The 707500-nt window shown below is 36.1% G+C and carries 629 protein-coding genes, 4 tRNA genes, 1 rRNA gene, 1 other RNA gene, 6 pseudogenes and 1 riboswitch (1 of these 642 cut by a window edge); of the genes and pseudogenes, 314 read left to right on the top strand and 327 right to left on the bottom strand.

What is annotated here, in order from left to right; all coding sequences use genetic code 11:
* A 23S ribosomal RNA gene (locus O4O04_RS04720) occupies positions 1–896 on the bottom strand (it extends 2332 nt beyond the left edge of the window).
* A 1206-nt stretch (positions 897–2102) separates the two neighbouring features.
* On the bottom strand, positions 2103–3509 hold the full coding sequence (locus O4O04_RS04715) for an OmpP1/FadL family transporter (RefSeq protein ID WP_442915928.1): 1407 nt from the start codon (positions 3507–3509) through the stop codon (positions 2103–2105).
* Between the two features lie 67 nt (positions 3510–3576).
* On the opposite strand from O4O04_RS04715, the gene O4O04_RS04710 reads away from it, so the two are divergent.
* The 4 genes from O4O04_RS04710 (at position 3577) to O4O04_RS04695 (ending at position 12667) form a co-directional block, all read left to right on the top strand.
* The gene (locus tag O4O04_RS04710; protein ID WP_272534503.1) at positions 3577–4695 is read left to right on the top strand and encodes an oxygenase MpaB family protein; all 1119 of its coding nucleotides are present in this window, start codon (positions 3577–3579) and stop codon (positions 4693–4695) included.
* A gap of 1 nt (position 4696) precedes the next feature.
* Entirely contained in the window at positions 4697–5374 is a 678-nt protein-coding gene (locus O4O04_RS04705; RefSeq protein WP_272534501.1) for a transmembrane-type terpene cyclase, read from the top strand.
* Between the two features lie 12 nt (positions 5375–5386).
* A complete protein-coding gene (locus tag O4O04_RS04700) occupies positions 5387–10666 on the top strand; it encodes a trifunctional serine/threonine-protein kinase/ATP-binding protein/SpoIIE family protein phosphatase (protein WP_272534500.1) in 5280 nt (1759 codons plus the stop codon).
* Between the two features lie 81 nt (positions 10667–10747).
* The gene (locus O4O04_RS04695; RefSeq protein WP_272534498.1) at positions 10748–12667 is read left to right on the top strand and encodes an adenylate/guanylate cyclase domain-containing protein; all 1920 of its coding nucleotides are present in this window, start codon (positions 10748–10750) and stop codon (positions 12665–12667) included.
* Here the strand turns inward: O4O04_RS04695 and O4O04_RS04690 are convergent, their stop codons facing one another.
* The 6 genes from O4O04_RS04690 to O4O04_RS04665 all read right to left on the bottom strand — a co-directional run bounded on the left by O4O04_RS04690 (position 12668) and on the right by O4O04_RS04665 (position 19491).
* Entirely contained in the window at positions 12668–14014 is a 1347-nt protein-coding gene (locus tag O4O04_RS04690; protein WP_272534496.1) for an Ig domain-containing protein, read from the bottom strand. It abuts the gene before it with no gap.
* Positions 14015–14121: 107 nt separating this feature from the next.
* On the bottom strand, positions 14122–15195 hold the full coding sequence (locus tag O4O04_RS04685) for a hypothetical protein (RefSeq protein WP_272534495.1): 1074 nt from the start codon (positions 15193–15195) through the stop codon (positions 14122–14124).
* A 124-nt stretch (positions 15196–15319) separates the two neighbouring features.
* A complete protein-coding gene (locus tag O4O04_RS04680) occupies positions 15320–15853 on the bottom strand; it encodes an RNA polymerase sigma factor (protein ID WP_272534493.1) in 534 nt (177 codons plus the stop codon).
* A gap of 400 nt (positions 15854–16253) precedes the next feature.
* On the bottom strand, positions 16254–18080 hold the full coding sequence (locus O4O04_RS04675) for a 7TM diverse intracellular signaling domain-containing protein (RefSeq protein WP_272534491.1): 1827 nt from the start codon (positions 18078–18080) through the stop codon (positions 16254–16256).
* A 102-nt stretch (positions 18081–18182) separates the two neighbouring features.
* Entirely contained in the window at positions 18183–18704 is a 522-nt protein-coding gene (gene dcd / locus O4O04_RS04670; protein ID WP_272534490.1) for a dCTP deaminase, read from the bottom strand.
* Position 18705: 1 nt separating this feature from the next.
* Complete coding sequence (locus tag O4O04_RS04665) at positions 18706–19491, bottom strand: enoyl-CoA hydratase-related protein (RefSeq protein WP_272534488.1); 786 nt, start codon at positions 19489–19491, stop codon at positions 18706–18708.
* 49 nt (positions 19492–19540) lie between these two features.
* Between O4O04_RS04665 and O4O04_RS04660 the strand changes: the two genes are divergently transcribed.
* Positions 19541–20242, top strand: coding sequence for an LIC10067 family putative lipoprotein (locus O4O04_RS04660; protein ID WP_272534486.1), 702 nt, complete (start codon positions 19541–19543; stop codon positions 20240–20242).
* A 105-nt stretch (positions 20243–20347) separates the two neighbouring features.
* Here the strand turns inward: O4O04_RS04660 and O4O04_RS04655 are convergent, their stop codons facing one another.
* Both O4O04_RS04655 and O4O04_RS04650 read right to left on the bottom strand, forming a co-directional pair.
* Positions 20348–21823: a hypothetical protein gene (locus tag O4O04_RS04655; RefSeq protein WP_272534484.1), complete on the bottom strand. Its 1476-nt coding sequence runs from the start codon at positions 21821–21823 to the stop codon at positions 20348–20350.
* A 46-nt stretch (positions 21824–21869) separates the two neighbouring features.
* Entirely contained in the window at positions 21870–22223 is a 354-nt protein-coding gene (locus O4O04_RS04650; RefSeq protein WP_272536024.1) for a VOC family protein, read from the bottom strand.
* Positions 22224–22338: 115 nt separating this feature from the next.
* Here O4O04_RS04650 and O4O04_RS04645 point away from each other — a divergent pair, with 115 nt between their 5' ends.
* Together O4O04_RS04645 and O4O04_RS04640 are read left to right on the top strand one after the other, a co-directional pair.
* Positions 22339–22815, top strand: a complete 477-nt coding sequence (locus tag O4O04_RS04645; RefSeq protein WP_272534483.1) for an LIC13259/LIC11441 family protein — start codon at positions 22339–22341, stop codon at positions 22813–22815.
* Between the two features lie 31 nt (positions 22816–22846).
* Positions 22847–23821, top strand: a complete 975-nt coding sequence (locus O4O04_RS04640; protein ID WP_272534482.1) for a LexA family transcriptional regulator — start codon at positions 22847–22849, stop codon at positions 23819–23821.
* A gap of 11 nt (positions 23822–23832) precedes the next feature.
* Here O4O04_RS04640 and O4O04_RS04635 read toward each other — a convergent pair whose 3' ends face one another.
* The 3 genes from O4O04_RS04635 to dinB form a co-directional block, all read right to left on the bottom strand.
* Positions 23833–25830 (bottom strand): alginate export family protein, encoded by a 1998-nt coding sequence (locus tag O4O04_RS04635; protein ID WP_272534481.1) that lies wholly within the window; start codon positions 25828–25830, stop codon positions 23833–23835.
* 204 nt (positions 25831–26034) lie between these two features.
* Complete coding sequence (locus O4O04_RS04630; protein ID WP_272534480.1) at positions 26035–27063, bottom strand: hypothetical protein; 1029 nt, start codon at positions 27061–27063, stop codon at positions 26035–26037.
* Positions 27064–27162: 99 nt separating this feature from the next.
* Complete coding sequence (gene dinB / locus O4O04_RS04625) at positions 27163–28239, bottom strand: DNA polymerase IV (protein WP_272534479.1); 1077 nt, start codon at positions 28237–28239, stop codon at positions 27163–27165.
* A 260-nt stretch (positions 28240–28499) separates the two neighbouring features.
* On the opposite strand from dinB, the gene O4O04_RS04620 reads away from it, so the two are divergent.
* From O4O04_RS04620 to corA, 4 genes are all read left to right on the top strand, one after another.
* The gene (locus O4O04_RS04620; RefSeq protein ID WP_272534478.1) at positions 28500–33656 is read left to right on the top strand and encodes an alpha-2-macroglobulin family protein; all 5157 of its coding nucleotides are present in this window, start codon (positions 28500–28502) and stop codon (positions 33654–33656) included.
* Complete coding sequence (locus tag O4O04_RS04615; RefSeq protein ID WP_272534477.1) at positions 33653–35881, top strand: transglycosylase domain-containing protein; 2229 nt, start codon at positions 33653–33655, stop codon at positions 35879–35881. Before O4O04_RS04620 ends, O4O04_RS04615 begins: the two co-directional genes overlap by 4 nt.
* A 365-nt stretch (positions 35882–36246) precedes the next feature.
* Positions 36247–37641, top strand: a complete 1395-nt coding sequence (locus O4O04_RS04610; RefSeq protein WP_272534475.1) for a sulfatase-like hydrolase/transferase — start codon at positions 36247–36249, stop codon at positions 37639–37641.
* A complete protein-coding gene (corA, locus tag O4O04_RS04605) occupies positions 37641–38603 on the top strand; it encodes a magnesium/cobalt transporter CorA (protein ID WP_272534474.1) in 963 nt (320 codons plus the stop codon). Before O4O04_RS04610 ends, corA begins: the two co-directional genes overlap by 1 nt.
* A 44-nt stretch (positions 38604–38647) precedes the next feature.
* Here corA and O4O04_RS04600 read toward each other — a convergent pair whose 3' ends face one another.
* From O4O04_RS04600 to O4O04_RS04590, 3 genes are all read right to left on the bottom strand, one after another.
* The gene (locus O4O04_RS04600; RefSeq protein WP_272534473.1) at positions 38648–39094 is read right to left on the bottom strand and encodes a hypothetical protein; all 447 of its coding nucleotides are present in this window, start codon (positions 39092–39094) and stop codon (positions 38648–38650) included.
* Positions 39055–40080, bottom strand: a complete 1026-nt coding sequence (mazG, locus tag O4O04_RS04595) for a nucleoside triphosphate pyrophosphohydrolase (protein ID WP_272534471.1) — start codon at positions 40078–40080, stop codon at positions 39055–39057. Before mazG ends, O4O04_RS04600 begins: the two co-directional genes overlap by 40 nt.
* Before the next feature lie 67 nt (positions 40081–40147).
* Positions 40148–40852 (bottom strand): MBT domain-containing protein, encoded by a 705-nt coding sequence (locus O4O04_RS04590; RefSeq protein ID WP_272534470.1) that lies wholly within the window; start codon positions 40850–40852, stop codon positions 40148–40150.
* Positions 40853–41071: 219 nt separating this feature from the next.
* Here O4O04_RS04590 and O4O04_RS04585 point away from each other — a divergent pair, with 219 nt between their 5' ends.
* Together O4O04_RS04585 and O4O04_RS04580 are read left to right on the top strand one after the other, a co-directional pair.
* Entirely contained in the window at positions 41072–41743 is a 672-nt protein-coding gene (locus O4O04_RS04585) for a hypothetical protein (RefSeq protein ID WP_272534469.1), read from the top strand.
* Between the two features lie 63 nt (positions 41744–41806).
* The gene (locus O4O04_RS04580; RefSeq protein ID WP_272534468.1) at positions 41807–42604 is read left to right on the top strand and encodes a hypothetical protein; all 798 of its coding nucleotides are present in this window, start codon (positions 41807–41809) and stop codon (positions 42602–42604) included.
* 154 nt (positions 42605–42758) lie between these two features.
* Here O4O04_RS04580 and O4O04_RS04575 read toward each other — a convergent pair whose 3' ends face one another.
* The 3 genes from O4O04_RS04575 to O4O04_RS04565 form a co-directional block, all read right to left on the bottom strand.
* On the bottom strand, positions 42759–44078 hold the full coding sequence (locus tag O4O04_RS04575; protein ID WP_272534466.1) for a thiolase family protein: 1320 nt from the start codon (positions 44076–44078) through the stop codon (positions 42759–42761).
* A gap of 181 nt (positions 44079–44259) precedes the next feature.
* The gene (ppnP, locus tag O4O04_RS04570; RefSeq protein WP_272534464.1) at positions 44260–44577 is read right to left on the bottom strand and encodes a pyrimidine/purine nucleoside phosphorylase; all 318 of its coding nucleotides are present in this window, start codon (positions 44575–44577) and stop codon (positions 44260–44262) included.
* Positions 44578–44648: 71 nt separating this feature from the next.
* A complete protein-coding gene (locus O4O04_RS04565; RefSeq protein WP_272534463.1) occupies positions 44649–48611 on the bottom strand; it encodes a PAS domain S-box protein in 3963 nt (1320 codons plus the stop codon).
* 137 nt (positions 48612–48748) lie between these two features.
* Here O4O04_RS04565 and O4O04_RS04560 point away from each other — a divergent pair, with 137 nt between their 5' ends.
* Positions 48749–49177 (top strand): hypothetical protein, encoded by a 429-nt coding sequence (locus tag O4O04_RS04560; protein WP_272534461.1) that lies wholly within the window; start codon positions 48749–48751, stop codon positions 49175–49177.
* 65 nt (positions 49178–49242) lie between these two features.
* On the opposite strand, the gene hemB is transcribed toward O4O04_RS04560, so the two are convergent.
* The 5 genes from hemB to O4O04_RS04535 are packed head-to-tail and all read right to left on the bottom strand — an operon-like array spanning position 49243 to position 56221.
* Positions 49243–50217, bottom strand: coding sequence for a porphobilinogen synthase (gene hemB, locus O4O04_RS04555; protein WP_272534460.1), 975 nt, complete (start codon positions 50215–50217; stop codon positions 49243–49245).
* 16 nt (positions 50218–50233) lie between these two features.
* Positions 50234–51307: a PilZ domain-containing protein gene (locus tag O4O04_RS04550; protein WP_272534458.1), complete on the bottom strand. Its 1074-nt coding sequence runs from the start codon at positions 51305–51307 to the stop codon at positions 50234–50236.
* Positions 51304–52155, bottom strand: coding sequence for a hypothetical protein (locus O4O04_RS04545; protein WP_272534457.1), 852 nt, complete (start codon positions 52153–52155; stop codon positions 51304–51306). The genes O4O04_RS04550 and O4O04_RS04545 overlap by 4 nt, the downstream gene beginning before the upstream one ends.
* Complete coding sequence (locus O4O04_RS04540; RefSeq protein ID WP_272534456.1) at positions 52152–53861, bottom strand: hypothetical protein; 1710 nt, start codon at positions 53859–53861, stop codon at positions 52152–52154. The genes O4O04_RS04545 and O4O04_RS04540 overlap by 4 nt, the downstream gene beginning before the upstream one ends.
* Entirely contained in the window at positions 53858–56221 is a 2364-nt protein-coding gene (locus O4O04_RS04535) for an adenylate/guanylate cyclase domain-containing protein (protein WP_272534455.1), read from the bottom strand. The genes O4O04_RS04540 and O4O04_RS04535 overlap by 4 nt, the downstream gene beginning before the upstream one ends.
* A gap of 129 nt (positions 56222–56350) precedes the next feature.
* Between O4O04_RS04535 and O4O04_RS04530 the strand changes: the two genes are divergently transcribed.
* The 3 genes from O4O04_RS04530 (at position 56351) to O4O04_RS04520 (ending at position 58934) form a co-directional block, all read left to right on the top strand.
* Complete coding sequence (locus tag O4O04_RS04530) at positions 56351–57673, top strand: LruC domain-containing protein (RefSeq protein ID WP_272534453.1); 1323 nt, start codon at positions 56351–56353, stop codon at positions 57671–57673.
* Between the two features lie 123 nt (positions 57674–57796).
* A complete protein-coding gene (locus O4O04_RS04525; protein WP_272534452.1) occupies positions 57797–58750 on the top strand; it encodes a sensor histidine kinase in 954 nt (317 codons plus the stop codon).
* Entirely contained in the window at positions 58743–58934 is a 192-nt protein-coding gene (locus tag O4O04_RS04520) for a helix-turn-helix domain-containing protein (RefSeq protein WP_272536158.1), read from the top strand. Before O4O04_RS04525 ends, O4O04_RS04520 begins: the two co-directional genes overlap by 8 nt.
* Here O4O04_RS04520 and O4O04_RS04515 read toward each other — a convergent pair.
* Positions 58931–60187 (bottom strand): IS256 family transposase, encoded by a 1257-nt coding sequence (locus O4O04_RS04515; RefSeq protein ID WP_272532316.1) that lies wholly within the window; start codon positions 60185–60187, stop codon positions 58931–58933. The genes O4O04_RS04520 and O4O04_RS04515 overlap by 4 nt on opposite strands.
* Before the next feature lie 41 nt (positions 60188–60228).
* Here O4O04_RS04515 and O4O04_RS04510 point away from each other — a divergent pair, with 41 nt between their 5' ends.
* Positions 60229–60789, top strand: coding sequence for a LuxR C-terminal-related transcriptional regulator (locus O4O04_RS04510; RefSeq protein ID WP_272534451.1), 561 nt, complete (start codon positions 60229–60231; stop codon positions 60787–60789).
* On the opposite strand, the gene O4O04_RS04505 is transcribed toward O4O04_RS04510, so the two are convergent.
* Positions 60786–61556: a DUF1554 domain-containing protein gene (locus tag O4O04_RS04505; RefSeq protein WP_272534450.1), complete on the bottom strand. Its 771-nt coding sequence runs from the start codon at positions 61554–61556 to the stop codon at positions 60786–60788. The two genes, O4O04_RS04510 and O4O04_RS04505, sit on opposite strands and share 4 nt — an antisense overlap.
* 131 nt (positions 61557–61687) lie before the next feature.
* Between O4O04_RS04505 and O4O04_RS04500 the strand changes: the two genes are divergently transcribed.
* Complete coding sequence (locus tag O4O04_RS04500) at positions 61688–62212, top strand: DUF6580 family putative transport protein (protein ID WP_272534448.1); 525 nt, start codon at positions 61688–61690, stop codon at positions 62210–62212.
* 281 nt (positions 62213–62493) lie between these two features.
* On the opposite strand, the gene O4O04_RS04495 is transcribed toward O4O04_RS04500, so the two are convergent.
* The 14 genes from O4O04_RS04495 to O4O04_RS04430 all read right to left on the bottom strand — a co-directional run bounded on the left by O4O04_RS04495 (position 62494) and on the right by O4O04_RS04430 (position 74922).
* Complete coding sequence (locus tag O4O04_RS04495; RefSeq protein ID WP_272534446.1) at positions 62494–62931, bottom strand: DUF6691 family protein; 438 nt, start codon at positions 62929–62931, stop codon at positions 62494–62496.
* Positions 62928–63353, bottom strand: a complete 426-nt coding sequence (locus O4O04_RS04490; protein WP_272534445.1) for a YeeE/YedE family protein — start codon at positions 63351–63353, stop codon at positions 62928–62930. Before O4O04_RS04490 ends, O4O04_RS04495 begins: the two co-directional genes overlap by 4 nt.
* 126 nt (positions 63354–63479) lie before the next feature.
* On the bottom strand, positions 63480–63881 hold the full coding sequence (locus tag O4O04_RS04485) for an acyl-CoA thioesterase (RefSeq protein ID WP_272534444.1): 402 nt from the start codon (positions 63879–63881) through the stop codon (positions 63480–63482).
* 13 nt (positions 63882–63894) lie between these two features.
* On the bottom strand, positions 63895–64857 hold the full coding sequence (locus O4O04_RS04480; protein WP_272534443.1) for an alpha-L-glutamate ligase-like protein: 963 nt from the start codon (positions 64855–64857) through the stop codon (positions 63895–63897).
* A 50-nt stretch (positions 64858–64907) separates the two neighbouring features.
* Positions 64908–66521, bottom strand: coding sequence for a 7TM domain-containing protein (locus O4O04_RS04475; protein ID WP_272534442.1), 1614 nt, complete (start codon positions 66519–66521; stop codon positions 64908–64910).
* Positions 66522–66523: 2 nt separating this feature from the next.
* Complete coding sequence (locus tag O4O04_RS04470; RefSeq protein WP_272534441.1) at positions 66524–67054, bottom strand: ATP-dependent zinc protease family protein; 531 nt, start codon at positions 67052–67054, stop codon at positions 66524–66526.
* 33 nt (positions 67055–67087) lie between these two features.
* The gene (locus O4O04_RS04465; protein WP_442915927.1) at positions 67088–68902 is read right to left on the bottom strand and encodes a chloride channel protein; all 1815 of its coding nucleotides are present in this window, start codon (positions 68900–68902) and stop codon (positions 67088–67090) included.
* Positions 68903–68955: 53 nt separating this feature from the next.
* The gene (locus tag O4O04_RS04460; protein ID WP_272534439.1) at positions 68956–69861 is read right to left on the bottom strand and encodes a phosphate ABC transporter substrate-binding protein; all 906 of its coding nucleotides are present in this window, start codon (positions 69859–69861) and stop codon (positions 68956–68958) included.
* 12 nt (positions 69862–69873) lie between these two features.
* Positions 69874–70479 (bottom strand): energy transducer TonB, encoded by a 606-nt coding sequence (locus O4O04_RS04455; RefSeq protein ID WP_272536023.1) that lies wholly within the window; start codon positions 70477–70479, stop codon positions 69874–69876.
* A 41-nt stretch (positions 70480–70520) separates the two neighbouring features.
* On the bottom strand, positions 70521–70949 hold the full coding sequence (locus O4O04_RS04450; RefSeq protein WP_272534437.1) for an ExbD/TolR family protein: 429 nt from the start codon (positions 70947–70949) through the stop codon (positions 70521–70523).
* 1 nt (position 70950) lies between these two features.
* Entirely contained in the window at positions 70951–71370 is a 420-nt protein-coding gene (locus O4O04_RS04445; RefSeq protein WP_272534435.1) for an ExbD/TolR family protein, read from the bottom strand.
* 2 nt (positions 71371–71372) lie between these two features.
* The gene (locus O4O04_RS04440) at positions 71373–72206 is read right to left on the bottom strand and encodes a MotA/TolQ/ExbB proton channel family protein (protein WP_272534433.1); all 834 of its coding nucleotides are present in this window, start codon (positions 72204–72206) and stop codon (positions 71373–71375) included.
* A 113-nt stretch (positions 72207–72319) separates the two neighbouring features.
* Positions 72320–74287: a M48 family metallopeptidase gene (locus tag O4O04_RS04435; protein ID WP_272534432.1), complete on the bottom strand. Its 1968-nt coding sequence runs from the start codon at positions 74285–74287 to the stop codon at positions 72320–72322.
* 32 nt (positions 74288–74319) lie between these two features.
* Complete coding sequence (locus tag O4O04_RS04430; protein WP_272534431.1) at positions 74320–74922, bottom strand: LemA family protein; 603 nt, start codon at positions 74920–74922, stop codon at positions 74320–74322.
* Positions 74923–75206: 284 nt separating this feature from the next.
* Between O4O04_RS04430 and O4O04_RS04425 the strand changes: the two genes are divergently transcribed.
* Positions 75207–75968: a lysophospholipid acyltransferase family protein gene (locus tag O4O04_RS04425; protein WP_272534429.1), complete on the top strand. Its 762-nt coding sequence runs from the start codon at positions 75207–75209 to the stop codon at positions 75966–75968.
* 12 nt (positions 75969–75980) lie between these two features.
* Here the strand turns inward: O4O04_RS04425 and O4O04_RS04420 are convergent, their stop codons facing one another.
* Positions 75981–79028 carry an autotransporter outer membrane beta-barrel domain-containing protein gene (locus tag O4O04_RS04420; protein ID WP_272534427.1) on the bottom strand — a complete coding sequence of 1016 codons (3048 nt, stop codon included), beginning with the start codon at positions 79026–79028 and terminating at the stop codon, positions 75981–75983.
* A gap of 350 nt (positions 79029–79378) precedes the next feature.
* Between O4O04_RS04420 and O4O04_RS04415 the strand changes: the two genes are divergently transcribed.
* Positions 79379–82051 carry a fibronectin type III domain-containing protein gene (locus O4O04_RS04415; protein WP_272534426.1) on the top strand — a complete coding sequence of 891 codons (2673 nt, stop codon included), beginning with the start codon at positions 79379–79381 and terminating at the stop codon, positions 82049–82051.
* 19 nt (positions 82052–82070) lie between these two features.
* Here the strand turns inward: O4O04_RS04415 and O4O04_RS04410 are convergent, their stop codons facing one another.
* Positions 82071–83027, bottom strand: coding sequence for an SDR family oxidoreductase (locus O4O04_RS04410; RefSeq protein WP_272534425.1), 957 nt, complete (start codon positions 83025–83027; stop codon positions 82071–82073).
* A gap of 103 nt (positions 83028–83130) precedes the next feature.
* Here O4O04_RS04410 and O4O04_RS04405 point away from each other — a divergent pair, with 103 nt between their 5' ends.
* Positions 83131–83352, top strand: a complete 222-nt coding sequence (locus O4O04_RS04405; RefSeq protein WP_272534423.1) for a hypothetical protein — start codon at positions 83131–83133, stop codon at positions 83350–83352.
* A gap of 126 nt (positions 83353–83478) precedes the next feature.
* Here O4O04_RS04405 and O4O04_RS04400 read toward each other — a convergent pair whose 3' ends face one another.
* Positions 83479–84498 carry a catalase family protein gene (locus tag O4O04_RS04400; RefSeq protein WP_272534421.1) on the bottom strand — a complete coding sequence of 340 codons (1020 nt, stop codon included), beginning with the start codon at positions 84496–84498 and terminating at the stop codon, positions 83479–83481.
* A gap of 326 nt (positions 84499–84824) precedes the next feature.
* Here O4O04_RS04400 and O4O04_RS04395 point away from each other — a divergent pair, with 326 nt between their 5' ends.
* The 3 genes from O4O04_RS04395 to O4O04_RS04385 all read left to right on the top strand — a co-directional run bounded on the left by O4O04_RS04395 (position 84825) and on the right by O4O04_RS04385 (position 87548).
* Entirely contained in the window at positions 84825–85286 is a 462-nt protein-coding gene (locus O4O04_RS04395) for an RNHCP domain-containing protein (protein ID WP_272534419.1), read from the top strand.
* Between the two features lie 217 nt (positions 85287–85503).
* Positions 85504–87003 (top strand): ATP-binding cassette domain-containing protein, encoded by a 1500-nt coding sequence (locus O4O04_RS04390; RefSeq protein ID WP_272534418.1) that lies wholly within the window; start codon positions 85504–85506, stop codon positions 87001–87003.
* A gap of 161 nt (positions 87004–87164) precedes the next feature.
* Positions 87165–87548: a hypothetical protein gene (locus O4O04_RS04385; RefSeq protein ID WP_272534417.1), complete on the top strand. Its 384-nt coding sequence runs from the start codon at positions 87165–87167 to the stop codon at positions 87546–87548.
* Positions 87549–87587: 39 nt separating this feature from the next.
* Here the strand turns inward: O4O04_RS04385 and csrA are convergent, their stop codons facing one another.
* From csrA to flgN, 5 genes are read right to left on the bottom strand one after another with little or no spacing between them, the layout of a single operon-like run.
* Positions 87588–87839, bottom strand: coding sequence for a carbon storage regulator CsrA (gene csrA / locus O4O04_RS04380; RefSeq protein WP_272534416.1), 252 nt, complete (start codon positions 87837–87839; stop codon positions 87588–87590).
* A 4-nt stretch (positions 87840–87843) separates the two neighbouring features.
* Positions 87844–88284 (bottom strand): flagellar assembly protein FliW, encoded by a 441-nt coding sequence (fliW, locus tag O4O04_RS04375; RefSeq protein WP_272536021.1) that lies wholly within the window; start codon positions 88282–88284, stop codon positions 87844–87846.
* Positions 88285–88298: 14 nt separating this feature from the next.
* Positions 88299–89564 carry a flagellar hook-associated protein 3 gene (locus tag O4O04_RS04370; RefSeq protein WP_272536019.1) on the bottom strand — a complete coding sequence of 422 codons (1266 nt, stop codon included), beginning with the start codon at positions 89562–89564 and terminating at the stop codon, positions 88299–88301.
* A 7-nt stretch (positions 89565–89571) separates the two neighbouring features.
* Positions 89572–91482 (bottom strand): flagellar hook-associated protein FlgK, encoded by a 1911-nt coding sequence (gene flgK, locus O4O04_RS04365; RefSeq protein WP_272534415.1) that lies wholly within the window; start codon positions 91480–91482, stop codon positions 89572–89574.
* Positions 91483–91491: 9 nt separating this feature from the next.
* Positions 91492–92004, bottom strand: coding sequence for a flagellar export chaperone FlgN (flgN, locus tag O4O04_RS04360; RefSeq protein WP_272534413.1), 513 nt, complete (start codon positions 92002–92004; stop codon positions 91492–91494).
* Between the two features lie 201 nt (positions 92005–92205).
* Between flgN and O4O04_RS04355 the strand changes: the two genes are divergently transcribed.
* Positions 92206–93942 (top strand): GAF domain-containing SpoIIE family protein phosphatase, encoded by a 1737-nt coding sequence (locus O4O04_RS04355; protein WP_272534411.1) that lies wholly within the window; start codon positions 92206–92208, stop codon positions 93940–93942.
* A gap of 112 nt (positions 93943–94054) precedes the next feature.
* On the opposite strand, the gene O4O04_RS04350 is transcribed toward O4O04_RS04355, so the two are convergent.
* Entirely contained in the window at positions 94055–94582 is a 528-nt protein-coding gene (locus O4O04_RS04350; protein WP_272534409.1) for a DUF1569 domain-containing protein, read from the bottom strand.
* Between the two features lie 219 nt (positions 94583–94801).
* Between O4O04_RS04350 and rssA the strand changes: the two genes are divergently transcribed.
* Complete coding sequence (gene rssA / locus O4O04_RS04345) at positions 94802–95755, top strand: patatin-like phospholipase RssA (RefSeq protein WP_272534407.1); 954 nt, start codon at positions 94802–94804, stop codon at positions 95753–95755.
* Between the two features lie 81 nt (positions 95756–95836).
* Here rssA and O4O04_RS04340 read toward each other — a convergent pair whose 3' ends face one another.
* On the bottom strand, positions 95837–96328 hold the full coding sequence (locus O4O04_RS04340) for an acyl-CoA thioesterase (protein ID WP_272534405.1): 492 nt from the start codon (positions 96326–96328) through the stop codon (positions 95837–95839).
* A gap of 123 nt (positions 96329–96451) precedes the next feature.
* On the opposite strand from O4O04_RS04340, the gene O4O04_RS04335 reads away from it, so the two are divergent.
* Positions 96452–97141: a TetR/AcrR family transcriptional regulator gene (locus O4O04_RS04335; RefSeq protein WP_272534404.1), complete on the top strand. Its 690-nt coding sequence runs from the start codon at positions 96452–96454 to the stop codon at positions 97139–97141.
* Positions 97138–98631, top strand: coding sequence for an alkaline phosphatase D family protein (locus O4O04_RS04330; protein WP_272534403.1), 1494 nt, complete (start codon positions 97138–97140; stop codon positions 98629–98631). The genes O4O04_RS04335 and O4O04_RS04330 overlap by 4 nt, the downstream gene beginning before the upstream one ends.
* Positions 98632–98712: 81 nt before the next feature.
* On the opposite strand, the gene O4O04_RS04325 is transcribed toward O4O04_RS04330, so the two are convergent.
* Both O4O04_RS04325 and O4O04_RS04320 read right to left on the bottom strand, forming a co-directional pair.
* Entirely contained in the window at positions 98713–99018 is a 306-nt protein-coding gene (locus tag O4O04_RS04325; protein ID WP_272534402.1) for an STAS domain-containing protein, read from the bottom strand.
* 375 nt (positions 99019–99393) lie between these two features.
* Positions 99394–99879 carry an FKBP-type peptidyl-prolyl cis-trans isomerase gene (locus O4O04_RS04320; RefSeq protein ID WP_272534401.1) on the bottom strand — a complete coding sequence of 162 codons (486 nt, stop codon included), beginning with the start codon at positions 99877–99879 and terminating at the stop codon, positions 99394–99396.
* 114 nt (positions 99880–99993) lie between these two features.
* Here O4O04_RS04320 and O4O04_RS04315 point away from each other — a divergent pair, with 114 nt between their 5' ends.
* Complete coding sequence (locus O4O04_RS04315) at positions 99994–100749, top strand: TetR/AcrR family transcriptional regulator (RefSeq protein ID WP_272534399.1); 756 nt, start codon at positions 99994–99996, stop codon at positions 100747–100749.
* On the opposite strand, the gene O4O04_RS04310 is transcribed toward O4O04_RS04315, so the two are convergent.
* From O4O04_RS04310 to O4O04_RS04295, 4 genes are all read right to left on the bottom strand, one after another.
* Complete coding sequence (locus O4O04_RS04310; RefSeq protein ID WP_442915926.1) at positions 100750–101547, bottom strand: lysophospholipid acyltransferase family protein; 798 nt, start codon at positions 101545–101547, stop codon at positions 100750–100752.
* A 71-nt stretch (positions 101548–101618) separates the two neighbouring features.
* Positions 101619–102671 carry an adenylate/guanylate cyclase domain-containing protein gene (locus O4O04_RS04305; RefSeq protein ID WP_272534398.1) on the bottom strand — a complete coding sequence of 351 codons (1053 nt, stop codon included), beginning with the start codon at positions 102669–102671 and terminating at the stop codon, positions 101619–101621.
* Positions 102672–102933: 262 nt separating this feature from the next.
* Positions 102934–103602, bottom strand: a complete 669-nt coding sequence (locus O4O04_RS04300) for a hypothetical protein (protein WP_272534397.1) — start codon at positions 103600–103602, stop codon at positions 102934–102936.
* A gap of 230 nt (positions 103603–103832) precedes the next feature.
* Positions 103833–104951: an LIC11274 family protein gene (locus O4O04_RS04295; protein WP_272534396.1), complete on the bottom strand. Its 1119-nt coding sequence runs from the start codon at positions 104949–104951 to the stop codon at positions 103833–103835.
* Positions 104952–105066: 115 nt separating this feature from the next.
* On the opposite strand from O4O04_RS04295, the gene O4O04_RS04290 reads away from it, so the two are divergent.
* The 20 genes from O4O04_RS04290 to O4O04_RS04195 all read left to right on the top strand — a co-directional run bounded on the left by O4O04_RS04290 (position 105067) and on the right by O4O04_RS04195 (position 130669).
* On the top strand, positions 105067–105948 hold the full coding sequence (locus tag O4O04_RS04290; RefSeq protein WP_272534395.1) for a DUF2225 domain-containing protein: 882 nt from the start codon (positions 105067–105069) through the stop codon (positions 105946–105948).
* 10 nt (positions 105949–105958) lie between these two features.
* Positions 105959–106774, top strand: coding sequence for a tRNA pseudouridine(38-40) synthase TruA (gene truA / locus O4O04_RS04285; protein ID WP_272534394.1), 816 nt, complete (start codon positions 105959–105961; stop codon positions 106772–106774).
* A gap of 18 nt (positions 106775–106792) precedes the next feature.
* On the top strand, positions 106793–107416 hold the full coding sequence (locus tag O4O04_RS04280; RefSeq protein WP_442915925.1) for a hypothetical protein: 624 nt from the start codon (positions 106793–106795) through the stop codon (positions 107414–107416).
* Positions 107417–107470: 54 nt separating this feature from the next.
* Positions 107471–108796: an LIC11270 family surface protein gene (locus O4O04_RS04275; RefSeq protein WP_272534392.1), complete on the top strand. Its 1326-nt coding sequence runs from the start codon at positions 107471–107473 to the stop codon at positions 108794–108796.
* 9 nt (positions 108797–108805) lie between these two features.
* A complete protein-coding gene (locus O4O04_RS04270) occupies positions 108806–110602 on the top strand; it encodes an adenylate/guanylate cyclase domain-containing protein (RefSeq protein ID WP_272534391.1) in 1797 nt (598 codons plus the stop codon).
* Between the two features lie 3 nt (positions 110603–110605).
* Positions 110606–112480: a DUF4962 domain-containing protein gene (locus tag O4O04_RS04265; RefSeq protein ID WP_272534390.1), complete on the top strand. Its 1875-nt coding sequence runs from the start codon at positions 110606–110608 to the stop codon at positions 112478–112480.
* Positions 112477–113532, top strand: coding sequence for a hypothetical protein (locus O4O04_RS04260; RefSeq protein WP_272534388.1), 1056 nt, complete (start codon positions 112477–112479; stop codon positions 113530–113532). Before O4O04_RS04265 ends, O4O04_RS04260 begins: the two co-directional genes overlap by 4 nt.
* A 9-nt stretch (positions 113533–113541) precedes the next feature.
* Entirely contained in the window at positions 113542–114207 is a 666-nt protein-coding gene (locus O4O04_RS04255; RefSeq protein WP_272534387.1) for a hypothetical protein, read from the top strand.
* A gap of 49 nt (positions 114208–114256) precedes the next feature.
* A complete protein-coding gene (locus O4O04_RS04250) occupies positions 114257–114685 on the top strand; it encodes a hypothetical protein (protein WP_272534386.1) in 429 nt (142 codons plus the stop codon).
* Positions 114686–114710: 25 nt separating this feature from the next.
* Entirely contained in the window at positions 114711–116138 is a 1428-nt protein-coding gene (locus tag O4O04_RS04245; RefSeq protein WP_272534384.1) for a TolC family protein, read from the top strand.
* Positions 116131–117477, top strand: a complete 1347-nt coding sequence (locus O4O04_RS04240; protein WP_272534383.1) for an efflux RND transporter periplasmic adaptor subunit — start codon at positions 116131–116133, stop codon at positions 117475–117477. Before O4O04_RS04245 ends, O4O04_RS04240 begins: the two co-directional genes overlap by 8 nt.
* Positions 117477–120605 carry an efflux RND transporter permease subunit gene (locus O4O04_RS04235; protein ID WP_272534382.1) on the top strand — a complete coding sequence of 1043 codons (3129 nt, stop codon included), beginning with the start codon at positions 117477–117479 and terminating at the stop codon, positions 120603–120605. Before O4O04_RS04240 ends, O4O04_RS04235 begins: the two co-directional genes overlap by 1 nt.
* 18 nt (positions 120606–120623) lie before the next feature.
* Entirely contained in the window at positions 120624–121565 is a 942-nt protein-coding gene (locus O4O04_RS04230; RefSeq protein ID WP_272534381.1) for an ABC transporter ATP-binding protein, read from the top strand.
* The gene (locus tag O4O04_RS04225; RefSeq protein ID WP_272534379.1) at positions 121565–122296 is read left to right on the top strand and encodes an ABC transporter permease; all 732 of its coding nucleotides are present in this window, start codon (positions 121565–121567) and stop codon (positions 122294–122296) included. The genes O4O04_RS04230 and O4O04_RS04225 overlap by 1 nt, the downstream gene beginning before the upstream one ends.
* A 5-nt stretch (positions 122297–122301) precedes the next feature.
* The gene (locus O4O04_RS04220; RefSeq protein ID WP_272534378.1) at positions 122302–124164 is read left to right on the top strand and encodes a Gldg family protein; all 1863 of its coding nucleotides are present in this window, start codon (positions 122302–122304) and stop codon (positions 124162–124164) included.
* The gene (locus O4O04_RS04215; RefSeq protein WP_272534377.1) at positions 124161–125231 is read left to right on the top strand and encodes a DUF4340 domain-containing protein; all 1071 of its coding nucleotides are present in this window, start codon (positions 124161–124163) and stop codon (positions 125229–125231) included. Before O4O04_RS04220 ends, O4O04_RS04215 begins: the two co-directional genes overlap by 4 nt.
* A complete protein-coding gene (locus tag O4O04_RS04210) occupies positions 125201–125860 on the top strand; it encodes a hypothetical protein (protein ID WP_272534376.1) in 660 nt (219 codons plus the stop codon). Before O4O04_RS04215 ends, O4O04_RS04210 begins: the two co-directional genes overlap by 31 nt.
* Positions 125857–127248, top strand: coding sequence for a UDP-N-acetylmuramate--L-alanine ligase (locus O4O04_RS04205; RefSeq protein ID WP_272534375.1), 1392 nt, complete (start codon positions 125857–125859; stop codon positions 127246–127248). The genes O4O04_RS04210 and O4O04_RS04205 overlap by 4 nt, the downstream gene beginning before the upstream one ends.
* Before the next feature lie 3 nt (positions 127249–127251).
* A complete protein-coding gene (gene pheS / locus O4O04_RS04200) occupies positions 127252–128286 on the top strand; it encodes a phenylalanine--tRNA ligase subunit alpha (RefSeq protein WP_272534374.1) in 1035 nt (344 codons plus the stop codon).
* Positions 128287–128428: 142 nt separating this feature from the next.
* Positions 128429–130669: an NADP-dependent isocitrate dehydrogenase gene (locus O4O04_RS04195; protein ID WP_272534373.1), complete on the top strand. Its 2241-nt coding sequence runs from the start codon at positions 128429–128431 to the stop codon at positions 130667–130669.
* A 143-nt stretch (positions 130670–130812) separates the two neighbouring features.
* Here O4O04_RS04195 and O4O04_RS04190 read toward each other — a convergent pair whose 3' ends face one another.
* Positions 130813–132237, bottom strand: a complete 1425-nt coding sequence (locus O4O04_RS04190) for a 2-isopropylmalate synthase (protein ID WP_272534372.1) — start codon at positions 132235–132237, stop codon at positions 130813–130815.
* Positions 132238–132956: 719 nt separating this feature from the next.
* Positions 132957–133949, bottom strand: a complete 993-nt coding sequence (locus O4O04_RS04185) for an adenosine kinase (RefSeq protein ID WP_272534371.1) — start codon at positions 133947–133949, stop codon at positions 132957–132959.
* 449 nt (positions 133950–134398) lie between these two features.
* Between O4O04_RS04185 and O4O04_RS04180 the strand changes: the two genes are divergently transcribed.
* The gene (locus O4O04_RS04180; protein WP_442915948.1) at positions 134399–136441 is read left to right on the top strand and encodes a TonB-dependent receptor; all 2043 of its coding nucleotides are present in this window, start codon (positions 134399–134401) and stop codon (positions 136439–136441) included.
* Between the two features lie 142 nt (positions 136442–136583).
* On the top strand, positions 136584–137753 hold the full coding sequence (locus O4O04_RS04175; RefSeq protein ID WP_272534369.1) for a hypothetical protein: 1170 nt from the start codon (positions 136584–136586) through the stop codon (positions 137751–137753).
* Here the strand turns inward: O4O04_RS04175 and O4O04_RS04170 are convergent.
* Positions 137750–139132, bottom strand: a complete 1383-nt coding sequence (locus O4O04_RS04170) for a PP2C family protein-serine/threonine phosphatase (RefSeq protein WP_272534368.1) — start codon at positions 139130–139132, stop codon at positions 137750–137752. The two genes, O4O04_RS04175 and O4O04_RS04170, sit on opposite strands and share 4 nt — an antisense overlap.
* Before the next feature lie 190 nt (positions 139133–139322).
* Here O4O04_RS04170 and gpmI point away from each other — a divergent pair, with 190 nt between their 5' ends.
* Positions 139323–140981, top strand: a complete 1659-nt coding sequence (gene gpmI, locus O4O04_RS04165) for a 2,3-bisphosphoglycerate-independent phosphoglycerate mutase (protein ID WP_272534367.1) — start codon at positions 139323–139325, stop codon at positions 140979–140981.
* Positions 140982–141045: 64 nt separating this feature from the next.
* Here the strand turns inward: gpmI and murB are convergent, their stop codons facing one another.
* Entirely contained in the window at positions 141046–142002 is a 957-nt protein-coding gene (gene murB / locus O4O04_RS04160) for a UDP-N-acetylmuramate dehydrogenase (RefSeq protein ID WP_272534366.1), read from the bottom strand.
* Positions 142003–142073: 71 nt separating this feature from the next.
* Between murB and O4O04_RS04155 the strand changes: the two genes are divergently transcribed.
* Positions 142074–142784: a pseudouridine synthase gene (locus tag O4O04_RS04155; protein ID WP_272534365.1), complete on the top strand. Its 711-nt coding sequence runs from the start codon at positions 142074–142076 to the stop codon at positions 142782–142784.
* Between the two features lie 95 nt (positions 142785–142879).
* Here the strand turns inward: O4O04_RS04155 and O4O04_RS04150 are convergent, their stop codons facing one another.
* The 5 genes from O4O04_RS04150 to O4O04_RS04130 all read right to left on the bottom strand — a co-directional run bounded on the left by O4O04_RS04150 (position 142880) and on the right by O4O04_RS04130 (position 146959).
* Complete coding sequence (locus O4O04_RS04150) at positions 142880–143041, bottom strand: hypothetical protein (RefSeq protein ID WP_272534364.1); 162 nt, start codon at positions 143039–143041, stop codon at positions 142880–142882.
* Positions 143042–143193: 152 nt separating this feature from the next.
* Positions 143194–144048 carry a DUF2167 domain-containing protein gene (locus tag O4O04_RS04145; protein ID WP_272534363.1) on the bottom strand — a complete coding sequence of 285 codons (855 nt, stop codon included), beginning with the start codon at positions 144046–144048 and terminating at the stop codon, positions 143194–143196.
* A gap of 381 nt (positions 144049–144429) precedes the next feature.
* On the bottom strand, positions 144430–145419 hold the full coding sequence (locus tag O4O04_RS04140) for a hypothetical protein (protein ID WP_272534362.1): 990 nt from the start codon (positions 145417–145419) through the stop codon (positions 144430–144432).
* A gap of 3 nt (positions 145420–145422) precedes the next feature.
* Entirely contained in the window at positions 145423–145872 is a 450-nt protein-coding gene (locus tag O4O04_RS04135) for an abscisic acid-deficient protein Aba4 family protein (protein ID WP_272534361.1), read from the bottom strand.
* A gap of 157 nt (positions 145873–146029) precedes the next feature.
* Positions 146030–146959: a hypothetical protein gene (locus O4O04_RS04130; RefSeq protein ID WP_272534360.1), complete on the bottom strand. Its 930-nt coding sequence runs from the start codon at positions 146957–146959 to the stop codon at positions 146030–146032.
* A 55-nt stretch (positions 146960–147014) separates the two neighbouring features.
* Between O4O04_RS04130 and O4O04_RS04125 the strand changes: the two genes are divergently transcribed.
* Both O4O04_RS04125 and nadB read left to right on the top strand, forming a co-directional pair.
* Entirely contained in the window at positions 147015–148877 is a 1863-nt protein-coding gene (locus O4O04_RS04125; RefSeq protein ID WP_272534359.1) for a S41 family peptidase, read from the top strand.
* Positions 148874–150478, top strand: a complete 1605-nt coding sequence (gene nadB / locus O4O04_RS04120; RefSeq protein WP_272534358.1) for an L-aspartate oxidase — start codon at positions 148874–148876, stop codon at positions 150476–150478. The genes O4O04_RS04125 and nadB overlap by 4 nt, the downstream gene beginning before the upstream one ends.
* 10 nt (positions 150479–150488) lie before the next feature.
* Here nadB and O4O04_RS04115 read toward each other — a convergent pair whose 3' ends face one another.
* The 4 genes from O4O04_RS04115 to O4O04_RS04100 form a co-directional block, all read right to left on the bottom strand.
* Positions 150489–150875, bottom strand: a complete 387-nt coding sequence (locus O4O04_RS04115; RefSeq protein ID WP_272534357.1) for a VOC family protein — start codon at positions 150873–150875, stop codon at positions 150489–150491.
* 13 nt (positions 150876–150888) lie between these two features.
* The gene (locus tag O4O04_RS04110) at positions 150889–151362 is read right to left on the bottom strand and encodes a GNAT family N-acetyltransferase (RefSeq protein WP_272534356.1); all 474 of its coding nucleotides are present in this window, start codon (positions 151360–151362) and stop codon (positions 150889–150891) included.
* Positions 151363–151364: 2 nt separating this feature from the next.
* Complete coding sequence (locus O4O04_RS04105; RefSeq protein ID WP_272534355.1) at positions 151365–151937, bottom strand: hypothetical protein; 573 nt, start codon at positions 151935–151937, stop codon at positions 151365–151367.
* Between the two features lie 140 nt (positions 151938–152077).
* Positions 152078–152431, bottom strand: coding sequence for an iron chaperone (locus O4O04_RS04100; protein ID WP_272534354.1), 354 nt, complete (start codon positions 152429–152431; stop codon positions 152078–152080).
* A gap of 218 nt (positions 152432–152649) precedes the next feature.
* On the opposite strand from O4O04_RS04100, the gene O4O04_RS04095 reads away from it, so the two are divergent.
* Entirely contained in the window at positions 152650–152994 is a 345-nt protein-coding gene (locus O4O04_RS04095; RefSeq protein ID WP_272534353.1) for an ArsR/SmtB family transcription factor, read from the top strand.
* Positions 152981–153439 (top strand): SRPBCC family protein, encoded by a 459-nt coding sequence (locus tag O4O04_RS04090; protein ID WP_272534351.1) that lies wholly within the window; start codon positions 152981–152983, stop codon positions 153437–153439. The genes O4O04_RS04095 and O4O04_RS04090 overlap by 14 nt, the downstream gene beginning before the upstream one ends.
* A 223-nt stretch (positions 153440–153662) precedes the next feature.
* Here O4O04_RS04090 and O4O04_RS04085 read toward each other — a convergent pair whose 3' ends face one another.
* The 8 genes from O4O04_RS04085 to O4O04_RS04050 all read right to left on the bottom strand — a co-directional run bounded on the left by O4O04_RS04085 (position 153663) and on the right by O4O04_RS04050 (position 160032).
* Positions 153663–154070, bottom strand: coding sequence for a cupin domain-containing protein (locus O4O04_RS04085; RefSeq protein WP_272534350.1), 408 nt, complete (start codon positions 154068–154070; stop codon positions 153663–153665).
* Positions 154071–154123: 53 nt separating this feature from the next.
* Positions 154124–154330 carry a hypothetical protein gene (locus O4O04_RS04080; RefSeq protein WP_272534348.1) on the bottom strand — a complete coding sequence of 69 codons (207 nt, stop codon included), beginning with the start codon at positions 154328–154330 and terminating at the stop codon, positions 154124–154126.
* A 9-nt stretch (positions 154331–154339) separates the two neighbouring features.
* Complete coding sequence (locus O4O04_RS04075; RefSeq protein ID WP_272534346.1) at positions 154340–154609, bottom strand: hypothetical protein; 270 nt, start codon at positions 154607–154609, stop codon at positions 154340–154342.
* Positions 154610–154623: 14 nt separating this feature from the next.
* On the bottom strand, positions 154624–154905 hold the full coding sequence (locus O4O04_RS04070) for a hypothetical protein (protein ID WP_272534345.1): 282 nt from the start codon (positions 154903–154905) through the stop codon (positions 154624–154626).
* A gap of 358 nt (positions 154906–155263) precedes the next feature.
* A complete protein-coding gene (locus O4O04_RS04065; RefSeq protein ID WP_272534343.1) occupies positions 155264–157300 on the bottom strand; it encodes an AMP-dependent synthetase/ligase in 2037 nt (678 codons plus the stop codon).
* A gap of 113 nt (positions 157301–157413) precedes the next feature.
* On the bottom strand, positions 157414–158196 hold the full coding sequence (locus O4O04_RS04060; RefSeq protein ID WP_272534341.1) for an enoyl-CoA hydratase/isomerase family protein: 783 nt from the start codon (positions 158194–158196) through the stop codon (positions 157414–157416).
* Between the two features lie 98 nt (positions 158197–158294).
* Entirely contained in the window at positions 158295–159110 is an 816-nt protein-coding gene (locus tag O4O04_RS04055; protein WP_272534340.1) for a sulfite exporter TauE/SafE family protein, read from the bottom strand.
* 34 nt (positions 159111–159144) lie between these two features.
* Positions 159145–160032 (bottom strand): MBL fold metallo-hydrolase, encoded by an 888-nt coding sequence (locus O4O04_RS04050; protein WP_272534339.1) that lies wholly within the window; start codon positions 160030–160032, stop codon positions 159145–159147.
* Between the two features lie 122 nt (positions 160033–160154).
* Between O4O04_RS04050 and O4O04_RS04045 the strand changes: the two genes are divergently transcribed.
* Genes O4O04_RS04045 through O4O04_RS04035 form a run of 3 tightly spaced genes read left to right on the top strand, consistent with a single transcriptional unit; the run spans position 160155 to position 167864 of the window.
* Entirely contained in the window at positions 160155–161435 is a 1281-nt protein-coding gene (locus tag O4O04_RS04045; protein ID WP_272534338.1) for a peptidoglycan DD-metalloendopeptidase family protein, read from the top strand.
* 5 nt (positions 161436–161440) lie between these two features.
* Positions 161441–164407 carry an ankyrin repeat domain-containing protein gene (locus O4O04_RS04040; RefSeq protein ID WP_272534337.1) on the top strand — a complete coding sequence of 989 codons (2967 nt, stop codon included), beginning with the start codon at positions 161441–161443 and terminating at the stop codon, positions 164405–164407.
* A 46-nt stretch (positions 164408–164453) separates the two neighbouring features.
* Positions 164454–167864, top strand: coding sequence for a methylmalonyl-CoA mutase family protein (locus O4O04_RS04035; RefSeq protein WP_272534335.1), 3411 nt, complete (start codon positions 164454–164456; stop codon positions 167862–167864).
* A 117-nt stretch (positions 167865–167981) separates the two neighbouring features.
* On the opposite strand, the gene O4O04_RS04030 is transcribed toward O4O04_RS04035, so the two are convergent.
* From O4O04_RS04030 to O4O04_RS04015, 4 genes and pseudogenes are all read right to left on the bottom strand, one after another.
* The gene (locus O4O04_RS04030) at positions 167982–168851 is read right to left on the bottom strand and encodes an LIC_13355 family lipoprotein (RefSeq protein WP_442915947.1); all 870 of its coding nucleotides are present in this window, start codon (positions 168849–168851) and stop codon (positions 167982–167984) included.
* Between the two features lie 169 nt (positions 168852–169020).
* Positions 169021–169614, bottom strand: coding sequence for a hypothetical protein (locus O4O04_RS04025; RefSeq protein ID WP_272534334.1), 594 nt, complete (start codon positions 169612–169614; stop codon positions 169021–169023).
* Positions 169615–169987: 373 nt separating this feature from the next.
* A complete protein-coding gene (locus O4O04_RS04020; RefSeq protein ID WP_272534332.1) occupies positions 169988–170377 on the bottom strand; it encodes a cytochrome-c peroxidase in 390 nt (129 codons plus the stop codon).
* Positions 170378–170998, bottom strand: a pseudogene (locus tag O4O04_RS04015) (cytochrome-c peroxidase); the annotation flags it as partial. It abuts the gene before it with no gap.
* A 213-nt stretch (positions 170999–171211) separates the two neighbouring features.
* Here O4O04_RS04015 and O4O04_RS04010 point away from each other — a divergent pair.
* Together O4O04_RS04010 and O4O04_RS04005 are read left to right on the top strand one after the other, a co-directional pair.
* Positions 171212–171433, top strand: a complete 222-nt coding sequence (locus tag O4O04_RS04010; RefSeq protein WP_272534328.1) for a hypothetical protein — start codon at positions 171212–171214, stop codon at positions 171431–171433.
* A 62-nt stretch (positions 171434–171495) separates the two neighbouring features.
* Positions 171496–172308, top strand: a complete 813-nt coding sequence (locus tag O4O04_RS04005; protein WP_272534327.1) for a hypothetical protein — start codon at positions 171496–171498, stop codon at positions 172306–172308.
* Position 172309: 1 nt separating this feature from the next.
* Here O4O04_RS04005 and O4O04_RS04000 read toward each other — a convergent pair whose 3' ends face one another.
* From O4O04_RS04000 to O4O04_RS03985, 4 genes are read right to left on the bottom strand one after another with little or no spacing between them, the layout of a single operon-like run.
* On the bottom strand, positions 172310–172606 hold the full coding sequence (locus tag O4O04_RS04000; protein ID WP_272534326.1) for an adenylate/guanylate cyclase domain-containing protein: 297 nt from the start codon (positions 172604–172606) through the stop codon (positions 172310–172312).
* A gap of 6 nt (positions 172607–172612) precedes the next feature.
* Positions 172613–174445 (bottom strand): hypothetical protein, encoded by a 1833-nt coding sequence (locus O4O04_RS03995; protein WP_272534324.1) that lies wholly within the window; start codon positions 174443–174445, stop codon positions 172613–172615.
* 55 nt (positions 174446–174500) lie between these two features.
* Positions 174501–175772: a transglutaminase domain-containing protein gene (locus tag O4O04_RS03990; RefSeq protein WP_272534323.1), complete on the bottom strand. Its 1272-nt coding sequence runs from the start codon at positions 175770–175772 to the stop codon at positions 174501–174503.
* A complete protein-coding gene (locus O4O04_RS03985) occupies positions 175769–176551 on the bottom strand; it encodes a prohibitin family protein (RefSeq protein ID WP_272534321.1) in 783 nt (260 codons plus the stop codon). The genes O4O04_RS03990 and O4O04_RS03985 overlap by 4 nt, the downstream gene beginning before the upstream one ends.
* 110 nt (positions 176552–176661) lie before the next feature.
* Between O4O04_RS03985 and O4O04_RS03980 the strand changes: the two genes are divergently transcribed.
* Entirely contained in the window at positions 176662–177567 is a 906-nt protein-coding gene (locus O4O04_RS03980) for a hypothetical protein (RefSeq protein ID WP_272534320.1), read from the top strand.
* 147 nt (positions 177568–177714) lie between these two features.
* On the opposite strand, the gene O4O04_RS03975 is transcribed toward O4O04_RS03980, so the two are convergent.
* The gene (locus O4O04_RS03975; RefSeq protein WP_272536014.1) at positions 177715–178386 is read right to left on the bottom strand and encodes a hypothetical protein; all 672 of its coding nucleotides are present in this window, start codon (positions 178384–178386) and stop codon (positions 177715–177717) included.
* Positions 178387–178463: 77 nt separating this feature from the next.
* Here O4O04_RS03975 and O4O04_RS03970 point away from each other — a divergent pair, with 77 nt between their 5' ends.
* Positions 178464–180365 (top strand): tetratricopeptide repeat protein, encoded by a 1902-nt coding sequence (locus O4O04_RS03970; protein WP_272534319.1) that lies wholly within the window; start codon positions 178464–178466, stop codon positions 180363–180365.
* 181 nt (positions 180366–180546) lie between these two features.
* Here the strand turns inward: O4O04_RS03970 and O4O04_RS03965 are convergent, their stop codons facing one another.
* Both O4O04_RS03965 and O4O04_RS03960 read right to left on the bottom strand, forming a co-directional pair.
* A complete protein-coding gene (locus tag O4O04_RS03965; RefSeq protein WP_272534318.1) occupies positions 180547–181056 on the bottom strand; it encodes a hypothetical protein in 510 nt (169 codons plus the stop codon).
* Positions 181057–181095: 39 nt separating this feature from the next.
* Entirely contained in the window at positions 181096–181266 is a 171-nt protein-coding gene (locus O4O04_RS03960; protein WP_272534317.1) for a hypothetical protein, read from the bottom strand.
* 231 nt (positions 181267–181497) lie between these two features.
* Between O4O04_RS03960 and O4O04_RS03955 the strand changes: the two genes are divergently transcribed.
* The gene (locus O4O04_RS03955; protein ID WP_272534315.1) at positions 181498–182424 is read left to right on the top strand and encodes a PI-PLC domain-containing protein; all 927 of its coding nucleotides are present in this window, start codon (positions 181498–181500) and stop codon (positions 182422–182424) included.
* 7 nt (positions 182425–182431) lie between these two features.
* On the opposite strand, the gene pgsW is transcribed toward O4O04_RS03955, so the two are convergent.
* Genes pgsW through O4O04_RS03915 form a run of 8 tightly spaced genes read right to left on the bottom strand, consistent with a single transcriptional unit; the run spans position 182432 to position 189573 of the window.
* The gene (gene pgsW, locus O4O04_RS03950) at positions 182432–183535 is read right to left on the bottom strand and encodes a poly-gamma-glutamate system protein (protein WP_272534313.1); all 1104 of its coding nucleotides are present in this window, start codon (positions 183533–183535) and stop codon (positions 182432–182434) included.
* Complete coding sequence (gene pgsC / locus O4O04_RS03945) at positions 183532–183975, bottom strand: poly-gamma-glutamate biosynthesis protein PgsC (protein WP_272534312.1); 444 nt, start codon at positions 183973–183975, stop codon at positions 183532–183534. The genes pgsW and pgsC overlap by 4 nt, the downstream gene beginning before the upstream one ends.
* Positions 183972–185168: a poly-gamma-glutamate synthase PgsB gene (pgsB, locus tag O4O04_RS03940; RefSeq protein ID WP_272534310.1), complete on the bottom strand. Its 1197-nt coding sequence runs from the start codon at positions 185166–185168 to the stop codon at positions 183972–183974. Before pgsB ends, pgsC begins: the two co-directional genes overlap by 4 nt.
* A gap of 16 nt (positions 185169–185184) precedes the next feature.
* Positions 185185–185910, bottom strand: coding sequence for an N-formylglutamate amidohydrolase (locus O4O04_RS03935; protein ID WP_272534308.1), 726 nt, complete (start codon positions 185908–185910; stop codon positions 185185–185187).
* Complete coding sequence (locus O4O04_RS03930) at positions 185907–187106, bottom strand: glutamate-cysteine ligase family protein (protein WP_272534307.1); 1200 nt, start codon at positions 187104–187106, stop codon at positions 185907–185909. The genes O4O04_RS03935 and O4O04_RS03930 overlap by 4 nt, the downstream gene beginning before the upstream one ends.
* The gene (locus O4O04_RS03925) at positions 187103–188572 is read right to left on the bottom strand and encodes a RimK family protein (protein ID WP_272534306.1); all 1470 of its coding nucleotides are present in this window, start codon (positions 188570–188572) and stop codon (positions 187103–187105) included. The genes O4O04_RS03930 and O4O04_RS03925 overlap by 4 nt, the downstream gene beginning before the upstream one ends.
* Position 188573: 1 nt before the next feature.
* Positions 188574–189284: a C39 family peptidase gene (locus O4O04_RS03920; RefSeq protein ID WP_272534305.1), complete on the bottom strand. Its 711-nt coding sequence runs from the start codon at positions 189282–189284 to the stop codon at positions 188574–188576.
* Entirely contained in the window at positions 189268–189573 is a 306-nt protein-coding gene (locus O4O04_RS03915) for a hypothetical protein (RefSeq protein WP_272534304.1), read from the bottom strand. The genes O4O04_RS03920 and O4O04_RS03915 overlap by 17 nt, the downstream gene beginning before the upstream one ends.
* A 137-nt stretch (positions 189574–189710) precedes the next feature.
* On the opposite strand from O4O04_RS03915, the gene O4O04_RS03910 reads away from it, so the two are divergent.
* Positions 189711–192116, top strand: a complete 2406-nt coding sequence (locus O4O04_RS03910; protein WP_272534303.1) for a SpoIIE family protein phosphatase — start codon at positions 189711–189713, stop codon at positions 192114–192116.
* Here O4O04_RS03910 and O4O04_RS03905 read toward each other — a convergent pair.
* On the bottom strand, positions 192113–192445 hold the full coding sequence (locus O4O04_RS03905; RefSeq protein ID WP_272534301.1) for an STAS domain-containing protein: 333 nt from the start codon (positions 192443–192445) through the stop codon (positions 192113–192115). The two genes, O4O04_RS03910 and O4O04_RS03905, sit on opposite strands and share 4 nt — an antisense overlap.
* Before the next feature lie 56 nt (positions 192446–192501).
* Positions 192502–194421 (bottom strand): serine hydrolase domain-containing protein, encoded by a 1920-nt coding sequence (locus O4O04_RS03900; RefSeq protein WP_272534300.1) that lies wholly within the window; start codon positions 194419–194421, stop codon positions 192502–192504.
* A 772-nt stretch (positions 194422–195193) separates the two neighbouring features.
* Here O4O04_RS03900 and O4O04_RS03895 point away from each other — a divergent pair.
* The 18 genes from O4O04_RS03895 to O4O04_RS03810 all read left to right on the top strand — a co-directional run bounded on the left by O4O04_RS03895 (position 195194) and on the right by O4O04_RS03810 (position 210814).
* Positions 195194–196159: a YHYH protein gene (locus tag O4O04_RS03895; protein ID WP_336297490.1), complete on the top strand. Its 966-nt coding sequence runs from the start codon at positions 195194–195196 to the stop codon at positions 196157–196159.
* A complete protein-coding gene (locus O4O04_RS03890) occupies positions 196128–196730 on the top strand; it encodes a toxin-antitoxin system YwqK family antitoxin (RefSeq protein ID WP_272534299.1) in 603 nt (200 codons plus the stop codon). The genes O4O04_RS03895 and O4O04_RS03890 overlap by 32 nt, the downstream gene beginning before the upstream one ends.
* Complete coding sequence (locus O4O04_RS03885) at positions 196720–197430, top strand: SCO family protein (RefSeq protein WP_272534298.1); 711 nt, start codon at positions 196720–196722, stop codon at positions 197428–197430. Before O4O04_RS03890 ends, O4O04_RS03885 begins: the two co-directional genes overlap by 11 nt.
* Positions 197431–197835: 405 nt before the next feature.
* Positions 197836–198507: a phospholipase A2 family protein gene (locus O4O04_RS03880; RefSeq protein WP_272534297.1), complete on the top strand. Its 672-nt coding sequence runs from the start codon at positions 197836–197838 to the stop codon at positions 198505–198507.
* A 171-nt stretch (positions 198508–198678) separates the two neighbouring features.
* On the top strand, positions 198679–198834 hold the full coding sequence (locus O4O04_RS03875; RefSeq protein WP_272534296.1) for a hypothetical protein: 156 nt from the start codon (positions 198679–198681) through the stop codon (positions 198832–198834).
* 412 nt (positions 198835–199246) lie between these two features.
* Positions 199247–200428, top strand: coding sequence for an ACP S-malonyltransferase (locus O4O04_RS03870; RefSeq protein ID WP_272534295.1), 1182 nt, complete (start codon positions 199247–199249; stop codon positions 200426–200428).
* A 57-nt stretch (positions 200429–200485) separates the two neighbouring features.
* The gene (locus tag O4O04_RS03865; protein WP_272534294.1) at positions 200486–201448 is read left to right on the top strand and encodes a helix-turn-helix transcriptional regulator; all 963 of its coding nucleotides are present in this window, start codon (positions 200486–200488) and stop codon (positions 201446–201448) included.
* Positions 201449–201467: 19 nt separating this feature from the next.
* On the top strand, positions 201468–202367 hold the full coding sequence (gene ispE, locus O4O04_RS03860; RefSeq protein ID WP_272534292.1) for a 4-(cytidine 5'-diphospho)-2-C-methyl-D-erythritol kinase: 900 nt from the start codon (positions 201468–201470) through the stop codon (positions 202365–202367).
* A gap of 5 nt (positions 202368–202372) precedes the next feature.
* Positions 202373–202448: transfer RNA gene (locus tag O4O04_RS03855), tRNA-Gln, on the top strand.
* 31 nt (positions 202449–202479) lie between these two features.
* The gene (locus tag O4O04_RS03850) at positions 202480–203238 is read left to right on the top strand and encodes a sugar phosphate nucleotidyltransferase (RefSeq protein ID WP_272534290.1); all 759 of its coding nucleotides are present in this window, start codon (positions 202480–202482) and stop codon (positions 203236–203238) included.
* Entirely contained in the window at positions 203235–204179 is a 945-nt protein-coding gene (locus O4O04_RS03845) for a ribose-phosphate diphosphokinase (protein ID WP_272534287.1), read from the top strand. The genes O4O04_RS03850 and O4O04_RS03845 overlap by 4 nt, the downstream gene beginning before the upstream one ends.
* A 17-nt stretch (positions 204180–204196) precedes the next feature.
* Positions 204197–204829, top strand: a complete 633-nt coding sequence (locus tag O4O04_RS03840; RefSeq protein ID WP_272534286.1) for a 50S ribosomal protein L25/general stress protein Ctc — start codon at positions 204197–204199, stop codon at positions 204827–204829.
* 38 nt (positions 204830–204867) lie between these two features.
* The gene (gene pth, locus O4O04_RS03835) at positions 204868–205440 is read left to right on the top strand and encodes an aminoacyl-tRNA hydrolase (protein ID WP_272534285.1); all 573 of its coding nucleotides are present in this window, start codon (positions 204868–204870) and stop codon (positions 205438–205440) included.
* Between the two features lie 17 nt (positions 205441–205457).
* Positions 205458–207419, top strand: a complete 1962-nt coding sequence (ftsH, locus tag O4O04_RS03830; protein ID WP_272534283.1) for an ATP-dependent zinc metalloprotease FtsH — start codon at positions 205458–205460, stop codon at positions 207417–207419.
* Between the two features lies 1 nt (position 207420).
* The gene (locus O4O04_RS03825) at positions 207421–207882 is read left to right on the top strand and encodes an EVE domain-containing protein (RefSeq protein ID WP_272534282.1); all 462 of its coding nucleotides are present in this window, start codon (positions 207421–207423) and stop codon (positions 207880–207882) included.
* Between the two features lie 32 nt (positions 207883–207914).
* On the top strand, positions 207915–210059 hold the full coding sequence (locus tag O4O04_RS03820) for a cation:proton antiporter (protein ID WP_272534281.1): 2145 nt from the start codon (positions 207915–207917) through the stop codon (positions 210057–210059).
* Positions 210060–210191: 132 nt separating this feature from the next.
* Positions 210192–210431: an AbrB/MazE/SpoVT family DNA-binding domain-containing protein gene (locus tag O4O04_RS03815; protein WP_272534280.1), complete on the top strand. Its 240-nt coding sequence runs from the start codon at positions 210192–210194 to the stop codon at positions 210429–210431.
* Positions 210428–210814 (top strand): type II toxin-antitoxin system death-on-curing family toxin, encoded by a 387-nt coding sequence (locus O4O04_RS03810; protein WP_272534279.1) that lies wholly within the window; start codon positions 210428–210430, stop codon positions 210812–210814. Before O4O04_RS03815 ends, O4O04_RS03810 begins: the two co-directional genes overlap by 4 nt.
* A 53-nt stretch (positions 210815–210867) precedes the next feature.
* Here the strand turns inward: O4O04_RS03810 and O4O04_RS03805 are convergent, their stop codons facing one another.
* Positions 210868–211854, bottom strand: a complete 987-nt coding sequence (locus tag O4O04_RS03805) for a class I SAM-dependent methyltransferase (RefSeq protein WP_272534278.1) — start codon at positions 211852–211854, stop codon at positions 210868–210870.
* Complete coding sequence (locus O4O04_RS03800) at positions 211841–212164, bottom strand: transmembrane 220 family protein (RefSeq protein WP_272534277.1); 324 nt, start codon at positions 212162–212164, stop codon at positions 211841–211843. Before O4O04_RS03800 ends, O4O04_RS03805 begins: the two co-directional genes overlap by 14 nt.
* Before the next feature lie 58 nt (positions 212165–212222).
* On the opposite strand from O4O04_RS03800, the gene O4O04_RS03795 reads away from it, so the two are divergent.
* The 7 genes from O4O04_RS03795 to chrA all read left to right on the top strand — a co-directional run bounded on the left by O4O04_RS03795 (position 212223) and on the right by chrA (position 220240).
* Positions 212223–212627 carry a ribonuclease HI family protein gene (locus tag O4O04_RS03795; protein WP_272536012.1) on the top strand — a complete coding sequence of 135 codons (405 nt, stop codon included), beginning with the start codon at positions 212223–212225 and terminating at the stop codon, positions 212625–212627.
* Between the two features lie 97 nt (positions 212628–212724).
* Positions 212725–213141, top strand: coding sequence for a Fur family transcriptional regulator (locus O4O04_RS03790; protein ID WP_272534275.1), 417 nt, complete (start codon positions 212725–212727; stop codon positions 213139–213141).
* A 303-nt stretch (positions 213142–213444) separates the two neighbouring features.
* Positions 213445–215073 (top strand): hypothetical protein, encoded by a 1629-nt coding sequence (locus tag O4O04_RS03785; RefSeq protein WP_272534274.1) that lies wholly within the window; start codon positions 213445–213447, stop codon positions 215071–215073.
* A 158-nt stretch (positions 215074–215231) separates the two neighbouring features.
* Positions 215232–216530: a tRNA nucleotidyltransferase/poly(A) polymerase-related protein gene (locus O4O04_RS03780; protein WP_272534273.1), complete on the top strand. Its 1299-nt coding sequence runs from the start codon at positions 215232–215234 to the stop codon at positions 216528–216530.
* A gap of 168 nt (positions 216531–216698) precedes the next feature.
* Positions 216699–218072: an outer membrane beta-barrel protein gene (locus O4O04_RS03775; RefSeq protein ID WP_272534272.1), complete on the top strand. Its 1374-nt coding sequence runs from the start codon at positions 216699–216701 to the stop codon at positions 218070–218072.
* Between the two features lie 12 nt (positions 218073–218084).
* A complete protein-coding gene (locus O4O04_RS03770) occupies positions 218085–218552 on the top strand; it encodes a hypothetical protein (RefSeq protein WP_272534271.1) in 468 nt (155 codons plus the stop codon).
* A gap of 518 nt (positions 218553–219070) precedes the next feature.
* Positions 219071–220240: a chromate efflux transporter gene (chrA, locus tag O4O04_RS03765; protein ID WP_272534270.1), complete on the top strand. Its 1170-nt coding sequence runs from the start codon at positions 219071–219073 to the stop codon at positions 220238–220240.
* Positions 220241–220318: 78 nt separating this feature from the next.
* Here chrA and O4O04_RS03760 read toward each other — a convergent pair whose 3' ends face one another.
* The 4 genes from O4O04_RS03760 to O4O04_RS03745 are packed head-to-tail and all read right to left on the bottom strand — an operon-like array spanning position 220319 to position 224969.
* A complete protein-coding gene (locus O4O04_RS03760; RefSeq protein ID WP_272534269.1) occupies positions 220319–220885 on the bottom strand; it encodes a hypothetical protein in 567 nt (188 codons plus the stop codon).
* A gap of 40 nt (positions 220886–220925) precedes the next feature.
* Positions 220926–223676: a preprotein translocase subunit SecA gene (gene secA, locus O4O04_RS03755; protein WP_272534268.1), complete on the bottom strand. Its 2751-nt coding sequence runs from the start codon at positions 223674–223676 to the stop codon at positions 220926–220928.
* A 4-nt stretch (positions 223677–223680) separates the two neighbouring features.
* Positions 223681–224364, bottom strand: coding sequence for a type 1 glutamine amidotransferase (locus O4O04_RS03750; protein ID WP_272534267.1), 684 nt, complete (start codon positions 224362–224364; stop codon positions 223681–223683).
* Positions 224365–224372: 8 nt separating this feature from the next.
* The gene (locus O4O04_RS03745; RefSeq protein WP_272534265.1) at positions 224373–224969 is read right to left on the bottom strand and encodes a thioredoxin domain-containing protein; all 597 of its coding nucleotides are present in this window, start codon (positions 224967–224969) and stop codon (positions 224373–224375) included.
* Positions 224970–225102: 133 nt separating this feature from the next.
* On the opposite strand from O4O04_RS03745, the gene O4O04_RS03740 reads away from it, so the two are divergent.
* A complete protein-coding gene (locus tag O4O04_RS03740; protein ID WP_272534263.1) occupies positions 225103–225561 on the top strand; it encodes a DNA primase in 459 nt (152 codons plus the stop codon).
* Positions 225562–225655: 94 nt separating this feature from the next.
* Here O4O04_RS03740 and O4O04_RS03735 read toward each other — a convergent pair whose 3' ends face one another.
* On the bottom strand, positions 225656–225961 hold the full coding sequence (locus O4O04_RS03735; RefSeq protein WP_272534262.1) for a hypothetical protein: 306 nt from the start codon (positions 225959–225961) through the stop codon (positions 225656–225658).
* Between the two features lie 41 nt (positions 225962–226002).
* Here O4O04_RS03735 and O4O04_RS03730 point away from each other — a divergent pair, with 41 nt between their 5' ends.
* Complete coding sequence (locus O4O04_RS03730; RefSeq protein WP_272534261.1) at positions 226003–227019, top strand: 6-hydroxymethylpterin diphosphokinase MptE-like protein; 1017 nt, start codon at positions 226003–226005, stop codon at positions 227017–227019.
* Positions 227020–227109: 90 nt separating this feature from the next.
* Here the strand turns inward: O4O04_RS03730 and O4O04_RS03725 are convergent, their stop codons facing one another.
* Entirely contained in the window at positions 227110–227289 is a 180-nt protein-coding gene (locus O4O04_RS03725) for a hypothetical protein (RefSeq protein WP_272534260.1), read from the bottom strand.
* Positions 227290–227395: 106 nt separating this feature from the next.
* Here O4O04_RS03725 and O4O04_RS03720 point away from each other — a divergent pair, with 106 nt between their 5' ends.
* Entirely contained in the window at positions 227396–228901 is a 1506-nt protein-coding gene (locus tag O4O04_RS03720) for an HDOD domain-containing protein (RefSeq protein ID WP_272534259.1), read from the top strand.
* Positions 228902–229122: 221 nt separating this feature from the next.
* Here the strand turns inward: O4O04_RS03720 and O4O04_RS03715 are convergent, their stop codons facing one another.
* Positions 229123–232821 carry a Cna protein B-type domain protein gene (locus O4O04_RS03715; protein ID WP_272534258.1) on the bottom strand — a complete coding sequence of 1233 codons (3699 nt, stop codon included), beginning with the start codon at positions 232819–232821 and terminating at the stop codon, positions 229123–229125.
* A 230-nt stretch (positions 232822–233051) separates the two neighbouring features.
* Between O4O04_RS03715 and O4O04_RS03710 the strand changes: the two genes are divergently transcribed.
* Complete coding sequence (locus O4O04_RS03710) at positions 233052–233840, top strand: hypothetical protein (RefSeq protein ID WP_272534257.1); 789 nt, start codon at positions 233052–233054, stop codon at positions 233838–233840.
* A gap of 65 nt (positions 233841–233905) precedes the next feature.
* Here the strand turns inward: O4O04_RS03710 and O4O04_RS03705 are convergent, their stop codons facing one another.
* The 3 genes from O4O04_RS03705 to O4O04_RS03695 form a co-directional block, all read right to left on the bottom strand.
* On the bottom strand, positions 233906–234766 hold the full coding sequence (locus O4O04_RS03705; protein WP_272534255.1) for a hypothetical protein: 861 nt from the start codon (positions 234764–234766) through the stop codon (positions 233906–233908).
* Entirely contained in the window at positions 234763–235620 is an 858-nt protein-coding gene (locus O4O04_RS03700; RefSeq protein WP_272534254.1) for an SGNH/GDSL hydrolase family protein, read from the bottom strand. The genes O4O04_RS03705 and O4O04_RS03700 overlap by 4 nt, the downstream gene beginning before the upstream one ends.
* Before the next feature lie 210 nt (positions 235621–235830).
* Positions 235831–236997, bottom strand: coding sequence for an acyl-CoA dehydrogenase family protein (locus O4O04_RS03695; RefSeq protein WP_272534252.1), 1167 nt, complete (start codon positions 236995–236997; stop codon positions 235831–235833).
* Positions 236998–237174: 177 nt separating this feature from the next.
* On the opposite strand from O4O04_RS03695, the gene O4O04_RS03690 reads away from it, so the two are divergent.
* From O4O04_RS03690 to O4O04_RS03670, 5 genes are all read left to right on the top strand, one after another.
* Positions 237175–238443, top strand: a complete 1269-nt coding sequence (locus O4O04_RS03690) for a hypothetical protein (RefSeq protein ID WP_272534251.1) — start codon at positions 237175–237177, stop codon at positions 238441–238443.
* Between the two features lie 10 nt (positions 238444–238453).
* Positions 238454–239134, top strand: a complete 681-nt coding sequence (locus tag O4O04_RS03685; RefSeq protein WP_272534250.1) for a hypothetical protein — start codon at positions 238454–238456, stop codon at positions 239132–239134.
* A gap of 187 nt (positions 239135–239321) precedes the next feature.
* Positions 239322–240770, top strand: a complete 1449-nt coding sequence (locus O4O04_RS03680; RefSeq protein WP_272534248.1) for a HEAT repeat domain-containing protein — start codon at positions 239322–239324, stop codon at positions 240768–240770.
* 50 nt (positions 240771–240820) lie between these two features.
* The gene (locus O4O04_RS03675; protein WP_272534247.1) at positions 240821–241336 is read left to right on the top strand and encodes a TIGR04452 family lipoprotein; all 516 of its coding nucleotides are present in this window, start codon (positions 240821–240823) and stop codon (positions 241334–241336) included.
* A gap of 12 nt (positions 241337–241348) precedes the next feature.
* Positions 241349–242533, top strand: coding sequence for a serine hydrolase domain-containing protein (locus O4O04_RS03670; RefSeq protein WP_272534246.1), 1185 nt, complete (start codon positions 241349–241351; stop codon positions 242531–242533).
* Between the two features lie 106 nt (positions 242534–242639).
* On the opposite strand, the gene O4O04_RS03665 is transcribed toward O4O04_RS03670, so the two are convergent.
* Positions 242640–244679 carry a methyl-accepting chemotaxis protein gene (locus O4O04_RS03665; RefSeq protein ID WP_272534244.1) on the bottom strand — a complete coding sequence of 680 codons (2040 nt, stop codon included), beginning with the start codon at positions 244677–244679 and terminating at the stop codon, positions 242640–242642.
* Between the two features lie 105 nt (positions 244680–244784).
* Here O4O04_RS03665 and O4O04_RS03660 point away from each other — a divergent pair, with 105 nt between their 5' ends.
* From O4O04_RS03660 to O4O04_RS03620, 9 genes are all read left to right on the top strand, one after another.
* Positions 244785–245570 (top strand): SDR family NAD(P)-dependent oxidoreductase, encoded by a 786-nt coding sequence (locus tag O4O04_RS03660; RefSeq protein ID WP_272534243.1) that lies wholly within the window; start codon positions 244785–244787, stop codon positions 245568–245570.
* Positions 245571–245671: 101 nt separating this feature from the next.
* Entirely contained in the window at positions 245672–246547 is an 876-nt protein-coding gene (locus tag O4O04_RS03655) for an RNA polymerase sigma factor (RefSeq protein ID WP_272534242.1), read from the top strand.
* Between the two features lie 62 nt (positions 246548–246609).
* A complete protein-coding gene (locus tag O4O04_RS03650; protein ID WP_272534241.1) occupies positions 246610–247053 on the top strand; it encodes a hypothetical protein in 444 nt (147 codons plus the stop codon).
* On the top strand, positions 247053–247421 hold the full coding sequence (locus O4O04_RS03645) for a DUF4345 family protein (RefSeq protein ID WP_272534240.1): 369 nt from the start codon (positions 247053–247055) through the stop codon (positions 247419–247421). The genes O4O04_RS03650 and O4O04_RS03645 overlap by 1 nt, the downstream gene beginning before the upstream one ends.
* Positions 247422–247449: 28 nt before the next feature.
* Positions 247450–248214: an SDR family oxidoreductase gene (locus O4O04_RS03640; protein ID WP_272534238.1), complete on the top strand. Its 765-nt coding sequence runs from the start codon at positions 247450–247452 to the stop codon at positions 248212–248214.
* Positions 248215–248218: 4 nt separating this feature from the next.
* Complete coding sequence (locus tag O4O04_RS03635; RefSeq protein ID WP_272534237.1) at positions 248219–248683, top strand: anthrone oxygenase family protein; 465 nt, start codon at positions 248219–248221, stop codon at positions 248681–248683.
* Between the two features lie 14 nt (positions 248684–248697).
* A complete protein-coding gene (locus O4O04_RS03630; RefSeq protein ID WP_272534236.1) occupies positions 248698–249063 on the top strand; it encodes a hypothetical protein in 366 nt (121 codons plus the stop codon).
* A 12-nt stretch (positions 249064–249075) separates the two neighbouring features.
* The gene (locus O4O04_RS03625) at positions 249076–249564 is read left to right on the top strand and encodes a hypothetical protein (RefSeq protein ID WP_272534235.1); all 489 of its coding nucleotides are present in this window, start codon (positions 249076–249078) and stop codon (positions 249562–249564) included.
* A 167-nt stretch (positions 249565–249731) separates the two neighbouring features.
* Complete coding sequence (locus O4O04_RS03620) at positions 249732–250214, top strand: hypothetical protein (RefSeq protein ID WP_272534234.1); 483 nt, start codon at positions 249732–249734, stop codon at positions 250212–250214.
* Between the two features lie 74 nt (positions 250215–250288).
* On the opposite strand, the gene O4O04_RS03615 is transcribed toward O4O04_RS03620, so the two are convergent.
* The 8 genes from O4O04_RS03615 to O4O04_RS03580 all read right to left on the bottom strand — a co-directional run bounded on the left by O4O04_RS03615 (position 250289) and on the right by O4O04_RS03580 (position 257825).
* Positions 250289–251563 carry a PP2C family protein-serine/threonine phosphatase gene (locus O4O04_RS03615; protein ID WP_272534233.1) on the bottom strand — a complete coding sequence of 425 codons (1275 nt, stop codon included), beginning with the start codon at positions 251561–251563 and terminating at the stop codon, positions 250289–250291.
* Positions 251564–251779: 216 nt separating this feature from the next.
* The gene (locus tag O4O04_RS03610; RefSeq protein ID WP_272534232.1) at positions 251780–252052 is read right to left on the bottom strand and encodes a hypothetical protein; all 273 of its coding nucleotides are present in this window, start codon (positions 252050–252052) and stop codon (positions 251780–251782) included.
* Between the two features lie 294 nt (positions 252053–252346).
* Entirely contained in the window at positions 252347–253897 is a 1551-nt protein-coding gene (locus O4O04_RS03605; RefSeq protein WP_272534231.1) for an adenylate/guanylate cyclase domain-containing protein, read from the bottom strand.
* 281 nt (positions 253898–254178) lie between these two features.
* The gene (locus O4O04_RS03600; protein ID WP_272534230.1) at positions 254179–254595 is read right to left on the bottom strand and encodes an MAPEG family protein; all 417 of its coding nucleotides are present in this window, start codon (positions 254593–254595) and stop codon (positions 254179–254181) included.
* Positions 254596–254713: 118 nt separating this feature from the next.
* Complete coding sequence (locus O4O04_RS03595) at positions 254714–255775, bottom strand: amidohydrolase family protein (RefSeq protein ID WP_272534229.1); 1062 nt, start codon at positions 255773–255775, stop codon at positions 254714–254716.
* A gap of 19 nt (positions 255776–255794) precedes the next feature.
* On the bottom strand, positions 255795–257042 hold the full coding sequence (locus O4O04_RS03590) for an RNA polymerase sigma factor (protein ID WP_272534228.1): 1248 nt from the start codon (positions 257040–257042) through the stop codon (positions 255795–255797).
* On the bottom strand, positions 257039–257389 hold the full coding sequence (locus O4O04_RS03585; protein WP_272534227.1) for a YciI family protein: 351 nt from the start codon (positions 257387–257389) through the stop codon (positions 257039–257041). Before O4O04_RS03585 ends, O4O04_RS03590 begins: the two co-directional genes overlap by 4 nt.
* A gap of 4 nt (positions 257390–257393) precedes the next feature.
* The gene (locus O4O04_RS03580; protein ID WP_272534226.1) at positions 257394–257825 is read right to left on the bottom strand and encodes a hypothetical protein; all 432 of its coding nucleotides are present in this window, start codon (positions 257823–257825) and stop codon (positions 257394–257396) included.
* 429 nt (positions 257826–258254) lie between these two features.
* On the opposite strand from O4O04_RS03580, the gene O4O04_RS03575 reads away from it, so the two are divergent.
* The 7 genes from O4O04_RS03575 (at position 258255) to O4O04_RS03545 (ending at position 266835) form a co-directional block, all read left to right on the top strand.
* A complete protein-coding gene (locus tag O4O04_RS03575; protein WP_272534225.1) occupies positions 258255–259211 on the top strand; it encodes a YjgN family protein in 957 nt (318 codons plus the stop codon).
* A gap of 13 nt (positions 259212–259224) precedes the next feature.
* On the top strand, positions 259225–260448 hold the full coding sequence (locus tag O4O04_RS03570) for a M48 family metallopeptidase (protein WP_272534224.1): 1224 nt from the start codon (positions 259225–259227) through the stop codon (positions 260446–260448).
* A 228-nt stretch (positions 260449–260676) separates the two neighbouring features.
* Entirely contained in the window at positions 260677–262719 is a 2043-nt protein-coding gene (locus O4O04_RS03565) for a PAS domain-containing hybrid sensor histidine kinase/response regulator (protein ID WP_272534222.1), read from the top strand.
* A 218-nt stretch (positions 262720–262937) separates the two neighbouring features.
* Positions 262938–263840, top strand: a complete 903-nt coding sequence (locus O4O04_RS03560; protein WP_272534220.1) for a TRAP transporter TatT component family protein — start codon at positions 262938–262940, stop codon at positions 263838–263840.
* 72 nt (positions 263841–263912) lie between these two features.
* Complete coding sequence (locus O4O04_RS03555; protein WP_272534218.1) at positions 263913–264917, top strand: TRAP transporter substrate-binding protein; 1005 nt, start codon at positions 263913–263915, stop codon at positions 264915–264917.
* Positions 264918–264934: 17 nt separating this feature from the next.
* Positions 264935–265480, top strand: coding sequence for a TRAP transporter small permease (locus O4O04_RS03550; RefSeq protein WP_272534217.1), 546 nt, complete (start codon positions 264935–264937; stop codon positions 265478–265480).
* Positions 265480–266835 carry a TRAP transporter large permease gene (locus O4O04_RS03545; protein WP_272534216.1) on the top strand — a complete coding sequence of 452 codons (1356 nt, stop codon included), beginning with the start codon at positions 265480–265482 and terminating at the stop codon, positions 266833–266835. Before O4O04_RS03550 ends, O4O04_RS03545 begins: the two co-directional genes overlap by 1 nt.
* A 134-nt stretch (positions 266836–266969) precedes the next feature.
* Here O4O04_RS03545 and O4O04_RS03540 read toward each other — a convergent pair whose 3' ends face one another.
* The gene (locus O4O04_RS03540) at positions 266970–267176 is read right to left on the bottom strand and encodes a hypothetical protein (RefSeq protein ID WP_272534215.1); all 207 of its coding nucleotides are present in this window, start codon (positions 267174–267176) and stop codon (positions 266970–266972) included.
* Between the two features lie 156 nt (positions 267177–267332).
* On the opposite strand from O4O04_RS03540, the gene O4O04_RS03535 reads away from it, so the two are divergent.
* A complete protein-coding gene (locus tag O4O04_RS03535) occupies positions 267333–267578 on the top strand; it encodes a hypothetical protein (RefSeq protein WP_272534214.1) in 246 nt (81 codons plus the stop codon).
* Entirely contained in the window at positions 267575–269326 is a 1752-nt protein-coding gene (locus O4O04_RS03530) for a MutS-related protein (RefSeq protein WP_272534213.1), read from the top strand. Before O4O04_RS03535 ends, O4O04_RS03530 begins: the two co-directional genes overlap by 4 nt.
* A 98-nt stretch (positions 269327–269424) precedes the next feature.
* Here the strand turns inward: O4O04_RS03530 and O4O04_RS03525 are convergent, their stop codons facing one another.
* The 4 genes and pseudogenes from O4O04_RS03525 to O4O04_RS03510 form a co-directional block, all read right to left on the bottom strand.
* The gene (locus O4O04_RS03525) at positions 269425–270276 is read right to left on the bottom strand and encodes a CPBP family intramembrane glutamic endopeptidase (protein WP_272534212.1); all 852 of its coding nucleotides are present in this window, start codon (positions 270274–270276) and stop codon (positions 269425–269427) included.
* A gap of 55 nt (positions 270277–270331) precedes the next feature.
* Complete coding sequence (locus O4O04_RS03520) at positions 270332–270643, bottom strand: PilZ domain-containing protein (RefSeq protein ID WP_272534211.1); 312 nt, start codon at positions 270641–270643, stop codon at positions 270332–270334.
* Positions 270644–270685: 42 nt separating this feature from the next.
* Positions 270686–271252: a M23 family metallopeptidase gene (locus tag O4O04_RS03515; protein WP_272534210.1), complete on the bottom strand. Its 567-nt coding sequence runs from the start codon at positions 271250–271252 to the stop codon at positions 270686–270688.
* Positions 271253–271613: 361 nt separating this feature from the next.
* Positions 271614–272930 (bottom strand): annotated as a pseudogene (locus O4O04_RS03510) (flavin-containing monooxygenase); the annotation flags it as partial.
* Positions 272931–273098: 168 nt separating this feature from the next.
* On the opposite strand from O4O04_RS03510, the gene O4O04_RS03505 reads away from it, so the two are divergent.
* Both O4O04_RS03505 and O4O04_RS03500 read left to right on the top strand, forming a co-directional pair.
* On the top strand, positions 273099–274901 hold the full coding sequence (locus O4O04_RS03505; protein WP_272534209.1) for a GMC oxidoreductase: 1803 nt from the start codon (positions 273099–273101) through the stop codon (positions 274899–274901).
* Complete coding sequence (locus tag O4O04_RS03500) at positions 274828–275733, top strand: ankyrin repeat domain-containing protein (RefSeq protein WP_272534208.1); 906 nt, start codon at positions 274828–274830, stop codon at positions 275731–275733. The genes O4O04_RS03505 and O4O04_RS03500 overlap by 74 nt, the downstream gene beginning before the upstream one ends.
* Here the strand turns inward: O4O04_RS03500 and O4O04_RS03495 are convergent.
* Positions 275730–276203, bottom strand: coding sequence for a glutathione peroxidase (locus O4O04_RS03495; RefSeq protein ID WP_272536011.1), 474 nt, complete (start codon positions 276201–276203; stop codon positions 275730–275732). The two genes, O4O04_RS03500 and O4O04_RS03495, sit on opposite strands and share 4 nt — an antisense overlap.
* A 262-nt stretch (positions 276204–276465) precedes the next feature.
* Here O4O04_RS03495 and O4O04_RS03490 point away from each other — a divergent pair, with 262 nt between their 5' ends.
* Entirely contained in the window at positions 276466–276909 is a 444-nt protein-coding gene (locus O4O04_RS03490) for a four-helix bundle copper-binding protein (protein ID WP_272534207.1), read from the top strand.
* Positions 276910–276925: 16 nt separating this feature from the next.
* Here the strand turns inward: O4O04_RS03490 and O4O04_RS03485 are convergent, their stop codons facing one another.
* The 3 genes from O4O04_RS03485 to O4O04_RS03475 form a co-directional block, all read right to left on the bottom strand.
* Positions 276926–278560 (bottom strand): cryptochrome/photolyase family protein, encoded by a 1635-nt coding sequence (locus O4O04_RS03485; protein ID WP_272534206.1) that lies wholly within the window; start codon positions 278558–278560, stop codon positions 276926–276928.
* Positions 278561–278564: 4 nt separating this feature from the next.
* Positions 278565–279707 (bottom strand): hypothetical protein, encoded by a 1143-nt coding sequence (locus tag O4O04_RS03480; protein WP_272534205.1) that lies wholly within the window; start codon positions 279705–279707, stop codon positions 278565–278567.
* Between the two features lie 90 nt (positions 279708–279797).
* Entirely contained in the window at positions 279798–280895 is a 1098-nt protein-coding gene (locus O4O04_RS03475) for a DegT/DnrJ/EryC1/StrS family aminotransferase (protein ID WP_272534204.1), read from the bottom strand.
* Between the two features lie 125 nt (positions 280896–281020).
* On the opposite strand from O4O04_RS03475, the gene O4O04_RS03470 reads away from it, so the two are divergent.
* The 5 genes from O4O04_RS03470 to O4O04_RS03450 all read left to right on the top strand — a co-directional run bounded on the left by O4O04_RS03470 (position 281021) and on the right by O4O04_RS03450 (position 285925).
* Entirely contained in the window at positions 281021–281590 is a 570-nt protein-coding gene (locus O4O04_RS03470; RefSeq protein WP_272534203.1) for a TetR/AcrR family transcriptional regulator, read from the top strand.
* Positions 281591–281705: 115 nt separating this feature from the next.
* Positions 281706–282134: a hypothetical protein gene (locus tag O4O04_RS03465; protein ID WP_272534202.1), complete on the top strand. Its 429-nt coding sequence runs from the start codon at positions 281706–281708 to the stop codon at positions 282132–282134.
* 73 nt (positions 282135–282207) lie between these two features.
* Positions 282208–282507, top strand: coding sequence for a hypothetical protein (locus tag O4O04_RS03460; protein WP_272534201.1), 300 nt, complete (start codon positions 282208–282210; stop codon positions 282505–282507).
* Positions 282508–282669: 162 nt separating this feature from the next.
* The gene (locus tag O4O04_RS03455) at positions 282670–283518 is read left to right on the top strand and encodes an aminotransferase class I/II-fold pyridoxal phosphate-dependent enzyme (RefSeq protein WP_272534199.1); all 849 of its coding nucleotides are present in this window, start codon (positions 282670–282672) and stop codon (positions 283516–283518) included.
* Positions 283519–283522: 4 nt separating this feature from the next.
* On the top strand, positions 283523–285925 hold the full coding sequence (locus tag O4O04_RS03450) for a hypothetical protein (protein ID WP_272534198.1): 2403 nt from the start codon (positions 283523–283525) through the stop codon (positions 285923–285925).
* 13 nt (positions 285926–285938) lie between these two features.
* On the opposite strand, the gene O4O04_RS03445 is transcribed toward O4O04_RS03450, so the two are convergent.
* Positions 285939–286553, bottom strand: a complete 615-nt coding sequence (locus tag O4O04_RS03445; protein WP_272534197.1) for a hypothetical protein — start codon at positions 286551–286553, stop codon at positions 285939–285941.
* Between the two features lie 66 nt (positions 286554–286619).
* Here O4O04_RS03445 and O4O04_RS03440 point away from each other — a divergent pair, with 66 nt between their 5' ends.
* On the top strand, positions 286620–287657 hold the full coding sequence (locus O4O04_RS03440; protein ID WP_272534196.1) for a calcium/sodium antiporter: 1038 nt from the start codon (positions 286620–286622) through the stop codon (positions 287655–287657).
* Here the strand turns inward: O4O04_RS03440 and O4O04_RS03435 are convergent.
* Positions 287642–288724, bottom strand: a complete 1083-nt coding sequence (locus tag O4O04_RS03435) for a DNA-processing protein DprA (RefSeq protein ID WP_272534195.1) — start codon at positions 288722–288724, stop codon at positions 287642–287644. The two genes, O4O04_RS03440 and O4O04_RS03435, sit on opposite strands and share 16 nt — an antisense overlap.
* Before the next feature lie 9 nt (positions 288725–288733).
* Positions 288734–289576 carry a tetratricopeptide repeat protein gene (locus tag O4O04_RS03430; protein ID WP_272534194.1) on the bottom strand — a complete coding sequence of 281 codons (843 nt, stop codon included), beginning with the start codon at positions 289574–289576 and terminating at the stop codon, positions 288734–288736.
* Between the two features lie 154 nt (positions 289577–289730).
* Here O4O04_RS03430 and O4O04_RS03425 point away from each other — a divergent pair, with 154 nt between their 5' ends.
* The 3 genes from O4O04_RS03425 to O4O04_RS03415 are packed head-to-tail and all read left to right on the top strand — an operon-like array spanning position 289731 to position 292302.
* Positions 289731–290165 (top strand): GNAT family N-acetyltransferase, encoded by a 435-nt coding sequence (locus tag O4O04_RS03425; RefSeq protein ID WP_272534192.1) that lies wholly within the window; start codon positions 289731–289733, stop codon positions 290163–290165.
* On the top strand, positions 290165–290935 hold the full coding sequence (locus O4O04_RS03420) for an SDR family NAD(P)-dependent oxidoreductase (protein WP_272534190.1): 771 nt from the start codon (positions 290165–290167) through the stop codon (positions 290933–290935). The genes O4O04_RS03425 and O4O04_RS03420 overlap by 1 nt, the downstream gene beginning before the upstream one ends.
* Positions 290932–292302: a DUF445 family protein gene (locus O4O04_RS03415; RefSeq protein WP_336297489.1), complete on the top strand. Its 1371-nt coding sequence runs from the start codon at positions 290932–290934 to the stop codon at positions 292300–292302. Before O4O04_RS03420 ends, O4O04_RS03415 begins: the two co-directional genes overlap by 4 nt.
* A 127-nt stretch (positions 292303–292429) precedes the next feature.
* On the opposite strand, the gene O4O04_RS03410 is transcribed toward O4O04_RS03415, so the two are convergent.
* Genes O4O04_RS03410 through O4O04_RS03400 form a run of 3 tightly spaced genes read right to left on the bottom strand, consistent with a single transcriptional unit; the run spans position 292430 to position 294914 of the window.
* Complete coding sequence (locus O4O04_RS03410; protein ID WP_272534189.1) at positions 292430–292780, bottom strand: rhodanese-like domain-containing protein; 351 nt, start codon at positions 292778–292780, stop codon at positions 292430–292432.
* Positions 292780–294732, bottom strand: coding sequence for an ABC-F family ATP-binding cassette domain-containing protein (locus O4O04_RS03405; protein WP_272534188.1), 1953 nt, complete (start codon positions 294730–294732; stop codon positions 292780–292782). Before O4O04_RS03405 ends, O4O04_RS03410 begins: the two co-directional genes overlap by 1 nt.
* Positions 294733–294746: 14 nt before the next feature.
* Positions 294747–294914 (bottom strand): hypothetical protein, encoded by a 168-nt coding sequence (locus O4O04_RS03400; RefSeq protein ID WP_272534187.1) that lies wholly within the window; start codon positions 294912–294914, stop codon positions 294747–294749.
* 122 nt (positions 294915–295036) lie between these two features.
* Here O4O04_RS03400 and O4O04_RS03395 point away from each other — a divergent pair, with 122 nt between their 5' ends.
* From O4O04_RS03395 to O4O04_RS03385, 3 genes are all read left to right on the top strand, one after another.
* Positions 295037–295603 (top strand): LIC12231 family lipoprotein, encoded by a 567-nt coding sequence (locus O4O04_RS03395; protein ID WP_272534186.1) that lies wholly within the window; start codon positions 295037–295039, stop codon positions 295601–295603.
* 318 nt (positions 295604–295921) lie between these two features.
* Positions 295922–296548 (top strand): Crp/Fnr family transcriptional regulator, encoded by a 627-nt coding sequence (locus tag O4O04_RS03390; protein ID WP_272534184.1) that lies wholly within the window; start codon positions 295922–295924, stop codon positions 296546–296548.
* A gap of 50 nt (positions 296549–296598) precedes the next feature.
* On the top strand, positions 296599–297780 hold the full coding sequence (locus O4O04_RS03385) for an NnrS family protein (RefSeq protein WP_272534182.1): 1182 nt from the start codon (positions 296599–296601) through the stop codon (positions 297778–297780).
* On the opposite strand, the gene O4O04_RS03380 is transcribed toward O4O04_RS03385, so the two are convergent.
* From O4O04_RS03380 to O4O04_RS03345, 8 genes are all read right to left on the bottom strand, one after another.
* Positions 297777–299549 carry a nitric oxide reductase activation protein NorD gene (locus O4O04_RS03380; RefSeq protein ID WP_272534181.1) on the bottom strand — a complete coding sequence of 591 codons (1773 nt, stop codon included), beginning with the start codon at positions 299547–299549 and terminating at the stop codon, positions 297777–297779. The genes O4O04_RS03385 and O4O04_RS03380 overlap by 4 nt on opposite strands.
* A 36-nt stretch (positions 299550–299585) precedes the next feature.
* Positions 299586–300395 carry a CbbQ/NirQ/NorQ/GpvN family protein gene (locus tag O4O04_RS03375; protein WP_272534180.1) on the bottom strand — a complete coding sequence of 270 codons (810 nt, stop codon included), beginning with the start codon at positions 300393–300395 and terminating at the stop codon, positions 299586–299588.
* A complete protein-coding gene (locus O4O04_RS03370) occupies positions 300392–301741 on the bottom strand; it encodes a cbb3-type cytochrome c oxidase subunit I (RefSeq protein ID WP_272534179.1) in 1350 nt (449 codons plus the stop codon). The genes O4O04_RS03375 and O4O04_RS03370 overlap by 4 nt, the downstream gene beginning before the upstream one ends.
* Positions 301742–301752: 11 nt before the next feature.
* Complete coding sequence (locus O4O04_RS03365) at positions 301753–302457, bottom strand: c-type cytochrome (protein WP_272534178.1); 705 nt, start codon at positions 302455–302457, stop codon at positions 301753–301755.
* Positions 302458–302535: 78 nt separating this feature from the next.
* Positions 302536–303975 carry an MATE family efflux transporter gene (locus O4O04_RS03360; protein WP_272534176.1) on the bottom strand — a complete coding sequence of 480 codons (1440 nt, stop codon included), beginning with the start codon at positions 303973–303975 and terminating at the stop codon, positions 302536–302538.
* On the bottom strand, positions 303972–304940 hold the full coding sequence (locus tag O4O04_RS03355) for an SPL family radical SAM protein (RefSeq protein WP_272534175.1): 969 nt from the start codon (positions 304938–304940) through the stop codon (positions 303972–303974). Before O4O04_RS03355 ends, O4O04_RS03360 begins: the two co-directional genes overlap by 4 nt.
* On the bottom strand, positions 304933–305781 hold the full coding sequence (locus O4O04_RS03350) for a 5'-methylthioadenosine/S-adenosylhomocysteine nucleosidase family protein (protein ID WP_272534173.1): 849 nt from the start codon (positions 305779–305781) through the stop codon (positions 304933–304935). The genes O4O04_RS03355 and O4O04_RS03350 overlap by 8 nt, the downstream gene beginning before the upstream one ends.
* A 71-nt stretch (positions 305782–305852) precedes the next feature.
* On the bottom strand, positions 305853–306296 hold the full coding sequence (locus O4O04_RS03345; protein WP_272534172.1) for a hypothetical protein: 444 nt from the start codon (positions 306294–306296) through the stop codon (positions 305853–305855).
* A 36-nt stretch (positions 306297–306332) separates the two neighbouring features.
* On the opposite strand from O4O04_RS03345, the gene O4O04_RS03340 reads away from it, so the two are divergent.
* Genes O4O04_RS03340 through O4O04_RS03330 form a run of 3 tightly spaced genes read left to right on the top strand, consistent with a single transcriptional unit; the run spans position 306333 to position 311010 of the window.
* Positions 306333–307271, top strand: coding sequence for a ChaN family lipoprotein (locus O4O04_RS03340; protein ID WP_272534171.1), 939 nt, complete (start codon positions 306333–306335; stop codon positions 307269–307271).
* A 9-nt stretch (positions 307272–307280) separates the two neighbouring features.
* On the top strand, positions 307281–310022 hold the full coding sequence (locus tag O4O04_RS03335; protein WP_272534170.1) for a transglycosylase domain-containing protein: 2742 nt from the start codon (positions 307281–307283) through the stop codon (positions 310020–310022).
* Positions 310023–310032: 10 nt separating this feature from the next.
* Entirely contained in the window at positions 310033–311010 is a 978-nt protein-coding gene (locus tag O4O04_RS03330; protein ID WP_272534168.1) for a hypothetical protein, read from the top strand.
* Between the two features lie 20 nt (positions 311011–311030).
* On the opposite strand, the gene O4O04_RS03325 is transcribed toward O4O04_RS03330, so the two are convergent.
* Positions 311031–311115, bottom strand: a tRNA-Tyr gene (locus O4O04_RS03325).
* Between the two features lie 64 nt (positions 311116–311179).
* Positions 311180–311254 (bottom strand) — tRNA-Thr (locus O4O04_RS03320).
* An 84-nt stretch (positions 311255–311338) separates the two neighbouring features.
* Between O4O04_RS03320 and O4O04_RS03315 the strand changes: the two genes are divergently transcribed.
* From O4O04_RS03315 to O4O04_RS03295, 5 genes are all read left to right on the top strand, one after another.
* Complete coding sequence (locus O4O04_RS03315) at positions 311339–311728, top strand: DUF420 domain-containing protein (protein WP_272534167.1); 390 nt, start codon at positions 311339–311341, stop codon at positions 311726–311728.
* A gap of 12 nt (positions 311729–311740) precedes the next feature.
* Entirely contained in the window at positions 311741–312559 is an 819-nt protein-coding gene (locus tag O4O04_RS03310; protein ID WP_272534166.1) for a transketolase, read from the top strand.
* A 31-nt stretch (positions 312560–312590) separates the two neighbouring features.
* A complete protein-coding gene (locus tag O4O04_RS03305; protein WP_272534165.1) occupies positions 312591–313475 on the top strand; it encodes a transglutaminase-like domain-containing protein in 885 nt (294 codons plus the stop codon).
* Between the two features lie 4 nt (positions 313476–313479).
* Positions 313480–314406: a polyprenyl synthetase family protein gene (locus O4O04_RS03300; RefSeq protein ID WP_272534164.1), complete on the top strand. Its 927-nt coding sequence runs from the start codon at positions 313480–313482 to the stop codon at positions 314404–314406.
* Positions 314407–314675: 269 nt separating this feature from the next.
* Positions 314676–320726 (top strand): LamG-like jellyroll fold domain-containing protein, encoded by a 6051-nt coding sequence (locus O4O04_RS03295; protein ID WP_272534163.1) that lies wholly within the window; start codon positions 314676–314678, stop codon positions 320724–320726.
* Between the two features lie 129 nt (positions 320727–320855).
* Here the strand turns inward: O4O04_RS03295 and O4O04_RS03290 are convergent, their stop codons facing one another.
* On the bottom strand, positions 320856–321983 hold the full coding sequence (locus O4O04_RS03290; protein WP_272534162.1) for an SH3 domain-containing protein: 1128 nt from the start codon (positions 321981–321983) through the stop codon (positions 320856–320858).
* A 192-nt stretch (positions 321984–322175) separates the two neighbouring features.
* Between O4O04_RS03290 and O4O04_RS03285 the strand changes: the two genes are divergently transcribed.
* On the top strand, positions 322176–322997 hold the full coding sequence (locus O4O04_RS03285) for a methylated-DNA--[protein]-cysteine S-methyltransferase (RefSeq protein WP_272534161.1): 822 nt from the start codon (positions 322176–322178) through the stop codon (positions 322995–322997).
* Positions 322998–323820: 823 nt separating this feature from the next.
* Here O4O04_RS03285 and ssrA read toward each other — a convergent pair.
* Positions 323821–324172, bottom strand: a transfer-messenger RNA (tmRNA) gene (ssrA, locus tag O4O04_RS03280).
* Positions 324173–324356: 184 nt separating this feature from the next.
* Here ssrA and O4O04_RS03275 point away from each other — a divergent pair.
* From O4O04_RS03275 to O4O04_RS03265, 3 genes are read left to right on the top strand one after another with little or no spacing between them, the layout of a single operon-like run.
* The gene (locus O4O04_RS03275) at positions 324357–326252 is read left to right on the top strand and encodes an adenylate/guanylate cyclase domain-containing protein (protein WP_272534159.1); all 1896 of its coding nucleotides are present in this window, start codon (positions 324357–324359) and stop codon (positions 326250–326252) included.
* Positions 326249–328366, top strand: coding sequence for a FecR domain-containing protein (locus tag O4O04_RS03270; RefSeq protein WP_272534157.1), 2118 nt, complete (start codon positions 326249–326251; stop codon positions 328364–328366). The genes O4O04_RS03275 and O4O04_RS03270 overlap by 4 nt, the downstream gene beginning before the upstream one ends.
* The gene (locus O4O04_RS03265) at positions 328356–329504 is read left to right on the top strand and encodes a hypothetical protein (RefSeq protein WP_272534156.1); all 1149 of its coding nucleotides are present in this window, start codon (positions 328356–328358) and stop codon (positions 329502–329504) included. Before O4O04_RS03270 ends, O4O04_RS03265 begins: the two co-directional genes overlap by 11 nt.
* A 12-nt stretch (positions 329505–329516) precedes the next feature.
* On the opposite strand, the gene O4O04_RS03260 is transcribed toward O4O04_RS03265, so the two are convergent.
* On the bottom strand, positions 329517–329972 hold the full coding sequence (locus O4O04_RS03260) for a DUF2452 domain-containing protein (protein WP_272534154.1): 456 nt from the start codon (positions 329970–329972) through the stop codon (positions 329517–329519).
* 88 nt (positions 329973–330060) lie between these two features.
* Between O4O04_RS03260 and O4O04_RS03255 the strand changes: the two genes are divergently transcribed.
* Positions 330061–330714: a DsbA family oxidoreductase gene (locus O4O04_RS03255; RefSeq protein WP_272534152.1), complete on the top strand. Its 654-nt coding sequence runs from the start codon at positions 330061–330063 to the stop codon at positions 330712–330714.
* 4 nt (positions 330715–330718) lie between these two features.
* On the opposite strand, the gene O4O04_RS03250 is transcribed toward O4O04_RS03255, so the two are convergent.
* Entirely contained in the window at positions 330719–333151 is a 2433-nt protein-coding gene (locus tag O4O04_RS03250; RefSeq protein ID WP_272534151.1) for a hybrid sensor histidine kinase/response regulator, read from the bottom strand.
* 184 nt (positions 333152–333335) lie between these two features.
* Between O4O04_RS03250 and O4O04_RS03245 the strand changes: the two genes are divergently transcribed.
* The 4 genes from O4O04_RS03245 (at position 333336) to O4O04_RS03230 (ending at position 336602) form a co-directional block, all read left to right on the top strand.
* Positions 333336–334061 (top strand): NRDE family protein, encoded by a 726-nt coding sequence (locus tag O4O04_RS03245; RefSeq protein ID WP_272534150.1) that lies wholly within the window; start codon positions 333336–333338, stop codon positions 334059–334061.
* Between the two features lie 236 nt (positions 334062–334297).
* Complete coding sequence (locus tag O4O04_RS03240; RefSeq protein WP_272534149.1) at positions 334298–334867, top strand: hypothetical protein; 570 nt, start codon at positions 334298–334300, stop codon at positions 334865–334867.
* A 16-nt stretch (positions 334868–334883) separates the two neighbouring features.
* A complete protein-coding gene (locus tag O4O04_RS03235; RefSeq protein ID WP_272534147.1) occupies positions 334884–335756 on the top strand; it encodes an SH3 domain-containing protein in 873 nt (290 codons plus the stop codon).
* 12 nt (positions 335757–335768) lie between these two features.
* A complete protein-coding gene (locus O4O04_RS03230; RefSeq protein ID WP_272534145.1) occupies positions 335769–336602 on the top strand; it encodes a DUF3108 domain-containing protein in 834 nt (277 codons plus the stop codon).
* 49 nt (positions 336603–336651) lie between these two features.
* Here the strand turns inward: O4O04_RS03230 and O4O04_RS03225 are convergent, their stop codons facing one another.
* The 3 genes from O4O04_RS03225 to amt all read right to left on the bottom strand — a co-directional run bounded on the left by O4O04_RS03225 (position 336652) and on the right by amt (position 340470).
* Positions 336652–337236 carry an NAD(P)H-dependent oxidoreductase gene (locus O4O04_RS03225; RefSeq protein WP_272534144.1) on the bottom strand — a complete coding sequence of 195 codons (585 nt, stop codon included), beginning with the start codon at positions 337234–337236 and terminating at the stop codon, positions 336652–336654.
* A 7-nt stretch (positions 337237–337243) separates the two neighbouring features.
* Entirely contained in the window at positions 337244–338128 is an 885-nt protein-coding gene (locus O4O04_RS03220) for a glycosyltransferase (RefSeq protein WP_272534143.1), read from the bottom strand.
* Between the two features lie 212 nt (positions 338129–338340).
* Positions 338341–340470 carry an ammonium transporter gene (amt, locus tag O4O04_RS03215; RefSeq protein WP_272534141.1) on the bottom strand — a complete coding sequence of 710 codons (2130 nt, stop codon included), beginning with the start codon at positions 340468–340470 and terminating at the stop codon, positions 338341–338343.
* A gap of 128 nt (positions 340471–340598) precedes the next feature.
* Here amt and O4O04_RS03210 point away from each other — a divergent pair, with 128 nt between their 5' ends.
* Entirely contained in the window at positions 340599–341579 is a 981-nt protein-coding gene (locus tag O4O04_RS03210; protein ID WP_272534140.1) for a zinc-binding dehydrogenase, read from the top strand.
* A gap of 92 nt (positions 341580–341671) precedes the next feature.
* Here the strand turns inward: O4O04_RS03210 and O4O04_RS03205 are convergent, their stop codons facing one another.
* The 3 genes from O4O04_RS03205 to O4O04_RS03195 all read right to left on the bottom strand — a co-directional run bounded on the left by O4O04_RS03205 (position 341672) and on the right by O4O04_RS03195 (position 346287).
* The gene (locus O4O04_RS03205) at positions 341672–341986 is read right to left on the bottom strand and encodes an HPF/RaiA family ribosome-associated protein (protein WP_272534139.1); all 315 of its coding nucleotides are present in this window, start codon (positions 341984–341986) and stop codon (positions 341672–341674) included.
* A 75-nt stretch (positions 341987–342061) separates the two neighbouring features.
* On the bottom strand, positions 342062–344173 hold the full coding sequence (locus tag O4O04_RS03200; protein WP_272534138.1) for an adenylate/guanylate cyclase domain-containing protein: 2112 nt from the start codon (positions 344171–344173) through the stop codon (positions 342062–342064).
* A complete protein-coding gene (locus tag O4O04_RS03195; RefSeq protein WP_272534137.1) occupies positions 344170–346287 on the bottom strand; it encodes a 7TM diverse intracellular signaling domain-containing protein in 2118 nt (705 codons plus the stop codon). The genes O4O04_RS03200 and O4O04_RS03195 overlap by 4 nt, the downstream gene beginning before the upstream one ends.
* A 167-nt stretch (positions 346288–346454) precedes the next feature.
* Here O4O04_RS03195 and O4O04_RS03190 point away from each other — a divergent pair, with 167 nt between their 5' ends.
* The 6 genes from O4O04_RS03190 (at position 346455) to O4O04_RS03165 (ending at position 357109) form a co-directional block, all read left to right on the top strand.
* On the top strand, positions 346455–349700 hold the full coding sequence (locus tag O4O04_RS03190; protein ID WP_272534135.1) for a SpoIIE family protein phosphatase: 3246 nt from the start codon (positions 346455–346457) through the stop codon (positions 349698–349700).
* A 151-nt stretch (positions 349701–349851) separates the two neighbouring features.
* Positions 349852–351594, top strand: coding sequence for a DUF2339 domain-containing protein (locus tag O4O04_RS03185; RefSeq protein ID WP_272534133.1), 1743 nt, complete (start codon positions 349852–349854; stop codon positions 351592–351594).
* Position 351595: 1 nt separating this feature from the next.
* On the top strand, positions 351596–352867 hold the full coding sequence (locus O4O04_RS03180; RefSeq protein WP_272534131.1) for a hypothetical protein: 1272 nt from the start codon (positions 351596–351598) through the stop codon (positions 352865–352867).
* Positions 352868–352880: 13 nt separating this feature from the next.
* The gene (gene ppnN / locus O4O04_RS03175; RefSeq protein WP_272534130.1) at positions 352881–354281 is read left to right on the top strand and encodes a nucleotide 5'-monophosphate nucleosidase PpnN; all 1401 of its coding nucleotides are present in this window, start codon (positions 352881–352883) and stop codon (positions 354279–354281) included.
* 56 nt (positions 354282–354337) lie between these two features.
* Entirely contained in the window at positions 354338–355885 is a 1548-nt protein-coding gene (locus O4O04_RS03170; RefSeq protein WP_272534128.1) for an FMN-binding glutamate synthase family protein, read from the top strand.
* 24 nt (positions 355886–355909) lie between these two features.
* Positions 355910–357109 carry a sterol desaturase family protein gene (locus O4O04_RS03165; RefSeq protein ID WP_272534127.1) on the top strand — a complete coding sequence of 400 codons (1200 nt, stop codon included), beginning with the start codon at positions 355910–355912 and terminating at the stop codon, positions 357107–357109.
* 304 nt (positions 357110–357413) lie between these two features.
* On the opposite strand, the gene O4O04_RS03160 is transcribed toward O4O04_RS03165, so the two are convergent.
* Positions 357414–357713 carry a hypothetical protein gene (locus tag O4O04_RS03160; RefSeq protein ID WP_272534126.1) on the bottom strand — a complete coding sequence of 100 codons (300 nt, stop codon included), beginning with the start codon at positions 357711–357713 and terminating at the stop codon, positions 357414–357416.
* Between the two features lie 145 nt (positions 357714–357858).
* Here O4O04_RS03160 and O4O04_RS03155 point away from each other — a divergent pair, with 145 nt between their 5' ends.
* Positions 357859–358173: a hypothetical protein gene (locus tag O4O04_RS03155; RefSeq protein ID WP_272534124.1), complete on the top strand. Its 315-nt coding sequence runs from the start codon at positions 357859–357861 to the stop codon at positions 358171–358173.
* Between the two features lie 378 nt (positions 358174–358551).
* Here O4O04_RS03155 and O4O04_RS03150 read toward each other — a convergent pair whose 3' ends face one another.
* Positions 358552–359466, bottom strand: a complete 915-nt coding sequence (locus tag O4O04_RS03150) for a lysophospholipid acyltransferase family protein (RefSeq protein WP_272534123.1) — start codon at positions 359464–359466, stop codon at positions 358552–358554.
* Between the two features lie 54 nt (positions 359467–359520).
* Between O4O04_RS03150 and O4O04_RS03145 the strand changes: the two genes are divergently transcribed.
* Together O4O04_RS03145 and O4O04_RS03140 are read left to right on the top strand one after the other, a co-directional pair.
* Complete coding sequence (locus O4O04_RS03145; protein WP_272534122.1) at positions 359521–360378, top strand: SDR family oxidoreductase; 858 nt, start codon at positions 359521–359523, stop codon at positions 360376–360378.
* Positions 360379–360434: 56 nt separating this feature from the next.
* Positions 360435–360731, top strand: coding sequence for a hypothetical protein (locus O4O04_RS03140; RefSeq protein WP_272534121.1), 297 nt, complete (start codon positions 360435–360437; stop codon positions 360729–360731).
* Positions 360732–360742: 11 nt separating this feature from the next.
* On the opposite strand, the gene O4O04_RS03135 is transcribed toward O4O04_RS03140, so the two are convergent.
* From O4O04_RS03135 to O4O04_RS03110, 6 genes are all read right to left on the bottom strand, one after another.
* Positions 360743–361210, bottom strand: a complete 468-nt coding sequence (locus O4O04_RS03135; RefSeq protein WP_272534119.1) for a crossover junction endodeoxyribonuclease RuvC — start codon at positions 361208–361210, stop codon at positions 360743–360745.
* 78 nt (positions 361211–361288) lie between these two features.
* Entirely contained in the window at positions 361289–362032 is a 744-nt protein-coding gene (locus O4O04_RS03130) for a YebC/PmpR family DNA-binding transcriptional regulator (RefSeq protein WP_272534118.1), read from the bottom strand.
* A gap of 112 nt (positions 362033–362144) precedes the next feature.
* Entirely contained in the window at positions 362145–362975 is an 831-nt protein-coding gene (locus tag O4O04_RS03125) for an NTP transferase domain-containing protein (protein WP_272534117.1), read from the bottom strand.
* A complete protein-coding gene (locus O4O04_RS03120; protein ID WP_272534115.1) occupies positions 362972–363922 on the bottom strand; it encodes an aminoglycoside phosphotransferase family protein in 951 nt (316 codons plus the stop codon). The genes O4O04_RS03125 and O4O04_RS03120 overlap by 4 nt, the downstream gene beginning before the upstream one ends.
* A gap of 3 nt (positions 363923–363925) precedes the next feature.
* Complete coding sequence (locus O4O04_RS03115; RefSeq protein ID WP_272534114.1) at positions 363926–365464, bottom strand: hybrid sensor histidine kinase/response regulator; 1539 nt, start codon at positions 365462–365464, stop codon at positions 363926–363928.
* On the bottom strand, positions 365464–367818 hold the full coding sequence (locus O4O04_RS03110) for a PAS domain S-box protein (RefSeq protein WP_272534112.1): 2355 nt from the start codon (positions 367816–367818) through the stop codon (positions 365464–365466). The genes O4O04_RS03115 and O4O04_RS03110 overlap by 1 nt, the downstream gene beginning before the upstream one ends.
* A 102-nt stretch (positions 367819–367920) precedes the next feature.
* Here O4O04_RS03110 and O4O04_RS03105 point away from each other — a divergent pair, with 102 nt between their 5' ends.
* On the top strand, positions 367921–368754 hold the full coding sequence (locus O4O04_RS03105; protein ID WP_272534111.1) for an alpha/beta fold hydrolase: 834 nt from the start codon (positions 367921–367923) through the stop codon (positions 368752–368754).
* Between the two features lie 125 nt (positions 368755–368879).
* On the opposite strand, the gene O4O04_RS03100 is transcribed toward O4O04_RS03105, so the two are convergent.
* A complete protein-coding gene (locus O4O04_RS03100) occupies positions 368880–369113 on the bottom strand; it encodes a ferredoxin (protein WP_272534110.1) in 234 nt (77 codons plus the stop codon).
* A gap of 100 nt (positions 369114–369213) precedes the next feature.
* Between O4O04_RS03100 and O4O04_RS03095 the strand changes: the two genes are divergently transcribed.
* Complete coding sequence (locus tag O4O04_RS03095) at positions 369214–370239, top strand: response regulator (RefSeq protein WP_272534109.1); 1026 nt, start codon at positions 369214–369216, stop codon at positions 370237–370239.
* On the opposite strand, the gene O4O04_RS03090 is transcribed toward O4O04_RS03095, so the two are convergent.
* The 6 genes from O4O04_RS03090 to O4O04_RS03065 all read right to left on the bottom strand — a co-directional run bounded on the left by O4O04_RS03090 (position 370218) and on the right by O4O04_RS03065 (position 374708).
* Positions 370218–370982 (bottom strand): TlyA family RNA methyltransferase, encoded by a 765-nt coding sequence (locus O4O04_RS03090; protein WP_272534108.1) that lies wholly within the window; start codon positions 370980–370982, stop codon positions 370218–370220. The genes O4O04_RS03095 and O4O04_RS03090 overlap by 22 nt on opposite strands.
* A complete protein-coding gene (locus tag O4O04_RS03085; protein ID WP_272534107.1) occupies positions 370963–372039 on the bottom strand; it encodes a polyprenyl synthetase family protein in 1077 nt (358 codons plus the stop codon). The genes O4O04_RS03090 and O4O04_RS03085 overlap by 20 nt, the downstream gene beginning before the upstream one ends.
* Before the next feature lie 46 nt (positions 372040–372085).
* On the bottom strand, positions 372086–372499 hold the full coding sequence (locus O4O04_RS03080) for a nucleoside-diphosphate kinase (RefSeq protein WP_272534106.1): 414 nt from the start codon (positions 372497–372499) through the stop codon (positions 372086–372088).
* A 122-nt stretch (positions 372500–372621) separates the two neighbouring features.
* A complete protein-coding gene (locus tag O4O04_RS03075) occupies positions 372622–373620 on the bottom strand; it encodes an NAD-dependent epimerase/dehydratase family protein (RefSeq protein ID WP_272534104.1) in 999 nt (332 codons plus the stop codon).
* Between the two features lie 7 nt (positions 373621–373627).
* Positions 373628–374332 (bottom strand): SDR family oxidoreductase, encoded by a 705-nt coding sequence (locus tag O4O04_RS03070; protein ID WP_272534103.1) that lies wholly within the window; start codon positions 374330–374332, stop codon positions 373628–373630.
* Between the two features lie 4 nt (positions 374333–374336).
* On the bottom strand, positions 374337–374708 hold the full coding sequence (locus O4O04_RS03065) for a hypothetical protein (protein WP_272534102.1): 372 nt from the start codon (positions 374706–374708) through the stop codon (positions 374337–374339).
* A gap of 89 nt (positions 374709–374797) precedes the next feature.
* On the opposite strand from O4O04_RS03065, the gene O4O04_RS03060 reads away from it, so the two are divergent.
* Complete coding sequence (locus O4O04_RS03060; RefSeq protein WP_272534101.1) at positions 374798–375592, top strand: ion transporter; 795 nt, start codon at positions 374798–374800, stop codon at positions 375590–375592.
* A gap of 46 nt (positions 375593–375638) precedes the next feature.
* Positions 375639–377702 carry an ATP-dependent RNA helicase gene (locus tag O4O04_RS03055; protein WP_272534100.1) on the top strand — a complete coding sequence of 688 codons (2064 nt, stop codon included), beginning with the start codon at positions 375639–375641 and terminating at the stop codon, positions 377700–377702.
* Between the two features lie 82 nt (positions 377703–377784).
* Here O4O04_RS03055 and O4O04_RS03050 read toward each other — a convergent pair whose 3' ends face one another.
* Together O4O04_RS03050 and O4O04_RS03045 are read right to left on the bottom strand one after the other, a co-directional pair.
* Positions 377785–378654, bottom strand: a complete 870-nt coding sequence (locus O4O04_RS03050) for a GGDEF domain-containing protein (protein WP_272534098.1) — start codon at positions 378652–378654, stop codon at positions 377785–377787.
* Positions 378655–378793: 139 nt separating this feature from the next.
* The gene (locus tag O4O04_RS03045) at positions 378794–380077 is read right to left on the bottom strand and encodes a formylglycine-generating enzyme family protein (RefSeq protein ID WP_272534097.1); all 1284 of its coding nucleotides are present in this window, start codon (positions 380075–380077) and stop codon (positions 378794–378796) included.
* An 80-nt stretch (positions 380078–380157) separates the two neighbouring features.
* Between O4O04_RS03045 and O4O04_RS03040 the strand changes: the two genes are divergently transcribed.
* Positions 380158–380760 carry a hypothetical protein gene (locus O4O04_RS03040; protein ID WP_272534096.1) on the top strand — a complete coding sequence of 201 codons (603 nt, stop codon included), beginning with the start codon at positions 380158–380160 and terminating at the stop codon, positions 380758–380760.
* Between the two features lie 7 nt (positions 380761–380767).
* Here the strand turns inward: O4O04_RS03040 and O4O04_RS03035 are convergent, their stop codons facing one another.
* Entirely contained in the window at positions 380768–381460 is a 693-nt protein-coding gene (locus O4O04_RS03035) for a hypothetical protein (RefSeq protein ID WP_272534094.1), read from the bottom strand.
* A 100-nt stretch (positions 381461–381560) separates the two neighbouring features.
* Between O4O04_RS03035 and O4O04_RS03030 the strand changes: the two genes are divergently transcribed.
* Positions 381561–382853, top strand: coding sequence for a homoserine dehydrogenase (locus tag O4O04_RS03030; RefSeq protein ID WP_272534092.1), 1293 nt, complete (start codon positions 381561–381563; stop codon positions 382851–382853).
* A gap of 97 nt (positions 382854–382950) precedes the next feature.
* Positions 382951–383322: an STAS domain-containing protein gene (locus O4O04_RS03025; protein ID WP_272534091.1), complete on the top strand. Its 372-nt coding sequence runs from the start codon at positions 382951–382953 to the stop codon at positions 383320–383322.
* On the opposite strand, the gene hflX is transcribed toward O4O04_RS03025, so the two are convergent.
* A complete protein-coding gene (gene hflX, locus O4O04_RS03020) occupies positions 383254–385002 on the bottom strand; it encodes a GTPase HflX (protein WP_272536007.1) in 1749 nt (582 codons plus the stop codon). The two genes, O4O04_RS03025 and hflX, sit on opposite strands and share 69 nt — an antisense overlap.
* Positions 385003–385096: 94 nt before the next feature.
* Between hflX and O4O04_RS03015 the strand changes: the two genes are divergently transcribed.
* Positions 385097–386989, top strand: a complete 1893-nt coding sequence (locus O4O04_RS03015) for a HEAT repeat domain-containing protein (RefSeq protein ID WP_272534090.1) — start codon at positions 385097–385099, stop codon at positions 386987–386989.
* A 2-nt stretch (positions 386990–386991) separates the two neighbouring features.
* Here O4O04_RS03015 and O4O04_RS03010 read toward each other — a convergent pair whose 3' ends face one another.
* Positions 386992–388050: a serine/threonine protein kinase gene (locus O4O04_RS03010; RefSeq protein WP_442915946.1), complete on the bottom strand. Its 1059-nt coding sequence runs from the start codon at positions 388048–388050 to the stop codon at positions 386992–386994.
* Between the two features lie 23 nt (positions 388051–388073).
* On the bottom strand, positions 388074–388388 hold the full coding sequence (locus tag O4O04_RS03005) for a hypothetical protein (RefSeq protein WP_272534088.1): 315 nt from the start codon (positions 388386–388388) through the stop codon (positions 388074–388076).
* Positions 388389–388430: 42 nt separating this feature from the next.
* On the opposite strand from O4O04_RS03005, the gene O4O04_RS03000 reads away from it, so the two are divergent.
* A complete protein-coding gene (locus O4O04_RS03000; RefSeq protein WP_272534087.1) occupies positions 388431–389288 on the top strand; it encodes a sulfite exporter TauE/SafE family protein in 858 nt (285 codons plus the stop codon).
* Positions 389289–389373: 85 nt separating this feature from the next.
* Here the strand turns inward: O4O04_RS03000 and O4O04_RS02995 are convergent.
* The 6 genes and pseudogenes from O4O04_RS02995 to O4O04_RS02970 form a co-directional block, all read right to left on the bottom strand.
* Positions 389374–389598, bottom strand: a pseudogene (locus tag O4O04_RS02995) (response regulator); the annotation flags it as partial.
* Positions 389599–389754: 156 nt separating this feature from the next.
* Positions 389755–389889 (bottom strand): annotated as a pseudogene (locus O4O04_RS02990) (response regulator); the annotation flags it as partial.
* An 8-nt stretch (positions 389890–389897) separates the two neighbouring features.
* Complete coding sequence (locus O4O04_RS02985; protein ID WP_272534086.1) at positions 389898–391781, bottom strand: ABC transporter ATP-binding protein; 1884 nt, start codon at positions 391779–391781, stop codon at positions 389898–389900.
* Positions 391778–392353, bottom strand: coding sequence for an anthranilate synthase component II (locus O4O04_RS02980; RefSeq protein ID WP_272534084.1), 576 nt, complete (start codon positions 392351–392353; stop codon positions 391778–391780). Before O4O04_RS02980 ends, O4O04_RS02985 begins: the two co-directional genes overlap by 4 nt.
* Positions 392350–393816 (bottom strand): anthranilate synthase component I, encoded by a 1467-nt coding sequence (gene trpE / locus O4O04_RS02975; RefSeq protein ID WP_272536005.1) that lies wholly within the window; start codon positions 393814–393816, stop codon positions 392350–392352. Before trpE ends, O4O04_RS02980 begins: the two co-directional genes overlap by 4 nt.
* A 56-nt stretch (positions 393817–393872) precedes the next feature.
* Complete coding sequence (locus O4O04_RS02970; protein WP_272534083.1) at positions 393873–395039, bottom strand: acyl-CoA dehydrogenase family protein; 1167 nt, start codon at positions 395037–395039, stop codon at positions 393873–393875.
* Between the two features lie 124 nt (positions 395040–395163).
* Here O4O04_RS02970 and prfB point away from each other — a divergent pair, with 124 nt between their 5' ends.
* The 3 genes from prfB to O4O04_RS02955 are packed head-to-tail and all read left to right on the top strand — an operon-like array spanning position 395164 to position 399182.
* On the top strand, positions 395164–396294 hold the full coding sequence (gene prfB / locus O4O04_RS02965) for a peptide chain release factor 2 (protein WP_272534082.1): 1131 nt from the start codon (positions 395164–395166) through the stop codon (positions 396292–396294).
* A 5-nt stretch (positions 396295–396299) separates the two neighbouring features.
* Positions 396300–397850 (top strand): sigma 54-interacting transcriptional regulator, encoded by a 1551-nt coding sequence (locus tag O4O04_RS02960; protein ID WP_272534080.1) that lies wholly within the window; start codon positions 396300–396302, stop codon positions 397848–397850.
* Positions 397851–397874: 24 nt separating this feature from the next.
* Positions 397875–399182 (top strand): OmpA family protein, encoded by a 1308-nt coding sequence (locus tag O4O04_RS02955; protein WP_272534078.1) that lies wholly within the window; start codon positions 397875–397877, stop codon positions 399180–399182.
* A gap of 36 nt (positions 399183–399218) precedes the next feature.
* Here the strand turns inward: O4O04_RS02955 and O4O04_RS02950 are convergent, their stop codons facing one another.
* Positions 399219–400562, bottom strand: coding sequence for a glucose-6-phosphate isomerase (locus tag O4O04_RS02950; protein WP_272534076.1), 1344 nt, complete (start codon positions 400560–400562; stop codon positions 399219–399221).
* A 90-nt stretch (positions 400563–400652) separates the two neighbouring features.
* Here O4O04_RS02950 and galK point away from each other — a divergent pair, with 90 nt between their 5' ends.
* From galK to O4O04_RS02910, 8 genes are all read left to right on the top strand, one after another.
* Complete coding sequence (galK, locus tag O4O04_RS02945) at positions 400653–401795, top strand: galactokinase (protein ID WP_272534075.1); 1143 nt, start codon at positions 400653–400655, stop codon at positions 401793–401795.
* A complete protein-coding gene (locus O4O04_RS02940; protein ID WP_272534073.1) occupies positions 401795–402211 on the top strand; it encodes an STAS domain-containing protein in 417 nt (138 codons plus the stop codon). Before galK ends, O4O04_RS02940 begins: the two co-directional genes overlap by 1 nt.
* 195 nt (positions 402212–402406) lie before the next feature.
* Positions 402407–403033, top strand: coding sequence for a hypothetical protein (locus O4O04_RS02935; RefSeq protein ID WP_272534071.1), 627 nt, complete (start codon positions 402407–402409; stop codon positions 403031–403033).
* A complete protein-coding gene (locus tag O4O04_RS02930) occupies positions 403033–404004 on the top strand; it encodes a hypothetical protein (RefSeq protein ID WP_272534070.1) in 972 nt (323 codons plus the stop codon). The genes O4O04_RS02935 and O4O04_RS02930 overlap by 1 nt, the downstream gene beginning before the upstream one ends.
* Before the next feature lie 20 nt (positions 404005–404024).
* Complete coding sequence (locus O4O04_RS02925; RefSeq protein WP_272534069.1) at positions 404025–405542, top strand: phosphate ABC transporter substrate-binding/OmpA family protein; 1518 nt, start codon at positions 404025–404027, stop codon at positions 405540–405542.
* 113 nt (positions 405543–405655) lie between these two features.
* The gene (locus O4O04_RS02920) at positions 405656–406402 is read left to right on the top strand and encodes an ABC transporter permease (RefSeq protein WP_272534068.1); all 747 of its coding nucleotides are present in this window, start codon (positions 405656–405658) and stop codon (positions 406400–406402) included.
* A complete protein-coding gene (locus O4O04_RS02915; protein WP_272534067.1) occupies positions 406399–407205 on the top strand; it encodes an ABC transporter ATP-binding protein in 807 nt (268 codons plus the stop codon). The genes O4O04_RS02920 and O4O04_RS02915 overlap by 4 nt, the downstream gene beginning before the upstream one ends.
* The gene (locus O4O04_RS02910; protein ID WP_272534066.1) at positions 407202–407999 is read left to right on the top strand and encodes a DUF3865 domain-containing protein; all 798 of its coding nucleotides are present in this window, start codon (positions 407202–407204) and stop codon (positions 407997–407999) included. The genes O4O04_RS02915 and O4O04_RS02910 overlap by 4 nt, the downstream gene beginning before the upstream one ends.
* 7 nt (positions 408000–408006) lie before the next feature.
* Here O4O04_RS02910 and O4O04_RS02905 read toward each other — a convergent pair whose 3' ends face one another.
* From O4O04_RS02905 to O4O04_RS02885, 5 genes are all read right to left on the bottom strand, one after another.
* Complete coding sequence (locus tag O4O04_RS02905) at positions 408007–408387, bottom strand: response regulator (RefSeq protein ID WP_272534064.1); 381 nt, start codon at positions 408385–408387, stop codon at positions 408007–408009.
* Positions 408380–409915: an MASE3 domain-containing protein gene (locus O4O04_RS02900; protein ID WP_272534063.1), complete on the bottom strand. Its 1536-nt coding sequence runs from the start codon at positions 409913–409915 to the stop codon at positions 408380–408382. The genes O4O04_RS02905 and O4O04_RS02900 overlap by 8 nt, the downstream gene beginning before the upstream one ends.
* Before the next feature lie 131 nt (positions 409916–410046).
* On the bottom strand, positions 410047–410421 hold the full coding sequence (locus tag O4O04_RS02895) for an LA_2478/LA_2722/LA_4182 family protein (protein WP_272534062.1): 375 nt from the start codon (positions 410419–410421) through the stop codon (positions 410047–410049).
* Between the two features lie 175 nt (positions 410422–410596).
* Positions 410597–410845 carry a hypothetical protein gene (locus O4O04_RS02890; protein ID WP_272534061.1) on the bottom strand — a complete coding sequence of 83 codons (249 nt, stop codon included), beginning with the start codon at positions 410843–410845 and terminating at the stop codon, positions 410597–410599.
* Between the two features lie 98 nt (positions 410846–410943).
* Positions 410944–411954: a DNA alkylation repair protein gene (locus O4O04_RS02885; RefSeq protein ID WP_272534059.1), complete on the bottom strand. Its 1011-nt coding sequence runs from the start codon at positions 411952–411954 to the stop codon at positions 410944–410946.
* 247 nt (positions 411955–412201) lie between these two features.
* Between O4O04_RS02885 and O4O04_RS02880 the strand changes: the two genes are divergently transcribed.
* Both O4O04_RS02880 and tnpA read left to right on the top strand, forming a co-directional pair.
* The gene (locus tag O4O04_RS02880) at positions 412202–414751 is read left to right on the top strand and encodes a chitobiase/beta-hexosaminidase C-terminal domain-containing protein (RefSeq protein ID WP_272534057.1); all 2550 of its coding nucleotides are present in this window, start codon (positions 412202–412204) and stop codon (positions 414749–414751) included.
* A 149-nt stretch (positions 414752–414900) separates the two neighbouring features.
* A complete protein-coding gene (gene tnpA, locus O4O04_RS02875) occupies positions 414901–415383 on the top strand; it encodes an IS200/IS605 family transposase (RefSeq protein ID WP_272534055.1) in 483 nt (160 codons plus the stop codon).
* Positions 415384–415679: 296 nt separating this feature from the next.
* Here tnpA and O4O04_RS02870 read toward each other — a convergent pair whose 3' ends face one another.
* The 7 genes from O4O04_RS02870 to O4O04_RS02840 all read right to left on the bottom strand — a co-directional run bounded on the left by O4O04_RS02870 (position 415680) and on the right by O4O04_RS02840 (position 422261).
* Entirely contained in the window at positions 415680–416990 is a 1311-nt protein-coding gene (locus tag O4O04_RS02870; protein ID WP_272534054.1) for an adenylate/guanylate cyclase domain-containing protein, read from the bottom strand.
* 389 nt (positions 416991–417379) lie between these two features.
* A complete protein-coding gene (locus O4O04_RS02865; protein ID WP_272534052.1) occupies positions 417380–419005 on the bottom strand; it encodes a hypothetical protein in 1626 nt (541 codons plus the stop codon).
* Between the two features lie 25 nt (positions 419006–419030).
* Positions 419031–419939, bottom strand: coding sequence for a porin OmpL1 (locus O4O04_RS02860; protein ID WP_272534051.1), 909 nt, complete (start codon positions 419937–419939; stop codon positions 419031–419033).
* 249 nt (positions 419940–420188) lie between these two features.
* Entirely contained in the window at positions 420189–420809 is a 621-nt protein-coding gene (locus O4O04_RS02855) for a hypothetical protein (protein WP_272534049.1), read from the bottom strand.
* Positions 420810–420940: 131 nt separating this feature from the next.
* Positions 420941–421228 carry an acylphosphatase gene (locus O4O04_RS02850; RefSeq protein ID WP_272534048.1) on the bottom strand — a complete coding sequence of 96 codons (288 nt, stop codon included), beginning with the start codon at positions 421226–421228 and terminating at the stop codon, positions 420941–420943.
* Positions 421229–421241: 13 nt separating this feature from the next.
* Positions 421242–421448 carry a hypothetical protein gene (locus O4O04_RS02845; protein WP_272534047.1) on the bottom strand — a complete coding sequence of 69 codons (207 nt, stop codon included), beginning with the start codon at positions 421446–421448 and terminating at the stop codon, positions 421242–421244.
* A gap of 216 nt (positions 421449–421664) precedes the next feature.
* Positions 421665–422261 carry an NUDIX domain-containing protein gene (locus O4O04_RS02840; RefSeq protein ID WP_272536004.1) on the bottom strand — a complete coding sequence of 199 codons (597 nt, stop codon included), beginning with the start codon at positions 422259–422261 and terminating at the stop codon, positions 421665–421667.
* Positions 422262–422415: 154 nt separating this feature from the next.
* On the opposite strand from O4O04_RS02840, the gene sixA reads away from it, so the two are divergent.
* The 7 genes from sixA to O4O04_RS02805 all read left to right on the top strand — a co-directional run bounded on the left by sixA (position 422416) and on the right by O4O04_RS02805 (position 428874).
* Positions 422416–422934 (top strand): phosphohistidine phosphatase SixA, encoded by a 519-nt coding sequence (sixA, locus tag O4O04_RS02835; protein WP_272536003.1) that lies wholly within the window; start codon positions 422416–422418, stop codon positions 422932–422934.
* Positions 422935–423324: 390 nt separating this feature from the next.
* A tRNA-Pro gene (locus O4O04_RS02830) sits at positions 423325–423396 on the top strand.
* Between the two features lie 101 nt (positions 423397–423497).
* Complete coding sequence (locus O4O04_RS02825; RefSeq protein WP_272534045.1) at positions 423498–423944, top strand: hypothetical protein; 447 nt, start codon at positions 423498–423500, stop codon at positions 423942–423944.
* Positions 423945–423997: 53 nt separating this feature from the next.
* Positions 423998–424261, top strand: coding sequence for a peptidoglycan-binding domain-containing protein (locus O4O04_RS02820; protein WP_272534044.1), 264 nt, complete (start codon positions 423998–424000; stop codon positions 424259–424261).
* Between the two features lie 153 nt (positions 424262–424414).
* Complete coding sequence (locus O4O04_RS02815; RefSeq protein ID WP_272534043.1) at positions 424415–426238, top strand: DUF1549 domain-containing protein; 1824 nt, start codon at positions 424415–424417, stop codon at positions 426236–426238.
* A complete protein-coding gene (locus tag O4O04_RS02810) occupies positions 426228–427541 on the top strand; it encodes a DUF1501 domain-containing protein (RefSeq protein WP_272534041.1) in 1314 nt (437 codons plus the stop codon). The genes O4O04_RS02815 and O4O04_RS02810 overlap by 11 nt, the downstream gene beginning before the upstream one ends.
* Positions 427542–427707: 166 nt before the next feature.
* A complete protein-coding gene (locus O4O04_RS02805) occupies positions 427708–428874 on the top strand; it encodes an Lcl domain-containing protein (RefSeq protein ID WP_272534039.1) in 1167 nt (388 codons plus the stop codon).
* A 126-nt stretch (positions 428875–429000) separates the two neighbouring features.
* Here O4O04_RS02805 and O4O04_RS02800 read toward each other — a convergent pair whose 3' ends face one another.
* The 4 genes from O4O04_RS02800 to O4O04_RS02785 form a co-directional block, all read right to left on the bottom strand.
* A complete protein-coding gene (locus O4O04_RS02800; protein ID WP_272534037.1) occupies positions 429001–429258 on the bottom strand; it encodes a hypothetical protein in 258 nt (85 codons plus the stop codon).
* A gap of 49 nt (positions 429259–429307) precedes the next feature.
* Positions 429308–432571: an efflux RND transporter permease subunit gene (locus O4O04_RS02795; protein WP_272534035.1), complete on the bottom strand. Its 3264-nt coding sequence runs from the start codon at positions 432569–432571 to the stop codon at positions 429308–429310.
* A gap of 4 nt (positions 432572–432575) precedes the next feature.
* On the bottom strand, positions 432576–434087 hold the full coding sequence (locus tag O4O04_RS02790) for a TolC family protein (RefSeq protein WP_272534033.1): 1512 nt from the start codon (positions 434085–434087) through the stop codon (positions 432576–432578).
* A 218-nt stretch (positions 434088–434305) separates the two neighbouring features.
* On the bottom strand, positions 434306–434866 hold the full coding sequence (locus O4O04_RS02785) for a TetR/AcrR family transcriptional regulator (protein WP_272534031.1): 561 nt from the start codon (positions 434864–434866) through the stop codon (positions 434306–434308).
* Positions 434867–434973: 107 nt separating this feature from the next.
* Here O4O04_RS02785 and O4O04_RS02780 point away from each other — a divergent pair, with 107 nt between their 5' ends.
* On the top strand, positions 434974–435720 hold the full coding sequence (locus O4O04_RS02780) for an SDR family oxidoreductase (protein WP_272534029.1): 747 nt from the start codon (positions 434974–434976) through the stop codon (positions 435718–435720).
* A gap of 158 nt (positions 435721–435878) precedes the next feature.
* Positions 435879–436112, top strand: coding sequence for a YgaP family membrane protein (locus O4O04_RS02775; protein ID WP_272534027.1), 234 nt, complete (start codon positions 435879–435881; stop codon positions 436110–436112).
* A gap of 46 nt (positions 436113–436158) precedes the next feature.
* Here O4O04_RS02775 and O4O04_RS02770 read toward each other — a convergent pair whose 3' ends face one another.
* Positions 436159–437385, bottom strand: coding sequence for a hypothetical protein (locus tag O4O04_RS02770; protein WP_272534026.1), 1227 nt, complete (start codon positions 437383–437385; stop codon positions 436159–436161).
* 479 nt (positions 437386–437864) lie between these two features.
* Between O4O04_RS02770 and O4O04_RS02765 the strand changes: the two genes are divergently transcribed.
* The 5 genes from O4O04_RS02765 (at position 437865) to O4O04_RS02745 (ending at position 443318) form a co-directional block, all read left to right on the top strand.
* Positions 437865–439160, top strand: coding sequence for a discoidin domain-containing protein (locus tag O4O04_RS02765; RefSeq protein ID WP_272534025.1), 1296 nt, complete (start codon positions 437865–437867; stop codon positions 439158–439160).
* 2 nt (positions 439161–439162) lie between these two features.
* Positions 439163–440428 (top strand): hypothetical protein, encoded by a 1266-nt coding sequence (locus O4O04_RS02760; RefSeq protein ID WP_272534024.1) that lies wholly within the window; start codon positions 439163–439165, stop codon positions 440426–440428.
* A complete protein-coding gene (locus tag O4O04_RS02755; protein WP_272534022.1) occupies positions 440418–441278 on the top strand; it encodes a VanW family protein in 861 nt (286 codons plus the stop codon). The genes O4O04_RS02760 and O4O04_RS02755 overlap by 11 nt, the downstream gene beginning before the upstream one ends.
* Positions 441279–441292: 14 nt before the next feature.
* Positions 441293–441985 carry a M15 family metallopeptidase gene (locus O4O04_RS02750; RefSeq protein ID WP_272534020.1) on the top strand — a complete coding sequence of 231 codons (693 nt, stop codon included), beginning with the start codon at positions 441293–441295 and terminating at the stop codon, positions 441983–441985.
* A 181-nt stretch (positions 441986–442166) separates the two neighbouring features.
* Positions 442167–443318, top strand: coding sequence for a pirin family protein (locus O4O04_RS02745; RefSeq protein ID WP_442915924.1), 1152 nt, complete (start codon positions 442167–442169; stop codon positions 443316–443318).
* A 90-nt stretch (positions 443319–443408) separates the two neighbouring features.
* Here the strand turns inward: O4O04_RS02745 and O4O04_RS02740 are convergent, their stop codons facing one another.
* The gene (locus tag O4O04_RS02740) at positions 443409–444794 is read right to left on the bottom strand and encodes an NAD-dependent epimerase/dehydratase family protein (RefSeq protein WP_272534018.1); all 1386 of its coding nucleotides are present in this window, start codon (positions 444792–444794) and stop codon (positions 443409–443411) included.
* 114 nt (positions 444795–444908) lie between these two features.
* Here O4O04_RS02740 and O4O04_RS02735 point away from each other — a divergent pair, with 114 nt between their 5' ends.
* The 5 genes from O4O04_RS02735 to O4O04_RS02715 all read left to right on the top strand — a co-directional run bounded on the left by O4O04_RS02735 (position 444909) and on the right by O4O04_RS02715 (position 451253).
* Positions 444909–445607 carry a S1C family serine protease gene (locus O4O04_RS02735; RefSeq protein ID WP_272534017.1) on the top strand — a complete coding sequence of 233 codons (699 nt, stop codon included), beginning with the start codon at positions 444909–444911 and terminating at the stop codon, positions 445605–445607.
* A 223-nt stretch (positions 445608–445830) separates the two neighbouring features.
* Complete coding sequence (locus tag O4O04_RS02730) at positions 445831–446832, top strand: hypothetical protein (protein WP_272534015.1); 1002 nt, start codon at positions 445831–445833, stop codon at positions 446830–446832.
* 65 nt (positions 446833–446897) lie between these two features.
* Entirely contained in the window at positions 446898–448556 is a 1659-nt protein-coding gene (locus O4O04_RS02725) for a Na/Pi cotransporter family protein (protein WP_272534014.1), read from the top strand.
* Between the two features lie 304 nt (positions 448557–448860).
* Entirely contained in the window at positions 448861–449691 is an 831-nt protein-coding gene (locus O4O04_RS02720; RefSeq protein ID WP_272534012.1) for a hypothetical protein, read from the top strand.
* A 209-nt stretch (positions 449692–449900) separates the two neighbouring features.
* Positions 449901–451253: a sensor histidine kinase gene (locus tag O4O04_RS02715; RefSeq protein WP_272534010.1), complete on the top strand. Its 1353-nt coding sequence runs from the start codon at positions 449901–449903 to the stop codon at positions 451251–451253.
* Between the two features lie 4 nt (positions 451254–451257).
* On the opposite strand, the gene O4O04_RS02710 is transcribed toward O4O04_RS02715, so the two are convergent.
* Together O4O04_RS02710 and mtnP are read right to left on the bottom strand one after the other, a co-directional pair.
* Positions 451258–453273, bottom strand: coding sequence for an oxidoreductase (locus O4O04_RS02710; protein ID WP_272534009.1), 2016 nt, complete (start codon positions 453271–453273; stop codon positions 451258–451260).
* Positions 453274–453352: 79 nt separating this feature from the next.
* Positions 453353–454216: an S-methyl-5'-thioadenosine phosphorylase gene (gene mtnP / locus O4O04_RS02705; protein WP_272534007.1), complete on the bottom strand. Its 864-nt coding sequence runs from the start codon at positions 454214–454216 to the stop codon at positions 453353–453355.
* 77 nt (positions 454217–454293) lie between these two features.
* Here mtnP and O4O04_RS02700 point away from each other — a divergent pair, with 77 nt between their 5' ends.
* On the top strand, positions 454294–455718 hold the full coding sequence (locus O4O04_RS02700) for a DUF4139 domain-containing protein (RefSeq protein ID WP_272534005.1): 1425 nt from the start codon (positions 454294–454296) through the stop codon (positions 455716–455718).
* Here O4O04_RS02700 and O4O04_RS02695 read toward each other — a convergent pair.
* A complete protein-coding gene (locus O4O04_RS02695) occupies positions 455715–456146 on the bottom strand; it encodes a hypothetical protein (RefSeq protein ID WP_272534003.1) in 432 nt (143 codons plus the stop codon). The genes O4O04_RS02700 and O4O04_RS02695 overlap by 4 nt on opposite strands.
* A gap of 234 nt (positions 456147–456380) precedes the next feature.
* Here O4O04_RS02695 and O4O04_RS02690 point away from each other — a divergent pair, with 234 nt between their 5' ends.
* The 3 genes from O4O04_RS02690 to O4O04_RS02680 are packed head-to-tail and all read left to right on the top strand — an operon-like array spanning position 456381 to position 458592.
* Positions 456381–456962 (top strand): hypothetical protein, encoded by a 582-nt coding sequence (locus O4O04_RS02690; RefSeq protein WP_272534001.1) that lies wholly within the window; start codon positions 456381–456383, stop codon positions 456960–456962.
* Positions 456959–457561, top strand: a complete 603-nt coding sequence (locus O4O04_RS02685) for a hypothetical protein (protein WP_272533999.1) — start codon at positions 456959–456961, stop codon at positions 457559–457561. Before O4O04_RS02690 ends, O4O04_RS02685 begins: the two co-directional genes overlap by 4 nt.
* The gene (locus tag O4O04_RS02680; RefSeq protein WP_272533997.1) at positions 457558–458592 is read left to right on the top strand and encodes a CE1 family esterase; all 1035 of its coding nucleotides are present in this window, start codon (positions 457558–457560) and stop codon (positions 458590–458592) included. Before O4O04_RS02685 ends, O4O04_RS02680 begins: the two co-directional genes overlap by 4 nt.
* 139 nt (positions 458593–458731) lie before the next feature.
* Here the strand turns inward: O4O04_RS02680 and O4O04_RS02675 are convergent, their stop codons facing one another.
* Positions 458732–459154: a DUF423 domain-containing protein gene (locus O4O04_RS02675; protein WP_272533995.1), complete on the bottom strand. Its 423-nt coding sequence runs from the start codon at positions 459152–459154 to the stop codon at positions 458732–458734.
* Positions 459155–459266: 112 nt separating this feature from the next.
* Here O4O04_RS02675 and O4O04_RS02670 point away from each other — a divergent pair, with 112 nt between their 5' ends.
* Entirely contained in the window at positions 459267–459599 is a 333-nt protein-coding gene (locus O4O04_RS02670; RefSeq protein ID WP_272533993.1) for a hypothetical protein, read from the top strand.
* On the opposite strand, the gene O4O04_RS02665 is transcribed toward O4O04_RS02670, so the two are convergent.
* Together O4O04_RS02665 and O4O04_RS02660 are read right to left on the bottom strand one after the other, a co-directional pair.
* Positions 459589–460335, bottom strand: a complete 747-nt coding sequence (locus tag O4O04_RS02665) for a hypothetical protein (protein ID WP_272533991.1) — start codon at positions 460333–460335, stop codon at positions 459589–459591. The genes O4O04_RS02670 and O4O04_RS02665 overlap by 11 nt on opposite strands.
* The gene (locus O4O04_RS02660; RefSeq protein ID WP_272533989.1) at positions 460332–461219 is read right to left on the bottom strand and encodes a CPBP family intramembrane glutamic endopeptidase; all 888 of its coding nucleotides are present in this window, start codon (positions 461217–461219) and stop codon (positions 460332–460334) included. The genes O4O04_RS02665 and O4O04_RS02660 overlap by 4 nt, the downstream gene beginning before the upstream one ends.
* 121 nt (positions 461220–461340) lie before the next feature.
* Here O4O04_RS02660 and O4O04_RS02655 point away from each other — a divergent pair, with 121 nt between their 5' ends.
* The 9 genes from O4O04_RS02655 to O4O04_RS02615 all read left to right on the top strand — a co-directional run bounded on the left by O4O04_RS02655 (position 461341) and on the right by O4O04_RS02615 (position 470104).
* On the top strand, positions 461341–462273 hold the full coding sequence (locus O4O04_RS02655) for a LysM peptidoglycan-binding domain-containing M23 family metallopeptidase (RefSeq protein WP_442915923.1): 933 nt from the start codon (positions 461341–461343) through the stop codon (positions 462271–462273).
* Positions 462274–462295: 22 nt separating this feature from the next.
* The gene (locus tag O4O04_RS02650; protein ID WP_272533987.1) at positions 462296–463414 is read left to right on the top strand and encodes a polysaccharide deacetylase family protein; all 1119 of its coding nucleotides are present in this window, start codon (positions 462296–462298) and stop codon (positions 463412–463414) included.
* A gap of 47 nt (positions 463415–463461) precedes the next feature.
* On the top strand, positions 463462–464502 hold the full coding sequence (locus O4O04_RS02645; protein ID WP_272533985.1) for a phosphotransferase family protein: 1041 nt from the start codon (positions 463462–463464) through the stop codon (positions 464500–464502).
* A 23-nt stretch (positions 464503–464525) separates the two neighbouring features.
* Entirely contained in the window at positions 464526–464963 is a 438-nt protein-coding gene (locus O4O04_RS02640; protein ID WP_272533983.1) for a DUF6285 domain-containing protein, read from the top strand.
* Positions 464963–465670, top strand: a complete 708-nt coding sequence (locus O4O04_RS02635; RefSeq protein ID WP_272533982.1) for a histidine phosphatase family protein — start codon at positions 464963–464965, stop codon at positions 465668–465670. Before O4O04_RS02640 ends, O4O04_RS02635 begins: the two co-directional genes overlap by 1 nt.
* Before the next feature lie 2 nt (positions 465671–465672).
* Positions 465673–466776: an AraC family transcriptional regulator gene (locus O4O04_RS02630; RefSeq protein WP_272533980.1), complete on the top strand. Its 1104-nt coding sequence runs from the start codon at positions 465673–465675 to the stop codon at positions 466774–466776.
* Between the two features lie 64 nt (positions 466777–466840).
* Entirely contained in the window at positions 466841–467689 is an 849-nt protein-coding gene (locus tag O4O04_RS02625; RefSeq protein WP_272533978.1) for a sterol desaturase family protein, read from the top strand.
* A 104-nt stretch (positions 467690–467793) separates the two neighbouring features.
* Positions 467794–468558 carry a sterol desaturase family protein gene (locus tag O4O04_RS02620; RefSeq protein ID WP_272533976.1) on the top strand — a complete coding sequence of 255 codons (765 nt, stop codon included), beginning with the start codon at positions 467794–467796 and terminating at the stop codon, positions 468556–468558.
* Positions 468559–468607: 49 nt separating this feature from the next.
* Positions 468608–470104 (top strand): ABC-F family ATP-binding cassette domain-containing protein, encoded by a 1497-nt coding sequence (locus O4O04_RS02615; RefSeq protein WP_272533974.1) that lies wholly within the window; start codon positions 468608–468610, stop codon positions 470102–470104.
* Positions 470105–470116: 12 nt separating this feature from the next.
* Here the strand turns inward: O4O04_RS02615 and O4O04_RS02610 are convergent, their stop codons facing one another.
* The 10 genes from O4O04_RS02610 to O4O04_RS02565 all read right to left on the bottom strand — a co-directional run bounded on the left by O4O04_RS02610 (position 470117) and on the right by O4O04_RS02565 (position 487822).
* Positions 470117–478168: a hypothetical protein gene (locus O4O04_RS02610; protein ID WP_272533972.1), complete on the bottom strand. Its 8052-nt coding sequence runs from the start codon at positions 478166–478168 to the stop codon at positions 470117–470119.
* A gap of 4 nt (positions 478169–478172) precedes the next feature.
* Positions 478173–478859, bottom strand: coding sequence for a DUF1318 domain-containing protein (locus O4O04_RS02605; RefSeq protein ID WP_272533970.1), 687 nt, complete (start codon positions 478857–478859; stop codon positions 478173–478175).
* A gap of 10 nt (positions 478860–478869) precedes the next feature.
* Positions 478870–481929, bottom strand: coding sequence for an LIC_11026 family protein (locus tag O4O04_RS02600; protein ID WP_272533968.1), 3060 nt, complete (start codon positions 481927–481929; stop codon positions 478870–478872).
* A gap of 192 nt (positions 481930–482121) precedes the next feature.
* Complete coding sequence (locus O4O04_RS02595; RefSeq protein WP_272533967.1) at positions 482122–483390, bottom strand: malic enzyme-like NAD(P)-binding protein; 1269 nt, start codon at positions 483388–483390, stop codon at positions 482122–482124.
* Positions 483391–483393: 3 nt separating this feature from the next.
* Positions 483394–484386 carry a M14 family zinc carboxypeptidase gene (locus O4O04_RS02590; RefSeq protein WP_272533965.1) on the bottom strand — a complete coding sequence of 331 codons (993 nt, stop codon included), beginning with the start codon at positions 484384–484386 and terminating at the stop codon, positions 483394–483396.
* Complete coding sequence (locus O4O04_RS02585; RefSeq protein ID WP_272533964.1) at positions 484387–484899, bottom strand: LA_2478/LA_2722/LA_4182 family protein; 513 nt, start codon at positions 484897–484899, stop codon at positions 484387–484389.
* Positions 484871–485587, bottom strand: coding sequence for a flagellar motor protein MotB (locus O4O04_RS02580; RefSeq protein WP_272533962.1), 717 nt, complete (start codon positions 485585–485587; stop codon positions 484871–484873). Before O4O04_RS02580 ends, O4O04_RS02585 begins: the two co-directional genes overlap by 29 nt.
* 2 nt (positions 485588–485589) lie before the next feature.
* Positions 485590–486792: a hypothetical protein gene (locus O4O04_RS02575; RefSeq protein WP_272533960.1), complete on the bottom strand. Its 1203-nt coding sequence runs from the start codon at positions 486790–486792 to the stop codon at positions 485590–485592.
* A complete protein-coding gene (locus O4O04_RS02570) occupies positions 486793–487524 on the bottom strand; it encodes a lysophospholipid acyltransferase family protein (RefSeq protein ID WP_272533959.1) in 732 nt (243 codons plus the stop codon).
* Positions 487525–487528: 4 nt separating this feature from the next.
* On the bottom strand, positions 487529–487822 hold the full coding sequence (locus tag O4O04_RS02565; protein WP_272533958.1) for a hypothetical protein: 294 nt from the start codon (positions 487820–487822) through the stop codon (positions 487529–487531).
* Positions 487823–488136: 314 nt separating this feature from the next.
* Here O4O04_RS02565 and O4O04_RS02560 point away from each other — a divergent pair, with 314 nt between their 5' ends.
* Positions 488137–488628: a DUF4468 domain-containing protein gene (locus tag O4O04_RS02560; RefSeq protein WP_272533957.1), complete on the top strand. Its 492-nt coding sequence runs from the start codon at positions 488137–488139 to the stop codon at positions 488626–488628.
* 40 nt (positions 488629–488668) lie between these two features.
* Here O4O04_RS02560 and O4O04_RS02555 read toward each other — a convergent pair whose 3' ends face one another.
* On the bottom strand, positions 488669–490114 hold the full coding sequence (locus O4O04_RS02555) for an MFS transporter (RefSeq protein WP_272533956.1): 1446 nt from the start codon (positions 490112–490114) through the stop codon (positions 488669–488671).
* Positions 490115–490232: 118 nt separating this feature from the next.
* Here O4O04_RS02555 and O4O04_RS02550 point away from each other — a divergent pair, with 118 nt between their 5' ends.
* Positions 490233–491486 (top strand): adenylate/guanylate cyclase domain-containing protein, encoded by a 1254-nt coding sequence (locus tag O4O04_RS02550; protein ID WP_272533954.1) that lies wholly within the window; start codon positions 490233–490235, stop codon positions 491484–491486.
* Between the two features lie 52 nt (positions 491487–491538).
* Here the strand turns inward: O4O04_RS02550 and O4O04_RS02545 are convergent, their stop codons facing one another.
* Positions 491539–492252 (bottom strand): spondin domain-containing protein, encoded by a 714-nt coding sequence (locus tag O4O04_RS02545; RefSeq protein WP_272533952.1) that lies wholly within the window; start codon positions 492250–492252, stop codon positions 491539–491541.
* Between the two features lie 207 nt (positions 492253–492459).
* On the opposite strand from O4O04_RS02545, the gene O4O04_RS02540 reads away from it, so the two are divergent.
* The 5 genes from O4O04_RS02540 to O4O04_RS02520 all read left to right on the top strand — a co-directional run bounded on the left by O4O04_RS02540 (position 492460) and on the right by O4O04_RS02520 (position 497235).
* The gene (locus tag O4O04_RS02540; RefSeq protein ID WP_272533951.1) at positions 492460–493470 is read left to right on the top strand and encodes an LA_0442/LA_0875 N-terminal domain-containing protein; all 1011 of its coding nucleotides are present in this window, start codon (positions 492460–492462) and stop codon (positions 493468–493470) included.
* A 401-nt stretch (positions 493471–493871) separates the two neighbouring features.
* Positions 493872–494789, top strand: a complete 918-nt coding sequence (locus O4O04_RS02535; protein ID WP_272533950.1) for an SGNH/GDSL hydrolase family protein — start codon at positions 493872–493874, stop codon at positions 494787–494789.
* An 82-nt stretch (positions 494790–494871) separates the two neighbouring features.
* Positions 494872–495888: an SGNH/GDSL hydrolase family protein gene (locus O4O04_RS02530; RefSeq protein WP_272533948.1), complete on the top strand. Its 1017-nt coding sequence runs from the start codon at positions 494872–494874 to the stop codon at positions 495886–495888.
* Positions 495889–496049: 161 nt separating this feature from the next.
* Positions 496050–496655, top strand: a complete 606-nt coding sequence (locus tag O4O04_RS02525; protein WP_272533947.1) for a DUF3332 family protein — start codon at positions 496050–496052, stop codon at positions 496653–496655.
* Positions 496636–497235: a hypothetical protein gene (locus tag O4O04_RS02520; protein WP_272533946.1), complete on the top strand. Its 600-nt coding sequence runs from the start codon at positions 496636–496638 to the stop codon at positions 497233–497235. The genes O4O04_RS02525 and O4O04_RS02520 overlap by 20 nt, the downstream gene beginning before the upstream one ends.
* 27 nt (positions 497236–497262) lie before the next feature.
* On the opposite strand, the gene O4O04_RS02515 is transcribed toward O4O04_RS02520, so the two are convergent.
* Both O4O04_RS02515 and O4O04_RS02510 read right to left on the bottom strand, forming a co-directional pair.
* On the bottom strand, positions 497263–498231 hold the full coding sequence (locus O4O04_RS02515) for a FecR family protein (protein WP_272533945.1): 969 nt from the start codon (positions 498229–498231) through the stop codon (positions 497263–497265).
* The gene (locus tag O4O04_RS02510) at positions 498228–500072 is read right to left on the bottom strand and encodes an adenylate/guanylate cyclase domain-containing protein (protein WP_272533943.1); all 1845 of its coding nucleotides are present in this window, start codon (positions 500070–500072) and stop codon (positions 498228–498230) included. Before O4O04_RS02510 ends, O4O04_RS02515 begins: the two co-directional genes overlap by 4 nt.
* Positions 500073–500530: 458 nt before the next feature.
* Between O4O04_RS02510 and O4O04_RS02505 the strand changes: the two genes are divergently transcribed.
* Entirely contained in the window at positions 500531–501310 is a 780-nt protein-coding gene (locus O4O04_RS02505) for a crotonase/enoyl-CoA hydratase family protein (RefSeq protein ID WP_272533942.1), read from the top strand.
* A gap of 60 nt (positions 501311–501370) precedes the next feature.
* Here O4O04_RS02505 and O4O04_RS02500 read toward each other — a convergent pair whose 3' ends face one another.
* The 6 genes from O4O04_RS02500 to O4O04_RS02475 form a co-directional block, all read right to left on the bottom strand.
* Positions 501371–502249 carry an efflux RND transporter periplasmic adaptor subunit gene (locus tag O4O04_RS02500; protein WP_272533940.1) on the bottom strand — a complete coding sequence of 293 codons (879 nt, stop codon included), beginning with the start codon at positions 502247–502249 and terminating at the stop codon, positions 501371–501373.
* 1 nt (position 502250) lies between these two features.
* Positions 502251–504590 (bottom strand): ABC transporter permease, encoded by a 2340-nt coding sequence (locus O4O04_RS02495; protein ID WP_272533939.1) that lies wholly within the window; start codon positions 504588–504590, stop codon positions 502251–502253.
* On the bottom strand, positions 504587–505303 hold the full coding sequence (locus O4O04_RS02490; protein ID WP_272533937.1) for an ABC transporter ATP-binding protein: 717 nt from the start codon (positions 505301–505303) through the stop codon (positions 504587–504589). The genes O4O04_RS02495 and O4O04_RS02490 overlap by 4 nt, the downstream gene beginning before the upstream one ends.
* 369 nt (positions 505304–505672) lie before the next feature.
* The gene (locus O4O04_RS02485) at positions 505673–506113 is read right to left on the bottom strand and encodes a hypothetical protein (protein ID WP_272533936.1); all 441 of its coding nucleotides are present in this window, start codon (positions 506111–506113) and stop codon (positions 505673–505675) included.
* Between the two features lie 218 nt (positions 506114–506331).
* The gene (locus O4O04_RS02480) at positions 506332–507597 is read right to left on the bottom strand and encodes an acetyl-CoA acetyltransferase (protein ID WP_272533934.1); all 1266 of its coding nucleotides are present in this window, start codon (positions 507595–507597) and stop codon (positions 506332–506334) included.
* A 12-nt stretch (positions 507598–507609) separates the two neighbouring features.
* The gene (locus O4O04_RS02475) at positions 507610–508920 is read right to left on the bottom strand and encodes a 3-hydroxyacyl-CoA dehydrogenase family protein (RefSeq protein WP_272533933.1); all 1311 of its coding nucleotides are present in this window, start codon (positions 508918–508920) and stop codon (positions 507610–507612) included.
* Positions 508921–508940: 20 nt separating this feature from the next.
* Between O4O04_RS02475 and O4O04_RS02470 the strand changes: the two genes are divergently transcribed.
* Positions 508941–509147, top strand: a complete 207-nt coding sequence (locus tag O4O04_RS02470) for a hypothetical protein (protein ID WP_272533932.1) — start codon at positions 508941–508943, stop codon at positions 509145–509147.
* A 51-nt stretch (positions 509148–509198) separates the two neighbouring features.
* Here the strand turns inward: O4O04_RS02470 and O4O04_RS02465 are convergent, their stop codons facing one another.
* The 3 genes from O4O04_RS02465 to O4O04_RS02455 all read right to left on the bottom strand — a co-directional run bounded on the left by O4O04_RS02465 (position 509199) and on the right by O4O04_RS02455 (position 512401).
* Positions 509199–509657, bottom strand: coding sequence for an Lcl C-terminal domain-containing protein (locus tag O4O04_RS02465; protein WP_272533930.1), 459 nt, complete (start codon positions 509655–509657; stop codon positions 509199–509201).
* A 68-nt stretch (positions 509658–509725) separates the two neighbouring features.
* On the bottom strand, positions 509726–510595 hold the full coding sequence (locus O4O04_RS02460; protein ID WP_272533929.1) for an Lcl domain-containing protein: 870 nt from the start codon (positions 510593–510595) through the stop codon (positions 509726–509728).
* A gap of 183 nt (positions 510596–510778) precedes the next feature.
* Complete coding sequence (locus tag O4O04_RS02455) at positions 510779–512401, bottom strand: glycerol-3-phosphate dehydrogenase/oxidase (protein ID WP_442915922.1); 1623 nt, start codon at positions 512399–512401, stop codon at positions 510779–510781.
* 91 nt (positions 512402–512492) lie between these two features.
* Here O4O04_RS02455 and O4O04_RS02450 point away from each other — a divergent pair, with 91 nt between their 5' ends.
* Positions 512493–513614: a DUF2855 family protein gene (locus O4O04_RS02450; RefSeq protein ID WP_272533927.1), complete on the top strand. Its 1122-nt coding sequence runs from the start codon at positions 512493–512495 to the stop codon at positions 513612–513614.
* Here O4O04_RS02450 and O4O04_RS02445 read toward each other — a convergent pair.
* Positions 513609–514157, bottom strand: coding sequence for a TetR/AcrR family transcriptional regulator (locus O4O04_RS02445; RefSeq protein ID WP_272533925.1), 549 nt, complete (start codon positions 514155–514157; stop codon positions 513609–513611). The genes O4O04_RS02450 and O4O04_RS02445 overlap by 6 nt on opposite strands.
* Positions 514154–515041 carry an alpha/beta fold hydrolase gene (locus O4O04_RS02440; protein ID WP_272533923.1) on the bottom strand — a complete coding sequence of 296 codons (888 nt, stop codon included), beginning with the start codon at positions 515039–515041 and terminating at the stop codon, positions 514154–514156. Before O4O04_RS02440 ends, O4O04_RS02445 begins: the two co-directional genes overlap by 4 nt.
* A 176-nt stretch (positions 515042–515217) precedes the next feature.
* Between O4O04_RS02440 and mnmH the strand changes: the two genes are divergently transcribed.
* On the top strand, positions 515218–516216 hold the full coding sequence (mnmH, locus tag O4O04_RS02435; protein WP_272533921.1) for a tRNA 2-selenouridine(34) synthase MnmH: 999 nt from the start codon (positions 515218–515220) through the stop codon (positions 516214–516216).
* Positions 516203–517339 (top strand): selenide, water dikinase SelD, encoded by a 1137-nt coding sequence (gene selD / locus O4O04_RS02430; protein WP_272533919.1) that lies wholly within the window; start codon positions 516203–516205, stop codon positions 517337–517339. The genes mnmH and selD overlap by 14 nt, the downstream gene beginning before the upstream one ends.
* An 81-nt stretch (positions 517340–517420) precedes the next feature.
* Here the strand turns inward: selD and O4O04_RS02425 are convergent, their stop codons facing one another.
* Together O4O04_RS02425 and O4O04_RS02420 are read right to left on the bottom strand one after the other, a co-directional pair.
* On the bottom strand, positions 517421–518086 hold the full coding sequence (locus O4O04_RS02425) for a hypothetical protein (protein ID WP_272533918.1): 666 nt from the start codon (positions 518084–518086) through the stop codon (positions 517421–517423).
* A gap of 98 nt (positions 518087–518184) precedes the next feature.
* Entirely contained in the window at positions 518185–518838 is a 654-nt protein-coding gene (locus O4O04_RS02420; RefSeq protein WP_272533917.1) for an START domain-containing protein, read from the bottom strand.
* Positions 518839–519109: 271 nt separating this feature from the next.
* On the opposite strand from O4O04_RS02420, the gene O4O04_RS02415 reads away from it, so the two are divergent.
* Positions 519110–519862: an SDR family NAD(P)-dependent oxidoreductase gene (locus O4O04_RS02415; RefSeq protein ID WP_272533916.1), complete on the top strand. Its 753-nt coding sequence runs from the start codon at positions 519110–519112 to the stop codon at positions 519860–519862.
* 42 nt (positions 519863–519904) lie between these two features.
* The gene (locus tag O4O04_RS02410; RefSeq protein ID WP_272533914.1) at positions 519905–520375 is read left to right on the top strand and encodes a thioredoxin family protein; all 471 of its coding nucleotides are present in this window, start codon (positions 519905–519907) and stop codon (positions 520373–520375) included.
* A 34-nt stretch (positions 520376–520409) separates the two neighbouring features.
* On the opposite strand, the gene O4O04_RS02405 is transcribed toward O4O04_RS02410, so the two are convergent.
* Both O4O04_RS02405 and O4O04_RS02400 read right to left on the bottom strand, forming a co-directional pair.
* The gene (locus O4O04_RS02405) at positions 520410–520793 is read right to left on the bottom strand and encodes a DUF5071 domain-containing protein (protein ID WP_272533912.1); all 384 of its coding nucleotides are present in this window, start codon (positions 520791–520793) and stop codon (positions 520410–520412) included.
* Between the two features lie 22 nt (positions 520794–520815).
* The gene (locus O4O04_RS02400) at positions 520816–523956 is read right to left on the bottom strand and encodes a DUF3427 domain-containing protein (protein ID WP_272533910.1); all 3141 of its coding nucleotides are present in this window, start codon (positions 523954–523956) and stop codon (positions 520816–520818) included.
* Between the two features lie 150 nt (positions 523957–524106).
* On the opposite strand from O4O04_RS02400, the gene O4O04_RS02395 reads away from it, so the two are divergent.
* From O4O04_RS02395 to O4O04_RS02375, 5 genes are all read left to right on the top strand, one after another.
* Entirely contained in the window at positions 524107–524367 is a 261-nt protein-coding gene (locus tag O4O04_RS02395) for a hypothetical protein (RefSeq protein WP_272536000.1), read from the top strand.
* 18 nt (positions 524368–524385) lie between these two features.
* On the top strand, positions 524386–525513 hold the full coding sequence (locus O4O04_RS02390) for a suppressor of fused domain protein (protein ID WP_272533908.1): 1128 nt from the start codon (positions 524386–524388) through the stop codon (positions 525511–525513).
* 53 nt (positions 525514–525566) lie between these two features.
* Complete coding sequence (locus O4O04_RS02385) at positions 525567–526163, top strand: hypothetical protein (protein WP_272533907.1); 597 nt, start codon at positions 525567–525569, stop codon at positions 526161–526163.
* A gap of 191 nt (positions 526164–526354) precedes the next feature.
* A complete protein-coding gene (locus O4O04_RS02380; RefSeq protein ID WP_272533906.1) occupies positions 526355–527029 on the top strand; it encodes an adenylate/guanylate cyclase domain-containing protein in 675 nt (224 codons plus the stop codon).
* Positions 527026–527373: a group I truncated hemoglobin gene (locus O4O04_RS02375; RefSeq protein WP_272533905.1), complete on the top strand. Its 348-nt coding sequence runs from the start codon at positions 527026–527028 to the stop codon at positions 527371–527373. Before O4O04_RS02380 ends, O4O04_RS02375 begins: the two co-directional genes overlap by 4 nt.
* A gap of 450 nt (positions 527374–527823) precedes the next feature.
* On the opposite strand, the gene O4O04_RS02370 is transcribed toward O4O04_RS02375, so the two are convergent.
* Positions 527824–528840: a synaptic vesicle VAT-1 family membrane protein gene (locus tag O4O04_RS02370; RefSeq protein WP_272533903.1), complete on the bottom strand. Its 1017-nt coding sequence runs from the start codon at positions 528838–528840 to the stop codon at positions 527824–527826.
* An 84-nt stretch (positions 528841–528924) separates the two neighbouring features.
* On the opposite strand from O4O04_RS02370, the gene gcvT reads away from it, so the two are divergent.
* From gcvT to O4O04_RS02315, 11 genes are all read left to right on the top strand, one after another.
* Positions 528925–530034, top strand: a complete 1110-nt coding sequence (gcvT, locus tag O4O04_RS02365; protein WP_272533901.1) for a glycine cleavage system aminomethyltransferase GcvT — start codon at positions 528925–528927, stop codon at positions 530032–530034.
* Positions 530035–530043: 9 nt separating this feature from the next.
* Positions 530044–530436: a glycine cleavage system protein GcvH gene (gene gcvH, locus O4O04_RS02360; RefSeq protein ID WP_272533900.1), complete on the top strand. Its 393-nt coding sequence runs from the start codon at positions 530044–530046 to the stop codon at positions 530434–530436.
* Between the two features lie 114 nt (positions 530437–530550).
* A complete protein-coding gene (gene gcvP, locus O4O04_RS02355) occupies positions 530551–533481 on the top strand; it encodes an aminomethyl-transferring glycine dehydrogenase (protein WP_272533899.1) in 2931 nt (976 codons plus the stop codon).
* A complete protein-coding gene (locus O4O04_RS02350; protein ID WP_272533898.1) occupies positions 533471–533785 on the top strand; it encodes a (2Fe-2S) ferredoxin domain-containing protein in 315 nt (104 codons plus the stop codon). The genes gcvP and O4O04_RS02350 overlap by 11 nt, the downstream gene beginning before the upstream one ends.
* 153 nt (positions 533786–533938) lie before the next feature.
* Positions 533939–535687, top strand: coding sequence for a patatin-like phospholipase family protein (locus tag O4O04_RS02345; RefSeq protein WP_272535999.1), 1749 nt, complete (start codon positions 533939–533941; stop codon positions 535685–535687).
* 178 nt (positions 535688–535865) lie between these two features.
* A complete protein-coding gene (gmd, locus tag O4O04_RS02340) occupies positions 535866–536888 on the top strand; it encodes a GDP-mannose 4,6-dehydratase (protein ID WP_272533896.1) in 1023 nt (340 codons plus the stop codon).
* Between the two features lie 167 nt (positions 536889–537055).
* Complete coding sequence (locus O4O04_RS02335; protein ID WP_272533894.1) at positions 537056–537727, top strand: response regulator; 672 nt, start codon at positions 537056–537058, stop codon at positions 537725–537727.
* Positions 537708–539624 (top strand): sensor histidine kinase, encoded by a 1917-nt coding sequence (locus tag O4O04_RS02330; RefSeq protein ID WP_272533892.1) that lies wholly within the window; start codon positions 537708–537710, stop codon positions 539622–539624. The genes O4O04_RS02335 and O4O04_RS02330 overlap by 20 nt, the downstream gene beginning before the upstream one ends.
* Positions 539625–539690: 66 nt before the next feature.
* Positions 539691–540125 carry a Spy/CpxP family protein refolding chaperone gene (locus O4O04_RS02325; RefSeq protein ID WP_272533890.1) on the top strand — a complete coding sequence of 145 codons (435 nt, stop codon included), beginning with the start codon at positions 539691–539693 and terminating at the stop codon, positions 540123–540125.
* A complete protein-coding gene (locus tag O4O04_RS02320; RefSeq protein ID WP_272533889.1) occupies positions 540118–540624 on the top strand; it encodes an RNA polymerase sigma factor in 507 nt (168 codons plus the stop codon). Before O4O04_RS02325 ends, O4O04_RS02320 begins: the two co-directional genes overlap by 8 nt.
* Positions 540602–540925, top strand: coding sequence for a hypothetical protein (locus O4O04_RS02315; RefSeq protein ID WP_272533887.1), 324 nt, complete (start codon positions 540602–540604; stop codon positions 540923–540925). Before O4O04_RS02320 ends, O4O04_RS02315 begins: the two co-directional genes overlap by 23 nt.
* A gap of 68 nt (positions 540926–540993) precedes the next feature.
* Here the strand turns inward: O4O04_RS02315 and O4O04_RS02310 are convergent, their stop codons facing one another.
* The 7 genes from O4O04_RS02310 to O4O04_RS02280 all read right to left on the bottom strand — a co-directional run bounded on the left by O4O04_RS02310 (position 540994) and on the right by O4O04_RS02280 (position 546677).
* Positions 540994–541296, bottom strand: coding sequence for a DUF1330 domain-containing protein (locus O4O04_RS02310; RefSeq protein ID WP_272533886.1), 303 nt, complete (start codon positions 541294–541296; stop codon positions 540994–540996).
* 57 nt (positions 541297–541353) lie between these two features.
* Positions 541354–541650: an STAS domain-containing protein gene (locus O4O04_RS02305; protein WP_272533885.1), complete on the bottom strand. Its 297-nt coding sequence runs from the start codon at positions 541648–541650 to the stop codon at positions 541354–541356.
* A gap of 41 nt (positions 541651–541691) precedes the next feature.
* Positions 541692–542903 (bottom strand): Crp/Fnr family transcriptional regulator, encoded by a 1212-nt coding sequence (locus O4O04_RS02300; RefSeq protein WP_272533883.1) that lies wholly within the window; start codon positions 542901–542903, stop codon positions 541692–541694.
* A gap of 85 nt (positions 542904–542988) precedes the next feature.
* Entirely contained in the window at positions 542989–543540 is a 552-nt protein-coding gene (locus O4O04_RS02295) for a tetratricopeptide repeat protein (protein ID WP_272533881.1), read from the bottom strand.
* Positions 543541–543547: 7 nt separating this feature from the next.
* Positions 543548–544609, bottom strand: a complete 1062-nt coding sequence (locus O4O04_RS02290; protein WP_272535998.1) for a vWA domain-containing protein — start codon at positions 544607–544609, stop codon at positions 543548–543550.
* Between the two features lie 171 nt (positions 544610–544780).
* Positions 544781–545410 carry an NUDIX hydrolase gene (locus tag O4O04_RS02285; RefSeq protein ID WP_272533880.1) on the bottom strand — a complete coding sequence of 210 codons (630 nt, stop codon included), beginning with the start codon at positions 545408–545410 and terminating at the stop codon, positions 544781–544783.
* A gap of 55 nt (positions 545411–545465) precedes the next feature.
* On the bottom strand, positions 545466–546677 hold the full coding sequence (locus tag O4O04_RS02280; RefSeq protein WP_272533878.1) for a ribonuclease D: 1212 nt from the start codon (positions 546675–546677) through the stop codon (positions 545466–545468).
* Positions 546678–546721: 44 nt separating this feature from the next.
* On the opposite strand from O4O04_RS02280, the gene purF reads away from it, so the two are divergent.
* The 3 genes from purF to queC all read left to right on the top strand — a co-directional run bounded on the left by purF (position 546722) and on the right by queC (position 549496).
* Entirely contained in the window at positions 546722–548179 is a 1458-nt protein-coding gene (gene purF, locus O4O04_RS02275) for an amidophosphoribosyltransferase (RefSeq protein ID WP_272533876.1), read from the top strand.
* Between the two features lie 3 nt (positions 548180–548182).
* Complete coding sequence (gene queD / locus O4O04_RS02270; protein ID WP_272533875.1) at positions 548183–548551, top strand: 6-carboxytetrahydropterin synthase QueD; 369 nt, start codon at positions 548183–548185, stop codon at positions 548549–548551.
* 189 nt (positions 548552–548740) lie between these two features.
* Positions 548741–549496 carry a 7-cyano-7-deazaguanine synthase QueC gene (queC, locus tag O4O04_RS02265; protein ID WP_442915945.1) on the top strand — a complete coding sequence of 252 codons (756 nt, stop codon included), beginning with the start codon at positions 548741–548743 and terminating at the stop codon, positions 549494–549496.
* 317 nt (positions 549497–549813) lie between these two features.
* On the opposite strand, the gene O4O04_RS02260 is transcribed toward queC, so the two are convergent.
* Complete coding sequence (locus O4O04_RS02260) at positions 549814–550995, bottom strand: hypothetical protein (RefSeq protein WP_272533872.1); 1182 nt, start codon at positions 550993–550995, stop codon at positions 549814–549816.
* Positions 550996–550997: 2 nt separating this feature from the next.
* Entirely contained in the window at positions 550998–551414 is a 417-nt protein-coding gene (locus O4O04_RS02255; protein WP_272533870.1) for a DUF3995 domain-containing protein, read from the bottom strand.
* Positions 551415–552207: 793 nt separating this feature from the next.
* Between O4O04_RS02255 and O4O04_RS02250 the strand changes: the two genes are divergently transcribed.
* On the top strand, positions 552208–552396 hold the full coding sequence (locus O4O04_RS02250; RefSeq protein ID WP_272533868.1) for a Uma2 family endonuclease: 189 nt from the start codon (positions 552208–552210) through the stop codon (positions 552394–552396).
* A gap of 10 nt (positions 552397–552406) precedes the next feature.
* Here the strand turns inward: O4O04_RS02250 and O4O04_RS02245 are convergent, their stop codons facing one another.
* Complete coding sequence (locus O4O04_RS02245) at positions 552407–552997, bottom strand: TetR/AcrR family transcriptional regulator (RefSeq protein WP_272533867.1); 591 nt, start codon at positions 552995–552997, stop codon at positions 552407–552409.
* Between the two features lie 299 nt (positions 552998–553296).
* On the opposite strand from O4O04_RS02245, the gene O4O04_RS02240 reads away from it, so the two are divergent.
* Together O4O04_RS02240 and O4O04_RS02235 are read left to right on the top strand one after the other, a co-directional pair.
* On the top strand, positions 553297–554079 hold the full coding sequence (locus tag O4O04_RS02240; RefSeq protein ID WP_272533866.1) for a nuclear transport factor 2 family protein: 783 nt from the start codon (positions 553297–553299) through the stop codon (positions 554077–554079).
* Between the two features lie 27 nt (positions 554080–554106).
* Positions 554107–554640: a hypothetical protein gene (locus O4O04_RS02235; protein ID WP_272533865.1), complete on the top strand. Its 534-nt coding sequence runs from the start codon at positions 554107–554109 to the stop codon at positions 554638–554640.
* A 671-nt stretch (positions 554641–555311) separates the two neighbouring features.
* On the opposite strand, the gene O4O04_RS02230 is transcribed toward O4O04_RS02235, so the two are convergent.
* Entirely contained in the window at positions 555312–555488 is a 177-nt protein-coding gene (locus tag O4O04_RS02230) for a hypothetical protein (RefSeq protein WP_272533864.1), read from the bottom strand.
* Positions 555489–555736: 248 nt separating this feature from the next.
* Here O4O04_RS02230 and O4O04_RS02225 point away from each other — a divergent pair, with 248 nt between their 5' ends.
* Both O4O04_RS02225 and O4O04_RS02220 read left to right on the top strand, forming a co-directional pair.
* Positions 555737–556018, top strand: coding sequence for an NAD(P) transhydrogenase subunit alpha part 2 (locus tag O4O04_RS02225; RefSeq protein ID WP_272533862.1), 282 nt, complete (start codon positions 555737–555739; stop codon positions 556016–556018).
* On the top strand, positions 556019–557404 hold the full coding sequence (locus tag O4O04_RS02220) for an NAD(P)(+) transhydrogenase (Re/Si-specific) subunit beta (protein WP_272533861.1): 1386 nt from the start codon (positions 556019–556021) through the stop codon (positions 557402–557404).
* A 93-nt stretch (positions 557405–557497) separates the two neighbouring features.
* Here the strand turns inward: O4O04_RS02220 and O4O04_RS02215 are convergent, their stop codons facing one another.
* From O4O04_RS02215 to O4O04_RS02195, 5 genes are all read right to left on the bottom strand, one after another.
* Positions 557498–558580 carry a tetratricopeptide repeat protein gene (locus O4O04_RS02215; RefSeq protein ID WP_272533859.1) on the bottom strand — a complete coding sequence of 361 codons (1083 nt, stop codon included), beginning with the start codon at positions 558578–558580 and terminating at the stop codon, positions 557498–557500.
* Complete coding sequence (locus O4O04_RS02210) at positions 558538–560391, bottom strand: cytidylyltransferase domain-containing protein (RefSeq protein WP_272533858.1); 1854 nt, start codon at positions 560389–560391, stop codon at positions 558538–558540. Before O4O04_RS02210 ends, O4O04_RS02215 begins: the two co-directional genes overlap by 43 nt.
* On the bottom strand, positions 560366–561946 hold the full coding sequence (locus tag O4O04_RS02205) for a spiro-SPASM protein (protein WP_272533857.1): 1581 nt from the start codon (positions 561944–561946) through the stop codon (positions 560366–560368). Before O4O04_RS02205 ends, O4O04_RS02210 begins: the two co-directional genes overlap by 26 nt.
* Positions 561946–562986, bottom strand: a complete 1041-nt coding sequence (locus O4O04_RS02200; RefSeq protein ID WP_272533855.1) for a putative peptidyl-prolyl cis-trans isomerase — start codon at positions 562984–562986, stop codon at positions 561946–561948. Before O4O04_RS02200 ends, O4O04_RS02205 begins: the two co-directional genes overlap by 1 nt.
* A gap of 89 nt (positions 562987–563075) precedes the next feature.
* Positions 563076–564296 carry an aspartate kinase gene (locus tag O4O04_RS02195; protein WP_272533854.1) on the bottom strand — a complete coding sequence of 407 codons (1221 nt, stop codon included), beginning with the start codon at positions 564294–564296 and terminating at the stop codon, positions 563076–563078.
* Positions 564297–564405: 109 nt separating this feature from the next.
* Between O4O04_RS02195 and O4O04_RS02190 the strand changes: the two genes are divergently transcribed.
* On the top strand, positions 564406–565359 hold the full coding sequence (locus O4O04_RS02190; RefSeq protein ID WP_272533853.1) for an acyl-CoA desaturase: 954 nt from the start codon (positions 564406–564408) through the stop codon (positions 565357–565359).
* 174 nt (positions 565360–565533) lie between these two features.
* The gene (locus O4O04_RS02185) at positions 565534–566334 is read left to right on the top strand and encodes a hypothetical protein (RefSeq protein WP_272533851.1); all 801 of its coding nucleotides are present in this window, start codon (positions 565534–565536) and stop codon (positions 566332–566334) included.
* A gap of 82 nt (positions 566335–566416) precedes the next feature.
* On the opposite strand, the gene O4O04_RS02180 is transcribed toward O4O04_RS02185, so the two are convergent.
* The 3 genes from O4O04_RS02180 to O4O04_RS02170 all read right to left on the bottom strand — a co-directional run bounded on the left by O4O04_RS02180 (position 566417) and on the right by O4O04_RS02170 (position 569548).
* Positions 566417–567562 carry a hypothetical protein gene (locus O4O04_RS02180; protein ID WP_272533849.1) on the bottom strand — a complete coding sequence of 382 codons (1146 nt, stop codon included), beginning with the start codon at positions 567560–567562 and terminating at the stop codon, positions 566417–566419.
* Between the two features lie 66 nt (positions 567563–567628).
* A complete protein-coding gene (locus O4O04_RS02175; RefSeq protein ID WP_272533847.1) occupies positions 567629–568249 on the bottom strand; it encodes an adenine nucleotide alpha hydrolase family protein in 621 nt (206 codons plus the stop codon).
* Between the two features lie 42 nt (positions 568250–568291).
* A riboswitch (cyclic di-AMP (ydaO/yuaA leader) is annotated at positions 568292–568412 on the bottom strand.
* Positions 568413–568654: 242 nt separating this feature from the next.
* A complete protein-coding gene (locus O4O04_RS02170; RefSeq protein ID WP_272533846.1) occupies positions 568655–569548 on the bottom strand; it encodes an alpha/beta fold hydrolase in 894 nt (297 codons plus the stop codon).
* A gap of 234 nt (positions 569549–569782) precedes the next feature.
* Between O4O04_RS02170 and O4O04_RS02165 the strand changes: the two genes are divergently transcribed.
* Entirely contained in the window at positions 569783–571309 is a 1527-nt protein-coding gene (locus O4O04_RS02165) for a bifunctional GNAT family N-acetyltransferase/carbon-nitrogen hydrolase family protein (RefSeq protein WP_272533845.1), read from the top strand.
* A gap of 118 nt (positions 571310–571427) precedes the next feature.
* Positions 571428–572636 (top strand): MFS transporter, encoded by a 1209-nt coding sequence (locus O4O04_RS02160; RefSeq protein WP_272533844.1) that lies wholly within the window; start codon positions 571428–571430, stop codon positions 572634–572636.
* A gap of 466 nt (positions 572637–573102) precedes the next feature.
* Here O4O04_RS02160 and O4O04_RS02155 read toward each other — a convergent pair whose 3' ends face one another.
* The 4 genes from O4O04_RS02155 to O4O04_RS02140 form a co-directional block, all read right to left on the bottom strand.
* Positions 573103–574563 (bottom strand): glycosyltransferase family 39 protein, encoded by a 1461-nt coding sequence (locus O4O04_RS02155; RefSeq protein ID WP_272533842.1) that lies wholly within the window; start codon positions 574561–574563, stop codon positions 573103–573105.
* A gap of 74 nt (positions 574564–574637) precedes the next feature.
* Positions 574638–575534 carry a hypothetical protein gene (locus O4O04_RS02150; RefSeq protein WP_272533841.1) on the bottom strand — a complete coding sequence of 299 codons (897 nt, stop codon included), beginning with the start codon at positions 575532–575534 and terminating at the stop codon, positions 574638–574640.
* Between the two features lie 185 nt (positions 575535–575719).
* Positions 575720–576892, bottom strand: a complete 1173-nt coding sequence (locus O4O04_RS02145; protein WP_272533840.1) for an acyl-CoA dehydrogenase family protein — start codon at positions 576890–576892, stop codon at positions 575720–575722.
* Between the two features lie 198 nt (positions 576893–577090).
* Positions 577091–577741: a hypothetical protein gene (locus O4O04_RS02140; RefSeq protein ID WP_272533839.1), complete on the bottom strand. Its 651-nt coding sequence runs from the start codon at positions 577739–577741 to the stop codon at positions 577091–577093.
* A 313-nt stretch (positions 577742–578054) separates the two neighbouring features.
* Between O4O04_RS02140 and O4O04_RS02135 the strand changes: the two genes are divergently transcribed.
* The 8 genes from O4O04_RS02135 (at position 578055) to O4O04_RS02100 (ending at position 587606) form a co-directional block, all read left to right on the top strand.
* Positions 578055–578732, top strand: a complete 678-nt coding sequence (locus O4O04_RS02135) for a TetR/AcrR family transcriptional regulator (RefSeq protein WP_272533838.1) — start codon at positions 578055–578057, stop codon at positions 578730–578732.
* Between the two features lie 176 nt (positions 578733–578908).
* On the top strand, positions 578909–580768 hold the full coding sequence (locus O4O04_RS02130; RefSeq protein WP_272533837.1) for an FAD-dependent monooxygenase: 1860 nt from the start codon (positions 578909–578911) through the stop codon (positions 580766–580768).
* 2 nt (positions 580769–580770) lie between these two features.
* On the top strand, positions 580771–582639 hold the full coding sequence (locus O4O04_RS02125) for an FAD-dependent monooxygenase (RefSeq protein WP_272533836.1): 1869 nt from the start codon (positions 580771–580773) through the stop codon (positions 582637–582639).
* 7 nt (positions 582640–582646) lie between these two features.
* The gene (locus O4O04_RS02120) at positions 582647–583255 is read left to right on the top strand and encodes a VOC family protein (protein ID WP_272533835.1); all 609 of its coding nucleotides are present in this window, start codon (positions 582647–582649) and stop codon (positions 583253–583255) included.
* Positions 583252–584214: a fumarylacetoacetate hydrolase family protein gene (locus O4O04_RS02115; RefSeq protein ID WP_272533834.1), complete on the top strand. Its 963-nt coding sequence runs from the start codon at positions 583252–583254 to the stop codon at positions 584212–584214. Before O4O04_RS02120 ends, O4O04_RS02115 begins: the two co-directional genes overlap by 4 nt.
* Before the next feature lie 55 nt (positions 584215–584269).
* The gene (locus O4O04_RS02110) at positions 584270–585637 is read left to right on the top strand and encodes an OmpP1/FadL family transporter (protein ID WP_272533833.1); all 1368 of its coding nucleotides are present in this window, start codon (positions 584270–584272) and stop codon (positions 585635–585637) included.
* A gap of 52 nt (positions 585638–585689) precedes the next feature.
* Complete coding sequence (locus tag O4O04_RS02105; RefSeq protein ID WP_272533831.1) at positions 585690–586712, top strand: NADP-dependent oxidoreductase; 1023 nt, start codon at positions 585690–585692, stop codon at positions 586710–586712.
* A gap of 30 nt (positions 586713–586742) precedes the next feature.
* Positions 586743–587606: an SDR family NAD(P)-dependent oxidoreductase gene (locus O4O04_RS02100; RefSeq protein ID WP_272533829.1), complete on the top strand. Its 864-nt coding sequence runs from the start codon at positions 586743–586745 to the stop codon at positions 587604–587606.
* Positions 587607–587703: 97 nt separating this feature from the next.
* Here the strand turns inward: O4O04_RS02100 and O4O04_RS02095 are convergent, their stop codons facing one another.
* Entirely contained in the window at positions 587704–588204 is a 501-nt protein-coding gene (locus tag O4O04_RS02095; RefSeq protein ID WP_272533828.1) for a DUF3592 domain-containing protein, read from the bottom strand.
* Between the two features lie 157 nt (positions 588205–588361).
* Between O4O04_RS02095 and O4O04_RS02090 the strand changes: the two genes are divergently transcribed.
* Positions 588362–588958 (top strand): hypothetical protein, encoded by a 597-nt coding sequence (locus O4O04_RS02090; RefSeq protein WP_272533827.1) that lies wholly within the window; start codon positions 588362–588364, stop codon positions 588956–588958.
* A gap of 26 nt (positions 588959–588984) precedes the next feature.
* Entirely contained in the window at positions 588985–589869 is an 885-nt protein-coding gene (locus O4O04_RS02085) for an RNA polymerase sigma factor (protein ID WP_272533826.1), read from the top strand.
* Here O4O04_RS02085 and O4O04_RS02080 read toward each other — a convergent pair.
* From O4O04_RS02080 to O4O04_RS02065, 4 genes are all read right to left on the bottom strand, one after another.
* On the bottom strand, positions 589811–590947 hold the full coding sequence (locus O4O04_RS02080; protein WP_272533825.1) for a FecR family protein: 1137 nt from the start codon (positions 590945–590947) through the stop codon (positions 589811–589813). The genes O4O04_RS02085 and O4O04_RS02080 overlap by 59 nt on opposite strands.
* 54 nt (positions 590948–591001) lie before the next feature.
* A complete protein-coding gene (locus O4O04_RS02075) occupies positions 591002–592246 on the bottom strand; it encodes a hypothetical protein (protein ID WP_272533823.1) in 1245 nt (414 codons plus the stop codon).
* 10 nt (positions 592247–592256) lie between these two features.
* A complete protein-coding gene (locus O4O04_RS02070; protein ID WP_272533822.1) occupies positions 592257–593618 on the bottom strand; it encodes a DUF5683 domain-containing protein in 1362 nt (453 codons plus the stop codon).
* A gap of 179 nt (positions 593619–593797) precedes the next feature.
* Positions 593798–594436 carry a response regulator gene (locus O4O04_RS02065; RefSeq protein ID WP_272533821.1) on the bottom strand — a complete coding sequence of 213 codons (639 nt, stop codon included), beginning with the start codon at positions 594434–594436 and terminating at the stop codon, positions 593798–593800.
* Between the two features lie 393 nt (positions 594437–594829).
* Between O4O04_RS02065 and O4O04_RS02060 the strand changes: the two genes are divergently transcribed.
* The 3 genes from O4O04_RS02060 (at position 594830) to O4O04_RS02050 (ending at position 597193) form a co-directional block, all read left to right on the top strand.
* On the top strand, positions 594830–595930 hold the full coding sequence (locus O4O04_RS02060; RefSeq protein ID WP_272533819.1) for a sensor histidine kinase: 1101 nt from the start codon (positions 594830–594832) through the stop codon (positions 595928–595930).
* Positions 595931–595985: 55 nt separating this feature from the next.
* Positions 595986–596447, top strand: coding sequence for a peptidylprolyl isomerase (locus tag O4O04_RS02055; protein ID WP_272533818.1), 462 nt, complete (start codon positions 595986–595988; stop codon positions 596445–596447).
* A gap of 116 nt (positions 596448–596563) precedes the next feature.
* Positions 596564–597193 (top strand): alpha-ketoglutarate-dependent dioxygenase AlkB family protein, encoded by a 630-nt coding sequence (locus O4O04_RS02050; protein ID WP_272533817.1) that lies wholly within the window; start codon positions 596564–596566, stop codon positions 597191–597193.
* Between the two features lie 19 nt (positions 597194–597212).
* On the opposite strand, the gene O4O04_RS02045 is transcribed toward O4O04_RS02050, so the two are convergent.
* Positions 597213–598100, bottom strand: coding sequence for a LysR family transcriptional regulator (locus tag O4O04_RS02045; RefSeq protein WP_272533816.1), 888 nt, complete (start codon positions 598098–598100; stop codon positions 597213–597215).
* A 102-nt stretch (positions 598101–598202) separates the two neighbouring features.
* On the opposite strand from O4O04_RS02045, the gene leuC reads away from it, so the two are divergent.
* The 3 genes from leuC to O4O04_RS02030 are packed head-to-tail and all read left to right on the top strand — an operon-like array spanning position 598203 to position 601156.
* Entirely contained in the window at positions 598203–599621 is a 1419-nt protein-coding gene (leuC, locus tag O4O04_RS02040) for a 3-isopropylmalate dehydratase large subunit (protein WP_272533815.1), read from the top strand.
* 46 nt (positions 599622–599667) lie between these two features.
* Positions 599668–600267 (top strand): 3-isopropylmalate dehydratase small subunit, encoded by a 600-nt coding sequence (gene leuD / locus O4O04_RS02035; protein WP_272533813.1) that lies wholly within the window; start codon positions 599668–599670, stop codon positions 600265–600267.
* Between the two features lie 10 nt (positions 600268–600277).
* Positions 600278–601156, top strand: coding sequence for an alpha/beta hydrolase family protein (locus O4O04_RS02030; RefSeq protein ID WP_272533812.1), 879 nt, complete (start codon positions 600278–600280; stop codon positions 601154–601156).
* Here the strand turns inward: O4O04_RS02030 and O4O04_RS02025 are convergent.
* On the bottom strand, positions 601139–601909 hold the full coding sequence (locus O4O04_RS02025; protein ID WP_272533810.1) for a type 1 glutamine amidotransferase domain-containing protein: 771 nt from the start codon (positions 601907–601909) through the stop codon (positions 601139–601141). The genes O4O04_RS02030 and O4O04_RS02025 overlap by 18 nt on opposite strands.
* A gap of 152 nt (positions 601910–602061) precedes the next feature.
* Between O4O04_RS02025 and O4O04_RS02020 the strand changes: the two genes are divergently transcribed.
* Positions 602062–602676 (top strand): PilZ domain-containing protein, encoded by a 615-nt coding sequence (locus O4O04_RS02020; protein WP_272533809.1) that lies wholly within the window; start codon positions 602062–602064, stop codon positions 602674–602676.
* A gap of 70 nt (positions 602677–602746) precedes the next feature.
* On the opposite strand, the gene O4O04_RS02015 is transcribed toward O4O04_RS02020, so the two are convergent.
* On the bottom strand, positions 602747–603541 hold the full coding sequence (locus O4O04_RS02015; RefSeq protein WP_272533808.1) for an SDR family NAD(P)-dependent oxidoreductase: 795 nt from the start codon (positions 603539–603541) through the stop codon (positions 602747–602749).
* A gap of 159 nt (positions 603542–603700) precedes the next feature.
* On the opposite strand from O4O04_RS02015, the gene O4O04_RS02010 reads away from it, so the two are divergent.
* The 6 genes from O4O04_RS02010 to O4O04_RS01985 all read left to right on the top strand — a co-directional run bounded on the left by O4O04_RS02010 (position 603701) and on the right by O4O04_RS01985 (position 609577).
* Positions 603701–604030, top strand: coding sequence for a winged helix-turn-helix transcriptional regulator (locus O4O04_RS02010; protein ID WP_272533807.1), 330 nt, complete (start codon positions 603701–603703; stop codon positions 604028–604030).
* A 2-nt stretch (positions 604031–604032) separates the two neighbouring features.
* On the top strand, positions 604033–605121 hold the full coding sequence (locus O4O04_RS02005) for an MBL fold metallo-hydrolase (protein ID WP_272533806.1): 1089 nt from the start codon (positions 604033–604035) through the stop codon (positions 605119–605121).
* 241 nt (positions 605122–605362) lie between these two features.
* Positions 605363–606100, top strand: coding sequence for an AraC family transcriptional regulator (locus O4O04_RS02000; protein WP_272536156.1), 738 nt, complete (start codon positions 605363–605365; stop codon positions 606098–606100).
* 77 nt (positions 606101–606177) lie between these two features.
* Entirely contained in the window at positions 606178–607059 is an 882-nt protein-coding gene (locus O4O04_RS01995) for a M24 family metallopeptidase (protein ID WP_272533804.1), read from the top strand.
* On the top strand, positions 607060–608289 hold the full coding sequence (locus O4O04_RS01990) for an SMP-30/gluconolactonase/LRE family protein (protein ID WP_272533802.1): 1230 nt from the start codon (positions 607060–607062) through the stop codon (positions 608287–608289).
* Positions 608290–608293: 4 nt separating this feature from the next.
* A complete protein-coding gene (locus O4O04_RS01985; RefSeq protein ID WP_272533801.1) occupies positions 608294–609577 on the top strand; it encodes an SMP-30/gluconolactonase/LRE family protein in 1284 nt (427 codons plus the stop codon).
* A 16-nt stretch (positions 609578–609593) separates the two neighbouring features.
* Here O4O04_RS01985 and O4O04_RS01980 read toward each other — a convergent pair whose 3' ends face one another.
* From O4O04_RS01980 to O4O04_RS01970, 3 genes are read right to left on the bottom strand one after another with little or no spacing between them, the layout of a single operon-like run.
* The gene (locus tag O4O04_RS01980) at positions 609594–610064 is read right to left on the bottom strand and encodes a hypothetical protein (RefSeq protein ID WP_272533800.1); all 471 of its coding nucleotides are present in this window, start codon (positions 610062–610064) and stop codon (positions 609594–609596) included.
* Between the two features lie 15 nt (positions 610065–610079).
* Positions 610080–610673, bottom strand: a complete 594-nt coding sequence (locus O4O04_RS01975; RefSeq protein WP_272533799.1) for an LEA/WHy family protein — start codon at positions 610671–610673, stop codon at positions 610080–610082.
* Complete coding sequence (locus O4O04_RS01970; protein WP_272533798.1) at positions 610674–611228, bottom strand: NUDIX hydrolase; 555 nt, start codon at positions 611226–611228, stop codon at positions 610674–610676.
* Positions 611229–611304: 76 nt separating this feature from the next.
* On the opposite strand from O4O04_RS01970, the gene O4O04_RS01965 reads away from it, so the two are divergent.
* The 7 genes and pseudogenes from O4O04_RS01965 (at position 611305) to kdsB (ending at position 616538) form a co-directional block, all read left to right on the top strand.
* On the top strand, positions 611305–612108 hold the full coding sequence (locus tag O4O04_RS01965; RefSeq protein ID WP_272533797.1) for an MlaD family protein: 804 nt from the start codon (positions 611305–611307) through the stop codon (positions 612106–612108).
* Between the two features lie 24 nt (positions 612109–612132).
* Positions 612133–613256 (top strand): annotated as a pseudogene (locus tag O4O04_RS01960) (glycosyltransferase).
* Complete coding sequence (locus tag O4O04_RS01955) at positions 613240–613446, top strand: flagellar FlbD family protein (protein ID WP_272533796.1); 207 nt, start codon at positions 613240–613242, stop codon at positions 613444–613446. The pseudogene O4O04_RS01960 and the gene O4O04_RS01955 overlap by 17 nt, the downstream one beginning before the upstream one ends.
* A 12-nt stretch (positions 613447–613458) precedes the next feature.
* Entirely contained in the window at positions 613459–614241 is a 783-nt protein-coding gene (locus O4O04_RS01950) for a motility protein A (RefSeq protein WP_272533795.1), read from the top strand.
* On the top strand, positions 614241–615074 hold the full coding sequence (motB, locus tag O4O04_RS01945) for a flagellar motor protein MotB (protein ID WP_272533794.1): 834 nt from the start codon (positions 614241–614243) through the stop codon (positions 615072–615074). Before O4O04_RS01950 ends, motB begins: the two co-directional genes overlap by 1 nt.
* A gap of 39 nt (positions 615075–615113) precedes the next feature.
* A complete protein-coding gene (locus O4O04_RS01940) occupies positions 615114–615641 on the top strand; it encodes a flagellar basal body-associated FliL family protein (RefSeq protein WP_272533792.1) in 528 nt (175 codons plus the stop codon).
* Between the two features lie 78 nt (positions 615642–615719).
* The gene (kdsB, locus tag O4O04_RS01935) at positions 615720–616538 is read left to right on the top strand and encodes a 3-deoxy-manno-octulosonate cytidylyltransferase (RefSeq protein WP_272533791.1); all 819 of its coding nucleotides are present in this window, start codon (positions 615720–615722) and stop codon (positions 616536–616538) included.
* Between the two features lie 3 nt (positions 616539–616541).
* Here kdsB and O4O04_RS01930 read toward each other — a convergent pair whose 3' ends face one another.
* From O4O04_RS01930 to O4O04_RS01915, 4 genes are read right to left on the bottom strand one after another with little or no spacing between them, the layout of a single operon-like run.
* Positions 616542–617984, bottom strand: a complete 1443-nt coding sequence (locus O4O04_RS01930; RefSeq protein ID WP_272533790.1) for a TolC family protein — start codon at positions 617982–617984, stop codon at positions 616542–616544.
* Between the two features lie 9 nt (positions 617985–617993).
* The gene (locus O4O04_RS01925; protein ID WP_272533789.1) at positions 617994–618890 is read right to left on the bottom strand and encodes an HlyD family secretion protein; all 897 of its coding nucleotides are present in this window, start codon (positions 618888–618890) and stop codon (positions 617994–617996) included.
* On the bottom strand, positions 618890–619408 hold the full coding sequence (locus O4O04_RS01920; protein ID WP_272533787.1) for an HlyD family secretion protein: 519 nt from the start codon (positions 619406–619408) through the stop codon (positions 618890–618892). The genes O4O04_RS01925 and O4O04_RS01920 overlap by 1 nt, the downstream gene beginning before the upstream one ends.
* Positions 619405–621726, bottom strand: a complete 2322-nt coding sequence (locus O4O04_RS01915) for a peptidase domain-containing ABC transporter (RefSeq protein ID WP_272533786.1) — start codon at positions 621724–621726, stop codon at positions 619405–619407. The genes O4O04_RS01920 and O4O04_RS01915 overlap by 4 nt, the downstream gene beginning before the upstream one ends.
* A gap of 113 nt (positions 621727–621839) precedes the next feature.
* On the opposite strand from O4O04_RS01915, the gene O4O04_RS01910 reads away from it, so the two are divergent.
* Together O4O04_RS01910 and O4O04_RS01905 are read left to right on the top strand one after the other, a co-directional pair.
* The gene (locus tag O4O04_RS01910) at positions 621840–622448 is read left to right on the top strand and encodes a YceI family protein (protein ID WP_272533785.1); all 609 of its coding nucleotides are present in this window, start codon (positions 621840–621842) and stop codon (positions 622446–622448) included.
* A 110-nt stretch (positions 622449–622558) separates the two neighbouring features.
* Positions 622559–623605, top strand: a complete 1047-nt coding sequence (locus O4O04_RS01905; RefSeq protein ID WP_272533784.1) for an SGNH/GDSL hydrolase family protein — start codon at positions 622559–622561, stop codon at positions 623603–623605.
* A gap of 43 nt (positions 623606–623648) precedes the next feature.
* Here O4O04_RS01905 and O4O04_RS01900 read toward each other — a convergent pair whose 3' ends face one another.
* From O4O04_RS01900 to O4O04_RS01875, 6 genes are all read right to left on the bottom strand, one after another.
* Positions 623649–624452 carry an SGNH/GDSL hydrolase family protein gene (locus O4O04_RS01900; protein ID WP_272533783.1) on the bottom strand — a complete coding sequence of 268 codons (804 nt, stop codon included), beginning with the start codon at positions 624450–624452 and terminating at the stop codon, positions 623649–623651.
* A gap of 536 nt (positions 624453–624988) precedes the next feature.
* Positions 624989–625141, bottom strand: a complete 153-nt coding sequence (locus tag O4O04_RS01895) for a DUF5989 family protein (protein WP_272533782.1) — start codon at positions 625139–625141, stop codon at positions 624989–624991.
* Between the two features lie 9 nt (positions 625142–625150).
* A complete protein-coding gene (locus O4O04_RS01890; protein WP_272533781.1) occupies positions 625151–625558 on the bottom strand; it encodes an SxtJ family membrane protein in 408 nt (135 codons plus the stop codon).
* Positions 625559–625560: 2 nt separating this feature from the next.
* Positions 625561–627408: a carbamoyltransferase family protein gene (locus O4O04_RS01885; protein WP_272533780.1), complete on the bottom strand. Its 1848-nt coding sequence runs from the start codon at positions 627406–627408 to the stop codon at positions 625561–625563.
* Between the two features lie 51 nt (positions 627409–627459).
* Complete coding sequence (ligA, locus tag O4O04_RS01880; protein WP_272533779.1) at positions 627460–629472, bottom strand: NAD-dependent DNA ligase LigA; 2013 nt, start codon at positions 629470–629472, stop codon at positions 627460–627462.
* 13 nt (positions 629473–629485) lie between these two features.
* Positions 629486–630499: a M23 family metallopeptidase gene (locus O4O04_RS01875; RefSeq protein ID WP_442915921.1), complete on the bottom strand. Its 1014-nt coding sequence runs from the start codon at positions 630497–630499 to the stop codon at positions 629486–629488.
* Between the two features lie 19 nt (positions 630500–630518).
* Between O4O04_RS01875 and O4O04_RS01870 the strand changes: the two genes are divergently transcribed.
* Positions 630519–631214, top strand: coding sequence for a SanA/YdcF family protein (locus O4O04_RS01870; RefSeq protein WP_442915977.1), 696 nt, complete (start codon positions 630519–630521; stop codon positions 631212–631214).
* A gap of 3 nt (positions 631215–631217) precedes the next feature.
* On the opposite strand, the gene O4O04_RS01865 is transcribed toward O4O04_RS01870, so the two are convergent.
* A complete protein-coding gene (locus O4O04_RS01865) occupies positions 631218–632108 on the bottom strand; it encodes an LIC_13029 family protein (RefSeq protein WP_272533777.1) in 891 nt (296 codons plus the stop codon).
* Positions 632109–632214: 106 nt separating this feature from the next.
* Here O4O04_RS01865 and O4O04_RS01860 point away from each other — a divergent pair, with 106 nt between their 5' ends.
* Positions 632215–635061: a PAS domain S-box protein gene (locus tag O4O04_RS01860; protein ID WP_272533776.1), complete on the top strand. Its 2847-nt coding sequence runs from the start codon at positions 632215–632217 to the stop codon at positions 635059–635061.
* 24 nt (positions 635062–635085) lie between these two features.
* Here the strand turns inward: O4O04_RS01860 and O4O04_RS01855 are convergent, their stop codons facing one another.
* Both O4O04_RS01855 and metF read right to left on the bottom strand, forming a co-directional pair.
* Positions 635086–635475 carry a response regulator gene (locus tag O4O04_RS01855; RefSeq protein ID WP_272533775.1) on the bottom strand — a complete coding sequence of 130 codons (390 nt, stop codon included), beginning with the start codon at positions 635473–635475 and terminating at the stop codon, positions 635086–635088.
* Positions 635476–635538: 63 nt separating this feature from the next.
* The gene (metF, locus tag O4O04_RS01850) at positions 635539–636444 is read right to left on the bottom strand and encodes a methylenetetrahydrofolate reductase [NAD(P)H] (protein ID WP_272533774.1); all 906 of its coding nucleotides are present in this window, start codon (positions 636442–636444) and stop codon (positions 635539–635541) included.
* Between the two features lie 68 nt (positions 636445–636512).
* Between metF and O4O04_RS01845 the strand changes: the two genes are divergently transcribed.
* Positions 636513–637313: a biotin--[acetyl-CoA-carboxylase] ligase gene (locus O4O04_RS01845; protein ID WP_272533773.1), complete on the top strand. Its 801-nt coding sequence runs from the start codon at positions 636513–636515 to the stop codon at positions 637311–637313.
* The gene (locus O4O04_RS01840; protein ID WP_272533772.1) at positions 637306–638091 is read left to right on the top strand and encodes a type III pantothenate kinase; all 786 of its coding nucleotides are present in this window, start codon (positions 637306–637308) and stop codon (positions 638089–638091) included. Before O4O04_RS01845 ends, O4O04_RS01840 begins: the two co-directional genes overlap by 8 nt.
* Here O4O04_RS01840 and O4O04_RS01835 read toward each other — a convergent pair.
* The 4 genes from O4O04_RS01835 to O4O04_RS01820 all read right to left on the bottom strand — a co-directional run bounded on the left by O4O04_RS01835 (position 638074) and on the right by O4O04_RS01820 (position 641246).
* Positions 638074–638631 carry an SGNH/GDSL hydrolase family protein gene (locus O4O04_RS01835; RefSeq protein ID WP_272533770.1) on the bottom strand — a complete coding sequence of 186 codons (558 nt, stop codon included), beginning with the start codon at positions 638629–638631 and terminating at the stop codon, positions 638074–638076. The two genes, O4O04_RS01840 and O4O04_RS01835, sit on opposite strands and share 18 nt — an antisense overlap.
* 122 nt (positions 638632–638753) lie before the next feature.
* A complete protein-coding gene (locus O4O04_RS01830; RefSeq protein WP_272533769.1) occupies positions 638754–640217 on the bottom strand; it encodes an ArnT family glycosyltransferase in 1464 nt (487 codons plus the stop codon).
* 9 nt (positions 640218–640226) lie between these two features.
* Complete coding sequence (locus tag O4O04_RS01825) at positions 640227–640565, bottom strand: STAS domain-containing protein (protein WP_272533767.1); 339 nt, start codon at positions 640563–640565, stop codon at positions 640227–640229.
* A 75-nt stretch (positions 640566–640640) separates the two neighbouring features.
* Positions 640641–641246 carry a tyrosine-type recombinase/integrase gene (locus tag O4O04_RS01820; protein WP_272533766.1) on the bottom strand — a complete coding sequence of 202 codons (606 nt, stop codon included), beginning with the start codon at positions 641244–641246 and terminating at the stop codon, positions 640641–640643.
* A 212-nt stretch (positions 641247–641458) separates the two neighbouring features.
* On the opposite strand from O4O04_RS01820, the gene O4O04_RS01815 reads away from it, so the two are divergent.
* Positions 641459–642250, top strand: a complete 792-nt coding sequence (locus tag O4O04_RS01815) for an inositol monophosphatase family protein (protein ID WP_272533765.1) — start codon at positions 641459–641461, stop codon at positions 642248–642250.
* On the opposite strand, the gene O4O04_RS01810 is transcribed toward O4O04_RS01815, so the two are convergent.
* From O4O04_RS01810 to O4O04_RS01795, 4 genes are read right to left on the bottom strand one after another with little or no spacing between them, the layout of a single operon-like run.
* Positions 642227–643468: a glycosyltransferase family 4 protein gene (locus O4O04_RS01810; protein WP_272533764.1), complete on the bottom strand. Its 1242-nt coding sequence runs from the start codon at positions 643466–643468 to the stop codon at positions 642227–642229. The genes O4O04_RS01815 and O4O04_RS01810 overlap by 24 nt on opposite strands.
* Entirely contained in the window at positions 643443–644498 is a 1056-nt protein-coding gene (locus O4O04_RS01805; RefSeq protein WP_272533763.1) for a glycosyltransferase family 4 protein, read from the bottom strand. Before O4O04_RS01805 ends, O4O04_RS01810 begins: the two co-directional genes overlap by 26 nt.
* 6 nt (positions 644499–644504) lie before the next feature.
* A complete protein-coding gene (locus O4O04_RS01800) occupies positions 644505–645566 on the bottom strand; it encodes a glycosyltransferase (protein WP_272533762.1) in 1062 nt (353 codons plus the stop codon).
* Positions 645563–646576, bottom strand: a complete 1014-nt coding sequence (locus O4O04_RS01795; protein ID WP_442915920.1) for an LIC_10202 family protein — start codon at positions 646574–646576, stop codon at positions 645563–645565. The genes O4O04_RS01800 and O4O04_RS01795 overlap by 4 nt, the downstream gene beginning before the upstream one ends.
* 78 nt (positions 646577–646654) lie before the next feature.
* Here O4O04_RS01795 and O4O04_RS01790 point away from each other — a divergent pair, with 78 nt between their 5' ends.
* Positions 646655–647596 carry a GDP-mannose 4,6-dehydratase gene (locus O4O04_RS01790; RefSeq protein ID WP_272533759.1) on the top strand — a complete coding sequence of 314 codons (942 nt, stop codon included), beginning with the start codon at positions 646655–646657 and terminating at the stop codon, positions 647594–647596.
* A 109-nt stretch (positions 647597–647705) separates the two neighbouring features.
* Here the strand turns inward: O4O04_RS01790 and O4O04_RS01785 are convergent, their stop codons facing one another.
* The 6 genes from O4O04_RS01785 to O4O04_RS01760 form a co-directional block, all read right to left on the bottom strand.
* Positions 647706–648344 (bottom strand): MORN repeat-containing protein, encoded by a 639-nt coding sequence (locus tag O4O04_RS01785; RefSeq protein WP_272533758.1) that lies wholly within the window; start codon positions 648342–648344, stop codon positions 647706–647708.
* A gap of 119 nt (positions 648345–648463) precedes the next feature.
* Positions 648464–649240, bottom strand: a complete 777-nt coding sequence (locus tag O4O04_RS01780; protein ID WP_272533757.1) for a hypothetical protein — start codon at positions 649238–649240, stop codon at positions 648464–648466.
* A 2-nt stretch (positions 649241–649242) separates the two neighbouring features.
* Positions 649243–651063 carry an FAD-dependent oxidoreductase gene (locus O4O04_RS01775; RefSeq protein WP_272533756.1) on the bottom strand — a complete coding sequence of 607 codons (1821 nt, stop codon included), beginning with the start codon at positions 651061–651063 and terminating at the stop codon, positions 649243–649245.
* 4 nt (positions 651064–651067) lie between these two features.
* The gene (locus O4O04_RS01770) at positions 651068–652165 is read right to left on the bottom strand and encodes a hypothetical protein (protein ID WP_272533755.1); all 1098 of its coding nucleotides are present in this window, start codon (positions 652163–652165) and stop codon (positions 651068–651070) included.
* Positions 652162–653361: a lipoprotein N-acyltransferase Lnb domain-containing protein gene (locus O4O04_RS01765; RefSeq protein WP_272533754.1), complete on the bottom strand. Its 1200-nt coding sequence runs from the start codon at positions 653359–653361 to the stop codon at positions 652162–652164. Before O4O04_RS01765 ends, O4O04_RS01770 begins: the two co-directional genes overlap by 4 nt.
* A gap of 97 nt (positions 653362–653458) precedes the next feature.
* The gene (locus O4O04_RS01760) at positions 653459–653794 is read right to left on the bottom strand and encodes a TRL domain-containing protein (RefSeq protein WP_272533753.1); all 336 of its coding nucleotides are present in this window, start codon (positions 653792–653794) and stop codon (positions 653459–653461) included.
* Between the two features lie 110 nt (positions 653795–653904).
* On the opposite strand from O4O04_RS01760, the gene O4O04_RS01755 reads away from it, so the two are divergent.
* On the top strand, positions 653905–654693 hold the full coding sequence (locus tag O4O04_RS01755; RefSeq protein ID WP_272533752.1) for a hypothetical protein: 789 nt from the start codon (positions 653905–653907) through the stop codon (positions 654691–654693).
* On the opposite strand, the gene O4O04_RS01750 is transcribed toward O4O04_RS01755, so the two are convergent.
* Positions 654669–655682, bottom strand: coding sequence for a fatty acid desaturase (locus O4O04_RS01750; protein WP_272533751.1), 1014 nt, complete (start codon positions 655680–655682; stop codon positions 654669–654671). The genes O4O04_RS01755 and O4O04_RS01750 overlap by 25 nt on opposite strands.
* A 118-nt stretch (positions 655683–655800) precedes the next feature.
* Positions 655801–656007, bottom strand: coding sequence for a hypothetical protein (locus O4O04_RS01745; protein WP_272533750.1), 207 nt, complete (start codon positions 656005–656007; stop codon positions 655801–655803).
* 180 nt (positions 656008–656187) lie between these two features.
* On the opposite strand from O4O04_RS01745, the gene O4O04_RS01740 reads away from it, so the two are divergent.
* Both O4O04_RS01740 and O4O04_RS01735 read left to right on the top strand, forming a co-directional pair.
* A complete protein-coding gene (locus O4O04_RS01740) occupies positions 656188–657120 on the top strand; it encodes a ferredoxin reductase domain-containing protein (protein ID WP_272533748.1) in 933 nt (310 codons plus the stop codon).
* 134 nt (positions 657121–657254) lie between these two features.
* On the top strand, positions 657255–657482 hold the full coding sequence (locus tag O4O04_RS01735; RefSeq protein WP_272533747.1) for a transcriptional coactivator p15/PC4 family protein: 228 nt from the start codon (positions 657255–657257) through the stop codon (positions 657480–657482).
* 26 nt (positions 657483–657508) lie between these two features.
* On the opposite strand, the gene O4O04_RS01730 is transcribed toward O4O04_RS01735, so the two are convergent.
* Entirely contained in the window at positions 657509–659149 is a 1641-nt protein-coding gene (locus O4O04_RS01730; protein WP_272533746.1) for an anti-sigma factor antagonist, read from the bottom strand.
* 113 nt (positions 659150–659262) lie between these two features.
* Between O4O04_RS01730 and O4O04_RS01725 the strand changes: the two genes are divergently transcribed.
* The 3 genes and pseudogenes from O4O04_RS01725 to O4O04_RS01715 all read left to right on the top strand — a co-directional run.
* Positions 659263–659979 carry a 7-carboxy-7-deazaguanine synthase QueE gene (locus tag O4O04_RS01725; RefSeq protein ID WP_272536154.1) on the top strand — a complete coding sequence of 239 codons (717 nt, stop codon included), beginning with the start codon at positions 659263–659265 and terminating at the stop codon, positions 659977–659979.
* Positions 659980–660035: 56 nt separating this feature from the next.
* Entirely contained in the window at positions 660036–661568 is a 1533-nt protein-coding gene (locus O4O04_RS01720) for an SH3 domain-containing protein (protein WP_272533745.1), read from the top strand.
* A 190-nt stretch (positions 661569–661758) separates the two neighbouring features.
* Positions 661759–663769 (top strand): annotated as a pseudogene (locus tag O4O04_RS01715) (DEAD/DEAH box helicase); the annotation flags it as partial.
* Between the two features lie 594 nt (positions 663770–664363).
* On the opposite strand, the gene O4O04_RS01710 reads toward O4O04_RS01715, so the two are convergent.
* Positions 664364–666049, bottom strand: a complete 1686-nt coding sequence (locus O4O04_RS01710) for a putative bifunctional diguanylate cyclase/phosphodiesterase (protein WP_272533744.1) — start codon at positions 666047–666049, stop codon at positions 664364–664366.
* Between the two features lie 123 nt (positions 666050–666172).
* On the opposite strand from O4O04_RS01710, the gene O4O04_RS01705 reads away from it, so the two are divergent.
* Positions 666173–667441 (top strand): dicarboxylate/amino acid:cation symporter, encoded by a 1269-nt coding sequence (locus O4O04_RS01705; RefSeq protein WP_272533743.1) that lies wholly within the window; start codon positions 666173–666175, stop codon positions 667439–667441.
* 3 nt (positions 667442–667444) lie between these two features.
* A complete protein-coding gene (locus tag O4O04_RS01700) occupies positions 667445–667699 on the top strand; it encodes a hypothetical protein (RefSeq protein ID WP_272533742.1) in 255 nt (84 codons plus the stop codon).
* Positions 667700–667746: 47 nt separating this feature from the next.
* On the opposite strand, the gene O4O04_RS01695 is transcribed toward O4O04_RS01700, so the two are convergent.
* The 5 genes from O4O04_RS01695 to O4O04_RS01675 all read right to left on the bottom strand — a co-directional run bounded on the left by O4O04_RS01695 (position 667747) and on the right by O4O04_RS01675 (position 673157).
* Positions 667747–668328, bottom strand: coding sequence for a superoxide dismutase (locus O4O04_RS01695; protein WP_272533741.1), 582 nt, complete (start codon positions 668326–668328; stop codon positions 667747–667749).
* Positions 668329–668480: 152 nt separating this feature from the next.
* Positions 668481–669326, bottom strand: a complete 846-nt coding sequence (locus tag O4O04_RS01690; RefSeq protein ID WP_272533740.1) for an inositol monophosphatase family protein — start codon at positions 669324–669326, stop codon at positions 668481–668483.
* A gap of 21 nt (positions 669327–669347) precedes the next feature.
* Complete coding sequence (locus O4O04_RS01685; RefSeq protein WP_272533738.1) at positions 669348–670226, bottom strand: NAD(P)-dependent oxidoreductase; 879 nt, start codon at positions 670224–670226, stop codon at positions 669348–669350.
* 40 nt (positions 670227–670266) lie between these two features.
* Complete coding sequence (locus O4O04_RS01680) at positions 670267–671172, bottom strand: LIC_10030 family protein (protein WP_272533737.1); 906 nt, start codon at positions 671170–671172, stop codon at positions 670267–670269.
* Between the two features lie 2 nt (positions 671173–671174).
* A complete protein-coding gene (locus tag O4O04_RS01675) occupies positions 671175–673157 on the bottom strand; it encodes a beta-galactosidase (protein WP_272533735.1) in 1983 nt (660 codons plus the stop codon).
* Positions 673158–673233: 76 nt separating this feature from the next.
* On the opposite strand from O4O04_RS01675, the gene O4O04_RS01670 reads away from it, so the two are divergent.
* Genes O4O04_RS01670 through O4O04_RS01655 form a run of 4 tightly spaced genes read left to right on the top strand, consistent with a single transcriptional unit; the run spans position 673234 to position 677480 of the window.
* Positions 673234–674082, top strand: a complete 849-nt coding sequence (locus O4O04_RS01670; RefSeq protein ID WP_272533733.1) for an Hsp33 family molecular chaperone HslO — start codon at positions 673234–673236, stop codon at positions 674080–674082.
* Positions 674079–674531 (top strand): tRNA (adenosine(37)-N6)-threonylcarbamoyltransferase complex ATPase subunit type 1 TsaE, encoded by a 453-nt coding sequence (tsaE, locus tag O4O04_RS01665; RefSeq protein WP_272533732.1) that lies wholly within the window; start codon positions 674079–674081, stop codon positions 674529–674531. Before O4O04_RS01670 ends, tsaE begins: the two co-directional genes overlap by 4 nt.
* 30 nt (positions 674532–674561) lie before the next feature.
* Positions 674562–675230: a tRNA (adenosine(37)-N6)-threonylcarbamoyltransferase complex dimerization subunit type 1 TsaB gene (tsaB, locus tag O4O04_RS01660; RefSeq protein ID WP_272533731.1), complete on the top strand. Its 669-nt coding sequence runs from the start codon at positions 674562–674564 to the stop codon at positions 675228–675230.
* A gap of 60 nt (positions 675231–675290) precedes the next feature.
* Positions 675291–677480 (top strand): ribonuclease R family protein, encoded by a 2190-nt coding sequence (locus O4O04_RS01655; protein WP_272533730.1) that lies wholly within the window; start codon positions 675291–675293, stop codon positions 677478–677480.
* 79 nt (positions 677481–677559) lie between these two features.
* On the opposite strand, the gene O4O04_RS01650 is transcribed toward O4O04_RS01655, so the two are convergent.
* The gene (locus tag O4O04_RS01650) at positions 677560–678588 is read right to left on the bottom strand and encodes a prolipoprotein diacylglyceryl transferase (RefSeq protein WP_272533729.1); all 1029 of its coding nucleotides are present in this window, start codon (positions 678586–678588) and stop codon (positions 677560–677562) included.
* Between the two features lie 175 nt (positions 678589–678763).
* On the opposite strand from O4O04_RS01650, the gene O4O04_RS01645 reads away from it, so the two are divergent.
* Positions 678764–678922, top strand: a complete 159-nt coding sequence (locus tag O4O04_RS01645; protein WP_272533728.1) for a hypothetical protein — start codon at positions 678764–678766, stop codon at positions 678920–678922.
* A gap of 45 nt (positions 678923–678967) precedes the next feature.
* Here the strand turns inward: O4O04_RS01645 and O4O04_RS01640 are convergent, their stop codons facing one another.
* From O4O04_RS01640 to O4O04_RS01620, 5 genes are all read right to left on the bottom strand, one after another.
* Complete coding sequence (locus O4O04_RS01640) at positions 678968–681145, bottom strand: TonB-dependent receptor plug domain-containing protein (protein WP_272533727.1); 2178 nt, start codon at positions 681143–681145, stop codon at positions 678968–678970.
* Between the two features lie 9 nt (positions 681146–681154).
* Positions 681155–681820 carry an HmuY family protein gene (locus O4O04_RS01635; protein WP_272533726.1) on the bottom strand — a complete coding sequence of 222 codons (666 nt, stop codon included), beginning with the start codon at positions 681818–681820 and terminating at the stop codon, positions 681155–681157.
* Positions 681821–681831: 11 nt separating this feature from the next.
* On the bottom strand, positions 681832–682395 hold the full coding sequence (locus tag O4O04_RS01630) for a hypothetical protein (protein ID WP_272533725.1): 564 nt from the start codon (positions 682393–682395) through the stop codon (positions 681832–681834).
* 235 nt (positions 682396–682630) lie between these two features.
* Positions 682631–684601: an adenylate/guanylate cyclase domain-containing protein gene (locus tag O4O04_RS01625; RefSeq protein ID WP_272533724.1), complete on the bottom strand. Its 1971-nt coding sequence runs from the start codon at positions 684599–684601 to the stop codon at positions 682631–682633.
* A 31-nt stretch (positions 684602–684632) separates the two neighbouring features.
* The gene (locus tag O4O04_RS01620; protein WP_272533723.1) at positions 684633–686366 is read right to left on the bottom strand and encodes an alkaline phosphatase family protein; all 1734 of its coding nucleotides are present in this window, start codon (positions 686364–686366) and stop codon (positions 684633–684635) included.
* Here O4O04_RS01620 and O4O04_RS01615 point away from each other — a divergent pair.
* Complete coding sequence (locus O4O04_RS01615; RefSeq protein ID WP_272533721.1) at positions 686350–687603, top strand: CapA family protein; 1254 nt, start codon at positions 686350–686352, stop codon at positions 687601–687603. The two genes, O4O04_RS01620 and O4O04_RS01615, sit on opposite strands and share 17 nt — an antisense overlap.
* 73 nt (positions 687604–687676) lie before the next feature.
* Here O4O04_RS01615 and O4O04_RS01610 read toward each other — a convergent pair whose 3' ends face one another.
* Entirely contained in the window at positions 687677–688987 is a 1311-nt protein-coding gene (locus tag O4O04_RS01610) for a C40 family peptidase (protein ID WP_272533720.1), read from the bottom strand.
* A 142-nt stretch (positions 688988–689129) separates the two neighbouring features.
* Here O4O04_RS01610 and O4O04_RS01605 point away from each other — a divergent pair, with 142 nt between their 5' ends.
* Entirely contained in the window at positions 689130–689486 is a 357-nt protein-coding gene (locus O4O04_RS01605; RefSeq protein ID WP_272533719.1) for an arsenate reductase family protein, read from the top strand.
* A gap of 543 nt (positions 689487–690029) precedes the next feature.
* On the opposite strand, the gene O4O04_RS01600 is transcribed toward O4O04_RS01605, so the two are convergent.
* The 4 genes from O4O04_RS01600 to O4O04_RS01585 are packed head-to-tail and all read right to left on the bottom strand — an operon-like array spanning position 690030 to position 692661.
* Positions 690030–690653, bottom strand: a complete 624-nt coding sequence (locus tag O4O04_RS01600) for an L-threonylcarbamoyladenylate synthase (RefSeq protein ID WP_272533717.1) — start codon at positions 690651–690653, stop codon at positions 690030–690032.
* Positions 690654–690682: 29 nt separating this feature from the next.
* On the bottom strand, positions 690683–691423 hold the full coding sequence (locus O4O04_RS01595) for an SDR family NAD(P)-dependent oxidoreductase (RefSeq protein ID WP_272533715.1): 741 nt from the start codon (positions 691421–691423) through the stop codon (positions 690683–690685).
* A 12-nt stretch (positions 691424–691435) separates the two neighbouring features.
* Positions 691436–691732, bottom strand: coding sequence for a hypothetical protein (locus O4O04_RS01590; RefSeq protein WP_272533713.1), 297 nt, complete (start codon positions 691730–691732; stop codon positions 691436–691438).
* Between the two features lie 20 nt (positions 691733–691752).
* On the bottom strand, positions 691753–692661 hold the full coding sequence (locus tag O4O04_RS01585; RefSeq protein WP_272533712.1) for a hypothetical protein: 909 nt from the start codon (positions 692659–692661) through the stop codon (positions 691753–691755).
* A gap of 58 nt (positions 692662–692719) precedes the next feature.
* Here O4O04_RS01585 and O4O04_RS01580 point away from each other — a divergent pair, with 58 nt between their 5' ends.
* Positions 692720–693292, top strand: coding sequence for a nucleoside triphosphate pyrophosphatase (locus O4O04_RS01580; protein WP_272533711.1), 573 nt, complete (start codon positions 692720–692722; stop codon positions 693290–693292).
* Here the strand turns inward: O4O04_RS01580 and O4O04_RS01575 are convergent.
* Entirely contained in the window at positions 693289–693555 is a 267-nt protein-coding gene (locus tag O4O04_RS01575; protein WP_272533710.1) for a hypothetical protein, read from the bottom strand. The two genes, O4O04_RS01580 and O4O04_RS01575, sit on opposite strands and share 4 nt — an antisense overlap.
* A gap of 37 nt (positions 693556–693592) precedes the next feature.
* Between O4O04_RS01575 and holA the strand changes: the two genes are divergently transcribed.
* Positions 693593–694681 carry a DNA polymerase III subunit delta gene (holA, locus tag O4O04_RS01570; protein ID WP_272533709.1) on the top strand — a complete coding sequence of 363 codons (1089 nt, stop codon included), beginning with the start codon at positions 693593–693595 and terminating at the stop codon, positions 694679–694681.
* Here holA and O4O04_RS01565 read toward each other — a convergent pair.
* Both O4O04_RS01565 and O4O04_RS01560 read right to left on the bottom strand, forming a co-directional pair.
* Complete coding sequence (locus tag O4O04_RS01565; RefSeq protein WP_272533707.1) at positions 694667–695536, bottom strand: AAA-type ATPase lid domain-containing protein; 870 nt, start codon at positions 695534–695536, stop codon at positions 694667–694669. The genes holA and O4O04_RS01565 overlap by 15 nt on opposite strands.
* Positions 695533–697047: a hypothetical protein gene (locus O4O04_RS01560; protein ID WP_272533706.1), complete on the bottom strand. Its 1515-nt coding sequence runs from the start codon at positions 697045–697047 to the stop codon at positions 695533–695535. The genes O4O04_RS01565 and O4O04_RS01560 overlap by 4 nt, the downstream gene beginning before the upstream one ends.
* Positions 697048–697128: 81 nt before the next feature.
* Between O4O04_RS01560 and O4O04_RS01555 the strand changes: the two genes are divergently transcribed.
* Positions 697129–697707 (top strand): lipoprotein LipL21, encoded by a 579-nt coding sequence (locus tag O4O04_RS01555; RefSeq protein WP_272533704.1) that lies wholly within the window; start codon positions 697129–697131, stop codon positions 697705–697707.
* Between the two features lie 53 nt (positions 697708–697760).
* Here O4O04_RS01555 and O4O04_RS01550 read toward each other — a convergent pair whose 3' ends face one another.
* The 7 genes from O4O04_RS01550 to dnaA form a co-directional block, all read right to left on the bottom strand.
* The gene (locus O4O04_RS01550; RefSeq protein WP_272533703.1) at positions 697761–698762 is read right to left on the bottom strand and encodes a tRNA dihydrouridine synthase; all 1002 of its coding nucleotides are present in this window, start codon (positions 698760–698762) and stop codon (positions 697761–697763) included.
* Between the two features lie 11 nt (positions 698763–698773).
* Positions 698774–701281, bottom strand: a complete 2508-nt coding sequence (gyrA, locus tag O4O04_RS01545) for a DNA gyrase subunit A (protein ID WP_272533702.1) — start codon at positions 701279–701281, stop codon at positions 698774–698776.
* A gap of 9 nt (positions 701282–701290) precedes the next feature.
* Positions 701291–703189, bottom strand: a complete 1899-nt coding sequence (gene gyrB / locus O4O04_RS01540; RefSeq protein WP_272533699.1) for a DNA topoisomerase (ATP-hydrolyzing) subunit B — start codon at positions 703187–703189, stop codon at positions 701291–701293.
* 67 nt (positions 703190–703256) lie between these two features.
* Positions 703257–703700 (bottom strand): DciA family protein, encoded by a 444-nt coding sequence (locus O4O04_RS01535; protein WP_272533697.1) that lies wholly within the window; start codon positions 703698–703700, stop codon positions 703257–703259.
* Positions 703697–704791, bottom strand: coding sequence for a DNA replication/repair protein RecF (gene recF / locus O4O04_RS01530; protein WP_272533696.1), 1095 nt, complete (start codon positions 704789–704791; stop codon positions 703697–703699). The genes O4O04_RS01535 and recF overlap by 4 nt, the downstream gene beginning before the upstream one ends.
* 6 nt (positions 704792–704797) lie before the next feature.
* Positions 704798–705916 (bottom strand): DNA polymerase III subunit beta, encoded by a 1119-nt coding sequence (dnaN, locus tag O4O04_RS01525; RefSeq protein WP_272533694.1) that lies wholly within the window; start codon positions 705914–705916, stop codon positions 704798–704800.
* A 243-nt stretch (positions 705917–706159) separates the two neighbouring features.
* Positions 706160–707497 carry a chromosomal replication initiator protein DnaA gene (gene dnaA, locus O4O04_RS01520; protein WP_272536153.1) on the bottom strand — a complete coding sequence of 446 codons (1338 nt, stop codon included), beginning with the start codon at positions 707495–707497 and terminating at the stop codon, positions 706160–706162.
* Positions 707498–707500 lie beyond the last annotated feature (3 nt).

The following is a 707500-nucleotide window of genomic DNA, read 5'->3' as shown; positions in this document are numbered from 1 at the left end:
CAGCACCATTTTGCGTATTTTTTACAGCCCTACGAACGATTTCTCGTTTCGCATTGCCGTGGGATTTGATTTTTCTTTCACGTTCCCTTGCAAGACTTTCGTCTCGAAAAGCTTCGTAATAAACCAATTCCCAAATACCTTGCACTCTTTTGGTAGAAGGATTTGTTCCATTGTTATGCGCTTCTAATCTTCTTTCAAGATTGGAAGTAAATCCAAAGTAATATTCTTTCGAATGGTTATTTTGAATCATATACACATACCACATGGTTGTCTCCTCTACGCAAAATGGTGCTGGGCTTTGATACCTTGTAAGCATACGGTTTCAGGTTCTATTTCACTCCGATTCCTCGGTTCTTTTCACCTTTCCTTCACAGTACTTGTCCACTATCGGTCACAAGAGAGTATTTAGCCTTACGGGGTGGTCCCCGCAGATTCCCACAAAATTACACGTGTTCCGTGGTACTCAGGATACTTACTAGAGGCTAACGGCTTTCGCTTACGGGACTATCACCCTCTTTGGTCGGCTTTTCCAAAACCGTTCAACTAACCGTTAACTTTGTAACTCTATAGTGCATATTGACCTACACTTGCAAGTCCTACAACACCCCTGCTACAGCGCGTCAATGCTGTAACGTAGACAGGGGTTTAGGCTGTTCCGCTTTCGCTCACCGCTACTTACGGAATCGAGGTTTCTTTCTCTTCCTTCAGGTACTAAGATGTTTCAATTCCCTGAGTATGGCGCTTTCGCAACCTAGGGTCTCTAGGTTAGGTTTTCCCATTCGGAAATCGCTGGATCAACGCTTGCTTACAACTCCCCAACGCTTATCGCAGAAAGCCACGTCCTTCATCGCCTTCTTGTGCCATGGCATCCGCCGTATGCCCTTACTTACTTGACCATATTACTCAATTCGCTAACTCATTTCCTTGAAACTTTCGCTTCGCAAAAATATCGTTAACCAATAAATTTTATGTTACTCCCTAATCTCAATACGACTCGAAGATTGCTCTCGTCGTCGGTTTACAAAAGTTAGAGAGGTTGGAGAGACAGCTTGTAGAGTTACCGCGCTGGTAACACTGCTCTCCGCCAAGGTGATCGGTCGGTAGGAAATGGAATGAATCGAACCAAATGCAGTGAACTGCACCTAATTGTGATTCAATTATCCAACATCTACCAACATTGATAATTGAAAACAAGCTTTGCGGGGGGCTTATTCCCCATTACTGCTTGTCCTCAGCTTTTCCAGCACCATTTAGGTCGTTCACGCCCGTCCAGCATCGGTTTCTATTAGAAACAGTGCTGGGGGGATACCGCTTGCGACCGTAAAATGGTGCTGGATAGAGTTACACACCGTCTCGACAGGTGCGCAACTCGAATATTCATTAAAGTCAATTGTTAAAACTCTAATGAACCTTTACTTTTTTTAAGTACCAGTCTCGTCAAAAACTGATACTTGATTTGGCTATATAAGTTGTAAAAGATCGATCTATTGCCGCCGCCAGAAACAACAAGGGCGATTTACAAAACCACTTTTGGAGCGGGCTCTGCAAATCATAAATGCGCTTGTGTTTAGGGCTTGTAGCTATTTTACGTCAACCAGTCAATTGCCAAACGTTACCGTTTGACCTCCGAGCGGAAGTCGTGATCACCACGATCTCTCGCAGTGCTGAGCGGTTGCGATCCTTACGGGACAACCTTCGGAAACAGTGGCTCTTGAGATTGCTCTCGGTGAGTTCACCGCCGTATTGACCACAATATTTTTGGTACAAATCTGGTCAAACAATTATGAACAATTTTGTCCTGATTTTTAAATAAATTATTTTATTTTGTGCAAACTGAAAGAAGCGTGGATAACAATATCTTGCTTAAGTTCGCGAATTTAATGAGACATAATTCAAACGATTCCATTTTTCCACCGTCATCAAATGCATTATCAGCAAATCATTGCTAACTCTTGTTGACGATAACCTAAGGAACAATTGGTGAAATAAAAAACCTTCTCCGATGCTATAATGACTGCAATGAAAGAAAATTTAAAGTCGAAGAGTTTGACCAGATTTTTCAATTTCACGGCTCTGGAATTTGGATTGGGGATATTTTTTACCTAAAACTCCTTATTCAAACCAATCAAAATTGCAGGAACATCTGACTTCAATGAATGACTAAATGATGCTGGTCGAAAATCTTGAAGATTAAAGAGCGTATGAGCAATAGCCCAATCTCCTGTCCTGTTGCCAGTGACTCGTCTAGACAATAAATAGTTGAATGCGACATCCAGTCTCCAAGATCCAAACTTCCAGCCAAGTCCTGCAGCAACTAATTCCTGCACCATGATGCCAGCCTGCAAAGCAGAGATCCCATCTTCTCTAACGACCCCAGTGTTGTATCTAAATCCAAGACGATAAGTTAAATCTCCAGAAAAAATTTCTGTTCCGAGAGCGGCCGACCAACTATCATAGTAGTTCACATTTTGTGTAACAGAGCCTGCGCGACCAGCCGGAGTTGGAAACCAAGGATCCTCTAGAATTTGATCAAATTTTTTCGTATAACTTCCGTAATTATAATAAAGGAAATCAGTTCCTATTCGAAAGGATTCGTTTCCCCAAGATATTCCCAATCCATGTCTTTCTGGCAATTCGAATGTTGCAGACACACCTGTTCTTCGATAGAAATTCGGATTGTTATTACCAACTTGCATTCTACCATCCCAAGGAAGTATTGCCCTTGTTTGATAAGAATATCCAATTTTCCATTCAGGATTTATTTTATAACTGAGTCCAAATATACCACCCATAGAGAAAGCATTTCTACTTTGGTAATCAAAACCTTGACCTGGAATCTCAACAGTTCGTGTAGGATCATAGTATTTTTGAAAAGCATTTTGCTTGGAATACAATCCTTCAACACCGACACCAATGGAAAGATCCCCGAGCTTATAAGAAATTGCGTTAGTAAATTTCACTACGAAAAAAGTTGTTGAATACTCTTCAATGACGCGCTTCGAGTCTCCAATCGGTTGGGGAAATTCTACTCCCGACCATTGATTCAAAGTCTGGCCATTGGGTGTGGTTCTATAAATTCCATCGATTTGAGCATTTCCACCACCCGGAATAAACAAACCACCTCCGTATGTCCATTTATCATTAATCGGAATTGCCCATCCAATATATGGTAATGGTGCAAGAATATTGTAGTTTTTATTATTCTCATACACTAGACTTGGGTCTGGATCGATGAATCTATCTTTATAACTGCTTCGTATATAAGGTAATGCGATTCCAAATTCGAGAGTTGATTTCTCTGTCATAGAAAGATTTGCTGGATTGGTTGCAATATCTAGAGGTGATCCACCTATTCCGATGTTCACTCCTGCCATTCCACCATAGCGTGCATTGTGTGCGGGCTGAAAGATACCAACTGCGTACAATTCAGGCAGAATTAAGAAACAAATGATTGAAATAAATTTCATTGAGAAAAATGGATTCGATTTTTTATAGAATTGGATATTCATTAGTCTTTGCTTTTTTGTTAGAATAATTCATTTACAAAACTACACTCAATCCAATCAATTATAATATATGAAATCTAGAGATTGGAGCATTTTTCGTTCGCAAGGAGATTTAATCGCTGATCAATTCTTATCCAAACAGTTGCTGGGTCATCCTGAACAGTTGGACAAAGCGAAGGAACTTTTTGACAAACTGACTCAAAACAACGATGTATTTGCTAGCACCAACGAATTTTCAGAATTTCTCAAAATCACAAGCCATTTACCTGAGTGGATCGACTTCGATAAAATTACAATCGCACAATCGATATTTCATAAATACGGATCTTTTATCTTACTGTTATTGGGTTTCAAATCGTTGCCGATGGCTTACACTTGCGGTAAAGGTGCTGAAGTCTTAGTTCATACTGGAAGATTGGTTGAGAAAGATCGCGCCCTAAAACCTATCATTAGAAGACTAGTGGAAACAACTCAATTTGTTGTTTCAGTTCTCGAAGAAAATGGATTCTCCGATAAAGGCTCGGCAATTATAGTTTCACAAAAGGTTCGATTGATGCATTCATCTATTCGATATTTTATTTCCAAATCTGGAAACTGGGATCTTGATTTGGGAATCCCAATCAATCAACAAGATATGGCAGGAACACTACAATCTTTCTCTAGTTTAATTGTGGAAGGATTAAATGATCTTGGTGTTGAGTTGTCATCCGAAGAAAAAGATGCATATGTGCATCTCTGGAGAGTAGTTGGGCACTTAATTGGTGTTATCCCAGAATTAAATCCAGATGGATATGATAATGCTTACTCTTTAGGTATGGAAATATTTTTGGATCAGAGAGAAGAATCGGAAGCAGGTAAGATTCTCACCAAATCTTTGATAGACTTTTATAATTATATGGTACCTGGTAATATTTTTGACGAAGTGCCCATTCTATTACTCCACGAGCTTATGGGTGCGGAGAATTGTCAAATCTTGGATGTTCCACCTATGCGGCATGCTTTCTTTGAAGATCTAGTATTTAAGTTGGGCGTCAAATTGGATCATGAATTTTCATCTAGATCAGGATTTCAGAAAGTAGTGGGAGATTTTTCCAAGGCTATGCTCGTCGGAATGGATCATTATTATTATGACGACAAAAAAGCTAAATTTGAAATTCCTCCATCTTTAACAACAAACTGGAGCCTATAATATGAAAGAATGGATTGAAAAAATATTAACGAATCCAGAATATCTGGGTAAATTTACACTAACAGAAAATGTTCTTCTCTTAGTGGGTGTAATATTCTGGGTTTATGTCTATGGAGAACTAATTTATAGAGCAAAAACAATTCAATTCGTTGAAATGCCCGTCTTTATAGCCTGTGGAAATATTGTTTGGGAGTTTCTATGGGGTTTTGTAATTCAAGAAGATATGGGTATTGTTCTGAAATGGGGCTATCGATTGGCATTTATATTGGATGTATTTATATTTTATTATATAATTAAATACGGTAAGAAGCAATGGAAGATTCAGGTCGCGGATAGAAATTATTATTTTCTATTATTTTTCTTATGCATTGGATGGGCTGGACTTATATATACATTCCAAATAAATCGCTATGACTTATTTACAGGTTCCAATTCTGCTTATATATTAAATTTATTTATTTCCGGACTTTATCCAGTGTTATTTCTTAGTATCGGTGATATAAGTAAGTTTTCTTACGGTATAGCATGGACCAAATTCATTGGTACGGCTTTCTTTTCTTGGTTTCTTTTTTTGTTTTTTCCCGATCAGCCATTTGTATTGGTTCTCGCTGTTTTAGTTTTCTTGGCTGATCTTTATTATGTAATTCTATTCTACAATACACGTAAGCAGAAAATTTGATACTTTAATTCAATGAAGACAATTTCATATCCCAATACAACAATTCGCATAAGCGAAATGATTAAGGAAGATAGCTTCTCGACAACATATCGAGGAGAACTTCATGGGATAACCGAACCAAAAATTGTAAGAATTCAGAAAGAAAATATTCATAATGACGGTGATCATTATTTTCTGAATGAAATTGAAGTATGTAAGACAATCAACGATGGATCGATCCTAAAGCTAGAATCTGTTTTACAGAAATCGCAAAGCTACAGTTTAGTTTTTGAGAATTGCCCGTATCATCTTCTGACAGAATCAAAAGTAATTGGCAATTTTGAAATTGAAGAATTCTTAAAATTTGCAATTCAAATTACAAAAATTTTACAAAAAATTCATGAAAAAGGTTTAATATACAATCGTATAGAACCTAGCAATATTTTTTATAAAAATTCCAATTCAAAAATAAAACTGATTGGTTTGGGTTATTCTTCCTTCCCTATCAACAATCGATCGATGAGATTCAATTGTGATTTCACGACAGACAATCTTTATTATATTTCACCTGAGCGAACAGGTCGCCTTAAGTTGGATATTGATCATAGATCCGATTTGTATTCGCTTGGAATACTTTTCTATGAAATGTTAGTTGGACATGTACCTTTCCAATCCAAAGATCCGTTAGAGATTATCCATCATCATATTGCCAAACAACCTCCTCTCATCTCTAGTAAGAAAAGCAATATCCCGCCGATCATTATAGAATGCATAGAAAGATTGTATTCAAAAAATCCAGATGATCGATACCAAAGTACTGAACATCTTCTCAAAGATTTGGAGCATATCCAATCCACTTTAGATGAGTTCGGCTTCATACCGAATTCTACTGCTTTGTATGAGAAATCTAATGGGTATTTAAAAAAATTTAAAATCAATCTCAATAGAAACGATATCACCGAAAAATTAAATGAAGGTATACAAAATACTAAATCAGGTAAAAGAACTTGTTTGTTTATTCATGGTGAGTCAGGAACAGGTAAAACATTTGCTATACTTAATAATCACAATATAGTCCAAAGCCATCATGCAGTCATACTCAATGGAAAATTTGATATCGATAGAAGAAATATACCTTATTATGCCGTTAAACAAATTCTAAACGAAACATTAAAATATCTACTTACCAAAAATGAATCCGATCTACAAGAAATCAAACATTCAATTGCGACAAATATTGGAGAAAGCTTCTCGGCAATTATAAATTTATTTCCTGGACTCAATAAGATTTATAATCCAGAGAAAGATACCAATCTAAGACTTCCTCATGATGATCTCTTTATTTTCTCTACTCTAGTTAATTTTCTCACTCTTTGTTATAGAAAACAGGAACCAGCAATACTTTTTCTAGATGATATTCAGTGGGCTGATGATGCATCGTTACAATTTCTTGATTATCTGACTAGAAATCAAGAATGGGAAGGATTACTAATCCTGCTCTGCTCACGTAATGGTTTGAATTCGACAGAACTTACGGAGCTAAATAAGATTTGTCATAAATTTGATATATTGATACAACATCATATTTTACCTTATACAGAGCAGCAGATCAGTGATTTTATTTCGAGTTCGCTAGAATTTGATAAGAACGATCTCGGCAAATTATCCTTGTTATTGTATGAAAAAACTTTAGGTTATTCAGATAATTTGGATAATTTTATAAATAGTTTAGAAAAAGAGAATGTTGTAATTTTCAATCCTTCATCTTTGAAATGGAATATTGAATGGCATACTCTAATTGCAAAAAACATCAATACAAATGTAGCCAATTTTCTAATTGACAAGCTTTCGAATTCATTAGATCCAGATCATGAGTTTCTTTACAATACTGCAATTATTGGAAATGTTTTTCCACTTAGATTACTTTATCATATTTATCAAGATCGGTTGCAGACTTTAAAGTTGGCTTTGATTGAATATATTAATGAAGGTATTATTCAACAGACTCATTCCGAATTTCGATTATTTCCGTTTTTTCAAATGTTGGATACTAAGTCCAATAAAGAAGCTATTGATAAATTATTATCGAACGCTGACTTTCAGTTTTCGCACGACAAAATTCGGTTTTCGATTCTAGATCGCCTTCCGGAAGCTAAGAAAAAAGAAATACATTTCAATATTGCACTCGCATCAATTCATCTATTCGATGATAAAACCATTGCTGATGAATCTTTATACATTGCAAATCATCTAATCGAAGCAAAAGATCAAGAGCGAATGTCTGATCCGCAATTCAAAGGTATATTTTTTCAATATCTTAAGAAAGCGGGTGATGTATCAAGAACAACTGGCGCATTTGATGCAGCATATCTATATTACAAAGCTATTGAACCTCTTTCTAAATATCTCGGTGAGGAAAATCCACATCGCAAGGAACATTTTGAAGTTCTAGTTTCTCTATCTGAGACAGCATACTATTCAGAACGAACTGAAGAAGCAGAAAATCTATTAAAATATTTATATGAAAATATTAACAATATAACAGAGAAAGCAAAACTTTCCTTAGTAAAAATAGAAATCTATAATACACTCAACAAATACGATAATGCATATTACACAGGTATCGAGACTCTTAAATTTCTTGGTCAACCTCTGCCTGAAAAACCCAATTTTATTCATGTAGTGAAAGAATTAATTCTGATGACCTTCTACAGACGAGGTAGATCTGTAAACCAACTCATTAATGATAAATTGAATACAGATCCAAGCATCAGTGAGTCACTTATTATTTTATTCAATTTATTGAACTATGGAAAGCATAAAAATGTTTCTTTATTTATTATATTATTCTTGAGGTTGATAAATCTAAGTCTCAAGTATGGTATATCTAAGAAAAGTTATGTGGGATACGCTGGATTTGGCTCTATGCTTTTTCTAATGACTGGCAATCTTACGAAATTAAACTCATATTGGAATTTAGCGGAAAGTATCCTCAAGAGACTTCAAACTGAGAATTATTATGGTCGTTTTTTCTTCGGAAAAAATATGCTCTATGATTATTTAGTTTATCCCTATTCGAAAATTTCCAGACTCTGTGAAGACTCGTATAGAAGATGTATGCAATATGGAGATTTTCTCTGGGCAGCATTTTCAATATTTTCTGAAACAATCTATAGCTTATATGCCGCAAGATCCATATCAGAATTTTCTGATTCCTTGCAGGAATTAGAAAGAAAATCAAGCACTCTAAGTTTTACTGGTTTGCCAATGATATTGGGAATTGGTGAACATTTTATACATGGACTCGAAAATTCCAATAATCGAACTTTCAGTTTAAATGGACAAGTTTTGGACTGCAAAGAATTCGAATCCAAATACCTGGACGAGATCAGCAATGGCTCTATAAATACATTTTACTGCGTCATATCTGGGTTGTTAGATTATCTTTATGGAGATTATGATCAGGCAATCAATCGATTCAAAAAATATGATATGGACTTAGAAAAATCAAGAACTCTATTCTTGTATTATGAATATCGATTGATACAGTCTCTATGTTTCATTGAAAAAGCTCGCAAGAATAAAAATTTACCATTATCACATAAAATTTTCATAAAGATCAGTATTTTTTTATTAAAACGTCTCGCAAAAGTAAACCCAAGTAATTTCCGTACAAACTATCAATTGATTGTTGCAGAGTATAATGCTTATTGTTATCCAGAAAGAGATAATATCTATTACGATCAATTGCTTGATGAATTTGACATCTACGATGCAAGTCTCAAAAAAGGACTCTCTTATTATCTCTATGGGAAATTCAAGCTATCCAAATCTAAGAAAATACTGAGTGATTTTGCATTTCAACAAGCAGAAGAAATATTTGTAAGTTGGGGTGCGGTCGCTAAAGCAAGCGATATTAGAAACCAATATTTAGATAGTTCATTAAAAGTTAATATTCTAATTTCATCAAAAAAGATTACGGAAAGAGGAAATCTCAATCATACAGATATAGATTTGGTCTCGATCGTTAAAGCTTCGCAATCTATATCAAGCCTTATCAATCCATTAGAGCTCCAAAAGCAGCTTCTTTCAACCTTGGTTGAGAATGCAGGTGCATCTAAAGGCTATTTGATACTCAATGAAGAATCTGGACTTACAGTAAAAATTGGACATTCAATCGATCAATATTCTGAATCTTTACCAAAGCTGCTGGATGACTGCAGGTCTTTCTTACCGATCGAATCTATTTATTACGCATATCGAACCGGCAAAAAATTAATCATTAACTCTGAGACCAAATCCAGCTACTTAAAGACCAGTACATATATCAAAGAGAATGATCCAAAATCAATACTTCTCTTACCCATCACTAAGCAAGGAAAAGTTGTAGCCATTGTTTATTTAGAAAATAAACTTATCACGGATATATTCAATAATTCGCGAATAGAAATTCTCGAAATACTTGCATCTCAGGCTGCCATTAGTTTCGAAAATTCTAAATTGTATTCCGAGATAAAGAATTTGAATCAAGAACTAGAGAGAAAAGTAGATGCAAGAACTAAGGAACTGATGCAAACCTTAAACATTCTTAAGAAAGATCTCAACTATTCTAAGAAAATTCAGACAAGCATTCTTCCAACAATTCATCCAATTCCTCAACTTTCCTATGCACTCATTTATCAGCCTATGGATGAAGTGGGCGGTGACTTCTATGATTTCTTCCAGATCAACGAACATACATCAAGGTTCTTTATTGCAGATGCGACCGGCCACGGGATCCAAGCAGCATTAATCACAATGGCGATCAAGAGTGAATATGAAAATCTTAAGAAAACCGCCCTCACTCCGGCCGACATACTCACTGAGTTAAATTCTATAGTGATTAACAAGTATAAGACGTTATTTTTTAGTTGTGTTGTAATGGATATTGATGTAAAAAATTTAGACGTCAAGTATTCCTCTGCTGGGCACCCAGCCCAGATACTTCTTCAAGATGGTAAAGCAATTGAAATGAAAAAATCTGGAGCTCTATTGGGTCTAAAAAAAGACATGGATTATGAATTGATATCCATGAAGCTCCAGCCTGATGACAGAATTTATTTATTTACTGATGGAGTTTATGAGATATTCAATGATGAAAGAATTGAGTTTGGAGAAGATCGATTCTACGAATTGTTACTTGCATCTTATAAGCAAAAACCCGCAGATCAAATTTTGACATTAGAAAATGCCCTTATCCACTATCAAGGTAATGGCGAATTTGAGGATGACCTTACTCTATTAGCTATTCAACTTGTCCCAGAAGTGAAGTAGATTTTATATCGAAAGACCTTTTGTTCGTTGACAAATATTCATAATTTTTAAAAACTATTTAGAAATATTCTGCAAACATATATGAAATCCAACAAAAAGCTTTTCTTTTTATTATTAATTCTCATTCTAAATTGTGTTAACAAACAAGCTATTGTACTTCCTGAAGTGATAAACGGTAAGATCAATTTATCAAAATTCAATTTCTACCAACAAACTCTTCCACTTGCAGGTGACTGGTTTTTTGAATGGAATGAACTCTCCGAACCAGGTTCTCTGATTTCTAAAAATTCTAACAAAGTTATTGTTCCTTCACATTGGATGGATTATCGGGATTCCGAAGGGAATCTAATTCCAATGGAAGGAAGGGCAACTTTCGAAGTTGAATTGAATATTCCGAAACCTGAATATGATCTTGCTCTCAGAATTCCATCCATGGATACTGCTTTTACATTATTTTGGAACGGAGAAGAAATTGCGCGCAATTCGAATCTAGATCGCAATTTTTCAGAAGTTGTTCCACAATACTATGCACCAATCATTCGCGATATTCTGATAAAACCCGGATCCAACATTCTTACACTGCATATGATCAATAGCCAATATCCTAGGCCTGGATTTCGTGATCCTATTATTATTGGTTTTGCATCCGATTTAAAGTTACAGAATGAAAGAAACTTATTCATAGATGTGTTTCTTTCCGGTTCTCTCTTTTTGATGTCCATTTATCATATTGGAATTTTTTTATTAAAACCCAAAGACAAATCAACTCTATACTTTGCCCTATTTGCTTTTTTTATTTCCATTCGTCTTTCTGTAACTGGCGAAGCATTTTCGTTTAGATTCTTTCCTATCAATTGGAATTTTTCAACATTTTTAGAATATATTTCCTTTTATTTGTCTCCTCCCATAATGCTCCTTTATATAAGAAAATTATATCCTGAAGATGGGTCAAGACTCTGGGACAGAATAACAATTATTCCAGCTCTCATTTTTGTAATTTTGGTATTGGTTTTGCCAATTGGTCTGTATACGAAAACTCTAATGTATTTTCAGATCTATTCAATTATAGTTATAATTTACTTTTTCTACATTCTAATAAACGCAATCAAAAATAAGAGAGAGACTGCTATCGCTTTTCTATTAGGAACTATCGTATTTTTTGGAACTTATGCAAATGATGCGTTATATGCAAATCGAATGATTGATTCTATTTTTATCACACCAATTGGAATGTTTTTCTTCTTCTTTGCACAAGCATTTCTTCTCTCTAAGAGATTCGCCACAGCTTTTGATACCGCTGAAACTTTAACAAAAGAATTAGATGAAAAGGTTAAACAACGAACTAATGATTTGCTACTAGAAAGAGATAGAGCAGATAATTTGCTTAAGAACATTTTGCCAGATGAAGTTGCAACAGAATTGAAAGAAAGAGGATCTGTTCGTCCAATGTATTTTCCTTCTGTTACAGTAATGTTCATAGATTTTGTTAATTTTACTGAGATAAGCCAAACAATGAATCCAAATGATTTAGTAAATGAATTGGACTATTGCTTTAGAGCATTCGATGATATTGTCGAGAGAAACGGACTCGAAAAACTCAAGACGATCGGAGATTCCTATATGTGTGCTTCCGGAATTCCACTATCTAATCCCAATCATGCGATTATATGCTGCGAAGCTGCTCTAGAGATCAAATCTTGGATGGACGCCTATAGCAAAAGAAAAGAACGTGAGGGCAAAAGAATCTGGTCATACAGAATCGGCATACATAGCGGGGCTGTTACCGCAGGTGTGATTGGAAGTAAGAAATTTGCCTATGATATCTGGGGAGATACCGTAAATGTCGCAAGTCGGATGGAATCCCATGCCGATCCTTCAACCATTAATATATCTGAAGAAACATATCGACTTATCCAAGGCAGGGCAGAATGTTCCTCTCGCGGTAAGATTGAAGTCAAAGGAAAAGGTGAACTAACAATGTACCAGTTGGTAAAATTGTAATTATTGGAAAGCAATTACTCTCAGAGATTGAATCGACCCACCATCAGGTGTAGCTGTGATTACTATATTATTTTCAGCACTCGTAAATAGAAAAGATGCAGAAGAAAAAAAAGTTGCCCCTATAAAATCCACCTGTGAATCTTTTATCAATCCAGCTGATCCAGACCAGGCAATATCTGATAGGCCTGTCCAGGATTTTGCATTTGCTATAACAGCAGTATTTTCACTAACAGATATTGTTTGAGTTAATGGCGAAGCTATAACCTCGTGAGTAAATGCTGGAGTAAATGACTGTAGGTTAGTCAATCGATAAACTTGAATATCAGTTCCTATTTGCTGAACAGTCCATTCTATATTCACATTTCCGTCGATTCCATTTGGAACAACCGCTGAAACTATTGCTGATGATCCACTACCTTGATTCGTATTTAAATGAATTGTTGCACCAACTCCCCCGATCGTCGCCGTTGATACTGTTCCTCCAACATCTCGAACACCGCTTGCAACAATAACTAGCAATCTATTTGGATCTGGGTTTCCAAATGCTACATTATTAAATGTAAAATTCGTCAAAGAAGAATCTATTTTATTTCCACCAATATATTGAAGGGTCGGAGGTGGAACCACAACCGCAATGTCAATATTAGTATTATCACTGCCTGATGCATTTGTAGCTGTAATTGTATAATTTTGTGTGATGGATGTATTTGTTGGAGTACCTGATATAACACAAGTGATTGGATCTATTATTAAACCCGTCGGAAGTGGTGGTGAAGATTCACAGTTTGTGGGAGTATTCCCCGTTAGATTAGGTATGAGATTAGATATTGCTGAATTCTGTATAAAACTAAATGGTGAACCGGTATATGAAATAGTTGGAGGAATTCCGGTTACAGTTATTTCGATGTCAAGTAAACCGATTCCACTTCCAAAAGAATTAGTTGCTGTGATAGCATAGGTTGATGGTGGTTGAGAATTTGTAGGAATTCCTGAAATATTACAATTTTCTGAATCGATTACAAGACCGTCGGGAAGTTCTGGATCAGAAATACATTCTTCAAATGGTAGTCCTGTGGAAATTGGTTGAATTTCTGGAATTGCGGTATTTACAACAAAACTATAGTTAGACAAAGGATAATCCAAAGTTGGCGAAGATTGTTGATCTTCATTTAGATTGGAATCATCTTGATTATTTGCAGAACTGTTAGCAACTTCGACAAATCTTTGAATTCTCTGCAACAATCCCAAACCTCCATCAGGATCCAGAGAGTTTTCGTCAGAAGTCATACATGATAGAAAATAAAAAAATACTAATCCAAATTTATATTTTGTAAACTTTTTGTTCATGTGTATATCTTTATCAAAAGGTTTTCATATATTATAATATTATATTTAAATTATGGAATCAGTTTGCTAGATTGATATTTCTTTCAAATGATTGTTTAACGCAAGCATCACGGACAACTCGCATACATTACTCGGTTTGTACCAGGGTATGCTACAGCGACAAATTTTCCACTACCATATGTTACAAATTTCCAAGCATTCGCTTCCGAGGCGGAACGTGCTGTCCAATTTTCTCCATCGGGTGAGGTCATCACACGATTCGTCCCGTCCTGCGAAACTGCCACAAACAATCCTTTGCCATATGTTACAGAAAACCAATTATTAGCTTCTGCAGCAGAGCTTGCCGTCCAATTTTCTCCATCGGGTGAGGTCATCACACGATTTGTTCCATCTGCGGCAACAGCCACAAACAGTCCATTGCCGTAAGTTGCATTTCGCCAAGTATTCGCTTCTGCGGCAGAACGTGCCGTCCAATTTTCTCCATCAGGTGAGGTCATCACATGATTTGTTCCGTTACCTGATACTGCCACAAACAGTCCATTGCCATATGTTACTGATTGCCACGCATTCGCTTCTGCAGCAGAACGTGCCGTCCAATTTTCTCCATCCGGTGAGGTCATCACACGATTTGTTCCAGTTGACGATACTGCCAAAAACAATCCATTGCCATATGCTACAGAAAGCCACGTATTCGCTTCTGCAGCAGAACGTGCCGTCCAATTTTCTCCATCAGGTGAGGTCATCACACGATTTGTTCCGCTATTTGATACTGCGACAAACAGTCCATTACCATATGTTACAGTTCGCCAAGCATTCGCATCTGCAGCAGAACGTGCCGTCCAATTTTCTCCATCGGGTGAAGTCATCACACGATTTGTTCCATCAATTGAAACCGCGACAAATAATCCATTGCCATATGTTACTGAATTCCACTGATTAGCTTCTGTGGCAGACGCGCTCTGGAAGTTCAGCTCAGATTGGGAGCAATCAGGTGTTGTAGCTTCATTCTCTTCCGAATCACTACTATCCTCATCTTCACTTGCGTCACTCCCCTGACTCGATCCACCACTCCCAACGGCCAAAAATGCCAAGGCAAAAAGAGAATCATTTCCCGAATCCTTTCCATTGCAACCACTTGTTAATATTACAATTATTACAAAATATCCAACAATTTTTGGCATTTTATACCCCAATGACCCATTAATAGTTCTATATATTCGAAATTTATTGTATCTATAGAACGTTAATGTTTATACGTTCCCAGATGAAAAATGTAACATATAAAATAATTTATTTCTAATAATTTTATGAATCTAGATGATCTGGACTGAGATTCTGCTTTAAGAATTCGTTCTTTAAAAGCTTAATACCTTTCTGGTAATCCCGGAAGACAGTTTGACGAGATATGTTATAATATTTGCATATATCCTCAACTTTCATCTTGTTAACTAACCGCATTCTCAGAATATCGCGCATTCGTTGATCCAATCGATTATCTGCGAGTAAACTTTGCAAAATGCCATAAATTGTAAAACTATGATCATTTCTGTCGTTTGTCCCCTTTTCCCAATCTAGCGGAAGATCTTCAGTAGAAATTTCCATTTTGCGATACGGCTTTCGTAATTGATCAATCATTCTTGTATATGCAATAGTGTAGAGATACTTTTTGAAGGTATCCTCATTGATTTCGAAACCATTTTGGTATTTTTTTAGAATTTCAATTATGGAATCCTGCAAAATATCCTCTGTTAATTCTTCATTTTTAGTAGACAATGTCAATAATGTGGAAAGATTGGGTCGCAAACGCAGAAATTCTTGTTCAATATCATCTATATTCAATTCCTAAACCTTTTCTTTTCTTTTTTTACTGAAATATTTAAATTAACTTGTAATATTTTCTAAACAAATAGCAATTAATAGAATATGTACAATATTTAATATGTTATTATATTTCAATATTAATATAGTAAATATTTTTAATATATATTAAGAAAACGAAATTATTAGATTTTTAAATCTGGACCGATGATCTGGGAGCAATTCTACATATTTTTGCCACAAAAATCATGAAATTAATTTTTAGTTAAGTTTACATAGTTCAACTAAGGAAGAAATTTAATGAGCCTTAGTTAGATTCTTCAAAATTTGGTTTAAGTATATCCTATTTTGGATATACCATCCCCAACTTATCAATCGTCTTAAAATATTTTATGAATTGGTTCCGATTCGCGAATAAGATTCAATAGCGTATCGGGATAATAAGATGAATAGTGAATTGATCTTGAGTTTGAAGACTATCGATTTTACCTTTCATTTGATTGACTATATTGATAATATTTTTCCAACCATGCCCAGGTTCGTCGGTTCTTGCTTGGTAATTCGACCTAGCTTTAAACTTCATTTCAAATGAATGAGGATTTTGACTAAATTCCCAATCCGATACACCTTCTCCATATTTTGCATCATTATTTGCAATTTCTCTTATGATTTTGTATAAGGACTCTATTCTATGAATTGACAAAGCATTTTTGAAAGAATCGGATACGTTAGCTATGAAATTCATAGATCTATTTACATATTCATATTTCCGAATGAGAAGCAATCGTATCGCGAATAAAAAATCCTCTTTTAAATATTTCTCGTCCTCAAGAAGTTGTAGTCTATATCGGATGCCCTTTGAAATTCTTTGAACAAAATCAGAGAGTTCGTTTCCTGCATCTTGAGGTATAATATTCTGATCTAATAACTTGGAAATTCGAATCCCTAAAAAACTTAGGTCAACACCTATTTCATCATGAATATCAATAAATGCTTTCTGTCTTTCGTTTTGATTTGAAATTTCTTTTTCTAGTATCAGTCTTTTCTTTTCTTCATTGTGAATTGTTCTAACCTTCTCTTGCGACAGGAAAGCATTCTCCATTTTCTGAACAATATAAATGGTCATAAACACAAAGAATCCTAGACTAGTGACAATTACTATTGGAGTTTTGATATTAAATTGCAAATTCAAAAATGTCTCTAAATAAATGGCAACTGCTAATATTATGATATTCAGCAATAGGATACCGATTCTATTCTTTGTGAGAAATTTTAGAAATGGAAATTTTTCTTTTGAAATTTTTCTTTTTCTGATATCTTTGCGATAAATTCGATAACCCAATCTAAGATATAAAATCAAACTACCAGTTTCAATAATTGCAAACCATTCCAACAAATGTCCGAAATTATAAGAAAATATGATACCAACTAGACAATATAGTATTGATACAAGAGCAGAAAATTTTGTATATCCACTTATACGGTAAATGAAGTAAGAATCTAAAAAGTATATTATATAAATATATGAGGATACAAGAAATATCAATGACAACTGATAAATCCGATGCGTATCTTCAAATATTGTATAGATATAATTACTTTGTGTAAAAGTAAAAATCGCATAGCTCAATAAGAAAATACCAAAATATAAAACATGGATATATTTCCTCATTCTAATATAGAGATATACTAGATAAGATCCTAAAAACGAAAATAGAGAAATCAATAAAAAGGGAAGGATTTCTATCGTTCGTTCCATTAGATTTGAAATTTCATCCACAATTGCAATCGATTCAAATTGAATCACTGATCTAGGGGAATCTGGATTTCCAATCAGGCGCGCATTCACCAAGATCATTCCGTCTACTATAAGGTCTGTATCAAGTGGTTGAATTATATTCAAAGAAGTATTTTCTTCCAGATTCATTCTATCTTGTTGAACAATTCCAGCAAGTAAACGATCACTCTGATAGATTTCCCAATTCTCACCTAACTTTGAAATAAGTATTCCTGGCGTTCGGATATATTCAATCTTTTCTTTTGGTATTTGAATTTGAAATGTTATTTCTTTGTATGAATCAGCTTTAGAATAGAGAACGAATGGATCCTTACTATTTTTAATTTGGATTGAAAGGGGTTGATTTTTTATAACGTCTATCTGCTCGGAATTATCTGAATTCCATACATTCTTCATCCATTCAGATTGGAATCCATCTCTTTTGTATATCTGAAGCTGGTGTATGGACAATCCTTCAGCTTTTAGATTATCGCTGAAGAAAGAACTAATTATAAAAATGAATAGGTAATATATTATGAAAGGTTTAGTATTTCCAAACGGGAAAAAAATCACCTACTTCTCGAAATCTTTATAAAGCAAAGATGGCTGAACTCCCTTGTTCGCTTGATACTTGCCAGAGTTGTATTCTTGGATTTTGCCCTCTATACTATGATAGAAAATCTGACAGATTTGCACACCTGCGTATATTCTTAACGGATGAATGACTTGGATCTCGAGCGTCCAGAATCCCTTAAAACCAACGTCACCGAATCCAGCTGTGATGTGAACAAACATTCCCAATCTTCCGATAGATGAACGACCTTCAAGCATCGGTACTAGATTATGGGTTTCTGTAAATTCTAGAGTTCTTCCCAGATATAAATTCCCTGGTTCCAATAACAATCCTTCCTCTGGAATAACCATTTTGGATACTGGGTTTGGTTTCTTCATATCCAATGGAAATTCAGTATAGACCAACAATTCATCATGGAGTCGGAGATTGTATGAATTTGGATTTAACAACTGTTTGTCGTAAGGTTCGATTATAATATCTGATCCCATTCTCTCTTCGATGGCAGGTCCTGTAAGTATCAATTCATTCTCCTCTGAATACGGGTTTTCGTTTTTCCCGAAATGCCAAGAGTGCTTCCTCTCGGTCTTTTGTTTTGAGAGTAAGGCTGTAGCATTCCTGTTCTAGGTCTAATCCTTTTTCTAAATCCAAGTTCAATCCTTCTTGGATTGCTCGTTTGGCTGCTCGCAGTGAAATTGGTGCTGAACTAGATATTTCCTCAGCAAAACTCAATAGAGTTTCTGCAAAATTTTCTTCTGGAAGAACACGATTCACTAAACCCAATAAGTTTGCCTCGGTTGCAGAAATTTTTCTTCCTGTAAAAATAATTTCTTTCGCACGATTGGCACCAATCAAACGAGATAGTCGCTGAGTTCCCCCCGCGCCAGGAATGATTCCGAGTTTTGTCTCGGGTAAACCTATCAATGCAGAAGTTGAAATTGCACGAAGATCACAAGCCAGTGCAATCTCCAATCCACCACCGAGAGCAACTCCATTGATTCCAGCGATTGTGGGAAAAGGGAGTCGCTCAATATTTGCCAAAAATTCTCTAAATTTTCCAAGAAATGACCAGACTTCCGCTTCAGTCATTGTAGCTCGCTCTTTCAAGTCAGCGCCGGCACAGAAGGCAGTATTGCCCTCACCTGTTATGATCAGAACTCTAGGTTGATCTTTTGGCTTCGAAAGATCCAGTTCGCGAATGATTATGTCCAATTGACGTAGTAATTCTCTAGAAATTGCGTTCCTGGTAGCAGGAGACTGCAATCTCAAAATACCGATTCCTTTTCCTTCCGTGTAATCAATCAACTTCACAAAGAATATCAATTTCTGATAAAAGGATTCCGACAATCATAAAAAAGCAATGAAGAGAATCGCGTTTATCATATTTTTACTGTTCGGATTGTTCGCAAACATACAGTGCCATGAAGAAGGCTCCGAAGACGCAACTGCTGGGCTTCTCGGTTTGGATCCTCCTCGGATTTCAAGTATAAGTCCACGAGTAGGAACACCAACTCAGACAGGCGGTGACAGACCTTATTCAGCGACAAACGTAACAATTTCTGGTTTCAATTTTGGATTAACGGATACTAAAATTTATTTCAATGGAGTCGAAGCCCCAGTCTTCTACAATATCGGAACCGAAATCGCAACTTCAGTTCCAGATGGTGCAACAACTGGCTCTCTGTCTATCGTCAGACCGGGTGGGCAATGTATTCCGTTCAGCAATACAGGATTCAATTGTGCTTCGGAAGATTTCTTTGTTGATTGTTACAGTCCGTACGCAAACGAATTCGGTACTGAATTGCAAGTAGACCAAACGGAAAGTTTGGATATCGAGTTTGACGGGAACCAGACAAAAGCAATCCGAATCGAAGTGCCGACTGGTCAAGCAAATGTCACTATAAACTGCGAGAGCATCGTATCTGTTAAATACTTCTCACCATCCTGTGCTGTAAGTGAACTCTTGCTTGTAACCAATCCAACGATTCCGATTACCAACGCAAGAATCATGCAGATGCAACTTACTGCATCATCAGCGACTTGCTCTGTATCTGCATTCTAATAAAATCTAACATCAATTATAGGAATAATTTAGAACGAAATGCTAGGCATTCACATTATTCCCTATTCACGATTTAGATTCCTTTCAATCAATTCAAGATTGGGATTATAGAGCTGTTTTTAGAAATCGCTTGAATACGATAATATTTGCTGCACCCATCCACTGATTCATATGCTCTCGAAACAATTGAACTTTTGGTTTCGATCTTCGTATGTCATCCGGAAGGTTCTCGTATTCTAACATGGCATGTTGAGAAACGACTTTGTATTTCTGATCAACAAATTCTATAATTTTCTTGAGAGCTGCCAAATTGTTCGCGTCTTCACTTATAAATGGTAAAATTTCAATTTTCCAATAATCAATGACTAACTTTTTTAGGATTTCATTGGGCAATACTTTACTAACCTTTTTACCATCACTCGATCGAATATGCAGATATCCAGTATTCGCTTCTTGAAGAAATTTTCTTACAATCATGTAGAAATGCTGCGCACCAATATGATAGAAAAACAAATACTTTAGTGATTCGGGGATTCCAATACTCATCATCAAAATATCACGGCAAAATTGAAAAAAACGATTCAAAAAGGAATAGTATTCTAGTTCCAATTCCATAGCACTTCTTTGGTTTTTTGCACGTGAAGTAAGACTTCGAATCAATTCTGAACGAAGAGCCTTCTCATCAGCACCCATATGAATATCCATATTGATAACAGACTGGAAGAGATTTCTCTCCTCTTCATACTCTTGTGGTTCATATCGAAAATAGTAATGTTGATTAGAATTCCAGGACATTTTCCCAGAAGTATTCAAAATATTATCTTGCGACTTCAGTTCTCGTTGCTTAATCACTTCCTTGACTGACACTTTCTCGTTAGTCGAAGATTGAGAAGATTCTTGTGGAGAAGAAAAACTGGGTAGGAAATCATCAGTTTCTTCTTCTAACGTATACAAGCCTTCTTGGAATACCCCGGATAGTTTGTAGTTGGAAGATTCGTTGTATTGAGGCTTAGTGTATTTTGTCGAGAAAATCTTATCTTGATCTTCTATCTTCAACATATAAGCCATTCTTGTCAGAAGAATCTTGAGAGATTCCAATTTCTTCAAGACAGGAATAACACGATATTCTAATATAGCTTCCGACTTAAAATTCTCATCCGAAATATGAGCTGATAGAACGGCATGCTTGATTACGTTCCATGATTCTTTGCCGACTATATAGAATTCTCTTAAGGATTCAAATGATTTATGAAAAATAACAAATTCAATTCTATGAACGTCAGGTGCACCGTCTTGGAAATATTGAACTAACATTTTCTTGGCGATAGGAAGTAAATGTTTCTCATCCAATTCAAGATTTAAATCTTTTGCGATTTGGATTGTCTTTATAATTTCTTGGTCAATTTGTTTTCTGAAAGGAAGAAGCTCTTTCTTGGTAGCCTCGGTCACGCCACCTGAAGATAAAAAATTAAGTAAGCTCGAAGCGAGGTTCTGGAATTGAGTTAAGAAATGAGGATATCCTTTTTTGAATTCTGATATACTCTTGAGATCGGCTTCTTCGTTGGGTAGGGAAAATGACATCAATCCCTGAGAGTGACACAAGCCATTCCCAGGTCAAGAATTTCTGTTATTGTCGGTAGAATATTTCTATCTGATTTTGATCTGGATCTGCAAATACTAGGAATTCACCTTTAGATGATCCTTCTGGTCCTCTAAGTATCTTAATATTTTTTTCTTCCATTTCTGTGATAGCTTCTGTGAAGTCATCCACATCCATAATAAAGCTAACAGTTGGGAAAGGAAGCGGTGTTACTTCACTAACTTTAACAAGGCGAAGCTTGTGAGAATCGAGTCCCATCACAACAGCATCACCCTCCTCTTCTTCCACTTCAAAATCAAAAAGATCCGAGTAGAACTCTTTAGAGGCTTCCATATTGGAAACTGGGATGTTTACGTGGTCTAGGCCTTCGACAATAATCATAACTTTCTTCAATACCCTTTTTTCTGTCAGCGTGACCGAAAAAGCCTGCTTGTCGAGAATTTTTCTGGACATAAACCTTTTTTAGATCAAAATACAGTAAATAGAGAGGATAGAATTGAACACCGCAAAAGCCATTCTTATCATATCGTTCATTTTTCACTTTACAACTTGTTCGGAAAAGCAAGAGCCCATTTCCGAAAATGATAGAAAGAATATAAATTCCCTAATTGAAGAAAATGACAAAGTTCATCAGTTCTTAATAAAAACTGAGGACGGTCTACCTTCATTAGAAGGAATCCAAACGCAAATAAGCGCTTTGGAAAAATCATCCAATTCTGAATTGGCAAATCTAGCCAAATCAATGCGCGTCAATCTCTCGAAGGTTGCAGGCAAAGACCAAGAAAATGATTTTGAAGCGTATTCACTCTTCTCAGAAAATTTGGCGGAATTACTCAAGAAATTTCCTAGTGACAATTCTGTGAATAGGTTTTACTGTCCAATGGTAAAGAAGACTTGGGTTGCAAAAGGACGAAGTGTTCAGAATCCATATGCTCCAGAAATGCGAGATTGTGGAGAATTGATCTTAAATTGAAAGTTCATTTTAAACTTTCAAAAAGGAAGTCATGAGCTCAGAAAAACTCTGCTTGATTGATACGAATATCTTTCAAGCTTGTCCGAAGAATTGCAAATCTGTATTGAAAGGAAATTTCAAGCAGATCGGTTTAGAGAAGTCATGCATTGCCAAAGAAAAGTTGAATGCTTTCTTGGAAGGGATTTCAACTTTTAATGTAGGAATTTCGGCCTTTTATCAAGCCAATCCGGACATATTGAACAGCTTTATAAAAGAAAAGCCAGAGAATCAAGAATTAGTCAGTTACTATCTATCTATATCAGAGCCTGAAGCAGTTTCAGATATCGTAGAGTCTTTGACTGATTCCGTCGCATATGAATTATTCAAAAATAATTATGATAATTATTTGAAATTAAAAGAAGACTACAAAACAAGAAACACATCTAAGAATTTTTTTAAGATCAAAGGGAATCAATATTGGCAAGGTGTTAGCTTTGCAAAAATTTGCAGTATAATTCTATACTCCATAAGAGAAAAGAATGAATATGCTTTGGTTTCTCAATTTCTTGTTCTTCTTCCACAAGGTGTTGTATCGCATCTTCAAGAATTTAGTGGAATCAATGATCAAGAAGAAAAGAATCTATATCTTTCATTAGGTGATAGTATCTACGAATTGCCAATTCAATCGCCTGGCGTTTATCCTCATATGTTGAAATTATTCGAAGATGATCTAGAGATTTTCATGATTCTAAGCACGATGGAAGAACTAGTCAAAAGGCAAAAGCAAATCTTATCTATTACTGGTAAATTGATTGAATACTATGAAGAACATAGTTTCGGGCTAACAATCCAGAATATCTATTCCGAATTGATTGGGCTTGAATCTGAATTGGTTACAGAAATTCTCAATCAATTAAAAGACAAAAGCGTGATCTCTGATTCACAGAAAGATATGCTAAATATGGTTTTCCAACGCGGTAATATTGACTTTCTCAAAACTCTTCGTGGTGAGATTTTGAGAACCTAATTCTGATTATATTACAGTGCAGCTTGAACTTGCAAATAGGATATGATCGCACGAGAGTCTAAGTTGTAGTGCTTATCGAAGTTTGGATTCAAAATATCCAATCGATCTTTTCGAATGGAATCCCCGGCAATCATATATCCAATTCCAGACCAGATCGAAATTCCATCTTTCCAATGATAGATCCAAGAAAAATCAATTTCATTAAAAATTCCAGACCCTAGACCATTTTGAATGCTGTATGAATTGCCATTACAATTTTCTGTAGAACCAGAATAATTAGGAGACGCAAACTCATTGAAGGAACTACTAGATCGATTCATTGAATTCTGGAAACTACAACTGCCTCTTCCTCCAGTGTTAGGATCAGAAGATATCGCATACCAAGCGTCCGCTTTAACTGCCTTTCTATGAATAAATCCTGATATTGTAAAGCTTCCCCATTCTTGTGATTCATAAGTAATATTTAAATTATAAGATTGTAAATTTCGCAGAGAAATATTTTCACCAATTCCTGCAACACTATCAAAGTAAGGAAAAATTCCAAAACGAGGATTGGGTAGAGTTTGAAAAGTTGATACAGACCCATCTCGACGATTGGGATCACCGCTTGCATAGGAGTATTGCCCACCGAATCTTAACTTTTGGAAAAATGTATACCCGGTTTGAACAACATGTAACTGACCAGTATACTTATTTTTCTCTGTATAGTTACTGTACCCAGTTTGACCATCTCGAAAGATATCCCAAGACGCATACAATCTCTGTCCAGTATTACCCATTTGGAATGCCGACTCAATTGTCCAATCCCAGCTTTTGCCGACGGGTAGGAAGTTCTTTGCCGTACGATTTGTCCACCTAGTTCCGACCGTGATCAATTCATCATTCTGCCGTGATCTGTTCCTTGATAGTACATCTTCATTCGGAACCACTTCTCCAAGATAGGATGGAGATCTCGGGATCCATTTTTTCAAAATACCAAACCCATAAATATCTACCAAAAAATCAGTGAAGGCAAACGTATTGTATGTCCCAACCAAATAGGAATCGTCAATACTTCCATTCCTTCTTCCGTTGGCAGTGATAACACCGTTTGGTCCATTTGTAGATGCAGTCATTTTCGCTCCGAAGAGACTGGAATCCAAATACTTAGAATTCCAATCCAGCTTAACTCCATCATATGACAAACCGTTCGTATTCCAATTCGCACCACCAATCATACGCTGATCTCCGAAAGCAAATACCTGTCTTCCAAGGGTTGCTTTCAATCGTATATCAGGATGTTTTAATATAAAAAATGCCTCACGAATGGAAGTTTCATTCGGTACTGAAGTTGTCGAACGAGAATTCGGGTCTATTACAGTTCCAGAGTTGGCAAAAAAATATCTTCGGTCTCCCGCTTGAGCTGGACTTGAACCACCCCATACCCGTGCATCTTGAACGGTTACCTTAAGACTCAGATAAGGATTCGGATCCACCAAAAACCAAATCTGTGTCGCTTGAAGAATTCGATTAGCGTAATCATCCGTCTGAGAATTGAAATCTAAATTTTGCCTCGCTTCATATCGTGGCCGCACGAGAAAGCCAGCTCTAATAATATCATTGAGCCACATAGTTTGATTCTCTCTGACTTCTTTGGCATGCTTCGGATCCAAAAACATACTTCGCATGAAGTCAGGGCTGAGCCCTTGGGATTTCATGGGGGATACATAATTTCTATCTTGAGAATCCCCTTGGGAATTGTTATTTTGTTCGAAAGACTTGATTTCCTTTTCCAGTTTATCCAATCTTTTTCTTTCTTCTTGGATTGAAGTTTTCCATTTTTCGATGTCTTGAGCGGATGGCGATGACTTCGATGAGTCAATAGTACTATCTGGTTCTTGGGAGAACATGGGTAAGAGAAAAATATTCAGCCAGATGTTTAGCCAAACTAGAGCAATAATTCCATTTCTTGTGGTCGAATAAAAAAATTGGAATGGAGGTGAATGTAAAGCAAAGAAGTTTCTATGCATAATTTAGTCCTGACCTAATACCAATACAAACCTGCATATAAAATTTGTTAACACTTTATTGATCACAAATACCAAATAAACTTAGAATGTATAATTATAGAAAAACTTCAAAAGAAAGATAGATAAATTGAAAAATTAATCCAGACCAATAAGTTTAGAACAATAAGAGCAAAAGTTCTTTAAACGAAAAGAATACTTGGAAAATTAAATATCTATAGGAAAAAATATTGAGAGATCTACATTACGAAATGTAACTTGATAATCATTTCTATCATAGATTGGACCGCCGTATCCGAATCGAAATGTCAAATCGAATATTGGATACTCAAAGAAGAAATAAAATGTTCCTACATATCGATCTTCAATGTTTTTCGTTGACTTTCCTAGATTAGCTAATGTTAAAATTTGAAAAGGCGTCAAACTTCCTTGGGCATATTCTTGTATCAAAAAAACCGTATACGGATTTAGAGAAGCAATATCAAATTTATCTTGTGACAACTGATATAATCCAAGCAGATCCAAATTGCCTTGAGCTGAAAGATTCGATAGCAAATACAATGATAATGGATCAGATTCAAGTTTTCCATTTCGAAATGCTGCAATTCGTCCAATATCTGTTAGTTGGTTCTCTATACCTTGTGAATTTCTGAATCCAAAAATTGGGCTCTGGGTTCCCCAACCATCGTAAAAATCGGAATTGGTTCGAATATTAACATTGCTTGGACCAATTCCGATTCCAAATCGAAAATTATCTGCACCCTTTTCCCCGAGATAGAAAACAGCAAGCAGAGAAGACACCTCACCTTCCACCTTAGTACCGATACTTTTTGCAGAGGGAAAACCATTGTAGCTTTGTCTTGTGAATGCACCACCAAAAGGCTCATCAATAGTCTGTTGTGTCATAGCAAAGCTGTGATTCTGATACAGAACGTAACCACCCCAAACGGGACCCCATTGAAAATCTCTAGTTTTTATATCCAGGAAAAATTTCGTTTCATTGGACTCTCCATCTGGATGGCGGATCTCTTGTCCGCCAGGCGACGTAACGATTAAGTTAGACGAACGATATTGAATTCCAGGATAAAGAGTTATATAGTGATCTGCATTGCTCCGCTGATTGAGAATTCCAGATCTTGATTCTGAATTCTCAACGGCTTTATACTGCGAAAATGTAGAATTATTGAATAGAAAAAAACAGTATATACCAATCCATATGTAGAACTTTTCTTTCAACACAATTCATCCACTTAGGCAATCTTTTCTTTCTTTGTTTATTATAAAAAGTCAAAAAATAATTTAACTAATAAATTATTAACTAGATTGTAGAATTCATTAGTTAAAGGAAAAAAGACTAGGTTCTTCTTCATCCACTTGGTCTCGCTCTAAATTCGTAAGTGACAGCCCAAGCAATCTTAGAGATCCTTTACCATCCCATAGCTGAAAAAACAATTCTTTAGAGATATTGCATATCTCTTCTTGATTATCTAACCAATACGAGTAGCTCCTCGTCATAGACTTAACCGTAAAATCAGAATACTTTATCTTAACAGTAATACTGCGACCACGGATATCTTTGGACTCCATTCGTTTGCACAATCCATCAGCAAGCTTCTCTAACTCTAAAATCAGAAATTCACTGTCATTGCTATCTTTAGAAAAGGTATCCTCAATTCCAAGAGACTTTCTTTCACGAGAAGCAGATACAACTCTATAATCATTCCCGCGAACTATATCGTAATAGAAATTTCCAACTTTTCCAAATCTATGAATCATTTCCTCTCGGGAGAAAGGTAATAAATCATTACCTTTGTGAATTCCCATTCTCTTCATTTTTTCTTCAGTAACCTTACCAACACCATGAAACTTACCAATCGGAAGTTCCGCGAGAAAACTGCTCCCTTCACCAGGTCGTATTACAAAGATTCCGTCAGGCTTTTTCCAATCGCTTGCAATCTTTGCGAGAAACTTATTGTATGCAACACCGCATGATGCAGTAAGATTTGTTTTTTCTTTTATTCTAATTTTTATTTCCTCAGCAATTCTTGTGGCGGATGGATTCCCAATTTTGTTTTCTGTAACATCAAGGTAGGCTTCATCTAAAGATAATGGCTCAACGATGTCTGTATAATCATAAAAAATACTTTGAATCTCTTTGCTAATCGATACATACAAAGGGAAATTGGGGTAAACAAAAATAGCTTCTGGGCATAAGCGCTTAGCCATGGAACATGGAATTGCCGAACGGACACCAAATTTTCTTGCTTCATAGGATGCAGCACATACAACACCTCTTGAATTCGGTGAGCCGCCTACAACCACAGGTTTGCCACGTAAAGCTGGATTTTCTCGCACTTCAACCGAAGCGTAGAAAGCGTCCATATCCACATGAATGATTTTATACATAGTCAAGTGTTACCATAATAAATGATTAGTATTTATCAAGAAATTTTCAATAATAAATACTGCCGAAGTTAGTTCCATTGTTTCGAACATTTTGAACAGAGAATTCACAATTGCGGAATCATCATAAATATCAAAATCATCTAATCCTGAACTCATTCCAATGATTTATTTTCAATTCGGATTGCTTGTTCTGATTGGCAAAATTATATTGGTTAGGATTCTAGAAATTTTATATCGATTTTAAACTTCGATCAGGTAGGAAACCCATGAATTCTTTTCAATTCAATTCATATAGCTTGTCATTCAAGAGATTTGCAACTCTTCTCTTAAGTTTTCTTTTACTCTCCTGTGGGGTGATCGATACTGGCAAAGACATATATAGAAAACTTGCAAGAAATCTATTTCCAAAAGATTGTAAAGTCGATGTTAGTTTCGATATTGAAAAATACTATTATTTCGAAGATCAGTATTATGCAAAATTTCGATTCTCCGAAAAAGTCGAAGAGGCGGAATTTGTTCCTGCCGTTCATTTTGAACCTGAGGCAAAATACAAAAGCCTAAATTATCCAGATACAGTATTGGATCGTTACGAAATGGATTCCATGGCAATTGAAGGTTGGGACTTAAAACCAGGAGTTGCCTACAAAATTACGATTGATCCATTCTTTAGTGCTACGGACTGCAAATTATCAGAATCGAAAACTTTTGATCTACCTGCAAAAGAATATAGACCTTACTTTTCCCTAACTCGCAATAATATTATTGAAGCTGAAGGTCAGAAAATCTATCCGATTCAAGTTAGAAATTTAAAAGATTTGAATATCAAATATGCTGATGTGTCAATCAATGATCTGATAGGATCGATCTCATCCAATGGTAGAAATTATAAGAATATAAATTCTGGAATGAACTGGACCAATCTCCAATGGACAGTGAGTGATAAAACAAATTTCGATTCAGAGCATGGATTTGAATTAGAAACAATTCAAGGCAAGAAGAAGTATTTTTGGACTGCTCTAAAAGTTACTCAAGATGTTGTTGAATGGGGAGAAATCAATACTAAATCAAAAACTGAGAATACGATTATTCAATCGACTAATATAGGAATTACGACAAAAGAAGACAATGAATTCATTTATGTGTGGCTCAATACTCTATCTGCCGCCAAACCAATAAAAGATGGAAAAGTAAGCTTTTATTCTTCAGCATCACAGATTGGAAGTTGCCAAACAGATAGCGACGGATATTGCAGCATTCCTAAGTCTATTGCGAAAGTCAATGACCGATCAATCATCATTGCGGAAACTTCAAGCGATAAAGCATTTTTATATTTTGATGAAAGCAAGCTATACGGACATTTTTATTATTCCAACACTTCACCTCTCTCAGCAAAAGTTTATTTCGACCGTAAACTTTACAGACCTGGCGAAACAGTTGAGATCAAAGCTATAATTGGTCAGAGAAAAAAGAATTCTTTTGTTCCCTACTCTGGTAATGCAATAACCATTCAGATTACCAATACGAAAGGACAAAATGTACTCTCAAAAACTCTGACAACTTCCAATCAAGGCGGTATATGGACAGATTTTTCTATCCCAAAAGATGCACCTTTAGGTCATTATACGGTGTATATTAAAAGCGGATCATCGAGTACAATTAGCTCTGATAGCTTCCAGGTAGAAGAATTTCGACCTGTCTCCTTTGCCGTAAAAATCAATACTGAGCAATCCGAAATAACAAAAGATACAGATTTAAACTTTGCGATACAAGCGAATTATTTATTTGGAACTCCTATGGGCAGTTCTAAATACAAATATTCTATTCTAAAAAAATCCCATTCAGTGAGTTTCCAAAACTATCCAAATCATGTGTTTGGTTACCAAAATGACTACTATGATTATGAATATGAGGATAGCTACTACGAAGAAACAAGTGGCTACATTTCAGGTTCAGAAGGAAAACTAGAAAGTGATGGGATTGCAAAAATCAAAACTTCCATTGATAGAAATGAAAGTATTTTCAATACCGAAAATGAAAAAATAACTATTGCTGATCCTTATCGAGTTTTAGTAGAAGCAACAGTTTATGATGTGGATGACAAATCAATTACGAAAACTCAATCAATAAATTATTATCCATCAGATGCATTTATTGGAATAAGCTGTAACGATAGATATGATTCAATTAACAAACCTATCAAATTTAGTCTGCTTACAGTAGATAAATCCGGTAAGCCAAAAGATAATCATGATGTTACTGCTTACATAGTGCACAATGATTGGTCATCTGTGGAATCAAAAGGTTTTGCAAGTTCAATATTTAGAAGCAATTCTCTTGAGAAAAAAACCATTGAGACAAAAAAGCTAAAACTTAGTGGTAAGGCAATAGATTTTGAATATGTTTCTAAATATCCTGGAAGCCATACCTTACTCGTAGTCGATAAGAATGGTGGATACTCTAGGATGGATTTCTATGTATATAAGAAAGACAATTTCTATTCTTGGGATTTTCGATCCGATGATGCAATCCAGCTAACAACCGATAAACCAAAGTACAATATTGGCGATACAGCAAAAATCATAATCAAGTCACCCTATCCAGAAGCAAGGGCAATTCTTTCAATTGAGAGAGACCAATTGTATTGGAGCAAATCTATAAACATAAAAGGAAACAGTGAGCCTATTGAAATTCCCATCAAAGCAGAATATCTTCCTAATGTAGAATTCAATGTTGTTCTCTTAAGTGGCAGAATGGAAGCTCCCAAAGATTTATCCGATGAAGATCGGAGAGAATTTAAGGGCTATGATTTCGGTATTCCAAAAGTAAAAATGGGCGCCGTTCATTTAAAAGTGAATCTTGATTCCAAAAATGCTCCACTTGAAGTGCAACTAGATAAAGCAGAATACTCTCCGCGTTCAAAAGTAACTGTCAAAATCAAAACGCTTCCAAAAGCTGAGATTTTGCTCGCAGTATCGGATAGAGGGATCTTAGACCTAGTAAATTATTATTATTCAAGTCCCGTTTCTCAATTCTATAAATTATGGAACAACATTGTTGCATCTTTTGACTTTCGAGATTGGATCGTAAAACAATCAATATATGAAGGAAAAGGTGACAGCCCCGGTGGTGATTACGGCGATGATCAATCCGATGGAGGATTTGGATTAGACTCTGAAGATGGAATGAGAAAAGATTTTCGTCCCACTGCTTATTGGAACCCAAATATTGTAGCTGATTCTGATGGAGAAGCAGAAATAAGTTTCAATCTTCCCGATAACCTAACTACATTTAGAGTAATGGCATCTGCTTCAAAGGATGGTAATTATGCCGTATCCAACACCGAATTTATTGTCAAAAAATCTTTAATTTTAAAAAAGAATGCTCCTAGATTTGTCAGAATAGATGACTCAATTCAAGTTGGAGCGACAATAACTAACAATACAAAGATCAAATCTAAATTTAAGATTTCTATTGAATCGCCAGATGTGACATTGACCAATGCATCGGCAACCATTGATTTAAAGGAACTAGAAACCAAAGAATACACGACAAATTTAGTGATTAATCCAGAGAACTACGAAGCAATTGTTAAAAAGTTAGATGGAAAAGAAACGGAAGTCAAATTCATTGTAAAGGCAGAGCCCACTGATTATGGATCATTCACGAAATCCGGAATATCCAAAAATGATATCACAGATTCTTTTGAGATCAAAATACCAATTCGTAAACCAGAACCGGTGCTTACAAATCGAATCAGTGGATACACAGACGAATCGAATAAATATGAACTTAGTTATCCGAACGAAAAGAACGTTTTACTCAAGCAAGCAAGTCTCAATCTGAATTTTTCTGGGACTGTGCTAACAGGGCTTAAGAACGCATTTGATTTCTATGGTTCTAATCCATATTTTTGCATGGAACAAAGGACGTCCGCTTATCTGCTTTCAATCAGTGCTGGAAATTTATTAAAGCAATTTAATTATTCTCCACCATCGGATCAGTCTTATGATTTCAATAATATTGAAAAACTCTTTTTGGATGAGATGGCTTCATTTCAGAATTCGGATGGAAGCTTTCGATTATGGAAAGAAGAAAGTGCCTATAGCTACGGTTATCCTTATCTAACTGCATATGTGATTCATACGATGCAGTTAGGAAGAAAATATGGCTTCAGAATAAATACTACTGCTTATAATAAAGGTATGAATTACTTAAAGGCTTCCATCAAGAATCCAAAAGAGTCCGAGAAAGATTCTTTCCAAACATTGAGTCTACTTTATTCAGTTCTATCTCGGGATGGACTCGATACTCAAGGACTTGAGAAATCAATTATTGACAATTTTGCAAAATTGAATCCAAAATCTCAAGGAATCTTTCTTTCTGCATATTACGATGCAAGAAGAATCAACAATCTCAATGATGATCCACAGATCAAGAAATTGTATAAAATCTATTTAGATCAGTTCAAGATTAGTGACAATGCAGTTGATCTTGCTAAAGATCATAAAAAAGAATATTGGATGTCTTATTATAGCAAAGGTTCAGCGATTGCAAATTTATTAAGTGTTTTAGTTCGCTATGAACCAAACAATCCTAATCTACCTAAGATCATTCAATTTGTTTTGTCTGCAAAATCGGGTAACCTTTGGATGGACACTCAGAGCTCTGGAACATTAGCTTTTGCTCTTCGTGAATATAGGGATTTGTTTGAAGCAACCGATAGTGATACAGAATTCCAAATCAAAGTGGGTGATACAAAAATCATTAGCGATTCCATTGGAAGCGGCGACAATTCAATCAAATCAATTGAGTACAAATTGTCCAGTCTATCAAAGGATTGGAATTTCCCATCCAAAGAAATTTATTTCAATCAGACCGGATCGAAAGGCCGTCTCTATTATAACTCCACACTCAACTACACTCCGTTAAAAGAAGAAACTAAATCTGCATCGCAAGGATTGACTGTGACAAAAGAAATTTTTTCAATAGATGGTAAGGATGACAAAGGAAATTTCAATTTGAAAAAAGAAGGATCCAAACTAAAAAGGGGAACCATCTACGTTGTGAAAATCACAGTTGAATCAAAAGAAGTTCGCAACTTTGTTATGATCGAAGATTTTATTCCAAGCAATGTTGAAGTAGTAAATAGTAAATTCGAAACTGAAAGTGGTGATTATTCATCGCTTGAATCAGACAATTCAGATGATAAACGCTGGTGGGAGAATACGCCCACATATAAAGAGTATCGTGATGACAAAGTTCTATTTTCGAAAGACTATCTTACGGACGGATCACATAGTTTTACATATTTGATTCGTCCCCTGTCATTCGGTAAATCCATTGTACCAGCTTCGAGAGCGTTCACAATGTACGATTCATTGACTTTTGGCAATACGTCTACGTCCAGCATTCAGGTTGAATGAATTTCGTTAATCTAAAGTCGTGGCAGAGATCCTTAATCTGGATCTCTGTCGCCTTTGTATTTACTTACGTTTTCCTTTTTACCATCTCTTATATTCTAATAAACCCATCCGATCTCAAAAATAATATTTCAACTCTCTACTTCTCTCAAGAAGAAAATCTTTTGTATCATGAAGGCTCCACTGATGGTAAGCTCAGAGAATGGACCAATTTGGAAAAATATCCTGAGTATTTGAAATCATCTGTAGTTGAGATTGAAGACAAAAGATTTCATTACCATTTGGGAATTGATCCGATTGCTCTTACACGCATACTATATCAGTATTTGAGAACAGGTAAATTAACTGGCGGAGCCTCAACTATCCCGCAACAACTCTCTAGAATTCTAAATTCCAATTGGAAAAAAGATCCAAAGATTCTTCGAAAATTCAAAGAGAGCATCTATGCAACTTTGCTTTCCATTCGATTCTCAAAGGATTTTATTTTAGAAGCTTATTTAAATTCGGTTTCTATTCGTAATAATTCAGAAGGCTTTGCAATCGCTTCAAAAAGATATTTCCAAAAAAATCCAAAATTCTTATCACACGAAGAAATATTCGGATTGATTGCTCTATTGAGAAACAATTACCCAAACTCAAATGAATTTCGATTTCGAGTCCAAGCAATTGCAGAAATATTAGAATATAGAGAAAAGATTGACTTCGACAACTTAGAAATAAAATTACTTCAAGCCAATGATTTTAGATTACGTGATGATGATATAGGATCAGAAAATTATCACTTCATTGGTTGGCTCAAAGATCATATTCCCACATTTCAAGGAAATATTATCTCAACTCTTTCATCAGAAATTAATCGGAATATTTATAATATTGTTCTCTCGGAACTTTCTGTTCTCGGAAGATACAATGCAACAAATGCTTCAGTTGTTGTTTTCGAAAAGGACAAAAATAATCCAAGCTCTATTCGGTTAATAAGCATGATTGGATCTAAGAATTTTTTTGATTATACTGAAGGACAAGTGAATGGCGCAATTGCTTATCGGGATGCTGGAAGCATACTCAAACCATTGCTATATGCTCTTGCAATTGAACGCGAGGTATTAAAGCCCAATTCTATTCTGGATGATTCAGAATTTAAAATTCACGCACCGAATCGTTCTGAAATATTCATACCCAAAAATGCAGATCTATTGTATTGGGGTAAACTCACTCTAGCTGAAGCACTCGCAAATTCACGAAACATTCCCGCATATAAAACCATTGACAAACTAGGCGTCAATCAATTCAGAAATTACTTGAATACTGCAGGCATTAACCATATGAGCAAAAGCACGGAGTTCTATGGACATGGTCTTGCTCTGGGAACGGGCGGAGTATCACTATTCCAAATCACTCATACCTACAGCAGTTTTATAAACTCTGGAATTCTCCCAAAAATCGAATTAGGAATACAAAATAATAAAATTATATCAATATATAATAATAAACCAATCATGAAACAAGAAACGGCAGAGGAGATTCGATCCATTCTGGTTGATTCTAGTTTAAGAACTAAGGCCTTCTCTTCACGAGGATTTCTAACTTTTCCTTATCCGATTGGACTCAAAACAGGAACTTCAAAGGATTTTAAAAATTCCTGGACGATTGGTTTCAGTGATCGTTACATTGTTGGTACTTGGGTTGGAAATTTTTCTGGAGAGGCAATGGACAATGTGTCCGGTAACTATGGAGCTGGAAGAGTATTCCAAAGTGTTATGAGGTATTTGATTGAGAGATCACCTAAACCTGACTTTCAATATCCAACACTAGAAAATATTAGTATTTGTCGAAAATCAGGAAATTTGCCAAATGCCTACTGTCCTATCTTAACATTGAAAATGCGAAGAAGTTTTCATCCAAAAGAAAACTGTTCATTACACAGTCAAAACACGAAAACACTTGGATCTCGAGGCCAATTAACTATCAAATCTCCAGCCCATGAACAAGTTTTTTATATTTCCAAACGAATTCCTAAATCGAGTCAAAAAATCGCGGTAGAAATAAGTAATTTCTCAGGTGAGCTTCCACCCAATACAATTGTTGTATTAAATAATGCAATCCCAATATCTTTTAATCATTTCGGTAAAGCCAACCTTGAATTGGATGGAGGAGATTATTTCATTGAGATAATAACAGATAATACAATTCAACAATCCATTGCATTCAAGGTTGTTAAAAAAGATTGAAAATCCGAGAATATATCTCCAAAATATTTTCTAGAATTGGAAATATTTTTTCCATTAAATTCTTACTTTTGATCCTAATATTTTTTAGTTTCTTTCCAATACCATTTTGGCATCGCATCCAATCGTCAAAAAATCTAACTGATTTATTTATTTTTACCTTCTTGATACTCGTTTGCGGAACAAATTTTTTTAGGCAGTTGAAGTTCTCACTAATTTTCGATGTATTGCTGATCTTGACTCTATCAATTTATTACTATTTCGAATCCTTTTTTAATACAAAAATTAATTTTTCTTTAATACAATATTATTGTGAGAATTTCTCGTTGCTCCTTGAGGATAGCGTTAATTTTTTACGAACTATTCCTATGGGTATGCATATTCAAATCATAAGTTTTATTTTCTTATTGGTTCTGATACAGGACTATAAGAATATTTTTTATGAAAGATTGAAAAAATACAGAAAATGGCTGATAACAACTTTGCTTTTTTTACATATTTCAATTTCAATCATTCACCACCAGTCTCAATACAATGAAGAAAATAGGATCAGCACTTCAAAGATTCTTAACATGGATAATGTTGATTTAGATTCAGTAGACAATTCATATGAAAAACAAATCAATCTGCAAATAGGCACTGATATCTTTATTTTTCTTTTGGAAGGAGTAAATTTTAAATCTTGGAATGAAATCTCGAAAAATAGTTTCAAATACAATGATTCTTTTCTATCCATTGATCATTGCTTTATTTCAGTTCCTCATAGTAGCAAAAGCATCTATACCTTACTTACAGGCGAAATCCAAATTGAGAAATCAAGATCCGTCGTCACACCTAATAATATCAATTTCAATCTGTCAAAATATTTCGAATCTCAAGGCTATGATACATACTTCGTATTCACACAAAGCTTTTATCTTGAGGGTATCGATACTTATGCAAAACAGTTTTTCAAAGATTCAACAGATGCTCAAGGACTCGAAGAATGGGGAATCAAGCACAATATTATTACAGAAAAATTTCCTTGGGGAATCAATGATGAAATATTGAATGACTATGTTCCAAAAGAAATTTTAAAATCTCAAAAGCCAATTTTCTCAGTAATTGGATTTTCGAATACACATAGTCCGTATTTTGTGAGTAGCAGAAATCCTGATTCTAAAAAGGAAAATTTAACTTCCTTACAAAGATTCAATAGCAGTTTAAAGCAAACGATTCAAGTTCTCAACAAATTAATCAACAAAATCAATTCTGTTCGAAAAACTGAACCTTTGATAATAATACTTTCTGATCATGGCGAATCATTTGGAGAGAATAATTTCTGGAAGCACAACTATTCCATTCTGAATCAAGAAACGCAAATACCTTGTTTGATAAAAAATAAAATTATAACCAATAGAAACAGAATCTCTAAGGCAAGCTTGAGTGACTTCTACCCAAGTATCATTTCCATATTCAATGAATCATCAGAAAATTCTAAAGCATTTAAAAAGAAATCAAATCAAGATTCGTATCAAGAAATTTTTCATTCAAATAGATCTAGAAATTTCTTTTCTAAGAATTACAATTTGGAAATCCCTTTAAAAACTTGGAATGTTGATAGCAGTCTCGGTTATATTCAGAATGATAAAAAATATATTCTCTATAAAGAGACAGGAATACTAAATTCTATGGATCTGGATGAATCAAAAATTGAAAGATCCTCTTCAGAAAAAGATATCAATCTTTTTTACTCTCAGTGGAATAGACTTAAAACAAGATAATGATTCGAATTCTAGAATACGACAGTCAAACGAATAGTCCAATATGCACTGATAACTATCCTTTAAACTCTATTCCGAATAGGAATAATAGAATCTGGATAGATATACAATCCATAACTGATGAAGAAACGAAATACCTATCCGATAATTTTCTTCTTCATCCACTTGCACTCGAAGATACTAGAAATTTAAATCAAAGACCCAAAATAGAAGACTATGATGAACATAGTTTTATAGTATTGCATACAATTCATTTTATCAAACCAAACTCTCTTAGAATTCGAGAGATCCATTTTTTCTTCAACGAACACTATCTTATTACGATTCACCAACATTCCGACCCGACAATCGAATCCATTTGGCAACGCAATGCCCAAGGTGAATTTTGTGTTCTAAAAAATGGAATTGATTTCATACTACATCTACTCTGTGATCAGATTGTAGATTCCAGTTTCCCTGTATTGGATGGTCTATCCAAAGAAATTGCAAAGCTAGAATCATCTTTGTGGAAAGAGAATGGAAATAATTTAATTGAAAATATGATTCTAATTAAGCGGTCTTTGCTTCGAATGCGCAGAACTCTATCGCCTCAAAGAGATGTTTTCCAATACCTTGCAAGATATGATTCTAAGTATATATCAGAAAAAGTTAGATTCTATTTTCGAGATATTTTTGATCATTTGATTCGAATTCATGAATCGATCGAGTTGGAACGGGATCTATTGGGCAATTTACTGGATGCTTATTTTTCTCTTGTATCGCAGAAAACGAACGAAACTGTAAAAAAATTAACTCTAGTTTCCTTTATTTTCCTTCCACTAACGTTCGTTACAGGTTTTTTTGGCATGAACTTTGAAGCGATTCCATTTGCAAATCCTAAATTATTTTATGGAAGCCTTTTCGTGATTGGAGCACTTCCGATAGGATTTCTAATCTATTTTTGGAAGAAGAAATATTTTTAATAAAATTAAAAACATTCTGAATTCTATTAGTAAGGGAAATAAATTTATGCAAAATAATTATTAATTGCCTGACTAAAATATTTTTGCCAATCTCTTGTTTCCATACGATTTCCATTTTCATCTTCCCATAGATAGCTGGAATCAGAGTACTTAGTTAGACTCATATAAAAAATTGGATACTTTTTTGCATCTAATGGACGAAGAGTGACGGAACCCATATTCGATGTTATAATTTGAAAATTATTGGTCTGTGAATCTAAAGATTTATTCGGATTTGTAGTTGAGAGTTTATTCAAAGCAAATTGTATTTTCTTAGGCCAGTCCTGAGTATCATATGAGTAATCAATCCATTCGGGGAATTTACTGTAAGAATTCTCTTCATTGTTTCGAAAAAAAGATTCTATCGATTCCCACATCATTGTAGAAATCATTTGAATGTCTTCTAAATCATTTATACTAGTTTGGATTCTAGTTTTTTGGCTTGGTTCCATAACTCATCCATTTCTTTAAGATTCATATCATTCAGTGATTTACCCATTTCAGAGCTTGCTCTCTCAATGTATCGAAAACGTTTTGAAAACTTTTCATTGGTTTTTCTTAGAGAAGTTTCGGCATCCAGTTTCAAATGTCTTGCAACATTGACAATCGAGAACAGAACATCACCCATTTCACTTTCAATTCGACCAATCAGATCAGAAGGAAGATCCTTGATTTTGATTTTCGCATCCGATGAATTGCTATGGAAATTTTTCAAGTGATCCAATTCATTCTTCAACTCAGAAACCTCTTCCCATAATTTTTCAATGGGTTCTTGCCATTTTTCCCAATCAAATCCTACTTTGGAAACCTTGGATTGAATTTTGTCTGCCTTTTGAATTGCAGGTAAAGCAGACGGAACTGAATCCAATATAGAATCTAATGTTGGTTCATTAATATGAGATAGCAACAATTCTGAAGTAGCATCACTTTCTAATGATCGTAAACGACCATCGATCTTTTTTCTTTCTTCTGCCTTCATTCGCTTTTCTTCAAGCTTTATCGCTTCCCATTGTGTTACAACTTGTTCGGGCGAGTCTACACCTTGGGTTGAAGCAAAAACGTGAGGATGCCTACGAACCAACTTGTCAGCAATTCCATGGATCACATCATCAATCGAAAAAAGATTCTGTTCTTCCGCAAGCCTTGCATGAAAAACTGATTGGAATAAAAGATCACCTAATTCTTCTTTGATGCCAACAAAATCGTTCATCTCAATAGCATCTACGACTTCATACGATTCTTCAAGTAAGCAAGGAATTAATGAATCATGCGTTTGAACTTTATCCCATGGACACCCATTCTCACTACGAAGAATCTCCATAATTTTACGGAGTCGATCCATCGAGTGGATTGAATCTTTTTTGTTACAAATATCGGATAATTCCCAATTCTGATTGGCATAGTCTTGCATACATTCACCTATATCCAGAAAAATCATAAAACCCGATCTGGCAAGCGATTGATCAATCTTATACCGATTGAATTTAAGTTCTTTCGAAACTATACTACTTCCATTCTAGAATTAAATCATAATCTGCTTCGGTAACATTCTTTGCTCCCGACACCGCGATGAACACTCTGTATGGATTACCAACTGCTCTCAATTCAACTGATTGGGGTTCACTTGGTTTTGATAAGTCTGGAGATCCCACATATTGAGGATACGATGCTTCGCAACTGACTGCACCTGGGACATTTGGTACGATGTATTTTGGATCAAAGCCGGAATAAGCATATAAATTAATACGATCCTTTGTATTTTTTGGCTTAACAGTGATTACTAAAGTAGACTTTTTTGGAAGGTCTGTCCAGTAGTAAACTTGATTGCCCTGGAATTCAAAATCTCGCAAACTACCCGGCCAACATGCCATGCTGGAACTTGCAGCCCAGTCTAGATCTTCTAATATCGATCCTGTTTTTAGATTGCCTGAGACGACAATAGATTTACCCTTTTCTGACTTCAGGAAGGTCACACCTTCAATCTGCGAAATCGTTTTCAATCTTTCTTGTGTCACAACTTCATTGTAACTATCTGCATACCCATCATAATGAATGAGATATCCAGCTTTATCTATTTTGAGAATTGTTCCTGAATAGTATTTTCCATCCTTTGGATATAGAACTTCCACGCGATCACCAGCTTTGAATCCGTCAGCAAATAATGCGGATATTGAAATAAAAACAAGAACCAAGGCAATAAAATATTTCATGAGCAAACACTCCTAATTTCCTTGATATTCGTTACTTGAATTAAAATGTCAATGAGAATCGTGAAATGACACCGCTATTTTCCAGATCAAATGGTATTTTTTGATTGAATCTATAAAATTGGAGGTAACAATATTTTTTATCTAACTTAAAAAAAATTATGAAATACGTGAGCTTTTTATTGCATTGATACTGTTATAGAATTGAAAACATAATTATATATGAAAACCGATATCATAACCAAATTCCAAAAACTCTGTGATTGGTTTAAATTAAAAGAATCCAAACGAAATCCATTTCATATTTTCTTTCAACTATTCAGAAATATCTGGATGGAATCACCTCCAGATTCCATTCATATTCGAAAACTAATCCAGGATATCATTTCAGAGACAAAAATTTGTGAAGAAGAAATCAAGGATCTGACTGATATTTTGATGTCATTGTATAATTCGATCGCAGAGACAAATGATAAATACATTCCCCTTTTAGAAACCGAAGAATATGATCAAATCTTTGTGGAAGAATTAAAAGAAAAATTCAATCCAATAATCTTATCCTTTGCAGATAGAATAGATGCGCTTATTGAAATTTTTATTCAAGAATCGGAATACATTCTGGAAGAATCCGAAGAATACTTGGAGTATCCTTTCGATTGGCGAAGTTTTGACTTAGAAACTCAGACTGAATATTTTGCTGACTTCGATCCTTTTGATTATGGTTATGAAATTGCTTATCTACTTATACTTGCATCCGAACGAAATAACCTTCGTGAAGAAGACTGTGCACATGATATCAATAATTTATGGAGAATTTTTATTTCACTTTTTATATCTGCTCAAATGATGGATAGCCTTCGGCGCGAAAGACTATTAGAAAATTACGGAATGTAAAAATTGCAAAAACATAGAACTGCACTTGACAATTCAATAATTAGTTAATAAATTACTATTCCTATGAAGATTTCTAAATTTTTTACCCTTTTCAGTTTCCAAAAAAAGATTTATCAAATAAATTCGCATATTCTTAAAGTTGCAAGTATTTTAGTTTTTTGTTTGGTTCTATTCTTTTTCAATTTATCCATTCATTCTACAGAGAAATGTGATGCTAGCTTAGAAAAGAATAATCTCAAAATCTCGACTTACAGTCATCGAAAATTAGGATGTGCATTAGTTATTGAACATAGTTTTGAATTCTATAGAAAAAATGAGACTCGCACACGAACTGCAACTATATTTAATAACGGCATGATTCATTTTTTTGTAGGAACGTCAGACCATAAAAAACTATCAAAATCCACCGGGGCTAAGACCGTTCATTTGATTCCATTTTCAGAAACATTAATCGATTTATCTTCTAGCAATGATGAAGAAATTTCTATGAAGAGTCCATCAGGTCTTAACTTGAAAGCCAATTTCGAATCTGGCCTGATCAGTGAAATTGAAGGTTATGAGATTTCATTTGAGCCACTTACTCATATTGATACATTAGCAAAAATTAATGGAGGAATCAATATCAAACCTAAGCCAGGCAATATTCTAATTGATTATGGTTTTCGTTTAGGAGAACAACCCATTTCTCAGATGAATCGCAATGCAGCTATTTATGATGGATATGGGAACAGCTGTGCAATCAAAGTAAAGGATGTTTTCAAACCAGATCCAAAAGACCGAGACGAAGTGATACTTCTATACAGTAACACAGAAGAGATGTTGAAATTTATCAATAAAAAATGTCCTAAGATCAAACTATAGAGCTTAATTGAACGTACGAAAAATAAATAAAAAGATCGAAATAAAAAGCTGGGAAAATGGTCTCCTTGAATTTCGAACAAGGAGACATTGTCATTATTCTAGAATACGGAATGTACTGATTCAGTTCCATTCCGTATCCTTTCATTCGCTACAATTAAGCTCGCTCTACCACCATTGATCCTGCAATTCCGCCATGTGCACAAGCAGTCACAAGAACTTTCTTCACGGACGGATTCTCTTCAAAATCCATGAATGCATTGTGGAGCAACCTAACTCCTGTTGCACCAAAAGGATGTCCAATTGCAATTGACCCACCATTGGGATTGATTTTTTTATCATCGAATTTTTTCTCCCAATCCAAACCAGTTCGGGCTTTGATTTCCTCGAGTGCAGCCACTGCAGTTGCTGCAAAGGCTTCATGTATTTCGATAATATCTATATTTTCTATTTTCTCACCAATCTCATCTAACAAAGCTATCGTCGCTTCAGCTTGACCAAGTCCCATAAGATTTGGGTCAACACCTTTCATTTTAAAACCAGAAATTGTCGCAAGTGCATTGAGTCCAAGTTCTTTTGCTTTATCAGCCGATGCAACAATAAGTCCAGCCGCGCCATCTGATCTTGGACTTGCATTGAATATCGATAGAGTTGGACCATGAGTTTTCTTAAGATAACTTTTATATTTTTCTTTGAACTGATCAAACTTCATCTGCGGATTTTCAAACATCAGCATAGCTCGTCCCATACGTGTCGGATTCTTTACCAAGCCCTCGCGTAACAGAACTGCTTCGTCAGCTTGCAATTTATTGCCTTCGTCATCTGTCATTTCCATGATATAAGGTTTGTATTTGCCTTCGCCTGTTGCTTCAAATGCACGCTTGAAAGATTCAAATGCTACTTTATCTTGAATCTCACGGCTGAGCCCATAGTTTTGAGCCAAGATTTCTGCTGTTACCTGCATACCAAAACTTGTTTCACCATCACCCAAGCCATCTTCCAAGGTATCACGAAGTTGAACATCTTCAGGAAGATTGTCAGGTAAAAGTTTCTTTAAACTATCTAAGCTATTTGTCTTTTTGTTAAGTCTTGCATTCTTAACAACAAATGGCATGGAAGTTTGGGATTCTTCTCCGATCACAAGAAAAACTTTTCCTTCATCTAACAGAATTCGACGAGTGGCTTCAGCAACTGCTTCCAGTCCTGATACACAATTGTTCGCAAGAGTTATACAAGGAATCTCCATTGGAAGGCCCAATAGATTTGCTATTACTCGAGCTGAATTTGGAGCGCTCGCAAATCCTTCACCAACAATAACGCCGTCGATGTCAGATGGTTTCAAACCACTCCTCTTCATTACTTCAGCACCAACCAAGCGACCAAGATGATGACCTTCATACTTTGCAAGTGCTTTTCCGATCTGCGCGAATGGAGTCCTCGCAGGTGCAGCTAATATAATTTTTTGATTAACTTTCATTTTATATACTCCTTATAGAAAATCTGTTTTCCAGATTCCCTGGTTTATTCATAATACAAATGTCCAATGTTTAAATTAGACAAGTTCTAAAGCCATAAAAACACAAACTTAAATAAATGGAAATTTAATAATTTGGAAATTGAATCCAAATAAATTGTCTGAATTCCGAATCAAAACCGAATCATTTCAAATAGGAACAACAATAGTCTGTTGTAGACTTGATTTTCAATTTGAATTTGGAATTTGCTGGAACATGAAAAACCTGCCCAGGCTCAATCGCTTTCCAATCAGGATCACCCGGCAGAAAAACATCCAACTCCCCTTGCAAAATTTCCATATCTTCAGCGAGTTCGGTTCCGAATTCATAGTCTCCAGGTAGCATGATTCCAAGCGTTTTCTTAGATCCGTCTGGGAATAAAATTGTACGACTTGTAACTTTTCCATCATAGTAGATATTTGCTTGTTTAATTACTGTTATATTTTGAAATTCTTTATTCATACATCCACTTCAAAATAGGATTAATTTCCATCAAGATAGTTTTGGATCCAATTTTGGCATAGTGCTTTCTGTTACTTGTCAATTAGCCATTTTGTCAAAATATTTCGAAGAACCTCTAGAAGCACAGGCTTCGTTATAAAATCGTTCATACCACATGCCATGCACTTCTGTTTTTCGGAGTCTAGGGTTCCTGCCGTCAAGGCTATGATGGGAATCTTTGTTTTAGTGGTTTCTCGTATTTTTAGAGTAGCATCAAAGCCGTTGAGTATCGGCATTTGCACATCCATAAAAATCAAGTCAGGAGTTGTTTCCAAAAATCGATGGTATGCATCCTCACCATTGGATGCTTCGATAACTATTGCGTTCGGAAGATTCTGTTTGACTAGAATTTTGGTTAACAACATGTTTACAGGATTGTCTTCGGCAATCAATATTGTGTAAGTATCATTTGATATAGGTTCTCTCTTGATAAGTTGAGAATCCTTAGTTTTGTTAGGTGAATTTTTTTCGGTATCCGATATCGTTCCAGTTTTTTCCGATTCTTCAACACGTAATTTTAGTGAAAAGTAGAACGTACTTCCAGATCCCAATTCACTTTTTAATTCCAACCTAGACCCCATCAGGTATAGTAGCTGATTGGATATCGATAGTCCAAGACCAGTTCCCCCGTATCGACGAGCCGTTGAAGAATCTTCTTGCGAGAATGCCTCAAAAATTTTCTTATGATTTTCTTCCGAGATTCCAATGCCTGTATCTCGAAGAGAGAATAGAAACTCTCTAAACTGAAAATCATCTTGAACAATTAGATCAGATGACATTTCAATTCGTAATTCAATCTCACCTTCTGAAGTAAATTTGATAGCATTGCCCAGAAGATTCAATATTATCTGTCTCAAACGAATTGAATCCGCATAAATATAAGTAGGAAGATCTGGATGAACATTTACGATCAATCTAAGATTCTTTTTTATTAGGCTCTGCTTGATAATATTTGTCGCTTGGTTTATAAAATCTTGGAGATTTATTTTCTCAATATACAACTCCATTTTTCTTGCTTCAATTTTGGAAAAATCTAACACATCATTTACAAGATCTAACAATGATTTAGCAGAATGAAAGATAGTTTCCAAATATTGAATTTGTATTGCATCCAGCTCGGTTCTAAGCAGTAGTTCAGTAAAACCTATAACACCATTGAGTGGTGTGCGAATCTCATGACTCATATTTGCAAGAAATTCTGACTTGGCTAGATTGGCATTAATGGCTTCTTCTTTCGATTTGATTAAACCAATTTCCAGTTCTTTTCGTTCGGAAATATCTTGCACCATAGACCATATCACTTCACGATTCTCGCTATCCGTTACTTTTACTACGTTCAATAAAACCGGGAATCGACTTCCATCCTTACGAATCAACTCCTTCTCATAAGATTCCATCATTCCAAATTCTTTCAGGTATTGGCTTCTAGTCTGATCCTCTGCAGAATACTCTTCTGGTGTAATATCTTGAAAACTAAGAGTAAGTAATTCGTTCTTATTGTATCCCGTGATATGCAATAAAGCTGGATTCACATCAATAAAGCGTCCAGATGTGAGATCATTGAGTGCTATTCCTGTCCTAGACAATTCATAGAGAGTTCGAAATTTATTTTCCGATTCTTGGATTGCGAGCTGAGCATCTTTGATTTTGGAAATATTTGTAGCTATTCCGAGATAACCAGTGATTCTTCCTAATCTATCCTTAACGGACGTAATCATCAATTGGACTGGAAATTTTGATCCGTCCTTACGAACATAGGTCCACTCCATTGATGAAGATTCCTCCCAGATCGGAAAGGTAATAAATGTCTGGAAGCCTGAAATTGGTTTCTCAAGTTGATTGGAGAGGCTCTCACTTCGCTGCATAACCTCTTCTTTTAAATGGAAAATTTCCGGAGTGCAAATCCCAATTACTTCATTACTTTTGTAACCTAACATTCTTTCAGCACCGGAATTAAAATGAGTTATGATTCCATTCACATCAGTTGCTATGATGGACACCTCGGACGTCGCATCTAAGATCCCTTTCAATTGAGTCAAGACTAACTTAAGTTGTCTATCGCTTTCGATGATCTTTAGTTCACTAGCCTTCTTCTCTTCAATGTCTTGAAAAGTTCCGAACACATTGACACATTTTCCATCAATAAACTCTGGCTGCCCAATTGAATTGACCCAGATCTCTCTACCTTTTGCTGTTCGAATTTTTAGTTCAGCATTCCATCTACTTCCTTTCTCAATCGCGTCTTTTAATAATTTATTGATTGTTTCCTTGTATTCTGAAGTGCTAAAAAAATTCATAGCAACCTCAAGATCTGGAATGTAGTTATCGTCCAATTCATGAATTTCTCTAGTGATAGAAGTCCAATAGAGTTTATCCTGAATTAAGTTGTACTGCCATCCGCCAACACGAGCAACTTTATTTGTCTGTTCTAACATACGCTTCGTAAAAATCAATTCTTCATCTCGAAGCATTCGTTCCGTCACATCTCTTGCTGCTGCATAAATCAGATCTCCATTAGGTGAAGACCTCCATTCAATAAATCTATATGCTCCATCAATTGTCTTGTAACGATTGGTAAAATTTAAAATCTTTGACCCTTGGGAAAGTGATCGCATCGCATCCAGAGTGCTATCTAGGTCATCGGGATGGATTAATGACAGAAAGGATTTTCCTATCAATTCGGTATGATTATAACCTAAGGTTTCTTCCCAAGCTTTGTTGACTTTTAGAAAATTACCGTTGATATCCGCTATGCAAAACAAATCTATTGTTGTACAAAAATACGTTTCCAGCTCTTGATTCTTTCTTTCCAATTCCTTTTCTAATTCAATTCTTTCAGTGATATCTTTGATGGTACCTATATGACCTTCAATCGAACCAGAAGAATCGTAAACTGCAACAGAATACGATTGAACCCATATAATTTTGTTAGTTGATGGCAGAAATCTATAGATTAGGGAGAACGGTCTCTGCTCTCGAACAGCCTTCAACCATTCATCAATCACCCGATCCTTATCATCAGGATGCAAGGCGCGGATCCATCCATCTCCCAATGCTTTGTCAAGAGGTAACTTGGTTATATCTTCCCACATAGGATCTACATATATGCAACTTCCATGTGAATCTGTTCTAAATATTCCAACAGGACTTGCTTGAACGAGTCCTTGATAAAATTGTTTACTGCTGAACAGTTCAGCCTCTGATCGCTTATTTTCTGTTATATTTCTTACAATGCACAGGATCTCAAATTTTTCTTTATCTACATCTCGATTGCAGATAAAATCTAGATTATAATATTCTTTATTCTGAGGGAAAAAAATATCACAACTTGAGTTTATTCCTTCTGGCTCATAGATAGCTTTTTGAATCGCTTCCGCAATAGTAACTTTGTACTCTTCAGGTAATGCAATATTATTGATTTTCTCACCCAATTTTATAAAAGGCTTTAAGGAAGAAATTTGTTCTTTCTTTTCAAATATCTCGACAATTCTGAGATCGGAATCTAAAACAAAAACCTCGTCACCAGAATTCGAAAGGAAAAATGATAAACGATCGTATTGGAATTTAAGTTTTGCTTCTGTTTCTTTTTCTTTCGTGATATCAATGTGAGCACCTAACATTCGCTTAGGTTTTCCCAATTCATCCCTAATTGCAATTCCTCGGCAACGAATATAAACAGTAGACCCGTTCATATGTTTGTAGCGAACTACTTGGTCGTAAGGATGGTCTGAGTTCTCCAGATGCTTTGCAAAATTATTCTCAACTAGGATTAGATCATCTGGATGGATAAGACCTTTCCATTCACTCGATTTATGTTCTTTGGTAACCGGATCATATCCCAAAGTAGTCCAAAACTTGGGATTCATCCATTCTTCTTCCGGATGTTCAATATCCCAATACCAGAGACCATCCAAACTTGATTCTTGGATGAAATCAAAAACAGATTCATCGGATCGAACCAAGTCATACAATTCTTTCTGTAAATAATGTTTCATTTTCACTGAATAAAAAGACTTTTCCACATCTTAATCATAGGCTAATTACTATTTTCCAGAATGCAAGAAAGTAAATAAGAAATTTTTAGAATATAATTGAAAGACTGAAAGGATCTGTCTAAGGAGAAGGAACGAATATGGTATTAAGAATAAATCAGAAAATCGAAGGCCTCTTACAACTCTGTCGAAATAAAAAAGACCTCATTGAGCTGGATGAGATGATAGATTCCTTTCCTGGATTGAACGAGAGAGGGATTAAGCAATTGAAGTATTTTGCGAAATCCAAACTGAAAGGAATCCAAGATTTAGCGAACACTTTAAAAGATGCAGGTGAGACCGAAGTTGACAGTGCAATCAGCGGATTGTGGTTCGAGTTTAGATCAGAATGGATAAGACATAATGCAATCAATAATTATAATATGGTAATGCATGGCGATGCAGATAGCCTAAGTGTTCTTCAATCTGCCTACCTATCCTTTCTAATAGGAGAAATTGAGATTCTCATCTCAGAAGAGCAATTGGATAAAATGAAAGAAGTTATGGTTAGCATCCAATACAATTCCTGAATTTGTTATTTGGAATGATCGTTGATAATTTGGATTCACAATAGAACTATTATTGTGTTCATTTTCTAATCGTTCTTCAACAAGCGAATTACATCTTTTGTAAAATACGATGCGATCAAATCTGCCCCTGCCCTCTTGATCGCATAAATCGATTCTAGAATAGCTGTCTCTTCACTGATCCAGCCATTAATAGCCGAGGCTTTGATCATCGCATATTCACCACTGACTTGATAGGCGGCAACAGGAACTGTCACAGTATTTCGAACCTCGCGGATAATATCAAGATACATTCCTGCAGGTTTGATCATGACGATATCGGCTCCCTCTTTAACGTCTTGAACTACCTCTCGGATTGCCTCAAGTCGATTTCGATAATCCATCTGATATGTTTTTTTATCACCAAACCCAGGTGCAGATTCCAATGCGTCTCGAAATGGACCATATAACGATGACGCATACTTAGCTGAATAGGATAGAATTCCCACTTCGGAATTACCAGTCTCTTCTAATCGTTCTCTGATTCTTATAATTCTTCCATCCATCATGTCGGAAGGTGCAACAAAATCTGCTCCTGCGACAGCATGCAACTCACTCATGCGAGCAAGGACATCCACAGTTTCATCATTGAGAATCTTAGAATTTCTTACAATCCCATCATGACCATAAGGCGAAAACGGATCCAATGCAACGTCAGTCATTACAATCAAATTCGGATTCAAAGATTTGATTCTTTGAATCGAACGAACCATAAGTCCTTTCTCATTGAGAGCTTCTCTGCAATCATCTGTTTTCTTATCATCTTCAACTTTCGTAAAAAGTAGAACAGATTGTACGCCAAGTTTTGAAATTTCTTCAATTTCTTGACTGATCATATCCAAACTCATCCGAAAATAATTCGGCATAGATGAAATTTCTTCCTTTAGCTTACTACCCTCCGTAATAAAGATTGGAAGAATAAAGTCATCTGCTGTTATCGTAGTTTCTGCTACCATTCGACGTACGGCATCCGATTTTCTTAAATTGCGAAATCTATGTATCATGATTGATTATTTCTCTTTAACGAATTGTCTCATCTTTCCAGAATAGATACAATAATAATAAAAAGTACGGGAATGGGTTATCCCAACTTTTAATTTCCAGACCCATTCCACGCTTTTTATCAAATCTGCCAGAAGGATTGGTCCATACGACAGTTGCTTTCAAGCGGATAGTTCTTGCCGGAACCAAAATTTGTATAGGTATCACTGATCCAATTGTTGGCAGATCAATGCATTCGACATACAATCCCGTGCGTGATAGATTGTATAGTTGTCCTCGATGACGCGACTCACCGATATTGTATTGGATTGGATATTTCGCAGAATATCTAGGTGCATATTTATGGGACAAAAAGTTTCTAAATAATATTTTATCCTTCTTGGACAAGAATTCATCAAACATAATTCCTGCGGCAAGCCCAGTTTCAAAATTTGATTCTCGAATTCGTACAACTTGTCCGGATATTTCGATTGGTTGAATACTTCCAACAACATCAATATCCATTGTCAATTTCAAAGATTCTCCTGGCAGAACAAAGGCTTCCTCTTCGATCGGAATGGGAATTAAACAACCTGTCACGGAAATATTCTCAGTTATAGCTTTCCCCATTTGCCCAAGACTATTTATCCAGACCAATGGAATTTGCAAACTATCTCGTTTGGCTAATCTCCAGCCCCTTCCAATGATGGAAAAATAAGGCATAGACAATTCTCGTCTAACAAGATATATGAGAAACAAAGAAGCCGTTCCAGAAATCAGCGCAAGTATACTGTAGTCAATTCCATTGAATTGCTTGGATATTAATCCAGTAAGAGACAATACAATCATGATAACACAATAAGCAGAAAAAAGAAATCCTTCTAAAAGAAATAATATAAATGCCCATCTCTGTACAAAAATCATTCCAACAGCAGTTGATAATAATAGAATATTAAAAAGCAATTGGTATATAGAATAAAATTGGATTATTGTAAAAAAATTCCAAAACTTAAGATAATGAGTGTTCGCAACAAGAAAATATCCAACGATCGGAATTAGAACTAGTGCCATAATCGAAAAAATTACAGGAATGGGGAAATGTTTTGATTTCATAGATCTATTCTCACTTGAAATTGAACGCCTTGTCGTAATTCAGATAATGGGCTTCGATTGAAATTATCCTCTGACCAAGATGCAGATTGAATGATACCTTGACCACCGAAGAAATACAAATCCAATCCATGGATCAAAAATAAAGAAAACAATCCGGCGACCGCAAAAGTTTGAAGATTCTGTGACATTTTATATTTTGATTTTTCGTTTTGCCTTCTGATCCAAGCAAGAGTTTGGATTTCAATTGGTTGATTGGATAGGCCAAACCCAAGCAAAAATGGATCGTTCCAGACATCTTTGGCTATTGCATCCCCTCTAATCTTTTCTCGAAATCCAATATATGCTATTGTCGGAATCAAAATTCCGTAAAATGTTGCATTGTATTTACTGCCTTGCTTCCATTGGACGTATCCTGGAATCATTGCTTCCCAATAATTGTAAGCATAGTTTGTATCTAGCTTTTTGTCTGCTTGTTGCGATAAATCTAATGTTTGGTTTTTTTGATTGGATTTTATTTCAAAACGTCTCCATTCAGAAAATTTTCCTGGCTTACCGAAAGCATTTTTGCTAGCAACGCGGATCGCATAGAATCCTATGTCTAATTCCAACTGTACATTGTTTGTTGCAATAGATTTCTCAAAATATTTTTTATCTTTTATTGCTTTATTAATTTCGTTTGGATCCAGATCTGTGACTTCGGTTTTCAGAGAATCTAAAACTCGCCAATGCACTAGATAACCTTTGCTTCCCTTCACTTCTTTCCATTCAACGCCAAATGGTATTGAATCAGAAAAGATACCTATAGGTGAGAGAAGAGTTGCGAATAATATTAAAAGAAATCTTTTCATCTTATTTCTAAATCGGGAGCATCTGGTTCATCAGATAAAAGAATTTTTATATTTATTTTTCCAGTCGAAGCTGCTAAGGAATTTTTGCCATAGGCGATCACTTCCCAAGAAAAATTACCAATATCGAGAATCGATAAATCACCAATGATAAATTGATTGGAATCGACTTTCTTTCTTAATAATTCTTGACCAATACCAGTCTCATTTCTGAAAATAAATTCATAGTATTCTGCACCAGGAGTATGCTTCCAACGAAAAACCAATCGTTCTTTGCCTGCCATGTCAACACTCGATAAAGGATAGATTGGAATCGGTTTATTCAGTACAGTCACTGATTCTTCACTATCTCTTTTGATGGTTGATTCTAAATTATTATTTTTTTCATCCTTTACTTTAGCTTCCTTTGCAGTCTTCTTGGAATCTTGATTGTCACTTGAGATTTCTGATTGCGGCAAATCATTATTAGGAATTTCTTCTATTATTTTATTTTCCTCTACGATACTTAGATTCTCAATTGGGCGAACAATTTCGAATTCCGATATATTCGAATTATAATCAGTGCCAGCAAGGGATCCGACTGAGACAACTCTCCAGAAATACTTTCCTTCAGGCATCGAAACAGAAAGACCAGGTCTGTGGGTTACCATTTTCTTAATCGTATTCTGAAAACCTGAGTCTGAAGCAATTTCTAATCGATATGATTCCGCTAATTCTGATTCACTCCATAGAAATGCAGTAAGATCACCAGGATCAAGAAAAAGTTTCTCATTCGGTATAGGTTCTATGGTTTTGATATCTTCTCTTGATTTAATCTTAAATCTTGCAGGCGAGGATTCAGAATCGGCACCTAATACTTTCCAGTAGTAATTGCCATCAGTAAGATTTATCCTAAATTTATCTTGGTTTACTTGTTTCTCAACAATCAGATTTTGGAAAAAAGGATCTTTTGCTATCAATATCTTCTCAACTGCAACATCAGCTTTCCAGTGGAATCTAACTTCTAATTCCAATTTGCCGTCAACAAAATAACGTGTGTTATCCGTAGGATAAATTATTTCTATTGAATTTTTTATCCTTTCTATAGCGCGAGAATTGATTTTTACAATTGTATCACCAGGTATATCTAGAATATCCTCGCTTTGGAATTTATTTATTTCTGAGGATTGAATCGAATCGATATCGCCTTCGACCATACTAAATCCTTTGTCAGAAAGCACGACATATCGATTTTCATCTTGCCCAAAAATCCTAAGCAATCCTTTGATATTGAAATGAATTCGATTCCCGCGAATCAATTGAACTTTAGAATTCTCACTTGGTCGGACAATAACGGATCCTCGATCCAAAACAATTTTGGATTCATCATCTGATATGTTCAGAACAATCATGCTAAAAGGATCAAGCTCGATCTGTGTTCCATTTTCTAATATGATAATTGCCTCCGCCAAATCATCCGTACGAATTGAATCAAAATTATAGACATTTTCTCGTTGCGCTACGTTATCCCAAATCACAGTAGAAGAATTCTTTCGCTGTGCTACCCGATTTCGATAGATTACTGTTCCCACTAATTTTTGCTTTGGTTGAATTCCAGGTCTTTCTTCATATAAAAAAACTAATAAAGCCGATCCAAAAATCATAATCGAGAAAAGAAATACCATCCAATCTCGAAATTCCAATTCCAAATCTCTAATAAATTTAGTCATGCTGGTTTCTCATCATTGGAATTCTGTTCTGTCTTTAGGGAAGAATCCACAAAATCAATTCCAACCAATTTTCTAAGTTCAATCAGATCTTTAGGTCTGTTCTCGTCATTTTTCTTCCCAAGCACAGCATAGGTTTGTTGAGGTCGCTCTTTTCCTCGCACAAATATTGGTTTCATTGGAAGGCAATCGTATCCTTCACCTAATTCTTGATAGGTTGATTCTGAGATCAATATATCAGTTCCAAATTCTTTATTAAGATATTCAACACGTGATGCAAGATTCACAGTGTCACCGATCACAGTGAATTCCAATCTTTTTTGTGATCCAATCTGTCCTGCAATCACAGGTCCGCTATTGATACCACAACCAATTTTTATTCTTCCGTTGCCTTTCTCTTCGAGCCTTTTATTGAGGTCAATTAGCGCAAGTCGCATGAGAAGTGCAGAATCAACAGCCTTTCTTGCTGCATTTACCTCAGGAAGAATCGCTCCCCAATGAGCCATCACAGCATCACCAATAAATTTATCAACTACGCCACCAGTGATATGAACACAATCTACCATTTCTGTAAAGTATTCATTTAGGATTTCAACTACTTCTTCAGGTTTCTTAGATTCACTGAGTGCTGTAAAACTTCTGATGTCCGAAAAAAACACGGTGCAATCTTTGTTCTCTCCACCTAACGTTAATTCACCTCTCAGAGCACGTTCAGCAATCTCTGGATTCACAAATTTCCCGAATTCTTCTTTTATTTTCTGTCGTTCTAACAATCCTCGTGCCATAGATCGAAAAGAATTTGTAAGTAGTCCAATCTCGTCTTTGGTAGATGGTTCAATCTGAACTTCATAATCTCCAGACTCAATTTTTCTCGTCGCTTCAACTAGACGAATGATAGGAATACTCAAAGTTTTAGAAAAAAGATACACAAATACAAAAGCAATTGAGAGTATCATAATGAGAAGAAGGACATTCTGTCTTTGAATTCTATAGACAGCTTCAAACGCACGATCTTCTGGCACAGAGGATATTACACCTAATCCAAAGTTGCTTAGAATTCTAAATGATCCCAAGTAACTTTTTTCTTGGAATTTGAATCGCTGTGAACCATTGTCAATTCCGGATACTAGCATTTTTGATACTATCGGTAACTCAGAGACTTGAACAAGTTCATCCGTGGAAAGAATTAATTTACCGAGAGAATCTACAAGATACAATTGGAAAAAATCACCTTGCCTTGAAGATTGTAAGGACTTTAAGAAATATCCTGGAGTAACAAACAAGAAAATAGTATTCTTGGAATTTTTTTCAATAGGTAGAACCAGAACAAGTAACGGAAAACCATCCACAAGATTAGTTACATTTTGAATCACTGGGACACCCAATTGTGATTTAGAAACGATCTTTTCATTATTGCTAAGGATTTCTTTTATATTCTCTAATTTTATCGCATTATCTTGAGCATGTAAAGGATTGAAAAATCCTATCTCACCTGAATCTAGGTCATTGTTGCGATTGAAGAAATATACAACAGAAGGATTCTCAGCAAAAAACTCGCTGACTTTTTCCTCTTGGCTAATTGTACTTCGATTTCTTTTTATAACTTCGGAGAATAATTCAGCTCTATAGATTAGATTCTTAATATCGGATTCGATAACATCCCCGATTAAGCGAGAAAGATTGAGATTGTATTCTTGAATCATTACCGAAGTGGTTTCTTTAAAAAATAAAGAAGCAAGCCAGATCATTCCTGAAATCGACACAGTAAGTATAAAGGTAGTAATTCCTAATAATTTAAATCGAATAGAATATTTACTGGGCTTATTTACAGTCGTTCGAATTTCAGAATTTATTTTCTTGAATCGTGTTGGAACAGTATATCTCGGATTTAGATAATGCAAATATTCGCAAGCAAGCTGATCTGACTTGGTCAGCTCACGTCGTCCTAGTGTTTGGAAAATTATTGGTTCAGGACTATTATGAAGTGGGCGGAGGAATAATAATGGAAGAATCTGATCAAGTTTATTACTCTCTTGCTCGGGAACAATGAACAGGATATGTCCTTCTTCGGATTTCCTTCGCATATACACTGATAACTTCTTAAAATATAAGAAATCATGAGCATCAAATCTCCTACAATCAACTGGAAAAAATTTTCTCTTTTTCTCTTTGAATTCGGCGGGCAGTCCCAACAAAAAACTTCTATCAGTATGTTTCGTTGGAAATAGAAAAAAAACATCCGCATAATCTTGAGAATCTGATAATTGAATGATCGATTCAACAATCTTTTCATTATCCTCTAGATTTAAAAAATTAATCGTGAGTTTGGCACCCGAAGGAAAGTATAAATCCGTATAAGACATTAGAATCAGTACACTAATTATTTACTAGAGAATCTACGATTTTTTTATCCAAAATCAATTTATCTAGGCCTTTTGGCCTATTGCTTGTTTTCAAAAGTTGAGTCATACTAAGCATCGGGAATCAGAATCATGAATAAAAATAAAACCCTTATCATTCTTTTTGTTGGACTTCTATTTAGCTCATGTGCGACTCAAGAGGACGAAAATTACGCTTGGCTAGTTACGCTTTTTCAGCCTGTTGCACCAGTTGAAGAAGGTACTGATCCTCCTTTATCGGAACCTGATGATACTGATCCAGTTACTGTGCCATTTAGTATGGACATTCTTGATATCAATGGTCCTGTTGATTTTCTTTTTGAGAATACAACAACTTTTCCAATTCGAGTAGTGGTAAAAGATCCGAATAACCCAGTAAATGGACTCCTCGTTCAAGTAAGAAACTTAAATCCAGATAACGTACAAACTGTAATTTTTCGAGCTGTAACCGACGAATCAGGTGCTGTAACGGGAAGTTTTACCATAAATAATAGAGCTGAACCGAAAGTGATGTTGGAAGTTATTTATATGGGAACTCAATATTTTATTGAAGTGGATCTGCAGAATGTCTTGGAAATAAATCGTGATGTCTACATCTGGATCAACCAAATTGAACAAATCGCAAATCCAGATTTAGATTCCGATTCTGTACCAAACGATCTCGATGATTACCCAGAAGATCCAAATCGAGCAACGAAAATTCGGATTCCTTCTGAATCCTATTATACCATTGCTTATGAAGATTTATATCCTAAGCAAGGAGATGCAGATTTCAATGATTATGTTATTCGTGTTATAAACGAAGAAGATTTAAATAAAGAAGGTAAGGTCGTTCGAATCCGAGGAGAATATACACATGTTGCCAAGGGAGCTGGCTACAATCATACACTCAATCTCCGGCTGCCATCTGTGGTAGCTGGGGATTATACTTTAAGAAGGTCTAAACCAAATGGTGATGTCTATTTCGAAGAATCCAAGAGATTGAACTCACAAGATGTCATTAATTTATTGCCATCAAGCAATACAACAATCACTCAATCCAATACAGATGCTTCTCAAACATTTACCGAAGGCGACACCGCGACTTGGGAACTGATACTCGACGAACCAGTTCCTCTTCTAACATTAGGTAAAGCACCGTACGATTTGTATATTTATGTTCAAAATACTAAGTTAGAAGTTCATTTCTTAGGGCTCTATAAAAACGCAGATGGAACGGATCAGTATCTCGATCCTGCAGGTTTTCCTTGGGCATTTCTTGTTCCAGGTGAGTTTGAATGGCCATTGGAAAAAGCAAATATGCATTCAGCTTATCCGAACTTCAATCAATGGTATACCTCAGCTGGCACCATATTCAGTGATTGGTACAAAACAAAACTGTCGACTTACTTATTCTCCCTCTTTAATTCCGAGTAAATGAGTTAGGAAACAAATTATTATTGACTCTCGATTTTTCTTATAAGCCTTAGATTTTCTCTAAGGCAATTTTTTACTTGTTTTGTGATATCCATTTAACTAAATTTTCATTTGTCCATGCAGATGAAAAAATCTTCTCATTATCTAAGCCAATTGGTATCCAGCCTATCGCCTTTGGTTTCTATGGACGGACTCGGAAGAGTTGTTTTTACAAATCTGAGTTTTCGAAAAGAATTTCCAAAGATAATCTATCCAATCGGAATCCCATTTGTTGATTTACTCAAGATAAGAGGAACATGGAAAAAAGATTTTGAAAACAATCGACTTCTTGCAAAAGAGCACGAAGTTCAGAACAAAGAATTCCAATTAGGTTCCAAAACTTATGGCTATAGTTTATTGCCTGCAGGCAATGAAACCCTCGTGATTTTACGGGATATATCTGAGAAAAAGAAATTAGAAAAAAAAGTCGCATCACTGCATGGAAGATTGATAAATCTTCAAGAAAAAGAAAGGCAGAAAATCGGACAGGATCTACATGACTCTGTTGGACAGACAATCTTAGCTGCAAAAATTCATTTTCAATCAGGACGTATGGAATCAGGTTTAGAACTTATTGACAGAGCAAGCCAAGAATTGAGATCCATTTATTCTAATTTGTATCCATCTCATATACAACACTTAGGGTTGGTTCCCGCAGTCCGCGATCTAGTGAATCAATTATTTATTGATGAGAAGGTTACGATAAAAGAAAGTATCAAGAATCCAATATCTGACGAAGTTAAATTAGAAATGTATCGAATTATCCAAGAAGCTTGTACTAATATCACCAGGCATGCTCAGGCGACAAAAGTTACCATTAGCATTTTATCGAATACTAAATCGCTTGAACTTGTTCTTAGAGACAATGGGAAAGGATTTGATACAACAAAACTTGCTTCCATACCGCAAGGATTTGGTTTAGAAAATATGAAGAAAAGATGTGAGAACTTGAATGGAATATTCCAGCTGACTTCCAATTTCAATAAAGGTACAGAAATAAAAATTTCCCTTCTAAGAAAAAATACAACTCATGCCTGAAGACATCGCGAAAAAGAAAGTTTTCCTTGTTGATGATCACAAAATTCTAAGAGAAGGACTTGCTCTAATATTTCAATCCACAAAAGATTTTGAAATTATCGGACAAGCGGGTGACGCAGAAGAAGCAATGCCCGCACTAATCAAAAAAATGAGATTGTCCCAAAAACCGTTAGAAATCAATTAGGCGGATAAAGATATATTCATCTCTGTAAAGTTTTCTTCAATTACTTTTTTATTGGCTAAATAATTGGATAGAAATTTTTCTATTTCTTTGTATCCTTTTACTTTTCTGAAATGAAGCTCTTGTGCATATAGGAGAGCTGCTGTCCATCGTGTTGTCATGTCTCGATTTTTACGCCACCTTTTTACTCGGTTCATTTGAAATCTTGGATGTGAAAAGGCTGAATCAATGGGATTCGTTGATTGAAATGTTTTTCGAATTTCGATTGGTAATTGGATTCTATGACAAGTCAATAGATTGTCTTGACCTTCTAACAGACTCATCTTAGCTGTTTCACTGATATTCCCTAACCAATGTTCCATTGCTTTCAAAGATTCTTTAGCCTTCGAGTATTCATTCAAATTGAAAATTGCTTTATATTCAATTTGAAATTCATCATGATATTCTTTGGGCAAGCACGCTTTTATATTTCTCATTTTATGTAAAATACACCTTTGGTGATCATAGTTTTCACCAAAGTATTGCTTAATGCCTTTCTCAATTCCTTTTGAACCATCTGAGACAACCAAAACCCGTTCAGTAAGTGAAATTTCACGATCTTGTAGTTTCCTTAAAGCAGATAATACTATTTCAGAATGTTCACTTGAGCCTTGTACCACCGACAAAAAATGCTTGTGTCCTTCTTTATCTACACCTAATACAACTACTATCACTTCATCCGCTACATGAATACCATCAATGAAAATGGAAAAGAATTCTTTGCCTGGAAATTTTCTCGTATTCAGTTTGTTAAAATGTGCTCTAGAAGCATTTACAAATTCTCTGGATATCTTTGATTTTGAAACTCCAAGTTGCTCAGATACATCTTTCAAGCATTCTCTAAATCGCCGTGTCGTTAGACCAGATACCATCAGTTTGAAAACAATTTCTCCAAGATCTGCTTCGGATTTTAAATTTGCATAGCTTTCTAGTAAAACTTCTTGTCCAGATTTTCTGACTCTTGGTTTTTTGATTTTATGTTTCTGACCCAATATTGGAACAAAAACATTCTCTGAACCTGCACGATATGCTAGACTTTCTTCTACTTTACGGCTAAATCTTTTTCCGCATAGGGCTTCGATTTCCTCTTCCATGATCTCTTGGATAAATTCTAAGGATTTTTTTCGGATTTCAGTTTCTATGTTTGATTTTAAAAAAGATCGAAAACTATCAATATTCGATTGACTATTCGATGTGGTTGTGTTTTTATTTTTCATTGGTGGAACCCCTTTATGATTTTGTTGTCCAAAACTATATTATGGACGGGTTCCGCTTTTTTCAATTCCTAACGGTTTTTGAGTCTAGCTCCAAAAAAATTCCTGATGTCATAGTGCTAGATATTTCTTTACCAGGTAAATCTGGACTGGACTTAGCTAGAGAATTACGAATCAAGATTCCCAATCTCAAAATCATTCTCCTATCAAGGCATGACCAAAGTGAATACATCAAAGAAGCCAAAAAAATTGGAGTTCATGCCTATGTTCTAAAAGATGAAGCAGGTGGTGATTTATTAGATGCAGCAAGATCAGTTCTTCAAGGTAAATACTATCTGAGCCCGAGACTGAATTCCAATAAACAAGAAGATTTTGAAGGCAAATACGACACTAGACCCAACGACAAAGATTTACTAACAAAACTTACAGCAAGAGAAATTCAAATTCTCAAGTTAATTGGAGAAGGACAAGACAATCAGAAAATATCCGATACACTATCAATTCAACCCAAAACTGTAAAAATCCATAGACAGAGTATAATGGATAAATTATCGATTCATAAATCTACCGAACTTGTATTGTTTGCATCCAAGAATCTATCCTAGTTTCTAACGCATAACAGACGTAAGCTCTGATCGCAATCATCACCAAATGCATCAACTATAGCAACACCATTTGTAACATTTCCACTTCCGTAGGATCCTTGTTCCAGTGAAGATAAATCAGACCAATTTAAGCAACGATCACCAGCACTTCTCCAATCAGAATCTAGACCCGTCCACCATTTATCAGATGCAGTATTGTTGAATGGGTTGCTCAAATTTCCGAAAACAAAAATCCCAGCCGCATTAGTTGTAAATAGTGAAACTTCTGTTGGCGTAGATCTAAAGTATTCTGTATTCGGTTGAAGAACCCAATTGATATTGTTTCCAGCGGTTGTAACACAGTTTGGATTACCATTTGCACAGGCTCGACGATTCGTATCATCTACGATCAATGCTCTGTAATCGGTGCCCACGCCAGGAAGACTTGCAAAATTATTGTTTTTCTCATTCTGACAAATTGTATCCGCACCAGATACTCCACCGAGATTTCCATTGCTCGTCCCTTGTGTTACAAAAATATATTTTCTTGTGTTTTCACTGCTTGCACCATTGCCAGAACCTGTATCACCAGTTTCGGAGGTACAATCTGTACTGCAAGAACCAGGATTCAATCGAGTCTGTGCAAGCATTAGCAAGCCCAATTCATCTAGCTCTGGAAAGGGAATTGAGCAACTGAATGCAAATGTTAAGCACAATCCTACGAGAATTTTGCCCACTATGAAGCGAGATTGCGATTCATCAAAAACTGGATTCCCTTTTTTACTCATAGACATATCCTGATATTAACCTATTCTACTGCGAGTTTCAAGAATTTTCCTTTTTTTTGGTTGTTTTCAAAAGATTTTCGTAAATCCTTGTAATTGATTGTCAACATTTTAGAAGAACTTAGAAGGAAATTATGCTTCGATCCACTTTATTCATATCTGTAGCCTTAATATTAGTTGCAGCTGCAACGAGATTGCTCCCACATCCTGCAAATTTTACACCCCTGATTGCGATTTCTCTCTTTGGTGGCGCATATTTAGCCAATCGATTTTTGGCAGCATTGATTCCTGTTGGAGCAATGTTTATTTCTGATTTAGTGATTGGTTTCCATGATCTTATGATACCGATTTACTTACTTATGATTGTCACTTCTATTGTAGGAAGACAACTTATGAATAGCGAATCTGCAACAAAGATAGGAAGTTACTCCATAGGTAGTAGCTTGGTTTTCTTTGTTGTGACAAATTTTTTGGTTTGGATCAGCTCAGGAATGTACAGTCTCGATATGAGCGGTCTTATAACATGCTTCATGATGGCGATTCCATTCTTTCAGAACCAAGTATTAGGTGATTTGCTTTATACAGCATTTCTTTTCGGAAGTATGATTCTGCTTCAAAGACAGAATCTAGTTCTAGCTCCAGTTACATCTAACCATTAATCTTAGAAGGGGGATCGAATCGATTCTTTAGATCTCCCTTGAAGAACACGATCCATCTTCTGACAGCTTTTTTAATTCCATTCTCTTTTATATAGATTACGCTATTTCAAAAGAAGACTGACAGATGTTTATAAACTTCAATCATATATTCTAATATTTCTATAAATTCAATCCAAGCCTATCTGAAAGTATTTTATAAATTAACTTGGACAATTCAAAACAATTTTATTTTTTTATCTCTCGAGCGGGAATTCCGTCTACTACAATATTATAATTTAGATTTAGCCGTCGCTATTCGAAACCTGCGGTTTAAATAACAAATGATAGACAACCACTCCAATAATAATTGATCCCACAAATACGAAAGATTCCGAATAACCTGTTACAATCGATGCTATTCCAGGACCCGGACAGAAACCTGACAGTCCCCAACCCACTCCAAAAATTCCTGAACCAATGATCAATGGCTTATCAATGTTTTGAATATTCGAAATGCTGAATTGCTCTGCAAATATAGGCTTGGATCTAGATGGTAATATGAATTTATACCCCAATAAATAAACTCCCATCGCTCCACCCATCACAAAAGCCAATGATGGATCCCAATTGTCTGTAATTCTTAAGAATCCTATAACCTTGGTTGGGTCTGTCATCTGAGAAACTCCCAAACCGATTGCGAATAAAATACCAGCTAATAAAGAGAAAATATTTTTTTTCATTTCATAACTCCGATTAAATAGACTGTTACCATAGCTGTGAACATGAATACTAGCACTGCGACTAATGAGCGAATAGACAACCTACCCAAGCCACAGACACCATGACCGCTTGTGCATCCGCCACCGAGCCGCGTTCCAAAACCAACCAATAAACCACCTACAAATATCATCCACAAAGGATGCGGGTGGTTTGCTGAAAAGGCTGGATACTTAAGCAACAAAATCACTTCACCACCTAATACTAAACCAACGAGAAACCAAAAAGCCCAGATATGCTCTTTTGGATCTTGCCAGAAATAGATGCCTCTTTCCAAGATGCCACTGATTCCCGAAATTTTACCGTTGAAATACAGCAACGCGAAAGAGGAGATTCCAATGAGAATTCCGCCCAAAAATGATGAAATAGGTGTGAAATTTTCCATAATAAATCCAATATAGCGAACAACTAATTCGTTATCAAGGAAATTTTCATGAGTTGACGTAGGGAAAATTCAGGAATGGAAAAGTATCGGCAATGTCGAAAAAAAATCAAAAGCTAGAAATGTCTCTCAATCTTGGAATTCTGCAACTAAGAAACTTCGAAAAGACTCTGGAATTGGTTCCTTGCGGTCGAGTCGATAATTATAGAAAACTTGCACAGATTTGGCATGGACGTACTCAACCTGCTGGGAATCAGAATCGATGATCGAATAGTTAAAATCCCAGGAAGTTTCACCTATCCTTGATACCCAAGTGCGCACTTCAGCTTTATGGAGCGGACGAAGTGAACGCTTGATATCCATCTCAATACGAACTAGAACAAATGGAATATCATTTAATTCTCTGATTGCAATATATTTATTACAGAAATCCAATCTACCCAGCTCCAAATAACTGGAATAAGTTGCATTATTTACACGACCCATTGGATCCATATCATTGAATCGAATTTGTATAGGAGTGATGATCATTATTTCTTAGCCATCATTGGTATGAAACCTTGCTTGACCAATAATCTTCGCAACATTGAACCCGTTCTTCCGCATTGAGATTGTCTAAATTTTTTATTTCCAAATCTAGAAGAATTCGTTCTAGTCCAATTCGATTGGCAAGTTGGATCGCAAGCCCTGGTCTCGCATTCAATTCTAATAAGACAGGACCTTTATTGGGATCCAAAACAATATCTACACCTAGATAACCCATCGGTACCATTTCATATGTTTTAGCAGCCATCTTAAGAATATTCTTCCATTCAGGAATTACAAATTCTGTAATATCCTTATCGAACTCATCATAAGTACTGATCAATTTATTTCGGTGAACCATCGAAGTTGCTCTTCCAGTCAGCATATCAATTCCCACTCCGACGGCACCTTGATGGAGATTTGCTCTACCGCCAGAATCACGAGTCGGAATACGAACCATTGCAAGTACTGGAACACCTTTCAACAAAATAATTCTGATATCAGGAATTCCTGAATCAACATAGCCATCAAAAACAGAATGCAATCCTAAAGTTTCTTGAATGATAACTTTGTCTGGATTGCCATTGAGACTATACAGTCCCGAAAGAATCCCAGACAAATGATGCTGCAACTCTTGCAAATTAAAAATTGTTTTATTGCCTCGATGGAAAATTAGAGAACCATCTTGAACCGTTGTTTTGTTGATCACAAGGATTCCATTTCCCATTCCACCTCTTGCGGGTTTTATAACAAAACTATTCAAATCATTCAAATGGTTCTGTATATTTCGAATCTCTCCGAACCCAGTGACTTCAAAATAGGTCATTGGCATTGGTATATTATGAGTTTGAGCAAGTGAAAAAGTTAATGTTTTGTCATCAACAAAAGGATACAAATTCCTTTGATTTAAGGGCAGAATGAACTTTCCAATACGCTGATTCATGCCGAGAATCCCTAATTTTTTTAGGTCTTTAAATATCATAACTTGCTAATATGCATCCAATTCATTGCAGAATGAGTAAAGTATCCTAATTACAATTTTACAAGATCTCTAAATCTAAATATTTCGGACAATCTGTATCCTTTATAGTCTCCAAGAAATAAGAGAAATCCTATGATCATAAGAATTAATTCGGGATGAGTAAAGAAGGCAATTGATAGGTTCGGAATTTGAAACATCAAAAGTGTTAATAATGCGATCATCAAAGTTCCAGCAACTGCTATACCCGTATTCAATGCACCTTCTTCAATCAACATCACGCTGAACCTTTCAATAAAAACGGTTGTAATCACGATCGGGAATAAAGTGACACCGATCCCTGGTAGAATTCTAAATTCATCATTAGCAGTAGAAAACAATACCAATGAAAAAACTGTGAGACTTAGCATGATAGACATTCTTGGAACCGCTAATAAAAACAACTTATCAAGAACATAACGTTCTAAAAATCCAAGCCCGACAATTATAGAGAAAAAGCTTAATCCAAAAAACAATCCAGATTCTTGAAAGAAAAGAGTCAGAAGAATTGGAGTAAAAATTCCAAAAGTCGGAATTCCAATGATATTTCTTGAAATAGAAAGAAAAAGTGCACCTAACGGTAGCAACAGTATTGTACGGAAAATTCCCTGTTGATTTATGGGAAGGTTGTAGAGAGAGAATAGGTTAACAAATACTCCAGCATCCTTAACTTCTTTACCATAATCTCGTAGATTAAAGCCATTCGCCTGGACTTGTTTTGCATAAATCCGATATTGAGCGCCTGTAAAGTTATCATCAAAATTATTTCTTAATTTATTCAAATTTTTGTATAAACTTGCATAGGTACTCGGTTTGGTACCAAAATGACTATTGGTTGTGCAAACGGGAAACCATCGGTTGTTCAGAAAAATTTCATTCCAATATTGAATTTTGTATTTGTCTTCATTCTCAATTGCTACTTCGGAATCCAAATGAATCCCCATCACAGTTCTCGTGGGAATATCGGATAGCCTTCCAAGTAAAGTAAACATTCTCGATTTATTCAAGGAATTGCCGCGACCAAGAACCATTGTCTCTGAAAGAGTCATTGACTTTCCTACATTCAGAATTTCTTCATTAACATAATAGTATATGAGTTTTGCTTTTTCTGATTTATCTTTTTCGGAAAGGGACAAAGCTTTATTTATATCAGAGGCAGTTCTCAACTCTTCCTTGGAAAAATCTGATTTATCAAGATATTTCTTTGCAAAATTTGGATACCGTTTTGCAGTCTCTTCTATTATAGGAGGATATTCAATTTCATGCAATTTGATCTTAGCGTTGTATATGATTGGCTTATCTGGTATGACTTCATAAACTTCGCCACTATCGTTGTCCATCTCCCAAGTCGCAAGATATCCATAATTCTTACGATCCACATCCAAATTCAAAGATCGATTATCAAATTCCGAACTGAGCAAGTCAATCTCATCAGAATCTTTAAAAACCGGAAAGCTCAATTGCTGGTAAGCTGCTTCTCCCTTTGGCTCAATCAAAATCTGTATGTTCCAAACGTTATTCAAGTTAACTGGCAAAAAAGATAAGCCTACTATAAAGACTTTATATAATATTGATAAAATTGGTAAGCATATAAAAACACTAGCTGTGATAATAATATTCTTTCTCAAAATCAATCTCCCAATACATGGGACGATGAGACATCCACAACGAAATTACCCATAAGTAGATTACGACCAACTAAAAAATTATAAGTAAGATTTGTCCGATCATTGAGATTCACTTTTACTTCTTCCGTGAGCTTGCCTAATTTAACTTTCGTTAGAATTACATACCGTGATTCAGACACTCCAGAAGTGCTGGTAACCTTTGTTTCAAATAACACTTTTGCTTTGAGTCGAACTTTTTTATTATCATTGCTTATTGTATCAAAATAAACAAATAGATCTTCCCCTTCTTTGGATGGCTCGATATTCGTTGCATGCATCGAACAAGTCTTGGCACCTGTATCAATTCTTGCACGAAGATGCAAGTTATAATCTGGAAGGTCTGCCCATTCAACCCTACCCACGAGTGGTTTTGGATATTGTGTCTGAACAATAACGACTTTTTTCTCAGGAGGTTCGGGTTCGCTCTTTCGAAAGTTAAGAAATGCGCATTGAGTAATAAATAATGTCAGAAAAACGAAGATAAGCTTCTTCACATTTACCAGTATTTGCTTGTTTCCATAATTTTTCTATCCAATTTTTGAACTGATTCTAGAGTGATTTTTTATTTCCTCATGATATGCTTTAAATAGATCAATATACCTCAAGTAACCCAACAAAATTGAGTTAGAATCCACAACTGCAACTTTATCTATATCATAATCTACGATTATCTTTAACGCTTGTCCGAGCGTTTGATTCGGAGAAACCGATGGAACTTGCTCGGCCAAATCTGCTACTGTGATTAGTTGGTCTATTAAATGGTCATATTCGACAGATAATCTATGTTTTCTTAGAGATACAGAACCAACATATTTCTTAGTTGAGTTTGTTATAATATAATCACTTGCTTGTATTTTAGAAGAGGATTTTTCTAGATCACGAAGTAAGGTGGATTCTTGCACTATGGCGATTTTCCTAAACTCTTTAAACATTTTCGATATCTCAATTCGTTCCATAATATCTTGATTCATATCCCAATGATGAGATGGAGAATGGAAACGATTGGCAACTTGTCCCTTGTAAATCGAAAACCTATTTGATAAGACTCCTGTTATGACTGACACAATCATTAGAGGAGGCAAAAGCGCATAAGACCCGATCATATCACAGACCATGACCATTCCAGCGATCGGAGCCTTAGCAACACCGGCAAAAAAGGCACCCATCCCAACTAAAACAAATGATGCGATATCGAAATTGGATTCAGGCGAAATGATTCGTGCAATGCAACCAACAAATCCACCTAACATTCCTCCAATGAAGAGAGATGGACCGAAAACTCCACCTGATCCACCTGATCCAATCGTGAATGAAGTAGTGATAATTTTGAGAAAAGCGATTGTGAGAAAGAATCCAGCCATTGCTGAATTTGAATCCCAATCTGTTACTGGTTTGCCATCAATAATTTCTTGCAATAATCCAAAACCAGTTCCTGTTAGATCTGGAATAAGATAAACAACAGGACCAATGATAACACCACCTAATGCTGGCTTTAATATTGGATGCAGTTGCATCTTCACGAAAAAATTCTCAACTAAATTGAAAATTTTTACAAAAATAAATCCAACTCCGTAGCATAAAATTCCGAGCAAAAAATAATAAATTAAATCATGATAACTTTTTAATCCAACTCCAACAACATGAAAAACTGATCCAGAACCTGCAATTCCTGTGAAAACTAGGTAAGCTGAGACTGATGAAATTATGCATGGAACCAAAGAATCACTTTCGATATCCTCTTTATAAACAACTTCGACTGCAGTAAGCGCTCCACCAAATGGTGCCCGAAAGATTGCACCGAGTCCACCTGCAGTTCCCGCAAGTAGTAATGTTCTGCGAGCTCGGGCTCCAACGCCCAATAGCTTACCGATACTGGATCCGATACCAGCGCCAATTTGCGCAGTTGGGCCTTCTTTGCCGGCACTTCCACCGCTAGTCAATGTTATAATCGTTGTTATTGCTTTATAAAATGGAACTTTGCCACTAATTTTTCCTTCGTTATAATGGAAGGCATTGATCATCGCATCAGTTCCAGTGCCTTGAGCGTCTCTGCACAAGAAATAAGTTATGCAACCGGTTAACAATCCACCGATTGCAGGTAGAAACAGTAAATACTCTCTTCGGAAAATTCCTGTCGCATGTCCAATGGCTGGCTCTCCAGCAGGATGTGCTTTATCCCAACCCATCCAGACGGTCTGAATAATATATTCAGCATTGGAGAGTCCATAAGCGAAAAGGTATGCTCCAATTCCTGAGAAGATTCCGATCAGAATAGAATAAAGATAGAGACTCTTAGCACCACGAATTCCGACAAATGCCCTCAAGCGAGCTTTCCAATTCATTAGGTACAGATTGAAAAACTAGGAAAAATTGAAAATCGATTTATAAAAAAAAATCAATCTGTAGATTTCACTTCAACTTCTGGCAAACTTGCTCGCAAATATCCACTCTTCAGAATCAGTTTCTGGCCTTCTTCACTTGTCAAGAAAGTTGCAAAGGCATCCGTTCGTGGATGCAAGTCTGCTTTATAGATCATATTCAGTGCACGAGACAATCTGTATTTTCTGTTCAGGACATTTTCAATAGATGGATCTATATAAGGATCTGTTTGCTTAAGAGCATAAGAAACAGTTTTTACTTTTCCCTTGTTCTCAAGGAGAGCAGAGCCCATTCCCATAAAACCAATTGCATTCGGATTCGATGCAATAAAATCCGCCATTTCATAGTTATCTTTTACAATCTTTGCTGTTGCAACAAATTGATTCTTTCTATTGGCTTCATAAATTTTCTCACCAAGATCTCGCATACGCAATACATGTTCTGAGAAATAATACAATGTCCCACTATTATCATTTCGAACAACGACTTTGATTTTTTTGTCGGATCCAGTTTGGTTGGTCCACTCGGTAACTTTTCCGGAAAAAATTTCTGAGATTTCCGAATTACTCAACTTCGCAATCGGATTGGATGGATGAACAACAATCGCTACTCCATCGTAGGCAATCGTCAATTTTTCCAAATCACCCCATTGATTTAGAGTTCTAGCCTCTTGTTCGCTCAACTCTCGCGAAGAAAGTGCAATATCAGTTTTGCCTTCCTGTAAGCTTCGAATTCCTTCCAAAGATCCACCACCAAACACCTGTACTTTGATATTGGAATTGGTTCTTTCAAATTCTTTACCTAGAAAACTTAACATCGGATGCATTGTCTCCGAACCAGTTATTGTCAAAACTTCTTTAGGTCCACAATTTATTGCCACAATCAAAGCAACCAAAAGACCAGAAAATAATAATCGCTTCATATAAAATCCTTTTTAGTTTAAAGTAAATCGAACAGGCACGAGAACTTTTACAGTAATTGCCTTGCCTTGTAAAATCGAAGGCGAGAATCTTTTTCGTCTATAGACTGCAATCGCCGATTCCTCTAGTCCATTTCCTAATTTTTTACCAACAGATCGAACACGAAGAACTTCACCCGCTTCAGATATGATTACTTCTAGGGTCATAGTCCCAGTAACACCAGCCGATCTCGCTTCCGCAGTATACTCTGGTCTTACATTTGGCGTCAAGTCAACCGGACTTGTTGCGCCAGAGACAATTGGATCCGATGCTGATGCAATTCTTGGATCTTCTTTTTTCTCAACTTTTTCTTTGTCTGTCAATTCAAAATCACCATCATCCGGGGTTGCATCGGAAGGTTCTTGGATAGAAACACTATCGATGAAAGCAACTTCTTCGACGAGATTATCCAAATTATCATAATCAAATGCAGGAGTGTACCAGAAAAAAATAATTAAAGCCTGTATGACAGTTGATACTGCAATTCCAGTTTCGAGCCTATACCTTTCGATAAATCGATGGATTCTTTGTCTCTTAGATCTACGAGGTAACTTGGATACATTCGAATCTGGATTTGGAATATCCTTGTCCGCATTTACTGTATTGGGAGTTTGATTCATCGTCACAGCCCGTTACCTTTTAACCCTCCACCTTGAGTTGTTTTGGTGACAAGTGAGACTTTGAGTGCTCCCACTTCCTTTAACAATTCAAAAGTGTTATCAATTTCTTCGTATCTAAGATTCTGATCTGCATGAACCAAAACTTTAAGATCTGGGGTTGTCATAAGCTTTGCTCGAATCTCGTTCATCGCTTCATTCATAGTTTTGGGAATTGAATTATAGTATATTGTTCGGTTGGCATCAGCACTTAAATACAAATTTGCCACCTTCTTATTCAATTGCTCTCCACCAGGAACATCAGGAAGTTCAATAGGGATATCGGGATCAGTATCCAGAACGGATGTCACCATAAAAAACACTAACAATAAGAAGGCGATATCTGCCATAGAACTAACTGGAACAGATGGAGGTTTTCTTGGTTTTCTTAACATATTACTTCATCTTCCTCACAGATATTTTTTCGAAACCTCTAAGTTGAACAGATGAAAGAGCATCCAACATTTTGCCATACTTTGTATCTCCCGTAGTAACTATAAGAGCTAATTTATTAGGCAAATCTTGGATTTCTAGTTTATTCAATTCATTTCGAAATTCCTTTAAATCAGTATATTCTTTTGTACCGAAAGATGGATTTCTCATTTTAAATTTATCTTGAGTTACCAAAATCTCATATACATTCTTTCGAAGAAAAGACACAGGCTCTGAATTTTTTTTAGGAAGGCTTATATTGAGACCTTCTTTTACAAAGAATACCGCTGTAACCATAAAGAAGACAAGCAAGAGGAAAGCAATATCCGACATCGAGGCGGCAGATATTTCCTCCAGATCTTTCTTTTTCTTGAGTTTAACCATGATTAGTTACCAGATGATACAGTTGCTTTTTTCTTTAGAAATTCTTTATAGATTTTGTTAGCCGCTTCTTCTACTTCAGATGTAAAAGCATTCACTCTAGATGTTAAGTATTGGTAGAAAACCATCGCAGGAATCGCAACAATAAGTCCAGCCGCGGTTGTGATAAGTGCTTCCTTGATTCCACCAGCAACAACTTTTGCATTTACTTGGTCAGCATTTGCGATAGCATCGAAGGCGTTGATCATACCGGATACAGTTCCAAGAAATCCGATCAAAGGTGCGATTGTAGATACGGCAGCTAGAACTACGAGTCCTTTCTCTAGAAGTGTGATCACTTCTCCAGCTTCTCTTTCCACGCCTTGTGAGAAAATTTCTGGATTCTGTTGAGAGACTTCCATTCCATTAACTAGAACTTCGGAGATTCTCTGATCTTTGTTATCTGCAAGAAATTTCTTGGCTCCATCCAATCCACCAGCATCAATTGCATCTTGTAGATCTTGATTATATCCCTTTGCAATCAATTTGGTTGTGAAAAAAAAGTAGAATCTCTCGAATATAATTCCAAGCGCAATAATCGATGCAACCAATAGCGGATACATAGACCATCCACCTGTTACAAATAGATCAACAAATCCGATTTTTGCCTTAGGAGCAGGTGTTGCTTCTTCAGCTTTTGCTGGTGCTTGTGTTTCTGATCCAGACTCTAATGCTTGTTTGTCGGTTGATTCTGGTGTCTCTTGAGACATTAACGATGGACTCATTAAATATAAGCCACCGGAAAGGATTAAAGAATAAGTCATTAACTTGATTGCTAGTTTCGGTATACGAATTGTCATAAAAAGAAGGCTCCGATAATTGATATGGTTCTATTAAAGGAGAGAATTGTTACAAAAAGATTACAATTGCGTTACTTCTTGGATTCTTTATTGAATTATGAAGCAGATATCGATTAGAAAAGTCTCTGTCCAGGGAGGATCAGTGGGATCGGAGAGTTCAATGAGTCACCGAAAGCACGAAACAACTCTGCTTCTTCCGCTGTTACTTCCGAATCGAAGCCAATGATCATAGCACATGCTTGCAGAAATAACTTTTTGTCTAATGGCTTCAGCTTTTCGAGAACATCCATAGCTGGATCCAATCGCAGAACATTCTCAATATTATGATATTGCATACTGGGAATTCCCAATTGAACTGAAGCTTTCCCAAAAGCAGTTTTCGCATCAGTTGCATTCTTCATACGGGATGCAAGAAAAGATAAGACGACTTCTGCGGCTTTAGTTGAGCTATGCGAACTTAAATCATCATTGGCACTTGTAACAATCTTTTTCTCAAAAGTCTCATTCAGATGATGACTGAGAATTCTCCAAAGGGACCATTCCATTATGCTCACAACATTGTCTGCTTGAATTAGAGAATTGATGATTCCTCGAAACTCGTTGTACTGATTGTTTGAAAGTTTTCTTAGAGATGGAATGCAAATATCAATCAGCGGAATTCTTGTCGATACACTTAGCGATTGAATCGATTTCCAAATTTTCTCAAATACTGGTCCTACATTTGAATCGATCCTCGATCGCAAAATCAATAATTGCTTAGCTCTAACAGACTCATCTTGGCTATCAATTAACAGCCCGTAGATGACAGCTCTTGCACCAAAAGGCTCTCTTGCACTTGCTTGAACTTCACTAGGAATTGAATCAATGATCTGCCTTGCATAACTGATCTGCTCCTCATCGACTCTAGCATTTGCCATAACTGGTCTGGATGCAGTCTGCCCATGACTAGTTACTCTTCCACCGGCAAGAATCACACCTTGTTTAAATCTTTCTTCAGGATTCCGAATATTCGTATCTGACTTCTCATCGGCCTTAGCTGAAAGATCTGCTTTTTCTTGAGCTTTTGCTATGCTTGCAAGGTTGGCAGACTCAACAAGTGCTGGAGCATTCGCTTTGATCTCTTTTAAACGTTCGGCAAGTGGAGGATGGGTTGCAAAAATTTCACCCCAAAAACTGCTCAAAGCATTTCCAAAAAATAAATGACTCGCCTCCTCTGCGTTAGCCGATTCAATTTTGGAACCCTCTGCATTTTTCATGATCTTAAATAATGCGTTATAAATTCCTGAAGGATTTCTTGTAAACTGGACACTTGAGGCGTCTGCAAGGAATTCGCGTTGTCTTGAAACTGCAGCCTTGATCATTCTTCCAATCAAAACTCCGATCCCACCAATGATAAGTAGACCAATTCCAATCAGAGGTAAATAATTATTTTTTTCCCGACTGGATCCACCACGTGAATGAATCAAAATACGACCAATAGAAGAAATCGCGAGTATGCCAGCAAGAACTCCGATCAATCTTATGTTCATTTTCATATCACCATTTAAGATATGACTGAACTCATGTGCAATAACGCCCTGCATCTCATCTCGACTGAAAGTCTCAATCGCACCCTTTGTAACACCAATCACAGCATCGCCCGGATTGTAACCTGCAGCGAAAGCATTGATTCCCATTTCACTCTCTAGCACATAAACATTTGGAACTGGTGTTCCAGATGCTATTGCCATTTCTTCCACAATATTCAGAAGCTGTCTGTATTTTCCATCTCCTCGAGAAGATTCAATCAATGTGCCACCTAGAGATTCGGCAACAACTCGGCCACCAGACTTCAAACTACTCATCTTGAACAATGAAACTCCCCATACTAACAAAGTTATGGCGGTTGCAATTGTGAGGAAAAGCTCTAGCTCAAATATTGATCCATCCGATGTAATCGGAGAATCCGATTCAAAATATACCAAAGGGATCATTACAACCAAATAGGTTGAAATAATCAAACCAATAACAGCGATGATAAAGAGCAGGATCAATCGACCTGTCTTCTTTCTCGCCTTATTCTGCTGTTCGAAGAAATCCATTTTTTATAAATAAATAAAAAATATATAATTTATTAACTAAATGAAACTTTGATAGCTTCGCGTTCCGTAGGGTCTAAGATTTCAAAACCCTGAGCTGCATGAAATCCAAACATTCCAGCGAAAATTACGTTAGGAAATTTTTCTCTGGATGTGTTGTAAACCATTACGGAATCATTATAAGCTTGTCTAGCGAAGGAAATTTTGTTCTCTGTGGTTGTGAGTTCCTCTGATAATTGCATCATATTTTGATTAGCTTTTAGGTCTGGGTAATTCTCCATCAATGCAAAGAATCCCCCCATGGATCCAGAAAGCGCGCCCTCTGCACCAAGAAATCTTTTCATAGCATCGGGATCAGCTGGATTGGCGGCAGCTTGTTGTTCTGCTCCCATCGCTTGATTTCTTGCTTTAATCACTCGCTCTAAAGTTTCTTTTTCGTGATTCATATACGACTTGGCAGTCTCAACGAGATTTGGAATAAGATCATAACGTCTCTTCAATTGAACATCAATCTGCGCAAATGCATTCTTGAATCGGTTCCTATATTCAATGAGACCATTGTAGATTCCGATTCCCATGAAGATAAGAATTATAATTACGAGAACGGGAATTCCCAGTGCAATCAGTAAAATGGACATATTTTGTTACCCCTTGGTAACAAGCAGATTAAATAGATCCAATTTTTTGACAAGCAGATATTTGATCCAAGGCAACTTCTAAGGATGGTAGATTTTTTAAATCCTTATACAAAATATTGAATATTTATCATCAGAATTGAAATCGAAAATCCAATTTAACGATGCTAGTTTTAAACAAGAGTAAATTTATTTATAAATGAATTTTAAAAAAGTATCTAAAAATAAATTGATTTAGAAGTGATTTGTTAAAATTTGAAATCTATGCTAATTAAAGGATTTGAATTATGTTAACAAGCTATGCTCTATATTGCTATTTGATACCATTATTTGGAATTATCTTTATTCCAGGACTTATCATATCTTATATTTTGAAAATATTGGGATTGAATAAATCTGCGAATAGAACCATTAATTTCCTTGCTTACGCTTGGATGAAAGTTTTTCTATGGACAACTGGAAGAAAATTGGAATTCATTCCAGGTGAATTGAATCTGGATGATAAGAAAAGATTTATTATCTGCAATCACACCAATAGTTTAGAAGTGCCTTTTGTAGTAGCCATTCCATTTCTTGCCAAGAAAATAGATTCCATGTTATCTTACTTAGGTGGTGATATCATTGATCGATATTGGATCATTCCACTTATGATGCATGCAAGGATCGTTGAAGCTGTTAAATATTCAGATAAGAATCCAAATTTTCGAAATTTCAAATCGGATGTTATGAGAACTCTTCGTGATAAATCAATTTTCCTTTTTCCCGAAGGTAGAAGAACATACACTGAAGAAATCCAACCTATGAAAACGGGTGTCCTCAAGCTCGCATACAAATTCAAGATTGATTTAGATGTATTCGTTATAAGTGGAATGATGGGCTATAGCAGCGATGAAAAATATTCAGCAATGCGAAAATCTAAGAAAATCTATTTCAAATACTGTGGATCTCTGAGAGCTGAGGATTTTAAAGATTTTGATTCTATGCGAGAAGCAACAGAGAATCTTATGAAAGTCAACAAATCACAACTAGATGAAAAGTTTTTTAAATAATTTCTTGACTCACTAAGGAAGACATGCTCCATCATATTCGAATGCGCCTAAACTGATTCCAGGAGCCGTTCCAGGCCTAAGATTTCCAAGAATATCATTATTAACCCCTGCAATTGCATTGGGGTTTCGAGTAATACTGCAAGGTGAGGAATCAGAGAATCGAAAATCATAGGGAGTAGTCAGTGGACTTTGGAGTGATGGATTAACATCCGTGTTTTCTTGAAAACTAGGTCCTGCGAGAGTGATCGAGCAATCTGAATTACCAAGTACACCAGATGGACAAATTGTTGTTAGACTTGATCCTGAATTGAACATATATCTTCCACAATTCATATACACATTCGAATATACGGAAGTCAATCCTCCTCCTGTATAATGAATACATGCGTTCTCTCCGCTATCGCTATTAAGTATCAATATATTATTTCTGACATCAATCTGCGTTGAGTTTCCAAGAAACAAGCTTGCAACTTCGACTAAACCGGAACTAGTACCAACACCACTAGATATAGTATTGTTGTGAATCTTTAGTAAATTGAAATGATTAGCAAGACTGATTCCTCGAGATTTGAAATTGGATTGTCCTGGCTCGATCACATTATTCACGATTGTATATGGTCCACCAGTATCTGAATGAATTCCATAATTTGTAGAACCATTTGAGACTCCTGTAACTGTTCCCATAATGATTCTATTGCGAGCGATAACACTTGTTCCGGGAATTGCTCCCAATTGAAGTCCGTAAGCAACTGCAAATGTTCCTGTTGATTCTGAGCTACCAACACGAACTAAATTGTTTTCAAAATTTACATTGCCATTGCCAGTAATATAAGCACCATTATTGGCACTTGCACCTGCCGAAGTAATACTTCCAGATTCGATTGAATTGTTTCTTACAATTCTTGCACCATTACCAGTGATTCGAAGGCCCGTAGTTTCAACCGTCGCATTGCCTGACCGTATAACATTGCCTAATGTTAAAGAACCAATACTTATCGCCAATCCATTGCTACTATAGAATCCATAGCTGAATGGAGCATTTCCTCCGATAAAGCTGTTCGAATGCAATTCTCCAGCATAGAATCCATTACCATAATAACCCATACTCTCAGCATTCAAATAAACAAAATTAATGTTTGCTCCAGTAAAACTATTATTATTCACGCCCGAGAGATTGGTTGCTGCACTAGCAACCAGTTCTATTCCTGTAGATCTGCAGCCATTGGCAGTGCAGACTCCACCGTTGAATGTATTGAATTTTATATTGTGAGAGGTTACAACAGTGCTATTTATTCTTATTCCCGCAGAAGTGCACCCAGGTTGATTGCAGATACCGCCAGAAGACGTATTGTTACGAATGATAGATTCTGAGTTTATTGCAGCTATTCCATAGCTATTCGTAAGAGCAGTTCCACCTTGGATAGTATTGTTGCGAATGATTGCTCCACCTTCTAACAAAATACCTACGGTAACCGGTCCATCCGCTCCTCCGATTGTAAAACCATTGATTTGAGTATTATTAGTAATCGCACTGGTTACATGAATCACCTTACATGGATTAGCAAGAACTGCAGTATTACAAAATAGAGGAGGAGTGTCCATAAATATATTGGAATTTCTAGCGGTATCATCTCTTTCGGTGAAATTTGTTCCCGCTACATAACTACCATATAAAGAAACTCCATCCACATTCAGGACAATCGAGTCCAATAACTGATTGGGTTCATAGGCGCCCTGCTCAACCAACACAGCACAATCCATTCCAGGGCAAACCAAAAGGCTATCGATTGCGGATTGAATATTTCGCTTGGCTGTAGCTGGTGACAATCCATTGTTCAAATCATTTCCGCCTACATCCTTCACATAGCGAATGCTAGATGGAACAAGGTAGGTCACGACTATGTCCGTTGAACCAAGGGATTTACCTGCATTGCTCGTGCAATCTAAAGTAACGGTTCGTCCAATTCCGGTATTCCAAGTGCTTCCGTTAGGAGTCACAGTTAAAGTATCATTTGCAAAATTCGTTGTAGACAGAACAAAATTCGGACTCCCAGCAACTAGATCCAGAGTCGATGGACCAACTCCCACACAACTTGCAACATTCACCGAATCAGAAAACACGAAACGAATAGACTGATCAGTCATAAGAAGAGTTTGATTTCTTGGATTCTGGTCGATAATGCTAAAGCAATTTGCATCTACAGTAATTTTGGATCCAACAATAAATCCAGATGAAGGATTGATAGAACAGATATGATTAGTAGGTTGAGCAAAAATATTCAGATTGTATGCATCTCCAATTAGAACATCATTGGGAAATAAATAAATTCCATTTGCGGATAAATTTAAGTTCTGTGACCCATTGAGCCGTAGCGATAGATTACCAGAGGATAGTCCTGATACTTCCACCTCTATTGGATAACCTAATGTAGTGCAGCTGATATTGATATTAGTTATATCAGTTTCTGAAATTGTTCCAGAACCATTTGTTATTGTGCAATTTTGTATAGGATGATTGGGTTGTGCAGAAATCTCAACATTGTAGCTAACACCAGCAACTAGAGTTGTTGGAAATGCGAATTCTGCATTAGGGGAAAAAATTGTAAGCGAATCACCACCGTTATTAGTAATAGTGATTCCCGTGATTCCCTCTAGTCCCGTGATCGATCCACCGATAGCAAATCGGTCAGCTGCGCAATTGATTAGGACAGAAGTGACGTTACCAGAACCGAACACTCCGTTCCCTCCAGCCACCGAACATTCCTGAATAGGATCGTTCGGTTGAGTTAGGATAGAAACATTGTAAGCTTCATTCGCTTTGAAGGTTCGATCAAATTCATATTGTCCGTCTTCCCGAACATTAAGGTCGGAGCTCGAATTAACTTGGATGACCAAACCAGAGCCAGAGAGTCCACTCACTTGGACAAGCAGTCTATAGCCGCCAGACCGACTCTGCATCATCTGGACTAGGCTAAGAAATTCAAAAATACTTTTCTCCAGCGCAGGAAAACATCCCGAAAAGCTAAAGAGACATAATGTAGTTATAAGTATTTTTCTCATAATATAAAATTGTAAAAAATTTGTTGATACCCAAGCATCAAATTTTATGGATTTTTTTCAAGTTATTTACCCAGAAATTCTCCAACTTGCATCAATTTTATACCAACCTCGAATAAATCGAATACCATTTTGCAAAAATACCTTGTTATATTGATATGGATGGCTAAATACAAACAAGCACAGCGCTAGCTCCTTGTACGTTTCGTACTTTCATGCGTTATCAAATCATAGAAATGATCTAAATTTTAACCCTTAACATAATTGCTTTGCTAAATAAAATATTTATTTTTTTCGTTTACTTTCTATGAAAACTTTTATTTATTAAAAAAATCCGAAAAAACAGGCCAAAAATGAAAATGACAAAAATCACAATTTTAACCATCATAATATTCTGCAACAGTTGTAGTCTTATTTTTCCCGAAGACGAATCTCTAGATCTATCTCCCCTTGCCCTACTCGCTTTAGGTGGCGGTTCAGCATCATCAAGCCAATTGGATCTGTCTCCAGGTTCAACAATTGATCTAACCAATAACGGAGGTGCAACTGCCACCTTACTTGATACCAATGGAGACGGTATTTCTGATGGAATCGATCTAACTGGAGATGGAGTTCCTAATATTCTACTATTGGATACCAACGGAGATGGAAGTCCCGATGCAATCGACATCGATGGAGATGGAGAGGCTGATTACTATCTCAATCCTAATGGCAATCCTGCGCTTTCAACCGGACTTGGTGGAACGGGGCAACCGGTTGTTTTGATTGTTGATTCATCTGGCTCCGTAGTCGGATTCGATACAGACGGCGATGGAACAGCCAACGATACTTCTATAGCAGCTATCATACAAGATACAACCGCACCAACTGTAAACATCACACCCGCTACGGGACTTTTTTCTACAAGTCAATCCATTAGTATAAATTGTACGGATAACACAGCACCAGGGCATATCATCTATTCCATAAATTCTGGTAATCCGAGTTTTCCTTCAACTGGAACCTACGTATCCAAAGCATCTACATCTTTCTCACAATCAACTGACGGAAGCTATTTAATTCGAGCAATTTGCCGTGACCTTGCGGGCAATACATCAGCCATGGCAGAAGTGACGATCACGATTGATTCCAATGTTCCCAATGTTACTATATCCAGTCAAACAGCGACTGCTGTGAGTATTAATGGTGGAGCAATCAACTCTTCCACCATCAATTGGACAACGAATCGTGCTGGCGATTATACTGTTCGTCAAGACTCAACGGACTGTACAAATGGTACGGCAATCGAGGGTCCCTTGACTGTTACAGCAAACGAGTCTAAAAATTTTACTAGAACTGCCGCTCAACTTTCTAGTGAAGGTATCAAAAATTTTCGTATATGTGTCACTTCCTCCTCTAACCTAACAGGATCTATAACCTTTTCCATTCGAAGAGATGACACGGCTCCTGTAGCAAGTAATTCCCCAGGTTCAGGGATTTTTGCCTCAGCGACTTCAGTGTCCTTGTCATGTTCAGACGCAGGAGCAGGCTGTGATAAGATTGCTTATATCACGAATGTCGGTTCAGCCCCAGGAAATCCAGCTATCACCGGTTCAACGGGTGCAGTTACGGCGGGCACGCAATATGCAAGCGTTCCTGTATCTACAACAGATGCAGCAGTGACCTATATCAAATTTTTAGCTAGAGATAATGCTGGTAACGTTTCGAATCCGGTGAGTGCAGATTATACGGTTGATACAACCGTTGGAAATGTTACAATCAATTCTAGTAGCACTTATGTTCATTCTAGCAGCAATGCAAGTATCAATTGGCAGACGAACAAAGCTGGTTCTTACACAGTTCGCATCGGCGGAACAAATTGTACGGACGGAGCTACTGCGACTGGAACGAACGTTAACTCATCTGCCACGGCAAATACACCAATCTCGACATCAATAAATCCAGGAAGTCTTTCTGTTGGTGCAAATACCGTTCGCATTTGTGTTGTGAATTTGGTTGGAAATTATGGGTCACAGACTGCAACGGTAACGAAGGATGAAAATGCGCCGACGGTTGCATTTGATAGCCCAGCGGCTGGTGGTCCTTATGTAACTGGAACAACTTTTACATCTTCCTGTAGTGATACAGGTGCCTCAGGTTGCCAGAAAATTGCTTTTACAACGAATGGCTCAGATCCTACCTTCGACGGAACGGGAAACATTACTAATGGAACTTTGTATTCGGGTTCTAATACGATTCCGAATGGTGCATCTGTTACAGTCAAAGTTCGTTCTCGTGACAATGCAGGCAACGAATCAGCGGTAGTAAGTCGTGTCTTTAATGTGGGGCCGCCGCCTACTCCAACACTCAGCGCTCCGACAGCAGGACTGCATAAATTAACACTGACTTGGTCAGCGTCCAGTGGCGCAACATCATACAAAGTATATTATGGAACTGCTGCAAGTATTTCAACATCCTCAACACTGGGATGCAATGTAACTGCACCAACAGTGACATGTGAAATAACAAGCTTGAATCCAGGAACTACTTACTATGTTAGAGTAACAGCTATCCATGCTGGTGGGGAAAGTGCTTTGAGTAACGAGCTATCGGGAGTCCCGACAGATTATCCAGAAGTTAATTTTTGCAGCCTATATGAATATCCAGGAGCACTTGTAGTTACAGGTAGCTTAGAAAGTCCTTCTTTAAAAGGTGAAGTTTATCATCCTGGAATTACGGAATCATTTCAAAGTCCGCGTCCCAATTCCGCAACCGTAGCAGAACTTGGATATGGGCCTGGTGGAACGAATCCGATTGACCATCCCGGCTCTTGGACTTTTATTTCTATAACAAATTACACAGGGCAAGACAGCAATTTTACAAACAATGAAGTGTATGCGGGGACTTTTACAGCCCCTTCAACAGGTATATACAATTATGTTTTTAGATTTGCGGTAACTAATGTTGCAAGAAAAACGTTGTGCGATCGAGATTCTTCAAATAATACATTCGATAAAACGAAGCTAGGAGAAATTACATTTCAATAATAATCAAAAGCATCCCTTCCTACCTCTTAATAAACTCGGATTCTGTTTTCTTCTTCATGATTGCCATGAAGACATCCGGCAGAATCCGTGAGAGATAGTAAGATATCTTGGCGATACTTGATAATAGAAGGCGCTTTTTTCTATGGATCACAGCGTAGTATATTGAGTCTGCTATAGATTCTGGAGTGAGTGGTTTGCCAATTAACGGCTTATCACGATTCAAAATTTTACCCGAGCCGTCTAAGGTATTTTTATCAAATGAAGTTTTGACAAAGGAAGGATAAACAACGCAAGTATGTATATTCGGTTCGGTCTCCGAACGAATTGTCTCCAAATAGCCAGCTAATGCATGTTTGGATGCAACATATCCTGTTCGTCCATACAAGGGCGAGAATCCTGCAACAGAGGAAATTCCTACAATCGATCCATTCACTTTCTGAATATAGGGAATTGCAGCATGACAGAGATATACGACTGAGTAAAAATTCACAGCCATGATCTTCTCAATTATTGATGGATCTGTATCTACTGCACGCGACCTATGTGCGATTCCCGCATTGCATATAAGACAGTCCAACCTGCCAAATTTTTTTACCGTCGCCTGAATCCATTTCTCACAAGCCTTTCTATCGGACACATCCATTTCTTGGAAATAAATTCTTCTCACATCTAACTTCAATTCTGTGATCAATGTCTTAAAATTGTCTAAGTTTAAGTCGCAAAGGCTGAGTGCCCAACCTTCATTGTAGAATTTGAGTGCTGTAGAAAGTCCGATTCCACTTCCCGCGCCTGTGATCGCTACTGTCTGCTTGTCTACAAGGTTATAGCTTGGTGAAGGATTCGAAAATTTTGCGTTGGATTTGGGGGATTGACTTGGTGTGGGGTTGAATTCGTGTCCTGACCGGGGCTTAAGCCCCCGGCTGTTCTCCAATCCCTTCTTACTTCTTCCCATAACATTCAATCTATTACGAAACATGCAAACTCAACAAGCAAAAATCATAATTTTAAAGGATGTGTTCAATCCAAATAAACCATTGACACGAACTTAAAGAGATAAAAAATACAAAGAGGAGATGCAATTGTATACATTAAAACGTTTTGAAAAAGTAGAATTGGCGCATATTTTCAACGAGAACAATCCGGACAAAAGGTACGCATGTGGCTTTGACGAGTCCAAATACAAGATGGAAAAATCATCATTAAAACTTGACTTGAGTAAAATAAGAATTGCAGTTGCGAAATCGGCTAACGCAAACTCAGCAATTTGCGGAATCTGCGTCGGAGCACTCTATTCAAATTAATTTACCAATCGATATCCAATTTCTTATAAATCAATGGATATCGAAACTTCATACATATCCCGACAAATCAATCTAGATTAAGCAATTCAATCAACCAAATAGAATCTTTGTATTTAACAAAATAAATTATTTAATTTTTGCTCTCTCTTGTTGACTAGCAAAGTAAATTACCTTTCTTGCTCGCATAACTTCGCCAAGCGGTCTATGATCCTCTAAAGCATTCCACGGATCAAATTTATCCTTATCTAGAATATTAGAAAATTCCGGATCAAGGATTGGGGAATTATTGGAAGACTTTATAGTTAGTTCGGCAAGTGTTATATATGGCGAAACAGATTCAGGCCAGTTTACAGTAGGATCTTCGATTGGTGTTTTGTCATCGGAATGGTAAAATTGCACCTGGAATTCATACTTAACATCAGCAAGATTTAATGCCTTCTCGAATTGATCAGCAAATTCTCCTTGGAAAGGAATTGGCTTTCGCTGAATAGTTTTTCCACTTGAATCAACAACAGTAAGTATTGGTTTTAGCCGAACACGACATGCGTATTTGCCAAATTTTAGAGGTGCCGCCGAGAAAAAATTCTCCATCTCAAATCCTCGGAAAGCTTTAGAGAAGTTTATGAGAAACTGACCGAATTTTAAAGTTCCACCGATCAGACCATTTTTCTTTGTAAAAAATTTCAAAATTCCCAAAGGCCCCTGAATTGCGAAGCCGATAAACTCGATAAACTCATCACTAGTAAGAACACTAAAAGTTTGATGCTGTATTAAAGTAAAATCCTGTTCTTTAGTTTTACCACCTAACGCACTTTCGCCATCAATACCTTTTACCTTAATTGCAAGACCTCTAACATCAGGCATTTTATCTGATTGAACTCGCAGACTTCCGTTCGAAAGTCGAATCCATGTTTCAAAAGTTCCGGCAGTTTTGAACAATCCTACCTTAGCATATTCAGGAATACTATCTAAAACTTTAAACTCAGCTCTGAGCGCAAGAATCTGTTTTCTATGCAATCCTCGACCGACTCCAAATTCTTTGGACATTTTCTTCTGAAGGATAGTTATTATTTTTGCATGCTTTGCATGTTTGGCTGGCTCTTCGGGAGATATAATTTCTTTCCAATCTGTACTAGGTGTGTTCATTTCCCTTAAATATTCAGATCCCTTGGTTGGCTGCAAGCCCAATTTTATCCCCAAAAAACAAATCTTTGAAGGAGGAGTATCAGAATTTTATTGACAATATCTAATCATAATTATTGGATTGAAATATATGTTAACTTTGTTATCACCCATTGTGTAAATAAGTTGGTTTTTAGCTGAACCGTTGAGGTCGGTTGTAAATTTATAGCAACAATCGGCATGCTCCAACTTTTCCTAAACGAATTCTTTTACTAACCAACTACATCCTATAGCTAGATAATACTAGTTCTGTGCCCTCGTGCACTTTTTCCGTTGCCGCGGATGTAAGGATGAAAGACAAAGTATTTAACCATCTTAATTCCCATTTTCAAAAAATAACCAAACGAAAACAGTTCGATGATCACGAAGAAGAGGATTATCAAAAGCCTGTAAAAGTTAACTTTCGAAATACCCAAGCTAAGGCTGAGTTTCGCTGTGTAAACTGTGGTATGATGGTGGGTATCCCATATTCAGGATCGAAGCAGAGGAATCATTGTCCAAATTGTCTTCACTCTCTGCATGTTGATCTCTCACCAGGAGATCGATCAGCTAATTGTGGCAGTGTGATGGAACCAATTTCAATCTGGGTTCGTAAGCAAGAATGGGCAATCCTTCATCGTTGCAAAGGATGCGGTGTTATTCACTCAAATCGAATCGCTTCAGACGACAACGAAATGATGTTACTTTTTATCGCATCTCAAGCGATCGCGAAACCACCTTTTATGTTGTATGATGAGAAGGAGAATGAATAGAAATTTGCGCAGTGAAACTGAGATTTTAGTACTTGATATATTTATTTAGCATAATTTTACAGAATTTGCATTGAATATGTATATTTGTGATTGACTTAAAATCTTAGTTTAACATTATAATTTCAGCATGTGGAATTAATTCGACAGATTCGCTCATAATTTCAACCACCTAAATGGGCACTGTCGCGACTCTCAACTTAAACGTTTGGAGGTTCCAATGCTCTCGATTCAACTCGAACAACTCTATTTTCCTGATACAAGCGATGTTCTACTACATGGTATTGAATGTAATTTTATTCCAGGATGGACTGGAATTATCGGTCCGAATGGTTCTGGCAAAACTTTACTTGCGAAAACAATAGCTGGACTTTATAGCAACTATCGAGGTTACATTCGCGGAATTTCTAGTAACTATTACCTCCAACAAATAGACTCAATCGATACTGATGAATTCTATGAATTTCTTTGCGATAGTTCAAGCCCGTCCGGTATCATAAAATCAAAGTTAGATATAAACTGGAGCCATTTCGAAAAAATAGATTGTTTGTCATTTGGAGAAAAGCGCAGAATCCAAATTGGAATTGCTCTTTTTCTAAATCCTCCTTTATTAATCCTAGATGAACCTACAAATCATCTAGATGAGTATTCAAGAATTATAATACAAAAAGCTCTAATTGATTATACTGGCGTTGGAATTCTCATATCCCACGATAGGGAACTATTAAATTTTTTAGTTTATCAGATATATATTTTGAAAGAAGGCACGGGAAAGGTATATTCTGGGAACTATTCCAATTACTTAATATTAAGTCAAAATGAAAGAATAAGATCAAATAAAGAATGGGAAATAGCTAAGTACAATCACGATAGACTCTCAAAAGAATATTCACGCAGAAAAATAATTGCCAGTCAGGCAATCCAAAAAAGATCAGGCTCTAAGTTAGATAAAAATGACAATGATGGTCGAGCAAAATTAGGGCTGGCAATTGTATCAGGTAAAGATGGTAAAGCTGGAAAAATTAAGTCACAGATGGATAAAAAATTAGAAGACTCATTATTGACGTTGAAAAAGGCTCGAGGAAATTTATCTAAACCCGAATTATTTTATCAACCAGAACAGGATGACCATCAAAAAAATCAAAGCATCTTGAATTTAGCTAAACAAAATCTAAATCTAGAATATATGAATATCAATATTCCACCTATCCACTTAACATCTAGCAGTAGGTTGGGAATTCGAGGAAGGAATGGTTCGGGAAAATCGACATTGTTAAACTTCATATATGATCAATGTAAAAATAAATTTAATCAAAAACCTGGTAATAGAGAAGAAATGTTTGATGAGAAAGAAATTTACTATATGCGTCAAGTAATGAATGCTAAAGAAAAGCAAGAACTCATAGAAAAGATAACAAATCTCCCGAATTTTATTAAGAGTGAATTCAACTCAATAGTCCATTTTTTTCAAATGGACGCCGTGAATCGTAAAATACTTTCCGAATTAAGTCCTGGGCAATGGAAAAAGTTGGAAATTTCTTGGGGAATTTTGACTAAGCCTAAAATTTGGATACTGGATGAACCCACGAACTATTTAGATATATTTACATTGGAAAGCATTGAGAGAATGTTTTCTAATTGGGATAAGTCCCTAATAGTTGTAAGTCATGACTTAACTTTTCTAGAGAAAGTATGTACTGAAGTAATCGAGATTAAATAGCTATATATCTTTTTCTTATTTTTGGAATATTTACCCACTATCAATTCAGGGAAAAACAATCGATTAATCTCAGAATTTTAACGAGATTGTAACAATCCAGCCCAAAATCTCCTTGTTCATGGATACCTACTCTCAATTACAATTGAAGCAGGAGTTTTTATATGAAAAATCGATTCAAAATTGTATTATTATTCATAACATTGATGATTTATCTGCCAGTTTCTGCTGATTCAGTAAAGATTAACAAAACGGGAACTGTATTTGAAAATGTTAAATCTACAACTGCAGACGGTGTTGTAAGTGTAGATTTTGAAGATGGAACCAACAAAAAATTTAGAACTCGGGATGTAACCGTTACCGCAGGTGAAACTGTATGGCTTGCCGATGCGAAGAAAGAAGAAAAAGGTTTTTTTACACGAATCATGCAACCTGATCCCGAGCCCGAAGAGAAAGAAGTTGCTTCGGAGGAAGGTGAGAAATCTAAATCATATCTTGGCGAAGGAATATTTGGAACTGTTGCTCTATTATTCTTAATATTACCATAATCTAATAATCGCTTCCGTTATTCCAACTAAGATTCCAATCTAAGGATTGGAGTCATTTTTTTTCTTAAATTTATTCCCTAATTCTTTCAGTTGTTGTGGCAAAATTGTAGTTGTTGCTGCCTTACGATTCTCATCTTGGATTTCTTGATAGACTTCCGTGCGATGAACACTAACATTTTTAGGAGCTTTGATTCCAATCTTAACTTGGTCACCCTTTATATCGACGACGAATATTTCTACTTCATCGCCAATCATTATGGATTGATTGATTCGTCTGGCTAAGACTAACATTTAATCAATCCTTTCCTTCTAGCATTTTGTAACGAACGGGATGCCTATCATCTCTAGAAATAAATTGTTTAGCTTTTGATGTTTTCTTATTGATTATGATTGGTCCTTGGAGATTGGCTGTCATCGCTTGAGGATTTTCTACAGGAATCGTGACAATTACGAATTTCAATCCTTCATCAACAGATTTTAAATCCATGCTCAATAATTCGTCTTCAGGTATCAATGGTTTATAATCATCAATGAAAAGTTCTGGTTGAATCACAATAAAAGCTAGGCTTTGTTCACGGACAGACTGTAACCATTTAAAAGGAGACTCTTCATTCTCTTCAATTAAAGCAAATTCATTGTAATTTTCAAATCCTAGCAATCCATCAGGAAATTCTAATATTTGTTCCGGATAGATTTGTATTTTACCAAATGGCTTAGAAAGTAGATCCAACAAAATTTATAATTCCCCTTTTACCTTAAAAAATCCATTAGAGTAGGTTTAATTACTTTAGATCCAACATTGAGTGCGTATTGATGAATCGTCTCAAGCCATTTCAAATTCATTATGGTCTCTGGAAAATCGATTCCTTCATTCTTAGCAAGTAGTTCAGTCATATAAGATTTGTCACCTGCTACTCTCTGTTCATGTTGTTCCAGTCGGTTCATCCGAGCACCAACCTCAGATCTATAACGAAGAATGTTTTCAAGAGCAAGATCTAAGTCACCTAAATCTCGACCGCCAATTCTTTCTTGGTCTTTTTGCAATAAATCATTTCTAAACTGAATTAAAACATCAAAAGTTGATAGTCCAGTAACAGTAGCAGATTTCGAATAATTATTCGGTGGCTCGGAATCAGTTGCGTCAATCAATCCGATATCTTTTAGTACGGTTCCGTCACCCATATCTTCTACCCAGATCTGATGCGGACTTGTACTCGTTAAAGAAATATTATCTTGGGCAAGTTTATTGGCTTTTACTTCCAAAGGAGAATTGTTAATTTTATCGATCACATCATCGATTGTATCGCCGACCGATACATGAATCTCGACTCCATCAATTTTAAATTTCTGATCTGATGTTGCCACATAACCAGAGTTATCGACTTTAGAAGTAACACTCATATTGGTTCCCCAGAACACTTTGTTTCCAGGAACCGTCACGGGAATGTATTCACCTTTTTCGATCTCTCTCAATTGTTCGCCAATATCACCTCGATACTGAACCCCAATGTATTGATTCTTAAGTTCTAGACCTTCAAGACCTTTGATTTTGGATTCTATTGGCTCAAATGGTGGTCTCTCGATTACATGTCCACCAAACACTGGTTGTCCGGTCGCATCTCTTGAGTTCGCAAGATCAACCATAGCTCGAAGATGTTGATCAATTTCTTTACCAATCGCTACTTCGAGTTCAAAACCTTTATCACCTTGATAGATACCGTTAGCTGCTTGAACGGCAAGTACTCTAGCTCTTTGAAAAATTTCACCCATTCGATCCAGAACACCATCGATATGTTTTAATCTTTGGTATCCGTCCGTAATATTTTCTTCAAATTGATTCAGCTCATTCAACCTTGAACGAAAGAACATCTGATTGGTTGCAACACTTGGATCATCAGAAGGTCTCTGAATTTTTAATCCTGTTGCTAATTGATTCTGTGTTGAATCAAAATTCACCTGATGACGGTTTAAGTTCCGTATCAAGCTATTATTTTGCATCATATTTGTGATACGAATCATAAGATTACGCTCCCAATCTATTTATTATCGTTTCTAACATCTCATTCATAGTCTGAAGCATTTTGGCTGCTGCATTGTATGAATGTTGAAATTGAACCATATTCGCCATTTCCTCATCTAGGTTAACACCCATTACAGATTGACGCATATTTTCCAACTCAACCATAAGATCCGATTGAGTTGCAACTTCTTGATTGGCTTCACTTGCTTCTGTTCCTAGCTTAGATATAAGTGAATTGTAAAAATCATCCGTCGTCTTCGAATAATCAAACATCACTGGCTTCTCTCTTAGTGACGCTGCAATTAGTAAGGCATTGCTTCCATCTTTGTGGCCATTCGGCGAATTGTAATCACCTGTTCCACCTACATCTTTACCACGAGCTGCGGCAAGATTCGCTGGGTTGTTCAATACTGCCGCACTCATTTTGAAAAATGATGATGGATGATAGTGAGGAGTAAGAGCAATATCTTCTGGCAAAGATTGGAATTTATTTATTTCACTCAGACGATTAGAATCAAATGCACCGGCTGCTCCAGAACCAAATAGGATTCCGCTCATCCCAACCAATAACTCACCGGAATCTTCTAAATGTCGAATTTGAAAACTTTGCTTGGGATTCGATTCAACGGTGGTTGCTTTTAAAGTAAGCTGATTGTCCTGATTCATATATGCAACAACGCCTGTTTCAGAACGATTGATTCTCTTGATTACATCATTCATCGTATCATCTACGCTATACGGAACTAGAACTTCTTCTTCTTTATTACCAGGTTTTATAAACTTGATAGATCCACTGATTCCAATCGGTCTATCAGGATCCAACGATGTTCTACCTGAAACTCGGAATATAGCCGTCTTGTCAAGTTGTCCATCACCATCAGTATCAACTTCCCCAAAGCTATTATTACTCAAAGATCTTGTCTCAAAAAAATCAAGGTTAGTTGATCCATTGAGTCCAAATCCATCTCTATGAATCTGGTTCACTACATCCATTGTATTGATTGCAAGTGCATCTACTTGAGCAATTTTCTCAACGATGACCTTGTCACGAATTTCCATAAGAGCTTGGAGACTTCCAGTTTTCAAAAGAACTCCATTTCCAGACTTCTCCCATCTTAGATCGAACATTCCGTCCTTTGCTGGGCTTCCCACTATTTCAATATTCTCACGCTTCTGACCTTGAACAAGAATCTGTTGACCGATAAAAACCATTAACTCATCTTTGTCACCACGACCGATGTTTATATCTACCATTCCAGATAACTCTTGAAGTAGTTCATCGCGTCTATCATACAAATCATTTGGCATATCACCGAGAGCTTCCGCTTTGCCAATTCTTTCGTTAAGATTTCGAATACTTTCAGCAATACCGTTCAATTTGTTCGCTTGTGCTTCCACTTCTCGGTTGGACTGATTTTGCAATTGGCTGAGTTTTCGATGAACATCTTCCATTCTAGAACCTAGACCTGTAGCCTTCTCCAAGACTACGGAACGATGTGCATTGTCTTCGGGATAGTTTGCAAGATCTTCCCAAGAGGACCAGAACGAATCCATCATAGTGCGTAAAGTATTGCCTGTTGGTTCGTTAAAAACAGTTTCCATCTGACCGAGATAGCTACTTTTTTTGGCCCAATATTCTTTCTGAGATGAAGTTTCTATAATTCTATCATCAATAAAATTATCTCGAACGCGTTCAATGCTTCTTACATCTGAGCCCTGTCCAATCTGTCCCGCGACATGAGCTCGATTCATTGATGGCTCATATATAGGCTCTGAAGATGTAATATTTACTCGCTGTCTCGCATAATGCTTATTATCCGCATTAGATATATTATGACCAGTTGTCTGGAGAGCTTGTTGATGAGTGCTTAAGCCTCTTTTACCTAATTCAATTCCTGAAAATGTTGATCCCATAAAATTCTCCTAGGCCGATGTATTCAACACCAAAGCTCTTGTCTTGGATGGTGTTTTTTTCGTTTTAGTTGATGTTGTGTAGGTTGTCTCAGCATCAGCCTTCTTCATTGCTTCGATTGTTTTATTGAGTAATTCTTGTCTTGTATTAATTAGCTTATCATTGATTACGATAGACTCTTTTAATTTGTGAACGATCGTCTTTAGCTCAGTTGCATAACCTTTCAATTGAAAGTTAGAATCTCGATCTATCTTATTGAGAAAATCTGTAAGAGTAATTGCTTCTTTCTCAATGATTAAATTATTTTTTCGGTAAACTTCTTCGATGGATCTCATGCGAACACGTTCCATTTCAGACGCTTCAACCATTAGATTATATGTCTCACGATTGTATTCTTGAAGGGAACGACCGTCCGCTTTGTTCACAGCTTCTCTTTTTTTTAACTCAATAGCTAAAAGATTTGTATAAACTATAATTTCTTTCTGAAAAATCTTGCATAATTCCTCAACCCAGTCGCCCATCATATCCTCCCGCTCAATCCAAACCAATATAAATAATTACGATGCATTTCTCTATTGATCATCGACGGAATTGAAAAAAGGATTAGAGAGAATTCAAACGTATTTTGCTTGTAGGATGCCAACAATAATTTATTATCAACATCAGTGAATATTATTGACCTCAAAAGCAGAAAATCACTACCCAAGAGCCATCTTCGTAAGTTGATGAGCCTCACCCATATCAGTGCTATCTTAAATTCGCATTTAGACATATACCAACTTATGTCCCTAATCATGCTCTATTCTAAAGATCTTTTGGAAGCAGAGGCGAGCTCTCTTTTTCTTTTGGAAAAAGAAGATAATTTCCTCTATTGCGAAATTGCTTTAGGAGACAAAGGCGAGACCTTCCAACAATATGCAAGACTCGAAATGGGTCGTGGAATTGCCGGCTGGGTTGCCCAAGAAAAAAAATCCATAATCCTTGAGGATGCCTATCAGGATGACCGTTTTGATAAAACTTGGGATGAGAAAACAGGATTCCAAACCAAATCTCTAATTTGTGTTCCGCTCTTTGTCAAAGATCAATTGCTCGGAACACTTGAGGTCATGAATAAAAGTGGGGATCGAATTTTTGATAAATTTGATCTTGAACTTCTGCAGACGCTTGCAGAGAACGCAGCAGTTGCAATTACCAATGCTCAGCAACAAGATAGTTTAAGTAAAAGGTTACTCGAATTATCACTGTTATACGAGTTCGAGAAGAAAATCACTTCCGAAAAGGATCATCGAGGTCTTGGATTTTGGGTTCTCGACAAAGTTTTAGAATACCTCGAAGCCAAATCAGGCACTATTTATTTATTGGACGAAAAACAAGAAAATTTAAAAATTCTCGCAGCTAGAGGAATTCCGGAAGAAGCATTAGATAATTTGAATATCAAATTAGGCGAAGGAATTGCAGGATGGGTTGCCCAAGAAAGAAAGAAATTATTGATACAGAATTTAGATTATGATCCAAGATACAAAAAAGATTTGGGATTTGTCTTTGATAGTAAATCCCTAATTACCGTACCTTTGATATCAGAAAATCAACTACTTGGTGTCATCAGTATCAATAACAAGAGTAGCGGTTATGCTTTCAACCACAACGATCTACATATGTTAGAAGCGATTTCCTACCGATTGGCAATATCTTTCCAGAATTATTTTCTGTTTAGAAAGGTTGCTCAATCTGAGAAAGAAAAAGATAGAGCCTTTCGTGTTATGAAAGAAGTTTTACCAGCACAGACTCCCTCAATCAAGGGTCTCACGATTGCAACAGAATATATTCCCTATGATCAGATTGGCGGAGACTTCTATCAATTTTATCCAATTGGTGATAATAAGATTGGAATTTTCATCGCAGACATTTCTGGACATGGTCTGTCTGCAGCACTTCTTGCACTCATGGCACATTCCATGCTGAGCACATTTGACAGTTTAGTTTATACTTCACCGGGAGTCTTATTATCAGGATTGAATTCATTCCTCTACAATCGAATGGCTGGAAACTTTCTTACTGCATTCTTTGCTTGCATAGACACAGAAAAAAACACAATCACGTATGCGAACGCAGGTCATCCTTATCCATTGATTAGAAAAAAAGATTCGGATGAGCTAGTCAATCTTCAAGCTAAGGGCAAGCTAATCGGTGTTATGCCGCAACTGATTTACGAAGAGGCTTGGATGCCATTTGAACCTGGCGATAAGTTGATTTTGTATACGGATGGGCTTTTAGAAACTAGCATGAATAGCAATGCAATAGAAAGAGAAGAAGATCAATTTTTTGCAAACCTAATAGATATATGCAAAAAACCAATCACTCCTCAAGAAATTATCAATTCAACAATGAAAATGATATCCAAAACTCCGAATTTTAAAGGCTTTCAAGATGATGTTACATTTCTTGTAATCGAAAGAAATTAAAATTCAAATTTATATTTCAATTGACTATCTCAATACAAAAGCTAGCTCTAAAAGGAAAATAAAAAGTCGGTTGCCTCATTCAAAATTGTTAAATCAATAAATTTGATCTGTTTTATGATAATTCTTCTAAATGATTATTGATATGCAATGTGTGTGCATAATCATAATCTTTCTTATCCAAATTCCCATAAGCAAAATGTGGCTTTAAATTTACATCTTCTGCCACCTGAAACTTTTGGATCGCTTGCTCGAGGAGTTTTATTCCCTCTTCAATCGAAGTTTCATTGGAAATCGTCGTTGCTCCCGGAATTGGTTCACTCAAACCATGAGACATTTTGCCTCTTAACGAAAAAACGAAAAAAGCAATGCTTCCTGCTGTCCATTGAAAGATTCTGGATTTATTCTCCGGATAGCCACCTAATGAGTATTCGATGGACTGCGCACAATGAGCGAACACTTTTCCCAAGCCCCAATCACCTTTGGTATTTTTCGCCAATAGGTTGGATTTGTTCACTTTTAAGAAATCCGAAATTTCGTTTAAACTTTTAAAACTATATTCATTTATTGGCATATCATTATCCTCAGATGCAATTCTAGTAGGAATAGACGCAATCAAGACACCGAGTGAAATTTTCTTCAAAAAAGACTTTCTATTCATTTCAGCAAAGTTTATAAACTCTTCAAATAATCTCAAGAGAATTTATGAAATATTTTATATCTTGAATAGTCTGCATAATTATCTATAAATATTTTCCCATTCTGCGAATCATGAATCATTAGAACTCCGAATTATTAAATTGGATTTCAATTCTTGATCAAAATACACTGTAAAAATAATTTGGAAATCTAAGGTACGGGAATGCGAAGTAAGAAATCAATAATTGGATTAGCATTAGGTTCAGGTTCAGCTCGTGGTTGGAGCCATATCGGTGTAATCAGAGCACTTGAAGAAAGAGGGATCGTACCCGATGTAATCTGTGGGACTTCGGTTGGATCTATCGTTGCAGCAGCTTATGCATCGGATCAACTAGATGATCTTGAAGCTTGGGTGACAACTCTGGAATGGAAAGATGTTGTTGGTTTTATGGATCTCAATCTGCGAGGTGGTGGTGGCCTTTTTAAAGGAAAGAAATTATTTGACTATATGCGTGAAAGGTTTGGAGAATGGGACATCAATGCCCTGAACAAAAAGTTCGGATCCGTCGCAACGGATGTGGATACTGGACTCGAGGTATGGCTTCGTGATGGAAAATTGCTGTCAGCTGTCCGAGCATCTATTTCTCTACCTGCGATTTTTACTCCTGTTCTTCGAGACGGACGATGGTTAGTAGATGGTGGATTGGTCAATCCAGTTCCGGTTTCGTTATGCCGTGCTATGGGAGCAAATTATATTATTGCAATAGACCTCAATTCAGACTTACTTGATGTTACTCCTCCTCCTGATCTAATAGATGAGAAAAAATCTGCACCACTAGATCGTCTGCCAGGACATCCGGAAAAAGAAACCAAAGATAAAGAACCTTCATTCTGGACCGCAACTAAGGAAAGGATTACGACAAGCTTCTGGGGTAAAGATCTAAAAGATAGTTTAGATAAAGAAAAAGACGAACGACCTTCTATGATCGAAGTAATAAGTAAGTCCATAAATATCATGCAGGTTCGAATTACAAGAAGTAGAATGGCAGGAGATCCTCCGGATGTTTTAATTACACCTAAATTAGGTTATATGGGACTTATGGAGTTCCATCGGGCGCAAGAGGCAATCGATGAGGGCAAAGCTGCAGTTGCGAGAGCAGAAAGATCTTTGATGTAAAACAGTATTATTGATAAGAATATTGATATTAATAGAAGGCTTTCCATTTAAATAATTGGAAAGCTTTCTAGATCTAAGATTTCACTCTCTATATTTTGAACCAAATTCTTCGGGCATTTTCCAAGGACGCCTCTTATCAAAATCAAAAAACAGCGCATCAAATACAGCCTTACATACAAGTTCTGAATCTGATTTTCTCCAAATTGTCTGAATTACCTTGCCTCTAAAACCTTTGAATTGAGCAAATGTGGTCTCAACTCGAACGGTTTCAGGATGGCCAAGTGGTTTAGAATAAATAATTTCCGCCTTCTGGATAACTGGGCCAACATTTGCAGCTCTCATTGCAGCAATCATAAAACCTTCTTCTTCCAAAGCTTGTATTCGCGCTTCATCAAGATAGAATTGATAATTGCCATTGTTAACATGCCCATTGGAATCAAGTTGACTCCAGAGTACTCGGATCTCTGTAATATGATTCGTTATACTTTGCAATTTTGGATCGGGATTGAACAAAATTGGATTCTCAACTTGTGTCTTATCATCTTTCTCTAAAGTAGAATTTTCAGGCTTCATAAAACCATATAGCAGACAGATCGGTCTGTATGTAAACAATTTTACAATAAATTTAAGAAAAAAACAGACAGATTTGTCTGGAAAGTTATTGACTCATTCGATTTCAAAGTTTTATCTCGGACTATGAAGCCTTCTCCATTGATTTCTAAAAAGTCGCAGAAATCGAATCGATTACTTTCTACAAAAAAAACTAATTCGAAATCAAACTCCTCGCCTAAAGTAAGAATCTTAATCAAAGCATCTGACTTATTCTATCACCAAGGCTATAATGCTACAGGAATCAACCAAATCATCCAAGAATCATTAACTGCTAAGGCTAGCTTCTACGACCACTTCCCTTCAAAGGAGAATTTAGGAAAAGAGGTTATTCGTCGTTATGCGATTCAAATTCTGATTTGGTTCAGAGCCTTACTGCGAAAGAGTTCGACACCTGAAATTTTCTTGGACAATTTAGAAAAGTCAGTCATTCAACAGACCAAATCTAAAATTTCTATCTATCAAGGATGTCCAATTGCATTGCTTTCGGCTCAATTTCCGAGAGAAGATGGCAATTTTGCAGATCAATTTCGAGGAGCTGTCTTAAACTGGGAAAAGTTATTCAATCAATTTTTTATAAAAATGAAAAATCGTAGATTATTACCATCCTCATTTGATTCTAAATCAGTTACTAGAAGTTGGATAAATATTTATGAAGGTGCATTAATCACATGGAGAATGTCTGGTGATAAAGAATTTATTTACTCAATGAAAAAATCGATGCTCGATGTCTATCAATCTGCAATCAATAAATCTATTCTGACAAAAATCTCATGAGAAAAATAGATAGAATTGATATGTCTGAATCATTGCATTATTGCATCAAAATTTTAAACAATTTCAAATCAAAAATACTAAAAACAATAAAGAAAACTTCCTTTATTTTGATCTTAGTCATTCCCCTAACACTGAATACTGATCGAATAAATGCAGAGAAGCTAATAAATTTAGATTCTGTAACGGGTCCAATGATAGGATATACTGGTATGCGAGAAGTGCAAATCTGGTTACAAATAGATTCGGACCTGTCAGAGAAATATAAAATCCAAGTTCAATATAGAAAAAAGGAATCAAAATCAAAATCAAAATCAAAATCAAAATCAAAATCTAATTCGAATTTAAATTCATTTCAATTCACAAAGAACCACTCAATCAATCCCGATACAGGAATAGTTACAATCCATATCTCGTTACTAGATCCGGGGAATGTTTATGAATATAAAATATTTGCTAACTCCCAAGAAATCCCTTTTGATACAGCACTTGAATTCCAGACAAAACCTCTATGGCAATGGAGAGACAACCCACCTAATGTCAAATTTGCGATAGGATCTTGCAATTATGTAAATGAAGATGGATTTGATAGACCAGGTAAGAAATGGGGTGATGGTTATGAAATATTTGATTCGATAGAGAGAGAAAAACCAAGCTTTTTTCTATGGATGGGTGATAATACCTACCTTCGAGAAGCAGACTGGGATTCTGAATCAGGAATCATTCACAGATATTCACATACTCGTCGCAAAAAAGAAATGCAATCTATGCTACGATCCATGTTTCATTTAGCTATTTGGGATGATCATGATTATGGTCCAAATGATGCAAGCTCATCGTATGGGTTCAGAAAAAACGTTGATAAAATATTCAAAGATTTTTGGCCAGATCCAACTTATCCAGATCAGGGTATCTATAGGTCATATACTTGGTCTGATCTAGAATTTTTCATGCTAGACAACCGGACATTTCGCACGGCAAATAATAACTACTACACCAATGAAAGAACTGCTTTAGGAAGAAAGCAAAAGGATTGGTTATTCAATGCATTGAGTGATAGCCGTGCTCGAGTGAAATTCATTGTGATCGGAGGACAGTTTATAAATTCTGCGCAAGTTTATGAGAATTTATCTAACTATGTCAATGATCGAGATGAAATTTTAGATTATATAAAAAAAATGAAAATTACTGGAGTCGTTTTTTTATCGGGTGATAGGCACCATTCTGAAATAAGTCGATTGGATCGTGGTGGCATTTATCCAATCTATGATTGGACAGTCTCCCCACTCACAGCAGGAATATCTACCACCACAGAAAGTGAAGCGAATATTCATAGAATCCAAGAATCATTTGTACTTGAGCGAGCATTCGGATTGATCGAAGTCATTGGAATTGGCAAAGATCGAGTCATTAAATTGATTACCAAGAATACTTATGGTAAAGAATTGTATCAAATGGAAATTCCTATTACTAATTTAGAAAAGGTGAACTGAGATTAGAACAAAGTTTTGTATTTTTTCTAAATTGATCAGAATTTTTTATGATTATTTTTGATCTCAAGAAATAATTTATTCTTATAAACAATTTGTAGAGAGAAAATAATCTCTAAGATTCAGAATCTTTAATATATTCTTTATTGAATTGGAAAGATGCAGTAGTTCGATTGCAAGTCCTCTTTTCTTTAATTTCATTTGCTTAGCCAAAAGAATTCCTATAATACCTGAAGAGATTTGTTCCACGTTTTCAAAATCCAAATACAGGGAGATTTTCGAAGAATTCAATACAGCGTCCAATTCTAATTCAAATCTTGACATAGAAAATATATCTAAATCTTTCTCTTCGATTTTATAAACATTGGGATTCTCTGTTGAAACAATCATTCCGTTCTATCCTTTCTGATGTACAGAACGGTATTTGCATAAAAAAATAAATAGTTTAGTTAGAAAAATTTCGGATAATTACATTTTTAATCACGGGAATAGAAATGGGAAATTTCCTAAATTTTCGGATTCTGTCAGAATTTGCCTGATTACAGAAATTCGCAGTTGGAAAATTGTTTGTTAAGTTTTTGATTTTTTGATTAATTGAAAAATAAATCAGGAACTAAAAAGAGCCGTACTTAAGTGCGGCTCTTTTTTCCGTTATCCTTACATCTAAGAAACATGATAAATTATTCTATGAGAACGGCACTTAAACAAAAAAGCCAGACAATTGGATTGCCTGGCTTTTCATCAGATTAAAATTTAGAACACCAATTAATGGTGGTGATGTCCACCTGGTCCGTGCGAATGTCCGTGTTCCATTTCTTCTGCAGATGCTTCTCGAATCGTATGGATTTCTACGTCGAATTTCAAGGTCTCACCAGCTAACGGATGGTTGCCGTTCATGATTACATCATCTCCCACAACTTCTTGCACAAATAGTGAGATTGGACCTTCTTCACCATCAGCTCGGAATTGCATGCCTGGTTGGATTTCCTCGTCCGCTGGAAAATTCGTTCGAGGGATCTTATAGACCAATTCCTCATTGTATTCACCATATGCATCCGCGGGAAGAACGGTTACCGTTTTTTTATCCCCAATTTTTAGCCCTTCCATTTCTTTTTCAAGTCCAGGAATAATATTTTGGAAACCATGTAGGTATTCCATCGGGTCTTTGGATTCATCTAAGGTCTCACCCTCAGAATTTTGTAAATGATAAGCAAAGCCAACGACTTTGCCTTTGGCAACGTTCATACTCATTCAGCCAGCTTGAAACGTTTTTTATTTTGGACAAGCGAACTTTTTTTCCTAATGAATATCCACTGACCCAGAAAATTTCTAGACCGACTGTCGGTCTATTCTAGATTATTCCATATGCAAGTAAACTTTATCATAAATCCCAATCCCTTAACTACCCGAGATCGTATCATCCAGAAAAGTGCGGAACTCTTTCTTCTGAAGGGATATGGGGGAACCTCTGTTGATGATATCCTATCAGCTGCATCAATCGCTAAGGGAACTTTTTATCATCATTTCATCTCGAAAGAAGCATTGCTCGAGACTGTAACGGAAAATTTTGCCATCGCTGGTTTCGATGAACTTATGATTCGACTAGGTGATGCAAAAACTGACAATCCGCTTGCAACTTTGAATTTTCTTTTTCGCGCGAATATGGAATGGAAAAGTGAAAATGTTGAATCAATCATACTCGCAATGGAGGCTATGAATGATCCTGCGAATATTGTCTTACGTCATAGTTTTATCAGTAAAAGAAAGAAAATGTTAAAACCTGTAATTATAAAAATTCTAAAAGATGGAAAGCAATTGGGACTATTTGATTTCAAAGATGCAGGATTTACAGCAGAGATCATGTTAAATTTTATCTCACAACTTTTTGATTATTTAGTGGAAGATATTTTTTTCGATCGCGTCGATCTTGCCGATTTAGCTCGTCAGAATTTGCAATTCGCAATCGAGAGAATACTTGGACTCCCTGAGAGTTCGATTCGTTTAGTTGATTGGGCTTCCTATAAATCCATGAAAGATAAAATCAAAATTTTTAGAGCGAATCGAAATCTTTCAGAGAGTATCACAATGCAATCTTTGAAAATCGACCATGTAGTAGTTTAGTTACTTTTCTTTATTCTGATTTCGCAATTCGTCCGTTAAACGATCCAATTCAATTTTTCCTTTGACCATTAGCTCTTGCACATGTGCACGAAGACTATCCCAGTCAGAAAATTGAGTTGGATCGACGATTCCGCATGAATAGTAACCAATAGTATTGCCTTTCTGGTATTCTTGAAAACTAACAATTCCGGATTTTAAAATAATCACGATTGGCAATTTATTATCAAATGCAAGTTTACACATTCCTTTCTTCAATGGTTGGATTTCTTCGCTGTACGTATTTCTTCCTTCTGGATACACAATATACGAATTATCTTTTATGCCCTTTCTCAAATTCTTTACCGACACAGCGATCGACATATTGCTACGGTTGTCAAAAACTTCTGAACCCATAGCTTTCATCCACCAATATGCAAACAAAGTTTTCTTAATAACCTGATTCGCAAGGTATGGTTTGCATATAAAGTAACAATCAAATGGAAAGTCCAATTCATTTACGTGATTGGAAAATATCAAATGCCCTTTATCTGGAATATTCAATTCATTAAATGCATGAATTTTTGCCTTGGTCATGGATTGAACTGTCTCACCCCACATACGACTTCCTCGCAAGAATGAGTTGATTCTTCTTTCCTTAGTTCCTACAGCTCCGTTGTACAACCCAGCTATCAATGTAGGAAAAGCGCGTGTTAGTATAAGAGGTAGAATTCTAAGATATACTCTTGCGACGAAAAATTGATAAGCCTTGGATTGTCCTTCCAAATGCCGATCCATGAATTTATTAACTGAAAGATCCATATTTAACCTATTTTTAGAAAAATGAAATAGGCTCAGGCATGCAAGAATTATTCTAGTTTCCCGAGAACTAACTAACGGCGTTCCGAATAAACTCCAAATATTCTTAAGGGTTCTTTTTTACCTTTTAAAACGATGCGTCCTATAGATTCGGCATTAAAATTCTCAATGCCAGCTAAATGAATAGTTTTCTCAGATACTAACAGGCTATGTTTTACTTTGCGAGTCAATCGCTCAATTCTTGACGCAGTATTCACTGTGTCGCCAATTACTGTCGGATTCATCCGACTTTCGGTACCGACAGTTCCAAGAACCAAATGGCCAGTATGGATTCCAATTCCAATTTTCAGATCGCCTTGAGATCTCATTTTTCTCACATCGTTTAGTTCATTCAAAATTTCTAACATACGAATCCCAGCTCGAATCGCATCAGTTGGATCTTGAAAAATTACCATTATATTATCACCAATATATTTATCGATGACCCCATGATTTTCATGAATCGATCTTTCCATGAATGAAAAGTATTCGTTCAATTCTGAGAATATTTCTTCTGGATTTTTTTTCTCACTCCAAGTAGTAAAACCAATAATATCAATAAATAAAACAGATAACTCAAGACTTTTTCCAAGATTAACATTTAGCTTCGTGATATCTTGAATTCCTTGAAGGGCTAGCATCGTTTCTGGCACAAATTTCTTACTCGCTTTGTGTAAGTTCTCAATTTGAATTTTCTGTTCTTCGATCTGAGTTATATTGCTTCGAATTGCAATATATTCATGAATGTTCTCATCTGAATCTAGAATGGGAACAACTGTTGTATTCACCCAATATGGATCACCATTCTTCTTTCGATTTTTAATTACACCTGTCCAGCTTCTTTTAGCTCGAATCGTATCCCAAAAATTTTTGAATGCAGAAGCGGGCATATCACGATGCCTTACTATGTTATGTGGTTTGCCCATCAATTCATCTTTTGTATAACCAGAAATATTACAAAATTCATCGTTAACATAAGTGATTCGACCTTTGGTATCAGTTTTAGAAACGATGGTTGCTACATCAATTGCATACTTATATTGTTCTGCTAAGGATTTAAGATTGATTCCAGCTTTAGTAGGTTCCATATGAACAGCATTTTAAACAGGTATCTAGTGAAAAGCTGATTAATCGGGAATGCTAACCAGAAGCATCCCCACAGATGATAAAGTTTTACCTGAATTTCCTATAAAAATCGTCTGATTCAACTGCATAAGTTTGTTGATTTAGGAATTCGAACACCTCTGTTCGAATCCGTTCTCCTTCTTGCATAATCTAACATATATTCATTAAACTGACTATTGTGATATTCTTGTTCTATATTTTCTCACAATTTACAATTCCAATAGCTTAGGGTTCAGATTTCATTATTTCTTGGATAACTTTCGTTACATTTTCAGGAATTTGAGATTTTAAAGTTTTTGCATGTTGACCAGGGTTAGTTAACTCTACTAAAGAATTTGCATTCTCTGGACAAGCTCCTGGACAACTTCCCTTGTCGCTAAAAGATGCTAAGGTATAACCTAGTCGACTGCCAAGATACTGTCCAAGTCTACCATTCTCAATTTTTCTAAATCGAGCAATTACTTTGATCGTTAGATCCCAAGTTTTTGTAGAATCGATACTTTGAGAAAAGCTTGTAGCCGTGATATATTCAATTCCTATATTCGCTCCGATATTTCCAAAATCATAAACTGGTATATTTTGACCCAGAATCTGTTCGTTTTTCATTTTTGGTTCAACAATTTTTGCACCATGCAATTCTTTTTGAAGACTTTGTTTGAAAATCGGCATGAGTGCATCCAATTCGGCTATTGTATCCTTAGCTGTATTCCTTGAGTTCCCAATCAATACTGGTCTTGACTCGATCTTATTCATATAAACTGCAATTGATTCTTTTGCTTCAACGGCTGTTCGAACTGGATACAGACTCGATGCACATCCACAAAAAGAAAAGAATACGATTAGCAAACTTATGATTCTTAGAGAATATTGATTATTTGTTTTTTCTTTAAGCATTTCTTACATCCTATATTAAGTAATTATAGATATAGAGAATAGCCTGAAAAAATTTATTGTCAATATCCCATTTGGCATAAAAATTCCTTCCTATAGAAATTTTATGCTGAATCTCAATTAATAATTTAATTAATTCTTAATTAGCAATAGTATTTATTTGTATATTGTTATAAATGAAAATCTCCGCGACGATCATTTCGCGGAGATTACAGAACTGCTGGAAATCTAAATTACTGACCGGCTGGAGCGGGAGTTGTTGTTTCTTGTTTTTGTACTTCTGATTTTTTTGGAACGCCTAACTCTTCTCTTCTTGCATGATCATATCTCAAGAATAGTTGTCCGTCGGTGTCCTTCTCATACACTCGACCTTTTGTATCAGCATCATCTTTTCTGTATTCAGCTGGAATTCTCTCATCAAAGGTTGCTTGAATTCTTTTATCGTGCTTAATATACGGATTCTTAGTGAAATCATAAGTGATTCCTTCTAATTTTACAATCTCGCCTTCGTTCAGATTGTTATCCATATCTCTCCAAGATTCTTGTTTCGCATCAGACTTCTGAAGGAAATAATTATCATATGGATATTTCAATTTGAAAATATTTACAGCATTTGCCTTAGCATCACGACATAAACTGATTGCACCAAAATACAAATCAATTCTATACTTTCTATGTCTTGGAGTTAGATTTTGATTTTTCTCAAGATGTTTCTCAACTTTGAGTGCATCAATTCTTGCTTGCTTTGCAAGTCCGAGAAATCGGTATCCTGTCTCTGCATTTTTTTCTATACCATAACGGTTTAGTACATAATGATATTCCTTTGGTTCGTACATCCTACGAGCAAAAGGAGCTTCCCGAGCTTCTCGCATATCTTTTCGGATATAAGAATTTTTGCCATATTCAATGCTTATATCAACAATGGTTTTATCCATTGGATCATTCGGATTCTTACGTTCCATAGCTGTTTTCATCATTTCTTCAGCACGCAAAACATAGAGTTGTGATAATTCTTCTGTCAATTTCTCAATTGCAATCTGAGATTCGAGAAATCTACGATATGATGCAACATAGTTTGCTTCAAAATAATATTGCAGAGCTTCTTGATAGATTCTCTTTATATCTTCATATTTTTTTACTCGATGACCCATTTTATCCTCTTCTGCATATGCAGTTGCAGGATTGCCTTCGGGATCATTGCCAGGGAAATTTTTCACCATGGGCTCTAACTCTCGAAGATAAGTAATGAGTTCTACTCTTTTGTTGTATGCCTTAAGAGAAACAGCTTGACCCATAGCCTGGGTCAACGGAATCCACAAAAGGATGCTTGCGATCAGTATAATTTTTTTCATGGCAGTACCAATTTCCAACAATTCGGGGGTTCCCTGTAGAAAGTATCGGTTTTCTTGGGGAATGAATTGACAGTTTACTTGTAGAAAATATCGTTTCCAGAGAGAATTATATCAGATGGCAGTATCCACCGCAAGCCAAAATAAGAAAATTTCCTTCCGAGCGAAGGAGAATTCGGTGTGTCCAGTCTGCAATGAAGTCCATCAGAAAGAGCAAATGTTCCAAGGTGGAGGACGTCTGATCGCAGGCAAGCTTACTCAAGAGTTACGTAGACTCTATGAAAAGAACAAAAAGTTCGGACGAGTTGGACCCAATGATTATATCATTACAGTTTGTCCACGTTGCCTCTATGCTTCCTTTAATAAAGATTGGGATGGCTTAGCTGCTAATGAAGCAGAAGCTCTCAGAGCAAGCTCCGATCAGAGACGTTCATTCTTAGAAAAAATCCTTGGTCCTCTGGACTTCAATGAAGATAGAAATATTATATTAGGCGTGGCAAGTTATCTACTTGCGATCGAATGTTATCAGAAACGTGGCTTGAGCGTTGCTCCCACTCCCAAGAAAGCTCTCTGTGCCATTCGCGCAGCTTGGTATTTTGATGATCTGACTCTAGAATTCCCTGATTTAAAATTCAATGAAATACGAGACTTCATGTTCAAAAAGGCTGCGATCTACTATAGCATGACTTTGGAACTGATGCAAAATGGCCAAGAACCAGTCGATTCCATCCAAGGAATGCTTGGACCCGATTCGGACAACAACTGGGGTTTCGATGGAGTCGTTTATTTAAATGCATATTTAACTCGTAAATTTTTGAGCCAACTAGCAGAGAAAAAAGAAGACCAACTCAATCTTTTGATCAGAGCGAAAAGAATGCTCGCTCGCTTGTATGGTTCCGGTAAATCATCAAAAGGCAAACCTTCAGCAATCATCGAAATGGCTCGCGAATTGTATGATGAATACGGTGCCCTGATCGAAGAGATGGGCGGAGAGAAATAGTAAAAAGTCTTTGCCTAATTATGCGATCCTCATCGAATACGATGGAACTTTTTTCCACGGATTCCAAAAACAAATCAACGCTCATACAGTGCAAAATGCTCTCGAACGAGCTTTAAACATTCTCATCAAACCCAAAAACCATCCATTGGTTTTTCATGTAGCCGGCAGAACTGATACGGGAGTGCATGCTACTGGAATTGTTTGCAATTTTCTCTGTGATGAAAAAATCGAAGAACTGGATACCTTCCGATTTTCTCTTAATGCGTTAGCTGGCGGTAAAGTGAGTTGCCTTGGAATAACGCAAGTAGCAGAGCGATTCCATTCACGTTTTTCTTGTTCGTCGAGGGAATACGAATTCAAAATACTCTCATCCAGAAACCCGCATCCTCTATGGGACAATCGAGCTGTTTGGATTCGTGAAGAAATCGATTGGGTTAAAGTTCGAGATCAACTGCAATATTTAGTGGGAGAAAAAGATTTTCGAAGTGTTGTAAAACAAGTTTCCATTAGAGAAAAATCTTCTATTCGAGAGATTCGAGAAGTGGGAATCGAACAAGAACCAGGTTATCCTTACATAATCAAATTCAGATACAGAGCAGATAGTTTTCTTCACAATATGATCCGAATTCTCACAGGAACTTTGGTAGACATAGGAACAGGCAAAATTAACGATAGAAATCTAGGGGACATTCTCCTTGCTGGAGATCGGAGTTTGGCTGGCAAAACCCTACCGGCTCACGGATTGTATTTTGCACGAGCTTATTATGATTCATTTCCTGAGATAGAACAAATGTATAAGAATGTATTTCGGAGTCCGCTGGTCTAATCGCCCTACAACTTTCTCATGATAATAAATTTCCGAATTCTAATTCTTGGTTTATTGATTCTGTTCATATTTCCCATCTATGCACAAGAAGAAGATAAAAGAAAACCAGAAGTGGGATTTTGGTTGGGTGCTTCAAACCCTTTTCCTGGATCACCAAGCCAGTCGGTTCTTGATACTTCGCTAGGTTTTGGATTGTTTACTAGATTTCCATGGCCTTATTTTTTATATACTGAATTGGGTGGCAGCTATTCAACTTATTTATCCCAAACTGAACGAGCTCTAACGACAATGCCTATTTATGCGGCACTGGCGTATCAGTTACCACTCGATCTTCCTGTTAAGTTTTTTCTAAAGGCGGGAGGTGGCAGTGCTTATGTGGTCGCCCGTCCAGCCAATACTTCGCGTTGGAATCCTCTAATCTATGGAGGTTTGGAGGCGAGTTTTATTGCAGGAAGAAAAGTAAGAATTGGAATCCGCCTTGATTATAACAAAATCATGGAAACGAACATGGATATTCCACCAGAAAATAATATTCCGCTAGCTTCTCCCTATGATGACTACCGACTCTTGAATCCTGCTCAATACAGACTCCAAAATGCAGATTTCTTTCATTTTGGCTTGATGGTTAGTCTTCTCATATAGGTTTTTCTTTACACTTTCAGAATGAAAATAAATAATGGGGATGGAAGTCCGTCCATGAGAAACCGATTTATTCAATATTCATTTTTTATTCTAATCCTCACCAGTCTTATACATTGCGACAACGAATTTGAAGATATAACTTCGGCTCCTGTTTTAAGTACACTTTTTAATAATCGAATGTTGCTTCTTGTGAAAGGAACTTACGCATCCGACAATCCAATCTCTTTTCAAGACTATAATGGCGGGACTGGTGCTCTCTATCTGGACAATATAGGAGAAGGTGGCGATGCAGATCACCAACTCATAGATCTTCCTTCAGCAGCTAATCTTCCAATCTATATTGATTTAGGTGAGATAAGAATTTCCTCTCAATTTGATAAAGGAATCAACGAACTCACTCAGATAAGAAATCCGATTGATTCTCAAGAATTTTGGGATTTTATAGCGACCGAGAGACAAGTTTTCTGTACTATACCCTATACTTTAGAGAACGATACATGTCAGAAACAAAATGGATTGTTCCGGATGCAACAGTTCTTCGATGGCACCGGTGCACAATTTCCTTCGAATGATCCAACCGCCGAAACAATAAGTTGCAGTGATCCAAAATATTTTAATGAATGCGCGGGACTTCAGCTTGGACCGGAAGCCACTTTCGGAAGGCAATATTTTTACACCGGTATATACTTTCGTTCTTTTGTTACTGGTTGGGGAGTCCAAAATGGTGCTCTGCTATTGGATCAAGCACGTTTCGACAACCGCCGCGTAACTGGGGTTAATATTGTTCCTAGGAACAATTACATTCCAGGAACTTCTGACATCGCTAAACAAGATATTGTTCCTAAAATGTTTCCTCAACTCTATTCTGTTCAAGGTGGACAGAGAGATATGCAGATTCGCGGTGGATTTGATCCATATATTCTCGAAATTCGTATGAATATAAAAGAGAATTTGATGGTGCATACATTCCAAAGACCAGGAAATCCAATCAAACAGACATTAGTTGGATTTAGTGACGCGCTAAGCGCTCATAAGAACGAACCAGATATTGGTGGGAATATGATCTCTAGGTCTCGAATCATTTACCCCGAGACAGCAGCTTCGTTGAGTATCAGCGGTGGTCAAGGAGATTTACGCTACTACTATGCGATTTTCCATAGTGATGAAATCAATATTATTAGGCAGATTCCTCTTGCGGCAACCCCAGCAAGACAAAACGCAAGCATTAAATATATAAACAATGGTAAATATAAATTGTACTGTGTCGCTGACTTAGAAAGAGTTGATGGATTTCCAGATACAATAATTCGTGAAACAGAATTTGTTATATCTGATGTGGATCGAAGGAATACAATCGCTTTAGAATTATCTTGCCCATAAGGAAATAACATGAACGATAAAAATTTTACACCATCGCGATTCACAATTCGGGTTAAATTGATGGTGATCATTTCATCGATCCTCTTTTTATCCCTTGCCTCAATCATTATGGTGGCAACTTACTTTTTCAAAGAAGATAACGAGATTCGAGTCAAAGAAAATAATATCAAGATAACAGAAGTTATTGCATTGAATGTAAAATCCGAGATCAATGCACTTAAGCAATCCTTACAAGTCACAATGAGTGTCATCAGTCAGAGCAAAACTGACTCTTCCATAAAACAAATTCTCTTTCGTGAAGATCCCAATATCCTATATGTCGGTGTCTATGATAAAGCCAACCAACCTGGAGTCCGGATCGGCAATACTCAAGTATTGGAAGATCTTGGAATCTCAACGAATGTATTAGAAGAATTTATTCGAACCAATAAAGATCGATTCAAGCAATCTTTTAACAATACAACCGTCTTATTAAATTCAAGCATTGGTTTTAGGTCTCCTATTCTTGCAATAGGCTTTCCGTATTCCGAAGATAAATCCAATAAGATCATCATAGCCATGATACGATTGGAAAAGTTTTTAGAGGCATTTCAAACTTCTGGAAATATTGAAACATTTATGGTGAATGATGAAGGAAGAATTATCGCTCACTCGGACGTAAGTATGATTCTTTCTGGGGCGAATATGGTTGACCTACCGATTGTCCAAAAGATGCGAACAAGCACTCTAGACAATGGACAATTTCGTTACAAGGGTGCTGATGACCTTTGGTTTCTTGGTTCTTTTAAGAAAATTGGCTTAGGTGGAGTTGGAATCATTTCTACAGTTTCGGAAGATAAGGCGTTCGAAGAAGTATATAACATTCAGAGAAGAAATATCTATCTCATGATTGCCGCGCTAAACTTAGCAATTATTATTGTATTCTTTTTTGCAAAAAGAATATCCGAGCCAATTCTTACCTTGGTTACAGCATCCAAAAATATTGAATCTGGAAATTATCACCTTGAATTAAAACCGGAAACTCGTGATGAAATCGGTATTTTGACAAATTCATTTCAGTCGATGAGTCAGGGACTAGAAGAAAGAGAGAAATTGAAAGTTTCATTCGGTCGATTCGTAAACGATGAAATTGCAGAACTCTCTATGAAAGGGCAATTGAAAGTCGGAGGAGAAAAGAAAGAATGTGCAATTCTATTCTCCGACATTAGAAGCTTTACATCAATTTCCGAGAAACTAAGACCGGAAGAAGTGGTTGAGTTCCTTAACCAATATATGAGTGCAATGGTTTCTTGTGTCAAAAATAACAGGGGTTATGTGGATAAGTTTATTGGAGATGCGATCATGGCGACTTGGGGCGCACTAAAATCATCTGGTAATATTTCGCAAGATTCCGTTAAAGCAGCCCTTGATATGAGATTTGCCTTATTGAAATTCAACCAAGGCCGTGGAACAGCTAAGAAACCAAGTCTTCGAATTGGAATTGGATTGAATTATGGTCCTGTGATTTCCGGTCAGATTGGATCGGATGAGAAGATGGAATATACCGTGATCGGAGATGCTGTGAACTTAGCTTCACGTGTGGAAGGACTAACAAAAGATCTTTCCTTGGATATAATTGTTTCAGAGTCCATCTACAACAATACCAAAAAATTATTCAATTATTACGACTTACCAGCAATAAGCGTTAAGGGAAAAGAGAAACCACAAAAAATTTATGCATTGCTAGGTGCATTAAATGACAAAAATTGTCCACAAAATTTAAATGATCTGAGATCCTTAATTGGATATCCTAAACCAAAGAAGTAAATTATGGAATTCTACAAGAAAAAAGAAAACAAAGTATTATTATTTCTAATTTTTAATGCTATAATTTTTCTCATTTTATTCTTCTATGACTTGAATAAAAAAATTGGAATCGGTGATCGAGAAATTATTGGAACTGTTGAATTCAAAAAGAATACCGTACAACGAAAGTTAAGCGATCATATGGTTTGGGAGAGCTTAGACCAGAACAGTCCAGTTGCCAACGGAGATACAATACGATCCGAATCTTTCTCCGATGCTATTATCCGCCTAAATGATGGCACAGAAATCAATCTAGATGAGAACAGCATGTTTTTCTTGGATATATCTGAAGCTGATCCAACAATCGAATTCACTCAAGGAAGTATTCAGGTTCGCAAGAAAGACGGAAGTGGCAATGAGAATCTAAAAATTCAAAGCCAGAATAAAACCATTCAGATCCAAAATGGTGAACTCAATATTCAGAGAGGTGATGACGGAGAATTCCGTATGCTAGTTGAAAAAGGAAACGCAACAGTAAAATCAGCTGGCAATAGTACTACCGTTGGTTCCGGTAAACAAGCAAATCTCTCAGGTGATAAAATAGAAGTTACCAAAATCCCTTTTCAACTTACCGAACCTCTGAACAATGCTGTAATTCCTGCTCAAACTGAGAGCAAGAATATTCAGTTTTCCTGGAAGGCCAATGAAAACTATTCCAAAATCAAATTGGAAATATCTAGGAATCCTCAATTCAAATCTCTAGTTAAAAGCCTTGATTTTCCCTCACAAAAAACCGACGTCTCTCTTCCACTTGGAACTTATTACTGGAGAATCAATTCGGATAAAGGAACCAGTGCGACTTATAGATTTCATATTTTCAAAGAGGAAGATATTACTCTTCGTTTTCCAGAGAATGATTCACAAATTTCCTTTGTGGAAAAATTACCACTTGTATCCTTTCAATGGAGCAGAGACCAATTCACGAGAGATTATATTCTAGAAATATCGGAATCATCGAATTTTAAAGTTTTAAGTTCAAGGCATGTAACACAAACCAACTCATTCTCTGTAGATAATTTATCTTCTGGGAAATACTATTGGAGAGTACGATGTGTTCCCTATTCTGCGAATCTACCTGAGAAAATCAGTAAACCTCGCAGTTTTTCCATTCAGAAGACCAACAGCTTTTCTGCACCGACAATTGCAAGACCTAACAACGAACGAATGTTAGTTTCCAACTTTGCGACTCAAGGAATATTGATCTGGAATACTTCATCTGAATTGGTGAGTTTTAAAGTGACTCTTGCAAAGGATTCTAATTTCAAAAACAATGTTTTTGAGACAACCACCCAACGAAATTTTCTTCAACCGACTACAAAATTGGGATCTGGAACCTATTACTGGAAAGTGGTTGGTTTCTCAGCTTCGGGTAAAGCAAGCGAGTCCTCTCAAATTGCTAACTTTACCCTGGTTGATAAAGCCGAAGATCTCATCGAGAAAGTTGAGAAAACAGAAGAAGAGCCTGTTAAAGTTCCAAGTAAGCTATTGATTTCTCCTGTGGACACAGTTGTGGATCTCTCGGGTGAGAGTTCGATATCTTTTAAGTGGAACAAAGAAGAATCAGGATTCATTTATATACTTTCCATTTTCCAAGAAAACACCGGCAAAAAAGTCGCTATTCATCAAGTCAAAACAAAGGAAACAAGTTATAAACTAAGCGACTTATCTATATTAGATGAAGGAAAGTTTATCTGGGAAGTTTCTTCAATGTCGGGTAGTAAATTGATACGGAAAGAATCTGCTAAATTTATAATTTCATTAACTAAACTAAAAAGCCTCAGACCAAGCGATATAGAATTTATCTCACCTTCGGTTCTATACAAGGATGGATCGAAATGATTAATTTATCCAAAATTAAGTATTTTAACATTGTTCAAAAACTTTCTAAATTCATTCTTTTGATTGTTTTTTTTAACTTAACGCAATCTGAAAGCATGCAAGCCCAAGCCTATAAAAATAGAATTGTATCTTGGAAAGATTCTCAATACGCATCGGGCTATCAAGTTCAGATCAAAAATTTATCAGAAAAAGTAGTGATCGATCAGAAAACGGAAAAGAATTTCCTCTCGGTTGATTCACTCAAAGAAGGAAAATACAAAGTTCGCACGGCTGCACTTTCACCATTTGGTAAACCTGTTGTGTGGTCAAACTGGAAGGAACTAAAAGTAGAAATTTCACTTCCGCCAAAAGTAAAGACGGCTGATTCTGGAGTTCAGGAAGCAAAGAAAACGATCAGTCCTGATCCCGAGCAAATTGTTGAGATCGAAGGTGAGAATTTCAATGACGCAACAGAGGCAACTCTTGAATCAAAAGAAAGCAAAACCAAAATCAAAGTTGTTGATAAGAAGATTGATTCCAAAAATAAACTGTCTTTGAAGCTTGATGCTTCTAATGCAAAGCCTGGAACCTATGATCTAGGTTTGGAGAATCCATTTCATCCAAAAACCACTATCAAAGATTTTTTGGAAATCAAAACGAAAAACCAACCTGTGAGTTCGGCCACCAAACAAGAAAATCTCAAAAAATCCATATATGAACTCAAAGCAAGTGATCTTGATCTTATGGTTTCTAATTCGTCGAACTGTTACTCATCTTCTTTACCAAGTATCCTAGTTCGTAAATGTGAGAAAGATTTTCTTACACTCAACCATTCAGAAAAAGAGAAAAAAGATATTTACAATTATTTATTGCTCAAAGAGCAAAATATCGATGCAAGAAAACAAGCTTACGATTATTTCCAAAGCAACTGTTATCCAAAGTTTAATGCTGTCTTAGAAAGACTTGAAAACGAAAGTTCTAAGCAAGCTAAACCTAAAGAATTTGAAGAAAGAAAAGCAATTGAGTCAACAATCTCAAAAATTAAGACTTGTCCACGCCTTGAAGCCAAATAAAATGATAACATGAGTAAGGATATTTCTCAATTATTAGATCGAGTTTTTACCTTTAGAAAACTTATAAATTCAATCAAAAGCGTTTTTATTTTATCAATTTTTTTCTCATTCCATTCATCCATACTCGCTCAAAATCAATCAGCAATTCTTAGAGAGAGCGTAAAAGAAGCGAGAGAAATGGTTCGATCATTGGAAATTTATGATCAGATTGAATCCAAAAGACTTTATGGTGCTGTCAGTCGGAATGGAGCTATTGAGTTCAAGATCCAATCTTCACCACTTTCCGATCCGACATCCACTGTTGTAGCCATTGCAACAGATGGAAGCGTCTTAGAAATGGAGATCCGTGTTTACATAACAAATGCTCTGAACAAACCCATTCGTCAGATCAGAAAAGATTTGGTAGAAAATGAGCGAGAATGGGTTTTCGAAATCATCGATAGTGCGAAGAGTTATTTGATCGATATCCGAATTTTGAAGTCCAAGAATGAAGTTGCACTTGTTGAAGTCATCCATTCATTCTTTTACGGGCATCAATCGGATCCCGCATTTAGTACATCTTCTGGAAATCCTGGAATTCCAAGACATAAAGCACCCAAGCAAGATTCGGAAAACTTAGCACCGATCGATACCCAAAATCGATTTGAATTTTTTAAAAAAGCATTAGGCAAATAAAATCAGTCCAATAAAGTAAATGAAAGGAATCTGGAAAATAGGTAGAAATTTGAAAATTACAAAAATTCTAATCTATTCTACAATTTTCTGGTTTGCTGCAATCCTTCTATCACCGGCATTTGGAATACATATCCACCACAATCCAAATCAGGATTCCATCGCAATTATACATAGCTATCTCAGTGACAATCATGATATGAATCGGTCGACTTCAGACTCGGAACCTCAGACTCTTATAGACCATATTACAAGTTCAGGTCTTTCGAAAGATATGGGCAATTGGGATCTATCCATTATTGCTATCGTTTGTTATCTTCTAATAACATTAGAACTACTAAGAACATTTCTATTTGCAATTCCAACTATAATCATTAAAAATTTTGGATCGGTTTATCTAAGGAATCCTGAAGAAAATTTCCACGATTTTCGATTCTCCAATTTACATTTATTCAAATTGCCTCCTCCAATTTTCAACTAATTTAGATTAGTTTTAAGGAGGAGCCATGCAAAAAACAAATATCTATATTTCTATAACGAAATACCAAATATATACTCAGAGATTTATTTCAAATTTATTCAAAATTCCGAAATTCCTTGGTCAAAATCTCAATAGAAGTTCAAAATTTCTGATTCTATTTTACTTATTCTTATTTGCCTTCCATGGGAATGTCAGGGCGGATGAAAAATTTGAAGTAGTCGGTTGTGATGGTAAAATTTCCATCTTTAGAATCGTACAATGTGTACTCAATCATAGCCCAGAATACAAAATTGGTAAGTATGAAATTGAATCAAGTGCAGGACGTAAGGAGATTGCATCTTATCTCTTCCCTACCAATCCGAACTTTTCATTTTCTTCCGGAATGAGGAATGGTTCTTCAGGTAATTCTTTTGGCAATTCTTCTCAACAATCTGCACTGAACTCTGAGGTTTTAATTTCGCAAGAAATATTTGTTGGAGGGCAGAGACAGATTCGTATCAATATTGCGGATACGGAACTACGATCACGCATAAAAAGACTGTTGGTTCTTGAGAAATTTATTATTGGAGATGCAGTTAGCCTTAGTCTCGCATATCTCTCAAGTCAAGAAGAATACGATGTTACAGATGAACTGTACAAATTGTCCCTAGAAATCTATAATATTTCCAAAACCAGATTCAAAAATGGGCTTGGAACTGAAATGGATATGGAAATTGCTGAATCGGAAAAATTAAAAATGATGTCACTCTGGAATTCAGCGAAAAGAAAAACCGATGACCTCAAAGCAGATCTTACGGTTATGATGGGAACAAAATTTACTAAATCGTTAGACATCATTAAGACAAAAGCAATATACCAAATTCCCTTGAACGATTTGGAATCATATACAGCCAGATCCGAAGCTCAGAGATACGATTTGGAAGTTCTTGAACTCGAAAGAGAACTCTCCGAAAAAAGAATTCGATTGCTTGAAAGGGAAAAAATTCCCAATTTAACGATTTCTGGTTATGCACAAAATGATGGATTCAACGAACAAGTGATTGGTGGAAGAGTCTCAATACCTTTACGTATCTGGCGAGACAATCGAGGCGAGATAAAAGAAGCAATCGCTGAGAGCAAAAAACGGCAGGCTGATCAAGAGATCGGCTACCATACCGTTCGTTCCGAGTCGATCAAAGCATGGAATAACTACAAATCTTGGAAGGAAGTTTGGACAAATTATCCAGAAGATATTCTGATTCGAACGAATGAAAATTTGAATATTCTAAAAAATGCAGTTCTCAGCGGACAGATTTCAGTTCGAGAAGCTCTAGTCACTCAGAGATCTCTCATTGAACTAAAATCTTCCTATTTTCAATCTAAATCAGGCTATGCACAAGCATGCATTGAATATCTCCGCGCAAGTGGAGAGGATATGCTTCCATTACTATCTCAGGAGAAATTCTATGAATAGAATTCGAATATCATTTTTTATAATCATTAGCTCACTATTTTTATGGTTGGTCGTAGGCAAAAATTTTAGTCTGTCATGCCTTTCTGACTCAAAAGATTCTATTAGTAATTTCAATAATTCTGATAAACAGAAATCGTTAGACAATCAAAATGATAAGACGAGCAGTGAAATTTTTAATGAAACCAATTTAGAAAATCTGGATGATGATTCTTTCGAAATACTCAAATTAACAGAATCCAATCGATCCAAATTGCCAATAGAGACAATTCAACCAGAATACTTGAACTACCAATCCAATCTGGAAATAACAGGTGAGATTCAATCCGATCCAGATTTAATGGCGAACATAGGATCTCGCCTCGGTGGTAAGCTGATTGCAATTCATAAAAAAGAAGGAGATAGAATAAAAAAAGGAGAAATCATCATTGAGATGGATTCGCCGGAAATCGCTCGTCTCCAATCCGCCTATATAAGCTCATATTCTAAATATTTAGCTGCTGAAAAAAATCATGAAAGATTGAAAGATCTTTCCAAAATGAAAATGGCATCGGATCAAGAAATCCGAAATGCGGAAGCCGAATCCATCACTTGGTATCAAGAATGGAAAACCAATGAACAAGAACTAAACTTGAATGGAATTTCTTTACCAAATCTATCTGACAAAACTAAAAATTCACAGATCAAGACCGGAACTCGTATAACAATTCGATCACCGATCTCGGGTACAGTGATCAATAGATTTGTTATACCGGGAACCGTTATTGATCCTAATACAAATATATTAACCATAGCGGATCTACGCAAAGTCTGGTTTACAGGCAAAATCTATGAGAAAGATCTTGCCACAATAAAGAAAGGGCAATCTGCAGATGTAGTATTGAATTCATTTCCTAATGATAAATTCCATGGACGAATTACATTTATAGGATCTTCCATCGATAAAATCACTGGATCCATTCCGGCAAGAATAACCTTAGATAATCCAGATGAAAAGATCAAACTAGGATTATTCGGCAAAGCAATCATGGAAAATTCCAACTCTTCAACCAACATTATAGAAAATAAAAACTCTAATAACCAATCGGGAATCCAATCAAAAACAGGTTCTCAATTATTGCATATTCCAGAAAAATCCATTTTCCAAATTAAGAACGAAGATTGTGTTTTTGTACAAATCAATGATTTGGAATATAAAATACAAAAGGTAACTATTGGTCATTCTGTAGATGGTAAAATTCCCGTCATAAGTGGAATCTCTCTTGGCGATAAAATTGTTACTTCCGGTGTTTATTCTTTGAAATCTTTATATTTGAAAGATACATTTGGGGAAGACGAGTAATGAGAATTCTAAACTTAATTGTTGAATGGTCGCTCAATAATCGGATTATCGTTCTCATTCTTATTCCAATATTTCTCATAATAGGATTCAATTCCGTGAGAAATCTAAAACTGGATGCTATACCTGATGTTACGAATGTACAGGTACAGATTGTAACTTCAGCTCCATCCCTTTCGGCTTGGGAATTAGAACAGTATATAACCTATCCAGTGGAATGGGGTATCGGTGGAATTCCTGGTATTAAAACTGTAAGATCAATTTCAAGATATGGAATTTCTTTGGTAACTGTAGTTTTTGAAGAAGACTATGATCTAATTAGAGCAAGACAATTGGTAAGTGAGAGGTTGATTGAGCTCCAAAAATCTATTCCTTCCAAATATGGAACTCCAGAATTAGCTCCACTATCAACTGCACTAGGTGAGATTGTTCAGTTTACTTTAGAAAGTGATAAGCATAGCATTCGTGAACTTACGACTACTCTACAGTGGTATATATCTCCCGCGCTAAAAACCATTCCTGGAATTGTGGAAATAAATATTTTCGGAGGTGAGATAAAGCAATTCCAGGTTCATCTAAATCTAAAATTTATGCAAAAGCTAGGAGTTAGTATTGAAGATGTAATTCTTGCGATTCAAGCAAATAATTTGTCGGAAGGTGGAGGGTATATCGAGAAGAATCAAGAGCATACAATTATTGGAATCAATTCGTTACTTACAGATACAAAAGAATTCGAAAACATTTATATAAAAAGTACAATGGATGGAAGTCCCATTCTTCTTAAGTCGATCGCAAGTATAGAAGAAGGATATGAGTTGCGAAAAGGAGCCGCTACCAAAAATGGTTCCTCTCAAGTAACTGGTGGAATTGCTTTGATGATGATTGGAGAAAATTCACTGAAGACTAGCCAAGCAGTTATAGAAAAAATTCACGAATTGGAATCCTCTCTTCCTGAGGGTATGAAGATCAATGTTTTCTATGATAGATCAGAAATGGTTCTATCAACCATCAAGACTGTAATGATGAATCTTAGCGAAGGTGCAATCTTAGTTATAGTAATCCTTTTTCTCATGTTAGGTGATTTTAAATCAGGACTTATTATCGCAGTTGTGATTCCTCTATGTATGATTTTTGCCATAATCATTATGGAAATTAGAAATGCACCGGCAAACCTAATGTCAATGGGAGCGATAGATTTTGGGTTATTGGTCGATGGCGCTGTGATCGTTATTGAAAATGCAACTAGAAGACTCGGATTAGAACAGAAAAAACTAGGTAGACCACTGAATAAAGAGGAAAGACAACAAACAATATTAGACGCCACAATCGAAGTTCGAAGAGCGACGATCTACGGAGAACTCATCATAGGAGTCGTATATATTCCAATATTAGTATTATCGGGAACGGAAGGAAAGCTCTTTATTCCTATGGCACAAACAGTTTTGTATGCTCTATCAGGTGCTTTCTTATTCACACTAACGATCGTTCCTGTTCTTGCATTTTATTTCTTAGATACCAATAAGTCTCACGAAGAAGAAACAAGATTGTTCAAATGGATTAAGATTCGCTACGAATCAATTTTGGACTATACTTTGAAGATAAAGCATAAAGTATTATCTTTGGCATTAGTGGTATTTATTTTTTCTGTTATTCTATTCAAATTCATTGGTGCAGAGTTTATTCCAGTTCTTGACGAAGGATCATCTCTCCTTGAGATAACAAGGCTACCTTCAACTAGCTTATCAGAATCCATTCGAACTACCCTAAAGATCGAGAGATCACTAATTAATAATAAATTTCCAGAGATCTCAAGTATCGTTTCCAAAACAGGATCGCCGAATTTGGCTTTGGAGCCTATGGGAATTGAAAAATCTGATGTGTTTATTCAACTCATCCCACGCAAAGAATGGACGAGGTCAAGAGATGAATTACTGGATGCGATATCTTTGCAAATCAAAGAAGAACTTCCTGAGGTTGCCTTCGGACTCTCTCAGCCAATTGAAATGCGCACCAATGAAATGGTCGCAGGAATACGTTCAGATGTCGGTATAAAGATTTTTGGAAAAGATCTATTCGTTCTGAAATCAAAAGCAGAAGAACTAGCAAACATAGTAAAAAATATCAAAGGTGTAACTGATATTCGAATAGAACAATTGGGTGGCGTCTCGTATTTGCAAGTAGTTCCAAATCGAGAAAAAATGGCAAGGTTTGGAGTTGATTCAGTTGAGCTAGCAAGAATCACCTCCATGATTTCTTCAGGTCTATCGATTGGACAGATTTTGGATGGAGCAAGAAAATTTGATATAGTTCTAAGAATTCAAGATCCTCCTCTAACCAATATTCAAGATTGGCAGAGTCTATTGGTTAATTCTAGATCAGGAAAAACAGTACCTCTAGGAGATGTGGCAGACATAATTAGAAAAGATGGTCCAGCGCAGATAAGTCATGATTGGCAAGAAAGAAGAGTATTAGTTGAATTTAATATTAGAAATCGTGATGTTATGTCGGCCGTAGATGAGATCCAGAAACTTCTTACAACAAAATTACAATTGCAGCCAGGTTATAGAATTGAATATGACGGAACTTTTCAAAGTTACCTGTCGGCTATGAAAAGTTTGTATTTTATCATTCCAATCACGCTTCTACTTATATTGTTTTTGCTTTGGATGGCAGTAGAAAATTTACAAACTTCCTTATTATTATTTTTATCAATTCCTTTATCCGTGACTGGGGGAATCATTGCTTTGTTCATTCGAGGAATTCCATTTAGCATTTCAGCTGGAATTGGTTTCATCGCCTTGTCTGGTGTAGCTGTTCTCAATAGTTTAGTTCTAGTTACATTTGCCAAAAAATTACAAGACTCTGGGCTCAGTATCCAAGCATCCATTCGCGAATCTGCTTTGGTGCGTATTCGTCCGATTCTAATGACTAGTCTCGTTGCAATTTTGGGATTTCTTCCAATGGCGTTATCAACCAATCCAGGTGCGGAAGTTCAAAGACCTCTTGCCACAGTTGTGATTGGTGGACTGATCAGTAATATTCTAATAACTTTGATAGTTTTTCCTTCACTCTATACATGGGCAAATCTAAAGTTTTTGTCCTTGACAGGGCAATCTGAACGTCAAACCTAGAAAGTAGATGAGGCATTCATGATTCAAGTTAGTAATTTATCAAAAAGTTACGGAGAAAAAAAAGCAATTCAGAATCTGAATTTTACTCTAGAGAAGGGTGAAGTGGTTGGATTGCTTGGACTCAATGGTGCAGGTAAGACGACGACATTGAGAATACTTACGGGATACATCATACCAAGTTCAGGCGATGCTCGAATAGATGGTAAGAGTATTTTCGATGAACCACTAGAAGCTAAGAAAAAAATTGGTTACCTTCCTGAATCTCCACCAATCTATGAAGAGCTTACAGTTCGAGATTATCTAACCTTTGTTGCGAGAATCAAAGGTATCCCTCCTGAAGAAATTACATTAGAAATCAATAATGTGATGGATAAGACGGGAATTTCAAAAGTTGCCAATTCCATAATCGGACATCTATCACTGGGTTATAGAAAAAGAGTTGGTATATCGCAAGCATTATTGGGTAATCCAAGCGTGATTGTTATGGATGAGCCAATCTCTGGATTAGATCCGCAACAAATTATTGAGATTAGAAATCTGATTCGTAGCCTAGCTGGTGAACATACTGTACTTATCTCAAGCCATATCCTAACTGAGATCTATAAAACCTGCGATAAATTTCTATTTCTCCAAGACGGAAGATTGAGACTAACTTATACCCTGGATGAACTAGAAGCTGAGATGGAGAAAATATCTGGGCTTGAAATCACATTGAGTGGAAAATCTCAGAACGAAATTGAAAATTATCTTAGCAGTACAATCGGTAGCTCAGGAAAACTCAAGTTCATTGAACAAGATAGGAATGGATATTGTTTTCTTGTGAATGTTGACGATGAGAAAAAATTCAAAGAAAATGTATTCGAAACCATTAAAGGAAATAATCTTTCTATGGAGTATTTAAAAAAGCAGGATGTATCGCTTGAAGAAATTTTTATGAACCGATTCCAGGAGAAAAAGTAATGAATTTCCAAAATGTTAAATGGATTTTCTTCAAAGAAATAAAAGTATTTTTTAATACATTTCTTGCGCCAGTTGTTCTGGGAGGAACAGCTTTTCTCAATGCCTTATTTGTTATGATCCTCAACTTCAATGGTCGAACCAATTTCGAAGATGCAACTTTTGTTACTTTCATAGCATTTATGGGAACAATTATTATCGCAATGGCGATTCTTTCAATGGGAAGTATTGTTGAAGAAAAAACAAAAGGAACTCTTGAATTGCTTTTTACGAGCCCAATCACTGATGCAGAGTTAGTTGCTGGTAAATTCGCATTCGGAATGACTATTGCTGCGATAATTACAATTTTTATTAACGGATTGTTTCCTGTGATCTTGTATTCTTATTGGAAAGCTCCCTTCTATCTTGTTGCAAGTGGAACGATTGGTGTTTTTCTCTTGGGGATATTCACTTATGCGATCGGAATGTTTGGTTCAAGCATTGGCAAAAATCAAATGGTATCTCTACTCATTGCAGTGATGATCATTCTAAGTTTATGGGTTGCTGGATTTTTCTCTCACCTATTCCAAGCAACGACAAGAAAAGTTCTATTCCACCTGCATATTTTTTCCCATTTTTTGGGCTTCGCAAAAGGTGTTCTTCCACTAACAAGTATCGTATTTTTCTTAAGTGGAATTTTCCTTTTTTTATATTTAACCATTAAATCCTTAGAATCGAGAAGATGGAGAGGATGATAAGCATGACCAAGCTAGATAAATTTTTACCATTCATAAGCTTACTCGCATTATTCTTTTACTACCTGTTTGAGAATTTCTCGGATAGTAAAACCGTACGATTTGTATTCTTGATTGTATCCGTTGCATTCATACTATCGGATCTAATATACCGCGTGATAGTCCAAGGGTTTCGCAATGTGCAATATTCCCGATTCATATCCAGTGGACTAGGTGTTACAGCAATTTTATTATTCCAATTGCGTATCTGGTTGGATTTTCCGGCAAAAGCTGGCGTGGTCCAAGAAGCAACAATCATTCCGCAAATACGTGAGTTCCTCCTTGCCCTGACTGTAATTCTTTCTATGGCTTTCTTGATCTATACTGTTTTCTTAGAGATTGGAAGAATGTCTTTGGAAGCACAATCGGTTCTTTCGGATAAGAAGAGAAATTTGTTGCAGAACTCGATTTTCGGATTTATCATCTTGATTCCAATCTTGATTGCAGTAAATTACATAGCTGTTCAGAGAAATTACAATTTTGATCTAAGTGAATCTGGTAAATATTCTTTATCGCCCATATCGAAATCCATTCTAAGAGAACTATCCAAGGACATAGAAATCATAGCTTTCTATCCAAGACCTTTGGAAGCGGATGGACCTGGAGGGAGCCTAGCTTTAGCAAGGATTAGACCTAACTTAGAGATTATGCTAGATCAATACAGTGCCTCCTCATCAAAAATTAAAGTTCGATTTATCAATGCAGATGTCGAAACCGATTTATTATCTGGTTTCGGACAAGTCTCTAATGGATTGGTTCTGGTTCGATCCAAGAAAGAAAACTTGGTTAGTGAACAATCGCCTTATGTTGAAGAAAAGGTTTCTGTAAAGGAGCAATCGGATCTCAATACACTTGAGCGGAGATTGACTTCGGCAATTATTAATGTCTCCACACCCAAAAGGAAAGCTTACTTCACGTCAGCTAACGGGGAACGTTATGGGACTGCATTTCAAAATTTGACAAACGAGAAAATTGGACAATTTGTAACTGGATTGACCTACCTTAACTTTCAAATCAAAGAACTTGGTTTTTCTGAGAACTGGCCTGCTGAATCTATTCCTGATGATGCGGATCTATTGGTTATTGTTGGACCTACAGTTCCATTCAATGACAAATCTCAGACTGCAATTCTCAACTATGTCAATCAGAGAAATGGTAAAGTATTTATTTCATTAGAGCCTCAAGGCAAAGAAGATATGAATTGGCTTTTAGGTAAAGCGGGAGTGAAATTCAATCCAACCCAGCTTTCGCAGACTGAAGGTAGAGCAGGATTTCTAGTAGCAAGAGATTTCCCAAGTCATCCAATCAGCGAATCACTACCCAAGAAAGAGCAAGGTGTTGTGTTTCCATTTGTCGGATCTTTTGAGACATTCACTCAACCTAATATACCTTTTGATTTTACATCTAAGTTTATTATGGAATCAATTCCGGATACTTTTCTAGATCCAAAAGGTACGGGAAAATTGGATTCCAATTCCAATAAATCAAAATTCAATCTAGCTGTCATTCTTCAGAGTATAAGTAACAAAGAAGAATCGAAATTAGAAGGTAGAGTTGCTGTATTCTCGGGAACATCATGGATAACAGATCAATTCATCGGATACAATATGAACCGTAGCATGGCTCTTGGAACAATCACTTGGCTCTATCAGAATTCGGTACTAAATGAAATCCCTGAGAAAAAAGAGGAGATCAAGACGATCAACTTAACCGACAAACAAAAGTTAATGGTATGGGTCATAGGAATGTTCCTCTATCCAGGATCTATTATTTTGATCGGTTCTTATTTTGTAGTTTCGAGAAGAAAATCTGAGGATATGATTTCATGAAAATGAAATACAAAGCTCTTCTTGGAGCACTTGCAATTTTTGGAATGTTTCTTGTTATGATTCTTACGGAGGAGAAACAAGATTACAAGACAGAGGAAATCTATTGGAAAAAAGATATTCATGAACTTCAATATGCACCTCCCAGTGAAGAATGGAATTCCAATAATAATCAAAACTATATTAAGAAATCTCTGACAATAAAAAGACTAGATAAAGGTGGTTTTTCGAAATTGCCTTTTTTCATAATTGAGACAAAAGATTCCGAAAATGGCAACACTACCTATGAGGCAGGATTCAATGCCAAGAATTTATTTACCGAACTATCAGTACTCAAAATCAATACTGTGCTCGATTCGAATCCTTCATACCTCAAGGAATACAAAATTGAGGACAAATCTTCTCCGACTTTTTCAATTTTGGAATCCAAAGAACCAGAACAAATTTTGCTTGGTAAAGAACTTAATGATAAAACTGCGATATCTTTTGCTCATGCGAATTATATCCTAACAACCAAGGCTCATACTTTTCGAAGGTTTCAAGCGGAATTGTTTAGCTTTAGAGAAAGGCAACTTGTAAATGTAGGAACAGGATTTATTCAAAAAATTAGAATTAAAAATTCGGCGGAAACTGTTGAGATTGAAAATTCTCCATCACCGAACGAACAAGGTGGACGCAATAATTCTTGGCGAAGAAATACAGGAACTCGACTTGTTTTCGCACCGAATCTCGGTGACGAACTTGATTCAGCTGTTAAAAGTTTAAGATATGATTTATTTCCCGATGAACCGAATGGCGCAAGCCTAGAAGTAGCCAATGAATTGACTAAATCGGATCTTGATACTACGATTGAAGTCTGGACTAGTGACGGATTTCAATATAAAATTTTGCTTTTCCCCAAGACGTCGATCAGCGAGAAAGATTACAGACCGGTTCTCAGAACTGTAGTTGGATTGATCGAAGAATCACCCGCCTATGTAAACAACGACACAGTCAGTCGTTTGATCAATATTGCTGATAGAATAAGGAAAGCTGAAAAGTGGCAAAGGCCGGAAAAACAGATAAAATAGTAAAGCATTCGAATCAAGAAATTATTTCCTTAGGCGATCCTAGATTGCAGATTCTGGATGATATTTTTTTTCGTCCGCACTTTGCCTTTGAGAGCTTTCAGAATCGAGAAGTTCTTGGAGGTCGTGACTTATGGAAGCTCCATTTATGGTTAAGTCTTCTCGCGCCAATATCCAAAATCATTCACAATTCTGCAAAAGCAATCGTTCAGTTTTTTCGTGAAAGAACAATTGCTGATCTATCAGAGATCGTAAGCGGTGCTGCAACTATTTGGTTCATTTATATTGGAATGATTGTCTTCATACGTTTTGCCGATGTGTTTCGTGTCTACTACCGCAAATGGGAGACAGGAGAAAACTGGAATCCTCCACCACCATGGGTTTTGTTAGTTGGGTTTATTCCATTTACGGCTTCGGGTATTTTCTTTCTACTACCGACACCAATTAATTTATTTTTGGTTGCAATTGCATTTATTTACTGTCTGCATTTATCTTTTCAAGCACTGAAGAATCTAAATGACTTTTCGAATAAAGACTTTCTATCATTTCTTCTTCAATTCTTTATATTCCTTAGTTTTTTTACTGCTATAGTTTTTGGATCTTATAATATTCTAAGGACGATTCGCCCATGAAAATTTTTCTTGTAGGTATTGGCGGCATAGCAATGGGAAACCTTGCAAGAATGTTGCAAGAAATTGGGCATGAAGTGAGTGGTTCGGATCAGAATCTCTATCCACCTATGTCTGATCAATTGGTAAACTGGGGTCTATCACCTAAGAAAGGTTACTCTGCAGAGAATGTAAATGGACAAGATTTAGTTATCATCGGCAACGCAATCTCACGAGGCAATCCAGAAGTGGAAGAAATTTTAAATTCTGGAATTCCTTATATGAGTATGTCGCAAGCCCTCGGCCATTTCTTTCTAAAAGATAAAAAAGTCATTGTTGTTGCAGGGACACATGGAAAGACAACAACAACTTTCCTACTTCATTATATTCTAAAACAACTTGGCCTTGAGCCAGGATTATTTGTTGGTGGTATCAGAAAAGACAATCATCCTGGATTCGAGGTAGGTAAAGGCGAATGGTTTGTGATTGAAGGAGATGAATATGATTCCGCTTTCTTTGATAAAGGTTCGAAATTTCTACACTACAAACCGTACTATTTGATAACAACAGCTCTAGATTATGATCATGCAGATATATTCAAAGATCTTGAAGCTATTCGAATTCAATTCAGAAGATTGCTTAGATTGGTTCCAAGTAAGGGAAAAATCTTCTTCTGGGAAGGTTCAAGCGAACTCACAACTCTAACAAAAGAATTCAAGTTTGCAGTGTCAGAAAGTTATGAACTAGGCAAAAAGAATTCTGTACTCACCTACAAGAAAGGGATTCTGAATTGGAGAAAGGATAAACTCCCGATTCGTCCAAAGTTGATTGGATTGCACAATCATAGAAATGCTGAAGCTGCCGTACGGGTTGCACTAAATATAACACCAGATAGAGAGCAGGAAATACAAAAAGCTTTTATCAGTTTTCCTGGTGTTAAAAGAAGACAAGATGTTCGTTTCGAAGATCACGAGACGATTGTGATGGAAGATTTTGCTCATCATCCTGTTGCTATTCGAGAAACCATACTTGCCGTGTCAGAAGCTTTTCCTGAATACAAAATTATCAGTCTCTTCGAACCAAGATCTGCTACTTCGCATACTGATACATTTCAGAAAGAATTTTCGAAATCGTTCCAAGGTTCCTCGATTGCTTTTATTACAGAAGTATTCAATACAAAAAAAGTGTCCAAGGACAAAAGACTCGACGTTCATAAGCTTTGCACAAAGCTACATGCAAATTCTCGTGCAATCGGAGTGTATTGCAAAACTCCAAAGGACCTTTTGACCAAACTTAAAAAAATGCTACCCGCATTCAAAGATGAGAAAGTCGCAATTCTAGCAATGTCGAATGGAGCCTTTGGTGGAATCTATTCGGAGTTAGTTGAGATAGCGAAATCGAGAAAAGGATAAATCATGGCAATCTTAGAAGATATACAATCCATTTATGCAGAAGCAGAAAACGTTCTTAATTCTGTTGCGAATGAAGAAGAACTAGATAATCAAAAGAATCTTTTTATCGGAAAGAAAGGTAAGCTTACAAATATTCTAAAAGTAATGGGCTCGCTATCTGTTGAAGAGAAAAAAACGCTTGGAAAAGAAGCGAATGAGACACAGAAAAAGATCGAAGAATTAGTACAAAATGTACGGACTAAATTAAAAAATGAATTTTACGAAGTCACTTTAAAACAAGAATTCTTCGACGTTCTTAAGCCTGTTAAACTATCGGATAAGCGAGGATCAATTCATCCTGTCTCTCAGATTCAGGCAGAAGTTGAAGCGATTTTTACATCACTAGGTTTCTCGATCATGGATGGTCCTGAAGTTGAGACCGATGAGAACAATTTTGAAGCATTGAACTTTACAGGCGATCATCCAGCAAGAGATACACAAGATACATTTTATACCACTGACGGTAAGCTACTACGAACTCATACATCAGCAATTCAGGTCCGTGCACTTCGTAACTTAAAGCCACCTTTTCGAATCATAGCTCCAGGCCGAGTATTCCGTTATGAAGAAGTCGATGCTTCTCACGAGACAACATTCTATCAAGTTGAAGGCATGGTTGTTGGTAAAGATATTTCTATCGCACATTTAATTTATACCATGGAAACCTTGTTATCCGAGATTTTCAAAGAAAAGGTAAAAACAAGACTAAGACCAGGATATTTTCCGTTCGTTGAACCAGGTTTCGAGCTGGATATTCAATGTCTTGTTTGTAAAGGAAAAGGTTGTTCCGTCTGCAAACATTCTGGTTGGCTGGAACTACTTCCTTGTGGTTTAGTACATCCTCAAGTGCTCGAATATGGTGGATTGGATTCTAAAGAATGGACTGGATTTGCATTCGGACTCGGGCTTGATCGTTTGGTTATGATGCGATATGGAATCCATGATATTCGATATTTGCATTCTGGAAATCTACGATTTCTAAAGCAATTTCCAGCATAAAGTAAATCTTAAAAATCAAGAAAGTCTATTGATTGAATTGTATTTTGTTGAGAAATCTACAAATTTAAGATTCGGTTTACATTCAAAAACCAATTGACTACTAAGTATTGGAAACCATGATAGAAAGAACTTGGACAAACCTATGACACAAAAAATTTCAAAAATCATCTACACTGAAATCGACGAAGCACCCGCACTTGCGACCTACTCCCTCCTCCCAATCGTTCGCGCCTTCTCATACGGTTGCGGAATTTCTATCGAAACAAAAGACATTTCGCTTGCGGGAAGAATTTTGGCAAATTTCCCAGACAACTTAACCAACGATCAAAAGATCGGCGACTATTTGGCAGAGCTTGGTGAATTGTCTCTGAAACCAGAAGCAAATATTATAAAATTACCGAATATTTCTGCATCGATCCCACAATTAAAAGCGGCTATTGCAGAATTGCAATCGCAAGGTTTCAAGATTCCTGATTATCCTGAAGAACCTAAAACGGATTCAGAAAAAGAAATTAAGAATCGTTATGCGAAAGTTTTAGGAAGTGCGGTAAACCCGGTTCTAAGAGAAGGCAATTCCGATAGACGCGCTCCACTCTCAGTAAAGAATTATGCAAAAAAGAATCCAAAAACTGTTCCGATGAAACCTTGGAGTAGCGAATCCAAGACTCATATATCTCATATGACCTCGGGTGATTTCTACGGAACAGAGAAATCTATAACGATTCCAAAAGCTACCGAAGCCAAAATAGAATTCAAAAGCAATGATGGAAAAGTTACAATTCTCAAAGACAAACTCAAGCTCATAGATGGAGAGATTTTGGATAGTTCCGTACTAAATGTACGATCTCTTAAGAAATTCTATGAAGAACAAATTGCCGATGCCAAAGCTAAAGACGTTCTCCTATCGCTACATCTAAAAGCAACAATGATGAAGGTCTCTGATCCTGTTATATTCGGACATGCTGTATCAACTTATTTTGCTGATGTATACGCAAAACACAAAACGACCTTCCAAGAAATTGGAGTGAATCCGAACAACGGATTGGGTGATGTTTATACTAAGATTCAAAAACTTGATGAATCAAAGAGAAAAGAGATCGAGAAAGACATTCAAGATACATATTCCAATCGTCCGAAACTTGCAATGGTCGATTCTGATAAAGGAATTACCAACCTACATGTTCCTAACGACGTAATCATCGATGCTTCTATGCCGGTTGTTATACGTGATGGTGGTAAAATGTGGGATCCTGCAGGCAAACTCGCAGACACTAAAGCAATGATACCTGACCGTTGTTATGCGACAATTTACCAAGAAGTTGTTTCTGATTGTCAGAAGAACGGTGCTTATGATCCAACCACCATGGGAACAGTACCTAACGTAGGTTTGATGGCACAAAAAGCTGAAGAATATGGATCTCATGATAAGACCTTTATTGCTCAAGGAGATGGTACGATTTCGATTATTGATTCCTCCGGAAAAGTTCTGTTAGAGCAAAAAGTAGAAAAAGATGATATTTTTAGGGCTTGTCAGACAAAAGATGCTCCGATCAAAGATTGGGTGAAACTTGCTTACAATCGTGCAAAAGCGACTGGATCTCCAGCACTTTTCTGGTTGGATAAAAATCGTGCCCATGATGCAGAGATTATCAAAAAAGTTGAACTCTATTTGAAAGATTTTGATACGAAAGGTTTAGATATACAAATTCTTTCTCCTGTGGATGCAATGAAATTGTCTTTGCAAAGAATTCGCGCGGGCAAAGACACCATTTCCGTTACTGGAAACGTTCTTCGTGATTATCTAACCGATCTCTTTCCCATCTTAGAAATTGGAACCAGCGCAAAAATGCTATCGATTGTGCCACTCATGAATGGTGGTGGATTGTTTGAGACGGGTGCTGGTGGATCGGCTCCTAAACATGTTCAACAATTCCAAAGTGAAGGTTATTTGCGATGGGACTCATTGGGTGAATTCTCCGCGCTCGGAGCATCACTTGAACATGTAGCCGTTACATTTAACAACCCTAAGGCACAAGTATTAGCGGATACTCTGGACATTGCTATCGGTAAATTTCTTGACAATGATAAATCACCAGCACGAAAGGTTGGCGAAATTGATAACCGAGGAAGCCATTTCTATCTTGCGCTTTATTGGTCTGAAGCACTTGCGAATCAAACAAAAGATTCTGAATTGAAGGCAAAATTCGAAAAAGTCTACAAATCATTATCCGAAAATGAATCGACTATCAACGCAGAATTGATTGGTGCTCAAGGTAAGCCTGTTGATCTCGGCGGCTACTACCATCCCGATAAAAAGAAGACCGAAGCTGCGATGCGTCCAAGTAAAACGCTGAATGGCATTGTTGATTCAATGCAAACTTAATCAATTTACAGCTTGTGCTAACCAAAGTTTTGTTAGGTTGGCATAGGCAAAATTACGAGAAGTAAACCAATCCATTTCAAATTACACAATTGAGTGGATTGGTTTTGTTTTCTTAAATCTATCAAATCTCTCAGAAAGACCAATCACTTAATGCTTGATGATAAACTACCAGCCGCATTAAGTTCTTCATTATATTTTTCCCAGAGACGTTTCAATTCCCATGTATTGACTTCCCTGCCTTGGCTATCGCTATAATCTTTTACAACTTGTCCGAAAATCTTTTTTTCTTCTTTGGATAAGCTGATCCCAAAATCTTTCTCAAGTATAAAACTCACACCTCCTTTACCTGATTGGCTATTGATACGAACAACGGAAGTATAATCTCTACCTAAATCTTTTGGATCAATAGGAAGGTATGGAATCTCCCAAGGTAAATTATTGATATCTATTTCCTTTTTCGTATTTTGATCCTTATCTGACTTCTCAAGATCAGATATTTCCCTTTCATTCCTTGCTTGAAAACCCTTGTGAATCGCATCTTGGTGCGAACCCGAGAAAGCTGTAAAAACCAATTCTCCCGCATAAGGATGCCTTTCTGGAACACGGATCTTATTGCATTTTTCGAATATTTGAATTGTCTTATTGATATTTGAAAAATCCAAATGCGGATCAATTCCCATAGAATAAAAATTCAAAGCCAAGGTCACAAGATCTGCGTTCCCCGTTCTCTCACCATTTCCAAGCAAAGTTCCTTCAATACGATCAGCTCCGGCAAGTAATCCCAATTCAGATGCAGCGATCCCTGTTCCTCGATCGTTATGGGTATGTAAGCTAATGATTATTGAATCACGATTGTGAAAATTCTTTCCGAACCATTCAACTATATCCGCATATACGTTAGGCGTATACACCTCAACTGTTGCAGGAAGATTGATGATCATCTTGTCTTCAATTGTTGGTGCAAAAACTTTAGATACAGCTTGGCATATCTCTAATGCATATTCAGGCTCAGTAGAGGAAAAAGATTCCGGTGAATACTCGATTCGAATTCTTGACTTGCCATTTTGATCCTGAAACTCTTTTGTCATGCGAATCTCCTGAATCAATTCAGCAGCACGCACACCCAATGCGATGATCTCTGATTTATTCTGGCCAAATACAACTTGTCTTTGAACTGGTGAAGTCGAGTTATAAAAATGTAAGATCGCCTTCTTCGCACCTTTTAGTCCCTCAAAAGTTCTGCGAATCAAATCTTCGCGAGATTGAGTCAAGACTTGAATCGTCACATCATCCGGTATATAATCACCTTCAATCAACTCACGCAAGAATTCAAATTCCGTATCAGACGCGGCAGGATATCCAACTTCAATTTCTTTGAAACCGAGACCGACTAAGTGATGAAAAAATTCTAATTTTTCCTGAATATTCATTGGTTGCACCAATGCTTGATTTCCATCTCGTAGATCGACACTGCACCAAATGGGTGGATTAACCAAAGTTTTGTTAGGCCATGTTCTTTCGGGAAATTTGAATTTCGGAAAAGGTTTGTATTTGTTAAAATATTTCATAAAATTTACTCCAATTTAAATGTAAAATCTGAATTAAACGCAAAGGTATTATCGTATTACCAAAACGCTTTGGTTTTAAAAAAATTAAATGTTACAGGGAGAGCAGGAGAAGAGAGAGGAGAAGGAGGGAGAGCAATAAATTGTTGATTCTGATAGAACCTTTCTGGCAACCATTCAAGATAGCTGCATTGGTTTGGGTAGGAGTATTGGAATTCGATGCAAAAACATCATTCGCACGATTCACAAATCCTTCCTGATTTGTCGAAAATCTGGATTTCTTGCGGTACTTGTTCATAATTCCATTCACGGAATTTTCCCTGAGAAATCGAGCAAAAAATAATTGAATTCAAATAGGTTTTAGCAATGGCGGAATCGAATTTAGCAATCTACTTTTGATATTTTTGAAAAGGACAAGATTCCCAATTTCTTATGTGAGCAAATGCTTCCGACTAGTGATGGGAATTATCATTTATTTATGTATTTTGATCCTAGAATCTCAGAATGCATAAATTGCAATTTGAAATTTCTATTGCTGGAGAAGCAATCATGCGGAAGATATCTTGTTGGATGTGGAATGGTTTGGTGGATCGGGATCCTTAGCCGTGGGCTTAAGCCCCTGGCTGGCTAAAGATTTATTCGTTTACAAATGAATGACAATAACAAAACCCAGTTGACTTTTCAATCAGAATAGTATTTTATTATATTATATTTTTGAACATTCACATTCCGGTCAAAATTTCATCCTGACGTCCCATCAATTTGACAGTCAATCTAGGTCCAACTTCTTGAACAACACGAGAAGCGACGTAATTGCCCCATCGCGCAGACTTCTCAGGACTATAGCCGTGAGTTAGACCATATAACACACCTGCTGCGAAAGAATCTCCAGCACCAGTTGTGTCCAACGGTTTGACAGGAAAACCTGGAACTAGACTATGTTTTCCATTCTCGATAACATAAGATCCCTCACGACCAGCAGTCATAAAGCAAAGAGGAGCAAGTGTTCCAAGAACTTCCAAAGCTTCAATCGGGGAAGTTTTGCCAGTCAATGCATAAGCTTCTTCAAGGTTACAAAATACTACATCAACATATTCTTTTGTTAGCTTGATAAATTCTTCCTTAGCGCGATTGACACAGAATGGATCACTATAAGTAAAGGAGACTTTGACCCCGTTCTCTTTGGCGAGCTTCATAGTCAATTCACTTGCCGCTTTGGTTGTAACTCCATCCCAAAGATAACCTTCCACATAAACAAATTGAGAAGCCTTCAATCTTTCTTGATCAATGTCTTCTGGTTTCAATGTTATAGAAATTCCGAGCGATGTTAACATGGTTCGTTCTGCATCTGGAGTTGTCAGAATAAGACAAGTTCCAGTGTGGCCTTCTTTATCTGGCTTGGTCTCGAAAACTATACCTGCCTCTTCAATATCTTTTTTATAAAATTCGCCATAAGTATCATGACTTACCTTTCCTGTGTAACAACCTGTTCCACCAGAATTGGCAAGAGCGATCATTGTGTTCGCAGCTGATCCGCCCGATCTAAGATTCTTTTTATATTCATGAAGATCTGATAACAAAGATCCTTGTGTAGACTCATCCATTAGAGTCATGATGCCTTTTTGTAATTTCTTAGCTTGAAGAAATTGATCTTCAAGAAAAACTATAATGTCAACAAGTGCATTGCCAACACCGAATACGTCGTATTTTTTCATAAGGTCAAAATCTCCCAAACTTCCAGATGGAAAAGGGATTTTTCATGAATTGACAAGGGTGTTAGAAAAAAAAATATGGAGTTACCTTTAGGGAGGAAACAGGTTAAATTCCTGTGCTGACCCGCAACGGTGTTCAGATTTTTCAATTTATAGAATCTGTGAGCCCGATCTTCCTCGTAAACTTCACCTCGTGGTCTAGGCAGTTTACTCTCAATTCACAGTCGTGAAGGGACCCCGAAGGAATAAACAGGGGTTCAACATGGCAAAATTATCATTATCGATTATTCGCTTCATACTTAGTATCTATTCATGCAAATTCATCTTAATCAATGAATTCATCAATTTAATTAAAAATAAAAATTCTAAGTCATCTCGAATTTTACTTCTGAATAATCGATTGTTCGAATTTTAAAATGCGATTTAATCTAATATTGATTCATTTAGTCAACATTTATAAATCAAAATTTATATTTGTACATTCAATTTTTTTCCTTATATATCTGGCAGGCGGGAATCAGTTGCTAAGCCAAGACAATGAAGTAAAAGCAGAAAAAATCGAAATTCGCGAAACAAAAACAAATTCCAAAAATGAAAATTTCGATAAAAATAAATCTGGAATGAATTCCGAGATTTTACTCGAAGAAGCCAAGACACGCTATAGCTCACTTCCAGAAATTTTGGAAAGGGAAGCGGGACTAAGAGTACGATCTTACGGGGGACTAGGATCTTATTCAACGTTGTCTATTCGGGGAACAAACCCAAACCAATCTAGATTTTATATCGATGGAATTCCATTTAACAGTTCACAGTCGGGAGAAGTCAACCTGGCCGATCTTCCCTTTGACAATTTAGAATCCGTCGAGGTTTATAGATCAGGAGTTCCAGTTGGATTCTCGGGTTCTGCAATCGGTGGAATAGTTAATTTAAAATCTATGAAACCATTGAGAAGGACAACTCGGTTGAATATAGGAGGGGGATCTTTCAACACAGGTCGAACTTCCATTTCCCATAGTGATATTAACGAATCCAAAACTCTAGGTTACACAGTGTTCGGTCTAATGGAAAAATCGGATCAAAATTTTTCCTTTCTCAATGATAGAGGCACAATACTACTCAATACAATCGATGATTCAATCGATCGAAGAAAAAATGCTCAATTCGAAAGAGCACAGACAATGGGATCTGTTTTCTGGAGCATTGGCAAAACAGATCTTCGATTGGTAACTGATCTGAATCACAGAAGACAAGGAATTCCAGGACCAGGCAATAATCAAACTGAGAAAACTTCCAGAAAATATAGTCGTCTACTTACAGCAATATCTTCAGATACACAAGAACTGTTTTACGATTGGCTAAGACTTGAGAACAGATTGTACTATACAGGATTTCGAGACGAGTTCTATGACCCAAGAAGCGAATTCAGTTCAGGAAGACCCAATGCTCAGACCAATTCTGAAACTATAGGATTCCAAACTTCACCGACTTTATACTTACTGGATTATTACCAAATCGTTCGAATATCAGGTGGAGCCGAAAAAGAAAATTTTAGAAGAGACCGAAGAAATTTTGATCATATGGTTTTGGAAAAAGAACCAATTCGAAATCGAAACTATTTAAATGCATCCATTGAAGATGAGATTCGTCTATTTGATGCTAAATTGCTTCTGACACCAGGAGTAAGTTTTGATGAATACAGAGATACTTGGCAAAACGATCGAAACTATATTCGTAAAACAACTCAATTCACCAATCCAAGAATGGGATTCTTATGGAAGATTTGGAAAGGTGAATCGCAAGAAATTAAGATTCGAGCCAATGCGAACATTTCGTCCAGAATACCAGCATTTTTAGAATTGTTTGGTGAAAGAGGACAAATACTCGGGAACGAAAATCTTAAGCCTGAAAGATCAGAAAATCGAGACGTCGGGATTGTTTATGATTACGAATTTTGGGGCATACTCAATCGTACAGAAATATCATGGTTCAAAAAAATGATTCGGGATATGATACTGTTTGTTCCGAATTCTCAATTCAGTTTACGTGCAGAAAATATTGATGGAGCCGACATTCAAGGTATAGAAACCGGGCATTCTATGTTTTGGAAATCCTGGAAATTGCGAACCAATTATACTTACCAAATTGCGAAAAACCGTTCCGCTTCACCGAATTTAAATGGGAAATTCCTTCCTCTCCGCCCGATGCACGAATTGTATTCTTCTCTTACTTATTCTCTCGCAAATTGGCAAATTGGTGGAGAATTTACTTATATTGGAGCTGTATTTAGAGATAGAACGAATGAATACGTGAATTACTTGCCTGCACGAGATATTTATGGAGCATTCGTTAGTTACTCACTTTGGAAAGGAGAGAAAGAAGAAGAATTGAAAGTTAGTTTTGAAGTTAAGAATATTCTAAATAAACAATTTTCCGATATAATTGGCTATCCACTTCCTGGGAGAATCTGGTATTGCAATTTGGATTATAAATTTTAATCTCATGGTAAATTCAATGAAATCAAACATACAAATAGTAAATACTTTTTTTATAACAAATAACTTTCAGAATTTTGTAAGAATATTTTTAAGCTTTAAAATTAATTCAAAATTTTATTCTTCCCTTAGTTGTAGATACTCTTTGTATTCAAATTTCTTCCTTACAGTTAATCTATTATTGACAATACTTTTATTAAATTGCAATGATATCGAAAGACCAGGCTTAGAAACTTTACTCCTATTCCAAGGTTCTCCCAATAATATCGGTGTAGTTACGTCTGATTTTGGTGGAGGAGGAAGATACAATGTCGTTGATCCGAGAGCAGGATTTGCATTACCGGGGCTTACACCCATTCACTCGGATGCAAGTGTTCGATTTTACAATAATAGAATCTATATCATCAATCGACTAAATAGAGATACCATTCAAGCATTGAATCCAAATTTCGCTAATATTACAGAAATTGAATTTTCGATTGGGCAAGGTAGCAATCCTCAAGACATTTTGATTCTGAATCCAAATAAAGCATATATTTCTAGATTCAATAGAACTTCAATATTAATAGTGAATCCTAGTAATGGAACAGAAATTGGAGAGATTGATTTAGCTTCTTATTCAGAGGAAGTTTCTGCAGGAGGATTACCGGATGGCAATCCTGAAATGAGCTGGATGATTCAAGCAGAAGGAAGAGTATTCATCATCTTACAACGATTAGATAGAAATAGCCCAACTGGATTTCTTCCACCCTCAGGAATATCCTATCTACTTGAAATTGATCCAATTACAGATAAGCCTCTACAAAAATTCAATTTTCAATCTTCGAATCCATTAGGCAAACCACAGATTCTAAATTTGTTTGGCGAACCTCATATCGTCGTTGCAACGCCAGCAAAACTTGGTTTTATCAGTCAATTGGATGGCGGAGTGGAAGCTTTTAATCTCAATTCCAATAAATTTCGTCCAGGTTTTCTATTGAATGAAACAACAGCCGGTGGAGATATTTTGGGAGTCCAGATAAAGTCAGATAACGAAGGTTATGCGTCTGTTCTCGATAGCAGTTTTAATAAAAAAATCATTCAGTTCAATCCAAGCAATGGATCCATAACGACAATTATTGCAGAAGTTTCCAGCCAATTCGGAACCAATTTTTCTGGATTATTGCTAACTAGTGAAGGATTGCTAGCAGTGGGAATTTCAGATTTTGGTAATCCTGGTATAAACATTTATGATACAAATGGTAGTTTAAGACAAATTACAATTGCACCCATTCGTACGGAACTCACTCCGACCGACTTAATCGAGCTCCGCTAATTATTGAATTCAGCGGCGACAATAGTTACATCATCTTGAAATTCCCGATGATGTCCGACAAATTCTGAAACCTCTCGCATCACGTTCTCACAAATTTCACGAGTATTATAACCAACTTGCTTAGAGATCAAATTTTTAAATCTGTCATCACCGAACATATCACTTGAAGAATTTCGTGCCTCTGTGATTCCATCTGTAAATAAAACAAACTTATCTCCGTTTCCAAGACTAACATCCATATCCACACAATCAGGAGGAAAAAGGTCACAAATCACCCTCCCCTTTGGTTGAAATATATTTACTTCACCAGATTTACGAAGAAGAAGCAAAGGTAAATGTCCGGCTCCAGCAACTTTCATTTTTCCAGTATTCAAATTAATATAACACATGCTAGCTGTAATAAAATTCCCCGTCAATTTACCTTTTAAGCTATTGTGAATTCCAATCAATACTTTGGCTGGTTCCTGAAGATTGTCTGCCCAGTTATTCAATGACATTTTGACCATCGAAGCAAGAAATGCTGCCGGTACTCCATGTCCAGATACGTCGCAAATAAAAATTCCAATCTCATCTTTTCTCGAATAGTTAATATCAATAAAATCTCCACCCAAGTTCGTGACAGGAGAATAATGAAAATTCAAATTGATTCTATGTTCATCTGGAATTTTTTTTGGAAGCAGAGAAGTTTGGATTTTTCTTGCAAGAAGAATCTCACGATCTACTTTTACTAGCAATTTTTCAACTTTATCTTTCTGTGCAATTATTTTGATGGATTTTAGATAACTCCTCTTTCTTATGCGATCCAAAAAGAATATAAAAACAGAGCCAATAACAAACGCATTTCTCAGTGTAATCAAAGATTGACTTACAGTCAAAGGAGTATCATGATCCACATAATGATTGTAAGTAAAAATGAAAGTGAGAGCAGACATTGCCATTAGAGATATTGATATGATCAAAGGAAAAGGTACAATTACAAATAACATTAATACCAATACATAACTTGCTATATAACTTGGTTCACCTCCAACACGCGCGGTAATCCAAGCAGTTCCAATCTCAACATATCCCGCTGGAATCAACCATAGAAAGATTCCTTGCTTGCGAAAAATAGGAAATGCATACAATACAAAAGTTATAATGCCAGAAATAGTTAATCCGATTCTTGCCCAATACAATTCCGGAATCTCTGGATGGAGCTGCCTATCAATATCAATATATCTAATAAAGGCAAATAACGAAATGAATGCAGCTGGTAAAGCTCCTTTTAGACATTGAGCGTTCAGTTCGTCCCAATACGTTTTCCTTGCCTGAGGTTGGTCAATTTCGTACTCAAGGTAGTTTTTGTATATTTTTGAAAAAAAAGAATATAAAGACATAGTGTATTAAGCTGGTCTATCCAATTCAATTTAGTTTTTGAAAACTCGCAACCAATTTATCCTTGCCGAAAATAAACAATCCAGAGACCATTGAGCTATAAAGTTAGGCTTTATGATAAAAGACAACTAGAATAAATCAAGAGAGATTCTGAAGTTACGGATTCTCGGATAGATTTTAATAAAGGCAATCATGTTAAAATTAGAAAGAAATGATCAAACCAATCAAGAAACTGTACTCATCGTTGTTTTAGATGGAGTTGGTTCTGCAAAATTTTCCGCAGATCAAGGCAATGCCATCCGCGCAGCTAAGATTCCCAACCTAAACTATCTATGGAATGAAGAACCAACTATAGAAATTCTCGCACATGGTGTAGCTGTCGGGATGCCTAGTGATGATGACATGGGCAATTCGGAAGTCGGACACAATGTACTTGGATGCGGACGAATTTATGACCAAGGGGCAAAATTAGTAAGTAAATCAATAGAGACTGGTGAGATGTTTGCTGGTGATACTTGGAATAAATTAATTCAGAATTGTATTACAAATAAATCAACCTTACATTTCTTAGGTTTATTCTCCGACGGAAATGTTCATGCTCATATTGATCATCTTCAAAAAATGATAGAAATGGCAACTGAAGCTAAAGTTGCCAAAATCCGAATTCATATTCTCTTAGATGGTCGTGATGTTCCAGAAAAATCCGCTCTTGATTATCTAATTCCCTTTGAAGAATTTCTAACAAAAATTCGCAATCAAAATGTTGATATAGAAATCGCGAGTGGTGGCGGTCGAATGACGATTACTATGGATCGTTATGAAGCGGACTGGTCTATGGTAGAGCGTGGCTGGAAGACTCATGTATTAGGTGAAGGTCGAATTTTTCCAAATGCCAAACAAGCTATAGAAACTTTACGAACAGAAGATCCTGGTGTGATAGATCAATACCTACCAGCCTTTGTGGTAGGAGCCAATGGCAAGCCGAATGGAACTGTGGAAGATCATGATTCGGTAATATTCTTTAATTTTCGTGGTGACCGTGCTATCGAAATTTCACGGGCTTTTACCGATAAAGAATTTAATTTCTTCGATCGAGAAAGATTCCCTGCGATAGAATTCGCTGGAATGATGCAGTATGATGGTGACTTATTTGTTCCACCTCAATATTTAGTTACACCACCAGCGATCGAGCGAACCATGGGTCAATATTTTGCAGAAATGAAGATTCCTCAATATGCTATCTCAGAGACGCAAAAATATGGACATGTTACCTATTTTTGGAATGGTAATAAGAGTGGATTTTTTGACAAAGATTTCGAAACATTTCTAGAAATTAAATCCGATAACATTCCTTTTGATCAAGCTCCACGTATGAAATGTGAAGAGATAACTGATACTTTAATCAAAGCACTGGAATCTGGTAAATTCAAATTCTATAGAGTCAACTACCCTAACGGAGATATGGTGGGACATACAGGAAATATGAAGGCGACGATTGCTTCATTGGAAGCATTGGATGAACAGATTGCTCGCTTGAAAGAAACTTGTGATCGTCTAGGAATTGTAATGCTAGTAACTGCAGATCATGGAAATGCGGACGAAATGTACCAATTGGACAAAAAAGGCAATCCGATAGTAGATACTTCAGGTAAGCCTACTCCAAAGACTAGTCATACATTAAATCCAGTGAACTTAACTCTTTATGATCCCAAGAAAAGATATAAGCTTGATCCTAATTTGAATAAAAAATTTGGAATGCCTGGTCTTGCAAATATCGCAGCTACAATCATGAATCTTATGGGATACAATGCACCCGAAGACTATCGACCGTCTTTGCTTGCAAAAAAGTAAGTTGAGTTAATCCAATAGTATGTGTAAATTTTGGGAAGAACTATGTACAACCATATCTTCCCTCTTAAGGAATGGTTCCGAAATTCTCAACTTCTCTTTCCAGTAAAATTCCGCTGGTCTTCTCAACCTTTTCCATGATAAGTTCGGATAGATAATGAACATCGACAGCTTTAGCTCCGCCAAGATTCACGATAAAATTGCAATGCTCAGGCGATATCTGTGCGCCACCTTGAATAACTCCGCGCAGTCCTGCACGATCAATCAATTGCCAAGCCTTGATCGGTTTCCCATCTTCATCTAATACTTTAGGATTTCTGAATATAGATCCTGCACTTTTTTTATTCTCAGGTTGTGAGGAATTTCTTTTGTCTCGTTTATCTTTTAGGGATTCTTCAATCTCTATCAAGTTCCCAGCTTGCAATTGCATCTGAATGCGAAGAATGATACTATCTTTGTCTCTCAGAAATTCTGTAAAACGATATCCATATTCGATCTCACTGGGTTTTTTAGATTGAATTACACCATCACGAACAAAGTCAATTCTCGATACTAGATCAAGCAACTCACCGCCATAACAACCTGCGTTTTGAATAACGGCACCACCAGTCCAACCAGGAATGGTACTCAAAAATTCCGCACCCGTAAATCCTTTCTGAGAAATCTGCCGAAAAACCGGAGTCGTATTCGTCGCACCGCCAATCTCAAAAATTCCAGGCTCTATCATTTCATAGTTTTTATAATCTCCACTCAAACGAAATACAACAAAGTCATCAGGATGATCGGAGATCAAAATATTCGAACCTCCTCCGAGCACTCGGTACGGAATGTCCAGCTGACGAAACAAATTTAAGACTTCAAAAATTTCTGAATCCTGATTCGGTTCTACAATCAGAGGAGAGACTCCACCGATTTTGAAAGATGAAAGTATAGCAAGAGATACATCCTTGCGATAGGGGACGGAAAATTTATCTAATCCACGGATCAATTCTTGCAATTGAGATTCGATAAGCATTGATTTCATAAAATCGGAATCGTCAAGAAAAGACAACTAAAGAAAATGAACTTAAGAAGATTGGATTGGGAAAACTTACCATGAACAAAACTGAAAGAGTTGATAAAATTTTATCCAATCTCGGAATTGGAACACGCAAAGAAGTGAAATATTTTCTGCGAGATAAGAGAGTAAAACTCAATGGAAATATTGTTACTGATGCAGGAACTAAAGTAAAACCAGATGACCAACTCCAATACGATGATGAAATTTTGGACTGGAAAGAATTTGTTTACTACATGATCAATAAGCCAACTGGATGCATTACTGCCACAGAAGACCCAAACGAGAAAACCATCATGGATTATCTGTCCGAAAGAGATCAAGGCAAAAAATTGTTTCCAATCGGTAGACTTGACAAAGACACTGAAGGATTTTTAATTCTCACAAACGATGGGATGTTAAATCACAATCTCACATCACCTAAGCACCATATTTATAAAACCTATTTGGTACATGTTGACAAGGACTTAGAGAAATCAGATATTTTAGCATTCGAAAAAGGTGTGACTTTAGATGAAGGATATGTTTGCCTTCCAGCTAAATTGGAAATTCTTGACAAGACGCAAGCAATAGTCCAGATTCGTGAAGGAAAATTTCGACAAATAAGAAGAATGTTCACTGCTTTAGGCAAAGAAGTAGTCTACTTAAAGAGAACGAAAATGGGTGATCTTCCTTTAGATGACAGTCTGGATCTAGGACAGTATCGTGAATTGACAGAAGATGAATTGGAAATTTTGCGAAAGAAATAGCTTGGTAAAAAGTTAAAGTCAAAGAACATGTTAATATCAGTAAAGCTTCCCAGAACATTTTCAGTTTTCATCCTTTTAATATTCTTGAGTTTACTTCACAATACTCTCATTGGATCAGAACCAACCAAATCGATTGACACCAATCCACCAAACACAGAAATAAATTTCCGATGCCAAGGGCTCACTGGATTGGTATGTCCACAAGGATACTTTTGCAAAACCAATAAGCTGATTCTTGATGAATTGGGTATTTGCATTAAGAATCCAAATTCAGAAAAACTAAGATAACAAAAATAATTCGACTAACGATTAAATATTTCCGTTATCCTATTTCTCAATTAGGACAAAAAACCAACTACCCAATAATCCCCTCTGCTTCTAGAATATTTCAATACAGAATACTTCTTACTTATTCGTTAGATCTTCCCGAAAAAAATTTCTTAATGAATCCAAGCATTGCAATTCCACCTAATGCAATGATTTTCCAAAATTTCGCGATCAATGCAAAAAAACCTGCTTTAGCGAGAACTTTTCCTGCGATCAATCCCCCAATCCCGTATGCTGCTACTTTATCAACACTCGGATTATAATCTGAATATTTTTCACCTTCATTAAATCCGGTTGATTCTAAAATAACGGGAATATCCTTCTCAACCTCTGGAAGGTATTCTATTGTGGCGATCGCATTCGCAACTAAGACACCTTTTCTTCCTAGCATTCGAATATTATAATTTAATGTGTTAACTTCATCGCCTTCAAAATTAATTTCTTTTGCCCAATGTAGCTTTTTATTGCTTTCGTCATAATAAGGTTTGGAAGCCCAGCCAACAAGATTTAGTGTTGGATAGCCTTCTTTCTTACGAAAAGAATTGCCTTCTTCGATATCTTCTTTCATTGTCTCGAGAAGTTCTTCATAATCAATTTCATTTGCATCACTGTCGCTAACATATCCTTCATCAGAAAAAGCGTAAGTGATCGCATAAGTGAAATTGTCACTCGTCGGTGATTGATCAGCCTTGAACAGCATTCCTAATGTTGAATCATCTTCTGGATTGCCCCAAACATCGTGCAGTACGAACTGACTTTGCTTGGCATCCAAAAACTTAAAACCCTTAGGCACATCGATTGTCGCGAGATTGTCTCCAATCGTAACTTTTCCAGTTTGGAATTTTAGTTTATTGACCTTTTCTTGTATTTCTGCTTCGGCAAAAATAGGAGTGCCTAACAATATCAGGCTTATCAGAATTGCATTTAACTTGAGCATGGAACACCTCTTGTTTTTTCTAGAGTTTTGAATGTACAAGTAATTTAATCAAGATTATTTTAGATATTTTAGAGCAAAAAATCAGAATCTAAGTTCATCAAATTTTGATTTTATTTTTATATTCTGAAGACTGAAAATGAGCTTATTTTGGGATGTAATCTTTCCACGGAAACAAAATTAGATAAATTATGCATCTAGTTAATAATTTATTTCATAAAATTCTATCAAACATTGATTAGTTTTTTGTCAAATTATGCACGACTCGTGCAAAATTCAATTTTGATTTTTCAATTTCACCCTTTGAATAACTAAATAAATCGAAAGTAACAAATTGCATATCGGAGAGAGATTAAATGGAAAATTTTATATCTAAATTAATCTTTATTCCGCATTTAAATATTTTTTCTTAATAATATTTGCGTAATTCAATCGATCTTGATACTTAATGAGTTTTTTTTCAATTATTTCTAATTTTGCATATGATTGAGGGTTGTCCTTTTTTAAATCAAAATTAGCCATTCTCGAAATATCCTCATCCGTAGCGGGATAAGTTTCTATATCACGGACAAACTGCGCATATAACATTCCGATAGTAAACAGAGGAACTACCTGATTGTACTGAACCCAATCTTCTTCGTATTTTTCGAAATCTTGTGTAAGAATACTGTCAGTGGTCTCATTGAGTTCTTTGTATTTAAGTAATTTATTCTTAGGCGATCGAACCAGTCCATGCAAATAGTATACTAAGCGCATATCAAATTTATAGGCAGCTTGAGAAAAGGAGGCCAAATTGTCTTTTGAATGGCTACTAGAAAGAAACTTTTCGAATTCACTTAATATAAATCTCTTATCATGAGCTAAATAATTTTTAATAAATAAAGCCTCCAAATGATAGGCATCCATTTCATACAAATATTTTTCAACTGGATTATCTCGAGTTAGAATAAAGAGATCTTTATTTGTAAAATATGAATCGGCATGTTGGAATTCATGAATCAAAATTGAATAAACTAAAGAAGGTCTTTTCTCATATAAGTCAACTAAATAGGGACTGATATAAATGCCCGGATGACTACCAGCTGAATCAAAGGCAAAAATTGCACCACCTTCTATACTACTAGGCAATGTAGGATCGATACTTAATTTTAGAAATCCAGCATTAATACGATTCATGTTGTTGAGAAGAACAACATGTAAGTTATCATCACTATTTTTGCGACCATTCACTAAAATAACGAGCTGCGTGAGAATTGCCTCAAATCTTTTTGGATATAAATCCAAATCTGATTTGCTTTGATCTACATTTTTACTCGCAGTTGAGCATCCAACGAGTAAAACGAAAACGAGTAGTAGGAAGGATAGTTTTTTCATATATTAATCATTTTTGATGGAATTGAATCCAATACTTTTGGTCAAGATTGCCCTGAGAACCAAATAGAAAAACAATCCAAATGGACCCAGAATCAATATTATAGGAATAATAATCAATCGAATCAATAAAGAACTTTTGAATTGCAAAGAATCTTGGGAAATCCATCGACCAATCCAAACATCAGATAGAATCATATGATTCCAAGTACCCAAAAATCCAGCATCAGAACTTAAGAATGCTTTCATTTCCAAAAAAGTTGGTTTAAAAATTATACTAAGAATTTCTCCAATTCCAGGAATCGTTTGTATTACAAATAGCAAGCTCAAAAGAATTAGGTATATATCCACACAAAACATGGCTTTGGTATTCTTAGGTAAGAATAAAATACAAATCCAGAATAGACCTGGTGAATAAGAAAGAAAGCTAAACAATAAGTCGTTTGAAATTTCCACAAATTGCCCCTTTTATTAATTTAACTGATTAGAAAAATACAACATCATATATAACACAAACCACCTCTCTAGATTGCAATAACAATATGAATCAAAGACTATAGATCCATCATCCAACTCTTTGGAAATAATATATATTTTATCAAACTTTCAAACACTACCAACGAATCCCCATTCGATCTGCTTTATCACGAAAGATCGGATCTTGCTTTAGAATCAATTCTGTTGCAAGCTCCAGAGACTCTGCAAGATCTTTACTCTTGCCACCTGATTTCTTGATCGATTGGAGAGTATTTTTATAATCATCAAAACTGGATTTTGCTTTAGCAGAATTACCAGAAATGAGATTTGATTTAAAATCCATCCAATGCTTGGTAATCAATTGATTGGGCTCATCAGAATCTTTTAATTTTTCGGTTTTTTCTTTTCTAGCATAAGATATATCCCAGATTGAATAGTAACCATGATTTCGATCCTCTTCTCCCATTAGCAATTTAGAATAAGATACTTTATTGGGCTTTGCGATATTTCTAAGTTGAACAATTTCTTCAGAATTATTCAGACATTGTGCAAAAATTCCTTTTTCCAATGACTCTCTTGTTAGATGCCCAAGATTCACAAGGGTTCTAATATCAGGAAGAGCTGCAGTTGGTCGATTTTCTTTACATCTCAGGATCGCACGTTCGTAAGTGAGAATGATGTTTCCGTCTCGACCCATTCGCTTTCGCATATCTTTCAAATTATTGGTTCTGACAGCAAGGTTTTGAAATAAATTTCTGTAGAAATTATCTTTTGGCTCTTTTTTGTATGCGATTGCTGCTGCAGTGTATGCTCGGTCAAGATCATTTGCATTTAAATAAAGAATTGCTAGATTGGCACAAGATAATCCGGTTCCTGGATCTTTCCATCGGCACCGTGTATCCAATTCATTCAGCGCGTGCTTCTTTTCTGATTCACTTGAATAGTAATCGAGAATAATTCTTTCGTAGAATACTAAGTCGTCCCATTCAATCTTCTCTCTATTTTGCGCTGAGGATGGATAGATATGGAAAAAAAATAAAATGAACGCAAGGAGAGATTTCCTCATTTTTTTAAGTTGCCTGTTTCGTTTTGATTGGGTTTACTGAACAAGAATGAATTCTATGAACTGGGGAATCAACTTGAAAAAGGTCTCTTATATTTTTTCCACTATTTTAGTGATCGGATTACTTAGCGGAACGCTCTCTAGATGCGAACCTGAAGCCAAAAAACAACCAGAAGTGAAGAACTCTTTCACTTATAAAGATTTAGAAAGTGTTGTTTTGGCTGTTGATAAATTTTACATCGATAAATCGATCAATAAGAATCGTGCATACACAGATGCAGCTTTCTACACTTTACTTTCCATGCCTCATCCACTTTATCTCTATCCAGAAAGTTATTTCAACGAGAGAGAAAAGTATGAAGATGCTGATTCCCTTTTGCCAGTCAAAAGCACTTTTAAACTCTCACCATCTGATAAATTTATAATCATGGACCCCGACTACGTGAAAGTCGAGGAAATGAGAAAAGCAAAAATCAAAAAGAATGAAAACCGCAAAATGTCAGACGAAGAGGTCAAGAAATTGATCGAGAAAGATAAATTGCGTAAGTCTGTCTTATCTGCTAAATGGGAAGAAACTCGTTTCTCGAAAAAAGATTTTGACAAGATCATCGCATACGTTGAAGAGAATCTTGCTAAATATAAAGAACCAGCACTTCCGAATTCAGTCCTCGACTTAGATCCTGAGATCCAGACACCCGACGAAGAAAAAAAAGCAGACTATACAATCAACGATGTCTATCTAGCTGCTGCCAATGGATACCTAAGCTCACTTGACCCACATTCCAATGTATTCCTACGAGAAGCATGGGAAGAGTCTATGGCAAAAATCAATGATTCCTCTTTTGAAGGAATCGGTGCTATACTCAGCGGTGGTGGAACCAGAGAAGTTGTCGTCGAAAATCCCTTGGAAGGAAGCCCCGCCCTCAAGTCTGGATTGCGTAGTGGAGATGTTATCCTAGCTGTTGACAAAATTTCCATTGCAGCGATGAACTTAGATAAGGTGGTTAAGCGAATCAAAGGCAAGAAAGCAACAGAAGTTGTTCTTACCATCCGAAGAAAAGGTGTGACTGGAACACTAGACATTCCAATCATTCGAGACACGATCACAATTAAGAATTTAACTTATAGAATTCTCAAAGAAGATCCAGAAATTGCCTATATAAAATTGACTGGATTCATCAAAGCACCTAACGAAGATTCAGTGGATTCTATGATTGCAAAAGCAGTTCGCGATATGGAAAGAGAATCTTCAGCCAATGGCAACAAACTAAAAGGGATCATTCTCGATCTCCGAAATAATTCTGGTGGATATCTAGATCTAGCTATTGATATCGCTGATCTATTCATTGATAAAGGACTACTGATCGTTAGCACAAAAGTTCCGAATCGCAGTCCAGAAGAAGCAATTGCTAATAACAAAAAGATCACAGATCTTCCGTTAGTGATTCTAATGAATGCTAAATCGGCTTCTGCGAGCGAGATTGTCGCAAGTGCTATTCAACATCATGGTCGCGGATTGCTGTTAGGTGAGAGAACTTTTGGTAAGGCAACTGTGCAAAAATCGATGGATCTTCCAGGCAATCAAGACTTTGTTCTTAAGATCACTAACAGCCGTTACTATTCTCCTTCTGGCAAAACCATTCAAGTAGTTGGTGTTACTCCAGACATTGAAATATCTGAAGAAGCCGATGGCAGTTTTCCGTTCCGATATAGAGAAGAAGATATGTGGAATCATCTCCCAGAGATTCCTTCTGCATCGAGTTACAAGTCCAGGTTCAATGTCCCAGCAATCAAAGAACATGTCAAAAAGTTCGGTAAATCTGACAAATATCTATCAGAGCATTCAGATGATCAGATCCGACCTGATTATATGTTGATTCGTTCTTTGGATTACGTAAGAGCACTCGCAGATAAGAAATGAATTCGCAAAAGACAGACTTCCTAATCATTGGATCTGGAATTACAGGCTTGTTTCTTGCCTGGAAGATTTCTGATTTGGGGTCTGTCACAATTGTTACCAAAAAATCTGACTACGAATCTAACACGAACTATGCGCAAGGTGGCATTGCCAGCGTAATTTCCGCAACCGATGAGATCGAAGAACATATCCAAGATACCTTAGTAGCTGGAGCCGGTCTCTGTGATCCAGAATCTGTAAGAATTTTGGTTGAGGAAGGACCTTTCCGGATTCAAGAGCTTTTAGAAATTGGAGTTCCGTTTAACAAAGACTCAACGGGCAACTTGGACCTCGCTCGCGAAGGTGGTCACCGCAAGAACCGAATCGTTCATGCGCACGATCGAACGGGAAGAGAAGTTGAGACATCACTCCTCAATGCTGTAAAGAGTAAGCCGAATATTCGTATATTAGAAAACCATGCTTGTGTTGATATTTTAACTCCTCATCATATACAAAATTCTTCTGATCTCCCTCTCAGGTGTTACGGAGCCTATATCTTGAACACAGAAGACGGAGAAGTTTTTCCTTTATTTGCCAAGCGAACCATACTTGCAACGGGTGGTGCAGGTCAAGTGTATCTGCATACAACCAACCCAAGCATTGCAACGGGTGATGGAGTCGCATCAGCCTATCGAGCTGGAGCAAAAGTAAAAAACATGGAATTCTACCAATTCCATCCAACTGCACTTTATCATGAGAATGGGAATTCTTTTCTCATCTCTGAAGCTGTGCGTGGTGAAGGTGGAATCTTGCGTGATCATCAAGGCAAAGCCTTTATGGAAGAATACCATGAGATGCGAGATTTAGCACCTCGTGATATTGTTGCACGCGCTATTGACAATGAGATGAAGAAAAGCGGACAACCTCATGTCTACCTAGATATCACTCACAAACCAGCCGATGAGATCAAGCACCACTTCCCATCTATCTATGAGAAATGCCTATCACTTGGAATTGATATCACGACTCAAGCTATACCTGTCGTTCCGGCGGCACACTATATGTGCGGAGGAATAGAGACAGATTTATGGGCTAGGACAAATATTGAAAATTTATATGCGGCAGGTGAAGCTGCATGCACTGGAGTGCATGGAGGCAATCGCCTAGCATCGAATAGTCTACTGGAGTGTCTCGTATTTGCAGATCGAATCAATCGAGACATTCGTTCCCTTTCCGAGAAAGCACCGTTGGAATTCCATGAAGAGATTGCTAAGATCCCAGCATGGAACAAAGAAGGGACCAAAAACGCCGAAGAATGGGTTCTCGTATCACATGACTTATACGAAATCAAAGCATTGATGAGCAACTATGTCGGTATCGTAAGAAGCAATCTTCGCTTACAAAGGGCAGCGCGTAGGATTCAAATGATCCGTGAAGAAGTAAAAGATTTTTTTGATAGAACAACTGTTAGTCCAGGACTTCTCGAACTTCGTAATTTGGCATTAATTGCTGATATAATCGTAAGATCTGCCTTGCTTCGTAAAGAATCAAGGGGCTTGCATTATTCTACAGATTACCCAGAAGATCGTACACCTTCTCGCAAAGACACGGTTGTTACGACCTAATTCTTCGGGGTCAAAATTCCGGATTGATCCTCCAAGGTGGATTCAGTCGGTTCTCGCCAGCATAATATAAAATCAATTGATTCAAATCTGGATCTTTGATCCGAGCCTCCCTCCATAGCCAACTTTTATCGTTTGGCATTTCTTCTATCACAAGCCCTTTTCGAATTAGATCATTCACATAATCATCTAGGTTAGAAATTTCAAAGTAAATGTGAATCCCTTCTCCTGTCGGCAATTTATCTGCAAGATGTATAGAAAAAGTCGAATCACCCTCGGGACATTTAAACCTAGCGTAATGCGGCAGATCTTCTACAATCATAAGCAAACCTAAACTTTGATAAAAAGGTATGGATTTGGACAAATCTAAGGAAGGAATCGTAATTTGATTTAGGTTCATATATTTTCTTATGTCAGAGTTTTTGTCTTAGCATTATCATATGCTTTGCTTGAATACCATCTTCTATTATTGGTTCCGAGTATTTATCAATAAAAAAATTCTTCTTAATCTCACTTACATCAAATCCCAACTTTTGATATAGATAAAGCTGTCCAATACTAGAATTGGCAGTTCCGATTAAAATACTTTGTTTCTTCATATTTTTTGCATATTCAATTACATTTTTGATCAAAAAACTTCCAATTCCTTTTCCCTGCATTTCTGGTTTTACAGCAATATTTTTGATTTCCACGGAATTATCAGCTAATGGATACAATACGATTGCGCCAATTATTCCTTCATTTAATCTTGCTACAAAAATCTCTGAATCACTCAAATATTCGTCGACGACATCTTTCGAAGGATCAGCTAGTAAAAAGAGATCATAATGTTCGGGTAAAACTCTATCACATTTTACAAAATCAATATTTTGATAATTTCCTTTCATACTTATGGTTCCGATAATTCCTGAGCATACAATAGTCTATCTTTTACCCGATTTACAAATCTTTTGATATTGGGAACGCCGTATTGCTGCCGAGGAATATAGGAGACGAGAAACTCCCCGTTTTTTAGAGCAAATAATCCATGAGCGATTCGCTTATTGCCTTCAACTCCAACTCCAAATTCTTTTTTAAAAGATTCAACGGATGACTTATCCACTCCGACTAAAGTAAATCCTGGTGACTTTAGAAATGGATGCAACTTTTCTACTTCATCCCAACCCGATTTCGGATCAGATGCGATATGATATATTTTTGCCTCTGGTAAATGAGCTCTAACCTCCAATTCTAAATCTAATACTTGCTGAGAACATGCAAAACTCCGAATATTAGGAAGAGTCGATATGATAACTAGACCTCGATTGATCTTATTTTCGTTTAAGACGGCTCGTGTTTTTCTCGCTGGATTCGCATGAAAGCATCCGAGAATTCTTTTCCCGGGCTTCGGTTTGTCTCCTTGCAGTTGCATAGAATGGTCACCCAAGAACACTCTTCTGGTTTTAGATCGAGATTTATCCATAGGATCAAAATTTCCGATTTAGAAAATCGGTCAAGAACTTAATGCAATTATGTTGCATTTGATTCTATTGCAACGCCTTGCTTGGAAAGGTAAATAGATTCTTTCTAGAGAAGGAATGATTCAAACTAAAATTTTAACAATTATCCTTTCGCTAGTTTACTATTCTCATCTTTGCGAAATTGAACAATCCGTGATATTAGATCATAGGGCATCGGTTTATCAAGTGGAAATTGAACAGAACCTTTACCTTGTTTGAATACAGATAGTTCAGCTTTAAATTTCGAATGTCCAGTTGGAGTTGCATAGAATCCTATATGTTTTTTGAAGGCGGCAAAGTAAACCAAAGGTTTCTTGTGGGTTTTATAGCTTGGCATTCCGTAAGCAAATCCTTCTTCAGAATCGGGAGCGATTGTCAGAATGATCATTCTGATTTTATTCAGTATATCCTGAACGTCTTTGGGAAATTGGTGAATGTATTGTTCAATTGTATCCATAAGCCTGATCCACTCGATTATAAATCTATTATACAGAAATGTAAATTTTTACACTCCGAATTGATAGTCATTTAAAATTCCAATTTAATCTTCAAACTCAGCTCCCTTTTAAAGTTTAGATTTTTCTTATATGCCACTTCTAAACAGAACGAAAAAAATCTCCAGACTTGTCATTTTCTGTGTTGACATGCAGGCATTTACCTGCCTATTGTAAAATCATGCAGAATGAAATAGAAGGTACAGACAAAGTCTTCAAGGCATTGGCTGACCGTCACAGGAGAAAAGTTCTTGATCTTCTCTATGCAAATAATGGACAGACTCTCTCTTCACTCTGCAAGCAGCTCGATATGCAAAGACAATCGGCATCTCAACATATTGATATTCTCATTAATGCATCCTTGGTATCGGTTGTATGGAAGGGTCGGGAAAAACTCCACTATATCAATCCAGTTCCAATCAATGAAGTATATGAACGTTGGGTGCGAAAATTTGAGCAGAATCGTTTAAATTTTTTACATGAGTTGAAAAAAGAACTCGAGGGAGATGGAAATGGAAAAACCTAACTTCGTCTATGTTACATACATAGCAAGCACTCAAGAAAAAGTCTGGCAAGCATTGATTGATGCCGACATAACACATCAATATTGGTTCGATCCAGGTAATAATAAATCTGCACATGTCAATATTTCCGATTGGAAAGTAGGATCAGAATGGAGACATGAACAATACAATGCGGAACGAACTGTTGATATAGTGGGTAAGGTAATCGAAATCAGTCCGCCTAAACGATTGGTTCTTTCCTGGGCTAGACCAAGCGAAGCAAATGACGCATTCAAACATTCACAAGTAACGATAGAAATAGATTCATACGGAGAAGGATTGGTACGAATGATTGTGACTCATGTAGATCTTGATCCGCCAATGCATATGGGAATATCAAAAGGATGGCCTATGATTCTATCGAACCTCAAAACCTTCTTGGAATCAGGTCATGCCCTGTCCAAGTAAATTCCAGGGATGAAATGGTATGGGATTGAAGTATCATATTCTAATAGACTTTTAGAATATGATACATTTCATCCAAATCTAAAATTCGGATTTTCAGGCAAATTGAATGCTTTTCGGAAATTGAAAAAAGAAACTGGTTGGCAATTGGATAGAATAATATCTTCAATTAACAATCATTAGCCATACTCTACGGAAAAATTCTGGATTTTTAATTTATTCTTTTTTAATTTGAGGATTTATGGATGATGATTTTTACAGGTTTATTATTGGCAGGTACTAAACTATGCTGAGTATTTCTTGGAACTATAAACATTTGATTGTTCTCTACCATTATATTTCCTTTCTTCGACTCACCGACGATCAAGGCTCCTTGAATTACGAAATAGCTTACATCTGAATTTTCAAATAAGAATTTTTCGGACGGAGAGCTTAATGTGATAGAAGAGATACTAAAGCCTTGAAAATTAAGATTCTTTCTTTCAATAGAATTTGTATCTTTGCCCAAATCTTCAGATGAATTCAAAAAATCAGAAAAAGATATCGTTACTGGATGCTGAATATATTCTATATTTTCAGAGTTTTGGCAATTTATTATAAATGCAATGATTAATAATTTAAAAAGAATTTTCATATTTATTCTAATATTATTGCTTCTGCGGTATTCCTCCACAGAAGCAATTCTACTTATAAGTCTACGTCAAGCTCCGTACAGCTAAACTTTCCACCTTGATTTTTACAATGTTCTAGATAAGATGAATTAACAAAAAAGAGAACTGTTTTTGATCCATTCCTGTAAACTCCACCTTCACTGTCTGGCGCATAGCGCATAAAGTTTCTACAATTAGTAAATGCCAATGCCAATACGATTAATAAAAGTAATACTTTTTTCATAAATTCTCCTTATTTAACATCCCCAAAGCCTAACATTGCAGCAGCGCCTTTTTCACAAACTAATCCACCGTTTGCTTCAGCCTTGCACAGAGCAATATAGCTTTTTGTACTGAAAGGTACTACTTGTGGCACAATCCACCAAAACCAACTGAATTCTGATACTTCTACAGAATAAGTATCTTTCTCGACTTTTGAAATTACACCGTAGTTTGTTGATGCACAGTTTACAAAAGTTAATACTAATAATGCTGCCAAAATTGTTGTTAAAGTTTTCTTCATTTTCATATCCATTATTACTTTAAGCTAACGCTTATCTCCTCACCACAAGTAAATTTGCTACCTTCATGCGTACATTGAGCGATATAGCCTCGAGAAGGTGTAAATATACTAGGTTGATAAATCGACGCATAGGTTTTGCCTTTAGTTTGTCCGTCTGCAACGCTAATAAGTGACTTACAATTAGTAACGCCTGCCAGCAGGAACAGCATTCCAGGAATTAAGAATACTTTTCTCATTTTTGAATCTCCCGTTTCATTAATTTCTACCAACCGTATTTTTGAATTAGAACCTGTCAAAAAGAAATCTCAAAAATCGCTAAAAAGCTCTTAAAAATATTAATATTTCTATAGAAAAAATTCTCATCAAAAAAAAGCTAACAAGAAAAATGAAAAATAAGCTTTAACAAATTGGGCATAGTTTTAGGGATAGCAATTTACCAGTGGTTTTGTAATCTAAATGTTATTCGATGGAAAAATTGAATATTCTATTAAAGGGAGAAAACCGACCGCAGTCATCTTCTAACTCAATTTCCCCCAACCTCACCACATAAAAAAACCCGATCGAAATCGGGTTTTTCCATTTAAGAATTCTCACCAAATTACAACAGAATTTTGATATTAGCTCTAATTTGGTTACTTCAATTCTATCTTAGCATTAAGCAGATTTATACATCTTCTTAATTTCTTTGGAATACTTTTCGGTGATGACATGTCTTTTCATTTTCATGAGGTTTGTCAATTCATCGCCTACTTCAAATGGTTTCTTCACGAGAGCAAATGGTGTAACCTGCTCAAATGATTTGAATCCAGTTTTCGTATTGTTGAGGTTCTTGATTTCTTTCTTGATTAGATCAATGACTTTCTCATTCTCAATAATCTGATCTTGGTTAGTTGCTTCAATTCCGTTGACTTCACAGAATTCTTTTACTTTATCGAAATCAGGAACGACAATAGCACCCAAAACTTTCTGATCTTGACCACATACCATAATCTGGCTGATATATGGGGATTCCATCAGTCTGTTCTCGATAGGAACCGGCTCAACGTTCTCTCCACCTAACAATACGATCGTGTCTTTCGCGCGACCTGTCAGTGTGAGGGTCATCTTATAGTTGATCATACCGATATCGCCAGTATCCATCCAATCATCTTTGATTGCCTTTTTGGTTGCTTCCTCATTCTTGAAGTAGCCTTTCATTACCATTGGACCACGAACGTGAACAACACCTTTCACACCAATCTTACCAGAAAGAACTTTCTTCTTATCATTGATATGGGTTAGAACTGCCCCAGAATCGGAACGGATTTGCAATTCCGCACGTGGTACAAGATCACCAACAGATCCAATGATAGGTCTTTTGAAATTTCTAGCTGAAATTACAGGACTTGTCTCGGTCATTCCGTATCCTTCCAACATCTGAATTCCGATATCATTGAAGAACGCATCCACATGACCTGGCAATGCTCCACCACCAGAAAGTGATGCTTTGAGATATCCACCAGTCGCCAAACGAATCTTAGATAGGACAATTTTGTCTAAAGTCGCAAAGTTCAGGATTACTCCTAGACCACCAATCACATAAAGAGGAACTGCTAGAGCAGAATCTTTACAAACCGTAAAAGCGAGACCAAGCGACAATATAGTCATTGTAAATGGACCTGTAAAAATTCCCAAAATTAGGTATTTGATGGCAAGCCCTAGACTTTGGAAAATATTTCTTCCTGTGTAATCCACAAGATTGCCTTTGAAGAAACGTTTTGCACCATTCCAATGTTGCGAATAGAAATACGCGAGCTTGAAAAGTCCTCTTCGTATAGCAGGTGTTTGCTTAGGATCATTGACTCTAGTATAGATACCGTTGTAGATATTTTCCCAGAGTCTTGGAGCAGACGCCATATAAGTTGGTTTTGCTTTTGCAAAATCATCTCTAAGATCGCGGACGTTCGTATAGAAACTTTGACCACCAAAACGGAGAGCAACATATTCCATATATCTTTGGAAAATATGCCATACCGGAAGAATCGAAAGCATACGCTCTTCTTTCTCTTTGATATTGATCGTCGGAGCAACTTCATCCAACTGATGTATCATGGAACCATGCTTGAGCATAACACCCTTTGGTTGACCAGTAGTTCCGGAAGTATAAATCATTGTAAAGACATCGTCTTCTTTGATTCCAGCTACACGCTCTTCGGCTTTTTTTGAACCTTTAGCACGCAATTTAGCACCAGTTTCAATCAAATCCTTAAGAAAGGTAACTCCTTTCGCTGTGGATTCAGAATCCATCATAACGATGGTTTTGATACCTTTGCACTCAGATTTATTTTTCTGAAATTTCTCAAGCATCTTGTCATGCTCAACAAATAATAATTTTGCTTCAGAGTGATTTAAAATATAAGTGATTTCTGAATCTGTAATATCTGTACCACGAGGAACATCTGCCGCACCAGCAATCAATATTCCCATATCGGAAACCAACCATTCTTTGCGGTTGTCTGCGAGCAATGCGACATTTTCACGTGCTTTGAGCCCCATGTCAATTAGGGCTTCTGCAAGATTAAGACCCTCTTGGTAAACTTCTTCGTAAGAGCTTGCCTCATATTTCTTTTGTTTGTTCTTGCTCCAAACAATTGGATTCTTTCCATACTTCTCAGCTGATTCACGGAATACATCCGCTAGATTCTTTGCCATTTATACAATACTCCCTATTCGATTCGAATAATCTTATGCAGAAAACTGCTCCATGTTACTCAGGAATTGATTTTCGACAAGGAAAAATCGAATTGCTTGCAAATTTTCGCAAATTAAAATTGAGGCTTACGACTTTCCAGGATAGATCTAAATCCTTCTTGGCCATCACGAGAGAGAATGGTCTCAACCAAAGCATTGGTATCCCATTCAATGAGCTGTTCGATTCCATGTCGGTGAAAATCCAGAAGACTTTTCTTGATTCCTCTAGCTGAACCCAACGGCAAATTGGAAAGCTTTGTAGAAAATTCCAAAGCTTTTGTACGAATTGTATCTTTGGAGTAAATCTCATCAATGAGTCCACTGGCTAAAGCTTGATCCGCTTTCCATAGCTTACCCGAATAGAGAAGATCTCGCGCATGATTATGTCCCACAATATGACTCAGAACTTTTGCGGGAAAAGAAGGAAAATTTAAACCTATAGCAACTTCAGGAAATCCGATCCGTGCAGCCTTATCCACCATAAAACGATAGTCAGAAAAAATCGCAAAGACAGCTCCGGCTGCCATACAATGACCTTGGATCAAAGACAATGTAGGATAAGGAAAAAAGTAAAAAGCCTGAGACGCATCCATAAGCAAACTCACAGCTTGATGAACCTCTTTATGAGTTGCATCCAAAAATAATGTAGGTTCCAATCCGTTAGAGAAATAGGACTCTTGATTGCTTGAGAGGATCATCGCTCTGATAGATTCCATGGATTTTATTTTATGTAAAGTATCCAGAATCAGTTGCAGTCCTTCTAGATCATAGGTGTTCTTTGAATTGAAATTCATTTTAACTTCTATAAGTCTACCTTGGTTGTGTTGGATGATTTCGAGTTTTGTTGAGTTTGGCATTATGGATTCCGATTGAAATAGTTTTGCTTACATTGAATCGGCGAATTTCGCATATGGCAATCTAAATATCGCAGCAAGCTATACTTAGAATAACTTTTTTAGTTCAAATTATCTGCAGTCTGTCCCCAGAGAATCCACAATCCTAAGACAAATAGAAATAATCCAAATATTTTCTGCAAATTTTGTTTGGGGAGTTTCTGTCCATAGTGGACACCGAAGATCACACCAATGACTGACAATCCACCAAAGTACAAAATGACCATATAATCGATATTAACTTTGTTTATGTAACCGAGGAATCCACTCATTGAATTAAAAAATATCACAACCAGACTTGTGCCGATTGCTTCTCGAATAGGAAGCCTACCGAAAAATACCAAAGCGGGAACAATCAAAAATCCACCACCCACACCAACCAAGCCGGTGAGAATTCCAACAAGAACTCCTTGGATTCCCATGATGATGAATTTATTTTTATTGTTCAAATTCTCTTCTGTGATTGAAGTCGAATCTTTGTTTGTATTTGTTTCTGGCTCAGATTCAGGATCAGATTTTTTGAATATCATAAACAGGCTGGATATCAGTACTGTTGATCCAAATAGAATCATCTGCAGACTAGAAGTGATAAATGGTAAACTAGCAATTTTTGCCCCGATGTATGCACCTAACATAGCAAAAGGTGTAAAATATGCTGCGAGTTCAAGCCGAATATTCTTCTGCTTCCAATGAAAATAGGATCCGACAAAGCTCACAAAACATACAATTCCCAAACTCATACCAATCGCAGATTTAGAATTGATTCCATAGATATAAATTAGGATCGGAACAGCAAGAACCGTTCCACCTCCACCAATCATCCCTAGACTTATTCCAACAAGTATTGGTAAGATGATTTCCAAAATATCTAGATACATAAATTATTTACCTTGGTTACACTCAAACCTAAGCTTAATTTTTCTCCGATAGATATCCACGATCGTCTCTCAAATTGACAGGAATCTTGAAATATGGTTTGGAATTCTTATCATAATGCGGAAGTCCTCCGCCATTTATATTGCAATAAACTGATTCATAAAGTAGCTTCGGAGCGGCAAGTCCAGAATCCCTAGTTTTTCTAAACTCAACAAAATCAATTTCACTTCTGTTCGATGACAATTGGATATTCAATTTTTTAGATTCACCAACAGTTGTCTTGAATTTCATTTCTCGTCCATTCGGCTGATAATCATGTCCCACATATATCTCAGTGGAGTCTGGAAGTGTGTAAATTTTTTCCTGAATAGAGCGATAGAGAGTTGATGCGCTGCCTAGTGGAAAGTCACATCTTCCTGTTCCATAGTCATGAAGAAATATCGCATCCCCCACAAATATTTTATCATCGATATAATAACTCATGCAAGCTGGGGTATGTCCAGGTGTATGAATTGCACGCAATTTAGATTTCCCAATTTGAATCTCGTCACCATCCCTTAAAAGAAAATCAAATTGACTTCCATCACAGACCAACTCGGGAACCTGAAATATATTTCGGAAAACTTCTTGTACTTGAGTGATATTGGATCCGATTCCAATTCGAGCTTTGGAATGTATTTTCTTCAAAAAAGGAGCAGCACTGATATGGTCTGCATGCGCATGTGTTTCCAAAATAAACTTAAGCTCTATTGAATTATCACGAATGAAATCTGTCAGTACTTCCAATGATGAGGTATGAACAATCGAGCCAACTTGAATATAGTCCAGAACTGGATCAATTACAATACCTTCTTTGGATTCTTCATCCCATAGTATGTAAGTTAGCGTGGAAGTAATTTTGTCAAAAAAATGATGAATAATCATATACTTATATAATAATTATTTTTGATCCTTCGTTTTATCAATGATTTTTATCAATTGATTTCACATAAAAACCGAAATAAAAATAAATTGACAAAACCTATTGCCTATCGGAAATTCATGATTTGACATCTTCATTGAGTCTTGGAGCAGCCATGCGTATATACTACATTGCCATATTTCTACTGATCAGCTCTTCGATAGCAGCACAAGGATTAGCAAAACAATCATTTTACATTAACAAAAATTATACTTTAAAAGGAAAAGCATACTCTTCTGATAAATCGGAGATTGCTCCTGTTTATGTGGGAGATGCGGTCGAGCTCTTGCTACTTGAAGAAAATCTAATGGAGCCAGGCAATGATTGGGCACGGATTCGAGTTGCAGAAGAGAAAGAAGGATATATACCCATATCCTATCTTCAGAAAGAAAAACCACCGGAGCAATTGATCAAGAAAAGAGACATCATTCTCTATGAGCCTCAAACCTATTTTGTTACTGCATCAAGTCTAGTCATCCGATCAGGACCTGGTCAATCTTTTGATCCGATCACTTCTCTTCCTAGAAATTCGGAGGTTTCTGTAACCAGATTTAGTGATAACGATGATTATGTGGATGGACTTGCGGCGAAATGGGCTTATGTAAAAACTCAAGGCTATTCTGAAGGTTGGGTGTTCTCGGGCTATCTTGCTTTTCAGAAATCATCTGTGGATACAGCACCAGAAAATTGGGAGCATATAATGTCGGGCAACACAAAGTATGTTAGACCTCCCATATTGCATATCCGTGATGAACCAGGCAAACTCGGAACGATCATCGGGACAGTTAACCAAGGCAAGTCGATAAAAATACTAGATCGAATGGCATGGCAAGAAACGATAACTGGTTTGCGATCTGTCTGGGTCAGAATAGAATCGGATGGCACAGAAGGTTTTGTATTTGGTGGATTTCTTGCGTCTAAGAACGGTTTGTATCTTGGTGGAGATCATATTGATAAACCATTCATTTTCCCTATCGATCCCAATCGAGCAAGAAGAACCAGTCCTTATGGATATAGAATTCATCCTGTCCTTGGTGTAAAGAGACTGCATACAGGACTTGATCTAGGATCAACAACGGGAACTCCAATCTATGCCGCAGGAGATGGAGTTGTGGAATTCCAACAAAATCATGAAAAAGAAGGATACGGTCGATTAACAGTAATTAGACACGAAAACGGATTAGTGACTTATTATGCTCATCAAGACATCATGCATGTGAAGCGAGGTGATAAAGTCCGAGCAGGCGACACTATAGGGGAAGTTGGTAACACTGGCCTGTCAACTGGGCCTCATCTCCATTTCGAAGTTAGAGCTGGTCTAAATAAAGAATGTTTTGATCCAGACCATTATATGATCTCACCGTGAGAACTATGAAAAAATATTATAATTTTTGCAAGTTTTTTTATATAGGACTTTGTATACTTTCGACTAGCTTAGCTAGTCAAGATGTCCTTCCTCCAATCGAAATAACAAAAGAACAACTCTTGATAACAGCGATTCAGAAATCTCAACTCGCTCAAGTGAACAAGCTTCTAAAGGAAGGTGTTGACCCAAATGCATTAGATGAAAACGGTAACCCTGCAATATTTATAGCAATTCAAAAGAATTCCAAACCGATTGCTCAAGCTTTACTAAAAGCGAATGCCGATATCAATCGCATAGATTCAGATGGGAATTCAATTCTCCACAAACTAACAGATAAAAATTTCACAGATATTATGAAGGCAGTGATTGATCAGGGATTCAATATCAATCAAAAAAATAAGTATGGTGAGACATCGCTGCTTTTTGCAGTTCGCAATAATAAGAAGCAATCATTTGATTTTCTAATAAAAATGGAAGCGGATATAAATTTACCTGATTCTATGGAGTATACGCCAATTCTTGCGGCTGTAGAAAATAAGAATTTTGCAATGGTAAAAGCCCTCATTGAAAAGAAGGCAATTGTTTCCAAGCCTATGGGCTCAGATGCAAAATTTCCAACTGCGGTTGCCTATCAACTACGACGTCTGGATATTCTAAAACTTTTACTTACCCATGAACCTCTAGGTGATGCAAAAACTTCTGAAGGAGTTGACTTAATTGTAGATAGTGTTGAACGAAACAGAAAAGCAGAAATGGAACTATTTTTGCAAGCAGGTGCAGATCCCAACTCAATTGCTTCGAATGGAAACCCGATCATTGTTATTGCTATTGCAAAAGGTTACTCAACTCTCATTAAACCACTGTTAAATGCAAAAGTAAGTATCGAAACAAAGGATGTTGAGGGGAAAAAACTTATACTTATCGCTCATGAGGCCTATATCAAACAAATGAATGCATCGAGGCAGAACATTCTGTTCGAAATTTTGGATGCAGGCGCTGATGCGAATACCAAAACTTCCTTAGATAAGAGTCTTTTGCAAGAATATATTGAAAGAGGTGTGGATACTGTATCCAAAAAGCTCATCGCAAAAGGCGCAAATTTGCAAATTCTTGACAATCATAAAAACGCTTTGATTCATCTTGCAGTTTTTTCTGGAAAAGAGTCCACTCTCAATTTAGTTTTGAGTAATAATACAAATCCTAATATGATTGGAGATCGCGGCTATACTCCTTTGCATTATGCGGTAGAGAAATCTTTTCCCTCAATTGTAAGTTCTTTATTGAAAAGTAACGCCAATCCAAATATAAAGAATGAGAAAGGTGAGACTCCTCTTACGCTTGCGATCCGAAGTCAAAATATCACTACATCAAAAATCCTGTTACAAGCTGGCGCAGATCAGAAATCACTCAATGAATATGGAAACCCAATGTTGTTGGAAGCATGCAGTATAGATGCGTTTAAAACTACCAATAATACTTATCAATTGCTGGATCTATTGATCCAGAACGGTGCCGATCTCAATGCAAAAAATCAGTATGGTAATAATTGTTTATTCTATTCTATCAATCGAAAGAATATTGGATTATTAGAATATTTGCTTAAGAAAGGTGTAGATATCAATACAACCGATAGTCTTGGTAACAATGCTATTCACAAATCAGCCTTGAGTGCAGTTTACGATCGATTGAAAAATGAAACACTCACGAACTTATTGACTAAGTTACTAGAAAACGGTGCCAATCCAAACCAGCAAAATAAACAAGGACGAACAGCCCTTCATGAAGTTGTTCAACCAGGCCCGAATCGCGATACGATTGCTGCTTTACAAGCAACAGAAATACTTCTTGATTTTAGTGCAGATCCAAATATTCGAGATAACAACAATAAGTCGCCGCAGGATTTGGCAGAATCAAATCCGTCGGAAGAATTCAAAGATGTCGTAGATGCGAGTCTTTTTGCTACTAAAGCGATTCGCAAGATTCCAGTATCAGGTTTAATTGATTTTTCCATCAATCGACAAAGTGAAATAATTGCGATTGCAAAGAATGAGCAAGGCAAATTTTTACGAACAATGACTTCTCGCGGAATGGAAAGAGAGAGTATATCGATCGAAGACGGAGACAAGATCGTATCGATTTCTGAGAATCAAACCTATACAGCAGGAGTTCAGCTAGGTACAATCAATGGCAACATAGACAAAAAATGTAAACCTAACGAAAATTACATTGTTAACTTACGTAAAATTGATTCAGAAAAACAATCCCCTATAATTTTTACTATCGGTAAAATCGGCTCATGCGCTAAGACTTCAGTAATCGATATTGCAATTCATCCTTCAGATTCATCTATTCTCCTGGGTGTATTGTTTAATGGTAAAGATCGAGTTCTATATCGAATTGGCTCAGAAGGTGAATTGATATATGAACTGCGAACAACTGGCTTATGGAACAAGATCGATTTTCGTTCTGATGGAACAGCTATTCTCATTGGAGATAGAATATTAGAAATTGCAGATGTTGGTAAAATTTCCAAAACACTATTTCCCAAAAAAATTGCAGGTTTAAAATCTTTTAATTTAACAGAATCTGGAGAAAGTTTTTATGCGATAGCGAGAAAAATTGGCAACTACCAGTCTGTTATTGTAGAGAAATACAAAAAGAATAACAGTTTGGAATGGCGACGCAATTTTTCTTCTCAGTCCTGGGAGGATGTTACTGATTCCTCGATTGATGAAGATGGAAATTTTTTATTGCTTGGACGAACACGTGGCAACCTTCATGGAAATGTAAAAACCGGCGAAGAAGACTTTTTCTTTCTTAAATTGAATCCTGATGGCAAAAGAATCTTTACACGATCTTTCAGAACAGAATCTAAAAATCGTTCAATTCACCAACTGATCACCAATAAACAATCCTATTTTCACATAGATGGTTTGGATGAGTTAATTCTAATCAATGGATCAGGGGAATAAAATAGAATTACTTGACATTCTCAAATAGATTTGCAATGCTCAAACAATGGAAACGACTCCTTATCAGCCGAGCCACAAAGTACGATTTGTAACTGCAGCATCTCTTTTTGATGGCCACGATGCATCAATTAATATCATGCGAAGAATCCTCCAACAAAGTGGAGTCGAAGTCATACATTTGGGTCACAATCGATCTGTTGCAGAAATCGTGGATTGCGCTATTCAAGAAGACGTTCAGGGAATCGCAGTTACAAGTTATCAAGGAGGGCACGTAGAATACTTTAAGTATATGTATGACCTTCTACATAAAAAAGGCGCAGGACATATTAAAATTTTTGGAGGTGGTGGCGGAACCATCTTACCAAAAGAAATCGAAGAACTCATGTTATATGGAGTGGAAAAAATCTACTCCCCAGATGATGGAAGATCATTAGGACTTCAAGGCATGATCAATGATTTGGTGAAGAAAACTGATTTCATTCCTCCACTGAGTTTTAATGGCGATTTACAATCCCAAGTGAAGAATCGAAACCCTTTAGCAATTGCTCAAGCTATAACGATTGTTGAAGCAACATTTGAAGAAGCCAAGAATAAAACAAACCCATCAGAATTCAAAACAAATCTATCTGCTAAATTAGATTTCCCAGCTTCAAATAAAAAAGTTCCAGTGCTAGGTATAACTGGTACGGGAGGCGCAGGCAAATCATCGTTAACAGATGAACTTCTTAGAAGATTATTGGAAGATTTTCCAGATAAATATTTTGCTATCCTCTCAGTCGATCCAAGCAAAAGAAAAACAGGAGGAGCTTTATTAGGTGATAGAATTCGAATGAATTCGAGTTTTCATGAACGAGTGTTTATGAGATCTTTTGCTACTCGCGAAGCGAATGTCGCTCTCAATAAAAATATTAAGCCAACGATCGACATTTTAAAAGCTGCTGAATTCGATCTTATTATTGTTGAGACAGCAGGTATAGGTCAGAGTGACTCCGAAATCACAGAAGTATCTGATCTCTCTCTCTATGTTATGACACCTGAATATGGTGCCGCAACTCAATTAGAAAAAATCGATATGATCGATTATGCAGATATGGTTGCATTGAATAAATTCGACAAACGTGGAGCACTGGATGCCCTTCGCGATGTTCGAAAGCAATATCAACGATCTAGGCAGTTGTTTACACAAGATGTTGATACCATGCCAGTATACGGAACCATTGCATCTCAATTCAATGATCCAGGCATGAACACTTTGTACACCAATTTAACGAATAAAATTTTTGACAAAATGAAAATTACTTGGGATAGAAATCTCAAACTGGATTCCGGAAATAGCGAGAAAATCCATATAATTCCACCCGGTCGAACTAGATACCTTTCCGAAATACACGATGAAATCAACAGGTATGGTGATCTGACAGAAGTAGAGTCAACAAATGCCGAGAAAGCTTGGAGAATAAAAGGTGCAATCGATGCCCTGGCAGATAATAATTTACCTTCTGCGGAAGGATCAATCGCTGATCTAAATAAACTTTTTGATGATGTATGGAAATCTTTACAACCATCAACCCGTACAATCATAGAAACCTGGGATAAGAAACTAGAAAATTATAAAGCAGAAGAATTTGTCTTTAAGGTCCGAGAGAAAGAAATTCGGATTCCGAATATTACGACGTCACTGAGTGGATTGAAGATTCCCAAAATATCTGTACCAAAATTTCGGAACTGGGGAGAGATTGTCCGTTGGTGTATGGTCGAAAATTTTCCTGGAGAATTTCCTTACACGGCTGGAGTCTATCCATTCAAAAGAACAGGTGAAGATCCGACCAGAATGTTCGCTGGTGAGGGCGGACCGGAGAGAACCAATAGACGTTTTCACTATCTCAATGCAGGAATGCCTGCAGCAAGATTGTCAACAGCATTTGACTCAGTAACTTTATACGGTGAAGACCCAGACACCCGACCAGATATCTACGGTAAGATTGGTAATTCTGGCGTAAGCATCGCAACATTAGATGATGCTAAGAAATTGTATTCAGGATTCGATTTATGCGATCCAGCAACATCAGTCTCTATGACTATCAACGGGCCCGCTCCTATGCTACTTGCCTTTTTCTTGAATGCAGCCATAGATCAACAATGCGAGAAGTTCATACACGCTAATGGAATGTTAGATGATATTGTTCGAAAAAAGCAAGAAATATTTTCTATTAGAGGAGTTGATCTACCGCAATATTCAGGCCTGCTTCCCGAAGGAAACAACGGACTAGGTCTACTGCTTCTTGGAATCACTGGTGATATGGTATTGCCAAGAGAGACATATGAGAAAATTAAATCGCATACTCTGAATACAGTTCGAGGAACTGTTCAAGCAGATATTTTAAAAGAAGATCAAGCTCAAAACACATGTATATTCTCTACAGAATTTGCATTAAGAATGATGGGTGATATTCAAGAATATTTTATTACAGAAAAAGTCAGAAATTTCTATTCGGTATCCATCTCTGGATACCATATAGCAGAAGCAGGTGCAAATCCAATCACGCAAGTTGCCTTCACTCTGGCAAACGGTTTTACATTTGTCGAATATTACCTAAGCCGTGGTCTAAACATCAATGATTTTGCTCCGAATCTATCCTTTTTCTTTTCTAATGGAATAGATCCAGAATACTCAGTAATTGGTAGAGTGGCGAGAAGAATCTGGGCTAAGGCAATGTTGTATAAGTACCGAGCCAATGATAGATCTCAAATGCTTAAATATCATATCCAGACATCTGGAAGATCGCTCCATGCTCAAGAAATTGCCTTTAACGATATTCGAACAACATTACAAGCATTATATGCAATTTATGACAATTGCAACTCTTTGCATACAAATGCATATGATGAAGCAATCACAACTCCAACTGAAGAAAGCGTGCGTCGTGCGGTCGCAATTCAATTAATTATTAACAAAGAATTGGGATTAGCAAAGAATGAAAATTCTCTACAAGGATCATACATAATTGAAGAACTTACTGATCTGGTAGAAAAAGCGATACTTACGGAATTCGATCGAATTTCCGAGCGTGGAGGTGTTTTGGGTGCAATGGAAATGATGTATCAAAGAAATAAGATACAAGAAGAATCTCTTCATTATGAACATCTAAAACATACGGGAGAATTCCCGATCATTGGCGTGAACACATATCTATCCAATGAGGGAAGTCCCACTGTTATTCCAACCGAAGTGATTCGGTCTACCAATGAAGAAAAAGATCATCAGATCAAAAATCTAAATGATTTCAAAAAAGCCCATTCCAAGGAAGCCATGATTGCTTTGAAGGAATTGATGGAACAGGCCAGAACTAACAAAAATATTTTTAGTACGCTAATGGAAGCAGGTAAATATGCAACCTTGGGTGAAATATCCTCTTGTTTATATCACGTAGGTGGCCAATACCGCAGAAATATGTAGAATTATTTTTTAATATTTAGTATTTAATACTAAATATTTTCTATAAAATATTTAGTATTTTTGCTTTATTTTTTGAGCGATAGCAAAAATTAAGGGAACCTGTTAGTATATTCGCAATTACTCAACCGATCTTGCTACAACCCCGTCTATATCTGGTCCATTGGTAAATGCATGCGGATATGTATAACCATTTCCTGTTGCAGGATTGGTAACTGCAGTCGCTGATATCATTTTAATAAATTTAAATCCATTTGATTGAATATTATTCTTTGCTACAGTATTGCACGCTGCATTCTGTGCATCGTTATCTGTTAGGTTGTCTAGATCAAAACCGTCACCGCCTCCAACGAGAAAGCCATTACCACTTGATGTAAAGAGTTGAGAAAGAGTGAAAGTTCTGGAAACCATATTGTACAGAACTGGACGCAATCCACCGAAACCAGGCCAAGAACCAATTTTATTACTATCCGCTGTTGATCCGTTGAATCCGCTCAAATCAAAGCCACAATAGATTGTTCCATCATTAGAAACTTGGACAACCGTTGGATCAAACGCATAACGATCACTCGTATCACTTAGCTTAAATGCATTTTCATAAACTACAAAATCAATGCCTGCAACATTTTTAACGGTTTTACCACCCCATGATAAGACCAGAGAAGAACCAGTTCCCGTAAGATTCAGTGCATAAACATCGAAAGATCCAGAAGTTTCTCCTGCTCCACATATTCCATTAACCGCTTTTGAGGAGTCATTGAAATTTGCGATCGTAGAACCGGCCGATACAACCGTATTAGCTATTGGAATATCACTTGGCAAACTTGCAGGCGGACAATTCGTATTTTGTGATGGATTGTTTATAGTTTGAGAGAGTGCAAGTAGAGCGATCAAATCATCTTGATTCTCATCCTTTTCTACTCCACAGGCAATCATAAATATGAATACACCGAGCATAAGTATTCTATTTGAAATATTCGCAATTTTCATTGTATTTAAAAAAATCAAAATATTCGAAATATTTTTTATAATTATTTTTATCAATCTATTCAATCTATTTATCATGGCAACCTTCCCAACTATTACTAAGTATTTCTAATCTGTTTGAACATCAGACCCCGCCTAAGACAACGAGGTCTGAATTATTATCTATATAATCTCAATTCCAATTTGTTGGATTGGATGAAACAAATAGTGCTTTACTCCATCCAAAGGATCCACATCCTGTAGTCGCTGGATTTGCGGAACTATAGGACGATAGATCTGCATTCTGAGCTGCTTCAAGCGTTGTGAAATTTGGAAAAACTGTACAATAGAAGAAACATTTGGATGCGCCATTCTCACACGATGAAGTAGTTGGTGCAGTCCACAAGATTCTTGTATATCGGCTTGGACTAAAGCTATCATTCGGGCGATATTGAACGATTAGATTTCTTGCTTGATTATCAACTGATATTATTCTTTGATAACCATTGCCAGATGCCCAAACCCCAAAACCAGACGGGTCTTGCGCAATAGAAACATTGGTTGTGAAACCTGTGCAATTGCCACCGCTACAAAATCCACCAGACCAATATCCCCTAATTTCAGTTAGAGTAGAAAGCACATCAGCCTGACCTCTTTGTTGTCCCAATACGAGCCCAGTTAATAAATTCAGATCAGCTTCAGACTGATCTACCTTACCAGAATCACTGCATGCAGCAGAAAATAGAATCGCTAATATAGCGACCGTTAGTTGTAATTGTTTTTTCATTTAGATTCTCCTAAATCTTGTTCTGAATTTAGGGGAACGCCTTTGAAAAATAATATAGTTATCTCATAAGTATAAACGAATTCATCGAGCTTATGACAATAAAATATATTTTTCATTCGGGTGCCCCGATTTTACCTTCGGGGCCCCCTTAATATGCTCACGAAAGTGAGATAGTAAGATGCAAAGTTCCCATACCACGGAGAGTTCTTTGCGGGGAAGATCTGGCTTACCATTTAACTTAGTCTAGGCTAAATCAATGTATCACAGTTGCGGGTCAGCACAGGAATGTCACCTGTTTCCTCCCTGAAGGATAAGGACTATATTTTTATCATAAGAGTTTTTGTCAAATCAATAGATTAGAAATACAGGCTTATTATCTTGTGACCTTTGCTTTGTCCGAAAGTGCATTCAAAAACGAAATGATTGTATTGATTTCCGATCTGTCCAATTGACGGTTCAAATTGTACGCATTCATTCTATTCACAGCTTCCTGAATCGTTTGCACACTACCATCATGAAAATATGGTTGAGTCAAAACTACATTTCGGAGCGAAGGAATTTTAAAAAAATATTTATCGGATTCATTACCCGTAAATTCAAAACGACCCAGATCATTTGGATTATAAGAATAAATACTATCAACTTTTCCAAAGTTTCGTCCACCCAATAAATTGCCATTGTGACAATTTGTACAACCTACATCCATAAATAGTTGAAGTCCAACTTTTTCTTCGGAACTTAGTGCCGCTAAGTTCCCATCCATGAAATCGTCAAATCTAGATCTGGATACTAGAGATCTTTCGAAAGCTGCTAAAGCATTCTTAAGAGATTGAATACTGATACTTGGATTTTCAGGATAAGCATTAGCAAAAAATGTCGCATAACTCTAATCAGATTGCAATTTCGATAGCAATTCAGCCTCGGAATCCAGAGTCATCTCAAGCGGATCCAAAAAAGGATCGATAGCTTGGTCTTCAAGTTTTGTTCTTCTTCCATCCCAAAATAAAGTAGGTAGATATCCCACATTAAATATGGTAGGTGTGTTTCTTTTTCCAATTTGCCCAAAAGTACCTAAAGATGTTGATTGCCTATCCATTCCCGCTCTATTGCCATCAATAGGATGACAGGTCAGACAAGATTGTACTTGATTTTTGGAAAGCTTGTTATCACGAAATATTTTTTCTCCTAACGCAATCTGCTCTTTAGTATCATGTTCAGAATTTGGTGTTGATAAAGGTAATATTCCAATTTTATCCAGTGCTTCTCTGCGAGTCTCAGAACCTGTCTGCTGTGAAAGAAAGTATGAAAGCAGTATATCTTGATTCTCTAATGAATCCTTATCGTCCGTTCCAATAACATTAGAACATTCAAGAAATAAAATCATAATCATCGTCAATACCAATGAGTTTTTCAGAATTGAATTTTGACAATGACTGAATTTTTGCATCATGGAACCAGGAATTTTTAAAAGAATTCTCAAGTCAAGCATAAACTGATCGCGCGCGAGTTCTAATCCGATGGAAGAATCACTAGACATCTTCAGCTAATTCAAATGATATACTAAACAGAAGAGAAAATAGAAAAGGATCAATCTTAAATGGACAATAAAGTAGAATATTTAAATCAAATTATTGAGATCATTGATAAAAAAGCAACGGTATTCAAAAATAATAAAAAGTCCATGCCGACGTCAGCATATGAATCAGAAAAAGTAATTCTAGTTCGTACTATTAATGATGCAATCAAGCTTGCAGAAGAAGTAAAACCAACGCCTTTCTCATTAATCAACGATCTTCGATCACTAATAAAACAACTTTAGTTCTATAACAAGCTTATAAAAAAAATTTTGAATTTAAGCTATTTTTTGAATCATGGATCGAGATGGAAAAATATTTTAGATTACGAGATATTTCTTTATTTTTCTTAACTATCATTCTTCTTATAGTTCTACCTAAGAATAGTTCCCTTCTTGCTCAGGGGAAGAATTATAAAAGAGATTTCTTTGTTCCTGAACCATTGAATTTTGATTTAATACGAAATCTCGGAGCTAAAAAAGGAGAAATTGAAGGAAATATTCTCACGACAACCAGTAAAGGAAATGCAACCATCTATTCGCCAGAAATTGAATATGCATTCCTTGATAATCACGCTGTAGAATTAGAAATTGCTATGGAAGAATCTTTTCTCAAAGAAGGAAAATTCGCCTACCAGTGGACAATGGGTACAATCGGCTATTATCAACATGGAATCCAAACTATAGCGAAACTATCCAAGAAAGGAAATGGTGAGACTTACACAGCACTTTATCTTTCTGCCTATAAACTCAATGATTCCATTAGTTTTCTGATGATGAATGGATTTGAGACTTTTTCTGGAAAGAGCTATCAAGGATTGAATGTAAATATTCATGATCGATATAATCTTGAAGAGCCTAAAATTCCAAAGAATGTCAAATCTAACCGGTATCTTTGGAATGGTAATTTATTCTATGACATGGATGAGACTTGGATATTCGGTTTAGAAATAAATTATAGAACTGATTTCAAAAAAGAAAGTGAAATAGTTATCTTACCTAATACAAAGTATCACCTTACCAAACACACAAGCTTTCATCTAGGCCTTGGATTGAATCAAGAACTGGATAATAAAATATATAAGCCCATTTTCGTTATAAGGGCTATTGTTGAATTTTGAGTTAGGTCAATTTCCACCTAACTAAATTCTGATCCCCTTTAATTCCCTTGAGTTCACTTTGGAATTTAATTCTTTCAAATCCTTCATGAACAGGAAGATCATCGTCATCCCATTTAGTCTCCATGACAATCTCCCCTCCTTCTGCCAATCCTTGGATTCTCGCAGCTTTATTAACGGTTGTTCCAAAATAATCTAACTTATCATTTGAATTCACTGCAAGACTTGAACCAGAATGAATTCCAATTTTAATTTTTACAGAATAAGAATATTCCGAATCAACTAAATACCGTTCAATCAATATTTCTCACTTAAATGGTTTGGAACATCCACTTTCTCTATTCCAACAATGGATCTTCCATCCGCTAGGAAATTGGATCTGTCGATCTGGTTTAGATTTCCAATTGATAATTCTGAGCTTTCCCATCTCCCATTGCACTTCATCCTCACCAATATGAACTGTAAATTCTTCCCCAAGAATAGAATAATAATTATTTTTACTCAAAAAAACTTTCTGATATCCTAACTTTGGCAATTCACCTGTAAAATATCCTTCATATTTTCCTGCTAGCTTTTCAAAATCAAAATTATAAGCCCCTAATATACAAGGTGAATCATCGTATTTATAAAACTTTTCCGATAGGTCACTGCTAGAAATATTTTTATGACTGGGCGAGTTCCAAATTTTTAGCTCATTCATCATCTCTGGATCAATTAGTTTGCATCCTTTTCCATCATCTATGTTACCAATGTAATCTGTTTTAGAATTCGAAAATAATGACCACGAATATAGGTTTGATTCAATTGAAGATTTTTGAGAATTGTAATATTCATACATTCTTTTAAATTCTGAATCAATGGATGTGCCAAATGCTTTTGTAAACGCAGTATTCTGAGATAAATTATAGCAGGTAAGGTCATAAAATTTTTGAATAGATTTGTTGCCGAATTGGTGCGACAAATAATTTAGAAACATCAAGCCGATCAGTCTATAGTCTTGAAAATTGGGATCATTTGCCTTTGATAAACTTGGTTTAGAATCTAAATATTTGTCAAAAAATAATCGATAAGCTTCGCTTCGCATTTTAGGATTGGTCTGAAAAATTGCAAGTTCGGCTATACCTTCAACAAACCAAGGCGAAGTGAATTTTGCAACATTGTCTATACGCAAATTCTCACAACGATTTGCTTGAGTATAATGAACTGTATCATGAAGAAGTCCTTTAAATTGTGCAGACTCAAGCTGTGCTTGAAAAACAGCTGTATCCTTTGTCTTTGAAAATATCTGAAATGCATCTGGACATAAAGTGAACATGGTCTTTAGCGACCAACCAGTACAAGATTCCTTGTTGTTAGGTGACTTATTGGAATAGATCCAGAATTTTTCTTTGGATTCGTGGAGAACAGCTTTTATTCGAGGAGATTCATATCCAAACTCTTTTTTTATATAATCAAGAAATGGATCCAACCTATTCCACTTCGAGAGCACATCGATATAAGGTTGCCAATTGTCGGAATAGGTTATATCATAAGATCCAATTTGTGTACGATTTGTACCCCAGAATGTTGGATGCACAATGTCGTAATGCAAGCCCGGTTTTTCTTTGGGTTCCAAAATCATTTCCTTACTGTAGGTGTAACCATCCTGAGATACAATTGCTTGATAGCAAGGCTTATCATAAGTAAACTGAAAGACATCTGTATTTGGTATGGAGTTCTTGAATATACAGGATGAATCTGGATAAACAATATAAATTATAGCTGTCCAGACACTATGTCCGCCTTTATTCGATCGGAAAGTATGAGTTGGAGTTTTTAGTTCCCATTGATTTTCGTTCCATCTTGTAAATTTATTCCTATTCTTTAAATTCCATGTATAGGAACCTTTTCCCCAGATTTGAACTTCGCCGCCATCAGGTCCGATTGTTGATCCTGAATTTTTATCCAATTTGAGTTGAAAACTGAAATCATCAGGATGCTTGATCTTCATCAAGTCTTCATAGACTAAGCTTGGTGTTCGAGGTAATTCGTAATTTTCGAGATATTCTTTTGGTTTTTTACCAATGTATTTTGCATCAGCACTAAGATTTGATATGATAGCAAAATTTAAGATCAAAGCTATAAAAATAAATGGCTTCATAATCTAAATCTAGTCTGATATGTTAAATATTCAAAGCAAAATAAATTTGGTTTAGTCAATTTATTTTATTTCTTTTGTAAGGGATTATATCTCCATATTTATCATGATTCATAATTTTTATCATATTTGAAAGAGGTCGATTCTCATAAAGATGATCGCTATGAGTAGCCATGCGAATGTAAGATATCGGAAGCTGACCCAATGTATTCGAATCAAATTGTTCAACTGGAACCCAGCCAATCCTATTGAGAAAAACTTCGGTCCATACGTGACCTTTTAGAAATCCTACGGGAATCTTGTTATCTATTGGACCCCAAACTTGTCTTGCAGGAATACCATTCGATCTCAACAGAGCTATGACAGTAAAGCTGCCCGTGCCACATTCAATCTTTTTTTCTCTCAATAGATCTTCGATGCTATTCCAAGTGGGAACATGATCCAATTTAATCATATTCTGATTCACCCAATTCAGAGTGTTATGTATGGTGCTTAGATCATTTGAACCCTTTAAGGAATTCGCTACGGATTTCAAATTCTGAGACTGGAGATTCATTCGAGGAGAATCTCCTAAATATTTAGAAACAGATTTAGTAAATTTTTTATTGGGCTTATAATTTTTGAATAGCGGAATATAAGAATAAGCTTTCTTTCTGATTTTCATCTTAATAGATATTGAATTGGAAGTCGGTTTCAAAAAAATATATTCAGTATCATACACTTTTTCTTTTTTTGCAATTGTCGCTCCGGTAATCGAATAGTTCGAGTCTTGATACGGATATCCTGCAGATGGAACTATTATTTTAAGCAAACCATCAGATTCATACTCAAGGTCTGGATTCTTAGGATCAAATTTCAAATCGAGTTCATAATCATAATCCTGCAATTCATCATGCATCTTAAGTGCATAATCGTAATTATCTGAACCTAAGGCAACTGCACCAAATTCTAAAGCACGGTTAACATATTTTTTTGCAAAATTTAAGTATCCGATTCTATGAGAAATCAATGTAGCTTCTATAAAATACCAGCCTTCCTGATTGTTTAACTTGATTGCCGTTTTTATATCAGATAATGCTTCCTCATTCCGATCAAGATGCCGCAAGATAAATGCACGATAAGCCAGGAAATTGTCATTGTTTCTGTCAGTAGAGATCGCTTGATTGATCTCAACTAAAGCCTCTTTAGGTAAACCTTGCTGCATAGATTCAAGGGCTCTCTGGTAATTTGGTTGCGCCAACACTGCATTAGGTGCTTGAATCAGAAAAAAAACGATGATTGTATTCAATTTATTCATTTGAAACAAATTAAAAAATCGTGATCTCATCATTTATCTTCGTTGATGAGAAATGGAGTTTTTCCATCAGTTATGATTACTTTGGCGTTGGGAGATTTGGCTAATTCCTTAAACGCTTCAATACTTCGAAGCTGAATGATTTCTGGGCTCAAGCCTTGCGACAATATTCTCTGAGCCTCTCTGGTTCCTTCCGCTTCAATTCGTCTTCTCTCTGCCTCAAGTTTTTCTTGACGAAGAATGTATTTCATTCGCTCCGCATCTTGCTCAGCTTGCAATTTCTGTTCAACCGATGACGCAAGTCCTGAAGGAAGGGAAATACTTTTTAACAAAACAGATTCGATTACAACTCCTCTCTTGTTCAAAAGTTCATTCATACGCTCTTGAATTTTTGTTTCGATCTCATAACGTTTACCAGAATGCATGTCTTTCGCAAGAAAATTAGCAGTAACGTCTGCTGCTGCGGAACGAAAGACAGATACAATAATCGTCTCTTCATAACTTTCACCAACTTCAGCCAGTAGTTTCGGAGCCGACATTTTCACAACATGATAGAGAATAGAAATTTCCGAAAGGATATTCAAACCTTCTTGGCTTGGCAGAGATAATTTTACTTCTATATTTGTCGTACTGATAGGTGCGCGCAATATAGTAGTACTGAACATATTGTACGCATGAAAGCCTGGGTCTAGAACTTCATTGGATTGCTTACCAAAATCTCTTCTGATTCCGACCGTTCCTTCTTGGATAACAGCAAAAGCACAACTGAAATTGGCAACTACTGCAAATAAAATCACTAAATTAGATTTTTCCATAGTAGAATATTAGACTTAATGTAGGGCTTTTTGTCAATTACTGTCTATTAAGACAGCTATACAATCCCTCCTTTTATTGATAAAATTCAAGCAAGTAAAGGAGAAATTGAATGAAAAAGATAATTATTTTTTTAATGTTAGGATTATGCGTTACTTGTGGTAGCAAAAAAGAAGATGACAATGGTTTGCTATTAGGATTGGCATACTTAGCAACTGCCAATAATGCATCCACTGGATTGGCAACAACCCCAGAAGCAAATGCTGCCAATGATAACAGTGCTAGGGGAATTTATAAAGGTGTGATTGTTGGGTCATCAGGTAATTTCAAAATTAACTATGATAATGCAAATACGGGAAGCAATGTTCCAGTGTTCGAATATTCTTATACAGCAACTGGTAGTGCAACAACAAGCGGATCAATAAATGGAACAGCATCTGTAAGTGGCAATTCCCATACATTGACTTTCACTCAGAGCCCGTTTTCATTGACAATAGTTTTATCAAATGTTGGTGTAATATCTAGTGTAACATTGCAAATTAGCGGAACAACTGTCGCGGTATCTTTATATAAAGAAACATCAACTTCGCTTGTGAGAATGTTTGAAGGTACTTTCACAGGAAATGTAATTGTAGGAAACACTGATGCATATACAGGAGTTTGGAATTTTACTACCAATGGTGAGTCAAGTTTTTCTGCTGCCACTAAAACTCTCAAAATTGCAAATAACAATTGTACTGAAAACTGTGATAACAAATACGAAAATTTTGCTTTGGATTCCACATCAAAGAAAGTTGTCGATGCAACCGGAGTTTCTTTCTCTTGCTATCAAGGACTTTGCAATTGCAGAACAACAGCCTCCTCGAATGAAGGTATCACCTTGAGTACAAATGATGTAACAGGAACTTGGATAACGAAAATTGTGACGACTTGTAATGCAGCTTCACTCGGACTTGGTACTCTTACGGCAGGAACAAATGTAGTTTCAGGTACTTGGAAAGGAAGTAGAACAAAATAAAATTTAGTTCAATAAATTAAAGCATATGATTCCATTTTAGGTTGATTCTATTCATTAAATTTGTCTACAATGAAGATTTGAGATTTAAGTTTTCAAATTTTAAAATGTTTGATAAATTACAGGATCCGAATTAACCTAAAAGCAGGTTCAGCTTTCGATATCACCTTCCAAATACTTTTTCAATTCCATTTCTAATTCCTTGGGAAGCAACATTCCTCGACTGAGTATTCTCTCATTGTATTTATTGAAGGACAATCTATGTTGATTTGTATTCAAGTAACCTGTTAATGCTTCGCTCGCCCAAGGTAATATTTCTTTGATAAATTCTGGATTGTCTTCTAATTGTTCGCAGTAAGGAATAAATAAAGGTCTATTGACGGGTCTGCCAAGATTTCTATAAAATAATAATCGATACAAAGCTTCATTATCGATAATAAATCCTTTTCGAAGGGAATTATCAACAAATTTCAAATTTATATTATCAAGAAAGTCTACCTTAATATTCTCATCTTCTAATCTTCGATTTACTAATTTAACAATTTCGTTTTTCTCGAAAACCAAATTAGGACAATCATCAGGGCATGATCCTTCATCTTTGTGAAGTTCGCAATAGTGCAATAGAATGCTATCCACATCCGAGCAATCTTCCACTATACCAAAATTAATAGAACCCAATAGCTCCAACGCCACTTGATAACCTTTATTCGATAATTCTTGAACTGCCAATCGGAAGGCTTGCATACGCTTGAGTGCATGCTTCGTATCATAATTCCTGTAACGGTTCTTCAGAGTGAGGTATTTCTCGATTAAGTTCGCCATGTCTTTACCTAACAAAAAACTCAATTTCTGAATTGCCAAGGGTTTTTCGTTTTTTGATTTCTGCCGATAAGATAAATATGAAGTTTTTTCTGCTTTCTTTGGTTATGATTATTTCAATGGGACATCTGAGCGCAGGCGAAGATGATCAGCGAAATGATGAAACTGCTCTTTATTTATATCCAAATGAAGCAATAAAAAAGGAAGAAATGAACCTCTTGGACTCGGATTCCAGGCTCAAATTGGATTCCGACACGGGAATTGCAGCTCCTTGGAATCCGGAAGAACCTGGCGATGGTGAAGGGCCAAAAGACCTGGATACAAAAATCGCTGAGGCAGACGGACTTCTCAAAAGATACTACAGTCAGTTTCTAGGTGAGAAACGAATCTGGGAAGATAAATCTCGCGGATCTAAATATTCAACCAAAAATGAACAGAATGAAGTTCGTTTGTTGATCGATGAACTCAATCATATCGATAGTGAATCTTTCCTAATTCGGGATTCGGAAATAATTTATAAACTCCATCGAAGGCTTGCTGGATTGTATGAAGAGAGGGAAAATTTCACTCAATCCATTCGTCACTATCGAGCGTCACTCAGATATAGAAATTTCACTAACACAGAAGAAGCTTTCTTGAATGAAAAGAAATGGAATGAAATCTTGGATGATGGATCCGTTGAATCAAGGAACAAACATAAGTTAGCAAAATTAAGTTACGAACAAGCTAAATTAGATTATGAAGATAATAAAAAAGAAATACATAGATTAGGATCTGACTTTTCCCAAGGGAAAATGAATTTTGCAAGATACCAAGAAGCTAAAAAAACATCGGAATTGAATCTTGGCAAAAGAAAGGAAAATCTTGATCAAGCAGAAAAAAATTACCAAGATTCTATGATTGAGAATTTTGAACCAGCTAGAAAAACACAATCTCGTGAAGATGCAACGACGTACTACAATCTAGCAAATCTCATTCGCAAAGTTGAAGAGAAGAATAAGGAAAGATTCAAAATCATCAACAAAGCGTCTTTTGTTGGGAAAGGAATTTTTGTATTATTTGATTATAAAAGAAATACAGATTTCTATGCTTATGAATATTTGTTGGAAAAGTCTCATCGCCTTGATCCAAGTTATCCTGAACCGATTCGAGAAGTTGCAAATCAATTTAAAATTGATGGAAAAAAGATCAAAGCTATTGATTACTATAACAAATATGTCGATCTAGTTCGCAAAGAAAATCCGAATCTCGATGAAGATATGAACGAAGAAATTGCAGATGTATATTTGAACATTGCGATCCTCAATTCAGATATAAAAAGGAAAGTAATCGCATCTCAATACTATGATCTTTTCCTTAACACAACAAAAGACCAAGAAAAGAAGAACAGAATGTACTATGAATTAGGAAGATTCAATGAAAAAGTTATTGGAAACCTAATAAAATCCAACGAATACTATCAAATGTGGTTGAATACCAATCCGTCCGAGCCAGACCGTGAGGCTATAGCATACTATGGAATTTCGCTCAGAAATCGCCAAGACAAACGTGAAGATAAAGAAGAAGCATCGCTAATCCAAGCTCTGAATCGAGCAAGAAATCTTCGTGAAGAATTGAACACAATCAATAAAGAAATTATTGATATAGAAAGAGAAATGAACCAATTCAAACGCACGCTTGTGATTACCACTGAAGATGAATCGCTTGCAAGATTTAGAATATTACAAATTCAATTGGAAGATAAGAATATCGAGAAGGATAAATTAGTCGCGAAATATAAATCCATTCCTTATTCAAGAATTGTTCTTAGACTCGCCGAGATTGCAGAATTACAAAAACGCTACGACCAAGCTAAAGAATACTACAGAGATGTGATAGACATTGGAACGGAAAGCGAAGTTGGATTCTCACTGAGAAGCATCAAGAGAGTAGAGAAGACACAATCGGATGGCATCATGAGAGAAAAAGAAAAATTGTATTAAAATATTTCAAAAATTATGCAAACTGGTCATCTGTGCACATTTCACATAAATTAGTAAAATCGATTTCTATTGCGATTAATATGAGTAAATTAGGAGATGGATTCATTAGGACTGGGCTTAAGCCCTTCCCTTTCTCGCCCCTCTTCGCCCCCACTTCGCTTCCCGCCCCTCTCAATCAACACTACCGACTATAACGAATAATCTCATCTTCAATTTCAGTAGATAAATCTCGCTCCAAAGATTCCGTAAAGAATCCATCTTCAGGCAGGACTTTAAACTCAACTTGATCGAAAACATCACCTTCGAATGCAGCTTTTAGTAGATATTCACCTACTCCGAGTCCAATATAACTATCACGAATAACAGCATTGCCTTCTTCGATCATTTTTCGTCGGAGATCAATTTCTAGATAGTCTATGGACTTTTTGTTAAGTGAGAAATAAAATTCCTTTTCCGGACTCGCACCAGAATCAAAAACATAAACAAAATGAATGGTATCTTGTGGAGAGAAAATCAAATCTTCTCTTGTCATTGTGAATTCAGTTTGTACATTGAAATCTTTGTCTAACTCAGAGGTTCCTTCTTCGAAACTAACGGCCCAACCAAAATTCCCTTTCGGATCTCCGCAAGAAACTAAGAAAATTGAAAAAACCAAAGCTAAGACGGATGATGTTATGATTCGCGAGAACATACTTAATATGTCGGATTGAAATCAAAAATGGATAAATTCTTATTCTCCAACAATGCGCCCTTTGTCCGTAACATCTTTTTCTTTCGGTCCTCGATTCATCCCTTTTCCAAGCGTAAAAGTCTCAAAATGGACTCGAGGATTTGAATCTGGTCTGGAATTGGGAGAATTATGTTCCCTTTCCGTGACAACCATTGACTTTATAGTTCTCATCACGAATCGAAAAATCAGATAAATAGCTATAGAGAGTAAAATAATTCGAATCATAGTCTATTAGACTTTGTTTAAGTTCAAAAATGCTTGTCATTTTTCAATCATTTTCCTATTCTTAAAAAGTCAGGAATTCCATTCCTGTTCAACTATATCAGTTTAACTCAAAGACCTAAGAAATTGGGTCTTTTTTTTGTATCCACAAGAAAGCTTGCCATCAATAAGGATAATTAAATGACCTTCTCATTTCCTTTCGATACAGATAAAATATTACAAGCAAGTGACAGTTTGAAAACTTACATAAATTGTGATGAACCTTTTTATATAATTGGTCATAGACTAGGAGATTACAGCCGTTATCCGACAAACGTTAACAAGAAAAAGTATATTCCTCATTATAAGAATTCTACTGAGCTGATCGATTCAGCATTTACTGAATATGGATTGAACGGTGTTGAGTTAGATGTAAGATTAGGAAGCGATGGAAATGTGTATGTTGTTCATGATAAAATAAAAAAGAATCTTCCTCAGGAATCCATCAATTACTTAGCAGACAATTCTATAGAAAAATTCATTCAGCATTTTATTGATAAAAAATACTATCTCAAAAATAGAATTTTTATTGAATTAAAACTTGCTCCAAAACTCTTCCATCCAGACAAACAAAGTTTTCTACCTGATGTTGTGAATCGATCTGAGAAAAAACTTATCGATAATTTATTTCGAATTCTGGACAGAATTCTCTCTCAATATCCAGAAGAACGTCAGCTTATACAACAATCAATTTGTTTTATTTCATTTAGTCTGGCTGCTCTTCATTATGCTTATGTTGTCTCAGAAGCTGTACATGAATTCCATCTAATTACAACAACCGATCAATTTATAAAAAAAACACTATCTCGTATGATGTTTTATGTTCCACTAACACCTCAAGAAAAGTCGAGAATACAATATGCCGAATGGCTTACTGGGATTTGGTTTGATCCATATTACCTGGATGACCCCGTGTCAACTTTTCTTGGAATCAACGAATTAAGAAGAAATAAATTAAAATTCTATATTTCTACGTATGGAATGAAATACTCGAAACTCTTAGAAAAATTCAAGAGTCCAAACTCTGAGCAATTCCCGGTTAGCGGAATGATTTTTGATTTAGCGTAAAGAATTATCACAAAATTATTTCAGTATCTGTAACTTCTTTTTTTCTAAAAAGATACAATAGAATTACAATTATGAAAAGAGCGATTGCCGTAAGCCAGAGATTGTATTCTTTTTTACTAAATATTTTTCCTTCTCCGGGCTTTGGTGTAGTCTTCGGTGCAATTGGTAATCCATATCTTTTTGCTAGAGTCTCTATCTGAATTAAGTTTATAACAGGTATATCTTCCCGAAGAAATCGCAGAATCACTGAGTCTACATCGAACCCACCTTCTGGAATTCTTTTTATCAAACCTGGTTTGAATATTTTTTTACCAATGCTCGTTCCAACTGACAAACTCCCTCCTCCAATATTGATATATGCTTTGTATTGATGAATATCAGACGCCTTAGCATATGCATTCATACGTTGATTCACTCCATCTTCAAAATTCAATATATTAAACATAGGTAGATTAGATCTTTTAATTCCATCATTCAATAATTTTTTGCTTCGTTCCGACATGCCCAAAGCTCTGTCTTCAACTCCTCCTAAACTTGCAATATTGGTTCTGGACGTAATGTAATTTTCTGAATACAAAATTTTCTCCATGTCAAGCCATATAAAACTTGGATGGTTTGCTCCCCATTGCGAAGACGAAGCAGAGGAAATAATAAAAGGTTTCAATTCCATCACTTCTATTGCAGATAAAACTGCAATATTAATCGCTGGGAAAGATCCAGACATTCCGACAGCTACTCTATCTCCAGGCTGAACATTCGCCTTAATCAACAATTGTATAATGACAGCTGCAAAATTTGGATTGATGCTCGTTTTCTTCGATTGGATGTATCCAACATTACTTGTTACATCAGATAATGATAAACCTATGAGGCCCGATTGTGCTGGATCAAATTCCATTTTGGCAATTCTACCATGAAGCATATTCTCTTCATGAATTCGGTTCATCATTCTTAAAGCAAGCTTAGATGCTTTCAATTTTTCTTGGTAAAAAATTTGCTGCTTGGTGATCAATAATTTCTCAACACCAAAAAGAAGCGCAATCGCTATCAGGGATATAGCAACCAATGGAGCTTTAAATTCTCGAGCAGTCCGCCAATAAATATGAATCATAATGCTTGAATATCCTCACCTACGATCAAGATTAGCATTAATCTAATTACAATAGATACAATGATCAATGTTGAAATTGTCTCGACTATTCCTTGCCGATCAAGCCATATTGCTATCAATCCCGGTAGTATATAACCGATGGGTTCCGCATCTTCCCAACTAACAAAAAAATAATCCACTAGCATTCCAATAAAAAAACCAAGTATTATCATAAAGACAGTTCTTCTTTTGCCATATAGAATTAGAAAACTAGATAGCAATTTAGAAATTGCAAAAGTAGCAAAGGCAATTGCTATTGTAACGATTATACTCAATGGCTGATTCAATTTTAGTGCAAAATATCCAGGAACGATTAGACCACCGGCAACCAATCCAAATAATTCAGAGAACAGCAGACTAATCACCAAACCAAGTCCAATCGATAGTATAAGTACATTCATTGCAGAATATTTCCTTTCTTTCTATGTTCGAAAAATTTTGTAAGTTCTAGTCCGAGTCCTGCAATATTTCCAATTCCAAGCACTATATTGATTTTGCCTGAACAACTCAATATCGACTCAAAAATTTCATTCGTAGAGACTTCACCCAATATGTGAATCGGTAATTCCTCACTATCCGGACGAATGAAATTTTTTATAAAAAAATCACTTCCTTCGCCAATAACTATAATTGCATCTATATTGGTCCAACTAGAAATCTCTTTGGATAATTGTTGCGTATGATCCGCACGGTCTCTCCGCAAATTTACAATTAGAATAAATTTTGTATATTCAGAAAACATTTCACGGCTTTTATCAAGGACCTTCCTTGAAGAATATGGATCATTGGCAGCAAAGCCATTTACAAAATGTATCGTTTTATCAAAATACTCAACCGTCGCGACAGTCATAGCACCAGGATCAGGAGTGCTATTTATCATACCTTCTATCGATTTGATAGGATCGCAACCAAGGGATGCGAGTACTCGCATAGCAATCGCAATATTTTCTTTATGTTCTATGTATGGAAAACTCTGAACAATGGAATCATCCACTGAGCTCGCGGCGTCATCATCTACTACAACTAATTTAGTCTTTCTATCCTTACAACTCATCGAATATATTTCTTCGTATTTTGAACCACCTAAGAAAAGCCAACCACCAATAGGCGTTGATCCAGCTAGAGCATAAGCTACATCACGTTCCGTGGGACCCATAATTTCCAGATGATCCTCACGAATATTTGTAATAACAGTATGTGTCGCTGCAATTAAGTATCTCTCGGACACCCATTGCAAATTGGGTTGCAATGCCATACATTCAATTACTATTGCTCCTACATCCATTGCATTCGCGTATGATACCACATTTCTCTGTTCAATAATATTGGGTCGTGTAATTCTATATATCGATTGTTCTTTCCCATTTGGAAGAATCATTCTAGGAAGAGTTCCAGTTGTCTTAGCAAGAGTTCGAATTCCATTTGCTCGGAGACCTGCAGCAATCAATCGAGTTACACTTGATTTGCCTCGGGTTCCATTAACATGGATTCGAATGGGGATTTTGTTGAGTTTTCTTTTGTGTAAATATCTTTCCAGAGTTCCAATAACAATTAATAAAATAATCAATAATCCCAAAATCAATATTAGATTCATATATTTATTTATCTGCTTATTTATCGATTAGCTTATAATTCTCAAGATTATCTTGAATGGAATTTACCAAAATATCAATAACTTTTCTATCGATAATTTGTTTACCATTCAAAGAAAATAAAGATTGATTGAGTTCTAGTTCAATCCCTATGTAATTTCTATACTTCCTTCTTAAATAAGTTGGTAAACTATTTGATTTTCCATGATAAGGATAATTGGATCGAATACGTAAATGGTTTTGATTATGATGCTTCAGATTTTGCGTCCAGATTTTACAAAACTCAGCTTCAATTTTGTGACTTGGATCATATAATATGCCGATCTCTGCATTTCGAATCTCATTGTTCAATTCAGGTGTAAATGTATGTATTGCAATATGAACCACTTTCTTGAAAGTTTTTGTAAGTTTTACAATTTCTGATTCAAATCTTTCTCTATATGGATAATAATAATAATCTAATATCGAAATTTTCTCTTGCTTAGGCAAAGGCTTAGTGAATTCTGAAAATAAATTTTTGTGGCCTTCCGACCGATTGAGATCAACAATCAATCTTGAAATGTCTGCTTGCCATGGAGTCTCACCGAACACTCGAGTTAGGCGATCTAGAACAATTGGTGCTCCAATATCCCAAGCTCTATGTGTTTTTAGGATATCCTCTTTTCCTTTAAATAGACTTCTATATTCAGTTGGAATAGAATTGCTGTAGTGTTCACATGTAAAAATGAGAACTATTTCTTTCATTGAAAGACTACGCCTTCTTGTAAGCATTCGCAAAGCTCTTGATAAACTGTTCGAATTGTTTCTGCGCTCGGATCATTTCCTGTTCTGGAAAGTATCCGCATTGCTAAATTACCTTTCTCTGACATGAGCTTCCAATAGTCTTCATTGAATGATCTAATAGTAATATCTCTTAATATTAGATCAATTATCCTAACAGGCTTTGAAAGTCCAAATATCTTCAGATAATTAAGGTCTTCGATTCTATAGTGCAATCCATGTTCTGCAGATTCCCATAAAATTTTTGCTAGATTCTGAATTGGGAAATTATAAATTTCCTCAAGAATATTTCGATCATCCAGTTTTTGGATCAAAAAATTGATAACTTGAACAATCTGTAGATCAGCGAAGGGGCATTCTTGAATGTCCATTAGGCGGATTTCTAATGAGGAGCGCTCGAATTTCACAATTGCACCTCTAGAGTTCAACCATTCAAACTGTAGAATAGCTTGAGGATCATAGCTTGCAATGGACTTATAAATGGGATCGAGTATGATTGTATTGTATTCAGCTCGAGTTCGAATAGATTCGGGAATAATTTTTCCAGATATTTGCGGTATTTGAATCTGATTCTTTGAATAATAGTCTAGTCGATTGCTAAGGTATTTACCTTTTTTACCTTCTATGAATGGAGAGCTTGCAGTAAGTCCAGAAATTAAGGGAAGAATCATTCTTGTGATTGCGTGCAATCTGTACAGCTCATCATCGCCTTGGAAAGCTAGATTGATATGAACACTCTGTAGATTACTCCAACCATGTCCTCTGCAATCAAAAATTCGATTGTAGGCTTCATATATTTCACTATATTCATATTCCCATATCTTGAATTCCTTTTCTGGGTTCATGAGCGGATGCATTGCAGTCGGCATCAGTTTTAAGTTATGGGATTTTAATTTACGATTTATTTCTTGAATATCTTTCTGGAAAATACCATCATTGGAATCCAGACTTTTAACTGGTCCATTGTTCTTGATCTCAATTACATGTGAAGCAAGCTCATTCGACCAAGCAGTTGCTCCAAGTTCTAATTCATTTACAATTTCATTCGAAGAATTCCTTAACAACAGATCAGCTTGTGGAGCAACATTTAAATCGTTGTCCACTATCATATATTCTGCTTCAAGTCCATATCCTTGGAAAATTGAAGGAAATTGGATCATATTTTTTTTTCTCGAATTCGGTTCAAGAATACATCCATTATCTCTTCATACAATTTTTCTTTTAATATAAAATCTTCGGTGTCGGAGTCGATACTTGGATTGTCATTTACTTCAATCACATAGAATTCTTTTCCAACTTGTTTAAGATCAACTCCGTACAATCCGTCCCCTATTAGATTCGATGCCCTAAGTGCAGTCTTAAGTAAACCCGGGGGTGCTTTATCTAATTCGATGGATTCAGAGTCTCCATAATTCTTGGATTCTTTACTATCGTGATCTAGAATCTGCCAATGGTTTTTTGCCATATAGTATTTACTAAGATATAGTGGCTTTTTATTGATGATTCCAACTCTCCAATCGAATTCAGTGGGAGTGAATTCTTGCACTATAATTAGATCTGATTTTTCCAGCATGGACTTCGACTCAATAAGAAACTCAGACTCATCTTTGACTTTGATTACACCTAATGAAAAGGCTCCATCGGGTTGCTTGAGAATTGATGGATAGGCAATTGTTCGAGCGACTTCTTCAAGATTATCTTTATGAAGTATAATGGTCTTAGGAGTCGGAATATTATTCGAGATCAATAATTCGCTTAGATACACTTTGTTCGTACATCGTATAATGGATTCAGGATCGTCAATTACAACAATTCCTTCCGCATTATCTCTCTCCGCAAATCGATACGTATGATGATTCACAGAAGTAGTTTCACGAATGAATAGAGCATCATATTGCGGAATCTTTGCATAATCGTCCTTCGTTATAATATGCACATCGAAATTCTTTTTATGAGCTGCTTTAACAAATCTTTGTATCGCCTTTTCATCTGATGGCGGATTTGGATCGTCTGGATTGATGAGAATGGCAAGCGTGTACGGTTTCTGGGATAATTTGGTTTTTGAACTTTGGAAATTTCTTAGAGTAAAATATTCGAAAGCAAATTCTTCCAAATAACTTCGGTGATCCTCAGGAATCTCACTTGCAGGAATTGGAGAAATACTGCTCAAATGCCATTTTTTGCTTCGCGCATCATATTGAAAAAAAGCACGAATCATCGGAGCTTTGATTACATTAAATAGCTGCAAAGACAATTTATCATTTTTCTTCGCTAGGTTCTTTCCAAAGTAAATGGACAGAGTGTAACTATCTCCCTTTTCTCTGCTTAAACTCTTCTGAATTAGATTATCTAAATCATGGTCAATAACTTTTATGACAGCATTCGATTTCATATTCTGAATTGTCGAAATTCCAGGAATTACTTGATGACCCCGAGCCATAGCTAGTAAAGAAACATAGTATCCTTCACTCTGGTATTTATAGGATTTGCTTAGATTAAATATTTTGTAATTCTTTTCTTGTAGATACTTCTGATTTGTTAAATAGTCTCTAGGAGAGATTGTTTCCACGGATGGAATATTGAAGTTCCATTTTTTAGGTTGGTTGATTACAATGATTGATCCCAATTTACCCCTTCTTCGGCTGAAGTATTAAAAGATTAGCGTCATATGTCCAGATTCCAAGCAATATAGAGGTAATCAATCTTTTGAATTCCACACTATAATATTTTGATCCACCAAAGGGATTCTTTTCATACGGATCAGCTATTTGAACTCTTTTTTCAGTTTTATTATATCCACTCAGTATCACAAAATGCCCGCTAGGTTCTCCACGGACATCATCGTAGACTCCATGATAACCATATTCGCGACTTTCATTGTATAGATATGTAGCCGATAAACCTGCGAGAACTGGTACGTTTTTATTCAGATAATTCCGAATCAATGAGGATGAGAGGGGTTGCTGAGATATTTTTCCACCAAGTTTAATATATTCTAAATATCCCTCAGTAGCTTTCCTAAGTCTTTCATTATTGGGTTTGAATTCTAGTTGTCGTGTTAATTTATCTGCTATATCAATATTCTTATCATTAAACCAAGTCGGATCAAAAACTTGAAGATTGTATGTATAAATATTTGCAGTGAGTCCTTGCCTCAATGCATGAACACCTAACAAAACTGCTAGTGTTCCTCCGGTATCCAGCTTAGTAACTTCTCGGATTGTCTCAGAAAGGGTTAAATCAATACCGTAGTATTTATATACTGCGTGTAATGCGGTCGGTCCGCAAGTCGTATCATCTGGTTGTGCTTCTATATCAATTTCAAGCTTGATCTCCAATTCCTAGTACCCCATCTACTTTTACAGATTTTAGAGTTTTTAAGATTTGGGGATTGATATTATGGATATTAAATTTCAAACCTTTCTCATCAGTAATGTATCTCTTGATATAAACGAGTCTTCCAATCGCATTAGAATTGAGACGATGAATATCTCTCAAATCCAGTTCAAAGCTCTCAGGTTCCATTTTTTCTATCAATTCGTCTATTTCATGAAAAACATCATCCTGAAAGGACAGATGGCCTTCTTGAATTTTTACAAGAATCGAGGATCCGTTCTTTGTTGTCAAATCTCTCAGCATTTTGTTCAAAATATACAGGGTACCAAAAGAATTCAACTAGAATTCAAAATTTTTCATATAAATGTAATATAGCTGCAATCCTAGAACTCGCGTTCTGTGGTATGATTTCTTTCGTTGGTTCCCAAATGAGTATAAGATATAAAATTTTTCTAATATTAGGTGCAAGTCAGGTTCTACTTCTTGCAGCGCTCACTCTTACATTTTCTATATTGATAGTAAATGTAAAGAACGAGCCCCAGAATCAAAGGGCAGTCGACTTAGCGCGAAATTTTCAACGCGAACTTGCCCACAAAGACGAAAACCTTAGACTTCTATTAACCGAATTACTGAACAATCCGTCCACAGCAGACATATTGAAACGTGGGATGTCTGATCGGAGTCTTCTTATTGCAAATCAAGATAAATTAAAAGAAATTATGGCACGGTATGATTTGAATATATTTGAATTGGGAGATAGAAAAGGGAAAGTACACTACCGCGTGCATAGACCAAACGACTTTGGCGACGATAAAAGCAACCAACCATTGATACAATCTGCACTCTCTAAAAAATCCAAATCAACATTGGAGACTGGACATAGTGGACTTGGTTTTAGAGTTACCGCTCCTTTGGACAATTTGGGAACAATTTTGATTGGTCAGGTTGTGAATTCTGAATTTGCAGAAACTATATCAGGCAAGGAATCTGTTCATCTCGCAGTATTTGAAGGAAAAAATTTATTAACTGCGAGCAATGAAATCATAGAAAAATTTCTAAACCACCACAAGAATAAAACTCTCAATTCACATTCAAGAGTGGATTGGAACGGAATCCCATTTTATTATGTGGAAGTGCCTTTTGAGGATCGAGGAATGTCCAGTTTAGATCTAAGTTTCAAAATTCTCATAGATGAGAAAGAATTGGAAACTGCATCCCAGAAAATTTGGCTGATTTTCTTTATAGTTGCAGTTTTGGTTTTTGGTGCTATATTTTTTATATCATACCTTTTCTCAAGAGATATTGTAAACGCAGTCAAGGCTCTCAACTCTGCAATGAAAAATATTGACTTGAGTCTGCATGATGACCTTCCTATGGACAGAAAAGACGAGATTGGTCAAATGGGTGCGGTCTTCCAAGATATGAAAAAAGATCTGTACCAACACCAGAATAACCTCGAGGATATGGTCGCCAAAAAAACCTTAGAGCTTCAAAATACTCTAGAAGAAATTCGAACTATCAAAGAGCAGCAAGATGGTGATTATTTTCTGACATCACTTTTGATTAAACCACTGTCAGGTGGATCATACAAATCTGACAATCTTCATGTGGAAACTATAGAAAGGCAGAAAAAAGTTTTCCAATTTAGAAATCGCAGATCTGAGATAGGAGGAGATCTATCCGTAATCCAAACCATTTATCTCAAAGGCAAACGCTATACCGTATACCTCAATGCTGACGCAATGGGCAAATCCATTCAAGGAGCTGGTGGTGCCTTGGTTATGGGTACAGTATTTAAATCAGTGATTACAAGAACTCAGCAAGTTCAAGCGATGCAGGATCGACATCCAGAAAGATGGCTCAAAGATTGTTTTACTGAATTGCACGACGTATTCATTTCCTTTGATGGAAGTATGTTGCTATCAGCAGTCATTGGTTTGATCGATGATGAGACAGGAACAATGTACTATATAAATGCGGAACATCCTTGGATAGTTTTATATCGAGATGGCAAAGCAGAATTTATTGAGAACGAACTTTTGCTTCGTAAGATTGGTTTTACAGAAAGTGAATTTGCTAAGAATGAATTCTATATAAAAGTTTTTCAATTGAATCCGGACGATGTGATCATCGTAGGTTCAGATGGACGCGATGACATATTGATGGGTGAGAGTACACTCGGTGAGAGAATAATCAATGAAGATGAGAGGGAATTTCTATCTCGAGTAGAAGAAGGAAAAGGAGAACTCGAGGCGATCGAAAAAGCAATTCTCAACAAAGGTGAGTTAACTGATGATTTTAGCTTGATTCGGATAGCTTATAAATCAAAACAAAGTCTCATAAATGGGAATTCAGAAATCGATCCTGAGTCATTTCTTGATTCTGTAAAAATTGGAATTAAATTTTTCAAAGAAGGTAACATAGATATGGCGATTGCTTCGCTAGAAGAAGCATTGGTTTTGCAGCCAGAGAATTTTTACTGTATGAGAGAACTTGCAAAATTGTATATTAAAACAAAAGATTTTGAAAAGGCGACTTATCTCTGTGAAAAGTATTCTAATCTAAGACCTAATGATACGGACTTTTTGTACTATATTGCCTATGCCTATAAACAAAAAAAGAATTACAGTCTTGCTGCAGACTATGGAGAAAGATTTAGGTTGAGAGATCCATACAATTCTAAGAATCTGATTCTCCTGGCAGAGATCTATATGCATCTTGGTAAACATTCTAGAGCAGCTGAATTATTGGGTTTTCTGGAAGAGTTCGATGCGGAAAATGCTAAGCTCATCAGGCTCAAAAGCTTTTTGCAATCTAAAAATCTAGTTACTTAGGAACGAGTCGCATCTTCAAGGGTGAGGTAAACATCGACCACTTCTGAGATCTTCGAAATGCGAAAAACTTGCTGAATACTTTTCGAAACATTGGCGATTCTCAATTTATTCTGACCGTCCAATTTTAACTTCTCATTGACCATAATAAGAAGTCCAAATCCTGAAGAATCCACAAAGGTAACTTTGCTCATATCCAAGATTATGCAATTGTAATGAGCTACAACAGCCTCCATCATCCTTTCTTTAAGAATCCCCGCATTCAACATGTCCAGGTTTCCTTCCAAATGGAGGATCAATCGATTGTTATTTACTTCTTCAGTATAATCCATGAACTCTTCAGAGGTAATGGACGTTCCTATTCTATCTTAACACAACCAATTTTTTTTTAATTTATGAATTTATCCCAAGACTGAGATAGGCTAAGGGTTCTTAGAATCGACCAGATCAATGGGGAACCGTTCTCAGAATTAGTCATGATCACAACTCCGTATCCTTTGTGCTTATGAAAAAGTGCAAAAGATTTATGTCCCAAGCTATGTCCACCATGATAGATATACCAGTCTCTACCAGTTTTGTTCAGAAAAAAGCCCCGACCTATCCAAGAATGGATAGATAAATTCGCAGCAGGAATGACTGGCTGAGTCATGGACTCAACTACATCAATTGGGAATTTTGCTTCTGGATTCGCTTGAATCGATAGTAAAATTTCTATAAAAAACTTCGCAAGATCTGTTGGGGTTGTCCACAATCCACCAGCACTCAGCTCAGTTGGAGAATAACTGATCATAGGCAAAACTTGAGAATTTTCCGAATGTCCAGAAACTTTATTCTTCGTTAGGCGGTTTTCATCTTGCAGAAAAGTTGAAAACCGCATCCCAAGCGGATCGAATATATATTCCTGTGCGATCCGATCAAAGGATTTCTTAGATTTTCGTCTCAAATTTTCCTGCAGTAGAGCATAACCTCCACCAGAATATCTCGACTTCTTACCTGGCGTATAATATGTTCGGAGTCCCCCTCCCCGACCTCCATTCAAATCTTTCAATCTGAAAACCTTTTGGTTTGCAGGAGTGTTCCAATTCTCTCTTTCGGTAATTCCAGAAGAATGAGAAAGTATGGAATCAGCTGTAAGTATCTCACCTTTCTTCCATTGACTTAAATCTACTTTAGATTCTTTCGCAAGAGAATTCAAATTTTCTTGAAGTGAAATTTCTTGCTCTTTTGCATATAAAAGATAAGTAATTGCTGCGATTGGTTTGGTAAGAGAGCCTGCCCGAAACAAAGTCTGCGCATTAACAGTTTTGTCGGTTCCAGCCTCTAAATGACCGTAATTATGCGACCAAACAACTTTGAAATCTCGAACAAGTGCAATTCCGACGGCTGGTACTTTTTTGTCAACTAATGCCTGTTCTATATTTATATATTTTTCTTGATTGAATTTTTCCATGAACGTAATTCTTTTTGTGTTGTACATGGATTCCGTAATGATAGTTTTCCAAGAAAGGAGATCTCCTCTTTCCTTTCTCCCACGAGCGAGAATAATTATCGTGATTGCTTGATCAGGAATTTTGTAATACACTACTGAATAATTATCATTGGTTCCATATTGCCAGAAATTCATTCCATCTGTGTAGACACCAAATCCGTATCCAAATCGATTGGTCGCGTAGGAATCTTTTAATTCCGTAACTTCGATTAGTCTACTTTTTAAACTTTTACTTAGGATCTCTCCTTCATCCCAAGCTTTATCCCAGATCATTAAGTCTTCCAAAGTCGTTACGAAATCGCCATTCGCATTGATTTCTGAGTTATTCATTGACAATGGCTCAAAAAATTCTGATTTAAAAAATTTACCGACACTCATTTTTGATTCTGATTCTAACCACTTTATAAGCCAGAATACATTTTCCTTAGATCGAATCCAATAACCGCCAGGCTCCAAATTCGTACCTAATCCAGAAGTATGATTCATAAGTTGAATAGGGGTGAGATTTTTGTTGGGAAAATTACGGACAGAATCCCTGACGGGTTTATCAAATACTTTACCTTGCTTTTCATACAATCGCAGGATGGATATAGACAAAAGATAATGATTGAGATTGCCTGCATGGAATCTTTTACTGCGCAATCGATTATTGGAAATTACTTCATTTCCATTCTTTACAACGACATATCCTCCATCAAGACCTTCGTCGGCCAAAACCTTATTTACTTTTTTCTGAAAAGCCTGGGAATAAGAATTCTTGTCTTCAGAACATTGAATGGTAAAAATTATACTTAAGATGATTGTGATTCGAAACAACATTGGTAAGATTTGATGTATTTATAACAATGTTCCCGAATCAGACAGATTGAAAAGAAAAATTCATTAGAACTATCCAAGAAAATATCTGGGAATTATTCTGATATTCTATGTTCTTAATAAAATATTCAAACTAGTCTCCCTAACAAAGACAGAAAAAATTTTTACTCAAACTATGATTTCAATTTAAATTTTAATTTTGAGAACATAGCTGAGATCTTTACTAGGTCAGACGATCACGATAAATTAAAGAATATTTTTTTATATCCGAATTTACCCTTGTTATTGGATCAATACTTTCAGGAATTTTATATTTTATTCAAGGACTTATCCTAGATCCTTATCCTGAAGCAAAACCCTTTCATTTCTTAAAATTGCTTTCTAGGGCTCTTACCATTGTTCTCTTTTGCATTAACACATTTTATACGACCAACTGATAACTGGCTTCAACTCGTTCCTGAATTTATTGGATTATTACTGATTGGTATTATTCTCGCAAAATCCTGGGAATACACCAAAAGTCTTTATTTTTCCATTGGGATACTGAAGAAAAACGAGAACCTCTTTTTATAAGAACAAATGTTCATATTTAGAAATTTCGAATTACACCACTTTAAAGAACAATTAAATATAAAATTCAGCCAGATAATATCGAACCTCATCCAAATTTGAGATTATAATAATTCTAGAATTAGAAAAAATATATTGACAAATTAGAAGATCGAACTAGATTTTCTATCTATTCTTATTCAATTTACTGGGAAGGCATTTTACTATGATCAAAAAAATTAAATATACAGCTTTTGTATGCTGCGTTGGTTTACTTATAACATGTGCAGAGAAATCCGATTCGAACGACACAGAGACATTTGGACTACTGGCTCTTCTATTAAATAGTTCATCGGGAGTTGGACCAAATACGGCTACAACAACACAGACTATTACGAACGCAACAGCAACCTTGAATGCATCGACTGGTTGTGTAACTGGTGTCGTTACAGCAATGGATAGTGCACTTCCATCGTGGATAAAAGATAATTTCAAATGTGCAGTTGGATATGTAAGTGGCTCTAATTATGTTTTCAAAGCAACAAATCTACCCAACTACAAGAGCTTTTACTGGGCTGGCAAAAACTTAGCTCAGAACAATGGTGTTGGAACCAGATATCCTCTCTATGAAGATCTACCCAATGGGATTGGCAATTCAGCTGGCACCAATGTGATCGCAAGCGGTAATTATGTTTACACAATTCCTGCGAACCCTTCCGTACAATCTGGTACAAAAACTGGAACACAGGGTGGAGGAAGAGTTTCCATAGCTATTACAGTAAATGGAGTCGTTGTATTCAATAATGCTGCTGCTCCAGGTGACACATTGGCAGCCGAAGTTATTACCTTTGATACATATAAAGGGCATCCTCAGAATACAGGAATCTATCACTACCACGCAGAACCCACTTCAATCAGTAATAATAACTCTGCTTTAATTGGAATTGCTCTGGATGGATACGCTTTGTACGGTAAGAAATGCGATAATGGAACCTCAGCAACTGGAGACGACTTCACACCTGATTCCACTGGGACAAATGTATTGGATTCTAACCACGGCCACACTGCAGTAACACAGCATTTTCCTAGTGCTACATATCACTATCATATTGCCTTTGATTCTACTGCAACAATTGATACTTTGATGGGATCCTTCTTTCATGGAGTTGCGGGAACTGCTACAAACAATTGATTTGAAATTTCCATTTTCTCGAATCTCAACATACCTTCTTATTATAGTTGGTATGTTTTTTTCTCTTCAATCCTGCAATAAAGATACTTTAGATACCAATTCGCCCGAACTTTCATATAAAGCTGGTCAGTTGCTCAAAAGTTCAGAGCCATTTACTGGAATTCTGAAGCAATACATACCAGCTAATGGAGAAACAAGTCTTACCGAATATGATAATGGTTGGGAGCATGGCAAATCAATTACAAGGTCTATTGATGGACAAGTAGTTGCAATACGGTATTATAATAATGGAAACAAAGAAGGAATCCATGAAACTTTCTATTTAGATGGAACCAAGAAAACTCGATCAGAATTCAAAGAAGGACGCTACATTAATGAGAGATGGGAGTGGCATCAAAATGGAAATCCATATATTTATGAAAAATTTGATGATAGAGGGAACACGCAAGTGAGTAAAATTTGGCGAGAATCAGGTCAGATTTATATGAATTTTGTGAATAGCGAGGGTAAAAATGTCGGACTCCCCAGTAGCAAAGTGTGTGATCCCATAAATGATAAAAATGAAAGATAAAATTTCTTATCCTTATATTATTATTTTCGCATATACGATATTATTCTTCCTTACTTTCAATTCAACATCATGCAAACAAACTCCAGACGATTCGGAATTTAGTTTCTATAGCGAACCCAAACCAGGAATACTTCCTTATTTCAAAGGTAAGTCGATGGATCCATATTGGTTGGACAACGGTGATACTCCAACTTCTATAACGGATCTTAAAAAACTGCGCAATTTATCGATGAAAAGTCATTTGGATGAGGGAATCAATCTTGATTCATATAAAGGTAAATTTGTTTTGATGACTTTTTTCTATGCAACCTGCAAGGGAATCTGTTCAATGATAACAACAAATATGCGAGACTTGTATAATGATTTAGGGAACGTTAAAGATCTGGAGTTTATTTCCATTACCATCAATCCAACAGAAGATAGTCCTGAAGTTATGAATAAATTTCGGAAGAGATTTAAGATTGAAGGAACAAATTGGAAATTTTTGAATGGGGATAAAAATAATGTTTATTCTTTTGCACGTGAGGAATTGGGCGCAGATGTAAGTGTTATCAAGGGAGAGGATAATCTCGATGATTTTGTCCATACTGAAAATATTTTTTTCTTCGATAAAGAGGGATATCTTAGAGGAGTTTATAGAGCACGTGGAAAAGGTGACTTAGTTCGACTCATGGATGATTGGAAAACTATTTCTCAATGAATGAATTGAGCAAATCTTCCAGAAAGTAAATTCAGTTGTTATTCTCTCTCTTCTATAAATTATTCTTCAGTTAGTTCTTGATTGAGTTCATCTTGGACAAATCACATAATTAAAGATCGATAATATTTATTGCACTCGCCATTCATTTAGTTAATCCAGTAGATTGAATTTGATGTTGAACTCGGTCTTGATGCTTTCTTTCTTACTTTCTAGCCCCGGACTTAAGTGCCGGGCTAGAAATCATCAAACTACCAATTACTCTGAATTACTCATACCAATCTTTTTTACACCAATAAACTATGGAGAAAGTCTTAACCTATCAATACTAATGTGGAAAATTCAACTGGTGTCCGCTATAAAATTAGGTTGATGAAAAATGCATATTTTTGTATAATTTTCTGAAATATGGGTCTAACTCTTCCATTTCAATTAGTAATCTTGCTTGTCTATGGAACGATTTATATGGTGGATCCAGATTTTCGTGAAAGTGAGAAAATTAGAATCGCAACTGAGAAGGCTAGAATGGAAGAAGCACGTCGAAAGGCAACGATTGATGCTCGGCTATTCCAGGAATCAGCTATCACAGAATCTGCGTTAGTTGATTTTGAAAATGGCAAAAATCTTACCAAAAATTGCTTTAATGAATCGTTCTATTGTGCTAAGAATAAAAAAATACTAAACGATTTAGAGTCTGAATCTAGATCGAATAGGAATAAATCAAAATTTCTCTACGATTTTTCAAAGGCATTAAAAGCTAAAAATGAAAAAATTTTCTATGGCTGTTATTGTCGCAAGAACATCGAACCAAAAGTTTTTGAAAATTGTCCGGTCGATGACTTAGATCAATTTTGCAAGAACAATCATGAATGTTATAATGAACTTATGTATGAATACAAAAATTCTGAAAGTTGCAAAAATAAATTTATCACCTTTTTGAATAAAATGAACTTGGACAAGGATTATTCCGGTTATACCTTAGATGAAGGAATCAAAATTCAGAAAATGCGAGCGATCTATTCTTCTGTAATTTTCAATGATTTGCTCTCGAAGATGAAGGAATCACACGAATCTAAATAGGTTCATTAAATTGATTCAAGTTAAGCAGAGCGAATCCGACTCCCTCACCCAACCAGCAATACCCATAATTTTCTTCTTTAGCAAATCTCCAATTCACCGATGTTCACATTAGGGAATAAAATTCCTTGACAATTATGTCACATTAGAATTATGCTTTCTAGGGAGAACCGTATGTTTTACTTGCAACTTGCATTATTGTACGAAGATTTCACTGCTGGAAGAATGGATCTAGAAACCTATTCCGAAAATATTATTCTACTGGCTCAAGACCACCAGAGACTCAAAGAAGAAAAAGAAAACTCTCAAACCACCACAAAAGCAGCCTGATAGTCTCAACAAGAAATCGGTTGTTTTATAGAATACTATTTTTTCTAAAATCTAACTCTGATTCAATAAATTAATATTCAAATACTTATTGGATTATCAACCTAACAACAATTATAAAAAAACTCCATCCATCATTTACCCTATGCTACAATGATTTCAATGGCAAATTCCATGCAAGAATCTGATTCTGAGGTAAGCCAACTGGATTTTACTTTCTTTAATGAGAAAGAAATTGCCTCGATTCGAAATATTTGATCATAGAACCTTCCCTGGATCGAGAAAGGTTTTTTGACCGTTTGGATAAATAGGCGTAAATCAAATTTTACGGACTAGAAACCGGTACCGCTTTCTCGCTTGATTCCTGGACTTTCTGAATTAATTTGACTCCAAAGAATACTAAGGATGGAACCAAATGAGTTCAGCACCTATTTTAGAAAATTTACGATCTGAAAACAAAAAAATATTCATTCAGTTCGGTGGACAAGGATCCCCTTGGATCAAAGAACTTTCCAAGTTATACCAAGAGCCTTCATTAAAATCTTTTTTCGATATGACATTCGAAACCATAGCGAAAGAAGTAAAACGCACTGATGATAAAGTCCGATTTGATCAAGGATTTGATCTTAAATCTTGGCTTGAGAACCCAGAATCCGCTCCTTTGGAAGACTATCTATGTCGTGCATGCATATCAGTTCCAACCATTATGGCAGCTCAAGTTGGCAATTATTTATTGCTAGTTAATAATGGTTATAAAACGGCAGATCTCATCGCACAAACTGCTGCTGGTTCGGGTCATAGCCAAGGAATTATTGCATCATGCTTAATTGCACTTGGTAAAGATGGTGATGATTTTCTCCAAGCTTATTCAGATTTCTTATCTTTCGAATTTTGGATGGGTTATAGAGGACAACTTGCTTACCCAGATTACAACGTTAGTCAAGAATTAGTTGACAAGAATCTTGCAATTGGAGACAAAAACCCGTCGCCAATGGTAGCTGTGATCGGTTATTCTAAGGATGAACTAGAAGAAAGAGTCAACGCTTTCAATAAAGAAAACAACCTAACAGAGAAAACTGCAGTTTACATTAGCTTGTACAATACTCCAGATTCGATGATCCTATCAACCATTCCAGAATCACTTCTGGCATTTAGAACGAAATTCAAAGCAGAAATGGATGAAAGAAAAGCAAAATTTGTTTATCTCAAAACAACAGCACCTTTTCACTGTCCGTTCATGAATTCTACATGGCCAGAATTCAAAGAAAAAGATTACGATTACCTAAGATTCAACTACAAAGGTTCCGATCTCAAATTCCCTATCTATGGAATTTTTGATGGAAAGAATCTTCAAGAAACTCCTGACCTCAAAGAGCGTCTTTTCAAAACTGTACTCATTGAACCATTGTATTGGGACAAAGCAGTTTCGGTTTTGTGGACGAACTCAGAAATATCAACGATTCTTGATTTTGGACCTTCCACTGTAGCACAAAAGCTAACTGGTGGTCATCTCAAAGCAAAAGAGATCGAAAAACAATCATTATGCGTTTCGAGCCCAAAAGAATTAAAAGTTCTTCTTGGAACTTCTGATAAATAAGGATTTAAAAAAAGACAATGATTGGTTGTATTTCTTGCAAAAGGATAGAAAAATAAAATGAATCCGAAAACAAGAGAGACAGCCAATCGACTCAATCTCATACGAATTCTAAGCTCGGCTCCAAATGGACTAAGCCTTGAAGAATTGAAGCTGATATCTGGCATCTCATCTGATGCTGAACTTAAGAAATCCCTTGGAAAACTCTATATGGTAGGCACCTACCCTTATAGTCCAATGGACTACCTCGAGCTCGATTATGATGGAACTAATGTTAGACTAATTTTTCCGCAGAATCCAAATAAAACTTTAGTCCTGACATCTCGCGAATGGTTACTTCTCCGAGACTCAATAGAATTAGAAATTTCGAATACAGATAAAACATCCCCGAATTGGAAGACTCTGCAAGGCATACTTACAAAAATCAAGAAAATTCTTCCTTATGATAAGGTTGAATCTTTTACAATGACCAAGACTTTAATACGCGAATCCATTAGCGTAAACCAGACAATACTTTTTGATTATACAACTAGAGATGGCGATAGAATCGAATCTAGAAAAGTAGATCCTTGGCTACTGATAGAAGATAATAATGATTATCTGATTGGATATTGCCACACAAGAAAGTCTACACGGAATTTTCGATTGGAATCTATTACAAATCTTACGCTTACAGAATTTCAATTCGAAAAGCCTAAGCAATCCATTTCTCAATCATCACTTGATCAATTCCAGAAACTCCTACACAGCCAATCAATTGAAAGTGAAATAGCTGAATTCTACCATACCCGAGAATCCTATTATTATTTGAATGATCTATTCGACTTAACAACCAATAAAAATCCAGTCAATATCGATGGTCGAGAAATGATTCAATCCACTTGTATGATTCGCGAAACCAAATGGTTTATCGATAATCTAATTGGATTTCTACCTGATGTAATTCTCACCAAACCCATATATTTGGTAGACCAAATACAAAAATTAGCATCCTTCGCAAAAAGACATCCTGAAATACAATGAATGATTGGCTGAGTGAATTATGAAATTATTTTCACCTGCCAAGATTAACTTAGGGCTGAGAATACCTTACAAAAGAAAAGAAGACAACTACCACCAGATTGAAAGTCTTTTTGTTCTTCTTGATTGGGGCGACCATCTTGAAATCAATTTTTCAGAATCGGACGATTGCCACCTAACAACTAAGATCGAATTACATCCCAGTAAAATATCCAAGATTGAATCAGTTCTCGAAACAGGAGATCTTCGTAAGAATTTAATATACAAAACCTGGAGTCTTGCACGAGAAATCAATCCCAACATTCCAGGGATCAATGTTCACCTAACAAAACGGATACCACCCGGAGGCGGGCTTGGTGGTGGGTCTTCCAACAGTGCAAGCGTTTGGAAATTTCTAGTTAAGAATAATTATGTCTCATTGGATCTTGCGAAGTCAGAAAGCTTAAAATTAGGAGCAGATATTCCCTTCTTTCTCTATGAGAAAAATGCTTGGGTTACAGGAATCGGTGAAAAAATTGAGACTGTTAGCATAAGCAATGGTTTTGGAGTAATTGCGGTTCCAGAAATTTCACTTCCAACAGCTGAAATGTACGCCAAACTGAAAAAACCTTTACAATTTACCCATCTCTCAAAAACATGGAATTCGCAAGAAGGTAAGATACTTTCCGCTTTGGAAGAAGGGAATTGGAAGTCACTTCAAGGCAATTTGACCAATGATTTTGAGTCAGTTGCTTACGAATTCCATCCTGATCTTCAAGAGATCCGAGATGCCTTTCTGGAAAATGGGGCGGAATATTCCTCTCTAACTGGTTCGGGTTCCAGCATTTACGGGCTGGTTTCAACCCCTATTCAGCAGAATCAGCTTCTCAATCAAATGAAGACGATTTTTCCAAAAATGGAATTTCATATTTTCTCGTTTTAGAGCATTGGGCTGTAGCCAAGTGGTAAGGCATCTGGTTTTGATCCAGACATCTCCTAGGTTCGAATCCTAGCAGCCCAGCCAATTCATTATTAAGTTATCCGGTACGGAGCACATGGACGCAGAGAAAGATATAACCGCCGTCATACTGGCTGCGGGCAAGGGAACTCGCATGAAAACCGAGAGCCCAAAAGTTGCAACGCTACTCGCTGGCAAACCACTGCTGATCCATGTACTCGATCATCTCCATCAAGCAAAAGTTGAGAAATCCGTCGTTGTTGTCGGATATAAGAAAGAAGAAATTATAAAAATCTGCGAAGGAATCCCTTCCATTCAATTCTGCGAACAGACTGAACAGTTAGGAACAGGCCATGCGGTTCTTGTTTGTAAAGATACGCTCCGCGATTTCAAAGGAACAGTCATAGTTGCTTGTGGTGACGCGCCAATGATATCATCTTCATCTTTCAAATCATTGATCGCATTACATAAAGAAGGTGGGTATGCAGCTACTCTTATGTCTGCAGATTTGGAAAATCCTACAGGTTATGGACGAATTGTTCGCAGCGCCGATGACGGATCTGTCTTAAGAATTGTAGAAGAAAAGGACGCAACTCCGGAAGAGAAAACTATTCGGGAAGTGAACACGGGTACATATTGTTTTGATTCAGAGTATCTCTGGGACGGACTTGCGAATGTCGGCAATCAAAATGCACAGAATGAATACTACCTCCCTGACCTCGTAAAAATATTTCGAAACAAAAATCTAAAAATTGGAGCTATGAAGCTCAAAAATTCTATTGAAAGTTACGGAATCAATTCTCCAGAGGACTTAGAATTTCTTTCCAAAATCCTGAGTGCAGGAGCTGCAAGATGAGCGAAAGAGATTCAATTTTAATTTTCTCTGGAAGTGCTAACAGAGCTTTGAGTGCAGAGATTTGCAAAAATGCTGGCGTTCCAGAAGGCGCAATATCACTCAAGAAATTTAACGACGGTGAAGTGTCAGTAAGAATTGAAGAGAATGTTCGTGGTCGTGATGCATTTGTAATTCAACCAACAAGCTATCCATCTAACGACAATATTATAGAACTCATTTTGATAATGGATGCTCTTCGCAGAGCATCAGCACGCCGCGTAACAGCTGTTATTCCTTATTATGGTTATGGCAGACAAGATAGAAAAGTAGAACCTCGTGTTCCTATTTCTGCACGAGTAGTAGCAGATCTTATTCAGACTATGGGACCTCATCGAATCCTGACTATGGATTTGCATGCTGATCAGATCCAAGGCTTTTTCTCTATACCCGTTGATCATTTGTTTTTTGCTCCTGTTCTTGCTGAATATATCAATACCAAGCAGTTGAGTGATCTTGTAATCGTATCACCAGATTCTGGTGGAGCTGAGAGAGCGAGATTTTTTGGTAAGAAAGTGAATGGTGGACTAGCTATCATTGATAAGCGAAGACCTAGAGCGAATGAATCTGAAGTAATGAATGTTATCGGAGATGTTAAGGACAAAAATTGTCTAATCCTCGATGATATGATTGATACAGGTGGCACGATTGGTAAAGCCGCAAAAGCTCTCCGTGAATCTGGTGCCAAATCTGTAATGTGCTGTGCGACTCATGCCGTTCTCTCCGGTGATGCTCCGAACATTTTGAACGCTGCAAATTTTGACGAAATTGTATTATCCAATACGATCAATATTCCTGAAAGCAAGAATATTAACAAGCTAAAGGTGCTGTCGATAGCTCCTCTATTTGCGAGAGCGATAGAAATCATTCACAATGAAGAATCGATAAGTAGTCTTTTCATATAAATCAAGAGGAACAAACCATGGAAAATATCCTAATCAAAACAACCCCAAGAAAACCAGAAGAAACAGGAAAGGGGCCGAACAATAGACTCAGAGCATCTGGAATGATTCCTATCAATGTTATCGGAAGTGGCAAATCACTTCTCGCGTCTGTAAACGAAAAAGATATGAACAAAATCATCGATTCTGGAATTCGTCAAGCTACTCTAATGGATCTTGAACTTGGTTCTGAGAAAGCTCGAGTGTTCGTAAAAGAAATCCAACGCTTTCCTCACACAGGACAGATCAGACATATTGATTTCTACAGAGTAACTCCAGGTAAGAAGATTCTTACTACAGTTTCGATCGAGACTACTGGTCTTGCAAAAGGCTCTAAAGCTGGTGGACAATTTGACCACTTGATCAAACAAATCAAAGTTAAATCAACTCCTGAAGATCTAGTTGATATTATCAAGATTGATGTTACAGGTCTTGATGTTGGTGACATGATCAAAGTAAGCCAACTTCCAGTTCCAAAATCTTGGGAAATTATCATGAACGGTGATCCGATTGTTGCCTCAGTTATGAAAACTAGAGCTTTGATTGCTCAAGAAAGAGCTGACAAAGAAGGCGATAAGAAAGGTGGAAAAGGTGATAAGAAGAAAGGGAAATAATTCCTTTCTTCTTCAGGAATAACTGAGATATATAAATTATGAAATTAATCGTTGGTCTCGGAAACCCTGGTGATAAATACAACAATAACCGTTCCAATATTGGTTTTAAGATTCTAGATGTTATTGCAAATAACACTGGAATCGAAATCAAAACCAAGAAAAAGAAATCTGTTATTGGTCGGGGAGATTTTGAAGGCGATGAGGTTGTACTTCTCAAGCCTCAAACTTTTAGTGATCTATCCGGCGAATCCGTCCTATACATCGCATCCTTTCTCAAGATTCAAGTTCATGATATAGTTGTAATCCAAGAAGATTGGACATTGCAATTGGGCTATATTGTAGTTCAGAAAGGTGGGGATTCTCACGGCCATCCAGGTATTGAATCTGTCGTCAAAGCGCTTCGCTCTCCACAATTCATTCGAATTCGGATCGGAATCAAAAATGGCGATTTCAATCCCAAGAAAAAAGATGATTTTTTGCGTGAAGATTTTGAACCAATGGAAAATCTAAGCCTTATACAGATAATTAATGATGCAGAAGCGGCAATTCGCTCAATATCAATGGGTGATATCGAGGAGGTTATTGAGAAATACCGATTGGGAGCCGTCTAATATAGGAGCAAATTGGAATGAATAAAAATCTTAAGAACGTAGTACTCGCATTATCCCTTCTCTTCCTTGGTCTTTTTGTTTTTATGAACAAAGAGAACGCAAATGACAAAGTAGAAAAAATTTCCTACTCCGAATTCCTGAACATGCTAGAGCCAATTGATGGTAAGAAGCCAATAGGAAAGATTGTAAGCGACGGAAAAGACAAAAAACAGCTCACAATAGGTAAAGAGACTATTGAAGGGTTCTTTATAGCAGAAGACAGCAAAGACCAAAAGCCCGTAAAATTCAAAACAAATATTGCACCCATCGAAGATGATCTCGTGCAAAAGCTAAGAAAAGGTAGAATACCTTTTGAAGCAGAAGTAATAGAAGAAAATAGATTTTTAAATATGCTAACAGCCATTATCCCTTGGATTCTTATTCTAGGAATTATCTGGTTCGTTATGATGCGACAACTCCAGGCAACTGGCAACAAGGCATTTACTTTTGGTAAATCACGAGCCAAGCTCAATGTTGACACCAAGATAAAAGTTACTTTCGACGATGTTGCAGGTTGTGATGAAGCAAAAGTTGAACTCCACGAAATTATAGAATTTCTAAAAGATCCAAAAAAATTCCAAGCAATTGGCGCGAGAATTCCAACTGGAGTTTTGCTCGTAGGTCCTCCAGGAACTGGTAAGACCTTACTTGCACGAGCAGTTGCAGGAGAAGCAGGTGTTCCCTTCTTCTCAATCTCTGGTTCAGACTTTGTGGAAATGTTTGTAGGTGTTGGTGCTTCAAGGGTTAGAGATCTTTTTGACCAAGGTAAGAAGAATAGCCCATGTATTATTTTTATTGATGAGATTGATGCGGTAGGAAGGCTTCGTGGAGCTGGACTCGGTGGCGGACATGATGAACGCGAACAGACTCTCAATCAGATGTTAGTTGAGATGGATGGTTTCGAGAAGAACGAAGGTGTAATTGTTATGGCAGCTACCAACCGAGCAGATGTTCTTGATCCAGCTCTCCTTCGACCAGGTCGTTTCGATAGACAAGTAACAGTTGGCCTTCCTGATGTAAAAGGTAGAGAAGAAATTCTTACTGTTCATGCGAAGAAAGTTCCTATGACTCCGGACATTTCCCTAAACCAGATCGCTCGCGGGACCCCTGGATTTACTGGAGCAGATTTAGCGAATCTTATCAATGAAGGAGCGCTTCTTGCTGCAAGACGTAATAAGAAACGCGTAACTCAATCTGAACTTGAAGAAGCACGCGATAAAGTTCTTATGGGTCCAGAGAGAAGATCTTTCTTCATATCTGAGACTGAGAAAGAAGTTATTGCCTACCATGAGGCAGGACATGCGATTTTGGCATCTCTACTTCCTTATACCGAGCCGGTTCACAAGGTCACAATCATTCCTCGCGGTGGAGCTCTAGGACTCACTCAGTCTCTACCAGCAGAAGAAAAGCATATCCATTCCAAACTCTATTGGCTAGACCAAATCGTTGTTGCTATGGGTGGATTTATTGCCGAAGAATTCAAATACGGAACTACTTCTACTGGTTCATCCAATGACATTCAGTATGCGACGAAAATCGCAAGAAAAATGGTCTGCGAATGGGGAATGAACGACAAGCTTGGAACAATCAACTATAGCGGTAACCATGACTCAGTTTTTGTTGGCAGAGATTATGGTGGCAATGCGAACAAAGATCATAGTGAAGAGTTTTCCGGTATGATCGACCAAGAAGTTAAGAAGATCGTGCAAACCAACCTTGATAAAGGTCGTGACATGATTCGTAAGAACGCTAAGAAATTAGAAGGTGTAGCAAAACTTTTACTTGCGAATGAGACCATTGATCATGAAGAATTGATGTCGATTGTTCATCCTGCAGGTTCTGCGGAAGCCAAGAAGAAAGCATCAACGAAATCCAACGGTAAACTTCCAGCGAAAGGTAAAGCAGGAGATTTGGGAACCAATCCCGCACTTTCCACCTAATATGAATTATTGGTTATTTAAGACCGAACCGAATGTATTTTCGATTGAGGACTTAAAGAACTCTCCCAACAAAACTTGTTTCTGGGAAGGTGTCCGAAATTACCAAGCCAGAAATCTCCTTCGCGATGATATCAAAAAAGGAGATTCGGTTTTATTCTATCATAGTCGAGTAGAACCAATTGGTATTGTTGGACTTGCCGTTGTTACAAAGGCTGGCTATCCCGATAAATTTGCATTTGAACCAAGCCATAAATACTTCGATCCCAAAAGCAAGCCAGAGAATCCGACATGGTATGGAGTGGATGTCAAATATGTTCGACATTTTCCTAGAGTTCTTACCTTGACAGAGCTCAAAGCCAATAAAGAATTAAGTAAAATGGTTCTAACTCAAAAAGGTTCCAGGCTATCAATTCAGCCAGTCACAGAATCGGAATACAACACTATTCTTGATCTCTCGAAATAAATTATTAATTATTCATGGAACCAATTTAAAATATGCCATCATTTTTCTTTCCACCAACTGCCGTAAATTTCAGCTTACCTCTCGAAGATCCAATCATGATCTTTTTTGTTGTTTTATCCGTAATTCTTTTTGCTCCCATTTTATTTAAAGCAATAAGAATTCCAGGTGTGATAGGATTGATCCTTTCAGGTGTTGCGATCGGACCCAAAGGTCTGAATCTACTGCAGAGAGACAACAGCATTGTACTTTTCGGAACTGTAGGATTGCTGTACATAATGTTCACAGCTGGTTTGGAAATTGATCTAACCGACTTCAAAAAAAATCGCAACAAAAGCATGATATTTGGTTTCTTAACATTTATCATTCCAATGGCGATGGGAATTCCGGCTGTTTATTATCTTCTAGATTTTAGTTTGCTCTCATCAATTCTTTTGGCATCGCTTCTTGCCTCTCATACATTACTTGCTTATCCCATAGTGAGTAAGTTAGGTGTTTCAAAAACAGATCCCGTTAATATTACAGTCGGTGGGACTTTGATAACCGATACGGCATCTCTCTTGGTTCTAGCTTTTATAACCGGAAGTTCGAAAGGAGATATCAATACTGAATTCTGGCTTACACTTGCAGGTTCCACTCTATTGTTTGGAATCACTGTGATTTTTGGGTTTCCATTCATTGGTCGATGGTTCTTTCGATCTGTACAAGACTCTGTATCTCAATATATTTTTGTTATTGCTATGGTATTTTTTGGAGGCTTTCTTGCTGAACTTGCAGGACTCGAACCAATAATTGGTGCCTTCTTATCAGGACTCGCTCTCAATCGTCTGATTCCGCATACATCTCCACTTATGAATCGTATAGATTTCGTAGGATCCGCAATTTTTATACCTTTCTTTTTGATCTCTGTCGGTATGTTAGTCGATCTCAAAGTATTGTTTCTTGGCACGGAGTCAATTTATACAGCGATAATTATGATTACCGTTGGACTCGCATCCAAGTGGATCGCAGCTTTTATAGCTCAAAAACTTTTTAATTACAACTCTGTTGAGAGAGGATTGATCTTCGGCTTATCAAGCGCTAGAGTCGCTGCAACCCTCGCGGCAGCACTGGTTGGATACAAATTGGGATTTCTCAATGAGAATGTTTTGAATGGATCCATTCTCATGATTTTGGTATCTTGCTTAGTCAGTTCTTTTGTAGCTGAGAAAAATGCAAAACTATTGGCAATGCAAGAGGAAAATAAAGAACCTGATTTAGCAGAAATTTCTGAGAGAATTCTTGTTCCCATATCCAATCCCAAAACAATCGAACAATTAATCAATCTAGCAGTAATTATACGAAATCAAGCATTGAAGCAACCAATTTATGCCTTATCTGTTGTTCGTGACAATGATGAAGTTGCTGAGAAAGTTCTTCTTGCAAATAAAATGTTAGAAAAAGTAATCAAGCATGCTTCTGCAACAGAAACCGAAGCTCAAGTAATCACAAGAGTTGATTTGAATATAGCCAATGGAATATTACGTGCATCCAAAGATCTCGTTGCAAGTGATATCCTAATTGGTTGGAATGCAAAGATCACAGCCAAAGATAAAATTTTTGGATCGGTTCTTGATATCGTTCTACGGAAATCTCCGCAGATGATATGGGTCTGTAAATGGGAAGATCCTATCAACGTAATCAAGAATATTGTGGTTGTGGTTCCGAAAAACTCAGAGTATGAATCAGGTTTTGCTGGATGGATATCGAGACTCAAAAAAATATCCAAGGAACTCGGTAGTAAATTAATATTTTACTGTGATCCAAAAATCAATTCGAGAATTGAACGAGAACTGAAAAAATCTAAATCTTCTATTGATGCAACATTTGAAGAATTCTCTAATCTTAGTAATATAAAAAGCCTCCAATCTAAAATCGGCAAAGATGATCTATTGGTTGCCATACAATCAAGAAGAGGTTCCGTATCATTCAATCTTGCAATGGAGGATACTCCTCGACTGATTGCAAAATATTTCTCTCATGCCAATTTTATTTTTCTATATCCAGACTCAAAAGGCTTAAACGATAACGACATTCATGTGGATGAATACGAAGGATTCATTGGGCCGATTCAAGAGAACGTGGAACGTATTCGCAAGTTTGCTGATTTTTTCAGAAATATTTTCAAAAAAGAAAACTAGATTTGGGCATGATCAAGAGTCTGAAGTCTCTTTAGATTTGTATCAAGAGGCATCCAAAACACCAATCAAAGTCAATTGGAAAATAAATTAAAATTTCATTGACGCTATTTCGTAACTACATATGTTATAACTATGAAAACTTCATCTGTGCAAAAGACAACAATTCGGGCTATCGGAAATTCTGCAGGAGCTACAATTCCAAAACTACTTTTAGATAAATATAATTTTCACGAAGGAGATACCATATTTCTCATTGAAACCGAAAATGGTATTTTATTATCTCCTTTTGATCCAGACTTTGAAGTCTCTCTGGGATTATATCAAGAAGCATCGAAAAAATATAGAAACGCTCTAAAAGAACTTGCGAAATGAAAAACGAGCCAAAATGGCTGAATAGCAAAATCGCCGACGCAATACATATCGATCAGATCAAACAGCATGGCGGCTCAATGGGAATCCGAGATAAAGGTTTACTTGAATCAGCCATGGATAGACCTAAGAACAAATGGAATTATGATCCTAGCTCGAGTATATTTGAACTCGCTGCGTCTTTAGGAGTTGGCATCGCAAAGAATCACCCTTTTATGGATGGAAATAAAAGGACATCATTTCTATTGATGTATATTTTTTTAGCTTTGAATGGTTTTAAAATCGAAACATCCGAGGAAAATGTCGTTCAGGTAATGCTTTCCGTTGCTGATGGAACGACTAAAGAAAAAGAATTGGCTAAATGGCTCGAAGAATACTCAGTATAAATTTGATATAAAATCAGGATTTATTAATATAAAATCAACTAATCTGCGTTTAACTATATTTTCTTTGATATTCTCCAAGTATAGTGGATCTTCTGATCACGGAAATCTCTGGGAATCGTAGAAGCGGATATATCCAAGACTTCAAACTGATTCAAAATCGATTCATCCATTTTGAATTTACGAAAATTTGTAGAGAAATACAAAATTCCTGACTTAGTAAGGAACTTCTGAACCAAAACTTTTATCAATTCTGTATGATCTTTTTGCAGATCAAAAATTTCATCAGTTCGCTTGCTATTGGAAAATGTTGGAGGATCTAAAACAATGAGATCATACTGCTTACGATGCTGATTGAGAGATTCCCTTCTAATCCAAGAAAGTACATCATCAGCAATCAAAACATTGTCTCTAAGATTCAATCCATTCAGTCTTAGATTGTCTTCAGCCCAATTGATATATACATTGGATAGATCAATGCTAGTCGTCGAACTACTTCCGTTGAGTGCAGAATGAACGGAAAATGAACCAGTATAGCAGAATAGATTCAAAACATCCAAATTCTTAGATTCCTCAGCGACTCTCATGCGCAGTGGACGATGATCTAGGAATAAACCCACATCCAGATAATCACTGAGATTGATTTTGAATTTGGCTTTGTCTTCCTTGGCAATGATATCAATATGATCTTGGGATAATTTTTCGTATTGTGATTTGCCTTTTTTCTTCTCTCTCAACTTAACATAAACGTTGTTTGAAAGATTCAGAACTTCCTTTATGATCGTGAGAATTCTTCCAATCCTCTCATCCATGATCTCGTCTGTTTCGTCATAAGGCCCTCGAAAATAATGCAGTACAATATGTCCTGAATAGGAATCAATTGCAACAGGCACTTGAGGCACATCTTTATCGTAAATTCTAAAGCAATCTATTCCGTTACGAATTGCCCATTTCGATATTTCTTTTTTATTCTTGGTGAGACGGTTTCGAAACATTTCCAGACCGCCCTCGCCGATAGATTGTGGCCTGCTATCTATGTTCACGAAATTTTCGATCAAGTAACCAATAGCTAAGAATGACTAAACCAGCGATCAATAGACCAAAAGTTTCATTCACTTCTTGCAACATCAATGTCCACTTACGAACATGGAGTGCCCAAGCAAAAGACATTCCAAAATAAAATCCCGCAGATAAAAGAATAAGTAATAATGGTGGCCTTCGGAAATATCCGATTGTCGCGAGTAGAACAATAAATCCGTAAAGAGAAAACCATAGTAATGCATCCCGATCGTTTAATTGAAGATATGCGAAAACTGAGAAAACAAGTATAACCATTAAGGAATAAAGTTTCATATGTATACTTGAACTTTTAGCATTTGACCCAAATTGTCAATGCTGTAATTTGGAGATGATGGTAAAAATCTATTGCGACGGCGCATCCAAAGGCAATCCGGGACCTGCGTCCATTGGTGTCTGGGCAACAGACGAATCTGGAGATGGTCTGGGTGGAGAAAAGATTTTTGAGCTATCGGAAACTTTTGGCAAGACCACCAACAATCAAGCTGAATGGCAGGCACTGGTTCGATCTCTGGAAGAAGCGAATCGACTGGGAATCCAAGCGATCCAAGTTCATATGGACTCCGAACTAGTTGTCCGCCAAGTTACAAGAATTTACAAAGTCAAAAAACCTGAATTGAAACCATACTTTGATCAAGCTACAAAATTGATTGCGAATTTTAAAAGTTTTTCCATCAAACATATTCCACGAGAGCTCAATAAAAAAGCAGATGCTCTTGCAAATCTTGCCCTGAGCTAAATTCCGGATTCCCCATCTCAGATTACTGATTAAAAGTTAGTTCAAATTCTTATAATTTTTTCCTTTACGGACATGCCAAAATTCTAAGAATGTAAGCATGTCTAGTATTCAAGCTCCGGTCGAAATCCTAAAAGGTGTCGGGTTAAAAATTACCAAGAACCGCGAGCAAGTTATTTCCATTCTCCAGGATTCAGATCGTCCACTCAACCACCAAGAAATCATGGAAAAGTTACCCAAAGGGCAATCTTGGGATCGTGTAACGATCTATCGTGCCCTAGCCGACTTAGAAGAAAAGAAAATTCTAAATACTATGCTATCTGGAGACAGAGTTACATATTTTGAACTCAAAGAAAAGCTATCTCTCCACAACCACCACGGTCATATAATCTGCGATAACTGCGGTTTGATTGAGTGCGTTGATGACCTAGACAATCATATTCCGAAAACTCTCAATGGATTCAAGATCCAAACCATGGAAGTCACTTTTCATGGACAATGCAAAAGCTGCCAATAAATCAGTTTACGTACATTTAGCGATATATAGAATAATCTCATCCTCACTACCCCTTATCTATAATTTACGGTCGAAATAGGCACCACTAAAATTTAAATTCGTGAACGGGCTATTAACATTTTAGAATTCGATTCTGAATCAACGTATTTTGAAATTTTTGAGATTGCTCTTTTTGGCAAATCTGATTTCTAGCAAACATTTACAATCATTTATCCAGAATTAGTCCAAATTTTTCAAATATTTCCATTCGAATATTCACAATACAAGTTGACATTTGTAGTCTACATGTTGTTATTGTTTTCTATGATAATCTTACAATTCAAGAGAATAATTCTTCTATTAGTATTTTCGGTTTTTCTAAATCAATGCGAATTATTAATTCCCCAAGAAGACAACTCGGATCGAGACGCACAGAATCTGCTTTTATTCCTAGCTCTAACTAGCGGATGCGACATTGGCAATTCAGGATTTTGGACCATTGATTTTACTACTGGGGAAGACCAATGCGTTCGGGTTAGGAAAGTTGCCGAAGGCAATTCGGTGATTCTCTTTGAAGAGGTAGGATTGGATGAAATTCGTGCAGAACTCGGGATTTTAATCAATCCCAGTTATTCAGGAATTCTTTCTCAAATCGAAGCTAGATTTCCGTTGCTAAAAGATGCTATAGGTAATCCGTCCGATATAAACGGAGATGGTAAAGTTGCTATTGTCTTTCTGAATATTAGTACATTCTTTACCGGGGGATCTTTTGTAGCTGGGTATTTCAACCCATTGGATCTATTCAGTGCTCCCGCCTTTTCAGGAATTAATACCAATCAGAGAGAAGTCATATTTGTTGATGCAATTTACCTTACTGCACTGGGTAACAATACCCAAGGAGCAAGTATTCCTCGAGACTTAATGTCAACGGTTTTCCATGAATTGCAACATTTAATCCGATATCCTTGGGAAGTGGGAAAGGGCAATGCCACAGCACCCCTTCAATTTCCAAGAACTCAGTCTGAATTGAACACATTGTTAGATACGGATTCGCTTTGGATCAATGAGGGAACTTCTGAGCTGGCAAGTGACATAGCCGGATACGGACCACAAGAATCAAGACTTGCATGTTTGAGAGCTGATCCAGCTTACGGCTGTCAGAATTTATTGAATGGCAAGAGTCTCTATAGATTCACTAATCGGATCATCGACTATTCGCTTAGTTATGCTTGGATGGCAAATCTCTACCATAACGCAGGCAACACTCTTGCTGAGCGAAACCAATTCCTTAAAGCAACGATTCAAGGTGGGACTTTTAATCGACGAGGTAAAAATATTTTTGATCTCACTTCGCTTTTTCGAACCAATGCTCCGCGATTCAATTCAACAATCCTATCCTCGAATTCGACAACAGTTCACGGCAATATTACAGGAAGTTTTTTTGCAAATTTTTTCAAATATCCAAATGCTGCAACCACTACTTCTCGTTTAAATCTTACTGCAAGTTCGACGAATATTTCTTCAGTCGGTGGTGGAACTGGTTTGTTAACAACCTACGCTCTTCCAAGCACGTTGGATGCATTAGTTAAACAACCAGGCAATGTTAGCCTGATCAATAATAGTCCAACCAACTTCGACCTGAATCCGGGTCAGATCTATCGGGTCGCTGGTACGGCTCCTGCTCTCTCGTTCACGAGCAATATTCATGTCTTTCAGAATGGACTTGGGGGATCAGAAGAATATGTAATATTCAATGGGAACCTTAATGAGACAAATAGCTCGAGTACTTTCGTAAGTTCTGTTAAAGCATCTGGCTCAAATATGATAGACCAAATGGATCTGCATAGGAAGCCGAATTTGAATCTTCCCATCATATCAGGTAGAGCGGGAATCCATGCTGCAGAATACATCCAAAGACGTAATGCTTGGAAAATCCTCCAGACGATGGAATAGGATACAATGGACTGAGTTTGATATTTCGGAATTTCCAAGGCTTTTAAGTCTTGGATAAAACTTTCTATCTTACCTGAGATTTTCTAATCTCAGGCATACAAAACCGCTCCTAATTTGCAGATGATTTATAAAGAGAGTGTAATAGATTGGGTCTAGATATGAGTTCCCAACTGGACCTAAGTCTAATCCCATCAGAACATCTTACAAATCTACAGATCATCAGTCAAACCTTGCGGGAAAAGGGAGAAACCTGCTATCTAGTTGGTGGATCTGTCCGAGATCTCTTTCTTGGCAAAATACCGCATGAATATGATCTCACTACTTCTGCACTTCCGAGGATTGTACAAGCATCCTTTAAGAGAGTGATCGAGACAGGAATTGCACATGGAACTGTTACGGTTTTATTTGGCAAAAATGCCTACGAAATCACAACTTTTCGATCGGATGGCGAGTATACTGATGGCAGACGACCGGATGACGTCCAATTTGGAGTAAGTTTGGAGGCCGACTTAGAGAGGCGAGATTTTACAATGAACGCACTCGCCTTGAACATTGAGACAAATGAACTTTTTGACTTCCATAATGGGATCGACGATATTCAAAATCGCATCATTCGAACCATAGGCAACCCGATTCAGAGATTTACAGAGGATGGCTTGAGACCGATAAGAGGAATCCGATTCGTTGCAAGCTTGGGATTTGAACTAGATCGAGAAACGATTAATGCATTCGCTCCGACTAAAGCTATCACTGCCAAAATATCGGTTGAAAGATTTACTGCAGAAATTCGCAAAATTCTCTATTCTTCAAATCTCGAGAGAGGAATAGACCTACTTATCGAGCACAACTACTTTGAATTGCTCCTTCAAAACAAACCACTCATTCAACCCAAAAAGAATATTCTAAATCTCCTTGCTTCCATTGAAAAGGCACCAGAAGGATTCTATTGGGCAGTCTTGTATTATGTTTGGTTTGCAAATGATAATCCAAAACCTGAATTCTTTCGCAAGCTCAAACTATCCAATCAAATTGAGAAAGAAGCAAAATTGATTCTAGAAATTTGGAAAGAGATATTTGAACGAAATTCTACACAGTTCTCCGAAACGGAAATCAAGACATGCATTCTAAGACCGATCCGCGATTTTTTGGCAAAATCTCCCTATTCTCTTGAATCAGAAATTCTCAGTATTCTAACTTCCAGTGGCAACCTAGCATTTCCCAATTTTGGAAATAAATTATTTCAAATTTATTCAAAAAAAGAACCCTTGCTCCTCAACGATCTTGCTATAAACGGGAATCTCATCAAAAAACATTTTCCGGATATCGCAGGAAAAGAACTTGGTCTACTGTTGAATCATCTTTTAGAGAAAATAATTGAATTTCCAGAAAAAAATTCCTTAGATGAATTGCTCACTCTTTCCAATTCTTGGATAAAAAATAGATCAGATCGTACTTAATCTAATCGATCTGGTTTTTTTTTCCGTTGAATTGTACAGAATCTAGGCATATTTTTTAGAATCTATATAATCATTTTGCACAAACCAATCATAATGTATAAAAAATGAGTTCTACGGACTCTGGTACACTATTTGCAACTAGTATGAGCATATAGGAGAAATAGGATAATGAAAAAGTTTTTATCAAGACTTGCCATTTTAAGTCTCATCCTAAGTGCTTCCTCTGTATTCGCTCAAGCAACTCCTGCTGAGCCAGCAGAAAAGCCATGGTATGAGAAAGTGGAGTTTTCCGGTTTTGTTGATGTATATTTTATGTACAACGGTAACAATAAGGAAGGCAGAAACCCAGATACGACTGGTGGACTGAACACATACAATAAACAATTTCAAGTTGCGGCTGTGGAGTTGGATATTGAGAAAGTTGCGGATAAAGAATCTCCTTGGGGTTTCCGAATCGATTTCCAAAATGGAACTAACAACCCTTACCAAGAGAATCCATATACTGCAGTAGGTGGAACTTACAACATGAACTTGCTACAACAAGCTTATGTTTCTTTCTACTTTGACGTTCTTGGTGGATTGACAGTGGATATGGGTAAGATGGCAACTCACATTGGTTATGAGGTAATTGAGTCTATGGACAACCTCAACTACAATGTTGGTTATATCTTCTTCAACACTGTTCCATTTATCAACACTGGAGCTAGAGCGAATTTGGCACTCAATGACAATTGGTCATTAGGTCTTTTCCTTTACAATAGTGCTGGTGGAACAGGAGCTGATGCAGCTTTGTATGCAAACGGTAAGAACGGTTACGGCGATGGTAACACAAGAAGAAAGGCAGTTGGAACACAACTATCTGGAACAATCATCGAAGGTAAATTGGATGTAACTTGGAATACATTGTATGGTATTGACGGACAGACTGGTCGCCAAAACAACGCTGATGTATGGGTTTCCGAGTCTACAGGCGTTCCTCTATTGCCAAAAGAAGCTGGAAGAAATGACTATTGGAGTGTTAACAACGTAATCATTGAAATAACACCAACTGACAAATTCTATCTTGCACTTGACTATACTCAAGGTGAGAAAGGTGGAGCAGCTGGTAATGCTTATGATGGTAACCAATTCACAACTCCCGTTGGTGACCTATCTCTAGCGAGAAGTGATGCAAAAGCTAGATACACATACCGAACCTACGGAATCTGGGCAAAATATGACTTCACAGACACTTTTGCTCTTGCTCTTCGATATGAGAAGATCGATGATTCTAGAAACGGCGGTGCACTTGGTGTTGGTGGAAGAATTGGAGCGAACGAAAGATATGACCTTCAATACAACAATACTCTAGGTTATAGAAATTTTTACCTAGGAAGCGCACAAACTTTTACTGTTACACCTACTTACAAATGGGGTGAAAACGTAATCGTAAAATTGGACTTGAGAAGAGACCAAGCTCAAGGTTCGCAATTTGTTAACGAAAAAGGACAACCTACTAGCCACCAAAATGGAGCTACTTTAGGTGTCGTGGCCAAATTCTAAAGGAGAAACGGCATGAAAAAATTGAACATGAAAACGATCATAGCCATTGCTTCTGCTTCTATCTTGCTAGCTTTCGCAACTAATTGCAACAGCTCTATGGAAGAAAGCAAAGATGACCCTACATTGTTGCAGTATCTCATTACAAGCAATGCAGCAGTTCCAACTGGTAACCAAGCAACTTGCTTAGGAGCAATTCAACTTGCGAACTCTTGTGTTGGAGGAAATGTTACTGGTGAAGGTTACAATCCTACGGACTACTGTTTCCAAGGTAACGAAGCATATCACGCATCTGATTTTGCAACTTGTATCGCAGGTAAAGTAAATGAAACTAGCTGTAATTTGTCTGAGAACAAGTATATCGACAAAGCTGCTGCTACAGAAGGTGCATTTGCGGATTGTTTTGCGGCAGCGACACTTGCTCAGTGTAGAGCGGCTGCAGGAACAAACATCACCGAGCTTCTTGCTTGCAACAACCCATAATCTAGAAATAGATTAGAACTATGATAGCCATAGTAAGATCAAGAAATTGATTTTGTGGCTATCTCAAAAAAACCAAGGGGATCGGAGCTAAACCGACCCCCTTTTTTTTTTGATGAATAGGAAAAGGTACTTTTGAAATAGAATTTCAAAAATCTCAACAGCTATATTAAGCAACGCTATCTATCCTAATAGGAATCTAAATCTGAATCTCATTCCAAAAACTGAATCTCTGACTCCAATATCTATATCCAAATTTATATCAGAACCGTAATCTAATTCTAAACTTCTAAATACTCATTGACAATCTAATTTCGAAATCAAAAATTTTATAAGATCCCTCCCAAAGGCAAAAAAAAACTTACTGAAGGGAAAATTAAATTACGTGAACTCATCGGCGAGATACTTGATTAGAATTGGGAAAAAAAATTGCGATCAATTTTGGATAATGATTAAAATTCGGATGAAGCTAACAAACTTCATAAATATTTAGAAGCAGATTTATAACAAAGGAAGATAAAGTGAAACATATCGAAGTATTCTTAACGGCTCTTAGGCTCGGTTTAACTTCATTTGGAGGACCCATTGCTCATCTAAGCTATTTTCATGACGAATACGTAGTCAAGAAAAAGTGGATCAGTGAACAAGCATATGCAGATCTGGTCGCTCTATGTCAATTTCTTCCAGGTCCTGCAAGTAGCCAAGTCGGCATGGCTATCGGTCTTTCAAGATCTGGAATTTTGGGAGCGATTCTTGCTTGGATTGGATTTACTTTGCCCTCCGCAATAATCCTTGTATTATTTGGACTGGGGATGTCCTTCATAAATGCTGGCGAGCATGAACATTGGCTTCATGGTTTGAAGGTTGTTGCTGTATCAGTAGTAGCCCAAGCAGTTCTCGGAATGGGTAAGAAACTCTGTCCTGACAAAGAAAGAATTACTATTGCGTTATTGTCAGCTGTTCTGGTTTTATTTATAAACTCTTCCCTAATTCAGGTTTTAATTCTTATTCTAGCTGGCATTTTTGGAATTTTCTTTCTCAGAACTACACCCGAACTTCCCCATGATCGAATTCATACGGGAAGTCGCAAAGTCGCTGCTGGTTTTCTGATTCTTTTTATATTACTATTAGTTGCACTGCCTATAGCAAGAGTGATCTATCCAATCCAATCAATCAAACTATTTGATAGTTTCTATCGGGCAGGTGCGCTCGTCTTTGGTGGCGGACATGTTGTTCTTCCTTTGCTTCAAGCAGAAGTTGTGCAGGCAGGTTGGGTTACTAACGATTTATTTATGGCAGGATACGGAATGGCAAATGCGATTCCAGGTCCACTGTTTGCATTTAGTGCTTATTTGGGGACGGTCTCTTCCTCATCACCTAATGAGTGGACAGGTGCTATTATCTGTTTGGTTGCAGCATTTTTGCCTTCGTTTCTATTAGTCGTTGGTGCAGTTCCTTTCTGGGAGAAGCTAAGAACTATTCCAAAAATTCGCCAGTCTATGCTCGGAGTTAATGCAGCAGTTGTTGGAATACTTTTGGCTGCTCTCTACAATCCAGTTTGGACGAGTGCGATATTTTCATCTAAAGATTTTGCATTAGCTTCAATTGGGTTTGTTCTATTAGAGTATTGGAATATACCATCATGGGCAGTCGTAATTTTGACTGTAATTGCAAGCTTTCTTATATACTAAATTAACTGCAGGTTGGTAGATGGATAAGAATAATTAGAACTATCTGATACACTTAAGGCAGAATAATTCAATAACCTGTTATTTGGTTGGTGCAGGAGACGATTCGCTCGACTCCGTTTCACGATTTTCTTTATTCTGCATCAACTTCTTAATGCTAAAACCTGCATCCTGAGATCCTGGTGGAGGTGTATGATTGACTCGATCCACTTTTCCCCGTCTCATTATGACTACAATTTCATCGTCCGGCTCTGAAGTGGAAGTATACTTGCTTACGGGTCTTGTATAGATTAAATATTCTCTCTGATCTCCACCCTTATGAACGGAATCTGGTTCTCCAAGATAAGATAGAACAAAAGGACGATTCTTAGATTGGAGCGCAGACTTGATAGAACTTCTAAGTTTTAATCCTTCTAGCTGCTCTGTTGTGAGTTCAGCTCTTTGCTTTCTCTTAGTCTCTTCCTCTGTCAATAGGTCAGCTTCGGATTTTTCTAGGAATTTGGAGCATTTTTCCTTATCTTCGAAAGTCTCCATACAATTTTGAAACAAATCGTCACGATTGGAAATTCGAACTTCTTCCGATCGACAATGTTGGAATATGGATGCAATCAAAATTGCAATCGCTATCGGTTTATAAATTCCCTTCATATATTTTTACCTGTAACTGTAGCCTTACTAAGTAGTTAGACTATTTTCGATTGCGACGGCTCGACTTTCTTTCGCTCACACCGCCCGCACTAACCGAAGAAGTTACCTTAGGCTTTGTGGACATATCGACTGGTGATGATCCAGGTAACATACCACCGTTAGAATTTTTGCCAAATGTACTAACACCTTGTTTATGTTCTTCGCCAATTTTTTTGTATTCTTTCTTTTCATCTTGAGATGGTGCTTTCTCAGTAATCTCAACACGGAAAAGAAAACTGATGATTTCGTTTTTGAAGCTCTCAACCATCACATCGAACATTCTGAAACCTTGGAGCTTGTATTCAACCAGTGGATTCTTTTCTCCATAACCAACAGCCCAGATACCATCTCTAAGGTGATCCATAGAATACAAATGATCCTTCCATCTATGATCAAGAATCTCGAGGAAAATATTTCTTTCTACAGTCTTCCAGAAATCTACTCCGACAGATTCAGCCTTCTTAGAATAAGCATCTTTGAATGCCGCAAATAGATCATCAAAAAGTCCGATCTGTGGCTTAGGCAATTTACTATAGTCGCTCGCATTGAGAACTTTGTTAATGCCAAGTGTCTCAATCCATTCATTCAATGGTTCAAGATGCCAAGAATTCGTATTATTGCCTTCACAATGATTCACGATTTGAGATTCTACAACTTCTTCCATATATTCGAAAATCTTATCAGAAACATTCTCATAGTCTAATATTCCATTTCGAATCTCATAGATAAACATCCGCTGACGATTCATAACATCATCATATTCTAAAAGATGTTTTCTTATATCAAAATTATGGCCTTCCACTCGCTTCTGTGCTTTCGCAATTGCTGAAGATACCCAAGGATGTTCAATTTCTTGCCCTTCTGGCATCTTAAGAGAAGTCATGATTTTAGAAATACGATCTGATCCAAAAATTCTCATCAAATCATCATTTAACGAAAGATAGAAACGACTCGAACCCGGATCTCCTTGCCTTCCCGATCGTCCTCTTAACTGATTATCGATTCGTCTTGATTCATGGCGCTCAGTTCCTATGATATGGAGACCACCTGCTTCTTTGACAAGAAGGTTCTTCTCTTTCCATGCCTGTGCTTCTTCAAGAATCGTTCTGCATTGTTTCTTAAGATTTGGATCAGTGATACGAATCTCTTCGTTCTTTGCGTCCTCAATTTTATTCTTAAGTATCATATCACGAAATGGAATGAGATTATGATCCTTTTCGGCAAGTTCCTCGATAGTTTCTTTATACTTCTGTGATCCACCAAGAACGATATCTGTTCCCCGACCCGCCATATTGGTCGCAATTGTTATTGCTCCAGGCTTACCAGCATTAGCAATGATCTCGGCTTCTTTCTCATGGAATTTCGCATTCAAAACATTATGAGGCATGCTCATAGATTTTAATAGATTGCTTAAGGTTTCAGATTTCTCAATGGATACAGTTCCAACAAGTATAGGTTGACCATTTGTATGTCGAACCTTGATATCTTCTGCGATTGCATTGAACTTTTCTTTTTCTGTCTGATAGACCCTATCACCTTGATCAATTCTCTGGATGGTAAGATTCGGTGGAATCACAACAACATCTAAGCCATAAATCTTATGAAATTCCTCTGCTTCTGTATCAGCAGTTCCAGTCATACCAGCTAACTTAGAATAAATTCTAAAATAGTTCTGGAAAGTGATAGAAGCTAAAGTTTGAGATTCGCGAGCGATAGTGACCGACTCTTTTGCTTCCAACGCTTGATGAAGTCCATCCGAATATCGTCTACCTGGCATTAAACGACCAGTAAACTCATCGACTATAATGACTTCTCCATTCTGAACCACATAATCTACATCTTTCTTGAAAATATAATGAGCCTTTAGCGCTTGATTAACGTGGTGAACGAGGTCAACATTGTCGGGCGCATACAAGTTTTCTATACCTAGAAAAGTTTCCACTTTACCAACACCGGATTCTGTTAAAAGAGCAGAACGTGCCTTCTCATCCAATTCAAAATCTTCAGCGTCAACTAGCTTAGGAATGACTTTATCAACTCTCTGGTATTTATCAGTTGAATCATCCGAGGGTCCAGAAATAATCAATGGAGTTCTTGCTTCATCAATTAAAATTGAGTCAACCTCATCCACTATTGCAAAGAAATGTTCTCTCTGAACTTTATGTTCTTTAAATGAAACCATATTGTCTCGGAGATAATCAAAACCATATTCATTATTGGTTCCATAAGTAATATCTGCAGCGTAGGCATCTTGGCGAAGTTTATGATCCATATCATGCTGAATGATACCAACTTTTATTCCCAGAAAATCAAAAATCGGCTGCATCCAAGTTGCATCTCTTCTAGCCAAGTAGTCGTTGACTGTTACAACATGTACACCTTTACCAGCAAGAGCATTCAAGTAGATCGCCAAAGTCGATGTTAAAGTTTTACCTTCACCGGTCTTCATCTCTGCAATTTTGCCAGAGTGAAGTGCGATACCGCCCAAGAGCTGAACATCGAAGTGTCGCATACCCATCGTTCGGACTGATACCTCGCGAACAGTTGCAAAAGCTTCTGGCATGATATCATCAAGGCTCTGTCCGTCAGCAAGCCTCTTCTTCAATTTCTCAGTTTGTTTCGCAAGATCTTCGTCTGACAATGCTTGAAGACTAGGTTCCAGAGAATTAATCTCAGCAACAATGGGAATCATTTTCTTCATATCCCGTTCATGTTTGGAACCCAAGAAAAAAGATAATATTTTATCGATCATCTAACTAAACCTCTTTATCAATTATATTCAGGAAGATTTGCCTCGCGGTTGCTTCCATCTGTTTTTGTTTATCAGCCCAACCATTCATATCTGTCTTAGCTGATTTCATAAAATTGCTATGTATTTTTTTCCACACATCTAACATCGCCATGGTTGGCTCAAGATGGGCTTGAATTCCGTAAATTCTATCTTGGAAAGAGAACATTTGATTTGGATAGGTATCCGATTTCAATAAATGCTTACATCCATCAGGAATGGTGAAGCAGTCTTCATGAAGATGAAAAGCCATAATATTTGCTTTATCAATACCTTTAAATGTAGGATCATTGAGTGATAGAATTTCTAATTCACCAAATCCAGTTTCTGCGCCTTTGTCACCGACTTCAACAGATCCACCCATCGCTTTAGAAATAATTTGTGAACCTAGACAGATCCCGATCAATTTATTATTTTTCTGATCTACGCAATTTCGTACCAGTTGGTAATATGGTCGAAAAAAATTCTGCATAGAAGGATCTGCTACAGATTGAGGACCACCCATAAGTAGAATAAGATCAAAATGCAAATGCGGTTCTGGGATGAGTTGCAACCCTGGAGTATAAGCATTATGATATGTTATACGATAACCTTTTTCTTTTAAAATTTCGGCAATGATTCCGGGTCCTTCACAATCGATAAATCGAACCACCAAACATCTCATAGGTTTCTTGCTCCAATTGTATTGAAGAAAAATCTAACTTTAGAATCAGAATCTATTTCTACATCCGTTCTCTTCTCTGAAATCGAACCAATAAAATTGTAAAAAATATTCCAAGGTTTTGTTCTTACCATTATAGTTTCTGGAGTTCCCGTTACAAAAGAACCTGGTTCAATACGAAATGGGGAATCTAGAAAAATTACTGGGATCTTGATTTTTTGAGTTAAAATTTCCTGCTTCATAATCGCTTGTGCACGAATGACTGGATCGGAGCTTCCGAAATCTCCTTCAACAGATTCTGAGACTTGGATTGGATCAACGACAATATAAATTCCGAAGCGAGGATCCTTGCTGAAGCGTTCCTGAATTCTATGTAAGGTTGGAAGCTCTCTCACACAAGGAGGGCAATTGGGAGAATATACGTTCAAAGCGAGAACTTCATGCGGCAATTCCGATAGGTTTACTTTCTCCGAATTTGAGAGAAAAGCTCCCGTAAACACACCCATCCCCATCTGATCGGTCGCATCTTTCAGACAATTGCTGGAAAATAGAAATGTTAAAAGTATTAGTAAACGAGAAATTTGAAATTCGTACATTCCATAGGCCTGTATTTCCAGACTAGAAAAATTCAATTGGTATGCAAGCTTTTAAGGGATTGACTGTTGACAGATTCGGCAGTTCTCCTAATGTGGTAATCTGCAATCCCTTTCCAAGGACTTAGGAACAAACATGAGCCAGAGCCAAGATTTTGATATCGTAAAACTCATAGAATTAGCAAGACATAATAAATATGAGACCACGGTCGCAGGTTTTGCGGTTATTGACAAGCTAGAAAGAGTTCCCATCCCTAAGAAATGGAAAACTCGCAAGATCGCCGTTCAATCCCTTTATGCACTCTCGGAAGGTCTTGTACAATACAAATTCTTATCTACAGATGAGAAAGATTTGATCAAGGAAGAAGCAAGCAAAAGAGCCCCTTCACATTCCTCCAAAGCCAATCAAATTTTTGCACCAACTGCAGCTCCCGTTTCTCATGAAGAATCTGAAGAAGATGAACTACCAGTAGATGATGCTGCTTTCAAACCTGACTATGTAGATGATCGATACAATGAAGACACAATGCAAGAGGAAGGCGACCTAGACGATGACGCTTTCGAAGAAGATGCTGAAGAGGAAGAGGAAGAATAGACCATTTCCTACCAGAGAATCTTAGACCCTCAAGGGTTTCTTAGTAATTTCTCAGATCCGCATGGATTTTTCATTCATTCCACACGAGACCCGATCACTGAAGCTGGTCGGTTCGTTCACAGACACTTCTCCCAAGAAAAGAATCAAATTTCCCAGCCAAATATAGATCAGAATATTCTGATATTTGGTTGCGGTGCCCTTCATCATATACGATCCATTCTAGGTTTTTTACCAGCGAAAGAAAGCTCAGATTATAAACCTTTTTCATTTTTTTGTTTTGAACCGATTCGAGAAATATGGGAAGATTCAGAATTTCAAAGAGTAAGTTTAGATTTACAAAAACAATTTGAATCAAAAGGGATTGTATTACAATTTCATCATATTCTAGAACCGAAATCATTACCTCCTAAATCCTTTCTGACAATCTGTCATCCTTACTATTTGAGGAATCTAGAGACTGAATGGAGAAAATTCCAGTCTGAACTTGTAGATTTTTTACCTATCTCCAAAAATACTAAATCTCAAACCAATCCCTCATCTTCGATCAATGAATCTACAAAATTAGAATTTTCGAATGTATGGACATCCAACTATCTCAAAAACCTGAGCAAATACACAAAAATTCCGATCCTGAAACCAAATAGTCATGCTCAAAATCAAGCTTTAGTTTTTATTGGAGCCGCGCCAAATCTTGAGGATCAGGTAAACTGGCTAAAAGAAAATCGAGAAAATTGTTTCTATATATCTTCCGATACGGCGCTTCGTTATCTGTTTCAAGTCGGTATAGAACCGGATGCGATACTTACAGTTGATCCAAGTCGAGGGAGCTTCTTTCATTTAATGGATGCAAAGGATAAAATTCCTATCTACACATGGTTAGGTTCTCATAGGCAAGCATTTGAAAAGAATATGAATCCTTCCATTTTTCTAACGACCCATCCATTAGATCAAATTCTAGGAGAGAGTCTTGGTCTTAGTGATTCAATGATCCTTCGAAACCCAAGTCTAAATCTTGCTGGAATGGCAAAAGCACTTGCAATGTTCTGGAAAATGCCCGCAATCATTCTGGCTGGCTGGAGTCTGAAGTCATCCAGATACAAAACGCATTGTCGTGGTAGTGGTTACGAGTCTTACTATTTACCATTTACAAATCGAATCAAAACTCTAGAGAATCTATATCCACTTCGTGTCTACAAAAAGAACCTTACTTCCAAAAACCAAATTGCTATAGACAATATGTTGGGCAGTGCTGACCTTAAAGTCATTGATTTATCAGATTTTCGCAAAGCAGATCAATGTATAGATGAGCTTCGAAATATTCGAAACCATGAAATAAAATTCCAGCCAGGAGTGCAGCTCTTTTCAAAGCCAAAAATTGAATCTTGGAAATTATTTATTTCCAAACCATTGGTTGGGGTCGATTCCAGAAAATTTCGCAAATTTGCAAGTTTCTTATAATAAAAAAAATCTCTCTGTATAAAAGTCATTATTTAAAGCCTTTGGGGTTCTATTTTTATCCCTAAAGGTCGCTTTCTTGAAATGGAAAATTCAAGAGACTATCTGATAAGTTTCAAATGTCTGATTCAAATCCATTTTCTTGCGGAAATTTGGGAGAAATCTCTGATTTTCTCTCAATTCTTTCTGCAATTTCTTTTCCCTATCAATCCCTTGTAGGATTTCTTCCAATCTCTTTTGCATCATCTGATTCAGATCTTCACGGTTCACCATTGCTTTTTCCTCCATATAAACATCTTACAGTATTCCTTGGACAAAAATTGACCTAGATCGAAAAAAAATTTGCCTTCAATTGCGAATTCTGGAATATAGTTGAGTCGTGGAAGCCTCAATCAATTCGGAAGAAATTCTAGCAAAACTCCAGAATGGAGATGATGTATCGGTTACTTATCAATTCATAACAGATGAAGTTAACCAACAGGTATACGCCATGTTGATCCATATTTTGGCAAATATCGATAAATTATTTTTAGTTGAAGTTGTTTATACAGTAATCAAGGAAGCTTTGATGAATGCAGTCAAAGCTAACGCAAAAAGAGAGTATTTCACAAGAAGAAAACTTGATATAACAAATCCAGTTCAATATGAATCCGGAATGCGCGCTTTCTTAACTGATATCATCATGAATTGGAATGATCAAGAAGAATACCTCAAAGGTTCAGCGTATTATGTTTGTATTCGCATGAGACTTAAGAACCAAGAACTCATGATGATTATCGAGAACAATGCTCCTTTGTTACCAGAAGAACAGGATAGAATCCAAAAAAGAATTGATTCAGCTAAGAAATACAATGATCTATCTGACGCATTTTTGGATATGGGTGACAATCAGGAAAGCGCAGGTCTGGGAATTATTCTCAGTCAACTATTGCTCAAGAATTCTGGTATCGGTCAAGATCGATTCAAAATCTCTTCGAATGGAAAAGAAACACGCGTTAGCTTATTGGTTCCGGACAATACAGTTCCTGTAGAAATTTCCAATAAACTTAAGACGAAAATCCTCAATGAAATGGAAGGATTACCTCCTCTTCCCCAATCTCTCACAAAAATCATAAATCTTTGTAGCAATCCAGATTCTGATCTCAACATGATTGCGAATGAAATAGAAAAGAATCCAGCTCTGTCTGCTGACATTTTGAAACTATCCAACTCGGCAGGTTTTATGAGCAGACAGCGAGTAAGTACGATTCTACAAGCTGTAAAAGTAGTCGGACTTAAGAATATTCGAAATCTTCTCTATGTTACCGGTGTACGTAAGGTCATGGATGGACAATATGGCAAAGTTCAAGAAGTCTGGGATCATTCTAACAGAACTTCATACTATGCAAGATATATAGCCAATGAATCTGGAAAATTGAAATATGGTGATATAGCAGCTGTTGGTGGACTTTTACATGATCTTGGTAAATTGCTTTTGCTATCAATAGAAAAGAATTTGTTTAACAAGTTGATTGCATACCAAAAAGGAAAAGAAATGAATAACTCTACTCTGTTAGAGGAAATTTCATTGGGAATCAGCCATGCAACTCTTGGATCTCAACTTGCTAAGAAATGGGATTTTCCAGAAGATTTGATTACGATTATTGATTATCATCATAAGCCTTTCATCACTCCAGAACCTTACAAAGAAGTTGTGGAAATGGTATATCTTGCAAATATGATGTCCGATGTTCAGGAATCCAAACGTGGCTATTTTACAATTGATCCAGGGATTCTCAATAAATTTCTAGGAATCAAGGACAAAGAAAAATTTGACTCGTTTATAGAAAGAATCGAGAAGGGATATCAGATAAGCATAGCGGAAGAATCTGCGATTACGAAATGATTTATCCTAAAAGCACATCTTAGCCAATCCTTCGTAATTGCTACTCAACTGATATCAACAATTTACTGATCCAATCTGGGTAGCTTCTCATTCAGTTTAATACACAATTTGTTTAGCCAAATACGGATATATTATTGGTAATAAAACAAACTACATAGCGAAAGAGTCTTCCGCTATGTAGTCATTACAGTATTCAATTGTACTAAATTGATTACTGTTTCTCAATTCATATGAGCATTGAAGAATGAGTTTGCAGAACAACCTGCACCACCCACATCCACTATGGATTGATCAGGGTTTAGACAAAAGATTTGCCACCATCTACTGATCTGTCCTGATCCAACTGAATAGGTTCTAACCAAACCAGTTTTTTTATAGACTCGAATCACAGCGCCGGATGTAGACATATTAGCTTCATTCGACCAGTTGTAGATGCTGTAACCTCTTCTTGTCTGTGACCAAGCTGATCCTTTTAAAGTTACAGTTTCTGGACCAAATCCGTTCACAACGTCCACATCTAACTTAGCATCACCACCTAGTTTATTTCGATCATTCCAAACAACTTGATGTGGCTTAGAGGAACCAAATTCTAAATGGGAATCCAAGTCACGTGGTTTCGCATTCCACGATAGAACGATTCTCATCTCATCGTTACTCAACACTGGAGTAACTAGAATGTTTTGGTTAGATGGTGTATCATTTCCTGCACTGATCACAGTCCTATAAGCAGTTGCAATACTAGATCCAGAGACTTCTAAAGTATAATTACCCGGCGGAACATTGGTTATCGCAAATGAACCATCTGTTGCTGTTGTTGAAGCGGGTAATGTAGTGACTCCATCGATAGCTGTCGCGTAAGCACCAGAAGTAACATTGACTCCAGGACGCAATCTTACGGTCAAACCATTCATTCCCGAAGAGTTGTTATAGATAGCATTGATCGCTCGTCCTGAAATAGAAGCTGGATTATGACTACCTGGCACCATTGTTATAATATCGAAATTTGTTACCGCATTTGCTTGGATATTAACTATACCTTCCACAGTCTGATAACCAGCAGAAACAAATCTCACCTTCCACTGCCCTGCACTCAAGTTAAAAACAGAATACTGTGGTGCATTCGAAAAACTCGCGGATCCAGAGCTTAGTGAATTTGGTTGAACTCCCGCCAAAGGTCTGTTATTTGATACAGGATGAACGATGTCCAAGAAATAGGTTCCAACAAAATTGAATCCACCAGGTAATTTCACGGAACCTGCCAGAGTTCCAACACCAACATTTGGTACAAGTGGTACGGTTACTGGCGGAACTGTTCCAACCGGTGGCACTATCACTTCAATATCTTGATCCTGGAATCCTGTTGCTTGAATTCGTAGAACATAATTTCCGGGATTGATATTGTTTATCATGAAATTTCCATTTCCATCCACAGATATCGAACTGAGCGCTTGATCAATCTTGGGTTGATCTAGTCGATTTCCAGATGGAATCGAGCAATTGAATCCACTAGATGTATCACTGCTAGAGCAATCACGTCGAATATCCTGAACAAAAGATCCTGAATCATTGTATCGACCAATCGTGATACTTGCAGATGTAATCCCTGCAGTCGATATCGCATTGAAAACATTTCCCGTAATCTGTTTTCTTGGTAGATGATTTAGTGTAGAATTTAAGATAAGAATTGGTGGAACAGTCGCATAACTATTTGTTGCGACGCTTGAGTTATCAGCGCCAAAGGATGAAGCCGTTGTATGACTGAGTGGATCTACAACCAGAACTTGATAAGAACTCTGGCGGAAATTATAAGTCTCCCCAGATTTATAGATTGAATCACCGATTGTCTCTCCCACTACAGAAGTTGCATTGGATAGATTGATTGCACCCAATACAGGCAAACCTGGAATCACTTGCATACCAACAAATGCGTTGATCGCAACACCAGCCCTAGCCTGATCATTAGGAAGACCAGCTGGAAGGGTTACAACTTTTGAGCTACCACCAAAAGAATAAGAACCTCCGACCGTAACCGTGATATGTGCAATTGGATCTCCATTGCTATTTGTGTTACCCAAAAGGATTACAAACAGTCCGGTAAGATTTGTATAATTTGTGGCAACTGCAGAATTAACTATTTGATCTCTCACAGTGATAGAACCTGCGATTTGGGATCTTCGATCCGACGGAGTCATTGAAATAGTTCCTGCATTGTAATCTATTCCATTGAGCGTTAGAACCAATGGATTCGTGGAACAATCTGTCTCTATACCGCAGTAGTTCGCATAACCTGGAGCAGATACATAGTAAGCCCATTTGCCTGCTACGGCTTCAAAAAATACGGACAGATCTGAAGAGCGAACTTCATATACTTTATTGCCATAGGTTGAATAATTCCATGGTCCAGCACCTTGGTTCGTTTGAATACAAGATGAGGAAAAATTGCCTTGAAGAACACAATTGTTCAGTACGTTAGCATTTGATTGCGATAGCCACAATTTGATTAGATCTCGTATCTCATCATCTTGTAAAAGATAGAGAAGATTTGCTGGTGGTTGATCAGCTGCTGGACGAAAATTGATCACAGATCCAGGAACATAATTGAGTGCTCCGTGCTCAACTCGACCTGTAATATTTGATGGTTTAGGAACTACAAATAGATTCACGGAAGATTGAGTTCTTACAGATCCAGCAGAATGTGGAGTAAACAAAAATGAACTCGAAGCTGGATAGGTTATGGTTGTTCCGTTATTGGATCCAACTGCTTGAACAGAATATACACCTGCAGCTAAATTGGATGCACTTAGAGAATACGCGCCGGCTCCATTTATAGAAGCAGTAGCGACAACGTTACCAGATGGAACAATCAATTGAAGATTATATATTGTCGTACTATCAGAATTGACTGCAGCATTATAAACATTTCCAGTAACACTTATGGAACTAGTTGTAGCTGACATCCAATTCAAGCTAGAAGTGGGCGCGGTTAAATGAGTAACGTTAGACGGAATGGATCCTTCAAATTGAAATCGAATATCTTGAACAATATCAGCAAAAGGAAGTCCGTGTGGTTGATTTCCAGAATCTCCCAAAATCTCAATATTGTAGTGACTGTTTTCTAAGTTCGCAAATGAAAATTCGTAGTTACCGGAAGCATCAGTAACTGTTGTCGCTAATATTGTACCATCTTGGCTCATAAAATTGACAGTTAGACCTGACAATGGTCCGGCCGAGACTACAACATCCCCATTGAATCCACCTGTGATTACACTTCCTGTGATTAAAGCTGGACCGGATGTGTAAAAAGCTCGCTCCGCATAAATTTCACCTAATGATACTTCAGTGATACCGCCAGGTGCTGTAGGATTGTGTGTAAAATTAAAATCTGCAAAAGTATAATTGAGACCATACCCCGACTCGATCAAAACTCGATAATTATTATTCGGTAAATTCTCAATATCAAAACTGAAGCTTCCATCGGAATTGAGATTTACAACTTGAATAACGGTTCCGTTCGGTGCTACCAATTGAACTTGTATAAGAGATAGATTCACACAATGCGGATGATTCGGTGATCCGGGCTGACCGCAGACATCATTCGAAGATGAGTTAGCGATAACCGGAATTATTGTTCCATTGATAGTTGCAGGTCCAGACGTTGCGACTTCTTGTTGAGCGTTAGATTGAGGTATTCCATCGCCATTTTGTCCAGCCTGGGGATTCGTTCCTAAATTTTCTGGAAGGGTTTCACCGTTAGCATCTTGTGCAGCATCCTGACCGGCCGAGCCTCCTCCAGCACCTAACAGAAGTAACCAGAACGCAGAATCTTTTTTCTTACCAGAGCATCCAACAGTAAATGCAAAACTAGCAAGTATAAATGAATATAGGAATATCCTAATAAACGAAGAGAGAAAACTTTTCATATAAACCTCAAATGAGACAATTTTTCGCTAAAACAGAAGCCAACCGTACAGGTTGTACCACTAGAGGTAACAGACGAAATAATGTATAAAAAGTCAACAATAAATAAACAAAAAGACATATCTGCCATGCATGATGTTTATTATGTCGCATTAGCTCAAATTTCCGAAGGTCTAGATGTGCAAAACGATTCAATTTTGCTATTTCATTCGTCGAAACTAGATACAGAGCTATGAAAAATATATCTTTTTGGATCATTCTGACTTGGATTGGATTTACGACCATTTCCAATAATCCCGTTCCCAGCTATGGTACATGGATTGAGGACTCACTTGGTTTGGAATTCCAATATCCAAGAGGTTGGTTCAAAACTATAGAAAGATCGCCTTCTAACCTTGTAGTAATGTTAGAAAAAGATAATAAAGCAATATTGCGGATTGATACACAAGAACGACCTAAAAATTGGGATACGGACCGATTTATTGAAGAGAATCTCGATCTCTATCTAAGAAAATTTCCAGATCTGAGGGTGATTCAAGAAGTGAGACTTGGAAACGAATACAATGGTTTCGACGAAGCTCATTTTCTAGTTATTCATTACCATGAAGACAATAGCCTTGTAACCAATCGATTTATTTTCGCAAAGAAAGATACAGACTATTTTATAATTCAAGCAAAAGTGATACGCAAACACTACTATACTTATCGCAATGAAGTTGATCTATTCATGAAATCTTTTCATTGGGAAAGTCCGTCAAGAACTAGATGGCGAAATGATTCACTTAGCTATTTGAATCCATCTCAAGATGAGACGACCATAAAATACATTCGCGATACTCTAAGACCCAAAGAATCTAACTCTAACTTTTTTAGACCAAGTAATTCTTTTACACCGAACGCTGATTCTCCATCTTCTGAGAATTCCAAAAGGCCTATTCGAGATCTTGAGCCGGGGAAAAATCCACCATCTGGTGGAGTCGAGCCTGTTCCAGTTCAAGAGCCAAGCCCTGAACCTATATAATTTTTTCTCATGAAAATTCTTAGGTTATGTTTAGTGATTGGTCTGAAAGATTTTAATCTCCGAAGTTAATACCAAAAGTAGAAATAACTTAATCGAACTTGGCGATCGAACAGTCTGTCATCAATCACTGGGAATCCAGCGGAAACTGCAAATGTACCGACATCTGATTTGTAGGATATTCCTGGATATACATTTCCGTAGCGAGTATTTGTATCAATTTCCTTATTGTAGGGGATGCGAGTTTCTGCTTCGAGAAATCCTGTTAAGAAATCCGTAAACCCATAGGAGACAGAAGCACCTACTTTGTAGTGGCGACGAAATTCTTCATTATAGGATTCATTAAATTTGGAATTGGTTTCGGATTGGAATTCAATATTGGCAAGTATCTGAAACCCAATGAATTGAAATCCGCCACCGATGTAAGGTCGAACCAAATATAAGTTCGGATTGACAGTTTCCGTCTTAGGAATATGTGAATCTTTGCTATATCCATACAGTCCCATCCCAAACAACCAGTCTTTTCCTTCCCAAGCTGACTTGACTCCGAAACCTATTCGATCTCTTGCCTTGTAAGAACCCGAATCGGTATTTGTAAAGTTTGTATAACCAGTATTAAATGCAAACGATAGATTTTCTAAAGCTTTGAACTCACCTTCTACAATTCCTTTTTTACTATTCTGATAGGTCTCTCCGTCTCTTCGTTCCCAGCTTGTTCCATCGAGTTGAATTTTAGAATACAATCCAACTGCTTGGATATTTAAAGGATGTCGAAATTTGGAAGAATTCTCTTGAGCTGAAATCGAATCTGCAGAGAAAATATAGATTACTGCAATGGAAAAATATAATGTATATTTGCAATTCTTAACTAAAAAATGAACAGCTTTAGAGATATTGATTGAGTGAGATGAATTTTTAAAATACTTCACTTTTCATCTCCTGTAGTTACTTTAAGCTGTAACACGTACTTGTCTGTTATTGTTTTAAAACCCAATGAAGTGGGATGAATACAATCAAACATATTTCCGGCATCTGAATAAGGTGGACCACCTAAATTTCCTCTTAGATTGATATACACCAGACCAGGTATTTCAAAAGTCAGATTCTGCAGGAAATCATTGAATAGATCTAAATTTCCTGATGTGAATTGCTGAATCTGAGAATCAGCAAATCCCGCTGCAAGTAATGATGACCTACAAGATGTAGAGGATAGTTGATTCTCATTCAGTGGGTTGGGATAATCATAGCCATGAATGATCCAGATTAAAGGTTCACCTCCGTATTTATTTTGTTTGTGGAGATTTCCTGAATAGACGATCGTCTTTAGATTGGATTCGAATTCTGCAAATCTCTTTGCTCTCTCTCCTATTGGATCCAATACATATGCTCCTGGATTGAATTGTAAATCATTTCCACCCAAAGATAAGAGCATATATTTTATATCTGCTCCTGCTTGATCAATTACTTGAATATGAAGTCCTCCTGATAGCACTCGCGAGATTTCTTGTCCACCCAAGGTCGCTCCTGTGATTTTATAATCGTATGAATTCTCGAGATGGTATCTAAGAGTTTGAATTGCTGGAGCACCAAATAAAAGATCCGTCCAACTATCTCCCAACATTCCAAAACGAGTTCCATTGGAATTTCCACAATTTGCAAAAGAGTAGCATAGCAGATTTTCTACAAGATTATCATCTTTCTTCTTTGATGTGTCGCAGTTTATAGTAATTAAAAATGAAAGAATAAGAATAAAATTGGTGGAAAAAGTTCGACTAATCTTCATTCCTTAAAGCCTAGAATTGATTCATAGAAAATCAACCGATAATTTCTGCTAAATTGTGTAGTTTGGAAATATCAGAGAAAATATTTTCGCGAAAATTGCTAATTTTTTATTAGAAACACCCATATTTTATAATACAGATTTCTACATAGTCATAAAAAAAGGTGACCCAAGAGTCACCTTTTTAGTGTCAGTTGTTAGACCAAAAAACGATCAATCTTTGTTGGAAGCTGCTTCCTTGATTACGTAAGCTGCGATCTCGTTTTTCTGGATCTGAGTAGTTCCTTCAAAAATACAAAGAATCTTAGCATCACGCATCAATTTCTCAACTGGATATTCTTTCGTATATCCATAACCACCATAGATTTGAACTGCATCGAGAGAGTTTTGCATCGCCATTTCTGAGCAATAAGCTTTTGCGATAGCAGAATACTTTGGCAAGTTTGGATCATTTGCGTCAGCCATTCTCGCAGCTTTATAAGCGATCTCTCTAGAAGTTTCTAATTTGATAGACATATCAGCTAACATATGTTGTACGGCTTGGAATGTTGAAATTTTGGTTCCAAACTGCTCTCTTTCTCTTGAATATCTACTTGCGTAGTCCATACAAGCTTGAGAAACACCAACACCCATCACAGCAACGAAAGGTCTAGAAGCGTTAAGTGTTTGAAGAGCATAGATAAAACCCATATTCTCTTTACCAACCAATGCATCTTCGCCAACTTCACAGTCTTCGAAAATGATCTGTCTTGTGTCAGAGGAACGGATTCCTAATTTGTCTTCTTTCTTACCGACAATTAATCCTTTTGCAGTCTTAGGAACATAGAAGCAAGATACTCCACGAGTTCCTCTGTTTCTATCAGTATATGCGAAAACTGTAAAATAGTCTGCTAATCCACCACCAGTGATCCATTGTTTTGCACCATTGATGATCCATTTATCGCCTTTTTTCTCGGCACGAGTTGTCATTCCAGGAACGTCAGATCCAGCTCCAGGTTCGGATAGACAAAATGATACTCCAACGGAACCATCAGCGATTCCTGGTAGCCATTTCAATTTCTGCTCGTGAGTTGCACCCTTCAAAAGTGGGAGCATTCCAAGTCCAGTGTATGCAAAGCCAAGAGCGATTCCCAAACAACCTCTTGAAAGTTCTTCGATTGCAAGGCACTGCTCAACAGAGCCAAGTCCCCAACCACCGTATTCTTCTGGAATCACAAGACCGTTGATTCCAAGCTCATTTCTCATTTTTGCTAGGAGTTCGACTGGTGCTTTATTCTCTTCATCCCAATGGATGGCTACTTCATGTGTAATTTCTTTCTTAACAAAATTCCAAACTAGGTTTCGGATTTCCAATTGTTGCTCAGTAAATGGCTGGTACATCGATTGTTTACCCTTCTCTTGACTGTCTTTCTTTCTAAGTTTTTGGAAGCTGTTTATAAGGCAAATCAATTTAATAGATTGTTCATGTTGATTTTTTATTGACAATTCCACGGAATAGACATAAGTATGTCCTCTAAGTAAATAAATTTCCGAATATTCTCGAACGGAGGAGAAAATATGGCAAGATTATTGCAAGGCATCACTGGATTGCTGCTTTTGTTAGCAGTTTCTAGTATCAGTGCCCAATCCCAAGCAGACTTATTTCGCAAGCCAGGCGTAATTGGAGATTCCTTGAGCCAAGGATTCTTTGGTGCTACAGTTGAAAAGAAGACTCAAGACTGGGCATACCCAGTACTCGTATCCAAGCAAGCTGGATCAAGCGTTACATACAACGAACTGAAAGGACCTTTCATTAACTTGGAAGATGTGCTAAAAGGAGATTGCGGACCGATTTGTATTGGTTTGGCGATCATTGGTGGCAACCAGAAAACTTACTCTCTACCATCCCATGCCGGAATCACAGGCGCCGAGTATACAACAGTTCTCAAGACTTCTGGAAAATGTGAAGATATCACAGCAAAGAAGCAGGAAAAAGATTGGTATTGGAGAACTTGGTATCACTATACTTATAGATGGGTTACCGTAGCAGATTGCCAAGAGCCAGATAAATTCCATCAATTCGGACTAAGAAGTTCTGGAACTCAGATGGAAGTCATGGAGAAAAACAAACCAAGTTTCGTGTTTGGATCCGCTGGTGCAAATCATGTTCTCTGTACAGCATTGCACACTTCGCTTGATTGTCTAGATGAGCCAAGGTTCAAAAGAGATATTAGAGAAGTATTTAGAAGAATGGCAAATATCGGCTCTGTAAAAGGTGGAGTACTTTTTACCGTACCAAACGTTACAGCAATTGCTTTTCTTGAGCCGTACAAAGACCCACAAAATCGTGCAGCTTATAGTGGACTTAAAGCTTTCTTCAGAAGCTCAGTTTCTAGCCCAAGCCACGTTCTTGATGCAACTGAGATCAACACTATCAATAACTTTCTGACAATGCTTAACAATGAGATCAAAGCACAAGGTGCTGCGAATCGTTATGCAGTTGCTGATTTGAAAGTGATATTTGATGACCTTAAAGAAAACGGAAGACCAATTAGACATTCAAGTGGATATAGCCCAGGCAATGCTCAAGCTAACTGGCCACTTCCTGGTAAACCTGGAGTTTTCGGACTTGATGGAGTGCATCCTAATATGTTAGGTCATGCTGTATTTGCTAATGAATTGATTGATTCAATTAACTCTCGTTATGGCTACAACATTGCAAAAGTTGATGAATATTCAGCTTGGTTTTATGATAGCCTCAACAGAAACCCTGTAGACCTTAAGAAATTCTTGACTCAGACAATATTTGGTCAGTTCATTTCTTGGGTGATTGGAATTTTCACATAAGGAGTTGAAGATGGATAAAAGAAAATGGTTATTTGTAATAGTCGGAACCATTGTCCTTTTATTGGTAATAATTCTTTTACCAAAAACTGATAAAGACTCCGATCAAACAGCTCAAAACGATTCCAAGGATAGTCCTTGGTCGTTCACCTCAAGTTCTGGAGGATCTGATTTTTCCAATTTTCCTGAGGCACCAAGACCAGAAGATCAAGAAAAATCTATGGTTGAGAAATTGTGGCCCCATGCTTTGGAAGCAAAAGATCCCAAGCTCAAGGAGAAAGTTCGTAAAGAGTGGCAAGATTTTGCTCGGAAATACCCGAACAATGTGTACATTCCAAACGAATACAAAGGCACTCTAAACGAAGCAGAGGAAAAGCAAATCTTGGATAACCTGGATTCATTTACAGCAGTTGAATCCAAATTTGCTTCTATGATCGCAGCTTCGAAGTATGCAGCTCCTGGTTCTGAACCTCCAGCAAGTCCGAGCGAAAAAGATGCAAATCCAAAAGAGATGGCAACTTATTTCGATTACAAAGTGAAAGAAATGGAATCGAGAATCGAGTTATTGGAATATACATTGGAGAATTCCAGACTTTCGTCTGTTGAAGAATCCATCGCATCCAAGGACATTGCATCTTACAAAAAAGAATTAGCAAGTCTTCGAGAAGCTAAATCTCAAGTTCCTAGTAGCTAATTTTCACAGTTACTAAATTTCAAGGGGCAGTATTTCTATACTGCCTCGTTCTATAACAATAAATACTTGATCTCTAAATCTAATCACTTATACATATAAATTGGTAGTCTATTAAGCAATGAATTATAAATTTCTAATCTTTTCTATTTTCTCTTTCTTTATTTTATCTGAATGTTCTGGACCTCCCATGCCTGAAAAATTACCAGACGATGAAAAGCAACCAGTAGTCAACAAATCGATGATTGAAGATCTAAAAAGCACTGACACCGGGCTTAGAAGACAAGCTGTATTAGATTGTATGGAAAATTACAACCTAGACTGCATTCCTCAGATTCAAAAATTAATTTCCACAGATACTGATCCAGGCGTACGAAGTGTATCCGCAATCGCACTTGGTGAATACAAAGATTTATCATCGCTAAATAAAATCATTGCACTAAAAAAAGACAAAGAAATATTCCCGGATACAATCATCGATGCGTTGAGTCGCATGAAGGATCCAAAAGCCGGACCTCATCTTATAGAATATCTTGATTCGGACAATCATACAACTCGTCTATCGACCGTTGAGGCTTTATTCCAATGCAACGCAATAAACCAAGGATCTGCAATTCTAAAAATGGCTCGTGCCAATCGTGATCCTGAGAAAGACAAAACGTACGCAATGGCGATTGGGAGAGTTAGATACAAACCAGGTGAAGACTATCTCATACAGAATGTTCGGAACGCCCAAGCAGAGGAACCAACCATTGCTGCATCCGTTCTGGCTTTAGGCAAAATTGGTTCTCGTAAATCTACCGAATTGCTTATTCAAAAACTAGTGGAAGATAAATCTAAGATTCGTGAGAATTCTTATATCGCTCTAAAAGAAATAAGAGATCCGTCCACTTTTCCGAAGTTGATCGGATACCTAAGCAATCCAGAGAGAGAATTGCGATACCTCGCAGCTGGGATTATAGCAACACTTCCGAATGAAGAAAACAAACGAAAGATCCGTGCAATCTTCCAAGCGAATAACACTCTGTCTCTTGGACCTGCTGCTAAAATTCTGGGTGAGTGGAAAGATGAAGTCTCAAGACCTGCTATCGAAGAACGTCTAACAGATCTTAGCTCTCCCGACCGAGAAGAGCTTGCTCTATCTCTTGGTTGGATCGGTAATTCTGAATCTGAAACTGTTCTATGGAAAGTAATCCGAGAAAAATCAGGTGAAGCTCGTTATGGTGCAGCATGGTCGCTCGGATTTCTTGGAACAGAGAAATCAATCCCTGTTTTGATTGAAGCGGGGAAATCTCAAGATCGAAGACTTGCTATTCAATCAATTGAGAGCCTGGGTGTGTTGAAAAATCCGAAAGCTCTTAACGATTTGGTAAAATTTGCGTCCGATGATAACCTTGCTCCTTTCGCAATATCTTCATTAGGTGAAATTGAAGGAGACGAAGCGAGAAAGCAAATTGAAGAGCTTGCCTTGTCTAACAAGCTTATCCAAAGCAAACTTGCTATCGAAGCCATTGCCAATCGCAAAGAAAAGAAGTCGATTCCTGTTCTCAAGAAAATTCTAGAATCAGGGAATAAAGAAACTAAGAAGCTTGCCAAATTCGCAATTCTCTCAATTGAAAATGCAGATAAAGAAAAATAAATGCAGAATCATCATATCAATATTGTTTTATATTTTCAGGAGTAGAATGAATGATCTCTAATTTCAATCCAATCAAAGTTTTTTCTAGATTCAAATTTTTCATTTTGATTCTAATCTTGTCAGGTAATTGCATTGTCTTAGATGAAATCGGCCTGGAATCCAATGATAGTATGACTGGCAAAGAAGCAAAAAAGGAAATCTCGCAAGCAACGACAGAAGCTGTTGCAAATGGTCAATTGTTATGGCTTGCACAAAAAGGAATGCAATCTGGAATTCCGATTGTTACACCATTGACAGCTCTGAATGGATTTCTTGCAGGATTTCTCTATCCAATCATATCGGAAATTGAGGATGAAGGATCTTATTTAAAATCATCAGTCTATGATTGCACTTCAATTATTCGAGGTAAGGCGACAATTTATTATGGAGTATTTCTGGATTCACTTCCCCCTGGCAATGCAATTTCTTCATCTGTTCGTGACGCATATTTAATTCCGAATATTGCAGAATGTGAATTGGAAAAAACTGGAATCATCATAAGTTTTGATCCTGTTATAAAATTATAAAGGTAGGTTATTATGAATAAAATTATCATATTAATGATTTCTTCAATTCTATTCGCAGTCAATTGTCATAATGATCAAGATGATGATTCTGCCTCTCTTCTCGTTCTTGCGGGGATTGGTGCGGGACAATGTTCAACTATTGACAATTGCTTCGATCGGTTCTCAAGAACCGCTGATGAAGGAGCTTCACTAATCATCACAGATCGAAACAATAGAACGATTAAAGAAAGAGAATTCGGAACCATTGCAAATGATCGCCATCAGATAATTTTTTCTGGTTCCAAATGGGTGACTGCCGTGACCATTATGCGAGTCATTGACCAGAACAAATGCAACTCCCTCAATCTGGAATCGACCACAGCAAATGTGTTAGGTTGGACTGGAACAAGAGGAACAATAACGATGAGGCAATTGCTTGCTTTTACCTCTGGCTTGAATGATCGAGGTGGAGCAAGTGGACAGGATTCCTGCATTGCAAACCTTCCCGAAAATGCAACATCCGCTCAGAAAGATTCATGCGTAAATAGCATCCGAGACAATACAAAAAATGATACACCGGGCGCACTATTTGTTTACAATTCGAATCATATGGCTGTCGCTCAGCGAATGGTCGAAGTTGCTTGTAATCAGACTTGGAAACAAATTTTCCAGACAGAAGTTTCACTTCCATTAAATTGGAGTCTAACAGAAACTAAATGGGTAAGTGGTTTGGGTGGAACTTTAGGTGGAGATGGAAGTCTCGCTGGAGCGTACGGATTGATCGTAAGTCCCAGAGAATATTCTCGATTGATGCTTGCTCTTCTGCGATCAGGAAATGCATACAATGGAACGAGCGATGTGAATGGTTTTCTAAGTGCAAATGCTGTGAGTGAGATCTTGTCTGATCAGTATCGTGGTGCAACCATTGGATATTCTCAATTTTCAGCATTTGGTTATTCTTGGACTTATGGATTGGGGAACTGGCGCTATTGTAGCAATCCAGGCAATCCAACTGAATGTGATAAAGATCTCATATCTCACTCCGTCGGAGCGAATGGATTCTTTCCTTGGTTAGATCGAAACCGAGGATACTTCGGAATTGTTTCGGTAAATAATCAAGGCGTCAAAAATTCTCTAACGAATTTACCACCTACAGGTAGTTCGTTGTTCTTTGCAGAGACGATTAGACCAATGATTCACAATGAACTGAACCAATGATTCTGTAAGAATCACGAGGGAATAAATCCAAGTTTTTTCGAATAGAATCTTGACTGAGTCGAGATCAGTTGATGGATTCAGAAATTTGGCTGCATTCAATCACAACCTACTTTATATGAAACCAGCCAATAGTTGAATTGAGCTGATGTGATGCAGAATCCAATTTCCCAGAAATCTCAGCGAGAGCTCCAGCATTGTCCGCTATCACTTGCGTTGATTCTGCAATCAATTGCAAACTTTCTGTAACTTGATCGATTGCAATTTTTTCTTCTTTGGCGGATTGATCGATTTCTGCCGATAGACTTTTTAGTTCTCTATAACTTCTATGTATAAAATCTACATTCGTTGATTGTTTGCCAACTGCATCGACAACCGTTTCGGAATTTTTATGAATCTCACTAATATTCGCAAGAATGCCTCGTATAACATCAACAGATGATGATACACTATGTACACCTTGATCTACTGTTTTATCAGAGGTCTGGATGAGTTTCTTAATCTGAGAAACACTTTCACCAGTTTTCTCCGAAAGCTTCGAGACTTCGGATGCAACAACTGCAAATCCCCTACCCATATCACCAGCTCTTGCCGCTTCAATAGATGCGTTCAGAGAAAGTAGATTGGTCTGCTCGGAAATATCTGTAATAATCGAAACAATTCCACCAATTTGACCTGAAACTTCTTGCATATACCGCATGGAATCTGTTGTACTTCCAATCGTATCCTCGCCTAACTGAGCTTGCGACATCAATTGATCCGCAACAATTTTGAGTTTTGCCATCTGTTGATTAACGTAACGAATAGACTCAGCAATATTTTCAGTAATGAATCCAATTTCTTGAATATCATTGGATTCACGAGCAATCAATTTCGCAACTTTATCAAAACTCGCAGATATCTCTTCAATAGAAGCAGACGATTCCTCTGTCTGAGCAGCTTGGTTCTGTGATGATTCCGATAGCATTCCTGCCATTATCGAAGTTTGTTCAGAATATCGAGAAACACGATCTACAAGAAGCAAGATTTCTTTCAATATTTTATTGAGTTCTAAAACAAATGCCTGTGAAGATGAGTATAAACTTCCTATCTCATCATTGTAAGCATAATCAAAACTTTGTTTGATGTTTCCTTTTGCCAATTCGTCAAATTTTACAACCGCAACTGAAAGTGGTCTTGCAATCGTTCTGTTTACATAAGCTTGAAATAGAAAAGCTGCTATACAAATTATCATAGATAAAAATATCGAAACTGCAGATTCCATCTTAAGATTGTTAATTCGCAGATTCAAGACTCTTTCTAAATCATTAAGAACTCTAGTATGTATTTCTTTATGAGAATCAAAAAAAACAATATACGAAGATTCTAATTCTTCAAAATTCTTAGATCCATAACCAAACTGGCTTGGATCATTATTAAACAATTTCGCCAATCGGTAGAATTCATTGAATTTTGAAATCCAAACAGCTTCCTTCTCCAAAATTGATTCCCTTAAAATTATATTGTATTGAAATTCTTTATGAAAGGAAAATTCCACTTCTTTCATAACTTTCTCGCAATCACTCAATAAAAATCTCAAGCTTCCAAGGTCATTTTTAGCTCGTGAATTGGGATTTGAAAACTTTGGAATATTATGATAATAAATTCCGCAATAAAAAACAACATTGGGAAGCTTTAGCATTCCTATATCCATTAGATAATAAGAATCTAGATCTGGATCCAAAATTAAATTGGATTTATCTGTAAGATCAGAATGTAAATCAATCAACAATTTCTGCATATGATCCAATAGCTCTGGGTTGCTATCAGCTTGTTTAAGCTGGGAAATTTCTTGAGCAGTTTCGAGAAGATCTATCATCTCGGAATTATCTAGCTGAATGTTCGAATCGATCAAATCTTGCTTTATAGCTCTAACTCCTTCTTCTAATCCGGCAATTGATGATTTATTCAGATAGCCTTCTTGGATATTTATCATCAAATCCCAAACTGATTTGTTGATTCGCAATCCATGTAGCTCTTGAGAGCTAAAAACAATTGTTTTATATTGATTTCGTATAATCAAAAATAGCAAAAATACGATTGGAATTAATATTACAAAGAGAGAGATATACAATCTTTTGCTGATAGTTAAATTTCGAATAAATGACATAATTTTTCTACTTTAGAAGTAAACTAAATGTAACATTTTATAATTGGATAGAGGATTCAATAAATTTTCTGATTGCTAATCCAATCGAATTGGGAATCTTTAACTATGGTTGAAACAGTTCTTATTACAGGCGCATCTACAGGAATCGGATATGAGTTGGCAATGGTTTTTGCTAGAAATGGAAATAATTTGGTGATAACCGCCAGAGACAAGAAGCGACTCGATCAGATCGCCAAAGATATTTCGACAACTCATGGTGTTGGAGTTAAAGTGATTGCTAAGGATTTGTCCAAACCTACTTCACCTTCGGAAATTTATCGTTCACTTAAGAAAGATAAAATAAAAGTTTCCATCCTCGTGAACAACGCAGGCTTTGCGACAAACGGTCATTTTGCTGACCTTCCGCTTGAAAAAGAATTATCCGAAATCCAAGTAAATGTTACATCGCTAGTTGAATTGACTCATCTCTTTTTGCAGGATATGAAAGAGGCTGGACGTGGCAAAATTCTAAATGTCGCATCAACTGCTGGTTTTCAACCAGGTCCTTTGATGTCCATCTATTATGCAACCAAAGCATTTGTTTTGTCTTTTAGCGAAGGATTAGCTGAAGAAGTTAAGGACAAGGGAATTACAGTTTCCGTTCTCTGCCCTGGTGCAACCAAGACAGAATTTTTCGAAAGAGCAGACATGCTCGGAACAAAAATCGGAGATCAATCTTCGCCACTTATGATGAAGTCTTCAGACGTTGCAAAAATTGGCTATAACGGACTTATGAATGGGAAAGTTGTTAATATCAGTGGATTCTTCAACGCATTCCTTGTTTTTACGGTTCGTTTCTCACCAAGATTTGCTGTGCGAAAAATTTCGAAATATCTTAATTCAAAGCAATAGAATATTAGATAAAGCAAATGAAGATTTGCTTTATCCAAGATATTCTATATTTTTCTCATTGAAATATTTTTCGTCACAGTTAACTATGAGAAAGTAAATTCATGAACCCATTTACTAAGTCATATCAAACCAACAATTCTGATTCCGAACTTATTCAACAGATTTTCGAAGGAAAAAGAAGTGCTTTAAACGATCTGATAGAAAGACACCAACCCTTTATTTACAACATTGCATGGAAAATGATTGGCGATCCTATTCAGGCAGAAGACCTGACACAGGAAGTCTTAATCAAGATCGTCTCTAATCTAAGCTCTTTTAAAGGTGAAAGTAATTTTAGAACTTGGGCGTATAGAATAGTAAAAAATCAATTTTTAAATGATCTCAAAAAACCAGCTAACGTATTCATGAATAACTTTGAAGATTTAGGGGACGCGTTAGATAGAGCACCTAATATAGAATTGACTGAAGATGAAAAATTAGGACAAGCAGAAGTAATCCGCGAGGTGCGACTGCAATGTTTATCAGGAATGTTGCTTTGTTTAACGAAAGAACAACGATTAATTTATATTATAGGTGATATTTTTGGGGGAGATCATACGATCGGTTCCGAAATTATGGAGATTAGCAAAGATAATTTTCGTATGAAACTCAGTAAAGCACGTAAAGATTTATACAATTTTATGCAAAATAAATGTGGTCTCGTTGACAAATCTAACCCCTGTCGTTGTCACAAGAAAGTAACTTTTGCAACCGAAAATGGGATCGTAAACGCTAAAAATCTTTTATTCAACAAGCAAGAATTCTCAACTTTTAAAGCACAGCTCGAAAGCGATGCGAATTACCTTGTAGATGAATCTGAAGTAAAATACTCAGAACTTCACAAAGAACATAAATATAAGACTACATTTGAGAAAAAAACTTTTTTAACGGGCATTCTTAATAGTCCAGAATGGAAAAGTAAATTATATTTAAATTAAAAATTCCCCAAGTCCTTACACATTACTCACTCGCTTGTCAAAACAAGTAGGAGAGAGCAATTGTGTCCTTAAATAATCTAAATCATCAAGGTTTACCTAAATCCATAAAAATAGGTATTTGGGCAAGCTACGTATCCGCCTTTATGCTTATTGGCATTGGCATTTTCTGGCTTATCTTCCCTATGGCTGCTGAAGGCTCATTCTCAATTTCTGCGGATACAGACTCAGCTATTCGTTTTGCTAAGATATTAGCTATTTTCAAGTCCATTTGTGATATTCTTCCACCAATATTTGTCATTCTCGCTATTCAAAATGGTCAATTTAAATTAGCGGGTCAATTTCATCTAGTAACGCTCGTTTTAGTAATCCTCGTAGATATGTGGATTTGGGCTAATTTTGTACCAAATTCCTCGTTGTTAGATATAATTCAACACATCCCATTTGCGATTCCAATTGCAATAGCAGCTTACGCATTTCTTAAAAATTCAAAAAAAGAGGTTCTTTAATGTTACTATTCATCAGAGTATTCTTGCTATTATACGGTATAATTGCTTTGGCTACTGGGTTTATGGGTGCAACCACCCATTATAATCCGGATTTATCGACTCCAATGCAAGACAACAACCATCGCTATGTTGCTGCAATTTGGGCTTCCATGTCTCTTGCCTTTTTTTACGTTGCATGGAATCCATCTGAGGTTTCCTTATTTCGTTTTCTAATGATTGCTTTATTTATTGGCGGAACAGCAAGAGCTTTAGCTTTGATAAATTATCCGCCAACTCCAATTATAATCTTTGGAATATTATTAGAACTTATTCCAACTACTTTTATGTTCTGGATGCATACACAACTTTTAAAAACAGGAAAATTATAAAAAAATAGAAATGAGTAAAATAAATAAAATGAATCAAACAATATTAATCACTGGCGGAAGTTCAGGAATTGGACTAGCAATTGCGAGAAAATTTATGAAAAATAACTACAATGTAGTCGTAACAGGTAGAAATTTATCCAAACTTGAAAAAGTAAAATCGGACCTGCCTTCCATTCATATCGAGCAAAGTGATGTATGCAATGAAGAAGAAGTAAAATCATTGGTTCTAAAAATGGAACAGATTTTTGGCGGAATTGATATACTTTTCAACAATGCGGGCATCATGAATTTGATTGATGCAGGAAGTGAAGAAGATCAATTAAACAAGCAGTTTACCGAGATAGAAATCAATTTTCATGCACCGATACGAATGTTGCACTACTTTCTTCCGCAGCTTAAGAAAAGTAAGAATGCTGTTGTTGTAAATGTTTCTTCAGGTTTGGCATATGTGCCGTTTGCTCAAGCTCCGACATATTCAGGAACCAAAGCAGCGTTACACTTTTGGACTATGGGAATTCGCCCGCAATTAAAACCGCATAACATAAGAGTGGTAGAACTTTTGCCACCTGTGGTAGATACGCCTCTAGCTCATGAAGCTGATATTGCTGAAGATGATAATCTCAAACCTATGCCACCCGATAAAATGGCTGATATTTTCTGGAAACATTTCATGGATGGAAAAGATGAAATCACACCTGGACTTTCCAAACAGCTCAAATTCATGAGCAGGTTAGCTCCAAAATTCATATTCAAACAATTGAATAAACAACCTATACCGAGTAAGAAAACGTAACAGAATGAAAAATACACTACCCTATATCGCGATAATTGGCACTTCAGCTTTTTTCGGAAACCTATTAGTGATCGGTCTTGGCTTCGGCATGTATTGGCAAATGTTGGATCCAATGGAGTTCATGCGGCAATTTGGGATTCAATTCCCGCTTCTACTTGCTCCAACTATGGGCATTTTGCTCCCTGCAATACTTGCTACAGTGGCGATGGTAATTATTACAAAAGGACAACAAACAGTTCGAAAAAATTGGACAATTGCATTGATCTGCTTAATGATTACTTGCACGATTACCACAGTTTATCACCTGCCAACTAACATTGGATTTATAAACATGGAATACTCAGAAGAAGTTGCTGCAAGTAAGCTTAATTTATGGCTTGTGCTGCATTGGGTACGATCTGTATTCGTAGCGGTTGCCGCAGTTTACTCCGTTAAAGCATTCAAGATTTCGCTCTCTCAAAAGGATTAAAGAAGGAGAATACTATGTTATCAGACCATTTCGCTCCAGGTTTACTGGCTCATGAAAAGATGCTTCCAAAAGGAGCATTTCTTTATTTCTTAATCGCAAGCCAATTGCAAGATTTACTTTGGTTAGTTTTTCATTATCTCGGTCTAGAAGCCACAATTCCATCGGATGCACTCATTGTAACTCTGCAAAGCATAACCGTAGATATGCTTTATAGTCATGATTTGTATCCTCAAATTGATTGGCTTTTATTATTTGGCATTCCGGAATTTGCAATTCCTGTAAACACAACAATACCAGTACACTTGCTCACTTACGGAGGATTGGTTATTTATCTCAATCACTTAGTAACAAAAATCACTTATTCGAAACAATTAAACTAGGAAAAAATAAACATGGATAACTTTATTATTATCAACCTGCAGGCTTTTACGGGAACTATTGCAATCATACTCGGCTTTAAATATTGGATACAACCCAGAATTTCCAAGCTAAATATACACGAGGCACTTCTTCCATTTGTATACCTCAACACCTTTCGGTATTTGGGGTTATCATTTATGGCAAAAGAGCAAATGTATGATGGCTTTCCAAGTGACTTTTTAACCACAGTTGGACTCCTCGATTTTGCAACATCCATTTTTGCCATAGTGTCTGTTATAGCTTTAAAAAATAAATGGAAGTTTACCATTCCCCTAGTTTGGATTTTCAATATCGTTGGATTTGGGGATTTGATTGCAGCATTTCCACAGTTTTTTGGTTTAAAACTCTATGATCATAATTTGGGATTTATTTGGTTAATGTTTGTTACATACGGACTCACCACATTCTTAAGCCATATCTATATTTTCTATAGATTAATAAAAAGCATGAGAAAGAATTGAAATATAATTGGCCATGGAAATTTTACATATATTAGGAAGTATGAGCAAAAAAAACGCTTCCCGATCATTCCTTCTAAAAGAATATTATCGAAAAGGGAAAAAATGATCACATGAAAAATCTAGTAGACTTAAAATTTCTATACATAGTAGTTGGAATTTAGATTCTAATGGATAATATCATTACATACTTCCTTGGAGAAAAATTTCAATGCACTGTAGGTGCAATGATTTCAATAACCTTCATCACTATTTCGATATATTTTCTTTTTCAGCAAAAGCAATTTTTAAAAGGTATAGCTTATGCAACGATACCGCTTTCGATATTGCTTTTTATCATCTGTATTACGGTAATCTACAAAAACTCCACTGATATTGAACGGGTAACTACTTTTTACAAAGATGCTCCGCAAAAAATACATGAAGTAGAGATTCCAAGAATACAGAATGTGATGAAAATCTTCGGCATATTAAAAAAAGTTGAAATAGTAATATTTCTTTTAGGTTTCGTAATTGTGATTGCTTTTTGGAAGAATGAAATGTTGCGAGGGGTTGGAGTTGGACTTATGATTATGGGAGCTTGCCTCTATACTTTTGATCACTTAGCCGAATCACGATCTGAACTTTATATGCAATTCTTGAAATCATTTTAAATTACAACATCCTTTCGTTTTCTGGCATCAAGTCTCCATATCTATCTGACTTCAACTTAGCGATTGGTTGTTTTTCAAATAAATTGAATCCGATCCTTCCGTCTGGCTATTATTTTATTCATTAATTTATTACTAGAAAAATTAGATGGATCTTTGCCCAAAGCAATCTCTGCTAGTGATTGTGATTTATCTAAATTACCTGTTTTATAATAGAGATAGGACAATAAATTCAAGGAAGGAATATGGTCTTTGACTATTGAATAATTTTTTTCTAATAATTGAATTGATCCAGAACCCTTACCCAACTTTTCCATACAGAAAGCTCTTAAATACAGTTGTTCTAAATTTTGAATATCTTCCTGTGAGGAATTTTCCAGGGCATACAAAGCATCCTCAAAATAAAATTCTTTAATTAAAGTTTTTATTTGTTTCAATTCTATATAAGTTGCATTCTCTGCATTTGGATTAGATAAAAATTCGATTTTGATTAAAGATAAATCATCGATAAGTTCTCCAGATTTACTTATTTCTTCGAAAATCCCTTCCAAATCTGCCTTTCTCTTCTCTACAATTTTTACAAAAATATTTTCATCATCATTAATTTTTCGTTCAATGCTATTAGGAGTCAGGTTTGTGTCATCACGCCCATCACATCCAGCGATTAAGATGTCTCCAGGTAAAAGTTGAAACTCATGAATCTTAATTGGCTCTGTAACAGGAAATCCAATTTTCCGATGCGGAAATTCTTCATCTAAAAACTGAGCCTTTCCATCTCTATATAATACAGTCGATGGATGTTCTGAATTAAAATAATACATTTTTCCGTTATTCTCATTCACAAGACCCATAAAGCATGAAATAAACATGGAACCATCAAAGGCTAGGAATATATTTTGCAATTCCATATATGTATCATTCATCCATTCGCGAGGATGAAGATTTAGACTTTTTTTATTAGATGCAGATCTAGATAATAAAGAATTAACCACTGTTCCTAAAACTATTGCACCACCTGCACCTTGCATTGATTTACCCATTGCGTCTGCATTGATAAACATCGTATAACGAATTCCTCTAAATATTATATTTCCTGAAATGTTAATATCCCCTCCAAGATCAGAGTCTCTTCCTCTAAAAGAAAATGTCTTCTTCTGCTTAGCGTAAAACTCTGTTTTTACGAAATCACTCCGATTGAAATTCTTAAATAAAGGATTTAAAATCTGAGTTGTTAAAAAATAATCTCCATCCTGCAACTCCTTTGCTGCTACTAATGCATTTTCAGCTTTCGTATTGCTGAAGTAAAAGTTTCCTACTACAAATAAAATAATTATATAAGAAGTAAAAAACATTGAATAGGAAAAATAGATTGCAGCGGTCGGTGAAAATACTGACCGCTCACCCATAGTCTGATTGAAAATTTCAAGTATAAGATACGAGATAAGTCCAGTGAGAGAAGAAGTATATAGTGCTTTTTTATTTTTTAAGTCAAACAATACAAATGGTATGCTTGCAAAAGCTAGAAACAGTAGATAAACTCCAGCCGATTTTCCAAGTTGAATTGAATATTAGACTAGAATAAAATTTACATTTAAGATAAGTATAAACCTTGAGAAAATGGAATGCCCGAATTTATTAAGAATAGGAAGAAGCAAATATACAAAAGTGCCGACATACAAAGCCCATACTATAGATGAAAGTTCAAGAGCGTAGAGCGCGAGTATGTATTGTAAATTTACAATTGAAAAGAATAACGAAAGTTGATTCGAAAGTAGGATTTTTCGCTTATCCAAAGGAGAAATTCCTAAATCGACACCCAAATTTATTAAATATTTAATCATAATTTTACTATTCCGTAATTATAAAAGTCTTTCGACCTTTGACATGAAAATAAATTTCTCAAAAATACTTTCAATCTTTTAATATCAGAATATTAAAAATAATTTATTTCATGCGAAGGATATAGCGAAACTTATTGATTTCCTGAAAAAAGCTTCCAATAAATAGTACAGAATGTACCTTTTTTACTTCACAAACTGGACAGCTACTGGGTTTCGCGAACCTTCCAAACTTAGTTGCTAAGTTTACACTAAAAATGATAAAAAGTGGAAAGAAGTTTGAGTCACCGTTTCAAGTCATTCTTGGTTTAATGTAAAAGTTGAGATAGCTTGAGATTTGCCCTTAAGCATTAGGCTTCCAATTTTTTTGAAATTGTAATTGTTCTCTAAAGATTCTTTAACTTCTTCTGAGAACAAAATGTTCACATCGAATTTCTTGCAAGCCGACTCCAAACGAGAAGCTGTATTCACTGTATCTCCAATAACAGTATATTCCATTCTTGTATGAGAACCTATATTGCCTGCAATTACAAATCCTTTGTGAATTCCTATTCGAGTTTTCATAAGCGGAAGTCCTTCTAATTCCAATTCCTCATTTAGTTTTTTGCCAGCTTCTTGCATATCTATAGCACATTGAAGAGCTGAATCAGCTGAGAATTCTAACGGGATAGGCATTCCAAAAATGGCAAGTATCGCATCTCCTATAAATTTATTAACTATTCCGCCATGTTTGCTGACGCAATTTGACATAAGTCCAAAGTAGCGATTGAGCATAGATACTACCTCCGCCGGAGTTCTATTCTCCGATAAAGTTGTAAAACCTGCAAGGTCACTGAAAAGTATTACGGCTTCTGATTGTTCTCCGCCTAGCTTCAAGTTTCCACTTAGCAGAAAATCTCGGACTTTTGGATCCACCATTCGCCCAAATGTATCGTTTATCTTTTCTTTCTCAGCAAGAGAAATAGTCATAGAATTCATTGTAGAAGAAAGATTTCCAATTTCATCTCTAGTGTCTACCAGCATTATCTTGTTAAAGTTACCATTTTGAATTTCCTCGGCTTGCAAACGCATTTTATCTAAGGGAGAACGAATCGAATTTGTTAAAAATAAAGTGATTATAAATATTAAGAAACCAATTATAGCGAACATGATTACAATCTCAGAAATCAAATTTCGTCCAAAAACATTATCTCCATTATTGTTGAATGTCTGGAGTAAACGAAACGTCATAAATCCTGGAAGAATAGATATCGTTACTATATAAATATAAAATCTCTGTTTTAAATTTGGTCTTAAGCCGTCAGTAATTTCATTGAATTGGCTTCCCGCAAAAATTTTTGGGACGATCAATGTTCTCTGGAAATAATCCAAAAGATAATACGAAAGTACAAAACTCGTGATTGCCATAGACAGAGTCAGTAAGGAAGACTCAAGGATCCAATGCCAATTATTAGAAAATCCTCGCAAAATAATCTGAGACTCGAAACTTAAAGTTCCTATCACCCAAGAAAGTCCTGATATAAAACTGAAAAAAATAGGAATATTAATAAGTCTAACGTAAGAAGTATTACTCATCTTAAACGTCTTCATCTCTCTGTAAATAGGCACCAAATACAATACTAAAAATAAAGTCATAAAAGGAAACGGGAGAAAATTAGATGTAATCATAATGGTGGCATCAGCTTGAACTATTTTCACGGATTCTTGAAATTCAGGCGAGATTAAGAATTGATTCAAGAAAGTATTGATTACAACTGTAACTAGATTCGAGGCTAGAAAAAGAAAAGCCATTATAAGTATACTTTTCTTGATAAATTTGATTTCTGATTTGCTAAGTACTTTATGCATGGAATAATCCATAGATTAATTAATTTCTGAAAACTCTTTACACATGGTTAGAATACTAACTTTGATCGTCAAAAAATTAACAAGAATCACAGAATAAATAAATTAAAAAATAAATTGGATTTATAGTAAAAAAATCTAATATGTATTTACATATTCAAATTTAATTTGTCATACAGAAGATTATTTTGAATTAAAATCTTATCTTTTAAAAATAGTTAAATTTGAAATGATTGTAGCTATATATTATTTAAGTTTAAGATACATTTCTTATATAACAATTCCTACAATAAAAGAAGTGTTATCATTGTTATATAACATCCAACTTGAACAACATAACCCGTGAATCGAAAGTTTACATTCCAAACTCCATCACCGCTCCAATGTGCAAGAGTTTGGAATATTCTTCCGCCCAATGCAGTCCAGGCAACAATTGTAAAAGTTGCATTATTCATGAGAGTTATCACAGAAACTATGCATAAAATTGCGAAAATGGGTAGATTTTCGAGACAATTGAAATGGGATCTTGATAGTCGCCAGTAGAAACCTTCGCCATGCTTTTCCCAAGATGGAAACTCATTGGACTTTTTCTCACCTGCAAGTACCTTAGCTGTTCGATAACTGATAACTAGAATTCCTACAAAAACTGTCCAAGCTACGTAGATGATGAGTGGTTTGATTGTTGGATGGAAGTAATTCATAATACAACGATTCTATAATAGGTCTTACTTCAAGAATAGTAAAATTCTTTTATTCCTATACTTTTTTTGTTTATTTAGAACAAAATTGGAAAGTTTTTGTCTGGGCAATAAATTGCGATTAGATCGGAATACCGAACAATCTGCAACTATTCTGATATAAAATTTTTCTTTTACTTTCGACTTTTATATCCAAATTGAGAATATTCTCAATCGGATGACTTAGATTATATGGAATATTGGGAAAATCTGATCCGAAATAGATTCTATCAGAATACTTGTCCAACAAATATATACAATCATCGTTGTTCGTTCCTGTTGCCAGATAATCCACGAAAACCATAGTCGAATCCATTCCCAGTTTCAGGTATTCATCCAATAGAGATGCATATTTTTCGATTTCGTAGGCACCCATATGTGCTATGATTACTCTTAGTTCAGGAAATTTTTGAATAAATGGCTCGAAAAACTGAATTCCCGTATATTCACCAGGAAGAGGTGCAGTACCTGTGTGAATTACAATCGGTATATCTTTCTCTTGAAGATAATTAAAAGTATTCGATAATTCCTTACGATTCAGATCTAACTTAGATACTTCGCAATGCAATTTGAAACCACGAAATCCCAATTCTTCAACAGCATACTTCACATAATCATCCACTGAATCTTCCGGATAAAAAGTTCCAAAAAGAAAGCAACCTTCTGTGGATTTATGATTCTCATATGCCCATTGATTCAAACCCACAGCCATTCCCGGTTTATGAGCATACATTAATGTTGTAAAATACCGAATTTTATTTCGTTGAAGCGCATCTAGTCTATCAATTTCTTTTTTTCTATATGTAATTTTCCAATCCACTTTTTCAAACCACATCCAAATTGCTCTTAGCACAGCATCAGGAAAAAAATGCGTATGGATATCGAATACATAAGGAATGGAATATTTTTCCAATAACTCTAGATGAGTCACAATATCTTCTGATGACGGAATGTTGTCTTTATCTCGCCAATCTAGGATCGGCCCTATAGTATTGGAGGATTTAGTTTCTAATATGGAATTGGAGAAAATTGAATCTTGATCTGAAGATTCTGATTCAGACGACAAGGAAAGATTGGAATGCAATCTAGAATCAGTATGAGAGCCAGAAAAACCATAGCAAGCAAAACAAGGCAACATAGTCATAATGATAATTTTAAAATCACTACAGAGGAATCAAAGTTTTATATTTCTTTTGAATCATTTTTTTCTCTGAATCTGTCTTTGTAAGCTCTAAGGCTCGCATAAGATGAATTTTCGATTTTTCTCTGTCAAATTTTAAATATAAATTAGCTAATGTTATATGATAATAGCAATCCTCTTTTTCGGCAAAATTTTCTAATAAGTTTTGTATTGCCTCTTGCTCGAATCCGCATTTTCCCAAAACATATGCACGATTCAGTTCAACAATTGGGCTAAAGTAAATTTTTTGTAGATTGTTATAAAGAGTAAGTAATCGATTCCATTTAATTGGAGTATCTGGTTCAGTATGATTCCAGGCTATTAACGCTTGGATAGCATATTCGCCGATAGGTTCTTCCGTTATAGATTTACTCAAAAAATAATTTCCTTGTGCAATTAATTCTTTTGACCATAAACTTCTATCCTGTTCTTCTAGACTTATAATTCCTCCAGAATCTGAAACTCTGCTTGAAAACCTTGAACTATGATAACACATAATTGCCATTAAAGCATTAACTTGACTAGTGTTTGTAAGAGGAAAATCGATCAATAGAAGTCCCATTTTCATCGCATCTAGACATAGATCCTTTCTAAAAATAGTCTCATTGGTTCGTGAGTAATAACCTTCGTTGAAAAGTAGGTAAATAATTTTGAGGACAGATTCTAATCTTTCGTTTAATTTTTCTGTATCGGGAAATTGCAATCGGATGTTTTCTTCCTTGATTTTTTCCTTGGCTCGATATAGTCTTTTATTAATTGTTTCTTTGTTTGTTAAAAAAGCATTCGCAATCTCATCTATACTAAAGGCGCATAAACTTCTTAAAGCAAGCGCGACTTGTGATTCTTCTGGAATTGAAGGATGACATATGCTAAACATCATTTGTAATTGAGTATCTTTTATCGTCGCTTGACCTTCTTCCAAATTAGAGATAACTGAATATTCAATTGGCAAAACAGAAGATTGAGAATTTAGAATGTCATCGTATTTTTTTTCTCTTTTCAGATTATTGATAATTTTATTTTTTGCAACAGCAAACAACCAACGGTTAGGATGTTCGGGATACCCTTTTAGCTTCCAGGTTTCGTATGCTGTAATAAAAGTTTCTTGGACAATGTCTTCAACTTCATCGATTCGATGGAATCCATAAATTTTGGTAAGAACTGCGATCATCTTCTTCGCTTCATCACGAAAAAGATGATCAAAATTCAAAATTTTCGAATCAATTGTCATCCAATCGCAAGACTAGTGATAGGTCTGACTTCAATGCTTCCAAATTCATAGTCAAGAATCGGACACTTTTTACTAATTTCAATTGCGTCTTCTATTGTAGCGACTTTACAGATCAAATAGCCAGCAAGAATTTCTTTTGCTTCCACGTAAGGCCCATCTGTAATTCCTTTATTCTTAACAATTTTGCCTTCGTAATCTAATGGCTGTGAACTTACAAAATTACCATTTTGAATAACTTCTCCTATCCAATCTTGCCATTTTGGCATTGTTGATTGCATTTCTTCGGGAGATAAACTATAACTACCTTCCCCTACCTGATTCCTAAATAGCAGTAAAAATTCTTTCATTTCCTTATCCTCTTATTGTTTCTCTATTACGCAAATTTTGTCTTTCTGCAAAGTAACCGCAGGCCAATCCTATTACTCCCAATTCAATAAGACCAAATACGAACCAACCTAAGGCAAGACCAAAAGATATAGGCAATACAATAAAGTTTGTATAAGCATACCAAAATCTAGAAAGAAATCCCAATGCTAACCCGAGTTTTAGTCCTTTGATGGAATCCATATTATCTCTAAAAAGATAAAAAATGTAGCTGAAAGAACTCGCAAAAACTAGATATATCCCTAGAAAAATTGGGGCATAAGCACCCAGCTCGTCCTTGGATCTCCAGAGACTGGCTAAACTGTCATAACTGGGTTTCAGGAAAACTTGGTTAATGATGGTTTCACTCAACCCCACTAGCAAAAAACTAATTAGAAATATTTGTAGATTCTTTTTCATAGAATCCTCCTTTAAATTTCTAATAGAACAAACGAGAATCCCGAAATAGGACAGTATCCTAGATTTTTTTATAATTTTTCGTAAGAAATTTGAGATTCAGAAAAAGGAGCTGAAAATTTTGAAAAAATGGATTTTATTTTGAACTTTCAAGTATATTTTCCATTGAATGTCTGAAACGACGGATTTTGCACAAACGTTATAAATAAATCTTTTGGTCTTTCACATACTCTATATTAGTTGCCATATTAAAGCTTTCTGAAGATTATTATTCATAATATGAGATTTTCAAGCCTGCCATGGTGAATTTGGCTTTATAAGAAGTGCGAAAAGAATATAAATAATTGAATTTCTTTTTTTTTGTTGCAAAAAATTGACTAAATCATAGGTTCTTTAGTTTTATAAACAAAATATAAATAGGTGACAAACATTATGGATAACAACCGCGTACAGTTTCATGCAACAGGTGGAGGACTTTTTGTTCTTTATCTTAAAAATATGTTTTTTACAGTGATTACCCTCGGAATATACAGATTTTGGGCAATTACGAATATTCAAAAATTCATGGCTGAAAACATTGAATGGGCAGGAGAGAGATTCTCTTTTAATGGAACAGGGAAAGAAAGATTTATTGGTTTCTTGAAAGCTGCTGCCATCATCGTAGTAGTTTTTATCGCAAATTATATTTTAGGATGGATATTCGGTCTTATTTTAGGACAATACGGTTCCTATTTGAGTATGATCATTCTGTTCGCTCTCTTTATTGGAATCATACCATTTATAGTAGTTGGAAATAGAAGATTCATGACAAGTCGAACAGGCTATAGAAATCTTCGATTTGGATTTGATGGTAAACCATTAGAACTCGCGATGATCTATATAAAAGGAATTCCACTTACTGCAATTACATTAGGTCTTTACTACCCGATTTTTTATATTGATCTTGAAACATATATGAAAGCTAAAACTCGATATGGAAATACGAATTTTGCCTTCCAAGCAGATAATAAAGAATTCTTTATTCTATGCATAAAAGGTTTCTTTCTAACACTAATTACCTTAGGTATCTATGGATCTTGGTTCTATGCCGATGTTCAGAATTTTTTATGGAAGCATACATCTTTTCAAGGTAAGAATTTCAATAACAACCTAACTGGTGGAGCAGTATTCAAGAACTTTTTGATTGCTTATGTTATTGTATTGTTTACCCTAGGTATTGGTTTTGCTTGGGCAATCGCTAGAGTTATGAAGCTGCATCTAGAAGCAATTAGTCTTGAATCAGCTGTTGACTGGAATTCAATCTCGGCACAACCTGACACAGAAGCATCGGCTACCGCCGAGGGATTAGAAGCAATCGCGAATTCTCTCGAAGGTTTCATGAATTACTAGAAGTTGTAAAATATTGTCAGATTATATATCTTTTCCATGTAGATATTTTTCTGGTTCAACTCCCATTCCTAGAGTGGGAGTTGTTACTTTCGAAAAAGATTCTTTACTATTTCGAGATGACGAAAGTGATATTCGTTTTCAAATTTCAGATTTTCATCGCATTGAAAGTCATGCCGACAAACTAAATCTTATTTTGTTCGAGGATGAGAGAACTGAAAGTCCAATTCTTGAACTTCAGATTCCCGCTAAATCTCACAAAGAAATAAAAAAAATCTTTACAAGTATAAAAAAAGAAAAAAGTATTGTTCACAAATTCAAACATTTTTTCTATTCTCTATCAAAATTACAAATTGCTTCCTTATCAATCATTTCTTTAATTATAGTTAGTTTATTATTTTTTATCATTGGTAATTATTCCTACAAACTGGTTCCGTCAAGTGCAGACAACTATCTTGGATCCAATGTTGAGTCCTTATTTGAAAAAGAATTTACCTTCTGTGATGATGAACAATCCGTGCAAGCTGTAGAGAGAATAGTCCGAGACATTCGACCAAGCAATTCGCCATTTACATACAAAGTAAAAATTGCCAAAAGTCCAATCTCCAATGCCTTCGCCCTTGCCGGCGGACGGATTTATATTTTGTCCGGATTATTGAACGAATCGGATTCTCCCGATGAATTGGCTGGTGTAATAGCACACGAGATCGCGCATATTGAGCAACGGCATCATGTAAGAAATATGATCAAAGCATTAGGTACTGCCTTTCTTGTTTCTATGATCATAGGTCCTGGAATCGGTGATTTTGAGGTTTTAGAAACTGCAACCGAAATTGGATCCACACTTCTGATACTAAAATACTCTAGGGATTTCGAAGAAGAAGCAGATAAAGTTGGAACAGATTTTCTTCATGATGCTGGATACTCCGCACATGGCATGTTAGACTTTTTTCGAAAAGTATATGAATCAGAGTCTTCTTTATTCGCAGGCATCATAGGAGACGAGGATAAACAAGATAATCCAAACGAAACCCAAGAAACAAATTCCAAAATTGAAAAGGATTCCAATTCCAAATCTTCTGTTGGTTCACAAATTATTGATATGTTGAGTACGCATCCTGCCACAGAAGAAAGGATAGCAAAAATCCAAAACTATCTCGATAAGGAGAGAAAAACGTCAGATAGCAAAAAATGGAAAATAAAAAATTGGAAAAAAATTCAAAATTCCTGCAAAGTATAATTCAGTAATTTCCTAAAGTCTATTGATTGAAAAGCGAAACTGAGTTTATTTCAATGTATGAATCATATATGATTTTCATTCAGTTCTAATTGGACACAGTATCATATTTTGGATACTCAATGGATGATTGCTGAGCTGTTGAGGACATTTTGATTCAAGGATAAAATAAATTTTTAACTTGAAACTAAATCAACTTTCCTCATATTCTCAAAGAGCAACAGTAAAATTATGCAACCGGAATCTATGTCACAAGAAGCAGAAATCTCGCAACTCAAAAAATTGCTTCAAGAAAAGGATGAAGATACAAGAAAGTCTAATGAATTTTTAAAAAACCTATCACTATACAATAGAAGCATAGTTGATAGCAATCCAGATCCACTATTTGTTTTAGATGATTCTTTTCGCATAACTGATGCTAATCAAGCATCAGAAAATCTTCTAGACATGTCTAGACCTTCATTTTTATTTCTAGATTTTTGTAAATTTTTTAATAATTCGGATGGATTGAGAAATTATCTTGGAAGAATTCGAATTGGTGACGAGACCAATCTTTTTGAGACAAGCTTTCGCACTAAGCAAGATAAAGAAATCCCGGTAACGATAAAAGCACAAGTTGGAACAGTTAATCAGAATAATTCTTCCACTATGATTGTAACCATCCGAGAGATGAGTGAGATTCAAGAGTTGATTATTGAACTTGCCAAATCCGAGAAAACTACCAAAGCAATTCTAGACAACACAATGACTAGCATGATCCTCTTAGATCGTGATTTGAAAATATCCGCCTCCAATAAAAATGCGAACTTATCATTTGTGAATTTTCAGAATCGTGTCCTCAAAACAGGCGAAAGCATTACCGATATACTTCCCAAGAAATTTCAAGCGCCATTCCGCTCGACAATCGAAAAATGTTTTGGGGGCGATTATGTAATTTTCGAAAGAAGAATTCGTGATGGCTTTGGTAAATTTCGTTTTTATTTATTTCACCTAGCACCTGTTTTTGGCAAAAGACGAATTGATTCTATTGTGATTTCCGGAATCGACATAACCGATCGAAAAAACATGGAAAAAGAGTTAGCACATACTAAGAAGAAAGCCGAAGAAGCCAATTATGCTAAGTCTATGTTTCTTGCAAATATGAGCCACGAAATTAGAACTCCAATGAATAGTATCCTTGGATTTGTGGATTTATTAGATGAGATGCCACTTCCCGATATTCAACGCGAATATGTTCGAGCGATTCGAAATTCAGGACAGAACCTTTTAGAATTGATCAATGATATTTTGGATATCAGTAAACTTGAATCCAATAAACTAAAACTCAAACCTACTGTTTTCAATATTCGTAATTTTATAAATGAACTGCACTCTTTATTTATGCCTATTTCTAATAAGAAAGGAATCCATTTCAAAATTGAAATCAGTTCACAGGTTCCACCATTTATTAAACTGGACGCTCAGAGACTAAGGCAAATTCTTATCAATTTGATTGGTAACGCAATCAAATTCACTTTGAAAGGCGAAGTTAGCCTAACAATAATCAATCGAAATAGTAGCTCACACGAAGATACTTCCAACGACATTCTAGATACAAGCCTTAAGACATCACTGATATTCGTTGTATCCGATTCTGGAATCGGAATATCGCCGGATCAACACACAATCATCTATGATAAATTTTCCCAAGTAGGAAGTATCGCTTCAACAGAAGGTTCCGGTCTTGGGCTTTCAATCACCAAACAAATGATAGAAATCATGAACGGCAATATATTTTTGGAATCTCATCCGAATCTAGGTTCATTGTTTTCTGTTTATATACCCAATGTGGAAATATCTTATCAATCGAATAATGCGGAGATCTCGGACGCAATGCTTCCAAATGAATTCAAATCAAAACACAAAAACATAAAAGTATTGGTTGTAGATGACAACGAACTCAACCGAATGCTAGTTAAGAGATTTCTAGATCAAGCTTCTACAGAAACTTTGATCGCGACGAATGGCCAAGAAGCAATTGATATCGCTTTGATTTCCAAACCAAATCTTATACTTATGGACATGAAGATGCCTGTCATGGATGGATATACTGCAACGCGCATTTTGAAATCGAATGAAAGTACAAAAACGATACCGATTATAGCTCTAACTGCCCATGCTTTGAAAGAAGAAGAGGAAGCAATTAGAAGGAACGGATGTGATGGGTTTCTATCGAAGCCGTTAGATCGTAACCTTCTATTCAAAGAGATGGATCTGTTATTAATCACTCGTTAAATTTGGTAAATTTTACTAAATTATTTATTTTATTTCTCTATTTCTGACATTCAACGAACACCGTTCACGGTGCACTGCACATAAAATACCATTCTTTATGATATTTTTGATTAAATATGAAAAAAAGCTTGAAAAGAAACAGATTTAGAATATTTTTTTCACAATCGTTCATGACACTTCGTGTCTAACAAAAACAAAAAAAACATGGAGATTTTATAATGTTTAACAATTCAAATCGATTCTTACCTGTAGGAATCAGCCTAGTTGCAGCTTTACTTCTTACGGTGAATTGTGCTACTAGCAGAACAGTAACCTATACTAAGTCATTTATACCTAGAGATGCGAAGCCTGCTGCAATCCCTGCTTCCACTCTAAAATTATACAATAATAGACAAGTAAAGGCTGATCTTGCTCAATCAATTGATGAGCTTACAGCTTTTGTTGAAGCGAACCCAGGTCACTATGATGCTATGGTTATGCTATGCCGTGGTCATTACCTAATGGCTGATGGTCATTTATATATTGAAATCGCTCCTGACAAATCCAATGCAAAAGCGATTCAAAAAGAGCAAGGTAAACATTTTGACTTAGGTGTTAAATGGTGTGAGAGAGCTATGGCTACCAATGAAGCTTTCTACAAAAAAGTTGCTGTAGGTGGTGGGGATGTTGTAACAGCTTTACCTGACCTAACTATCAACGAAATTGATGCTCTCTATTGGTCTTATGCAAACCTTGCAAAATGGTCAAGAATCGAAGGTTTGATGACTCTACTTGAAAACAAATCTAAGTTCACAGCAATCGTTGCAAGAGTTGAATCCCTCAATCCAAAATACTTTCATGGTTCAGTTCTTCGTTACAAAGGTGCAGCTAACCTAGCTTCTCCTACTGGTAACAAAAAAGAAGGCGCACAACAATTGGAAGCATCTATCAAAGCAGCTCCAAATTATTTCGGAACAAAAGTCCTATATGCTGACCTTGGACTTCGTGGTGATGAAGAAAAAGCAATCAAGTATTTGAATGAAGTGATCAACGGAAATGCAAATGCAATTCCAGACATTAAACCAGAGCAGTTGCTTGAACAAGAAAAAGCTAAGAAGCTTCTAGCTGAAGATTTTAATTAATTAGAAAACGGATTTTCTATGAGGAGGCGGGTTGTCCCGCCTTTTTTATGCAATTATTTTAAGGAGAATAGAATGAACAAATTACAAACAACACTCTTGATCGCATCAGTAGGGATCTTAACATTTGCAGGTAGTGTAAATGCGCAGACTCGAGTAAAACTAGCATCGGTTGCGCCACAAGGTACTCCTTGGGCAGATGTTATGTACGCAATCCAAAAAAGAATTAATTCTGAAAGCGGTGGCAAATACAACGTAAAAGTTTATCCTGGTGGACAGCTCGGTGGTGAGAACGAAATCCTCGCTGGTGTTCGCGGGGGAAGAATTGAATTCGCAGGTTTAACGACTGGAGCTGTTGCGAACGTAGTACCTGAACTCAACGTATTAGAGATGCCTTATCTATTTGATAACATTGGACAGGCAGATTGTGTTCTGGACAATCATTTGATTGAGCCAGTTTCTGGATTACTTACATCTAAAGGAATGGTATTTATTTCTTGGGCGGAGAATGGTTTTCGTTCCATCGGTATGAAAGGCAAAGCAATCAAAGTTCCTGCGGATCTTTCTGGTGTAAAAGTGAGATCACAAGAAGCTAAGACACATATCCAATTTTGGAAAAGTGTTGGTGCAAGTCCAATTCCTATTGCGATACCAGAAGTTCTTCCAGCTCTTCAAACAGGTGTTGTAACAGCATTTGACAACACTCCTTTGTTTACAATGGCTGCTGAATGGCAAACTACTATCGACAATTTTACCTTCACAAAACATATCTACCAACCAGCTCTAATCGTTGTTAGCAAAAGCTTTCATGACAAACAACCAGCGGAGAACAGATCTATCATCGTTGGAAAAACCAACGAACTCGCAGGCGAAGTTAGAAAAGGCGTTCGTGCTCTTGATGGAAGACTTGTGGCTACTCTAAAGAAAACTGGAGTTGCAATTCACAATCCGTCTGCGGCTGAGCTTGCACAATGGAAAGCAGCTTCTGCTGGACAAGAGAAAACCGTATTGCCTAAGCTAGGTGGCAAATCGAAAGCGATTTATGATGCTGTGATAAAAGGCAAATCTGCCTGCAAATAATGGATGGTATATAAACCGTGACGAATACTATAAAAAAAATAATCGGTGGAATCACCATCGTTGAAAAAGTTTTTGGCGGACTCTGTTTCGCCATTCTCGCACTCCTTATGGCTATGGACGTGGGAAGCAGAGAAATTTTCAACGAAGGAATTGAATGGGCTCAGAAAGGTGCAATCATTCTGATGATTTGGGGTGGTTTTATTGGGGCTGCACTTACAACTGCGAAAGGGGGTCACCTAAGACCAGAGATCGCAGATAAGTTATGGCCTGAGAAATTCAAACCATTTCTAAAAGTAATAGAACATTTGATTGTAACTGGATTCTGCGTTTTCTTGTTCTATCTTTCTTTAGAACATTTGCAAGCAGTTCAAGCAAATGGTGATATCCATCCGGTGATCGTTGGCTTACCTCTATGGGTAGTCAATATCATTTTTCCTTATGTATTCGTCTCAATGGCTTTCAGGCATTTTGTATTTGCAATAGTACCATCTCTGAGACCAGACGATTACGGCGAAACATCCAAAGTCTTGGACGAATTTGAAAAAGAAGAGGTGGGATACTGATGGGTTCCTTAGGTTTAATCGTTCTTTTAGTACTTCTTGTACTTCTTGGTCAACCACTATTCGTTATCATGGGCTCGGTTACTGCGTATTGTTTTCTATTCTTGGGAGAGGGAGACCTCACAGGAATAATAGAAGATATCTATTACGGTGCTGACAAAGAGATCTTACTCGCAATCCCACTGTTTATTCTAGCAGGTAACTTGATGACCTATGGAAGTATTGCTCGAAGACTCATTGATATGGGTCGAGCTTATACTGCACCCATTCCATCTGGGCTTGCAATTGCTGGGGTTTTTGCTTGTGCGATTTTTGCTGCGATTTCTGGCTCAAGTCCTGTAACACTGATTGCGATTGGTGGAATCATGTACCCTGCTCTTCAAAAAGCTGGCTATGATAAGCAATTTAGCATGGGTCTACTAACATCTGGTGGAACTTTAGGAATCATCATTCCTCCGAGTATCCCGATGATCATCTATGCTATTATGGTGGGAGTGTCCGTTACTGATCTTTTCAAAGCAGGAATTGGACCTGGAATTCTACTAGTCTTCATGCTTATGGGTTACTCCATGTATAAGGGCTGGAATATGCCACGTGGCAAATGGGTTCTCAAAGAGATCGGTGAATCAACACTCAAAGGATTCCTCGCTCTAATGATGCCAGTTATTATTCTAGGTGGAATCTACTCAGGAATTTTTACAGCAACTGAATCAGCGGCTATCGCTGTGATGTATGCTCTGTTTGTAGAACTTGTCATTCATAGAGAATTGAAGGTAACAAAAATTCCTCAGATTCTTGTAGAAAGTGCTGAGATGTTAGGATCTCTACTTTTGATCTTGCTTCTTGCTACTAGTTTGAATAAGTTCCTCACAATCGAACAAGTTCCACAAAGCATGGTTGAATACATGTCGACTTTGATTACAAGTCCAATTGCATTCATCATTGGAGTGAACATTTTGTTACTGATTGTTGGATTCTTTATGGATATCATGTCGGCAATTCTTGTATTGGCACCACTGCTTGCGCCTATGGCTGCTTCATACGGAATCAATCCAATCCATTTTGGAATCATCATGATTGTGAACTTAGAAATTGGTTATATCACACCTCCAGTTGGTATCAACCTATTCGTTGCATCAGGAATTTTCAAAGAAGCTTTGGGTGATGTGATCAAGTCCGTAGTTCCGATCATTGGAATCTTTCTTGTAGCATTGATGCTAATTTCTTTCATTCCTCAGATTGCTTTGTTCACTCTACCGAATGAAACAACTGAAATGAAAGCACCTGATGTTCCAGGAACGAATATGGAAGAAGAGGAAGAAATTCCTCCGGGTGGAAGCTTTTTAGATAAATATTAGAAGAATTGAAATCCTGGGTTCGATAGCCCAAGATTGTTCCTTCGATTGAGAATACCAGCTGAGAGAAATCTAGCTGGTATTTTTTTGTAAACGGTGCCGATTCTCTTTGAATCTAAGCACCGTTTTTTATTCGATTAGTCTCTAAGAAAGGATGATTTCTGATCTCCCTTTAAATGACGATTCCGGATTTCATGTAGTTTTTTCATCTGTCTGTCATCAAGCAGACTTCCTGCCTTTAGACCTAGAACTGGCAATTGTGATTCACTTGTGATTGAAGCAAGTTTTTGAGTGTTTCTGGAATAAGAGCTAGATAGCTCGTCATTTAATTCTGCGTAAAACATTGTGGCCTCCGTGCAACTCTGGTTGTTACGATTTATATTTGTTTTTTTTGGGAATCCTTTCCCTGATTATAAGATCGGGGGTTTTTCCAAATACTGAAGTAGTTTTTTATTTTTTTTCTTGTACTTTCTTGGGTGAAATCTAGCCTGGGAATCGCTATGCAGATACGTTTGGAAAACAGAACAGGAGTCAGAAAGGGTAGATTTGTCAAATATGAGTATGGAACCGACCTATTCGGTCGAATTTACCTCGATAAAATCAAAGGACGGGAACGAGGCAAGCTTGTTGACCGTTGGTTACTCAATGATTTCGGTAGTTTGTTCAGAGTTTTAGATCTTGAGATTTATAAAAGAGAAGTTGAAAATTACGAGAATACTCTATTAACGAAACCAGCATTTCGATGAGAAAAAAACTCCAACATCGCATTGAGAAAGTTTCTTCACGAATTTCGAGAATTGAATCTAAGCTCTCAACAACAGCGAGTTTTAGACTTTTCACCTTTTTATCCATACCTGCTTGCGCTCTAATACTTTACTTCTACCAGATTGATCTCATTCTCTCGATATTTCCTTTTATTGGAACCATATTAGTATTTTATGTATTTGTAAAACGATACAATTTGCAGGAAGATTTCAAGAATCGTTTAGTTTCTTATAATGATTTTCTTTCTAGAGAAATCCTTCGCGCTGAGAAGAAAACAAAAGATTTATTCCGGTCTATACCTGTCGCAGATAGTATTCGAAACAATCATCCATTCTGTGAAGATTTAAATATATTCGAAAAAGATGGACTGTTTAGTTTAATAGATACAACTTCCACTGAGCAAGGAGAAAAGTTATTCCTAAGTAATCTATTACAATCTAAATCAGAGACTTATGAAGAGATCATAAATCGACAAACTACTGTTAAACGATTTTCCAATAACATTTGGTTTAGTTATCAGTTCATAAGAAAAGCATCTGAAGATTGGGAGTTTTTTCTAGGTAAAAAATGGGAGACAAATGGCTGGAAAAGATCTAATTCAGGATTCTACTCCAAGCGAAAAATTCTAAGAAAAATATTTCCAATTCTATCAATTGTTGGATCCACCACAATTTTTGCTTCTATGATTTTCCAGCTCCCATTTGGTGCAAGTTTCTTCATTCTAAATACGGTAATCTTCCTTATGTATAGAAGAGACAGCCTAAAAGAATTTCAATTTCTTGAATCAGTTACTAAACGTTCTAATCAAACAGAGCGTCTCATCCTACAAATCAATCGTATTGATAAAAAATGGAAAAATGAAGATATAAAAAAATCTTTTCAGACCTATCGATCAGCAGTATCATCAGTCTGGAGTGCTCCGCTAGCTCACTTTATGATGAATGCTTTCTTCCTCCATGATCTATGGAAATTACGTAGCATAGAAAAATGGACTATAGAATACTCTGACTCAATGAAAATTTGGATCGAACGATTAGAGGTCATTGATTCTCTGATGCCTTTTATTCATTTGCATTATACTTATCCAACATGGAATTTTCCAACAATAGATCCCAAGAACCGATCGATTTCTGGTTTAGATTTAACACATCCGCTGCTACAAGAAAATTCCGCTGTGGCAAATCCACTGAATGAGATCTCTGAAGGATCTGTTCTTTTAATTACTGGTTCCAATATGTCCGGCAAAACAACATATATGCGAACGATTGGTACGAATATTCTTCTAGCTCTCTGCGGTGGTGTCGTAAGTGCCAAGACGCTTACTCTTCCTCCATTGAGAATTCTCTGTTCCGTCAAAAACCAAGATTCACTAACAGAAGGAATTTCTCTTTTTTATGCAGAAGCAAGAAGGCTAGCTGAAATTTTTAAATCGATTGAATCGAATGATTCGAAATATTTGATACTATTGGATGAAATATTAAAGGGAACCAATACAAAAGAAAGGTTTCTCGCTTCAGAATTTATAATTAAGCGTCTGCAAGGATCCAGCGCCTACACATTGTGCACAACTCATGATTTAGATCTAGCTAAGCTTCCGAATCTTACCCTAAAACATTTTACCGAGAAAATAGTTGATGATGCTATGAGTTTCGATTTTCAGATAAGAGATGGAGTTGTAGCGACCACCAATGCGATCTTTATTCTAAGAAAAGAAGGAGTCGTTCAGTAAATAATAAATTGCTAGATTATCTCAATAACTGGTAATAGATTCTTTAAACATTGCGAATCTCGTCTTCTTAATGTCTTGCCATATTCCCTAAAATAGAATCAAGCAATAAGCTCATCTGGATTTTCTATAGGTTGAATAAATTGATCCATGTTTTGCTCAATTCTAATCTTGCTTTTGAGAAATAAGAATAAAGGAATTCCGATCAATAATAAAATGATTCCGGAAAAATCAATTAGATCAAAAGTATAAATGGATGTCTTGTAGTGCCAAATTTCCGAATGCAAATTAAATTTACTAATCAATGGTGGAAGAACGAGAAATAGTCCATTGTACATCGCGTGTATTAGTATTGAGAAAACTATATTCTTCGTTAAGTACAATAGATAGCAGGAAAAAACACCAATCAATGCTGCTCCTACCATCTGAGAAGGATTCAAATGAATAACACAAAACAACAATGTAGAAACTAACATAGAAACAAAAAAAGAATAGTTACGCATCAATCCAAGAAAAGCGAATCCTCGAAAATACAATTCTTCTGTGATAGGAGCGACAACCACCAGCAAGAAATACAGAGGAATCTGATTGATAGGAAGGTATTCTGCAGAGGATTCAACAAAACCTTGCGAAACGGTGCTATTTTGAAAAACCATAACTGAAAGAAAAGCTCCAACTATATGCAACGCATAAGTGATTGCTAATGCTGGAAAAATCAAGATAGTTGTGTCTTTGCGAAAGGACATCATATCCATTAAATTCAATTTACTTTTGCGAAATGCATAGAGACTTACAGCAAATATCGCAATAACATTTGATCCTGAAATGATGTAGTCTCTAAATGAATTAAAATATTCGGTGTCTTTGAAAATCGCAATTAAAATTCCAAAAGCAAACTGTATGCATAGCAAAACAAAAGTTATTAGAATGACTTTTAATATCGTTGGGTACATTTCAATTCCTGAACTTCAAAATATAATTATATTCTGAGCTTTATAAAATATTTGCTTATATATTTTCTAGAAAATCTAAAATTTCATCTTCCTTGTCATGCTCAAGATCGAAGAAATTCGCATAGATTTCAAAATAACCTTTATTGGGAACCGGAACGCACTTTAAAACTTTTGCGGAAAAATCAATGGAACCAGTAATGCTAATCGTCTTGATCGAAACATTTAAAGTGGTACCCAATTCAATTTCTGAGTCATTTTGAAAAGATATTCCTCGAGTAGAAATTTCTTTATGTTTAGGTGGCAAAGGAATAATTTCAAATTGGATTGAAACCGGTGGAAGTACTGGGCGATAGAGTGAAGCTTGCATTCAATCCTCTTTATTACAATTCATTTACGGGGTTTTGAACCCTTAGTTCTGGATACTAGTTGTTTGTGGCAAGGCAATACTTTTTTGGAAATTTCTTAAAAAATCCACAGGATTTAGATAATAATTTGGAATCTCTTTATCATAGCCGCCTCCGAGTTCCTCGTTCGGATCGGTACGGATTTCAAAATGAAGATGTGAAAGGTAGCTGCCATTTGCGTCACCCATCGAGCCAATCCATTGCCCTTCCTGTATTTCCTGTCCCACGTCTACTTCGAAATCATATAAATGCGCATAAATACTTTCTAGATATTGAGTATTGAATTTCATTCGGAGATTGTCACCTAACTTATGGCAGATGCGTACAACTTTTCCCCAACCGCCTCCGATATCCCCTCGATAGGTAATGATCCCTCTCCCAATACTGTAAACAGGTGCGGCAAAATCACTATCTCCACCAGCATTATAATTCCAATCTTCTCCAAGATGTCTCGAATTTCGAAATCTTGGATTGGGTTCTCCGAATCCTTGGGCTATATAAAAGCCTTTTGCTGTCTCAGACCCAACAGGAGCAGCAAAATTCTCCGCAATCCAATTGGTACGATTTGCCATAACCACCTTACAATTAATTTGTGGTTCACCGCAATTTATACAGAATTTTTCAAAAACCATCATTCTATAGTAGTCTATTGAAGCGCATTGCATAAACAACAATCCAATTAGAGCTACTTTAGAATTTTTGATCAATTAATTATACTCTTGAGTCTTAACGTTTAGCATTTAGTTTTGATGAACTACCTAGTTTTTTCTTAGGCTTTGCGCTATTTGATTTTGATTTAGAAGAATGAACTTTCTTCGAATCCATCCTTGACTTACTATTTCTTGATCCACTCACAGAAGCTCCAGAATTGGGTTTCGATGATTGTTTAGAATTCATTTCTTCAGCGCGTGGATCAATCGGAATCTGACCCGTTGCTCGTTTTTTGCCTTTTTTGAGTTCGCGATTCATCTTCCACATAAAAACATCGAAGTCCACTTGCATTGTATGTCGAGCAGAGTTGACATATCTCTTTTTCATCTGTTTTTCTTCATTACGAATCCATTCCCACATTGCGGATTCACTAGGAAAATCATATCCGCCCGTGAGATATTCAGCGATCCATTTCCCTTGAAATTCAGCAAGTGGCATGATTGCGCCGAGCGGTTGCATCAAGCCAACAAAAAATAAATTATTTCTTTCTGGTTGAAGCATACGAAAATACAGAGGCAAATAATTATCAGGTGCGGAGAGGAAATTCTCATCGAAGAATGGAAATTTTACATTATAACCTGTACAATATATGATCACATCCACATCTTCCACTGAACCATCAGTGAATTCAATCTGACTACCCTTCAATTCTTTAATATTCGGTTTTGGTGTTATATCTCCCCTGCCTAAACGCACCAAGAGATCTTGCGAGATTGTTGGATGTGCACTTCCAAATCTATGATCTGGTTTTGGTAGACCGAAATCTTCCATCTTACCAACCCCAAAACGAATCAGCCAATGAGCAAAAAATTGTGAGACGCCAATTGGAATCCAAGGAGGTAAATATTCCGTTATTTTATCTAGTGGCTTACCGAACAAGTAGTTCGGAATAACATACGCGCCTCTTCGGGCTGCAAGAAATACTTTGTTTGCAATACCAGGTCGCGAAAGTTCAACAGAAATATCCATAGCACTATTGCCCATACCTACAACTACAACATTCTTACCTATTAGATTCATAGGTTCTGTTGGACTCACATAATCATGCGCATGAAAAACTTTACCAGTGAACTTACCTGGAAAAGCTGGATCAGGCATACGAGGACTCCAGTGATGACCATTGGCAACCACTAACGCATCATAGTATTTGGTTATACCTTTGCTTGTCGTGATTTTCCAAAGACCGTCTTCCGTATAATCTGCACGAGTTACACCATTTTTGAACTGAATTTTATTTCTAAGATCGAAATGATCAATATAATTTTTGAAATACTTTAATATGGGATCGTGATTTGGATAATCAGGATAGCTTTCTGGCATCGGATAATCACGGTATTCCATTCGATCACGATGTGTATTAATATGCAAAGATTTATAAATATTGCTTATCCCGTTATCATTTTTATATCTCCAATTGCCACCAACTTCCGAACCCATTTCATAACAATCGAAAGGAATTCCTTTGTCTTGTAAGGATTTGATAACAGTAATACCACTTGAGCCAGCACCAATAACACAAACTTTTGGCAATTCGTTCATTTCCAATTTCTCCTATTAAGAACTTTTTGTACTATCGTTCTTTCTTTTTATATATCTAAAACTATACAACTATTTCAATCATTTGCATGTTTTACAAACAAGCAGAATTCTAAAATTTACTTGTTTTTTATTAGAAAAGATAGATGATATGAGCACAGAGGTTGTGAAATGTCATCATCGTCTAACGATTCCAATCAAGTTTTTGACTTCGTTGTTATAGGCTCCGGTTTCGGAGGTAGCGTATCAGCGATGCGATTATCACAGAAAGGATATTCAGTTGCAGTTATTGAATCTGGTAAAAGATGGAATGCTTCTGATTTCCCTAAGACTAACTGGTCTCTTTCCAAATATTTATGGATGCCTAAACTTTTTTGTTATGGAATCCAAAGGATCAATCTTCTAAAAGATTTTTTATTAGTAAGTGGAGCCGGAGTTGGTGGTGGCTCTCTCGTTTATGCATGCACACTTTATGTTCCAGGAAAAAAGTTTTTTCAGTCGCCAACCTATTCAAAAATGGGTGGAGAGAAATCCCTTTTGCCTTTTTATACAATCGCTAAGACTATGCTTGGGGTAGAAGAAAATCCAAAATTATGGGAGCCAGATGATTATCTCAAAGAAACCGCCAAGGAATTCGGAGTGGAAGATACATTTCGCAAAACGCCTGTAGGAATTTATTTTGGATCAGAAGGAAGTAAAAAGAAAATCGTAAATGGTGATCCGTACTTCGCAGGTGATGGTCCAGAAAGAAACCCTTGCAACTACTGTGGTGGATGCATGGTTGGATGCCGCTATAAAGCTAAAAATACTTTGGACAAAAATTATCTATTTTTTGCAGAGAAATTGGGAACAGTTGTAATTCCTGAGACAAAAGTTGTTTCTATCGTTCCTCTTGATTTCGATGGTAAGCCTGATCCTAATTCACGAGGCAAATTTGGATACAAAATCGAAACCGAATCGACTACTGGGTGGTTTGGATATCCTAAGAAATCTTTTATTGCCAAGAGTGTTATCGTCTCAGGTAGCGTGATGGGAACTGTTGGTCTACTTAGTAAGATGAAACAAGAAGGTAAACTTCCTCTCATATCTCATAGATTAGGTGATGTTGTACGTACCAATTCTGAAACTATACTTCCGATCACTGTGTACGGAAAAAAGGTCGATTTCTCCAAAGGAATCGCTATCACATCAAGTGTTCATCCGGATGAACATACCCATATAGAGCCTGTTAGATATTCGAAAGGATCCGATTTCTTCGGACTTCTCGGATCTGCTTTTGTCGATGGAGGCGGATCCATCCCCAGATGGCTCAAATGGCTTTGGACGATTGTCAGTCGTCCTGTATATTTCATCAAAGCATCCAACCCATTTGGACTTGCGCAGAAGTCCGTAATATTGCTTGTGATGCAAACGATTGATAACTCGGTCAAACTTGTAAGAAAACGTAGAATTATCTGGCCTTTTCAGAAAACGATGACGTCTGCTCTCACGTCCGGTGAACGCACTCCGACCTATATTCCGATCGCAAATGAATTCGCCAAAGTCATGGCGAAGAAGATGGGCGGAATTCCTAGATCATCTATTTCTGATGTAGTTTTGGATGCACCAATCACAGGACATATAATGGGCGGATCAATTGTTGGAGAGAATTCAGATGAAGGAGTGATAGATTATGAGAACAAAGTGCACGGTTACGAGAACCTTCGCATATGTGATGCATCTATGCTCACGGTAAATCTTGGTGTGAATCCAAGCCTTACCATTACAGCTCTCACAGAACGAGCTATGACTTTTATACCAACCAAGTCTGGTTTTAAACCGAATGTTTTTGCATTTGAAAAAAATCAAGGTATCGATTCCATAGTATTCAATGGAAACCGAAAGTCTATTTCGACTCGTGATGACAGAACAAGTGGAAGAGTTAAGAAAACTGCTTCAGGAAAGAAAGGAAAAAGATCCACTTCCAAAAGATAAATACGGTAATACTGCATTATTCTGGGCTCTGAAATTAGGTTCAGAGCCACTTGTTGATATACTAATTGAACAGAATTCTGATCCATTAGAACAAAACAATGACGGAGCAACTGCCCTATCCGGAATTTTATTCAAAAGATCAGATTCCAATTTTGCAAAATGTATAAAAGCAATTAAGAAAGATACGACACTTCCAAGAGAAAATAATGGAAAAAATTTAATTCATAAATTTATCGAAGCAAGGGAATTCGATTGGTTAGAAGATTTATTGCCTATAGTCAGCGAAAATGATCTTCGATTGATAGATAATGAGAATCGCTCGCCTTTGCATAGTATTGGTTCGGATGACTCAGAAGAATTCAATGAGATTGTAGAAATAATTATAAATAAATTTCCTCAACTGATTCAGATCAAAAACCCAGAGGGGCAAACTCCCATTCACACGGCATGCGAATATAATAATTCAAATTTTTTGCATATTCTATTGAACAACGATTTTACGAAGGATCTTATCGATATAAACGATAGAGATAATATTGGAAATACGGCATTAATACTCGCTGCAGAATCGGATGCTGTAGAATGCTTACCACTATTGATTGAGAATTCGACTAATCTGATGGCTCGAAATGATGCAGATGATACAGCCTTTAAAATCGCTGATCGTGAGAAGTATACCCATGCATTTCAAATTTTAAAAAATGCCTTAAAGAAGGAAATACGAACAAAGAAAGAAATTGGAGACCAAGAATTTTTGAATCTAGTTCAATTTGGCAAGACCGAAGCTATTCTAAAACCAGAAGATCTTGCCGGTTTGAAATTGTTGGATTAGAGAGATTGTTCGATCGCTGAAGTCAATTCTTTAGAGTCTGGTTTCACAGATGATCCATATCTTCCGATGATCGAGCCATCCTTACCAATGAGAAATTTTTCGAAATTCCATTTTACATCACCTTTCTCAGATCCTGATTCTGTCAGAAATTTATAGACTTCGTGCTTATCATCACCTTTCACAGAAATCTTACTCATCATATCAAATGAAACTCCGTAGTTCAATTTGCAAAATTCCGCAATCTGATCATTTGATCCGGGCTCTTGTGATCCAAAATTATTCGCAGGAAATCCAATGATAACGAAACCTTTATCTTTGTATTTTTTATAAATTGCTTCCAAACTTTCATATTGAGATGTGAATCCGCATTTGGATGCAACGTTTACGGCTAAGACGACTTTGCCTTTATAAGCTGATAAATCGATTTCTTTGCCCTGGATATTTTTTACTTTAAAACTGTGAAAACTCATTTTACGAACCTCATTTGCTGTTATGGAAATTGTTAGGATTGACAGAATACACCATATTCTAATAAATTTTCTTGGAATCATTCTACTCACGTTCTTTTAGACTACAAGATCTTAAATCAAGAATCAAATTTTCCAACAATAGAGAAATTGCTTAAATCTAAACTTGACGATCCGTCTAAGGCTCAGAAACTAAATTATAAAAAATATATCCATTCGAGATTCGTTTTTTTAAAATAATTTGGATATAGAAAGGAGTTAACCTATGAACAGAAAAGAATTTATTCGTAACGCAACTGTTGGAGTAGCAACTGTCGGTATTGTGAGTGCACTCTCAGCTCAAGAACACAAACACAATATGCCTGCTACAAAATCCAATAAGAAATACTCAAAGGCATTGATGTCAGCTATTCATTGTAAGCTTGCAGCAGAAATTTGTTTATCCCATTGTATTGAGGAAATGGGAAAAGGAGACAAAACACTGCTCGGTTGTGCGACATCCACTAGAGAGACAATAGCGATCTGCGACTCATTCATTCAGATTGCATCTCAAGATTCCAAATTTACAAAAAAGACGGCTGGCTTGTGCGCTGAAATCTGTAAGAATTGTGCTGCAGAATGCAAAAAGCACGCAGAACACCATGCCATCTGTAAAGAGTGTATGGATTCTTGTTTATCTTGCGCAAAAGAAATGGCAGCATTAAGTTGATAATTTATTTCTAAATTTACTGATTCAGAAATTTTTTCCTAATCGCAGATGCTTGTTGTCGAATCTGCGATTTTTTCTCATCTGTAAATGTCTTCCAGTTCGCTAAGGCAAAATCTGTTCTTCCTGAATAGGAATAAAATTCTTCATTCTCACCGATAAAATTCCAATAGAGTGCATTGAATGGACAAGCCGTATCACCGAGTAATTCTGTTGCATCATATTTACAATTCTTGCAATAACTAGGAGCCATTTTCTTGATATAATTGGCTGATGCCACATAAGGCTTTGTAGAACAAATTCCTCCATCCGCATAAGTTCCCATTCCAACTACATTGGGAGTTACAACCCATTCGAATGCATCCACATATGCAATCCAGAACCAATCATTCAATCTATGAGGATCAACACCCAGCAGGTTCGCGAAATTCGACAATACCATAAGTCTAGTTATGTGATGACTATATCCCCTATTGAGAACTGTGGATATTATGGATTGGAAGCAGGCCATTCCCAGATCTGGATTCCAGTACAGGTCTGGTAAGTTTGATGTAAAATTGAAATAATTTGTTGATTGATAGGTTTCGCGATTCTCTTGATAAACATGCCGCATATACTCTCGCCAACCTATGATTTGGCGAATAAAGCCCTCTATGGAAGATAAGGGAATTGGATCATTTATTGAATGATTCTTATTGTATTCTTCAATAACTCGATGCACAACTTCTAGGGGATGAAGCAATCCCAAATGAATCAGCGGACTTAGCATCGAATGAAAAAGGTATTCCTCTTCAAAATCCATTGCATCTTCATACTTTCCAAAATTTATAAGTGAATGCTGGACAAAATGTTCAAGCCAAATCAAAGCATCTGATCGATTTACAGGCCAACCAAAATCTTTGAGATTTCCGAAATGGTCTGCATATTTATTTTCCACCAATTGGATTACTTCGTCGGTTATGGAATCCGGTTTAATCCAAGGTATTGGTTTGGGAGTCGATTCAGATTTTTTCCAATTCGAACGATTCTCATGATCCAGATTCCATTTGCCACCTAAAGGCTTTGGATTGGTCTTAGGCGAATTGGGATCAAGGAGAACGTTCAACTTGATTCGCATATAGCGATAGAATTTCTCTTGGAGATATTTCTTTCGAGCTTCTTTGGAATCAGGGAAAACTTCGTAAAAATCTTCCTTCGATGATAGATACAAATTGTTCGAATGATAAATCAATTTTGAACCTAGGTTCTTCAATTCATCTTCAACTTCGTATTCTTGAATCTCCAAACAATCAAAAGCTGAGATTTGGTATAGCTTTGCAATGGAATTAAGTCCATTTGCATATCCGACCTGATCAAAGTGATAGATAATCGAGTAACCAAGCTCAGCTGCTTCGAGAGCAAAATGACGCATGCTACTCAATAACATTACTAATTTCTGTTTATGATACGATCTCTTACTTGGCTTTGCAGATGTTTCGATAAATACCAAACAGATTTCTTCGCGAACAATGGAATCGCCAGGTGTAGCAATTGAATCACTTGGTGTAAGAAGTGGATTTAACCAAGACAATTGATCATAGAGAACAAAAACCCATCGCTTTATAGACTTGGTATCTTGCGGTTTGTATTTATGAATTTCTCTGTAAAAAGCCATAGAATCAATAGTATTCTATATAGACGACTTGGTATGGATCTTGTTCAGATATTGATAAAAATAATTTATAATCTGGAATCTGTTCAATGTCTTCCGATTTATGCTTGATCACCAATCCAAATTTACTTGGCTTGCGGTAATTGGACTGCTCAACTCTCTTTGCGTGAATCTCCCAAGCAATCCGACCCATACTATAACGAAAATTAATCTCTGATCGTGCTCGGTGTAAACCATCTTCTGCTAAGAATCCATCTACCGCGACGGCACCCTTATAAGGATGCTGATCATCTGAGAAGTTTTTCCAATTATCAATAAATTTTTTTTCATTTAGAACAAAATCTTTTGCATAAATTAGATCTTTGGGTGGTTGATCTAGATAGAATAGACAAGATCGAAAATTCATTTCCTTACCAATTTGAATCTCGGAAATAGCTATAAATTCGATTCCCTCAGGTTTCCAATCCAGAAGAACTCCAAAATCATAGAATCTTGTCTCGCTATAGTCTTCATAGACCGCAGGAAAACTGAGAGTCTTGAGTTTATGGCCATCTTTTGCTGACTTCCAAACTCTATGCCCTTTGCCCGATCCACCTAATTCTTGCTTGAATATGGTTGGTTGACTGCGATTTTCTAATATATCTGCAACATCATCTAAGCTACGAACCACTCCCATTTTTGCCTCAGAAAAACCTATCTCATTCGAATAATTGGTTTGGTTGATCTTGGAATTAAGAAACGCAGCTGATTGCCAAGTTTTCTCATCCACAATCAAACTTCCGTTATCCCATTTTTTTATGGAACCAAATTCGATCAATTCTAGACCGAAGCTTTCTAAATCAGATAATTTTTTGACTGATGAATCTCTATCAAGCGAATCTGGATTGGGCAAAATTTCTGTGAGCGAATCTACATGGGACAAATCTGCATGTAACGAATTTATATTTGTCGAACCTATTGTGGACGAATCGAACGGAAATAACAATCGATGTTGGGAATCTAGGTAGATCGGTTGCCCGAACTCCCATTTCATTTCCTTCCAATGGTTTAGGAGCGCTTGCGGAACCTTACTTGTAACTAATGTAAAATCTTCCTTTCTTGAAAGAGCAAGAAATACCCGTTCAAGAAAGTGAATCCTTTTATTCTTCATTGCATTGAAATTAGGAAGGCTCCCTGTCCTCTGCAATGATTCAAGTTCATACTCGAACCATGGATTGAAAGAATAGATTTTTTTCAGAGATTAATAGATTCTCCGAATGGCATTGGAAATTCTCAAAACATTATCTTTAGTTAGGTTAGGATAAACAGGAATGCAATGACCTCTTTGATAGAGTCTTTCCGTATTGGGATAATCAGTTTTATTCTCTTCGAGAATAGCATGCAAAGGTTCATCTATAACACGCATCGTTCCAATATGTATAGAATCAAAATATCTTTTTACTTCGTCATAGCTTCCAGAAGTTACAACAATGGGAAAGCGATTGAAACTGTCTTCGGAAGGATTCTTGAAATAGGTCTCAATTCTAGAATTGGAAACAGCTTGCAGATAAGAGTGTGCGATTTTTTTCTTTCGCTCAAGCAAAACGCCTAACTTAGAAAGTTGCTCAATTCCCAGAGCCGCTTGATAATCAATAAGATTGTAATCGAATTTTGGCTCGGATAGATTTCTAATTTTGGATCTACCAAATACCATTGTGCGCAACTTTTGATTCAATTCTGAATCTGAGGTCACAATCATTGCACCATTGCCTGTTGTGATCACGTTCTCCACTTGCAATCCGCAAATGGATAACTTACCTTGCTTACCAATTGCAATCGTCTCGCTCATTCCACCCATGGCTTCCGAGAAATCTTCCAAAATAGAAACTTCTTCGGGAACAGGATAATGTTTAGCATCGATTAGGCTACCGAAACTATGATCAAGAATAACAACTTTTGGATTGTGTTCTGCAAGCTTGGACTGGAACAATTCCGGATCCATATGGAAAGAATTTCTTGCAACGTCTACAAGGATTGGTTTGGCTTTTAGTAAAAAAATTGCATCAAGTGCAGATATACTTCCCAGATCAGACAAAAGGACTCGATCACCTTCACCGACTCCCAAAGTTTGCAAAGCGCAATGATAGGCAGAAGTCAAGCTATTAACGCTCAATGAGAATTTGAATCGAAACGTTGAAGAAAAAGATTTCTCGAATTTTTCAACAATTTGCCCTGTGGATAAATTGTCTGCCGCGAGACATTCGAGCACACCTTTTAGGTCTTCTCTGGAGAGAGTAGGCTTAAGGTATTCAATATCCTGATTCTTCGGTTGTCTTCTTTCTAGTAAATCCGGTGCCATCCAACTTGCCTTCTTTTTATACCCGATTTATGGGACATAAGCCCATAGGGAAATTTCTAGTCTAGCCTATTTCTGAGCTCCAAAAGTACAAGAATTTTTAGCTTCTCGGTAGAAAAAATATATAGATGGGGAAATTAGCTCATTCCAATCTCAAATTAATGAAAACCGAAAGCAAACTTCTATGGATCCAGAAGGGGTATGAGCTCATTGCAAAAGAAGGAATCGCTGGACTCAAAATTGAGCCGCTTGCAAAGGAAATTGGGATTAGTAAATCATCCTTTTATCATCTTTTTATTGACTTGGAAAATTTTCTTGAGCAGCTATTGGATTATCATTTAGAACAATCCAAAATACTATCGGAAAAAGAACTAAACTGCAAGCGTATAGATCCAGATCTAATTGAGGTTCTGGTATTTCATAAACTAGATTTACTTTTTAACAGACAGCTAAGAATACATAGAGACAAACCAAAATTCAATGATGCTCTGAATAAATCTAATTCTATTGTCGGTGAATCATTTGTAATTATTTGGATGAAGGATTTGAACCTTCGATTAAGTCCCCTTCAGATGCAGAGCATTTTCGAATTAGCTCTAGAAAACTTTTTTTTGCAGATTACATTCGAAAATCTTAATATAGAATGGCTTTCGAAATATTTTGAAAATCTAAAAAGAATCACTCAGAATTTGGTTTAGATTGTTTTGTACGGTTGCGTACAAGTTTTTCTAAGATTATCAACAAGTATTCATTGTATTTCATAAAAGTAATATTCCGATGGGTGATAATAAATTTACTCTTTAGGAAATAAAAATGTCACAAGAATTTCATAAATTTTGGTTAAAGATTTCTGCTATAACAATTGCCTCTTTTGCTCCTGTTTTCTTCCTAGGAACAATGATTGCGACTAGCGAACCTGCTCGCTTTACATTGGATTTACTAAGCTGGCCAATCGATGGCAATATCACTTATAGCTCGCCTGATGTAAGATTTCTCTCTGCTCTTACAGGTGGTTTCTTACTTGGTTGGGGAGTGATGGTCTGGCTTCTGTCAACTCTAGTTTACGATAAAGCGCCTGAGCAAGTTCGCAAAGCCGTTCTATTCGGAATGCTTTCTTGGTTTTTTCTAGATAGTTCGGGATCTATTGCATCCGGGAATCTATCCAATGCAATTTTTAATATTCTGATTTTATTGATCGCGGTTGGCCCGCTCTGGGTTCCAGCTAAACCACAGACCAATTAGTTTAGAATAGATTATATTAAATGACTCGGTTAGTTTGATTTACTGCGAGTCATCCTTTTCCTAGATTGTCCTAATGTTGGATTTATCGGATTTTGCAAGCAAGCTCACCTTAGGATCTGGGATCGGTGAGCTCATGCAAGACTTGGGTTCTGGACTCGAAGATGCAAGAAAGTATGGAATCGAAATATCGATGCTTGGCGGGGGCAATCCCGCAATCATTCCAGAAGTTGAGCAAATTTTTGAAAAGAAATTTCTAGAAATTGCAAAAGATTCTAAGAGAGTATCAAGATTGCTGGGTCACTACGAGTCCCCGCTAGGCTCGGATGAGATTCGTGAGCTATTGGCAGAGTCTCTATCTTCCAAATTAGACTAACCATTAAAAAAAGAAAATATCGCAATCACTGCGGGAAGTCAGACAGCTTTCTTCATTTTATTCAATGCCTTCTCTGGCGAACGATCCGTACGGAATTCAAAAAATTCGGGTTCATCTGGTCATACACAATCAAACCTAAGAAATAAAAAAATCCTTCTTCCTATGGTTCCAGAATATATTGGTTATGCTGATCAGACAATACACTCTGGAAACATCGTATCCTTACCGCCTCTCGTCGATCTCCATGGCACCAATCGTTTTCGCTATCTTCCAGATATGAATCGAATTGAAGCAAGAATCAATAAGGGAGACATTGGAGCCGTTTGTTTATCTAGACCAACCAATCCATCAGGCAATGTGATTTCATGGACTGATATAGAAAGTATTTATGAGATGGCTCAAGATAAAAATATCCCATTTTTAATTGACAATGCCTATGGATTTCCCTTCCCTAACATTCTTTTCACGGAACCCACGATTCGTTGGCGACCGGGAATGGTTCATGTCTTGAGCCTATCTAAACTTGGCTTGCCTGGAGCGAGAACCGGAATTGTGGTTGCTTCTAAAGAAATTATCTCGGTAATTTCCGAGATTTCTGCAGTAATGAATCTAGCTAACGGAAATTTGGGTCCGGCTATGATTGAAGATTTAATTAGAGATGGAAGTATCTATAAAATGTCGACAAACATCATAAAGCCTTTTTACCAAAAACAAAGTAAAGAGGTTATTGATATGATTGATACGATTTTTAAACCGAATATTGAGTATAGAATTCACGAAAGTCTCGGGGCACTATTTCTATGGATTTGGTTTCCCAATCTGAAGATGAGCAGCAGAGAAATATATCGAGAAGCAAAGGCTCGCGGCGTATTCATAATAGATGGAGAAAACTTTTTTCCTGGATTGGAGGAAGAATTTTCTCACCAAAAGCAGTGCATTCGGTTGACATATTCAAGAACTCTATCAGAAGTTAAAAGAGGCATAGAAATTTTGCAAAATGTCCTAACCTAAAATTATGCCAAGTGCCACAGACTTAAAAGACGACGATTTTTTTCGAGAAACATTTGAGACTTCTAGCCCAACGTCAAATGTTGGATCGGTCTATATTCACTCACCCGAAAGCTTAGGATCACTTTCCACTACTGCTCGTGCGATAATGGATGAACTCAAGGACTGGCATAAAAGAATCGAGAAACATGGAAGCAAAGAAAAGCATCCTTCCTATCTTCTCACTCTTGATAAGATCCCCGAGTCGTTGAACAAATTCAATAATTTATCAATTCAGGCAAAGACTGAAGTTGCAATTCACCAAGCAATAAAACAGATTACTGATTTTGATAAAAGAGGACAAAATCGCGTTGCCTATATCTATCCGTTTCTTGTCCGATCTGGGAATAAAATTAGTTCCAAAATCACGGTAATCGCTCCTCAGAAAGAATCCAAAACTGATGTCTCAAGCTATAGACAAGCATGCTTCCAAGCGTCCATTGAGCTGGTTGATATGATTCTTTCGCATAGAGCAAAGAAAATTCGAACGGTTGAAGAGGATTCGCCCGGTGCATTTCTTTTTGCAAAAACAAAAACTGATGATTCTTGGCTATTCCCTAAAATGGGATCACTGGAATCAGAAATAACTAATTTAGTAAGAAAAGGATTCCATCCCATTGCTCCGATACCAATTCCTGAATTCACAGAAGATTTTATAAATTATGCAAAGGGACAATCAGCAGTTATTTCTATTCTTACTGATTATCATGTTATTGTAGATGAGTTAGATCTCAACGAAGATGGATCATTCAAAAGTCAGCCCGAAATCATCAATCAATACAGAGCTCATGTGGATGGTCTAGAAAAATTTGCGCTAGAAAAGTTGACAACACTTGCGAATGAAGCCAAATACTTGAGCTTCCTTGAAACCATCGCCGATTTCAGAGATAAGCATGTGGACAATGTTCCACCTGGAAGAAAACAAAACTCTGATAAGGCGAAAGCATTGATTGCTCTAGTAGAATCTTTTCCTTATGAGAAATCTTCATCCAATCTAAGCAAAAAAGTAAAAGAGACAATTGATACATCTGTTCGAATTCTTAGAAAATTATTAGAAGAAAAAGATCTAATTCTTGAACGCAAAGATGAATCCTTATACAAAAAAATTAGTAAACAAGTTATGGATCGAATTCCAGAATTTACTAAGAACAATAATACTTTAATGAAGTTGAATTTCGAAGAAGAGATTCGAAAAATGGAAGTTAAAGATGAAACTAGGATTCAGAATCTTGCTTCTAGATTGAAAGAAGAAGTTTGTGCGAAATACTCTTACCAAGAAGTGAAGCCAGACTTGAACGGTCCCAGTATTTTCTATGTCGTTGATCATGGCTATATGGCTGCAGTACTTCATAAGCTGACTGCTCAATCCAAAACCAATACAGAATTTTTAAAGCAACTCGATATTGCAAAAACAATAAACGAAAAATTATCCAATCCGAAGCATCCAGAACTGAATAGTAAACTTCGTCCAGAACTCATCGTCAAATTGAGTTCGGACATACGCGAAATTGAAAGACTTCATCAAGAAAAAATTCGATCTCAAGAATTCCAGAAAAAAATCAATATACCAGCCGGTTTGATGTGTTTCCTTGCATCCATGTTGATTTTTATAACTGGTTCGTATATGTTTACAAGTCTTGTTCCGATTGTTTTTGGAGTGCCTTTCTCAGTTGTGATTGGAGTTATGGCGGCATATTTTTTTCGAGAGAAATCTAACGAAGAATTACGAGAAGAAGTAATGGCTTCTGGAAAATTTTCAGCAAACAATCCAGCTCTTGGATCGGCATTCTCATCATCATCTTCTCCATCTGGAACTGGTGGCGCCATTTTTTCTGGTTCAGGCGGTGGAGGTTTGTTTGGCGGAAGTTCATCAAGCAATGGATCTTCTTTAAAAATGTTAAAAGAAACCGAACATGATGAGAAAAAAGAAGCGAAGATTTTAGATATTTTAAAAGCAGCAGACGGCTTGATCTTTCCAAAGAAGTTCAACAAAGTTACTGAGAAAGTGCTGGATCTCAAGACAATGCAGAAAAGAATTTACGCTTCTATGGGTGACCTGAAGCGAAGAAATCTCACTCTTGGCAAAGAGAAAGATGACAATAAAGTCGCATCCACTGTTGAGTATGCCTTAGTGCAATCTAGTGCGATCATTAATGTCCCTGACGAAATTGCGATTAAGACTATGCCGAACACATTGTACATCTTACGAAATGATCTTAAGATGCCTCTTTTCCGTGAGCAACTAGCGGATGTTTATCGCGAAGAAATGAATAAGAAAAAATTTGATAAAAAACTTGTAAAATACTACACATTTCTAATCAACACAGTTGAGATGGAATACTATAAATATCTTCCTAAGAAAAAATTATAGTCCAAGTTTAGAATCACTCAAATTGAATCTCACGAATCACATCTGGATGACAATCAGTTCTTTCCAATTTTGGATCTAGTTTTTCTAATTTCGAGTACCAGGATCCATCTTTATAAAGTAAGTCCATCCAAAGAGTGTAGAGAGTAGCGGATCCATTTTTATTTTCCACAGTTACGATTGAATATTCCGTTCCTTCTAAACCTTTGTCCTTATCAAATTTCTCACCAGATTTCAATTGAATCCATACTTTTGAAGGAACCATCTTGTAAGACATGCCTTCCTTTTCTTGTTTATTTGGCTCTGCATTCCAAGAAATCAAGCGAACAGTTTGTATTTCTGTAGTCTTAATAGATTTTTTATAACGAATTCCATCTCGGATATGGGTAAAATGTATTTCGGTTTCTTTTTCATTCCACTTCCCGCTCACTTTTCTTCCATCACATAGAGTAACCCGGATGTCCCTCTTCTTAGGTTCCGAATCTTTATTCGCTTGCTCAGGCTCTCCTCTCGAATCCAAACTTTCCGTTCCTAGAACGGGTACACTTGGTTCTTTGGGTGATGAAGGCTGTTTCTGAGAATAAATTCCGATCGACGAAACCAAAATAATAATAAATAAAAATCGTTGCATAGTTTATAGTTGAGACTGTGATTTTACTTGTCAACTCCAACGATAAGATCTTACAGTCTTAACCATATGGAAGAATGGATCATTCACACAATTCAATCGTTACCGATGTATGCAATCCTCGCAGTCATCGTTGTCTCAATTCTCACCTTGGGTAAAGGTGCGGATCTACTTGTTGATGAGGCAGTAGTGCTCTCTCTGAAATGGGGGGTTCCGAAAATTCTCATTGGTGCGACAATTGTAAGTCTTGGAACAACTCTTCCAGAAGCAACCGTATCCGTTATGGCAGCAATGTCAGGCAATCCAGATATTGCATTGGGCAACGCAGTAGGATCAATCATTTGCGATACTGGTCTTATTCTAGGAATAGCAATTCTAATTTCACCACCTACTATTGATAAGGCGCTATTGAATAGACAAGGACTTTTACAATTTGGATCCGGACTTTTGCTAATTCTAGCCTGTCTACCTTATACAAATCTCTCTCAAGTTTTTACAGTTGGTGGGAATTTACCTCAAGCCATAGGATTTGTATTCTTGTTTCTACTAGCTCTGTATATGTATTATTCGATCAAATGGGCTACAAAAAAAGAAATCAAAGAGCAAATGGAAGAAAGCACAGACAAAGAAGAATTAAAATCTCCAACCTATGTCGTAATAGCCAAATTGGCATTAGGTGTTGCTCTGGTAATTCTTTCTTCAAAAGCATTGATTCCTGCGGTTGAGGAAACTGCTATAAGATTTTCGATTCCTAAATCGATTATCAGTGCAACATTGGTTGCCTTTGGAACATCCCTTCCTGAATTGGTGACTGCAATTTCTGCTGCAAGAAAAGGACATGGCGAATTAGCCTTGGGGAATATTATTGGAGCGGACATTTTGAACGTTCTCTTTGTTGCAGGTGCTGCAGCTGCCGTTACAACTGGTGGATTAAAAGCAGATGAAAGCTTTTTCATTTTCTTTTTTCCAGCAATGTTATTTGTTTTAGTTGTGTTTAGATTGAGTGTATTCCTTTCTAAGCAGAAAATCCAAAGACCTTTCGGATTCGTTCTGCTTGGAACTTATCTCCTAGTTACGGTTCTAAGCTATTTTCAAAATATGAAATAGTAGCCACCACCAAGATTCTTCGCTTTACCAGAATTTTCGTCTAACTTAAGTTGAACGACTAAATCCTGGTAAAGCTGATATTTTGATTGATTCATTAATTCTGTAATATGGAATATATTACCTCGAATTCCAAGATCAGGAAACTGAATCGGATTCGCCCCATCCTCAAGTAGATTCTTACCACCATCATTATTAAATTGTATTGGATGATCGAAAATAAATATTTCTTTGTTCTGTTCAATGGCGTTGTTGGCAGAAGACATTGCCCCACTCTGAGCCGGTGTCTCCATAAGATAAACGGACTTAGCGATTCCTGTAATAATTCTATTACGCATTGGAAAAGTCCACTTGGCGTAATGATCGTACGGTAACAATTCTGATACCAGCAAACCATTTTTTGAATTTTTCATTTTTGCATATAAACTTCTGTTTGAATACGGATATTCCGTATAAACTGGAGTCCCAAGAATTCCAAGCGTAGGCAATCCGAGATCTATAGCAGTTGCCATAGCTTCCCTGTCAATTCCCAATGCCATTCCCGATACAATTCCCTTTCCACCTAAGGAATCTTTCAAATTTACTTCATGGAAAAAGTCTTGTTGAATGCATGTAGAATCTCGGTTCAATTGATTTTTCAGAGAATCAATAAATATGGAGTGTACCAATTGATTGGTAGCAAAGAGAGAAACAGGCGATGCTTTTCTTGTTCCCACAATTGCTATAAAATCTGATTTTAAAACTTCAATAGAACCAATACAGAATAGAACTAACGGTGGATCATAAATTTCCTTTAGCAAATTTGGATATAAGGGATCGTAATAGCTAACAAAAGTTGCTCCCTTGCTTTTGTAAATCTCATCACATCTTTCGCCTTCCAGAATCCATTCTTGAGCAATTTTGCGATCAAGATAATTCAATACCAATTCACCTAATTCATGTAAACTTTTAGCTTTATCCAGAAGTCCATTCTTGTAAATAAAAGTTCTTACATTTGATTTACCAAAAAAAGAATAAGCATATTGTTTACTGTTAAAATGGCGAAATAGATACGGGTCTTGAAGTTCCAAGTTGTTTGTTTATCTTTTTCCAGATTCCAATTGTTCGAGATTCTTTAAAACATTGATATAGGAACTATTTTTTTCCAAGCCACCTCGAATCTCACCTCTTGCATCAATTGCCTCAATTGTCGAACGAATTGTACGGTATTCATTGTATGCATCACTGGTCTTACCAATTCGATAGAGGAAATTGGCTCGTGCAAAACGTACGGGAACATTTTCAGGTTCTTTTTTTAAGATTTCATTTAGTAGACTGAAAGCCAATCCTTCTTGATTGTAGGATTCTTGTATTGCCCAAGATCCACTCGAAACAGATGAATCAAAATAGATCAACGCAAGTTGGTAAGGAAATCTACTATCCAAAGGATCTAATTGGGACAGTGATGTAAAAAGATCAATGGCTCTCGATCTTCTTTCTGGTTCCCATCCCATGTTTCGTGAAGCATTGGCATAAGCGAGACCCGCTTGAAATAGCAATTCTTTATCAATTTTTTTGTAAACTAATGATTTATTAAAGTAAGGAAGTGAAGATTCCCAATACGCCATTCGTGTCCCAGAATTCGTCTCCACTTCTCCTGTACTTTTAAAACTTGAAGCTGATTCAGATGCTGAGTCGGATTCATCAATTGCACGTTGGTAGTAACGTAACCCCATTTCATAATTGCTTGCTTTCATATAGGCTTGAGCAATCTTCCAAGACAATGCCCCAGCTTGTGATGTTCGATTGACCATGTTACGAATGCTTTTGTCCAATGCCTTAAGTTCCGCTTCATTGAGAGCTAGGGTTACTTTCCATTTCTCAACATCTTCGAAGTCAACTGTGTTCTGATTTTGCTTCTTGTCCCAATTTCTCTTTGCCATCTCGTCCAACTTCTCGCAGCCAACAAAAGTCAGAATTACCAAGAGCATCAATATTCTATTCATAGTTGAAATGTTAGACAATATTTGCAGATTTGCAAAGGATTTTTTATCGCGAAGGATGAGCTTTCTTGGCAAAATGGGATAGATTCAGAAAATGCAGATAAAAAAAATAGATCCCGATGATCTGACAATCTTGCTCTGGCTTGTGGAGATAGAGAAAATATGTTTTCCCGATTCTGCTTGGAACAAAGAGCAGATTTTATCGCAGATAAAAACTCATGAAAGTTTTGTTCTATTCGATCAAGAAATTCCTAGGAGTTATCTATTCCCTCTTGTTAATCCTTGGGAAATCGAAATCCTCAGAGTCGCAACCGATCCTGATTATAGGAACAAATCTTACGCTTTTTCGATTTTGAAATATTTTATTGATAATCACAACTCTTGCCCTTGTTTTCTTGAAGTTGCTCAGAACAATAAAAATGCAATCAAATTGTATGAATCCTTAGGATTCCAGTTAGTAGACAAACGAAAGGGCTATTATCATGATGGTATTGATGCTCTGATCTATTGCAGAAAAGGAATGAATTGATGAAGAAGAAAGCTTATATAACAGGTGCCTCATCTGGAATTGGTAGGGAATTCGCTCTACAACTTATGAATTCTTATGACTTAGTATTGATTGCAAGAAATCCAGATCAATTAAAACTTCTTGCCTCAGAGATTCAAAAATTAAATGATTTATGCAAAGTTCAAATTGAATCTTTAGATCTTACTAAATACGAAGATTTGTCCAAAGCGTCCAATCTAATCGCAAATGATCTCAGTTTAGGAATCCTTATCAATAATGCAGGATTTGGTACCGTTGGAGAATTCGCAACACTCGATATAGAAAAAGAACAGAATCAGATTCATTTGAATATAAATGCATTGGTTCAACTCACTCATTCAGCTCTCAATAATTTCAAAAGTCAAAAATCTGGCAGCATTGTTAACGTTGCATCAATTGCGGGATACTTACCTGCACCATTTAGCGCAACTTATGCGGCAACTAAAGCATTTGTTTGTAGTTTTACTGAGTCCATTCACGAAGAAGCAAAACAATATGGAATCCATATACAATCATTATGCCCTGGATTAACTCATTCTGATTTTCATCAGAGAGCAGGAATCGATAAATCCTCATTTCCAAATATCATGTGGATGAAGGCTGAGGATGTGGTCAAAGAGTCTCTGAAATCGATCAAGAAAAATCAAGCAGTCTGTATTCCAGGAGCTGTCAATCAAACGGCCGTCGGTCTTATGGCGATGGTTCCTACTGGATTGACTCGAAGGATTGCTGGGCAATTGATGAAGAAATGAAGATAGATGTCAATACAGTAGATAGTTGGTATAGAAAATTATTGATCGTTCTATCTGTCGGATTGGGAGGTGTTGACTATTTCATCATAGAACCTCATCCCATAGTTCATGCTTTGTTTGTTGTATCCATGGCGGGAGTTGTTGGATATTTTACAAACTTTCTTGCTATACGTATGCTTTTCCAACCGAAGCAAGGTAAAGTTCTAGGTTGGGAGGGACTTGTTCCAAAAAATAAGCAGAAAATCGCTGTTAGTTTAGGGAATTCGATTCAGAATCGACTTTTGCATCCGGAAATTCTTATGAGCTATATCTACGAAAAAAACCTCGTTGAAGTAGCTCTTCAAAAATTAGCTCATCAAGTAGACGAAGCGATCCGTAATGAAGAAATTCGCCAAAAAATCACGAGCAAAATCGTTTCAATCTTAAAAGAAAAAGGTCCTGAAATCATTACACAACTTTTCGACTTATCGGAAGATGCAATAAAGAGTTTTGCACAAAGTCCTGAAGAAGTAACCAAAATTTGGAATTACGCAAGAATTAGAATATTCGAATATATTCAATCGGAGGACAATAGAAAAAAAATCGCAGAAAGAGTGCGAGTGGTAATCTTACAAGAAATTCCGCGACTTTCGTCAGCACTCAACGATGGATTAGAGGACTATTTATCGGCTAAGCGAGCGCTTGGATCCATTGGTATGGGTGTCAAGAAATTGGTTTCCTTCAATGAAGAAGCTATTGCGAATTTATTAGAGACATTTATTCAAGATCCGGAGACATCTGACCAATTCATGAATATGATGGATCAGATCATGAATGGATTTCAAGAGAAACTGAATTCACCCGAAACGCAAGCAGTCATAATGGAAAAATTGGATGAATGGCTTGATCAACTTGCAGATTATGCTCGAGTCAATATTTTACCCAAGGGAATTGAGAGATTGCAGGTATATCTAGATGATGAGGAAAATTGGAAAGAAATTGATAACTATTTCTTTCGTATGATCGAATGGGTTAAGAATCGATTGATGGAATTTATGAACTCTGAAGAAGGTAAGGATTATCTAAAATTGAACCTTGGTAAAATTGTTCACCAAATCAATGTCACTCGACTTGTTGAGACACAGGTAATGAAGTTAGATACGGACGATTTGGAAAAAATGATCTTGGATAACACAGGTGGAAACTTAGTAGTAATTCAAGTACTTGGTGGAATTTTGGGAATGATTGCTGGACTAATTCAAGTCAATGTATTGTTCGCAGCTCCTGTTGGAATATTGATGTTGGTAGTTTATTTTGCACATTCGAAGAACAAACGACTATATGAAAAGGCTGGTGGTCTAACCCAACAACCCAAGCCCGGGGCTTAAGCCCCGTCCGTTCGAAATTATTTCAACGCATCAAAAGCAATTACCAATACAACCAGCACTAAACACAACAAAAATCATCTAATGCAAATTATGTGATTCGTCCGTTTGAGTTCAGATACCAGAATATTTAATATTTTTCCATATTTGGATCGACTAAATCAGAATAGGCGAGAGTTCCACCAGCAACATTTTTGCAATTCAAAATGCCATTTTCCATTAGAATCCGAACTGCGTTGCCCGATCTTCCACCTGATCGACAATAGACAAGAACTTCCGTTCCTTCTTTCTTCCAAGCTTCCAATTCGTCAATTCGACTCTCGAGTTCAGTGACCGGAATCAAAAGATCCGTTCCAGGAATCAGTGCAATATCCTGTTCATGCGGATTTCTAACATCTAACAAATAAAATTTATCATCCCCATTTGCACGAAGATCCAATCTTTTTTTCAAACTAGGAGTATCAATTTCTGGAACACTCATTAATTTACCTTCTCTTTTAAACTTTCTAATTCTAATTGTGCATCTTCCCACTGAATCGTGAGTCGAGCAATCTCATTTTTGATATCATTGTATGCATCTAATTCAGATTGGTAAGATCGATTTTTAAAAAAACTTGGATCTGCAAGTAGCTCTTCTTTTTCTTTTTTATTTTTCTCTAGCAGTTCTAACCTCTTCTCAATTTCCAATCCTTCCTTTTCCAAATTTTTGATTTTATTCTTGGCTTGGTTTCTTGCAGACTTAGATAGGCTTTGATTCTGATTATCAATAATTAATTTATCTTCTTTGGAACTGAGTTTGGATATTCCTTCTTGTTCGTCCTCTTTATGATATTTCAAATAGTCAGCAAATCCAACATTCAGATTTTTCAATTCCCCATGAGCCAATTGATAGGTTCGATCACAAAGCCCAGTAAGAAACTCGGGATCATGGCTAATTACGATTACCGATCCTTTATAATCTATGAGAGCTCTTTTGAGTGCATCGCGTACAACAATATCCAAATGATTGGTTGGTTCATCTAACATGAGACAGTTGGTTGGCTGATTAACTAGCAGAGCAAGCCTAAGTCGACTTTGCTCACCACCAGATAGTGATTTGACCATTTTGAAAACGGTGTCGCCAGGAAATGCAAAATGACCAAGAAGACTTCTTGCTTCAACTTCAGGAACTTGAGGGAATTTTGTCAGAACCGTCTGCAAGAGATTTTTCTCAGGATCTAAATCCTCGGAATGAGTCTGAGAAAAATATCCAATTTTAGTTCTTGGACCATACATGGAATTCCCTTTAGACAATTCTCGAATATTTGCAGCGCATCTAAGAAAGGTAGATTTTCCGGCACCGTTTGGACCAACCAGAGCGACCTTGTCTCCATTATTGATTTCCAAATTTGCGTTTTGGAAAATAAAATTAGAATTTGCAGAATAGGAATAAGCGCCATCCGTAATGCGAAATGATATACGACTCGCTTCTTCATATTTGAACACGTATTCTGGTTTGCTATTCCAGAAACTGTCTTCAGGACTATCTATCTTCTCACGTTTTTCTAGCTTTTTGATTACACTTTGTACGGCTCGAGCCTTGGAAGTCTTGGCTCTAAATCGTTCAACCCACTCGTTTCTGGATTTGAGATAAGCTTCTTCTTTATCAAATTGTTTTTGTAATTTTTCTTGAATTTCGTTCTTAGCTTCAAAGAACTCGTCGAGAGTCCCTTCAAATTCATACACACCTTTAGAATGAATTTCCGTTATTGATCTTGTCGTCTTATTGAGAAACTCCGGGTCATGCGTGACTAGAACATATGCAGCATTTTGATTTACAAGATAATCAGCTAACCATTCTTTTGCGGAATCATCTAAGTGGTTAGTTGGCTCATCTAGAAACAAAAGATTATGACTATTCAATAGTGCAATAGATAGACCGAGTCTATGTTGATATCCGGGTGAATAGGATTTGACAGGTCGATCTAATCCTTCTTGCGAAAATCCAAGACCCGTCAGAATTTTTTTGGCACGAACTTCGAGATTGTGTAGATCGTGAGCTTGCGCAAAATCTTCCATCTCACTTTGTTCTTCTAATAATTTTTCAAAAGAATGCGAGCTGGGATCTTCCTTTTCCATAAGATCATGGATTCTGTGCAACTTCTTGCTATAATCGTTATATAGTTTATTTTCCGAGAGGGCCGTTTCCAAAATTGTCGCTTCGGGATCAAAATCTGGAATCTGTTGAAATAAAGAAATAACCGTACCTTTTGAACGAGTTACATCACCCGCATCGGGTTTCATTTTACCTATAGCAATTTGGAAAAGGGTAGTTTTACCAGAACCATTTGGACCAACGAGGGCGGTTCTAGTTCCTGGCTTGATATGCCAGGAGAATTTGTCGAACAGAATGTTCGATCCATATCTATGTTCTAGATTTACAAGTTGGATCAAACGTTTCTGCTATTTTAGGCGGATTTTTTAGATAGAAGCTCTTCTTTTCTTTGACGAAGGTGACGCATATAGAGCGAATTGTCGCCATTCATCGCTTCGGCATTTTTCTTGAGCGCAGATTCGATCTCTTCGATTGTCATCTTGGAGATTTTTTTATTTTTCTTTTCTTTTTCTTCTGACATTGGTTTTCCCCTTTTAGGTAGTCACTGATTTTGACCAGTTTCCTATTTTGAATCGGGCTGACAAGGGCTTTTTAGGAGAACTTATGAGGACAAAAGTAGTCTAACCTAATAAGTTGAAGACTATGAAAAAATTTATTTATTGCCTATGCTTAATTGCTTTTGTTGGTTCCACATCCACCAATTGCTTAATAGATTATAAGAATTATCCGAAAGCGGATCCCCTTTCTAGCGAAAACAAAATCTACGACAAAAAGCTAGTTTACAATCTCCCGTATTTCCCACAGTTCAATTTAGGAGGACGTGAGTCTTTGGAAACTTATTTCCAAGTCAAAACTCCTTTCAAAAAAACAGAAGCTGGTGTTCAAGTGCCGAACGATGGATATTTAGTAGATGTGAAAGTTGATTACAGATCTCCAAGTAAACCTGCTCTTGCTTTCTTGATATTATCAACCATGACTATAACTCTTCTACCAGCCTGGAGTGAAGAAGACGGGTATGATGTAAGATATATACTTTGGAAAAACGGTAAAGAAGTGGAAACTTTCAAATACAGCATTGAGCGACGATATGGTCAATGGATGCCTTTGATTTTGGCATTTTGGTACAACGCAAAAACTGCGAGTGAGAAATCTGTTTTTGAAAGATTAACCAAGCAATTTTTCGCAGACGCAGAGAAACATTTTAATTAAGAGAGGACTTCTTAGAAACACAGTTTAATTTTTTTAACAATCATTTTCTCCGAGATCCCTGGAAGGCAGTCAGCATCAATTTAGCCTTAGTTTTTATTTTTGATGATGCTGATTGTCTTTTCTTTTACTTCATAGTAAGTACATTGTATTTAGATTAATTCTAAATAGACACAACCAATTTACACTTAAACTAGCTTTTGACACTTCCGTTTTTCTAAACAATTGTGTATTTGAATTGCATTGATTCAAATCCACTAATAGTTTGATATTTTACCGTACAAAATGTACATATAAATAGCAGCATCTGAGGAAGACATCATGACCTTGAAGTGGATAGAAAGGCCTACAGCAGATACACTCATTCAAATATTTCAGAATTGCAAAAGAATCGATTATAAACAGAATGAATTTCTTTTTCATTCAGGCGATACTGTAGAATATCTAGATCTATTGGTCGAAGGTAGCATACAGATTTTTAAATATGATGGCAATCTAAACGAAATGACTTTAAACTTCTTTAATCCAATAAATATGATCGCTGAATGGGCCGTACTTCTTGGAATTCCGTATCCAGCCTCTGGACGCTTTGCAAAAGATAGCACCGTTTACCGAATGCCTATTTCAGAATATCAGAACAAACTGAACAGTGAAATTGGATTCAATCATCTACTTATGTTCTCACTTCTCAATAAGATTGATATGCTAAATTCCGCAATCAATCGTGGCTTAACGATGGATTCTCTACATAGAGTAGCGCATTTTCTTTATTATAGCAATGATGATCTATTGAGATTGAAACAAAACCAAATTGCCTCTCTACTATATTTACGACCTGAGACATTTTCTCGAACATTAAAACAATTCAAAGACCAAGGAATTATTAGAATTGATAAAGGAAGAATTGAAATTTTAAACAGAGAAGATTTAAAAGAACTTATTGCTTGATAATTGATCTAGATCAATGAAATTAAAATATAGTCATATAGATTAATAGTATGTCATTAAATTCTTTCTTTCAATTGAGTATCTGGAACACCGCTTTCCGTCCATTCTTCCTTTTCGGTGCGATTCAATCTTTTGCAGTTCTCTCGATCTGGATATTGATTCTCCTCAGATTGATTCCAAATCCAATTGTTATGAATCCGATCCATTGGCATTCTTATGAAATGGTCTTTGGTTTTTCTCGGGCAATCATCATAGGATTCCTTTTTACCGCAGCACAGAATTGGACTGGGAAAACGATCACAAGAGGCAAATCGCTTTTCATTTTAAGTTTACTTTGGCTATTGGGTCGATTTATTTTTCTAGACAACATTTATATTCAATTTCTATCGGCAGGTTTTGACCTTAGCTTTGACTTCTTCGCATTAAGTCTTCTCACTAAACCTTTATATGCCGAAGGACAAAGGCACAATAGAATCATCGTTTATAACTTCATAATTTTTACAATTCTGCATATACTCACTTTGTTTTCTTTTTCGGGACTTTTGGATTCTCAACTTGTAATGCATTTTATCCATATTTCCATTTTTTCAATTTTAGTATTTATAGTAATTATCGCAGGAAGAATTTTACCTTTTTTTACAGGAATCGTCGTTCCTAATTACAATTTCAAAAAAAATGAAACCGTTGAAAATATTGTGATCCAAACCTCGTTTCTATTTATAGCCTTGGAACTATCACTTGCATGGACAGAGGAACTTAGAATTGCAGCTGGACTATTTGCGATTTTCTTCGCAATTGCAAATCTCCTAAGATTGTTAACCTGGAAATCTTGGTTGGCTACGCGATATCCAATATTAATTATTTTGCATATAGGGTATGTATGGCTTGTGATCGGACTTTTTCTTTATGGTCTTTCTCACCTAAATCTTTTCCCATATTCATCAAGCCTTCATATTCTAACGATTGGCTGCATCGGAATATTTATTTATGGAATGATTACAAGAGTCTCGCTAGGACATACAGGTCGTAAGATTCAAGCATCCAATTGGATAGTGTTATCTTATATACTAATAAACTTAGCTGTAATTGTAAGATCATTTTTCCCAATAGCTAATTTTTATTTGCTTGGATATTCGATCTCTGGAATTCTTTGGATTGTTGCATTCGGAATATTCATTTTGACTTACTTCAAAATTTTGATCCAACCCAGACCGGATGGCAAATTAAGCTAACTTGCAATAACTCTACGAAAGAAATCATTCAGTGAATCAATTAGTTTGTCCGGGTTGGAAAGCATTTGATAGCTCGCATGACGCATCATAGCTGGAATAGTCGGTCGATCTTCTGAACCGATTGCCAATGTATGAATCAATATTCCTTCATTCCTGCATTCTTTTACAGCCTGATTGACATCTTCATTTCCATATTTTCCTTCATATCGATCATAGTCATTCGGTCTTGCATCGGTTAATAGAATTATCCATTTTTTGCGCATTCCCAATCCATTGAATAAAGTTTTGCTATGCCTTAGAGCTGGCCCAATACGAGTATATCCGACAGGCTCTAAGCTTCCCATTCGGTATTTTATTTTATTCCAATCATCCTGAAAATTTTTGATCTTTAAAAATTTGCAATGATTTCTTGTTCTAGAATAGAATCCGCCCACAGCAAATGGAATGGACATAGAATGAAGGCATTCGGAGAAAATTACAATTGATTCACGAGCAACGTCCAGAACTCGCTTGCCTTGAATCCAGGAATCGGTTGATAAGCTGAGATCCATGAGAAAGTATAAACTTATATCCGATGAATCTATATTATGATTTGTGTATATATTTTCAGTAGGTGATACACATGCTATAATATCTGAATACCGATTCACCAATGCATCTAGATCGAAGTCCGTTCCGTAACTTAAACGTTTTTGAATTCGTCTTTGGTTGATTAAGATTCGCATTTTCTTTTGAAATTGAAGTATAGTCTTTTTCTTCTGATTCAAAATAATTGAAATTAATGGAAGGTTTGATTCTTTGAATTCAGATTCCTTTAGACTGCAGAATTCTTTTTTATAAGTTCTAGATCTAAAATCCCATTCATCATAGTAGTGGGAAATATCTTTCTCAGTTGAATCCAAGATTTCCATCGCGTGACCAGAACTTGATTCCATGGATTGAGTTGAATGAACTGCATCTTCTGACCGAATTACATAGTTTAGATTGACTTCCTTTAGAGCTTCTTCTTCATCCATATCTTCGGAGCCATCAATGTCTCTCCAATTCCCTTCAAACTCTTCGGCTGTTTCTATTTTTTCGAAATTATGACCGAGCGTATATTCATCTATTTTCTTTTGATTGACTTCAATTACTTCTGCATTTTCATAATCCGCTGAACTTTTGGATTCTTTGATTCGTTCTTGAAATTTCTGTGCTAATTTGTATGGATTCGTCGCAACTTTGGACTTCGAATCATTTATAGTAACAGAATCAACCGCTCTTCTTAAAATATTTCGTAATAATTGATAATGGGAAGGATCAATTTTATTTAGTTTCTTGAGGTTTGCATTGACTGCCCTCCAATCATTTCGCCATCCTGGAAACTTTTTCAGAAATTTCTTATAAACCTTAAATGAATTGTTATCTAAAAGTAACTTTTGATTCTTTGAGCTATCATCATTATCTGATTTCCATGAATTGTATTTTTCCATATAACAGAATGATATGATACCTAGGAAAATCTTGATGTACTCTTCACTTTCTTTCTCGGAATTTAATACTCTCATTTTTTCTGGAAAGGTAAAGGTAGTAGAACTTAAATGAATATGATTGTGATTGGAAATACAGAGTACACTCTGTCCTGTCATGATTAAAAAGTATTTAGATACTTGTGAGTCATTCTTATGTATCTGATACTCAAAATAAGGATTTGGTTTAGCAAATAATTCTTTTATCTTTTTGAATTTTCTGTAACCAAAGAAAAATAAATATTGTTCCCAATCAATCATAGAAATTTAGCCACTTGCCAATCATTTATAGTTTTATTAAAAAATAAGATTATAAACATCCTGCAAAGATTCTATGGTATCGCTATCATCAGTGAGAGGAAGTATAATAGCAGTTCTACCTGCAAGTCTTGGCCCCAGACCTGATTGAATGAGGAGAGCGCAAGAAACAAGAAGCCGAGTTGAAATTGTTTCGGCCAATCCAAGCTCTGGTTTATTTCTGACAAGATTCGCAAATTGAACAAGCTTGCTGGATATTCTCTCATCGATTTTGGTTTCACCCATTATGATTTTTGATTCCACAGTTGGTTTTGGATATTGAAAATCAATGCTCAAAAATCTTTGTCTTGTTGAAGGTTTTAATTCTTTGAATCCCCTCTGGTATCCGGGATTGAAAGAAGCGACGAGTAGAAAGTTTTTATTTGCAACAATTTCCTCATTTGTTCGATCAATAAATAATGACCTTCTGTGGTCGGTTAGAGAATGTATTGCGACTAATACATCTGGTCTTGCCTCAGCCACTTCGTCCAAATATACTATTGCTCCTTCACGAACGCCAATGGTTAAAGGACCATCCTGCCAGACAGTGTCTGCTCCCTTAACAATATACCTGCCCACCAGATCCACCGAAGATGTTTCTTCATTGCATATTACAGTGATTAGTCGTCGATTCAATCGATAAGCCATAGTTTCTAGCAGTCTCGACTTGCCAGTTCCTGTCGGACCTTTGAGTAGAAGCGGAAGCATATGTTCCGCCGCTTTATAAAAAACTTCTATCTCTTGCCCTACTGGTTCGTAGTAGGGCTCCTGAATTTGTTCCGAAGAAATTGGTTCAGCGTTTCTAATCATAGATCAAGATCATCAGAATTACCGATGCTTTCATTCGAAGGCATACCATAGCGAATGAAATCAATAATAAACAAAGCTATTCCGAACGTAAATAGAGTCGCTGCAAGCAACATTCCTATAAAGTGGAATTCTACTTCCTTCTGAACTGCAAGAAAATCCATACCCATTTTTCTTTCTAGGTAAACCTGTGCGATTCCTGCAACTGCCAATGCTCCCGTCATTCCAACCATTCCGATATTGGATGACCAAAATGCTAAATAGCCAGACATTCCATTGTATATTTTACGACCCGTCATATTAGGCATAACGTAGGAGATTACCGCAAGAACTAACATTGCATATGCTCCCCAGAAGGCAAGATGTGCATGCATTGCTGTTACCAGCGTACCATGTGTCCATTGATTCACTGCTGGCCATGTGTGAGCAAAACCAAGAAATCCAGCACCAACGAATGACATCACAGCACTTCCTAATGTCCAATAAAGAGCAATCTTATTAGGGTGGTCTTTTCCTTTCTTGCGATACATATTAAGAGCCCAGATTGCCATCGCGAGAAAAGCAAGTGGTTCTAATGCAGAGAAAATTCCACCAACTAACAACCAGTATTTGGGGGTTCCGATAAAATAGTAATGATGACCGGTTCCCAGTATTCCTGATATAAAAGTCAATCCGACCACAATATATAACCATTTCTCAACTATTTCTCTATCCACACCAGTCAACTTGATCAAAAGAAATGCAAGGATTCCACCCATAATCAATTCCCATACTCCCTCAACCCATAAATGAACAACCCACCATCGAAAGTAGGAATCCAAAGTATGATTGTCGAAATAGATCATGCCGGGAAGATAAAGAAGAGCAGCAGAAAGTAGACCAAAGAAAAGCACCAATTGAGTCGTACTATTTTTCTTAGCTTTCCAAATCGTCATTCCTATGTTATATAAGAAAAGTAGAACATTCACAACCACTAAATAATCTAACGGTCTAGGAATTTCTAGTAACTTCCTTCCCTCCCAAATATTGAAGTGAAATCCAATGATTGCAGTAACTCCAACAATAACCCAAGATATCAACTGAATCCAAGCTAGCTTAGGACTGTACAATTCTCGATCGGACTCTTCGGGAACTATATAATATGCAGCTCCCATAAATCCTGTCAGTAGCCAAACGACTAATAAATTCGTATGTGTCGCACGTGCTGTATTGAAAGGTATATATTCATGGAAAACATCGTATCCAATTCTAGCAAAGCCCATGATAAAACCGTAAACAATTTGTAGACTAAGTAATAGCATACAAGTTGCGAAAAACCAATATGCGATTTTTTGAGATTGAAATTTCATTATATTCTCCTTTATTTCAAATCAGAAAGGTATAGAATAATTTCTTTCCTTTCCATTTCGCTTAGCGGCAACTTAGGCATTGCTGTTCCAGGCTTTACAGCTTGCGGATCAGATAACCACTTATCTAAATATTCTTTATCGAATTTTGTTCCAACATGATCTAAGCTAGGCCCTACTACACCACCACTGCCACCCACGGCGTGGCATGCGATACATAGTTGTTGAAATTTGACAGGCATAGCCATCGAGGTTTTGTTAGTTACGACCACCTTATCTTGACTTTGAGATAATCCCGCACTAGAAATATTGGGTGCTGGAGGCCATCCATTGGTATCAATTTTGCCAACCCAAGCTAAGAAATCGATGATTTGTGATTTCTCTTCTTTGGTAAATTTATATTTAACCATTTTTCGCTCACCAGGAAACATTGCTTCTGGATCATCAAGAAATATTTTTATCCATTCTGCACCGCGTTTATCAACGACGTTTGTCAGGTCAGGTGCATAATACCCGCCTTCACCTAATAAAGTATGGCAACCCATACAATTATTATTTTCCCAGATTAGCTTACCTTTCAATACAGACTCAGTCAGATTTTGCGAATTCGTTCGCACATCATTTTGCCGAACCGTGTCGACCGTAAGTATTATAAAGACAGCACTGAAAATAAAACTGCCTCCCAAGAAGAATGCCCTTGCCTGAGATTTTGATAGCATAAATCACCCCCTTCAATTTCGAATTAAGGGCATTATATACAATTCAAACAGAGAACTGCATTGATTTATATCAAGATTTTATAATTTTTTAATCAAATTCTGAATCAATTTATAAGAAAAAAGTATAGAAATTGCGCCTATAATACTCGCACCAATTGCCTGGCCAAAAATCACACCCGGCGCATTCCACCAAATCGATCCAAAATAAACAAAAGGAATTGTAAAAATAGTAGCTTTTGCGAAATTGAAATAAGTTGAGTATTTCGCCAAACCAAGATTATTGTATGCGGCATTGGATACAAACATTGCACCATTCAACGAAAAAGTTATTGAAATATATTTACAAAAAAGAATAACAATTTCTCGAGCGGAATCTTCAAGATAGAACCAGTCAGCAATCCAATCGCTCATGGCATAAAGAACTATAGAAATAAAAACCACATATCCAAATACAAAATAATATGATTTAGTCAAGGTCTCCATCAAGCGATCGAATCTTTCGGCACCGAAATTCTGTCCTATTATCGGGCCGACAGCACCTGACGAAGCAAAAACCACAGCGAAAGCGACAGGAGCCAGTCTTCCAATCACAGACATACCCGCAACCGCAGACTCTCCAAATGCAGCGATTGTAAACATTACATATGCATTGCCAATTGGTGTTGCAAGATTCGTAAGAGCAGCAGGAAAAAATATCTTCATCATCTCACGCAACTCCAATCTAAAATGATTAAAATGGAATCCATCAAACATTTTATGAAGATGATAAAGCGGATGAAGTGCGATCGCAAGAATAGCGAATCTTGAACAAACCGTTGCAACTGCAGCTCCTTCAATTCCTAATTCAAAATAGAAAATAAAAATAGGATCTAACACTGCATTAACGATTGCTCCTCCCATGGTGGAGAACATGGATCTTTTAGCATCTCCAATAGCACGAAGGACAGCTCCACTTCCCATTGCCAAGGCAAGTATAGGAGAAGATGGGACAATGATACGAAGATAGTCCATCCCAAGTGATAACACTTTTCCTTCGGCGCCGATCATACTGAGTAATTCAGGAATAAAAATCCAAACAACAATGGAAATGGGAACAGTTATATAAACAATGAGTAAATAAACGTTAGCCATCCATCCTATAGCCCTGGCTCGATTTCCACTTCCCAAGGATTTAGAAACCAGTGCCGTCATAGTTATAGAAAGACCTATGGAAAGTGCTATCATAAAAAATAATATAGCTCCCGCAAAACCGACTGCCGCAGCTATCTCAGATTCACCCAGAATACTGAGGAAATAAATATCAACTAAATCAACAAAAAATATTGCGATCAATCCCACGGATGCGGTGAGAGACATCACAATCACATGACGCCATATTGACCCAGTTACAAATTTTCCTTTTTGCAATTCAGGTTGAACAGGAATCGGATTTGGAATTAAGATTGAATCTTCATTAGATAATTCCGAACTTTCTCTGATTTCATGAATTGAGTCGGTTGTCTTTTTCTTTTTTCTCATTGCGATAACTCTTCTTTTATGAATTCGACTAAATTTTCACGGATTTCTAATGGATAGAATGTTGCCGAATCCTCGGTTTCAAAATGTTGGTGAAAAAGAATGGAGTCTTGTCTTGATTTTCTTACTTTGGTAAAAAAATCTCGGTTCATTCTAAAACTTCCTAGACTAACTTCTCTTATTCGATCTAGCACATCAAATCTTCGAATTTCTTGAATCAGTTTTCTATATTCTTCCTGCCAACCATCAAAATATAATATAGGATCTATGCATATTCTCACAGGCCAGCCTTTATCTAATGCCTTCGTTAATGTGTCCAATCTTGCATTTAGACTTGCTGTTTTTTTCTCAAAGCGTTCTACAACGGATTGCGGAGAAAGCGTCCAAGCCAAGATCGCATTCGGAATTGGTTGAATGGTTTCGATTGATTTCCAATTAGCAGACTTAGTTCTTAGTTCTAATATCAATTCAGGACGAAGTCTTGCAAACTCAATCCATTCCTTACAATATCCAATAACCGATTCCATTCCTAATAAATCAGTATCATAGGACAGACATAAGTATATTCTCTTCAATTCATCTAATAACTTATCTGTTTCTTCAAAAAAATCATCCAAATTGACAAAAATTACAATATTTCCAGAATTATACATTCCTTGAAGATAACAATAATCACAGTTAAACGGACAATTTAAAATCAAAGCATTGTAGTAAAAATTCTCTTCACCAAAATCCGGAGCTAGATTGGATCCTTTATAAAGAAAATTATCTTTTTTTCTTGCTAGAATTAATTTTGGTGAGGTTTTCTGAAATTGAAAATTCTGACCTGGACGATTGAATATCTCTTTATAATTATCAACTTGAATGATTTCTGCTCGAGTGAATTTGGCTAGAATCTTCTCTGCAATAGGGAATTTTTCTGCACCTTTCTCAATATAAATATGGGAATAAGGAGGTAATTTATTCATTTTGGAAAAATTGCATTATAGACTTAAGTCTTGATTTGCTTTCCGATTTATTTGGGAAATCGCTTTGCTTATACAGAAATTGTTTCCAACTATCTGATGGTTTTCTTGAATATTCGATATTTCGAAAGGACCAGGATTCAATTACATTTTGTAATGTGAAAGTCTGTGTTGCAGTAAGACGAAGATTTTTGGCTATTGAATCTACGATCGTATGAATATTTTGGGCTAATTCAATGGACGAATCTAAATCTTTGGTCGGGTTTGATTGAAATTCAAGCCAGCTAATTATGGAATCCATATTTTTGTCCATCCAACTTTCTATGTCCTCAGCCTTGCAGAAATTTCCTTCAAGATGATCAGACACAATTTTGACTGAGTGGATTCTATGGGACTCTGCAAAATAAATCGCTGATTGAAAAAATGCTGATGCTTCCATATCAACAAGGTCGTAACCATCAGGTGCAATTCCGATTACGGGCTTATCAAAACTCGCAATTGATGCAGATTTCCAAGGCGATGAAGAGATTAGATCGGGATAGTAAGACCGACCAGTTCCAATATCGGTGCATTTTGAAACCATGAAAGCTTCACCGACAAGTTGATCCGATCTGCAACTCCCGCAGATTCCCAGATTCAAATAATAATCCGATGATTGAGGATATAGACTGGAAACACTCGCTATTGCAACAGCTGTGTTGACCTTTCCAACTCCGCTTACTACCAGACTCAGATTCTCTTTCTGAAAAATTTCCATTTTTCTAATCGAGCGAATCTTTTTGAGACCTAACCGATTGCGTAAAGTTTTTGCTTCGGCAGGCAATGCTAAATGGATAATCGGCAATTCCAATCCCCTCTAGAACTTGGTATGCTTACCAGATTACCAGTCGTCTAAAGGTTGGAAAGTTAAAACTGCTACTGAGGAGTGCTGGAACCTTTACTCGGCTCTGCATTGAGAGCTTGACTCGGAGATTCCCAGCCAGATGGTTTTTTGTAAAACCGTTGGCTTATCGGCGTCATATGATATTTGCTGGGATTCGCTGAATAACGAAATTCAAAATAGTAATCTTGAAATTTCGCAATTACAATTTTGCTTTCTAGAATTTGCTCAAAATTGTAACTGTCATCGCTCAGATCTTTGGAAAGCCTTTTACCGTCCGGCACGTGCCTAATCAGAGCATTTTTGAGTGCAGATTTAATGTTCTGTCTAAGCATTTGCGTGGGCTCAGGATCACTTGTACTTTTGAAGGTGTAGAAAGCTTCCGCTGCAGTAAATTCGTTCATCACTTGAGCAGACAGAGTTGAGCTCAAGAGAATGAAAAAGGACGACAAAATGAATAATTTATATATTGTACTCATGGGATTCTTAATTCTTATGTAAGATAGGACGAGCAGATGACTCAAAAACCAAAAAAAAATTATAATCCCCTAGGCATTTTTTTATTAACCTTTTGTTCTCTTATAACTTCCGTTAATTCTCAAGTCTTACAACCTTCGCAATATGTGGATTCCCTAGAATCATTAGAAAATGTGGATGTTTTAGTAATTGGAGAAGAACACGATGACGAACAAGCACATCAACTGACGCTTTCGATATTACGTTCAGTATCAGAGAAGACATCCGTCTCTCTATCCTTAGAAATGCTGGAATGGGATCAGCAGAATCCCGTTGATGAATTTCTGAGTGGAGAGATCAACAGATCCTCATTCTTAAAATCATCCCTATTTTGGAATAATTTTTCAAAAGATTATATGCCTTTACTCGATTACTCTTTTGACCACAAAATTCCTGTTATATGCTCTAATCCACCGAGAAGATATGTAAATAAAATATCTAGAGAGGGAATTTTGGCATTTAGAAAATCAAGTTCATACACAATCGATTATTTGCCTTTGGCTCATTCGATTCTAAGAGATCGATCAACCGAATACGAGAAAAGATTGCGAGAATTGTTCAATACTCACACGAATCAAGCCAAAAATACCAAAACTGAATCGCATGATGAATCAAATAAAGCGACATTGAATACAACCAAGAAAATGGATGAGGCAGCCTCTGATCTCGGTTGGATGGATCGATTGATCCTTGCCCAACATACCTGGGATGCTGGAATGTCTCAGAAAATTTTACAAGAGCATTTCCGTTCAGGTAACAAAATCATCCACTTGAACGGTAGATTTCATAGTGATTTTGGAGGCGGGGTTCCCCATAGACTCAGAAAAAATGGACTTCGAGTGCGAACGATCAGCTTCATTCCTGAGAATAAATGGAATCCTTCCGACGAATCCAAAATTGCAGACTTTGTGATTTTGACAAAACGACCGATAGAATAGATAAGCGCTATGGATACCAATGTCCAAACCAATCGATATGCCTGCCCAGCCTGCGGAGGTCTAACCAAATTACCGGAACCAATTCCGCAAGAAGGATTGTTCCGAATTTCTTGCGCGCTCTGCCATTCCAAAACTTTGATAAGATTCTCAAATGGGTTTTACAAAATTGAACAATCGCCAACAGATCGGTCGAATCTTACATCTCCGTCTCACTCAAGAAATTCTAATTCAGATTCATCCAATCAGGACAGCAGAACCAATTTCTTCAATAGGTTTACCAATCCCGAGCGACCGTTCTTAGAAAAAAAGAAAGTTGAAATCTTCAATAAGGAAGATAAATCAAGAAACAATTTCAAGAGCCTAAAAGAAAGAGTGAGCAAAAATGCTGCACAAGCTCCCTTCTTTGGAATTTTCGATAAGATCCAAAAATTCCTAACCGATATCCCCTATAAAATTAGATCTTTATGGAAAAATTCTCCACATGATGCAATCATTCAACAGAGAAACTACTCCAATTCATCTTCCACCAAACGAAAGCAAGGTTCTATTCTTAGAAAATTTTATTTTGTAGGGCTTTCTGGATTGATCATATGCGGGATACTTCTCGCCTACCTCGGTGCAGGTATATTGCAAACCAAATCGGAGTTGAATGAAATTTTGAATGGTCTATCCAAAGGTAAACCTACCAAAATTCTGGATCGCAATGGACAAGTTGTTTCAGAAATTTTCCAGAAAAGAATCAGCACCTTGAAAATCTCCGATTACCCAGAAAACCTTGTAACAGCATTATTGAATGTAGAAGATAGAAATTTCTACTCTCACGGAGGAATTGATTATTTCGCCATATTACGTGCTATGGCAACAAACATTATCCATCTTCGCTATAAACAAGGTGCCTCCACAATCACACAACAATTGGCAAGAATTCTGTTGGATGATCGAACCAAATCCTTAGGACGTAAATGGAAAGAATTAGAACTAGCCCTCGCTCTAGAAGCATATCTTACCAAAGACCAGATCCTAGAATACTATATGAACAATGTGTATCTTGGTCACGGTGCTTTTGGTTTTGGAGAAGCAATCAAGTTCTATTTTAATAAGAATCCAAGCGAATTGAATCGTGCAGAAGCAATTTTGCTTGCTACATTGCCATCGGCACCCAATCGCAATTCACCGCTTAAGAATCCACAGCTCTCTAAGACTCGATTGGATTATATACTTATCACATTTAAAAATCGCGGAATTTTAAAAGATATTCCACAGGATGAAGTTTCTTCTATCTATACAGTTTTCTCCATGAGATCACCTAACGAAACTGTGTACGGCAATCGGCAAGACTTAGCACCTTATGTAACAGAACATGTTCGGAGTTTATTGAAGCAACAAGGTGATGGCGTTGATATTTATGATCAAGGTGGTTATACAGTTGAGACAACCCTTCTCAAAGGTATACAAGAAGAAGTGGGGAAAATCGTTCACAACCATCTCCAGAAAATTCAGAAAAATGGACAAGTTCGAAGGACTCTGCTGAGCAAGAGAACAAAATCTGAACCCAAAGAAGTACTCGCAATTCGTAATCTCTTACAAGAAACATCTTTGGTCATGTCAATTACTTCGGCTTCGGAATGGATTGAAAACGAGTCAAGTACTGCTATTGGTTTACAAGCAGGAATCATCGCAGTTGATCCAGGGACAGGTGAGGTTCTTTTCATGCATGGTGGTGATGAATTTAAATCTCAGAACCAATTCAACCGTGCCATACAAATGCGAAGACAGACAGGATCTTCTATCAAACCAATACTCTACGCATCGGCGATCAATTCTGGCAAGATAACCAACGCAGATAAAATCATGGATGCGCCTTTGATATTTCGTGGTGCGAGTGGAATGCCGAACTGGATGCCTGATAACTTAGGTAAATCATACGAAGGCGAAATCAGCTTAAGAACTGCTTTGGTAAAATCCAAAAATACAGCAGCTGTCCAAATTGCTGAGAAATTGGGCTATTCACAGTTAGATCATTATTTTTCCCAATTTTTCTTTCCAGATTCTGCAGAGAAATCAAAAAGATTTCGAAATGATCTGTCTCTCGCCTTAGGTTCTTTAGAAATCTCTCCTCTGGAAATGGCTTCTGCATTCACATCCTTTGCTAATGAAGGTAAAGTGCTAAGGCCTTATCTGGTCAAGAGGATATTGAATCCCAATGGCAAAGTGATCTACAGTTATAAGAATCGCGATGAATTCGATCTCAAAGTTCCAGAAGAACGCTCCGTTATCAAACCAGATTCCGCAGAAGTAATTCTTTCTCTTCTAAAAGACAGCGGAAGAGCAAGTGGTGTCTATGGGTCTGGATATAAAGGCATAGTGGCTGGTAAAACTGGGACTACGAATGACTACAAAGATGCTTGGTTCGTAGGCCTCAGACCAAGCATAACACTCGCTATATGGATTGGATATGATAGTCCTAGATATGGTATGGGTTCAGGAGGATTGGGTGGAACGGTCGCAGCACCGCTTTGGGGCGAGATCATGAAAGCGGTAGATGCAGGAAGACATATAAAATCGGAACCTTTTCCTAAGCCTGTATTTGCAGTGAGTGCAAAAGTATGTTCGACTTCCAAAACAAGTTGCTCTGATTGCCTAGGCTCAGACCAAGAATGGTTCACCCAAGACAACACGCCAACACAAGATTGCGTCCAAAACAATTATTCGAGTGATTCCAAGAAAGAAGTATTGCAGGATTTGTTTTGAAAGAGTTTTTATGATTTTGTCAAAAGGAAAAAAATTTCCGATTCTGCTTTTGATTCTGATCGCGTTACCGGTATCTCGTTCTATTCAAGCTCAAGAATCTCTTCGCCTTTATGAGAAGGCTTATAAACTCGAAAAATCGTATCCAGTTTTCTCCATACCTATATATGAAGAATCACTTGCCAAAAATCCTGATCGAGATCTTAAAAGAATAATCGCTACTCGATTGTATTTTTTATATGGTAGAACAAATAAATATCCTGAGCTATTATCACATTACTCTCGTTATAGCGGATTTCTTGCCGTCGGCAAAGAACATGAAAAGAAAATTGGAGAATTGATAAGAGCCTATCAAATCAATTCTAATCAATTTTCTGCTGCATACACTCTAGCGGTTCATCCAACAAATGAGAAAATTTCAAATCTTCTCGAGCTATTGATCGAACAGTCCTCAGCATCACTCTTCCAATTTGTCTATAGCGTTTTGATGAATCGAGGCTATTTTGAAGAATTGAGAACATTGATGTTCTATCTTCCAGAATCAATCGCATCCCCGATCTTTCGAATTGGACTGCTCGTCAAATCAGGTGAAACTGAAACTCCTCAAGTTATAGAAAATTATCTAGAACGCGAATCTATCACTGACTCTGAAAAGTCTGATGCGTTTTATTTATATGGGCAATATTTACGAAGTACAAAAAGATTCGATGAATCTTTAGAATATTTTCGCAAGAGTCAGCAATTTGGTAACAAGGAAAGAGCGAATCGTGAATTGGGCAAAAGCCTTGTGGCAACTGGTCAAGTCAATGAAGCCTGTAAGTTGGGACCTTTTGCTAAGCGCGAAAATTCAGAGCAAGATTATCTATTGCACCTAATCTGTTCTAAAACCAAACCAACAGACAAGGAATTAAAAATTGCAATCGATCTACTTGGTGAGAAGGATAATACTGAGTTCTTTATGAATGCAGGTTATAGACTTTTCGGATACTGAGAAGCATTTGAGAATGAAAATGGTGGGCAGGGAAGGATTCGAACCTTCGAAGGCTGAGCCGGCAGATTTACAGTCTGATCCCGTTGACCGCTTGGGTACCTACCCATTTTTCATTTCAAATTCACATTCTACCGTTCTTGTAGGTCTCACAGGGAGATTCTAAAAAAAATGGAGCCGCCTGAGGGATTCGAACCTCCGACCAGCTGTTTACAAAACAGCTGCTCTACCACTGAGCTAAGGCGGCATGTATTACCAAGTTTTCAATTTAATTTCCATGGTCAATATAAAAATTTTTTGTAGCTCTGGAGCGATGGAAAAGCATTGGTTTATGAGTCTTTATTTAATACATTTTGGAATGACCTTATCTGTGATCTGTTTCGCTATTGGATATTATTTTCGAAAATCCGATAATAGAATTCATAGAATCTTCAATTCTATTGGAGTCCTTTTCAATCTATCAACTGCCGTATATTTGCTTGTCATGAAATATCTTATGGGTGGGATCGAAGAGAACGGAATCGTTCCCAATGTTGATCCTTGGATAATTTTGACTCATCGCATCTTTGCGGCAACTGCTCTCATAATGATGTTGGTTATGGCTTATACAGGAATGACAAGGAAAAGCGAAATTCACAAGAGGATTCATATTTTTTTTATACCACTCTACCTAGTGGTTTACATTTCAGGGCTTGTAATTTTTAAATACGTAGGGGAATAGAAAAAGGATTATATGGACGAAATCAAAAGCATTCAAGAATTTGCAAAGAATATCAGAATTCAGATTATCAAAATGGTGACGGCAGCAAAGTCCGGTCATCCCGGTGGACCGCTTGGTCTTGCCGATATATATGCAGTATTATATAAGAAAGTACTAAAGCATGATCCCAAGAATCCAAACTGGGAAGGAAGAGATCGATTGATCCTTTCAAACGGACATGTATGTGCAGTCCGTTATGCGGCGATGGGACTATCTGGATATTTCCCCGAAGAAGATCTATTAACATTTAGAAACATCAATTCGAGATTACAAGGACATCCATCAACTCGATATATGGAAGGATTAGAAAGTTCTAGCGGATCTCTAGGACAAGGATTGTCTGTATCGGTTGGTCTTGCACTTGGTGCTAGATTAAAAGGTGAGAAGCATAAGATCTATACTTGCATATCTGATGGAGAATGTGGAGAAGGAATGACTTGGGAAGCAGCTCAATCTGCTGTTCATTATAAAACAGACAACCTAATTGCTTTCATGGATAGAAATTTCATTCAGATTGATGGCAATACCGAAGAAGTGATGAGACTTGAACCTCTTGGTGAGAAGTTTAGAACTTTTGGTTGGAATGTTATTGATGCGAACGGACATAATGTTTCAGAAATCATTGAAGCATTTGAAAAAGCTGCTACACATAAAGGTTCACCAACACTTATTGTATTCAAAACTACATTAGGTAAAGGGGTTTCCTATATGGAGAACCAACCTAAATGGCATGGCACACCTCCATCCAAAGAACAAGAAGAAGAAGCACTAAAAGAATTAGTTCATTCTTGACCAAATTTGCATTCTATATTAATGTCAGAATATGAAGCCTTCTGACATTCAACCAATTCCTATAGAAGAGCTTGGTCATCTCTTCTATGAATTAGAATTTTCAGCCAAGGACAAAAAGCACGAAATACTTCGCAATATTTCCACTCTGGTTCCTTGGCAACATTCCATTCTAAGCGCAATTGATAATTTAAAAGATCCAATTCTAAGATCTAGCTCAAGAAATTATGCAAGATTGATTCAGACAGAACGCACTTATCATCGCTATATGCAAATTGCAAGCAGACCTTTATCCAGAAACTATGAAGATTTGGAAGAAGGAGTATTCCTCTTATCAGAATTAGGTGATCCCAACGCATCGTATCTTGAATTAAAAGAATATTTGGATCGGGTTGCGAATCGTATCGAAGATTTATTTAGGGAGAATCATTTAATTCTTTCTGATGAAGCTAAGGTTCAGATTCTGATTCGAGTTTTAGTCGAAGAAGAAGGATTGTCTGGAGACCAAGATCGATATGATTTGCCTGAGAATTCTTACTTAAGTCAAGTAATAAGAACAAAAATCGGAATCCCAATTTCGCTTTCCGTAATCTACATATTAGTTGGAAAAAGGTTAGGACTTCCGTTGTACGGGACGAATATGCCTTTTCATTTTTTGCTATTCTATGATTCGCCTGATTATACGACCTATATCGATCCATTCCATGGTGGAGTTCTCTTAGATCGCAATACTTGTGAGAAATTTCTTGAATCGCATGGGTTTGATCCTACTCAGAAATACTTTGCTCGAACGAGTACATCATCAATATTGAAAAGAATGTTTCGTAACTTAATTAATATCTATCGAAAAACGGGCTGGAAAGAGATGGAAGAATTGCTCTCAATATACCAGCAGGTACTAGATAAGAAAAGGTTTTAGTTCCTTGAACATCAGTTTAGCGATAAAAAAGGTGGATTCCACCTTAGATTCATTGATTCGCGAGGATCTAAAAATTCTTCGTGATGTCAAAAAACATGTTATTGAATCTGGCGGCAAAAGAATTCGCCCGCTAACTCATTTACTTTTATGTGATATATTAGAATATACGGGAAAAGAGCAATGGATAGTTGCGTCGATCACAGAATTGATTCACGCTGCAAGTCTTCTGCATGATGATGTTGTTGACCAAGCTGACACTAGACGTGGCAAAAAAACCGTTGGAGCATTGCATGGGAACAAAACTGCAATACTCGCAGGTGATTTTCTCCTAGCCTGTGGTATAGAAAGACTCAACAAACTGCGGAATCCATTATTGATGGATTCATTTACAGAAGTTATACGAGATCTTGCAGTAAGTGAGTTATTGCAAATGCAATGGGAGAAAAATCCCAAAATCACACTCCAAACCTATGAGCAGATCATTTATGGCAAGACTGCTTCCTTATTTGGAGCAGCCACTGAGTGCGTTGGTATTCTAAAAGGTTGGGATCGCAAAAAATCCAAATCTTTAAGAGAGTTTGGAATTACAATGGGAAGGATCTTCCAGAAGCGAGATGACTTATTAGATTATTTTACAGACTCCAAGACTAGTGGCAAAGTATTCTTAAAAGATTTCCATAATAAATTATATACATACCCAATCATTTTTCTTCGAGACAAAGCGTTGAGAAAAGACCGTGAACTAATTGTACAATCTATTAATGCAAGTAATGAGAAAAAGATTCTGGAACTATTGGAAGGTTATGAAGTAGAGAAACTGATTATGGAAGAAATTGAAAAAGACATAATGTATCTGATCCGTTATCTCGATCAATTTCCTGATTCCAAATCCAAATCTATCATGAAAGAGCAGCTCAATAAATTAATTTAAAATTAGCCAAAAGATTTCTTTACAGAATAATTCTTGTCTCTCACGTAAAAATTCAGTCCTAAGCGACCAGTATTAAAATATTTCTTTTATCTGTGGTCGATTATAAATCTTTGAAAAGTCTTAAAAATGGATTCTATAGGGTAAAACACCCTATGAAATAATTTATTTTAAGCGGTTTAATCCCATTAGTTTATAGATGTAGTCAATAAATTTACTTGATTTTTGGATTTGTACCTAGCATAATAAAATTGCGGGTATATTGTAGGAAAATGCAAAATTATAAAATCATAAAATTATTACTAGCTCTTAGCTTATTTTCATGCTCGCTTCCTTCTCTGCAGAAATCGGAATTAGAATCTTTGAGTTTTTTAAGATTTCTAGATAACCAACAAAATTACACAATCTCTTTCGAAGTATCTGGGCTTTTGGGTTCTGGGTTAGAAATTGAAAATAATTCTGAGTCAATCTCCGTTGACGAAAATGGAACATTTACTTTTGCAAATAGTTATTCCAAAAGTACATCCTACAATGTGATAGTAAAAACCCAACCTACATCTCCCCCGCAAAATTGTACAGTGGAGGGTGGTACGGGAACTATTATTAATGGCAATGTCACAAGTATTCAAGTTGTTTGCGGCGAGGGCTTACTTTCAATTTCTGGAATTGTAAATAATTTATTGGGTTCAGGATTGGAAATCTCCAATACAACAGCCGGAGTTACCGAGACTGTTTCCATAACTTCAACAAGCTTTGCCTTTCCTCCAATTCCCCAGAACTCATCATACCAACTTGCTATTGTCAGCCAACCAACTAATCCTTGGCAGACATGTTCAATCACAACTCCAGTCTCAACAACAGGGACATTGACGAATGCAGACCTTAGTATGGTCATAGATTGCGTAACGGATATAAATCCTCTTTCAGTTCAAGTAGTTGGAATTGGTGCACTCGGAACACTTGGCGTTGGTAATGAATTGCAGATCCAAGTGAATGGATCCGAAATCATTCAATTCACAGGTGATACAACACTTTCTTTTCCGACTAGTCTTGTCAGTGGATCTGCATATTCTTTATCTATCTTAAATGCTGGTGGTGTAATTACAACTGGATCTTGTTCAATACCTTCACCTAATGGAACCATTGCGGGACCAACCAATACTGTAATCGTAAACTGCACTGCAGGTTATTTAGCAGTGGGAACTGTGAGCATACCGGGAGGTACTCCGAGTAGTATTGTAGGAAGTGGTCTTGTTCTATCTCTGACAAATACAGGAGGAACGGCTTTTGCTACTCAAAACTTAAATATCAATGCCGGTGATACAACCTTTTCCTTTCCTGCTGCAATTCCTCCTGGCGCTCAATTCCAAGTAACGATCACAACTCAGCCATCTTCACCAATTCAAGCTTGTAACGTAACAGGTACTGGAACCGGTGCACCTATATTTGTTTCGGGAAATGTCAATGATCTATTGATTTCTTGCGCTCTACCTCTTCCAGAATTGATTACAGTAGCAGGAACTTTTAATAATCTTGTAAATGTCGCACTCAATGCTCCAGTAACTGGAGCTAACTTTCGTTATACTTTGGGAGACGGAACGGGCGCGCAAACTGATCCGACGTGTGCCTCGCCCGATACAACTACGACAACAATTCCAATAACAGAAGCAATCAATCATACCATCAAAGTTCGGCAATGTCGAGCAGGTTGGCCTCCTTCTGCGGTTGTCGCAAGTGGATCTTATAATCTAAAAGTTGCAGACCCATCACCTGTTGTTGCAACCGCAACGGGAATGGACGCTGGAGGAACAACAGGATTTACTACCACTACTACTGCGATTACTTGGTTTTGTCAGAACTCAGCTGATTCTCCAACAGCTCCAGTCGATCCCGTATGCGGAGCGACTCCCAATGTTTGCACGACAGGATCGAATGCTAACTTCACGCATGCGGGAATTGATAATAAACTCGTGAAAGTTCGTGCCTGTCGGGAAAATTTCACACAAAGTGATATTGTAAACTTATCCTATCCTGTTAACACATATACGATCGGTGGAACTATTTCGACATTGACGACACCATTTACTCTTAATAGCTTTGTCGTTCAAAATAATGCCGCAGATAATACGATATTATCAGCTAACGGTGGATATACTTTTGCGACAGCTGTTGCATCGGGAGTTGGTTATGCCGTGACAATACTGAGTTCGCCAACAAGTCCATGGCAGACTTGCGTCCTGAGTAATGATACAGGAACTGTTTCTAATGCGAACGTAACCAATGTCAATATTTCTTGTTCTGTAAACCAATACAATTTGTCAGGATCGATAAGTGGACCAAATGCAGGAAATCTACTTCCAGGTTCTTCAATAACAATTGATCCAGGTGCCGCAGTTGGCGCGCCCTTTGTTTTGAATTCTGGTGATCCTATACCAACCTTCAATGTAAATAGCGGAGTTGCTCTGGATTATACAATCACAGCTCAGCCCCAAGGACAACATTGTATATTTGTAAATCCTACGACGGTATCTGGAACTGTAGGGGGAGCGGACATCACTACCCTCGATATTAATTGTGTCGAAGGATATCATATAGGTGGAAGCAGAATCCAAAAAAATCCATCTCTAAAGTTCGATTACAGTGTCTACCAAGGAGAAATTGCTGATGGCCCTGGAAGCCCTGTACCTGGAACAGCTATAGGCGCAATAGGTGTTAGTCGGTTCAATACTCCACGTGGCATTACTTTTGACGGAACCTATTTCTATGTGATGGATAGACTTAATAATCGCATAGTTCGTATTAATCCAGCAGATGGATTTACAAATGTTTTCGCGGGATCGTTGACGAATGTCGGTGGCTGGGTTGACGATGTGGGAACTGCTGCGAGATTCAATGAACCTACGGGTGCTGTTACTGACGGAACCTATATCTACAATGCAGACCACCTAGGAGGGCATAGAATCAGAAGGACTCGAATATCGAGTGCTAATGTAATAACACTCGCAGGCGATACATCTAGTGGCTTCGCAGATGGTGTAGGAGCAATTGCGAGATTCAATAGCCCTTATGGATTGGCTCTACAAGATCATTATCTTTATATTGCCGATAGAGATAACCATCGTATCCGCCGCTTGAATTTGCGCAGCAATGAAGTTACCACATTTGCTGGATCTGGAACCGCAGGCACTCTTGATGCAATTGGAACTGCTGCCAACTTGAACACTCCTTACGATATCACTATTATTGGTAATTATATGTATGTAGCATGCAATGCTGGCAATAACATACGAAGAATTGATATGACGACGCAGGCAGTTACAACTGTTGCAGGAGATATTGCTGAGTCAGCTGGTCATATTGATGCGAACGGAACAGCCGCTAGACTGCGAGGTCCGCATGGTCTAGTTACGGACGGTTTTGATTTATATTTTGTTGAATTCAATACATCCCATTTGGTAAGAAGATTGGAAATAAGTTCGGGAAATGTCACTACAATCGTAGGAACCCCAACTTTATCGGGAGCGTCAAACGGAGTTGGTGCAAATGCAAGAATGGATCAACCTGCCATGATAGGCACTGATGGTCGCGCGCTCTATGTAAGCAGTAACCATTCCATACGAAAAATTTCCAATAATAAACTCAAGCATCGTTTTCCTTTTGCCGGGAATACTATAGATTACGATTCTCAAACTCCCAATCCTCCCGATGCAGTATGGGATGGAACACCCAGTTATTTCAACGGTAGATTTGGTGGAGCAAATGGATCGGCTTTTTTTGATGGAACCAATCGAATCACAGCCTCAGCTAACATCACTCCAGCTGTCGAAAATATTTCTGTGAGTTTATGGGTTCGTTGGGATGGAAATACTGGACCTGATGCCAATAATTTATTTTTCTATTTAGGCTCCTCAACTGTAGCCGATGGTTTTGGTTTGGCAATGGAAGGGACTGGTGCTGGAACTGATGCGAATAAACTAAGATTGATTGCAGGCGGAGTAGGAATTCGAACTTTAGGCTATCGAATGGTTCCAAACTTATGGACTCATCTAACGATCAAAAAGACTGTCTCTGCAACAAAATTCAAGATTTATGCGAATGGTAAATTAATTGGAACAGAAGATATTCTTCCCAATAATATAACAACCACTAACCTTATGATTGGCGGAAATCTTTCTAATGCAAATTATTTTAGAGGTGCCATAGCCGATCTAAGAATATATCAAAGATCGATCAACGAAGGAGAGGTCGCTGAGCTGTCTCGTGATGCATCGCCAGGCGGTGTCGGAACACCTTATAATAGTTTGGGCTCACCTGGACTAGTTGCTCATTATGATCTTGATACAGCGGGAATTGTAGACTCAGGACCAAATAGTTATGTCATATCGAATACAATTGGAACTCCAGGTTTCTCTTTTGGCAAAGATGGAATGGTTAACGGTGGCAGACGAACTAGAGCTGGAAGTTATAATTCACCGAACAATCCGCACGGTTTACCGTATGGAAAATCGCCAAGAACAATTTGTGTTTGGGTAAAACCTGAGCAACTTCCGACTTCAGACGGTCAAGCCCTTCCAGCTTTTCTCTACGGCTTCAATAACATGAATAATTCGTTCGGAATCGGAATGTCTAGAATTGCTGGAATTCAGCAAGTTGGAATTTTAACAGGTGTGAATGATTATACGGTCAATTATTCATTACCCCTTCATGTATGGACTCATCTATGTGGAACCTATGATGGAACTAATGTTACCATCTTCGCGGATGGTAGACAAATTGGAGCTACTCTTCCAGCAGCTGCTCTGAACACAGCAAATGGAGGAGTCGGATCCTTGCATTTAGGATCCTGGTTTGGATCGGATTATTATCCTGGCAAAATCGACGATGCGAGATTGTACAATCGCGTTCTTACTGTAAACCAAATTCGAAATCTCGCATCCCAGATTCCAGAAGGTCTTGTCGCTCGCTATGATTTACAAGGTGATCCAAATGATAGCAGTGGATTCAACTATCATCTAACACCATTTAACGGTCCAACTCTAAGTCAAGATCGAATGGGCAATCCCAATTCTGCCTATACATTCAATGGAACCAATCAGTTTATGCAAAATGTGAACACGAATCTTCCACTTCCCCAAGGACAAGATGCGAGGAGTATGTGTGTTTGGACACGTATAAACCAAGCATTGGCTACACCTACTTTAAAGATTGCGGCTGCGTATGGAACAAGTGCTACAGGAAATGCATTCATATTAGGTGCAAGTAACCTAACCGCAACACCTATAATGAGAGGTTGTGTTTTTGGAGCTGTTTGCAACCCAAATGTTCCAAACCCACTGTATACATGGTATCACATTTGCCAGACCGTAAATCCAACAGCTTCACCAACAGCCGTAAAACAATACTTTAATGGAAAACAAGTAGGGGCAGAAGATTCAACAAGCTATATCACATCAAATTCTCCTTTAACAATTGGAGCATTTAATAATAATTATGAATTCCCGGGTCAAATTGACGAAGTGACAATATACAATCGAGAATTGAGCGCAGATGAAGTAAGAGCATTATCTGGTTACAATCCGATTCAAGTTTCAACTTGGTCTGGAACACCAGCTGCCAGTTCCTTAAAAGCATATTTTCAAGCAGATAGCCTTAGTTATCTAGCAAACAATGACCTTGTAACCGATTGGCTAGACAATAGCGGAGTTGGCAACAATATCTCGCAAGGTACTGCAGCAAACCAGCCTAGTTTTGTCGCATCGGGAATAGGTGGCAAACCTACTATACGATTCGTGAAAGCAAACAATCACTGGCTAGAAAATGCTGCGGCAACCGGCGTAGTTGGAAATAGTTTTACTATGTTTGGAGTTTTTGCCAAGGAACTTGCTAATAGCGGTGGGCAAATTGTTTTCAGTATTGGTTCAACTTGTGGCAATGACAAAGCGTTTGGATATGATTGGAACGTAACTAATGATTTTTTCCTAGCAACCTATTGCGGGTTTGCACATTCACCAACGACTCGAATAGCGGCAATCAATGAACCAGTTATTTTCGCACATAGCCATGCTGATTCGATAAATAGATCTATTTTTATAAATGGTCTTCAAGAATACATAGATGTTGCTCCAATGCATACCTATAGTGGAAACTCCTATATGTCTATTGGTAGAAGAAATCAATCGGGGGGGAGCGAATATTTTGGTGGAATAGCTTCAGAAATAATCTATTTTGATGGTGCTTTAAGTGCGATAAATCGAAACATAATAGAATGTTATCTCTCATCCAAGTATGGAATTCCTTTAGATGCTGGTCTCAACTGTGATTGAATTCTACACTTGAATTTGGTACAATATTCTAATCTTAACATATAAATAAGCAATTCGGCTCAGAGTCAGGTGAATTGAGTCTTGTATATAAATATATCAATTCACATATATGTGTTATTAAAAAATCCGTCAAAAAGTTCCGCGATCAAATATTTCCTTAACTTCGCCTTGCAGTAAAAAATTATTTTTTCTTAGAGTATCATAATATTTAAATATAACTTCACCAATTTCTGTTGATTTATGTTTTTGTATAATCCATTCATAAGTTGTTTTATAATCATTTTCTAATTTTCTAGGATTAGAGTGCGAAAATGCAGGTGTATTATCTGAACCGAATAATAATGTCAATTTATAGATGTTAAAGTTCGACTGAATATTTTCTAAGAATACGAATCCAATAGATTTTTTCTTAAGACTTTCCCAGAATAATGCTCTCTCAGCAACTTTCCTTGGTGAAATAACAAGACCTGCGTCTTCCATAAAACCTTCTTGGATTTCTTTACTAGATTGAACTAGATACTCTCGCATAGTAGGACTAGCAGATTTCGAGAATAGTGAAACCATATAATCTTCATCTTCTCGGAGATATGCTGATCCTTCCGTAGAATCAGGTTTTATTCCACAGATCTTTAATTCTTTAAGTTTTTTATTTAGAAAATCTGGATAAGGCTTGGATTTATCCCATTGCCCACCTGCTGCCTGATCCAAAATGGAAAACTCTTGAGTATTTCCAAAATTATAGTGAGTTTCATCTATTACTTTCTGATAATATTCATACAAATAATAAATCAGATAATCTTTTTCAGGATTGGAAATATTTTTCATTCTTAAAATTATTTCCTTTTGGGCAAGCGCAAGATTACTACAATTATTCCCTTTGAGGTTAGATAGGAACCTTTTATAATCGATAACTAAGTCTGACTCTAAGTTAGATGATTCAATGAGAGCACCTAGAAATACCCAGCCTTCTAAGGAATTACTGGTTTTCACTTTTACCCAAGGAGCCTTAATTTTCTTTCCACGAATATCAACCTCAATCGATTCCTTGGACATTTCCCCTAAGCTCAATACGATTTCATTTTCTTTTATAGTTTGGAGAACTTTTCCGTTTATATCGGGAGTATTGCGTAAGCGCAAATTTTCAACTCCCACTCTGTATCGAACTTTGTCGGAGCTGAGAAGACTGCCATCGCCAAAAATCATCAAGAATATTAGCGATATGAAAAAGTATTTAAAATCGAAAAATTTGTTTTTCATAGAATTAACATCTTCCTATATTAAAGCAAGATATTTCCAACGTGGAAATCTTTGCTATACTTTTTAAAAAAATTCCATTTCCATAATCAATAGATATCAAAAAAAAGAATTACAGAATAGAAAAAATCTAATTTTGTTATAGAATAGCAAGAATCGGGTTGGGTTTATAGGGAATTTTGGTAGTATAAAAGAATGGATCATTATTCATTAATAAAAAAAGCTATCCACTATCTGGAAGATAACTATCAAAAAAATCCCAGTCTAGAAGAAATTTCCCAATACTTAGGATTGAGTCCAACTCATTTTCAAAAAGTTTTTACAGAATGGGCAGGAGTAAGTCCCAAGAAATTTCAACAATTTATCCATTTAGTCAGTGCGAAGAAAGTCCTGAAAGGAAATTCTACAACTTTACTGGATGCATCTGTTGACCTTGGTCTATCTGGAACATCTAGATTGCATGATCTCTTTGTTAGATGGGAAGGAATGACTCCTGGAGAATTCCAATCAGGAGGTTCGGGTCTAAGTATTTTTCATTCTGATTTTCCAAGTCTATTCGGTCATCTATTTATCGCATCAACTGATAAAGGTATCTGCTTCGCTCAGTTTACTGAGAATCCGAAAGAAGAGTTGGACAAGTTGACGAATCTTTATCCGCAGGCACGACTCAGAAACGAAAGAAATAGCCATATAATCAATGCTATGTCTTTTTTTGATAATCCAAAAAATACTTTACCAGAGATAAAAGTTCATCTGCGAGGAACTAGCTTCCAATTAAAAATCTGGGAAGCTCTTCTAAATATCCCCTTGGGAAAAACGACTCACTATGGAGAATTAGCAAAGTCTATTGGCAATCCACAAGCTAGCCGAGCAGTTGGAACTGCTATCGGAAAAAATCCCATCGCATTATTGATTCCTTGTCACCGAGTCATTCAAAGCTCTGGGAAGATCGGAGAATATCATTGGGGATCGGATCGCAAAACAATGATTTTAGGTTGGGAAGCAATTCAAGATTGAACATCTGCAATATAGATTTTAAGAATTTTATACCAAGCTTATTCTGGACTTAGAATCTCTAAGTCAACAGATTTATTGGAAATGGAAATGCAGTTCAGGTTTCGATCTAAAATCTATTTGGTCTCCAAATCCTGATTGTAAATTATCATAGATATTTCAGTGAGAATTTCTAATCGCTATAATCCTTAATCCAAAACTCAATTTTCTTGATGTCCGTCGCTTCTCGATGAATTTTTCTGCTCTTGAGAATCTTCTATGACAATGCTTGTATGAATTTTGTCATGGGATCTATTTATATACTGGTTAAATTTGTGATTAGTTCGGTTTTATGGAGGTTCGAAACAGATTACCTAAAAATTAAGATTGAATTGTAATTGTGCACTAAATTATTTCATTGTGTGTTGTAATCTGGTGAGAAGAACGGGGCTTAAGCCCTGCCCTTTCGATCGTTCGAATCCCAAACGTAGATTTAAAATGAAGTATAATCAATGTTATAGTAATTATGTGATTGATGAGTATGGAGACGCCGGGATTCGCTAAAGGGGGTCGTGCTTCCTGCACTCCCTCCACCCTTCAGATTATTCTGTTTGATTTGCGACAATATTTAATTTCGAACCCTCGCTTCGTCGAGTTGGATTTAGAAATCCAACACTCCTCACGCCTTTAGCCCGTCTCGAACGACAGCTTCGGATTTCCTATCCTCGCAATTAAATTTTGCTCTTTAGTCAGAGCAAAATTTAATTTCGTCGTTCGATCGTTCGAATCCCAAACGTACATTCAAAATGAAGTATAATCAATGTTATAGTAATTATGTGATTGATGAGTATGGAGACGCCGGGATTCGAACCCGGGTCCTATCATCCTCAAATGCAGCTTCTACACGCTTATGTCGTTTTGGATTGTCGGAGAGGTGGAACCAACGACCGTGGTATTCCTCCCTTATTCAGCTTCTAGTTCCCAAACTGCTATGCTGATCAAGGCTGGTTGGGATCCTTTGAGAGTTGCAGGTCTTAGTCCACCAAAGGAAACAGATCTAAAACCTGTAGACGCCTATTTAGGCAGCTAGTGCTAGTTCGTTATTAGCAGTTATTATAGTTGAAGGTTTTTAAGCGGGACCGTCACCCCTGCGTGCCACTACATCCAAGCCAACAACAGTCGAAACCAATGTCGTCCCCGATGTACTCTTTAGACTAAACTGTCGCTATTAAGTCATCCAGTATATAAAAAAATGATTGATTTATATGTTTTTTTTAAACTACTTATTTTAAAATGGAAAAAAATTTCCGACCTTCAAAAGTCACAATTCGTATTAAACTTTTAGGGATCATTTTAGCGATTATAATATCTGGATTGTCTTTAATGATTTTTCTTGCTTCTTATTTCTTTTTAGATGATTCTGAGAAGAGAGTTCAAGAAAACAACTTGGCAATTGTAGATGTAATTGGTCAAAAAGTTGAATCTGAATTAAGAAGTAATTCTTTTACATTAATTAGTTTCGCGAACTTGCAATTGCAGAGTTCCGATACAAGTTTAAAAAGGTCTTACGAGCAGGAATTATTTACAAATCATCCCAATTTTATTTATGTTGGTCTGCTTGATCAGAAAGACGGCAAACCATTTATTACAAAGCAGTTTCTTAACTCTAAATATGCTGAAGAAAATGCCTTAGCTTTCGATTCTTTTATTCAAGTAAATCGCAGCTTTGAGTCAGAATACATTAAATCTTTTCGAGGAGCATCCACTCTATTCAATGCAAGTCCTGGATTTGTGACTCCAATTCTTGGACTGTCAATTCCATGGAAAAGAAGTGGCAAAAATTATACTATATTAGTATATCTTGATTCTATTGAGTTTCTGAAAACCTTCCAAGGACAGGGTATCAACACAACCTATCTAGTCAATGAAGCCGGTGACTTATTAGCTCATCCGAACACAGAGCTAGTTATAGCTGGCAAATCTTTTGCAGATCAACCCATTGTAAAATCACTTCTGGAATCCAAAATTGACAATGGACAAACTAAATATAAAGATGAGCAAGGTCATGTTTTTCTTGGATCATTCAAGAAATTATGGGATACAGGACTAGGTATCATATCAACCGTTGAGTCCGACAAAGCTTTCGAAGAAGTTTATAATATTCAAAGACGGAATATCATTTTTCTCTTAATAATTATTAATCTTTCAATTGTTATTGTATTCTTATTCTCTAGAACCATCTCTAATCCAATCCGACTTTTGGTTGAAGCAACCAAGCAAGTTGAACAAGGAAATTTTCAAGTAGATATCGAGCCAAGTTCAGGCGATGAAGTGGGTGTACTTACCAACTCATTCCGCTCGATGGCAGTTGGATTAGAAGAAAGAGAAAAAGTAAAAAGCATTCTCGGTAGCATGATTGACCCTGTGGTTGTTCAAGAAGCCATGAAAGATATGGAAGCTTTGAAGCGAGGTAAAGAGGAAGAAATTACCGCTTTCTTTTCCGATGTTGCAAGCTTTTCTACAATATCCGAACAATTATCTTCTGTTGATTTAGCGAACTTATTGAATGAATATTTATCTGCGATGACGATCATCCTCAAGAGTCATGAAGGTGTTCTAGATAAATACATAGGTGATGCTATAGTAGCTATCTATAATGCACCCGTCCATGTTCCAGATCACGCAATAAAAGCCGCTCGAGCATCTTTACAAATGAATAAGAAACTTGGAGAACTTAGACAATACTGGACGAAGAACAATCTGTATTCTAAAGAAGCACAAGAAATGGATGCTCGAATTGGTCTCAACACTGGACCTGCTAAAGTTGGATTCATGGGCACCGACGATCTAGCTTCATATACAATGATGGGAGATACTGTTAATCTAGCAGCAAGATTGGAAGCAGCCGGCAAAGATTACGGAGTAAATATTCTAATAAGCGAAAATACTAATGAACGTGTAAAAAATGTCATGTTCACAAGGCATCTAGATTTGGTTCGAGTAAAAGGTAAAAATGAACCAGTTCGAATCTATGAACTGATTGCAGAAATTTCAGATGCTACTTCCAATCAGAAATCAAATGGGCAACTGTACGAAGAAGGGTTCAAATTCTATTTGTCAAGAGAATGGAAAAAGGCTATAGACAAGTTCCAGGAAGCCGATAGAGCAAGAGGAACAAAGGACAAATCCGCAAGAATGTTGATTGAGAGATGTGAATATTTCCTAAAAGAACCTCCGGCTGAATCATGGGATGGAGTGTTCACAAGGACAACTAAATGACATCATTCTTTCTCAAAGCCAAAGCAATCACTGCTTGGAAGGCATGGGAAAAATATTTCCTTTCTTTCGAAGCTATTGCCATATTAATATTAGGTCTGCTGCTTTATGCAGATTTTCAGCGAAGACTCGACGCCGGAACTAGAGAACAAATCGGAATCATTTCATTTAAACAAAAAACCGTTCAGAGAAAATATTCAGATCGAGTTGTCTGGGAGACCATGGAGCAGAGCTTTCCTCTATACAACCAAGATTCAATTCGTACGGGAGATCTATCTGATGCCGAGATCACCCTAAATGACGGGACAAAACTGGAAGTGGACGAGAACACTTTGATCGTACTAAATATTACCCAAGCTGAAAAGGAAATTGATTTTGCTTATGGATCTCTCTCAGCAAATCGAGCAGACTCTGATGGCGGAAGCGGATTGTCGATTCGGTCGGGTGAAGCTTTAGTATCGCTAGATAAATCCGATGTCAATCTAGTTCAAGAGAAAGACAAAGATTTGGTCGTTGACGTTAAAGCAGGATTCGCAAACCTTATGTTTGGTGGCAAAGAGAATAAAATTTCAGATGGTGAAAAGGCTGTCATTTCAGGAAATGAAACTGAAATCCAACAAAAACCATTTAGAGTAATTTATCCTCCTTCGAATCATAGAGTTCAATCTTTTGGAAGCGCAGTTCAAGTTGAATTTACAATTGATGGCTATGATAAAAATAAAAATGCTAACTTGGAGTTTTCAAGATCTAGAACTTTTGCAAGCGTATTGTCACGAAGAAAAATTGATTCTGAAAAATTTAAAGAATCTTTTCAAGATGGTCTTTACTTCTGGCGAGCTGTGCTAGATGGCAAAACCATTTCACAGGGAAGAGTTTCTGTTCTGAAAATTCAAGCACCAAGATTAGTAAGTCCTACCAATAATGCAAAAATTTTCACAAGCAAAGAAACTTCTTTGGTATCTTTTTCTTGGATTCAAGAAAAAGAAATCAGTCAATCAACGATTGAGATTGCGTCAGATGCAAATTTTCAAAATATTATTTCTTCCAAAAATTCCCGGGGATCGTCCATCGCAGTTGACCTGCCAGATGGTAGTTACTATTGGAGAGTTAGATCTTCAGTCTCAGAAAGCCTCGAGCCCGTAACATCACTTGTGCAGAATTTGGAAGTAACGAAAGAAGAACCAACAGTTGCACCCATCTTAATGCATCCAAAATCAGGTGATGTATTTTCTGACGTTTTAGTTACTAGCTCAGGAATAAGTTTTTTCTGGTCAACTAACAAAGGATATACTGGATACGAATTGGAGATTTCACAAAGAAGAGACTTTTCCGATCCAATACGACTCACAATTCAAGATAAGAATTCACTCGAATACAAAGGAAGCTTCGTTGTATCAAATTACTACTGGAGAGTTCGCGGAATCACACCAACTGGCAAGAAAAGCAATTACTCGAACTACTCTTCTTTTTCCATATCTGCTGTTGCAAAGAATATCTTCAATCTACAGTCAGACAATGTTGTTTCAGAATCTGCTGCCCTTCGAGATGGAGTCACCTTGCGTTGGAAGAAGTTGCCAGTCAATGGAACTTACGAAGTTGTAATGGCTAAGGATAAAGATTTCAAAAACGTTGTAAAAAAACTAGTTACCAATCTCAGTCAGGCCGAGATAAAAGAATTAAGTTCTGGAAAATATTTTTGGAAAGTAAGTCTATTGGATGAAGATGGTAAGCCCCAACTTGTATCCGATCCTCGAGAATTGAATGTAAACGATTCGCTTGGTCCAGTTTTCCCTAAGAATGGTGACAAAGTCAATATGTCACAACGAAACTCTCTCAAATTTGAATGGGAGCGTCGTTCAGATATCAACAGTTATGTGATTGTTCTGTATCAGAAAATTGGTCAAGAAAAAAGACAGATTCTACAAAAATCAACCAATAAGAATATATTTGAAATGGATGAGTTGGATTTACTTGATCAAGGATATTTCGAATGGGAGATCTATTACGAAGAAAGTGGAGAAAGACGAAAAGAGTTTAATTCTAATTTCTCAATAGACCTTGATCCAATGCCAGATCAACTTGAATTCTTAACTCCCAAGGTTCAGTATGCGGATTAATTTAGTTCCACAATTTTTATCCCTACTGATTTTGTTTTTTATATTTTCGATTTCTATCAATGGAGATGAAATTGAAGTTGGTCAATCCATTAAATGGAAGGCAATTCCAGGAGCCAGCGGATATAAATTGGACTTAGAAGATGATAAAGGAAATGCGATTCTTTCTAGAAATATAGAAACCAATACTCTTCAATTAGAACTCGGAGTTGGTAAATATAGATTCAGAATATCGGCTCTTAATAAGTTTAAAAAGATCGGCCGAGTCTATGACTGGCAACAACTCATTGTTAAACCGATCGATGCACCGAAAGTTAAAGAAAGCCCCGCAGTTTTTAATCCAAAAAGTTCCAAGAAAGATTTTCTTGTCAAAGGTGACAATCTATATCAAAGAACAGCAGTTACATTAAAATCAAAAGACAATAAGTATATAAAAGCAAAGGTTGAAGTATTGCCAGATGGATCCGGAATTCGCGTAATCGTTCCAGAAAACTTACCTGATGGTGATTACTCGATTGTTTTCAAAAATGTTGTTGGAAAACCTGCTGAAAGAAATGTAGCAATAGATTCTTATCGTCCTACAGAAATGAAAGTTGTAGAAGACCGACCATCGATTTTTGGAATTGGTGACACATCAGACTCGAAATCATCAGACCCAAAAGAACCCCAAACCAAAGGAAGTAAAATGTGGTCTATGTTTTGGCGACAAGCATTGATACCAGGCTGGGGACATTATTACGGAGGCCATAAAAAGACTGGAGCTTTCTATTTTATTGGTTCTGTTGCTGGAATGGCACATTTTCAAGCAGAATATCATAAATCTAATGTTAGACGAAATAATTACGAAAATTCGGGTAATTTACTTACTTTATTAAGTTTGAATGGAAATACGGATGTAACTCTTGAAACTGTCGGACAATTCAATCTGCAAAATAATTTCGACAAAGCAGAAATTTCAAGAGCACGGACAACACAAGCTGGGAACGGACTTCTTGCTTTTTATCTAATTTCGCTAGTACATGTTGTAATCACGGGCGCATCCGAAGAAACAGACCAAACATTTTTTATAGAATCCATTCCTGAATTTTGGCTTAACCAAGTGGGAACTAAGTATACTGCCGGATATACAAAAAGATTCTAAAGAATGATATCTTTAAGCTTCCAAGTCAATTCTTTCGAAGCTACGATCTCCACGCATAATATAGGAACCTAAATAAGAATGTGGGGGATTGCCGCCCCATTCTTCTGGTGACACAAAAGAGAAGTATTTCATTTGATCTGCCTTTACATAGAGATGGATAGGTTGATTTACTTGCTTTTCAAAATTGCATTTGACTTGGTGCAACTCAGCATCGGTTGCAGCTTGATCAACAATTCGTTTAGCCTCTTCTTGTAAGTTCCGAATTTGTTTTAGTATCAATTCTAATTTACCACTTGTATGGGATTGAATAGATTCATGTGCAAGTTCGATTTCCCGTGCACGATCCACCAGACGAATCGCGGGCGCCAATCTACTTGTTCCATAAGTAAGGATTCTACGATCATCAATGGCTGATTTGGTTTTGATAGATTCAGTACTGCTGACAGGTTGTTCTTCTTTGCTTGGCACAATCCCAAAATGCTATCATTACCCTCTTTGTAAAATTAAATTCCAATTTTCTTTTGTACTTTCGATCTCAGGGAATCGTCTAAAAAACATGCAGTTCGAAGTACAAATAGTCTCAGATGTCGTATGCCCTTGGTGCTATATTGGTAAAAAGAACTGGGAAAGTGCAGTTGAGAATTGGGCAAAACGTAACCCCAATCATAAAATAGATCAAGAATGGAAAGCATTTCGTCTGGATCCTACTCTGCCTGAGGAAGGTAAACCTCGCGAAGAAGTGATGCAAGCAAAATTTGGAAATCTTGATCGCGTTCATTCTTTGTTCGAACAAGTAAAAAAGGTTGCAAACCAAGTTGGAATTGAGATGGATTTTAAACCTGGCGTAACCCAACCCAATACACTTCATGCACACCGGCTCATTCGTTTAGGCAAAAAATTTCAGATTGAAAATCAATTAGCGGAAGCTTTGTTTGCTGAATACTTTATCCATAACGGCAATTTGGCGGACAAGGACAACCTGACTCGAATTGCTATAGAAAATGGAATTCCGGAAGAAGAAATTCAAAAATTCTGGGACGAAAAATGGGGCGAAAAAGATACAATTGATGAAGAGATAAATATGAGATCGATGGGCGTGACGGGTGTTCCATTTTTTATCATCAATGAAAAATACGCATTCAGTGGTGCTCAGCCACCTGATGTCATCGAGAAAATACTTGACCAAATCTTAGTTGAAGCCATAACTTAAGAACTTATAAATTTCTGCCTTTCGACCACTTCTGGATCAAAGAATTCAAACTATCTGAATTGAAAGGCTTCGCTAAATAATCATCCATTCCATACTTGAAATAGGAATCTATATCAGACAGAACTGTGTTTGCCGTTATAGCGATTATCACGGGTTGTTTAATTGTCTCCAAAAGTCGTATCCTCTTGGTTGCATCAACTCCATCCATATCAGGCATTTGAATATCCATTAATATAATATTATATTCTTTTATTTGTATCTTCTCCAATACTTCTATTCCCGTTCGAGCTAAATCTGCCGAGTAACCCAATGATCTTAAAAATTTAAGTAATACTTGCTGATTGATTTCGTTGTCTTCGGCGATCAATATATTGAGTTTGTCAATCTCATTGCTCGATTCATCGATTGACTTCATGTCTTTCACGGCATATTGATTCGCGCCAGGAGGCATCATGATAGTATTTTTATTTACGAATTTTTTTGCTTTTGGATCTGATTGGCTGTCATCTTTTAATACTTCAGTGGGTATAGTAAAATGAAATGTAGATCCCTCCCCTAATTTACTTTCCAGCCAAATTCTCCCAGACATTAAATGAACTAGTCTGGATGATATAGCAAGACCCAATCCGGTTCCGCCATATTTTCTTGTGATCGAAGAATCAACCTGATAGAAAGAATCAAAAAGCTTATCAATTTTATCTGCTGATATTCCAATTCCAGTATCAGATACAGATATGTGAATTTTCGGATAAAAAGTATGCATCGCTTCCATCCGTGCAGAAATAATTATCTTACCTTCACTTGTGAACTTTAAAGCATTGCTAGTAAGATTAAGCAAAATCTGATTGAATCGAATAGGATCAGCAACTATCCGATCAGGTAGATTAGGTTCCAAGTCTGCTATCAGCTCAATATTTTTTTCCGAAGCAGATCTTTTGTATAATGCAATTATTTCATAAATACATCGCTTAACATCAAATTCATGGAATTCAAGTTCTAATCGATTCATTTCCATCTTGGAAAAATCCAAAATATCATTGAGTATAACCACTAAGGTTTTGCCACTAGAATGAATGATCTCAACGAATTCCTTCTGCTCTTCATCCAGATCCGTTTTCATAAGCAGTTCAGTAATTCCAAGAACTCCATTCATTGGTGTTCTAATTTCATGGCTCATCATCGCAAGAAAAGATGACTTAGCTTGATTCATTGTGTCAGAATAGATCTTCTGCTTTTTTAAAACATTGATACGATGAGCTAGGCCAATAGAGAGAAAAACTACTTCTAATACAGAGCCGATCTGCATCGAATAAAGCGTAAAGAAATTAACAGGCAGTAACTTCATTGTACGAAGAACGGCCGATCCACCGCCGATTAGTATGAACAAAAATCCCAATGAAAAATACAAGGCAGGTTTGTAGCCCCTTTTCAAAGCAAAAAACCCCGACGCCTGTACTGTGATCAAGGTGTTCAGAGCCAATGCATTTAAAATTCTTGTGTATACTGAATAATCTTCAAGCACGGAAATTGCTATCACAATCACCATTGCAAGAAAAACCTGAGGATAGTATATCCATCGATAGGACGGAATTGTGCGATCTATATTTAGAAAAAAGCCACTATATAAGAATGCAAATATGATTGATATTCCTATTAATATATTATTTGCTCGAATTCCCCAATAAGGCGAGTTAGACCAGAAATATTGATATCCAAAACCATTCTGTGAAAAAACAAAAAGTGAAGTGGCTAGAATAAATAGGACGTATATAAAATAGCTAAAATCACGAGTGAATATAAATAGAAAGAAGTTATAAAACAACATAACTACTATTATGCCATAATATAGACCAAAAACAAAATTTTCCTTAGTATCACGTTGATAGAAATCAAATTTCTCTGAAATCCCTAAAGAAACTATGACTATAGACTGCGATTGAAAACGAAAATAAATTGTAGATTTCTGATTAGGATTGATTTCGACAGGAAATAAAAGTTTTCTATGTTCTAAAGGTCTGTTAGAAAAAGGGAACTTCAATCCCGTCTCATAGTTTTGCTTTAGAACGCCATTCTCGTAATGGTAAACCTTGAGATCTTGTATCATTGGAAAATTCTGATCTATAATCCAATCCCGATAATTGCTGTGGTTTTCAATTTCTACTCGAACCCAATACGCCGATTTCGTATAGCCGTAATTTGGTGCAATTTCTTTAGATAGAATAAACTTCTCTTGAATTTGAGGTTTCAGAATATCTTCAAGAGTTAAAACTGCAGTATCATCTTGCAAAATAAATAATTTATTACTAAAGCCTTGGAATAATTGGGAATCTTCTAGAACTAAGGATCTAGATTCCAAATCAATTATTTCTTGGCTTTCTAAATACGGAGAAAAAAGAAGTGATATAATAAAAATTAAAATGATGGAGATTCTATTCATTATTCTTAGATGAATCAAATATTCTGAACGGCTTTTCAATGTTCAACAGTAACATATTCTTTCCACTCAAGAAAAGATAAAGATGAAAATTTCTAAACTCAAAATATATTATTTGTCCAATTCGTTTTTTTTACTAAATAATTACTTTGCATATGGAAATAGTTTGTCAGAAATTGAATATTAAATGTGTCTAATCGTTTTTTCCTATAAGTATCCTTCAGACTACTTTTTAGTATTAGCTTCCAATCGCGATGAATTTTACTCGAGGGCAACATCGCAGGCAGATTACTGGCAAGAAGATCCATCTATCTGGGGAGGAAGGGATCTTTTGAACAATGGTACTTGGCTAGGGATTGGAAAAGAGAATAGATTTGCATTTTTAACAAATTATAGAAATCTCCGCCTGCCTCCTATCAAGAATCCGATTTCACGCGGACATTTGGTACGGGATTTTCTTTTGGGAAACGATTCACCAGATACGTATAAAAATTTAGTCCTTGAAAAAAAGGATTCATATGAAGGATTCAATTTGGTATTCGGAGATCAAAATCAGGCATTCTATCTGAATAATAAAAAAAATCTAAGCTATCGATTGGAGCCAGGTATCTACGGTTTATCGAATGGTGTTTTGAATGAAAGTTGGCCCAAAACAGATCGAACTAAATCTGCATTTACTGACCTTTTGAACCAGAATAAACTCAATGATTCTGATGCATTTTTTTCTATCTTAAGTGACCGAAGCTTTGCAAGAGTTGAAGAACTGCCCGATACAGGACTAGGAATGGAACGAGAATTGGCAATCTCTGCCCCCTTCATTGAAGTCCCTGGATACGGAACAAGGTCATCTTGTTATGTCGCATTGCCTCATCAGGGAAAAGCGATTTTGCAAGAAAAAGTTTATGTTCCTTAACCTAATTTACCGTAATTCTTGACAGCTGTATATTCGATCTTATTAAAATGAGTTGCAAAAAATTTGGAGAATCTTAGTCTAAACTCTATATGTCTTACTTGAGATTAATCCTACCAATAGCAATTTTACTTGTAACTTCTTGCAAAACAAATAAGAGTGAGGTCGAGTTAGACCTTTCCTCCGCCCTCGGTGTCCTAAATGGACAAACCACTGTATTGTACTTGAGTGAGATCGATATGGAAAATACTCCTGATTGTGGTAAAGCATCTGTAGCTTCTGGAACAACGGGAACCACTGGAACTGGAACTGGCGTAGCTCAGAACACACAAGGTGGATCAAGTCAGACTAATAACGTTTATGCGATTGTTAGTACTTTTCAAATGGTATCAGACGAAATTCTCAACTTACGCTTTAACTACGATAGACGGCAAACTAAGGGTGCTATCAACCCTCAGCAAGGTTTTTCGCTTACAGGCGGAACCTTTGGTAATTCCGTTACTGGACGGCAAGGTACGATTGAGTGGGGTCAGGCAGGAATCAATCTCAATACGTCTGTAACAAATCAGCAGATAAACTTTTTGCAAGTTGATCTTGCATTAAAAGGTTCGTTCGTTGCGGGTCAAGGTACTACCAATCAACCTAATGTATGCAATACGCAAGATGGAGTCAATTGTACAGCAGGTCAAGCAAACACTCAATGTTTTACAGTAGATAATAGAGTATGTCTCGTTGATACGAATAGTGCTGATGCGAAACAAATTGATATTCGAGGAAAAATAACCTGCTTCGCACCGACTATCTTTTAAGAGCTCTTGAAAACTTATGAGAACTAAGAACCCAGGTAATAAAAATCAAATATTTTATCTGGTTTTCATTCTAATATTTTTCTTCTTTAACTCTAATCTTCTATTTTCTGATGACACTGCAAACCACTGGAATGATTCGATCGTTTTAAAAAAACTTGGTAAATCTGTGATTTTTGCAGAAAACGTCAACATCCGAGAAAAGCCTGAATCAAATTCCAAAGTAATCGCCAAACTACAACCAGGCACCAAAATTGAAATACTAGAACTAACTAATATTAAACTAACAATCGGCAATCAAACTGATCACTGGTATAAAATAAAAGTCGCTGGATCGACTGGATATATCTGGGGAGCTTTGATTGCAGATCGACAATATCCAATCGGTAAAAATCGTCTATTGATCCGAAACCTAGGTGTTCGCGATGGTAAAATTGAAATTCGAATATTAGATAATGCGAAGACAATTACCAAAGAAATTTTTGAAACAGGGCCTATCGGATTAGAGTCTGAATTTAAATTTCGAAACATCTCAATGAAAGGACTGAGCAATCCTCCAAAATACTTAATTGGAATTGACGCATTCATTTATTCGGAAATTGAATATGGTCTCACTCAAGAATTTATTTTCACAATCGATGCAAATTGGAAAATTAAGAAGCAATTCCATTGGCAAGAAGCTGCTTGTGATCCACCATCTTGTGCTGATTATTTTCTTCTGATGCCTACTGATTCTTTATCGGCTGATCCTAAAACGAAAAGAAAAGAAGCCAAAGGTAAAAAAGATAAAATTGTAATTTTAAATCACTTTTACGATATCGATGAACCCAATAGCCATGATTTTAGTTTTACTGAATATAAATGGAATGGAAGTGATTTTACTTTGGAATAAGGAACTTATGAGATGCCGCATAAGTATATCCTGCAAAACTTCATCAATAGACTTCTTTTAAGCCTAATAATAATTCCAACAATAACCAATCTATATCCTGAAACATCTTCCAAATATTCCGAGCATTTAGAATACAAAATTAAATGGAAGTATATGGTAGTTGGCTACAGTACTTTATCAAGACAAGAAAATATCTATTTCGAAGGCAATAAAGTCTGGATGTTCGAATCTACTGCTCGAGCAAATGCAGTAATACAAACTATTTTCCCAGTCAATGATAGAATCATAAGTCTGTGGGATCCAAAAAAATCAAGATCCTTGTGGCATGAGAAAAATTTGAGCGAAGGAGATTATAAAAGAATCAATCAAGTTCATTTCAACTATGAAGACAAAAAGGCAGTTTGGTGGCAGAAACAGTATTCTGGAAATGTTGATGATAGAGGATTATTTACGATATCCCCCGAGTGGAAATTTAAAAATGGTGTGATGGATCAAGTCAATGAAAATATGTATGACATCTTAAGCCTCATTCATATAACAAGAACCAATTCGCAAACACAAGCAGATCGAGATGAATTCTCTATACCGATATTTGATGACAGCCGTATATCAAACGTTAGCATTAAAATAATTGGCAATCAAACAATAGAAATGCATGTAAATGGGGGCTATCAGAATTTTGACTCGATTCTGGTGGAACCGAAAATTGAGACGTCTGGATTATTCAAATCCAATGGCAGAATCCAGGTTTGGGTTTCTAATGATGAGAGGAGAATTCCCCTTAAGGTAAGAGCCGAAGTTCCAAATCTAGGAACCGTAGAAGCAAATCTATTCCGAATTCATTAAGATCACTAGATTCAATCAGCAAATGATTTGGAAAAATATGGAATTGAAATTATCTCTGAGATTCTTTGAAACCGAGTTTCTCCGCCTCAATCAATTTTTTTTCTAACCATTCTTTCTTTCTATATCGCATACTATCCAAAGTCCAAAATTTTACTGGCTTAACTCCGCAAAATTCTAATATCATATTCTTCATTAACTTCTCACCGGGTCTGCCATTCGCCAACCAATAATACCAATAGGGAGCATCCATAGTTGTAATCACTCGTGCAGATTTGCCAGTGAAGTATTTATCCCAGAATAGTGAATTGGGTTTGTATTTAAATGCGAAGCCCGGAAGGAAAACACGATCAATAAATCCTTTCATAAGTGCAGGCATAAATCCCCACCAAGTCGGATAGACGAAAACCAAATGATCTGAATCCGCAATTCGCTTCTTTGCTGAAAAAAGATCTCTTTCTAATTGAGTTCTTTTACGATATCCATGTTCAAGGACTAGCGAAAATCTCAATTCTCGCAATTTTAAATAAGTCACATTGGCATTGCCTTCACGTGCTCCCTTTGCATAAGCATCTGCCAAAGCTTCCGAATAGCTTTCCCTATCTGGATGACCTGATATGATTGTAATCCTTTTCATAAATTAATTATTTCTTAGAGGTGAATATATTGCCGACCATTTCTTTTATATTCTCCAAATTCTTTTCCCATTTATCTCGCTGTTCTTGAAATATGGAATTATCGGCAATCTTATTATAACTCTCTTCCATTTGGATTATTCGTTTTTCTAATTCATCAAGAAAGCTTTTATCACCTTTTTCTTTGGGATCAAAATTGGCAAATTCGTATTTGACAAAATCATCTTTGCGTATGCTTCCCTTCGTAAGTAGATGCATCTCTACTTGCATATACTTCTCGATCAGACTAAAGCGCCCTTCCTTCTCAAGTCTGCGAATGCTAACCATAAGCTCAGTGGATTGAATGAAGTGTAAAGGTCGAAATTTAGTCGCTCTTTCAACTAGATCATGATCTTCAGCCAGTTTTACAGTCTCATCAAATCCTTTGATTCGATCGAATAAACGTTTGGAAATAAATATACAAAAACCTGCAGCGCGAGGATTCAACCGCTGGTTAATCTTAACAAATAGATTGGAGAGCTTAAATAATACTTTATCTAATCTCAAGTCTGATTGGGGAGTAAACTCACAAGTTGCTAGGTCAACAAATTTTTCTTGAATCTCTGCATATGCCTTCTCGAGAAAATCTTTGGGTAGAACAACATCCGCGTCAAAAAAGAAAAGAAATTCACCAAGAGCAACTTCCGCTCCTTTGTTGCGCCCAACACCGGGAAGTCCACCAGGAACAACTTTTGCTCCTGCTTTCTTCGCTAAAGATTTGGTCTTATCAGTTGATCCGGCATCGGCTACAATAACTTCAAAGTCTTGGAAAGTTTGATTTTTTAAGTTTTCAAGTAATACAGGAAGCAAAGCTTCTTCATTGAGTGTTGGAATGATTACGCTGATTTTGGGCATGTCGATCTCGGTAAAATGGGATTTTCCCTTTCTCTCATATAGAGAATTTGAATACAAGAGAAATTTATTGTTTTTTAAATTACGATATCGGTAATAAATTTCTAACTATCAATTAGTTTTAATTTTTGTTTTGATAAGGTAAGATTGATCAAAATTTTCCATTACAATTCCACTTGAAATTGTGAGACATAAATTATTTTAGATTTTCATGCTTATACTTTACGATGAATTCCGAGGATTGTTGTGTCGTCTTGGATTGGCATGTTTTTTAGAAAATCTTTTTGATAATTCAATATAGAATCTAAGTATTTGCCTATTGGAATTTTACCTTTGTTTTTAACAATTTCATCTAATCTATGTTCACCGAACTCTTCGTTTTCGATATTGAATTCTTCGGTAAGACCATCGGTAAATAAAAGCAACTGACTATCTTGTCCAAAATCTAATTCTTGCGCAGAATACTTTGCATTCTGTAGAACGCCGATCATCCTCCCTTTCTTACCTAATTTAACAATATCTCCATGATTGATTAAATATTGGTTATTGTGACCTGCTGAAGAATATTTAATAATATTTCTATTTGTATCAATATCAACAATTATGCATGTAAAGAATTGATTCAGATTCTGGAAGGAATTTAAAAATTCATTGTTGAGATAAAATAACATCTCATGAACTGAATAAATAGATCGATTGAGCGATTCGTACAAAGTTTTTATCACCATTGTAATGAGAGCAGCTTGCACTCCATGGCCAGTTGCATCTGCGAGAAAAACACGAACCAAGCCTGGTTTTAACTCGGAAATATGGAAAAAATCTCCCCCGACTTTTGACAAAGGAATATATCGAATGCCAATCTCGAGTCCACCAATCAATTTGTCTTCTTGAGACAAAATACTCGATTGAATTTTGCTTGCTGTGGCTAGATCGCTCTGAATATGTTTTAGATTCTCTTCTAATTGATTGGTCAGCTCTTCTTTATCACGGATGTTAGTACGAATTTTATCTAAAACAAGATTGTATCGCTCCGCAATCTGCCCGACTTCAGTAAATGGCTCGATGGTCAAATTCGTACTTAGATCGCCTGTCTGCTTCTGATATTCCATTTCCATGAAAAGGTCAGTAAGCTCGGTGCTTGCACGATGCTCAGCATAATTCAATCCTTGCCTTTCATTATCAGTGGTAACTCTCAAACGATAGAAAGAATTCACGATCCCGAGAATTGTGAAGCTTGTAATCAAAGCGAAAACAGCACAAGTTAGAATTCCAACCAATTGAATTCCAATTTGAGAATACCGATCTAAACCAGTTCCGAGTAGATTGTAGTCACCAAATATACCAACCGCCAAAGTTCCCCATATACCTCCCGTTAGATGAACGGGAATTGCTCCGACAGCATCATCCAATTTGAATTTGTCGATCAAGATTCTGGTCTCAAACATGAGAATTCCTGCAATTATCCCGATTAAAATCGAATTAGCAGAACTTACTGCATGACAAGATGCAGTAATAGCGACCAATCCAGCTAAGGCTCCATTGAGCGGAAGAGTTGCTTCGGCATATTTCATGCGAATCCAACCGTAAATCAATGCAGCTGCCATTCCACCCGAAGCAGATAACATAGTATTGACGATAATTCCCGGAATCTTAGGAGAAAAAGATAGCGTACTTCCACCATTGAATCCTATCCATCCAAACCAAAGAATCAAAGTTCCAAGCATCGCAATTGGTAAATTGTGACCCGTAATATTTTTTACTTCGCCGTTTTTGCCATACTTTCCTGTTCTACTGCCAATGATTATCATGGCAACAAGTCCAACCCATCCACCGACACTGTGCACAACGGTTGAACCTGCAAAATCAACAAATCCTTGCTTGGCGAGCCAACCCGTACTATTTGTCCAGAGATATAATTCTTTGCCCCAAGCCCAATGTCCAAAAATCGGATAGATAGTGGAAGAGATCAAAGTTGTCACTATGATGTAAGCGCTAAATTTCATTCTTTCCGCAACAGCACCCGATACAATAGTTGCCGCGGTTCCGCAGAACATAAGTTGAAATAAAAAGAAAACAGGGATCTGAGGATCAGAGGAAGAAAATACTGTTAGAAAATTATCAGAACCAAAAATTCCCGCATAACTCGAACCATACATGAGTCCGAATCCGATAGAATAATAAACGATCGTAGCTATTCCAAAATCGGTGATATTTTTTATTGCAACGTTGATTGAGTTCTTAGTTCGGGTGAGTCCAGATTCCAAACATAGAAATCCAGCCTGCATAAAGAAGACAAGCCCAGAGCAAATTATTAACCATAAAATATCGAATTTGCCAAGCAACATAGACTATAAATTTTCAATTTCTTGTAACAGAGCAAGTCCGAAATGATCCAAAATCAATTCCTAGGAAATAAAATTTTCTCTAAATTAAATAGCTTTTCAATTTCTGATGCGATTCTAAAGTTTTGTCTATGAAAGGTATCATTCTCACCAACTACACCGAAAATCCACAATTAGAATTTAGCGCTGAACGAAAGAACCCAGAACTTAAGCCCAATCAAGTTTTAATCAAAAATGCATATGGAAGTATCAATCCGTCTGATCTTATGTTCCTTAGAGGACTTTACGGAATTAAGAAAAAATTGCCAGTTGTTCCAGGATTCGAAGGATCGGGAACTGTTGAAGAAGTCGGATCCGAAATCAAACATCTAAAAAAAGGAGATCGAGTTGCTTGTGTTTCGAGTTCGGGCGATGGAACTTGGGGTGAGTTCATGGCAACTGAAGAAGAGAATTGCATTCCATTATTGGATAGTGTTTCTCTTGAAGCTGGAGCCTCAATTTTCGTGAATCCTATGACAGCGTGGGCGATGGTCAATCGTGCAATTAAATCTGGACACACTGGCATAGTTCAAACTGCTGGAGCAAGTGCCTTAGGTAAAATGGTAGTTCGAATATGCAAAGAAAAGAATATACCGTTAATCAGTATAGTAAGGAGAGATGATCAAGTTGCAGCTCTTCATGAAATTGGCGCAGAACATGTTGTGAACTCAAGTAGTGCAAAATTCGATCGAGAGTTTATGGTACTTGCCAAAAAGCAAAATACAACCTATTTACTTGATGCAGTAGCGGGAGAGGTCGCAGGTAAGGCTTTGACGCTAATGCCTGCGAAATCAACTCTTCTATCTTACGGAGCTCTCTCAGAAAAAGAAATTCCGATACATGCAGGAATCATGATATTCCAAGACAAAAAAGTAGAAGGATTCTGGCTTACCTATTGGATTCAAGAGATTGGGATAGAAGCATTTCATAAAGAAGCAAGAGAAGTTCAGAAACATTTAGACACTACTTTCCATACAGTGGTCAATAAAATATTTCCTATTGAACAAGGTTCAGAAGCTGTCGACTATTACAGTAAAAATATGAGCTTGGGAAAAGTTTTGATTGGGGGCTAAATCTAAAAAAAGGTGGCAACTTTACGTCTACCACCTTTTTACAATTACAATAACCTAGTCGAATTAGGTTTTGTTTAAAAATTAGCTATGACTCAATGTTCCTTGATCTTAGAAATAGCTGTGTCTATAATTTTCTTTAATTTATCTGTAGCACCCGTTAATGCATGATCCAATGTATCAGCATGATGAGTGACTGCCATAGGTTGACGACCTTCCAATCTTGCTTCCATCATACATCTCTTGTCATCTCCTCCCTTCTTATTTCCATTTTCATCTTTTAAATGGACTTCAATTCGAGTAATATGATCACGAAATCTACCCAAAGAATCTTCTATTAAAGTTTTTGCATAATTAACTAATCGCTCACTGCCTTCGATGTTATGATCTGTATTAACTTGGACTTGCATTATAAACTCCTTATCTATCTCTAAATTTACACATTTTGGTAAACATTGCAAACCTTTTTTCTGGATAGAATCATTCTATGCTTCTTCGAGATTTGCAGTCTCCCAACCTGGAGGTGCACCATATTTTAAATATTTCTGAGACCTATGATAATACAAACTCGCTGCTGCATCTTGTTCGATTTGTGAACCAATCACTTCAAATAGATCGGATGCAGACTGGAAATCACCCTCGAGAAATGAATACACTCCGCGCTCAAAAATTTCCTTATATTCAATTTTTAAATTAGACGTTTCATCCAAGCCCTCGAGCAAAATTTCCGCTATTCCAATTGGTTCGTCGCCGGGATAGATACGAATTGTATCTACAATTCGATATGGATATTTATCTGGCTCTGGAGTATTAAAAAGAGAATCCAAAGATATAAGAATTTTGGCTCCGTATTTTTTTGTTAAACCTTCAATGATCGATGCAAGGTGAACTGATTCGGAAATTGCAGTTGTCTGAGTTCGTACATCTTCCCCAATGATGCCAAGCAATGATTCACCTGAATGAATACCGATGCCTATTGAAATAGGCTGAAAATTTCTTGCAACTCGCTGATTATTATAGTCTTGGATAATTCGATGCATTTCAATTCCACTGGAAATTGCATCTGCAGTTCCCGTGTGAAATAAAGCAATTACTGCATCTCCAATATATTTATCGATTATTCCAGAGTTATTTCTTATTGCTGGAGCCACTCGACTAAGATACGCATTCAGAAATTTGAAATTATCTTCTGGATTCATTCCTTCCGAGAAAGTTGTAAAATCACGAATATCAGAAGATAATACTGCAATATTCTTTGAAACAAAATCACCAACATGCACATCCAAAATATCGCGCTTGTCCATCAATTGAATGAATTCAGTTGGAACATATTTAGAATATTCTGTATTAAGATTTTCTAATCTAAAATTCGCTTCGGCTGATTCAACCTTAAGCGCAAAGGAATTCGCATACATAGTTGCATTTCTTCGAGACAATACAATCGCTTGGACAAGAAAAAAGAAAAATAAGCCTATAGGAAGCATTAGATCGTCTTGAATGACTCTGGATCCCGCAAGTAGATCATGGATACCAAAAATGAGAAGTATAAATGTTCCGGTCAAAAGTAATTTGGCATCTCTTCTTTTGTAATGATGAATGCGTAGAATGGTATAAAATGCGAAAAGAGTAGAAAGGGCAACAATTGCATTCGAGATTATCAGTAGCCCAGAAAAAAAGTAGGGGCTAGAAAATAATACCAATAGAGAAAAACTCACGCTAGAATAGACTATTATCTTAAGCGCTATCTCCTTAACATCTTCTTCGTATAGGCTCCGAATATAAGCTAGAAAAATGGGTGCAACTAATGGTGTTGTCATATAGTCCATTTTTACAAGAAATTCCCAAGATACATTTGGTATAAAATAATTAATATAATAATTATCTAAAACGAATAATCGAATCGCATTGATAAAGCAAAACATGGCAAAATACAAAGCACTAGTATCTTTTTTCCGAACTTTAAACATTGTAAGGTGGAATAAACCCATTGCAATAATTCCACCCATTACAAATAATTCGAATCCTGCTTTTACAAGTGAGTTTATCAGGATCGTGTTTTTATTGCCAATTTCAATTGCCGCTCTAAATCCACCTCGTGAATGATCATAATTACTAATGACCATAAGTAATTCGATTTCTTTATCTATAGGTTCATATGATGAATATACAATTTTATATTCTGGTGATGATGATTCTGCTTGCTCACCAACTTTTCCTACGGAAGCAATTTCATGTCGATTTACGTATATTTTAAAAGCAGAAGTTTGAGGTCTTAATTTAAAATACAAAGGTTCATTAGGTTGAACATTTTTAATCTGTAATCTATAAGTAGCATATCCAAAAGATTTATTGGAATTAGGATTGAGGTTATTCCAACTAGATGGAACATTTGCATACTGAATTTCCTTGGCAGGTTTATCAATTTCTTGCCAATCACTCATTACATTCCAATATATTTCCCAATCTCCTTTAAGAGATATAGTTTTAGTAGAGTAATCGTCTGGTAAAATAAGAAGACCGTTTCTAATATTTGCATCTTCTACTTTATAGCATCCAATGGTGGAGAATATGCATAATAAAATAAATAATTTCTTCACTTTACATCCCACTGATGAATTCCTTCGAAATCATCCTTCGCCCCAGTATCAAAAAAATATTTCGCTCGTTTTGAATAAATTTCTGCCGCAATATCGTTCGGATTCAATTCTAGCACTTGTTGGAATTTTTCAATCGCTTCTGCAAATTCAGACTTCATATAGCATAAAATTGCATCTTCAAAATTATCTTTTGATTCAATCTTAAGATCCGTCGATCTATCAATTTTTGGTATCATTATTTCGCCAATTGCAATTGGGTCCTTTTTACCTTTCACGCGAACCATATCTAACATTCGATAGTTGATCTTGGTTACATCACTGCAAATATAAAGAGTCGGAAGACTAATTAGGATTCTTGCTCCATATCGATCCGCCAGTCCTTGGATCCTACTTGCAAGATTTACTGTATCAGAAATTACAGTTGGTTCACGCTTTTCTTCTACTCCAATGATTCCTAGGCGAGTTTTACCATAATGTATTCCCGATTTACAACTTATGGGTACATATCCGGTTTTTTTTCTATGAATATTATAAACTTCAATCTCCCACTGCATATCAATTGAAGCTTTAATCGCTTGAATAGGATCATCGGGATACAAAGCCATGATTGTATTATCAATAAATTTATCTATGATTCCCCCATTGCTTCGAATCGAAGGACTCATTCGGCTAAGATAAGAATTCACAAACTTGAATATATTTTCGGGAGGAATACCTCTTACTATTTGCCAGAAATCTTGAATCTGAGTGAATTGAATGGAGAATTCTTTTTCATCATTATCGCCAAGGAAAATTTCTTCAACATCCTTCTTGCCTAAATACATGAAAAATTGCTGTGGGACGAATTTTTTATAAGCACTATTGATCTCATCCATAAGTTCATTGGATCTCAATATTTGCTTACTAAGTGTTTCTGATTTACGATGTGTACGGTTCATCCGCAATTCAAGTAAAGTTGTCTGAACACCAAAAAATATAAATAATGAAATATGACTTATATAAAAATTAGAAACCAAGAAATAAGCATTTAACGCATCTGCAACTGCTCCAATTATTACAAGCACAACACCGGTAACAAATAACCAAGAATCTTCCTTCTTCTCATATAGAATTTTTGAACTAAATATCAATATTCCTAATGAAAAGAATAAAACACTGAGTTGTACTATGATTGAAGTTGAAGTAAAGATTATAGGAGGTGCAATTGCAACAAAGGCTACATATACTAAAATAAAAAATTCAGATAAACGTATTAGGATCATTGGAATTGTAAATTTGTATAATCCATTCAGAAATCGAATAAATAGTACGATAGCAATCATCGGAGTACAATATTCGAAACGAACAATCCAATCCCAAGAGAAATCGGGAAAAATAAACAAGATATTCCGATTGCCTATGAAAAGAATTCTCAGCGCCATTACTACTGAGAATAGTCCAAAATAAAGAGCATCCTTCTGACTTTTTCTGTATAAGAATAGTATAATATGGTATAATCCAATGATAAACAAAGAGCCAAGAAAAAGTGATTCTATAGCAAATCTTAAAACTGCCTTATCCTGAACAATTGTAGTTCGTCCAAATTCGATCGGAAATAAAAATCCGCCTGATGCATTGTGAAAATTTGAAATTTGAATTACTATCTCAATTTCATCTTTTGCCAAGAAACTTATAAACCCTTTATTTGCTGAAGGTCTGCTCTCATCTTCATTTGAAGATACGATTCCACTTTGTGACTCTAATTTATTATTTAGGTACAATTTGAACGCAGTACTTTGTTCCGGAATAAATAAAGCATAGTGAGCCTCAATATCTGGAAGAAGAATCCTCAATCTATAAGTTCCAAAATTTTCTCCATTCGACCATATATGTGGAATAGATTTATATTCTTTAATTTTTTTTAATTCTTGTTGAGAATCGTGAATTGTAGTAATAAGCTGTGATGGATAGTATTCCCAGCCGCGATCAAGAACACTGGCTTCTAATTCGATATTTTCGGTAAAATCTATCTCGCCTGGATTTTTTTTGTCAATAATTTCTTGAGCAGGTTTACATATCCATACATTTAATAATATAAAAATAAACAGTATATTTCTGGAGGAGAATAATTTCATTTTTTCGCTGTCCCTCCAGACTAATGTGATAATTCCAACAAAGCTACAATTTTTCTTATTTCTAATACGTGGAATTCTGTAAAACAATTGGAATATTAAGTAAATCATCATTGATCTTGAACTTTTTTTACTCGATATAAGTTCCCATTCAATGAATCGTGACTGTAATGAAATCGGGTAGAATACTTTCCTCTGTTATATTCTGCTTTTTGTTATCTTTGCAGTTTCCTTTGAACGCCGATCCTTTAGTAAAGAAAGGAATTTTGGAACTTCCTTCTACAACTATTCAGACAAAAATTGTGCCACTTGATGGAGAATGGCAATTTTTTTGGAAACAATTTTTAGAACCTGGACTTTCGGAAAGCGAGATTTCTGCTTTGGAAAGTTCAATGATTGACGTTCCAGGAATTTGGAATGATACAAATCAAGCTGGCGAAGTGATCGACGGTATGGGCTTTGCTACCTATCGGATTCTAGTTAAGTCAGATACAACGATGAAGGTCGGAATCAAAATTCCAGACTTCGCAACGGCTTATAATGTCTATTGGAATGGTGAACTGATCGCGAATGCAGGCGAACTCGGCAAAGATTATGATAGTCACAAGCCTCAATACTATCTATCCCTTAACCAAGTCATTCTTCTCGAAGGCAATAATGAACTACTAATACAAATATCAAACTATTCGCATTATAAGGGAGGTGTTTGGGAAAAGATTCGATTTGGTGAATGGAGTGAGATTCGGCAATCTTATCTTCTAGATATTTCGTCCGAATTATTTCTCGCAGGTGCCATTCTCATCATGGCAATTTATCATTTTGGAATTTTCTTTCTCCGAAAAACTGAACATACTGCACTCTATTTTGCACTTTTCTGTCTTTCTATTACGATTCGCATCCTAACTGTTGGAGAAAGATTCTTATTGGTTTTGTTTCCTGAGATTCCTTGGGGACTGGGAATGCAGCTTGAATATGCATCCTATTATTTTTCACCTATATTCTTCTTAATGTTTGTTAGGTCAGTCTATCCCGATTATATAAGCAATTTACTTATCAAAATATCAATAGCTTTTACTACAATTTATTTATTAATCATTATCGTACTTCCAGCTACTATCTATCCTCTGATCAATACTTACTTTCATATTGGCACCATTTTTATGATTTTGCAAGGATGCTTCGCTGTGGTTCGAGCTTTGATTGCTAAACAAGATGGCTCTATTGCGTTTACTTTAGGATTTATTCCAATTGTTGTCGCAACGATTAACGATATCCTCTTTTCCATGTTAGTTGTTCAGACTTTTCAAATGATATCAATCGGTTTATTTCTATTTATTTTTTCTCAATCTTTTCTCTTATCTATGAAATTCTCAAGAGCTTTCCGTGATGTAGAAGTATTCTCCAGAAGACTACTATCTTTAGATAAAATGAAGGACGAATTTCTTGCGAACACATCGCATGAATTGAGAACTCCACTCAATGGTATTATTGGAATCGGTGAATCAATGATTGATGGGGCAACTGGAACTGTAAGCCCGGAACAGAATCAGAATCTATCTATGATTGTTGCAAGTGCCAAAAGATTAGCTAACCTTGTAAATGATATCCTTGACTTTTCGAAGATGAAGAATCGAGATCTTGTTCTAAAATCCAAACCAACACATATTTCATCAATTGTGAATTTAGTTTTGGCAATCTCTAGACCAATGTTCCATTCCAAAAATCTAAAGATTACGGTTGATATACCAGCTGACTTACCTTTGATCGTTGGCGATGAAGAGCGAATTCAGCAAATACTTTATAACATTATTGGTAACTCAATAAAATTTACAGAAAAAGGATTCATCTCAATTAAAGCTGAAGAAGATAATAAATTCATAAAAGTATCAATTTCAGATTCGGGAATTGGAATTCCAGCAGAAAAACTGGATGATGTCTTTCTATCCTTTGAACAAGTAGACTCTTCCACCTCACGCACATTTGGTGGAACTGGCCTTGGATTGGCAATCACTAAAAAACTTGTAGAACTGCATGGCGGTGTAATCTGGGCAACTTCGAAATTAGGCGAAGGATCGGTATTTTACTTCACGCTTCCAATTTATTTTGGAGATGTCTCACAGAAAACTCCAGGACCGGAATTAACTTCAAAACTTTTTGAATCCATGCAGGAAGAAGAATCTTCTGGCTCTATGCAAATTTCGAATGAGCCCATCAAGTTCAATCAGAAATCTCAGTCTCAAATTTTTCCATTCGTCGAACATGGGCTGAGTTCAGAGATCCCTAAGGGTAGCTTTACCATTCTCATAGTTGACGATGAACCTATCAATAGACAAGTTCTATTCAATCATTTAAGATTAGAAAACTATGTGATCAAAGAAGCAAGCGGTGGCAAAGAAGCTTTAGATTTGATTCAAACTGATGGGCCTCCCGATATGATTATTTTGGATGTGATGATGCCAGTGATGAGCGGATATGAAGTCTGTTCCGCAATCCGAAAATCTTATTCGATTCAACAACTGCCAATTCTTATTCTCACAGCTAAAACTCAGATTCAAGATATTGTTACCGGCTTAGAAGCAGGAGCTAATGATTATCTATCAAAACCTTTTGATAAACGAGAGCTGATAACACGTGTTAGAAATTTATTAATTCTAAAGAAAGCAGTCCAGGAACAATCACGATATCTTGCTTTTCAAAATGAAATGCTTGTAGCAAGGAATCTACAAACTTCCATACTTCCAGAAATTGCTCCAACTCATTTGGGAATTGAAGTTGCATTTGATTATAGTCCAATGGAAGAAGTGGGCGGTGACTTTTTTGATTTCCATGCTTTTGCTGATGGAAGAGTAGGAGTTATAATTGCAGACGTTTCTGGACATGGTGTTCCAGCAGCTCTGGTTGCGGCGATGCTCAAGATCGCTTCGTCACTAGAATTCGAAAGATCCATGAATCCAAGCGCTCTATTGACTAGTATCAACGGAACTTTGCATGGCAAGACAAAGAAAGCATTTATCACAGCTAGTGCAATTGAAATCGATTTCAGAACCAAAGCATTGTTACACTCAAGAGCTGGTCATCCACCTTTATTGATATTGAATAAATCAACTCAAGAAATAATTGAATCGCTTCCTAAAGGAAGGATGATAGGTTGGATGACCAATCCAGAATTCGCTGTAGAAACAATTCCATTAATTGGTTCTCATAGAATCGCTCTATATACAGACGGAATAATCGAAGCAAGAGATCCTTCAGGAAATTTGTATACAACCGAAAGATTTATTCAGATTCTCATCTCGACCCAACATTTGACGCCAGCAGCCGCAATCAAAAGTATCAATGATGACATTTTTCAATGGACAAAATCCGAAAAAAGAGAAGATGATATCACTTTAATATTGATTGATACAGATTTATAAGCAAAATTCTTTATATTTATCAAGTTCTGCAATAAATTATATCCTTCAAATCGTTGCCTTCGCAAAATTTCTAATTTAAAGGTTTAGCAATTGAAGTTGATACAAAAATGAATTGCCTGGCCAACCATATGATTATTACTTACAAGACTAGATGGCCAATCAAGATTTGAATGATATAAGACGAAGGGTAGAAACTCTAGAATTAGAACTCAGAAACTTAAAAGCTGATATTCGTAAATTTGAATCAAAATCTGACACAGAACAAAATGTAACTTCAACGACTGGAAATTTAAAATCAACTCCAACTAGTCGAGTGTCCACGAAAGTTGTATCCGTTCAACCAGAGAGTAATTTCTGGGAAAAGTATGAATTTCTTTTCGGCGGTAATTGGATCGCTAAATTAGGTATTGGAGCCTTACTTCTAGCTTCTGCATGGTTTTTAGATTTAGCCTTTGAGAACGAATGGATTGGGGACTCAGGCAAAATTTTCTTGGGATTTCTCCTAGGCTTCGGAATCATGGGAGTGAGTTTAGTTTTTGCCAGAAAGAATTTTCGAATATTACCAACTGCTTTAATTGGATCTGGTGGCTCCATCCTCTATCTTACGATATTCTCAGCTTATCGATACTACCATTTTTTCTCATTAGCTGAGACTTTTGTATATCTCTTGCTATTAAGTATCTTAGTATTAATTTTATCTAAAGTTTCTAAAAGTGAAGCTCTATATTTCTTTGGTTACATTGGTTCATTTCTATCACCGGTAGTTCTGTCAACGGGTGAGAATTCTTATCGATTTTTATTTTTATATTTAGGAATTCACTTCCTCCTTTTTCTTTACATCAGCAAGGGAAATAATTGGAAATGGGCGCCACTGTTAGTCTTTATTTCAAACTGGCTTGTTCTAGCCGTGTGGATGGTACAATCTGTTCATAAAAGCAGCTTCTTTACTCCGTTTGCATTTGCCAATTTCCTGATGATACTTTTTGTATACCGAGAACTATTTTTAGATTTGAATAAGAGTATTCAATCAGATGCTAATAAATTGATAAAGATGGTATTGGTTGCAGGAAACCTTATATTCGGCGCAATCGCGATATCCTCTTTGACAGAAATTTTCTATGCGAGCCAATTTGGAAATTCAATCATGTATGTTTCGTTAGTTGCCATGGGATTTTGCTATCAATATACAAAAAAATCACAGAACTTATATCTGGTTCCCATTCTCTTCTATACTTCCATTGTAATTTTCTTGATTAGTTTGCTCAATTCAACTGAAGGTTACTGGGTATCACTTTCTCTTATAATTTTCGCAGCAATTTTTGCTTATATGTCGACTACTTACACTAGAATAAATGATTCCAAATTGAATCATTTGAATATTGTTTCCTATTTTCTTTGGTTTATTGCAATCCTAAGACTAATTTTGGAAGGAATCGAGAATGATTCAGATGTCATCATTTTGAACTCTCGATTTATCATCTATCTCATTGCATGCATTGCCTTAGGTGGGATATTCTATTTGAATTGGAAAGATGGAAGAAACAAATTTATCACAAATGCATTCGGAATCTGTACACTATTTTTAGCAATCTTAGCATTCATTTGGGAAGTTAGATACAATGTCATAGATCCTTATCTGAGAAGCCAAGGTTATTCCGTTGTTCTTGGAATATTTGCTTCTAATTTCCTAGCTATCGGTTTTTATAAAAGCAAGGCAACTCTAAGAAGGATTGGTATTGTATTAACTGGATTAGTAATCTTTAAATTTATATTATTCGATATATGGTATCTTAATTTAGTAGCAAAGATTATTTCTGGGTTTGCATTGGGCATCATATTGGTGCTATTAGGATTGTTTTATGAAAAATTTAAATCAAGAGTTATTGGAGATTAACATGAAATCATTATATCAATTTATTTTCCTCATATATTTAGTTTCTGCAATAGGGATAGAAGCAAGCCCTGTTCGAACTGAAAATTATAGTTTCTTTAAGGAATTAAAACAGATTGCAACATCTCAGAATTCAGAATGGGGTGTTGTTGACTTAGACGAGGAAGTTTACAAAAGTTCCTATTATGATGATATTCGATTGATTCAAAATGGCAAACAACTACCATATCTAAGGCAGACCAAAAAAGTTCCAACAGGTCAGACTGGAATTGTAAAACCAAAGATCATTTTCCAAAAGAAAACATCTCGTGAACAAATATTTGTTTTTGAAATTCCAAATATTCCAAGTAACAGTCGTTTGCATGAAATAATTGTTGAATCTAGTCAGAATTACGATGGTCAAGTAATCTACTATCTTGGTGACGCAATTGACAAATGGACCGTCAAAAGATCAAGTTTTCTTTATAAATATTATGATTCCGATGACTCCGATTCTGGTAAAATCTCATTAAACGTTGATCATTTTAAGTATCTTAGAATTGAAATCGGTAACACTATCCCGCTTACTTTTCCATTTATAAAATATGAACCGAAGTCTCAGATTTCTCAGATTGTGAATTCACTTGATATTCCAAATAAGAAAATCAATTCCGATACAAATTCTTCTATATACTTTTTTGATAATCCCGAACATAAGCCTTTTCAAAGCATTGAATTGGAATTTGCAGAAAAAAGCTTCAATCGAAAATACGAAATTTTTTTCCTAAATGATTCTAAAGAGTATATTTCAATTCGCCAAGGGAATTTATTTTCTTCTAACCAAGATAAAAGAGATTTGCTGAGTAATAATCTAATTCAACTTAACTCAACAGTCTTTTCAAGCTGGAAACTTGAAATCTTTGATGAGGATAACGAATCTCTAAATTTAACTAAGATTAGTGTATCACATCCCATAGAAGAGATTCTTTTCAAACTTCCCGCAGAACAAGAATTGCAAACTAAAATACAATTGTATTATGGTTATAAATATGCAACCAATCCAAATTACGATACTTATGATTTTCCCAGAAACAATATGAACGATGTGCAAATCTCAAAATTTTTACTTGAGACAGAATCACCGAATCCCGAAAAATCTTTTTCCATATTTGAGCCACCTGTATCAATTTGGATAACTCGGTTGATTTTTCTATTAGGAAGTATAATGATCGGTTTTCTTGGTTATAGGGTTTTAGGACAATGGGCAGTTCAGATTAAAGAATCTGTAAAAGCGTGAATCGAAAATATAAATGAAAAATATATCACAAACCAACTCTAATAATTTTGCCGAGCCAATCTCTACACAGATTTATCCACTTGGAACGCTAAACACATTATCAAAGAAGGAAATTGCAAGACTTTCTCAAGCGACCGATGAAGTGGGAATGATTCTTCGTCAATGCGCACTTGCTGTTCTAAATTCTGGTGAGCAAGGTGATGATGCAGAATCTATGCTTGAAAAGTATAAAAATTTTAGCCTTCAAGTTCATGAAGTCAATCGGGGAATTCATCTTGATCTAAAGGATGCTCCTGAATGCGCATTTGTTGATGGTAAAATGATTCGCGGAATTCGGGAGTTGCTATCAGCTGTTATTCGAGATATTACTTACTTCCATTGTGAGATAAAGAATGAGAGCGACTATGATGATAAGAATCCTTCATTTATATCGAATAGTGTATTTGAAATATTAAGAAATGCAAATATACTAAATTCACAGATTGAACCCAACTTGGTCGTTTGCTGGGGTGGGCACTCGATACCAAGAGGAGAATATGATTATTCCAAAACAGTAGGATATCAATTAGGTCTTCGAGGCTTAGATATCTGCACAGGTTGTGGACCTGGTGCAATGAAAGGACCAATGAAAGGCGCAACTTTTGGACGAGCTAAACAGAGAACTTTACCTGGAAGATACATCGGTGTCACAGAACCAAGTATAATTGCCGCTGAATCCCCGAATCCAATTGTGAATCAACTTGTGATTTTGCCGGACATAGAAAAAAGGCTGGAGGCATTTGTACGAATTGCACATGGAATTATAATATTTCCTGGGGGTGCTGGAACCGCCGAGGAAATTCTTTATTTACTAGGAATTCTTCTGCAACCAGAAAATGAAAATTTGCAATTGCCAATGATTTTTACAGGACCTGCAAGTTCAAAAGACTATTTCCAAAAGATTGATGATTTTTTGAATTTTACCCTAGGTAATGAGGCAACAAAGCGCTACAAAATCATAATCGATGATCCAACAGAAGTGGCTAGACATATGAATTACCGAATTTCAGAAGTCAAAGATTCACGTATTACAAACAATGAATCCTTTTATTTCAATTGGAACCTCAAGATTCCAAATGAGTTTCAAATTCCTTTTGATCCAACTCATGAAGCCATGTCCTCCATTGAATTAAATAGGTCATTGCCTAAGGACATTTTGGCTGCCAATCTTCGGAAAGTTTTCTCTGGAATAGTTGCTGGTAATATTAAAGCAAATGGAATTCAAAGAATTCGGGAATTTGGCCCTTTTGAAATCCATGGAGAATTAGAATTGATGAAGGCTATTGATTCGCTTCTAAATTATTTTGTTCAACAAGGAAGAATGAAGATGGCAAGTTCGAATTATATTCCCTGTTATACAATTAAGAAAGTATGATTATTTAGATTTTCTCTGCTTGCCATTCTAGAATTAGAATATTATCCTAGTTCTCTATGGAAACAATTTGGAACTGGATTTTAACATATCCTTTTTATACACTAGGAATCGGATTTTTAACTTTTTTAGTTGTAATATTTATAAAAGATATTTCACAAACTCATCATACAATTAAGCACAATTTTCCTGTTGTTGGTCATCTTAGATATTTCTTGGAAATGATTGGTCCAGAACTGCGACAGTATTGGGTCGCAAACGATAAGGAAGAAAGACCTTTCGATCGAACTGAGCGTCGCTGGATATATGCAACTGCTAAAGGACAAAATAGTAATTTCGGATTTGGAACAACTGAGCAACAATACGAGCCTGGTTATCCAATTATAAAGCATAAAGCATTTCCTTATCCAGAATCAAGAGCTTTTAAAATTCTTGATGATCCAACATGTATCCCTTGTCTGAAAGTGATTGGTGAATTCAATAAAAGGAAATATCCATACCGCCCATATTCAATTTTAAATATTTCTGCAATGTCCTTTGGATCCTTAAGCAAGAACGCAGTCCTTGCTATCAACAAAGGAGCACATATTGCTGGAGCTTTCCATAATACGGGAGAAGGTGGTTTGTCTCCGTACCATTTGAACGGTGCAGACGTTGTGTGGCAAATGGGTACTGGATATTTTGGCGCAAGAGATGCAAATGGAAGATTCAATATCAATGTTTTGAAAGAAAAAATTGGGTCAACACCTCATGTAAGAGCAATCGAGATTAAACTTTCCCAAGGCGCCAAACCAGGAAAAGGTGGAATACTGCCAGGTGTAAAAGTCAATAAAGAAATCGCAAGAATCCGCCATGTCGAAATAGGTAAGGATTGTATATCTCCGAACTCGCATTCCGAATTCTCAAGCGTTCCGGAAATGATAGACTTTATAGAAATGATCGCTTCAGAAACAGGACTACCCGTTGGAATCAAAAGTGCTGTGGGCGAAATAGAATTCTGGATAGACCTAGCAAAGGAAATGAAGAAAAGAAAAAAAGGTCCCGACTTTATCGCCATAGATGGAGGAGAAGGAGGAACGGGTGCAGCACCTCTAACTTATGCGGATCACGTTTCACTTCCTTTTAAGATCGCCTTTCAGAGAGTTTACACAACATTTCAACAATATGGAGTATCCGAACGAATCGTATGGATTGGAGCAGGAAAATTAGGATTTCCAGACCGAGCTGTAGTTGCTATTGCTATGGGTTGTGACCTAATCTATGTTGCACGAGAAGTAATGCTTTCCATTGGATGCATCCAAGCCGAGAAGTGTCACACAGACCATTGTCCAGCGGGAGTCGCGACACAAAATTGGTGGTTACAAAAAGGATTGAATCCCACGAGTAAGTCTCAACGTGCAGGAAAATATTTACAAGGATTTCGAAAAGAACTTCTATCGCTCGCTCATTCTTGTGGGTACGAACATCCTTCGCAATTCACTGGTAAGGACATCGAAATATCAATGGGTATGAATCGCTTCATAACACTTGAAGATCAATTGGGTTACAAACGGGATGATTGTAAATTCACTAAAATGGAAGACTATGCAAATTTTCCTGCTCGTTAAAAAACTCAAAATTATAAATGAATTATGAAATTCATCGAATACTTAATTCCAGTTTTTATAATTTTGATTCTTTTTGAAATTGGATACAATTATTGGAACAAGAAAAATTATTATTCGCTTCCAGATAGCCTATCTAGTATGAGCCTAGGCATAATCAGTCGCCTAACCGATTTATTTGTACTAGGTTTCATGTATCAAATCTATTTATATCTTGCGGGTAGTTATACTGTTTCATTCTGGAATTCCATTCCTCCTTTTATTTTTTACCCTTCTCAGATAAGCAGTTTCAACATTGATATAAGCATGGAAATCTTGTGGATATGGATCATATTCTCTTGGAGTTTTCTATTCTTGACATTAGATTTTCTATTCTATTGGAACCATCGATTCTCACATGAAATCAACATTTTATGGGCATCACATGTAGCCCACCATTCCAGTGAGGAATACAATCTAACAGTCGCACTTCGCCAGTCTTTTCTTCGAAATGGAATTGCTTTGATTTTCTATTCTCTATTTGCATTATTATCAGTTCCTTGGCATATAATGCTGCTTGTGGATGCAACGAATAGACTGTATCAATTTTGGGTTCATACTCGATTCATAAAAAAGTTACCAGCTTGGTTTGAATTTATATTTGTAACTCCCTCGCACCATAGAGTACACCATGCTCGAAATCCAGAGTATCTTGATAAGAATTATGCAGGGGTTTTTATATTTTGGGACAGACTGTTCGGTAGTTTCCAGAACGAAGAGAATGAACCCCAGTATGGTATCGTAAAACCTCTCAATTCATTCAATCCTATACTGGCAAATCTACATACTTTTTATGGTATTCTAAAGGCATTGATGCAAGAATACTCATGGCGCAATAAGCTAATATTTGTGTTCGGTAGACCTGGAGCACTCGTTCAGAATCAAGAAATAAATTCTATCAAAAATCAAAACACCGTTTCCAAGCTATCGGAATCGAAACCGAAATCGAATTCTGTATCGATACCAAAATCCATTTCAAAACCGAAAGCTCCAAGCTTTCCACAACCATTCCCAATGGTGATTGCGAGCATGATCTTTATAGTATTGATCATTCTTTCTTTGATTACGATAAGAACATCAAATAATTACAATACATTGAATCTCGGATTCATTTACTTGAGCTTATTGATTGGTTATGGAGTTTCCGGTTACTATCTAGATAGAAATTTCTTAAGAAAATTCACCTAATTACGAATTCACAATCGATTGAGAAAAGTGATGTCAAATATCTTTTTTTAAAAATGCACCTTGAATCACTCAGCAAAGCTCATAGTATTGACTAACATTTCAGCGAACTTTACTTTTGGAATGATGCAAGCTTCGGTAAGAGACTAGATGTTACTCAAATGTGTAAATTATAAAATGCAATAAAAAAATCTAACTCGGGAACTAGGAAAGCTGATGAATATGGATTTCCATTAAGGAACCCCGTGAGCTATAAGAATCGAATGAAAATGTTTTTAGCATCACGGAGTTAGATGAATAAGAATTTTTATTCAGTAGTAGCAGAAATAGTATAGCTTGACGTTCCTGAAACAATAGTTCTAACCATACCGTTTCCAATATTGAGCAATAAATTAGAACAACTAGTTCCACCGTTAAAACTGATAGCAAAATTTCCTTCTGGAACAGTACTATAAGCTGTTGTTGCGCCATTCGCTACGGCTCCAATAGTGGCAGATAAGGTTCCAGCTCCACATGCAGTACTAGAATGAAGGGTGTAATTTTCGCCGCTACCACTGTTATTAGTAAATCGAATACGAGGTCCACTCGTTGATTTTGTATAGGTCATAGTACTTCCAAAATCAGTACAGGACGAAGTATTAGATGAATGAGTTGAAGAGTTGCTAACACTAGAAAAATAATCATAATACTTAATGGATGTAATAGCACTTACGTTTGTTTGAAGGCCAGCACATGTTCCAACAATTTTTTCAGTGGAGCATAATGAAGTATTTGAAAATGTTCCAGCTAATCGAGTACAAGCAGATCGTGCATTTGATATTGTGGCTTCAGAATTAGACATATCAAGACAAATTCTTTGCGATGGAACATCGCAAGTACAAGTGCCTGATGCACATCTTGCTGGATTGGCCAGTATTAAAAGAAATGCATTTGTCGCAGTTTCTTCTTCGTTATTACTTTCATTCTGGCAACCGAGTGCGAAAATGAAAATGAAAATGATAGAGAGTTTTTTTGATATTTTGAACATAAATATGAGAGAACAGAGATTTAATGAAATTGGCAAGTAAAAATTATTGAATTTGAATATATGGAAATTGGAAACTGGGCGCGTTAAAGTTCTTTCACTTGGACCGATCTATAAGACAATTCTTGGAATAATTAATATTGATTCTCTGTTAGGATTCTCCAATCCATTAATAATATAATCAAAAACAGACTAGGACTTTGATAATTAGCAGACACACTTGTCAGTGGAACCAGCCATTTTAAGCATTTTGATTAGTTAAGAGACATATGCTTAAGATACAAATTGTTTTATGAGATTGGTGACGAAGAAGTTCTACGAGATTTGAATAGAGCAATAAAACTTTTGCGGTTTTACTTGCGTCCGCGAGAATTTCTTTTCGATTCTGAATCAGAACTACTATATACAAACTTTAGCTATTTCAAACCTGACCTTCAAAATCTCCAGGTTTAGTTTTCCATCTACGATGAACCCAGAAATATTGTTCAGGAGTTTTACGTACTTCCTCTTCAAGTGCTTGCGTCCACATCTGTGTATAGTATCTAACTACATCGTCTCGATCTGGAAATTTATCTTTATCTACAACACCGAGATCTCTAATATGTACGTGAACTTTCTTATCTTTGTCCCCACGCAGGAAACTAATGAGAATCATCTTTGCTCCCGTTAGATATGCCATAAGAGCTGGGCCTTGGAATGTTGAAGCAGGACGATTCATAAATTGCACAAAAATTCCCGACTTACCCGCATTTTGGTCCGCACCAAAACCAACCCATCTTCCTTTCTTGAGACCTTTGACTGTTGGACCGGCCGACTCAATTGTTGGAACCAATTGAATTCCGGAGTTCTCTCTTAGTCTCCGATACCATCGATCAGCCCAAGGATTTCGCATTTTCTTATAAATCCCTAATCCTTTGTGTTGCAATCCCAACCAATGAACAAGAACCTCCCAAGTTCCAAAATGTCCAGAAATCATCACAACACCTAATCCTTCTTTGGTGATTTTTTCATCCAACTCTTCTGCACCATTTTCATAGACAAAATATTTTTTGAGCCATCTGTCATCGATCCTTGGAGCGTAAAGTGAATCGGCAATCATTTCACCAAGATAGATCAAATGCTTCTTCAATATATCTTGTCGTTCGTGTTCTGTTAGGTTGGGAAAAGCAAATTCAATGTTTTCTCGTGCAATTTTTATCTTACTTTTGGCTAAAGGAGCAAGAATTCGAACGACCATTCTACCGAGAGCAAGGCAAGCCTCATATGGTAGGAATTGAAAGGGAAGGAAAATAAATCTTATAAAGAGATAGCCAATTATATGTTCAATCTTTTTCATCTATGATTCTAAATTCCTACAGAAACCTTGAATTGAAAAGTCTAATTGCATAGAATGAACAAAATTATGAATGGCAAAAATGTAGTAATCACTGGCGCATCCGATGGAATTGGGAAAAAAACCGCAGAAAAACTTGCAATAGCTGGAGCGAATTTATATCTCGTTGGCAGAAATCGTAGCAAGACAGAAGCAGTTGCAGATAGATTACGAAAATTGAACGTAGATTCGAATATCGAAGTTTTCATTGCGGATCTTTCTTTACCTTCGCAGGTTAAGAAAGTTGCATCAGAAATCAAAAGCAAACTGAAAAGATTAGATGTTCTTTTAAACAATGCTGGAGCCCTCTTCTCCAAGAAAACAATTACAGCGGAAGGACATGAATCAACTTTTGCGTTGAACCATCTGAACTATTTTCTCTTGACTCATGAACTGCTTGATCTATTGAAAGCTTCAGGGAATTCCCGAATTGTAAACACAGCAAGCCAAGCTCATGTTGGCGCAGTTCTAGATTTCGATAACCTACAAGGTGAGAAAAGTTATAGTGGCTGGAAAGCGTACCAAATGTCCAAGCTTGAGAATATAATGTTTACATATGAACTGGCTGATCGACTCAAAGATACCAAAGTTACTGTGAATGCATTGCATCCAGGTTTTGTTCATTCACAATTCGGCAATAATAATTCTGGTTTTCTAAAGAACGCACTTGGAGTTGTAAAAACATTTTTTGCAATGAATGAAGATCGTGGCTCGATGACTAGTTTTTATCTATGTTCTTCACCTGATGTTGAAACCGTAACTGGTAAATATTTTGATAAATGCAAAATCAAGAATAGTACTTCTGAGTCCAAAAATATTGAGAAAAGAAAAAGGTTATGGTCGACAACCGAGGAGATTCTTAGACCGTATCTTTAGAACTGATGGAATATGAAACTAAATTACTAATTTTGATTTATGGAATTACGGGCAGCATGTCCTTTCTCCTTGGATTTTCATTGTCTCTAATGGCTAAAGGTAGATATATGATGATCGCACTTATATCCGGATTGGTATTTGGTGGTATAGCTTATCTAGTGACATCTAATTGGCCATTGGCTTATATGCTCGGTGGTCTGATGGATTTCTTTATTGGAAGTGGTTTGGGAATCTATCATTTCTTAACACATTACCAAATCGCTACTTCTATGCCGGATGATGAGAGTAGAATCATAAGAATGTCAAAAGTTGAGATTTCATCAAAAGTCCACCAAGCAAGTGGTAGTTGGTAAATTATTAAATTCTACAATGCCAAACCAACAAAGGCACAAGCAATAGCATCCCAAGAATCATCATGACCTTCGGGTGTCATTCCAAGAATCAATTGTATAGATCTTCTGATAGCTTTCTTATCTGCTGATCCAGAAGCAGATATTCCTTTCTTAATCTGATTAGCAGTCAATTCGTAAATTGGAATTTGGTGCATTCCAAGAATTAGTAGAATCACTCCCCTGGCTTCGTAAACTTGTTGTGCAGTCTTTTTATTCTTAGAAAAGAAAAGATTTTCTACACATGCACGATCAGGTTTGATTTTCTCGATTAGAGAATTGAGTTCTGCTTGAATCAAGATCAAATTTGCAGGAGAAAGTGTTTTTGGCGGGATCTCAATAGTTCCGTATTCTAATACAACTGGACGCACTCTCGATTGACTACGCTCCATAAAAGCATATCCGATTCTATGCGATCCCGGATCAATACCAAGCGTTATCACAAAACGAATCTTAGCAAAGAATTATTTATATAACAATAGCTAGATGATTCCCTTTCATAACCTAAAGAGTAGAAAATATCAATCAATTTCTAATCCATCAGCTAGTTCAAAATTCGAACTGACACTTTGAACATCATCATTGCCTTCTAAGTTATCAATCAATTTCATAACCTTTTCTGCAAGTTCCTTCTCAGAAATTTCCACTGTTGTCATTGGTATGAATTTAACTTCTGATTCTTCTGTACTTAAATTCTTGCTATTCAGTGCGTTCTGTACGTTCTCATAAGCATCAGGTGCGCAGTTGATTGTATAAATCCCATCTTCATTGGACAAATCGTCCGCACCAGCAGTTACAGCTAGATCGAATAATTCTTCTTCTGAAATAAGATCATTCTTGAGTGTGATTACACCTTTGCGCTCGAACAATCTACTTACAGATCCTGGGTTACCAAGTGAACCACCAGATTTGGTTAGAATGCTTTTTATTTCGGGAGTCGTTCTAGATTTCTTATCGGTTAGTGCTTCGACGAGAATGCCCACTCCACCTGGTGCATAACACTCATAGAGAAATTCTTCATACACTTGCCCTTCTAGACCGCCTGTACCTTTTTTGACAGCGCGCTCGATATTATCTTTGGGCATATTTGAGCCTTTCGCTTTGAGGATAGCAAGCCTCAACCTAGGATTGCCTTCAGGATCACCACCGCCTTCTTTTGCTGCTACAGAAATTTCTTTCGCTAATTTGGTGAAAATAGCTCCGCGTTTTGCATCGAGAGCTCCTTTTTTTCTTCTAATTGTTGCCCATTTAGAATGTCCAGACATGAAAATCCTCTTTATATAAATGCTTCTCTAAATATAAAAATTATTTAGGATCCTTTCCAATTTGATTTTTAGCAATCCAATGTCAATTGCATTATAATCGAGAGATGATAAATCAAATATTGTTTAATGAAAACATACTTCTTATCGAGTCACGAATTTCATTTTCTTTTCCATCAAATATAGAATTACCAAATTGCACAGATTCATAAAATTCTTTCTCACCTATATCAATTGCATCGCCCTCAAATATTTCTCCAGTCAGTTGATCTTGCTCTGCTAATTTTTTCCAAATGCTACCCAATTCAAAATTCTCGCCCGCTTTGAAATCGATTCCTCGAAAGGCTGCGATCTGAAATATGGATAGCCCAATATAATAACAAGGAACTGATTCAGGAGTCGGATGAAATTTGACCTTGCCGTCTTTCAAAAACAAACCTGTGTAAGTTGCATCTTCCGGTAATTCTTTTAAATATAAATGGGATAATGGCAATGTGGAACCTTTAGTTGATGAAGTTATAACAGTTTTCTCCATAATGAGATCAGGATAAAATTTTCCTGATGCGTTCATTTTGTTCCGAGGAATAAGAATTGTATCCGGATTCATGACAAGAAAATAATCTGACTTTCGATTGGATCTTGATTCTGAGAATAAATCTTTCCAATACCTTCTGATTCCAGTAAATATTCCTCCTCCCGTTCCTAAGATTTCTGGTTCGTAGGAAATAAATAAAGGAAAGGCATGAAAAGATCTAAGATGATTTTCAATCTGGTAAGCTAGATAATGAGTATTGACAATTGCTTGATCTGCCCCCCAATCTCGAGCAAGCATCAATGCATAATCAATCAAGCGGATTCCATCAATTTCGAGCATTGGTTTGGGTATTTTCAATGTGTATTCACCCATTCGCTTACCGAAACCTGCAGCTAGAATAAAGACTCTCAAGTCGCCTTATCCATATTCAATTCAATCAATTCTAATTCTGTCTGCAATTCATGTAGAAATATAAAAACTGAGTCAGGTAACAAACCTATTTGGCATAATTCTTCCAAATTTTTGAGACAAGAAAATAAACTTGGAATAAATTTGGCGTTATTTCTATCTCCAACTTGAATTAGGTAGGTTCCCAATGCTTTAAAAGATCTTTGTAAACCTTGTAAATAATAAGTTTCGTAAAATTTATAATCTTTGAATTTTGTTCTTTCGCGATAGTATTCTAAATATTCTCTTCGAATATCCAAGTCTAGCGGTCGATATGCGTCATATAATAAACTAACTAGATCATATTGGGGTGTACCCATTCTAGCATCCTGAAAATCGATCAATCCAATTCCATTTTCGCGCGTTATGATTAGATTGCGGCAATGAAAATCACGATGAGTAAATACTAATCTGGGGTATTTTGCAAGAAACGCGCAGCATTCTTCGAAAAATATCTTCAATTCTTCGGATATAGTTGTATTCAAATTGAACTTTGTCTTCCATCGAGAGAAAGCATCAATCGTTATTAATATTTCTGAGTGTAATTTATCATAATCAAACTTTCTTGCTCGAACAATGCCTGGAGGATCTAGCTCTTGTAATTTCAAAATGACATCAATGATATCCTTAAGCTTATTGGAATATTCGAAGATAGGTAAAGTCGACATGTCATCAGGTCCAAGAAAACTCTGATAGATTGTATTTTGTACATTATTGGTTCCATAAATCTTTGGAACAAGAAAATTAGAATCTGATAGATACCGAGCCAATTCTATAAAGTCTTGGTTTATAGAAATATCTCTGCATACAACGATTGACTCCTTATCAGGATGACTCGCCAAGAAATATTTTCTAGTGGAGGCTTCTTCCTGCAAGGGAGTCAGTTCATAATCTTCTTCATTAATGATCATTAGTTAAGCTTTGGGGACGGGAATATTTTTTGGAGGTTTAGGTGCTTGGAATCTTAAAGTAAATATGGTTCCTTGATTGATATGAGAATCCACATCAATTTTTATATCATATAAATCAGAAATTTCTTTTACAACAAACATTCCTAGACCGGTTCCTTTTCCAAGCTCTTTGGTTGTAAAATACGGTTCATAGAGTTTAGATTTAACTTCTTCCGTCATACCAACGCCATTGTCTTTGATTCTCAGAATAGGTTTGCCTTCCTCTATGGATGTTGAAATAATAATATTGCCATTATTGTATGTCGCATCCGCAGAATTCAATATTAAATTAGAAATTATCAATCCCAATTGATCACTGTTGCCAATTACATTAAGTTGAGAATTTGTTTTATTTACAATTAGATTGCAATGCTTAAGCCTCATACTTTTCTCAAAAAAATCAAGAACAGAATCCACACAATTATTCAGATCAGAAATTTCTTTTTTATTCGCGGACCATCCTAATTTTTCTTGTCTACCTAAAGTCAAAAGATTGGCGGTTAGATTTCTTAGTTTTTGTCCTTGAGTCATCGTAATTTGTATCGCTCGGTCTTTTATCACGGAAGTAGCATTGGGTTCAATTGCCAATTCGACAAATCCCATAATTGATGTTAAAGCATTATTGATCTCGTGACCAATGCTTGCTGCAATTGTGTTTAGAAACGCCCTTCGCTCAGATTCAATTAGATTGTTGATCATATTTCTTTTTTCTGTGTTGTCACGCAGAATTGCGCTAAAAAACCTCTCACCTGACAACTCGTAACGACATATTGAGATGTCGCAAAAAATGATTTTCCCGGCTCTACTTTTAAATTCTACATCTAACAATCTTTTTTGTACCAATCGAATAGAACTTTTTATAAAGCGATTAACCAATCGATTGTATCTTATTTTTTTTCGCTCTGGATATAAAAATTCTGGGGTTGAACCAATTACTTCTGACTCTTTATAACCAAACAAATGAAGAGTGGCTGCATTTATAGAATGAATAAGACCACGACTATCAATTGTTATTATACAATCAGATGTTGATTCTAAAATAATTGAGTTCTGTAAATTCAAATCTCGATTCTTCAGAAGAAGATTGAATTCTTTTTTCTTGGAATCTAATAGCTCTAATTCTTTGGCATCTATTTTCTTTTTGTTCAATATTGCATTAGATACAACTTCTAATATTCGAGCTCTTTGAACGGGTTTCGGGATATAATCAAAAGCTTTGTATCGAACAGCATCTCCGGCTGATGTGATGTCAGGATTTCCAGTAATTAGAATGATAGGAATATTTAACTTTCTTTCGCTTGCCCATTGAATGACTCCAATTCCGCTCAAGCCTTTCATTAGAATATCAGATATTACAACATCGACATTCTTCTTCTCTAAAATCTCTATGCCTTCTTCTGCTGTCTCTGCAAGAATTGTAACATATCCTTCTCGGGACAAAACACGATTGAGTGCACTTCGTATTGATTCTTCATCATCAATGATTAGAACAGTCGACTCCATCAATTCTCCTGAGGATAAAAAGCTGGTAAAAGGATTGAAATTTTGCTACCATCACCTCCGTGATTGATAAACTCAATCTCGCCTTCATGATCGGTGATGATCTTTTTTGAAATGGAAAGTCCCAAGCCGGTACCTTGTTTATTACGTCGTGTTGTAAACAGAGGAAGAAATGCCTTATCTTGAATTTCTTTTGGCATTCCCGAACCGTTGTCCTCAATTGTATATTCTACCCAATCTTTGTCGACAAATCTTTCACTACTCAATGAAACTTTAATAGTCGGATTAACAGGTGGATGCTCCATTTCGCTTATTGAATTGATTGAATTCATAATACAATTTATTATAACCTGTTCGATCTCTTGCCACCTTACGATAATAAATGGCAGATCAGCATCAATTCGTTTTTCCAGCTTTATGCCTTTTTTTCGTAAATTTGCATCCATTAGATCTAATGCACGAAACATTATCCATTCAGGTGAAGATTTCACCTTCTCGGTAGACTGAGTACGACCTAGGTCCAATAAATTCTCAACCAATGCTTTGATTCTAAGAATGGCTGATTCAATAGTTTCCAGAATTTTTTTCCGTTCGTTAGGATCCTCCTCTTCAGATTGCAGTAGATCCTCAAGATATAGTAAAGCCGATTGCAAAGGATTGTTGATCTCATGAGCGATTCCTGCCGACAACTCTCCGATACTAGCAAATTTGGCTGATTCTATCAACATATGATTGAGATTTTTCGTTTGCGTAATATCTGTAAAAACCAACATCACAGCCTGATCCACCTGAGAATATTTCTTAACTGGAAGAAATCTTACTGAAAAGAATTTCTCCATTCCTAAAAAGTTATATGAAAATTCTGCGATCTCCACTTTCCAATTCTCTATGCAACGATGAATGAGCAATTGTAGATTTGCAGCTTGACTGTGATCTAAGAACTCAAAGATTTTTTCTTGCTTCTCAATATTCAAAAATTGGAATAGATGAAATTTGAGAACTGGAGCGACATCAAGTATTCCACCATTTTGATCTACGATTACTACTCCATTGTTTAATCCAGAGAATATATTTCTTAGTTTGCTCTCAGATTCCCGTATAATTTGTTCTTGATTCTTCTGTTCAGTAAGGTCAAAAATCACGATCATTACTCCGTGAAAATCTCCAGATAAACCTCGAATAGGTGAGGAATGCAATAAGGCAGGAAATAATGGTATTCTATCATTCTGAATTATAAGTTCACGACGAGTACTTCTCGACTGAATAAAATCAAGAGTAGAATTCGTAAGACCGAGAAAATCTCGAACGGTTCGTCCTTCCATTTCATTAAAACTGTATTTTAGAATATTCTCTGCAGTACTATTAGAATATTGAACCATTCCTTCCCTATTGATTGATAAGATCGGAACTTCAATAGTATCCAACAGAATACCTTGATATTCAATTTTCTTAATTGCTTGAGTTTTAATTTCTTCAGTTTTTTTGGAATAAAAAGTAAAACCAATATCAGCTCCAAATTCTTGGAAGACACGAATATCATCTTCTGTAATTGGGAACTGGCTAAAATGCATTAATTCAATTGCGCCATAGATCTTGTCATCCCAAGAAATTTGAAGGCACAGCGAATATATATTTTGATGAGGTAAAAATATTTTATACCATTCACTATACCTATCTCGATTATCTTTCTCGAAGAATTGAATCAGATTCTGTGCATCATTGATCACTTCCAGGATTGGAATTGGTTCTGTACTAGACTCAAGAATTTTTTGAATTTTGGAAATATACTCTCCATTGGAATTCTTTCGATCAGAAAAGCTAGGTAGCTTCCTCCCTTCTTCTAATCTTATTCCCCATACCAAATCAAAACCACGAGCCTTTTGCAATGATTCACAGACTGATTGAAAAATATCTTCGTAGCTGTTCGATGTAAACAGTAAGGTTTTTATTTCGCGAATCGCTCGATATAGATTTTGTGAAAAATCTATTTTTTGTGAGATGGAAGCAAGTTCAGAAATATCTTGAATATAAAAAATTAAATATGCATTATTATCTTCATTGAAATTTAGAATTTGGAATGTAAATTCAATCTCTATAACATTTCCTAGCTTAGTTGATAGTTGCCAAAGGATTTTTTTTGGATTATTCTTACTTGTTAAAATATCAATAATTTTGAATATTTTTTTATCTTCTGGAAACAGAAAATCCAATTCTTTGCCAATGACTTCTGAACGGGAGTAACCAAGAATACTTTCCAATTTTGGATTGATTGAAAGTATGGTATAGGTAGCAGAGTCAAGGATGATCACACCTTCATGAAGGGGATAAAACGCCTTATCCAGTGAGATTAGATCCATTCCCTTCATTTTGATTCATTATAGATAATCACAGAGAGGCTTGCAATGAAATTCTTATTCCATTTTTTATTTTACCTCTATTCGAGAAGTCGAATTTCCTATATGAAGAAAGTTCTAGGATTTCATGAGAAATTTATTGACTTAGGCGGACATTCTGTCTTCTTTTTGGAACGGGATGGAAATCCAACACTTCCCACACTTGTGCTAGTCCATGGTTTCCTGGATCTGAGTTATGGTTACCGCAAGCTTCTAGATCATTTACCATATGAAGGAAGAATTCTAATACCCGATCATCCTGGTTATGGTTTCAGTCGTTTGCCAAAAGTTTCATATCTATATCAGATTGATGTCATAGCGAACATATTGTATAGGTCGCTAGAGAAAACTTTTACAACAGAGATGATATTATGTGGTCATAGCATGGGTGGGTTGATCTCTCAAAAAATGGTTTTATTGGATCAAAAATTAAATAAAAATAATGGAATATTTAAGAAATTAATTCTACTCGCAACTGGCGGAGTTCCCCATCCCAATCGGGATGAGATGAAAGAAATTTTATTTCCAAAAAACGATTCCGATATTCGCCATCTATTAACTCATTTGTATCATGCAGAATTTCCCCAACCCTCTTGGCTTTCTCGCAAGATACTTTTGGCAACTTGGAACGGAATAGAAAATCAATTTTTGGCGGAGAATACTATTCGAAGAGAAAAGGAAATTTTCTTTGGAGACAGAGCAAAAGAAATCAAACTTCCTACTTTGATTATCTCTGGCGATGAAGATGAACTAACAACACCGGGTATGATGAAGAATTATTCCAAGTGGATTCGAAAATCTCAATTGTTCATTTTGCCTCGCACGAAACATGCATTGCATTATGAGAGGTCAGTTCATGTCGCAGAAATTATGGATAAATTTATAAAATCTAGAAAATAAATTTTATTTGGCCAACTCAAACTTTCTATCGAATGATCTATAATTCTCTGGAGCTTTCTGCTATTTTCATATACCAAATGGTATAAAAATACTCATTACAAAATTTAGAAAGATTCCGAATAACTTCAAGTTCCATCATTGCCAATTGCTTCAACTGGACAGACAGACATTGCGTTCTTCATTGCTTTGATTTCATCGGGGGATTCAGGCTGTTTGAATACATATACATGACTCTCATCACTATTGTATTTCAAATTATTGGGTGCTTCGTGGATACAATCATTACAAGGAACACAATTTGTATCAACATAGTACGCTCCAGGAACGTTTTCTGGTTGCTTGCTATTGATTTCAGCCATCTGTTACAAATAAAAGACAATTTGTACTTACTTCAACATAAAAAAAAATAGTTTTCTAAAAAAACTTTAAGCTAACCACGCCGATCTATCATTGGCAAATATGGGGAAAATTAATATCCTCGTCGTTGAAGATGAACCAGTGATCGGGATGAATATATCCCATAAGTTGCAACGTTTAGGTTACAACGTTATTATGGTAGTGACTTCGGGCGATGAGGCCTACCAAGTATCTTCCGAAAAGGCACCTGACTTAGTTGTCATGGATATTCATTTGGAAGGGAATTTGGATGGGGTTGATACTGCACAGACTCTATGGAAATTATTTGGAACACCAATCGTTTTCGTTACTGGTAATATTGATGCAGAAACTAAACTGCGAGCTGAGGAAGAATGGTGTTATGGATATGTCGCCAAACCTTTCAAAGCAACTGAATTGGAGACTGCCGTTTCTCTTGCCCTCAATCGAATATTCTTAGATCGATTCAACAAGGATAATCATTCCATAATAGATTCCATTTCCTATCATCCGATTGCCGAAGTGATGGATTCGAATCCAGAACCATTTTCCTTGATTCGCAACAGAGATGAATTTCTACAAGATAATGAACGCTTTTCTCCAATACGATTATTCCAATCATTGTCATACAACAATAATAATATTGAATATATTGATATGCGTGTATTCATATCCAGGATTACATATCTCTGCCTAGATCGACATTTTACCGCCAAAGACACTCTTCCAGATATTGAAATTGAAGCGGAATCCATTCAGCTAAGTCAAGAAATTGCTCTTAAGATTGCAATTCTTGTCAGCGAATCTGTCAATAATTCATTATTGTATGGTTTTCCTGGAGACAAATCCGGTGCAAAAGTTCATGTCAAATTTGGCTGGAATAGAAATAAAGATCAGTTGATATTAAAAGTAAAAGACAATGGCGTTGGCTTACAAGCAACCCAACTTACAAATCCTTTCGAAGATGGAATAGATTCGATTCCTAAGGGACTCGGTTTGGTTATAGCGAAAAGCATCACCAAGCTTCTGGACGGAGAATTTTTGTTGAGCGGAGACAATGGAACCTGTGTTGAATTCAAAATTCCCTATCAATCGACCCATTTCAAATAGATAAAGAATTCTCGATTGCCATCCATACCTTCTAATTTCGAATCGGAAGCTCCTATAAACTTAGCACCCGTTTCCTTTATAGCATACCGAATGATTGATTTCAAAACACTGATCGCGATTCGACGATCTTTTAAAATTCCTTTCTCTAAAGTTTCACTATCTACTTCAAATTGAGGCTTCACCAAAAGCAATGCTTCTATTTCATAGTCCTTCGCTTGTGAATGAAGACTACTAAGCAAAGTAAAAACTGATTTTATGGATATGAAACTAAGATCCGCAGTGATAAACAAGTCTGTCGGTGGTTCATTGATATGATTCCAAGTGAGATTCTTGAAATGGAAACGATCCAATACAATAACTCTCTGGTCTTTACGAATCTTCTCGATCAGCTGACCATAACCTACATCAACACTCAGTATTTTTTTAGCAGATTTTTCCAATAAAACCTGAGTAAATCCTCCAGTAGATGCACCTAAATCAACACAGACTTTATCTCGAGGAGTAGCTTTCGGAAAACTCTCAAAAGCACCTAACAGTTTGTAGGCACCACGCGAGACATACTCCTTAACTTTAGAGCGAATCCGGATAGAAACCTCTCTCGGATACGAGACTCCAACTTTAGTTTCAACACGATCATTTACAAGTACTGAACCTGCAAGAATCATGGATCTCGCTATTTCAATACGATCTGCGAGATTCTTCTCCAAGAGAAGTTCATCTAATCTAATTTTTTCTGAGGCCAATGTATATAGGTAGATTCTTAAAAAAGATTTCCTCTTGAGATTCCAATTCCTGAGCTAAAATAACCAAATCATCGATTAGATTTTTAACTTTCGATTTCGCTTCTTCGAGTCCGTAGTGAGAAACATATGTGAGCTTGCCACCTTTTGCATCTTTACCAGGAGTCTTGCCCAATTCTTCTTTGGTTCCTTCGTGATCTAGAATATCGTCAGTCATTTGGAAGAGTAGTCCCAGCTTCTCACCGTAAGTATAAACTAAATTTTCTCGAGATTTATAGTCTTCTCTTAGGCGATTACCGAGTAACAAAGAAGCGATGATAAGGGCTCCCGTTTTCCTTTTGTGAATCCGTTCCAAGACATCGATGGAATTCAGTTTAGGATCGGTAGAAAATTTACCTTCCATTTCCAGATCTTCCGATTGTCCAGAAACCATTCCATCCATTCCTGCACCAGCATGTAGTATTTCCAATAGATCAGCGTGCAGAGTGTCCGCATCAGATATAACTGAATTCCCTTCTTCTGATTTCAATTTCACTTTAGAGATTAAGTAGAATCCCAATGAATTCAATGCATCTCCGGCAAGAATTGCGGTACTCTCTGAAAACTTCACATGACAAGTTGGTAGACCCCGTCTTAGATCATCATCATCCATAGCGGGCAAATCATCATGAATCAATGAATAGGTATGTATGAGTTCGCAGGCAGATGCAAGATAGAGAACATTTTGTTCTTGTATCGACAATTCAGTATTATTGGAATCTAATATGGAATCCTTACTGGAAATTTTATTTGAATCTGGATTTGAAGTTGAATCTAAAGTAGAATGGAATTGTGATTTCGATTTCTGATCTAAGCTTTGATTGGAAGCTAGATAAGATGAGATCGTTAGAATGGGACGAATTTTTTTGCCACCCGCGTCCAAACTATAGATCATGGCTTGGGCAAGTCTCTCGTGAGATTTGGTTCTTATTAATGGATGGATGCTGCTTGCGAAGAAGTCTTCGAAAGCCGACCTTCTAGTTGTTACCAATCGGGAAAAATCTTTCGAAAGACTTTGCATTATGAAGGAATCGTTCCTTTCCTTAAATAAGGAAAGGAGAATTTACTTAAACGAGTTCGTATCCTTTGAAAAAGAAACTAATTTCGAATTCTGCGTTCTCATCAGAATCAGAACCGTGTACTGCATTTGCTTCTTTGCTCTCCGCATATAGCTTGCGAATTGTACCATCTTTTGCTTCTTTTGGATCGGTTGCTCCAATCACCTCTCTCCAGTGGAGAACGGCATTGTCTCTTTCTAGAACTGCGGCAACGATAGGACCAGAAGCCATAAAACTGCAGAGGTCGTTGTAGAATGGACGTTCAGAGTGAACTTTGTAAAATTGTTTAGCATCGCTCAACGACAATTGAATAAGTTTTAAACCTCTAGTTTTGAATCCTTCTTTTTGTATATGTGCTAGAATGTTGCCTACGTGGCCGTTCTTCACAGCATCAGGCTTGATCATAATAAATGTTCTTTGCATGTTAAATCCTGTTCTTTTCTACCATCAGTTTGGAAAACGGGGTTTTTGAAAAGGAAATATTGCACGGTAGACTTGGTCATCCAACATCAAAATACAGAAAATATGGATTTTGCTTTAATATTTTAACGAATCAATCCTTGATCATTAAGCCAATCTCTGGTTCGAATCATTCCTTCTTCGAAATCAATTTTTGGAACAAATCCAAGTCGAACTTTTGCTTTCTCGGTCGATACAGGATGCGGGCGCATAACAAAATCCAATCCTTCTGCTGTTACAGGAGCTTCTCCACCAAACATTTTATATACGAAAGAAACTGATTGAACCAAGGCCTTTGCAATTGGATACGGAAGCGATTTGGGCTTCGGTCTGCCAGAAATTTGGGCCAAGCGATTGAAGTATGTTGCCCAAGATACTGTAGAACCATCAGTTATGTTGAACTTTTCACCGTAGGCGCGATTCTCTATAGCAAGAAATATTCCATCGGCGAGATTGTCTACATAGGTTACGTTCATTGTTCCCTTGCCTCCGTCGGGTAAGGCAAAAAGTCCCTTATCCATAACGTTGAGAGGTCGACGCACCCAAGGCTCAGATCCTGGTCCATAGACATCGCCAGGTCGAATAATAATTACACCGAATTTTGGAGGTTCATTGAGTGGCATGATTGCATGCTCGCCTTCGATCTTGGTCTGACAGTACGGATTGTTCTCTCCCTTTAAGGCTCCATCTTCATCAATATTTTCTGGATAATCAAATCCATATACCATAACACTGGAAAGTTGAACAAAAACTTTTGCTTTAGCGCGCTTGGCTTCATCAGCAAGTTGGTAAGCTGCTTCCACATTTGCCTTGCGAAATTCTGGCATGGAACCGCTTTCTTTCATGATGGCAGCCGTATGAATCACAATATCAATATGATTCAAAGAACCAGCGCGCGTATTGTGATCAAGTATACTACCGTTAACAACCTCGATACCAAAATGATAACGAATTGCTTCTGCTCGCATAGGATTGATTTCTAAGCCACGGACTTTGCAACCTAAGGCAATGGCTTTCTTAACAAGAGCTTGTCCTATAAATCCACCTGCACCAGTAATTAGAACATTTTTGCCTTTTAGTTTCAATATAAAACTACCACTCTATGGGTTTTCTATCGCGATAGAATCCACCACTCACTCCACCCGTCGGTTGAGTTGCAAGCCAAACGATTGTATCCGCACCTTCTTCAGGATTGCGAGTAGCATTCTCTCCACCCATCCGTGTTTTTACCCAACCTGGACAGACAGCATTCACTAAAATATCAAGATCTCTAACTTCATCTGCAAGTATTCTAGTGAGTGCATTCACTGCAGTTTTGGATACACGGTAGCCGACATATCCTGAATTCATTCCGTTCAATTGCCCCATACCGGAAGAAACATTCACAACTCTTCCTCGACCCGTCGTAATCATAAGGTTCAAAATTGCCTGCGACAGATGAAAGGTACCATAGAAATTGGTATCTAAGGTTTTTTTGATAATCTTCTGATTCATATTTAGAACAGAATCATTGGGACTATCTAGAAATATTCCAGCATTGTTTACTAAGACATCAACCTTATCATATTTCTTGGAAACCCATTTTGTAAAATCGCGAATACTAGATGGATCTGTAATATCGAGTTCACGAAATTTAACTTGATATCCTTCTTTCTTTAGGATGGAAGCTGCTTCTTTGCCTTTCTTTTTCTTACGGCTAGTTAGAATAACATAATATCCTAATTTACCTAATTGCCGGCAAACTTCAAATCCAATTCCTCGATTTCCACCCGTTACTATTGCGATTTTTTCTTCCATAAGATTAAATTTCGAATTCTTTAGCTGTGATGATTCCCTTTGGATCAAAAATTAATTTTAAAAATTTCACACCTTCGATATCACTTGGTTTGTCTTTTAAAGTCTGATAAGAATCTTCTTGGTAGTCAGTAGAAATAAACCACCATGTCATTTCTGTTCCGTTCTGAGTGGATATTTTTTCGGTTGGTTTGCCGAGAACAGCAGTTGCTTTTGTTACCGAATCTCCTATACGAATCATGTCGATTTCCAACTTTCTAAGGTCGGTATTTGGATTGGTCGCTGGACGGAATATATAATTCGGTTTGGACTTTCTAGAACAGTCAAGCGTTAGAAAGACAGTTGTAATGAGAATGAGAACTAAAGAAATTTTTTTCATAGTTAGCATTCTGATCATCAAGAAAAATTAAGGCAACTCATATTTTTCTTGCTATTTTGATATAGCGACTTTCCTTTTATTACAAAACTATGTTATCAAGAGAAACAATCGGAACCTGGATCGAGTCCAACAAAGTCACTGGCTTCATAATTGGCGTAATCCTATTGAATGCAATAACCTTGGGAATGGAAACCATTCCCTATTTTACGGAAAACTTCTCTCATATTTTGGAGGTTGTTGATCGAATCATTCTTGGGATTTTTATCATTGAAATACTTCTAAAATTCTATGCATTCCACTTTCGTTTCTTTCAAACAGGTTGGAATATTTTTGATTTTCTAATTGTTGGAATTGCTCTCCTACCGAATGCAGGAACACTTTCGATACTCCGTGTTCTGCGAGTATTTAGAGTTTTTCGTTTGGTATCTACTATGCCATCTCTTAGAAAAATTGTATCCGCTCTGATTCTATCTCTTCCTGGAATTGCATCTATTGCATTACTCGCTGGAATTATTTTCTATATCGGTGCTGTGATGACGACTAAACTATTTGGAGGTGATTTCCCTGATTGGTTCGGAAGTATTCCAGCATCAATGTATACGCTTTTTCAAGTGATGACGCTAGAGAGTTGGTCGATGGGAATTGTAAGACCCGTAATGGAGAAATTTCCCCATGCTTATATATTCTTCATTCCTTATATTGTAATATCAACATTTACAACATTGAATCTATTTATTGCTGTAATTGTAAACAGCATAGCAACTCTCGATCAAGAACAGAAAGAGGAAGATGGGATTCGAGTTGTAAGCTTGGAAATGCTTTATGAAGAAATCAAAACCATTCAATCAAGCCTAATTCAGTTAGAAAAAGCTCAGAAAAAATAAATCTAATATCCTGCCGAGGAATAGTTCTTGGCAGGAATCGTGAATCATGCTTCCTTCCTATCCAGTAAAAGATATCCTTCCTCAGATCGATTCGTTCCTATCTTCACATTCTACAATTCTAATTAAGGCACCACCTGGTTCTGGTAAAACAACTTTAGTTCCATTGCATCTTTTGCAGCATCTACAGAATAACGAAACTATCTTGATGCTAGAACCAAGGCGCATTGCAACCGTACAATCTGCACAGAGAATGGCTGAGATCATCAATCAAGCTGTGGGTGACACGGTCGGATATCAAGTTCGTTATCAGAGAAAAATTAGCAAGCAAACTCGCATTGAAGTCGTTACAGAAGGGATTTTCCTAAAGAGATACCAAACTGATCCAGAACTTCAGAATGTTAAGTATTTAATCTTGGATGAATTCCATGAACGAAGTAAGGATGCAGACTTATCACTTGCCCTTGCTCTAGAAACTGTAAAATTATTTCGACCCGAACTCAAAATCATTATAATGTCAGCGACCCTGGATACAAATGAGATTTCCAAATTTTTACTGAACTGTCCCGTTGTCGAAACTACGGGAAATTTATTTCCTGTTCAGATAGAATATAAGGAATCAAGCATTGAATCTGCTATCATAAAATCTATAAACAAACATTCAATAGGTGATATTTTGGTTTTCCTTCCAGGAACTCGCGAAATTCGTAACTTACAGAACAAATTGTCCATTTACACAGAATTCGAATGTTTTGGTTTGTATGGAGCCTTAGAACTCAGCGAACAGAGGAAGGTCATACTTGGTTCAAGTTCAGGTAAACGCCGAGTGATACTCAGCACGAATATTGCTGAGACTTCGCTGACCATTGAAGGTGTACGCATAGTTATTGACTCTGGACTCGTGAAGAAATATCGATTTGATCTAAGAACTGGACTTGCGAAATGGGAAGTCAACCGAATCGCTCTAGATTCTGCTGAACAACGAGCTGGTCGTGCAGGACGCTTGGGGCCGGGCTTTTGCTATCGAATCTGGTCTGAAAAAGAATTGATGAATCAGCGAACGATTCCAGAAATTCTGAACACAGATATTTCTGCATTGATTCTGTCTACGCAAGCGATGGGTTTTCAAATTGAAGAATTGTCTTGGATAGACCCACCGACCTCTGCATCCATCTCAGTTGGACGAAGCTTACTGGAATGGTTGAATATTTTAGATTCCAATGGATCAATCTCAAGTCTGGGAACATTTGCAAGCATGTTTCCGCTTCCACCTCGCCTAAGTATTCTATGCTTGCGTTCACTACATTTTGATGCAAAGGCAAAAGACTTTGCAATTTCACTTGCTTTAGAACTATCCGAAGAAGATTTGTTTGGTGATAAGAGAGATCGATTCTTTCGGGAAATTCATAGTATTTTGACGGAAATAGAAAAATCTCAAAATTTTCAAAATCTATTTCCTAAATATGATTTCAAAGTTACTCGTGGAATTCTATTGAGTTATGCCTTTCCAGATAGAATCGCTAAATTGCGTGATGGGCAAGACGATCGTTATATCACTGTTATGGGAAAAGGATCGCAATTAAGCAAAGATTCAATTCTAAAAGGTGAGAAATGGTTGGTAGCCTGGCGAACAGAAGGAGATTCTGGCGAAGCCATCATCTATGAAGCAGAGTCCATTCCCATCAACCAGTTAGAAAAACTTTTTTACAATGACAAGAGAATGATGGATTTCTTGTCACCTACAGTTAAACCAGTTGCAAGAAAAATAAAGTCACAAGATACAAAAGAATCCAGCAATAAAAATATAGAAAATCCGCTATTTAAAAATCTTCCAAAAGTCTGGACAAGTCCAAAAGGGCGAAATGTAAAAGTGGAATTTGAAAACGGACGAATTGTACTCTCTGTAAAGATTCAAGATTTATTTGGAGGTAAAGAATCTCCAAAATTTGGAAATGGAAACCTTCCGATCACTTGGAAATTGCTTTCCCCTGCCAATCGACCTGTTCAGATAACCAGTGACTTAGATGGATTCTGGAAAGGAAGTTACAAAGAAATCAGAAAAGAACTGAAAAGTAGATATCCAAAACATGAATGGCCAGAGAATCCATATTAGAATAGAATTTGAAACAAAACGAATTGAAGTAGATGAGAAAAAATGAATCGGAAATCAAATCGACTGACTCAGTATTTCAATCTTATGAATTTGAATTACCGATCAGATCAGAATTTCGAATCTGATCACTCATAATCGATATACGATTCTTGCCGGAATATTTAGAAAAGTACATTGCTTTATCAGCAAGATAGATCAACTCTTCTCTATCCGTTGTGTCTATTGGATAAGCTGAAACCCCACCTGAAAATGACAATTTATGTGACGCGATTGTTTCTTTGTGAAAAGCAATTCGAATCTTCTCGCCCACTCGCCAGGCACCTTTCGCTGGCGTATCCGGAAGCAAAAGTGTAAATTCCTCGCCTCCTGTGCGACAGATTGTATCTTCTTTTCTTGTATTCTCTCGAATTATTGCCGCAAGTTTTCTGAGCACTTCGTCACCCATTGCATGACCATAACTGTCGTTAACCTTTTTAAAATCATCAATATCAATTAATAAAACTGAAAGGTTTCTATTGTATCTGCGTGTTTGATTGAGTTCTCGAGTCAGAGCATCTTCAAAATATCGCTTGTTGTACAAACCTGTCAGATAATCAACAACGACTTGCATTTCTTGCTCGAGATATAATTTAATCTCAATCATTTTGGGATTATTAAGGCGAATTTCGTTATTGAGAAGTATATCAAGCAGAGTGACACGAAAGTCAACTGGTCTATTTAGGCAGTGGGACATCTTGATTCGAAGCTGAAAAGTTTCATTCAGAAGTTTCAAAGAATCTTCGTATTCTAATGATATATTGGTAAGCAGATAGACCAATTGAGAAAGATCAGATTTCGATTCAGGACTATCATATACGGAAAGATCTGGAATAGACATGGGATCTTCCAATAGTATTCTATTGATATCTTCTAAAATCGCTTGGGCTCGCTGCAATGCTCGTTCTCTTTCCATATAATAGTCAAACTACAGTTCTTCTTGCTGATTTCATCATTCCAAACATTTCCTTGCAATAATAAAATTGGGATAATTAACTAGGAAACAATTTTTTTACTAGAATTTGAGATGTTAATACAAAGTTATTAACGAATCATTATGGTCTATAATCAGTGACTAGTCTCATTCCAGCTTTTCGATCTTCTGCAAGATTGGGATGACCACCGTATGATCTATGATAAGAACGTGATATCAAACGATCCTCAAGATAAGAACCACCACGAATAACTTTAAACATTTTACCATAACCTTTTAGATTGTAAGGTTGCTTCGGATAAGAATCCAGCCAGCTACTAGTCCATTCGGCAACATTACCGCACATTCCAATAGCACCGAAGGGACTTGCGCTAGTAGATGGTAAATCATAAACATTTATAGTTTGATTCTTGCCTGATTCCAAACTATTGCAAAGATTTCGATCGAATTGATCACCAAAAGGATAAGTCTTAGCCTGGATATAATACGCGAGTGTCTCATCCCGATTTTGATAGATTTCGATTCCTGATCCCCTGGCGGCTTTCTCCCATTCAAACTCTGTTGGTAGTCTTTTGCCTGCCCATTTAGCATAGGCTTCTACTTCTCGATAAGTGAGAAAATTTACAGGATGGTCCCTTTCAGATTCAGGATATTTTCCATCTCGCCAATGTTGTGGAGGACTAGTATTTGTTTGCTTAAGGAAAATAGAATATTCTTCATTGGTCACTTCATACTTATCAATATAAAATGGTTGAATCTCTTTTAAGTTGCCTAGATTGGGATCAAAAAAATGTGGATTAAAACTTGCTTCGGATGCATCAGTTCCCTGCCCATAGAGGAAAACTCCTCGATCTACAAGAACCATTTGCTTTCCATCTTTTGGATGAAGAATAAAACTCTGAGGTGGAGTTGGCTTTTTACTAAAAAAATTATGAGGTTCTAAGAATGACACCACATCTTTGTATTGAGCAATAAAACATCCAGCCGTAATCAGAGACAGAGACACTTGATCGCGAACAGTGATGTCTCCCCAGATTACGGCATCGTAAGATTTTTTCGCAATTTTATTTTGCTTCTTTTCCCAAATTACTTCTCTAGGTGTAAAGTCTGCTAGTTCTCTTTTTGTATCTTTCTGATAAATGATCCATGTCTTGGAAAGAATTTCTTTCTTCATGGTATCCTGATCTGGAAAATTTTGAGGCAATTCTTGATTGCGAGATATTTGTATTTTTAATTGGCTTCTTCTTTCATATATTCCACGAATCTCACCTTTCCAAACCAATGTTTTTCGAACGGCAAGATCAACTTCTGAAGTTGCATTTTCTTGACTGGATATATTTCCCAGTTCTGGAAAAAAAACCAAAAGGTAAATAAAAACAATGAATCTGGCACAGAACTTGAACATAGCTTCTAATATAATATCGTCCGAATTGAGAATTTGTTGATTGAAATCAATCCCGACTCATCGAATCTAGAGGGGAATCTATGATTGACTTTTCATATAAGAAAGAGAACGACTGCATCTCCATATCAATTCGTACCGATACAACGGAAATTGGAACACTTTTTCGAATCACAGCCTGTTTATATGCCCTAAAGATGGACATAATATCCGGTGAGATTCTTACAATCACAGAAAATGGCAAAGAATATACGCTTGATACATTTCTGATTCGTTCGGAAGACGAAAATGCAGATTCGGCATTTCAGCTTGGTGTTCTTATGGATACAGTTTTCTCTAAACATGAAGATATGGAATCTTTGCTTTCGAGTTACGAAATAACGGAACCACCTCTAGATATTTTTTTCAAAGAAAATCCCGAATTTATATTCACGGATGATCCTGAATCAGATTCAACTTGTTTCTATTTAGAATCCGGAACTGGGCGTGGACTTTTATATCATATTACAAAAGTATTGATGAATAATGAAGTGAATGTTCTTGCAGGTAATATCGAAACCGATTCAACAGAAGGACGGGCTCGCGATACTTTCTACTTAAAAGACAAAGAGGGCAAACCATTTGGTTCATCCCCCCTTGTCGATAAACTTAGAAAGGAAATTCTGAAACCCAAAGAGAGTTCGTGAATTTCAATTAATCTTTACAGAGTACAGAAAGTTTTTCTGTATCAGAAACATTTTGACCTTTTCCAGATTTAAAATCAAATTTCAAAACGGTGCCATTGGTCGGACTCCATACAACTGCATTCGTTAGCGCTGAAGGAATGTTAGCTTTCTTAATTGCCTTCAAATCAATGCTAGATGGTAGAGATTTGCCCAAGGAATTGCAGTGCGCAACAGCCTCAGCATAAGTCTTGGAAGATTCCAATTTGTCTAATGCAAATCCTTTCAAACCCTCACTTGACATTTCGACTTTAGGAGCTTCAGCTGTTTTAGGTGCTTCTTCGGTTGGCTTTACTTCTTCCTTAACAACGAGTTTCTCAGGTTGCTTGCTTGAATCAGAAGGAGAGTTTGATGACTCGGAACTGGATTTGGTGATCTGAGTGTAAGCAAAAATTGCAATTAAGATCAATCCTGCTATTATAAGAAATTTAAAAACTGGATTGCCAGATTTCGCTTCGGTTTCATCAGAACTTGGAGATGGATTGTAACCTGGACTTGGGGGTTCTTCATACCCTGTCTCAAAATCTCTCTCAATGACCTCTTCTCTTGGCGCTGCCTTCTTATTTGCGGTCGGTTTTTTAGTTATGGATTTATTGGAAGTGACTTTCTTCTTAGGAGCCACCTTTTTCTTAGCTTTAGGGGTTACTTTTTTCTTTGTAGCCATGTTTTTCCTCTCTATAATTAGTATCTTACGTTTTACGGAAAACCTATAAAAATATTAATGAAACAATGGTTTCTTTGAAAATACTTGTCAAATAATTCTTATGAAAAAATGCAATATTGGTCTTATTGGTGCAGGAAATGTTGGAAAAGGTCTGATTGAAATGATCGCGGATCAGAAAATCAATATCCAGAAGAAATTGGGGATTGATTTGGAGATTGTAGAGATAGCAACTCGCACACCGAGCAAACTAAAAAATTTTACAACCTCGAAACTGTCTGATCAATATGTCAATGTTACAACAAATCCTGACATAGATATTGTAGTTGAGTTAATTGGTGGAACCGACACTGCATTAGAAGTTGTACTTTCTGCTATTGAAAACGGCAAAACGGTTATTACAGCCAACAAGGCATTAATTTCTGAAAAAGGATCAATAATTTTTCCCCAAGCTTTAAATAAAAAAGTAGAGATTGGATATGAAGCAGCTGTTGCTGGAGCAATTCCAATTATCCGTACAATTCGTAACGGACTGAGCTCCAACTCTTTTGAATTCGTCGCAGGAATTCTGAATGGAACAACCAATTTTATTTTAACCAAGATGGAGATGGAGAATCTAGGATACCTCGAAGCATTAAAACTAGCTCAAGACAAAGGCTATGCTGAAGCGGATCCGACCTTCGATGTTGAAGGTATCGACGTTGCTCATAAAATTTCGATTCTTTCGAATCTTGCATTTGGTAAACATATTTCTGTTGAACAAGTTGAGACTTTTGGTATAACTAAAATCTCTGCACTTGATATTCAAAATGCACTAAAACTTGGATTTAGAATTAAACTACTAGGCATTGGGACAGCATCAAGCGATGGCAAAATTCTTTGTAGCGTACAACCTGTCCTCATTCCATTGACTCATCCACTCGCAAATGTGATGAACGAAAATAACGCCGTTTATTACAAAACACTTCATTCTGGTCCAGGAATGCTCACAGGAAAAGGAGCAGGCTCTCATCCAACTGCAAGCGCAGTATTATCTGATATTATTTACTATTTTCTTCGACGAGAATCCGAATCTACGATCAATCCAGAAAATAATATATTTCCCGAAGCTGAGTATGGATTGGCTGAAGCAAGCCTTGCACGTTATTATTTACGATTTACAACAGTGGATAAACCGGGCGTACTAGCTGAGATTTCTAGAGTATTGGGAAATAATTTAATTTCTATTTCATCCATGCAACAAGATGAATCCATCGAAAATGAACTTACCAATGTTGTAATTCTTACTCACGAGGCAAATGTTGGTAAATTGAAAAAGTCCATTCAAGAAATTGATAAATTAACAGACTTCATTAAGGAGCAAACTGTTGCTTTTCCACTTATGGAAAATATCTAACTCTATCAAAAACTCCTTGCTAAGTTTATGATTTTTCCCAATATGAACTCAGCTTTTGGATTCAGATGCCGAGGGTTATAGTAGGAGTCAATATTTAATGTCTAGACTAGAGTTCAATTCCTTCGCTCTGGAGTTGAATACAATCGAAGTTCAATCGCAGCAGGTAATGGTCGTTTCCTTTGAGGGACAGATTTCCAATAATAATGCGTTTGAGATCTCCCGTAAGATCAATGCGATCTTCGAGACGGAGAATTACAATCTAATACTCAATCTTACAAAATTAGAATATATCAACAGTGTCGGAGTGGCAATGTTGCTTACCATTATCAAAACTGTAGATCAACACAATGGAAAAGTCGTGATTGGTGGTTTGAATCATTTCCTTGAAAACGTGATCAAACTAATGGAACTTCCGAAGAAGGTTCTCATCTTCCATTCCATCGACGAAGCCAGAGTCGCTTGGGAGTAATTGAAGTTCCGGTATTTCTTGTTTCTTTTTTCTTAATTCATTTCGAGCTTCAATTGCATCACTATTCCAGAGATGCTTTTCCATTGAATCCAACAAAGCTTCGAGTCCAGATCCCGATGAAGCAGATATAAATAAGCCGTCCAGGCTAGGAATTTCTTTATCTTGAGAAATCAGACTATCCACTTTATTAAAAACTACCAACTGAGGAACTTTATTCAGATCGAGACTAGATAAGATATTATCAACAGCTTCCATTTGCTGAATGAATTCCGGATTCGAAACATCTACAACATGCAAAAGTAAATCTGCATCACCTAACTCTTCTAATGTTGCTTTGAAAGCATTCGAAAGTTCAGGTGGAAGGTCATGTATAAATCCTACCGTATCTGAGAGAATGATTTCTCTTTCTTCAGGGAATCGAACTCTTCTCGTCGTAGGATCAAGCGTTGCAAAAAGTTTATCTTCTGCAATAACTTCCGAGTGAGTTAGCGCATTGAGAAGTGTAGATTTGCCTGCGTTAGTGTATCCAACAATTCCCACAACAGGGATCTCATTTCTTGTTCGTCTCTTACGATTGAGTTCTCTTCTTTTGCGAAGCGACTTCAATTCTTGCTCAAGACGATTGATTCGCTCACCAACACGTCGATTGCCGATTTCCAACTTGGTCTCTCCAGGTCCTCGTCCACCTATTCCACCTGTTAGTCGAGACATATTGTCATCCAATTCCGACAATCTTCCTTTGAGGTATTTAAGTTGTGCCAGTTCGACTTGCAATTTTCCGTCTCGACTTTTTGCGTTCTTTGCAAAAATATCAAGAATCAATTGTGTGCGATCGATGATCTTGAGATCAGCAGTATCAGAAATTTTCTTTGCTTGTGCCGGGGCAAGCTCAAGATCAAAAACCAGAAGTTCCACGTCCTTTTGCACAGCCTTGAGCATGATCTCTTGTAATTTCCCTTTTCCAACAACAGTTGATGAGTCTGGAGCCTTTTTCTGGTAGTATTGATCGACAACATGTATTCCCGCAGTTCTGCATAGCTCTTTCAATTCAGCTAACGATGATTCGGGTGATCTTTTCTGTGTACGAGGTTCGTAAGTTCCCACAAGAAAAGCACGATTGGTTTTCTGAGATTCTTTGAGCTCTGACTTATGCGAAGAAAATTCCGCTTCCAATTCAAGAACTTCTGTCAAGAATCCCTCTTGGATCTGACCCGGATAAACTCTTGGAAGAATTACCCAAGGATTCTCGCTATTTGGATCTGGATTGATATGAGAAGAATAGTAGTATTTCGGAAGTCCCTGTTCATCAACAACAGCTGCAGTGATATAATCGAGACGAAGCAAAACCAAATCAGTAAGATCCTCTTGATTCAGAGGATCATCTTTTATATGAGTATGAAAAAGTCTAAGTCCTCTCAATCTAGATTGAGAAGTACGAATTCGATCTAGAAATGGAATCTGTATCGATGAATCCGTTCCCACAATTAGGTGATGGATATAACCAGAACGATCAATCGTTGCTCCGACTTGCCTGGAAAGTTCTCGTGAAATCTCACAGAAATTTCTTGCAATATCGTGAGTAATAAAGCTATCATTTCGGACACGCTTTTCCGAAAGAGATTTCAATTTCTTGAGTTGATTGGGCTTAAGTCCGTTCAAATTCCCGCTTAATTTACTGATACAATGGTCTCCTTTTCCTAATTAGATTGGAAGTTCTGCATAATTTTTTGTCAAGCAAATTAATCAGGGGTCTTTTTGAACCGATAATTTAGACATGAGGAATCCAGGAAATTTTTTTCTTAATAATCTTATCATACTTTTTTGTGCCCTGGTTCTAACAGTCAGTTGTGTTACAAAGCAACAAGTCAAACTATCAGATGTAAATTCTAAATTTGCAAATTTAGAGAACTCAAACCTTGATCCTCTACGAGGAATCAGATCAGAAAAAATCATAACCAATAAACCTGAATATGACGGTCTTATTGAACAAGCGAATAAATCAATAATCACGCTCAAATTAGGCGAGAATGTTGCAGAATCTGCAATCAATAAATTACAAAACTCTCAAGATCTTAAACAAGAAATGGCAGCTGCAATTTACCTTGAAGAAGAACTTCCTGCAATCATAGCTGGAATTCCCATTTTAGAAAACAAAACAAAAGATCTTAAATCAAGGATGAATACGGACTTTTCTGGAGCAAGCAGGTCGAGTCTTCCTGCAGTGAGTGCCGAGCTCAATCGAATAGAAAAAGAGTTAGAAATATATTCCGACAAAGCTCCGAAAATTTTCGCCGAAATCACAAGATTGCGGACTGATGGAAATAATTATGCATCCAAAACTACAGTGGAAGAATCCAAAGAAGAAGCTACGAAAGATAGCACTGAAGCTGAAGGATTGATTGAAGAAGAACCTCCCGAAGAAAAAACCGAACGAATTGTACAAAACAATTCGGAATCGGAATCCAATCAAAACAAAATTGCCGGACCAGAAATTCGTAAACTGCCAGGCACTTATGGTCCAACTGGTAAAGTTACAAATCCAGAAGAAGAGATTAGCGAACAAGAAAGACTCGAACGAAAATACAACCAGCAATTAAAAGATGGACTTATTCAAGTATTTCGGGGTGAAGCAAATCGTAATGTTAAGTCTTTAGCAAAATTAACACTCTACCATCCTATTCCTCGTGTCCGCGCAGCGGCAGCTCTTGCTTTGGGAAGAATCAAACAAGGTAGATGGAGTCTACAGAATGCCATAGATAAAGATGGCTATGTAGTTCGGACTGCCGCCTTTAAAGCATTAGCTGAAATTGGTCATAAAAGCTCACTGAGTTATTTTATTGCTGGAAGTAAGTCAAACGATCCAGAAATCCAAGCTCCTTCTTTTCATGGACTTGGTAAGACCAAAGACCCAGTTGGACGAGAGCTTATTTTGAGTCGAGGTTTAACGTCTGACAAAATCATCGTTATAGCTGAATCTTTGCGTGGACTTGGATACTTCCGAGTTCCAGCTGATTTAGAATTGATAAGAAAGTATTTGGCTGTTGACGATAAAGAATTGAAAACAGCTTCTATTGAATCATTAGTAATTCACAATACTCCAGACTCGTTAAAGGTATTAGAAGAATCTCTCAACGATTACCCTCAATTGACATTAGAAATTCTTGAGGCTATTGGGCAGAGTTCAGAGTTGGCGGCGACTTTTTTTCTTGTGAGAGCATCTCAGCTCTACGAAGACGAGAAAATTCTTGAGCGAGTTGGACAATTACTACTTAAGCGAAAAGCATTTGGACTCTATGGATTGGTGATGGTTCAGGAAGATTTTCTGAGAACCCAACCAAATGAACGTGCAACTGTTAAAAACATGGTACGGTTAACCGATGTCGGAATCGTTCACAAGGCTACTCCTAAGCGATATGTTGTTCGAGTAGGTGAATCATTATTGGAAGATGTATATCGCGATGTTACTTTTGAGAATCGAATCGCTGGAACCAAAGCAAGATATTCTCGGGGTTGGATTTTTGGCAAAAAGATGCAATTGATTTCTATCTCAAAACCTGGTTCCAACAAACCAGCGAAGTTAGAAAACTTGGAAACGGGTAAGCACCAAAATCTTTTCGATCCTGGAACTAACAAAACGTCCACGAATCCAAAACCAGAATCTGAATAGTTTTATTCTTCCCAATCCCAGAACAAGTCTTTGTTCGTGAGTGAAGCATTGGAGTCTCCTTCGTCAATGCCCACTTCCTGATTCTCGAAGTAGTTTTCTTTCGGGAAATCACTGGATAGAATTTCAAGATCACGCACTTCTTTCTCCCAGAACTCCTCTGTTCCAAAATTAGGAAAAGCATTGGGAAAAGAAGGATCATCCCATCGCTTCGCAATCCATGCTGAATAATATATAAATCGAATTCCACGCAATGGTTCTATCAAGTCAAAAGCAGATACATTAAATTCACGAAACTCTCTATATCCAGAAAGAAATAGATCACGGTCATTCTCAGCTTTTGAATCACCAAAAGGAAGCAACATCCAAAGATCTTGAACGGTTGGCCCAGTCATAAAATCATCAAAGTCAAGAAAAGAAAATCCATGTTCATTGATCAATAGATTGCCTTTATGGCAATCACCATGAATTCTTTGAAATTTTATATTTTTACTTTTTTCAATAAATTGTTGAAATATTTTTTTAGAAGCTAATTCGTATCGCTTAGCCATACTCGCTGCCATCCAGTCCGAATTGAGTATCAATTGTAGAGATGGCATCCCGTATGCTTCAACATCAAGTTGGGTTCGAGAATTGCTTGGTTTAGAACTTCCGATATTGTGTAACCTTCCTAACCATCGACCCAAAACAGGAAGATCCGTTTCTTTTATCTCCTCAACGATTCTTCCATTGTGAAGTGGCCAGATAGAAAAATGAATGTCACCTAGAGTTGTACGAACTGTATCTCCATCTGGAAATTGCAGAGGTGCAATTACCGGAATCTCATTCTCGATTAACTCAAATAAGAATTGATGTTCTTCACGAATCTGATCTAAATTCCAACGACCAGGTCTATAAAATTTTGCGACAACTGCGCTTCCATCTTCGATTCCAATTCTGTAAACTCTGTTTTCTAAACTATTTAGAGCTAAGCAATGACCACTTGTCTTGTATCCTGCATCTTCCAAAGATGTAAAAATTTGATCAGGAGTAAGTTGATAGAATGAAGAATTCGGAACCATAATATATTGTCCCAGATTAAGACCTCTTAGTTTTTAGGCAAGGGTTCCAATTCTTCAAATTCTTGTTTTTTCAATTTATCTTTGGCCGGTGTAATTGATTCTGAATTCTTTTTGCCTTTGATAAGATTCTCTATTAAGTCTGATGCTTTCTCTAGATCCTCGCGCATGAATTTAATTAAGGCAGGCTCAACTTTTTCCGGTTCCTCAACATAACTTTCTCCAGGAATAATTTTCTCAACGCGATCTTTTGGATGAGGCTGTTGCGGTACTACTTGTACCGTACTACATTGTACAGCAAAAAAAAGTATGAATAATAAATTGGGAAGAAAAAGGTTTCGCATCTTAAACTTTTATGAAATATTGACTATTAGACTTATAAACCAATGGGAATCTTACTCTTTTTTTTAATTTCATTTTTATCCTTTTTTCAATCAACACTTTCTGGCGGCGGAGCAAGTTTATTGCTTATGCCGTTATTGTCTATGCTACTCGGTGGAATCTATGTGGCACCTGTAATGACAATCGGAACATCTATAACAGGTGTTTCACGAATCTGGATGTTTCGCAATTCAATTGATTGGGATTTAGTTAAATGGTATGCGATACCTTCATCAATCGCCGCATTTGCTGGAGCATATATTCTTGTGAATTCCAACTCGGATTGGATTCAATTGATCATTGGAATTTTTTTGATATTATCAATTTTTCAATTTATTAATAAGGCTAGATCACCTCAGAAATCAGAAGAAACAAATATTACCAATTCTCTAGAAAACATAGCAAGCGATTCAATTGATATCAATCATGATCTTGATTCAGAAGAAATTCCCAAAACGATTGGGATGATTCCTTTCCTTTTTATAGGAATTTTTGTTGCATTTCTTTCAGGTTTGATTGGAGGAGTAGGTCCGCTAATGAATATCATCTACCTAAAATACGGACTCAGTAAAGAAAAGCTATTAGGGACTAGAACAGCAAATGAAATGCTAATTCATATTGTCAAAATTATCACATACTTTACATTAGGTAACTTTCCTTTTATTGTAATATTTTGCGGAACAATAATCGGAGTATCTGGAATCATTGGTTCTTTTTTTGGTAAAATGCTATTGAGCAGAATTAGCAATGTCTGGTTTCTAAGAATCGTCCTGTTTACAATGGTTGTTTCGGGAGCTATTATGATTTGGCAGAGTTGGGATTTCGCGGCAGAAGTTATTCTTGAATTGAAGTCAAAAATCTAGAATTCAATAAATAATTTATGAGTAAATATATACCCGAACACGAACCAATCCAAATTCTCCAATTAGACAGATTTCTATCTAACGATTAAACTGGAATCAGGACAACCTCGCCTTTTTTTAGAGGAACTTTTGGAATCATGAATTTGATACCAGCAAACCAAGGAAGAATCAATTTAGAAATCATCATTACACCAGGAACATCAAATCCTGTCGTTGCGATAATTTTTACACCTTGGTAGCCATCGCGGTGAACCCGACGAATAAACCACAATCCAGACGTTTGTGTTTCCATCGTGATATCAGTAATTATAATTTCATAATCGGATACTGATCGAGAATCGGACTTATCTATTGAGTCAGATTCATTTTTAGTCTTTGAATTTATAGAGTCTGAATTTTTGGTGTTTGAGTTTATAGATTTTTGGTTTATCGAGTTTGAATTCATAGTTTCCGAATTCATTGATTTTTTACTTTCGGAATATTTCTTCCAGCCTTCAGCTGCATCTACTGCTCGATCGCATTCATAGCCTAATCCAGAATAATAGGTCTGTAAATTTCTTGCATAAGTATCGTTATCATCTACTATTAAAATTTTTTTCATATCCTGATCTATGTTCCTGCGAATTGATTGTCATTTAATTTCTTATAAATTCCATTCATGGCGATCAAAGATTCGTGATTACCCATTTCTTGAATCTCACCATCTTGCAATACGACTATATTCTTAACCTTTCGAATCGTAGATAAACGATGAGCGATGATAAAAGTGGTTCTGTTTTTTAACAATCGATCTAGAGCTTCAGATACAAGTTTCTCACTCTCAGCGTCTAAGGCAGAAGTCGCTTCATCCAAAATAAGAATCTCTGGATCTCTCAAAAGAGCTCGCGCAATAACTAGCCTTTGCCTCTGTCCGCCTGATAGATTCAGTCCTCTAACGCCTAACATAGTTTCATAACCATGATCCATTTTCTTTATAAAATCATGAGCATGAGCAAGTCTTGCGGCACGAATTACATCCTTCTTAGTAACATTATCTGCACCGTAAGCAATATTATCTAAGACAGAACCCGAAAATAAAAATATATCTTGTGTAACAATTCCAATCTTCGAGCGCAAATTTTTCAAAGTAAGATCGCGAATGTCAACATTATCAAAAAGAATTCGACCTCGAGTTGGATCATAAAATCTAGGAAGTAGATCCATGAGAGTTGACTTTCCGGATCCACTTGTTCCTACAAATGCGTAAGTCTCTCCAATTTTAATTTGAAGACTAAGATTTTTTAATACAGAAGTGGAAGTTCCAGGATAAGTGAAGAAAATGTTTTCAAATTTAATGCTCTGAGATAATTCAGGTAGTTCGAGCTCACCACTTTTCTCTTCCGAGCCAGTTTCCATATCAATGATTTCAAATATTCGCTTGCCTGCAGTATTGGCTTGAGTGATTTTTCCAACCATCTGAGATAGTTGAGTGAGAGGTCGAAGCAAAAACAATAGCGTCAAAAGAAATGCCATAAACTCACCTTGCGTGAATTTACCAGAATAGATAAAACTAGCACCTAACGCAAAGAATCCGAGAACTACCATAGAAGAAGTTAGCTCAACAAGACTCGGAGCCATTTGAAGATAGTATTGTCCTTTAAAAATTCTACGGTAAACCTTTTGGTTAATTTCTTGGAATTTACTCTGTTCATATTTCTCCGAAACAAAAGTACGAATCACTCGTATTCCAGAGATTACTTCTTGGACATGACCATTTAGATCTGCCATTCTCTCTTGGGATTTCTCAGTGGATTTAGAAATCTTTTTGGTGAACAAGGTAACGGGAAAAATCACAACAGGTACCAATAGACAGGCATACACCAATAATTCCGTATTCAGATATACTAGAATCATAAGATGTGTAACAACGTAGAAAAAGTTTATAGTAGCATCCCGAAAATTACTAGAGATTACTGCCGCAACGATTTCCGCATCATTGATCACGCGACTCATGATAAGACCAGTTTTTTCTTTATAGAAATAGGTTAAAGGAAGCCTTTGTACTTTATCAAATAATTCTTGACGAATGTCTCTTACTGCACGATATCCAGCCGTCGCGAGACAATAGACAGACAAGAGATAGAATCCCATCTTCAATAAATACAAGGGAAGAACGAAAATGCAAGCAGCCCAGACTACTTCTTTTGGTTCCATATCTATAGTATGTCTATTAATTTCTTGCTTAACAACGATTAGAACTTTTTTGAGTCTCTCTAAGCCATCTAAACTTTTCTCTCCGAAAGTTGATTCTTTGAATAGAATCACTTTCTCCGGAAGTGTAAGTTCAAATTGAAATCGAGCTTTTTTGTCAGCACCGAGAGAATCAAACAAAGGGATCAGAGCTGTGAGAGAGATCCCATTTAGTAGAGCTGTGATGAGAGCGAAAAATACACCGAGTACGAAGCGATTCTTATAATACAGAGAATAGCCAAGTAATCGATTGAAATAATTCATTTCTTACATACTTTGAGGAAATTCTGCACCATTTCCAATCCTGATTCAGTCATCACAGATTCAGGATGGAATTGAACACCAAACATATTTCTGTGAACTTTATGCCTTACACCCATGATTACGCCATCTTGTGTCTGTGCTGTAATCTCCAATTCTTTTGGGAAATATTCTGGGCTGATAACTAGGGAATGATAGCGAGTTGCTTTCAAAGGACTCGGTAATCCTTCAAATATTCCTTCACTATTATGCTCTATTACAGAAACTTTACCGTGCATAATGGTCGGAGCCGAGACAATTGAACCTCCCAGAGCATAACCCATAGCCTGATGTCCAAGACAGACTCCAAATATTGGATAGAGTCCTGCAAATTTCTTAATGATATCAACAGATATTCCAGCATCTTCCGGTCTTCCAGGTCCAGGTGAAATGATGATTCCACTAGGTGATAATTTATTGATCTCATCCAGGGTGATTTTGTCATTTCGAATCACCTCAACTTCTTTGATATGCACTCCTACATATTGATATAAATTGTATGTAAAAGAATCATAATTATCAATTATAAGGATCATCTCAGTTCTCCTCGAAGACCAGCTCTTGCATATTCAAGTGCTTTGAGCATTCCCGCCATTTTGTTCTTGGTTTCTTGGAGTTCAGTTTCTGGATCCGAATCATAAACGATTCCACCACCTGCTTGCAAGTAGGCACCTTTGTCATCAATGATTATAGTTCGGATAATAATCGCCATATCCATCTCACCTGCAAAAGATATATATCCAAGACCACCACCATATATTCCACGATGGTTATTCTCAAGTTCATCAATGAGTTCCATCGCTCGAATTTTTGGAGCTCCAGAGAGGGTTCCTGCTGGAAGAGTTGCACGGATTACATCGTAAACAGTTTTATCTGCGCGAATTTTGCCAATGCATTGGCTTACTATATGCATCACATGAGAATACATTTCGATGATCTTGAATTCTTGCACCTTAACCGTTCCAGGCTGAGATATGCGACCCAAATCATTACGTCCGAGATCAACTAACATGATATGTTCGGCAATTTCTTTTTTGTCTGCTAGTAGATCAGCAGCTAAATGTTCATCTTCTTGCCTGTCCTTGCCTCTTGGTCTGGTTCCAGCAATGGGTCGCAGAGTTGTAACAGAATGACTATGCTTGACTAAGATCTCGGGAGAGCTTCCGACCAGTTGCAAGCTTCCCGTTTTTACAAAATACATATAAGGACTTGGATTCACTGCTCGAAGTGCTCGATAAATTTGGAAGCTAGGGACATCGGGTTGGAATCGGATTTTTCTGGAAGGAACAATTTGGAAAATGTCCCCATCGTAGATATGCTTCTTAGCCTTAGCAATTGCTTCGATATAATCGTCATCCCCCATCACATTAACAAACTCCAATGGATTTCCATCAGGATTGGAAATGACTATAGAATCATGAGGTTTGGGATTCTCAAAAACTTCTGATTCGATTCTGCGAATAGATTCGATTGTTGCCTGGTATGACTCATCGAGTGTACTATGTTTGCGGATATCAGCATTCGCCAGAATCTTCACTGTATGGTTGATATGATCAACAATTAGAATATTATGATAAATGGCAAAATATGCATCTGGATGATTCTCTAGATCTGGTTTGATATCTTGAATTTTTTCGTAGTAGCGAATTGCATCATAGCCAAGGAAACCGATTGCACCACCTTGGAATGAAGGAAGTCTTGGATCGACTACTTGAACCAGGCTTCCGATTGTATCTTCTAAAACTTTAAGAGGATCGGAAGATGTTATTTCTTTTGTCGACGTTCTACCATCCTCTGCTCGCTCGGTTAATTGGAAAACTCCCTTCTTGCCTTTGAGGACAATGAAAGGATCTCTTGCAAGAAACGAATTTCTGCCGAGAGTTTCCCCTGCAATTACAGATTCCAAGAGAACAGAATCTTCAGCATGATCCATTCCCCAGTCCATAAAAAGTGAGACTGGAGTTTCTTTATCACATAATAGTTGTTTGTAGACAGGGATGAGGTTTCCTAATTTGGATCTATCCCTGAATTCATCAAGACTTAGTGAGAATTCTTTCAGACGTTCGGACCCTCTATTCCTTTGCCATCATTCAAAAACTTGGACACGATGACTCTTTGTATCTGAGATGTACCTTCATAGATTTGGAAAATTTTGGCATCACGCATTAGCTTCTCCACTGGATATTCTTCATTGAATCCATATCCACCAAAAACTTGAACTGCGTCCGTACAAACTCTCATACACATATCAGCACAAAACATCTTAGCGATAGATGCTTGGTATGTATTTCTATAACCTTGATCAATCATCCAAGCAGCTTGGTAACAAAGAAGTCTTCCTGCTTCCACATCACGAGCCATCTGTGCAAGAATAAAACTTACGCCTTGATTGACAGAGATGGGTTTGCCAAAAGAATTTCGAGTATTCGCATAACGGATAGAATGCTCCATTGCAGCCTTTGCAACACCGACTGCACCCATAGCAACTCCAGGCCTTGTATGATCAAATGCTGCCATCGCAATTTTGAATCCTTCTCCCTCTCGTCCAACCATATTGGAAGCTGGGACTTTCACATCTTCGAAAGTCACACCACGAGTATCTGAACATCGCTGACCCATATTCTTTTCTTTCTTGCCAACGATCACTCCAGGAGCCTTGGCATCGACTATGAAACCAGTCATAGCTTTATGTCCTGCAGAAGGATCCGTCTTAGTTAGAACAAACATCCAGTTCGCATAACCAGCATTAGTGATCCACATCTTAGATCCATTGATGATGTAATCATCTCCTACTCTTTTTGCTGTTGTTCGAATTCCTGCAACATCGGATCCAGCACCTGGTTCTGTTACAGCATAAGCACAGATTTGGAATTCTTCCGCCATCGGAGCGAGATATTTCTTTTTAAGTTCGTGGCTTGCACCGACCAAGACGGGTGCTAAAGCTAAATTATTCGCAAGCATAGCTGTTGCCATTCCAGAACATCCAGCAAAAAGCTCTTCATTCATGATGACTTCGTCTAGATCGCCCATACCTGCTCCACCGTATTCTGGTTCGATATGGATATTCATGAGCCCGATTCCCCATGCTTTTTTTAGTATTTCGAGCGGGTATTCACCTGTTTTATCGTGGTGTTCCGCGTTAGGAATCATTTCATTTTTGGCAAAATCGCGTGCCAAGTCTCGAACTGCTTTCTGCTCGTCCGTTAGTGAAAAATCAAGCATGGTCGCCCCTGTTATGACAAAGTTTGGTACTAAAATCCTGTATAGGGGGAAATCGTCAAAGGCAAAAAATAAAGACCCTGTTTTCTCCTTGAAAAATTCCCTAGGCGTGAGATTTCTTTCTTGAATGGATTATAAACCTCCCAAAGAACTACTTCGTCTCAGCAAAGAGGCGATTGACACTTTTCAAAATTATTGGCGTACTTTAAATTTACAGGAAGATCTAGATCGATTGCGATCTCTCGAAGAAAGATCTACAGACCCACATCTCTGGGACAATCCTGATGAGGCTCGTAATGTAACTCAAAAGAAAAATGAATTGTCCGCAAAGATTGAACCCTGGTTGGAACTTAGGAAAGAACTTTTTGACTTTCCTGATTTAATTGAAATGACAATCGAAGAATTAGGCGAAAAAGGAGCACAGTCCTTGAACGAGGATTATGCTTCGATCATGGAGAGATTTGAGACACTAGAAATGTCGGAAGCTCTTCGCGGTAAGGATGACGCTTGTAATGCTTTCATCAATATTCATCCGGGAGCAGGTGGTACTGAGAGCCAAGATTGGGCTGAGATGCTTCTTCGAATGTTTAGTCGTTATCTTGAAAAGAAAGGATATCGGTCTCAGCTTGTCGACTACCAAGAAGGTGATGCGGCTGGCATAAAGAATGCAACAATTTATGTACAAGGTGAAAATGCTTTTGGATATCTTAAGGGTGAATCAGGAATTCATAGATTGGTTCGAATTTCTCCCTTTGATGCAAACAAAAAAAGACATACATCGTTCGTATCTGTCTACGTAACACCAGAGTTAGATGATACCATAGATATTCAAATTGATGATAAGGACTTACGAGTTGATGTGTTCCGTTCTTCTGGTTCTGGTGGTCAGCACGTCAACACAACAGATTCTGCTGTTCGAATGACCCATCTTCCGACTGGAGTTGTTGTATCTTGTCAGAATGAAAGATCGCAGATCAAGAACCGAGACACTGCTATGAAAATGCTCAAAGCACGTTTGTATGAGATTGAAAAGCAGAAAGCTGACGAAGAAAAAGAAAAATCTGGCGGCGAGAAGAGAGACATCGCTTGGGGTTCACAAATTCGTAGTTATGTGTTCCATCCTTACAATATGGTAAAAGATCATAGAACCGAACATGAAACTGGAAATGTACAAGCAGTTATGGATGGTGAATTAGAGCCGTTTATTATGGCATTTTTGAAATCACGCACCTTAAAAAAGGAAATCGCGAAGGTCTAAACTGAATGGATGTCATTAGTGAAGAAAAAGATTTCTCCGAGCTGATCTCTCATATTCAAGTAGAATTGCGTAATAAACCCACGATTTCTGCAAAAATGGATTATATATTAGAGGAATCTTTGCGTCTCTTCGATGCAACGACTGGATCGATTTCCCTTGCTGACCCAGAACAGAAATTATTGACCATCGTTGCCGCCAAAGGAATGGACGGTGAGAAAAAACTTGCTGCAAAATTCCCATTTAGCGTTGGGATCACCGGGCAATCTGCTGCAAATAAAGAAGTGGTTTATTCACCTGATGTCAGCAATGATCCAAGTTATGTGAAATTGATTGAATCCGTTCAATCAGAATTGGCAATTCCTTTGATTGCTCAAGGTCAAACAATCGGTGTTTTGAATATAGAATCTGATAAAGTTGATCATTTTGCTCCAACAACCATTAGTCGAGCGAAAGTATTTGCGAATCAACTCACCTTTGTGCTTTTAGAAGAAAGAATTACAAAAGAAGCGGTCAATCTGAATAAGTCAAGTTCAGACCCAATTGAAAGTATAATTGGTTTTGATGCACAGATGCTTTTTCTCAAAACCAGAATTCGGAACGTTGCATCAACAGAGACTTCTGTCCTCATCATTGGAGAAGAAGGCGCTGGGAAACAACTTGTTGCCAAAGCTCTGCATCGTTTATCGAGTCGCAGAGAAGGACCTTTTGAAATAGTTGATTGCTCCGCTCTATCGGGCGACCTGCTCGAAGTGGAAATGTTTGGAGCAGGAGAAGTGGGTACCGAAGGAAGAATCATCTTTGGTAAATTGGAACGCGCACATAAAGGAACTCTTTTCATAGATGCAATTGGAGATCTTCCATCTGAACTTCAGAAACGACTACTTCAAGTATTGAAGCAAGGAACTCTTCAAAGAGGAAAAGGTGAAAAGCCTATTGCCCTGGACTTGCGAATCATCAGTGGAACAAGTCGTGACTTGATCGGAGATTTAGAAAAAGAATCATTCAATTTGGATTTATACTACCGCTTGGCTGAGATTCCATTGAGATTACCACCGCTTCGAGAAAGGCGTGGTGATATTCCTCTTCTTGCTCATTATTTTCTACTGGAATTCAATGGCGTCTACGGTAAGAATAAAACTCTAGCTCCTGACTCTATTAAAGTTCTGAGCAATTATTCTTGGCCTGGAAATGTGCGTCAGCTTCGCAATCTCATCCAATACAGCGTCATTGTAAACTTAGAGGATGAGATTCAACCTGCTAGCTTTCAGGGTGAGATCATGGGTAAATCTGAATTTCCGATTATTGGAATAAAGGAAGATTCGGATATTCAAATAGCTTCTCCAGTTACTGGTATGGAAATTCTGTCTCCTGCGGACAATTTGTCTCTTAAAATTGCTACTGAAAGGTTGGAAGCAATGTGGATACGAGAAGCCTTCCAAAGAGTTCATACTCAAGAAGAAGCAGCTAAATTGCTTGGCATAAGCCGAGGTGCATTGCAATATAAGATACGGAACAATAGGTTTTTGGCAGATTTCCACTCGGGAAACAATGGATAGAAACCGATAATAAGGTACAAAGTTATGGCAGATTCATATTACAAACAAATCAAAGGCAAAACCTACGATCGCGCGATGTTAGAAGTCGCTGAGAAAGCTGAAGCTAACGCAAAAGGTGGCAAACCTGTCATCGGAATGGATCTAGCCCAGGAATTATTTGAGGCTCTCGTTGACGGGCAAGAATATACTGATGTAGAAAAAAAATCGATGAAGTACATTCGAGCCAACTATCTCTTCACTCCAGAAGCAGATGAATACATCCGTCGTGAGATAAGAAGATTTGCTGCCATACAATCTTCACCGGTTCTAACGGAAGTTGACAAATTGAAAAAAATAACGGAAGCTCAGAAGAACGCTACTGACAGCGATTCATCTTCCAAGAAATCAAAATCTTCCAAAGCTAAGGCAAGTTCTTCTTCAAGTAAACTGGATAGTTCATCAGAATCAATACAAGAAGATTATGATCAAGATGATTTTCCATTGAGAGAAGATGACTCTTCCGACTATAGAGAGTTAGTTGAATATCGACAAGAAGAAGAGGAAGAAGTCGCAGCACTTGAGAACAAAAGGAGAAAAAGAATGATTCGAATTGGTTTAATTGTACTATTTGTTCTTATGCTATTAGGAATAACTTGGAGCGTATGTCGCCCGAAATCTGATGCAAATGAAGTTTCTGATCCTAAGGGTTTTGAGACAATTGATGAATCTCCGAATAAATCAGATGATGATGTAAAAGAAGCCTCGAATTCTTGGTTTGGATCCAATAATGATGAACCTATTGAAGATCCCGAATATTCTAGAAAAGACAAAGAACTAGAAACCAAGAAAGAAGCTGAGGAAATCAAAAAATCCGAAAAACTTGTTGAGAACAAACAAAAAGAATCAAAAGATGAAGGACCTGGATCGGAAGAGTTTTCTAGAGAACCAGGCAATGCAGCTCCTGTAGTTCGAAAAGCTTACAATATCAACTCACTCAAGAGTAGCATCAGTTTTGTGAATTACTTAGAAGTTCCTTTTGTTCGTAACCAAGATGATCTAACCTCCGAAGGCAAAAAAGCCTTGGATGAATTGGCAACTATCTTGAACAAGCACAACCAAATGATTGTTCGTATCGAAGGTCATACTTGTTGGATTGGAACCAAAGAAGATAACCAAAAGTTATCCGAGGAACGAGCATCTGTAGTTTATAACTATCTCAAAGGCAAAGGTGTATCCGATTCAAACCTAAGCAAACGGGGTTATGGTGAGTTGGATCCAGTTGCAACCAATCGAACAAAAGAAGGAAGACTCAAAAACCGCAGAGTTGAATTTACAGTTCTTGAGTTGAAATAAATTTTCGGATAGAAACAATTTCAAAGATGGTAAAGATCAAATTTTTTTCTCGATATCATCTTTTCGATCTTCATATCCTTTCTTACCAAGAAGTGCGAACATATTGTTCTTGTAGTCTTCAACTCCAGGTTGATCAAATGGATTGACCCCTAGAATGTAACCGGACACTCCGCAAGCAAATTCAAAGAAGTACAATAGTGCTCCAATATTCTCTTCATCCAATTTTGGGATAACAATTTCTATACATGGGACAGAACCATCAGTGTGGGCGACAAGTGTTCCAAGTGTAGCCTTAGATCCAACCCAAGATAAAGACTTGCCTGCAAGATAGTTCAACCCATCAACGTCACCGTCCCGTGCTGTTAGTTCAATATCTCGTTTAGTAGTCTCTACTCGAATGACTGTCTCAAAAATAGTTCGCTCTCCATCCTGTAGATATTGACCCATGGAATGCAAATCAGTGGTAAGATCAACGCTTGCAGGAAAGATTCCCTTTTTGCCCTTGCCTTCACTCTCTCCATACAATTGCTTCCACCATTCTGCGACAAAATGCAGAGCTGGATTGTAATTCACAAGGATTTCTATTTTTTTGCCAGTGAGGTATAAAGTATTACGAAGAGAAGCATAACGACATGCTAAATTTTTGGATGGATCTTTTTCTTCTGTCAAAACCTTTTGCATCGCCTGAGCACCAGATACTAGAGCTCGTATGTTGGCTCCCGAAACTGCGATGGGAATCAATCCAACAGGCGTTAGCACTGAATAACGACCGCCCACATCATCAGGAATTACATAAGTCTCAAATCCATATTCATCTGAAAACTTTTTTAGTGCACCTTTGGTTGAGTCAGTCGTTGCTATAACGCGACTTTTGGTTCCATCTTTACCGTATTTCTTCTCAAGTAGATCTATGAGCAATCGGAAGGCTACCGCAGGCTCAGTAGTCGTTCCTGATTTAGAAATCACATTTACAGAAAATTCTTTCTCAGCAAGAAAATCCAATAGATCACGATGGTAGTCTGGATCAAGGTGATGACCAGCGTAGAGAATTTTGGTTTTGGATTTTTCGGTTCTATAAGAATCAAATGGATTGCAGACTGATTCAATCACAGCTCTTGCACCCAAGTAGGACCCGCCGATTCCGACAACGACCAAGTATTCGGATTGATTGCGAATTCGTTCTGCTGTCTTTTCTATTCGAACCAACTCTTCATTTGTTATACCGCTCGGCAGATTCACCCAACCTAGATATTCACTTCCGGCACCATTTCCTGCAAGCAGCATATCCATCGCTTTGGCAGATTGCTTGAGTATGGCCTCCCATTTGGGTGGGTTCATAAATGATTCTGCAAAACGAGCAAGTATTTGAATTTGATTCATCCCACAAGCTTGAGCAAGATAGAGAAGAAAGACAAGAAAAATCTGAAAAATCTTCTATTCAAAATTTCGTTTCGATTTTAAACCATTGATGTGAGCGAAGCATTTATAAAACAATTCGGTACGGGAAATGGATCGATAAAAGAAAGAAAATTTCAAGCACCAGCAAGAATCAATATCATCGGAGAGCATGTAGATTATTTAGGAGGAATTGTTCTTCCAGCAGCCATTGATTTCCATATCAATGCAACCATTCGACCCAATGGAACTAGTGGTTACCGGCTCTATTCAGAAGATTTTATGTCCTTCTGGGAAACGAATGAAATCACAAAATCAGATAAGGCACCCTGGGCAAATTATATACTCGGTGTGATTGATCAATTTATGGAGCGCGGATTCGAAGTTCCAGGTTTTGACTTAAGTCTGGAAGGCAATATTCCACAAGGAGCTGGACTTTCCAGTTCTGCAGCAGTGGAAGTATCCGTCGGATATGCAATCAATGAAGTATTTCAACTTGGACTGGATAGAACGGAAATAGCCCTCATCGGACAAGCAGCCGAAAACCATTTTGTAGGAACCAATTGCGGAATAATGGATCAGTTTATCATTGCTTGGGGCAAGGAAAAGCATTGCATATCACTGGATACTTCAAGTTTAAAATTTGAATATCACCATTTTGATCTGGGCAACCACGAGTTCTATCTCATCCAATCCAATGTAAAGCACTCGTTAAAGGACTCAGCTTATAATGATAGGCGAGCAGATTGCGAAAACGCATTAAGGAAAATACAAAAAATCCATCCAGGTCTCTTGAACCTTTATTCCTTAGAGTCAAGTACAGATCTTGCAAGTCTTGGACTTTCAGATAATGAATTAAAAAGGGTCAAACACGTCATTACTGAAAAAGCGAGAACGGAGCGAGTCATTGCAGGACTGAGAGATGGAAACTTTATTGATGTCGGTAATGCTCTCTATGAATGTCACGATTCTTTGTCAAAATATTTCGAGGTTTCTTGCCGAGAAACCGATTTTCTAGTAGAAACCTTACGAAAGGAGAAGATAATTGGAGCAAGGATGATTGGCGGTGGCTTTGGTGGATGTATACTTGTGATTGATCAAATAGGTCGCATGGATGACACTCGAGCCAAGATAGATCAGGCCTACAAAGTCGAATTCGGAATGCGAGCCGACTTTTATCAATTTAAGATTTCTGACGGAGTTAGGGAAATAATTTAATGAACGACAATCACAAACTATCTCTCGAAATCGATAGCGGTGATATGCGTATGTTCCGCATAACAGGAATTCTTCCTGCAAAGATTGAAGACTCTGCAGCGGTCATTAAGCTCGAAGGTGAGATCAATCTATATAGCTCACAGCATATAAAAGAGATCATTGAAAAGCTATTGATAGAAGGACGAAATAAAATATTTATCGATCTTGGTGATGTTACTTATATTGATTCTTCTGGATTGGGCGTATTTCTTGGTCTTCATTCTAAAATCTATAAGGCGGGCGGTGGTATCAACCTATGTTCTCCATCACAAAAAGTGAATTACGTTCTCGAATTAACAAAGTTAGTGGGTTTACTCAATATTTTCAATACTCTTGAAGAAGGGATGGAAGTATTTGCGAATAAAGAATCAATTTAGATAAAAACATAGCATTTCTGCTCTTTCAATCTCTCCATTTTTAGAAAATCAAAGCTTCCATGCTTTCGAAAATTCAATCAGCCGAAAACGAAAAATACTTTCAAAATAGAATCATAAATTGAATTATGATACCTCTAGGTAATTTTAATTAATCAAAAGTAAAGAAATTATTAACATCAGGGATGAAATAATAAAATGCCACTAAAATCAATCAAAAATCTATTTATTCAGACAGAATTTACAGGGGAAGAAGAACCAGCAGAAACGAGTAAAGAAGCTGCGAAAGCAGAACCCACTCCTGCTCCGAAATCCAGCACACAAGTTTCCTCAAAACCTGCGACAACTAAGGAAGTTGGTAGATTTGTTGAAATACTCACCAAAGATATAGAAAAATCCAATCTAGACGGTTACGATTATTTAGAATTTAAGACATCGATCGAGGAACTAAAAGAGAGTGGACTCACTCAAGATCAAGCGATCAAATCTGCATCCATTGCAGTCAAATCACTTACCTCGCCTAAGAACATCATAGATTCGATAAGCCATTATAAACAAGTTGTTGATAAAAATAAAAAAGAATTCGAACAAAATGTTGTAATAAAACTAAAAGAAAAAATTCAAGAAGACCAGAAGGAACTTGCAAACACAGTTTCTGAAATCGAGAGATTAAAAGGTCTAGAACAAAAATTGCGAAAAAGCATTGAAGAGAATGAGCAGAAAGCGGAAACTAATTCGCATGGATTTGAAGAAGCTTATAAGATAGTTATTGCTACTTTGAAAGAAGATGAATTATCAATAAAAAAAGTACTAGGGGATAAGTAATGAGTTCATTATTGGATGATAAGGAAAAAATAAAATCGTTCTGGAAAAAACCAGAAGGTGTCACTGGTGCTATATTCATGGGCTCCATTGTATTTGGAATTGGATACCTTCTCTATATTGGACTACCAATTATAAATGAGATCCTTTCAAACTTATGGTATACGATTTTCTCCGTTGCCGGATTGTCGGCTATCGTATATATCGCGTTAGATCCTAAATTTAGAACAGCCATTTGGTATCTCTATAAACAACTCATGAAAACTTTAACGGGTCTCGTGATCAACCTAGACCCAATTAAGAATTTGGAAATCTACATTGATCATCTAAAAGGCACGATGAAGGAAATGGATTCCAAGATCATGGGTCTGCGAGAACAACTCCAAAAAATCGGGAATAAAATTACGAAGAACGCTGAAGAAATGGAGAATGAACTAAGAAAAGCAAAATCCGCTAAAGATCAAGGCAATGCAAAAATCACAGCTCTCTCTGCCAATCAAGCAGCAAGACTAGTTGATAGCAATAAACGATTAGGAGAATTAAAAGAAAGATTGGACAAATTGTACAATCTCTTATTTAGAATTCGAGAAAATTCTGATTACGTTCTACAAGATACAATCAACGAAGTGAATTTACAAAAAGATGAATATCTTGCTTACAAGGAAGGACATTCTGCACTCAAAGCCGGAATGAAAATTCTAAAAGGTGACCCAGATAAATTAGAAATCTACGAAGCAAGTTTACAACTACTCGCTGACAACGTTTCACAAAAAATTGGAGAGATCAATTATTATATGGATATAAGCACAGATGTAATGAATACAATCGATATTGAGAATAATGTTCTAACTTCTAAAGGTTTCGATCTATTGGAAAAATTAGAAAAGAACAATCAATTACCGGATTCTATAACAAAAAGAGACAAGGCAGATACAAAACTCGACTCCTCATCCAAATGGGATTCGTTTTTATAATTTAAGGAGAATATGACTACATGAAAAAAACTACACTAACACCATTTGCAAAAATACTTATAACAATATTAATTGTTGCTGGCTTATTCTTCGGATTACGCTGGTTAGCTCAATCTGACCTAATCGGAACACAGTCTTCTGTTGCAATACCTGAAGGAGTCCCAAAAGATACGAAACTCTACAACGTATGTGTTGTAACCTGGGGCGGTTATGCTGGTGGACAATATTTTAACAAAGGCTTTAATGCAAGTGCCGAGAGTCGATATTTCAAAGACTATGGCTTCCTTGTAAACTTTACCGTGATTGATGATTTTGCAACCAGTAGAGACGCATTCAAAGCTGGTAAGTGCAATCTCTTGTGGGTAACAGTTGACTCATTTCCAACTGAAGTGGATGCTCTCGCAAAAGTGGAACCTATTTTCCTTTTTCAAGCGGACTGGAGCCGAGGTGGTGATGCTATCGTTGTGCGTGAAGGAATCAAAACTATCAATGATCTTAAAGGCAAAAAAGTTACAGTAGCTTTTGGAACCCCAAGTCATACTTTTCTAATCTGGATGCTCAAAGCGGGCGGACTGTCGATGAGCGATATTGAAATCGTTGAAGTTCCATCGGCAATTGATTCCGCAACAACTTATAAAGCGGGTGCTGTTGATGCTGCAGTAGTTTGGAGTCCTGACGATGAAGACCTCGTTACAAGAGTTCCAGGAAGTAAAGTGTTGAAGAATACAAGAGATGCATCGCATATTATAGCGGATGGATTCTTAATCAGTAAACCTTTTCTTGAAAAAAACAGGCAAGATATTTCTAATTTAGTGCGTGGCTGGTTGATCGGTGCATCTGAAATCAATGCAAGCGAAAAAGCAAAAAGAGAAGCTGCGACAATTCTTTCTAGAGGATTGAATCAACCTGAAGACTTTTGCTACAATGCTATAAATAATGTTAGGCTAGCAACATATGGAGATAATATCAATTTTTTTGGAATAGATACTTCTTACCAAGGCGTCAAAGGTGAAGAATTATATACTTCTATGGCATATGAATATGCTCAGATCAATCTTGCACCAGCTCGAGTTCCTGCTTGGAGATCTGTGATTGATATGTCTTTTATATCAGAACTTAAATTAACAGGCAATGCACATGCAGCTGAAACACAAAAAGTTTTCTCTCAAGCAGGTGGAGACAAAGCAGAAGCGTTCGCAGTAAAAAGAATCACTGTAAATTTTCCAACAGGAAGTTCCACTCTTACAGATGAAGCAAAATTGGTGATATCTCGTGAATTTGGTTCAATAGCAAAAGCTTTCGGAAACGCTAGAGTTCGTATTGAAGGAAATACGGATTCAGTTGGCAGTCATGATTTGAACGTTGCCTTATCTGAAAAACGAGCCAAATCTGTCGCAGATTTTCTAGCCACACGTTACAGCTTTAGCAAATCTAGATTCGTAATCGTTGGAAATGGTCCAGACAAACCAATAGCATCCAACGATACCGAAGTTGGACGAGCTCAAAACAGAAGAACGGATTTCGAGCTAATTCAATAAAATAGAAACAATTTATAAATAATTTTTTATTAAATTATTTATAAGCTTGAATCAGTCTGAGGGATCTACTCAGGCTGATTCAATTTATCTGAAGATTATTAAACGGAGAAAACATGATCTACACTATCAGTGGTTTTTTTATCATAATGGCGATCTGGACGTTGATTTCCTTGACTGGAATTATATCTGAACTTATTTTGCCTTCGCCCTTCAGCGTTTTCTCTTCTCTTCCAAGGATGTATCAATCCGACAACCTCCTTCAGAATATTATCTATTCATTGTATTTGAATTTTGCTGGATACGGTCAAGCCATAGGGCTTGCGATACCACTTGGCTTTTTATTGGGCTTATTCCCAATAGTACGAAAAACTTTTAGCAAATACATTGATGCAATACGTTATGTACCTCTCACGGCAACTCTGGGATTGTTCATTGCTTGGTTTGGAATTGAAGATACTATGAAAATTCAATTTCTAAGCTTTGGTATTTTTGTTTATCTACTTCCAACTGTGGTTCAGAGAATCGATGAAGTGGACAAAGTCCATTTGGATACAACATATACACTTGGTGCAAGCAAAGTCCAACAGATCATAACCGTCTACCTGCCTTCAGTTCTATCTAGAGTCTCGGATGATATCCGTGTTCTAGTTGCGATTTCTTGGACTTATCTTGTCGTAGCCGAAGTAATCAATCGGACTGGTGGTTTAGGTGCACTGGCTTACTTGAGTGCACGTCAAAGTAAGATTGATCAAGTTTACGGAGTCTTGATCGTGATCATGATCATCGGACTACTTCAAGATAGATTGCTCTTCTACATTGACAAAATCATTTTCCCATACAAAAAGGTTGGACACAAATGAATCAGTTGGAATTCCCAAATTCGAAGTTAGATGATGTTATTGAACTTAGAAATATCAAACAATCCTATGATGGTGGACAGACTTGGATCCTCCAAGATTTAAATTTTCTCATTGAAAATAAACCAAACCAAGGTCAATTTGTTGCAATTCTTGGAACATCCGGTTGTGGTAAAAGTACTGTTCTTCGGTATATCTGTGGATTACAAAAACCCACAGCCGGCGAAATTTTTATCAATGGAACTCCGAGAGAAATTAACCATAGAGTAGGAATGGTATTTCAGAGATACTCTTGTCTTCCCTGGTATACTGTATTAGAAAATGTTGAATTAGGAATGCGATACCAAGGAATTTCTTTCAACGAAAGACGAAAGGAAGCAAGAAGAATTATTGAACTTGTAGGACTCAAGGGACACGAAGATAAGTATGCCGAATATCCTATGTTATCTGGTGGACAATTGCAAAGAGTAGCGATTGCTATGAATCTTGCAATCAAACCTGAGATCCTTGTGATGGACGAACCGTTTGGTGCACTTGATGTTAAGACAAGATTGGATATGCAAGATATGTTGAATGCGATTTGGACTGAACTCCATACAACTATTGTTTTCGTAACTCATGATATTGCTGAGGCTGTGTATCTTGCGGATGATATTTACATTATGGCATCCAATCCGGGAAGATTTGTAAAACATTTCAAAATCCCTCTACCTCTGGAAAGAAGTCGTGATCTTAAGAGAGATCCAGTCTTCAACAAAACTGTCTTTGCTGTTGAAGATTTTATGATGGAGTTAGAAAAAAAATGAGTTCTCAGATTCAAACTTTTGATGAATTAGTTTCAAAACTTCAGAAAGATAATGATCAGTTCTTTCCGCAACTCGACTACAAAAGAAATAATATTGTTCGCGAATTGCAGAATGATAAAGTAAAGTATACAGTCAATGATGCATTGAATGTTCTAAAACAATATTCAATTTTCTCCAATGAAGCGATACATATGTTACTTGACGCAACCATTCGTAACCACGATTGGAAGACATTGCAAAACGAAATCATTCATAATATTCAAGAAGAGCTAGGCAGTGAGACATTGGAAGTTCCGCATCTTGAATTGATGCGCCAAGGATATAGGGAAGAATTACTCTTTGATCCAGATAAAGTTGAACCGTGGTCCTCAACTAGGGCTTTCCTAGACACAATGAAAGATATTTTCAGAAACGATGACAATGCATTCTCGGCTGGAGCTCTATATTCTTTTGAATACAATGCAATTCTTGAATTTCATATTGTTGAGAAAATATTTCTTCACATCGTGGGTGCTGATTATAGCAAATCCAAAAGTTTACTCTACTATTATATTCGAGGGCACAAGGAATTCGAAATCAATCACAGCGAAGATGTGCTAAATTCAATGAGAAGTTATTTTACAAAATATGATGATAAGCTCTTTTCTAAATTCGAACATGGGTTTCTCATTGTTGCATCTTCAATCAACAAGTGGTGGTTAGATTTGGACTATGAACTAAATAGGAATAAATATTTTCATTTTGAAATTGATATACCGGACTTAAAGAAATCAATCTTCAAAGAAAATAATTAAAATCTAACTATTGATTGAATAGTGATAACAGGATAGATTTCAATTCATTCATATCAATTGGTTTGAGTAGATAACCAATTGGGTCGAGTTTTTTTGCAGATAGACGAATCAATTCATCATCGTATCCTGTAACAAAAAGAATCGGAACTTTTGATTCTTGTAGAATAATTGTTGAAGCTTCAATTCCATCCATTTCCCCAGCAAGTCTAATATCCATTATCACAAGATCTGGATTCTCGAGGCGAGCCGTAAAAATCGCATCTTCTCCCGTAGATACATGATATATTAACTCGAAACCAATTTTCCTAAGTTGATGCTCCATTAAAAGAGCATTGAAGGTTTCGTCTTCAACTAGTAGAATTTTAGTTGTTTTTAAATCTTCAGACACGTGCTTGGTATATGTTCATTGGGAAATCAATTACCCAATGGATTCCTTTTTCCTCTATGAGATTAATGCTACCTTTCATTTGACTCTCACCTAACATGAAAATCAGCTTCGATCCAAATGAATTCTTGAAATCCGAAAGATTCTCTTTCTCCAATACAACATCACCAGAATCCTTGTACTCAAATCTGTAATTTTTATCATCGATAATACCAAAATGAATCTCGATGAAGCCTTTTTTAGTCTTGGAAAAAGAATATTCCAAACTTTGAGATATCATTTCATTTCCAATCAAACCTAACGGAATTGCGGTATCCATTAATATCTCTAAATCTTGAATATTGAAAACAATTGAAATTTCTTTACCTTCTTTATCAATTGAATCAAATAAATATTTTGATAATTTTTGAAAATATTCTCGTACAGAAATCTTAGATAGATTCTGCGTTGAGTAAAGAAGTTGATGTACAAAAGATATTGCCTGAATTCTATCTTCTGTTTTCTCAATCAATTCTCCAATTTGTTTTAAATCTTTATATTCATTCCCCTGCAAAACTAGCATTCCTTTGATTACTTGTAGGGTATTATTTATACGATGATACAATTCTCTAATCAAAGTTTCCTTAACAAGAATCATACCTTGTAGCTTTGATTCAGTCTGTTCATGCTCAGAAATCTCTGCTTTTAAACTCTCATTGGAACGGGAAAGTTTTGAATAAGGTCTATTAACTGAATTTACAAATATTCCTTGATAAATGCAATAAAAAGAAAGTATTTTATAAACATGACCAAGCATACTATAGCTATCATAAACATTAGAATATGTGGTAAAGACCATGCTACTTAGTATAGAAAATATAAATGCAATAAGGAAATATATTATGCTTAAATCATCCGTTTCTAACATTTTATTATAATAAAAAATAAAAGCAAAAACTAATAAAATGACAGTTATGTATTCAGATAAGATTTTGAATCTTGTCAAACCTTCAGGATAACGATATGTGTCTGGAAAAAATTGCGGAAAAAAAGTAATCCATATAAAAATAATAAAGGAAAAAGCAATATTAATACCGAGAATCCAATATTTTGAAAAAGATAACTGACTTTTTTTTTGAATAATTCGTGAACTAATCAGAAAAATCAATGCTGTGTATGTTCTAACAACAATCCAAAACTGTGTTGATTTGTTCGGAGAATTTGGTGTAATAAATGGAGACATACCTTCGTATGATAGGGCATGCATAAAATCCAATAGACCGATCGTTAGAAAGGAAACTGCCAAAAAAAGATCATGTTTATTGTGGTTTTGCTCATATGTATACCATCCCACTCCAAAAATTGATAGTGAAACGATCACGCTAAATATTTCAGATATATTATGGAATAGTAAATACTCGGAAGAACCTAAAGTAAAAACGAAAGTTTCAGGAAACAGAATTAGGCAGAAAATAGGAAATGAAAAAAATACTGTAAAAATGATTAAAAATAGCACCGGTTTGGAGCGAGCAAAAGAAGAGACTGTATGCATGATTTAAAAGGTTGAGACTCTCAGAAATCCAAATTTTATCAGAATAGTCAATAATAAATTAACTATTCTGATAGATTTTATATGACACGGATTAATTTTTAAATGAAATTAAAGTTCCCTCGCCATATTATTTATTCTTGAAATTGGGCACAACTTGAAGGATTTTCTCCTGCCATGAGAGACTCACATGATGCCTTAGACATATCGCTCATACATTTCTTCATAGCTTCTAACTCTTCTTTGGTAATTTTTCTCTGATCAGATTTATCGTCACCAGCTGCACCGTGGTTTACATATTGTTGCACACATACGTCCCCACTTGGGAATAGCGATTCCATCATTTTTTTCTGCTCAGGAGGAAGTTTTGCGGCTTGCTTCATAACACATTCTGACATTTTTGCACAGATTTTCTTGGAATAACCATGCAATTCTTTGGCTTCTTTTGTAGAAGGCTGCGCATTTAAAGCAGCAGCTAATAAAATTGTGAACAGTATTGATATCTTCATTATTCAACTTTTTCTCAGTTCTTTAGATTATTGTCAATTATTTGTTTAATATACAGCACAATGATTTGTTCAAAATGAAAACTATTTAGATTACATTTAGAGGTTTCATCTAAATGATTTATTCAAAAAAGCAAGTAGGATCATTCTACTTGCCAAATTAGTTTTAGATCGCAAGTTATTTACGAACTGTAATATTTGTAATTAAAGTTGTCTCTGTAGATCCTACGGAAGACGCAACGAAAAAGTAGTCTCCAGAATTGGAAACCGTAAAGCTTCTGCCTTCACCAAGAGTAACTTGAATTAGATCTCTACTTGCCAATGCCGAAGAAGTACCATCTGTAAATTCACATCGTGTTCCTTTATAAGCGTTTAAAGTGACTCCAGATTTGATTCCTTCAAATATCACAGTAACTCCTTTAGCCAAATTTGCCGCTATTACTCCACCATATAGAGTATTATTTTCACATAATACTAATTATATTTTTAAAATAACCGATACAAACCATCAATTCTAAGTAATGACTATAATTCCAAATAAAAGTCTTGCCGATTTACTTCTTCTCCGTTCACAATGATTGATAAAGATTGCCTTCCTGGATAAAATTGCTTTGTTGTAATGATTCTAAAACTATGCTTTTTAACCCACTGCGACTTTTCATAGGGCTCTACTGTTTTCTCACTAATTTTAAATACTTTTCGAGATAGAGATCCATTCTTCAACAGAAAATAAATTCCATATTCAAGTCGAATCAACTTAGGCTTCGAAGAAATGTTTTCTAGATTGAATCGGAACTCAAGACTTGAACCAATTTTTATTGATTTGGAAAATATTCTGAATTCTCCCATTTTTATAGATTTATTGTTAAGATTATAAATCTTTAAAATAGAAGGATGACCTTGCTTAAGTAAAGTTCTACTTGCATGCTTTATCAAGCGATCGGTTGTATCAGATTTTCCTTTCCACTTATTAATAAGTGAGATCATTACATCTGGATTATCCTTAGAAATATCATTTAAGTTATTTGCAACGCTTCTCCTAACAGTTTCGGATGGATCTTCTTTTAAATTCTCCAGGATTGGAATTATTTTATTTGGATTTTTTTTGAATTCTTGGAGGGCTATACCCCAAGGTAATCTTGGACGCGAACCTTCACTTGCAAGACGACGAACCGATTCATTTTTATGTTTAGACCATTGCAACATTACGGCAAGCATTTTGCTCTCGTAACGGATTAGAAAAGGCCTCACTGCAAATTCACAACTCGTAAATTGAGTGATCCTCTCCATAGCCCAGATTGATTGATCAAAATATTCTAATCCATACAAGTAAATGTATTCAGGTAGAAACAAGTAACCGAAACCAAACTCTGATTCATCTTGTTCTCTTTCTCGCAAGAAATCAATCATATCTATAATCTGCTCTGTTGCGCTGGCGAAATCTGGAGACAAATATTCTTTCAGAACAATTGCTATATGTTTCATTCGATCTTTGAGTTCCAGCTCTTCAAATTGCTTATTTAAAATCTTTTTCATGAATATTTTTCTATCAAATTGATCCAAACTAGATTCCAAAAAATCTGAAATAGGTGAAAAAAATTTAGGATTATAAATATCTTTCAATAACGCCATATATGTTATCCTTTATATGCTAAAACCTTTAAATAACTGAAAACGAATGTCACAAATATTAAGTTAAATCTTATTGCAAATATATGCATTTTCATAACACTGAACATAATTAAGAAATAATTGACTATTTGTGTCAAGTTCGAGTAATTTTATGATAGAGATTTTTAAATCAAAATTTTCTATTTTTCAGATTTGGCATAAATTTGTTATAATTTTATATATTTTTGTAAATCTGGATTGCAAGTGGCCTGGGCTCAATTCAGGACTATTGGAAATTCTGACACTTTCTAATTTGGCCTCAGCCAATAATTCTGAATTAAAAATATCAGCCGAGGTCTTGGGATTAACCGGAAAAGGGTTAGCAATCCGTCTGGAATTGTCGGATGGAAATCAAGAGTTTTTGGAAATTTCCCAAAACGGGATTTTTCAATTCCAAGCAAATTTTCGTCGCGGGGATTCCTACCGAATCACAGTCCAATCTCAACCCATTACTCCCATTCAAGAATGTATCGTGACGGGTGGCGAAGGGACTTTTCAAAATTCAGATATACAGAACACTATCATTCGATGTGAAAAATCAAATGTTAAAATACCTGAATTTTCTCCATCGCCTGGATCATATGCTAATCCACAATCCGTTACACTCACTTCCCAGACATCAGTTGCTTCCATCTATTATACATTAGATGGAAGCGATCCGATTTGCGAAGTTTCAACTATTTATTCTAATTCAATTTTTATAGATTATGGACAAACTGTTGAGATTCGCGCAATTGCATGTTTTGAAGATGAATTTTCATTTATAAATTTTGGTGTATATGCTATTGATTTGGGAACCTTAACATCACCAGTTTTTTCCATTACACCTGGCGCTTATATATCTGCCCAATTGATTGGAATTGAATATACTGGTTCAGAAATGGGCGTTGATATCTATTATAAAGACGACGGAACCAATCCCGATTGTTCTGGATTCAATGGAACATTGTATACTACACCGTTCAACTTGTCCAATTCAGCCACCGTAGTTGCTATATCCTGCAAATCTGGGTTTACGGACTCCGCTACAGCAGTAGCAAACTATGAAATTGGGGAAACAGTTGCATCTCCAATGGTTGATTATCCAAGCGGCACCTACTTTAACGATTTGGAATTGGATTTTTCAACCATAACTTCCAATGCAAGTATATATTATTCTGTGAATGGGTTGGATCCAGATTGCTCAGGCGGATTTTCAGAATTTACTGGAACGCCGGTTCTCATTAACACAACAAATACAGTCGTCAAAGCAATCGCTTGTCGCTCAGGTTATTTAGATTCACCTCAAATGACTCCTGTTACATATACTTTTAATGTATCGCCTTTGCAAATGAATCCTACATCTGGAATTTACCAGACCGTTCAGAATTTAACAATAACAACGAATACTAATACTGCGGTGATTCGTTATTCTGATGATGGAGTGACAGTACCTGATTGCTTGGGCAGTGGAAATTTATATACTGCTTCCATTCCATTAAATCTCAATACAACTACAACAATTCGAGCCATTGGTTGCAAATCTGGCTACAATGATGCAAACGTTGCGCCGACCAACTATACAATCACTGGCAAAGTTCCAAGTCCAAGCATAGCTGAAACTGGAGTGGACGAAATACTTATCGGACCAATTGGACCAGACCCGCAGTTGCTTTTGCAGGTTATATGTTATACATTAGATAATTCTAATCCTAGTTGCTCAACCTTAACTTCAGGAACCTGTGGAGCAACAAGCACTCAGAGTTTAGGAGCCTTCTCCTTAACTTTCACAACAACTGTAAAGGCAGTTTCTTGTTCTAATAATTGGACTCAGTCTGATATTTCATCATTGCCAATAGTGCGACCCTTGAGCGTTGGAACTCCTAGCTTCAGTGTATCTCAAGGCACTTACAATGATTCCTTTGCTGTATCTATCACATCTGTAGATGCTGACACTGTTCGATATACGCTAAATGGAACACCTCCTGCCTGCCCGAGCACAGGAATATTATATCAACCAGGTATAACACCAGATATTCCCATCACTGAATCACCAACTCAGATTCAAGCCATTGGCTGCAGACCGACTTACAATGATTCGCAAATATCATTAATTAACTATATTCTAAAATCTGCAAATGTTGTAATCACTCCAGCATCATCTGGAGTTTATTCAAATACTCCAGTCGAAGTAACGATGACTTCCTCTACTCCTAGTTCTAACATTTATTTTGCAGATGATGGAAGCAGTCCGACCTGTGGGGGACCAAATATTTATACCTCTCCAATAAATCTAGCAAGCAACACAATTAAAAACTACAATGCAATTGCATGTCGAACAGATTTTGAGACATCTGACAACACATTAGTCGATTTGAATGTTACTGGAACGCTTCCATCACCTAATATAAATTTTTCGGGAATACTTTTAATTAAAACAGTCACCATTTCAACGACTGGAACTCCACCTAGTCAAACAATTTGTTACAGAAATGGAGCGACCAATCCTTCTTGTTCTCAATCTGCAAATGGTGCACCGAGTTCTACGGGAGGATTTTGTGCATCGGGCAGTATTGCTTACGGAGGAACATTCACAGCCGCAACAGGAACTGTTGTTCGAGCGATCACTTGTAAGGAAAATTGGAATCAATCTCCAGCGGCCAATGCCACGGCTGGATTGTAATCTTAAAAATTTTATAGTTTTACTTCGGATTGCTGGGTTATTAAAGTATTTTTTACAATTTTTTGAAAATGGTTTTGGGTTTTGGAAATAGAAATATGAAGCCGGGGGCTTAAGCCCATCATTTAGCATTTCTATCTGGAGAAGAATAAATGAAACCACTAAAAATCAATTCCCTAACAACATCTCGTTCAGGTGCACAAACAAATTTTCAAAATACCTATCACCTAGTATTCTCGACGAGATATCGCGAAAAAACTTTAGATCCAATAACAAAAATCAAAATAAGAAATCTCATTCGCCAAAAGGAAGAAGAATTAAAATTCTTCATTTATATTCTTAATGGTTATCAAGATCATATTCACATTCTAATTTCGATACCAAATCATTTTTCCATTTCGAAGATCATGCAACATATAAAAGGATTCTCGGCAAGACAACTGAATCGAGGTAGATTTTGGCAAGACGGTTACTATTCTAGACCCATCAGTGAAAATGAATTAAAAACAGTATATTCTTATATTCGGAATCAACACTTTCACCATAGGAATTTAGCAAATAAAAATTCAATAATCGATGAACTTGAAATAATTCGATCCAAAAAATTTGTCAGAGAAGTTAGAAAGGTTGGATAATTTACAAATTTTATGTGATCAAGATAATTCGGTATTGATCAAATAATATTTCACGCTAAAATACAATTTACAATTATCATTTCGATACCAATTGATGTGTTTTCTAGGCCTGGGCTTAAGCCCTGCCCTTTAGAACAATCTAGAAATCAAACCGAAGCCAAGATAGTATTCACATTTAATACTATATTAATATACAATTTTATGTTCCAAGCATTTGTAGCATTACCTATCAAATTTGCAGTTATTTTCCCAATTTTCCAATAAAGTTTAGAAATTTTAAATTTCTGAGTTATATATTAGGATAAGCCGTATAGTAAGACTTCTTCCTTTTTTCCTTTAACATATGCCGTACCAATAAAATTTGACATCTCCTTATAGCTTGGAGTCAGGTTATCATAGAAGTTCTTGGAGAATATTAGCGATACGTTCTGATTTTTGCATTCAGCTTCTATCCTTGAAGTAGTGTTGACAGCGTCTCCAATTACAGTAAAATCTTTTCTTTCACTACTTCCTATTGGCCCAATAAATACTTCTCCATAATTCAGACCAATTCCATTTTTGAGAGGCTCTAATCCAAAACTTTTTCGCTTTATATTCAAATTTTTAAGATTTTCTTGCATTTTAATGCTAGCTCTTAGGGCATGATCACAAGGATATTCCAGTTCGATCGCACCACCAAACACAGCCATAACGGCATCTCCGATAAATTTATCAATTGTTCCTGATTCAGATGAAATTGCGGAAGCCATTTCATCCAGATACTCATTCAATTCCGTAACAAGATCTTCAGGTTGTTTGTTTTCTGAAATTTTAGTAAAATCTCGAATATCACAAAATAAAATTGCAAGAAATTTTCTCTCTCCTGGATTACCAGTTTTTTGACTAACAACTTTTTCTCGCACTTCAGGCGATACATACAATCCAAATAGACGATTGATAAGACTTTTTTCTTTTTCTTGATCAATTGTTTCAGCTATCAACTGACGAACTTGTCTTCCTAATACCCCAACAACAAAACCGGAGACTGCCATCATAAGAGGTCGAAAAAAATAAAATCTCGCGGATTTTAAATCTTGCTGCATAAGAAAATCTGGATGTACTAATAATTCAATTTGATCAAGACTCAGAATTATAATCAAAGTATATTGAACTGCACAGAATAAACCTGATACAACAGATAAGTGAAAATCAAATGCAAAACCTGTAACTATGATGAGAAAAAAATATAAATAACTAGGAGGCCCACTTAAATAGGTTGCGGTTCCTGCAGGTAAATAAAAAAATGCGTAAATGTAAATCACCGAGGGTAAAAATGCGAAACCTAGCATAACGAACGCTATATTTCTATTCTTAATCAGATTTTTCCTAGCTAGAAAATGAACAAATATTGAATAAATTCCTCCTATAAAGGCCCACAAAATAGGACCAAATATATCCTTCTCTATTTCCAAAACTACCGAAATATAAAGTACTATCGATGATGTGAAACCTAATAGAGCTGTTACAAGACTTCCTTTTTGCAGAATTTTATTAATCTGTTTTTGAACCAAATTTTCAAAATCTAATAAAATAGTCTTATCAGAGACGCTATGATTTAGGTTTAACATTTTTTTCTCACCTTCTAGGCAGATTCCTCTGCGATTTTTTCAAATAAATATTATTAAATAATTTTATACAATTTCGGTTATTGATGTCAGAATCTATTGAACACCTAAGTCCTTAATAAATTTCTGCATTGACTTCAGAATATTTGACTTGGAATTATGATAAAGCAAGGACGGGGCTTAAGCCCCGGGCTGTTCTTAAAAAACAATTGACTTTATCAATTCATCGATTCCTAGATAAATCAATACAACTCGTAATCCTTCGGCCAGGGCTTAAGCCCTGTCCTCTCCCCCACACCCCAAAAAAAAACCCGCCCTCCTTTCGAAGAACGGGTTCCTGAAATTCCGGACAATTTCTCATCCGAAATCTCATAGTCTAACTCAAACAACGATTACTCGTTATTTGGAAAGTTTGTCAATTTTTCTAATCCCGCGTCACCAAATCGATTAGCTGCTCCAAAATTAGCCATTGTGCAACTTTCTATTCCACTAAGTGTAGCAACTCCAGAAGTCAACAATGATATAGAAGTCGCTCTACCAGCTTCAGTTCCACCATATACACAGAGAGATAGGTTAGAAGAAGCTCCACCATCACCAGTACTCGCATTAGCTAGTTCTGGCAATTTTCCACCACCAATTGCTAGTGGAATTGGAAATTTGCTTCTAAAAGAGTTGTTACATGCGATCTCATCATTCACTACAGCTGAAATAGCAGCATAAGTTGATGCAGCAGCATTTTGAGTTGAGAAAGCATAAGCGATTTCTTTCACAGAAGTAAGTTCTCTTCTATTTTGCAAAGCAGCTGATGTAGTTGCTGCAGCATTGATCGGTCCGTAGCCAATAAAACCTACTGACTCACAAGAATCAACAACTGTAAAGTTGATATTGGAAGCACCGTAGTAAGGAATTGTTGAACTAGCTTGCGCAGTAGTTCCAGTTGTCAACGGAAATGCTACGTTAAAGTTTGTAGAAATAGCACTCAATGCACTAGACACTGGATATGCACTCTCTGCAAAAATTTGATTGTTTGCAGCTGTTCCACCTTCGCTGATTGCACCAATTTGATCAATTGGACTAGCAACAGTTCCAAGAACTGGAGTGTTCCGAGGAAGTCCTGTGAATAGACCTGTTCTAACTCTATTCATGAAATCCGCATCGGTTTTACGACAATCTGGATTGTTTCCAATATCAGCATAAGTTTTTTCTTTTGCAGTAATTGCTGCTGCGCGATTGGCAGTAGAAATTCCAGCAAGACTACAGCTTGATTTCGGAATTCTTCCACAGGCTAGTATAGCTGAACCATTTACATGAGCTTGGCGAGCTTGATAAGCAGATCCTGCTTCCGTAGTTAACCTTGCACCAATTGCAGTGAAAGTAGCTACGCAAGTTCCAGCATTATTAATACCACCACTAAGCGCTGTATGCGAAGTTCCAGCAGCAGTTAATGTGCCATCTAGAGTAGTTTTTTGGTCACCGGTATAAGTTCCATACCAGGTAGTAAGTGCACCGGACACACCTGCGCGTAATGTTGCTGATCCACAGATTGTAGCTACTCCACCGTTTGCACTAACTGCAGCAGCCAACAAACCAAAGTAAGCTCCTACATCAACAACATTTCTCGCAGAGTTAATATCAGCAGTTCTAGAATCGGCTGTATAAGTTCCACCACCTCGGATGAAAGCATCATATTTCACGTTGTAAGGAACCTGGCCGTATGTTTCATAAGTTTGCCCTGCTGCTACCGTAGTAGCGGATGCTGCTTCAAATTCTTCCTCAGTAAAAATCGTAGCACCTGTCAAGGATGTTGAATTCACAGCTTGCTGGATTATCGCTCCACTATAAAGCGTTGCTAAGTTTAGAGAAATTGCGCAATTGCTTGCACCAAGTCCTCTAATTTGTGAAGCAACAAGACCAGCTAATAGTGCGTCTTCTTCAACTTTATCTGGATGACAGTTTACAGCCATTGCAGCAATTGCAGAAACTGCGAGTGTTTTTGTAATAAATGATTTAAGTTTCATTAGTTGTTATTCCTCCTATATGAGATTAAAGTTCGATTTTGTAACCGACTCGGTATGTCTGACCACCAACTACCACTGGGTAAGCAGGGTATGGAGAAAGTGCAGCAGCACCACCGGCAGATTTTGTTCCTGCATGTCCCATAGCTGCAGAAAGAATGGTCTCTAGTTCAAAGAATAGATGTCCACTGTCTGTAACTTGAGTTTGTGCACCAACTAACCAGTTTAGACCAAAACCGCTAACGTTAAATTTAGCATTTTCATTAATGATAGAAGGAGATGGAGCGTCACTTAGAAGTGATCCACCTGGACCAGCTACACCTGGGAAAGCCGCTGCAAGAGTATCACCATCGATAGTTCCTGCGACTGACCAACCACCACGGAAGTAGTTTGCACCAGCTGCTACGTAGAAAGCTGTGTCTTTTTTATCATTGTATAGTTTGATACCGATATAAGCTGGAATTGTCCAAGCTTTATAGTCCCATTCTTGCTCTAACCATTTGTAACCAGCCACTGTAGAAGAAGTGTAACCACCTGCAACTTTTTGTGTATAGTTAACATTGATTCTCCAGAATAGACTGTCAATATTGAATAGACCTTCTGATTCATAACCAACGTTTAGGTTAAGTCCTACCATTGCTCCATTGCTTTTTACTCCGATCGCGCCTAAGCTTGTATCGTTGAGTGCTTCTAGAGTATTTTCAGCATAGATTGCTTTCTGGGTTCCACCAGCGATATCGCCATTAGCGGATCGAACTGGTCTTGTTGAATCCAATCCATCTTTTGTGATTGTTCCACCAAGTTGACCTAGGTCAAATTGTGAACCAATACCAAACATTAGGAAAGAACGTGGACCCTTCTTAGCTTCTTGTGCTGAGAGAGTAGTTCCAAGTATTAGGCATAGCCCAAAAAAGATGCGTGTGATCTTTTTAAACATCCATTGACTCCTTTAGAGTTTATCTTTTTCTCGAGATTTGGGAGCCTCAAAAAATGCTGAAAACTCCCAGAATGTTGATTGTATGAAAATTAAGAAAAAAGTGTCAAATAAAAAACAAAAACTGGTTAAAAAAGTAATTTATGGTGCACTGCCACAGTCTAACGACTCAATACCCTTTTTTACTATGGAAATGAGTACAGTTGTTACATAAAACACCTGTTCTAGATGAATTTTGTGTTAAACGGCTTTCTATTCGCCGACTTGGATAACTTTTAAGGTTTTTGAACGGTCTTTTGCGAGATTCGCCCATTCACTTCGAGGATAATTTCGAATCAGATAATCTATTGCTCTTGTTTCAGCAGTAATCGTTTTTCTCAACTTTGCCTGGATATCTGTGGGCGCAAATGCTCGTATATTAGCATTTACCTCAATTTCACCCATAAATACAATCGATCCTGGCTCAACATCTACAATCGTCATATTTCTATCTTCTCGCGTGAGTGGAGGCGAAATTGCCTTAGAAACCGAGACATTGCTAAATGAGTTGCCACCCATTCCTTTCTGGAGCAAATGTTTCAGCTCACCGATTTCATACTGACCTGCCGGAACATTTTGAAAATAATAGTAATGGTCAGACCTCTCCGAAAATGAAATCTCCCGATCACCTCGCCGAATGGTAACCACTTCGAAAACTGGACGGATCAACTCATTAACCAAGGGCTCGTTCTTTTCTAGAATGGCTGATACTATAATAAGGGAAGAAGTAGTATCTTTCTGACTCAAAGTCGAACAGCCGAAACAAAATAGAATTATACTAAAAATGCTCGCTAGATGGAGGATTTTGAATGTAGTTCTCGATTTCGTTTCCATAATACTCTAATTTTCGGAATGCATTACAACAAAATCAACCAATGCTGACGGATTTTCATGAATTATAAAAGAATGCTTATAAAGATAGGTTAGATCAAAATTCTCTAATCGAACAGGTTTTCCAAACTATTTTATCTTTTGATCTCAAAAGTTCGAAATCGTCCTTGAGCTTCTTGCCATACAGCGACGACTTCTTTTACTTTCGCCTTCGTTGGTCCTTTCTGCAGAGCTCGCTCCATATCTTCCAAGAAAATTTTCTCACCTTCTACCACAATCTCAACTTCTCCATTGGGAAGATTCTGAGTATAACCCTTCAGCCTCATTTCTTGAGCCTTTTGCAAAACAAAATACCGAAAGCCCACACCCTGCACAGCACCTCGAATGATAAACTTAGCTCGAACATCTTTTTCTTTGCCCATATAATTAACGATTCTATCCTATTCCATCTAATTCTTTGAAAATTTTAATGCTTTGGTAATCTTGACCATCATCTCTTGCATTGACAATATATTCCAATAGACTCGAGAGAATTGCAACCCTTTTATGATATTCCTTTACTCCAGACAATTCAATGACAGACTGCCTTAACTTTTTAAGAAAAACACTCGGGTTGCTTCTGATTTTCTGTAAGTTCCTCATCTGCAAATTTAATATTGAGTTTCTCGTTATAAATTCTTCGGAATTTTCCTTTTATTGGAAAATCTTAATCCGAAAATCAGGAATATAAGCTAACAAATCTTTTATTTTATTATGACCACCAAAACGATCGGCAAATTTTCTACCGAGTGTCCACTTTTCCTTCCCATGATGGAAATCGAAAATTTTATAACTGCTCGAAAGAATAATTAAAAAAGTTTAACTTTTGTTATATTGAAGCAAAAAGTCCTCAATGATCGGAACAAATTCTTTCTCAAGGCTTACATAGATTTCTTTCTTAAAAGGAACAATTGATTCCACAACTTTATCCCATGACAAAAAGCGAACTTCCTCAAATTCTTTTTCATGATGATCCAATGAACAATCTGATTCCGGATGATCCCAGAAATACAAGAACCACTTCTGAGTCTGTCCTCGATATTTTTTCATTTTTCCCTTCAATTTAAGATCTGAAGGAAAATCATAAGATATCCAAATCGGGAATTCATATACCAAAATCGCGTGTGACATAAGTTCAGGCGATCTCTCATTTAACAACGATTTGCTGATATGGATAATTTTTGAACTGTTCGACTGTTGTTCGACTTTTGATTGATAATCGAAATTCGTATCTACTCGAATTCCAACTTCTTCGTATAGCTCACGATTAGCAGCATTTTTCGGATCTTCTCCATCATCAATTCCTCCTTGAGGAAATTGCCATGAGCCAATAAATTTTAATCTCTCTCCCGCAAGAACCAATCCTTGAGAATTAAACACAACCATCCCGACATTCGGACGAAATGGCTTATTCAGAGCATCTTGTGATGATTGGGAAGATTTCCTTGGGTTAGACTGTTTTGACACAATCCAAAATTTCTTCCAGACTCAGAGAATAGAAAGGAAATTTTTGGAATTACTATTAAATTTTGCTTTGCATCAGAGAATGCTTCCGTCGAATAGAAATAACATGAAGATCATTCTCGTTAGGCACGGGGAAGCTGAGGATGTTTCGATTGCTGGTAGTGACCGCAGACGGAAGCTCACGGCGAAAGGAACCGAGGACATCCATAAGATTGGAAGTTTTATCCGCAATTCTCATATCAAGATCAGCCAGATCTATCATAGCCCTTTCGAAAGAACTAAGAAAACCGCTCTTATCCTAGCTGAAGAACTGCATTTAGAAGAACATATGGTCTCTGCTGAAGAAATTTCTGCTGGTATGGATTGTTGCAATCTTTTGCCTCAACTCTGTGACTATTCTAATTCAGATGCAATTGTAATTGTCGGCCACAATCCAGATATTACATACTTTGCGGCAAAGCTTCTTGGAGAGTCTGCTTTTACAAATAGTCTTCTTTTTACTCCAGGAACATCGATTGCAGTGAATGTACCAAAAGAAAAGTTTAGCAAAGGACAACTTCTCTGGTCAGTATCTCCTGATTTTCTTATGCCAGATCCTAGCAGACAACCCGCACTAAGTCACTAGTCTAGAGAACCTTCTCACTTCCACAATCAATTCGAAACAATACAATAGGAATAAACGTAGAATTCTTTTGTATCTTTTTACAAAATAGCAAATCAAAATCTATGATATCGAAAATCCAATTCAAATATTGAAATATTTTAAATATGTATTTATACTTCAACTTAACGTTTTCTAAAAATCAATTCAACAACCATCTAATTTATATTAAATGGTAAAATTGAATTCAATCGCTAATTCATTAATTTAGTCCATTTCTAGATCAAATATGTATGATTATTACTTTTTTATAAATTATATTATAATTAATTCCATCGATTTTACAATGAACAAATCCTTCTGATTAAGCCTTGACTCGGCGCATGAATCAAGAAACCTGGATATGATAAATCACGGGGTGTAGCGCAGCGGTAGCGCACTTGTCTGGGGGGCAAGGGGTCGCCGGTTCAAATCCGGTCACTCCGATTTTATCAATTTTTTTCTCGATTTTAATGAATATTTATAAATTTCTTGCCACCTCCTCTCTGATTTGAAATCCTTCACTTTATTGTAAAGAGAGGATACATATGAAACTAACAAAAAAATCAATTTATATTTTAGCAATCTTGCTAGTAGCAGCATTCGCGAATTGTAAGAAAGATAAAGGTGGGGATACTGAATCTAAAGATTCTTCGGTAGAATCATTGCCAACTTTTGACCTTAGTGGATCACCAGCACAAAACTTAATAACTGTATTTGAAGCAGGGATTGCAGGACTAGAATCCAATTCAAATGACCCAGCAGCTGCAGCTCGTGAACTAGAAAAAATTCTTTCAGCTGTTAGCGTTGATGGCCTAAGAGCAAAAGCTAAATCCGCAAAAGAAGCAGGACAAGGTGCAACCGATGATGAAAAGCAAAGACTGAATGCTGCTATGGAAAAATATAAAAAATTAGCTGCATCGATTGGTTCGCAAGATCCAGGTGCATTCAATGCGGCACATACAAAATGGTCTGCGGCATTCGGTGTAAAATAATTTACACTTTAAACTTTTATCAAATAAAATAAAACAAAAACAAGGAATTAAAAATGAGTACATATGATGTAAAAAGCGTTCAAGAAGCATTGACTATCTGCGGCTTTAGCCCAGGAAAAATCGATGGGAAATCAGGCCCTAACACAGAGTCTGCGATTAAAGCATTCCAGAAGTCTGCTGGAGTTAAAGCAGATGGTATTGTTGGACCTCTAACAGCTCCAGTTCTAGCTCAGAAATTGGGTGAAGCATCTGTTAAGGCAGCAGGACTGCAAGGATACTTTACAGGAAGTGGCTCAAGTGCCGCAGATGAGATCTGAGTAAAAAGAAAGTAAAAAAAATTGCCAGAATCAATCTGGCAATTTACAAATTATTTATTTCTATTCAATTAGAATCTAAATAAAATAATAATGCCTCTTTATTTCAATTCAATTAAACTTGCAAAATCTTGAGCGATATCTGAATCTTCAAATATGAGAATACGTTATTTTTATTTCTCGATCGCCGTACTAACTCTCCTAACCTACGTAATTGCATTGAGCAGCCAGTCCGTTAGTTATGAATCTGAGGAGCTAGACAAAATATATTCAAGAATTTCTACTTTCGCAATTGAACCTGCCAAAGATCCAGTTTTACTTAGAAGGCTTTCTCTAAATATCAAGGGAACAATCCCTGATGGCGGTGAATCTTTAGCATATGCAAATGATAATGATCCGCAGAAATTTCGTGATGCGACGGTTCGATATCTTAAAAGTCCAGAATTCGCAGAATATTGGGGAATAAAATTTGCCTCAATGTTTAGAGAACAGACCAATAGAAGAAAAGAAGTGTACGGAGGCTTTTACAAATATCTATCCAGTTCACTTCATGATGATAAACCTTATAATTCGATGGTGAGAGAAATGCTTACCGCTAGTGGCAGCGCTGATAAAAACCTAGCAGTTCATTTTTATGGTAGAGATGCTGCTGATCCTTTACAGGTTGCTGAATATGTTGGAAGAGTTTTTTACGCGCAAAGAGTTGGATGCGCTAGGTGTCATGATGATAAATTTGATCCAAGCTTTACACAACGTGATTATTATGCACTCGCAGCTTTCTTCGGTCAGCAGTTCTACCGAACATCATCATGGGATGAGAATAAATTTAAAGGAGAAACTATTCAGAACATTCCGAACGAAGATATAGAAAGACTCCCTCTAAAAATGCAAAAATCCGTTCGTGAAAGAAACAATGCTTGGAATCAGGAAAATTGGAACAAAATGTCCAAGGAACAAAGAGATGCCTATAATAAAAAGCACGAATTGACCTATGCAAAATTATACTATGAACCATCATTAGGTGTTAGATTTCCAATTAAAGATGATATGCCTGGTGGTGATTTGGTTGTTCCGAAATTTCTTGATGGTACAATTCCAAGCATAGAGGCTAACACAGATAGAAGAAAACTTTTTGCCGACTGGTTGCTTGCACGGGAGAATCAAAGATTTAGAAAAGTAATTATCAATCGGATATGGAAAGAATTGATGGGTTGGTCATTTTTTTCCCCTGAAGACGATTGGAATAAAAATACTAAAATGGAAGCCGAACCTATATTGATTCATTTGGATCAAGTTTTCCTAGATAACAATCACTCTATTAAATATCTAATTTATTATATAGTAAATTCAAAAGCATATTCGCGAAGAAATGCAATTATGAAAGAAGAATCGGACAAACCAATTAGCTTCTATCCTTCAAATAGAATGGATCCAGATCAATTGATGAATTCAATCGTAAAAGGGACCTTCGAAGTCGAACAACCAAAGTGGATGTTTTCGGAGCGCCGACTGAATCCATTTGGATCTTCAAAACCAGATCTTAAAGGAACTGGCGAAATTCGCGTTCCGAATAAAGATAAAAATGAAACAATGTTTGCGTCAGAAATTGAGCGACCAGTGCGTCCCAATCATTTTCTCGCTGTCTTCGGATCAGGAGCAAGAACTGATGTATCTGACGACCATTCTGAAATTACTATCGATCAGATTTTGACACTTATGAATGGAAGACTCACAGGCAAAGCTTCTTGGGATTTTGGTGGAAAAGATTCTCAATCCATGAAAACTTTTACGGCTACTAAATCGATGGAGAAAGTTCTAGAAGAAGTGAATACAATTTTATTGGGTCGTGGTTTAACAGAAAAAGAAAAGATGATTCTTCAATCCAGTTTAACTAAAGGAGATGCCCATTTCGAACGTACTGTAATCCAGGATTGGGTATGGGCAGTTTTGAATAGTCAGGAGTTCTTACATGTCAATTAATTATAAATTCAATCGACTCGAATTTTTGCAAGCATCCGCAAGTTTATTTGCTGGACTTACATTAACACCTAATCTATTAAATGCGGTAAGCTATCGTAATGCGGATTCTAAGAATTCAAAATCATCGGACTTATCACTTCCCTCTCCCATCAAATCAATAATATTTGTGAACATGGACGGAGGAATGAGTCATGTAGACACATTGGATCCAAAGGCGAACTCCAAATTTTCTAAAGTAAGCTCAAGTATACGTGGATTATCTGTTCTTGAACCTTTTCAGAAAACTGCAAAGTTTTTTAATAAACTATCGGTTCTGCGAACAACGTATAGTGAAGATGGTGATCATGGAATGGCCCAGCATTTACTCAATACTGGTTATCGATCAACTGAAACGATTGGAATTCCAGATCTTCCGCATATGGGAGCGATGGTTTCTTATGTAAAATCTTTAAACCTAAAAGATGGTCCATACTTCCCGAGATATGTTACAATGGGAACTCGCAATGGTAAAATTGGAGACCCAGGATATCTTAGTGTAGCACATGCAGGTTTTCATATTGGAGATCCTAACAAACCGCTCAGTAACCTAACACCGAGTTGGGGAAAATACACTAAAGAGAGATTGGATCGCCGAGAGAATTTTCTCGAAACAATGAATGAAGAATTTCAAAATCAAAATCATTCTCTAAATCTGGATCGATGGGACAGTATGTACGTCGCTGCAAAAGAATTTCGAGACTCAGCAAAATCGATTGCCTTTGATTGGATGCAAGAGCCAGAAAAAGTTCAAACTCGTTATGGACAAACTGTACAGGCAAGATCATTTATGATTGCGAAAAGACTAGCAGAAATAGAAGTTCCGTTTATTCAGATCAGTATTGGTGGATGGGATACTCACGATAATAATAAAGCGAGAATAACCAAAATTATGTCCGATACCGATCAAGGGCTTGCTGCATTATTGCAGGATCTTGATGGCTTAGGACTATTACAGCAGACTATGTTTGTCTTATCCAGTGAATTTGGCAGAACTCCTGATGTTGGAACTCGTGATGGACGTGACCATCATCCAAAAGTATGGACAACTCTTGTTGGTGGTGGCAAAATATCTAAAGGTAAAGTGATAGGCGAAACCGATGAAAAGGGAGAAAAACCAGCCAAAGGATCAACTGCAATTCACGTTCGCGATCTAATATCAACTATTTACAATTATGCTGGAATCGATCCAAAAAAACAAATTATAAATAGTCAGAATCGACCGATCAGTATAGGAAATAAAGCATCTCGAGTTGTTACAATTTGAACGCAAAAGGAAAAACAATTTATTGACATTATTTTAAATTGCGAATATAATACCATTTATAATTGAGCGAACCAATTGTATAAAAAAAATCTATAATTATATTAATTTTATCGCTTACGCAGACTTGCAATCTTCCTGAAATTGATAAAACAATTTGGATTCTCAGTTGATTATAAGTCTGACACGAAATAGAAACTCCTCAGAAAATAATCAGTCCGTTCCAACTCAAACGGCAGAAACTGCAAATATCACATTTAGTCCAGCTAGAAATTCGGTTCTATTGTATAATGGAACAGTAACGTTATCCACTGATATCGAAGGTTTATCAATTTATTATACTACAGATGGAAGCACTCCATCTAATAATTCTACTCTTTATGCAAATCCTTTGTTACCAAATCAGCAATTTCCTGGGAAAATAATAAAAGCCATTGCAGTGTCAAGTAATGGAAGCACTAGTTCTGTTTTCGAATCTCAGTATTTTTATCCAATCCTGAAATCAGGTCAAAATAAATGCTACAATCTGATTTCCAATAATATGGAGACTTGTAAAGAAACGGATCATTCAGGACAAGATGGATTTATCATGGCTGGACACGATAGATCATTCAATTCATTGCAATCATCTGCTGATTTCCCTTCCGATATTATAACGACAGGTAATGTATTGGGAAATGTTTGGACAGCTAATAACTTAGGGAGCACATGTGTTACTTGTGTAAATCCATATACTCCATATAAATGGAATGATGCGACCAATTTCCCAAATACATTTGCAGGTGGGTATTATTGGGTTAACGATAATTATCCGATCAATGTAACATATGAATCTATGCTTGGTTATGTGAATTGGGCTTTGACTGGAGGCGGTAATACTGGAACAAGACCCGTTCGTTGCGTTTCAGGAGACGCAAAAGTAAATTCCCTCTCGGACTTAGGCAACGGAACAATTCTGGACAATTTGTACGGATTGCTATGGACAAAATGCCTTGATGGTGAAGACCCAGTGTCTTGTGTCGGAACTGCAAACACTCATACTTATGCCCAAGCCTTAAACTATTGCAATTCTAAAAATTTAGACGGCAGAACATGGAGACTTCCAAACGCTTATGAGCTAGAGACATTAGTTGATCTCACTTCTGCTACAGCGCCGTATATAAAAGGTGCGTCTTTATTCTCAGCAGGTCTAGGTACTGGATCAATCAATAGTTCAAGTACTTACCCGAACACAAACACAGATGTGATCCGGTTGGCGACCGCAACAGGACAACTAGCAGGTGCAGGAAACTTGAAATCTACACCTAACTATACTTTTTGCGTAACAAACTTTTAATCCAGATTACAATTTTTATCTGATAAATATAAAACAATATTAATAGAAATATTCGATGAATTGCACAATAACTCAAATCCCTAAAATCATTAATTTTACTTACTCTACTCTTTAACAAAAGTTATTTTAAACTGTGAAACGCGCTATTTGAAGATTATTTCCACATATAGTAAAACTAGTATCAGAGTATGTGAATGAGGAGTTTGATTCTGTTATTAAATTTGGACAATTGCCATTTGCAGCTAGCTGAGCTAAGATAAGCAGATCAATATTCTTATTTCCTGAAATCGGAATCCCGGAAATTAAATCATCCTTTGATTCAGACTCACAATTTAAATTGAACAGAATGAGTATTATTAGCATCAAAACTCTAAATATTTTCATGAATTTCTCCACTCAACACACTATATTTGTTATAGTCTATGAACAAGGATTATTTATTCGATGAACTAATCTCTCTCCAACGACTCTCACCTACAAACCAATAGTACAAAACGGGTACCGCAAATCTACTTAACAGAGTTGCAGCTACTTCACCAAACATCAAAGAAATAGCTAACCCATTAAAAATTGGATCAAACAACATAATAAAAGCTCCAGCTACAACTGCTGCAGCTGTAAGAAGCATCGGTCTAAAGCGAATCAAACCTGCATTGATTACGGCAGTTTTAATTGCGATATCGGACTTAATTTCTTGCTCAATAAAATCAACCAATATGATCGAATTTCGAACTATGATTCCCGCTCCTGCAATGAAACCGATCATAGATGTTGCAGTAAAATATGAGCCCAAAATCGCATGACCCGGCAAAATCCCAATCAAGGTTATTGGAATCGGTATCATTATAATCAAAGGAACGGTGTAGCTTCGAAACCAACTAAGAACCAGAACATAAATCAATAGCATCACTACAGCAAACGCACCACCCAAATCTCGAAAAACCTCATAAGTAATAAACCACTCACCATCCCATTTTACTACGGGCTTTGATGTATTCCAGGGAACATCTGAAGTTTGAGTTTCGTACTGAATGTTCGGTGTAAGCTTTAACATTCCATATACGGGTGCTTCTTCGCTACCAATGAATTCATTAAAAATATATTCAACTGGTTTTAAATTTTTTCTATATAAAGTTTCACTTGAAACAATTTTTGGAGAATCAAGTACTGATTCAACTTCAACATAACCTGATTCTACCGAAGGAATTCTCTGTCCACGAAAGGGAGAAGAACTTGCTCTTCGCACAGGATCATATGCTAAATCAATAAATACCTCTTCAGGATGTTTTGATTCTTTCAAAGTATAAAGACCATTTTCTTGAAATAAGTAATTTCCCGTGTAACCGACCATATCTGCTCGAGCACCGATCAATCCGCCTTTTCCATGGTTGTAAGAATAAACCTGTCTTTCTCTGCCAGGACGTAACGATGAATCAAGATCAACTACGGAAGATTCTTTTGCAAAAATATCTAAAAGTTCCTGAGTAACCTTTCTTCTAGTCGCTCGATCGGGTCCATAAATTTCAGTCACTAATGTAGCGAGAACTGGTGGACCTGGAGGAATTTCAAGAATTTTGGCAATCGTTTTATTCTTAATAGCAAATTCTCCAACCATAGGTCGAAGCGATTCAATAATTTCATGACTCGAATCAGATCTTTCAGATTTGTCTATGATGACAATTTGTAGATCTACCATATATTCTTGATTTCTGAGAAAAGTATGTTTTACCATTCCTGAGAATGAGAAAGGAGCACTCTCGCCTGAATGAATTTGGACTTTCTCAATATTATGATTTTTTAATATATTTTGACTCAATTGTTTTGCCAATTCTATAGAAGTCTCACGACTAGATCCCGTTGGAAAATCCAATAATATCTGAAACTCATTTTTATTGTCAAAAGGCAACATTTTAACTTTAACAGCTTTCGTCGCAACTAGGCTGAATGACATAGCCATCAATACACCAATCAGAATAAAGAATCCGACTGCCTTTTTCTTAGATGTCAAAAGTGAATCTATTACTTTAATATAAATCAAATCAAGTTTTGATTTTTGAATACTTGACGTATGGTTGGTGTCATTTTCATCTTCAGCATTGTGCTTTTTCAATAACCTTGCAGCAGCCCAAGGCGTTACTGTAAAAGCTATAAAAAGAGAGAGTATCATCGCAAGACTTGCACCAACAGGAATAGGCTTCATATAAGGACCCATCAATCCACGAACAAAAGCCATAGGAAGGATCGCGGCGATTACCGTAAATGTCGCAAGTATTGTGGGATTGCCAACTTCAGCGACGGCTGCGATTGTAGATTGAAGAATACTTCGTTTAGGATAAGTCTTAAGATGTCGTTCGATATTCTCAACAACCACAATCGCGTCATCAACGAGTATCCCGATGGAAAAAATTAGAGCGAATAAGGTTACTCTGTTCAAAGTGTAACCCATGAAATAATAAATTGCCAGAGTTAAAGCAAGTGTAACAGGAATCGCTATCGATACGACTGCAGAAGCTCGCCATCCCATCCAAATCGCAATCAATGCAGCTACAGAGAAAGTAGCGATCAACAAATGCTCAATAAGTTCCATAGATTTATCACCAGCAGTCGAGCCATAGTCTCTCAAGACACTAAATTCCACATCATCAGGAAGACCTGTTGAAAAAAGTTTAGCGCGCTCAATTAGATCCTGCGAAAGCGGAACAACATTCGTTCCTTTTCTTTTGCTAAAAACTATAGAGACTGCAGATCTTTCCGTAAAAACATTGCTAATTGAGGAATTATTTGTATTCTTTTGATCTAGAATTTTGTCATAAAGAATTGATAATTTATTTCTCTCTTCGGGTCCGTCTGCAACCTCTGCAATATCCCGAATCCTAATAATACGACCTCCTCGTTGGGCTAACGCGATATTTCGAACATCTTCTGCTGAAGAAACCCGTCCCTGCACTTCAACATCCATCACATTCGTTTCATTCCAGTTTTTTCCTGCTGGAATTCCAATGTCATTTTTTTTGAGAGCTTCAGCAATCTCAAGGATTCCGATTCCATAATTTATTGAATTCGTTGCGTTAACTATTACTCTAATGGCTCGCTTGCGACCACCGAATAGTTCAATCTTGCTGAGATCTGGAGTTGATGATAATTCTCTAGCTAATGGTGCTACTTCAGTTCTCAATGAATAATCATCGCGAGTTTTAGAGCTGAATGTCAAAGTCAGAAATGGAACATCGTCAATTGTATGTGAAGTTATTTTCGGTGCTTTCACATTACTCGGAAGCGTTCCATAAACTTCCATAATTTTATGATGAATCTTAACAAGTGAAGGTTCCACTTCTTGTCCTACCAAAAACCTAACTGTTATCAGACTAAAATGTGGTGAACTGGATGAATATACATATTCAACGCCATCTAATCCCCAGACAGCTCGCTCAATTGGCTCAGTAACCTTTCTCTCAACTTCCTCAGGTTCAAAACCCGGTGCCGGAATAAATATATCGATCATTGGAACAGAGATCTGCGGTTCTTCTTCCTTCGGAGTAAAGTATACTGCAAGCAATCCAAGTAGCAAACTTCCAACGATCAAAACTGGAGTTAATTTAGAATTAATGAATCTATTCGTAAGATTTCCAGCAAATCCAAGTTCATTTTCCGAATTGGATTGCCCAATAGAAGATTTATTTTTTTTATTCGTTTCCATTTTTTTAATTATCCTCTGTCAAATTATTCAAATTTAGGTTGATCGTTCCACTTGACAACGCATACATTTCCGCTCGAGTTATTACAAATTCCTTTTCCAAGTTAGCTCTATCAAGGGTTAGATCTATACATCGCGCTATTACTTCGGACATTTGCATCGCATTGATAGATCCATTTGCAAACAATTTTCGAGAATTAATAACTTGTTCGTCCATAAATTTGCTGCTATCTTCAATTAATTTTATTTGTTTCTGAATACTTATTATTCTTTGCCTTAGGTCTTTTTTCTTAGCATCTTCCGAACGAATTTGATCTCTTGCTCTATCTAAGTTAGCTTCCGATTTTAATTTCGCTTCTTGATAACTTCCAAGATCCTCTCCATTATAGAGATTCATTTGAACATAAAATCCGACATTATATGCGGATGAAGTGTTTCTTGATCCGCTATAAAGATTGGATTCACCATACAATCCTAATTTTGGCAGAAATTTAGCTTTTTCGATTTCGGACATTCTGCTACTGCTTTCGGCATACAATTGCATTGCGCGAGCTAGGTATGATATTGTTTCTGCTTCAGTAAATTTTTCTTTAGTTCCATGATTATACGGAAGATGTTTATCAAGAAATTGTTGAATAGGTTCCATTTGTACATCCCAGTTTTCATTGAGATCAATTGAGACAGAATTGATATGTCCAATTATAGATTTTTTTCTTGAATCAACCTCCTCTTCTAATGCAATCACTCGATTCTTAAGTGTTTTTAAACCCAATAATCCAGAGTATCCAACAGGATTAGATCTAGAACCTATCTGATATGAACCAAGAATTCCATTAATTTGAGATATTATTTTTTCCAAATTCTGTTTATAATCATTTAACACTATTGTCTGCGCATATAAACCAGCATTAGTAGAGTATTCACTTAATATTACAGATTTTTTTTCAAATTTTTTAGCACTTGAAATGAGATCATATGACTCAGCTAGATTTGATTTGCTACCACCTTCATAGATAGGCAAATCCAATCCCAAAGTTCCTCGTTGGTATGTGTTTGCACCAGGATAGTTCAATGTGTCCGGTGCTAAAAGATTTAAAGTATTAGAATTTAGATTTGTATACGGTTGATTGTTCGAATCTAAATAATTTCCAATTTGGTTTCTCGAACTTTGCGTTGAGAAATCTGATTGTCTCACATCCCTCTGTCCAAGCTTGGAAAAAAAATTCACGGCTGGATCATTACTATTAAAGATCCTTGCATCTAAATATATTCGGGGATGCCAATGACGAGCATAGCGATCACGTCCCGACTCGGCAGCAAGTGACTCCTTTTCTAGAGCCATGATATTGAATGAATGCTTCTGAATAGATAAAGAAATATCGGCAAATTGGATTGCTTGGACAGGCGATTGAGTTGAGGTTTTTTCCTCAGCTATAATTCCGCTAACGATTCCAATTAATGCTATGTGAAATAATATACCAAATAAATGAACCTTTTGTAATTTCGGAAATTCATTCATACTCTACTCCTTGAATCAAAATCCTCGATCAAAAATTTAAACTTCTTCAATCGGGATCATTTATTTGACTCTTATATACCATAGGGGGTATAGTATATTTTTTCGTAAATCTAAATTCTTATAAGAATTTTACATTTCGGATAGATTAAAAATGGGAATTTGCTTATATTGTGCCATTTTAATACTTAAAAATTGAACTTTGTCGTCAAAAGATCGATTTATCTACTTTTGATTTTAAAATTTTTTAAATATTCCAGGAACAAATGAATCTTTTCTGTTGGATCAGCAGATTCATCTAAATTCAATTCTATGCTAATCCCGGAATTGAACGAAGATATCATTTCCGCAACCTTTTCTGGATTGAAGACTCGTTCGGATTCTAAATTTTGAATCAATAGATCTTTGGATTTTTTGGAATATTCAATTATTAGATTTTTTGTATTCTTAGGCAGTATTGAGATTTCTCGAATCGCATTCACCACAAAGCAACCTTTCAGTTCAGCAAATGTAGATCCAAATTTTAAATAGTTTTCAATATTCTTCCACCCAAGTGGCTCTACTCTTAGTGTTTCAACAATGGTATTGGTTTCCAGATAGAATCTGAGACTTTCTAAATATAAATCTTCTTTATTCTTAAATTCAGAATAGAGTCCTGATTTATTTACCCCAGTTGCGCTCTCTATGTCATGAAGGCTTGTATCAGCAAATCCTTTCTTCCAAAAAACCGGTACCAATTTCTCCAAAACCTCTTCGCGCTGAAAACATTTAGTCCGACCCATGCTTCCTATACTTTATTTTGAACCGAAAAGTTCAATTAAAAACTTGCAAAAAAATGATCATAAAATATATTGAACCGAACGGTTCATTTTAAACCAAGGAGAGTATTATGAGACTAAAAGGAAAAATCGCATTGATCACTGGTGGAAATTCGGGTATCGGATTGGAAACTGCGAAACTATTTAAAAAAGAAGGTGCACAGGTAATCATTACAGCTCGCTCGCAAGAGAGCTTTGATAAAGCGACTTCGGAATTAGGAGACCAATTTGACATTGTAAAAACTGATGTATCGAATCTAAAAGAGCTCGATAGTCTTTATAAGCATATTGATACAAAGTATAATAAACTGGACATTTTGTTCGCTAATGCTGGTGTTGCGTATTTCAAACCTACATCAGATGTAGATGAAAATTTCTTTGATCAACAATTTGATACCAATGTAAAAGGTCTATATTTTACAGTATCAAAAGCACTTCCATATTTCAATCAAGGAAGCTCTGTAATTCTCAATGCAAGCGTAGTTGCTAATAAAGGATTTCCTGGTAGCAGTGTCTATGTTGGAACAAAAGCAGCTGTTCGAAGTTTTGCGAGAGGTTGGACTTCAGAAATTCCAGTTGATCAGATAAGATTTAATGTTTTGTCTCCCGGTGCGATTGATACTCCTATCTATGAAAAATTAGGAATGCCTCCGGAGAATCTGAAAGAATTTGCAAATAATATGATTGCTGGAATCCCTGCTAAAAGATTTGGAACCAGTGCTGAGATGGCAAAGGTTGCGCTCTTTCTAGCAAGTGAAGAATCAAGTTATATTGCAGGAGCCGATATAATTGCCGATGGTGGGTATGGACAGATTTAAAATGCTCAACTCAATAACCTAGCTTGCAAAGTTCCAAAATACTCTAACTCATCCAATAGAAATTTTTATATAAAAAATAAATTGACCCTATAGTGGGAAGATGGATTTTGGAACTCATATACCATACACAGTATAGTATATGAGGAGATCGTTGCTTTATGTTTCTACTAAAAACCGATTCTTGGTATCTGGAACGCGTGGTTTGGCTAATAGCCGGTATATTTATTTTAACGAGTATCACACTCGGATTGCTGGTTCATCAGTATTGGTTTATTCTAACAGGTCTAGTTGGAATCAATTTGATTATCCTATCTATAACTGGATTCTGTCCTATGACAATGATCCTTCATAGATTTGGTCTCAAATCAAAAATTGAAATCTCAGCGGAATAAACATCGACTATGATTTAAAAATTCTGGGATTTATAATCTAATATTTTTATTGATTGTAATATCCCTTTACTCTGTTTCCAAGATTTAAATAAATTGCATCGGTTGTATAATAACTTCTGATGAGAAAACTACTCATTGTTGGCTTCCAATCGATCGCTTTAGGAACACCAAGAAAAGACTCACCTCCAGGATAAACTCTTGTATTTCCCTCTAATGAAATTTCACCAGATGGAAGAATCCTGGAGCGCTGCCAACTCGTTCCTTTCACTATGGTATTCCACAGACTTGTTTTCCATTCTTTGTCTTCCTCTAATATAGAAAATATGCCTATAGCAACATTATTTGCTACACCTTGATAACTACTATCCCAACCGCCACCTTCTAAGAAATAACCGTCATTTGTAATTTTTGCAATTCCTAATTCCGCAAACTCCTTTCCAGCTTGGAGTAAATCATCGCGATCCAGCCAAATTCCCAAACTATAAAAAGCTAATGAATTAAAAAAGAGGCGATTAGGAGCATTTTGGTCTCCAATTTGAAGTGTCTGCTTTTGAGAAAGCAACCAAGTAGCAGCTAAATCAATCTTAGGTCTTAGACTCTCAACTCTAGATTTAAAAGACGCATTAGCGGACGAATTGTACCATTCACTCTGATTGAAATCTACCAGAGCTAAACCTAATGAAGAAAGGAAAAAAGATACACCGCTTGCAAAGTCCGCAGCGTTAGGAGTTTGTCCATTTAATTCATTCGGAACTACTATTTCAAAGTTTCCATCTTCTTTCTGATAATTGAAGGAATACTCTATTGCTTTGATTGTTGTATCAAGAACTGTTGGATTTCTACTAACCACTGAATAATCAGCTAAATTTTGGATACCAAATTGAAAGCGTACATGAAAATACGCTGATTTATTTCTTCCCATTGCACCGCTTGCATCGGGAGCTACGCTTTCAGCTAAACCTTCGATAATCTGCGAATCAAAACTACGCAACATTTCCAAGCGAGATTTATTCTGATAGGTTGTGATTTCTTCTCCAGGCACTGAATTAGCGATAAGAAAAAACAATCCAATATTATCATCGTTATCCTTAGGTTCGCATCCAATCGATAGAATTGTAAAAACTGTGATCACATAAATCTTTAATAAATATCGAAAATTAATTTTATGGGGACGATCCTTTGAATTTATTCTTCTATAAACCAAAAATGTATTTGAGATTGTGTTCATGAATTTGAGTCTTAGTGGCACACCTTTAAAAAATGAAATCTCCATAACAATCTCCTAAACAATAAATTGATTTTTAAACAAGTCAATGTTATACTTCTATCTTAACCCTTAGATCCAGATTCAATCCATCAAGTTTAGAATTTTCATATAGATAATTAAAATTAGTTTAAAAATCAGAATTTGATAAGAAAAATGATCTCAGAGATCGTATAATTATCCCTTCCATTTTATCGGATTTGATTCCGCAGCCTGCGTTATAATAAATACAATTTATACGGATAATTCAATATTAAGAAATCCTTATTCATCCACTTTGCGTCTAGATATCATTCATAAAAATTAACAATATGCAAATCTATTTATCGGTATTAGGAATGAAAATATCGTTATTCAATTAAGAAACCATCGAAATTCAAAAAAACTTCGCGAAAAACTCAAAATAATTGCTATGCTCGAAGAAATAAGTAAATTTTTTCTTGAATGACTTTCCAATTTTTCAATAGATAGGAAAAGAGAGGGCTTCTATGAAAATTATAAAAATAATATTTTTACTTCTATTCTTAGCTTTTTGTAAAGAGAAAAATTTCGAAAATTCAATAATCATTGAGAGAATACAAGCCTCATCATCCGCGTTGGGCACTAATCCAATAGATATTTTCAAGAAAGGAAAATCTTGGAAACCTGAAACAAGTTTAGATGGCATCACTATTTTTTTTACGAGCGCAACCAATTGGAATAAACCTGGTTTGATAGATGGAAAGGCAACCTATAATCAATATTCAATAGTTTGTCAAAATCCTGATGGATGGGTCGATGTCTATATAAATGGAAGTTATGAATCTAGATCCAACTGTTCTAATACCAATCCACAAACCAATCGATCCATTGGAGTTCATGTGCTTTACTTACTTCCCTCGACTGGAAATGGAATTGAAGATGTTTCATTTTATAAAAATAATACAAAATTAGAAGTAGTTTATCCGGAACCCATCGAAGGTGAAGTAACTGCAAGTAGCACTCTACCGAATTATCCAAGCTATGCATTATTTGATGGTAGTGTTGATTTCGCTTGGGTGGAAGGTGCAAAATCAAGCGGAATCGGTGAATTTTTCCAATTGAAATTAGCCGATGAAATTGAACTTGCTGGAATCGAAATTTTCAACGGCTATCAGAGATTAGATGAATTATTCTACAAGAATGGTTCCGTTACTGAACTTTTAATTTCCAATGGTCAAGATTCTTTTGCCGTTCCAGTCGAAGATAAACAAGGCGGACAGAGGATATTTTTTTCCAAACCCATCTCAGGCAATAATTTCAAATTCACCATTCAGAAAGTTAGACGGGGCAAAACTTGGGACGATACGATCATTGCAGAAGTAATTCTTTTGGGCAAAGATGGAAAAAGATTTACAATTAAGGATGCAAATGTCGAAAAATTCAAAAAATCAATTCAAGAACAAAGCAAAGGAACAATTCTAGAAAACCTAACTAACAAAGCTTTTATCGGTGATATGGAAGAAGGTAGATTAGATTACGTTTTCAGATCTAATGGATCATTTGTTATATGGCGAGATGACTCTTTAGATAAAAGAGTTCTTGATGGAAATTGGGTTATTCTCTCAGCAGATGATAAACAAGCTAAGATAAAAATTTTTGGCCGAGATCATGAAGTATTAACGATTCTTGAAGAGAACGATACACAATATTCGGAAACCAAAAAGGAATCCTCAACGATAATATTCAGTGATACTTTAAACATTACTAAGAATGAAAGCAATGAATTAGAATTGATTGGAAATAAAATCCAGATTTCCAATTAAAGTTGCTTTTCGGAAAAGATATATACTGGTACGGAATTCAAGCAATTTCGATTATTGAAGAAGGAACTTTACATTCTAATGATATTTCACCGGTTTTTTATATTGTTTCATTCATATTTCGTTTTATTGGAATAAATGAAACTGCACTTCTATTTTTTCAAATAACAACTGCTATTTGGTTAGTCTTTTCCATTGCTATAGCGAGAAGGTTTTATTTTCAAAAAATTTATAATTCAAAAATCTTTCTACCTTCATTTTCAATTTTATTAGTAGCTTTTTTATATCCTAAGCAAGCATGGTCTTTAGGATTTTTAATTATAGGAATTGGCTTTTTTTATTTAACTAGACCGGTTATAAGGATCATTGGCTCCGCATTGTTTTTTGGATTGTCAGTTTGGTTTCATGTTATGGTCGGATTTATAGGACTGGGAATTTTTGTTATATATTTTATTCCAAAATATTTATATCCCTTATTAATAATTTTCGCATTAATTTTTTCATACATATTGCCTGAGAATAGCAATTCTAGATTTTATAAAGGTGAAGACAGCATTCCTATAATCGCGGCATTCGGATTAGTAGGTGCTGGAATTATTTGGGAATGGATTTATGTACTTATCATTAACCAGTCAAATGCAGATCAAATCAAACGTAGCTTATCTTTTATTGGTTTATTACTCCTTATACCTCTCTTGCATTTTGCAGATATACAATTTCGATTTCTTTTAAGTCTCATAATAATATCACAAATTTTTTTTCCATTCAATAAATTAAATTTGCTTATCTGGTTAATAGGGAGTTTTCTCTGGATTCATACTTTTCTAACTCGTCCAGATCTATTCCGCTATTCCTACGAAGAATTTATTTTTCCATCCGAAAAAATTTCGCTTATCCCGGACAACGGATTGCTGATAGCACACCATGGGTTTTGCGAATTCTATCATTTTCATTTTAGAAAAGACTGTTTATCTTGGAAACCAGATGATAAAGCAAATGCAGAATTACCTCATGGCAAAAAAATCTATCGAGCAATCTATGGCTTACGATTAGAAAATCTTCAGTCAAGTAAGGATGAACAGAAGAAGTTAATTTTTTCTTATATTGAGCCGTTTGGTAATTACTTATTAGTTAATGAGGAAGAATGGGATCACTACTTAATGATTCTTGAAAAACGTAATTCAAAATATTTAACAATTGCAAAATCCTGGAGAAATCCATATAGGTTAAGACCGGGTTTTATTAACAGGAAACATACTTATGGTTTTTAAGAAAATAAATTCCAATATTCCTAAGACCTATAGAAAAATTAATAGAGGGTTTATTAGAATTTTTTTTGGAAAAATATTTTATAAATGCAAACGATATTTTGTTTGGTTGCTTGAGTCGAAAAATTATGCTAAAGACTTAGTATCAAAATCAATATGTGAGGAAAAATTTCCTATAGTAATCTTTGAGCATAGTTCTCCAATATATAGAAAGTTAAAAAACGTACCGCAATATTTGCAGGAGAATAAAAAAATTAACTTGGAACTAGCTATCTTGAATTTGGATGGCCTAGTGATAAATCCGAATCAAGTATTTTCATTTTGGTATTCGGTAGGTAAACCTAAGAAATCAAAAGGTTATCTGCCAGGTATGCAACTCCAAAATGGATCCTTTATCGAAAGTACGGGTGGAGGTTTGTGCCAGATGGCGAATTTAATTTATTGGATGACTCTCCATAGCCCATTGGAAGTAAAAGAACGTTGGCGCCACAGTTTTGATATTTTTCCAGATTCGGAGAGAACTTTACCTTTTGGATCAGGCGCGACAATCTCTTACAATTATATAGATTTGCAAATTAAGAATACGACAAAGAATTCATTTTGCTTACATATTTGGATTGATAACGATCAGTTAAAAGGTGAATGGAGATCCGATATAGAAATTCCTTATGAATATCAAGTCTATGAATCTGAACATGGATTCTATTCTGAACCTTGGGGTGGATATACTAGAAGAAATAAAATTCGGAGGAAAACCACTTCAAAACTAACTGGACAATTAATTGAAGATAGGTTAATTACAGAAAATATGGCTTGGATGATGTACGAACCTTTATTGGAATCAAAGGTATGATAGAATAGATTTGTATGAATATAAATATTTATTTAATTACTCATATTTTACTTTTCATTTTTTTTACACAAATTGCTGCGCAAACAAAAAAGAATCACCTCAATGTTTTGGACAAAAAGAATTATAAACTTTCGGTTAAATTGCAGCCAGAAAAGGAATTGGTTGATTTAGAGTTATTCATCCCAGACTTAATATTAGATATACGCTATGCAACCAAAAATAATTTCACTAAACAAGTAATTTATAATCAACCAAAAGCATTTGCCCGTAAAAATGTTGCGAAGGATTTATCTAAAGCTCAAAAAGAGTTTTTGAAACTAGGTTACGTTTTAAAAATTTTCGATGCGTACAGACCTTACTCTGCAACAGTTCTATTTTTTGAAATTATCGGGGACACTCGTTATGTTGCATCACCGGCGAAAGGTTCAAAACATAATCGAGGTTGCGCAATCGACTTAACATTATCAAATTCAAAGACATTAGAAGAACTGAATATGCCTACAGAATTTGATTCTTTTCGCAAAGAAGCTTGGTCGAATTACCCTTTAAAGGATCGAAATCAAATAGAAAACCGATCCTTACTTATAAGTATCATGTCTCAATATGGTTTTCAAGTTAATCCAACTGAATGGTGGCATTTTGACCATCAATCCTGTAAAGGTTTTGAGTTGTTGGACGTTACCTTTGAGGATTTGCAAAATAACTAATTCTACATGTAGATAATCAATCATTGAAGATCATAGATTTTAAAATTTAAGCGCAATTTTGACAAAAATTAGTTTGACATTGAACTAATTCATCCTTATTCTTGTCTAATTAACAGCTATGAAATTGATTCTGAGAAATGAGAAATCTATCTTGAATTTGAGATTGATTAGTGAATTATAAATGTTGAACAAAAGTATATCAAGATCTGGGTTTCTGAAAGGACTTTTCCTAAGCATAGCAGGTCTATCCGTACCAGGATTCTATATTAGAAATTATTTATTGCAGAAATCATCAAAAGAGGCATCAATTATGAAAATCAATTCTATACAAGGCATTGCTAAACTAGGATTTCAATGGCCAACATCAGATCCCTTTTTATTCTGTGTGCATCATGAAGATTATTATCCAAAAGGCAATGCTAATTTTGGTCCCAATGCATCACTTGCCGGTCGTGATCTAGGTCAAGATTTTGCAGGAAAAGACGGATGGCGAATGTATCATGGCGATAAAGTACCTGGATTTCCAGGGCATCCACATCGAGGGTTTGAAACTGTAACGGTTGTTCAGCGAGGATTAGTGGATCATGCCGATTCTCAAGGTGCATCGGGAAGATACGGCGATGGAGATGTTCAATGGATGACAGCTGGATCGGGCATTCAACATTCTGAAATGTTTCCTCTATTGCAATCAGAATCTGAGAATACACTGGAACTTTTTCAAATTTGGATGAATTTACCATCGAAAAGTAAATTTGTAGATCCGCATTTTTCAATGTTATGGAAAGAGAAAATCCCAGTATTAGAAATCAAGGATCAAAATAACAATAAAACCAAAATTAAGTTAATATCTGGAGTATTTCAAAACATGAATTCTTTGAATCCTCCTCCTAATTCTTGGGCAGCTGATCCAAAAAATGAGGTAGTGATTGCAATTATCGAAATGGAATCCAATGCAATATTTAACTTGGATAAGGCGAGTCCTGGAATCAATCGAAATCTATATTTTTTTCAAGGGAAAGATATAAAAATAGACGATCAAGATATTCCAGAATATCATCGTATCACACTTCAATCTGATGCAGATGTTAAAATTGAAAATGGCAAAACAACGAGTAAATTTCTTCTTCTGCAAGGAAGGCCAATTGCGGAACCTGTTGCACAGTATGGACCTTTTGTAATGAATACTAGAGAAGAGATTGAACAAGCATTCAATGACTATAGAAAAACAGAATTTGGCGGATGGCCATGGCCAACTCATGAACCAGTACATTCACAAAATAAAGGAAGGTTTGCAAAATATGCCGATGGAAAAGAAGAATTTCCCGTCAGCTAACAACAATCATTGTAATTTCCTTACTTTGTTGTCAACTTTTGACAATTTACTTATGTTAAAAATTCAGTTTTCACATTCAAAATTAAATTTCTAATTTTTTTGAAATTGTTTTAAATGTCTGCCAAAACTTAACATCACCAATCTATGTATTGGAGCTTGAGTAAGTATATAAATATACCAAGGTAAGGAAGGTACAAATTCATGGATCGCAGTCAAAGTGTACATCTTGTTCTGCACTTGACGAAACTCTAGCCAGCCTGTATCACCAGTTTTCGATAAAAATCCTCCAATAATATGGAATTTTTGCCGATCTTCGTCAAAATTTCCAGCTATATATTGAAGTTCTAATAATGGCTTTTTCCAAAAAGAGAATCTAAAGGCAACCTTGGATGAAGTTTCTTCCACATCAACCCTGATCAATGATCGAAATATATGCGGAAGCCACCGCATATACTCACGAGCTATCCAGTCGCTGTTTTGATGGGTTAAAGAAGGGAGTCTCTGAATAGAACGAACACTTTTTCGATGTTTTATTTTTCTTTTTGGACGACTGACATCTTGATTCATTTTTCTAAAGGATTTTTCTTCATGCTTTAGTACTTCATTAATCATTCTTTCAAAACTTGTGTATTGAATTAGATTTTTTATAAGCGGATCCATTTCCGGCTGAGGTAGATCACATAACAAGCTATCGATGAGAGGTGACACCAATGAATAATTGGAATTTCCAAACCAAGTTACCCAAAGTTTACTGAAGCCTGTAGAATTTAAAGGAACAGGTATCATCAGCCTTTTGACTTTTAAAGCCTTAGCCATTATGACCATAAGGTCTCTATAGTTTAATTTTTCACCATTAACTAAATCAATAACTTTGTTTTTAAAAGCTGAATTGCGAATTGATTCAATCAAAACTGCAACTATATCATTTATATATATCGCTTGCGTCTTAGATGTTGTCCATTGCGGTAGAATCATAGCGGGTAAATTCTTAACTAAGGTTTTCAGTATTTCAAATGAAGATCCCCCCGAACCAACGATCATACCCGATCGAAGAACGGTAACAGGAATTCCACTCGATTGCAATACGCCTTCTACTTCTCTACGGCTTTGCAAATGCTGACTGATAAATCCTTCTGGAATAATTCCTCCAAGATAAATGATATGATTCACTCGATTTGATTGACAAGATCTGGACAGATTGTCTGCAATAAGAAGGTCAGAGTCATGAAAATTCCCTTGAAATAATCTTGAGGAGGGCATCATAGAATGAACAAGATAGTAAACAATATCTATTCCAATCAAAGAATCTAATGTACTCTGAGCGCTAAAAAGTTCGCAATGCCTCCAATTAACATTTGGAGGTAAATTTGGAATCGGAGAACGTGAAAGAGCAAAAATTTCGTGATCCGTATTTGATAATTCTTTGATTAGATTGAGACCAATAAATCCACTGGCCCCTGTTACCGCTATCTTCATTTTACCTTGCCTTTACGTAACTTCAGAGGATCAGTTCATTAGACAATCTATTGCCAATCGAGAAACTACAATAATAAATAATCTTTAGTAAATTTTTATTTACAATAAGGGAGTTTGATTGTACCAATCTTGGATATGAGATTTTCTTTAGATTCAAAATTCATTTCAATATTCGTTATTCTACTAAATATTTTTATATTTAATTGCAAGAATTCATCCAGTGGATTCAGTAAAAACAATAAATTCAAGGATCATTCCATTTCCATTTATCGTGAAGCAGATGAAAGGCCAATCGCTTCAGGAGTTTTATTGAATAAAAATGGTTATGCGCTTACTGTGTTTCATGCTGTTACCGGATATGAAAATAAAATTTCAGTTAGTTATGCCAATTTTCAAAAACTAAAAGCAAAAGTAGTCGCAAAAGAATTCCTTTTTGACCTTGCATTAATCAAGATTCCAGAATTAGAGAATGAAGAAGGACTAGAGTTGTCAGATATTATTGATCGTGATAAATTATCCGTAGGAGATGATGTATATCAATTTTCATCTGCTTACGGTCTCAAAAATTCATTGTTTAAGGGATACATTTCCCATTTAAACAGAATTGAAACAGATATCACATATCCCCAGATTCCGTTTATTCAAACTAACGGACTATCCTTCCCAGGAAGTTCGGGATCTGGAGTGTTCACAATGTCCGGAGAATGCATTGGAATTCAAAGAGCTAATTTCGGATATGTGGTAGGCGGAAGCGTTGGGTTAGTAATTCCAGGAAGTTTCCTCAAATTATTTATTACGAACAATGTTCAGTAATTGTGACATCAAAATCTTTATACCAAATAGTATATAGTGAACGCTAAATATTGTAAGGCATTTGAGAAATTAGTCTATAAATTCTTTTTTCCTAGCTTTCAGCTAAACTATATTTATTTATAAATTATAATAATAAAATTGAATTCTCTTTTGCTAATATTATTTGACAGAATATAATAATACTTGTCCAATGAGACAATACAAAAATTAATTTGGAGTAAAAATGAAAACAAAGATCACAAAAATTTTAATCGGTACGATTCTGGCGATCGCTGCTAGTTTCATGGTAATTTCCTGCGAGAAAAGTGAAGACGATAAGACAGCTGAGAATCTTCTTCTACTTAGTTTCTTAAGTGGAGGCGGTGGAACAGCGCAAGGAGAGACAGCTAGTAGCGTAAGAGTTGCCATAGCAGGGGTTTCAGCATCAATTCGAACTGCCTCTTCCCAAGCGAGCTTAATGAATTTTAAGAAAAAAATTCCCACTAAAGATGAGTTCATGGCAAAAATGCAGAATCAAATCATTCGTGAGAAAATTCTAAAAGATATAAGCCCAAAATCCTTTCCAACAGCTATTCAGACTGAAAGTGGATCTTGCACAGGTGGAACTTGCAATGCAACTTTAAATGGTGATGTGAACTGTCAACAAGGCGGCACTGCAACGCTTGATAAATTGGTAGTATCGTTGACTGCTCAAGGAACCGCAGGATACAAAGGTACAAGTAAAGGAAATATCAAGCTAACCAATTGCTCAAGTTATGGAGCAGATTATTTTAACTTTCCTAACTATGTTGGATCGGTCGCCACTGGAAATATATCCGTTGATAGTTCAAGTGATTACCAATTCAGTATAGGAGCAGGAACTACCCAAACTGAACAAAAATACGATATTAAGTTATTGGAAACTTCTAATATAGAATCCACCAATCTAAAAATTGGCAACGGAGCAGAAACAGTTTTGAGTGGTGTTAAATCATCCATTGATTTGCAGATCAATACTACTTTAACTAATTTTTCAACAACTACTGGAACCAATTCTTTCACATTCCAAGCTGATTACTCTGACATTTTAGTCGGAACAGCAGCGCTTACAGGAAGTATTGGAGGTGTAAATACTAATCTTACTAAAACTTACGCTGGCCAAACTTTCAAATATAGAGTAAACTGTGAATTTAAAATTGAGGCATCTGGAAATCCATCAAGTAAATGTGATGTAACCAATCTTTAAATAATTTACCAGCTTTAATTAATATTTTCCATTGATCACACGAGGTAATTGTTGTGACGTTTGAAATGTTCTGGAACAATTTCGATCAATGGAAATTTCTTGCCGGATTAGGAATTTTCTTATTCGGCATGTTTCTAATAGAAGAGGCAATCCGCAAACTTTCAGGCAAGGCTTTTCGACATTTTCTGCAAAAAGCAACTGACGGTCGTATCAAATCAATCAGCGCAGGAGCTGCAACAACAGCCGTTCTACAGAGCAGTTTTGCCGTTTCCTTGATGGCACTCGCATTTGTTGGCGCAAGAGTAATCTCGATGGAGAATGCGATCGGTGTTGTAATCGGATCAAATCTTGGAACAACAGGTACAACTTGGATTGTTGCAAGTGTTGGATTCAAAGTCAATATTGAATCCTTTGCGATGCCAATGATTGGTTTAGGTGGACTCGGAACGATTCTACTAGGTAAATCCGAAAGATATTCTAATCTAGCAAAACTGGTATCGGGTTTTGGATTTCTTTTCATGGGACTTGACTACATGAAAGTATCCGTTACGGATTTCACGGATCGAATTGATTTGGCACTGATTCCAAATTATGGGAAATTAGTGTATCTTATGTTAGGTGCAATGGTTACGGCAATAATGATGTCTAGCTCAGCATCTCTAGCAATAGCAATGACAACTTTTCATGCAGGAATCATGGACTACACTTCCACCTGTGCTTTTTTCATCGGAGCAAACATCGGAAACGTCCTTCCTCTAATTCTCACATCAATTGGTGGAACTCCAATTCGAAAAAGAGTTGTAGCTGGTCATTTTTTCTTCAATGTCATAACAGGATTTATAGCATTTTTATTATTACCAGCAATAGGATACTTTATAAACTATTTAGAATTATCTAGAGAAAGTCAAGTTCAAGGACTCGCCCTATTCCATACTGTATTCAACGGATTAGGGATTGTAATTTTCGCTCCTTTATTGAATACTTTTACTAGATATCTAAATCTTCTTTTTCCAGATTCACAAAAGTCATATGCCGTGTATCTTACAAATACAGCCCCAATCTATCCTGAAGCAGGAATTGAATCATTGCATAAGGAAGTTCAAAGATTGCTTTTTATTGTGCTCTACCACAATTCGCTAATTGTTCTAGGCAAGGAAAAAGTTCTGGAAATTTTTAATTTTTTTCCTCGGGATTTAAATCTGGATCAGAATCAAAAACCAAATGAAATTTATCATTATATCAAGTCCTTGCAGGTCGAGATATTTAGTTATTCTTCACAATTACAGGAACATGAACTAGGTCATAACGATTCAGAGAAAATCCAACAACTGAGTTTATCATCTCAAAGTCTCTTGTATTCAGCCAAATATATAACATACTTGATTGAAGATTGGGAAAATTTACAAGATTCAGATAATAAATTTTTGGATGCTGAGATTGTATCCTTGCAAGACTACTTCACACAATCACTAAAACCAATATTACAAAATTGGCAAGTAGATGAATATCTTCCATCGTCCTTAATTTCTTTGGAAGAAAATAGAATTCGCGAAGCAAGACAAATGAATTTTACCAATCGGATCAGCTTAGGACTTGTAAAGAAATTATTTCCAAAGATATTATTCTCGACAATTCTTAATACTCAACGGGCAATTTATCAATCTTTTGATCATCTTTTTACCGCAATTCAGAATCTATATCCAATTACACCAAAAGATGAATAATTTTTTCAAATTTATGTTTTGATGATGAATTAGCACAGATTGCATAGATTCTGAAATCTAATTTGTCTCGCCGAGAATAATGTTTGGTGATTGGATGGATTTTGGAAACCAGGACAGGGCTTAAGCCCCGTCCCACCAGATAGATTATATTCTTGACTTAATCTCTATTAAACAATTGGTTCCAACTCTTGGATATAGTAATTAAGCAGGAAGCTCCCTTGATACAAAAAGTAACACAAAGATTATTCACCTTATCAGAGAAATAATTTCCTTGTTATTTCCTAGTCAAAAGTAAAATAAAACCATGATAGTAAAACAATTCTTAATCGTAGGTGCATCAGGAGAAGCAGGTCAGAGCGCAATTCAGGCAATTAGAAGTCTAGATAAGTCAGCAATTATCATCGGAACCACTACGGGAGTCAATGATATCATTGGAGTAGATTTTACCTTACATAATGTACGAGCAGATCAGTCAATTGTCCAGCTTATATTGAGTCAGATGTCCAAAGTTGGACATGAGCCAGAATTTGAAGCAATTATTTATACTCCCGCTCTAGGAGAAGTAGGAATTCCAATAGCTAACACGACAAAGCATGCGCTAGAGGAATCCCTTGCAATTTCGTATGACCCGATGATTCTTTTAGAGAAGAAATTTGAACCTAAGAAAATGGTAGCTTATTCAGCATTTTATTGGCTTGATCATACCAAATCCTTTTACGGTGCGATGGGTCATGTAAAAAGAATCATGGACGAATGGGCAATAGCCAAACCGACATCGAGAAAAATCGTTCGAGCAGGAACATTTTTTTCTCAAAGCGTTAGAGGAATATCCATAGTTCTACAAAGGATGATGAAGAAAACGAATGATCCAGAACTACTTGAATTAAAAAAAGCTTATGAATCTTCCAATTCCAAATTTTTAGATTTCTTTCTCCAATATGCTTGGGATCACGAAAAAGCTGCATTTTCCTCAAATTTCCCCGCAATTGCTTATAGACCAACTAAGCGAGACGATCTTAGCCGTGGACTCATTGCAGTCTTAAAAGGAACTTCTCCCATAACATCTGTATTAGGTGATTGGACTTGGGAAGAGAATCAACTACCTGTCCTTCCTGATTGGTTCACAAGAATTTAAAATGCCTGTAAGGGCATGAATTTTTATTTGATTTGTCAATTTTTTATTAATTGACAAATTTTCATCTAAAATCTTATATTTCTTTCAAGGTAATAATTTTAAATCTTCCTTTCTAAAAGTTACGTTAATTGCAGTACGTTCACTTAGCATTCCAGTTTGTGGATTCTAGAAAGTTTTCGTACGATTTAGAAAGATTCCAACAATAATTTATGATCATTGAGCCTGTTAAGAAAATATTACTTGTTGAAGACGATGCTATCATAGCGATCTCAGAAAAAAGAATTCTAGAACGAAATGGCTTTAATTTGAGTCATGCTTTGTCTGGTGAAGCTTGTTTAGATCTTCTTAGTAAGGATTCAAATTTCGACCTAATTCTTATGGATATTGATCTGGGTACCGGATTAGATGGAACTGATACCGCTAAGAAATTATTGGAAAAATTCGATATACCGATAATATTTTTATCTAATCACACGGAACCTGACATTGTCAAAAAAACCGAATCCATAACTTCATATGGCTATATAGTTAAGAATACAGGAGAAACTGTATTAATCGCATCAATTAAAATGGCTTTTCGACTCAAGAAATCCAATGAGCACTTTAGACTGACATTTGAAAATTCTAAAGATGCAATTCTATTAGCTGATGATAATGGCAACTATGTTAACATGAATGCTGCTGCGATTAGAATGTTTGAAATAAAAGAGAAGGACATCAGCAAAGTTAAAATCACAGATCTAAATATTATTGAATCAAACAAGAATGTTCATGAAATGTATCAAGATTATATAGACAAAGGTTCCGATACGGGAACAATCAAATTCCGCTTATCCAATGGTGAGATACGAATCGCTGAGTACAATGCATTTCAAATTGCACCTAATCTCCATCAAAGTATTTTACGAGATATAACATTTCAGAGAAAAGCTGAGAAAGAACTACAAAAAACATTGCAAGAGAAAACAACATTGATGCAAGAACTGCAGCATCGTATTCGAAATAGTTTTGCAATGATTATTGGCTTCATAAATTTAGAAAAAGAAAAAGTTGGAACAAAAGATACAGTTCAATCTCTTGATGATTTAGAAGGAAGAATCAGATCATTGATGAAACTCTATGATCTACTTCTTAAATCGGATAACAATTCTGATATTTCTTTAAAGTATTATACTGAATATCTACTGGAATCCTATGATAAATCTTTCACGCTCAATCGTGCAACAATATCGATCGAATTGGATTTGGATGACATAGTCGTTTCATCCCGAGAAGCAACTTCTTGGGGATTGATACTCAATGAATTGATCACGAATTCGATAAAGTATGCTTTCCCACACAACTACATAGGATTACTTAAAATTTCTCTGAAAAAAACAAACGGTAAATTGAAATTAGAATTTTCTGATAATGGAATTGGTCCTAATCCAAGTTTTGATATCAAAAATAGTGAAACATTTGGATTAGGAATTAATATTATTAAAATGCTAGCAGAACAATTGAATGCTTCTTTTATCTACGAAAGAAATGACTGGACTACATTCAAGATCGTAGTCCAATAATTGCCTATAAAGTTACTGCCAATCGAGTTCCTTGATCAATAGCTCGCTTTGCATCAAGCTCTGCGGCTAAGTCTGCTCCTCCCACAAGATGAACTGGCAATCCCGCTTTTTCCAAATCTTCTTTGAGTTCTCGAAGAGGATCTTGACCAGCACAAATTACAACCGACTCAGCTGGAATTGATCTCTCTTTTCCTTTCACTTCAATTATAATATTTCCGTTTTCAATCTTTTTGTAAACTACTCCCGAAATCTGTTCTACCTTCCGATCTATCAGAGTAGTTTTATGGATCCAACCCGTTGTTTTTCCAAGATTTGAACCAAATTTATTATTTGATCGCTTAAGCATTGTTACTGTGCGCGGCGATTTATAATCAATTTTTTGGGAGAGTCCACCATCCTTTGATATGGAAGTGTCAATCCCCCATTCCTCAAGATAATGCTTAGTGTCAAACGGATGACCTGCGTCCGTAAGATAGATACTAACATCAAAACCGATTCCACCAGCGCCAATGACAGCAACTGTTTTGCCTACTGGCTTTTTATTCAAAACCAAGTCCACATAACTCAAAACATGTGGTGAATCAATTCCTGGAATTTCTGGTTTTCTAGGCACTACACCTGTCGCAAGAATGACTTCATCATATCCTTCATCGATCAATTCTTTCGCAGTTATTCTTTTATTTAAAATGAGTTGAACACCAAATTTTTCGATCATTTTGCCAAAGTACCGAATAGTCTCATTGAATTCTTCTTTTCCAGGAATTTGTTTCGCAATATTCAATTGTCCACCAATACGATCCATAGACTCGTAAAGTGTTACACTATGTCCGCATTCAGCCGCTGTTGTTGCCGTAGCTAATCCTCCTGGACCTGCACCTACAACTGCAATTTTTTTCTTCTTGGTCGTTTGCTTAATAATCAATTCTGTCTCGAAGCAAGCTCGAGGATTCACTAGACAACTTGCAATTTTCCCAACAAAGATATGATCCAAACATGCTTGATTGCAAGCGATGCATGTATTGATCTCATCTGCTTTGTCCTCAGCTGCTTTGTTCACAAAATATGGATCAGCGAGAAATGGACGTGCCATAGATACCATGTCAGCATCACCTCGTGCTAGGACTTCTTCTGCAGTCGCTGGGTTATTGATACGATTGGAAGTTACTAGCGGTATCGAGACTTTTCCTTTTACTTTGGCTGTAACCCAAGTAAATGCAGCCCTTGGCACCATCATACCTATTGTAGGAATTCTTGCTTCATGCCATCCAATTCCAGTGTTGATTATCGTAGCTCCAGCCTTCTCTACTTCTTTTGCAAGGTGAATAACCTCATCAATATTGCCGCCATCCTCAACTAGATCTAACATCGATAAACGATAAATGATAATAAAATTTTTACCAACTTTAGCACGTACAGCCTTAATAGTCTCCAGAGCTAAACGAATTCGATTCTCAAAACTTCCACCCCATTCATCATCGCGATCGTTTGTTTTCGTTGCGATGAATTGATTGATTAGATAACCTTCCGATCCCATGATTTCTACACCATCGTAACCTGCTTCTTGGCAATAAGCTGCACAATTCGCAAAATCTTCGATTGTTTGTAAAATTTCTTCATGAGTCAATTTATGAGGTTTGTATAGATTGATCGGAGCTCTTTGTAATGAAGCGCCTACAGCTTTATCATGATAAGCATATCGACCTGTGTGAAGAATCTGAAGACAAATCTTACCTCCATGATCATGAACGGCCTTAGTAACAATTTTATGCTTGGCTGCTTCTTCTGAAGAATCCATGATTCCAGCACCTTTTCCTACACGTCCGGCTTCGTTAGGCGCAATGCCACCCGTTACAATTAGTCCTACTCCACCCTTTGCGCGCTCTCCATAAAAAGCTGCCATTCGTTCATAACCATTGGGAGCTTCTTCCAAACCGGTATGCATTGAGCCCATAATCACTCTGTTCTTTAATGTCGTAAAACCCAAGTCAAGAGGAGCGAGTAAGTGAGGATATTTATTCATGGTTACCTTTTTTATATTAATTTAATTCTAGTTTTTACTAAGAAAGATTTCAAATGAAAAATCTTGATTATCATTTTTCTTAAAAATATTCAGGGAAAAGAACTTTTAATTTCATTACTTGTTCTGGATTTCTTTTCTCTGGTGCAGTCACGATTGAGTATTTGGTTGTACCGATCAAACTCACATCATCACCATTGCCGAGTTCCGGTATCAATTCGGCTAACAGTGTTTTGGCTGTATCCGCATTCTGAGTTAGATTCTTAATTACCATTTCAAGTGTAACATGTTCTTCATCTTCTTTCCAGCAATCATAATCTGTAGACATGCAGACCATCTGGTAGGCAATCTCAGCTTCTCGAGCTAATTTAGCTTCAGGAAGAACGCTCATATTAATTATATCTGCGCCCCAAGATCTATACATATGTGATTCGGCACGAGTTGAAAATAACGGACCTTCCATACAAATCAATGTCTTCTCTGTATGAAGCTTCAATTTTATTTTTTCTGCAACCTTCTCTATTCTTTTTGCAAGGCTTATTGAAAAAGGATCTGCAAATGGAGCATGTGCAACTACACCATTTTCAAAAAAACTAGACGGGCGAGCCTTCGTTCTATCTATAATTTGATTGGGAAGAACAAAATCCCGAGGTGCAATTTCTTGACGAAGACTTCCAACGGAAGAAAAAGATACAATTTCTTCGACTCCCAAGTTACGAAGTGCACAGATATTTGCTTGTGCTGGAATATCCGATGGGGAAATAAAATGACCTTTACCATGTCGAGGTAAGAAGGCAATCTCTTTACCTTTAAATCGCCCAATTGTGATCACATCAGATGGTTTACCCCACGGTGTATCTGAATGAATTTCTCGCAAAATTTCCATTCCATCTAAGGAATACAATCCTGTTCCACCGATGATTGCTATTTTAACTTTCTCTTGCATAGGGACAAATTAGTTATGGCTTTTTGGATTGCATCAGTTTTTTTATTGTTCACAATGGCAATGAGGAGTTATCTTTCATGCCAATTTCCAAAAAAATAATTTTCGGACTTTTTGTAATCGCACTATCGCAATCAACCTTCGCTGATGAATCAAGTTCAGCCTCCGATCGAAAAACTATTTCTGTAACTATCTACAATGGAGGAATGGGACTTGTTCGCGAAACAAGAAATATTTCCCTTCCAAAAGGACGCAGCACCTTACGCTACGAAGATGTAGCTTCTTCTATTCTTCCACAGACTGTCCGTGTATCCCCTGCTAAAGGATCATCAGAATTTGATGTTTTTGAACAAAATTTTGAATATGATCTCATATCTAACCAGAGATTACTAGAAAAATATGTAGGAAAAGAAGTCACTTTAATTACCACCAATTCAAAGTCAGGTGAACAAATTTCAACAAAAGCCAAATTGATCGCTTATAATGATGGACCAGTCTATGAAATCGGTAACACGATCGCGCTCAATCATCCAGGACGTGTAGTTGTATCATCTATTCCAGAGAATCTATTCTCCAAACCAACACTTGTATGGGAACTATCCAGCAAAGAAGCAGGATCTAAATCTATGGAAGTTTCTTATCAAACTGGTGGAATGAATTGGTCTGCAGACTACAATTTAAATATCAATGACAAAGAAGATTCAACAGATATTCAATCTTGGGTAACGCTCAGTAACTCTAGCGGTGCAGCTTTTCCAAAAGCTAACCTTCAATTGGTTGCAGGAAAAATTCAATTGATTTCATCCAATCGAATACAAGAAAATAATTATCAAGTGAGAAAGAAAACAACTTTTGCAGTTGCGGATGGAATGGAATCTCCTGCCTTCGAGCAAGAAAATCTTTCTGAATACTATTTGTACAGTTTAGATCAACCAACAGACATTGGATCTCAGCAGACTAAGCAAGTTCAACTTTTCAGTGAAAAATCAATTAAAATTGAAAAGAAATTTATTTTTGAAAATCTACCGATGTATTCCAATAACGAAAAAAAATTCAATAATGCAACAGTCCGCTATGATATTCATAATACCAAGAAGAACAACCTTGGCAGACCACTCCCCGCTGGCACAGTAAGATTGTTTAAAGCAGATTCCAAAGGGAGACAACAGCTATTAGGTGAAGATTCCATAGACCACACTCCAAATAATGAATGGGTGCGTGTAAGTACAGGTTCAGCATTTGATGTAGTTGCAAATGGTAGGCAAATGTCTTTTGAGCAATTCAAAATATCTAATGGATTTAAAGCAAGTTATGAAGTAGACATTCGAAATCGCAAGAAAGAGGCAATCACTGTCAGGTTCTATGCAAATACATATGGAGAATGGAAAATTACTAACAATTCACATTCCTTTGAGAAAGAATCACAATACAAAGTGTATTTCGATATCAAGATTCCAGCAGACGGAGTCGAGAAATTGAAATACACGATTGAGAATCAGACTTAATTATAAGGAATATTTCCTTTAGGAAACAACTTATCCTTTTCTGCTTCAGATGGAAATCTTGATGCCAGAACAAGGATAAGTACAATCGATATGATTAATGATTCTTGTTTTCCAGTGATGAAGAAAAACACACCATTCAATAGCGCGCTACTTTCCAAGATTGCTAATTGAATGATCTTGAGCGTCTGGTAACCGGAATCTCGGTCATTTTGTTTTATCATCGATTTAGATAAAAACGACGGTAAGAAAAATGCCGCAACGGATGCCATGATTCCAAAAACCAATCCTACCAAGTAGAAAACTTCATTTTCCGTAACCAATCGTTCTTTTAAAACAGTCGAGCATAAAATAATAAATGCTGTTGGACCAAAAGTTAATGCGATATGTATAATTCTGATTGTTTGAATGTTCGATGCGCCATTTGACATTGATTAAATTTCCTTTGTAGCGATGTACTGTGAAAATTGAATTGATATTGTCTAATCAGTCAATTTTTTTTTATATTTTATTTATATTCTATTGCTAAATAATTTCAGCTTTTAACTAAAATTATCTAATAATAAAAAGATTTAGAATTTTTAAAAATAGCTTGTTGTAGAAGGCATTTGAACAAACTTTACCTTGTGCATCACTTCATTAGGTGGATATTATTATTTTTAATAGTGAGCTCGATCAATTGTGCTCGATTCAAATTATACAAGGATATCAATCTATCACCATTACCCGTCTATGACGTAGAAATTGCTTACGAATTGTATGGATGGGAGATAGAAAATAATGGAAAACACGTTTCAACCATATTAAGAAGGATTCACACCACGGACGTTTTTCGACGATTTACTTCTGCAACTAAGTCAGAGACTGAATTTAGAATTCAAATCGTGTATGAAGATAGTCGTTCTCTTGGGATAGTATTCGACCAACCGGAGCATCCTCTGAGTCATCGAATAGAAAATAATCCTATTGAGTATATAATTTATATTGGCAATAGAATATTCAGCATCCAGTCTGGACTAGTCATTCCAGTTTATAAGAGAAACAATGATCTTATAAGATTTCGATTGTGGAAGAAAAATAAATTTCTAACAGAAGTTGAATGCAGTGTAGACCATTTTCAAGTTTTTGGTTGGTTACCTTTATTTCTTATTCCGTTTGATGATAGGCAATCTATTCAAAATAGATATCAAGACTGCACTGATTATTTTCTTCGTTCAAAAGAATTGGAGTCTCATCTAATTTTATGAATCAGAAAATAGTTCTTAATGCGGAATTCAAATACAATTCAAATTTACCCGTACGTTTTATACTTTCATCTTTAAAATTAATTTTTTTGATCTCACTCTGCTTTAGTTTTATGTCCTGTATTGCATATTCAAATCCAGAATTAATCAATCTCAAAATCTCAACGCCAAGTATCCAAAGACCCTTTCAGATTGATTGGATAGGATTTGCTAAGTATCCGAAAGAGAAAGAATTATTAAAACAGACATTTGTTGAAATGGGAATTACGGAATCAAAACAATCTATAGAAATATTGGAAATCATGTTAGAAGAACGGGAGGTGTTTTACGACTACCCTGCTCTGCATTTTGGTAACTTTGTTTTGAGTTTTATAAGTGGGACGGCAATTCCATTTCACACAATTACCGAGCATTCGGTTTCTATACGCGTTCGAGGTTTAAACGGAATAAAATTTGAATCGGAATCCGTGTTAGTTCTCAATCAATGGCGAGGTATACTTTTAGTTCCTCTAACGCCTTTCTTCTGGCCATCTTTAGAATTTAAAAGAATTTTAGAATTAGAAGTAAAAAAAATAATGTGCGAATATGAGAAAAAGATATGAACAGATATGTTTTTTCTAACCCAATATCTCTTTCTGAAATTTTTGTCCGTATGGTTAAAATAACTATTTTACTCAATCTTTTTCTTATTTTTGGATGCCATCATATAAGAGACTATCGTATTTCTCAAAGAGTGAACGTTCTGAGTAAGACTATTTTCTCAGGTGGCATAAAGAGAAGTTACCATATCTATATTCCGAATTCGGTGATTGATACGACTCAGAACTCAGATCTAAACCAGGATAATTCAATTCAGAAAATTCAAAATACTGTTAATCATAACAAATATGGTTTAATTCTATTCTTACATGGAAGATACGGAACTGGAAGACAAGCGATGATCCAATCCGACTTCAATTCCGTAGCTGATAAACATAAGTTAATTATAATATATCCGGATGGTTTTGATCGAAGCTGGGCTGACGGAAGAGGAGGAACGCCTGCTGATCGCAAAGGAATCGATGATGTCGGATTTATTGAAGAAATAATTAAAAATTCATTAGTCGATTATCCAATTGATGAATCCAGAATCTTTATAAGCGGACATTCAAATGGGGGATTTATGACCCAAAGAATGCTGCTAGAAAAAACAGAATTATTCCGTGCAGGAGCAAGCGTTGTATCTCAACTATCTGAAAATTTGCTTAGGAAATATAGACCATCAAAACCCCTATCTGTCTTATTTATAAATGGTACAGAAGATCCACTTGTTCCTTATTATGGAGGTTATGTGTCCGATAATGGACTGATACTAAGTGCCGAAGAAAGTTTTGATCGATGGGTTCAGTGGAATGGTTGCATCGGCAAAGGTTCCATTTCAAAACAAAACTCGAATCTTTCGGATAAAACTTCTCTAGTATACAACTTGCACAACAATTGTGATAATAATACATCAGTTGGAATCATAAAAATCATAGGTGGCGGACACTCTTGGCCTGGTAAAATGGACGAGATTCCTTTTATTGATTTAGGCAATCCTACTTATGAGATAAATGGAGCTGATACGATTTGGAATTTTTTTGAATCAATCTGAATCAAAGGGAGAATCTATGTTTGGAATCAATAGCAACAAAAAAGCTATACTAACTTCACACAATGGAAAAATATAAAGAATGGTATTCCACCTAACCCTTTTAATTTTGATTTTTATCTTCCATATATTATCAAATCATTTATTTTCTTACGGAGCTAATGGCAAATAGTAACCAACCAATCATAAATGATATGCCACCGAATGGAGTGATTGCTCCAAGAATTCTGATTCCCGTAAAAGCAAGAATATACAAACTACCAGAGAAAACAAAAATTCCAATCAGAAACGCCCAACCAGAAGATTGCAAAAATTTAAAACTTTTAATGGAACTTTGATTTAGAATTGCATCAGGAAATTTTATTATGTTCATGATACCGACTATTAGAATTGCAAAGCTATGATAGAAATGATAACGGTTTCCTGTTTCGTAGATTTTGAGAAGATCATCAGTGAGCATTGCTTTCAAAGCATGTGCACCAAAAGCTCCAAGAACAACTGCGAATAAAGCAGAGATCGAACCGATCACAATCCAATTTATAGATTTTCCAGAATTTTGATTCATTTTTCAATACTCCTATAACTTTCATAATTTGAAATGCTCGAAATCACTCTAGCACAATTTTGGGACAGAATTAATCGATTGACAATTCGTTGATTTTTTAGATTTTTCTTCTATGTCTCAAGATGATATTCCTAAAACAAAATTTATACGCGTCTGGAAACAGCTAAAGGTTGATGATATAAAGAAAAATATTCTATACGTGGACGATTTATACGCAACTTGTGGGAACTGCAAACGATTGGGTCTGAATTATTTGAAAGATAAATCCTGTCCTGATTGCAAAACGGAATTTATTTACCTCGCATCTAATTCCAAAAATCCAAGTGAGATTGGTAAGATGCTGAGTCGCTTGGATAAGGAAGGTATCGATCTTATAATGATCGACCGAGAAGATTTCGAAAGATCCAGTGCAAGCGATGCTGCTAGAAATCTATTCAAAAACTGAATGTATATGAAAATTCTGCAACTTTGTTATGCGATGCAGTGTCTTGTTGAGAACCAATCATTCTATACAGTCGCGTAACAGCAAGTGCTCCGAAAATTGCTCCAGCATCTGGACCTCTGTGAAGCTCGGGTGGACCGGAGCGATTCAATAAATTATCCCATAGCGATTTTCTCGGTGCTTTACCACTTGCATAAGCATAAGCTCCACCAACCAAAACTAAATCCACTGCAATATATATTAACGATGACCAGAATGTATCACGATTTGTATAAATGGGTGAGTTGTAAGAATTGTAAATTACACTCAAAGATGGTTGAATCAAATTCAACCCATGGGAATAGAAATAATTTTTCTTATCAATTTTTCTAGCTTCAGGATTCTCTGGATTTTTGAGAAGCTCTGCTTCAAGAATCTGTTTCCACATTTTCTCAGAACCACGCTTAGAACTTTCGATTCGTATAATTGAATCAACAGAATTTTGGCTCATTCTACCAATATAGATTTTATAATAGAATGGTGAGAAAGCTTTATCCGTATATTTATGAATAAATCCGCCAGTCTTAGGATCGCTATAATATCCATCTGGATCAATTTTAGATAGTACTGCAATGATTTGAATATTCGCATCTTCTACAGACTTAGAAACTTCAATTACTTCTGCGGATTCTAAACGATTGATACCAGAAAGAATCAAGGACAATACTATAACTATTGATAATATTCTAAAGTTTCTCATGTAATCTTATCTCCCACGAAATAGGCTAGAACAAGCCCAATGCTATTGTAGGTTGCATGAGCGATGATTGGAACCCAAATATTTCCTGAACGTAAATAAAGACTTCCAAAATAATAACCAACTCCGGAAAGCAATACTGGAATGATTGGCGACGCATCGAAAGAAAAATGCATTGCACCAAATAACAAAGATGTTATGAGTAATCCTTCTTTTGCCAATCCTTTAGAAATATAATGCCTAAGTAGCATACCGCGAAAAAACCACTCTTCTACTAAACCAGTAACAAGACCCACACTGTATACACTCCATGCAAGTAGAGTTGTGTTGTCTTTTAAATTCTGAAACAATAACAACTGGAATTCATTATTCTTAGGTTTATAGTCGATTAGGTGCAAAAACAGACCAGCCGTCATCACTATCATAAACACAGTGATCCCACCAATTACACCGAATCCAACAATATTGATGCCGAATTTGTCTTCCAATTTAGAAATCGGAATCTGCATCCTGCGACCGAGAAAATAGTATCCTGGCACAAGAAAAGCGATCACCCAAGTCAAGCTCGACCAGAACAAAATTCCTGGCCTTTCGTTAAAAACAATCTCCAAGTATCGAGAATTCACTTTCTGCGGATCGTTTTTCAAATCTTCTGTCAATTCAACAGTTAGGGGTTTCTGTAACTCTAAGAGTTCATCGAAAGATTTACCTGCCAATTCATCTGAAGGAAGTCTATCCTGAAGTATAATGAACTGCATTGTCGATTGAACCAGAAGCAACATTATGAGGGTTCCGAAGAAAATTAAACCCAGATGAACTAATAAAATCGGAAAAGAATCGGATTTTTGAGGGGGTTGATTGATTACAGGCTTTTCCGTAGTCTCCATGATTACTTAAACAGAGTTCATTTTTGGGATTCTGGCGTCATTGATTTTTTGAAATCGGTCGATGCTATATGTAAGTGAATCCTGAATTCACAAAAGTTAGCGAGAATCGAAAGTAAAACCTATGATAAACATATTCCAATTGCTCGAGTATTTTTCTAGTTTCATCAGAATTGTCCTTGCTGTGTACTTTTTTCTACAGATGGTAACTCAGCTAGGTGCAAGTCCAATGTATCTTGCGAATTTGGAATATTCCAATCCTAAACTTAAATCATTACGCAATGATGTTAAGGAAAATCTTCGAGCTTCAAGATCGCACAATGAAAATATACAATTAACAAAACTTGAATTTTATGTTTATACCGTTAGTAAGAGTGATAATTTTTTTACAATTATGGCAAGAACAGGAATGAATTTAGATAGTTTATCGTCTGTCAATGAACTTGCCTCTCCTCAAGATATCTTTCCAGGTCAGAAAATTTTGATTCCAAACATGAGAGGTGTCTATTATAACAAAGAAATACAAACCAATTCAGATAAGGAAAGAATTGCGATTGCAAAAGAATTTAAAACCTTACCAGAGAAATTATTTTTTGACGAATCAAGATCAAAATGGTTTGTTCCTGGCGGAGACCTTCAAGGTCGGGAAAAAATGTTCTTCTATGGATTTGGATTTGCCAAACCATTACTCGCGAGTGTTCTGAGCTCAGGATTTGGTAAAAGAAATGATCCATTTACTAGAAATGAAACATTTCACGGAGGAGTTGATTTAGCTGCGCCTCAGGGAACACCTGTCTTCGCATCAGCCGATGGAGAAATTATTTTTCGTAATAAAAAAGGTGGTTATGGTAATCTAATTATCATAAAACATGAATTAGGTTACGAAACTAGATATGGACACCTTAGTAAATTTCTTGTTAAAATGGGAACTAAAGTAAAAAAAGGAGATAAAATTGGTGAAGTTGGTCATACAGGACGAGCAACTGGTGATCATTTGCATTTTGAAGTTAGAAGGTTCTCCAAAAGACAAAAACCTGTTTTTACAGGACACCTTTAAAATTTCGTTCATTCTTTCCTTTATGCGGTCACTTATCCCTTTTATTATTTTAAGTCTATGCATTTTTTCTAATCTATTCGCAAAAGAAAATAAATCCGGTTCCAATCCTAAGAATAATTTAAAAAATCCAATCATCAAAATTCCAGAATCTGAAAAAATCTTTTACTCAGGTCGATCCAAATTTGATTCTACAAAACCGGATGAACTAGGTTTGATTCCTATAATTACTTATCACAAGATTCTTCCAAAAGAAAATCTTATGAAGAGAAGCGCTCAGAATTTTCGAAAGGATTTAGATTTTCTAAAAAAGCACAATTTCTATTTCATTCGGGCTCAAGATTTATATGAAGGATGGATTGATATTCCTCAAGGCAAAATTCCAGTTCTATTGACTTTCGATGATTCGCATATATCGCAATTCAATTTCTTGAACAATGGCAAAATCGATCCTGATTCAGCCATTGGAATCTTAGAGAATTTTAAATCACAATATCCAACCTATCCGCTAACGGCTGTCTTCTTTGTTACTCCTTGTCAAGGCAAGCCGAACAATCTGTTCGGTCAAGAACAATTAACTAAGAAAAAACTAAACTATCTTATCAGTCATGGATACGAAATTGAAAACCATTCTTGCGCTCATCCTGATTATCAGAAAACACCAATCGACTCTATAACATCAGATTTATCCCTGTCACAGAAAAAAATTCGTGAATTTCTTCCGGGATACAATTACAATTTTCTTGCAACGCCTTATGGTGGATATCCCAACAAAAAATATTGGAACCAATTAGAAACATTTCCAAATACATTCACAAAAAATAAAAACTCGAATAAGATTTCTACCAAAGCTTACAATCATAATTTAATTTTTGATTATTCGAATCGATTATCACTCTCTCCATTCTCCTCTGCCTTTCGAACGAATCGCGTGAGGAGAATCCATGGACATGAAGTTTCACTCCAGGAACTAAAAAATTCAATAGTTAATAAAGAAATTCGACTTTTTGTAAGTGATGGTGATCCAAGAACCGTCACCATCAGGAAAAACGAATCCAATCTTTTAAAATTTGATAAAACAAAAAAACTTGTTATTGCACCCAATAGATTGAATACTTATAAATTGATTGAGCATTCTAAATAGAGATTTCTATTTATTGCAATTATATCTTTAGTAGAATGGGGGTTCGAATGGAACGCAGTGAGTGGAAATCGAGAGTAGAAAACTACCTCCAAGATAAATTTGGTTCAGATATTCAAGTTACTTATTGGAAAGAGCTTAGCGGTGGAGCCTGCCAAGACAATATTGCATTAGACTATAAGCTGAATTCACGCACTGAAAGTCTTGTACTGCGCACAGACAAAGCAGCTTCTTTATTATCATCCTTACCTAAGAAATCAGAATTCCAAGTAGCCGAAACAATTTACAAGTCTGGAGCTCTCACTCCAAAACCCATATTGTACGAATCAAATACAGAAGTATTAGGCAACCCATTTTACTTAATGGAGAGAATTACAGGCAATGCAAACAGCCGATACTTAATCAAAGATAACTCACTCAATCAATATCGCAAAAAAGGTATGGCTCAAGACCTGGCTCGCAATCTAGCCAAAATTCATACAAACACAATTGAGAATTCCCATTTCGATAAGGACACTTTAGTTTTATTAGGGGAAACTAACAATGAATTGTATATAAAAAGTTCGATTGATAAATTGAAAGAAACGATCAATTCTCTTGGTGAGCCCCATCCTGCTATTGCAATTGCAATCAATTGGGTCGAGTCCGTCATCGATCAATTCAAACCAACTGATATTTGTTTGGTGCATGGAGATTTCCGAACAGGGAATTTTATGGTTACACCTGAAGGACTAACCGGGATCTTAGATTATGAATTTGCTCACTGGGGAGACCGTCACGAAGATATAGGTTGGCTATGCATGCGAGATTGGCGATTTGGAAAGGTAATGAAAGAAGTAGGTGGATTTGCAGATCGCAAAGAATTCTATGATGCATATGAAAATGCCAGTGGTGTTGCAGTAGATCCGAAGAAGGTTTGCTTTTGGGAAATTATAGGGAACCTCAGATGGGCAACTGGTTCTATTCAGCAAGCAGAAAGACATCTCAGCGGTAAGGATAAAGGAATCGAGCTTGCTGCAATTGGCAGGAGAACTTGTGAAATGGAATTTGAAATGCTCAATTTAATTGAGAAATTGGAAAAATTAAATTAATTCAATCACTTAGGAGTGCGATCATGCAAGATAGACCAAATGCAAATGAACTTTTAGAAGCCATACAAGATTTTCTCATCAAAGAGATTATGCCAAAAGTAAAAGAAGATGATTCTTTATCCTTCAAGACTTTGATAAGCTGGAATATGTTAGGTGTAATATCAAGAGAGATTAAGAATGAAGAACCAAATCTTCTAGAAGAATTCACTTCCCTCGTCAAAATTCTTGGTAACAGATTTATATATGAAAGTAGGAATTTTTCTAATTTGGATGAATCCGTTCAATTTTTCGAATCCAGTAATCTTAAAATCAAAAAAGCCATTCTAGCCGAAGGCAACAAATTATTAACTGATTATATTATTCAGAATAATGTTTTACCTTCTCAATCAATTATTTTGAATCATATTCGTGAAACCTTAAAGAACAAATTACAAATATCGAATCCTAGGTATGCACTATAATGGGTTATATTTATGTAGTTCGTCATGGACAAGCCGACAGTCTAGGCAAGAATTATGACCAACTTACTGAATTAGGCCATGAACAAGCTAGATTGCTCGGAGAATATTTCTTACAATTTCGTATTGAATTTGATTTCATTGCAAGTGGAACATTGAACAGACAGATTCAAACTCTCAAAGGAGCAATTGATCCATCCGTAAATAAAGGGCATTGCATGGCAAAACCGGAAACATTTTCCGACTTAAATGAATTTGATCCTCAGTTATGGATTCATATTGCAAATGAAATTCGTAAAGAAGATCCAGAATTCGCAAAACAATTAGAGCGCTACAAAGTTTTACAATCTGCAGGTAGAGAGAGTTCGCGAGAAATTTTCATGAAACTCATTCAACGGATTCTTGGGGAATGGGTTGAAGGAATTCATACGGAACCATATTCATTCGAGGACTATCATGATAAAGTTTTGAATATTCTAAATCACATACCGAAAGATGCAAGTTCCGTACTTCTAGTTACATCTAGCACTCCGGTTGCAGTTATCGCTGGGCATTCGATTGGACTTGCGAAAAGAGACTATCTTCCTTTAATGAGATGGATTTCCAATACTTCATTGAGCGTATATCAATGGGAAGGTGGCAAAATTTCTCCAATCACTATTAATAGCTTTCCTCATATAGAGAATCCAGATCAGATGAGTTTGCTTTAGAATTGGAAGCTGGATTCTTTCACTATTTATCTTTTTTTGGATCAGGAGTTGCTTTATTATTCTCGTTGGGATATGCAATCACACCTATATCCTCAACAAAAAATCGACAGCTATCCTTTGCACTCTTACTCGTGGGAATTTTTCTTGCTCATACATTTTATATAAGTTCAAATATCTTTCAGTCATTTCCTTATCTCTATTGTTTACATCTTCCCATTTTATTTTTATTCGGTCCTATTTTAGCCAGGTTGTTCTACTTATTCTTAGAAGGCGAAGTACCTTACTGGCTTGAATCCAGACTCCATTACATACCTTTTGTTCTGGGTATTCTATTCTATTTGCCTTCAAGTTTGCTTCCTATTGTTGGAGATCCAGATCGATTCCACCGCTTGATGATCGCAGACGTCACTAGGAGAATTGATTTACCAATCAAATTATTATCATTTCTTGGTTGTTTATCTTTGATGATGTACATTTTGCACTCGGCTTTTCACTTCTTGCATATATTCCGATTGTCGAATCTCTGGCGCACTCCCGCAGTACGTTTTTTTCTAATCATACTTTTACTTGCGAGCTTTGGAACCATTGGTGGATTTATTATTTCACTTGGATATGTGAGAATCGGTATAGGCATTGGAATGAGTTTTCTTGCGTCAATTGTTCCTGCTCTATATCTAATTCAATCTTTTTACCCTTCGCTTTTCCAGGATGTTAAAATCGCCATCGAAGAAGAGAAATATAGAATATCTCATTTGAAAAATCTAGACATCAATGAGGTCACAGAAAGAATCAATAAATTATTTTCAGTAGAGAAAATTTACTTAGAAGATGAATTAAATTTGTCTATTGTCGCAGAAAAATTGAATATCACAACCCACCAGTTGTCAGAATTCCTCAATCAAGTAGAAAAAAAATCATTCAATCAATATGTTAATTCACATCGTATTGAGTATGCATGTAAATCCTTGATTCAAAACCCAGAATGGCCAACAATCCGCATTGCCTATGATTCGGGCTTTCAATCTAAATCTAGTTTTCATGATGCATTTAGAAGGGAAATGAATATGACTCCGACAGCATATCGTAAGAAAAACAGTCCAGAATGATAAGTTCGGACGACAGATCTTCCTGAAATCTGTATAATAAGAGAATAGATTTTAGGAGATTGATATGGTTCATCAATGTGATTTAGATTTAAACTGCTTTCTTGGTATTTTGCAATTTCAATTTACAATGAATGTTGTAAGATATTTTCCAATCGCCGGAGGAATATTTCTATTAATCTGGGTTTGGAAGAAAAATTATTTTCAACCATATAGAATTCAGTTGAATTTTCCAAAAAAGGAAAAAATATTTTTCGAAATCAAGCAATCTTTTACGACCTTAATCATGTTTACCTTAGTTGCGATTGTGAATATCACTCTCGCAAAAATGAAAATCATTCCATCGCAAGTTTATTTCTCGATTGATGATAGAAGTATTGGCTATGCGATTTTGTCATTTGGATTGATATCAATCTGGCATGAGACTTGGTTCTATTGGATGCACAGATTGGTTCATACGAAAAAACTATATCATATAATTCATTCAGTCCACCACAAGTCAGTCAATCCTTCTCCACTAGCCGCCTATAATTTCCATTATCTTGAGGCTTTTCTCGAAGCATTGTATCTTCCTTTATTTATAATGTTTGTTCCTATGAGTTTTCAAATTTTAATTTTTCATACATTTGTTGCAATGATACTCAATATCTTTTTTCATACTGGATATGAATTTTACCCTAAGGGATGGGCAAGTCACCCAATTCTAAAATGGATAAATACTCCCACACATCACAATCAACACCATTCGAAATTTCATGGAAACTACAGTCTATATACAAACTTTTGGGATAGAATTATGGGTACAAATTTTCCGGATTATGAGAAATACTATGAATCGATTGTTGAACGAAGAGATTTGGCACTTGAAGAAAGAATCAAAGAAAGATCTGGATTAGGTGAATTTGTAGTCAAATAATTAGAAGAAAAGATCCATTTTCATACCAATATTTTGAAAATAGATCATTCATTAGCAAACAAAGTTGTAATTTAAAATTCGCATATTAATAAGGAATAAATTTTATGGAATGGGAAAAGTATTTAGCAGTTTTTGGTCTAGCAACAGGTATGTCAACTCTGCGCTATATTATTTTCGCAGGTATTGCCTTTGTAATTTTCTGGATTGTATGGAAGGATAAGTTTCACAAAAGATGGATTCAACAAGATCGCCTTCCAGATATGAAGAAGGTGAGACATGAAATAATTTATTCACTTCTGACGATGATAGTATTCGGACTTGCCGGTGTATTCATTCTTTTTATGAAAGAAAACGGATGGACGATGTTATATAAAGATATTTCTGAATATGGTTGGGGATATTATGCATTGAGCCTCATTGGTTTGATACTATTTCATGATACATATTTTTACTGGACTCATAGATGGATGCATCATCCAAAAATTTTTCGTCATGTTCATCTTGTGCATCACAAATCCACAAATCCTTCACCATGGGCTGCATTTTCCTTTCATCCTCTTGAAGCAATTGTTGAAGCTGGAATAGTACCTCTTGCTGTTGTTCTATTTCCATTGCATGGACTCACAATTTTTTCCTTCTTAATCTATATGACCTTTCTGAATGTATTAGGACATTTAGCGTTCGAAATGTTCCCTAAAAACTTTCTAAGACATTCAATATTAAAATGGCATAATACTACAACTCACCACAATATGCACCATCGTTATTTCAATTGCAATTATGGATTATATTTTAATTGGTGGGATCGATGGATGGGAACTAACCATGCAAATTATCGTGAAACTTTTGAAGAAGTTACGAATCGATAGAAAATATTTTTTAAATGCCACCCTGGACTGATTTTAAAATCTATCCTTAATGATTCATTTATCGAATATACAGCATTCATTTGGCAAGCAGACATTATTTGATGATCTAAGCTTTAGTATAAATACAGGCGAAAAGGTAGGCTTGGTCGGCCGCAACGGGCATGGCAAATCCACACTCATCGGAATGATGATGGGAAATATTGAACCAGATTCGGGAACAATCACCAAACCCAAAGGATATAAAATTGGGCATTTAAGTCAGCATTTAAAATTTACTATGCCAACAGTACTGGAAGAATGTTCGCTAGGTTTGCCAGAAGGTGAAGAATACAATACTTGGTTGGTTGAGAAAGTTTTGTTTGGATTGGGGTTTGCTGAGAAAGATATGGAAAGAAGTCCAAATGAATTCTCGGGTGGATATCAAATCAGAATGAATCTGGCGAAATTACTTGTATCCTCACCTAATATGTTAATGCTGGATGAGCCGAATAACTACTTGGACATCGTGACTATTCGTTGGCTTGAAGAATTCTTACGAGAGTGGGAAGGTGAAATTGTTCTGATCACGCATGATCGAGCATTTATGGATAATATTGTTACACATACAGTTGCAATACATCGAAGGAAGGCAATCAAAGTCCAAGGTGATACGGACAAATTGTACAGCCAGATCAATCAATCAGAAGAAATTTATGAGAAAACTAGACTAAACCAAGAAAAGAAACGTAAACAAGAAGAAGTCTTCATTCAAAAATTCAAAGCGAAAGCAAGTTTTGCAAGTCGAGCACAATCCAGAGTTAAAAAATTAGAAAAGCAAGGTGTAATGAAAGAACTCGAAAAAATTGAGGATCTTGAATTGTATTTCAATAACGCGAGTTTTGCGGCAAAAGAAATGGTATCAACGCAAGAAATAAATTTTTCTTATGATGGAAAAACTCCTTATCTCATCGAGAATTTTTCCTTGAGTGTCGGAAGCAGAGATCGGATATGCATAATTGGAAAGAATGGAAAAGGGAAATCCACATTATTGAAGTTGCTTGCAGCCGAACTAGAACCGGTATCTGGAAAAATATCCAAACATCCATCTTTAAAAGAAGGTTATTTCGGTCAGACCAACAAACTAAATTTAAATGAAAGTAATACAGTAACTGATGAGATTAAATCTGCGGATCCTTCTTGCACGGAAGCCAAAGCAAGAACTATTGCCGGTGGATTAATGTTCTCTGACGATCTAGCTCTTAAGAAAGTGAAAGTTTTATCAGGAGGAGAAAAAAGTCGCGTTTTATTGGGTAAGATTTTGGTTGCACCAGCACATATATTATACTTAGATGAACCAACTAACCATCTAGATATGCAAGCATGTGATTCTTTAATTGAGGCAATTGATAATTTTGATGGATCAGTAGTTATGGTTACTCATGATGAATCTCACATTCGAGCCGTTGCTACAAAATTGGTAGTCTTTGATAATGATCAGGTTTCAATTTATCCAGGTGGTTATGATGATTTCCTCGAAGACATTGGTTGGTCCGACGAGAAAAATTAATTTCTAGTTTCTTCAATCATTGATAAAGGTATTAGTATAAGGCTTCCATCCATTCCAATAACGATCTTCTTTCCAATCGTTTCGAACTGCTTGAAAGCCAAGGTAATAGCGTGGTAATAAATTATAAACTCTTCCGTCGTTGATTAGGAATTCCTTCAAAAAGAAAGCAGTGTGAGTATCTTCCTGATAGACATTATTCAAAACTCCGGCTCCATAGTGCAATTGATCTAGAAATCGCATAGAGTGTACAAAATCATCTGATTTCAATGATGTATTTGCAAGATGTGCGCCTATAAGTATCCAAGGTGAATTTCTAACATCAAAAGATCTCAAACTTTCAAGTGAATTATTACCGTAGTAAATTTGCTTTCCGGATTTGAGTTCTAATATCTCCTGCGAAATATTTATAGTTGGAATATTGCCTTTATTATTGAGTTTAATTTCCAAATTTTCTAGCTCTTTCAATAATTGGTCACCTTTTCTAGAATTCTTTTTAGATGATTGATCATGAATCTTAGAACTAAAACCAGGACGGAATTTATCCTTTAATGAAATTGATTTTCTACTTACCATCAATTCTGGATTCAAGACAAAATAGAAGCGATCTAGTCGATTAGGCTTAATAACAATTTTAAAATGATAAGAAGGTAAATACAAATAGGATAATTTATTATTCTCCAATTTTAGAAATTCCCTATATTTGTTCTCAAGCCCTTTTTGCTTGAGAACATTAACACCTTCATCTTTTATCGAAAAAATATAATCCAAAATATCAAATTTAATAATTCTGTTATCATCAATAACTTTACTTGCAGATATCTTTTTGGAATCAATATCAATTAGATAGGATTCAATTCCTAAATCAATAATAGATTTGAATGACTGCTTCGTGGGTAGTTGTGTAATTATTTTTTTAGATATGGATAATTTTGGGATATCAATATTCGAAACTTTAGGCTCTCTACCCAAAGTCTTTCGATTATAAGAAGCAATTTTATCGTTTAAAAAAGCTAAATCTAAAAAAGAAGTCAGATTATCACCTTTAAGAGATTTTCGCATCATCAGTTGTATAAGATCCGATACTTCACTTCTATTCGCATCATCTAATATAAAATTATTATCTTTAAAGAATACTCTAAGGTATTCCATAAAGTCTTGAGTATCTGATGAATTGATAACTTTCGAATATATTGCAAACCAAGCATTCCGATCATTTCGAAGAAGTACAAGTTCTCGTTTGGACAAATTAATATCTTCATATATCAAGGACAACTTAGCTTTGATTAATATGTATGTTTGCTGAATCTCTTTCTGAGGACTCTCAACATCATCCTCATATTGATCTAAATATTCTCTGGCATTAATGTAGTCTCCACGATAATAGAGAGCTCGAGCCCATTCTAACTTCATCCAAGCAGCCCGATTCTCATGTCCTAGATAATTCTCTGTTTGAAGCAAAAGATCAAATTGTCTATTGAGTTCATTTCCTTTTTGAAAAGAAATTGAACGAGATAATATATAAAATAAAAAATTTCTATCCTGGTTTGATAACCGAATCAAGGAAGTCTTGCCATCTTTAAGAAATAGAGGAGATAAATCTAATGGTTCGAAATCAGAGCTACTCTCCAATTTCTGGTATGCTAAATAAATTCTTTGCAAATAGTTTCGAATATAATAATCTTTTTCTATTTTTAACTTCTTATCCAATTTATAATTATAATCAGCCCAAGCTCTCATCCTTGCATCAGAATATATACTATCACCTATATCATAAGGAGGAAATTCCCCTTTTATAAAAAATCTTTCTTCATAAATCTCCGCACGGACATCATTTATATATTCCAATTCATTCTTGCTATCTGCATGCTCTCGCGCTAATTTAGAAAAGTAAGTTGCTTGCTCCCAGTAAAAAGCTCTAGAGAACATATTCGCCAATGCTAAAAGGCGTAAATAAGGATCGCCTAATAATTTTAATTTTAAAAATGAATTGTAATTATTAAAAACAAACTTATTGTTTTCTTCCTTTAAATTCTTATAAAAAGTAATGATATCCTTTTCTTCAGAAGTTATATAATTACTAGTCATCAACTTTGAATAGGATTCAATGCAATCAATTTCTATCTTGGATTCATAACATTCTAACAATAAGTTTAAAAGTATTTTGGATTCTTCTACTGAATCTTCTTTAAATTTGCTTTTCAATCTATGGAAATAATATAGCGGTTCTTCTTTTGATTTCAATCTGCTATTGATTCTAGCGATATTAATCTCAGATTCTAATTGAAGTTCTTTATCACTCTCCCCTATCATAGAATTAGCAGATAATAGATATTTCATGGATTCTAAATATTCTTTATTCTTCTCCTCGACGATTGCCAATTTCGCAAATTCTAAGTATTTCTCTTTGAATCTTTTATCGTTATCATCTATCTTCGGTAAAGGTTCTCCAATAATTGTAACTTTCTCTTCCTGTAAAATTCCACTAGCGTCCTTGATTGCAGAAAGAATCCTGTTTCTTATTCTTTCACTATCCTCATTCCCTTCTATAAGGATTAATGTTTTAACGCCTGCGAAATGTAAAGTATCGAATAGAAAACCCATCTTAAGAAAGTTGTCGCGACTTCTGCGATAATTATTAATTATTACTATAGGAATATTCCATTGGTTTTCTATGATTTCCTTCATATTAAGAAAACCTGGTCTTTTCTCTCCGAGAAAGAATTTTCTATTGGCAAAATCGGTTGATCCTTCAATCACATCTGTATCTGTTAAATACAGTTGTAAATCATTATATGGGATTATTCGATAATTCAGTTTTCTTAATGATACTCCTTCTAATTCAGCAGGTTTTATAATTCTTTCCAGTGGAGAGAATAGGAAATAATCCAGAATCGTATCTTCTTTTCGAACGTTTGAGTCAATACTTGTTATCCTTCTCAGTCTCTGAAGTTGATTCGGATTCTGTTTAATCATTTGACTGAGACGAAATAGATAACGTATCTCATACTTTTCATTCAATAATCCATTATCTACTGCAAGTCGATTGAAATCTAGGGAATGCATAATGGGATCTGGTATAAGGATTAATTTCTTAACTGAGGGAAATTTTTTTAGAACTTGTGATAAAATATTTCCAAGTTCAATCATTGAATTCACATCATCTAAATCGAATTCTAAGTTAGTTCTATTTCCTTGGAAGTAAGTAGAAATTATTAGCTGATGTCCACTCTCGAAAAAATTAAGTATTATCTCATCCTTTGCTTTATTAAATTGAATCGTGTTTGGTTTATCAAACCAACTTAAGATATCCATTCCTACCGGTAAAGATTGCGAAAATTCTGATAGTTCAGAGAATAACTGTTGATAGTTAGCTGCCTTTTCATTTTCTAATGATCTTATACTTTTATCATTGGATAGATTCCTTTCTATAGCGCGAATGACTTCTCGATCTGTTTGAACGTGACTTCTAATTCGCGCCACTTTCTGAAATAGCTTCTCATCTTGAAAATCCAGTTTATTGATTAATAACTGACGGAAAAATATTGCACTATAGAATTTTTCACGATCGGAATTAAGATCATAAATTTTTCCTAACTTTACATTTATGTCCAGTTTTAATTTGAATAGATTATTAATGAGTAATTCATCAATTTCTAGGAATAGACCAGGCGATTTTTTAAGTAGATTTTCAGCTTTGGAATTATATGATGCCGCAGTCAAATTATCACTTTGATGCTTACCGTACTTATAATAATATTCTGATTGAAGAAGATAGATCTGTAAAACCTCTCTTTCAAAATGAAACTCATTTGCATAGTAAAACGCATCCGTAATTTTCTTTTCGAAATTTTTTCTATCGCCGATTCTTAAATACGTTAAGGCAATAGCAATTTTCAATCTAGACCTTTCTTTATTAGTAAATGGGTCTTTTGCTAGTCCTTGTTCAGGTTCATTTACATTTGCGGGCTCATTTAAAAGTTTGAGTGCCTTTCCATAATAAGAAAAAGACTCAACCATTTCATTTTTGTGCATTTTTATCTCGCCCAAGTAGAAATAATTATATCCTAACAAAACATCAAATTGATGAAACTCCTTATCAAAGTAATCATCACAATTTTTTATAATATCAGATTCCGGTTTATATCCCGAAGTATTCATTTTATTTGAGCGATTTACATTGAGACAATTCACCATTTCCTTTTCTCTTAGTTCATGGAGAAAATCAATCTCCTTGCGAAGTGTATCCTCTAAGCTCGAAATCTCATCTGAATTTTCTTCAAAATGGGAATATAATGAAATTCCTGCTCTTTTTAAGAATTTGAATGCAGTCTTATCTTCATCTTTCGAATAGTATAATTGAAATTCTTTTAAATACAATGATGAAGCTTCCTTATAATTACCACGAACGAACTGATTGTACGCAAGTTCATTCATTGTATTATCCAAAATGCGATCACCCATCACATATCTATCCATTGAATGAGACTCTATAAATTTTTTACGATCGTCAATCAGAAGAGAGGTCATAGTAAAATCGCGGGTATCAATATGATTCTTAATCCGAATACCTTGAGTGAGAAGATTAGAGAATTCTAAAGGCATTTCTCCAGGAAATCGTCCATCTCCGATTACACGATTCTTATCTGGTAAAATTACATTCCAAATGGAAAATGGCCTCCAATTAAACCTAGGTTTTTCCAGTTCATATTCGTTCTCAGCAAATTTTAGATTATCTTCCGATAAATCATATTCTCCAATTTTTTGATAACAAATAGCTATTGCGTTATACAAATTAATATCATTAATTCTTCCTGAATACCCATTCATTTTTACCGCCGTGGAAAATGATGAAATTGCATCTTCATATTCTCCAATCTCCATTTGGGAAATTCCAACTAAAGCATGCAGAATAGCTAATTTGTTTTTAGTGTCAGCCAGTACTGTGGCGGAATCATTAACAGATACATTTGGATAATACTCTTTATTATAATATATATTTATTGCCTTGCGAAAAATTGGAATGCTATCTTCTGATTTGCCGTTATAAACCAATGCTCGACCATAATTAAAATAAAACATAGATTCTTGTTTATAATTTTCAAATCGAGATTTACTAATAATCGCTTGCGAAAATTTACTAACGAGCTCATAGCTTTGAAGAGCACGTTTATGATTATTTAATAGGAAGTAATTATTGCCAAGATTTAAATGAATGTCAAATAAAGTTTTCTTATCTACCTTATCACCCATGAATTCAAGTAATTGAAGATATAAATCTACATTTTGTTCTAAATATTTTTCTGGAAAACTTGCATTATAAGTATCCGCGAAAACCTCGCTTTCTATATCTTCCTCGGGAAAAGCTATTTCATTCTTTCGAATATCAATGTACTGATGAAGCCATCCTAAGAGTAAGTAGGCATCTATAAAAGTAGGATCTGAATAAATAATCCAATACAATTCCTGTTCAGCTCTTTTTAAATCCGCAAGGATCGCTTTTTTTCGTACTGCTGTAAGAGAGTTTACTTGTTTATAATACTCTTCTATGCGGGCAGAGCGCATTATGAGAAAATATGCATATCCAAAAATTGTCGGCCTATCTAGGATTTCTCTAGCATGATCTAGTCTATCCTCGAAATTTTTTTCTGCATTATTTATAAGGGCATCATCAAAATATTCTAAGTATTGAATATCTCGAAAATCTCCAAAGATTCTGAAATACTTTGAACTAAATATTTTCGAAAGATTTACGGTTGTATTACCTTGTATATCTAACTTCGAAACAATATTTACCTGCGATAGTATGGAGTCGTCATCTTCTGTGATGTTTGATCGAGCCTCAACGAGAACCATGTCCACATACTTTTTTTGAAAATAAGTTCCATATCGCTCGATTAAATTTTGTATTGGAACATGATTTTGAATCGAGTAAGATAGTATTTCATCAATTCTACTGTATGTTTTAACAGATTTGTCAAATTCACCATCTATCTCATAAATGCGAGCTTGAGATTCAAAAAATTGCAAAGAACTCTCTAGTTGATCGGAATCTACCTCAATACCAGACTCATAATTGTAATTCTTGACAAACTCAATTATTTCTTTCTGACTTTCTTCTATCAAGCCAACATCTTGAAATTTCTTGGCTTCAAGTAAGTCCGATGCTAAATAAACATACCCACCTGGTCGGATTGTCTTCTTATAAGACTCGATCAATTCTATACATTCTTCATTGCGACCTAAATTGTTCAATGCCTCTGCTTTTGCATATTTTAATAGGCCGATTAATTCCGGATTATCTATTAAATTTGATTGAGAAATTAATTTCTTATCAATCTTCTTAATGCGTTCAGCGTAGTTTTTTGTTTCTCGATATTCGCGCAATATATCCTCGATAATTTTGCGAGTATCCTCACGGGTTGTTGTTTCTTTACCCATGAGGTCAATATAATATTGAGGGATTATTGAAGGATTTACATCGAATTCTCTAGTCCCAAGTTTGATTTTTAATGAATCAAGATCATAAAAATTTGGATACCTCGTGATGATATTCTTTCTAATCTGATAAGCTCGCTCATAGTCTTTCTTGGAATCATAAGCCTCTGCGATTTTGAACAATATACCTTGACTCAATTGCGGATGAGCTCTCTTATCAGCAGCCATCTCATCATAGTATTGAATCAACTGGGGAAGTGGGTCTTTACCAATTCGGCGCTGTTGATATTCCCAAGCTAGCGCATAAGATAATCCTTCGTTAGGGTCAGATTTAGAATCTAACATTACCTTAAGCAGGTTTTCTCCTTCAGTAATTCGTCCGCTTTGGAAATAATTTTTTACCAACTCTATATCGGATTTGGATCGATATAGGTAGAAAAGATTGTCACTACCGAAGAACTGCTCAATTGCATCAATGGCTAGTTTATTGAAATCCAGTGATATATCATTATAATATTTTGTGAACTCAAATTGACTTTTAATGTTATCTTGTTTTGGAATGACACCATCAACTGGAATAAAGTATATGTTTAGAGCATTATCTAAAGCAGCTGTAAATAAAATACTTCCTCCATTTAAGTTAGAATATCTTGTATCAAATAAAGAATAATTGCCTGCAGTCAACTCAACTGATTTGCCAGAAAATAAATCATATCGAATAATAATAGCATTGTCTCGTCCTTCCAATTTTCCATTTCCGTTAGTATCTTTTCTAATCGAAGAGTAGATAAGATATCTACCATCATTAGAAACTGTTGGGCTGAGGTCTTTATAAATGTCTGTAGTTATTCTTCTTTCCTTTAAACTAAGAAGATCAACTTCATATAATTCACCTAACGAACTATCTTTGTAGGATAAATAAAATATTTTGGAATCATCGAAAGAGAATGCAGGTGAAGTTCCACCATCATAAGTAATTTGACGAATAGAATAATTGCTAGCTGTATCGATTAGAGCAATATTAGTTCTACCTCTATCGAACCGAGAAGTAGTGAATGCTATGAACCTACCATCGTGAGACCATATCGGATCTGTATCAATCGCTCTAATAATGCGATTCGCATTCTCATATTCTGGATTAGTTACAACTATAAAATCCTTATTACTTAGTGGCGGCTTTCCTCTTGAATAATTATCCTTTTGTTTTTCGAGATCTAACTTTACAACTACAATATCACCATCCGAATCATATTCTTCAGTCACATAGGCCAACTTCTTTCCATCTGGACTGATCCCAGGTTTCGTATCATTTGATGGGTGATTCGTTATCGCAATAGTTGAAGAACTTCCCAAATTACGATAATATATATCATAATTACCCTTAGCATTGCTCGCAAAAAATAAATTGTTTCCATCAATAGTAGTCGAAGCGTAGCTATTGATTCCATTTTTTACTGTAAGAGGGAATGGCTTTTCGTTATGTGGGCCGCTATGAGCTCTTGATAAAGAGTCATATTTAAATTCTATAGCAGAAATTTTATTAGGTCGATAAAAAACCACAGAACAATTCTGCGATACAAAAACTAAGAAGAATAGAATTAATATTTTATTTTTTAGAATAAATATCATCGAATCAATTATCCACAAAACTCTCTGTCTTAATTTTCCAATTTCCTATAGATTCTTCAAAATACTCACCCTTCTCAACCATATTATAATATTTAAACTGAAAACTTTGTATCAATTTATCCTTTTGAATCTGGGTTAATTTTGAGTTCTTTTCTAATTCCTTAATTTTCTCTTGATTTATATAATTTCTAGTTTTGTTAACCTGAGGTAGAACTTCGAGAATTCTCTTTTCATGATTTGGAAATTCTTGATAGTACAAACTATCTATATACTTCGGATTGATTTTTAATTCTCCAGAATATGATTCTCCCACGAATCTTTTTTTCTTCCAATTGATTACTTCAGCCGAGAAATATGCAATCTTTCTAAGAGCAATATACAAATCGCTATCGTAATCTGGATAATCTGCATCTCGATCCAATTCGACTCTTTGCCATATCTCAGAACCAGATGCAGACATTTTTATAGAGGATAGTATCCATCCGTCTGCTTCGATATCCCTATCTTCACCTAGCATTTGTTTCTCTGCAGCAGTCGCGGTCTGAGTAAAAGTAATTGGTGGCGGATTGAGGGAACAATTTAGAACAAAATTAATAATTAAGTAAATAAACAAAAAAACTATATATGATTGCTTCATCATAGACAAAGATTTTAAGTTGAGAAATATATTTAAATACCTATAATTTTTCATAATTTATTCCTTATTTATAATTGGAAAACTCATCCTTAGCACGATCCAAAAAACTAGACAAAGGAATTCTCTCTTCTTGAATTCGATCATTTTCGATATTAAATACTAAAGTGTTTAGCAGAGATTTATTGAATTGTATTGATGCGTAAACTAATCCTTTCGATAACTGTATTTCGACATTATTCACAGAATAACTGTTGATTATTGCATCCGTAATTAAATTAGTTGGACTCACTATATTGATTGCACTCTTGCCAAAGTCCGAACCAATTTGAAACACGCTAAAGTATAAATTCATATTTCCAATCGGATCAGAAAGATTCCTTCCTGTGAAATTGAGATCAGCCTTAATTTTCCCATCACCCACTTTATCTTGTGATTCTCTCGGCAACATTTGCTTAAGATCGACATCGCGAATTTGCAAAGTCGATGCAAATTCCATATTGTTAATATCACCATTTCCTATATTGAATAAAATATCTCGGCCATATACTATACCATCTAATGCAAAGATTCGTAGATTATCAATTTTTAGAATATTATCTTTGTGCACTATACTTGCGGATAGTCCAGGTAAATGATCTTTCGGAACCACAAAATCAAAAACCTGACCGGTTAAGCTGGGGTGACTTCCTCGAATTTTTTCAATCTTAAAATTAAGACCTTTTTGTTCCCCATAATTCTTTATCAAATTTTCTTTATTGCCAGAGGTAAGAACTAGAGTACTAGTCTCTAGTATATTATGGTGAAAAGGTATATCCAAAAACAGATCAACAATCTCTGTAAATTTACAGTTTGCACCTGGACAATTTCCAGAGGTAATCCGTATATCTGCTTCTTCTGTATGGAGTTTACCATTAATATGTTCATTTTGTACATCCAGATCCAGGTCAATTACTCCTTTTAAATTGATGCCTTTTAGTATAAGTGAAGGTTCCTTGGATCTCAATCTAAGTTTTCCAGCCAAACTTCCCGTATAATCTCCATAAGGTGGATTTGGTATAAATGGTTTATAAAACTTACCCTTGAAATCTGCATAAAGCTTTTTCTTGAAAGCATCGATCCGAAATTCTTTTATTTCAATTGTTTTCGGTTTATCATTCAAAATATTTATATCGGATTCAATATGCAAATCATCCAATTCAATTCCTGGAAAACTCCCACCGAAATGTAAAATAATTTCCTTACCTGAATTTGATTGGAGATACTCTAACGCACCGTATAGATTCAGCCTCTCTCCTAGACTTTCGCGAAGGTTTGCCACAGTTGACTTCAGAGAGACAGGCATAGCAGGAATCATTGGAGTGAACCGAGAAATAATTTTTAAATCTTTAAGTTCGAAATCCAATTTAGAATCTAAATTAGAAAATCCTATATTTGATGTAAAAAATAAAAATTCTTCATATTTCTCATTTTTTACTTGAAAATTTAACGGAGTAATTTGAATCTTCTCAAGTTCAAATTCTTTTTCCAAATCAACTTGTTTCTGCGCGGTTAATTGAATATTATTTTTACCAGAGATTCCTCTTCCCATTATATATCGAAATTCATTTATATTGATTTTGAGATCCACTCCAAACAAGGATAATTTATCACCGCGAAGTCTAATTTTGGTTGAAGCAATTCCAAATACTTGATTGGAAAATTTTTCCAAATTGATACCAGATATATCTAAATCTAATTCTACTTTTCTATTAGGATCAATTTCACCAGATATTTTAGCTATTATACTATTGTATTGAACTGAGATCTTCTCAATTGATAGATGATTGAGAATTGGAAGCAAATTTTCTTTTGTTGGCTTAATTGGATTGCTTAGATTCAAATGAGCTGAAGATTCAATTATTATTTCTGGTATAGAATGTTTTCCAGCTGGAAGGGTTACTAAAATATTCTTACCATGAATCTTAATTGATGTCAGTAGATCATCTATATCTCCGCGCGCAATAATCTCGGGAAAAGATATGTTACCACTCAAAGCAATATTTTTAAGTCCTGGTATTTTTTTAAATAGTTTAGAAATTTCTGACAAGTCAATTGATGTTGGAGTATTTTCAAATCGAAAACTCATCTTGGGAGTTGAAATATTTTGAACTTCCCCATCCAATTGAAATGTAGGTTTTCCCGCCAAAATCATTGTAAGTTCATCTAGGGACAAGTGATCCTTGATTGGATCTAGTTTTAAATCATATTTCAACTCAATACCTGCGGTTGCTGACTGATTGTCTCCTGCTCCAAAAACAATTTCATCTGTGCCAAGATGTAGATTGGATTCAATTTTTGGAATGTCTTTATCAAGGTAGTGATTCAGAACAAATTTAGAAAATAGATTAAATTTAATTTCATCTTTAGAATCCTTTAATTGAATAGGAACAACATTGTCTTTATTCAACGAAACCTCTAATTTTTCGATTAGATTGATTGCTTTGAATGAAAGAGGAATTTCTCGAAATCTTTTTGAATCCAGTTCGAAGGCTAAATTTAAATCAGATAAATTTAGATCTAATTTATCATTACTATCCATTCCTCTAACAACGTGAATTGTAAGATCATTTACAAAAATATTCGCATACAATGAAATAGGAATGAAAGTCGAAATAATATCAGAATGATTCCCGCTCTGTTCCTCGGATTCTTCCAATTCAATACTAGAACTTTCGGATTTTTCCATTATAGTTTCGAAATTCCATAATTTATTCCTCTCCAAAAATTCGATTTTAGAATTCGTTAAGGATACTTCTGAAATTTTGAGCCTTCCCAAAAACAGTAGAGGCAGATTGTATGTGACAGCAATTCGATCTGATTGTAAGAATTTACCTTTCTGAAATTCATCACCTGAATACAATATCACATCTTCAAAAACAAATCCGTAGAGTAGAGAAAAACGGGTAACATTTATATCTAACTGTGATTTGAGTATTGATTGAGCTAGTCGATCAACCACAATCTGTCCGGTGATTGAATTGAAGACTGTATTGTATATTAAGCAAATATAAAATAGAACTCTCACCCATTTCTTTCGAGTGACATTCAGAATAAATCTAGTAGCGTCCGCTTTATCCCAATTCATATTATTTATTTTTACAGAAAAAAGCTGATCGGGCACGACCCAACTGCAAGAAATTTCCAATCCTTAGGATGTATGGGAGATCGACCTTCAAACATAAATGATCAGCCCAAAGTATTAGAATGTTTATCTATTGTAAACTAAAAATAAATAGTCCGAATTTATTGGAGAATTCTTTGAAAAAATAAGATAAATCTAAGAACTGATTCCCATTCTTTGATTCAAATATTTTCTATAAGCTTCATCGCCAGGATAAGGGATTTGTGCAACTCCTGACTCAACTGCAGCTTTAGCAACCGCTGATGAAATATAGAAAATCAATCTTGGATCAAAAGGTTTAGGAATGATATATTCAGACCCAAATTCAATTTTATCAACTCCATACGCTTGGCATAATTCATCCGGTACAGGAAGTCTTGCAAGATCTGCAAGAGCTTTTGAAGCTGCGAGCTTCATTTCACTATTGACTCTTTTGGATCGAATATCCAAGGCACCTCGAAAAATAAATGGAAATCCTAGAACATTATTCACTTGATTTGGATGATCACTACGACCGGTAGCGAGAATTACGTCTGGTCTTGCAGCCTTAGCAAGTTGGTACGGAATTTCTGGATCAGGATTCGCTAAAGCAAAAACAATTGGATCCTTAGCCATAGATTGAACCATTACTTGATCCATCACATCTCTAACGGATACTCCAATAAAAACATCAGCACCTTTTACAACATCACGTAAAGAATTTTCTGGAATATTGCGAACAAATCGTTTCTTAGAGTCATGTAAATCTTTTCTAGATAGATTTAACATCCCTCTTGAATCCAACATAAATATATTATTGAAATCAACTCCCACTTCGCAGATCATATCAGCAATAGCTACAGCTGCAGCTCCGGCACCATTGATTACAACTTTAAGATTTTCTAATTTTTTACCGTTAATGATCAATGCATTTAAAAGAGCTGCCGTAGTGATGATTGCCGTTCCATGCTGATCATCATGAAAAACCGGAATATCCATATTCTCATCAAGTACTTTCTCAATATAAAAACATTCTGGAGCTTTAATATCTTCTAAGTTTATTCCACCAAATGTTGGTTCTAGTAATTTAACAGCACGAATAAGTTCTTCCGGATCTTGAGTGTTCAACTCTATATCAAAAACATCAATACCAGCAAATTTCTTGAATAGAACAGCTTTTCCTTCCATCACAGGTTTACCAGCTTCAGGACCAATATTTCCGAGTCCTAATACTGCCGTACCATTCGTGATAATCCCAACCAAGTTACCCTTGTTAGTATATTCATAAACCAATTCTTTATTGTCAGCAATTTCTAAACAGGGGTAAGCAACACCTGGCGAATAGGCTAAAGTAAGATCGGCGCTATTGTCGGTTGGCTTAGTTGGAACTACTTTAGTTTTTCCTTGCGGAAACTGTGAATGGTATTTTAGCGCTTCTTCTTTCATATGTTATGCGGTCCAATGTGCAAGCTTAGTCTGGGATAATAATACAAAATCTCTAATAAAATTTCTATAACCGGTAATGGTCTCTAATTTATTTTCGCGAGCTGGATTGAAAATTCCTCGCTTTCGAAAAATCTTCATTGGGTCTTGCTTAAGATCAGACCAAGTACCAACTTCTAAAGTTATTGGAAGAAATCTGGAACTCCAAGAAGTATTTGATGTTCTAAAATGTTCAAAATAATTATCATAGAACCGATCCCATAGATCTCCATGAGTTGTATAAGTTTCCGATTGTGGTCCATATTTAAAAACATCATGATTCATTTTGGTCTTAAGATAATACGCCATCTTTTCAAACAATGGTGTGTCAATGCAAGGTTTCTTCGTTCTCGCATAAGGCCACCAAACATGATCAATAGTTCCGAAACCGGAATGTATATCAAGAACAGGCATAATCGCATCTTTTACCGAATAAAAATATTTATGAACAAATCTAAATAATGCTCTAGATTCAGGTTCCATCGTATTACCACGATAATACGGGAGTGAAGAACTAATTTTATGTCCACCAAAGAAGGGCAAGGCCGATTCAGCCTCAACACCAGAATTGCGCATGAGATCTACGCCGGCCGGATTTGATCTTGATTTGAGAGCAACACCACCTGGGTTTACAATAGGCAAAATGACCAATCCAAGTTTACCTTTTTTCAATTCTGGTAAGAAATCATTATTCTTTTTATCGAGAATGTATTCTAGAAAGTCCAAAAGTATGCGAATGCCAACTGTCTCTAATCCATGAACTCCAGCCACTAAACCGACTGGATTATTGCGAATAGCTTTTGGAGTTCCAAGTTCTATAGCATGGATGGGAAAGCGAAAACCATCGTCTGTTTTTCTGCTAAAACCGAATTGAGTAAGGCGTGCATTTTTACCACCTAACTTAATAATGTTGAGAATTCGTCTTTCGTAACGATTTAATCGGCGGAGTCCACGAAGCATCTATTCTAAAGATTCCCCTCTCTGTATACGACCCATTAGTTCGCATGCAACAATCTTTTTATACTTCTTATCAACTAAATCAGAACATCCCATTTCAATGATTTCTTTATAACAATCACGTGTTAGTGATCGAATCTGATCGGGATTATCTCCGATCAATTTATAAACGTTAGTATTTCGATGATGTTCATGGCATGAAGCTTCTTGTAACCTATTCTCTGCCAATTGTGTATGAGATAATTCAAGTCCAATGAAGGCGCCAGTTTCTTTGCCACAATTTGCAATTTTTTTGCAAATTTCACCAGCAATTTTAAGAGATTCTTCTCTCCAGAATGGATCATCTACACCTTTAGATCGATCTTTACAATCAATCTGACATAAGAAGAAGAGTATTAGAAGAATCATATAAGGTGTACGGAGCATTCTATGACCAGATTTTGCTAAAAGAACTATTGGTCTTGCAAAAAATATTAGATAAGATCTACTACTTTTGCTTGCGAATGAAAATTTCAATGCGTTCTTGTCGTGCTTTCGCCTCTGGTGAGTCCGATGAGACATCCTTCATTGGGGAAAATTTAGTGTGAGCAAGAATTGCAATCTTCTCACGAGGTATATTGTATTTTGTTTCCATTAGCTCTGCAAGTTTTGCAGTACGCTTTGCACTATCTTCCCAGGACACCCTTCCCAATCGTGCATTTTCTGGAATCTCAAGTCGTATCAAGATTTCCACATCCAAATTCTCAGTGAGTTGTGATAAATTTTGAAATGTCTCATCCTGAGTCTGATCTACAATCCAATCTCCTTCATCCGTGATTGGACCGAAAATTACTAATTTTAATTCTTCTGTCTCAGCAAGTCCAAGACGAAGTTTTGCGACTTCCTTCCATCTCTTGAGGTTGAAACCAAGATTCTCCCATACACGGAAAAGTTGAGACTTAGGTTTAAATAAATCATCTTCCAGAACACTAGTTCCACCATCAAAGATAGCAACAGTTCCTCCTGGTCCAAAACCAAAACCTGAACGAATTGCATCAGCAACTGATTCTAATTTTTGTTTATCAACATTAGAAATTGAATATAAAATAATAAACAAACCCAGCAAAAGGGTAATCATATCTGCATACGTAAGCAACCATCGTTCATGATTGTCTGAAGATTCGCTTTCTCTTTTTCTACGAGTGAAGCGACGATGTGTACGCATGACTATGGCAACTCCAATTTATATGCAGTAAATCCTTGTTGATCGGGATAAACATTTGTTACAGAATATAAATTAGGAATTGTTTCTATATTTTTATTGTAGCGATAGGATGTGCGAAACAATATGAATTTATCTGAATTTTCTTTCTTTGATGATTTTATGTCTTCGATTTCGAGATTTTTCTTAACGTCTGCATCAGAAGTCTCTAGAGGCTCGTATTCAAATTCAAATGCGTATCGAACATTTGCTCCCCAACCATCTTTGGTTGCTTCTAATAATGGAAAAGTTGCAGAAATATATTTATTGGCAGTTTTGGAGAAAATGGAATCTCCTGTCTTATACGCACGCAATCCAGTCTCACTTATAGCTTTAATCCTACCACCCTGAGGAAAAGAAAAACTCAAATAGGTAACAGCAGTATAGCCCCCGCGATTTTTGAACTCTAATCGATATTTAATTCCAGTTTTTTGGATCGAGATAAGAGAAGGAATTGGTTGCGAACTAAGATTTGGAATCATCTCCCAACCATTCCAGACAAATTCCAACTTCTGAGATGATTCGCTTGGGAATAGAATTATACTTTTATTTTCTTTATTATAAGTAAACTCTGCTCTCTTTTTATTCTTAACTACACTATGATCAGCTAATAGAGAAAAACCATCGAGTATTTTTCGACCTTCACGAAATCCTAGAGGAACCGTAAATATTCCATTAGGTGGTTCTTCACTCATTACTTCGAGAAAAATAGAATTGAAATTATCGCCTGCCAATTCTTCAGCTAGAATTTTTCGAATAATATAACCGGGGCTGGAAGAATCAAGATCTGAACCTGAAGCTGGGATCCATTTTCCTTTGGATTTATCATATGCCATTGGACCCGCATTCATCAAAGAAAAAGACTTCTTCCAACTCAATCTCCAAGAGCTCTCTTTATTATCTTTTGATTCTTCAAAGACTGCAATAATCTCTTCTGTTCCATTTCGAATAAGATATAGAACTTCTAATTCAGGGCTTGGATTGAGATTTATTTTTCTTGAGCTAAGAATCTCGGGAGAGAAGGATCGAGCTCCGGCAAGAACCGCTTCAATTACAAACGAATCGTTCGGTCGATCCTTGGGTGTGCAATTAGCAATAAAGAAAATGCTAATAATAAAAAAAAATGAACTGATTTTTCGCAGACTCACCATTAGATTACAAAAATTCATTTATGAGGCTAATTTCCAGAGTGCTTCGTTGCGCCCTTTCTCCATCAATGATTCCATTGCTTCTTTCGTTCTAGCCGACAGAGCCTTCATCCCTTCTTCGAGACTCATATCCAAATATTCCGCATGAGGAATCGGTTCACCAAACACGACTCGAACTTTCTTATAAACAGCTCGCTTTTGAATCTCACAAACTTCCTTTGGCATACCCATAAATGCTCTAAGAATGGGAGGAAGTGGATAGTCAGAAATATTTTCTTCGATGGGAACTATAACAGAAGGCATAACATCAACTTTATTTCGAAGAGAGAAAGCAGCAAAACCAGAATGAAAATTCGCCATAGGAGAATCAAAGTCATTCTTAACCATGTAGTCATGTCCTTCCGGAAAAATTCCGAGAACATCACCTTTCTTGAAAACCTGTTGCACTTTCTTAATACTTCCCATGGAAATATTCCCATCAATTGCCATTGGAATACAACCTGTCTTTTCAACTAGGTCCTTGAACAAAGGAATTCGCATCGTGTAATCAGCTGCTATCCAAGAAATAAATCTAGGAAAGATCGCACCGATCACGAATGGATCCATGTCACTTCTATGATTGCATGTAAGAATCAATTTGCCACTAGGCTGAATATGATGAAAACCTAACACTTCAGTTTGCAGAGCAAGGTGAAAAAAAGGTGTAACGAACTTCTTGATGCGTCCTACGGTTTTTTTTGCACTATCATCCATGAAATCAATCGTCTCCCAGAATTTTGGACCACCAACTTTGTTGCTTACCTGGAGGAGTTGGCTTACCGGGAGTCGCAGGAATCGGTGGCTTGGTTTCTTGGGAAACAGGCATCTCAAAATTGGAAGGTCTTTTTCTCATAGCTGAAGATTGCTGCGGGAGAGTTCGTTTGATCTCCTCCACATCTTTCTGAGCGGCAGCATTCGTTTTGATAAATTGACGGATCTCATCCCACTGCTCATCAAAGTCATTGCCATATTTTAAATAATTCATGATATCAATTCGATCAAAATTCGCCATTATAATTCCCTATGTCTCCAACGAAACCATCCAGGAAAGGAAATTGGGAATCAACCTATTTTTAATTTTAGATAAGAAATTCTGATCAAGTCGATTGAAGATCGACCTAGTCAGTTACCGAAATATAAAGTAAAAGACAGCTAAGGAATGCAAATGGATAAAGGACATAATCTGGAAAAAGGTAAAGAGAATGAAGGGGAGAATCAACCTCTTAACAATCTCGTCCCATTTCCTGGTCTCTCGCAAATGAATATTTTTAAAATTAGAGCCCTCTTCCATTCGGTTTTTTTCTCAGATAAGCAGCAGAGAATAAAATGAATCAAATATCAAGAAATTTCATCTTTGTATTGTTTTTAGTTTTTGGAGCGATGAGCTATCAATGCAAAACATTTGGACTTGCCAATGCAGAAGTTAGAAAGTATTCACAAGAATTTGAATTTAGAAAGCTAGATAAAAATCGATCATTTCTAAAAGCAAAGCAATGGTTCAACTATAGATTGGATGGAACGAAAGCTGTTGTTCTATTGGAAGATCAAGGCCAAGGAATTCTTAAAGGAAAAGCGGTTTTCGAATGTAGAGTGCCATATGGAGTTGAAGAAGTGGATGTGAATAACCATGAGTTTCAGTATACTTTACAAATATCAGACAATAAAGCACAGATAGAATTTGAAAATATCTATTCCTATTCTAGAGATCCTAATGATATAACGATCAGTTATGGTCCTAGAAATGAAAGAGAAGCTATGATCACAATAAGAATTTGCTTTATGCCGCTCGCAGAAGACCTATTCAATTATATCCAGTAAAGGAATTTTTCCGTACTCAATTATTTATTTCTGAAAAACTTCAATGCTCTCTCTTTTCGAGTCGAATTCTTTTCTTTCGATCAAGAAGTTTCTTGATTCGTTTGTGCACTGAGTCCGTAAGTGGCATCCATAGAAACACGATCGCCCCGAGAACAAAAAAGGCACCGACTACTGGACCAAACACTATCGCAAGCCGATAGCCGGTCTCGGGAGACTGCGTATCACTTCCTTGAACGATTCCTATCACATCCAATAAGACACCCGAGACGGCAAGTCCAAGAGCTTGGGCAAATTTAGTTCCCATCTTCCAGAAGCCAAAATACAATCCTTCCTTTTCGTCTCCAGTCTTCAATTCATCATAATCTACTATGTCTGCTACCAACGAGTCCAAAAGAAAAATTGAGCCTGCACAGATTCCTCCAATAACAGCTGTTATCAGTGGAAAACGTGCATCTCCATATGGGTAAAGTGGATAGGCTATCATCGTCACCAATCCCAAAATTAAAATTCCAAAAAAAGCAGGAATTTTCTTACCATATCTATCTGAAAGATAAATCCAAAAAGGAATGGAAAGAATAATTATAACAAAGAATGGGAAAAGTATCTGCAATACAACTTCCGATTCTTTCAAACCCAAACGAAATTTATAATAGAATAAAGCTATAGCAGTATTGAAAGTTCTTCCAAATGTTGCTATGATGAATGCGATCAATAATGGAAGGAATATTTTATTTCCAAGAACTTGTCGAAAGCTCTTAATCAAATCTAAAAAACCAAATTTTGCTTCGGAATGAGAATCGGAAATCGGATTCGAATCTGCCGACGCCGAAACCGAACCTGTTGATTGAAAAGTTGCGTAACCAGAAATAAATACGAGACATCCGATTGCCCATGCTGCAATGCTTCGAGCTTCACGCACATTTTCCGATGAATTCTCATCGCCCATATTCTGAAGGAGCACGGCTGGTAATATCATACCAAAGAGTATTCCCAAATTGCTAAAGAACAATCGCCAACCGAATAATTCTGTTCTTATCTTAGAATCCGTACTGAGTTCTCCTCCGAGTGCTAAATGCGGAACAGATAATATTGTCATCGCTGTATTTACCATCACGTAAGTGAAAAGTAGATAACCAAACAAAAGTATTTGTGAACTCAACTGAGGTGGTGAAAAGAGAAATCCAATCGTGATTCCAAGCAAGATTGAACCAAACAATATATAGGGTCTTCTTCGACCAAACCGAGAGCGAGTTCGATCGGATACTACTCCCATCAGTGGATCACTCACTGCGTCCCAGAGAACAGAAATTGCTAATGCAATTCCTGCAAGACTTGCTTGAAGTCCCATAACTTGAGTGTAATGTTCTAATAAATAAAGCTGAGTAATGATCTGGGTAGAGGTAATTCCCATCTCTGCCAATCCGTATCCAGCCCGTAATTTGCGCGGAAGTTGTCTAGATCCGCTACCTGAATTTGATTGGTTCACTTATTGTAGACGATTTAAAACTGAACAATGTTCCACGTTTTAACTAGATATTTTCTTTTAAGATGATGGTAATGTAAAAAACTAGGTAAGGTTTAAAGAAGGACAATTCAATACCTCGATGGATATCTTAATCAAATCACATTTTTTCGATTGGCTTTACAATACTGGAATCAAAGTGGAAAATCCACGAGATTATTTCTATGAATACATTCAGTTTCTAAATGAACATGATTATGGAATTACAAGAGTTTCCTTAGGTGGATCTGCCCTTCATCCCGAAATAGAATCTATTGGTTACACTTTTAGTGAAAAGCAATTGGATTCCGCTTTTCCAGCATTTGTTACAGACTCTCTACTGGTTGGTCAGGACTTTGTTAATTATCCCAAAGGATCAATTACTACATTACGTTTTCGAGTTGGGATTCGTTTAACGGACGCTTTTAAAAATAGTCCAATTCCTGCACTTTGGAGTGACGGAGCACCTATCTATATTCCAATTTCAGCAGTCAAGGACGAGTCTGTTGCAGATCCCTATCCTATCATTACCGATTTACGAGAAGCTGGATGCACTTGCTATTTTGCAATGCCTCTCGCAACTGTTGAAGGGATAAGAACATATGCGAGTTTCTCAAGTACGAGACCTGGTGCCTTTACTGAGGAAATGATCGAAAACTTACGAGGAATGACAGAAATTTTCACAACCGGATGGTATAGTTTTCGATTGAGGGATATGACGAAATCATTAATGAGTCTTTATCTAGGTGAAGCGACAAGCAAGCAAGTATTAGCTGGCAAAATCAGAAGAGGAGACGTCGAAAAAATGGAAGCTGTCATCTGGTTCTCCGATATTCGAAAATACTCTGAACTTTCCAGTCAATATCCGCCCGAAGATCTTATACGATGGCTCAATGAATACTATGATGATCAGATTGCCAACATACATAAATTTGGTGGCGAAGTTCTAAAAATCATGGGTGATGGAATACTTGCAGTTTTTCCCACTATTGAAGGCAGAAATATAAAAACCAACGCTCGTCGTGCACTCGTCGCATCACTTAGATCAATGAAAATTTTAGATGAAAGGAACTTAACTAAGAAATCGGATGAAGTGCCAGAAATTCATCACGGAATCGCTCTTCATCAAGGACTGGTTGAATACGGAAATATAGGTTCTTCGGATCGATTGGATTTTACGATTATAGGAAGTGATGTTAATATCACTGCAAGAATATCAAACCTATGCTCAGGATTAAGTGAACGAATTCTGTTATCATCCAAGATGTCCCAATTGATTCCAGGACATCTTAGATTGGTGGATCAAAAAGTTACTTTAAAAGGAATTCTTGAGCCACAAGATATTTATGCTCCATAAGAAACATAGTTTAGAAATTCTATTTGTGATATCAAATCATAGATACGAATTGTTATAGTCCGCTATTTTTTTGAAAAGTAAAAGTTCCCAGTTTTGGAACTTGATTATTAACAAAGAAAATTCCACTTGTTAACCTTGTAATTACGCCTGGTGGCGATGTAATCGCATTTTCTGATGTGAAAGTACTACCACTATCAGTCCCTGAATCATAAGCAAAGAGATCGATTGATTTAGTTGCTACCCATTGATTATTCTCACATAAACTTATGCCTGACACCCCTACAAACCAATCTGGGCTAGGTGCAATCATAGTTACCATAGTTACCAAAGGGAAAGATTGAGTTATATCAAAAGTAAAAGTTACAGAACCAGGTGAATTGTCCAGATTATCTCCTGAAAGAACTGAAAAAGCAGTACCAGCATTTATCGCAGAGGTAACTTCGTTTGTCAACTCTATCTTTCGACCCCGCTCTGCCATTTCTTTAATACCAGAAGTAGCAGGACTACCTGCCGACCAAAATGTTACCCGAGATGAATGAGTGGCACCAATAAGTCCGGAGAAATGTGGATCCGCTGGAAAATCTGTAGGATGTGTTGTCGCACTCCATGTACTATTAAAAGTTAAAGTATAATTTGCATTTCCTGTACAATTATTAGACTGCGAGATCAATAGTGCGGGAATAATCAATTGATCTTCAGAATTATCATCATTCGATTGGCATGATATAATCGTTGCTATAGCTAGCATTATCCATATTTTGTTCATATTTTGGTATCCTCTATTTGTTTATTTAATTCTAGATATTTTTCATAAAGTTACATTAATTTAAAAAAATTTGAAACCGATTCATGATTTTTACTCATTATTTGGAAAATCTATATTTCCGAAATAAATTTCGGTTTCCGATACAACCTAAGCAATTCAAAGATTTCTAATTCCAATTTTGGATGATGCTTTTTCCAAGATTATTCCTTGACAAATCGTACAAAACTCAAGCATAATCTTGGGATGGATTTTTTCAAATTATCATTACTGATTTTCCTAATATTTGCGAATTCCATATTCGCTGAAACAATTCTCTATAAAGATGGGAGTAAAATTCAAGGCAAAGTTACTGCTCAAAATAAAAATTCCATATCAGTGAAGACAAAAGATGGCAATTTACTAGAAATATCCAAGGATTCCATTCTGAAAGTTGTTTATAAAGATCGAATTTCCGACATCGAAGAAGCAAAGATAAGAGAAAATGAAAAAAAAGCCGAACTTGCACGTGAAGAGAAACTAAGAATCCAAGAAGAGGAGCGAATCAAAAAATTAGAAGCAAAACAATTGGAAGAAGCAAAAACCCAAGAATCAAAGAATAATCAAATCCAAGAACCTCCCAAAGAAATTGCCATTAGCCAATCTCCAACCGCTTTTGGAGCTTTTTGGCGATCCCTCCTGGTTCCTGGTTGGGGACAATTCTATCAAGGCAGAAAAGTTGCAGGCATAATTTACCCTTCCCTCATTTTAGGAGGCGGCTATGCAGCCTATGAGAAAAATAGAATATATCGAAATGCTCTTAGAGACTACAATAATATAAACAATCCTTACACAGAATCTGCTCTCATCGCATCATCATTGGGATTATCATCCACATCGAGTAGTCCAGATTCCACAATCAATTTCTCGGGAAGCACAGAAGATATTATCCGTAATTATTACAATTCAAATGAATCGCCCATTGTAAAACAAAAAGAAGCAGTAGATAGACACTACCTGGAATATAGAACGATCTCTTACGTAGTTGTTGCGTTGTGGTTGTGGAATGCCTGCGATGCATTTATATTCCATCCAAAATCTCAAGGAATTTCAGGGCTTGATTCTGATGATTCAACTCCTAAAGCAGGAGATATAAAATTTCAAATGAATTCGATCAATGTTCGTGACAATTTACATAGTTTTTCTACGGAACATAGATTTTATTTAGAGACTTATTTTTAAGGAGCACAATGCAATAGAATGAAAAAGTTAGGATATATATTAATTTAGTTTCAATTCAGCGCCATTCATTCCGGAGCCTTGCTTCTTCAACGACCTTACCTTCTAACACAACTTTCTTTACTGGTATTACTTTCGACGACGTGTCAGCTTCCAATCTCGATAAATCTTCCGGCCTAGATTTCGTACGATGTGTATCCGAACCAGATAAGTTTATTAAATTAAATTCTTCAGAATCGATTGATTCAATAATTTTTTATTGACAATCTTACAACCAATATGAAATCTTTAGTGAATAATTAATTTATAATAACATGAAAAAATTTAAATTCTACTTTTTTTACTCAATATTTTTATTGTTTGCTATTTTTATTTTGCTCGAAATTGGAATCAGTGCATTGAATTTGGCCCCCAAATTAATGCCCTTACATCTAAGTAGTTTTCGATTTTCTAATAATCCAAAAATTGGATACGAACTGATTCCTCACTATACCGAGGAGAAAAATACCGCAATAACTGAATTATCTGGCTACGCAATTGACATTAGCAATAGCAACGGATTCAGAGATATCGAGAGAAAGGTAGAGAAAACGCCTGGAATATCCCGAGTTGTTGCATTGGGAGATAGTATCACTCACGGTTATTTCGTAAAAGATTACCGAGAACGTTATACTGATCGTTTACAAGAAATGTTTCCCAAATCAGAATTTATTAACCTAGGTGTATCGGGTTACAATACGATGCAAGAGGTAGCATTGTTTCGAGAAAGGGGTCTCATGTATAAACCTGATCTTGTCACGATCGGATATTGTCTTAACGATGATGAAGGAGCGAATATTAATATTTATTTAAGCCTAAAGTACATGCTAAAAAAACATGGAAATGTAGTTGATACTTCTGCATTAAAAGAAAGCAACCCAATTCTAGCAAACTCAAGTTTGTATAGACTTCTTCGTTACAAAGTATTCAACAATCAGGTTATTGAAGCAGAAAATGAATATATGACAAAGACTGAAACGGAAGACGAAGCATTAAAGGAACTCCAAGAGTTAGCCAAAAAGCACAATTTCAAAGTTGCAATGTTTATATTTCCAATTTTTGATGATCTAGTTAATTATAAATATCAGGCCAAGCATAACAGGATAATGAAAATCGCAAAAAGCAATTCAATTCCCGCTCTAGATTTATTACCAAGTTTTCAAGAATGTTATAAAAAGGAAAAGGGATCCATTATCGCTGATCATTTTCACCCAAGTGGTGCAGGACATAAATGCGCTGCTGATTCAATTAAGACATTTATATTGCAGAACAAACTTTTATAAATTTCGTATTTAAACTTATTTAATTACGAAATTTTTAATTGACAAGAAGGTAATCCTAGACTAAATTTTTTCCGAGTCCGAAATGGAAAAATTCAAATATTATCTAATTTATTCTATATTCCTATTTTTAGTAACATTCATACTACTTGAAATTGGAATCAGTGCATTGAATCTTGCTCCTAAACTTATGCCGCTCAATCTAAGCAGTTTTCGTTTTTCTCAAAATCCTAAGATCGGCTATGAATTAATCCCACATTATACTGGAGAAAAAAACCAAGGTCTACTCGATTTCTCTGGATACTATGTTGATATAAGCAATAGTAATGGTTTTAGAGATATCGAGCGACCAATTGAAAGAAATCCTGGAAAGCAAAGAGTGGTTGTACTTGGAGATAGTATTGTCCAAGGATATTTTGTAAAAAACTATCAAGATCGCTTCGTAAATATTCTCGAAAATAAATTTCCAAACTCAGAGTTTATCAATATGGGTGTTTCAGGATATAACAGTTTACAGGAAGTTGAGATGTTTCGAGAAAAAGGATTAACATACAAACCAGACCTCCTCATACTTTCCTACTGCTTAAATGATGATGAGTCTGTGAATAAATGGGTTTATCCTAATCTAAAGTATTTGCATAAAAATAAGAATGAGATCGATATTTCTACTTTCGATTCAGGTGTTCCTATTTGGGCAAAATCAGGTTTATACCGGTTGCTTCGGTACAAGATCTTTGCTAAGCAACAAAGACATGAGGAAGAAGAAAATAAATTTATGACAATGGTCGAAACAGAAGATGATTCCTTATCCGAACTTGTTCAAATGGCAAAAGAAAATAAATTCCAAATAGCTATCGTAATTTTTCCTGTATTTGATGATCTTTTGAACTATCAATATTTAGATAAGCACAAAAGAATACGCGAAATTGCAAATAAACACTCAATTATCAATCTAGACCTCTTACCTCATTTCCAAAGTTGTCAAAATCAGATTAAAAAACCCTTATTTGAGGACTTCTATCATCCAAATGTCGAAGGTCATAAATGTGCCGCAGACGCTATTGAGAAATTTCTGATCACAAACAATTTATTAACAAACTAGAGAAGACTGAATATCAAGATTAACGTTATAAATTAGTCTGCTTTCTCCAGATGTATATAAAATACAATTCTATTGAATAAAATACAGTTTACATTCTAGCAAAAGAATGAAATAAATTTGAGAAGTAGAATAAGGAATCTAAATAAATCATGGAGTTAATTATGAATAAAACTATCAAAAAAATTATCACTTTACTTACAATTGTTGGAATAAGTCTCACATCCGTCTTAAATTGTTTCGGCAAATTTGCACTCACTCGTACGGTCTATACTTTCAATACAGGAATCGGAAATGCGAGTTGGACTGGCAAAATTGTTCGTACACTTGTAATGTATGTCTATTTCTTGATTCCAATTATTGCAGGTTTGGTTTGGCTTATTGATGTTTTGATTCTTAACTTAATCGAATTCTGGACAGACTCGAATCCTATGGGTTTAAACGAATACAATAAAGAAGGTAAATATGTTAAGAAAATTGAACAAGATGGAGAATCGTTAAAGTTGACCTATTTAAATTTTGGACAGAAATTGGTGATCGATATTAACAATAAAAATAAATCCGAACAATTCGTTGTTTTAAGATCCGAGCCAGGCAAATTTTTTAAAGAAACGGATGATCAGTTAGAAGAAATTATAGTTAATCCACAGACAGTTGGTTCTAAAGTAATTCTTAAAATGGCAATTAATGGCAAGTTACAATCTTCTAAAGTGATTGATATCCAAGATTATAACGAATTGGAAGAAAAATTTGTCCACGAATTTCAATAAAAAATTTTATGAATTGTTGAGTTCGTCTGATTCTCAACACTATACAGAACTTTATTTCGAATTCATAGATGGCGGCGATTCTATGTATGGAGGTCGCTCATCTGTGGATTTTGACGAATGGTCTAGTCTTTCAATTGATGATAAATCTGTTTTGGCATATAGTACATTGAATCAAAAAGAGTTAGTGGTTCGATATCCTGGAACATTTTCTGGTCCGACAGAAGAGGATCTTCAGATATTGGTTGGATTGGATGAGTTGGAAATTTTCAAATGTGATTCTATGATGATCACTAACTATAACTATTTGCTAGAACTTCCCAAATTGAATCAGCTTACTTTAGATCTTTTTAGTCACCAAAGTAAGATTGTAGGTATAGGATGGAATGTTTTTGATGCATTCCTTCAAATTCATCGTGATGGATTTTATTGCAGTGTTGATAATCTTCAGAAATATATCCGTGAACTTAAAATGTTAGATCCTTTCCCTATTGATCAAAATGTAAAACAAGATGAAAATGGGGATCGAGATTTATCATTTATCACAATGGATTACCTGTATAAAAATCACTCAAATTTATAGCAATATCCGAGAAGAATATTTTATAAACTACATCTTCATAAAACGTTCAAATTCTGCCTGCTCGCGTTTTCTTCTTATTTCTTCCGTTGGATCTTCTTTCTGAGACTTAGGTTTGGTCGTTGAATTGATATTATTCGAAGGAGGTGATGCAGGTTTGTTCTGAACGGGTGCGGGAGTTATTGCGGGACTAAATTTGGAATTCTCTATATTGTTTTCATTTTTCTTTTCGGGTTGGCTCTGAGCATCAACAACTTCATTCACTTTTAATTTCGAGACTGTCGACGCGTTCGATTGAATTCTTTCCAGTTCTGCTTGATAAGTCTGTCGTTTTCTCTTTTCGATTTTTCGTGCTCTAGCTTCTGGATCTTCCATGACAACTTTTGATTCTTTAGCTACCAATTCGCCATCTTTTGAAGATAGAATTTGATTCTCTTTTAATGAAATTGTCTTGCCGTCGATATTAACTGTCGCTTCACCTCTTGACACGGCAACATTGAATTGATCTAAATTTTCTTTTGCAACAATTACATCTCCATCTTTTACTTGAACTGATCCAGAAGGAGAATCAACCATTATGGAATGGTGGGGGGAACCTTTGACTGGTTTCTTTTTTATATTGATAGAACCCTTTTCAAAATTAATTTTCTGCAGATTCTCACTAATTTCAACAATGACCATGCTTTCTTCATCCATCTGAATCTCGGTTCCATCTTTCAATTGAAGGACAGCCTGAGAGCCTTTATCCGAACGAATTGTATCTCGGTTGGATAAAGGACCGTTTGTATCTAAATCGTCCCATATAAGTTGTCGATCAAATTTTCTTTGAACTTGGTTGTATTTAAAAATAATATCTCCTATAATTTCCCTATTACCAATTTCTGATCTTGAATTTATATCATTGTAGAATAGAGCAAAAAAGATTAAAGCATTCACAAATAGAAACACGCCAACTTTCCATTCTTTCAACCAGGCTAGAATATTCTGTATATTTTTCATTTTATTCTAACCTTAGATTTTTTAGTTGGAGTAGCATCACTAATTAGCTTTCTAACTTCTGCAATACTCTTAGGACAATCTTTATCATTAACTCGTCCGAGAACTGCATATACAATTTGCTTTTTAACTTTGCCCTTTACTTTAATTTCTTTCATCTTTACTACTTTATAAAGTTTTGATACTTTATGGTACGCTGATTCCGAAATCAATATATCAGTATTAAAATCTTTATTCAATGCTTCTATTCTCGATGCAAGATTTACTGCATCGCCGATCACTGTAAATTCTAACCTCTCTTCGGAACCAATTTGCCCCGCAATCACAGGCCCAGTATTGATACCAATTCCTATTCGAATAAATGGTTTCTTATTGGATCTCCGCTTCGCATTCAATTGAATCAAAGCATTACGCATCATAATCGCGGTATCGATAGCTCTTTCTGTATCATTCTTCGTAGAATTGATTGCGCCCCAGATCGCCATAATGGAATCACCGATAAATTTATCTACAATCCCCCCCATTCTATTTATACAGGATACCATTTCGGTCATATAATCATTTAGAAATTCAACAACTGCTTCCGGTTCAAGTTGTTCGGATATAGCAGTGAAATTTCGAATATCTGAGAAAAAAATTGTGCATTCCCTTCTTGTTCCACCTAACGCTAAACTTCCACTCATTGCCTTCTCAGCAAGTTCAGTGTTTACAAATTTGCCAAATGCATCTTTGATTTTATCTCGTTCGGATAGACCTTTACCCATATTGACGAAGGATCGTGTGAGAATTCCAATTTCATCTCCACTAGATTCTTGAATATTGACATTAAAATTGCCTTTTTCGATATTCTTGGCTGCATCAACCAAACGCAGAATTGGCTTGGTCATATTCTTGGAAAAAATCAATACAATTAAAATCGAAAGATTCAATATTATAATCATAAGAAAGAAATTTCTTCTTTGAATATTATTAACTTCTTCCATTGCCTTTTCTTCCGGAACCGTTGCAACGACCACAAGATCTGCGATTCCAATTTTCTTGAAAGAAGCTATATATACTTTGTTTTCTTTATCCGAATATTTAACCTGTCCGTTGTTTATGGGGCTATCTTGAATTTTCTCAAAAATACTAAGGTCTTTTATATCTTGAGATTTTAATACCAAATCCAAATCTGTGTGCGAAATAATTCCACCATCATCCGAAATCATAAAATTATCAGATATGCCCAAACTTTTGAATGTGGCTTGAATCTGATCCATCTTGGTAACAGCGATAAAAGTTAATTTCTCAGATCCAACTAGATCTTGGTGCGAGACTCCCATCAAAGGTGTTGATTCAATACTGAGATTTCGAACAACAGTTTTCCCTTTAGTTAATGTAGAAAAAACTTTTAAATTACTAAATACCTTAGCATCAATTTTTTTCTTCTGAAGTTTATTGTCCGCTAATAAGACTGGATTATAAATCTTCCTATAGATTACAGGATTCTTTTGTTCAAATCCGATAATGTATATAGCTAAGATTTCTTCAACTTCTGAGATATCACCAAAACCTGGAACAGACGATTGCTGATATAGAATTTCGATTTCATTGTTTTTAAGCAATCTAGCTAGGCTTCTGCTTGAACGCACAATGTTTGAAATATCTGATTTTGTTTTAGAAGCTATAAGCTCGGTTATCTCAAGATTCTTCTCTTTGATTCGAAGCTCGTTATCCTGTCGAAAAAAATAAGTAGCGATATAGATAATAACAGAAATAGACAAAATTATGATCACAGAAATGATCGTAACTAATTTAAGTTGAACACTCCAATTGTAAATGAATCTCTTAATTTTGGATAGCATAGATAGTCTTTTTCCAATTATGCGAGATGCTAAAACTAGATCAATCCAAAGATAAATAATTTATTATATTGCAAGGAATTATTTAATGCATAGGCAATACATATTTAAACTGTTTGCTGGCAATTCTGGAACGATAATAATTTTGATCAATTCTATTTTGGGAAGAACTCTTAATAAACCGATCTCATTCAAATTAAAAATAGATATCTAGAGTAGTTATATTAAAATAGCACCAATTTGGAGCGATATTACTCCATTAAGTACGTGACTCAGATGTTTAACGAACTAAAGGATTGAAGTAATCATTTTTTCAATCTTTGGCTATTAGAATAACTAACATCGTTTCGGATTTTATATTTATCTCCAGAAATTTTCCAAACTATAAAATGCTTTAAAGTACTTTCCAATTTAAAACGCATTTTTATAAATAGACAAATCGGTCTATCGGAGGAATTTAGATGCAATATATCACGACAGAAGTTAGAGGAAAAGTTTTCTTAATCGGTTTGAATAACCCGGAGCAAAACAATGCTTTTCCTGTGCAAATGCTTATGGAATTGAGCCAGGCTTTTATGGAATATGAGGATAACAATGATCTATGGTGTGCCGTACTTTTTGCACATGGTAAGCATTTTACCGTCGGATTGGAGATGGAAGGTGTAAGTGAATTTGTTCTTAAGAATAATGGAGTCAAATATCCACCAAACCATGTTGATCCGTTCGGACTCGTCGGGAGAAAAAGGACAAAACCCCTGGTAACAGCAATGCAAGGCTTTTGTTTTACTTTAGGAATCGAACTAGCTTTAGCTTCGGATATTCGAATTTGCTCTAAGTCGACACGTTTCACTCAAGCAGAAGTTCAAAGAGGTATCGCACCTTTTGGTGGTGCAACTTTTCGAATGGTTGAACAATTTGGTTGGGGCAATGCAATGAGATACTTATTGACTGGCGATATTTTTAATGCTGAAGAAGCTTTGCGCGTGGGTCTCGTTCAAGAAATCACAGAAGCCAAATCACTATTGAATCGCGCTGTAGAAATTGCTGAAACTATTACAAAAAATGCTCCGCTTGGAATAAAACTCGTTCTAGAAAGTGCTTTTGGATACAGAAGAGCTCAGGAAGAAGAAGCCTATAAAAAATTGGAACCTATACTTGTCGATCTTATGAAATCGGAGGATGGCAAAGAAGGTCTACAATCATTCAAAGAAAATCGCAAAGCAAACTTTAAAGGTAAGTAACCCTCAATAGATTGAAGAGAATATCGTATTAGTAAGTTAGAATAAACCAAATTTCTATTGCTATTCTAACTTAACTTTTATGGAATCTCGCACCCATTCACCTGGATATACAATCACCCTATCTCCAGGTTGAAGGCCTTCTGCGGCGATTGCATAGCCTCCCGCCTTTTCTTCTAAACTTACTGTGACTTTGCGAGCCCTTTTTTTAACGACCGTAAAAACGCTCCAATTATCCCCGTCACGAAACAGAGCTGAAGTTGGAACAAGAACCTTATCATCTTTGCGGAAGGCAATAATTTTACATAGAACCTGAAAACCTTCACCCATACCTTGAGGTGGAGTAAAATCAATAATTGCACGAACTCTTTGCTCTTCTACACCTAAGGAAGACAACTTTGTAAATGCAGCTGGTTCAATTAATCTAAGTTTTCCGATGATAACTTGATCACTCCATCCCTGTATCTCAACTGTATTGCCTGGTTTCAATTTTGCAACTTCTGATGTCAAAATATTAGCAACAATTTCCATTTTTCTCGTATCTCCGATATCGAGTATCGGTGTTCCCATAGCGATTGGTCCGGCGCTTTCGCGATGGACATTGAGAATTGTTCCTGAGATCGGAGATTTAACTTGGCGTAATACATCCCAATCCAACTGAGCAACAACTTCACCTTTGGTAACTGATTCACCTGGATTTTTTTCAACTCTTCGTAAGATTCCATCAACAGGGGCAAATACCGAATACCGATCTATAACTCTTGTGATTCCTTCCTCTTGGATGATTTGCTCAAATGTTCCCTTTTCAATAATTACAGATTCCACTATAATTGATTGAGGACGCAAAGTATACCACACAAGACATATAAGTAGAAAAATTCCTATACCAATTTTCACATTTTTCTTTTTCGCAATTTCTAATATTTTATCTTTGAAATTCATATTATTCTCTTACTTTTAAAATTCGAAGTAGATCCATTGATTTAATCTTTCTATGAAGAATATAAAAACTAAACATCGCAGTCATAATTGTTGTAAGTACTGCTATTCCGTACGTTTTGACCGAAATTACAAGTGGAATTTTGAATCCTTCTGTATCCACTGAATTCATCATCGTCCAAGCGAGAACATAACCCAAGAAGCCACCAATAGGAAGAGAAATAATTGTTATAACTGTTAATTCTCCAGCAAGAATCTGAAACACTTCAGTTCGAGTAAAACCCAATATTCTTAGGCTTCCAAGCTCGAATGACCGCTCCGATAAGGCAATCATGGCTGTATTGTAAACAACGCCCACGGCTATTACAGAAGCAAAGCCTAATAAAATAAAAGTTGTAACTAGTAAACTTCTTGACATCGTATCATAGAAAGATTTTAGAACTCCTTCCCGTGTGGAAATTCCCGCGATTCTAGGATATTCTTTTAGCTTCCGTAGAAGATCGGACTCGTATTTGCTATCCGTACGAATTGTAATAAAACTTACGGAATTTCCTTCACCTAATAATTTATTAACTGCTGATCTCTCCATATAGGCACCTTGACCTAACATTTCTTCAACTGTCCCTTCTACTTTTACATCAACTTTATTTCGATTTCCTTCAAGAATTTCTAATGTTACAGTATCTCCCGATACGATTCCAAGCTTTTCTGATAGAACTGAGTTAAGTAGTATACCTGATTTCGGTGGATTTAGAATTCTACGATCCTTATCTACTAATCTTCGGAGTTCCGCTTCTCTAGGTATTCCTTGTAATAGGAATTCTTTAGAACTCAATCCTTTGCGAATTCGAATCGGAACCATACGATATCCTTCAGCGTATTCTACTCCATTCATTAATTTGATTTCATTTAGTGCATTTGAAGAAACTGGACTAATAAATGATAGGCTTAGGGATTCTCTTTGCATAACATCAAATTGTAAATTGAGCATAGAATCAATTGCGTCCCTTGAGAATGTTCCTATAACCATAATCATCACAGATGTAGAAATTCCAAGAATTGACAAAACGGTTCGAAAAGGTCGTTGAAAAAGATTTCGAATTATCATTTTGGTTTGTGTTGACAATCTAGAAAAATATTTTTCGATAAATATTGTATTGTATCTCTCTGGTGTAGGTGGACGCATTGCTTGTGCAGGTTGCAAATTAGTAACCTGATTGATTGAAAATATTGCACCTACTCCGCCCGATAGCAATCCGATAAAAATTCCCTCTAAACCAAGTGTTGGTTTGAAAATAAATTTTAGATTGGGAAATTTATAAAATTGCCCATATAGATTGGTCATTGCATCACCAAGATAGATTCCACTAAATAAACCTACGCAAGATCCCGCAAAAGTAATCATAGATATTAGCTTAACATAATGTAACAGAATAGTTTTATTGGAATAACCTAGAGCTTTGAGTGTTGCGATTTGCTCACGTTCCTTGGAAACAATTCGAGTTGTAACAATATGTAATAGAAAAGCCGCAACACTAAGAAATATGATTGGTATTGTATATGCCGTAGTCCGAAGTTGCTTGAACTCATCTCGAAGAAACGAATGTGATGGCAACTTATCTCTATCATAGGCTCCAAGTCCGCCATATTTTTCTAATAATTTATCTAATTCTTTTAGTACGCTCGTCCTTGTATATCCAGGTGCAAAATTGAATACCAAGCTATTGAAAGCACCTTGCATATCGAAAGCAGACTCGAGTCCCTTCTGATCCATCCAGATAATCCCAAAATGTTCATCATCCGGCATAGGATTGGGCGCCTTGAAAACATACACAAATTCTGGTGATAGACCTGTTCCCACAACAATTAGTTTTTTGCGCTTTCCTCCAAGTATTCCGATGATTGAATCGCCCACACTAAGTTTGTTAGCATTTGCAAAAGTCTCACTTAATACAATTTCCTCTTCTCCATTTGGCATCCTACCAGATTGGATTGCGACTTGATTGATGTTATTGGTGATTGACACAAATCGACCTGTTGTCGGAAGTTTCTTATTTGGAAAATCCAGTACTGCTTCTCGAACAATACGAGTCTCAATATAGCTGATGCCTGGAATGAGAGATATACTCTCTTTATAAGATTGCGGTGCTCTACTAATTTCCGCAAATCCATCTGAGAAACGATTGTCTATATAGAATTTATCACGAGCAAGTAACAAAGAATCGTACGCTGAACGAGAAGATATCATTACAGCAATACCTGCCGCGATCACAAGACCAATCGTGATTGCCTGTGATTTCATGGAAACCAAGTCACGTACTAACTTGTGATTTAAAGTATTCACCAGCTTATTTCCGCTGTGCTCTTTTTTGCCTTATTGATTGTATCCGAAGTAATCTCTCCATCCCGCATTGTGATTACACGATCGGCAATCTGAGCAATAGACTCATTGTGTGTGATGATGATAGTTGTCGTTCCCAATTCTTTGTTAACCTTTGCAATTGCTTCAAGTACAATTCGTCCGGTTTTGATATCAAGCGCACCAGTTGGTTCATCACAGAGCAAAATTTCAGGCTTTTTTGCAATAGCTCGTGCAATCGCAACCCTTTGTTGTTCTCCACCAGAAAGCTGAGAAGGAAAATGTTCTCTTCTCTCATACAGCCCAACCATACTTAGCGCATCGTCTGGATTCATCGATTTCGAAGTCAACTCGGTGACGAGTAAAATATTTTCTCTAGAAGTAAGACTTGGGATCAGATTATAGAATTGAAAGACAAAACCAACATTCAATCGTCTAAATGCTGTTAGCTCCTCTTCACTTGCTTTAGAAAGTTTTTGATTATTGAATACAACATCTCCAGAGCTCGGGGTATCCAATCCGCCCAGAATATTCAAAAGTGTTGACTTGCCACTGCCGGAAGGCCCAAGAAGCACAACAAATTCAGATTTGTGAATTTCCAAATTGATTGAATTTAAAGCACGGACTTGTACCTCACCCATCTGATAGACTTTCTCAAGATCAGATGTACAAAATATTATTTCCTTTTTTAGTTTCATTCTAATTAACTAATTACACTAAATGATTCGTTTTCTACGTGATAAGAACTCCAGTCCAATTTGAATATTCTCAAGACTTATTCAATCTATTAATATAATGAACCTATTGCTTTTTTGTATCAAGTGAATTTGTTATAGATGAACTCTGCAAAAATCCAAGCATAATTATGCTACCTGTGATTTATGTCGTGATCCCGAACTTTTGTTTTGATAAAAAACTTGATTTGGATTGTGGGGTTGGTAGAGTAATGGGGTTGAATTAAAAAAAAGCCCGGGACTTAAGTCCGTGGCTTTTTTTTTATATAGCTCTCTTTATCCAGAAATAAAAGTAATTCACATCAAATTTTTATTTAGAAGAGAATGCCTAACTTAGTCCTCATTATCATCGAAACTAATTGAATAAACAATTGATACCGTGATCGCTTGGAGTGACAAAAAAGATACCCAAACCCACCAAAGATTATTTGGTGCAATATTTGTTACACTGGTTAAAAGTAGCGTTGGTGCAAAATAGGCAGCGACAGAAAAAGTGAATCCAAATAATAATCCACCAACCAATCCGTTGGGAAAACCACTACGACCTAAGAAATAGGCAGCTCCTAGTGCAAAGATTCCAATAAAATCTGCAAGTATTGGACCAAGCCAATAAACATCCGAAATGGATATGAATATTCGGGAAAGGGATGGATCGTGATAGAATTTAGAAAAGAAAAGCAAACGAAGTGGGAAAGCTAAAACTTCCCAGAAAGCGAAAGCTAAAAGAAATCTGAGCAGATAGTGGTTCCAGTCGTTTGATGATTTTAAACTCATTCCAATTCCTTCCTTAGTTCTCAATTGATATAAAACGTAAACAGAGAGATTCGATAGTTAAAATTCCAACGAACAGATAAATTCTCAATATCTGATTGATAGAGTAGCTAATAATCTAGCGGACTATCTATTTACATGCTTGTTTATCAATATATGAAAAGAGCAATCGAGTCAATCATTAAAAGATTATCACCTCGACTGCTCATCAAATCAAATAATTATTTACCGACTATGAACACCATATTCGTAGTTGCAGATCCACCAATGTTTAACATAAGACCATTTTTAGCCTTAGAAACTTGATAATCACCTGCAGTCCCTGTTACTTGCTTATAAAGATCTAACATCATCCTTGCTCCAGATGCACCAACTGGATGTCCAACACCGATCAGACCACCACTTGGATTGATTGGCTTCTTACCTTTAAAGTCAATAACACCTTCTTGAATCGCAATATGCTCTTTACCTGGATCAGAAATTCCAAATGCAGAAATAGCAGCATATTCACTGGAAGTAAAACAATCATGTGTTTCAAAAACATCAATATCTTTCACACCCATTTCAGCTCTTGAATAAGCATCCTTCACAGTTTGTCTAGTCCAAGGTAGGATATATTTATCTCCTACTGACTCTGCAACTTTTGCTTCAAAAGTAATTGGAGCAACGCGATGTCCCCATCCTTTAATGCGAGGAATGTCGGATACTTTCTTGCCTCTTTTCTTTGCATATTCGTCTGTATATTTCTTAGAAGCTAATACAACAACTGCCGCACCATCGGTAACTTGCGAACAATCTGTAATACAAAGTCTGCCACCGACAGCCATATTTGTATCAGTTCCACGATTCATTGCATGCTCTTTATTCATGAACCAAGTTCTTGTCTGAGCTTTTGGATTTCTCTTCGCATTATCATAGTTAATTCTTGATATTTCAGCGAGTGCATCCATGAAAACAGCTTCTTTAAGCTTATATCTTTCCAAGATTACATCAGCAAGCTTTCCAAAAAGTTTAGGAAAAGGAAATTGAACTCCTTTTGCTTCGCGCTCATAGTATGCTGCAGTTCCAAGAAAGTCACCGCCTATTGCAGAACTAACTGTTTTCATCACTTCGATACCGAGAACGATTGCAACATCGTAATCTTTTGCTCGAATATGAGTTGAAGCTGCATCTATTGCAACAGAACCAGAAGCACAAGCTGCTTCATATCTGGCGCCTGGCACTCCGTAGAAAGCTGGATCTACTTCAGTAAGAAATGCACCCAAATGGCCTTGGTTTGCATATTGTTCTGCATCAAAGTTACCAACAAAAACACCGATTCGGTTTTCTTTATTCAGCTTCTTGATCTCAGATGGCTCGATTCCAACTTTGGTAAGAGCATCTGTCATAACTTCTCTCATCATAGACATGAAAGTTTTGCCTTCTTTGGACCAATTTCTCTGGAAATCGGTCTGCTCGCCACCTAACACATATACTTTATCACTCATAGTCTGCTCCTCTTAACCCTTAAATAGGGAACGGGCGTCTAGGATATCGCCCAATTCATAAAACTTTTTGCCAGGTTTTGCTTTAGTCAAAATTGCAGGCACTGGAACTTTACTCTTTGTCATCAATGCAATAGTTTCTTTTGGTCCACCAAGAAAATCTACGAACGCAGAAGCTGGAACCCAATTGAATCCAAAGCCCATAGCCATATCAACCATCTCTTTGGAATCCACTACCTCACCCACGATAGACAAAGAATAACTAATGTATCTTGCGATGAAATATCTTGCCAAATCCGCTTCGAGACCTTTTGCTTCCTTAACAACATTCATGGCTCCAACGTAGTCAGATTCTTGAATTAGTTTCTTTGCTTTAGGAATGAATGGAATATCAAATTTAGGATACGGATCGTACGCTCCTGTTTTGATATTATACACAAACTTTTCTTTCTTGCCATCAGCAGTCTTAGTGATCTTCGTTAGACCACCTTTAGATTTCATACCTAGCTTGCCTTCATCAATCAACTTCTGCATATAAGCAGGTAGTTTAAAAGTAGCATGCGCTTCATCTTTAGTATTGTCATAGATGTTATCAACGATTGCTTTATGAACATCCAATCCCACGAAATCAACTGTAGCTAGAGGACCCATTGCGCGACCTGTGTAACCACTCATGATTTCATCCATGAGAGCAATCCCACCTTTATCGGCATACTTCTCAGCAAGAATCGCAACTTCGTTCATCAATTGAAAACCAACACGGTTACCAGCGAAAGCTGGAGTGTCATTTGTATAAACTACAGCGCGTCCAAGTTTATTGCTCAGATAGTCACCAAGTTCAGCAGTCAATTTCTTATCGTTTCCAGGATGAGTTACTAATTCACAAAGAATCATTTTGTACGGAGGGTTGAAAAAGTGAGTCCCGTAATAATGCTTCTGTCCATCTGCATCATATGCCTTAGCGAGTCTTGCGATAGAAAGACCAGACGATACAGTGGAAACAATCGTTCCAGGTCGCCTTGACTTTGCTATACGAGCATTGATTGGCTCTTTTACTTCATAGCTTTCAGCTACTAATTCAAATACCCAATCTGACTCAGAGACACATCTTTCGAGGTCATTTTCGTAGGTTCCTGGAATCAAATTCTTGCGAATCACTTCTGCTTTCACAGAATTGTACGCTTTTTCAACTCCATCTTTCGCTTTTTCTAAATCTCTTGCGAGCATGTAGACTTTAGCATTTCCGAATGCGGCTATCACTCCCGCGCTTCCTGCACCCATAGCACCATTGGCGCCGAGTATGGTTACGGTTTTTATATCTCTCATTAAAACGCTTCCATGAATTTATGTTTTTTTACAGGAAAACTATAAATAAGCGCGTAGGAAAGGATTTTTTTACACCATTTTTGACACTGCTTTATGGATTTTTCCCAGAAGATCTAAGGAATTGGCTCAAATACAATCAATCATTTGATACAGAACGCAATCTATGGACGGATCCTAAATTTATTGGAAGCAATAATATTTTAGTGGAATTGGTATCTTCATCCTAAAATTAGGAAGGTAATGAAAATCCAGCTGTTATTCATGTATATTTAATATCTCTATGGGCCTGTAACACATCGAACGACATAACTATTCGTCTTAGCATTATAACTTACAGAACCGGTATTAAAAAGTATGTACCAAGCAATTGTGGTATTGATTGCATAGGTGGTTGAACTCCAATACGGACTCCCTGTAATAGTTCCTGGAAATACAGTGGATTCGATAGTTGGATTTGATGTTTTAGCTGTATCGACTATCGTTTTTAGTTCATTGATTGATGGCAATCGCCAGGGTGAGCTGCAGGCAGATATGGCATTTTCCCATGTATAAGTAGTCAATGATCCTGTTCCACAATTGTTGCCACTCAATCCGTTAGTACAGCTTCGCCAGGTAAGTCCGGTTGCAACATCCTTAACTGTTCCATCTCCATTATCGATATAAGGAGCCGAAGCAATTTGCGTTGCATAAAGGAAAATGGAAAGTGATATAAAGATCGATAATTTATTGATTAACAATTTGTAAGCTCCTAACATTGTTTCTAGTTATTTAATTTTCCAAAATATGACCAGGCTTGTTTTCAAATTTACTGAGTCGAAACACAGCGGACATAGTAACTCAAGGCAGCGCCACTGGCAGTCAAATCTCCCAAACTGAAAGAAACAAGCCAGGCTGATGTCGATTGTTGTAAATAATTGGTTGAACTCCAATAAGGATTGGCAACAGTTTCCGGAAATACAGATCCATCAATTACTGGACTAGCTGTCAGACCATAATCAACTAATGTTTCCAGTTCTTGCCTACTTGGTAGGCGCCAAGTTTTTGATGCTAAACTCAAACTACTACAGTAATTTCTTGCACCCGCTAAGTTCGATCTATCATCAGTTGTAACACCTGTGCAATCAGTCGATGAATTCGATCCTTTTGTACATTTTTGCCAGATCAAACCAGTAGCCTTGTCCGTTACCGTGCCATCTCCATTATCAGAATACCCTCTTTCAATTCCTAACTTCGAATCAGCATCCTCACCAGAAACTTTAGTATATCCAGGTATATCACCGGATCCAGTCTTAAGAGGTGGATAGCTAAAAACTCCAGTTAGAGTATCACTGTCATTTAATCCTGATTTAATGGCAATAGCTTGAATCGTTTTTCCCGCTAGTATCCAAGTATTTTTAATCGGAGACGAATATTTATCCGAACTTGAAGTTGGCGTGCTTCCATCCAAGGTATAATGAATGGTAGCATCCGGAGTAGTCGTTGATATCTCAATATTGGAAAGAGATGTCTGATTGCCGGCAGCTGGTTTAAATACAGGAGTCGAAACTTTGGATTCCCCAGTCCCGAGAAAAGCGAACAATGCCCCAAGAAGAAGGTCTGAATCATCTTCTTCCTCTTTACAAGTCCCAAAAAGGAAAAAAATAGCACTTATAAGTAAAATGCGAATCAAATTCATAGCTGTCTACCCTATAGACTGAGGTTAACTCAAGAGAATTGCTTTATTGGATTAAATTCTCAATTTTTAAGATCTAACATCAGTATAGACTATCTTAATCTAACTGTAATTTGTTGCAAGTGATATTCAGGAATAATTCAGTTCATTTGTTGAAGATTTGAAAGCTTTTGAAGAAATAGATCGTCAAAACTTATATCGATCTAGAACGGACTTCATTTCAGTCTTTGCTCTTTGCGGATTCCATTTAAGAGATTTAGATAGGATGGAAAAAATTCCATTCAAGGAATCAGCACTTGGTTTTCCAGGAACGCCAGCACCTGACCTGCGAAAAAAGAAATCCGTTGCGAACTTTATATCTTCATTCTGTGAAATATAAATTATTTCCTCAGAATAAATTTTCTCTCCGCCAGAAAGTAAATAAAAATCATTGGAATTTTTCAAAGATTTTAAAACATCAAAGGCAAGGCTTCCGTAACGATGAGCGAGTGTTTCGATTTTTTCTCCAGATGCTTTTGGAAAATTTTTTGCAAGATCATAGCATAGAGAAATAAAATCTGAGAACTCTCCGCCCATCAATGGTTTAGTCTGAGTCTCACACTCCTTGAAATTGCCTGGTAAAAAATTAACCAAATAGTCAACCAATTTCTCTGCAACGGAACGGCTAGTTGTATATTTGCCACCCATTGCAGAAAAGAAGCCTGGATGTCCATCCAAAGAATGATCCATGATTTCTGATTTTCTGGAAGCATTATAGGTAGTAGTTGAATCACCAGAATCTTCAACTAACGGACGCATACCACCATAATAAAAATCAACATCTGATTCCTGTAAGTCTGTAAGTCCATAAGCAAAGTTTGCCTCATCAAGAAGGTTTAGAATTTCTTGCTTTGTAATCGAAAATCTATCAGGATGACCTTCGTACACAGTGTCCGTAGTTCCTATAATTGTTTTACCACGCCATGGTATAAACATGATATGAGAACCATCTCTTTTCTTAAGTACAACGGTGTTGTCTCCTACAATTTTGCGAACAACAATATGGATTCCTTTCGAACGGACAATATGTTTATCTTGATGAATTCCTAATTTTCCTTCAATTAAATCAGCCCAGGGACCTCCAGCGTTCACAAGTGTTTTCGTTATAACAGTAGAATAAGTATTTTTTATTCGATCATAAAGCTTAACTCGAAATCCATCTTTACCAGGTAATTTTTCTATTTCCTGAAGCTCCGTATAATTTTGAATTTGCGCTCCTAGATTCCTTGCTGAAAACAAAAATTCTGTTGTATGCCTTTCTGGATTTATATTTGCATAATCATAATATAAATATGAACCTTGTAGCCCACTGCTTGGTATCTGCGGTAATTTTAAAAGAGTATCTGAGCGATTAAGATAATTATGCTTTGGTATAGTTCGATCACTGTGTAGCCCCTGATTTCTATCATAAGATAATAAATCATAGATAGATAGTCCGGCACTTAACATTAATTTGTCTTTAGTATTGTAGACTGGAACAGCGAATCCCATTGTTTGAAGAGCATGAGGACTAATAATTCCAAGAGACCTTCGTTCGCAAAGAGATTCTCGCACTAATCCGAATTCAAAATTCTTTAGATAGCGAAGTCCACCATGAATCAACTTGGATGTAGCCTGACTCGTTCCGGACGCGTAATCATTCTTTTCGATCAGTAGCATCTTGAGTCCCCGTAAGGTTCCATCCCAGAGAATGCAAGAGCCTGTAATGCCTCCTCCAATAACAACTGAATCAAATACATTTTGTTCGGATTTCTTCACGACTCCAAGCATGACATGATTTGTTTTATTAGCAAGGTCAAAAATTTATCCATTGACTCAACTTTTTGTTTTTCTATGGTTGAAAACTGGTTGGAGTGAACAAATGGCTATCGGCATTCAGGTAAATCAATTCGTAGTGAATAAAAAAAATATTAAAGAATATAAATTTATTTCTGAAACTATCTCATCTCAGGCAGCGATCTCCGAAGGTCAAGTTTTGTTAGAAATCGAGAAACTTTCCTTTACTGCCAATAATATAACTTATGCTAATCTAGGTGATAGTTTTGGTTATTGGAACTTTTTTCCACTTGTGAATCTGCCTGAATTCGGAATCATTCCAGCTTGGGGATTTGCCACAGTGATTGAATCGAACAATACTGAGATTAAGATTGGAGAGAGGTTTTATGGATATTATCCAACCGCTTCACATTTAGTTGTTGAACCAGGAAAAGTTAGAGAGACTGGATTCAGCGATGCAGCAGCACATAGATCTAAGCTTAGCGGAATTTATAACTATTATACGAATCTAAGATCAGATTACCTTTACAAATCAAATAGTGAAGACTTCCAACTTACTTTCCGTCCTCTTTTTTCCACTGCTTTCCTCTTGGAAGATTTTCTTAGAGAGAATGGATTTTTTGGAAGCGATCAAATCATTATTACGGGAGCTTCTAGTAAAACAGCCTTAGCTCTAACTCAACTCATTCAAACCAATAAAACTAATCTTCATCCAATCGAAATTATTGCACTTACATCGAAGAATAATAAGAACTTTATCCATCAGTTGGGTTGTTATAGTCATATATTTGAATATAAAGAAATAACGGAGATCCGTTCAGAAAATAGCTTAATTGTAGATTTTGCTGGAAATCATAATTTTATAGCTCAGCTACAAGAGCACCTAATAGAAAAACTAAAATACACAAGCCTAGTGGGAGCTTTGCAATGGGATGACCGAAATCTGAATCCTAGGAATGGAACAGGAGTTTTATTCTTTGCTCCAGAACAAATGAGAAAAAAAAGCAGAGAATGGGGAATGGTCAATTTTCAAGAAAGATTCTCAATATCTTGGAACGAATTTTTTCAAGGTACTAAAGATTGGTTTGAATTTCGAACTCTTATGGATCCTGAAGCATTTGCAAATTTCTATCTACAATGCATAAACGGTCGAGTAGAACCGAAGACCGCTACACTCGTTGATTTTCGAAGAATAAATATTTCATAGCTCCATCTGTAAAACTAATATTTCGATCATTCTCTTGAACGTTTCTTCAATATCTGTCGGAAGTCCAAATCCTTTTCCTAATTCAATACTTACAAATCCATGTAAGCTAGATCTGAATATTCGAATATTATGAATTTTTTCCTTTTTCGATTTGTTTCTTAGAACTGAAAATAGTATTTCTAATAATTCTATACTTGCCTTCTCATGTCGGGCATGGCCGCTGGGAGCTTGTATTGTTAAACCATATACACCTTGATGAGATTTAGCAAACTTTCTGTAAGCTCGAGAAAGTTCATAGATAGCTTCTGCCCCGCTTATCCCCTGAATAGATTTAGATAGGCTTTTGCCAAGTTCTTCGAGAGTCATTGCCGCAAGTTCCAAAATCAATTCATCCAGATTCTCGATATGATTATAAAGAGAAGGAGTCTTAATTTCAAAATGTTCGGCAATAATTTTTAAATTTAGAGATTGCCAGCCATTCTTAATGGCATATTGAAAAGCAAAATCCGAGATTTGATCTTTGTTTAAATTTCTTTTTCTCATTTATTATTTGAATTCATTGATTTATAAGGTAAATTTATTACCTCAGCAAATCTCTTCGGTTCTTCGCGGTGCGGATAGTGGCCAGAATTTTCAAAAAGAAACTTCTTACCATTTGTGATCCCTGCAATCCAATCCAATTCTTCGACTGGGTTCTCAAAATCAGGATCCTTTCCCCCCATAATAATAACCACAGGCACTTTGATAGAATCCAATTTTTCTTCACAGCCAGCTTTAGAAGAAAATAAATATTCTCTCAGAATAGAAAGTCTGTTATCAAGATTTAAATAATTATAAATTCGTTCACTCTGTTCGCTTAGATCGTTCGGCTTAACTGTTATATGTAAATCTTCATAGTATCCCTTCCATAACTTAGCACCCCATGGATAACGAAATCCTATTGAAATCATAGTCTTGATTCCAAAAGATATTTCATGATCGCGAACAAATGGTCCGGATAAGACAATCTTTTTTACTAAGTCCGATCGCTCAGCTCCAACATAAACTGCTGATGCCGCCGAAAGGGAAGAGCCAACTAGTATAGTATTCTTCAATTTCTTTTCATCCAAAAATTCAATTACATCCTTCGCTACATCAAGGGCAGAAAATGATGTAAAATCCGAACTGCTACCACCTTGTCCACGAATATCTAAACTATAAACCACTCCTGTTGTTTCCAATTCTTGGACAAGAGGCTGATATCCTTCTTTCGTTTCACCAATTCCTGGAAGCAAAATGTAGGTTTGATTACCAGCACCATTCCTGATATAGCTGATCTTACCATTTAATGCAAAAGATGAGTGTTCACTAGTCTGCGAATAGATCGGCATGCAGCCGAATAATAAAGTAGCCAAAATTAATTGTATTTGCAAGAATTTATGAGTCATTTGGAACATCCTTAATTGAATTAAACTAATCTAATTAGTTTATAAATATCCATATTAGTTAATGGAAAAAATTAGTCAAATAAAAAATTATTGTAAGATACTATCCTTAAAGCAACTCTTCCCTTACTCAAATTATTTCCATGTCTACTTCTATCCAAATTCAAGATTTTCTAAACATGAACCAAAATGTTCCAACAATTGATGTACGCAGTCCGAGCGAATTCAAGAAAGGTCATATTCCTGGTGCCATATCGCTTCCTTTATTCAATGATGATGAAAGGGCAATTGTTGGAACAATTTATAAGAAAGAAGGAAAAGAATCAGCAATAAAGAAAGGACTGGAGATAGTCGGACCGAAGTTGAGAACTCTCGTTGAAAAAGCAGAATCAATTGCCCCATTCAAAAAACTTAGAATTTACTGTTGGCGAGGTGGGATGCGCAGTGGAAGCGTAGCTTGGTTACTTGCAACCTATGGATTTGAAGTAAATACCTTGCGTCATGGATACAAATCGTATAGAAATTTAGTTCTCTCATACTTTGAAAATCAATTTCAGTTGTATGTGATAGGTGGTAAAACAGGTTCTGGGAAAACTTTCATTTTAGAAGAATTAGAGAAATTGAATGAACAAATTGTAAACTTAGAATTTCTTGCCAATCATAAAGGATCAGCTTTCGGAGCTATAGGACAAGCAAATCAACCAAGTAACGAACATTTTGAAAATCTACTATTCGAAAAATTACGAACCCTTAACATTAATAAAAGAATCTGGATTGAGGATGAGAGCTCGCTCATCGGTAAAATTCATATACCGAACGTATTCTGGAATCAAAAACAAAATGCTCCGCTTTTTCAAATAGAAAAAACTCATAACGAACGGATTGAGCATTTAATAAATCAATATTCCCAATTTCCAAAAGAAGATCTGATCAGATCCCTGAATCGATTGGCGAAGAAATTAGGCGGACTCAATTTAAAGAAAGCCATTGAAAATTTAGATTCTGATAATTTTGCAGCAGCGGCAGCTATAACACTACATTATTATGACAAATCTTATGAGCACAGTCTATCTAGAAGAATGAAAGGAAAAATTATTCCAATCTCAATTCCAGAAGGTAATCATACTAAGTATGCAAAAGAATTGATTGAACGAGCAAATGAATATGAACAAAACTGAATACAAACTAACACAATACAGCCATGGTGCAGGATGCGGATGTAAAATCTCTCCCAAAGTTCTAAGATCCATTTTGCATCCAGAACCCTCTCTAGATTCGAATTCACAATCTGTATCAGATTTGAAAGAACAGAATTCCGATAGTAACGAAATTTTATCTAGTAATAGATCGCCAAATCTTACGAACATTTCATCGCTCGGGAGTCGATTATTGATTGGAAATGAGACATCAGATGACGCCGCAGTAATGGACTTAGGTGATGGTAGATGCATTATATCCACAACAGATTTTTTTATGCCTATAGTGGACGATGCTTTTGATTTTGGTCGAATTGCATCCGCTAATGCAATCAGTGATGTCTATGCAATGGGTGGTCGTCCTATAATGGCAATTGCAATATTAGGTTGGCCCATTGATAAACTTCCTCCAGAAGTTGCAAGTAGAGTACTAGACGGTAGCCGTTCAATCTGTTCGGAAGCAGGCATTATTCTTGCTGGTGGTCATAGTATTGATTGCCCGGAGCCAATTTTTGGTTTAGCTGTTACAGGTGAAGTAGACCGTAAGAATATAAAACAAAACAATACAGCGAAATCAGGAGATCTGTTGTATCTTACAAAACCTTTAGGAGTTGGAATACTCACCACCGCACAAAAAAAGGGAATTCTTCAAAGTGAAGATAGCTTGATTGCTCCCAAACAAATGATGGAACTCAACTCAATTGGCTATGACCTAGGTAAATTAGAATATATTCATGCACTAACGGACGTCACTGGTTTTGGTCTTTTGGGACACCTCTCTGAGATCTGCGAGGGAAGCAATCTATCAGCGACAATTTTCTCATCCAAAGTTCCGATCATCACCCAAGCTCGTTACTATCTTGAAAGAAATTCAATTCCAGGTGGAACTCTACGCAATTGGGATAGCTATGGTGACAAGATGGGTGAGATGAGTGAAGAAGAAAAAAATATTTTTTGTGATCCTCAAACAAGCGGAGGACTATTGATAGCGGTTGATCCACAGTATCAGGTAGATTTTGAAAAATTCATGATGTCTAAGGGTAAAAATTTACAACCATTTGGGCGATTAGTAATGAGAACAAATCCATTGATTAGTTTGGAATGACTAAAACTGAAAAACAAAATATGATCACAACAATCAATATCGAAAAAACTTATCTTTATAATTCATATTTAATGAATTAATTCACTCGATCATATTTTTCTTTATGTCAGATTTTATTACATTCATAATATTTTTTAAAAGATGACTATAAACCCTATCTAAGTTATTGATATTATAATACAGACCTGAATAGACAATTTTTTTATCTGAATAGACTTTTGACAGAATCTCAAGATTATTCGAATCCATTAAATCTAACTTTAACTCGATTTCACATTCATTAGCCATGGCTGGAACACCAAGATACCATAATAGGACTCCATAAAAACTTAAACCGTACGTATACAATTTTCTCTCACAATAAAATTTACTTATCTCACCTTTTATCGTATAATCTGTTATAATTGATTTATCATCGGTAAGCATTATGCTTTTAAAGTTATAATTACCTTCTAACTCCTTTTTTAAGATATCTGCAAAGTAATATTTGAAAGGAGTGTTTAATGAAATACCGTCGGACTCAGGAAAGTTTAATTCGAAATTTCCTGAAATAAAAAATGGAATAAAACTATAAGCGGTTTTATTAATGTTTTCTCCTTTTCTTAAGTCCTCAAAAAATAGAATTTTTATCGATTTTTCAAAGAGATTAGTTTTTATAACAGATTTGTCAATTTCATAATTTCGGATCGGAATCGCTATACAAGATGCAAGAATTAAAAAGGATATATAAATTAATTTTTTTATCATTAGTTTAGCTCACAAATATTATCTTTATTATCGGACAACACCAGTTTGTATTGCCCGATAAATTTGTAAATCTATATGTTAGCTGAGTAATTGATTGTTTAATCCAAAATATACGGAAGTTTAATATCCTTATATTTAGGATCTTGAATTTTCTTTCTAATATTTTCTAAGGTAAAATATGGAGTATCAACAACTAAGAGATTTGCCGCAAGATCAGGAATGGATCCTCCAGCATCAATATGAGCCTGATAGTTTACCTCAATTTTTCCTTCATCCAGTATTTTGAATTTCCACTCTGCATTCAACTTTGCAATTCGAACAACACCCGACGGAATCGGCTTGGAGATTGCATTGCTATCATTTATTTTTACAACGATATTCTTTGTTTTGGGATCTTGTTTCAGAACAGAATGCAACACGGCATCTCGATTACTAACAGGCCATGGCGCTGCATTAATAGTATAAGTATACCATTCCTTGTCGCTTACAGTCCTTAGAATCTCAGCAGATTTACAATTGTGCAATGTAGTTGGATAAGTATTTACATCCTTAAGCAAAGCAATGAGAGCAGATGGACTCGCCTCAACAATTGTTTGTCCCCAGAATTCTTTGAGTGGAGAACCTTCCACGACTCGTGTCTTAACAATAATGTTATTTTTATTCTTTGCCGTTTCCCATCCTTGAGCAAATACACTCGACGATAAAAGGATTCCAAATATCAAAATTGGGTTGAGTAAATTGTTTTTCTTCATAACATCCATTAGACTTTTGTATCCAATTTCTATGTTATTTTCTGGTATATTGATGGATTTTTTTATAAATCAGTTTAGAGGATTTTGATAAACAAATACTGTTAGGAGTATTTTTATAGAATTATCAGAGTATTAGAAATGACTAAAATTACAAAATGAACGCTTTTAATAAACAGTTCTGCAATTCAAAAAATTGTTTCCTAGAGGCAAAAATTCAATAATTTTTAGATAAAAAAGCTTTCATAACATCTCAGGTGAAAAAAAATAAACTATGGATTTAATTAATAAACGAATCGTGATCACAGGGGCAGCTTCTGGTATTGGAAAAGCTACTTTACAAGAACTCTTAAAAACCAAAAATACTAGAATTCTGGCTGCCGATATAAATGCAGAGAGCATTGAGAAGAATGAAAGAGTATTTCCCATTTCTTTAGATATATCTGAATCCAAGAATATCACCAAACTCATTGAGATCGCGAACGAAAAGTTAGGTGGAATCGATATATTCTTTGCAAATGCAGGATTTGCTTATTATGAAACTATTCAATCAAATAATCCCGATAGACTAGAAAAAATTTATAGAACCAATGTATTTTCACCAATCCAAACACTGATTGAACTAAATCTTAATTCTCCTAATTCCTTTTTATTTATAATAACTGCATCCGCCATGAGTCATTTAGCACTTCCTGGTTACGCAATGTACTCTTCTACTAAAGCGGCAATACATTCATTTACATCTGCTTATAGGTATGAATTGAAGAAGGGGAATCGTATCATGGTAGTGTATCCAATTGCGACCAGAACACAATTTTTTGATTCAGCTGGTAATAAAGTTCCAGTGCCGTTTCCTAGTCAATCACCACAAACTGTAGCTAAGAAGATTGTCAGAGGAATCAAATGGAATTCCAATTCAGTTTATCCATCGTATATATTCAGTACGACGCAGATATTGGATCGTTTTTTATTTTTTCCATTAAAAATTTATCAATGGATAGAAGGAATTAAATTGAATAAAAAGTAATTTTCGTCTTGAAGAGATCGTAACAGGAACAAACTTATACTTATGATTAAAAATACTTTTGGATTTATAATTTTTGCGTTTTTTATAATGGCTGGTCTAGTGTCCTGTGCAGATAGCTTAAACGAAGATAAGAAAACTGAACAATTGTATTATGAAACAATTCCCATAGCGAAGGCCAGTGGGCAACTTGTTCTGGTAGTATTCGGAGCTGACTGGTGTGCAGATTGTAACTCGCTCAAGAATAGATTTTATAATAACTCTGATATTCGGACTCTTTTAGAAAAAGAATACTTAGTCTTCCATGTTGACGTGGGTAGATTTGATAAGAATCTAATTTTTGCGGAGCGCTTTGGAAGTCCCGAAAAAAAAGGAATCCCAGCTCTTGTAATAGTTGATCCTTCTCAAGAAGAGAAAGTTTTAGCAACGACAATGGGTGGTGAATTCTCTAGCGCTCAGCAGATGCAAGACAAAGAAATTTTGAATTATCTAAAACAATTTATTGCTAAGAAATAAATTAGAATTTAGTTAAAAACTACTTAACAATTAATTATAGATCCAATAGAATTTCTTTTGCAATTTCGTCTAGATCCTCGTATTTCTCATCTTTATTCGGATTTTTTGCAATTCTTTCTAACTGGGATTTAAATTCCAGTTTGATTGTTTTTGGCATTTTAATTAAAACATAATTCAAAACCCAAGCTTGCCAAACATAATCATTCGAATCCAATATATCATTTACAATTGGTACAATATCTTTGCCCGCAGCAATTAATAACGGAACTATTTCTCTAGCTATGGGCCAATTTATATCTTGAATCCAAATAAAAAGGTCTTTTAAAATCGGTTTATAACCAGGATAACCTAGATTTTTGATAACCTCGACGGAAGCAAAATCATGTTTATTTTTTGGAATATAATCTTTGATGTCCATTGAAAGTTAATAGGTACTTCGTTTATCCTACAGAAAGTTTTGCAGCTGGTTTCCATAAAAAGGCCGGCATGGGTTTTTTGAGCTTCCAGACTATACTCATGGGTTTAGAACCTGTATGTTCGATATATTCACATTCTCCTAAAAAGACAGAACCCATAGTGTTTCCATACTCATCTTGGTTTCTTTCTCTTATAAAAAGTAAAATTTTCCTACCTTCAATCTTGTGATTTATATATTTTTTTCCTTTATTACTATCTGGGCTAACAACATTTTGAGTCTGCCAATGAAAATGGTCCATGTTTATCGCGTAAACTTCGAATAATGTTGTGGGTGAGAAATATTTTTCAGTTTTATCTAATGTTACAAATAGAATTTCAGTATTCAATTCTTTCGATTCTGCAACGCCCTCTCTATTTGAACTTTTTTGATGAAAGCTATGTAAGCCAAAGGCAGCAAGAACTTGATCACGTGTGTACCGGCTATGAAGTTTTAATGGTTGTTCAAAAGGTAAATCAATTTCTGTTTCCACATAGTCTATTTTGTTAATCAAAATATCAATAATTTCTCGAATCTCACCCACAAGAAGTGGGTTAATCCCTATCGCTCTTATACCTGCCTCGAGTGAAACAAACTTAGAAGGTTCTTGCCAAATATCATAATACAATAATAGACAGTATTGACGTTCCAAATTGCTCAGATGATCGACCTCAATATCAAAATTATTAGCGGCCAATTTATCAATAAATTGAAAATATGAATAGGAATTGCAGCTAAGCCATTTTTTTAAAATTGCCCTTGTAATCTCGACTTCATTCGTAGAATCAAAGCTTTCAATAACTTCCGCATTTTTAAGAAGGCGATTCCAGCAACCTCTAGCATAAATCTTTTGTAACGGTATTTTATAATAAGCAGTAAAATTTTCTAAAGTTATTTCTTGACCAGTATGATTTCTGAAATCTTGAATTTTACGAACCAGCTCATTTTTACTAAAAATTAGTGCTTTTTTTATATTTTCTAAGATGTATTGCTTGGCCTGTTTTTCTAAAACAATGCTGCATCCAAGTGGTAAAAAAGGAAAATCGTTTTCTAGATCTTCAATTATTGATTGATTTGTCTTTCCTACCAAAGCTCGAAATTTTCCTTCATAATCATACTCTGATCTTGAATTCCCTACAAAATCTAAAACACTCAAAAATTCCTTATCCTTCGAATGTCTAAGCCCTCTTCCAAGTTGTTGTAAAAAAACTGTTAAACTTTCAGTTGGTCTAAGAAATAAAACAGTATCAATTTCTGGAATATCTACGCCTTCATTAAATATATCAACAACGAATAAATAATTTATTTCTTTATTAGCTAATTTTTTCCGGATTTGATGTCTGTTCGAAGAATTGGAACTAACCAAATATTCCGATTTAATTCCAAATTCATTAAATTTCCTAGCCATATATTCTGCATGAATTTGTGATGTGCAAAAACCTAACGCTGTTACTTCATTTTTATCATTAAGATATTTATCTAAATTAGTTATTATTTCAGCAACACGTCTGTCATTTTCTGTGTAAAGAACAGAAAGCTCATTCACATCATATCTTCCATTTCTCCAAGATACCTGTGATATATCTACACTATCGGTAATGCCAAAGTATTGAAACGGACATAGAATCTTTCTATTCAATGCTTCTGGAAGACGAATCTCAGCCGCAATTGTGTTGGAGAAATCTTTTAGTATGCTTAAACCATCCATACGTTCTGGTGTGGCAGTAAGTCCCAATAAAACCTGGGGCTCAAAAAAATTTATCAACTTTCTATAGCTAGGTGCTGAAATGTGATGGACCTCATCAACAATGATATATTCAAAATATTGTTTATCAAAATGCAATTCATCAATCCGATTGTTGATTGTACTAATTGAAGCAAAAACATTTTTGAATTCGGAAGGCTCTATTCCATCGACCCATAATTCACCGAAATTGTTATCCCGCAATATTCCTCGAAATGTTGAACGAGCTTGCTCTAGAATTTCCTTTCTGTGAGCAATATAAAGAAATTTTATTCCCGATTTCTGACTTAAAAAGTTTTTAAAGTCAAACGCAGAGATAACAGTTTTACCTGTTCCTGTTGCAGCTACTATTAAATTTCTAAATCGTTTATGAACATTTCTTTCTGTTAAAAGTTTTTCAAGAATCTCTTCTTGAAATGGAAAAGGTCGAATATCAAAAAATACTAATTGGTTATCAAAATTTCCGATCTTTTCCTTCTTTAATGCAGAGCGGAGTCGATCTGAATCCTTACTTACTTCAAACAATTCGAAATCTGGATTACTCCAGTACGATTCGAAGGTCTTTGCAAATTGATCTATGATTTGTGGAATTTCACTTCTAGTTATTTTTATATTCCATTCTAGTCCATGAGTTATGGCAGATTTAGACAAATTTGAAGAACCAATATAACCTGTGTCGAATTTAGTTTTCCTTACAAATAGGTATGCCTTTGCATGCAGACGATCCACTCTAGTATTGTAAGATATTTTTATTTTTGAATTCGGAAGTTTTGAGAGATACTCAATTGCCTTAGCTTCTGTTGCACCAGTATAAGTTGTAGTGATTATTCTAATCTTTCCGCCCCTTTCAGTAAATTCTTCTAGTTCTTTTCTAAGTATTGCTATTGCAGAAAATTTAATAAAAGAAACCAAAAAGCAAATTTCATCAGAAGATTTAATTTCCTTTCGTATTTCGCTTTCAAAAGAAATCCCAGAATTCTGACCCGTAAATAGTTCACTGTAAGACAATCCATGAAATGGAGTTATTTCCTTTATATAATCGTCATAATCACTCAATTTATAATTTACTTTAGAAATTATAGCAGATAGAACTTTTGCTTCTATTTTTATTCGTTCCTCATAAACATCCTTATGTAAGGTTTCATCTGCGATTACTTTTAAAAGTTTATTAACAAATTCGATTCTTTTTAATACAGCTTCCTTACCTTTGAAAGATTGAAGGGATTTTTGTAATATGGATGTTAAATGTTGAGACAGTATTCTAGTGGAGTTTCCATCGGTAACTTCGTTCTTCTTTACATAATAAAATTGATCGTCGATAGAATCCAACTTATCTTGGACAAGCTGACTAATAATCTGTTCATATAAACCGTGAATTGACATAAGTGATCCATAACCCTCTGAATTTCATACCTTCCTCAAATTCTACCCTGTTTGCAACCCAAACTAATTGGGATTTCTATTCAAAAACTCATCGAATTATCACAAAAAAATTGATGAACAAAACAAGGGGATTTCTATTGTTTGAGTACAATGACTTGGAAACAGACAACCACTCCCACTAAAGCAGTTCAAAGCTTCATCAATGCGAAAAAGTCTGGCAACGAACCTTCGGAAGATTCCCTCTCAGTAATTAGAAATTATAGAAAATGGAAGGAACCTGAATTGATCGGTCTATTAAACGCTTCAGGTTACTACCCAGAGATTCTAGTTGAAGATGGAATGGAACAATCTATTGCCAGTTTGTTGCAGAAATTCAAAGATCGTCAAGTTCCACATAAGTGGAAATTTTAGTCGAGTAACATAGATTCTATGAATCCATCAAGGATTATATATCAAGAAACAAGTCCGTACTCGGCGTTCACAGCTTTTCTCGAAGAAGACGAAAGAACTACATATTTATATCTACAATGTGAGAACAATCCTGAATGGGGAATCAAATCTCTTTGGATTCGAAATCATACTGTAGCTCCATTGGAAAGAGATCCTGATGATTTTCAGAAAGGACTCGCTCCTATCTTATTGAAGCATGAGATAACTCAACCCGAAGGATTGCCATCCTTCAAACCAGAAGATATTCATTTTATTTGGACCGAAGAAGGGGATGGACTTTTTTTATTTCTAGGTGATGAGATGGAAGCCTTCCTGCCATCTTGGTCAGGTGTGAAAGGATTTCATGGTTATGCTCGTGGAGCGAGAGAAGATGCAATTACAGCAAGTCCTCTTGGAGATCCCAACAATGGAATTCTCTATGATAGAATGATTGCATCCCGAAAATATTGGGAAGGGCGTTCCTCGAAAGATTCTTGGAAAAATATTCAAAAAAATAGATTGGAATATCTAGAATCTAAATTTGGCAAACATGAAAAATACTGGTCGGCTGACGGTGGCAAGTTTCCTGAACTCGGCATTGCAAAATTTCGCCCAAGTCATCTGCCAAATATTTCAGTCTTTGTTACCATCGGTATGAGTGCTCAAAATCAACCAAGTGTTGAGCTCTATCATAAAGATTATGAGAAGTTCGCTCGCATAGAATTATTATTAGCTTTTCAAATTCCGGAATCCAGTGATAGGTCAGAAGAATGGGTTCAACATTTGATTGGCGAAATGATCAAATTTCCATGGAACACAGGAAAATGGTTTGGTCATGGGCATACTCTAGGCATGAATCGTAAAGATCCAGATCAACTCTATTTGGACTTCAATTCGACCATTCTCCGCAACCTATCGCATTCTGAATTGTCCAATAACTCTCTTCCTGATTTGAGCGATCAACAGACAGAGAATGGACAACCAGCAAATTATCTGGCAATCATTCCTTTAACAGAAGAAGAGAAAATGATCTGTCAGACAGAAGGATCATCCAAGATATTCAAAGCACTGGATGAGAGAGGTTTTGGCTGGATACATAACCCAGAGAGAGAATTTCTTTTTGTTTGAACCAATGAAAAATCATTCTTCATTTTTAGAATTATGCCGTAGATAAAAGAGATATGGAAAAATACACGAAATACAACAATATGGCCTTTGATAGTTTTGATATCGATCGAATTCTCAAATCGATGGACAATGCACAAGGCTTTCTCCTATCAACCGTCTTTCAAAAGAAATTCTCAATGGATATCAATTTGAAAAGACATGAAGATATGAAGAATTGGATTTCGTCCAAAGAACTTCCATACTTAGTTCTAGATGGTGTACAAAAAGTATCCGATCCCGACTCAGGCAAAATTTTAGATTATTCCATATTGTATATATTAACTTTCTTTCGTGATGATAAGATCTCGATTGAAGGATTTCAAGATCTCGCACAGATTTTACTCAAAAGATATGATCTCAATACCATCATCACAAAATTACCAAATTCAAATAATCTTGAAACCTGGAATAGAGAAGCAGAACGTAAGGCTTTCAGAAATATAACCAGCACAACAACGCAAGGTTTAACAAAAGATTTCTTTCTTGGTCTCAATAAGAAAAAAGAGAAATTTTTCTTTGTAGGAATAGAAAACCAATCGGAAGACGCAGGACCTTTCATTAGAAAGGTCAAAAAACGTGACTATTCTGATATGGATCGCCAAATAGCATAAATTAAGCTATTTGGATTGTTGCATCAACTGCAGACCCGAACAAATATTAGTAAAAAACCTAACAAATTGCAAAAATAAATTGCGTAATATTTAATATATTAAGCAAACTCCTCTTACAACGAAGTTCAGTTATCCAATTCTTCTAATTCATTTTTAAATTGAAGAGACTTCTATATTAAGGAGTAACCTCTATGGTTGCATTAAATCACGAACTTGAGTCAAAATTTTTAGGTGCAACTAAGATTTTGCGAGAGTATTTACCAAGAAGTTTGTGGCAGATTGCTGAAAAATCTAATTACTTAGGTCATACGGATGTTGCAGGCAAAGAAGAAGATTTGTGTTTTATGTTCTGCGATATGTGTGAGTTTACAAGATTTTCCGAAGTCCATCCTGCATCTGCCGTTGTAATGACGATCAATGTATTCTTCGAAGAAGCATCTGATATTATATGCAACAATGGTGGGGATATAGATCGATTTACAGGAGATGGTTTTCTGGCTATTTTCACTGATCCTTATGAAGCTGCAAGGGCCTCTGCAATTATGAGCAACCGATTCAAAGAGTTAAGTCATATTTTATCAGACTCTACTGGACAAAAATTGAAATTCAGAACGGGTCTTCATTATGGGAAAGCCTTACGCGGAACAATTGGTGGCTTATTGAGAAAAGATTATACAGTGTTAGGAGACGCAGTCAATATTGCCAGTCGGATCGAATCGAATTGCAAACCAAGCAAAGTTTTGGTTTCTACAGCTTTCTATCAAGCTTGTTCCAATCGAATCAGCACTGATGAACCATTTACGATTCAAGTAAAAGGTAGAAATGAAGCAATTGAAGTAAGATATCTTAAGAAGGTGTTATTATGACAATCTATGAACAAATCGGAGAAACAAATATCCAAAAGGTTGTTGGAATGTTCTATAGCCGAGTACTTCTGGATAAGGATCTTTTTCCCTACTTCTCAGACGCCAATATAATTGATCTAAAAGAACACCAAGTTCAATTTCTATCGTTTTGCACTGGTGGACCCGAATACCGTGGAAGAAGCCTTGAATCTGCACACTCAGGTCTAGAGATTAAGGAAGAGCATTTCATGAAAGTTGGTCAACACCTGGTCGTTGCACTTAAGGCTTATAAAGTTTCTGAGGACATCATTGCAGAGATTATGAAAATCGTGATAAGTGTGAAAGATCAAGTAGTGAATAGATAGAACCGATTGTTTCAATGATTCAATCGCCTGATATGAATCATTGAAGCCTTTGGAATGAACTGCAAACTGGCTTCAGATCTTCTAAATTAGAGAATTTCTAATGATGATGGTCAATATTTATGATTATTAAGAATCAAAAAAGGGTTGAGGCAATAAAAAACCCGCAAGAACTGCGGGCTATAAAGTGCTTTTGTCTGAAACAGACTTGATCTATCTAGATCAGGTTATTTCTTAGCAGCTTTTTTCTTAGCAGTTTTCTTCTTAGCAGTTTTCTTTTTTGCTACTTTCTTCTTAGCTGCTTTTTTCTTAGATGCTTTCTTTTTAGGAGCTACCATTGATGTTACCTCTCCGTATAAATTTCAAAACAAGAATTATGTCTTGTATGATAGTGACATAATTAATCTGTATATAAAACTTTGTAAAGTTTTTTAATAAAAGTTAGAAAAAAAATTACAATCGAATAACGACCTTACCAATGCTCTTACCTGATTGAAATTTTTCTAATGCTAATGGTAACTCATTCCATGTATAAACTGATCCTATCATCTGAGGTTTGAGTGATAACTTTATAAGTTCATTCAAATGTTTTTGTAATTCATCAACTTGATCCCATAGCCATATTAAATTGAAACCCATAACTGATTTGTTTTCTGAAATCATCTTCAATGGATCTATTTTTGGTCGATTGATGTATCGAATCAATAGTGTAAAAAGGTTCAATGCCTTGCTAGTCGGTGTAAAATTTGCACTTCCATATGTTATAAGTCGTCCTGTAGGAGCGAGTAAGTCATAACTATCCTTAAAAATTTGTCCACCAATGCATTCCAACACCAAAGATAAGGGTCTATTGTCTAAAATTTTTATAGATTCACTGCGAAAATCATCACTTCTAACTATTGAATGATCATATCCTTCATTTTTTAAAACATCAAGCTTAGATTTATCTCCAACAACACCGATTGTTTTAGCACCATACTTCTTTGCGATGCGATTAGCAAGGATTCCAACACCACCAGCAGCACTATGAATCATAACAATTTGATTCTTTTTTATATCACCAAGTGTTTTTAACGCATAGAATGCAGTAAGAGCTTGCGTAATGAATGCAGCACCTTCTTCATAACTCCATTTTTTTGGTAGAGGAAGAACATAACGTGAATCAACATTCAATGCAGTAGAATAAGCACCAAAACGTGTGCATCCCATCACCTTATCACCTAATTTTATACCTTTAACTGACCGTCCCTTGGCAATTACAACTCCAGAATACTCTAATCCTGGAATAAATGGAGTCTTAGGTGTTGCACTATAAAGTCCGAATATTGCGAATATATCAGCAAAATTCAAACCTATAGCATGAATTTTGATTTGAATTTCCGAATCTAATGGATCACTGAGTGTATCTTCTCTAAGTTTTAATCGATCAAGCTTTCCAGTTCTTTTTACTTCATATATTTCTCTTAACATATCATCCTCTTCGTCCTATCTACGTCTAAAATTCCATTTGAATCGTAAGTATGAAATTTATTTTAGTATTATAAGGGTAGAAATATGAAAAAAACACCGCTCAATCAGATTCATAGAGAACTTGGAGCCAAAATGGTTCCATTTGGTGGATGGGATATGCCAGTTCAATACAAAGGGATCATCGCAGAACATTTATCCACAAGAAATGACGCGGGACTTTTTGATGTATCCCATATGGGAGAAATCATTATCGAAGGTGATCCTTTGGAAATTTTAAAATTCCTAGAGTTCGTAACTTGTAACAGCGTTGAGCTATTGAAGGATGGACAAGTTCAGTACAATGCTATCGTAAATGAGCAAGGTGGACTGGTAGATGATATAACTTTATACAAATTTTCCAATTCCAAATACTTCATATGTTCAAATGCATCCAATTATGAAACAGTTTATACACATTTATTGAAATATAAGACTTCTAATTCTTTTGAAATTAGAAATGAATCAGACTCTTGGCACCAGATTGCGATCCAAGGTCCAAAAGCAAATGATATATTCGCTAACTATCTTGGTCACTCACTTGATTCAATTGCTTACTATAATTTTGCCCTTATGCCTTTTGATAATGAAGAGATCATCGTATCTCGTACTGGCTATACAGGTGAAGATGGTTTCGAAATCTATACTTCCATTCCTTCAGGAATAAAATTATGGAATGATCTATTATCCAAATACAAAGACCAAGGATTGGTTCCAGTTGGATTGGGTGCCCGAGATACACTTCGAATCGAAGCAAAATATCCTCTTTATGGACATGAGCTCACAGCGGATCGAAGCCCTGTTGAATCCGGAATTGGATGGATTGTAAAAGAAAAATCAAACCCGTATCTAGGATATGATAGAATCATTAAGGATAAGAAAAATGGTGCATCCAAAAAAACAGTTGGTATAACTCTATCTGAACCTGGTGTTCTCAGAGAAGAATATCCAATCTATAGTATGGATGGTTCCGAAATTGGCGTCACTACTTCTGGCACACACTCTCCGAGTCTCAAAAAATCAATTGGAATGGCTCTCATAAATAAAGATCATTCAGCAGATGGGAAAGAAATTTATGTAGAAATTCGTGGTCAGAGAAAAAAAGCTATAATTACAACAGGAAAATTCATAGAAGGAAGTGTTCGTAAGAACAAATAGGATATCAGAATGGCAGAAACAAACGCACCACAAGGTTATTATTTCTCAGAGAAACATGAATGGGTCAAAATTGAAGGGAATTCCGCAACGATTGGAATCAGCGACTTTGCACAACTTGCTCTCGGTGATATCGTTTACATAGATGTTCCAAAAGTTGGTAAATCTGTTAAGCAATTCGAATCATTCGGAACCATTGAATCTGTAAAAGCTGCAGAAGATTTATATTCTCCAATCACAGGTGAAGTTTCTGAAGTCAATCCCGCTCTTGAATCTGATCCAGCGTCTATCAATGCCAATCCGTTTGAGGTTTGGTTTATTCGAGTAACTGGAATCTCTGATTCTGAACTAAGCAAACTCATGGATGCGTCTAAGTATAAAGAATACGTTGCAACGTTAGACTAATTCAACTTTTGAAGAATCAATGCAACGAAAGAAAGATGTATTTATTGATTCAAAGATAATTTGATGTATTGTTTAACTTTTTATTTTATCTGATTTAAGAACTAAGGATTGTATATGCCACAACTCAGCCATCCACATCTCGCAGAAACTTCTGATCCGCTATCTATTTCGCTGCAAGAGTTATTGTATCGAAGCGATTCATTCCGAGATCGGCATATTGGACCTAGTGAATCAGAAAGGCAAGAAATGTTAGAATACCTAGGATATTCTAATTTGGATGACTTGATCAAGGATGTCGTTCCTTCCAAAATTTTGTTGAACCGAAAATTGAATCTTCCACTTCCCAAAGGTGAGAAAGAAGTTCTTAGAGATCTAAAAGAAATCGTATCAAAGAATAAAATCTTTCGATCTTATATTGGTATGGGATACAACTCTTGTGTTACACCAGCTGTCATCCAGAGAAACGTATTAGAAAATCCAGGTTGGTATACTGCGTACACTCCGTACCAAGCTGAGATCGCTCAAGGTAGATTGGAAGCACTGATCAATTTCCAAACAATGATCACCGACTTAACTGGAATGGATGTATCAAACGCATCTTTACTTGATGAAGCAACCGCCGCAGCCGAAGCGATGACAATGTGTTATCAGCTTAGAGGTGATGATTCTGGAAATAGTTTCTTTGTATCTCAGTCTGTTCATCCGCAGACTTTAGAAGTTCTTAGGACAAGAGCCAATCCACTTGGTATTCAAATTGTTGTCGGTTCATTCAAAAAAATCACAGGTTCTAGAGATTTCTTCGGCAGTTTAGTTCAGTATCCTTCAACAGATGGAACTATTCACGACTATTCTAAGTTTGTTGATTCAATGCATGCATTTGAAACAAAAGTCATCGTTGCAGCGGACTTGATGGCATTAACCGTTTTGAAATCTCCTGGAGAATTTGGTGCAGACGCAGTAGTTGGTTGTTCACAAAGATTTGGTTTACCACTAGGTTTTGGTGGACCTCATGCCGGCTTTATGGCAACTCGTGATGAATACAAGAGACTCATGCCAGGAAGATTGATCGGAGCCTCCAAAGATTCACAAGGCAATATGGCTTACAGATTGTCTCTACAAACTCGCGAGCAACATATCCGTCGAGACAAGGCAACCAGTAATATTTGTACGGCACAAGTCTTACTTGCAGTAATCTCTTCATTCTATGCAGTCTATCACGGGCCGCAAGGACTAAAGAAGATCGCAACACGCATTCACAAGCTAACAGCTGTTTTGGCTGAAGGACTTGAAAGATTAGGATATACAATCAATTCAAAACCTTTCTTTGATACAATAAAGGTTGATCTGGAACAACTTACTGCAGCGGAAATTATGAGTTATGCTGAACAGAGAAGGATCAATCTTCGTCAATTCAATCAACATTCTGTTGGTATAAGCTTAGATGAAACTGTAACACTTCAAGATGTCCAAGACATTCTAGAAGTTTTCCATAAAGGCAAATCACTGCCCTTCTCACTTGAAGAATTGGTCTCAAGCATTGAACATCATCTTCCGAAGGAATTGATTCGAACCAGTGATTATCTAACGCATCCTGTTTTCAATTCCTATCATACAGAAACAGAAATGCTCCGTTATATCAAAAGATTGGAAGCTAAGGATTTATCACTCGTCCACTCGATGATTCCGTTGGGTTCTTGCACCATGAAACTGAACTCAACGACGGAAATGTACCCAGTCACATGGCCAGAGTTAGGTTCCATTCATCCATTTGCACCAGCGTCACAGACGGAAGGATATCGGAAAATTTTTGGTCAACTAGAGAAATGGCTCTGTGAAATTACAGGATTTGCAGAAGTCTCTCTGCAACCTAATGCTGGTTCGCAGGGAGAATATGCAGGATTGCTTGCTATTCGTGGCTATCATCAATCCCGTAACGAAGTCCACAGAGATATCTGTCTTATTCCCATTTCTGCTCACGGAACAAATCCCGCATCTGCTGTTATGGCTGGATTCAAAGTTGTCGTTGTCTCTTGTGATGAGAATGGTAATATCAATATTGATGATTTACGCGAGAAAGCTGAGAAGCATAAAAATGAGTTAGGTGCTCTTATGGTAACCTATCCTTCAACTCACGGAGTATTTGAAGAAGGAATCATTGAGATATGTAAAATCATTCATGATAATGGCGGACAAGTCTATATGGACGGAGCAAACATGAATGCCCAAGTTGCCATCACTAGACCTGGTGATATAGGTGCTGATGTCTGCCATTTGAATCTTCATAAAACATTTTGTATTCCTCATGGCGGTGGTGGACCCGGTGTAGGACCAATAGGTGTTGCCGAACACTTAGTACCCTTTTTGCCAGGACATGCTTTGATCGATAACGGAACCGGAATTACACAAGGTGCTGTTTCTTCAGCTCCTTGGGGATCTGCGAGTATCAATGTTATCTCTTGGTCTTATATAGCGATGATGGGTGAAGAAGGTTTGAATCTAGCTACAAAGACTGCGATTCTAAATGCCAATTATATGGCTAAGAAATTGAACAATGCGTACGGAGTTTTGTATAAAGGAAATGCCGGACTTGTTGCTCACGAATGTATTCTAGACACAAGAAATCTCAAGAAGACATCGGGAGTTGAAGCAGAAGACATCGCGAAACGACTCATGGATTACGGCTTCCATGCACCGACCATGTCCTTTCCTGTTCCAGGAACACTTATGATTGAGCCAACAGAAAGTGAATCCAAATCCGAGCTAGATCGATTTATTGATTCTATGATTTCTATCCGTGCAGAAATTACAGAAATCGAAGAAGGCAAACTCGACAAAATGGACAATCCACTAAAAGGAGCACCTCACACTGCTTCAATGGTAATCAATGATGGTTGGAATCGTAAGTATCCTAGACAAAGAGCTGCTTATCCGCTTCCATTCTTAGTCACAAATAAATTCTGGCCGAGTGTCGGAAGGATTGATAATGTCTATGGCGATCGAAATTTGATCTGTACTTGCCTCCCCATTTCTGAATATGGCAACTGAAAGATTCTACGATCAACATATTTTTGTCTGCGAGAATCATCGCGGTGAAGGAGAAAGACCTTCCTGCGGTGTTCACAATTCCGAAATCTTAAAGCATCTAAAACAAAAACCAAAAACATCAAAGGTTCGAGTTCAAAGAGCGGGCTGTCTAGATCGATGTGAAGAAGGTCCAATTTTGGTATCCTATCCAGAAGGAAAATGGTTCTCACTCAAGACAAAAGAGGATGCAGATAGGTTTTATGAAAAGTATATTAGAGATAATGACTTTGAATCTGTTGCAGATCTTGCTGTAACCCAAAGTTAATCTAATCCATTTCGAAATAAATAATTTCATATTGAATTGAAATTTTCAATTTGTTCTATTAGCTAGAAATACTGCATATTAATATTCATAGACCTGCCGATATTTTGTATAGTTGAGGTGCAAGAATTGACAAAAGCTGAAAAAGAAAAAGTAATGCTGAAGTTTTTGAAATCGGTAGAGCTTTTTAAAGGTTTATCACTTCCTGCATTAAAATCTATTCTTCGTCATATAGAAGAGAGAATGGTGCGTAATCATGATTTTCTCTATTACAAAGGTGAGGCATCTGAGCATATTTATATAATCCGATATGGTGAGATTGTCTTAGAAGGATTTTCTGGCAAAAATAATATCTACCTTGGACCAGGTGATGTAATCTCAGAGAATTCATTGCTTTCCGGAAACGCCCACTCCACTTCCGCCTATGCAGTAATAGATAGTTTGGTGTATATGATAGACGGTAAAGCCTTCATGCAGATCGCATTGAAAGAGAGAGCCTTATCCCAGAACATCATGAAACTCCTCTCAAGTCGGATGAGAGAACATATTGAACTACAACCTCTAAAAAAATACCAGCCAAGAAGACTTTTCTGTCATTTGCCATTAGATGGCATGGATGATTTCCAAGAAAAGTTGAATGGTCTTATAGCCGAAACATCTCAAATACAAACTTCCAGTTCAGTCCTTATAAAAATCTCTCAGTTCAAAGGACTCAGTCATGAAAAATTTTCAGAGGAACTAAGTGCGATTCGTAAAAAGTCTCCTCTTGTTCATTTGTATTTCGATACTCCTGAAACCTGTATGGATCTTCCATCAATTGTTCTTCAATCAGATCTAATCATTTTCTGGGAGAAAGAAACTGATAAAAATATAAACGAGAAAGAGAATATTCTAAACTTCTGGAAGACTAGAATTCGTAATTTTAACGGACGAACTGTATTGTATAAAATTGATTCAGCAGTAGCTGATATTGATTCTTTGCGAATGCATCTAGGACCAGATTCATTCCATAAAGCATTTACAAAACAAGATGCACTAGCTAGATTTCTTGTGTCTCGCACAAGAGGAATTGCTTTGGGCGGGGGTGGTGCAAGAAGCCTTGCGCATATCGGTCTATTCAAAATATTGCATAGAGAAGGCTTACATTTTGATTTCGTATCGGGAGCATCTTTCGGAGCAGTAGTAGGTGCACTCTATGCTCGCGGTGATAGTCTCGATAGCATGGAACTCATGATTCGCAAATTTTTCGGTGGCTTGGAAAGTGCATTTGATCCAACTCTTCCTTTTGTATCTTTTTTTAAAGGTAAAAAAATGCGACGGATGCTGAAGGAAGCATTTGGTGACTTAAGAATTGAAGAATTACCGATTCCTTTTGTAACATCCGCAGTGGATCTACAAAGTGGGAAAGAATATGTTTTCGATCGCGGTCCAGTTGTTGAGGCGCTCATTGCAACTATGAGTTTACCTGGAGCTTTCCCTCCTTATTTTCTCGGGGAAAAAGTTCTTGTCGATGGAGGAATGGTCAATAACGTTCCTGAGGATTTAGTCCGCGCAAAAGGCGCCGACATCGTGTTAGGTGTCAATGTATCACCCTTGCAAGAAGCTGTCTCACTCAAATTATTTGAGAGCAGAAAAGCATCAGGTAAATCATTATTTCGTTATGTATGGGATACTATTAAATATCCTCCCATATTGAAGATCATGGGTCGGACTATCACACTCGAAGGAAGAGAAATCACTCGCTTGAAGCAACTTCGGATGGATTTGTTTCTTAATTTTCACTTAGAAGAATTTCAATTGTTTGACTTTGTTCGGTTTAGTGAACTTATCAAGAAAGGTGAGTCCGAAGCAAATTTGTATTTAGAAGAAATCAGAAAAACTTTACTTCCTAATAAGAAATTCTAGAGTTCTGATTGCAGAGTTGTTTTCGAATATTTTAGATTCTATATTTTTTGTAGAATTTCAGTATTATTTTTTTCCAAAGTTGGTATCCTCTAGGACAATTCAAAGCTTAGATTTTTGAATCAAATTCTTCTTTCAAAATATCAATCCCTATTTATCTTATCCATATATTTAGGATATCATGAAAAAAGCACTGATTACTGGCATTACTGGACAAGACGGATCGTATTTAACTGAATTATTATTGGCAAAAGGCTATGAGGTTCATGGAATCGTAAGAAGAACAAGCCTTTTCAATCGAGGACGAATTGAACACCTTCATAGCAACCAGAATCTTAAGTTGCATTACGGAGACATGACCGATTCCAGCAATTTGAATCGAATTCTAGAAAAAGTGGCGCCTGTTGAAATTTACAATTTGGCTGCTCAATCTCATGTTCAGGTTTCATTTGAAGTTCCAGAATACACAGCAGAAGTTGATGCTGTCGGAACACTACGTATTCTAGATAGCATCAAGCAAACAGGTGTCAAATCTCGCTTCTACCAAGCATCCACTTCTGAACTTTATGGACTAGTTCAAGAAGTTCCTCAAACGGAGAAGACTCCATTCTATCCAAGATCTCCGTATGCTGTCGCAAAATTATATGCGTTCTGGGCAGTTGTAAATTATAGAGAAGCGTTCAATCTGCACGCATCCAATGGAATTTTATTCAATCACGAATCACCTCGCCGTGGCGAAACGTTTGTGACAAGAAAGATCACACTAGGAGTTTCCGCTATTAAGGCTGGCAAAATGGATCGTCTAGTTATGGGAAATATCGACTCTAAAAGAGATTGGGGATATGCTCCTGACTATGTTGAGATGATGTGGATGATGCTTCAGCAAGATCAACCCGACGATTACGTCGTGGCTACGAACGAAACTCATACCGTAAAAGAATTCATAGAAGAGTCTTTTAAAATAGTCGATATCGAAATTGTCTGGAAAGGATCCGGTGCTGATGAAAAGGGATATGATAAGAAAACCAATAAATTATTGGTAGAAATCGATCCAAAATATTTCCGTCCGACAGAAGTTGAATTACTGATAGGTGATCCCAAGAAAGCAAAAGAAAAACTGGGTTGGGTTCCTAAAGTAAAATTCAAAGAATTGGTAAAAATCATGATGGAATCAGATCTAAAAGATCAAGGAATCACAGTTTAGGAATCAATTCGCTAGCACTTTAGGAATTTTAAAAACAAATTTCTAGAATAGAAGTTCGAAAAACAAACTTTACCCCATTTAATTTAGAAATATCTATCTTAATTGGGTAGAAACTTTATAAACAATAGACAGAATTCTTCATATGTTCTATTCTACTATAGAACAGTATGGCTACAATCAAGGTATCGATCGTTGAAGACAATGAGAAAGTAATTACCAATCTTTCAGAATTATTCGCTCAACAATCAGAATTTCAGCTTAATGAAATATACTCCGATGCTGACTCAGCAGTACAAAATGTTTTCAAAAATCCACCTGATATTCTAATCCTCGATATCGGATTACCCGGCAAAAGTGGAATATCCATTCTAGAAGAGTTAAAACTATCAGTTCCTGATATGAAAATTGTTATGTACACCGTTTTCGAAGATGAAGATAATATCATTCAAGCAATCAAGAAAGGAGCCAATGGCTATCTACTCAAAGATACACCTCTGGACTTACTAATCGCTGAATTGAAAGTAATTCAGTTAGGTGGCTCACCTCTCACTCCAAGAATTGCAACTCGAATAATTGATGAATTCAATACTAAAATTCCAAGCGCAGAAAGTGACATAGAAGAAAGCAATCTTCTCAGCAATCGTGAAAAGGAAGTCCTGAACTTGGTCTCACTTGGACTAGTCTATTCGGATATAGCAGATGAATTAGATATAAGCCCACATACAGTATCGCGTCACGTTGAAAATATTTATAAAAAATTAAATGTCCATAGCAAATCACAAGCGATAATACGCGGAAGAAGATTGGGAATTATTCAAGATGGCAAGTACCAGATTTAAAAAATGCTTACCATATTATTATATTATTGTTTTAATTAAAATAATATTCATTTCCTTTTTTTTTAATTCATGCCAACCCAACCCAAGAATTGGATATCCATTAGCTAATATTGGATTGCTCGATCTAAGTGGTTGGAATTTCAATCAGAAGAGCGAAGTTCCTCTCAATGGAGATTGGGAATTCTATTGGAATGAATTATATTCGGAAGAAAAACTGGCGAATCGCTCACCAGAGAATCCCCAGCACTATCTATTTGTTCCTGGAGTATGGAACTATAAGAAACCTATAAACGATGAGATCGGTGGAGAAGGATTTGCAACGCTTCGATTACAGATCCTCCTACCTCCAACAGAGAAGGATTTAGCAATTCGTATCCCGGAGAATTTCTACTCTGTGCATGCGATCTGGATTAATGGAATAAAAAAAGAATGGAATGGTATACCTGGACGAAATCCAGAAAGCACAAATTTCGTTGAACATGATATAGGTGAATATATTGTTTTAGATTCAAGATCAGTAGATCTTATTATTGAAATTGCCAATTTTAGAGGTAACACAAGATGGGGAGGAATTAGAAATCCATTTTATATAATGAAAATAAATACTCTAAAGTCAAAAATAATGAGAAAGCATTTTTATACTTTTTTTATTTTCAGTTGCATTCTCAGTATTGGAGTCTATCACCTTTCTTTTTTTAAAAATTATAGCAAGGACAAGCTACCGCTCTATTTTTCAATTTTTTGTTTTATCGTATCTTCCTATAGTCTAGTAACGTCAACTTCCTGGATAATCATCATGCCCAAGATGGGACCCAACTCACTTTTTCAAGCTGAGTTTATTTTGGAGTTACTTTTAACACCGACATGCTTTTTATTTATTTCTTATATATTTCCCAAAGATTTATCTAAGACAGTATTTAGAATCCTCATGGCTATTGTTTCATTATTTCTGATTGGAATCATGATTTACCCAATTAACAAAATTTCTTCCTACTATGGTTACTCATTGTATATCCCAATTATTTTTGGAACTTATATTCTTGCGATGATGATTAAAGCATTTGTACTGAAGAGAAAATTCTCAGGATTGATCTTGTTTTCAATTACCGTTTTGTTTATTTTTATGATCAATGATGTCCTACATGGTTTGATTAATTTTTTATTCTTATTCCCTTACAGCTTTCCTTTAGGACTTCTGATATTTATTTGTATCCATTCACATATTATTGCGGTTCGCCAAGCCGAGGCCTATTCCAACGCTGAGTCTCTTGTAGTATTGCAGAATAAATACAATGATCAGATCCGCCGGCAAGCTGAAGAACGAAGTAGAATTGCGCGTGATATTCATGACAGCATTGGGTCAGAGATTACTGCAATGATGACTCAAGTTCGTTTGGATGGTGACAATCCAGATACAATACTTGCGAAAGTAAAAACTCAATTGAATTATGTTCTTATAAATATTCGAGATATAGTTTATCTTTTAGGTCAAGAAAAGAAAGAATACGAAATATTAGAAGGTGAGATTCTCAAATACATTGAACGACTAAAAACAACGAACCGTTTCATCATACATTCAAATATAGAAAAAGTATCACAATCGTTAGGAATGGAAAAATCTCTTAGCACTCAGAGAATATTTCTTGAGATGATGACCAATATCATTCGACATGCAAAAGCTACGGAAATCTCCATACATCTTCGAAAGCGCCCGCATAGAATTACTCTGATCGTTGTGAATAATGGGATTCCTTTTGCTTGGAATGAATTGGATTCATCTCCATCCAGTGTTGGTATAGAAAGTATAATGCTCAGATCCCAAAAGATGTCTGCAAAAGTTCAATTTTTTCATAAAAAAGGACTGAATTTTGGATTATTGAATATTCCCGTTTTGTAATTTTTTTTTAATTAGGGAACCTTAGAGATCATTACGAGGTATACTTAACAAAAGAGGGAAACATCTATGAACAACAGTTTAAAATCGATTCTTGTAACGGCACTTCTGATTGGAGGAGTAAGCCTATCTGCTGATGGTGGCGACCATTTTGAACATATGGCGAAACATTTGAAATTAACGAAAGAGCAAAAAGCTCAAGTAGATAAGATTCAAAATGATTCAAAATCTAAAAAAGAAGCTTACAAAACTTCTATCAAGAAAGCAAAAGAAGAATTACATGCTCTCTTAGCTGCTGATGAATTAGACAAACCAAAGATCCGAGCAAAGATGGAAGAGCTTTCTAAAGCCAAAATTGATATGAAAATGCTCTGGATAGACAATAGATCAGAAGTTAATAAAATATTGACTGCTGAACAAAAAGCTAAACACAAAGAGATGATGAAGAAACATCATGAAAAGATGAAAGATAAAAAAGATAAATGGGAAAAGAAACGTGACTAACCACGAGTTTGAACAAGTAGTCAGCACCACCAAATGGGCGGTGCTGTCTGCGATTCAGAGATATCTAAATACTGCTCTGGTGGATTCGATTGATGATGTTGCGCAAGAAACTTATCTTCGAATCTATCGTTATATAGATAAGCATGGATTAGATGAAGAAAAATCAAAAACATTAGGCAATTGGGCTTATACAATTGCAAAGAACGAATCAATTAGATTTAATCAACGTTACACGAGAGAATGGGAGAAAGAAGCGAAATTAAAAAATCAGAATCCTCTTCCTTCCGAGCCGTCTGCAGAGAATTCAATCTTAGATGAAATGGAATACCAAGAAATTCTTCAAAGTATACCTGAACATTTTCGAGATGTGATAAGATTAACAAAAGAAGGTAAATCAGGCGACGAAATTGCAAAATTTTTGAATATAGCTCCTGGAACTGTCAAGTCGCGGTTGTCAAGAGCGAGGAAGTTTATTTATGAAAAATTCAACAATGAATGATGAAATACAAAAAAGAATGCAAGACCCTAATTGGGCAAAAGGAATTGCAAATGCAGTAATCCATAAAGAATCCGAAGAGAGCGTTAATTCTCTATTTCGTAAAATTCAATATGCAGCTGCGATTCTTTTGTTTACTGCTGGAGTATCCATGTTTTTTCAATGGTCTTTTCAATCAGGCATTGATGAAAAGAATTCTAGCCTAGCATTAAGTCAGTATGAGATTGAAGAAGCTGATTTGCTTTTTGAAAAAGATGAATTTGGTGCTGATATAATACTTCTAGGGTATGAGACAGGAGAATAATGCAGAAGTTCAATGACACAATTCCAGTGCATTTCTCGAATTAGGTTTGGTTTTTAGACTTTTGAAATTTAATTATTTCTCTCATACTCAGAAAGTATATGAGTGGATTCAACCGCTGGTATAAAAAATTTATTTCTAACAGTTATATAATCGGGGTCGGAGAAAAAACTTTCTTTGGACTTTCTATCCTTAAAGTAGATAATAAAAACTCGATCCATTGAATCGGAATGTTCACTTTTTAAAGTTTCTTGAATTTTAAAGTCATAGCGGAAGCCACCTTCATACTTTTCCAGTATCGGAATCATATTTTTGCGATATTCCGTGTATAAATCATCGTCTTTAATTTTTAAGCCAACTAAGGATTCAAACATAAGATTTTAAATTGTCCGTGGAGAAATTGGAGAATGTTTCGCGTTGATAGAAAAAGATTAAAGTCCGAAGAATTGATCCAGCATTAACTTCTTCAAAGTTTCTCGGAGCTTGTCTTGAATATTCACTTTAATATTTTTCTCATCGGCTTTGTTTTTGAATGAGAGCAATCGAGATATACCGAGAGAACTAACGATGACGACTTTTTCTAAATCCAATTGAACTTCTGATTTACCTTTCTCCAATACTGCATTCAAAGTATCTCTAAGCTCTGGAGAATTTCCATCTAAGATTTGATCTAAAAATTTTATTTTAATTAAATCTCCAGATTCTTCTGTTTTTATTTTTTCACTCATAGTCGTAACACTCACTAAAATATCGAAAGGCTGATATTTGCCTACTTATTTTTCTTAATCTTGTTTTCCATATGAGCCTTTTTGCGATAAAACTGTACAAGTTTTTCGAGCTCGGCTAAATCTGTAGTGCTAATTTTACCTTGATCCAATCGAATAAATTTGTTCTTAGTTATCAAATCAAGAACCATCAATTCATCTTTGGGATCAGTAAGACCAACCATCTTGAGAAGATCTTTTGTTCCTATTTCAAAATTGTATGCGGACTTAGGAGCAATCTTAACCCGGTTCTTTTCGGCAAGTGTTAGAAGAGTATCTGCAATCCTTCCTTGAGGATCGCTAATCATCAAGTTCGCCAATTGTTTGTATGCAGTCCAAATTCTTTCAGATAATAGAGTGATCAATCGAGTAGCCAATTGAGGTTGCGCTTTAACCATTCCCTCGAAGTTGGCTTTGTTGATGGCAAGAAGATCAACTTCACCCCATGCAATTGCTGATGCTGATCTTGGTTTATTGTCAAGAATTGCCATCTCTCCGAAAATGTCTCCGCTTTGAAGAACTGCGAGCATCACTTCATTGTTATTGACAATCTTAGTGATCTTTACCTTGCCCTTCTGAATGATAAAAAGTTCCTTACCCGGTTCATGCTCACAGAATACCATCTCATTGTCTGCGTAAGCACGATTGAATTTGGTATAATCAATGTCCGACCCCGTAAGAGGTTGGTTGAGTGTCTGGAGACGCAGTTTGGCTTGGGCTGCATATTGACCATTGGGCAGATATTTGAGATAAGATTGGTAAGCAAAAGTTGCATGTGTTGCATTTTGCTGATTGTAGTAGTAATCACCAATCTGGAAAAGTTCATTGGGATCTTCCTCTACTGCATTTCTAAAAGATAAGCGAGTGATCGTTGAATCGAATTGTCGGAGCTTCATTGAGAAGAACCGAATGATATTCATAGCGACTGCAGTACTTTTCTGAATGAGTGTTCCGAATTGATCGAAACTCACCGAAATCAAAGATACATTGGAAAGTGCAATCGCAGATTCGATCTGAGCATGCTGACTCATCGCAGCGACTACACCAAAGAAATCTCCAGGCCCCAAAACTTGATTGGGATCCTCTCCAACTACCGGGTTTTCACGGCTAACTTTAACTTTTCCTTCACGAATGATGAAAAAATTATAAGCGTCCTTCTTCCCTTCAACGATGATGTAAGAGTTTGGAGTATAATTTACTATATTAAAAAAAGACATTTTGATAGTACCAGAGGATCTTCTTGATTAGTATCGGCTCCGTTCCATGAAATCTTTTCCAATGTAAAAATAAAAACCATTTTTATTAAAAATCCTGGTTTTGTCCAATTTCCTGACTTAGTATTTTAATTTGCTTCAATTCCATTTCTGCTTCTTTGTTTATGTCTGGGAAAAAGGAATCATCCAAAATTTCCTGAAAAACCTTTCTTGCATGCGCAACTTCGCCCATTTTCAGATAGGATCGACCTGCACTTAGAAAGGCTATAAATCCTTCCTTAGATGAGGGATTGTCCAAATATATAGCCATTTGTGCATCGATTGCTAGGTTATAGTCTCGTTTTTTCTCATGAACTTCACCGAGTAATCGAAGTGCAGCGGCTTTTTTGGGATGATTTGGATAAACAAGGGAAAAAGTCTTCAATTCTTGAATGCATTGTTCATAGAATTTGTCTTGGTAGTAGTTTTGTGCCTTTCGAAGGACGAGATCACCTTGAAAATTTGAGCCTTCAGAATAGGATTTATATAGATCGGGAAACTCTTCCGCAATGATTGAGTTACTGTATAATAAAGTTCCTACAATTCCAAGAAATACGATCACTGTTCTTATTTGAAAACCCAAGGAAAAATAGAATCTCATACATTGATTATCTAAAGATCTGATCAAAAGTTTCAGTACTTTTTGCGTCGCTCAGATTTTTACTTGAGGCTACAGCGACTGATTTGGGAATCGAATTCGTCTCCCAAAGCTCGGCACCTACGCGAATTTGATTGGTTTCTGGCATTCGGATACGGATATATCCCTTCCCTTTTCTCTGACTGTGATCAACAGATACTGATTGCGAAATTGCCGGAGCTTTCTTCTCACGCAAGTTTGGAATTTGCGATGCATCTTTTCCAGAGTCTGGATAGAATAATAACATTGCTGTATACTCCGAATCTTCCTTGTTGCCTTCATATTCATACCATACAAGAAATTCACTTTCTCCTTTCGCAGTTTTGGTCTTCTCTAGATTGGTAATCTTTATATATGGAATAGAATCGTTGCTAGGTGAAATGTCAACAGGTGGCTTAGGATTGGATTCTGGCTTTGCACGATAAGGTTCTTTCTTGGGAGCTGAAGGATCAGGAAAAATGGGAAGATTGGGATCGTTCACTTCTTTTATGGGCTCTCTTGTCCATATGGATGTAAGAGCATTTTCCATAGATTGTTTGCTTTTGATGGGAAAATATTTTCCATCTCCGACTCCTGCAAGATAGTGCAGATCTCTTTCTTCATTTGGCAACACATCCAGACCGAGAACATGTACTTTTACATTTGGATTTGTTAGTCGAATCTTTTGGATTTCTTTTGCTGGATCACCATCACAACTTTCTACTCCATCAGATATCAGTACGATTTCTGTGTTAGGATGACCGGTTAATAGATGTTTGCTTACCAACTCTAAAGTTCTAGCTATCGGTGTTGACCCAGCTGGAAAAAATAATGGAAGTTTTGCAACGATATCTCTCGCGCCACCGCGTTTCAGTGGAGAATAAAGTCTCGCCGAATCACATCCAGGAATACGATTCCCATAAGCAACCAATCCAGCCTCAGTATCGGACGGTAAATTTTTTATAAACCGTTCCATCTGTTCTATTGCAATCTTCATTCGAGAGGAGCCATTCATTCGATCATTCATTGAACCACTCGCATCAAGGATAAACATCAGTGAACGTGGGGTATTGACCTGACTCTGAGAATAGAGATTTCTGTTTTGAATAGGTGAGTTTATAAAGCCAATCACGAGAACATATAAAAATATTGTAAATCTCTGCCGATGAGTCCTCACCTTAAGTACTTCGGAAGATTAACAAAAAAATCAATAGGGAAAATACTACTATTTACTGGGTGGTTGGAAGAAAGGAGGTTTTGTGAGATTGGGTTGAACGACAATCGGCTTACGTTGAAAATCGGTAAAATCATGAAGGAAATTTAAAATGATCTCACAAGTCGCACCCCACAATAGACCACGATCTCCCAGATCAAAATAGTGGATCCGATGTCCTAGTTTATCTCCATAATCCATAGAATAGAAATCCAATTCTTGCAATTCTGCAAGATCAAGACGAAACCAAGTCTCCACTTCAGCCGGATTTATGGAAAAATCAAACTGTCCAAGATATTTACAAATAATTGGTGTTATATGGAAACCAGTTCTCGTATCAAAACTTTTGTACGCACCGATAACTTCCAGGAGCTCACGAGAGACTCCCATTTCTTCTTCCCATTCACGTAAACCCGTTTCAAATATTGCTTCATTCGGTTCTTGCATTCCACCTGGAAATGATATCTGACCCGGATGAGATTTCAAATTTTTACTTCGCATAGTGAGAACCAATCCCGTTGATTGATTTTCATTGTGATAGAAAGGCATTACAACCGAAGATAGTAAATTCTTGGAGCGAGTTGCTTGCAGTGGATCGCCAAATCTGGATTCTGATTCTACTGATCTGAGTGAATCCAACACTTCGGGCGAATCCAGAATATCGCTTGAATTCAGGTGGTTTCGAATTCTATCAAAATCAATTTGCAGAACTTGGCTTCCTCTTCTTCGCCATGGCTAGCCCTCTTTTGCTATTTATCATTGCCATTGGCTGCAAAGATTTTTCATCAAAAGGCTCGCCTTTTAAGATTGACACTATTGCTGGACCATAGTGTTCACATTTCCAATCTGAAAATGTTCGTATAGATTTCAGATCTTCTATGCTTGTTGGATTCGCTCGTATAATTTGTATTAGATGCTTGCTTGAAGGCAAGAGAGAATGTTCCATTCGACGTGCTTTTTGTACGGCTTCTTTCCATTTCTTGAGTCTTCGGAATTTATCTTTTTCTTCACCTTCCAAATCTTCACCAACTCTTTTGTTCAGATCCGATGCTTCGATTGGTTCTATTTTGGATTCTTTCATAATCTGAAATAGTTCCGAACCATCTTTCTTGCCAAGAGTAGTAATGAAATTATCCTCATTCATCTCAGTTCCTACCAAACGTACAATCGCTTCATTGTTCAAAACTCTAAATGGAGCGCGATTGACACGTTTGGCTTTCTCTTCACGATACATAAGAATCTGATATACTTTGCCACGATCCACTGGCGAAAGATTCACAACGTCCGGAAAACGTGCGAGGTTTATCGACTCCCCTTCCTTCTGTGAAATATCTTCCTGCGCAACAAATTCAAATTCCGACTTGGCTTCGTCATACAGTTTGCGATCTCGGAGTTCTTTTTCCATTTTTTCCCAAATCGATTCTAAGTACGCTGTGTCCATTGCAGCATATTGAAGTTGATCTTTCTTGAGTGGACGAAGTTCCCAATTGGATTTCTGAAATTCTTTATCCAGTTTCTTATGATGGTAATGCTCAACTAAAGCATATAGAGAATTGTGCTCCATTCCAAGATATCGTGAACTAAGCATCGTATCTGCAACATTGACAAAATCAAAATGGAAGTCTTTCTTGAGAGCTTTGATATCATCTGAAGCGGAATGAAAAATTTTTAGAACATTTGCGTCTTTGAATATTTCACCAAGTGCATCCAATTTGTCCAGTTTGAGTGGATCGATGATATAATTTTTGGATTTTGCCGTGATTTGAATTAGACAAACCTTTGCATAATAGGTAAAATATCCTGAGGATTCTGTATCTATCGAGATAATCGGTGCATTTCGAAGATTAAAAAGAGCCAGCTCGAGGTTCTTTGGGTTATCGACCATAATGTAGCTGGAATTTATTTGCATGTATATCTAACCCTGGAATATTAGCATTGGAAGGCCACCAATAGATGAACCTCTTTTCCATTACGAAAGAAACCCTAGAATCTGACAAACCAAAAGATGAATGTGCGATCTTCGGCATTTATAATTGCGAAGATGCAGCGAATTTTACTTACCTTGGACTCTATTCCCAGCAACATCGTGGACAAGAATCGAGCGGAATTGTCTCAAGTGATGGTGTCCATCTCTACCGATATGCGGGAATGGGTTTGGTATCAAATATTTTTACCGAATCCAAAATGAGTGAGCTCCAAGGTAGGAATGCAATTGGTCACAATCGATATTCAACAACCGGAGCAAGTTTTCTAAGAAATGCTCAACCGCTGCGAGTTGAATCTCATCTTGGACCCATCTCACTTGCCCACAATGGAAACCTTGTCAACTCATGGGATCTTAGAAATCGCATGGAAAGAGAAGGATCCATTTTCCAAACGACCATAGATTCTGAAGTCATTGTTCATCTTATGGCGAAATGCAAAGAAGAAAATATTCTAGATGCATTGGGACTTGCGCTTAGAGAAATCAAAGGGGCGTATTCGCTTCTGATTCTTACTCCCAGATATCTTATCGCCGTTCGTGATCCCAATGGGTTTCGTCCTTTGGTAATGGGTAAGAGAACAGATGGTTCGGTGGTTTTTGCGAGTGAGACTTGCGCATTTGATATAACTGATACAAACTATATTCGCGATGTTGAACCAGGAGAAATGGTTGTAGTCGATCATACTGGTCTAAAGAGCTATTATCCATTTCAAGAAGCAAAACCCAGCCTTTGTATATTCGAATATATTTATTTTGCAAGACCAGACTCCTATATTTTTAATGAATCTGTATACAAAGTTCGCAAGCAATTGGGTAAACAACTTGCTCGTGAACTACCTGTTGAAGCGGATGTTGTGATTCCTGTTCCAGACTCTGCAAATATTGCCGCACTTGGTTATTCGGAAGAATCTGGAATTCCATACGAGAACGGACTCATTCGTTCGCATTACATTGGCAGAACTTTTATTGAACCAGACCAGAAGATTCGTGACTTCGGTGCCAAGATCAAATACAACGTTGTACGAGAAGTAGTTGATGGCAAAAGAGTTGTGATTGTTGACGACTCGATTATGCGTGGAACGACGAGCCGCAAAATCATCAAGATGTTACGACTAGCAGGCGCTAAAGAAGTTCATATGAGAATATCTGCTCCGCCAACTGTTTCACCATGTTATTATGGAATTGATATACCAACACATAAAGAATTGATTGCGGCAACACACACATTAGATGAGATCAAAAAGTATTTACGTGTTGAATCAATTGCATATCTAACCGTAGATTCTATGCATAAAGCAGTTGCAGAACATAAAGGTGGCGGTTTTTGCGATGCTTGCTTTACAGCAAACTATCCTGTAGAATTTGGTTCTCAAGACCAAGGTAACCAAAAATCGCTATTCCAAGAATACGCTGTCGAGGAAAGCTAAGACTTGAAAGAAATTGAATTAGTCAAAACCTTTGGATTTGATGCGGCACATTTACTTCCAAATGTTCCCGATGGACATAAATGCAAAAGATTGCATGGACATGGCTTTCAATTTTCTGTTCATCTGAAAGGGCCGATTGATCCACATACTGGTTGGTTGATTGATTTCGGAGATCTTAAGAAGGTCGTGAAGCCTATCATTGAAAACCATTTGGATCATTATTATCTCAACGATGTTCCAGGCTTAGAGAATCCGACCAGTGAAAATCTTGCAATATGGCTCTGGGAGAAAATAAAACCCGAATTGCCACTTCTCTCTAAAATCACTGTTCATGAAACTTGCACAAGTTCTTGTATTTATGAAGGTAAATAATTGTAGGAGCTTCGAATGCGTATGAATCCTTGGCTTGGTGGGTATCTCAACCGGGGGCTTAAGCCCCCTGCTAAACTCACAAAACAACTCATCCACTCAGGACAGCTTTCATCAATCAACTTCCAATCAGGAAAATTATGTAATCTATGCGAGAATGTCTAGATTGGTTAATTTTGAAATTAAAATTGTATAAAAATCGTGAAAAATAAAGAAAAATTAAATTCAGCTGTAGTTCTATTATCGGGTGGATTGGACTCAAGCACCTGTCTCTACCTTGCAAATGATTTACACGACAAAGTCTATGCTCTCTCTTTCGACTATGGACAAAGGCATTCTATCGAGTTGAAAAAATCTAAAATTCTCGCCAAACTAGTACAAGCTGAACATTATATCATCAAAATTCAAACTGGATTGTTTCAAGGAACAAGTCTTGTAAATCATCATATCCAAGTTCCCAAGAACCAAATTTCCAAAACTGTTAAATCCATAACTTCGCACAAAAAAATATCCCAAGACAAAGAAAATAAAGCAAGCGAGCAACCTATTCCCAACACCTATGTTCCTGGAAGAAATATTTTATTTCTATCTTATGCACTCAGTTTTGCAGAGAGCAGACAAGCTTCGAGTATCTATATTGGAGTAAACGCACTTGATTATTCTGGCTATCCTGATTGCAGACCAGATTTTATTAAGTCTTATCAGAAAATGCTTGGGTACGGAACGAAAGCTGGAGTTGAAGGACAACCCATTCAAATCATTACGCCACTCATTAATATGACCAAGAAAGAAATTATTCTTTTAGGTTCGGAACTAAACGTGCCGTTTGATAAGACGATTTCCTGTTATGATCCAGATCCAAAGACCGGTAAACCTTGTGGCGAATGCGACTCTTGTATCTTGCGAGAGAAAGGATTTCGTGAAGCGGGAGTGAAGCAGTCAAGTTAGGCGGTCGATATTTGGGGAAATTATCCCGAAGTATTCTAACTTGAAAGGTAGCCAAATATTCTTCTTTGTCAATAACCACTTTGGTCAATTGCAAAATTTAAAAAAACGGAAAGATTATCAATATATGCAGTCTGTGCGAATGCTTTTGAAAGTGATATTCCATTTCCAACTTTCTTTTATAAAAAATCCGCTAGCTCAATTTTGACTTACACTCATAAAAACGGATTATAAATTGTTGGTCATGCTTAATATTATATTTATGATTTTGTCTTTTATTATCCTTATGCTTGCCAACACCAAAATACAATTGTTACATTTTAACTTAAGCCTTTCGAAAGAGATTTACCTGTTAAAGGAGATAAATAAAGGAATTCTGCATTTTGGATGGTTCCTGAATTCTCAATCGACTGAATTCCTTTTTCCGTAATCCTTGAGTACGTAATTGATATATTTTTTAATTTTTTCCAATCTTTTCTGCAAAATTCAATAAGATCCTCGTCACCATTCATCCCGCAAACAAGACGAATCCTAGTTAGGTTGTCTAAGGCACCCGTATCAGCCAATGCTTTGATTCCATCTATACCTAAAGTATGGTATCCCAAATCCAAATCTTCTAATGAATCAAACCAACCTTTCTTAGCCATCGCGACAAAAGTTTTAGAGGACAGTGCTGCTTTTCCACCATTGCTAATTGGACTATCATCCAATTTTAGTAACTTAAGCTTTTTTGTAGGTGGCGCGCTGTCATACAAAAGTTCAGCTTCATCATCACCGAAAAGAACGCTCTTTAGTTCCAAGGATTCTAGATTTTGCCAAAAACAATCTAACTTCGATAATGTTTGAAATCCACGTAATCCTGGATTTGAATAAGTTAAGCTGAATCGTTTGGGCTGAGCATAATTCAGAAGAGTTAACCAGTCTTGAAAATATTTAGGTTCATTATTTCTCATCCAGCTCCAACCTAAATAATCCCAATGCATAAATTTTTCCGTTTTTGAGAAAAGATTCAATAGATTCAAATCCTTAGGATCAAAATGAGAAAGATTAAGACCTTTATGATTCTGGAAAAAATCATTAGTAAATATTTTATCCGCTAATTCTTGTTTATTGAAGATCCAGCGAGATAAAAACCATATCGGAATTCTATGTTTAGATGCAAAATCCTTCCATAAAGATTGATTCTTATCTATACTAAAACTTGCATTGCCAGCTAGACTCCAGAGAAAACTTGGATTTTCGAGAAATTTAACAAATTCATATTCAGGTCCTTCCCTTTGATCAAAACTAATTTCTCTATCTACTTTATATGACCTGGCAGGAGCCCAACGAAACTCGTCTGGTATCTGCGAACAAATTCTACGCAATTTCTCTTCAACTATCGTATTGATATTATTTTGATTTAGCTCAACGTATCGAAAAATCTTATTCCAAAGAGTATTATGACTCATCTTGGAATCAGACCAGAGTTGAAGATCGTCTATTGAGATTTCTTCAAGCATATCTACAAAACAAAAAAAGCCAATGCCGTAATCAATAGACAAAGTGGCGAATAGAACATGGTATCCAATTTAGAAAATTCGCTATTACGAATACGTTTAGTGAACCCAACATATTTAAATTCTCCGATTGAGCGAAGTCCAAATACTGCTATAATGATCCAAGATCCAATCGAAAAGATTCTCTCACTTAGAGTATAAAAACCAATTCCAGTCTGCAATAAATAGAACAACGCAAATAGACTAAGAAAGATTCCAATTGCCAAACTCTCCTTTCGTTTAGGATAAAATAGAAAAGATCCATTCTCTTTTCGTGGAAGTGCTTTCTCAAATCCCCATTTATAGCCCATTGCCCAGAAGAAATGAAGCAATCCCAGCGAAAAAAATATCAATACTAAAATCCATTGAGATAAGAAAATCATAAATACCTCGTGAGTTTTTCATTTTACTATAAACTATAATCAATGACTCTGATAATTTTTTTTTGTAAAGCAGAATCTTTGGATTGATTTTAAATTATAGAAAGAATTTTTTCATGTTCTAACAAAATCAAAGTTAGTTTCGCAATTGAAAGATCCTTTATAATCTATTGCAATAAATTCTATCCACAGCAAGCACTTTATAAATCACTACTAGATTAGTATGATTTATCTTTTTTTTATTGAATTAACTCCGCCTTAGACAATAGTCAGGATCTTCCTTTTTATCCCTCGCTCTCGTTCGAGAAGCAATTGCGTTTGCCTTGTTTGCAGTTCTCTCATCTCTTGTCGGACTGTATGCTGCATTTGTAATGGTATTAGTAATTTCCACTCTTGGTGGTCGTCCTGGAATGATTTAGAGAAATGGCAAGGGGAAAATAAGGGATGATAGGATTGGAAAATATCCGCTCTTGACTTGGTTTGAACTCGAGTGGAGTGCGCAAATTGCCCCTTGGCACAAATTCCAATTCCTGCTAATCTATTCCCATGCCACCTGCGGTAGCGAATCCAGCAAAACTAGAACGAATCTTCGATCTACGGGGGTTAATCGAGGGGGTAGAATACGTGGCTCCATCTCCTTTTGGCATACACTAGAAAATTGTTCTTAATATTGCAAAGATTTTTGACAAATTTCTAGTGAAAAATCCTGTCGGCGAGATCTATTTTTCTCCCTGGGATGTGATCTTGGAAGAGGACACAATACTACAACCAGACTTAGTTTATCTATCAAAGGTGAATGGAAATCTATGAAAAGTTTGGTGTGAAGGAATATTGGATTCTATTTCCAGAGAATGCTTGCATCGATGCATTTACATTAGTTGATGGGAAATATAAAATCTTTATAGCGTCCGACATTGGGAATGGGAAAGTGAATTCGAAATTGTTAGGTGGTTTGGATGTTCAACCAGGTAAGATTTTCGGCTAGATATTCCATTCTATTGAAGTGACTTCAAATACTCTTCTATAAACTTATAAGTTTTCCGAATTTGACTAACCGGAGCCTCTGCTCGAATACTTGTGGCTATTCCGACAAGAGTAGTTGTCAAGAATGAAGATATTTGCTTTAAATTATCGCTCTTGATTTTATTGCTTGAGTTTTTAGAATTCAGAAGAGCCTTATAGAAACCATTTTCTATTCTTTCAAAATATCTATCCACAATAGGTCCTATGCATGGATCCAAAGATCCTCGATCCGATGAGGTATTGCAAATTAAACAACCAAGACCTCTTAAATCTTTTTCCCCATATTTAACGATTGTTTGAAATACTTCTTTGATTCTTTCTAAATTTGCGTTTTGATTTTCCACTGGGGAAAGAATCAGATTTAGAAATGTCGATTCATAGTGCTCCAAGCAAGATTGAAATAGGTTGAGTTTGGAACCAAATTCAGCGTATAGGCTTTTTTTGTTGATTCCAAATTCCGAAGCAAGTTGATCAGTTCCGGTAGCATGATAACCATTTTTTCGAAAGAGTTGAATTGATTTTTCTAAAAGCTCCTCACGTATATATTCTTTGTTTCTTCCCATTCAGTATAATTTTTCCTTTTAGTGATTAGATTGCAATCATTTATTTCAAAGTAAGAAACTATTCGGTTATCTATCGATTCACATTTCTTAACGAAACTAGACAGAATGAATTTTTCGAGAATTCATTTTTTTCATTAAAAGTTTAATTTTTCATTTGACAAAAGTAACCGAATAATTACATATTGATATGTAACCATTTGGTTACTAATAGGAAGTAGTTTATGAAAAGAATTATCCAAACAGTAATGCTATTAGGAATATTAATTTCCTGTAATTAAGACAAAAACAAGGAGTTAAAAATGAACAAAAAAGAAATTGTAGGGACATTCTTGGGAGCTGTTCTTAAAAATGACCCGGATACCATGAGAAAGTTGACTAATGTCGATTATATCCAACACAACCCATTTATCCCCACAGGATTGGAGCCCTTTATCCAAATGCTCCCCATCCTTCAGGAAAATGGAACTACCGCTGAAAATATTCGGATGTTCCAAGATGGAAATTATATTTTTATGCACAATATTTGGAGAAATGCCAAGCCTTTTGGTGCTGATAAGATGGTATCCTTTGATATTATCAGATTGGATGATAAAGGGAAAGTTGCCGAACACTGGGATGCAATGACTCCATTGGTCAAAGGCACTGCAAGTGGAAGGACACAGACTGATCGTTCTGCAACCGTAACAGATTTGGACAAAACAGAAGCTAATAAGACATTAGCCAAGTCAATGGTAGAAGATATTCTCATGGGTAAAAATCCAAATAAGATTACTGATTATATCAGCTCTGAAAAATACCATCAACACAATCCACAAATTAAAGACGGATTGTCCGGAATTATGGAAGTTGTTGAATATCTTACTTCTCAAAACAATATGTTTAAATACACAAAAATCCACAAAGTATTGGGCGAAGGAAACTTTGTACTTACTGTTAGTGAAGGAGAATGGAGTGGGAAAAAGCATGTCTTCTATGATTTACTTCGCTTTGAAAATGGGAAAGCAGTAGAGCATTGGGATGTGATTCAAGAGAAACCCACAGAAGGATTGGCAAATCAAAACGGAATGTTCGGTTTTAAGTAACAAATAAAGGAAATAAGGATTATTAATATGAATGAAAATACAATATCAACAATTGCAATGGCACTATGCTTGGCTCCAGGAGCTCTCCATTCTTTGGAAGTAGTTTCTCCTATGTTGTCACGACTCATTGTGAACTATGTCTTGCCATTTTTTGGACCTGGACTTCCTAGTTGCAAGAATCAAATTACTTATGAAGAACAAGTTGAAATGTTGGACTCTGCTATTGCATCTGTAAAGGATGATAAGAAAATAGGCGCTAAAGATTATATCTTTGTTATGCTGTTTGAACAGCGCCAAGGTTCATTGGCATTTCTTTCTTTAATTGTTGGAATAATCTACGCATTCGCCTTGCCTTTAAATGAACGAAGTATATTGCATCTCGTATTACTTGTAATGTCAATATTTTTCATGCTGGTCAATGCGAATCATGCAGGTATTCCTTTTTTGGGTAACCACCCTAAAGTATCAAGAAATGGAAGAAATGTAGGCATAGTTTTCTCGGGATTTTGGCTTGCTGCATCGATTCTGAACTATCTGGCATTTACCTATGCGACTCAATAAAAGAAAATGACCGACTAACTATGGAGTTTGGAATCAGTAAAATAAATTCTCTGTCTTACTTCGAACCTTCCTATCGGACGGATAGACTTCACAAGGCTTCTCTTTCAGAAGAATGCTGAGTGCCCGGCAAAAGTTAGTCACGTGAACGTTGTGCTTCTTCTCTCATAATCTTCTGTGGATTTAGAAGGCACCGCGATGAGCACAACGGGATTGGTGAAAGTAAATTGCTCTACCCATGACATAGATCTCAACTACGTAGCATTCTTTGTTAGAGTCCGATTTTCTCTTCACCTCCGGAACGCCCTTGGTATCTAATGTTTTCCGGATATTATGAAACAATTCCCTTATCCTAGATTCTCTATTTTTATCTGGAAAAAGATAGCCTCTTCACTATTGTTCAAGTCTGGGAAAGGTAGAGATTGTTCTTGGTTTTTTTGGATTTTGCCAAATTTTTTGGTCTCTCTCTTAAGATTTAGGACTTTTTCCTTATAGACAGACAGTATCTGGATTGTGCCAATAAGGTAATACCCTTTGGATTCTAATACATAAACAACCGTGTTTTGATCTCCTTCTTTCTTAGCGGCGACATAGTCAGGATAGATGATCCCTTTTTTCCAACCTTGGATGGAAAACCAATTTCTACCAGATTAGTTTAGGAACCAGCATTGGATTTATTTTTGTCTTTCCAGAGTATCACTCACATGCAATTCCAATTCCTTCATTCCATGAATTTCCAAATCAGTGAACAAATAATAATTATACGGATTAGCTCTATCTGTTGCGACGATTTCGTCCTTTTCGGGGACTTGCCTTCCCATTTGAGAATCACGGCTAACGGCAAGAACCAATTCACCTGTATCGGTAAGCTCTCCGAGAATATTTCTTTTTCTTGTCGAATTCTTTCACTCTCCAATGACTTGGTCAATTTCGGATAATAGTTGATACTTTTGTACTTATATTTTGTTCTTTAATGATTTGAGTAAGCTTTACTTTGGCTTGTCAAAGTTCAAAATTCTGTAAAAAAAGTAGATCTAAATCTCGGATTTGCTAATTTGTTTTACAAAAAGCCTTAATTTAGGGATAAGGTGAAGTAAGTATGGAAACACTCGTAACAGCACTCACAATTTTTGTTCTAGCTATATTCATTGGATTCGAAGTGATCACCAAGATTCCACCAATTTTACACACACCGTTAATGTCAGGATCCAATGCGATCTCTGGAATTACGGTAATCGGTGCGATCCTATCCGCGGGGTCTCAGGACACAATGCTCACTACGATTCTAGGAAGTGCGGCAGTGGTTTTTGCAACTATCAATGTGGTTGGTGGATTCCTAGTTACTCAGAGAATGCTGGGCATGTTCAAGAAGAAGGACTAAATGGAAAATTTTGTAAATCTCGCATATCTTATTGCTTCCGTTTTATTTATCGTTGGTTTAAAAAACCTATCCCATCCTAGAACTGCCGTTCGAGGAAATGCACTCGGTGCGCTAGGGATGTTGATTGCAATTGTGGTAACACTTTTTGACAAAAGCATCTTAAGCTACGAAATCATTGCTGGCGGAATAGTTGTAGGTTCGATCATAGGAATCATACTTGCGGCTCGAATTCAAATGACAGCGATGCCTCAACTCGTAGCGATTCTCAATGGCTTTGGTGGTATTGCCTCGGTACTCGTTGCAGGAGCAGCATTTATTGAATTGAATGAAAGAGGATTGTCTATTGAACCACATTTCTCTGTTTCGACCATTCTTTCTGCCATCATTGGAGCTGTGACTTTTTCTGGTTCACTAATTGCGTTTGGAAAATTGCAGGGTCTAGTGACCGAACAAGCTGTTCGTTATCCAGGAGATCAAGTTGTCAAATCTATCGTATTTCTAGGTGCTCTTGCAATTGGCGGATTCTTCGTCTATGAACCTTTTGATCCAAATTTATATTGGATTGTTGCAGGGATCGGAACTCTTCTCGGTATTTTGCTCGTAGTGCCAATTGGTGGAGCAGATATGCCGGTTGTTATTTCATTGCTTAACTCCTACTCAGGAATTGCCGCATCTATGAACGGATTCGTTTTAGATAATAATGTTCTGATCATTGCTGGTTCGTTAGTTGGCGCTTCCGGGATTATCCTAACGCAGATTATGTGTAAAGCAATGAATCGCTCTCTAACCAATGTATTGTTTGGTGGATTTGGTGCAATTGCCGAGACTACAAAAGACGATGGTGACTTCTATTCTGGAAAAGTAAAATCTACCTCTGCTGAAGAAGTAGCTATGATTCTAGATATTGCAAGAAAAGTTGTGATCGTTCCAGGATATGGAATGGCAGTTTCTCAAGCTCAACATACGGTTCGAGATCTTTATAATGTTCTTACTGCCCGAGGAATTGAGGTAGAATTTGCAATCCATCCAGTTGCTGGTCGTATGCCAGGACATATGAACGTACTTCTTGCTGAAGCGGACATTCCGTACGATAAATTAAAGGAAATGGACGAGATCAATCCAACTTTCAATAACGTTGATGTTGTGATTGTAAATGGCGCAAATGATGTTGTTAACCCTCTAGCCAAAACCGATCCAAAAAGTCCGATAGCCGGAATGCCAATTCTAGATGTTGACAAAGCAAAGACTGTGATCGTGATCAAAAGGTCACTATCTCCTGGATTTGCGGGAGTGCCTAACCCATTGTTCATTGCAGAAAACGCTTTGATGCTATTCGGTGATGGCAAGAAAGTTACACAAGAAATCATCAACGCTCTAAAAGAGTAATCGCAAATGCTATCTCTATCGGCAGGATCATTATTCTGTCGATAGATCTAATTTAAATTCGCATTCAATTCATAGAAACATGAATAGTTTATTTTATGGCAATATAGGGAAGTAATAATACAACTTATCTCGAACAAACCTGGCTTTGATTGCGAGTTCATAGGCATCTCGAACTTCATCTGCTCGCTCTTTCTGGGATGCTGCCGATTGTTTGGTCAACTCATCAGCTTGTGTCCATTTTTCCTGCTCAACCAAAACCGCAAGATACCTTCTAAAATCCTCAGAATTAGATAGTCCTGATGACATAATTAAACGAAAATGCGATTCAGCTTGAGGATATTGCAATAATTTTCTGTAAGAAATTGCCAATGCACGTCTTGAAGTAATCGGCATGATCCTTTCTTTATTTAATAATTCAATCACTCTCTGGTAGTCTTGCCTGGTTTCAAAAACAAGTTCCGCCAATAAAAATCTAATATCTCTCTGGTTCGGTTCTTCTCGAAAAAGTTTCTCTGCAAACTTCAAAGCAGATTCCCTGTTCGATAGCAATCGATCCACTTGAATGGAGAGAATTTTGGCTTCAGAATAATTCGCCTTTTGCTCAATACATTTTGTAGCTTCTTCTTTTGCTTTTTCATAATTGCTCAGATAGAAATTCATAAGAGCAAAGTTCATACGATAATGAGGATTATATGGTGATAGCTCAACAGAAAGTCGACTAGCTTCTTTTGCTTTCTCCCAATCACCCCACATTGCATACACCATAGCTAGAAGGTAGTAAGATGGCTCATGCTGAGGATTGATCTGCAGAGTTGTCTTCAAATCTTCTTCAGCCCAATTTAGATTCTTCTTTGAAAAGGCAATAGCCGCCCGAAGATAAAAATATTCATCTGTAGTTTTATCGACCGCTTCCAATTCCCTAAATTTTTGTTCTGCTATTGGCAATTTTTTCCATCTGAGAAAATTAATGACATCGCGTCCGAGCTTTTGTACTTCTATGCGCTTTGCGGAATCCAAATTATTGAGAATTCGAAAATTTGAATTTGCATCTCTAGTGAGATCTTGCCCAGTTATAATCGTTGGGAAAAATATAATCAAAAATAATTGTATAGTAACTAAATAAAAAACTCGAATCATAACCCAATCCTTGATCTTTTCATCTCCTTGTCTATCCATATTAAAATTTCAGAAATTGCCGTATTCGTAAATTGCTTACTAGACTTAGAGAATCTTAATTCGAATTTACGAGAATACTTGTCATTTTCAATTGAATCTAGAATATTTGATGATGTATTTTTTTCGTTAGCACTATTGCTTCCATTACTTAGGTCTTGGTCATAAGGACTGTCAAAATCATATGCAACAACATCACCTAACCAAGGAATAGACGCTTCTCTGTCTAAAAGTAAACTAAGTTCACGATGGGTTTTTGAAATGGAATATGTAGCAACTTCTAAATCAAGAGCTATCGCTTCCATGACACCTTGACCAAAATAGGATAAGAATTTCTTAGTTGATCTCAGTAGGAGCCACCATTCCGATTTGGTTACTCGTGCTTTCCATGGTACCAAACCAGTATCCATTCCACCAATTCTGTAAATATGCTCTGGCGGAAATAACTCAACGACAGACCTATCAAGAATTGTACTGGAATTATAATCAAGATTGCCTGCATAAATTAAGAGTTCCCATTTTTTCTTTTTCTTCAAGGAGTTGAAATATGGAGTGTGATTCACATAAGATGAGATAAGAATATTGAAATCATCTAGATTTCCAGAATGGATTGTATTCGGAAGAATATCTATATGACTTTCAGGATATTTGCTCCTATTAGATCGATTGGAATCAATATAGAGAACTGGACATTGCATTCGATTCGTAATATCAATATCCCTTTTATCAAAGATAACTATATCATACTTTTCTAAAGTTGAATTTGATTCGGGTTCAATGTCTGTCATAGTCAGATTGAATCCTTCAACAGCGAGTTGTGCCGCGAGAATACTCATCCTTTCCCAGTGTCCATAACCAAATTGCTTGGGATTTCCAGCGATGATTAGAATTTGTTCCTTTCTCTTAGTGATCGGCGGAGGTAAGGGAAAACGAACTTGATCTACTTTCTGATTGATAGCAAAAATCTCTGGATTGTTATTATACAAATTTAAAACAGTCTCGGCAGTGATCTGCTGATAAGGATCAGAGAAACTTACTTTCATTGAGTTAGATTGAAAAGATTCCTCATACCTTGCGTCCAATGATTTGAGTTGAGCAAGTTGATTGTTATTGGAATTTTCTTGATTTGATTGGTTCGTCAAGATAGACGTTGGAGCAATAGATTTGCAAATTGCTTCCATCATCTCAAAATCAGCAGGCTCATCAATTGTGCATCGTATGCCATTCACAACTGAACTCATACCAGTGGGGATCCGAATAATATTGTATAGATTTGGCTTTTCTTTTATATGAAGACTTACATGCTCTTTATGTCTTTCTTCGTTACAATCCTCACCACTCATAAGTGCTGACACAGAAAAGGATTCTATACCCATACCAAGCGGCAATGGTGTACAACTCACTAGATCGAGAGCTTGCTTATTATGAACAAAACTATAATTCCAAGCTTCGAGAATCAATTCCATAGCTCTGATATCAACAAATGGATTATCTCCCGTTAGTCGAAATATAATGTCAGCAGAATATTTTTCTGCAGCAAGCCTAAATCGAGCCCTTACATCATCTAGGGGACCAAGGAAATAATTAAATTTTCTGCCAATAAGAAATTCTTCCAATTGTTTATCTGTCTCAGGAATCAGAAAAACAATTCTATCTTCAGGCAAAATTTTGATCAATCGTGAGTGAATGTGTTCTAGTAAATTCGGTCCATTTGGATTTGGAAGATTTTTTAGAACTTTTCCTGTAAGGCGAGAAGATCCTATCCTAGCTTGAACGAAGGCAAAACAGTTATCCGTTGAAGGTATACCACTCATCACATTCCATACAGGGGGCACCTGTTCCTTCATGATCGCCTAAAAAAGAAGACTTAAATGATGAGAGTCCTTTTTCCCAAATATCTGAAATCCTATCCATCTTGATATTTCCGATTGTATCCAAATTCTGCATATTTCCAATCTGTTTAAATTTCGAGTCTGGAGAGTTCGGAGAAGAACTTGGTAGCTGTCTACAAATAGAAACAGATCCATCCGCATTGATATAGAGTTCCCGAGCTAAATGCCAACAAAATTCTCGCTTCATGGGAGTTAGATCACTGACTCTTTTCTCTGGCATCAATCGTGCAAATCTATTGTATTTTTGGAATATGATCTGGTATCCTTTTTTCTCAAAATTGTCAAAATAAGAATCAACTTCATCTTCAATTTCTAGCATTTTAATCAATTGAACAGCAATGTTTTTCTTAGGAAGAATTGTCTCAAGCTTCACTAAATTTTCTAAAACCTTTTGATACATTGCAGATCCATACAATTTAGTATAGCGATCTTGCTTGCCTGTGGTTAGATTCACGATTACTGTAACTTTAGAACTTTGCAATTCTGTAATATTCTCGAATGCTGTTTGAATAATTTCCCAATCAGAATACAAAGCAGTTTCTATAATGAGTTCTTTTAAATTGCGGCCTTTTAAAACTTCTGTTATTATGGAACGTAAATCTTGGTGGAGAAAAGGTTCACCCATACCGCCAAAACAAACAGTATACTCAGTGGGAAATTCATCCAACTGTGCGATTGAATCCCGAATCACAGCTCGATTTAGATAGAGTCCGTCATTGCTATTATCAAGGAATTGTCTTGGACAAAATGTACATTTTAATTCGCAACCTCGATGCACTTCGATCTCTATCCAAGACGGACCAGACCGAAACCAGTTAGGATTTTGTTCTAACTGAGGGAGAATATCAGCATAATGGATTTCTTCCGATTTGCCAATCAATGCATTTACCAAATGGAATGAACGTTTATCATTTGGCAAAAGATTCAATCGATACTGACGCAGATCAGGTGGATGGAAGAAAATTTCCACATCATATAAATTGATATTTTTTAGAAAATATTCATGACTATCTTGCGAGAGTTGAGGAGGCAGACTAAGTAGAAATTCACGTGTCAGAATTTTCGGTACGATTCCTTCAGGAAGATTCTCACTGTAAGAATATTGACTGAGATATCTTTTATGTCTCTGCCAAATACTCTCTGTTAGATTTACATCCAATAAAGGAGCAATCCCCCGAAAATAGAAAAAACAGACTTCATCCCAATCTTGCGAATTCATTGTAGATTCTGGAAGAATATTCAATATTTGTTGTAAAAATTCAGATTCGGATTCTATAGTCTTTTGATTTGGATCAAGAATTTTCTCCGAAAATGAAAAGGAATAATTGGAATAGAATTTTGTCTCAGGCAGAAATTTTCGAATTTTATCTGTGAATAATGATGATAGCTTTGATAAATCAATTGAATTATAAAACTCTAAAGTAGATTTGTCTACATAGATCGCAACCAAAGCTGGTGTATAATCTAAAGTTTTCATCAATCTAGATTATATACTTCTTCTTCAATCTTAATATTATGTTCACGATTGTAAATCGGATCATACGTTGTAACGGTTACTTGATTTCGCATCTGTTCAAGCCAATTCTCAAAAGCTTGCTGTTCTTTATCTCGATAGAGAACATTTTGAACTCCTCGCCTAACACTATCCAAAGGTGTAGCGCGAATTCCTTCTACATATATGATACAATATCTCTTTCGTTCATCTCGAAAAATTTCTGAGATTTTACCTTCTTTGGTTTGTCCGGAAATTGTCGCCAAAGTTGGACTCTGTTTGTACAATTCAAAGGTTGGAACCCAATTCACTAAACCACCTGATGATTTGAATCTTGATTCGTTTCTTGGTCCGCTTGCAATCAAACGAAATAGACTAGGATCTTTTAATACATTTGACCTAATCTCTGCTACTTCTTTATAAACTCTAGATTCTTCATCTATCGAGCCGTCTTTTGGTCCGATAGCAATCTCTCTAAATTTTACTTCAAAGCCAACTTTGCCTTTGTTTTTATTATACCAATTACGTACTTCTTGTTCGGAAGGAAGGGGAGTTGTAACCCGGATCTGCAAAAGCTGTCCTTTCTTAATCTGATACGGTAGATCGAGAATCCATTGTTCATAACTCATTCCAGTCTGTTGAGCAGTTTGCTTTTTGAATTGTTCAAGATCTGTAATGCCCATCTGTTCCATTCGTCTGTCTATTTCAGCTTCGATTCTCTTCTCATTGACTTGAATGGATTCTTCTTCAGCGACAATATCAACAATAGCACGATCAATTAGGAAATCGATTACTTGGCTTCTGAAAGATTGATTCTTTCGGGTAGGTGGGGCAAATTTGGAGATGACTTTGTAACGTTCAACGCCCGCTTCATAGTCCATGACAGAAAGAGATTTGGAACCTACAATTGCGATGATCTGATTGAGGCTTTCTCGATTGACTGCTTCCGTTGTTCTTGGTAGACCACTGAGCAATAAAATTCCAATCGGAAATAAATAAATAATTCGCTTCGAAAGCAAGATCATACTCTTCCTTTTTCCTCAGTTATCGCAATTAGGTCAAGACCAATTAGATAGAATTAATCTCTAACTCTATCGACAATTACGTGAGAATCTTAAATCTGATCCAATCCAAAAGCTGAATGAATAGCTTTCAATCCATCTTGAGCTTTGGATTGAGGAATTACGCAGGAAATTTTGATCTCGGAAGTTGATATCATCAAAATATTGATGCCAGCATCCGCAAGAGATTGAAACATTTTTGCTGCAACACCGACATGGGATTTCATTCCAACACCTACAGCAGAGAGAATCGCAATGCTATCATCAATTTCTATCTCGCCGGAAGTCATATCCTTTTTGATATCTTCAAGAATGGGTTTTGCAGTGATCACATCTTTCTTTGCTGTGGTAAATGAAATAGTATTAATACCATCATGAGGAGATGATTGAACAATCACATCCACGATCACATCTTTTGCTGAGAGTGCAGAAAACAATTTGGCAGCTATACCCGGTTGATCCTTTACATTTGGGATTGTTATCCTTGCTTGATCACTCTTAACGGTAACACCACTTACTTTCATTTTTTCCATAATTTTATCCTCACTCACAACCAATGTTCCCGGTTCTCGATGAAAACTACTGCGAACATGTATAGTAACACCATAATTCATTGCCATTTCAACAGATCTTGAATGCAATACGCCGGCTCCAAGACTTGCCAATTCTAACATCTCCTCATAAGTAATCTGCTTGTGCATTTTGGCACCAGGAACTTTATTCGGGTCAGTTGTGTACACACCGTTCACATCAGTATAAATTTCACATTCATCAGCACCTAACGCAGCCGCTATGGCAACTGCAGTTGTATCTGATCCACCACGACCAAGTGTGGTGATATTTTCTTCTTTATCTATTCCTTGAAATCCTGCAATGATCGCAACGCGTTTTGATTCAAAAGCTTTGTCTATGCGTGTTCTATCAATGGAATCAATTTTTGCATTGGAATGATTGCCATCGGTCATCATTTTTATCTGAGATCCAGTAAAAGAAACTGCAGGTACACCGATCGATTCTAGTGCCATCGCAAGCAAAGCGACAGAGACTTGCTCACCAGTTGAAAGCAACATATCCATTTCTCGTTTAGGAGGATTATCAGTGATCTGATCTGCAAGGGATACGAGTTCGTCAGTAGTATGTCCCATTGCAGAGACTACTACAGCTACATTTTTACCAGCCTCATAGTAGGATTTGATCCTGTTTGCGACATTTTTTATCTTAGTGGTATCGCCAACTGAGGTTCCGCCGTATTTTTGCACAATAGTTAGGGACATTTGTATGAATTTCTCTATCACTATGATTTTTTTTCGAATCCAACGGACAAGTAGATTATTTTTGCAACCTTTTGAGAAAATTCTACTCATACGTAAGCAGAGGTAAATCATGCAAGCGTCTGAAACAAGCATACAACCGTTGGTCAAGCAAAAGGCACCCATTCTATTTCTAATCTTATTTCTTCTGATATCTTCAACCGTCCTATTTGTATTTACAGTTGAATTTCGTTGGGAGCTTCTGCTGCTAGCAGTGGTCGCTTATTATGTAAGAATGTTTGGTATCACAGCGGCATATCATCGATATTTTTCACACAATGCATTCAAAACTTCTCGAGTTTTTCAATTTATTTTAGCTTGGATTGGCGCAACTGCAATGCAGAAAGGTCCGCTTTGGTGGGCTGCACATCATAGAAATCATCATCGTTACTCTGATACCGAGAAAGATATTCACTCACCAAAACAAAAAGGATTCTGGTATTCTCATCTGTTGTGGTTTCTCAATAGTGAATACAATGATTATGATTCTCGTATTATAAAAGATTATTTCAAATTTCCTGAACTTGTATGGTTAGATCGATATCATTGGGTTGCACCACTTTCTTATTCTATCATGCTTTATATGATTGGTGGATGGGATTGGCTTGTTTACGGTTATGCAGTGTCTACATTCTTTCTTGGGCATGGCACATGGACAATTAATTCGCTAGCTCATGTGATTGGTAGCCGTCGCTATGAAACCAAAGATGATAGTAGAAATAACTTATTTCTTGCAATCATTACCATGGGTGAAGGATGGCATAACAATCATCACCATTATTCACACTCAGCCAACCAAGGTTTTTTCTGGTATGAAATTGATTTGAGTTACTACATTTTGAAAATGCTTTCAGTATTCGGAATTGTTTGGGATCTTAAAAAGCCTCCAGTAAAAGTTATAGACGAAGGTAGAAGATTAGATGCTCTCAAGAGAGGTAAGGTAAAATTCAAAAGTCGCGAGCAAGGTCGATGGATTCCTGTTAACCTGAAACCAGATCTCGTCACTGCTATGAATGACTCTCATTAAAAATTAAATATCTGCAATTAGCGTCCTAGTTTAAGGTTAAATTTCTTAAACTGGGACGCAGCAATCATTTCGACAGCTTTTTTATCTAAATTATCTCAATTACTTACAACAAAATCTTCACCTAATGAATAAAAATGATTGAATATGTATTGATATTAGAATCCATAGGTCACAATGGATGAAAAAATTGTACGTGCGATTTTCATAGTTAGTTTATTAATCTCTACTAATTTATTTTCTGAAACTAACAGAATTTATTTTCAATATGGTAGTGGGCATATTTATGATACAGCTCCAATTATATCTCCTGGAATAGGACTTGCCTCCATTTTTTCATACCCAGCGGGATCGATCGAACAGATTCAATTATTACCAATTAGTCAAGAAAGAAAAATTCGCTTGCGAACTGAATATACAACTATCGGAGTCGAAAAAGATACAAAATTTGAAGATATTTTTTTCAGATTCGGTTTTACAAACACCAAATTCGAATCGAATCCTTACAATCCAGTCTTAAATGCAAAATTCTTTTCTGATAATTTCAATCCAAACCTAGATCCAATCGATCCTTTCCAAAGATTATTTGTCTATACAATCTTATTAACAAGTCCTGAATACGAGAGCCAACAGATAAAAAGTGGGATGAATTATGAAGCAAATATGTTGGAGTTTGGAACTAAAATTCAAAAAGATATATTTGGTGTTCTGCGATCTAGTCTAGGAGTAGATCTTGGCCTTGGGTTTTGTTCAATTAGAGATACTTGCACAGCGTATTCAATTAGCCCTTTTATTGGTTTAGGAATACTGATTGGTGATACAGAAGTATCAGTCAACTTAGCTCGTAAATACATCTGGCTTGAATACGGAGTGAGTAGCTTTTATGTAAATTTAACCGGAGTAGATAATAATGTTATAAACTTTTCGATATCTCAAAAAATCGAACAGGATGTTAAACAGAAACCAATTATTGAATAGATATTTTGTTTTTCTTCAATATTCATTTTGGTTTTTCTACGGCGATTACTTTCGTCTACTTTATCAAAATTACAATCAACCACTATATATCATTTAAGCTCGTTGTCCAATCTACTGTTTTCATAAATGATTCAAAACCCAGTTTACAAATGAGTTTATTATCTTTGAACTGATATCCTAAATACCTAATCTTCTGAGGTATACCACTCTTCATTCTTTCTTTACTATCAATCACAACTGTCTTTATCGATTTAACATTTCCAGTCTTTAAATTGATTTTATCCAGTGAGAAAATCGGATTATCCAAATCCAAATCATAGATTCCTTGTGTAAGCTTAAGAAATAAACCCGAACCTTTTGATTCCTTAGCAACCCAATTCACATACTCGCCTATAATATGATAGGATTGATTTCCGCTACTGTCAAATTTCAAGAGACCGTCATAGAAACCGCCTCCTTTGCTGTGTTCGTATTCACTCAGTAGAATAACGCCATCGTCACCAAATTCTTGTAAGTCTAAAGAAAAATGATGAACTGGATAATAATCTCCCTTTCTCGATTGTGGAACCGATGGAAGTTCTAAGTAAATTCTCCATATCGAATTATCATCTATAAGATATTTATTTTCATTTCTAGTTACGAGTGATTTCAATTCAATTATTTCACTTTCGGATTTTTTGGATTCTTCGATCAGATTCCATTGAATTGAATTATTATAATCAGATTTACCATCAACAGATGGATTGATCACCAAGGAAATTTTCGGATTCGGATTTGTATCCAGTCTCAATAGATTGAATTGGATAGATGAAATATGGATTCCCTCTCCGAGAATTATTTCTTGATTTACAATCTCGCCGGATTTCCAATCTACTTCCAATCTTTCAATAATTCTACGCTTGGCAGAATCTTCGCGCATCCGAAAAAAAGTAATCTTCTCTCGGCTAAGCAGATACACGTCAGAGAATTCTCCAGGAATCGAAAAGACAATTTGTCCACTTTGATCGAAAACATAAATCCCCACGGATTCGACCAATTGATTGTTTTGAAAACTTGATCTACGATTGGTAATCAAATAATCATTTGGTAAAAATTCAAAACGAAAGAATCGCTCACAGCCAGATTTCGGATAAGGAAGTTTAAAAAGGAGATCTCCGACAAATCCTCCATTCAAAATTCTACAATCTTTACCACGCAGATGAAATGAATTGGAAAAAGTATGGCTCATGATATCTCTATTTGGAGAAAAACTTAAAAATATATTAATACTATTTTATATTTTTTTTACTAGTTCTTAATTTTTAGTAAAAACTAGTAAATTGTTTCCATGAGTTGGGAAATCGGAATGGGAATCAACAGATTTTAATATAAGATTTTCATGTAGATCTTGGTCTTTCAATTCTCCAATATCTTTTAATATATAAATTGGTGATTCTAATACTTTTAGTAAATTCAATGCATAGGAATCCGATTTATCTATAAAAAAATTCTGAATAAATTCCATACTCTCCCCGACAAAAACGGCTATCTTGGTTATCTCATCTCTTAATGCATTCATTGGATGCGAGTTGATTATGGATTTCCAACTGTCCTGGAAAGCAGAACCAACGATTAAAAGATCTGGATTTATCTCTTTTATTTTCTTGGAAAGTGCATTTGCATAGTCACCTTCAGTTGAATATTGAAATTTCAAAGGAACTTCTTCGTTTTCGGAAATGAATCGCAGATTTTCATGCAAAACTTCCATCTCAGCATTGGCCTTTTCAAGGTCATCTTCGTAATCCTTGTTAACGTGAAAGCATAAGAAATGAGCTTTCGGGAACAATTTGAACGCTAGTTTGGTTAAATGAATTCCCGTTGCTGGATTAGCAAATGATATGAGAATTCTGATTGAATCTGATTGTAATGATGACATACATGTCCTCCTGGATTGAAGAATTCTTACAGAAGGTAGTACAAACCTTCTCTCATCATCTCCGAGGTTAGCTGTCGGGCTAGGATTGAGAGTTATCCCTCACTTAAGTGATTGGCCCCGTATTTGGTTCCCCCGTCTCGCTTGAGCTAGATTGTAATCATTATAATATATAAAGTAAGTCAGTCAAGTACAATTTGTACCATTAAATAATTACCTCATTTATTCGTAATTTTTCCGTCGCGATAATTCAAACCAGAAAATAGAGTTCATTATTCCATGAACATTCTGAATATATCAATCTGCTATTTAGAACTATCGATGAAGTTTACAAAATGAATGATTATTCAAATCAATAATCTAAAAAAAAATCGGAATTAAATCTAAATTATCTTTATTACACTTGACTTAAACAAATTCTTGAATTGCGTTCTTAATTGCCTGCACATCTTCTAGCTGAGGATAATGACCAATTCCTGGAAGTTCAACTGAATCTGTTCTTCCAGTTAATTCTTTAAAACGTTCGATCATATGCTTCCCAGAAATCGGATCGGCTGACCCGTTCACTAAAAGAATAGGTTTTGGAGGATTAACTATAACATCCACCCATCGATCTCGATTCAATTTTCTTTCTTCAATATAATGAAGTAGTTTATGAATCATCCGATTTCCATTATTGAACTGAATGATCTCCCAATGAGTTTTCAATTCATATTCCGTTGGTTGGCTATCTTTTCCGAAAACAGAAGAGAATGATTTAGTAAATTGTTTAAATCCAAAAAATTTACTTATAATAAATCCTATTGAACTTTTCATCAATTTCTGAATCAATCTTGCTCGATGTGACTCAGGAAAAAGTCCACCGTTTAAAAACATAACTTTATTTAAATTATATTTGGAATCATATTCTTGAAATTTTTGTTTATATCTAGCAAGAAATTCCTGAGCAATTGTTACTCCGTAATCATGAGTAACAATTGTGAAATTTCTAACTTTGAAATGCATCAAAACTGCTTCCAATATATCAGTTTGCATATTCACGGAATACTGAATATTGGTTGGCTTGTCAGAAAACCCTAAGCCCAAGAAATCAAAACAAATATAAGCATATTCATCGGAAAGTAAATTAATTAAAGGAAGGAAATCATAAGAACTAGTTGGAAATCCATGAAGAAATAAAATAGTTTTTTTACTTTCAAATACATTTCCAATTGTATTCGTAAATATTTTTCCATAAGAAGTTTCAATCCAGGATCCTAGTCGCATCCATTCGTTTGGCGTTTTTGTAAAAATTGTATCCATATAATTATTCCAAAGTTTTCATTTAATAACCAATAGATATACCACTGAGTCAATAAATTTAGTCATTTATAGATGCGTTTAATAATTAATAAATTTCCCTTGACTTATCATTTTGAACAATGTAAAATAGAAAACAAGTGAAAAATAAATTAATAAATACAACGGAAAAGTGATAACTAATCAATTATTTCAGAATTTTTGATTATTCGTTATCATCAGCAAAACCAACAGCTCATGAATCCCCAAGAAATAGAAAATGTAGAACTCTCTTACTTAAGCTTAAATGATTACCAAGAATTGAAAGAGGCAATGATTGAAGCCTACCCTACAATTCCAGATGCCTATTGGAAAGAAAATCATATCAAAACTCTTCTAGAGAAATTTCCAGACGGACAAATTGCAATCAAAGTAAATGGATTACTCGCAGGATCTGCTTTATCCATAATTATTGAATATGATAAATTTGGAGAGAACCATACTTATAAAGATATAACTGATAATTATTCATTCAATACTCACAATCCCAAAGGTGACGTTTTGTACGGAATCGATGTCTTTATAAAGCCTGAGTTTCGAGGACTTAGGCTTGGTAGAAGATTATATGATTACCGAAAAGAATTGTGTGAGAAGCTTAATTTAAAAGGCATTGTATTTGGTGGACGAATACCAAATTACCATCTTTATGCCGATACTTTTACTCCCAAACAATATATAGAAATGGTTCGAAGGAAAGAAATACATGATCCTGTATTCAATTTCCAAATATCGAATGATTTTCATCCAATAAAAGTGATGAAAGGATACTTGGAAGGAGACAAAGCTTCCAATGATTATGCAGTTCTTCTTGAATGGAAAAATATATATTATGAAAAACCCAATAAATTACCTGTAGCAAATAAGATCGTAGTTCGACTGGGACTCATACAATGGCAGATGCGTCCTTATAAAGGATTGGATGAATTGATGCAACAAGCTGAATATTTTGTAGACTCGGTCTCAGATTATAGAAGTGACTTTGCACTATTTCCAGAATTCTTTAATGCACCATTGATGTCCGAAGACAACCATCTTTCAGAAGCAGAGGCTATTCGTGGTTTAACCAAATATACGGAACCAATTAAGAATCGTTTTTCCGAACTGGCTGTATCCTATAATATAAATATAATTACTGGTAGCATGCCAGAGATAGTCAACAATCACCTATACAACGTAGGTTATCTTTGCAGAAGAGACGGTTCTATAGAGCGATACGAGAAAATTCACGTAACACCTAACGAATCTCGTGTATGGGGAATGATTGGTGGAAATAAACTGCAAACATTTGATACTGACTGTGGCAAAATTGGAATATTGATTTGCTATGATTCTGAATTTCCAGAACTGAGTAGAATTTTAGCCGATGAAGGAATGAATATTTTATTTATTCCATTTCTTACGGACACTCAGAACGGATTCTCACGAGTTCGCAATTGTGCTATGGCAAGAGCGATAGAGAATGAATGCTATGTTGCAATCGCAGGAAGTGTTGGTAACCTACCTAATGTGCACAATATGAATATTCAGTATGCACAATCGATGGTAATGACACCTTGTGATTTTGCCTTTCCTGCCAATGGAATCAAAGCAGAAACTACACCCAATACAGAAATGATTCTCATTGCCGACGTTGATTTAGATTTACTCAGAGAATTGAATCAATTCGGCTCAGTAAGAAATCTCAATGATAGAAGAAGTGATATCTATACTCTGAATAAGAAATAAACTACATAAACTAAAGATTTGAATTTTTTAATTATTTTTATAGAACATTCTGTTCGGCAAACTGGATAAAAAAGAAATACTTGATTTAGGTAGCCTGAGTTCTGAGTATGGATTGATAATGAAGGAAAAATTTTCCAAACTAGGAATTTTCTCGATTACTCAGACCTTTTACCAAATAGGAACTATTATGTTAATAGCTGTTAGCGTTTTGGCTAGCCAAACTTTAGCTCCTAGTCCCTCGACAGCAGCAATTCCTCTTTCCTTTTCAGTTCTAGGCACATTTGTTGGTTTATTTCCTGCTTCCTATTGCATGAAGAAAATGGGACGTAGAAACGGATTATTGCTAGGAACTTTGATTGGAATCAGTGGAGCAATAGTCTCTTCCTATGCTTTGCTTATTTCGAATTTTTACCTATTTACATTTGGACATCTTCTGTTTGGATTCCATCAATCCTTTTTGCAATACTTAAGATTTGTAGCAATGGAGTCTGTTTCTCAAGAAGATAGATCAACCGCTCTATCCTGGATTTTAATAGCTGGAATTCCGGCTGCATTTATTGGCCCACTCGCTGGACTCTTGGGTCGGGATCTTTTTCCACCGACTATTTTCTTAGGTTGTTTTATAATTATGACTTTTGTTCTTTTTTTACAATTTCTTCTAATAACGAAAATTAAAAAAGATACTCACCTAACAGAAAATACATTATTCGAATCTATAGATACATTACCTGAACGTCCATTGACTTACCACTTCAGAAATTCCGGGCTCTGGGCATCGCTTATTTCTAGTTCCTTTGGATTTGGATTTATGGTGATGTTAATGTCGGCTGTTCCCATCGCAATGAAATCTCATGGGCATGAGATGCATTTATCGACAATGGTTTTACAGTGGCATGTTTTAGGAATGTATATACCGTCATTTTTCTCTGGATATTTAGTTAATAAATTTGGCTCTGCAAGATTAATTATAGCTGGTATTCTAATTTTGGCAATTGAAGTATTTGCGGCTTTACAAGGAACGGGATTCTTACCTTTTGCTGTTGCATTGATTTTATTAGGTGTTGGTTGGAACTTTATGTTCGTTGGAGGAACTAGATTATTAACCGATCAGTATAGAAATTCTGAGAAAAATACAATCCAGGCGATCAATGATTCCTTTATCTATTTAATTGCAGTCATTGCAACATATAGCTCAGCTTTTTTAGAAACAAATATCGGGTGGTTCAATCTAAATTTAGTTTCATTGCCTTTTCTTGGAATTGCGCTACTTACGGTTCTTTATTATTTGAAATCAAACTCGACATCTAAGGAAAATAATATTGCTTAAGAAGAAGAAAAACATTGGGAAAATATTTATTCTAGAAAGAAACCCCAAGAAGTAATTTGGATACAAAAGGTTCCAAGACTTCTCCTGATTTTAATTCGGGTGAGAACTAAGATTTTATCATGACCGAGTAACTTTTCATTTTTTGACAACTAAACCCCAAATAGAAAAATATATTTCGTTAGCAAGAAATTCGTTAAATGAGAACGGAGTTATTACTATAGGTACATTTAGTGATAATGGACCTATGAAATGCAGTGGGTTGGAAATAAAACAATACAATGAGCAAACTCTGACTTCCGAGTTAAGTAAGGGATTTAAAAAAATTAAATGTATACTAGAAGATCATATAACTCCTTTTATGACGAAACAGAATTTTCTATTTTGTAGTTTTAGGAGAACTGGAGATTTAAATCAAGCTTAAACTACCTAACCGAGAAATTGAAAATTGTTTTGTTTCAATTTAAAATTAACGATATATTTTTAGTTTAGAAAATATTCCCCGAGTATCAATTTTTGATTTCTTCAGAAAATAAATCGGAATTTCATTTTCCGTGGAATACTTTCTAGAGTAACTTCCGATAAGGAACTTCTCCTCAAAGAAAGGCTCAAGCGATCCAACTATTCTATCACCGATCACTATCAAATTTTTAGGAGAAATTTTTAATTCTTCCATCCAGAGATAATAACTATTGTGACCACTAATGATGGGAAGAGATATTTTATAATATTCTAAACTTCCTGCCTGCCCATAATTATTACCAATAACGATCGTTTCATTCTTCTCCGATTCATCCAAACTGTCAATTGATAGTTGGATTTGTGAGTGAAATTCCTCCCAATCCAAACGATCTGCAAACCATTGAGGTAAAACAACAGTTTTGCCCGTCTCAAGTTGAGGAACAATACCTAAAGTGGTTACATAATTCGAAAGAACGTCCAATGGTAAAATTGGCAATCCAATTGGAGATAAACTTAATCCAACAATAATTATGATACTTAGCAAAAACTTTTTTAAACTGTCCTTAGTTATAAAGGCAGCTCCACAAGCAAATAAAATTGGATAAAAGGCAGCTATTCTATCTGGCCTTGAAGATTTAGAATACAAAAATATAAGCAATAATATTAAATAAGCGATTCCAATAAATTTGAAATCTTTATTTCTAAAACAAAACAAAATTCCACAAATCCATAAAGGCAAAGTCGCAGGATTCTGGGAGAGAATTTGATCTGAAATAATTTGAATATATCCAATATTCATATTCTTGAATGTATGAGCATTTTTATAAAATTCGAGAGATGGTAAATTATTAGAATATTGCCAATACAAGTTAGGAGAAAAAATTACAATAGATAGAACCATTCCAATGTAAAATGTCTTAGATCTAATTACAGTTCTAAAGTTTAGAAATAGGTAAGGTGTTAAAATAGCTACTGTATAAATAATAAAAGTATGTTTATTGAATAATCCAAGACCAACAATTGCCCCAATTACTATCCAATAATTTGAATTTTCCTTTATTTTCAGAACAGAGAATATTAAAATTATCACAAAAAAGATCTCAATTGCATTCATCGAATAAAAACCAAAAATGACTTGAAGAACTGGGACAGTCATCATGGCAATGCAAGACAAAGAAATAGATAAATTATTTCCATTCAATCGTTTAGTCAATTCACCGACAAAATACACTGAAGCTCCCGCACAAAACGCTGGAATAACTCTTAGAATAAAAATAGAATCACCAGTGATTCGAAACAGACTAAGTAAATAAATAGATAATGGCGGATGATCAATATAACCTAATGCTAATCTTTTAGAGCAGGCGAGGTAATAGAATTCATCTACAAATATTCCATAACCACCCAAGTAATTGAAAATGGACAGAATGATGAAATAAAATATTGCATAAATTAATGGAAGATACATTTCATAAAATTATCTTTATGGTTTCTTTTGTCATTTCAAAATCAATAGAATTCTTTCGAAATATTTTGCGAAATTCAAAAGTAAACTCCAAATTCAACAGTACTTGCAAAAAATGAATCAGAAAAACTTTTTCCACCCAAAATCTCAAGTTCCATATTTTTCCTGGTATCATAATTAAAGTTTCCTGTATTGATGATCATTTCATTTGGTCTTATAGTTGATCTCAATTGCGAAAAACCAATTCCGATATAAAATTTTTGATTTATATCATAATTTAACATTGCAGTTATTTCCTGACCCCAAGTCTTTTGATGAGGGCTACCTTTACTATAAGTTCCAATGTTTATTCCACGAGGGGTTGTATTTGAGAATTCATGCTTTAGAGTTCCTTGAGAATAGAATGTTTCAAGATCAAGTGATAAATAAAAGTTATAGAATTTTGGTGTTAGTAATTTTATTCCAATATTAACACCCAATGATGATTGATTAAAACGATCGGTACTAAAAACATAGTTTGTATCTGACAACTCGGAACGTATAAATCTTGTTCCAACTTTTACAAAAATTAACTGATCATAAGCATCGTACATTCCATTGACAACGATCTCATTTCGGAAATATGTTCCTATTGGAGCTGTAATAAATAAACAAGATCGACTACTAACCGAACAAACATTTTGAGCATTAGAATAATTCCCTTTTCTTAATTCCTGAAACCGTCCTTCAATTGAAAAATCTGATTCTAAAAAATTGTATAAGAAGCCTATTTGATAATTAACAACTTTTTCATCACCATTATTATAATAACTTCTAAATAAGCTACGATGAACTTCTTCTTCCATCGCTGTAAATAAATTATCGTTTCTTTTGATGAATATTTTATTTTTCTTTGAAGAAATAGGATCCTGGATTTCTTCAGAAAATAAACTGAAAGTAAAAATTGAAATAAAAACTAATATCCATTTGAACATATTCTTGCTCCTTGAATAAAAATCTGAAATCCTTCATATAACAATGACTAATATTTAGAAGGAATTAGAATAGTCTAGTAAGAATTTTGAATGAATAAAGCAAAGTCTCGCATCCCACATAACTCAGTAAAGGATACGATATACTAATTTCTATTAGTTTGTATTCCTTCCAAACACTCAATCTATCATTTTTTAGATCTCTTCATAATTGATCCTGCAATAATAGATTTTTGAATCTCGCTAGTTCCTCCACCAATTTCAGCTAGTCGAATATCTCGATAGAGTCGAGCAACTTTATATTCTTCCATATAGCCAGCACCACCATGGATCTGGACTGCGAGATTCACACCTTCTCTTGCTTGAGTTGAAGCAAAAAGTTTTAATGCAGAACATTTTGCACCCATTTCTGAATCGCGATCTTTTCTTTCTTTTTCTTGATCGGTTTGCATCTCATTTGCAATACGATAGGTAAAACTTCTGACTGATTCAACCTTTGTATAAAGATCCGCAATCATATGAGCAACTGCTTGGTGTTGATAGATTGGTTTGCCAAAACTCATACGACTACTTGCAAAGGAAATGCACTCTTTTAGACATGCGTTCAATACTCCCAAGGAATAAGCAGCAATTGATAACCTTTCTTCATTAAATGTTGCCATTGTTTGGCGAAACCCCTTCCCAATTCCACCTAAAATATTTTCCTCATTACCGATAACAGCTTGATCAAAGAAAAGTTCTCCTGTTACGGAAGCTCGCAGTCCCAGCTTTTTCATCGGTCTGCCTCTTTGAATTCTAGGATTGTCTAGGTTTACAATAAAATGAGTCAATCCTTTATCGATACCTTCTGAATTTATAAATCTCGCAAGTACGATCGCATAATCCGCAATAGATGAATTGGTAATGTACGTCTTTTGTCCCGAGAGTTCAATTGATAAGTCTTTTTTCTGTTTGGCGATTGTTTTTATAGAAGAAACATCAGACCCTGATTGAGGTTCTGTGATTGCCATACATCCAATTTTTTCACCAGATAATACCGGTCTATAATATTCATTTTTTTGAATATCAGATCCGAAATGTTTTAAAGGCTCTCCAAATAATCCAAAAGATGCACTAGCCGAGAAGAAAGTACTTCCGCAGAATTCACTTAACAATTCCATTGCTTGAACAGAAGGGATAATTCCCAAATTTGATCCTCCGTATTCCTCTGGAGCGACCAAACCAAAATAACCAATATCGGATAGTTTCTTGAAAATAACCCTAGGTAACTCACCTTTTTCATCCCATTCATGCGCAAATGGTTCAACTTCGCGTTCTAAAAATTTGCGGAAGCTATCTATAAATTCTTTCCAATCATCCATAAATTACCAACACTTGATTCTAAATTTCCAAACTAAAATTTGAATAAATTACTTTATAGAATTTGGAATATTTTCAGCAAGCTAAAAAAGAATGGTGTTCTTTTTTAGCTTTGTGCCTTGGTTCGAACGATTGAATTACTTAATAAGATATTTCCTTGAGCTTAAGATATCCATCCTGTGAACATTGCATTTTTAAAATTAGAAAGAAACCCCGAGTCCAACCTGACCGTAAAGATGAGTATTATCTTTCTTTAAAAATTCATTGTCAAAGTAGTTTGCATTCATTTCCGTCACTGCATAAAAATTATCTGAAATGAAATATCGAAACCCTAAGCCCAACCCTCCGTGGAAAAATCTTTCTTCTCTCTTTCTTTCCATCCCACCTCGACCTTCATAACTCGCAGAAAAAATTGCACCACCCAAATAGCCCCTAATAAAAGGACGAAAACTTGATCCTTCCATAAAATTATAAGCGATAACAAAATCGATAGGGACCAATCTCGCCTTAAAGTTTGAATTTCCAAAAAAATTCAAACTTCCAACATCTTCGTTTTTCTGACTATTCGCAAGGTTGATTCCGGTAATAGCTAATCCAAGCGCCCAGTTCTGATTCAAATCTCTCTGATACAGAATACTTGCGAGGGGACTCACAATATCATTGTTGTAGTAGATTCCGCCTTTAAGCTCAATGGAATTTGGATTCAAAGAGTTAGGTTCCGCAGATTGGTGAACAGTCTTCGTCGTTTCTTTTACTTCTGACTCCTCTAAATCAATTTCTTCACCCAGTATGAAACCTGGACTAAACATAATTAAAAATAAACAAATAATTGTTAGTTTATTAAAACTCATAATCTTATCCTTTTTTTTTATTTAATACGAAATCGTATTCACATAATAGACATTCGAATTTATAGATAAATAATCAATTGTGAAAAAATTCGAAAATATCCACTAGAATCGAGTTTAAGAATTTTATAAAGATTACAATCAATCTGATTACGTTTGTAACAACAAATAAGATGGAAACAAACGAACAATAGTAGGTTCTTTTAAGATTAATTCTAAACCGAAATCGGAGGTTTTTTCATTTGTCATGATCTTGCCCTTGAATATAAAAGGATTAGAATAGTATTTAGAAAATTTTTAGGTACGAAAAGTTCACATGTCTCATCCAAAGTCATTACACTTTCAACAACTTTTTGATTTATTGCCAGATATTTCTGAGCCTTTAGACTCTGGTAGGGAAAAACTAATACAAGCAGCAGAAATTGAGTTTTCTCAGAAAGGCTACCATGGCGCATCCGTTCTAACGATTGCAAAGATTGCAGGATTTAAGCAGCCCTTATTGAATTACCATTTTGGCAATAAGGAAGGTATTTGGAGAGCCGTGATCGAAATGGCATTTATAAAATCTTTTTATAAATGGCGAGACAGATTGATGGAATTGAAAGATCCAGATCCATTGATTCAATTGAGACAAGTGATCGATATCTTCATTGATGTTCATATTTCCAATCCTCAAGTCCATACAATTCTATTAGGCGAAATAGCTCAGCCCGGACCTCGACTGGATTGGTTCGTAGAAAAGTATATGAAACCCTTTCATAATTACTTGGATGAGTTAATAACTATTTGCACCCAACTTAAGCTGATCAAACCAATTCCAAAAGCATATGGAAGCATTGTATTGACAAGTATACTAACTGCACCAGTTTACACATCTCCGCTAATATCTAGAATCTATGATGAAGCTGAGATAGAAAAAGCCTCACATTCTTTACCCATAGAAATGTGGGCGAAAGAAGTTTTGCTGAATGGAATTCTTACAGAACGAGATTGAATCAAATTTTGAACGATCGACTTCCCCCTTTCCTTTAAAACCTTAAAAATACACATTTTTGATACAAAATTGTAAAAAGTTCAATTTTTCTATTGACTTATATTTATATAAGTATAAATGTAATCAAAAGTTATCCAGATCAGGAACTGAAATTACACGGATACCGAGGATTTTTCATGCAGATAGAGCAAGCAGAGGTACTAATAGTGGGCGGTGGACCAGTAGGTTTAGTTGCTGCCGGATTGTTATCAAAACTAGGAATCAACTGCATCTTAGTTGAAAAGAAACCTCACTTACACCAAGACCCCCAAGCCCATGTCGTCACGTCGCGAACAAGAGAAATTCTAAGAGAGATTGGGATAACAAAAGCTGAAATTGAAAATAAAGAAACAAAGGCGGACTACTCTAAGTACATAGTATGGAGAAATTCACTCATTGGTAGAGACCTGGGTGTGTTTGATGCCTTCAGTGATGACTACAAAGAACTGATGGACGACTCTAGTGCTCTTCGATCCACCAATCTCCCACAACATATTCTTGAACAGATGCTGTATTTTCAGGTATCAAGAGCTGCCAATCTCAGAGTATGGTTCAACACGTCCTGGAAAACTTCACAAGATCGAGGTTCTTATGTACTATCAACAGTACGAAATGAAATCACAGGCGAGATCCGAAAAATTAAAACAAAGTTTTTGTTAGGCGTAGATGGTGCAGGAAGTCGAGTTCGCAAATTCTCCAGAATCAAAATGTCTGGTGAATCAAATATCGCTAACCTTATAACAATGCATTATGAAGGTAATATTCGTGAATTAATGAAAGATAAGCCTTCCATCTTAGTATGGAATATTTCTACTCAAGCACCAGGCACTTTCATTGTTCATGATTCCTCTAAATATGGAATTTTTATGACTCCATATTTTCCTCCGTACGAGAAAGCCGAAGATTATACAGAAGAGCGATGCTTGCGTATACTTCGGAATGCTGTGGGCGACAAGAAGCTTCCATTAAAAATTAAATCCGTTTCTAACTGGACGATGCAATGTAACATTGCAGATAAATACCGCAATGGTAATATATTTCTGCTAGGTGATGCAGCCCATCGATATCCGCCGACCGGTGGCTTGGGTATGAATGCAGGAGTTGCCGATGCGCACAATTTGTGCTGGAAACTCGCTCTGGTTCTCAGAAACAAAGCACCTAAATCGTTGTTAGACTCTTATGAAGTCGAAAGAAAACCAATAGCTATCAATAATGGATTGTGTAGTTTACAAAATCATTTAAAAATGCGGGAAGTTACAACAGCCTTGGGATTAGATGAAGATATGCTTCGGGTTTTGGGTATGGTCAGATCTAAGTGGATCGTCAAGAAGACTCCACAGTTTATTAAGAATATTATAAAGAAAATAATCTTCTATCCTATCGAAAGAAAACTAAATCTTATTTCGAAAGGATCGTTAGCCGGTAAAAAGTATGAACTTATAAAAAACAACGTTCAAAAGGCAATAGATAATCAAGCAGGACATTTTCATAACATTGGATTGGACATTGGATTTGTTTATGAGAGTGAGAATATTGTAACCAATAATCTCGAATACAAAAAGCCTTCTGATCCAGTTCTGGATTATTTATCTTCTTTCCAACCAGGTGCACGAATGCCGCATTTCATTTTTGATAAGGATGAAGATAAGAAGAATAGCCATGATTTAATTGATTCAAGGAGTTTTCATATTTTCTACTGGAATCAAAATAGTAAACTAGAGGATCTCAATTTTTCTGAATATGAAATCCCCATTCCAGTTCATATTTACCGTTGCAATGATCATATGTCGATGGAAGGGATCGAAAGACTATATAATATTGCTGGATCTCGAAAAGATGGTTTAATTGTTGTTAGACCAGATGGTTATATAGGCTTCTTCACTTTGGATCTGGAGTCGGTCACGAAGGAATACCTGGGTTACATCATTCGCAGAATTCTTGATAAAGACATAAAGGTAGCCGAACCAAAACAAATGGAATGGACGGCGGTTTCGTAGCTATGATCCATAAGTTTAGACCTAATCCAGAAAAACGCATTCTAATCGTAGGTGCAGGAATATCCGGAAGTATCCTTGCTCTTCAGCTGGCAAAATTTGGGATCAAATCTGTTATCATTGATAAGAGATCAACAATTGACAGTCATCCACGAGGTAATGTCTTTTCAGCTCGTAGTTTGGAGATCATTCGATCAATAGATTTTGAGCTTGCAGAGGAACTTCGTGAAATTAGCCCACCTCCATTAAAATTACGTTATATAACTTGGTGTACTTCATTAAATGGACTTGAGCTAGGAAAATGTACACCCATTGGAAATGATACTTATTATACGGTGAAACTTTTAGAAGCTAGCCCATGCAGACCAATACAACTTTCTCAGAGAATAGTCGAAAGCAAGCTAAGAAACTTACTCTTAGAGAATGAGCATATAGAATACTTCGAAAATACAAAAATTATTTATCACAAACATTTGGTAGATAGACATTTTGTAACTTTACTTGGTCCAGAGAACCATATAGCTTCATTGGATTTTCGATACCTTGTCGGTGCTGATGGAGCCACAAGTTGTGTTCGAAAATTCTTGGGAATAAAATCTTCGACAGAAAAAATGCAAGCCGTTCTGCAGATTCATTTTAGTGCTGATCTATCTGAATTCGTTAAGACTCGTTCCGGCCCATTGTATTGGATATTGAACGAAAAATTCGCGGGAACATTAACAATCCAATCCAATCATGCAGATGAATGGGTTCTGACTTTGCCTATCATCGAGAAACTTGTTTCCGAAAAGGATTTTACTCACGCGGAACTCAAACAATATATTTTAAGTGCTATTGGAGTTAAGGACTTTTCCATCAATATACATTCTGCTAGATGCTGGTCCATGGAACTGAGGGAGTCAGAATCTGTATTTCAAGATGACGCATTTCTAATTGGTGATGCCGCATTTGGATTTTCTGCAATCGGTGGGTTTGGACTGAATCATGGGATAGAGGACGCAATGAGTCTTGCTTGGCGCTTGATTCTGGCAAGAGAAACCGGAATAAACACTGAACATTTACATCGAATCTTTTTATCTTTCAACCAAGAACGAAAAGAAAGTTTCCAAAAACTAGCAATTGCTACTCGCAAATTGAACAGTATTTCCGAAGAAGTATTTGCATCTGTTGGTTTAGATCCCGGTGGAATGAAGAAGTTGGAAGGTGGCTTTAATAAATTTCCACTCAAATTACTACCCAGAAAATCCAAGGCAGGAATCATTAAAAAGCTTCTTACGATCGGTACCAAACCTTTGAGCTCACTCAGTGAATTTAGTAAAAAAGGCGAAGCGGCTCGTCGTAAAATAGCATTTGCTTTACAGAATCAGAAATCCGTTTTTCTAACACTGGGATTGGATCTTGGTAAGGAGCTCTATTCTGGCTTTATTGATAGAGATGAAGCAATTCGTCCGAATCCCGTAGATGCTTGGGGAGATTATTTGGAATCCTCCATTTCCGGTTCGCTTCTTCCCCATTTATGGTCTGAACGACAAGAGGAATCTCTTTCGACTAGGGACTTGGTTTCGAACTTTACTTTAAGTCTTCTATGTTGGAAATCCCATAAGGACATTTGGACAAAAACTACAAATAGAGTTGAGAAAATTTGGAAAATTCCAGTATCGGTTCCATCAATTGGGCAAGATTCCACAGATGACTTTGAAATAAGTAACTTCGAATTTCATACAAGATTAGGACTAGAGACTGGCGGTTGTTTGGTGGTTCGAAGCGATGGCTTTATCATCAAGAGAATACCTCAATTGCCAACCGATCCTGATTTAACATTAATTGAAGTCTTTGATAATCTATTTCATTCGAAATTAATAAGAAATAACTGAGGATATAATGTTAACAAAAGAAAAAACCTTTCCAATTCCATGCCCTGACACCGACGCAAGAAAACCAAGCTATTTAGCTCATATCGTACTTACAACTCGCCATTATGAAAAAAAAATCGATTGGTGGATGCGAGTCCTAGGAGCTGAGATAACTTTTCGAGACGAAATGTTATGCTTTATAACATTCGATCAAGAGCACCATAGGATTGCAATTATCAATACAAACAATTTTGCTCCAAAACGCCGTGAATCAACAGGTCTAGACCATGTAGCATTTACTTTTAGCAATTTGGAAGATCTTTTGCACACTTTTCATAGATTGAAAAGATCTGAGATTCATCCAACTTGGAGTATTAATCATGGACCAACAACTAGCATCTATTATACGGATATTGATGGGGTTCAAGTTGAACTGCAGGTTGAAAATTTCGAATCTAGAGATGAGATGGATAAGTGGATGCTTTCAGGATCATTTAAACATAATTCCATTGGAAATGAATTCGATCCTAATTTGCTTTATAAAAAATTCCATGAAGGGGAATCAATTGATAATCTGTTAAATCCAGATTCTACGGTTCTTAATTTTAATAAGAATATTTCTGGGGCAAATAAATGAAATTCTGTCATTTTCTTCCATCCAATCAAGACATTTATCATTTGGGTGTCGCTGTATCAATAGACACTTTACTTGATTTAACTTCGGTTTTTGCGAATGACAATAATTTTAAAAGCCTTGAGAACTTTATTAACGCAACCTTGCCTTTGTCAATCGTTCAAGAAAAAATCAATTTAGCCGTGGAAGGAAAATTGGATGAATTTTTGTATGATATCAAAGAAAGTAAATTAGGAATCTCCATTCATCCAGCACAAATACGATGTTTTAGCGTATACGAAAAACATCTCAAGAATGCATTTGGGCAATTTGTAAAGAATAACTTCAATCCATTCGCCCAAATTTTAATCAAAATTTTTGGAATTGCGAAAATACCGAAAGGTTTTTATAAACTACCAATTTATTATAAAGGAACAAGATTGAATCTATCTGGCCAAGAAGACTCAATCAATCCACCTCAAGGAGGATCAAAACTTGACTATGAAGTTGAATTAGGAGTAATCATTGGTAAAGCAGGTAAGAATATTCCAAAAGAAAAAGCTCTTGAATTCATATTTGGTTATGTACTTTTCAACGATTTTTCAGAGAGAGACCTTCTCATACAAGAATTGAGAACGAAGCCCAGTGCGGGTCCAGCAAAGGGGAAGGATTTTGACGGTAGCAATGCCATCGGTCCATGGGTTGTAACTGCGGATGAAATTAAAAATCCTAATAACCTAACAGCAAATATAAAAGTCAATGGAGAGACTAGAGGTTCGGGTTCTACTTCCGAAATGACTCATTCTATTGCCAGCATTATTGCCTATGCTTCTTGGAATGAAACAATCTACCCAGGAGAATTATTAGCTACCGGATGCGTGCCACAATGCTCTGGGGTAGAAGTATGGAATTTCTTAAAATCTGGTGATATTGTAGAAGCAGAGATTGAGAAATTGGGTCTACTTAGAAATTACATAGCATAGCATCAACTAATCGAAGTTTATTGAGTATTTAAAATTTAACCCTAGGACAGTAACTATGAAGCACTTATTCAAAAGTATTTTTTTCACATTGATTATCATAAATTGGGCAAGTGCTTTGAATGCAGACAATGGTTTTTTTCAAATAGGATATGGTTCCGAAGCCAGATCATTGGGGGGCGCTGGAGCTGCAACCACGCGAGATGCTATAGGGGGAGCTATCAATCCAGCTAGTACTGCATGGGTGGGTGATCACCTTGATCTTGGTCTTTTGGTCTCGACTGGGGTTACGGATCTCGAGAGAAAAGCAGGATTGAATGGACTATTAGATGCAAATTTACGTAGTGAAAGAGCAACGGATGCTTTAGCCGAATTTGGCTTCAGTAAGAAAATTTCTGAAGATTCAACCCTTGGAATTATTGGTTATAGCAATGGCACAAGTACAGTTTACCCTGGGACTTCGAATATTTGTCCTGTTCCTCCGCCAGCTGCACCCGGTGAATTAAAGCTTGGAAATGTGGATTGTGGTGATGGTCAATTAGCAAGTAACTATAAACAATTCACGCTCGCACCTACTTATTCAATAAAATTTCTCGAAACCTTTTCATTGGGAATATCAGTTTTAGCTATTGGAACCAGCTTCGAGACGACAGGAGAACAGGGATTAGCATCTGTATCGAGTGATAAAAGAAATCTCTCTAATAGGGGCTTTGATTATAGCTTCGGTGTTGGTACCCGAATCGGTGGATTGTGGAAAGTAAGTAAATATCTAAGTTTAGGTGCGGCTTGGTCGCCCAAAACTCGTATGACAAATTTTGATCGTTATCGAGGTTTGATTTCGGATCGTGGCAGACTCGATACGCCAGAAAACTATTCGATTGGCTTTGAAATATCACCATTCGAATTTATTTCTTTTGTTGGAGATTTTCAGAAATTAAAATACGGAGAAGTAAATGCACTTGCGAATCCAGGATACAGTCCCATAACTCAGATACAATTTGGAAATCCAGGAGGCCCGGGTAGAGGATGGCAGAACATGGATGTCTTCAAAGTGGGAATTCGTTTAGTTCCAATTGAGAATTTGAGAGTATCCTTTGGTGCGTCTTGGAACACGGCTGCATTTGAACCGTCTAACACATCCATCAATCTCGCAAGTCCCGCAACGGGAAGAAGACACTTCACAGGAGGAATCGGATATTCCTTCAGTGAGGGCTCTGAATTCTCAATATATTTTTCTGAGCAAGTAAAAGAAAAAATCGAAGGCCTATCGGGACTTGCAACAAACATCGCAACACAAATCAATGGGACACCGACCTTAACAGGTTATGAATCCATAGCTACTCAACAACAATCATTAGGTTTCCAGTATTCAACTAAGATTACCTATGCAGATAGTACGAATGCTTCTGAAAGCTCATCAGATTGATGCAATAAATTTTAGAAAATAATTAATAAAATTAAGGAAGGACATAAAAGAAATGGGAATTACAAATAAGAAGATCTGTTTAAAATCAAGGGCAGTAGGACTCGCTAATGAATCAAATTTTTATTTAAAAACCGAAGAGTTACCTGAGATCGACAAGGGACAATTTTTAACCAAAAATCTTTGGCTATCGATTGATCCATTTTTAGTCGGACGCATTCGTGATGAAAAAAATTATACAGAAACTGTACCAATTGATGGAATGATTCCAGGTTATACGATATCGGAAGTTCTGGAATCTAAAAACTCAGAATACCCTATTGGCACACTGCTCTTTGGATACTATGGTTGGCAACAATATGCAATAGGATCGGGATCCAAAAATGAACAAATGCAAAAGGTTCCAAAAGATTTGGCTCCACTTTCTGCTTGGTTAGGTGTACTCGGAGTATCTGGATTTACTGCTTATTTTGGCTTATATGATCTCGGCAAACCTATGATAGGTGAAACAGTAATAATTAGTACTGCTGCTGGATCGGTTGGATCCATAGTGGGTCAACTAGCAAAATTATCTGGATGCCGCGCAGTTGGTATCACCAGTTCGGAAGAGAAATGCAATATATTACTAAATGAGTATGGATTTGATGCAGCCGTAAACTATAAAGACAAAGACAATCTGTCATCCGCACTCAAGGCAGCCTGTCCAAATGGAGCCGATGTTTATTTTGATAATGTCGGTGGCGATTTGAGTGATGAAGTTTTGAAAATTCTGAACGATCACTCAAGAATCATTGTGTGTGGACGAACAAGTATTGCGCATCTTAGCGATACAAGTTTAGATGTAGGTCCTCGTGATCATAATGCTTTGTTAGTAAAAAGAATCAAAAAAATGGGCTACTTAGCATTGGATTACGCTCCACAGTTCATGAAATGCACTATGATTTTCGCCAAGCTACTTAAATCAGGAAAGATCAAATACCGTGAAGATATTTTAGAAGGTATTGAAAATGCTCCAGAAGCATTTATCAGAATGATGAATGGTAAAAATCTTGGTAAGCAATTGGTTAAGATTTTTTAATTGAACGAAAATTTATCAAGAGGAATTGGAATGAGTTTTAAAGATCAAACAATATGGATTACAGGTGCTTCTTCTGGAATTGGAAAAGCTCTTGCGATCCGATTTTTAAGAGAGGGTGCCTATGTCATTCTTTCTGGCCGCAAAGTCAATCAACTAACAGACGTTTCAGAAATTTCGAAAGAACATTCATTGGTGTTACCGTTTGATACTACCGATTTCGATAGTCTTCCGGATAAAGTCGAAACAGCCTGGAACTGGCGCAGCGGTGTTGATATGCTTATAAATAATGCTGGAGTGAGTCAGAGAAGCTTTGCTTTAGATACAAAATTTGAAGTCTATCGTCAATTGATCGAAATTGATTACCTGGCTCCAGTCGCATTAACGCAATTGATACTGCCAAAAATGACTGCTAGAAAAAAAGGACATCTAGCGGTCGTAAGCTCCGTTGCAGGAAAAGTTGGTCCACCTCTGAGAAGCGGCTACTCTGGAGCAAAGCATGCGATCATCGGTTACTTTGATTGCATTCGTGCTGAACTAGAAGAATTCTTTAATATTCATGTAAGCACAATATTACCTGGTTCCGTAAGAACCAATATTGCTATCAACTCGTTTGCTGGAGATGGTTCTTCGCGCGGTAAAAGCGATACGAATATTGAAAATGGTATGGAACTAGATCATGCCATTGATCTTATTATGGATGGGCTAAGAAACAAACGCCGTGAAATCAATGTTTCTGATGGAGTGGAGCTCGCAGCTCAAAATTTGAGAGCGAGTGATCCGGAGAAACTTTTCAAAGTTACTGCAACCGAAGGATTTCGTCTTTCTCAATTGAGAGAATCGGAAGGTCCCAAAGTTTCTATGGATCCAGGAGATGTGCGTAATTTTAAGGTTTAAATATCTAAGAATTATAAATTACGAATATGACATCTATCAAAATTTGAAAACTAAAAAATATTGCAGCTTTGGAGCATTTAAATAAGAAGTTTCTTTCTTATCGAGATCGATCAAAAGCTGCAGCCTTTCTAAGCATTACCTTTCTCATTACATAACCAACTAGAATTATAATGGAACCAACGATCACGGGCCACCATGGCGCCGTCGTTCTCTGGAAGAAATCATCGATCACGGCTGTTTGGTTCGGATTTGCAGGATCGTAGAGAACTTCTACTTTTTGCCCCACCGTATATTTTTCGAAATCTTGGTTCCAGAACAATTTGTCCATGAATCGAACCGTCTTACCGTCTTGAGTCTGGAAAACAACCCAAGCCTGCCGATAAGGTTCCGTTACCTCTAGATCATATACTTCTCCGGTTGCTTTGAGCCCTTTCTCATCTAGATCCAATTCAATCGATAAGTTCGCAAACCCATAGATGAATAACACAATTCCGATAAAATACAAAACAAACCCAGCATAGGAGGCATTTCGATAGGCGTTCATGCCTGAATTGGATGCATGATTCTCAAAATTTCCAACAGAAAAACACAAACCCATAATCTAACTGGCAAGAAATTTGCAATATTGTCCTCAAAAATTGCGATTCTTCACTTTTTGCAAAAAATTTGCTATTTCTATCCCAATTTTTCCAAATCATCATCCGTTTTTGTTTCGTCATTTGTCGGAATTTCTTGCAAGAAAAGAGGTGCAAAACATGAAACAAACAAAATCAACAATCGTAACTTTACATCTGATCCTGATGATCGGTTTCGGAATTCTTCATTGTACTGGAACCAAAAATCCATTGAATAAATTGAGTGGAACCTATACGGATGTTGAACCTTATCCATATGGAAAAGCTTTTGGCAAAAGAACTTTTACTTTCGAAAAGGATAAATGGACTTTGGATTTTACATTGAGTCTTGATCCTATGGGTAATCTGAAAGTTTTTTCATTTAGAACTTTCGGAAATTATAAAATGCTCGGTGAATCCAAAATAATTCCTACGGCGATGGATGCAATTTTTTATGAAGACAAGAAATTTCTAACCGTGCATACCGATAACAAAGATTTGCTAAATGCTTTCAGATTTTCTGATTGTAATTTAGTTCTAGGTCAAGAGAAAGATATATCAGAAACAGGATGCTCTGGCTGGAAATCCGTTTCTATATGTAACGAAGATCATGATATTGTCATGATGAATGAAAAGGGTGATATCCATTTTGGAGAGAGACCTTTGGACAACGATATGTGTAGTTCAGAGAAGAGACCGATAAGATTGACTCCACCCGTTTCTAAAGTTGACAAATAATTTTTAATATGGAATTCGAGGAGAGTATGGAAACAAATCGTAGAGAAGAAACACTTCTGAAAGCAACTCAAGGTGATATAAATGCATTCCAGGAACTATTCTCAGAATTCCAAGGTCAGCTGAAATCTTTTTTATATCGCCTTACAACAGATAGGAATGATGCGGAAGATTACACTCATGAGACATTTATTAAAGCATTTGAAAAGCTCTCTACCTTTCGGGGAGAGTCATCTTTAAAAACTTGGGTTTTCCAAATCGCTACGAATTTAGTTTATAACGAACTTAAAAGAAGAAAACAATGGACAGCAGATGTAAGTGAAAAAGCGAAGAATATTGTTCTAAGCAACAAAGCTGTCTATGATTCTATCGTCAAGGTTCACAATTCTTCTATCTCAGCATCTTATGAAATAAAAGAACATATTGATACATGTTTTACATGCATATCTAAGAATCTTATTATTGAAAAACAAATTGTGATCCTTCTCAAGGATGTTTATGATTTTGCTATACATGATATATGTTCTGTTTTGAATAAATCTGAAGGATCAATAAAATATTTACTTCAAGATTCTAGAAAAACGATGACAGATATATTTGATAATCGATGCTCGCTTGTTAATAAAAATGGAGTATGTCATCAATGTTCAGAACTAAATGGTTGGTTCAATCCAAAACAAGATCAGCAAGAGTCAATCGTCAAACTAGAACTAGTTGACAAATCCAGTCGCTTGAAAAAGGAACAATTGTATAAACTACGGACTAAACTAATAAAAGCAATTGATCCATTGAGAACTAAGGGGAATGAATTGCAAGCCATCCTGTTGAAGTGCAATAGAATGGCTATGGGTGAAGTTAAAATTCTGTTCCTTCTACTTCCGATTCTTGAAATTCTTTACGTCCTTCAGGTGTAAGAACTATATAGGTATCACCCTCTTGAAAAATCACTCCTTTCACTTTAGTTCCACTTGTTAGTATCAAAGTTTCTGAAGCCTTACCTGTAATTTCTTCAATCTTTTGAATCATTATTTCTTTTCGTTCTTCATTTATCTTCTTCAACTCAGCATTTGTCGAAATTGAATCTTGTAACTTGATTTGCTCTAATGCAATTAGATTTTCAAATTCTTTAATCTGTTTTTGTAAATCTTTTGCTTCCATTTTTTGCACAACTGGTGCCGGAATGATGGCTTCCTTATTAACATTTACAGTCTTCCTAAAATTATCATCAATCTTTAGCGCAATTGCTGTTCCACTTTCATCAGTTGAACTGGATTTTGCAATTTTGATTGCTTCTTTAATTCGAGAATCGTTCAGTATTTTATCAGATTCCTTCTTAGTTATTAAGACTTTTTCTCCCGGTTCAATAATGGTTTCATTTTCTTCCAATTTATAAACCGAATTCTGAAGAAATTGCGATTTCTCAATTATATCCGTTGGTAAATCATCTAGTTCCGCAATCCGATGAATTGCAGAAACCTTTCCGCTCACAACACTAACTTTAGAATCTCCGTTCTTAGCAACGTCTAAAGAAAATTCTGTGCCGCGAACACCAGCGACAAAGGTCGGTGCTACAACTTGAATACTTTCTCCTTTCTTGAGAGGCTTGTTTACTTTGAACAATGCATTTCCCAAAGTTACACTTGATTTAACTTCACCTGGTCCAGTTTTATCTTCCAGGATAAATTCTGAATTTTGTTTTAATTGAATTACAATTTCAGATTCGTGCTCTCTAACTTGTAGTTCGCAAGAAGATTTCTTGCCTGTTGTAACCTTTATTCCAGGTTGCAAGATGTCACCTTGTTTAAGCTTCACACCCTCGATACTTACATCTCCGACCGTAAAAATTACAACTGCTGTGTTAGTTGAGATTTTTGGTGAGTCAGCTATATCAGGCTTGGGATCTTCTTTGCAAGAAAATATTGCCATGCATACGAGTGTAAAAACCATAAGCATTAAAGCTTTGGTATAATTTCCGGAAATTTTTCCATTCATCAATTCTATCCTCTAATTAAAATATTTTGAAAATTCAATAATTTATATTTGTTATTATTGAAGCTCCACCCAGTTGCTGAAATCACTTGTATATACTAATTTGGTCGTAAAGAAATTTCTTTCATTCTGACCTTCTACATTTGCATAAATTATTGAACCAAGCCCTATAAATTTTATAGTGTTTGGTCTAGAAATATTTAGAATCGGACTGTTTGAATCTAGCGTTTGAATAAGATTATAGTTCAAACCATTGTCAGTTGTTCTATGAATCGAATAGGTTCTAGCAAATGCAGAGCCGGTTCCAGAATCCTGACTAAAAACTAAATGCAAATTCGCATTCAATTCAAAGAAATCATTGACAGTTCCACTTGGTGTTGTCGAAAAATTTCCCGTGCTCAGTGTGATAGGATTCGTCCATGAAGCGGCAGCAGTATCAGTAAATTGAGGAGTGTTACTTGGAAAATAGGTTCGACTTCCAATTTCCGTACCAAATCTAAAAGTATTTGTTGCCGTTGTATTTATAAAAGCAGTTCCATTCCATCGACGACGAGCTCCAATAGCCATGGTTCCACCAAAATTTCTAACAAATTCTTGACCTCCCGATATAACAGTCTCACAAGTCCAGCTAGATCCGTTATTGTTTGTTCCACAATAGCGACTATTATTTCCATCTGGAAATCGAAATACAAAATTTGTTCCATCCGTTGCGGAATCGAGCGGATTGAATATCGTAAGTCTCGAAAGATCTGTAAGTCCGATCGATCCATTATCAATCGAAGTAAAAACCATCCCAGATAAATTGGTAGCCGATCCTATACCTATATACAGTGAAGCCTCACTAGTAACTTCACCGGATCCAGATTGCCTGTTCGCTACGATCTTTGCAGCTATTGCCTTTGCTTGATCGCCTGAGACAGACAATGTTAGAATAATGCAATATACGGAATTTGTAGAAGAGCTAGAGGAAGTACAATTGGGAATATCAAAACTAGCTCGATTCACTGATTCTGGCGAAGTGATAGCTACGATAGATGCCTTAGTTCCTGCATCTCCATATCCATATACAACATTCCCAGATTTTATAAAATTGTAGCGGCTATTGTTGTTGCTCGAACCAGCACTAGGCTGAATGTTACTGAATAGATAATTTAGTATCAACCCATTTCCCCGGATAGGATCACCACCTGATGGCTCTTCTAGTTCCACATTTCTACAAGAAACCAGTAAAATAGTTAAATATAATATTTTTATTGTTAGAATCATATATTTTAGAAAATTGTTTAGCTGAATCTTTTTCATTGTTATACTCCTAGTAATGATATACCACTGTCATTTCCAGTAGCGATTCCCATCTAACTTGATTGCCACCCGATATAACTGGCTGGTATTGAAAGCTTGGAAAAAAACTAACCTTTCCAGATTTATTTTCCAAATTTTGACCGCTAAAGAAATAGGCATCAACCAAATTGATCAACCAATAAGCTCCATAGAAAGTCCAAGCATTGTTCCGATCTGCAACAGCAGATTCCAACTTTTGATAACTTGGTTCACTCAATAAGTAAGATAACAAAAAATACGAGCTAAGTCTTTCAGGTTGGGTAGAATTTATTCCTCGATTCGGTAAAAACACAGGACCAATGATTCCGCCTAATGCGCCAGGGGAGTCCCTATATTCTCTTTTCGCTGCACTTACTGCAGCTTCCGCTCTCCCAACATTTCCGATCAAAGCAATTCCACCAACCATCCAGGAATATCCTTTCCATTTATCCCCACCATAAACTTGTCCCCAACCTGGCAGAAATGCTGAACGAAGTGTCCGCGACATTGGTGTTGTTGGTCGAATAAAATCCTCCGACTTTTCCCCACCATAAGTTCCTTCGTTCCATGAATCTGCTGCAAAAAATGACATCACGCCATCGACAAATAGAATCATACCGAGTATACCAATTGATGTACTTTTCATTGTTGAATATCTCTGCGATGTAGTTGCAGGCTGACCTGGTTTAACATAATCAAAACCAGATAGGGCTCCCGAATAACCAGTACTAGCTGATTCAGTGTAAAAACCAAACACACTAATATAACTATTGGAACCGCCAGGCGCCGCCGGTATCAATGAGCCTGCCAATATTAAACCACCCGTAGTTGGATCACCAAATCCTAGGGTAGTTTGTTTCGCTTGCCAGACATCATAAGTATAGAATAGAGCAAAAGTTTCCAATACTGAAAAACTAATAGCTGTCCATGTATCATTGGTCCGATACATTCCACTATATCCTGGAATCAAACCAAGGGCAAAATTGGACCATGGGTTGATCTCATCATCGGGATCTCTTGGAATAAATTCATCACCTTTGATCGATGCCTCAGCTACACGACTTTCCTCTTCTTGCTGTTCTAGGATCTTTTCTTCTTCCGTTTTTTGAATCTTGGGTGGCTTCCAAACGACAGATCTAACTTTTAAGCTCTTAACTTCTTTTTTAGAAAATTTAATAACTTTACCATCTTCAGAACGAACTTCAATCGCATCCGTTGTAATCTTTGTTTTTACATTCGTTAACGTCTTGCCTGATTTAAGGAAAATATCATCAGCTAGTATTGGATTATAAAAATAAAAAAATACTAAGATTAAATATGTAAATTTTTTATTTCGCAGCTTGATTTCGATCATAATAGCTTAAGGATTATGGCTAATTATTTTAATCAATATTTTTTATGATAAATGTTGCGAATACTATCTATTATGATAGGTAGGTTAATAAAATGATATTTAATATCTTAATATTTCAATAATGCATTAATGTATTATAATTTAAGAACTTTAACTAGAATAGCAGCAATCATAGAGTGTCAAAACCAACCGGTATCCCGAACAATCTTCGTTAATTCCATTTTATTCTTGGCTTCAAATTTTTGGCAGATGTTCTTAACATGGAATCTCACCGTGCTATGCGAAATTTTTAATAAATCTGCTATATCATTATCCTTTTTGCAAGCGATTATCAATTGAAGAATTTGTCGTTCCCTATCAGTAAGAATATCATCCTGGGAAATCTTTTCTTTCTGATGGATCTGATTTGCGATTCTTAGAGCAATTGTTGGCGAAAATACTGCTCCACCCTTAAGTATAATATCATAGACTTCCTTAATACTTTTTACATCCATTTTGTAAATATAGCCCAGTGCACCTTGCTTAATACATTGGAAAATTGTTTCCTCAGAATCAGAATTAGTAATCATAATAACTTTAGCATCCTGACTTCTCTTTCTTATGATACGAAGCAAATCAATGCCAGATAGGTGCGGTAAATGTATATCCAAAAAGATAAGATCAGGTAGTATATCTCGGTTTAGGCTAAGAAATTCTTCGCCACTTTTATATTCTTCGATTTTTTCGAAAATGGGATCTTGTACTAAAACTTTTTTAATAAATTCTCTATATTGAGAATTATCATCAATAATTGCGGCTGTATACTTCTGTTTGCTCATAATTGAAATTACTGTATTTTATAATCTTAGAATGCTTTAATGATTGATAGAAATTTATTTTTTGTGATAGGCAATAATTTTTTTCGCTTGATTGTCAAATACTATCAGAATAAACAGGTAGTTAAATTTCAGATATTTATTCTAATTTTATACTATTTATGATATTCATAAAAATAAATTATAGCATGGTTCATTATATTGAATTATCTTAGATCCATTTTCACTAGAAAAAGATTAAAACTGGGAATATATTTCAGAATATTGAGAGAATCTCGAACCAGTTATGCCGTTTTTGGAATTGGAGGTCTGGTAATTTATGGAATTTTCGCACTCCTAGATATATATTTGGAGGAGCATATTCAATATATAACTTTCAGAATTAGAATATCCGTAATGGTTCTTTGTAGTGTTGTTATACCGATAACTCGAGATAGATTAACTTCTAAAAAGATTGGGATTTTGAATTTTATAACTTTTGCAATTCTAATCTTGGAGTCTGAGATTCAAATAAATGGAAGTGTCCCTTTTTGGGAGATAAGTACATGGTTTGCTACGGTAATTTTCTTGATATTCTGTGCCTTCTTTTTTCTAGGAAGACCTCGGGACTATTTGATTTTTCTAATCTCGTATCTGACTTACTACTATGCAAGAACACTGTTCTTCATTGGGGAACTATTCGAACATGATCAGAATATAGAAATAATTTCTTGTTACTTATACATTTTCTCTACTGCTTTGCTTTCCTTCTTGCTCAATATCTATTGGTTCCGTGTTAGATATACCAATTTAAAGAATAATCATCTAACCAAAGTAAATCAGGTTCGCGTTGTTGCGATGGAAAGAAATGTTGCAGCCCTTCAAGAACGCGAAAATATTTTTATGGATATCCATGACCATTTAGGTGGAAAAATCCTTGAATGTTATTTATCTCTCGGAGAATTGATAGAGATTCAGAAATTTGATGATAAACAAATTATTTCCATTCAAGATAAATTACTTCAAGTGAGATACTCAATACGTAACAGAATGCGTACCATAGAAGAAATTGATTTGATATCGGATAATTTATTTCTTGGTCTGCAATTTCTAATTAATTCTCGCTACCAAAATGCTAATAAAAAATTAAATTTAATTTTTAGCGATAAATTTACTGAAGATCTGAAATCATTTAAACCCAGCCCCCTTTATGTTCGAAACATCTATTTCTTTATTTCAGAACTAATCAATAACGATTTGCAGTATGGAATTAGAGAGGCGAAATGGAGATTCGATTCTGTGGATTGGAATTTGCATATTAGTCTATCTAATTTTATTCAGAAGCAAGAATTTGAAGGAATGGGCACACAAAATATTCTTCAAAGGATAAATATTTTGAATGGCACGTACGATCATTCCATAAATATCGACGGGCAGTTCAATGCAACAATTGTGATCCCTTTTTCTTTACAGGAGAATTCTGATTCGCCGAAGATTGAGTCAACCATCAATTGCTAAGATTTTTAACTTGTCCGCAGTCCTCTTTATACTTTTTTGGAATAGAGGATTAGAAATGACAAAAGCAATTTTCAAAACAAATCATGGAACTTTTACAGCCGAGCTAGATATGGAGAAGGCACCAATTACAGCGGGCAATTTCAAAAAACTTGCAAGCGAGGGATTTTATAACGGACTAACATTTCACCGAATCATTCCGAAGTTCATGATTCAAGGTGGATGTCCACAAGGAACAGGAACTGGTGGACCGGGATATAAGATTCAAGACGAATTTCATCCTGATCTAAAAAATCTTACCTACACATTGTCTATGGCTAATGCTGGACCAAATACTGGTGGATCCCAGTTTTTTATAAATGTAAATGATAATAATTTTCTTAACAATCGTCATGCGGTTTTTGGCAAAGTTACAGAAGGAACAGATTTAGTATTAAAAATCTCTAATGTGAAAACAGGATTCCAAGATGCACCCGTTGAGAAGGTCGTAATGGAATCAATAGAGATAGTAGAAAGTTAATATTCTATTTTATTAAGATTTTTTCAAAAGAGCTACTCACAATGCTATCTTTACTAAGGATTGGAGTAGCAAGACAAATTTTTCAATCGAATATTTTCTAAATTACACATTCGAGAATGACCTCACTTTTTCCCCAATTAACTCAACCACATTCTGCGAATTTACTGACAAATGATGGCGCAGCATTCTATTATGGCAAAATTTTTACAAATGAAGAATCGAAAAAATACTTATATGATTTAACTGATAACATGGATTGGAAACACGATGAACTAATAATTTTTGGTAAAAAAATAATAACTAAAAGAAAGGTAGCGTGGTATGGAAGTGCTCCCTTTTCTTATACTTACTCTCACACAACTAAATTTGCAAATCCTTGGACAGAACCATTAATCCTAATTAAATCAAAAATCGAAAAACAACTAAATAGAAAATTCAATTCCTGCCTTCTAAATTTTTATCATGATGGCAATGAAGGAATGTCATGGCATAGCGATGATGAAACTAGCCTTGAACAATTCGGTTGTATTGCTTCTGTGAGTTTTGGAGCCGAAAGAAGATTTGACTTTCGGAATATTCATAATAAAAACAAAATTTCAATCGTGCTAGAGAATGGAAGCTTGATGACTATGGAAGGTGAATGCCAAAAGAATTGGCAACATAGTCTTCCGAAATCAAAAAAAGTCACGCAGCCTAGAATCAATTTGACCTTTCGAAAGTTTATTGGACACTTAAGTAATAAATAAATTGTGATTTTATCTTTTATTATTTCTTAGAGTATAGAGTTTTCGAAATCTCTACAATTTCTTGAATAAGTAGATTCAATGCTTTTCTATTGTTTTGCCTCGTACATATGGAGAACTTCCTCTCGATATACAATTCAGGAATCGGTATTGCAACTATTCTAGAATTCAATGAATATTCTGAAACAAAACCAATTCCTAAACCTGCCTCAACGGATTTGATAACTGATTCTACACTCCGCAATTCCATACTCAACTTTGGAGTTTTATTCTTGAATAATGATTTCCATTTCCTATCAATCAATCGTTGCATTGCGGAAGACGGATGGTAAAATATAAGATCTTCTTGCAGGAGATCGTTTATGTTTATTTTCTTTTTTTGTAATATTTTATGATTTATCGGAGCGATGGGAATAATCTTATCCTGAAAGAAAGGATGCTTTATTAATCCTGCGATTTCAACTGGCTCTGTTAGTATTCCAATATCTACTAAGCCTGACAATAGAGATTCCTTTGTATCGACTAAATCGCCTTCTCGTAGGGAAATTTGAATATTAGGATATTTCCTTTTCAAAACCTTGAGCACTGAAGGCATGATCCAAGCAACAACAGTCCCACCTGCTGAAATAGAATATTTGCCATTAATGAGTGAATCACCAGTTTTCATAGACTCATTCATTTCGTTCCATAGAATTCGAAGCTTATATGAATATTCTAAAAACTTCTCACCTTCAGAAGTAAGAGTGATTGATTTAGATCCGCGGTTAATAAGCTTACAAGCTAACTCTTTTTCTAAAAGAAATATCTGTCGCGAAAGTGCAGGCTGAGTTAGACCCATTCTTTCAGAAGCTTTGAGAAAAGTTCCAGCTTCGGCAATTTCCATAAACATTCGAATTTGTCTGAATTCCATAAACTTCTACTATAATTTTTCGTTATAGGAATTATAAAACCAATTTATTTGCATTATATTAAGAAATAGTATAGGATTATCTTCATAAGGATAAGAAGAGCTATGAAACCAAAAACTTTATACGATAAAATCTGGGATTTAAAACGAATAACATCAGATGGAGAAGAGGATATTCTTTATGTAGATTTACATCTTGTTCATGAAGTAACCTCGCCTCAAGCTTTTGAAGGGATTAGAAATAAAAATAGAAAAATACGAAGGAGAGATAGAACTTTTTCTATTATGGACCATAATGTATCAACTCAATCAAGAGATATAAATGTTGCTGAACCCACATCTTTTGCTCAAATGAATCTACTCAAAAAGAATGCGAAAGAATTCCAAATACCTTTGCTTGAAATCGATCATCCAGACCAAGGAATTGTTCATGTGGTTGGTCCAGAACTTGGATTGACTCAGCCTGGGAATGTAATTGTCTGTGGGGATTCTCATACATCTACACATGGTGCTTTCGGTGCACTAGCATTCGGAATTGGAACGAGTGACATAGAACATGTATTTGCCACGCAAACAATTCGAATGCAAAAATCCAAAAATATGTTAGTGGTTCTAGAAGGCACTGTATCGCAATATATTTCCTCTAAGGATATAGCTTTATATATGATTGGAGAAATTGGAACTGCTGGCGGTCAAGGATATGTGATCGAATATACAGGATCTGTAATCAGAGAAATGTCAATGGAATCCAGAATGACTATCTGTAACTTGAGTGTTGAAGCGGGAGCTAGAGCTGGATTAATAGCACCAGATGACAAAACTTTTCAGTATTTATTCGGTAGAAGGAACGCACCAACAGAAGATAAATGGAATAAAAAATTGGAAGAATGGAAAAAATTAATTTCTGATCCAAATGCTCAGTATGATAAGATATTAAAAATTGATATATCCAAATGCAAATCAATGGTTACTTGGGGAACTAACCCATCTCAGGTGATAAACTTGCGACAATCTATACCCAATCCAGATTCTTTTGAGAATATAGAGCAGAGAATGCACGCTCGTTCCGCGTTGAATTATATGGATTTAAGTCCTGGGAGTTATCTAAAGGATTATGAAATCAACAAAGTTTTCATAGGATCTTGTACGAATTCACGAATAGAGGATCTAAGAGTTGTCGCATCGATTGCAAAAGGTCGTAAAGTGTCACCACATGTTAAGGCAATCATTGTTCCTGGATCAAGTAGTGTTCGCAGGCAAGCTGAAGCGGAAGGTTTGGACAAATTGTTCGTTGATGCTGGATTTGAGTGGAGGCATCCAGGTTGTTCCATGTGCCTTGGAATGAACGATGATCAGCTTGAAGAAGGAGATAGATGTGCTTCAACATCTAATCGCAATTTTGAGAATCGACAAGGACGAAATGGAAGAACTCATTTGGTTAGTCCACTAGTTGCAACAATTTCAGCAATACTTGGCAAACTAGGTGATATGGATTCATTGAATGAATCGGAATCTGTAGTTTGAATTAATGCCAATTCACAATTTTAAAATTTAGTATTAAGGATATAAGATGAAAGCTTGGAAAACTCACACAGGAAATGCAGTCCCATTAAATCGCAAAGATATTGATACCGATCAAATTTTGCCTAAGCAGTTTATGAAAAAAATTGATAAAAATAATTTTGGTAAATTATTATTCTTCAATTGGAGATATTTGGATGAAGAAGGGTTGATACCAAATCCAGATTTTATTTTGAACGATAAAAATTTTTCCGACGCAAGCATTTTGTTGGCAGGTGAAAATTTCGGATGTGGATCCAGTCGAGAACATGCTCCGTGGGCACTGGCTGATTATGGAATCCGTGTAATTTTGGCACCAAGCTTTGCAGATATTTTTTATACAAACGCAGCGAAGAATGGGATCGCCTTGATTGCTTTGCCTACTAATGTAATCGCTGAATTGATTCAATTTTCACATGACGCAAGTAAAGTTGAATTTAAGATTGACTTGGAAAATCAAATTATCAGTGTAAATCAAAAGAATATTTCTTTTGATATGCCAGATTCAATCAGAGAGCGAATAATAAATGGTTGGGACGACATAGGAATGACTATGAAATGGGAGAAGCTTATCGATGAATATGAATCGCAGCTCTCATGGGTAATTTAATATTTTATCAATGATTATTCATAAATTTATTTTCATCATTCCAGGAAACCCTGGAATTGCAGACTATTATAACAATTTAAAGAACTTGTTGGAAAGTGGATTGGGTCGCTATACTTCAATCCATATTCTTCCCTATTATGGATTCCGAAAAGATAAACCGGACAGATTGTACAATCTAATTGAAGAAACAGAAGATAAAATTGATCAGATTGAAGCGATACTCAATTTACATACTAAAAATACTTCGATTAAAAAATCTAAATCTAAGAGCGAGAAAAAGGAAAAATTTCAGATCATATTAATTGGACATAGCATTGGAGGATGGATCGCTAAAGAAATCGCAATTAGAAACCCTCAGTTACCAATCAAAAAAATATTCTTAATTTTTCCTTTTTTAAAATTGGATCCGAATTCAAAAATTCAAAGAATTTTTAAATATTTACTTAAATACGATTTATATTCCTTTATTGCACTAACTCTATATAAAGTGATTAGGATACTTCCCTATTCGTTTACGAATAAATTATTAAAGGGGCTATGGAATTCTATGAATCAAGATTCTCAAAAAATAACACAAGAATATTTTCTTCGATGTTCTCATATTCCCAGAAGCGTAATTCATTTAGCGAGATCTGAATTCAAAGTTCTTGATCAAGATTTAGATAAAAATTTCTTTAACACGAATCCAAGAAAAATTCATCTTATTTATAATGATCAAGACATTTGGGCTCCAATCTCTCATCTAAAAGAAATTCAGAATTTGAATCCTAATATTTCTTCAAGTTTATTAAAAGGTGATCTTCATGACTTTTGCACTCATAATTCAGGGAACAAAATTGTGTCTGAAATTTTAATTGAACAGATTTTAAAATCATTTCGTACTCAATAATTTTTTCAAATCTTCAATCATAAGTTCAGCTACCTTAGTGGCAGACTGAGGATTCTGACCCGTTACCAATCTCTGGTCTGATACTGCAAAGTTCTCCCAATTTTTACCTTTAATATAAATGCCTCCACGAGATTTTAACTTATCTTCCAATAGAAATGGTACTACATCCGTTAATTCAACGGCAGACTCTTCCTCATTAGTAAAACCGTTTACTTTTTTATCTTTTACTAAATACTCTCCATTTGAAAGTTTAACATTAACTAAAGCAGAAGGTCCATGACAGACCGCACCAACGATTCTACCAGATTCATACAATTTCTTGGTTATATCTTGCAATTCAGTATTTTCTGGTAGATCCCACATAGTACCATGTCCACCAGCAAAGAAAATTCCTTGGTATTGACTCGTATCAATGTCAGTTGGTTTAAAACTATTCTCAATTTTATTTCTATATATTTTATTTTCATGAAATTCTTTGTTGATTGGATCTTCTAGATCAAATCCATCAACTGGAGATTTTCCACCTTTTGGCGATACAAAGTCGATCTCATAACCGTGATCGACGAAAACTTTCCAAGGATGTGTGACTTCAGATAGAAAGTAGCCTGTAGGTTTACCTGTTTTTCCTTTGGTTCCATGACTTGTTATTACAAATAATATTTTTTTGCTGTTCATATAATCCTCAGTAACTAATGATTTTTTGCAATCCCAGACCGCACCTAATATTCCAAATATTAACAAAAACTTGATCATTGTTTGACTCATAGATACATGGAATTACCAACCTTCTTCGAGGCTACTTCATTATTTTTTATTAAAATATTTAACATAATAAACATTTATTTACTTGGCTAAATCCATGAGAGTTTATATGATTTGCATTTGTCTATAAGAGGGTAAATGAAATGTCCGTTTTTCAGCAAAATCTTCCCATCCAAATAAGTCCGATCGAAAATAACGAAGAAGGTGTAAAATACCAAGGTCTATTTGAAGCCATGGAAAGCGATGCGATGAAAATACGAATGGACGATACATTTTTTGCTGATAATGTTCAAAATGCAATTTCAGTAGAATTCACTATGTCCAATTACAATTTTCAATTTGAATCAAGTCTATTGTCAGGTAGAGATGGACATTTTGTACGAATTGCGAAGCCTAAAGTCATTCACAAGAGCCAGATTCGCAAAACCACTCGATTAAGAACTGCAATTAAATTTAATTATACTCTGTGGACAGAAGGTGGTAGATTCGATGGAGTGATAACCGACATCAGTACTGTTGGTATTAAGATGTCTACACAGAAGCAACTCAGCAAGAATACTTTGCTTAGCTTGAATGTTTATGTGCCTGGTGGAACACTACGATTTATTTGCCAAGGCCTCGTGATGTGGACCAAACAGGATCCGAATGATGAATACTATTATACTTCAGGAGTCAAATTCACAACCTTATCCATTGACGCGATGAAGAAAGTAGATAAATTTATTAAAGAAAATCTACCCAAAACAGAAATTGAATAAATTTCGATTATTTGAATTATCTAAATTTTAAATTAATACTTTTTGTAAAAATATTCTATTATTCTAACAATCAAATCTTAGTCATATCTTTCATGACTTGCGACAATATAAATGTCCTTCCAGATCTCGGGACTGTTGACATCAACAAAGCAAGCAGTCTAGATATAAATCCAGGTCGAACTGTTGTTTTCTTCCCTAGTGCTTTTAGAGAATTCTTAGCAACATCGTGAGGATTATCATACATAGTCATAGTCATTTTAGCTCGGCTTGCGAATCCTGTCTTTACGGGTCCCGGAGCTGAGGCTATAACATCGACTCCGTAGGGTTTTAATTCCTTTCTTATTCCCTCTGCTAAAGTTTGTACATAAGCTTTTGTTGCAGCATAATTAGCTGTAAGTGGAACACCTTGGAAAGCTAACAATGAACTAAGGAGAATTATACCGCCTTTCTTTTTATCGGCAAAACTTTTCGCATAACCATGAGTTGTGATCAATAGTGAATTGCAATTTACATTCAGCATATCTAGCTCTGATCTAATATCATTTGTAATAAGGTTTCCTGTTGTTCCAAAGCCTGCTGAACCTACATAAAGTCCTACATCTAAGTCAGCCGTTTCGTTTAGTAATTCATAAGAGGATTGTAAATCACCCAAATCTTTGCTAAGAACCAAAGTTTTGATTCCATATTTACTAATTAGAACTTTAGAAAGATCTTCCAATATTTCCTTTCTTCTAGCAACTAGTACTAAATTAAAACCATGAGAAGCAAGTTCCTCGGCGAATGCTTTACCAATTCCGTCAGAAGCTCCCGTTATGACAGCCCAGGTTCCATATTTATTATACAACTTACTTTTTGATTCTCTCATAATATATTATATCCCTTTGATTTATGCTAAATTTAGAATTTCAAAATAAAAAATAACATAGTTACTTGCAAATTTCAGTTGAAAATCTAGAGTAGACTATATTCTTTCTATAGTCGCTATTACATCGATAGTAACTATAGAATTTATTGCAACAACAAAATGAAAAAATTTATTTCCATTCCAGGACATACTTGCCCAGTTTCTCGAACTGTTGAGATTGTTGGAGACAAATGGACTTCCCTAATATTAAGAGATTTACTCTTGCAGGGTCCAAGAAGATTTCAAGATTTTATAGAGTCTCTAGTAGGAATCTCTCCTAATATCCTATCGAATCGGTTGAAGAAATTGCAAGAATATGAGATCATTGAATCTCAATTGTATTCCCAACATCCGCCAAGAAATGACTATCGATTAACTGAAAGAGGCAAGGATTTAGGAGTTATCATTGGCGGTATGCGAGACTGGGGCAACAAACATACAAAAAGTTGAATATGAAAATAATATCACAAAATACCTTTTATTTAATAATAATCATTTTCATTTACAATTTCGTTGGCTGTAGTTCAACAAATTTTCCGAGAAGCGACCATTTCGATGGTTCTACTTTTCACAATCCAAAACCTGTTGATCCTCCAAGTTTTTACTTTGTTGCGAGGCATATCCTTTTTGGTAGAAGCAATGATTGGATTTTTTCGGATTTGGATGAAAACAAAATCGAAACATTAGATGATAATAAATTGGGAATTCATTCCACAGAACATCAACAGCTTCCAATTGACAAAATAGCAGTGCATTGGGTCGGGCATGCAACCACTTTAATTCAATTGGGTGGTAAAACTTTTCTAACAGATCCCGTTTGGTCGAACACAGTCGGACCTCTTTCTACATTTGGACCCACACGAGCGCAAGTTCCAGGAATTGAATTTCAAAAATTGCCCAATATCGATTATGTTTTACTGAGCCATGACCATTTTGATCATACCGACATTCCTACACTGCTTAGATTGCAAAAGAAATTTGATCCAAGATTCATTGTTCCTCTTGGAATGGCTAAATTATTGAACGATAATAGAATATCCAATATTATTGAATTAGATTGGTGGAATAATATTCATACAAGAGATGGTTTAGTTATTCATCTAACACCTGCACAACATAATTCTGGACGCGGACTATTTGACAGAAATAAGAGACTTTGGGGTAGCTTTGTATTAGAATACAATAAATTTCGTGTATTCTTTGCTGGGGACACCGCATATTCTAATCATTTTTCAGAAATCTATAACAAATTAGGCAAGATACATTTTGCGATTCTGCCAATTGGCGCGTACGAACCCGCAAAAGAGATGAGAAAATTTCATACTTCACCCAATGATGCAATCTTAGCTTTTAAAGATCTTCATTCAAATTACATGTTGCCTATTCACTTTGCGACTTTCAATCTAACGGCAGAAGACCAAAAGAAACCTTTAGAAGTTTTAAGAATTTCGATTAAAAAATTTAATTTATCTGAAAAAAGATTTCTGATTCAAAAAATTGGCGGTTCTTGGAAAGGAAATCTATCGGAACTAGGGAACTGAAATTTCCCCAAGATAAATTCTCTATTAATGTATTTTATAGTTGAAAATAGTTTTTTGTAAATTCATCGAGTGCAGTTTCACCAAATTTTCTTTCAAGCCTTTCTTTATTTAAAAAATTCAATAACATTACTATTGACGGATATATTTAAGTTGTAATTTGTATCAAACTATGGCTTTCGGTATTGAGAATGAACATCCTCTCTCTCCCAAGGGAAAACTCTATTTATGGAATAGCCGTGTAATGTTTGTTACAAACCAAATGCAAACCGACTTCCATGAACATTATGCAGCAACTCTAGCTATTTCCTTAGATCGTAATATACTAATTGAAACGAAAGAGGGTGAAGAAGAATATAGAGCCGCTTTACTTACGCCAAATACTTATCATCGAACAGTATCTCCAGGTGTGACTATGCTTGCATTACTCATTGATCCTGAGACTTATGAATACAAAGAGATATCCGATATTGCTGAAAAAGGTAAAATCAAAAAATTAGACATAGCTCAATTTGAACTTCATATCCCAAAAATTTGGGATATGTTTAACGGTATTTTGAAAGAAGAAGAGGTTTGGAATTTGCATTTGGATTTGTTACAATCCGTACGACCCTTCCAAAAATTCGAAATAACTGCAGACGATCGAATTGAAAGAATTGCTCATAAAATTAGAACAGAAATTCCAGATAGTATTAGAATGACAGAGATAGGAAAAGATTTTGCGGTATCCGAGGATAGACTGATTCGACTTTTCAAAGAGAAAAAAGGCATTCCACTTAGACGCTATCTCCTATGGGTTAGAATTCTAGAGGCAGCAAAACTTCTAAAGGACGGAATGAATCTCACTGAAGCTGCACACGCGGCAGGCTTTTCTGACTCAGCACATTTCACTCGCACATTTAAAGAAAATTTTGGATTTGTGCCATCATTATTTTTTGGACATTTGCGTTCTATGGATGTATTTTTTTGTGAACCGAATTAATTTTTTTTGAATTATACCGGAATCATTCAATCAAACATATTTAATATCCATTACAATTGCATCAGGAAATTAAATTTATGCCGATGCAAAAACAATCTGGAATTCTATCCAAAATTTCATCCAAAATATCTCGCTACCATTCTTCTTCTGTAAAGGTTCCTGGAAATGCTGATAAAAATGGATTTCTGAAAGCACAAAGATTAGCATACAAATGTGTTACAGAAATCGAAAAGGAAATGAAAGAAGGTTGGACCGAAATCCAAACTGTAAAGTTAATGGAAATTTTTTTGCGTGACCACGGTGTCAAAACTTTCTTACATCGACCCTTTGCATGGTTTGGTGAGCATGCAAGATTTGATGGCTATAAACGTTTTACCCAATTCCATCCTGGCAAAAAGTTATTAACCGCTAATGAATCTTTCATTTTAGATGTTTCGCCTGTTGTTGAAGGCTATATCGGTGATATCGGATACTCTTCTAGCTTGGAAAAAAATTACGAACTTGAAGCGGGAATGGATTACCTATTAAGATTACGTGATAAGATCCCAAGATATTTTGAGTCCGAAATGACCTCTCAAGAAATTTGGTGGCAAATCGATAAAGATGCAAAAATGAATGGATTCGATAATATTCACGCCCTTTATCCTTTCGCAGTACTAGGACATCGTGTTTATAAAGTTCACTTGCCATCCTATAGTTTTCCTCTAATTCCCATTAGTTTTGCTAGTTGGTTTAGTTTTCAGGGATCTTTTGAATTTTTATCACACAAAGTCCTGCCTGAATTATTAACACCAGATCACCAAGGCAAAAAAATTGGATTCTGGGCAATTGAGCCCCATCTAGGAAGAGGTAAAACCGGATTCAAATTTGAAGAAATCTTAGTCGTAGAAAAGCATAGAGCGTATTGGTTAGATGATGAAGTTCCTCATGTAAAAAAATATAAAAAGGCAGTAATATAAATGAAATTTAGCATTTATTCAACGATCATAATTCTAATTGCACTATTGACAGGATGTAATTCAGAGAATATTAAAATTGGAAAATCTCATTCTTTAGATGAAACTCCGAAATCAATAATTGATGTAAAAACTTTAGAAGATCCAATTAATCTCACTTTAGATATCATCATGCCCGAGCTTCCTGGCCACGATGATATCATATTTGACAATACTAAAAATGTAGCATATGCCTCAGGTATGGATGGCTGGATCTGGAAGTTGGATTTTAAATTGGACAAGGCATCACAATGGGCGAAGCCTCCCGTTAATCCTGCAGGAATGCAATTTAGCGACAACCGGAAAAATTCTATTCTAGTCTGTGCATCTAGATTAGGAGGTGAGGAATATAAAGAAACAGACCGAGTGGGTCTTTATGAATTTGATATCGCTACAAAAAAATTTAAGCCACTAGTTCTAGATCTGCCAAGAACAGACCGCGAGGATTTCGAAATCGTTTATCCGAAAGAGAATAGGATCAGAATTTCCGTTAATGATCTTAATCCAGAAAATTCGCGACCTTTTTCATTATGCAATGATCTTGCAGTTTCTAGAGATGGAAAACGCATTTATATAACAGAACCATTTGAAAGAGAGAATGCATCTATGGGTAGTGGAGCTGTGCCTGAAGCGATTGGATTATATCCGCACGGTAAATTATGGATGTATAATCGAAGTGATAATACCGTATCATTAGTGTTAAATGGCTTTACTTTCGTTGATGGAATCTTAATTGAAGAAGATTCTTCAGAAATCGAGGAGTCCGTATTATTTACAGAAACTACAAAGTTTAGAATCATTCGTTCTTTTATTTCTGGAAAACGCCAAGGTGAATCAGAGATCATACTTGAAAATTTGCCAGGGCTTGCTGATGGAATGGAAAGGGATGATAAAGGAAGAATCTGGATAGGAATCATCAAACGAAGATCAGGCGTAATAAATTTTCTCCACAACAATCCTTGGTTGAAATCATTTGTCCTCTCTCTTCCACAGAAGATGTTACCCATATCCAAACAGACAGGAATTTTGGTTCTAGATAAAAATGCAAAAAATCCAATTTATTACTCTATGCACGATGGATCCAAAATCACAGATATTTCTGTAGCAATTCCCAATAATAAAAGGATTTATTTACCAAGTTTTAACAAAGAATCAAAAGGTCTTTTTTCAATACCAAATCCACTCGGAAATTAATTAAATGAACTATCACAAACTAAGTTTTCGTATATTTGAATATTTATTTTTTTGCATATTATTATTGAATTGTTTATCATTTCCAGAAGAACATTTTCGAAACCAAATTCAAGATCCAGAAATTTTTCCGATCAATGAAGATATTGAAAAAGTCCGTGATCCAAATGATTTGCAGTTTCAAGGACTTCAAAAAATAATACCCAATCTTCCCGCTCAAGATGAAATTCTTTTGCAAGAAGACTTAGATCGTGCCTTTGTTGCTGCAATGGATGGTTACATTTGGATTGTAGATCTCAAGAATTTGACAGCTGAGCCTTATGTGAGAACACCACTTCTTGCTGGCGGAATGGTTCAGCATCCAAAGAATCGGGACTTAATTTATTTTTGTGTTTCGCGTGCAAAAAAAGATGACATCATAGAACCGAATGGACCTGGAATTTACGAACTCACAATCTCAACCAAATCAATTCGCAAAATAGGAACACGAGTTCCAAAAAAAATTGATCAAACTTACGTAAAAACAAAAAGTAAAATTGGTAATTTCTATCCAAACAAAGATCAAACCAATTTATTTTTCAAAGATATGAATGATACTAACAGTCGAGCTGTGGAGAAAGCTGATGATTTGGCGATCAGTTCCGATGGAGAAAGAATTTATTTTACAGAACCTTATGATCACAGTGGAGCGATCTTAGGAGTCAGTTCACAATCACAGAATGAAGTACTCACTCTCGGTAAGAATGGACATCTCTGGAAATATGATTTAGCAAACAATAGTGCGAGTTTGGTTGCGGATAATTATACTTATCTAGATGGAATCTTACTTGAGCAAGAATCCAGCGAAGCTAAAGAATCATCCATTCTATTAAATGAACTATCTAAGTTTCGATTGATTCGACTGTATTTAAGTGGGCCAAGAGCTGGAGAAGATGAATTAGTGATTGAAGGACTTCCTGGATTTCCGGACGGAATGGACAGGGACTCGCAAGGAAGAATTTGGATCGCAATGCCCGTTCAACGCTCAGGTTTAATCAATTGGTTGCATGAACACCCATTTTGGAAAGGACTTGCTTTATATATTCCCTCTAACTTAAAACCAGTGTCAAAGAAAACATCTTTGCTTATTCTCTCGAAGGATGGCAAGACACCACTTTATTATGGCGTTCATGACGGTTCTGTATTTTCAGTTATAATCGTCGTGGTTCCAGGTAAAGAGAAAGTCTATCTATCGATTTATCATAATGGATATGAAGGATTGAATACAATGAACTATCCAATTCCAGATTAAATATAATGAATCCCCTTCACTTCCCAAGGAATTTTCGAATATCGGGAGGAATGTCCGCGAACGTACTGTACTTCTTTTTTTTACCACCTGGCATGGATACGTAATAGAAACCATTGAGAATCTCAAGAAAATAATCTGGTTTCTTCTCATTGCCAATGGATCGATTGTCTAGTTCTTTAACCATCTTTTGATACTTAGGTGGAACTCTGATCCAGTCTCCGAATACTTTTACAGATCCGGCATCATTGACAGTCCAGATTCCGCTCTCATGCAAGATTTTGACACCATTGTAGTCAAAAACTTCTAACACATTCGCATTGGCCTGAGCATTGCTTGCGCGGTTTGGATTGTCTATATCGGTATTGTATTTCGTTTTTGATTTGGTTTTGTCTTTATCACCGGGATGGCTTCCAACGAAATAAAGAAATAACAGACCGATACCTGCAAGAATCAAACTTGTTAGTATCCATATTTCAATCTGTTCCAATTCAAATTCCTAATTTTATTTCTTACGTAGTTTAGCTTGAGTAACTTCTCGAACAGGAATGGATAGATTCCCAAAAATTGTTTTGTATTGAATGGATCCCTCGATTAAGAACTCTGGATCTTTTCCCGCGTTTACATCACTCATCAATTGAGATAGTATGCGAATTAATTTTACATCCAATTTTTCTTGCCAATCAGATCGAATTTTAACAGGAATCACCTGAGTTGTATTAGCTGGTATAATAATTTCTTGATCCGAAATAATTTTGCCGAGCAACTCACCATTACCAGATTCTTGCAACAATGAAACGTCAAAGTCAAAAGCATAAAGATTCACTTCGGATTCGTTTGGATTTGTCATCGCAATCTCTGTATCCATTTCTATCTTTGGAGCCAATCCAAATAATCCACCGTGAGCTATATTTTTCAATTGTACAGAATTGAAATCAACCTTACATTTTTTGAGACTTTCTATGTTCTTGAGATCTTGATTGATGCATTGAATTCCTGTGAAAACTACAACGATCAAGCATATATAAACAAATGAATTCTTTGCTTTCAAATTTGGTTTTATTTCTGAAGTAAAGTATTGATTGATGCTATTTTTCATTTAGAACTTATCCTTTTTGTTGAGTGCGTATCTTCCCACTCGTGTTATATGCAAATTCCCTTCCTTTCGATCCTGAAGAAAAGTTTCTAGAGAAAACTTGATTGCACTGAATGCAATTTCCGACCAAGGAATATCTTCTTCGTTGAACAATTCCACTTCCAAGCTCTCCTCGCCAGCGGAAAAATCTAGATCTAACAATTCGGAATTGAAAACAAGATACACTTGATTGATGTAGGGAATGCTATAAACAGATTGTAAATTTTTTATTACAATTCTCGCATTAGCTTCTTCCAATGTTTCTCTTGCGGCACCTTCTTCTACGGTCTCACCATTCTCCATATATCCGCAAGGCAGAGTCCACTTTCCCTTTCGAGGTTCGATTGCTCGTTTACAAAGTAAAATTTGATCTTTGTAAGTGGGAATCGCACCCACAATAATCTTAGGATTAACGTAGTGAATGGTTTCACAGCCACCGCATATGTAACGAGGTAGACTGTCACCTGACGGAACCTTGAAAATCAGATCTTGTGATCCGCATAAACTGCAATATTTCAAGTTTCCCCCCTGGAAAAAGAGATTGCCATACTGATTGGTTCAAGCTATTCTCAGTACTTAGAAATTCAACCTTTTCATGAAAAAAGAACTAATTGCTGGACTCATTTTCGCGACGCTAATGTCACTTTCTTTCTTTCGTACTATAATTAGTACTGAGGGTAAGAAGAACCTATTCCCCTATCGAACCAAAATTTACTATAGCCAGATTGATGGAATTGCTGAAGGTACTGAAGTTTATATCAAAGGGATTGAATCAGGATTTGTTCTATCCATTGACGTAGTTCCCACAATGGATGTTCCTGATCGTCGTTACATTGATTCAACGAAGGAAAAGACGATCGAATTGACTCTTGCCGTAAAGGAACCGATCACACTTTGGGATAATTATTCGGTTCGATTCAAAACAAAAACTCTATTTTCGGGTAGGATCATCGATATTGATCCAGGCTACTTTGATGATGAAGCTCTAACCTTTTACAATCCTATTTACAAGCTGGATGATAGGACACCTGAATTTTTTCCATCTGCTCGCTACATGGATAATTTCTTCGAGGCAGCCAATACTGTAATCACCGAAAATCGTGAAGACACTAGACAGATTGTAACTAACACTAGAGAAATTTCTGAAAAATTGTTGGGAACCTCAGGAACATTGCCCCTCTTAATCAATACATCAATTGCTTATGACGAACTTTATGATACTCTAAATGATTTATCTTATCTAACGACTGATGCGAGAAGATACCAAGAAGGAAATCGTAAATTAGAATCTACTCATCCAATACCTTTTATAATATCGTCTAGTTTTTTTGGTAACACAACTCTGACAGGTCGGTATGTGGAACCAATTTCCGCATTTCGTAAATACCCGAATCTATGATGATTGGTATTTAAGGAGAATAATTTGAAAATCGCAATCATCCATGATTGGCTTACAGGAATGCGAGGTGGAGAAAAAGTTTTAGATTCTCTATTGAAGCTCTATCCGACTGCTGATTTATTTACATTGATTTACAATAAAGGCAAATTGAATCCTCGAATAGAGGATCGTAAAATCGTTTCAGCTTTTACAGATCGATTGCCGTTCAAATCGTCCAAGTACAGATGGTATCTTCCTCTTTTTCCAACCGCTATAGAAACTTTTGATCTACGTGGCTATGATGTAATACTTTCTTCTTCACATTGTGTGGCAAAAGGAATCATCCCTCCTCCGAACAGTCTGCACGTTTCTTATATTCATTCACCGATGAGATATGTATGGGATATGTATTATGATTATTTTCCGGCAAGATCAGGGCCAAAATTTCTATTTTATCAAATTGTTTCAAACTATCTCCGAACTTGGGACAGTGCCTCATCCAATCGAGTTGATGTTTTCACTTGCAATTCAGATTTCGTTGGCAAAAGGATTCAAAAGTACTACAGAAGAGAATACGAAGTCATTCATCCACCTTGCCTTCCTCAAGGTACGAAAGTTACGGAACGAGCCAAAGAAGATTTTTATCTAATCGTCTCTGCTTTTGCTCCTTACAAAAAAATTGACTTAGCAATTGAGGCATTTCGAATCAATGGCAAAAAGCTAATCATCATCGGCGGTGGACAGGACGAAGCGAAAATTCGCAAAAATCTTCCCCATAATGTAATCCTTCTCAAGAATATTTCCCGAGAAGAAGTGGATGGCTATTACAGTCGAGCTCGGGCATTTCTATTTCCTGGCTTAGAAGATTTTGGCATCACTCCGGTGGAAGCTCAGTCGTTTTGTACTCCGGTTCTAGCATTTGGTCAAGGTGGAGCCTTGGAAACAGTAGTAGGTGGGCGAACAGGAGAGTTTTTCCCAGAACAGACTGTGGAATCAATAAATGACTGCATTCAAGCTTTTGAGAAGAAAATTTACAAAAAATCTGATTTTCAGAAATCCATAGAGCGATTTACAGAAGAAAAATTCATCAACCAAATTCGAAAGGTCGTCGATAGACATAAGTAGGAATTCCCACAGAGCGAGGTAATACGCTTGATTATTGTTCATAGGTTAAAGGGTGAAGAATTTGTTATCAATGCAAATCTCATCGAGACGATTGAAGCAAATCCTGATACCGTTGTGACTTTGACAACTGAGCGTAAATTCGTGATTAAGGAAACCGTCCAAGAATTAATCCAATTGGTGAAAGATTACCACAGGGATATCTACCAAAGCCCAATCAAGACGGGAAGGAATTAAACGTAAGCAATTATGGATATAGCATCGGTCATAGGATTAGGATTAGGAGTCTTTCTTCTTCTCTTCGGAACTATTCAAGCAGGATTATCCCCGCTTGATCTTATCAACATTCCATCGGTATTTATTACCTTTGGTGGAGCGACGGCTGCGACAATGATTTCGCAACCATGGGAAGGAACGCTAACAGTCGGCAAAATTACGCAAAAAGTTTTCCAAACTCCCAAATTTGATCTACCCAATCTAATCATAACTCTCGTCTCCTTCTCCGAGAAAGCTCGTCGTGAAGGATTGCTTGCACTCGAAGATGATATCAATGACTTACCAGAAGAATTTTTACGCAAAGGAATTCAGTTGGTAGTGGACGGAACAGATCCAGAGCTCGTTAGAAATATTATGGAAACTGAGATTGACAACGTCGCCAAACGTCACTTAAATGGTCGCGCTTGGTGGGATGCATGGGGCGGTCTCGCTCCAGGATTCGGGATGTTAGGAACTTTGATTGGACTTATCGCCATGTTGAACAACTTAGGTGCTGGAGATCCATCCCTAATCGGATCTGGTATGGCTGCTGCTCTTATCACAACTTTGTACGGATCGCTTGGATCAAACTTAATTGCGATTCCTTTTGTTCGTAAGTTAACAAGAAGAAGTGAAGACGAATTGATTGTTAAGCAAGTAATGGTAGAAGGAACTCTATCCATTCAATCTGGAGACAACCCACGTATTGTGAAAGAAAAACTCGCATCCTTCCTTGCTCCAGTCGATCGAGTCTCCTTGAAAGAGGAAGATAATTAATGGCTAAGAAGAAGGTCAAATGTCCAGAATGCGTTCAGAAAGTAGGGGAGTACATGCTCACCTACGGAGACATGGTGACTCTTCTTCTCTGCTTCTTTATTCTTTTGTATACTACAGGTAAGACAGATGCGAGAGAGATGCATATTATCCTTTCTGCATTCAAATCTACAACTGGCTTATTCACTGGTGGACAGACTCTATCCAAAGGAAGTCTTGAAGAAATGGGAATGACCATAGAGAGTCTTCCGTCTCAAGTCCAAGGTAAAAATCTCTCCAAATCCAAAAAAGATGCGACTCAGATTTTCCAACCTGAAATTCAAGCAGGCAAAGTAAGAATCTCTGAAGACGAAAGAGGACTTGTAATCTCACTTGTTGGTGCAGATTACTTCTATCCTGGTTCGGCAATATTGACGTCGACAATCAAAGAAACTTTAATCAAAGCAGCCGGTTTAATCAAAGATCTTGAACGTTTTGTACGAGTAGAAGGACATAGCGATCTAGATGCGATAACTCCAGGACCAATGCCGGGTCGAGAAGAAAGAGAATACCTTAATAATTGGGATCTTGCGGGTGCTCGCGCAATCAATACAACAGTGTTTATGATCAATTCGAAAGACTTAAGACCGAGTGACTTCCAAGCAGTGAGCTTTGGTTCTTATCGTCCGCTTGCGCTAGAGAATAAGGGAACACCTGAAGCAAAAGCTTTCAATCGAAGAATTGATATTGTGATTCTAACTGAGAAATCAACCAAGAGAAAAACTTTTGAAAGTGGATATGGACTTCCTGATTCAAGATTTCCTCAGACAGAATCAACTACTGAAGGTGATAATTAATTATGAAATTTCGAAACATTAAAATAGGAGGTAATCGAAATGGGTGATTCAGAAATAGATGAAGACGAAGGCGGGTTAGCCGAAGGAAGTCCTGGAGGTGTCGGTACATCGCCAATCATCAAATGGTTGTTATATATTGCTGGAGCGATATTTGGTATAATAATTGTCGCTGTAATATCCATGTTGGTTGCCCAGAGAACTGCTACTTCTGTTTTCAAAGAGCAGAAAAACATCGCATTAGTCAAAGCACCACCACCATTGGATACATTCAATATCGAAGAAGAATTCCGTATCAATACAGCGGATATTGGTGAATCGCATTTTGTTAAGATGAAGTTGGTTTTTGGAATTGAGAGCGGACAACCTGCACTCTCGCAGGAACTATCCTCAAGAAGAGCTCAGATGCAAAACTTAATCAATTTGATCATTTCTAGAAAAACAAAAGACGAATTGAAAACCATCACTCAACAATTGGATTTACGCGAAGAGATTAAGGCCCATATCAACCATATTCTCACCAATGGTAAAATCAAAGAGGTGTATTTCACTGAGTTTATCATCAACTAGATTATTAGATTGTCTATTTCGAAACGAAAAATCATCGAACTAGACAATCTGATCTAACATTGCAATTTTTGAATCTCCATGAACTCAAACCATAGTATAAATTCTGAATCTAAAGTGATCGCAGTTATTCCTGCACGTTATGGAAGTACGCGTTTTCCTGGGAAACCACTTACCAAGATCGGCACCAAAACAATGATTCGGTGGACTTATGAATCCACTGCCTTATGTAAGAACCTTTCCAATATCATCGTTGCAACCGATGACCAGAGAATCTACGATGAAGTCACTTCATTTGGTGGGCAAGTGATGATGACCAGTTCTAATCATCCAACAGGAACAGATCGTATCATAGAAGTTGTACAAAATTTAGGTGATAAGGTAAATCCCGCTTCCGATGTGGTGATCAATATCCAAGGAGATGAACCTGGAATCGAAACCGAACTCATCGAAGGCGTGATAGAACAAAAGTTGAAAAATCGAAATTGGGTCATTACTACTGCTGCGGTCCCAATGTCACAGACCGAAGCAACCGATCCCAATCGTGTGAAAGTAATATTTGATCAAAATGGCAGAGCCATGTATTTTTCTCGTGCGATGATTCCTCATCCATTTAAATCTGATTCACCTTTCTATCAAAAAGAAATTTCTGAAAATAAATCTGACAATGTCTACTATAGACATCTGGGAATGTATTGCTACAATATTGATTTTCTTTTGCAATATGGAAGTCTTCCTTTGAGCTCTTGGGAGAGCCTTGAATCATTGGAACAACTCAGAGTTATGCAAACGGGATATGAGATCGGAATCTTCGTTGCAGATAAAGCCACTTTATCTATTGATAGACCCGAAGATGTTTCCTTTGTTGAAGCTGAGTTTGTTAAACGAGGTTGGATTTAAATTCTACCTTCTTATCGAATTGTCTGCAATAGCCGCATGATAGTTGGCAAGTGCGTTGAAAAAATCATTTAAAGCTTTTACTTCACGAATAGCAGCCTCAGCCGCTGTCTGTTCTCGTATATTAACAAATAATAAAGTACTATCACCTAGAGCAAAACGATCTTGCTCAAGTCCTTGCAATTTTTTAGCGAGAACCAATTCTTTTTTTGCTACTTCAACTCTCTCATAACTTGCGCTAACTTCAGAAAGTGCATCTTGTACTTCGGTTGTAATCTTATCACGAGCAAATTTTTCCTCTTGGTCAATCTGAGCAATTTTTGCTTCAGCGGCACCGATTTTTCCTCGCTGTCTTCTTGTCTGCAATGGAAAATTCATCACAAGAGTAGCTTCTAGTTCAGGTCTGGATCTTGTTGGGCTTCCAGCACCAATATCTTGTGAGGCGGAAACCACAAGGTCAACTTGAGGCTTCAGGTTGTTTTGTTCGAATTGGCGATCAATCGCTACCTTTTCTCTTTTAGCTTGGTATTCTTGAATTTCTGGACGCTTCTTCCATGCATCCTTGATTAAATTATCAGAAGGTATTTCGTCTAAATTTACATGTCTAGGAAAATTGGCTGGTAATTGATCCTCAGTCGGTAAAATCATTTTTCCATTTGGCTCACGCAAGAACAGAGAGAGATCAATAGCAGCCTTCTGAAGTTCTCGGCGTGATGATATTAGAAGAGACTCCCTTTGTAAAATAGCTCTGTCATTCTCTGTATTCTCAATTGCCGGGAGATCACCTAACTTTACTCGATCGGAAACTTGTGATACTCTTTCTTGTGCAATTTTTAGTAAATTTTCATTCACTTTGTATTCTTGTCCAGATGCGACCCATTTCCAATATCTTTTTGTGGACTCACGAATGACTTCTAATTTTAATTTCTGAATAGATAACTCAGCTAAAGTACGATCCACATCTGCTTTCTTAAGCTCTGCTCTATTCTTATCAATTTCTCGGTTACGCATCAGTGGAACGATTGCACCTGCACGAAATTCTCCTAATTCGTTGGTGGCTCGATTGCCGTAGTAAGCAGGAAAATTTCCCCGACCCAATCGATATCCTCCAAAGAAAGAAGTTCCAGCGAGAGGAGTTGGCTTTCTGAACACATTGTCACTTGTTGCATTCTGATAGTATCCAGTCGGCGATACAGATCCTATAGACTCAAAACTTAAATCAAAGGCACCTTGAGCAGCAAGGTATTCATACTCTGCAACAGTTAACAATCGTTCTGCGGCAAGGATCAAGGGATAAGATCGCTCAACTCCTTGTAAAATCTTTTCTAAAGACAGGACGTTGGCACTTTCTTTTTGGAAAAGCATTGGATCGACTTTGAGACTCTTGGTCTCCGGATACAGATCCCAGAAAGCAAATAGAGTTATTACTCCAAGATAAACCTTTTTCATTTTCAATAACTATTTTCCAGATTTATCAGTACTTGGACTGCCTGGCAATTCCAATCTGCTTTTTAGAGCTGGTTCGTCCATCGGAATCATAGGAGGGAAATCATTAAATCTTCTCCAGAGCTCATAACCAAGACTTACACGATTCAGAAATATCCAGCCTTTAGCTCTGACACCCTGACGTAAATAGCGAGAGGAAGGCCAAACCTCATCAGTTCTATCAGGAACTACTAATATTCTAAAGTAACCTGATCCATTGTCAGTAACATCAACAAGAGAAACTGTTCCTCCAAATGTACCAACGGCGTATTCAGGCCATCCTGTGATTTGTAGAACTGGCCAACCTTGAAACTGCAATCTAACATCCCGACCTTCGACAATCAATGGAATATCATTTCCATTAACATAAAGCTCGACAGCTCGATCCGTTGTTTCAGGTATCATAATACAGAGAACTGTTCCTTCTTTTACTTGTTGTCCATCTGGATTTACAAGTATCCTCATTATCGTTCCATCTCTCGGAGCAAATACTTCTTGGTTTTGTTGTCTAGAGAGTCGAGCTTCTACTTTCGGAATCTCTTCTAGAATTTTTGCTATTTCAGATTGTGTGGAAGCAAGGGAAGCTTTAGCATCTTGAATGGCCGCGGATCCATCCATATCCGCTTTTGACTGATCTGCATTTAACGCTCTTTGCTCATTAATTGCAGCAGCGAGAGCAGCCTTAGATCGATCCAATCCCGTTATAGCATTAGCATAATCTAATTCTGCTAACTCCATATTTCTTGTGGATGTCAATCCTTTCTCCAATAATTGCTTTTGTCTGGATAAATTGAGAGTTGCAGTCTTTTCTTGCGCAATAGCTGCATCAACAGCTTGCTGTGCACCTCGAACTCTATCCGATGCCATCATCACTCGACTTCCTGCGGCAGTAACCGCATTGGATTGTGATGAACGTAAAGCAACAATACGAGATTTAAGGGATTCCTCTCTCTCTCTTTCGTTGCTTCCAAACGAGATTCTAAAGCTCTTCTTTCTTGACGGATTCGATCTAGAAAATCCGGATCATTATCTGATATATCAAGAATCGGATCTCCTTTTCTAACTTTGGAACCTTCCATCGTATGCCATTTTACTACCCTACCATTGATCGGTGCCTCAATTGCTTGTTGTCGATCCAACGGTGCATAAGCAACAATTCTTCCCATACCTTCCGTCGTTTGTTGCCAAGGAACAAAAATCAAAACAAAGATTGTAGCAAAAAAAAGTATCACAAGGATATAAGCTAAGGATGCAGCAGGTCTAGAAGATTGAACCATTCTAAATGATGGCAACTCATTCTGATAGATATGTAATGAGTTGCGTGACTTTTCTTTTTTTGAGTTAACCGAAGCTTTGTTAGACTTTGATTTATTGTTGGAAGCTATCATTTTTTCACCTTGGATTTAGTTCTTCCAGAATTCTTATTTCTAATATCATTCAAATACTTAGTGGTGGCGGTTCGAATAATTTTACCTTCTTCTATAACATAAAATTCTTCCGCTCTTTCAATAATATGTGGAGAATAAGAAACCACAACCATTGTCCATTGTGCATTGGAATCAAACAGCGCATCTAGATTTTTTTTCAAACTAAAAGGATCAAGTCCATCCAAAGTTTCATCTATAAGAATTAAAGATGGAGAACCCAATAGTGCCCTTGCAATTAGCAATTGTCTAGCTTGTATGCTATCTAATGGAGATCCGTAGGTTGATAAGTTGGTGTGAATCCCATTTGGCAAACCATTGACCACTTTGGAAAGTCCGACAATTTCTAGAATTTCCAAGATCCTTGTAGTAGAAATTTCCGCACGTCCAACACGTAGATTTTCTAATATCGTTCCTTCAAAAATTTCCAATTCTCGAATCAAACAAATATGAGAACGGAGTTCTGGTTTACAAATTTCCCGAATATCTTCTCCAGACATTTCGACTATTCCATACTTGGGAGCTCGATACCCACCAATGAGATCAAGAAGAATACTAGATTCGGTGGCAGATCCACCTGTGATAACAACTTTTTTACCGGCGGGAATGTGGAAATCTAGCTTCTCAAAAAGATCTCCCTCAATCAAAGACTCGTAATGAACATCCGTTAAAGTAACATCGATTGGATCAGTTTGCTTTTCCAAGACTCCTAATTTAGTCTCTTCCAATGGAAGATCAGTAACGAAGCCTATCTTATCGAGAGCTGCAACGAAATTATAAAATGTTTCAAGATGTTTGCCAAATTTTCCCAATCCATCTAATACTTTTGCAACGATTAGTTCAGCCGCAACAAGTTGTCCTATAGTAAGTTGACGATTGATTACAAGATATCCGCCCAATCCAAGAACGAATGCACTTGCTATCGCTTGAAGTCCAAGAAGACCGATAATCTGACGAAAAAGATATCGAAAATGTTTTTTCTGAGCGGATAGATAACTTCTTGTTAGAGTATCAGACTTCTCTGTCGCAAAAAATGATCCAAATCGACTTTTGAATGTATGGCGATGACGAGCAATTTCTTGCAGCCAAGCTGCCACATAGTATTTTTCCTTGGAGACTTTGATTGCAGTATCAACCGCATGACGACCTAATTGTTTGATAACAAGAAAATATCCAGCTCCGACAAGAACAATCGAGAACACTAGGAAAAATGGATGGTAGAATGCAATTACCAATAGTCCGATTAAAGTTGTCAGTAATACTTGCAATCCTTCAACCAATAAACTGATTGCAGCTTTCTGGACAGTCATTGTATCGAAGAAGCGATTTACAACTTCAGGTGGATGCTCTCCATCGAGAGCTTCCTCTCTAACAGAAGGAAATCTTGCTGCAAAATCTGTAGATACTCTTACAAACAATCTTCTTTGAAGAATTTCTGCAATGTAAGTTTGAATTGCTTGCATGAGTCCTGCAAATGATAGAAACAAGAAAACCAAAAAAGTCAGTACCAGAACAGGTTGTAACATTACACCGAAAGCTACAATATTCACTAACGATGAAGTTGCAATCGGAACGACTAGAGATAGAATTCCAACAGCAATTCCATAAATAATGATAATCCAAATATCCCTTCTCTCTACGCGTAATAGTGAATAAATTCTTTCTATAGGATTTGGTTTATCATCATAATTTGAATGTTTATTTTTATGATGCTTATAACTATGATTTTCCTCGGATGATATTACTGAACCCATAGGAAAAAGTGGCTCCGAAATTATCCAGGATACCATTTGTTCCGCAGATTGTATATTGATGAGTTTAAGAAGATCTTTCTCAAGAAACCAGATTTCAATATCTTCATCATTAATAAAAATAACTTTGTATTTGCCGCCTCTATAAGCTTTTACGGAAATCCATTCCATTTTACCTTCAATAGATCTAGATGGAACCAAGCAAAGCCAAGGTGAGTTGCTCGAGACATTTTCTTTTAGAGATTTTAGATTCCTTCGAATTCGATGAATCTTAAGCCCAAAAATAGACGCAGTCTCCTCTAGAAATTCAAAAATAGATGTAAACTGACTTCGCGGATTGTGGTAACGGAAATCACTCAGCGCTTTCTGAATTACTGAATGATCATAAGTAATTTCTGTCGCATCTGCAAGATATTCAAGAATTTGAACAACTTCACGATTTTCATTTATTTCAGTTTCAGATAATCTAGAAGGAACATAGAGAGTTTCTCTACGCCCTAAGAATGGGAATTTCCAAGGAATCTTTGTCATTTTAAGTGCTAATCCTGCACGGTAGATTTGGTCTAACCTATAGACGGTCGAGATTTATCTATGCACAGAATTTTTTGTCCGCTAATCCATGTATCGAGAGGAAACAATTTTTTATGAAACCATTTATTACCATGTCTATTGCATCTATCTTTTTCGCAATTTTACCCATATATTCAGAATCATCCAAATGTGTATTCAGCTATAACCCTGCTAACACAAAACTGGAATGGACTGCTTACAAGTTTACCGAAAAATTAGGAGTAAAAGGAACTTTTGACAAAATCACTGTAGCAGGCAATAAGGAATCTTCCAGCATCCAAAGCACAATGGAGCAGGCAAAATTTTCTATTCAATCAAATGATGTAAATTCCGGTGTTCCTGATCGTGATGGCAAAATTCGAGAATATTTTTTTGGATCTTCGTTGAAAGCAAAGACTTTCGAAGGATCTTTTGACAAAGTAACTGGCAAAAATAATGGAACTGCCATTTTAAATTTGCAATTTAATGGGAAAAAGAAATCCATTCCAGTAAAATACGAATTGAACGGTAATCAGCTCAACTTGAAAGGAACGCTCGATGTTTTGGATTTCGGAATGTCTTCCGGAATTCAAAAGCTAAATGAAATTTGCCTTGAACTTCACAAGGGTAAGGATGGTATATCTAAATTGTGGTCTGTTGTTGACTTCGAAATTATTTCAATTTTTGATAAAAATTGTAAATAGGAAATATTCATCTGAAAAAATTACGCACATTATTTTTCTATTTTATTTTCATAATATTAAACATCCTAATATTTGAATTTATTCTTAGTATTTTTGATCCAGAACAAGTCATGGTTAAAAGCTATGACAACGAAAGACTATTCTCGATGTATCCGAATAAAACGGGTGCTGTAGTATCGGAAGAATATAGAATATCAGTCAAAACCAATGATTACGGTTATCGCCAGATTCTCGATAGCGATGATGAATATCCAATTGCAGTTCTAGGCGATTCTTTCACTGAAGGTTGGGGTGTGGCTGAATCCGAATCATTCGTTACGATTGCAAATGAAGGATTGAATCAACAATTCAAAATCCGCAATTTAGGAATTCATGGTGCATCACCTGTTTTTTATCTTTTGCAGCTACCCTATGTAATAGAAAATTTTTCTCCTAAAGTAATTGTTCTGCAATTGTTTGATAATGATTTGGATGATAATGAAAAGTTAGCTCGATTCATGAAATTCGAAGATGATTTTGTGAAGCCAAAACCGGACATGTCAGTTATTCTACTTGGTTCCTCAATTTCCAATTGGATCAAAGAAAGCAGTCTGTATCGTTTGGTAAAAAAAATAAACTTTGCGATTCGCAAACAACCAAATCCAATTCTTTATTACAAACCAGGTAAAGAGCCGCATGTAGATCTTATTACTCATGAACAATCTCTAATCAAATATGGAAAACTCGCTCCGATTGGTAATGAGATTTCCACTAAGTATTCTGGACAATTCGAATTCTATTCGGAAAAGAATAAGGAACTCTGGCAAGAAAGGCTTACAAAAAATGGATCCTATCTCAATCAGATTCTTTCTCTTTGTAAAGTGAATGGTATCGAATTGCGACTACTCTATGTTCCAGCAAAGGAATTCTATGCTAATACAGGAATATTGGGTGATGCCAAAAAAAGAAATTATGATGACTTTGCCATTAGAAATCCCCATCTCCAACAGATTGATAATTTCTGTAAAATAAACAAAATTGTTTGCTACAATACAGCAAAATTACTATTTGATAAAGATCCAGAAAGTTTGTATTTTCCCTATGATGCCCATTGGAATCAAGCAGGACATAAGATGGTCGGTGATATATTAGCTAAGACGATTGCACCAGAAATCTAATTTAAATTAACATCGATAACTCGATTTAATTCTTTTTAGATAATTATTTGGTTTGAAGAAAATTCAAAACATGTTCAGCAATAATTCTCTTTCCTCTAGCATCGTGATGACATTGGTCATAAAATATATCAATGTTGTTTTTTTGCAAATCATCGCGAAGCACGGGAAGCAAATCTAGAACTGGAATTCCATATTGCTGAGCAACTTTCTTCAACTTTTGCTGAGGATAATCTTCTAAAAATTCAGCTTGAACTTGCTGTTTAACGGGAAAGATAATAAAATACAATTTGAAATTATGAACTTTTGAGAGTCTATACAGTTCTTGAAATAATGGTTCAGAAGATCGCCATGCCTTATCGCTCCAAGCCATACCCCAATCTCTCTCATTCTCAATAATCAGTTTATGAAAAGCCAATTTATTATTTTTGGGATCTCCGTCAGCAATTGGATATTTATCTTTTAATTCATCAAACCATTGACTATAATTTGCATATCTCACGATTGATTCTTCTTCTTCTTGATTAAACCACAGTATTTTTACTAAAGAAATGGCTTTTACCAAGTATTGAGCTAAATAACTGTTTTGTAAAAAAATTGGAATTTTCAGGACTTTCAATCCCAATGAAGGAGCGAAATCATTTAAATAAAAACCTAATACAACATCATCTGGTTTGGTTGATAATCCAGTTTCAATTAAAATAGCAAGCTCTGTCTGTAAACTAATACCTGCTATGCCTGTGTTTATCGTTTCTAATCGTTCTTTAGAATTTATTGATAATTGCTCAACTTGTCTTACAAAGGTATCTTTTTCTTCTAAGTAGTCTCCGGCTGTGATTGAATCACCCAAGAATAAAACTCTTCTGAATTTTTTTTCAAGAATTTCGGGATTCCTGTATCCTAAAGAATTCGTTTCAATAATTACAGAATTGCCACTAATATAATTATTTTTTAATTTTAATTTTACATTGGGTTTATACCGGGGACCCGTTTGAGTTTCAACCATTATTCCTGAATTCCAAAAAAAGGAATCATGACTGATTTCTTTTTTTATACCATCTGTTTTTGCTTCTGGAATTGAGATTGGTTCGAAATCAACGATTTGAGGTGGTAGAAGAAATAGTCTAACTAGAATTTCAAGGAGGATTAGACTGAAAGATATTGACCCAATTATAAGCAGAATATTTTTTAAGTAACCCATTCATCTCCAAGTGAATTTTTAAAAAGGTCTTCAATAATTTGTTTAATAAAATATTAAAACAAAATCATAAAGAAATTTAAAAAATTTATCTAATATATAATCAACGTTAAGTTGAATTGCCGGCCAAATAGAGGTTCCTCTCAATTTAACCGGCTAATTTGAAATTTACAAATAGATTTAAAATCTTAGAACAGTGTGTATATGAAAGGTGCAACAGCTGAACCTTGTGTTAATACAATCAGTGCTCCAAGCAATAGTAATACTATTATGATTGGTGCTAACCAAAACTTCTTTCTTATCTTTAGAAAATCCCATAAATCATTTAATAACTCTAACATTTTTGCTCCTTAAAATGGTCTTTCCATATGTTTAATTTCCTGATGATTGGAAATTTTTCTATAGGACTTCTCTTTGTCTGATAATTTAATATTCAATGCATCCTTCCCAATGAGCCGTCTGAACAAACCTATTGGTGCAAAAAGTATAAAGAATACAATTCCAAGAATCAATCTTGTGTTTATATATCCCAATACTTCACCAATTTTCATCCAGACTATATAAGGATATTTGAGTACAATCGGTAACAATGCAGCGATTGCTATTAAACCTAGTCCGACATAACTTACTATCGGATTCCAGTTGCCGTTCTTCCAGTAAGGTATCAGTAAGCCAAATACAATAAGTAAAACTCCACCTACTATAAATCCGAAACTTCTATAATCTTTTTTTGTATGTTCTATTGTATTTTCTTTCATATTTAATCCAGTTCGAATTCATCCTTCCATGAATCATCCTTTTCCCACGGAATTTGTTGCTTCTTATCCATGAGAAAATTCTCCACAACAAGATAATCCATTTCCGTTCTCATGAAACAGCGAAACGCATCTTCAGGCGTATTTACAATAGGTTCACCGCGCACATTAAAGGATGTGTTCACAAGTACTGGACAACCTGTCTTCTTATCAAAGGCAGTTAATAAATTATAAAATTTTGGATTTGTTTCCTTATGAACAGTTTGTATTCTCGCTGAGTAATCAACGTGAGTAATAGCAGGAAGTGTTGACCTAGGAACATTTAGTTTCTCTATTCCAAATAATTTTTCTTGTTCAGCAGTCATGGGAATTCGGTGCTTCTCTTTTAAAGGTGCAACTATTAGCATGTAAGGACTTGGAGAATCTATATCGAAGTAATCCGATACTCTCTCCGCAAGCACAGCAGGAGCAAAAGGTCTAAAAGATTCGCGATATTTTATCTTTAAGTTCATCACAGATTGCATTTTTGTGTTACGGGGATCTCCAATGATTGATCTTGCTCCCAGTGCACGAGGTCCAAATTCCATGCGACCTTGAAAATAACCCACCACATTGCCGTCAGCGAGAACTTCAGCGAGCTTAGAATTCAATTGTTCATCAGACAAAATTTCATATTTGGCATTCGATTTATCTAATTGAGTTTTGATTTCGTTAGTATCAAAGGAAGTTCCTAAATATGATCCGTCTATGGAGCCAGTTAGATCTTTTGCTGGAGTTCGTTTGTTATCATAGTATTCATACCAACAAGATAGAGCTGCACCTAATGCACCTCCAGCATCACCCGACGCAGGTTGGATAAATATATTTTTGAAAATTTTCTCTTCTAAAATTTTGCCGTTCGCGACACAATTTAGAGCAACACCACCTGCCATACAAAGATTTTCTGCACCAGTTTCTTTCTGGATACTGCGACAAATCTTTACCATAACTTCTTCAGTTACTTCTTGAACGGAACGAGCTAGATCCATTTCTTTCTGACCAAGCTTTGTCTCTGGTTTACGAGGAGGTCCACCAAAAATTTTATTGAACTTGCTATTGGTCATAGTCAAGCCAGTAGCATAATTAAAATATTCCATATTGAGTCGGAATGTTCCATCCTCTTTTACATCGAGTAGATGTTTATATATTAAATCTTTATATTTTGGTTCGCCATAGGGAGCGAGTCCCATCACTTTGTATTCGCCCGAATTAACTTTGAACCCAGTGTAGTATGTAAAGGCCGAATAAAGAAGTCCAAGCGAATGTGGGAAATCAATCTGCCAGAGAGGTGTTAGTTTATTGCCCTCCCCTTTCCAAACTGTACTAGTTGCCCACTCACCGACACCATCCATACATAGAACAACAGATGATTCAAAAGGACTAACAAAAAAACTTGAGGCGGCATGAGATTGGTGATGCTCATTAAAAAGCAAACGAGGAATTTTATTGCCCTTACCTGCAAGATTTTGAAATTCTTTTTTAATAACAGATTTAAGAAATAATTTCTCTTTGATCCAAACTGGCATTGCGGCGAAGAAAGATAAGATTCCTTTCGGCGCATAGGCAAGATATGTCTCTAATAGCCTTTCAAATTTTACAAGTGGTTTATCATAGAAGACGACATCATCGATATCAGAGAAAGAAATTCCAGCTTGTTCGATGCAATATTTTATTGCATTCGTTGGAAAGCGGGAATCATGTTTCTTACGACTGAAGCGTTCTTCTTGTACTGCCGCAATAATTTTACCATCAACGATAAGTGCAGCAGCACTATCATGGTAATAGGCAGAAATTCCGATTATATTTTTAGACATATTAACCTATTGTAAATACTTTATCAAGATTTCAAATAAAATTGATCTTTATTAATCGATCAAGATATTTTCTTTACTCAAAATATTAAGAAATTCGGATTCATTTATAATTTGCAATCCCAGTTCTTTTGCTTTATCTAATTTGGATCCAGCGCCTTCTCCGTAGAGTAAATGGGTAGTTTTACTTGATACGGAAGTTACCTTTCGTCCACCATGTTTAACAATCAAATCCATAGCAGTATCTCTAGGTTGAAACCGATCAAAACTTCCTGTGACACACCACGCTTGTCCTTCAAAAGGACGATGATCACTCTTTTCAGATTCAGCAGCTCGAAAATTCAATCCTGAATTCATTAATTTATTTATTAATTTTTGAATCGTTTTGTCGTTCAATTGCGTTACAATTGCTTGAGCGGTTCTTGGTCCTATTCCATGAATAGAATTAAGTTCTTCTGCTGCATCGGGTTTCTTAACAAGATCCAGAAGAGATTCAATAGAAGTGTATCCATTTTCTATTAGTATTTCGACTACTTTATGTCCCAATTCATGCAACCCAATTGAGGGAAGAAGAATTCTAAGATCTTTGTTTTTAGATTTTTCAATTCCTTCCAGAATAATCTTAACTGACTTAGCACCAAAGCCTTCTAGTGTTTCTATTTGGTCTTTTTTGGTATGCAGATCATATAGATCTCCAATATTTCTGACCCAACCTTTATCATAGAATAGATCGATTTGCTTTACACCCAATCCATCGATATCCATTTGTTTCTTTTGACAAAAAAATAAAATACTATGCCGTTCACGCTCAGGACAATTTTTGTTGGTACAGAAAAGATCAACTGATTCATCTACTTTCGACAGAATAGATTTGCAACTTGGACATTTCTTTGGTAACTGGAAAATACCTTGCAATCCAGGCTCAACTACTTCCTCTACTGCAGGGATGATCTCACCTCGTTTTGAAATTCGAACTTTAGCACCAATTCCTACTCCTAGCTCATTGATATAATCTTGGTTGTGCAGTGTTGCATATGTAACAGTAGTTCCAGCAAGCTTTACAGGCTTAACTCTAGCTCGCGGAGTAATCTTACCTGTTCTTCCTACTTGAGGAATGATTTCTTCTATTGTCGTCTCTTGAATTAGTGCATCAAATTTATAAGCACGCGCCCATCGGGGTGAATGCGATGTCTCACCTAACGCATCTCTTTTTCGCAAGTCATCCAATTTTATTACCAAACCATCAATGGGAAATCCCATAGAGTCTTTCTTTTTACGAAAAGATTCAACCGTTTTAGACAATTTTGAACCCGATACAATGATCGAGTCTGGTGCGAGAGGGAGCTTAAAATCTTTTAACTTCTGCAATGCTAAAGAATTCGTTACAATTTTGCCGCGTCCATCTGGAAAAAAAGCATCATATACAAACAATCGAAGCGGACGTTTTGCAACTTCTGATGCATATTTATGTTTAATAGAACCTGCAGTTAAATTTCTTGGGTTTGCGAATCGACCTCCGTATTCTTCATTAAAATCATCAAAATCGGAAAAGTTCATAAAAACTTCACCTCTTACATATAGATTGATTTTAGAAGATAACTTATGAGGTATTGATTCTATAGTCTTAATATTGTCTGTGACGTCGTCACCCACACCACCAGAACCCCTCGTTACAGCATTCGTCAATATTCCTTGATTATAATATAATACAATAGATGCGCCGTCAATTTTCCATTCGACAGAATAGTTTTCATCCAATCCTGTCTTATTGACCCACTCCATCAACTCATCTAAATTGTAAGTGTTTTCTAAGGATAAAACAGGGATTTTGTGTTTGAATTTGGCAAAATCTCCGCTTGAAGATAAGTCAGAGCCTACTAATTTAGTGGGACTTGATTCTGAGATTAGGTCAGGATATTTCTCTTCTAGCTTTTTTAATTTCTGAAAAAGGATATCGAATTCTTTATCCTTAATTTTCGGCGAATTCTCAAGATAATAAAAGTATTGGTGTTTACGAATCGCTGTCTCTAGATCACGCATCTCAAGAGATACTTTTTCTAGTTTCATTGATATTTTATTCTTAGAGTGTTCCGGCATTCAGGTATTCTTCTGGATCAGCTTTGTTGCCTTCTCCAACCCAAACTTCGTAATGCAAATGAGGTCCAGTCACATTACCTGTCGCACCGACTTCAGCGATTAGCTTACCTTTTTCAACATATTGACCAGGTCGGATAAAAATTCTATTACAATGTGCATATAATGTATAATAACCAAATTCATGTGAAATAACGATATGATGTCCGTAGCCGGTCTTAGAATAGATCAACCTAACAACGGTTCCTGGAGCTGCAGCATATATAGGAGTTCCTGTTGCATTTGCCATATCGATTCCATCGTGAAATTCCCAGAATCCAGATGTCGGAGATTTTCTCATTCCAAAGCTGGAAGTATTGTTCCAGAAAGGCAAAGGATTCACGATTGGAAGTTTTTCCAGAACGCTTGCACGATTATCGAAGTAGTTGAAATTTGCATCTAACAAAGGTATTCTGCTCTGCATTTCATGTTTCAATGTTCGAAATTCATAAACTTCTGATAGAAAATTTCTACCTTCCATCAATCCACTGTCCGTTAATTCCTCTGAACGAATTTCCTGAAAAGCTCTCGCTTCCAATTCATCTCGATCAATCAATTTGAATAGTTCATCATCTTGACCATCAAAGTAAGAAAATACTTCTAAAAGGTTTTCATTGATAACCGAATAATCTTCTTCTGCTTGATCTAGATATTTAGAGGCTTCAACATAATCATCGAAATAGGCACCATAGATTTCAGAAAGATTGTTGATCTCTTTCTTTGTGTTGCTTGATTTGAAAATTCCATAAAAAGAAAGTGAAATCAAAGAACATAAAAGTAAAATAATGAAACCGATAGTAAAAATGGAAATTTGGAAATTGAATGAGCTATCGTAACCGTGCGGAATTATTAGAACTGTGAGACGGGTATGACCTTTCTCTCGAACTCTATCGATTCTATCCTTAAGATTAGGATTGTCTCGCAAAAAATTCTTAGTGAAACTCTGAAACTTCTTGTCCACGTTTGCCTACTAGTTCAAAATTAACGAAGTGGATTCCTTTGTCAAGATTAAGAAATGGGCAATGCTCTTGTTTTTGCTTATAATTTGGAGTTCAATATTGGTTTTTGCAATTGATGCTCATATGCAGAGTGCTTACGAAAAGACCAACCCAAGCAAAAATCATCGAACTGTTCCGAAAGCTACTGTTGCCATTGTCCCTGGAGCTGCCGTCTATGGGCTCACTCCGTCCCCTATCTTAGTGGATCGTCTTCGTTGTGCTCTCTATCTTTATAGATCAGGAAAGGTCAAAAAAATACTGCTTTCTGGAGACAATGGAACAGCATATTATAATGAACTCAAACCGATGCTCCAATTTATGTTAAAAAATGGAGTTAAAAAAGAGGATGTTTTCGTTGATCATGCGGGTTTCAGAACCTTGGATACTTTAATTAGAGCGCGAGCTGTTTATCAAGTCCAAGATGCAATTTTTGTTTCACAGAAATTCCATCAAGCAAGAGCTCATTTTATAGCAAGAAAAGTCGGAATAGAAATGCATTCTTATGAATCAGATATGCGCGAATATAAATATACTAATTACTATAGATTTAGAGAAATTTTGGCGAGAAATTTAGCTTGGGTGGATTTGATTTTATTCAAAACTCCACCGCGATTTTTAGGCGATCCATTCCCAATTCAAGGGAGTGGAATTCCGACCTGGAAAGGTTCCATCTTATAGCGATTAGGCTGCACTTTTAGATATCTGATTGGCAACCTGGTTAATCCAAGATGTATAATAGTTAGATACAGTTCTTAATAGAAACAAATCCATCTCAGATTCCATTTCTTCTTTCTGAGATTGAAGTGTCTGAATTGCTCTAGCATAATTATTTCTGAAGTCTAACAACGATGTGTTAGGTGGTAAAAGTTTTGCAATCCTAGCTTCCTGTACTTCATCAAATCCATATTCTTTTCGCCAAGCAGAAAGCAATTGTTTACATTGATATTTTTGTGCAAGAATGAATTGCGCAGTTATTAAATTGAACATTGAGTCCAATGCAAGTATAGGAATATCTGGATGTTCCATAGCTCCACTGGTGATTATCTCATCTGACAACTCTATTGCTTTTTTCATGTTTCCTGAAGCTTGAAATCTCGCAGACATTTTGTTATAAGCTTTTAGATAAGACATGATCTGTTCTAAATCTTGTCTTGTTATGGAAGATTTCTGGTCACTGAGATTCATAACTGCCGACTCTGCTTTGTTAGCTCCCACTTCCATAAAAAGTGTCTCAATTACTTGGAACAAAATGTCCATCGAAAAATGTTCTTTTCGGTTAGAAGAGTAATAAATCTCTTTGCGGTAACTTTCATGAAACTTCTGTAGAAATCTATATGTTTTATCTTTATCGGTGATAAGTGATCCAGAAAATAATGGTGCAATATTTTTTATAAATTTATCAGTATCCATAGTAAAGTATAGATCCGGCTGATTCTTGAAAGTACGAATAGAAGTTTCTTTATTAAGTCTAAGTAAGCCTTCGCGGGCTTCTTTAAATCTGTTAAAAGTACGCCACAATAAATGCGCTTTATCTGGTTCAAAGTTCTTATTGGTTTCTGTGGTATTCGTCATGGCAGGTTCGCTTTTTCTATACCATAACTGATCAAGATAGAAATTCAAGTAAAAATCAATTTTAACTTGTAATAAAGTATACAATCACCCAACTTTAAATAAAGAGATGCAGTTTTATCAGTCAATTTTACAGTTTTTATTTCCTGACAGAAATTCTAAGTTCAAACTGTACCAAGAACTCCTCACAATTTTTGGATCCAAAATACCTGTTGTAATATATAATATACAAAAGATTCCGGATAGAAAATTCCTCTATCTGTCTGCTGGAATTGAAAGCTTAACCGGTTATTCAGCCGAAGAGCACTACAATAACCCTAAACTGGATTACTCTTACATTCATCCATCTGATTATTCAGCGTATCTTTCTTTCTCTGATTACCCTCAAGATACTAAAGCCGTGTCAAGATTTCGATATGTAAAAAAAAATGGTGAGTCGGTTTGGACTGAGAACCATGCATTTTTTCAAAAAGATTCCATTATTGGAATAATAATAGATATAAACGAACAAATTAAATCAGAAAATCAAGCGTTTCAGAATGAAGAGCGTCTAGTTCTTGCGATGCAGACAACTGGTATTGCAATCTGGGAATGGGATTTAGAAACTTCCATTGTATCTTGGAAGACGGAAGCCGACAAAATGCTTGGTCTCAAAAAGGGAACATTAAATGAATCTATTCAATCCTATTTCAAACTAATACACCCAGACGATTTGGATTATTTTCTTGAGACAATTTCGCTCGCGATGCAGAAAGGGGATCACTACCACGGAGAACATCGAATCTATGATGGTAATGGAGAGATTAGATGGATTGAAGCATATGCACAAATTTTTCGTAAGGAATCTGGCAAAACGATACGCTGGCTCGGAACTTTAAGAAATATAACCGAGAAAAAGCAAATGCTTGATTCTCTACTCGATAGCGAAAGCCGAATCAGAACATTAGTTGAGTCCTCGGTTGATGGTATATTCGTAACTAATAATTTAGGAACCATCGTAGAATGGAATTTGGCGATACAGAAAATTTCCGGAATCTCAAGAAAAACGGCTCTGGGTATGCCGATTTGGGAAGTTCTAAAAGATCTAGTTCAAGAATCTGAACATTTGAAAACAGGTAGAGACGGACTCAGAGAAACTTTTCAATCCATTCTATCTAACAATCAACTTCCAGAAGGCGGATTACAATATGAATATGAGCATTTATCATCTACTGGTAAAAAATTAATTTTTCAAACTAGCCATTTTTTTGTACGCCATTCCGGAGAAAAATTTCTAGGGACAATAATTCGTGACATAACAAAGAATAGACTATCGGAAATGGAAACCCGTGAAATTTATGAAAGAACGAGAAATCAGTCTCAAGCTATTGTTGAATTGGCAATGGACGAATCTTTCTACAATAGCAATCTAAATGATTCATTCAAAAAAATTCTTCAAGTTGGATCTCGAGTATTAGCAGTTGATACGGTTGCTATTTGGTTCTTTAATGATGACTATTCCCAATTGGATTCCTTCCTCGAATACAATATCAAAGATAATAGTTTTACTCGAGGACATTCAAGTCTATTGGCAAAAAATCTAACTAACTATCTAAATTTTGTATTGGGATCAAGAGTTTTAGTTTCAAATGATACCTTAACAGATCATCGCACGAGAGAATTTCTAGAAAGTTACATCAACTTAACTCATACGCGTGCTTTAATGGATGCATCAATTAGAGTTCGGGGCAAAATCGTTGGACTCATTTGTATGGAGCAGAAACACAACCCAAGAATCTGGAAATCTGATGAAGTTATGTTTGCAGGATTACTTTCGGATCAAGCAGCAATTGCGATTATCAATTCAGAGAGAAGGAAAAATGAAGATGAGATTCAGCAACTTAATTTAAATCTAGAAAGAATTGTTGAAGAAAGAACCTTACAATTAAAAGAAACTAATCGTGATTTATCGAGAACTTTAGATGATCTATCTAAAGCTCAGAACCAACTGATCTTATCAGAAAAAATGGCAGCCCTTGGTCAATTGATTGCAGGAATCGCACATGAAATTAATAATCCGATCGGTACAATAAAGGCTTCCATAGAATTGATTCGTAACGAGAGAACAATGGAAGGATTTAGAAATATTTCTTATCCGGTTTTTTTCAATCAAATGAATGATGAAGATTTAGATCTTGCTGAAGAATTTTATGACTATGCATGCAATCTTAAAGAAATTCCAACAGGAATGGACAGAAGAAACAAAAAGTTCAAGCTTGAAGAAATTCTAAGCAAGTCGAATATTTCTAATATTCATCGGCTCGCAGATAAATTGATTGATATTGGGATCGTATCATTCGAGCCACCGTTCCAAAATTTGCTAAACAAAGATTATACAGAATCCTTTCTGACATATATCTCTTCCAAAGTATTTGAAGAAAGGAATTATCAAGCAATCAACCTATCGATAGAAAGAGTTGCAAACATAATCAGGTCACTAAATAATTATTCTCATATCGATAAGATTGGGCAAAAAACTTTATTCGATGTTAGTGAAAGTTTAGAAATCGTTCTAACAATTTTTTATAGTCGTATCAAGACCGGAATAGAATTAATAAAAGATTTGCAACCGTTACCTAGAGTTCCTTGCTATCCAGATGATTTGATTCAACTTTGGACGAATCTAATTCAAAATGCTTTGCAATCAATGAAGTTCCGAGGTCAATTGAAAGTGCAAACCAAAAAGGATATGATCAATCGATGTATCATTGTTGAAATCATTGATTCCGGTCCAGGAGTTCCTGAGGAACTGAGAGACAGGATATTTGAGCCATTCTTTACAACCAAGGCACTGGGTGAAGGAAGTGGATTAGGGCTTGATATTTGTAAAAAAATTGTAGAGAATCATGGGGGCAAAATCATTTGCAGCTCGATGCCTGGTGAGACGACGTTTCGAGTTGAATTACCTATTTCTTAGTTCTTGAATATTCGATTATTCTATTTAAACCTGACTTGCTTTCTCTACCAAAGAGATCAATTCTTCTTCCGACCATGGTTTCCGAAGGAATCCTTCCAGTTGAATATCCTCTTTTAACTTTTCTAGATTCTTAATATCTGCATGTCCTGATATAATTACTTTTCGAATTTCGGGATATTTGGAATGTACTTCCTTTAGAAAAGTATCACCGTGAATTTCGGGCATCAACCAATCTGAGATAATGATCAATACATCAATTTTTTCTAAACTAAGAGCATTGATAATTTCCCAAGCTTCATTCGTGTTGATCGCTGTTTCGTAGCGGAATTCATTTCCGAAGTGTCTACTGACTTGTTCCTTGAGATGAAAGAGTATCAATATTTCATCATCAACGAATAGAATAGCCTTCTTCATAGATTAACGAAGCTAACAGTGAAAAATCAATTGTCAACTTCTTTTTCTAATAATCGTTATTTTTCAGTGCAAAGCTTGCGCAAGATTTGTGAAACTAGTAACACCAAGTGATTCATAAATTTTTCTTGTAGCTTTTGATTTATTCAATGTGTACATATGAATTCCTTTTACTTGATGATCCAACAAGTCGCGAACTTGCTCCGTAGCCCAGTGAATTCCTACGTTCTCAGCATAGTTATCATCTACAGCTCGAGATAAATTCTTGAGTAATTTAGCGGGAAACCTACATCCAAGTGCGAATTCTGCCATTCGATTGATTGATTTACGCGAAGTGATTGGCATAATTCCAGCGATGATTGGAATTTTGATTCCGGCAAGTTCACATCTTTCACAAAAATCATAAAAGTCTCTGTTATCAAAAAATAATTGAGTGCAAATATAGTCCGCACCCGCATCGACTTTTCTTTTTAAATTATCAATTTCGATTAAACGATTGGCTGTAACTGGATGTCCTTCAGGGAATCCTGCGACTCCAATACCCATTTCTGGAAATTCTTTCTTGATAAAAGCAACCAATTCCGTAGCAAAATGAAATCCGTTGGGAACAGCTTGGAATTCTTTCTGTCCTGCTGGCGGATCTCCTCTTAATGCCATTATATTTTTGATTCCGCTTTCTCGGTATTTAGATAATATGTCTCTAATCTCATCTTTTGTATGACCTACGCATGTTAGATGGGAAACGATTGATAAACTTGTTTCTTTCTGTAACTTTACAACCAAGTCATGCGTTAAGTCTCTTGTTGATCCGCCAGCACCATAAGTAACGCTGACATAAGCAGGCTCCAGTGGCATCAAATCTTTAATTGTATGGAAAAGTGCTTCGGATGATTCAATATTTTTTGGAGGGAAAAATTCAAAGCTTATAGATGGATTGTGTTCTTTTAAAATATGAGAAATGTGTTCGGCCATAATTTTACTCTTAAGTCAGAGTATATGAAAAAACAAAAGTATCAAGGAAAATAAAGAAATTTCCTTGCATGACGATCTCTCGATCAAAACGTGGAGCCATGTCGATTCGGTTATTAGATCCAAGCAAAGGTCATCGCATTCAAGAATTAGAGTCAACCAATGAATGGATCAAATCTTCTGATCATGAAGCAGGGTCATGGGTAGTGTCAGAATACCAGACCAAAGGCAAAGGTCGAAATGGAAAAATTTGGACAGTGCTTGGAGATGATAAAATTATTTTTTCGGGCAAAATTCGATTTGGTCTTACTTCTCTCCCTCTACCTCTAGTATCATTATTCTCTGGTGCTTCCATTCTAAAGGCGCTCCATCAATGGTTTCCTGAACATGCACATGAGACAAAAATAAAATGGCCCAATGATATTTATCGAAAGAATAAAAAAATAGCTGGGATATTGATAGAAACCGAAATACTCGAGAACCAATTTACCGTGATAATAGGCCTTGGACTGAATATATATGGAAATAATATTCCGACTGAATTAGAAAACATTGCGGGATTTGCAACTGATGCTTCTCCTTTGGAAGGTACATCAGAAAGAATTCTTTTTACTTTTATAGAAAAGATCAATGAATCAATTCTAAACTTAATGGAACCAACTTTGGTTTCAAAAGAATTGCAATGGATTGAAAAGAACTCAACTCTAATAGGCAAAATTATAGAATGCAATATTGAAAATAGTACTATTCGAGGCAAAGCAGTTGGTTACGATGAGAATGGATTCTTAATAATAATATCAGAGAGCGGTATGAAACATATTCTATTAGATTCAGATTCAAGTTTTAAAGTATGGGATGAAATCAATGAATGATACAATTTTGGTGGTGGATGTAGGGAACACAAATTCAGTATTTGGATTATTCTCTAATGGCAAAACAGAACCCGAGTTCCATAAAAGGACAGTTACCAGAAAAGATAGAACTTCTGATGAATTAGGACTTTTTCTAAAAGGATTTCTTGCACAAGAAAAACTTGATACAGTAAAAATTGATCATGCAGTATATTCAAGTGTTGTTCCATCATTTAACCCAATAGTAGAACGAATGTTATCTGATTGGTTCCAAGTCGAAGCCTTACAAATAAATTATAAAATCAAATTGCCATTCGAGATAATTTATCCAAGACCTTTTGAGATTGGTGCGGATCGGCTAGTCAATGCCGCATTCAGCTCGATTCATTATCCTAACCAGAAAACAATAATCATTGATCTCGGAACTGCTACCACATTCTGCATCATTAATAATAAGAATCAATATTGCGGTGGTGTCATCGCACCCGGACTCAAAATTTCAATGGATGCATTGACTAGAAATACAGCTCAATTGCCACCGATAGTTTTTGAAGCACCAAAGGGAATTCTTGGTGAATCTACAATTGAATCTTTACAATCTGGATTTTTCTATGGATGGGTCGGACTATTATCAGGTATTATTGATCAGATCAAACAAGAATACGGAGATGATCATCTCGTTATTGGAACAGGTGGACTTGTTTCTACAATTCATGCAGCAAAACCTGGTATTTTTGATATAATAGACCCTTTTATTACTTTGAAGGGATTGCAAATCTTATCAAAATTGAATCGGTAGTGAAATGATTGTTTTGCGATATTCTTCACCAATCATTTCATACCCAATGGGATTAGGATGAATGTCATCAAAAATTGGATACAATGGTAAATTAGAATTATTTAGAAATAGTTTTTCGAGATCGACAATTGTTTCATTTGCATATTGATTTCTCAAATATTCGTTATTTGTAGCGATTCTCGATTGTAATATGGGATTATTAGTTGGCGGAACTAGAGATACAATAATTTTCCAGAAGTGATTTTCTTTTAAGAAATTAACAAGTTGATTGTAATTGGATGGATACAACTCAGTAGGATAATAACTAGCATCATTCGTTCCTAGGTTCACAATTACAATATCCGATTTTTTACTTAGAATTTCGTTTTTATGATTGAGCCAAATTGGAATATCTCTACCAGAGACCGAGATATCATACACCACAAATTCACTTCCTAGCTTTTCCTGAAGAGAAAATCCACCTGACCTCTCCGATAGAGAATCTCCGATGATAATAATAGATGTGGGTTCTTTTCTAATCAATGCCAAAATACTAGTCACATCTTCATCCTTCGAGCTATAACAATTTAAAATAAAAAATACGAATAAAAATAAATAAAGCTTAGAAAATTTCTGAGAAAATATAGTTTGCAAATTCAAGATTACAATCTCGCAAAAGTCCCTCATTTTCTAATCCTTTTATATGCAAATATTTTCCAAGGACCTTTGGCTGGAACATAGGAGCTGTAAGGAATCTCAATATAAGTTTTCTCAAATTGCGTAGAATCCTGAATAATACTTCGAATTGTAGAATTAGCAAGACTATCATCGTAGAAAAGAAAGAGATCCATCTTGTTAATAGTTGGTTTCATGAAATCTCCAGCTATAGGTAATTCCCCAGGTATGAACTCAAATAATTTTTTTTCTGGATACTTTTCTTTCAAATGAAAATACGGATCTGGAATCAACTGAAGATAAATATTATCACTATCAGATGCAATTTCTTCAACTTTTTTCATAAAAATATCATTGCTTGCAAATGCATTTTCTTTTATAGAAAAAGACCAGGTAAACCATATCAAAAGAAGAATTTGACCTCCAATAATTAATAAGGGATATACTTTTTCGGACACACTCAATGCAAAGAGGCAAGCAAGCGGAAATGCAGCGTGAACAACATACCAAGATTCTGTAGAAAAATAAAATCCTATAACCATTGATATAAGCCATACAAAATGGAATTGTATCAATTCGCGATTTCTACCTTTTCTCTCTATGTAGATCGCATAACAAATTATTGCTATAAAACTTATTAACTTTGGTATTGGAAAATAATATCCAGAAAAGAAAATTTTCACTTTATCTAATTGTGTAAATGTCTGAAACAAATCTTTCTTTCTGGATAGTTGAGCTCCATATTGTATGAGAAAATCATCCCAATTAGGAACCAAATAAAAACTCCAGCAAATAAGGGGAATTATTCCACCTACTGCAACAAGAATCAATATTTTCAAGATAGAAATCTTGGATTGAAAATTCATTCTAAATATTAGATAAGCAACAGGAATTCCATAGAAAGCACCGAATGGATGGGAAACAAATGAAAGTCCCAGAAATAATCCAGATATAAAATATTTATTGTTATAGCATAAATACAATGCTATAATTCCCATTAAAATACATAATGTCTCCATTCGGGATGTATGAGAGACTTTTATAAAAAGTATATCCGTGAGAATAACAATTGCGACTAAAATTGGAATATTTTTTGAAAAGGAAATATATTTTTTATCGAAGTTACTAGTAGTATTCGATAACTGCTTTTGCATAAAAATATATGTTACAAAAACAGATAGAAATCCAATTAACGAAGAAAACATTCTTGAATTGAATAAATTATCTTCCCATATATGAAAACTAGATCCCAGAAGTAACATATACAATGGTGAATTCCAAAGAGTATGCGTATCCATACCCGGAATAAGACCTGAGAGAACGGACGTTCTCATTGTTTTATTCAAATACCAATCTTGCGCAGGATTAAAAAATAGCACCTCATCTGGCCAGATGAAAGGAACTGCGATACCGAGATAATAGGAGAATAGAAGAAAGGAAAACGAGACAAAAGCTAACAGCCAAAGTCTCATTCTAATAAATTACTTAGATAGAGAGTTTATGGCTTCTTGTTCAGTTTCATGAACTTCGAAAAGATCAAGAAGTTCAACAACATCGAAAACTTTTTTAACAGGTGGTGTTATACAACACAACTTTAGCTTTCTTCCTTGCTTATCGAGCTCTCTAACCATTCCGACAAAAATTCTGATTCCCGATGAGGATATGTAAGATATAAGTTCAAGGTTAATGACAATATCTCCATCTCCTGATTGGACGTCGTTAGCCAATTTGGCTTCAACTTCATCAGAATGTGTAATATCTAACCTGCCATTTAAATGAACTAATGTATGCTTTCCAATTTTCTTGGTTTTAATTTCCAAAGTATTCCCCACAGCGGTCGATTTCGCTAAACTTTACCCATTTTCAGAATCCTTCGCTATCATTTCAAGTAAAAATCAGGCATATTTCCTGAAAATCCCCCTAAAAAATTCTTTTCTATCTTTAATTTTGCTAAGAATCTGCTGAATGCGTCTTCTTGTGCTCCTAATCGATGAATGACCAAGGTAACATCCAATTTCTTCCGAAGAATAACCCATGCATAGTAAATGCATAGTGATCCCATCTCTAATTCTTGAAATCGTAATGGGTTTCTCGGGGGAAATATTTTGTAATTTGGATAAAATCTTCTGAACTGTTCGATCGCAAATCTGCCCATTACGTCCCATAAAAATATATCCATCTGTATTTATAGATTTACTATGCCGAAAAATTTCTAAATAAATTTCACGAGACAAAAGATAAGATCTTTTTCTAAGTAATCCCTGCATCTCTATATTCAAACATTTTGAATTAGAATCGAGATCCATGATTTTAATATTAATCAATTCATTAATATATATTCCTGTTGATATCAATATTTTGAATATCAAGCTGTGTATATAATTGTTGCTTAAAGCATTAAAGGATTTAATTATTAAATCATGAGGTAATATTGAATTATCAATTTCACGCCAATCAATAATGTTGTTAGTTGCCATAACTGTATTTAGTTTATTTGTCATTCTGATCTTCCTTGTTCTTGTTCTATCGTATATCAGTTGTTATTTTTATATTCTTGATTATAGAGATATTTCTAATAATGCAAACAATTTTTATGAAATTCCTAAATTTGATTAGACATAAGTCATTCTAACTCCACATATTTCCAAATATTTTTATGCAATCTGTCCTTTTGGAATCGACCCAATTTTGAAATACCAGAGTATGGAAATTAATGAACCAAGAAATCAATGATCGCTACAATGAATTGTCCCAGTTTATTTTTAAAGTGGGTGAGTTTTTGGAATTCACACACAAGAAAGTCAACTTAGAAATTCAAAATAAAGGAACTTTTGATTTAGTTACAGAAGCTGATATCGAATCCGAAAAAATGGTGATCCATACAATCCTTTCACATTTCCCACAAGACTCTATTCTCGGAGAAGAATCGGGAGAAGTTAGGGGGAATTCAGATTTTCGTTGGATCATTGATCCTCTAGATGGCACAACTAATTATTCACACAACTTGCCTCTGTATGGAGTTTCGATTGCTCTGGAAAAGATCAGTAGTTCGGAAATTGTAGTGGGTTTAGTTCTATTTCCAGAGCTTGGAGATTTTTATTCTGCAGTTCGAGGACAAGGAAGCTACAAAAACAAAAATAAAATCACTGTATCCAAAACTACTGAATTCAAAAATGCACTGTTCTGTACAGGATTTCCCTATGATAGAGCCGAGAAAATTGACATGCTAATGAGTTATTATAAAAATATTCTGATTAAATCTCGTGGTATACGTAGAACTGGAGCAGCTACACTAGACTTATGTTGGACAGCTGAAGGAAGATTTGATGGTTACTATGAGATAGGATTAAAACCTTGGGATATGGCAGCAGCTGGTCTTATAGTAACGGAAGCAGGTGGAAAACTCTCGACCATGGACGGAAGAGAATACTCACCATATACTTCCAATTTAATAGCATCCAATGGAATCCTGCATGAGAATCTATTGAAAGAATTCACCCAATAAATTTAAAAATTTAGACTGAATCGTTGTAGAATTAAAATTTGCTTCGACATATTCTCGACCCTTGATGCCCATTTGAGTTGCAATATCTTGATTATCTAATAAATAATCAAGAGCATCACAAAAACTCCTCTCATCTTTATACCACAATCCACCGTTACTTCTTCGGCAATGTCCAACTAACACAGCCGACAATCCATTTACAAGTATGGGTGTTGATTGCGCCCATGCTTCCATCACTACGATCGAAAAACTTTCTAATTGAGATGGATTGATAAGAACTTTAGCATTTCGCATGAGTTCATTCTTCTCTTTCTCAGTAACAAAGCCAATAAACTCAATTGAATCGGAACTAAATTGATGAATTGCCTCTGGTGGATTCGAACCCGCAATAATCAGTTTCATTTTATGTTCACTATTTTCAATCCAGTGATTGAAATGGGATATTAAATCTGGATATCCCTTACCCAAGTCCATTCTACCAATTGCAAAAATATAATTCTCTTTAAATAATCTTTTGAATCTAGATTCAGATTCTTCATCCAACTTTGTTTCGAATATTTCTGAAGGAAACTTTGATTGCATGGGAACATCAATTACTGTTCCGATTGTTGCAGAATTTTTAGGATCAAAACCAAATATTCTAGAAAACAATTCCTTTTCCTCGGGAGAATTGAAAACATAAAAGTTCCCAGGAAGCATAACATTTTTATAGATTTTTAGAAAAGCAGGAGGCTCATCATGCAACATAGGTAAACATATTACTTTATCTTTAGCATATGGAATTCCTAGAACTAATGGATAATATAAATAAGATGAGAATAAAAATACATCTGTCTCTGGCTCTAAATCTTTGATCGCTTCTATCAATTTAGGAGAATAGGGTCCTTGCTCTATAATCCAATTCATTTCATTTTCATAAGTCTGATTAGGAAATATATTAAATAATTTTACAGAGATTTTGTTGAATTTTTTTATGTTGCGTTTTCGAACTACTGGAAACCGATGAACCTCTAAATTATGATCCTTAGATATTCCTTGATCATACTCATTTTTCCAGGAAATATAATCTTTCGCGCAGGTAGTCAAAATCTTAATATCCCAATGCTTCGGAAGTAACAATAACAAGTCTCGAGCTAATCTCTCTGCTCCACCAATAATTTCTTCCGAATAACGAGGAAGCACAGCAACGACTTTATAGGTTTTCAATAAAATGGACAAGAATATCTTCCGATTTAATTTTCTTATATTCTTCGATTCGGTTTCGTTGGCCTTGAAGTATACTGTCTCTAAACTTTTTATTCGTTGTTATCTCTTCAATCATTTCACCAACTCCAGCATAATCCTTTTTAGAAAATAAAATTCCAGATCCATTTAAAGTATCAGGAACAGCCCCTGCTGCATAAGCAAGAATTGGTATATCGAAATGCATAGCCTCTAACAATGGAACGCAGAAACCCTCATGCTCACTCATAGATAGAAAAACATCAGCTTCTTTATAGTATCCTATCAATTCTGGATGCGTAACATATCCCGAAAAGTGAATATTATCTTCCAAGTTCCAAAATCTAACCATCCTTTCTAACTCATCCATATAATATTTACTTGCAGGCGACGAATAGCCTACGATTTCAATCTGGAAATCTTTTCTAAAATAAGATCGAAATACTTCAGCAAATCTAATTAGATCATCTTGCTTTTTATTAGGAGTAATTCTTCCAACAAAAAGTATTTTCAAATGTTCATACTTATTCCTAACAACAAAATCTTTATTCAGTGAATTAAAATCATAAGATATAGGTAGCATTTGAACATTCTCATAGCCCATCGCCATAAGTTCCGAGCAATTAAACTCTGAATCCGCATATGCTTTAACGAATTCTTTTCGGATTTCGAGTAATTCTTCTTTTCCTTTCTTTAGAGAATAACTAAATTGTAAATCATATGGTTCAAAAAAATGCGCTGGAGTTACATTATGATATACTAATATTTTTGGTGATTTTAATTCTAATACAAACTCTAGTACATCGGAATGAATGGAATGGTGATAGATCAAAACATCATTTACATCAGGTTTATAATTTATAAACCGATTTGCTTTTTTTTTAACAGACGGAGCAATATGCTCTGAGAAAATCAAAGATTCCCAACCATTATTACGAAATTCTCGATCAAACAATAACATTTCTTGAGAAATTGCGTCTCCTGGATGAAAACCGGTTGAGAACTGACAGAGTCTTGGTTTTTTCATTTGATGTTAAGCAACTTTAACTCTATGATTTATATTCAAAGCATTCAACAATGATTCATTAAATGGATAATCAATATAATACTGCAACGCTCTATTCTGTGAATTGATTATGGAAGTAAATTTTTCTTTATCCTTTAGAATAATATTCATCAACTCAGCAATTCTTGTGAAATCCTTTCTTCCGAACAATACACCGCCATATCTCATCGTCTCAGGCACCGCGGCAGAAGAGTAAGAGAATACAGGGATTTTCTGTTCCATAGCTTCGATTATTGGAATACAAAATCCCTCATGATCACTCATAGAAACAAATGCTGATGACTTTTGAATAATTTCTGCTTTTACTTCATCGGATATTTTTGAGTAAAATATAATATTCTCATCGAGTTTTAATTTTTCGATGCAATCCTTCAAATATAAACTATACTCTTCCAATCCAGGAACAGGACTACCTATTAAATTTAATTTTGAATTTGGATAAATAGTATTCCAAATTTTGAACAAGAATAGAACATCCTCAATTTTTTTATTCGGAACCAATCTTCCTATAAAAATCAAATCCTCCGTCTCGCTTTGAACTCTTTCATAAAGTTTATAATCACGAAATATCGGGATGGTTGTAGATTTAATTTTGGAGAATTGAGAAAGCGTAATTCCATTATAAGCAGAATCTGAAATTGATAATTTTACTATTCTTTCGAGACTATTCAATTCCAAAATTGATTTTATATAAAATTTCTCCATAGATGCATAAACTCCTGCGTTAAATCCGCGAAAGTATTCTGGAGGTGTTATATTATGAAATCTTAAAAAATGATTTCCTCTCCGTTCCGTAAATGCTTCTATCGGATAGCCAGAACCACCATAATGAAGAATATGAATGTCATTGTTATATGTTTTAAAAGAGTCTTGATAATCTAAAACATTTGTAGAATCTGTTTCAAAATTTCTTTGTGTAACTATGTAATTTTCTATTCCAATTTGATTGAAAATTTTTGCAATACCCCTGCAGTCATTGCCTATTCCATCATATGGATGAAATTCATCGACATGTTGATAAACTTTCATTGGAGAGAATTAATGAAGCTAACTAAAGTCCAACCCCATTGATTCGTATCATGAATATGAATATTTTTGAATCCAATCGATTTCAAATATTCTGATAATTGTAAAATATCAATCCTCATAGGCAAATTATCTTGAAAAGGACTTAGACTGATTGTGCTGCGATCTCTAAATCGAATTAGAAATCGCGTATCTGACTCCAAAGATTTCCACTCTCTCAATAACCCTTCCCAAAAACCAGAAGGAAATAAACAGGCATTGGCATGGAATAGAACCGAAGTATTCGGCGGAACTTTGGTGTTGGTTGTAACAAATTCAGTAACGCTTCGTCTAATTAGAGTTACATCTTCTTCGAACGGGGTAATTACTCTATATTTTAAATTTTGTGAATTGCAATATTCTAAAAATGCTAAACTTGAAGGATAATAAATCAAGACTGGCTGATTTTCTTGAATGATTCCTAAAAGTTCTTCTGATTCTGGAGGCACACCTGAATCAAAATCCACTCTTGTAAAAAGTGGAGAATATAATGTTCGTTGTGTCATTCCTTTTGCAGCTTGGTACTTATTCTCGGCATACTCTTGATAGAACTCTTCCATCTTCATTGCGAGTAAGTCTTGTTGCTTTCGTATAACTACAATTTCATGTAAAACTTGTAAAAATGATCTAACTCTATTTTCTGATAATTTTTTATCAACCAACGCATAGAAATTTACGAACTTTTCCAACATCCAGCGTAAGGGTCCAACCAAAAACCAAAGCTTTGGATTAGAAAATTTTGGAGTAGATATTCCCTTTTCGAAAAGATTGGCAGCAAGGCTAGGATCAAATTTTCGGGAAGAATGGGTTGTAAAAGGGGAAAATTTGAGTTTGGAAACTCTTTCCACATCTTCTTTTGAGATATTCCTTTCTTGTAATCTGGATTCAATCTTATCCATGATTTCTTCTACATTTATCTTAGGGTCGTATATGTGAAAAAATGTTTCTCTGGAAGATCGTTCGATTGATGACACTGAGGCTCGCGCTGCTTTACTTTTCTTAAGAAGATTCCATATTTGACAAAAATAGCAAGTAAAACTTAGGATACGAATGTGAAAAAATACTTAATCACTGGCTTGGCTGGTTTTGTTGGAAAATACCTCCATGCTGAAATCACTAATACGGATCCATCCGCTGAAATTCACGGGATCATTCGATCTGGTGAAAGATTTGCATCCAAAGACTCTATTTGCCATGAATTGGATATCCGAGACACAGCAACAGTTTCTGCTTTAATCCAGAAAATCAAACCAGATATTGTATTTCATCTGGCTGCTCAACCTTTTGTGCCAAAGGCAATTCTTGATCCTTGGGGCACACTGGATGTAAATGTGAAAGGAACTTTAAATTTACTTGAGTCACTATTGAAATCCAATAAAGAATCTAGTTTGGTATATATCTCATCTGCGGATGTTTATGGAAAACAAGATCCTCGTTTTTTACCTTTCAATGAGTCTACTCTTCCAAAACCTGCGAATCCATATTCTGCAAGCAAACTTGCTGCCGAAGTCTATTGTTCCCAATATTCTTTCTATGGAGCAAATTTAAGAATCATGATTGCTAGGCCTTTCAATCATATTGGTATTGGCCAACGTAGCGAATTTGTTGTTCCAAATTTTTGTAAACAAATAGCAAAAGCTAAACAGAATGGAGATCACAAAATTTATACTGGGGATTTAAGTTCTACCAGAGATTTTCTTGATGTACGAGATGTTGTTCGAGCTTATAGAATTATAGCTGAAAAAGGAGTTTCTGGAGAAATCTACAACATTTGTTCGGGTACTGAGGTTTCTATTGAGAAAATTCTACTAGACTTAATCGATCTCTCAGGTGTTGAAATGAAACTTGAAGTTGATCCAGAGAGATTGAGACCAGTTGAGACACCGCGCTTCGTAGGTGATAACACTAAGTTAAAAAAATTAGGTTGGGTACAAAATATCTCTTTGAACGAGTCACTGAGAGATATTTACAAAAGCTTAAATTTTGATGAATAAAAATAAACATACAAAAAATGCTCTCCTAATACTATTAAGAGAGCATTCTGAAAAATAAACGGAGTTAAAAGCTAACTCCGACTACTTAATTAATATCAGTAAATAACTATTATTCTTCTGTATTTTCCGTATCTGTTGAATCTGCTTCCTTTTCTTCAGAAGAAGGCTCTTGGTATTCATCATTCGACCAATTGCCTTCAAGGACTACACTTCCTCGCTTACTAAAATATTTCCCGGCACCATTACGTTTGTTATTCGCCCATTCACCTTCAAATTTTTCACCTGTAGAATAGACATAGGTTCCAGTTCCTGATCTAACTCCACGCGAGTAATTACCAACATATTTATCACCATTGCTATAAGTGTATGTTCCGTTTCCATTGCGAAAACCATCTACATATTCGCCAACGTAGACATCACCATTCGCATGTTTGTAGGTTCCTTTTCCATTTCTCTTACCATTCTTGTAGTCACCGATAAAAATATCGCCATCTGGATAGGTGTAGGTTCCTGTTCCTTCTTGAACATCATTCTTAAAGTTCCCAACGTACTTGTCACCGTTTGGATATGTAAGAGTTCCGTTTCCTGATTTTTTGCCACCTTCAAATGTCCCGATATAGAGAGAACCATCTTCCATTTGTTGGGAACCAGTTCCTGAAGAACAATCGCCCTCTACACATTTTCCACCAGAAGTGGAACAATTTTGTAAAACGAAAAGAAAACTAATCAGCAATACTATGTATTTCATATATTAACTCCGAAATTGAATATACGTATACAATCTGATATTACAAGAAATATGGCAATTGATTATTTCTTGGAAAATCCAACGCATGGCATAGGAATAGGCAAATAATCAATTTTGAATTAATATAAATAAGGGAAAATTCTCTTTCTTTCCATTGGAAATCCTGCAATTTTCTTAATATACCATTCCCTGGTCTGGTTGCTTCTTCCAGATAGATATCCAGCCATGATTAGAAAAATCAGATAGCTATCTATATAGGTCGATACAATTGCAATCCCCAACCATGCAACAAGTTCAAAGAAATAATGAGGGCAGATGAGTAATTTGAATAAACCGCCCGTTGGAGTTTTGTAAGATTTGTCATCTTCATCACTTCTCAATCGCGCGAGTAAAACATGATGATAGAAATTTAAAGCAGTACCAGATATAAAAATCAAGAATCCAAAAAGCAATAGGAATCCAGATGCAGTTTCTGCTAATTCTATTTTGGTAATTGAGTTGTGAAGATTTCCGAAAACAAAGGCAATATTAGAATATGCAATTGTGATCACAATGACTCCCCAAATTCCTATCTTGCCTGAAAAGCGATGAAGAAACAATACTTCCAAACAACGTTTACCAAAATGGATAATAAAAACACTGAGGCATAAAATATGATAAAGTGTTGATGGCTTTCCAGCATTGATCCAGCTAACAAGATAAATGAGGATAGGTAAGAAATAAATAATCAACATTCCTATTCTTGGATTGATTCCTTTATTTCCAGCAAATTTACTGTAAGGAAGATTGAACTTTCCAGATGCTTCAGTTACATGAGCTATAACAGCGAGTAAGATGTAAAATGAAAAGGTATAGATAACCGAATTCGTAAGTTCAGGAAACTTTATCCAATTCATTTTTAAGCCTCTACTGAAGTGAAAAGTGAAAGAACATCTACAGGCCAATCTGGGGTTCCTGATCGAAGCAATTCGATTTTACCTTCGGTCAAACCTTCTTTATCTAGCAGTAAGTTTGTAACCATTTTGGCTGTGACATTTGTTTTTTCCATAAAAACACAATGATGAGGTACATAAACCCAGTCACCGATGAAATACAAATTATCGATTGGAGATTGTATCTCAGGTCGATTGACTTCGTCGCCTGGTCTACAACCTGTATAGGTATCCCATCGATTGATATAGAATTCTGTGTAATCTGGAAGGTTTGGTACTACAAGCTTTAGCTCTTCATGTACCTTCTTTGCGATTTCTGCAAAAGGAACGCCAACAAATTGTTGCCATTTTGCGACTTGAACTTCGATTAGATCAACTCTCTTGTCTTTGAGTGACGGAATCTGTTTCGTAGACCAATTAGATGTAAAACCTAAAACTTTAAAGCCCGTTGGAAAGAAGTCATGCGCATTCCAGAAATCATCTTCCGGAAATCTTTCTTCCCAAGCTTTTGTGTCTTCATAGAGTAGATTTACGCAAAGGATCGTTGCCGTTGTCAATTTCTTAGCTTTATCAAAATATGCTTGATTGTGCAGATTATTTAGAGTTATAAATTTCTTCGCGCCTGGCAAATCCATAGCTGTTATGAAGTGATCCGCCGTATAACTACGAATAGGCATTTTATCAGGAGTAAGAAGTTCAACCATACTTTCATGGGCACCACAGAAAGGACAATGACCCGTGTGTCCATCGCCCATTATATTACCACATACTCGGCATCTTTTTACTCTAGACTTAGGTAGTCTTTGATTTACTGTAATTTCTTTGATTCTTCCGGAATCCAATGTAACATCCGTTACTTCTGAATGAAAATGCACTTCGCCACCATTGGATCGTATATATTCAACCATTGGATTTAAAAAGCTCTCATCTGGTGGCCAACTAAAATAGTCAACTCGTGAATCTGATGGTAAACAACCTAATTTGATAAAATTGGCAATTGCTAGCGCAGAACATTCCTTAGTTGACATAAAGAATCCCATTTCAGCCAATCCTTCAAAATAATGCTTGATATATTGATCATGGACTCCGATTTTTTTTGCCCAATCGTAGAAACTAATGCTATCTAGATAATTTCTTTGTGATGGATCCAAATAATCAAATCCCCACATTTTAGCGGCAGCGAATAGAGCATTGATCTGCTTAGGTGCAGCTACATTGACATCTTCAACGGAAGGAATATACATTCCCGAATTCAACATCTGCAATCGATCAAATGGAACAGGCCAAGTTGTCACAGGTATTTTACTTTGGGTTTTCTGACTGCTTACGAAATAATAAAAACTATCATTCTCATTCAATTTATTGAGAGGAAATTTGTGTCTTCCCATAAACTCTCTAAGGTTTTTGTAAAATCCCCAGACACCATGTAAACCATGCTCTCGAGTATATGGCTCTTCCTTGAAATATTTCTTTGCAAAATTCTTGTCTTTCCAGGCTTTTAGCTTTCCACCAGGAAATTCGGTTTTCTCTAGTACGACTACAGTGAACCCTCGATCGACTAATTCACAACCTGCTTGCAATCCAGCTAAGCCTCCGCCCATAATGACAACCTTTTTGCCGTTAGGTTTCAACTTAACATGATTGGCTTCAACGTGTGGGAAATCCATTTTATATTTGCTATTTGCAAAGAAAGAATAACCGACACCAGTGACAAGACTTGCCCCGATAGCACCGCCACCGACTAAAATGCTTTTCTTTAAAAAATCTTTTCTAGTAAATTTATTCATGATACTAAGGGAATTGGTTCTCGACTATGTAGACTAGAAATGCTTGCATCCGCTGATGCAACATTGGCCATTGAAAATAATGATCGTTTCTCCAAGATGGATAAGTAATCGCTTCCTCTATATAACTATCAGCTAACAAAGTCATTCCATCATTTGGACCAAATCGTATTAGATATTCATAGAATGGGTAAGCTCTCTGAGTTACTTGACGAAATTGTGGAACAGCAATAATATTAATTTGTAATATTTCTTTTGGTAGCTTTAAATCAAAATCCAAAGGTCCACCGGGATAAGCTTTTAAATCAAGAAAGCCCTTATAGTTGTAGTTTCTCCACCAAAAATAGAATTTAGTCTCCCAACGATAATTCCAATTTCCATCAATTTCTTCAACCAGTAGGCTACCTTTATTCAGACCACCAATATTATACCATCCCTTGACTTTTTTAAAGTAAGGCTCTTTACCACATTTTTGAAATGCAATCTTAAGATCGCTACTTCCCTTACTTACAGATGCAAAAATGATACCATTAACATCTGTTTTATTCTTTGTATAATCACAAATGATCTGAGCATTTTCTTCTAATGTACCCGTCTGTTCTACTGGAACCAAATCTTCCATGAGGCCAAGTTCAAGTGCTATATCGCGAAGCATTTTTCCATCGGCTCCGACTGCAGGATTGTCTTTATAGAACATACCTGGAACCATAGCTAGAACGACTTTCTTTTTAGAGAAATCGGGAAGTTTCTTTAAAAGTTGCTTCTCTTTCGTATCTAAATAGTCTAGAAATTTTTTATTACGAGGTTCGTTAATGGCACGATGATAAAATAAAGCTGATGTTTTATCAACATCCAAAGTTTCTTGTGTTAATTTTTGTAGGACGTCTTTGTTGAGTTCATTTAGCTTCGTAAATTTTTTGAGAGATGCTGCCCAATCGAGATAAACTTTTTCGTCCTCGCATAGATTGTCGATTCTGTATTCATTTATATCGCAGCGAATTTCAGTGTTACTTTCTCCAGCCTTTTCTAATTTTCTATCAAGATGACAATTCGCTGCAAGGCTTAGGGCAGATAATATAATAAGAATTTTATTTTCAAATCTCATTTAGATCCCGGAAGTAAGAATAATTTCAGTTCTTCCTTTCTCTTCCAAGCATAGCAGATATGAACGAAAAATGAAAGAAATAGTATATTAGCAAGTACTTGATCATAAACAAAAAGGTTTAACAATAAAGCAGTAACTAACATAAAGATTCTTAACAATATTATAATATGTATAACTTTTTTATTTCTCCAAGAACTATAAGCCTTAAGAAAATAATAATCCAAAGGCGAGAAGACCAACCAAGCCAATGTCTGATCCATAAAAGAAAAAGATGTTAGAAAAAAAACAAGCGTCGCTGCAAGTCCACCGACAACTGAAACAATTCCATAAATTACTTCGGATACTCGCTCAAACATTTGTAAAAACGGAAAAGGTAATGCAAAACCAATCATGATTAGATACATAACCATCCAGATTGCACTACTCCGTCCGTCTCTTGGTGGCCAACGATCAGGGATAATTGTTGTATTCTCAACCTTGACTCCTGATTCCTGGAGGGCTTTTAGTAAATCATCCGGAAGATATATTAGCTCATTAGGATCTCTAACTGAATCGGTATCATGATCAAACAATAAAGTTTCTTCAATGTTTAACCAAAAAATTGAAGTGGAATAAGGAAGAACTCTTGCACGCCAAGTATTCTTTTCAGAATCAATTTCGGTTAATTCCATCCGTTTTTCTAATCCTTCAGAAAGAATATCTCGGATGAATGTTACACAGTTTTGTGTAAAATTCTCATAAAAGTATCCATCTTTATAGGAGTTATAACTCTTTAACATAGCTGCAAGTAATTTTGCTTTCTGAGCATTAGTAACCTGGAGTTCCGTGGCTGTAACACCTCTGCCACTGGCATCCCAAGTTTGATAAGCTGAATTCGTAGGAATGATATTTACAAAAAATGCAGCTTCACCTTTTAGAAATCTCCACAAAAAACCAGGAGAAGGATCATAAACTCCAAAATCCAAATAAAAATCTTTGTCACCATAATCTTCGCCTTCAAATATGCGAAGCGCTGTATGCCCGAAAGCAGTGGTCACAGTTTGACCAGGAGAGACTGTCCATAATTGAATTCTTATTTTATCGAGATTTCTATTTGGAGCTGATTGAAGTAATTTAACAAATTGAGTTTCAGCTAATTGTTGCCAATCTTGCTGTTCTTGAGAATGAATTGAAGAAGAGAGCGTTATTATACACAAATAAATGAAGAAGTACCGAGCTTGCATATGAGGAATGTAAATAATTAGAATTTAGAAAACCATGGCTCTTTGTAGAGCCATGGACGCTTATAAAGAATTATTCTCCGCGAGCGATTGTACAAGTAGTGTTAATTACAGAACCTAGTAGATTGTCGTTTTGGTAATCTACGTAGTTGATTTTAGTAATTCCACCAGCAGCTGCTGCTGCTTTTAGAGAAGCATCACCTGAAGAAACGATTCCTAGGTAACCAGTTGCGCAAGCTTTTCCACTCTTAGTACCTACAGCAGTACCTGGAGTAAAATCCGATTGTGCACTAAGTGCTAGGCTTGTGTCTTGCATAATTGAACCACTTGGTGCACTATATCCACCACCAGAACATGCGATTGCAAGAGCGACTGCGAATACTGCAGTTAAAGCAATATACTTTTTCATAAAGTAAATCTCCTTTTTTTTATCTAGAAACCAAGTAAATTGGTAAACAGAATTTCTTACAAGTTTTATTTTGGAAATAAATAAAAATCTTACAAGAAATTATTAAAACATTGAATCAGAAAGTTATCCTTGTATTATTACTTACAATTATGTTGCAATTGCATTGCAAAACATCCAATCAGGAAATAGTGAAGGTGAATATTCCTTTTGGAGCGCTGCACAAAACACTAAATAATTTTTACAATGAATCATTGCATTGGGAAAAAATTACTGAAGCGCAAACTATGCAATTAAATTCTCTACTATTAAAACATTGCCAATTTTCTAAATCATCGAAATCAGATTATCTAGGCTATGAACAATTTTTTTTAGAATACGATCGGAATAAAAACTCGAAAATAAAATGCTTTTGGAATTATCGCAAAGAACTATTTGAATTTCGCTCTACTGTTAATAACAATGTAGATCATGATTTTATTGTTTATTGGTATTCTGGCAACCCGACTTCAATAGAATACTACTTGCCTGAACATGATTTAAAAATTACAAGAAATTGGCAATGGAGCATGAAAAACCGAATATGGAGTTCTAGAAGAATCTTTATTAAATTTCATTACCTAACCAAAAGACATAAATTTGAGTATTATTTTAGTCGTTACAATGGTTCTCTAATTGCCAAAAAGGAATTTAGAAAAAATTCCAATGTCAAACACGACGAAGAAAATGATTGGCGGCTTGATGGGTGGCAATATATAAATGATCGATCAAAAAATTTAGAAGAATGTTTAAGATACAAAAATGGAGTAGTGACTTTAGATAATCAGAATAAGTGTGAGATACGATTTCCTGAACCAATACCTGATCCAGGTAGTATTCAGTTCGATTCTGGTCTTTTATAATAAACTATATTGCCTTTGTCTGGAATCGTTATACAGTCACGATATGATTTCATAAAATCATAGAACAATGAGTTTTTGGATTCACGATAATCGGATCCAAGCGCTTTTTTAAGATGTTTCTTAGCTTCTAATAGATTGTAGTGAGGAATACCAGCAAATATGTGATGAATAACATGACTTCCAATATTGTGATGAATTGGTTCAAAAATTCCATAACTACGATCGATTGTTGACATAGCTCCTTTAAGAAAGGTCCAATCTTCATTTCTATACCAAGGGATATTCACATCCGTATGATGAAGATAGGTCACCAAAGATAACCATATTACAAAAATTGTGTAAGGAACAAAATAGTAGATAAGAAACGAAATGATTCCATATTGAAAAATAGTCCAGCCGAGAAAACAAACCATTATGACCCATAAAGTCGTACTCAAAACAACTTGAGATCTTTCATTTTCTTTAAATAAATTACTTTTGGGATGAAAATGTGAACCATCTTTGCCTGGAGATCGTACAAATAAATACAAAGGAAAAACTATTAAGAATAATTTATATCTAGCTATTCTTTTTGGTAAGCTTAACTTTTCATACTGAGAATCAGAAATAGGATACCAAGTTTCATCTTTATCAGGATTGCCAGTATTACTGTGATGTATTCGATGCGAAATTCTCCATCCATGATAGGGAACAAGAATCGGCGTATGCGCCAGATGCCCAATCAATGAATTCAACCAAGAAATTTTGGAAAAGGATCCGTGTCCACAATCGTGACCAACAACAAACAAAGCCCAAAACATAGTTCCTGTTAAAAACCAAAAGAATGGTAAATAATAAATTGAATCAATTAGAAATACTGAGTAATACAAAAGACCTATGATAGAGACATCCCAAATAAAATAGAAAATCGATTTATATAGATTTGGTTTAAAGTATTTATCGGGAATTGTTTTTCTTATATCAACTATAGAGTATTGTGACGAGTTCATTCTGTACGTTATCGCTCTCACAACCAGTTAAGAAATTTCTGGGTATGAAGCAAACTATTTTAAAACGGTAATTTATGAATTTAAATTGAACAAGCGTGTAAGAAAGGGAAAGAAATTTCTAAAATAATTGCAATTGATCTGTTCCAGTTGCAAGTCCCATTTCTTTGATACCGCGCCCTTGAAGTGAACCATCAATACTGAGAACTTTCCAAGTTTTTCCTTCTCTATCCAACTGATCTAATTTTCTTTCTATTTCGATTTCCTTCAAAAGTTTTGAACTAAACTTCTGAATTTTGGTAAGAACTTCACGCTCTATGGATTTCAAAATAAGATTCCCCCTGCTTATATGTTCGAACTGAGTTAGAAATTACTAAAACTTAAAATATGGTTAAAAATCGTCAACCAAAGAGACATAATTTCAGAGAGATTCAGAATTTTTTATATTGAACAACTGATCGATATAACGGAGTTGACAGCAGTGATCGAAATTTGAAAATTAGCATAGATGAGCCAATTACCTGAACCACAAATCAATATTTTTAAGAAATCCACACCATTACTGGCAAAAGTTCTCAAGAACATTCAGCTCACTCCAGAACAAGGTAAATGCAAGCGACCAAAAATAGAAGGATCTTCTTCAATCCATAGAATTATCCTAAGTGTTGATCACGATCAATACCCTTATCTCGTCGGACAATCAGCTGGAGTGATTCCTCCAGGTTCCGATCCCAAAAAAGTCGAGAAAGGTTCACCTGATACTGCGTATACGGTGCGACTTTATTCAATTGCTTCTCCAAGTCTTTCATTTGGAATGAAAAAAGACACATTGGAGTTTATAATCAAAAGAGACAATGTCTATGATGAAAACGGGGATATTCTTCATTCTGGTGTCTGCTCCAACTATATTTGTGACTTAAAGGAAGGAGACACAGTAACACTAACAGGTCCTGCCGGTAAAAAATTCCTTTTACCTACTACTGATTTCGTGGGTGATATTTTCTTTTTTGCCACGGGCACAGGTATCGCTCCATTTTATGGCATGTGCGAAGAATTATTGGAACAAAAGTTAATCAATCATACGGGTAATGTAACGGTAGTTTATGGAGCTCCGTATTCAGATGAAATTGTGCTAAAAGACTATTTTGAGAATCTTGCTACCAAACACAAAAATTTTACTTTCATAACAGCAATCAGTCGAGAACAATCCAATCCTTTTGATGGAGGAAAAATGTATATTTCACATCGCATTCGTGAACTGAATGATAAAATAGTACATGCCCTTCAGAACAATGGTAAATTCTATATTTGCGGTGGTCCGAAAGGAATGGAGCGCGGAGTGCTTGAAGAAATGATGCGCTTATCCGGAACAAGTATGACATACGAAGAATTCAAAAAAGATTTAGAATCCAAAAATCAGGCTTTTATTGAAACTTATTGAAATGATCACTGAGTTCATTGCTTTAACCTAATTAATGAAAATCATAAACTAAAAATTATTCCTTTTCATTAATTTACTGGTCTGACATAAAGATAATGTTTCGTAATTGGAATTAATATTTAGGAGATCGATGTATGAAAAGAACAGGTGTAGTCCGTGATATTGACAAAGGTGCGCGTGGTGAAGTAATTCGTGTGGAAGTGTCCGAATTCAAAGGAAGTACATATCTAAATCTTCGTGTATGGTACACCGACAAAGATGGTGAATTAAAACCAACACAAAAAGGAATCGCGATTCCTCCAGAGCTTTATGACCAAGTGAAAGAAGCAATTACTGAAGCGGAAAGTTGGATCAAGGATTGATTCAAAATTTCGAATAACTCAAATCTTTAATTCTTGTCACCTTCTCTCGTTATTAGTATACGAGAGATACTTTCTTTAGCATCGTCCAAACTCTGTGCAACTCGGATATGATTGTACAGTTTTGTAATCTCAAAAACTTTTCTCACCGAGTCTTTCAGATCCGAAACAATCAACTCACCACCGCGTCTTCGCAACCAACCAACAATTTGAATCAAAGTTCCAATAGCAGAAGAATCGATGTGACTTGTTCCTTTCATGTCAAAAATTATGAAACGAAATCCTGCTGTCATTTTTTCTTGAATCAAAGTTTTGATTTCTGGACATTTGTACAAGTCAATATCACCGATTGATGAGTAGATAAAAATATCATCATGAAAATTAACATCTTTCATATCCATCATATCTGCACCCTTAGAGGAGAGATTGCTTCCTGATGCGAGAAAGATTTTACTTACTGTATTGGAGTTCTCATTGATCTTAGATTCCAAAACTTGCAATCGATTCAATAGCGAACCCAATGCATTCGGTGCATAATGCTTGCTCTTTTCTAAGCGACCAATCTGTTCGGATACCAAAGAACGAGCATCTTGGCTATTACCATTTCGTATCAATTCAGAAGCAGTCAAAATAGCATCCGCAGTCTGAACTACAAGAAGCTCAACCAATACATCTGGATCTTGCTTCGATGTTTGGTTACCATATTCAAATTTTCCATTTGCAGATACGGTTTCTAATTTCATTCCTTCCAAAAGATTATAATAGCTTGCTTCAATTTTAAAATCGTTGATTCCCTTTACTTTTGAATTAGAAGTTTTGAATTTGAGAATTATATTTTTTATATCATCAGATCGAATATCTCCAGCTTGAATCTGAATTGTCTGCTTACCAACGGCACCCATATCACCACGAAATTCAGAGATATCTTCAGATTTATCATAGGAGAGATTATTCAATACACTTTCAAACTGCATCGAGCTTGGTATTTCAACTTTCAATTCTATCGCTTGTGCATATAAGGCACCTATATCTCCAAACTCTTGAAAGAATATATCAGATGCTTGCTCCGGATTATCAATAAAGTGAAAATTTCCACCTCCTGCACTCGCAATTTCACGAAGCATATCTTCATTAAAATCATCACCCACTCCAATCGTAGTTGTTGAGATTCCTTTGGCCGCATGATCCTTAGCTATTTGTATAAATTGAGATGGCTCTTTGATTCCTAAAGTTGGATTGCCATCTGTTAATAGTATTACTCTCTTGAAAGCTCCTTCGATCTTTTTAGAATCAAGGGCGCGTAAAGTTTGAAGCCATCCACCACTAAGATTAGTAGATGTCGCAACTTTGATATTCCGAATTTTATCAGTGATGGAAATTTTCTCAGTCAAATTCGTAAGTGCCTGTACAACTTGTACGTCGTTTGAATATGCTATGACTGCGAGGTAATCCAGCCTTGTTAGCCAGTTCACGAGAGCTGATGCTGCTTCTAAAACCGCATCCATTTTCTCCCCTTTCATCGACCAACTCTTATCAATTGCAAGACCCACTACTAGCGGTTGTCTCTGACCTTTGACTACAGGCGGAGTTTTCAGGCGAACCAGCAAATGGTTCTCAGTCGGGGTGCCCGCTGCAACAATCGGATATTCTAATTTTACTTCGACTTGCATTTTTGTTAGAATACCTTTAATTGAGACAAGCAATCAAGCTTAAAAAAACCCGCATCTTGAAAAATTCTCTTTGATCTGGAGATTCTACTTTTCCCTTTGCAATTCTGTGGTAAATTGACATCGTGCACGGTAACATCCATGAAATTTATTTATCTGTATCCGGTGAGGGTATAACAACTGGAGTTCCGACTATTTTCATTCGAATTGCCGGATGTTCTCTACGTTGTGGAATAACTTCAGAAGGCAGAAAATTGTGGTGTGATACTGGATACGCTCTATCTCCCAATGCAGGAAAGAAACTCTCAATCTCCGAAATTATCGATCAGATTGGAACTCTCAACTCAAAAGTTGGCTCACAAATTCTGATAACTGGTGGAGAACCATTAGAAGGTGATAATCGAACTCTAGTTCAAGAATTAATTTCACATAAAAAGGACATTTGCCTGAATCCTTTTTATCCAAATCCAAGAATTGAAACCAATGGCGCTGAATCTGTAAAAGATCTTCCAGACGCAGTCTTTACGTTGGATTATAAACTGCCGGGATCTGGAATGGAAGACCGAATGGATATTAGCAACTTTGAAATTATCAATGGAAGAAAGAATCCCCTGGATGAAATCAAATTTGTGATTCGTGATCATTTTGATTTCAATCGAAGTTTAGAAATTATCGATTTATATAAACCCAATTGCAATCTACTTTTCTCACCTGTTCAGAGTGAACTCAATCCTGAAGAATTAGCAGATTGGGTAAAGGTTTCAAATATTCCAAGGGCTAGATTGTCCTTACAAATTCATAAATATCTTTGGGGCGATAAGAGAGGGGTTTAAATTTTTGTTGATCTCATACGAGAGAAGTTGTCCAGTATGTAATTTCGGGGGCTATCGTGAAAACAATCCTAAAACCATTAATTATCCTCTCATTTTTCGGAATTTTATTATCATCCAACTGTAAATCCAAAGCCATCTCAGCTATAACAGATATGAGCCTTTACCAAGGCTATGTAATTTCGCCAAATGGAGTAGCCATCCTTGAGTCTCCTGGAGATTACAAAAAGAAACTAACAGTTCTCAAAAAAGGAACCGAATTCAAAGTTTTACAAGATAAAATTCCAGATCCAAAGGTCGGTGATAAAAAATTTTGGTACAAAGTGTCCGGAAGTGATAAAGAAGGTTTTATTAGTTATGATGAAGCTATTCTAAATCAAAGCATTTCTGTTTTTCATAAAACAGAAAAAGAAACCGGTGGAATCATTACCGCTTCTAATCTGAATGTAAGAGATTTTCCTGGAACTGATTCGAAAGTATCATTTCAAGTGAATCAATTTGATTTAGTGAAAATTTTGGCAACTGGTTCTTTCTATGAAACTATACGCGGCAAATCTGGATATTGGCAACATATTGAGACAGAGGATGGCAAGCAAGGTTATGCATTTGGATCACATATAACAATCTATCCTATGGCTGAAGCCAAAGCAGCTCAGGCAAGGAAAGAAATTGAAATCTCTGGATTGGTTCGTATAACTACGGATAAACCAAAATTCTTAGATTCTCCGGGTCCAACTGGCAAACCAGTTTCTCCTGAAAAGATTTTTGATCTTATCTATTGTTATTCTTACGACAAAAGCTTAGAGCCAAAAAAAGGCGAATTCATTCAAGTTTCTAGAAAAGCTCAAATTGATAGTAAAAATTATTATTTCGCAGTATATCAACATTTCTCAGGAATGGAGGGATGCGAAATTGGAGCTGGTGGATGGATTGAAGATTCATCCATCGAATATTACACTAACTTTGATTATTCTGAACTTACTAAGAAAGAAGCAACCCATTTAAGTTCTGAACAGATCTCTGCTTTGACAAATTATCATTCTAAAACAAATCCTTCTGATGTTGGAAGTAGTCTTCTAAATCTAAAATTATCTTATATTGAACCAATTTCTTGGAATGAAACATCGGGATCTCTGCCTTTGAGTATGGCTTACATTTTTTACGGCTATAAACATGATCGTATGATCGATAGATCAGCAACCGGTAGTCTTGTTAATTCTCCATCGTTCAATTCGTACGATTTTACTAAAGTGATTTTCCTTAAAACCGAAAAAGGACTCACAGAAATTTCAAATGAAATTTGGGGCGAACCAACGTTTGCTGACCTTGATAATGATGGCAAACCAGAAATCCTTCTTACGCAAGAAGAGAGAGGTGGAATTTCTTATTCATTGATGGGTTGGGTAAACGGTAGATACGAACCTATAAATTTAGAATTTGATGGATCGAGTGAAATTTATGATATGGAAATTCGCGTAAATGATGACAATACAATAACTACTACAGTATCAAAATACAATGAAGCCACAAAGGATTGGGATCCTGTAGAAAAGAAATATAAATATTCTAAAGGAAAAATGATAGCATTGTAAAAAAAATCTTTTTATATCTTGAATTTCTATCCCATCAAGAAATTATGAGACATAATTTTATTTTCATTTTATGAGCTTAGCTTCCCAACTTAGTCTAGATTTTCTATCCAATCCAAATAGTGACCCGGATAAACTTGCAAACCAAGGAAGAAATAACAATCTTCCGAGGTTTGAGTCAGTTCCTGGCGCAATGGATCTTGGTTTAACTGGATACGAACTAAAACTCACGCACAGTTTTGATAAGCTATCCGCCCTTTCGAATTCACGAACCCGGTTATTGCCTCATCAAATTGAATCCACTCATATCGTTGTGAACAGTTTGAAACCTAGATTCATCCTTGCAGATGAAGTTGGTCTTGGTAAAACTATTGAAGCCTCCCTTGTGATGAAGGAATTGATCTTTCGTCGAGGATACAAAAAGGTTCTAATCATTGCACCATCTCCTCTTCTTGTTCAATGGCAACAAGAATTGAAAAATAAGTTCAATGAAGATTTTTCGATAGTTAAAAGAAAACACTTCAAAGAAGGATCAGATACTCATTGGAAAAATTATAATAAAATCATCACATCTATTGACTTTATAAAAAATCCAAATTACTCAGATGAGATTCTAAAAACGAAATGGGATATCGTAATCTTTGATGAAGCTCACAGACTCAGAAGAGACTACAACAAAATCACAAGGGCATATCTTTTCGCGGAAAAAATTTCTAAAAAATGTGATTGTCTATTATTGCTAACTGCGACTCCTTTTCGTGGCAAATTAGAAGAATTGTACTATCTATTGCATCTAATTGATCCAAATATTCTCGGACCTTATCATAGTTTTGTAAATGATTATGTAGTTGGTAACAAGACTGATCTTCGAGAAAAAATCTCCAAAGTTTTATTGCGAAGAAGAAAGGTAGAAGTTGGCGGTTTTACAAAACGATTTGCTAAGACTGTTCGTATTGACCTTTCTCCCATTGAACGACAGTTCTACGATGAAACTACAGATTATGTAAAAAGAGAATTCAATCTTGCGATGGGAACCAAGAATCGGGCTATCGGTTTTGTGATGATTGTTTTCCAGAAACTACTAGATTCATCCGTAATTGCGCTACTGTCCGCTTTAACAAAAAGAAAGTTTATGCTAGAAACTAGGTTCCATGCATTAAAACAAATCTCTCCACAACTAGAGGATTGGGATCTGGACGATACAGAAGGTGTAGAAGAATTTATATCGGATTTGGAAGATTCAGCCTACGATGATTTTCAAAACCTTAAACGAGAACTTTTTTCAATCAATCGACTGATTCATATTGGAAAACAAATCAAAGAAGATAAGAAATCTCTAAAACTAAAAGAGACACTAATCAAACTGAAGAAAGAAGGTCATAAGAAATTTATAATCTTTACTCAGTTTAGATCCACGCAAGATTATTTAGTAGAAGTCTTACACGATTTCAAAGTAATAAGCTTTCATGGATCATTATCCGCCGATCAGAAAGAAGATGCAATCCTAGCTTTCAAACAAGATGCAGAAATTTTAATATGCACGGAGGCTGGTGGAGAAGGTCGAAACTTGCAATTTGCGAACATTTTGTTCAACTACGATTTACCTTGGAGTCCGCTTAAGATCGAGCAGAGAATTGGAAGAATTCATAGGTTTGGACAGAAAGACAATGTATATATTTTTAACTTTGCTTCCAAAGACACAGTTGCAGAAAGAATATTAGAAGTTTTAACTAATAAAATTTTACTTTTTGAGAATTCTATCGGTGCATCCGATGATCTACTCGGAACAATTGAAGAAGAATTGGATTTCAATTCGTCATTGATGAAGTTTGTTTCCGGACAGAAAACAAAGGAAGAGCTGGAATCTGAATTAGATCTTAGAGTTGAAATTGCAAAAAAAGGCTTCGATAAATTAAATTCATTGGTTACACCTAGATTGATCGATTTCAATCTAAAAGATTACTATGATCACACACTTGAGGAACGAAAATACAATAATAATCATCTAGAAGATTTTATCTTAAGCTATCTAAAAACCTATTCTGGAACTTTACCATTTCATATATCCAAAGAAGTTAGCAGTAAAGATGAATCATTGTATTCAATCCTATCTCCCGAAGGTAAAAAGAAATTAGGTACATTCAATTCTGATTTAGCACTGAGTAATGATTCACTTGAATTTTTAGCATTTGGTCATCCAATGATTGAATCATGTGTACAACATGTACTCATTTCCGATGAATCCTTCAAATCCAAAATAGTTGAATCAAATACTCTTAAAGATCGAATCATTTTTGTTTTCTTGATTGAGTTCCAATTCTCATTACAAAGAACTGAAATTCAATATCTATCCTACAACAGAAAAGAGAAAACGATAGATATTCTTACAGAATTTCCGGAAGAACTTCGATTTCAAATTCATCAAACCAATTATGAAAATCTAGATTGGAACAATATTTTCACAGAATCATTCAAAGCTGTTTATGATAAACTTACGGTCTCCGTTGAGAAAAGAAAAGATGATCTAACCAAAGAAACCACAACTCTTTTCTTAAAAGAAGAATACAAAATACAATCAAGCCATCAAAAACATATTCGACAACTAGAAGAAAAATTAATGCGACAAGAAGCATCTTTCAAATGGGAAGGAAAGCAAGAAAATAAAGCAATCATCAATAGAACTAAGAACGATATATTAAGAGCTAAAGAGGACTACGAACGAGAGTTACAGAAAGTACGGAGTGGTGCAAAAATTCACCACAAAACACGATTATTCCAAATATATTTTACAATATAAATTACTTAGCCTTATATTTTTCAAATATTACATCAGGACTTTCTGGTCGCTCAAATAAATATCCTTGACCTTCATCACAACCTTTGGATTTCAAAAAATCAACATCCGCTTGCTTTTCTATTCCTTCCGCGGTTGATTTGATTCCTAAACTTTTTGCTAGTGCAATTGTAGAAGCAACGATTGCTCTCGCTGAATCACTTGTTTCGATATTGAAAATAAATGATTGATCAATCTTTAATGTAGAAACAGGAAATCGGTTTAGATATGATAAAGATGAGAAACCAGTTCCAAAATCATCTAGTGCAATAGATATATTTCTGTCTTTCAATGAATGCATAACTTCAATTCCTTTTTCAATATTGTTAATCAACCCACTTTCAGTAAGCTCAATCTCCAAAAACTGTACTTCAACGTTGTATAGGTTCAATAAATTATCTAACTTATGTATAAATTTATCATCAAGCAATTGCTTAGCGGCAACATTAATGGAAATTTTCGGAGTAAATCCCTTTTTTCGCCATTCATTCCATTGTATTAAAGATTCCTCTATAATATAATCTCCAAGATCAATTATCAAATCACTTTCTTCCGCTATTGATACGAATACACCTGGAGAAATCGATCCTTTAGTCTTGTGATTCCATCTTGCTAGAATTTCAAAAGATTGGCACTTACCCGTTTCAATAGAAACTCTTGGTTGAAATACTAAATTGATCTCTTTATTATCAATTGCCTTTCGAAGTTCAGATTGTATTTCAAGATTGTATCGAAATTGAGCCGACGCCTTTTCTGATGCAAAATATATTCTCTCATTACTTTTATTGGTTTGTGATGTAGCAATTCTTGCGGAGGATAATAAATCTTTAATTGAATATCCATCAGAAGGATAGAAAGATATACCTATATCAATAATGGGATATAAAATTTTATTCTCAATCGATATTCCTTTTGATATCTTACTAGAAATTTGCCGCGCCAAATCATTTACGATAAAATTTGTTTCCAAATTTTTAATAAATAATGCGATTTCATTATCCTTGGTTCTTCCAACAATAAAAATCTTCGGCAACATCTTTCGAAGTTCGTCTGTTAATGAGTAGAACAATTGATTGAAGACAGATTCACTATTTGATTCTCTTAGATCTTTAATATTTTCTATTTCAATTACAAATAAAATTAGATTCGAATATTCTTTACTATCCGCATTAGATCTTTCTTGTATTATTTCCTCTGATCTCTCTGTAAATAGAAGTAGATTCGGTAAGCCTGACTCTTGATCATAATTGTTGAGGGAAAATATGGAATCATCCAGTTGATTGATCAATTCTGAAGCATCTCTCATAAGAATTCCTGCTTCATCTTTGAACTCTGTAGGAAGATTTGGTCTCAGTTTTGTGCTAAGATAATCTCGCAAAGATTGAGAAACAGCTGATACAGGTGACAATAGTAAACTAAGAGAGATAAGAGTTAGGATTGCACCAATCAAGGTTGCTCCTAATGCAACCAATAAAATGGGAAGTGCTTCTTCAAAAGACTCTGAAGTTGATGCTACAAAATAACCTAATAGAGCCAGTAAGGGCACATGAGTTCCTAAAAATGCAACAGCAAGAATTTTCGCTAAATAATGCTTAGGAAAAAGGAATTTAGATAAAAAAGTATAGAAGTACAAATTGGATTTTGTTTTCATTTTATCTCCAGTTTAATCATTTAGAATATTAAAACAGTTTTGTAATTTGACTATCAGCATTTCTAACGCGTCGCGTTTTTATTTAGATTTACAAGATTAACTAATCCGATTATAATATCAACAATGCGAAAGGATAAGAACTCTAATCTATGGAAAAAAATCCTCTTAGGAATGTTATTGGGAATTCTACTTGGATTCATTTTCAATAAAGAAACAGACTTAGTTCCTATAGAGTATTCAAAATTTCTAATTCCTTGGATTGCATTGCCTGGAACCCTCTTTCTTGGTCTGCTTCAAATGATTATGGTGCCGTTAGTATTATCATCTGTAGCCTTAGGAATAGCTAAGCAAAACAATCAGAGTCAGCTTGGTAAAATCACAATCACGTCTTTATTCTATTTCACATCAACTACTGCTATAGCAATTTCCATCGGAATAGTTTTGACTCTATGGATTCAACCTGGCAAAAAAATTGATATGAGTTCAATTCATGATATAGAAAAATCTAAAGTAAACTTAAATTTAAATTCTGAAGATGCTGAGAAAACTAAAAATATCCCAGATTTAATTATGGAAATTTTTCCTAAAAATCCGCTGGCAGTTTTAGAACAGGCAAGTATGCTTTCCATCGTTATTTTCGCTTTGCTATTAGGACTTGCTTTGTCTCAACTTAATCTCGAGCAATCTAAACCACTCATAGATTTGCTGGCATCCGTTCAAGATTTCACAATGGTAGTAGTTGGTTGGGCAATTTCCTTAGCCCCAGTCGCAGTTTTCGGACTAATGATGCAAGCAGTTGCGAACATCGGTTTGCAATTGATTCTTGGTTTATCTTATTATGTAGTCACAGTTTTAATGGGATTACTATCTGTGTTAGTTTTTTATTTAATTATAATATACCTAGTTGCTGGTGTTCGACCTTTTGTATACCTTCTCATGCTAAGAGAACTGCATCTCATTGCATTTTCATCTGCAAGTTCCGGTGCGGTAATTCCTGTAAGTTTAAAAACAGCAATAGAGAAATTGAAAGTTAGAGAATCGATTGCTGATTTAATCATTCCATTGGGTGCTACAATCAATATGGATGGAACTGCAATATACCAAGGAATAGCTACTATATTTCTAGCACAAATGTTTGGTGTTGAACTGGATTTATTCCAATTGGTTACTTTAGTAATAACAGTAATCGGTGCGTCCATTGGCACAGCTGGAACACCAGGAGTCGGGATCGTAATTCTTGCAGGCATACTGACTTCGGTTGGTGTTCCAACTTCCGGAATTGCCATAATATTTGGTGTGGATAGATTTCTAGATATGTGCCGAACGGCAATCAATGTAACAGGTGATGTTACTGCGAGCAAAGTGATGGATCGCTTATTTCGAGAAATTTAATATATGGAATCTCAAAAATCGGATAATCTTGAAGAACTAATTGAGAAAATTAAATCCGGAGAAATCTACGGCGAGATTCAATTACAACTTGAAACAAAACTAAGAAGCCGCAAGGCAAGATCTAAAAAGAATTCTCAAATAGATGATATCCAGGCAACGATTTTAAAGAAAGAAACAGAGATTACTAAAATACTTAGCGAAATAATTAAACTAAAAAATGATTTATCCAATCTCTTAGAAAAGGAATTAGATATTTAAAACCTCACAGCATAATCTGCGAGGTCTTAATATTCTTATTTAAAATCTTATTTGTTATAGTTTTCTTCAGCAAACTTCCAGTTTACTAAATTCCAGAAAGCTTCAACATATTTAGGACGAGCATTTCTATAATCAACATAGTAAGCATGTTCCCAAACATCAATAGTTAGAATCGCATTTAGACCGTCCTTGATTGGACATCCAGCGTTACTAGTGTTTACGATTTCAAGACTACCATCTGCTTTTTTAATAAGCCAAGTCCAACCAGATCCAAAATTGCCAACTGCCGAAGCAGAGAATTTCTCTTTGAATGCAGCAAAAGAACCAAAAGATTTATTGATCGCTTCGCCAATTTTTCCAGAAGGCTCGCCGCCAGCTTTGGGAGCAAGAGAATGCCAATAGAAAGTATGATTCCAAACTTGCGCTGCGTTATTAAAAATTCCACCTGAGGATTTCTTTATAATGTCTTCTAAAGATGAATTTTCAAATTCTCCACCTTTAATCAAATTATTTAAATTTGTAACATAGGCTTGGTGATGTTTGCCATAGTGAAATTCAAGAGTTTCCTCAGAAATGATGGGCGCTAATGCATTTTTAGCATAAGGTAGTTCAGGAAGTTTGTGTTCCATATTATTGTCTCCGATTATTATTAATTATCTAATATATTAGTTACCATTAGACCGTTCTCACCAATCAAATTCCAGTATAAAATCTATATGATCTAATCTGAAAATAGTGTTCTATTTAAGATTCAATATTTATGACAGTAAACAATTTTTTATTAATTTCTACCGATGGATAATCTTGCATTCTTCAGAACTTCAAGAATTGGTTCGTGAAGGAAAGAATTTGTTGCAACAATCTCTGGAAGTCCATTCCAATAATGCTTTCCATCATAATCAGTGATTTTTCCGCCAGCCTCATTTAGAATTACAGAAGTAGCACATAGATCCCAATGCTTTACACTTTTCTCCCATAAACCGTCAAGACATCCCTCGGCAATCCAACATAGATCAAGTACGACTGAGCCACTTCTACGAATACTACGGGCATAGGTAACCAGTGCAGTGAGATCAGACATAATTTCATTAATCTGTTTGGCTCGATGAGATGGTAAGTTCGGAGCAAAAATTGAGCGCGATAATTCGGTAGTCGAAGATGGAAAAATTGTATCTCCATTTTTTGTTGCCCCTTCACCCAAGATTGCGCTATAGATGTCTTCGAGACATGGAACTAGGACAACGCCGGCAACTGGGCCTTCACGATATTCTAATCCTATTGATATCGCATACATAGGAAGACCTCGAACAAAATTCATTGAACCATCAATTGGATCTATTACCCATTTGAAGCCTGTTGAACCTTGAATAGCTTCTTTATCTTCCATAACGATGGAATCTTTTGGAAAAGATTTTATAAAAAAATCCATCAAAAAATCACCCATCATTCGATCCGAACTATTGATATGATCTTTTTCTTCCTGGTCATTTTTTGCCCGAAACAATCGTAATTCTTTCTGAAGTTTTCTTGCAGCCAACATAAAACCAGGAGAATTGGCTTTGATCACCTCTACCCTTCTTTGGGTTTGATCCATGGGAAATTCTATAGTTCCAGATGAAGTGCTCATATCTTACCCCAGTTTTTTTTCCTAGTCCAATCCATTCAACTGCTTATTTATTTCCGCAAGGGAACAAAAATCTTTGTCACCCAATCCGGACTTCATTCCCGCAGAATAAATTGAATTTAAAGAAAAACTGAGTGGAATATTGGCACCAACATCAAGCGCTAATTTATATGAGTGCATTAGATCTTTGTACATATTCTTTAAAGCAAAATGCGTTTCATAATTCTTGTTCATAACCATAGGAATTTTAAAATCAGAGATTCCTGATTTAGCGGCAGAATTATCTATGACTTCATATAGCACTTTTTCATCGATTCCAGATTTTTTAGCGAGAGACATTCCTTCCATATAGATTTGAAGAATTCCTGCTTGAATCATGTTCAGTGCCTGCTTAGCTTTTTGTCCAGAACCAACTGCATCACCGCATCGAATGACTTTTCTGCCTGTAGCCTTGTAAAATTCATTGAGACTATTAAAAATTAAATCATTTCCACCTAACATATATAAAATCTTTCCGTCTTGAGCGGCAAGTTTACTTCCTGTCATCGGAGAATCACAAAAGGTCTTACCAACATTCTTATAAACTTTATAAATTTCTAAAGTTAAATCTAGTGAAGTTGTTCCAACATCACATATGATCTCAGGTGCCTTGGATATAAACAAATCATTCAAGACGATGCCTCTAATACTATCGTCATCTGTTAGACAAATGATGCAAATATCGCTATTAGTAACCGCAGCGATCGGATCACTCGAGATAAATATTCGATCGCTCTGAATGTCAGAAATTTTTTCAGGTGAGCGAGCATAAAGTCTTAGATTCCAATCTGTTTTCTCGAGAAGGTTTTTTATAATACCTCGACCCATAACTCCAACACCGAATAGAGATAAAGTTTTACTCATAATTTTCTCCTTTTTTCTTCGAAACTTTTTTTCTAAATGATTAAGCTCTCTTTGTAATCAACCAGCGCGGATTGTCTGATTGCGAATATTCTAACTTAGAGTCAAAATTTGATAAATAATTATGCAAAGCAATAGTAACGCCTTTTTCTAAATTCTCATTGCTAGTAAGCCCATCCCAGAAGGAATCTCTAATCATATTCCACGTTTCCAAAATTGTTTGCTTCCTTGCTTCCAAGAACCTTATTGAAAAACATAGATGTTCAATGCCTATCGGGCTATATACTTTACCCAATCTCCAATTTTCTCTGTTTATACCAAGATGCTCAGCGATCAATTTTTCTTGAGTTGAGAAATCTGCATCATCAAAAAGATCTGAGAAAGGACGAATTCTGTTTTCCAATTCTGTCTCAAGTTGTTTTACATTTTTGCGTTGTTTCTCGATCCATTCTGTGACTTCGTAACCATCGAAATTAACAATATTTCCTTTATCGATATAGATTTTTTCAATGGGAATGATCTTGCTAGTAAAATAGATGCGATTCGTTCTAATACTGATGGTTTGCGATTGATTTGCTTTTTTTACAATTTTATCATTCTGAATTCCACCTAGATGGGCAACATCCAAAACGATTAGTAACAAGAACTCTTGTTCTCCTTCTATTCTTTGCACTAGGAATAGTTTACTCGAGTCTTTCTTGGGTCGTGGAAAAGGCAGAACTTGCATTCCCGATATTAGTTCAGGAACTAATCGGGAAATTTCTTTTAGATATTGCTTCGCTGTGTCATAGCCAACGCCATCCAGAACGGAACAAGGAGGCAAAATATATTCACCTTCTAATTCCAAATATGGGCAATGCAAATTATCAATGTAAATTCTGAGAGGAATGTTAATGCCTGAAATTCCTGCCAATAATTTATTGAGCTTTGCTACTTCGTCAAGTTTCAAATTTATTCTTTCTCAATCCTCTTTATCTTGTAGCCGAAAGGGGGCAAACGAGTAAAGCCTGCCCAAGTTGATTTCATACTATGATTCATCAATATTTCATAATTGAATTTCTTGCCCTTTCTAAAAATTCTTTCTATCTTGGAGCCAAGGAATGTAAATGGAATTTTGGATTCTCGAAGAATCCTTCGATAAAGCAGAACAAACGATTCTGGAGCAAGCGATGCCCCTATATAATAAACTCTACCATTGTGATATGAATTGACTGTTGCTAGCGGAGATCCTTTATAAAACTTTCTGGAATCATTGTACCATGCGATAGGTTTTGCAGTTTTTGGTTCAAGAATTTCACAAAATTTACCGCATTTTCCAGGCAACAAACGAAACTTCATTTTTATAATGTCCGTGCCAACGGAATCATATTTTTCTACCTCAATGCCTGCCATCTCTCTAAACTTACCAGGAGTTCTTTCTGGTAGCATCCAATGATTTTTTTCTTTGATGCCTGCACGATATCCTAATATTAATGTTCCCCCGTTGCGTACAAATTCTTCAATCTTTCCGACAAATTCTTCATCAAACATAGTATATAAAGGTAGGACCACAACTTTGTAATCTTCGAGATTGATTTTGCTTGATGGTCTGAAATGGGAATTAACATTTAAAATGCTCAAGCCTGCATACCAGGTAGCCATTTCAATATCGTAACCAACATTGGCAAAGGGAGCTGGTTTGAATTTTAGTCCTTCCGAAAGTGGTTGATGCTTATAATTTCGAGAATTGTCAATGTCACTGATAACTGCTACATCCGCTGGAAATTCTTCCGAAGCAAAGTCATTTGCCATTTCTTGAATATCACTAATTGCCTTCTGCAATTCAAAATACTTATGAGTTAATTGTTTTCCGTGATCAAGTATTCCATAGCACAATTGCTCCTGACCAAATAGAGCCGTCCTGTATCGGAAGAATATAATTTGATCTGCACCATGGGCAATCGCTTGTAGCATCCATAGTGCAATCTGTCCAGGTGGCGGTAAATAACCTAAGGTATCGTGTCCTTGTTGACCACTGAACTGTTCCATCACTGTGAAACTTTGATTTTTGAGACCTCGAGAATATTGTAGCGTCGCTGCTACCAGAGGATGGGGAAAAGGTTCAGGTTGCGGTCCCCAAACTGGATAGTTGTCCCATGAAACATAGTCTATGTCTTCGAATACTTCGCTCATATCAGTTATTGGCAAAAACGGACTCGGGTAAAGATTAGTTGTAATTGGAATTCCTGGAGAATTTTTACGAATGATTTTGGTTTGAAGATTTACGAAATGAACAACAAGATCCGAATTGAACCGATAAAAATCTTGAATCATGGCTGGATTGAAACCGCTAGCTAAGTGATTACCTGGAATCGGAATTTCGTTCCAATCATTATAAATAAGTCCCCAGAAAGTTCCACCCCATGAGTGATTTAGATCTTTTAGAGATTTGTATTTATTCTTTAACCAAATTCTAAATCCTGATAATGCATTGGGAGAATAGGAAAGATCCGAACCTTCATGTCCAATCTCATTGTCAATTTGCCATCCAACTAAAGCTGGATGATTGCCTAATTTTTTAGTCTGCGCATTTACAATTCTTTCCGTCGCACGAAGATAGTCTTTTGAAGCAAAGCAAGCCTGGCGCCTCGTCCCAATGATTCGAACAATACCCTCTCTCGATACTTGTACAATGCCTGGATATTTTTTGTAGAGCCAAGGTGGAAAGGTAGCAGTTGGTGTTCCTAGTATAACACCGATTTGATTCTTATACATAAGATCCATAATTTTCTCAAAAAAACTAAAATCATATTTTCCTTCTTTAGGTTCCATCAGAGCCCAAGCAAATTCTGCTAATCTTACTCTTGAAAGACCCATACCTTTCATGATTTTTATATCTTCTTCCCAATCTTTAGGAGTCCATTGTTCAGGATAATAGTCTGCTCCGAAAATCATATTGATCCACCTTTTCTACTTGCTTGCTTAAGCTTAAGAGATAGAATGAAACTATCTTCCAAATAGGCAATCAATAATGTCTGATTCTTTTATTACAGGTATTCTTCCAAATTCACAATTTCGCTTATCAATCGTTGATTGTTCTGAAGTATGTTCCCATTTAATTCGCATTCATGATCTAGATCCTCGAATGTCCAATTTTCTTTCCAAAACTATGATGGGCGCATTTTTCATAGCAAAAATGGTTAAGGAAGATCAGCGGATCAGTATTCAGTGGAAGGACGAGTATAAACAATCTGTACTTGCATACTCGAATAGACAAGGTGCAATGAAGGGAGTAGCATATCCTGGCCCTTTAGAATCTGGTGATATAAGAAATGATTTCATTCTCGGAACAGGTATTCTTAAAGTGATTCGTTGGGATCCAGATCATGAATTTTATCAAAGCTTTACAAATCTTGTGGAAGATAGCTTTGAAGTAAATTTTGCAAAATATATAACAGAATCGGAACAGACATTGAGTTTGGTATTTATGAATACATCCGAAATAAAATTCGGAGAATACCAAGTAAAAGGAATTTTTCTACAAGCACTTCCAGATGCGACAGAAGCTTCAAGGGAATTTATTTTCAAGCAAGCTGAGAATGAATTGAAAAAAGATTCAATTTTTGATTTAGAAATAGAAGAAATTCGAAAAGAGTTATCCATTATTTTTCGTGAAAATTGCGATATTTTAGATACAGGGAGTCCACATTTTCAATGCGATTGTTCTTACAATAAAATCGCCGAAGTTCTAGTGAGCCTTGGCGAGAAAGAAGTTCAGGAAATTCTCACAGAACAAGGTAAAATTGAAGTGGAATGCGAATTTTGCAAAAGCATTTATGAATTTGACGATAGCAAAGTACATAGGCTGTTTCCAAATTGATCAAGAAATATAAATCTATACACCTCTCTCATTTACAAGAACTCACTAAAAGTATAATTCAAGACAATCCCAATTGGTTCAATTGGTCGATTCCTTATTCTACCTTTCTATTGAGTGGAGATATGGGTGCTGGTAAAACTACTTTTATCAGAAATCTCCTTCAATCTTTGGGAGTGAAGGAAACAATTAATTCACCGACCTTCTCTTTGATGAACCAATACAATCTGTCGGCAGAAAAATCCATATACCATTTTGATTTATATAGAATCCATCAAGCCAGTGAACTTGAAGATTTAGAATTCGAAGAAGTATGGGGAAAGCTAGGAATTTGTTTCGTTGAGTGGTGGCAAAAAGTTGGAGATATTTTCCCTTATCCAAGAATTTATATTAATATAGAAATTGATTCATTTGAGACAAGAACGATCAGCTTTGAGTTTGTTAGCAAGTAAGCCATTTAGAAAATTATAACTGTATACTTTATGAAATTTATTTACTGGGACACTACAACGGAATGGATCGTGATTGAGATCTGGGAAGAAATTGATGGCAATCACAATCTGCTTTATGAATCCAAGAATTTTTCACCTCGCGCAGCAAGTCACTCCCTGATTTTAGATATTCAGACAGCTCTAAGAGCATGTCAAATTTCTCAACCTGATTTTATAGTCGTAGCAACGGGTCCTGGATCCTTCACAGGAATACGTATAGCCGTTTCTGCCGGACGTAATCTCTCGCAACTCTGGAATATTCCATGTATTGGTTTGGATAGCTTAGAAATATATGCTAACTACTACTATATGAAACTCATTACTGAGGAGAATAATTTTAAGTCTAAAATTCTTGTCCTCTTAGATGGCAAAATGAATAAATACTTTGGCCGAGTAATTGACTCTGAGATTGATGGACCAACAGTTGATTGCAGTTTAGAGAAATATACGTCTGAACTTGGAGGATCTTTTTGGAATGAATATCGTGTTTTCTCTCATACGCCTCTTTCACATTTACATCAACTTTTCTCTCTAGACTATCCGGGATTAAAAGGTATTCTGGCTACAAAACCTGGATATTTTAATAATATCAATATTAAGGATAATAATTATCTTAATCTACAACCCAATTATATGAGGGGAACTTATGTAGATAAATAACTCAAAATAATTATGAGTTATTAAATTACCCATTAGCATTTACAAATTAGGATACATTCAATGGAAAATACCAATTATCAAATCACTAGAAAAATAATTGATTATATCGCATCTTTTGCTGGAGCTCAGTTAACCAAACAGGATATCATAAAGAAATTTCTTCCCGATACTTCAACTGATAGTAAGGCAAAGACTAAAACATCTGAGAAATCGAAAAAAAAAGCAAAACCCAAACCAAGTCCGAAAACCAGAGACAAGGCTAAAGAGAGATTAAACGAATTAGAAAATCTACTGTTTCTTCTGGAAGCGGAAGGATTAATTAAGATTGAAAAAAAGACAATTTTTCCAAAACGTCCCTTCTCGGTGTCAGGTAAGATTTCTCTTAGCCTGAAAGGAGATGGGTTTGTAAAATTACCTTCAGGAAATGAAACTTTTATCCCTGGCTCAAAGACTGACACGGCTATAGCAGGTGACCTAGTTGAAATCTATCCGATCGGAGTGGGGCGCAAAGATCGAATTGAAGGAGAAGTGATTAGAATTTTGAAACGCGGTCGAGTTCTATATCGAATGAAAGTTGTAGAATTGCAGAACAAAGGAATCATCGGTAAACTTCTCGATATGTCTGGTGAAGAGAAAGAAGGATTTCTTCTCAAAAAATCACTACTTGAAGATGTTTTAAAAAATATCAAGGTAGGTGATGTTCTTATTGTTAAAATGAAAGACGCGGTCAATACAGAACCAAATCTATATGACGTTAGTTTTGTTAGGTTCGAATCGGATAGCAAAGAAGATCCAGATTTTATGAGAGTATTGATGAAATACAATTATAATCAGAATCATCCAGACACAATTCCGCTTGATTACCCAGAAGAAATTAATTCGGAAACTGTATCTGACTGGGAGAGCCGTGTTGATTTAACAAATCTCTATTCGGTAACGATCGATGGCGCAACTGCTAAAGATTTTGATGATGCTTTGTCTTATGTGGATGAAGGAAAGAGGAAACGATTCTGGGTTCACATTGCAGATGTATCCTATTATGTTAGAGAAGGATCTGTTATGGATGAGGAAGCTTATGAGAGAGCAACATCCGTCTATCTATCTAACCGTGTTGTTCCAATGTTGCCTCCAATTCTTTCTGAAGGACTTTGTAGTCTTGTTGCAAATACAAATCGATTGGCTTTTACAGTTGAGATGGAAGCAGATAGCGAAGGAAATATCTTTGCTTCCAAGTTCTATAAATCCATTATCAAGGTATCGAAACGATATACCTATGAGATGGCAGAAGATGAGATTATTGAAAATAAACCTGATAACTGGATGGTTCAACTCAATCATTTAGCGGAAAGTATGCGAAGGAACCGCATGAAAGCAGGCCGAGTTGACCTGAATGTAAAAGAGAATATTATTGAAATAGGATCAGATTTTCTTCCAGTCTCCATTACTTCAAAAGAAAGATTAAAAAGTCATATGCTAGTTGAAGAGATGATGCTCTCTGCCAACACTAAGGTTGCGGAATTTCTTAAAAAGAAAAAGGCTCCTGCACTGAATCGAATCCATGAGGTTATGGAAGGTGAAAAATTAGAGGCATTAAATGCTTATCTTAAATTGAACTCCATAAATCTACAGCTTGAGACTCCAGATTACGAACAAATAAGAAAAATACTAGAAAAACTGCATGGAAATCCAAATGAAAAAGTATTCAATTACTTATTACTAAGAAGTTTTATGCAGGCATATTACGGTCCCGAATATACGGGACATTGGGGACTTGGTTTTCAAGATTACTGTCACTTTACATCACCTATTCGACGTTATCCTGATTTAGTGGTTCATCGAGTTCTGCACTCCGTCCTCTTGAATGAGCCTGCTCCATATGATTGGGAAAAATTAAAAGGTATGGGAATCCATTGCTCAGAACAAGAAAGAAGAGCGGCCGATGCAGAACGCGATATTTTCAAATTGAAGGCTTGTCGATATCTTCAGAAAACTGGAATTTTGAAATTCTGGGCAAATATTACTGGATACAAACCAAATTTTGTGTTTGTGGAATTGGATGATCCAAGCATGGAAGCAGTCATTGATAAATCTGAATTTACAAATGAATTTGAACTACTTGGAAGAAATCCATTCAGTTTCTATTCGAAAAAGTATACTAAGGATTTTGTTTTGGGTGAAAGAATTCATGTGATGCTTGATCACATAGACTATGAGAATATCAAAGTCTATGTGAAAGTGCTGGGCTGGTAATAAATTTAAACTGGTTGAATTTAAATTTGATTATTAAATTACTCAAAGATTTATAAGAAACTAAAGCTTAACAAATAAACTAGGCTTTAGGATTGACCTCAGGCATTCCATACTTATTCCATTTCCAAGTGAAAAATAAGATTCCGACAATCCCACCTAAACATAGAAAAAGAGAAATTACTTGGGCATAGGTTAAATCACCGATAAATAGATTTCTATCTCCGCGAAAAATCTCTATGATAAATCGATTGATTCCATAAATAATCCAGAATATAAAAAATAATTTTCGTTCTGCCCATTTAACATCTTCCAATTTAAATAGTGTGAAGAATCCGATCCCTAAAACAAAAACCTCATAGAGTTGCGCAGGATGAACGGGAGGATAAATCACTGGAAATGGATAGAGCGCTTTCTCATGTAGAATTTTCATATAGTCGCCCGTTGCGGCTGGAGGATAAAACTTAGATAACTGCGCAAGATTTGTAATACCTTCTGATCTCAAAGGTTCGAGAACATTTGGCAATGGAATGCTAGATAGATTCACTTGTCCTGCGAAGAGATTAGAAATTATATTCAAAGGTTTTTCTGAGTAAGCATAGAGTCCGTGCAAGCTATTCCAGCGCTGCATCCAGTCATCACTATTCTCAGAGAATACCACTCCAAATATTGAATCAGTTGGATTGCCATAAGCATCTCCATTCAAAAAACAAGAAAATCTACTAAGACATAATCCCAAGGTTAATGGTGTCATCAATGAATCACACCAATGAAGGAAATTCTTTTTCGTAAATTGGCAATACAACCATCCACCGAAACCAGTTCCGATCGTTCCACCTAAGATAGCGAATCCACCACTAGGATTGAAAACAATGAGTGGGTTCTTTAGAAATTCATCCGTTTCCCAGAAAAAATAATGAAACAATCGAGCAAAGATAAAGCCCGTAAAAATTGCAAAGGTGTAAGCACTAACAAACCATTCTTTTTCATATCCAGATTTAAGAGATTTATATTTCTGATAGAAAAATCCCATTATTAGGATTCCTAGTGCCCAGTGGCCTTCGTAGCCTCTGACTTGAATAAACCAAAAATCTATATTTATCGGATACATTCTCTAATAACTCACTTTTTTTTAGTACAAGTAATGCTTTCTAATGGTTGCTTATAAATAAATAACTATTTTAAAGTTTCTAGATTGGATAAATCAATATCAATTGTTCTAAAAAAAAGGTTGAACCAATTTCCACGATCGTCTAAATATTAGATTATATAGGAGGTTTCTTTATATGAAACTAAAACTTACTTTGGCTGCAGTTGTTACTTTGTTCGTAGCTCTTCCCGCAATGGCGTCAGTATGCCCAGGAAAAGGTGAGAGATCCTCTTCAGAATTTTGTCCAGGAAAAGGCGAGCGTTCTGTTGTAGTATGTCCTAACGGAAAAGAGTAATATTTCTATAAAGGCTTGATCATAATCTATCGAGCCTTTTGTTTTTTAAAACTTTGCAGAAAATCCACCATAAAAAAATCTAGGTCGAATAGGATTGTAAGTAATCTCATATCGATCGAAGATATTTTCCACTCCTAAGAATAAAGATGCTCGATCATTAAAGAAATTCTTAGCAATTCTCATGCTCAATAAATTAAAAGATCTACCATAGACAACTTGCTGACTTGCAAAAGGATCGAGTTCCTGGTCTATTAAGGCAGTCGAACTACCGCCTGTAAATTGATTCGTACTACTATAAAAAGGTCGTCTATCAATATGTTTTCCTCTAAGAGAAAATTCAAAAGCATCTGGTGAATTAGATTTTACAATAATATTCATTGTTGCTTGATGCAAAGGTCGACCTTCTAAGGGACGATCCGAAGCAAGATCGCGTGTGTCGGTATGATTGTATCCGAGTTCAAGAGCAAAATAGGTTAAGAATTTGAATCGAGCTCCAAGCTCGCCACCTCGAGTATATGCTTTATCTATATTAACTAATTGAAATAAGGCAAACTCTGAATTGGGATTAGCTCCGAAATCATATTGAATAAGATTTGAAATATCATTGCGAAACAAGCTTAAGAAAAATGTAAGAGATTTACTTGGAGACCATTCTATGTCCGCATTCACTGTTGATGATTTTTCTGCCTTGAGATCCGGATTCCCTTCTACAGCATAACCAACTCCTGGGTTTTCAAATCTTAGGAATAGTTCACGAAAAGATGGCGGACGAAATCCTCTTCCATAGCTTGTTCTAAGAATTAAATTATCAAGTATATCAACTCGAATCGCAAGCTTCGGCGTGGCTTGTCCACCGAACTGAGAATCTTGGTCAAATCTAACGCCTGGAACCAATCGAACACGCGGATATCCTCGCAAAATTGTCCACTCATCTTGCAAAAATCCAGCATGTCGTGTACGATAAACAAACCGATTCTCCAATCGATCCGATTCCAATTCTTCAGCAAAGGATTCAACACCTAATGTCATAAAATGGTCGGCGTGAATCTCATGATCCCACTGAACTGTTCCTTGAGAGGAAATTTCTTTGTTGAGTTCTTTAGCGTCCAGCTCGTCTGATTTTCTCTGATCTCTTTCGAACCGATTCTCCCACACGGAATAATTTCCCCGAAACGAAACCATGTTCCTCGATCCATATAGATATTCAAGTCCACCGATAGCCATGAAATCCTTCGTATCATTCTTTCTATCAAAAACCGCACCGGTTGTGTTTTCTTCAATGCCTTCTTGAAATCGATCTAAATAGAAAACTCCTGTTTTCAATCTTAAATTTCCATCTGGATTGAATGTTAGATTTGTTGCAACATTGTTGTCTCGATAGCTATTTGCGGTTGTTGAAACATTTTCAGGTTGAATATCGTAGCCTGGCGCTTGATTGAAACCAGCGAGCACATTTGCGGCTACTATTTCATTTTTGAATCCTACATCAGCCGTGGTATTCAATTCACCTTGATTGCCGAAATTTTTCTTCCGTCCCATTCCATATGTTGTTCGAAATTCATAGTGTTCTGGTTTCTCTGCTTCACGTGTAATGATATTGATTACTCCGCCGATTGCATCAGCTCCATAGAGAGCAGATGAAGATCCTTTTACGATTTCTATGCGCTCGATATTCTGCACTTTATACCGTGTTAGGTCAACTGTATTGTTTAACCTACCTGCTATTCTCTGCCCATCCACTAAGAACAATACATACTTGGAATCAAGTCCCAACATCTGAATTTGCGACCCTCCAAAAAATGGACTTACATTGACACCAAGTTGGGTTTCTAAAACTTCCGCTGCGTTTCTCGCACCAGTTGACTCAATTTTTTTACGAGATATTATTTCCGTTGCGACTGTGGAATCCTTTAGTCTTCTTTCACCTCGAGAACCAGTTACAACAATTCCAGAACCTTCATCGTAATTTTTCCATGGATCAGCGGGGGGCTCTGGCTCTTGTACATCTGGATCGGATTCTTCTTTTTCTATCTTCGCTTTAGATTCTGATATTGGTTCTTTTAAGGTTTCATCTTTAGGTTTATTTTTATTTTGAGAAAAAATTGGATTAATTGTTACTATTAGAAATACAATACTGAAGGAATATCTAAGAAAATTTAATATAGCAATTCTATGATTTGAGCATTTCAAAAGCTTGCCGGAGAAAAATATTTCTTTTTCCATTAATATTATCTAGAAATTTATTTCTCGCCATCGAATGCGCGGATAACCAGAAGTTCCAGCATCGGAATAGTAATCGATCACTTGCAGAGCATAGTATCGATTCCCATCAAATGATCGAATGACAAACACAGTCATCCTTGGACTTAGTGTAGGAATATCATATATAAACCAACCTGTATCAAAATTGGTTAGTACATCGCTACCAACATAAGATGCACCACCTCCACCTATCACCTCAGCTTGACCATTGATATCCAAAACAAATTCTGTACAATTTAGGTTAGTAGAAGTTACTCCAGCTCCTGGAAAATTGGTAGTATTGGATCGACAGGCTCCACCCTTGCCAGATGGATTAGTTGCTCCACCATTTGTTCTAACCTTGAATCTTTGGAAGGAAATATCAAAATTCGAATTGGAAAGTGAACGTGATTGAAACGAGTAATTGGTCCAAGTATCAGCTGCAGTAGAACGTAAAAGAGTGATAATGGAGCCATCGGATTGTTCAATATTGGAAATGACTTCCGGTCGCAAAGAATTTTGGGAACTGGATGTTACACCATTTACAAGTTGGAATAGTATTTCTCCTTGTTGGTCTTTGATTGGATCATAAGGGTCGCTTACCCTTGCGCAATTTATTCCAAACAAAAGTAAAAGTAAAATACTATTCCTTTTCATAAAAAAACTAACTAGAAAGTAGTTAGAGTTGCAGTTACAGCTGTCGTTCCAGAAAAAGTTACACCTGTGTAAACAACGACCAAGAATTCACCTGCTTCATTGAATGTAATCGCATTCGAAGATGTGGCAAGGTAAGAACTCGCTAGAGCGGAACTGCTGTCAAGAGCTGTGCTATGTGAAAAAGACGTATTGATCGTTGCTAAATCTGATGTTCCGATTGGGCATCCACCAGCTTTTTTGTATACTAAAACATAATGTTGTCCTGAAAAAGTAATTCTAGAACCAACACGAGCAGTAAGAGTCACAACACCAATTTCATGATCAATTCCGAATGGTGATACCTTAGCTTTTGAAACAGATTTAGTTTGTCCAACTTCAGTGGATGAAAATGCTGTGATAGGTGCAGGTACTTCTCTCACTCTATTATTGATAGTAATACTCACCTGGCAGGATGGACCGGAAGAGGAAGACGCAAGTAGCAAAGCTAAAGCAAGATTCTCATCGTCATCGTTTTTCTCTGCTTCGCAGTTCGATACAAAAAGGGCTAAAATTATCAGGACTAAAATTTTTTTCATCGTAAAAACCTCGGAATTAAACTATTAGGACAAGCTTTTTTAGTTGAGACTGAGAGTCAAAAACAAAATAAAATTTATTCAAAAAATCGATTTCCCCTGACAAAAATGTGACAAGGGCAAATGAGGATTTTCTAAATAGCATTTTTTATTGTAAGCTGACAATTTTTCAATCTCTAAGCATTCCTAAAGGGATTAGAAAATAATGACTTCATTTGTCAATAAATCTCAATACAATTCAACGCGTGCTAAGTGGTAATTTGTAAGCTTGATTTTGAATGGTTCTATCCCATTCTTGAGTGAAGGTAAATTTTTTGAGTTTAAAATTTCTCAATCTTAAAAAATTTCGAACTTCTGCATCCCGAAAAATAGATTCTGAAAAAACTATGTCTCCTGCATTCGAAAATTTCTGTAGTTTTGCTGAATAGTTTACTGTATTTCCAAAATAATCAATGTTGCTATTGAAGTTTACCGCCAAACATGGACCAGAATTTATAGTAATCCGTATTTTCAGAAAATTATCTTGCGTGGAACCTTCAAAGTATTCTTGCATTGCGACCGATGCTTGAACAGATTGCACGGGTGACTGAAACGAAGCCATCACGGAATCACCGATTGTTTTCACGACAGCTCCTTCATTTTCGCTAATGATTCTGTAAATTTCTATAAAGTGTTTTCGTACTTCTGAAAAGGCCTTGGCATCACCTAATTTTCCATATAACTTAGTTGATCCAACAATATCGGTAAAGAGTATTGTTTGAATTCCAATATCCAATGATAGTCCATTGGCAATCGTTTCTTCTGCAAACAAATCACGAAAATTTTGAAAATTAAAAAGATCTGCAGGTCTTAAAGAAAACTGATCCTCCTTTCGTGACTCAATAATGAAGCTAGTTTTATGATTTTCTGGATTCTTTAGTTGTAAATTTAAATTGGATTCGATCCTCAATTCTGATGGCAAAGAATTGGGAGACCATAGAAGATTCTCTTCAGTTTTAATATTATCTGACTCATGAGGTATATTCTGAACTTCTAAAACAGAATACTTTTTATCTCCTCCTATTCTCATTCTATAGGTTCCTGTCTCTAAATGAAGTTTCGTCGAATAATTATCGATTGGATTTAGATGCTTTTGGAAATAAATATGTTGCTTGGTTGCTGGTTCAGCAGCACAAAAGAATCTTTTTTGAACAACTCTAATAGATGGATGAATATGAAAAGATACTTCTATTGAATTAACTTTATTGGTTTCAAAATCTATCTCGCATACATCACAACTGTCATCTTTAGGAATATCACCCAGATGCTGAAGTTCAGTCCGAACACCTCGACAGTGTGGACAAACAACATCCCAAGAAAGAGTAAAAACACTTTCTCGACATCCGAGCAAGAAAATTTCTAACAAATTCCTAAACGGAACAGACCATTGATTAGCAAGTTCTTTAACTCTAATCCGGTATAAATCATTATCATCACTATTTAAAATATGGTCAAACAACTGATTAACCAGAGCTCGCTCATATCCTTGTTCAATTAATAATTTACCAAATCGATTTAGTTTGGGAAGCTTGATTACCAATTTTCCAATCTCATTGGTGGATTGAGGATTATGTTTCTTCTCTATATTTGTGTTTTGCAAATTACTTGCTAACCGATTATTACGAAGTTCTTGAACCAAATTGAAGAGAGCAGATTTATACTTTTTTTCTAAATCTTGCATTCCAAAAAATAGAATAATTTTGCCCAATAATCCTCTTGGAATCCATCCAAAGTATACTAATAAAATACTATGATTCTCTATTGTTGGATGAGAGTACAAAATGTATCTAGTTCTTACATAACGAGCAAAACCTTTCGAATAGATGCGCGCATTGTTCATTTGCTTACAATATTCCCATTCCCATGGAACTTCTTCCCATTCCATCTGAATTCCAGCATTCTTGGATTCGCCGTAAAGTTTACCATTGTTTTCTTGGTATCTCATTTCTGGTAAACCCAATCGCTTATTAAAAGATGAAGTATCAATTAGCTTAGGCCAGAGTATTTCCGGCGTTTCTGCGAGTGTAAATGTCCATAAATAGTCCATAGGCTTTTCGGAAGAATTATCCGAATTGTCCCAAGGAAAAATGTTTAGAAACTCTGTGATGCTTGAGATTATCTTTTTATTATTGAATACTGATTCGAAAATCTGATCTTTGCTATTGTCCATGCAATCCAATTAGACTCTAAAAATTGAATAATTATTTATTTTCATTCTTATCTAATTTTCTCAATTCGTTTGCTGAATAGACTTCTCTAAAAAACAATTTCTTATCAATTTCAATGGACTTTATTCTCTTAATAACATCATATTCTGTAATACCGAAAATTTTCATCGTTTCCTTATTTAAAGAAATCTGTCCAGATGTGTAAAAATTAACAAGACTATTTGAATTCCTCGATTCTATTGGAATTAGAGATTGGATTTCAGATAACAATCTATCATAGGTCATATGTCTTCCTCCTGAGAACTCAATGAGCGGAGCTGCTCCGTGATCAGCAGTCAGTATTAACATAAAGTCTTCTTGATAGTGATTGCGCAACATTTGAATAATTAAACCAACTTGCCTATCAGTTTCTTCGAGCACTTCGCGAGCTTCTTCACTTTCCCATCCATGAGTATGACCAGTTGCATCTGTAGCTTTAAAGGTTACGTATACAAGATCTGTGTATCCGTCTTTACTTTTACCCGAATCAATAATTTCTTTCTGAATAACAGAACGAATCAATTCTCCTTCAAGCATGCTCTGCGTTGGATTACCAACTGATCTATGGAATTCTTTTACCATTTTGTCTAATGAATTTGGAACAAAACCATCCCATCCTTCAGGATTTCTAGAACTATGGAATGGATAGAGAGCAAAATTATTTGCAATATCAGGTAGTTGATACAGACCCGGATGAGTTGTCCAACTAAGAGTTGGCTTAGTTAACCAATAAACAAAATCCTTGTCAGCAACAATTGAAGTCTTGGATTCATACCCAAATGATGGAGAATATAGATAATCCGATCCATGACCAGCCATTCCGATAGCAGCTCTAACCGCATAACATTGACTAACTATAACTGGAATATTATCATTGAATTGATCCCAGACATCAGCAAAAGTTGGACTCTTCATATCTGAAGGAGAAATATTTCCATTCGGTAGTTGATAGATTGGTTCAGCGACACTCGTAAGATTTGAATTTATAGACTTATAATATATTCGATCATTTGCAATTATTTCATGTTCGTTTGGAAATGCTCCTGTTCCTATTGCAACATGGCCAACTGCAGTATGTGCATCTATATGTCCAACCATTGCATTAGGAAAGTAAGCAGAATTATGCATCAATTTCTTAATATTAGGATAAGAATCATTATGAGCTCGATATAACTGAATTCCTCCTTGGTCAATAACTATAGTAACGATTATTTCTGGTTTAGAATTCTTTTTTAGAATCTTGGATAAGGATTTCAATTTTACTGAATTCGGAACAGGAGATTCCAATAGTTCTGCAACTGTAGGCACTATATGCTGTTGATAAATTGTATCTTGATAAATTCCATTATTCACATATTTATCACCATAGAATAATATAGGTATATTTGCATCATAATTGTAGTTAGTTGCATGAGTTGTTCCTTTACCAGAAAATATAATATCATTCCCACGATCTTTTATTTTATCTTTGTAAATTGTTATAAAATCACTCCAACCAATACCGTATGTTCTGAGTAATTTACTCAATTTTTCTTTCTTATAAACTGTTTCCTTTTCTACATCAATCCACTCGTCATCAAGATTGGAGAAAGGTTCTGGAACCAATACGAGATCAACTTCCGGAACAATAGACCGACTCGCTGCAAGCTTGTAGGATTCCTCCCAGGAATAGTCCTTGCATCCGAAAACTGATAAAGAAATTGTAATTAAAATGATAAGTAATCGCATTATACTTTCTAAAATACTTTCTTCCAACCTTTATAGCAAGGCTTTTTGTATTTTCATAATTGGCTTTTATTCTCAGTGTACGATTGCAAAGTCTGACAGCGGATCAAATATATTCTCTTCTGAAAAAATTGCTAATATTTCAATGGTTGCAGTAGGCGATATCATGGTACATGATAGTCAACTAAAAGCAAATTATTCAATAAAGAATAGAAAATACAATTTTCACCAAAGCTTTGAACTAGTAAGTCCTTACCTCCAAGGAAATGATTTTGTTTTTGGAAACCTAGAAACTACTCTTCCTGGAAATCCAGAACATTATTCGGGTTATCCTCAATTCGGTGCTCCGGCAGAATTGGCCTATGCATTGAAGGATGCCGGATTTCAAATTCTCTCCACCGCTAACAACCATTCTGTTGATAAAGGTACTTTAGGCATTAGAAATACTTTAGATGTTCTCGATCAACTAAATATAAAACATTTAGGTACATATCGTACGCAAAAAGAATACGAACAGAATAGAAATCTCATCCTTGATATAGAGGGATTTAAAATATTTTTTTACAATTACACTTATGGAACGAATGGTCTTCCTATTCCAGATGATACTGTAGTTAATTTAATTAGCGAAGAATTGATTTCCACCGACCTTGCTTTCGCAAAATCTCAGAAAGCTGATGCTATTATAGTGGCTTTTCATTATGGTCCTGAATATGTGCGAATACCAGCAAAAGATCAAACAAAATGGGTGGATTTTGCTATCCGAGAAGGGGCAGACATAATACTAGGTGGGCATCCTCATGTATTACAAACTTATGGAGTAGAAAAAAGAACTGATCGATATGGCGAAAATAGGGATAGATTAATACTATATTCGATGGGCAATTTTCTGTCAGGACAACGTCATCTACATACAGATGGCGGTGCAATTTTTCGCTGGAATCTATTACTTAAAAATGATGGGAATAGAACATTTTTAGAATACCAAAATGTTCATTATATCCCGACTTGGGTCTTTCCAAATTTAAAATCTGATCACAATAGATTTGTGATTATTCCAGTGTTAGATTATATGAATGAAAATGGAAAACTTTTAAATTTGGAATACGGTATAAAAACCACTTCAGCGAATAAACTGAATGGGAAATTGAATTTAGATAAGAAATCAGAACAGGATATGAAAACTTTTCTTTTCAACACAATGGAATTAATCGGTAAACCAGGTTTAAAATCAATTTGAGGTTATAATTATTACCGAACCTCCAAATTGGGATTCAATTGATAGAATCAAAACCTCTTGAATTGCCGACTACTTACTTCCTTGTAGTCTTAAAGATTCTTCGACCACTAACATATCGATCAACCCACCATTTTTCTTGTAATCCTTGGATTACGACACCTCGAGATGAGGAAGCATGCGAGAATTTTCCATCACCCATTGCAAGCCCAACATGTGTAACCTTAGTTAAATTAGGTGAAGCCGAAAAGAAAACCAGGTCTCCTGCTTCTAAACTTTTTTTGGGAACTGCAGAACCTATAGTTGCTTGAGATGCTGCTGATCTAGGTAATATATTTCTAGGTACAGAAATTTGAGGATCTGTTAGAACTCCAATCGTGAATCCAGAACAATCAGTACCCTTCTTTGTACCACCTCCGTAAACATACTTTGTTCCAATCCATCCTCGGACAACAGTAGCTAGATTATTAACGGAAAGGATTTTCCAATCTGATATATTCCCTTCAATTCCAGAACTGGAATTGGTTTCTACAGGAGACGTAGTTACGGATTCAATTCCACTTGTTGGACCGATTCCAAGCTCTTCCGGTGTGAATTGAAGTTTTGGTCTCTCTCTTACTTCCAAAATTCCTATTGAAGCGAACACATCATCCATTTCAGCAAATTCATTCAAGCTTCTTGTATTATAAGTTTTATTCTTGTCATTTTGAAGATTTTTAATATTACCTTTCACCTTATTCCAATTAGTTGATTGATTGGGTAAATCGCTATCAAAATCATTTAACTTTCTATTCAGATCTTTAGATGATAACTTACTGAGTGATGCCGGAATCGACTTCGAGAGCGTAACTGTGAATTCATCGGATGGAATCTTTTCCCTTCTCGAAAGTATTAAAAGTCGGCCAGCAGTTAATGTACTCAAGCCTTCCCAACTACGAGCTTGTCCTAAATTTATCAAATTATCTCTTAAAGCAGATGGAAGATGTGCTTCTTCCGATTCTCGAAAGAAACGTGACATCAAAACGAAGTCTTTTGTGCTCCCGCGATACTTAGGTAGCAATGGAATGATTTCTTCGTAACTTTCGAACGGAATTTTGGCATCATCTGATGCAGCAATCAAAACCAAAGCTTTAGAAAAGTCTCGCGGTGAGAAATCTTCCATCTTAGCCCAAGGTAGTAGCTTTTCCGTAAGCTCTTTTATCTGTTGACTGTCAGTGCGTTTACCTAAATTTTTTCTAATTTCGTTTCGTATCAGAAGTAGTTCTTGGCGATTGAAATCGTCTTCGAGAATTTTGTTTATTCCTTGTCCGTAAACTGTGGAAGAGTAAAAATTTAAGATAATAGCAAAGATAAGAATACATATGGATTTTATTGTGCAATATTTCATTATTAAGATTCTTCTGCTTGGATCGTTTTAGATTTCTAGATTTAAAAAGCAAACCTGATATTTATATCGACTCTAAATATATTAAAATTTAATATAGAATTCGCTATACATATACTAAAAAGGTCAATAAAAAGAGGATTTGATGAAGTTAAAATTCTACGAATACAAAAATTGCGGAACTTGTCGTAAAGCTTCCAAATACCTTGATTCAAAAGGTATTGTATATAGTTCTATTCCAATTAGGGAGAATCCACCTTCTCAATCTGATTTAAAGAAAATGCTTAAATACTATAATGGAGATACGAAAAGATTATTTAATACATCGGGTGGTGATTATAAGGAACTCAAACTTAAGGATAAACTTCCGACTATGCCATTAGATAAGCAGATAGAATTGTTATCATCCAATGGTAATTTAGTGAAAAGACCATTTGTTCTTTCTGAGAATTTTGGCTTAATTGGATTTAAAGAGGAAGAATGGAGCAAACACTTTAAATAACTGTCAAATTTGTTTGAAATAACTTATTGACTTTTTATCCGGTTCGATCAAATTGATTAGTCGATTGGATAAAGGATCATTTTAAGAATGAGAAATCTGAATGAAGATAGCTTTTTATTGAGCCATTGAGAAATTCTTCTATGAAGGATATAATTTGCAGAAAATAATTTTCAAAGCTTTAGTAGTCTTAGGTATGAGTATATTTTGTACTGACTGCAATATGAAATCAAGCTATCAGATATGTGCAGATGATTGTGAAATCAATCGAAACATATGCTATCTTCTTGTGACTCAAAATTCAAATCAAGAAAATGATAATGCTGCAGGCCCTCTGCTAGTATGTTCATATTTTACTACGACCTGTTTACAGACATGTGCTTATCAAAACAGAAGTTCAAATTCTAGATCCTCTTCTTCATCAAGTTCGTCATCTAGTTCTAATAGAAATTTATCGGAATCGAAAATGATTTTAAAATTTTAATAAACTGATTAAGTTAGCATTTTCTTCAAAATTCAAAATACTATATTTTAGATTTGAGATAGTTATATATTTTCTATTCCTAATTCCGAGAAGCCTTTTCCTTCGCGTACAACTTTTAGAGTTTCTTCTGTACAGTCCAAAATTGTAGACATTTCCACTTGTAATAAGCCACCATCAATAACTCCTTCCACTTTTTGTCCGTACAAAAGTTCCAGGTCATCAATATCAGTTAAATACTCATCATTCGTTAGGACGGAGGTTGATGTTAATGGACCATCATGGATTTTTAAAAGTTCTTGTAGATAAATATGATCAGGGAAACGGATTCCAATATGACGATCCTTGTGATGAATAACACATGGTTTTGGAAGATTTTTATTTGCTTTAAGAATGAAAGTATAAGGGCCAGGGGAAAATTTCTTCATCATTTTATAGGTTTGATTCGGTAGATGCTCTATAAATTGTGAAGCCTCAGAAATATCTCTACACAATAGTGAAATAGGCTTATTCTTTGGCATATTTTTAAGACTGTACAATTTCTCTGTACCTTCTTTGCTATTTGCATCTGCAACTAGCGCATAAACTGTGTCAGTTGGAAAGATGAAAACCCCTCCCTTCTTTAGGGATTGGGATATTTGTGTAAGTTTTCGAATCTCTGGGTTATCTGGATGAAGGTAAAGAATCATACTATTGATAACCCATTCGTAACATCAGCTTATTGAGCTGTCATTCCACCATCAATCACAATCGTCTGTCCAGTCATATAGGATGAGGAATCACTTGCCAAGAATACTACTCCACCCATTAAATCGATCGGTAAGCCCATTCTTCCCATTGGTATTCCACCTTGAACTTTTTCTTTAATAGCGGGACGATCTGTAATCATAGATGTCATATCAGTCTCAATTAGACCTGGACATATTGCATTCACACGAAAACCATTATTGACCCATTCGATCGCTAATGCTTTAGTTAAAGAAATTACTGCACCCTTAGTTCCAGAATAAACCGATGCCAAAGGAGTTCCAATCATACCTAAAACAGAAGCAAAGTTAATTATGTTACCACCACTTTTCCTTTGTACTTTATAGTAAGCTTGGCAAGAACGAAACAATCCAGTGTAATTTGTTTCGATGATTTTTGAAATTTCTTCTTCCTTCATTCCACCAGCAGGTGTGTTACCCGCAATACCTGCATTATTGATTAAAACGTCAATTCTTGCAGTCTTCGCATGAACTGATTGAATTACTTGACCAATAGCCAAAGGATCTCTCATGTCAGCTGCATGACCAACAATTCCGGCTGATTTCATCCATTCCACTGACTCAGGCTTACTTCCAGTCCCATGTACTTCAGCACCTAGATCACGAAAACCTTCTGCAAGAAACCTTCCAATCCCTCTACTTGCACCTGTAATAAGAATTACTTTGCCTTTAACACTAAACAAATCTTTCATGAGTTACCTCTTCTATTCACGAATCCGTATGGATGCATCTACATCTTTATCCTTAGCGGGATAACAATCGGAATTCTCAATCTTGCTATCATCTAACAATTTATTATAATTCACAACACCATCATCAGTTACTAAGTCTCTTCGAATATAGTGAGTTCCATCTTTGTAATAATTAGAAATTTTATCACAATCTTCAATATCCTGATCTTGTTCTTTTTTTTTGCAATCTAATAATAAAAAACAGGATATAAATAGAAATACGTTAAGCATGAAAAGTTTTTGTAATTTGGAAATATAAAGTAAAGTCATTTCATTAGTCCCTTGAAGCTCTAATTTGAATCTTTCGGTTGGGTTTTCTCTTCCGATTCTTTTGATTCTTTTGATTCTACGGATGTAGATTGCTTTGAACCTTTCAAAGATTGAATCCTTTCTCTTTCTTTTGTTCTCTTTTGTTCTTGAACTTCATGATTCAAATTTCTAGAATCATCATAGTCTTTGCGTGCTTCAATTGGAAGGTAATCGATTTTCAAAATTTTGACGTGATTATCATCGTTTTCTTTTTTTTCTCTAGAACTAGTCTGAATTTCAATATTGGCTTTCTGTATACCATTCAAAAGTTCTAATATAGAAAGTTGATAGAACTTGATAGAATCTAAATTTTGTCCAGATTTATTAAGAAATTCCGCCTTACGAAAATGGAAACCCGATTCTTGAATTCGTTTATTCAAATATGCTATTAGATTAGGATTGCTGATTGGATATGTCTCGGATTGATTTTTTAGTTGAGCGATCTTCTCATTCAGTTCATTGCTATATGAATTGTATTTTTCTTCATATTGTTTAGATAAATTTACACTTTCAGTTTCAATATTATCTAACCCTTCTTTCGATAATCTTCTAGAATCTTTGTATTCCCCTTTCGAAAATGCAGTTTTAGCTAGAAGAAACTGCTTTTGCAATTCAAGTATAGTGGCTTCTTTCTTTCTATTCAATAAGATTGGATTCAGAACTTTTAATTTTTTATCTGATAGTTTTATCAACCTTTCCGATTCGATTTTTAGATCAATTGTAACATCACCTTCTTCGTATTTTAACGCTTTTGTCTCTGAGTGATCTGATTTCGCTTCAGTTCCAGTTTTGGAATCAGAAGTTGGAGTGATTAATGCCTTAGTTTGTCCAAAGATTGAAATGTTTATTGTTAGAAGCAAAAAGTAGCTGATAATTATTAATGATTTCATTACATCTTATATTTTTTTCTATTTTTCAAATTTTGTCAATTCTTTTTCAATTGATTCAATGATCGTTTTGTGTTCCAAGTCACCAAGAAGGATTGATATTCTAAAGAATTTAGGATTATCCTTTCAAATATGCCCGGCAGAAATTAACGAGGAGTCAATGATAAACGAATCACCGCTAGAATACCTAGAACGTATATCTAAATCCAAATGTTTGGTGGGGAAAAATATATTTTCAAGTCTCCATTCCTTAAACATAAGCGACTATATATTTATAGCTTCTGACACGATTGTTGTGTTGGATAACAAAATTTTGCATAAACCTATTAATCAAGACGATGCTGAGGACATTCTTTCAAATGTATCAGGAAGAGTACATTCTGTTCACTCTAGCGTAGTCTTAAGCAAAAATGAAAAGATATATTATGATTTTGATACCACTGTAATTCAAGCTAAAGATTGGAACTTGAAAGAAATAAGAGAATACATTGCATTGTTTAAACCCTTTGATAAAGCGGGTGCATACGGAATCCAAGATGCCAACTCACCAGTATTGAGCTATGAAGGATCCTATTCTAATGTACTGGGATTTCCCATTCGAAAATTCTATCAGTATATCGATGTCTGGAATTAAGCAACGATATCAAGAAGCATTCCGGGAGTGAGTGCTTCCTTATGTTCAGCGACGTTTCTCTGGATCTGAGCCGCTTTTTCTCTATAATCATTTGTCAAATGTTGATTATCTCTTGTATTAGAATTTCCATATCCATTGGAAAAACCAGCTTGCCCTCCAGGAATTCTGGGAACAGGTTGGATAGGTGAATAGTTTGGAGTTGAGTAAGCATATAATGCTTCCCCAGGACGACCAATCGATTGTGATACACCGTGAAATTCCATTCTAGTTAATATATCGGACTCATTTTAATAAAAATTAATGGCTACAGCAGAAAAAAAAATACAAGAATTCGCAAATTGTTTGGAATTTATTGATTCAAACCCAAAAGAACTACCGCAAATCTTCTGTTTTGTATCCCAAGATTCTTTCGAGTTTGAGGAAATACTTCAATATTACAGAGAAAGACTTTCTAAATCAGGAGAGCCTTTTGAGACAATTGTGTTCACAGGTGAAAATGGTGAAATAGATCCTTTCTTTTCTCATGCCTTCACGCCTGATATGTTTTTTCCTACTAAGCTACTGATAATCAAATCTGGTGTTAATTTTTTTAAACCGTTTTTCAATGCTGCAAAGAAAGCAAATGAATTACATAATCAATTCCTTCATCACCTTCCCCAATTATCCGAGAAAGTTTATATTTTAATTCATTATGAAAACTGGGATATGCCATCTTTCCTAAAGAAGTTTTTTCCAATTGGATACGCTCTTGTCCATAGCAAGAATTTCTACTCGAACGAAACAAGAAAGCATCTGGAACAACTTATAAGAAAAATGGATCTTTCTCTTTCATCGGATGCTATAGATGAATTTCTACATAGGATACCACCGAATATGGGATCTTATTTAAAAAGTTTGCAAAAATTGAAATTATATCTACATAAGAAGAAATTTGAAATTGAAGATGTTCAAGACGTTCTGTTGGGACGAACCAGTATAAATTATCAAGTATTAGTAACACTTTTTTTTCAGAATAGAAAAGTTGAATTCTATAAAGAATTCTCGAAACTCAGTGACATCAGAAGTGAGCTCGGAATTTTACTTAGTAAATTGCTTGATAGATTAAATGAAATTCGAATTTTTAGAATTTTTCAATTCAAGTATAAAGGCGCAATTCCAGAAGATGAATTATTTATGACATTAGGTATGGATTCCTATTCTAGCGGAAGAAAATATCATATTAAGAAAGAACTTATTTCCGATGCAAAAATGTTAAAAGATAAGTCCATTGAATTGCTTTACGAATCACTAATTGATCTTAACATTCGTCATAAATCTAGAACTGATGCTGATCTTACAATGTATCTGCAACAGAAATGGATGCGTATGTTTAATTTATTTGAGATCTAAGTCTTGAAGTTCATATTCAATAATCTTTCTATACAAAGTCCTTACCGAAATATTTAGAATGGATGCAGTCTTATCACGATTCCCATTATTGATTTTTAAATTTGTTTTGATTATCTCTTTTTCATAATCAGCGATTGTAACACCTGGAACAATTGGAATCAATCTATCGGAATACAATTTTGCATTTTCGAATATTGCAACAGGTATATCTTTATAATTGAGGGTTCTTCCTTTACCAATAATAACTAGACTCTCAATTAAGTTATCCATCTGATCCAATTCTCCTGGATAATCAAATTGAAATAAAAAATCAGACAATTCTTTTGAGAAATATTTTAACCTTTTCTTATAACGTTTATTATATTCATCCAAATAAAAATTAGCTATAGGTATAATTTCGTCTTTTCTCTGACCCAGTGGAATTATATCCAAAGTCACAACACCCATTCTAAAATAAAGATCTTCAATAAAATATTTATTAGCAACCAAATTCCTAATACTAGTATGAGCACTTGATACAATCCAAGGAAGTTGACGAGTCTCTTTTAATTTAGTTAATTCCCTGTTGATAATTGATTGAATATCTTTACCAAGTTTCTCTATTGAATTTATGAAAAGACAACCAATATTCATTGCTTCAGTAAATTTCTGTAGTATATCATCTTTCTTCCAAAATTGATCACAATTTAATTCAATAAATCTAATCTTTTCTGTTTCTAAAGTTTGCTTAACAAGATATTCAATTCTACTGCCGCGATTACCTATTAGCATAACAGGTATTTTCGGCTTTGAGTAGGAATTTAAGTTTCTAGTGATATCTAAATAATTTTTAGATGGAGGAAATTTTTCTATCAACGAATTTCCTCGACGACTCCGTACATATAACAACGCAATGAACCAAGATTGTATTTATTGATGTAATCTAAAATTTCACTAGGTTTGAATTCTAATAATTTTGGATAAATATAATTTTCGCCATGAACTTTAGTTAGAATTGGATTATTTCTAATTCCGTTTGCTGAATAACTATCGAGGATATAATCTGATTCAACTATCACCGTTTGCTTTTCTTTAACTTTTATAGACGGATTGATATTGATCCAGAAAGCTTCTCCATGAGTTCTTATCAAAACTTTTCTTCCATTAGAAAAGTCTGGATATCTTTTCTTCTCTGTTACTTCATTTAGAATACTATTTAAATTCGATCTAAATTCCCATTCCTTAATAATTTTATTATTTGTAGCTTTTTCGAAAGCTTCCCTTATGTTGAAGGCATTTAGTTGGCCTTCATACGATACACGATTTTTACCAATTAGAACATTTGAATTATCTAAATCATCTTTTTGTAAAGGGGATGTCTCACTTATATACAAATATCCTTTTGATATACTTAGGAATTTTTCTTTTCCATCGGCAAACCCAACTTTCATCGAGCCAATCAAATTGTAAAATTCTGAACCCGTAGCTCGAGCAATTTTCTCAATATTCAATTGATCGCTCGGACTAGTTTGATAAGGAATTAAAATTATATTTGTGAATCCTTTAGATCTGGCTTCATTGATTTTAGAAATCCAAGCCAGGCTGTTCATATAATGTGAAGGATTCAAAAGTAAATAATTTATTTTCATTTCGGAATTGCCGGATTTTGAAGCTATCATCCTAGAAAAGGCGATCATAAGATGATCCGTTGAGTTGGGTTTACCAAATGCAAGATCATCTAAACTGATTCCATTCGAGGATTCTAAACTGCCATTTGAAACTGCAAAAAGTCGGGATGATGAAGTAGTATTTCTATTAGAATCTTTAAAAAAGCTCTGAATAGCTTGCTTTTCGTAACTCATCGATCCAGTAGCATCGAGAAAAATAGATATATCAGGATTCTGTGTTCTTGATAATCCTATTTTTTGTGCATTTCGAACAGGAAGAAAACGAAACACTTTAGAATAGTGTTTTTTTAGCGCGGAATGAATATAACCTTGCAAGAGTGATTCTGATCTTGTTATTTTACCTGTTTTGCAATTCCTTAAAGTTGTTGTAACTGACGGAATATTTTGATTTGGGAAATAAAAAATGTCCCTAGATACAAAATGTATCCTTCCATTCATGCATGTGTTCGAATCGGATTGATCTTCTGTATATGCTGTTGAATTTATATAAAAATCATTGCTAACTATGTCACTTGCAAGCAAGGCAAACTCTTTTGATAGTTCAAGTGAGTTTACATTTTGGTTTCGTATTCGCACATCTCCTTCAATTTTTGCTGGTTGGAACATTATATCATTAGCATCGAGTCTGCTATGGAGTAGGGTAAATAACACCATTGCATAAAAAATGGCTTTATAAATTTTTTGACAATTATGACACATAAAAAAATGATTCCATAAAAAGATTCCTTGACAACTAATTTTCTAGTCTATTAGATTGTTACTACAAAGGAGAAGCCATTTATGAAAAAGGTTTTACTACTTCTTTCCGTTGCAGCGCTTATAGCAGCTTCGTGCGGAGGAAATGATTCTAGAAGAGACGCAACATCTGTCGGAGAAGCGGGTTGGGTATTTGAAGGTTGGGCTTGTGCACCAGACACTGCAGCTGCAAAGAGAGGCGAGTCTCCAGCTGATTATTGCAAAGATACTTCCAAATTCGACCATTTATATATGAAATTTTCTGCGGTAGCTTCCGAAAAAGCAATCAAAAGCAACCGAGTTGCTGCTATGCAATCTACTTGTAGACAAGCTGCCAAAGACCAGATCGCAGGTGACGGACTTTCGAAAGTTATTGGTGATCATTTAGAGAAAGCATCTGGTGTATCAGATGGTCAATCAACAGGACAAGTAATTGTTTCTCAAACAGCTGGTAAAATCAAAGGTATCGGAGTTTACGATTGTTGTGCAATCGACAATGATACAGGATCTTGCATAAAAAAAGGCGAACCAGAAAATTGGGAACAATGCCAATGTGTAGGATTCATGAAGTTTCCTGGTGGACAGAAAGCATTCGAATCTATGGCTCAAGAAGCATCTAGATAAACAACTTTTTACTTAGTTGAATAGAAAGCCGGTCTGTATAAGACTGGCTTTTTTTATGCTAATACAGAATCTCCGAAACTTGATTTAATTTCCATTATACATTCCGATCTTCTTAGCCATTCTTCCTCAAATTGATAAGGATCATCCATTCTTAGTAACTCTTGCCTGTTCAATGAAAATTCTTTAAAGTCTTGAAAGTACTTTGTAAAATGTTTTCGAAACAATCGAACAGCATTGTCAGATCCATAAAATTCTTTCATATAAATATAATGTCTATAAGCAACATCAAATACTGAACCAAAAGTTAACTTTGCTTTATCAATTCCACTAAAAATCCAAGGATTTCCTATTGCTCCACGTCCGACTAACACAGCATCCACTTTAGAAGTAACTAATCTCATCTGAACTGTGTCAATATCTGCAATATCGCCATTTCCAAATATTGGTACTTCAGCTATGGATTTTATCTCTTCTATAGCATCCCAGTTCGCTCTTCCAGTATAACCCATCTCTTTAGTTCGTCCATGAACTGAGATTGCCGCGACTCCGGAATTTTGGAGGACTTTTATAGTTTCCAAATAATTTAGTGAATCATTCTGCCAACCGATTCTTATCTTAGCTGTTACTGGTACGGATAAATTTTTGCATAATCCTTCTATCATTTTACCAGCTAAAGGAAGATTGCGAAGTAAACCTGCACCTGATCCACGTTGTGAAACTTTCTGAACCGAGCAGCCCATATTTAAATCAATGACATTCGGTTGGAGAATTTCAATTCTCTTTGCAGCTTCTACTACTGGTTCAACAGCATTTCCGAATATTTGAAACCATATTGGTTTCTCTTCTACATTGTAGTGAAACATTCGAAATGTTTTTGGATTGCCAATTAAGATCTGTTCAGCGGATACAAATTCATTGAAAGACCATGCTGCGCCCATCTCTCTGGTGATCCTTCTATATGGGCTGTCCGATATACCAGCCATCGGAGACAAACAGACTCTACCATTTATAGCGACATTCCCAACAGTAAATGAATGTTTAGAATCTGAATGCATTCTGAAGATAGTTATTCCTCGTTATCAGATATTACAGCAAAATCGATTACACCATCATCATCTTTGGTATCAACAACCTTAACGCCAACGGCAGTTCTACCTATGATGGAGACATCTTTTGCCGGAGTTCTTATGGCCATTCCAGATTGAGTTATCACAAGTATTTCATCATTTTCAGAGACAGTTGCAATACCAACAGATTTACCATTCTTTTCACCTACTTTAACATAGGTCATACCTTTTCCACCTCTACCTTTTGTGGAGAATTCATCATATGATGTCCGTTTGCCATATCCATATTCACTTAAGACGAATAACGAAGAATCCGGTTTAACAATTGTGACGCCAGCTATAATATCATCTTCTGATAATCTCATTCCGGTAACGCCTTGTGCAGTTCGACCTTGACTTCGTAATTCAGATAGATTCATTCGAATAGCTAGACCATTCCGGGTTCCAATAAATACGTCTTCGTTGGACTTAGTCGAAACAACATCGATTAAGGTATCGCCATCGCGAAGTCCTAAAGCTATGATTCCGGATTTTTTCGTATTTGAAAATTCATTCAATAGAATTTTCTTCATAAAACCCTGTCGAGTGACCATTAATAATGCTGAATCATCCAATTCACGATATTGATACAAAGAAGTAATTACTTCGTCTTCGCCAAGATTGATAACAGCCTTTAACGATTTACCTCTCGCTTCTTTAGAGGCGATTGGAATCTCATACACTTTCATATTGAAAGCTCTTCCTTTATTAGAAAAGAGCATTAAATTATCATGAGTCATAGCAGTGACGACTTTCTTAATAAAGTCGTCTCTTTTGACTGAACTACCCTGAATTCCTTTTCCTCCACGTTTCTGTTTACGGAAGGTATCGACAGGTAAGCGCTTGATAAACATATCTTCTGAGAGCTGTACAATAACTTCTTCATCTGAAATCAAGTCTTCTGCATTAAAAGTACTACTTTCAATGGATTCAAGGCTAATTTCCGTTAGTCGCTTTGCTCCATGCTTATCCATAACTTCTTTAAGTTCGGTGCATACAATATCTTTTACTCTTTCTGGCTTAGCCAATATATCCTTAAGATCAAGAATTAAAGCTCTTACTTGTTCTAATTCATCAATAATTTTTTGAACTTCAAGAGATGTAAGTCTTTGCAATCTCATTTCTAGAATTGCATCTGTTTGCAATTCAGACAGAGTAAAAGTTGCCATCAATTTTTCTTTAGCTTCTGCTGGATTCTTAGAAGCCCGAATAATTCTAATAACTTCATCTATATTGTCGAGAGCGATCCTCAAACCTTCTAAGATATGAGCTCTCTTTTCTGCTTTATCTAAGTCGTATTGTGTTCGTCTAACAATTACTTCATTTCTATGGATGGAGTAAGAAACTAAGATCTCTTTTAAATTAAAAATCTTAGGCTTATTATCGATAATTGCAAGCATTGTAATTCCATAGCTTACCTGCAATTGTGTTAGTTTAAAAAGTTGATTGAGAATAACTTGAGCGTTTGCATCTTTCTTAGTAACTATTTCAATTCTTATACCTGTACGATCACTGAGATCCATGATCTCTGAGATGCCTTCGATAATTTTATCATTAACGAGCTCACCTATTTTCTCGAGTAGAACACGTTTATTGACTTGATATGGAATTTCAGTTACAACAATAACTTCTCGTCCTTTAGCGTTCTCTTCTATCTCAACTTTGGATCGGATTCGAATAGATCCTTTTCCTTTTGTATAGGCAGATATCAACCCTTCGCCACCGATAATCGTTCCACCAGTTGGAAAATCAGGTCCAGGCATGATTTTGAGAAGTTCGGGAATGGTTACATCTGGATTTCTAATTACTGTAATTACAGCTTCGATTGTCTCATGCAAATTATGAGGGGGAATATTTGTCGCCATTCCAACAGCGATACCGGTTGATCCATTGACTAATAGATTTGGGAAATTGGCAGGCAACACATCTGGTTGCAATTTCGTATCATCAAAGTTAGTAGAATAATTTACGGTTTCTTTATCTATATCACGAAGGAGTTCTTCTGCAATCTTATTAAGTCGTGCTTCAGTGTATCGATAAGCTGCTGGTTCGTCTCCGTCGATGGAACCAAAGTTTCCCTGTCCATCGATCAAAGGAACTCTAAGGGAAAAAGTTTGAACCATTCGTACAAGCGTATCATAAACAGCTGTATCACCATGAGGATGGTAGTTACCGATTACTTCACCGACAATCTTAGCGCACTTAACATATGGACGATCCGAGCGCCATGCTCTTTCATTCATAGCATGAAGAATTCTTCTATGAACTGGTTTTAATCCATCCCTCACATCCGGAAGCGCTCGGCCTACAATCACGCTCATCGCGTAACCGAGATAAGCTTCTTTCATCTGATCTTCAATTTCAACGGGAATAACTCGGACTCCGTTCTTGAGAGCACCAGCAATATCTGGTCTAGCAGCCAGATTTAATATTAATGACTTTTGTTCTTGGTCTTCTTGATTTTCCATTTATTTCTTTTATAGATCTAGATTTGATACTTTTGCTGAATTTTCTTCAATAAATCTTCGGCGTGGAGAAACATCATCACCCATAAGAATATTAAAAGTGTCTTCAGCCGCAACTAAGTCATCCATCTTAACTTGAAGAACAACTCGTCGTTCTGGGTCCATTGTTGTCTCCCACAATTGTTCAGGATTCATTTCCCCTAAACCTTTGTATCTCTGGATGACAACTTTATCATTTTGTCTGCTTCGTATTAGTTCGTCTTTTTCTCGATCCGAATAAGCGTATATAGATTCTTTTCCAAACTTAAGTTGATATAGAGGAGGTTGAGCCACGAAAAGAAATCCTCTCTCGATTAACGGTCGCATATGACGAAAAAAGAAAGTTAAAATCAAAGTTCGAATATGCGAACCATCGATATCAGCATCAGTCATGATTACAATTTTATGATAACGTGCTTTATCAACATTGAATTCATCTTCACCTATACCAGTTCCCAAAGCAGATATTAAGGTTCTAATTTCTTCGTTAGCTAAAATTTTATCTAACCTAGATTTTTCGACGTTTAGAATTTTTCCTTTAAGGGGGAGAATGGCTTGAGTATTTCTATCTCTACCTTGTTTAGCGGATCCACCAGCTGAATCACCCTCAACCAAATAAATTTCACTTTTTGCAGGATCTTTTTCTGAGCAGTCAGCTAGCTTACCAGGTAAACCTCCACCTTCAAGAACTGTTTTTCTTCGTGTCAAATCTCTTGCACGTCTTGCAGCTTCGCGAGCTTTGGAAGCAAGAATACATTTTTCTAAAATCTTCTTAATGATAGCTGGATTTTCTTCAAAGAACAATACCAAACCTTCAGAAGTTAGAGTTTGCATAATTCCTTTGATTTCTGCATTCACTAATTTTTCTTTTGTTTGCGAGTTGAATTGAGGTTGAGGAATTTTTACAGATATAACTACACACAATCCTTCCTTAACATCTTCTCCCGACAATGTAATTGTTCCTTTCTTGGAAAGGTTTTGATCTTTCTTAAGGAAATCATTTAGTGTACGAGTAAGTGCAGCGCGGAAGCCCTCTAAATGTGTTCCACCTAAACTGTTATTGATTCCATTTGTAAAGGTAAAAATTGTTTCATTGTAAGTATCACAATACTGCAAAGCAACTTCAGCAATAATGGAATCTTTCTCACGATTGAAATGACAAATTTTGTGTAATGGATGTTTGGATGCGTTAATATGATCTACAAAAGAAACAATTCCACCATCATATTGAAACTCGTGAGATTGCTTTTCTTCCTTTCTTGCATCTGTAATTGAGATTTTTAGAGAGTTATTTAGGAATGCCAATTCTCGAAATCTTGCAGACAATGTATCAAATAAGAACTCGGTTGTAGTAAAAATAGTTTTATCAGGTTTAAATCTAACAGTTGTTCCAGTTAGGGTAGTCTCACCTTTGATACTTACTGGAGCGACTGGAATTCCGGTAGTGTATTTCTGGTAATGAATCTGACCTAATGAATGAACTTCAACTTCCATCCATTCGGATAGCGCGTTTACAACGGAAACTCCCACACCATGCAATCCACCGGACACTTTGTACGCATCGTTCTCAAATTTTCCACCAGCATGCAGGATGGTCATTACAACTTCAATAGTCGAGATTCCTTTATCAGGATGGATTCCTGTTGGGATTCCGCGACCGTCATCGATTACCTCAATGATATTATCAGGTAAAATACTGACTTTTATCTCAGTACAATTGCCTGCCATTGCCTCATCGACGGAGTTATCGACGACTTCATAAACCATTTTATGTAAACCCGTCTCATCTTGGGTTCCAATGTACATTCCTGGGCGTTTTCTAACCGCCTCAAGACCTTCTAGAATTTTTATTTTTTCGGCGCTGTATGACATGAATTCCTTTGAACCTAATTGTAATTCTCTAGAACGAGCCTCTACGAGCAAGTGATTTAGAACAAAATCAGTCCATTACTTCTATCAAGCTGATGTACTTTTTACGAAGGTTTTCATCGGTAATGCCTTCTAAAGAGGCAAGTAATTCTTCTTTTCCGTTAAGAGTCCCTTTTTTCTTTTCTGTCTTCTTTTTTTTTCGAATAAGAACAGGTCCGATCTGGCAGCGAACAGATTGTATCGATTTTACTTGCAATTTATTATGAATATATCCCAAAATATTCGGACTATGGAATCCAATTTCTTGAGAATAAGCTGAATGTGAAGTCTGAACAATTAATATGCTGGAGTGAATATCTTTTGGATAGCTGTGATCTGCTAAAATTGCTCCAACCAAATCTTTCCATTGATCTGAAATTTTTTTTAGCAACAGTGACTTCTGGATTTCCTCTATTGAGAAAACATTCCCTATTGCTTCAGGAAGGTCACGAGTAGTTTTCCATTCGTCTTTCATAATTCAGTCACAGATCCTTTGGTTACTTGAAAAATTTGTCTAGGCTCATCGAGATTCCCGATATAATCATGAATTCCTTCCAAATCTGTAGTTGTAAAAAAAGCTTGCCCACACCCTCGGATTAGATCAACAAAAAACTCCCTTCTTCGTGTATCTAATTCTCGAATTACATCATCAATTAAAAGTATTGGATCTATTCCGATTTTTCTTCTTAGCAATTCGAAAGATGCAGTCTTAAGCGAAATTACAACAGATCTTCTTTGTCCTTGAGATCCAAAACTTAGAACATCTTTATCTTCTCCGCCAATTGTAATTTCATCTCTATGGCACCCAACAGTTGTGTAACCAACTCTTAGATCTTTTTGAAAATTGTCTCTCATCCTCATTTCATAGTCTTCAGTAGATTTAGCATTTGGCTTATAAAACAAACCGTAATCATCTTTTGAACCGGAAAGAAGATTTAAATTATTTCTAAACAAGATATCCATATCTTTTATAAAATTGGCTCTTGCGTTACGGATATAGTTATCCTTTTCACAAAGCATCTTGTCCCATATACCCAGAGATTCCGCACTTGTGATTTGTTTCTTTAAACTTGTATTTCGTTGTTTTAGAATTCGATTATATTCTAAAAGAGTATTTAGATAATTTTTATCCAGAGCTGATATTAAACCATCAATGAATTTTCTCCGTTCGCTACTCCCACCTTCAACTATATCCAAGTCCTTTGGTGATAAAACAACACAAGGAAGAATACCATATGCTTCTGATTGCTTTTTGATTAAATTATTATTGAATTTAATTTTTTTTCTTCGGATTGGATTTTTTTCAAAACCATATTCGAGGCGACTTTCTTCTTCATTCTCAAAAAGCTTCGAACCAATGTAGAATGTATTCTCACCCCATGAGAGAATTTCATCATCACTATTTCCTCGAAAACTTTTCAAGAAGGATAAAATGGATATAGATTCTAATAGATTTGATTTGCCTTCTCCATTATCACCTATGAAGAATATCAATCTAGATTTAAATTCAAGATTTAATTCTCTGTAAGTCCTGAAGTTATTCAGGCTTAACCTTTTCAGAATCATATTGGATTAGATTTTCATTGGCATTATGACCGAAACATAATCTGCATCTGAAGGATCCTTAAAAAGTACAGGTAAGCTTGAGTTTGTAAAATGAATTTCAAATTCTGGATCATCTATCGATTTAATTGTGTCCGATAGATAATCTCCTTTGAAGGCAATTGTAAGATCGTCTCCACTAAACTCAATTGGCATGCTGTTTTCAAATTGCATTGAACCAGGATTAGATGATGTTATAACAAGAGTATTAGTTTTGAAACTTAAACGAATTTGCCTTGAAGGTTCTTCAGCTGAGATCAGAGCTTGTCTTAATACGATAGCGAATTCATCTTTATTAATTCTAACAGAGTAGCTATTGTTTTTAGGAATGACTTGTTCATAGTCTGGATAAGAACCATCAATCAATTTAGAGAGTAATTCTGAATGTGCAACACTTAAGTAAAATTGTGATTCCGATAAACCAATCTTTCCATTCTCTGCTTGATCTAATAATTTAATCGATTCTCTTACAGTTTTATGTGGTACAATGATTCCATTTCCGAAATCCAATTTTTTGGGAATCTTTCTCGTAATCTTAGATAAGCGACGTCCGTCTGTTCCTACTACAATCAATTCATCATCGATACATTTCATAAATAATCCATTGAAAACAAATCTAGTCTCTTCTTGGGCAACTGCATAATTTGTTTTTCTAATCATTTCTTTGAGTATTAAGCAAGGAAAATCAGTAATATTTTTTTCTTCTATTTTACCAATTGTTCTTATCTCTTCTGGATCCAGTCCATTGATTTGAAATTTGGAACCAACTTTTCCTTCTGCATCGGTAATGACTGTTTCTGGATTTTCAGAATCGGTATTTATTTCCAATTTCGCATCTGAGAAATTAATAGTTTTGAATATACTACTGAGTTGTTTTGCTGGAAGAGAAGTAACTCCTGAAACCGATACATCAGCAGCTAAAGAAGTTCTAACGGATATTTCCATATCTGTAGCACTTAAGGAAACAGAGTTATCAGAAGCCTCTATTTTAACATTGGATAAAACGGATTTGATTTGTTTTGAGTTTATAACTCCTTCAACGGAATTGATAGCTTTTAAGAAGTCTGAACTTTTAATATTGAATTTCATGTTTTACCTTATATATATAATATTATGTCTTATAATTGTTGATGTTGTTGAGTATGTAGATAAGTAGATAACCTTAAAAACTCCTCATTTTATATAGGAATATGTCGCATTAAAAAAGAAAATAACTTTTTTGTAAATCGGGGAATTTCGAACCGAATCTACAGTATATGGGACATTAATTTTGTCTTATGTCTTATTAATAGTTTGTGAATGGTTTATTATTAAGTTATCTACAGTTTATCTTCAAATTAAATCGAATTTTAAACGGACTTTGTGGACGGTTTCTTGAAGCTTGAGATCTGTTTTTATCTTTTCCTCAATATTTGAAATTGCATGAATTACGGTTGTATGCTTACAATCAAAAATCCTTCCAATTAAGGTCTTATTTAAGCTGAAGATTTCTTTTAACATATACATGCAAAGATGTCTTGGTAAGATAAATTCATTTTTTCTAGATTTTCCTAGAACGTCCTTCTTGGGCTGATTGTAAATTTCACAGACTAATTCAATAAGGTTGTCTTGCGTCATATCAACTGCCTTTTGTCTAAAGACAGATCTTGAATCGACAACTTCTTTAACTCTTTCAAAAGGTACAATCATCAAATTATAAGCTTTCTTATATAAAAGAATATCATTTAATGCTCCCATTAAATGTCGAATGTCACCTGTTATATGAGAAGATGTGTAATTTAGAGATTCTTCATCTAAATGGAGATTGTACAAATCAGAATATTTAGAAAGTATAGCTCTTCTTAGATCAGGTGAAGGAGGTTGAACATTTGCTTGAACACCTTTAGTAAATCTTGATTTAAGTCTATCATGGATTGGAAGTTCATAACTTGGTCGGTCTGAAGCAATAACGATCTGACTTTTTCTTTGGTATAAAAAGTTAAAGAGAGCAAAAAACTCTTCCTGAGTTTTATCAGCTCCTGAATTGAGAAATTGAATGTCATCTATCAGTAAAGTATCATACGATTGAAATTTTAGTTTAAATGAATCTAGTGCTGTTCGACTATTTTGTCTGACGGTATAAACGAACTCATTTAGAAAAGAAGTCATTTCGACATACCTTACTTTTTTCCATGGTTCACGTTTTAATATTTCGTTTCCTATAGCATGAAGCAAATGGGTTTTGCCAACTCCAACGGATCCGAATATATATAGAGGATTTATATCTCCCGGTCTTTTGACCGCTTCCATACATGCTGTATAAGGAAGTCGATTGGAGTCCGCTACAATGAAGTTTTCAAAACTATAGTCTGGGTTAAAAAAAGATTCTCTTACATCAAACTTATCTTGTATTGCAGTATTAAATTCAACGCTAGCATCTTTTGATTCTGTCAGAATCTCAACATGGACACGATCTCCAAGAACAGTGAATAAGGCTTCTTCTATCTGAGTTATGTATTTGCTTTCAACATGTCTCTTTACTTGGTCAGAAGGAGCGATTAAAAAAGCTTTAGAGTTTTCTATCTTCAATAGATGAAGAGGCGAAATAAAGCTATGGTAATATTTTGGATTTATGAGCTTTGAAACTTCATTCAAAACAAGATTCCAATCAGGGTTCGTTTTATCGCTCATCAT

The organism is Leptospira sp. GIMC2001, from assembly GCF_028462125.1.
Taxonomy (GTDB): Bacteria; Spirochaetota; Leptospiria; order Leptospirales; family Leptospiraceae.
This window is presented reverse-complemented; position numbering and strand designations above follow the sequence as displayed.

Bases quoted from the DNA above. Each gene is read 5' to 3' on its own strand.
- O4O04_RS04300 (WP_272534397.1), bottom strand. From the start codon at position 103,602: ATGCTTAAAGAAAAAACAAATAATCAATATTCTCTAAGAATCATAAGT.
- O4O04_RS03700 (WP_272534254.1), bottom strand. From the start codon at position 235,620: ATGAAGATTAGTCGAACTTTTTCCACCAATTTTATTCTTATTCTTTCA.
- O4O04_RS03045 (WP_272534097.1), bottom strand. From the start codon at position 380,077: ATGTTCAAGTTCTGTGCCAGATTCATTGTTTTTATTTACCTTTTGGTT.
- O4O04_RS02240 (WP_272533866.1), top strand. From the start codon at position 553,297: ATGAACAAAAAAGAAATTGTAGGGACATTCTTGGGAGCTGTTCTTAAA.
- O4O04_RS02260 (WP_272533872.1), bottom strand. From the start codon at position 550,995: ATGCTTGAAGAAATCTCAATAGACGATCTTCAACTCTGGTCTGATTCC.
- O4O04_RS02255 (WP_272533870.1), bottom strand. From the start codon at position 551,414: ATGATTTTCTTATCTCAATGGATTTTAGTATTGATATTTTTTTCGCTG.
- O4O04_RS02665 (WP_272533991.1), bottom strand. From the start codon at position 460,335: ATGAGAAACTTTAGAATATTATCAATAGTTATAGTATTGTCCTTGATT.
- O4O04_RS03050 (WP_272534098.1), bottom strand. From the start codon at position 378,654: ATGGAAAGAGAACGAGCATTGCAGCGAGCCCAAGCGATTTTAGAAGAT.
- O4O04_RS04710 (WP_272534503.1), top strand. From the start codon at position 3,577: ATGAAATCTAGAGATTGGAGCATTTTTCGTTCGCAAGGAGATTTAATC.
- O4O04_RS01890 (WP_272533781.1), bottom strand. From the start codon at position 625,558: ATGAAAGAAAATACAATAGAACATACAAAAAAAGATTATAGAAGTTTC.
- O4O04_RS03630 (WP_272534236.1), top strand. From the start codon at position 248,698: ATGTTATCAGACCATTTCGCTCCAGGTTTACTGGCTCATGAAAAGATG.
- O4O04_RS03775 (WP_272534272.1), top strand. From the start codon at position 216,699: ATGAAAAAGTTTTTATCAAGACTTGCCATTTTAAGTCTCATCCTAAGT.
- O4O04_RS02305 (WP_272533885.1), bottom strand. From the start codon at position 541,650: ATGAGTGAAAAAATAAAAACAGAAGAATCTGGAGATTTAATTAAAATA.
- O4O04_RS03990 (WP_272534323.1), bottom strand. From the start codon at position 175,772: ATGATGAGATCACGATTTTTTAATTTGTTTCAAATGAATAAATTGAAT.
- O4O04_RS03100 (WP_272534110.1), bottom strand. From the start codon at position 369,113: ATGGCTGAAATCAATAGCAAGCAACCAGAAAACGTTCCTGGAGCGTAC.
- O4O04_RS04090 (WP_272534351.1), top strand. From the start codon at position 152,981: ATGGAAAAACCTAACTTCGTCTATGTTACATACATAGCAAGCACTCAA.
- O4O04_RS03115 (WP_272534114.1), bottom strand. From the start codon at position 365,464: ATGGAGTCGACTGTTCTAATCATTGATGATGAAGAATCAATACGAAGT.
- O4O04_RS01775 (WP_272533756.1), bottom strand. From the start codon at position 651,063: ATGAATAAATTTACTAGAAAAGATTTTTTAAAGAAAAGCATTTTAGTC.
- O4O04_RS01670 (WP_272533733.1), top strand. From the start codon at position 673,234: ATGTCTGATTCTTTTATTACAGGTATTCTTCCAAATTCACAATTTCGC.
- O4O04_RS02570 (WP_272533959.1), bottom strand. From the start codon at position 487,524: ATGGATGATAGTGCAAAAAAAACCGTAGGACGCATCAAGAAGTTCGTT.
- O4O04_RS01930 (WP_272533790.1), bottom strand. From the start codon at position 617,984: ATGAAAAAGGTTTATCTTGGAGTAATAACTCTATTTGCTTTCTGGGAT.
- O4O04_RS01925 (WP_272533789.1), bottom strand. From the start codon at position 618,890: ATGATGGCATCGGATAGAGTTCGAGGTGCACAGCAAGCTGTTGATGCA.
- metF (WP_272533774.1), bottom strand. From the start codon at position 636,444: ATGGCCGAACACATTTCTCATATTTTAAAAGAACACAATCCATCTATA.
- O4O04_RS03485 (WP_272534206.1), bottom strand. From the start codon at position 278,560: ATGGCTTTTTACAGAGAAATTCATAAATACAAACCGCAAGATACCAAG.
- O4O04_RS03875 (WP_272534296.1), top strand. From the start codon at position 198,679: ATGTTTTACTTGCAACTTGCATTATTGTACGAAGATTTCACTGCTGGA.
- O4O04_RS04225 (WP_272534379.1), top strand. From the start codon at position 121,565: ATGAATTTCCAAAATGTTAAATGGATTTTCTTCAAAGAAATAAAAGTA.
- O4O04_RS03065 (WP_272534102.1), bottom strand. From the start codon at position 374,708: ATGAAAAAAATTTCTTTAGTTCTCATTCTCATTACAACTGTCTTTCTA.
- O4O04_RS04105 (WP_272534355.1), bottom strand. From the start codon at position 151,937: ATGGATAAATCTCGATCTAAAACCAGAAGAGTGTTCTTGGGTGACCAT.
- O4O04_RS03445 (WP_272534197.1), bottom strand. From the start codon at position 286,553: ATGCAACGATTTTTATTTATTATTATTTTGGTTTCGTCGATCGGAATT.
- O4O04_RS01585 (WP_272533712.1), bottom strand. From the start codon at position 692,661: ATGAAATCATTAATAATTATCAGCTACTTTTTGCTTCTAACAATAAAC.
- O4O04_RS02000 (WP_272536156.1), top strand. From the start codon at position 605,363: ATGTTTGTTACAAACCAAATGCAAACCGACTTCCATGAACATTATGCA.
- O4O04_RS02695 (WP_272534003.1), bottom strand. From the start codon at position 456,146: ATGTCAAATGGCGCATCGAACATTCAAACAATCAGAATTATACATATC.
- O4O04_RS04260 (WP_272534388.1), top strand. From the start codon at position 112,477: ATGATTAATTTATCCAAAATTAAGTATTTTAACATTGTTCAAAAACTT.
- O4O04_RS02955 (WP_272534078.1), top strand. From the start codon at position 397,875: ATGGCAGATTCATATTACAAACAAATCAAAGGCAAAACCTACGATCGC.
- O4O04_RS04430 (WP_272534431.1), bottom strand. From the start codon at position 74,922: ATGTCCATTTTACTGATTGCACTGGGAATTCCCGTTCTCGTAATTATA.
- O4O04_RS02820 (WP_272534044.1), top strand. From the start codon at position 423,998: ATGAGTACATATGATGTAAAAAGCGTTCAAGAAGCATTGACTATCTGC.
- O4O04_RS03330 (WP_272534168.1), top strand. From the start codon at position 310,033: ATGATTTTGTCAAAAGGAAAAAAATTTCCGATTCTGCTTTTGATTCTG.
- O4O04_RS01575 (WP_272533710.1), bottom strand. From the start codon at position 693,555: ATGGAATTTCACGGTGTATCACAATCGATTGGTCGTCCTGGGGAAGCA.
- O4O04_RS01560 (WP_272533706.1), bottom strand. From the start codon at position 697,047: ATGTGTCATAATTGTCAAAAAATTTATAAAGCCATTTTTTATGCAATG.
- O4O04_RS04480 (WP_272534443.1), bottom strand. From the start codon at position 64,857: ATGATATTTAAAGACCTAAAAAAATTAGGGATTCTCGGCATGAATCAG.
- O4O04_RS02670 (WP_272533993.1), top strand. From the start codon at position 459,267: ATGTCTCAAGATGATATTCCTAAAACAAAATTTATACGCGTCTGGAAA.
- O4O04_RS01700 (WP_272533742.1), top strand. From the start codon at position 667,445: ATGGAATCTCAAAAATCGGATAATCTTGAAGAACTAATTGAGAAAATT.
- O4O04_RS03130 (WP_272534118.1), bottom strand. From the start codon at position 362,032: ATGTCTGGACATTCTAAATGGGCAACAATTAGAAGAAAAAAAGGAGCT.
- O4O04_RS04575 (WP_272534466.1), bottom strand. From the start codon at position 44,078: ATGAAAGTTAATCAAAAAATTATATTAGCTGCACCTGCGAGGACTCCA.
- O4O04_RS03315 (WP_272534167.1), top strand. From the start codon at position 311,339: ATGAGTCTTTATTTAATACATTTTGGAATGACCTTATCTGTGATCTGT.
- O4O04_RS01635 (WP_272533726.1), bottom strand. From the start codon at position 681,820: ATGAAAAGGAATAGTATTTTACTTTTACTTTTGTTTGGAATAAATTGC.
- gcvP (WP_272533899.1), top strand. From the start codon at position 530,551: ATGCCACAACTCAGCCATCCACATCTCGCAGAAACTTCTGATCCGCTA.
- O4O04_RS02440 (WP_272533923.1), bottom strand. From the start codon at position 515,041: ATGACTCATAAATTCTTGCAAATACAATTAATTTTGGCTACTTTATTA.
- O4O04_RS01975 (WP_272533799.1), bottom strand. From the start codon at position 610,673: ATGAAAAATAGCATCAATCAATACTTTACTTCAGAAATAAAACCAAAT.
- O4O04_RS02325 (WP_272533890.1), top strand. From the start codon at position 539,691: ATGAACAACAGTTTAAAATCGATTCTTGTAACGGCACTTCTGATTGGA.
- O4O04_RS03800 (WP_272534277.1), bottom strand. From the start codon at position 212,164: ATGAAACTTTATTCCTTAATGGTTATACTTGTTTTCTCAGTTTTCGCA.
- O4O04_RS02455 (WP_442915922.1), bottom strand. From the start codon at position 512,401: ATGCTTGGAGTCGTGAAGAAATCCGAACAAAATGTATTTGATTCAGTT.
- O4O04_RS02750 (WP_272534020.1), top strand. From the start codon at position 441,293: ATGAATATAAATATTTATTTAATTACTCATATTTTACTTTTCATTTTT.
- O4O04_RS01780 (WP_272533757.1), bottom strand. From the start codon at position 649,240: ATGAATTGGATAAAGTTTCCTGAACTTACGAATTCGGTTATCTATACC.
- O4O04_RS01785 (WP_272533758.1), bottom strand. From the start codon at position 648,344: ATGAAATACATAGTATTGCTGATTAGTTTTCTTTTCGTTTTACAAAAT.
- O4O04_RS02660 (WP_272533989.1), bottom strand. From the start codon at position 461,219: ATGGAGACTACGGAAAAGCCTGTAATCAATCAACCCCCTCAAAAATCC.
- O4O04_RS02620 (WP_272533976.1), top strand. From the start codon at position 467,794: ATGGAATGGGAAAAGTATTTAGCAGTTTTTGGTCTAGCAACAGGTATG.
- O4O04_RS03235 (WP_272534147.1), top strand. From the start codon at position 334,884: ATGAGAACTAAGAACCCAGGTAATAAAAATCAAATATTTTATCTGGTT.
- O4O04_RS03955 (WP_272534315.1), top strand. From the start codon at position 181,498: ATGACCTTCTCATTTCCTTTCGATACAGATAAAATATTACAAGCAAGT.
- O4O04_RS03640 (WP_272534238.1), top strand. From the start codon at position 247,450: ATGAATCAAACAATATTAATCACTGGCGGAAGTTCAGGAATTGGACTA.
- O4O04_RS03030 (WP_272534092.1), top strand. From the start codon at position 381,561: ATGAAAAAATGCAATATTGGTCTTATTGGTGCAGGAAATGTTGGAAAA.
- O4O04_RS01620 (WP_272533723.1), bottom strand. From the start codon at position 686,366: ATGCGATTACTTATCATTTTAATTACAATTTCTTTATCAGTTTTCGGA.
- O4O04_RS02640 (WP_272533983.1), top strand. From the start codon at position 464,526: ATGCAAGATAGACCAAATGCAAATGAACTTTTAGAAGCCATACAAGAT.
- O4O04_RS03675 (WP_272534247.1), top strand. From the start codon at position 240,821: ATGATCTCTAATTTCAATCCAATCAAAGTTTTTTCTAGATTCAAATTT.
- O4O04_RS04170 (WP_272534368.1), bottom strand. From the start codon at position 139,132: ATGTCTTTATATTCTTTTTTTTCAAAAATATACAAAAACTACCTTGAG.
- O4O04_RS04190 (WP_272534372.1), bottom strand. From the start codon at position 132,237: ATGAAATATTTTAACAAATACAAACCTTTTCCGAAATTCAAATTTCCC.
- O4O04_RS04520 (WP_272536158.1), top strand. From the start codon at position 58,743: ATGCCTGAAGACATCGCGAAAAAGAAAGTTTTCCTTGTTGATGATCAC.
- O4O04_RS04655 (WP_272534484.1), bottom strand. From the start codon at position 21,823: ATGTCATTTTCCCTACCCAACGAAGAAGCCGATCTCAAGAGTATATCA.
- O4O04_RS02335 (WP_272533894.1), top strand. From the start codon at position 537,056: ATGGCTACAATCAAGGTATCGATCGTTGAAGACAATGAGAAAGTAATT.
- O4O04_RS02245 (WP_272533867.1), bottom strand. From the start codon at position 552,997: ATGGGAAGAAACAAAGAATATATACGTGAGGAGCTTTTAGAAAAATCA.
- O4O04_RS03935 (WP_272534308.1), bottom strand. From the start codon at position 185,910: ATGAAAGAAATAGTTCTCATTTTTACATGTGAACACTACAGCAATTCT.
- O4O04_RS03795 (WP_272536012.1), top strand. From the start codon at position 212,223: ATGGTAAAAATCTATTGCGACGGCGCATCCAAAGGCAATCCGGGACCT.
- O4O04_RS01865 (WP_272533777.1), bottom strand. From the start codon at position 632,108: ATGACGAATACCACAGAAACCAATAAGAACTTTGAACCAGATAAAGCG.
- O4O04_RS04060 (WP_272534341.1), bottom strand. From the start codon at position 158,196: ATGCCAAACTCAACAAAACTCGAAATCATCCAACACAACCAAGGTAGA.
- O4O04_RS04660 (WP_272534486.1), top strand. From the start codon at position 19,541: ATGAAGAGAATCGCGTTTATCATATTTTTACTGTTCGGATTGTTCGCA.
- O4O04_RS02010 (WP_272533807.1), top strand. From the start codon at position 603,701: ATGAAAAAATTTATTTCCATTCCAGGACATACTTGCCCAGTTTCTCGA.
- O4O04_RS03375 (WP_272534180.1), bottom strand. From the start codon at position 300,395: ATGATTAGAAACGCTGAACCAATTTCTTCGGAACAAATTCAGGAGCCC.
- tsaB (WP_272533731.1), top strand. From the start codon at position 674,562: ATGAAATTTATTTACTGGGACACTACAACGGAATGGATCGTGATTGAG.
- O4O04_RS03520 (WP_272534211.1), bottom strand. From the start codon at position 270,643: ATGCAAGCTTCACTCTATCGCCCAGTACTTCCACCGGTTTCAATCCAA.
- O4O04_RS03000 (WP_272534087.1), top strand. From the start codon at position 388,431: ATGGGAATCTTACTCTTTTTTTTAATTTCATTTTTATCCTTTTTTCAA.
- O4O04_RS01920 (WP_272533787.1), bottom strand. From the start codon at position 619,408: ATGATAGCTTCCAACAATAAATCAAAGTCTAACAAAGCTTCGGTTAAC.
- O4O04_RS04205 (WP_272534375.1), top strand. From the start codon at position 125,857: ATGAAAATTTTTCTTGTAGGTATTGGCGGCATAGCAATGGGAAACCTT.
- O4O04_RS02790 (WP_272534033.1), bottom strand. From the start codon at position 434,087: ATGAATGAATTTCCGAAATTACAAAAGGTTCATTTATTTGGTATATTA.
- O4O04_RS02530 (WP_272533948.1), top strand. From the start codon at position 494,872: ATGGAAAAATTCAAATATTATCTAATTTATTCTATATTCCTATTTTTA.
- O4O04_RS03970 (WP_272534319.1), top strand. From the start codon at position 178,464: ATGAAGTTTTTTCTGCTTTCTTTGGTTATGATTATTTCAATGGGACAT.
- O4O04_RS03575 (WP_272534225.1), top strand. From the start codon at position 258,255: ATGGATAACAACCGCGTACAGTTTCATGCAACAGGTGGAGGACTTTTT.
- O4O04_RS03085 (WP_272534107.1), bottom strand. From the start codon at position 372,039: ATGCAAAGTCTTTCGAAAGATTTTTCCCGATTGGTAACAACTAGAAGG.
- O4O04_RS04315 (WP_272534399.1), top strand. From the start codon at position 99,994: ATGCAAGTAAACTTTATCATAAATCCCAATCCCTTAACTACCCGAGAT.
- O4O04_RS02150 (WP_272533841.1), bottom strand. From the start codon at position 575,534: ATGTTCAAATGGATATTAGTTTTTATTTCAATTTTTACTTTCAGTTTA.
- O4O04_RS03225 (WP_272534144.1), bottom strand. From the start codon at position 337,236: ATGAAAAGGATTACAATCATATCAGGTCATCCAGATAGGGAAAGCTAT.
- O4O04_RS04265 (WP_272534390.1), top strand. From the start codon at position 110,606: ATGGAATTCTACAAGAAAAAAGAAAACAAAGTATTATTATTTCTAATT.
- O4O04_RS02680 (WP_272533997.1), top strand. From the start codon at position 457,558: ATGAACAGATATGTTTTTTCTAACCCAATATCTCTTTCTGAAATTTTT.
- O4O04_RS02785 (WP_272534031.1), bottom strand. From the start codon at position 434,866: ATGGGTCGGACTAAATGTTTTCAGCGCGAAGAGGTTTTGGAGAAATTG.
- O4O04_RS03025 (WP_272534091.1), top strand. From the start codon at position 382,951: ATGTCTAGACTAGAGTTCAATTCCTTCGCTCTGGAGTTGAATACAATC.
- O4O04_RS03195 (WP_272534137.1), bottom strand. From the start codon at position 346,287: ATGAAATTATTCTCCTCCAGAAATATACTGTTTATTTTTATATTATTA.
- O4O04_RS04620 (WP_272534478.1), top strand. From the start codon at position 28,500: ATGAATTCTTTTCAATTCAATTCATATAGCTTGTCATTCAAGAGATTT.
- O4O04_RS03285 (WP_272534161.1), top strand. From the start codon at position 322,176: ATGGATCATTATTCATTAATAAAAAAAGCTATCCACTATCTGGAAGAT.
- O4O04_RS02940 (WP_272534073.1), top strand. From the start codon at position 401,795: ATGAACGACAATCACAAACTATCTCTCGAAATCGATAGCGGTGATATG.
- O4O04_RS02720 (WP_272534012.1), top strand. From the start codon at position 448,861: ATGATAGTAAAACAATTCTTAATCGTAGGTGCATCAGGAGAAGCAGGT.
- O4O04_RS03845 (WP_272534287.1), top strand. From the start codon at position 203,235: ATGAGCGAAAGAGATTCAATTTTAATTTTCTCTGGAAGTGCTAACAGA.
- O4O04_RS04095 (WP_272534353.1), top strand. From the start codon at position 152,650: ATGCAGAATGAAATAGAAGGTACAGACAAAGTCTTCAAGGCATTGGCT.
- ligA (WP_272533779.1), bottom strand. From the start codon at position 629,472: ATGAAACTAGAAAAAGTATCTCTTGAGATGCGTGATCTAGAGACAGCG.
- O4O04_RS02400 (WP_272533910.1), bottom strand. From the start codon at position 523,956: ATGTCAATTCACGGTTTATATGAACAGATTATTAGTCAGCTTGTCCAA.
- O4O04_RS03385 (WP_272534182.1), top strand. From the start codon at position 296,599: ATGTCATTAAATTCTTTCTTTCAATTGAGTATCTGGAACACCGCTTTC.
- O4O04_RS02920 (WP_272534068.1), top strand. From the start codon at position 405,656: ATGATCTACACTATCAGTGGTTTTTTTATCATAATGGCGATCTGGACG.
- O4O04_RS03690 (WP_272534251.1), top strand. From the start codon at position 237,175: ATGGCAAGATTATTGCAAGGCATCACTGGATTGCTGCTTTTGTTAGCA.
- O4O04_RS02575 (WP_272533960.1), bottom strand. From the start codon at position 486,792: ATGAATTTTTGTAATCTAATGGTGAGTCTGCGAAAAATCAGTTCATTT.
- O4O04_RS04020 (WP_272534332.1), bottom strand. From the start codon at position 170,377: ATGGATGGGAACTTAGCGGCACTAAGTTCCGAAGAAAAAGTTGGACTT.
- O4O04_RS04495 (WP_272534446.1), bottom strand. From the start codon at position 62,931: ATGAAAAAAAATATTTTCTCTTTATTAGCTGGTATTTTATTCGCAATC.
- O4O04_RS04075 (WP_272534346.1), bottom strand. From the start codon at position 154,609: ATGAAGAAAACTTTAACAACAATTTTGGCAGCATTATTAGTATTAACT.
- O4O04_RS04390 (WP_272534418.1), top strand. From the start codon at position 85,504: ATGCTCTCGATTCAACTCGAACAACTCTATTTTCCTGATACAAGCGAT.
- O4O04_RS04320 (WP_272534401.1), bottom strand. From the start codon at position 99,879: ATGAGTATGAACGTTGCCAAAGGCAAAGTCGTTGGCTTTGCTTATCAT.
- O4O04_RS03455 (WP_272534199.1), top strand. From the start codon at position 282,670: ATGGTTCCAGAATATATTGGTTATGCTGATCAGACAATACACTCTGGA.
- O4O04_RS02030 (WP_272533812.1), top strand. From the start codon at position 600,278: ATGATTATTCATAAATTTATTTTCATCATTCCAGGAAACCCTGGAATT.
- O4O04_RS01915 (WP_272533786.1), bottom strand. From the start codon at position 621,726: ATGACAAAGATTCCTTGGAAATTCCCATTCTTAGGGCGTAGAGAAACT.
- O4O04_RS03015 (WP_272534090.1), top strand. From the start codon at position 385,097: ATGAGGAATCCAGGAAATTTTTTTCTTAATAATCTTATCATACTTTTT.
- O4O04_RS02405 (WP_272533912.1), bottom strand. From the start codon at position 520,793: ATGGACATCAAAGATTATATTCCAAAAAATAAACATGATTTTGCTTCC.
- O4O04_RS03270 (WP_272534157.1), top strand. From the start codon at position 326,249: ATGACATCATTCTTTCTCAAAGCCAAAGCAATCACTGCTTGGAAGGCA.
- O4O04_RS03615 (WP_272534233.1), bottom strand. From the start codon at position 251,563: ATGTTTTTTACTTCTTATATAATTATTTTATTTGTAGTAGGAAACTTT.
- O4O04_RS03735 (WP_272534262.1), bottom strand. From the start codon at position 225,961: ATGATTTCGGTTCTAGAATATGATGAAATTGTAATACAATCCCTTTTG.
- O4O04_RS03620 (WP_272534234.1), top strand. From the start codon at position 249,732: ATGGATAATATCATTACATACTTCCTTGGAGAAAAATTTCAATGCACT.
- O4O04_RS03535 (WP_272534214.1), top strand. From the start codon at position 267,333: ATGCAGATACGTTTGGAAAACAGAACAGGAGTCAGAAAGGGTAGATTT.
- O4O04_RS02655 (WP_442915923.1), top strand. From the start codon at position 461,341: ATGATAAACATATTCCAATTGCTCGAGTATTTTTCTAGTTTCATCAGA.
- O4O04_RS02280 (WP_272533878.1), bottom strand. From the start codon at position 546,677: ATGCAAATAAATTCCAGCTACATTATGGTCGATAACCCAAAGAACCTC.
- O4O04_RS02870 (WP_272534054.1), bottom strand. From the start codon at position 416,990: ATGTTAAACCTAAATCATAGCGTCTCTGATAAGACTATTTTATTAGAT.
- O4O04_RS02490 (WP_272533937.1), bottom strand. From the start codon at position 505,303: ATGAAACTAAAAAAGGAAATAATATTTTGTACATCTGATCTTGAGAAA.
- O4O04_RS04080 (WP_272534348.1), bottom strand. From the start codon at position 154,330: ATGAAAAAAGTATTACTTTTATTAATCGTATTGGCATTGGCATTTACT.
- O4O04_RS03380 (WP_272534181.1), bottom strand. From the start codon at position 299,549: ATGATTGATTGGGAACAATATTTATTTTTCTTTGGTTACAGAAAATTC.
- O4O04_RS02415 (WP_272533916.1), top strand. From the start codon at position 519,110: ATGGATTTAATTAATAAACGAATCGTGATCACAGGGGCAGCTTCTGGT.
- O4O04_RS03440 (WP_272534196.1), top strand. From the start codon at position 286,620: ATGGAAGAATGGATCATTCACACAATTCAATCGTTACCGATGTATGCA.
- O4O04_RS03310 (WP_272534166.1), top strand. From the start codon at position 311,741: ATGGACGAAATCAAAAGCATTCAAGAATTTGCAAAGAATATCAGAATT.
- O4O04_RS03900 (WP_272534300.1), bottom strand. From the start codon at position 194,421: ATGTTGTTTCGAATCACAATCATCTTAAGTATAATTTTTACCATTCAA.
- O4O04_RS01705 (WP_272533743.1), top strand. From the start codon at position 666,173: ATGCGAAAGGATAAGAACTCTAATCTATGGAAAAAAATCCTCTTAGGA.
- O4O04_RS04100 (WP_272534354.1), bottom strand. From the start codon at position 152,431: ATGGATACAATTGAACAATACATTCACCAATTTCCCAAAGACGTTCAG.
- O4O04_RS02095 (WP_272533828.1), bottom strand. From the start codon at position 588,204: ATGGGTTTGTGTTTTTCTGTTGGAAATTTTGAGAATCATGCATCCAAT.
- O4O04_RS04355 (WP_272534411.1), top strand. From the start codon at position 92,206: ATGAGCCTCACCCATATCAGTGCTATCTTAAATTCGCATTTAGACATA.
- O4O04_RS01885 (WP_272533780.1), bottom strand. From the start codon at position 627,408: ATGTCTAAAAATATAATCGGAATTTCTGCCTATTACCATGATAGTGCT.
- O4O04_RS04220 (WP_272534378.1), top strand. From the start codon at position 122,302: ATGACCAAGCTAGATAAATTTTTACCATTCATAAGCTTACTCGCATTA.
- O4O04_RS04600 (WP_272534473.1), bottom strand. From the start codon at position 39,094: ATGGAACCAAGCCAAAAAACTAGAATCCAAACTAGTATAAATGATTTA.
- O4O04_RS02745 (WP_442915924.1), top strand. From the start codon at position 442,167: ATGTTGAACAAAAGTATATCAAGATCTGGGTTTCTGAAAGGACTTTTC.
- O4O04_RS02615 (WP_272533974.1), top strand. From the start codon at position 468,608: ATGATTCATTTATCGAATATACAGCATTCATTTGGCAAGCAGACATTA.
- O4O04_RS04050 (WP_272534339.1), bottom strand. From the start codon at position 160,032: ATGATTATTCATCATTTTTTTGACAAAATTACTTCCACGCTAACTTAC.
- O4O04_RS02120 (WP_272533835.1), top strand. From the start codon at position 582,647: ATGTTAACAAAAGAAAAAACCTTTCCAATTCCATGCCCTGACACCGAC.
- O4O04_RS03555 (WP_272534218.1), top strand. From the start codon at position 263,913: ATGAACAAATTACAAACAACACTCTTGATCGCATCAGTAGGGATCTTA.
- O4O04_RS02170 (WP_272533846.1), bottom strand. From the start codon at position 569,548: ATGGATACAATTTTTACAAAAACGCCAAACGAATGGATGCGACTAGGA.
- O4O04_RS03525 (WP_272534212.1), bottom strand. From the start codon at position 270,276: ATGTACCCAACGATATTAAAAGTCATTCTAATAACTTTTGTTTTGCTA.
- O4O04_RS03410 (WP_272534189.1), bottom strand. From the start codon at position 292,780: ATGAGTGTTCCAGAAATTGATACTCCTAGTTTGAAAAAAAGATTGGAT.
- O4O04_RS01600 (WP_272533717.1), bottom strand. From the start codon at position 690,653: ATGATTCTTTACCTTCATCCAGATAACCCAGAGATTCGAAAACTTACA.
- O4O04_RS02895 (WP_272534062.1), bottom strand. From the start codon at position 410,421: ATGAAGATATCAATACTGTTCACAATTTTATTAGCTGCTGCTTTAAAT.
- pheS (WP_272534374.1), top strand. From the start codon at position 127,252: ATGGCAATCTTAGAAGATATACAATCCATTTATGCAGAAGCAGAAAAC.
- O4O04_RS03725 (WP_272534260.1), bottom strand. From the start codon at position 227,289: ATGGTGAACCGTGAAGATCTGAATCAGATGATGCAAAAGAGATTGGAA.
- O4O04_RS02600 (WP_272533968.1), bottom strand. From the start codon at position 481,929: ATGAATTGGGATAAAGCGGACGCTACTAGATTTATTCTGAATGTCACT.
- O4O04_RS03780 (WP_272534273.1), top strand. From the start codon at position 215,232: ATGAGTTCCCAACTGGACCTAAGTCTAATCCCATCAGAACATCTTACA.
- O4O04_RS02850 (WP_272534048.1), bottom strand. From the start codon at position 421,228: ATGGGCAAAGAAAAAGATGTTCGAGCTAAGTTTATCATTCGAGGTGCT.
- O4O04_RS02175 (WP_272533847.1), bottom strand. From the start codon at position 568,249: ATGTCATCATTACAATCAGATTCAATCAGAATTCTCATATCATTTGCT.
- O4O04_RS04145 (WP_272534363.1), bottom strand. From the start codon at position 144,048: ATGCTCAAGTTAAATGCAATTCTGATAAGCCTGATATTGTTAGGCACT.
- O4O04_RS02155 (WP_272533842.1), bottom strand. From the start codon at position 574,563: ATGTATCTTCCATTAATTTATGCAATATTTTATTTCATCATTCTGTCC.
- O4O04_RS04255 (WP_272534387.1), top strand. From the start codon at position 113,542: ATGAGTAAGGATATTTCTCAATTATTAGATCGAGTTTTTACCTTTAGA.
- O4O04_RS01855 (WP_272533775.1), bottom strand. From the start codon at position 635,475: ATGAAGAAGGCTATTCTATTCGTTGATGATGAAATATTGATACTCTTT.
- O4O04_RS02755 (WP_272534022.1), top strand. From the start codon at position 440,418: ATGGTTTTTAAGAAAATAAATTCCAATATTCCTAAGACCTATAGAAAA.
- O4O04_RS02580 (WP_272533962.1), bottom strand. From the start codon at position 485,587: ATGCGTACACATCGTCGCTTCACTCGTAGAAAAAGAGAAAGCGAATCT.
- O4O04_RS01605 (WP_272533719.1), top strand. From the start codon at position 689,130: ATGAAGTTAAAATTCTACGAATACAAAAATTGCGGAACTTGTCGTAAA.
- O4O04_RS04055 (WP_272534340.1), bottom strand. From the start codon at position 159,110: ATGTATCTAGATATTTTGGAAATCATCTTACCAATACTTGTTGGAATA.
- O4O04_RS04115 (WP_272534357.1), bottom strand. From the start codon at position 150,875: ATGAACCTAAATCAAATTACGATTCCTTCCTTAGATTTGTCCAAATCC.
- O4O04_RS02385 (WP_272533907.1), top strand. From the start codon at position 525,567: ATGGAAAAATACACGAAATACAACAATATGGCCTTTGATAGTTTTGAT.
- flgN (WP_272534413.1), bottom strand. From the start codon at position 92,004: ATGATGGGCGACTGGGTTGAGGAATTATGCAAGATTTTTCAGAAAGAA.
- O4O04_RS03810 (WP_272534279.1), top strand. From the start codon at position 210,428: ATGAAAAACGAGCCAAAATGGCTGAATAGCAAAATCGCCGACGCAATA.
- O4O04_RS02610 (WP_272533972.1), bottom strand. From the start codon at position 478,168: ATGATATTTATTCTAAAAAATAAAATATTAATTCTATTCTTCTTAGTT.
- O4O04_RS03995 (WP_272534324.1), bottom strand. From the start codon at position 174,445: ATGAAGCCATTTATTTTTATAGCTTTGATCTTAAATTTTGCTATCATA.
- O4O04_RS02810 (WP_272534041.1), top strand. From the start codon at position 426,228: ATGTCAATTAATTATAAATTCAATCGACTCGAATTTTTGCAAGCATCC.
- O4O04_RS01815 (WP_272533765.1), top strand. From the start codon at position 641,459: ATGAACCAAGAAATCAATGATCGCTACAATGAATTGTCCCAGTTTATT.
- O4O04_RS03460 (WP_272534201.1), top strand. From the start codon at position 282,208: ATGTTGGATTTATCGGATTTTGCAAGCAAGCTCACCTTAGGATCTGGG.
- O4O04_RS04400 (WP_272534421.1), bottom strand. From the start codon at position 84,498: ATGAACACACCTAGTACAGATTGGAAAGAAATTATATCTCCCGAAGAG.
- leuC (WP_272533815.1), top strand. From the start codon at position 598,203: ATGAAACCAAAAACTTTATACGATAAAATCTGGGATTTAAAACGAATA.
- O4O04_RS04445 (WP_272534435.1), bottom strand. From the start codon at position 71,370: ATGGTTAAACTCAAGAAAAAGAAAGATCTGGAGGAAATATCTGCCGCC.
- O4O04_RS02635 (WP_272533982.1), top strand. From the start codon at position 464,963: ATGGGTTATATTTATGTAGTTCGTCATGGACAAGCCGACAGTCTAGGC.
- O4O04_RS04385 (WP_272534417.1), top strand. From the start codon at position 87,165: ATGAAAAATCGATTCAAAATTGTATTATTATTCATAACATTGATGATT.
- O4O04_RS02550 (WP_272533954.1), top strand. From the start codon at position 490,233: ATGGATATCTTAATCAAATCACATTTTTTCGATTGGCTTTACAATACT.
- O4O04_RS02225 (WP_272533862.1), top strand. From the start codon at position 555,737: ATGGAAACACTCGTAACAGCACTCACAATTTTTGTTCTAGCTATATTC.
- ispE (WP_272534292.1), top strand. From the start codon at position 201,468: ATGAAATTATTTTCACCTGCCAAGATTAACTTAGGGCTGAGAATACCT.
- O4O04_RS04310 (WP_442915926.1), bottom strand. From the start codon at position 101,547: ATGGATCTTTCAGTTAATAAATTCATGGATCGGCATTTGGAAGGACAA.
- O4O04_RS04590 (WP_272534470.1), bottom strand. From the start codon at position 40,852: ATGAAATATTTTATTGCCTTGGTTCTTGTTTTTATTTCAATATCCGCA.
- O4O04_RS02160 (WP_272533844.1), top strand. From the start codon at position 571,428: ATGAAGGAAAAATTTTCCAAACTAGGAATTTTCTCGATTACTCAGACC.
- O4O04_RS03395 (WP_272534186.1), top strand. From the start codon at position 295,037: ATGAAAAAATTTATTTATTGCCTATGCTTAATTGCTTTTGTTGGTTCC.
- O4O04_RS02250 (WP_272533868.1), top strand. From the start codon at position 552,208: ATGGAAATCTATGAAAAGTTTGGTGTGAAGGAATATTGGATTCTATTT.
- O4O04_RS03975 (WP_272536014.1), bottom strand. From the start codon at position 178,386: ATGGCGAACTTAATCGAGAAATACCTCACTCTGAAGAACCGTTACAGG.
- O4O04_RS03980 (WP_272534320.1), top strand. From the start codon at position 176,662: ATGAAAAAGATAATTATTTTTTTAATGTTAGGATTATGCGTTACTTGT.
- O4O04_RS02505 (WP_272533942.1), top strand. From the start codon at position 500,531: ATGCAATATATCACGACAGAAGTTAGAGGAAAAGTTTTCTTAATCGGT.
- dnaA (WP_272536153.1), bottom strand. From the start codon at position 707,497: ATGAGCGATAAAACGAACCCTGATTGGAATCTTGTTTTGAATGAAGTT.
- O4O04_RS02795 (WP_272534035.1), bottom strand. From the start codon at position 432,571: ATGGAAACGAATAAAAAAAATAAATCTTCTATTGGGCAATCCAATTCG.
- O4O04_RS02055 (WP_272533818.1), top strand. From the start codon at position 595,986: ATGACAAAAGCAATTTTCAAAACAAATCATGGAACTTTTACAGCCGAG.
- O4O04_RS03635 (WP_272534237.1), top strand. From the start codon at position 248,219: ATGAAAAATACACTACCCTATATCGCGATAATTGGCACTTCAGCTTTT.
- O4O04_RS02350 (WP_272533898.1), top strand. From the start codon at position 533,471: ATGGCAACTGAAAGATTCTACGATCAACATATTTTTGTCTGCGAGAAT.
- O4O04_RS03770 (WP_272534271.1), top strand. From the start codon at position 218,085: ATGAAAAAATTGAACATGAAAACGATCATAGCCATTGCTTCTGCTTCT.
- O4O04_RS03140 (WP_272534121.1), top strand. From the start codon at position 360,435: ATGTCCTTTCTCCTTGGATTTTCATTGTCTCTAATGGCTAAAGGTAGA.
- gpmI (WP_272534367.1), top strand. From the start codon at position 139,323: ATGTTAAAATTAGAAAGAAATGATCAAACCAATCAAGAAACTGTACTC.
- O4O04_RS02290 (WP_272535998.1), bottom strand. From the start codon at position 544,609: ATGTTTATCCTTGATGCGAGTGGTTCAATGAATGATCGAATGAATGGC.
- O4O04_RS01580 (WP_272533711.1), top strand. From the start codon at position 692,720: ATGATCGTTTTGTGTTCCAAGTCACCAAGAAGGATTGATATTCTAAAG.
- O4O04_RS04490 (WP_272534445.1), bottom strand. From the start codon at position 63,353: ATGGAAAATTTCACACCTATTTCATCATTTTTGGGCGGAATTCTCATT.
- O4O04_RS03790 (WP_272534275.1), top strand. From the start codon at position 212,725: ATGTCTAGTATTCAAGCTCCGGTCGAAATCCTAAAAGGTGTCGGGTTA.
- kdsB (WP_272533791.1), top strand. From the start codon at position 615,720: ATGAACTCAAACCATAGTATAAATTCTGAATCTAAAGTGATCGCAGTT.
- O4O04_RS02725 (WP_272534014.1), top strand. From the start codon at position 446,898: ATGTTCTGGAACAATTTCGATCAATGGAAATTTCTTGCCGGATTAGGA.
- O4O04_RS04550 (WP_272534458.1), bottom strand. From the start codon at position 51,307: ATGAAATCAAAACATTTCCCCATTCCTGTAATTTTTTCGATTATGGCA.
- O4O04_RS03745 (WP_272534265.1), bottom strand. From the start codon at position 224,969: ATGTACGAATTTCAAATTTCTCGTTTACTAATACTTTTAACATTTCTA.
- O4O04_RS04615 (WP_272534477.1), top strand. From the start codon at position 33,653: ATGAATTTCGTTAATCTAAAGTCGTGGCAGAGATCCTTAATCTGGATC.
- O4O04_RS04505 (WP_272534450.1), bottom strand. From the start codon at position 61,556: ATGAGTAAAAAAGGGAATCCAGTTTTTGATGAATCGCAATCTCGCTTC.
- O4O04_RS03695 (WP_272534252.1), bottom strand. From the start codon at position 236,997: ATGTACCAGCCATTTACTGAGCAACAATTGGAAATCCGAAACCTAGTT.
- gyrB (WP_272533699.1), bottom strand. From the start codon at position 703,189: ATGTCATACAGCGCCGAAAAAATAAAAATTCTAGAAGGTCTTGAGGCG.
- O4O04_RS02960 (WP_272534080.1), top strand. From the start codon at position 396,300: ATGGATGTCATTAGTGAAGAAAAAGATTTCTCCGAGCTGATCTCTCAT.
- O4O04_RS03545 (WP_272534216.1), top strand. From the start codon at position 265,480: ATGGGTTCCTTAGGTTTAATCGTTCTTTTAGTACTTCTTGTACTTCTT.
- O4O04_RS02510 (WP_272533943.1), bottom strand. From the start codon at position 500,072: ATGCTATCCAAAATTAAGAGATTCATTTACAATTGGAGTGTTCAACTT.
- O4O04_RS04215 (WP_272534377.1), top strand. From the start codon at position 124,161: ATGAAAATGAAATACAAAGCTCTTCTTGGAGCACTTGCAATTTTTGGA.
- gcvH (WP_272533900.1), top strand. From the start codon at position 530,044: ATGGCAGAAACAAACGCACCACAAGGTTATTATTTCTCAGAGAAACAT.
- O4O04_RS01640 (WP_272533727.1), bottom strand. From the start codon at position 681,145: ATGGAAAAAGAAATATTTTTCTCCGGCAAGCTTTTGAAATGCTCAAAT.
- O4O04_RS03070 (WP_272534103.1), bottom strand. From the start codon at position 374,332: ATGGAAGAAAAAATCGCAATAGTAACGGGTGGAAATCGAGGAATTGGA.
- O4O04_RS02410 (WP_272533914.1), top strand. From the start codon at position 519,905: ATGATTAAAAATACTTTTGGATTTATAATTTTTGCGTTTTTTATAATG.
- O4O04_RS02065 (WP_272533821.1), bottom strand. From the start codon at position 594,436: ATGAGCAAACAGAAGTATACAGCCGCAATTATTGATGATAATTCTCAA.
- pgsC (WP_272534312.1), bottom strand. From the start codon at position 183,975: ATGAATGTACTTATACTATCGATTGGACTTGGTTTGGTGATTAGTCTG.
- O4O04_RS03585 (WP_272534227.1), bottom strand. From the start codon at position 257,389: ATGAAAGAATTTTTACTGCTATTTAGGAATCAGGTAGGGGAAGGTAGT.
- O4O04_RS01730 (WP_272533746.1), bottom strand. From the start codon at position 659,149: ATGCAAGTCGAAGTAAAATTAGAATATCCGATTGTTGCAGCGGGCACC.
- O4O04_RS02370 (WP_272533903.1), bottom strand. From the start codon at position 528,840: ATGTTAAGAGAAATATATGAAGTAAAAAGAACTGGAAAGCTTGATCGA.
- O4O04_RS02845 (WP_272534047.1), bottom strand. From the start codon at position 421,448: ATGAGGAACTTACAGAAAATCAGAAGCAACCCGAGTGTTTTTCTTAAA.
- O4O04_RS03895 (WP_336297490.1), top strand. From the start codon at position 195,194: ATGATCAAAAAAATTAAATATACAGCTTTTGTATGCTGCGTTGGTTTA.
- O4O04_RS04420 (WP_272534427.1), bottom strand. From the start codon at position 79,028: ATGAGAAAAATACTTATAACTACATTATGTCTCTTTAGCTTTTCGGGA.
- O4O04_RS03885 (WP_272534298.1), top strand. From the start codon at position 196,720: ATGAAAGATAAAATTTCTTATCCTTATATTATTATTTTCGCATATACG.
- O4O04_RS04290 (WP_272534395.1), top strand. From the start codon at position 105,067: ATGGCAGTATCCACCGCAAGCCAAAATAAGAAAATTTCCTTCCGAGCG.
- O4O04_RS02980 (WP_272534084.1), bottom strand. From the start codon at position 392,353: ATGATCCTTATAATTGATAATTATGATTCTTTTACATACAATTTATAT.
- O4O04_RS02450 (WP_272533927.1), top strand. From the start codon at position 512,493: ATGGCTATCGGCATTCAGGTAAATCAATTCGTAGTGAATAAAAAAAAT.
- O4O04_RS03825 (WP_272534282.1), top strand. From the start codon at position 207,421: ATGAATTATTGGTTATTTAAGACCGAACCGAATGTATTTTCGATTGAG.
- O4O04_RS04025 (WP_272534334.1), bottom strand. From the start codon at position 169,614: ATGAAAAAACAATTACAACTAACGGTCGCTATATTAGCGATTCTATTT.
- O4O04_RS02195 (WP_272533854.1), bottom strand. From the start codon at position 564,296: ATGTCCCTAACTATTGTGCAAAAATACGGCGGAACCTCAGTTGGCGAT.
- O4O04_RS03230 (WP_272534145.1), top strand. From the start codon at position 335,769: ATGCCGCATAAGTATATCCTGCAAAACTTCATCAATAGACTTCTTTTA.
- O4O04_RS01710 (WP_272533744.1), bottom strand. From the start codon at position 666,049: ATGAAAACAAAATCCAATTTGTACTTCTATACTTTTTTATCTAAATTC.
- O4O04_RS04460 (WP_272534439.1), bottom strand. From the start codon at position 69,861: ATGAAGCGATTATTATTTTCTGGTCTTTTGGTTGCTTTGATTGTGGCA.
- O4O04_RS04240 (WP_272534383.1), top strand. From the start codon at position 116,131: ATGAATAGAATTCGAATATCATTTTTTATAATCATTAGCTCACTATTT.
- O4O04_RS02135 (WP_272533838.1), top strand. From the start codon at position 578,055: ATGTCTCATCCAAAGTCATTACACTTTCAACAACTTTTTGATTTATTG.
- O4O04_RS04700 (WP_272534500.1), top strand. From the start codon at position 5,387: ATGAAGACAATTTCATATCCCAATACAACAATTCGCATAAGCGAAATG.
- O4O04_RS04275 (WP_272534392.1), top strand. From the start codon at position 107,471: ATGAGAAACCGATTTATTCAATATTCATTTTTTATTCTAATCCTCACC.
- O4O04_RS02025 (WP_272533810.1), bottom strand. From the start codon at position 601,909: ATGATCAAGTTTTTGTTAATATTTGGAATATTAGGTGCGGTCTGGGAT.
- O4O04_RS03360 (WP_272534176.1), bottom strand. From the start codon at position 303,975: ATGAGAAAAAAGAAAAAGACAACCGACTCAATTCATGAAATCAGAGAA.
- O4O04_RS02885 (WP_272534059.1), bottom strand. From the start codon at position 411,954: ATGAAAAAGATTTTAAATAAGCAATTTGAAGAGCTGGAACTCAAAGAT.
- pth (WP_272534285.1), top strand. From the start codon at position 204,868: ATGAAATTAATCGTTGGTCTCGGAAACCCTGGTGATAAATACAACAAT.
- O4O04_RS02515 (WP_272533945.1), bottom strand. From the start codon at position 498,231: ATGAAAAATATACAGAATATTCTAGCCTGGTTGAAAGAATGGAAAGTT.
- O4O04_RS02295 (WP_272533881.1), bottom strand. From the start codon at position 543,540: ATGAGATTCTATTTTTCCTTGGGTTTTCAAATAAGAACAGTGATCGTA.
- O4O04_RS02085 (WP_272533826.1), top strand. From the start codon at position 588,985: ATGGAAACAAATCGTAGAGAAGAAACACTTCTGAAAGCAACTCAAGGT.
- O4O04_RS04525 (WP_272534452.1), top strand. From the start codon at position 57,797: ATGAAAAAATCTTCTCATTATCTAAGCCAATTGGTATCCAGCCTATCG.
- O4O04_RS03060 (WP_272534101.1), top strand. From the start codon at position 374,798: ATGTTATCAAGAGAAACAATCGGAACCTGGATCGAGTCCAACAAAGTC.
- flgK (WP_272534415.1), bottom strand. From the start codon at position 91,482: ATGGGATCAACATTTTCAGGAATTGAATTAGGTAAAAGAGGCTTAAGC.
- O4O04_RS03500 (WP_272534208.1), top strand. From the start codon at position 274,828: ATGACAGAACAAGTGGAAGAGTTAAGAAAACTGCTTCAGGAAAGAAAG.
- mazG (WP_272534471.1), bottom strand. From the start codon at position 40,080: ATGATTTTTCTGGATATAGGTGAATGTATGCAAGACTATGCCAATCAG.
- dnaN (WP_272533694.1), bottom strand. From the start codon at position 705,916: ATGAAATTCAATATTAAAAGTTCAGACTTCTTAAAAGCTATCAATTCC.
- O4O04_RS02200 (WP_272533855.1), bottom strand. From the start codon at position 562,986: ATGATCTTGCTTTCGAAGCGAATTATTTATTTATTTCCGATTGGAATT.
- O4O04_RS01820 (WP_272533766.1), bottom strand. From the start codon at position 641,246: ATGACAAATAAACTAAATACAGTTATGGCAACTAACAACATTATTGAT.
- O4O04_RS04005 (WP_272534327.1), top strand. From the start codon at position 171,496: ATGGAAAAATATTTTAGATTACGAGATATTTCTTTATTTTTCTTAACT.
- selD (WP_272533919.1), top strand. From the start codon at position 516,203: ATGAACAAAACTGAATACAAACTAACACAATACAGCCATGGTGCAGGA.
- O4O04_RS02855 (WP_272534049.1), bottom strand. From the start codon at position 420,809: ATGGAAACGAAATCGAGAACTACATTCAAAATCCTCCATCTAGCGAGC.
- O4O04_RS02815 (WP_272534043.1), top strand. From the start codon at position 424,415: ATGAGAATACGTTATTTTTATTTCTCGATCGCCGTACTAACTCTCCTA.
- pgsW (WP_272534313.1), bottom strand. From the start codon at position 183,535: ATGATTCATATTTATTGGCGGACTGCTCGAGAATTTAAAGCTCCATTG.
- O4O04_RS02480 (WP_272533934.1), bottom strand. From the start codon at position 507,597: ATGAGTGATAAAGTATATGTGTTAGGTGGCGAGCAGACCGATTTCCAG.
- O4O04_RS04540 (WP_272534456.1), bottom strand. From the start codon at position 53,861: ATGACTAAATTTATTAGAGATTTGGAATTGGAATTTCGAGATTGGATG.
- O4O04_RS04155 (WP_272534365.1), top strand. From the start codon at position 142,074: ATGAACAAAACTGAAAGAGTTGATAAAATTTTATCCAATCTCGGAATT.
- O4O04_RS03865 (WP_272534294.1), top strand. From the start codon at position 200,486: ATGAATCCGAAAACAAGAGAGACAGCCAATCGACTCAATCTCATACGA.
- O4O04_RS01550 (WP_272533703.1), bottom strand. From the start codon at position 698,762: ATGCATTCAGATTCTAAACATTCATTTACTGTTGGGAATGTCGCTATA.
- O4O04_RS02780 (WP_272534029.1), top strand. From the start codon at position 434,974: ATGAGACTAAAAGGAAAAATCGCATTGATCACTGGTGGAAATTCGGGT.
- O4O04_RS03565 (WP_272534222.1), top strand. From the start codon at position 260,677: ATGCAACCGGAATCTATGTCACAAGAAGCAGAAATCTCGCAACTCAAA.
- O4O04_RS03625 (WP_272534235.1), top strand. From the start codon at position 249,076: ATGGATAACTTTATTATTATCAACCTGCAGGCTTTTACGGGAACTATT.
- sixA (WP_272536003.1), top strand. From the start codon at position 422,416: ATGAAGATCATTCTCGTTAGGCACGGGGAAGCTGAGGATGTTTCGATT.
- O4O04_RS03465 (WP_272534202.1), top strand. From the start codon at position 281,706: ATGTCACAAGAATTTCATAAATTTTGGTTAAAGATTTCTGCTATAACA.
- O4O04_RS04295 (WP_272534396.1), bottom strand. From the start codon at position 104,951: ATGAAAAAAATTATACTGATCGCAAGCATCCTTTTGTGGATTCCGTTG.
- O4O04_RS02375 (WP_272533905.1), top strand. From the start codon at position 527,026: ATGACAATCTATGAACAAATCGGAGAAACAAATATCCAAAAGGTTGTT.
- O4O04_RS01895 (WP_272533782.1), bottom strand. From the start codon at position 625,141: ATGTTAGAGTTATTAAATGATTTATGGGATTTTCTAAAGATAAGAAAG.
- O4O04_RS01770 (WP_272533755.1), bottom strand. From the start codon at position 652,165: ATGAGATTTGAAAATAAAATTCTTATTATATTATCTGCCCTAAGCCTT.
- O4O04_RS03595 (WP_272534229.1), bottom strand. From the start codon at position 255,775: ATGACTATGTTGCCTTGTTTTGCTTGCTATGGTTTTTCTGGCTCTCAT.
- O4O04_RS02330 (WP_272533892.1), top strand. From the start codon at position 537,708: ATGGCAAGTACCAGATTTAAAAAATGCTTACCATATTATTATATTATT.
- O4O04_RS01950 (WP_272533795.1), top strand. From the start codon at position 613,459: ATGGATATAGCATCGGTCATAGGATTAGGATTAGGAGTCTTTCTTCTT.
- O4O04_RS03210 (WP_272534140.1), top strand. From the start codon at position 340,599: ATGAAAGGTATCATTCTCACCAACTACACCGAAAATCCACAATTAGAA.
- O4O04_RS04425 (WP_272534429.1), top strand. From the start codon at position 75,207: ATGTTAACAAGCTATGCTCTATATTGCTATTTGATACCATTATTTGGA.
- amt (WP_272534141.1), bottom strand. From the start codon at position 340,470: ATGTTGCTTGGCAAATTCGATATTTTATGGTTAATAATTTGCTCTGGG.
- O4O04_RS01675 (WP_272533735.1), bottom strand. From the start codon at position 673,157: ATGATTTTCGGAGCAGACTATTATCCTGAACAATGGACTCCTAAAGAT.
- O4O04_RS04545 (WP_272534457.1), bottom strand. From the start codon at position 52,155: ATGAAAAGATTTCTTTTAATATTATTCGCAACTCTTCTCTCACCTATA.
- O4O04_RS02390 (WP_272533908.1), top strand. From the start codon at position 524,386: ATGAATCCATCAAGGATTATATATCAAGAAACAAGTCCGTACTCGGCG.
- O4O04_RS01750 (WP_272533751.1), bottom strand. From the start codon at position 655,682: ATGAACTCGTCACAATACTCTATAGTTGATATAAGAAAAACAATTCCC.
- O4O04_RS03295 (WP_272534163.1), top strand. From the start codon at position 314,676: ATGCAAAATTATAAAATCATAAAATTATTACTAGCTCTTAGCTTATTT.
- O4O04_RS02020 (WP_272533809.1), top strand. From the start codon at position 602,062: ATGTCCGTTTTTCAGCAAAATCTTCCCATCCAAATAAGTCCGATCGAA.
- O4O04_RS02005 (WP_272533806.1), top strand. From the start codon at position 604,033: ATGAAAATAATATCACAAAATACCTTTTATTTAATAATAATCATTTTC.
- O4O04_RS02300 (WP_272533883.1), bottom strand. From the start codon at position 542,903: ATGTCTTTTTTTAATATAGTAAATTATACTCCAAACTCTTACATCATC.
- O4O04_RS02565 (WP_272533958.1), bottom strand. From the start codon at position 487,822: ATGGCGAATTTTGATCGAATTGATATCATGAATTATTTAAAATATGGC.
- O4O04_RS03220 (WP_272534143.1), bottom strand. From the start codon at position 338,128: ATGCCCAAAATCAGCGTAATCATTCCAACACTCAATGAAGAAGCTTTG.
- O4O04_RS01535 (WP_272533697.1), bottom strand. From the start codon at position 703,700: ATGAAAGACGAATGGAAAACTACTCGTGACCTTCCTGAAGCAATAGGG.
- O4O04_RS04340 (WP_272534405.1), bottom strand. From the start codon at position 96,328: ATGAAGCCTGAAAATTCTACTTTAGAGAAAGATGATAAGACACAAGTT.
- O4O04_RS03150 (WP_272534123.1), bottom strand. From the start codon at position 359,466: ATGAAAAAGATTGAACATATAATTGGCTATCTCTTTATAAGATTTATT.
- O4O04_RS02900 (WP_272534063.1), bottom strand. From the start codon at position 409,915: ATGCATACAGTCTCTTCTTTTGCTCGCTCCAAACCGGTGCTATTTTTA.
- O4O04_RS03005 (WP_272534088.1), bottom strand. From the start codon at position 388,388: ATGCGAAACCTTTTTCTTCCCAATTTATTATTCATACTTTTTTTTGCT.
- O4O04_RS01805 (WP_272533763.1), bottom strand. From the start codon at position 644,498: ATGAAAAAACCAAGACTCTGTCAGTTCTCAACCGGTTTTCATCCAGGA.
- O4O04_RS04485 (WP_272534444.1), bottom strand. From the start codon at position 63,881: ATGATCATCACTCCTATACAAATTCGATTCAATGATATGGATCCAATG.
- O4O04_RS03250 (WP_272534151.1), bottom strand. From the start codon at position 333,151: ATGAATAGAATCTCCATCATTTTAATTTTTATTATATCACTTCTTTTT.
- O4O04_RS04535 (WP_272534455.1), bottom strand. From the start codon at position 56,221: ATGTCTTATACGGATTTATACTTTCCTTCGGGTGCCAAACTCACGATT.
- O4O04_RS02075 (WP_272533823.1), bottom strand. From the start codon at position 592,246: ATGAAAAAGATTCAGCTAAACAATTTTCTAAAATATATGATTCTAACA.
- O4O04_RS03255 (WP_272534152.1), top strand. From the start codon at position 330,061: ATGCAGTTCGAAGTACAAATAGTCTCAGATGTCGTATGCCCTTGGTGC.
- ppnP (WP_272534464.1), bottom strand. From the start codon at position 44,577: ATGAATAAAGAATTTCAAAATATAACAGTAATTAAACAAGCAAATATC.
- secA (WP_272534268.1), bottom strand. From the start codon at position 223,676: ATGATCGATAAAATATTATCTTTTTTCTTGGGTTCCAAACATGAACGG.
- O4O04_RS03370 (WP_272534179.1), bottom strand. From the start codon at position 301,741: ATGAAATTTCAATCTCAAAAAATCGCATATTGGTTTTTCGCAACTTGT.
- O4O04_RS03540 (WP_272534215.1), bottom strand. From the start codon at position 267,176: ATGTTTTACGCAGAATTAAATGACGAGCTATCTAGCTCTTATTCCAGA.
- O4O04_RS02460 (WP_272533929.1), bottom strand. From the start codon at position 510,595: ATGAATTTGATTCGCATTTTACTTATAAGTGCTATTTTTTTCCTTTTT.
- O4O04_RS03275 (WP_272534159.1), top strand. From the start codon at position 324,357: ATGATTTTTCTTGCTTCTTATTTCTTTTTAGATGATTCTGAGAAGAGA.
- O4O04_RS04510 (WP_272534451.1), top strand. From the start codon at position 60,229: ATGGACGGGTTCCGCTTTTTTCAATTCCTAACGGTTTTTGAGTCTAGC.
- O4O04_RS04280 (WP_442915925.1), top strand. From the start codon at position 106,793: ATGATAATAAATTTCCGAATTCTAATTCTTGGTTTATTGATTCTGTTC.
- O4O04_RS02045 (WP_272533816.1), bottom strand. From the start codon at position 598,100: ATGGAATTCAGACAAATTCGAATGTTTATGGAAATTGCCGAAGCTGGA.
- O4O04_RS03475 (WP_272534204.1), bottom strand. From the start codon at position 280,895: ATGGCACCGGATTTACTAGAAAGAAGACAACCGAAGAATCAGGATATT.
- O4O04_RS02130 (WP_272533837.1), top strand. From the start codon at position 578,909: ATGCAGATAGAGCAAGCAGAGGTACTAATAGTGGGCGGTGGACCAGTA.
- O4O04_RS04185 (WP_272534371.1), bottom strand. From the start codon at position 133,949: ATGAAAAAATACGACGTATTCGGTGTTGGCAATGCACTTGTTGACATT.
- O4O04_RS02145 (WP_272533840.1), bottom strand. From the start codon at position 576,892: ATGGATGATTGGAAAGAATTTATAGATAGCTTCCGCAAATTTTTAGAA.
- O4O04_RS02590 (WP_272533965.1), bottom strand. From the start codon at position 484,386: ATGCTTCGTGGACTCCGCCGATTAAATCGTTACGAAAGACGAATTCTC.
- O4O04_RS02700 (WP_272534005.1), top strand. From the start codon at position 454,294: ATGCCAATTTCCAAAAAAATAATTTTCGGACTTTTTGTAATCGCACTA.
- O4O04_RS04195 (WP_272534373.1), top strand. From the start codon at position 128,429: ATGACACAAAAAATTTCAAAAATCATCTACACTGAAATCGACGAAGCA.
- O4O04_RS03815 (WP_272534280.1), top strand. From the start codon at position 210,192: ATGAAAACTTCATCTGTGCAAAAGACAACAATTCGGGCTATCGGAAAT.
- O4O04_RS02140 (WP_272533839.1), bottom strand. From the start codon at position 577,741: ATGAGTTTTAATAAACTAACAATTATTTGTTTATTTTTAATTATGTTT.
- O4O04_RS02185 (WP_272533851.1), top strand. From the start codon at position 565,534: ATGGATGAAAAAATTGTACGTGCGATTTTCATAGTTAGTTTATTAATC.
- O4O04_RS03400 (WP_272534187.1), bottom strand. From the start codon at position 294,914: ATGTCAGAAGAAAAAGAAAAGAAAAATAAAAAAATCTCCAAGATGACA.
- O4O04_RS02770 (WP_272534026.1), bottom strand. From the start codon at position 437,385: ATGGAGATTTCATTTTTTAAAGGTGTGCCACTAAGACTCAAATTCATG.
- O4O04_RS01845 (WP_272533773.1), top strand. From the start codon at position 636,513: ATGACGATCTCTCGATCAAAACGTGGAGCCATGTCGATTCGGTTATTA.
- O4O04_RS04705 (WP_272534501.1), top strand. From the start codon at position 4,697: ATGAAAGAATGGATTGAAAAAATATTAACGAATCCAGAATATCTGGGT.
- O4O04_RS02445 (WP_272533925.1), bottom strand. From the start codon at position 514,157: ATGAGAAAAAGAAATTTAAACAAAGATCAAATCTCGGATTTTGCTTTT.
- O4O04_RS03035 (WP_272534094.1), bottom strand. From the start codon at position 381,460: ATGGCTACAAAGAAAAAAGTAACCCCTAAAGCTAAGAAAAAGGTGGCT.
- O4O04_RS04395 (WP_272534419.1), top strand. From the start codon at position 84,825: ATGAAAGACAAAGTATTTAACCATCTTAATTCCCATTTTCAAAAAATA.
- murB (WP_272534366.1), bottom strand. From the start codon at position 142,002: ATGAAATCAATGCTTATCGAATCTCAATTGCAAGAATTGATCCGTGGA.
- O4O04_RS03505 (WP_272534209.1), top strand. From the start codon at position 273,099: ATGTCATCATCGTCTAACGATTCCAATCAAGTTTTTGACTTCGTTGTT.
- O4O04_RS04230 (WP_272534381.1), top strand. From the start codon at position 120,624: ATGATTCAAGTTAGTAATTTATCAAAAAGTTACGGAGAAAAAAAAGCA.
- ftsH (WP_272534283.1), top strand. From the start codon at position 205,458: ATGAATAAAAATCTTAAGAACGTAGTACTCGCATTATCCCTTCTCTTC.
- O4O04_RS03840 (WP_272534286.1), top strand. From the start codon at position 204,197: ATGGAAAATATCCTAATCAAAACAACCCCAAGAAAACCAGAAGAAACA.
- O4O04_RS02910 (WP_272534066.1), top strand. From the start codon at position 407,202: ATGAGTTCTCAGATTCAAACTTTTGATGAATTAGTTTCAAAACTTCAG.
- O4O04_RS03240 (WP_272534149.1), top strand. From the start codon at position 334,298: ATGGAAAATACTCCTGATTGTGGTAAAGCATCTGTAGCTTCTGGAACA.
- O4O04_RS03530 (WP_272534213.1), top strand. From the start codon at position 267,575: ATGAGAAAAAAACTCCAACATCGCATTGAGAAAGTTTCTTCACGAATT.
- O4O04_RS04565 (WP_272534463.1), bottom strand. From the start codon at position 48,611: ATGAAACATTATTTACAGAAAGAATTGTATGACTTGGTTCGATCCGAT.
- O4O04_RS01940 (WP_272533792.1), top strand. From the start codon at position 615,114: ATGGGTGATTCAGAAATAGATGAAGACGAAGGCGGGTTAGCCGAAGGA.
- O4O04_RS02925 (WP_272534069.1), top strand. From the start codon at position 404,025: ATGAAAAAAACTACACTAACACCATTTGCAAAAATACTTATAACAATA.
- O4O04_RS02070 (WP_272533822.1), bottom strand. From the start codon at position 593,618: ATGATCGAAATCAAGCTGCGAAATAAAAAATTTACATATTTAATCTTA.
- O4O04_RS02050 (WP_272533817.1), top strand. From the start codon at position 596,564: ATGACCTCACTTTTTCCCCAATTAACTCAACCACATTCTGCGAATTTA.
- O4O04_RS02315 (WP_272533887.1), top strand. From the start codon at position 540,602: ATGAAAAATTCAACAATGAATGATGAAATACAAAAAAGAATGCAAGAC.
- O4O04_RS02730 (WP_272534015.1), top strand. From the start codon at position 445,831: ATGAAAACAAAGATCACAAAAATTTTAATCGGTACGATTCTGGCGATC.
- O4O04_RS03145 (WP_272534122.1), top strand. From the start codon at position 359,521: ATGAACAAAATTATGAATGGCAAAAATGTAGTAATCACTGGCGCATCC.
- O4O04_RS03760 (WP_272534269.1), bottom strand. From the start codon at position 220,885: ATGAAGGGAATTTATAAACCGATAGCGATTGCAATTTTGATTGCATCC.
- O4O04_RS04325 (WP_272534402.1), bottom strand. From the start codon at position 99,018: ATGATTGTTTCAACAGAGAATCCCAATGTTTATAAAATCGAAGAGAAA.
- O4O04_RS02800 (WP_272534037.1), bottom strand. From the start codon at position 429,258: ATGAAAATATTTAGAGTTTTGATGCTAATAATACTCATTCTGTTCAAT.
- O4O04_RS03665 (WP_272534244.1), bottom strand. From the start codon at position 244,679: ATGTCATTTATTCGAAATTTAACTATCAGCAAAAGATTGTATATCTCT.
- O4O04_RS03490 (WP_272534207.1), top strand. From the start codon at position 276,466: ATGAACAGAAAAGAATTTATTCGTAACGCAACTGTTGGAGTAGCAACT.
- O4O04_RS01590 (WP_272533713.1), bottom strand. From the start codon at position 691,732: ATGACTTTACTTTATATTTCCAAATTACAAAAACTTTTCATGCTTAAC.
- O4O04_RS03290 (WP_272534162.1), bottom strand. From the start codon at position 321,983: ATGAAAAACAAATTTTTCGATTTTAAATACTTTTTCATATCGCTAATA.
- O4O04_RS01830 (WP_272533769.1), bottom strand. From the start codon at position 640,217: ATGAGACTTTGGCTGTTAGCTTTTGTCTCGTTTTCCTTTCTTCTATTC.
- O4O04_RS04560 (WP_272534461.1), top strand. From the start codon at position 48,749: ATGGTATTAAGAATAAATCAGAAAATCGAAGGCCTCTTACAACTCTGT.
- O4O04_RS03180 (WP_272534131.1), top strand. From the start codon at position 351,596: ATGAAATCATTATATCAATTTATTTTCCTCATATATTTAGTTTCTGCA.
- O4O04_RS03345 (WP_272534172.1), bottom strand. From the start codon at position 306,296: ATGAGTACAATATATAAATTATTCATTTTGTCGTCCTTTTTCATTCTC.
- gcvT (WP_272533901.1), top strand. From the start codon at position 528,925: ATGAAAAAAACACCGCTCAATCAGATTCATAGAGAACTTGGAGCCAAA.
- O4O04_RS02500 (WP_272533940.1), bottom strand. From the start codon at position 502,249: ATGAATTTCAAAGATAAAATATTAGAAATTGCGAAAAAGAAAAATGTG.
- O4O04_RS02310 (WP_272533886.1), bottom strand. From the start codon at position 541,296: ATGTTTGAATCCTTAGTTGGCTTAAAAATTAAAGACGATGATTTATAC.
- O4O04_RS04585 (WP_272534469.1), top strand. From the start codon at position 41,072: ATGAAAACCGATATCATAACCAAATTCCAAAAACTCTGTGATTGGTTT.
- O4O04_RS03580 (WP_272534226.1), bottom strand. From the start codon at position 257,825: ATGAAAAAGAATCTACAAATATTTCTAATTAGTTTTTTGCTAGTGGGG.
- O4O04_RS03655 (WP_272534242.1), top strand. From the start codon at position 245,672: ATGAACCCATTTACTAAGTCATATCAAACCAACAATTCTGATTCCGAA.
- O4O04_RS02865 (WP_272534052.1), bottom strand. From the start codon at position 419,005: ATGAAACTTAAATCATTTATTACAAAAACACTCGCAGTTTCTGCAATT.
- O4O04_RS02215 (WP_272533859.1), bottom strand. From the start codon at position 558,580: ATGGATAGACAAGGAGATGAAAAGATCAAGGATTGGGTTATGATTCGA.
- O4O04_RS03305 (WP_272534165.1), top strand. From the start codon at position 312,591: ATGAAGCCTTCTGACATTCAACCAATTCCTATAGAAGAGCTTGGTCAT.
- O4O04_RS03170 (WP_272534128.1), top strand. From the start codon at position 354,338: ATGGAAACAATTTGGAACTGGATTTTAACATATCCTTTTTATACACTA.
- O4O04_RS01995 (WP_272533804.1), top strand. From the start codon at position 606,178: ATGCCGATGCAAAAACAATCTGGAATTCTATCCAAAATTTCATCCAAA.
- O4O04_RS02525 (WP_272533947.1), top strand. From the start codon at position 496,050: ATGAATAAAACTATCAAAAAAATTATCACTTTACTTACAATTGTTGGA.
- O4O04_RS02470 (WP_272533932.1), top strand. From the start codon at position 508,941: ATGTTTTTTTACAGGAAAACTATAAATAAGCGCGTAGGAAAGGATTTT.
- O4O04_RS01650 (WP_272533729.1), bottom strand. From the start codon at position 678,588: ATGTATCCGATAAATATAGATTTTTGGTTTATTCAAGTCAGAGGCTAC.
- O4O04_RS04035 (WP_272534335.1), top strand. From the start codon at position 164,454: ATGGAAACGACTCCTTATCAGCCGAGCCACAAAGTACGATTTGTAACT.
- O4O04_RS02205 (WP_272533857.1), bottom strand. From the start codon at position 561,946: ATGAAAACTTTAGATTATACACCAGCTTTGGTTGCGATCTATGTAGAC.
- O4O04_RS03185 (WP_272534133.1), top strand. From the start codon at position 349,852: ATGGCCAATCAAGATTTGAATGATATAAGACGAAGGGTAGAAACTCTA.
- O4O04_RS02765 (WP_272534025.1), top strand. From the start codon at position 437,865: ATGAAAATTATAAAAATAATATTTTTACTTCTATTCTTAGCTTTTTGT.
- O4O04_RS01645 (WP_272533728.1), top strand. From the start codon at position 678,764: ATGAAACTAAAACTTACTTTGGCTGCAGTTGTTACTTTGTTCGTAGCT.
- prfB (WP_272534082.1), top strand. From the start codon at position 395,164: ATGGATTATAAACCTCCCAAAGAACTACTTCGTCTCAGCAAAGAGGCG.
- O4O04_RS04465 (WP_442915927.1), bottom strand. From the start codon at position 68,902: ATGAATTGGAAAGCTCGCTTGAGGGCATTTGTCGGAATTCGTGGTGCT.
- O4O04_RS01690 (WP_272533740.1), bottom strand. From the start codon at position 669,326: ATGAGCACTTCATCTGGAACTATAGAATTTCCCATGGATCAAACCCAA.
- O4O04_RS02380 (WP_272533906.1), top strand. From the start codon at position 526,355: ATGGTTGCATTAAATCACGAACTTGAGTCAAAATTTTTAGGTGCAACT.
- O4O04_RS03205 (WP_272534139.1), bottom strand. From the start codon at position 341,986: ATGCAAGTCCAAGTTAATACAGATCATAACATCGAAGGCAGTGAGCGA.
- O4O04_RS01655 (WP_272533730.1), top strand. From the start codon at position 675,291: ATGGAAAATACCAATTATCAAATCACTAGAAAAATAATTGATTATATC.
- O4O04_RS02775 (WP_272534027.1), top strand. From the start codon at position 435,879: ATGTTTCTACTAAAAACCGATTCTTGGTATCTGGAACGCGTGGTTTGG.
- O4O04_RS01860 (WP_272533776.1), top strand. From the start codon at position 632,215: ATGCAGTTTTATCAGTCAATTTTACAGTTTTTATTTCCTGACAGAAAT.
- O4O04_RS03355 (WP_272534175.1), bottom strand. From the start codon at position 304,940: ATGAATAAATTACCTCCTTATTCCCATATTTATATTGAGAAAGGTGCA.
- O4O04_RS03850 (WP_272534290.1), top strand. From the start codon at position 202,480: ATGGACGCAGAGAAAGATATAACCGCCGTCATACTGGCTGCGGGCAAG.
- O4O04_RS02880 (WP_272534057.1), top strand. From the start codon at position 412,202: ATGATAGAGATTTTTAAATCAAAATTTTCTATTTTTCAGATTTGGCAT.
- O4O04_RS04415 (WP_272534426.1), top strand. From the start codon at position 79,379: ATGAAAATGACAAAAATCACAATTTTAACCATCATAATATTCTGCAAC.
- O4O04_RS04690 (WP_272534496.1), bottom strand. From the start codon at position 14,014: ATGAACAAAAAGTTTACAAAATATAAATTTGGATTAGTATTTTTTTAT.
- O4O04_RS03785 (WP_272534274.1), top strand. From the start codon at position 213,445: ATGATAATCTTACAATTCAAGAGAATAATTCTTCTATTAGTATTTTCG.
- O4O04_RS03080 (WP_272534106.1), bottom strand. From the start codon at position 372,499: ATGCAAAGAACATTTATTATGATCAAGCCTGATGCTGTGAAGAACGGC.
- O4O04_RS02935 (WP_272534071.1), top strand. From the start codon at position 402,407: ATGCCACTAAAATCAATCAAAAATCTATTTATTCAGACAGAATTTACA.
- O4O04_RS01905 (WP_272533784.1), top strand. From the start codon at position 622,559: ATGGTTAAAAGCTATGACAACGAAAGACTATTCTCGATGTATCCGAAT.
- holA (WP_272533709.1), top strand. From the start codon at position 693,593: ATGGCTACAGCAGAAAAAAAAATACAAGAATTCGCAAATTGTTTGGAA.
- O4O04_RS03610 (WP_272534232.1), bottom strand. From the start codon at position 252,052: ATGATTAAATATTTAATAAATTTGGGTGTCGATTTAGGAATTTCTCCT.
- O4O04_RS04270 (WP_272534391.1), top strand. From the start codon at position 108,806: ATGAACGATAAAAATTTTACACCATCGCGATTCACAATTCGGGTTAAA.
- O4O04_RS04640 (WP_272534482.1), top strand. From the start codon at position 22,847: ATGAGCTCAGAAAAACTCTGCTTGATTGATACGAATATCTTTCAAGCT.
- O4O04_RS02625 (WP_272533978.1), top strand. From the start codon at position 466,841: ATGGTTCATCAATGTGATTTAGATTTAAACTGCTTTCTTGGTATTTTG.
- O4O04_RS02675 (WP_272533995.1), bottom strand. From the start codon at position 459,154: ATGAATCAAAATTCTGGAAAATCTATAAATTGGATTGTGATCGGTTCG.
- O4O04_RS02110 (WP_272533833.1), top strand. From the start codon at position 584,270: ATGAAGCACTTATTCAAAAGTATTTTTTTCACATTGATTATCATAAAT.
- O4O04_RS04435 (WP_272534432.1), bottom strand. From the start codon at position 74,287: ATGGATTTCTTCGAACAGCAGAATAAGGCGAGAAAGAAGACAGGTCGA.
- O4O04_RS01625 (WP_272533724.1), bottom strand. From the start codon at position 684,601: ATGGACAATAGCAAAGATCAGATTTTCGAATCAGTATTCAATAATAAA.
- O4O04_RS04715 (WP_442915928.1), bottom strand. From the start codon at position 3,509: ATGAATATCCAATTCTATAAAAAATCGAATCCATTTTTCTCAATGAAA.
- leuD (WP_272533813.1), top strand. From the start codon at position 599,668: ATGAAAGCTTGGAAAACTCACACAGGAAATGCAGTCCCATTAAATCGC.
- O4O04_RS01985 (WP_272533801.1), top strand. From the start codon at position 608,294: ATGAACTATCACAAACTAAGTTTTCGTATATTTGAATATTTATTTTTT.
- O4O04_RS02915 (WP_272534067.1), top strand. From the start codon at position 406,399: ATGAATCAGTTGGAATTCCCAAATTCGAAGTTAGATGATGTTATTGAA.
- O4O04_RS01630 (WP_272533725.1), bottom strand. From the start codon at position 682,395: ATGAAAAAAATTTTAGTCCTGATAATTTTAGCCCTTTTTGTATCGAAC.
- O4O04_RS03660 (WP_272534243.1), top strand. From the start codon at position 244,785: ATGGTTGAAACAGTTCTTATTACAGGCGCATCTACAGGAATCGGATAT.
- O4O04_RS02950 (WP_272534076.1), bottom strand. From the start codon at position 400,562: ATGAATCAAATTCAAATACTTGCTCGTTTTGCAGAATCATTTATGAAC.
- O4O04_RS02545 (WP_272533952.1), bottom strand. From the start codon at position 492,252: ATGAACAAAATATGGATAATGCTAGCTATAGCAACGATTATATCATGC.
- O4O04_RS02165 (WP_272533845.1), top strand. From the start codon at position 569,783: ATGAATCCCCAAGAAATAGAAAATGTAGAACTCTCTTACTTAAGCTTA.
- O4O04_RS02740 (WP_272534018.1), bottom strand. From the start codon at position 444,794: ATGAAGATAGCGGTAACAGGGGCCAGTGGATTTATTGGTCTCAATCTA.
- O4O04_RS02015 (WP_272533808.1), bottom strand. From the start codon at position 603,541: ATGAGAGAATCAAAAAGTAAGTTGTATAATAAATATGGAACCTGGGCT.
- O4O04_RS03040 (WP_272534096.1), top strand. From the start codon at position 380,158: ATGATTGACTTTTCATATAAGAAAGAGAACGACTGCATCTCCATATCA.
- csrA (WP_272534416.1), bottom strand. From the start codon at position 87,839: ATGTTAGTCTTAGCCAGACGAATCAATCAATCCATAATGATTGGCGAT.
- O4O04_RS04695 (WP_272534498.1), top strand. From the start codon at position 10,748: ATGAAATCCAACAAAAAGCTTTTCTTTTTATTATTAATTCTCATTCTA.
- O4O04_RS02125 (WP_272533836.1), top strand. From the start codon at position 580,771: ATGATCCATAAGTTTAGACCTAATCCAGAAAAACGCATTCTAATCGTA.
- O4O04_RS03480 (WP_272534205.1), bottom strand. From the start codon at position 279,707: ATGAAGAATAAAAGGATTCACTTTCTTGAACGGGTATTTCTTGCTCTT.
- O4O04_RS04065 (WP_272534343.1), bottom strand. From the start codon at position 157,300: ATGGCAAAGAATCTAGCGGATGTATTCCGTGAATCAGCTGAGAAGTAT.
- O4O04_RS03870 (WP_272534295.1), top strand. From the start codon at position 199,247: ATGAGTTCAGCACCTATTTTAGAAAATTTACGATCTGAAAACAAAAAA.
- gmd (WP_272533896.1), top strand. From the start codon at position 535,866: ATGAAAAAAGCACTGATTACTGGCATTACTGGACAAGACGGATCGTAT.
- O4O04_RS03160 (WP_272534126.1), bottom strand. From the start codon at position 357,713: ATGACCTATACAAAATCAACGAGTGGACCTCGTATTCGATTTACTAAT.
- O4O04_RS02860 (WP_272534051.1), bottom strand. From the start codon at position 419,939: ATGTTTAAAAAGATCACACGCATCTTTTTTGGGCTATGCCTAATACTT.
- O4O04_RS02425 (WP_272533918.1), bottom strand. From the start codon at position 518,086: ATGATAAAAAAATTAATTTATATATCCTTTTTAATTCTTGCATCTTGT.
- O4O04_RS02650 (WP_272533987.1), top strand. From the start codon at position 462,296: ATGCGGTCACTTATCCCTTTTATTATTTTAAGTCTATGCATTTTTTCT.
- O4O04_RS04500 (WP_272534448.1), top strand. From the start codon at position 61,688: ATGCTTCGATCCACTTTATTCATATCTGTAGCCTTAATATTAGTTGCA.
- O4O04_RS04110 (WP_272534356.1), bottom strand. From the start codon at position 151,362: ATGAAAGGAAATTATCAAAATATTGATTTTGTAAAATGTGATAGAGTT.
- O4O04_RS04650 (WP_272536024.1), bottom strand. From the start codon at position 22,223: ATGATTATTGTCGAAGGCCTAGACCACGTAAACATCCCAGTTTCCAAT.
- O4O04_RS04140 (WP_272534362.1), bottom strand. From the start codon at position 145,419: ATGAAAAAACTATCCTTCCTACTACTCGTTTTCGTTTTACTCGTTGGA.
- O4O04_RS02235 (WP_272533865.1), top strand. From the start codon at position 554,107: ATGAATGAAAATACAATATCAACAATTGCAATGGCACTATGCTTGGCT.
- motB (WP_272533794.1), top strand. From the start codon at position 614,241: ATGGCTAAGAAGAAGGTCAAATGTCCAGAATGCGTTCAGAAAGTAGGG.
- O4O04_RS03265 (WP_272534156.1), top strand. From the start codon at position 328,356: ATGCGGATTAATTTAGTTCCACAATTTTTATCCCTACTGATTTTGTTT.
- O4O04_RS03910 (WP_272534303.1), top strand. From the start codon at position 189,711: ATGAGTATAAGATATAAAATTTTTCTAATATTAGGTGCAAGTCAGGTT.
- O4O04_RS03680 (WP_272534248.1), top strand. From the start codon at position 239,322: ATGCCTGAAAAATTACCAGACGATGAAAAGCAACCAGTAGTCAACAAA.
- O4O04_RS02825 (WP_272534045.1), top strand. From the start codon at position 423,498: ATGAAACTAACAAAAAAATCAATTTATATTTTAGCAATCTTGCTAGTA.
- O4O04_RS03880 (WP_272534297.1), top strand. From the start codon at position 197,836: ATGGGTCTAACTCTTCCATTTCAATTAGTAATCTTGCTTGTCTATGGA.
- O4O04_RS04130 (WP_272534360.1), bottom strand. From the start codon at position 146,959: ATGAGGAAATCTCTCCTTGCGTTCATTTTATTTTTTTTCCATATCTAT.
- O4O04_RS02715 (WP_272534010.1), top strand. From the start codon at position 449,901: ATGATCATTGAGCCTGTTAAGAAAATATTACTTGTTGAAGACGATGCT.
- O4O04_RS02345 (WP_272535999.1), top strand. From the start codon at position 533,939: ATGCTGAAGTTTTTGAAATCGGTAGAGCTTTTTAAAGGTTTATCACTT.
- O4O04_RS04450 (WP_272534437.1), bottom strand. From the start codon at position 70,949: ATGTTAAGAAAACCAAGAAAACCTCCATCTGTTCCAGTTAGTTCTATG.
- O4O04_RS03245 (WP_272534150.1), top strand. From the start codon at position 333,336: ATGTGTCTAATCGTTTTTTCCTATAAGTATCCTTCAGACTACTTTTTA.
- O4O04_RS01735 (WP_272533747.1), top strand. From the start codon at position 657,255: ATGAAAAGAACAGGTGTAGTCCGTGATATTGACAAAGGTGCGCGTGGT.
- O4O04_RS04515 (WP_272532316.1), bottom strand. From the start codon at position 60,187: ATGAAAAATAAAAACACAACCACATCGAATAGTCAATCGAATATTGAT.
- O4O04_RS02485 (WP_272533936.1), bottom strand. From the start codon at position 506,113: ATGAGTTTAAAATCATCAAACGACTGGAACCACTATCTGCTCAGATTT.
- O4O04_RS03105 (WP_272534111.1), top strand. From the start codon at position 367,921: ATGAAGAAAGTTCTAGGATTTCATGAGAAATTTATTGACTTAGGCGGA.
- O4O04_RS04610 (WP_272534475.1), top strand. From the start codon at position 36,247: ATGGGTATGCATATTCAAATCATAAGTTTTATTTTCTTATTGGTTCTG.
- O4O04_RS04125 (WP_272534359.1), top strand. From the start codon at position 147,015: ATGAACTGGGGAATCAACTTGAAAAAGGTCTCTTATATTTTTTCCACT.
- O4O04_RS02970 (WP_272534083.1), bottom strand. From the start codon at position 395,039: ATGCTTGATTTTTCACTAACGGACGAGCAGAAAGCAGTTCGAGACTTG.
- O4O04_RS02930 (WP_272534070.1), top strand. From the start codon at position 403,033: ATGAGTTCATTATTGGATGATAAGGAAAAAATAAAATCGTTCTGGAAA.
- O4O04_RS03515 (WP_272534210.1), bottom strand. From the start codon at position 271,252: ATGGCAAATCGTACCAATTGGATTGCGGAGAATTTTGCTGCTCCTGTT.
- O4O04_RS01610 (WP_272533720.1), bottom strand. From the start codon at position 688,987: ATGAAATATTGCACAATAAAATCCATATGTATTCTTATCTTTGCTATT.
- O4O04_RS04685 (WP_272534495.1), bottom strand. From the start codon at position 15,195: ATGCCAAAAATTGTTGGATATTTTGTAATAATTGTAATATTAACAAGT.
- O4O04_RS03420 (WP_272534190.1), top strand. From the start codon at position 290,165: ATGAAGAAGAAAGCTTATATAACAGGTGCCTCATCTGGAATTGGTAGG.
- O4O04_RS04530 (WP_272534453.1), top strand. From the start codon at position 56,351: ATGAATAAAAATAAAACCCTTATCATTCTTTTTGTTGGACTTCTATTT.
- recF (WP_272533696.1), bottom strand. From the start codon at position 704,791: ATGATTCTGAAAAGGTTAAGCCTGAATAACTTCAGGACTTACAGAGAA.
- O4O04_RS02710 (WP_272534009.1), bottom strand. From the start codon at position 453,273: ATGAATAAATATCCTCACTTACTCGCTCCTCTTGACTTGGGTTTTACG.
- O4O04_RS01685 (WP_272533738.1), bottom strand. From the start codon at position 670,226: ATGAGTAAAACTTTATCTCTATTCGGTGTTGGAGTTATGGGTCGAGGT.
- O4O04_RS01990 (WP_272533802.1), top strand. From the start codon at position 607,060: ATGAAATTTAGCATTTATTCAACGATCATAATTCTAATTGCACTATTG.
- O4O04_RS02595 (WP_272533967.1), bottom strand. From the start codon at position 483,390: ATGAAAGAAGAAGCGCTAAAATACCATTCACAGTTTCCGCAAGGAAAA.
- O4O04_RS03495 (WP_272536011.1), bottom strand. From the start codon at position 276,203: ATGAGTTTTCACAGTTTTAAAGTAAAAAATATCCAGGGCAAAGAAATC.
- O4O04_RS03055 (WP_272534100.1), top strand. From the start codon at position 375,639: ATGCTTCCTTCCTATCCAGTAAAAGATATCCTTCCTCAGATCGATTCG.
- O4O04_RS02605 (WP_272533970.1), bottom strand. From the start codon at position 478,859: ATGAAAAATTATAGGTATTTAAATATATTTCTCAACTTAAAATCTTTG.
- O4O04_RS03600 (WP_272534230.1), bottom strand. From the start codon at position 254,595: ATGAATTACTTCCATCCAACAATCAAACCACTCATCATCTACGTAGCT.
- O4O04_RS03095 (WP_272534109.1), top strand. From the start codon at position 369,214: ATGGGGAAAATTAATATCCTCGTCGTTGAAGATGAACCAGTGATCGGG.
- O4O04_RS03190 (WP_272534135.1), top strand. From the start codon at position 346,455: ATGAAATCGGGTAGAATACTTTCCTCTGTTATATTCTGCTTTTTGTTA.
- O4O04_RS02220 (WP_272533861.1), top strand. From the start codon at position 556,019: ATGGAAAATTTTGTAAATCTCGCATATCTTATTGCTTCCGTTTTATTT.
- O4O04_RS01760 (WP_272533753.1), bottom strand. From the start codon at position 653,794: ATGAAAAAGTATATTGCTTTAACTGCAGTATTCGCAGTCGCTCTTGCA.
- O4O04_RS03365 (WP_272534178.1), bottom strand. From the start codon at position 302,457: ATGCTATCAAAATCTCAGGCAAGGGCATTCTTCTTGGGAGGCAGTTTT.
- O4O04_RS03905 (WP_272534301.1), bottom strand. From the start codon at position 192,445: ATGGATTATACTGAAGAAGTAAATAACAATCGATTGATCCTCCATTTG.
- O4O04_RS04580 (WP_272534468.1), top strand. From the start codon at position 41,807: ATGAAGATTTCTAAATTTTTTACCCTTTTCAGTTTCCAAAAAAAGATT.
- O4O04_RS03340 (WP_272534171.1), top strand. From the start codon at position 306,333: ATGACTCAAAAACCAAAAAAAAATTATAATCCCCTAGGCATTTTTTTA.
- O4O04_RS03425 (WP_272534192.1), top strand. From the start codon at position 289,731: ATGCAGATAAAAAAAATAGATCCCGATGATCTGACAATCTTGCTCTGG.
- O4O04_RS04030 (WP_442915947.1), bottom strand. From the start codon at position 168,851: ATGAAAATTGCGAATATTTCAAATAGAATACTTATGCTCGGTGTATTC.
- O4O04_RS01555 (WP_272533704.1), top strand. From the start codon at position 697,129: ATGAAAAAGGTTTTACTACTTCTTTCCGTTGCAGCGCTTATAGCAGCT.
- O4O04_RS04635 (WP_272534481.1), bottom strand. From the start codon at position 25,830: ATGCATAGAAACTTCTTTGCTTTACATTCACCTCCATTCCAATTTTTT.
- O4O04_RS02210 (WP_272533858.1), bottom strand. From the start codon at position 560,391: ATGAGTGGTATACCTTCAACGGATAACTGTTTTGCCTTCGTTCAAGCT.
- O4O04_RS04150 (WP_272534364.1), bottom strand. From the start codon at position 143,041: ATGCAAATACCCAATTCATCAAGAATCAGCTTATTGGTTTTGCAAAAG.
- O4O04_RS01695 (WP_272533741.1), bottom strand. From the start codon at position 668,328: ATGGAACACAAACTTCCTGAACTACCTTATGCTAAAAATGCATTAGCG.
- O4O04_RS03715 (WP_272534258.1), bottom strand. From the start codon at position 232,821: ATGAAAAGTTTTCTCTCTTCGTTTATTAGGATATTCCTATATTCATTT.
- O4O04_RS02420 (WP_272533917.1), bottom strand. From the start codon at position 518,838: ATGAAGAAAAACAATTTACTCAACCCAATTTTGATATTTGGAATCCTT.
- O4O04_RS01965 (WP_272533797.1), top strand. From the start codon at position 611,305: ATGAAAAAAGAACTAATTGCTGGACTCATTTTCGCGACGCTAATGTCA.
- O4O04_RS02645 (WP_272533985.1), top strand. From the start codon at position 463,462: ATGGAACGCAGTGAGTGGAAATCGAGAGTAGAAAACTACCTCCAAGAT.
- O4O04_RS02180 (WP_272533849.1), bottom strand. From the start codon at position 567,562: ATGAGCCATACTTTTTCCAATTCATTTCATCTGCGTGGTAAAGATTGT.
- pgsB (WP_272534310.1), bottom strand. From the start codon at position 185,168: ATGAATCTAATATTGATTTTGGGATTATTGATTATTTTATTAATTGTT.
- O4O04_RS04245 (WP_272534384.1), top strand. From the start codon at position 114,711: ATGCAAAAAACAAATATCTATATTTCTATAACGAAATACCAAATATAT.
- O4O04_RS02100 (WP_272533829.1), top strand. From the start codon at position 586,743: ATGAGTTTTAAAGATCAAACAATATGGATTACAGGTGCTTCTTCTGGA.
- O4O04_RS03740 (WP_272534263.1), top strand. From the start codon at position 225,103: ATGAGCCAGAGCCAAGATTTTGATATCGTAAAACTCATAGAATTAGCA.
- O4O04_RS03450 (WP_272534198.1), top strand. From the start codon at position 283,523: ATGCCAAGTGCCACAGACTTAAAAGACGACGATTTTTTTCGAGAAACA.
- O4O04_RS02080 (WP_272533825.1), bottom strand. From the start codon at position 590,947: ATGAATGGAAAAATTTCCGGAAATTATACCAAAGCTTTAATGCTTATG.
- O4O04_RS01740 (WP_272533748.1), top strand. From the start codon at position 656,188: ATGAGCCAATTACCTGAACCACAAATCAATATTTTTAAGAAATCCACA.
- O4O04_RS03710 (WP_272534257.1), top strand. From the start codon at position 233,052: ATGAAAAATATATCTTTTTGGATCATTCTGACTTGGATTGGATTTACG.
- O4O04_RS01615 (WP_272533721.1), top strand. From the start codon at position 686,350: ATGATAAGTAATCGCATTATACTTTCTAAAATACTTTCTTCCAACCTT.
- O4O04_RS03430 (WP_272534194.1), bottom strand. From the start codon at position 289,576: ATGGCAAAGAGAAATTGGGACAAGAAGCAAAATCAGAACACAGTTGAC.
- O4O04_RS02060 (WP_272533819.1), top strand. From the start codon at position 594,830: ATGGTTCTTTGTAGTGTTGTTATACCGATAACTCGAGATAGATTAACT.
- O4O04_RS03390 (WP_272534184.1), top strand. From the start codon at position 295,922: ATGACCTTGAAGTGGATAGAAAGGCCTACAGCAGATACACTCATTCAA.
- O4O04_RS02115 (WP_272533834.1), top strand. From the start codon at position 583,252: ATGAAATTCTGTCATTTTCTTCCATCCAATCAAGACATTTATCATTTG.
- O4O04_RS03165 (WP_272534127.1), top strand. From the start codon at position 355,910: ATGAAATTCATCGAATACTTAATTCCAGTTTTTATAATTTTGATTCTT.
- O4O04_RS04010 (WP_272534328.1), top strand. From the start codon at position 171,212: ATGGACAATAAAGTAGAATATTTAAATCAAATTATTGAGATCATTGAT.
- O4O04_RS02985 (WP_272534086.1), bottom strand. From the start codon at position 391,781: ATGAATTATTTCAATCGATTACTTGGCTATTCTCTGTATTATAAGAAT.
- tnpA (WP_272534055.1), top strand. From the start codon at position 414,901: ATGAAACCACTAAAAATCAATTCCCTAACAACATCTCGTTCAGGTGCA.
- O4O04_RS03470 (WP_272534203.1), top strand. From the start codon at position 281,021: ATGGGGAAATTAGCTCATTCCAATCTCAAATTAATGAAAACCGAAAGC.
- O4O04_RS03560 (WP_272534220.1), top strand. From the start codon at position 262,938: ATGTTTAACAATTCAAATCGATTCTTACCTGTAGGAATCAGCCTAGTT.
- ppnN (WP_272534130.1), top strand. From the start codon at position 352,881: ATGAAAAATATATCACAAACCAACTCTAATAATTTTGCCGAGCCAATC.
- O4O04_RS04040 (WP_272534337.1), top strand. From the start codon at position 161,441: ATGAAAAAATATTATAATTTTTGCAAGTTTTTTTATATAGGACTTTGT.
- nadB (WP_272534358.1), top strand. From the start codon at position 148,874: ATGAATTCGCAAAAGACAGACTTCCTAATCATTGGATCTGGAATTACA.
- O4O04_RS03960 (WP_272534317.1), bottom strand. From the start codon at position 181,266: ATGAGAACTATAAAGTCAATGGTTGTCACGGAAAGGGAACATAATTCT.
- O4O04_RS02395 (WP_272536000.1), top strand. From the start codon at position 524,107: ATGACTTGGAAACAGACAACCACTCCCACTAAAGCAGTTCAAAGCTTC.
- mtnP (WP_272534007.1), bottom strand. From the start codon at position 454,216: ATGCAAGAGAAAGTTAAAATAGCAATCATCGGTGGAACAGGATTGTAT.
- O4O04_RS01910 (WP_272533785.1), top strand. From the start codon at position 621,840: ATGAAACCATTTATTACCATGTCTATTGCATCTATCTTTTTCGCAATT.
- O4O04_RS04085 (WP_272534350.1), bottom strand. From the start codon at position 154,070: ATGAAAATTCTTTTTAAATTATTAATCATTGCATTTATAATAAATTGC.
- mnmH (WP_272533921.1), top strand. From the start codon at position 515,218: ATGAACCAAAATGTTCCAACAATTGATGTACGCAGTCCGAGCGAATTC.
- corA (WP_272534474.1), top strand. From the start codon at position 37,641: ATGATTCGAATTCTAGAATACGACAGTCAAACGAATAGTCCAATATGC.
- O4O04_RS02685 (WP_272533999.1), top strand. From the start codon at position 456,959: ATGAATCAGAAAATAGTTCTTAATGCGGAATTCAAATACAATTCAAAT.
- O4O04_RS02105 (WP_272533831.1), top strand. From the start codon at position 585,690: ATGGGAATTACAAATAAGAAGATCTGTTTAAAATCAAGGGCAGTAGGA.
- O4O04_RS04305 (WP_272534398.1), bottom strand. From the start codon at position 102,671: ATGGAACCTACTAAAGCTGGAATCAATCTTAAATCCTTAGCAGAACAA.
- O4O04_RS03335 (WP_272534170.1), top strand. From the start codon at position 307,281: ATGGATACCAATGTCCAAACCAATCGATATGCCTGCCCAGCCTGCGGA.
- O4O04_RS01840 (WP_272533772.1), top strand. From the start codon at position 637,306: ATGAATGATACAATTTTGGTGGTGGATGTAGGGAACACAAATTCAGTA.
- O4O04_RS03965 (WP_272534318.1), bottom strand. From the start codon at position 181,056: ATGTTCTCGCGAATCATAACATCATCCGTCTTAGCTTTGGTTTTTTCA.
- O4O04_RS03645 (WP_272534240.1), top strand. From the start codon at position 247,053: ATGTTACTATTCATCAGAGTATTCTTGCTATTATACGGTATAATTGCT.
- O4O04_RS02090 (WP_272533827.1), top strand. From the start codon at position 588,362: ATGAAACAAACAAAATCAACAATCGTAACTTTACATCTGATCCTGATG.
- O4O04_RS03670 (WP_272534246.1), top strand. From the start codon at position 241,349: ATGAATAAAATTATCATATTAATGATTTCTTCAATTCTATTCGCAGTC.
- purF (WP_272533876.1), top strand. From the start codon at position 546,722: ATGAACCTCTTTTCCATTACGAAAGAAACCCTAGAATCTGACAAACCA.
- O4O04_RS03930 (WP_272534307.1), bottom strand. From the start codon at position 187,106: ATGATCCAATTTCCTTCAATTTTCCAAGGATATGGACTTGAAGCAGAA.
- O4O04_RS03120 (WP_272534115.1), bottom strand. From the start codon at position 363,922: ATGATCATTAATGAAGAAGATTATGAACTGACTCCCTTGCAGGAAGAA.
- O4O04_RS04335 (WP_272534404.1), top strand. From the start codon at position 96,452: ATGAAGCCTTCTCCATTGATTTCTAAAAAGTCGCAGAAATCGAATCGA.
- O4O04_RS04440 (WP_272534433.1), bottom strand. From the start codon at position 72,206: ATGACAATTCGTATACCGAAACTAGCAATCAAGTTAATGACTTATTCT.
- O4O04_RS01595 (WP_272533715.1), bottom strand. From the start codon at position 691,423: ATGAAAGATTTGTTTAGTGTTAAAGGCAAAGTAATTCTTATTACAGGT.
- O4O04_RS02475 (WP_272533933.1), bottom strand. From the start codon at position 508,920: ATGAGAGATATAAAAACCGTAACCATACTCGGCGCCAATGGTGCTATG.
- O4O04_RS03605 (WP_272534231.1), bottom strand. From the start codon at position 253,897: ATGCATAAAGTACTTAGCAAATCAGAAATCAAATTTATCAAGAAAAGT.
- O4O04_RS04235 (WP_272534382.1), top strand. From the start codon at position 117,477: ATGAGAATTCTAAACTTAATTGTTGAATGGTCGCTCAATAATCGGATT.
- O4O04_RS01800 (WP_272533762.1), bottom strand. From the start codon at position 645,566: ATGAAAGTTTATCAACATGTCGATGAATTTCATCCATATGATGGAATA.
- O4O04_RS03415 (WP_336297489.1), top strand. From the start codon at position 290,932: ATGAAGATAGATGTCAATACAGTAGATAGTTGGTATAGAAAATTATTG.
- O4O04_RS04410 (WP_272534425.1), bottom strand. From the start codon at position 83,027: ATGTTTCGTAATAGATTGAATGTTATGGGAAGAAGTAAGAAGGGATTG.
- O4O04_RS02560 (WP_272533957.1), top strand. From the start codon at position 488,137: ATGAATCAAATATCAAGAAATTTCATCTTTGTATTGTTTTTAGTTTTT.
- O4O04_RS03985 (WP_272534321.1), bottom strand. From the start codon at position 176,551: ATGGAAAAATCTAATTTAGTGATTTTATTTGCAGTAGTTGCCAATTTC.
- O4O04_RS04330 (WP_272534403.1), top strand. From the start codon at position 97,138: ATGAGAAAAATAGATAGAATTGATATGTCTGAATCATTGCATTATTGC.
- O4O04_RS03820 (WP_272534281.1), top strand. From the start codon at position 207,915: ATGCCATCATTTTTCTTTCCACCAACTGCCGTAAATTTCAGCTTACCT.
- O4O04_RS03685 (WP_272534250.1), top strand. From the start codon at position 238,454: ATGGATAAAAGAAAATGGTTATTTGTAATAGTCGGAACCATTGTCCTT.
- O4O04_RS03890 (WP_272534299.1), top strand. From the start codon at position 196,128: ATGGAGTTGCGGGAACTGCTACAAACAATTGATTTGAAATTTCCATTT.
- rssA (WP_272534407.1), top strand. From the start codon at position 94,802: ATGCGAAGTAAGAAATCAATAATTGGATTAGCATTAGGTTCAGGTTCA.
- hemB (WP_272534460.1), bottom strand. From the start codon at position 50,217: ATGATACATAGATTTCGCAATTTAAGAAAATCGGATGCCGTACGTCGA.
- O4O04_RS02190 (WP_272533853.1), top strand. From the start codon at position 564,406: ATGCAAGCGTCTGAAACAAGCATACAACCGTTGGTCAAGCAAAAGGCA.
- gyrA (WP_272533702.1), bottom strand. From the start codon at position 701,281: ATGGAAAATCAAGAAGACCAAGAACAAAAGTCATTAATATTAAATCTG.
- O4O04_RS03110 (WP_272534112.1), bottom strand. From the start codon at position 367,818: ATGGATCTAATCTCACTGGATAAGGCGTTTTATCCCCTTCATGAAGGT.
- O4O04_RS03590 (WP_272534228.1), bottom strand. From the start codon at position 257,042: ATGACAATTGATTCGAAAATTTTGAATTTTGATCATCTTTTTCGTGAT.